This window comes from Kribbella sp. NPDC031520 (genome assembly GCF_055580825.1).
Window position 1 is genome coordinate 113,281 of the sequence record NZ_JBVIKS010000002.1, and the last position, 718,576, is coordinate 831,856.

Here is a 718,576-nt window from a genome sequence, read left to right on the forward strand (position 1 = left end):
GTCGTGGAACAGGTGCCCGTCCTGCGTCACCATCCCGAGCGTCTGCCGCAACGACTCCGCGGACACATCCCGTACGTCGACCCCGGCCAGCCGCACCGCTCCGGAGTCCACGTCGTACAGCCGGGGGATGAGTTGCGCGATCGTCGACTTCCCCGCGCCGGACGAGCCGACCAGCGCGATCATCTGCCCGGGCTCGGCGCGGAACGACACGCTGTGCAGCACGTCGACGCCGCCGCGCGTGTCCAGCTTCGCGACCTCTTCCAGCGATGCCAGCGAAACCTTGTCCGCCGACGGATACGCGAAGGTCACGTCCGCGAACTCCACCGACACCGGACCCTCGGGTACGCGCCCCGCATCGGGCTTGTCCTTGATCAGCGGCTCCAGGTCGAGCACCTCGAAAACCCGCTCGAAGCTCACCAGCGCCGTCATCACCTCGAGCCGCGCACTCGCCAGCGCGGTCAACGGCGAGTACAACCGGGTCAGCAACAGCGCCATCGACACGACCGCACCGGCCTCGAGTTGATCCCGCAAGGCCAGGAATCCGCCGAGCCCGTACACGACGGCGAGCGCCAGCGCCGACACCAGCGTCAACGCGGTCACGAAGATCCACTGCACCATCGCCGTCCGGACGCCGATGTCCCGCACCCGCCGCGCCCGCACCGCGAACTCCAGCGACTCCCGAGCCGGCCGCCCGAACAGCTTCACCAGCGTCGCGCCCGGTGCCGAGAACCGCTCGGTCATCTGCGTGCTCATGGTCGCGTTGTAGTTCGCGGCCTCACGCTGCAGTCCGGCCAGCCGCGCCCCGATTCGCCGGGCCGGGATGACGAAGATCGGCAGGATGATCAACGCGAGCAACGTGATCTGCCACGACACCCGGAGCATCACCACGAGCGTGAGCACCAGCATCACGAGGTTGCTGACCACGCCGGACAACGTGTCGCTGAAGGCACGCTGCGCGCCGATCACATCGTTGTTCAGCCGGGACACGAGCGCGCCCGTCCGGGTCCGGGTGAAGAACGCGATCGGCATCCGCTGGATGTGGTCGAACACCGCCGTACGAAGGTCCAGGATCAGCCCTTCACCGATCTGCGCCGACAACCACCGGGTCAGCATGCTCAGCCCGGCCTCCGCGACCGCGATCGCCGCGATCAGCAGCGCGAGCCGCAGCACGACACCGAACGCCTTCTCGCCGACGATCGCGTCGACGACCCGGCCGGCCAGTACCGGAGTCGCGACCGCAAGCACCGCGGCGCCCGTGCTGAGCACGAGGAACCACACCAGCTGTGTCCGGTGCGGCCGCGCGAGGGCAAGGATCCGGCGCAGGGTCGCGCGGGAGAACGGTCTCTTGTCGTCTTGTGCGTGCATCGCGTGGTAGAGCGAGTTCCACGCGGTCATTTCCATACTCACGGCAGTGCTCCGCTGAATCGGTCGGCTGGGGACGTCGATGATTCCGGACACCACCGACAAAACCCGACGCTAGAACCTCCACTGAACTCGAGGTCAACTGCGTACACTGTACGAAGAATAGCCGATCGATCAAGGCGGCGCCCATGAATCAGGAGTACAGCGGCAGCGGCGACCCCGCCAAGAGCCTCGAGTTGCTCTGGCGGCGACGGCAGGGCAACCCGCAGCCGACCCGCGGTCCGAAGCCGGCGCTCACCGTCGACCAGATCGTCACGGCCGCCCTGAAGATCGCCGACGCAGAAGGCCTGTCCGCGATGTCGATGCGCCGCGTCGCCGACGAACTGGGGGTCGGCGCGATGACGCTCTACCGGTACTTCCCGGGCAAGGGGGAGTTGCTCGACGTCATGCTCGACACTGTGTACGGCGAGTTGCCGCGGCGCGTCGTACCGGGTGAGTGGCGGCCTCGGCTGGAGGAGGTCGCCCGCGAGAACCGGCAGCTGTACCTGCAGCATCCGTGGCTGCTCCAGGTCGCGACCAGCCGGCCGCCGCTCGGGCCGAACGTGATGGCCAAGTACGAGTGGGAGCTGACCGCGGTCGACGGTATCGGGCTGAGCGACGTCGAGATGGATGCGACCGTCGCACTGGTCAACGGCTTCGTGCACGGCGCCGTCCGTACGGCCGTCGAGGCGCGGCAGGTGATCCATCGATCGGGGATGACCGACAAGGAGTGGTGGCTGGCGCACGTCCCGCACCTGGACCAGATCGGCGACCTGGAGAAGTTCCCGCTCTCGGCCCGGGTCGGGGCCGCCGTCGGGAGTGAGTTCGATGCCCCTTATGATTCCGAACATGCGTTCGAATATGGGCTGGAGCGACTGCTGGACGGCATTTCCGCGCTGGTGGCGAACCGGACTGCGCCAGAGGCTTGAATACTGTTGTGAGTGAGTACTCACTCAGTTACCGTTGATGCCGTGAGCCCACGAGCAACTCCACTGCCACCCGAGGAACGGCGCGCTGCCATCGTCGAGGCGGCGCTGCCGTTGCTCGAGGAGTTCGGGCCCGAGGTCAGCACCAAGCAGATCGCCGAGGCGGCCGGGATCGCCGAGGGGACGATCTTCCGCGCGTTCGGCAGCAAGGACGCGCTGATCGAGGCGGCGATGGCGACCGTCTTCGACACCTCGGACCTGCTCAAGGCGCTGGCGGGCGTCGACCGTTCGCTGCCGCTGCGGGAGCGCACCGTCGCCGCGGTCGAGATCGGGCAGCGACGCCTTGGCAAGGTGTTCAAGCTGCTGTTCGCGCTGCGGATCCAGCGGCCACCGGACTTCCGGAAGCAGAGCGCGATGGACAAGGCGCGCCAGCAGCGGCAGTCCGACCTGACCAACGCGGCGTTCGCCGACCTGCTCCGGCCCGATGCGGACCAACTGCGGCTGCCGCCCGAAGAGGTGGTCCGGCGGATCAACCTGCTGACCTTCTCGGCCACCCATCCATTGATTTCCGGCGGCCACGTGCTGACCGCCGAGGAGATCGTCGACTTCGCGTTCGACGGTCTGCTCAAGCACGACAGCTTGCACCACACCGGTCAGCCACCGGCCACCGAGGACGCCGTCGGGTTCGTGCCCGTCGGCGCCCGCCGTCACGACTCTGGGGATGATTGATGTTAGTTCGAGTCTTGCGTACGCACCTGCGTCCGTACGCGGGAAACCTGCTCCTGGTGGTGGTCCTGCAGCTGGTCGGGACGATCGCCTCCCTCTACCTGCCCACGCTGAACGCCGACATCATCGACAACGGTGTGGCCAAGGGTGACACCGGCTACATCGTGGGCACCGGCGGCTGGATGCTCGGCGTCAGCCTGCTGCAGATCGCCTGCACGATCACCGCGGTGTACTTCGGCGCCAAAACGGCCGCGCTGTTCGGCCGGGACGTCCGGGCCGCGGTGTTCCACCGGGTCGGCGAGTTCTCCGCCCGGGAGGTCAACCAGTTCGGCGCGCCGACGCTGATCTCGCGCAGTACCAACGACGTCCAGCAGATCCAGATGCTGGTCGTGATGACCACGACGATGCTGGTCGCGGCCCCGATCACGATGATCGGCGGCGTGATCATGGCGGTCCGCCAGGATGTCGGCCTGTCCTGGCTGGTCGTGGTCGCGGTCCCGTTGCTGGCCGGCTGTATCGGCTTCATCGCCAGCCGGATGGTGCCGCAGTTCCGGAAGATGCAGAAGAACATCGACGGCGTGAACCGGGTGCTGCGCGAGCAGATCTCCGGGATCCGGGTGGTCCGGGCGTTCGTCCGTGAGCCGCACGAGGTCGAGCGGTTCGGCGAGGCGAACGCCAACCTGACCGACACCGCGATCCGGGCCGGCCGGCTGATGGCGCTGGTGTTCCCGACGGTGATGCTGATCCTGAACGTGTCCAGCGTCGCGGTGCTGTGGTTCGGCGCCTCGCGGATCGAGGACGGCAAGATGCAGGTCGGCGCGCTGACGGCGTTCCTCAGCTACCTGATCCAGATCCTGTTCTCGGTGATGATGGGCGTGTTCGTGATGATCATGGTGCCGCGGGCCGCGGTCTGCGCGGACCGGATCTCCGAGGTGCTCGACACCGAGTCGTCGGTGCAGCCGCCGGTCACCCCGATCAGGAACTTCACCGGCCGTGGCCAGCTGGTCTTCGAGCGGGCCTCGTTCAAGTACCCAGGTGCTGCCGAGCCGGTGCTGCGGGACATCAGCTTCGTCGCCTCGCCGGGGCAGACGACCGCGATCATCGGCAGTACGGGTGCAGGTAAGACCACGCTGCTCTCGCTGGTGCCGCGGTTGTTCGACGCGACCGAGGGGCGGGTGCTCGTCGACGGTATCGACGTACGCGACATCGACCCCGAGGCGCTGTGGGAACGGATCGGCCTGGTGCCGCAGCGGCCGTACCTGTTCTCCGGGACAGTGGGCAGCAACCTGCGGTACGGCAACCCCGACGCTACCGACGAGGAGCTCTGGGAAGCGCTGGAGATTGCCCAGGGCAAGGACTTCGTCGAGGCGATGGCGGAGGGGCTGAACGCGCCGATCGCCCAGGGCGGTACGAACGTGTCCGGCGGTCAGCGGCAGCGGCTCGCGATCGCGCGGGCGCTGGTCCGCAAACCGGAGATCTACCTGTTCGACGACTCGTTCTCGGCGCTCGACCTGGCCACGGACGCGCGGCTGCGAGCCGCGCTGCGACCGGTCACCCGGGACGCGTGCATGGTGGTCGTCGCGCAGCGGGTCTCGACGATCATCGACGCCGACCAGATCGTGGTGATCGAGGACGGCGCGATCGTCGGCAAGGGGAATCATCAGGAGTTGCTCGAGACGTGTCCGACGTACGTCGAGATCGTCGAGTCGCAGCGTTCCGCGGAGGAGGCGGCATGAGCGAGAACGAAAAGCCGTCATCGAACGGCGGACGTCCGAAGGATCAGGTCCCGAATGGGCAGGCACCGAATGGGCAGGCACCGAACGGGCAGGCGCCGAGCGGGCAGGCGCCGGAGGGTGGCGGCCCGGCGACCGTGAAGGCGACCGAGCGGCCCACGACGGGTCGCGCGTTCGGTCCGCCGGGAGGTATCCCGGGGGACAAGTCGATGAACTTCGTGCCCTCGGCGAAGCGCCTGCTCGGCCGGCTGCGGCCGTACCGGATCCAGGTCGCGGGCGTTGTCCTGCTGGCGATCTGCAGCGTCGGCCTGTCGGTGCTCGGCCCGAAGATCCTCGGTCGCGCGACCGACGTGATCTTCGCCGGGGCGATCGGCAAACGGCTGCCGCACGACATGACGAAGGCGCAGGTGATCGAGCAGTACCGGGCCTCCGGCAACGGCCGGCTCGCAGACCTGCTGCAGGGCATCGACCTGGTCCCGGGCGTCGGCATCGACTTCGATGCCTTGCGCAACGTCCTGCTGCTGGTGCTCGCCCTGTACGTCGGTGCGTTCTTCCTGTCCTGGGCACAGGGCTACATCCTCAACGGCGTCGTCCAGCACACCATCCTCGGTCTGCGCGCCGAGGTCGAGGACAAGCTGAACCGGCTGCCGCTGAGCTACTTCGACGGGGCGCCGCGCGGTGAGCTGCTCAGCCGGGTCACCAACGACATCGACAACATCTCGACCAGCCTGCAGCAGACGCTGAGCCAGCTGCTCACCTCGCTGCTGACGGTGATCGGCGTGATCACGATGATGTTCGTGATCTCGCCGGTGCTGGCGCTGATCGCGCTGATCACGATCCCGGTGTCGATGGTGCTGACCGCGGTGATCGCGAAGCGGTCGCAGGTCCGGTTCGTCGCGCAATGGCGGCACACCGGCGCGCTGAACGGCCAGATCGAGGAGGCGTTCACCGGGCACGAACTGGTGAAGGTGTTCGGCCGGCAGAAGGAGATCGAGGCCAGCTTCAAGGCGAAGAACGACGAACTGTTCAAGGCCGCCTTCGGGGCGCAGTTCATCTCCGGCCTGATCATGCCGCTGATGATGTTCATCGGGAACGTCAACTACGTGGTGATCGCGGTGATCGGCGGACTCCGGGTCGCGTCCGGCACGATGTCGCTGGGCGACGTCCAGGCCTTCATCCAGTACTCGCGGCAGTTCACCCAGCCGCTGACCCAGGTCGCTTCGATGGCGAACCTGCTGCAGTCGGGTGTCGCCTCCGCGGAGCGGGTGTTCGAAGTACTGGACGCCGAGGAGCAGGTGCCGGACGACGCCACGCCGGAGAAGGTCACCGACTCCCGCGGGCGGGTCGAGTTCGAGCACGTGTCGTTCTCGTACGACCCGGACAAGCCGCTGATCACCGACCTGAGCCTGGTCGCCGAGCCCGGCCAGACGGTCGCGATCGTCGGCCCGACCGGCGCCGGCAAGACCACACTGGTCAACCTGATCATGCGGTTCTACGAGCTGAACGGCGGCAAGATCACGCTCGACGGTGTCGACATCACCGAGCTGACCCGGCACGACCTGCGCTCGCGGATCGGCATGGTCCTGCAGGACACCTGGCTGTTCGGCGGCACGATCCGGGACAACCTGCTGTACGGCAACCTGGACGCCACCGAGGAGGACATGCTGGAGGCGGCGAAGGCGACGTACGTCGACCGCTTCGTGCACAGCCTGCCGGACGGCTACGACACGGTCATCGACGAGGAAGGCAGCAACGTCAGCGCCGGTGAGAAGCAGCTCCTCACCATCGCCCGCGCGTTCCTGGCCGACCCGCAGTTGCTGATCCTCGACGAGGCGACGAGCTCGGTCGACACCCGTACGGAGGTCCTGGTCCAACGCGCCATGGCCGCCCTGCGCTCCGACCGCACCAGCTTCGTCATCGCGCACCGCCTCTCCACCATCCGCGACGCCGACCTGATCCTGGTCATGGAGAACGGCGCCATCGTCGAACAGGGCAACCACACCGAACTACTCGCCCTGGACGGCGCCTACGCCCGCCTCTACAACGCCCAGTTCAGCGGCGCCGTCGTCGACATCGACGAAGAAGCAGCCGCCCTGACCGCCACCCCAACCCCAGCCGGCCGCCCCATGGCCCGCTAACCCCACCAGGACGGGGGCGCCACCACGGCGTCCCCGTTCCACTACCTGTGGATAACTTCCGCGGGGCTTGCTCTGTCTGTGGCGTACTTGAGCGATGGCGACTGACGCGGACTCGGTGCGGCGACGTGGTAACCAGCGGGCAAAGGTGGTCGGGACGAAGCTGAGGCTGAGCGATCCAGCCGACGTGGCTACGCTGCGGGACGCCTGCCTGGTCGCGTACGAGTTCCCGGCGCCGTTGATGGTTCGAGTGGCCGACGACATGCTGGCGGATCTTCGCGCGGACGTCGGATCCCGTCGTACGGACCGCATCCTCGGCCTCGGCCGTGACGGCCACCACCTGGCGTTCGCGATGACAATGCTCGATCACGACTTCATCCGGCGGAACTGCTCGAACCTGGTGGTGTCGCGGGCCCTGGTCGAGAACGCACTGCAGGATCTCGAGAACCGTCGGGGATGAGGTTTCCAGGTACTGAGCGAGTACCTGCAGCTCCGTGGGGTGCCGGTCGGGCGGCAGGGGAGCCGGGTCAGCGTGTTCGACACGAGCTACAAGGGCACGGTGCAAGAGCTCCTGTCGGCGGTGTACCCGCAGACGACCTTCACCGGGCGATACGCGTTCCACGGCGCCTCGCCGTACGACCCGCATCCGGGGAGCAAGAAGGGGTACGAAGTACACCTGACAGCTGCTGAAGGACGAGGCGGCCTGCCGCTCTACGAACTCCCGGCTGAAGTTTCCAAGACGTTTGCACACCAGCTCGCGCTCAACAGCATCGAGGAACTCCTCGACGGGCCGATGTCGAGTCCGGTCCGACTCGGTGCTGCCGGCCCGAGCAAACCGGCCAGCGCCATCAGCCGGCGCTTCTGGACGGACTGAGCCGTGGCCGGATCTCGCCGCGGCTCCGCCGCCTTCCGGTGCGCGAAGGCGTGAAGGTGATGAACCTGCATGCCGTGGCCGACCTAGCCGGAGATGTCGCGAGAGTGCGCGATGCCGGGGGCAACTACCGGGCCTGGTTGGACGACTGGGCACAGCGGTACCGCGTGGAGATCCGCGCCTGGATCAGCCGCGGATCCACGGATCCAGGGCTGGCGGAGTTCCTCGACTCGTTCGTGCATCGTGCCGACAAGAAGCAGGCTGACCTGCTCCAGAAGGCGCTCGACCGGGCTCAGGTCCCCGGGGTCGCGCGAGAGTCGATCTGGGCGGCGTACGAACAGTGTGGCGACGGTGACAAGAAGGTCTTCGTAGAGAATGTTCTGAACTCGACTCGGGCAGGCGGAGGTAGTGATGGGCGGCGGGAAGGGAAGCGACCCGGAGGGCGAGTGGATGGCCCTCGCCGGGACGACCGCGGGCTTTGAGGAGTTCGAGGATATGGCGGACGCGATGCTTCGGGATGGGCCCCCGCCGCGGGTCGGCCCGCCGGCGATTGCCAAGGCACCGATGATCATCGACACCGACCTGGGCGGGGACCCGGATGACACGGTGGCCCTGGTGGTGGCAGCTCGGCGGGTGCCGGAGTTGCGGTTGGTGGTCACGAGCGACGAGTACGGCGGGGAACGGGCAAGGCTCGCGCGGTACCTGCTGGATCTGGTCGGACGGCCGGAGGTACGCGTGGTGGCAGGGTCTGATCTGGGGAACAGCCGGATGTGGGTGATGGACGGGGTCTGTCCTGCTGACGTGCCCCGGCAGGACAGCGATATGGTCGGCGCGATCGACGACGTCTGTTCGGATGGCGAGGGAAGGATTCGCTGGGTCGGGATGGGGCCGTTGTCGAACCTTGCGCGGCTGCAGCGCGAGGCACCGGTGCTGGTTCCGCGGCTGGCCGTCACACAGATGGGGGGTGCGATCAACTATCGGGATCCGTCGCGGGCCGAGCACAACTTCCGGGTCGACGCGGGGGCGGCCATCCGGATGGTGCCTGAGCTGGGCAGGTGGAATCCGTCGTTCGTGCTGTCGGACGTGACGTTCAACCAGGCAATGGAGATCACCCGCAACTCCGCGCTGTACGAGCGGTGGGGTCGTCCGGATGCGCGGCCATGGGAGGGGGTGCTGCGGGAGCACTTCGACCGTTGGACGAAGAAGTACCCAGGTTCGATGCAGCACGACGCCCTCACGCTCGCGGCTGCGATGCTCTGGCCGGGTGTGCGATTCGTACGGGAGAACGTCGCGCTGGACGAGATCGCGCGGATGAGCCTGAAGGCTGACGGCATCGAGATTGCGGTGTCGGTTTCGGCTGACTATGGCGCGTTCATGTCGTGGTTGGAGGATGCGCTGGCTTAGTCGGCGGCGCGAAGTACGTCGGTGACGAACTCGCGGAAGGCCGGGGGTGTGGAGAACATCGGCATGTGGTCGGCTTCGGGGATCAGGTGCAGGGCGGCGTGCGGAGCTTGAGTGGCCAGGCGGCGGCCCCAGAGTTGGGTGCCGGCGAAGTCGCGGCCGCCGATCAGGACCGATACTCCGACCGTGAGCTCGGCGAAGCGGTGTTTGACCGGTGGGTCGAGTTCGACGCCGTGGTGGACCGGCATCGTCATCACCCGCGAGTTCGCGATCTCCAGGCCGACCAGCAGCCGGCGGTTGTCGCCGCGGACGGCTGGGCACCAGCCTTGTACGTCGTGGTCGGCCGCGGCCGGGATCCCTTCGGAGGCTAGGATCTCGGCCTGTCGCGCGAAGTGCGCCCGCATCACCACGCGGGCGGCTTCCTCCGCAGGCGTCGGGTCCGGGAACTCGCCGAACGACCCGCCCACGACGGCGACGTGCGCGACCCGCGCCGGATGCCGGTGCGCGAACCCCAGCGCGCGCCGTCCACCGTCGGACACTCCGATCAGCACGGTCCGCCGTACGTCGGCCGCGTCGAGCACCGCAGTCAGGTCCGCGATCTCGTCGTACGGCTTCTCCGCCGGCGAGGACAGCCCGTTGTCGCGGTAGTCCCAGGTCGTCACGCGATGGGTCTCGGCGAGCCACTCGACCGTCGATGTCCACATGCGAACGTCGGCCAGTCCGCCGTTCAGCAGGACGACATCGGGGCCTTCACCGTGCTGCTCGAAGTACAGGTATCCGTCGGGCACATCCACGAATGGCATGCGGGCAGTCTGCTCGGCGGCGGACTGCCCGGCCAATCGGGAATTCTCCCTAGACGCGGTTGAGACGACGTACGGCGAGCTCGGCGAGGAGGGCTGCGCCGTCCGGGAGGATCGAGTCGTCGAAGTGTGCCAAGGGGGAGTGGTTGTCAGCTGCTGTGTCGGGGTCGGCGGCGGCGCAGGCGCTGAGGTTCAGGTACACGCCGGGCGCCTCGTTCAGTACGTACGACATGTCTTCAGCACCGCACCGCGGGTTCGGACGCTCGCGGAACCGGTCGGCCCCGAAGAGGTCCTCGATCGTCGTACGGGCGAACTCGTACTCCGCCGTGTTGTTCACCGTCACCGGATACCCGACCTCGTACTCAGCCTCGACCTGCAGCCCGTGCGCCGCGGCGAGGCCCTCGACGAGCTGGATCGATGCCTTCTGCACCTTCGCCCGGGTCGCCTCGGAGAACGTCCGCACGGTCGCGTCGAAGAACGCGTCGTCCGGGATGATGTTCTCCTTCGTCCCGCCCGCGATCCGCCCGACCGTCAGCACCACCGGGTCGAACACGTCGAACTGCCGGGTGATCATCGTCTGCAGCGCGGACACGATCTCGCACAGCACTGGGATCGGGTCCTTGCCGCGGTACGGCGTTGCCCCGTGCGTTCCCGCACCGATCACCCGAACGTGCAGCTGATCCGCCGCGGCCATGAACGACCCCGGCCTGCTGCTCCACATCCCCAGCGGCTGTGACGACGCGCCGACGTGCAGCCCGTACGCCGCGTCCGCCCGCCGGCCCGCGGCGTCGAGAACGCCCTCGCGGATCATGATCGGCGCACCGCCCGACGTCTCCTCGCCCGGCTGGAACATGAACACCACGTCACCCGGCAGCTCGTCCTTGAGCGCGCACAGCACCTTCGCGGCGCCGACGAGCCCCGCGACATGCAGGTCGTGGCCGCAGGCATGCATCATGCCGTCATGCCGGGACGCGTACGGTACGTCGACGCGCTCGGTGACCGGCAGCGCGTCCATGTCACCACGCAGCAGTACGACCGGACCCGGGCCGCGGCCGCCGCGCAGCACGGCGGTCACCGACGACAGCTCCTTGCCGAGCGTGATCTCCAGCGGCAGACCCTCGAGCGCGTCGAGGATCAGCTGCTGTGTCTTCGGCAGGTCCAGGTCGTACTCCGGCACCTGGTGCAAAGCGCGCCGCAGGGTGACGATCTCCTCGCGGAACCCCTCCGCCAGCTCTCGGGTGCTCATGCTTTCGGTCCGAGGTCGAGGGCCGACATCACGCGTTGGGCCGAGCCGCCGAGCTCGAGCAGTTCGACCAGGTCGAGCCAGCGTTCCGGGTCCTTGATCTCGCGCGGCAGCGTAGCGTCGTACGTCCCGACCGGGGCGTCCTTCGCGACCGCGACCACTTTCGGCGCGACGTCGAGGTAGTCGCTGTCCGCCAGGATCTTCTTCTTCACCCCAGGCGCCATCGGCGTACTCGGGTCGGCGGCCGCGGCGCGGATCGCGTCGAGATCGCCGTACGCTGTGACGAGCGACGCGGCCGTCTTCTCGCCGATGCCCTTCACGCCGGGCAGCCCGTCGGACGCGTCACCGCGGAGCGTGGCGAAGTCGGCGTACCGCTGGGCGGGGATCTCGTACTTCGCCAGCAGCGCGGCCTCGTCGTACACCTCGGCCCGGCCGACGCCGCGGGCTGCTGTGTAGACGATCCGGATACCGCGGCTGTCGTCGATCAACTGGAACAGGTCGCGGTCGCCCGTGACGACGTCGACCGGCATCGTCGCCTGGTGCGAGAGCGTGCCGATCACGTCGTCGGCCTCGTGGTCCGGCGCGCCCACGATCGTGATCCCGATCGCCTCCAGGCACGCCCGGATGTACGGCACCTGGACCTCCAGGCGGTCCGGTACATCCTCCACCTGCTCGCCCTTCGGCGTCACGAACTCGACCCGCTGCGCCTTGTACGACGGGATCAGCGCGACCCGCCAGGACGGCCGCCAGTTGTCGTCCCAGCAGGCGACCAGGTGGGTCGGCCGGTGGTTCTCGGCGAGCCGGGCGATGAAGTCCAGCAGCCCGCGGATCGCGTTCGTCGGCGTACCGTCGGCGGCCTTCATCGTGTCCGGAACACCGAAGAACGCACGGAAGTAGAGCGACGCCGTGTCGAGCAGCATCAGCCGCTGGGGTCTGTCAGCCATGCCCAGATGCTTTCACAGCCCACCGACAGCCCGCGAGATCGCATGCGGCCGGGACGGTTGCTCCAGTAATGTCTTGGGGATGGAGGACCTGGACCGCAAGATCGTCGGGCTGCTCGCGAGCGACGGCAGGATGAGCTTCACCGACCTGGGCAAGGCGACCGGCCTGTCCACGTCGGCCGTACACCAGCGGGTGAAGCGCCTCGAGCAGCGCGGCATCATCCAGGGGTACGCCGCCACCGTCGACCACACGGCTCTGGACCTGCCGCTGACCGCGCTGATCTCGATCCGCCCGATCGACCCGTCCCAGCCGGACGACTCCCCAGAACGCCTCCGTGAGGTCCGCGAGATCGAGTCCTGCTACTCGGTCGCAGGCGACTCCAGCTACATCCTGGTCGTCCGCGTCGCCTCCCCGGGCGCCCTGGAGAACCTCCTGGCGGTCATCCGCGCCCGTGCCAACGTCTCCACCACGACCACGATCGTCCTCTCCACCCCGTACGAACGCCGCCCCCCAGCCCTGTGAAGGTCCTCCTCACCGACCTTTTCAGCACCCTGATCCCGGGCGGTGATGCTGCCCGGGACGAGGTCAACGCCCAGATGGGTGCTGTGCTCGGCGTCGACCCGACGGCATTCCAGGCAGCCTTCGACGCGTCGTCGTACGAACGCTTCATCGGAGCGTACGGCGACCTGCCGACCACGCTCCAGGTGATCACTCAACGGTGCGGCGGCGCCCCCACCGACGAACAGGTCCAACAGGCAACAAGCCTCCGCAGGGCCCTCGCGCAGCGCCTACTGGCTGCTCCACCCGCGGCAACGCTGGAAACACTGGCCGCCTTCAAGACAGCCGGCTGGCGAATCGGCCTCGTCAGCAACATCACCGCCGAGACCCAACTGCAGTGGCCGCCAGCCCGCTGGCGCCGTACTTCGACACGACCGCCTTCTCCGCGGAGCTCGGCGCAGCCAAGCCCGAGCCGGCAATCTACCTGGCAGCCTGCAACGCTCTCGGCGTCGAGCCGGTCGACTGCATCTACGTCGGCGACGGCAGCGACGGGGAACTCCCCGGAGCGGCCGCCCTGGGGATGCACGTCGTACGGACCACCGAACACGCCGACAGTGATCCGTCGTGGGCCGGGCCGAGCATCAGGAGCTTTGCGGAGTTGGTGGACTTTCAGTAGCCGCCGGCGTCGACGAGTTGGGTGTCGATTGAGGCGATCTGGATCTTGCCCTTGCCTTTCGGGGGGATGAGCAGGACCAGGTCGTTCAGGGTGGTCGAGGTGAGGGCGCTCTCGTACCTCGCCGTCTTCGGGCTGAACGCGGTCATCGGGAGGGCGGCCCAGGAGAAGTTGTAGTTCTTCGCGACGAGCACCGTGTGGTCGTGGGTCAGCGAGACGAACTGGACCGCCGTACCGGACCTGGTGACGAACGCGGGCGACGTCTTCGGGGCGGTGAAGGTGTCGGTGACGCTGCGCACCGAATTCGGGGTGCTCGCTTGGGCTGCTCTTGTCTTCGCGAGATCCGTGATGAGGGTGGTGATCTCGGTGTTCGGGACGAAGGCCGCGGCCTTGGGGGACTTGGTGCCGCCGGTCAGGTACGTCGCCAGCGCGGTCGCGGCGGCCTGAGGGGCGACGGCGAGGCGGGTGGCGTCGGACTTGCCGGCCGGGCGGAGGCCGTCCAGGTCGGGCAGTTTGACGGTGGTCCGCACGGTGGCGGCGAAGGTGAGCATCCACGGCCTGCCGGCGGACGCGCGTTCCCAGAGGCCGACGTGGCGGTACGCCTTGTTGTCGGAGATGCCGGAGGAGCTGACGAAGCTCATCGGGTAGCTGCCGTACTGCGGGGCGCCGACGTACGGGTTGGTGTACGTGAACGCGGGCGAGGTCTTCGCGCCCGCGGCCTGGTCGATCTTGAAGCCGGCCTGGCTTTCGCGGACGAGATTGCCGCCCTCGATGGTCGCGATCAGGTTGCTGTTGCGGGTGTGGTTGGCCTTGTTGTTGACCTCGTTGTAGTGCTTGATCACGTCTGCCGCAGCGCCGTTGCTGATCGAGGGCCGGGTGAGCACCTGCACCGTGTCCGCGGGCGGCACCGCCGCACAACCGGTCACCAGCCCCAACGCCAGCCCGGCGAAGCCCAGCCGCCGCAGCGGCGCCCCACCGGACCGCGGCGGCTGGCTCGGGGGCGGTGGGCCTTGTGGGGGCCTGCCTTGCGCGGGGGCCTGTTGGCCTGGGTGCTGGGCGGGCGGGGCCTGTGGTGCGCCCACCGGTGCGATGGGCTGGGTGGACGGACCGCCGTGCGGCACCGGGTACGGGCCGGGCTGCTCGGCTCCGGGTCCGCTGTTCTGGGACTGCGTGTTCTGCGGCGCCTTCGGCTTGGTGGTGCGCTTGCGGCGCAGTACCAGGAGGATGCCCAAGGCAAGCAGAACGATGCCGATGGCAAAGGCGGCGAGCGCGGTGCCGAACGCGTTCGGGATCTCGATGCCGAGGTCGACCTGGACGTCCGGTGTGGTCTTCCCGTCGGCGTTCATGATCACGACGTCGTACGGGCCGTCGGCGATCGGCCAGGCGATCGACTGGGTACCCGTACCGTTCGCCTTGGCGACCCACCAGTCGAGCGTGGCCGGAGCGGCGAGCGGACCCGCCGTACCCTTCTCGTCCTGCGTGCTCAACGCGATCGGGTACTGGATCTGCACGAGCTTCGTGTGGTTGATGCCTTTGAGATAGCTGGCGACGTCGAAGTCGCGCGCTACACCGACGAAGGCCGGCTGGTTCTTCGTCGACCGTACGTCGACGTGCAGCACGGGACCGTTGCGGTTCAGCAGCTCCGGGGTGCTCGCGATCGCGAGGCCCTTGGTGCTCAGGTGCTGATCACCGGAGTGCACGGTGTTGTCCGGTCCGATCACCCAGAAGGCGGCCGCACCTCCGACCACCGCAACGATCAGACCGATCAACGCCAGCAGTACGCCGACAATCCTGCGGATCACCCGCACGAGAATCTCCCGAGATCGCGGCGTGCCCCAGACACACCGCCCGACATGCGACCCGTGATGCTAGCCCGCGGCCGCCGCACAGAACGCGCACGCACCATCACCTGAACCAACTTGTGACCTCAGTACCCACCGGCGTCCACCAGTTGACTCGTGAACCCGACGACGCGAACCTTCGAACCTTTCCCGGCCGGGACAACGACCAGCACCTGGTGCAGCGTGGTGCTGGTGATCGCGTTGCTGTAGACGTGGTTGGGAATGGCGAATGCGTTCGCCTCGAAACCGTCCGCCCACGATCCGCCGTACTTGACCCGCATGAGCTCGGAGTTGGTGAGGGTGAAGAAGGCGAGCACATCACCGGACGACGTCCGAAACGCCACGGGCGGGCCGTTGACCGTGAAGGTATTCGTCAAGGAGATGAGGCCCACGCCGCGGTCGCGGGCGAGCTCGGCCTGGCCGGCCGCGATCTCCTTCTGCACCTTCACGACATCCGGTGTCACCGTGAACGAGCCCGTGTACGGCGACTTCGCGCCAACTCCGAGCAGTTCCGCGAACTTTGCCGCTGCGACCGACGGTGATTCCGCGAGGCCGGCTGATGCGGTGGGGTCGACCTCGTGCAGGCCGGCGAGGTCGGGGACCGGGATCGTTGACGGGACGGTGACGGTGACGGTGAGGTGCCAGGGGGTGCCGGCGGAAGGGCGTTCCCAGAGGCCGAGGCGGTGGTTACCTGAGGCAACGAAGTGCATCGGGTAGGTGCCGTACTCCGGGGAGCCGACGGACTGTGCCGTGAAGGGGATGGCGCGGGCGACCGGCTTCTTCTGGTAGTGGCTGATTTTGTAGGTCGCCTCGGTCTGGCGGAGGAGGTCGCCGGACTGGACGGTCGCCGCGAGGTCGTCGGAGCGGCGGTTGTTCGCGGTGGCCGTGACCTCGTTGTAGTGCTGGATGACTGCTGTTGCGGCGTCAGGCGTTACGGCGGGGCGGGTGAGGCTGGTGACGGTGTCGGCCCGGGGGAGGGCTGCACAGCCGGAGGCGGTCAGGACGGCTGTCGCGACGATGAGGTGGGCGCTCCGCACGGGAGCACAGTAACGGTTGCCCTGTGCATCTACAGAGCGGATTGCACGTTGTTGCAAAAGAGTCTTGGGTGCCGCCCCCTGCATCAGCGGCACCCAAGACGGTCAGTTGAGCTCGAGGTGGGCTTGGGCCTCGGCTGTGGTGCGGGAGGCGGCGGCTCGGGCTTCGGCTTCGGCGAGGTGGTTGCCCGCGTGTTCGCGCCACCAGTCCTGGCCTTCGGCCGGGAGGGTGTCGATCGGGTCGTAGTACTCGTAGGTGCGGTTCAGCGCTTCCGGGTCCTGCTGCTCGATGCCGGTGCGGTAGTTCTTCTTCCAGTACGAGATGCCGCGGACCTCGTCGTACTCGGACAGCTGGTGCACCCAGCGCTTCCCGACGTACGGGACGTCGCAGACGATCCGCGGCGTCGCGAACCCGGGGAGGTACCCGAGGATCCCGTGCTGCAGGTGCTGCGCGTCGGGGACCGACACCCGCCAGTGCTCCGCGAACGGGATCATGTCGCACATGTAGAAGTAGTACGGCGTGACGTTCGCGCCGTCGAGCAACGCGAAGCAGAGGTCGAGCAACTGCGGGATCGAGTCGTTGACGCCGCGCATCAGCACGCCTTGGTTCCGTACGTCGCGCAGGCCGGCGTCGAGCATCGCCTTCGACGCCTCGGCAACCAGCGGCGTCACCGACTGGGCGGCGTTCACGTGCGTGTGCATGGCCAGCATCACGCCGCGCGAACGCGCAACAGACGCGACCCGCTCCACACCGGACAGCACGTCGGAGGAAAGCCAGTGCTGCGGCATCCCCATCAGCGCCTTCGTGGCCATCCGGATGTCGCGGATGTTCTCGATCTCGAGCAGGCTCATCAGGAACGCCTCGAGCCGCGGCCACGGCATGTTGGCGACGTCGCCACCGGACACGACGACGTCCCGGACGCCCGGCGTACGGCGGAGGTAGTCGAGCATGTCGTCGAGCCGGGTCTGCGGCTTCGCGACGAACTTCAGCTTGTCGATCACCGGCGTCGAGTTGCCGACCAGGTCCATCCGGGTGCAGTGACCGCAGTACTGCGGGCACGTCGGCAGGATCTCCGCGAGGACCTTGGTCGGGTAGCGGTGGGTCAGCCCCTCCGTGGCCCACATCTCGTGCTCGTGCAACGAGTCCCGGGTCGCGTGCGGATGCGACGGCCAGTCGGTACGGCGGTCACTGAACACCGGCAGCATGTAGCGGCGGACCGGGTCGGCGTAGAACGCCTCCGTGTAGTCGGCTGCGCCTGAAGGCACGATCGTGTTCAGCATCTGCGGCGGCAGCAGCATCGACATCGTGGCGCGCTCGGCCTGGTCGCGGGTGAGGTCCTCGTAGAACCGTTCCTCGAGCAGGTCGCCCATCACGTCACGCAACTGCTTCACGTTCTTCACGCAGTGCGACCGCTGCCACTGCACCGAGCGCCACTCCTCGGCCGTGACGTCCTTCCAGCCGGGCAGCCGGGTCCAGTCGGGTTCGACCAGCTCGGTACGCCGGTACAGATACGGCTGGCCGTCGCCGGGCTCAGAGTGTGCCAGCTCCGGGGTGATCAGGTCGGTCACGGGTCCTCCGCGGGGACGTGGGGGATGCGGTCTCATGTGAGGATAGCGATAGAACTTCCCTCAGATCCAACAATACGCCGCAAGAATTCCCGTTCAGGCGGGCTGTGAGTAGTATTTTGCCCGACCGCACAGAGGAGGACCCGTGTCATCGAGCCCGGTAGGACTGCACCGCGTACTCGCACCGTCCGGCGTGTTGCCGCAGGCGGCGGAGCGACTCGACGCACGTCCTGACATCTGGCCCGACGAGGTCCGGATCGCGGTCGAGCGACTGAACCTCGACGCCGCGTCGTACCGCCAGCTGGCCGAGGCGCACGGCGGTGACGGTACGGCGATCCGCCGCGCCGTCCTGGACATCGTCGCGACCCGCGGCAAGATGCAGAACCCGGTGACCGGCTCCGGCGGGATGCTCGTCGGTGTCGTGGACGAGGCCGGCCCGGACTCGCCGCTCGGGGTCCGCAAGGGCGACCGTGTCGCGACCCTGGTCTCACTGACACTGACCCCGCTGCAGATCACCGACGAGCTGAAGGACTGGGACGGCAAGAGCGAGCAGGTCCCGGCGCAGGGTCACGCGATCCTGTTCGCCAGGTCGATTGTCGCGAAGCTGCCGGACGACCTGAAGCCGGAGCTGTCGCTCGCGGTGATGGACGTCTGCGGCGCGCCGGCGCTGACCGCCCGCGTGGTGCGCTCGTATGTCGACAAAGGCACAAAGCCTGTCGTGTCAGTAATTGGCGGCGCAGGCAAGTCGGGTTCGCTTTCGCTGGCGGCAGCGCGGGCCGCGGGCGCCGCGCGGACGATCGGCATCGTCCCGTTCGCGGGGGAGCGCGAACGGTTGTCGGCCGCGGGTCTGGCCGATGTTGTCGCGTTGGCGGACGCGCGTGATCCGGTGGCGCTGGCCGACGCGGTCGCGGGCGCTGGGGGACCGGCGGACATCACCGTCGTGTGCGTCGACGTACCGGGGTGCGAGCACGGGGCCGTACTGTCGACCGCCGCCGGAGGCACGGTGATCTTCTTCTCGATGGCGACGTCGTTCTCGGCGGCGGCTCTTGGTGCGGAAGGGCTGGCGGCGGACGTGACGATGCTGATCGGCAACGGGTACGTGCCTGGTCACGCGGACTACGCCATGGAGCTGTTGCGGTCCGAGCCGGGTGTCCGTGGTCTGTTCGAGAGCAGGCTGGCGGAGGATTAGGGCGTGCGCACACTTCTGACGAACGGTTCCGTCTACTCGCCCGCCGACCCCCACGCGACCGCGATCGCCTTCGACGACGGGATGGTGACCTGGCTCGGCGACGACACCGGCGCCGGTGCGTACGCCGACGGCGCCGACGAGGTGATCGACCTCGACGGCAAGCTGGTCACGCCGGCCTTCGTGGACGCCCACGTTCACACCGCGCAGACCGGCGCGCTGCTGACCGGCCTCGATCTTGCCGGTACGACGTCGTTGACCGGCGCGCTCGACAAGCTGGCGGCGTTCGCGGCGAACCTGCCCGAGGACGCGGTGATCGACGGTGCCGGGTGGGACGAGACCAAATGGCCGGAGGGCCGCGCACCGACGGCCCAGGAGCTGGACGCGGCAGGCGGTGGGCGGCGGGTATACCTGTCCCGGATCGACGGCCACTCCGGCGTCGTCTCGTCGGCGCTGTTCGACGTTGCGCGCGGTGAGGGGTTCGAGGAGAGCGGTCGCGTCGAGAGGCATGCGAATCACCTGGTTCGGGACGCGTTGAGCGAGCTGATCGGCCCGGAGCAGCGACGGACGGACATCGAGGCGGCCCTGCGTGCGATGGCCTCGAAAGGTATTGGGGCATTCCACGAGATGGCTGCCCCGCATATCGGGCCGCTCTGGGAATTGCCGCTGGTACGGGACGTCGCGGACGAGCTCGGCTTGTCGGCGACGTTGTACTGGGGTGAGCCGGCGGCGTTCGAGCACCTCGGGACGTACGGCCTGGCCGGCCTCGCGGGTGATCTGAACGCGGACGGTGCGCTCGGGTCGCGGACGGCCGCGCTGAAGGAGCCGTACGCCGATCGCGCCGGCCACCGCGGGCACGCCTACCTGACGGCGGAGCAGATCGCCGAGCACGTGATCGCGTGTACCGAGCGGAACGTGCAGGCCGGGTTCCACTGCATCGGAGACCAGGCGATGGACAACATCGCCCGCGGCTTCGAGCTCGCCGCCGAGAAGGTCGGCGTTCAGGCATTGGTTGCCGCGCGCCACCGTCTCGAGCATGTCGAAATGGTCGACGAGGCAACGATCGCGACCCTCGCCCGCTGCGGCGTGGTGGCCAGTGTGCAGCCGATGTTCGACGGCCTGTGGGGCGGTCCGGACGGGATGTACGCCGAGCGCGTCGGCGACCGCTGGCAGGGCATGAACCCGTTCGGTTCGCTGGCCCGCGCGGGCGTCGTACTCGCCTTCGGATCGGATGCTCCGGTGACCGAGCTCGGTGGCTGGGAAGCTGTACGGGCGGCCGCGTTCCACCACGAGCCGTCCGAGCGGATCACCGTGCGGGCGGCGTTCCAGGCGCATACCCGCGGCGGCTGGCGGGCGGCCGGGATCGACGATGCCGGCGTACTCGCACCCGGTACGGCCGCGACGTACGCGATCTGGCAGAGCGACGCGGAGCTGGTCGTGCAGACGCCGGACCGGCGAGTGGCGGCGTGGTCGACGGACCCGCGGGCCGGCGTACCGGTGCTGCCGGATCTGAGTGAAGGCACGCCGACCTGCCTGCGTACGGTCGTCGGCGGCCGAGTGGTTCATGACTCCGAGGGATGGTCCCAGTGAAGAAGCTCGACCTCGATCCGGTCACCGTCCGGAAGGCGCGCAGCCTCGCGCGCAAGGCCGGCAAGCCGATCGTCAACCTGGCTCGCCAGCACACCACGGTGTCGGTGGAGCGTGCGGTACTGCGGCTCGCCGGGCTGACCGGCGCCGATACCGAAGGCATTCCGTGGGTGAACCGCCTCGCCGACACGGTCCGTGCCGACGTCGGGCTGGAGCACGGGCTCGCGCTCCCGGTGTGGGACGCGCTGCTCCGCGGCGAGGCCGAAGACCTCGCAGTACTGGCGCAGAAGGCCGCCTCGGGTTCCGTCAGGTTCCGGATGCCCGAGGGACGCGACGCCGTACGCGCGAGGTCCCAGGCGCGGAAGGCCGCGGCTGCGGGGATGAAGCGGATCGACGGGCGGCGGCGTGAGCGGGACCGGCTGATCAAGCGGCACGGGGACCCGAAGCAGCGCCCGTGGATCTACCTGATCGTTGCCACCGGCGACATCTACGAGGACATCCCACAGGCGCAGGCGGCCGCGCGCGAGGGCGCCGACATCATCGCGGTGATCCGTTCGACCGGGCAGTCGCTGCTCGACTACGTACCGGAGGGCGCGACCCGCGAGGGCTTCGCCGGTACGTACGCCACCCAGGAGAACTTCCGCCTGATGCGCGCCGCCCTGGACGACTCGTCCCGCGAGCTGGGTCGCTACGTCCGGCTGACGAACTACGCGTCCGGGCTGTGCATGCCGGAGATCGCGACGCTGGCCGGGCTCGAGCGGCTCGACATGATGCTGAACGACTCGATGTACGGGATCCTGTTCCGCGACATCAACCCGATCCGGACATTCGTCGACCAGCGGTTCAGCCGGCAGATCCACGCCCGCGCCGGGATCATCATCAACACCGGCGAGGACAACTACCTGACCACCGCGGACGCGGTCGAGGCCGCGCACACCGTGACGGTCTCGCAGCTGCTGAACGAGTACTTCGCCAAGGAGGCCGGGCTCGAGGACTGGCAGCTCGGGCTCGGGCACGCGTTCGAGATCAACCCGGACCTGCCGGACTCGTTCCGGCTGGAGCTGGCGCACGCGATGCTGGCCCGGCAGCTGTTCCCGAACGCGCCGCTGAAGTGGATGCCCCCGACCCGGCACATGACCGGCGACGTGTTTCGCGGGTACCTGCTGGACGGGTTCTTCAACCTGGTCGGCGCGATGACCGGGCAGGGCATCCTGCTGGTCGGGATGATGACCGAGGCGGTCGTCACGCCGTGGATCTCGGACCGGGACCTGGCGCTGCAGAACGTCCGGTACGTGTTGGGGGCCGCAGGCAACCTTCACGAGGACTTCCGGCCGGAACCGAACGGCTTCATCGCTTCCCGTGCCCGGCAGGTCCTCGGCGAGTCGGTCGACCTGCTGGACCGGATCGTCGACGACGGCCTGCTCAACGCGATCGGCGACGGCACGTTCGGGCTGATGAAGCGCCCACAGGACGCCGGTCGCGGCCTGGACGGCGTCGCCCGTAAGTCGCCCGAGTACTACAACCCGGCGACCGAGCTGCTCGAGGAGGGTGTGGGATGAGCATCATCCGTCCGTACGGCGATACCACCGGCGACGGGATGGTGCAGCTGTCGTTCACGCTGCCGGTCCCGCACGACAAGCTGGCCGAGGGCGCCGCGGTGCAGCTGGCCAACAAGATGGGCATGGACCCGGCGCTGGTCGTGCACTCGAAGCCGATCGGCCCGGACTTCACGTTCTTCGTGGTGTACGGCCCGGTGAACCACCTGGTCGATACCTCCAAGGTCGAGGTCGTCGAGCGCGACTACCCGTTGCTGTCGCCGAAGGAGGTCAACCTCGCGATCCGCAAGGGCCTGCGCCGTCGGCTCACGGTTGTCGGTGCCTGTATCGGTACCGACGCGCACACGGTCGGGATCGACGCGATCCTGAACATCAAGGGGTTCGCCGGCGAGAAGGGCCTGGAGTACTACCGCGAGGTGAAGGTGGTGAACCTCGGCGCGCAGGTCGCCGTACCGGAGCTGGTCCGCCGCGCCCGCGCCGAGAAGGCGGACGCCATCCTCGTCTCCCAGGTGGTGACGCAGCGCGAGGCGCACGTGCTGAACACCAAGGAGATGTCCGCGGCGTTCCGGGAGGCGTACGCCGAGGACGCCCGGCCGGTGTTGGTTGCCGGTGGCCCCCGTTTCACCGAGCAGATGGCCGGCGAGCTCGGCGTCGACCGGGTGTTCGGCCGCGGTACCACCCCCGGCGAGGTGGCCAGCTACCTGGTCGATGCGCTGGTGACCCGACGTCACTCCTACAGAACGGTCGCATAAAGGTGTCGAAGGCAACTATTGGTCTGACCGTCACACATCGCCGGTACGTCCCGTACAGCCACGCGCACTACGCGGGGAACCTGGTGGACGGCGCGTACGTGCTCGGCCTGTTCGGTGACGTCGCGACCGAGGTGTGCATCCAGGCGGACGGGGACGAGGGGCTGTTCGCGTCGTACTCCGACGTCCAGTTCCTGGAGCCGCTGCGGGCCGGAGACGTCGTGGAGGTGAAGGCAACGATCTCCCGGGTCGGCAACCGCAGCCGGGAGCTCGACTTCAGCGCGTACGTCGTCTGCCGCGGCCGCCCCGACCTTTCCGGGTCGGCCGCCGAGGTGCTCGACGTACCGCTGGAGATCACCCGGGCCAAGGGAACGGTCGTCGTACCGGTTCGGTGACGTTTGGTTGCCCTGGGTAACGATCACGTGGAGTGCCGAGATCGCTCTGTAACGTGACGCGAAATGAGGGTAATTCGTTTTCCCTTGCAGGACAGGCGATAGTGTTACAACGGGCTCAAAGAGCCGGGGGAGAGGTTGACACCGTCGCCGTCAGCGAGCATCGTTTTGGGAGTCGTCAATATCCCGTTTGTTCAACGGTCACACGAAGTTCGGCCACCGGATGATCCCGCGACGCTGACCAGGCCAGTGCCAGGCTTGAGTCGACGGGGGCTGAGATCGCCGGTGGTAAGCCCCCCGCGGGGCAGAGGTGGAAGAGGCTCGGCGGCCAGTAGACAACAGCCGGACGGTTCGCAGCCAGCGCACCGCCGGTTGGTCCGAAGGCACGCCGAGCCTCTTTCCTCTTCTCCGGGGCCGATTCTCTGAAGTGTTCTCACTTCCTCGCGTTCTGCAGCGACCCCGTCGCTTTCCGCGATCGCTGCCGATTGGCTACTGACCGGATACATTTACGTGTTCGGGACGTTGTACGGTCGTGCGACCGGCGTCTGCCGGTGAGTGAGGACAAGGGGTTACCGCGTGGACCGGTTGAAGGCGCTGGGGCGGCTCCTGCCGCGGATTGTGGTCGCCGTGGGTGCCGGGGCGTTGCTCGGGCTTGCGTTCGAGCCGCACGACCTGCCGTGGCTGACGATCGTCGCCGTACCGCTCCTGCTGGCCGCGCTGCACGGGATCTCGATGAAGGCCGGCTTCCTGGTCGGCGCCGCCTTCGGGATCACGTACTACGCCGTCCTGGTTCCGTGGCTGAGCATCATCGGCGGCGACGCCGCGATCGCGCTCGCGGTCCTCGAGGGGCTGTTCTACGCGGTCTTCGGGTTGTTCGCGACGCAGGTGCTGAAGCTGCGGTTGTGGCCGTTGTGGATCCCTTGTCTGTGGGTGGCAACCGAGTTCGCGACCGCCTCGGTGCCGTTCGGCGGGTTCCCGTGGGGGCGGCTCGCGTGGGCGTTCTCGGAGGCTCCGCTCGGGCGGCTGGCAGCGTACGTCGGGATTCCCGGGCTGAGCTTCGTCGTCGCGTTCATCGGCGTGCTCGTGTACGCCGTACTGCGCCGTGGGATGGCGCTGCGGATGCGCGCGGTGGCCTTGGTCGCGGGGCTGGCGATCGTGTTCGGAAGCGCCCTGATCCACCTGTCGCTCGCCGGCGACGGGAAGAGCGTGACGACCGCGATGGTGCAGGGCAACGTACCGGGCAAGGGCCTGGAGTTCCTCGGCCGGGCGCGGACCGTGACCCGCAACCATCTGCAGGCGACGCTCGACCTGCAGAAGGACGTCGAGGCGGGGAAGGTTCCGAAGCCCGACCTGGTCATCTGGCCGGAGAACTCCACCGACATCGACCCGTACAAGGACTCCGAGACTGCGGCCGACATCGAGGAGGCCGTACACGCGGTCAACGTGCCGATCCTCGTCGGCGCCGTCACCGAAGGGCCGGGGGTGAACGAGCGGCAGACCACGGGCATCGTCTGGGACCCGGTGACCGGGCCCGGTCAGCGGTACGCGAAGCGGCACCCGGTGCCGTTCGGTGAGTACATCCCGTTCCGCAACCAGCTGCTGCCGTACATCCATCGGCTGGAGATGATCGGCGCGCAGACCGTACCCGGCGTCGGGCCTGGGGTGATGCCGATCCGCGGGGTGACGTACGGCGACGTGATCTGCTTCGAGCTCGCGTACGACAACGTGATCCAGGATGTCGTGAAGGGCGGCGCGCAGGTGCTGATCGTGCAGACGAACAACGCGACGTACGGCGGGACCGGCCAGCCCGAGCAGCAGTTCGCCATCACCCGGATGCGCGCGATCGAGACCGGCCGTACGGTCCTGATCGCGTCGACGAGCGGCATCTCCGGCGTGATCCGCCCGGACGGCTCGGTCGAGCACAAGTCGGCCCAGTTCACCCGCGACGTGTACGTGACCCAGGTGCCGCTTCAGGACGGCCAAACCCTCGCCACCGCTCTCGGCGGCTGGCCCCAGTGGATCCTGACCGCCCTCGGCCTGCTCGGCCTGGTGCTCGCGATGGCGGGTCGCCGTACGCGTGGTGACAAGACTCCGCCTCCGCCTGCGTCCGGTTCCGCTGTCGAGCGCGAGAAGGTGCCTGCCTGACAGTCGGGGTATCCCCTGAACAACCCCGGACGACCGCCGCGGGCCGTGGGAAGCACTGGTGCTACCTGTAACACTGGGGTGAACTTGCGGGAAGGAACCTGACATGGCGTGGTTGATCGGACTGGCACTGCTGATCGTGCCGATCGTGGAGATCTACGTGATCATCCAGGTAGGCCACGCCATCGGCGGCTGGCCGACCGTAGGCCTGCTGATCCTGGAGAGCGCCCTCGGCGCCTGGCTCGTGAAGCGCGAAGGCCGCCGCGCCTGGAAGGCCCTCCAGTCGGCGCTGCAAACCGGCAAACTCCCGGGGCGCGAACTGACCGACGGAGGCCTGGTCCTGATCGGCGGCACCCTCCTGCTCACGCCCGGCTTCGTCACCGACATCTTCGGCTTCTTCTTCGTCCTCCCCTTCACCCGCCCCCTGGCCCGCCGCGTGGTAACCCGCTTCATCAACCGCCGAGCCACCACCCTCACCCCACCCGCCTTCACCCCCTTCATCCCCGGCACCACACAACCCCGCCCACCCGCCGGCGACGTCATCCAAGGCGAAGTCATCGACCCGGACAAGAAGTAGGCCGGATGCCCGGCTGTCCCCGGTTCGGCCGCTACGCCGGCCCGGGCCGACGCTCGCCGAGTCCGCCGGCGCCGGCCCTGGCGGGCTGACGCTCGCGGAGTCCGCTGGCCGGGCGGGTTCGGTGCGCGGGGGAGACACGCGTACGCGAATGCCGACAGCTCCGCGGAGTTGGCGTATGGGTGCCGCGACGTCCTGCGCGTGTCCGCAGTGCCGGCATTTTCACCATCCGCGCGGAAAAGCGGCTCCTCCGCACAGCGTTTATGCGCGTCTCGGGGAGGATTTTCTCCCCGATTCAGGATGGAATCCTCCCCACCTCGGCTGTCGGTTTACCGGTAGATCGTCTTCGCGGTTTGGGTGAAGGAGAGGGTTTGGGGGGTCGAGTTGGTCCAGGCGATTACTGCTGGGCTGGGTGGGAGGTCGGTCAGCGGGACTGTGACCAGGTCCGGGCCGGGGTCGTGGTGGGTGAGGGGTGTCAGGCCGATGGTTCCGTTCCAGCGGACGGACTGGAGGCATTCTTGGACGGCTCGGACCACTGGGCCTTGGCGCGGGTGGCCGCCGTTCCAGTAGGACTGCCAGATCGGGTCCGTGCCGGGTGGGAACTGGAACCAGCGGCGGTCGGCGAGATCCGCGAGGGTGAGGGATTCGCGGGTCGCGAGTGGGTCGTCGGAGCGGAGTACTACGCCGACCGGATCGGAGCGGAGTTCGAGAACCTGCAGGCCGGTTCGGTCGAACGGGCCGCGGGTGAGGGCGATGTCGACGCGGCCGGCGCGGAGGCCGCAGGTGGGGTCGTCGAGGTCGGTTTCGCGGATGTGGATCTCGACGTTCGGGTGGCGGGCGCGGTACGCGGCGGCGAGTCGGGAGATGTCCGGGTCGGTGCTGTCGCTGAGGATGCCGACGGTCAGGGACGCGGCATCGGCAGCTGCGGCGACCCGGCTGCGGACCCGGTCGGCTTGGGCGAGTAGCTTGCGGGCATCCGCGAGGAGCGCGGTTCCGGCGGGTGTGAGGGTGACGCCGGACGAGGAGCGGCTGAAGAGTGCCGTACCCAGGTCGGCTTCGAGCTGACGGATCGCGCGGCTGAGTGGCGGTTGGCTCATGTACAAACGTGTCGCGGCGCGGCCGAAGTGCAGTTCCTCGGCGACGGCGACGAAGTACCGCAGGGTGCGTAGTTCCATCACCTGCGACGATACCCGTCGGGTATCGGTGATGCCGGAGAAGTCTTGGACGGGGCACGTACGGCGGTGGTCCGCTGGACGCATGCTCGAAGACCCGATCGTCAACACCACCGACGTCCAGGAGCTCGCCCGCGACCTCGTCGTGATCCCGAACCGGAACGTCGACCTCGTCCCTAACATCGCGCTGATCGGCGGCACCGAAGCGGTACTCGTCGTCGACACCGGCCTGGGCCCGCGGAACGCGAGGCGTGTCCTGGAGTTCGCGGCGGAGTATGCGGCCGGCCGGCGCCTCTACCTGACGACGACGCACTTCCACCCCGAGCACGCGTTCGGAGCGAGCGTGTTCGCGGGCGAGGCGACGTACCTCGTCAACCAAAAGCAGGCCGACGACCTGACCACCAAGGGCGAGGGGTACCTGGCAATGTTCCGGGAGCTCGGCGAACCGGTCGCGCGTGAACTCGACAACGCGACGATCCCGACCCCGGACCAGACGTACTACGAAACGCACGAGCTGGACCTCGGTGGCCGGGTCGTCGAGCTCCGCGCGACCGGACGCGCGCACAGCAAGGGCGATCAGGTCGTCTCGGTCCCCGACGCCGGTGTGCTGCTGACGGGCGATCTGGTCGAGACGGGTCAGTTCGCGATCTTTCCGTGGTTCCCGCCGTACGACGTCGACGTGTCCGGCGTGCGCTGGATCGACGTACTCGACCGCCTCGCCGCCGAGCGTCCGCGGATCGTCGTCCCTGGCCACGGCGACATCGGTGACGCTCGGCTGCTCGCCCAGGTCCGCGACTACCTGGTCGAGCTGCGCGACGAGACGTGGAATCGCCGAGACTCCGGAGAACTCGAGGACGCGATCGCCGCCGAGGTCCGCGCCCTGATGATCCAGCGCCACCCCGACTGGCGCCTGCCCGAATGGATCGACCGCGGCGTCGGCTGCCTCTGCTCCGAACATCCGGCAACTGGTCCCATGGAAGGTTCCTGAATCGGTCCTTGAACCCCGCGTGGCGCGACTGGACCGGGTGGAGGGAGACTGACCCTCGAGTTCGGGAGTCGGCGTGCGGAGGGGTGCGGGTGATGGGTCAGTGACGGGCCTCAGCGGGCGATCAGTTGGCCGATCGGCCGGCCAATCAGTTAGCCAACCAGTTGGTCAATCAGTGGACCGGTCCGCCGACCGATCGGCTGGGCGGCTGGTCGGGTGGTTGCGGCGGCGGGATCCTGGGTTGGCGGCTACCCGGCGGGCGGCGCGGACCGCGGTCGTGATGCCGTTGTTGTTCGCGTTCTGTGCGGGCGTTCTGAAGGCGCCGACTGTCGCGACGTTCGCCGCGTTCGGGGCGTTCGCGATGTTGTTGCTGGTCGACTTCTCCGGGTCCGTCCTGCAGCGGATCAGGGCACAGGTGCAGCTTGCGATCGCCTGGCTCGTACTGGTGTCGATCGGTACCTTCGCCGGATACTCGGTGTGGACGGCGGTCGTGGCGACAGCGGTCGTCGGGTTCGTCGTACTGTTCTCGGGCGTCGTCAGTTCCGTGCTCGCCGGCGCTGGTACGTCGTTGCTGCTGTCCTTCATCCTCTCCGTCGCGACACCGGGCTCGCTGTCGACGTTGCCTGACCGTCTCGCCGGAGTCGCGATCGCTGCGGTCGCGGCTGTCGCTGCCGTCTCGTTCCTCTGGCCGCGTGCGTCTGTCGATCCGCTCGGAGCGCCGGCCGCGCAGGTGTGCCGGGCCGCCGCGGCACAGTTGCGGTCCGAGGCGATGGACTCCGAGGAAGTGTGCGCAGTGAAAACCCGGGCGACCGCGACGGCGATCGACGCACTCCGCCGGAGGTTCACCGCGACGCCGTACCGCCCGACCGGACTGTCGACCGGGTCGCGCGCGCTCGTGCGGCTCGTCGACGAGCTGACCTGGCTGAGCACGATCGTGGACGACCAGGGGCCGCAGGCAACGACCTGCGACGCGGAGTCGGCCGCCATCCACCTCGCGGCCGCGCAGGTGCTCGAGTGCAGTGCCGAGCTGCTCGAGAACCCTGCGCAGATTGTCGCCAATCTTACGAGCGCCATGCAGGTACTGCGGGACGCGCTGACGAAGCTCGAAGACGGCGCGGTCGACCGGTTGCCGTCGACGTACCGTTCGGAGGCCGACCTGATCGGCAGCCTGAACGTGTCCTTCCGCGCGCAGGAGATCGCGTTCGGCGTCCTGCTGATCGCCCAGAACGTCGAGGCGGCGCGCCGGGCCGATCAACGGAGCTGGACCGACCGCCTCCTCGGTCGCGATCCGAGTGCGCTTGCCGGCCCGTTGACCAGCGCCACCGAACGCGCCACCGCACACCTCGAACGGCACTCGGTCTGGCTGCACAACAGCATCCGCGGCGCGGTCGGCCTCGCGGCAGCGGTCGCGCTCGCGAACGTGACCGGCGTGGAGCACGGCTTCTGGGTGATCCTCGGGACCTTGTCGGTCCTCCGCTCCAACGCGCTCAGCACCGGCCAGAACGCCTTCCGCGCGATCGGCGGCACGGTCGTCGGGTCGATCATCGGCGCCGGCCTGCTGCAGCTGATCGGCGACAACCGGACCGCGTTGTGGATCCTGCTGCCGATCGCGGTCCTCGTCGCCGGGATCGTGCCCGCCGCGATCTCGTTCGCGACCGGGCAGGCCGCGTTCACGGTGACGCTGGTGATCCTGTTCAACATCGCCCAACCCGAAGGCTGGTCGCTGATCCTGTTCCGGATCGGCGACATCGCGCTCGGCTGCGCGGTCAGCATCGCGGTCGGCCTGCTGTTCTGGCCGCGTGGCGCGTCGAAGGCAGTCGGCAAGGCGCTGGCCGAGGCGTACGCCGACAGCGCGCAGTACCTCGTGAGCGTCGTCGGGTACGCCGTGTCCTGCTGTGCCCCGGGCCCGCCCGCGCCACAGGACGGCCGTCGCGCGGCGGCCGCGGCGCGGAGACTGGACGACACGTTCCGCACGTACCTCGCGGAGCGCGGCGCGAAGACCGTCCCGCTGAGCGAGATGACCGCGCTGGTCACCGGTGTGGTCGGGATCCGGCTGGCGGCGGACGCCGTACTCGAACTCTGGGAGCGGTACGCCGACGGGCGCCCGCCGTCGGACGATCGCGCCGCGGCACAGGCGGCGCTGCTCGTGTCGGCGGATCGGCTGTTCAAGTGGTACGAGAGCCTCGCCGGCGCACTCGACGGCCGTACGCCGGTACCGGAGCCGCTGGCGCACGACCACCTCGAGAAGGCGCGGCTCGTGGACGCCGTACGGCACGACCTGTACGACGCCAACGACCAGGCGACGCCGACCGCGATCCGGATCCTGTGGACCCACGATCACCTGGACGTCGTGCGCCGGCTGCAGCCGAGCCTCGTCACCGCGGCAGCTAGCTCGGCGCGAACGGACCCTTCGGGCTGAACGCGTGCTCGACGAAGCGGTCGGCCATCACCTGGTGGGTCGTGGCGTCCGGGTGCAGGTCGTCGAGCAGCGGGTGCGCTGCGTTGTCGGCCTCGCCGTACAGTGCGCGACCGTCGAGGTAGTGCAGGTTCGGGTCGCTGAGGGCGCGCTGGGCGACGATGCGTTCGAGTTCGGCACGGATCACCGAGAGGGTGAGCTTGCCGGCCGCGACCTCGTCGGGGTCGCCGGTGGCGGTGAAGGCGAGCTTGCCGGCGGCGAGCGCCTCGAGGTTCCAGCCGGTCGGGCCCGGGGTGTCCTCGTGGATCGGGCAGAGGATCGAGGACACGATCAGCAGCGGTGTGTCCGGGTGCCCGTCGCGGATCGTGTCGAGGAAGCCGTGCACCCCGGGCGTGAAGGTCCGCAGGCGGAGACTGTCGGAGTTCACGATGTTGATGCCGAGCTTCAGGCTGATCAGGTCCGCGGGCGTGTCGCGGATGGTCCGGGCGTGGAACGGTTGCAGGTACGCGCTGCCGCCGAACCCCAGGTTGAGCAAGTCGACGCCGGCAGCGGCCGCGACGAGGGCGGGCCAGGTGCCGGTCGGGTGGGTGGCGTTCGAACCGTGGCTGATCGAGCTGCCGTGGTGCACCCAGCGGCGGGTGGTGGACGGGACCGGTTCGACGGGGGAGTCGGTGCGGAGGGCAACCAGTTCGGTGGTCTCGTCGTGCGGGAGCCAGATCTCCACGGTCTTCGGTACGGCCGGGAGGTCGTCGACGCGGAGGGTCTGGGGCGCGCCTTCGCGGGTCTCGGTGGCGCCGGTCGTCAGGTTGATCGTGATGACGTTGCCGCCGTCGGCGCTGAGCTGGGTGACCAGCTTGCCGTCGACGAGTACGTCGTACACGCCGTCGGGGCGCGGGGGAGCGCCGATGTAGTCGCGCTTCGTCGGGAGCGTGTCGAGCTCGATCACGGTCGCTGCCGTGCGGAAGACGAGGCGGACGCCGGACGGCTGGGAGTCGACCATGTCGGTCTGCGGATCGACGTACTGCGCCCGCGCCCAGGCGGGGAGGCGGTGCGGGAGGACGCCGCGTGCGGTCCGCTCGAGCTCGAGGGCTCCCCGGAGGAGCTCAGGGGTGATGGGGACGGTGATCAATGTCAGCTCCAGGTGCGGAGGAGGTTGTCGAGTGCGGCAAGGATCCTTGGCCAGCTGTCGGCGCTGTCCGGTTGGCTGTAGCTGAAGGAGCCGGCGAGCTCCAGCGTCACGTAGCCGTGGATGACGCTTCCGAGCAGTCGTACGGCATCCGTCTCGGCCGGCTCGTCCAAGTCGTAGGCCCGCAGGACGGCCCGCATCAGCTCCGAATGCCGACGACCGGCGGCCACGTACTCAGTCGAGTTGGTCACGTGACGGGATGCCGTATAGCGGCCGGGGTGTTGCTGGGCGTACGTGCGGTAGACGTCTGCCAGGGCGGACAGCGCGTCCAGGCCGGCGCGGCCTGCCACGGCCTCGGCGGCGTGGTCGGCCAGTTCGGTCAGGGCGAGTGTCGCGATGCGCGTCTTCAGGTCGTCGGAGTTGCGAACGTGGGAGTACAGGCTGGCCACCTGGACGTCGAAAAGCCGGGCAACCGCCGAGACGGTGACCTGGTCGAAGCCGCGCTCGTCGGCCAGGGTCGCTCCCGCCACCGCGAGGCGATCAGCCGTCAGACCTGCTCTAGCCATAACTCATTATGGAATTACCTAAACCCTTTAGGCAAATCAGGGCAAGAAGAAGCCCTCACCGCGCCGTTGCGGTGAGGGCTTCTCCCAGGGTCAGGCGGTGCGCTTGGTCCGGTGCAGGTGCGCCGGGCCGATCTCGCCCTTCCGGAGCAGCTCGACCCGCTCGGCCAGCAGCTCCTCCAGCTCGGAGATGCTCCGGCGCTCGCGCAGCATGTCCCAGTGCGTACGGGCCGGCTTCTCCTGCTTCGGCTCCGGCTTCTCGCCGGTGGAGCGGGCGGCCTCGCTGCCGCAGTGCGGGCACTCCCAGACCGCGGGCACCTCGGCGTCGTGCGCCATCGTCACCTCGACCACGTGGCCGCGGGGGCAGTCGTACGTGATCATCTGGCGCGGCGCGAACTCGACACCACGGTCATCCTCGAAGCTGACCCCACCCAGCCCCGAACCACGCAGTACGCGATTAGACATGTCAAACCTCCGAGATCGTCATCCGTGCCAACGGTCGGCCGGCCCGGATCATTCCCATTTTGGCATGTCCGAGCCATATGTACGCACCTGACAGCCCTTGATAACACCGTCGTGACCCGGCGTCATCGACTGTTTACAGAGCACGGTGTGTCGCGAGCCGACCGACGTACGACGTTCCAAATCGATATCCGGTTCACAGCCGGTTGCCAGGAAGCGAGGATCTCCTCCTCAGTAATCGTCCATAGCCTCAGCGTCCATGGTGCTACCCCGCCACAAGCTCCGTGGCCTCAGTTTCGTGAACGTGGCCCTGGTGGTCATCGTGCTCGTCATCGGCGTGACCGCCTACTTCCTGTTCTTCAAGAAGGACCCGCCGGCCGCCGGCGCGTCCCGCCCGACGGTCGCCGTTCAACGTGGTGAGGTCACCGCGAGCGTGAGCTCGAGCGGCACGCTGCAGAGCTCGCAGACCGCGTCGCCGGCGTTCGAGACCTCCGGCACCGTCACGCAGGTGCTGGTGAAGGTCGGCCAGGTGGTGGCGAAGGGTGCGGCGATCGCCAAGGTCGACCCCTCGTCGGCCGACCGGCAGCTGGTCATCGCCCAGCAGAACCAGATCGCCTCGGCGAACTCGGTCACCGCGGCGGAGCAGACGCTCAGCGACGCGCAGGACGCCCTCGAGGCGGCCGAGGAGGCGTCGGCCTCGCCGTCGCCGACGCCGACCGCCACCGACGGTCAGCAGCAGCAACAGCAGACCCAGTCTCAAGGTCAGGGTCAGAGTCAGAGTCCGGAAGTTGCCGTGAGCAACGCCGAGGCGAGCCTGGCGAAGGCGAAGGCCGACAAGGAACAGGCCGACCAGAACGTCGACGCCGCACAGGCCGCGGTCGACGCGACGACCCTGAAGGCGCCGATCGCCGGCACCATCACCGCGATCAACGGCGCGGTGGGCTCGGTGACCGGTGGCTCGAGTTCAGGTTCGGGATCGGGCGGCAGCGCGGGGCAGGGCTCAACCTCAGGTCAAGGTTCATCCTCGACGTCGACCAGTACGTCGAGTACGTCCGGTACGGGCTTCGTCGACATCGCCGACCTCAAGTCGCTCCAGGTCGTCGCTGCCTTCCCGGAGGCCGACGCGGTCAAGGTCAAGGCCGGCCAGTCCGCGACCGTCACGCTGAACGCCGAGCCCGGTACGACGCTGACCGCCTCGCTGGCGACCGTCTCGCCGACCCCGACCACCACGAACGGCGTCGTCTCGTACTCGGCGACCTTCAGCCTCGCGAAGCTCCCCGCGAACGCCCGGATCGGCCAGACCGCGAACGTCACGGTCCAGACCGCGAAGGCCGCCAACGCGCTGTACGTCCCGAGTACGGCGATCGCGACGGCCGGTACGACGTACACGGTGACCATGGCCGACGGCGGGACGCGTGAGGTCAAGGTCGGCGTACGTGGCGACAGCTACACGCAGATCACGTCCGGCCTGAACGAAGGCGACCAGATCGAGCTGCTCCAGGGCACGATCGGCACCGGGACAACGCAGACCGGGCAGAACGGGCAGAACCGCCAAGGGATCGGTGGCGGGCAGTTCCCGGGCGCCGGCACCGGAGGCGGTCTCGGCGGCGGAGGAGGTCTCCGTGGCCGCTGAGTCCCTGATCGAGCTCCGGGACGTCACCAAGACGTACGGCCACGGCGAGACGGCGGTGCACGCGCTCCAGGGCGTGTCACTGCGGGTCGAGGCGGGGGAGTACGTCGCGGTGATGGGCTCGTCCGGATCCGGCAAGTCGACGTTGATGAACATCCTCGGCTGCCTCGACGTACCGTCCCGCGGCGAGTACTGGCTGGACGGCAGCAACGTGGCCCGGCTGACCGAGGACCAGCAGGCGCTGGTCCGCGGCCGCAAGATCGGGTTCGTCTTCCAGTCGTTCAACCTGATCCCGCGGACCACCGCACTCGCGAACGTCGAGCTGCCGCTCACGTACGCCCACCTGCGCCGCGCCGAGCGCCGCAAGCGGGCCAACCGCGCACTCGAGCTGGTTGGTCTCGCGGACCGGACCGGTCACCGCCCGAACCAGCTGTCCGGCGGTCAGCAGCAACGGGTCGCGATCGCCCGCGCGCTCGCCACCGGGCCGCGGATCCTGCTCGCCGACGAACCGACCGGCAACCTGGACGCGCACTCGACCGAGGAGGTGCTGGGCATGTTCGACGACCTGCACGCCGACGGGAGGACGATCATCGTGATCACCCACGAGCACGACGTCGCGGCCCGAGCGCGCCGGCTGGTGCACGTGTCCGACGGCCGGATCGTCGTCGACGAGGTGACCCGCTGATGTCACCACGCGACCTGATGGGCGCCGCGCTCCGCGGCCTCACCGCGAACAAGCTCAGATCGCTGCTCACCGTCCTCGGGGTGTCGATCGGGGTCGGCGCGGTCATCGTGCTGGTTGCGGTCGGCAACGGTTCCGCGAAGGCGGTGCAGCAGCGGCTGGAGGCGATGGGTACCAACCTGCTGACCGTGTCCACGACCGGAGGCGGTGGCGGGTTCGTCCGCGGCCAGGCCGGCCCGGCGAACCAGCAGTACACCCTCACGCTCGACGACGCCGCGGCGCTCGCGGACAAGACGCTCGCGCCCGACGTGGCGTCGGTCGCGCCGGTGATGGCCAGTTCCGGTACGGCGACCAACGGCGACACCAGCTACACGATCAACCAGGTGATCGGTACGACCCCGGAGTACCTGCCGGCGACGAACTCGCCGGTCCAGCTCGGGCAGTCGTTCACACAGGCCGATGCGGACAGCTCGCAGCGGGTCATCCTGCTCGGGCAGACCGCCGCGACCGAGCTGTTCACGCGGCCGGCGAGCGCGGTCGGGCAGACGATCAAACTCGGCGGCGTCGACTTCACCGTTCTCGGCGTACTGGCGAGCAAGGACAGCACCGGGTTCAACGACCCGAACGCGGCCGCGATCGTCCCGATCAACACGCTCCGCGCGACACAGGCCGGGTACGGCGCCCTGAACCAGATCGTCGTCCAGGCGTCCGACAAGGATCGCGTCGACATGGCCCAGGCCGAGGTCACGGAGCTGCTGACGGCGCGGCACCAGGTACCGGCGACCGAGACGACGTCGCCGTTCCGGATCACGAACTCGGCGCAGATCCTGCAGACGACCCAGGACACCGCGGCGACGTTCACCGCGCTGCTCGCGGCCGTGGCCGCGATCAGCCTGGTCGTCGGTGGCATTGGCGTCACCAACATCATGCTGGTCACCGTCACCGAGCGGACCCGGGAGATCGGTATCCGCAAGGCTCTCGGTGCGCGGCGCCGGACCATCCTCGGTCAGTTCCTGATCGAGGCGACGCTGCTCAGCCTGATCGGTGGCGCGGTCGGGGTCGGGACCGCGCTGGTCATCACCCGCTTCCAGCTCGCCGGTGTACGGCCGGCGCTGGTGCCGTCGTCGATAGGACTCGCGCTCGGCGTGTCCGCGGCGGTCGGCCTGTTCTTCGGCAGCATGCCGGCGCACCGAGCCGCCGGTCTCCGTCCCATCGATGCACTACGTCACGAGTGAGAGTGGAATACAGATGAGCAGCAACGAAACGCCGGACGAGTTCGCCCAGATCGGGTCCGACGAGGAGGTCGACGCGGCGCTGGAGCCGAAGAAGACGCTGAACCTGCCGCTGGCGACGGCGATCCTGGCCGGCATCGTCGTCCTCGCGATCGGGCTGGCGGGTGGGGCCGGGCTGCATGCTGCGTTCGCGTCGAGCAACTCGTCGTCGAACCAGGCGCGGGCCGGTCGCGGCCTCGCTGGATACGGCGGGTTCCGCGGGCTGAACGGCAACAACCCCGGTGGTCAAGGCGGCGGGACCGTCGGTACGGTCGTCTCCGCGAACGGTTCCGAGCTGGTCGTGAAGACCCAGTCCGGCAACGTCACGGTCAAGCTGACCGGTACGACAACGTACGAGATCGCGTCCAAGGGCACCGCCGCCGACCTGAAGGCCGGCGAGCAGGTCGTCGTCACCGGCCAGAACTCCAACGGCACCATCACCGCGAACACCGTCCGTCAAGGCTCCCTCGGCGGCTTCCGCGGCAACCCGAGCGCGACCCCGTCGTCTCGCTGAGTCGCGCGTACGTTCATGTCCGGGTGGCGAACAGGGATACCGCGGTGGAGTCGAGGGTGAAGGTGCCGCCGACGGCGTCGATGGCGGCGCCGGTGCCGTCCAGGACGGCCTCGAGTTTGCCGGCGTCGGCGAGGGGTTTCGCGAGACCGCTCGTACGCATCTGGTCGAGCCACTCGTCGCGGGTGTACGTGCGGGACCACGGGAACGTCGGCCGCCGGACGTCGGTGAAGGCCGGACCCAGGTTGTCGGCGGTGCGGTCGAGGAAGTGGTCGTACGCGCCGATCGGCCCGGCGGCGGCTCGTCCCGCGGCCGGGTTCTCGGGCAGTACGTCGCGGAGCACTTCCGCGAAAGCGGCGCCGAGGCCTGGCGGCGGTTGCAGGACGTACCAGAACACCGCGAACGTTCCGCCGGGCCGCAGTACGTCTGCCGCCTTCGCGGCACCGGCGACCGGATCGACCCAGTGCCAGGTCATCCCCGCGACGAGTGCGTCGTACGTACGGCCCGCGGGGTCCCAGGACTCGAACGGCGAGACCTCGACCTTGACCCCGGTGCCGCGTGCGTACGCCGCCATCCGTTCGTCGACCTCGACGCCGAGTACGTTGCACTCGGCCGCCTGCAGTTGCCGCGCGACGATTCCGGTACCGCAGCCGACGTCGACCACGTCCGGCCAGGGCGCCACGCCAGCGATGGTCTGGATCAGCGCGTCCGGATATCGCGGCCGGGCCCGGTCGTAACGGGCGGCGTCCGTGCCGAACGACTCGGCCATGTCGCGGCGCTGATGCGGTTGGGCGGACGGTTGCGGCGGTACAGTGGGCATGTGCCCACGATAGTGGGCGCTTGCCCACTTGTGTCAAGGGACGGTGTGGATGCCTACCGGCGTGGCGATGCGGGATGCTCGGCAGCAGTTGTTCGATGCGGCTGAGCGGGTCCTGCTGCGGGACGGGCCCGAGGCGTTGACCAGTCGTGCGGTGACCACCGAGGCAGGCTGTGCGAAAGGGCTGTTGCACAAGCACTTCACGGACTTCGACGGGTTCCTGGCCGAGCTGGTGCTGGATCGGATCGGGCGGATCCATCAGCGGGGCGAGGTGCTGATGAGCGCCGTCGGCCAGGGGAGCGTGGTCGAGAACCTGACCGGGATGCTGGCCGAACTGTTCGGGTCGGTGGCGGTGGCGATCGTGAGTCTGACGATCTCGCGCGACGGTCTGCGGGCCCGCCTGCGCGCGGCCGTCCCGACGGGCGTGCCGATCCTGAGCGAGGCCGGGCAGGTGATTCGGGACTACCTGGCGGCGGAGCAGGCCGGCGGGCGGATCCCGGCCGGCGCCGACACCGACGTACTCGGGCTGACCCTGATCGGCACCACGCACATGATGTTCGCCGACCGCACCGGCACCCTTCCGACGACGGACGAAGTACGTGCCTTCGTCTCCTCCGTCGTGTCCTAGACGACGGTCGGCTGGGCGTTGCCGGCCTCGCGGATGCCGCGGCGCATGTCGACGCGCATCAGCAGGGCGAGGCCGATGACGAAGAAGATGCCCAGGGCTACGATCGCGGGACGGTACGAACCGGTGAGCTGGTGTACCAGGCCGAACAGCAGCGTGCCGAGCCACGACGTACCGCGTTCGCCGGCCTGGTAGAGCGAGAAGTACTCCGCCTCGCGGCCCTTCGGGATCAGCTGGCTGAACGCCGACCGGGACAGCGCCTGGGTCCCGCCGAGCACGATGCCGATCGCGACCCCCATGGTCAGGAAGGGCACGATCTGGTGCGCCGGCAGCAGCAGACCGGTCACGACGATCAGCACCCACACCACCAGACCACCCGCGATCGTCCGATGGGCGCCGTACCGCGCGGCGACCCGCCCGAAGACCAGCGCCCCGAAGAACGCGATCAGCTGCACGAGCAGGATCGTTGCGATCAGCACCTGGGTCTCGAAGCCGAGCTGCTTCTCGCCGTACGTCGACGACACCGAGACCACGGTCTGGATACCGTCGTTGAAGAACAGGTACGCGATCAGGAACAGCATCGTCATCCGGTACGCGCGCAGGTGCTTGAGCGTCCCTGCGAGCTGCCCGAAGCTCTGGCGGATCAGGCCGCTGCTCCGAACCAGCTCGACGTTCCGCGGCGGCCGGTTCCGCAGCCGAAGGTACGGGACGAACGTGAACAGTCCCCACCACACACCCGCGCTGAGCAGACTGAGCCGTACGGCGGTGCCCTGGCTCAGGCCGAGCGCGTTGTGGGCGGTGACCACGGCCAGGTTGACCAGGAGCAGCAAGAAGCCGCCGGCGTAGCCGAGCGCCCAGGCGCGGGACGACACGGTGTCGCGGTCGTCGGGCGGGGCAATGTCGATCAGGATCGAGTCGTACACGACCAGTGAAGACCCGAGACAGAGGTTCCCGACGTACAGCAGCAGCGCGCCGAGCACCCACCGCCCGCCGCCGACGAACACCATGCAGCTCGCCGCGACGGCCCCCGCCCAGGCGAAACCGCACATCAGCAGCTTCTTGTTCGCCATCCGGTCCGCGATCGCGCCGACCACCGGCAGGAACAGCGCCGAGACCAGGGTCGCGACCGTCACCACGTAGAACGCCAGCGAGCCGGGGGAGATGCCGAGCCCGAGGACGCTCAGGTTGGTGTGGCACGGGTGGTCGGTGGTCCCGACGTACCCGCAGGCGGCCCGCTCCGCGACCGAGGTCAGGTACGGCGCGAACAGGACGGTGCCCGTGGTGGTGACGTACCCGGAGTTCGCCCAGTCGTAGAAGCTGAACCCCCAGTACTCACGATTGTCGACCGTCGCCGGGGGCGAGAGGAATCCCATGCGCGGAAGTGTGTCATTCCCGGGGTACGTAGCGGCGTACCGGCGGATAACACTTCAGTGCCACTGGCCCCTTTGGATCAGGACGTCCTTCAACAGATCCGTTCGGTCGGTGATGATCCCGTCCACCCCGGCGTCCAGGAGCCGGCGCATCGCGTCGGGGTCGTCGACGGTCCAGACGTGGACCTGCTTGCCGCGCGAGTGCGCCCGCCGGATCAGCCCGGGCGTGAGCAGGTGCAGCGGGCCGTACTGCTCGGGGATCTGCAGGCAGGCGCCCTTCGACGGAAGCGCGAACGGCAGGAAACGGATGAGCGCGGTCTCCCGTTCGCCGTACCCGGTGCACAGCCGCTGACCGAGCAGCTTGCGCATCCGGTGGACCCGCGACTGGGCGAAGGACGAGACACAGATCCGGTCGATCGCGTCGGCCGCCCGCAGGACCCGAGCGGCCGGTTCGAGTCCGCCATCGGCCTTGACGTCGAGGTTGAACCGGACGTCCGGGAAGTGTTCGAGCAGCTCGTCCAGGCGGGGGATCGGTTCGTGGCCGTTGATCCGGGCCTTCTGTACCTCAGACCAGGGCAGCTCCGCGATCGCGCCGGTCCGGTCGGTGACCCGGTCGAGCCTGTCGTCGTGGAACGCCACCACGACGCCGTCGCTGGTGGCGTGCAGGTCGGTCTCCAGGTACCGGTACCCGAGGTCGACGGCGTTCTGGAAGGCGCGCAGCGAGTTCTCGTACCCGAGGTTGTCCGGGTGCTTCGCGCCGCCGCGATGGGCCATCGCGATCGGACGGTTGTGGTCGAGGTACGGGTACACGCCTGCAGTATGTACCGTTGTGGCGGTGACCTTGAGTTCCCGCCCCGACCTGTGGACCCTCGATCCGGATGTCCTGCACCTCAACCACGGTTCGTACGGCGCGGTGCCGCGGCGTACGCAGGAGCTGATGGCGAGGCTGCGGACCGAGATGGACGCCAACCCGATGGTCTGGTTCCGGACCGTCGCCGACCGGCTGACCACGAGTCGCCTGGCGCTCGCGTCGTTCCTGCGGACCGACCCGGCCGGCTTCGCCCTGGTGCCGAACGCGAGCGCCGGCGTCACCGTCGCGCTGCACACGCTGCCGATCCGCCCGGGCGACCGGATTGTGCTGACCGACCACGCGTACGGCGCGGTCCGGTACGCCGCCGAGCGGTTCGCGAAGGACCGCGGTGCCGAGGTGGTGAACGTCGCGATTCCGCTCGAGGCCGACGACGACACGGTGGTCGCGCTGATCGCGGAACACCTGGACAACGCGTCCGTACTGATCGTCGACCAGATCACGTCGGGTACGGCGAAGGTGTTCCCGATCGACGGGCTGGTCGCCGCCGCGCACGCGCACGGCGTACCGATCGTGGTCGACGGCGCGCACGCCCCGGCGCTGATCGACGCCCCGGCCGCGGCAGGCGCGGACTTCTGGACCGGGAACTTCCACAAGTGGCCGGCCGCCCCGCGGGCGACCGCCGGGCTGGTCGTCGCGGAGCGGTGGCGGTCGGCGACGATGCCGCTGATCGTGTCCTGGTCGGAGTACGACGAGCGGATGCCGGAACGGTTCGACATGCAGGGGACGTACGACTACGTGCCGTGGATCGCCGCGCCGGAATCGCTCGCGGTGCTCGCCGACCTCGACTGGCCGACCCGCCGGCCGCAGCTGACCGCGCTGGTCGAGGAGGGCGCGAGGATCCTCGCGAAGGCGCTCGGCACCGGCGTCGCCGAGGTCGGGCACGCCCCGGCGACGATGCGGCTGGTCGAGCTGCCGTCCGGGGTCGACCTGTCCGGCGGCGACGCGCTGAAGGTACGCATCTCCCGCGAACTGAAGGCGGAGATCACGTTCACCGGGTTCGAGGACCGGCAGTTCGTCCGGCTGTCGGCACACGCGTACAACTCGCTCGCGGACTACGAGAAACTGTCGGAGGGCCTCCCTAAGCTCCTCGCGTGAACGATATCCAGGGGTCTTACAACACTGCCGCCGCTGACTACCACGCTGTTCTGAAGGACTATCACCGCGCGGATCCGTTCGAGACCGGCGCGCTCGACTACTTCGGTGCGCTCGTCGAGGACGGGCCGGTCGGCGACCTCGGGTGCGGCACCGGGCGGATCACGTCGTACCTGGCCGGTCGCGGGCTCGACGTGTTCGGGATCGACCTCACGCCGGGGATGATCGAGGTCGCCCGCCGGGAGTACCCGCAGCTGCGGTTCGAGGTCGGGTCGTTGTTCGACCTGGACCTGAAGGACGGCGAGCTGGCCGGGGCGCTCGCGTGGTACTCGCTCGTCCACACGCCGCGCGAGCAGCTTCCGACGGCGTTCGCCGAACTGTTCCGGGTGCTCCGGCCGGGCGGTGTGCTGGTGCACGGGTTCAAGGTCGGCGACGGCAACCGGTCGCTGAAGCACGCGTACGGTCACGACATCGACCTGCAGGTCTACATGTACGCCGCTGACGACGTCGCGGGTCTGCTCGCCGACGCCGGGTTCGAACACGTGGCGACGGTGACGCGGGCGGCACTGCCCGCCGAGAAGGATGCCGGACAGGCCGCACACATCGTCCGTAAGCCTGCTACCCCTTGATCGCTCCGGAGGTCATACCGGCGACGATCTGGCGGTTGAAGAACAGGAACATGATCAGCGGCGGGATCGTGATCAGCAGGATGTCCATGAAGAGCAGGTTGTACTGCGTCGTGTACTGACTGGAGAAGTTGAACAGCGTCAGCTGGACGGTCGCGTTCTGGTCGCCGGGCAGGAAGTACAGCGGGTTCACGAAGTCGTTGAACACGTTGACCGACTGCACCACCACGACGGTCACGATGACGGATCTGAGCAGCGGGAAGACGACCCGGAAGAACAGCTTCAACGGCCCGGCGCCGTCGATGATCGCGGCCTCGTCCAGCTCCCGCGGGATCGTCGCCACGAAGGCCCGGAACAGCAGGATGCAGAACGACAACCCGTAGGCGATCTCGATCAGGATCAGCCCCGGCATCGTCTTGAACAGCCCGAACTTCTGCAGCACCCAGATCGTCGGTACGACGGCCGGCGGGATGATCAGCCCGGCCAGCACGAGGAAGTTGATGAACCCGTTCCACCGGCTCTTCCGGCGCTGCAGTACGAACCCGGCCATCGCCGCGAGCACCACCATCCCGGTGACGCTGGCGACGGTCAGGATCGTGCTGTTGATGAAGGCGATCACCAGCATGAAGTCGCGGGCCTTCACGACCTCGACGAAGTTCTGCACGAACCGGAACTGGTGCGGCCAGGAGAAGGCCAGGTCCGCGGACTGGGTCCGGTCCTTCACCGCGGTCAGCACGATGAACGCGAACGGGATGATGAACACCACGATCGACACGACGATCGCGACCGCGCTCAGCGCCCACTTCCGCGCCGGCCGGTGGTTGACGAGCTCGGCCGTACTCACAGGTCGACCTCCTTCCGGTTCAGGGCCCAGGACAGCGGCAGGATGATCGCGGTGACGACGACGAACAGGACGACGTTGCCCGCGGTCGACAGGCCGTAGAAGCCGGCCTGGTACTGCTTGTAGATCACCGAGGCGATCACGTCCGAGGTGAAGCCGGGGCCGCCGCGGGTCATCGCCCAGATCAGGTCGAAGGACCGGAGTCCGCCGATCAGCGACAGGATGATGACGGTCACGGTGGCGGGCCGGGACAGCGGCAGTACGATCCGCCGGAACTGCTGCCACGACCCGGCCCCGTCCACCCTGGCCGCCTCGATGTACTCGCGCGGGATCGAGACGATGCCCGCGATGTAGATCAGGGTGGCCAGGCCGACGCCCTTCCAGACGTCGACCGCGGCCACCGACAGCAGCGCCCACTTCGGGTCGGTCAGCCAGCCCGGACCCTGGATCCCGATCGCCGCGAGCGACTTGTTGATCAGGCCCTGGTCGGGGTTCATCAGTACGGTGAAGGTCAGGCCGACGCCGATCGTGGAGACCAGCACCGGGAAGAACACCACCGACCGGAGGTAGCCGCGGGCAACGATCTGCGAGGTCAGCAGGACCGCCAGCAGCAGCCCGAGCACCACCTTCGACCCGGAGGTGACGACCGCGTAGATCAGCGTGTTGGTGAAGCCCTTGAGCAGCTGCGGATCCTGGAAGAACAGCTTGAAGTTGTCCAGCCCGATGAACTTCGACTCGAACAGGCTCCACCGGGTCAGGCTGAAGTACAACGAGGCGAACGTCGGGACCAGGAACAGCACGCCGTAGATGATCGCGGTGGGTAGGTAGAACCAGTTCGAGTACGGACGGTAGACCTTGCTACCGGTCTTCTTGGCGGTGACGGCGGCCTTGCTCCGTTCTTCTGCGATCACTGCCACCGACCTCACCAGCCTGCCAGTCCGAGCTGTTGGGCCTGCTTCTTGACGTCCTCGTCGTACCGGGCGGCGCCGTCCTTGGCCTTCCGGATGCCGGATCCGACCTCGACCGTGATCTGCTCCAGCGACGGGCCCTTGACCGGCGACAGGAACTCCAGCGCGAGGCTCGACGCACCGGGCTTGTCGAGGTACGGCTGCATGTCCTTGATCGCCTGCGGTACGTCGGCGCCGAGCGTGCAGCCCTTCACCGCGTACGGACCGGTCGGCGCGCCGGCCTTGTTCTGTGAGGCGCAGCCGTCCGGGCTGGCGACGAACGCGAGGAACTTCTTCGCCGCGTCGAGCTTGTCGCCGCTGGTCGTCTTCGGGATGTACAGACCGCCGGGCGTCCACAGCGTCAGGCCGTTGGTGCTCGCGTCGTCACCAGGCAAGGCGAACAGGCCGACGGTCTTGGCGGCGTCCGGGTAGGTGGCGACCATGTTCGCGACCACGCCGGACAGGATCGGGTAGTGCGCACCCTTGCCGGTGGCAAGCATCTTCAGGCCGTCGGGAAGCTTCGCCGAGGCGAAGTCCTTGTTCTCGTACCCGGCGTCGTGCACCGCCTCGGTGTGTTCGAAACCCTTGAGCGCGGCCGGCGACGTCGCGTACTTCGCCTCGTTCTTGGTGTACTTGTCGGCGAAGTCCGGCTCCGTGGCGGAGACGTTGTGGAAGTCGCCGAGGACGAACAGCTGCGACGTCCAGGTCTCGCCGTAGGTCTGGATCACCGGCGCGACACCAGGGTCGCCGGCCTTGATCTTGGCGTTGTTGGCCATGAACTCGGCCCAGGTCGTCGGGACCTTGAGACCCAGCTTCTGGTACACCGGGATGCTGTAGAGCACCGCGCCGCCCATGAAGCCGCCGACCGGCGCTCCGTAGACCTGGCCATCGGCCGTGACGGTCTTCTTGAAGTTGTCGTCCAGGTCCTTGATGTAGGGCTGATCGCTGATCGGGACCAGATTCTTCTGCGGCGCGATCGCCTGGAACAGCGACCCCGTGTTGTAGTTGAACACCTCGGGCATGTCGCCGGTCGACAACCGGGTCTTGATGATGTTGTCGCCTTCGGTGCCGCCCGGGCGGGTGTCCACCTTCACGGTGATGTTCGGGAACTTCCCGTGGAAGTCGTTCGCGAGCTGCTGGGCCTCCTTCACGTCCTGATCCTGGTTCGTGGTCAGGTACGTGATCTCGACCGAGCCGCTGCCTCCGGAGCTGTCGCTGGAGCCGAGACTGCCCGCGCTGCAGCCGGCGAGGGCGAGTGAACAGACAGCCAGCAGTGCGAGACCGCTGGCTCCTGGGCGGAACCTCATCGTGACCTCCATGGGATGTACGGCGGGGCGGTCGGGACAATCAATCAGTGGTTGAGGAGTGCGCCGAGCGCGGTCCTCACGGCCTCGGCGCCGGTGGCCTCGGCGAGCGCGCCGGCCGGTCGGTCGAGGAAGCGTTCGAGCCGGGCAGCGAGCTCGGCGTCGTCGCCGACGAACCCGCTCTCGACGGCGGCGGCCGCGAGCGCGTTCCAGATCGGCAGATTGTCGACGATCTGACGAATGGTCGCGTCGGCGGGCAGTGCGGGCGTCTCGGTGTACGGGTCGTCGACGGTCCACTCGTGCGTGCCGTGTCCGACCTCGACGGCTTCCCGACCAGGTACCTCGACCTTGGCGCGGGAGCCGACCGGGATCGTGACGGTCAGCGTGACGCGGCCGTCCGCGCGGGTCCAGCCGGCCGATGCCTCGCCGTACGGCGTGAGGTGCTTGGCGGACGCGTTCGTGAGCTGGCCGGTGAACAGCGGCCGTACGGCGATCGTCCGGTAGCCCGGCTCCGCCGCCGCGAGACCCGCGACCCGCCGGTGCATCCAGTCGGCGACGGCGCCGAGCGCGTAGTGGTTGAACGAGGTCATCTGGCCGGGGTTGATGCTGCCGTCGGGCAGCATGCTGTCCCAGCGTTCCCAGACCGTCGTCGCGCCCATCGTCACTGCGTACAGCCAGGAGGGGCAGCTTGTCTGTAGCAGGAGCCGGTACGCCAGCTCAGGATGACCGGAATCGGCCAGCGCGTCCGCGATCAACGGGGTTCCGACGAAACCGGTACTGATCCGGAAGCCGGAGGCACGCACCAAGTCGGCGAGACGTTCGCCGGCGCGCTGCCGTTGGTGCTCGGCCGGCAGCAGTGCCCACTGCAGGGCGAGTGCGTAGTTCGTTGCCGAGTCGCTCAATACCCGGCCGCCCTGGGTGGTGTACTCGGCCGCGAACGCCTGCCGGACCCGCGCCGCAAGGTCGGCGTACTCACGGGCGAGATCGGTCTGCCCGACCACCTCCGCGGCCTTGGCGACCACCTCGGCCGAGCGGGCGAGATGCGCGGTGGCGAGAACATCCGGGTCGGCCTTCGCCCGGAACGGGTTCTCCGGCGGCGCGGTCGGGTCGAGCCAGTCGCCGAACTGGAAGCCGCCGGACCACAACAGGTCGCCGCCGGCCAGGTCGGCCATCTTGTCCACCCAGGCGCGCATGCTCGGCAACTGCCGGGCGAGCAGCCCGGCGTCGCCTGTCCGTTCGTACAGCACCCACGGCACGATCGTTGCCGCGTCACCCCATGCGGCGGTGGCCGGCGCCTCGTTCCGGAGGACATCGGGAACGACGAACGGTACGGAGCCGTCCTTCTGCTGCTCGGCCGCGAGGTCCGCGAGCCAGTTGGTGAGGAAGCCGCCGGTGTCGAACAGGAAGCTGGCGCTGGGGGAGAAGACCTGGATGTCACCGGTCCAGCCCAGCCGCTCGTCCCGCTGCGGGCAGTCGGTGGGTACGTCGACGAAGTTGCCGCGCATCCCCCACACCACGTTCTGGTGGAACTTGTTCAGCAGCTCGTTCGACGACTCGAACCAACCGGTGCGGCGCAGGTCGCTGCCGATCACGATCCCTTCGAAGTCCTCCTTGCGGAGATCGCCGACGCCCTCGACCTCGGCGTACCGGAAGCCGTGGAAGGTGAGTGGCGAGTCGAGCGTGACCTCGTCCGGCCCGGCCAGGATGTACGTGTCGGTGGCCTTCGCGGTCCGGAGCGGGCGGACGCCGAGCTCGCCGTGTTCGAGCACCTCGGCGTGCCGTACGACGATCTCGTCGCCGGCCGATCCGCCGCGGACCTTCAACCGGACCCGGCCGACCAGGTTCTGCCCGAAGTCGACGAGCGTCTTGCCGGACGGCGAGGTGGTGATCTCGACCGCGGGCAGCACGTCGGTGATCCGGACCGGCGGGCCGTCCGGCGCGACCAGCAGGGTGAGGTCGGCGTCGAGTACGTCGACGGATGCGGGTGCTCCGGGCTGCTTGCGCAGGTCCGTGGTCTGGCCGTCGTACAGGTCGTCGGCGAGGACGTTGCTCTCCCGGGACGTCCAGGTGCCGTCGCTGCCGTACGTGCGGAGCCGGCCGTCCTCGGTGGTCACCTCGAGCTGGGCGAGGACGGCGAGGCGTTCGCCGTACAGCTGCGACTGGTCCTTGAATCCGATCCGGCCGCGGTACCAGGCGTTGCCGAGGAGGAACTCGAGCGTGTTCTCACCAGGTCGAACAAGCTCGGTCACGTCGTACGTCTGGTAGCGCAAGCGGTACTGGTACGAGGTCCAGCCGGGCGCGAGCTCCTCGGTGCCGACGCGCTGTCCGTTGAGCTCGGGCAGGTAGATGCCGTACGACGTCGCGTACAGGCGGGCCTTGACGATGCCGTCCGGGAGGTCCGCCGTACCGGCGACCAGCGGCGCGGGGGAGCCGTGCGGGTTGTCGCGCGGGCTGACGAACCGCGCGGACCAGTCGTCGTGCGAGAGCAGCCCGGCCTCGACGTACGCGGGCTCGCTCCAGTCGCTCCAGTCGTCGTTCCCGCGGACGCGAACCCGGACCTGCGCCGATTCCCGCGAGGTGAGCGCGTCCACCGGCCAGGGCACCAGGATCTGGTCGGGGGACTGGACGGTGAAGACCTGCGTGGTGTCGCGGGCGATCTCGAGCTCGTACGCCGTCTGCGCGTAGCCGTCGTCCGCGGCCGGGACCTGCCAGGAGATCCGCGGGCTCGCGGTACCGATCCCGGTCACCGGGGCCGGGCGGTGCTCGAAGCGGAGAGAGGTTGGTGCGGCGGGCTGCGACATGTGACTCCAACCGATGAGATTCATCAAGACGGGATGAAACGATTCAGAGGATGATCCGATCCTGCGACCACTCCCCGGTGGCTGCTAGCCCGATGTGCACTCGCTCTAGCACGATCTGCACCTCGGCTCGTACCGTGAGCACGTGCCAGAAACGTCCGACGAGCCGGTGAGGACCCGCGGAACCGTGCTGCACTTCGTCGAAGGGACGGTGGTGCACGCAGGCAGACACCTGCACGAGAAGACCCATCCGCTGCACACGCACAGCTTCTTCGAGCTCGCCCTGGTCACAGGCGGTGAGGGCGTTCACCACAGCCTCGCGGGGCGTCAGCGGTTGCGGCCGGGTGACGCGATCCTGCTCCGGCCCGGGGTCTGGCACGAGTACGTCGACTGCGATGCGCTCGAGGTGTACAACTGCTGCTTCTCGGCCGACCTGGTCCGCCGGGAACTCGCCTGGGCACGCGAGGATCCGCTGCTCGGGTACCTGTTGTGGACCGGTCCGTTCTCCGCGCAACGCCGGGGAATGCTCGCCACCCACCTCGACCCGGACGCCGTCGACGAGGCCGTCGGACACCTCGACGGGCTCCGGCAACTCCGCAACCAGCCGCTGAGCCGGCACCGGGGTGAAGTGATCGGCTGGCTGTCGCTCTACCTGAACTGTGTCGCCCGGACGGTCGCGGACCGTGATCAGCGCCGGGAGTACACCCACCCCGCGGTCCTCGACGCGATGCGGATGATGGAGGCCGATCCGGCCCGGCACTGGACGCTGACCGACCTGGCCGGCGAGCTGCACCTCGCGCCCGGGTACCTGGTCCGGCTGTTCAAGTCGGTGACCGGGCTACCGCCGATGGCGTACCTGTCGCGGCATCGCGTCGAGCTCGCCGCCGACCGGCTGCTGCACACGGATCTGCCGATCAACCGGATCGGGGAGTCCGTCGGCTGGCCCGACCAGAACTACTTCGCCCGTCGGTTCAAGTCCCACTACGGGCTGCCCGCATCGACGTATCGACAACGTTTCAATGACCTGAAGCTCACGCTGAGCGGGAACTGATCAGCAGCTCGAGGCCGTCCAGGATCCGCTGCAGCCCGAACTCCAGACCTTGGTTCTCGCTGCCTGCCGTGGTCCGGATCGCGGCGACGAGATGCGGGAAGCGCGCAGCCTCGGTCGCCATGATCTCGGTGAGCGACTGCTGCATGTCGTCCTCGGTCAGACCGGTGCTGTGGCCGGGGAAGGTCGTGGACTGCTGGGCGATGTTCCGGACGTGGCTGGTGATGACCAGGATCGAGTCCAGCTGCTCGCCGCCGGTGAGGTCGGTGCCGCTCAGGGCGCCGATGCCGCGTTCCATCCAGGCGAGCTCGTTCGGACCGAGCAGGCGACGGCCGATCGTGGACTGGAGTAGCCACGGGTGGCGCGTGAAGCCCTCGTACAGGTCCATGGCCCAGGTGTACAGCGCCTCGCGCCACGGGCTGTCGGGGTGCGGCGGCGGACTGCCCATCGCCAGGTCGCTCATCACCGCGACCAGTTCGGTCTTGCCGGGGACGTAGCGGTACAGGGCCATCTTGGTCACCGGCAGCTCGCCGGCGACGCGCTGCATGGAGACCGCGTCCAGACCTTCGGCGTCCGCGATCGCGATCGCGGCTTCGGCGATCGCGGCCAGCGTGATCGCCGGTTTCGGGCCGCGGGTGCGGGCCGGTTCCTTGCCCCAGAGCAACTCGGTCATCGGGTTTCCTCCGCAATTGGACTTGAACTGTGTCTACCATACACATTACTGTGTCCGGCAGACACAGTTACTGACGAGGAGACGATCATGAGGGTGCTGGTTTCGGGTGCGAGCGTGGCGGGGCCGTCGGTGGCGCTCTGGCTGGGCCGGGCGGGACACGACGTGACGGTGGTGGAGATCGCGCCCGCGCTGCGGCAGGGCGGGTACGCGGTGGACTTCCGCGGCGAGGTGTTCACGACCGTGCTGGACCGGATGGGCGTGCTCGCAGATCTGCGCGCGCTGCAGACCGGCGGTAACGCGATGCGGTTCGTCGACGAGTCAGGCCGCAAGCTGATGCGGTTGCCGGCCGAGTTCGCGGGCGGTGAGCTGGAGGTACTGCGGGCCGATCTGTCGCGGGTGTTGTACGCGCACAGCCGGGAGCACGCGACGTACCGGTTCGGGGACTCGATCGCGGCGTTGCGTGAGCACGCGGACGGCGTCGACGTCCGGTTCGAGAGCGGGATCGAGGAGACGTACGACCTGGTGATCGGCGCGGACGGGATGCACTCCGTCGTACGGCGGCTCGCCTGGCCGGCGTCGCAGGTTCTGGAGAAGCACCTGGGGTACTACGTGGCCGGCTGGGAGGTGCCGAACACGCTCCGGATCTCGGGGGACAGCTTGATGTACAACGTGCCGGGGAAGCTCGCGAGTGTCGGTGCGGACCGTCGTGATCCTGGGTTGGCGCAGACGTTGTTCGTGTTCAAGTCGCCTGTGCTCGAGTACAACCGGCGGGACCTCGACCAGCAGAAGGCGATCATCGCCGAGCAGTTCCGCGGGCTCGGCTGGCACGTGCCGGAGCTGCTCGAAGCGTTGCCCGCGGCAACGGAGTTGTACTTCGACTCGATCAGCCGGGTGCGGGTGGACCGCTGGTCGACGAACCGGATCGTGCTGCTCGGCGACGCGGGGTACGGCGCGACGTTCGGCGCGCTCGGTACCGGTACGGCGGTGGTCGGTGCCTACGTACTGGCGGGGGAGCTGGCCCGGGCCGGCGACTTGCGGACCGCGTTCGACCGGTACGAGGCGACGCTGCGCAAGGCCGTGTCGACGACGCAGGACGGCAGCCGCGCCGGTACGTTCCTGGCACCGGCGACCAGGTTCGGGATCACGGCGCGGAACAAGATCCTCGATCGCCCGTTCTTGATGAACCAGATGCTGAAGATGGCCCAGAACATGAGCGAGCTGATCGAGCTGCCCGCCTATTCAGTCCAGGAGGGGAAGTTCGTCCAGCCATGACTCCCACGAGTCGGGCAGCCAGCCCGGCACGCCGAGGACGCCCATGTACAGCCAGACGCCGACGACGACACAGACGAAGAGGGCGACCGTCCCGAGCGCCTTCAGCCAGGCGGGCTGCTTGCCGGTCCAGGTGGTGAGTGCCTTCACCCACTCCTTGACCCGGTACAGCAGCCGCTGCGCCCACTCGAACTCGCTGGCCAGCACGGCGAGCCCCGCGATGAACAACGGGATCCCGCCCGGGCCCGGCAGCCAGCCGGTCAGCGGGGCGGCGATGATCAGCAGACCACCGACCACGCCCACGCCGACGCGGTAGAACAGCAACTTCCTCGGGTTCTCCCGGATCCGGCGCCGCCACTCCCACCGGTCGTCCGCAGCGTCCAGCGTGATGTTGTCATCGGTGCGGTCGGGACTCTGTTTCTCGGCCACACCGCCAGCCTACCCAGACCTAGGAAGAGACCGGGTTTCCGAACTCCCAGTGCCACGGCTCCTCGCGCTTGCCACCCTGGTCGGCCCAGGCGGGATGACCCCAGCCGAAGGCGGGCGCGTGAGCCTTCATCCACTGGTACTGGACGGTGCCGTAGTGCTCGATGCCGCCGCACAGGTCGACAGCGACGCCCCAGCCGTGGTTCGACGTACCGGGCAGGGCGGCCAGGGACGGCTTGCGCGCGTACAGGTCGACCTGGGCACTGTACGAGCGATACGAGTCGGTGATGCAGAGGCTCTTGCCGAAGTGGGCACGGTAGGCACTCGCCAGTTGCAGGTACGCCGCTGCCGCGTCACACCGCAGCTTGTGACCGGAGACCCCAAGAGAACACAGCTTGCTCGCCGGGATCATGCCGTTGCTGTAGTCACCCCATCCGGTACTCGCGGTACCAGTGGCCAGGAACGGCATCGGGTTCACCGGCTTGCCACCGAGATGCACCTCGAAGTGCAGATGCGGCCCGGTCGTGTTGCCCTCGTCCCCGACGGCGCCGATCCGCTGACCGGCGCTTACGTGCGTGCCGTCGGCGACATCGATCTCACTCAGGTGAGCGTAGAGAGTCTCGAGGCCGTTGCCGTGATCGATCCGCACCAGGTTTCCCGCCCATGCCGGGTGCTCGATCCGCACGGTACCCGCGGCCGCCGCTCGCACCGGCGTACCGATGGCTGCCACGAAGTCCTGACCGGTGTGGAAACCGCTCGACCAGAGCGGGCCGGGCTGACCGAACGGCGTACCGATCTCGTACGTCCCGTCCGCCAGCGGCCAGGTCCATGAGTCGCTGCCACCCTCGTACGTCGGCGTGGCACCGCAGCGGAGCGTTTGGGCCTCGGAGGTGGCGACCGGTGCGACCTGCGGCCGCTGCGGCTTGCCCAGTGTGGGGCGAACAGCGGCGTACAGGTTGTCCGGGATGCTGGTGACGACGACCGAGCCCTTCGTCTCGTCCGCGGCGATCATCTCGTTGTCGTCGAGTGCGATGCCGATGTGGAACAGGCCGACGGACTTGCTGCCGACGAGAAGCAGGTCGCCGGGCTGGGTGAGTGCGACCGGCACGTTCTGGTAGCTCGGGTAGACGTTGCCCACCAGGTTGGGGAGGGTCGTGTACGGCTGCCAGGCGGCCCGCGCTGCGCCGAGGCAGCCGTACATGTCCGGGCCGGTCGCGCCGACGCCGTACTGCTTGCCCACCAGGCTGAAGGCCTGGTTCACCGCACGGATCGTCTCCGCCGAGAGCACACGGACGACCCGTCCGTCGTCGACCACCGCGGCTGCGCCGGCGACCGCCTTGCCTCGCCTGATCAGCGGCCTCAGCCCGGCCGGAAGCTTGGTCGGGTTCGTGATGGCGCCGGCAGCCGGCGCCTTGACCTTGGCCACAGTCAGCTCGGTCAGGTAGGTCTTCCAGCGGGAGAGCGCCTGCTGGTTGCGGGTGTCCTGGAGCTCGTCGATCAACTCGGAGGCGTTGGCCAACTCAGCGACCTCATCCTGCATCGCGGCGGCCGCATCCGCGGCCTTCTTCGCGACAGCTTGGCTGAGCTGGCTCGCCTTGGCGGCGGCCTGGTCTGCGGCCGCACGATTCGCGGCGGCGTCCCGACTCGCCTTGTCCGCGACGGCCACGGCTGCCATAGCCGTGTGGTACTGCGAGACCTGCACGCTGCCGACCTGGGTGATGGCGACCTGGCGATCGGCGATCTCCTGCAGGTTCTCCGCGATCGGTGCCAGCGACCAAAGCATCGATTCGGTGCCGATGGTGGTCGGGATACCCAGCTGGTACGCCTGTACCGTCAGCAGCCCGAGCCGGTGACGCTTCTCCTCCGCCTTGGCCTTGGCGACGGCTGCTTCGGCCTCCGCCTTCTTGGCCGCAGCCTCTGCGGCCTGGGAGGCCTTGAGCGCGTTGGTGTAGGCAATGGTGGCCTTGGCGAAATCAGCCTGCAGGGCGGCGGCTTCGGCTTGGAGCTGTTCGAGCGAGCGGCCGACCTGCGTCACGGATGCCGGTGGCGGTGGGGTCGGGTCATCGGCGTACGCCGGCAGTGCGGTCACTGCCAGTAACGTGCCGAGCGCCGCGAGCCGCAGCCCTCGACGGTTCCCCCACTCCATCATGCCCCCGTGTGTCGCTCGCCTCACGCGTGGAGGTGAACGCCCCCCGCGTCCCGGCCAGCGTAGGCGGCGGACCGTGCCGGCGGAACCCGTGATCGCGGAGTGTGACCGTTCGGACGACAAGGTCGGCCGAACGGGGGACAAGGCAGTGCCGTTGTTGTCCTCGGCACCGGTCCCGGTGGCTACGTCGCGGGTGGCTAGGCGCTGGCCGGGTTGCCGAACTCCCAGTGCCAGGGCTCTTCGCGGGAGCCACCCTGGTCGGCCCAGGCCGGGTGCAGCCAGCCGTACGCCGGGGCGTGGGACCTCATCCACTCATACTGCGTGGTGTTGTACTTGTCGATCCCGCCGCAGAGGTCGACCGCGACGCCCCAGCCGTGGTTGGACGTGCCGGGGAGGGCGGCCAGGGACGGCTTGCGCTGGTAGAGGTTCACCTGGGCGGTGTACGAGCGGTACGAATCGGTGATGCACAGGCTCTTGCCGAATTGGGCGCGGTACGCGGACGCCAACCGGAGGTACGCCGCGGCGGCGTCGCAGCGCAGCATGTGGCCGGCGCCGATCGCGCACAGCTTGTTGGCCGGGATCATGCCGTTGCTGTAGCCACCCCAGCCGGTGCTCGCGGAGCCGGTGGCCAGGAACGGCATCGGGTTCACCGGCTCGCCGCCGAGCCGGACCTCGAAGTGGAGGTGCGGGCCGGTCGTGTTCCCCTTGTCGCCGACGGCACCGATCTGCTGGCCGGCGGTGACCTGCTGGCCGTCGGTGACGTCGACGCGGCTCAGGTGCGCGTACAGGGTCTCCAGGCCGTTGCCGTGGTCGATCCGGACCAGGTTGCCGGCCCAGGCCGGGTGCTCGACCCGGACCACGCCGGACGTGACGGCGCGGACCGTTGTACCGATCGGGGCCGGGAAGTCCTGCCCGGTGTGGAAGCCGGACGACCATTCCGAGCCGGATGCGCCGAACGGCGTACCGATCTCGTAGGTGCCGTCCGGGAGCGGCCAGGTCCAGGAGCCGGAGCCGACGTCGTACGAGGTGGCGGTGTTGCCGCAGCGGAACGCGTACGCGTCACTCGTGGCGGCGGGTGCGACCTGGGGCTTCGTCGGCGCGCCGAGCGTCGGGCGCAGGGCGGCGTACAGGTTGTCGGGGACGCTGGTGACGACAACCGCGCCCTTGGACTCGTCGGCGGCGATCATCTCGTCGTCGTCGAGCGCGACGCCGATGTGCACCAGTCCGTACGACCTACTGCCCATCACGAGCAGGTCACCCGGCTGGATCTGCGTGGTCGGGACGGCCTGGTAGTCGGGGTAGACCTTGCCGACCAGGTTGGGGAGGGTCGTGTACGGCTCCCACGCGACGCGGGCGGCGCCGAGGCAGCCGTACTTGTCGGGGCCGGTCGCGGCGACGCCGTACGGCTTGCCGACGAGGCTGAAGGCCTGGTTGACCGCGCGGATGGTCTCGGCGGACATCACCCGGACGGTGCGGCCGGCGGTGGTGACGGACGCGACACCTGGTACGGCTGCGCCGCGGCGGGTGAGTGGCGTGAGACCGGCCGGGAGCTTGCTCGGGTTCTTGAGCAGGGCGGCGGCCGGGGGAGTGACCTTCGCGGCGGTGAGCTCGGTCAGGTAGGTCTTCCACCGGGCGAGCGCCTGTGCGTCGCGGACCGTCTGGAGTTCCTGCGAGACCCCGGAGGCCACATCCAGGTCGGCGGTCTGGTCGGCCATCATCGCGGATGCGTCGGCGGCCTTCTGCTGGACCTGCTTGCTCAGCTCCTGCGCCTTGGCGGCAGCCTCGTTCGCGGCGGCGCGCTTGGAGACCGCGTCCGACTTCAGCCGGTTCGACTCCGCCTCGGCGGCCATGGCGGTGTTGTACTGCGAGACCTGGGTGCTGCCGAGCTGGACGATCGCGGTCTGCCGGTCGGCGATCTCCTGGAGGTTCTCGGCGACCGGGGCGAGCGACCAGAGGAGCGACTCGGTACCCATCACCGTCGGGATGCCCAGTTGATACGCCTGTGCGGTGATCACGCCGAGGCGGTGGCGTTCCACGTCCGCGTGGCTCTTCGACGTACTGGCCGTCGACTCGGCGGCCTTCGCGGCAGCCTCGGCGGTCTGCGCCTCCTTGAGGGCCTTCGTGTAGGCGATCGTGGCCTTGGCGAAGTCGGCCTGGACGGCGGCGGCCTCGGCCTGGAGCTGCTCCAGCGAGCGGTTCACGTCCGTGACGGAAGCGGGGGGAGGCTGGGAGGTTGTGGGCGTGGGGTCGTCGGCGTACGCCGGTACTGCCACGGCCGCCAACAATATGCCGATTGCCGCAAAGCGCAGCCCTCGGCGTTTCCCCAGATCCATCCGTTCCCCCATGTAACTCGCCTCACGCGATGCCCAAGCGTAGGCGTCGTACGGTCCTTACGGAACCCCGGCTAGCATTCACCCCATGGCCTCGCACTTTGACGTTGTTGTCCTCGGCGCGGGTCCGGGTGGGTACGTCGCGGCGATCCGCGCCGCCCAGCTCGGGCTCAAGACCGCCATCATCGAGAAGAAGTACTGGGGCGGTGTCTGCCTGAACGTGGGCTGTATCCCGTCCAAGGCGCTGCTGCGGAACGCCGAGCTGTCGCACATCTTCCGGACGGAGGCGAAGACCTTCGGTATCAGCGGAGAGGTCAGCTTCGACTTCCCGACCGCGGTGCAGCGTTCCCGGAAGGTCGCCGACGGCCGGGTCAAGGGCGTCCACTTCCTGATGAAGAAGAACAACATCACCGAGTTCGACGGCTGGGGTTCGTTCACCGACGCGAACACGCTCGATGTGACGCTGAACGACGGGTCGTCGGAGACCGTCACGTTCGGCTCCTGCATCGTCGCGACCGGCGCGACCACGAAGCTGCTGCCCGGTACGCAGCTCAGCGACCGCGTGGTGACGTACGAGGAGCAGATCCTCACCGAGGAACTGCCGGGCTCGATCGTGATCGCCGGCGCGGGCGCGATCGGTGTCGAGTTCGCGTACGTGCTGGCGAACTACGGCGTCAAGGTGACGATCGTCGAGTTCCTCGACCGGATGGTCCCGCTGGAGGACCCGGAGGTCTCGAAGGAGCTCGCCAAGGCGTACAAGAAGCTCGGCGTCGACGTACTGACCTCGACCCGGGTGGACTCGATCGACGACTCCGGCGCCTCGGTGAAGGTCACGGTGACCGGCAAGGACGGCGTACAGCACACGATCGAGGCCGACAAGGTCATGCAGGCGATCGGCTTCCAGCCGCGGGTCGACGGGTACGGGCTGGACAAGATCGGGGTCGCGCTGACCGAGCGCGGCGCGATCGACGTGGACGGCTTCTGCCGGACCAACGTGCCGAACATCTTCGCGATCGGCGACGTGACCGCGAAGCTGATGCTCGCGCACGCGGCCGAGGCGATGGGCGTGATCGCGGCCGAGACGATCGCCGGGCACGAGACGATGGAGCTCGACTACGCGATGATCCCGCGGGCGACGTTCTGCCAGCCGCAGATCGCGAGCTTCGGCTACACCGAGGAGGAGGCCCGCAAGCTGGGCCACGACGTGAAGGTCGCGAAGTTCCCGTTCACCGCGAACGGCAAGGCCCACGGCCTCGGCGACCCGACCGGCTTCGTCAAGGTGATCAGCTCCGCGAAGTACGGCGAACTCCTGGGCGCCCACCTGATCGGCCCCGAGGTCACCGAGCTGCTGCCCGAGCTGACCCTCGCCCAGAAGTGGGACCTGACCACCAAGGAACTGGCCCGCAACGTCCACGCCCACCCAACCCTCAGCGAAGCCCTCCAAGAAGCCTTCCACGGCCTCGAAGGCCACATGATCAACTTCTGACCCGGTCGGTGTCGATCTGTTCCTGTGTCGTTCGACGCCGGGGTATGACGAATCAGCGCAAAGTTGTTGCCGCGTACTTCCTGTCCCTCGACGGTGTCGCCGAGAAGGCGGACCAGTTCCTCACCGGGTGGGACGACGAGACAGATGCCGCCGGCGAGAACCTCATCGCCACCCAGGACACCGTGATCCTCGGCCGCCGGACGTACGACGAGTGGTCCGGCTACTGGCCGACCAGCGACGTCGAGCCGTTCGCGTCGTTCGTGAACGCGGCCCCGAAGTACGTCGCCACGTCCAGCCCGCTCGGTGGCGCCTGGGCGAACTCGCACGCGATCACCGGCGACCTGGCTGATTTCGTTCGCGACCTGAAGGCCCAGCCCGGCAACGACATCGGCATCCACGGCAGCATCTCCGTCACCCGAGCCCTCCTCAACGCCGGCTTGGTCGACGAACTCCACCTCGTCATCGCCCCGACGGTCGTCGGCACCGGCCAGAAGCTCCTCGACGCCCTCGGCCCTCTCCGCCTCGAGACAATCCACGGCACAAAAACTCCCGCCGGCCACATCCTGGCCGACTACCGCGTAGTTCGCTCCTGACGAGTTCGGCCGGCCTTGGGGAGGATTCCGTCCCGCTACAGGAGCAAAACCCTCCCCAAGCCGGGAGATCTAACGCTCGGACACTCCGCCGAGCACGGGCTTCACGTCAACAATCGGAGTGCCGTCCAGCGCTTCGAGGTTGTTGACGTGGACCCGGAGGCCCTCGACGGCCAGTACTGTGACACGGTGCAGCCCGAGCGGGTTCGGCCGGTCCGGTGAGCGGGTGCTGAACACCCCCGTCGGCGGGCGCGACTCGTCGCCGCGCGGATGCACCTTCTGTACTTCACGATCCGCCCGGTCGAACCAGCTGATCAGGATCAGCTCATCGCCGGCCGCAATGTCCGCGAGCGCCTCCCGTACGGACGCGTCGAACACGACCCAGGCGTCCGGCGCCCCCTCGTCGCCCTGCCGCGGAGCATCCGCCCGCTTCCGCAACTCGGACTCGACCCGCCCGATCGCACGCACAACGAACTCGTCCACCGGAGCAGTCTCCCAGCTACGCAGGGTCGGTGGGGTAGCGGTAGATCGTTTGCAGTGGCGTGCCCGGCGTATGGATGTGAAAGGCGAGGCCGGGGTGGGCGGTCGGGTCCACCACTGAATCGGTGTGGGGTTCGAAGGGCAGCGGAACGGTGGAGCGGATGCCGGGGGCGCCCAGGACGGGGTGGCCGGCGAAGGTGCTGACGATCGCGTTGTGGACGTGGCCGGTGAGGAGGGCGGTGACGGGTTTGCCCTGCAGGACCTTGGCGAGCGCGTCGGGGTTCTGGAGTTTCCACTGGTCCATGACTGGGTGGTGGAGCTCGAACGGCGGATGGTGCATGGCGACGAAGAGCGGACCGTCGACTGCGTGACCGAGGGCGTCGTCGAGCCAGGCGAGGGACTCGTCCGACAGCAGCCCGTGGTCCTCGCCCGGCACGGTGGAGTCGACGAGGATGAAGCGAGTCGCGCCGACCTCGCGGACCTGGTGGACGGGGTGGCCGGTGCCCGGTTCTGTCACCAGGGCCCGGAAGGGATTGCTGACGTCGTGGTTGCCGGGGACAACCAGCACCGGTACGTCGAAGGTCAGCTCGCGAGAAACCTCCAGGTACTCCTCGGGAAGCCCGTGGTCGGCCAGGTCGCCGGTGACCAGGACCACGTCGACGCTCGAGGAGCGGACGTACGACGTGATCCGCCGCAGCCGGGACCGCGCCTCCTCGGAGCCGTCGAGGTGTGGGTCACTGAGGTGCGCGATCACGTACATGTTCAGCACATTAGCCGCAGAATCCTGTCGGTAGTGCGCTGCACGGAACGAGTCCGCCGCGCTCGAGGACCGGCCGGGCCTCGGTGGAGCGGATGTAGTCGAGGAAGGCGCCGGTCAGCGACTTCGGCTCCGGTGCCCGGTACGTGTACGCGTGCTCGACCTCCCAGAACTTGTACGACCGGTCCGCGACCTTCGACGTGTCCGGTACGACGTTGTCGATCGTGACCGCGGCGAGGCCCGGGAACTTCCGCGCGCTGCCGAGTTCGGCGTACCCGATCGCGCCGTCGATCTCGTTCACCCGCGTCAGCAGTTCGTCCGTCGTGCCGACCTCACAGCGGTGGTACGTCGCCACGGCCGCGTCGTCGTCGCGCCGGCAGTCGTCCGACGTGATCCCGAGCTCCTGGTCCCCGCCGAGCACCTTCTCCCGAAACACCAGCCGAGACCCGGACGCCGGCCCGACGCGGCTGACCATCCGGATCGGCAGGTTCTTGCCGCCGAGCTGGTTCCAGTTGGTGACCTTGCCGGTGTAGATCTTCCGCAGTTCGTCCGTGGTGAGGCCGGTGACGCCCGCCGACCGGTTGACGACGACCGCGAAGACGACCACCGCGACCGCCTCACCGCTCAGCGTCGGCGCATCCTCGGCCGGCCCGTCCGACATCGCGATCACCTTGCTCGCCGCGGCCGGGTCGTGCGCGCCGAGCGACTTCAGGTCGAGTACGCCGCTGCGGCTGCCGTTGGCGGCGATCATGATGTCGGCGTGCGAGCACTCGCTCGAGTACGCACTCCGCAGCTCGGTCATCGTCGGCTCCACCGCGGTCGACCCGATCACCTGGATCTGGCCGGAAGCGCAGTTCGACGGCGGCTGCAGTACGTCGACCAGGAAGAACGCGACCAGCGCGCCGACCAGCACCAGCGTCGTTGCACCGAAGATCAAGGTCCGCCGGCCAGGTCCACGCGGCCGCGGCTCGTGGTAGACGCCGCCGTTCGCACCACCGGTCAGGTACCCCTCGTGGGTGACACCCTTGCCGACCCCGGACAGCACCAGCAGGAACTTGAAGTGATCGCCGTGGTTGATGTCGAACTTGGGCACGACCAGCGTGTCCTTGTCGACGTAGGCGGCCGGTTTCAGGCTCTTCTCGATCATCTGGCCCAGCTTGGGAGGGTGCGACTCGACGACCTTCATCCGGACGATCTTGCGCTCCGGGAAGCTGAACTCGAGCTCACCCTTCATGTCCGAGGCGTCGATGTCGGTGCCGGTGTTGTCGATCCGGAGCAGCGCGATGCTCGGGTCCTCGACAACCTCGCCCTGGTGCCTGACCTCGACGTCGACCAGATCCCGGGCGTGGCCCTGACGGGGATGTACGCCGATCTGCGCGTCCACCTGGACCCGGTACACGAGCCGTTTGCGGCGCCAGACGTACCGGTCGAGCAGCCACACGATCGCCGTGACGATCACCGAGACCAGGGAAATGACGGTGCCCAGATCGATGCTGCCGAGCCCTGAGAAATCGAACAACTCTGTCCTCACTTCTACGAGCACAGAACGGTAGTGGCGTGCGGTGAACGTCTCCTTACCGTGCGATGACGCGCCGGGTGCCGACTTGGCCGCGTCCGGGCGGTCTGACAGATTGGGCGGCATGGCTGAACAGGTTGATGTGGTCGTCGTCGGACTTGGTGTGGGCGGGGAGGAGACGGCCGGGCGGCTGGCGCAGGCCGGCCTGCGTGTGGTCGGTATCGAGTCCCGGCTGGTCGGCGGCGAGTGCCCGTACTACGGGTGCATCCCGAGCAAGATGATGATCCGGGCCGCGAACCTGATCGCCGAGACCCGCCGCGTCGAGGGCATCGCCGGTACGTCGACCGTGCAGCCGGACTGGACACCGGTGGCGAAACGGATCCGCGAGGAGGCGACCGACACCTGGAACGACCAGGTCGCGGTCGACCGCCTGGTGGGCAAGGGCGCCACCGTGATCAAGGACGTCGCGACGATCACCGGCCCGAACACGGTCCGCGCCGCCGACACCGAGTACGAAGCCAGTCGTGGCATCGTGATCGCGACCGGCACGGTTCCGTCGATCCCGCCGATCGACGGCCTGGCCGGTACGCCGTTCTGGACGAACCGTGAGGCGATCGAGGCCGAGACGCTGCCGGCGTCGCTGCTGATCCTGGGCGGTGGCGCGATCGGGATGGAGTTGGCGCAGGTGTTCGCGCGCTTCGGTGTCCAGGTGACCGTCATCGAGGGCGCCCCGGAGGTGCTCGCGATGGAGGAGCCGGAGTCGGGGGTACTGGCCCGGGAGGCGCTGGAGCGCGACGGCGTGACGTTCCGCCGCGGCGCGCACGCGAAGCAGGTCGGGTACGCCGGTGACACGTTCACCGTGTCGCTCGAGGACGGCACCACGGCGACCGGGGAGAAGTTGCTGGTGGCAACGGGTCGCCGGGTGGCGACCGCGGACCTCGGGATCGACAAGCTCGGGCTGGATCCGGCCGCGCGCCGGATCGAGGTCGACGAGCACGTCCGCGCGGGAGACAAGGTGTGGGCGGTCGGCGATGTCACCGGCGTCGGCGCGTTCACGCACAACGCGATGTACCAGGCCGACATCGCGGTCCGCGACATCCTGCAGGAGCCCGACGCGCCGACAGCCAGCTACCACGCGATGCCGCGGGTGACTTTCACCGACCCGGAGATCGGCGCGGTCGGGATGACCGAGCAGCAGGCCCGCGACGCCGGGCTGAACGTGCGGACCGGCTCGACCCCGATCCCGGCGTCGACCCGCGGCTGGATCCACAAGGCGGGCAACGAGGGCTTCATCAAGGTCGTGCTGGACGCCGACCGGGGCGTACTGGTCGGTGCGACGAGCGCCGGCCCGACCGGTGGTGAAGTGCTCAGCGCCCTGGCGGTCGCGGTCCACGCCGCCGTGCCGGTGCAGAGCCTGCGCCAGATGATCTGGGCGTACCCGACCTTCCACCGGGCGATCGGCGAGGCTCTCAAAGCCCTCGGATGAGACTCCCTGTCCGTCGCAGGAGCGGAGCGCGCGGCTAGTTGGTGACTGTCACCGGGAATCAACGGTGAATTTGTTACCAGGCCCTTGTGTGTTACTCGCGAGTCAGCGAAGGTGACGTTGAGTACTTCAGTCGCCACACCTCGCTCACAAAGGCGGTCCGCCCATGAAGTCCATCGCCAGTTTGCTGTCCGCTGCCGCCCTCGGCGCAGCCTCCCTCCTGATCCCCGGAGTCGCGCACGCCGCGGCGCCGAACTATGTCGCGATGGGTGACTCGTACGCCTCCGGCGTCGGCACCCGGACGTACATCTCCAGCAGCGGGTCCTGTCAGCGTTCGACGTACGCCTACGCCTACGTCGACGCCTCCCGGATCGGCGCCAACCTGACGTTCGTCGCCTGCTCCGGCGCCAAGGTCGCCGACGTCACCGCGAACCAGCTGCCGTCGGTGACGAGTTCGACCGACATCGTCTCGGTGCAGGTCGGCGGCAACGACGCCGGCTTCTCCTCGGTCATCACCACCTGCGCCGAGCCGTCGTGGCTCGGTGACTGCAACAGCGCGGTGGCCGGCGCGCAGTCGATCATCAACAACACACTGCCCGGCCGGCTGAACAGCCTGTACTCGTCGATCAAGAGCCGGGCCTCGTCGGCGACGGTCGTCGTGGTCGGGTATCCGCGGATCTTCAACGGCACCGACTGCAACGCCGGTACCTTCTTCAGCTCGGACGAGATGACCAAGCTGAACGCGACCGCCGACCTGCTCAACTCAAAGCTCCAGGCCGCCGCGAGCGCGGCCGGGTTCTCGTTCGTGAACCCGACGTCGGCGTTCATCGGCCACGCCGTCTGCGGCAGCCCGGAGTGGATCAACGGCCTGTCGAACCCGGTCAGCGAGTCGTACCACCCGAACGTCACCGGCCAGGCGTCGTACGCCAACCTGGTCCAGCCCGCCCTCTGACAACTACGCGCGTTTGCCTGGCAGACCCATCAAATGAGGGGTTCGTGACCCGTACAGAGGGTCACGAACCCCTCATCTCGTGGGTGGGCCAGGCAAATTGGCGGGCGGAGATGCGGAACCGGTGAGTTCGTGGTGTCATGCAGGGGTGACGCGGAGGTCCGTCGACTGGTTGCTGGCGGCCAGGATGCAGGCCAACTGCCTTGCGCGTCCGGTGCACGAGGCCGGCCCCGGAGGGGTGGCCGACGTCGTCCGCCGGACGGGGGGACTACAGGCCCAGACCTGGCGAGGCGCGGCGTACGCGGTGCGCGCCCGATCGACCGCGACCACGTTCGCCGACGTCACGCACGCCCAGGTGACCGAACGCTGCGTCGTCCGCGGCTGGTTCATGCGCGGGACGCTGCAACTCGTTGCGACCGAGGACGCCGGCCCGTTGCTCGGCCTGCTCGGCCCGAAGCTGATCAAGGACACCGAACGCCGGTACTGCGAACTCGGCCTCCCGGAGCGGATCCGGTCGCAGGCGGCAGACGTACTCGAGGAACACCTGCTTGCCCATGGCCCGTGTACCCGCGCCGACCTGGCCGACGTACTCGTCCGAGCCGGACTCATCCCGGAACCGAAGGGCCAGGCCGTGTACGCGCTCATCCGGTACGCCGGACTGCTCGGGCGGCTGTGCTACGGACCGGGGGAGACCTGGGTCGCGGTCACCGACTGGCTGGGCAAACCCCTCGTCCTGGAGGGAGACCTCGAAGCCCTCGCCCACCGCTATCTGACCGCGTACGGCCTGGCGACGCCGCGCGACTTCGCCACCTGGGCGGGGCTTCCCGTGCCGGACGCACGCCGAGCGATCAAGGCGGTCGCCACCACCTCCGTCGAGGTCGAGGCCACCGACCTGTACGCCGTCGAGGACCTGCCCGGCTGCCAGGACGTCCGCATGCTCGGCGAGTTCGATGCCTACCTGCTCGGCTACCAGAACCGCTTCCAGGAGCTGCCGAAGTCGATCTTCCCCGGCGGTGGCATCCTCAGCCCGGCGGTGATCAGAGCCGGCCGGGCGATCGGGGCCTGGCGGCACGCCGACCTCTCGACCGACCTGTTCGAGCCCGCCGAGCTGACCGAGGAGCTGGCCGATCTGGCTCGGTTCGCAAACCTTCAATCGCGTCACGAAGGTTTGCGGGCCAAGTGAGAGACCTCATCGAGCAATTCCTGCAGTTGTGACGCCAGTTGTGCGCGGTTGCCGGGGGACAGGGACGCGACCAGTTCGGACTCCCGCGTCAGTACCCGGTCGACGGTCCGCTCGATCAGGTCGTGACCGGCTTCCGTCAGCGCGACCAGCACCGCGCGGCTTCCGTCGTCCGCCGATCGCCGGGTGACGAGCCCGCTGTCCTCGGCGCGGGCGACCCGCTGCGAGATCGCGCCGGCGGTGACGAGCGTACGGCGGGCCAGTTCGCGCGTACCCAGCTCGTACGGCGTGCCCGCGCGGCGCAGCACGCTGAGCAGATCGAGTGTGGCCGGGTCGACGCCGGCGTCCGCGAGCACGCGCCGCCGGTCGTCGGCGAACAGTTTCGCCAGTCGCCACAGCGGAGTGACGATCTCGATCGAGTCGGTCGGCGTTCCGGGGCGCTCGCGCTGCCAGGCGCGGGCGATCTCGGCGGCCGGGTACGGGCTCGGGCTGTCGAGCGGGTAGTTGTCGGTCACGGGCCCATGGTACGTTTAGGTCTAAACATTTAGAGCTAAACGTGAGGAGCGAGATGCGTACGATCGTGGTGACCGGGGGAGCGACCGGGATCGGCCGGGCGACCGCGGAGCGCTTCCGTGCGGACGGTGACGACGTGGTGATCACCGGGCGGCGGGCCGACGTACTCGAGAAGACTGCGGCCGACCTGGGCGTCCGTTCGGTGGTGTGCGATGCGACCGACCCGGCACAGGTCCAGCGCTTGCTGGACGAACTGCCCGAACAGGTCGATGTCCTGGTCAACAATGCCGGCGGCAACACGGACCTCGGCCGGCCGGACGGGGACCTGGCCCAGCTGAAGGCGAACTGGCTCGCCAACCTCGAGGCCAACCTGATCAGCGCGGTCCTCACCACCACCGCGCTCGGGCCCCGGCTGACCACAGCCGTCGTCCACCTCGGCTCGATCGCAGGCGCCCGCGGCCCGGGCTCGTACGGTGCGTCGAAGGCCGCGCTGGCGATGTGGAACGCCGACGTCGCCGCCGAACTGGGTCCGCAGGGCGTCACCTCGAACGTCGTCGCGCCCGGCTTCACCGCCGACACGGAGTTCTTCAAGGGACGGCTGACCGGCGAGCGCCGCGAGATGTTGCTCCAGGCAACGTTCACCAAGCGCGAGGGGCAGGTCGCCGACATCGCCGGTACGATCCACTTCCTCGCCTCGCCGGCCGCCCGCCACCTCACCGGCCAGGTGCTGCATGTGAACGGTGGGGCGCTGATCACCCGCTGACGGGTGACAGACAACGTACGTCAGGTGTGACAATGGGCGGCATGCGTCCCACCGTCAAAGATGTCGCCAAGCTGGCCGGGGTGTCGCCGAAGACGGTGTCGAACGTGATCAACGGCGTCGTCTTCGTACGGCCCGAGACCCGTGCGCGGGTGGAGAGCGCACTCGCCGAGCTCGACTACGTGCCGAACATGAGCGCCCGCGGCCTGCGCAACGGGCGCTCCGGCATGATCGCGCTCGCGTTGCCCGATCTCCTTCGTCCGTACTCGGCCGAGATCGTGCACCTGGTCGTCGAGCTCGCCCACGAACGCGGCTGGGGTGTGCAGATCGAGCAGACCGCCGCGGAGCCGACCCGCGAGTTCGAGCTGTTGTCGAAGGCGCGCGCGTACCTGGTCGACGGACTGATCCTCAACCCGGTCAACCTGGACGACAGTGCAGTGATGTCGGCCGGCCCGCTGCCGCCCGTCGTGCTGATCGGTGACGTCGACCAGGACGTGGTCAGCCAGGTCGCGATCGACAACGTCGCCGCGGCGCGTGACCTGACGAAACACCTGCTGGCACAGGGTTGCCGGCGCATCGCCGCGGTCGGCACGCCGGAGATCCCGCGCGGGTCCAGTGGTGCCGGCATGCTCGCGGGCTCGGCGCAGTCCCCGGGCACGGCGGCGTCCCGGCTGCGTACCCAGGGATACTGCGAGGCGCTCGAGGAGGCCGGCGTACCGATCGACCCGGCCCTGCAGATCCCGCTCGACCGCTGGCGGCCTGAAGGTGCGGCGACGGTGGTGGGGAAGCACCTGGTCGAGCACGAGCTGCCGGACGCGTTCTTCTGCTTCACCGACACGATCGCCTCCGGTGCGCTGTCGGCGCTGTGGAGCGCGGGCGTCGACGTACCGCGGCAGACGCTGGTCGCCGGCTTCGACAACATCCTCGAGAGTCAGTTCATGATCCCGCCGCTGACCACCATCGACTTCGACCGGCGGGCCTTCGTCGCCGCCGCTCTCGACCTGCTCGGTGAGCGCATGGCGGACAAGGACGCGCCGCCACGCAGGGTGATGATCCCGCACCGGGTCGTCGAACGCGCCAGCACCACACGCTTCCCTGAGGTTTCCTGAGACCCGGATTCCGGAAAGCGGGATTCCGGTCACCATCCCTTGAAAACATCGTCACGCTCAGCAATTGTTGACGGCTACCGCCATCACTCGGGGGCAGTAAACGATGAGAAGGGGGAAGTGTGTCAGCGATGAGTAGGCTCGCCGGGCAGTGCCGTGATGTGAGGAGTCACGGCAACGCTGGGCTCGGACGAGCTTCGGTCCAACCGGCGGTGTGTACCGGGATCCACGAGGTGAGCTCGTCGATTCCGTCGGTGCCACCGCGACGCGTGGCCGTGCTGAGGTTGAGCAACGGTATGACGACCACGCTGCGACTCAGGTCCGGTGTCCAGGCACCGGTGCCTGGCAGCACGGTGTACGTCCAAGGTGGCCGGGGCATGGGCGACCAGCCCGCCTCAGGTGGGGTCATTCTCGCGTCGGGAGTCTGAGTCAGTGACTCGCCGGTCTCAGGTGTCCAACGCCCAGCTGAGGCCGGCAAGTCCCTGGAACAGTCAGGACTCCGTCGGTTCGGCCAGCTCTCTGATCTCGATCGGGGAGTACGGCGCCTCCGGCAGCCGGGCGGCGATCTCCGTCGCACGCTCGAGGCTCGCGCAGTCCACCAGGTAGTACCCGGCCAGCACTTCCTTGGCCTCGGTGAACGGCCCGTCCGTCACCGCCGGCACGCCGTCCTGGACCCGGACCACTCGCGCGTTCTTGGTGGTGAGCCCGGTGCTGTCGACGAGCTCACCGTTCGCCTCCAGTTCTTCCGACAGCACGCGGTGCTGGTCCATCACCCCGTCGATGCCCTGCTCGTGCAGCGTGTCCCAGGTCTGTTCGTTCCCGTAGATCAGCAGCATGTATTTCATTGCTCCACGGTAGCTACCAGGTCGCGCCTGCAGGCTCGCGGACCGTCGTGTTGAGCCGGTTGAACAGGTTGGTCAGCGCGATCATCAGGATGATCCCGGACAGTTGCTTCTCGTCGAAGTGGTCCGCGGCCGCGTCCCAGATCTCGTCGGTGACTGCGGTCGGGTGGTCGGCCAGCCGGGTCGCCGCCTCGGTCATCTCCAGGGCGGCCCGCTCGGCGTCGGTGAACAGGTCCGAGTCCCGCCACGCGGCGACCTGGTGCAGGCGCTCGTCGGTCTCGCCGTTCTTCAGCGCCGACTTGATCCCGCCGTACACGCAGGGAGAGCAGCCGTTGATCTGGCTGGCCCGCAGGTGCACGAGCTCCAGCACCTTGCCGTCGGTGCCGGACTGCCCGATCGCCTTGTAGATGTTCTGGATGCCCTTGGTGGCGTCCGGCAGGATCATGGCGGGGTTGGTCATCCGTGCTTGCATGATTGGCTCTCCATCAAGTGTTGGTTGCTTTCATCCCCTTGACGGATGCTGCGCGGCGGATGTGACAGCGAACCGCAGATCATTTTCCAGCCGGGTTTCCACGGGTACGGAGGGATCGGAATACTGACCGGTCAGGCAGATGGGGCCGTCGTAGTTGAGTTGCTGGAGGACGGCGAACACCGCGGGCCAGTCCGACAATCCGTCCTCGGCCTCGACAAAGTTGGTCTTCCAGTTGCCGCCGGTGCGGACGTAGTGCACGTTCTTCAGGTTGACGATGCCGAGCCGGTCAGCGCCGAGTTGCAGGGTCACCGCCGGGTGGTCGCCGGCGAGCGCGTCGTGCGCCGCGTCCCACACCAGCTTGTACTGTTCCGGCAGCCCGTCGAGCAGTTGCAGTACGCCGAGCGTCGACGACACGTACCGTCCGTGGTGGGGCTGTACGCCGACCTGTACGTCGTACCGTTCCGTGAGTACGACGGCCTGCTCGAGCAGTTCGCGGTTGCGCCGTACCGACGCGGCGTACCCGTCGGCGCCGAGTTCGGCCATGATCCTGATCATCGGTACGCCGGCCTCCGCGCAGGCGGCGAACACCGGCTCGGACAGGTCGCTCGCGACGCTGATCGGTTCGATGCCCTCGGCCCGTAACTGCCCGGTGAACTTCGGCAGCTCCGCCTCGGCGTTCGCCGGCGTGACGTACGCCGTGTCGCGCACCGGGATCTCGGCGCCGCCGAACCCGATGCCGGCGATCAGCCGGCCGAGCTCGTCGCCGGGCAGACCCGCCCACGGTTTGGTGAAGACGGACCACAGATAGGACATCAACGGCCTCCCAGCCCACTCATCGTGATACCTCGGACGAACCAGCGTTGGGTCAGGAAGAACAGCACGATCAGCGGGATCGTCGTCACGGTCGCTGCCATCAGCAACAGGTTCCACTGCGTGCCGTTGGTGTCCTGGAACACCTGCAGCCCGACGGACGCGGTACGGGTCGCGTCGCTGTTCGAGATGACCAACGGCCAGAGCAGGTTGTTCCACTGCCCGATGAACTTGAAGACGGCCAGCGTCGCGATCGCCGGCACGGCGAGGGGCACGATGACGCGGACGAACGCCTGCCAGCGGTTCGCGCCGTCCAGCCGGGCGGCCTCCTCGTAGTCGCGCGGGATGCCGAGGAAGAACTGCCGGAGCAGGAACACCCCGATCGCGGTGAACGCGTGCGGCAGGATCATCCCCGGCCAGGTGTCGATCCCGTGCAGCTTCGCGACCAGGACGAACTGCGGGATCAGCGTCACCTGGGACGGGATCATCAGGGTCGCGAGATAGATCCCGAACAGCCAGCTCCGGCCGGGGAAGTCGAGCCGGGCGAACGCGTACGCCGCCAGCGCCGCGGTCACCGTTTCGAGGATCGTCGTACCTCCGGCGAAGTAGACCGTGTTCAGCAGGTACTTGCCGAGCGGGACCAGGTCGAACGCGCGGGTCAGGTTCTCCGGGTGCCAGCTGCTCGGCCAGAACGACGGCTTGGCGGCCATCGACTCGCCGTCGGACTGGAACGCGACCAGCACCATCATCACGACCGGGATCAAGGTGACGGCGGTGACGAGGAAGCAAGCGAAGACAATGAGCTTGCGGCGGACTTCAGTTGTCATAGTGCACCAGCCTCCGCTGGAACAGGAACTGGCCTGCGGTGATGATCACGATGAACGCGAACAGGACCAGCGACTGCGCGGCGGCGTACCCCTGGTCGTAGTTCTCGAAGCCGGTCCGGTAGATGTACATGACCAGCGTGGTGGTGCGGCTGCCCGGTCCGCCGTTCGTCATGATCAGCGCCTGGTCGAAGACCTGGAACGAGCCGATCACCGAGGTGACGATCACGAAGAACAGCGCGGGGGAGAGCATCGGCAGCGTGATGTGCCGGAAGCTGTTCCACGGCGACGTACCGTCCACCCGGCCGGCCTCGTAGAGCTGCTGCGGGATCGCCTGCAGACCGGCCAGGAACACCACCATGCCGAACCCGAAGCTCTTCCAGACGCTCATCAGGATCAGCGCCGGCATCGCCCAGGTGTCAGAGATCAGCCAGGACGGGCCGCCGATCCCGAACCATCCGAGCACGGCGTTCACCAGGCCGTCGTGCGGGATGTACAGCCAGATCCAGACGAACGCCACCGCGACCGTGATGGTTGCGTAGGGCAACAGCAGGAGGGAGCGGAAGACCGCGATTCGTTTCAGGCCCTGGTTCAGCAGGAGTGCGAGCGCGAGGCTGACCAGGATCGTGAGCGGGACGCTGACCAGGGTGAAGTACGCCGTGTTGCCGAGCGCGGACCAGAACGTCGGGTCCGGGCCGAGGCGGGCGAAGTTGTGCAGGCCGGCCCAGGTCGGGGCGCTGAACAGGTTCCAGTTCAGCAGTGAGATGACGCCCGCGGCGACGACCGGTCCGGCGGTGAAGATCAGGAAGCCGATCAGGCTCGGCAGGATGAACAGCCACGCGGTGAGCGCCTCACGACTGCGCCAGCGCGGCGTCGGACCCTGCTTCTGCGCTACCGCTGCGATGGTGACCGGTGCGGTGTCGGTTGTTGATATGGCCATGGTTGATCACCCCTTCCTGGCGGCGGCTTGGCGGGTGGTGTCGAGATGCTGACGCATCAGGACGTCGAGCCGTGGCGTCAGACCGTTGATGGCGTCCGCGACCGTGACCTGGCCGAGGAACGTCCGCGGCAGGTCCTGGCCGAGCAGCTGCTTGACCTGGTTCCAGTTCGTCGTGACGTCGAACGCGTGCCCGCCGGCGAGCTTGCCGGCCAGGATCTTCTGGACGATGCCGAGGTTGTCCGGCGGCGGCTGGAACGCGCTGCCCGCGCTCAGCCGGGCCGGGTTGTTGCGGCCCGCCTTCGCGTAGATGTCGAGCGCACCGGTGCTGGTCAGGATCTTGAGCAGCTTCCACGCGAGGTCGAGCTGCGGCCCCTCGCGTACCCCCGATGGAATTGCGAAGCTGGAGCCCGAGACCCGCGGCGTACTGCCGTTCGCACCGGCCGGGAACGGGATGATGTCCCAGTCGAACTTCGCCTTCCGGGCGTTCACCACCTGCCACGGCCCGTTCTGCATGAACGCGACGTTGCCCTGCATGAAGTTCGACAGCGAGCTCTCGGTGACCAGGTTCTTGATCGGCGGCGTGACCTTGTCCTTCACGAACAGGTCGATGACGTACTGCAGGGCCTGCATCGCCTCGGGGTCGCCGAGCGTACTGCGGCTGGCGTCGGCGCTCATCACGTTGCCGCCGGCGCAGTAGATCCACGACACCAGGTCGTCGATCGCCGGCGCGCAGGTGAAGCCGTACTGCTCGCCGGGCTTCGTCAGCTGCTTGGCCAGGTCGCGGAACGTTGCCCAGGACATCGGTTCGGTCCGGGACGGGAGCGGGATGCCCTCCTTCTTCAGGAGATCCTTGTTGTAGTACATGACCGTCGGCGCGACGTCGAAGCCGATCGCGTACGTCTTGCCGTTGAAGCTGGAGATCTTCCGGCTGGTGCCGTAGAAGTCGTCGAGGCTGAAGTCCGGGTCGGACTCGATCAGGTCGTCGAGCGGACGGTGCGCGCCACGGGCGGCGTACGTCGGGATCAGGGTGCCGTTCAGCGCGGTGACCAGGCTCGCGGTGCCGCTGACGAGTTGCAGGTCGAGCTTGGTCGGGTAACCGCTCGACGGGGTGAGGGTGGCGACGGACTTCACGCCGAGCTGCTGCTCGACGTACTTCCCGAAGGCCTCCCACACCTTCTTCTCCGCGGCGCTGCTGGACCACATGGACCAGGTCGCCGTGCCGGCCGGCGGACCCGACGAACATCCGGCCGCGACGGCGCCGACACCGGCGAGGCCGGTCAGTTCGAGGAACCTGCGGCGGGACAGGTTGGTGCTCATGGTTCTCCTCACCGGTAGAGCAGGTCGATCGACTCGGCGCGGATGCGCTCCTCGTCGACCTCGACGCCCAGTCCAGGGGCGGTGGGGACCGTCGCGACGGCCTTGGTGATGTTCAGCCCGTCGACGTACAGATCGGTCAGGAGCTCCGGCCCGTTGAGCTCGGCGGGCAGGGCGAGCTCGAGCTGGCTGAACACGTGCAGTGCGGCGGCGAACGCGACTCCGCAGTCGGTCAGTCCGCTGGCCAGGATCTCCACACCGCCGGCGAGCGCGGTCTGTGCGGTCTTGAGGGCATTCCGCAGCCCGCCCGATTTGCACACCTTGATCACGACCAGGTCGGCAGCGTCGAGACGGATCGCGCGGGCGAGATCCTGGGCGGAGAAGCTGCCCTCGTCGATCGCGATCGGCAGGTCGATCAGCTCACGCAGACGCTGCATGGCGAGCGTGTCGGTACTCGGTACGGGCTGCTCGACGCAGTGGATCGTACGGATGTCCCTGGTCCGGTCGAGCAGTTGGCGGAGCGCGGCGGGACGGTACGACTGGTTCGCGTCCAGCCAGAGAGGCTTGCCGTCGGCAACTTCCGCGACGGTCTCGATCGCGGCCGTGTCGGCGTCCAGGTCGCCACCGATCTTGACCTTGTACGCCGCATAGTCCGACGACTGGATCGCGTGCTCGCGGACGGCGTCCTGGTCGCCGACGCCGATCGCCGAGCAGAGCGGGATCTCGTCGTACACCTTGCCGCCGAGCAGGGCGTGTACCGGTACGCCGGCGAGTTTGCCGGCGGCGTCGTGCATGGCGATGTCGACGGCGGCGCGCGCGAAGGGGAAACCGTTCGAGACGGCCGGGCTGAGCCGTTTCGCGGCACGCTGGTGGAAGAGCTCGACGTCGAAGGGCGTGAGGTCGTGGAGGAGCGGTGCGAGGTGGCGGCGGATGACGACGGCCATGGTCTCGGCGGTCTCGTAGCTCCAGCTCGGCAGGGCGCGCTGCTCACCCCAGCCGACGACACCGTCCTCGGTGGTGAGCTTCACGAAGATCACCGCGCCGGCCTGGTCGGGGGCGGCGTCGGGCGAGCCCACGGTGCCGCTGCCGAGTACGAACTTCCGCGCGAACGGCACCGCGACCGGGAAGACCTCGACCTGCGCGATCCTGCTCATGCCGCGATCGACCAGGTGCCGGGGCCGACGAAGCTCGGCCCGCGCGAACCGTCCTCGAGCCAGCGCAGCGCGTCCCGCACCACATACCCCGCGAGCGCCAGATGTCCTTCCGCGGTATCACCGGCAATGTGTGGTGTGAGAAGCAGGTTCTGCGAGCTCAGCACGTGTTGTTCGAACGCGGGCGGCTCGGGGTCGTAGACGTCCAGCGCCGCGTAGATCCTGCCGTCCAACGCGTGATCCAGGAGGGCTTGCTGATCGATCGCCGGTCCGCGCGAGGAGTTCACCACGACCGCACCGTGCGGAAGGTTCTCGATCAGCGCCCGGGTGATCATGCCCTTCGTTTCTGGAACATTCGGCACGTGGATGCTGAGGAAGGGTGCACGGGCGGCGTCGTCGAGCGTCGTCGTCCGTACGCCGAGTTCCTTCGCCCGGTCGTCCGTGAGGTATGGATCGTAAACGGCGAGGTCACACCCGAACGGCTTCAGCATCGCGATCAACGCCCGCGCCGTACTGCTGGCTCCGACGATCCCGACCTTCGCCCCAGCCAGCTCGTGCCCGCGGTACTCGGTCTGCTTCCACCCACCCGCACGAACCGCCGCATCGAACCGAGGCAACCGCCGAGCCAGCGTGAGCATCGCCCCAAGGCAGTACTCACCCACCGACCAGGCGATCCGCGGCCCCGCCGAAAACACCGCCGCCCCCTGCTCCAGCACCACCGGATCCACCAGGTTCTTGACGGTCCCCGCCGCATGAGCCACCACCCGCGGCCCCTTACCGTCGGCCCACAACTCCTTGTCCAGGTGCGGCGTGCCCCAGCTCGTCAGCAACACCTCAGCCCCTGCCGCCAGCTCAGCAACCGCAGCTGGATCAATCGGAGGCAGAGCGCCCGGCTGTGCCGATGGGGTGATGGTGTGCTCAGCGGTCGCCCACACCACCTCGAACCGCTCCTCGAGCAGCCTCCGGGTCTCCGCGTCCACCACGTCGGCGGCGCGTTCCGGGGAGATCAGGGCGGCAAGCTTGGGCGTCGGATTCGGCACCGGAGCAACTCCTTCGGTCGGGGTACCACCGACGGTAGGCGCTTTCCGTTATGCCGGTCCAAGCCTATTTCCGCATGAACCGATACCGTGGCTGCATGGATCTGTCGCTGCAGCAACTCCGGGGTTTCGTCGCCGTCGCCGAGGAACTGCACTACGGCCGAGCGGCGCAGAGACTCAACCTCACGCAGCCGCCGCTGACCCGGCAGATCCAGGGCCTGGAGCGGACGCTCGACGTACGACTGTTCGACCGCACCGGGCGCGGCGTACGGCTGACCGCCGCCGGGGGAGTGTTCCTCGAGCACGCCCGCCGCGTACTCGCACTGCTGGAGGTAGCACCCGAGGCCACGAGGCGCGCCGCGGACGGCACCACCGGCACGCTGCGCCTCGCCTTCACCGCGATCGGCGCGTACGCCGTACTCGCCGACTTCCTCACCATGGTCGGCAAACGCACGCCGGGCGTGACGGCGGAGCTGACCGAGCTCGTCAGCCCGGCGCAGTTCGAGGCGCTGGCGAACCTGGAGATCGACCTCGGCCTGGTCCGCCCGCCGATCCCGGAGCGGTTCGAATCGCTGCTGGTGCATTCGGAGGACCTGGTGCTCGCCGTCCCAGCGTCGCATCCACTCGCGTCCGGTGCCGGACCCGTCTCGCTCGTCGACGTGACCGACGACTACATCGGGTACAGCCCGGAGGGATCGCAGTACCTGCACGACATCTGCGCGGCGATGATCGGCATGGACCGGTACGCGGTCAGCCAACTCGCCTCGCAGGTGCCGACGATGCTCGCGCTGGTCCGGGCCGGCCTCGGCTGCGCGTTGATCCCGCGCTCGATCATGGCGATGCGCGTCGAGGGGGTCCGGTACCGCGAACTCGAGGCGGCCGACGCACACTCGGTCACACTGCACGCCTGCTGGAGCCCCGACAACCCGAACCCGGCGCTGCAACGGCTCGCCGAGTCGCTGCTCGCCGACCCGCACTTGACCTAGAGCGAGCTCTAATTCGTACGCTGCATGGTATGACTGCACAACACAAGATCGGCTCGGGTTTCGGACACGACAGCACCGCGGACGACGTCCTGGCCGGGATCGACCTGACCGGCAAGCTCGCGATCGTCACCGGCGGATACTCCGGCCTCGGTCTGGAGACCACCAAGGCGCTGGCGAAGGCAGGCGCACATGTCGTTGTACCGGCCCGCCGTCCGGACGCCGCGCGCGAGGCGCTCGCCGGTGTCGACGGCGTCGAGATCGACGAGCTCGACCTCGGCGACCTGGAGAGTGTCCGGGCGTTCGCCGAGCGGTTCCTGGCGTCCGGGCGGTCGATCGACATCATGATCGACAACGCGGCGATCATGGCGAGCCCGGAGACGCGGGTCGGGCCGGGCTGGGAGGCGCAGTTCGCGACCAACCACCTCGGACACTTCGCGTTGGTGAACCGGTTGTGGCCGGCGATCGCCGCGGACGGTGGGGCGCGGGTCGTGTCGGTGTCGTCGACCGGGCACCGGCGGTCGGACATCCGCTGGGACGACCTGGAGTTCCGGCAGGGGTACGACAAGTGGGAGGCGTACGGGCAGGCGAAGACCGCGAACGTGCTGTTCGCCGTCCAGCTCGATGCCCTGGGCAAGGATTCCGGCGTACGGGCGTTCGCGCTGCATCCGGGTGGCATCCTGACCCCGCTGCAGCGGCACCTCACCCACGACGAGATGGTCGGCTACGGCTGGATCTCCGAGGACGGCACCCCGCACATCCAGTTCAAGAGCCCGGAGCAGGGTGCGGCGACCTCGGTGTGGGCGGCGACGTCCCCGCAGCTCGACGGTCTCGGCGGCGTGTTCTGCGAGGACTGCGAGGTCGCGGAGGTGTCGACCGACGACGCACCTGGCGTACGACCGTATGCGATCGACCCTGCGTCGGCGGAGCGGCTGTGGACGGTGTCGGCGGAGCTCACCGGAGTGAACGCATTCGGATAGGCTGCTCACTTGCTGAAAAGTGAGATCGTTGACCGGTTGCGCGCGGCCGGGTGCGTGTTCGCCGAGGACGAGGCCGCGCTGATCATCGGCTCCGCGCGCGATGCGGCAGAGCTCGAGGCAATGGTCGAGCGGCGGGTGGCCGGCTCGCCGTTGGAGTACGTCGTCGGGTGGGCGTCGTTCTGCGGGTTGCGGATCGCCGTCGACCCGGGGGTGTTCATTCCGCGCTGCCGGACCGAGGCCCTGATCGCCGAGGCCTTGAAGGTGATCGTTCCCGGTGCGGTCGTCGTCGATCTCGGCTGCGGATCCGGGGCGCTCGGCGCGGCCGTGGCGGCTCAGGTTGACGTCTCGTTGTACGCCGCCGACATTGAGCCGGCGGCCGTACGGTGTGCCCGGCGGAACGTGACGCCGTACGGCGGACGCGTCTACCAGGGCGACTGGTTCGACGCGCTGCCGGTGGAGTTGCGCGGGCGGATCGACGTACTGCTGTCGAACGTTCCTTATGTGCCGACGGACGAGATTCGGCTGCTCCCGGCCGAGGCACGGTTGTACGAGCCGCACGTGACCCTGGACGGCGGCGCCGACGGGCTGGCGAATCTGCGCCGGGTCGTTGCCGGCGCAACCGATTGGCTGACGCCGGGCGGTCATGTGTACGTCGAGATGAGCGACCGTCAGGCACCCCTCGCGCGGGCCGTGATGGTCGCGGCGGGGTTGGACGCCGAGGTCGTCACGGACGACGACCTCGGCGCGAACGTTGTCCATGGCATCAGACTCGGCGCTGGACGTGCAGCAGGTACTCCCGCCGGTTGAGCGGGTCGTGGTCGGTGCGCGGGCGCTCTGGGATGTGACCCGTCACCGGTTGATACCGTTCGAACGCCGACTCCAGGACGCCTTCGCCGCGGGTGAGGCCGGGGAGTTGCTGCTCGAGTTCGTACACAGCAGCCGCGGGGATTTCTCCTTCCAGGGTTGAGGTTTCCGCGGCCAGTGCCGGTACCTGTGGGATCGCCCGGAGTCTGCCGAGGGCCGCGAGTACGGCACGGGTCGTGTCGGTCGGGATCTCCAGCTGGAAGCGGTGCATCGGCTCGTGCACCGTCGTACCTGCTTCTTGGAGTGCCGTCATCAGGACGAGCGGAGTGAGGAACCGGAAGTCGCCGGCGGTGCTGGACATGCTCTTGTCGAACACCGCGTGCGCGTGGCTCTGCCGGGCGGAGTACCCGGAGTGGGTCATCACGACGCGGGCGTCGGGGATCTGCCAGCCGTGCAGCCCCTGGTGCAGGGTCTCGCGGACGGTTTCCTCGACGGCCTTGATGAACGCGTACGGCATCGAGCCCAGTTCGACCTCGAGCTCGAACGTGACGCCCGCGTCGACCGGCGCGGGTTCGACCCGCAGGCCGACGGTGGCCAGGAACGGGTTCGCCTCCTTCTTGTTGAACTCGACCGCCTGTCCGGTGCCGGTGATCCGCTCGATGCAGATCGTGGTGGTCTCGCGGAAGTCGACCGCGATCCCGTACTCGGTGGCGAGCGTGGTCTCGATGACCTCCTTCTGTACTTCGCCGTACAGCGACACGTACGTCTCCTGGCGGAGGTCGTCCTGGCGGAGGTTGATCAACGGGTCCTGCTCGGCGAGTTGGGTGAGCGCGACGCGCAGGTTGCCCTTGTCGGACGGGCGGCGCGGCGTGACCACGGTCTCCAGCGTCGGCGGGGCGAACCTTGCCTGCACGCGTCGAACGGTTGCCGGATGGTCGAGATCGGTGATGGTGTCGCCGATCTGGATGTCGGGCAGGCCCCAGAGCTTGCCGATCTGCCCAGGGCCGAGGGTTTCGCCGTACGTCTGGAGGGCTGTGATCTTGCCGTCGGTCTCGCCGTACCGTACGCGGTCGCGGACGTTCGCCGTACCGTCGAAGATCCGTACGTAGGCGATCTTCTCGCCCGCGGGTCCACGCTCGACCTTGAAGACGGTGCCGTCGAGCGGGCCGCCCGTGGTGCGGGCGCGGGGGAGCAGGTCGCGGATGCCGTCGGTGAGCGCGTCGGTGCCGGCGCCGGTGATCGCGGACCCGAAGTACACCGGGTGTACCAGTGCGCGGTGGGTCTGCTCGGCGAGCGCGTCGTGCAGTCCGAGCGGGACGCCGTCGACGTACCGCTGGAGGAGGTCGTCGTCGTTCTCCGTGAGGACGTCGAGCAGTACGTCGTCCTGCACGATCGGCTTGAACATGGCGTCCGGGGTGCCGAGGTTGGCGGCCTCGCCCATCGGAACGATGTTCGGCGTCAGCTTCGCCGCGATCTGTTGCAGCGCTCCGTCGTACTGCGCGCCGGCCCGATCGAGCTTGTTGACGAAGATCAGGGTGGGGATGCGGAGACGCTGCAGGGTACGCATCAGTACCCGCGTCTGCGCCTGCACACCCTCCACCGCCGAGATCACCAGCACCGCCCCGTCGAGGACGCCCAACGCGCGCTCCACTTCGGCGATGAAGTCCGGGTGCCCCGGCGTGTCAATCAGATTGACCCGCAGCTCACCGATCGCGAACGTCGCGACCGCGGTCTTGATCGTGATTCCCCGCTGCCGTTCCAGCGCGAGGGTGTCGGTCTGAGTACTCCCGTCATCGACGCTACCCACCACATCGATGACACCGGCGGCGTAGAGCAGCCGCTCGGTCAGGCTGGTCTTCCCGGCGTCAACATGCGCCAGGATCCCAAGATTCAGTACTTCCACGCAGCTTCATGTCCTTAGAACAGGTGAGATCCATTTCCACGCAAGACACGAAGCGAGGTCGCATGACGGACTCCTTAACTCACCTGTTCGTTGGTACGCGTTGAGTACAGCAACTCCTCCCACCAGACCACAAACCATTTAGCGCGGGCCTACATGTCAGTTGATCAGAGTGCCCACCGGGGTGCCGGTGGCGATGGTGGTGGCGGCTTGGGGGCGGTCTATGTCGAAGACGTGCAGGGGGAGCCGGTGGTCGCGGGCGAGGATGAAGGCGGACTGGTCCATGACGCCCAGACCCCGGTCGATGACCTCCTGGTAGGTGAGGTGGTCGAAGCGAATGGCGTCGGGGTGCTTGTTCGGGTCGGCGTCGTAGACGCCGTCGGTGCCGTTCTTCGCTACCAGGAGGGCGTCGGCCTGTAGTTCGATCGCTCGTTGGACGGACGGATAGTCGGTAGTGGTGAACGGCTGGCCGTTGCCGCAGGCAAGGAGAACGATCGAGCCCTTCTCCAGGTGCCGCAGGGCGCGGAGGCGGATGTACGGTTCGGCGAGGTTCTCGATCGGGAGCGCGGTCATCAGCCGTACGCCGTGGGCGCCGAGCGCGTCGAGCCGGCCGCGGAGCAGTACCGCGTTGATGACCGTACCGAGCATGCCGATGTTGTCCGCCTCGACCCGGTCGATACCCCAGTCGTCGGCGCGGTTGCCGCGGAACACGTTGCCGCGGCCGATCACCACCGCGACCTGGACACCCGTGGCGCGCAGCGCGATCACCTCGGTGGCGAGATGCGTGAGCCGGTCGCTGCTGAAACCGAACGCGTTCGGGCCGGCGATCGCCTGCCCGGAGAGCTTGAGGACGAGCCTGCGATACATGCCGACAGATCTATCACGGCGCGGGTCCGAGTCTCGCCGATTCGCGCCGGGAGAAGGGCGGGTGTGGTTTGCGGCGGAAGCATGGGCACGCGGGCCGGTGTCTGGGACGCTGGCGTGGTGACGGAGTTCAAGGAGCAGAGCCTGCGTGATGCGGTGTTCCACGACGTCGACCTGACCGGCGCCCGCTTCGACAACGTGAACCTGACGGGCGCGACGATCCGCGGTGCCCTGCTGGTCGATGTCTCGCTCGACGGTTACATCCGCAACCTCACCGTCTGGGGGATCGACGTCGTACCGCTGGTCGACGCCGAGCTCAACCGCCGGTACCCGGGCCGCGAGCTGATGAGCCCGACCGACGCCGACGGCTATCGCGAGGCGTGGGACCTGCTCGAGCAACTGTGGGGCGAGACCGTCGCCAGAGCCCGCCGGCTGCCACCGGAGCTGTTGCACGAGTCGGTCGACGGTGAGTGGTCCTTTGTCGAGACCTTGCGGCATCTCGTCTTCGCGACGGATGCCTGGGTACGGCGTGCCGTACTCGGGGAGCCGGAGCCCTGGCACCCACTCGACCTACCGCACGACGAGATGCAGGACACGCCGCCGGTACCGCGAGATCGCGCTGCTCGTCCGTCGCTCGACGAAGTGCTCGCGCTGCGCGCCGATCGGGTGGCGATCGTACGATCCGTCCTCGCCGACCTGACGAACGAGCGGTTGACCGAGCACACCACGCCCGTGCCGGGTCCCGGATACCCGGAGTCCGAGAGCTACCAGGTCGCCGAGTGCCTCAGCACCATCCTCAGCGAGGAGTTCGAACACCGCCGCTACGCCGAACGCGACCTGGCAACACTGGCGGCAAGAACCGTCGGCGGTACGTCCTAGGCTCGGGACATGGTGGAGCTGAGTGACTGGCGGAAGTTGGCGCAGGCGTGGCAGACACGGTTCTTGATCGATGCGTACGCGGACGGCGTGCGGTTCGCGGCGGCGGTGGCGGAGATCTGCGCGGACGCCGTACCTGAACTGCGACTGGGGGCGTCGTACGTGGATGTGGCGACGCGGGACGTTGAGCTCGCCGAGCGGATCAGTGCGGTGGCGGCCGAGCAGGGGCTGAAGGCGGATCCGGCCGCGGTGGCGCAGTTGGAGATCGCGCTGGACACCGCGGAGCTGGTGGAGATCGGGCCGTTCTGGGCGGCCGTGCTGACGGGGAGCGCGGACTCCTTCACCGGGCACGACGTGATGGATCCGACCGGCCGGGTCGCGAACCTGTGGTTCCAAGATACGACGCCGCACGAGCCGCCGAGGCAACGCTTTCACCTCGACCTGTGGCTACCGCCCGAGGTGGTGCCGTCCCGGATCGAGGCGGCGATCGCTGCCGGCGGCAAGGTCGTGTACGACGACGAGGCCCCGATGTTCATCGTGCTCGCGGACCCGCAGGGCAACAAGGTGTGTTTGTGTACGTCGGAGGGCCGCTGACATCTGCTAGCGTTCGAGGTGACTCGAGGAGGGTGTGTGATGGCTAGGAAGGTTATCCGGTTCCGCGCCGTTCCCTCCTGGACTGCTGCCTGCTGACAGCTCTCCCTCCGGACCGATCGGTGCGTCGCGGCGTCTGGCCGCGGATCACGCACGCCGTTCTGACTGCGGCGTGCTCCGTGCCGATCGAACCGGAGCTTCCTCATGTCCTCCGTGGACACCCAACTTCACGCTGCCCTCGCCCGCGCGCTCAACGGCGTACCGCATGACGAACTACAGCGTCGCGCCGACGCCCTCTCCAACGGCTACCGCAACGAGCAGATCGCCGACACCGCCCCGGGCATGCGTGACGCGCTCGATGCCTTGGCGTACGCCGTCGTACGCATGCCGGCCACCTTCCACGCGATCCACGCCGCCCTCGCCGCGGTCGACGTGCCGATCAACACGCACCTCGATCTCGGCGGCGGCACCGGAGCCGCCGCCTGGGCGGCCGGAGCCCGCTGGCCCGGCCTGCGCACCGAGATCGTCGAACGCCAACCGGCCGCCATCGACCTCGGCAAGACGCTTGCTGCAGGCAACAACTGGCGCTGGACGCTCGGTGACCTCCGCACCTGGAAGACGTCCGCAGGAGCAGATCTCCTGACGATCGCGTACGTCCTCAACGAGCTGGCAGCCGGCACCCGGCGCGCACTCATCGACGCGGCCGCCCAATGCGGCCAAACCATCGTCCTCGTCGAACCGGGTACCCCGGCCGCCCACCGGCGCATCCTCGAAGCACGCGACCAACTACTGACCCACGGCCTCCGCATCGTCGCTCCTTGCCCCCACGAAGCGCCGTGCCCGGTCACCTGGTGCCACTTCGCCGCCCGGCTTCCACGCACCGAACTGCACCGCAACCTCAAACACGGCACCCGCAACTTCGAGGACGAGAAGTTCACCTACCTCGTCGCCACCCGCGGCCCGACCCGGCCGGCGGCGAACCGGGTCATCGCCCGCCCACTCCACCCGAAGAACCGCGTCGTCCTCGACCTCTGCACAGCAGCCGGCACAGCCGAGCGAACAGTCGTACCGAAGTCCTCGAAGTCCTACCGAGCCGCCCGCAACACGACGTGGGGTGACACGTGGTAGCGCAGGTCAGGTGTGGGAAGGCGGGCGACTCACGTACGCCGTCTTGTCGTCCGGATCGAACCCGCAGCGCCGGTAGAACGCGTGCGTGGACTCGCGCCGTGACCCCGTCTGCAGCATCACCTTGTAGCAACCCGCGTCCCACGCCGCTTGCAGCGTCGCCCCCATGATCGCCTTTCCGAGCCCGGTTCCCCGGCGCCCGGTGTCGACCACGACGTTCTCGATGACGCCGTACGGAGCTCCGCCGCGGGTGAGGTTCGGGATCAGGTTGAGGTACGTCGTCGCGACGATCGCGGAGTCGTCCTCGAGGACGTACAGGTGCAGCCCCGGCCTGTCCAAGATGGTGGCGAAGACCTCGCTCGCTCCGGCGACGGGCGGGTCGGCAGGGTGCAGCTGGCGGTAGAGGTTAAGGATGCCGTCGAGGTCGCGGTCGTCAGCGGTGCGGAACTTCACGGCTGTCCCACGAGTAGACAGAACGGGTGGCCGGACGGGTCGGCGAGGACGTAGAGAGGCTCGTCTGCGTCGGCGGAGCGGTCGTACAGGACTGTGGCGCCCAGCTCCAAGGCGCGGACCCGGTGCCGTTCCAGCTCCTCCACGGACGGTACGGCGTAGTCGACGTGGAGTTGCATCGGTACGTCGGGGGACGGCCAGGTGGTCTTCTTCAGTTCGGTGACCTGCTGGATTGCGAGTTGGCGGTTGCCGGCGGCGTCCAGGAGGACGATCCAGTCATCGTCGTCGCCGGGACGGAAGCGTAGGCCCAGGAGATCGCGGTAGAAGGCGGCCAAAGCGGGCGCGTCGGTGGTGTCCACGACCGTGTGCATTCGGCGTGGATACGACAGCTCGAAGCGGACGATGACCAGTTCGTCTGACGGCTTGAGGTCGGGGTAGTAGCTGCTGAGGCCCGGGATCACGTCGTCCGCGCCCGCGAAGCCGTCCTCTCGGGCTTCCTCGTCGGTGACGGCGTCGACGCGCTTCGCGAGCGTCGACAGGATCCGGCCGGGCAGCCGGAGCTCCTCGTCGAACTCGAACACCAGGTCTGCCGGACCGACCTCGATCGGATCGTTGAAGCGCATCGTGATCCGCTTCGTACCGGCGCGCACCGCGTCGAGGTGGCTCGCGCGGAAGCGGAGTTCCTGGAGGCTCATGCCACCCGAGACTACGTGCTGCGGAACGAACGCCGGTACGCATTGGGCGGTACGCCGACCACGCGCTGGAAGTGGCGCCGCAACGTCGTCGCGGTCCCGAGACCGGTAGCGACCGCGACCTTCTCGATCCCGTCGTCGGTCGACTCCAGCAGCTGCTGGGCGCGCCGTACGCGCTGGGTCAGGAGCCACTGCAGCGGGGTCTGACCAGTGACCGCACGGAACTGCCGGCCCAGGTGGCGTGCGCTGGTACTCGCCTGTCTCGCCAGGTCGGTGACGGTCAGCGGCTCGTCGAGGCGTTCCTGCGCCCAGGCGAGCAGTTCGGTGAGCGAGTGGTCGCCGTTCACCTGGATCGGGGTCGAGACGAACTGCGCCTGACCTCCGGTGCGGTGCGGCGGTACGACCAGACGCCGGGCGACGGTGTTCGCGATCGTGGCGCCGTGGTCGAGGTGGATCAGGTGCAGGCAGAGGTCGACCGCGGCGGCCTTTCCGGCGGCGGTGAGGACGCTGCCGTTGTCGGTGTACAGGAGGTCCGGGTCGACCTCCGCCTGTGGATAGGCCGCTTGGAGGTCGGCGGTGTGTGCCCAGTGAGTGGTCGCCCGGCGACCTTCGAGTAACCCGGCCGCGCCGAGGACAAAGGCGCCGGTGCACAGGGAGGCGATGCGAGACCCAGACTCGTGGGCTGAGCGGACAGCGTCTACCAGGTCAGGTGGTGGCGGTTGGTCGGGGTCTACAAGGGCCGGGACGAGGACGGTGTCGGCGTGGGCCAGTTGGTCGAGGGCGTGCGACGGGTCGACGACGAACGGGCCGACCTGGGTGGGGCCGTCGCCACAAAGCCGTACGTCGTACCACTCGTCGACGCCGAGCGGCGGGTTGCCGAAGATCTCGTAGGCGATGCCCAGTTCGAAGTGCAGCAGGTGACCGGCGGTCGCCAGCGCGACGATGTGCATGTCCGAAAGTGTACGGATGGTGTCGTTCCGGACTCTCACGGCCTAGGGCGCCGGCGCCGGAGACTGGATGGCATGAACGCCATCGTCGTGTACGGCGCCACCGGTCACACCGGCCGGTTCGTCGTCGAAGAGCTCCTCCGCCAGAACCTTCCGGTCGCCGTCTCCGGCCGCAACGGGACCGCCCTCACGCAACAGTGGGGTCACCTCGACGTACGGCCTGCCGCCGTCGACGACCCGTACGCGCTGGACCGCGCGTTGAAGGACGCGGCCGCGGTCATCAACTGTGCAGGTCCGTTCGCGACGACGGCCGAGCCGCTGATCGAGGCGGCCGCGCGGCAGCGGATCCCGTACGTCGACGTCGCCGCGGAGATCGAGGCGAACGCGGCGACGCTCGCACGGCAGAGCAGCATCCCGGTCGTCCCAGCGATGGCGTTCTACGGCGGCCTCGGCGACCTCCTCGCTACTGCAATCGCCGAGGAACCGGCGCCGGTGCACGTCGCCTACGGGTTGAGCAGTTGGCACCCCACCCCCGGGACCCGCGTAGCCGGTCGGGTGTCGCACGATCGGCGCGCCGGGCGCCGGGTGCGGTACGCCGACGGCCGGTTGCAGTACCACGACGGCCCGCCGGTGCAGCAGGACTGGAACTTCCCGGAACCGCTCGGAAAGCGCCGGGTGATCGCGGAGTTCAGCATGGCCGACATCGTCACGATCCCCAGCCACCTCGCGGTACCCGAGGTACGTACCTACCTGACGCTCGAGGCCGCCGGCGACCTGGCGGACGCGGACACCCCGGCGCCACCGCGCGACTCCGACCAGACCTTCGTCGTCGACGTCCGGATCGGCGACCGGCGAGCCACGGCCACCGGGAACGACATCTACGCGATCTCGGCTCCGCTCGCGGTCGGCGCCGTACGGCGGATCCTGGCCGGCGAGACCCGCGCATCCGGGGTGGCGTCGGCGGGCGCGATGTTCGATGCGGTCGAGTTCCTCAAGGATTTACCACTCACGCTCGACCTGCCGTAAATCGGTTCCCTGCGGGAGAATGTTGGACCTCTGCTGACCGCCCGAACAGCCGGAGGACCGCCCGATGCCCAGGATCGCCCGCCGCACCCTCCTGCAAGCAACCGGAGCCCTCGCTCTGGGAACCACCGCCACCGCGTACGCGGACGACAGCATCGACTACAGCTCCCGCCGCACGTTCGACGACTGGGACCGCCTGTTCCAGCAGGGCGGTCCGGGGCAGCCCGACCAGCCGAACGACAACACCAACCGCGACGGCCGCTCCGGCATGCTCGCCTGGAGCCAGTCGTACGTCCTGCTCGGCCTGGTCCGGATGTACGAGACGTACCACGACACCTACTACCTCGACCGCCTGATCGACAACGTCGACCAGGTGCTGCAGGTCCGCGACAGCGCCCGCGGTGTCACCGACTACCGCGGCCTGTCGCTGCCGGCGTGGCGCGCCGACCACCCGTACACCACCGGCTACGCAACCCTTGCCGACAGCAACGGTCAGCCGCTGCTCGAGCTCCGCGAGGCGCTCTCGTACGCCGAGGACACGACAATCACCGTCACCGCCGGGGCCCGCCCCGACACGTTCACGGTCAAGCTCGTCAACACCTTCGTGAACCGTACGGTCACGCACACAGATCTGTCACTCGACCCCGCCAGCCCCGACTACGCCGTCGCCCGGATCTACGCGGCCGCACCCGGCCCGCTCCAGCTCACGGCCGTCGACCGGCGACCGGCTCCGCGCGCAGGCGACGTACCGCAGCTCGGCAGCTACCAGATGCACTGCAAGCCGGTGATCTTCGCCGTCCACACCGGCATGATCACGTACCCGATCGCGAGCTTCGTCCGGATCGTCGCAAGCTCGCCGGTACTGCGTCGCCGCTACTCGTGGAAGGCCGCGGAATACCTGCTGGCTTGCCGTGAGGCGGTTGCCGTCCACGACTGGGAGTACGACACCGACCACCTGATCTGGCCGAAGGGCCAGCCGCTGCCGTACGACGGCTGCGAGCAACCGATCAACCAGTCCGTCGGCCTCGGACAGACCCTCGTCGAACTCGCCCTCGTGACCGGCGACCGGACCTACCGGGACAAGGTCGCCGCGCTCGGCCGGATGCTCTCGGCTCAACTCAGCGTCGACGCCGGCGACGCGTACCAGTGGCACTACTGGCCGGCCGGCAGCCGCATCTACGAGGGCTTCACCAAGACCGGCGACCCAGCGACCGACCTGTCGATCTTCACCCCGTCCGGTGGTCCGGCGCGGCAGTTCGAGGACATCAGCCACGGCGCGATCGACGTCGAGTTCGCGGTCCGGGCGTTCCGCGCCAAGCTCGCGTTCACCGGCCACGACATGGCCCGCATCGCACGGACCTTCACCCAGAACGTTGCCTTCACCGACGCCGACGGACTCCCGAGCATCCACACCACCGTCGCTGGCGGCGCGGTCGGTGCGGCGTCTGTCGCCGCTCAGGCGCCACGCTGGATGCAGGCCGCACCCTGGGCCCCGCAGGTCCACGCGCACTGCCTGGCCCTCTACAACCGTTACCAGCCGACACCGGAGCGCGACGGACAGCAGGCGATCGGCTTCGGTTGGCTCCTCGCCAACGTCGCGTACCTGAACTGGGGATCTCGTACAGCGTAATCTCAGGTTCCGTGACATAGCCTGGAAGCGTGGAGGGGGAACCGCTGGTACGGCGGTCCGTGGGGATCGTGATCGCCGGATTGTTGCCGTGGGCATGGTTCGTGCTGCGTGACCGGCTCGGTGTGGTCACCGACGTGGTCGCGATCGCACTGCCGATGCTCGCCCTTGCCGTCGCGCTGGTGGTCGGTGTTTGGGGCCGTCGCCGGCGTGCTGCGGTCGCGTTCGCGGTGTCGACGCTGCTGGTCGGCATCGTCGCGACCGTCGTGCCGTGGATCCCGCACGGCACCAGGACCGTCGATGCGAGTCGCGCCGTACGGTTCGCCGAAGCGAACATCGGGGCCGGCGAGCTCGAAGGCGCCGACACGTTCATCAAACTGAACGCCGATGTACTCGTCGTGTCCGAGATCGGCTCGCCGCTGACCCACCGGCTGTCGCAGGCGTACCAGAACGTCGTCTCGTACTGGAACGGCCCGGCGATCGCGATCTTCAGCCACTGGCCGCTGACCGTCCTCGAACGCCCGGGCCCGGACCTGCCCGGCTTCGTGCTCCAGGTCCACGCGCCGTCCGGCGACTTCGACCTGATCGCGGTCCACGTACCGCGTCCGTGGTACACCTCGGGCGGATCGACGTACCAGCAGAAGAACCCCGGCCGGCCGTACGAGACGACCGTCGCCGGGCATCACCGGCTGATCGAGCAGGTCGCCGAGCGGGCCGCGAAACTCAGCGGGCCGGTCGTGGTCGCCGGCGACCTGAACACCACGGACCGTGGCCGCGACTACCGGATCCTCACCAAGCACCTGCACGACGCGATGCTGGACAGCTGGGGGCGGCCATCGCAGATCGGGAGATGGGCGACCCTGCTGGTCCGCATCGATCACGTGCTCGTGACACCCGGCTGGTGTTCGGACCACAACCACTACTACTCGATTCCCCGCTCGGACCATCATGGTCTCCTCACCACGATCGGACCGTGCACCTCATGACTGAACTCGAACAGCTGACCGAGACCCTCGACGGTTTGCGGGCCGGCGTGCTGAAGAAGCTGTCCGGCCTCAGCGATGCGGACGCACGCCGCAGTACCGTCGACTCCGGCACCAACATCGCGGGCCTGATCCAGCATCTGACGTTCGTGGAGGAGCTGTGGTTCGGCGAGGTTGTGCTCGGACGGAAAGTGCACGCCAAGCGCACGATGCTCGTCGATCCCGAGGTGTCGCTCAAGACCCTCCGCGCCGACTACAAGGCCGCCTGCGCGGCGTCCGACGAGATCATCGCCGAGCTCGGCAATCCCGACGCGCCGGTCACCCGCAACGGCAAGACCCGCAACCTGCGCTGGGTCATGCTGGCCGTGATCGGCGAGACGTCCCGGCACGCCGGCCACGCCGACATCATCCGCGAACAACTCGACGGCACCACCGGCCGCTGAGTGACTTCGCTTGGTCGAGATGGCAGGATTTCTGCTGTGAGTAGCGGGACGACGGATGCGCAGCGCCTGGAGGATCTGGCGCGGCTGCGGCGTGTGAAGGACCGGATCGACCGGGAGTACGCGCAGCCGCTGGACGTCGAGGCGCTCGCGCGGGGTGCGCACATGTCGGCGGGGCACCTGAGCCGGGAATTCAAGCGTGCTTACGGAGAGTCGCCGTACGGGTATCTGATGACGCGCCGGATCGAGCGGGCGATGATGCTGCTGCGGCGCGGCGGGATGAGCGTCACCGACGTGTGCTTCGAGGTCGGGTGCCAGTCGCTCGGCACGTTCAGCACCCGGTTCACCGAGCTGGTCGGGATGCCGCCGAGCGTCTACAAGGACGCCGCGGCCGATGCCACCGTCGGCATTCCGTCGTGTGTCGCGAAACAGGTCACGCGACCGATCAGGAATCGAGAAGCATCTCCGGCCTCCGGCACGTAGCGTGACCCCATGAGTTCTACGCCGAGTCTGAAGATCCTGAACAGTTTCCTGCCGCACACCGATCCCGAGGAGTCGCTGAAGTTCTACCGCGACCTGCTCGGCTTCGAGGTGCGGATGGACGTCGGGTACGAGGGGATGCGCTGGATCACGGTCGGCCCGCCCGGGCAGCCGGACACCTCGATCGTGCTCACCCCGCCGGCCGTGGACCCGGGGATCACCGAGGACGAGCGGCGGACCATCTTCGAGATGATGGCCAAGGGCACCTACGCCACCGTGGTGCTGCAGACCGATGACGTCGACGGGCTGTTCGACCGGCTTCAGGCCAGTGACGCCGAGGTGATCCAGGAGCCGGTGGACCAGCCGTACGGCGTCCGCGACTGCGCCTTCCGCGACCCGGCCGGCAACCACGTCCGGATCAACCAGGCCCGCTGAACGCTCGGGGAGAGGAAGCTATGAGCCGCGACGAGCATGTTGCCGACAGCCACGACATGATCCGGGTCACCGGCGCCCGGGTGAACAACCTCAAGGACGTCAGCGTCGAGATCCCGAAACGCCGGCTGACCGTGTTCACCGGGGTTTCCGGGTCGGGCAAGAGCTCGCTGGTGTTCGGCACCATCGCGGCCGAGTCGCAGCGGCTGATCAACGAGACGTACAGCGCGTTCGTGCAGGGCTTCATGCCGTCGCTCACGCGCCCGGAGGTCGACGTACTCGACGGCATCACCACCGCGATCATCGTCGACCAGGAGCGGATGGGGGCGAACCCGCGGTCCACCGTCGGTACGGCGACCGACGCGAACGCGATGCTCCGGATCCTGTTCAGCCGGATCGCTAAGCCGCACATCGGCCCGCCGACGGCGTACTCGTTCAACGTCCCCAAGCGCACCGCGACCGGCTCGATGACCGCCGACAAGGGCGCCGGGGAGCGGAAGGTCGTCCGCGAGGCCGTGTACGCCGGCGGCATGTGCCCGCGCTGCGAGGGCATGGGCTCGGTCACCGACTTCGACCTGACCGCGCTGTACGACGCCGAGAAGTCGCTGGCCGAGGGCGCGCTGACGATCCCCGGCTACAGCATGGACGGCTGGTACGGGCGGATCTTCCGCGGCTCCGGCTTCTTCAACATGGACAAGCCGATCAAGAAGTACACCAAGAAGGAGCTGCACGACCTCCTGCACAAGGAGCCGACCAAGATCAAGGTCGAGGGCATCAACCTCACCTACAACGGCATCATCCCGGCGATCCAGCGCTCGTTCCTGTCCAAGGACGTGGACGCGATGCAGCCGCACGTCCGGGCGTTCGTGGAGCGCGCGGTTACATTCACGACCTGCCCGGACTGCGACGGCACCCGGCTCAGCGCCGAGGCCCGGTCGTCGAAGATCGACGGCAAGAACATCGCGGACCTGACCGCGATGCAGATCACCGACCTGGCCGCCTGGATCCGCACCCTGAAGGAGCCGTCGGTCGCCCCGCTGCTGAAGGCGCTCGGCCATGCGCTCCAGTCGTTCGTCGACATCGGCCTCGGGTACCTGTCGCTCGACCGGCCGGCCGGGACGCTGTCAGGCGGCGAGGCGCAGCGGACCAAGATGATCCGGCACCTCGGGTCGTCGCTGACCGACGTGACGTACGTGTTCGACGAGCCGACCATCGGTCTGCACCCGCACGACATCCAGCGGATGAACGAACTGCTCCTGCAGCTGCGCGACAAGGGCAACACAGTCCTCGTCGTCGAGCACAAGCCGGAGACGATCGCGATCGCCGACCACGTCATCGACCTCGGCCCGGGCGCCGGGTCCGGTGGTGGCGAGGTGGTGTTCGAGGGAACGCTCGACAAACTGCGGACCAGTGGGACGCTGACCGGTCGGCACCTGGACGACCGTGCTTCCTTGAAGCCGTCTGTCCGGTCTGCTTCGGGTGCGTTGGAGGTACGCGGAGCCTCGTTGAACAACCTGCAGGACGTCGATGTCGACGTACCGCTCGGCGTGCTGACCGTCGTCACCGGGGTCGCGGGGTCCGGGAAGAGTTCGCTGATCCGCGGGTCGATCGCTGATCGGGAAGGCGTGGTGGCGATCGACCAGGGCGCGATTCGTGGATCGCGGCGGTCCAACCCGGCGACGTACACGGGTCTGCTCGAGCCGATCCGGAAGGCCTTCGCCAAGGAGAACGGTGTGAAGCCCGCGCTGTTCAGCGCGAACTCCGAGGGCGCGTGCCCGGCCTGCAAGGGCGCTGGTGTCGTCTACACCGAGCTGGGCGTGATGGCGACCGTCGAGCAGACGTGCGAGGAGTGCGAGGGGCGCCGGTTCCAGGCCGCCGTACTCGAGTACACGCTCGGCGGGAAGAACATCGCCGAGGTGCTCGCGATGCCGGTGGCGGAGGCGCTTCCGTTCTTCGCCGAGGGCGCCGCGAAGGTACCGGCCGCTGCGAAGATCATCGAACGGCTGGCCGATGTCGGCCTCGGGTACCTCTCTCTCGGTCAGCCACTGACCACGCTGTCCGGCGGCGAGCGTCAGCGGCTGAAGCTCGCGACCCACATGGGCGAGAAGGGCGGCATCCTTGTCCTCGACGAGCCCACGACCGGTCTGCACCTGGCCGACGTCGAGCAGCTCCTCGGTCTGCTCGACCGCCTGGTCGACTCGGGCAAGTCGGTCATCGTGATCGAGCACCACCAGGCGGTGATGGCACACGCCGACTGGATCATCGACCTCGGCCCGGGCGCCGGCCACGACGGCGGCAAGATCGTGTTCCAGGGCACCCCGGCCGACCTGATCAAGAAGCCGAAGACGCTGACCGGGAAGCACCTCGCGGAGTACGTCGCCAACTGATCAGGAATCGAGAAGCACCGGGTGGGGGCGCGGAAATAGCGTGGAGTCATCGAACCTCAGGGGCCGCGGCCCCGACCAACAGGAGATGACGAAATGACCAGCACGCAAGGTGTCCAGACGATCCTTCACCCGGTGACCGACCTCGAGAAGGCCAAGCCGGTGTACGCCGCCCTGCTCGGCGTCGACCCGGTCGCGGACTCGCCGTACTACGTCGGTTTCGAGGCCGCCGGCCAGCAGATCGGCCTGGTCCCGAACAGCGACATGACCTCGCCGGTCGCGCACTGGCACGTCACCGACATCGAGGACCGCATCAAGGCGATCGTCGAGGCCGGCGGCACCCTCAAGCAGGCCCCGCGCGACGTCTCCAACGGCCGCCTGGTGGCCCTCGTCACCGACCCCGACGGCAACGTCCTCGGCCTCCTCCAAGACCCGTCCTGACATGTGCAACCTCCCCGCCGAGATCCGGGCCGCCCTGTACGGCTCACCCGCGGAGGCCGACGTACCGGACGACGACTCGGCTGAAGCTGAGGAGGTCGAGGACGCCTGGCAGACTGTGTGAGCGCCGGCGGGTTGTAGCAGGCCGCCCCTGCAACAACCCGCCTCCCGTCGATCCAGGGGGAACTGATGCCGATTGAGCACGTGCTGTTCGATGCGGATGGGGTGTTGCAGGAGCTGCCGGGTGGGTGGTGTGCGGCGATGGAGCCTTACCTGGGGGAGCGGGCAGAGGAGTTCCTGCGCGAGACCTGGTCGGACGAGCTGCCGATGCTCGCGGGACGGGGCGACTACCTTCCGGTGCTGGCGGCGGCGCTGGAGCGGTACGGCGTACGTGAACCGGTGACCGAGGTGTACGACGCCGTGTGGAAGAACATCGTGCTGATCGAGGAGTCCCTCGACATCGTCCGCACCCTCCGGCGGAACGGGTACGGCGTACACCTGGGGACGAACCAGGAGGTGTACCGCGGCACGCACATGCGGACCACCCTCGGTTACGACGAACTCTTCGACGTCAGCTGCTACTCGTACGACCTCGGCGTCGCGAAACCCGACCCAGAATTCTTCACCCGAGCCGCATCCCGTATCGGCGCCGCCCCGAACACAATCCTCTTCATCGACGACACCCCCCGAAACGTTGACGCCGCCCACACCGCCGGCCTCAAAGCCGAACAATGGACCTTCACCCAAGGCCACACGATGCTCCACAAGACCTTCACCACCCACGGCGTGGACGCACGCATCACCGCCGGCTGAACGTACCCGGCGACCCGCGCTCTGCGGTTGACTGGTGGTTGTGGGTGGATATGAGGAGCGGAATCGGGTGGTTTGGGATGGGCGGCACAGTCGGTAGTTTGGTGGGGTGGCTGCGGAGCTGTGGGTGGGGGAGCCTCGGTGGGGGATCTGGGGGACGCCGGAGGAGGAGCTTCCTGTGTTGGGGGAGGTGGGCGGGAAGGACGTGGTCGACCTCGGGTGCGGTACGGGGTACGTCGGGGCTTGGGTGAGCCGCGCCGGTGGGCGGCCGGTAGGGGTTGATGTGTCGGCCGAGCAGCTGGCGACGGCCCGCGGGTTGCAGGAGGACTTCGGGCCGCGGTTCCCGTTGGTTCTTGCGGATGCGGAGCGGGCGCCGTTGCGGGACGACAGCTTCGACATCGTGATCAGTGAGTACGGTGCCAGCAGTTGGTGTGACCCGGCCCGTTGGATACCAGAGGCGGCGCGGCTGCTCCGACCGGGTGGCCGGCTGAGCTTCGTGCGCAACTCGACGCTGGTCGAACTCTGCACCCCACCGGACGCACCGGCCGCGACCCGCCGGCTCAGCCGCCCGTACGCCGACGTCGCCCGCATCGACCGCGCCGACGGTGGTACCCACTTCCAGCTACCGACCGGTCCGATGATCGCGGTACTCCGAGCCGCCGGGTTCGTCGTCGACGAGCTCGTCGAGTACGTCGTACCCGCCGGCTCCCGCTCCGAGTACGACTACGTGGCGCCCGAGTGGGCGTCCGTGTGGCCGTCTGTCGAAGTGTGGAAGGCGACCCTTCAGACGTAAGCCAAGGGAGTGGTTCGGGTGAGCGCGACGGTTCGGAGTGAGGCGTTCGGGCCGGACATCGCGATGAATCTGGCGCCTGATCTCGTGATTCGTCCGGCCTCGAGCGATCGCACCCAGCGCTCGGCGTACGGACCGAGCAGTGGCTGTCGCGGCAGCACGTGCATCGTGCGCAGGAGTTGCTGGAGACAACAGACCTGTCCATCGAGGAAATCGCACGGCACTGCGGGTTCGGTACGTCGATCGCGATGCGCCAGCATTTCGCAAAACACATCAAGACCTCACCGACCGCGTACCGGCGTACCTTCCCGCACCTACTGAACATTCTGGCCGCGCATGACGTCGTACTGATCGCTGCCGGAATCCTCGCCAAAGTTGAAGGAGCGCTAGGTGCCGAAGACCGACTACGACGAGTTCGCTGCGGCGTATTCCGCGGACAACGAGGTCAACCTGCTCAACGGCCACTACGAACGGCCGGCGATGCTGGACCTCGCCGGTGACGTGGAGGGTCGGCGCATCCTCGACGTCGGCTGCGGTTCCGGTCCGTTGGCGGCGGCGCTGCGCGACCGAGGCGCGATCATCAGCGGCTTCGACCTGAGTTCGGAAATGCTCGAACTGGCCCGTCGAAGGCTGGGCGACGACACCGACCTGACCGTGGCTGATCTGGCGGAGCCGCTCCAGTACGACGACGCCGCGTTCGACGATGTGGTCTGTTCCCTCGCCCTGCACTACCTGAAGGACTGGACCGAGCCGCTGGCCGAGCTGCGCCGCGTACTGAGGCCGGGCGGCCGCCTGATCCTGTCGCTGAACCATCCGTTCGTGTACACGGCGCTGAACCCCGACGGCGAGTACTTCGACGTCGCCGAGTTCTCGTTCGACGCCGAGCACGCCGGCCGGACGGTCGTGTACACGATCTGGCACCGGCCACTCCAGGCGATGTCCGACGCGTTCACAGCGGCGGGCTTCCGCATCGCGTCGATCAGCGAGCCGCCGATCGCTGCGGACACACCGGTCGAACTGCGTCCACAAGGTGTGGAGCACCCAGCACGGTTCATCAGCTTCATCTTCTTCGTACTCGAGGCGTGCTGAGGCTCGGCTTTGCCTCCTCCCGCCAGCTCCTCCAGAAAGAATCCAGCTAGACACGGGTTCTAGGCTTTTGGACATGGCTGAGGTTGTCGTCCCGTTGACCGTGCGCGACCTGACCGAGAATGATCTGCCGGCCCTCGGCTGGTACGGAACAGCCACGGATCTCGCCTCCGTCGCCGAAGCGATCCGGCGCGCCCGTCGCGGCGAGGTCGACTACCTGGCGGTCTGTCCGCCGTCTGGTCTGCCGGTTGCCGTCGGGGGAGCCGACTACACAAAACCACCCGGTGCGGCGACGATCTGGCAGCTGTCGGTCCAAGCTGAGCTGCGGTCCTGCGGAATCGGCACCATCCTGATCGAGGCCCTGGAGCAACGCATCCGCGCACGCGGCCTCCACTGGGCCGAGCTTGGCGTCGACGACAACCATGCGCGGCCGCTCGCGTTGTACGAGCGGTTGGGGTACGTGGTGAGCGGCAGTGAGCCCGGCGCCTGGGACCAGGAAGCCCCCGACGGATCCGTAAGCCGGTACGAAACGCAGATAACCCTGCTGCGCAAGGAATTGCACTGACGGGTGTCGACGGCTCAGCGGCGCACGCTAGGCCCGACCTCGCGTACCATCACGCAGTTCCCCAGCCCCTTGGGCCGGTCGTACCTGAAGCCCTCACGCTCGTACATCGATCGAGTGCCGTTGTAGAGGAACGACGAGTTCTTCTTCCGGACCCCTCCGGTGTCGTGCGGATAGCCCTCGACCAGACCGCCACCGGCCTCTGCGATCAACTCGACGGCCCCGCGTAGCGCGAACGCCGCCAAGCCCTGACGGCGAAGGCCGCGCTCGACCAGGATGCAGGTGATGCGGTAATCGGGCAGGCGCTCGGCCGTCGCGAGGTACTCCTTGCGGTGATGGATGTCAGGCAGTTCCTCGGGCGTTCCGTACTCCGCCCACGCAACGGCCCGGTCGCCGTCGTAGACCAGCGCCGCGTGGGCGATCCCGTCAGCCACCAGACGCTGCTTGAGCGCCCGCCTCGCCTCGGCGCTCTCGCCCTTCTCAGCGCAGTCGGGATGGAACTTCGTACACCAGCAGCCGGCGAACATACCGCCGTTCCGTTCGACGAGAGCCGCGAAGTCGTCGAACGTCTCCGACGTGAGCGCCTTGACGATGAAGTCGGACATGCCGACAACGTACGCCCGATTCCGGACGGTCTGCGTCCGCTAGTCGTGCGGGTTCGTCGGCTAGGCGGTTGCGGTCTGAACGGCGTACAGGATGTTCGTGAGGCTGGTGGTGTGGGCGAGCTTCAGGTCCGTGAGTTCGCTGGGTCGGAACCAGCGGAGATCGTCGTGTTCATCGGGTGCGGCGTTGACGGGTTCTCCGTCCCAGCGCGTGACGAGGAACCCGTGCATGTCGAGATTCGGATCGGCGACCGCCATCGGGATGGGGACGACGGGGTCGTGGACGCGGACGCCGAGTTCCTCGAAGCATTCCCGACGCACGGCATCCTGAGGCAACTCACCGGACTCCACATGCCCACCGACAAGATCCCAACAGTCCGGATAGTGCCGACGCGACGGGTGCCGATGCACCAGCAGCACTAGACCGTCCCGCACCAGCGCACCGACCGAGATCGAAACCCGAGCAACCATGTGCCGCACTCTAAGCGGCAACCAGCTCTCTCACCCCCGTGGGCGAGTGCGCGACTATGTTGTCTTCCGTGACGTCAGACGATTCTCACCCGACGGCGGAGACCAAGAGCGGCAGCGACTCGAGCCGGCCGTGGGCGGAGCTTGCTTCAGGCTACGAACAGGCGCGAGCTCGGGAGGACTCGCTGGATCGGCTGGTCGAGTGGCCTGCACAGCGGGAGCTGCTGGGCGATGTCGAGGGACTGTCGGTACTCGACGCCGGTTGCGGCAACGGAAGCAAGATCGCCGAACTGGTTCTCGACGGTGCAACCAGATCCGTGGGAGTCGATATCAGCGGCAACTTCATCACTCGGCTGCCGGCAGGCCTGGAACTTGTCCCGGGCGATCTCTCCGATCTGGCCTCGGTGCCGGGCCTGGCGCGGCGGCGGTTCGACCGGATCCTCTTCCTGCAGTCGTTCGGGTACGCCAAAGACCCGGTGCATGCGTTGCGGACGGCACGGACCATGCTGGCCGACGGTGGCTTCATTCTGCTGACCAGAACCCAGCCGATTCGCTATGCGATCGAACGGGCCGAACAGAACGGGACGTCGCTGGGGGAGGAGTACTTCTCGACCGACTCGTTCGACTTTCGCCATCGCGGCTGGAACGACGAGGTCGCCCTCACGAAGAAGCCGTACACGATGTCGGATCTGCTCAACGCCTTCAGCGCAGCAGGCCTGTGGATCGAACGTACGGTCGAGCCTCAACTGCCCGCCGACGCCGGCCGGCGTCACCCACACAAACAGTCCTGGATGAACAAACACCTCGGCATCCTGATGTTCAAACTCAGACCGCTACCCACACCCGTCCCATCCAGCTTGAATATGCAAGGCTGACGAAGGTGGAGCGCGTCTTTCCTGACGGTGCCGCCGACGAGCGCGGAGTGTTGACCGGGTTCCTCGATTGGCAACGAGCAACAGTGCATCGAAAGGTGGACGGCCTGCCGAACGTACTGGCCGCTCGCGCCCTGCTGGACACGTCTCCACGCATGACAATCGCCGGGGTCGTTTCGCATCTCCGGCAGACCGAACACGACTGGTTCAGTGGGAGCTTTCCCTCTCTTGCGGACGGGCCCTCCGCGCGGGACCAGGACGGAGGTTGGTCTACCGGTGGTTGCGGAATCGCCGACCTGCTGAGCAGCTACGACGCCGAGTGTGCACAGTCGAGGCGCATCGTTGCCCGACTGACTCTCGACACGATGCAGCACTTCACGCCACCACAGTTCGCCCCGGTATCGGTGCGATGGATCCTGACGCACATGATCGAGGAGACAGCCCGTCACCTCGGCCACTTGGACATCCTGCGTGAGCAACTCGACGGCGGGCGTGGGTACTGACGGCCGCAAGCTCGCGGAGGATCTCCAGCAGTACCGGCATGAGCTGATCCTGATGGTTAGGTTGGAGTCGTAGGCTCGTACCTCATGGCAGAGCCAACTCAGGTAGTCCGCATTCGAGACGCAGAACCTGGCGACGGCGATGCGCTTGCGGAGCTGCATGCCCGGTCGCGGGCTGTGTACTACGGTGCCGGTGGCTACGAGGTGGCGGTGATTCCTGACGAGAAGTACCGGGCGACGTGGCGCGAGATGGTGGTGGATGCTCGACTCGCCGTGCTGGTAGCTGTCATGGGCGACGAGATCGTCGGTGTGATCACGCTCGATGCCAACGGAGTGTTTCCGACGAACGCGCCTCACGAGACGCGCGTGCGACTCGTCGGGATTTTCGTCGAGCCGGGCCACTGGTCGAGCGGCGTGGGTAGCGCCCTGATGGCACGCTTCGTCTCCATCGCACGCCAGGCTGACGCCGTGGGCGAGGTGGATGTCTGGGAGCGGAACTCTCGTGCCATCCGGTTCTACGAGCGGCACGGCTGGACCCGGGACGGAACTTCGCGTCCGGGGCCGGCCGGGGCGGACTACGTCGGCTTCGTGCACTTGCCGTAGATCCGGGCAACGCTGCCTACTGTCCGGCCAGTTTGGCCACAGCTGGGGCGAGTGTGTCGGCGAAGTCGGCGCCGATGACGAAATAGGAGAAGCCAATCTCCTCGCGTCGTCGTTGAATCTCATCGGCGGCTGCCGCGGGATCACTCGGAAGGATGAGGAGCGAGTCGGCCGCACGGAGCGCCGCGGTGTCGAGGTTGGGCGCCGCCATGAACGGGGCGACACCGTCACCAACTGCGGAGACGTGCGCGGCGAGCTCGACGTCACGTTCGGCGGGAAAGTTGTGCACGCGGTTCGCGATCTCGCTCCGGTCAGTATCTGGCGCGAGTACGAACGTGATTGTGTCAGCGACTTCGAGCGCCAGCGCCTGCGACTTCGGTCCGCTCACCGCCATGACCACAGGCGTGTGCAGATCGGGGCCGTCAAACCTACGCAGCTCGGCCACGGTCTCGCGCATTCTCGAACGACGCTCAGCGGGGGAGACCGCGGGCAGCCCGATCTCGACTTCGATCCCAGGACGGCCGGCGCCGATACCCATTTCGAAGCGACCTTCCGTGAGTACCGAGAGTGAGTGGGCCTCCCATGCTGTGGTCAATGGTTCGCGCAGCGCCGACGCATAGACCCACGAACCGATCCGCAGGTCAGTGAGCGCGGCCGCGGTTGCCAACGTGGGGCCAAGAGTTGGTTGCCAGGTAGGAACGTCGGGCATGAGCAACGTTGAGTAACCGCTGTCGGCGATACGCCGCAGGCGCTCCCTCCACGTCGGCAAGTCCGACCTGACCGGGGCAACGACCCCAAAGCGGAACGGCCTGGTTGCTCGACTGGGCATCACGGTTCTCCTTGACTCGGGGGCCTTGTTCGGTCCGTTTCCCTATCGACGAACCGGTCAACCAGAATCCGACACCAGCAAGAAAAGTTCGACACATCGGGTCAGCGTGGGTGCTGGTCCAGGGCGCAGAGACTGCCAACAGCCGGTCCAACGAGTCTTGCCGCTTCCATAGATCAACTGGCAGGAACGGGAGTTGACGTGCCGGGAGTAGGCGGGCGCGAGGTATCACGGCACCACGCGCATCCTGCCCGGACAGGTTCGATGACCGGGGCGGCTAAGTAGGCGGAATGTCCCAGCCCGTCGGTAGCTGCGGCAGCGACCAGGTGGGATCGGGGGCGAAGTCGCAGTAGGTCCCGTCGAACGGGAACCTCCCTTCCTCGGCCAGTGCGATGACACGACGCCCCTCAGCGCGGGCGGCAACTGCGTGAGCGGCGGTCCAGTAGCCCGGGGCGTCGGTGAAAGCCGCGAAGTCGTCTTCGTCCTTCCAGCGCCAGGTTCGGTCAGGGTCGACGACGACGTCGAGGCCCATATCAGCGACATCTATGCCATGGCGCTGACCGTCGCTCCAGCGCGGTCCGCGGACCTCCAGGTTGACGTACCAGCCGGTGAAACCCTTCGCATGGAAGAACCACCACAACGAGTGCGCCGCACCGGCCGGATTCCAGATCAACACGCTGTTGTGCTTCCACAGGTCTGCCACCAGCGGGCGTGCCGCGACGACGTCGATCGGCTCCTCGCGTGTCGCCCGTCCTTGATCGTCAGCGCGGTGCCCGAATCCTGAACCCGCCGGGAGCCACAACAGTAGGCCGTTCTCGTCATCGCGTACGACGCGTGTGGCTTGTACCCAAGTAACGACGTGGCCGCGGCGCGACCGTCGCAGTACGACGTCGCCGCGGTTGTAGTGACCAGCTCGATTGTTCTCACGGTCCCACGCGTCAGCGATCACTCGATCGATCTTGTCATGGTGAATGGATTGGACGATTGATCGCCCGTAAGCGCCGTAGCCTCATTCCTCAAGACAGAGCCAACGCAAGTCGTCGGTGGATCAGAGCATCGGAGCTGGCACACTGGCTCGGCATGACCTCCGAGGCGCAGACCGCCGAGCAGCAACCTGACCACTACGACAGCTTCGCCGAGGCGTATGCGCGCGCGAACGAGAACGGCCTGTTCACCCGGTGGTACGCCCGGCCGGCGGTGCTCGACCTGCTGGGTGACGTCGCCGGGCGCCGGATCTTGGATGCCGGCTGCGGTTGGTCGTGGTGGTCAACCACCCGGTTATCCCTCCGGTGATGTACCCCGACGTCGACTACTTCGCGACCTCGCCGAACACGGAGGAGTACGACTTCGACGGCGTCTCCGCAACACTCACGATCTGGTACCGCTCGCTGAGCGCAATGTCGGAGTCGTTCACCGCTGCGGGCTTCAGGATTTCTGCGATCAGCGAGCCGCCGGTGTCACCGGACACGCCGCCTGAGCTGCTGCCCCCGAGCGACGCCACCCGCTTCATCGGGTTCATCTTCTTCACCCTTGAGGCATCTCCTACGATCGCACCTGAATCTGATCGCGCCGGCGTTGGGCCCGGAGCCGAGCCGCGCGCGTGCTGAAGACCGACTGGATCGCGGCAGACGAGAGCACTCGCCACGATCTGCCGACCCACGTCGGCGGTGGACCTGCTGACGGCGTGAGCGCAGTACTGAGGACGGTCAGGGGTGGGCATTCGGGTAGGTGACGGCTCGCAGGACCTTCGCCGGCGCGCCGGCCGCGACGGAGTACGACGGAATGTCCTGCGTGACAACGCTGTTGGCGCCGATCACGCACCTCTCGCCGATCGTCACCCCACTGGTCACGACCACGTTCGCGCCCAGCCAGACGTTGTCGCCGATCCGCGTCGGCCCCTTGGAATCGAACCCCTGCCACGGCACCGGCCGATCCGGATCGTCGAACCGATGATTGGCATCCGTCACGAAGCACCCGTTCGCCAGCATGCAATGGGATCCGATCTCCACCAGGTCGAGCGCCGCGACCATCACAGCGACGTTCAGGAACGTGCCTTCGCCGATCCGCACCTGCCCGTCGTCGCCTATGGTGATCCAGACGTTGGGCTCGAACATCGTGTTGGCGCCGACCTCGAGCCGCCCGTCCTGCAAAGCCTCCAGCACGTTCCCGTGCAACGGCCACCGCGCGAACGCCCCGCGCCGCATCAGCTCCCAGTTGACCCGCCCCCGGTTCCAAGGCAGCGAACTTCGCTGGTACCAAAGCCACTTCTGCACCCAGACTTTCAGCTGCCCACGAAGCTCCTCCACACGCGCCAGCCTACGCAGCAAGCGCTGGCTGACCTGGACATGGGCTGGTGACGTCTGCGTCAAAGCACGTGAGCGGATCGCGTTATGAGCCGTGGGTTCCCATTATTGGGCGCGGCTGGAGTCGAGGACTGACCTGAGGATGTTTTCCATCTCGTCGAGGCTGTCTTGCCGGCCGTCGAATCTGGTCATGTGGTCGCGTCCCGCCTTGTCAGCGAACGCAAGGCTCCACGTCAGGGTGGTCAGGCCATTGCTCTCTTGCAGTGCCATGGTCTCGACCGCCTCCGTGTCGGGCCAGCCGTTGAACAGCCACGTCTGCACAGTCCGGGTCGGGGGCTCGACCTCGAGGTAGGTCCCGCTGAACGAGAACACGTCTCCGTCTCCGGTCACGAAGGAAGAGCGGTAGTTCCCTCCGACCCGCAAGTCGATTGTGCACTCCGTCATCCGGTCCGGGGGAGTCGCACCCCACTTGCTCACATGCTCGGGCTTGGTCAACACGTCGAAGACGAGCGCGATCGGAGCGTCGAACTGTCGGGTGATGACAACCTCGAGCTCGTTCGGAAATGTGATGACTGCAGAACCATGCCGATCAGGTGTCACTGTCGTCTCCTTGTCGTTGCAGCTCCTGGAGGTAGTCCTCGAGCCGATCCAGCCGGTCGTTGATCACCCGTTCGTACTTGGCCACCCAGTCGTGCAAGGGCTGAAGATGCTCCGGGGCCAGGCGGTAGAGGCGGCGCCGGCCTTCGGCCCGGCATCTCACGAGTCCCACATCACCGAGCACCCGTAGATGCCTCGAGACCTGGGGCTGCGACAGCGAGACATCGCCGGCAATCGCCCCAACCGCCTTCTCGCCTGTGAGCAGCACATCGAGGATTGCGCGGCGGTGGACGTCACCGACTGCGTTGAAGACATCCGACGTTGTCGAGGCGCGGGCCACCACTCAAACATATCGCCATATGGATATATGTCAACGCTGCGGACGCCGAACGACGTTCCGTTGGACGACCGCCCATCGGCATGTTCGGGCGGGAGGTCCGCGACCAGACGGGTGCTGGGTGGCCTGCAGAAACAGCACGAAGACACGTTGAGACGAGTGATCTCAGCTGTTCCACTCGCCCAAGTTAAGCGCCGATAATGAACATTATGTCAACTATTAGTCTGCGCACCGCATCAGATGATCAGGTACGCAGCCACGGAACCACTACCCCGCCTAACGGCACCGACGGCACCCCGAGTCGTGGCGCCGGCTTCCGGAGGGGCGAGTTCGGTTGGTGTGGCCTCGGGCCGCCGAGTGCAGGAGTTTGCGGCTCGGCCCATGACGTCGTGCACTCGGCGGCCGGGCGGGTCAGGGCTCGACTACGACGTCGCCGACCATGCCCATGTCGTCATGGATGGCGCAGATGTAGTGGAACGTGCCCGTGGTGGTGAAGGTGACCTTGAACGGCGTTCCCGGCGTGAGGACGCCGCTGTTCAGATCCCCACCGGCGTAGTGGGTCGGGTCGCCGGACGGGACAAGGATCGCGAGTCCGGGTGGCTCATGTCCGAAGGTCACGGTGTGCGGTGCGCCTGGCCCAGCCACGAAGAACGACACGGTGTGGCCAACATGCACCACGAGGTGGTCACGTACGAACCGCATCACTCCGAAGCCTTCTCCCTCCACCGCGACCTGCACAGTGGAGCCGGTGGTGGCTTGGGCCTGCCGGGCCTCGCGCCACGCGGTGCGACCGGCGAAGAGTTTGGCGTGGGCTTGTTGCGTGCCCACCCGATCGTAGTCCTGCTGGGTGAACGGGTAGGCAGTGCCGGCGGGACGGACGTGCACTGTGCCGGTCATCATCAGGCCGTGCAGGAGGCAGTAGTAGGTGAAGTCGCCCGTCTTGGTGAAGGTCAGGTGATACGTGGCCGCGGGGTTCGTGAAGACGAAGATCGGCTGGGTGGCCATGATGCCGGAGTTGAGGTAGCCGGTGCCGTCGTGGACCGATGAACCCTGGCGGTTGGTCTGGGACGGGTCGAACGGGTTGAACTCTGGCAATGCCGTCCCCGGCGCGAGGAAGGTGACGGTGTGCGGCTCGGCGCTGTTGGATGTCCACTGGACCGTGTCGCCTGCATTGACCCAGACGTTCTTGGGAAGGAATGCCATGGCGGTCACCGCCATGTCCGGTGTCTCCGCGCCGACCCGGACATGCCACGTGACTGGTCTGGCAGTGGCCGCCGAGGCGCTTGAACCCGCGGCGACAGGCACGATAACGGCGCAGATGGAGACGACGGCCATGACAAGCCGACGCCCAACGGGTTTACCGAACATGGGACACTCCTAACGCTGGGCTTACGGTCACGGTCCCGGCCGCTTCGGAGAGTTGCTGCGCACGTCAATGCCCCCTTGATGCGTCGGGCAAAGCCATCCGCCCCCAGGCCTGGACCGACATATGGAGAGTCCATCGCCCGAGTCCCGACCGTCAAGAGGTCGACGGCTGGAGGCACGCACACTCGGACGGGGACGAGAAGCGGCGCCGAGCCGGAGAGTCCGTAGCACCCGCTCGGCTCCCTCCGGCCGGTCATCGAGCGACCTACAGACACCGGAATACGCACGACCTTTATACGCAGAGTGTCCGGTACGAGTCTGCGTATCGCAGCTCCTTCGTCCGAGGCGTTGCGTTGACCGCCTGAACCCGAACCGATGAGAGGGAGCAACCGCGCGGTCCGGCCAGGAGCTGAGAGTCCGGTGTCTATACCTTGCTCGCGACCACCATGTAGTTCTCGGCCTCAGGATCGAACGTGCTCAGTTCCGTCCGGAGTCCGGCCCGGTGCAGCTCGACTTCGAGTTCCTCGTACCGGTAGGGCCAGCAGGACAGCAGTTCTGAGCGGACAAGAACCAACCCAGTCGGATCAACTTGCGCGATCGCAATCTCGATGTGGTGCTCCTCCTCCCAATGCGGCGCAATCTCCCAGCGGTAGACCACGACGGCATCGCGACCGTTCCGCCGGACGAGTCGGTCTCTGATGTCGAGCCGGGAACCTCTCGCCCTCACGAGTTCCCAAGTGCGGGATGTGAGTACCAAGCGCCCGCCAGGGCGCAGAAGGCGTGACATCGACTCCAGAGCAGCACCCCTGCCTGTCACGCCCGCAGCATGGTGAAGCGAGTTGCCAACGCAGAACACCATGTCGAACGTGTCGTCCTCGAAATGGTCGGGCAACTCTTCCCAGTTCGCCCGCACGGCCCGGACGGATGCCCCGTACTCCTCAGACAACTCTGCAGTCCGACGAACCATCGCTTCGTTGGCGTCAGTTGCGACAACCTGCATGCCGAGACCGGCGAGGCCGACCGCCAACTGTCCGGTTCCGCACGAACAGTCGAGGACGTGAGCGTTCGACGGCAGGAGACTGAGGACGTCATCGAACGACGCAGCGAACTCGGCTGGAGGCAACTTTGCGTCTGAGATGAGCCATTCGTACACCTCGGCAAGCACGTCATAATCCGTCACAACCACGACCTCCGTCACGCGGCAGACTCACGGTGGGACGTCAGTCCATCAGCGGAGCGAGCCGGACACGAGTGGTTTTCGCAAGGACAACCCGTCCGCGCATGCCCGCTGCGTGCCGCATCAGATGAATCGCTCGGAGCGCTCTCCCGCACGTACGGGGAGCTCGCGCCGTACGCGCACCACCCTCAGCCTGACGTACGCCGAGCGCCGCATCGCTCGACTGCTTTCCGGTCATAGCCATTTAGACGGAACTCGTCTGGTAGTTCGTCGCTGTTGTTGACATTCGTTCGTGTGGGTTAGCAGGATGGGGTTTGGCGTCGGCCGGCGCCTAGCCTTTGAGGACCTGCCCCAGCGAGGTCTTCAAGCGGGCGAAGGGGAATCCGCCCTCAAGGCCAATGTTGGTGTCCAAGCCTGTATCGAGTGTCGCGTCGCTGGGGGACGAAGACATGTCGAGGAGGCTTGTCATGACCAAGCAGGGCAGTTTCAAACGCGCCGTCCGCGAGCGGGCCCGCGAGACCGGGCAGCGGTACACCCAAGCACTCGCCGATCTGGAGCAGATCAACAGATCACCGTTCGCACGCACTCGCCCGTTCGAGCGCTACGACCTCAAGACCCACCTCTAGTCGCGGTACGGGATTCGGATCAGCTCGCTGGCACCGATCGACGACGACCCAGCTACGCGGCCCCATGGTTCGTGGCCGGGCCACTACCCGTCGACGTTGTTTGTCCGGCGGGAGGACGGTCCGCCATGGATCGCCCGGGTGTTCTCGTCGCCGGCAGACCAGCTCGCTCGTGTCGAAGGCGACGCGGAGATCCTGCGGTTCTTGGCTGCGCACGACTTTCCCGCTGAACGGATCGCGCACGATGATCCGGTGTCGACGTTCGAGGACAGCGGGGTGATCGTGACCCGGTTCATCGACGGCGGACGCCCGACCGACGAGTACGGTCGTGACAAATCCGCGGAGATCGCGCGTGAACTGGGCACCTTGCTGGGGCGGCTGCACGCACTCCCCCTGGCCGACGGCGCGGTCGCCAGAGACGGCGGCGCGGAGGAAGCCGACGGCGGCTTCTACGTGGGCCGGCCGAAACAGGATCTGGCCGCGGCGATGAGCTTTCTGGCCAGCGTCGAGGACAAAGTGACCCGCGACGGTATGGAGAAGTTCGAATGGCTGCGCGATCAGGTCGAGAACGCTGACGACGCCGAAGGGCTGCCCGAAGCGCTCACCCACAGCAACTACCATCTGTGGGCCGCCGTCGGAGTCCCCGGCGCGCTCACGATCGTAGGCTGGGCCGGCTCCGGGCGCGGGCCGCGACTGCCCGCTCTCGCCTGGCTCCTGAGGACCACAGCGGAAGGCAATCCGGACAACATCGACGCCGTTCTGCGCGGCTACCGCGAGTATGTCCAGCTCAGCGACGATGAGCTCGAACGGCTCCCCCAGATCCTCAACATGCGAGCACTCTGGTTGGCCTGCCTCGATTTCCAGATGACGGTGAACAACGGCGACACGCCAACCATCAACGAAGGTTGGCTGCACCCCGGAAGCACCGAATACGCCGAACAACTGGCGGCGCGGGCCGTCGCGGCGTTGCGCCGGTGAGACTGGACCGATGTGTCGGATCTCGGTCATCTGCGGCGACAGATGACCGAGTTCGGACTTGCCTCTCCCCCGGGCCTCGACACGAATCCCGCTCTGGGAACTCCTGCAGGGACTGGATGATCAATCGGAGCACTCGCCCGCGAACGCGAGGAAGTCTCGTGGGTCCACGAGAACCGTGGGCTCTTCACCTGAATACACGGTTGTGCGCCGGGCCGACCCTTTGTGAATGGGATCACTAGCTGGCAGGATCTGCGGCATGGTGCGGGGTCGGCGGTGGTTGGACGGGATGTCTGAGCGCTGGGTGCCGCCGACGAGCGGGGACCTGGCGAGTCCGTACCGGTACTTGTTCTGGCTGACGCGGTCGCAGTCGCGCCGCGTCGCGCTGGGTGCGACGTTGGGGATCTGCTGGATGGTCGGCCTCACGATCCCGCCCTGGGTGCTGTCCCGCGCCGTCGACCGAGGACTCGTCGCACGGGACACGTACGCGCTCCTCGAATGGGCGATGGTGCTCCTCGTGATCACGGTCCTCAACGCATTCGTCGGCATCGCCAGGCACCGGACGATGACGAAGATCCGGATGGACGCCGCCTTCCGGTCCGTCCGCGCGACGGTCTGGCACACGTCCCGCCTCGGCGCCTCGCTGAGCAGGCGTATGACGGCAGGCGAGGTCGTCACCGTCGGCATCTCCGACGTCTACACGGTTGCGCAGGCGCTCACGGTCACCGGCCCGGGCATCGGTGCGGTCGTCGCGTACGCCGTGGTCGCGGTCGTACTGTTCACCATCTCTCCCCTGCTCGCCGCTGTCGTCCTGGCCGGCGTACCGCTGCTCGCCGTCGCGGTCGGCCCGTTCCTCCGACGCATCGAGCGCACCGGCGGCACCTACCGCGCACATCAAGGAACGCTGACGACGCGCCTCGTCGACGTACTCGCCGGCCTGCGAGTCCTCAACGGCCTCGGCGGAAAGACCTTCGTCGCCGAACGGTACGAACGCGAGTCGCAGAACCTGGTCCGGCACGGCTACCGCGTCGCCGGCCCCTCGAGCTGGGTCGGCGCCTTGGCGACCGGTCTGCCAGCACTGTTTCTCGCGGCGGTCGTGTGGTTGTCCGCACGGATGGCCGCCACTGGCGCGATCACGATCGGCGATGTGGTCGCGGTCTACGGGTACGTCGCCGTACTGGTCGTCCCCGTCGCGGCGCTGATCGAGGGCGGCGGCGATCTCGCCCGCGCTCGCGTCGCCGGGCAGCGCATCATCGACCTCCTCAACCTGCCCGTCGGCCACGAGGACAAGGGCCGTACGCCGATACCGGCCGGCCCACTGGTCGACCCCGAGTCCGGCGTGATCATCCGCCCGGGCCTGTTCACCGCGCTCGTCGCCGCGAAGCCAACGGAGGCGATCGCCGTGGTCGAACGGCTCGGTCACGTCAGGACCAACGCCGTGACCTGGGCGGACATACCGATCGACGAGCTCTCCCGCGTGGAGCTCCGGCACCAATTGGTTGTCGCCGACAACGATGCCGAGGTGTTCGCCGGTACGGTTCGTGACGTCGTCGCGGGACGCCTGGAACCTGACGACGACAGGATCCGTACGGCGCTCCACGTAGCGGTCGCCGAGGACGTAGTAGAGGCTCTCCCCAACGGTCTCGACACGCCGATCGCAGCCGGCGGGACCGACCTGTCGGGCGGACAACGCCAACGGATTCGCCTGGCCCGGGCCGTCTATACCCAACCCGACGTACTCCTCGCCGTCGACCCGACCTCAGCGCTCGACGCCAATACCGAAGCGGCCGTCGTCGATCGGATCCGCGAGGCCCGCAGCGGTACGACGACCGTGATCACCACGTCGTCTCCGCTCGTACTGGATCGCGCCGACGAGGTGATCGTTCTGCTGGACGGCAAGGTGTCGGCGGCAAGCACCCACGCGGCTCTCCTGCGAAGCCATCCCCACTACCGCGACCTGGTGTCCCGCAATGAGTAGCCAACTCCCGGTCGCGAGCACCGCCGAGGTTCGCTCTGCCGCGTTCCGCGACCTTGGCGCCGACCGCAGAGCAGTTGTCGGAATCGTTCTCGTCAACGGCCTCGCGTCAGCCGCCGGACTGGTCGCGCCCTGGCTGCTCGGGCGCATCGTCGACACGATTAGGGCCGGCGGCAGCGACGTGCTCAGCGCAGTCGACCGGCTCGCGTTCGGGGCGCTCGTGTTCACCGTCGTACAGACAGTGCTGTCGTGGTGGGCGCTGAAGATCGGCTACCGATTCGGCGAACGTACGGCAGCCCGCGTCCGCGAACGTTTCCTCAGCCGGACCCTCGCGCTGCCGCCCCGCTCGGCCGACCACCTTTCGGCCGGCGACCTCATCGCCCGCGGAAGCACCGACGCGTCGCTCGTTGCGTCGACGCTGCGATCCGCCGTACCTGAGGTAATTGTCGCGATCATCCACGGGCTGTTCCTCATCGTCGCGGTTCTCGTCCTCGATCCGCGGCTCGGACTGTGCGGAATCCTCTGCCTGGTCGGTGTCGCTGCGGCCGTCCGGTGGTATCTGCGACGCGCGCGACCGGCGTACCTGGCGGTCGCGGCAACCGGTGCCGAGTTGGCCGATGCCGTTGCCAGTACGGCGAAAGGCGCGCGAACGGTCGAACTGCTCGGCCTCGAGCACCGTCGGCAGGAGGTGACCGAGACCGCGATCGCCCGCGCCCGCGCCGCGCGGCTCGACGCGCTGTGGTTGCGGACGGTCCTGTTCCCATCGGCGGACATCTCACTCGCGCTGCCAGTGGTCGGCGTGCTGCTGGTCGGCGGCGCGCTGTACGCCAACAATCTCGTCAGCCTCGGCGTCGTCGTGACGGCGACGGTGTACCTGCGTCAACTCGTCGGGCCGCTCGACACGCTGATGCTCTGGATCGAACAGCTGCAAGGCGCCGGCGCGTCGTACGCCCGCGTCGAAGGTCTCGCCGCCCTCCACATCGACAACCGGCCGGTCTTGCCGACCGAGAGCATCGGCGACCGGATCCAGGTGACGAACGCGCACTACAGCTACACCGGTGCTCGCGACGTGCTGCGTGGCATCGACCTGCAGGTCCAACCTGGCGAACGCCTCGCGATCGTCGGCACGTCAGGTGCCGGAAAGTCCACGCTTGCCCGGCTCCTAGCTGGTCTCGACCGGCCGCACACCGGTTCGGTGACGATCGGCGGTACGCCGGTTGCCGACCTGCCGCCGGAACAGCTCCGCGAACACGTCGTACTGATCACCCAGGACCATCACGTCTTCCACGACACCGTCCGCGACAACCTGCTGATCGCGAAACCGGACGCCTCGGGCGAGGAGTTGTACGCCGCACTCACCGCCGTCGGCGCTACCTGGTGGAACGAGCTGGCGGACGAGGTCGGTACCGACCTGGACGATGCCGCCGCGCAGCAGCTCTCACTCGCGCGGGTCGTGCTCGCGAACCCGCACACGCTGATCCTGGACGAGGCGACCGCACTGCTCGATCCGAAGACGGCACGCCGGACGGAACAGTCGCTGGCCGCGGTACTGAGGGGCCGTACGGTGATCGCGATCGCGCACCGCCTCCAGACGGCCCACGACGCGGACCGCATCGCGGTAATGGAAGCCGGCGAACTGGTAGAGCTCGGCACACACGACGAACTCGTACGCGCCGGACGCGTGTACGGCCAGCTCTGGCACGCCTGGCACACGGAGACCTGACCCTCCGGAGCTGTAGAGAGGACTTGTGTCTGTCGTGAGCGAGCAGGTGATCGCGGAGCTGCAGCGGCGGGTCCCTGCATTGCTGGCGGAACATCGGCTGCCTGGGCTCGCGCTCGGGATTTGTGATGTGGACTCGGTGCTGTGGTCGGCCGGATTCGGCCGAACGCGAGCGCAGGGCGGCGTACCGATCACGACCGAGACGATGTTCTCCGTCCAGTCGTGCTCGAAGATGTACACGGCGACGGCGGTGCTGCTCGCCGTACAGGACGGACTCGTCGAACTGGACAAGCCGATCACCCGGTATCTCCCCGAGTTCCGCGTCAACAGCTCGTTCGAGGATCATCCAGAGCGGTTGATCACGTTGCGGCATCTGCTCAGCCACACGGCCGGCTTCACGCATGAGGCGCCGGTCGGATCCAACTATCGAGTCGGTGACAGGTCGTTCCGGGCGCATTGCGAGAGCATTTCTGACACCTGGTTGCGCTTTCCGGTCGGGCAGCGGTACGAGTATTCGAATCTCGGCATCGATCTGGCCGGATACATTCTTCAGCGATGCAGTGGGCGGCCGTTCCACGAGTTCGTGCGGCGGAGGTTGTTCGAGCCCCTCGGGCTCGAACGGACTACGTTCGACTTCCGGGTGATCAAGCGGGATGCCGGCCGGGCGATCGGGCACTCGGCCGGGTACTCGCGGTTGCCGGTTCGGGTGCCGGTGGTTGCCGCGGGCGGTTTGTACACGAGCGTCGACGATGCGTGCCGATTCGTGCAGTTCCATCTTCAGGACGGTGAGCGGTTTGCCGAGATGTACGCCGGTACGGAGTACGGCCTGGGGATCGCGCTGACGCGGGCGAACGGGATCCCGGTGCGTGGGCACGGTGGTGGTGGGTTCGGGTTCCTGGCCGACATGTACTGGGCGCCGCGGCACGGGATCGGTGTCGTCGTACTGACGAACTCGACGGCTCACCCGTTGCAGTGGACTCTTGCCTCGGACATCTTCCGCGACCTCCTCGGGGAAGAGGCGGCGCAGGACGATCCGCCGCCCGCGCGGCCCGCCGACGAGCTGCCGGAACGGGTGCCGGCTGCGCCGGACGGGCCGTGGAACCGCGACTACGCGATCCACGTGTCCGGGGTTCGCGACGGGACCGCCCGGCTGCGGAAGGAGAACGGCGTACTGATGTTCGATCACTGGATCGGCGGAACGGTCCGGCTGCGCGAGCATCGGCCCGGGCTGTACATCTCGTCGACCGGCGAGGCGCTCGACCTGACGCGGACGCCGCCGACGTACGCGAATGTTCGGCTCTACGAATTGTCGGAACGGGGTGCTTAGGTTCGTTGGAGTGGTGTACCCCATGAACGGAGATGGTGATGACGGCTGGCGGGTTCTCGGCGAAGCGGCTCGTGCGGTTGCGGGAGTTGCAGGAGCGGTACGTCGCGTCCGGCGTGGTGCCGGGGATGCTGGCGGTGCTCGCGCGGCGGGGTGAGGTGTACGTCGAGGCGACGGGGCAGCTCTCGTTCGAGGGCGCCGGGGCTCAGGTCCCGATGGCGACAGACACGGTCGTGCGGATGGCGTCGATGACGAAGCCGATCGTGGCCGCGTGCGCGATGACGTTGATCGAGGACTGTAGGTTGCGGCTCGACGATCCGATCGACGAGTTCGTGCCGGAGCTGGCGAACATGCGGGTGCTTGCCGATCCTTCGGGTCCGTTGGAGGACACGGTCGCGGCGGCGCGGCCGATCACGGTGCGGGACGTGCTGGCCTTCACGCTCGGGACCGGGGTGGCGCCTGAGGACACGCCGATCTCGGCCGCGCTGGACGGGCTCCGCGGGTCGACGCTGGACGAGTGGGTGGAGCGGCTCGGCCGGATTCCGTTGGTGTACCAGCCGGGTGAGCGGTGGCTGTACGACACCGGCGCCGACGTGGCCGGCGTACTGATCCAGCGGGCGACCGGGAAGTCGTTCGGTGCGGCGTTGCAGGAGCGGATCCTGGAGCCGCTCGGGATGAAGGACACCGGGTTCAGCGTGAATCCGGACAGCCTGGAACGGTTCGCGGCGGCGTACCACCAGGACAACGCACCGACCGGTGAGGCCGTTGCCCTGCCTGACGAGGAACGGTGGAGCAAGCCGCCGAAGCTCGAAGCCGGAAGCGGCGGGCTGGTGTCGACGGCCGACGACTACCTGACCTTCGCGTCGGCGCTCCTCGCGGGCGGCGGGGAGATCCTGTCCCCCGCCTCGGTCTCGCTGATGACGAGCGACCAGCTCAGCCCGACGCAGCGGCAGATCTCCGGCTTCTGGCCCGGCTATTTCGAGAACACGAGCTGGGGTCTCGGCCTGGGCCTGGTCACCCGCCGTACGACCCTGGGCCCGTCCGCCGGCAGCTACGGCTGGGGTGGCTTCTACGGCACCGCCTGGTACAACGACCCCGCCGAAGACCTCACCGCCCTCCTCATCCAGCAGCGAGCCCACGCCGGCGACTTCCGCCTCCCCCTCCCCCGAGACTTCTGGACCACCGTCTACCAGGCCCTCGAGGACTAGCGAAGCCGCCCCCGGCCTTCCCTTGCACGAGCTTCACCAGATCCCCGACATCCCCCACGAACCCCAGCGCCAACTCTTCCGCACTCCACTCCCGCCCATACCGCTCAACCTCCCGCCGCGTGTACATGCGCCGCACCTGCCGGGCTCGCTCGTTCAGCTGCTGGAAACTGGTCACCTGAGCGAACCTACTGAGCTGGTGGTGGGGAAAGAATGTTCGGGGTGGGTGTCGTAGTGGCGGGTTCGGGTTCGTTGGAGGGGTGTACGGGGTTACTGGAGGGAGAGGGTGATGCAGTACTTGATTTCGGTGGTTGACGACAAGACCGGGTCCGCGACGGATGACGAGATGGCGGCGATCACGGCGTTCAACGAGCAGTTGCAGGCCGATGGGCACTGGGTGTTCGCGGGTGGGTTGAGCTCGCCGAGTGACGCGACCGTGATCGACGGGCGGGGTGAGGAGCCGATCTTCACCGACGGGCCGTTCGTGGAGACGAAGGAGTACATGGCCGGGTTCTGGGTGTTCGAGGCCGACGATCTGGATGTCGCGCTGAAGCTCGCGGCCGGGGCGTCCAAGGCGTGCAACCGGCGGCTCGAGGTGCGGCCGTTCCTGTGACCGGTGTCGAGGAAGCGATCACCCAGGCCCATCGGAACGAGTGGGCGCGGGTGGTCGCGTCCTTGGCCAAGCGGTTCGGCGACCTCGACATCGCGGAGGAATCGGCCGCTGAGGCGTTCGCGACGGCGGTCGAGCGGTGGCCCGTCGACGGCGTACCGCCGAACCCCGGCGCTTGGCTGACCACCACCGCGAACCGCAAGGCGATCGACCGGATCCGCCGTGAGACCAAGCGGGACGACAAACAGAAGGAGGCTCAGATGTCGTACGACGAACCGCCGGAGCCTCTCGGGGTGATCGACGACGAGCGGCTGCGGCTGATCTTCACGTGCTGCCACCCGGCGCTCGCGATGGAGACCCGCGTCGCGCTGACGCTCCGCCTGGTCGGCGGGCTGACCGTACCGGAGATCGCCCGCGCGTTCCTGGTCCAGGAGACCGCGATGGGCCAGCGGATCACCCGCGCGAAGGCGAAGATCAAGGCGGCGCGGATCCCGTACCGGGTCCCGGCCGCGGAGGACCTGCCAAGCCGGATGTCCGGCGTACTCGCGGTGCTGTTCCTGGTGTTCAACGAGGGCTACCTGGCGACCGGTCCCGACACCGACCCGATCCGCCATGACCTGACCGCGGAGGCGATCCGCCTCACCCGCCTGATCCGCGCGCTGCTGCCGGCCGACGGCGAGGTCGCGGGTCTGCTGGCGTTGATGCTCCTCACCGAGGCCCGCCGTACCGCGCGCGTCTCGCAGACCGGTGAACTGGTCGCGCTCGACGAGCAGGACCGCGGCGCCTGGGACGCCGAGATGATTGCCGAGGGCCACGACCTGGTTCGGCAGCGGCTCGCGACCCGGCAACCGCCCGGGCGGTACCAGATCCTGGCCGCGATCAATGCCGTACACACCTCCGCCCGCGACATCCGGGACACCGACTGGTCGCAGGTCGTCGCGCTGTACGACCAGCTCGCGCGGCTCGACCGCTCCCCGATCGTCGCGCTCAACCGCGCGATCGCGATCGCCGAACTCGACGGCCCGGACGTCGCGCTGGCGATGATCGACGAACTCGGCGACAAGCTGTCCGCGTACCACCTCTTCCACGCGACCCGTGCGGACATGCTCCGCCGGCAGGGGCGGAGCGAAGAGTCGCGGGCCGCGTACGACACGGCGATCGAGCTCGCGGGCAACACCGCCGAGGTCGCATATCTGACCCGTCGGCGGGCGCAACTGGGTTGAGGGTTGCGCTCGAACGCCTTACCATGAGGTAATGCATTACCAAATGGTAAGGAGATGAACATGCCTGACGTGACCCGCCGGATCACGATTCCCCGGCCGCCGAGCGTGGTGTGGCAGCAGTTCGGCACCGAGGACGCGTTGCGCCGATGGTTGTCGTCGACGCTGACGATCGACCTGCAGGAGGGTGGCCCGTACCGGATGCTCGGTGCGGACGGCGTCACGTGGATCAGTGGCGTCGTACTCGAACTGGTCCCCGAGGGCCGGCTCGTGCTGTCGTGGATGGAGGAGGACGCCGGGTGGGAGCATCCGGGGCGGTTGGTGATCGAGCTGCGCGCGGCCGGCGCAGGTACGGAGGTGTCGCTGACGCACGATGGGTTCGCCGGCATCGGTACGGCGACGTGGCAGCGAACCCGGGAGGCGTACGAGCGGGGCGCCGACAAGCACCAGGTGCTGGAACAGCTCGCGGCCGTGGTGAACGGCGTTGGCTGACGACGCCGACCCGTTCCGGGCGATCGCGGATCCGACGCGGCGGGGCATGCTGGAGCTGTTGATGTCGCGCGGCAGTCTGACCGTCGGTGAGCTCGCGGCGGAGTTCCCGGAGTTGGTGACGTCGGGCATCTCGAAGCATCTGATGACGTTGCGGGCGGCCGGGCTGGTGGTGGCGGAGAAGTCCGGACGGCATCAGCATTACCGCATCGACGACCGCGGCCTGGATGCCGCTTTCGGGACGTGGGTCTCGCAGTACGACGCCTATTGGGCGAATGCTTTGAAGAAGCTGCGTGATCTGTCTATTGACGACCGTAGCGAGCCAGACAGTGCCACACGTACTTGATCGCTTGGGGCGGATACTTGGCACCACCGAGTGCGTACGGCGTCAGCTCCTGACCGATCTCGCGCGCGAGTGCGACGGTGTCGGCGCCGCGGTACGCCGGGTCGAACGCGGCCAGCTCGCACAGCTGCGGCAAGGTTGTCCGATCGCCGAAGTGTTTCGGGCCGCGGGCCGAGTCCGGGAAGCAGAACGTCGCGCGCTCGATCACTTCCGGATTCAGCCGTAGGTACGACGACCCGAAACGGATCGCGCCGCCGTACACGTCGGCATGCCGGTTCCACACGCCGTACACAGGGCGGGCCGTGTCGGGTTGGTCGTCGTACCGTCCGGCGAACAGGCGGCTCTCCCAGACCTGGCGATCTCCCCCGAGTCCGCCGTTGGAGATCCCGGTGGCGAACTGGGACTTGTAGATGCCGTCGGCCACCATCGACTCGATCACGGTCCGCTCCCCATGCGGCCAGTTCGGATGGAACTGCAGCGTCAGCACGGGGCTCGTTCCCCGAGCCACCGATCCCGAGCCCCTGACGCCCGCAGGACGAGCCTCGCGGTCTTGATCGGTGCCGGCGGCCAGTCGACGGGTCCCAGGTCAGACATTGATGTCGAAGCCGAGGTCGAGGTCGCAGGCGGCCTGGCCGGCGCGGATGCCCCAGTTGGTGGTGGGGTGGTCGCGGACGAGGATCGTGATGTGGTCGGGTGGGATGTTGAAGGCCTTCAGGTTGGTGACGATTTCGGTGTAGAGGGTGCGCTTGGCGTCGACCGAACGGCCGGCGAAGCAGTCGATGGTGACGAGCGTGAAGTACTCCGGCTGCGTCAGGCGCGGTGAGCAGGCGAAGCGGTGTGGCTGGTGTACGACCACCCGCACGTCCTTGTCCTGCGGCGGGATCTTGAACGCCGTCACCAGCGCCGCGTGGACCGCCTCGACGATCCCAGCCTCGTCCGCCGCGGAGTACTCCCGGCGTACCTCGATCTGTGCACTCGGCATGAGCTGATTCCTTTCCCAGTCGACCGCCCCTCCCCGAACCCCACCACGAAGCCCTGACTCCGGCGAGCCAATATGTGGTTCTTATCCGGTGGAGCTGGTCTCGAGAGCGGCTGCCAGCATGCGGTGACCTTGTTGTTCGAAGGCTTCTTCGCCGACCTGGTAGGCCCAAACCGCCGTACTGACTGCTTCGCGTATGCGGGTGCGTTGCCAGGCGTCGGGCTCGCGGGGGTCGCCGCCGTAGCCGGTGAGGAACGCCGGCTCCAAGGCAGGGTCGCGCTGGAACTGCTGAACGGCCAGACGAGCAAGGTCGGTGTACCCGGGGCGCAGATCGGCGCGGCCGAAGTCGATCACCCGGACGGTGCCGTGGTCGATCAGCCAGTTGCGGGGTTGCCAGTCGCCGTGGGTGGGGACGAGGAGCGCGGTCGGGGTCGGCCAGTGGTCGATGGCCGCGCGGACCCGGTCCACGACGTCGGGGGCGATTCGGTGCGGCATCCGTAGGTAGCGCAGGATCCGTTCGTTCTCGCGGGATTCGTAGGCGTCGTCGCGTACGGCGGACTGCTGGTGGAGGGCGGCGAGCAGTCCGCCGGCCTGCTGGTAGGTGTCCGGCGTGAACTCGTACGGCGTACCTTCGACGAGTTCGCCGGGCAGATACCGGGTGAGGAGCAGCTTCGCGTCGTCGTCGGCGTTGATCAGCTCGGCGGCTCGGCCGCGCGTCGTCCACGGCTCCAACCGGTTGCGGTGGGCCCGTAGTTCGCGGGCGAGGTGGTGGTCCGTCGCGTCGCCGGCCTTCGCGATGTAGCGGACGCCGTCGTGTTCGAGCTCCAGGACGAGCGTGCCGATGATGCCCCAGCTGTGGTCCCGCACGATCGTGGCGGACGGCAACCACTGGTCCAGCAGCTCCCGCTGCCGCTCGGAAAGTCGCACAGACCCGAGACTAACCCAGAAAAGTTGCGGAGAATGGTGGACGAATTCCCCCGGAGGATTTATCCTGGCCGAATGCAGAATTCACAGGGAAATGTCTCTTCATCAAGAAACCTATCATCGGAAATTGCGGAAAGCAAGTCCGGGGAATTCTGGCAGCTCGGCACCGACCGGGTGCGGCGGATCGGCTTCGGCGCGAAGCGGCTCGCGGGATCCGCCGCGACCGACGGGCCGGACGTACAGGAGCGGGCGATCGCGCTGCTGCGGCGGGTCGTCGAGCTCGGGGTGAACCACCTCGACACCGCCGCGTTCTATCCCAACCACGGAGGCGGCGCCGAGACCTCGTTCGAGAGCCTGGACTGGGCGAACGACGTGATCCGCCGGGCGCTCGCGCCGTACCCGGAGGACCTGGTGATCGCGACCAAGGTCGGTCCGACGAACCACGGGTTGGCACGGCCGGACGAGCTGCGCGGGCTGGTCGAGGCGGATCTGCGGGCGCTCGGTGTCGACTCGCTCGACCTGGTCTACCTGCGGCAGATGCGGCTGGAGTCGATCGCGGAGCACTTCGGTGTGCTCGCCGAACTACAGGCGAAAGGCATGATCCGGCAGCTCGGCATCTCGAACGTGAAAGTCGCGCATTTGCACGAGGCGCGCGCGATCGCGCCGGTGGTCGCGGTGCAGAACCGCTACAGCGTTGGATTCGGGCGGGTGAACGACGAAATCCTGGAGGTGTGCGGTGAGCTCGGAATCGCGTTCGTGCCGTTCTTCGCGGTGACGGCCGAGTCGCGGGAGGCCGGCGGGGTCCCCGAGTCGGACGTCGTACAGGAGATCGCGGCGCGGCACGGGGCGACCGAGGCGCAGGTCCGCCTGGCCTGGACACTCAGCCGCGGCCCGCACGTACTCGCCATCCCAGGTACATCGAGCGAGCACCACCTCAAGGAAAACCTCGCCGCCGCCGACCTCGACCTCTCCCACGACGACCTCGCCGCCCTGAACTCCCTCACCGACTAACCCGCGACGTGCCGGGGCAACCGCCCCGGCACGTCCGAGCGGTGGGAGTTGACCTTCGCCGAGCAGCGGCGGTTGCGCGTGCGGGAGTTCCTCGGCGTCGTTGCGAGCGATGCCGAGGTGGACGCGATGTTCGATGAGTACGTACGGCGGCACGAGGCGGGCTGGACGACGTACGACGACGCCGTACCGGCGTCGCGCGGCGTCCGGTCCGCCGGGCTCGGGGCGGCGGTAGTAGGCCGGCGTATCGCGAGTGCGGGCGTTGGTCGAGATCAGCCTGCGAGGCGGCGGCGGTGGGCTCGTTGGCGGCAGGTAGGGCCGCAGTAGCGGGCTGGGCGGCCGGTGGGGCGGAGTGGGAGTGGGGTGCCGCAGTCCGCGCAGATGCCTTCGGGGACGTCACGAAAGATTTGTTGTTCCGTGACGCCAGTGGAACTGCGCAGGCTTTCCAGGATCAGCTGGACGAGCCTGAGTCCGGCGGCTCGGTCGCCGCGGGCCGCGAGCATCGAGGCGCAGCCGGCAGTGATCGAGACGACGTCGTCGGGGCTGACGTCGGCGCGGACGCCGCCGGAACGCTGCGCCGCGTGCAGCAGGGCGGTCAGGACCTGGCGGAATCGCTGGGCGGATGCCTTGAGCATCGGGCGCGGCCAGCTGCCGTCTTCGGCGACCACCTCGCAGATCTGTCCGCGCCGGTCCGATTTCTGCACGACATCCAGCAGAAAACCGAAGAACGCCTGCGTAGGAGCGAAGCGCGCCATGCGCTGCTCGCCGGAGGCGACCAGCTCCTCGAGGTGCTGCACGAACACCGCCTCGAGCAGAGCCTGTTTGGTCGGGAAGTGCCGGTACACCGTGCCGGCGCCGACCCCGGCCCGGCGCGCGATCTCGCCGAGCGGGACGTCGAGCCCCTGCTGGGCGAAGGCCTCGCCGGCCGCGGACAGCATCTTGGCCCGGTTGCGGCGTGCGTCGGCCCGATCGCCCCCGCTGGTCACAGTCATCATGTCACGAAATCCCTTGTGCGGCGGTCCTAACCGGGTTGAAGTATTCCAGATATCCCCCCAAGGAGAGGACGACATGACCAAGCAACCGAACCGCGGCCCTGTTGCAGTGACCGGTGCCACCGGCAAGCAGGGCGGCGCGACCGCGCGCCGGCTGCTGGCCGGAGGTTGGCGGGTGCGCGCACTCGTACGTGACAAGGCCTCGCCCGCGGCCGCAGCGCTCGCGGACGCCGGTGCCGAGCTCGCCGTCGCGGACTTCGACGACCCGTCCAGCCTGCCGCCGGCGCTCGACGGAGCCACCGCGCTGTTCGCCGTACCGCCGACGACCTATGGTCCGGGCGGCAGCAATCCGGAGCTGGAGTTCACGCGCGGCAAAGCCTTGGCTGATGCCGCCGTCGCCGCAGGGATTCGGCACGTGGTGTTCACCGGTGTCGCGTCGACGACCGGCGACGCGTTCGCGGCACCGGGCAAGCGGCGGACCGAGCAATACCTGCGCGAGCACCTCCCGCTCGTCACCGTGCTGGGGCCGGTGCGGTTCATGACGAACTACCTCGGGTCACCCGGCCTCGGTCTGGAAGGGTTCGCCGACGGCGTCCATCGGCACCTGTTTCCGCCGGACGAGCCCGTTCAGGTGATCGCCATCGAAGACATCGCCGAGTTCGCCGTACTGGCGTTCGAGCAGCCCGAGCGGTTCGCGGGACGGACGCTGGAGTTGGCCGGTGACGACCTCACACCGGTCGAGGCTGTCGCCGTGATCGGCGCCGCAACCGGAGTCGAGGTGCGGTACGAGCAACTCACCCACGACGAGGCCGCCGCGCTGAACCCGGAGATCGCCGAGACGCGACAGCGGTGGATATCCGGTCAGCGCTGGCATGCCGACATCGAGGCGCTGCGGGTGATCCACCCAGGATTGCGCACACTCGCCGACTGGCTCGCGGAATCGGGCGCCGCCGCACTCCGCACCCGCCTGCTCGGAACGGCCTAGCCGGCCGCACGTCCCCGTGTTCGGCACGACCGAGCCGGCCGCGTGTTCGCCACCGGCCAACTGTGAGGCGTCGTCAGAAGCTCACCTCGTCGGTCTCCTTGACCGCGGCGGTCCTCCCAGGCGCGCGGTGATTCTCCCAGTAGAGATTGGTGTGGGCGATCACCTTGTCGGGTGTCGGCGCTCCCCACTCCGAGAGGTCCTCGGTGGTATGCGCATCGCCGACCAGCGTCACGTCGTACCCACGAACCATCGCGCCGTGGATCGTCGAGCGGATGCATTCGTCGGTCTGGGCGCCGCTGACGACGAGGTGGCCGATGCCGGCGCGGGCGAGGACGTCCTCCAGGTCGGTCGCCTCGAACGAGTCGGCGTACGTCTTGTGGACGAGCGCCTCGGAGTCGTCGCGGGCCAACTCCGGCACGAGCTGCCAGTCATAGCTGTCCTTCGAGAGGTTCTCGCTGGAGTGCTGGACCCAGACCACCGGCACTCCCCCGGCGCGAGCCTTGCCGACGAGCGTGCCGATGTTCGCGACGACACGGTCGCGCTCGTGCGCCTCGTTCACGACACCGTTCTGTACGTCGACCACCAGCAGGCCGGTGTTCGGCCGATCAGACAGCGTGGACATATCCGCTCCTTCCAGCAGGTACGAAGGAACGCTAGCCAGACCCACCGACAGTTTCCGTCAGCTCCGCAACCGGAGCCGCACCACCGGCACGTCCCCGTCGTCGAGATCCTCTGCCCGCCGCACCGCCGCCTTCACCGGCAGGAGGTACCGCCCGTCCTTGGGAAACATCGACGTCTCCCAAACACTCCCGCCGATCTCCGCGGTGACCGGAATCATCCCCCACCCGTACGACACGAACCCGGACTCCGCCTCGAAGTACCCACACTCCTCCTCCGGCACCGTGATGAAGTACCAAGGCGCCGGCCCCCGCCAGTACCAGATCTCCCCGGAGAACTCGATGTCGTTCACTTCTCTCCCAGAGTGCTTGCGGCGAGGAGGCGGTGGGCCAGGTCGCGAGAGGCCTTTTGGAGTTCGGGACTGCCGAGGATTCGGTACGACGCCTTGATGGCGGTCAGTTGGGTGGCGTACCACTCCGGCTCGTCGGTGCTGGCCGAGAGCCGGGTGTGGGCGTCGTCCATCGGTTCCAGACGGCCCATGCTCCTGGGGATCCAGCATCGGGTGGCGTCCAGCGGGGCGTCGATTTCTACCTCGATCGGGTAGCGCCAGCCCATGGCCAGGTGTTCTTCTACGGCGGCCAGAGCATCCAGGTCGGCCGGTGGGGTGAAGAGGCTGGGTTGGGGGTCGACCCTGGTGATCTTGTCCACGCGGAGGACCCGTTGGGCGTCCTTCGTGTGGGACCAGCACAGCAGGTACCAGCGGCCTCGGCGCACCACGACCGCCCACGGATCGACGTCCATCGCCCACTCGTCCTGGTGGCGGCGGTACGTAATGGTGACGCGGCGGGTGTCGGTACTGTGCGAAACGAGGGCCGCGGTGATCTCGGGGTCGGGCGTACGTGCGCCGGGATCCGGGCCGCGGGCGCTGACCCGGCGGACCGCGTCGGTGGCGCGGGCGACCGGTTCGGGCAGGACGCGGATGATCTTGCCGAGGGCGGTATCGACCGGGTCGGCCGTGCCGCGCGGGCCTTCGAGAACGGCCATCACCAGGCCGAGCGCCTCGGTGTTGCTGAACATCAGCGGCGCGAGTCGCAGGCCACGTCCGACGCGGTAGCCGCCGTACGGGCCGCGGACCGATTCGATCGGGATGTCTGCCTCGCGCAGGATCGCCACGTACCGGCGGGCTGCGCGTTCGGACACGCCGAGCTTGTCGCCGAGGCGTTCCGCGGTGATCCCGGGATTGTTCTGGATCAGCTCCAGGACCATCAGGGTGCGCGCCGTCGGGCTCACGTCGTACGCCATCGTCCACCATTCCGGAGGCAGTCCGTCCGGTTCCGAGGGTAGCCCACCGTGAAGTGCTCAGCGGGTGAGCAGTTTGTCTGCGACGATCAATAGGTGCGGGCGGATCGGTTGGTGGCGGTGCTGTTGCTGATGCAGGCCCGTGGTCGGGTCACCGCGGCGGAGGTCGCCGCGGAACTGGAGATCTCGCTCGCCACCGCGCGCCGCGATCTCGAGGCGTTGTCCACAGCCGGCATCCCGGTTTATCCACAGCCCGGACGGAACGGCGGCTGGCAACTCGTCGGCGGCGCCCGTACCGATCTGAGCGGCCTGACCGCGGCCGAGGCGCAGGCCCTCTTCCTTCTCGTCGGCCCGGCCGCGTCGATCGCACCCGACGCGAAGGCCGCGCTCCGCAAGCTGGTCCGCGCGCTCCCCGACACCTTCCGCGAGCACGCCCAAGCCGCGGCCGAGGCGGTCGTCATCGACCCGGCCCGCTGGGGCGAGCACGTCAAGGAGCGTCCTGAGCTGGTACGCCGCCTGCAGGACGCCGTCGTACGCCGGGAACGCGTGCGACTGGTCTACTCCGGCCGTGGACGCGGTACGTCGGAACGCCTCGTCGAACCGCTCGGCCTGGTCGACAAGGACGACGTCTGGTACCTGATCGCGGGTACGCCCAACGGCCGGCGGACGTTCCGGGTCGATCGGATCGAGCAGGCGACGCCGACCGGTGAGCTGTTCGAGCGACCGGACGACTTCGAACTGTCATCGGCGTGGGCCGAGATCGTCGAGCGGATGGAGGAACGCCGATCGGGGCTGACGGCAACGGTCCTGATGGACGAGCGGTACGTCTGGGTGATGCAGGACCGACTCGGCCGCAACTGCGAGGTCGACGGCCCGGTCGACGGAACGGCCGGCGACCGGGTCCGGATCCGGGTCACCGCGCCGACTCCGCTGATGATCGCGCAGCACCTGGCCGGGTGGGGCGGGTCGATCGAGGTGGTCGATCCGCCGTCGGTCCAGGCCGAACTCGCGCGACTTGGCCGGGAATTGACCAGCCTTTACGGCTCGGTGGACCGCCTGGGTGAGTAAGGTGCGATGGTTCATCGTGTCCCGTTCAAGCCTCAGGAACCATTCGTGACCACATCCCCTCCCCAGCCGCCGCAGGGCCCGTACGCAGGTCAGCCGAGCGGCTACGGTCCGCCACCGCAGCAGTTCCCGCAGTACTCCCAGCCGGGTCAGCAGCCTCCGCCCCAGGGGCAGCCCGGTCAGCAGTACCCGGGTCAGCCGCAGTACGGCGCTCAAGACGGTCAGCCGTACCAGGGCCAGCCCGGTGCGTACCAGCAGCAGTACGCCGGTCAGCCCGGTCAGCAGGCGCCGCAGTACGGCCAGTACCAGCAGCAGGGCCAGTACCCGGGTCAGCAAGGCCAGTCGTTCCCGCAGCCGGGATACGCGCCTCAGGGCGAGATGAGCTGCCGCTTCTGCGGTGGCTATCCGGCCGTGGACGCTACCGTCCGCGGTCACCAGGGCATGATCGTCCTGATGCGGTTCCTCAAGCTCCGGGGTCCGTTCTGCCGTACCTGCGGGATCGCGTCCGTCCGCGACATGACCTCGAAGAGCCTCTGGCAGGGCTGGTGGGGCATCGGTTCGTCGATCATCAACCCGATCACGATGCTGATGAACATCGGCCCGATGCAGAAGTTCAAGCGTCTCCCGGAGCCCACCCCGGGTCCGGGCCAGCCGATGAACCCGGGCAAGCCGCTGTTCCAGCGCCCGGCGATGCTGATGCTGCTGCTGCCGATCGCGTTCATCGCGATACTGATCATCGGCAACCTCAACTCGACCGAGTCGAAGGCGCAGATCGGCTCCTGCGTGGTGAACAAGGGCACCTCGTCGGTGCCGGACGTGAAGGTCGTCCCCTGCAGCTCGTCCGACGCCGAGTACAGGGTGATCGACAAGCTCGACTCGACGGACGAGAGCAAATGCAGTGACGACGCCGACGCGACGTACGTCGACGAGGGCGCGCACTACACGCTCTGCCTGGCGAAGGTCAAGTGATGCGGCGGGGTCCCGGCTGCGGGACCCCGCTCCTCAGCTGTAGTAGCCCTCCACGGGGACCCGGGCCTCGTCGTAGAGCGCGGGGCCTTCCAGCGGTACGGCGGGGAACTCGCCTGTCGACTTGAGACCGTTGAGCTGCTCGCCGGACAGGGCGTAGACGACCTTGCCGAGGCCGGAGCGGGCCAGGGCTCCGGTGCACATCGGGCACGGCTGGCAGCTCGTGTACATGGTTGTGCCGGCTGCTACCTCGGGTGTCAGGTGCTGCGCCGCCCACACCGCGAGCTTCAGCTCCGGGTGGAAGCTGATGTTGCCTTCGCTGAGGGTTGTGTTGTGGTCCTCGGCCAGTACGTCGCCGTCTGGTCCGACCAGCAGTGATCCGAACGGTGCGTCGCCGGATTCGCGGGATGCCGCGGCGAGGGCGATCGCTCGGCGCAGGAACTCTTCTGCTTCAGGTGTCACGTCGTCTCCAGTGGTCGATGATCGTCGCCAGTTGCTGCCAGGCTGCTTCAGGTCGTTCGGTTTCGGCCGGGTCGCCGACGAACGGGTCGAGTACGACGGTCGCCGCGCCGAGCTCCCGCAGTACGACGAGATCCTCCAGCACCTGCTCGACCGACCCTTCTCCCGCGACCCGATCATCGTCCGGCACCGGGTCCCCCGTGAGCCGCAGCAAAATCCGAGGAGCAAACCCAGGCAAACGCGGACCGGGCGATTCCACGGCCTGTGCCAAAGCGGCGGGCGGTGCCGGCTCCGTCGTGCCAGGCGGTGTGGGATCCGAGTGGGCGAGGGTGTGTAGGCGGGTGAGGCCGGTGCGTAGTTGGGGGATGGATTGGCGGAGGGGGTGCCAGGCGGTGCCGTAGCGGATGGTTCGGCGGAGGGCGGCGGGGCTGCTGCCGCCGATCCACACCGGTATGTCGTCAGGTAATGCGGCGAGTACCTCGTCCGTCGCGCGGCCGCGCCCGGTGAAGTCGGCGCCGAGTGCGGCGAACTCCTGTTGGGCCCACCCGGCGCCGACGCCGAGGATCAGCCGGCCGCCGCTCAGCGCGTTCAGGTTCGTCGCTATCCTTGCCGTGAGCAACGGATGGCGGTACGGGGCGATCAGCACCGTCGTACCGAGCCGGACCCGTTCGGTGATGCCGGCCAGCCAGCTGAGCGTGGTGAACGGCTCGTAGAACGGCTCCGGGTACTGCTCCGCGACGTCCGGCGTGATCGCCACGTGGTCCGACACCATCAGCAGGTCGTACCCGAGCCCTTCGACGACCCGCGCCCAGTCCCGCAGCCGCGCCGGGTTCGTCCCCGGTCCGAAGTTCGGCACGTTCACCCCAAGTTCCACGCCCTCAGGCTATCCAGGCGACAACGCCGCGTTGAAGAGATTCCTCACGGCGTACAGGACCCGGCGCCGTGGAATCACCGGTAGATTGGCGGTGTGACCGAGAGTCTCGATCCGACCGACTGGGCGATCATCAACGAGCTGCAGGAGGACGCCCGGCTCTCGCTGACCCAGCTCGGCCGGCGGGTGAACCTGAGCGCGTCCGCGACCACCGAGCGGGTACGGCGCCTCGAAGCGATCGGTGTGATCACCGGGTACCGCGCCGAGGTCGACCTGACGAAGGTCGGCTACCCAGTGCTGGCCGTCGTACGGCTGAAGTACCCAGGAAACAAGCACGAGCCGCTGCACCGGCTGCTGGCCGAACGCCGCGAGATCCTCGAATGCCTGCGGACAACCGGCGACGACTGCTACACGCTGAAGGTCGCGGCCGGTTCGATGCCGCATCTGGAGGAGCTGGTGAACGAGCTGACCGAGTTCGGGAGTACGATGACCAACCTGGTCTACTCGCAGACGCAGCGGTATCGAGGACCGCAAAAGCCGGTGGCCGACCAGGCCTCCCCGTGAGAGCGTTGCCCGGTGCTGAACGTGCTCGGTATCGACGTCTCCCCCGACCTCCTGGAGCGATGGGTCGAGTGGCTGGCGCCCGATGAGCAGCCGTTCTTCGTCACGCCGAAACAGGCTCGCGGTTGGAAGCTGACGAGCGGTGAGCGCGAACCGAGTCGCGAGGATCGGGACACGTACTGGATCTACGCGATCGACGCGAAGGCGACACGGACTGTTTGGCTGACCGAGCAGGTGTTCCTCGAGCTGCCTCGACCCACCCGTGCAGCGCTGGTCCGCCAGCAGGTCACGTGCGGCCGCGGGGCGGTGCCGACCACACGAAGGTGGTCGCACGTTCTCGGGTCCGACGTCAGACAGCAGGCGGATGGGCACCGGTTCGTTTGGTGGAAGTCGCTCCTGAGTAGACCGGCTGCGGTACTGCCGGTGATTGTCAGTGGGGGCCTAAGCCCAAGTAGACATGCGGAGGTTCACTCCTGGCCCGCCAGGTTTCCGCGGGCGCGGGAGTTGGCTGGGACGTTTGCGAACGGGAGTGGGCCCAACTGCTTCGGGACTGTGATGGCGGCGTGTGGCGTGGAGGGCGCGGACAGCGTCTGGATGATGCGGGAACCGTTCGAGGAATGGCTTACTGCGCAGACCGAGCCAGGTGGGAAGGACGACGTTCCAGGGACTGTCTTCGTTTGGCGGGATGCGGCGCACGCAGTTCAGCACGCGGCGTTGACCATCGGGGACGGCTGGATGTTGCACAAGCCGTCGCAATCATGGATGTCGCCGCGGAAGGTGCGGACCGTCGCCGAGGTGAAGCGCGCCACGCGCACCACCGGCTGGCGGCTCGCACGCCATAGAGTTGTCAGGTGAGGCTTCTCGTCACCGGAGCTGCGGGACTCCTGGGGTGCGAATTGGTGCGCGCTGCCGAGCACGACGTCGTGCCGGCGTACCACTCGCAGCCGGTGCCGGGTGGAGTACAACTCGACGTACGGCGGAAGGACCACGTCCGCGCGGTGATCCGCGACGTACGCCCGCACGCCATCATCCACACCGCCTACCGGCAGGACGACTGGGCGACCACCGCCGACGGCGCGGTCAACGTCGCGCTCGCGGCCGACGGGGCGCGGTTCGTGTTCGTGTCGAGCGACGCGGTCTTCGGCTCGCGCGCCGCCCCGTACGACGAGGATGAGCCGCCCTGCCCGACCACGCCATACGGCGCCGCGAAGGCAGCCGCCGAGACCACCATCCATGCACTCCGGCCGGACGCACTCATCGCCCGTACGTCGCTGATCGTCGGATCGCACGGTGATTCGGGCGAGGAACAGCGGGTACGACGCCTCGCGGCGGGCGAACCCGGCGCGTTCTACACCGAGAACATCCGCTGCCCCGTCCACGTCAGCGACCTCGCCGCAGCACTCCTCGAACTACTCGTCAGCGACGCCACCGGCATCGTCCACGTCTCCGGGCCGCAAGCGCTCAGCCGTCACGAGCTCGGCTGCCTGATCGCGACCCGCGACGGCCTCGACCCCGGCGTACTGCCGGCCGCGGCAGGAGCACCGTCGGACATCCAACTCGACAGCCGACGTACGCAACAACTCCTGAAGACCCGCCTACGGCCGGCCAGCGAGTTCCTGGCGGTCAGTCGTTGACCGTGGTGGTCACCGGCGTACCGAGCTCGACCGTACGGCTGACCGTGCAGAGCCGGTCGTGGGACATCTTCACTGCCCGCGGCAGCGCCTCGCGGGCCTTGTCGCCGTCCTCCCCGTCCGGGAAGTGCACGGTGAATTCGACCGCGAGGTTCTCCATCCGGTTGCCCTCGTCGGCGTCCCGGATCTTGTCGCCACGCACCACCGCGCTGAACTCGGTCGGCTCCGCGCGCCGGCTGACCACGATGTCGACGTCGATCGCCGAGCAGGTGCCGATCGCGGCCAGCAGCAGCTCGACGGGCGTGAAGTCGGTGTCGTCGCCGCCGGACCCGATCCGGATCGTGCCACCCCGGGCGTTCTTCACCTCGTAGCTGCTGTTCGCCAGGCGTTCGAAGCTGACCTGGCGGAGTGTGTCTGCCATCGTCCCGTCACATTCTGTTGCTTTTGGCAACGTCAGAGGTTCTCAAGGGCCTCGTGGACCGGGGTGTCGCCGGCCACGAGCTCGAGCGTCCGGCCGATCGCGGCCGGAGTGTCACACAGGCCGGCCAGCACCAGCGCGACGTCGTCGCGAGTGATCCGGCCGTTCCCGGTCTTGTCGGCGAGGTTCACCTTGCCGGTGCCAGGGTCGTCGGTCAGCCCGCCCGGCCGCAGCACGGTCCAGTCCAGGTCGCGGGCGCGCAGGTCCTCCTCGGCCGCCCACTTCGCCTTCAGTACACGGTGAAGGTCGAGTCGTCGGTGAGCAAGTCGGCCCCGTCCGCGCCCATCGAGCCGACCTGGATGTGCCGCCGAACGCCGGCCTGCTCCGCGGCGTCCGCGAACAGCGCGGCCGCGCCGCGGTCGACCGTGTCCTTGCGAGCGTTCCCACTGCCCGGTCCGGCACCGGCCGCGAAGATCGCCACATCGGCACCCCGCAGCACGTCCGCCACCGCGGACATGTCGGCCTGTTCGAGGTCGAGTACGGCGGCCTGACCACCGGCCGCCGCGATGTCGGGTTCGTGGTCCGGGTTCCGCACCACCCCGACCACTTCGTGCCCGTCGGCGCTCAGCAACCGCGTCAGCCGCAGCGCGATCTGCCCGTGTCCACCCGCAATCACGACTCGCATACCTGCACACTATCTCTGTGCCGTACGCCGCAACCGCTCAAGGGACCAGGATCGCCTACCAGGTTCGTGGCGAAGGGCAACCACTTGTACTGCTCGCCGGACAGTCCAACAACCACACGTGGTGGGACGCGGTCCGACCGGACTTCGAGCAGCAGTACCGGACGATCACCCTCGACTGGAGAGGAACTGGCGACAGCGACAAGCCCGATGAGGTCTACACGACGCGCGGGTTCGCGCAGGACGTCACCGCCGTGCTGGACGCCCTCGGTCTGGACACCGCTCACATCTACGGGACCTCGATGGGTGGACGTGTCGCGCAATGGCTCGCGATCGATGCACCCGAGCGGGTCGGCAAACTCGTCCTCGGACGCACCTCGCCCGGCGCGGCGCACGGGTACGAACGCAGCCAGGAGATCCGCAGAGCGCTGGCCGACCCCGCGCGGACCGAGCAGGTGCTGCTCGAGCTGATGTACACACCGGCATGGCTGAAGGGCAACCCCGGCCCGTACCACGTACTGGGCGACACGAGCATGCCGTCGTACGCGAAGGCCCGTCACCTCGTCGCGAGCAACAAGCACGACGCCTGGGACGGCCTCCCGGGTATCACCGCGCCGACGCTCGTCCTGCACGGCACCGACGACATCTTCAGCCCCGCCGCCAACGCGCGGCTCCTCGCCGACCGGATCCCGAACGCGCGTGCCGAGCTGATCGAAGGCGCCCGGCACGCCTACTTCCACGAGTTCCGCGACGTCGCAAGCCCCGCAGTACTAGCCTTCCTGAGCGCCGCGCAGCACCGGCCGTAGCGCGTCGAGTACGGCGGCGTCCTCGATGGTCGACGGCACCGGCTCGTCGCGGCCGTCCGCGATTCCGCGCATCGTGCGGCGCAGGATCTTGCCGGAGCGGGTCTTCGGCAGCGCGTCCACCACCGACACGTCCCGGAACGCCGCGACCGGCCCGATCTCCCGCCGTACCGCGGCCACCAGCTCGTCGCGCAGTACGTCCTCCGACACCGAAGCGCCGGCCTTGAGGACGACGAACGCGCGCGGCAACTGTCCCTTCAACGGGTCGTGGACGCCGATCACCGCACACTCCGCGACGGCCGGGTTCGCCGCGACCACGGCCTCGATCGAACCCGTCGACAACCGGTGCCCGGCCACGTTGATCACGTCGTCGGTGCGGCCCATCACGAAGATGTAGCCGTCGTCGTCGATGTAGCCGCCGTCGCCGGTCAGGTAGTACCCGTCGTACTCCTTCAGGTAGCTGTCGATGTAGCGCTGGTCGTCGCCCCACAGCGTCGGCAGCGCGCCGGGCGGCAGCGGCAACTTGATCGCGATCGAGCCCTCCTCGTGCGGCTGCAGCTCCTTGCCGTACGGGTCCAGGATCTGGACGTTCCAGCCCGGCATCGGCACGGTCGCCGAGCCGGGTTTGGTCGGCAGCGGTTCGAGCCCGCGCGGATTCGCCGCGATCGGCCAGCCGGTCTCGGTCTGCCACCAATGGTCCACGACCGGTACGCCCAGGTGGTCGTGCGACCAGTGGTACGTCTCCGGGTCGAGCCGCTCCCCGGCCAGGAACAGCGTCCGGAACGAGTCCATCGGGTACTTCGTCAGCTCGGCGGCCTCAGGATCCACCTTCTTGATCGCGCGGATCGCGGTCGGAGCGGTGAACAGTGCCTTCGCGCCGTGCTCGGAGATCACCCGCCAGAACGCGCCGGCGTCCGGCGTGCCGACCGGTTTGCCCTCATAGAGAACAGTCGTCGCGCCGACCAGAAGCGGCGCGTAGACGATGTACGAGTGGCCGACGACCCAGCCGACGTCGGAGGCGGTCCACCACACGTCGCCCGGGCCGATGTCGTACACGTTCCGCATCGTCCAGGCGAGCGCGACCGCGTGCCCGCCGTTGTCGCGGACCACGCCTTTCGGGCGTCCCGTCGTACCGGACGTGTAGAGGATGTACAGCGGATCGGTCGCCGCGACCTGCACCGGTTCGGCAGGCTCGGCCTTCGCGACCAACTCCGACCAGTCGAGGTCGCGCTCCCCCAGCTGCGCTACGGCTTGTGGGCGCTGCAGTACGACGGTGTGCGCCGGCTGGTGCGACGAGATCTTCAGCGCCTCGTCGATGATCGGCTTGTACTCGACCACCCGGGCCGGCTCGATGCCACACGACGCGGCCACGATCACCTTCGGGCCGGCGTCGTCGATCCGGGCCGCGAGCTCGCGCGGGGCGAAGCCACCGAAGACGACAGAGTGGATCGCGCCCAGCCGGGCGCAGGCGAGCATCGCGACGACGGCCTCCGGGACCATCGGCATGTAGACGATGACCCTGTCACCCTTGCCGACACCGAGGGACGCCAGTGCGCCCGCAAACCGGGCCACGTCGTCGCGCAGTTGGGCATAGGTGAAGGACGCGCCGCTCCCGGTGACGGGTGAGTCGTAGATCAGCGCGGTCCGCTCGCCGTCGCCCGCCTCGACGTGGCGGTCCAGGGCGTTGTACGACGTGTTCAGCACGCCGTCGGGGAACCAGCGGAAGATCGGGGCGTTCGTCGCGTCGATGGCCCGGGTCGGTGGCCGCGTCCAGGTGATCGCCTCGGCCGCCTCCAGCCAGAACCCGTGCGCGTCGTCCAGGCTCCGCCGGTAGCTCTCCTCGTACGCGCCCATCAGAAGGCCTCCCGTCCGTCGGCTGCTCCCCATCGTGGCAGGGTTGAGCCATGACGGTAAGCCTCGACGACGTACAGCGTGCCGCGGAGCGGATCGCCGGACGGGTACGGCGTACTCCGGTGATCCAGGTCGCGCCCGGACTCACGTTCAAGCTCGAGCTGCTCCAGCACACCGGCTCGTTCAAGCCGCGCGGTGCGTTCAACCGGCTGCTCAGCGCGAAGGAGAGCGGCGAGCTGACCGGACAGGGCATCGTCGCGGCGTCCGGCGGCAACCACGGGCTCGCCGCGGCGTACGCGGCCCGCGAACTCGGCGTACCGGCCCGGATCTTCGTCCCCGCAACCACGCCGGCAGCGAAGCTGGCCAAGCTGCGAACGCTCGACGCGGACGTCGTCCAGATCGGGAACGAGTACGCCGAGGCGTACGAGGCGGCGCTCGCGGCGAGGGAGGAAACCGGGGCGGTGCTCGTGCACGCGTACGACCAGCCGGAGATCGTCGCCGGGCAAGGCACCGTCGGTCTCGAACTGCTCGACCAGGCCGCGAAGTTCGACGCCGTCCTGGTCGCGGTCGGCGGCGGAGGGCTGATCGCCGGCATCGCCACCGCTCTGGGTGACAACGCCCAGGTCATCGGCGTCGAGCCGGCCGCTGCCGCCACTATGCATCGCGCGCTGCAGCACGGACAGCCGACCGACGGTCCCGTCGGAGGCGTCGCGGCGGACTCGCTCGGCGCCCGCCGCCTCGGCAGTTTTGCCTTCCAAGCAGTCCAGGACCATCACGTACGGTCCGTCCTGGTCGACGACGACTCGATCGTTGCCGCCCGCAAACAGCTGTGGAACACGTACCACCTGGCGACCGAGCACGGCGGTGCCACGGCGTACGCGGCCCTCCTGTCCGGCGCCTACGAACCGGCGGCCGGCGAGCGGGTCGTGGTCGTCGTGTGCGGTGCGAACACGGACCCCAGCACGCTCACTTAGCTCTTGGCTGCTTGTCGTCGGCGAGCACCCACGCCGCGATCAGACCGGCGATGCCGCCGCACAGGTGACCCTGCCAGGAGATTCCGTCCTGCGGCAGCAGGCTCGTCAGCAGGGCGCTCCCCCACACCATCACGACGACGATGCCGATCAGCACCTGCACGAGCCGGCGGTTGAACAGGCCCCGCACGATCAGGTACGTCGCGTACCCGAAGACCAGGCCGCTCGCGCCGATCGTGATCACGTTCGGCGGCGAGACCAGCCAGGTGCCGAAACCGCCCAGCACCGTCACGATCGCGGTCACCGCGAACAGGCGAGACGCGCCGCTGACCGCGATCAAGACGCCGAGCGTGACCAGCGGCAGCGTGTTCGAGATCAGGTGCCCGAACCCCATGTGCAGGAACGGCGCGGTCACGATCCCGACCAGGCCGCGCGGCTCGCGGGAGATGATGCCGTACTGGTTGAGCGAGCCGTTCAGCGCGACGTCGACGACCTCGATCAGCCACATCAGCCCGACGAGGAGGCCGAGCAACCTCAGCCCACCACCGATCTTGGCAGTGTCCACACTCCGCCCGGTCCGCTTGGCCGGGGTCTGCGAGCTCATATCTCAACAGTGCCCCATCTCGCCAAGTCTCAGCCTCTGACAGGCGCGGCGACAGCGGAACGTGACCTCTGCGATACTGCGAGTGGCAGTCGTCGAGTGAGGGGGAACGATGCCGGTAGCTGTCTATGTCCTGGGGCTGAGCATCTTCGCGCAGGGCACGTCCGAGTTGATGCTGGCCGGGCTGTTGCCCGAGCTGGCCGCGGACCTGCACGTGTCGATCCCTCAGGCAGGGCTGCTGATCTCCGCGTTCGCGATAGGCATGCTGGTCGGGGCGCCGGTGCTCGCGGTCGTCACGCTGAGCTGGTCCCGGCGTACGGCGTTGCTCGTCTTTCTCGCGATCTTCGCGCTGACGCACGTCGCGGGCGCGCTGACGACGAACTACGCCGTACTGCTCACGACCCGGGTTGTCGGCGCATTCGTGTACGCCGGGTTCTGGTCGGTGGCCGCGGTCACGGTCATGACGCTGGTGCAGGCCGACAGCCGGGCGCGGGCAATGAGCGTCGTCACCGGTGGGCTCACGATCGCGACGATCATCGGTCTCCCGCTCGGGACCGTCCTCGGTCAGCACTTCGGCTGGCAGTCGGCGTTCTGGACCGTGGCCGGCCTGTGCGTACTCGCGATGGCCGGCGTCGTCACCACGGTTGCCGCCGGCCGGCCCGACCCCGCGCAGGCCCCCCGGTTGACCGACGAGTTCCGCGTACTCCGCAACACCCGCCTCTGGCTCGCGTTCGGCACCACGGCCCTCGTCACGGCAACGATCCTGGTCATCTTCAGCTACCTGGCCCCGCTCCTCACCCAAGCCACCGGCCTGCCGTCAAGCGCCGTCCCAGCCATCCTTGCTCTGTACGGTCTTGGGTCTTTCATCGGGATCAACGTCGGCGGCCGCTTCGCCGACGCACTGCCGTTCCACATGTTGTTCATCAGCATCACGGGGCTCGTGGTTCTGTCGGCCGTGCTCGCGCTGACGGCTACCGTCCCGGTGCTGACGATCGGCGTCGTGATGTTGCTGGGAGGCTTCGGCTTCGCCGCGAACCCGGCGCTGAACGCCCGCGTCTTCGGCCTCGCCGGGGACGCGCCGACGCTGGCGACCGCCACGAACTTCTCCGCGTTCAACGTCGGTATCACCGCCGGACCGTGGCTCGGCGGTCTCGCGATCGACGCCGGCGCGGGCTACCCCGCCCTCGGCTGGATCGCGGTCGGCACCGGGCTCGCGGCGCTGGCGACCGTACTGTTCGCGGCGCGGCCACGAACGCACCCAGGAGCGCCTTCGACCGATGGCCTGAGAGCATGGCGCCCGTGATGCACCTTCGTCTGATCGCTCCGCCGGACCGCAGCGACCATGTCCTCGACACCCTCGTCGCCGACCCGCGCGTGACGAGCATCGTGCGCATCCCGGGTGCGGCCCGCCGCCCCGAGGGCGACATGATCGAGTGCGACGTCACCCGCGAGGCAACCTCCGACATCCTCGCGTTCCTCCGCGCCGAGGGCCTGTACGACGACGGCGCCGTGGCGCTGAGCTCCGTCGACGCGGCACCGTCGCGGAACGCCCAGGCGGCGGAGAAGGCCGCGCCCGGCGCACCCGACGACGCGGTGATCTGGGACGCGGTCGTCGACCAGGCGTACAACGAAGCCGGCGGCTCCTGGGTGTACTACGTGTTCCTGACGCTCGCGACGATGATCGCCTCGGTCGCGGTGGTCACCGACTCCTCGATCCTGGTCGTCGGCGCGATGGTGGTCGGGCCCGAGTTCGGTGTGGTCGCGGCGCTCGCCGTCGGGATTTTCCTGCGCAAGGGCGGGCTGTCGCGTGCGTCGCTCGTACTGCTGGTCAAAGGTTTCCTGATCGCGATAGTGCTGACCGCGATCGCCGCGTTGCTGGCCCGTGCGGTCGGCTGGGTCGATGTCACCGACGTGACCGCAGGGCGGCCGCTGACCGGTTTCATCTGGCGCCCGGACCGGTGGTCGGCGGTGGTCGCCGTACTCGCGGGCTGTGCCGGTGTGCTGTCGCAGACCGCCGGTCGAGGGAACGCCCTGGTCGGGGTGTTCATCTCGGTCACCACCGTCCCGGCGGCCGGCGACCTCGCGCTGTCGCTGGCGCTCTGGGCGCCGCACCAGATCGGCGGATCGGCGGCTCAACTGGGCATCAACCTGGCCGGGATGACCGCCGCGGGTGTGCTGACCCTGATGCTGCAGCGGGTGATCTGGCGCAGCTACCTGCGGGTGAAGCGCTCGGCAGGTCCGGTCAAGGGCGGGCGCGCGCGTTGAGGCTTGACCGGGCGTCCCCTGTCCGATCCGCGCGCGCCCAGCAAGGTAGACATACCCCACCGGGAGGGGTCGTGCACCTGTCCGGGCACTGACGGATGTCGGCCATGACGTGAAGTCGCCAAACGGGTCGAGACGGTCCGGCAGACGAGATAGCCTGATCGGATGCTGGAGTCGGTTGGGGTGGAGCCGCCTGACGAGGAAGCGTACCGGGCTGTCCTGTCGGCGCCGGGCTGCGAGCTCCGGCAGCTCGCCGAGGTTCTCGGCCGGGACGAGTCCGACGTTCTCGAGATGGTCGGGCGGCTGGAGAAGCTCGGCTTGCTGACGGCCACATCCGACGACCCGGTCCGGCTGATCCCGACCCGTCCGGACGTCGCGGTGGACGCGCTGGTCGCCGTACGCCGGGCCGAGCTCGACCGCGTCCGCGCCGAGGCCCGGGTGCTGTTGTCGGAGCTGAGTACGCAGGAGCAGTACCGGCCGGAGAACCTGGTCGAGGTGATCGTCGGCCAGGAGGCGATCGCGGCCCGCTTCGCGCAGCTGCTGAACGGGACGCGAAACCAGCTCCTCGTCCTCGACCGGCCACCGTACGTCGCCCGGGCCGACGAGTCCGACAGCACCGTCCGTGGGCTGCTCGGCGACGGCGTCGTTGTGCACGGCATCTACTCGCCCGACTCACTGGACATTCCGGGCGGGGTCGACGAGGCGTTCAGCGCCGCCGACGCGGGCGAGACGTCCCGGGTCCATCCGCAGGTGCCGATGAAGCTGGCCGTCTTCGACCGGAAGATCGCGCTGCTCCCGTTGTCCGTCGACCAGCTGGTCGACAGCGCTCTCGTCGTCCATCCCTGCGCCTTGCTCGACGCGCTGATCGAGATGTTCTGGCTGCTGTGGGACCAGGCCGTTCCCGTCGTACCGGCGGCCAAGGCGGACCCGACCGACGCGCGGCTGATGACGCTGCTCGCCGCCGGGTTCAAGGACGACGCCATCGCCCGGCAGCTCGCCCTCAGCAGCCGCACCGTCGGCCGGCGCGTGGCCGAACTGATGGAGACGCTGGGCGCCCGGACCCGTTTCCAGGCCGGCATCCAGGCCCAGCGCCGCCATCTCCTCGAGGACTAACAGGTGCTGAGCATGTCCTGCAGTGCGGTCTTCTCGGCGGACTGCAGCGAGAGCTTGTAGGTGTACTTCACCCAGATCCAGTACCGCGCGTACAGGCAGTGGATCGCGGTGTTGGTCGGCTGCCACTCCGACGGGTCCTTGTCGCCCTTCGAGCGGTTGCTCGATGCCGAGACCGCGATCAGCTGCGAGATCGTCAGGTCGTTCGCGAAGTCCTGACGCTTGGTCTGCGTCCAGCCGCTGGCGCCCGACTTCCAGGCCTCGGCCAGCGGCACGATGTGATCGATGTCGACGGCCGACGAGTCGGTGAAGGTCTGCTTGTCGTACACGCTGTACCAGCTGCCGCTGATCGGCTGGCAGCTGCTGTCGACGGTCACGCCGGTCCCGTCACGCTTCAGGACCTCTTCCCGGGTGTCGCACGTACCCGACTGGTTGATCCAGTGCGGGAATTTGTCACGGCTGTACCCGGTCGTCGAGCCCTCGGCCTTCACCGTCAGGCTCGCGAGCTCGGTCGCGGCGGTGGTCGCCGACGGCGGGGTCGGCGGGCTGGCCAGCACCGGTCCGGCGCTGAGGGCCCAGGCAGTCGCTGCCGCTGCCACTGTGGTGGCAATAGTGGTCGTACGTCGCATCGGTCAGGCCTCCGAGATTGGGCGGGCGGATCCCCCCTGACGTTGCTGCCCTCAGCCTTCCCCGATCACGCACTGTAGGAAACCACTCACCAGTGACAGTCGAGTGAACGTCAGTCGTGTTCCACGACGGTCAGGGTCCAACCGGCCCCCGCGCGATCCAACTCGGTGTTCCACCGCTCGTTCACCAGCTTGTGCAGGGATTTCGCCGTCCCCGGATCCTTGCCGGATTCAAGCAAGTGCCGCGCGACCAGGCCGCGGGTGTGTTTCGCGTTGTGCGAGACGACGGTCCGTACGCCGTTGCGCTCGCGGACCACGTTCACCGACACCCACTTGTCCGCCTGCGCACCGCTCGGCCGCCACGCCGCGACGTACGTCGACGAACGGCAGTCCACGATCACGCCGTCGACGTCCTTGAGCGCCGCATTCAGCGGGTCGCGCCACACTGACGCCAGCGGTCCGTGCCCGGGCAGTGTCGTACCCATCGAGAGCCGGTACGGCGGGACGCGGTCGGCCGGGCGCAGTGCGCCCCACGCGGCCGAGATCACCAGCAACCGGTTCGCGGCGCGGCGCTTCGATCCGGCGGAGAGCGTGGCGTACCCGAGGGCGTCGTAGAGGACACCGGAGTACAGCTCGGAGACGGGGACCGACGGCTCCGTCCGCCACCGGGTGTTGCGTTCGACCTCGTGCTGCAGCGACGCCCCCACCTCGAGTACGTCGTGCGCGTCGGCGGACGCGGACACCTTCGCGAGCGTCTCCAGGACCTGCTCGCGCACGGGGTTCAGCTCCGGGAACGACAGCGTCCCGAAATCGACCGCGCGACCACGCGACCGTCCGGTCTTGCCTTCGGACGGCGGCAGGAGAATGAGCGTCACGTCAGCTCGTCCAGAATGGCGAGGTCGGCGGGGGTCGGGTTCCAGGTGCCGGCGGCGACGTTCTGGGTGATCTGCTCCGGCGACGTCGCGCCCGCGATCACCGACGCGACCGCGGGCTGCGCGGCCAGGCCGCCGATCGCCACGTCGATCATCGTCAGGTCCCGCTCGGCGGCGAACGTCTCCAGCGCCTCGAGCTTGTCGAAGTCGGCGCCCGCGAGCCGCTCCGGCTGCGTCGCGAGGCGGCTGCCCTCGGGTGCCGACGTACCCCGCTTGTACTTGCCGGACAGCAGACCCGAGGCCAGCGGGAAGAACGGCAGGATGCCGATCCCGAGGTGCTCGCAGGCCGGGACCAGTTCGTCCTCGACGTCGCGGTCGAGCAGGGAGTACTGGTTCTGGGCGCTGACGAAGTGCTCGAGGCCGCCGGCCCGCGACGTCCAGTCCGCGTCGACCACCTGCCAGGCCGCGAACTGGGAGCTGCCGATGTACCGCACCTTGCCCTCGGCAACCAATTCGGACAGCGCCGAGAGGGTTTCCTCGATCGGCGTCACCGGGTCCGGGAAGTGCAGCTGGTAGAGGTCGATCCAGTCCGTGCCGAGCCGCTGCAGGCTGGACTCGACGGCCCTGCGGATGTACCGCCGCGAGCCGCGGACACCCCAGTCCGGCCCGTTCACGCCAAGCATGTCACCGCCGAACTTGGTCGCGATCACGACCTCGTCGCGGCGCGAGCCGAGTGCCTTGCCGAGCAGCTCCTCGCTGAAACCGTGCTCGCCGCGGTAGATGTCCGCGGTGTCGAACAGCGTGATTCCGGCGTCGACCGCGGCGTTCACCACCGCGTCCGTACGGCCGGCATCCAGCCGCCGCCCGAAGTTGTTGCACCCCAGTCCGACCACGCTGACCGTCAACCCCGAGTCACCCAACTGCCGGTACTCCATCTGACTCATGTCCTCAGCCTAGTCTCGGCATACAGTGGCCCTCATGCCGAGTCTCACCGTCGACGGCGCTCGCACCCGGGCCGCCGCGCTTTCCGTCCAGTCGTACGACGTCGATCTCGACCTCACCCAAGGCGAGTCGACGTTCGGATCCACCACCACGATCAGGTTCAAGGCATCCAGTCCATCGACCTGGGTCGACGTGAAACCGGACGAGCTGCTCTCGGTCACGCTCAACGGCACGGCCGTCGACGTGGCCGGCCTCGACGACGGACGGCTCGAGCTAACCGGCCTGCAGCCGGAGAACGAGCTGGTCGTGGTCGCCACCATGGCGTACTCGCACGACGGCGAGGGCCTGCACCGCGCGGTCGACGCCGCCGACGGCCTCGTCTACACGTACGCGATGTCGTTCCTGGACGCCGGCCCGCGGATCTTCGCCTGCTTCGACCAGCCCGACCTGAAGGCGCCGTACCGGCTCAAGGTGACAGCTCCGCAGGAGTGGATCGTGCTCGGCAACGGCGCCTCCACCCAGGTCTCCCCCGGCCGCTGGGAGCTCACCGAGACCAAGCCGCTCTCGACGTACTTCGTCACCGTGGTCGCCGGGCCGTACCACCAGCTCACCGACTCCCACGACGGCATCAACCTGAGCGTCGTGTCCCGGCAGTCGCTCAAGGACGCGCTGGACCGCGAGGCCGCGGACATCTTCGAGGTCACCAAGCAGTCGTTCGACACCTACCACCGGATGTTCGGCTACCGGTACCCGTTCGGCGAGTACCACCAGGCGTTCGTACCGGAATTCAACGCCGGCGCGATGGAGAACCCGGGCTGCGTGACGTTCCGGGACCAGATGGTGTTCCGCTCCGCGGCGACCGACGGCGAACGCAGCCAGCGGGCGCGGACCATCGTGCACGAGATGGCGCACCAGTGGTTCGGCGACACCGTGACGATGAAGTGGTGGAACGACCTCTGGCTGAACGAGTCGTTCGCCGAGTACATGGCGCACCGGGTCGCCACCGCCGCCACCCAGTACACCGACAACTGGATCGACTTCGCCTACATCCGCAAGTGGTGGGGTCTGCAGGCCGACCAGCGGTCCTCGACCCACCCGGTCGCGGCCGACGCGGTCAAGGACGCGGCCTCCTCGCTCGACGACTTCGACGGCATCTCGTACGCCAAGGGCGCCGCGACCCTCAAGCAGCTCGCGGCGTACCTCGGTGACGACGTCTTCCTGGCCGGCGTGAACGCGCACATCGCCGCGAACGAGTTCGGCAACGCCACCTTCGCCGACCTGGTCGCGAAGTGGACCGAGGCGGGCGCGGTCGGGCTGGACAACTGGGCCCAGGCGTGGCTGCGGACCCCGGGCGTCGACACGCTGACCGTCGTACGTACGGACGACGGGATCAAGCTGCACCGCAAGGCGCCTGCCGAGTACCCGGCATCACGACCGCACAAGCTCGTCGTCGCCGGGTACGACGCCGACGGCGGCCGCACCGTGGTCGACGTACTGGTCGACGCCGACGAGGTGTCCGTCGACCTCGACCCGTCGGTCGCGGTGGTGATCCCGGACGCCGGCGACGACAGCTGGGCGAAGATCCGCCTCGACGCGGACAGCCTCGCCAACCTGGCCGCCGTACTGCCGAAGATCACCGACGGCGTGACGCGGGCCGTCGTACTGAACAGCGTCCGCGACGCCGTCGCCGACGCCGAGCTGGACCCGAAGGTCGGGTTCGACGTCGTACTCGGCATGCTCCCGACCGAGACCAGCGACATCGCGGTCGGCACGCTGCTGAACTGGTCGGCTACCCACCTGCTCGGTGTCTACCTGCCGTACGAGCCGTACCGCGGGCAGCTGGCCGACGTACTGGGTGCGCGGCTGGAGACCGTCGAGGCCTGGAGCAGCGTGCAGCTGTCGGTGGCGCGCGGGTTCGCGCGATTCTCCGACGACGTCGACCGGTTGAAGGGCTGGCTCGCGGGTGAGGGCGTACCGGACGGCGTCACGATGGACGCGGACCTGCGCTGGATCGTCACCCTGCAGCTCGCCCGGCTCGGCGCGATCGATGAGGCCGGCATCGACGCCGAGCTCCGGCGGGACTCGTCGTCGGAAGGCATCGTGCACGCGACCCGCTGCCGGGCCGCGCTGCCGACGCGTGAGGCGAAGGACCGGGCCTGGACGCAGATCACCACCGACGCGGAGATCGCGAACTACGAGCTGTACGCCGCCTGCGAAGGGTTCTGGCATCCGACGCAGACCGAGCTGACGGCTCCGTACGTCGACCGGTACTTCGCCGAGATCGCCGGTACCGAGAAGCTCCGCTCCGGCTGGGTCCTGAGAGACAGCACGAAGCTCGTGTTCCCGCGGTACACGGTCGAGCAGCGGGCAGTCGACCGGGCCGCTGAACTGATTGCCGACGAATCCGTGTCGGCCTTTGTCCGACGATCGGTTTCCGACGCTGTCGACGACCTCAATCGTGCTCTTGCGGTCCGCGCGGCCTTCTCCGGCTGACCCTTCGTCAGCTGTCACACCGTGTTGTGACTAATGTGACTGGTGTGACCAGGAGGACCCTGGTGACCAGGCAAGATGTGTTTTCGTGACGTAACCTCCACAATGACCGCGCGGCACGGCGCGCCGGTCTTGGTCAGGCCCATCGTCCGGGAGAGACTGTCTAGAACCGCACAGGAGAACAAGGTCAATGCGCGAGGCGAGGCTCGTCGGTCTGAGCCAGGATGGGACGCAACTCATCCTGGCCGTGGCAGAGACGGGTGAGGAGTTCGCCGTTCCGGTCGACGACCGGTTGCGTGCGGCCCTCCGCGGCGACCGTGCCCGACTCGGCCAGCTGGAGATTCAAATGGAGAGCGCGCTGCGCCCACGAGACATCCAGGCTCGTATCCGCGCCGGCGAAAGTCCCGAGGCGGTGGCGGCCGTCGCGCAGATGCCGATGGAACGCGTGATGGCGTTCGCGGGCCCGGTCCTGGCCGAGCGGGACCACATCGCCAGCCTTGCGCAGCGTGCGTCCGTCCGTCGTCGCGGTGGTGGCGACGCACCGACCCGCAACCTCGGCGCGTGGGTGACCGACCGGCTTCGGCTGCGTCAGGTCGACCCGGCGTCGGCCGAGTGGGACGCGTGGCGGCGCGAGGACGGCCGCTGGGCGGTGCGGGTGTCGTACTTCGTCGAGTCGGAGGATGAGGCCGAGCAGAAGGACGAGAAGGTCGCCATGTTCGCGTACGACGCCCCCGGGCGGTACGTCGTACCCGACGACGACGAGGCGCGCTGGCTGGTGGGTGAGCAGGCGCAGGTGCTGCCCACGCCGGTCCAGCCGCAGCCTGGTGAGCGGCGGCTGGCCGCGGTCGCGGACATCGACCCGCTGATCGCACCCGACCACGGCGCCGACAGCTACGAGGCAGGCTTCGAGGACACGATCGCCCTACGCCGCCGGAACCACCCGGTTTCCGAGCGCGAGGTAGCCCGTACGACCCGCGACGCCGAGCGTGGCCCGCGCCGGGTCCACTCCGTCCCCAACCCGGACGAAGAACCGACCCTCATCGACGTTCCCGTCGACCAGCCTCCCGCCCCGCGTCCGTCGGTCCGCGCCGTGGAACGCCCGGCAGACCCGCCGACCTTCGCCTCCCCGGCCGAGGACTACCCCGAAGAACAGCCGGCCCGCACCCGCCCGGAGCACGCGCAGTCGGCACGCGTCGCGCAGCCCGGCGAGGTACGCCAGCGCGGCACGGAGCCGCACGGCGCCGACCCGCGCCAACCCCAGCCCACCGCTGCGGACCCACGCGACGCGGACCCGCGTACGCCCGAGTCCCGCCCAGCCGCCCCGCGTCCGGCGGACCCGCGCCCGGCGGACCCGCGCCCGGCACCTGCCGCTCGCGCCGAACAGCCCCGCCGTCCGGACGCCCGCCCAGCCGAACCGGTGCACGAGGAGACCGTCTCTCCCACGCCTGCTGCCGAGGCTCAGTCGGTGCTACCCGAAGGCGCTGAGAACGGTCAGACGGAAGAGACCACAGCCGAGCCGAAGAAGAAGCCGGCCCGGCGAGGCAAGCGCGCCAGCGTACCCAGCTGGGACGAGATCATGTTCGGCAAGAAGGCCGACTGAACCTGCAGTCCAGTCCGAGCTGCAGGCTTAGGTCCCCCGACTGCTGACACATCACGGACAGTCGTCCCACATCGCGGACGATGTTTGCCGGTGGGCCGCTCTGGCTGTCATGATCTTCGGCATGCAGATGCTGTGTTGTTGCTGTTGTCGCTGACGAGCGCCGGCTCCCGGCGCACGAGGCCCTGTCCTTTCCGTGGCCCGCCCGCCGACACAGCACTCACAGGAACATCGCATGAATCTCCCGGCTCTCGCCGACCTGCTCGCATCTCGTGGTCTCCGGCTGCTTCCCGGTTCGTACGCCGTACCGGTCGAGCTGCTCGTCCAGTTGCCTGACGCAACGATCGCGCACTTCACCGCCCGCGGCACCACGCTCGGGCTGCGCACGTACTCCCCCGAAGCGCTGACCACGATCACCATCCCCGCCGAGTGCGGCTGCGGCGACCACCACCCCCAAACCGGCCCCGCCCGCGTCACCCTGAGCCGGTACGCCATACCGCTGAACGAACACGTCATCGACGGCAAACTCGACTACGGCTGGCACCACACCGAGGCGGGCCTCCTCCGCCTCGCCGACGCCACCGACCACTTCTTCACCCTCCTCGCCCAACTCCACACCCGCGAACTAATCCCCGCCTGACCGGTTGGGCGGTCGCTGGCACGTCGCAGCCGGCCAGCCGTCGCACACAACCCGCCAGCGGGCTACGGGCGGCGATTGGCGGGTTCGGTGGCGTCGAAGTGGGTTCGGGCGGCGTCGACTTTGGCCAGGTTGGGGGACCAGTCGGCCAGCGAGTGGAAGAGTGGGGCGAGGCTGCGACCCAGGGGGCTGATGTCGTACTCGACGCGAGGAGGGACCTCGGCGAAGTACTGCCGGGTGATCAGGCCGTCGCGTTCCAGTTGCCGTAGGCGCTGGGTGAGGACCTTCGGGGTGATGACACCGATCCGCCGCTTCAGCTCGACGAAACGCTGCCGGCCGTACTCGTTCAGGGTCCAGAGGATGGGTGTCGTCCAGCGGCTGAACACCAGGTCGACGACCGGCGCGATCGGGCACGCCTGGACCGGATCCGCTTCCGCTTCTACTGCTGTGGTCTCGATCACAAACCCAATACTATCCTCTAGGTATCTACTATCTCCAGGCGATTAGCGTCGTACCCATGATCGTGATCACCGGAGCAACCGGCAACGTAGGCCGTCCCCTCGTCGACACCCTGACCGCCGCGGGCGAGGACGTCGTCCCCGTCTCGCGCAGCGGCGCCGGCCACCAGGCCGACCTGACCAAACCTGAGACTCTCAAGCCTGTACTCGACGGCGCGAAGGCCGTCTTCCTCCTCACCTCTCCCGACTTCCTTGCCCACGGCAACCTCCAGGACGTCGTCGAGGTGATCCGCACAGCCGGCGTTCCCCACGTCGTACTGCTCTCCTCCCAAGGCGTCACCACCAAGCGGCACCCCTCGATCCACGAGGACGCCGTCACCGGATCGGGCCTGGAATGGACGATCCTGCGCCCCGGCAACTTCGCCAGCAACGCGTACGCGTGGGCCGACTCGATCCGTACCCAGCGCGCGATGGCCGCCCCGTTCGCCGACGTCGCCCTCCCGGCCGTCGACCCGCAGGACATCGCCGAGGTCGCCGCGGCGGTCCTCCGCGACAGTTCCCATGCCGGCGCCGTCTATACGCTGACCGGCCCCGCCGCGATCTCCCCGCGCCAGCAGGCGAAGGTGATCGAAGAAGCCATCGGTACGCCGATCAACTTCACCGAACTGACCCGCGACCAGGCCCGCGCCGGCATGCTCAACTTCATGCCGGAACCGGTCGTCGAAGCCACCCTCGACGTACTCGGCGAGCCGCTGCCCGCCGAGCAGGCGGTCAGCCCGGACGTCGAGAAGGTGCTCGGACGTCCGCCGCACAGCTTCGCCGACTGGGTCACGCGCAACATCCACGCCTTCCGCTGAGCCCTAGCAGGGACTGCATCGCGACCTACCAGTCACTGGCTAACTGGTAGGTCGTGGACGTCCTTCAGTCGCCGGTGGAAGGTGTTGGCGGCTGGGGTGCCGGGTTCTGGGGGGCGGGCGAGGTGGGCCGGGTGGCCAGTTGCTGGCGGAGGGATTCGGCGAATTGCTCGGCTGCTCGCTGGGCGGCGGTCATGGCGGCTACCCGGTCTTCGGCGGACTTCTTGGCGTCGGCCAGTTGGGCCTGGTGGTCGGCACGCAGCTGTTCGCGATCGGTGCGATGTTCCGCGCGCAAGGCGTCCAGTTCGGCGCGGCGCTGCTCGCGCTCCTGCCGGAGCTCGGCGCGGAGTTGGTCGACGGCCTGCTGCGCGGTGTGACGCTCGGCCTCGGCTGCGGCCTGGGCAACGCGTGCGGCCTCGAGTTCGCTCCGAGCCTGACGGACCTGTTCCTCCGCCGTCGCCTGAAGGTCGCGAATCCCCCGCTCGGCGTCATCCCGTACGCGCTCCAGCTCGGCAGCTGATGCCTCGCGAGCAGCCGCAGCCTCCTGCCGCATCTGCTCCAGCTCGGCGGCAGCGCTCTCACGGAGGGCCGCAACCTCCCGCCGGGCCAGTTCTGCCGCCTCCTCGGCAACCGCTACATCGACCCGCGCCTCGTCGAGGGTCGCGACGGCCTCCCGAGCCGCCTCGTCAGCCTCCTCCCGTGCGTCCTCGGCGTCGACAGCCCGCTGCTCCGCCTTTCGCCGCCGGTGCTCTTCCTCACTGCGCTGCCGCTCGAGATCGGCCAGCGCGGCGCGCGACTCCGCCTGCAGTTGCTCCACCTCGGCCGCGACGGCTTCCGCGTCGCCGTACGTCCGGACCGCCTCCGCCAGCTGAGCGAGGTATCCCTCCAGCTCCTCCACCAGGCGTGGCAGGTTCCCCTTCATCAACTGCTCGAGCGTCATCCGGGCAGCCGTCACCGGTCCTGGCGCCGCTTCAGAGCCGCCGCCGGACCTCTCCGCGAAGGTGTCGGCACTGCTGCGTACCGGTTGCCGGGCGAGGCGGTTCTTCGCCGCCCACGCGTTCGCCTTGTTGTGGACGACAGGCTTGCCGTCGACCCCAGCCCCTTCGCGTCCGCAGTACTTCGGTGGGCGGCCAGGGGTCCCCGGATCGACCTGCTTCGGGTTCGCACAGCTCACGCCGGGGAACTCGCACAAACCTTGCCGGGCTCGCGCCACCGGCTCGGCCTCCGTCGTCGTCATGGCGCCACCCTACCGGATTAAGTCGATAAAGTTCCGGTTTGAGTTCGGTTAGAGTCGATGAGATTTGACTGAACGAAACTGAACTGATTTAGCGCATAATCCCCGTTATGCGCTAGTTTCTCTCCTGTGGACGATCTGCCGATGCCGCACGTGTTCCGCCCTCAGGAGACTGCCGTCGAGCTTCCGAGGCCCGACGCAGCGACCGAGGCTGCCGTACGCCGCTCCCTAGGCCGCCGACGACCACTCCACGACCCAGGCGCGGCCCCGGTCGACCGCTTCGACCTGCTCGCCGAAGCGCTCACCCCCGAGCTCACCGCACTGGTCGTCCTCTGGCTCGGCGGCACCAGGCGGGCAAGCAGCGACACGAGGATCGGGTACGCCGACGACCTGCTGCTGTGGGCCGACTGGGCCCGGCGTGAGCTCGGTCGGGAGCGGTTCGGCCTCGACCTGCACCGCGGCGAGGTGACGATGTGGCTCACCTATCAGCAGGACGCGGGTGCGGCCCCGTCCTCTGTCTCGCGCCGCCTGTCGACGCTGTCCAGCCTGTACCGGTACGCCACCGGCTGGGGCCTGCCCGTGGTGTCGCCGATCTCCGACGACGACCACCGGCCGAAGTTCCACCGTGGCCGGCGTGCCACGTCGGCGCGGGTCCTCGACGCGGATCAGGTCGCCGCGCTGCTCGCGGCAGCCGGCGACGTCCGCGACGCCCTGATCGTCGGTCTGCTGTACACCGGCGCCCTGCGCGTCTCCGAGCTCTGCGGTGCCAACGACACCGATCGGCACGACGAGGGCCGGCGAACGTGGCTCGTCATCACCCGCAAGGGCGGTAAGTCGATCCGCGTACCGCTCGAGACCACGGTGGCCGAGCTGCTCGACTCGTACCGCGCGATGCGGCCTGCCTGGACAGGCGTGGGACCGGCTCCGCTCCTCGCGGATGCCAACGGCAACCGGCTCGACCGCCACGACGTCACCCGCCTGCTCCGCCGGCTCGCCAAGGCTGCCGGGATCCCCCGCCCGGAGACGGTGGGCCCACACTCGTTACGCGCTACCGCGATCACCGATCAGAAGCGTCGCGGCCACAGCGCCGAAGACCTCCAGGAGCTGTCCGGTCACGCGGACGTCCGGACCGTCATGATCTACATCGACGACGACGGCCGCGCCGATCGAGTCGCCGCTCTCACCGACGACCTCGGCCGCGTCATGACGGCCGTACCCCGGCACCTCAAAGCTCCCGGCTGAGGCCGACCAGCGGCAGGAATACGTCGTCGACCAGTGCCGTGATGGTCGACGACGGCACCGGCGGATGGCCGAAGAAGATCTCGTGCCGCATCAGGTTCGTCGGCGCGGTGAGGACAACGACGGGTACCTCGGCCGTCGCGATCTCCCCGCGCTCCGCGGCCCGCTTCACGATGGTCGCCATCACGCCGGTCATCCGGCTGTACACCTCCGGGTCGAGGTCCGGCGCCTCGGCCATCAGCCCGTGGATCGTGTCCGGGCCGAGCTGGGTGAACCGGTCGGCCATCTGCTGCAGCACTCCAAGGACGTCGCCGCGCAGCGACCCGGTGTCCGGTACGTTCTCGACGATCGAGCCGAGGTGGTGCCGCATCGCCGCAATCACCAGCTCGGCCCGGTTCCGCCAGCGCCGGTACAGCACCTGCTTGCCGGTCTGCGCCCGCGCCGCCACCGACTCCATCGTCAGCTGCGCGTAGCCGTGCTCCATCAACTCGGCCCAGGCGGCGTCCAGCAGGACGGACTCGAGTTCGGCACCGCGGCGGCGTTCCATGAATCCTCCAGAAGAGACCTTGCGTCTCTTAACGATCCGAGCTTACCCTGAAATCCGTAAGAGACGTTACGTCTCTAAGGAGACTCCCGGATGACCATCCAGACGGACCGGCTCGACCGGTCGGTTCTCAAACTCGCCGCCGTCCTCGTGCTCGGCGCGCTCGCACCGCTGCTCGACAGCACGATCGTCACGGTCGCGATCCACACCCTCGGCGTCGAGCTGCACACCTCGGTCGCCACCGTTCAGTGGGTCAGTACGGCGTACCTCCTGGCGCTCGCGATGGCCGTACCGATCACCGGCTGGTCGGCGAACCGGTTCGGCGCCAAGCGGATGTGGATCGTCGCGCTGGCGCTGTTCCTGGCCGGGTCGATGCTGTGCGGGATCGCGTGGAACATCGGCTCGCTGATCGCGTTCCGCGTGATCCAGGGCGCCGGCGGCGGGCTGATGCTGCCGATCCTGCAGACCATCCTGCTGCGCGCGGCCGGCCGCGAACGGATCGGCCGGCTGATGGCCGTCGTCACGCTGCCCGCGCTGGTCGGCCCGATCCTCGGCCCGGTGATCGGCGGCGTTCTCGTCGGTCACCTCGACTGGCGGTGGATCTTCTACGTCAACGTCCCGATCTGCCTCGCCGCGATCGTTCTCGCCGTACGCACCCTCGAGCCCGACCCCGCGCCGACCGCCGCCGCCCTCGACGTCACCGGTCTACTGCTGGTCTCCCCCGCGCTCGCCGCGATCATCTACGGCCTCAGCCAGGTCGGCGACCACGGCTTCGGGCACGCCGCCGTACTGATCCCGATCGCGCTCGGCGTGGTCCTGCTCGCGGCTTTCGTCCTGCGACGTGTCGCCGAGCCGCTGATCGACCTTGCGCTGTTCCGCACCAGGTCGTTCACCGCGTCGACCGCGCTGCTGTTCCTCACCGGCTTCGGTCTGTACGGCGCGATGCTGCTGCTGCCGCTGTTCTACCAGCAGGCCCGCGGCGAGACGGTCACGGCGGCCGGCCTGCTGCTCGTACCGCAGGGCATCGGCAGCCTGATCGCGAGGATCGCCGGCGGCCTCACGGATCGCCACGGCCCGCGCCCGATCATCCTGATCGGCATCGTACTGACCACGCTCGGCACGATCCCGTTCGCGTTCAGCGGTACGTCGTACTGGCTGCTCGCGATCGCACTCGTGATCCGCGGCGCCGGGCTGAGTGCGGTCAACCTCGCGGTCATGGTCGGCGCGTTCCGCGATCTCGAACCGGCGCAGATCCCGCACGCGAGCAGCACCACCCGGATCATGCAGCAACTCGGAGGCGCTTTCGGCGCGGCAACGCTGGCGGTCGTACTGCAAAGCCAACTGCGCAGCCACACGATCTCCGCGGCCTATGCACACAGCTTCGGCTGGGCCGTCGCCTTCACCATGATCGCCGCAGTCCCTGCACTGTTCCTGGGGCAGCGATCCCGCTAACCCTGCAGCAACCGGTCGACCAACCCGTCGATGTAGTCCGGAGTCAGCGGCTCCAAACCGAACAGGACACGGATGTACATCGGGGCCATGACGTGGTCCAGTACGCCCAACGCATCGGGTGCGGGCTCCCCCCGTTCGGCGGCACGATCGAGCATGGATTGCAGTTGCCGAGCGCGTTCGGCGAGAACGTCGTCACGCGCCCGCAGACCCTGTGGACCAGTACTCGACAAGGCGATAGCGAGGCGGAGCAAGGCCAGACCGTCCGGCCCGGTGATCTCGCGGGCCACCTGGGCCGCGTAAGTGCGCAGGTCGCCGTCCAGGCTCCCGGTGTCGGGCATCGGTGACTGCGTGTCTAGGCGGGTGAGCGCCACGTCGGCGAGCAGGGTTTCCAGGCTTCCCCACCGGCGGTAGATGCTGCTGTCGGCCACGCCCGCACGAGCGGCGATGTCGCCGACGGTGAAGTTCCCGTAGCCGCGCTCGCTGATCAGATCGGTGACGGCCCGATGTACTTCCGCGCCGACGCGGGCACTGCGTCCGCCGGGTCGCCGGGCGCGCTCTCGCTCGTTCATGCTTCCCAGCTTAACGCAGGTGTCACTTGCGTTTGTGGACCTTCGTCCCTACAGTCGTTAACGCAGTCATCGACTGCATTAAGAGTCTTGACGACTGAGAGGAATCTCTGTGGCTGAGAACAGCCGACCGAACCGGGCTGTGCTGCTTGCGGTGACGTGCCTTGGCCAGTTCATGGTCCTGCTCGACAACACGATCGTCGGAGCAGCGCTGCCCGACATGCAGCACCGGCTGCACACCCAGCTGACAGGTCTGCAGTGGATCGTCGACGCGTACGTCCTGCTCGTCGCCATGCTGCTGCTGACCGGCGGCGTCCTGGCTGACCGGTTCGGACGCAAGCGGGTCTATCTGATCGGCGTTGCGATCTTCACCATCGCGTCGCTGGTGTGCAGTCTCGCCCCATCGGTCAGCTGGCTGGTAGCCGGCCGGGTGCTGCAGGGCATCGGGGCCGCGGCACTGAGCCCTGCCTCGCTGGCCCTGCTCGCCAGTGCTTATCCAGTGCCACAAGAACGAGTCAAGGCGATCGGTCTGTGGGCCGGCTTCAGCGGAATCGGCTTGGCCGCAGGTCCCGTGGCCGGCGGCGTGCTCGCCCAGGCGTTCGGCTGGTCCGCCATCTTCCTGGTCAATCTCCCGATCGGCGCGATCCTTCTCCTCGTCGGCCTTCGCAGCCTTGCCGAAACGAGGAATCCGGGCGCTCCCGCGATCGACGTCCCGGGGACCGTGCTGTCCGTGCTGGGGGTCGGGGCGATGACGTACGGACTCATCGAAGGTGGCGCCCGTGGTTGGACGTCGGCGCTGATCCTCGGCAGCTTCGCCGCCGGCGGCTTCCTGCTCGCGGCCTTCGTCGCCGTCGAGGCACGGCGTTCCGCTCGGATGCTGCCGCTGCGGCTGTTCCGGGAGCGACCGTTCAGCGTGTCCAACACGGCCATGGTCGTGGTCGGGTTCGCGCTCATGGGTTCGTCCTTCTTCTTCTCCCAGTTCTTCGTTTACGTCCAGGGCAGCTCGATCCTGCGCGCCGGCTTGCAGACCCTCCCGACATCTCTCGCCATGGTGATCGTCAGCCCGTACGCGGGCAGGCTCGCCGCCCGGTACGGCTTCCGCGGCGTCGTGACCACCGGTCTTGCCCTGGCCGGTCCGGGTCTCCTGGCACTCGGCATGGTCCATGCCGACACCGGCTACGCGAATGTGTGGTGGCGCCTCGGACTGGTCGGCGTCGGCTTCGCCCTGACCATGTCCCCACTGACGGGTGCCGCCATCCAGGCAGTCAGCCCGCAGGAAGGCGGCCTGGCATCGGGCATCAGCAGCACCACCCGGCAGATCGGCGCAGTGCTCGGTGTGGCGATACTCGGAGCCATCGTGCGGACCCGGCAATCCGACGGTGCCTCGTTCGAGGCAGGCCTCAACAGCGCCTTTCTCGCAGCCGGTGCCGTCACCCTGGCCACCGCAGTGTTCACCGGTCTGTGGATCGCGAAGTCCAGGAACGCGCAAGCCACGCGGCCTTCAGCCGATCCGGAAACGGCCGGCGAGTCGATACGCAGAGTCTTGAATTAGTAACACGCTTGGTTTAACTTATCCGCCCGTACGAGGTCGGCGCGCTGGTACCCGTGACTGCGGCGCCAAGATCGGATAGCGTTTTCCGGGACTGGACCGCGAACTTCGAGTAGGAGCGAGATGGCTGACACACAACAGCAGGTCGCGATCGTCGGGTGCGGCATCATCGGCCGCACCCACGCCAAGACCGTCGCGGAACGGCCGGACGCGATCGTCACTGCCCTGGTGGACAGTGACGCCGCGGCCCGTGAATCGCTCCGCGACCAGCTGGTCGAACTCGGCCAGCCGGAACCGAAGCTGTTCGAGGACCTGACCGCGGCGCTGAGTGGGTCGGACGTCTCGCTCGTCGCGGTCTGCACCCCGAGCGGTACGCACGCGGCGCTGGCCGAGCAGGCGCTGAACGAGAAGAAGCACGTGGTGATCGAGAAGCCGCTCGATGTCGACCTGGTCCGGGCGCGGCGGCTCGGCGCGGCGGCGCAGCGTGCCGCGCACAACGGGGTGGTCGCTTCGGTGATCAGCCAGCACCGGTTCGACGCCGGGAGCGCGGTGGTGAAGCAGGCGATCGACGCTGGGCGGTTCGGGCAGTTGACGTCGTCGGTCGCTTCGGTGGCCTGGTGGCGCAGCGACGAGTACTACGCGTCCGCGGGTTGGCGTGGTACGTGGGCGCAGGACGGAGGTGGCGCGCTGATGAATCAGGGCGTGCACACCGTCGACCTGATGCTGTGGTTCATGGGCCGGCCGGTGACGATCCAGGCGCAGGCGCTGCGGGCGGCGCACCATGCGATCGAGGTCGAGGACACGGTGGTCGCGACGCTGACCTTCGAGAACGGCGCCGTCGGTACGCTCCACGCAACCACCGCAGCCTTCCCCGGCGGCCGCACGCGTGTCTCTGTCCACGGCACCGAAGGCGGCGCCGAGGTCGAGGACGACCTCCTGTCCCGCCTCAACCTCGACGGTCAGGCGAAGGACCAGCCCGTCGACGTAGGCGACCCTGGCGGCCACAGGGCGCAGTACGCCGACATCCTCGGCGCCATCGCCAACGGCAGCACTCCCGCGATCGGCGTCCAGGACGCCATCGACGCGCTCGCAACAGTACGAGCCGTCTACATCGCGTCCACCCTCCAGCGCCCGGTGAAGTTCATCGACGTACTGGAGGGCCGCTACGACGACGTGGACGTGTCCCGAGGCATCGGCCTGCCGCCGAACTAGCCGCCTCTTTCCCGCGAGCTCGGCCGCGTCAGGCGCCGGGTTCGCGGTTGTTGAGGATGCGTTGGTAGAGGTTGCAGTCCTGCCAGTAACCGTCGATGTGCAGGTATGTCGGGGCCATGCCGATCTGCTGGAAACCGGTGCGTTCCAGGACCCGCTGGGACGCGACGTTGCCGGTGAGCGTGCTTGCTTCGATGCGGTGCAGCTTCAGCTGGGTGTCGGCGATCTCGGCGACGGCTTCGACGGCGCGGGTTGCCAGGCCTTGGCCGATCGAGTCGACAGAGACCCAGTAGCCAAGGCTGGCGCTGCGGAACGGGCCGGGAACCAGGTCGCTCAAGGTGATTGCGCCGACGATGCGGGATCCTGAGGCGAGCACCCACGGGACCACCTGGCTGTTCTTGTACCGCTCGAGCTGGTAGTTCATCCGCTCGACCTGGCCGGCCGTCGTGAACCACTTCTCGGTACGCACCGGTTCCCAACGCCGCAAGTGTTCGCGGCTCAGAACCTGTGCGTCGGCCAGGGCGGGAGCGTCGTCGATGGTCGCGATCCGGAGCTCGACGTCCGGCGTCAGCGGGCGGGGTTCAATCACTTGGGCAGCCTACGGGCCTGGCTAGAGCCTGACACCCGAGGGGTGAACGCGTCGTGGAAGATCGTCGACGCCGCCCCGACCGCGGCCGCGTCCTTGTGCAGCATCGACTCCTCGACTGCGACCGGCCGGGCCTCGCGGGCCACCGGATGCGCGTTCACCGCACGCTCGATCTCGGCCAGGAAAATCTCCGAGATCTCCTTCCCGAACGCCGGCCCGCCGAGCACCACCAGGTCGAGGTCGAGCAGGTCCACGAGCCCGACCGCGCCCTGCCCGATCACCTGCGCCACCTGCCGTACCGCCCGCACCGCGGCCTCGTCCCCGGCGGCCGCCGCGTGGCAGACCGCCTTGTACCGTGTGGCCTCGTCGGTCGCTCCCGGATCCGTCTCGACGTAGCCGAACTCCGCCGCGATCACCGGCAGCGACGCGGTCGGGTTGCACTCGGGCAGCATCCGCGGCCCGTTCTCGGCGTCCCACTCCCCCACGCGCAACGCCGCGACCTGACCGAACTCGCCGGCGTTCGACGTACGACCGCGATAGATCGCCCCGTTCAGGAACAGCCCGGTCCCGACGCCGGTACCGAGGTACAGGTACGCGAAGTCCCGCGCCCGCGCCGACCTCCCGATCCAGCGCTCACCGATCGCGGCCGCCGTACCGTCCTTCTCGACCAGCACCGGATGGTTCAACCGTTCCTGCAGCAACTGCCGGATCTTCAGCCCGCGCCAGGCCGGCTGCAACGGCAGCGCGAGCAGCGACCCGTCCGCGTCGATCGGACCTGGTACGGCGACGCCGACGCCGAGCATCGACTCCAGGTCCACCTGGCTGATGCTCAGCGCCGCGGTCACCGTCGCCGCGGTGAGGTCGACGAGCCTCCCGGCCCCGAGGTCCTCCGGCAGGTCGACGGTCTCACGCCGGACGATCTTCCCGTCCAGGTCGACCACCGCGACCGTCAGCAACTCGGGATCGACATGGATCCCGACCGCGTGCGCCGCGTTCGATCGCAGCCGCACCGGTGTACGCGGTTTGCCGAGCCGTTCGGCGCGCTCCTGCGCCTCCTCCACCAGCAGGCCTTGCTGGAGCAGGATGCGCAGGATCCGCGATACCGACTGCTGGGTGAGGCCGGTACGGCGGGAGATCTCGGTCCGGCTGATGATGCCGGCCAGCCGGATGGTCTCGATGATCACGGCCTCGTTGAACGAGCCCAGGTCGTACTGGTTCGCGCCGGCGCGCCGTACCAGCCCTTCGACCGATTCGCTCATCTCGACCTCCCCATGTCGTTCCGCACTGGCCGTGATCGTACTGCCGAACCAAGGCGCTTACGGTGCTTCAAGGGCTCCGTCGATCCGGCGTACGCCGGCCGCCCACTCGTCGTGACCGGACAGCTCCGCCGGATAGCGGGCCGCCGCGTCCTCGTCGAGGTCGATGCCCCAGCCCGGGGCGTCGTTCGGACGCAGCCAGCCGTCCTCGATCCGCAGCGTGCCCGGGAAGACCTCGTGCGTCGCGTCGTTGTAGATGTGCCCCTCCTGGATGCCGAAGGCAACGGAAGTGACGTCGAGCGCGACGTTCGCCGCGGCGCCGATCGGCGATGTGTCGCCCGGGCCGTGCCAGGCGGTCTTGACACCGCACAGCTCGGCCAGATCCGCCAGCTTGCGGGCCGGCGTCAGCCCGCCGATGTCCGAGACGTGGGAGCGGATGAAGTCCACGCCGTGGTCGCGGATCAGCCGGATCGCGTCGTTCATCGACGTGGTCAGCTCACCGATCGCAAGCGGTACCGGCGATGCGGCGCGTACCTCGGGCAGGCGGTCCCAGTTCTCCGGCGCGAGCACGTCCTCCAGGAAGAACAGGCCGTACGGCTCGAGCGACCGCGCGAGGATGATCGCCTCCTTCGGCGTCAGCCGCGAGTGCACGTCGTGCAGCAGCTCGATGTTGTCCGGCAGCGCCTGCCGCGCCTGCGCGAACAGCTCGGGCGTGGTGCGCAGGTAGTCGCGCGCCGACCAGCCGTTGCGGTACGGCGCGTCCGGGTAGAGCGTCGGCGTCTGCGGAGCGCCGTACCCACCGCCGCCCGGCGTCGAGACCTGCAGGCGGATGTGCCGCCAGCCCTGCCCCATCAGCTTCTGCGCGTGCGTGATCGTGTCCTCGATGGTCTGCCCGCTGGCGTGAATGTACGTGTCCGCGGCGGCGCGCACCTTCCCGCCGAGCAGCTCGTACACCGGCATCCCGGCGCGTTTGCCGGCGATGTCCCACAGCGCCTGGTCGATCCCGGAGATCGCGTTGTTGGTGACGGGTCCGCCGCGCCAGTAACCGGAGTACGACGCGAGCCGCGTGAGGTCACCGATGTCGCCCGGGTAGCGGCCGACGAGCAGCCGCGCGAGGTGCTCGTCGACGAACGCCTGCACCGCCTTCCAGCGCTGCGTGAAGGTCGCGCAGCCGAGCCCGTACAGACCCGGTTCGGTGGTTTCGATCTTGACCGCCACCAGCGGGATGCCTTGTGGCGCGGTGACGATCGCTTTCACCGAACGGATCCGGAGGTCGTCGCGTACCGGCCACGGCTGGTCGAAGTTCGTCGGACTGTGCTGAGCCATTCAGAGCTCCAGGGAAAGTGTGGGTAGGTCGAGTTCGTGCCGGGCCTGGAAGCCCAGCACCGTACGTACTGCGGTCAGGTCGAGCGGAACTTCACGGCCGACGAACTGACGCAGCCGCGGCACCTCAGGCATGTACCGGTCCAGCAGGTCCTCGGTCCGGTACGGCGCGAGCGTGGTGCCTGCGGCAACGAAGAACGTCTGGGCCCCGGACAACCGGGCCGTCAGCCCGAGCTCCACGACGTACGCCGCGTCGCGTGTGTCCAGGTAGCTCCAGGCCTCACGCATACCGGTGTCCGGCTTCCGCCGGACGTTCTCCGCCATCCGCTCCAGCACGTCCGGCGAGTTCACGTGCGGGAACCGGAACGAGACCACGTCGATCCCCCACCGGCGCCACGCCATCCGTGCGGTGTTCTCGTCGTTCTGCTTGGACAGCGAGTACCAGTCGCCGACGTCGCTCGGCGCCTTCTCGTCCCACGGGAAGTACGCCGGCCGGATCTCGTGCGGGTTGAACGGGACGCCGGTCGCGTTGATGCTGCTCGCGATCACGGCCCGGTCGATGCCCAGGGCACCGGCCTGCGCGAGCACGTTGAACGTCGACGCCACGTTGATCGTGTACACCTCGTACGGCGAACCGGCCGAGGGATGCGGCAGAGCCGCCAGGTGGACGACATACTCCACCCCCTCGAGCGCCCGCGCGACGTCGGCCTCGGACCGGGTGTCGCCGATCAGCACCCGGTCCGCCTTCAGGTCCGGGTGCTCGACGTTCGACAGGGCAGTCACCTTCGCACCGAGCGCGTTCAGGTGTTCGACCGTGACCAGCCCGATCCGGCCTGCGGCCCCCGTGACCAGCACCCGCCGGCCGTTCAGTTCACTCACTCTTTGATGCCTCCGGACATTCCGACTCCGCGCAGGAACTGCTTCTGGAACAGCAAGAACAGGACCACCGGGATCAGCACCGCGAGGAAGAGCGCGCTCATCTGCAGCGAGATCTCCGTGGTCTTCTGCACTCTCGGCAGGGCGACCGAGATCGGCTGCAGGCGTGGATCCGGCAGGACCAGCAGCGGCCAGAGGTAATCCTTCCACGAACCGATCACGGTCAGCAGCGCGACGACGCCCACGATCGGCTTCGACAGCGGCAGGATCAGCGCGGTGAACAACCGCAGGTTGCTCGCCCCGTCGATCCGGGCCGCCTCGATCAGCTCGCGCGGGATCGCGTCGAAGTACCGCTTCATGACCAGTACGTTGAACGCGCCGGCCGCGGACGGCAGCCACACCGCCCAGAACGTGTTCTGCAGGCTGATCCCGAGCAGGGGCAGCTTCAGCACCGTCATGTACAGCGGTACCAGCGAGATGACGCCGGGCAGGAAGAGCGTCGCGAGTACGGCGCCGGTGACGAACGGGCCCCACTTCGGCCGCAGGATGCTCAGCACGAACGCGCCCGTCGTACACACGAACAGCGTCGAGAGCATCGAGCCGATCGCGATGAACGCGGTGTTGCCGAGGTACGCACCGATCTGCACCCGGTTCCACGCGTCCGGGATGTTCTTCAGCTGGATCCCCGACGGCCACAGCTGCATCGGGCCGCTGAGGATGTCCTGGCTGGTCGAGACGCCGGACTTGAGCAGCCACAACAGCGGCCCGACACCAGCGATCACCAGGCCAATGAACAGCAGTACCTGGATCGCGGGCAAGCCGTACCGGATCAGCGAAACTTTCCGGTCGGCCGTGGAGATGATGCCGCGTTCTTGACTCACGTGACGCTCCAACGCCGGGTCAGAAGGTGGTAGACGGCCGACAGCACGCACAGCACCAGCGCGAGCAGCACGCTGAGCGCGGTCGCGGCGCCGAAGTCACCGTTGATGAACGCGTACCGGTAGATCAGCAGCAGTACGGTCGTGGTCGCGTTGTTCGGGCCGCCGCCGGTGAACAGGAACGGTTCGGTGAACACCTGGAACGTCCCGATCAGCTGCAGCAGCATCATGATCAGGATGATTCCGCGGATCTGCGGCAGCGTGACGTGCCAGACCCGGCGCCAGATGCCGGCCCCGTCCAGCTCGGCCGCCTCGTACAGCTCCGTGCGGACGCCGGTCAGCGCGGCCAGGTAGATGATCGACGTCGCGCCGGCACCGGCCCAGGTCGCCTCGAGCACGATCGCCGGCATCGCCAGCGTCGGCGAGTTCAGCCACGCGAACGGGCCGATCCCGAACCAGCCGAGGATCGCGTTGAACACGCCCGCGCCGCTGGGGTCGTAGAAGAACGTCCACAGGAGGATCGCGGCCACAGGCGGTACGACGGCCGGCAGGTACGACAGCACGTTGTACAGCCAGCCGGCCTTGCGCAGTTCGCTGACGAACACGGCCAGGAACAAAGGCACCGGGAAACCGAAGACCAGTGCCAGCGCCGCGAAGTACAAGGTGTTGAGAGCGGCCTGCGGGAGCTGCGGGTCGGTCAGTACGTAGCTGAAGTTCGACCAGCCGACCCATTCCGGTGCCTGGACCAGGTTGTTCTTCTGGAAGCTCAGGACCAGACCGCGGACGATCGGGCCCCAGGAGAAGTACAGGAAGATCAGTACCAGGGGCAGGGCGAAGAAGATGCTGCTGAGCCCGCCGGAGCGGTACCAGGTGGTAACGCTCCGGCTCGACGTCTGTGTTCGTTGCTGGAACATGGGTTACCGCGCCAGACGCGCGTCGACCTTCGAGGCGGCATCGCTGACCAGCTTGTCGATGTCCACATCCTTCTTCGTCAGCACCTGCTGGACCACCGGGTCGAGCAGCGAGTAGACCTCCTGGCCCTTGTTCGACGGCTCGGGCAGCAGCTTCAGCGACGTGGTCGAGTCGATGTAGCCCTGGAACTGCTTGACCGGTACGTTCACGTACGGCTCACGCCACTTGTTGTACTGGTCGTACGTCGACTCGCTCAGCGGGGTGATACCGGGCCGGCCGACGAAGCCCTTGTCGGCGATCGAGTTCTTCGCGTCCGCCACCGCCGCAGCCTGGTTCGTGTACTTGTCGAACTGGTCGAACTTGATCCACTTCAGCGCCGCGACGATTTCGTTCTTGGTCGCCTTCGGGCTGATCATCTTCAGCGAACCACCGGTCAGCGTGCCGTGCGGACCGCCGTCCTGCGGGAGGGCGCCCTCGCCGAAGTCGGCGGGCTTCATACCGAACTGCTTCACGCTCATGTCGTAGGCGTCCGGCGCCTGCAGGACCATGCCGATCTTGCCGGCCGCGAAGTCCTGGCGGACCTCCTCCTGGTTGTACAGGAACCGGCTGCCCATCGAGTTGTCGGTCCAGCGCATGTCCTTCAGCAGCTGCAGCGCCTTCTTGGTCGGCGCGTCGTTGAACGTGGACTTCTTGCCGTCCTGGCTCTCGACCGTGCCGCCCATGCTGTACGTCATCGTCGTCAGCATCCAGCCACCGGTGTTGTTCGTGGTCAGCTGCGCGTAGCCCGCCTTACCGGTCTTCTCCGCGATCTGCTTGGCGTACTGCCGGACCTCGTCCCAGGTCGTCGGCGGCTTGTCCGGGTCCAGGCCGGCCTGCTTGAACAGGTTCCGGTTGTAGGCCAGGCCGACCGAGAACACGTCCACCGGAACGCCGTAGATCCGGCCGTTCGCGTCCTGGACGATCTTCAGCACGTTCGGGTTCAGGTCCTTGGTCAGGTCGACCAGCTTCAGTTCGTCGGTGATGTCCGGGAGCTGCTTGTTCGGGATCATGTTGGCCGGCTCGGTGAAGCTGATGCTCATCACGGTCGGCAGCGTGCCGCCTGCGACCTGCGCCTGGAAGGTCTGCGCCTGCCAGCTGGTCTCGGTGGACTTCACCGTGATGTTCGGGTACTTCGCCATGAAGTCCTCGACCTTCTGGTTGAAGGCCTTCAGGTCGTTCGGCTTGTCCGGGGTGGGGCGGTCCCCGATCGTGATCGTGACGGGCGCCTTCTCGTCCACGGCCCCGGTACCGCCGCCGGACGACGCCGGGTCCGTCCCCTTCGCACAGCCCGCCGCGAGCATCAGCCCGGCAACCCCCAGGGCGGTCCCCGACCGGCCCCACCTGCGCACTCTGATCATCGGAACTCCTCAGGTTTCCGGATACCGCCGATGTGCTCTGAGCCACACACCGGCCAGGTCCCGAGTAAGTTAAACCAAGCGTGTTACTAACTCAAGACGTCATCCACCCCACCAGCGATAACGCTTTCGCAACGTCGAACCTACCGGCGCCGGACAGCGTCAACGGATGGAAGCAGCGAGTCCTGGCCGTGAGGATGGGGACATGCATCTGCGACCGGCGGCTGCGGCCGACTTTCCGTTCTTGATGGAGATGTTGCTGGAGGCCTGTAACTGGGACGGGACGCCTTGGTAGGCCCGGTACTCCCGAAGCTGGCCCGAACCGACAAGTATTGGCTGCTTGGGGTCGAAGTGGGTCAGCGGTCGACGGTGAGTCGGGCGACTGCGGCGTCGAGGTCGTCGTCGGTGGGCAGTGTGTAGAGCCTGGTCGCGTCCAGTGAGGCGTGGCCGAGGAGTTCGGCGACGGTGACCAGGTCGGTGCCGCCACGGACCAGGTCGGTGCCGAAGGAGTGTCGCAGCACGTGCGGGGTGACGAGGTCTGTCAGGCCGGCGATGCGGGCGATGCCCGCGATGATGGTGTCGGCCGACCGGGCCGACAACCGGCCGCCGGTCCGGTTGAGGAACACGGCCGGGTTGGTGTCGGCGCCGGGCCAGGTGCGCCGCTCGGCCACCCAGGCGTCGAGTGCGGTTCCAAGGTCGGCGTGGACCGGGATGCTGCGCTGTTTGCGTCCTTTGCCGCGGATCCGCAGCCGGCGGCGCCGCTGGGTGGTGAGCAGGTCGTCCAGGTCCAGGCCGACCGCCTCGGCGATCCGGGCCCCGGCCAGCCGGAGCACCGTCGCCAGTGCCCGGTCACGGACCGGAGCGGCCTGGGCGGCTCGTTGCCAGCGCAGATCGTCGCGGCCCGTTAGGGCCTTCGGTGCCCGAGCCGCGGGCAGGTCGACGCGGGCGACCTGGTCGCCGTCGAGCTTGCCCAGGCCGCGCCGGATGGCCAGGTCCGACACGGCTGCCAGTGCTCCGTTCACGGTGGCCGGGGCCCGCTTCAGCGTGCCGTACAGGTAGGCCTTGTAGTCCCGCGCGGCCCACGCAGCCGCGGCCGGGTCGGTGAGCGGATCGCCGTCGACGACGGCATCGCCCAGCCACGCCAGGTACATCCGCACTCTCGACAAGTAGGTGCGCCGGCCCTGGGCGGTCAGGTCCGCCCGGCCGAGTGCTGCGGCGTACTGCTCGAGCACCGGCGCCAACGCCTCCGGCAGCGGCGTCGGCCTCCGACCCCGCCGGGCGGGCGCCTTGTTCTCTGAAGCCACCGGGCCGATCGTATTAGAGAATCCATGTTCTCTGAACCGGCGTAGAATTGGGGGTTGTCCGGAACGACGACACTCCACCCCCGAGGTGTCCAGCCACACCGGCTCCCGCGAGGAAGACGCCATGTCCGTCTTGCACCGCACCCGGAAATCACCGAAGACGCCGGCGGATCCTGCTGAACCGGCCGCCGCGGATCCAACACCCGCCACGATCCCCACGCCCGCAGCCTCGACCGAGCCGGCGGCCTCGACCGAGCCGGCACCAGCGCCCTCGCCGGGTCCGGTGCCTCGCACCCGCATGGGTGCCACCTGGGTCGGGATCTGCGCCGCCGCGCTCACGCTCGTGGTGCTGATCGTGTTCATGCTGCAAAACACCCGTCGCGTCGAAGTCAGCTTCCTGTGGATGAACGGGTCCGTGCCACTCGCATTGGCCCTGCTGATCGCCGGCGTCGGCGTCGGCATCGTCGCCATGGTGGTCGGCACCGCGCGGGTAACCCAGCTGCGCCGGCTCGTCCGCGACCGCCGGCAACGTCACTGAGCAGGCTCCTGGTCCTTGGGCCGGCCGACGGTGCGGGCCCGGGGGTAGCGCAGATCGGAACACGGCCCGCGCAGGATCCCAACTCCAACGGCGAGGGAGGCGTCGCGGTGTCGGACAACAGCAGCCAACGTAGCGCGCAGCGGCCCACGGCGACCGGCCCTGTGCGCGTGCAGGTGCTGCTCGGTGGCCGGTGGCTGACCGCGAAGGCCCATGCCGTCCGAGCCGGCCGCCGCGGCTCCCAAGTGCTGATCGACTGCCACGGATACCTGGTCTGGATCAACGCCGCCCGGGTCCGCCGACCCAGCATCCCCGCACGACAACCCCGCGACCAGCCGGCGGCGCAACCGAAACCCGGCGAGGCGACCCGCGCAGCGCCAGACCTCGCGTCAGGGACGGACGGCTCCGAACATCCACAGAAGAGGTGACCATCATGGCGCGACCAACCCGACGCCACATCAGGCCCGTCCAACCGGACCAGCCCTCCGGGCACGACCAGGAAGAGGCAGCCGGCCAGGACCGGGCGGGTCAACCGATGCGCTGGCTGCCGAGCGAACCGTTGGCCCACCTCGAAGTCCTCTATCGGCGGATGAACCAGCTGATGCGCAACCTGGCCGAGGACGTCGACCTGCGCTCGTGGCGGTCCCCGGTCGACATCGAGGAGACCGACGACGCCTACCTGGTCGAGATCGACCTGCCCGGCGTGCCACGCGACACCCTTGTCCTCGAGTGGAACGACCGCCGGCTTACCCTGCACGGCGAGGTCGCAGACCGGGAACGGACCGGCATCCTGCACCAGCAGGCCCGCCGTACCGGACCGTTCGACCACACCGTCACCCTGCCCGGCGCCGTCGACGGCGACAAGATCGAGGCCACCTTGACCGACGGCGTCCTCGCCGTCCACGCTCCGAAGGCCCAAGCCGCCGAAGGTCGCCGCATCGAGATCAGCGACCCGCCACCAGCGGCGTCATCGACAGATGCGCCGAACGCGACCGGAGGCAACCCAGCCGGCGACCCGCCACCCGAGGCCGGGTGAGCGGGAACCGCATCGATTCCGGGAGGCCGGTAGCCATGATTGTGGTCGGACTCATCCTCATTGCCGTCGCCGTGGCGTTCGGCTTCGGCGTGGCCGCCTCGTCCGCCGACGACGCGACTCTCGAGGTCTTCGGCGCCGGCCTCGGCGTCACCGTGGCGGGCGTCTTCTTGGCCGGCGCCGCAACCGCGGCCGTGCTGGTCCTCGGACTCTGGCTGCTCAAGAAAGGCATGGGCCGCGGCTACCGCCGCCGCAGGGAGGTCCAAGAGCTACGCCACCAGGTCGACGCCATGCCGACCACAGCCACCGAACGCGCCGGCCAAGACAGCGCTGCCGACAACTCCGCTGCCGATCAGGCTGATGCCCCACCGGATCCGTCGACGCAGCGGCCTGCCAACCCATAGGCGCGGCCCCGGGCTGAAGCGCCCTTCGCACCCCATGGTGCGCCCTGGCGCCGCGTTGCTGACCTGATCGTGCTCGGTGCCTGGCGGCCGAGGCCTGCCGTGGATGGCAGTCAGGATCTTTCCCGGTCCTCCAGGCCAACCGCCTTGCGGAGCTCGGCGACCTCGTCATGCAACTGCGGTGACTTCTCGGCGGTCGCGGTCATGAGGTCGGCGAGTCCGTCGGCGATCGCGTTGAGCTTGTCCTGCACTGCTTGGTTGGCTCTGGTCTGGCTGTTCTGCAACAGCGCCACCATCAGGAACGTGACGATCGTGGTGAGCGTGTTGATGATGAGCTGCCAGGTGTCGATGCTGCCAACGAGCAGGTAGGTCGGGGCCCAGATCACCACTACCAGAACGCAGCCTGCGAAGAACCAGGCCCGCGAGGCGACCTGCGAGGCACGGGTGGCGAACCGGTCGAAGATGCCGACCTTGCCGGTGACGTCGGAGGGCATGTGTGGTGGATTCGCAGCGATCTGGTGCTCGGTTGGTGTCATATCGGCATCTTCGCCCCGCTGCACGGAAATGCGCGTCACTCCGGCCGGTCAAACGCTGCGGAACGGGAGTAGCTTGGAGTCACCACGCAGGCGACTGAAGTCGGCCTGCGTGGGCCAGTTGCCCCAGACCCCGGCTGCACTCCGTGGAGTGCTATCGCAAGGGGTGGGGTTCCTGCATGGTCCGTTGGCCGACAACACCGGGCGGTCCTCGCCTCATCCTCCCCGGGAACCGCACCTCCCTTCTCGATGCCGCGAACCGGCCTGCCACGCCCGCATGGACGGCCGCGGATCTGATGAGGTCCCGGCAACGGGAACTCCAGGTCGACGCTGCGGGGTGTCGAACCTCTGTCGGGAGCGCCGCCGCCCGGCCGGCGGCGCCTGACCCGGGCTCAGCGAGGGTCCGGTTACCAGACAAGGAGAACAACCATGGGCACTGTGCTCTGGATCATCGCGGTGATCTTGGTGATCGCCGGGGTCGTGTCGCTCGTGCGTCGTCAGTTCGTGCTGGGCGCCGTCCTCATCATCGTCGGGCTGCTGGTCGGCCCGGGCGGCGTGAGCCTGTTCACCTGAGTCCCTGCGCTGACGAGTGTTCGCGGCGGACGCTCGTCAGCCGGCGTTTGGAACGGGGCGTTAGGAGCGATGTGAAATGACTTCCCCTGAGGTTGCCACGGGCGCGGCGCGGACCGCGGGCGACAAGGCCGAACAGGTTGGCGGCTGGGCGCAGCGCAGCAGCATCTACCGGGGCCTGGTCACTGTCGGCCTGATCGCCTACGGCGTGGTGCACCTTATGATTGCGTGGATCGCCGGCCAGTTGGCGTGGGGACGCACCAACGAGAAGGCCTCCCAACAGGGCGCGTTACAGGAGCTCGCCGGCAAGCCGTTCGGCGGTGTACTCCTGTGGGTGGTCGCGGTCGGCCTGTTCGCGCTGGTGATCTGGCAGGTCGTCGAGGCCGCGGTCGGGCACCGCGACAAGCACGGCAAGGAACGGGTCGGCAAGCAGTTGTCGTCGGTCGGGCGCGTGGTGGTCTACCTTGCGCTCGGCCTCAGCGCGGCCATGACGGCCACTGGATCCTCGAACGGCGGCAATGAGAAATCCGCGACCGCCAAGCTGATGGCTGCGCCGTTCGGCCGCGTCTTGGTGGCCGCCGTCGGGCTGGCGATCCTCGCAATCGGTGCCCGCCACCTCTACAAGGCGGCCACCGCGAAATTCACCGACGACCTGACCAGTGGCGTCGGGCCGGGCACCGTCGCCCTCGGTCGCTCCGGCTACGCCGCCAAGGGTGTCGCGCTCGGCATCGTCGGCGCCCTGTTCGGCTGGGCCGCGCTCGCCCATGACGCGAGCAAGGCCGGCGGCCTCGACCCCGCGCTACGCACGCTGCGCGATCAGCCCTACGGCCGGGTACTCCTCACCTTGACCGCACTGGGCATCGCCAGCTTCGGCGTCTACTGCTTCGTCTGGTCCCGCAACGCCAAACACTGACCCCGAGTAGCAGATCGAGCGTCGATCACGATCGCCACCGTCAGCGCCGCCAACAGCTCGACCCCGACGCTGTGATTCTCAACGCCGGGGCCTGAGTGGCCTACCCTCCGGGGAGCCGGCCACCATGACTGACCCAGTGCCCCAATGTCGGGGCTTCAGACAACAATCCGCCGTACCGAGCGGCGGCGATGGGGTTTGCTCGTGTTCTTCTCAACTAGACACCAGCTTCTGGGGCCGGGCTGGGAGCCACAGCAGTAGCTGCTCGAAGACTGTCGCTACTTGCTGTGCTCGATGGACTGCGACAGGGACAAATCCAGGGAGCCGTCGATCACCGCGGCGGCGACCGCGCTGAGGTGGCGCCCGTTGCGCCGCGCGTAGGCGCGCAGCACGGCGAACGCCGCGTCCACCCCAACCCCGCTTCGCTCAGCCAATACTCCTTTGGCCTGTTCGATCAGGATGCGGCTGTTCAGCGCACCCTGGAGTTGTTCGGCGACGAGCTCGCCGTGACGGACTGTGCGTTCCTGCAGCAGACCGATGGTGGCGACATCCGACAGGGCCTGGCCGACCGCGATGTCGTCGTTGCTGAGGTTGGATTGGTCCCGGCAGAACAGGTTCATCGCCCCGATCACCTGACCGCGCAGCCGCAGCGGCAGGGCGTGCACGGAGCGGAAACCGGCCGCGGTGGTCGCCGCCTGGAAGCGCGGCCAGCGGGCCTGCACCTCGGCCAGGTCGACGTTCACGACCGGCTGCCCGGTGGTGAAGCAGTCCAGACAAGGGCCTTCGGAGTTCTGCAGCTCGAACAGCTCCAGCACCCGGGTCTGGTCTGTAGTGGAGGCCACCACCTGCAGCTGGCCTTGCGGGTCGACCAGGATCAGACCGGCGGCGTCGGCCTGCAGCAGTTCGACGCTGCGTTCGGTCAGCGTGTGCAGGAAGTCGATGACGTCGAATCCTGCGACGAGGGTGTCTGCGAGCTCGACGAACACGCCGGCCAGTCGCTGCTGCCTGCTCATGGCACTCTCCTTCCTGACGGGATCGCCGTGTCCGGGTGGTGTCTATTCATGATGATCGTCTTCGGGCGCGAAACGTAACTTCCGGGCGACCACATCCCTGGCCACGTCTATCAGTGGACGTTCACTGCTGTAGGCGTGGGCCTGGAGACGCAGCAGGGCGTCAGCTAGCCCGATGCCGGCCTGCGCCGTGATCATCCCGGTCGCCTGATGAATCTCACGGCGGCTGTCGACGGCCTCCGCCAGCTCGGGGTGCAGCGGCTGGCCCGGTGCGGTCGTGTCCTGGAGGTACAACAAGATCGTGGTGGCCGCCTCGGCGAAGGCCAGCGCCTCGGCCAACTGGGACCTGTTCAGCGGACCGGTCGTGTCGCGGTACAGATCGAGCATTCCCAGCCGGATCGCACCGACCTGCAGTGGGAACGCGAACACGGCACCGATACCTGCCTCGAGAGCGGCGGCGGTGAAGCCCGGCCACCGCGACGGCCCGGTGGCGGCCAGGTCGGACTGCAGCACCGGCTGCCCGTAGTGCGAGGCGTCCACGCACGGGCCCTCGCCGAGGGTCGCCTGGAGATCTTCCATCACCGCGGCCGGCCCGTCCGTGGCCGTGATGGTGCCGCCGTGGCCGGTCGCGGTCATCAATGCCAACCCCACTCCACTGACCGGTATCGCCACGGCACAGGCAAGGCATAGCCGGCCGGGGAGTCCGCCCCCCTCGCCGGCCGTGACGTCGGCCAGGATCTGCCGAACCCGCAACGATGACACCTGCCCACACCGCCCTCCCGCTCCGGATCGCGAACCAAGGCCGACCCGCCGATCAGCTGATCACTGGGGATCGATCGGCGGCGCCGGGTGGTGGCCTGGTGGGAAGCCGGCGGGTGGTGACCAGCTCGTTGGCCACGATGTGGAGCTTGATGTTGTTGTCTTGCGAATAGCGACGCAATACTGCGAAGGCTTGGTCGGCGTTGATCGCGTAGCGTTCCATCAACAGCCCTTGGGCTTGGCCGATGATCGTGCGGGACCCCACTGCCTGTGCCAGTGTCGCCGCGTGCTGGACGGTCGCGATCGCGACGGCGGCGTGCAGGGCGAGCAGGCGCGCGGCGGCGTCATCGGTGGCGGTGAACTGGTCCGGACTGGTCCGATAGAGGTTGAGCGCGCCCAATGTCGACCGGGTAGTGCACAGCCAGACAGTGAGCACACTGCGCAGACCCAGCTCGGCCACCCCTGGACTCCAGCGCGGCCACCGCGCGTCGACGACGGTGTCACAGACCAAGACGCTGTCGTGCTCGCTGCTGACCGCGACACAAGGCCCCTCGGCGTACTCCAGCTGGAGCTGGTCAGCCTGCTCCACCCGCCGGTCAGTGACACCGGCCGTCTGCAGATCTTTCCCGGGCTGAATCAGGACAACTCCGGCGCAGTCGCATCCGGGGGCGCGCAGCGCGTACTCCAGGACCCGATCCACCGTCGTGGCCATGCTCGCCGCGTCGTACAGCCCCACCGCTAACTGCGCGAACCCGGCAGCGACCACGACCGCCGTCGCCGGCAAACTTGAACTGGGACGGTAACTGTCAGCCGCAAGGGGCTGATGATCCGCAGCGCGTATGACAGACATGGGCCCGACTCCCTGCAATAACACTCCAGTGGAGCGCCGCCGGGTCTAGGGCAGCCGAACACGCCGCTCCGAATTTCAGCGGTGTGTGACACCTCGAACGATACCGCCAATCCGCACCCACAGCGCCACTGAAGTCCCTCGCCGTACAGCAGGTTCGAACGCCCAGTCGTGCTGCGTCCCCAGGCCGAGCGCAACGGACGGAACTGCCTCGCTGTCCAGCCCGCCCGAACGCTCCCGCGGAGGAAGGTCTGGCCGGCCGCCGGGCATCTGGGCGCCGCGAACCCGGCCTTCCTTCATCCGGCGGCGATCTTCCGCGAGATATACCCCGAGCAACCCCTGGTGGATCACGAGAAACACGCTCGCCTGCAGCCAGGTCATCGTGGTGAACAGCAAGACGGCATAACCGCAGAGATGGACGCCGAGCAGAGCCATCTCTGTGGTTCTCGCCCGGATGCCCGGCTTCAGCAGGGCACGGACGCTGGAAACCTGCCGGTTGAGTGCCTCGAGCAACAACAGGGGGAAGAACAACCAGGCCTGGTGACGGCGTGGTCGGTACGTCCGACACGATGGTGCTCGAGCTCTAGCCGAAACCGCGGACGCGGAACTGCATCACGCGGTACGGCCAGCCGTCGTTCGTGTTCCACTGGCTGACCGACAGGTGCAGGTCCGACAGGGTCGACCCGGGGATGACGTAACCGCCGTACAACTGGGCCACGTGGTTGTCGTCCTCGGAGCCCCACGCGCCGCCGTAGATGAGCGTTTGGCGGTACGCGGTGTAGAGGTTCGAGGTCGGCGTGTCCATGATCATGCCGTCGATCCGGTAGTCGCCGGCGTTGAACCAGGTCAGTACCCACTTCCCGCCGAGCGGCCGCAGGCTCATCTCGCCGAAGCTGCCGTCGAGGATCGGCGTGGCGGGGTTGCCCCACGCCCAGACGCCGTCGCGGTAGCCCCAGGGCTCGTACGCACCCGGGTTCGCGATCTGCTCCTGGCGGACGCGCTTCAGGATGATCGGCTTGTTCCGCTGGAAGCCGGTCGAGTAGACGTACACATACCCGTCGTTCCCGAGACCCCAGGTGAGCAGCTGGAACATCCCGCCGTCGATGTTCGGGTCGAACTTCGCGCCGGTGTGGTACCAGCTCGCGCCCGAGTCGTCAGAGCGCCAGATCTCCGTCCAGACGACGTTTCCGAGGCCCTTGTTGACCATCGCGTGCAGGTACATCGAGCCGCCGATGGTGATCACGTCGGACGGCAGTACGGTCGAGAACGTCGGGTTGTCGTGCGGGTAGTACCAGAGCTGCTGCGCTGCGTCTCCCCCGACCGCGCCGGACCACTTCACGCCGGTGCTCAGGTCCGAGGTCGTGGACCACAGTGCGACCGGCGAACGCCACCACCCGCCGCCGACGTAGGCGTCCTCGAAGGTGTCTCCAAACATGAACAGCAACCGCCCGTCCGGCGTCCGCGCCGGAATCCCGAGATCGGTCGCCGCCATCCGGAACCGGTCCGTCAATCCCGGCCCGGTCAGATCGGCCACCTTGTTGGTCAGCACGGCCAGCGTGCTCGCCGTTGCGCGGCCCGGTACGGCGGCCAGCACACCGGCACCGACGGCGGCCTTGAGGAACGTGGATCGCTTCATCATCTGTGGTGACTCCCAGCATCAACGGGGGCGGACTGATGGGAAATCGATTTCTGCCACACCATCCCGCACCCCTGCCGAGAAAGTCAAGGGGCGATCAGACGTCTTTGTGCACCCACCAACCACCCGGACGGGCTCGGGATGGTTGGTGCGTGCACAAAGACGTTGCGTAGGTCAGCTCGGGCCGGTGGCTACTGGGCGGGTGGGGTCGGTGATCCATTCGGACCAGCTGCCGATATAGACGGTGGCGGGGATGCCGGCGGACTCCAGGGCGAGGGCTTCGTGGGCGGCGGTGACGCCGGAGCCGCAGTAGACGGCTACCTCGGTGTCTTCTGTGACGCCCAGGGCGGTGAACCTCTCGCGGAGGTCGGCGGGCGGGCGGAAGTGGCCGCTTTCGGTGACGTTCGCTCCTGTTGGCGCGTTGACGGCCCCGGGGATGTGCCCGGCTACCGGATCCATCGGTTCCACCTGACCGGCGAACCGCTCCGGAGCCCGCGCATCCAGCAAGATCCCCTTCGCAGCCACCGCCGCAGCCCCATCCGCATCCAGCACAGGAATGTGTCCAGGAGTCGCAATGAGACCGCCGACAACTTCGCCGGTGCTCCCGTCAGCACCGGCGGAGTTGGTGTTGGGGCCGGTGTGCACAATTGGCGGGGGTTCGGTTGTTGTCAGTTCTCCGCCGGATGACTTCCAGGCTGCTAGGCCGCCGTCCAGGACCTTTACGTTGGTGAGGCCGTAGTAGCGGAAGGTCCACCAGGCTCGGGCTGCGGACATGGAGTTGTTGGCGTCGTAGACGACGACCGGGGTGTCGGCCGCGGTGATACCGAGACGCGCGAACGTCGCCGTCACGGTGGTTGCGTCGGGCAACGGGTGGCGGCCGGGCCCGGGTGGGGCGGCGAGCTCGGTGTCGAGGTCGACGAAGTACGCACCGGGCAGGTGACCGGCGTCGTACGCCTCCTTGCCGGGCGGTCCCGCCAGGTTCCACGTGATGTCGGCAAGCACCGGCGCGGGCTCCAGCGCACGCAACTCGGCAACAGTGATCAACGGACTCATGAAGCGGCTCCTCCGAACGGCAGGACCTCGGGTGACAGGGTGGCGCGGGCGCGGGCCTGGGTGAGGCGGCGCCGATGGTGCCGGCGGCAGAGGACCTCGTACGCGGGCTCGTGGTCACGCGTCACCATGTCACCCACCACCAGCTGCTCGCCCTCGGTCACCATCTCCCCGCCGATCGTACGGGCGTTGTGCGTGGCGCGTTCACCGCACCAGCACAACGCCTCGACCTGGAGCAGCTCCATCCGGTCCGCGAGTTCCACCAGCCGGGCCGAACCCGGGAACAACGTCGCCCGGAAATCGGTCAGGATCCCGAAGCAGAACACGTCGATCTGCAACTCGTCGACGAGCCGCGCGAGCTGCTCGATCTGCAGCGGGCTGTAGAACTGCGCCTCGTCGCACACCACGTAGTCGATCCGGCCGCCGTGCGTCAGCTCGCCGACCACGTAGTCCCAGAAGTCGAACTCCTCGCGCACCTCGACCGCCTCCGCGGACAGCCCGAGCCGCGACGACAGCACCGAATCCCCCGCCCGGTCGTGGCTGGTGAAGATCCGCCCGAGCCGGCCACGGGCCCTGTGGTTGTGATCCATCTGCAGCGCGAGTGTCGACTTGCCGCAGTCCATGGTGCCGGTGAAGTACAGGAGCTCAGCCACGGGCGATCATCCTGCCAAGTCAACGGCTCGGCGCGCACTCCGGGGTGTGTCGGAGGGGTGGCTTGGTTCCTGAGCCCCCGTTCAGTTTGAATGGAACGTGCGCAAACCCCTCCTCCTCGTTCTCGCGGTCTGCCTGCTGGCCGTCTCCGCCGCCCTTCCGGCCGCCGCGGTCCCGGAGCGGATCGAGGCAGGGCTGCGTGCGTACTTCGTGATCACCGATCCGGGCCAGACCGGCAAGGTCACCGGCGCCGTCACCCAGAACGGCGGCACGGTGTACGCGACGTACGACGCGATCGGGGTGATCGTCGCGCACTCGACGGCGACCGACTTCGCGGACAAGATGCGCGGCGTCGACGGCGTACAGAAGGCCGGGGCCACCCGTACGTCGGACCTCCCGGCCGACGCGGCCAACCCGGGGGTCCCGGCTGCCGTACCGGAGGTCGCGACGGCCCAGCCCGAGGGTGACCGCACGGACATGACGCAGATCGGCGCGGACCGCGCCTGGGCGCAGAACCCGGGGTCGAAGAACATCACGGTCGGCGTCCTGGACACCGGCGTCGACGACCAGCACCCGGACCTGAAGGCGAACTTCGACGCGACCAGGTCGGCCTCCTGCGCGTACGGCAAGGTCGACCCGCGGCCCGGTGCGTGGCGGCCGGTCGGTGAGCACGGTACGCACGTCGCCGGCACCATCGCCGCGGCGAAGAACGGCGTCGGCATGATCGGCGTCGCGCCGGGCGTGAAGGTCGCGTCGATCCGGATCGCGGAGCCGGGCAGCCAGCTGTTCTTCCCGGAGAACACGGTCTGCGCGTTCATGTTCGCGGCCGACAAGGGCGTATCGGTGACGAACAACAGCTACTACGTCGACCCGTGGCTGTTCAACTGCCCGAGCGACAAGGACCAGGACGCGATCGCCGAGGCGGTACGACGCGCCGTCGCGTACTCGGACTCCAAAGGCGTCGTGAACGTGGCTGCCGCCGGCAACGAGGACTACGACCTGGCGAACAAGACCGACGACAACACCAGCCCCGACGACACGACCCCGGCCGACCGTCCGATCACCAACGACTGCCTCAGCCTGCCGACCGAGCTGCCGACCGTGGTCGTCGTCGCGTCGGTCGACCCGAACAGCCTGAAGTCCCCGTTCTCGAACTACGGCGAGAACAAGATCAACCTGGCCGCGCCCGGCCAAGCGGTCTACTCGACGGTCCCGGGCGGCGGCTACAAACTGCTCGACGGTACGTCGATGGCGTCGCCGCACGTCGCCGGTGTCGCGGCCCTGATCCGCAGCGTCGACCCGAAGCTGACGCCGGCCCAGGTCCGCGCGAAGCTGGCGCAGCAGGCCAACGACCTGGCCTGCCCGGCGGCGGGCGCGGGTGAGTGCACCGGGTCCGCGGGCAACAACTCGTTCTACGGTGAGGGTCTGGTCGACGCGGCCGAAGCGGTTGGAGCCGCGCCCGCTCAGCCGCAAGGCGCGATCGCGGTCACCCAGCCGTCCGACCAGCTCGGCGTGGGAGGCATCCCCGCGATCCCCCTGCTGATGAAGGGCACCGGCGGCACCGGCGACATCAGTTACACCGCCGTCGGACTTCCGCCCGGTCTGACGATCGAGAAGACGCGCGGCTGGATCACCGGCGTACTCGCCCCCGGCGCCGGCCGCTACAAGGTGACCGTGACCGCCCGCGACGGCGAGGCGAAGACCGCGACCACCACGTTCTGGTGGAGCGTCTGGAGTTTCTAGTACCCCGCGTCGACGAGCAGCGGGATTTCCATCTCGTCGGCGGTCAGTGAGCCGTGCAGGCCGATCAGCCCGGCTTCCTGCGCGTGTCGGCGGCTCGCAACCAGGGCGATCGGTCCGAGTGCCGCGACGATCACGTCGCCGAGACGAGGTGAGACCCGGTCCTCGACGGTCGCACCGAACCACCCGCGGTCGACGGCCTCTGCCCGTGACAGCACCAGCGCCTTGTCACCGACGCGATGCCGGTACGTGGCCAGTACGTCGGCCTCCGCGCCCGGTACGCAGTACAGATGACGGAAGCGGGACTCGCCGCCGATCAGGCTGACGCCGTCGGTCAACGCGGGCTCGGCGTCCAGGTCGACGCGATGTTCGGGCGCGACGTCGATCATGCCGTGGTCGGCGACGACGAGCAGTACGGCGTCGCGTGGCAGCGCGGACCGCACCTGCTGGGCGAAGGTGTCGGCCGCGATCAGCTCCTTCTGCCACTGCCAGGAGTCGCAGCCCTGCTGGTGGCCGATGTAGTCGAGTTGCGAGTCGTACACGTAGATCAGTGACGACTGCCCTTCACGACTGGCGAACCGCGTCGCGTCGAGCCGGTCCTCGACGGTGTCGGCGCCGCGATGCGCAGTACCGCGGAACGCGGCCGCCGTCAGCCCCGACTTCTCGAACCGCACCTTGCTCACGTTGCGCGTCGCAATCCCGGCGGCCGCGACGCGGTCGAACACCGTCCCGTGTGGCTGCCAGAGTCTCGGGTCGACCGGCGCGTCCCATTGCAGCGCGTTCAGCAACGCGCCGGTCTCCGGGACGATCGACGTGTACCCGACGATCCCGTGCGCGCCGGGCGGCAGGCCCGTACCGAGGCTGGTCAAGCTCACCGCAGTCGTCGACGGCACGCCCGCGGTCAAGGACCGGCCGGCCAGCGACGACAGGTACGGCGCGGCTTCGGCGTACCGCTGGAGCAGGTTCCAACCCAGGCCGTCGAAGAGCAGCACGGCATACCGGGAGGCGGGTGGCAGGCCGAGGATGTTGGACTCCCCCGGCACCGACAGCGCGCCGGCCACCGACGGCAGGACGTCGGCGAGCGCGCCACCGCCGTACTGCGGCGAAACCGGCTCGATCACGGCACTACCTGGTGGTCGCGAACGAGAGCGCCTTGGCGAACTCGAGTACTTGCTGGATCCCGGCCGGGCCGTCGGCGGCGGCGCTGACCCGCAGCGAGATGTCGTCGGCCGCGACCGAACCGGTGTAGCCGTGATCGGCCTCGCAGTTCGGATCGGCGCAGACGGCGGGCTCCAGGTCGACCCGGTTCACCATTCCCCAGCCGATCGTCAGCACCACCTCGCCGCTGCCCGCGACCGCGGGGTCGGCCTTGCCCGAGGCATAGCCCGCCGGGTTCGGTACGACGCGGTTGACCACCACCGCGTTCACCCGGTGCAGCGGGATCGCCTCGGTGGAGGTCGACGCGTACGGCGCGCGGATCAGCTCGTCGGCGGCGTGCTCGTCGGTGTGGCCGACGATCAGCCGGGTCGGGGTCAGCGCCAGGATCGTGATGTGCCGCCGGACCTCGTCCCGGTCGAAGGTCGGCTCGTGCTGGAGGACGTAGGCCCGGATCGGTTCGCCGGCGAACGCCACCTCGAGCGAGTCCGTCACCACGTCGGGGTAGTAGCCGCACCGATCGATCGCCGCGCGCAGGTCGGCCGACGCGTCCGCGAGCTCCGGTGTATTCAGGTCACGCATGCACTCATCCTTGCACGATCGCGCCCCGGGCTGGTTCACCCTTGTGGATAACCACGCTCAGTTGGCACTTGCCTTCCGTAACACCGGCGCGCCCGCAGCACCCGCGACCGCGACCAGGACGAGGCCTACGATCACCTGCCCGAGCAGCAGAATCAGGCCAGAGCTGCCCTGCGTGATCACCTTGCCGCCGCTCAACGCCAGCCCGCACAGAGCACCGAAGCCGACCACGGGCAGCCCGACGCCGAGCACGGGTACGACAGCGGCGAGTCGTGCGGCTCGCTCGATCACCTGCAGCGGTACTCCGGAACGCCGCAACGCGCGGGCAGGAGCTGCCTGGTCGAGCGCAGTACCGACCGCACCGGCCGCTGTGGACGCGGCGACGGTCAGGAACACCAGCGAGAGCAGCAGTGCGACGCCGATACGCATGTCGTGGAAGCTCGGGTCGTCCTTGCCCGGCGGCATGAACACCGAGATGAACCCGGTGACGAACCCGGACAGCACCAGCGCTGCCACCGGCCGGAACGCGCCCTTCGGGTCGTCAATAAGGCGCCGTCCGGCCAGTAGCGTCACAGCACGGTTCGCGTTGCCGGCCATGATCTTGCCGATCACCTGGACGGCGAACGGTCCGATGATGCGTACCGCGAGAGCGGCGAAACCAACGCCGATCAGCACCGGTACGAACGCGCCTCGCAGGCCGTAGTACCCAAGGATCGCCGGACCGATGACGAGAAGACCCAGGCGAATCGCGTTGACGCCCTTGCGGGTCTGGCCGCGTACGACACCCAGCGGCGTGATGCTTACCCGCCCCAGGCCGATGAGCGCGCTGATGACGGACAGGATCGGTACGGCGACCAGTACGACGAGGACTGTCCACCACTGGACGGTGATGTCACCGAGGTACCAACGGCCACCGCCCAGCGGGATCTGCGCGATCAGCGGACTCAGAACGGTGTAACCGACGACACCGACGACTGCACCGGCAAGTCCAAGCACGGCTTGTTCTACAGCGCTTAGCCAGAGCACCTGGGTACGCGTGGCACCGGCCAGGCGCAGTGCGGCAAGTCTGTGTTCACGGCGCTTGGCTGCGACGCCGGCTGCTTGTCCGACGAGGCTGAGGATCGGGAACAGTACCAGCGTGATGCCGAAGGCAACGGCGATCAGCAGGCCGAGCATGCGGCTGTCCCACACCTTGTCGTGCCAGCTGCTCACGTACTGCGGGTGCTGGTCGGCAGGGATCGTTCGGACGCCGCGGATGACGATGTACTCCTCCGGCGACGACAGGCCTTTGCTGCTGATCACCCCAGTCGGCTTTTCGACACCGAACTGCTTGCTGAGGCTGGACCAGTGCTTGGCGACCTCAGGCGACACGAACACTTCACCCGGCTTCGGAGCGTGGTCGAGGCCAGGTGGGGCCGGCTCGCTCGGCCTGAGCACTGCGAGGTCGAGCACGCGGAGGCGGTGGCCGTCGACGCTCTGCTCGTCGTCCAGGTTCAGCATGCCGATCGCTGTCGCCGGGTCGGCCTTGTCCGCGCTGCGCCAGCCGATCCGCTCGGACCGATGCGTCAGCCCGAGCGACCCCGCGATCAAGAACGTCACCAGCAACGCCACGACCGCGGTTGCACCGAACGCGGCCAGGTTCGCTGCACGTCCGCCCGGTCCCGGCCGCCGTACGAATCGCAGGCCGAGCTCGGTCATCGGGCTCATCGCACGACTCCAACCGACTCGCTCATGCGGCCGTCGACGATGTTGAGCGTGCGGTGGCACCGGGCGGCTACGGCATTGTCGTGGGTTACGACTACGACTGCGGCGCCGCGATAGGTCGCAGCGCCGACCAGGAGCTCGATGACCTGGGAGCCGGTGGTCGCGTCCAGAGCTCCGGTTGGCTCGTCGGCGAACACCACCTGTGGTTCGCCGACCAGGGCGCGGGCAATGGCCACTCGCTGGGCCTGCCCGCCTGAGAGCTCGCCTGGACGGCGTCCTACCTCGGCAGCCAGGCCTACCTGCGCCAGCATGTTCCGGGCGCGTCCGATGGCCTCACGGCGGTTCAGACCGTCAACCATCAGCGGGAGCGCTACGTTCTCGTCTGCGGGCAGTTCCGCGAGCAGCTGGTTGTCCTGGAACACGAAACCGAGCCGACGGCGACGTAGTACCGTCCGGGCCGCATCGTTCAGCTGGTCTACGCGTTCGCCGCCGAGCCATACCTCACCCTGGTCCGGGGTGAGGATGCCGGCGAGTACGTGCAGCAGCGTGGTCTTGCCGTTCCCGCTAGGGCCCATCACGGCGAGGGCCTCGCCGGAACGGACCGCGACGTCGACGCCGGCCAGACCGACCACGCTGCCGTAGTACTTGACCAGTCCGTGACCGCTGAGCACAACCTGGGGACTCTGGAGGTTCATACCGCAGAGCCTTCCGTGATCTCGCCTTACGGGCATCGGACCACAGACCGGTCTTGCGGAAGCCTTCGGGTGCCTTTCGGCGCTCCGGCGTACGACTCAGGTCGTAGGCCGGAACGCCGACGGGTACGCGTCGCGGTAGCTGGGGATCGTGCCCGTCGGGGTCTCGACGGACTCGGCGTTGAGCATCGCGTGGACGATGGCGCGGGCCAGGGTCCGGGAGCCGGCGGCGTACACGGTCTCCAACTGGCCGAGGGCGGTCGGGTCGGTGACGCTCAGGCGCGGCTGGTCGGTCGTGGTGGACAGCGCGAAGATGCTGTCGCCGTCGACGAGGGTGTGGATCGGGTCGATCGCGCGGGCGAGCCCGTCGTGGGCGATCATCGCCATCCGCTTCGTCGCGGCCTTGTCCAGCGGTACGTCGGTGGCGACGACGGCGATCACGGTGTTCATCGACGGGCCGGGGATCAGGTTGCGGCCGGGTTCCACCAGCGGGGGCGTGTCCGTGGGTGTCCGCAAGTGGGCGAACTCGTCGCCGAGACCGAGGCGGGCGCCGTACAGGTTGCCGTCGGCGTCGATCGCGGAGCCGGCCGCGTTCACGATCACCAGCGCGCCGACCGTCGTACTGTCGTCGAGCCGGACGCTCGCCGATCCGACGCCGCCCTTGAGCGACCGCGCCCGCGCACCGGCCCCGGCGCCGTGGTTGCCCAGGGCAACCGGTCCGCCGGTGGCGACGGCGATCGCGTCGGCGCCCCAGGACGGTTCCGGGCGGGCCTTGAAGTCGCCGCCGCGGGCCAGGTCGAAGATGACCGCGGTCGGCACGATCGGGACCACGTCGTACTCGCCCTGGCCGACCCGCACGCCCTCGCCGCGCTCCTCCAGCCAGCGCATCACGGTGCCCGCCGTGTCGAGCCCGAACGCACTGCCACCGGACAGGACGATCGCGTTCACACCGCCGTTCGAGTTCACCGGCGAGAGCAGGTCGGTCTCGCGCGTGCCGGGTGCACCACCGCGCACGTCGACCGCCGCGACGGCAGTCGCCGGGACGTGGACGACGGTCGTACCGGTCAGGTACGGCGGGTCGAGCCGCTCGACCTGACCTACCAGGATTCCGGGGACGTCGGTGATCGCGTTGTGCGGGCCAGGCTGCATACGGACGATCCTAAATCCGGTTGCAACGCTGTTTAGCGTGAAAGGTATGAACGCCGATCAGCTGTGTGGTCTGCTGGCCGAACCGTCGAGGTTGCGGACGTACTCCGCGATCGTCCTCGGTGCTTCCACTCCCGAGCAGGTCGCCGGGAGCACGGGACTCGCCGCGCCGGTCGTGGTGAAGGCGCTGCAACGGCTGACCAAGGGCGGGCTGATCGCGGCGAGCCGGGACGGCTTCACGGCGGACGCCGGCGTGTTCAAGGACGCCGTACGGGAGAACCTGCCGGAGCGGGTGCCGCTGGATCCGGATCCGGCACGCGACAACATCCTGCACTCCTTCATCCGGGACGGCCGGCTCACGCACTTCCCGACCTACCCGGACAAGTACCAGGTCGTTCTCGAGCACATCGTCCAGACCTTCGAGCCCGGCCGCGAGTACCCCGAGTCCAAGGTCAACGAACTCCTCAACCGCTGGCACCCCGACCACGCAGCCCTGCGCCGCGGGTTGGTGGATGGGCGACTGCTCGACCGGGAGAACAGCGTCTACCGGCGGACTAAGTAAGCCGGCGAGCCGGCATGTCCTGGCGGGGCTTCTCGTTCGGGGCTATCCGGACGCGGGTGTCGAGGACGGTGGCGCCTTGGGCGGAGACCAGGACCGAGCGGAGGTCCAGGCGGACCACCTCCTCCAGGTCCAGCGTCAGGCGGGAGACCCGGTGGAGCAGATCCTCGATGGCGGAGATGTCGACCGGGTCCGAGCCGCGGTAGCCGTACAGCAGCGGCGCCGCCTTCACCTCGCGGACCATCTCCGCCGCGTCCCGCGTGGTCAACGGCGGCATCCGGTACGACCGGTCGCCGAGCAGATCCGTCGCCACCCCGGACAGCCCGAACGTCACCACCGGACCGAACGACACGTCCTCGATCGTCGAGATGACCACCGGCACCCCGGGCGGCGCCATCTTCTGTACGACGAACTGCGCCCGCGCCGGGTCCGACGCCACCCCGAACATCCGCGTCATCTCCGCCCAGGCCGCGCGCATGTCCTCCTCGTCGTGGATGTGCCGCCAGATGTCGGCCAGGTCCGGCCGCATCCGCCACTGCTCCGCGGTCGCCTTCAGGATCACCTCGAACCCGAGGTCCGCGGCCCGGGCGACCGCCTCGTCCGCGCTCAGCACCGGGAACGCCGGCAGCACCGAGATCCCGTAGAAGTTCAGCAGCCGCTGCCGGTCCGCCTCGTTCAGGTCCGCGCCGGACGGGTGCCGCTGCAGGAAGTCCGCGACGTAGTCCTCCGCTCCGGCGGTGTCGATGTCGGGCAGGTCCGGGATCCGGCTGTCCGACCGGCGCCGCCACTCGCCGTACTGCGTGGCCTTCGCGAGCGCGCCCACAGCGTACTGCGGGTTCAGGAACGACGGGATCGAACCGCGGGCGGCTCCCCCGTCCTCGTCCGGGACGCGCAACTCCTCGGGCACGCTGCGGGACGCGAGGAACGTCGACACGACCGGCTTGTCCGAATCGGCGGCCGCCGCGGCGAGCACCTGCGCGATCTCCCCGCCGTTCGACTGCACCGGTGGCGTGTAGATCACCACGACAGAGTGCACCTTGTCGTCGGAGAACACCTCGGACAGGGCGAGCCCGAAGTCGGAGGCGGTCGCGTCGGGGCTCAGGTTCCGCGGCTCCCCCGCGACCTCCAGCCCACAGCCCGCCATCGTGTCCAGCGCGAGCAACGTCAGGGCGTCGGAGTTCGACACGATCGCGACCCGGCGCCCCTTCGGCAGCGGCTGGTGCGCGAGCAGCTGGGCGACGTCGAACAGCTCACCGGTGGTGTCCACGCCGATCAGCCCGCTCTGCCGGAACATCGCTTCAATCGTTGCCGGCGGCAACTGGCTGCGCCGGATCATCTGCCCGACCGGGACGCCCTGGGTGGCCCGTCCCGACTTCAGCGCGATCACCGGCTTGCGGCCGGCCAGCCGGCGCGCGACCCGGCTGAACTTGCGCGGGTTGCCGAGCGACTCCAGGTACAGCAGTACGACCTCGGTGGCCTCGTCGGAGTACCAGTACTGCATCAGGTCGTTGCCCGAGACATCGGCCCGGTTGCCGGCCGACACGAAGCTGGACAGGCCGAGACCACGTCCGACCATGTCGGCCAGGATCGGTACGCCGAGTGCGCCGGACTGGCAGAAGAACGCGACCCGCCCCTTGCTCGGCATCAGCGGCGACAGCGTGGCGTTCAGCGAGACGCCGGTCGCGGTGTTGATCAGGCCGAGCGCGTTCGGCCCGATGACGCGCATCCCGTACGACCGTGCCAGGCCGACCAGGTACCGCTGCCGCTTCCGCCCCTCGTCGCCGATCTCGGCGAATCCGCTCGACACCACGACCAGCCCGCGGACGCCCTTCGCCGCGCAGTCGAGTACGACGTCCGCGACCATCTCGGCCTTGACCGCGACCACCGCGAGGTCGACGGTGTCCTCGACCTCGCGGATCGTCGGGTACGCCGGGACGCCCTCGATCTCGTCGGCTTTGGTGTCGGTGTTGACGGCGTACAACCGGCCCGGGAACCCGCCGTCGCGCAGGTTGCGGAGGAGAGCGTTGCCGATCGTTCCCTCGCGCCGGCTCGCACCGATCACCGCAACCGAAGCAGGCGTCAGCAGTCGCGCGATCGACAGTGCCTCGGACCGCTGCTCGCGGGCCTGCATCACCCCGAACGACGTGTCGGTCGGCGCGATGTCGAACTCGACCATGATCACGCCGTCCTCGAACTCCCGGGCGACCTTGTACCCGGCCTCGGTGAAGACCGTGATCATCTTCCGGTTGTCCGGCAGCACCTCGGCGACGAACCGGTGGATGCCGTTCTCCCGGGCGGCCTGCGCCAGGTGCTCGAGCAGCAACTGGCCGAGCCCACGGCCCTGGTGCGCGTCCTCGATCAGGAACGCGACCTCCGCCGTGCTGCTGCCGGTGCCCTCGTAGCGGCCGACGCCGATCATCTCGTCACCGACCGTGACGATCAGCGCGAGCCGCTGGTGGTAGTCGACCTGCGTGAATCGCGCCACGTCCCGGTCGGACAGTTCCGGGTACGGGGCGAAGAAGCGGTAATACTTCGAGGTCTCGGACACCCGGGAGTAGAACGCGACCAGCAGGTGGTCGTCGGCCGGCGTGATCGGCCGCAGGTGCGCGGTCGCGCCGTCCCGCAGCACGACATCGGCCTCGTACTCCGCCGGATAGCCGTCCGGGAGCTCGTGGTCATACTGGTCCGGCACCTAGACAGCGTACTCAAACAGGCACAACGGAGGGCGGGAATTTGGTCGAGCGGATCGCGCCGGTCCTGGTGTTCCTGATCGCGGTGACCGTGATCGCCGAGCTGGCCGACCAGGCCAAGGTGTTCGACGTCGCGGCCCGGGAGGCCGCCCACCTTGCCCGTGGCCGGGTCTGGCGGCTCTGGCTGCTCGTCGTCGCACTCGCCACCGGGCTCACGATCGTACTGTCGCTCGACACCTGCGCCGTGCTGCTGACGCCTGTGGTGCTGTCGATGGCGCGCCAGTTGGACATCCCGCCGAAGCTGTTCGCGTTCACCACCGTGTGGTTGGCCGGTACGGCGTCCCTGTTGCTGCCCGTGTCCAACCTCACGAACCTGCTCGCGCTGCACCCGTTCCGTGAGCTCGGCGTGAGCTACCTGTCCGTCAGCTGGCGTCCTGCGATCGCTGCGATCCTCATCACGGTCGCAGTGCTCGCGGTGCTGTTCTACCGCGATCTGCCGCGGAAGTACGTCGTACCGCCGACTCCTCACGTCGAGGACAAGGTCCTGTTCTGGGGTGCCACCGCAGTCTGCGTGCTGCTCGGTCCCGCGTTCGTCTCAGGTGTCCAGGTGGCGTATCCGGCCAGTATCGGAGCGCTTGTGCTGGTCGGTCTCTTCGCCGTACGGCGCCGTAGCGTGCTCAAGTGGTCGCTGCTCCCGATCAAGCTGGTCGTGACGGTAGTGGTGCTGTTCACGGTCGTGGGCTTCCTGAGCTCGCACGGGCTCGAGGACGTACTGCGACGCGTAGCCGGGACGACTTCTGAGTTGCGGCTGAGTGCGACGGCTGCGGTTGGCGCGAACCTGTTCGACAACCTCCCGGCGTACCTGGCGATGGAGCCGGTCGCCTCGGACAGCCCGCACCGCATGCTGGCGCTGCTGATCGGCGTGAACTGCGGCTGCCTGCTCACACTCTGGGGCTCACTCGCGACACTCCTCTGGCGCGCCCGCTGCGACGCGGCGCGGGTGGACGTCTCCTGGTGGTCGTTCCTGTGGCGCGGACTGATTCTGACGCCACTCGTCGTGGCAGGCGCCGTACTCGCCCTGAATGGGTAATGTGCGCCTCATGGCGACGGAGCAGAGCACCTCGGAGATCACCCGGGAGTTCCGGGAGGCGCGGGACTTCCTCGTGGCGCACCGCGACGACTACGAGACCGCGTACCGGGACTTCAGCTGGCCGCAGTTCGAGCGGTTCAACTGGGCGCGGGACTGGTTCGACGCGCTCGCCGTCGAGCAGCCCGAGGTGGCCGCGCTGACGATCGTCGAGGAGGACGGCGAGGTCAGCACGCGGACGTACGCGGAGATGGCCGAGCGTTCCCGCAAGGTGGCCGGCTGGCTGACCGCCGCCGGCCTGAACCCGGGCGACCGGGTGCTGATCGTGCTCGGCAACCAGGTCGAGCTGTGGGAGACCATGCTCGGCTGCATCCGCGCGGGCGCCGTGATGATCCCCGCAACCACACTGCTCACCGACGCAGACCTGGCCGACCGGATCTCCCGCGGGAACGTGCGCGCCGTCGTCACCAGCGGCGCCGACGCTTCTCGATACGCCGGCATCGCCGACCACTGCATCCGCGTCGCAGTCGGGGAACCGGCCGAGGGCTGGCTGCACTTCCCGGACTCCGAGAACTACGACGGCCCGGTCCCCGAGGTCGACACGGCGGCGGGCGACTCGCTGCTGCTGTACTTCACCTCCGGTACGACGAGCCAGCCGAAGCTGGTCGAGCACACGCAGGTCAGCTACCCGGTCGGGCATCTGTCGACCATGTACTGGATCGGCCTGCAGCCCGGCGACGTACACCTGAACGTCTCCTCCCCCGGCTGGGCGAAACACTCGTGGAGCAACGTGTTCGCGCCGTGGAACGCCGGCGCGACCGTGTTCCTGTACAACTACACGCGCTTCGACGCCGCGAAGATGCTCGACGTGCTGGCGACGTACGGCGTCACCACGTTCTGCGCACCGCCGACGGTGTGGCGGATGCTGATCCAGGCCGACCTGTCCGCGGTCGACGTACAGATCCGCGAATGCATCTCCGCCGGTGAACCGCTCAACCCCGAGGTGATCGACCAGGTCCGGAACGCCTGGGACATCACGATCCGCGACGGGTACGGGCAGACCGAGACGACCGCGCAGATCGGGAACCCGCCCGGCCAGCCGGTGAAGCTCGGCTCGATGGGCCGGCCGCTGCCCGGGTACAGCATCGCGCTGATCGACCCGTCCACGGACGAGATCGGAGACGACGGCGAGATCTGCATCGAGCTCGCGCCCGCGCCGGTCCCGCTGATGCGCGGGTACCGCGACGCCGCCGAGCTGACCGCCGAGGTGATGCGGAACGGGTACTACCACACCGGCGACGTCGCCGGCCGCGACGAGGACGGCTACATCACGTACGTCGGACGCTCGGACGACGTGTTCAAGGCCAGCGACTACCGGATCTCACCGTTCGAGCTGGAGTCGGTGCTGATCGAGCACCCGGCGGTGGCGGAGGCGGCCGTCGTACCGTCGCCGGACCCGGTGCGGCTCGCCGTACCGAAGGCGTACGTCGTACTCGCGGCCGGGCACGAGCCGTCGCGGGAGCTCGCCGGGGAGATCCTGGCGTTCTGCCGCGAGCATCTGGCACCGTACAAGCGGATCCGGCGGCTCGAGTTCGCGGAGCTGCCGAAGACGATCTCCGGGAAGATCCGGCGGGTCGAGCTGCGCGCCGACGAGGCGGCCAAGGTGGAGAGCGGCGACGCCGGGCAGACGTACGACGAGGCTGACTTCAGGTAAGTGACCTTCCACACCGGACTGGGCTGGTCGGCCCTCGTCGTCCTGCCACTACTGATCGCGATCGGCGTCGGCGCGTCCCGGTACGCCGGGCTGCGGCACGACAAGGGCATCGTCACCGCGGCGCTGCGGGCTGTCGTACAGCTCGCGGTCGTCGGCGCGGTGGTCGGCGTCGCGCTGCAGCACACCGTCGGCGCGCTCGCGTTCGTACTGCTGATGTTCGTGGTCGCGACCGTCACGAGCACCCGACGGCTCCGGCAGACCGCGGTCATCCCGCGGCAATGGACGTACTGCGCGGCCGCGATCGGCACCGGCGCGTTCGCCGTACTGCTGCTGCTCATCCTGCCCGGCGTGGTCCCGCGGAACCCGGCGAGCATCCTGCCGATGGGCGGGATCATCGTCGGCGGCGCGATGACTGCGACCACACTCGCCGGGCGGCGGGTGCTGAGCGAGTACGGCACTCGGTACGGCGAGTTCGAGGCCGGACTGTCGATCGGGCTGATGCAGCCGGACGCGTTCAAACTCGTCGCTGGATCGGTTGCCGGTGATGCGCTGCTGCCCGCGCTCGATCAGACGCGCACGGTCGGGCTGGTCACGCTGCCGGGCGCGTTCGTCGGCATGGTCCTCGGCGGCGCGTCACCGGCACAGGCCGCGGCGCTGCAGCTCGTCGTACTGATCGGTCTGGTCGCCGCCGAGGCGATCGCGATCCTGGTCGTCACGGAGCTGTTGTCCCGGGCACCACTTCCGGACGGGCGTACGGTTACCTCATGAGTGACGACAAGGGCATCTTCAGCCGCATCGACGACCTGGTGGCCGAGGAGCACGAGCTCCGGACCAAGCACGCAGCCGGACAGATCGACAACACCGACGAGCAGTCCCGGCTCCGGGCTCTCGAGGTCGAGCTGGACCAGTGCTGGGACCTCCTGCGGCAGCGCCGCGCCAAGCGGGAGTTCGGCGAGAACCCCGACGACGCGCAAGCGCGCTCCTCGGACACCGTCGAGGGCTACCTGAACTAGAAACCGCGCAGTTTCTCCGGGGTGATCCGGATCAGGACCTTGTAGGCAGCATGGAACTGGTCCGGAGTCATCCCCAGACCTTTGATGTCACCGGCGTACTTCTCGTTGTACGCCGCCAGCGCGTCGCCGCCGAGCGGCTCGGTGTCGATCCGCGCCGTACCGGTGATCACGCCGACGTCCCCGCCGGTGTGGGTCGCGTTGAAGTTGACCGCGACCTGCGGGTGGGCGGCGATGTTGCGCAGTTTCGCCTTGTCCGGCTCGCTGCCGATCAGCAGCTCGCCGTCGTACCAGAGGAACCACACCGGGGTCGGCGCCGGGGTACCCGACTTCGCGACGGTGGTCAGCCAGACCACCCGTTCGTCGTCGAGCTGCCGGGCGATCCGCTTACCGAAACCGGTGGACGTGTCGATGCCGAACATGAATCCCCTCAGGATGCCGGTCCGAGACGCCCCCACTCGATCGCCGGGCAGCGGTCCATCACCATCGTGAGTCCCGCCGCCGTCGTCCGCGCGTAGGCGTCCTGATCAACTACATCGAGCTGGAACCAGACGGCCTGCGCGTTGATTCCCACGGCCTGGTCCGCGATGTCGCCGGCCAGCTCGGAGCGTACGAACACGTCGACACAGTCCACCGGGAACGGGATGTCGGCCAGCGTCGCGTACCCCTGCTCGCCGTGCACCGTTTCCGCGGCCGGATGCACCGGCACGATCCGCTTCCCGTGCCCCTGCAGGAACCGTGCGACGCCGTACGCCGCGCGGCTCGTGTTGTTCGACAGCCCCACCACGGCCCAGGTGTCGCACTCGGCCAGGATCGTACGGATCGCCTCGTCCATTGCTAGCCCCTCAAGTAGGTCAGGACGGCGGACACGCGGCGGTCGAGTCCGTCGTCGAGCTGCAGCTTCGCGAAGATGTTGCCGACGTGCTTGCGTACGGCGGCCTCGCTGACCACGAGCTGCTCCGCGATCGCGCCGTTCACCCGTCCTTCTGCCATCAGTGCGAGCACCTCCAGCTCGCGGGGCGTGAGCGCCGACAGCGGGCCGTCGTTCTGCCGGCGGGCGAGCAGCTGCCGGACCACCTCGGGATCGACCACGGTGCCACCGCCGGCCACCCGGTCGAGCGACTCGAGGAACTCGGTCACGTGGCCGACGCGGTCCTTCAACAGGTACCCGATCCCGCCGGTCGTTGTCTCGAGCAACGTCGACAGGTAAGCGTCGGCGACGTACTGCGACAGCACCAGGATCCCGATCGCCGGCAGCTCGGCCCGGATCGCGGCCGCGGCGCGGAGGCCCTCGTCGCTGTGCCCCGGCGGCATCCGTACGTCGGTGATCACCACGTCCGGCGGGTCCTTGCGAACGACGGCCAGCAGCGTGTCCGCGTCGCCGACCTGGTCCCGTACGTCGTGCCCGGCGCGTTCGAGAATGCTGGCCAAGCCTTCCCTCAGCAGCAGCGAATCCTCGGCCAGCACGATACTCAGTTGCTGAGTCGGCACGGGCACTCCATCCTCAATCGGGTCGGTCCACCGGGTGGGCTGTCGACGTCGAGGGTGCCACCCAACGCGTCCAGCCGGGTCACCAGGCCCGTCAATCCGGTCCCTGCACCGAGTCTCGCACCTCCGGTCCCGTCGTCCTGCACGGTGACCACGAGCTGGTCCCGGTCCACCCAGCCGGACACCTCGCACCTCGTCGCGTGCGCGTGCTTGGCGACGTTCGCGAGCGCCTCGCTGACCACGAAGTACGCCGCGGCTTCGATCGGCCCGGGCAGCCGCTGCGGGACGGTCAGGTTGACCGTCACCGGAAGCGGCATCCGATCCGCGACCTCCCGTACGGCTGCCTCGAGCCCGTGGTCGACGAGTACGCGCGGATGAATCCCACGTACGGCGGCCCGCAGATCGGCCAGCGCCTCCTCCGCCTCGGCATGCGCCTTCACGACGAGCCGGCGACTCTCCCCCTCGGGCAGATCCAGTTCGGCCAGCCCGAGCGTCATCGTCAACCCGACCAGCCGCTGCTGTACGCCGTCGTGCAGGTGCCGCTCGATCCGCGCCCGCTCGGTCTCGAACGCGTCGACCAGATCCAGCCGCGAACGCCGGAGCTCGGCGAGGTTCCGCTGCAACTCCTCCTGCCGCGGACCGAGCATCGCCTTCGCCAGCGATGCCTGGGCTCCCGCGATGACGCCGAGCAGATACGAACTGACCGCATAGAACGGCGGCGCGAACACGACGACGAACAACAGCCCTTCGCCGAACGAGTTCACCGTCCAGTTCCACATCATCACCGTGTCGTCGCCCGCGAGGAACGGCGTCGCAAGCGTGATCCCGAGGACCGTCGCGCCGAGCCCGCCGAACAACGCGCTCAACGGCCAGATGAAGATCCCGAGCACGAAGCCGTACCCGAGCGCCCGCATCGACGCCTGCTCCCGCCTGCGGAACGCCAGCCGGGCCCTCAGCGACAGCCCGATCGGCAGCGCGGCATGCGGACTTGCGATCCCGTCAACGAGCATCAGCCCTGCCCGGCGACGTTCGACGTACCCGATCGCCGCACCGACCAGCGGGAACGCGGCCAGCATCAGGATCCCGATCAGAATCGGACTGAGCACCGCACTCAACCCGGCCAGTCCCAGCAGTACACCGATCGCCAGCACACCCATCGGAACCGACGACAACAAATACCCGTAAACCCGCCACGGCCACGCCGAAACCAGATACCGAGGCGACGCCAACGCCCCCCACACCGTCGTAACTCCCTCCACCACCCCAACCCTATGCGCCTACCCCACCCTCAAGCGGTAGCGCCCGCGCTACTCCCAAGGACACCGCTCCGCGGCGACAGCTCTTCCGACCGCCTCCGGCGGCGCGCAGAAGGCCCCACCGGGCTGAGGCCAACGGCGAAGCAACCAGCCGCCTCTGCCGAACCACCCGCGCGGAACAACACGGCCGCTCGCCCCAGGCGGTTCGCGGTGGAGCAGCTCGCGCCGGCGGAGGCGGCCAAAAGGCTGTCGCCGCGAAGCGGTGTCCTTTCAACGTCTCGCCCGGTGAACACCCGCGGTTTCGCCGGAGACGGTGCATGACGGACCGGCTCGCGCGCCGCCGGAGGCGGCCAGAAGAACTGCCGCCGCGAAGCGGTGTCCTTTCAACCTCCGTCCGGTGAGTACCTGGGCTTCGCCGGAGCGTCCACGGTGGAGTGGTCCGCGCGTCGACGGAGGCGGTCGGAAGAGCTGTTGCTGCGGAGCGGTGGCGTTTGTGTGTGGGGTGGTAGCGCGGGCGCTACTGGAGGTTTCGCCTGGGGGCCAGGGTGTGGGGCGGTGGGGGGCGGTTGGGTTGGGGGTATGACCGCTACTGCGCCGACGTACCCAGCTGTTGCACCTGTTGAACCGCCTGCTCTGTTGCTGGACGGCATCACCAAGACGTACCGCTCGAAGGCTGGTGCGGTTGATGCGTTGCGTGGGGTGACGTACCACTTCGCCCGCGGGTCGTTCACGGCGGTGATGGGGCCGTCCGGGTCCGGTAAGTCCACGTTGCTGCAGTGTGCTGCGGGGCTTGATCAGCCGACGACGGGGAACGTCGTACTCAGCGGAGTCACGCTGGGGACGCTCAACGAGGTGGAGCTTACGAAGCTGCGTCGGGGCGAGATGGGGTTTGTGTTTCAGGCGTACAACCTGCTGCCGTCGCTGACCGTGTACGACAACGTCGCACTCCCCCTGCGTCTCACCGGGCGCCGGCCGGCGCGTAACGACGTACTGCAGGTGCTGCAGCAGGTCGGGCTGGACGGGAAGGCGAAGCGGCGGCCGGCGGAGTTGTCCGGCGGTCAGCAGCAGCGGGTCGCGATCGCGCGGGCGCTGATCACCAAGCCGTCGGTCTTCTTCGCGGACGAGCCGACCGGTGCGCTGGACAGCGGTACGAGCCGCCAGATCCTCGGGTTGTTGCGCGAAGCAACCGATCGCGCAGGCCAGACCGTGGTCATGGTCACCCACGACCCTATCGCGGCCGCGTACGCCGAACGTGTCCTGTTCCTGTCCGACGGGCTGCTCGCCGGCCACCTCGACCGCCCGACACCACCACAGATCGCAGCAGCCATGAACGACCTGGAACGCTGATGTCCAACAGCACAGCTAATCCGCCGAGTCGTGGAAAGTGGTTGCGATTTGGCACGATTTCGAACCGAAATCCACGACTCGGCGGACGATCGGGCGCGGCGGCAGCGGCTATGAGTGAGTTGGAGCGGTGATGTTTCAGCTGAGTCGGCAGACTGTTGGGCAGCATCGGTCCTTGTATGCGGGTGCGTTCGTTGCGCTTGCGGTCGGGGTGTTCATGCTCGGGTTGGCCGCGACCGCGACGGCTGCGACGATCGCGTACCACCTGCCGGCGTCGGCGACCATCGCGGTCACCACGCTCGGTGGGCCGGACACGCCGGCGCAGCACGTACGGGTCGCGCTGTCGGGCGCGGACGTGTCGGGGCTGCAGACCGTACTGAGCATGGTCGGGGTGATCTGCGGGTTCATCACGATCTTCGTGATCGCCAGTACGTTCGCGTTCGCCGTCGCCGCGCGACGCCGGGAGCTCGGGTTGCTGCGGCTGATCGGGGCGACGCCGCGGCAGATCCGCCGGATGATCCTCGGCGAGGCGCTAGTCGTTGCGCTGGCCGCGTCCCTCACTGGAGCGGTTGCCGCTCAGCTCGCGACGCCGTTGCTGCTGCGCAAGGCGTCCTACACCGACCTGGCGCCGGTGAAGCTCGAGCCGGCGTCGCCGTGGGTGCCACTCGCGATCGCGGTCGCTGCCGGGATGTTGGTCGCGATGCTCGGCGCCCGGTCGGCGGCCCGGCGCGCGGGGAAGGTCGCGCCGATCGACGCGTTGCGGGAGGCCGACCTGGAGCCGCCGCGGATCGGGCCGGTACGGATCGTGTTCGGGCTGCTGTTCCTCGCCGGTGCGCTGTCCATGCTGGCCCTGATCCGCCCGTCGTCGGGCGACAGCGCCGTACCGCTGGCGATGTTCACGCCGATGGTGATGGTGATCGCGCTGACACTCCTCGCGCCCCTCGTCGTACCCGTCCTGGGCCGCCTGTGGGCGGCGCCTCTGGTCGCGTGGACCCACATCTCGGGTCGGTTGGCGCGCAGCAACGTCGTAGCTGCCCCTCGCCGTAGCGCTTCACTAGCCGCGCCGATCCTCGCGATCTCCGCGATAGCCGGCTCCATGGTGCTGAGCCTCAGCTTCGCAGCAGACAGTTCTGTGGCCGCGATCCGTGATGCTGTCCGCGCACCGATCGTGGTCACCGGACCAGTTCCTGTTCCGAACCCAGAACTGAAAGCGATAGATGCGCCGCTGCCTACTCAGCTGGTGCGGCTGGCGGACGATCACGCGGAACTCGAAGACGCGCAGGGACTTGATCCGGCGGTGGCGTCGCAGACGCGCGATCTCGGGGTGATTGCCGGCGACCTGAGCAAACTGAGCGGCGAGACTGTTGCTATCAGCAAGGAAATGGCGGGGTTCGAACACTACCGCGTGGGTGACGAGATTCCGGTCGTGTTCGTCGATCGAACGCCGGCCAAGCTCCGGGTGGTGGCGATCGTGCAGAACGCGTTCGGGTTCAACCCGTCGTTCCTGATCCCGCTCGACGTCGCACGCAAGCACGCACCGGACGCCAAGGTCGAGCGCAGCTTCGTACTACCCGCCGACGGCGTCTCCCCCGCGGACCTCGTGAAGTGGTTGCCCAACGCCCAGCTGGCCACGGACTGGGAGGCCGACCAGGGCGAGGGGCTGCGCAACGGCAACCAGGTCGGCCTGGTGATGCTCCTCGGACCGGCCGCGCTCTACAGCGCCATCGCGATCGCCAACACGCTGCTAATGAGCAGCCTGCAGCGACGCAAGGAGTTCGTCACGTCGCGACTACTCGGCGCGACAGCGGCCCAGCTGCGACGGATGGTGTTGTGGGAGTCCTCGCTGGTCGGCGCGGTCGCGCTCAGTCTCGGTACGGCGACCACGGTCACTGTCGGTGTTCTCCTCCGGCACGCGATGACGTCCGGGCTGGCCGACGTACCGACGACCGTCCCGTGGGGCATCCTGCTGGGCATCGGCGGACTTTGTCTGACCCTGGCGGTAGGGTCCGCTCTGGCGCCGACTGCGTACCTTCTGCGGGTCGTGGGCCGGGAAATCGCGGGTCACCAGGGAGAATAGGTACGGCGCCGACCCGTCGCGGCGCTCGTACCACTTGATCGAGGAGTTCGTAGAACCGTATGGCACGCCGTACCAGCACCGCCGAACCCGAGGACTTCGAGGAGCACATCCTCGACGTCGACGTCTCCGACGAGATGCGCACCAGCTACCTCGAGTACGCCTACTCGGTGATCTACTCCCGGGCGCTCCCGGACGCGCGGGACGGGCTGAAGCCGGTCCAGCGCCGGATCCTGTTCTCGATGGCGGAGAACAACATCCGCCCTGACCGCGGCCACGTGAAGTCGGCCCGCGTCGTCGGTGAGGTCATGGGTAAGTACCACCCGCACGGCGACGGCGCGATCTACGACGCCCTGGTCCGCACCGCCCAGCCCTGGTCCATGCGCGTCCCCCTCATCGACGGCCACGGGAACTTCGGATCTCTGGACGACGGTCCGGCGGCGATGCGATACACGGAATGCCGGATGGCGCCGTCAGCGATGGCTATGACGAACGGGCTGGACGAGAACGTCGTCGACTTCCGGCCGAACTACGACGGGCAGGAGGAAGAGCCGGCGGTGCTGCCGGCCGCCTTCCCGAACCTGCTCGTCAACGGCGCCGCCGGGATCGCGGTCGGGATGGCGACCAACATGGCCCCGCACAACCTGGTCGAGGTGATCCAGGCGCTCCGGCACCTGATCAAGACGCCGAGTGCGGACCTGGACGACCTGATGCGATTCGTACCCGGCCCGGACCTGCCGACCGGCGGCAAGATCGTCGGCCTGGAAGGCATCAAGGACGCGTACGCGACCGGCCGCGGCAGCTTCAAGATGCGGGCCACCGCCCGGATCGAGAACGTCACCCCGCGCCGCAAGGGCATCGTGGTCACCGAGCTGCCGTACTCGATCGGCCCGGAGAAGGTGATCGAGAAGATCAAGACCCTGGTGCAGAGCAAGAAGCTCCAGGGCATCGCCGACGTCAAGGACCTGACCGACCGTACGCACGGCACCCAGCTGGTCATCGAGGTCAAGAACGGCTTCGTCCCCGAGGCGCTGCTGGAGCAGCTCTACAAGCTGACCCCGCTCGAGGACGCGTTCCACGTCAACAACGTCTGCCTGGTCGAGGGCCAGCCGCGCACGCTCGGCCTGAAGGAGCTCCTCGCGGTCTACCTCGACCACCGGTACGACGTCACCCGCCGGCGCAGCGAGTTCCGCCGGAAGAAGGCGCAGGACCGGCTGCACATCGTCGACGGACTGCTGATCGCGATCCTGGACATCGACGAGGTCATCCAGGTGATCCGCAGCAGCGACGACTCGGCCGCGGCCCGGTCCCGGCTGATCGAGATCTACGACCTGTCCGAGATCCAGGCGAACTACATCCTGGACATGCCGCTGCGCCGCCTGACCAAGTTCTCCAAGCTCGAACTCGAGACGGAGAAGGGCGAGCTGGAGCGCGAGATCGAGGCGTTGACCGCGATCATCGAGGACCCGGAACTGCTCCGCAAGATGGTCTCCGACGAGCTCGCCGACGTCGCCAAGACGTACGGGACGCCACGCCGGACCGTGCTGCTGGAGTCGTCCGGCGCGACCAAGACCGCCGCCGTACCGCTCGAGGTCAGCGACGACCCGTGCTGGATCCTGATGAGCTCGACCGGCCTGCTCGCCCGGACGAACGGCGTCGAGCCGTTCGGCGCCACCGAGTCGCGGGCCAAGCACGACGCGATCGTGTCCGCGATCAAGAGCACCGCCCGTGGGCAGTACGGCCTGGTCACCAATGCAGGCCGCCTGATCCGCCTGGAGTCGCTCGACCTGCCCGCCGTACCGACGACCGCCAGCGCGCCGAACCTGCAGGGTGGGGCGCCGATCGCGGAGTTCGTGTCGCTGGATCCAGGTGAGAAGGCGCTCGCGCTGACCACGATGGACCCGGAGTCGGTCGGGGTCGCGCTGGGTACGGCGGCCGGCGTGGTCAAGCGGGTCGTACCGGATCACCTCAGCAATCGCGACTCGTGGGAGATCATCGGCCTCAAGGACGGCGACGAGGTCGTCGGCGCGATCGAGCTGTCGACGGGCGACGAGGAGCTGTGCTTCATCACTTCGGACGCGCAACTCCTGCACTTCCCGGCGTCGGCCGTACGGCCGCAGGGCCGGACCGCGGGCGGTATGGCCGGCGTCCGGCTCGCCGCGAAGGCCAAGGTCGTGTTCTTCGGGGCGGTGGACGCTGTCCGGGACGCGCAGGTGGTCACGATCGCGGGTTCGTCGTCGGCGCTGCCGGGGACCGAGGTCGGCGCGGTGAAGGTCACGCCGTTCAGTGAGTACCCGGGCAAGGGCCGCGGGACCGGCGGGGTCCGCTGCCAGCGGCTGCTCAAGGGCGAGGACGGTCTGCTTCTCGGGTACGTCGGTGCCGCGCCGGTGAAGGCCAGCGCGAGCAGTGGCGCACCGATCGAGCTGCCGCCGATCGACCCGCGCCGGGACGGTTCCGGCGTACCGGTGGCGCAGCCGATCGCTGCGTGCGCTTCCGATCTGGCAGGCTGACCCCTGTGAAGAGAGTGCTCGCGCTCTGCGCGATCGTCGCCCTTGTCGTCACCGGCTGCAGCGGCAAGAAGCACACCGGCGGAGGCAACGGCGGTGGGGACGACGCGGTCGCGCTGCTGACCGGTGCGAAGCAGGCGATCGACCAGGCCGCCAGCGTGCACATCGTGCTGACCGGGCGCGATCTGCCGGCGAGTGGACAGACGCTGGCCAGTGGTGACGGCGTCGCGACGCACGCGCCGGCGTTCAAGGGCAAGCTGACCGTACGGTCCGGTGGTTCGCCGATCGACGCTGACGTGGTCGCGGTCGGCAGCAAGGTCTACGCCAAGGTCTCGTTCTCGCCGGCCTTCATCGAGCTCACACCGAGCCAGCTGGCCGGTCTCGGCGCGCCCGACCCGGCAATCCTGCTCGACCCGGCGAAGGGCCTCACCGCCGTACTGCCGACGTTGAAGGACCCGAAGGTGAAGGGCCAGACCCGCGACGGTGCGAAGGTGCTCACCGAGGTCACCGGGACCGTCGACGGCAAGTCCCTGCAGGGCATCTTCCCGAAGGCACCCGCCGACGGGAACTTCCCCAGTACGTTCAAGATCGACAAGTCGTCGAAGCAGTTGGTCTCGGCAACCATCACCGGCCCGTTCTACTCCGGCGCCACCAGCAGCTACGACGTCACGCTCGACAAGTACGGCGAGAAGGTGGAGATCACCAAACCGTGACGTCGGCGCGGACCCGTTTGACGCTCGCGTCGATCGCGGTGGCCTTCGCGGCAGCGGACACGTACGTCGTCGTGCTGGCGTTGCCGGACATGATGGCCGGGGTCGGGTTGTCCGCGGACGAGTTGCAGCGGGCGGCGCCGATCATCTCGGGGTTCCTGCTCGGGTACATCGCGGTGCTGCCGTTGATCGGGCGGATCGCCGACGTGGCCGGGCGGACGCCGGTACTGGTCGGGGCGTTGCTGCTGTTCGCGGTCGGGTCGTTGGTGACGGCCGGGGCGTACGACCTGCCGCTGGTGGTAACCGGTCGGTTTCTTCAGGGGGTCGGAGGCGGTGGGCTGGTGCCCGCCACCTTGGCGTTGGTCGCTGATCTGTGGCCGGCCGAGCGGCGCGGGTTGCCGCTGGGTGTGGTCGGCGCGGTGCAGGAGCTCGGGTCGGTCCTCGGCCCGTTGCTGGGTGCCGTGGTGCTGACGGTGGCCGACTGGCGGTACATCTTCTGGCTCAACCTGGTGGTCGCCGTCGTCCTCGCGCTCCTGCTCCGCGGCCGGCGCCGGCCTCCCCCGTCGGCGATCGTCGGCGTACTCGCCTGCGTTGCGTTGGGGCTGACGCTGACCGCGCCGGAGCGACTCGCGTCGGGCGTCACGCTCGGGCTGCCCTTCGTACCGTTCACGGGTACGTCGCGACTCCTGACGCCGATCGGCGTCGTCACACTGCTGCTGGCGTTGCTGTGGCTCGCGCTGATGCTCTGGCGAAACAGGGGTCAGGCACACGGCGTCCTGTCGCAAGTGGACCTCGTGGGCGCTGTGCTGCTGGCACTCGCGCTCGCGGGCGTCGTACTGGCGTTCGCGACCGCTGATCCCGAGAAGCAGCTGATGTCGCCGGCTGGGCCGTGGCTGCTGGTGGCTGCCGCCGTCTTCGCGATCACCTTCGCGTTGTGGCAGCGCCGTACGGCCGCCGCGATCGTGCCGCGTGGTCTGCTCGGTGCGCGCCCCGCGTGGGGTGCGTTGGTGGTCAGTTTTCTGATCGGTTGTGCACTGATCGCGGCCCTGGTCGACGTACCCGTGTTCGCGCGCGCGACGCAGGGCGGTGGCCAGCTCGCGGCGGCGTTGGTGCTGTTGCGGTTCCTGATCGCGCTGCCGGTCGGCGCCGTCGTCGGTGGGTGGCTGACGCGGCGGTACGGGTTGGGGCTCATCACCGGCGTCGGGCTCGGGTTGTCCGGGGCGATGTTCGTGGTGATGGCGTTCTGGAGTCGTACGGCGCTCGACCACTGGCCCGCGACTGTCGTACTGCTCGTCTGTGGCTTCGGGTTCGGGCTCGCGCTGTCGCCGCTGAACACCGCGATGCTCGGCGCCACCCCCGCCGACAGCCACGGGCTCGTCAGCGCGCTGGTGGTCGTCGCGCGGATGGTCGGCATGCTGGTCGGCGTCTCCGCACTGACCGCGATCGGCCTCCGCCGGTACTACGCGATTGCCAACGGCATCAAATCCCCCAACGAACTCTGCCCGTCCTCGCCGGCGAACTGCCGTCCGTACGTCGACGCGCTGCTCGACGCCGCCGTTTCACAAGTTCACGCGATCTTCGCCGGGGCGGCCGTCTGCGCCTTCCTCGCGGCGGGCCTGGGCGTACTGCTGCTCGGCCGGCGTGGCACAGCGCACACATGATGATCATCATGAGGGACGGCCGTCTCAGTTCGCGTACCGTGAGGCTGTGACCCCTGCAGCTGCCGCCGGACTGTGCTCGACGTTCTGTCGGGTGCTCCAGGAGCCGTTGCCGGGTACGGCGGTCGTCGCGACCGGATGGGTGGTCGTCGAGCAGCCCGGTCCGTGGGGCGCGAAGGCGCCGACGCAGAGCCATCTGGACCCGATCTTTGGTGGGAAGTTCGACGACGACTGCAAGAAGGCCGACGTCCGGTTCGGGCTGATCCGCTCCCCCGGCCGGCACGCGGACGCGGTCGAACGGGCACATCAGGTCTTCGTGGCCTCGACCATCCCCGGCCGGACCTGGCTGCTGGGCGGCTGCGTCGCCGATCCCGTCGAACTGGCTGCTCTCGACCTCGGTGCCGTGGCCCGCGGAGACCGGACGGCGGTGCTCGCATCGCTGCCGGCGCTGTCGATTGTCGACAATCCGATTGTTCTCGTGTGTACGAACGGCAAGCGGGACGAGTGCTGTGCCGTCCTCGGCCGGCCGCTCGTGGCGGGGCTCGCCGAACGGGTACCCGGGCGCGTCTGGGAGGCCAACCACCTCGGCGGGCACCGGTTCGCGCCGACCGCGACGTACCTGCCGGCCGGGACCATGCACGGGCAGCTCACGGTGGACACCGCGGTGGAGGTACTGGCTGCCGCGGACCGTGGGGAAACAGTTCTGACCGGGCTGCGTGGACGGTCCACCTGGACCAAGCGCGGCCAGGCGGCCGAGGTCGCCGTACGTGAGCTCATCGGAGAGTTCGCCCTGGATGCGTTGCGGGTGGTCGGCGAAGGTGCCGACACTGTCACCGTCCAGCACGCCGACGGCCGAACCTGGATCGTGCCGGTGACCAGCACACCGGCCGACCCACCCCGTCCTGACTCCTGCGGAAAGGAACCGTTCGCCATGTCGATCCTGCAAACCGGTACCCCAGTGTCAGGCACGATCCGATGAGCGGCGGCTTCGACGACCTGCTCGCGGCCAACGCCGAGTATGCCGCCGACTTCCACTACGGCGGCTTCGACGGCATCGCCCACGCCGGCATCGGGCTGGTCACCTGCATGGATTCCCGGATCCCGCCGCTGGAGATGCTCGGCCTGAAGCCGGGCGACGCGAAAGTACTGCGTTCCGCCGGCGGCCGGGTCACCGAGGTCACGATGACCGGCCTGGTGCTCGGCGTCCAGTTGCTCGGCGTCCGCCGGATCATGATCATCCCGCACACCCGCTGCGCGATGGCCGCGATGTCCGAGGACGATCTCCGCGCCAAGGTCGAACTCGCCGCCGGCAAACCGGCCGGTTACCTGCCGATCCCGGTCATCCCCGACCAGCACGAGGCGCTCCGCCGCGACGTCGCGGCGGTCCGCGAACACCCGCTCATCGGCGAAGACATCCTGGTCGGCGGCTTCATGTACGACGTCGACAACGGCCGAATCACCCAGATCGACTGACGGCGCTCCCCCGGCCTTGGCCGACGTACTACAGCGACCTCGCGCGTACGGATTCAATCGCGCCGAGTAGGCACGAGCTGGGCGAGGAGTTCGTCGCGCCGGTACGGACGCAGGTCGAACAGCTTGGTGACCCGGCGGACGAGCTCGGCGACCTGCAGTGAGTCGGAGCCGAAGAAGTCGAGCGCGGCGGTCCGGGTGGTGCGGTCCTCCAGGTACATCATCCAGAGCTCGGGTGCGGCACCCCAGAGGAGATAGCACCGGTAGCCCTCGTCCATCTCGCCGGCGTTGCTCTCGACCAGCGGCCACTGGCCGGCGTTCGCGATCAACTCGGCGCGGGCTCGAAGGCTGTCATCCGTCGGTTCACGGTGAATCAGTCCGCCGATCACGACCGGACCGGTGTCGGAGTCTCGGAGCACCATTCGCTGGTGGTGATAGCTCACGAGCCCGAGAACCTACCGACCCCAGGGGGTCACCTTCCCGGAACGGGTTCGTGTCCGCACGGGCGAGGTCACCCCTTTGGGGGCGTGCAGCTGTCAGGCGGGCTGTGCGGCGGGCACCGGGGCGGTGGCCTTGGGAGCCTTACTGGTCTCCCGGAGGATCAGCAGGCCGGTGATCGCGATCAGCGCCGAGGTCAGGCCGTGGATGCCGAACGCGGCGGCGAGGGGGCCGTGGTGAGCCAAAACATTGATCATGTCGCCGAATGGGGCGACGGCCTCCATCAGCAAGACCCAGCTCAGGGCGCGGCGGTGGCCCGTCAGCAGGAGGATGCCGATGACCAGACCCATCGAGAATTCGCGGGTGCCCTTCATGATGAGGAAGCCGTCGCCGTTGCCGGCGGGCCAGGTCGGCAGCCCAACGCCGTGAGTGGACGCCTCCGGGGCCAGGATGAAGCACAGCCCGAGGTAGAGGACGAACAGGACGCAGACGGTGGCCAGGACGGTGTTGACGCTCTTCAGCGACATGGTTCTTCTCCTTTGATGTTCAGCTGGGCCGCAATCGGCCTCATGACCCGGCGCCGCCCGGGGTGAGGATTTCCATGAGATGTCCGTTGGGGTCGCGGAAGTACGTGCCCCTGCGGCCGACGGTGTGCTTACTGCGATAGATCTGCCCGATCTCTTGGCACCCAGGATCGCCGTAGTGGGTGATCCCGCCGCGCTGGATGCGGGCGAGGGCGGCGTCGAACTCCTGCTCGCTGACCATGAACGCGTAGTGGTGTGGCTCGAAGTCGTCCAGCTGGTCGTAGTCCAGGCTGACCTGGTTGGCCAGCGTGACCGGCGTGAAGTGTGCGACCGGCGGATCGACACTTAGGCCGAGGACGCCGGCCAGGAACTGTGCCGAGGCTTGCGGGTCACGGGCGGGGACGATGGTGTGATTCAGTTCGACAGGCATGGTGACTCCTCTTCCGGGATGGGCTGCGCGTGGTGGGCTGCCGTGCTATGCGTTGATCTGCTCGAAGATGTGCGGGTACGACACGATGTCGTCGCTGAACTCAGCCGCCATGCGCTGGAACTCCGGGCTGCCGAACGCCGTGGCGAGCGCGTCGGTCGACTCCCAGACCGCGACGTTCATCAGAAGCCGGCTGTCCGCCGTTCCCTTGTGCATCTGCAGGGAGACGAATCCCGGCTGAGCCTTCATGTACTCCGCCTGCCTCCGAAAGAGGGCCAGGAACGCTTCGGTCCTCGCCTTCGGGACGACGAAGGTGTTGGCCAGGACGACGGTTCCGGTCTTCTCCTTGAACTGCGCGAACATCGGCGTATTCGGGTCGAGACTCTGCAACTTGGCCATTTTCGGTACTTCCTCTCACTGTCGGGCTGTGTCCTTGCCAACATGTTTGCCAACACACGTTGGCGAACATGTTGGCAAACCTAACGCCGCAGCCCCAGCCTGTCAACACGTGTGGGCCTACGTGTGGGCCTACACTTGTTGGTGTGAATGACGCCACCGAGAACCAGCAGGCCGCACGGCGTTCCGACGCCACCCGCGCGACGATCCTCACCGCGGCCCGCGAGCGGTTCGCGGCGGACGGCTACGAGAAGGCGACCATCCGAGCCATCGCGCGCGACGCGAAGATCGACCCGTCAATGGTGATGCGCTACTACGGCAACAAGGCCGGCCTGTTCGCGGCGGCCGTCGCGATCGACCCTGGGTTGCCGGGCCTGTCCCTCGAACCGCGCGAGGAGATCGGCCGTACGCTGGTGCGGCGCTTCCTCACCCTGTGGGAGGAGAACGGGGAGCTCACCGCGCTGATGCGGGTCGGCGCCACCGACCCGGCCGCCGCCGATCGCATGCAGAGCGTGCTGCGCGAGCAGATGATCCCGCTGGCCCGCCGACTGGGCCACGAGCCGGAGCAGGCACAGACGCGGGCTGCACTGGTCGTCTCAACCGTGCTGGGGCTCGCGCTGACGCGCTACGTGCTGCGGTTCCCGGCGAGCGTGGCGCTCGGCCGCGAGGAGATCGTGGACTGGCTCGGACCGACGGTCCAGCGGTATCTCACCGCGCCCACGCCGTGAAGAACCCCGTCCAGGCACAAATCTGATAGACACCCCTGTATGAGACTCCGCCCCAGCTCATTTCATCGTTCCCTTGTTGCCGGCGCGCTGGCGTTGACGGCTGTGTTGTCCGGTGCGCCGGTGGCGTACGCGCTGCCTGATACCGCGCCGGCGTTCCGCGGTGGTCCGGTGACCGGGTGCCTGGATCACTCCGTTGTCGGCACCGTTGAAGAACAGCGGCTGAGCCGAGGGATCAACGGCGGCCCGTCGGTGCCGGCGGAGATCCTGCGGCGGACGGGGTTCGATCGGCAGGTGGCTGCGTTCGGGCAGTTGCTCTGCCGGGTGCCCAACCGTCAGGCGGCCTCGGCGCTCGTGCGGGCCCAGGGTGAGGCGTTGTGGCATGCGGCGACGTACCGGGCTCAGCATCCGGTTGGTGGTACTGATGCGCTCCCCTCCAGCGACGACCGTGGGCTGTACTGGGCGCGGATCTCGATGGCCCTCACGCTCCGCCAGTGGCAGCCTTCCTTCGGCCTCGGTGCGGCGGAACGCGCCGAACTGATGCGCGCCTTCGAGTACGCCTCCCGCGGCATCACCAGCACCCGTTTCACCCCGGGCGTACGCAAGCTCCTCGTCACCGGGTTCGACCCGTTCACGCTCGACGCGGACATCCGGATCGGCAACCCGTCCGGCGCGAACGCCCTCACCCTCGACGGACAACGGTGGACGGTGAACGGCACGACGTACGAGATCCAGACTGTTGTGTTCCCGGTCCGCTACACCGACTTCGACCAGAACATGGTCGAGAACGCACTCGCCCCGCACTACCGTTCGGGTCCGCAGCACGCGGACCTCGTGATGACCGCGAGCCAGGGCCGCGTCGGCATCTTCGACCTCGAGGTGTTCAACGGCCGGCGGCGCTCGGTCAGCTCGATCGGCGACAACAACAACCTCTGGGGCGGCGGCACGATCAGCGCCCCGGTCGTCTCGCCGAGCATGCCGGCCGGCCCGGAGTGGATCACGTCCAGCCTGCCACTGGCCCGGATGGCGCAGGCCGACGTGGCACCGTTCCGCACCCGGGTCAACACGTCGGTACTGGAGATCCCGGCCGGCGAGACCACGCCGGTACGACGTCCCGACGGCCCGACGGCCGGATCGATCGCTTCCGAAGGCACCGGCGGCGGCTACCTCTCCAATGAAGTTGCCTACCGCAACACCCTGCAGCGCGACCTGCTCGACCCGTCGATGCCGGCCGGACACCTGCACGTCCCGGTGCTGTCCTTCGACCTGACGAACAAGACCGACATCACAGACCCGACGTACGAGGCCAACCGCGACGCCATCATCACCGGCGCGCATGCGATCCTCAGAGCCGCCCTCTCGTGATCACTATCCTGACCATGTGATCACTATTCTGATCACAGCTTGAGGACCTCGCTGGTACGGATCGACAACCCGGCTCAAACGATCGACCAGCCGTCGGCTCGGTTACATCATGCTGGTAAATGTCGACTCTTCAACATTTACCAGCCAGCCGCGCATTGAACATCACCCGGCAACCCTCGGCCGATGCGTACGCCGTCAGCTGGTACGCCATGGTCCCGCCCGTGTCGCACATGACCAGCACTCCCCTGTCGTACGCGATGTCGGCGGCGTCCATGGATCCGGGTGCCCGCATGTACTCGCGGGCGTACACGTGCTCAAGCCCCGGCACTTAGACCGCCAATTGCCCGCAGGCGTACACCGTCTCCGGCTCCACGCCGAGCCACCAGTTCACGAGTTCGAAGTGATGACTGGCTTGTGCACCATCAACCTGCCGGAGTGCGCTTGTCACGATGCCAACACCGAACACTCAGCACCGCGCAACACGTCGAGCATCTACTCGAAGCGCACCGACTGCACACGCCCGATCGCCCTTCCCCAGGAGCTGTACTTCGTCGAGCGGCTGCTTGCGCGGTGACCGATGGCTGCGATCGCAGTACGCGTGGAATCTCGTATTGCATGATCGCGCCGGCCAGGCAGTTGAAGATGAACCGCTGCAGCAGCACGAAGAGCAGGATGAACGGCAAGCGGCTGGCCGGACCGCGGCAGGATGATCCGCAGGAATGTCTGGTAGGAGTTCGCGCCGTCGACCTGGGCCGCGTCCTCGGGAATCGCGTGTGTGCAGGGACGAATCCGGGCAGAAGTGACTACTAAAGTGATCACTACGGTGTCGAACTGATCAGTATTGAGTTCATGCAGCATCGACTGAACGACGCTTCCTGTGTCGGGCGCCCGCATCCGGCCGTCGCATCAACATCAGCGTCGGGCTGACCGGCGACGAGGTAATCCTCCGCAACCTTGTCGGCATCCGTTCACAACTCGACGGCTCGCTCGGCATCCAGCCGAACTCCACACCAGGCGGCACGATCGACGGCACCAACTAGACGTACCACGGCCACGCCATCGAGGTCACGGGACCGTACGACGATCACCGTCAGCATCACCTGGCTGAGTACCCGGTTCACCCCGTCGACGGCGGGGAGGTCCGGGCCGGCGTCGTTGTAACTGGTCGTCTTAGGATCGGGGCGCGAGCGACGTCGTGACGCGGTACTTCGAGATGTGGAACACCGGGGACACTACGATCGCGGCCGAGGTGCTGCACCCGGACTGGATGGACCACGCACATCCCGAGGTCCGCGCGGCCGACGTACCTGGGATCGTCGAGCAGACTCGCACGGCTCATCCCGACCTGCACTTCGACATCGATGCGATGCTCGGCGACGGCAACCAGGTCGCGGTCGTCGGCCGGACCGGCACCAGCAACCTGATCTGGCTGGTTAAGCTGCGCGACGGCCGGATGGCCGAGATGACCACCTACCACCAACGCTGATCAACCAGCGAGGATCAGACCGAAGGCGTCAACGACCGTAGGAACGTGATGGTCCGCGACCGGAGTGCCGGCCGTGTGGTGGTGTCCGACCTGGATCGTCCGCAGGCCTGCCGCGATCCCGCCTGCCAGGTCGTACGCCGGGTGGTCGCCGACCATCCAGCCGCCGTCCAATGTGGCGCCCGTCGTCTCGGCGGCGTGCCGGAAGATCGCGGCGTCGGGCTTGCGCACTCCGACGGCCTCCGAGATGCAGCAGTAGTCCACCGCGTCCGCGATCCCCGTGTGCGTGAGCTTTCCCGTCTGCTGTATCACAGTCCCATTGGTGACGACGGCCACCCGCCACCCCGCGGAGCGCAACGCCGCGAGCCCATCGAGTACTTCGCGATCCACCGAGGTGAACAGCGGATGCTCTCGGTCGTACTCCCCCACCGAGATGTGCACCCCGAACCGCTCCTCGAACGCGGCGAACAACTCCTGCCGCGCGCGGAAGCCTCCGTTGTCCTCGGCAACCAACCACTCCACCGCGTCCAGCCCGAGCCTGGCCCGGCCGACCCACCACCGGGCCCACTTCAAGAACGCCCCGTCCCGATCGATCAACGTATTGTCCAGATCGAAACACGCCAGCCGAGGATTCACACTTCACCCTTACACACGACGGAGGAGCCACCATCCGCTACCCTCGTCACGTTCCGTAGGGGTGCGTAGCGTCTGACAGGGGGCTCCATGAATCAGCCTGTGTTCGACAAGCGGGAGCAGTTCGACCAGATCGCCGCCGGTTTGCTCAACGGCGAAACCATCCTCGCGGTGTACGACGGGCTCGGCGTCGGCACCGGGTTCATCGGGCTCACCAACCTCCGGGTGATCGTCCAGGACAACTCGTTCGTCGGTAAGAAGACCGCCCTGACGAGCATTCCGTACGGCAAGATCCAGTCGGTGTCCTACGTGTCCGACAAGTCCGTGTTCGGCAAGTTGGCGTCGACGAGCACGATCGCCGTACACATGAGCGGCGCAACCTACGAGGTCCAGTTCCGCGGATCCGAAAAGGCCGCACACGCACACAACATCATCCTCTGGAACATCATGCGCTAGCCGGCCCGGCCCCCCAGGCCATCGCAACCGCATCCGACCGAATTCGCGCGCCGCCGCCGGAGGTGGGCAGAAAGCAGGCGCCGCGAAGCTCCAGCTGCCGACGGCCGTATACCAGCAGGCTCAGACGTCGATGCGGTTTTCGTCGAGTTCGTAGGCGCCTTGGACCAGGAATTCCTTGCGGGGGGCTACGTCGTTGCCCATCAGCAGGTCGAAGACTTGGGAGGCGGCTTCTACGTCGTCGACGGTGATGCGGCGGAGGGTGCGGTGGCGTGGGTCCATGGTGGTTTCGGCCAGTTGGTCGGCGTCCATCTCACCGAGGCCCTTGTAGCGCTGCGGTGGCTCCTTCCAGCGGACGCCCTTCTTCATCAGCTCGGCCGTCTTCCGCTGGTACTCCGCGTCGCTGTAGGTGTACAGGTACTTGTCCTGCCCTTTCTTCGGGTTCGTCAGCTCGAAGCGGTGCAGCGGCGGTACGGCGGTGTAGACGCGGCCGGCCTCCACCAGCGGACGCATGTACCGGAAGAACAGCGTGGCAAGCAGCGTACGGATGTGGGCGCCGTCGGAGTCGGCGTCGGCCATGAAGATGATCTTGCCGTACCGCGCCTGCTCGAGGTCGAAGGTCCGTCCGGACCCCGCGCCGACCACCTGGATGATCGAAGCGCACTCGACGTTCTTCAGCATGTCGCCGACGGACGCCTTCTGCACGTTCAGGATCTTGCCCCGGATCGGCAGCAGCGCCTGGAACTCCGAGCTCCGCGCGAGCTTCGCCGTACCGAGCGCCGAATCACCCTCGACGATGAACAGCTCGGAACGGTCGACGTCGTTGCTGCGGCAGTCCGCCAGCTTCGCCGGCAGCGCCGACGACTCCAGCGCGGTCTTGCGCCGTTGCAGCTCACGGTGCTGCCGCGCGGCGACCCGCGTCCGCGACGCGGCGACGACCTTCTCCAGCACGGCCCGGGCCTGCGCCTTGAACTCACGCTTGGTCGAGGTCAGGAACGACTCGAGCTCGGTCTGCACGACCTTCGCGACGATCCGCGACGCGGCCGGCGTACCGAGAACCTCCTTCGTCTGGCCGTCGAACTGCGGCTCGGCCAGCCGCACCGTGACGACCGCGGTCAGACCCTCGAGGACGTCGTCCTTGATGATCTCCTCGCCGTTCTTCAGCAGCCGCGTACCGTCGAGTGCGTTCGTGAAACTCTTCGACAGCGCGCGCTCGAACCCGGCGACGTGCGTCCCGCCCTTGGGCGTCGCGACGATGTTCACGAACGAGCGCAGCTCGGTCTCGTACCCGTCGCCCCAGCGGACCGCGATGTCGACGTCCAGGTCCCGCTCGACGTCGCTCGGCGTCATGTGGCCGGCGTCGTCCAGCATCGGCACGGTCTCGGTGAAGTGACCGGTACCGGTCAGCCGGACCACGTCGGTGACCTTCTGGTCGGTGGCGAGGAACTCGCAGAACTCGCTGATCCCGCCGTCGTGCTTGAAGTGCTCCTCGGAGATCTCCTCGGCGCGCTCGTCGCGGATCACGAGCTCGAGCCCCGGCACCAGGAACGACGTCTGCCGCGCCCGGGTGACCAGCTCGTCGTAGTTGAAGGTGGCGTCCTTGGTGAAGATCTGCCGGTCCGCCCAGTAGCGGATCCGCGTACCGGTCATGCCGCGCTTGGCCCGGCCTGCTTTGCGCAAACCCTTCGACGGGGTGAACCCCGCGTTCGCGCCCTCGCCGTCGAACTCACCCGCGACGCCGCGCCGGAACGAAGTCGTCCACACCACCCCGCCGCGGTCGACCTCGACGTCGAGCCGCGCGGACAGCGCGTTCACCACTGAGGCGCCGACGCCGTGCAGACCACCGGAGGCGTTGTACGACCCGCCGCCGAACTTGCCGCCGGCGTGCAGCTTGGTGAAGACCACCTCGACACCGCTGAGCTTGGTCTTCGGCTCGATGTCGACCGGGATACCCCGGGCGCGGTCGATTACCTCGACCGAACCGTCCTTGTGCAGCACGACGTCGATCCGCTCGCCGTGACCGGCCAGGGCCTCGTCGACGGCGTTGTCGATGATCTCCCACAGGCAGTGCATCAGGCCGCGGCTGTCCGTCGACCCGATGTACATGCCAGGCCGCTTCCGGACGGCCTCGAGACCCTCGAGGACGAGCAGATGGCGGGCGTTGTACGCCGGGTCGATCTCGGTGCTGCGAGGCGTCGGGGCGGCCACAGGGCTCCTTCACTGGTTCATGCACTTACCCGGACAGCTTAAGTGGCCGCACCCCCAAAACGGCGCAGGCACGGGGCAAGGCGGGACATGCCGACGGGTACCGGAGATACATGTCGCGGCAGGTATCGATCCGGACTCGATTGGAAGTGGCGTACGACACTCCGATCCCGAGCAGACGGTGACGAGCTCATGGCGCACAGTGAGAGTAGGAGCACCCCGCCTCCGTGGCTCACCAGATTCTCCCGTACCACGAAACGATTCCTTGTAAGCAAACGTCATAGGGGAACAGGTGGTTCGTCTCACATCCGGACACGTTGTCCGCACCGGGAAGCGATCCACGTGTCAGGATGTTGCTATCTGGTGAGTACGGAACTAGATGAGATGAGGCCTCAATGACTACAGCACTCGCCCCGAGTTCGGCCCTGTCGGCCGCGGATCGTTGTGACCGCTGCGGTGCGCAGGCCTACGTCCGAGTCACCTTGACCAGCGGTGGGGAGCTACTTTTCTGTGCCCACCACGGTCGGGAGCACTCGGAGAAGCTGCGCGACATCGCAATCACGATCCACGACGAGACCGGCCGGCTCGAAGCCACCCCGACGATCTCGGTAGATGACGAGCAGTAAACCAGCACGGCTGTTCTAAACGCGCCAACGACGGCGCCAAAGTCATGAAGGCTTCGATGGCGGTACACCTGAACGGGTGGCCGCCATCCTTTCATGTTCAGACCACAGGTAGGCCCGGCCCCGGACCGTGCCGGCGCAACTCCTGCCAAGCCCGCGCCAACCGCGCGACGGCATCATCAAGCACTTGCTCTGTGTACGCGAACGGCACCCGTAAGTAGTCGTCGTGCTCACCGGTCGGATCCATCGCATGCCCGGCCACCACCTCGACACCGTGCCGCAGCGCAACCTGCGCGAACACCCGCGCGTCGGTGTCCGGCAACCGGATCCACAACGCCGAGCCGCCGACCGGCACCGACCACTCCCACTCCGGGAGTCGCTCGGCGAGCAACTCCCCCACCAGCTTCTTGCGTACGGTCGCCACCCGCGCCCGCGCCGCCGTCAGCTCACCGAGCCGCGGCAGCAACCGCGCGGTCAACGCCTGATCGATCACCGGACTCCCGAGGTCGGCCAGCGCCTTGTGCCGCGCGAGCCGCTCCGCCAACGGCCGCGACGCCCGGATCCACCCGATCCGCAGCCCGCCCCAGACGGCCTTCGACACCGACCCGATCGTCAGTACCTCCGCGTCGTCGGGCGCGTACGCCGCGAGTGGCGGTGGGATCGAAGGACCCGACGGGTCCCACGCCGAGTACGCGTTGTCCTCGACCACGACGACCCCGTGCCGCGCGGCCAGCTCCGCCACCTGCCGCCGGCGCGCCGCCGACATCAGCTGCCCGGTCGGGTTGTGGAACGTCGGCATCACGAAGAGCATCGCCGGCTGGTGCTCTGCAAACGCCGCGTCCAGCAGGTCGGGCCGGATACCCGCGTCGTCCAGCGGTACGCCGACCACGCGCCCGCCGGCCGCTCCGAACAGGTCGAAGCACCCCGGCCAGCTCGGCTGCTCGATCGCGACCGCGGCACCGGTGCGCAGGTACATCTGGGTCACCAGCGCGATCGCCTGATGCGCGCCGGTCGTCACCACGATCTCGTCCGCCGACGTCGGCAGCCCGGACCCGGTGAAGTGCTCGGCGATCCGTTCCCGCAGTACGGGCAGACCCCGCGGGTGGTAGCCGACGTCGCCGAGCAGCACCGGCAGGTCGGTCGACGCGAGGTCGATCAACTCCGAGGACAGCTCAGGCAGGCCGGGGTCGACGGCGTACGTCAGCGAGATCACCTCGTCCCGGCCGACGGTGATGCGGTGGAAGAGCGACTCGCCGTACCCGGCCGGCATCCGCTTGTCCGCTCGTGAACGGCCACGCCCGGCGGCCCGGGCCACCGTCGTACCGCTGCCACGCCGGCTCTCGACCAGGCCGCGGGCGCGGAGTTCGTCGTACGCCGCGACGACCGTCGCACGGCTGATCGCGAGCGACTCGGCGAGCCGTCGTTCGGCGGGCAGGCGGGCACCGACGGGGAGCTCCGCGGAGCCGATCAGCGCGGCGATCTCGTCGGCCAACCGCCGGTACAGGCCGCCGGTACGGACGCTCAACCGATGCCCGATCAGGTCGGCCAGGGCAGCGGGGTCTCCAGAACGGTCCACTTCTCCTCATATTGGCTCGGGTGGACTGCTTCTCGCGCCGCCAGGCTAGTACGCGTAAGCAGTCCAACAGGAGGTCAAGTGGGGATCGGACAGGTCGCTGCCTTCGCCGGCGCGACGGTGCTGCTGGTGGGAATGCCAGGACCGAACAACATGTACATCTCGCTCCGCAGCCTCACGCAGGGCCGCCGCGCGGGTGTTGTCTCGGCGCTGGCCGTCGAGACCGGGACGCTCGTCTACATCGTGGTGACCGCGCTCGGCCTCGCCACGCTGGTGCAGGCCTCGCCGCGCCTGTTCACCGCGATCACGGTCGCCGGGGCGCTCTACCTCGCGTACCTCGGCCTGAAGCTCCTGACGGCGCCGGCCGAGGACCACTCCTCCGGCATCCAGGCCGCGCCACTCGGCCGGATCTTCCGCGACGGCGTCGTCGTCAACCTGCTCAACCCGAAGGCCGCGCTGTTCTTCCTCGCGTTCCTCCCGCAGTTCACCACCCGCGGCGCCGGTCCCGCGCAGCTTCGCACCGAGATGCTGTTGCTGGGCATCGGCACCCTTCTCATCGGCATCACGCTCGACCTCTGCTACGCCCTCGGCGCCGACGCCATCGGCCGCCGGTTCCGCTCCGCCCGTACGACGGGCCGCTGGCGGAACCGTCTCGTCGCGGCCATCTACCTGGCCCTCGCCGTCGCCGCCGTACTCGCTGCTTGACCTATAGCGAGCCCCGGATCACCTCTGCGCCGTTGCCGTCGGCCCGTACGGTCAGTACGTCACCGCCGACCCGCAAACCCTTTAGTCCAAGGTGTTTCCACGGTGCCGCGGGATTCACGACCAGCGTTCCACCCGGTACGTCGGGTTCGACGCCGAGCGCTGCGACCAGTACGGCGACAGCGGATGCGGCGGCCCACGCCTGCGGTCGGCACGACAGCGGGTACGGCGTCGGCGTACTCTCCTCGGCTGTACCGCGGCCGCCGTACAGCTCGGGCAAGCGATAGTCGAACGCCTCCGCGGCGCGAACCAGTCCATCGACGTACGACGCTGCGACGTCGGCGTGGCCGGCCGCGAACAGGCCCTGGATCGTCATGGCAGTGTCGTGCGGCCAGACGCTCCCGGTGTGGTAGCCGAGCGGGTTGAACCGGGTCATTGCCGTGGACAACGTTCGCAGACCGAAGCCGCTGTTCAGGTCGGCACCGGCGAGTACGTCGGCGACGACCTGCTCCTCGTCCGCGTCGAGCAAGCCTGTGCCGAGCAGGTGACCCATGTTCGACGCGCGGCCGGCGACCGGGTCCTTCGCGCCGTCGAGCGCGATCGCCGGGTAGCCGTCCACCCAGAACGCGGCGCGGAACCGTTCCTGCAGCACGGCCGCCCAGGCACGCCACTCGTCGCCGGACTCGCCGTACGCCTCGAGCAGCTCGGCGCCCTGCACCGCGGCCGCGTACGCGTAACCCTGAACCTCGCACAGCGCGATCGGGGCCGTCGCGAGCGTGCCGTCCGGCCACTGCACGGCGTCGGCGGAGTCCTTCCAGCCCTGGTTCGCGAGCCCGTGGCCCGACTCGTCGACGTACTCGAGGAAGCCGTCGCCGTCCGGGTCGGCGTACGCCTTCATCCAGGTCAGCGCGCGCCGCAGGTGAGGCAGCAGGTCGCGGACCTCGTCGTCGGGCATGCCCCAGCGCCACGCCTTGTGCAGCGTCATGATCCAGAGCTGGGTCGCGTCGTGTGTCCCGTAGTACACCGGTGGGAGGACCAGGCCGCCGCCGTGGTCGGCGACGTCGGCGCGCAGCTCGTGCGGGATCTTGCCGGGCTGTTCGGCGGTGTCGGCGTCGACCTTCGTACCTTGGTGGGCCGCGAGCGCGCGAAGGGTGCCGGCGGCAAGCGCCGGGTCGACCGGGATCAGCATGCCGGACGAGATCAGCGAGTCACGACCGAACAGCGTGAGGTACCAGGGCGGACCGGCGCCGAGGTAGCGGTCGCCGCCGACGGCGAGCTGGAGCGCACTGACGTCCTGGAGGGAACGCTCGAGCCAGCGCTCCACCCGCTTGTCGTCGCAGCTCAGAGTGACGTCGTACGGCGTCCGCTCGGCGGGCGGTTCGATCGAGAAGTCCGTGCTGGACTTCGGGAAGTCCGCGGTGACGTGCAGGGTCAGCGTGAACTCCTCCCCTGCCTCGACCCGGGGTGTCGCCGAGACGCCTGGGTCGGCGGTCACCACCACGCGGGTGTCGTCGCTCTCCCAGCGGATCCGGCCTGGACCGTCCGGGAGCGGCGCGAGCTCCGGAAGCGATTCGGCCGCACCGCTGCGGACCGCCGCGGTTCCGGCCAGGTCGGTGCCCAGGGCAACATCAAGGCGGCACTCGATCGCGACGCGGGACCGGTTCACCAGCGTAATCCGCTCCGTCAGACCGCCGGACTCGACCGTACGGGTCCGGTACAGCATCACCGTCGGATCGTGCTGGGTGTCCCCCAGCCCTTCCACCATCGCGACGTACTGATGGGTCGCGGCGTCCCGCTCGTCGGCATGCACCGGGACCGGTTCCCGGCCGTCGACCGTGACAGTCAACCGGGACAGGATCCGGCGGTCCCGCGCGTACACACCCGCCGCACCGAACCCGGTGAGCTGACCTGATCGCGGCGACAGCACCACCCAGGGAGCGGCGAGGGCGGTGACCAGTTCGTGGAGTTGCGCCATGTCTCCACCCTAGAGGTCTGCTCGTGCGGGACAGTGGGGGTATGCAGACAGAGGTGACGGTGCTGGCCGGGATCGCGATCTTCGTCGGGATCGTGGGCATCGTGCTGCCGATCCTGCCCGGCGCGATCCTCAGCCTGGCGGCGATCCTGGTCTGGGCGATCGTCGAGAAGAGCGCCACCGGGTGGGTCGTGTTCGCGATCGCGGCGGTGCTGATCGGTACCAGTCAGGTGGTGAAGTACGTCGTACCGGAGCGTCGGCTCCGGGAGGCCGGCGTACCGCGGCGCTCGATGCTCGTCGGCGTCCTGCTCGGCATCGTCGGGTTCTTCGTGATCCCGGTGATCGGGATGTTCGTCGGCTTCCCGATCGGGGTGTACGTGTCCGAGCTGCAACGGCAACGTACGCACAAGGCGGCGTGGACCTCGACGAAGCATGCGCTCCGCGAGACGGGCGTGTCGATGCTGATCGAGCTGGCCGGTACGTCGCTCGCGGCCGCGGTCTGGCTGATCGCGGTCCTGTTCCTGGTCTGACGCACCTTTTCTTAGCTGATTGCCAGGTTGTTCTTAGCCGTACGGAAGGTTCGTTTCAGCCATCGGGAGCATTCTGGGTAGATGAAGCTCTCTGAGAAGCGTTGGCGCCTGTTCGGCACGGTCGCCGCGGTGGTCGTGACCACCGCCGCCGGTGGGGTCGCGTGGGCGGCGAGCAACGCGGACCCGACTCCGTCGGCGTCCCCGTCGGCCTCGACTCCGTCGCAGCCCGGCCAGAACCAGAAGCCCGGCGGCGGACCGGGACACGGCGGGTTCGGTGGATTCAGGGGCGAGTTCGGGCTCGGCGGTGCGCTGCACGGCGAGTTCGTCGTACAGAAGGACGGCGGTGGCTATCAGACCATCGCGGTTCAGCGCGGTCAGGTCACCGCGGTCAGCAAGGACTCGCTCACAGTGAAGAGCGCGGACGGGTACAGCCGGACGTACACGCTCACCTCCGACACGATGGTGAACGCGGCGCGTGACGGGATCGGCGACGTGAAGACCGGGAACACGGTCAACGTGTCGGCGATCGTCACGGACGGAAAGGCGACCGCGACCACGGTCAACGACGGTACGGTCCGCGACGCGGCCGGTCAGAAGTGGGGCTTCAAGCACGGGCCTCGCTGACCCGATCCTGACAGACAGCGTCCGCCAGCGTCCGCCGGACTCACAGGCGATTGCCAGGAACCTTCCAGGGTTCGCATGGGTAGCGGCGGCACACTGTCACCATGAGTCCGCATCTCCTCGTTGTCGACGACGAGCCGAACATCGTCGAGCTGCTGTCCGCGAGTCTGCGTTTCGCCGGGTACGACGTGACCACGGCGACCCACGGCGCCGAGGCGCTGCGCAAGGCGCGGGACATGGAGCCCGACCTCGTCGTCCTCGACGTGATGATGCCCGGCCTGGACGGGTTCGAGGTGGTCCGCCGGCTGCGCGGCGAGGACCGGCACGTGCCGGTACTGTTCCTCACCGCCCGGGACGCCATCGAGGACAAGGTGCTCGGACTGCAGACCGGTGGCGACGACTACGTCACCAAGCCGTTCAGCCTCGACGAACTCGTCGCGCGGGTACGGGCACTGCTGCGCCGGTCCGGTCACCGCGAAGAGACCGCCACCGAGGCCGCCGTACTGCGGTATGCCGACCTCGAGCTGAACGAGGACAGCTACGAGGTGTTCAAGGCCGGCCAGGCGGTGCAGCTGTCGCTGACCGAGTTCAAGCTGCTGCGGTGCCTGCTGGAGAACGCCGAACGGGTGATGTCGAAAGGGCAGATCCTGTCGGCCGTGTGGAACTACGACTTCGCCGGTGACGCCGGCGTGGTCGAGTCGTACATGTCGTACCTGCGCCGTAAGGTCGACACCGGCGACCAGAAACTGCTCCACACCGTCCGCGGGGTCGGCTACGTCCTGCGCACTCCGCGAGACCCGAACTGATGCAACTGAGTCACCGGCGCTTCACCGACCGGTACCCCCTCCGCGTCACCATCGTCGTCGTACTGCTGGCGCTGGTGGCGCTCGCGCTGGCCGCGTCCGGCGTACTGGCGACGACGATCCTGCACGGTTATCTCATCGACCGCGTCGACGAACAGCTGCAGCAGGCCGCCGTACCGCTGTCGCACGTCAAGGCCGACCGGCGACCCCTGCCGCCCGGTGCGGGCGGACCGGTCCGACGGCAGTTGCCGAGCGTGTTCGTCGTCAAATTCAGTGACTCCGACGGCAACAGCGACAACGGAACGGTGGGGTCGCGGCTGGCCGACACGGAGCCACTGCCGAACCTGCCGACGCTCAACCTGAACCAGGTCCGCGACCTCAACGGCAAGCCGTTCGACGTCGACGCGCAGTCCGGTGGCACGCAATGGCGTGTCCTCGCGGTGGAGACCGAGGACGGAGCCGGTTCGGTGATGGTCGCGCAGAGCCTGAAGGACATGGACCACACCATCCAGCGCCTGATCGGGATCCAGGCCGCGGCCGGTGTCATCCTGCTCGTCCTGCTGGCCGGCGTCGGGACGTTCGTCGTACGGCGAAGTCTGCGCGGACTCGAGGACGTGGAACACACGGCGGTCGCGATCGCCGGCGGGGACCTGAGCCGCCGCGTCCCGCAGCGCGATCCGCGGACCGAGGTGGGGCGGCTGTCACTCGCGCTGAACCAGATGCTCGGGCAGGTCGAGACAGCCTTCGCGCAACGGACCGCCTCCGAGCTCGCGGCGCGAACCTCGGAGGACGCCGCGCGGCGCTCCGAGGAGGCGGCCCGGCAGTCGGAGGACCGGATGCGGCGGTTCGTCGCGGACGCGTCGCACGAGCTACGTACGCCGCTCACATCGATCCGCGGCTTCGCCGAACTGTCCCGCCAGCGCGGCGACACCACCGACTCCGACACCATGCGCCGGATCGAGGACGAGGCCAAACGGATGGGCCTGCTCGTCGACGACCTCTTGCTGCTCGCTCGCCTGGACCAGCAGCGACCGCTCCGGATGGAGTCGGTCGACCTGCTCCCGATCGCCGCGGACGCCCTGCACAACGCCCAGGCGATCCAACCGGACCGTCCGCTGTCGCTGACGATCCTCCCCGACTCCGAAGCCCCTGTCGTCGAAGGCGACGAGGCTCGGCTCCGCCAGGTCCTCGGCAACCTGATCAGCAACGCCCTCGACTACACCCCCGTCGACGCGCCCATCACCGTCTCGGTCGGCACCCGGGGCAACGATGCAATCCTCGAAGTCAGCGACACCGGCCCCGGCCTGTCGGACGAACAGAAGGCCCGCGTCTTCGAACGCTTCTACCGAGCAGACACCGCCCGCACCCGCACCACCGGCGGCTCGGGCCTCGGCCTGTCCATCGTCGCCGCTCTGGTAGCCGCCCACAAAGGCCGGGTAACCACCACCGACACGAATCCGCACGGCGCGACCTTTACCGTCCATCTCCCTTTGTCTCGTGCGTAGAAGCCGCTAACTATTCGGTTCGATCCGGCGTCTAATGAGACATGAACAGAGTTCGTCTCGGCGCCGGCCTGCTGGCACTCACACTTGCTGTGAGTACCGGATCAGCTTCGCAGACCTCGGTAGCGGCGGGCGGAGCATCCACGGTCTTCTCCCGGATGACGATGGCGCAGAGGGTCGGGCAGCTGTTCATGGTCGGCGGGGCAGCGGCCGGGCCCGGATCCGCTACGTACACGGCGATCTCGAAGTACCACGTCGGCTCGGTCATGCTGACCGGCCGCAGCACGATCGGCCGGAGCGCAACGCTGACGGTGACGCGGAGGCTGCAGAGCAGGGCGACGTACGCCGCGACGCTGAGCGTGCCGTTGTTCGTCGCCACGGACCAGGAGGGCGGCAGCGTCCAGGTCTTGCAAGGTCCCGGCTTCTCGCGGATGCCGGCCGCACTGACGCAGGGCACCTGGTCGACCAGCGCGCTGCGTACCGATGCCGCGATCTGGGGACGCCAACTGCGGCTGGCCGGCGTCAACCAGAACCTCGCCCCGGTGATGGACACCGTCCCGTATGCCATGCGCTACTCGAACAAGCCGATCGGGTACTACCGTCGCGAGTTCGGGTACACCACCTCTGTCGTCACCAGCCACGGCGACGCGTTCCTGTCGGGCATGCTCGGCGCCGGCGTGGCGACCAGCATCAAGCACTTCCCCGGACTCGGCCGGGTCACCGCGAACACCGATGTGTCCACGGGCGTGACCGACTACGTCACGACGTACAGCGATCCGTACCTCGCTCCGTTCCGGGCCGCGGTCACAGCCGGCACGCCGTTCGTGATGATGTCCCTGGCCGACTACAACAAGATCGCACCACGCGTGCCGGCAGCGTTCTCGAGCAGGATCATCGGCGGCATGCTCCGGACCGAGCTCGGCTTCCGAGGTGTCGTGATGAGCGACTCGCTCGCCGCCAGGCAGGTCCAGGCGTGGTCGCCGGCGGCTCGGGCGATCGACTTCGTCAACGCCGGCGGCGACCTGGTCCTGATGACGGATCCGGCTCAGGTACCGGCGATGGTCACCGCAGTCCTTGCGAAGGCGAACGCCGACAGCGCGTTCCGCGCGAAGGTGAACGCGGCCGCGCTACTGGTGCTGTCCACCAAGCAACGGATGGGTCTGATCGCGGGTTAGAGCTCCGGGAAGGTGCGGGTGGCGGACTCGCCGTGCTCAAGTACCTGGGCGGCAGGGCCGAGGATCTTGGGGTCGGGGTGGCCGACCAGGTCCACGTCCTTGTCGGTGTAGTCGTACAGGGACAGGACGTGCCGCATCGCCTCCAGGCGGGCGCGTTTCTTGTCGTTGCTCTTGACAACGGTCCACGGGGCGTGGGCGGTGTCGGTGTAGTGGAACATCGCCTCCTTCGCCTCCGTGTACGCCTGCCACTTGTCGAGCGAGGCGAGGTCCGTCGGCGAGAGCTTCCACTGACGTACCGGGTCGATCTGGCGGATCGTGAAGCGCGTCTGCTGCTCCGCCTGCGACACCGAGAACCAGAGCTTCACCAGCAGGATCCCCGAGCGCACCAGCATCCGCTCGAACTCGGGCGTCTGGCGCATGAACTCCTCGTACTGGTCCTGGCTGCAGTACCCCATCACGTGTTCGACGCAGGCGCGGTTGTACCAGGACCGGTCGAACAGGGTCATCTCCCCCGCCGCCGGCAGGTGGGCGACGTACCGCTGGAAGTACCACTGGGTCTGCTCGCGCTCGGTCGGCTTCTCCAGTGCGACGATGCTCGCCCCACGCGGGTTCAGGTGCTCCATGAAGCGCTTGATCGTGCCGCCCTTGCCGGCGGCGTCGCGGCCCTCGAACACGATGACGAGCCGCTGCTTCGACCGCTTCACCCAGTACTGGAGCTTGAGGAGCTCGATCTGCAGCAGCCGCTTGTCGCGGTCGTAGATCTCCCGCGGCAGCCGCTCGGCGTACGGGTATCCCTCGCGCCAGGTGTCGACCGGCGTACCGTCCGCACGCAGCAGTACCGGGTCGTCGTCCTCCTCGTCGAGAACCCGAAAACCAAGCTCCTGGACCAGATCATGCGTACTCATGACCCCAGCGTCCGCTGCGATGGTGACCTGCAGGTGAACACCACCAACGATTGTCAGCGCCGGCGCAGCTTGACCGTGCAGTCGCGCCGGCTGATCAGCTCGCCGTCGCGCATCACCTGCGCCCGGTCGTGGACGCGACTGACCAGCGTCTCCCACTCGCCGTCGGGCAGCGCGAGACTCTCGATCACCTCGTCGGGTTCCGGGAAGTGGATGTCGGGGTGCGAGTTGTGCTCACCGGACGGGAAGCCCAGGTGGCCTTCGATGAGCAGTACGCCACCCCGCGCCACCGCGGCCGCCGCACGGCGCAGGATCCCGTCCCGCGGCAGCTCGGTCTTGGAGTGCAGGAACTGCACCGACACCAGGTCGAACTCCCCATCCGGGAACGCCGTGCCGAGCTCGTGCTGCTGCCAATCGATCCGCTCACCGACCCCAGCTGCCCGAGCGTGCTCAGCCGCTCGCCCCAGCGCGACCGTCGAGATGTCGACCGCGGTGACGGCCCAGCCCCGCTGCGCCAGCCAGATCGCGTCTGCCCCTTCACCGCATCCAAGGTCCAGCGCGCGCCCCGGTGCCAGCCCGGCCACCTCTTCGGCGAACACAACGTTCGGCTTCCCACTCCACACCTGTTCGTGCTCGGAGTAGAACTCGTTCCAGTACTCGTCAGGCAGCTGCTCCGTCGTCATGAACCGATCGTCCGCCGGCGCGGATCATCTTGGCAAACGTTCTTGCCAGGTTGGCAAAACCGACGGATCCACAGCGCGTGCGAACCCTAGGATCAGGTGGTGATCGAAGACGGTGAAGAGATTCCATTGCTCGGCGGTGACGTGACCGAGGGCCTGGTGCGGGTCGGCGACACGGTACGGCGACCACCCGGCGAGCGGCCGCAACTCGTACAGGATGTGCTGCTGCACCTCGAGAAGGCCGGATTCGAGGGCGCGCCGCGCTTCCTCGGCGTCGACTCGAAAGGCCGACACACCCTGACGTACATCGACGGCGAGGTCGCCGGCCGCCCGCGCCCGCCGTGGATCGCCGACGAGGACCGCATGGTCTCGGTCGCACGGCTCCTCCGCGCGTACCACGACGCCGTCGAGCCGTTCGGCATCCCCGACAACCTGCCCGCTCCGATCGCGCCGCCGGGCCTCCCCGACCTCGACGATCCGCCGGAACTGATCGGCCACCAGGACGTCACCCCCTGAGAACGTCGTGTTCCGCGACGGCCGAGCGTACGCCCTGATCGACTTCGACCTGGCCCAGCCCGCGAGCCGAGCCCGCGAGTTCGTGAACCTGATGCTGTGGTGGGGGCCGACCGGTGCCGAGGCCGACCAGGACCCGGAACTACGCGGTCTCGACCGTCCGCGCCGCTGCCGGATGCTTGCCGACAGCTACGGTTTGTCCGACGCCGACCGAGCCCGGGTGCTACCGCTCTCGATCGCGCTGAGCGAGCGAGCCTGGCACACGATGAAGTACCGCGCCGAGGTCCTCGGGGGCGGCTGGCAACGCATGTGGGACGAGGGAGTCGGCAACATCATCCGGAACCGCCAGACCTGGCTCGACCGGCACGCCGACTCCCTCACCACAGCACTTCTCGGTTGACCTGCCTCAGTGCGTGATCCGCACCTCGGCGCCGGTTCTGGCGGATTCGTAGATGGCGGAGAGCATCTTCGCCATCTCGAGGCCGTGCTCGGCGGTTGCATCGGCAGGGATCTCGCCCCGGCAGATCTGCAGGAAGTGGTCGATCTGGTTGGCGAAGGCGGCCTTGAAGTCGAAGCCGAGCGAGTCGATCTGCGGCTGGATGTGCAGCAGCGTGTCGTGCAGCTCGGTGATCATCAGCAGCTCGGGCTCGATCTCCGCGCCGCCCTTGTCGCCGTGGATCCGGACGCTGATCTCGTTGCGTGCGTGCAGCGAGAACGACGTCGCTACGTCGAGCACCGCCCCGCCCTCGAACCGGAGCTGCGCGGTGGCGAAGTCCTCGACCGTGTTCGGCCGCGCCGCCGACGCGGCCTTGTACCGGGTCAGGTTCTGGATGTTGTCGCGGGCACCCAGCGGGGCGAACGTCGCGCCGGACGCGGACACCGCCTTCGGCATCCCCATCAGGTACCAGCACAGGTCGATGATGTGAACGCCGAGGTCGATCAGCGGACCGCCACCGGACAGCTCCACGTCGCCGAACCAGCCGCCCGGGTTGCCGGCCGTCCGCAGCAGGGTGGCGCGGGCCGCGTAGATGTCACCGAACTCGCCCGCGTCGAGGAACCGCTTGGTCACCAGTGCGTTCGGTGCGAACCGCCGTACGTACCCGATCTGGAGCGCCTTGCCGGTCTCCTCGACCGCCTTCACCAGCGCCTCGGCCTCGGGCACCGTCACGGTCATCGGCTTCTCGACCAGGACGTCCTTGCCGGCCCGGAGCGCCGCTTCCGCGATCGGGGCGTGCAGGGTGTTCGGTACGCACACGCTCACCGCGTCGATGTCCGGGTCGGCGAAGATCTCCGCGGCATCGCCGGTGACCCGCTCGACGCCGAACTGCTCACCCCGCGCCTTCGCGCGCTCGAGGTCCACGTCGCACACCGCGACCAGCTCGGCCCGCGGGTTCCGCTGGTACGCGCTCAGGTGCTCGACGGCGATCGAACCGAGCCCGATCACCGCAATTCGCGTCGTCATATCAGGCAAGGCCTTCCGTCAGTCGGATGATGTTGGCCAGCGAGGCCTCGATCGCGGGCAGCGGCGTCTCCATGCCCTCGAACTCCAGGCTCACCGGTACGTCGGGCTTGGTCGCCGCCAGTGCGAGCAGACCGGCCACGTCCACGTCGCCGTGGCCGGTGACCGTACCGAGCAGGTAGTCGCCGGCCAGCGTCTTCAGCCAGCCGTCGCCTGCCGAGCGGCGGATGTGGAAGTCCTTCACACCGATCGACGCCGCGACGTCGATCAGGCCGGCCGCGGTCTTGCCCGGTACCTCACCGACACACAGGCCGTTGCCGAGGTCGAGGGTGACCCGGAAGTTCGGCCGGTCGACCTCGTACACGAGCCGGGCGAGCCGCTCGCTGCCGTTCATGAAGAACCCGTGGTTCTCGATCGTCGACACGATGCCCAGGTCGGCCGCGTGGTCGGCGACCGCGCGGCAGCCCTCGACGACCTTCGCGAACGTCGTCTCGAACTCACCGGGGTCCTGCTCGCGCCACGCCCAGGGCGCCACGTCGTGCCGGAAGATCCGCGCACCGAACGCGTGCGCGACGTCGAGCTGCTTGCGCAGCCGGTCGATCTCGTCGGTGCCGGCGGCGCGCAGGTCGCCGCTGACCAGGTAGTTCACGATCGGTACGCCGATCTCCTCGGCGTGCTTGGCGGTGTCGCGGACGACGTCCTGGTGCTCCAGGTAGTACGCGCCGTCCATCGCGGCAACCTCGATATGGCCGGCCGGGGAGGCCGCGACCCAGTCCAGGACCCCGATCAGGTCCATCTCGCCGCTCGTCATGAGCTGGCGGAAACAGTACGAGCTGACTCCGAGCTTCACCGGGTGGTCCTCTCCACTTCGTGAGTGATTCGGCTCCAAGGACTGGGGACGTCCTGGATTCCGTAGATGTCCGACTTCAGCCGGTCGAACGCGTTGCCGACCGCCCCGAGTACGACCGCCTCTCGCCCCAGGGCGGCGGCGACGAAGGGTGGGCGTTCGGGGAAGACAAGTTCGGTCTCCACCGCGGCCGCCAGTGGCCGGAGCAGCGCGCTGCTGTCGGCCGCCGGTCCGCCGCGGACAACCACAACCTCCGGGTCGACGACCAGGAGAACGGTCGCGATCCGGGGGGCGATCTGTTGGCAGAACTCTTCGAGCTCGGCCTGTGCCGCGGCGTCGCCTGCTGCCGCAGCGGTCAGAACTTCGGCACCGGTCGGCCGGGTCGACCAGACCAACTGCCCGCGTTGCGCATTGCGGGTCCAGCGCATGCCGCGTTGCGCGCCGAGCTCACCGGCGAGGCGGTGGCGGCCCTGGCGGATCACGCCGTTCAGGACGATCGACACCGACAGCCGGTGACCGATCTGCAGGTAGACGACGTCGGAGTACCCGCGGCCCGCACCCCCGCGCTGCTCCGCGAGAGCCGCCAGCTTGATGTCGTTGTCCACCACCACCGGCTGCCCAAGCTCCTTCGCCAGCAACTCCCCCACCGGCAGCCCCACGAGATCCGGCATCGCCAGACTCGCCCGCAGGCGCCCGTCGGCTTCCACAACGCCGGGCAGTCCAATCCCCACAGCACGCAACCGCCCAAGGTCGAGCGGGGTGGAAGGCGGGCACAAGCCAGCGCGCCCGTCAGACGCGTGGCGCTCCGCGGCGCGTGGCGCTTGCAGGGGTGGGGCGGCTGCTGCCTCCAAGGCCTGCGGTATCAGCGACAGGTCTGCGGGGCCGGTTGTTGGTAGTTCGGCGTAGGCGACTCTGCGGCCGGAGAGGTCGCAGATGATGGCTCGGGCGCCGCGGGGGCCCAGGTCCACGCCGGCGACCAGGCCGGTTTCGCGGGCGAAGCGGAAGGCGCGGGCCGGGCGGCCGGGACCGGCTGTGGCCGGGCTGGTGGGCTCCACCAGCCCGACATCGAGCAGGTCGTCGAGGACGGCATGCACGGTCGGGCGCGACAGCGCGGTGCCCTCGCTGATCACGGCGACCGTACGTGCCTCGTCGGCGTCGGCGAGGAAGCGCAGGCAGGCGACCTGGTTCGCCGCTCGCTCCGCCTGCGCGGCTCCGCGTGCAGTCTCCATCGACCCCAACCCATTAAGGAACCGGCTTTAATAAAGACGGTAGCAGAATGGTCGGGGCGACGGCAATGGTTGTTGCTACGAGCAACTACCGGTTGAGGATCGTGCGTTCGACGACGGTCCAGGTGGTCGTCGTCAGGAGGTACAGCCCGGCTGCCAGCGGCACGAAGGCGGCGGTCAGCAACGTCCCGAACGGCAGCACCTGGGCGATCCGGCGTGACAACGTCGTCGCCGACTCGTCGAGCTGCCGCACCTGGAGTCGCGCCGAGAAGAATGCGACCACGCAGAGCAACACAGCGATGACCACGTACGCCGGAGTGCCCGTCAGGATCGGCCAGTGCGTCCCGAGCGGCGCACCGAGGAGGCTGCCGCTGATCAGCTGGTTCGACTCCCCCGCGACGACCGTCCGCGTGAACAGGGTGTACATCAACCAGAAGAACGGCAATTGCGCGAGCGTCGGCAGGAACCCGGCGAACATCGACGTACCGGACTCGGCGTGCAGCTTCGCGACCTCACGCTGCAGCCGTTCGGGGTTGCCGCGGTGTTTCTCGGTGAGCTGCTTCAACTGCGGCATCAGCTCGGCGCGGGCCTTGAGCCCGCGCTGGGCCCGCACACTCAGCGGGACAAGACCCAGCCGGACGACGATGGTACAGAGCACGATCGCGATGACAGCGGCGTACGTGCCGGCCAGAGGTTGGAGGGTGGTGACGAGAGACGTGAGCAAGTGATAGGCACCGGCGACCGGTGCCTCCAGAAGGAAGGCACAGCAGAACTCCACGAGTGAGAAGGAACGAGTAGGCGTGTGCGCTACACCGAACCGGCCGCGGATGGCGGTCGCTCGGCGGCGCGGGGCGCTACCGTCCTGGAGCTCGTGGGCGTGGTCTGCCGGCCGCGTCGGGATCGCGGAGCCGGAGGAAGACGGTCTGCTCGGCGCGGTGCCGGACCGAGGTCGCCCGCGCGAGCAGCGGCGCTGCGGCATGCGAGGACAAGCGCGCAGACGCCTGCGCGACAACTACCAGCGCCAACAGCAAAGCCGCCGCCGTGAGCACGGCGGCGGCCAGTGAAGCCGTTCCGAACGCAGGGATCACCGACGCGAACACGCCGGCGATCCACTGCGTCATCACATCAGTCCAGGTAGTCGCGAAGGACCTGGGAACGCGACGGGTGCCGGAGTTTCGACATCGTCTTGGACTCGATCTGGCGGATCCGCTCGCGGGTCACGCCGTACACCTTGCCGATCTCGTCCAGCGTCTTCGGCTGGCCGTCGGTGAGACCGAAGCGCATCGAGACGACACCGGCCTCGCGCTCGGACAGCGTGTCGAGGACCGCGTGCAGCTGCTCCTGGAGCAGCGTGAACGAGACGGCCTCGGCCGGCACGATCGCCTCGGAGTCCTCGATCAGGTCGCCGAACTCGGAGTCGCCGTCCTCACCCAGCGGGGTGTGCAGCGAGATCGGCTCGCGACCGTACTTCTGCACCTCGATGACCTTCTCCGGGGTCATGTCGAGCTCCTTGGCGAGCTCCTCCGGAGTGGGCTCCCGGCCGAGGTCCTGCAGCATCTGCCGCTGGACGCGGGCCAGCTTGTTGATGACCTCGACCATGTGCACCGGGATCCGGATGGTGCGGGCCTGGTCGGCCATCGCCCGGGTGATCGCCTGCCGGATCCACCAGGTGGCGTACGTCGAGAACTTGTAGCCCTTGGTGTAGTCGAACTTCTCGACCGCGCGGATCAGACCGAGGTTGCCCTCCTGGATCAGGTCCAGGAACAGCATGCCGCGGCCGGTGTAGCGCTTGGCCAACGACACCACCAGGCGCAGGTTGGCCTCGAGCAGGTGGTTCTTGGCGCGGCGGCCGTCCTCGGAGATCCAGTCGTACTCGTCGCGGACCTTCTCCTTGAGCTTGTTCGCCTCGTCGGCGACTTGCTCCTCGGCGAACAGGCCGGCCTCGATCCGCTTCGCGAGCTCGACCTCCTGCTCGGCGTTCAGCAGCGGGACCTTGCCGATCTGCTTCAGGTAGTCCTTGACCGGGTCCGCGGTGGCACCGGCGACCATCACCTGCTGCTCGGGCTCGTCGGTCTCGTCGGCCTCGGAGACCACGAAGCCCTCGTCCTCGGTGAGCTCCTTCTCCAGGCCCTTGACCGCCTCCGGCTGGAAGTCGGACTCGTCCACCTCGTCGAGCGCGCGCGGCTTGCCGGTCTTCGGGTCGATGGACAGACCCGCCTCGGACACAGAAGCTGCTGCCTTCTTCGCCGGAGCCTTCTTGGCAGCGGCCTTCTTCGCGGGGATACCGTCCTCCTTGGTGCTAGCGGCCTTCTTCGCGGCCACCTTCTTGGCGGCCGGGTCGGTCACTCGGGCGCTGGTCCGCTGAGCCGTACTGCGGGCGGTGGCGGCCACGGCCCGGGCCGGCTCGGCGGGAAGGTTCTCGGACGAGCTGGACGACACGAATTACCTCTCGTCTGACGCAGGGTTTGTACGACGGTACGACTGATGAAGCTCGGGGTGTTGCTGAGACTTTGGGTACTGCGGTTGGGTGCTGCTCGCTGGTCAGGCGGCGGCAACAGTCCATTGTAATCCGCGAACCAAGGCCATGCGTCGCACGACCCCCCAGAACAGCTCATTTCAGGGGGGTCGCCGGCCGAACTTTGCTCACCCGTTACGTGTCTGCCGCAGCGGCCTGGCCACGATCGGCCGCCGGACCAGCTGCTGCTCCTGTTTGAACTGCCGCACCTTCACCAGTGACGCCACGTCGATCACGTCCGCGACGGACTTGTACGCGCCGTCCTCGCCGTACGGCTCGGACGCCTCGCGCCAGCCCCGCGGGCGCACCTTCAGCTGCTTGCCGAGCAGCGCGACGAAGATCTTCGCCTTCTGCGCGCCGAACCCCGGCAGGGCGGACAGCCTGGCCAGCAGGTCGTCCCCGGACTTCACATCGCACCACAGGCCCGAAGCGTTACCGCCGTACTGCTCGTCGAGATGTTTGGCCAGGGTCTGGATCCGCGCCGCCATCGCGGTCGGGAACCGGTGCACGGCCGGCGGGCCGGCCACGATCTCGACGAAGGCGTCCGGGTCGTAGTGCGCGACGGTGGTCGGGTCGAAGGGGCCGGCCATCCGTTTCGCGATCGCGACCGGGCCCGCGAACGCGCGCTCCATCGGGATCTGCTGGTCGAGCAGCATGCCGACCAGCAGGGCGAACGGATCTCTGCTCAGCATCTCGTCGGCGTCGGGCTGTTGGGCCAGGCACAGCTTCCTGCTGCGTGTCGAAGTCACCTCAGTCCTCCTCCCCTTCAGACAACTCAGGCTCGGCCTTCACGGCCAGCACCGGACACGGCGCGTCGAGCAGCACCCGCTGCGCGTTGCTGCCGAGGATGAGCTTGCCGACCGGGGACCGGCGCCGCAGCCCGATCACGATGAACTCCGCGTGCACCTGCTCGGCGACGGCCACCAGGTCCTCCGCCGGGTCCAGGCCACGGACCAGCTGCCGCACCTCATACGGCACGCCGGTCGAGTCGAGCTGCTCCCGTACCTCCGCCAGTGCGGCGTCGCTCGCCGCGGCCTCGTCGCTGTCGAAGCCGCGTCCGCCCCGATGCGAGTTCACCACCACCAGCTTGGCGTCTCGCAGCGTCGCTTCCTCCGCTGCTCGCCGAAGGGCCGCACGGCCTTCCGCCTTCGGCACATAACCCACGACGATGGTCGTCATCGCCCTGCCTCACCTCCGGGTGTGTGTCGACCCGTCTCGAACGATACTGCTCCCGACCCCGGTCGGCATCCGCTGCATTTGCACCTGTTGTGTCGCACCGGTGACGGAGGGCTTCCGGTGCCCGACTACTACCCGCCGCGGGCCTGCCTAATCTTCCGGTTGCCACACCTTTGCAGGGCTGTCACCAAAAGCGCCACCCCTGTAGTCCGGGTCGTTATCGAACTCGCCACAGTTCTGCCTCACCAGGCACCCTCACACGCCGTTGCCCAGGGCAAGAGGCGGGCCGGGTTCCGCCAGAAGGACCGAGGTTCCGGCCGTGTCCTCTGCTGTCTTCGGCTGTCCTACGTTGTCGGCACAGGCGAACCGGTTCAGTCGACCGGCCACTCGTGTACGGGCGTGTTGTCGTGCATGTGGTCGCGATAACGACGTAGCATCCCGCGCAACGCGTCCCGGCGTCCGTGCGAGCCCTTTGTGTACAGGCGATGGAACTCGTCCGCCTGCCAGGACGCGCCGTTGCGGTTGGTCAGGCAGCGCTGCTCGATGATCCCGAGCAACCGGTCGCGGACAGCGACGTCCACGCCCCAGGCATCCAGACCACGAACCGCCAACGGCAGCAGGCGTCTGAGCACCAGCTCGGTCGCGCGCGCGGTCCCGACACCCGGCCAGAACACCTCCGCGTCGATGCCGTTGCGGGCCGCGTTGTGGAAGTTCTCCTCGGCGGCGCTGAACGACATCTGCGACCAGATCGGCCGTTCGTCGTCGGCCAGCGCGCGGACCAGCCCGAAGTAGAAGGCGCCGTTGGCAATCGTGTCGACCACGGTCGGGCCGGCCGGCAGGACACGATTCTCGACGCGCAGATGCGGCTTCTCCCGGACAACGTCGTACACCGGGCGGTTCCAGCGATAGATCGTCCCGTTGTGCAGGCGTAATTCCGAAAGGGCCGGTGTGTCGCCGCGATCGAGGACCGCGATCGGGTCCTGGTCGGACGTCACCGGCAGCAGCGCCGGGTAGTACCGCGAGTTCTCCTCGAACAGGTCGAAGATCGAGGTGATCCACCGCTCGCCGAACCACACCCGCGGCCGCACGCCCTGCGTCTTCAGTTCGTGCGTACGGGTGTCCGCGGCCTGCTCGAACAAGGCGATCCGGGTCTCCCGGAGCAGTTCCTTGCCGAACAGGAACGGCGAGTTCGCCCCGACCGCGAGCTGGACGCCGGAAATCGCCTGGGCGGCGTTCCAGTACCGCGGGAACGCCTCGGGCGTGACCTGCAGGTGGAACTGCGTCGACGTACACGCCGCTTCCGGGACGATCGAGTCCGCGGTCACCTGCAGGCGTTCCACGCCGTCGATGGAGATCTGCACGTCCTCGCCGCGGGCGGCGAAGATCTGGTCGTTCAGCAGCGCGTACCGCGGGTTGGTGCTGAGCGCGTCCCGGCGGATGTGCTCGGTCAGCAGCGTCGGCAGGATCCCGACGATCACCATCGAGGAGCCGGTCCGGGCCGCCTTGTCCTCGGCCGCGTTCAGGCTGTCGCGGATGTTCGACTCCATCGTGTCCAGCCCGAGCCCGTCGATCTGCCCGGGCGGCACGTTGATCTCGATGTTGAACTGGCCGAGCTCGGTCTGGAACGCGTCGTCCTCGATCGCGCTCAGCACCTCGGCGTTCTTCATCGCCGGGTCGCAGTTCTCGTCGACCAGGTTCAGCTCGATCTCGATGCCGGTCATCGGCCGGTCGGGAGCGAACCGGTTCTCGCGCAGCATCCGCGCGAAGGCATCCAGATTGCGATGGACCTGCCCGCGGAACGCGGTCCGGTCCGCCCGGGTGAACTCGACCCGGTCGACTTCCTCGCCCATTCAGCGCCTCCCCTTGGTGGCTCCTTCGCTCAGTGTGCCTGAAGGTGCCCGGCGGCGCGCTGTTCAATCGCGTCGTTCTCAGACCGGATACACGATGAAGTCGTCGCGCTCGATCCTGACGGGCTGCTCTCCCGCCTCGGCGAGAACCTCGACGAGCTCGGTCAGTACGGCGGGACGCAGCTGCAGGACGTGTTCGCCGGGGTGCTGGTCGGCGCCCATCTCGTAGTCCTTGCCCGGCTGGTCCGTGAGCTCGATGTGCGCGCCCAGCACCCACTCCACCGGATTGCCCGCGGCAACGAACTCCCCGAGTCGCTGGATGCTCGCCCGGTACGCCGGCCAGTCGAAGACGTACAGCCGGCCCGGGTACAGCGAGTCGCCGCTGAACAGCAGCCGCGTCTCCCGGTCGTAGATCGCGAGGTGCGACGCGTGGTGGCCCGGGATCGCGATGACGTCCAGCACGCGGCCGCCCAGGTCGAACTGCACAACCCCGTTCGGCCAGTCGGCGAACCCGAAGAACTCCGCGACTTCCTCGGCGGACCGCCCGACGACACGGTCGAATTCGCCGTCGCCGCCGACATGATCGCCGTGTCCATGGGTGTGCGCGACGACGAGCTCGTAGCCCGCCGGCAGACGGTCCTCGAGCAGACTGGTCACGAGTGGGCGGAGCGGCGCGTGGCCGGTGCCGGTGTCGAGGAGGAGGGCGCGGGACTCGCCGAGGAGCAGGTAGACGAACGGGCCTTCGAAGTTGGTGTGCAGGGACTGGCGGATGATCGCCGTACGGTCGTCGTACCAGTGCACCTGATGGGCGGGAGTGGACGGGTCGGTGCCGTCGTCCCAGCGCTCGGGGAAGCTCATGCCCGGAATTGTCGGTGCCGGCGGCGACAATTGGCGAGTGCGTAATGATCCGTCGGTGCTGCACGTCGACCTGGACGCGTTCTTCGCGGCCGTCGAGCAGCGGGACAAGCCGTCGCTGCGGGGCAAGCCCGTGGTGGTCGGCGGGATCGGCCTGCGCGGGGTCGTCTCGACGGCGTCGTACGAGGCCCGCAAGTATGGCGTCCGTTCGGCGATGTCGACCGCGGAAGCACGTTCACGCTGCCCGCACGCGGCGTACCTGAGTCCCCGCTTCGAGGTGTACCGGGAGACCAGCCGGGCCGTGATGGCCGAGATGCGGGCGCTGTCGCCGCTGGTCGAGCCGCTGTCGGTGGACGAGGCGTTCATCGACCTGGCCGCGAGCGGACTGACCGGGCTGACCGTCGACGACGTCGAGGCGATCGCCAACGATCTCAAGGCCGCGATCCGCAAGGTCAGCGGTGGGCTGACCGCGTCGGTCGGTGCCGGCACGTCGAAGCTGATCGCGAAGATCGCCAGCGACCTCGACAAGCCCGACGGCGTGGTCGTGGTGCCGGCCGGCACCGAGGCCGAGTTCCTCGCGCCGATGCAGGTGACGGTGATCCCTGGCGTCGGTCCGGCGACCGCGCAACGCCTGAGCATGTCTGGCGTCCGGACGGTCGCAGATCTGCAGCAGCTGGACGAGGACGAGCTGATCCGCCAGATCGGCTCGGCGCACGGCACCAGCCTGCACCGGCTCGCGGTCGCGGCCGACGACCGCCCGGTGGTGAGCGACCGGGAGACGAAGTCGGTCAGCGTCGAGGACACCTTCGAGACCGACATCATCGACCGCGCCCTGCTCACCGCGATCAGCGACCGGATGGCGCACCGGGTCGCGGAGCGCCTGCAGAAGGCACAGCTGTCCGGGCGGACCGTCACGGTGAAGACGCGGATGCACGACTTCACCACGCACACCCGCTCGTCGACGTTGGCAGGTCCGACCGACGACGCGCGCGTGGTCGCCCGGGTGGCGCGCCGGTTGCTCGAGGAGAGCGACATCGGCGGCGGGATCCGGTTGCTCGGTGTAGGCGTCTCGTCACTGGCCGACTGGATCCAGGACGATCTCTTCACCGAGGACGAGCACGCCGAGAATCCGGTCGAGCTCGTCGAACTGCCCGCCCGCCCACGTGACCTGATCGGCTTCCACCCAGGTCAGGACGTCGTACATCCCGAGTACGGGCGCGGCTGGGTCTGGGGTTCCGGCCGCGGGCGCGTGACCGTCCGCTTCGAGACCGCCGACACTCCCCCGGGCCCGGTCAAGACGTTCTCCGTCGACGACCCGGCGCTGACAAAAGTGCAGCACACCGGTGCCGATGCAGACGACGAACCCCGAACCGAGCAGAATGTCGAGCGTGAGTGAGCAACGGCGGGGGGTCTACCCGTTTTGTGCGGCGTGTACTGCGGCGTCGGAGGCGTGGCGCGCGGCTGAGGTGACCGGGCCGATGGGCGGGCGCTTCTTCGGGCACCGCGACGTCTGCGAGAACTGCGGGTCCTCCGTGCGGACGCTGTACAGCACCGTGCTGTGGGTCCCGGTCGCCAAGATCGGGCGGTACCGGATCATCCCGACCGGCGGCCGCTCGTACGTCGGCCGCAAGGTGATCGAGCAACCGCTGCCGGCCGTCGTACGGCGGGAACCGGTGTCGGCGATCGCGCAGCATCCCGAGCTCGACGGCACGGCGGACTACAAGCAGGCCGAGGCGTACTGGCTGGACCGCGAGCCGGGGCAGGCATTGCCGTTCTACCAAGCGGCGCTGGCCGAGCGGGAGCAGGTCCTGGCGGCGGACGACCCGGCGACGCTCCGGGTGCGGGTGCGGGTGGCGCAGGGATTGCTCGCCACGGCCAACTACGGGCGGGCGATCGCTTGGTTCGAGCTGCTGACGCCGCAGCTCGTCGAGGTGTTCGGGACTCACCACGAGCTGACACGCACCGCTGCGGAGGCGGTGACCGGTGCGCGGCTGATGGTCGGTGGGCCACGGTCGGAGGCACAGCTGCTGGCGGACATCGTGGCAGTGGACAGGGCGAACGGGGTGGACGCGCAGTTGCTGCGCGATCAGGCTGCGTTGGGCAAGGCGCAGCTTGCGTGCGGGGACATCTCCGATGCGGTCGAGACGTTGATCCAGGTTGTGCAGGAGGCCGTGCCTGGGCATCCGGACACCGCTGTTTATCGCCGGGCGTTGGCTGAGGCGTGTGAAGTCGCGGAGGCGCGCGGTAAGAAGCGTGACGTGCAGTTGGCGGGCGCGGCGCGGCAGTTGCTCAACCGCGCAGACGCACCGACAAGCAGGTGACACATCCCTCGAGCTTCTCGAACTCGCTGATGTCCACGACGACCGGCTCGTAACCGAGGCTGCTGAACAACTCCGCCGACTTCGGCGCGGACGCCGCCATCAACAAGCGGTCGTCGTCCAGCAGTACGACATGCGCACCCGCCTCCTCAGGCACTCCCATGAACTTGTCGAACACCGTCGGGTCGTCCACCAGCGGCTCATACCCGACCACAGTCCCATCAGGCAACGCCGTCACAGCAGACTTCAGATGCAGCACCTTCCGCACAGCAACAGCACGCACCTCGGCTCGCGCAGCGAGAGCTGCGCGGAGTTGGGTGATGCCCTCCGCGTTGGTTCGGCCGCCCTGGCCTACGTAGATGGTGGAGCCGACTTTCAGGACGTCGCCGCCGTCGAGCGTGCCTGGGGCGGTGATTCGGGTGATCACGTACCCCTGTGCTGCCACGGTTTCCTCGGCCGCGGCTGCCTCGGCGCGGCGTTCTTCGGCGCCGGCGCGGGCGATGACTGCTACGTCGCCGTACACGACCATCGTGTCCTCGACGAACACGCTGTCCGGGCACTCCTCGATCGGCGGCACCTCGACCGTGGTCCAGCCGGCGGCGTGCAGCGCGTCGACGTACGACTCCCACTGCCGGATCGCCAGCGCGACGTCCACGGGGTGGCGCTCGATATGGGTGACGAGACCTTCGGCCAGGCGCGGGCTGGGGCGGCGGATCAGCGCTGTCGGCATGCTCACAGCACCAGTGTGAGGCCTTCGTCCGCCGCGACCACTTCCCCGTCGAACACCGCCTGCGCCTCACGTACCGACACCGACCTATCGGACCCCGGCCAAAAGTGCGTCAGCAACAACCGCCTAGCACCACGCGCACCGTGCGCCGCCTCGGTCGCCGACATCAGGTACGGCGGATCGGTTGCGGCTGAGCCTTGGTACGTCGCATCCGAAATGAACAGGTCCGTCCCTTCGGCGAGCCTCCGCAGTTCGACCGACGGCCCGCTGTCACCGGTGTAGGCGACCGAAACCCCTGGCGCCGACAGCCGTACGCCGAGATTCGTCTTGTAATGCGGGAGTTCCACCGTCAGTACGTCGAACGGCCCGATCCGCGTCGTCGACGCGAGGTCGTGTACCTCGAACACCTCGGCCGGATCCGGATTCGGCTCGAGGGCCCGCAGTACGTCGAGCACGCCCGGAGCGCAGTGCAGTGCGACCGGCTCCGCCTCGGGCGCCTCGTAGTGCCGAACCCGGGCCAGCGCGCTCACGTCGACGCAGTGGTCCGGGTGCTGATGGGTGACCACGACCGCATCGACCTCGCCGTGCGGGCAGTGCTCGAGGAGCCGCGGCAGCGCGGCGTACCCGAGATCGAGCACGACCCGGAAACCGTCGTACTCCAACAGGAACCCGGCGCACGCGCGACCCGGCTCGGGCCAGGCGCCACAGGAGCCGAGGACGGTCAGCGACCTCACACGAACGGGCTGTTGGACGGGACGATCTCCTTGCCGAGCGGCAGCAGCGAGACCGGGATCAGTTTGAAGTTCGCGATGCCGAGCGGGATGCCGATGATCGTCAGGCAGAGCGCGATCCCGGTGGTCAGGTGGCCGAGCGCCAGCCACCAGCCGGCGAAGACGATCCAGATCAGGTTGCCGAGCAGTGCGCCCGCACCGGCGCCGGGCTTGTCGACCACGGTCCGGCCGAACGGCCACAGCGTGTACCCGGCGATCCGGAACGCCGCGACACCGAACGGGATCGTGACGATCAGCACGCAGCAGATGATCCCGGCGACCGCGTACCCGACCGCCAGCCAGAACCCGGCCAGCACCAGCCAGATCAGGTTGAGAAGCGTCTTCATACCTCCCAGCGTGCCACCTGAAGGGTGTGATCCCGGACCAGCTCGGCGACAAGTCCGGGATTCTTCCGGGGCATCCAGTGGCCGCCCCTGACCACCTTCACGGTCAGGTTCGGGGCCCAGCGTGCGATGTCGGTCTGCAGCGGGGTGGTGACGAACGGGTCGGCGTCCGGTGACACCGCCAGAACCGGCACGTCTGTACACCGCTCTGTCGGTTTGAGCAGCCGGGGTAGGACGTTCGCGCGGTAGAGCTTCATGCCGTTCACGTAGTCGCCGATCGCGCGGTTGTCGTCCGGTTCTTGTCTCTCGAGACGGTTGAACGTGCGCTGCGCCCAGCCCTTCCGCCAGGCGAGCTCCGGCAGCCACGGGAGGTGGAAGTAGAAGATGTACCAGGAGTGCAGCAGTTGTCTGAACGCGGCGCGGTCCCACCGGCGAAGGAAGTACCCCGCATGGTCGAGTGATGGCCCGGAAAGGGAGGTGAAGGTGGCGAGGCGGTCTTGCAGGGTCGGGTCGGTGACGAAGTGCCAGGCCTGGATCGAGCCCCAGTCATGGGCCAACACATGCACGGCACGCCCGGCCGGTACCTGATCGAGGACCGCTTGGAAGTCGTCCTGCAGACGGTCCAGGGAATACGCGGACGTGTTGCTGGGGTAGTCGGATTCGCCGGATCCGCGGATGTCGTACGTGACGATCTCGAAGGCTTCGGACAGTTGTTCGGCGATCGGCGTCCAGAGGGCCGCGTTGTCCGGGTAGCCGTGGAGACAGATGAGAACGGGTGCGCCGGGATTCGGGTAGGTGTAGACGGCGAGGCGCGTTCCGTCGCGACTAGTAGTTGTCGACTTCGAGGGTGGCAAAGGTCATCCCCGCTTTCACCAGGCGGTTGCGGAGGGCGGGGCCCATCGCAGCGGCGGTCGTGGTTTGCCCGGCGGTTTCCGGGAGGTCGTCCAGCGCCAGACAGAGGGCACTCTCGCCGAGCATCTTGGCGGTTTCGTCGTACCCGGGATCGCGGCCCGCGACCTCGGTGACGACCTGCTTGCCGCCGCCGCGGCCGACGAAACGTACGTTGAACCAGGAACGAGCCCGCGTCTCCGCACTCGGTCCGTCGCCGGGCTGCAAACGCTTCAGGAGCGCATTGCGGACCGGCGGCACCTGAGCGCCGGCGATCAGCAGCCCTACCCCACCGATGCCTGCGGCAACAGTCGGCAGATGTTTCACCGCGGCGTAGTGCGAGTACCGGAAGTCCGGCCCGTAGCGGTCCAGCAGCCGCGCCGAGAACCCGACGATCTGCGGATCGATCGTCGGCAACGGCACCGCCCAGAACCCTTGCTGCCGGTGGATCCTGCCCGCCACCGCCCGCGCCTTCCGTCCGACCGGCGGCACCTCGGCAGCGCGCCGGGCACGGTGCGCGTCGAGGTTCTGCTTCGGCCGGGAGAACGCCGTGATCGCCGTGTGGAACGTCCCACCCGAAGGCCGGCCACCGGCCCGCAGCAACCCGTCGACCTGGATCGGTACGTTCTCCGGCAACTGCTCGACGGTGTACTGGACGCCGAGGTCGTACGGAATCGAGTCGAAGCCGCACGCGTGGACGATCCGCGCGCCGGTCTGCTTCGCGCGTTCGTCGTACCGCACGTACATCCGGTCCAGGAACTCCGGCTCGCCGGTCAGGTCGAGGTACCCGGTGCCGGCCTCGGCACACGCGGCGACCAGCGGTTCGCCGTACTGCACGTACGGGCCGACCGTCGTGGCAACAACTTTCGTGGACTCGGCCAACGATCGGAGCGACGCCGGATCGGTCACGTCGGCGTACAGGACATCCTTGCCGAACCGCTCCAACTTCGACTTGTTGCGTCCGGCAACGGCCCAGCGGGTGCCCTCGGGGGCGTTCTTCGCAAGGTACTCCGCGGTCAGCGCCCCGGTGAAGCCGGACGCACCCAGCAGTACGACGTCGTACGCGCGGCTCATCGCCCGGCGGCCTTCTCCGCGTCCGCCAGCCCGCCGGCACCGGTCGGACGTGACGACGCCTCCGCACCGCGCGCCTGCACGTCCGCGAGCGCCGCCGCGTCCGCCTTCGGCACACTGAACCGCGAACATGCCTCGATGAGGTGCGGCAGCGCCCACCGCACCACCTTCAGCGCACCGATCCAGCCGGGCACGTGCACGGTCCGGGAGCGCTTCTTGATCCCCTCGACGAACTTGTCGACCGCGAAGTCCAGCGGATACGTCTTGCCCACCATCGGGAGCCCGGTCCGCACCTTGCCGAACACCGGGTGCGTGTCGACCCCGCGGACCATGTCCGTGTCGACGAACGTCATGTGCGCCACCCCGACGCGCACCCCGAGATGCTTCAGCTCCGGCCGCAGCGTGTCACCCATCGCCTCGACGCCGGCCTTCGCCACGTTGTACGACGCCAGGCCCGGAATGTGCACGATCGCCGCCAGCGACGACACGAGCAGCAGGTACCCCTTGCTCTCCAGCAGGTACGGCAACGTCAGGTGCACGGTCCGCCAGACGCCGAGCAGGTTGACGTCGATGACCCGCTCCCAGGCCTTCGGGTCCATGCTCCGGGTGAAGCCCGGCGCGGCGATACCGGCGTTCGCCATCACGACGTCGATCCGGCCGTACCGCGCCACGATCTCGTCGACCGCCGTGCGCAGCGAGTCCACGTCGGTGACGTCGGCCTCCCACCAGCCGGCGTCCGCGCCGCAGTCCTCGGCGACCTTCTTCAGCTCGTCCGGTTCGAGGCCGACCAGGGCGAGCCTGGCGCCGTCGCGGGCCACCTTCCGGGCGACCGCGGCGCCGATCCCCCGGGAGGCACCGGTGACGAGCACGACTTGACCGGCCAACGGACGCATCGGGAACCTCCAGCTTGTTGAGTGGATACTCAACAGTAAGTGCTTGTTGACCAAATACTCAATAGAATGGCTCGCATGAGTCAGACCAGCGCCCGGCTACGCCCCGACGAACGGCGTACGCAGATCCTTCAGGCCGCCCGCCGGGTGCTGCTGGCCGACCCGCACCGCGAACTGAGCATCGAACTGGTCGCCGCCGAGGCCGGGGTCTCCCCCGCGCTGCTGTTCCACTACTTCGGCTCGAAGAAGAAGTTCCAGTACGCCGTCATCGAGGAGGCGGCCGCCGAGGTCATGCTGCGGACCGCGCCGGACCCGTCGCTGCCGCCGGACGAGCAGCTCCGGGCGGGCATCGGCGCGTTCGTCCGAGCCGTGCTCGAGGCTCCGCAGCTGTACCGCGCGACGCTGCTGATGTCCGCGGCCGGTAACCCCGAGATCCGCACGCTGCACTCGGACCTGCGGCGCGTGTTCAGCCAGTGGGTGATCGGCGCGGTCGCGGAGCGTGGCATCGAGGTCACCCCCGTCGTCGAGCTCGCCTGCCACGGCTGGCAGGGTTACGTCGAACAGACCCTGCTGGTTTGGATCGACGACCCGACGGTCTCGCCGGAAGCTCTCGAGCATCTGTGCGTGCAGTCGCTGGACGCCATCCTCTCGACGACAGGCCTCTCCCCGACGACCACTTGATGAGAGCAGATGAACAAGTTCTTCCTGATCGTCCACATCCTCGCCGCGATCCTGTGCGTCGGTCCGATCACCATCGCGACCAGCATGTATCCGCCGCTGGCGAAGAAGCTGCTCACCGCCGAGACCCCAGACGCCGGCGGCCTGCCGGTGCTGCACCGGATCACCACCGTGTACGGGTGGGCGAGCCTCGCCGTACCGCTGTTCGGGTTCGCACTCGCCGGCAGCAGGCACGTGATGGGCGAGGCGTGGCTGATCATCTCGATCGTGCTGACGCTGGCGGCGGCGCTGGTCCTCGCGTACGTGGTCGTCCCGGCGCAGTCCGCTGTACTCGCGGTGGCCGGCGGTACGGCGGAAGAGCGCAGCGCCGTACTGCCGAAGGCGAAGCTGCTGTCGATGACGTCCGGGATCTTCGCGCTGCTCTGGCTGATCGTGCTCGTGCTGATGGTGGTCAAGCCCGGGCATCACGGAGGGTAAGGTCATGCCGTGCTGACGGTTGCCACGGTGAATGTGAACGGGATCAGGGCCGCCTTCCGGCGCGGGATGGGCCCCTGGCTACAGGACACCGACCCGGACCTGTTGCTGATGCAGGAGGTCCGCGCGCCGGACGACGTACTGCGTGACCTGCTCGGCGCCGACTGGAACATCGCGCACGCGGAGCCGGCGATCGACGGGCACAAGGGCCGCGCCGGCGTGGCGGTCGCGACGCGGCGGCCGATCAAGGGCGAGCGCGGTGACCTCGGTCCGGAGCGCTTCGACGGGACGGGCCGCTGGGTCGAGGCCGACGTCGTACTCGAGGACGGTACGACGCTGACCGCCGTCAGCACGTACGTGTTCACCGGAGAGTTCGAGACGCCGCCGCGGCAGGAGGAGAAGTACGCGTTCCTCGACGCGATCACCGCCCGGCTGACCGAGCTCCGCGCCGACGGCCGGCACGTACTGATGTGTGGCGACCTCAACATCGCCCACCGCGAGGCCGACCTGAAGGCGTGGAAGGCGAACCGCAAGAAGAGCGGCTTCCTCCCCGAGGAACGCGCCTGGCTCGACCGCCTCTTCGAGTCCGGCTGGGTCGACCTGGGCCGCCGGTTCGGCGGCGAAGGCCCCGGGCCGTACTCGTGGTGGTCCTGGCGCGGCAAGGCCTTCGACAACGACGCCGGCTGGCGCATCGACTACCAGATCGCCTCCCCCGAACTGGCCGCCGCCGCGAAGAACTGCGTCGTCCACCGAGCCCCCACCTATGCCGAACGCTGGAGCGACCACGCCCCCGTCGTGGCCACGTACGCGGTCTGACCGACCCCGGCCGCATCTACTGTGACGCCATGCCAGTGGATCCGCCGTTCGTCCTGCCGACGCCTGACGTCCCCACGGCGACGTATCAGGGCCTGGACCTGTACCTGCCGAACACGCCCGACCCGGCTCCGGCAGTCCTGCTGATCCACGGAGTTCCGTACGCTGCCGAGGGACGGTCAGTGCCCAGCGCCTGGCAGATCTACCGGGGTTACGCGAGTCAGCTCGCCGACCGTGGCTGCGTGGCAACTGTCGTGGACCACAGCCCGGACGGGCTGCCGGACGACGACCGCTCCAATGCTGCCCTCAGCGCAGCGATCGCGGGCCTGCGGACGCACCCGCGAGTCGACGGTGATCGCGTTGCGCTGTGGTTCTTCTCGGGTGCCGGGCCGCTGGCGTCGCAGTTCCTGCACAGTCCGCCGCAGTGGTTGCGGTGTGTCGGGCTGACCTATCCGGTGCTGGGCGACTCCGAACTGGTGACCGTTCGGGGCATGCATCCGGTGCAGGCCGTCGCCGGCGCCGGCAACCTGCCGATCGTGATGACTGTCGTCGGCCGGGAGCTGCCCGATGTGGCGCCGACACAACCCCCGTTCGTCGAGGCGGCGCGGGCGGCGGGCGTCGAGCTGCAGCTCATCGAGGTACCCGAGGGCCGGCACGGGTTCGACGTGCTGGACCACACGGACGAGTCGCGTCGTGCGGTGACGTCCGCGCTCGACGCGGTGGCGGCCTTACTCGCTTAGTCGGCGGGCGTGCTCGCAGGTAGTCTCGCCGCATGGCTGAGATTTCTGCTGTTGAGCCGCCGGTTGCGGCGCGGAAGCCGGTGGAGCGGACGCACCACGGCGACACGTTCGTGGACGAGTACGAGTGGCTGCGGGACAAGACGAACGACGAGGTGCTGGACTACCTGCGGGCCGAGAACGCCTACACCGAGGCACGCACGGCGCACCTCGAATCGTTGCGTGAGGCAATCTTCAAGGAGATCTCGGACCGCACGCTGCAGACCGACCTGAGCGTGCCGGCGCGACGCGGGGACTATTGGTACTACTCCCGCACCATCGAGGGCCGGCAGTACTCGCTGCACTGCCGGGTCAAGGTCGACGGCGACCAGCCGCCGGCGCTCGACAAGGAGATCGCCGGCGAAGAGGTGATGCTCGACGGCAACGAGGTCGCCGGCGACAACGAGTTCTTCTCGCTCGGCACTGTCGACGTCTCCCCCGACGGCCGTCTGCTCGCGTACTCGGTGGATCTCAAGGGCGACGAGCGGTTCACGTTGCGGATCAAGGACCTGAGCACCGGCGACCTGCTGCCGGACGAATTGCCCGACGTGCACTACGGCTCCGCGTGGTCGGCCGACAACTCGACGCTGTTCTACACGAAGGTCGACGACGCCTGGCGCCCGTACCAGGTCTGGCGGCACACCCTGGGTGAGGCCGAGGACGTCCTGGTGATGGAGGAGCCGGACGAGCGGTTCTGGGTCGGCGTCGACCTGACCCGCAACGAGCAGGCGATCCTGATCTCGCTCGGCAGCAAGCTGACCAGCGAGGCCTGGCTGCTCGACGCGCACAACCCGGCCGGCCGGCCGGTCGTGGTCGCGCCCCGCCGCGAGGGCGTGGAGTACGACGTGGAGCATGCCGGCGACCAGCTGCTGATCACGCACAACGCGGACGCCGCGAACTTCTCGCTGGCCACCGCGCCGCTCGACGCCCCCGGTGAGTGGACGACCATGCTCGAGGGCGACGAGACCAGCCGCCTGCTCGGCGCGGACGCGTTCGCCGACCACGTCATCCTGTACCGGCGCCGCAACGCACTCACCGAGCTGGCGATCATGCGGCGTACCGGCGACACCTTCGGCGCGCCCGAGGCCCTGGAGTTCGACGAGCCGATCTACACCGTGTCTCCCGGGCGGAACGACGAGTGGCACGACACCCGGTACCGCTTCGGCTACACCTCACTGGTCACGCCCGGTTCGACGTACGACGTGGACGTCGCGACCGGCGAGCGGCGCCTGTTGAAGCAGCAGCCGGTGCTCGGCGGAGTCGACCTTGATGCGTACACGCAGTACCGGGAGTGGGCGACCGCGCCGGACGGGACCAAGGTGCCGATCTCGATGGTCGCCCGCAAGGACGTCGCGAAGGACGGCAACGCCCCGGTCGTGCTGTACGGGTACGGCTCGTACGAATCCTCGATGGACCCGTGGTTCTCGATCCCGCGGCTGTCGCTGCTCGAGCGCGGCGTGGTGTTCGCGATCGCCCATGTTCGCGGCGGCGGCGAGCTCGGCCGGCACTGGTACGACGACGGCAAGATGCTGACCAAGCGGAACACCTTCACCGACTTCGTCGCGGCCGCCGAGCACCTGGTACAGACCGGCTGGACCAGACCGGAACGGCTCGTCGCCCAGGGCGGCAGCGCCGGCGGCCTGCTGATGGGCGCGGTCGCGAACCTGGCCCCGGAGGCGTTCGCCGGAATCGTCGCGGAGGTCCCGTTCGTGGACGCGCTGACGTCGATTCTCGACCCGTCGCTGCCGCTGACCGTGATCGAGTGGGAGGAATGGGGCAATCCGCTGGCGGACCCCGAGGTGTACGCGTACATGAAGTCCTACTCGCCGTACGAAAACGTCACGGCGCAGCGCTATCCGCGCATCCTGGCGATCACCAGCCTGAACGACACCCGGGTGTTGTACGTCGAACCGGCGAAGTGGGTGGCGAAACTCCGGGCGACCGCGACCGGTGATTCCGACGTCCTGCTGAAGACCGAGATGGAGGCCGGTCACGGCGGCCGCAGCGGGCGGTACGACGCCTGGCGCGAGGTCGCCTTCTCGCTGGCCTGGGAGCTGGACACGCTGGGACTGAGCTGAGGAAAGCGGGAATTTCGGCCCCTTGGTGTGTGTTGTGCAACACATCAAGGGGCACCTGAAGTGTGATTTCGAATTGCTGCCAGGAACTCTCAGGGAACCTTCAGGGTGTTTACACACTGGTACCGGAATCTTGAACCCTACTCGAGCGTTGCTCTCCATGTAACGACGAAGGGAGTTTCGGTGGCTCGCATGGCTCGTGTCCGCAGCACGGACGACGGAATCGACGGCAAGGACAGCGTCGGTCTCTACCTCGAGGAGATCGCGCGCACGCCTCTGCTGACGGCTGAGGAAGAGGTCGAGCTCGCTGAGACGGTCGAAGCAGGACTCCTGGCGGAGCAACTGCTGGCCGAGGGGCGGGTTGGACGGAAGAAGGGCGGAGCGCCCAAATATGCGACGGAGGATGAGCTGGAGTGGCTGGCCGACGAGGGCCGGCGCGCACAGCAGCGGTTCGTGACCGCGAACCTCCGGCTCGTGGTGTCGATCGCCCGCCGGTACGGGCGGTCCCAGATGCCGCTGCTGGACCTGGTCCAGGAGGGCAACACGGGGCTGATCCGGGCGGTGGAGAAGTTCGACTACCGGAAGGGTTTCAAGTTCTCGACGTACGCGACGTGGTGGGTGCGGCAGGCGATCACCCGCGGGATCGCGCAGCAGGCCCGGGTGGTCCGGCTGCCGGTGCACGTGGTGGAGCAGCTGAACCAGATCGGGTCCGCCCGGCGCACGCTGGAGCGCAAGCTCGGGCGGGAGCCGGAGATCGACGAGATCGCGGCCGAGCTGGGCCTGGACGAGGAGCGGGTCACCGAACTGATCCGCATCGGCCGGGACCACATCAGCCTGAACAGCCCGGTCGACGACGAGGGTGAGACCTCGCTGGGTGACCTGATCGCGGCCGAGACCGCGCCGGGTCCGGACCAGCTGGTCGCCGACGCGTCGGACCGTTCGGGTCTGTTCAGTCTGGTCGACCAGCTCGACCCGCGGTCGGCCGACGTGATCCGCCGCCGGTACGGTCTGCACGACGGCCGCCAGGCCAAGCTGGCCGACATCGGCGCGGTACACGGCATCTCGGCGGAGCGGGTCCGCCAGATCGAGCGCGAGGCGCTGGGCCGCCTCCGCCTGATGGCTGATCCGACCCTCGCCGCGTAGTACTACCCCACCCCGAAACCCCTCAGGACCCCCGGGCCACGATCTGGCCCGGGGGTCTTTCGGTTCTAGGCGGCGCGGCCCTCCCATTCGTCGATCAGCGCGGGCAGCTCGGACAGCCGCTGGACGGTGGCGTCCGGCGTACCCTCCGTGTGGCCGATCTGCTCGCGCGGGATCGCGCTGTGCGGAAGGTGCGCCGCGCGCATGCCGACGTTCTGCGCGCCCCAGACGTCGTCGAACAGCCGGTCGCCGACGAACAGGCACCGCGCCGGGTCGGAGACCCCGACCGCCTGCATGGCCGCCAGGAACGACTCCGGATGCGGCTTGGTGTGCTCGATCTCGCTGGTGTAGACGGCACCGTCCAGCAACTCGAGCACGCCGTCGCGGGCGAAGATCTCCTCGTGCCGGCGGCGCGGCCAGATGGTGTTCGACAGTACGCCGAGCTTCAGCCCCCGGGAGCGCAGCGCGTGCAGCGTCTCGATCGCGTCCGGCTCGAGCACCGTGTGCGGGTCCCACTGGCGCTCGTACACCTCGAGCGCCGCCGGGGTCAGCTCCACCTCGGCCAGTAGGCACACCTCCTCGAGAGTGCTGCTCCGGTGCTCGTCGCGGGAGCGCCGCCAGACGGAGCCCTCGGCCGCAACCAGCCGGGCCGCCAGCTCGTCGGCGTTCGCCTCGTCGAGCACGGTGGTCACCGCCCGCCAGGTCTCGTGCAGGGAGATGTCGTGCCAGGTTGCCAGCGTGCCGCCCCAGTCGAACAGCACGGCCTCGATCGTCGCGTTCGTCACCCGCCAAATCCTGCCAGAGCATTCCGACAGTTCTCGCGGGGTTTTAGCTCAGCCGGTTGATCTCACGCCGGTGCGCCAGCCACACGACCGCCAGCGCGTACGCCCCGAGGCCGATGCTGTCACTCGCCAGCAGGGTCCACGGCGCCCCGCCCTGCTGGTCCCAGGCACTCCCCTGACCCATTGCCGCAGGCAACAAGAATGCGAACAGGTTGTTCAGCGCGTGCAGCGCGATCGCCGCCTCCAGTCCCCCGGTCCGCACGGTCAGCCAGCCGACCGTCACAGCGAACAGGAACACGTCGGCCATCGCCCAGCCGGTGTACCCGTGGCCGAGCACGAACGCGACACCCCCGACCACGATCCCCGGCCACGGCGTCCGGAACAGCTTCCGCAGCCACGGCACCGTGCCCTCGGCGCTGTCCGGGCCGTACGCACCGACCGCCTGCACCAGCCAGCCGCGGAACACGAACTCCTCCGCCGTCGACTGGAACGGCACCAGGATCACGATCACCAGCGCCGGTACGGCGAACGCGCCCCAGCCGATCCACGCGCCACCCTCGATCCCGATCGTGTCCTGCGGCGGGAACACGGCGTCCACCAGAAGCCCCATCAGGTACGAGAACCCGACGTACCCGAGGGCCGGCACGCAGCACCAGAGCAGCCAACGCCACCGGATCCGGTTCCGCACCGAGGCGACGCTCCAGAACGGCCGGCGCTGCACGAGCCACGCCGACAGACCGGCGAGCGGCGTCATCAGGGCCAGCAACACCAACGCGAGCGCGAGGTTCTCGGTGTCACTCGGGAAGACGTCGGCACCCGCCGGGGCCGGGAAGGCGCCGGCGACGACGCGGTGCACGACCACCCAGCCGATCACCACGAACGTCATCGCGAAGAACCCGGTCGCCGCCAGCAGCAGCGTCCCGGCGAGCGGTCGCCACCATGCGTGCTTCGGAGTCCGCGCCAGCCGGTGGTACGGCGTACCACTCGGCGCCGGGATCGTAGGCGGCTCGCGCTGGACGGACGGCGTTGGGTACGGACCCGGTTGACCCCACGGTTGCAGGTACGGTCCCGGCTGGGAGTATTGGCCCGGTTGTGGTGATGGTCCGGGCGGTTGCGGGTCCATGACTGGACTCTAGAAGATCGGCCGACCGGGAGCGGAGGGAGATCAGGGTGGTTACAGAACCGACGCCGGAGACGGATCGGGTGACGGACGCGCTGCCGCAGTCCGTGCTGATGCCGTTGAGCGGTTCGGCCATCTTCCTGGTGGTGCGGATCGAGCCGGGCGGCGAGGGCCGTACCCGCGACCTGCTGGAGCGGCTCAGCGCGCTCGTCCGCTCGGTCGGGTTCCGGGTGCCTGCCGGCAACCTGTCCTGTGTCACCAGCATCGGGTCCGACGCGTGGGACCGGCTGTTCAGCGGACCGCGCCCGGCCGAGCTGCACCCGTTCGTGGAGCTGCGGGGCAAGACGCACCGCGCGCCGTCCACGCCCGGCGACCTGCTGTTCCACATCCGGGCCGCCCACCAGGACCAGTGCTTCGAGCTGGCAAGTCAGATCATGAACGGCCTCGACGGCGCCGCGACGGTCGTCGACGAGGTGCACGGCTTCAAGTACTTCGAGATGCGCGACCTGCTCGGCTTCGTCGACGGCACCGAGAACCCGGCCGGCGCCGACGCGCAGGCCGCCGTACTGATCGGTGACGAGGACCCGGACTTCGCCGGCGGCAGCTACGTGATCGTGCAGAAGTACGTGCACGACCTGAAGGCGTGGAACGCGCTGACCGTCGAGCAGCAGGAGCTCGCGGTCGGCCGCAGCAAGCTCGACGACATCGAGATGGACGACGCGAAGAAGCCCGGCAACGCGCACATCGTGCTGAACGTGGTCGAGGACGAGGACGGCAACCAGCTGCAGATCCTGCGTGACAACATGCCGTTCGGGACCGTCGGCACGCAGGAGTTCGGCACCTACTTCATCGGGTACGCGAAGACGCCGTCGGTGACCGAGCTGATGCTGCGGCGGATGTTCATCGGCGTACCCGAAGGCAACCACGACCGTCTGCTCGACTTCTCCACCGCGGTCACCGGCTCGCTGTTCTTCACGCCGGCGGCAGACTTCCTGGACGACCTGCCGCCGGCGCCGTAGGCCTTACTCGCCGAACACTGGCGCGTCCACGACGCTCTGCCAGGCGAAGTCGGTCTGGTCGTTGAAGTTCGCCGGCACCTTGCCCAGCGACTTGATCGCGGTGGCGGTTCCGTTGGCGTGCCCAACGGCATACAGGTAACCGGCGCCGAGGTCCTTGTCGATCGCGAGCAGCAGGGTGCCGTAGTTTCCGCATCGGGCGGTCAGCAGGCGTTCGAAGCTTCCCCACGACTTGGTCCGCAGTGCCTTCACCACCGGCTTCATCGGGGACGTCAGCGGGATGTGGATCGTGTAGAGCGCGCCACCCCAGGTCGTCGCGAGCAGAGTGTCGTACGTCGACGTACGGCTGAGCAGCGCGACCGCCTTCACGGACGAGAAGCCCGGGTACGAACCGGCCGCGTGCCACACCTGCGTCCCGTTCTGCGCCGAGGTGATGGTCCAGCGGAACAGCGAACCGTCGCCGCGGAGCGCGTACATCCGCCAGCCCGGCGTCTGCAGCGACCAGGACTGGGTGAGCGTACGGAACGCGTCCCAGCCGCTGCCGACCCGGGTCATGCTGCTGCGCGCGACCTGGCCGCCGGTCCCCTTCGTCACCCACTGGTTCGCCGCGTACATCACGCCGCCGGACACGACATTGCCGTTCAACGAGGTCTCGTCGCCGAAGTCGTCGTCCCAGGTCCAGCTCGTGCTGAGCGCGATCCCGCGGCCGCCGAACGGGTTCTTGGCCATCACGTCGACCGGCTTGACGGTGATCGGCGACGTCGCGTTGACGTACCGGTCGACGGTGTCGTTCCCGGCGGTGAGGCCGCCGGACTGTACGTAGCAGGCGTTCGCAGCGGACGCCGTACTCATGCTGGTCAGGAAAGGAACCGTCAGGGCCAGGCCGGCTATCGCCGCGATGGTACGTCGCATCTAGAACTCCCCAGTCGTCGTGTACTGATCTCGATGCACGCCGGACGCCGAAAGTTGCGGCGGAACTGTCGGTGGGTCGAGAGACACTGGGGACATGCTGCTCACCAAGGTGGTCGAGACCTCCGCCGCGCTGGCCGGGACCAGGTCGCGGCTGCAGAAGGCCGGGTTCATCGCCGGATTGTTGTCCGAGGCCACCGAACCGGCCGAGATCGAGATCGTCGTGACGTACCTGTCCGGCGAGCTCCGGCAGCGCCGGACCGGGGTGGGTTGGCGGACGCTGATGGACGCGCCGCCGCCGGCCGCGGAGCCGTCGTTGACCGTCGAGGAGGTCGACCAGGCGTTCGCGGAGCTGGCCGGGATGTCCGGAGCCGGCGTCCAGGCGCGGCGCCGGGCGACGGTGGACGTGTTGTTCGGCCGGGCGACCGCGGCCGAGCAGCAGTTCCTGCGGCTGCTGGTCGGCGGCGAACTGCGGCAGGGTGCGCTCGACGGCGTGATGGCCGACGCGGTCGCGCGCGCTACGGCCATCCCGCTGGACAAGATCCGGACCGCGGCGATGCTGCGCGGAGCGACGGCTCCGGTCGCGGTCGCCGTACTGACCGAGGGCGAGGCGGGGCTCGCGCAGTTCGGGCTCGAGGTCGGGCGCGGCGTGCAGCCGATGCTCGCGCAGTCGGCGACCACGGTGGCTGAGGCGCTGGAGAAGACGGGCATGCCGGCGGCGCTCGAGTGGAAGCTCGACGGGATCCGGATCCAGGTGCACCGCGACGGCGACGAAGTGGTCGTTTACACGCGGACGCTGGACGACATCACCGCGCGGGCGCCCGAGGTGGTGACCGCGGTGCTCGCGCTCGACGTGCAACAGGTCGTGCTGGACGGTGAGCTGATCGCGTTGCGCGGTGACGGGCGGCCGGAGCCGTTCCAGGTGACCGGGTCGCGGACGGCCACCCGTGCGGCCACGGGCCCGGAGACCGTGCCGCTGACGCCGTACTTCTTCGACATCCTGCATCAGGACGGGCAGGACCTGCTCGGGCTGTCCGGTGCGGAGCGGCACGAATGGCTGTCGAAGCTGCTCCCCGAGGAGCGGCATATCCCGCGGCTCGTGACCGACGACACCGAGGCGGCCCAGGCGTTCTTCGAGGACGCCGTACGGCGAGGGCACGAGGGCGTCGTGGTGAAGTCGCTGACCGTTCCGTACGAGGCCGGCCGGCGGGGGTCCGGGTGGGTCAAGGTCAAGCAGACGTTCACTCTCGACCTGCTGGTGCTCGCGGCCGAGTGGGGGCACGGGCGGCGCAAGGGCTGGCTGTCGAACCTGCACCTCGGCGCACGGGACGAGGAGACCGGTGAGTTCGTGATGCTCGGCAAGACCTTCAAAGGGCTGACCGACGAGCTGTTGCGCTGGCAGACCGAGCGGTTCCAGGAGCTCGCCGTCCGGCAGGACGACTGGGTCGTGTTCATCAAGCCGGAGATCGTGGTGGAGATCGCGTTCGACGGGGTACAGACGTCACCGCGCTATCCGGCCGGGATGGCGCTGCGGTTCGCTCGCGTGATCCGCTACCGCGAGGACAAGAGGCCGACCGACGTGGACACCGTGCAGACCGTGCGGTCGATCCACACCGGTCCCGAGGTGAGGGAGACAGATGACTGAGGATCCGGAGGTCGTGTCGCGGATCGTGCGCGAATCGCTCGAGCGCGACGACCCGACCGGCTGGTTCGAGAACCTGTACGCCGCCGCGGCCGAGGGCGAGGCCGTCGTCCCGTGGGACCGCGGTACGGCACATCAGCTGCTGGTCGACTGGATCGCCGAGTCGCTTCCCGACGGCACCGGTAAGACCGCGCTGATCGTCGGCGCCGGCACCGGCTGGGACGCCGAGCTGGTCGTCGACCGCGGCTACGACACGACCGCGTTCGACATCTCCCCCAGCGCGATCGAGACCGCACACCGCAACCACCCGGACTCCAAGGCGCACTACATCGTCGCCGACCTTCTCAACCCGCCTGCCGACTGGCACCGGGCGTTCGACCTCGTGGTCGAGATCTACACGGTCCAGGCCCTCCCGATCCCACTCCAGCCCGACGCGATCAAACACGTCACCGAGCTGGTCGGTCCCGGCGGCACCCTCCTCGTCATCGCCGCCGCCCGCCCCGACGACCAGCCCGACGCCGAGACCCAAGGCCCACCCTGGCCCCTCACCCGCTCCACCATCCAGTCCTTCAGCACCCCCGACCTCCACCTCATCCAACTCGACAAGACCCCCAGCCCCACCGACCCCACCATCCTCCGCTGGCGCGCCGAATACCTCCGCGACTGATGCCTGTGGGCACCTCGGTGGGCCCGGATCGTATGGGAACATTTGTTCGATAATCATGTAGACTCGGCGTATGGCGGGGCGAAGTGTGGTGGGGCCTACTGCGCTGCGGATGATGCTCGGTGGTCATCTGCGGGAGTTGCGTGAGCGGGCCGGCGTCACACGGACCGACGCCGGGTGGGCGATCCGGGCCTCGGAGTCGAAGATCAGCCGGATGGAGTTGGGGCGGGTCGGGTTCAAGGAGCGGGACGTCTCGGATCTGCTCACGTTGTACGGCGTCCACGAAGCGCGCGAGCGGGATCGGCTGCTGGAGCTGGCGCGGGCGGCGAACGACCCGGGCTGGTGGCATCGGTACGGTGACGTCACGCCGGAGTGGTTCGACGCGTACCTCGGGCTCGAGGCGACGGCCGAGCTCATCCGGACGTACGAGATCCAGTTCGTCCCCGGCCTGCTGCAGACCGCCGACTACGCGCGGGCCGTCGCCCAGCTCGCCCCGAGCGGCACCCGCACCGACAGCGAGGTCGAGCGCCTGGTCGCCCTCCGGACCAGGCGGCAACGCGCCCTGGACCGGGAGCCGCCGCTGCGGTTGTGGGCCGTGATCGAGGAGGCCGTCCTGCACCGGCCGATCGGCGGCGTCGACGTCCTCCGAAGTCAGCTCGGCGCCCTCCGCGAGGCCGTCGAGCGCCCGAACGTCACCGTCCAGATCATCCCGCTCGAGAGTTCCGGCCACGCCGCGACCGGCGGCGCGTTCAGCCTGCTCCGGTTCCCGCAGCGGGACCTGCCCGACATCGTGTACCTCGAACACCTGACCAGCGCGCTCTACCTGGACAAGCGCGACGACGTCGAGGCGTACACGCAAGCCCTGGAAATGCTCGCCTCCAGCAGTCCCCCGCCGCAGCAGACCCAGCAGGCACTCACCCGCCTGCTGGACCGGTTGCCCTAAAGCAGCTCCCGATAAGCCTCGTCCGGATGATGCAGGTCGAACGCCGGCGACTCGGACCGGATCCGCGGCAGCCTCTCGAAGTTGTGCCGCGGCGGCGGGCAGCTCGTCGCCCACTCCAGCGACCGGCCCCAACCCCACGGATCGTCCACTCCGACCCGCGGAGTCCGCCGCGACTTGTAGATGTTGTAGAAGAACGGGAGCAGCGACGCACCCAGGATGAACGCACCCACGCTCGACACCTGGTTCAGCGTCGTGAACCCGTCACTCGCCCGGTAGTCGGCGTACCGCCGCGGCATCCCTTCGACGCCCAGCCAGTGCTGCACCAGGAACGTCGTGTGGAAACCGATGAACAACAGCCAGAAGTGCATCTTCCCAAGCTTCTCGTCGAGCATCCGCCCGGTCATCTTCGGCCACCAGAAGTAGAACCCGGCGAACATCGCGAACACCACGGTCCCGAACACGACGTAGTGGAAGTGCGCCACGACGAAGTACGAGTCCTGCAGCTGGTAGTCCAGCGCCGGCGAGGCCAGGATGATCCCGGTCAGCCCGCCGAACAGGAACGTCACCAGGAACCCGATCGCCCACAGCATCGGCGTGTCCATCGACACCGACCCGCCCCAGATCGTGCCGATCCAGTTGAAGAACTTCACCCCGGTCGGCACTGCGATCAGGAACGTCATAAACGAGAAGAACGGCAGCGCGACGGCCCCGGTGGTGAACATGTGGTGCGCCCAGACCGCGATCGACAAGGCCCCGATCGCGATCGTGGCCGCGACCAGGCCGTAGTACCCGAAGATCGGCTTGCGGCTGAAGACCGGCAGGATCTCGGTGATGATGCCGAAGAACGGCAGCGCGATGATGTACACCTCTGGGTGCCCGAAGAACCAGAACAGGTGCTGCCACAGGATCGGCCCGCCGTTGGCGGCGTCGAACACATGTGCGCCGAGGGTTCGATCCGCCTCCAGCACGAGCAGGGCCGCCGCGAAGATCGGGAACGCGATCAGCACCAGGATCGAGGTGACCAGGATGTTCCAGCAGAAGATCGGCATCCGGAACATCGTCATCCCCGGCGCCCGCATGGTGATGATCGTCGTGACGAAGTTGACGCCGCCGAGGATGGTCCCGAGGCCGGCCATCCACAGCCCCATGACCCACAGGTCGCCGCCGACCCCGGGCGAACGAATCCCGTTCGACAACGGCGAGTACGCGGTCCAACCGAAGTCCGCAGCCCCGCCCGGCGTGAGGAATCCACTGATCACCATCAGCCCGCCGAAGAGGAACAGCCAGTAGCTGAACATGTTCAGCCGCGGGAACGCGACGTCCGGCGAGCCGATCTGCACCGGCATGATCACGTTCGCGAACCCGACGAACAGCGGCGTCGCGAACAGCAGCAGCATGATCGTGCCGTGCATCGTGAACAGCTGGTTGTACGTCTCCTCGTTCACGAGCTGCAGGCCCGGCTTGGCCAGCTCGGCGCGGATCACCAGCGCCATCACGCCGCCGAGCAGGAAGAACGCGAACGACGTGACCAGGTACAGCTCACCGATCACCTTGTGGTCGGTCGTGGACAGCAGCCGCCCGATCACCTGCCCCAGAGGCCGGCGCCGTACTTCGACCGCCGGTCCAGTGCGTTCGGTGATCCCGGCCTGCCCACTGACTGTAGCCATGCGACCCTCCGTACCGCCTGCTTCTTTCGATTAGACACCTATGCATCGGTGACTGCTAGTGCGGAGCGCCGCCGGCGATCAGCGCCCGTACGTCGGCAAGCCGCAGTGTCGCGGGGTCGACGTCGACGAGATACCAGGTCGCTCCGGCGTCTGCGTACGGGCGTGGATCGTCCCCAGGCTCGACCGCCACGGCGATGTCGTAGCCGTCCAGGTCGCCGCGGACCTCGCGCAGTACGGCGACCGGCTCGGCGAGCTGGTCCGCCGACGTGAGGTTGACCGGGAAGAATCCGTCGTACCGCGCCGCGCGCCGGACCGGCTTCACGTTGCCCGGGAACCCGGCGAGCCAGATCGGTACCCGGCCGGCCACCGGTCGCGGGAGGAACGCGACATCATCGACCAGCAGGTGCTTGCCGCGAAAACGCACCGGCTCCCCGGTCCACCCCGCGGTCAGGATGTCGAGCGTCTCGTCCATCCGCTCCGCCCGGACGCGATCGTTCAGCTCCTCGCCGGTCTTCGAGTACTCCTGCGCGAACCGGTCGCTGCCCAGCCCGACGCCGAGGATCAGCCGGCCGCCCGACAGGCGGTCCAAGGTCGTTGTCTCGCGCAACAACTTGGCCGGCCGCCGGCGGGCGATCGGCGACACCATCGGCCCGATCCGGAGCCGTTCCGTCGCGGTCGCGATCGCAGTCATCGTGATCCACGGATCCGCGACCTCACGGACGGGTGGACGCCACCACAGCTGGTCCCACAGGAAGAACCCGTCCCACCCGGCCTCCTCGGCCGCCGCGGCGAGCCGGGTGATCTCCAGCGGATCGGACAACTCGTCGAACAGCGGCAACCAGATCGCGTACTTCATTGCGCCACCACCTCGTCCACGAACGTCTTCCAGTACGGCGCCGACAACCCGTGTCCCATCCCGGGAAGAACGACGAAACGCGAACCAGGTATGGCATCCCGGACCGCCTCACCGTGCGAAAGCGGCAGCAGCGGGTCCGCGTCGCCGTGCATCACGAGCACGGGCATGGCCAGTTCCCCGTACGGCGGGGCGTCGAAGGTCATCGCGTAGTGGTTGGTCATCGACGCCTGGTAGTTCCGGGCGCGGGCCATGTCCTCGCGGACCAGCGCCCGCGCCGCCGCCTCGTCGAAGTGTCCGGCCGACTCGGCTTCGATCGCCCGTACGACGTACTCCTCGACGGCCGCCGGGTCGTCGTAATCGGGTTCGGCGAGGTACGAGACAGTCGGGGGCGGCAGGTGCGAGTCTCCGGTGCTGGTCGAGATCAACGTCAGCGAGGCGACCCGGGACGGGTGGTCGACGCCGAGGATCAACGCCGTACCGCCGGACATCGACTGGGCCACGACGTGGGCGCGTTCGATGCCGAGGGCATCGAGCAGGCCGGCCGCGTCCGCGGCCAGGTCGCTCATCGCGTAACCCGGTTCGCCGACCGGGTACGACGTCGACCGGCCGGTGTCGCGCTGGTCGTAGCGGATCACGAACCGGCCACGCGCGGCGAGCGCCGTACACAGCTCGGCGTCCCACCAGATCATCGACGCGCCGGCGCCGTGGATCAGAAGCACCGCGGGGTCGGACGGATCGCCGTACGTCTCGGCGCAGAGCTCGATGCCGTTCACCTGGTATGTGGTCATGCCAACGACGGTAGAAAAGCTGGAGGATCATGAAAAGCGATTGATTCTTATCAAGACAATCGCCAAACGCGATACATTGGGGAGCATGTACGAGTTGCGGCACCTGGCGACGCTGGCCGCGGTCGCCGACGAGGGATCGTTCGGGCGCGCGGCGAGCCGGCTCGGGTACACCCAGTCCAGCGTGAGCCAGCAGATCGCCGTCCTCGAGAAGGCCGCCGGCGGTGCGCTCTTCGACCGCCCAGGTGGGCCGAAGCCGGTACGGATCACACCGCTCGGGGAGGTCGTCCTCCGGCACGGACGCGAGCTGCTGCGCCGCGCGGACGAGATGCACGACGGGATCGAGCGGTTCCGGGCCGGCGACAGCCGGATCGACATCGGCACGTTCCAGACCGTGTCGAACACTCTGCTGCCGCGCGTGATCGGCGGGCTCCGGGACGCGCACCCGGGCTGCGACATCCGCCTGTTCGAGGAGGAGACCGACTCCCCCGATCTCACCCACCTCGACCTGATGTTCTTCGACGGCCGGGGCGGCGACGGGATCGACAGCGCCAAGCTGCTCGACGATCCGTACTTCCTGGTCGCACGTCCCGGCGACTTCGAGCCCGGCTCCGTCCCACTCGCAGCGCTCGACGGGTTGCCGCTCGTCGCGCACCCGGCGATCTGTCACCAGGCCGTCATCGAGGACTTCCTGCGCGCTCGCGACATCCGCCCGCAGTTCGTGTTCCGTACCGAGGGCAACGAGGCACTGCTGGCGATGGTACGGGCGGGCCTCGGCGCGGCGTTGATGCCGCGCCTCGCCGTACTCCGGCACGACGAGAGCCTGGCGCTGCACGAACTCGCGCCAGGTCTCCCGCCGCGGGAGATCTACTTGCTGTGGCAGGCCGGCCGTACGCATTCGCCACTCGCGGCGCATGCGATCGAGCTCGCGCTCAAGGCGGCTGCCGACCTCAGCTGACGGTGAGCACCTTGGACGCCGTCTGCGTCCCCTGGTGGTCAGCGTCGGCCAGCCAGACCACGCGGTACGTGTAGGTTCCGCGGGCCGTCGGCTTGATGCTGAACGCGTACTTGCCGTTCGTCGTCAGCTTCCCGGTCGTCACGGCCACCCACGTCGTACCGGACCGCCGCTGCAGGTAGGCCGTCGTACCGGCGTGCGCCGGGTTCAGGTACCCGTACAGCAGCGTCGATCCACCGAGCCGGATCGCGGATGGAGTCAGGTACGCCGAGAGCGCCGGGTGGACCTGCACCAGCGCCGCCGCGCTGCGCGTGCCGAGCACACCGGCGGCGCCGTTGTAGCCCCACATGTAGTACGTCGACACGGCCGGCTTCTGCGACACGCTGACGATCCCGTTGGCGTCGGACGTGTACGAGCCGACGGTCGACCACTTGCTCGCGTTCTTCGCCTTCTCGTACAGCGCTACCGGTACGCCGGCCAGCTTGCCGCCGTCCAAGTTGGTCACGGCCGTCGACAGCGTGACCGCGCCGGTGTACATGATCGAGGCCGCACTCGCGCCGATCGTCGCCTTCGAACCGACGAGCCGTACGTCGACTCCCGGACCCACCTTGCCCGTGGCGTCCTTCGTCCACACCCGGTAGGCGTAGCTGGCGGAGTTCGAGAGCCCGGTCTGGGTGAAGATGCTCGCCGCACCGTTGTAGACGGCCGTACCCGTGGTCGTCAGCTGTGGCGGAGTCGAGCCGACTGCGTTCCGCAGCATGACCGTGGTGTTCGTGGGCTTGGTCCAGCGCAGGGTGGCGGCCGCGACCCCACCAGTCACGCTGAAGCTGCTCACCGGCGCCGGCGGCGCGGTCAGGTTCAGGTAGTCCTTGTCGATGTTCATCGTGACGCCGCCGTTGGTCTCACTCACATCGAGCTTGTACTGATGTACGCGCTGGTGATTGCTCCAGTAGGCGGCCGGGATCCGCGAACTCGTCCCGAGCGTCGTCGACGCCGTGTCGGCGAACCAGATGTTGTCCGGGCGGGTATACGCCGTGTTGTTGTAGGCGTTGGACAAATCGATTTGACCCGACGCCGCGACGTACGCACCGCCCTGGTACCCACGAGCGTTCAGCGCCTGCGTCCAGCCGCTCAGGTACGACAGCACGACCGCCGCGCACGCGGCGTTCGACGTGTACGCCTCGATGTCGCTGTAGATCGCGCTCCGCTGGGCGAACCCGAGCGCCTGCGCGGCGGCGACCGCGTTGATCGCGGCGTTCTGGCCCTGGATCCGGGCGGTGGAGGCCACCGAGGACATCTTGGTCTGGAAGTTCGAGCACGGCGCCTGGTAGCCGACGTCGATCAGCAGGAACTGCCATCCGTTGGCCGCGTTCGCCGACACCCAGCCCGGCGTCAGGTTCGGCTGGGTCGCGCAGCCGCGCAGCGCGCCGCTGATGTAGATCCCGATGCCCTGGTAGGCGGGGCGCCACGCGTCCATCGTGGACTGCGACGGTGCATCGCAGGTGTCGAACCCGTTGCCGGCGAAGTTGCCCGTGGCAACCACCGTCGGCGTGACCGTGGCCTGCTGGGTGACTCGTGCGGACGGTGTCTTCGTCACCACGCGACCGGTGGCGAGTACGTCGCTCGCGGCACGCTCGGCACCCGGCGCGTAGTAGGCCGTGGCGAGTACGCCCGCGTCGGTGATCGCGCGTCGCAGGAGGCCGTCGCCGGACGGCTGCGTGGTCGTCAGCGGCTCCAGGATCAGGCCCGAACTCCGGCCGACCAGGTGCGCCGGGCAGTCGGACTGCGCCGTACTGCGGCCCAGGTACACCGCCGGCTGGTCGAGCCGCACGCAGGCGGTCGGGTTTACGGCCAGGTCCACAACCGGCCAGTTGGCCGGGACAGTCACCTGGTACCCACGGTAGGAAACGGTCTTCGTGTCGCCGGCAGCCGCCGGACCGGCGGCGGTGACCCCCGCTACCAGCGCGAGGGCAAGCGTGAGCCCCCCAGGTCTGAACAACCTCACAATGCTCCCCAGTTCGTCGATGGACGGGTGCCCCCAAGTGAAGGCGAGCACCTGCTCTTCTGTCGAAGAGCTTCCAGCACTCGCCTCGATGCCCAGATGCTATCGGCGCCGTCCCTTCGCCCGCTCGGCGCCTGTTTTGGATCGATCGGTCTATAACGTGCTATGCTAACGACCATGGCGAGACCGAGGACTTTCGACGAGGAGCGCGCCGTCGACGCCGCGATGCGGGTGTTCTGGACGACGGGCTACGAGGCGACGTCGACCCAGGACCTGTGCGCAGCGACCGGCCTCGGCCGGAGCAGCATCTACAACACCTTCAACAGCAAGCGTGACCTGTTCGACCGGGCACTCCGCCGGTACGCGGAGCAGTTCACGGCCACCCAGCTCGAGGTGATCCAGGACGCCGCAGTACCGATCCGGGAGCGGATCCGGCGGATCCTCTGGACCGCGGTCGAGCCGGAGCCGGACGACCCGGCGGGCTGCTTCGTGATCAACACGATCGTCGAGCTCGGCCCGAAGGATCCCGAGATCGTCGAGTTCCTGGACCGCGACCACGAGCTCAAGCTGGTCGCCTTGACCACCGCGATCAAGGCGGCGCAGGCCGCCGGTGAAGTCGACGCGGAACAGGACGCGGCCGCTTTGGCGCAGTACGTCTTCACCGTCCTCGGCGGCCTGCGGGTCGCCGCCCGGCGGAACGCGCCACCGGAGACCCAGCGGGCCGTCGTCGAGGCGACGCTGCGCAGTTTCTGAAGACTCTGCTGCCCATATTTTGAACCGATTGATCTAATACGAGAGGACCTCATGCCCCGCGCTGTCTACCTGCTCGGCCTGGCGATCTTCGCCCAGGGCACGTCCGAACTGATGCTCGCCGGCCTGCTCCCGGAGATCGCGAGCGGCCTGCACGTCTCGATCCCGGCCGCCGGCCTGCTGATCTCCGCGTTCGCCGTCGGCATGCTCGTCGGCGCCCCGATCCTCGCCGTCACGACACTGCGGTGGTCCCGGCGCGCCGCGATGCTCGCGTTCCTGACGATCTTCGCGCTCACGCACGTGGCCGGCGCGCTGACTTCCTCGTACGGCGTGCTGCTCGCGACCAGGGTCGCCGGAGCGTTCGTGTACGCCGGGTTCTGGGCCGTCGCCTCGGTCACCGCGATCGAATTGGCGGGGCCGCAGGCACGCGCGAAGGCGATGAGCATCCTGGCCGGCGGGCTCACCGTCGCGACGATCGTCGGGCTGCCTGCGGGGACGCTGCTAGGTCAGCACCTCGGCTGGCGGTCGGCGTTCTGGGCGGTCGCCGTACTGTCGGTGCTCGCGATCGGCGGCGTGCTCGCCACCATCCCGGGCGGCCGTTCGGAGAACCTGCCGCAGCTGCGCGACGAGGTACGCAGCATGGCGAATCCGCAACTGTGGCTCGCGTACGGCACGACCGCACTGTCGACCGGCGCGATCCTGGTCGTGTTCAGCTATCTCGCTCCCCTGCTGACCGGTCCGACCGGTCTGTCCGAGGCGTGGGTGCCGGTGATCCTCGCGCTGTACGGCGTGGGCGCGCTGATCGGGATCACGATCAGCGGACGGACCGCGGACCGGCGGCCGTTCAGCACCCTCGTTCTCAGCCTCGCGGGGGTCGTCGTGGCGGCGATCGTGCTCGCGCTGGCGACCGGTACTCCGTGGCTCGCAGTGCCGGCGGTCATCGGCATCGGCACGTTCGGGTTCGCGACCAACCCGGCGGTGAACTCGCGGGTGTTCAGCGTCGCCGGGTCCGCGCCGACGCTGGCGGCAGCGTTCAACATCTCGGCGTTCAACGTCGGCATCACGGTCGGACCGTGGCTCGGGGGTCTCGCGCTGGACGCAGGCGCCGGCTATTCGTCGGTGGGCTGGATCGGGGCCGGTCTCGCAGTACTTGCCGCCGGCACCGTTCCGCTCGCCGCCCGGGCCGCTGCGCGGACGAGGCGCGGTGCGCCCGCTCAGCCGGCGTACGAGAGCGCCAGCTCGATGACCGGCGTGTAGCCGGAGCGCCGGGCCTCGGTCCACGTCGCGGCGCCGCCGGCCAGATCGTCGGTCGTCATCCGGTAGATCAGCGACCGGATCAGCATCTGCCCCCACTCCGGCAGGTGCGCCCACCGCGCCGCGAGCTCCCGCTCGGCGCCGTACCAGCACAACGCGTCCGCGACCGCGACCGCCGACGCCCACGCGGTCGGACGCCAGTACACCGGCCAGTCGATGATCGCCGGCGGCAGCCCGTCGGCGAACAGCACGTTCCCCGGCAGGTCCCCGTGGACGACCTGCGCGACCAGGTCCACCGGCCGCCAGGCGTCGACGAGCGGCCCGACGAGTTCGGCGTACGGCGGAGTCCCGACGTACGCCTGCTCCCGCCACGCAACCCGATCGCCGTCGCACCACGGATCGTGGCGGGTGTCGATGAAGTCCGGCCGTGGCAGCCCAGACACCGCCTCGTGGAACGCGGCCGCGGCGACGAGCACGTCATCCTGCCGACGGACGTCAGTCGCACCGGCGAGCAGCTCGTTCGCCTCCCACCCGAACGCGACCCACTCACCATTCGTCGACCGCACGGGCCGCGGCACACGGAAGTCCTTCGACTCCGGCAGCTCGCTCAGTACGTCGCCGCGCCAGGCGCTCTCTCCGTCCGCCCGCTTGAGCACGACCGCACCCGAGCGCCACGTCTCGCCCTGACCGCCCGCCAGCCGGACCGGCGGCTCCGACAACCCGAACGCCGCCAGCACCTTCTCCTCCGGACCGTCCATGCCTGCACTCTTTCATCGCACCGGCTCCAGGCGGGTCGGAGCACGACGAGCGGGCCGGCGCGCTCTAGGATTTCGCGGTGACTGATCTCGACCTGTTCGGCGACCTCGACACCGGCGCACTGCCGGAACGGCAGCAGCGGATCCTGGTGGTGATCCGGGACTGGGTGACCCGGTACGGTTACCCGCCGAGCAGCCGGCAGATCGGCGACGCGGTCGGGCTGAGGTCCTCGTCGTCGGTGTCGAAGCACCTCGCCAGCCTGGAGGACAAGGGCTTTCTGCGCCGCAGCCCGTCGGTGTCGCGGCCGATCGACGTACGGATGTTCCTGCAGGACATCACCGCACAGACCACCAGCGACGAGAACGTCCCGGTCCCGGTGGTCGGTGACATCGCCGCCGGTACGCCGATCTCGGCCGTCGAGCACGTGGACGACGTACTGCAACTCCCCCGCGGGCTGACCGGCCGCGGCACCGTGTTCGGGCTGCGGGTCCGCGGCGAGTCGATGATCGACGCGGCGATCTGCGACGGCGACATCGTCGTGGTGCGCCAGCAGTCCGAGGCCCACTCCGGGCAGATCGTCGCCGCCATGATCGACGAGGAAGCCACGGTCAAGGTCTACCGCCGCCGCAACGGCCACGTGTACCTCGAACCACGCAACCCGGCCTACGAGGTGATCGACGGCGACGACGCCACCGTCCTCGGCGTCGTCGTCTCGGTCCTGCGCAGCGTCTAACGTTCGAGATTGCTCTTCAGCCGGGCGAGGTTGGCCGGCATCTCCTTACGGGACTGCGGTACGACGATCAGCGGGACCAGGACCTTGCCGATGCCGTTCCCCTCGAAGGCGAGGTCGATGGTCAGCGTGCTGGCGTCGCGTCCGGCGATCGGCTCGACGGTGACGTTGACCGTCGCCCGGATCGGGCCGTCCTCGCCGCGCACCGCCCACGAACGCGGCGGGTCGAACACGGTCAACCGCGACGTCACGTCGCGTTCACGGCCGCCGATCTTCCGGGTGGTCAGGCACTTCGCGCCGACCATCGGCTCGCCGCCCTCAAGGTGCCCGCCGGTGACGCCGGCCTGCCATTCGGGAAAGTGGTTCGGGTCGGTGACGTACGCGAACACGTCGTCCGCGGTCCGTTCGACCTCGACCTTCGTGACGATGGTCGTCATCTCGGTTCTCCTTCCAGTTTCGCCAGGCGTTCGTGGAGCAGATCCAGTTGGGCTGGGTTGGTGGTGAGTTCGGCGGCGCGCGCGTCGGCGGCGTGGGCCTCGGCCGGGCGGTCGAGATCGCGGAGGAACTGGGCGCGCGTCGCGTGGAAGAGCGGGTAGGTGCCGAGGTCGGCGGCCAAGGTGTCGAGCTCGGTCAGCGCGGTCGCTGAGCCCCGCACGTACGAGAGGGCGATCGTGCGGTGCAGGCTGGTCACCGGGTTCGGCTGCAGGGTCAGGAGCATGTCGTAGAGAACGAGGATCTGCGGCCAGTCCGTCTGGGACCAGTCGGCGGCCTCGCTGTGGCAGGCGGCGATCGCGGCCTGCAGTTGGTACGGGCCGGGTGCGTGGTGGCGGCGGGCGGTGCGCGTGAGGAGGGCGGTTGCTTCGGCGATCGCGGCGTGGTCCCACAGCGTGCGGTCCTGGACCGCCAGTAGTACGAGGTTCGGGGTGAAGCGGGCCGCCGTACGGGCTCGGTGCAGGCGGATCAGGGCGAGCAGGCCGGCTACTTCGGGTTCGTTCGGGAGCAGCCCGTGGAGGAGCGCGGTCAGCCATTCGGCGTCGTCGACCAGGTCGCGGGAGTGCGCGCGTTCGGCCGTACTGGACAGGTAGCCCTCGTTGAAGAGCAGGTAGATGACGGTCAGTACTTCGGTCAGCCGCTCGGGCAGCTCGTCGTCGCGCGGGATCCGGTACGGGATGCCCGCGTCGGTGATCTTGCGCTTGGCCCGGGTGATCCGCTGGGAGACGGCCGACTCCGACGCGAGGAACGCCGCTGCGATCTGCGCGGTCGTCAGCCCGCACACCACCCGCAGCGTCAGGGCGATCTGGGCTTCCCGCGCGAGGGCCGGGTGGCAGCAGATGAAGATCAGCCGCAGCCGGTCGTCGCGGGGCTGCGGCTCCAGCGGTTCGAGGAGCGCGAGCTTGGCGCGGTAGTTCTGCCGGCGCCTCAGTACGTCGAGGCCGCGGCGCTTCGCGACCGTGAAGAGCCATGCGTCCGGGCGCTCCGGGATGCCTTCGACCGGCCAGCGTTCGAGCGCGATCTCGACCGCGTCCTGGACCAGGTCCTCCGCCGCCGCGAAGTCGCCGAGCAGCGAGACCAGCGCACCCGCCAGCCGGCCCGCGTGGTCGCGGACCACGCGGGCGAGCTCGTCCTGACCGGTCACATCTCAGCGACCGGGCGGATCTCGATCACCGGGCAGGCCGGCCAGGTCCGCACCATCCGGAGCGCCTCGTCGAGGTCCTCGACCTCGATCTCGGTGAACCCGGACACGACCTCCTTGCCCTCGATGAACGGCCCGTCGGTCGTCAGCACCGACCCGTCCAGGCGGACGGTCGTCGCGGTCTCGGCACCCTGCAGCTTGCTGCCCCGGTTGGTGATCTTGTCCGCGTGGTCCTCGAACCACTGGTACACCCGCCGATACGCGTCCTCCTTCTCGGCCGGCTCCAGCGCCGCGAAGTCCTTCGCGAACTGCTCGGTCTCGACGAACATCAGCACGTACTTCACCGTGTACCTCCTTCAGGCCAGTGTGGCGTACAGGTCGACACCGTTCCCGGACGGATCCGCGACGGTCGCGTACCGCATCCCCCACGGCGCGTCGTACGGCTCCTGCAGGCCGGTCACCCCGGCGGCGACGAGTTCGGCGTACGTCGCGTCGACCTCGGCCGGCGTGCCGTACTCGACGGTCAGGAAGATCCGGCCGAGCTTCGGCGGGGTCCAGTTCGCGGTGATCTTGCTGCGCGCCGCGTCGGTGTCGAGCATCAGGTGCAGGCCGTTCGGCAGGTCACAGCCGGCGTGGTCGTCCGGCATGTACTGGTCGCGCTCGAACTCGAGCCCGAGCCGGCGGTAGAACTCGATCGCCGCGTCCAGGTCGGTGACGGCGATGTCGATGATCTTCACGGTGTTGATCGGGGTGGCCACTGCACTACTCCTCTGGCTGGTGAACAACTCTCACTCAGCAGACGATCGGCGTACGCCGGGATCCGACACTCTGACAGGCTGGGGCCATGAGACATCCGTTCTTCGCCCGGATGTACGCCCGGGTCCGGCCCGCGCTCGACGAGGCGGGCGCCGCCGAGCACCGCCGCCGGCTGCTCGCGGGAACGGCGGGACGCGTGATCGAGATCGGTGCCGGAGACGGCGGGAACTTCGCGCACTACCCGCCCGAGGTCACGCACGTGCTCGCGGTAGAGCCCGAACCGTTCCTCCGCGCACAGGCCGTACGCCAGGCTGCTGGTGCGCCGGTCCCGGTCGAGGTCGTCGAGGGCACAGCCGATCAGCTGCCAGCCGCTGACTCCTCAGTGGACCTGGTAGTCGTCTCCCTGGTCCTGTGCTCGGTCCCCGACCAGGCCGCCGCGCTGGCAGAAGCCCGTCGCGTACTCCGCCCCGGCGGCGAACTCCGCTTCTACGAACACGTAGCCGCGGACTCGGGCCGCCTGGACACCGTCCAGCGTCTGGCCGACGCCACCCTCTGGCCACTCTTCGTTGGCGGCTGCCATACCCACCGCGACACGACAACCGCCATCACCAACGCCGGCTTCGACATCGAGGAACTGGACCGCTTCCACTTCCCGCCTGACCGCACGACCCCCGCGAGCCCACACGTCCTCGGCCGCGCGACGCTCAGGGCGTGAGGTCCATGGCCGCGCGGCCGTCGCTCGCGAAGTCGGTCGGGACGGAGACCTGGTCGTGGACGATCATCCACTCGCCGTCGAGCTTCCGCCACGCCGACGTCCAACGCAGCCAGTAGTCGATCCTGCCGCCGGCGGCCATGGTGGCGTTCATGTGGTTGAGCGAGTAGACGACTGCGAGGTCGCCGTCGACGAGCACGGTCAGGTCACGGACGTCGTACTCCAGCGGCACCTGGAAGGCCTGGAACACCTCTTCCCAGTTGGCCATCTTCTTGCCGGCGCCGAGATGGCGCAGCGGTGGCTGGATGTCGAACGAGACGATGTCCGGCGCGAAGATCGTCTTCAGCGCGGCCAGGTCCCCGGTCCGGACGGCGTTCAGCAGGACGTCGATGCGCTCACGGAGCTCGACCTCGGAGACTGCGTTGTTTGTCATACCCGGTACGACGGAACAGCGCCTCGTACTGTGAGACCTCACGTTTCCGCGGGCCGTTTCGTCGTAGGAGGTATGAGCGAGATGAGTGAGCCTGGGCTGAGCGCGATCATGAGCGAGCGGCGGCAGCTGATCAACCTGGCGTACCGGTTGCTCGGCTCGCTGGCCGACGCCGAGGACGTGGTCCAGGAGACCTATGCCCGCTGGTACGCGATGGCCGACGCCGAGCGGGAGGCGATCGACAACCCGCCGGCCTGGCTGACCAAGGTCGCGAGCCGGATCTGCCTGGACCTGCTGCGATCCGCGCGCGCCCGCCGCGAGCGGTACGTCGGCGAGTGGATCCCGGAGCCGCTACCGGAGAGCAGCGAGTGGCACACCGGCCAGTCCTCGCCCGACCCTGCGGACCGGGTCACGCTGGACGAGTCGGTGAACATGGCTTTCCTGGTCGTGCTCGACGCGATGACACCGGCCGAGCGCGTCGCGTTCATCCTGCACGACGTGTTCCGGTACCCGTTCCCGGAAGTCGCCGAGATCGTCGGCCGGACGCCCGCCGCCTGCAGGCAGCTGGCTTCGTCGGCCCGGCGGCGGATCCAGGATGCGGAACTCCCGACCGCGCCCTCGGCGCGCCGGGCACAGCTCGTCCAGGAGTTCAAACAGGCCTGGGAGGCGACCGACATCGCGGCGCTGGTCAGCCTGCTCGATCCCGACGTCACGGCGGTCGCCGACGGAGGTGGCGTGGTGAGCGCCGCGCTCGAGCCGGTGCACGGCGGCGCGGAGGTCGCCCGGTACTTCACCGAGCTGCCGGTGTTCCGGCTCGGCCGGAAGCTGCTCGAGCGGACGGTCAACGGCCAGCCCGGCCTGGTGATCCAGTTCGAGGGTGTCACCGAGACTGTGATCGCGTTCGACGTGGACGGCGATCACATCAGGAGGATCTGGGCGATCCGGAACCCGGAGAAGCTGCACCCCTGGACGCACTGACCAGCGTCGTCACGGTCTCCTGCGCACAGGCCTTGTTCACGCCGATCCCGCCGCGCGCGCCGCGTTTGATCCAGCCCGCCACGTAGTGACCGGGCCGGTCGACGACGGCGCCGCGGACGTTCGGCACGATCCCGCGGTCGGCGTCGAACGGCAGCCCGTCGATCGGCTGTCCCTCGAACCCGATCGCGGTGAACAGGTTGCCCGCCTCGATCGTCTCGCCGGTGTCGAGCCTCAGGCCTTCCGACGTCCACGCCGTCGGCCGGGCGTGGTACCGCAACTCGACCCGGTCGCCGGCAAGCGCAAGCAGTTCCTGCAGAGCCGGTTCGGTGTACGCCGCCTGGTCCGGCCCGCGCCGCCCGAGCAGCACGACCTCCTTCACCCCGCTCGCCGCGAGCACCCGCCTGACTTCGGGCCGGAGATCCATACCGCGCAGCTGTTCCTCGTCGCTCAGCAGCAGACGTGCGACGTCCAGCGCGACGTTCCCGTTGCCCACGACAACCGCCCGCGGCCCGACCAGGGTAGGAGGCGCCATGGCACCCGGCCGACCGTTGTACCAGGCAACGAACTCCTCCGCGGTGCAGGCCGCGTCCTCGCCGGGGATCCCCAGTCGCCGGCTCGCACGAGCCCCGACGGCATGAATCACCGCGTCGAAACCGTCCGGCAGCTGACCCGGGGCGGCCCCTCCCTGCAGGTCCCTCGCATCGCTGCCAGGCCGCCACCGCACTCGCCGGTGGTGGGTGATTCGTTGGAAGGTTTCGACGATCTGCTTGGTAGTCGGATGATCCGGCGCGACGCCGTACCGGACCAGCCCGCCGACCTGGTCGAGGCGGTCCACGACCGTGATCTCGGCCGTTGTCCGCAGCAACAACTCGCGGGTGGCGTACATCCCGGCCGGTCCGGCGCCGACGACCAGCACGCGCCGCGGTCCGCCGCCCCAGGTCTGGTACGACACCGGCTCCCAGCTGTCCAGGTCGGTCGCGTCCAGCGGCTCGGTGTCCGCGAAGTGCGCGGCGTTCCGTACGACGTCCTCGGGCGCCGACTGCTCGGCCGGCTTGGCCGCGTCGACCGGGCAGATGTCCGCGCAGGCGCCGCAGTCGATGCAGGTCCGCGGGTCGACGAACAGGCTCGCCCCGGCACCGAACCCGGGCTCACCCGGCGCCGGGTGGATGCTGTTCATCGGGCAGACCGCGACGCAGCTCGCGTCCGAGCAGCAGTCCCCCGAGATCGCGAACGTCACAGCAGACCGGTCCGCCGGTACACGCGGGACGCCGCCGGCGTCAGCAGTCCGACAGAGCCGAGGAAGTCCATCAGGTTCGCGCAGCTGGTCCGCAGCAGGGACCGGTGGTGCTCGTTCCGCCGTGCCTCGCGGACGGCACGGTCCGCGTCGAGGCCGACGTTCACGTACACCTCTCGGCCGACCATGCTGGACGCGATCATGTCCGCCGCGATCGCGATCACCAGCGCACTCACCCAGCGCCGCCCGCGTCCCGCCCCGGCCAGCCGTTCGCGGGTCTCCTCGCGCGCGAACACCATGTGCCGCGACTCCTCCACCACGTGGATGTGGTTCACGGTCCGGACGATCGGCTCGACCCGGCTGTCCCGCATCCAGTCACGCTGCATGACGTCCAGGACCTCTTCGGCCACCAGGATCGCGGCGTACGCCGACTCACCGGTCGCGACGGTCTTGAACATCCGGCCGAGCTCCCGCGCCAGCAGCCGTGGCCGGTACGCCGGCTCGACGATCCGCTCGGTCGCGCGGGCGAACATGATCGAGTGCCGGCACTCGTCGGCGATCTCGGTCAGCGCCCACTGGAACTCCGAACTGCGGGCGGGTTTGCCGTAGATGTCGCGCAGGATCAGTTGCTGCAGGATCAGCTCGAACCAGATCCCGGTGGTCGCGACCGACGCCGACTCGTGCCGGGTCAGCTCCCGCTGCTGCGCCTCGGTCAGCTCGTCCCAGTACGGCATGCCGTAGAGCGTGCTCCACTCCGGTGACATCCCGTACCCGTCGCCGATCGGCGCGTCCCAGTCGATCTCGGTCCCGGGGTCCCGGGACAACCGGCTCGCCGATCCCAGCAACCGCTCAGCAGTCTGGTCCACCGCGCACACCTCCGAAGCGATATGACATCGTCTATGTAACATAACTGATGGTCCACGCTTCTGTCGAGGATGCACACTCAGGTGACGCGCACTACATTGATCTGCGCGGCTGCATGGGCTGTACGACGCCAACTCCCAGGAGTCCTCCAGTGAGAATGTGGCCCCTCTACGCCGCGGGCTTCACGACCGCGTTCGGCGCGCATGCCGTCGCGGCCAGTCTCGGCGGGATGTCGTCCGACGCCGTCACGTCGTTGATGACCCTCGGTGCGTTGCTCGCGTTGTACGACGGTGCGGAGATCCTGCTGAAGCCGGTGTTCGGGTCGATCTCGGACCGGATCGGCGCCCGCCCGGTGCTGCTGCTCGGCCTCGTCGGCTTTGCTGTTGCCTCAAGCACCTATGTGGTCGCGGACCGGCCCGGCTGGTTGTGGGTCGCCCGGCTCGGCCAGGGTGCCGCGGCGTCGGCCTTCTCCCCCGCGGCCTCCACGCTGGTCGCCCGGCTCAACCCGTCGGCGAAGCACGGCCGGGCGTTCGGGAGTTACGGGTTCTACAAGAGCATCGGGTACACGGCCGGGCCGTTGCTGGGCGGCGGGATCGTCTGGCTCGGTGGGTTCCGGCTGCTGTTCGGCGTGATGACCGTACTCGCGGCGGCGGTCGCGGTGTGGGCGCTGGTTGCCGTACCAGTCGTGCCGCCGTTGCCGCGAACCCGGCAGACGGTGCTGGATCTCGCGCGGCGGATCACCGACCCGGCGTTCCTCCGGCCCACCGCGGCCCTGGCTGCGGCAACAGCTGCTCTGTCGGTCGGAGTGGGCTTCCTGCCGGTCACGGGCGCGTCGGACGGACTCGGAACGATCGCCACCGGCGCCGCCGTTTCCTTGCTCGCGGCAACAGCTGCCGTAGTACAACCACGCTCCGGCCGTGCCCTCGACGCAGGCAAGCTGACCACTCGTACGGGCATCTCGGTCGGTCTCGGCCTCGCCGCCGCCGGCTTCGTCTGTGCTGCACTACCCGGTGTCGTGTTCCTCCTGGTCGCCGCTGCGCTGATCGGCGCCGGGACCGGCGTCATCACGCCGCTCGGCTTCGCGGCCCTGGCGGCGAGTACTCCCCCCGAACGTCTCGGCCAGACCATGGGCACGGCCGAGCTGGGCCGCGAACTCGGCGACGCGGGCGGCCCGCTGCTGGTCGCAGCCGTCGCCTCGATCGCGGTCCTCGACGCGGGTTACGTCGTACTCGCCGTACTGCTGGCGGCCGGGTTGTTCATCCTTCGTCCCGCACGAAGGTGAACAGGGTCTGACCCTTCACCAGAGGTTGAGGTACACCTCTGAAGCGGTGTACGCCGACGCCGAAGCCGGCCTCCTTGTCGGACAGCCAGACCCGGTCGAACTCGTGCGCCTCGAACCAGTCGCAGATCGACGGCACCAGGTCCGGGTCCTCGCGGTGCCGGGTCCAGATCACCATGCCGCCGGTGCGGCAGAACTGCGGCGCGGCGGCGATCGTGCGCCGGATGTCGGTCGGCGTGATGTTGCCGAAGATCCCGCACAGCAGGACGACCTCGGCCGGTACGAACCCGTCGTACTGATCCGTCAGCGACGCGTCACCGGTGATCACCTCGACGTTCTCCGGCGCCCGTTCCCGCGCCCACGCGGACAGTTCCGGATCCAGCTCGACGAGTCGCGCGCGGACGTCCGCCCGGCGTGGGTGATCGACCAGTACGTCGAGCAGGTCGCGGCCCTGCCCCGCGCAGAGACTGATCACCGGCACCGGCCCAGCCGGCGCGCTGTCGAGCGCGTCCCGTACCTGCGCCTTCACCACCGCCAGGCGGCCCGAGAGTTCCGACCCAGGATCGTCGTACCGCTGATGCCACGCCTGCCAGTCCATGCCAGGAGACTACGGTGGCCTAGGCGCACCTTCCTGCGGGTCCGGCGCCGGGCATCTGTAACCTCACGGTGACGGACAGGCAGGAACTTCCGGGCCCGACTGATAGTTGTTCTTCAGGGGCCCGGGCGCGATCAGAGGAGAGTCATGGCAAGGCGTGTCGAACAGAAGGCCGCGGCCCGCGAGCGGATCGCGGCGCAGCTGGCCGCCCAGCAGCAGGCCGAGCGGCGCCGGCGCCTCCTGCTCGCGGTCGGTGCGGTCGTTCTGGTCGTGGTGATCGTCGGCGGGCTGGTGGCGATCCGGCTGGCCGGCGGCGGCAAGAAGACCACCACCGGGGCGAGCGGCTCGGCCGACGCGGCACTGATCACCGCCCTCTCCTCGATCCCGGCGTCCACCTTCGCGACGGTCGGGAGCGCCGACGTGAAGACGGCGCCGTCCGCGATCAACAACCAGCCGGCGCTGACCGACAACGGCAAGCCGAAGGTCCTCTACATCGGCGCCGAGTACTGCCCGTTCTGCGCGGCCGAGCGCTGGCCTGTCGTCGTCGCGCTGTCCCGCTTCGGCACCTTCAAGGACCTCGGCACGACGCACTCCGCGGCGGCCGACGTGCACCCGAACACGCCGACCCTGTCCTTCCACGGCTCGACGTACACGAGTCAGTACCTGGCCTTCACCGGCGTCGAGACGACCACGAACGAGGTGCAGGGCAACAGCTACAAGCCGCTCGACACCCCGTCGGCGGCGGACCAGGCGACGCTGGAGAAATACGACAACGCCCCGTACGTCGACAAGAACAGCGCCGGGTCGATCCCGTTCATCGACCTCGGCAACAAGTTCATCGGCTCCGGGGCGACGTACGACCCCGACCTGCTGGCCGGTAAGACCCAGGCCCAGGTCGCGGACGCGATCAAGGACCCGTCGAGCGCGATCTCGAAGGCGGTCATCGGGTCGGCCAACGTCTACACGGCGGCGATCTGCAAGCTGACGAACAACCAGCCGGCCGCCGTCTGCAACACCGAGGCCGTCACCGCGGCCGCGGGCAAGCTCGGCCCAGCGAAGGGCTGAGGCCGTGGCTGATACTGCTCAGCGATCGGCCAGGACGTCCTTGGGTGTGATCCCGTGGGCGATCCTGGTCGTGTCGGTGGCCGGACTCGGGGTCGCGGGATACCTCACCTACGAACACTTCACCGCCGGGACCACCCTCGCCTGCCCCGACACCGGCGTCGTCAACTGCGCAAAGGTCACCACCAGCCAGTACTCGAAACTCTTCGGCATCCCGGTCGCGGTCCTCGGCCTGGCGTTCTTCGTCGGCATGACTGCGCTCTCGGTGCCGCCGATGTGGCGTACGGCGTCGCCGTGGCCGGCCCGCCTGCGCCTGGCCGGCGTACTGACCGGTGTGGTGTTCGTGTGCTACCTGATCTGGGCCGAGCTCTTCCAGATCAATGCGATCTGCCTGTGGTGCACGGTCGTCCACGCGCTGACGCTGGTGTTGTTCGGGCTGGTGATCATCCGGCTGGCCCTGGTACCGCCTGCTTCATAAGTGGGTACTGGAGCTGTATGACAGCGCCAGGGGCCGAGCAGTGGGTGCCGCACGACGGTGGGATGCGGAAGCTGCGCGCACAACTGCCGGACTGTCGTGGGTGTGAGCTGTGGGAAGACGCGTCGCAGGTCGTCGGCGGCCAAGGCCCCGTCCGGGCGCGGATGATGCTGGTCGGTGAGACGCCGGGCGATCACGAGGACAAGGAAGGCCGTGTCTTCGTCGGCCCGGCAGGTCATCTGCTCGACAAGGCTCTGGTCGAGGCGGGCATCGAGCGGTCGGACGTGTATCTGACGAACGCGGTGAAGCATTTCCGGTTCGAGCGGCAGGGCAAGCGCCGGATTCACAAGACGCCGAGCGCCGGCCAGATCACCGCGTGCAAGCCGTGGGTGATCCGGGAGCTCGAGATCGTCAAGCCGTCCCTGGTCGTCGTCATGGGCTCCGTCGCGGCGAAGGCGCTACTGGGCCCATCCTTCCGAGTGACCCAGCAGCGCGGTGAGCGGGTGGAGCTCCAGAGCGGGCAGCCGGCTGTTGCCACCGTGCATCCGTCGGCCGTCGTCCGGTCCGACAACTTCCGCCGCGATTTCGACCACTTCGTCCGCGACCTTCGAACGGCGGTCGAGCTGCTCGGCTGACCCGCTGGACGTCAGCGTCCGACGGCCTTCTCGAGCTGAGACTTCGTCATCTTGGAGCGGCCCTTGATGTTCTTCTGCTTCGCCTCGTTGTACAGCTGCTCCTTGGTACGGCCCTTGGAGCCGCTGTGCGAGCGAAGGCCACCGCGCCGGCTCGACGAGATGTCGTCGGTCGACGTCCGGCTCTGCTGTTTCGACTCGCCGGAGCGGGCTCGTTCCTTGTTCACGGTCCGGGCCGCGATCTCCTCGGCCCTGTCCTCGCTGCGGCCGCGTTTCTTCAGCCCGGCCTTGATGTGTTCGTACTGGCGTTCGCGCTTCGGGCTCGATCCTGCGGGCATCTCGGAGACCTCCTTCTCGTCGGTCCACCCGGTACCCGGTCCCGGTCTGCAACAATCCGTACCGGCCAGGTAGCATGGGTTCTCGATTGCGCACGCAGGAGCGGTGAATTCTGAGCCGTGTTCCTGGGGACCCTTCTGGGCGGCCCGTCTGCACGACACCGGGTGGCGTCTCGTCGGCGGGTCGGTCCGCGCGCGGTCTGGCGTTCCGCCACGGCCTGGCCGTGGCATGACACAGGAGGAAATGTTGGCCCGACGAGGTCAGCGCCAGCCCGGCGCTACCCGTTCCGCTCCCCGTCGCCGGCGTCGCGTCCGCGACGGCGAGTCCGACGGTCTGATCCAGGTCCTCGCGCAGGCCGTGCGCGAGGTCGAGAACGCGGTCACCCGCGCCGCGATCAAGCCGTCGACCCGGACGAAGTTCCAGGTCGTCGCCCTGCTGGTCCGCGAGGAGCGGGCCCGGGTGAACGGCGACGCGGCCGCCACGGACGCGTACCGCACCGAGCAGCTCCGGCGGCTGGACGGGATCGCGACGATCCTGGCCAAGACCGCCGCGATGGAGCCGTCCCTGCTCATGCTGCTCGCCGAGGACGCGGTGATCTCCGAGGCGGCCGCCGCGCTCAAGCGGCAGATGCTGGACGAGGCCGGCCTGGAGGTGCCCGAGGAGCCGGAACCCGAGGAGCCGGTCACGCCCGCGGAGACCCAGACCCGGCGGGTGCTTCCACAGGCCGTGGTGTCACGGCAGCTCGCCAACCCGTTCCTCGCCCCGGACTTCTCCGCGGCCCCGTCCCGCCCGGCCGGTCCGAGCCGGCTCGGCGGCTGGGAACTGATCGGCCCGCTGCTGCGATCCTTCGAGCACGCCGCCGCGTCCGCGACCATGACACTCCCGGAGCCGACCTCGCCCCGGCTGGCCGGCGGGATCGACGCGCTCCGGCTCCGCGGCCTGGAGCTGATGCCGCACCAGGCCCGGCTGATCGCCGCCGCGGCCGACGGCCACCGGACGTTCCTGCTCGCCGACGAGCCCGGCCTCGGTAAGACCGCCCAGGCGCTGCTCGCCGCCCAGGCCGCGGACGCCTACCCACTGCTGGCCGTCGTACCGAACGTGGTCAAGACCAACTGGGCCCGCGAGGCCGGTCTCTGGACCCCACGCAAGACGCCGACCGTCATCCACGGCGACGGCGAGTCGATCGACGGCTTCGCGGACATCGTCGTGGTCAACTACGAGGTGCTCGACCGGCACGTCGGCTGGCTCGGCGACCTCGGGTTCCGCGGCATGGTCGTGGACGAGGCACACTTCATCAAGAACAAGAAGTCCCAGCGGTCCCGCAACGTCCTGGAGCTGGCCGAGCGGCTCCGGGCCCGGACGGCCCGGCCGCTGCTGATGGCCCTGACCGGTACGCCGCTGATCAACTCGATCGAGGACTTCACCGCGATCTGGGAGTTCCTCGGCTGGATCGACGAGAAGGCGCCGCGGGCCGAGCTGATGGGCAAGCTCGACGCGACCGACCTGACGCCGGCCGACCCCGGTTTCGCCGCGGCCGCCCGGGCCAGCGTGATCGACATGGGCATCGTCCGGCGCCGCAAGGTGGACGTGGCCGCGGACATCCCGGCCCGCCGGATCGCCGACCTGCCGGTGGAGCTGGACGGCGCCGTCGGGCGTTCGATCCGGGCCGCCGAGCGGGAGCTCGCGGACCGGCTCGTCGAGCGGTACCGGACCGCGCTCGAGACCCGGCGTTCGGGTGTCGTCGTGGACGGCATCGACCACGAACTGGTACGCCAGGTGGCCGGCTGGGAGCGGACCGAGATGGCCGCCAAGAAGACCGGCGACAACGTGTTCAGCCTGTTCCGCCAGATCGGCCAGGCGAAGGCCGGGCTGGCCGCGGACTACGCGGCCCAGCTCGCGCAGAACGTCGGCAAGGTGGTGTTCTTCGCCCGGCACATCGAGGTGATGGACACCGCCGAGGAGCTGTTCGCCGAGCGCGGCATCAAGTACTCCTCGATCCGCGGCGACCAGACGTCCCGGACCCGGCAGAAGAACATCGATGCCTTCGTCAACGATCCCGAGGTGTCGATCGCGGTCTGCTCGCTGCTCACCGCGGGCGTCGGCATCAACCTGCAGGTCTCCTCGAACGTCGTCCTCGCCGAGCTGTCCTGGACGAACGCCGAGCAGACCCAGGCGATCGACCGGGTGCACCGGATCGGCCAGGACGAGCCGGTGACCGCCTGGCGGATCATCGCCGCGCAGACCATCGACACCCGGGTCGCCGACCTGATCGACGCCAAGGCCGGCCTGGCCGCGATGGCCCTCGACGGCTCCGACGAAGAGGTCGGCTCCTCCGCCGACTTCCAGCTCGAAGCCCTGGCCGCACTGCTCACCCGGGCGTTGGAGGCCTCAGCCTGATCGGTCCCCGGCGGCGATGAGCTCCACGCAGCACTCACCGCCGTCGGGGTCGAGCACCGCCTCGACCGTATTCGCCTCGAGGCCGGACAACAGTCCGGTCACGAAGGCGTGGTTCAGGCCGCAGACCGCCTCGGGCTGTGTCGCCGCGAGCGGGTGGAACGGGCAGCTGTGCAATCGCAGGCACCCGGGCCTGGGTCGGACCGGTTCGAAGCCCGCGCCCGACAAAGTTGCCTCTGACAACGTCAGCGCACGCTCCGCGCTGAGCCGTCCCGGCCGGGTCTGAGCCCGTACCTCCTCCCCCAGCCGCTCGCCACGCCGGAACGCCGCCCGGCCGGCCGCCTCCAGTGGGCTGACCTGCTCGTCGCTCAACACGCCGTCGAGCAGGATCGCTGCCAGCAGATCGGGCTGCCTGGGTGGGATCGACACCTTCAGGTCGGCGTCGGTCGGCTCGTACAGCTTCGGCGCCCGGCCGACCTTGCGCAGCCGGCCGGTGTGCTCGAAGTGGGAACGCAGCAGCCCGGCCTCGACCAGCCGCTCCAGATGGAACGCGGCCAGCTTCCGGGAGATACCCACCTCGGCTGCGGCGTCGTCGCGGCTGATCGGCCGCCCGGCCCGCCGGGCGAACGCGAACATCCGCCGCCGCGACTCGTCCCCGAGCGCCGCCAGCGCCTGGATCGCGGCGTCGTCCATCTCCTCACCATAACGGACACGTCGATGGCCAAAAAGCCACAACTGCCGAGGTCTTGACCGTGCTCGGCGAATAAGACCAAACTCAATTGGTGAAATAAGGAGGCCCCGATGTCCGATCGGCAGACGGCGGCGAAGCACCCGGCGAGCGCGCTGCTGACGGGTCCGTACGGTCACCCGTTCCATCCGGTCCTGGTCACGATCCCGATCGGCGCCTGGGTGGCGAGCTTCGTCTTCGACATCGGGTCCCGGGCGGCGCCGGACGCGTCCTATCTGGTCCGGTCCTCGACCTGGCTGATCGTGATCGGCATCGCCGGCGCACTCGCGGCCGCGAGCGTCGGGCTGCTCGACTTCTTCTCGCTGCCGAGCGGTACACCGGCCTTCCGTACCGGGCTGATCCACCTCACCCTCAACGTCGCGATCACCGTGGCGTACGCCGGGAACGCGCTGTGGCGCCGCGGCGCGGAGGACCAGGTGGCGATCGGGCCGATCGTCCTGTCGGCCGTCAGCTTGGTAGCCCTGCTCGTCTCGGGCTATCTCGGGGGCAAGCTGGCGTTCCGGTACGGCGTCCGGGTCGCCGAGGAGCAGGACCAGGCCGAAGGTTTCGAACCGAGGAGCTGACATGGGTATCGCCGCACTGATCACCTGGGTGATCACCGCGCTCGGGGGCTTCTATCTGCTGTACACCTGGATCAGCCGCGGCGGACCGCGCAAACCCAGCACGAGCCGCTTCCCGCCGGCGCTCATCTTCGGGCACTTCACGCTCGCCGCGATCGGGCTGGTGATCTGGATCATCTATGTCATCACCGACAGCGAGGCGCTCTCCTGGGTGGCGTTCGTCCTGCTGCTCCCGGTCGCCGGGCTCGGCTACACGATGCTCGCGCGCTGGTGGCCGACATACCGGAAGACCGCCGTCGCCGAGGGCGCTCCGCCTGAGCGGCACTTCCCTATCGCGGTCGTCGGCGGGCACGGGCTGTTCGCGTTCGTCACCCTCGTACTGGTCCTGCTGACGGCGCTAGGCGTCGGAGAGAGCTGACGTCAGTTCGCCTACCGGCAGTTGGACGTCGAGCTTGTTCGTTGCCGGAGCGAGTGGGCAGGTCCACTCCGGGCTGTAGGCGCAGGACGGGTTGTAGGCGAAGTTCAGGTCGACGACGAACTGGCCGGTGGACAGGTCGCTGCCGAGATCGGCGCCTTTCACGGTGTCGATCAGGTAGCGGCCGCCGCCGTACGTCTGCTTGTTGCTGTCCTTGACCGGGATGAAGAGGCCGCCGCCGTACGACTCCAGCCACCAGACGTCGAGATCCCCGATCGGCAGGTGGAGGGTGCCGACTCGCGAGAACGGGATGGTGCCGTCCGTCGCTGACTGGAACTCCCAGTTGTGCGGCTTCACGTCGGTGTCGATCGTGGTTTCGAAGCGGTACTGCGGGTCGTAGGCGGCGACGGGCGCTCCGGGATAGGTGTCGCGGTCTTCGAGCGGGACCGGAGAGGCGGGGTGGTGCATGAGCAGTTTGTTGCGGCCGGCCTGCCACAGGCTGTGGGCTGCGGCGGGGTCGTCGGCGGCGCGGACGGATCGGTAGAGGTTGAAGACCTGGCGGCGCCAATCGGCTACGGCCAGGGTGGGGGTTGCGAAGTCCACTATGTATCCCGTCAGCTCTTGAGTGCTTCGGCGGAGTCCGCCCAGTACTTGTGGATGCGGTCGAGGTACGACTGCGCCTGCGGGCCGGCCTTGCGGCCGCGAGCGAAGATCCGCATGTTGCCGCCGCCGGCGTTGTAGCCGAGGGCAAGCAATTCGTCCTTGGTGTAGCGGTTCGCCCGCTGCGACGGCAGTCGCTTCGCGAGGTCGTGCAGGTGCCAGGCGGCGGCCTCGATCGCGAGCGCCGGGTTGTCCGGCAGCTCCTCCCACTTGCGCTTCGCGAAGTCCCGGCCGCGTTTCGTCTCGTCGAACGCGGGCCTGTGCATGTTCGCGATCCCGAACGCCGGATCCGAGTCCACCTCGGCCCACTGCCGCTCGAACTTCGGGTCGTGCGGCTTGTACGACTCCGCGTACAAGATTGCCATCAGCAACTGTGGGTTGATCCCGGCCGCCCTCGCATACCGCCGTACGTCGGCGGCGAAATGCGCCGGGTCGTAGTCGTCGTACCAAGGCTTCGCCGACGTCTTCGCCGGACTGGGCTTCGCCACGGTGGGTGTCGTACTGGCTACCGGATTCGCGGTGTTGTTCCTGCCGGAGCAGGAAGCCCCGACCCCGACGAGCAGTACGCCGACCGCAACCCAGCCCCACCGCTTCGCCACCTGCACCTCTCCAACCTATCCGCACGGCGAACCGCAGCCTGTCCGAAGAACGCAATTCCGGCACGAAACGCGCCAGATCCGGGTGAAACCGGCCGCCGGGCTCCATCATGAAGGCAAGGCGGCCGGGTGGTCCGGAGGGGGCGCCCGGCTTTCGCCAAGGAGCACGCGTGACGCTCGACGATCCGCCTAGGGAAAACATGAGGCCCGACGATCCGCCGAGGGAGAACACGGCCTCGACGTTCGCGGCCCTCGCCCTCGAGCTGCACGACGCGCCAGGGATCGAGGAGACCGTCGACGCCGTGGTCCAGTTCGCCCTACAGGCCCTCAACTGCACGTACGCCGGTGTGGCGTTCGCCGCGCGCGGTGCCCGCCCGGAGGTCGCCGCGGTCACCGATCCCGTGGTCGCCGACATCTACGAGCTGCAGATCAGCACCAAGGACGGTCCGCTGGTGACCGCGATGCGCGACCAGGTACCGGTGCTGATCCGCGACACGACCACCGACGACAGGTGGCCGGTGTGGGCCGGAAAGGTCGCCGCTCTCGGGGTGCGGAGTGTCCTCGACGTGCCGCTGGCGACGGGTCCGCAACCACGGCGCGCGGTCGGCGTCCTCGGCCTGTACAGCCCCGAGCCCGACGCGTTCGCACGCGACGACGAGGCGGTCGCACACATTCTGGCGCGGCACGCTTCGGTGGCGCTGGCGTCAGCGCGGCAGGAGGCGGAGCTTGCGCACGCGGTCGATGCCCGGAAGCTGGTCGGTCAGGCGATGGGGATCCTGATGGAACGCTTCGACATCGACGCCGACCGTGCGTTCGCCGTACTACGTCGCTACTCGCAGGACACCAACACCAAGCTCCGGGACGTCGCGCAGCAACTCGTCGACACCCGGAAGCTGCCCTAGCGAGCCAGCGTCGTACTCGGCAGCTCGCCGTACACCTCGCGGTACGCGGCGGTCATCCGGCCGTGATGGTGGAAGCCCCACCGGGCGGCGATCGCCGCGACGGTGGTCTCGCTCGCGTCGGTCGCCAGGAGCTCCGTCCGTACTTCGGCCAACCGCAGCCGGCGGAGGTGGTCCAGCGGCGTGCAGTCGAGGTGCCGCCGGAACGCCGCCTGCAGCGCCCGTACGGTGACACCGGCCGCCGCGGCGATGTCGGCGACACTGATCGCCTGATCGAGGCGCGACTCCATGAATCCGATCGCACGTTTCACCGTCCCGGGGTGCGCGGCGGGGCCGTCCGGCTCGGTCATGGCGGTGTTCGGGAAGGCAGCGAGGACGCTCGCGGCCAGCAACTGCGAGACGGACGCGAGCACCAAGGGCGACTCACGTACGAGAGGGTTGCGCAGCGCCTGCTCGCCCACGTACGCGATCGTCCGGGACACGTGCTGGGCCGCCTCGCGCGACCGCGGCCGGTGCTCGAGCAGCCGGACCGGTGCCTCGTGCTGCCGGCTGACGCCCGCGACCCGGGTCAGCAACGCCGGGTCGAACATGGTGATGCTGTACGACGACGACTTGCAGATCTTCCCTGTGTACGGCCGGTCCGGCGGAGCGAACGAGACCAGGTCGCCCGGCCGGAACGCGTCCGCCCAGCCGTCGGTGGCGTGGTCCTCGATGGTGCCCGAGTACACCTCGCAGAGACAGATCTTGCCGAGCGGATCGGCGTCGTAACTCATCTCGAAGCCGATCTCGATCCGGTCCACGCTGATCGAGCCGGCCGCCGTCCGCGCGATCCGGGTGCGCACCCCCGAGCTGCCGCCACCGATCTGCATCTTCGTGTACGCCCGGTTCAGGAACTCCTCGGTCTTCGCCAGATCGCGGCTCTCGAACACCATCGACTCCATAGCGCCCAATAGTGCATCCCTCCGGCGGGGTTCACCACAAAGCGTGCCCCTCGACGGAAGGCCACGCGTTTGATTCAAACAGCTGTCGGGAACCCGGCTGCCGACCGCCGCGCTGCCCTACGCTGGGGCGATGTTCGACTACGACGCGGAGATGCGGTTCTATCAGCCGCGGTTCCGTGCGGCGTGTGGTTTGCAGCCCGGGGACCGGGTGCTGGACATCGGGTGTGGCGGTGGGCAGACGACCCGGGATGCGGGACGAGACGCGGCGCCGGGGGCTGTGCTCGGCGTGGATGTTTCGGAGAGCCGGCTCGCTCAGGCGCGGAGTAGTACGTCGCTCGAGAACGTCAGCTACCTGCTCGCGGATGCTTCGACGTACGAGTTCGACGGCTTCGACGTGGGCATCAGCCGGTTCGGGGTGATGTTCTTCGCGGATCCTGCGGCGGCGTTCGCGAACCTACGGCGGGCCTGCCGGCGGGTCGTACTGATGGTGTGGCAGCCGCGGGCCGAGAACGAATGGGCCCGGGTGATCCCGGCGGCGCTCGGCGGCACGTTCCGCGACGAGTCGCCGTTCTCGCTCGGCGATCGCGACCGGACGCGGGATCTCCTCATGACCGCGGGCTTCGCGGAGCCGGCGTTCGCCGCGGTACGGGAGCCGATCGTCTACGGGTCCGACGTACAGACCGCGTACGACAACGTCCTGCAGCTCCATGAGCCGCGGAAGCTGCTCGCCGAAGCCGACCCCGCGGCGGCGGCTCGCGGGCGCGACGCCCTGCGGGAGACACTCGCGGCCCACGACACAGGTGACGGCATCCTCTTCGACTCGGCGGTGTGGATCGTCCAGACGGAGTGACCGGGGTCACATTTTCAGGATGTCTATTCGGCTGCGATCCGGTCGACGCACGGGCAAGAGCAACCTACGAAGGAGCATCTCGACATGCGTAAGCTGATCACCACCGCGTTCATCTCGCTCGACGGCGTCGTGGAAGGCCCGGGCGGCGAGAAGGAGTACCGGAACGCCGGATGGACCTTCAAGGACATCCCGTTCGACGAGGCGGCGTACGCGCTCAAGGGTGAGGAGCAGGAGGAGGCCACCGCGCTGCTGCTCGGCCGCGTCAGCTACGAGGCGTTCGCCCCGGTGTGGCCGACGATGGCCGAGTTCCCCGGCTATCTGGCGATGCCGAAGTACGTCGTGTCGACCACGCTCCAGGAGAGCGACCTGGTGACGAACTGGAACGAGATCACCATCCTCCGCTCGCTCGACGACGTCGCCGCCCTCAAGCAGACCGAAGGCGGCCCGATCATCATCAACGGCAGCGCCACGCTGAACCGCAACCTGTCCGACGCCGGCTTGATCGACCAGTACAACCTCCTGGTCTTCCCCGTCCTCCTCGGCGCCGGCAAGCGCCTCTTCAGCGAAGCCGACCGCGACAAGCAGAACCTCACGCTGATCTCCAGCGAGACGTACTCGAACGGCATCCAGAAGCTCCAGTACGACGTCCAGCGCTGACCGCTGTACTACCGTTCGCAGATGATCGACGTACGGCCGGCGGACGTGTTCGAGGACGTCCGGGCGGTGATCGGGCCGAAGTCCCCCACCGCCACGGTGTGCTTCTGCCTGAGCTACCGGATCCCGTCCAAGCTGAACAACTCGCTGCGGGGTCCCGAGCGGGCCGAGTACGTCGCCGGGCTGTGCGAGGCGAAGCCGGCGCCGGGCGTGCTGGCGTACGACGGAGAGACGCCGGTGGGGTGGGCCGCGGTGGCGCCACGGGCCGTGACGACGTTTGCCCGGAGCCGGAAGATTCCGCACGTCGACGACCTGCCGGTGTGGTCGCTGTGGTGTATCCGGGTCCGGCCGGGGCATCGCGGGCAGGGCATCTCGCACGCGTTGATCGCCGGAGCGGTCGACTTCGCGCGGGCGAACGGCGCACCCGTGGTCGAGGCTTATCCGGTGGACAACGGCGGCAGCAAGGTCGATCTGACGATGGCGTACGCCGGTATCCGGAAGAACTTCGAGAGCGCGGGGTTCACCAAGGCGGCCGACACCACGTCGACGCTCGCGGGGCACCCGCGCGTTCTCATGCGTCTGGATCTTCGTTGAGCCAGCGTGCCGCGGCCTTGTAGGTGTCGTCGGGCGTCCGGTTGAACGCGATCGCGGCGTCGGGTGCGTGCCGGCGGATCAGGTTGATGACCGTCTCGAACAGCCCGGACTGCTCCTCGGACCGCCGGATGCCGCCGCCGACGACCACGCACTCCCACGGCCGCGAGGCGAGGGCCGCGCTCACCACGGCCTCGATGTCGTCGCTCCCGTCGAGACCCACCAGACACGTCTCGACGCCGACGCCGTGCGCGGCGAAGTCATCCATCCCCGCCTTGATCCCGGTCGCCACCGGCCCCGGATCCCACGGACCCGGAACGCGGTACGGATCCAGCCCGATCACCAACACCCGCGGAATCCTTGTCATCTCAGGACACTAGCGCTCGAAGGAGAGCACTGTGACGCCGTGAGGCGGGTGGCTCAGGCAGTCGTGAAGCGTTGTTCGACGGTGTCGAGGAAGACTTGGACCCGGCGATAGGTGTCCGAGCTGTAGGCGCCGACGCTGCGTTCGTTGCTGAGGGCTTCGCGCATTGCTTCGAGGTAGCGGCGTTGGATGGCCGACATCTGTTCCCGGGTGTCCGGTTTGGTCTCGCGGAGTTGCTGGCTGCCGGAGACCAGGCGCGGGACGATGCGGTCCTTCAGTACGTGGACGACCTCGGGGTCGAGGGGTTCGCCGTCGACTGTCTGGTCCTCCAGGGGACCGACCGCGTCGATCGCGGTGGAGCCGATCCGGCGCATCAGTTCCTGGACGGAGTCGCGTCTGTCCTCGGCGCTCTCGGAGGTGAAATGCATCTTCGCGATCACCGCGGGCAGCGAGATGCCGAAGGCGACCAGCGTGATCAGCGCGACCACGAAGGCCGCGAGTACGACGGTCGCGCGGTGCGGCGTACCGGCCGGGACGGTCTGGGCCGCGGCGACCGTGACGACGCCGCGCATACCGGCCCAGGCGAGCACAAGCAGGCCGCGTCCGGTGATCGGCTCCCGCTCCTCGAAGTCGGCGTCGGCGCGGCCGCGGGCCAGGCGTTTGCGCGCCCACGCGACACGGTTCTCCTCGCGCTGGGTCGACGGCTCCATCGCCTCGATGTGTTCCTCGAACTGATCCAGCTGAGCGTGCACCTGCTCGTGGCGATCAGCCGGATCGAAGTGACTCTGCAGCGCCGGCCACGCCAACCCCAGGAACCGCAGCGCGATCAGCAGCCCGACCACCAGCAGGACGAGCCCCGCCAGCTCCCCGAACGTCGTCTCGGACCGCGCGTCGTTCACGAGCTCCGGCAGTTCGTACCCCATCGCGAGGAAGACGCCGCTCTCGAGGATGAAGCTGATCGTCGTCCACGTGGTCGACTGCGTCTGCCGGTCACGTGCGCTGAACCGGCGGTTGCCGAGCGCACCGGTCAGCAGCCCCGCGATCACCACGGCGAGTACGCCGGACGCGTGCGCCTCCTCGGCCGGGAAGTACGCCAGGAACGGCACCGCGAACGAGATCGTCGTGTTCAGCACCGGATCGTCGAGCCGCTGCCGCAGTAGGACTGTCAACAATCCGACGACCGCACCGATCAGCACAGCTCCGACGACCGCCCAGACGAAGTCGAGGATCGTGTGGCCGAGACTGAAGTGGGTGGTGACGGCGAGGGCAGCGAGCGCCGTACGCAGGACGACCAGCGCGGACGCGTCGTTGACCAGGCTCTCCCCTTCGAGCACGGTCATCAGCCGTGGCGGCAGCCCCACCCGGTGCCCGATCGCGGTTGCCGCGACCGCGTCCGTCGGGCTGACCACGGCGCCGAGCGCCACCGCCAGCGCGAACGAGATGTTCGGGAACACCGCATGGACCAGCGCCCCGATTGCCAGCGCCGACACGATCACCATCACCACGGACAGCCACGAGATCAGCCCGAAGTTCCGCCGTACGTCGATCACCGGCAGCTTCACCGCCGACGTGTACAGCAGCGGCGGCAGTACGCCCGCGAGGATGATCTCCGGCTCGATGTGGATGGCCGGGGTACTCGGCAGGTAACTCGCGCCGATCCCGAGCGCGACCAGCAGCAACGGCGCCGCGATGCCGGTCCGCCGCGCGAACACCGAGGCCGCGATCATGATCGCAAGCCCCGCACCGGCAATCAGCACGAACTGGTGGTCCACGCGAACCACACTAGGACCGCGCCCGCGTGCTCCTGGGTAATGACCAGGGATTCACACTGGTGTCACGGGCGGGCCTTGGCGGCAGATTAGGGGTCAGCGAAACCCACAGCTCCCTGGAGGAAGTCATGAGCACCGACCTGAAGTTCGAAGCCGTCGTCATCCCGGTCGCCGACGCCGACCGGTCGAAGGAGTTCTACACCGGCCTCGGCTGGCGGCTGGACGCGGACTTCGCGTTCGACAACGGCTTCCGGGTCGTCCAGTTCACCCCGCCGGGCTCCCCCGCGTCGGTCCAGTTCGGTACCGGCATCACCACTGCCGAGCCGGGTACGGCGCAGGGCCTCTACCTGGTCGTCGACGACGTCGAGGCCGCCCGATCCGAGCTGCTCGTCGCCGGCGCGAAGGTCACCGACGTGTTCCACCCGAGCGCGCCAGGTGCCCAGTTCGAGGCCGGCGACACCAGCGCGCGAGTGAGTGGGCCGGCCGACGACCGGTCGAGCTACAGCTCGTTCGCGACCTTCAGTGACCCCGACGGCAACACCTGGCTGCTGCAGGAGGTCACGAAGCGGCTCCCGGGTCGGGTCGACGACGCGACGTACGCCTCGATCGACGACCTCGAGGCCGCGCTCCGCCGCGCCGCGATGGCCCACGGCGAGCACGAGGCCCGTACCGGCCAGGCCGACGAGAACTGGCCGGTCTGGTACGCCACCTACATGCTGGCCGAGCGCACCGGCTCCGAACTGCCGCAGTAAGACAGGTAGAGAACGCCGCCGCAGCTCCGTCCTCCGGGCAAAGAACCACAACCGGAGGAGAATCACGAAATGGCGATCAAGCGGATGGACCACATCGGCGTCGTGGTCGAGGATCTCGCGGCGGCGAAGGCTTTCTTCCTGGAGCTCGGCATGGAGCTCGTCGGCGAGACCACGGTGTCGGGGCCGTGGGTCGAAGGCGTGTCCGGATTGCCCGGGGTGGTCGCGGACATCTCGTTCCTGCGCACCCCGGACGGGCACGGGCAGCTCGAGCTGACGACGTACCGGAAGCCGCTGGCGACCACCGCGGAGCCGTCGGCGCCGCCGAACACCCTCGGCATCCGGAACCTGATGTTCGCGGTGGACGACGTCCGCGGCACCGTCGAGCGGCTGAAGGCGCACGGCGGCGAGCTGGTCGGGACGATCGAGGAGTACACGCCGGCGAAGTACTTCTGCTACCTGCGCGGACCGCAGGGCATCATCATCGCCCTCGCCGAGGACTAACTGTCCATGGCGCCGTCTAGCGTGCGGTGCATGAACCGGATCGATCGGCTGTACGCCCTCGCGGAGGAGTTGCGCGCGGCCGGGCCTCGCGGGCGGACCGCGCGGCAACTGGCGGCGCGTTTCGAGGTCAGCGTACGGACCATCGAGCGCGACCTGAGCGCGCTCGGGCAGGCCGGCGTACCGCTGGCGACCAAGCAGGGGCGCACCGGCGGGTATTCCGTGGACCGCGCGATGAGCCTCCCGCCGCTGAACTTCACACCGCGCGAGGCGATGGCGGTCGCGGTGGCGCTGAGCCGCGGCGCCCACGTCCTGTTCGCGCGGGACTCGCGGACCGCGCTGCAGAAGATCGTCGCCGCGATGCCGCAGCGGGACCTCGACGAGGCGCGGACCGCCGCCGCCAAGGTGCGGTTGCTGGTGCAGCCGGTGCCGGACCCGGACGGCGAGATCGCCGAGCAGATCTGGCGGGCCGTTCGCGACAACCAGGTGCTCCGGGTCCAGTACACCGACGTCGGAGGTGTCGAGACGGTCCGCGAGATCGAGCCGCAGCACGTGGTCGTCGGACCGAACGGGTCGTACCTGACCGCCTGGTGCCACCTCCGCCAGGAGGACCGGGTGTTCCGGATGGACCGGATCAGCAAGGCCGAGCGGACCGCGACGCTGCCGCACCGCCCGCCGGCGACGGGCGACCTGAAGGTGGACGGCTACGAGACCAAACTGCCGGCCGCCGCGCTCCGTCCGGAGGATCTTTTTCCAACTCCGACATAGGGCTGTCGCGAACCGCTGGAAACGTGGTCCGCACAAGACCGAACGAGTTGAAGGAGAAGTTCCATGAGTACTCCCGCACCCGGCACGCTGGCCTGGTTCGAGGTCGCGACCGACGACCCGGGCGCCGCCGAGAAGTTCTACGGCAGCCTGTTCGACTGGTCGTTCGAGTCGTCCGGCAGCCTCACGTCCGGCGGGCTCGACTACCGCAACATCACCGCGTCGGGTGCGCCGCAGCCGATGGGCGGCCTGTTCGCGACCAAGGGCGAGCTGCCGAACCACGCCGTCTTCTACATCCTGGTCGCCGACGTCGAGGCGACCTGCAAGGACGCCGAGCAGCTCGGCGGCACGGTGGTGAACAAGCGGATCGGCATCGGCGGCGGTACGCCGGACTTCGCCTACCTGCGCGACCCCTCGGGCAACCAGTTCGCGGTCTTCGCGCCCCGCCCCGAGTGATGTCACCCACCAGCCCCGCGTCCCCGCCGGCCGACACCGGCGGGGCGCAGGCCCTGTACGACGAGCTCACGGACGACCTGCTGTACGACCCGGCGATCGGCCGCGGCACGATCATGGGCCACCCCTGCATCCGCCTGGCCGGCCAGTTCGTCACCTGCCTGGAGCGGAACGGCACCGGGCTGATCCTCAAGCTCCCCGCGGACCGGGTCAGCACACTCATTGCCGAAGGCACCGGAGTCCCGTTCACCGCCAACCGGGCCCCGATGCGCGAATGGGTGACGATCCCAACCGCCGACCGCGCCGTCTGGCGCGCTCTCCTCGACGAGGCAGTCGCCTTCGCCCGCAGCACCCTCAAGTAGAAGAGCAGGCCGCCAAGCGCGCCGCGTTCCGGATCGGGACGCGGCGCTCTCCTTCGGTGAGATCGATCTAGCACGAACCCACGTGAATTGCGTACAAGCCTCGTTCCACCCACCAAGTCGGGCCGATCAGACATACGCTCGCCCGACCAGGACATCGGTGCCACTCGATGGATCAGGACATCGGTGACGGTTCGGGGTCTTGGCGTGGGGCGCTGGGTGTTGTAGATGCGGTCGAAGGCGTCGACCTGGGCCTGCAGCTCAGCCAGGGCCAGCCCGGACAGGATCGTTGACGGGCACTGGTCGACGGGCCTCGGTGCTGACGATTCTCGGATGATCAATGGCGCCAACTCTGCTATCAACAGACGATGACCATCGACGACGCGCCAGCGCCCTGGCGCGTTCAACTGGCACTGGAGTGCAAGGCATTCGACAGCCGCCGCAGGTTAGTGCCAGTGCCGTGCACAGACCCCGACCCACGGCCCACCGGCTACGCAGTGCGGTACCACAACGGCTCGACCGAGCTCGCGTTCGCCGCGGCCGCGCCCGCATGGTTCGTGGACCAGATCGGCCGACACAGCACCGACGAGCTGATCGATCAACCAGAGGCGCTGGCGAAGCAACTCCGGAACGACGGCCACACCATCGACTTGGGTCATTTCCACACCTACCGCTTCGACGACAATGCGGCAGTCGAGCAGCAAGCAATCATCCGTGACGGCCCAGAGGCATATTCGATCGTCATGGACGGGCACCCCGTTGCCGCCGCATCGTCGAGCCGCAGCAATGACTCTGCTGCGGAACTGTGGATCGGGACAGACCGCGCATCGACGCCACGGATACGCGACAATCCTCGCCCAGGCGTGGGCAGCTGACGTCCGGCAAAGCGCAAAGATCGCCTTCTACAGCCACCTCCACGAGAACGCGGCTTCCGCAGCCTTGGCAAGACACCTCAGGGTGTTGCCGCTGTTCGAGATCATCGCCATCGACCTCAAGTAGTCAGGCCACCGCCCCGCCAGTGGGAGGTTCCCCACGGGATACCCCCGGCACCAGACGTGGTGGGGATCGTCGGCCCTGGGGCGGATCGCATAGAACGTCTTGCGGGAGATCTGCTGCTCGGCGCAGAACGTCGTCACCGCCCCGCGCGGCGCGTCGTCGGGCCACTGGATGATCGCGAGACGGACACGAGGATCAGCCGGCTCATGAGCGACCGGCACCGCTCAAGGAGAGCCAGAAGTGTCACCACCAAGCACCACAGATGTGTCACCGATGTCCTGATACAGAAGCGTCACCTTTGTCCTGCGACATGACAATCTCGCTAGGCGGCCCGATTTGCCGCACTCGAACATTTGTTCTAATATAGTCGCATGACAGCGGCGGTGATCAACCCGGACGCGGTGCGGCCCGAGGCGGCCCCACCGTCGGCGCTGCCTGGGATGCCCGCCGAGTTGGTGGCGAGGATGACCGCGGAGCTCGCGGCCGAGACTGCGTCGATGGAGGCGGTAGGTGCGCTGGTAGCGCCTGACGACCTGTACGACCCTGAGTGCCCGCATCCTCCGCGCTGTGTGTCTGAGGAGGATCTGTACGACGACCTGCCGCCGATGTCTGCGGTTGATTGGCTGGAGTGGCAGGAGTGGGCCGGCGTCGAACAGGACGAGGCCGAACGCGCGATGCTGCGCCTGAAAGCACCGACCTGGGTGTTCCTGCCGCCCGGCGCCGAGCTGGCCGCGGAGTTGGAGACGCTGCGGCCGCAATGTGAGTCACCGGTCGCGTTGCTCGAGGCGATGAAGGCGGCGGCCCGGATGGAGGCCTGGGCGGCATCCATCAGGACTGCCGCGCAGGCCTCGTTCGTTCGGCAGCGCAAGGCCCAGCTTGCCGAGATCCCCCGCCCGTCCCAGGTTGACTCGTCGGGGCGTCCGATCGACCCGGAACGGTCGTGGGCGGCCGAGATCGGCGCCGCGTTGCACCTGTCGAAGGACACGGCGGCCCGCCACATCGAGACCGCGCTGCACCTCACAGGGACGCTGAGAGCCACCCATTCTGCACTGCGCTGCGGCGCGCTCACATTCTCCAAAGCCTTGGCGATCTCCGAGGCCACTCGCGCCCTGCCACCCGCCGCAGCGGAGGCGGTCGAAGCGCATGTGCTACGCCGCGCCGCAGGCCAGACCCACCGTAACCTCAACGAGTCGCTCCGCCGTCAGGTCGCCAAGCACACCGTGAAAGAAGAAGCCGACCGGCACCGTGAAGCCGTGCGCGATCGCACCTGCAAGATCGTGCCGCTCGCGGACGGGATGGCCGGCCTGTGGGTCGTGCACACCGCGGACAAGATCCAGCAGATGTGGATCGTGATCCAGGCGATGGCCGACCTCGCCAAACGCGGCACCCCCAAGGCATCCGCCCCCACCAACCGCAGCAACGCCAACAGCAGCGGCAACGGCAACGGCAGCGGCAACGGCACCAGCAACGGCACCAGCGACCGCGGCGACGGCAGCAGCAGTGACACTAGCGGCGACGGCAGGCGCGGCGGCAGCGGCACCAGCGACAGCAGCGACGGCAGGCGCGGCGGCAGCGGCACCAGCGACAGCAGCGGCGGCAGCGGCGGCAGCGGCAGCAGCGGCGGCAGCGGCAGCAGCGGCGGCCAGCACAGTCCTCTCGCTGAGGCGACGGCCGGCGCCACGAGCAACCCGGCCGGACACCACAAAGCGAGTGGGACACCAAGCAACCTGGAGATGCCCAGCGGCAGACCGGCCGCGGCCGGAGCTATTGAGTCAGGTGAGCCGACGCGCGACGAGCGGCTCGCGCCGCAACGACGCGCCGACGTCATGGCGGACCTGTTCGAGCACATGCTGCACAACGGACTCGACTGGCTCGGCCGCCGACTCCCCGACCAGCACCGCAGACGCCCTCACATCGAAATCCTGGTCCCGATCACCACCCTGCTAGGGGTGGGCGACGACGTCTGCGAACTCACCGGCTACGGCCCCATCCCGGCCGATATGGCCCGCCGGATCGCAGCAGACGGCACCTGGCGCCGCCTGCTGACCGACCCCATCGATGGTGCTGTCCTCGAGGCTTCCACCACCCGCCACGATGCCGGCGTACTGGTCACCGAGACGCTCCTCGCCCGCCACCCGGTCTGCGCGTGGCCGGGATGCAACCGCGCTTCCCGGGAATGCGATCGCGATCACGGCACCCCGTTCGCGCGAACCGGCCGAACCAGTCTCGCCGGACTCGCACCCTTCTGCGAATACCACCACGTCATCAAGGACACTCCGGCCTGGGGTTGGTCCGCCACCAACCACCCCGACGGTTCTGTCACGTTGACCGCACCCACAGGCCACCGCTACACAACCGTCCCACCCGCCCGCGGACCCATAGCCCAGCAACCACTTCCGCCATCGCACGATCCGCCGCCCTACTGAACCATCGCGACACCGCCCACTTCCCAGAGGTGCCTGCACCCGTGCCTCACGGATCAAGTACTTGACGGAACCTACCCGCGGAGGCGCCAGGTGGGGTGGTCGTCGGGGCGAGGTCGATAGCTGCACTCGGTGCCGGTGCGGACGGCGTCACGAAGATGTGTTGCCAGGGCAGGGTCGATTGCTGCAATGCGGGTGATGGCCGTGGTGATCGCCTTCGTGGCGGCGACCCTGGCTCGCTCCGCGGTGGAGCCGGTGGCTCGTTCGCGGCCGCCCAGTCCGGCGGCAGAGCTCAGTTCGGTCAGGAGGGCGTCGCGTTCGGCCGTGAGGGACTCGACGCGGGCCAGATCGGACCAGTCGGTTGCCTCGTCCAGCTCGGTGCTGAGGTCAGCCAGCCGTTGCCGGTACGCCGTCGCAGCCTGTCGATCGAGCAGCGGACCGGTGTCGCGCTGGATGACGGTCGCGGTCCCATCGGTGACGAGGTCAACCGCGGCGACAGGCTCCCCGGGGTGGGTCAGGAGCCGGCGAAGGTAGTCGAAGCCGCGGAGCGCGCGGATCGGGCGTGCGTCAGCGCCGATCAGCCACACGCCGTCCTGATCGGGATAGAAGTGCAGAGCGAGCGGCGACTCCCCGGGCGGCGCCCCTGCGTCAGGCGCCAGGCTCGCCGGCCGGACGTCGAACTGCTGCCCTACGTCGGGCTGCGGCTCCGGGTTGGGCATCGTCAGCCGAACATCATGCCTCTGGAGTCGGGCGTGCCACCAGGTAGCGCCGAGCCTGCTGTAGGTGGTCAGTGCTCTGGAACGCAGCTGCTCGGCTCGGTCGGTGTCGCCGGCGACCGCTGCTGCTCGGGCGAGCACGTCGTCGGTCACCCCGTGGAAGTAGACAGCGCCGGCGTTGACCACGGCCCGGTTCTCGTACGGCGTCAGCAGGCGGGCCGCCGTACCGATCAGCTTCTCGTCGCCGACCACGAGAGCCGCCTCCAGAACGCAATACAGGTTGAGGAGGTAGTTCACGTCGCGCGGGAGCGCCTCCAGCCGGTCGAGCTGTTCGAGGAGGGGACGGGCGCGGTCGGGCCGGTTCAGCAGGGCCCAGACCGACGCCGCCTCGGTCGTGACCTCTGTGACCCCCTCGCGGTGCGCGAAGTCCTCCATCTGCTCGGCCATACCGGCTGCGATCGACTCGTCGCCGGCGTGCAAAGCGGTGTACCCACGCATCAGGCTCGTAACGATCCACGCATCGGCCAGACCCGCCTCAGTCGCCGCCTCCTCGGCGGCGGCGATCAGCTCCGCGCCGGGCAGCCCGCGCACATGGTCGTACATCCACCGCCGCGACGCCGCGAAGAAGCGGGCCCGCGGCGACTCGGCCGCCAGCTGGTCGAGCGCGCGGAGCTGCCGCCGGATCGCCTGGATCCGCAGGGTTTCCCACCCGACCTGCAGGCCCCAGAGATGTCCGCGGAGTCGTGCCTCGGGATCGAGTACGTGCGCCGAGACCTCGTCGAGCCGCGCCGCCGTCGCCTCCCGCAGCGGGAGTTCGTCGGGACCCCATCGAGCCGCGAGTACCGCGTCGAGGCAGTCCGCGACGAGCTCCGGATCGGCTGTCTGCTCGGCGTTCGCCAGCGCCTCGTCCGCGAACGCCGCCGCCCGGTCCGCGTGCCCGCCGTACGCCCAGCACCGGGCCAGCGCGGCGGCGACGCGGGCCCGGTCGGCCGGAGCGGTCGTCCGGGCGAGTACGTCGTACAGCTCGGCCGCGAGCCGCCCCGGTTCGGTGCCGAAGACGTGACCGGTTGCCGCGTCGAGGACCGCACGGGTCCGCGCCGCCAGCTCGGTGTCACGCCGGCTGTCCGTCACACCGATCACGGTACTGCTCGTTACGGTCGGAGCAGGCGTACCTCGGCCGCGTGCAAGGCCTGCAGGGACTCGTCCCAGTCGCCGGTGCAGTACGCCCGGAACTCGGTGATCTCCCCCGCCGCGTCGACGTCCGCGGCGATCTGCTCCCGGCTGTACCAGCCCTGGCCCGCATCCTGCCAGCGTTCCTCGAACGCGATCACGAAGCCGGCGGCCGTGCGGTCCACCCGCTCGACCCGCACGGTTCCCGGGTACGGGTGGAGCTCGCGGCGCGCCGCGATCGTCGCCGCACCGGACCCGAGCTGCTGCCGCCAGTGCGGCAGGCTGACGTCGGCGAAGCAGTCCGCCGCGAACAACCCGTCGGGCGCCGAGCCGGTCTCGAGCCACTCGACCAGCCGCGCCACCGCCGCGTCCACCTCGGCCCGGACGGGAACGCTGGTCATGCGCCCGCTCCCGCCCGCTCCAGGTTGGCCCCGACCACGGCCATCGTCTTCTCCAGCTCCACGGTCGGGCTGAACTCGACGACGCTCGTCCCGGCCGTCATCAGCGGGAGATGTCCCGGACCGGCGTAGTACGCGTCGCCGGTCCGGAACGTCTCGCTGTGATCGGCCCACCGGAACGTGACCTCGCCCGCGGTGACGAAGCCCCAGTGCGGGCACTGGCACCGGTCGTCCGGCAGCCCGGCGAAGAACGGCGCCGGATCCACGTCCTGCGGGTACGTCTCGAACGCCACGGTGTAGTCACCCACCGGTGCGTACTTGCCCGTCAACTCCGGGATGTCGACCGCCACCGGGGTGGTGGCGAGGTTTGCGCTTGGCATGATGTCCTCCTCTGCTCGTGCCGACACCCGTACGGCGTAACTCCGGACGGAACGATCGTGACGTTCAGACCGCGAGGCGCCCGCCGTCGATCGGGAGGGTGGCGCCGTGGATCAGGGACGCCGTGTCGGAGGCGAGGAAGACGATGCCGGCCGCGATTTCGGCCGGCGTGCCGACGCGCTGGAGTGGCGTCGTTCCGGCGAACTCGTTGAGGTTGTCGTCCCCCAGCACAGCCGTACCCTCAGTTCGGGTGGGGCCGGGGCTGACGGCGTTCACCCGTACCCCGGACGGCCCGAACTCGGCCGCCCAGGCCCGGGTCAGCAGCTCCACCGCCGCCTTGCTCGAGCCGTACGCCGCCATGCCGGCCATCCCGAAGTACGCGACCATCGTCGTCACGTTCACGATCGCGCCCGATCCGCGCGCCGCCATCAACGGCGCCAGCTCGGCGACCAGGTAGAACGGCGCCCGGACGTTCACCGCGTACACGGCGTCGAAGTCGGTCTCCGCGAAGTTGGCCGTCGGCCCGAGCGGGAAGATTCCGGCATTGTTGACCAGTACGTCGACGTGGCCGCCGCCGAGGTCGATCGCCTGCTTCGCCAGCGAGCGCACGCTCGCGACCTCGGCCAGGTCGGCCGCGACGAAGTCCGCCGTACCGCCGCCGGAGCGGATCGCGTCGATCGCCTGCTTGCCTCGGGCCGCGTCCCGCCCGCTGATCACCACGTGCGCGCCGCGCGCCGCCAACTGCTCGGCCACCGCCCGGCCGATCCCACTGTTGCCGCCGGTCACGAGCGCGGTCCGGCCGGCGAAGTCCTGCGTCATATCGGTTGCCATCCTTTGATTGGAGTCAGTACTCCGATAGTTCGCCGATGAAATTGGAGTATCAACTCCAAAATCTGTACGTTGGCGGTATGACCACTCGGCTGACGAAGAAGGGCCAGGCGACCCGCGAGCGGATCGTGGCGGCCGCGGCACAGTTGATGCTGGAGCAGAGCGTCGCGCGGACGACGATCGAGGACATCCAGGCGGCCGCTGGGGTGAGCCCGTCGCAGCTGTACCACTACTTCCCGGGCAAGGACGCACTGGTGTCGGCGGTGATCGACCACCAGACGACGCGGACGCTCGACATCCATCACGACTGTCTGGACAGCCTGGACTCGATCGACGCTCTCGGTCACTGGCGCGACCTGATGATCGGGACGCTGACCGAGATGCAGTGCATCGGTGGGTGCCCACTCGGGTCGCTCGCGAGTGACCTGTCCGAGAGCGACCCGGTCGCGCGCGTACAGCTCGCCGGCGCGTTCGCGCAGTGGCAGGAGCTGATCCGCGTCGGGCTGGCCGACATGCAGTCCCGCGGGGAGTTGGCCGCCGACGCTGATCCGGGTCAGCTGGCGGTCGCGATGCTGGCCGCCGTACAGGGTGGGCTGCTGCTGAGTCAGGTGAGCCGCGACCCCGCACCCCTCCGGATCGCGGTCGACACGATGATCGACCACCTGCACGCGTTGACCCGACCCGCGGTTCCGTAGGGTTCGGGCTATGGGTAGCAGTGTCTACGTTGCTTCTGTGGAGGGGACCACCGGGAAGTCGACGGTGGCGTTGGGGGTCCTGCATCAGCTGTCGCGGCGGGTCGGACGGGTGGCGGTGTTCCGGCCGATCGTGCGCGCCGACACGGCCACGCACGGCGGGCGGGACTACGTTCTCGATCTGCTGATCTCGCAGGACGCGGTCGAGCAGTCGTACGAGGACGGGGTCGGCGTGACGTACGACGCCGTACACGCCGACCCTGATGCGGCGCTGGACACGATCGTGCAGCGGTACCACGCGGTGGCCGAGAAGGCCGACGCGGTGGTGATCGTCGGGAGCGACTTCACCGACGTCGGTACGCCGACCGAGTTCTCGTTCAACGCGAAGGTCGCGGCGAATCTCGGCGCGCCGGTGCTGCTCGTGCTGAACGGGTTCGACCGGACACCGCACGACGTACGGGCGATTGCCGACATGGCCGTCGTTGAGCTGGCGGCCAACCACGGCTCCCTGTTCGCAGTCATCGTCAACCGGGTGGACGACGGCGAGGGCGCGGAGTTGGTTGCGGCGTTGGAGGGGATCGGGGCGCCGGCGTTCGCGATTCCTGAGGAGCCGGTGCTGAACCAGCCGCTGGTCGCGGACCTGCTCGCGCCGATCGGCGGCCGGCTGCTCAGCGGCGATCCGCAGCTGCTGACCCGCGAGGTCACCGGGCTGATGATCGCCGGCATGACGATGCCGAACGTGCTCGACCGGCTCTTCGACGGCGCCGCGGTGGTCACCGCCGGCGACCGTCCCGAGGTCGTGCTCGGTGTCGTGATGGCGCACGCCTCCCGCACGTTCCCGCAGATCGCCGCGATCGTCCTCAACGGCGGCTTCGAACTCCCCAACCAGGTGCAACGCCTGATCGAAGGGCTCGGCGTCACCCTCCCGCTCATCGAGACCGGCCTCGGCACCCAGGCCACGTCCGCCAAACTCACCGCGGTCCGCGGCCGCCTGACCAAGGACGCGCCCCGCAAGATCGACACCGCGCTCGCGCTCTTCGACCAGTACGTCGACGGCCCGGCGCTCCTCGACCAGCTCGCCCTCGCCCGGAGCAGCGCGGTCACCCCGCTCATGTTCGAGCACCGACTGGCCGACCGAGCCGTCTCGGATCGCCGGCACATCGTGCTGCCGGAGGGCGAGGAGGAGCGGATCCTGCGCGCGGCCGACGTACTGCTCCGCCGTGGTGTCGCGGACCTGACACTGCTCGGCGATCCGACCACGATCAGCCAGAAGGCTGCGACGCTCGGCGTGGACGTCAACGCGGCAACCGTCGTACATCCTGAACACAGCGAGCTGACCGAACGGTTCGCAGCCGAGTACCACCGGCTGCGGCAGCACCGTGGCGTCGACCTCGACCGGGCCCGTGAGCTGGTCCGCGACGTGTCGTACTTCGGCACGATGATGGTGCAGCTGGGGCTCGCGGACGGGATGGTGTCCGGCGCCGTGCACACCACCGCGCACACGATCCGCCCGGCCCTCGAAGTGGTGAAGACCGTGCCGGACGTCTCCGTGGTGTCGTCGGTGTTCTTCATGTGCCTGGAGAACCAGGTCCTGGTGTACGGCGACTGCGCGGTGAACCCGGACCCGAACGCGGAACAGCTCGCGGACATCGCGATCTCGTCGGCCGCGACCGCCGCCGCGTTCGGGGTCGAGCCGCGGGTCGCGATGCTGTCGTACTCGACCGGCTCGTCCGGTACCGGTACCGACGTCGAAAAGGTGTCCAAGGCAACCACCATCGTCCGCGAACGCGCACCGGAACTGCTGGTCGAGGGCCCGATCCAGTACGACGCCGCGATCGACGCGGCGGTGGCGCGGACCAAACTCCCCGACTCCCCCGTCGCCGGGAAGGCGACGGTGTTCGTGTTCCCGGACCTGAACACCGGCAACAACACCTACAAGGCGGTGCAACGCTCGGCGAACGCCGTCGCGGTCGGCCCGGTGCTGCAGGGCCTGCGCAAACCGGTGAACGACCTGTCCCGCGGAGCGACGGTCCGCGACATCATCAACACGGTCGCGATCACCGCGATCCAGGCGCAGCAGGGCGGCACCCGATGAGTGAACACGTACTGGTCATCAACGCTGGGTCGTCGTCCTTGAAGTACAGCCTGGTCGATGCGGCGACGGGTGAGGCGGCGGCGACCGGCCTGGTAGAGCGGATCGGCGAGGAACAGAGCCATCACGTGCACAACGGCTACGAGGATGATCAGCCGGTCGCGGATCACGAAGCTGCGCTGGAGGCCGCGGTCCAGGCCTTCGAGAAGCACGGGCCTTCGCTGTCTGACGTCGACATCGTGGCCGTCGGGCATCGCGTCGTCCACGGTGGTGACCGGTTCGCGGCACCGGCGCTGGTGGACGACGAGCTGATCGCGGCGGTGACGGACCTGGTTCCGCTGGCGCCGCTGCACAATCCGGCGAACCTCGAGGGGATCGAGGTCGCGCGCCGGCTGTTCCCGGACCTCCCGCACGTCGCGGTCTTCGACACCGCGTTCCACCAGACGTTGCCGCCGTACGCATACACGTACGCCGTGCCGACGGCGTGGCTCGACGACTACGGCATCCGGCGGTACGGGTTCCACGGCACGTCGCACGCATTCGTGTCGGCCACGGCGGCGGGCGTGCTCGGGCGAGAGCCCGAAGACGCCAACCTGATCGTGCTGCACCTCGGCAACGGCTGCTCCGCGACCGCAGTCCGGGGCGGGAAGTCGGTCGACACCTCGATGGGGTTCACGCCGCTGGAGGGGCTGGTGATGGGGACCCGGTCGGGCGATCTCGACCCGGCGATCCACGGGCATCTCGCCCGGGTCGCGGGCCGGACCGCCGAACAGACCGACCGCGCTCTGAACTCGGAGTCCGGGCTCAAGGGCCTGACCGGCGCGAACGACTTCCGCGAGGTACTGCGGCTGCGCGCCGACGGTGACGAGCGGGCGAAGCTGGCGTTCGACCTGTACTGCTACCGGCTGAAGAAGTACATCGGCGCGTACTACGCCGTGCTCGGGACCGTCGACGCGATCGTGTTCACCGCGGGCGTCGGCCAGCACTCCGCGGAGGCGCGCGCCGCCGCGGTCGCCGGCCTCGAAGGACTCGGCATCCACCTCGATCCGGCCCGCAACGCCGACCCGTCCGGCCAGGTCGTGTCCACCGACGACAGCCCGGTCAAAGTGTTGGTCATCCCAACGAACGAGGAATGGGAGATCGCGCGTCAGTCGGTCGCGGTCCTGGCCGCTCGCTGAAACGCCTCGACCGCGGTCGGAAGCGTGTAGAAGACCCGGTCCGGCCCTAACCGGTCGAGGAAGCCGGCCGCCTGCAGGTCGTCGCGGAGCTCCTGTTTGACGCGGGCCAGCGCGAGCACGATGCCGCGGTCCTCGAGCTCGTCGTGCAGGGCCTCGAGCGCGTCGATCGCGGTGACGTCGATGCCGACGTTCGCCTCGGTGTTCAGCAGCAACCACCGCACCGGGGCGGTCGCCGCGTCGACGGCGGCAAGTGCGCGGCGGTGGAAGTCCTCGGCGTTCGCGAAGAACAGCGGCGAGTCGTACCGGTACACGACCAGCCCCGGTACCGGCCGCGCGTTCGGGTAGTCGTCGATGTCGTGCATCCCCGCGATCCCCGGTACGTACCCGAGGATGCCGTCGTGCGGGCGGGCGACGCGGCGCAGTACGTCGAGCACGGACAGCGCGACCGCGACGAGGACGCCGTACAGGACGTCGAACGCGACCACGCCGACGGTCGTGGCCAGCGCCAGCAAGAACTCGCTCCGGCGGAACACGGCGATCCGGCGGAACTCGCCCAGCTCGATCAGGCGTACGGCGGCGTACACGACGAGGGCGCCGAGGGCCGGGATCGGGAAGGCCTCGAGCAGCGGACCGGCGAACAGCAGCGTGGCGACGATCGCCAGCGCGGCGACCAGCGAGTACACCTGACTCTTCGCGCGGGACGCCTCGGCGAGCGCCGTACGGCTGCCGCTGCTGCTGATCGGGAAGCCGCGGACCGCACCGGCCGTGAGGTTGGCGAGCCCTAGTACGAGCAGCTCACGACCGGGATCGGTACGGCCGCCGCCGCGGGTCGCGAACGCGCGGCCGGTCAGTACGGTGTCGGTGTAGCCGACGAGCGCGACGCCGACGGCAGGCAGCGCCAGGATGCCCACGTCGTGTGCGGTGATCGTCGGCACGTGCGGAACCGGCAGACCGCTCGGCACCGAGCCGACCAGCGCCACTCCCCTGTGGCCCAACTGGGCCGCCCACGTCACCAGGGCCGCAAGAGCAACGACCACGAGCGGGCCGGGCAGCCGCGGTGTCCAACGCGCCAGCGCGAACAACAGCACCAGCGCGACCACGGACATCAGCACCGGCGCGAGTTTCCATTGCCCTGACAATTTCAGCGCGGAGAGGATTTCTGCCGGCGGTGAGTCGCCTCTCACCGGGGCTCCGGTGAGACGGCCAAGCTGGCCGGTCATCATGATCACCGCGATCCCGGTCAGGTACCCGACCAGCACCGGTTTCGACAGCAGATCCGCCAGGAAGCCGAGCCGCGCAGCCCAGCCGACCACGCAGATCACGCCGACGAGCAGGGCGAGTACGGCGGCCAGCGCGGCGTACCGCGCCGGATCCCCCGCGGCCAGCGGCCCAACCGCCGTCGCCGTCAACAATGCGGTCGTGGACTCTGGACCGAGCGACAGTAGCCGGGACGACCCGAGCAGGAAGTAGACCACCAGCGGCCCGAGCGCGACCCACAACCCGGCCACCGCGGGCAGGCCTGCCAGCTGCGCGTACGCCATCACCTGAGGCACGAAGTACGCGGCGACCGTCAGCCCGGCAACCACGTCGTACCGCAGCCAGCCGCGCTGGTACTGCCGCAGCGCCTCGACTCCAGACATTCGTCACCCCCGGTCCCGTCCTCGGAGTATCTCAACCGAGAGAGGACTTTCGGCCCTACTGCGGCCCGCCGCGTCACGCGACCGTTGAGTTGTGGACACCTACGGAGCGGTACAACAGTTCGACCGATCACGGCTGCGGATACTCAGCCCGGCCGAATGTTTGCAGCTGCTCGGGTCGGTTCCGCTCGGCCGGCTGGTCTACACGTACGCGGGTCTGCCCGCGATCCGGTTGGTCAACTTCGTGCTCGACGACGACACGATCGTGTTCAGTACCGGGCAGGGCGAGAAGTTCCGGGCCGCCGAGCGGGGCGACGTGGTCGCGTTCGAGGCGGACGACATGGACATCGAACGGCACCTCGGGTGGACCGTGACCGCGATCGGGCACCTGTCCGTCGTCACGGGCGACGAGGAGCCGGCGTTACGCCGTACGTTGGCCCTGCACTCGTGGATGCCGATGGACGAGCCGCGGCTGGTCCGCCTCGGCATCGAGTCCGTCCAGGGGCGCCGGCTGGTGCCCTGGGGCCAGCGGCCCCGATGACATTGGCTCCAGCCTGCCCGCCACACGATCCGCGTCGTACATTGAATGTTGGTGACTCCGACATGCCCCAGGTCAGATTCCACAACGCTGAACCGACCGCTGTCCGCCGGACCGTGCTCGTCCCCGAGCAGCTGGCGGACTGGGTCCCCTCGGCCTGCGTGACCGTCGCCGAGCACCTGCGCCACCACGGCATCGCCCCGGCCGGGTACCCGTTCGCCCGCTGGCACCCGCTCCCGGACGGCGCGGTCGAGGCCGAGGCGGGCTTCCCGGTCGCGGCGCCGATCGCCGGCGGTGAAACGGTCGAACCGTCGATGCTCCCGGCCGGTCCGGTCCTCGCGGTCCGGCACACCGACCCGCACGAGAAGCTGGCCGAGACGTACCACGTCGTCGACGACTGGCTCGACTCCGAACACGCGACCGCGACCGGCGACAGCTGGGAGGTCTACCACGACCTCCCGACCTGCGACCACGTCGGCATCCGCATCGAGATCGTCCAGCCGATCACCTTCAACTGAATCGACACGGAGAACGTGGCTCAGCGGCTGATGGTCTGTGCGGCCTCGGCCAGCTCGGCCAAGCGGTGTGCTCGCGCCGACTCGGCCGGTGTGAACGGCTCTCCCGGCCGGCTGAACACGAACAACCCGGTCCACGGCGACGGAACCTTCAGCACGTCACCGGGCAGCTGGGCCGCCAGCGCCGCGCGGTCCGTCACCAGCTGCGCGCCGAGCAGCTCAGCGACCGCGTGCGGCAGCTCGGCCGGATCCGCGACAACCCGTGCCGAGAGGCTCAACGCCTTGGTCTGACCGTCCACCAACGCCAAAGCCGTCGTCGGCCAGACATGCGTGTCACGTCCGCCGGCCGCCTTCAATGCGGCCTCCAGGTCGGACGCGGTGAGGTCGTCCGGCGTCGAGACGACCAGCTCGTCCCGTACGCCGTCGTCGATCGGGTGGACGTGCAGCCCGAGGATGTTCGCGTCGAGTACAGCGAGCCGCCGGGTCACGCTCTCGAGCGAACCGGCCCGGTCGTCGAGGGTCACGCGGATCCGCCACAACGTGCCGATCCCCTGCCGCGGCCGGATCCTGGGCGCGTGCAGCCAGGTTGACAACAATCGCATTGTCGACGGTTCTACGACCCAGATCACCAGCGCCGTCGTCACACTCGCGAGGACCGCGACGGAGATCAGGTACGGCGGATGCGCGGCCAATACCACCGCGTGCAGGGCCAGCTCAACCGGCGCGATCGCGACGAGTTTCGCCAGCGTCAGGCGGAGGCGGCGCGGGTGGGGCAGCCGTCCACATACGTCACAGGCCGTTCCGCCGGTGAGCGTCGTACGCAACGATTCCATGCCGCCAACGATCCCAGGCTCAGATTGCCCAGGTGTTGCACAGCTGTGAAATCAGGTTCAGTGCTGAACATCGAGGCAGAGTTCCTCGGCGATCCGGTCGCCGATCACCAGGCAGGCGGTCGCGGCGGGCGAGGGGGCGTTGAGGACGTGCAGCGCGCGGCCGTCGCGCAGGAACAGGAAGTCGTCGACGAGCTTGCCGTCCCGGGTCACCGCCTGCGCGCGGACGCCGGCGCCGGATCGCCGTACGTCGGAAACCTGCAGCTCCGGGAGCATCCGCCGCGCCTCCTTCACCAGGGCGCGACCGGTGAGCGACCGGGCGATCTCCTTGGCACCGGTGCGGCCGTACCGGCGGGCCAGGCGCCACGAGCCGCGGTACGTCGCCGACTCCCACACGTCCCGCGGGACGATCTTGCCCCACGAGTACCCCTCGCGGGCCAGGGCCGGTACGGCGTTGGGCCCGATGTGGACGGTGCCGTCGATCCCGCGGGTCAGGTGTACGCCGAGGAACGGCAGGTCCGGGTCGGGCACCGGGTAGACGAGGCCCTTCACCAGGTCCGCGCGCTCCGGGACCAGCTCGCTGAACTCACCGCGGAACGGGAGGATGCGCACCCCCGGTTCGAGCCCGGACGCCCGCGCGATCCGGTCGCTGTGCAGGCCCGCACACACCGCGACGCGGTCGGCCTCGATGATTTCGTCGGTCGTCCGGACGCGGACAGTCGTCGCGTTCTCGACAGCCGTCACGCAGACGCCGGTACGGATCTCGCCGCCGGCGGCGCGGACGTCGTCGGCGAGCGCGGCCGCGACGAGCCTGTAGTCGACGCGGCCGGTCGAGTCGACCGCGAGCGCTCCTTTCACGCGGAGATGCGGTTCGCGTTCGGCGACCTCGTCAAGAGTCAGGTGCCGGACCGGGACGCCGTTCTCGCGGCCGATCCCGTACAGCCGGTCAAGCTGCGACAGCTCCGCTTCGGTGGTCGCGACGACCAGCTTGCCCGGTACGTCGAGCGGGATGCCCTTCTCGGCGCAGTACTCGCGCAGCACCGCGCCGCCCTCCACCGCGAACCGGGCCTTGAGCGAGCCGGGGCGGTAGTACAGGCCGGAGTGGACGACGCCGGAGTTGTGGCCGGTTTGGTGAGCGCCGACAGCGGGCTCCTTCTCGAGTACGACGACCCGCGTACCGGGGTCGCGCCGCTGCAGGCTCCGCGCCACCGCGAGCCCAACGATCCCACCGCCAACGACCACCGCAGTCCTCGTCACGTGTCAGAAGAGCGGTGAGGTGCGGTCAGAAATACACCTAGGCAAGGTACGCGATCTGTTCCTCGATCCGGAACTCGAGACCCTCCGCGACCGCGAGGTACACGTCCTGGTCGACCAGGTTGCCGTCCAGCCTCAGCAGCCCGCGCGGGCTGTCGTAGAAGTGCCCCGTCGGCAGCCCGGCCGACATCGCGATCGACCCGCTCACCTCACCGAGCCGGGCGAGGAACCGGATCGCCTCGTAACACGACTCACCCACCGCGTTCAGCGCCGGCGCGAACGCACCGAAGCGGGCGTAGTACTGCCGGGCGAACTCGCTCCCCTCGACGGTCGCCAGCTTGTCGAAGTACGCCGCGGCCGCGTAAACGCCGTGGTTCGCGCCCGACCCCGCGCCGAGCAGCGTGTTCTCCTCGATCGCCGTGCTCAGCCGGAGCAACCGCTCACTCAACCCGCCGGCCGCGAACTGCCGGTTGAAGTGCACCGCGTCCTGCCCCATCAGCAACATGATCACCCCGTCGGCGTCCGTTGCCCGAAGCCCGTCCAGCACGTCCCGGAAGTCCGACGTACCGAGCGGAACGTACGCCGAACCAACGATCTCCGAACCCGTTCCCTGCAAGGCTTCCCGGGCCACCGACCCAGTCACCCGCGGATAGACGTAATCGTTGCCGACGACAACCCACCGCCGCGCACCGCGGTGCTCGCGCAACCAGTGCGTTGCCGGTAGCAACTGGTTGACCGGCCGCTCGCCGAGCATGAACACCCCCGGCGTGTCGTCCCCGCCTTCGTGCATCGCGGCGAACGCGTACACCACCCGGCCGCCGATCCGCCGGGTCAGCGCGACTCGTACCGCCGAGATGTGCCACCCCGCGACCGCCTCGACCAGCCCGGCGTCGACCAGCCGCCCGACCTCCTCGGCGACGACCTCGGGCGCGCGGCCGGCATCGACCTGGACGAGCTCCACCGGCCGCCCGGCGATCCCGTTGCCCGCGTTCAGCTGCTCGACGGCGAGCTGCCCGCAGGCGAGACAGGACGGACCGTAGATCCCGGTCGGCCCCTGCCGCGGCACCACGAAGGCGATCCGGAGTACGTCGGTACGCACGATCGCCTCCTCAGGTCCCGGACAGTCTGACCGAATCGGAGGCGGATCTGCGAGCGAAGAGCTATATTTCCCAGCACCTGAACCGAGGAGGGGTCCGGCGTGCTGCTGTTGCTGAAGCGGATCGAGCGGCGGCTCGAGCTCGGTCTGCAGCCGCTGCTGGACGAGTTCGGGCTGACCATCGAGCAGTGGCGGATCATGGCCGCGCTGCGTGCCGAGCCCGGCCAGCCGATGTCGGTCCTCGCCGAGTCCGCCGTACTGCCGGCCGCCAGCCTCACCCGGCACGTGGACAAACTCGTCGAGCGCGGCCTGGTCCTGCGCCGCATCCACCCGGACGACAAACGCCGGATCGTCACCGCCCTGTCCCCCGTCGGCGGCACGGTCGCCGAGCGGCTCAGCGCCGTCCAGCAGGAGCTCGAGGCGGACGTGGCGAAGTACTTCCAGATGGAAATACACGAACGTAGCGACTCGGCAACACGCCGGTAACACGGCGTTCCTAGGTTCCTTCCATTCGGGTGCATCCCCCGCCGGCAGCGTCGCCGGCCTGCCGGAGCACCGCTCGCCCGAAGGTGCCGCAGGAGTTCCGCTCATGACTGTTGAACCCTCGCTCGACGACCGCACCACCACCGCCTCACCGACACCGACCACCGCGACCCGCGAGACCCTGGAGGACTACACCCTCCGGTTCGCGCCGCGCAGCTACCGGAAATGGTCGACCGGCGTGGTCGCCGTCTCGGCCCTCGGCGGGATCGCGTACCTCGCCGACTTCGCGATCGGCGCGAACATCGGGATCTCGTACGGGACCACGAACGCGCTGTGGGGTATCGCGATCTTCGCCGTGGTGATCTTCGCGACCGGCCTGCCGCTCGCGTACTACGCCGCGCGGTACAACATCGACCTCGACCTGATCACCCGCGGCAGCGGCTTCGGGTACTACGGCTCGGTCGTCACCAACGTGATCTTCGCGTCGTTCACGTTCATCTTCTTCGCGCTCGAAGGCTCGATCATGGCGCAGGGCCTGCACCTCGGGCTGCACGTACCACTGTGGCTCGGGTACGCCGTGTCGACACTGGTGATCTTCCCGCTGGTGATCTACGGGATGAAGGTGCTGTCCACGCTGCAGGTGTGGACGACGCCGCTCTGGCTGATCCTGATGGTGCTGCCGTTCTGCTACCTGCTCATCTCGCACCCGTCGTCGGTGTCGACGTTCTTCTCGTACGGCCCGGACGCGAACTTCGGCTCGATGCTGCTGGCGGCCGGCGTGTGCCTGTCGCTGATCGCGCAGATCGCCGAGCAGATCGACTACCTGCGGTTCATGCCGCCGAAGACACCGGAGAACTCGCGCCGGTGGTGGACCGCCGTGCTGCTCGCCGGTCCGGGGTGGGTGATCTTCGGCGCTCTGAAGCAGGTGATCGGCTTGTTCCTCGCGGTCTACATCATCGCCCAGGTCGACGGCGGTACGGCGATCGCGAACCAGCCGGTGCACCAGTTCCTGGAGATCTACCGCGGCTTCCTGCCCGGGTGGCTGGCGATGACGCTGGCCGTCGTCCTCGTGGTGATCAGCCAGGTGAAGATCAACGTGACCAACGCGTACTCCGGTTCGCTGGCCTGGACGAACTCCTACACCCGGCTGACCCGGCACTACCCCGGCCGGCTGGTGTTCCTCGGGTTCAACCTGGTGATCGCGCTGGTGCTGATGGAGGCGAACATGTTCGACTTCCTGAACACCATCCTCGGGTTCTACGCGAACTGCGGGATGGCGTGGATCGTGGTGGTCGCGTCGGACATCGTGTTCAACAAGTACCTGCTGGGGTTGTCCCCCAAGGCGCCGGAGTTCCGGCGGGGCATGTTGTACGCCGTGAACCCGGTCGGGTTCGTGTCGATGGCGGTCGCGGCCGGGGTGTCGATCGTGGTGTTCTTCGGCGGCCTCGGGTCGGGGATCAAGCCGTACTCCCCACTCGTCGCGATCGGACTGGCTCTCGTACTGCCGCCGGTGATCGCCGTCGTCACGCGCGGCAAGTACTACCTACGCCGGGAGGACGACGGGTTGGACCTGCCGATGTACGACGAGTACGGGAACCCGAGCGGCGAGGTGCTGACCTGCCACGTGTGCCGGCAAGAGTACGAGCGCCCCGACATGACCGCCTGCGAAACCCACACCGCCGCCGTCTGCTCGTTGTGCCTCAGCACAGACAAGGTGTCCGACCACGTTCTACCGTTGCCATCGTGAACTTCACTCCAGCTGATGTCGAGAAGCTGCTGCTCTCCGTGGCCGGCATGGTCGCTCGCGACCGGCTGGCACGGGGGGTGCTGCTGAACCACCCGGAGGCGGTGGCGTTGCTGAGCACCTGGGTGATCGAGAGGGCGCGTGAGGGTGCCCGCGTCCCCGACCTGATGGAAAGCGGACGGACAGTCCTCAGCCGGGAGCAGGTGATGCCCGGGGTCGCGGAGCTGCTCCATGACGTACAGGTCGAGGCGACGTTCCCGGACGGACGGAAGCTTGTCACCATCCATGATCCGATCATCTGAGGGAGAGCTATGAGTGCTCCGGGTGAGATTCGCGTTCGTCCTGGGACCATCACGCTGAACGCGGATCGGTCGGAGGAAGAACGGTTGCGGCTGGTGATCGTGAACACCGGTGACCGGCCGATCCAGATCGGTTCGCATCTGCATCTGCCGGATGCCAATGCGGCGCTGTCGTTCGATCGTGAAGCGGCACGGGGGTTTCGGCTGGACGTACCGTCCGGGACGTCGCAGCGCTTCGAACCCGGGGCGTCACGCGAGGTGGATCTGGTGGCGCTGAGAGGCAACCGCCGGGTGCCGGGGATCCAGGTGAAGCACGATGGTTGAGATTTCGCGGGCGGCTTACGCAGCCTTGTACGGGCCGACTGTTGGGGATCAGGTGCGGCTCGGAGACACCGACTTGTGGGTGGAAGTCGAGCAGGACCTCACCGTGGGTGGTGAGGAGGTGGTGTTCGGCGGCGGCAAGTCGATCCGGGAGTCGATGGCGCAGGGTACGGCGACCCGCGCGGACGGGGCGCCGGACACCGTGATCACGAACGTGCTCGTGGTCGACTGGTGGGGCATCGTCCGGGCGGACGTCGGCATCCGCGACGGGCGGATCGTGGCGCTCGGCCGGGCCGGGAACCCCGACATCGCGGACGGCGTCCACCCGGACCTGCGGATCGGCCCGTCGACGGACGTGATCGCGGGCGAGGGGCGGATCCTCACCGCGGGGGCGATCGACTCGCACGTACACCTGCTGTCGCCGTCGCAGCTGCACGAAGCGCTCGCGACCGGGATCACCACGGTCGTCGGCGGCGGTACCGGTCCGAGCGAGGGGTCGAAGGCGACCACGGTCACCCCGGGCGCGTGGCACCTGCAGCAGATGCATCGCGCGCTGGACGCCGTACCGCTCAACATCCTCCTGCTCGGCAAGGGCAACACCGTCAGCGCGGAGGCGCTCGCCGAGCAGGCGCTCGCGGGTGCCGCCGGGTACAAGGTGCACGAGGACTGGGGGTCTACCCCGGCCGCGATCGACTCGGCCCTGCGTGCCGCGGACGAGTGGGGTCTGCAGGTCGCGCTGCACGCGGACAGCCTGAACGAGGCCGGGTACGTCGAATCCACGCTCAACGCGATCGCCGGCCGCGGGATCCACGCGTTCCACGTCGAAGGCGCGGGCGGCGGCCACGCACCGGACATCCTGTCGATCGCGTCGTACCCGCACGTCATCCCCGGCTCGACGAACCCGACGCTGCCGCACACCGTGAACACGGTCGCCGAGCACCTCGACATGCTGATGGTCTGCCACCACCTCAGCCCCGACGTACCGGAGGACCTCGCGTTCGCGGAGTCCCGGATCCGCGCGACCACGATCGCGGCCGAGGACATCCTGCACGACCTCGGCGCGCTCTCGGTCACCTCGTCGGACGCGCAGGCGATGGGCCGGATCGGCGAGGTGATCACCCGGACCTGGCAGGTCGCGCACGTGATGAAGCACCGCCGCGGATCGCTCGGCGACGCGCTGCCCGCGGACAACGAGCGGGTCCGGCGGTACGTCGCGAAGTACACGATCAACCCGGCGATTGCCCACGGCATCGATCACGTGGTCGGCTCGGTCGAGGTGGGGAAGCTCGCCGACCTGACGCTCTGGGACCCGCGGTACTTCGGGTTCCGCCCGAGCCTGGTGATCAAAGGTGGCGCGATCGCCTGGGCCGCGCTCGGCGACCCGAACGCGTCGATCCCGACGCCCCAGCCGGTGCTGATGCGGCCCGCGTTCGGCGATGCGATCGGAGCGGATGTCTCGTGCACGTTCGTGTCGCCGGCCGCGCTGGAGGACGGGCTGGCGGAGCGGCTCGGGTTGCGGCGGCAGCTGCTGGGCGTACGGCCGACGCGTGGGGTCACGAAGGCGGACCTGAAGAACAACGACGCGTTGCCGGCGATCGACATCGATCCGGAGACGTTCGCGATCAAGGTCGACGGCGACCTGGTCGAGCCCGCGCCGGCCGACGTACTGCCGCTTGCCCAGCTGTACGCGATGTTCTGATGAGCGCAGCCGAGCTGGTCGCACTGATGCTGGCCGACGGACGCCTACCCACCGGCGGCCACACCCAGTCCGCCGGTCTCGAACCCGCGGTCCGCGCCGGCCTAGGTGCCGACGGCAACCACCTGGAGGACGTCGCGGAGTACGCCCGCGACCGCCTCCGAACAGTCACCCGGCTCGAGGCGGCCACCGCCGTGGTCACCCGCCACGTCGTCCTCCACCCACGGTCCGCCTTCGGTTCGTCGAGTCGTGGATTATGGCTCGAAAATCGAGCAAATCACGACCAGAATCCACGACTCGACGAAGTGTCCGGGGCGGAGTGGGTGGAGCGGGCTTGGGCGGCTCGGGTCCCTAGTCAGGTGTTGCGGGGGGTGGCTCGGCGGCAGGGGCGGTTGTTGCTCAGGTTGGCGCAGCGGGTGTGGCCCGAGGTTTCGCGGTACCTGCCGGAGGATGGGGAGGTGCCGCGCGCGATCGTGCTCGGGGTAGTTGCCGCGGTCAACGGGTTGCCGGCGGAGCAGCTCGCCCGGATCGTCGCGTACGAGGATGCGCAGACCGTCGTGTCCGCCTCGCTGAAACTCCTCCCGGTCGACCCGGCCGACGCTGCGAGCTGGCTCGCCGGACTGCACGACGACATCGAGCGGCTCGTCAAGGACGTCGCGCCGCTCACCGAACCGGACACGATCCCCGCCGACGGTGCGCCGTTGATCGACGTGTTCGCCCACCAGCACGCGACCGAAAGAATGAGGTTGTTCCATGCCTGAGACCCGTTCGTTCCGCCTCGGTGTCGCCGGACCGGTCGGTACCGGCAAGAGCTCGCTGATCGCGACCGTCTGCCGCGAGCTGTCCGCGGAGCTCCGGCTCGGCGTGATCACCAACGACATCTACACCGACGAGGACGCCCGTCTGCTCAAGGCGGCCGGCGTCCTCGACCCGGAACGGATCCGCGCGGTGGAGACCGGCGCCTGCCCGCACACCGCGATCCGCGACGACGTCACGCCGAACCTGATCGCGGTCGAGGACCTCGAACGCGACTTCGCCCCGCTCGACGTGGTCCTGGTCGAGTCCGGCGGCGACAACCTGACCGCGACCTTCTCCCCCGCGCTCGTCGACGCGCAGATCTTCGTCCTCGACGTGGCCGGCGGCGGCGACGTCGCGCGCAAGGGCGGACCCGGGATCGCGCGGGCAGATCTTCTGATTGTCAACAAAACTGATCTCGCGCCGTACGTCGAGGTCGACGTCGAGCAGATGGTGAAGGACGCCGAACAAGCCCGCGACGGCAAACCGGTGATCGCCCTGTCCCGGAAGGACCCGGCATCGGTGCGGCGCCTGACGGAGTGGGTCCGCGAGATGCGGTACGCCGTACACGCCGGTGACCACACGCCCGTCGATCCCGGGCCGATGGCGCCGCATTCGCACACCGGTGAGAACGGCGAGCTCATTGTCCACACGCATTGAGGTCGTCGCCGACCCGGTCCGGGACCGCTGCCTGCTGACGACCGGCCACCTCTCACCACGTCAGCTTCCCGGTCGCCCGGGGGTCGTACAGGTCGCGCTGGTCCAGGCCGGGGCGTTGCTGCTCGCCGGCGACGAAGTACGTATCGAGATCGCTGTGCAGGGCCCAGTGCGACTGGAGATCGTGGAGACCGCCGGAACCGTTGCCTACGGCATGCGTGGCGGTTCCGCGCGCTGGGACGTCGACATCGACCTCGCCGACGGCGCGAGCCTCCACTGGTACGCCGAACCGTTCGTCGTCTCCGCCGGCGCCGACGTCACCCGTACGACAACCACTCGCCTCACCACCGGGTGCACCGCCCACCTGCGCGAATCCCTCGTCCTGGGCCGTCACGGCGAACAAGGCGGCACCCTCCACACCACAACCCGCGCGTGGCAAGACGACGACCTGCTGCTCGCCGAAGACCTCGACCTCTCCCCCGAAGCCCGCACCGGCTGGGCAGTCCTCGGCTCGGCCCGCTGCCTCGACACCGTGACCACGCTCGGCTTCCGGTTACCCGACGACCCGCAGACCCTGCAGCTCGAAGGTACCGGCTCGATCGCCCGCCGCCTGGTCCACGAGCAACACCAAAGCACCCTGGACCAGGGGCTCACAGGGACTCGCTGATCAGAACGACGGCGAGGACGAGAAGTATCGCCGCGGTGATGACGTTGAGGTTGGTGAGGAGCCAGGTTTCCAGGGACTTCAGGGCAGGAGTGGCCTTGTCCACACCGATCAGCATCACGATCGGCAGTGGGAGAAGGACTGTCAGGGAGGCCGTGGTGACGAAGACGGCGACGGCCGCGATCACGGATCCGGTCGACAGGTCGGCCGCGCCGAGGTAGCTGCCGGCGCTCAGGACGAGGGGCAGGTTCTTGAGGTTCGCGAGGGCCGCGATCGCGCCGGTGAGTACCAGGCCCGCACCGGAGAGCGTCGAGATCCGGTCGAAGATCGCCGGTCGCGGCGGCGGTGCCCCACGGGCCGGACGCTGACGCCAGTACCGGACTGCCAGGACGGCGAACAAGACACCGACTGCCAGCCGAAGGACGTCACGCACCGCATTCTCGGTGTCCTCGGCGACGGTGTCCGTCAGCGTCGCGACGATTGCGGTCGCGATCGCCAAGGCGACGTACCAGCCGGCCGCGAAGCTGACCCCGGCGCGGACCGGGCGGGTGGACATCAGCATCAGCAGGATGCACACCAGCGGCACCGGGCTCAGGGCGATCGCCAGTGCTTGCGGAAGGACCGCGCCGGCCACCTGACCATTCACTCGGGTCGCTCGGGTTCGGGCTGTTGGGTGGACGGGACCTGCAGAACCTCGACGATGCTGACCCCGAGCATGTCGAGGTGGTTCAGGATGCCGGCCAGGGCGGCCTGGTCGGCCAGGTATCCGTGCAGGACGGTTTGCGCGGGCTCCGGATCGGCGGTCAGGGTCGGGAAGGCGTCGGTCAGGTCGCGCGACAACGTCCCCTTCACCCGGATGACGTAGTGGCCCATGGAACGCCCCTTTCCCGGCGCGACCCGACTCTCCTGCAAAGGACGCCGTCCGGCATCCCCCGGGCCGTGGGATGCCGACCGCGCCTGCGGCCAGCAAGCTGGGCGGAGTGGCCGACTCTTCGATGCCAACTCCCACCGAAGCGCGGCGGCGGATCCCGAAGCCGCTGCTGCGCCTGGGGCGGGCCGTCCTCGTCGTGGTGGTCGTGTGGCTGCTCCTGCGGTTGATCCGCGGGATCGACTGGAGCCAGGTGGGTCACGCCCTGACCCACCTGACCAGCTGGCAGATCGCCCTCTTGCTGGTCGCCATGGGGGTACGCCGGTTCGTCCTCGCGGCGCCGCTCGCACTGCTCGTGGCGGGACTCAGCGCGTTCCGCGCCATGATCAACGACGTCGCGGCCACCGCCGTCGCAACGATCGCCCCCTCTCCCGGGGATGTGATGATCAGGCTCGCCATGTTGCGGTCCTGGGGTGTTGACGCCAAGGACGCCGCGTCCGGTCTGACGCTCAGCACGTTGCTGTTCTATGTCGCGCGGCTCGCTGCGCCGGTCCTGGGGTTCGTGGTGTTCTGGGCCGCCCGCAGCTTCTACCCGCCGTTCGCGTGGTCCGCCCTGATCTTCGGCGCCGGAGCGGCAGCCCTGCTCGGCGGTCTGCTCTATGCGTTGCGAGCGGAGCGCACAGCCGCGGCACTCGGCCGGCTGCTCGGCCGGCTGCTGAAACGAGTGCGGCCATCCAGTACGGGGCCGGACGCGTGGGCCCAACGGCTCGTGTCCTTCCAGTCGCACAGTGCGGGCACCATGCGGCGCCACGGCCGGCTCGCCATCCTCAGCCTGGTCGCACTGGTCGTGGTGGAGGCCGCCGTACTCCTGCTCTGCCTCACCTTCGTAGGCGTCCCGATGGACGCATCCGTGCTGGTCCTGCTCGGCTGCAGCTTCCTCGTCATCTATCCGCTCACCGGGCTGCCGCTGATGGGTGCGGGGGTGCTCGAGGCGGCGTACGTGACGTTCGTGTCCGAGCACAGCGAGGTCGAGGCGACGACCCTGATGGCCGGGCTGCTCGTGTGGCGGGTCGCGGTTCAGCTGGTGCCCGTCCTCGTCGGCCTGCTCGCGATCGTGGTCTGGCGCCGCGTCAGCCCGGCGGTCACCTGAAATGGGTGACCCGGTGGCATCCGTCCGGAGAACCGTCACGTTCGCCGTCATGACAGCGATCGTCATGGGCATCTCCGGCCGGGCCGCCGCCGCGGACGACCCGGACGATGCCGCGGCGCGCCGGCTGGCCGATCGCTACGCCCCCGTGGTCCGGATGCAGCAGGACGCGCCGCGGTGCGACGAGGGCGAACAGTTCCAGCCGACGGACGTCAACGCCGTACTCGGCAATCAGCAGGTCGCGCTGCGCGGCCCCTGGCAGCCGGCCGATCTCGTCAAGATCCAACCTCGGGCAGCTGATCTCCTGCTCGGCTACCCCGGTCACTTCCTGGACTTCCCGGGCGATCCGCTGCGCCCCGGCTGCGACTACGCCGAGTGGTCGAAACGGATCAACGCCACGCACCCGTCGACCGTGTACGCCCACGTGGTCTCTGACCCCGGGTTCCCCGGTCAGCTGTCCCTGGAGTACTGGTTCTTCTACATCTTCAACGACTACAACAACACCCACGAAGGCGACTGGGAGTCGATCCAGCTCGTCTTCGACGTCGCGACCCCGCAAGCCGCGCTGACGACCCAGCCGCAGGCGGTTGGCTATAGCCAGCACGGCGGCGCCGAGCGGGCGCGCTGGGGCGACGCGAAGCTCGAGCTCGCCGACGGGACCCATCCCGTCGTCTACCCGGCGGCCGGATCGCACGCCAACAAGTATGGGCAGCGCCTCTACCTCGGGCGCGGCTCGGAGGGCCTGGGCTGCGACGACACCACCAGGCCGCAGGAGGCGATCAACCCGACGGTCGACTACGTTCCGATGAAGCAGGCGGACTACCTGAAGGAGTATCCCTGGCTGGCGTTCCAGGGCCGATGGGGCGAGCGGCAGCGGTCGTTCTTCGACGGTCCGACCGGTCCGAACATGAAGAGGTCATGGACCGCGCCGATCCAGGACGCCGAGTCGACCTGGCGCGACGACAGTACCGTCGTACCGGCCGGCGCCTTGCTCGGACCCAGCAGCACGGGCGTCTTCTGCGCCGCGGTCGGGACCGGGTCGAACCTGCTCCGCGAGACCCTCGACCGGACCTGGCTGCTCGGCCTGCTGCTCGTCGTACTCGTCGTCCTGGTCTGGTTCGCGGCGAGCCGGACGCGGTGGACCGACGCCGACCCGCTCCCCGCGCGGCGACGCCGGGCCTGGGGTCAGGCGGTGGTCTCCGCGATCCGCCTGTTCCGGGTACGGCCCGGCCTGTTCGGTGGGTTCGCTCTTGCCTTCGCCGTGCTGGGCCTGGTCACGGTGAGCCTGGCCGAGCTGCAAGCGGCTCGGCGGGACGCCCCGACCGACCTCGGCGCACCGACCGGGAACGCGACCGGCTTCTGGGCGACACTCCTCGCGCTCGCGGTCACGATCGTCACGATCGCGACGTACACCGTTCTCCTGGGCGCCGTGATCCGGACTCTCGACCAGCTCGATCGCGGGGTGCCGGTGACGGCGTCGGCCGCGCTCCGCCACCTGACCACGATCCGGCGCCCGCTCGCCCGCGCGGCCACGCAGTACGTCGTCGTGCTGTTCGTGCTGACGATCTTCGTCGCGACCATTCCGGCGGCCGTGTACTACGCCGTCAGTCGCGCGTTCGTCGTCCAGGTCGTGGTCGCGGAGCACTGCCCCGGCGGTACGGCGTTGCGTCGCAGCCGGCAGCTGGTCCAGCGCCGGTGGTGGCGGACCGCCGTACCGCTGACTCTCGTCGTCGGTCTCGGCCTGGCCGTCGGTCCGATCGCCGGAATCGTCCTGCTGCTGGCCACCGACTGGTCACCGACGCTGATCAACGTACTGTCGTCGATCCTCTTCGCGCTGGCGATGCCGATCGCGGCCGCGGCCGTCGCGTACCTCTACTTCGACCGGGCCGCCGCCGGACCGCAGTCACCCGGATCGGGGGAGCTGTCGGCCGCCGCACGACCCTAGTCTCGGGACGGCTAGGAGGGAGGCCGAGATGCCCCGCTTCCGGCGCGAGTGGCTGCTGCCGATCGCCGCAGGAGTGGTCGCGGGTGCCCTCGTCACAGCGCTGATCTTCGTCGCGGTGCGACCCAAAGGCAGTACGGCGGGCGCGCCGCCGAACTCGGTGGATCCGAACAAGGCGATGTGCGCCGCGATCCCGGTGGCGAACCAGGTGCTGCCGTCGGTCGTCACGATCTCGGCGCAGCGTGGCGCTCAGGCGGGTACCGGGTCCGGGCAGATCATCGAGGACGGCGGCTACATCCTCACCAACGACCACGTCATCTCGGTCGCGGTCGCCGGCGGCAGCGTGTCGGTCCAGTACAGCGACGGCCGTACTTCGGGCGCCACGATCGTCGGGCGCGATCCGAGTACCGACCTCGCCGTACTCAAGGCTGCCGATGACGCCAAGAGCCTGCCGGTGATCGCGATCGGCTCCTCCAAGACGTTGCAGGTCGGACAGCCTGTGATCGCGCTCGGCGCTCCCCTGGGACTCAACAGCACCGTCACCTCCGGCATCGTCAGCGCACTCGACCGGTACGTGCCGGTGCCGGGCGAGGGCGTCGTCCACCACCTGATCGGCGCCATCCAGACCGACGCGGCGATCAACCCTGGCAACAGTGGCGGTGCGCTCGTCGACTGCACCGGTCACCTGGTCGGCGTCAACGCCGCGATCGCCACCGTGCCGAACGCCGTCGGGGTCAGCGGCGGCGGGAGCGTCGGGCTCGGCTTCGCGATCCCGATCGATCTGGCGAAGCCGATCGCCGATCAGCTGATCGCGACCGGCAAGCCGGGCCACCCGACCACCGGGCTGCAGGTGCAGGAGATTCCGCCGGCGATCGCCAAGTCCTCGGGTGCGCCGGCCGGCCTGTTCGTACTCGCGGTCGACGCCGGAGGCCCGGCAGCGAAGGCTGGTCTGAAGGCGGGCGACATCATCACCGCGATCGACGGCCAGACCGCGGTCAGCAGCGAGCAGATCGTGGTCGCGACCTTGACCCGCAAGGCCGGCGACACCCTGGACCTGAAGTATCAACGGGCGGGTACGGCAGCCAGCGCCACACTGACCCTCGCCGCTCAGTGAGCTGGATGAGAAGCCAGCAGATCCAGTCCGAGCTCCCGGGCCAGGAACTCCGCGGCCAACCGCCCTTTCACGCTGTTCCCGGCTCGATCCAGCCGCGGCCCGAACGTGCCCAGCGCACCCTTGCCCGGCGAGACGGTCACCATGCCACCGCCGATCCCGCTCTTGCCAGGAACCCCGACGTCGAGCAGCCAGTCCCCCGACGTCTCGTACAGACCGGCGATCGTCATTACCGCCAGCGTCACCCGGGCAACGTCGGCATCCACCACCCGCCGACGGGTCGTCGGACACACCCCGCCGTCGGCCAGCGTCGCTCCCATCGCCGCCAGGTCCGCCGCGGTGACGGACAAGCAACTCTGCCTGGTATAGAGCTCGGTTGCCTCAATCGGGTCCCCGGCCAGACCGCCGACGCTGCGCAGCAGCGCGGCGAACGCCCGGTTCCGGTGGTTCGTCGCCAGCGCCGAGTCGAGTACGTCGTCGTCCAGCGCGAGCTCCCGCCCGGCGAAGCGCGACAACCCGTCGACGATGAACTGCCAGCGAGCATCCACCGAGCCACCGGGCGTGAGGCTGGTCGTGGCGATCGCGCCCGCGTTCACCATCGGATTCGTCCGGCCCGCCGATGACTGCTCGACCGCCTTCACCGAGTTGAACGGCAGCCCGGTCGCGTTGACTCCGACGAGCTTGCGTACGGCGTCGAGGCCCACCGCTTGACACGTCAGCGCGAACACGAACGGCTTCGCGACGCTCATGATCGTGAACGCCCGGCGCGACTCCCCCACCTCGAACAAGCGCCCGTCGACGGCCGCGACACACAGCCCGAACGACTCCGGATCGACCTCGGCCAGCGCGGGATAGACATCACTCACCGAACCGTCATCGACAACCCGGAAGCGTTCGTACGCCGCCTGGACCAGCTCGGTGACGGTGACCGCCGCCGGCAGCCCGCCCGTGGACACGTACCGCATGTCAGAACGACCAGACCAGCGGGATCACGATAATTGCCGTGAGCAACCACCAGGCCAGGACCGGCAGACCCAGCTTCCAGTAGTCGCCGAAGCGGTAGCCCGCGGGGCTCATGATCATCATGTTCGCCGGCGTCGAGATGGGCGTCAGCAGCGAGGCCGCACCCGCGACCGCGATCAGCATCAGCACCGGGCGTACCGACGTACCGGTCCCGTGGGCGGCCGCCACCGCGATCGGCACGACGATCAGCACGGTCGCCGTGTTGCTCACCACCTGGCCGAGCGCGGCGGTCACCAGAAACAGCGCGAGCAGCAACAGGTACGGGCGGCCAGGCCCGACCGCGTCGATGATCAGGTCGGCGATCCGGTCGGCGCCACCGCTGGACCGGATCGCCCCCGACAACGGGATCAGGGCGCCGATCAGTACGACGATCTGCCACGAGATCGCGCGGTACGCCTGCGCCGGCCGGACGACCTTGGTCAGCACCATCGCCAGCGCGGCGAGCAGGCCGGCCATCGCGGGCGGTACGGCGCCGGTCGCGAGCAGCACGACCATCGCGGCGAGGATCGCGACGGCGACCGACGCCTTCGGTCCCCACGGCACGGCCTGGCGGCGAACGAGTTCTGGCGAATCCACCAGCAGGATGTCTCGATCTCGGGTGAGCTCGTCCAGCGCCGTCCAGGCGCCGTGCACGAGCAGCGCGTCCCCTTCGGCCAGCTGGGTCGGTTTGCTGCCGCGATCCTTGCCCATCCGCTGCACAGCGACGATGACCAGGTCAGGTCCGCGGTGCATCCCCGGAAACACGGTCTCACCGACCAAGGACGACCGCGGCGGGATCACCGCCTCGACCACGCCCGCCTCCCGGGTCAGCAGGTCGTCGACCTGGGCCGGCGCCATACTGACCGCGAGCCGCGACTCGACGGTCAGGTTGCTCACCTGGTCCTTCGGCCCGGTCACCACCAGTACATCGTCGACAGCTAGCGCGGCGTCGGCACGGTACCGCCCCTGCCCGTCCTGCACGCCGACGATCGAAACACCCGGGAACGGCGTCAGGTCCAGCTCGGACACTCCTCGGCCGAGCAGCGGCGACAACTCACGAACACGCAGCCGGTAGAACCCGTCGGCGAGCGCGTAGTGAAGGTCGAGCGTCTTCGCGTGCAGCGCGAGATCCACCGCCGGATGCGCGGGTCGCGCCGCCGGCAGCAAGCGGGGGCCGAGGAGGACCGAGATGGCGATGGTGCCGACGACGAGCGGCACCCCGACCAACGCGAACGAGAAGAACGAGAACGCGCCCTCGCCGGCATCGGCCGACGCCTCGGAGACGATGATGTTGACGGGCGTTCCGGTCAGCATCAGCAGCGCGCCCGCGCTCCCCGCGAACGTCAGGGGCATCAGCATCCGCGACGGCGGCTGACCGATGCGCAGCGCGAGCATCACCACCAGTGGCAGGAGGGCCGCGACCGCGCCGTTCAAGGTGATCAGGGCCGACAACACCGCACACAGGGCGGTGACCGCGATCAGCAGACGGGTCCGCGTCGTTCCGGCGTACCGTACGATCGTCTGACCGGCCCAGGCGGTGACGCCGGTCGAGTCGATGCCCTCGCTGACCACGAAGAGCGTGGCGATGAAGATCACCACCGGGTCCCCGAAACCCGCGATCACCTCGGTGAATCCGAGGACGCCGGTCGCCCACAGCGCGAGGGCGGTGAGTACGGCGACCACATCGACAGGCAGCCGGTTCCACACGAACACGGCGACGGCGAGCCCGAGGATGATCAGGCTCAGCGTTCCGTCATCCATGGCACCCGGTCCCCACTCCTAGCCGAGGTGGACCGGGGCGCCGGGACCCCACGGAATCCCGATCAGGTACCACGCGACGTAGAACAGGGTCCACGCGACCAGGACGATGCCGGTGTACGGAAGCATCATCGACACCACGGTCCCGAGGCCGGCCTTCTTCCGGTACCGCTGGCAGACCAGCACGATGAACGGCAGGTACACCATCAGCGGCGTGATCACGTTCGCCGGCCCGTCGCCGACCCGGTACGCCGCGACCACCGTCTGCGGCGCGATGCCGAGCCGGTAGAACAGCGGGATGAAGATCGGCGCCAGGATCGCCCACTTCGGGATCACGCCGGGCATGATGAGGTCGATCACGAACACCAGCAGGATGAAGCCGATCAGCAGCGGCAGCGCTCCGATGTCGGCCTTCTCGAGCAGGTCGGCCAGCCCGGTCGCGGCCAGCGTCGACATCTTCGTGTAGTTGAAGTAGGCAATGAACTGCGCGATCAGCAGCATCAGGAAGATCAGTCCGCCGAGCCCGTTGAAGGTCTTGACGATCGCGTTGATGACGTTCGTGCTGCCGGTCAGTGACTTCGCGCCGCGCCCGTACCCGAGACCGGCGGCGAGGAACAGCATCGAAATGATGAAGAGCAGGCTGCTCATGAACGGCGAGGACCCGAAGATCTCCCCGGTGTCAGGGTTGCGCAGCGGTGCCTTGGGGATGAAGGTCAGGGCCGACACGATGGCGACGGCGACCAGCAGGTAGTAGACCGACCACCGCAGCCCGCGCGACTCCAGCGCCATCTCCTCCTCGGTGGCGTGGTGCTCGACCGGCGCGTCGGACGGCGCCTCGGCCGGGTCGTACTTGCCGAGCCGCGGCTCCAGCAGCCGCTCAGTGATCACGGTCATCACCAGGGCGCAGAACAGCGTCGCGGCGACGCTGAAGTAGAAGTTGTGCGTGACGTTCAGGTGCACGCCGGGCGCGACCAGACCGATCGTCTCGTTCGTCACCTCGGTGATGATGCCGTCCGCCGGGGTGATCAGGATGTTGACGAAGAAGGCCGCGCTGACCCCCGCGTACGCCGCCGCGATGCCCGCCAGCGGATGTCGCCCCAGCGAAGCGAAGGCGGCCGCACCCAGCGGGATCAGGACCAGGTACCCGGCGTCCGAGGCCACGCTGGAGATACCGCCGAGGAGCACGATGATGAACGTGATCAACGCTTTCGGTGCGACCTTCACCATCTTCCGGATCAGCGCGGCGATCAGGCCGGCTTCCTCGGCGACGCCGACCCCGATCATCGCGACCAGGATCACCGCGACGACCCCGAAGTCGTTGAAGTTCTGGACGGCGGTGGTGAAGATGAACCGGATACCGTCACCGGTCAGCAGACTCTCGGCCTTGATCGTCTCGTGCTTCACCGTGTAGTCCGGGATCGCCGGCGCCGGTGGCGCGTCGTTGCCCGCGACACTCGTACCCTGCGGGTACTCCGGGGCGACCTGGACCGTCGCGGGTTCGGCGACCTCGGTCGTGACGCTGGTGCCGGCCCAGGACAGGATCTGGGACAGCACGATCACGATGACGATCAGCGCGAGGAAGATCAGCGCCGGGTGCGGGACCTTGTTGCCGACGCGTTCGACGCCGTCCAGGATCCGTTGCATCGCGCCGGGCTTGCCGGGCTTCTCGTCGACCGTCTTCGCGTTCATTGCTGCGCCTCTGCGGCCGCAGGACGGTCGAATGCGCGGGCGAACTCGATCAGCAGCTTCGTGCCGAAACCGCTCGCGCCCTTGTTCCGCCACGTCCGTGGCGCCGGCAGTTGGGCCGTACCGGCGATGTCGACGTGGGCCCACGGACGACCGGCGACGAACTCCTCGAGGAACAGCGCGGCGGTGATGGAGCCGGCGTTGATGCCGCCCATGTTGGTCAGGTCGGCGATGGACGAGTCGAGCTGCGTACGGTACGGGCGGTGCAGCGGGAGCTCCCAGACCGGCTCGTCGACGGCCTCACCGGCGCGCCGCAACTGCTCCACGACGGCCTTGTCGTTCCCCATCACGCCGGCGAGCTCGACCCCGAAGGTGCGCAGGCACGCGCCCGTCAGGGTGGCGATGTCGACGACGGCGTCGACCGGCTCCTCGGTCGCCAGTGCGAGGGCATCGGCCATCACGAGGCGCCCCTCGGCGTCGGTGTTCAGCACCTCGACCGTCAGCCCGTTGCGCATCCTCAGTACGTCGCCGAGCTTCATGGCCGACCCGGACGGCATGTTGTCGGTGCACATCAGGTAGCCGGTGACAGCCGTCGTACAGCGCAGCGCCTTCAGTGCCGTCATCGAGGCGAGCACAACCGCGGCGCCGGTCATGTCGTTCTTCATCTGGGCGTGCGACTCGTCGCTCGGCTTCAGGCTGATGCCGCCCGAGTCGTACATGATGCCCTTGCCGACAAAGGCGATCCGGCCGGTCGGCTCGTCCGGTTGATACCGCAGCCTGATCATCCGCGGCGGCTCCACGCTGCCACGGTTGACGCCCAGCAGTCCCCCGCAGCTCAGCTCGATCAGTTGGTCCTTGCCGAAGACCTCCACCTGCAGGCCTGCCGCCGCTCCGACCTCCTCCGCGACATCGGCCATCCGGGTCGCCGACAGCGTGCTCGCCGGGCAGTTGGCCAGGTCACGGCCCAGGCAGTACGCCGCTGCGATCACGCGACCGCGTTCGACTCCGGCGGCGACCTCATCGGCGTCCGCGTCGGAGGCCACCACCAGCAGCGACTCGAGCAATGGGTCGTCGCCGCTCTTGCCGACGAAGTACCGCCAACGGGCCAGCAGCACGCCTTCGGTCACCGCCTGGGCGAAGTCGCCGGCGGAGACCCCGACGTCCCGGGACGGAACCTCGATCGCGAGCCGCTTGTGCCAAGGGACAGCCCGGGCGAACTCGGCGGCCAGGTCCCGAACGAGCGTGACGTCCAACCGGTCCGGCGTACCGGTGCCGACCGCGACGCGGACCGGGCCGTCCGTCGTCGGCCTGACGAGCGTCTCGCCGCGCTGGGCGGTGAAGCCCGCCGAGGCCAGAGCGGCCGCGTCGGCGCCGAGCTCGTCAGCTGGTTCCGCTCCGGCGGCGACCGGAACGGCGAGCGCGTCCGCCTCGTCCATCGCTTGTTTCAGGCTGCCGACGGCGACGGCCGGCCGGTACCGCGTCGAGGGAATCGGATCGAAGTCGTCCGGGATCGTGTTCACGAGACCTACCCCCGTCAGCTCTGCAGCGCCTGGACGAGCTCCTCCTCGCGCTCCTTGGTCAGGTTCGTCTGGATGATCGTCGGGCCGTACGGCTTGAGCGCGTCGACGACCCGGTCCACGGTGGCCGACCGGGCCAGCAGGAACACGGCGGCGTGGTCTTCCTGCAGTTGCCGGCCGACCTCCTTGATCAGCTGGTCGCTGATACCGACGTCGGTGAGCTTGCCGGCGATCGCGCCACTGGCCGCACCGACGGCGAAACCCGCCAGCGGGTTCAGGAAGATCAGGCCGATCAACGTGCCCCAGAGTGCTCCGCCGGCCGCACCGTGGGCGGTCAGGTTCATGGTCTGCTGGATCCGCACCTTGCCCTTGCTGTCCTTGTAGGCGATGGCGGCGTCCTCACGCTGCAGCAACTCCTGCTTGGCCAGTTCGTCGGTCAGCTGGAGCACGCGTTCGGCGTCCTCGCGACTGTCCAGACCGAGCACCACCAGATGGGTCATGACGGATTCCTCCAGGGGGAAGGCGCCTCGCGGCGCACGCTGAACGCCTCATCCCACCAACCGCCCCGACGCGCGTCCTCCTCCGTTTAGGGTGACTTTGCCAGCCCGGTACTGCGGGCAACCCGGAGCGCGGCGGACCGCTTCTCCACCCCCAGCTTGCGATAGAGCGACATCAGGTGCGTCTTCACGGTGTTCTCGGTGATGAACAGCGCCTCGGCGATCTCGCCGTAGGAGTTGCCGAGGGCGAGCTGGTCGAGCACCTCCGCCTCCCGTACCGTCAGCCGGATGTGAGCTCCGTTCACCACCGCGTCGAGGCGACGCGGAGGCGGGCTGTTCGCGTTCGGCCTCGACCGGGCCAGCAGCGTCGTACCACCCGACTCGCTCCACGCGGCGCGGTGATCGGACAGCTTCCGCAGCGCGAACGCCGCGAACGGATGCGGATTCGGGCCGGCGACGTGCCTGCGCAACTCGTCGAGGAACGCCGGTTCGTGCCCGGCCGGGATCAGGGCGTGCAGCATCCGCTGCGGAGCGACCCGGTTCAGCGTGTCGACCAGCGAGGCTTCGGCGATCGACGTGTCGGCCGCCCGGGCCAGCAGCACGGTGCGGAACGAGGCCGCCGCCGAGGCCAGCGGCGGGTAGCTGCCACCGGCGTCCAGTACCTCGTCGATCAGGGCCGCGGTCGCCTGTGGCTCACCCCGGCTGATCGTCAGCATGGCGCGGACGAGCTCGGCCTCCGACCTGTTCCCGGTCCGATCGAGTTCGCCGAGCTGGGTCGCGATGCCGCTCTGGTCTCCGAGCAGCGCCGCCAGCCGGAAGCGCAGCAGCGCCAGGTCGCGGGACAGGAACGACGGCAACGGTCCGACCGCCTCGGGCTCGGTCGTCAGCGCCGTCGACGCGTCGTCGAGGTGGCCGCTCTCGATCAGGAGTACGCCCCGCAGTACCGCGCGCAACCCCGCGACGACAGTGTCCGAGCCCGCCACCTCCGACTCGGCCAGCTGCCCGTACCAGCGCCACGCGGCCTCCAGGTCCAGCTCACTCAGGGCCGCGAATCCCAGCACGACAGCCACGCGTACGGCGTACTCGGGTGGCAGGCCATCGTCTCCGGCCACCTCGAGAGCGGCTCGCGCCGACTCGGCCGCGTTCTGCACCTGACCGCGGACGTACTGCACGACCGCTCGATGTGCCAAGCCACCACCGATCAGGCGTACGTGGCCGGCCATCCGCGCGGTGACGATCGCCTCGTCCACGTGCTCGAGTGCTCGGTCGAGATCGTCGGACCAGGTCTCCGCGGCGGCGAGCTCGATCAGCAGCCAGGCCAGCCGCTCGGCGCCGAGCACCGTCCGATGCCGATCGGCGCCGTTGGCCGGGTCCGTCGCCAGTAGTGATCGCGTGCGGTCGATCGCTGCCCGTACGTCGTGCCAGCCGTACCGGGACTCCCACAGATGCAGCAGCGCAATGTCGGCCTGCAACGCATCGTCGTCCGGAGTGCCGTCCGTTCTTGGCGTCAGCTGGTCGGCCGACGCCGCATCCATGACCGCGCCCGCGACATCACCGCTGACCCGCCGGAGGAGTCCGCGAACACCGACCAGATGCGGATGATCGGCGACGAAGTTGTCCGGGATGGCCTCGAAGGCCGCCGCGATCAGACCGGCCTCGCCGGCGGCCAGCAGCTCCGGCCCGTGGACGAGCAGGATCCGGGCTATCAGGGCGGGATCGTCGGCGCCCAGGGCACTGCGGAGCGCGGCGCCGCCGTCGCCACGGTTCTCGTAGTACCGCGCCGATCGGTGCTGGGCGGCCACGACGATCCGCGCGTCCTCGGAGTCGGCGGCCGCCCGCCGGCGGAGCAACTCGACCAGCAAGGGGTGATAGCGATACACGGTGTCCCCGGCTGAGGCGCCCGAGCCACCTGCGTACGCCGTCACCAGCAGACCGCTGCCCGCCAGCTCCGCCAGCATCGCGCCGGACTCCGGGTCGCCGCTCAGCATCGTCGCCAGCCGACCGGTCACCGATCCGGCGCCGAACGTGCTCAGCAGCATCGCCTGGACCCGCGTGTCCAAGGTGCTGAACGTCTCCCCGAGGAGCAGGTCGAGCACCGGCTGCTGGTTGACCAACGGCCAAACAGCGTCACCGGACGCCGCGAGCGTCCGGGCCGCGAGCACCAGGGCCGCGGCCCAGCCGGCCGTGTTCCGCTGGAACAGCTGCACGTCTTCCGGTGTTGCCTTGCCGGCATGCGAGCGCACCAGTTCGGTCGCCTCGGCATCGGTGAAGCGCAGATCCCCCGACCGCAAGGTCAGCGCGAGTCCCCGCAACCCCAGTTCCGATACCGGCAGCGGCAGGTCGTACCGGCTGGCCAGGACCACCCGGATCGGGTCCGGCGCCTTCCGCAGTACGCCTGACAGCTCCGCGACGGTGTCCGGCGGCAGCAGGTGCGCGTCGTCGATCACGATCGGATCCGTCGGTACGCCGGCGGCGGCCTGTTCGAGGGCGTGTTCCAGCGCCTCCGGTTCCTGCCCGGGGACCCACACCACCGCGTCGCCTGACTGCCGCCGACGCGCCACCCAGTCGGACAGCAACACCGTCTTGCCGGTGCCGGCCGGTGCCACCAGCATCGTCAGCGTCGAGCGGACGCCGAGATCGAGCGCCGCATGCAGCCGCTGCCGGCTCACGAGAGTCAGCGGCGGTCGCGGGATTCCGCCCGTGCTCCGGCCACGGTCCGCACGCCCAGGCATCGGGGTAGTCACCCTCGTCGCCCCTCCCCTGGCCGACGTCCCACGTTTCTTGACCGATATCACGTGGTCTTGAAGTGCCGGTTGCCCAAATCACGAGACTAACGGGCGCCGGTGGATTATGGCAGAGGCCGGATCGACTTTCGGCCGGTCAAGCGTTGTATTGAAGGGCATTGCCCTACTGCCGCTTCGGTGGCCGGCCGACCCGGGGCACGCGGGCGCCGATCCACACCGCGACCGCGACGAGCAGGCCGATACCCACCAGCCATCCCCACAGGCCTTCGGACACCGGCCCGAGCCGGCCGAGCGGGAATCCGCCCGGGTCCTTCGCCTGTTGCAGGCTGACCACATAGGCGATGATCGCGCGTTTGTCCTGAGGAAGTAGGACGTCATCGGAGAAGACCGGCATCTGCTGGGGGCCGGTCAGCATCGCCAGATAGATGTTCCTGGGCGAGGTGCCCATCAGCGACGGCGCATAGCGGCCGTTCGGGAGTGCGCCGCCGCGGCCGGCGAAGTTGTGGCAGGCCGTACAGTTCGTCCGGAACAGCTCACCGCCCCGGGCGATCTCGGCCTGCGGCACCTTGCTCACGTCGTACGAGTCCGCAGGGGGCACAGCGGGCCCGGGCGCCAGCGACGCGATGTACGCCGCCAGCGCCGCGATCTCCTGCTCGGTGTAAACCGGCGGCTTCTGCGGGATCTGGGCGTTGGTCTGGGCGGCCGGCATCCGCCCGGTACCGACCTGGAAATCGACCGCGGCCGCACCGACACCGATCAGCGACGGGCCGGCAACGCGTCCCTCGCCGGTCGTGCCACCCTCGGCGTGCAGACCGTGGCAACTCGAGCAGCCGACCGCGAACAACCGGCGGCCTTCCTCGATCTGCTGCGACTGCGGACCGTCCGCACCGGCCGCGTCGTTCGGCGCCAGTACGGCGTACGCCAGGCCGACCGTCACGAGCGCGGCGCCGACTACTACGGCTCTCGCGAGTGCATGCCGACGCAGCGGTCGTCGAATCCTGACGTCCGCACCGTCCATCACCCACCTCCCGCCGCCGCGCGACCAGCAGACCTGACCCGGCGCCGGCTGAGATCCCCCGATTCGGGCGAGATCGTCAGCGGGCGTCGCGCTCGGCCTGGCGACGAGCGCCGGCTGCCCGGGTCGAGGCGTCCTTCTTCAGTCCACCGGTGGTCTTCGTCGCCCGGGGACGCTTCGTGGCGTCCGGCACGGGACGGTCGACGGTCAGCGCCGAAGTCCCGGCAACCTGCGAGCCTTTGGAGCTGGGCGAGGCGTTGGAGCGCGCTGCTGCGAGCCGTTCGCTGCGCAGTTCCATCGATGCTCGCCTGGCGACCGTCGCCACCTCCCGGCTGACCTGCGCCAGCACCAACTCGAACAGTTCCGCCTTGTCCCGGTCCCGCTAGCAGCTTCAACGCGTCCCGCTCGGTCTCCGCGACCAGCAATCGCTCGGCTTCCGTCAATGAGTTCAACAGCCCTTGATTCATGACAGTCTCCTCGGCCCAACGGCAGCCTACCTCGCCATATCGTTGCCGCCAGCAACCAGCACGAGGTCAAAGGAAGGTGGAGAGCAGCAGGGTCATGGCGAGACCCATGATCGAGATGACGGTCTCCATCACCGACCAGGTCTTGATGGTCTCGCCAACGGTCATCCCGAAGTACTCCTTGACCAGCCAGAACCCGGCGTCGTTGACGTGCGAGAAGAACAGCGACCCGGCACCGATCGCGAGCACCACCAGCGCGATGTGACTCGTACTCAGCCCGCCCGCGAGCGGGGCGACGATACCGGCGGCCGTGACCGTGGCGACCGTTGCGGAACCCGTGGCGAGCCGGATCAGGACGGCGACGATCCAGCCGAGGAGCAAGGCCGACAGGTTCGCGGCGATCGCGATCTTGGCGATCGCCGTACCGGTGCCGCCGTCCACCAGGACCTGCTTGAACCCGCCGCCGGCGCCGACGATCAGCATCACGCCCGAGATCGGCAGCAGGCTCTCGCCGATCTTCCGGCTCAGTTCCGGTACGCCGAAACCGACCGCGGTCCCGAACGTGTACATCGCGAGCAGTACGGCGATCAGCAGCGCGACGACCGGGTCGCCGATGAACTGCAGCACCGGGTAGATCGCGTTGTCCTTGCTCATCCAGACGTCGGACGCGGCCTTGATCAGCATCAGCACGACCGGGAGGAGAACCGTGCTCAGTGTCGCCGCGAAGCTCGGCGTACCGGTCCGGACCGTGCCCGGCGCGCTCCCCTGGGCTGTCCCCTGGACGGTGCCTTGCGGAGCGGCGTGCTGCGGGTTGTGCGGTTCAGCGGTGGGTGTGCTGTGCGTCCCGTCCTGCGTCCGCTCCGGCTCGGAGTCGTGGTGGCCGGAGCCGACCTCGAGCGCGGCGCCCGCGGCACCGATCGGGACCCACTTCGCGGCCAGCCGGCCGAACAACGGACCGGCGACGATCACGGTCGGGATCGCGACCAGCAGCCCGAGCGCGAGCGTGATGCCGACGTTGCCCTTCAGTACGCCGATCGCGGCCAGCGGACCGGGGTGCGGTGGTACGAACCCGTGCAGTACGGACAGGCCGGCCAGCGCCGGGATACCGAGGAGCATCGCGCGCGCACCGGTACGCCGTACCGCGAGAACGACCACCGGGATCAGCAGCACGAGGCCGATCTCGAAGAACATCGGGATGCCGATGATGAACGCGATCAGCGCCATCTTCCACGGCAACCCACCGGATCTGCCGCGCAGCAGCGTGTCGACGACCTGGTCGGCCCCACCGGAGTCGGCCAGCAGTTTGCCGACCATCGCGCCCAGCGCGATCAGTACGCCGACGTACCCGAGGACGCTGCCGACGCCGTTCTCGTACGACTTCGTGACGGCACCGGCGCCGATCCCGGACGCCACCCCGACGAACAACGCGCCGATCGTCAGCGACAGGAACGCATGCACCTTCAGCGCGACGATCAGCACCACGATGATCGCGATACCGACCACCGCCATGATCAGCACCCGGGTGTCGTGCCCGTTCCAGGGCGCATGAACATCCGCCTCGGCCACCAGCGGAAGACCGACTTCGTAAGCGAGACTCATAGCACTCCACCGCTCTCCGGTCGCTACCAGTACCCCCTCTCCCGCAGTCTCCCACCAACCCGCGGATTATGCGGGTCGGCGCGGCGCACACCCGCGCACTCAGTTGCCGGTACCCCTGAGCAAACCGTCGAGAACCTCGGCTGCTTCGTCGTAGCCGGCGTCGGCTATGCGCTGCAGTTCTCGGAGGTCTTTCACGGCTGCGGCTCGTTTTGTGAGGAGTTCGCCGGCGTGTTGGCTGCCTTCGTCAAGGAGGTCGCTCAGCTCCTGTACGTCGTCCGCAGCCTCGGCCAGGTCGGCGAGTTGGTCGAGGGCGCGTTCGTTGCCCTCGTCGGCGAGGGCGCGCAGGGTTTCGCGGTCGAAGGTCGTCATCCGGCGAGCCTGTCGCCTTGCCCCAGGGGAAAGGTCAAGCTGGTGTGGTGATCACCATCGGCCAGCTGGCGCAGTACGTCGGGGTCTCGACCAAGACGATCCGGGTCTACCACGAGAAGGGCCTGCTGCCGGAACCGCCGCGGGACGCATCCGGATACCGCCGCTACACCGCGCAGGATCTGGTCGAGCTGATCAAGATCCGTACGCTCGCGGAGGCCGGCCTGCCGCTCGCCCGGATCGCCTCGGTGACCGCGGGAACCGCAGCCGAACTGGCCGCGGCAGCTGCCGCGGCGGAGGCGGAGCTCACGGCCCGGATCGACACGCTGACCAGGACCCGTACCCGGCTGCATGAACTTGCCGTCGGCAACAACCCGTTCCTGCCCGGCGAAGTCGAGCAGCACTTGCGGCAACTCGCGGAGCTCGGGTTCTCGGACCGCTGGATCGCGATGGAACGCGATCTCTGGATCCTCACCTTCGCGACCGACGCCGCGACCGCCCACCGCTACTTCACCGATCAGGCCGAGGCACAGGCCGATCCCGTACTCGGCCGCCTCTACCTCGACTGCGACCGCGCGTACCACCTCGCCCCGGACGACCCGGCACTCGCCGACCTCGCGGAGCGGATCGTCGACGCGTCACTCGAACGGTACCCAGCCGGCGAACTTCGCGAGCAGCTCGCCGACGCGGGGCTCCCCCAGCTCGTGCAGTCGTCGATCAACGCGTCGTCACCGGCGTGGGAGCGTCTCGACGTACTGATCCGTCGTGGCCTCAGCCGACGTGTACCCAGGGGCGGTCGGATCGTTTGGGCTCCGCGCGACGCAGGACCTCGCGGGTGACCGGGGGTACGTCGCCCTCCCCGGAGATCAGGTAGCGGATGAGGAAGTGGAACGGGTTGCCCTCGGCCCAGGCGAAGTAGATGTGGGGCATCACGTGCCAGTCGTCGCGGATCTTCAGCAGCAGCGCGGCGATCGCGTTCGGGACGCTCGGGCTGTCGACGCGCAGGATGTCGTACCCGAACCGCTCCTCGCCGCGGACGTCCAGCTCGGTCTCGAACTGGGACGCGTCAGTCAGCGTCACCTCGAGGAACAGGATCGGCGGACCCTCCGGCAGGTTCCGCATCTCCCGCTGCTCGGCCTCCTTGTCCCGGTACTCCGCCTCGTCGCGGTCGTCCGGCTCGTTCGCGATGATCCGCAGATCGCCGTGCTCGGCGGCCGCCGAGATCAGCCGGCACGCCTGTTCGTCGAAGCGGACCTCGGTCGCGCGCAGCTCCAGCGACCGGGTGGCGCGCGAGATCAGCGAGGTCAGGACGATCGCGACGATGAAGAACGACGCGATCTGCACGCCGTCCGGCCGCTCGATGATGTTCGCGATCGTCGTGTAGAGCAGCACCAGGCTGATCACGCCGAACCCGACGGTCTTGAACTTCTCCTGCTTGCGCCGCGCCGACAACGTCACCGCGATCGACGCGGACATGATCAGCACCAGGACGCCGGTCGCGTACGCGCCGCCCTGGGCGTCGACGTCGGCCTTGAACAGCAGCGTGATCACGAACGCGATCAGGCCGAACACGATCACCAGCGGGCGGGTCGCACGCGCCCAGTCCGGGACCATGCCGTACCGGGGCAGGTAGCGCGGGACGATGTTCAGCAGACCGGCCATCGCGGACGCCCCGGCGAACCACAGGATCAGGATGGTGCTGACGTCGTACACCGTCCCGAACACGTTGCCGAGGTGCTCGTGGGCCAGGAACGCGAGCGCCCGGCCGGACGCGGCGCCGCCGTCCTTGAACTCGTCCTCGGGGATCAGCACGATCGTCGTGAAGCTGCTGGTGATCAGGAAGCCGCTCATGATCAGCGCGGCGGTGGTGAGCAGCTTGCGGGTGTTCCGGATCCGCGTCTCCGGGTGTATGGGGTCGTCGTCCGGCGCGCCGTCCACCTGCGGCATCACCGCGACCCCGGTCTCGAAGCCGGACAGACCGAGCGCGAGCTTCGGGAACACGACCAGCGAGATGCCGATCATCACCCAGATGTTCGAGTGCTCGGTGGTCAGCATGCCGCGCCAGTTCGTCACCAGCTCGGGCGCGGTGACGACGTTCCACAATGCGTTGCCGACGACAACCAAGTTGAGTCCGAGGTACACCACGACCAGCGCGACGGCGATCCCGATGGCCTCGCCGAAGCCCCGCAGGAACACACCCGCGAGCAACGCCAGCAGCACCAGGGTGATGATCACTTCCTTGCCGTGGAACCACTGCGGGACGTACGGGTTCTCGACCACGTGCGCGGTGGCGTCCGCGGCCGACAACGTCATCGTGATGATGAAATCCGTCGCCATGAACCCGAGCAGCACCAGGATCGTGAACTTGCCCTTCCACCGCCCGAGCAGCCGGTCGAGCATCGCGATCGAGCCCTCGCCGTGCGGGCTCTCCGCCGCCACGCGGCGGTACACGGGCAAGGCGCCCAGCAGGGTCAGCAGCACCAGGATCAGCGTCGCCACCGGCGACAGCAACCCGACGGCGGCCGCCGCGATGGCAGGCTGATAGCCAAGCGTGGAGAAGTAGTCCACCCCGGTGAGGCACATGACCTTCCACCACCGGTGAGTCGGGTGCGGCGCCGGCCGATGCGGCCCTTGCTGCCCGACCGGCCGGTCGTGCAGCAGCCAGGCCAGCACTTTACCGTGGGTGACCGGCGGCACACCGACCGTCTCGTTCTCACGCGTTTCTATCACTGCCGGGAGCCTAACCAGCCGGTCACGCCCGCCCCGCGGTTTCTAACGCCTCTCTAACACCGGTGTCAGCAGGACCACGTCACCGGGCTACGGCTCGAAGCGGTACCCCATGCCCGGCTCGGTGATCAGGTGGTCCGGACGGGACGGATCGGGCTCGAGCTTGCGCCGCAGCTGGGCCATGTACACGCGCAGGTAGTTGGTCTCCGCCTCGTAGCCGGGACCCCAGACGTCGCGCAGCAGCTGCTTCTGGCCGATCAGCTTGCCCGGGTTCCGGACCAGGATCTCCAGCAGGTTCCACTCGGTCGGAGTGAGCCGGACATCGCCCGCGGCGGTCGTGGCACGCCGGGCGGCGAGGTCGATCGTGAAGGCCGCCGTACTGACGGTGGCCGCGCTGGTCTCCGGTGTCGTCCGGCGGAGTGCGGCCCGGATCCGGGCGAGCAGCTCGTCCATCCCGAACGGCTTGGTGACGTAGTCGTCGGCGCCCGCGTCGAGAGCCGCGACCTTGTCGGCCTGGGTGTCGCGGGCCGACAGTACGATGATCGACGCCGTGCTCCAGCCCCGCAGACCGTGGACGACCTCCACCCCGTTCAGGTCCGGCAACCCGAGGTCGAGGATCACCAGGTCCGGCGGATGCTTGCCGGCGGACGCGAGCGCCGCGGCGCCGTCGGCGGCGGTGTCGACGTCGTAGTGGCGGGCGCGCAGGTTGATGGCCAGCGCGCGGAGCAGTTGCCGGTCGTCGTCCACGATGAGGATGCGGGTCATGGGGCCACCGGGAGCGTCACTGTCATGGTCAGCCCTCCGCCGGGTGTCGATGCGGGTGTGAGTACCCCGGCCATCGCCTCGGTGAACCCGCGGGCGATCGCGAGGCCGAGTCCGACGCCGCCGTCCGCGGGATTGTCACCGAGCCGCTGGAACGGGGTGAACATCCGGTCGAAGTCCTCGGCGGGTACGCCGGGACCGGTGTCGACCACCACGACACGGACCACGTCGCCGTCGCCCACCGCGCCGACGCGGACGGCCGCCGTACCGTAGCGCCGGCCGTTGTCGACCAGGTTGGCGATCACCCGTTCGAGCAGGCCGGCGTCCGCGAGCACGAGCGGCAGGTCGTCGGGTACGTCGACCTCGACCGCGTCGTGCGGCATCCCGGCGAGGGCCTTGCCGACGACCTCGTCGAGCACCAGCGGACGTACGTCGACGCTCAGTGCGCCGGCCTGCAGGCGGCTCATCGCGAGCAGGTTCGCGATCAGGTCGTCGAGGCGGTCCGCGGACTCCTCGATCGTCTCCAGCAGTTCGCGCTGTTCCTCGGGACTCCAGTCGACGTCGCTCTGCCGGAGGCTCGAAACGGCGGCCTTGATCCCCGACAGCGGGGTCCGGAGGTCGTGCCCGACGGCGGCGAGGAGGGCAGAGCGGAGCTTGTCGACCTCGGCGAGCTGCCGCGCCCGGCCGGCCTGGTCGGCCAGCTGCCGGTCCTCCCAGGCCCGCGCGGCCGCGCCCGCCAGCCGGGTCAGCAGCCTCCGGTCCTCGGCGAACAGTTCGGGTCCTTCGGTGACCAGCCGCAGCCCGTCCCGGGCCGGAATCGACATCACCGGGGTTCCCCGCAGCGGTGGTCCGGCGAGGGCAACCACCTCGCCGGACTGTTCGACCAGCGCGACCGAGTCCATGCCGAAGGTTTCCCGGACCTCCTCGAGCACCGCGAGCAGCGAGTCGGCGGTCACCGGCTCGACGCTGATCCTCGACAGCACCTCGGCCTCACTGCGGCTGCGCGCGGCCGCGATCCGGCGGCTGGTCGCGAGGTCGACCGTGACGCTGACCGTCAGTGCGACGATCACGAACACGACCAGGGCGATGATGCTGTCGCGTTGCTCGACCGCGAACGTGTGGTACGGCGTGGTGAAGAAGAAGTTTGCCAACAGCACCGATCCGAGCGCGGCGACGACGCCGGGAAGGATGCCGCCGGTCACCGCGATCAGTACGACGAGCAGCAGGTACAGCAAAAGGATGCTCTCCAGCGCGAGGCTGTCGCGGACCGGCACCAAGGCGATCGTCAGCGCCGGCAGACACCCGACGACGAGGCCGAGTCCGGTCCACAGCCGGGCCTGGCGTCCGTGCCTGGACGACTGGATCCGGCCGAGTGGGCGCCCGGCGGCATCCGGCCTGCGGTTCTGCTCCACGAGGTCACTGTGGCACGTCGTCCCGTCACACGGGAGACCCGCGCCGGACGCGCTCACCGGTGTGACCTTCCGGGGCAGGTGCCACGGACGGCTCGACCCGCCTGGCCTCGAGGACCTCCGCGGAGCCCATCTGCCACGGTACGTTGATCACCATCACCCCGGGCTGGAACAGCAGCCGGGCCTTCAACCGCAGCGCGCTCTGGTTGTGCAGCAGCGCCTCCCACCAGTGCCCCACGACGTACTCCGGGATGAACACCGCGACCAGATCCCGTGGGCTGGTCCGGCGGATGTCGCGCACGTAGTCGAGCACCGGCCCGGTGACGTCGCGGTACGGCGAATGCAGCACCTTCAACGGCACCGGCAACTCCCGCTCGCTCCACTCCAGCAACAGCGCGTCGGCCGCCTCCTGGTCGGTCGCGACCGTCACGGCGGTGAGCGACGTCGGACGGGTCGCCCGCGCGTACGCGAGCGCTCTCAGGGTCGGCGTGTGCAGCTTGGAGACCAGCACGACCGCGAACACGCGCGGCGGCAGCGTGACGCCGCCCGGGCCCGGTGTCAGCTCGACCTCGACGCGGTCGTAGTACCGCCGGATTCCCCGCATCAGTACGAACACGGCCGGCATCGCGATCACGACGATCCAGGCGCCGTGCATGAACTTCGTGATCAGCACGATCACCAGCACGACCGCCGTGAAGACCGCGCCGAACCCGTTGATCGCCCGGGACCGGTGCATCGAGGCCGTGGCCGAGGGCTCCCTCAGCAGCCGGGTCCAGTGCACCACCATGCCGGCCTGGCTGAGGGTGAAGGACACGAAGACGCCGATGATGTACAGCTGGATCAGCCGCGTCGTACTCGCGTTGAAGACCCAGATCAGGAGTCCAGCCAGCGCCGACAGGATCACGATGCCGTTGCTGTACACCAGCCGGTCCCCGCGCCGGGAGAACTGCCGTGGCAGGAACCCGTCGTGGCCGAGCAGCGACGCCAGGATCGGGAATCCGTTGAACGCGGTGTTCGCGGCCAGCACCAGGATCGCGGCCGTGAACGCCTGGACCGCGAAGAACCCGATCGAGTGGTACCCGCCGAACACGGCACCGGCGACCTGCGCGATCACGGTGCGCTGCGCGTAGCCTGCCGGCGCGCCGACCAGCCGTGCCGGATCGTCGGTGACGTGGACGTGCGAGGTAAGCGCCAGCACCGTGATGCCGGCGAACATCGCGACCGTCAGCCCGCCCATGATCGCCAGCGTGGACGCCGCGTTCTGGCTCTTGGGTGGCTTGAAGTTCGGTACGCCGTTGCTGACCGCCTCGACCCCGGTCAGTGCCGTACATCCGGAGGCGAAGGCGCGCATCGCGAGCAGCAGTACGGCCAGACCGGTCAGGTGACTCGCGGGCACGATCCCGTACGAAGCGGACTCGGCTCGCGGCGCGTCACCGCCGAGCATCCGGGCGAACCCGACCGCGATCATCACCATCACGACTGCGATGAACCCGTACGTCGGGACCGCGAACGCCGTCCCCGACTCCTTCACCCCCCGCAGGTTCATCAACGCGAGCAGGGCGATCATCCCGATCGACACTGCGACCGCGTGCGGAGCGAGCGCGGGGATCGCCGAGACGATGTTCTGCACGCCCGCGGCGACCGACACTGCGACCGTCAGCACGTAGTCGACCAGCAGCGCGCTGGCCGCGACGAGGGACGCATTCCGGCCGAGGTTCGCCCGGCTGACGGCATACGCGCCGCCGCCGCTCGGGTAGGCGTGGCAGGTCTGCCGGTACGACGCGACGACCACGAGCAGCAAGAGAACCACCACGGCCGCCACCCAGGGCGCAAGCTGCAGCAATGCGAGCCCGCCCAGGCTGAGCATCAGCAGGATCTCCTCGGTCGCGTACGCGTTCGAGGACAACGGGTCGCTGCAGAAGACCGGCAACGCGAGCTTCTTCGGCAACAGCGTCTCGCCCAACCGCTCACTCCGCAGCGGCCGCCCGACCAGCAACCGCTTCGGCACCTCCAGCACCTTCACCCCACCAGCCAACCGCCGCCGCGGCGCCAGTACCCCCGATCTTGACGCCCCCTTGACACCCACCCCACAGATCTTGACGCCACCTTGACGGACCTGTCGCAGGTGGTAGACCGGTTGGACGGCACACCTTGCCGGAGCTTCCGTAGCTGATCGGCGATGCGTCAGCCGAACATCGCCGCGACCTGCTCGGCCAACTCGTCCGCGGGGACGTCGCGCTGGTGCGTGTCGACCGCCCACCGGTGTCCCGAGGGGTCCAGGAACTGCGCGGTGCGGTCGCCCCAGAAGGCGTCGTACGGCTCCTCGACCGGTGTTGCACCGGCGGCGATCGCGCGATCGAACGCGGCGTCGGCGTGAGGCACCTGCAGATGGAAGGCGGCCGGGCTGCCTCCAAGGGTCGCCGGGGTGCACTGGCCGCGGTCCGGCCACTCCCCCGCGACAGCCAGGGTCGTGTCGCCGAGCCGCAGCTCGATGGTCAGCGGACGGCCGTCGGGCAGTGGTACCCGGCTTGTTTCCTCGGCGCCGAGGACGTCGACGTACCAGGCGGCCGCGGAGTTGGGATCGTTCACGACGAGATGTACGGCGATCTGTGGCATACATGGCACCATACAGTGCGTCTGGTCAGTCCGTCTAGACGCGCCGTTTGGTAGGGTCGGCCCGGTGATGGCCCGACGAGACGATCCCCAGCAGGGCGGAGCCGAACTGCGCGACCGCATCCTCGACGCGCTCCGCGAGCTCTTGCGCGAGCGCACCTTCGACACACTCAGCGTCGCCGAGATCATCACCGCGGCCGGAGTGTCGCGAGCAAGCTTCTACTTCTACTTCGCCGGCAAACAGGCGGTCCTGGCCGAGCTGGTGCGGCAAGCGGTCGGCGCCGGGCACGAGGCCGCCGAGCCGTGGGTCCGCGCACAGGCGACGCCGCGGCAGACCCTACGAGCCGGCATCGAGGCGGGCGCGGACCTCTGGCTGTCGAATGCCGCCGTACTGCGTGCCATCGTGGAGAGCTGGGCGGCGGACCCACAGTTGCGGGAGCTCTGGCTGGCGCAGATGGCGACGTTCACAGACGCGACCGTCGCGCGAATCGAAGCCGACCGTGAAACCGACCCAGGCGTCGCCACCAAACTCCGAGACGTCGACATCCCGGCCCTCGCCGCAACGCTCACCTGGGCCGGCGAACGCCTCTACTACTTGGCCGCCTGCGGCATCCCACCCTTCGACAATCGAGCCGTCCTGGTCGATACCCTCACCCACCTCTGGCTGTCAGCCCTCTACGAGTAGCGCGGCGAAGTAGCGGCGGCGATAGAAGCGCTGGGCCGGCAGAACTGCTGGGCAGAGGAGGCGGCGGAGGCCGGGGGCGGGGTGGGTTCGCGAGCGGATGGTCAGCCAGACGGAGTCGTCCGTACGGCGCTCCGCGAGGAAGGTTTCCGCACCGCGAATGGGGTGACCGGCGAGGGTGCCGTAGGTGAAGGCCGCCCGGCGGGGTTCGTTGATCACGGACGTGACTTCGACCGGCTCGTGGACGCGGACCGGACCGAGGTGGGCGACGATCCAGTACCTGCGGCCTGTTGTGAACTTCCGGTCGGGGTGTTCGTAGGTTCGAGCGTTGAGAGGTCAGGGCGCATGTGGTCATTGTCCAGTTGGTGACGTGTGGCTGGCATCGGCGTACGACACGGGACAGGGTTGGTGGGCATGACGTACAGGGACCGTGAGGCGACGGGGTTTCAGGAGCAGGCGGCGTACGACGGGTCCATTGATCTGCGGACGGACTTCGTCATGGTCTACGGGCTGAACGACACGACGGCGGAGCGGATCGCGCGGTGGCGGGAGGCCGGTTATCGGGTGCATCTGATGACCGGGATCTCCTGGGGTACGTACCAGGACTATCTCGACGGGCGGTGGGACGGGGCGAGGCACTGGGACGACGCGCAGACGACCGCGGACGGGAAGCCGATCCTGCACGGGCAGAGCGCCGACATTCCGTACATGGTGCCGACGTTCGGTTTCACCGAATACCTGGTGCAGAAGTTGCGGCCGGTCATCGAGCTCGGGGTCGAAGGCATCCACCTGGAGGAGCCCGAGTTCTGGGCGCGCGCCGGCTACTCGGAGTCGTTCAAGCGGGAGTGGCGGGCGTACTTCAAGGAGCCGTGGCAGCCGCCGCACAGCACGCCCGAGGCGCATTTCCGGTCCGGCCAGCTCAAGCAGCACCTCCTCTCCCGCAGCCTCGACCGCGTCACCTCGGTACTGCGGGACGAGGCGCTCGCGCAGGGCCGGGAGGTCCGGTTCTACGTCCCGACGCACAGCCTCCTCAACTACACGCAGTGGCAGATCGTCAGCCCCGAATCGCGGCTGCGGACACTCCCCTCGATCGACGGCGCCATCGCCCAGGTGTGGACCGGTACGTCACGAACGCCGAACGTCTACAAGGGCAAGGTCGCCGAGCGGACGTTCGAGACCGCGTACCTCGAGTACGGCATCGCGCAGGACCTGACCCGCGGCACCGACCGGCGGATGTGGTTCCTGCACGACCCGATCGAGGACCACCCGGACCGGACCTGGGAGGACTACCTCGCCAACTACCAGCGCACGCTCGTCGCGTCGCTCCTGCACCCGGGCGTCTCCCGGTACGAGGTCGCGCCGTGGCCGCACCGGATCTTCAACCGTCCGTACCTGCGCGAAGGTTCCACCGAACGCGAACTCATCCCGCCCGACACCGCGACCAGCTACCTGATCGCGATGAACAGCCTCCGCGATCTCGACCAGCCCGACGTACGGTGGGCGCACGACGGGCCGCGGATCGGGATCGCGCTCTCGGACACGGCGATGTTCCAGCGCTGGTCGCCGGGTGGCGAGAGCGGGCATTACGACGGTCTGCAGGACGCGCTCGCACTCGAGGGCCGTGAGCAACTACATTTCTCCGACTTCTACGGCCTCGCGCTGCCCCCGCTGTACGAAGGGCAACGCGTCACGCCGGTGCAACTCGAGAGCGTCATCGACTCCCCCGACGCACTCGACGACCTCGACGTACTCGTCCTGAGCTACGAGTTCCAGAAGCCGCTCGCGCCGAGCATCCACTACGCGCTGGCCGGCTGGGTGAACCGCGGCGGCAGCCTGTTGTACGTCGGGGACGGCGCGGACCCGTACCACGAGATCCGCTCCTGGTGGACCGGCCGGTACGAGACCTGCGCCGACCACCTGGCCGAGGCACTCGGCGCCGACCGGAGCCGTGACGACGTCCAGCCGATCGGTCAGGGTCGCATCCGCTTCCTCGGGCAAAGGCCCGCCGACTTCGCCGAGGATCCCACCGCCTTGCTCACCGCGCTCCGTGAGCTGGCCGGTCCCACCTGGCAGCCGACCAACTGGCTGTCCGTCCAGCGCGGCCCGTACCTGATCGGCGCCGTGCTCGACGGCACACACGTTGTCGAGGGCACCTATCTCGACCTCCTCGACCCGCACCTCGGCATCGTCCGGCACCGCCAACTCGAAGCGGGCGGCCTGGCGTGGCTCCGTGACCTCACGTACGACGACGTACCACTCCTCGCCTCCGCCGGCCGCATCACCGACTGGCACGAAGACGAGTCCACCATCACCTTCACCTGCGAGGCCCCGAGCGGAGTCGACGTCACCACCGCCCTCCGAGTCGGAACCAAGCCCCAATCCGTCAATGCCGACTCCACGTACGACCCCGACCTCCAGCTCCTCCACCTCCACCACCCTGGCACCCCCACCGGCACCCACATCACCATCACCCGCTGACCTCCCGCCCGATCCCGCGCCGAGCCCCCGCCGACCTCCCGCCGAGTCGTGGATTTCGGCGCGGATTCTCAGCCCGGATTCACGACTCGGCGGACCGGTGCTCAGCCAATCGCCACGACTCGGCGGCGGCGAGCGACGGCAAGCGAACGACAGCGGGCAGCGGGCGGATTAGGGTGGCGGGTATGGCGGTTCGGTTGGTGCAGGTTTCGATCAAGGCGTACGACAAGTCGGCGATCGGGCGGTTCTGGGCGGAGGCGCTCGGGTGGCAGGTCACGAACGACGATCCGAACGAGACCAACGTCGAGCCGCCCGGCCTCACCTACCCGGACCCGCGCGCGATCTACATCGACGTACTCACGGTCCCCGAGCCGAAGACCGTGAAGAACCGGGTCCACCTCGACCTCGCGACCACCTCCCTGCAGCACCAGGCGGAGCTGATCGCGAAGCTGAAGACCCTGGGCGCGACACCGATCGACATCAGCCAGGGCGACGTCCCGTGGACGGTGCTCGCCGATCCCGAGGGCAACGAGTTCTGTGTACTCGAGCCGCGGCCCGAGTACAGCGACACGGGACCGGTGGCTGCGGTGGTCGTCGACTGTACGGACCCGGCGGAGATGGCGCGCTTCTGGGGCGAGGCCATGGACTGGACCGTGCAGAGGATTGTCGACAATCAAGCAGTCCTACGATCGACGATCGGCCCGTACCTGGAGTTCATCCGTACGCCGGACGCCAAGGCTGGCCTGAACCGCATCCACCTCGACCTCCGCCCGTACCCCGGCGACGACCACGCCGCGGAGGCGGACCGCCTGCGCACCCTCGGCGCCACCGACCTCGACATCGGCCAGGGCGACGTCCCGTGGACCGTCTTCGCCGACCCAGAAGGCAACGAGTTCTGCCTGCTCGCCCCGCTCTAGGCGGTCGGCATCTCGACCGTCACCCGCAGGCCGCCCTCGGGCCGCGGCGTGACAGTCAGCGTGCCGTCGTGGGCGCGGGTGATGCTCTTGACGATGGCCAGGCCTAGGCCGACGCCGGTGTGGTTGTCGGTCCGGACCCGCTCGCTGCCGCGCTGGAACGGCTCGACCAGCGTGGAGATCACGTGCGGAGGGAGCTGCTCCCCTGTGTTCTCGACGGTGAGCACCACGGTCGGGGTGTCGACGCTCGTCGTCACCCACACCTGCCCCGCATCCGGCAGATTGTGGACAATCGCATTGTGCACAAGGTTCGTCGTCAGCTGCAGAAGCAGCGCGGGCGAGCCGACGGTCGGCGCCTGCTCCCCGCTGGTCTCGATCGTGATGCCGTTCTTCTCGGCCAGCGGTAGCAGGGTCTCGGTCGCCTCCTCCGCGATCAGCGAGAGATCGACCCGTTCGCGGCTGAACGCGCGCTGGTTCGCCCGGCTCAGCACGAGCAGCGCCTCGGTCAGGTCGATCGCACGCGTGTTGACCGCACGCAACCGGTCGACGAGTACGTCGTTGTCGTGCGACATGTCGTTGCGGGCGACGTCGAGCAGCGTCTGCGTGATCGCCAGCGGCGTGCGAAGCTCGTGGGACGCGTTCGCGGCGAACCGCTGCTGCTCGGCCACGTGCGCCTCGAGCTGCGCGAGCATCGCGTCGAACGCGTCGGCCAGCTCCCGGAACTCGTCGCTCGGCCCGGGCATCCGGATCCGGTGCGACAACGACCCGCTCGCCGCGACCCGGGTCGCCTCGGTGATCCGGCGCAGCGGGTCGAGCATCCGCCCGGCCAGGATCCATCCGCCGACGAGACCGAACACCAGCAGGAACGCCATCACCACCGCCGCGACCGGGGCGAACGAGCGCCAGAGCAGATGCGGGAACGTGTACGTCGTGGTCATGATGATCACGCCACCCGACCTGAACTGCATCAGCCCGAACCAGGCGGCGACCAGCAGCAGGACCCCCGCGACCATCAGGAAGCCCGCGTAGCTGATCGCGAGCTTCAGCCGGACGCTGAAGCCGGGCTCCCTATCCATCGGCGTCGATCCGGTACCCGGCACCGGCCACGGTCGCGATGATCCACGGCTCGCCGAGCCGCTTCCGCAGCGCCGACACGGTGATCCGGACGGCGTTCGTGAACGGGTCGGCGTTCTCGTCCCAGGCCCGCGCGAGCAGGTCCTCCGCGCTGACTATGCCGCCCTCGGCCGCCACCAGGACCTCGAGTACGGCGAACTGCTTCCGGGTCAGCGCGACGTACTTCCCGTCCCGGTAGACCTCGCGCCGGAACGGGTCGAGCCGCAGGCCGGCGATCTCCCGCACCGGCGGGCGGTTGTACGCACGCCGCCGGTCCAGCGCACGCAACCGCAGCACCAGCTCCTGGAACTCGAAGGGTTTGGTCAGGTAGTCGTCGGCGCCGAGCTCGAACCCGGACGCCTTGTCGTCCAGCCGCGACGCGGCGGTCAGCATCAGGATCGGCATACCGCTGCCGGAGGCAACGATCCGGGCGGCGATCTCGTCGCCCGACGGACCCGGGATGTCGCGGTCCAGGACGGCGATGTCGTAGGCGTTCAGATCGAGCAGCTCCAGCGCGACGTGGCCGTCGCCGGCGACGTCGGCCGCGATCGCCTCCAGCCGCAGCCCGTCGCGGATCGCACCGGCCATCTCCGGTTCGTCCTCGACGATCAACACCCGCATATCGATGATGCTACGTGCTGGGTCATATCGTCCGCGTATCCAAAACCCGATACCGGCGGGCAACACGCCGGCGCATTCACTGGCTGATATGACCGTCAGCCAACCAGCGCCCCGGACCAGGTCCAGGGCCAGATCCACCATCCGGGCGGCCTTCCTGCTCGCCAACGTGGCGCTCATCGGCGTCTTCGTCCACCAGACCATGGCGACCTCCATCCCGACCGCGAACCGCGGCGGTCTCGGCGAGGCGGACGGCGCGATGCCGGACGGTGTCACGGTGTTCGACAACACGGTCCCGGGCGTCGTCAACCTCGACCCGAACCTGCTCGGAGCGCTCCGCCGGGCGGCGACGGCAGCGGCGCGGGACGGGATCGTCTTCTACGTCAACAGCGGCTGGCGCTCACCGGCGTACCAGGCTCAACTGCTGAGTCAGGCAGTCGACAAGTACGGCTCGAAGGAGGAGGCCGCCCGCTGGGTCGCCACGCCCCAGAACTCGCCCCACGTCCAGGGCCAGGCGATCGACATCGGGCGCTCCGACGCGACGGCCTGGCTCTCCGAGCACGGCGCCGCGTACGGGCTGTGCCAGATCTACGACAACGAGCCGTGGCACTACGAGCTCCGCCCGGAGGCCGTCCAGCACGGCTGCCCGCCGCGGTACGCGGACCCGACGCACGACCCGAGGATGCAGCAGTGACCCTGACCGTCCGCCCGATCACCGCGGCCGCGCACCTCGACTTCGTGCAGGCGCAGCGCTCGGTGAGCTTCCTCCAGACGCCGGCGTGGGCGCACGTGAAGACCGAGTGGCGCAGCGAGTCGCTCGGCTGGTACGACGGTGAGCGGCTCGTCGGCGCCGGGCTCGTCCTGCACCGCCCGGTGCCGCGGCTGGAGCGGTTCACGCTGGCGTACCTCGCCGAAGGCCCCGTCATCGACTGGACCGGCACGCTGGACGAATGGCTCCGGCCGCTGGCGGCGTACCTGAAGGCGAACGGCGCGTTCGCGATCCGGCTCGGGCCTCCGGTGCGTACGGAGACCTGGACCGCCGCACAGGTCAAGGAAGGCGTCGCCGACCCGCGGATCAGCCGGCTGTCCGAGCTCCCCGGGACGAAGAACCCGGTCGGCACCCACGTGACGGAGCAGTTGCGCGCCGGCGGGTGGTTGCCGCAGAACCCGGAGGACGGATTCGGGACCGGCCATCCGCAGTACAACTTCGAGCTCCCGCTGGGCCGTTCCGAGGACGACGTACTGCGCGGCATGAACCAGCAGTGGCGGCGCAACATCAAGAAGGCTGCCAAGGAAGGTGTCGAGGTCGTCGTCGGCGACGACCTGAAGGCGTTCCACGACCTGTACGTCCACACCGCGGAGCGCGACCACTTCACGCCGCGACCGTTGCAGTACTTCGAAACCATGTTCGCGGCCTTGCGTACCGAGGACCGGATCCGGCTGTACCTCGCCTACCACGAGGGCGAGCTGGTGGCGGGCGCGATCATGGTGCTGGTCGGGGCGCAGGCCTGGTACTCGTACGGCGCGTCGGCGACCGAGAAGCGTGAGGTGCGCGGATCGAACGCGTGCCAGTGGGCGATGATCCGGGACGCGATGGCGGCGGGCTGCGACGTGTACAGCCTGCGCGGCATCACCCCGACGCTGGACGCCGATGATCCGCATGTCGGGCTGATCCAGTTCAAGGTCGGCACCGGCGGCGAGGCGGTCCGGTACGTCGGCGAGTGGGACCTGCCGCTCCGGCCGCTGGTGTACCGCGCGTTCGACCTCTACCTGACGCAACGCGAACGACGACGCCGCTCGTCCTGACCTGGTGCTCGTCCTGACATATCGCCGGCATATCGGAATTTCGATACGCCACGGCAACATCCGGCCGGGTTCACTGGCCGGATGCCTTCGATCTGCCGCGGTACGACGTGCCTCTGACCGGTCTCCGCTTCTGGTTCACGACGTTCACCGGGCTCGCATTGTTGACAATCCTCGCGTTTCCCGTCGCCGCGCTCACGGTCTGGCTCCTGGGCCGCCGCCGGGGAACGCGACGCGCACTGGCCGAGGTCGGCATCGTCTACTGGACGGTCCCGCTGGTGTGGATGACGATGCTGCCGAACAGCGGCGCCGGCCTCGTACCCGGCACGATCAGCCTGGTCCCGTTCCGCGACCTGGTGACGATGTCGGTTCCGCAGATTGTCGGCAATCTGCTGATCTTCGCCGCGCTCGGCTTCTTCGCGCCGATGCGCTTCGCGGCACTCGCCTCCGTACGGCGGATCCTGCTGCTCGGTGCGGTCTGCTCGACCACGGTCGAGGTACTGCAGTACGTCCTGGAGCTCGACCGGGTGTCCTCGGTGGACGACGTACTGCTGAACACCGTCGGTGCCGGCCTGGCCGCGCTCGCGTCGTACCGGTGGTGGCTCCGGCCGACATTTCGTGGAGATATGGAAAACCGGATACGCGAGGGCAACGCCGCTCGTTCTTGACTGGGAGGCATGAACTACGGCGAACCAGCGGAACTGCTGGCCTCCGCACCCGTCCTGACCACGGGAGTCACGGTCTTCGGCTGCGAACCGGACGAGGAACTGCTGTTCCGGGAACTCGCACCGCGCCTCGGTGTGCTGCCGAACATCACCAGTGCCCAGCTGACCGAGCAGAACGCGGACCTGTCCTTCGGCAACCGCTGCGTCAGCATCGGCCACAAGCATCCCGTGACGAACGACGCCCTGCGGGCCCTGAGCCGAGCAGGCGTCGAGTACGTTTCGACCAGGAGTATCGGCTTCAACCACCTCGACCTGGACTATGCGGCGAGCGTCGGTATCGAGGTCGGGAACGTTGCCTACTCCCCCGACAGCGTCGCCGACTACACGCTGATGCTGATCCTGATGGCGATACGGAACGCGAAGTCCGTCGTCCGGCGGGCCGACATCCACGACTACCGGCTGAGCGAGGTCCGTGGGCGTGACCTGCGCGATCTCACCGTCGGCGTCGTCGGCACCGGGCGGATCGGCGCCGCGGTCCTGGACCGGCTGCGCGGGTTCGGCTGCCGGGTGCTTGCCTACGACAACCGTCCGGCGACGTCGGCCGAGTATGCCGGGTTCGACGAACTTCTCCAGCAGAGCGACGTGATCACGTTGCACACGCCGCTCACCGCCGAGACGCAGCACCTGCTGAATCGCCGGCGCATCGCGCAGTTGAAGCCGGGTGCGTTCGTGGTGAACACCGGACGCGGTGCACTGATCGACACCGAGGCCCTCGCCGACGCGCTCGAGTCACACCGGCTCGGCGGCGCCGCGCTCGACGTACTCGAAGGTGAAGAAGGCATCTTCTACGCCGATCACAGCAACAAGCCGATCCAGAGCACGTTGCTGCTGCGACTCCAGGCACTGCCCAACGTGCTGATCAGCCCGCACACCGCGTACTACACCGACCGTGCCCTGCGGGACATGGTCGAGAACTCCCTTGCCAATTGCCTGAACTTCGAAAGCAGGAAGCACCATGAGTAAGTTGAAGGTCGGAATCCTGTTCGGCGGCGTGTCCGAGGAACACGGAGTCTCGGTCAAGTCCGCACGGGAGGTCGCGAAGCACCTCGACACCGAGAAGTACGAGCCGTACTACATCGGCATCGCGCAGAGCGGCGCCTGGAAGCTGTGCGACGGTCCGGACACGGACTGGGAGAGCGGCGATCCCGTCGTACTGTCGCCGGACAGCAGCGTGCGCGGTCTGCTCGTACTGGAGTCCGACCGGCTCGGCTCGCGGATCAGGCACGGGCAGTACCGGACGATCAACCTGGACGTGATCCTCCCGGTGCTGCACGGCAAGCGCGGCGAGGACGGCGCGATGCAGGGTCTGCTCGAGCTCTCCGGCATCCCGTACGCCGGCTGCGACATCCAGAGCTCGGTGTTGTGCATGGACAAGACGCTGACGTACCTGGTCGTGCAGAGCGCGGGCATCGCGACGCCGAACTTCCGGATCGTCGGCGCGAAGGAGACGATCGACCCCGAGCAGTTCAGCTACCCCGTGTTCGTGAAGCCGGCCCGGTCAGGGTCGTCGTTCGGCGTCAGCAAGGTGACGCAGGCGGACGAGCTGGCGAACGCCGTCGAGACCGCGGCACAGTACGACTCGAAGATCCTGATCGAGGAGGCTGTCGTCGCGAGCGAGGTCGGTTGCGCGATCCTCGGCAACGACCCGGAACTGATCGTCGGCGAGGTCGACCACATCGCGCTGTCGCATGGCTTCTTCAAGATCCACCAGGAGAGCTCGCCGGAGACCGGTTCGGAGAACTCGACGCCGATCGTTCCGGCCGACATCCCCGCCGAGACGCGCTCGCTGGTCCAGGAAACCGCGAAGGCCGTGTACCGGGCGCTGGGCTGCACCGGGCTGGCCCGCGTCGACCTGTTCCTCAAGGAGGACGGGTCGGTGGTCCTCAACGAGGTCAACACCTTCCCGGGCCTGACGTCGTACAGCCGGTACCCGCGGATGATGACAGCGGCCGGGCTGCCGCTCGGCAAGGTGATCGACGAGCTGGTGTCGGTGACGCTGTCGGGGAGTCCGCGGTGACGGCGGCTCTGGTGATGTCCGACCTCGTGTACGTCGACGAGTTCGCGGCCGGGATCCGGTGGGACGCGAAGTACGCGACCTGGGACAACTTCACCGGGAAGCCGGTGGACGGATACCGGGCGAACCGGATCGTCGGCACCCGTGCGCTGTGCGCGGCACTGGAACGTGCGCAGGAGAAGGCCGAGCCGCTCGGGTTCGGCCTGCTCTTGTGGGACGGGTACCGCCCGCAACGGGCCGTCGACAACTTCGTGCGCTGGTCCGAACTGCCCGAGGACGGCCGGACGAAACCGCGGCACTACCCGAACATCGAACGGGCCGACATGCTCACCCAGGGGTACGTCGCGACGCGATCGGGACACACCCGCGGAAGTGCGGTCGACCTGACGCTGTACCACCTGGACACCGGCGAACTGGCGGACATGGGCGGTGATCACGACCTGATGGACTCGATCTCCCGCCACGGTGCCTCCGGCATCAGCGCGGCGCAGGCCGACACCCGCGAAACGCTCGCGGTCGTGATGGAGGCCGCCGGCTTCGAGCGGTACGACTGCGAGTGGTGGCACTACGCCCTGCGCGACGAGCCGTATCCGCACACCTACTTCGACATCCCGATCGCATGATCCGGCCGGCGGAACCCACCGACACCGCAGCCGTGAACGAGCTGCTCGGCCAACTCGGCTATCCACAGGACGACCCGGACGCGACGACCGCCCGGCTCAAGTCCTGGGCGGACGACCCGGCCAGCGCCGTCCTCGTCGCCGATGCCGACGGCAACCTTCTCGGACTGGTGGCGGTACACACCGAGCCGTTCATCCAGTTCGACGGTTCTTCGGGACGGATCGTGGCGCTGGTCGTCGCCGACCGGGCCCGCCGCCGAGGGATCGCGACCGAACTGATGGCGGCCGCGGAATCGTTCGCCGTGAGCCAGGGCTGCGTCCGCTTCGAGGTCACCAGTTCGAACTACCGCACCGAGGCGCACAAGTTCTACGAGGGCCGCGGCTACGTCAACCAGGCCGACCGCTCGTCCCGCTTCATCCGCAACCTGCCGCAGCTCAACGTCCGATCATAGGGAGCCGGACCACTTCTCCTCGATCCGGCCGAACTTCCACACCGCGTGCGCGCCGAGCCAGGTGATCACGAACAGGCCGACGATCGCGTACCCGACGTAGTTCAGATCGACGCCCGCGATCGCCGCCAGCGGACCGTGCTCGATGTGCAGCTTGTCGGTGAGGATCGAGATCAGCTCGATGCTGCCGATCACCAGCGCGACCGCGACCGACAGCCCGGTGATCGTGATGTTGTAGTACACCTTCCGGACCGGCTTCGCGAACGCCCACCCGTACGCGAAGTTCATCAGGCAGCCATCGATCGTGTCGAGCAGGCTCATCCCGGCGGCGAACAGGATCGGCAGGGTGAGTACGGCGTACCACGGCAGGCTGAACGCGGCCGCGCCGCCGGCCAGGACGAGCAGGCTCACCTCGGTCGCGGTGTCGAACCCGAGACCGAACAGGAGGCCGACCGGGTACATCTGCCACGGCCGCGTGACCGTCTTCGTCACGCCGGACAGGAGGCGGTTCAGGAAGCCGCGGTTGTTCAGGTGCTGCTCGAGCGTCGCCTCGTCGTACCCGCCGGTGCGCATCCGGCGGAACATCTTGACCACGGCAACGAGGACGCCGAGGTTGAGCGCGGCGATCAGGTACAGGAAGACGCCGGAGACCGCCGTTCCGACCACGCCGGTGAGCTGCTGCAGCCGCGACGAGCCGTCCGTGACCTGTCCGGCCAGCGTCCGGACGCCGATGCCGAGCAGGAAGCACAGTACGAACACGACGGTCGAGTGGCCGAGCGAGAACCAGAACCCGACCGACAACGGCCGCCGCCCGTCGGCCATCAGCTTGCGGGTGGTGTTGTCGATCGCCGCGATGTGGTCGGCGTCGAACGCGTGCCGCATACCGAGCGTGTACGCAGTGACACCGAGACCGACCCCGAAGACGCCGGCCGACCCGAGCAGGTAATGCCGCGGGGCCACGATCAGCGCGAGCACGCCCCAGCCGATCAGGTGCAGGACCAGTACGAACGCCGCCATCGCGCCGACCGACATCCACTCGCGCCGCGTCACGTCCATTCGCCTCACGAATCGCCAGTAAACCCCTGTTGCGGATCAGATGCAACTGAGTCGCATCAGGCGTACGGGTCTTCACAGCGCGTACGCCTGCACGGCATCATCGGGTCCGTGCCGAAACTTCTGCTGACGTCGTCGGGGATCAGGAACGCGAGTATCACCAACGCGCTCGTCGAGTTGCTCGGGAAGCCGATCTCGGAGGCGAGTGCGTTGTTCGTGCCGACCGGGATCTACCCGTTTCCCGGTGGCGGTGAGAAGGCGTGGCGCGCGGTCAAGGGGCCGATGCTGGAGCTCGGGTGGAAGTCGCTGGGACTGCTCGAGCTGACCGCGCTGCCGTCGATCCAGGAGAAGAGCTGGGTGCCGACGCTGCGGGAGACGGATGCGTTGCTGGTTTGGGGCGGCGACGTCCTGTATCTGAGCTACTGGCTGCGGAAGTCGGGTATCGCCGAACTGTTGCCGTCGCTGGACCTCGTCTACGTCGGCGTCAGCGCGGGGAGCATCGCGCTGACACCGTACAACTGCGACTGGGAGTTCGACCTCGAGTTCGTCCCGGAGGGCAGCGACATGGCATCGCACGCTCAGCCGCTCGGGCTGGTCGACTTCACGCTGTACCCGCACCTCGGCCGCGCGGACATGGAGGACACCACCCCGGAGAACATCGAACGCTGGGCCTCCACCGTCCCGGTCCCGACGTACGCCATCGACGACGACACCGCGATCAAGGTCGTCGACGGCAAGCCAGAGGTCATCTCCGAAGGCGAGTGGAAACTCTTCAACCCCTGACGTCGCAGGTACAACGGTCGTCGCAGCAGGATCGTTGCGGCGTGAGCATGAGCAGCTGCCTGCCGGCGGGTGCTGTGACGGTCGGTGGAACGACGGCGGCGCGAGCCTGCTGTGCCGGCCTGAGAGCACGGTGCGCGGGCAGATGCTTCTTGCGGCCGGCCCGGATGCCGTTGGCGATCACCAGGACCTCGGCCAGCTCGTGCGAGGCGATCACCGCGGCCAGGCCCAGTAGGCCGGTCGCAGCCAGCGGGACCAACGTGACGAGGATCCCGCCGGACAGCAGCAGGTTCTGGGTGAAGATCCCGCGCGCGGACCGGGCGTGCGCGATCGCGTCGGGCAGCCGGCGCAGGTCCGCGCCCATCAGCGCGACATCGGCCGCCTCGATCGCGACGTCGCTGCCCATCGCACCCATCGCGATCCCCGCGTCCGCGGTCGCCAGCGCGGGCGCGTCGTTGATCCCGTCGCCGACCATTGCGACCGGGCCGCGAGCCTGCAGTTCGCGGACGATCCGGGCCTTGTCGTCCGGCAGCAGCTCCGCGCGGACATCCGCGATACCTGCCTGAGCGGCGATCGCGGCCGCCGTCCGGGCGTTGTCGCCGGTCAGCATCACCAGCTCGACACCTTGGCGCCGGAGCATCGCCACCGCCTCGGCGGCCTCCGGCCTGATCTCGTCGCGTACACCGATAGCACCCAGTAGTACGCGGTCGTGCTCGACCAGTACCACGGTCGCGCCTGCGTCCTGCAGACGCTCCACGTCGGGCAGCAGTGCGCCGGCTTCGACGTAGCCGGGCTTGCCCAACCGCGCAGGCCGGCCGGCGATCGTCCCGGTCAAACCCTGCCCGGGTGCGGCTTGCACACGGTCGGCCGGGTTGATGCCGTTCCCCGCTGCGGCGAGGATCGCGGCCGCCAGCGGGTGCTCGCTGCGGAGCTCGAGCGCTGCGGCTACGGACAGGACGACGGCCTGGCCGGTTCCCGGTACGGCGACGACCTCGACGACGGCCGGTTCGTTGCGCGTCAGGGTTCCGGTCTTGTCGAGGGCAACGATCCGGATCGCGCCGAGTGCCTCGACCGCGGCGCCACCTTTGATCAGTACGCCGGCCTTGGAGGCCGTACCGATCGCAGCCACCACCGCGACCGGCACCGACAGCGCGAACGCACACGGAGCGGCCGCCACCAGGACCACGAGCGAACGTCCGATCCACACCCCGGGATCGCCGAGCAGACTGCCCGCACCGGCGACCAGGGCGGCCAGGATCAGTACGCCGGGCACCAGCGGCCGGGCGAGCCGCTCGGCGAGACGCTGGCTCGACCCCTTCCGTTCCTGGGCGTCGTGCACGACGTGCACCAGTCGCGCCAGCGAGTTGTCGGCCGCGGTCGCGGTCACGGTGACCTCGAGAACCCCTGCACCGTTGACCGCGCCGGCGAAAACCTCTGCTCCGGCTCCGACCTCGACCGGGACCGATTCACCGGTGACCACCGACATGTCCAGCGCGCTGCGGCCGGACGACACCACGCCGTCCGTCGCGACCCGCTCCCCCGGCTTCACGAGCAGCACGTCGCCGACCCGGAGCTCGTCGGGCGCGAGTACGACCTGGGCGCCACCACGCAGCACCGTCGCGGTTGGCGGCACCAGGCTGAGCAGTGCGCGGAGGCCGTGCTGCGTACGGGCGACGGCGTACTCCTCGAGCCCTTCGGCGATCGAGAACAGTACCGCCAGCATCGCCGCCTCACCGTAGTTGCCCAGGGCAACCGCGCCGACGGCGGCGAGGGTCATCAGCAAGCCGACTCCGAGTCTGCCGCGGCGCAATGCGCGGAGGGTCCCGGGTACGAAGGTCGCCGCTCCGATGACTAGCGCCGCCAGCTCGAGCACTCGGGCGGCTGTGCCGGGCACGAAGATCGCGGCGAGCAGCAGCACACCGGCCACGGCGGCCGCCTGCAACTCACGAACCTGCCAGACCGCAGCCGGTGGCGCCGCGGCTTCCTCCTCCGAGACGCCCGGAGCATCGGTCGCACAGCAAACGTCAGCCACGCCGCGCCCCGCCCGCCTTCACCAGGCCGCTTCGAAGCGGGTCGGCCTGAAGCGGGTCGGCCTGAAGCGCATGGGCCTGAAGTGCGCCGTCGTGCAGCGGGTCGCCCGCTGCGCAGGCGTAGTCCTCCGGGTCGCACGCGGTGTCGCCCGCGTGGTCCACGAGCAGGACGAGCGCCGCCAGGTCGGCCAGCGCCCGCGCCAGCTTCGGGTCGGCCAGCTCGTACCGCACACGGCGCCCGACCGGCACGGTCCGCACCAGACCACAGCCACGCAGACATGCGAGGTGGTTCGACACGTTTCCGCGCGTCATCCCGAGCCGATCGGCAAGATCCGAAGGAAACGCGGGCTCGGCGAGGAGTGCCAGCAGCAACCGCCGCCGGTTCTCGTCCGCCAGCGCCGTACCCACCCGAGCCAGCGCCGCCGCGTCCACGACCACCCCAGGTCCGTCACTCATGCCGCGACGATACATCCACCGCTGAATTCAGTACAACCTGAATCCTCAGCGGAGAGTCCACCAGGTTCTGTCGCCGCAGCCGCTGCCGTGGTGCCATGAGAATGTGGACAGAGCTGCTGTGCACGACGAGCTCGAGAGAACCCGCGCCGACTTCCGCCGGCTCGTCGGAGGAGCCGATCGCGACGACCTGCGGAGGCCGTCCGACGGCACCCGCTGGAACAACCGCCAGCTGCTCTTCCACATGTTGCTCGGCTACCTGATCGTCGGGGCGCTGCTGCGGCTGGTGAGGCTGTTCGGGCGGTTACCTCCAGCAGTGGGACGCGGGTACGCCCGTGTCCTCAACGCCGGAACGCGCCCGTTCGACACCGTGAACTTCCTCGGCTCGTGGGCCGCCGGTCACACCGTCAGCCCGCAGCGCATGATCGTCATGTTCGACCACACGGCCGCGAAACTGCACCGTCGCCTCGATGCCGAGTCCGACGCTGATCTCGCCCGCGGCATGCACTACCCCGACAGGTGGGATCCGTTCTTCGACGACTACATGACGCTGGCGGACATCTACCACTTCCCTACCCAGCACTACGACTTCCACCGCCGCCAGCTCACCCTGCACCAACCGGACTGACCCCAGCACCCGCCCGTCCGAGGTTGTCACGATCATCGATCCGCCGGAGCCGACGGAGCCTGGGCCGCCGCCGACTGGGCCTGCGCCGATCTGACCGTGTTTCAGAGGGCCGCTGTCAGACGGGTGATGGCTTCGTCGACGGTCGCCCGTGGGCAGCCGAGGTTGACGCGCAGGTAGCCGTGGCCCTCGTGGCCGAACTTCTGGCCCTTGTCGAACCACAGCCGGGCTTTGGTGAGCATGAACTTGTCCAGGGCCTGGGCGTCCAGTCCGAGAGCGCGGCAGTCCATCCAGGCCAGGTACAGCGAGTCGGCCGGGAGGACGTGGAGCTTGTCGGTGGCGGCATGTACGGCGTCCGCGAACTGGCGGTGGTTATCGCGGACGTACGGGAGCAGCTCCTCCAGCCACGGTTCGCCGTACCGGTAGGCCGCCTCGCCCGCGACCATCCCGAGCAGGTTGACGATCGGGAACAGGTTCCGTTCGTACTGGCGGGCGAGCTCCGCGCGGACGCGTGGATCGGGTACGAACACGTTGGCGCACTGCAGTCCGGGCAGGTTGAACGTCTTGCTCGGCGCCGTACACGTGATGCTGTTCCGCGCGAAGTCCGGTCCCAGCGATGCGAACGGGACGTGCCGCTTGTCCGGATTCATGATCAGGTCCTGGTGGATCTCGTCAGCCACGACCAGTACGCCGTGCCGCGCGCAGATCTCCCCCATCGTCCGCAGCTCGTCCTCCGACCACACGTTGCCGGTGGGATTGTGCGGGTGGCTGAGAATGAACAGCTTCGTGTCCGGCCGGATCGCAGCCTCGAAGCTGGCGGCGTTGAATCGGTAGCCGTTGGCCGTCCGTTCCAAGGGTGCGTAGGCGAGCCGGCGACCGTTCAGCAGTACGTCCTGGTGGAAGTGCACGTAGACCGGCGGCTGGATCAGCACCGAATCCCCCGGCGCGGAGAACGCCTGCACCACGGTCTTGAGGGTGGTGATGATCCCCGCCGTCACCACCACCCACTCCCGCGGCACCTCCCACCCGAACCGTTTCGCCTGCCACCCCGTCACCGCATCCAGATAGCCTTCGGTCGGCCCGGCCGCGTACCCGAACACGCCGTACTCGACAGCGTCGTGCAGCGCATCGATCACCGGGCGGGGCGACCGAAAGTCCATGTCCGCAACCCACATCGGCAACGGATCGGCCGCGATCTCGTCGGCGGCCAGCCACTGCTCGGCACCCGCCCACTTCATCGAGTTCGCCGTACGCCGATCAACAATCTCGCCGAAGTCGGACTCATGACCCATGCCACTCACCGTACGTCGGCGCCCCGTTCGGTGACGGCTTCGCCTTGCGGGCTCGTGGTTTGCGGGTGGGTTCTGGTTGGGGGTCGGGGGCGAACGGGATGAAAGGCATGCTGAGTGGCAGGGCTGCCAGGCGCATGAGGAGCAGGGCGTTGTCGTCGCCGGCGGTCTTGTTGAGGCGGAGGCGGCCGCAGTTGGTGCAGCGGTGGATGAGGACCCAGCGGCCCTCGCCGCGGACGGTGACTGCTATGGGTTCCATGCCGCCGGAGCAGTCGGCCTTGCGGTCACCTGGGACGTTGCGGTCCAGGTGCCGGGACCACAGACAGCTCGGGCAGTGGTTGCGGTGGGTGGTGCCGGGGGCGTCGAGGGAGACCTCTACGCCGCAGTGCTCACAACTGAACGAACGTGCGAAAGCCAAACCGATGAACCTTTCAGAGCGAAGCTGCAGGACAGGACAGACATCGGCTTCCCTCCTTCCGGTCTGCGCCGGCTCGTCCGGCGCACGTTTCCCCAGCAGATCAGCCCGCGACCGGCGGCGTCAATCGATTAAGACACCCGGGCGGCGGCGTGCAGGGCCAGGCCGTCGGTGGCTGCGATGTCGGCGCGGAACCAGCCGCCCGAGTCGACGGCGTACGTCGGGCCGCTGCAATGCCCGGGCGTGTAGTCCCCGTGGAATACGTCGCAGTACACCCCGGCCGGAAGGTCGGTGTGGAAGCTTCGACCGGTCAGTGCAGAGCTCTCGTCGTTGAGGACGAGGTAGCCCGTGGTACCGCGGCCGAACGCGATCGCGTCGTTCCCGTTGTCCCACCACTCGGTCACACCGGTCCCCCGTACGGCGTTGTGGAAGGCAACCATGTTGGCGATCACCCGCCACTCGTGCTCGCACCGCCAGCGGTTCGTGAAGCACGTCGTGTCCACGGTCTGCCCCGTACTGGTCGACGGCGGGCCCTCGTCGTTCGAGCTGTACTCGTAGCTCGACATCACCTTCGGCGTACCGTACGTCCAGGCCAGCATGAACGCGTTCGCCATCGCGTACCGCCCGTTGTCGCGGAACGTCAGCACCCCGCCGCCGCGCTGCGTGTCGTGGTTGTCCGTGAACACCACCGCATCGTTCGACGGCAGCGGCTCCGCGAACGTCCGCAGGTACGCCAGCTTCTCGGTGTTGAAGATCTTCGCCAGATCCTTCCCGTACCGGAACTCGAGCACGTCCCCGTTCCCGACGTACTCGTCCGGTGTGATCGGCTCGCCGTCGCCGTAGATGACCTCTTGGTAGATGTACGCCGACCGCGACAACCGCGCCTTGATCGCCGCGATGTCGTCGGCCGGCATGTGCTTCGACGCGTCCAGCCGGAACCCGTCGACCCCGATCGACAGCAGATCGTTCAGGTACGCCGCGATCTTCCCGCGCACGTCATCGGTCTCGGTCGCCAGATCCGCCAGGTCGACGAGCTCGCAGTTCTGGACTTCGTACCGGTCGAAGTAGTTGACGACGTCGTCGTTCCCGTTCCGGCCGCAATGATGGAAGTCCAGCGTTTGGTAGATCCCCGGATAGTCGTAGTGCGTGTACGACGACCCCGCACTCCCCACCCCGCCCGACGATCCGCCGGTCATGTGGTTGATCACGGCATCCACGTAAACCTTCACGCCGGCCGCATGACAACTGTTGACCATGGCAACAAAGTCGCTGCGCGTTCCGCGCCGGGTCTGGTCGATCTTGTAGCTGACCGGCTGATAGTCCTGCCACCACGGATACCCGGCGACCACGACATGCTCCTGAGGCGGCGAAACCTGCACAGCGCCGTACCCCTTGGGCCCGAGCACCGCCCCACACTCGCGCCCGACCGAAGCCCAGTTCCATTCGAACAGCTGGACGATGACGTCCCGATCCCCACCCGGCGCCGCCTGCGCCCGCACACTGCTCAACCCGAGCATCGACAGACCGAGCAACAGAACCAGCAATCGACGCATCAGCAAACTCCCTCGGGGCGGCGGGTACCCCATGAAACCACCGCGCCCGGCCGAACGCGACCCCTCGCGCCCGCACCTTTCCGCTCAGTTACGTCTCCACCGCAGGCTGATCGTGAGGTCCATACTCAGGACATGACCGACGAGCTGTCGCGGCTCGACGCGACCGGACAGGCCGACCTGGTCCACCGCGGTGAGGTCACCGCGGTGGAACTGGTCGAGGCCGCGATCGCCCGCGTCGAAGCCCTCAACCCGGTGCTGAACGCCGTAGTTACTCCGATCTTCGAGCAGGCGCTCGAGACAGCTGAGCGCGGTCCGTCAGGCCCGTTCGCGGGTGTGCCGTACCTGCTCAAGGATCTCGCGTGCGAGATGGCCGGCGTACGGTTCACCGAGGGCTCCCGGTTCCTGGCCGGCAACGTGTCGACGCACGCCCTTTGCCCATGGCAACGACCTGGGCGGTTCGCTGCGCTACCCCGCGTCCGCCTGCGGCCTGTTCGGGCTGAAGCCGACCAGGGCGCGTAACCCACTCGGCCCGGGGTACGGCGACGTGGCGGCCGGCAGCGCGGTGGAGCACGCGCTGACCCGATCGGTCCGGGACAGCGCGGCACTGCTCGACGCGACCTCCGGTCCGGCGCTCGGCGACCCGTACTGCGCGCCACCGCCGGACCGCCCGTTCCTGGACGAGGTCGGCCGCGACCCCGGGCGGCTGCGGATCGGGTACACCGCGCGGACGCCGGACGGCGATCTCGGCCATCCCGACTGCGTCGCCGCGGTCGAGCACGCCGCCCGGCTGTGCGACTCGCTCGGCCATGAGGTCGTCGAGACCGACTGGCCGGCCTTCACCACAGGTGACCGCCGCCGAGTGGCTGACGGCGATCGAGGAACTCCAGCGCTTCACCCGCCGCGTCGCGCAGTTCCTCACCACGATCGACACGTTCCTCACACCGACAATGTCCACCCCACCGCCGTCGATCGGCACCATCTACTCGACCCCCGACGACCCATGGCGCTCGATCGAAGTCAGCGGCCCGACCGTCCGCTACGCGGGCATCGTCGCCAACCTCACCGGGAACCCCGCGATGTCCGTCCCTCTTTGGCAGAACGCCGCCAACCTACCGATCGGCGTCCACTTCCTGGCTCCGTTCGGCGACGAAGCAACCCTCTTCCGCCTCGCCGCCCAGCTCGAATCAGCTTCGCCCTGGGCCGACCGTCTCCCGCCGATCCACGCGTCGCACGGGCCCGGATTGCTGGTAGGCGGGTAGTCCGAGCAGCTTGTCGACTGTGGTGAAGGTGTAGCCCTGGGCGCGTAGGCGGGGAACCAGTAGCTTTACGGCCTCGACGGTTGCGGCTCGGTCGGCGGATTTTCCGTCCCAGCCGTCGTGGAAGATGATGATCGAGCCGGGCCGGGTGGTGCGGAGGGCCTGGGCGGCGATCCGCTGCGCGCTGGGTTGGGCCACTTCCAGGAGGTGGCAGAACTCGCCGGACACCACTTCGAGACCGTGCTGCTCGAGGAGGTCGGGCAGCGCGGGGATTCGGAGCAGCCACGGTGGGCGATAGAGCGCCGGGCTGATGCCGAGCTCGGCGAAGGCGGCCGTCCCTCGTTCCAGTTCGTCGGCGAGGGTACGGCGGCGGAGGTACTGCGTGAACTCGTGCGTATGTCCGTGCAGCCCGACCACGTGCCCCGTCGACACCAGCCGCTTCGTCACCTCGGGGTGTCGCTGAACGGCCTTGCCCACTTGGAAGAACGTTGCCCGGATGTCCTCCTCGTCGAGGTAGTCCGCGAGCTGCGAGGTGTACGGCTCGTTCGGGCCGTCGTCGAAGGTGAGCGCGACCGCACGTTCGCCGGCCGGCCCGCGGTACGGGAACCGGCCGAGAGCCTGCGAGTACGGCGACATCATGAACCAGTACGCCGTACCGACCGCCAAACCGGCGCCGGCGCCGTACCGTGAGATCGTCCGCGCGCTCACCGCTTCGCCAGCCAGGTGTTCTCCACCAGCCCGGCCGCCACGATCGCGCCGGCAACGATCGCCGCCAACCAGGCCAGCCCGATTGCTCTCGCCCTGATCCGCTGCGCTCGCGGACCGGACCTCCAGCGCTCCACGGTCTGGCTCCGGAACGCCGGCGCCGTACCGATCACCGGCCGTCCGGCGACGCGGTTCACCATCACCGCGAGCGCGTAGTAGAAGAGGAACGACACCGCCACGTTGTAGACCAGCCCACGCGCCAGCCGTCGCGCGGACGTGAAAGTCGGGTTGGCCCGGTCGAAAGCCACGCGCCCGCGCGCCCGCAACTGCCCCAGCAACCCCAGTTCGTCCGCGCCCTGGGTCCCGGTCAGGTCGTACCCCGACCAGACGTCCTTCCGGAACGCGATGTTGGTTGCCGTCACGTACATGACCCGCCCGGTGGCCCGGTACACCAGATGCACCAGGTCGAACAGGATGCCGGCGTACACCCGCCCCCACCACGGCCCACCGACATACGTGCACGGGCCCGCCACCGCCACGCGCTCCGGATCGTCCCGGAAGCTCCGGTCGATCCGTGACAACCAGCCCGCGTCGAAGACGGTGTCCGCGTCGCTCGACACCACGATCTCGCCCCGCGCCACCGCGCTCCCCCGGTGCCGCGCCGCGCATACACCGGGTACCTCCTCGCGCACCACCACCGCGCCGTACGACCGAGCGATCTCCGCCGTCCGATCGGTGCAGTTGTTGTCAACCACAACCACTTCGACCCCGCCGGCGAAGTCCTGCTCCGCGAGCGACCGCAAACACTCCCCGATCAGCCGCTCCTCGTTGAAGGCAGGAATGACCACTGTGAATCTGACGTGCCCAATCGACATGCCGGTAACCCTAGGGCCTCCCAGACCCTTCAACGATGGTGCTAGCCCCCGTATCCTCGGACGGGTTAGCCCCCTGCGGTCGGCGTATCAATCACCGGCTTCGAGCCTCCTTTAGGTAAGAAGCCGATCTCGTGGAGCGGGGAGGCACAGCAGATGACGAATCTCGTCGATCAGCCGGCCGGTGGTCTCGATCAGCAGACGGACGTCGCGTTCCATTACTGGCGCCGCGTGCTTTGGCTCGTGGTGGGCGCCGCCGTCTTCGCCGGGCTCGCCATACTGCTCGGAGGCTCTCTCGGCAACGGGCCGCAGTGGTTCTGGATCACCCTCCTGGTGATCACCGTCGTACTGGGCCTGGTGCTGCTCTTCCGGACCGACCTCCTCGAGCGGGTGCTGCCGAGCTCTCAATCCGAGCGGCTCCCCGTCCAGCTCGCGGTCCTGCGCTGGGGCACGCTGGCCCTCTCCGTACTCACCACCGCGCACTTCGGCATTACGGCGAGCCTCAAAGGTCAGGCACGGTCGATGGTCGGCATCGAGCTCGCCGGCAACAGCAAGGCCTGGACGGGCTGCGACTGCGACGGCCCGTTCAACAGGGCCGTACGGCAGGACTTCTGGTTCATCGGCTCGTACGTTCTACTGCTCGTCGTACTGGTCCTGTGGGCCGGCTGGTACTTCCGGCTCCCCACGCTACGGCGGGCGCGCTACGCCGTCGCCATCTCGGTCGTCGTGGCCGGCGTACTCGACCTCGCCGAGAACATCCTCATGCTCGCTGCAGGAACGGCGGACGGGCCCTGGCAGCTGGCCGCGGTCTGCGCGTGGGCAAAGTTCGCCTTGCTGCTCGTCGCCGTCGTGTACGTCGCAGCCGGCGCGTTCGCGTGGTGGTCGACGCCGCGCTGGGTCCGGCTCGCGTCGTGGGCGCTACCGTCGTACGCCCGAAGGCCGCCGGACACGGACGGGCCGTCCGCCGGCGGAACCCAGGTGGATCGGGGCACCGCGCCCAGAGGGGTCGCGAAGCACGGCATCGCGCTGTCCGGCGGCGGCATCCGAGCGTCGTCGATCAGCCTCGGTGCGCTCCAGGCACTCGACGGCGGCCTGCTCGGCTGGTCGACGGCGCGTGCGGTCACCGCGGTATCGGGTGGATCGAACATGGCGGCGGGCTGGAGCATCGCGCGGTCGAGCTACCAGACCACAGACGGCGGGAATCCCGGTCGGGTGCAGCCAGGCAGTCTGGCACCGACTCCTTGGGTGATGCAGCCCAACGGCTGGCTCACCCCGGAGGAACGCCATCTGGTCGACAACCTCGGGTACCTCGCGTCGAACGAGCCGCGCGGATCCGACACCGACCCGGCCGCCACGAACTCCACCAAGCAGGAGGCGCTCGCAGGCAACCAGCCGTCCACCAAAGCGTCGTACCGGCCGACCGTCTGGGCAACGGTCATCGCTGGACTCACGGTCAATGCGCTGGTGCTGGCGAGCATCGTCTGGGCGATCACCCGTCCGGTTGGCTGGATGCTGCGCAACTACACGGACCGGCACGGCATCCTGCCCGCGGGCGCGATGCATGAGCTCGTCAAGGAGCACGGGCTCGCCCGGCCGGGCGTGGTCTTCCTGGTCGTCGGATTCGCGATCGTACTGCTCTGGACCCTCGCCGCTCAGTTCCTCGTCGGCCCCGCCCAGAACCAGCCGTGGGCGCGCCTCACGATGGTGGCACTGAAGTGGGCGTCGTACGCCGCGCTCGGCATCGGGCTGTTGCTCGCGCTGACTGTGTGGGGGTTCGTCGAGCTGGCCGGCGCGGTCGCTCATCTGACGTTGCCCACGGCGATCGCCACCGCGACCGCGGCCGCCGGGGTGATCGGCTCGGCCGTCCGGATTCTCCGGAAGCCGGCCGCCCGTTTCGCTCCGATGCTCGGTGGGTTCGCCTTCATCGTCGTCGCGCTGTTTCTGGCGGCGGTGTCGACCTGGACGGCCGCCAAACACGGGGTGAGCTGGTCCGGCAACGATCTGCTCAGCTGGCAGTCCGGCTGGAACTGGGTCCTCGCGCTGGCGATCGTGACCTACGTGATCCTCGGACCGAGCCCGGAGGACTGGTCGCTGGCACCCTTCTACCGGGGCAAGCTGCGGCTGGCGTACGCGACGTACCGGGGCGCCAACGACGAGCAAATCCAGGCGTACCAGAACGACAACATCGCCGGTGCCGACGATGCCAAGCGTGAACCGGGGCTGTTCTCGTTCAACCAAGACGTGCAGGGCGTTCGTACGCCGTTGGTGGTGTGCACGACCAGTACTGTCACGTCACGAGCGGTCCGCAGCCATTACGGCACGCCGGCGCTGAGCGTGACGTTCGATCCGGACCGGACGATCTTGCATCTGCCGCAGGACGGGCGCGGTCACACCCTCGAGTTCGCCGCACCCACGAGCGTGGTCAACAAGCTCGGCGAAGGCCTGCACAAACGGATCACCACGATGATGGCTGTTGCGATCTCCAGCGCCGCGGTCTCCCCCGCGATGGGCCGCATCGGCATCGGACCGACCAGCATGCTGCTGACCTTCTTCAACATCCGGCTCGGCGTCTGGATCGCCAACCCGCGGTTCATCACCCAGCTGGAAGCCAACGGTCTGCAGGTCAAGGACGAGCTGCGGTACGCGCGTACCGGTCTCGGCTACCTGTTCAAGGAGTTCTTCGGGATCCACGACCTCGACGACCCGTACCTGTACCTCACCGACGGCGGGCACTGGGAGAACACCGGGCTCGTCGAGCTGCTCCGGCTTCCCGAGGTCACCGAGATCGTCTGCGTCGACGCCGACTCCGGCCCGGGCGACGCGACCAGTTCGCTCGGCAAGGCGATCGCGATCGCGCCGAGCGAGTGCGACATCCGGATCGACATCAGCCTCGACCCGCTCCGGGCGGCGCCGAGCGGCTCGCGCGTACCGGCGTACTCGCCGCGGACCGTCAACATCGGGTTCTTCACCAAGGGCGCCGGGTTCTTCACCGACCAGACGCAGGTCGGGGTGCTCTGGTACGCCAAGCCCGGTCTCGCCAAGGAGATGCCGGCCGCGCTGCTCGCCTTCCACGAGCGGTACCCGAGCTATCCGCGGGAGTCGACGCTGAACCAGTTCTTCGACACCGCGAGCTTCGTTGCCTACCGCAACCTCGGGCGGTACAACGCCGGCCAGATCCTGTTCGCCCGCGAGAAACTGATGGAGGCTCTCACCGAGCTGCTGGTTCTGGACGCCGCAGCGCTCTACCAGAAGTTGCAGGCGATGGCTGCTGATCCTCAAGGTCACTGGGTCATGATCGAGCTGCTGCGCGCTGCCCGGAGCGCGGCCGGCCCCGACACCACCGCCACGGCGTCGCGCGTCGCCGTGTACTGCCGCGCCGTCAGGAATTCCCTGGTGACACAGCCCTGACGAGCCAGCGCGACATCGGGCGCAGCTCGGCGAAGGCGGCCCGGTACCGCTCGATCTGCTCGGACGGGGCGTACCACCACGCCAGACTGACGTGTAGGCCGTCCAGATCGAACCCGACTCCCAGCTCGACGTTCCTCGCGATCCGTACGATCGCGCCCTGCCGCTGCCACGCCCGCAGCAGGACCTCGCCGTACCCCCACACCGAGAAGTCCTCGTACGCCGGATCCGCATCCGCGACCGTGTTGAGCAGGCCGATCATCGGCTGCCGGACCAGGTCCTCCCGCTCCCGCCGGCACTGCCGCCGTACGTCGGCCGAAGGCTCACCCTCGAGCTGCAGCAGTACGTCGAGCGCGGACGTCGGCCACCCCTCGAAACCCCTGGTCACAACCCGCAGCCTAGCGAGCTGCGACAACGCTGTCAGTGCGCTCGATGCCTTGACGCCATCCCGATTCCAGCGTCCCATTGGCTAACAGGGGTGGGGGGTAAGCGTGTTCGTAGCGCGTCGACGTACGGTCCTCGGCGTTTCGCCGCAGCTGGAGGCCAGGGTCGGACCGTTCAGCCTGCGACGGCGCGACAACCTTGCCCGAACCATCGCGGCACTCGCACTGGTCGGCGCGGCCTACTATCTCGGTGCACGTCTGGGGCTGAGCCTGTCCCTGGTCTCGCGAAACGTGACGCCGCTGTGGCCGCCCAGCGGGATCGCACTCGCAGCGTTCCTGGTGCTGGGGAGATCGATGTGGCCGGGCGTCGCGCTCGCGGCCCTTGCCGTGAACCTACCGATCAGCGCCGGCCTACTGCCCGCCGGACTGACCGCGGTCGGCAACACCCTCGCTCCGCTCGTAGCGTCGATCGTGCTCGAACGCGTCGGGTTCCAGCGGCAGCTCGACCGCCGACGTGACGCCCTCGCGATCGTCTTCCTCGGCGCCCTCGCGAGCATGACGATCAGCGCGACCATCGGCGCCGTCACGTTGACCATCTCGAAAGGTACGCACGACCTGGCCGGCGCGTGGGCGGTCTGGTGGACCGGCGACGCGATGGGCGTTCTCGCCGTCACCCCTTTTCTCCTGTGCATCCCTCTCTTCCGGGAGCTCGAGCCCTGGCCCGTGCGACGCTGGCTCGAAGGCGTGCTGATCCTCGTACTGACCACGGTCGTCGCCTGGTGGACGACGTACACCGATCTGTCTTTGTTGTTCCTGGTGCTGCCCTTGATGGCGTGGGCTTCGTGGCGCCTACAGCTGCGCGGCGCCGCACCCGCCGCCCTGATCGCGTCGTTGATCGCGACCTGGTCTGCAACACACAGCCGCGGTCCGTTCGCCGGCAAGTCTCTGCTCGAGCAGATGCTGACCCTTCAGGCCTTCAACGCCACCGTCGCGCTGATGTCCTTCTTCCTCGCCGCGCTTGTCACCGAGCGCACGATACTGGCCGGCGCACTGATGTCCGCGGCCCGACAGCAACTGAGCCTCGAGGAAGCACGGGCCCGCCGAGAACACACGATCGCCGAAACGCTGCAACGCAGCCTGCTCCCGGACCGAATGCCCGATATCCCCGGCGTCGCAGTTGCCGCGCGGTACGTCCCAGCGACCGCTGACCTCCACGTCGGCGGCGACTGGTACGACGTACTTCAACTCCGCGACGGCCGCGTAGCACTCGTCATCGGCGACGTGGCGGGCCACGGCCTCCAAGCCGCCGCAGCCATGGCCCAACTGAGAATGGCCGTCCGCGCGTACGCCGTCCACGACCCGTCCCCCACCGCGGTATTGACCGGCCTGCACGACCTGATCCGCGACCTCCCAGTGGCCGACCTTGTCACCCTCCTCTACGTCGTCTACGACCCGGCCACCGGCGAACTGAGGTTCACGAACGCCGGACACCCGCCGGCCCTCCTGATCGACAACGGCAACACGCACTACCTGGACGGTGCACTGGCTCCACCCTTGGGCGTACTGACGGACTGGGACTACACCGAGGCAACCAACGAACTGCCACCCGGCGCGACCCTCCTCCTCTACACCGACGGCCTGATAGAACGTCGCACCCGTTCGATCCAAGAAGGCCTGGACCAGCTGCAGACCGAAGCCTCGGTGAAGTCCGACCTGGAGGCCCTCTGCGACCATCTCCTCTCCACCCTTCTGGAGAACGACAAGGTCGCCGACGACATAGCCTTGATCGCGCTACGACCACTGGAGAGTTGATGGACGCTCGCGGTCTGCACGAGTCGCACGTCGTCTCGACGCCTTCGTTGAACCTCGCGTACGAGGCCGCAGGGCCGTCGGACGGTCCGACCGTCGTGCTCCTGCACGGGTTCCCGTACGACGTGCGCTGCTACGACGATGTGGCGTCAATCCTCGCCGAGGAAGGGATGCGCGTCGTGGCACCGTACCTGCGGGGATACGGGCCGACGCGGTATCGCGATCCGGCCGTCATGCGCTCCGGTCAACAGGCCGCGCTCGGCCAGGATCTGCTCGATCTCCTCGACGCCCTCGAGGTCGAACGTGCAGTCGTCGGCGGCTTCGACTGGGGCGGCCGAGCCGGCTGTATCGCCGCAGCCGTAGCACCCGAACGGATCGCAGGCTTGGTAACGGTTGGCGGCTACAACATCCAGAACATCGCCCGATCCGGCGAGCCCGCACCGCCCGAGGTCGAGAGCGCCGCCTGGTACACCCACTACTTCCTCACCGATCGCGGCCGCGCCGGCCTCGAGCGCTACACCGAAGAGCTGTGCGGCCTGCTCTGGCGGCAGTGGTCCCCGACTTGGTCCGGCTGCGACACTGCCTTCGCCGCATCCGCCCCCAGCCTGCACAACCCCGACTTTGTAGACACTGTCATCCACTCCTACCAACACCGCCGCCAAGCCGCTCCCGGCGATCCCCGCTACGACAAGCTGGAAGACGTCTTGGCAACAAGCCCCGCCATCACCGTCCCCACCATCTCCCTGGACGCCCTGGCGGACGGTCTGGGCCCCGACGACTCCCGGCCGGACGAACCACTCTTCACCGGAGGCTTCGACCGCCGCGACCTCCCCGGCATCGGCCACAACCCGCCTCAGGAGGACCCGGCCAGCTTCGCCCAAGCAGTACTGGATGTCGCCGCACGGCAATCTCCCGGTGGTGCAACTTTTCGGGTCTGACGCGTATCGAGATAGCTAGAGGCTGTTTGCTGTTGGGGAGGGATGGTCAACATGTCGAGACGACTTGGTACTGCGGGCCGGATGGCTGCTGCCACTGTCTTGCTGACGGGGGTGCTGGCCGCGGCGCCGGGCGAAGCCCTGGCTACTGACACAACCGCGACCGCCGCATGCAAGATCGAGGCCGGTTCGGTGACCGCCGCCGGCGATCACACCCACAGGGTGATCACTGCCGGCTCACCACCAACGGTGCTGGCAAAGCCGACGTACACGAACCTGTTCCCGGAGGGTCTGCCCAGGGTGAGCAGTCTGTATTTCAACGACCCCGTCATCCCTGGTTTCGGTGGCGCGTACTTCGGCCACGTGGTGATCGGCTCGGGGCTGTACAGCAGCGGGTACTTCCTCACTGAATCCGGTGAGATCGACCGGACCCAGACGCACAACTTCCGGATCGGCGGCGGCTGGGGCGACGTCACCTTCCTCGAGACCAGCTACCCGCACGATACGAATCCGTACGCCTTGGTCAACCACTATGCGCTGCACGGAAACGGCACAATCACCCGGTGGGACGACAAAGGCGGGTTCGGCTGGACCAACCCGCAGTCCGCGGGCGGCTTCTCCGCGGTCAAGACGATGGCGCTGATCAGCCAGACGGCGACGTACGACACCTTCCTGGCCACCACTCGCGGCGGCGCCCTCTACACGATCCGGCTGCCCCTGACATCGCCGATGAAACCGGTCGTGAAGCGGGTCCGTAGCTCCACCTGGGGGTCCTTCGACGCACTGCTCGCCGAGAAGTGCGGCCAGTACGGCACTCTGCTGCTGGGGATCGACAAGGACACCCAGTCCGCCTACCTGTACGCCCTCGGCCACGCAACCGGCCCGACCACAGTCATCAAGGGCCTCGGCAAGGTCCCCGCCACCTTCACCGACCCGCTGTACTTCCGCTTCACCGGCGAACCCGGCACCGCCCCGCTACTGTTCGGCGAGTGACTTCAGTCGTCGCGGCCCTGCCAGGTGGTCACGCAGACTTCGTTCCCCTCCAGGTCGGCAAGCACCCAGAAAGCCGGGGCACGCGTCGCGGACACCAGCCGTCCCCCGGCCGCCAGCGCCGCCTCGACCCGCCGCGGCGCCTCGTCATGCGGGACACACACGTCGAAGTGGATTCGATTGCGCTGCGGACGTGCCTCGTCCATCTGCTGGAACCAGACGGCCGGGCTCTGCCCGACGGGGTCGACGAGCGGATCCTCCGGTCCGTCGGCACCCGCCTCATCGCCGTAACCCAGTACCGCCTTCCAGAACGGCCGGATCCCGGCGATGTCCAGCGCATCGATCGCGATCTCCACAATCTGCACGGACCTCGGTGCGCCGGTACCGATCTCGGGCTCAGCCACCAACCCGGCCTTCTCCGCCGTCGCAGAGATCCGCAGCGCCAGCTCGACATCCCGAGTGGTCACCGCCGCAGACTCCAACGACTGCAGCGTGAAGACGACCCGATCAGGCCGAACATCGACCCGAAGGTGCCCGTCGGCATTGTCCCCGCACGCCGCAACAGCCTCCGCCGCCAACCCCACGGCCCGAGTCAACGAGTCCACCACAACCGACGTACGCAAAGCTCCCAACATGAACCGCCACCCGGCACCCGCAACCGCGTCCGACGCTTCCTGCCGCCCCAGAATCCGCTCCATCCCCCCATCCTCGCAGCCGCCATCCAGCTACCGACGAATGGACGGCTTCTCGAGGGGTAGGGCTTCGCCGCGCATTCCGGATCGGCGGATCAGGCTGGAGACCAGTTGTTGAGCCTGGTCGAGAGTTTCGTCGAGGATCTTGAGGCCATGGTCGACGTGGCCTGCCTGGAACGACCAGCGGGCGACGGCCAGGCCTTGTACCAACGAGTCGTTGATCTCGATCGCTTCACGGTGCAACAGTGCGGCTGCCTCCAGCCGGCGGCGTTCCAGCTCACCCACGCGCAACCTGTCAGCTGCACGGCCGAGTAGCAGACCCAGTATCAGCATTGGCGCGACGCGCGTTGCCCATCCGCTGACGGTCAAGTGGACATCGCGCAGTACGACCCAGAGAACAATGAATGCGACGGCGGACAGCCCGGCAATCCCACCAGCCAGCAGGCCGAACGTGATCGCTACCAGAGCAACCGGGAAGACGTAGAGCAGGAAATAGTCATCCCCTGGCGTCCCAGCGAACACTGTCAGCAGCAGTACTGCGCCGTACAGCCCGCAGGCCACCGCGAGGGCAATGGCAGAGTGCTGCCGGAACCACGGATTCCGCGGCGGCCGAAGATGCGGGGACCAGGCAACGTCTTTCATACGTCAAGCAATAGGCGCACCCGCGGTCCCTCCACAGGGCCAAACGTCCCGTGTGTGGTGGGTTCCACGCGTTCGGCACCGGTGTCAGCGGGTCAGGTCGCGGCGGGTGAATCGGAGGCCGGCTGCGACGGCCGCGATCAGGGGGATCGCTGCAAGGACCACGAAGTCACCGGCGGGTGCCGTGCCGGCGAGGAGGTCCACTGGGCGGAAGTAGTGGAACGGTGAGGCGAAGCGCAGCGGGCTGATGCCGTCGATGAGCAGGGCGATGAAGTTCAGGAAGAACCAGGCGACGACGATGCCGACCGTGATGCCGATCGCCCGGCCGCGTAAGCTTGAGGCCGCCGACACGAGTACGCCGAGCATCGCGACGCCGACGAACAACAGCCACGAGCCGCCGAACGCTCGCAGTACCGAAGCCATCGGCAGGCCGGCCACCTGGCCGATCGTCTCCCGCGCGATCAGTACGGCGACCAGGCCGCCCAACTCCGCAGCGGTCACGGCAACGATCGAGGCGACGGCCTTTGCGGCCAGGAATCGCACCCGGCCGACCGGGCGGGCGAGTACCAGATCGATCGTGCCGCGCTCGACCTCGGTGGCCACCGATCCGGCGGCGACCAGCAGCGCCGACGAGGTCAGCAACGCGAGCACGACTGGGTGTGTCATCCCGAGACTCAACCATCCGTCCGGGTGGAAGAAGTCCGCCGAGCCGCCGAGGAACGCCGTCATCGCCTTGGGCGGCGACTGCAGGAACGGCACGTTCGGCGCGTCCTTGGTGAACGACGACGAGGCGAACAGGATCAGGTAGAAGAAAGCGCCCACCCCGAGGGCCAGGATGCCGATCGTACGGCCTACCTGACGGAGCGTCTGGCGGAGTACGACAACGCTCATCGGGCCTCCCCGTAGATCTCGAAGAACGTCTCGGCGAGATGCACCGGTTCGCAGACGAACTCGTGCACGGCGAACGTACCGAGCCGGCGCATCAACGGCTCCATGTCCCCACGGAACTCGAACCGGTGCACCAGGCCGTCGCTCTCCAGCGCCGAGACGCCGGCGACGTCGAGGGCTCCGTCGGCGATCGGCGTCTTCAGTACCAGGGTGCAGTGGTGCACACTCTCGCCGGTCACGTCGGCGGTCGCGCCGGTCGCCACGATCCGGCCGGCCTTGATCACGGCGACCCGCTCTGTCGTCTGCTCGACCTCGGTCAGGATGTGCGAGGACAGGAAGACGGTGCCGCCCGCGCGTCGATGGTCGTCGAGCAATCCGACGAACCGTTCCTTCATGACCGGGTCGAGACCCTCGGTCGGCTCGTCGAGCACCAGTACGCGGGGCGCGTGCTGGAACGCCTGTACGAGGCCGATCTTCTGCCGCATACCGCGTGAGTAGAGCCTGACCTGCCGATGCAGATCAGCTGCCGACAGTTCGAGTCGCTCGCACAGCTCGTTCCGCCGCACCGGTGGACGTCCCTGCAGGTCGCCGAGATACTCGAGGCACTCGAGGCCGGTCAGCTGTGGCCACAGCCCGTACTCCCCCGGCAGGTGGCCCACGTCGGCCAGCACCACCCTGAGGTCGCTCGCGATGTCGCGGCCGAGAATACGAATCGTCCCGGACGTCGGCCGCACCAGCCCGAGCATGCTCCGGATGGTTGTCGTCTTACCGGCGCCGTTCGGACCGACGTACCCGAACGCCTCACCGTCGGCGATCGAGAACGACACCCCGTCGACGGCCAGCTTGTCGCCGTACCGCTTGACCAGCCCGGCCACCTCGATCGCGACACCCACCGGCCGACCTCCGCTCCACCTGACCCGCTACTCCCTCACCGTACGTCGCGAACCCGACAGTTGTGCCGGGTCAGGGTTGGTCCGTGCGGAGGTGGCGGGCGTGCCAGTCGGGGGCGGGGGTTGTCGGGGTCAGGCGCACGCGGATGTCTACGGCGACGGCGCCGGACGGGGCGGCGGTCAGGGGGTTGATGTCGAGTTCGGCGAGTTCGGGGATGGTGCCGGCCAGCCAGGCGATTCGGTGGATCACCTCCAGGACCGCCTCTTGGTCGGCGGCTCGGGCGCCGCGGTAGCCGGCCAGTAGTGGGGCGCAGCGGAGGGAGTACAGCATCTCGCGGGCGTCGAGGTCGGTGAGTGGGAGGCCGCGCCATTGGCGGTCGGCGAGTACGTCGGTCAGTACGCCGCCGCTGCCGGCCATCAGCAGCGGGCCGAAGAGCGGGTCGCGGACTACTCCGATGACCAGCTCGGTTCCAGTCGGTGCCATCGCCTGGACCAGTACGTGCGGATCCCCCGTCGCGGTGGTGATTTCGTCGTACGCCTGGCCGAGCTGGACCGCGTTGGTCAGTCCGACGCGCACGCCGCCGATGTCGGTCTTGTGTACGACGCCGGGCGCGGCTGTCTTCAAGGCGACGGGGTACTGCGCCGCGGCAAGGGCCTCCGAGCGCGTCGCGGCGGTCACCACCCGGATCACGGGGACTCCGGCTCGGCGCAGGAGCTGATTCGACTCGTGCGGATCGAGCCAGCCGCCGTCGGGGTTCTGCCGCAGATACCGTCGTACGACGGCCCGTGCGCCGGCTGCGTCGACGCGGGCCAGCTCCGGTACGACGCCCTGCGGCCTTGCTCGCCATTCGGCGTACTGGACGGCGTGCGCCAGGGCCCGTACGGCACTCTCCGGGAACGGGAACACCGGCAGCCGCCGCCCGTCCGCCAGCGCAATCTCCGGCGCCGCGTGCACCGCTCCGACACAGTTCACAACAACCGGCACGACCCGGCCTTCGGGAACCTGGCCGGCGGCGGCTATGGCGGCGTAGATCTCGTTGACGTTTCCGGCCCGCGTCGCGGCATAGTTCACCACCAAGGCGTCGACCTCGTCGCTCGCCACCAGGACGCGCAGCGCCTGCTCCAAGCTCGCCGGAGACGCGGCCGCGCCGAGGTCGACGGGGTTCGCCGTACCCACCGCGCCGATCGCGGCAAGCTGCTCCTGAATCGCCGCGCTCAACACCGGCAGCTCGAGCCCGAGCCGCGCGCCGGTGTCCGCGGCGAGAATCCCGGCCCCGCCGGCATTTCCGACCACCGCGAGCCGGCGTCCCCGGGGCAACGGCGGTACGGCGAGCACCCGGGCCGTCTCCACCAGCTCCTCGACGGTGTCCATCCGCAGTACGCCGGACTGCGCGAACAACGCATCGACGGCCGTCTCGGGAGTCGCGGCGGCCGCGGTGTGCGAGACTCCGGCCCGGCGTCCTCCGGCCGAGCGGCCGCCCTTGACCACCAGGATCGGTTTGGTCCGCCCGATCATCCGGGCCAGCGCGCCGAACTTCTGCGGGTTCCCGAACGACTCCAGGTACAGCCCGATCACGGCAGTCCGTTGGTCGTCCCACCAGTGCAGCAGCACATCGTTGCCGCTGACATCAACCTTGTTGCCGAGGGAAACGAATTCGGAGATCCCGAGACCGGTCCGGCCGGCATGCTCGAGTACCGCGATGCCGACCGCGCCCGACTGCGCCGCGATGGCGAGGGTTCCCGGCGTCGGCGCCACCTCGGCGAAGGTCGCGTTCAGCCGTACGTCCGGAGCGGTGTTGACCAGGCCGAGGCAGTTCGGGCCGATCAGCCGGATGCTGTGCCGGCGCGCGATCGCGAGCAGCTTCCGCTGCGACTCCCGGCCGGCCTCACCGAGCTCGGAGAAGCCGGACGTCAGCACCACCGCACCGCCGACGTCGCACTTTCCACACTCCGCGAGCACCTCGAGCACGCGCTCCGCCGGAACGGCGATCACCGCGAGATCGATCGTGTTCGGCACCGCCGAGATCGACGGGTACGACGGCAGGTCGGCGACCTGTTCGGCGTTCGGATTCACCGCGTACACCGAGCCGGTGAATCCGCCTCTGACGATGTTGTGCAGGAGTTCGTGCCCGATGCCGCCGGGCCGGCGGCCGGCGCCGATCACGGCAACAGTCCTAGGTGAGAAGAGCCGTTGCAGGGAACGGTTCTCTGCCGCCCGCTCGCGAGACGCCATCTTCGCCAGTGTCACCGGGTGGTACGCCGTGTCGAGCACCAGCTCGACCACACCACTCTCGAGCTTGCGTACCTGCTCGAAACCGGAATCGGCGAGCAACCGCAGCATCCTGCCGTTCTCCCCCAGCGTGTCGGCGCGGAGTCGCTCGATACCGTGCTCCCGGGCGGTCGCCGCCAACTGCTCCAGCAACAGCGTCCCGATCCCCCGGCCCTGTACCGAGTCCTGGAGCAGGAAGGCCATCTCGGCCTCACCGGCGCGCAGCGCTTCGTAACTCGCGACACCGACCACCTGGTCGCCGTACTCCGCGACCAGCGCGACGTGACCGTCCTGCTCGGCGGCGAGGTGATGCGTGTAGTCGGTGGCCATGCTCCGGTTGACGCCGAAGAACCGCAGGTACATCGACTCGTCCGAGACCCGGTCGTTCATCGCGAGCAGCGCCGGCTCGTCGTCCGCCCGGATCGGGCGGATCCGTACCACCGACCCGTCCGACGCCAGCACGTCCCACCCGGTCTGCGGCCGCGCCTGATCCAGCAGCGTCATCACAGCTCCCTCCGCACCATCCCACCTCACCTCGCTGCAACACCGCCGGGACAGTGCCGTTGGGTCCCGGGGGTCCGGGACCTTCGCCTCTAGGACGTCACCGGCTGTGACCGGGACGCTGAGGACCATGGATGCGATCGACCTGGCACGGTGGCAGTTCGGAATCACCACCGTGTACCACTTCTTGTTCGTGCCGATCACCATCGGCCTGTCGTCCCTGGTGGCCGGCCTGCACACGGCCTGGTACCGCACCGGGAAGCAGAAGTACCGGCAGCTCACCCAGTTCTGGGGCAAGTTGTTCCTGATCAACTTCGCGATGGGTGTCGTCACCGGCATCGTCCAGGAGTTCCAGTTCGGGATGAACTGGAGTGCCTACTCGAAGTTCGTCGGCGACATCTTCGGTGCTCCGCTGGCGATCGAAGGACTGCTCGCCTTCTTCCTCGAATCCACCTTCCTCGGGTTGTGGATCTTCGGCTGGGACCGGCTGCCGAAGCGGATCCACCTGGCCAGCATCTGGCTCGTTGCCATCGGCACCATGCTGTCGGCGTACTTCATCCTCGCCGCGAACTCGTGGATGCAGTGGCCGGTGGGCTACACGTACAACAAGGGCAGCGGCCGGGCCGAACTGCACGACTTCGGCGCCGTACTGACCAACAAGGTGGCCCTGGCAACCTTCCCGCACACACTCGCGGCCTGCTTCTTGACCGGCGGCGCCTTCATGCTCGGCATCGCGCTCTGGCACGTGCTGCGCGGCGGCGAAGAGCGTACGGAACTGTTCCGTCCCGCGGTCAAGCTCGGCGCGATCACGGTTCTGGTCGCAGCGGTCGCGGTGCTGGTCACCGGCGACATCCAGGGCAAGATCATGACCGAAACCCAGCCGATGAAGATGGCCGCGGCCGAGGCCCTGTACGAGACCTCTCAACCCGCCGGCTTCTCGCTGCTGACCATCGGTTCGCTCGACGGCCAGCGAGAGGTGTGGTCACTGACAGTGCCGCACGGGCTGTCCTTCCTCGCCACCGGCACCTGGAACGGCAAGGTCCGGGGCATCAACGACCTCCAGCAGGCGTACGAGCAACGCTTCGGCCCGGGCAGCTACAAACCGAACATCCCGGTGACGTACTGGACCTTCCGGCTGATGATCCTGTTCGGAGCCCTGTCGGCGCTGGTTGCCCTGATCGCCTTGTGGTACATCCGGCGACCGGGCAGGAAACCGTCGAAATGGCTAGTCAGATCCGCGATCGCGCTACCGCTGCTGCCCCTGGTCGCGAACAGCTTCGGCTGGATCTTCACCGAGCTGGGCCGGCAGCCGTGGATCGTCTTCGGACTCATGCAGACCCGGGACGGCGTCTCACCGACCGTCGGCGCCGGATCGGTCCTCACCTCGATGATCACCTTCACCGTCCTGTACGGCGTTCTCGCGGTGATTGAGGTCGCCCTGCTGCTCCGCTTCGCCCGGACCGTACCCGCTGAACCCTCGGCGGACGCCGCCGAGCCCGACGCCGCTTTCCTGTACTGAGGAGTGCTCCCGTGCATCTCACCGACATCTGGTTCCTGCTGATCGCGGTTCTGTGGACCGGCTACCTCGTGCTCGAGGGCTTCGACTTCGGCGTCGGCATGCTGCTATCTGCGGTCGCCAAGGATCCCGTCGATCGCCAGGTCGCGCTCCGGACCATCGGTCCGGTCTGGGACGGCAACGAGGTGTGGCTGCTGGTCGCCGGCGGCGCTACCTTCGCTGCCTTCCCGATCTGGTACGCCAGCCTGTTCTCCGGCTTCTACCTCGCTCTTCTGGTGATCCTGGTTGCGCTGATCGTGCGCGGCGTCGCCCTGGAGTACCGCAACAAGCTCCACGATGCCGCGTGGCACCGGCGCTGGGATCTCGCGATCGTGATCGGCAGCGCCGTACCGGCGTTGCTCTGGGGCGTCGCGCTGGCCAACATCGTGCGCGGCGTACCGCTGGACGCGCAGCACAACTACACCGGCAACTTCTTCACCCTGCTGAACCCGTACGCGCTGCTCGGCGGGCTCACCACCCTGGTGCTCTTCGCTCTGCACGGCGCGATCTTCCTCGCGCTCAAGACGCACGGACCGGTACGTGACCGCGCCCGCGCACTGGTACTCCCACTGGGTGCGGCGACGGTGCCGCTGGCGGCGGCGTTCTTGATCTGGACCCAGTCGTACGACGGTTCCTGGATCACGTGGACGCTGGCGCTGCTCGCCGCCGCGTGCCTCGTCGGCGGCCTGCTCGCCTCGCGGGTCGGCCGCGACGGGCTCGGCTTCATCGGAACGGCCGCGACCATCGTGCTCGCGTCCGCGACGCTGTTCGTCACGCTGTATCCGAACGTGCTGCCGTCGACCACGGACCCGGCGTTCAGTCTGACCACGACGAATGCGTCGTCCACGCACTACACGTTGACGATCATGACCTGGGTGGCTGTGATCTTCACGCCGATCGTGCTGCTGTACCAGGGCTATACCTACTGGGTGTTCCGCCAGCGCCTCACCCGGGACGACATCCCACAGGACAGCGCGTCGGGCCCCGCGCCTGACTCCGCGCCTGGCCCGGCACCTGATACCGCGCGGGCCGAGACCGCCTGATGCCGGCCGTCGACCGGCGCCTGCTCCGGCACACCCGCAGCACCAGGATCTTCCTGGTGCTGTCGGGCGTGATCGGCACCGCGCAAGCCGTACTCATCCTCCTCCAGGCCTGGCTGCTCGCCGCGATCATCGCGGACGCGTTCCTCGCCGGTCTCGGCCTCGACCGCCTCCGCGGCCGCGTGATCGCGCTCGCGGCCACGCTTCTCAGCCGGGCCGTACTGTCCTGGGTCGCCGAGGTCGTCGCGCAACACTGCTCGGCGGCCGTGAAGTCCGAGCTGCGGATGCGGTTCCTCGAGAAGATCGTTGCCCTGGGCCCGCGTTGGCTGACGGGTGAGCGCAGCGGCGAGCTCACCACACTCACCACCCGCGGCATCGATGCCCTCGACGACTACTTCGCCCGGTACCTGCCACAGCTGGTCCTGGTCACCGTCGTACCGCTGGTGGTTGCGTCCCGGATGCTGACAGCGGACTGGCTGAGCGCGGTGATCGTCGTCGTCACGCTGCCGTTGATCCCGATCTTCATGGTGCTCGTCGGGCTCACCACCAAGGCCTCGACCGCACGGCAGTGGGCGACGCTGCAGTCCCTCGCACATCACTTTCTGGACGTGCTCGCCGGAATCGGGACGCTCAAGGTGTTCGGCCGTTCCCGCGCCCAGGTCGAGACGATCCGGCGGCTGTCCGACCGCCAACGGCGTACGACGCTCGCAACGTTGCGGATCGCGTTCCTGTCGTCCCTGGTCCTTGAGCTGCTGGCGACGTTGTCGGTCGCGCTCGTCGCGGTCTCGGTCGGCCTTCGGCTGGTCGACGGGCGGCTTTCCTTGCAGACCGCGCTGCTGGTTCTGATCCTCGCCCCGGAGGCGTACCTGCCATTCCGCCTACTGGGTGCCCATTATCACGCAAGCGCGGAGGGCCTCGCGGCTGCCGACCAACTGTTCGCCGTCATCGAGCAATCCGCCCCGGCCCCGGGCCACCACATTGCCGACCCCACGGCCGGGATCGTCCTACGGCACGTCACAGTCAACGGTCGAGCGGCCACCACCGCCGGGGACACCGAGCTGATGGCGCTCGACGACGTGTCGGTGCTGATCCCGGCCGGGCAGGTGACCGGCATCGTCGGGGCGAGCGGTGGTGGGAAGTCCACGGTGCTCGGGCTGTTGCTCGGTACGATCCGGCCGGACCGTGGGCAGGTACTTGCCGGTGGCATCGACCTCGCCGACGCCGATCCGGCGCAATGGCGCCGCAACCTCGCCTGGATGGGGCAGGATCCGGTCCTGTTCGCCGGCACCGTCGCGGACAACATCCTGCTGGGCACCGACGAGCCGTCGTCGGACCGCATCGCCCTCGGTCACGCCGACGCGGACGATCTCGCGGTGCAACGGGTAGCCCAGGCAGCACGGGCGGCACAGGCGGCACGCGCGGCGCAGGCGGCGCAGGCGGCACGGGCGGCGCGGGCGGCACGGGCGGCGCGGGCGGCGCGGGCGGCGCGGGTTGACGTACCGCTGGAGTTGGTGCTCGGTGAGCGGGGCGACGGGGTGTCGGCGGGGCAGCGGCGGCGGATTGCGCTTGCTCGGGCGATTCTGCGCGACGCGCCGGTGATGCTGCTCGACGAGCCGACCGAGAGCGTGGATCCGGAAACCGAGCAGGCGCTGCTCGAGTCGCTCCCGGCGGCGTTCGCCGGCCGGACCGTCGTGATCGTCACCCATCGCCCTGCTCTGCTCGACCTGTGCGACAACGTGATCCACCTCGACCGTACGGCGGTACCGGCATGAGCACGTTCCGCTGGCTGGCGGCCGTCGTACGGCCGGAGCTGAAGCGACTGATCGCCGCCGCACTGCTGGGCACGCTGGCGATGGCGTGTTCGATCGGGCTGATGGCCACGTCGGCCTGGCTGATCTCGCGGGCCGCGGAGCATCCGCCGGTGCTCTACCTGATGGTCGCGATCGTCGCCGTGCGCGTGTTCGGCATCGGACGTGGCGTACTCCGGTACGCCGAACGGCTCGTCGGCCACGACGCCGCGTTCCGGGTCCTCGGGCGGACCCGTGTCCAGGCGTGGATCGACCTCGACCGCGCCGCGCCTGCCGGACTGGGTGGTACGCGCGCCGGCGACCTGCTGACCCGCGTCACGCGGGACGTCGACGCGATCCAGGACCTGCTCGTCCGTGCCCTGCTCCCGGTCGCGATCAGCCTGCTGACCGGCATCGCCACCGTCGTTCTGCTGACCGCGCTCCTGCCTGCCGCCGGCGCCGTCCTGCTGATCGGACTGTCGGCCGCCGGTCTGGGCGCGCCCGCAGCCTCGCTGATCCTGTCCGCGCGAGCCGAACGACGCTTCGCCCCGGCTAGATCGACGCTCACCACGAACGTCCACGAGCTCCTGACCGGCCTCGCGGACCTGACCGCGTACGGCGCAACCGATCAGCGGCTGCACCAGATCCGGCAGCAGGACGGCCGGTTGACGGCGATCCTGCGCCGCTCGGCGTTCTCCACCGGAGTCGGCGCGGCCGTGGCGAACGCGGTGCTCGCCTGCACCGTGACGGGCGAGATCCTGGTGGGCGTCCCTGCGGTCCGCGACGGGCGGCTCGCCGGCGTCGTGCTCGCCGTATTGGTCCTCACCCCGCTGGCCGCCTTCGAACTCGTCACGCCACTCCCCGCGGCCGCCCGCCACCTGATCCGCGGCTGGCAAGCCGCCGCCCGCCTCCGCGCCCTGACCGAGCTGCCGAACCCATCAGTTGCCTGGGGCACCGAGGCGGGCGTGGGGGCGGGCGGGTTGGCTGTGCGAGGGCTTACTGTGCGCTGGCCTGATGCCTCCGTTCCCGCTCTGGCCGGGGTCGATCTCGAACTGGTCCCCGGGCGGCGGGTCGGGTTGATCGGGCCGAGCGGATCCGGGAAGAGCACGTTGGCCGCGGCCCTGATGGGTTTCCTCACCCCCGAAGCCGGGCGGATCACGCTCAGCGGCACGGAGCTGGCTGCGATCGACGAAGAGTCGTACCGTCGGCAGGTAGTGCTCTGCGGGCAGGACGACCATGTCTTCGACACCACCATCCGCGAGAACCTCATGATCGGCAAACCGGACGCCACCGACCAGGAACTCTTCGACGCGCTCGACCGCGTCCGCCTCGGCGCCTGGGTCCGCAGGCAACCAACCGGCCTCGGCACCACCGTCGGAGAACGCGGCGCGCGCATCTCCGGCGGCGAACGCCAACGTCTCGTCCTCGCCCGCGCACTCCTCGCCGACCCCGCCGTACTCGTCCTTGACGAACCCACCGCCCACCTCGACGACCCGACCGCCGACGAACTCATCCACGACATCACCGACGCCACCGAGGGGCGAACCACGCTCCTCATCACCCACCGCTACCGCGACCTCGAGGCCGTCGACGACGTCCTCGACCTCTCGAAGGAAACGTCATGCACGAGCTCACCGGAAAGCCCCTGTCCGACCAGGAAGTCGCCGATCTCGACGCGTACTGGCGAGCCGCCAACTACCTCTCCGCCGGCCAGATCTATCTACTCGGCAACCCACTCCTGACCGAACCGCTGCAGGCCGAGCACATCAAGCCACGACTGCTCGGCCACTGGGGCACGACACCCGGCCTCAACATGCTGTACACCCACCTCAACCGGGTGATCCGCCGCCGCGACCTCACCATGATGTACGTCATCGGTCCCGGCCACGGCGGCCCGGCCATCGCCGCGAACACCTGGCTCGAAGGCAGCTACAGCGACACCTACCCGGACGTCTCCCGGGACGCGGCCGGCATGGCGCGGCTGTTCCGCCAGTTCTCCTTCCCCGGTGGTATCCCGAGCCACGTGGCGCCGGAGCTGCCCGGTTCGATCCACGAGGGCGGCGAGCTCGGCTACTCCCTCAGCCACGCGTACGGCGCCGTACTGGACAACCCGGAGCTGATCGTGGCCTGTGTGATCGGCGACGGCGAGGCCGAGACCGGCCCGCTCGCTGCCTCCTGGCACTCGAACAAGTTCCTCGACCCGGCCACCGACGGCGCCGTCCTGCCGATCCTGCACCTGAACGGGTACAAGATCGCCAACCCGACAGTGCTGGCGCGGATCGGCGACGACGAGCTGACCCGGCTGCTCGAGGGGTACGGCTACCGCCCGTACCTCGTCGACGGCGCGGAGCCCGAACACGTCCATCAAGCCCTCGCCCTCACACTCGACCGGGTCCTCGACGACATCACGGCGATCCAGACCGAGGCCCGCGCGGGCCACGCCGCGCCGCGCCGGCCGTGGCCGATGATCGTACTGCGTACTCCGAAAGGCTGGACCGGCCCGCGCGAGGTCGACGGCGTACCGGTCGAAGGCACGTGGCGGGCACACCAGGTGCCACTGTCCGGCGTACGGACCTCGCCGGAACACCTGCGGATGCTCGAGGACTGGCTGCGCAGCTACCGCCCGGAGGAACTGTTCGACTCCGAGGGCCGACCGGTGCCGCGCCTGCTCCAACAGGTCCCGGCGAACCGGATGGGATCCAGCCCGCACAGCAACGGCGGCCTGCTTCGCCGCGACCTCGATCTACCACCGGTCGCGGAGTACGCCGTACCTGTTCAGAGTCCTGGGGAATCCGAGCACGAGCCGACGCGGGTGCTCGGCAACTACCTGCGCGACGTGATGCGAGCGAGCCTGCCGTACCGGAACTTCCGCGTCTTCGGACCGGACGAGACCGCGTCGAACCGCTTGGACGCCCTGTACGACGTGACCGGCAAGGCCTGGAACGCCGAAGTACTACCGACCGACGAACACCTCGCGGTCGACGGCCGGGTGATGGAGATCCTCAGCGAACACACCTGCCAAGGCTGGCTGGAGGGGTACCTACTGACCGGCCGCCACGGCTGGTTCTCCTGCTACGAGGCGTTCGTGCACATCGTCGACTCGATGGTCAACCAGCACGCCAAGTGGCTCAAGGTCACCCGCGGACTCCCCTGGCGACGGCCGATCTCGTCCCTCAACTACCTGCTCACCTCACACGTGTGGCGGCAGGACCACAACGGGTTCTCGCACCAGGACCCCGGCTTCATCGACCACGTCGTGAACAAGAAGGCCGAGGTCATCCGCGTCTACCTGCCGCCGGACACGAACACCCTGCTCGCAACCGCCGACCACTGCCTGCGCAGCAAGGACTACATCAACGTGATCGTGGCCGGTAAACAACCGCAGGCCGACTGGCTCGGCCCGGAGCAGGCCGCGCTGCACTGCGCCCGCGGGATCGGCGTCTGGGAGTTCGCGAGCAACGACGCCGGCGAACCCGACGTGGTGATGGCCTGCGCGGGCGACGTACCGACGCTCGAGACTCTCGCCGCCGTGAACCTGCTGCACGAGCACCTGCCCTCGTTGAAGATCCGCGTCGTCAACGTGGTCGACCTGATGCGCCTGCAGCCGGCGAGCGAACATCCGCACGGGCTCCCCGACGCCGACTTCGACGCGCTGTTCACGACGGACAAGCCGGTGATCTTCGCGTACCACGGCTATCCGTGGCTGATCCACCGGTTGACGTACCGGCGTACGAACCACGGCAACCTTCACGTTCGCGGATACAAGGAGGAAGGCACCACGACCACGCCGTTCGACATGGTCGTGCGGAACGACCTCGACCGGTTCCACCTGGCGCTCGACGTCATCGACCGGGTACCAGGCCTCGCGCAGCGCGCCGCCGACGTACGCCAGTGGCTCGTCGACCAGCGCGCCCGGCACCACGACTACATCCTCGAACACGGCGAGGACCTGCCCGAGATCCGCGACTGGCACTGGCGACGCAGGCCGGCGTGAAGGTAGGAGCTAGACGTCCAGGTCGTGTTCGCGGAGGCGGGCTCGGGCTTCGTCGAAGTCCTCGCGGGTGATTTCACCGGCGGCGAAGCGGCGTTCCAGGACGTCCAGGGGCGATGGGAGCTGGGGCCGGGGCTGGCGGCGTGGTTGCCGGATCACCCATACGGTGGCCCACGCCGCGCCGCCGATCACCAGGACCCACAAGACCATCATGGCGACGAACCAAAGTCCGCCGCCCGTACTCCAGTGCATCATCGTCGGTCAGTCCTCTCAGGCGACTTTCGCGGAGCCGGTCAGTAGCCGGCCGAGTTCTTCACCCCAGCGTTCGGCGCGCTCGAGCTCGACGTCGCGGATCGGCCCGGTCGTCTCGTTCACGAAGAAGCTCTCGGAGGTGCCGATCATCCGGTAACCCATCCGGCGCAACACCTTCGCCGCGGATCGGGCTGCCGAGCCCGGCAGCCGCCGTACCGTCGCGATCCGGGTGTCGAACGTCGTCACCTGCGGCGCCCGGCGGCCACGCGGCGGCTTCAGCGCTGCGAGCCAGTCGCGGATGCCAACCTCGATCGGCATCACGACATCGCCCTGTTTCCACGCTTCCTGCCGCGTGGACAGCCGGCTCATCGAGAACGCATGCGTCGGTCCCCCGACGACCAGCAGCCGGACGTCGTCGGGTACGACGTCCGGCGCCCGGTTCACCGGGATCGCTTCGGCCGGTCCGTACCGCCGCAGCCCGTCGCGGATCGCTCGCGCGATCCGCTCGGTGTTGCCGAACATCGTCTCGTACACGATCAGCGTACGATCGTTCGCGGACATGATTCCTCCTGTCAGGCCGTTGGAACGACAGCACCGGTACGTCGTGCAACCGTCAGGCGTAGGCGCTCGGTGTCGGTCAGGTGATGCGGCACGATCGCGACCGGGCAGGTCATCGCAGCCATCGAGCGCCGCGCGACCGGGTCGATCGGCAGCGGGCCGCTGTGCGCGCCGACGACCACCAGGCCGACCTCGGCGCTCTCGTGCACCAGCGCCGCCGCCGGTGCCCGGCTGCTCAGGAACCGGGTCACCTTCACGGTCGGGAACCGGCTCGTCCACGGGCCGAGCGTCTCGGCCAGCACGTACTCGGCCCGGCTGATCCACGAGCACTCCGGGTCGTCGTCGACGAACGGACGCTCCGCCGGCAGCCCGGCGTGCACCACGATCAGGCCGCCCTCGCGGGCCGCCGCCTCGCCGAACGCGAACTCCAGCGCCTCGGCCGACAACGCCGTACCATCGATGCCCACGGCAACCTTCCGGTCGAGCAGCGACGGCTTCCAGGACAGCGGTACGACGACCACCGGACAGCCCGCCCGTGCCGTCAGCGTCAGGTTCGCCTGGGTATGCACGAGCCGCTGCGGCCCACGACTCCGGGACCGCGCAACCACCAGCATCCGCGCGTGCCGCGCCGCGTGCGCGAGCACCCGGCCTCTCGATCCCTCAGCGGCGACCGCCGCCAGTTCGAGCGCGTAGCCGTTCAGGTGCCGCACGTGCCCGACCGCGGCCCGCAACGCGGCATCGGCCTGCTCGGCCGGCGGCTTCGCGGCGTACCCCGGAGTCATCGGGTTGAAGGAACCGTGCGCCGAGTACGGCGCCACGAGCACCAGCTCGGCACCGGAACGCAGTGCCTCGGCGGCGGCGTAGTCCACCACCCGCAGGTTCTCCGCGCTCCCGTCCACTTCGACCACGACAGGCCCGGTACGGTTCCAGCTACTCATGTCACTCTCCTCATTGCCGAGACTGTTGAACAGGTACGAGGGCCAACGGGCACGTCGCATGGTGCAGGACGCCGCGCGTCGTCGATCCGAGCAGCATCGAGGTCAGCCGGGCGCGATGGTGACTGCCGACGACCAGGAGCTGGGCGTCGGACTGCTCGGCGGCCGTAACCAGGCCGTCGACCACGTGTCCGCGCCGTACCTCGACTTGGAAGTCGGGGTACTTCTGCCGCCATTCGTCGGCGAGGTTCTCGAAGTGCCGCTGCGCGTTCTCGGACCATTCGGCGCTGACGCCGGCGGTGTTCATCGCGTCCCAGCTGAAGACGGCGGGCAGGTCCCAGACATGCAGGATCCGTACCGGCAGCCGGCGCTCGCGGGCCGCACCGACCGCGAACTCGAGCAGCTCCGCGTTGTCCTCAGTATCGTCAAGGGCGACCAGCACCGGGCCGGCGTGGTCGGACGGCTTCCAGTGCTCCGGCACGATGACGACCGGTACCGTCGCGTGCGCCGTGACCGCCTCCGAGGTGGAGCCGATCAGCAGCCGCTTGAACGTCCCCAGGCCGCGGCGCCCGACGACCAGCATGCGGCTGTCCGCCGCGGCTTCGGTGAGCGTCCGGGCCGGCGGCCCGACCATCAGGTTCGCTTCGTTGTCCAGTGCGTTCGGGCTTTCGTCCAGGTACTTCTGGACGTCGTTGACGAGCTCCGTCGCCTGGTCGTCGACGAAGTCCGGCTCCCATCCGGGGACGTGCCGGACCTGTTCGTCGATCACGTACACCGCCTGGAGGGGTTCCTGCCGGAGCCGTGACTCCTGCAGCGCCCACTCCAGGGCACCGGCGTCACGCCATGAGCCGTCGACTCCCACGAGGATGACCGGCTTGCTGGTCATGGTGTCGTCCTTCCACTCGTGTTCCGACACTTCGATCGTGAGCTTTCGCGCGGACGACGGTCAGAGCCCTTCTCACCCCACCTGTATGAGCCGAACGGCCCAGACCTCCCGGGACCTCTGCCTAGTAGAAGATTCCGCCCGGTTTGCGGCTCGTGTCGTCGGAGGCCCAGGTCAAGTTGTTGCGTACGGCAACGACGCCGTCGACGCCCGCGACGAGGTGCTCGGCGAAGGCGACCGTACTGCGCGCCTCGACCTGACCGGTCAACGTGACCACGCCCTCCAGCACCGAGACCTCGACGGCGCGCGGGTCCTCCCACAGGTGCCGGTCCACGACGTCACGCCGCACCCGGGCCAGGATCTCCGGATCGGACGCCGTGTACGCGCTGAGCAGGTCGGACCGCGTCACGATGCCGGTGAGCTCGTCACCGTCCATCACGACCAGCCGGGTGATCTCGCGGGCCGCCATCAGGCGAGCGGCCTCGTCCAGGGTGCAGCCACCTTCGATCGTGACAGCCGGACTGGTCATCAGCATCGCGGCGGTCACAGCGTCCGCCTTGATCCGCGCCTTCCGGTGCAACCAACCTGAGGGCTTCTCCGCCTTGTAGAGCAGGTCGCTCTCGGACACGACCCCGGCGACACCGCCGGACACGTCCCGGACCGGCACCGCACTGATGTGGTGTTCTGCGAGCAGCGAAGCGACCGCCTTGAACGGCGTGTCTTCGGCGACCGTGACGACGTCCTTCGTCATCACGTCGGAAACAGTCAGGAAGTGACGCATCATGGGCCTTCCTCTCAGTCGCTGGGGGGCTGGCCGAGGTTCGTTGTACCGGGGTCGTCGCCGCCCTGGTCCAGGCGGAACGGCGGGTACTGGTCGACCATCAGGCCGGCGTACGCCGCGACACGGAGCGCCCAGCGGTTCATCCCGAGGACCAGGTCGAAGACCGCTCGCGGGTACCGCCCGGTGAACAGCAGCACGATCGCGGCCACCAGGACGAGGAGCCCGACAAGCCCACCACTCCAGCCCCAGGCCCGATCATCGGCCTGCGAGGCGAACCACGTACCAGTGCCGACGAAGAACCCGACCACCAGGTAGTGCGGGATCGCCAGCAGCCACCACTTCACCAGCACGAGTCCGCGGGACAGGTGCTCCGGGTAGTTGACCTCGAGATGCGCGGGGTAGTCCGGTACGTCGTGCAACGTGAACGGCGGATACTTGTCCGTTCCGAGTGCGCCGTACGCGTAGAACTGCACGCGCCACCACCAGCGCAGGACTCCGACGTTGAAGTCGAAGATCCAGCGCGGATACCGCCCGGTGAACAGAATCGCGAAGAACGCCACGAAGCTCAGCACCGCGAACGCGATCCCCAGCACCGCGAGCACCAGCAGGTGCGGAATCACCAGCACCCACTTCACCAACCACAACCACCGATTCAGCCGCTCGTCGAGCGCCCCGTCCACCCGAACCGGGTAGGTCACAGTACTCATCACGTTCTCCCGTCAGTCGTCCGTCACCCCCAGGCTCGGCCGTACGACGTCCGCACAGCAGAGTCAAAGGTCCCGCCTACGGCACGTCTTGCTGCACGATCTGTTAGCGAGGTCGGGACCGGCTCATTTCTGGCCGCGGATCCAGCGGCGCGCGACGGTGCGCCAGTCGGCATCCCAGCCGCGGAGGCGACGGCGGTTCAGCGGAGTGCGGGTCGAGCCAGACGGTCACCTGAGCACCGGCCGGAGTGCCGATCACGACGTGCGCGAGCCCCTGCCGTTCGGTCCCGTGCGGATCGACGAGCCGGCGTACGAGCATGAGCACCCACAGCTCCCCCGTACGATGCTTCGTGCCCATCACGCCCTCCCCGTGAAGCCCTTGGTCTTCAGCCGACCACCGTGTTCATCAGAACTGGAAGACCACGCGGGCCGGGATGTCTCCGGCCAGTACGTCCGCGATGGACTGGTTGACGTCGTCGAGCTTGCGGTCGACGGCGATCACCCGGGTCCGGCCGGCGGCGTGCAGGGCGAACACGTCGGCGAGATCGTTGCGGGTACCAACGATCGAGCCGATCACGCTCTTGCCGTTCAGGACGGTGTCGAAGATCGGCACGTTCATCGCTCCGTCGTCCGCGGGCAACGCCACGCAGACCAGCCGCCCGCCGCGCCGCAGCGCCTGGAAGGCCTGGTCGAACACCCGCGGATTCGCCGCCAGCACGACCGCGACGTCGGCACCGCCCAGCGCCTGGATCGCCGCCACCGGATCGACCTTCGCAGCGTTCACGACGTGATCCGCGCCGAGTTCCTTCGCCATCTCCAGTTTCGCGTCCTCGACGTCGACCCCGATCGTGACGCCACCGACGATCCGCGCGTACTGCAGGGCGAGATGCCCCAGGCCGCCGACTCCGAAGATCGCCACCGTCTCGTTCGGCTCCACGTGCGCGACCTTGATCGCCTTGTACGTCGTCACGCCGGCGCACGTCAGCGGGGCCGCGTCCCGGGAGGAGACCGCGTCCGGCACCGGCGTCGCGAAGGCCGCGGGTACGACGGCGTACTCGGCGAAGCTGCCGTTGACCGAGTAACCGGAGTTACGCTGCTCGAGGCAGAGCGTCTCCCAGCCACCGATGCAGTACCGGCACTTGCCGCACGCGTATCCGAGCCAAGCGATAGCCACCCGGTCGCCCACCGCGCGTTCGGTGACATCGGCACCGAGCTGTTCGACGACGCCGATGCCTTCGTGACCGGGAACGAACGGCGGCGTCGGCTTCACCGGCCAGTCGCCGTGCGCGGCGTGGATGTCGGTATGGCACAGCCCACTGGTCTCCATCCGGACCAGAACCTCGCCGGGCCCGGGATCGGGTACAGGGAGTTCCTGGATCTCCAGAGGCTTACGGAAATCGGTGACAACTGCTGCCTTCATGATGGTCCTTTCGACAGAACGGGTTGTGGATCGGGTGACGAAGTGGCCGCCGAGCCCGGCGGGGAGGGAGAAACCCTCCGGTCCGCCGGGAGCGACGTCGAGCAGGAGGGTCGTGTCGCCCCAGGCCTGGTCGAGGCGCCGGTCGAGGTAGAACGGGCTGCCCTCGATCTCACCGAGCAGCAGGTCGCCCGGACCGACCAGGAACTCGTTCTCCGGGTAGCACTTCGGCGTGCTTGTGTCGCGGCAGTCTCCGGACTGGACGAGCATCACCGGCGCGCCACGGCCGTCGCTCAGATGACGGATCGCCTGCCGAGCGGCCGCGGTGGCCGTAATACGCTCGGCGGACTTCGTACCCGGGCCGTCCTTGGCCGCGTGCGCGCCACCGTTGACGTTCTCGTACCGTGGCTTGACCTCGACCGGACTCCCCGGGTCAACGGGTTCGACGTACCGCATGATCCTTCTCCCTCGACTCGACGAGTCCATGCCCTTCGAGCCAACCGCGGACCGCGCGCCGCTCGTAGGGCCGAAAGACCCCTCCGGCCTGTGACCGCCGTGATCTGCCCGATCGGTCCGCCCACGGCTGAACCTGGGGCCCAAGGTCCCGGCTCGAACGGACCGATCGGCCGGTGCGGGCGATGGGCCCGGTGGCCGATGCTCTTGATGAGATCGGGGTGGGATCGGCTTCGGAGGTGGACCGTGGGCGCACAGGTCAGGGCAGTGCCGTGGGTGCGGCAACTGGTGATCGACGCCGGCCGCGCCGCACGCCGCCGGCATGCGATCCACGGTCTGTTCGAGGTCGACGTAACCTCGGCACGGGCGGCCCTTCGCCGCGACGGCAACGAGCGGCTCTTCACCGCGTTCGTGATCCACTGCATCGCCGCCGCGGTCGCCGCGGATCCGAGCGTCCAGGCGTACCGCGACCTGCGCGGCCGGGAGGTCGTGTTCGACCAGGTCGACATCGGGCTGCCCGTCGAGGTCGACGTGGACGGGAAGCCGTTCGCGTTCACGCATGTCCTGCGCGATGCGGGCCGCCGTACGGTCGAAGACCTGCATCGGGAGATGCACGCGGTCAAAGCCGATCCGCACCTGAGCCCGTCGGTCCGCAAGGAGCCGTGGGTGCACGCCTACCTGCTACTGCCCGGCTTCGTCCGCGTCGCACTGCTCGGCGCCCTGCACCGGCTGCCGAATCGGCAACGGGCGCTGGCCGGAACCGTTGGTGTGACCGCGGTCGGGATGTTCGGCGCCGGCGCCGGCTGGGGCATCGCCTTCCAGCTGCACACCCTCAGCATCGTCGTCGGCGGTATCGCCCGGCGACCGATCTTCTTCCAGGGCGTACTCGTCGAACGCGAGTTCCTGCAACTGACCATCAGCCTCGACCACGACGTCGTCGACGGCGCCCCCGCCGCCCGCTTCGTCAGCCGGCTGCGCTCATTGCTGACGCCCGCCACCGGCATCCATCTGACCGAGAAAGAGCCGGCCTGAAGCACAAGCTCGTGCCCGTCGGGTGTCGACAAACTCGCCCGCCACCGGAGGCTGACATGACCACGCCGGCCGCACAGATGCCGTCGGCAACCATCTGGCGCGTCGTACACAAGGCCTTCGTCACCCTCTTCACGACCGGCGCCGCCATCCACGTCGTCCTGGCACTCACCACCCCACGCTCGTACGACGGATTCGCCGACGCAGCGCTCTTCAGCTGGACCACAGACGCATGGCAGCACATCTTCATGGCCCACCCCACCCTGTGGGCCCTCCTCCTGGCGGCCACCGAACTCACCATCGCCGTCCTCCTGGTCAAGGCCCGCCGCCTCGGCTACGCCGCCGTCATCACATTCCACCTGGCCCTCATGCTCTTCGGCTGGGGCTTCTGGCTTTGGTGCGTACCCGCCCTCGCCATCGCCCTACCAGCCGCCCGCCGCGCGTGGCTCAGCTCGACCCAACAACTGGAAGGGCCAGGTGTTTCAGAGGGCGGTTGAGCCGACCAGTTGGCCCAGACCGTACGTGATCGCCATCGCCAAGGCGCCGCCCACGACGAGCCTGGCGACGGCGGGCGGCCGGCGGGCCTCACCCAGGTGCGCGCTCAAGGCTCCCGTTCCGGCGAGAGCAAGCAGGACGACGGCGAAGGTGACCGGTACGCGGCTCCCGGGCCCCGGGAGCAGGATCGCGATCAGCGGCAGTAACGCGCCCACCGTGAATGCGAGAGCGGAGGCTCCGGCCGCGTGCCACGGGTTGGTCAACTCGTCGGGGCGAATACCGAGCTCTGCCTCGGCGTGCGCGCTCAACGCATCCTGCTCGGTCAACTCAGTCGCCACCAGCTTCGCCGTCTCGGGCCGCAAACCCCTCGCTACATAGATAGCGGTCAACTCGGCGAGCTCCTCCTCCGGTGACGTGGCCAGCTCGGCCCGTTCCTTCGCCAACAGGGCTCGCTCCGTGTCACGCTGGCTGCTCACCGAGACGTACTCGCCCAGCGCCATCGACACCGCACCGGCAGTCAGACCCGCTACACCCGCTGTCAGGATCGCGGTCGCCGACGTGGTCGCTCCGGCCACACCCACGACGAGTCCCGCTGTCGACACGATTCCGTCGTTGGCACCCAAGACCCCAGCACGAAGCCAGTTCAGCCGCCCGGCGAGCCCCGCACGATGTGGTTCACCGCTGTGCGCGGACACACCATCGAAGCCAGCCATCTCGATCCCCCTCCGGACCAGCCCTGCAACGCACAGCGCTCCTGCGACCATACTCCCGGCGCGACGATTCACCTGAGGAGCAGCTGGGCTCCAGCCGGCACGGTCAGTCGAGGCGATCCCGCTGGAATCGGTCGCCCGGCCTGCGCGTACGGCGGACTGGTTCGACTGCTCGGCCGCATGGCCTGCCTGCGGCTGTCGTGCTCTGCCCGCGGCTGTCGTACTCGGGCGAGGCTGCCGTGACGCCTCCGTCAACGCACACTCAGAAGGACGGCTGGGCTTCGATATCAGAAGCGCTGGCGAGCATCCTCGGAGCCGGATGCTGAGAGGGTCGCGGCCCACTCCGCGGACCACCGGCCGAGCGGGCGCAGCGCGCGGTGGACGCCGTGACCCAGCTCGGTGAGGGCGTAGGTGGTGTCCGGATGCTGCTCGACGAGGGCAGCGTCGAGCAGCTCGGTCAGCCGTTGCCGCAGCACGCTGGAGGACATGTTGTCGCAGCGCTCCTGCAACGCGCGGAACCCGACCGGCCCGTCTCGCAGTTCCCAGACGATCCGCAGGTTCCACCTACGGCCGAACAGATCGAGGGCGGCCATCAGCGGCCGGCCAGTACTCGACCCGCGGACCGCCCGTCCTGGCCTGGGTGTCGCCATCCGTCGTCCCGTCCCCTCTTGCTGCTTCGATATCAGACACACTATCGTGGGCCCCCGTTGATTCGTTTTCCGAAGCGCTTCATGAGGCGCTGAACGGAGGTTGCATGCACAAGCTGCTGGTCCTGTATCCCGAACCCACCGATCCCGACCACTTCCGCGACTATTACGTGAACACGCACCTCCCGCTGGTCACGCGCATGCCCGGCCTGCTTGCCTGGCGCTACAGCTTCGACGTAGCAGCGACGCAGGGACAGCCGCCGTACTTCGCGGTCTTCGAAGCCGAGTTCGCCGACGCCGCAGCAATGACCGCGGCAAGGTCGTCCCCCCAGGGCCGCCAGGTAACTGCCGACGTCCCCAACTACGCCACCGGCGGCGTGGTCGTCATCCACTTCCCGGTACGGAACGGCCTGCACTGAGCCTGCGTCGCGCTACGAGTTGAAGTGGGAAGGGTTCATTCACTGAGCTCTGTCAATTCGCGGGGCTCAGCTTGCTGTGGCGAGCTGGGCTGCGAGTTGTTGGAGTTGGATGCCGTGTGCTTCGAGTTGGAGTCGTACCGGGTTGGCGCGTCCGGGTGCGAAGCCGAGCGTGGTCAGTTGCCGGCGGCTGCGGCGGCTGAGTTGCGTGCCGAGTGGGTCGAGGGCGTCTTGGAGTACGCCGTACAGCAGGTGGTTCGGGCTGATCGTGGTATCACCGCGGCCGGCGGCGAATTGGGCGGCGAGTTCGAAGGCACGTTTGGTGAGGATGTGGAAGCACAGCGGGTCGGGTCCTGGGTGTCCGCCGCGCCAGCGGGGGCGGCGGCGGACTCGTCGTTCGGCGGCTTGGACCGCGTCCGGGCCGAAGGTTTCTTCGAGGCGCTGCCGGACGTGGTCGAGGTTGACGCCGAAGGCCCGCAGAGCGCCGGATGCGTCTGTCCCTGTGATGGTCGGTTCGTGGTTCAGCAGTTCGGCCCGGGCGCTCGCGAGATCTAGCCCGTGGGCTTTGAGGAGGGTCGCTGCCTGGCTGTTGCCGTGGCGGAGGATGCCCAGCAGGAGGTGCTCGTCGGCCAGGCCGGAGTGCCCGAGGGAGCGGGCTTCGGTGAGTGCGTGACGGATGACTTGTCGCCCGTCCGGGGTCAGCCGATCCCACATGCGGCCGCTTCCGTCGTCGCCGACGGCGGCGCGGAGCTGGCGGCGGAGCCAGTCGTTCATCGGGGCGCCTCTGATCGCCGGAGCGTGTGTCCGTGCTTGTGGTGCACTGCCTGCTTGGACACTCCGAGGCGGCGGGCGATGTCGCGCCAGGACCAGCCGGCCTGCCGGGCCTGCTCGACCTGTAGTTCCTCGAGGACCTCGACCAGTTGCCGCAGCGCGACCACCGCGGCGAGTCCAACCTCGGGCCTGTCGCTGGTCGCCGCGTTCATCAGCCGCCTGCTTTCCTCGACGTCCACACCCATATCGTCAACGTAACTTGACGCCCAGGCTGCGTCAATGCACGTTGACGATCGTCCTCGGAACCGCGGCGGCGGAGTACCGGGCCTGGTGCTGGCCGGTTCTCGGCCGCGGGCAGATGATGGGCGCTGTGACCGTTGCCGAGGAGTCGTTCCAGCAGTCCAAGCCTGCGTGTTGGTGCTGTGGTGCCGAGTTCGATGAGCGTGACTTGATCCGGTTGGGTGAGCACCCAGAGGTCGGCGTATGTCTGGGGTGTGCCCGGTATCTGCAGCGGCGGGCCGTCGAGCGTGAGGACGAACTGCGGCCGTCGCGGTCGGCGCGCGTCCGCGATGGTGTACGCAGCGTGCGAGGCCGGGTGATGGCTCGCGGCTGGCACCGGCTGCCCGTCGTCGGACGGCTGCTGCGGCGGATCGATCGTCACCTACCCTGAACGCGAGCAGCCAGGTCAGTCCAGAGCCGGCCGAGTTGCGCCGCCCGGCAGCTGATCTCGAACCCCTCGCCGACCGCGGCGCTCGTAGTAGCGCAGCGTCTCGGTGTTCACCCCGTCCCGCACGGCCAGCTCCCGTCGACGAGGAGTTGACCGTGGACCTTACGAGAAATGCGTATCTGCTTCTCCGGGTGCTCCCAGCGGCTCTCACATACCGCTCGAGGAGCCCGGCGTTCCTGATCCGGCGTTACAGCGGCGCGAAATCGTTGCCGCTGTTGGGAGTCGAGTTCTGTCCGAGGTCAACTGCGGGTGCCAGTAGACTGATCTCGTTGTTCATCCGATGTCGGCTCACTTGTGAGCCAGAGGTCAGGTGAAGCGATGTGGTCAGCCGCTAGGTACTCGGTGACCTCCGCGTCGCCGAGCTCGTACTGCACCAGCCCGCTCCAGCCGGCTTGGCCGTTGTCGCGAGCGAGCAGCCAGCCTCGGCGCCAGCCCGTTGGCGTCAGGACCATCACGTGTCCGGGGAGCGGGAAGGTCCGCAGCGTCCAGTCCGCGTGCGCGTCCAGCGTCCGGACGTGTTCCATGCCGTTCATGACGGCAACCCACTGCGCAGCCGGAGCTCGTCGCGAATCACCCGGGGCAGGGGAAGCCGGTACTGCTCCAGCGCTTTGGCGTAGGCACCGAGTGACAAGGCGAGGCGATTGGCGTCGCTGCGGGAGGGGACGTCCGGGCGCCGCTGGTTTCGCGCCTGCCGATCGGCCGCGCGAGCGGACATGATCTCGGCGAACAGGTCGAGGAGATCACGATCCGCGGCACAGCGGCGAGCTGCGCCGCCCGGGACAGAGAAGGGGATGGACATCGGGCATCGCCTCGTGGGGCTGCGGGGGTTCCCGACATGCCACCTGGAATGCCATCGCTCCGGAGTCTTCCTCAGTCTACCTGCTCGGCAAGACAGTGGTTGCGGGCTCGTGCCTGCGGATGCAGAGTCTCACACCCGCCCCAGGTGACCAACGCGATGACGTAGAGCGCGGTGCTTGGAAGACCCACGATCTGGACCGAAGCAAGGTCCTCTCTGCACCAACCTCGCTGGGCGGTGGCGGCGGCGCATGCTGACGGCGCTTGTTCATCCATCGGGGCAGTAGCTCTGAGCCGTCGGTCAGTTGTCCGCAGCGGGACCACGCGGGTTCCAGTTGTGATTGACGGGTGAGCCACGTCGGACCGCTGGGTGGCCCTACGTCCTGCTCGGCCAGTAGCCTTCGGCGTCCTTGACCTGCACCGCGTCGCCACTGACGGTGGCCCAGTAGACCGGTCCGAACGTCTGGACGACCTGTTCACCGGCGAGAATGTGCAGCGCCCCACCGAGCCCGACCATGTATCGCAGTTCGCCCAGCCCTTCGACAACGTGGAAAGTCACGCGGCGCCCGTCGACCGTGGTTACCTCCAACGTGGCAGCGACCTGAACACCTGTGGGCGGTGCATCCGACTCCCGGACGCCGTCGTGGTCTCGGATGACATGGCTGGACATACCTGCAGCGTGGCACAGCCAAAGCCCAGGTCGCCACCATCACGCCGCGTCAGCCAACTCGACCAGGTTCTTCGGGCCTCAGCATGTGAAGCTCGATGAGGATGCCGATCGCTGTCGCGATCCTGGTGCGGCTCTGGATTTGCGGCTTCGAGGTGCCGCGAGGGGCTTTCTGGTTGGAACCGGCGTACTGTGGGATGTAGTTCCGGCATCGACGACATCCCGCCTTGAGGCTGCCAGCCACACCGGCCCTTCGTGGGAGATGTCATGTCGGTACTTCACCGCACGCGCAACGCGCCCAAGCCCCCGGTAGTCGACACACCGCCCTCGGCGGTCGACGAACTCGTCACACCGTTGCCGGCCCGGGTGCCGCGCACCCGGATCAGCGGTGCCTGGCTCGGGATCTGCGTCACTGTGATCGGTTTCGTCGTCCTGATCGTCTTCATGCTGCAGAACACCGGCAGTGTCGCGGTCAACTTCTTGTGGCTGAACGGCTCCGTGCCGCTCGCGCTCGCGTTGTTCATCGCCGGTGTCGCCGCTGCCGTGTTGGCCACGTCGATCGGCGCGGCCCGGATGACCCAGCTGCGCCGCCTGGTCCGCCGCGGTAAGGATTGAGGTTGTCGCGATGACCGTCATTGCCCGCGACGGCAGGACAGTCAGGTCCGCGTCCGCACCGTCGACGCCACGACTGCGATTGCGCCCCGCAGGATCGAAAGGCCTGCTGGACGGGGGCTGGTGGCCGCGCTCGACAGATCCGGTCGCCGAGATCCCCGGCCTCGTCCTGGCCGTCGACACGCTGCGCGGGCCGATCACCCGCATCATGCTCTACCGCGGCGACTGGGACAGCCATCCGCGCCGCCTGGCCGTCGACGGGCGGGTCGTGCATCTGGGATTCTTCGCCAGCCAGCCGCCCGGATTGCTGATTGCCCTGGCCGGCAGAGCCGGTGCGCGCGTGGACCTGGGTGTCATCCCGCCAGGTACCGCAGCAGCTGCGGCCGCTGCTGCGTTGACGCTTGCTGCCAAGGAGGGCAACCGGATCCATGCGCAAGACCTGGTGCCGGCTTCGGCGGGTTCCGGCGCCGGGCCCTCGAGTGAGTCACTGACAGCCGGGCCATCGCCTGAAGACGCCTGGGAGACCGACGGCGGTCACCTCGCAGCCGCGACCCCGGTCCTCGCCAACGTGACGGCCTGACGGCCGACGCGGCGGCGAGGGCTGGTCAAAGGAGTTCAGGCACGGCCACCAGCGTGCGAAGTACCGCTATGAGCCGGGCCACCAGCGGCTACGCGGACCTGGCGCGGGAGATCCGCCGTCTGGGTCTGCAGCGGCGACGGCCGGGGTTCTACACTGTCGTGCTGATCGCCAACTTGATGACGCTCGGCGGCGTCGTCACCGCGGCGTTCCTGCGCGACTCGTGGTGGCTGATGCTCCTTGCGGTCGCGCTGGCGATCGTGTCCGCGCAGCTCGGCCTGCTGAACACCAACCTGCTGAACGCGTCCGCGCGTTGCTGAAGCCCGGCATCCGGGGCAGGACCACGGAGCTCGCGCTGCTCGGCGTCCACCTCGGCGGCTACGGACCCGGGCGCGCCAGTCGATCAGGTAGTACGGCGGGACGGCGAGCTCGACGCCGGATGGCGGCGTTCGCGACGTACGCCGACGCCGTCCTGCACAACGGGCTCGGGCGCTACCAATTGTGCGGGACGCCGCCCTCCACGTATTCGAGCAGGGCATCGTCGGGTTCTGCGCGTCCTTCTCTAGGTTCTGCCTACCTCGACAGTCCCGGCCCGGCGCACCCCTCGTTCCCCTGGCCTACTGGGTCGGGGCGGTGGATACCTGGCGTGGAAAGATGGCGGGTATGACGTTGCCTGCCTTGCCCGAGGAATCGTTTCAGCGTGTGTTGTGCGTCGTCGCGCACCCTGACGACATGGAGTACGGCACGTCCGCAGCCGTCGCTCGCTGGACCGCGCGCGGTATCGAGGTCGGCTATCTCCTGCTCACCCGCGGCGAAGCGGGCATGCCGAACCATCCCGACGAAACGGCCCGGCTGCGCGTCGCCGAACAGCAGGCGGCCTGCGACCTCGTGGGCGTCCAGCACCTGACCGTCCTCGAACATCCCGACGGCGTACTCGTCTACGGCCTCGACCTCCGCCGCGACATCTGCCGAGAGATCCGCCGGTTCAAACCCGACGTCGTCCTCGGCACCGGATACGACATCGAGACGCCCTTCGGCTTCGACCAGGCCGACCATCGCGCGGCCGGCCTCGCCACACTCGATGCCGTACGCGACGCCGGCAACCGATGGGTCTTCCCCGAACAGGTCGACGACGAGAACCTCGAACCCCACTCCGCCCGCTGGTACCTCGTCCCCGGACTCGCCGGCTCCGCCAGCCACGGCGTCGACGTCACGGGTGAACCGCTACGCCGCGGCATCGCCTCGCTCGAAGCGCACGCCGCGTACCTGGCCGCACTCCCGGGCCATCCGGCCCCCGCGGACCTCATCCCCATGTTCACCGCGATGAGCGGCAAGGCCATGGGCGTCGAACACGCCGTCCTGTTCCGCGCCCACGACCTGCAAGCACCACCGGACTTCTTCACCGAAGCCACCCAGGACTGACTCGGACACCCGTCGTACAAGCAAACCGGTCAGCTGCGTGATGACCTTCGCACGCCGGCCCGTGGCCTCCTGCCGGGTGAGGACCTCGGTGCCGATGCTGCGATAGAGCTCCAGCATCTCGACGCTCTGACAATGACGTAGTTCCAGTCGGACCCCGGGTTCGTCACCGAGCCGGTGAGCGTCGACGATCTGGATGCCGCCGTCCTCGGACCAGCCGATGGCGATGATGTGCCGCGTCCGCGTGCTGGGCAAAACTTCCCGTTGGGTGTCGGATGTCCCCAGAGTTGGTTGATGATCTCGGCCGCTGCGCGTAGTTCGTTGGCCGCGGCGACGGGGCTGGTCAGGTGCGGGCTGCCGTGGGCGATCATGTTGCGCAGGTCGCCATGGGTGCGTTCTTGGTGGCGGTTCTGTTGTCCACGGAAATGCCCCACGGTTCGTACCCAGTTGGTGAGGTCTCGCATCCTACAACGCCGCAGGGCGCATGACCTCAAGCACCACCGCCGGCAATACGACGACCTACAGCTATGACGGAGACGGGCGCCGCCTGGCCGCGACCTCCTCCTCCACCGCCGCGACGGAGTTCATCTGGGATCCGGTCAGCTACGACCTCGCGCTCGAACGCGACGGCGCGAACAACACCATCCGGCGCTACACCTACGGGCTCGACCTGATCAGCATGACCACTGCGGGCACCAACGGCGGCACGTACTACTACCTTCCGGACGCCCAGGACTCACCACTGGCTCTCACCGACCCCACCGGCGCACTCCAATGGACCTACCAGTGGGAGCCCTACGGCAACGCGAAGAACACCGTCAAGGTAGACCCCGAACGCACCAGCCAACCCACGCCAATGGCTGTCGGAGTACTCCGACAACGGCCAATACCACCTCAGAGCGCGCCAATACGACCCCACATCCGGCCAATTCACCAGCCTCGACCCCGGCGGCAGCGGCGACCCCTACGGCTACGCCAACGCCAACCCGCTCACCAACACAGACCCGCTGGGCACCTGGACGTGGCGTGGCGTCCTCAACACAGTCCACCGAGTCTCCGAAACCGTGTCCGCGGTCGCCGGCGTCGCAGCGATCGTCTGTGCCGCCACCGTCGTGTGCGCGCCCGCCGCCCCATTCATCGGAGCCGTAGCAATCACTGCCGGCGTTGTTGCTGCCGGCACCGGAATCGCCATCGCCGTCGACCAATGCACAAGCCCTAAGGGCTCCTGCGCCTCCGCCGTTGTCAACGCTGCCATCGACGTTGTCGGGGTAGCTGGTATCGGCGGTAGCCTCCGGGTTGGGAAAGCCGCCGCAGAGGAGTTGCCAGCCGTCGTGTTCAGCCGGGGCCGTGCTCCCGGCATCGCGCAGAACTTCGACCATGCGGTCGCCAGCGGTGCGCCGACGCGACTGACTCGTGTCGGCTCGGCGGCGCGGGTTGCGAACCGTCGGGCCGCCTTGCGTGGCCAGGCTCCCGCGCCTGCTGGACAATCGCTGGACGAGTACCCCTTCGCCTCCTCGGCGCAAGGCGGTTCCGGCGCCTTCGTGCGCGCGGTGCCGAAAGCAGAGCAGGATTACCAGGGCGGAGTCCTCAGCCGGTTCTACCAGGACTCCAGTGTGCAACCAGGTGATGACTACGACGTAATCTTTGGACCGTGATGACCGACGACCTTCCGGCAGCCCTCGCCGCGATCGAGAAGGCCCTGCAGCGCCTCGACAGGGACGTCCTACGGCAATCTTTGCAGCCCGGTGTGCCCGCCGGGAAGGTGCAGGACGTTCTAGGTCTGATCGGCCTGACCGCTCCACCCGAGTTGGAAGCGCTCTACGGGTGGAGAAACGGCACGTCGACGGCGGACGTCGCGGCCCTCGACGACATCCAGCTCTTTCCGGGTTTCTATCTGCTGTCGCTCGAGGACGCGGTCGCGAACTACCGGGCATTCGTCACCGACTCGCGCTGGGTGGCCGGCTGGCTCCCGATCTTCGCCAACGGAGGCGGTGACTTCTACGCCCTGGACCTCAGTTCGCCGGCGGTGAGGCCGGTGCGCCACTTCTGGATTGACGAGTCTGAGCATCCGATCGAGTTCAACTCGATCGGTGCGATGTTCGCGACTCTCGCCGAAGCCTTCGCGCGGGGAGTGTTCTTCGTCGACCCGAGCGGCTACCTGGAGATGGACGACCTCGTCTTCGGCGAACTCGCCGCCGAGCTGAACCCCGATGTGGACTGGTGGCACGGCTAGGGGGCGGCCTGTATCGAGTCCCGCCCTGCGAGCAGAGCCTGCTCTCGGTGCGCTGCGCTTGGGGCTCCGTCGACCTCGGCGCTGCCGGGGCCTCGCAGGACGGGACTGCTGTTGGGTTCACGCTTGCGGTTGGGCGCGAACGGTTTCACGGTCCGGGCTGGTCGCTGACGGCGCGGTGCGGGGCCAGGTCCAGGCAAACCGCACGACGAGGGCGAGAAGGATCAATTCCAGAACGATTCCAAGGCCGTAGAAGTACAGCCACTCCCCGCCCACCGCGTTGAATGCCGTGACGGGGACGTAGAGCGAAGCCACGATGAGGTTCGTGATGCGGTTCACCCTGGCGGGCAGCGTCATCGACAGCACGATCATGAGGATCGGGATGGCCACGAGGGTCAGCGCCGTGGTCGAGAAGGTCTGGGAGAGGTCGAACTTGAAGACCTTGCCGTCGAGGATGTCTTCGACGACGCCGGGCCTGAAGAAGTTGAGAATGTCCACGTAGGCGTAGAGGAACATGAAGCTTGTCCACGTTGCGGCGAGCTTGGCTCGCACCGGGATCGGCTGGTCTTCCAGTGTGGCGGTGCTGGGTTGACGTGTTCTCATCATGGGCTCCGTTGTCGTGTGAGGATCGGTAGGTCCACGATCGCCTGGTCCGGCGGCGGGCGCCTCGGCCCGGAGGCTGGGGTTCGCCTGGCCGATGGCATGGTCTCTGTCTAGTTCTTTCGGCGGGTACGCCGAGGCGCGCCAATCCTTACCCTGGAGCCGTGGTCACCATTCGGCGCTCCATCTGGCATGAGCCGCGGCCTGCTGACGCCCCACCCGTCGGTCGGCTCGACTGGCTGCTGGTGGGCGTACTCGCGGCCGCCGCCTTGGTAGAGGGCATCGCTCGGCCGGGCTTGGCCTGGCGACCCCTTGTGACGGTGCTCGCCCTGGCGCTGATGCCTACCCTGCTTTGGCGGCGGGGCCGCCCCCTGATGGCCGCCCTGGTCGGGTGGGGCATCGCCGGGCTGCTCTCCGTCCTCCAGTTAACTGCGTACACCAGGGACCTCGGCCTCGACTCCATGGCGGCCGTACTGATCCTGCTCTACTCCCTGGTGCGGTGGGGCTCAGGCCGGGAGATCGTCTTGGGGACGGCGTTCGTGACAGTCGTCGTCGTACTGGGGATGTACGCCTCCTCCGCGGGCCGGGCCGACGTTTTCGGCGGGACTGTCCTCTTGCTGTTGCTCGTCGCCCTCGCGGTGGTGTTCCGCTACCGCGCGGACCTCTGGCGCCGCCGACAGCGCGAGATCCGCAATCAGGAGCGGGTGGCGCTGGCGCGCGAGCTGCACGACACCGTGGCCCACCACGTCTCGGCCATCGCCGTGCAGGCGCAGGCCGGCCGCGTGGTCGCCGGCCTCCAGCCTGAGAAGGCTGTCCAGGTCCTGGCCGCGATCGAGTCTGAAGCGTCGCGAACCCTGGCGGAGATGAGATCCATGGTGCGGGTGCTGCGTGAGGAGGAAGCCGTCGCCTACTCACCGCAGCTGGGTGTCGCGGACCTGCCTGCGCTGGCACGCGCGGACGCGACGCCCACCGTCGAGGTCTCGCTGGACGGTTCGTTGACCCGGCTGGCACGACCCGTGGACGCCGCGCTCTATCGCCTCGCGCAGGAGTCGCTGACCAACGCCGTACGGCATGCCCGGAGCGCGACCCGCGTCGGGATCGACGTACGCCGGGAGGGCGACGCCGTCAGGCTGCGTGTCAGCGACGACGGACAGACCGAGCCGGGGCCGGCTCCAGGGCCTGGGTTCGGCCTGCTGGGCATGGCCGAACGCGCCCAGCTCCTCGGCGGATCGCTCTCCGCGGGCCCGGGGCCCGCGGGTGGCTGGGTGGTCGAGGCCGTACTGCCGGTGGAGGCGTTGGGATGAGCATCCGTGTTGTCGTGGCCGACGACCAGGACCTGGTCCGGACCGGGTTGGTGATGATCCTCGGCGCACAACCCGACCTCGAGGTCGTGGGGGAGGCAGCGGACGGGCTCGCCGCGCTCGACATGGCGACCCGCCTGCGTCCCGATGTCCTCCTCGTCGACATCCGGATGCCCGGGCTCGACGGCGTCGAGGTGACGCGGCGCCTGGCCGGGCCGGACGTGACGGACCCGATGGCGGTCGTCGTGATCACCACCTTCGACCTCGACGAGTACGTCCTCGGCGCCCTCCGCGCCGGCGCCCGCGGCTTCCTGCTCAAAGACGCCGGTCCGGAGCTCCTCGTGCAGGCCGTCCACGCGGCGGCCGACGGGGACGCGCTGATCGCCCCCAACGTCACCCGCCGGCTGCTGGCGACCTTCGCCGACCAGGCGCCGGTAGTACCGGTCCAGCCCATCGCCCCGCTCACCGAGCGCGAGGAGGAGGTGCTCGCGCTGGTGGCACGGGGCCGGACCAACGCCGAGATCGCCACCGAACTCTTCGTCGGCCTGAGCACGGTCAAGTCCCACGTCGCATCGCTGATGACCAAGCTCAGCGCCCGCAACCGCGTGGAGATCGCGATGTGGGCACACGACACCAGACGCGTGAGAGCAAATTAGCGGTACAGATCGCAGGGTAGGCACGTGGGGTTCGCTAGCCCAGCGATGAGTGCGGCCGGTCCCAGCCGGCAACAAATGCTCCGGTGCTGAGCCGGGGGCGGGTGAGCGCCCGCAGCGGGCGCGGGAAGGAGCACAGCGACCAGAGCGCCTGCGTAGCACGTGTGGGTCTGCTTCACTCCCCCACATCACACTCCTACCTGATGCGCATGCCGGATGGCTCGGGCGATGACCAGTCGCTGGATCTCCGACGTACCTTCGAAGATGGTGTAGATCTCCTCGAGCCTCGACAGGCTCGATGAGGGTGGTCTACCGAGATCCGCACTTCCCTAAACCGTGCGTCAGCCGCCCGAATAGTGCTCCGGAGCCCGAGAGTACGAGCCCAGCGCAGCTTTCCCTAACCACCTTCCGCTGTCGGTGGTGTGGATCGCGGCTACAGCACGCGTAAGGGCGTGCGCCCCGCTGCCGTGTCGTATCTGCCGAGTTTTGCAAGGCGAGCGAGTTCCTGCCGGCCGCGGCGCGCGCAGTGTTGCGCCTGCTCTCGTGGCGTGATGATGGGAGCGTGGCCGAGCTTCCGTCTGGGACGGTCTCGATGTTGTTCTCCGACGTCGAGCGATCGACGCTTCTGTTGACGCGCCTCGGCAGGGCGTATGAGCAGGCTCTGGATCGCTACCAACTGGCCCAGCGGGCGGCATGGGCCGCGTTCGGCGGCGTGGAGATGGGCACCGAGGGCGACAGCTTCTTCGTGGTGTTCTCAACCGCGGAGGACGCAGTTGGCGCGGCGGTGCAGGCACAGGTCGCTCTTGGCGGGCTCGAGTGGCCAAACGACGAGCAGGTTCGGGTACGCATGGGCATCCACACCGGCACCCCTCGGGTCCACGGTGCGGACTACGTAGGGATCGACGTTCACCGGGCCGCTCGGATCGCTGCTGCCGCCCATGGCGGTCAGGTTGTGGTCTCCGATGCGACCGCGAAGCTGGTCGTTGGCCGGCTTCCGCTGAGAGTTTCGCTGCGGGACCTCGGCATGCACCGATTGAAGGACCTCGACGCTCCAGAGCACGTGTACCAGCTCGTGATCCCCGGTTTGCCGGTCGACTTCCCGCCGCTGAAATCACTCGGCACCAGCGTGAGCTTGCCAATCACTACCACCCCTCTGCTGGGTCGCCGTACCGAGGTAGCCGATCTGGTGAGTTTGTTGATGGACCCACAGGTTCGCCTGGTTACGCTCACGGGGCCGGGCGGGTCGGGAAAGACCCGGCTGTCGATCGCGGCCGCACGTCAGGTCGCCGAGCAGTTCCCGGCCGGGGTTTGCTTTGCATCGTTGGCCGCCTTCACAAGCCCCGGCCTCATCTGGAGCAGCATCGGGGAGGTCCTCGGTCTACCCTCCGAGAGGCGCGCCCCGCCAGCCTTCTTCGAATCCGTGGCACCGCTGTCGGCGGTGTTCGTACTGGACAACCTCGAACAGATGGACGGTGCAGCTGCGGCCGTGGACAAGCTATTGCACTCAACCACCGAGATCGTCGTGCTCGCGACCTCGCGACGCCCCCTCAACCTGGCCAGTGAACGTCAATACGCCGTGTTACCGCTCGCGCTCCCGAGTGAGGACACCCTGGGGGCGGCTATGGCATCGGCGGCGGTGCGGCTGTTCGTCGAGCGGGCCCGAGCCGTGCGCCCTTCATTTGCCCTGACATCCTCCAACGCCACGAACGTGTCGGAGATCTGTCGACACCTCGACGGCCTGCCGCTGGCCATTGAGCTCGCCGCCGCACGCATCAACGTGCTCGGACCCCACGCTCTGCTGCTGCGCCTCGCGCAGGCCCTCGACCTGCGCGGTTCCGACGTGGATCGACCGGCCCGACACACCTCACTTCGGGCCACCATCGACTGGTCCTACGGCCTGCTCACCGCAGAACAGCGTCTGCTGTTCCGACAACTCGGCGTGTTCGCTGGCGGCGCGGACCTCGAGGCTCTCGCGGCGATCCATGCGGACGACGCCGACAGAGGCACCCCATTGATCGATCTGGTCGCTGACCTGGTCGACGCCAACCTGGCGACAGTCACCGACGACGACAACGGCGAGCCTAGGTTCGCGATGCTGGAGACCGTCCGGTCATTCGCCGTCGAGGAGCTCACCCAAGCCGGCGAAGGCGCTGACGTGCGTCGCCGGCACGCCGCACACTATGTGAAGGTTGCCGAGCGGCTGGAGGCGCGCCGGATACTGACGACCCCCGCGCAGGTGCGGCGCTGGACCGGTCTGTTCGACCTGGAGCGGAACAACTTCCGGGAGGTATTGGCCTGGGCTAGCGCCACGGCCGGCGAGGCCGAGGCGGGCGCCCGATCGCGTCGAAGTATGGGGCTGGCCTTGCTGTCCAGCGTGGCGTGGATGTGGAAGCACCATGACCTCGCCGAAGTTCGCCGCTGGTTGGAGGCGTGCATCGAGACCCCGCCCGGAGGGGAGACCGCAGAGTTGGGCCGGTGTTTCGCCGAGTACGCCGAGATCCTGGAGCTTCAGGGGGAGCTGCTCGAGGGGCGTGAGGCGGCCCGTCGAAGCGTCGAGATCCTGCGGAGGCTGGGTGACTCGGAGTTGCCCAATGCTCTGGCGGTCCTGGGCGGCCTGGAGGTTGCGCTCGGGGACCGAGTCGAGGGCCGAAGCGCCTTGGAGGATTCCGTACTGCGTGCACGAGAATTGGCCGACAGTTTCACTCTCGGCTTCGTGCTGACACGTATGGCTTTCGTGGATATGGACGAGGAGAACTGGGAACACGCACTGAAGCTGCTTCACGAGGCGGTCGACGTGTCCTCCGCCGCCGGTAGCGACTACATGACAACCCATGCCAACCACAACATCGCTTTCATCCTGCGTAAGCTCGGCCGCGCCAGTGAAGCGCTCGAGCTGATGTCCGCGCATTTGAAACCCTCGCTGCGCATGGAAAGCGCCCTCAACCTCGCCCTCCTCGCCGTGGACTACAGTGCCGTACTCGCTGAGGCCGGATTCCCAAGGTGGGCGCCGATCCTGTTGGGGGCCGCCGACGCCGAACGTGAACGTCGAGGAGTCGCCCGCGATCGCCAGCAGGAAGCCCAGGTCGCAGACGCCCACGCAGCGGCGCGATCGAGCATGACGCCCACGGAGTGGAGCGACGCCTACCAACGGGGACACAGCATGATCATCAGCGACGCCATCGAGAGCGCGATCGCTGCAACCTCCGACCCCGACGACTGACAGGTTGGCGCTAGCAGTTGCGCGGCCAGCCGTATTGGCTATGGGTGCGTTGGGGACGAGCAGACAGAGCGATGCTTCATTTCGCAGTCGAACGTTCGATGAACAGAGGCGCGACATGACCCGGCAGGCAGTGGCCGTGGATCAATCGTGATGCGAAATGACGTCACTCGTCCGCCAGGTGATCTGCGACAGCCGAAAGGCACGGATCGCGGCATGTCCGGATGTCTGTCGAGGACAATGTAGGTGTGGAGCCGACGAGCACTGAGAAGTTGGGGGCCTCCAGGTCGCTGATCGACGGCGAGCCGTGGGAGTGGCCGTTGCACGGGCTGCGGCACGTACCCGAGTCCGACACCACTGGTTGGTATCTGTGGACGGGCGAACTGCGAGAGGACCCGGACTTCTTCATGCCATGGCACGTGTCGCACGCCCTTCATCGATGCCCGGACCTGGACCGCCTGTTGGATCTTCCGCCGGGCTCACGCTTCATCTACGCGCCTGGCTATCTGGACGTGTGGGAGGATCCATCACTTCTGGAACCTTGATCCTTCCGCCGTCCGAACTTCCTCCCAGCGACCGCGCGGGATGCGGCATGTCAGTGCGTTGTGGCGGCTATTGTCTTCGGGTGGCCGAGACCCTGGTGCGAGCCTTCCCATCGCGCCTGCACTCCGCCGCATCGGAGGTCATCGGGTCGCTACCGGCAAGCGCCTACGAGCCAGTTGGGGATATCGGGACAAGCAACGGACGCGCCTACCCGGGCCTCCGTCTCGCGAGCGAACGGGTATCGATCCCCTCCAGGATCTACAACCCGCAGCCGGAGCAGCCGCTGCTCCGCCAGCTCGATGACGAGCGCTTGTTCGTCTTGTCCTGCATCTACACCCGGCATCACGATGGATTCGTCCGCCAAGAGTTCGCGTCCCGGATCCTTGCGTCGGATGACGCCTGCATCATCCCGTTCGTTGTCCAACTCCTCGGCGAGTACGTCGTCGAGATTTGTGCCGACGTCGAGCGCTTCGTCCTCGAGAGTCTGCCGACTCGCCCGAACATGCCCGAGGGTTTCGCAACCTGCCTCGCCGACAATCCGTGCTACGCGGCGCTCACAAAACAGCGTGCGACCAGCTACTGGTCTTGCTACTACCGCCGCCAGTACCCATCCCGACAGACCTACCCGGGCCTTGTCGCGTTGGATGCACTGCGCACGCCGGCCTGACCTCTGAGCACCGCAACGCCACGCGAGTGGAACCAACGCCCTGAATTCGGCATGACGCGCGGATCGCGGCAGATCAGCCCACCTGATCTTGGCGTTCGGCCGTCGGCTGTAACCGAGGTTTCTCAACTCCAGGAGGGATTGCGCCTCGGCAGCCACGGCCCAAACAGCGACTCGTACTCCTCACCAGTTTTCGACGGTTAGGACGAAGTCAGGTGGGTGCGGGCCACCGCATCGCGCAAGCGGCCAGCAGCAGCGGGACAATCACCAGCTCCAACGACAGTGCTGTTGCGAGTTGAACTCGCCGAGCACCAAGCTCTTGCTCGTCTCTGGCTCGTCGCGCTGCAGGTGCTCCGCAGCGGACTGCATGGTCAGCAGATCTCCGCCACCTGAAAACGTCAGGCAGTCCCACCAGGACGGTAGCCCGATCATGGCCTCCAGAGCTTCGGCAAGGCCTTGGCCGATAAGGCTGGCTTGCCCTTCGGAACTGGCATACAAGACCGGACGGGTCGAGCGGCGTTCACCGCGGAGGAAGAACGTGCCGCCAGCGAAGTCACCTGCTATGCCTTCCAAGGCACCTCCGGACGACAGATGGACAGGCTCGCCGTGGGCACCGCGCGTGAGGGTCAAACTCGCAGACTTCCCAAGCAGTTCGGCGAGACCCTGGTCCTGGCGAACCATTTCCAGGATCCCGGCATGACAGCGCGGAATGCGGCAGATCCGGAAGTTTGGATCGCATCATCCGCGGCGGTCGACCGAAGAACCCGGTTCAGGTGCTCTCCGGTGAGTAGATGGTTGGCGGCCACTCACCAAGGCCGTCCCAGAGACGTGAAGTCGTCCGCACTGATCGCATCGGTACGCGAATCGGCTTCGCCTTTGGACGTGTTCGGGGCTGACGTCCTGTACGTGATCGGCGAAGAGTTCACTCAGACCGGCGTCGGAAAGAAAGTGCCACTCCTGCGGGTTTGGGATCGCGCCACTGGACCTGATCTGGTTGCCGCACGGGCAGCACCACTTCGCCATGCGGCGATTATCCAGGTGTTCGCACGGCGCGTCCGCACATGGCCAGTCGGGGATCGCGGCAGATGCGGACATTCACGGGCTCAGTTGCCCATCTCAACCATCACAGGCCTCAGGATCTGCCGGCCGACCTCCTGATGGTCTTCCCGGTCGCTCGTGTAGTAGGCGAACTCCAGGTCGCTCGCTGCGGCTCTGAGCAGCTGACGCAGGCGGGCGCTTGCGTTGTCGAGAGCATCGGACGCCTGCTCGGCGAGCCGCGCGAGGTCGAGCAAGCTCGCGGCATCGTTCTCAAACTCGGTCCACCCCCGCATGAGAGGCATGCAGACTCGCTTTGCGTGGTCATCCATGCTCGAAGGATAGGAGTGCGCGTTCGCACATCGGCGCGGCCGCGCCTTCCGGTCTGCCGAAGAACGACGCCGCGAGGACCGTGCCGATGTCGGAGGGCGTGGCTTTGATGCTGACTGAGTACATCGAGGGCTCGACGCCTCGGCCGTACGCCTTGCCGTGGGAGAAGGTCGACGGGAAAGCGTACACGGTCGCCGTCCTGTTCGGCTGGACTGACGACAGGCACATTCGGGCGCGGACGTACGACGAGCTCGTGTGGAAGCCGGCGCTCTTCCACGCCGGCGTCATACCCGAGCCGACAAAGGACGCTCGCGGCAGGCGGCTGTACTACCCCAGTCGGGAGAACGGGATGCATGCGCTGCGGCATTACTACGCGAGCATCACCCTGGCGGACGGCGTGAACATCAAGGAGTTGGCGCAGTATCTGGGACACGGCGATCCAGGGTTCACACTGCGCCTGTCACCCACATGCTTCCTTCATCCCACGAGCGGGCGCGGAAGGCGGTCGACTCGCGGCTCTCCCGTCTCTTCGCGATGGAGGCCCACGGAGCTGTGACGGAACTGGCCGCCGACCGGTCCCCCACAACCCACTGGGAACCTGACGGCGGCCAGGCTCTCGAAGACGCTGGAATCAGCCTCTGACCTGCGGAAACACCTACCGGATGCGCATGCCTGAGATGGCTCGGGCGATGACGAGGCGTTGGATCTCGCTGGTGCCTTCGAAGATGGTGTAGATCTTGGCGTCTCGGTGCATGCGTTCTACTGGGTATTCGCGGGTGTAGCCGTTGCCGCCGAGGATTTGGATGGCTTCTTCGGTTACGCGGACGGCTACCTCGCCGGCCTTGAGTTTGGCCATGGAGCCTTCGCCGTGGCGGTAGTCGGGGGTTTCGCCGCGCATCAGGGCGGCGGACATGTTGGCGGCTCGCCAGACCAGCAACCGTGCGGCGTCGATTTCCATGGCCATGTCGGCGAGTTTGAAGGCGATGCCCTGGTTGTCGATGATCGGGCGGCCGAATTGTTCGCGGGTCTTGGCGTAGTCGAGGGCTACTTCGTAGGCGGCGCGGGCGATGCCGATGGCTTGGGCGCCGACGATGTGGCGGGTCATTTCGAAGGTGGCCATCGAGGCGTTGCGGCCGGCCGGGCGGGCGGCCGCGGCATCAGCACTCGCGCCGGCGGGGGCGGCGGCACGGGCAGCGGCTTCCTGAGCAGCGGCTTCGCGGGCGCGGGCGAGGCGTTCGTCGAGTTTTTCCTTGCCGCCGAGGACGTTGCCGGCAGGGATGCGGACGTTGTCGAAGAAGACGTCGGCGGTGTGGGAGGCGCGCAGGCCGTGCTTCCTCAATTTCGTGCCCTGCTCCAGGCCGCGGACCTCGGACTTGGGTACGACGAACGCCGCCTGGCCCTTGGTGCCCAACGACGGGTCGACGGTAGCGACGACGACGTGGATGTCCGCGATGCCGCCGTTCGTCGCCCAGGCCTTCTGCCCGTTGATGACCCACTCGTGCGACGCCTCGTCGTACACAGCACGAGTGCGGATCGCCGACACGTCAGAGCCCGCGCCGGGTTCGGAGGAGCAGAAGGCGGCGACGCGTACGTCGTCAGGCGTCCCGTAGCAGCGGGGCATCCACTGACTCCACTGTTCCGGCGTACCGTTCGAGAAGATCGCGGACGACGCGAGGCCGGTGCCCTTGAGGGACATGCCGATGCCGGCGTCGCCCCAGAAGAGCTCTTCGTGGACGAGCGGCATCAGCAGGCCGGACGGGTCGACGAACAGGTTGACGTTGGCGTCGAGACCGTACAGGCCGATCTTGGCGGCCTCCTGGATGACCGGCCAGGGGGTCTCTTCGCGCTCGTCCCATTCCGCGGCGGCCGGGCGGATCACGTCGGCGGCGAAGGAGTGGGCCCAGTCGCGGATCTCCTTCTGCTCCTCGTTGAGCGCGAGGGAGAAGGGGCTCCAGCCCGGCTTGGACCGCTCGGCGCCGAGCTCACCGGCGAGCGCCATCACGTCTGCGGACACAACAGAGTCGGTCATCAGATCCTCACAAGAGCAGGGATGTTACCGACGAGTGTAACTGTCGTTTGCACCAAGGGGTACTGCTGTGGCTAAGATCGGTGCATGAGCTCCGCGCTGCTCGCGATCGGACGCCGCCGGACCACGGCGGAGCGTCGTCGCGACCGGGAGCGGGACATCATCCGGGCCACCCGGGAGATCTTCGACGAGCGCGGCACGATCGACGCCCAGATCGACGACATCGCCAAGCGGGTCGGGATCAACAAGGCGCTGATCTACCGGCACTTCGCCGGCAAGGAAGAACTGTTCGCGCTCACGCTCGTCGACTACCTGCAGGAACTCGACGATCGCCTGCAACAGATCGACAGTCCGAGAAGGACCCCGCTGAACCGGCTCAAGTCGCTGAGTGAGACGTTCGTCGACTTCTGCCTCGGCTACCCGGCGTTCACGGACTGCGCGATGAGCCTGCTGAGGCGGACCGGCGAGGAGTTGTTCGGCGAGATCACTGAGCCGGTCATGGTCAAGCTCGGTACGGCGATGGCGGCCGCGCTGGACCGGATCGCCCAGGTCCTCCAGGCGGGGCAGCGCGCCGGCGTCTTCGACGAGGTCGACACCGCGTACCTGGCCAACCACCTGTACACGCAGACCCTGGGATCGTTGCATATGGCAAGGGTCGGATTGATCGTGTCGAGCGGGCAGCCGGGGCACCCGGTGGTGCATCATGCCGATGTCGGTACGGTCCGCGAGACCGCGATCACCGCCACCCTCGCGACCGCCGTGGGCCGCAAGGCCCTGTTCGCCGCCAAGACAGCCGCCAAAACCGCCGCCAAGACAGTACGAACAGCCCCGACCAAGAAATCCACCACCCGCTCCGCTAGAGCAGGAGAGACATCGTGACCGAACCGCGCAAGGTGGCCGTGGTCGCCGGCAACCGGATCCCGTTCGCCCGGCAGGACAAGACCTACCGGCACGCCTCCAACTCCGACATGCTGACCGCCGCGCTGAACGGCCTGGTCGACCGGACCGGCCTCGGCGGGCAGGAGGTCGGCGAAGTGGTCGCCGGCGCCGTCCTCAAGCACGCGCGCGACTGGAACATGGTCCGCGAGGTCGTGCTCGGTTCGAAGCTCGCGCCGACCACCCCGGCGTACGACATCCAACAGGCCTGCGGCACCGGGCTCGAGGCGGCGATCCTGGTCGGCAACAAGATCGCGCTCGGCCAGATCGACGCGGGCATCGCGGGTGGCGTCGACACGGCGTCCGACGCCCCCCTGAGCGTCAACGACCACCTGCGCAACGTCCTCCTCGACCTCAACCGCGCCAAGACGTACTCGGACCGCCTCAAGGTCCTGGCCCGCGTCCGTCCGAGGGACGTCGTACCGGAGATCCCGCGCAACGCCGAGCCGCGGACCGGGAAGTCGATGGGCGACCACGCCGCCCTGACCGCGCTGGAGTGGGGCATCACCCGCGAGGCGCAGGACGAGCTGGCCTACAAGTCCCACCTCAACCTCGCCGCAGCGTATGACCGGGGCTTCCAGCAGGACCTGATCACGCCGTACCTCGGCCTCGAGAAGGACCAGAACCTCCGACCCGACACCACGCTCGAGAAGCTCGCGAAGCTGAAGCCCGTCTTCGGCAAGGGCGAGACCGCGACGATGACCGCCGGCAACTCGACCCCGCTGACCGACGGCGCCTCGACCGTACTGCTGTCCACCGACGAGTGGGCGCAGGAGCACGGTCTCCGCCCACTCGCGTACCTGACCCACTCGCAGACCGCCGCGGTCGACTACGTGAAGGGCGCCGAGGGCCTGCTGATGGCCCCCGCGTACGCCGTACCGCGGATGCTGGCCAGGGCCGGGCTGACGCTCCAGGACTTCGACTACTACGAGATCCACGAGGCGTTCGCGTCCCAGGTGCTCGCCACGCTGAAGGCGTGGGAGGATCCGATCTTCTGCAAGGAACGGCTCGGCCTGGACGCTCCGCTCGGCGAGGTCGACCGGGACAAGCTGAACGTGAACGGCAGCTCGCTGGCCGCGGGGCACCCGTTCGCGGCGACCGGCGGGCGGATCGTCGCCGCGCTGGCCAAGCAACTGGACGAGAACGGTGGCGGCCGCGGGCTGATCTCGATCTGCGCCGCGGGTGGCCAGGGTGTCGTCGCCATCCTCGAGAAGTAGGAGCTGAGATGACGGATCGCTACCAGACCTTCACCCGGACGCCGCTCGGCAAGACCCTGGTGAAGAACCTGGGCCTGCCCGACCCGATGCCGCTGCCGCGCTGGTACGAGGGCGCCCCGGTGATCGACGGTACGGTCGTCTTCGGCGCGATCGGTGAGACCGACGCCGGCAAGGCGATCCAGGCCCTGCTGCGCGACATCGGCGCCTCCTTCAGTACGGCGACCGAAGGCGTCGCGTCGATCGGGATCCGGCCGAAGGCGCTGGTCTTCGACGCGACCGGCGCCACCTCGACCGCGGACCTGAGCAGCCTGCAACGGTTCTTCTCCCCGGTCATCCGCCAGCTCGCCCCGGCGGGCCGCGTGATCGTCGTCGGCCGTACTCCGGAGCTCGCCAGCTCCACTGACCAGCACATCGCGCAGCGCGCGCTGGAGGGCTTCACCCGCAGCCTCGGCAAGGAGGTGAAGCGCGGCGCCACGGTCAACCTGGTGTACGTCGCTCCCGACGCGCACGAGCAGCTCGACTCGACGCTCCGCTTCTTCCTCTCCCCCAAGTCGGCGTACGTCGACGGCCAGGTCGCCCGGATCGGCACCGGCCCGCTGGTCAGCAACGACCCGCAGCGCCCGCTGGCCGGCCGTACGGCGTTGGTCACCGGCGCAGCGCGCGGTATCGGCGCCGCGATCGCGAACACGCTCGCCCGCGACGGTGCGACCGTGATCGGCCTCGACGTACCGCAGAACGCGGACCCCCTGCGCAAGGTGATCTCCAAGATCGGCGGTACCGAGCTGCTCCTCGACGTGACCGCCGTCGACGCGGCGCAGCGGATCGCGGCGCACGCGCAGGAGCAGCACGGCGGCCTCGACATCGTCGTACACAACGCCGGCATCACCCGCGACCGGCGGCTGGTGAACATGCGGACCGACGCCTGGGACGCCGTCCTCGACGTGAACCTGCGGGCGCCCGAGCGGATCACCAAGCACCTGGTCGAATCCGGTGCGCTCCGCGACGGCGGCTCGATCGTCGGCGTCTCGTCGATGGCCGGGATCGCCGGCAACAACGGCCAGACGAACTACGCGACCTCGAAGGCCGGCGTGATCGGTCTGGTGCAGGCGCTCGCGCCCGTACTCGCCGAGAAGCAGATCCGGATCAACGCGGTAGCGCCCGGGTTCATCGAGACCGAGATGACCGCGAAGATCCCGTTCACGATCCGCGAGGTCGGCCGCCGGCTGAACTCCCTGCAACAAGGCGGCCTGCCGATCGACGTCGCGGAGACGATCGCCTGGTTCGCGGACCCGGCGTCCGCGGGCGTGACCGGCAACGTGGTCCGCGTCTGCGGTCAGAGCCTGTTGGGCGCGTGAGATGCCCACCCGGCGGTACGACGACTCCCCCGGCCTCGGTTCGCTGTACGCGCGGACCGTCAAGGCCACCCTGCGCCGTGCCGACTACGAGCCGAACGAGGACGGCCTCACCCTCGAGCTCCCCCGGTCGTCGATCGACCAGGACCACCTGACGGCGTACCGCGAGGTCACCGGTTTCCAGGCCGGTCCCGCGCTGCCCCCGACGTATCCGCATGTCCTGGCCTTCCCGCTGCACCTGGACCTGATGTCCGATCCCTCATTCCCGTACAAGCCGATGGGGATCGTGCACCTGTCCAACACGATCACGCAGAAGCAGCCGATCCAGCTGCACGCCGAGCCGTCGATCCGCGTGCACAGCACACCCGAACGCCCGCATCCGAAGGGCACCGTGTTCGACGTGGTCAGCGAGGTCTTCGTCGACCACGAACTGGTGTGGAGCGACCTGACGACGCTGCTCAGCCGCTCGGCCGGTACGCCGGACGCGCACGCCGACCTGCTGCCCGACCCGGTGCTGACCGCGAACGCGTGGTGGGACCTGCGCGGCAACCTCGGCCGCCGGTACGCCGCCGCGTCCGGCGACCGGAACCCGATCCACCTGTTCAAGCTCACTGCCCAGGCGTTCGGGTTCCCGCGCCAGATCGCGCACGGTATGTGGGCCAAGGCTGCCGCGCTCGCGTCGATCCAGCGGGCCGGCGCGCTGCCGGACGCCTTCACGGTCCGCGTGGACTTCCGCAAGCCGTTGCTGCTCCCGTCGCGGGTCCAGTTCGGCTTCCAGCAGTCCGGCAAGACCACCGACTTCGCGCTGTACGACGACTCACACGACGTGACGCACCTGATCGGCCAGCTACAGGAACGCTGAACCGCCAGGCCATCACAATCGCGCTCCGCAGCCGGCGCTCGCGCTCACGCCGCATCCTCGTCGGCGATTGCGATGGCCTGGGGCACCGCCGCACGCCGGATCCGGTCCAGCACCTCGCCGATCGGGGCCGGCTCCCACCGGAGGCCGTCGCGTTCGCGGATCGCCAGGGCACCGGCCTCGGCTTCGCGCGCCCCGATGACGGCCTGGTACGGCGCCAGCCGGTTCTCCCGGATCCGCGCGCCGAGGCTGCCCTCGTCGGCGTGCGCGATCTCCACCCGCAGGCCGCGGTCCGACGCCCGCCGGGCGACCTCGACGGCGAGCTTCTCCTCGTCGTCCGAGATCGGCAGTACGACGACCTGCACCGGCGCGAGCCACGCCGGGAACGCGCCGCCGTGCACCTCGATCAGCTGGGCCATCGCCCGTTCGATACTGCCGACGATCGCCCGGTGCACCATCACCGGCCGGTGTTTGTTGCCGTCGGCACCGATGTACTCGAGCCCGAACGCGGCCGGCTGGTGGAAGTCGAGCTGGACGGTCGACAGGCTGAACTCGCGACCGGCCGAATCCATCATCTGGATGTCGATCTTCGGCCCGTAGAACGCGGCGTCCCCCGGCGCGTCCTCATAGTCGACGCCGGCGTCCTTCAGCACCTCGCGGAGCAGCTCGGCGGCCTGCGCCCAGCTCGCCGCGTCACCGACGTACTTGCTCGACGGACTGTTGAACTCGGCATCGACGGAAGGCAGCGCGAGGACGTAGCGAGACGCCGCGACGCCCATATCGGCGTACGCCTGGTTGATCAGCTTCAGCGCCGACGCGGCCTCGGCGGCGACCTGGTCGAGGCGGCAGAAGATGTGCGCGTCGTTCAGCTGCATCGCGCGGACCCGGCTCAGTCCGCCGATCGCGCCGGACAACTCGGCGCGGTACTGGCCGCCGAGTTCGGAGATGCGCAGCGGGAGTTCACGGTAGCTGTGCGAGCGGGAGCGGTACATCAGCGCGTGGTGCGGGCAGATGCTCGGCCGCAGGACGAGTTCCTCGCCGCCCATGTCCATCGGCGGGTACATGTCGTCGTGGTACTTCGCCCAGTGGCCGGAGATCTCGTACAGCTCCTTCTTCGCCAGCACCGGCGAATACACCTGCTGGTAGCCGGCTCTTCGCTCCACCTCAGCGATGTAGCTCTCGAGCGCACGCCGTACGGCGGCGCCGGCCGGCAGCCAGTAGGGCAGGCCCGCGCCGATGAGCGGGTCGGAGTCGAACAGGCCGAGTTCGCGGCCGATCTTACGGTGGTCGTACATGGTGGTCTCCTCGTTGAGATGGGGCGAGAGACCACCGGGCACGACGAAGCCCCGGGGCACTCGCCCCGGGGCTTCGGTCGACAGTCAGCTGTCAGCGCGCCGGGACGAACCTCGGCGTCGTCGTCACTACTGCGCGCTGCAACATGCTCCTAAGTTAGCAGATCCGAATCCAACCCGACCGGACGGATGAGTCCCTCCTGTGCGACGGACGCGATCAGGCGGCCGTCCACGGTGTAGAGCCGGCCGGTGGCGAAGCCCCGCGCGCCGGACGCCGACGGCGATGCCTGGTCGTACAGCAGCCACTCGTCAGCGCGGAACGGGCGGTGGAACCAGAGCGCGTGGTCGAGCGACGCGGGCTGGATCCGCCGGTCGCCGATCACGATGCCGTGCGGCAGCAGGCTGGCCCCGAGCAACGTCAGGTCACTCGCATACGCGAGCACACACGCGTGCAACGCCGGCTCGTCGAGCAGCTTCCCGGCGGCGCGGATCCAGAACTGCCGGCCCGTCACCCCGGCCAGCCGTACGTCGAGCGACGCCCATTCGCGGTCCCAGTCCGCCGCGGGCCGTCCGCTCCGCGCTTCGAGTACGGTCGCGAGGCGCGGCGCCTCTTCCGGCGGTACGACGTCGTCCGGCATCGGGTCCTGGTGGTCGAGACCGGGCTCCGGCCGCTGGAACGACGCCGACATGTAGAAGATCGGCTTCCCGTGCTGGGACGCGACCACCCGGCGGCTGCTGAACGATCCGCCGTCACGGGTCGGCTCCGCGCGGTACACGATCGGTACCGACGTGTCTCCGGCGCGCAGGAAGTACCCGTGCAGGGAGTGCACGACGCGCTCGGCGTCGACGGTCCGGCTGGCCGCGGCGAGCGCCTGTCCGAGGACCTGCCCGCCGAACACCCGCTGCATCGAGGTCTGCGGCTGACGACCCCGGAACAGGTCGACGTCGATCTTCTCCAGGTCGAGCAGCTCGACCAGATCCTCCAACGACTCAGGCATGCCTCATCCTGACAGGCGCAGCCGCCCTACTCCGCCGTACCCACTGTGGAAACCGTCACGTACGCCCCGCCCGCCTCATGTCCCATTTGGCTGGCATACCCACCAAACGCCGGGTTCCTGAGCCTCGCTGAGGGTCACAAACCCCCGATTTGCCTGGTCAACCAGGGCAAATGCGGCGCCGGGGACCGGGCGGGGCGAGGGCGTGCGGTCAGTTGTCGTCTTCGCGGTTCAGCTCGGCGAGGAACTGCTCCACCTCGGCGCCCAGTTCATCGGCGGACGGGGTGGAGTCGGCGAGGAGGCTCTTCCGGCTCAGTGAGCCGGCTGCGGCGTCGTACTGCGTCTCGAGGGCCTTCACCACCGCGCTGGCGTCCTCCGAGGCGTCGACCTGCTCGTCGACCAGCCGACCCGTGACGGCGGCCTCGTCGAGCAGGGCCTTGCTAGGGAGGAGCAGGCCGGTCGCGGCCGAGATTGCGTGCACGAGCGCCAGCGCGGCACCCGGGAAGCGGTTCTCGGCGAGGTAGTGCGGGACGTGGACGGCGAAGCCCATCGCGTCCTTGCCGGCCTCGCCCAGGCGGACCTGGAGCATCGTGCCGGCGCTCGCGGGCAGCACCATCTCGCCGTCCCAGATGTTCGAGCGGGTGACCAGCTCCGGCCGGGTCGCGTGCGCGGTCAGGCCGAGCGGGCGGGTGTGCGGGACTCCCATCGGGATGCCGTGGACGCCGATCGTGAGGGTCACGTTGTACAGATCGATCAGCTGGCGGATCGCGCCGGCGAACCGATCCCAGTGGTTGTCCGGCTCGGCGCCCTCCAGCAGCAGGAACTCGACGCCCGCGTCGTCGGTGACGAGGTGCAGCGAGAGGTGCGGCGGGGTGTAGTCGGTGAACCGGTCCTCGGCGAACGTCACCTCGGGCCGGCGGGCCCGGTAATCGTGCAGCAGGTCGACGTCGAACCGCGCCAGCAACCGGTGGTCCAGCACCTCGAGCAGGTGGTCGGCGGTCACGCGGCCGGCCTGGCCGGCGTCCATGAACCCGTCCAGCGAGTGCACCATGACCTTCGGCGTCGCCGCCGGGCCGGTCGCCACCGACTCGTCGACGATCTCGTAGAGGTCGTCCGGTCGCAGCATCGTCGTCTCCTTCGCAGTCGCCAACTGGCCCTTCTATTGTCCCCAACGCCGGGGTGCGCCGGACAAATTCCGGTCAGCCAGAAGTTGCAGGGAAGATTCAGGATGTTCCAAGACTCGGCACCGGGGCGACAACTCTGGAAAGCGCTTGCTAGCGTGGTCCCCGTGAGCCTCGAACCGACTTCCGCCCCGACCGTCATGCTGGCGATGAACGCCGGCAGCCGCGAGCGCGTGCTCGTCCCGCGTGTCCGGCAGCGCCTGGAAGCGGTCGCCACCGTCCTGCCGGTCGGCCCCGGTACGAGCTTCCTCGCCGACCCCGCCGTACGGGCGGCGCTCCCGGACGTCGACGTACTGCTCACGGGCTGGGGCTGTCCGCGGATCGGGCCGGACGTCCTGGACGAGGCGCCCAAGCTCCAGGCGATCCTGCACGCGGCCGGCTCGGTGAAGGCGATCGTGGACCCGATCGCGTTCGACCGCGGCATCCAGGTCTCGTCGGCGGCCACCGCGAACGCGCAGCCGGTCGCCGAGTTCACGGTCGCGGCGATCGTGATGGCCGGCAAGCGGGCGTTCCGGCTCGCGGCGCAGTACCGGCTCGAGCGGCGCAAGGCCGACGCGCACGAGATGCCTGGCAACTACGGCGCCACGGTCGGCCTGCTCGGGGCGTCGCGGATCGCGCGGATGGTCGCCGAGCGGCTGCGCACGTTCGATCTCGAAGTACTGATCAGCGACCCCTACCTGACCGCGGACGAGGCCGCCGGGCTGGGCGCGGAGCTGGTGGACAACGACACGCTCTTCAGCCGCAGCGACATCCTCAGCGTGCACGCCCCGCTGCTGCCCGAGACCGTCGGCCTCGTCGATGCCCGCCTGCTCGGCCTGCTGAAGGACGGCGCCTCGCTGATCAACACCGCCCGCGGCAAGATCATCGACTCCGACGCGCTGCTCCGCGCGTGCGCGTCGGGCCGGATCGACGCGGTCCTCGACGTCACCGACCCGGAGCCGCTGCCGCCGGACTCGCCGCTGCTCGACCTGCCGAACGTCTTCGTCACCCCGCACGTCGCCGGTGCCGTCGGCAACGAGATCGCCCGCCTCGGCGAACTCGCCGTCAGCGAACTCGAACGCCTCGCCACCGGACAACCCCTGCAACACGCCATCAGCCCCACCGAACTCGGAAGGCTCGCCTAGTGACCCGCCTGATCCTGCCCGCGACCGACCGCGAGCTTTCGCGCCAGACCGGCTGGGTGCGGGCGCATTGGGAGGCACTCGCGGATCACCTGCTCGACTCGCTCGTGCCGTACTTCTCCCCCGGCGGGTCGCTGGTCCAGCTGCCCGGCCGCCCGAGCCGGTCCGGTACGGCGTCCGACGCGCTGGAAGGTTTCGCCCGGTCGTTCATGCTGGCCGCGTTCCGGATCGCCGGCGTGCAGGGCAAGGGTTGTGAGCAGCTGATCGAGCGGTACGCACGGGGCGTCGCGAACGGTGCGAACCCGGACCACCCGGAGGCGTGGCTGCGGCTCACCCCGCGGTCGCAACAGATGGTCGAGGCCGCGGCGATCGCGGTATCGCTGCACGAGACCCGCGAGTGGATCTGGGACCGCCTCGACACCCGGGCGCAGGAGCACGTCGCGGAGTGGCTCGGCGGGTTCATCGGGTCGACCACGCACGACAACAACTGGCGGCTGTTCCAGGTCGTCAGCGAGCAGTTCCTCGCGTCGGTCGGCGCGCCGTACAAGCAGGAGGACATCGACGGCGGCCTCGACCGGATCGAGGACTGGTACGTCGGCAACGGCTGGTACTCCGACGGCGACGGCCAGAACTTCGACAACTACATCGGCTGGGCGATGCACCTGTACCCGGGTCTGTGGGCGCGGATGGCCGCCGCGACGCCGGGAGCGCAGTACGAGGACCGCCTGAAGCTGTACAAGGAGCGGATCCGGCTGTTCCTCGAGGACGCCGTACACCTCGTCGGGAACGACGGGGCGCCGATCTACCAGGGGCGGTCGCTGACGTACCGGATGGCGGCCGCGGCGCCGTACTGGATGGGCGCATTGCTCGACTCGACGCCGCTGAGCCCGGGTGAGACGCGGCGGTTGTGCTCCGGGATCGCGCGGCATTTCGTCCAGCACGGGGTGCCGGACGAGCGTGGGGTGCTGACGCTCGGGTGGTACGACACGTTCCTGCCGACGACGCAGCAGTACTCCGGACCTGGGTCGCCGTACTGGGCTTCGAAGGGTTTCGTCGGGTTGATCCTGCCGCCGGAGCATCCGGTCTGGTCGGATCCGGAGGACTCGGTTCCGCTGGACGACGCGGATCAGCTGAAGGCGATGCCAGAGCCGGGGTGGATCGTGCACGCCAGCCGGCACGATCAGGTCGTGCAGCTGGTGAACCACGGCGCCGACCATGCGCCCGTTGCCGAACCCGAAGGTGTCGAGCCGGCGGGTGATCCGCACTACAACCGGCTGGCGTACGCGAACCACGCGGGGCCGGACCTGTCGGATCACGAGCCGGGGATCGACAACCTGATCTCGTTGGTGTCGCCCGATGGTGTCGCGAGCGCGCGGGGGCGGATCCGGCGGCTCGGCGTCGAGGGACGTACGGCGTCCTCGTGGCACAAGTCATGGCTCGGGGCCGACGGTCCGTGGCGGATCGAGGTCACGTCGCTGGTCCACAACGGGTGGGAGATCCGATGCGCCCTGGTCGAAGGCCCGGAGGGCGCGGCCGTCCGCAGCGCCGGCTTCGCCATCGCCGGAAACTCCTTGCCTGAGGCAACCTCCACGGCGGCTGCGCCGCCGGAGCGAGCGGAGACGGCGGAGGAAGCGGGCGCCGCCCCCACCACCTCCACCCCCACCACCGCGTCCGCGCGCAGCGCGGACGGGTTGTTGTCTGCGGTTGTCGGGTTGTACGGGTATGAAGCAGCGGGCGTGCACCGAGCGGTAGGTGTGAACCCGTTCGGCGTCCACTCGGCGACGCCGTACCTGACCGCACAGCATCACGGCGAACCGCTTGTGCTGGTGAACGCCGTACTGCTCACCCGGGACGCACTGCGGCCGGAAGCGCTTGCCGAGGGCATCGATGTGCGGGTGGACGGTACGACGGTCCGGATCGGCCTGCCCGGCGGCGACACCGAGGTGATCGCGCTGGGACAGAGTAGATTGACGGAATGAGCACGTACGAGAAACTCCTGCAGGAACAGATCCGGAACGAATTCACCGCGTCGCAGCAGTACGTGGCAGTCGCTGTCTGGTACGACGCGCAGGATCTCCCGCGGCTGGCCGCGCACTTCTACAAGCAGTCCCTGGAAGAGCGCAACCACGCGATGATGATGGTGCAGTACCTGCTGGACAAGGACATCCGGCCGCAGATCCCGTCGGTCGGCGAGGTCGAGTCGGATTTCAAGACCGCGATCGAGCCGCTGGAGCTCGCGCTGGCGCAGGAGATCACCGTCACCAAGCAGATCGAGACGCTGGCCCGTACGGCCCGCGACGAGAGCGACTACGTCGGTGAGCAGTTCATGCAGTGGTTCCTCAAGGAGCAGGTCGAGGAGGTCGCCGCGATGAAGACGCTCGTGAACGTCGCACAGCGCGCCGGTGACAACCTGTTCCACCTCGAGGACTTCCTGGCCCGCGAGGTGGTCGGCGACACCGCCGCCGACCCGACCGCCCCGGCCGCCGCCGGCGGCGCGGTCTGAGCCGTCCGGCCTACCAGCTCCCGCCGCCTCCGCCTCCACCGCCACCACCGGAGGACCCGCCGCTGAAGCTGAAGCCCGAGGTACTGCCGCCGCCCGAGCCGCTGGAGCTTGCCGAGGGCGGCGAAACGAACGAGTCGGCGACCGTGGAACCGACCGAGGCGGCTGTCCAGGTGGAGGCGTAGTACGACGGACCGACGTACCAGACCGGGTCCGGGGACAGCCGACCGACCTGGACCAGCTCCGCACAGACCTGCTGCCAGCGATCCGCCAGGCCGAAGGCGATCGCCCAGGGCAGGTGCTTCGAGAAGATGTCCTCGCCCTCCTCGAACCGCAACTGATCGGCCTCGGCGGTCGCGAGGTACGTCCGGAATCCGATGACCTGGTCCAGAACCGCCCGCCCGGCCGCTGTCCGCCTCCCCCGCCGCTGCTGCGCTCGCCACGCCCACACCACCACCAGCAGTGTGATCGCAGGTACGACGATCACCAGGAACCGCCCACCGGTGAACGGACCCGACCCGAGCTGTCCCGCGGCAACGGCGAGTACGACGACCGCGATCGCGCTGAGCCAAGCAACGCCCGAGCTCCCGCCGCTGCCCGACCCGTGCGGCAGCCTTCGGTACCACTTCCGCTCCCGGACCTGCGCCCACAGGGCAGCGATCGTCTCGTTCGCGACCCGTTGCATCGTGTAGTTGCCTCGGCCCGGCGGCAGGAGCAGTCGCTCGTCACCGGACTCCTGCGACGGGAACAGCCCCTTGAGCAAAGCCTTCTCGTGCGGCGCGATCGCGACCGCCGGGTCGACGAGGACCGCCTTCCGCGCGCGGTCGCTGGAGTTGTCGATCCGTACGGCGCCACGCACCGCCAGGTCGATGAGCGTGGCCGAGACCTCGCGGGTCGTCGCGCTCCTGTTGAGCAACACGCCACCCTCGCCGACCGGGATCCGCGGCGGCGCGAACGCGATCGGCAGCTGGTCCTCGCTGAGATCGTCCTTCACCAGCCGGGTGGCGACGCCGTCCGGCGGGACGGTGCCTGGCGGCAGACCGGCGTACCGCTCGTCCCGATTGCCCATCCGCCGGTAGAACAGGGCGAATGCGACTCCCGCCAGCGTCAGCGCCCCGGAACCCGCGAGCGCGAGCCAGGACAGTCCGTTCCGCTGCATCCAGGTCGGCGGGTCGACCACGATCGGGGTGTCGTTCTGCACGGCGCCGGACCTGATCCCGGCGACGACCGTGAGTTGGCTGCCGCGGACCAGGTTCGGGGCACCGAACACGCCCTTGCCGCCGCTCGCCGACTTCTGCGCGCAGGTCCGCGTCGAGCCGGTCTCGCCCGCGAAGCACTCCACCTGGGTGACGCCCTGCGGAACCGTGACATCGACCGTGACCTTGTCGATCACCGCGTCCCAGCCGCTGCCGGTGGCGTCCCAGTACAGCTCGCTGTGGTCGGCGAAGTGCCGTAGTGCGCCGCGTACGTCGTAGGTGATCAGGTACGTCGCATGGTCCAGCGGGATCCGCTGGGTCTCGGAGCCGATCTTGATCCGCAGGATCTGGTCCCGGTCGGAATGGGACTTGATCGTCTCGGTGGTGAAACCGGCCGGCGCGTCGCTCGACACCTTGATGCCGGAAACCTCGTACTTCTGGTCCTTCGAGCCGTCGTCCTTGTACGGCTCCCGGACCACGAGGTCGCGGTAGGTTCCGTGCCGGCCGATGCTTGCGAACCTGTAGGCGATCGTCTCCTGGACGTGCAGCACACCGTCCGCGGACACCGTGTAGTCGATCGTGAAGTTCTTGATCTCGTCACCGTCCGCCGCCGGCGCAGCACCAGCCGGAACCGCGACTCCGGCCGGCACCAGGACGGCGAGGGCGGCGAGGAACGTGCCGCCAATCACCCCGAGTGCACGTCGTACGGTCACCAGCTCCCGCCGCCTCCGCCGCCGCCACCACCGCCGGAGAAGCCGCCGCTGAAGCCGGAAGAGCTGCCGCCGCCGCTGCCCGAGCTGGACGGGGTCGGCGGCGGGTCGAAGCTGTGGGCGAGGGTCGAGCCGACGGCGCCGGCGGTCCAGCCGGAGGTGTAGTACGACGGGCCGGAGTACCAGTACGGGTCCTGCGGGATGCGGCCCGCGGCGACCAGCTGCTCGCACACCTTCTGCCAGCGGTCGGCGAGCCCGAACGCGATCGCCCACGGCAGGTACTTCGAGAAGATGTCCTCGCCCTCCTCGAACCGGAGCTGGTCCGCCTCGGCGGTGGCCAGGTACTTCCGGAAGCCGACCAGCTGGTCGGTGACCGCCCGGCCCGCCGGGTTCCGTTGCCCACGGCCACGGACCGCGATCCAGATGCCTAGGGCAACGATCACGGCGATCACCGGGACCGAGACCGCGAACGCCCGGCCCGCCCCGCCGGTCGCGGCGCTGGCCACCGTCCCGAACAAGCCGGCGCCGACAACCCAGATCGCGATCATCGCCATACAGGCACAGCCGAAGCCGTTCTTGAACACCGAACCACCTCCGGCCCGCGGCATCCGCAGGTACCACTGGCGCGCCCGCACCTGGTTGCGGAGCGCCTTGATCAGCTCGTTGTGCGCGTGCCGCATGGTGTTGTCGCCGACCGCGCCCCGCTGCAGCACGACCTCGGATCCGGGCTGCAGTGTCGGGAAGAGGCCGGACATCAGCGCCTGCTCGTGCGGAGCGGTCGCGGCCGCCGGGTTCAGCAGCACCGCCTTCTGCGTAGTGCCGTCGTTGTCGATCCGGACGCCGCCGCGGACGGCCATGTCGATGAGCGTCGCGGCCGTCTCGACGGTGGTCGCCTTCGCGTCGATCAGCAGGCCGCCCTCGGCGACCGGGATCTTCGGCGGCGCGAACGCCACCGGGAGCTGGTCCTCACGGAGATCGTCCTTCACCGGCTGGGCCGCGACCCCGTCGGGCGGGAACGTCCCCGGCGGCATCCCGGCGTACCGCTGGTCCTTGTTGCCGAGCTTCGCGTAGAGCGCGGCGACCACGATCGCCGCGACGGTGACGATGCCGGAGACGATCAGCTGCAGCCAGGACAGGCCGTTGCGCTCCATCCAGCTCGGCGGGTCGACCACGATCGGGGCGTCGTTCTTGACCGCGCCCGCGGTGATACCGGCCACGATCGTGAGCTGGTTGCCGCTCTCCAGCTGGGTCGCGCCGAACATACCCTTGCCGCCGGTGACCGTGCTGGACGGGCAGTTCTGGTTCGAGCCGACGGTACCGATGAAGCACTCGACCTTGGTCACGCCCTGCGGGACGTCGACGTTGACCTGGACGTTCGCGATGGTCGCGTCCCAGCTGCGGCCGGTCGCGTCCCAGTACAGCTCGCTGTGGTCGGCGAAGTGCCGCAGCGCGCCGCGCACGTCGTACGTGATCACGTACGTCGCCTCGGTACCGGGGACCGTGTCGTCGGCCGAGCCGATCTTGATCCGCTCGGTCGAGTACCGGCCCTTGTTCGACTCCGTCGTGGTCTTGGTGAAGTCCGAGCTGACGCCCCGCGTCGGCGAGGTCACGTGGACGTTCGAGACCTGGTACTCCTGGTCCTTCGAGTCGTCGTCCTTGTACGGCTCGCGGGTCACCAGGTCTCGGTAGATGCCGTGCCGGCCGGTGCTCACGAAGTGGTAGTCGATCGTCTCCTTGACCTGCAGTACGCCGTCCGATGTGACGGTGTAGTCGATCGTGAAGTTCCTGATCTCGTCGCCGGCTTCGGCCGATGCCGGCAACGCGAATCCGGCCAGTGCCAGAACGGCGACCAGCATCGTGACGACTACCCCGAAAGCCCTACGCATGTCCGTGACCCTACCGACGAGGAGGGTCCGCGCGTGGCAGGCCCGACACGAATCCGCGCGCTGAAGGCCCTTGTGCGAAGTGTCCGATAGGGGAATCGTGGGTGGACCAGGAGGAACGTCATGGCAGACAAGACGAACGCTTCCCAAGGCACCGGAGCCGCGCCCGCTGTGGACAACCCGGCCGCCATCCGCAACGTGGTGCTGGTCGGCCCGTCGGGCGCCGGCAAGACCACCCTCGTCGAGGCCCTGCTGGTGGCCTCCGGAGTCCTGAACAGACCCGGCACCGTCGTCGACGGAACCACGGTGTGCGACTTCGACGACGCCGAGATCCGGCAGCAGCGCTCCGTGGGCCTGGCGCTCGCGTCGCTTCCGCACGACGGCGTGAAGGTGAACCTGATCGACACCCCCGGGTACGCCGATTTCGTCGGCGAGCTGCGGGCCGGGCTGCGCGCCGCGGACTGTGCGCTGTTCGTGGTCTCGGCGAGCGAGGGCGTCGACGAGCCGACCCGCACCGTCTGGCAGGAGTGCGAGGAGGTCGGGATGCCGCGCGCGGTCGTGATCACCAAACTCGACCACGCCCGGGCGAACTACCAGAACGCGCTCGCCACCGCCCAGGCCGCGTTCGGCGACAAGGTCCTGCCGCTCTACCTGCCCGCTGGTGACGGGCTGATCGGGCTGCTCTCCCAGTCGTATTACGAGTACTCCGGCGGCAAGCGCTCCACCACCCCGGCGGACTCTTCGTACGCGGACCAGATCGAGGAACTGCGCGGCACCCTGATCGAGGGGATCATCGAGGAGTCCGAGGACGAGTCGCTGATGGACCGCTACCTCGGCGGCGAGGAGATCGACCAGAAGGTGCTGATCGAAGACCTCGAGCGGGCGGTCGCGCGCGGCTCGTTCTTCCCGGTCGTCCCGGTCTGCAGCGCCTCCGGGGTCGGGACGTACGAGCTGCTCGAAGTGATCACCAGCGGGTTCCCGTCGCCGCCCGAGCACACCATTCCGGACGTCTTCAACCCGCACGGGGTCGCCCGTAAGGGCCTCGCCTGCGACCCGGACGGCCCGCTGCTGGCAGAGGTGGTGAAGACGACGTCGGACCCGTACGTCGGCAGGGTCAGCCTGGTCCGGGTGTTCTCCGGCACCATCAGGCCCGACGCGACGGTTCACGTGTCGGGCCATTTCACGTCGTTCTTCGGTGACCACAACGGTGCCGCGCACGGGCATGAGGACCACGACGAGGACGAGCGGATCGGTACGCTCTCGTTCCCCCTCGGCAAGACCCAGCGGCATGCCGCGGAGGTCGTCGCCGGTGACATGTGCGCGATCGGGCGGCTGACCCGGGCAGAGACCGGTGACACGCTGTCCGACAAGACGGAGCCGCTGCTGCTCAAGCCGTGGAACATGCCGGAACCGCTGCTCCCGATCGCCGTCCAGGCGCATGCCAAGACCGACGAGGACAAGCTTGGGGTCGGGCTGCAACGGCTCGCGGCGGAGGATCCGACGCTACGGATCGAGCAGAACCCGGAGACCCACCAGATCGTGCTGTGGTGCATGGGCGAGGCACACTCCGACGTCGTCCTCGACGCGCTGTCCAACCGGTACGGCGTCACCGTCGACACCGTGGAGCTCCGGGTGCCGTTGCGGGAGACGTTCAGCGGGCCGGCCAAGGGTCACGGACGGCACGTGAAGCAGTCCGGCGGCCACGGGCAGTACGCCGTCTGCGACATCGAGGTCGAGCCGCTGCCGGAGGGCACCGGGTTCGAGTTCGTCGACAAGGTGGTCGGCGGTGCCGTGCCGCGGCAGTTCATCCCGAGCGTGGAGAAGGGCGTCCGGGCGCAGATGGAGAAGGGCGTCGCGGCCGGGTACCCGATGGTCGACATCCGGGTCACGCTCACCGACGGCAAGGCGCACAGCGTCGACTCGTCGGACATGGCGTTCCAGATGGCGGGCGGGCTCGCGCTGCGCGAGGCCGCGGCCGCGGCCCGGGTCTCGATGCTCGAACCGGTGGACCTGGTCTCGGTGCTGGTACCGGACGAGCTGGTCGGTGCGGTGATGAGCGACCTGTCCGGGCGGCGCGGCCGGCTGCTCGGCACGGACAAGGTCGGCGAGAACAGGACGCTGGTGAAGGCCGAAGTCCCACAGGTGGAGATCACCCGCTACACGATCGACCTGCGCTCGCTGTCCCACGGCGCGGCGTCGTTCAGCCGCGAGTTCTCCCGCTACGAGGCGATGCCGGACTCCGTGGCGGCCAAGCTGAAGTGATCAGCCTTTGTTGAGGCGGCGGCGTACGTCGCGGGATTTCAGGTACGCCGCCACCTCGTCGTAGCGCTCGCTCTGGTTGGCGAACTCGACGTACGAGCGGACGCGGTGCAGCCAGTCGAGCGTCGACGGCTTCACCGCGGCCAGCGCCTCGGTCAGGTGCTGCATCGCCAGCGGCGGCTCGCCACCGGTGGACAGCGCCTCGTCGATCACCTTGTCCACGCCGCGTTCGATCAACGCGCGCAGATCGGCGCCGCTGAACATCGCGGTCTGCGCGGCGAGCGCCTTCAGGTCGAGACCATCGGCCGGTACGTCCTTCGTGAGCACCTCCAGGATGTCCACGCGGGCCGGCTCGTCCGGCGGCGGTACGAAGATCACCCGGTCGAACCGCCCCGGCCGGAGCATCGCCTCGTCCACGTCCCACGGCGCGTTCGTCGCCGCGAGAACGAGAAGGCCGTCGTTCTCGGAGCCGATCGCGTCGAGCTCCTGGAGCAGTACGTCGACCAGCCGGCGCGACTCGGACCCGCCGTGCTTGTGCCGGGCGAAGGCGAGCGCGTCCAGCTCGTCGAGGAACAGTACGCACGGACCGTTGGCGCGGGCGCGTTCGAACGCCTCGTGCAGGTTCCGCTCGGACACCCCGAGGTACGGGTCCATCACGTCCTCGATCCGGACGTTGACGAACGGCAGACCGCACTCCCCCGCGGTTGCCCGCGCGAGCAGCGTCTTGCCGCACCCGGGCGGCCCGTACAGCATCACGCCGCCGCCGGCCTTGCGCCCGTACTTCTCGTACAGCTCCGGACGGCTCTGCGGGAGGATCACCATCCGGTGGATCACCCGCTTGATCTCCTCCATGCCGCCGACCTGGTCGAAGGTGGTCGCCTCCTTCACCAGGTCCTGCTCGTACGGCGCCTCGGCCTCCGGACCGACCTTGATCCGTACGCCGCTGCGCTCGGCGATCATGCCGTCGACGAGCTGCTGCAGGCGACCCGTGCCCTCGACGACGCCGCGCTGACGGGCCGCCTCGAGCAGGTTCCGGAGCAGCGCGAGCCGCCCGTTCGCAGCGGCCAGTTCCCCGACCGGCACGAACTGGTCGTCGGGCAGGCCGTGGTGATCGAGGAGTACGACGTACTGGTCGAGCGCTTCCTCGGCCTCCCCGGCCACGTTCAGCGACTCGGCCAGCACGAGCCGCAGCAGCAGATCGTCGGGATTGGCCTCGACCGCCTTGCGCAGGGACTCGATCCGGTCGTTACTCATGATCCCCATTTCCGGTTGATCCAGCGGCGTACCAGTGGTGGGACGACCCACGAATAGACGCAGAACGCCAGCCAGATCATGGCGAACGCGAACGACAGCGGGCCGAGGCCGGCGGCGCGGAGGCCGTAGATGACCGCGACCGCGCCGATCCAGACGACCAGCGGGTTCACCCGCGCGAACGGCCGCAGCGGCAGCATCAGCGGATGGTTGAACAGCTTGGCCTCGCGGGCGGCCGCACGCAGGTCGGCGTCGCCCGGCTGCGCGGCAGCGGCCGAGCGCAACGAGTCGTACCCCGCGCGGGCGTCACCGGTCAGCATCGACGCCGTACCGTGCAAGGCGCGCGCGTTCGGGTCCTCAGGGTCGTACGAGAGCGCCTCGGCGCTGTGCTTGTGCATGTCGCGGTCCTTGCCGAGCGCGAACGCGACCTGTGCGCGGGCCGCGGAAACGGCCACGCTCTCCGGTGCGTGGGACGCCGCTCGCTCGACCAGCGCGCCCGCCTTCTCGGCCTGACCGGCCGCGAGGCAGACGTGTGCGTACCCGAGCAGGAGGTCCGGGTCGTTCGGGTCGAGACTCAGGCCCTGCAGGAACGCGGCCTCCGCCTCGGGCAGCCGGCCCTCGGAACGCAGCGAGGACCCGAGCACGTGGAGCATCGCCGGGAACGGACCGTGCTGCGCCAGACCGTCCCGCAGTACGTCGATCGCTTCGCCGTTCCGGTCGACGGAATGCAGCGCCGCACCACGGAAGAGGTACGCGCGGTAGTCGAGCGCGGCGTCGCCGGACAGGCCCTGGAGCTCCTCGAGAACCCGTTCCGGACGGCCGATTCGCAACCAGTGCGCGGCCATCTGCAGGCGGGCCTCACTCGGGTCGTTCACAGCACCTCCGTCACCAGGTAGAGGAGCACGCCCTCGACGACCGCGCCGCCGATCGTCACCGCGATCCCCGTCGTCCACAGAGATCCGTAGTCCGTGCCGCGCAACTGGAACGCCCGGTCCATCGGCCGCTGCAGCCGGAGCTGCAGCATGCAGCAGAGCACCGCCACCACACGGATCCCTACGCGGAACCCCGAGGTGAGGCCGGCGTCGTCGTACAGCAGGAGGAACATCGCGACGACCACGGCGAACCCGGCCCCACCCGTCAGCAGGATCAAGCGGCGCTTGGCGGCGTCGACGCCGAGCCGGCCCGAGTTCAGGTAGGCGACCACGGTGGATGCGAGCACACCACCGAAGAACGCGACGTACGTCTGCGACATCAGGCGCCACGGCCGTACCGACATGTCCACGCCGGCGCTGACGGTCGGCCGCAGGAGATCGTCCGGCATCGGGCTCCTAGTAGTGGGCGGGCGGGTTCGGCTCGCGCAGTGTATAGCCTGTCGGGATGAGCGAGAACTGCATCTTCTGCGGGATCGTGGCCGGCGACATTCCCTCCACGCGGGTCGCGGAGACCGATCGGGCGATCGCGTTCATGGACATCTCACCGGCGACGCCCGGCCATCTGCTGGTCGTCCCGCGGGAGCACTCGACCGACCTGCGCGAAGCCGCCCCCGAGGACCTGACCGCGATCATGACGCTCGGCCAGTCGATGATCGGTCGCGTCATCGAGCGCCTCGACGGCGCAACCGGCGCCAACCTGCTCAGCTGCATCGGCGCCGACGCCTGGCAGAGCGTCTTCCACACCCACCTGCACGTGATCCCGCGTTATCCGAACGACCCGATGGTCCTCCCGTGGAAGCCCGAGCCCGGCGACCTCGACGAGATCAAGGCCGCCCACGCGAAGCTGGTCTAGCCACCAGCTCGTAGACGGACAGGAGCTCGGGCAGCAGCACCGACCAGTCGTACTTCGGTACTGCGGCGAGGCCAGCCGACCGGAGCCGATCACGTTCGTCCGGCCGGCGCAGCAGCCGCAGTACCCGGGCAGCCAGCTCGGCGGCGTTCCCGGGCTCGAACAACTCCCCCAGCCGCCCGCCTTCCAGCACCTGTCCGAACGCGGGCAGGTCGCTCGCGAGCACCGGCGCACCCGCCGCCATGGCCTCCAGCAGGACGATCCCGAAGCTCTCACCGCCGAGGTGCGGAGCGACGTACACGTCCGACCCTGCCAGCATGTCCGCGCGGGCCTCGTCGTCGATCGCTCCGAGGAACAGCACGTTCGCGTGGTACCGGGGCGGCAGCGACCGGCGTACCTCGTCTGCCTGCCCCGACCCTGCGACGAGGATCTTCAAGTGGGGGCGCTCGGCCAGTAGGAGCGGTACGGCGTCGAGGAGGACGCCGAGACCCTTGCGGGGTTCGTCCAGGCGGCCGAGGAAGCTGATCGTGCCGTCCTCGCCCGTCCAGTCGGCGCGGGGGCTGCCCTTGAAGCGGGCGGTGTAAAGGCCGTTCGGGATCACCACCGCCTCGCCGCCGATGTGCTGCACCATCATCGAGCGAGCGTTCTCGGACACGGCGATCCGCGCGTCGATCTTCTCCAGCGCGGGCCGGAGCAGGCTCGACGCGACGCTCATCGCCCGGGACCGCACCTGCCAGGTGTGGAACGTCGCCACGAACGGCCCGTCCGCGGACCACAGCGCGATGATCGACGCGCTCGGTGTGGTCGGCTCGTGGACGTGGACGACGTCGAAGTCCCCGTCGGCGAGCCAGCTCTTCACGCGGGCCGCCGTACGCGGACCGAACGTCACCCGGGCGACCGACCCGTTGTACGGCACGCCGACCGCGCGGCCGGACGAGACGACGTACGGCGGGATGCTGCTGTGCGACAGCGGGTCGTCGACGGGAGCGAGGACGGAGACCTCGTGGCCGACGGCGAGCAGCGCCTCGGCGAGGTCGCGGACGTGGTTCTGTACCCCGCCGGGGGTGCCCAGCGAGTACGGGCACACCACGCCGATCCTCACGGGACGATTGTCTCCCGTCCGTGGTGGTCAGAGGAAAATGCGCTGCAACATGTGCCAATCCTCCGGGTGCTCGGCGATACCGGCAGCGAAGGCATCCGCGCAGCGTTGGGTCATCTCGGCCGCACTGTCCGGCTCGATCGCATCGTGGAACGTGATCACCAGGTCGCGGCCGTCGTAGTGCAGCGTCGCCGGGATCAGCGGCGCGCCGGTCTTCAGGCTCAGCGCGGCCGGACCGACCGGCATCCGCGACGGGCGGCCGAAGAACGTCACCGGGACGCCGCGCTCGGACAGGTCCCGGTCGGCGACCAGGCAGACGAATCCCCCGGCATGCAGGCGGTTCGTGAGTACGTCGGTGACGTCCTCGTCACCACCGGTGAGCGGGAGCACCTCCATGCCGAGCTTTTTGCGGTAAGCGATGAAGCGGTCGAACAGGGACTCCGGCTGGAGACGCTCTGCGACGGTCGACACCGGCATCCCGGTCAGGCCGGCCCAGGCGCCTGCGTGGTCGTAGTTCGCGAGATGCGGCAGCGCACAGATCACGCCCTGACCTGCGGCGTACGCGTCCCGCAGCAGCTTCTCGTTCACGGTCCGGACCCGGTCGACGATCTCCTCGTCGGACCACTCCGGCAGCCGGAACGCCTCCTGCCAGTACCGCAGGTACGACCGCAGCCCGGCCCGGGTCAGCTCGTCCAGTTCGGCGTCGGTGGCTTCCGGTCGTACGGCGGCCAGGTTGCCGCGCAGGCGCCGTACGCCGCGACCGTTGCGCGCGTACGTCCGATCGGCTGCCTTCGTGAACAGCCACGTCACGGTCCGTTCGGGCAGCCGCCGTACCAGCGTCCAGGCGAGCGCGAACGCCAGGTCGACGGCGCGCTGCCGGGCACCTTCCATCAGGATTCGAGGTCGTTCTTCGCCGGGTCGGACATGACCTGCTTACGGACCGAGAGCGAGCGCTGGACGACGGTGATCGTGCTCGCGACGGCGACGTACCAGATCACCAGCTCGAGCAGGATCGGCAGGTTGAACACGTCCGAGAAGAACGCCAGGATCAGCGTGAACACCAGCCGGTCGGCGCGCTCGGCGAGCCCGCCGCTGGCCTTCAGGCCGAGGCTCTCCGCCTTCGCCCGGGCGTACGACGTGACCGCGCCCATCACCAGGGCCCACAGCGTCACCGCGGCCATCAGCGTGGAGTCGCCGGCCCGCGAGTTCGCGTAGAACATCACCAGGCCGCCGTAGATCGCGCCGTCGGCGATCCGGTCCAGCGTCGAGTCCAGGAACGAGCCCCACTTCGACGACGTCCCCGAGGTCCGGGCCATGTAGCCGTCGATCAGGTCCGAGAACACGAAGCAGGTGATCACCACGACGCCGATCCACAGGTGACCGCTGGGGAAGAAGATCAGCGCCCCGGCGGACACGCCGATGGTGCCGACCAGCGTGACCATGTCGGCGCTCACACCGAGCTTGAGCAGGAGGGTGGCGATCGGCGTGATCACCTTGGTCCAGAACTGCCGGAATCTGTTAAGCATGGCGACGCGATCGTAGTTCACCCGGGTCACGCCCGGGTGACAAGACCCGGGTTTCGGCGCGCGGTGACGCTGTCGAAGCGCGATCCTGGGGTTGAGGAGGTGACCGGGATGCGTCGTACGGGTGTCCTCGTGCCGGTGCTCTCCGTGCTCACAGTGCTCGCCGTGCTTGCTGCCGGTGGCTGCACCGTCGCCCAGCGCGCCGACGGCCGCCGCCCGTCCCCTCAAGTGCCGGCGGCGGTGGTCCCGACCGTGATGGTTCCCCCGCAGGCCGAAGGCCTCGACGGTACGGCGGGAGCGCCCGGGCCGCAGGTCTGTACGGCGATCACCCGCACACTGACCGCGAAGTTCCGCAGCCCGGTCACCGCGAAGCCGTACGCCTGGAACGACGGCGGCCTCCCGGCAATGGACCTCTGCACGCTGCTGCTCGGCACCCTGCCTGTGACGATCGGGGTCAGCGCGCTGCCGGCCGGGCCCGACACGCTCGACCGGCTGGTGGAGAATCCGGGATCGGTCGAAGCACTTCCGGAACTCGGGCCGGACGCCACCGTCAGCGAGTCGCGGATCGTCTTCAAGGTGGGCGACCGAGCGGTACGGATCAGCCCGGCCGGCGGTATCGACCGCGATCCCGCCGATGGGATCGAGAAGGCCCGGGCGGTCACGATCGCGCTGGCCGTGCGGGACGCCGTACCGAAAAGCCTGCGCCCGGCCCGGCAGACCGACGAGACATGCCAGCTGTCGACGTCGACGGCGGAGCGCTTCGTCCAGCTGCAGATCCAGCTGCGACGGGACTACCGGGTGAAGGGTGCGCTGACCTGCATCTGGGGCACGTTCGACGCGACGGTGTCGATCGTGGAGGCGTTCGACCAGTCGTCGATCCCGGAGGCGGAGCGGGTGCCGCCGCCACAGTTCGCGCCGATCGGACAGCCCGGGTACTACCTCCCCGATGCGGGCGAACTCGTCTTCCGCCAGAACCGCCGCGTGGTCCGCGTGTCAGCGCTGACGGACCCACCCCGCCAGGTCACGCTGGACGAGCTGACCGACATCGTCGACCCGATGCTGCCGCTGTTCATCCGCTGACCTATGGCGCTGAACTACGGCCAGTTCTTCGCCAGCAGTGCGCGGGTGTCCGGGAGGAGCTGCGGGAGCACCTTGGTGTTGGCGATCACCGGCATGAAGTTCATGTCGCCGGTCCACCGCGGCACCACGTGCTGATGCAGGTGGGCGGCGATGCCGGCGCCGGCGATCTCGCCCTGGTTCATCCCGATGTTGAAGCCGTGCGCCGCCGACACCGTACGGATCGCCTGCATCGCCTGCCGGGTCAGGTCCGCGACGTCGCGGACCTCGGCGTCGGTCAGCTCGGTGTAGTCGGCCACGTGCCGGTAGGGGACGATCATCAGATGCCCAGGGTTGTACGGGTACAGATTCAGGACCGCGTACGCCGCCTCGCCGCGGTGCACGATCAGCGCCTCCGTGTCGGGCAGACCCGGCAGCCGGCAGAACGGGCAGCCCGAACCGGCGTCGGCACTCGTCGGCTTGTTCTCGCCCTCGATGTAGGCCATCCGGTGCGGCGTCCACAGCCGCAGGAACGGATCCGGCACCCCGACACCGTCCTGCGGCACCAACTCCTGCGGTGTGTAGGGCGAGTCGGGGTGATCGGTCATACCTGCACGCGCTTCTTGACGGCGTCGACGATCTCCGCGACCGCGTCGGCGATCGGTACGCCGTTGTTCTGCGTGCCGTCGCGGTACCGGAAGGACACCGAACCGGCCGCCATGTCCTCGTCGCCGGCGATCAGCATGTACGGCGTCTTGGCCTTCTGCGCGTTCCGGATCTTCTTCTGCATCCGGTCGTCGGACGCGTCGATCTCGACCCGGATCCCGTGCGCCTTCAGCTGCTCGGCGACCTCGAACAGGTAGTCGACGTGCCCGTCGGTGATCGGGATGCCGATCACCTGGACCGGCGCCAGCCACGGAGGGAAGGCGCCCGCGTAGTGCTCGGTCAGGACCGCGACGAACCGCTCGATCGAACCGAACAGCGCGCGGTGGATCATCACCGGCCGCTGCCGCGAACCGTCCGGCGCGGTGTACTCCAGCTCGAACCGCTCCGGCAGGTTGAAGTCCAGCTGGATCGTCGACATCTGCCAGGTCCGGCCGATCGCGTCCCGGGTCTGGACCGAGATCTTCGGGCCGTAGAAGGCCGCGCCGCCCGGGTCCGGGACCAGCTCGAGACCGGAGCCCTCGGCAACTTCCCGGAGCGTCTCGGTGGCCTCCTCCCAGACCTCGTCGGAGCCGACGAACTTGTCCGGGTTCTTCGTGGAGAGCTCGAGGTAGAAGTCGTCGAGGCCGTAGTCGGCCAGCAGACCGAGCACGAACGTCAGCAGGTTGCGCAGCTCGTCGCGCATCTGCTCACGGGTGCAGTAGATGTGCGCGTCGTCCTGCGTGAAGCCACGCGCGCGGGTCATGCCGTGGACGACACCGGACTTCTCCAGCCGGTACACGGTGCCGAACTCGAACAGCCGCAGCGGCAGCTCCCGGTACGACCGGCCGCGGGCCGCGAAGATCAGGTTGTGCATCGGGCAGTTCATCGGCTTCAGGTAGTAGTCCTGGCCCTGCTTGCGGATCTGCCCGTCCGCGCCGCGCTCCTCGTCCAGGTGCATGGGCGGGTACATGCCGTCGGCGTACCAGTCCAGGTGGCCGGAGGTCTCGAACAGCTGGCCCTTGGTGATGTGCGGCGAGTACACGAACTCGTAGTCGTCCTCGACGTGGCGCTGGCGGGAGTAGTCCTCCATCACCTTGCGCAGCACACCGCCCTTGGGGTGGAAGACCGCGAGGCCGGAGCCGATCTCGTCCGGGAAGCTGAACAGGTCGAGCTCGGTGCCGAGCTTGCGGTGGTCGCGCTTGGCGGCCTCCTCCAGGCGGGTCAGGTGCGCCTTCAGCTCGTCCTTGCTTTCCCAGGCCGTCCCGTAGATGCGCTGCAGCTGCGGGTTCTTCTCACTGCCCCGCCAGTACGCGGCCGCCGTACGCATCAGCTTGAAGTTGCCCAGGTACCCAGTAGCGGGGACGTGCGGGCCGCGGCAGAGGTCCTTCCAGGCGACGCTGTCGTCCCGCCGGACGTTGTCGTAGATCGTCAGCTCGCCACCGCCGACCTCGACACTCGCACCCTCGGCCGCGTCCGCCGCCGAGCCCTTGATGCCGATCAGCTCGAGCTTGTACGGCTCGTCGGCCAGCTCTTGGCGTGCGTCGTCGTCGCTGACCACCCGGCGGCTGAACCGCTGCCGCTCCTTGATGATCTGCTGCATCTTCTTCTCGAGCTTGGTCAGGTCCTCCGGCGTGAACGGCGTCTCGACGTCGAAGTCGTAGTAGAACCCGTTCTCCACCGGCGGACCGATCCCCAGCTTGGCGTCCGGGAAGAGGTCCTGTACGGCCTGCGCCAGGACGTGCGCGGTCGAGTGCCGGATGATCGCGCGGCCGTCCTCGGACGCCGCCTTGACCGGCTCGATCTGGTCGCCGTCCTGGACGACCCGGGACAGGTCCCGCAGCTCACCGTTGACCCGGGCGGCGATCGCGGAGCGGTCCTGGCCGAAGATCCCGGCGAACAGCTCCCCGATCGTCGTCGTCTCGGTGACGCTGCGCTCGGCCTCGCCTTCGACGCCGATCAGGTGGATCTTGACTTCGGGCACGTTCGCTCCTTCGTTCACGAGCAGATGGTATCGACAACGAAAGTAGGCGGCCGGACCAGCCGGTAGTCAGCTGTGCCGGCCGTCCTGATCCGCCACCGCCTGCGGCGCGAACAGGCTGCTGTCAGCGTGGAGTATTCAGAGCGATCGTGATCTGCTCGGAGACCTTCGCGGCCAGCTCCAGGGCGGCGCGGCGGGTGGCCGGCTGCAGGGCGGAGTGGTCGAGCGGGCCTTCGGCGGCGATGTGCATGTCGGTCGGGATGTCGATGACGGCGGCCGCCCGGGACTCGAAGTACGGGCGGAGCTGCTTCTCGACGTCCTTGTTCACGTCGCCGGGACCGTTCGAGACCGCGATCACCGCGCGGCGGATCAGCCGTTGCGCCTCGGGGCCTTGGTTGTCGAGCTCCTCCAGCATCTGTACGGCGGCCGCGCAGGACAGGCTCTTCCACTTGATCGGGATGACGAGGGCGTCAGCCGCCTTCATCGCCTCGCGCCAGTTGCTGGAGCCCTCGTTGTTCCCGGTGTCGATCACCAGCACCTTGTAGAACCGGCTCAGCAGGCGGTGGATCTGGTCGAAGTCCTTCGCCTCGATCTGCGCGTACGTGGTGGTCGCGGACGTGAGTACGTCGTACTGTCCTGCGACCTGGTGCCGCAGGTAGGCCGCGACGTCACCGAGCCGGGCGTCCGGCTGGGTCAGCATCGGCATCGCCTGCAGCATGTCCGTGACGGTGGATCGGCTGTTCGTGTCGTGGGTCCGCAGGTGCATGTTGCCGCGCAGCTCGTTGTTGTCCCACGCAACCACACCGCCACCACGGGCCTGGCCGAGCGCGCCGGACAGCAGCAGCGTGGTCGGCGTCTTGCCGGAGCCGCCCTTCGGGTTCGCGACGACGATCGTCACCGGGCGGCGGAAGGCCGTCGCGGCGGTCGCACGGGCGAGCCGCTCGGAGCGTTCCGACGTACCCGGCCGCAGCTTCAGCACGCTGCGGACACCGCGCTCGGCCGGGGCCTCCCGCGGCAACGGCAGCGCCTGGATCAGGTCGTCGGTGCGGAAGGACAGGTTCTGCGGCGGTTGCGGAGCCTGCTGCTGGCCCGGGATGCCCTGCGGGAAGAAGTGCTGCGCCGCCGGGGACAGTGGCTGACCCTGGGGTTGACCCTGCGGCTGGCCCGGGAGACCTTGCGGGGGCTGGACCGGTTGCGGCTGGTTCGGCTGGGCAGGGGGCTGCTGCGGAACGGGCTGCTGTTCTGGGTGCTGGAACGAGGAGCCGCCGAAGACCGGGGTGTCCTGCTGGGCCTCGTCCACCGGCTGCGGCTCGTCCTCGTCGTCCTGCGGTTCCGGCTGGCTCCATGTCGAGGCGGCAGAGTCCGGTACCGGCTGCGTCCAGGGCGGGGCGGGCTGGCTCGGCTGGGCCCACGGCGCCGGCTGGTCGGCCGGCTTGGCCGACCACGAGTCGCCCGGGAAGTCCTGGGACAGCGCGTCCGCCGGCTCGGCGGTGTCCTCGGTCTTGTCCTCGACGGGCTCGTTGTCGTCCGGCTGGGTCCAGGAGGGGGTCGGCTGCCACATTCTCCGGACCTCGGCCGCCGCCGCTTCCCGGTCCTTGTGCTGTCCGGAGTTGTGCGAGTCGGTCACGACCTGGGTCCCCGATTCTGTCAGAGGGGGCGAGTGGCCCCTGGAGCTTGCTGGGTTGCCCGGAGGTGAGGTCTCCGGGAGGGTCCACTATCCCATGACCGGGTGTCCTCACAAGGTCACCACCCGGAGCGTCAGGTTTCTGCGTCGACCAGCTCGAAGGGGACATAGGAGAGGTTCGGCACGGGCTCACCGCGTAGCTGGGCGAGGAGTAGGTCGACGGCGCGGTGGCCCATCTCCAGTTCGTTCTGCCGGACGTGCAGATACGGCGGTCCGCCGATCGAGTCCCCCGGCGAGTCGAAGCATGCCACCACGCGGTCACCGCCCAGCGCTCGGTCGACCATCCGCGCCAGGTTGTATTCACAGGCGACATACGCCGTCACCTCAGGCGTGCGATCGCGGAACGCCCGGATAACGTCCATCTCCGCGTGCACGCTCTCCGTCGTCGTCGAACCGGGAATGGTGCTGCGTAGGTCGATCAGCTCATGTGGCCGACCACGGTCGGCGAAGGCGGAGCGGAAGCCTTCCAGGCGGTCCTCGATCGAGGACGTGTTCACGGGTGGCGGCGAGATGAACGCGATGTGTTCGTGGCCCTGGTCGAGCAGCCGCCCGGTGAGTGCCCTCGCAGCGGCCACGTTGTCGGTGAGTACTGCAGCCACAGGGATGCCGGACAGGTGGCGGTCGACGAGTACGACCGGGAACCCGTCGAGCACCTGCCGCAGCAGACTGGCGTTGTAGAAGTCGCCGTACACCGGGAAGACGATCAGGCCATCCACTGTCGCCACCAGCGAGTCGACGGCCTTCTCCTCGTCGGTCTGGCGGCCGTGCGTACGCCGTACCACCAAGTGGACCCCATACTCCGTACAGCGTTCCTCGATGGCGTTCAGCAGGTCCAACCCGAACGCCTCCGACATGCTCGGCACGATCAGCGCCACCGATCGCGCCTCGCGCCGTTGCGCCGGGCGGAGCGGAACGGTCACGTCGGTCAGATCAGGCAGCCGCCGTACGACGAACGTCCCCTTGCCGCGGACACGCTCCACCAGACCGGCTTCCCGCAGTACCTCCAACGCGCGCTTGGAGGTGATCCGGCTGACCCCGAACTGCGCCGCCAGCTCCATCTCGGACGGCACCCGCTCCCTCGGCCGCAACGCACCCCGCCGGAGCTGCTCCAGCACATGCGCACAAATCCGCTCGTACAGCAGCGCCACAGCCCGTCCTCTCCACAACTCCCCGGTTGACATATCCAATCATCCCCGCCAACTGTCGGTACCGGGTGGCAGCGTGACGGGCATGGACATCACGGGAAAGACAGCCGTCGTCACCGGCGCCGCGGTCGGCATCGGACGCGCGATCGCGGTCCGCCTGGCCGCGGCCGGCGCCTCAGTGGTGGTCGCGGATCTCGACGCCACCGGCGGACGCGAGACCTGCCGGCTGATCGGGCCGGCGGCCCGCTTCGTCGAAGTCGACCTGCGCGACGACGACGCCGTACGCGAGCTGATGGCATGTCAACCGCAGATCCTCGTCAACAACGCGGGCGGTGGTGCGGCCCTCAGGCCGTGCTTCCCGGAGGCGACGATCGCGCGGTGGACCGCCTCGCTCGAGGTGAACCTCCGTGCGCCGATGCTCACCACACAGCTCGCGCTGCCCGGCATGCAGGCAGCCGGTGGCGGCGCGGTGGTCAACGTCGGATCGACCGCGGGGCTGGGCTTCGGGCCTCATGTCTCACCGGAGTACAGCGCGGCCAAGGCGGCGTTGATCCGGCTGACCGCGACGCTCGCGCCACTGCAGGAAAGCCACGGGGTGCGGGTGAACTGTGTCGTTCCGGACTGGGTCGCGACCCCTCGCGGTGTGCGCGAACGCGACGCCCTGCCGGCCTCCGAGCGCGGTCCCGCGCTCGTGCCGCTCTCGGCGGTGACCGATGCCGTCGTCCGCTTCGTTTCCGACGAGACACTGGCCGGCCGAGTGGTCCTGCTCGACCGGGACCAGGAACCGCGCTATCTGAACTAGTCGCCGCTGGTCGCCGCCCCTTTGGGCTGACACCATTCCTGCATGACCCGCCCTCCGGTGCCCGCCTTCGCGCTGCGGCCTGTGCTGTTGATTGCGTTGGGCGTGGGAGCGGTACTGACCGCGCTGTCCGGGCGGTACGGGTACCACCGCGACGAGCTGTACTTCGTGGTCGCGGGCCGGCACCTCAGCTGGGGGTACGTCGACCAGCCGCCGCTGACGCCGTTCATCGCGCGGGTGTCGACCGCGGTCTTCGGCGACACCGTGATGGGGCTGCGGGTGCTGTCGACGGTGTGCTGTGTCGCGACGATCGTCGTGATCGCGTTGCTGGCCCGGGAGTTCGGCAGCTCTCGGCGCGGCCAGGTGCTCGCCGCGGTCTGCGCCGCGGTGTCCGGGTTCGTTCTCGGAGTCGGGCACATGGTGTCGACGGCGACGTACGACCTGCTGGCCTGGATGTTGATCGGACTGTTCGCCGTAAAGCTCTTGCGGACCCGCGACGGGCGCTGGTGGCTGGCGCTCGGGCTGACGGCGGGGATCGCGCTGGAGAACAAGTACCTGGTCGTACTGCCGGTCGGCGCGCTGCTGGTCTCGTTGCTGATCGTCGGGCCACGGAGCGTCCTGCGTTCCTGGTGGCTGCTCGCCGGTGTCGCGATCGCCGGACTGATCGCGTTGCCGAACGTCGTGTGGCAGTTCCAGCACGACTGGCCGCAGCTCACGGTCGCGGGCGGGATCAGCTCGGACGACGGCACCGAGAACCGGATCATGTTCGTCCCGCTGCAGATCCTGCAGCTGTCGCCGTTCCTGGTCCCGTTCTGGATCGCCGGGTTCCGCCGGATGTGGGCGTCATCCTGGGCGCGGGCGGTGGCGCTCGCGTATCCGGTGCTGTGCGTCGCCGTACTCGCGGTCGGCGGCAAGTCGTACTACGCCCTGCCGCTGCTGCTCATCCTGGTCGCGGCCGGGTGCGAGCCGATGCTCGACTGGGTCGACCGGCGCCGGCAGTCCGCGATCGTCGTCCTGATCCTGACCGCGCTGACGTCGGCCGTGTTCACGCTGCCCCTGTTGCCGGCGTCGGCGGCGGACGTCGTAATCCCGGTGAACAAGGAACAGGGCGAGCAGATCGGCTGGCCGGCGTTCACCGACGCCGTAGCTGCCGCGTGGTCACACGTTCCAGCGGACCAGCGCTCGACGGCGACGATCTTCGCCGGCAACTACGGCGAGGCAGGTGCGCTCGTCCGCTACGGACCGTCCCGCGGGCTGCCGGCGCCGTACTCCGGGCACATGAGTTTCTTCGAGTGGGCGCGCCCGCCGGACACCAACACCGGCCCCGTCCTGCTCGTCGAACTCGAGCGAACCCCGACCTACGAGTCCCACTTCCGCGACTGCCAACAGGTCGGCACAGTCCACAGCATCGTCTCCAACGACGAAAACGGCACAGCCCTAGTCCTCTGCACCGCCCCCACCGAGCCGTGGTCCACCCTCTGGCCAAAACTCCGCCAGTACTACTAACACTCAACCTGGCGGAATCCCATCCGCTCCCTGCTCCCCCGCACCAACCGGCTCGCCCGACACCGCCACCTCGACATACCGGCGTCCCACCCAGCACGTCCCCCGGTCACCCGCGCCAAGCACCCGCCGACCGAGCGACCTGGTACGCCGGAGGCGGGCGCCGGCCAGGGTGGTGAGTAACCGCCCAAACCCGACCCCAACGACCGCCCAACCCGACCGAGCGCCGAGCGAAGCGAAGGCACCACACAGGTCGGCCTGGGTGGTCAGTTGCCTGCGAGACCCAACCCCAGCCGGTCAGCTGGCCCGCCTCAGCAGCCGAGCGAAGCGAAGGCCTCCAGGCGTGGACCATCAGTCAGAGTGGTGAGTAACAGACGAACCCAACCCCATCCGGTGAGCTGACCGCCCAACCCGACCCAGCAGCCCGAGCGAAGCGAAGGCGCCCCCGCGTGGAGCATCAGCCCGGGTGGTGAGCAGCCGGCCAACCCGACCCCAGCAGGTGAACTGACTGCCCAACCCAACCCAAGGAGCCGAGCGAAGCGAAGGCCGCCGAGCGAAGCGAAGGCGCAGGGGGTGCGGGTGGCGAAGCCCCCGCAACGCGGCAAGCGAAGCGCAGCCGCACAAATAACGAAGGCGACGTGGTCAGCAAGCCCGTAAGGGCTCGCGACACACGTCGCCCATCGCCTTCGTGGACGATACTGGGATCGAACCAGTGACCTCTTCCGTGTCAGGGAAGCGCGCTACCGCTGCGCCAATCGTCCGTCCGGAACACTCACCGCCGTGAGGTTCCCGAGGTGGAGACGGGATTCGAACCCGTGTACACGGCTTTGCAGGCCGTTGCCTCGCCTCTCGGCCACTCCACCACTGAGGCTGTTCGACATGTGAGGACGGTGGCCTGCCGAACCCTCTCCGAGCGGACGACCGGGTTCGAACCGGCGACCTCAACCTTGGCAAGGTTGCGCTCTACCAACTGAGCTACGTCCGCGTTGCGCCCGAGTCTGTGTCCCCCGGCGCGAGAAGAACATTAGCCCATCTCCGCCGGAGTTCAAAAACGGGGGTCCCCCGGTACGTCGACGTACGGTCACCAACTGCTCACCCGGGAACTCCTGCGCGGGCCTGGATCGCCTGCGCACTAAGGTGTTGCGCGGAAGGAGCACCACATGCGTATCTGGCTGAACGGCGCCCTGCTGGACGGCGCGGCGACGGTTTCGCCGCTGGACCACGGGCTGACCACGGGTGACGGCGTCTTCGAGACGATCAAGATCGAGAACGGTCGGCCGTTCGCGGTTCGCCGGCATCTGGAGCGGCTGGTCCGTTCGGCGGTCGGGCTGGGTCTGCCGACGCCGGACGTCGCCGCGATCGAGGACGGCATCGCGGCGGTGGTCGCGGCGGATCCGGGGATTCCGTTCGGCCGGTTGCGGATCACGTACACAGGCGGTGTCTCGCCGCTCTCGTCCGACCGCGGTACGGACGGCCCGACGGTCCTGGTCGCGACGCAGGAGATCAAGCGCCCGTCGGCGACGTCGGCGATCGTCACGGTCCCGTGGGTCCGCAACGAACGCAGCGCGGTCGCCGGCCTGAAGACCACGTCGTACGCCGAGAACGTCCGCGCGCTCGCCTACGCGAAGGAACGCGGCGGCAGCGAGGCGATCTTCGCGAACACCGTCGGCCAACTGTGCGAAGGCACCGGCTCGAACATCTTCTGCGTGTACGACGGCGAGCTGGTCACGCCGACCCTCGAGTCCGGCGCACTGGCCGGGGTGACGCGCGCCCTCGTACTGGAGTGGTTCGGCGGCACCGAACGCGACGTACCGCTCGAGAAACTGTCCGAGGCCGAGGAGATCTTCCTCACATCCACAACCCGCGACGTCCAGGCCATCCACCGCGTCGACACCCGCGACCTACCCGCCCCCGGCACCATCACCGCCCAGGTAGCAAAGATCTTCACCGAACGCTCCGCCCAAAACGTAAACCCCTGACCCCGCACTCACCAACGCCGCTTCAGGTGGACCGACCCCTCCCCCACGCACCACCTGACGGTTCGCCAGCCCACCACAATCGCGTCCCGCAGACACACCCCCGCGCAACGCGACCGGACGAGACCCGATTGTGATGGCCTGCAGAACCGCCCAAGCACTTGCCGGAGATGTTCCGGCCGGCAACTCCCCACACCGGCCCAGCGCGAGGAATCGTCAGATGCGGAGCGCGAGGCAATCACAGTCGCGCGCCATGGCGCACGCACCCGGAGAACGCGACCGGACGGTGCCGGTTGTGTGACCTGGAGAACCGCGCCAGCACTCCCCCGAGGCGCGTACTCCCCCACGCCGACTCAGCGCGAGGAATCGTCAGATGCGAAGTGCGAGGCAATCACCTGCGCCGCGGCGGGCCCGGGGCACACGACCGCGCGGTGCCGGTTGTGACGACGTGGAGAACCGCGGCTGTACTCACCGGACGTGTTCCGGCGAGCAGCTCCGCCGCGCCGGCCCGGCGCGGCGGATCGTCGGATGAGGAGCACCAGGCCATCACAGTCGTACGCCGCAGGCGCGTCCGGGGGACGCTATCGCGCCGTGCCGGTTGTGATGGCCTGGTGGAGTTACTCGCCGGAGGCTTTTCGGCGTTCTCGGTAGGCGGCTACGTGTAGGCGGTTGCCGCAGGTGCGGGCGTCGCAGTAGCGCTTGGAACGGTTGCGGGACAGGTCGATCAGCGCGTCGTCACAGTCCGGCGCCTCGCAGCGGCGGAGGCGTTCGCGCTCCCCCGCCGAGATCACCTGCGCCAGCGCGATCCCACACTCCACCGTGATCCGGCAGGCCAGTGACGCGCCCGCTCTCGAGTAGTGGATGTGCCACGGATGCCCGTCGTGGTTCGTCAGCCGCGGTGTCGACGTACCGCGCGCGATGATCGCGTTGATCATCGTCGCCGCGGACGCGTCGGAGTCGGTCGTGAACACCGGCGCGAACAACGGCCGCAGGTCGCGGACCTCGGCCAGGTCCTTCTCCGACAGCGAGTCGACCGCGCTGAACTCCCGTTCCTGGACGAACTTCTCCAGCTCCTCCAGGGTCTCCAGCGAATCGACCTGGCTGTTCGGTCCGGGCATGGTGTTGACGAGCCGGACCAGCGTCCCGAGCGCCTGCTCGGTGTCGTGCGAGAAAGTCACAATCACGTCTCCAACGCGACGGGATCTCCGTCCTGCAGCAAGAGTAGCCCGGCCCGATTAGATCGTCGCTGCATTCATGCGATATGGTTTCACCCGCAACACCACATCAGAAACACCAGCACCACGCTGGGCGATTGGCGCAGTGGTAGCGCGCTTCGTTCACACCGAAGAGGTCACTGGTTCGAACCCGGTATCGCCCACGAAGGCGACAGGCGACGTGTGTCGCGCACTCCGTGCGCTGACCACGTCGCCTTCGTCATTTGTGCGGCTTCGCTCCGCTCGCCGCGTTGCGGGGGCTCCGCCACCCGCACCCCCTGCGCCTTCGCTTCGCTCGGCGGCCTTCGCTTCGCTCGGCTCCTGGGTCGGGTTGGGCAGTCAGCTCACCTGCTGGGGTCGGGTTGGCCGGCCACTCACCACCCGGGCTGACGTTCCACGCCGGACGCCCTACCCGGCGCCCTTCGCTTCGCTCGGCTCCTCGGTCGGGATGGGCAGTCAGCTCACCTGCTCGGGTCGGGTTGGCCGGCTACTCACCACCCGGGCCGACGTTCCACGCCGGACGCCCTGCCCGGCGCCCTTCGCGTCCCTCGGCTCCTCGGTCGGGATGGGCAGTCAGCTCACCTGCTGAGGGCAGGTTGCCCGGCTTCTCACCACCCGGGCTGATGCTGCACGCGGGACGCCTTGCTCGGCGGCCTTCGCTTCGCTCGGCTCCTGGGACGGGATGGGCAATCAGCTCACCTGCTGGGGTCGAGTTGGCCAGCTAGTCACCACCCGGGCTGATGTTCCACGCGGGATGCCTTCGCTTGGTTCGGCTCCTGGGGCTGGGTCTTGTGCCTTCGCTTCGCTCGGCTTCGTGGCTGGGGTTGGTGGGTTGGCGTGCGTGCCGTGGTCGGGTCCGTCGGGGCTTGGGTTGCTTGTCGTGGTTGGTTTCGTTTGGGGTGCTTGTCGGGGTTGGGCTGCTTCGGCGCGCTCGTGGGGGCATCGGGCGGGTCGTTCAGGCGCTTAGTCTCGGGCGGGTGGTGGGGTGGGGGACGGTGGAGAACAGGGGGTGCAGGCCGAACCAGTCGGTGATGGAGCGGGTGAGGGCCCGGCGGCCGTCCAGCTCGACGGTGTGGTTCTTTACGGCTGATGCCAGTGGGAGGTCTCCCATCCAGATCGCGGTCAACGTCTTTGCGTCGGTGCTGAGCGTGACGTCGACGCCGAAGCCCGGATCGGTCAGGCACAGGTCCGCCTCCGGGAGGACGAGCCAGAAGTTGCGCAGCTTTTCGGGAGCGCCGGCGAACCGGAAGTGGATCACGGTGCGACCTGCCGGCAGTACCTCCGCCTTGACGGTGGTGCGCACCCACCACATGAGCAGTCCGGTGTCGGGTGACTGCTCGAAGATGGGCCGGCGCAGCCAGCGTTCGCTCCAGATGCCGATCTGGGCGAGGACCGGCCCGAGCTCCTGTCCTGCGGGAGTCAGGTGGTACTCGCTCCCTCGTGCGTTCGGCAGTGGTCGGCGCTCGACGATGCCCGCGCGTTCGAGTTCGCGGAGGCGTTTGCTCAACAGCGACGAGGACATCAGCGGTACGCCACGCTGGATGTCGTTGAAGCGACGGCTCCCGGTCAGTGCCAGTTCGCGCAGGACCAGTGGGGTCCAGCGCTCGGTGATCACTTCCGAGGCCTGGGCGATGGGACAGAACTGGCCATAACCGGGCATGTCTCCAATCTCCTCGCGCCCCGGACCACCGGCAACTGCAGATTCTGCAGTTGATCCGCGGCCCCGTCGGCGATGCCATCGAAGCAGGCCACCGGCGTCCGGCCGGGCCAGGCGAAAGGAAACGCTCATGTACATCCTCACGATTCACAGCGTCTCGGACCCGCAGGCGTTCTGGAGCGGACAACTCAACCTGCCGGAGGGCACCGAGCTGCCCATGGTGGTGCCCAGCGCGGACGGTGCCCGCGGCATCTGCGTCTTCAGGTCCGACTCGGTCGAGACGGTACGGAACCTCGTCGACGGTGCGACCGGTCCGGTGAGCCGCAACGAGTTCTACGCGATCAACGAGGGCGGCGCGCTCGGGCTGCCCGCCTAGTGGGCAGCGGAGGGCGGGCGAGCAGGTATCGCCCACGAGAGTCGACAGGCGGCGTGTGCCGCGTACGAACGTGCGCTGACCACGTCGCCTTCGTCATTTGTGCGGCTGCGCTTCGCTTGCCGCGTTGCGGGCTCCGCCACCCGCACCCACCTGCGCCTTCGCTTCGCTGGGCTCCTGAGTCGGCTTGAGCGGTCAGCCCGGCTGGGTTGGGCGGTCAGCTCGGCTCCTGGGGTCGGGTTGAGCGGTCAGCTTGGCCGGGTTGGGCGGTCAGCCTCCGCGTGCACCAGTTCACCGCGGGCGACCTCGAACTGCGGGCCGCCGCACCCTGGAGCGCGAAGGCGGTCCGGCGGGCGGGCAGAGGGCGCCGGTGAGGAAGTTGCTCACCTGTCGTGGTTGGGTTCGTCTGTACTCACCAACCGAGCTGATGCTCCACGAAAGGGCGCCTTCGCTTCGCTCGGCTGCTGGTGAGGGGTTGGGCGGTCAGCTTGGCTGCTGGGTTGGGTTGGGCGGTCGGGTCGGTTGCTGGGGACGGGTTTGCCTGCTACTCGCAGCCGAGCTGAGGGGCTGCCCGGGAGGGCTTCGCTTCGCTCGGCTGGTGGCGTGGGCGTGGGGGGCGGAAGACGAGGGATAACCGCCGCGCTGAGGGGCTGACGGGGCGTGGGGTGGGTGCCAGAGTGAGGGCGACGTGTATTCCACGCACTCAGGAGGCGCCATGTCTGGCTCCCGCTCGTCTCGATCCTCCTCGTCCTCCTCGTCCTCCTCGTCCTCGTCCTCCTCGTCCTCGTCCTCCTCGTCCTCCTCTTCCCCCTCTTCCTCGTCCTCCTCTTCTTCGGCTTCCTCGGCGCGTTCGAGTCGTCGGGTGTTTCTGGCCGGGTCGGGGGCGGTGGCCGCCGGTGCTGCCGGTGTGGCGTGGGTTGGGAGTTCGGTCGAAGCGGTCGCGGGGTCAAGTGGGCTTGGGCCGGCGACGTTCGATCCCCAGCTGCGGGAGATGCTGCAGAGAGTCGATTCTCAGCGGATCGGTGCGACCGTTCAGCGGCTGACCGAGTTCGGTACCAGGCACACCCTGTCCAGCCAGACCGACCAGCTGCGAGGCATCGGAGCGGCCACGGACTGGGTGGCCGCGCAACTCGAGGCCATCGCCGCGACGTCCGGCGGACGGATGACCGTACAGCGGCAGTCGTTCATCCAACCGGTCGCCAGCCGGATCCCCGTGCCGACTCCGATCACCAACGTCATCGCCACGCTGAAGGGAACCGCGTCACCCGAGCGGTTCTATGTCGTCACCGGGCATCTCGACTCACGAGTGACCGACGTCATGGACTCGACGAGCGACGCACCGGGTGCGGACGACGACGGGTCCGGCGTCGCGTGTGTGCTCGAACTCGCCCGGGTGTTCGCGGCCCACCAGTTCCCCGGCACGATCATCTTCGCCACGGTCGCCGGCGAGGAACAGGGGCTGTACGGCTCCTCCTTCATGGCGCAGCAGATGGCGGCGGCAGGCAACGACGTACAGGGCATGTTCAGCAACGACATCATCGGGGCCAGCCGGTCGTTCGACGGCCACAAACCCGACCCGTTCACGGTGCGGATGTTCCTGGAAGGGGTCCCGACCAACGTGACGGCCACTCAGATCTCCCTCCTGCAAACGACCGGTGGCGAGAACGACGGGCAGGCTCGCCAACTCGGCCGCTTCGTCCACTCGGTCGCGCCGTACAGCCTGACCGGCATGAACATCCGGCTGATCTGGCGGCGCGACCGGTTCCTGCGCGGCAGCGACCACCTTTCCTTCCAGGGCCAGGGCTACCCCGCCGCCAGATTCACCGAGCCCCGGGAGAACTTCAACCACGAACACCAGGACGTCCGGATCGAGGACGGCGTACAGTTCGGCGACCTGATCGAGTTCGTGGACTTCGACTACATCGCCCGGGTGACCAGGGTGAACGCGGCCGCGCTGTGGGGGCTGGCCAGCTTGCCCGGCACGCCCAAGAACGCCCAGATCCACACGACACCGCCCGGTACCCTCTCCGGCACCAACCTCACCACGCTGTCCTGGAACGCCAACCCCGAAACGGACCTGGCCGGGTACGAGGTGGTGTTACGGGAGACCACGGAATCCGATTGGACCAGCGCGATTCCGGTCGGGAACGTCACCACGGCAACGCTCGACATCTCCAAGGACAACGTGCAGCTGGGCATCCGCGCGGTGGACCGGAACGGAAACCGGAGCCCGGTCGCGTTCCCGCGGCCGGTGGCCTAGCCGCCACGCCGGCCGCGGGTGTTCGACTCAGTCGGAGGTCTGCTGCATCCCCTCAGGCCTTGTCCAACTGAGCTACCAGGTCGGCGTCGAGCTTCAACGACACAGCCGCAAGCGCCTCCTCCAGCTGGGCGATGGAGGACACTCCGACGAGCGGTACGACGCCGTGGTGCATCAGCCACGCGAGTACTACCTGGTTCACCGTCACGCCCAGCTCCCCCGCAGCCCGGCGGATCGCCTCGAAGCGCACGTATGCCGTGGGATGCGCATAACCCCGCTGCACCGAGAAGGGCCGGTCAGGACGAGCGTACGAACCTGTGAGCAAAGCCTGGTGCGCAACCAGCGTCACGTCTGGGTGCTCCGCCAGATAGTCGAAGTGCTCGATGCCCGCGTGCTGGAAATGCGGCGTGCCGCGTCGTAGAACGCCTTGTAAAGCAGGAGGATTCGGCCACAGGTAGGTCGCGTGCTGCTGGATCACGGAGTACTGCTCGACACCCTGAGCGGCCGCGAGCTGCCGTGCACGATCTAGACGCCACGTGGCCGTGTTACTGCAGCCGACAAGGTCCACGACCCCCTCTGCTGCCAGCTGCCCGAAAGCAGCCACTGTCTCGTCCAAAGGCGTACTGCGGTCGTCTATGTGCGCGTAGTACAAGTCGATCCGCTCCACGCCGAGCCGCGCCAGACTGCCCTTCACGGCCTCGCTGACGACTGCGGCGCTCAGCCCCTCCCAGTGCGCATCCCCCGGGTCGCCGGGCTTTGTCGTACCCGCACCGCACTTCGTCGCGATCACCACGTCGTCACGGTTCCCGCGGGAACGCATCCACTGCCCCAGCAACTCCTCGCTCTCACCGCCCTGCCCGAGCCACTGGTTGTAGTTGTTCGACGTGTCGATGAACGTCCCACCGGCGTCGACGAACCGGTCCAGGATCGCCGTGGCCGTGTCGGCCGGCGTGGACGTACCGAAGTTCATCGCACCCAGACAGAGCGCACTGACAGGCTTACGGTTCCCCAGAGACACCATGTCCCCACGGTGCCTTTTCGACCGCGCTCTAAGTCAAGAGGATCAGACCAGCCAGTGGCCGTTCTCCAGCAGGACGCGGTCCTTGAGTTCGTTGACTTCGCGCCAGGCCTGGATCTTCGTGGGAGTCACGCGGAAGAACGGGTAGTTCGCCAAAGGACGGGGGTCGAAGCCGGCCTTCAGTGCGAACGCCTCGCCCTCGGCGTCCGTTGCCTCGGTGACTTCGGCGGTGCCGGTCACGTGGACCACGTCGCGGACCTCCCCCAGCGTGAGCTGCAGAACCGGGTTGGCGAGCAGGTTGCGTGCCGTCGGGTTGGTCCTGGACGTCGACAGCAGCAGCGTGCCGTTGGTCCACAGGAACGAGAGCGGCGTCAGGTACGGCGTACCGTCCAGGGATGCTGTCGCCACCCAGGCGTCGACGTCCTGGTCCAGGCGGGTCAGGGTGTCCTGCTTGCGGACGTCCAACGGGCGGGGTGCTGCCGTCATCGTCGCTCCTCTGTCACAAGTGCTGCGCGGGCTCCGTCAAACGGGTGACGGCGCTGGGCCGCACATTGTGACAGGCGAAGGGTGTGGTCCGGATGACCGGGGACGATTGGCTGGCAACACGGTTCGAGCAGAACCGCGATCGGCTGCGCGCGGTCGCGTACCGGATCCTCGGCTCCGAGCCCGAGGCGGAGGACGCGGTCCAGGAGACCTGGATCCGGCTCAGTCGCAGCGACACCGCGGCCATCGACAACCTCGGCGGCTGGCTCACCACGGTCGTCGGGCGGATCTGCCTCGACATGCTGCGCACCCGCCGCGGGCGGCCCGAACACCCGGTCGGCGAGCTCTCCCCCGTGCTCGCCGACGGCGACGTACCCGATCCCGAACTCGAGGCGGTCCAGGCGGACACGGTCGGGCTCGCGCTGCTCGTCGTACTCGAAACGCTGTCGCCGGCCGAGCGGCTCGCCTTCGTACTGCACGACCTGTTCGCCGTACCGTTCGAGGACATCGCGCCGATCATCCGGAAGTCCCCGGCCGCGGCGCGGCAGATCGCGAGCCGCGCGCGACGCCGGGTTCGCGGTACGCCGGAACCGACCGACGTCGACGTCGTACGCCAGAAGGAAGTCGTGAACGCGTTCCTGATGGCGGCGCGTGGCGCGGACTTCTCGGCGTTGGTCGCCGTCCTCGATCCGGACGTCGTCGTCCGCGCGGACGCCGGTGCGGAGGCGTACGGGACCGAGGCGGTACTCGCCGGCGCGACGGCGGTGGCACGCGAGTTCACCGGGCGGGCCGCGGCCGCCAAGCTCGTACTCGTCGACGGGATGCCGGGGCTGGTGTGGATGCAACGCGGCGAACCGCTGATTGTGTTCTCTTTCACGGTCAGCGACGGGCGTGTCGCCGCGATCGACCTCCGCGGCGACGCCGAGTACCTCGAAAGGGTCGATCTCGTGACCTTGAAGGCCTGAGCCGGCGGCGTGGCGAGTGGACATCCCAGGCAGGATTCGCGCGACGAACAAGGCGCCTTCAGCGGCAGCGGAATCGGGTTTTTGCCGGCGCCGAAAGTGCGCTACTGTTCTGCTCTCGCACCGAGCGGAAACGCTCCGGAGGCGGCGCGGACGTAGCTCAGTTGGTAGAGCGCAACCTTGCCAAGGTTGAGGTCGCCGGTTCGAACCCGGTCGTCCGCTCGGAGAGGGTTTCGGCTTTCTACGGTGGAGTGGCCGAGAGGTTAGGCAGCGGCCTGCAAAGCCGTCCACGCGGGTTCGAATCCCGTCTCCACCTCGAGAACCTCAGCCCGGCTGAGCGTTCCGGACGGACGATTGGCGCAGCGGTAGCGCGCTTCCCTGACACGGAAGAGGTCACTGGTTCGATCCCAGTATCGTCCACGAAGGCGATGGGCGACGTGTGTCGCGCACTGACGTGCGCTGACCACGTCGCCTTCGTCATTTGTGCGGCTGCGCTTCGCTTGCCGCGTTGCGGGGGCTCCGCCACCCGCACCCCCTGCGCCTTCGCTTCGCTCGGCGGCCTTCGCTTCGCTCGGCTCCTGGGTTGGGTTGGGCGGGTGGCTCGGCTCCTTGGGTTGGGTTGGCGGGTCGGTCACCGCCGGGGTGGAGGTTCTACGTGTGGCGGGCTTGGGCCGCTACTGCTAGTAGGAGGACTGCTGCTCCTACGAAAGCCATTGGGGTCAGGTGTTCTTTGAAGACGAGGATGCCTATGGCTGTGGCTACTGCTGGTTCTAGTAGGGCTATTACTGATGCTGTGGAGGCTTTGAGGGTTCTTAGGCCTTCGTAGAACAGGGTGTAGGCGAGGGCGGTGGGGACTAGGCCGAAGTAGGCGATCAGGAGCCAGCCCGTCCAGGTTATTGGGAGGGTGGCGAAGGGGGCTAGGACGGCCGCTCCTGTTAGGAAACCTAGGAGGGCTGTGGTTTGGGGGTCTGGGGTGTTGCGGTTCAGGAGGGTGGTTAGGGAGTAGCCGGCTGCTGAGGCCAGGGCGGCTGCTATTCCTGTGAGGCTGGCTGTGCCTGTGGTTGCTGTTAGGAGAGTCAGGCCGGTCAGGGCGGCTCCGGTTGCGAGTGTCGGGCGTTCTCTGAGCGCCAGGGTGATGATGAGGGGGGCCGCTCCCAGGGCTATGACGGTGGCTATTCCTATGCCTACTCGGGGGATGGCGGTGAAGTAGCCGAGTTGGCAGACGGCTAGGCCCAGGCCGCTGAAGATGTGGCGCGGCCGCGGGCGGATGGGGGTTCGGTGGCGCCTGGCGAGGCGTGCTGCGGCCAGCCAGCCGGCGGCTGCGGCGAGCCGCCAGAAGGAGGTGGAGAGAGGCGTCAGGCCGGCTTCGGAGAGCAGGGCTCCGGTTGGGCCGCCTGTGCCCCAGGCGAGGGCGGCTAGGAGTACAAGGGCTAAGGCACGTCTGGTTGAGACGCGTTGGTGCATCGGATGCTCCGGGTGTTCGCAACGGGTGATGGGGCTTCTGCGAACAGCCCGAAGGAGCTCAGGGCGTTGAGCCTGAGCGTGAAGGGTGGCCGTCCGCTACGCGGCGGCCGGCGGGGTGATGATTCGATGCACGAGGGAGACCTTAGCCAGCCTCCCGAGCGTGAGCGAACGGTTTACATGCGGAGGTACGAGCCGCCGTTGAAGTCGAGGACGGTGCCGGTGGCAAATTCGGCTTCGGCGGAGGCCAGGTAGAGGATTGCCGCGGCTACTTCGGACGGATCCGCTACTCGCTCCAGGGGGCTTTCGAGACGGCGGCGGTCGTAGCCTTCGCCGGCCAGGTTCACCGCGGCCATGTCGGTGACCGTCCAGCCCGGTGCGATGGCGGTGACGGCGATTCCCTCGGGGCCCAGCGCGCGAGCCAGGGACTGGGTGAAGGAGACGATCGCCGCCTTCGAGGCGCCGTATGCGGGCTGGTTCGGTTCGCCGCGGAACGCGCCGCGCGACGAGACGTTGACGATCCGGCCGCCGCGGGTCATGTGCCGTACGGCGCACCACGTTACGTTGGCTGGACCAACGAGGTTGACGGCGAGCGTGTCCGCCCACGCCTGCTGCCATTCGGCGTACGTCGTCTCGCGGATGCGGTGCGGGTGGTAGACGCCGGCGTTGTTCACGAGTACGTCGATGCTGCCGAGCGCGGAGGCGGCGGCCGAGACCATGGTCTCGATCGCGGCCGGGTCCGCCAGGTCCGCGGGTACGGCGACGTGGCCGGAACCGGGGAGCTCCTTCACCACCTGGGCGGCTGCCTCGGCGGAGGAGCTGTAGTGCACCGCCACCCTGTCCCCCGCGGCGGCGAAGGCCCGCGCCGTCGCTGCACCGATCCCCCGAGAAGCTCCTGTCACCAGCACCGATCGGTTCATACGACCGATCTTTTCATCACGGACGAGGCTTCCAGTCGCTGCGGTACGACTTCGCCGCGCGGACCCACTCCTTCTTGGACTCGTTGCGTAGACGTACGTCCGCACGCCGCGCCATGTACGCCGCCTCCCGCTGCAGCTTCACCCAGCTCTCGTAGCGCCGGTACGGCAGCGTGCCGTCCTCGAGACCCGCCTGCACGGCACAGCCCGGCTCGGACTTGTGTGAGCAGTCCTTGAACTTGCAGCGCTCAGCCAGCTCCGTCACGTCTGGGAACGCGGCAGCCAGCCCCTCCCCGCTCTCCTGCAGACCGATCCCCCGCAGCCCAGGCGTGTCGATGACGACCCCACCGTGTGGCAGCACGATCAGCTCTCGCCGTACCGACGTGTGCCGCCCCTTGCCGTCCTCACGGATCTCCCGCACGTCCAGCAGCTCCACACCCGCCAGAGCATTCACCAGCGACGACTTGCCTGCACCACTGGACCCCAGCAACGCCAACGTCGCGTCTCCGTCCAGCAACGCACGTATGTCGTCCATGCCCGCGCCTGTGGTCGCACTGCACACCAGTACATCGGCACCTGGCGCAGCAGCGGCCACGTCCTCGGCCAGCAGGTCGGCGTCACTCACGAGGTCGGACTTCGTCAGTACGACGACCGGACGCGCGCCGCTCTCCCACGCCAGCGCCATGAAGCGCTCGATCCGGACGATGTTCGGCTCCGGGACCAGGCCGACGACGATCGCGATCACATCGACGTTCGACGCGAGCACCTGCCCGCGGGACGAGCCGCCCACCTCGGCCCGGACGATCACCGTACGACGCGGTAGCACCGATTCCACGGTGATCCGGTCGTCCGGCCAGAACCGCAGGACCACCCAGTCGCCGGTACACGGGCCGGCCTGGGCATCCGACGCGATCTCGGCGAGCAACGCCCCGGACCAGCTGGCCCGGACCGGCCCGTCTTCGGTGAGAACCGTCGCCAGGCCCTTGTCGACCCGGGCGACGCGTCCCGGGACCAGGTCCTCGGGGACGGCCTGTAGACATTCGGCCGTGGAACTGTCGAGTCCCAGGGCCTGGAGTTTCGCTGACATGCGACGAACCTTTCGAACGGTCCGGCCGCGCGATTCAGCGCCGCGGACGGACGGTAACGGAGACAACTGGCCGATCGGCCGCTTCCGAGCTCATGGCGGGTTGCCTCCTTTCCGGTCCGTGCGGTCCAGCCAGGACCGTGTTCGCGTTGCCGTCAGCCTAGGTCGTCGGTCTCCCCCTGCGCACCGGGTTTTCCGACCGAGGCCGTGCTGCGCTCGGGCTCCTCGGCCACCTCGTCCGCAGCGACATCGACGGCGTCCTTCTCAGGCAGTTCATTGGCGGCAGGTGCCTCCGTGCGTGGGCCGGCCAGCTTCTCCACCTTCCGCGCCACCTCGATCTCCGGCCGTTCGCCCGCCTCGACCGGCGTCAGCGGGTGCCGGGCGTGCACATGATGCGGCTCCGGCTCCGCCTTCATCACCGGCTCGACCTCGTCCGTGTCGTGGTCCTCGGCGACGGTCTCCTTCTTGACCTCGGTCACGTGCGCCTTGTGCGGCCACAGCCGGTCGACGACGGCATTCAGCGCAGCACCGATCAATACGGCGATAGCGGTCATGTACAGCCACATCAGTACGGCGATCGGCGCCGCCAGCGGCCCGTAGATCGACGTACCGCCGACCGTGCTCTGCAGGATCCACCGGAGCACGAAGCTGCCCAGGATCCAGATCGACAGCGCCAGGAACGACCCTGGCAGGTCGGAGACCCACGGCGTCCGGATCGGTACGGAAAGGTGGTACAGGGTGTTCAGGAAGCCCGCGGACAGGATCGTGACGACCGGCCAGTACAGCTGGTTCAGGAAGTCCAGGCGGTGCGGCAGCAGGGCGTTGACCGCATCCGGGCCGGCCAGCACCAGCGGCAGCACGATCACGCCGATGACCAGCGCCGCGCAGTACAGGCTGAACGACAGCGCGCGGGTCCGGACGATGCCGCGCTTGCCGCCCATCCCGTACATGATCGTGATGGTGTCGACGAACACGTTCAGCGCGCGGCTGCCGGACCAGAGCGAGAGCACGAAACCGATCGAGATGACGTCCGGCCGGCCGCCGTTCAGCACCTGGTCCAGCGTCGGCGAGATGACGCTCTTGATCGAGTCGTCGGTCAGCGCCCGCGCCGCCAGGTCGACGATCTGCTGCTTGACGTCGTTGATCGTCTCGACCTCGAACCACTTGCTCGCGATGTAACCGAGCGAGCCGGCCAGCCCGAAGATCAGCGGCGGCAGCGAGAGGATCGCGAAGAACGCCCCCTCGGCGGCCAGACCGGTGACCCGGTAGCGCAGGCAGACCCCGATGGTCTGCGTGAGCAGCTTCCAGGTCGTCGCGGGGATCTTCCGGACCCATGCCAATGAGAGGGAGCTCCCACCAGTGGGTCCTGCCCCGATGCGTGCCATACCGCTTACCGTACTGACATGGCGGACCCATTCGCGGTAACGAATCAGGCTCCCCCACTGCGGGGCGTGAACTTCTTCACCCGGGACGCGGCGCTCGGTGACGCTCTGCGTCCGTACGCCGACCTCGCGGAGGATCCCGGCCTGCGCCGGATCGGTGAGCTGGCCGGGTCCGAGGAGGCGCTTGCGCACGCCCTTCCGGCGAACCAGAACCCGCCGGTGCTGCGTACCCACGACCGGTACGGGAACCGCGTCGACGAGGTCGACTTCCACCCGTCGTGGCACTGGCTGATGCAGCAGGCCGTCGGGTTCGGGCTCCAGGCTGCGCCGTGGACCAGCGAGGCGCCCGTGCCGCACCTCACTCGCGCGGCCGGGTTCTACCTGTGGTCGCAGGTCGAGCCGGGGCATGGTTGCCCGATCTCCATGACGTACGCCGCCGTACCGGCGCTGCGGGCCGACGAGGCGCTGGCGAAGGAGTGGATCCCGCAGCTCGCGTCGACGGAGTACGACGTACGCCGGCTGCCGGCCGCGGCGAAGAACGGCGTACTGGCCGGGATGGGGATGACCGAGAAGCAGGGCGGTTCCGACGTACGGGCGAACGTCACGACGGCGACGCCGGTCGGGGACGAGTACCAGCTGCACGGGCACAAGTGGTTCTGCTCGGCGCCGCAGGTGGACGTGTTCCTCGTACTGGCGCAGGCGCCGGACGGGCTGAGCTGCTTCGTCGTACCGCGAGTTCTTGCCGACGGCAACCGGAACCCGTTCGCGCTGCAGCGGCTGAAGGACAAGCTCGGGAACCGGTCGAACGCTTCGTCCGAGGTCGAGTTCCACGGGACGATCGGCTACCGGCTCGGAGAGGAAGGCGCCGGGGTCCGGACGATCATCGAGATGGTGGCCGCTACCCGCCTCGACTGCGTCCTCGGGTCGTCCGCCCTCCAACGCCGCGCCCTGGTCGAGGCCATCTGGCACACCCGCCACCGCTCAGCCTTCGGCGGCCTACTGGCCGACAAGCCTGCGATGCAGAACGTGCTGGCGGACTTGGCGCTCGAGAGCGAGGCGGCGACGGCCCTGGGGATGCGGTTGGCAGCCGCAGTGGACGCCACGGTTGCCGGTGACCAGAGCGAGGCTGCCTTCCGGCGGATTGGGTTGCCGTTGGCGAAGTTTTGGGTTTGTAAGCGGACGCCGTTCATGGTGGCCGAGGCGCTGGAGTGTCTTGGCGGGAACGGGTACGTCGAGGAGTCGGGGCTGCCGCTGCTCTACCGGGAGTCGCCGTTGAACTCGGTCTGGGAAGGGTCCGGGAACGTGAACGCGCTCGACGTACTCCGGGCGCTGCAACGGCCCGAGTCGCTCGACGCCTGGCTGACGGAGATGGCCGCCGTTCAGGGTGCCGACCAGCGGCTCGATGCAGCCGTGAACGACGTACTGCAAGCGCTTGCTGACGCCGAGAATGCCGAAGCCGGTGTGCGAAGGCTGGCTGCGCTGATGGCCCTGTGCCTGCAGGGTTCGTTGCTGCTCAGGTACTCGACACCCGAGGTCGCGGACGCGTTCGTGGCGTCGCGATTGGCGAAGGACTGGGGTGGGGTGTTCGGGACGTTGCCGAGGACGACACCGTTCGAGCAGATCGTCGATCGCGCGATAGGGTGAGCCACGTCGCGACTGGCGCGCTGAAGGTGGATAACCACCGGGGAGCGAAACCCGTCGGCACCGTGCGCCTGGGTGCCTTCGACCCACTGCAACCGCAGGAGAGACAACGATGACTCAATCCTTCGACGCCGCCGCCGCGTCGGCCGCGTACAACAACGCGCTGCAGGTGATCGCCGCGGTCGAGCCGACCATCGCCGGCGCGATCAGGGCCGAGCTGGCCGACCAGCGGTCCTCGCTGAAGCTGATCGCCAGCGAGAACTACGCCTCCCCCGCCACCTTGCTCACGATGGGCAACTGGCTGTCGGACAAGTACGCCGAGGGCACCGTCGGGCACCGCTTCTACGCCGGCTGCCAGAACGTCGACACCGTCGAGCAGACCGCCGCCGACCACGCGACCGCGCTGTTCGACGCCCGGCACGCCTACGTCCAGCCGCATTCCGGCATCGACGCGAACCTGGTCGCGTTCTGGGCGATCCTGGCGCAGCGGATCGAGTCCCCGGCGCTCGCCGAGGCCGGCGCGAAGCACGTCAACGACCTGACCGACGAGGACTGGACCAAGCTCCGCAAGGCGCTCGGCGACCAGAAGATGCTCGGTATGTCGCTGGACGCCGGCGGTCACCTGACCCACGGCTTCCGCCCGAACATCTCCGGCAAGATGTTCAACCAGCACTCGTACGGCACGAACCCGGAGACCGGGCTGCTCGACTACGACGAGGTGGCCCGCACGGCGCGCGAGTTCAAGCCGCTGATCCTGATCGCCGGCTACTCGGCGTACCCGCGCAAGGTGAACTTCGCCAAGATGCGCGAGATCGCCGACGAGGTCGGCGCCACCCTGATGGTCGACATGGCGCACTTCGCCGGCCTGGTCGCGGGCAAGGTCTTCACCGGCGACTTCGACCCGGTCCCGCACGCGCACGTCACCACGACCACCACGCACAAGTCGCTGCGCGGCCCGCGCGGCGGCATGGTGCTCTGCCAGCCGGAGTACGCGGAGTCCGTCGACCGCGGCTGCCCGATGGTGCTCGGCGGTCCGCTCAGCCAGACGATGGCCGCAAAAGCGGTCGCCCTGGCCGAGGCGCGGCAGCCCGCCTTCAAGGACTACGCGCAGGCCGTCGCCGACAACGCGGTCACGCTGGCCGAGGGCCTGATGAAGCGCGGCGTGAAGCTCGTGACGGACGGTACGGAGAACCACCTCGTCCTGCTCGACGTCTCGTCGTACGGCATCACCGGCCGCCAGGCCGAGTCCGCCCTGCTCGACGCGGGCATCGTCACGAACCGCAACGCCGTACCCCGCGACCCGAACGGCGCCTGGTACACCTCCGGCGTCCGGATCGGTACGCCGGCCCTGACCACGCGCGGGTTCGGCGCCGACGAGTTCGACCGGGTGGCCGAGCTGATCGTGGACGTCCTGTCCGCGACCACCCCGACCACCACGTCCGCCGGCGCCCCGTCGAAGGCGAAGTACGTCCTCGCCGACGGCGTCGCCGACAAGACCCGCGCCGCCTCCGCCGAAATCCTCGACAAGCACCCGCTGTACCCAGGCCTCGAGCTCAACTGAACGCACGGACGGCGCCCGCCTGGGCGCGGGCGCTGTCCGACGTCAGTTGGTGACTGTTCCGGCCGGCGGATGACTGGGCAACGCCTTGCACACCTGCTCGGCGATACCGACGGCCTCGGTCGGGTCAGGGCCGTACGTCAGGACATAACCGAGCCGGCGGTGGTACGCGGTCGGCTCCCAGCGCCATCGGATCAGTCCGTCCGGCGCATCGATCGGATCCGGCGGCTGGGCAGGCAGCCCGTCGGCGAACAGCTCGTGGTCGCCATGGACGAACCGGATGGCTGCGGCCGCCTGGGCCGCACGGCCAACCGGATCCGTTCTCGGATCGAGGGCATCGAGCAGCACCTGACGCAACACGTCGACGCCGGTGCTCAGCTGCAGCAGTTCCCAGATGCGGTCGCCACCGAGCCGACGGTTGACCTCGACAACCTTGGGTCCGTCGTCGGTCAGCATGAGTTCCACATGTGCCGGCCCGTCCAGGTGTCCCAGCGCCGTCAAGGCTAGGAGCGCCTCGGTCCGGAGATCGCCGACGTCCACCCGGGCGGGCATGAGATGACCGACCTCGACGAAATGCGGCGGCCCGGAGGTGAACTTCTCGGTCACCATCAGGGCCTCGTGCCGGCCCGAGACCGATCGGGTCTCGACGCTGAACTCCGGGCCGGACAAGCGCTCTTCCGCGAGTACCGCACCCAGACCGGCCGAGCGGACCCAATGCCAGCCCTCCTCGGCCTGCTCGGCGCTGTCGACCGCGAAGACCCCCAGACTCCCGTTGCCGAGGTCGGGCTTGAGAACGATCGGGCCCGTCGCGGCGAAGGCGCGCACCTCGGCCGGATCGGAACACAGCCGGTGCCGAACCGGCCGGCACCCTCCGTCCGCGAGCAGATCCCGCTCAGCGCTCTTTCCCGGCCGCCGGTCCGCCGGCCCCGGGACGGACCGGATCCCGAGCTGCGCCGAGATCGCGGCCACCGCGGGCAGCGCGAATTCGCCGTACCCGGCCACCACGTCGAGCAGATCACTCCGGTGCAGAGCGGCGGCGGTTTCGAGGATCTCCGCGGGCCGATCCCAGCGCGCCACCCGCAGCCCGGCGGCCCATCGCTGATAGGGCGCGAGGTCGTAGCCACCGGGCATCCCGTCGAGCTGGAGCAGCGTGACGCGACCGGGCAGGCCGACAAGCCGGGCGGCCAACTCCGGCCAGGCGCCGACGAGCAGCAGATGCGTCATGACACCGCGGCCTTGTCGAGTGCGTCCCGGACGTCGCCGACCAGATCGGCCGTCGCCTCACAGCCACACGAGATCCGTACGAGACCGGCGGGTACTGCGAGATGCGGCCACGCACCGATGTCATTGGCGGTCGACTGCAGACCGCCGTAGCTGGTGGCCGGACTGATCAAGCGGCTCGCGCGGAGGAAACGATGCAGGTACGCGCGATCGGGCAGGCGGAAGGCCAGCAGACCACCGCCGAGCGTCATCTGCCGGGACGCGAGCTGGTACTGCGGATCGGACGGCGAACCCGGCCAACGCAGTCCGGTCACCTCGGCGCGCGTCGCGAGCAGCTTCACCAGAGCCGCCGCGTTCGCATTCTGCCGTTGCACTCGCAACTCCAATGTCCCGATCGACCGCAGCGCCAGCCAGCAGGTGAAGGCGGCCGGAATACCGCCGTGCAGATAACGCCAGTCCCGCAACGCCGTCAGCAACGCGGGGTCGCGGCTGCTGACATGGCCGAGCACCAGATCGTGGTGACCGCCGACGACCTTGGCATCGCTGCACATCACCAGATCCGCGCCCAGGTCCAGCGGACACTGACCCAGTGGCGAGGCAACCGAGTTGTCCACGGCCACCAAGGCACCGGCCGCGTGCGCGAGGTCGGTGATCTCGCGCAGGTCGTAGAGCTCCAGCAGCGGATTGCTCGGTGACTCGACCACGACGAGCCGGGCCCCGATGACGGCGGCCGGCAAGTCGGCCATGGTGTCGAGCACAACGGTCTCGACGCCCCGGCCGGCGAGCTGATCGGCGATCTGCCGGGTCTCGTAGTAGGTCCCGCCCTCGAACAGCACCAGCCGATCAGCGGGCCGCAGCAATCCGAGCAGTACGGCGGAGACCGCTGCCATCCCGCTGTTGAAGACGACCGACCGGCCACGATCGAGAGCCCCCAGCGCATCCTCGAGCTGATCCGCCGACCGATGCCCCCACCGGCCGTACCGGACCGGCGCGAGGTCGTCCAGATCCTGGTGGTACGCCGAAGCGAACTCAGGCGAGACGACCAAGGGACCGGCCGGCTGCGGGACCGGAATCGCAGCCCGCGCGGCGAGGGTCCCGACTCCGAAATCACCGTTCGTCCAGTCCATCCGCGGCTCCCCTCCGTGACCGGCCGTTCACCGGGCGCTGACGTACATTAACCGGTTAACAGCCGCCTGCACAGAGCTCGGAAGACCTTTTCACCTGGATCGAATCGACGCCGACGTGACCCGGGCCTCGAGCTCAGCCGACGTCTGGCTCCGACGCCTTCGTGCCGTGCTTCGGCATGAGCACGGCGGCCAGGACAGCTCCGGCGACGGCGATCGCCGCGGAGACCCACATCGTGGTGTTGAGGCTGGTGAGGAAGGCAGCTCGTACGCTGCGCGCAAGCGCCGGCGAGCCGGTCCTGGCGGCGACCGCGAGGCCGCCCGCGAGACTCCGCTCGGCCGCGTCGGCCAACTGCGCGGGCAAGCCGCCGACCTGGACGTGGTGCCGGTAGACCGAGTTGAGGACGGTGCCGAGGACGGCGACGCCGACCGTGCCGCCTACCTGGCGGAACGCCTGCAGGAGGGCGGAGCCGGTACCGGCGCGCTCCGGGTCGAGGACGCCGAGGGCGGCGTTCATTGCCTGGGGCATCGAACAGCCGAGCCCGAAACCGACCACCACGAACCAGATCGCGGTGTAGCCGTAGCCCGTACCGAGATCCGTGGACGCCCCGAGCACGAACCCGACAGCCATCACCGCGAACCCGGCCATGACGACCAGGCGCGTGCCCACGCGAGAGTCGACCGGTTCGGCGAGCTTGGCACCGACGGTCATGCCACCGATGAACGGCAGCAGCTTCAGGCCGGTGTGCAGGGCGTCCGATCCGTTGATGCCCTGGAAGTACTGCGGCATCGTGAACAACAGACCGAAGATCGCGAACACCGACACCGTCAGCAGTACGGCGCCACCGCTGAAGACCCGCTCGCGGAACAGCCGCAGCTCGATCAGCGGCTCAGTGTTCCGGCGCTGCCACAGCAGGAAGCCCGCGATCAGTGCGACGGCCAGCGCGAGGAACACGATCGTGACGCCGTCCGTCCACGAGGACTCGCCGGCTTTCGTCACGCCGTACACCAGGGCCGCGAGGCCGGCGCTGGACAACAGGATGCCGAGCCAGTCGATCGCCGGCCGGTTCGCGCTCCGGCTCTCCGGCACCAGCAGCGTGACCGCGATCGCCGCGAGGAACGCGATCGGGATGTTGATCACGAAGATCCACTGCCAGCCGGCGTGGTCGAGCAGCAGACCGCCGACGATCGGGCCGAGTGGCATACCGATGCTGTTGGCAATGACGAAGAAGCCGATCGCCTTCTTCCGCTCCTCCTCGGTGCGGAACAGTACGGTGATCAGCGACAGCGCCACCGGCACGATCATCGCCGCGCCGATGCCGAGGAACGCCCGGGCGGCGATCAGCTGACCGGCCGACCCGGACAGCGCGCAGGCGAGCGACGCGAGCCCGAACAGCGTCAGCGCGATCGCGATGATCTTGCGCCGCCCGTACCGGTCGCCGAGCAGACCGGCCGGCAGCAGCAGCGCGGCGAGCACCAGGTTGTAGCTGTTCGCCATCCACTGCAGCTGGCTGGTGGACGCGTCGAGGTCCTTGGCGAGCGTCGGCAGCGCGACGTTCAGCACGGTGGTGTCCAGACCGAGGACGAGTACGGCGAGACACAGCGCGATGAGCACACCGAACCGGCGGGCGCCGGTCAGTGTCGACTGCGGGGTGGTCGTGGTCATGAGATTCAAATTATCAGAATCTTGTGATAGTTGCGATAGATCAAATTACTGTAAGCTTCAACTGTGGTGGAGGAACCCAGCCGGGAGGCCGTCAGCCAGTTCGTGGAGCGGTTCGCGGGCGTCCTGGCGAACAGCGGCGTACCGACCATGTCGGCGCGCGTGATGGGCGCGATGCTGGTCAGCCCGAACGGGACGATGACCGCGGCCGAGCTGGCCGAGATGCTGAAGATCAGCCAGCCCGCGGTGTCCGGCGCCGTCCGGCAGCTGCTGCAGGTGTCGTTCATCTCCCGCGAGCGCCTGCCCGGGTCCCGCAAGGACCACTATCGGATCCGCGAGGACGTGTTCGCCGCGATCCTCGAACGCCGGAACCTCGCCCTCGGCGAGTGGGAGGCGACCAGCCGCTCCGGCGCCGCACTGTTCGGCGAAGACTCCCCCGTCTGCCGGCGCCTGACCGAGGCCGCCGACTTCTTCGCGTTCATCCACGCCGACATGGAACAGATGATCAAGGAGTGGCGAGCGGAACATCCTCGATGAACCGTCGCGAGGCCGGGCAGCTCGTCGGTACGGCCTGGCTCGACAGCGACTACCGGATCGCCTGGGAGACCCGGATCATGCGCCGCCGGGTGCCGCTGTACCGGGCCGGGATCGCCGTACTGCGCGCGCTCAACGCTGTCACCGGCGGGCGCGACCGGCCGTCGTTGAAGGTGACGCAATGGAACCGCGTCGGCCCGCACGGCGGGACGTTCGTGATGGACAAGCTCGAGACGATGACCGGGCGGACGGATCACCCGGTGACGTCGCGGGCCGAACTGCGGGCGCGTACGTCGTTCGCGTCCCGGCTGGCGCGGGCGATCTCGGCGGACGAGTGGCCGCAGATCATCTCCGAGTACGAGCGGCGCCGGCGTGGTGAGCGTCCGCAGTACCACTATGTCGGGCACCGGCCGCTGAACGCGGAGTCACACGCGCTGATGGACGAGGCGTGGGTGCGGGGCGAGCTGCCGACGGACAGGTTCCGGGCGTGGAACGTCATCAAGTACGAGGACGACGGCGCGTTCTACAGCGAGTTCTACACCCATGGCGACGCCCGCGGTTATCCCGGCGGCGAGACGAACCCGCGGTTCCGGCTCGGCCGGATCATGTTCGACGTCAGCTGGCGCGACAGGGCGACGCTCGCGCTCGAGCGTCAGGTACTGCGGCGAAGCCGGGTTCTTCGCGCGAAAGAGCTGGTCAAGTTCTTCCGGATCGAACTGCGGGAGATGTTCCGCCCGCCGGCCCCTCCCGCGGCGAACCCGACGAGGAAACGCCGGGACGCCTTCACCCCAGAGGTCATCGCCGCCGTCGCCGCCTTCGCCAAACCCAAGGAGCTCCGCTCCCCGACCGCCCGCGGCGAGACCACCCCCAGCCTGACCGCGCCTCCGCCATCGACGTCGCCAACACCCTCGCGAAGGCACTACCACCAGCAGTCAACGGACAGTTGCTGGCGGCAACTCCACGCAAACCCGCCGAGCAACAGCCAGCGCCGCCGCATCCATCCCATACGGCGCAACCACCTGAGCCCCCACCGGCAACCCACCCAACAACCCGACCGGCACACTCACCGCCGGATGCCCAGTCACGTTGAACACCCAGCACGGATCCCCGGTGACGATGCTCTCCTCGTGCTGATCGTAGCCATGGGCAACAGTCAGCGTGGTCGGCGTGACGAGTACGTCGACCTCCGCGAAGAGGTCGGCCAGCGCGGTGTTGTTCCGGTTCCGCACCTCGACAGCCCGCCGCACCGCAGCCGTCGTCATACCCCGTCCGTTGTCGAGCGCCGACAGCACGGGCCACGCTTCGTCGGTCGGTTCGAGCTCCAGCGGTACGTCGACCACGTCCACGCCACACACCGCCAACCGCTCCCGAACCACCCGATCCACACCCACGTCAGCCGCACACACCCCAAGCGTCGACCGATACGCCACCCGCCACTGCCGACTTTGAGAACCCACCAACCATGAATCGCCGCCCATGGTGGTTGGTGGATTCTCAAAGACGGCACACCCGCGGTGGTCAGCCGGCGGACCGCGTCACCTGGCCCGGCAAGTGACGAGGGCTGGCGGTGGATCACTCGGCCACCAGGGCGTACGCGAAGGCGAGGCGGCGGTCGAGCCAGTCAGCTCGCACCGTGATCAAGGTGGTGCCCTCGGAGTACATGGCGACCTGGTCGGCCGTGCGCCACTCGAGGGTGCGGGTCTTCGTGGGCTGGTCGCCGCCTTCGTCGCCGACGCCGGTCAGGCCGTCGAGGACTCCGACGAGCAGGCGGCTCGCTGCCTTGGCGGCCAGGCGGGCGGGTGGGCCGCTCAGCCATTCGGTGCGGCCCAAGAGCTCGGGACGACCGGGTTGGGTGATGCGCCAGTTCGGGCGCAGGAGCGGCCGGGTGGACGGGATGCGGGTGATCGTGCCGAGCTCGGTGCCGCCGGCATCAAGGACCGACCAGGTGTGCTCGGACGACTCCGCGACCCGGCAGAGCAGGTGGGTCAGGTCCGCGTCGAGGTAGAGCGAGCGGTCGGAGCCGACGTACGCGTACGGCGTGAGCACCCGGTCGTCCTTCGGGCCGGACGCCACCCGGATCGCGTTCGGACCCCACTCGATGCGGTTGCGGGTTCGGGTCGCGGGGCGTTCGACGTTCCCCAGGGTGAACTCACTGACGCTCTCCCAGCCGGACACTCGCTGAGTGTACGGGTGGCCGGACGCGGACCGCGGCCCACAGCACCAGGGCCGCGAACAGTACGGCGACCAGTACGCAGGCGGCCGGGATGCTCGACAGGCTGATCAGGGCGCCGAATCCGGTCATCGCGAGCGGCATCAGGGCCTCGTCGGACAGGTTCACGAGGCTGTAGCTGCGCCCGAGGTACGACGGATCGACCGACTGCTGGAACGCCGCCGACAACTGCGCCGACGCGATCCCCGCCGTACTCCCGATCATCGCCATCGCCACGAACACCGCGAGCTTCGGGGCCAGCCCGATCATCGCGCACCCGGCCGCCTGAACCACCAGCGCGAGCAACCCGGACCGCGCCAGGTCGGAAGGCTTCCACCGCATCGCCACCACCGCCCCGGCGGCCGCCGCGATCCCGGACGCGGCCTGGAACCACCCGAACCAGGCCGAACCCCAGCCCGCGGCGTGCGTCCGCTGCACCAACCCCACCGCGAGGATCGGCCCGACGCACAGGTTGAGCCCGGAGAACGCGATCACCAGCGTCCGCGCCCGTACGTCCCGCTTCAAGTACGCGAACCCGGCCCGCAAATCAGCAACCACAGATCCACCCGAGGACACCGGCTGCGGCAACCGCGGCTTCACCACGAACGCGAGCGCCACCGCGATCACGACGAACGACGCCGCATCGACGATCATCACCATGACGAGGCCGCCGTGCGCGACCAGCAGACCACCCAACGGCGCCCCGGCGAACGCCGCGAGCCGCGTCGCCAGCTGCGTACCTGCCGACAGCGTCACGAGATCCTCGGACCGGACCATCCGCCGCGGCAGCGTCCCGGACGCCGGCGTGTACAGCGCGTCGACCGCCCCGAAAACGAGCGCCACCGCGAGCAGCAACGCCAGCGACAACCCCCAGATCGTCACGGCCGTCGCGGCGGCGGCGAGTACGACGATCCGCGCCAGGTTGGCCAGGATCATCGTCCGCCGCCCGTCGAGCCGGTCCGCGAGCGCACCGCCGTACAGCAGGATGAGCGCCTTCGGGAGCGCGCCGATGCCCATCACCAGTCCGGCGCCGGCCGGGGTCGTGACCTGCGCAGCGCTCCAGGCGAGCCCGACGTACCAGGCCGTGTCGCCGGCCCACGAGATCGCGGCCGACAAGATCCACCCTTGTACCCGCCGGTCCCTCCGGAGCGGCGGGAAGACCGGGGACGTCATGGACGCGCCGGTACGGCGTGCGCGAAGAAGAACACGCGGTGCGCGTCCTCCCCCTCGGCGGGGTTCTCGGCGTACTCACGGACCAGGTCCTCGACCCGTTCGCTCAACTCGACCAGCTGCGACGGCGTCAATGTGAGCCATCTCTCGGTCGCGTACGCCGCCCGCACCCAGGGTTCGCCGAACTCGTACCTCATGTCGAACCACTGGCGCACCTTGCCGACGTGATGGGCCAGGTTCGCGTCCTCGGCCGACGCCGCCACCAACTCCCCCGCCGGGTCGCCCTGCGCGTCCGCGATCGACCACGAGTACTGCGAGGTGTCGCCGAGCTTCCACCACCGCTCGCGCCGGGTCTTCGCGAGCTCAGGCGCTTCGACGATCACGCCCGCGGACGCGAGAACCTTCAGGTGATGGCTGATGTTGCCGACAAGTTCTCCGGTGGCCCCGGCCAGCCGGGACGCGGTCGCCGGGCCGTCGATGTTCAGCAGATCGAGCAGCCGGCGGCGCAGTGGATGGTGCATCGCGGCGAGCACGGACGGCGTCACGGTGCGCCGGTTCGGAGGCGTCATACGGCGAACCGTAGCTTCCACAAGAACTCTTGCACAAGATATCTTGCGGAACGGCTCTGATAACAGAATCAATCCCCACCAGACTGATAGACATAGCCACATCGTGAGATTCCGTCTCAGGATGTAGGAACGGGAGTTGATTTGTCAGGCGCTGGAGCTGACGCTTGGGAACATGCTCGCTGCCCTGTCCACCCACCTCGTAGGTCGCATTCATGTCGACCTCGGGCGGATGCGCAGCGCTATCTGTTGTCCTTCGATGTTCTGACAGCCACCCTGCCCGGGCCAACGACGGCCCCCTGATCATCCCCGATCACCGCTGGGTGCGCACCGCGCGGAACGCATCGAACCGACGACGCTTCGATCTCCCCGCCGCTGGTGAGCACCTGTCACGAGGACAAGGACACGCCCCCCGATGACTGCCGGCGTCACCACTCCTGCTGCCCGCAAACCCGCGCGCCCCCGCAAGGGCAAGGGCGAAGGCCAGTGGGCACTCGGATACCGCGAGCCGCTGAACAAGAACGAAGAGAACAAGAAGAACGACGACGGCCTGAACGTCCGGGCCCGGATCGAGAACGTCTACGCGCACCGCGGTTTCGACTCGATCGACCCGGCGGACCTGCGCGGCCGGTTCCGGTGGTGGGGGCTGTACACGCAGCGCAAGCCCGGGATCGACGGCGGCAAGACCGCGACGCTCGAGCCGGAGGAGCTGGACGACCGCTACTTCATGATGCGGGTCCGGGTCGAGGGCGGCCAGCTGACCACCGAGCAGCTCGCGGTGATCGCCGAGGTCTCGACGAAGTACGCCCGCAACACCGCTGACATCACCGACCGGCAGAACATCCAGCTGCACTGGATCGCGATCGAGGACGTACCGGCGATCTGGCAGCGGCTCGAGGCCGTCGGCCTGTACACGACCGAGGCGTGCGGCGACGTACCGCGCGTGGTGATCGCCAGCCCGGTCGCCGGGATCGCCGCGGACGAGATCATCGACCCGACGCCGGCGATCGACGAGATCGTCGAGAAGTACATCGGCTCGAACGAGTTCTCGAACCTGCCCCGGAAGTTCAAGACCGCGCTCACCGGTCACCCGTCGCACGACGTGGTGCCGGAGGTGAACGACATCGCGTTCGTCGGCGTGGTGCACCCGGAGTACGGCCCGGGCTTCGACCTGTGGGTCGGCGGCGGCCTGTCGACGAACCCGATGCTCGCGCAGCGGCTCGGCGCCTGGATCCCGCGCGACGAGGTGGCCGAGGCGTGGTGGGGCGTGACCAGCATCTTCCGCGACTACGGGTACCGCCGGCTGCGGACCCGGGCGCGGCTGAAGTTCCTGCTCGCGGACTGGGGCACCGAAAAGTTCCGCGAAGTTCTCGAAACCAAGTACCTCAAGCGGAAGCTGATCGACGGCCCGGCGCCGGAGGTGCCCGCGGTCCAGGGTGACCACGTCGGCGTGCACAAGCAGAACGACGGCAAGTACTTCGTCGGCGTCGCCCCGGTCGTCGGCCGGGTCTCCGGTACGACGCTCGCGCAGGTCGCGGACGTGGTCGCGGCGCACGGGTCGAACCGGATCCGGACCACCGCCCAGCAGAAGCTGCTGGTGCTGGACGTCGAGGAGTCGCAGGTCGACTCGCTGGTCGCGGAGCTGGACAAGCTCGGCTTCCAGGCGAACCCGTCGGCCTGGCGGCGGAACACGATGGCCTGCACCGGGATCGAGTTCTGCAAGCTGGCGATCGTCGAGACCAAGGCGAAAGCGGCACAGCTGATCAACGAGCTCGAGGAGCGGATCCCCGAACTCGATGTACCGATCACCGTGAACGTGAACGGCTGCCCGAACTCCTGCGCCCGGATCCAGGTCGCGGACATCGGGCTCAAGGGCCAGCTGGTGATGGATGCCGACGGCAACCAGGTCCCCGGCTACCAGGTGCACCTCGGCGGCGGTCTCGGCCTGGACGCCGGCTTCGGCCGGAAGCTCCGTGGTCACAAGGTCACCGCGGACGGCCTCACCGACTACGTCGAGCGCGTCACCCAGAACTACCTGAAGGAACGCAACGAGGGCGAGCGCTTCGCCCAGTGGGTCACCCGAGCGGACGAGGAGGCACTGACATGAGTGAACGCGCTGCGCCTCTGTACTGCCCGTACTGCGGAGACGAGGACCTCAGGCCCTCCGAAGAAGGCCATGGCGCGTGGGAGTGCCGGCCGTGTGCACGGGTGTTCCAGCTGAAGATGATCGGGTTGCGGGTGAATGTGGAATGAGTACAGACCTGAAGACGCTCGCCGAGGAGGCGAACGAACGGCTCGCCGACGCGTCGGCGGTCGAGGTGCTCGCGTGGGCGAGGGAGACGTTCGGTGACGAGCTCGTCGTGACCGCCTCGATGGCCGACGGCGCACTCCCCCACCTCGCGGCACAGGCCGCGCCGGGTGTCGACGTACTGTTCCTCGACACCGGCTACCACTTCGCGGAGACCATCGGGACCCGGGACGCGGTGGCCGCGACGCTGCCGATCAACCTGATCAACGCCACCCCGAAGCAGACCGTGGCCGAGCAGGACGCGGAGTACGGCGAGAAGCTGCACGACCGCGACCCGAACAAGTGCTGCGCACTGCGCAAGGTCGAGCCGCTCAACCGGTACCTGTCCGGCTACAAGGCGTGGGTGACCGGCATCCGCCGCGAGGAGGCGCCGACCCGCGCGAACACGCCGGTCGTCGAGTACGACGAGAAGCGCGACATGGTGAAGCTGAACCCGATCGCGCCGTGGACGCAGGACGACCTGGACAGCTACATCCAGGACAACGGCGTACTCGTCAACCTCCTGCAGTACGACGGCTACCCGTCGATCGGCTGTGAGCCGTGCACGCAACGCGTCGCGCCGGGCGAGGACCCGCGCAGCGGCCGCTGGGCGGGTACCGGCAAGGTGGAATGCGGGTTGCACACATGAGCACAACTGTTACCGAGTTGGACGCTCTCGAGAGTGAATCGATCTTCGTGTTCCGTGAGGTGGCGGCGGAGTTCGAGCGGCCGGTGATCCTGTTCTCCGGTGGCAAGGACTCGATCGTGATGCTGCACCTGGCCCGGAAGGCGTTCGCCCCGGCGGGCGTACCGTTCACGTTGCTGCACGTCGACACCGGCCACAACTTCCCCGAGGTACTGGCGTATCGGGACGCGGTGGTGAAGGAGCTCGGTCTGCGGCTCGAGGTGGCCGGCGTCGAGGACTACATCGCCGACGGCCGGCTGCGTGAGCGTACCGACGGGACCCGGAACCAGCTGCAGACGATTCCGTTGCTCGACGCAATCAACAAGCACCGCTTCGACGCGGTGTTCGGCGGCGGCCGGCGCGACGAGGAGCGGGCCCGGGCGAAGGAGCGGATCTTCAGCCTGCGCGACGAGTTCGGGCAGTGGGACCCGCGCAACCAGCGGCCGGAACTGTGGTCGCTGTACAACGGCAAGCACCGGCCGGGTGAGCACGTCCGGGTGTTCCCGCTGTCCAACTGGACCGAGCTGGACATCTGGCACTACATCGAGCGCGAGCAGATCCCGCTGCCGTCGATCTACTACGCGCACGAGCGGGACGTGTTCGAACGTGACGGCATGTTGCTTGCCGTCGGCCCCTACTCGCAGCCGCGCGACGGCGAAACCGTGACCCAGCGCCTAGTGCGGTACCGCACCGTCGGCGACATGTCCTGCACCGGCGCCGTCGCGTCCACCGCGACGACCGCCGCGGACGTGGTCGTCGAGGTCGCGGCCAGCGAGATCACCGAACGCGGCGCCACCCGCGCCGACGACCGGGCCAGCGAGGCCGCGATGGAAGACCGTAAACGAGAGGGGTACTTCTGATGAGCACCCTGTTGCGGCTGGCAACCGCCGGATCGGTGGACGACGGCAAGTCGACGCTGGTCGGGCGGCTGCTGCACGACTGCAAGGCGATCCTCGCCGACCAGATCGCGCATGTGAAGACGGTCTCCGAGGCCCGCGGTGGCGACTTCGACTTCGCCCTCCTGACCGACGGCCTGCGGGCCGAGCGGGAGCAGGGCATCACGATCGACGTCGCCTACCGGTACTTCGCCACCGACAAGCGGTCCTTCATCCTGGCCGACTGCCCCGGGCACGTGCAGTACACCCGGAACACCGTCACCGGCGCCTCGACCGCGGACGTGGTGATCATCCTCGTCGACGCCCGGCACGGCGTACTCGAGCAGACCCGCCGGCACCTCGCGGTGGCCGGGCTGCTCCGGGTGCCGCACGTCGTCCTCGCGGTGAACAAGATCGACCTGGTCGGCTACGACGAGGCGGTGTTCACCAAGATCGCCAAGGAGGTCAACGACGTCGCCGACCAGCTCGGCATCGCCGACATCCAGGCGATCCCGGTCTCCGCACTCGTTGGCGACAACGTGGTCGACAAGTCCACCGAGACCGCCTGGTACGACGGGCCGACGCTGCTGGAGTACCTGGAGAACGCCAGCGGCCGGATCGACAACTCCCAGCAGCCGCTGCGGTTCCCGGTGCAGTACGTGATCCGCCCGCAGAGCGACGACGAGTACCGCGATTACCGCGGCTACACCGGTACCGTTGCCTCCGGCACCGTTTCGGTCGGCGACCCGGTGATCGTGCTGCCCGCCGGCCGCCGTACGTCGATCGCCGGCATCGACCGGCCCGTCGTCACGGCCACGAGCACCGCAGTGGTCGAGCGGCCGTCCGCGGTCGCCGGTGAAGCGGTCACGATCCGGCTCACCGACGACATCGACGTCGCCCGCGGCTCGGTGATCGTCGCCGCCGACGCCTCCCCCGGTACCCGCCGGGAGCTGGCCGCCACCGTGAGCTGGTTGTCCGACCGGCCACTGACCGTCGGGGCCCGGGTGCTGATCAAGCACACCACCACCACCGCACAGGCGATCGTCACCAAGATCACCGGCGCGCTGGACCTCGACACGCTCGGAGTCATCGACGCCGCCGAGCTCGCCCTGAACGACATCGGCAAGGTGCAACTCAAGATCGCCGCACCGCTGGCTGCCGACCCGTACTCCCGCAACACCATCACCGGATCGTTCCTGCTGATCGACGCCCACGACGGGTGGACGCTGGCAGCCGGCATGATCGACGACGAAGAAGGGGAACTGCTGTGACTGCTCCAGCGCTCGTGATCCTCGCCCACGGCAGCCGCGACCCGCGGTCGGCCGCCACCGTGCACGCTCTCGTCAAGTGCCTGCGCGGGATGCGCGACGACCTGCGGATCGAAGCCTCCTTCCTCGACCACTGCCCGCCGACGCCGTACCAGGTGCTCGGGAAGCTCGCCGCCGAAGGTGTCGAGGAGGTCGTCGTCCTGCCGCTGCTGCTGTCGGCCGCGTACCACGCGCGGATCGACGTACCGGCCGTCGTCGACGAGGCGCGCAGCCGCTTCCCCGGTCTGCGGATCACCGCCTCGGACGTGCTCGGGTACGACGACACGCTGCTCGACGTCCTCGACCGCCGGATGCGCGCCGAGCTGAAGGACGGCCGCGTCCGTGAGCTGGACGCGCTGGTGCTGGCGTGCGCCGGCTCGAGCGACTCGCACGCCAACGCGAGCGTCACCCGTCTCGCCCGCCTGTGGGGTCAGCGCCACAAGCTCCCGGTGACCGCCGCGTTCGTGTGCGCCGCGTCGCCGTCGCCCGCCGAGGCGGTCCTGCAGTGGCGGCTCGAGGGTCGCCGCCACGTGGCGGTCGGCTCGCTGTTCCTGGCGCCCGGCGTACTGCCCGACCGCGCCGAGACGACCTCGCGCCGCGCGGGTGCCGTCGCAGTATCCGCACCCCTGGGCGTCAGCGCCGAGGTCGCCCGCCTGGTCCTCCTCCGCTACGGCGTAGCCGGCCTGGACCTGCTCACCCTCGAGCCGGCCCCACGCCCGGTCATCGCCCGCCCCGAGCTGGTCCGTACCGCTTAGAACCTGTTCGGGTCGAGGAAGGAGACGTCCGTGTAGGGCGTCTCCTTCGTCGTTGCCTGGGCCAGTAGTTCGCCGATTCCGGCGCAGTGCTTGAACCCGTGTCCGCTGTCGCCACCGGCGATCACCACGCGGTCGCCGTACCGCCCGGCCAGGAACTGGCCGTCGAGCGAGTCGGTCACCATGCAGGGCATCAGCTTCACGGGCTCGGGGTCGAGGTCCGGGAAGTGGTCCGCGATCGCGGCCGACAGCTCGGCGATGTCCTTGCGCGGATGGATGTAGCGGTCGAGCTCGTCCGGATCGACGTCCTGGTCGCGTTCCGCGCCGTCGAGACCGACCTTGACCAGGAAGTCCTCGTCGGAACCGTGACCCCACAGGCCGCGGCCGTCCGCGAACTCCCAGATGAACGACGGGAAGTTCCGCAGCCGGAACGCCTCCGACGCCGGATCCTTCGGCTGGAACCAGAACAGCGGCGTACGCCGCGGTGACAACGACACGTCCGGCACGAGCTTGCCCAGCCACGCGCCGGTCGCGATCACGACCTGCTCCGCGGTGATCGTCGCGGTCGGCGTCCGCACGACCACGCCGTCGGGCCGTACGTCGATCCCCGTGACCATCGTGTGCGGATAGACGGTCGCCCCGAGCCGCACGGCCTCGGCGACGTGCGCGCGCACGGTCGGCTCGGCGTAACAGATCCCCGCCCCGGGATCCCACACCGCGACGTCGCCGTCAGTCAGTGCGTACTGCGGGAACCGCTCGTGCAGCTCGTCGTACGTCAACTCGATCGTCGGCGCACCCGCCTCGGCAGCCGCCTGCCGCGCACCCTGTACCGGCCGACTGTTGGGAGCGCCAACATTCAGCGAACCGGTCTGCCGGACGTACGTTTCCCCGGTCCGCTCCCCCAGATCCGTCCACAACGCCAGGGACGTCCGGGCGATCGCAGTCAGCCCCGGATGCTCCATACACGCCACCCGGAACAACCGCGTGGTCCCGTGCGAGGACCCGAACGGATGCCCGACCGCCTGCCGCTCGATCCCGACGACATCGACCCCGCGAGCAGCCAATCGCCACAACGCCGCCGACCCGAACGCCCCCAGCCCGACCACCACGACCTCCGCCATGCAGTCACCCTATGCCGGGGCCTGGTTTCTCAGCGGCCGACCATCGCCATCCCGTCCGGGTTGTAGCGGTCGCCCTGTACGCCGACCCGGGCCGCGAGGGCGTCGAGATCGGCGATCTCGTCGGCCGACAGCGCGACCTGCGTCGCGGCGGTGTTCTCGTCGATCCGGCCGCGGCGACGGGTGCCGGGGATCGGGACGATCCACGACTGCTGGGCGAGCAGCCAGGCGAGGGCCACCTGACCCGGGGTGCATCCCCTGGGCTCCGCGAGGGACCGTACGTAACGCACCAGCGCCTCGTTGGCGGCGAGGTTGTCCGCCTCGAAGCGCGGGACCCTCGTCCGGATGTCGCCGGCGCTGAACTCGGTCGACGTGTCCACCGTGCCGGTCAGGAATCCCTTGCCCAGTGGGCTGAACGGGACGAAGCCGATGCCGAGCTCGGCGCAGGTGGGCAGCACCTCCGGCTCGGGATCGCGGGTCCAGAGGGAGTACTCGCTCTGCACGGCCGTGACCGGGTGGACGGCGTGCGCCCGGCGGATGGTCGCGGCGCCGGCTTCGGACAGGCCGAAGTGACGCACCTTCCCGGCCTGTACGAGTTCGGCCACCGTCCCGGCGACGTCCTCGATCGGTACCTCGGGATCGACCCGGTGCTGGTAGAACAAGTCGATCACGTCGATGCCGAGCCGGCCCAGCGACTCGTCCGCCACCCGCCGGATCTGCTCCGGCCGCGAGTTCGTCCCGAGCATCTTGCCGTCCTGGATGTTCCACCCGAACTTCGTCGCGATCACCACCTGGTCCCGCAGCGGCGCCAGGGCCTCGCCGACGAGTTCCTCGTTCGCGTACGGCCCGTAGACCTCGGCCGTGTCGAAGAACGTGACGCCCTGCTCGACGGCGTACCGGATGACACCGATCATGTCGTCGCGGTCGCCGGGGTTGGGGCCGTAGCTCTGCGACATTCCCATGCAGCCGAGACCGATCGCCGACACCTGCAGACCCTGACCGAGCGTTCGTGTGTGCATAGCCCGACCGTAGATCCAGGGCACTGCCGGCGGGAGACTCTGGCGTTCCGGGTACTGCCAGTACCTCCATGGCTAGCGTGATATCTTGATATCTATGGCGAAGGACGTGACCAAGAACATCCTGTTGCGGCTCGATCCGGAGTTGGCCGATCGGCTGCAGACAGTGGCTTCCGTGGAGGGGCGATCGGTGTCGGACGTTGCGCGGGAGGCGATCGCGGCGCTGGTGGATCAGCGGCGGCAGGACGCGCAGTTCAGTCAGCTGCTCGAGGAGAACCTGAGCCGCCACGAGGAATCACTTCGCCGGCTGCGTGGAGACGACTGATGCGATACCTCGGCCGGTACGACGTCCTCGCCGTCGCCGCGCGCGTGCTGCGGTGTGCGTCGGACGACGTCGTCCGCCGGTCGGACCTGGACGCGATCGACCGCGTGCTGGCCGCCGTACGCCGTACCAGCGGGCTCGCCGAGTCGGCCGGGGCGTTACTCGCGGGGCTGGTGCGGGAGCGGCCGTTCGACGGCGCGAACCGGGTGGTGGCGGTCGCGGTCGTGCTGCAGTTCGTCTCGCTGAACCGTGCCGAGCTGCAACTTGAACCGGTGCGTGACGTCGACGAGCTGCTCGACCGGATCGCGGCTGGTGCCGCTGGCGACGCGGAGGCGGCGACGTTCGTCCGGAGCCGGCTCGAGCATCACCCGGTGACGGCGGAAGACCTGCAGGAGCACCTGAAGATCGAGCTGCTGCTCGAGGACGTCGTTCAGGATTTGTGGAGCGGAGATCCGATGTACGAACAGTTCAGCGAGGAAGCCCGGCGGGTCATCGTGCTGGCGCAGGAGGAGGCCCGCGGCCTCGACCACGTGTACATCGGCACCGAGCATCTCCTCCTCGGCGTGATCGTTGAAGGATCGGGTGTTGCGGCGCGGGTGCTGGCCGACCTGGGGATCACCGCCCCGGCGGTGCGGGATCTGGTCGTGGAGATCATCGGCCGTGGGAAGAGCGGTGCGACCGCGGGCTCGATCCCGTTCACGCCGCGGGCGAAGAGCACGTTCGAGTTCGCGTGGGGCGAGGCACGGGCGCGCGGCGCCGAGCAGGTCGGGGCGGAGCACCTACTGCTCGGTGTACTGCACGACAGCGACGGAGTCGGCGCCCAAATCATCACCAAGCTGGCCGAGAGCACCGACCAGGTACGCCGCCAGCTCGAGCAGCAGACCAGCAGGTACCACCGCCTGGAGTCCGTCATCACGAGCGCGTTCGCCGACGACGCCGGCACAACGTGGCCGACGTACGGCCGGCGACATCACCTGATCGCCGAGCTCAACGCCGTCCTGGACGAGAACGAACGCCTGCACGAGCAGGTCGCGAAGCTGCGCGAGATCCTGCGCCGCCACGGACTCGACCCAGATGCCTGACCGCGAAACGGTCAGGTCGCCGCGAGGCGCTTCTTCTCCTTCGCCACGTCGAAGTCCGCGGCCGGCCACTGCGGGTCCAGCTCCTTCAGCGTCTCCAGCAGGATCGTGGTGACGGCCCAGTTGCGGTACCACTTGCGGTCGCTCGGGATCACGTACCACGGCGCGTCCGGCGTGTTACAGCGCTCGATCGCCGCGTGGTACGCGTCCATGTAGTCCGGCCACAGCCGGCGTTCGTCGACGTCGCCCGGGTTGTACTTCCAGTGCTTGGTCGGGTCGTCGAGACGCGCCTCGAGGCGGGCCCGCTGCTCCTCGGGCGAGATGTGCAGGTAGCACTTGACGGTCGTCACGCCGCTCGCGGTCAGCTCCGCCTCGAACTCGTTGATCTGGTCGTAGCGCCGGGTCCACACGTTCGGCGTGACCAGTTCACGGACGCGGGCGATCAGTACGTCCTCGTAGTGCGACCGGTCGAAGATGCCGATCATCCCGGCGCCCGGTACGGCCTGCCGGATCCGCCACAGGAACCCGCGGCGCTTCTCGGCCGGCGTCGGCGCCTTGAACGAGGTGATCTTCAGGCCCTGCGGATCCATCAGCCCCGCACCGTGCCGGATCACCCCGCCCTTGCCGGACGTGTCCATCCCTTGCAGCACCAGCAGGATCCGCCGCTCTCCACCGGTACGTCCCTCGGCGAACAACCGCTCCTGCCAGTCCGACACCTCGGCGCCGAGCGCCTCCAGCGCGACCTTGCCGTCGTCCTTCGTACCGGAGAACCCGGCCGTCGACCGCGTGTCGTACTTCGTCAGGTCCACCTCGCCGGTCGGTACCCGCAACAGCTCGCGCAGTCCCCCGTCGGCAGCGTCCTGGCCCTTCTTCTGCTTCGCCATTCACTCATCCTGCCTCATCCACCGTCGGGTCCGGCGCGTTTGTGCTGGCGTGTGTTTCACAAGCTGCGGCGCGGGCCAGCGCGATCAACCGCGACAGCGCACGGAGGTACTTCTTGCGGTAGCCGCCCTTGAGCATGTCCTTCGAGAACAGCTGGTCGAGTGGTACGCCGCCGGCGAGGAGCGGGAGATTGCGGTCGTACATGCGGTCGGCGAGCACCACTGTGCGGAGCGCGACGTTCTCGTCGGTCAACGGCCGTACGTCGGTGATCGCGACCGTCTCGACCCCGTCCAGGAGGGCGCCGTACTTGCTCGGGTGCAGCTCGGCCAGATGCCGGTGCAGGTCGACGAAATGGTCGCACGAGGCGTTCGGGCGTACGGCTGCCTCCTGCTGGACCTTCTCGTCCGGCCACGGGTCCGGCGCGGACGGCAGGCCGCGGTGCCGGTAGTCCGGCCCGTCCACCCGGCGTACGTCGAACCGGGCGGCGAGCGCCTGGATCTCCCTCAGGAAGTCGACTGCCTGGAACCGCCCTTCGCCGAGCTTGTCCGGCAGGGTGTTCGAGGTGGCCGCGAACTCGACGCCGGCGTCTGCCAGTTGGGCCAGCAGGCGGGAGATCAGCATGGTGTCGCCGGGGTCGTCGAGTTCGAACTCGTCTATGCAGAGCAGGCGGTAGGACGAGAGCTTCTCGACTGCCGTACGGAGGCCCAGCGCGCCTACCAGGTTCGTCAGTTCGACGAAGGTGCAGTACATCTTCGGGCCGGCAGCCTCGTGCCATAGCGAGGCGAGGAGGTGGGTCTTGCCGACTCCGAACCCGCCGTCGAGATAGACGCCCGGTTTGTCCGGGACCGGGGAGGATGGACGGAGGCGGGACCAGAACGACGGGGTTCGCCTGGGGGCGGCCAAGTGGTTCGCGCGCTCCTGCAGTCCGGCCAGCGCCTCGGCTTGTGACGGTTCGTCCGGGTCCGGGCGGTACGTGTTGAACCGGACGTCCGCGAACCGCGGCGGCGGAACGCACTCCGACAGCAGCCGATCCGGACTCACCTCCGGCCATCGCTCACTCAACCGCACCACCATGGCCCCAACCCTACAAAGCCGCGCAGCCTAGCCTTCAACGTATGACCAACAACTGGCTCCGTCCGCTCGGCGGCACCGGCCTGACCGTCTCGGCCGTCTGCGCCGGCGGCAGCGGTATCGCGGGCATGCCCGCCGTCTTCGGGTACGACGTCACCGCGCAGGAGGCGGTCGACCTGGTCCTGCGGGTGTTCGACAGCCCGCTGACCTGGATCGACACCTCGAACGGGTACGGCGACGGCACCAGCGAGACCCGGATCGGCCAGGCGATCCGCGAGTACGGCGGCCTCCCTGACGGCTTTCTGGTAGCAACCAAGGTGGACGCTCGAGATGGTGACTACTCAGGTGCGAGGGTCCGTGCGAGTGTTGCCGAGAGCAAGGAACGGCTCGGGCTGGACGACCTTCCGCTGGTCTACCTGCACGACCCGGAGTTCCACGACTTCGACTACATGCGGGACGCGGTCGATACGTTGATGCAGCTGCGCGCCGACGGCGAGATCGGGCACGTCGGCCTGGCGGGTGGCGACACCCGGGAGCTGTCGCGGTACCTCGACCTCGGCGGTTTCGAAGTACTGCTCGTGCACAACCGGTGGAGCCTGGTCGACCACTCCGCGCTTGGCATTTTCGAGCGGGCGCGAGCAGAGGGCATCGCGGTCGTCAACGCGGCGATCTACGGCGGCGGGATCCTGGCGAACCCGGGCGGCGCGACGAAGTACGCCTACCGCGAGGCGCCGCCCGGCCTGCTCGAGGCCGTGGCGGAGATGTCCGCGGCCTGCCGCGAGTACGGCGTCGAGCTCGCGACCGCCGCGCTGCGGCACTCCATCGACGACCCGGGGATCGCCGGAACGGTCGTCGGGATCACCAAGCCGGCCCGCGTCGACGCGCTGCTGGCCGCCCGCGATGCGGACCTCCCGGACGAACTGCTTAACCGGTTAGCTAGCCTGCTTCCGGACAAGCAGTACTGGGTGGAGAAGGAGACGACGTGACGAACGGCTTCCCGAGCGGGTTCACCTGGGGCGCGGCGACCGCGTCGTACCAGGTCGAGGGTGCGGTCTCGGCGGACGGCCGCGGGCCGAGCATCTGGGACACGTTCGCGCACACCCCAGGCCGGATCTCCGACGGTACGAACGGCGACGTCGCCGTCGACCACTACCACCGTTTCGCCGAGGACATCCGGCTGCTGGCGGACCTCGGGCTGAACGCGTACCGGTTCTCGATCGCCTGGCCGCGGATCATGCCGGACGGCGTGGTGAACCCGGCCGGCCTGGACTTCTACCGGCGGCTGGCGGAGGCGTGCCTGGCGAACGGCGTGACCCCGTACGCGACGCTCTACCACTGGGACCTGCCACAGCCGCTCGAGGATGCCGGCGGCTGGCTTGTCCGCGATACGGCCGAGCGGTTCCGCGACTACGCCGTGGTTGTGCACGACGGGTTGTCGGACGTCGTCAAGCACTGGATCACGCTGAACGAGCCGTGGTGCTCGGCCTTCCTCGGGTACGGGAACGGGGAGCACGCGCCGGGGCGGACCGTCGGCGCGGACGCGTTGAAGGCGGCGCACCACCTGCTGCTCGGGCACGGGCTGGCGCTGGACGCGATCCGCCCTGCGGGTTCGACGGGTTCGGCGGGTTCGACGTACGGCATCGCGCTGAACCCGGCGCCGATCCATCCCGCGTCCGACTCCCCCGCCGACCGCGACGCCGCGCGGCGGATCGACGGCCTGCGGAACCGGCTGTTCTTGGAACCGCTGCTGTCGGGGCAGTACCCGGCCGACGTACTGGAAGACACCGGGATGACGGAGTGGTTCGCGGCGCAGGAGGCGGACCTGCCGTTGATCGGGGCACCGCTCGACTTCCTCGGCGTGAACTACTACTGCCCGACCACGGTCGCCGCGCCGGACGGGCCGATCTCGACGCCCGGGCCGTCGCCGCAACCCGGCAGCGAGAACGTCGTTGCCGTCGACACCGGTCTGCCGAAGACCCAGATGGGCTGGCCGATCCAGGCCTCCGGACTGCGCGACATCCTGGTCGCGATCAACAAGCTCGCACCCGGGCTGCCGTTGTACGTGACCGAGAACGGGTCGGCGTACCCGGATGTCGTCACCGCGGACGGCGAGGTCGAGGACGACGAGCGGCTCGACTACCTGCGGCAACACGTTGCCGTGTGCAAGGACCTCGTGGGCGAAGGGTTCCCGCTGAAGGGGTACTTCGCGTGGTCGCTGCTCGACAACTTCGAGTGGGCCTGGGGCTACAGCCGTCGCTTCGGGATCGTGTACGTCGACTACGCGACCCAGCAGCGCATCGTGAAGAAGAGCGGCCGCTGGTTGCAGAACTTCCTCGGCGCGGACGTGTGACACTCACCAACCCGCGGCGTGTCGCGCGGTTGATGATTGCTGGACGTCCAGGCCATCACAATCGTGCCGATGGCACGCATCCCCGCGGGGTAACGCGGCGGCGAGTCGATCGTGATGGCCTGGCGGTCCGCGGTTGTTGACCTCAACTCATGTTGAGGTTCTAGCGTTTCCCGGTGTGAAAGCGATCAGACTGCACGCATTCGGCCCGGCGGAGAACCTCGTCTACGAGGACGTGCCCGACCCGACCCCGTCCACCGGCACGGTCCTCGTCGACGTCGAGGCGGCGGGGGTCCACCTCGTCGACACGATGATCCGGGCCGGCTCCACCGGCGACAGCCCGATCCCGGTGCCGTCGTTGCCGACCATCCCGGGACGTGAGATCGCGGGCCGGGTGTCCGCGGTCGGCCCGGACGTGGACCCGTTGTGGATCGGCAAGCGCGTCGTCGTACACCTCGGCATGGTCCCCGGCGGCTACGCCGAACGCGCCGTCGCCAAGGTCGAGTCCCTCTACGAGTTGCCGGATCACGTCGACGCCGCCCAGGCCGTCGCCGCCATCGGCACCGGCCGCACCACCGCCGGCATCCTCCAGCAAGCACGCCTCACGATGGAAGACGTCGTACTCATCACCTCCGCCGCCGGCGGAATCGGCAGCTACCTGATCCAGGCCGCCCGCAACGTCGGCGCCGTCGCCATCGGCCTCGCCGGCGGCCCGGAGAAGGTAGAACTCGTCCGCTCCCTCGGAGCGCAGTACGCCGTCGACTACCGCAACCCGGACTGGCCGCAGATCCTGAAGGACGCCTTGGGCGACCAGGAGATCACCGTCCTCCTCGACGGCGTTGGCGGCCCCAACGGCCAACAAGCCTTCGGCTTACTCTCCCCCGGCGCCCGAGCCCTCCTCTTCGGCTGGTCCGGCGGCGGCCCGATCGAGTTCACCCACAAAGACCTGATGGCCCGAGGACTGACCGTCGGCTGGGCCTTGGGCGCGAAGATGGCCCGCCAACTCCGCACCCTGGAAGCCGCCGCCCTGGAAGAAACCACCAGCGGCCGGTGGCAGGCCCTGACAACGGTCTTCCCGCTGTCCGACGCAGCAGCGGCCCACCGCGCGCTCGAGAACCGAGAGACAACCGGCAAGGTCGTCCTCACCACCTGAACCCCGGAGCCACCCTGGTGGATGCGGCTCCGGGGTCCGGCACTGCGGTGTCAGCCGGCGAAGTCGCTGTACATGTCGCTCACAGGACCGTTCCTCTCGTCGATGGGCGGGGCGGTACGCCATGCCAGAACATTGACACCGGTACGTGATGGCTGTGATATCCCAGCAGGGCATAACGTTCCCGCTATGGAGCTCGAACTACGGCATCTGCGGGCCGTCTGCCGACTCGCGGACACCGGCAGCGTCTCCAAGGCCGCGGCCAGCCTCGGTGTCTCGCAGCCGTCACTGACCGCGCAGTTGCGCCGGATCGAGGGCGCCATCGGCGGGCCGCTGTTCGAGCGAGGTACGCACGGCGTGGTGGCAACGCCGCTCGGGCGGCACGTGCTCATCCGGGCGCGGGCGATGCTCTCCGACATGGACGAGCTGATCGGGTCGAGTCGGCGCTACACGTCCGGGTCCGGGCCGCTGCGGCTCGGGTCCGTGCGGACGGTGATGTTCGGGGAGTGGTTGTCCCGGGTCGAGGAGGCGCTGCCGGCGCGGGAGATCAGTACGCAGGTCGATCCGTCGTGCGCCGTACTCACGGAACTACTGGCGGCGGACGTACTGGACATCGTCCTGCTCGGCCGCTGCGACGACGCGCACGCGCCGCCGTGCCCGCAGGGCGTACGGGAGCAGACGATGGTGTTCCCGGAGCCGTTCGCGGTCGTGCTCCCCGCCGACCACCGGCTGGCCGATGCCGACGAGGTCGCACTGGCGGACCTCGCGGACGACGTGTGGATCTCCCCACCCGCCGGGAAGGAGGACGGCGACCTCGCCTATCTGCGCGACGCGTGCGAACAGGCCGGCTTCGTTCCCGACTTCCGGTACGCCAACCTCGACACCACCGAGATCGAACAACTCATCGGCGCCGGCCGCGGCGTGAGCCTGTGCGCACCGACGGTCCGCGACCTCCCCCGTACGGTCGTCAAGCCGCTGTCCGGCCAGCCCCTGCTGTGGCGCCGGGCCCTCCGCTACCGCTCCGACACCGTGGACCAGCAAACCGTCGACGCCATCCACCAAGCCTTCGTCACCACCTACCGCCACACCATCACCACCAACACCGCCACCCGCCCCTGGTGGCCCACCCGCCCCGAAGCCCACCCCGCCATCATCGACCCCGGCCAACCAACTTCAGCTTGAGCCGTGACCGGCACATGTCAGGTGCCTCGGGGGGCGTACATGATGACGGCTACGCCGAGGAGGCATAGGGCGGCTCCGGTGAGGTCGTAGCGGTCGGGTTTGAAGTGGTCGATGAGCATGCCCCAGGCGAGGGAGCCGGCTACGAAGATGCCGCCGTACGCGGCGAGGATGCGGCCGAAGTTGGGGTCGGGCTGGAAGGTGGCGACGAAGCCGTAGGCGCCTAGGGCAACTATTCCGCCGGCGATCCAGAGCACACCGCGGTGTTCCCGCCAGCCCTGCCAGATCAGCCAGGCGCCGCCGATCTCCGCGATGGCGGCCAGCACGAAGAGCAGGATGGACCGCAGTACCGTCACCGGCCACCGCCGCGGCGCGACGGGATCAGTACGGATCTCGTGCGCTCGCCGGTCACGCCGAGGCTGGTGAACGGGAGGGGGCAGTCGGGGTCAGCTGCGCAGGTCTCCAGGTCGTCGCAGCCGGCGGTGATGCCGGCGCGTAGTGTTTCGGCGATGACCGTGAGGTCGGCGAGCTTTGCTTCCACGTCCGCCAGTTTCTCCCGGGCGCGTGTCTGGAGTCCGGCTCCCTCGCCGCGCCGGTGCCGATGTCGCGCGGTGTCGAGGAGCTCGGACACCTCGGCGAGCGTGAAGCCGAGGCGCTGGGCCGCCTTGATGACGCGCAAGGTGGTGACGACTTCGGCCGGGTAGATGCGGTGCCCGCCGAGGCTGCGGCTGGGTTGGTCGAGCAGGCCGCGGCGTTCGTAGTACCTGAGGGTTTGCAGGTTCACGCCGGCGGCGGCTGCTACTTCGCTGGGTTTCATAGCCGGGCCGTCAGGCCGTCCAGTACGGCGGTGTGTGCGGGTGGGACTGTGATGCGGAGGTTGAGCGCGCCCGTAAGGCTGAAGGTGAAGGACGAGCAGCAGGCTGACTCGCGGGCGATGAGGTCCATAGCGGTGGCGTGTGCAACGGGATCGAGCGTCAGGTCGAGGGTCCGGTCGTCGACGCGGTTCGCTCGCCGGAGGTACGTCGCGAAGAGCTGATCGAACTCGGCCAGCCGCAGCGGTTGCTCGGCCGTAGGGAGGGTGCAGGCGTCCGGTACCCAGGTTTCGTCCATGAGTCGACGGTAAACCCGTACCGAAGTACCGGATGCAAGTCGTTACGGCTCGTACGTCAGCGTGAAGACGACCGCGCCGAAGCTGACCCGGTCGCCCGGGCGGACGTGGACCGTGGTGGTGATCCGCCGGTCGTTCACGCAGGTGCCGTTCATCGAGCCGAGGTCGCGGAGCATCCAGCCGTCGTCCACGTACCGCAACTCGGCGTGGCACCGCGACACGGTCTCGTCCCCGAGCCGGAGGGTCGCCCCCGGCCCACGCCCCACCCGTACGGTCGACGACCCAGGCGCGGGCAACGCAAGGGCGGGCGCGGGCGGAGCCGGCACCTCCCGAACGAGGCTCAGCCGAGGCACCGCATCGACCCAAGACCGCCGACGCCCACCGGACGCCCGGCGGGCATCCAGCGCGCCACTCGGAGTCGGCCCGCGATGAGCGTCCTCGGCACCACTAAGCCGGCGTGTGAAGGAGAGCCGTGGGAGCTTTGATCGGACAGTCCGGATCCACGAACCGAAGCGGGATTCGCCGGTGGGAAGGTCGCGCAGGACGTCGGCCAGTTCGCCGTTGGTGCGGGCCCGGAGTACGACGTTCATCCGCCGGACGAACGTGTCGTGGGACAGGCGGCCGGAGCCGGCGCCGTCGCGGAGTACGGCCAGGGCACGGTCACGCTCCGCGTCCGACGGACGCGTACCCACCCCGATCGTGCTCATACAGGCATTGTCCGAGGCGACTCGGGCAGCTGTCCACCTGGGAAGTGTCCGTGGGGTGGGACACAATGACGGGATGCGACTGCCTGTGATGCCGCCGGTCAAGCCGATGCTCGCCAAGCCGGTGAAGGAGATCCCGCGCGGGGCGATGTCCTACGAGCCGAAGTGGGACGGGTTCCGGTCGATCATCTTCCGCGACGGCGACGAGGTGGAGATCGGCAGCCGGAACGAGAAGCCGATGACGCGGTACTTCCCCGAGCTGGTCGAGGCGGTGAAGGCGAACCTGCCGGAGCGCTGCGCGATCGACGGCGAGATCATCGTGATCGGCGCGTCCGGCGACCGGCTCGACTTCGAGGTGCTGCAGCAGCGCATCCACCCGGCCGCGAGCCGGGTGAACATGCTCTCCGAGAAGACCCCGGCCCGGTTCGTCGCGTTCGACCTGCTGGCGCTCGGCGACGACGACTACACCGAGCGCCCCTTCAGCGAACGCCGTACGGCGCTGCTCGACGCGCTGGCGAACGTCAAGGAGCCGATCCACGTCACGCCCGCGACCGCTGACCACGACACCGCGGCGCAGTGGTTCGAGCAGTTCGAGGGCGCCGGCCTGGACGGCCTGATAGCGAAGCCGCTGGACGGGCTGTACATCCCGGACAAGCGGACGATGTTCAAGATCAAGCCGGAACGTACGGCGGACTGCGTCGTCGCCGGGTACCGCCTGCACAAGTCCGGCCCGGACCGGATCGGCTCGCTGCTGCTCGGGCTGTACAACGACGACGGCACGCTGGCCAGCGTCGGCGTGATCGGCGCGTTCCCGATGGAGCGCCGCAAGGAGCTGTTCGAGGAGATGCAGCCGCTGGTCACGACGTTCGACGAGCACCCGTGGGCGTGGGCGAAGCAGGAGGAAGGCGTCCGTACGCCGCGGAACGCCGAAGGCAGCCGCTGGCAGGCGGGCAAGGACCTGTCGTTCACACCGCTGCGCCCGGAGCTGGTCGTCGAGGTCCGGTACGACCACATGGAAGGCATCCGCTTCCGGCACACCGCCCAGTTCGTCCGCTGGCGCCCGGACCGCACGCCGGAGTCCTGCACGTACGAGCAACTGGAGGAGCCGGTGAAGTTCGACCTGGCCGACGTCCTCTCCAGCGCCCAACGCTGATGCTGTACTCGCTCTACACGCGCAGGCTCCGGCGCCAGCTCAAAGGCCTGCCCAAACCGAGCCATGTCGCGATCGTGATGGACGGCAACCGGCGCTGGGCTCGCGGCGCCGGGTACGACGACGTACGCGTCGGTCATCGCTTCGGGGCGAAGCACCTGGAGCAGTTCCTGCAGTGGAGCGCGGACGCCGGGATCACCTGCGTCACCGCGTGGGTCGCGTCGGCCGACAACATGCGCAAACGCGATTCGGCCGAGGTCGACTACCTCATGGAGCTGACCGAGAGCGTGCTGGCCGAGCACGTACGGCGCGACCACCGCTGGCGGCTGCAGGTCGCGGGCCAGTTGGATTTGTTGCCCGATTCAACGGCTCGGGCGTTGAAGGAGGCCGTCGAGCTCAGCCGGGATCGTGACGCCGGTGACCTGACGCTTGCGATCGGCTACTCGGGGCGGCTCGAGGTAGTGGACGCCGTACGCGCGGTTCTGGACGACGCCGCGGCGGACGGGCGGTCGCTCGAGGAGGTGGCGGACGCGCTCAGCGAGGAGGAGATCGGGCGGCACTTGTACGTTCCGGGTCTGCCCGACCCCGAGCTCGTCATCCGGACCAGCGGCGAGCTGCGGATGTCGGACTTCCTGCTGTGGCAGGCGACCCGGTCGGACATCGAGTTCTGCGACCTGTACTGGCCCGCGTTCCGCGAGGTGGACCTGCTCCGCGCGCTCCGCACGTACGGAAGACGGAGACTGCAACGATTCAGTTGAATACTTTCTCCGCAGACCGGGGCACTATGGACGCATACCGACTGGTAAGCGGAGGTGGCGCGATGTACGACGTCGTACTGCTTGTCGAACAGGAACTGTCCGAGCCGGACGCGAGACGGGTCGTCGAACTTCACCAGGACATGCCCGAGCCGGTCAAGTACCACGTGCTCGTGCCGTGCCACAACGCGGAAGCCGGTGTCGAGGCGTCGATCAGCGCGCTCGGTACGGCGGACCTCTACGGCCCGGGCCTCGCCGGGCAGCGGCAGGACCTGGCGGAGGCGCAGAAGGCGATCGACACCGAGGCCAAGGGCTGCAGCGGACGCAGCGTGCAGCGGCTCCGTGACCTCGGGCAGAACGCCGAGGGCGGCATCTCGCACGACCGGCCGATCGACGCGCTGGTCGCGACCGTCCAGCACGTGCACGGTCAGGAGGTCATCATCCTGACCCGGCCGCACATCGTCGCCGAGTTCTTCCATCTGGACTGGACCAACTCGGCGCGCCGGCACCTCGGCGTCCCCGTGCTGCACCTGCTGGAGTACGAGTCGCGGACCAGCGCTGGAGCAGAACCACGCAAGTGAGAACAGATCAGACACCTGCAGCTGTACCGGATTCCTTGAACTGCGTGTGGTACAGATCGGCGTACTCGCCACCCAAGGCGAGCAGCTGATCGTGCGTGCCGCGCTCGATGATGTTGCCGTGGTCAACGACCAGGATCAGGTCCGCGTTCCGCACCGTTGACAGCCGGTGCGCGATCACCAGCGACGTCCGGCCTTCGAGCGCGGTGTCCAGCGCCCGCTGGACGGCGACCTCGGACTCGGAGTCCAGGTGCGCGGTCGCCTCGTCGAGGACCACGATCTTCGGTGCCTTGAGCAACAACCGGGCGATCGCGAGTCGTTGCCGTTCGCCACCGGACAGCCGGTGCCCGCGATCGCCGACCACCGTGTCCAGCCCGTCCGGCAGCCCCGACACCAGCTCCCAGATCTGCGCGGCCTTCAACGCCGCCACCATCTCTTCCTCGAGAGCTTCCGGCTTGGCGTACAGCAGGTTCGCGCGGATCGTGTCATGGAACATGTGCGCGTCCTGCGTCACGTACCCGATCGTGTCGTGCAGCGACTGCAGAGTGACCCCGCGAACGTCGTGCCCGCCGATACGCACCTCTCCCCCGGTCACGTCGTACAAGCGAGCCACAAGGTTGGTGATGGTGGTCTTGCCGGCGCCGGACGGGCCTACCAGCGCGATCATCTGGCCGGGCTCCACGACGAAGCTCACGTCGTCGAGCACCTGCGCCGACGCCCGCTTGTCCAACACCGCCACCGACTCGAGGCTGGCCAGTGAGACCTGCTCGGCGGTCGGATACGCGAACGCGACATGGTCGAACTCCACGCTCGCCGCGTCGTCCGGCAGCGGCTCCGCGTCGGGCGCGTCCTTGATCATCGGCTCCAGGTCGAGCACCTCGAAGACGCGCTCGAACGACACGAGCGCGGTCATCACGTCGACACGTACGTTCGACAGCGCGGTCAGCGGGCCGTACAACCGGCCGAGCAGAGCGACGAGCGCGAGCAGCGTGCCGACGGTCAACGTCTGGCGGACGGCCAGGTTGCCGCCCACGCCGTACACCAAGGCCGTCGCGAGCGCCGCGACCAGCGTGAGCGCCGTGAAGAACACCCGGCCGAGCATCGCGATCCGGATCCCCAGGTCGCGAACCCGTCCGGCGCGTTCGCCGAAGTCGCGCTCCTCCAGCGCCGGGTGCCCGAACAGCGTGACCAGCAGCGCGCCGCTGACGCTGAACCGCTCGGTCATCGCGGACGACATCTCGGCGTTCAGGTTCATCTGCTCGCGGGTCATCGCGGCCAGCCGGCGGCCGAGAATGCGGGCCGGGATCAGGAAGACCGGCAGCAGCAGGATCGCGACCACGGTCAGCTGCCAGCTCAGCGCGAGCATCGCCCCGACCACGAGGATCAGGCTGATGATGTTCGAGACGACGCCGGACAGCGTGCTGGTGAAGGCCTGCTGGGCGCCGATCACGTCGTTGTTGAGGCGCGACACGAGCGCACCGGTCTGCGTCCGGGTGAAGAACGCGACCGGCATCCGCTGGACGTGCGCGTACACCTTCGTCCGCAGGTCGTAGATCAGTCCCTCACCGATCCGCGCCGAGAACGACCGCTGCACCAGGCCGAGCACCGCCTCCACAACGGCGAGCAGCGCGACCACCAGCGCCAGCGCGGTCACCAGGCCCGCGTTCCCCTTGGTGATGCCGTCGTCGACGATCTTCTTGAACAGCAGCGGCGACGCGATCACCAGGAACGCGGACAGGATCACCAGCACCAGGAACGCGGTGATCTGCCACCGGAACGGGCGCGCGAACTTCAGGATCCGCCGCACCGTGCCCTTCGCCAGCTTGCGCCCGACGATCGACGCGTCCTGACGCCGCCAGCCGGCCGCGGCCATCCCACCCATCATCGACATACTGCCGCCTCTCTTCGTACTGCATCTTCTCAACAGCCGGGGACAGAACACACTTCCCGCAACTTTTGGTTGCGCATCCGGCCGGACCTGGTCTACAGTCATGAGCAACCAAAGGTTGCGAAAGGAATGAGGGGCCATGAGCAGGAGCATCGAGCGGGAGATTCGGGTCGAGGCGGCGCCGGAGGTCGTCTACGAGGTGGTCAGCTCGCCCGAGCACCTGCGCGAGTGGTGGCCGGACGAGGCCGACCTCAAGCCGGTCACCGGCACTACCGGAACGATCGGCTTCAAGCGGGACGACGGCATGATGACCGTCGCGCTCACCGTGGTCGAGGCCCAGCCGCCGCGCCGGTTCGCGTTCCGCTGGGACTACGAGGGCGAGACCGCGACCCCGGAGAACTCGGTGCTGGTGACGTTCGACCTGGTCCCGGTCGACGGCGGCACACTGCTCCGGTTCGCCGAGACCGGGTACGACGAGGCCGCCAAGTCCGACGCGGTACTCGCGGACCACACCGAGGGCTGGGACTACTTCCTGCCCCGGATCGCGCCGTACGTGGCCCGGCTGGCCGCCAGGCCGTGATCGACGACGAGCTCTGGTCGGCGATCGGCGACCCGACCAGACGGCGGATGCTCGACCTGCTGCTCGCGGACGGCGGCGGTACGGCGACCAGTCTCAGCGAGCGGCTTCCGGTCACCCGGCAGGCGGTCGCCAAACATCTCGGCGTGCTCGAACGCGCCGGGCTCGCGCACTCCGCGCCGTCCGGCCGGGAACGCCGCTACACCGTGGACGAGGCACGCCTCGCCCACGCCATCGACCAGCTGTTCGACGTCACCCAGACCTGGGACCGGCGGCTGCAGCGCATCAAGCGGATCGCCGAGGCGATCGGGAAAACAGAGAGGCAAGAACCATGAGCGACATTCTGCACAGAGTCGGCATCATCGCACCGACCAAGGACGTGTACGACGCCCTGACCACGATCGACGGGCTGGCCGGCTGGTGGACCGAGGACACCAAGGGCGACGTCGACGGCGTGATCGAGTTCCGTTTCGCCAGCGCGGGCGGCGACGGGTTCGACATGAAGGTGCTGGAGACCTCACCCGAACTGGTCCGCTGGGAGGTCGTTGGTGGACCCGACGAATGGATCGGTACCCAGGTCAGCTTCACGCTGTCCCGGGCCGACGAGTACACGATCGTCCTGTTCAAGCAGGAGGGCTGGCGGGAGCAGGTCGAGTTCATGTACCACTGCAGCACCAAGTGGGCGACGTTCCTGATGAGCCTCAAGCAGTACGTCGAAACCGGCAAGGGCGAACCCGCGCCGAACGACGTACTCGTCAGCAACTGGCACTAGCCGAAGGCGGCGATCAGCTCCTTCAGGCGCCGGGCCTGTGCGGAACGCTCCGCCTTGAGCTGATCGTCGTACGAGCGGTCCGCGGCGCCGAGGAGCAAAGCCTTGGTCTCGCGGATCGCTCCGGGCAGCGGGGTCAGCAGCGCGTCGGTCAGGTCCTTCACCGTCGCGGCCAGCTCGTCGACCGGTACGACGATGTTCGCCAGGCCGAGCTCCTTCGCCTCGTCCGCCTCCACCCAGCGGGTGGTCGCGCAGATCTCCAGCGCCCGCGCATAGCCGACGAGTTCGACGAGCGGCTTGGTACCACCGAGGTCCGGGACCAGACCGAGCGCGGGCTCGCGCATGCTGAACCGGGCGTCCGGCGTGACGACCCGCAGGTCGCAGGCCAGCGCGAGCTGGAAGCCGGCGCCGACCGCGTGGCCCTGGACTGCCGCGATGCTGACGATCTCGGGCTTCCGCAGCCAGGAGAAGCCGCTCTGGAAGTGCGCGATGAGCTCGTCCAGCTCGTCGGCAGGCTTCGCGCCGAGGCTGAGCAGGGGCTCCTCGCCGAGGTCGTTGTCACCCATGATCAGCCGGCGGTCCAGCCCGGCCGAGAACGACTGCCCCTCCCCCGACACGACGACCACCCGGACCTCGGACGGCAGCGCCGTACCGAAGTCCGCCAGCTCGGCCCACATCGCCGGCGTCTGGGCGTTGCGCACCTCAGGACGATCCAGCACCACCCGGGCCACTGGCCCGTCCACCGTCAGTCGCAGACCTGTCATGCCGTGGATATTACTCACAAGTAGTCAGGCGAGCGAGACCAGGTCGGCGTAGTCGTTCGTCCAGAGGTCCTCGACACCGTCCGGGAGCAGGACGACGCGCTCCGGCTCGAGGGCCTCGACGGCGCCCTCGTCGTGGGTGACCAGGACGATCGCGCCGGCGTACGAGCGGATCGCGTTCAGCACCTCCGCGCGGGACGCCGGGTCGAGGTTGTTGGTCGGCTCGTCGAGGAGCAGGACGTTCGCCGCGGACACGACCAGGGTCGCCAGCGCGAGCCGGGTCTTCTCGCCACCCGAGAGCACGCGGGCGGGCTTGTCGGCGTCGTCGCCGGTGAACAGGAACGAGCCGAGGACGCTGCGCGCCTGGGTCTCGTTCAGGTCCGGGGCGGCGGACTTCATGTTCTCCAGCACGGTCCGGTTGACGTCGAGCGTCTCGTGCTCCTGCGCGTAGTACCCGAGTTTGAGGCCGTGGCCGTCGATGATCTCGCCGGTGTCGGCCTTCTCGATCCCGCCGAGGATCCGCAGCAGCGTGGTCTTGCCGGCGCCGTTCAGCCCGAGTACGACGACGCGCGAGCCCTTGTCGATGGCCAGGTCGACGTCGGTGAAGATCTCGAGCGAGCCGTACGACTTCGACAGTTCCCGCGCCATCAGCGGCGTCTTGCCGCACGGAGCCGGTGTCGGGAACGCGATCTTCGCGACGCGGTCCGCCTGGCGGGTGTCCTCCAGCGACGACATCAACTGCTCGGCGCGGCGCAGCATCTGCTGGGCGGCGGTCGCCTTGGTCGCCTTGGCGCGCATCTTGTTCGCCTGGTCGACGAGCTGCGTGGCCTTCTTCTCGGCGTTCGCCCGTTCGCGTTTGCGGCGGCGCTCGTCGGTTTCGCGCTGGTTCAGGTAGGCCTTCCAGCCGACGTTGTAGATGTCGATCTCGGCGCGGTTCGCGTCCAGGTGGAAGACCCGGGTGACGGTCTGCTCGAGCAGGTTCACGTCGTGGCTGATCATGATCACACCACCGGCGTACGACTTCAGGAAGTCGCGCAGCCAGATGATCGAGTCGGCGTCCAGGTGGTTGGTCGGCTCGTCCAGCAGCAGCGTCTCGGCCTGCGCGAACAGGATCCGGGCCAGCTCGACCCGGCGGCGCTGACCACCCGAGAGCGTCGACAGCGGCTGGCCGAGGACGCGGTCCGGCAGGCCGAGGTTCGCGGCGATCCGGGCCGCCTCGGACTCCGCCGCGTACCCACCGGCGGCGTGCAGGTCGGCCTCGGCGCGCTCGTACCGCCGCATGCCCTTGGCGCGGGTCTTCTCGTCGGTGCTGCCCATCGACTTCTCGGCCGAGCGCAGCCGCCGTACGACGTCGTCCAGCCCGCGGGCGGACAGGATCCGGTCCCGGGCGAGTACGTCGAGGTCGCCGGTGCGCGGGTCCTGCGGCAGGTAGCCGATCTCGCCCGAGGACGTCACCGACCCGCTGGCCGGCAGGCCCTCACCGGCGAGGATCTTGGTCAGTGTGGTCTTGCCGGCCCCGTTGCGCCCGACCAGCCCGACCTTGTCGCCGGGACCGACCCGGAACGACGCGGGCGCGAGCAGTTGGCGAGCACCGACACGAACCTCGAGATTGGAAACAGTGATCATCGGGGTTCGCAGGGGTCCTTACGCTTGGCGGTACTGGCGGGCTTGGCTGCTCTAGTGTAAGTGCCGTGAAATTCAATCCGGACGCGGATCTCGACACCAGTGGCGTCGAGGACACCCGCGGTAGTGGTGGTGGCGGCCGCAGTGGGCTGCCGTCCGGGGTGATCCCGGTCGGTGGCGGTATCGGCGGCATCATCCTGCTGGTCGTGATCCTGCTGCTGTCCGGTGGCCTGCCAGGCGGAGGTGGCAGCGACCAACCGGCGACGCAGAACACGGCGACGGGCAGCCTGAGCAACTGCAAGAAGGGCTCCGACCTGCAGTCGAACTCGGACTGCCGGTTCGTCTTCTACCAGAACTCGATCCAGAGCTTCTGGGCCACCGAACTCCCCCGGCGCGGCAAGAAGTACACGCCGGCCGCGATGCGGGTCTTCGACGGCTCGGTGAACACCGGCTGCGGCCCGGCGACCAGCGCGGTCGGCCCGTTCTACTGCCCGCCGGACATGCGGGTGTACCTGGACCTCGGCTTCTTCCAGACCCTGCAGACCGACCTCGGCGCGCGCGGCGGCGAGTTCGCCGAGGCGTACGTCGTGGCGCACGAGTACGGGCACCACATCCAGAACCTGTACGGCATCCTCGACCGGATCAAGACCCGGAACGGCCCCACCTCGGACTCGGTCCGTTCCGAACTCCAGGCCGACTGCCTGGCCGGCGTCTGGACCAACCACGCCACCACGGTCCCGAACAAGAGCGGCCAGCCGCTCATCACCGACCTCACCCAGGACGACATCGCCCGCGGCCTCGACGCCGCCGCCTCCGTCGGCGACGACCGCATCCAGCAGAAGACCCAGGGCCAGGTAACCCCGGAATCCTTCAGCCACGGCACCGCCGCCCAACGCATGAAGTGGTTCAAGACCGGCATGGACTCCGGCGACCTGACCGCCTGCGACACCTGGTCCGCCCGCACCCTCTAGAACACACAAAGAACCGCCCTGCACTCGCGCATTGAGTGCAGGGCGGTTGTCGTTTGCGCGTCAGGCAACCTGGGCGGGGCGGTGGTAGCCGGGGAGGAGTTCGTCGACGAGGGCGTCGGTTTCGGCTTCGGGGCCGCGGGGGCCGCCGTGTTTGGTCAGGGCGGCGTACATCTGGCCGGCGACGTTGGTGACGTCGGCCGTCGTACCGAAGTGGGCCGCGAGGCGGAGGGTGGCGCGCCACAGTTCCTCCGAGGCCGGCGAGAAGCTCAGGCCGGTCTGCAGCGCCGTCCGGGCGAGGTTGCCGTCGTTGTGGCCGAGCGACGCCTCGGCGAGCCGCAGGGCGGCGTCGACGACGGCCTCGACCATCCGGCGCTCGATCCCGGACGCGGCGAGCCATGAGTAGCGGCCGCCGGGCAGGTTCGACCAGGCGGGACCGTGCACCAGGCTGAGCGCCGTCGACAGCGGTCCGCGCGGGTCGTCCACCATCGACGCCTGCTTGGCCAGCGTACGGAACACGTCCCAGTCGACCCGGACCACGCTGCGGTTCAGCATCCAGCGGCCGGACTCGTCGGCGTACATCGCGTCCACACCGACCCACCGGCGGGTGTGCTCGAGCGCGGCGTCGCGCAGCTCCGGGCTGATGCCGCGCGGCCAGATCGCACCGGCGAGCACGTTCGGGTGCACGCCGTAGTCCTGGCTGGCCAGGAACGCAACGATCTCCGTCGACAGCGCGATCCGGCCCTCGTCGATCGTCCCGCGGGCGTCGACCTCGACCGGGCCGAGCAGGTCGACCTCGACCGGCGCCGGCTGACTCAGGTCCATGGCCGAGTACTCGTACGCCGGCATGTCCTGCTCCGAGCGGCGCTTGTCCCGGGCGTCCGCCTCGGCCGCGTCGAACAGCTGGACCAGGTCCGCGAACTGCTCCGGGTTGACGCTGTGCGCGTCGACCTCGAGACCGAGCAACCGGCAGACGGCCTGGTTCTTCTCGTCCACGACGAACCGCCACGGCGAGTTGAGTACGTCGCCGACCACGACCACGGAGATGCACCGCTTGGCGTCCGCGGCCAGCCGGTTCAGCTGGTCCTGCTCCTCCGGCGACGGCGGCGCGGACAGGAAGATGATCTCCGCGCCCCACAGCGCCGCGTCCGGATGCGTCATCCGGGCCTCGGCGACCGAGTTCGTGTTCCGCCGCTGGCAGGCCTGGACCTGCGCCTCGGTACGGCGGACGACCTCGGCCATCGCGTCGTCGAGCCGGACCCAGTAGCTCAGCCGGGCCGGCGCCAGCGAGGACAGGTCGTCACCGAACCCGACCATGCTGATGTGCGCGCCCTCCGACCACAGGTTGGTCGCCAGCTCGACGGCCAGCGAACCGACCACGTCGCGGGAGGCGTTCGTGACGCCCCCGAACGCGACGATCCCGTTCGCGGTGTCGACGTCGATCAGTACCGTCGCACCGTCCGCGTTCTGACCGACGGTGACCAGCGTCGGGTACGGCGCCGGCGCGTTCACCTCGGCGTTCGGAGCGTACGCGCGCCGCAGCGTCCAGCGGGTGCCTTCGGCCATCGCTTGCCACGGACCGGGCGGGGCGGGCTGCGCCTCGTACGGGTCCAGGACCAGGGTCAGCGCCCGGTCGGTCACCAGCGCGGCGACCACCTTCGGCATCGGTCGGCTCAGCTGCGTCATGTCCGCGCCGAGCTTGCGCAGCGCGTTGTCCACGAACTGCGCAGTCGGTACGTCGGCCGCCAGCCGCAGGTCGATCTCGGTCTGCCGCTGGCCGGCCGCCTTCGGGCCGGGGCCCTGCGCCCATCCGCGGCGCCGCTTCAGCGCCAGCGCCAGACCGGCGGCGAGCAGCGTCGCACCGAAGCCGAAGATACCGGCCTCCTGCAGGCTGATGCCGCTGTGCGCCTCGACCGGCACCGCCACCGGCACCTGGGTGCCACCGCCGGCCGGCTCGCCCTGCTCGTTCGTCCCGGCACCCGGAACGTGCGGCTCGGCAATCACGTTCGGCCAGGTCGGCTTGGCGTTCTTCGCGCCCGGGTCCGTCGTCGAGCTGACGATGCCCAGCGAGGAACCCTTCTCGGTGCCCTGCTCCGAGAACCGCCCCGGCCCGGTGGTGGTCTTCGTACCGGTCTTGTGGTCGACCGTGACCTTCGGCTTCGTGACGGTCTTCGTCTCGGTCGTCTTGGTCTCGGTCGTCCTGGTGGTCGTCTTGGTCTCGGTGGTGGACATCGTGGTGTGGTCGCCGACGCTCACCCGGACCGTGTGCACCCCCGGGCCCTTGGCGTCGGCCGGGAGCCGCACCTGCCAGCCCGGCATGATCAGGTCCGGGTTGGTCAGCCGGCGGCCGTCCGGCTGCAGCTTGTTCTTGTTGAGGTCGTAGATCTCCTTGTACCGGCGGCCGTCGCCGAGGTGCCGCTCCGCGATGTCCCAGAGGCAGTCGTAGTTCCGGCCGTGCGGCGGACGGACCTCGGTGTACTTGATGACCTGACCCTTGTGGTCGTGGTTCGTCCGTACGCCGGTCGTCGTCTTCTTCGCCTGCTGGTTGTTGCCGGTGAGGATCGTGCTGGACGCCTCGGTCTGGCGGAACTGCGAGGCCGCCGAGTCTCCGCTGCCGTGCCGCGCGGTCACCGCGGTGGGAGCGGCCGGGCCGCTCGTCGTCACCGCGCTCGCGACGGGCAGGCTGACGCCCGCTCCGGCCGCGATCAGTACGACGGTACCGATCAGCCGGCGGGCCAGTGCCTGCGAGCCGCCGCCGAGCGGGACCCGTGGGGAAAGGCCGTGGCCGCGGACCTCCGCGACCGCCTCCGCGATCAGGCAGATCACGAAGTGCAGCCAGGCGATCCAGATGAAGAACGCGATGATGCCCAGCACCGTCTCGATGCTCAGCTCGCTGAACAGCATGCTCTTGCTGGGCATCTTGTCCGGCCACGGCGTACCGAAGAACCGCAGCAGCACGTACGGCACCCCGCCGACGATCGCGAGGATCGCGAGCAGCGCGACGAAGCCCTTCAGCCGGTCCGCGCCCGGACTCCCCGACCGCCGCTGCGGCAACCGCGCCGCCTGCACCGGATCATTGGTCCTTACCATCGCTCCTCCATACCCCCACCATCAGCCACCGATGGCCTCAACTTCCTGCACAGGAAGCCGCTGCACGGCGTGAACGTCCGCCTTACCGATCGAGTGCCAGCCGTTTTGGTCCTTACCGATCCAGTACGAAACTTCCCACGTGATCGTCAGCTTGACCGTGTACATCCCGTCGGGCTGACTTGCGCTGGACTTGGTGTAGATGTGCTTGCATGGGTTCACCTGGTTGTACGGATCCTTTGTCTGGTCGTACCCGGTCGGGTCGTCCAGCGGAGTCACACCGGTCTTGCACTTGAACGGCGCGGTCCCGTCTCCGGGATCAATCGTCAACTCGACGACCATTCCGCGCATGGTCAGGTTGTGCCCGGGGCTGAAGTAGCTGCTCGTCGTACCGTCGGTCTCGTAGACCTCGGAGCTATACGGCGTCAGCGTGAAGTACGCCGGGACATTTACCCGCGGGGTGTAGGTCGGCATGATCTGCAGCGCCGGGTCTCGGTATTTCGTCTGAAACCGATACCAGAAAGCCTTCATGTAGTCCGGGAACGGACACTGCGCTTCCTCAGCAGCGTCGACTGGCATGTAAGCGCGCTCGAGATGGGCCTTGTCGCCGCCGTTGTAGGTGTCCAGGTTGTAGTCGGTGATTGTGACCCGGAGTACCCACTTCTTGCCGTCCGGCGCCTTGGGCAGGTTGATGCCCGGCGGGATGTCGAAGTCACGGCACGGCACGAACGGCCTACCCGCGAGACGCGTCCTCCAGGTCGGGGGCGGTGAGCCGTCACCGAGGTACGGCTCGCCGGAGCTGCAGTACGAGCCGAAGCCGACCGAGTTCATGTACATGGTGCAGACAGAGTTGCCGGTGACGACGGTATCCGCGGACGCCGTGGTGGCAGGGGCGACGAGGAGCAGTGCCAGTACGGCGCTCAAGGCGAGCAATGTGCGGGCTACCCGGTTGTGCATCCTCACTCCCCAGACTCGTCTTCCCGCAGATTATCTTCGACCAGGGGCATCATGCCCGTTGCCCAGTACCCCGTCACCTCTTCGCAACCTGAATTTCCGGGTTCCGATCTAGGCCGGATAGTGCACGCCTGCACAGTTCACGCCCTTGCTCGTCGCCAGCCGGTACGGCAGCCAGCCCATGCCGGTCTGCACCATCTCGATCACCTCGGGTGACCCCTTCGGCGTCACGACGGTCCAGTTCCGCGCCTTCGGATCCCAGTACTGGGTGGTCTGCGAGCGGCAGGTCTGGACCGCGACGGTGCCGTCTTTGGTGCTGTGTGCACCGACGACGACCACGCTCCCCGGCGGCTTCATCACCCAGCCGTTCCGCTTCGCGTCGACGATCCCCTGGGTCACGTCCGCGTAGAAGAACGACGGGAAGCGCTGCTTCAGGATCGTGTCGTCGCGGTCGACGAGGGCCTTGAAGTAGAGCGGATAGCTGGTCACGAGACCTTGGACGGCGGGGTTGGAGGCGAAGTTCCCGGCGACCACGATGACCTGTTTCGCGGTGGGCGCGGACGGCTGCGTGGTGGTGGCGGGTTCGGTCGGGGCGCTGGTCGGTTGGCTCGGGTCCGCGGACGGGGTGCTCGCGGACGCCGTCGGACCGGAGTCGCCGCCGGCCGGAACCGGGAGGCTGCCGTCGTTCGAGTCCTTGCCGCAGGCACTCAGCAGGAGAACACCGGCCAACACAACAGGAATGGCAAACCTACGCACGAAGCCTTTCCTCCGGGTCACTAGCGCTTGGTCTTGGTCGTGGGCGGTACGGACGGACCGGTCGGCGGGGTGCCGGACGGGTCCGGGGTATCCGACGGGTTCGGCGTCGGGGTCACGTTCGGCGAGCAGGTGGCCGGGAACGGGAACGGGGACAGTGTCCAGGTCGGGGTCGGCGAGCCGACGGTCCAGGTCGGGCACGGCAGGTCGATCGTCGGCGGCTGGGCTGTGGTGATCGGGATGTTGCCCGGTCCGTCGGTGGTCGGGTTGACGACGATCGGGGGGACGCTGGGGCTGTCGTCGGCCTTGTCGACGCCTTGTTCGGCGTGGGCCTGGCCGGTGCCGACGGCTTTCAGGGACTGCTTGCCGATCAGGCCCAGGAACGTGGTCTTGTTCTGGATCGCGACCTGGATGTCGACTTCCTTCTCGGTCAGCGTGGTCGGGCCGCAGGCGGTCACGTTCGGGTCGTTCGACTGGACCTGGCCGCAGAAGCCCGCGATCGCGGTCGCGGCCTTGGTGGTGTCGATCTTCGCCTCGGCCGAGTTCAGCTGGATCGCCGCGGCGCCGACGCGCGCGGCTTCCTGTGCGTACCCGACGGCGCGCGACCGGGCACCCAGCTGCCGGCCGCCGTCGATGACGAGACCGGCCAGCGTGAAGATCATCACCGCGAGGATCGCGACCGCGGGGCTCAACGCCCCCCGGGAGAAGCGCCGATGGTTGCGCGGGGCATCGATCCGGACGAACTCGACGAGCCGGGACAGGGACCGGGGCGTAGGAGCCGTCACCGCACCCCCCGGTACGGGTCGAGCGACGAGGTGAAGCGCTTGGTGATCGTGGTGTCGCCGCCGAGGCCGAGCAGGCCGAGGTCGCGGTAGTTGATCGTGCAGGTGACCTCGACCGACAACGGCTGCCCGGCAACGAAGCCGGTGGTCAGCGATCCGGAAACAGTGTCCTTGCAGGACTTCACCGAGTGGCTCATCGCGTCGGTCACAGCCTGGTCGACGCGTCCCTGAGCCTCCTGCGCCGAACGCGACTGACTCGCGCCGCGGGCGCCGTCGCGGGCCGCGCCCTCCAGCTGCGAGGAGGTCTGGAAGTACCGGCCGCAGGCGAGCAGGAACATGAACAGCGCGAGCAGCACCGGCGCCAGGATCACCATCTCCAGCGCCATCGTCCCGCGCTCCCGGCGGCGTACCGGCAACACCGGCCGCAGCAACCGCATAGGAAGGACCCTCACTTGTCCGCCTGGAACTGCTCGATCGGCCCGGTCGCGGTCTGGGTCACGGTCAGGTTCAGACCGGGTACCAGCGAGACGGTGTCGCCCTTGACGGTGAACGACACCATGCCTTGTGGATTGTTGTACTCCGGGAACGGGACGCTCGCGTGCTGCAACGTCGTACCGCCCAACTGCTTGGCGTAGGACTCGATGTCCGCGCGCACCTTCTCCCCCACGGCCGGCGTGTAGACCGGCGGCTGGACGAGCCGCAGCCGCGAGACACCCTCCTGCGCCGCGTTCAGCGCGACGGACCGCCCGTACAGCCACAGGGCGGTCTGGATGGAGACGAAGATCAGCGCGAGGATCATCGGCGCCAGGATCGCCAGCTCCAGGGTGCTGACCCCCCGCTCCGAGCGTCTCCGCCGTACCTTCGTCCACCCCACGCGCATCGCTCTGCCCGTCAGCCCTGGTTGATGTCCGCGGTGTGCTTGCTGATCACGGCCTTCACCACGGCACCGATCGCGAGCGCGGCGACGACCAGGATGCCGGAGATGATCGCCCACTCCAGCGCGGAGGCGCCGAGCTCGGTGGGGCCCTGCTTCGCACGGGCGCGCTGGGCGTGCGCACGCGCCACGGCATAGCGGGCCATGGTCCGCCAGAACATCAACTCCGAGGAGGTCATCTGATTGCCTTTCAGATCGTGAGGCCGAAGCAGGCCCCAGTATGCCGGGTTCGACGGGCTACTCCGCCTAACGGATCCCTTGCCCTGATCACTGTTCGGCCTAACTTCCCAGGATGGCCACCCCGGCCGGGAAGGCCAGGAACAGGAAGAACGCCGCGATCATGACGAGCTGGGCGACCAGCATGGACTGGGACCGCTCACCCGCCTTGCCTTCCACGTCGGCCAGCTCCTTGCGGCGCAGCGAGGCGGCCCGGGCGAGCAGCGAGGAACGGATCTTCGCGCCCTCGTCGCCGGCCAGTGCGAGCGCCGACGCCAGGTCGCGGAGTTCCTCGACACCGAGGTCCTCGCCGAGCCGGGCCATCGCGTCCCACGGCGTGATGCCGATCAGCCGCGCGTTCGCGAGCGCCTGCCGGATCCGGGCCATCGCCCAGTGCTCGCCGATCGTGGACGCGGTCATCAGCGCCTCGGGCAGGCCGCGGCCGCCGGCCAGGTTCATCGCGACCAGGTCCAGGAAGCTGCCGACCACGTGCCGGAAGTCCCGGCGCCGCTTCTCCGCCTGCTGGCGCAGCGCCAGGTCGGGCAGGAAGAACGCCAGCGCCATGAACGCCAGCGTGACGATCGCCGGCGAGAATCCCGGCGCGGTCAGCCCGATCGCTGAGAACAGGAACAGCACGATCGGGATGAACACCAGCGCGCCGAGCGCGAACAGCACCTTGGTGGCGAGCATCGCCGCGAACGGCTGGTTCATCACCGCGAGGTCGCGGCGGAGTTTGCCGAACGACCAACCGCGCGCGTTCGCCTCCAGCTCCAGCCGGCGGCCGAGCGACTCGCGGGCCCGGTCGACGCCGCCGAGCACCCGCTCACCGGCGGCGCTGGTGGTCGCGCCGCTCATGTACCCGCCGCGCCCGGCGTCGATCCGGGCGATCGTGGACAGTACGTTGGCCCGCGGCTTGATGAACATCCGGACCAGCACGTACACGCCGAGCCCGGCGATACCGCCGGTGATGAAGGCCCAGGTCATCCGCTCACCACCTCCATCCGCTCGTCACCCGGCCGGCTCGGGCCGTGGTCCTTGGTCGTACCGATCAGGAACCGCTCCGGTACCTCGATCTTGGCCAGCCGCCGCAGCCAGAGCAGGCCGATCGCGTACAGGCCGATCACGATGGCCAGCACGATCTGCCCGATGAAGCCGCGGTACGGAGCCATGTACGTCGGGTTGAACAGCACCAGGCCCGCCGCCATGATCAGCGTGATCGCGACGACGACCTGCACGCTGCGCCGGGTGGAGCGCCGCTCGGCGGCGACCTTCCGGCGGACGTCGAGCTCCTCGCGGGCCGAGTCGGCCAGCGCGCTGAGCACCTCGCGCAGACCGGGACCGCGGAGCCGCGCGTTCAGCACCAGTGCCGCGACGATCAGGTCGGCGGACGGGTCGTCCAGGTCGTCGGCGAACCGCATCAGGGCCGACGGCAACGGTTCGCGGATCCGCAGCCGGTCGACCAGCAGGTTCAGGCTCGGCTTGATCGCCGGCGCCGCGTTCACCGCGGTGGCCGGGATGGCCTGTTCGAGGCCGACCGCGCCGGCGATGGTGTCGCGCAATGCCTCGGTCCAGGTGGCGAGCGCGTCCAGGCGCTCGATCGCCCGGCGTTCCTCACCGGTACCGCCGAAGAAACGGTCCGCCATCACGGCCAGCAGGCCGAGCGCGACGGCCAGCACCAGCCAGCGGGTGACCACGAGGACGAGCAGGCCGACCGCGAGCCCGGCGCCGAACCGGATCAGGTTCTTGCGGTTCTCGGCGCTCCGGTCGCGGAACAGCGACGGCGTCTCGTCCCTCGGTTCGGTACCGCGGAGGGCGACGATCAGCAGCAGTAGCGCGCCACCCACCACCGCCCCGCAGATCAGCGCACCCAGCGTTTCCATGCTCATGGCATCACGCCCAGGTTCCGTGCACGAGGGGCTGGTAGCCGAAGTGTTCGAGCTCGTCCATGCAAGCGATCGGCGCGTGCGCGGCGGCGCGGCCGTCCGGGCCGGGCGCGAACACCTCGCCGGACAGCACCCGGCCGTCCCAGCCGGTGACCTCGCGGATGCTCTCGATGTACCGGCTGACGCCGCCGCCGCGCTGGTAGTCGTTGTGCCGCCGGACGAACACGACGAAGTCGAGCGCGCCGGCGATCAGCATCTGGGTGGCGTCCATCGGCAGCCGCTCGCTCGCCTGGATGGCGTACGTACTGATCCGGTTGAACACCTCCATCGAGCTGTTCGAGTGGATCGTCGACAGCGAGCCGTCGTTGCCCTGGCTCATCGCGTTCAGCATCGTGACGATCTCGTCGCCGAGCACCTCACCGACGATGACGCGGGACGGGTTCATCCGCAGCGAGCGGCGGACCAGGTCGGCCATCGTGACCTCGCCGACGCCTTCGGAGTTCGGCAGCCGTTCCTCGAACGCGACCACGTTCGGGTGCAGGTCCTTGAACTCGCCCAGGCCGAGCTCGAGCGAACGCTCGACGGTGATCAGCCGCTCGTGCGGCTGGATCTCGTTGGCCAGCGCGCGCAGCAGCGTCGTCTTCCCGGAGTTCGTCGCGCCCGCGATCATGATGTTCTTCCGGGCCGCGACCGCCGCCCGCAGGAACGAGCCGACGTCGTCGCTCATGGTGCCGTTGACCACCAGGTCGCGGAGGAACACCCGGCCGAGCCGGGCCCGCCGGATCGAGACCACCGGCCGGGCGGTCACGCCCATCACCGCGGACAACCGGGAACCGTCCGGCAGCCGCAGGTCCAGCTGCGGGTTCGCCGAGTCGAACGGGCGGCTGGTCAGACCCGCGTGCGACGCCAGCACCTGGATCAGCTCGATCAGTTCGTCGTCGCTCTCGGCCACCGGGCCGGGCGTCTCCTCGCGGCCGTCGCCGTACTGCACGAAGACCTGGTCGCAGCCGTTGATGTCGATGTTCTCGACCTCGGGGTCGTCGATCAGCGGCTGCAGCCGGCCGACCCCGAACAGCGCGGAGTGGATCGCACCGGCGATCTGCGCGTCGTCGTCCGGCGTCGGCGGCGTCCGCCCCTCGGCCAGCTCGTACCGCGCGTGATCCTCGAGCACCTGCACGATCAGCGACCGGGCGTACTCCCGCTCGTCCTCCGCGCTCATCGGAGGTACGCCGTTGACCTGGTCCCGGCGGCGCTGCTCGTTCAGCCGCTCGGCGACCTGCACGCGAAGCCGGCGGACCAGCTCCTGGTCCGCGCTCATGAGTAATCCCCGGGCGGGAACGCCGCGTTCGCCATGTCGAAGTCCTGCGGCGGCGGAGCGGCGACCAGCGATGCCATCTCCGCGGTGATCACGGACGCGGACCGGATCAGCTGGGTCTTGTCGAGACGGCCGTGGCCGCGCCCGTCGAAGAACGCCGCGCCGGCCGGGTCGTACGCCAGGTGCCAACGGTGCCGTACCGGGAGCGACATCGCGTCCAGCACGCTCCACACCTGCTTCACGCCGTCCCGCTGCTTCGGGTCGGCCACCACGACCACACCGAGTTGCGCGTCGACGTGGTGCACCAGCGTCGACAACCGCTCCCGCAGATGCGCCACGGACGAGCCCGTCGCCGAGCACACCAGTACGACGAGACGCGCGGACTGGATGACCGGCAGCTGCGGCGACGACGCACCGATCCGCCCACAGTCCGCCAGTACGTCGCTGTGCTGCATCTGGTTGAACGAGATGCCGAGCGGATGCCACAGCCCGCCCATACCGCCCACCTGCTCGGGCGAACGTACGCCGAGCAGTACGTCGAGACCGCCGTCCAGCTGCTGGCTGTGCGCCAGGATGACCTCGTCACCGAGCCCCTTACGGCTCGCGGCCGCGAGGCTGACCAGGCCACGGTCGGAGTTCAGCGCCGCGCCGGCCGGGCCGGTCATCCGGATCGCCACGTCGCTGCCGGCCGGGTCGCACTCGGCCAGCAGCACCTGCCGCGGCCAGAGCGCACCGAAGACAAGGCTGGCCGTGGTCACGCCGGGCGAGCCCTTCGCGCTCGCCAGTGCCACCAGTGCCATCAGTTGGACCCACCGTTGCGGGAGACCTCGGGCTTGCTGCCCGGCGCCAGCTTCCCGACCACGAGGGTCTTCGCCGCGGCCGCCGCGGCGACCGTGTTGAACTTCGAGGACGGAACCAGAACGGTGATGTTCAGCGAGCTGTTCGCGTTCGTCTTGCTGTCGGTGATCGCGCCGGCGGTCGAGGTCACCTCGGCGGCGGAGACCAGTGGGACCGGGGACCCGCCCTCGTTGGCCGCGGGGACGCGGACGATCGAGACCATGTCGCCGACCTGCAGGCCGTCCGACGGCGCGTGCCCGGCGTCCAGGCTGATACCGACCAGGGCACCGTCGATCGGGATCGGCTGCTCGCCCTCCTTGGTGAAGTTGGCAGGCGTGACGAACTGGTCCTTGTACAGCCAGCTGGTCGTGTACCGGCCGATGTACTTGCTGGCCTGGGACCACGGGATCAGGCCGCCGGTGGCGCCGGCCAGGTCACCGCGGGAGAAGTCTTTGGCCTCGACCTTGTGCCCCGGTGGGAGCGCGGTGGCAGAGATCGCCACGAAGTCGGAGCGGTTGCCGCTGTTCAGCGCGATCAGCGCCGAACCGGCGGCACCGAGCAGGATCAGGATGACCGCGAGCGCGGCCAGCGCCGGACGTCGTTCCCGGCCGCTCGGGAGGCGGTTCGAGCCGCCACCCGTCGGTCGGCCCGCAGCCCGGGACCCTTGGGAAGAGGTACGCGTGGAGGACGAGAGACTCACGCGCCTACCGTAATGGCAGCAAGGTACCAATCGCGCCGGCAGGCCGTGCCGTTACCGGGCCGCGACCCGCTCCCGCTCCCGCCCGGTCAGCAGCTGGTTGAACAGTCCGGGACCGCCGTACAACTGGTCTAGATAGGCGTACAGCGCCCGCAGGCTCAGACCGAGCTGCCGCTCCCACGCTTCGCGCCCTTCCAGCCAGTCGATCAACTCGCGTCCCTCGGCCAGCGTGACGGCCGCGTTCACCGGCTGGTCCATCCGGTTCGAGTCCTCGTCCCAGGCCGTGTCCGCCCCGCGTACGGCCTGTAAGGCGGCCGCCAGCTGGTCGAGCGCCGCGCCCTCGTAGAAGCTGCCGAACCCGTACCGGCCGCGGTCCCGGTCAGTGCCGTGCAGTTGGTCGAGGTACTCGCACAGGGCCAGGAACAGCTCGATGCCGTCGTACTCCGGACCGCCGGGCACCACCCGCCGCAGGTCGTGAACCAGGTCGCGGGCCTGGCTCACCGTCCATTCCGAGTCACCGAGCCGTTCTGACATGGCACGGATCCTAGGTGGACACAGGGCGTTAATTGTTAACAGCTTGTGTGCTCCAGATTGCTGGCAAGTAACCGATTCTTTGCTACATTCCGGAACCTGAGGGTCCCGATGACAACTGGTGAGCACCGGGGCCCTGTGGACGGGGAGGCGGTGATTCGGCTGACCACACCCACGGTGTCCGCCGCTGAGGCGACGGACCGGGCCCGCTCGGTGGTTGGACGTGCCCTCGGGATCTTGCACCCCGCGGCGGTACCGCTGCGTGACGGTCGCGTCCGGCTGACCTCGCGACGCGACACGCTCGCCGCACAGGTGCTGCGGTCGCTCGAGGACTACCTCGCGGGCCGCGCCGCCCAGGAAGCGAGCGACGACCGCCTGGTGGCGGAGGCGGTCGCGATTCTCGGAGCCGATGTCGCCCGCGCTCGCCGGCAGGACCCGGCGCGCGGCGCGACCGACGCCCTCGACCGGTACCTGAGCGGCCCCGGCCTGGACGCGAGCCACAGGGCCGAGGCCGAGGCGATGCTGCGCGTCGCCCTCACCGGCGCGTCCGCGAACGACCCGGCGGCGGCCGAGCGGCTGGCCGCGATGTCGGCACCGGCGGCTGCTCCCGCGCCGTCGACGATCGTGTCCGCCTCGGCCGCGATCAGCCGCGAGGCTGCGTTCCTCGACGTCCGCACGGCGCCGGCACCCAGCGGACGGGCCGGCGGACGGGCCGGCGGACGGGCCGGCGGACGGCAACGCCGTACGGTCGGCACCAGGCACCGGAGCGCAACCGGACGCCGGCTCTGGACCTCGCAGCTGCGCGGCACCGGGCTGGGCCTCGCGCAACGACCCGACACGCAGGTCTCGCTCACCGACACGCACGCACTGGGCCTGCTCGGAGGGATGAACGAGCGTGATCTGGCCGCGTCCCTCACCGACCGGCCGGACGTCGACGCCCGGCAGGCCGTCGTACAACTGGCGGGCGGCGACGTACCGCAGCACGTCCGTGTCGAGGTCGGCAGCGTCCCACTAGGCGCCCTGGCCTGTACCACGACGGGCTCAGGTACGGAGACCGACCCGCACGTACTGCACCTCGCGTCCGGGCTCACCGACGAGCAGGTCCGGATCGTCTGGGCACAACAGCTCTCCCAGCTGTCGCAGGAGGTCGCCGCCGGTCAGGCCGAGCGCCCCCACGGCGTACTCGGGCGGCTCAAGGCAGCCTTCGGTCACGAACGGCGCGACCGCCGGGTACAGGCCGACCAGGCCGCGTTCCAGGTCATGCTCCGGGACTGGCACGAGGCCAACGCGCAGACCCAGGCGAACGGGCAACCGGGACGGCGCGGCGTCGCCGACCTCCAGCGCGACCTGGAGGCACTCGCCCGGAACATCCGCCGTCGCGGCGGCGCCGAGCCTGCCCTGCCCTGGACCGCCGGAGCGGTCGTCGACCCGGCCGCGGCCGACTTCGGGCGCGCGGCCGAGCGTGCCCAGGCCGTGACGACGGCGCCGCTGAACACCGAGGAGCATCTGCGGACCCAGGTGGTCACGCAGATCGAGACGCTCGAGGCCGCGGTCGCCGACCTGAACGCCAAGGCCGAGACCAAGCAGAAGACCTCGCGGGGCGCGCGCAGCGAGGCCGTGAAGTCCGACAAGGACGCGGCCGACGAGGACCGGCAGCGCGACCTCGGGGCTCCGGAACGCGCGCGCAAGCTGCGGGTCGCGGCGACCACCTCGCGCGCCAAGGCCGCCCGGCACACCAAGATCGCCGAAGGCTACACCGCGGCGGCGGGCACGGCACAGCAGGCACTGGACCAGTACCGGCAGCTGCTGAGCGAGATCGACGACGGCGCCCCGGCGGCCCGGATCACCGAGCTGGCCGGTACGGCGAAGCAGCACGTGCAGGCGTACGAGCGCAGCCTCGACCGCGCGATGCCGGCCAAGAACCTGTTGATGACCGGCGTACCGGGTGGCGACGGGCCGACGCTGCCGCTCGACGCCGTCAACGGGGTGATCGACGAGTTCAACCGGAGAAATCCCACGCGGAAGATCTCCCACCTGTCCGAGCGCGGCCCGCTGCCGAACCCCTCCGCGGAGTACCGCCGGGTGCTCTCCGAGGACGGCATGGTGTTTGCCGTCGGCAACCATCCGGACACCGGTGCCGGGCAGCTGGCGCAGGTCCGGCTGCGGCTGAGGCCGCGGGACGTCACCGAGCTGACCGACCGCGACTACAAGCTGGCCGAGCAGATGTCCGCCTCGCTCGGCGAGGGCGGTATCAACGTCGGCACCACCGACACCCACTCGACCAGCGCGAGCTTCGGCCTCAGCCTGCAGCCGTTGCTCGCGCTGGCCGCGGCCGGTACGCCGCTGCACGCGGCCGCTCAGCTGGTCTCGCCACGGGTCGAGGTGACCCAGGGGCGGACGCTGGCCAACAGCAGTGGAGCCACGGCGCACTACCAGTCCGGCTGGGTCGACGCGAACACCGGCGAATCGCTGCTGTACCAGTGGTCCGGCAAGTGGGAGATCGAAGTACGCGACTCCCCCACCGAACAGTGGTCTCCGGTCGAGACGTTCGACGCCGGCCAGCAGCAGACCTGGGTGTCCAGCGCCTACGCGGTGCCGGCGGCGACCGAAACCGACTCGCTGGACCAGATCGGCTTCGGCGCGCAGGTCACCGGCGAGTTCCCGCGGCACACGGTCAGCAGCATCACCGGACTGCAGGACGTCACCGACGGCCTGGTGCGCAAGGCCCAGCAGCAGTACGGCGACCTGGACCGGGTCGCGTACAACCAGATCGCGGGTCTGATGATCAACGACTCGCACCGCCTGCTCCGCGAGATGAGCCAGCCCGGTGGCATCACCCGGCGGATCCAGACCGGCGGTGAGACCGAGTACGAGCTCACCTGGGAGGTCGAACCGGTCTGGAGCCGCGCCGAACTCGTCGGCGAGTCCAGCATGGACATCTCGCAGGAAGAGGTCCTGGTCGATTTCGCCGGCGTGAACGCGAGCCAGACGTTCGGTACGTCGGCCACGGCGAGCGGGTCATTGTCCTTTCCGGGCAAGGCGGACGTGGCGCACCCGCTGGGTGCCGCGACGGTGCTCAACGACGTCGGCGGCAGCGGCGTGAGTCTCTCGCCGAACGTGTCCGCCGGACGCAACGTGTCCCGCTCCGGTGGCCAGAACGTCAGCATGACCGCGATCACCCCGGCCGTGCACCGCAACCACGGCACGACCCAGGGCGTCCTGCTCGGGCTGAACGTGCGCGCCACGCTGCGCAGGATCGACGACCCGAAGGCGCAGCCGATCGTCGAGACCGGCAAGTGCAGCGCCCTGCTCCGGGTCGCCGAGAACGACCTGCTCCGGGTCGGCGCCCGCGCGGACAAGGACGCCGTACTGCGCGACAACGGCGTTGTCCGGACAGATCCGAAGGGCAACGTGCTGCTGCGCGGCGACGCGCTGCCGACGACCCTGCCGCAGCAGATGCCGCCGTGGATGGGCTACGGGCCGAACCAGTTGCGCGGTGTCGGCAAGGCCCTGCCGCGGAAGCTGCAGGGCGCCGAGGACCTGCAGCGCAGGGCGTTGACCGCGCTGGGCGACATGGGTCTGGTGCCCAAGCCCGGCACGCAGGGCACCGAGGTGCAGCGCCTGAACCGTGAGCGGATCGTCAACCAGATCAATGCGCCACGGATCGAGGCGGGCATCAACCAGGCCTGCCAGAGCGGCCTGATCGTGTCGCTGGAGGACCAGGGCTTCGCCGGTACGCCGCGCCGGCGGCACTTCCGGTTGTCGCTGACACAGGACCACGACGAGACGACCGGGCAGTTCAGGGCCGAGGGCGCCGGTGTCAGCGAGACCGACACCAACGTCTTGCTGAACATCAGCTCGCGGGCCACCGGGCGGACGTCCGGGCGGTCCAAGGCGCTGCCGCTGTCCGCCGGTATCGGCGGCACCCACGCACCGGCGACCGGGATCGCCGGACTGCTGGGCAGGCTCGGCCTGAACGGTAACCGGACCGCGCGTGGCCGGAACTCCAGCCAGACGGCCGGACGGCGCGCTCAGCGCGTGACGCTGAACCAGTCCGGCCAGCCGCTCGACATGCTCGACCAGAAGTTCCGGATGACCTTCGCCGAGATCACCGACCGCGGCGACGCCGAGCTGGCCGCGGTCGACGGCCGGATGGAGATCGCGTACGACAGCGCGCTGACGCGGGCCGATACCCCGGTGTACGAGAAGAACCCGAAGGCGCCGGACAACGCGGCGGTCCAGGCGGCGATCCCGGTCGCGGTCGACCCGGGCACCGCGGACCCGCTCCCGGGGCAGGAGCGCCGGCGAGGGCCTGCCGATGTGATCTGCGATGCGATCCCGGCGATCCGCGCCGACTCGACCGCGCTGCCGGCGTTGCACGCCGCGCTGTCGCCGGTCAGCCTGTGCGCCAACCGGGAATGGCTGAACGGCGACTACCGGCTGCCGTTCACGGTGGTCAAGGCGCCCGGCAACCCGGTGCACATGCTGAAGGACCGCACGATCCTGCCGCAGGAGTACCAGATCGTGGTCCGCGGCAAGGCGGTCAGCCTGACGCACGTCGCGATGAGCCAGCAGGACACCCTCGACATCAACTTCACGATGAGCGACGTCGGCGCGACGACCGGCACGTCCTCGTCCGGCGGGTTCGGCGGCAGCGCCGGCGGTGGCGGAGTGAACGCCGACGGCACCGGGAGGAGCGGCGGGATCTCGGCCGGCCGGACCGGTGGCCGGGCGCAGTCGACGACGACCAGCGAGACGTCCGGTGACGAGCGGCTGCTGGTCAACCCCGGCACCCACCACGAGTTCGTCGAGCGGTTCGAGATGACCGCGGACATCGTGCACAACGGCGAGGTGGTCGGATCGGTCCCGCTGCCGGATGCCCTTGCGCAGAAGGCGATGGCCGAGCGGCGGGCGCTGGAGCTGTACGCGGAGAAGAAGCTCGACCTGCCGCTGTGGGTGGTGGCCGACGCCACCGAGCGCTACCTGAACGACAAGCTGCCGATCAGCCACCGGACCGCGGCCGCGATGCTGATGCGCTACCAGGAGGAGAAGGCCGGCGTGACCACCGGCCTCGCCGCCGAGCACACGACCGCGGTCCTGACCGCGAAGCTGGTCGGGCAGACCGGGACCCCGGCGCCGCAGGCAGCCGGTGACGCGGAGCAGTTCGAGCAGGCCACGCAGCAGGTCGTACAGCGCGCCGACGAGCGGCGCGAGGTGCACGGCACCGAGGTGTACGTGGAGAGCCTCGGCGCCTCCCAGATCGAGTCGGTCATGGTCGGCGACCGGATGCTCGACCTGCGCGAGCTGGTCGAGCCGCAGGTCGACGAGCTGGCTCCCGGCCTGCGGACCGCCAGCCTGCAACTGCAGGACGACCTCGACGTCGACCTGGACCCGCGGGGCTACCTGGGTCACTTCGAGGACATGCTCGGGGCCGGCGCGTTCGTCGCCCCGATCGAGGTCCCGATCCAGGGGCAGCAGCGGCCGGACGTGCTGTTCGTCCAGGTCTCGGCGCAGTACGTCGGCCCGCGCACCATCGACAACGTCCCCAGCAAGCCCGACGGCACCCCCGACATCCCGAAGGAGGCGGTCTTCGGGATCGTCCAGGGCTACGACTACCAGGGGCTCGACCAGCAGACCGGGCACACGGTGTCGATCACCGGCGGGATCGACGGCAAGACCAGTACCGCTCTCGGGCCGGACGCGGACGCAATCGCCGGCCTGGCGACCGACCGGACCACGACCCACATTGGCGGCACCGGCACCCTGAACGTCGGGATCCACCGGGTGGGCCACGACCTGAAGCGGACCGAGCAGGACGTCCTCTTCACCACCCAGGTCGTCCGGATCCGGAACGCCGGTGCGGCCGCCCAGGCCAGCGCCCGCTGGAAGCTCGGCCTGATCGACCCGGCCGACATCACCAGCGTGTCCGCGCCGCGGCAGGTTCGCGCGAAAATGGTCCAGTGGATCCCAGAGGGCGATCTGCTGGACGGCCCGCCGCCGGCCCGGACCCCGGAAGCCGAGCAGGAGCAGGCGATCGACTATCGCCCGATCCAGGTGCCGGAGGGTGCGGTCCCGCTCCGGGTCGCGCTGCACGGGCGTGGAAACGCCCGGCAGCACGAGTTGCTGGCCAACCTGTCCGAGAAACTGGAACAGCGCCTGGGCAAGAAGTTCGTCGCGGCGTACCAGCATCTGCTGCACGCGCAACTGAAGCCGTCGGCGCTCAAGGCCAAGGCCGCCCGGTTGCTCGACAAAGGCATCGACCTACAGCCGATGACGGAACCCGGAAACGGTCGCTCGACGGTGTACGTCTCGGTGCGCGCAAGGGCAGTCGGCTGGGAGCTGCACGGGCCGGAGCTGGAGGGCCAGACAGGTACCGTCTGGCGTCGGCAGCAGAAGTACTGGTCGTCGAGTACGACCAACCGGCTGACGCCGCTGACCGCAACCGGCGGCTTGTACGGCGGGATGGTGAGCGGCTCGATCGGCGAGCAGGTCAAAGAGACCTCGTCGGACGCGGCGGGCACCCGGTTGGAGGCCCACCGGGTCCTCGAGGGCCAGCAGGTCACGGTCCGGATCCCGATCGAGTACGACGCCACTGCCGGGATCGGGACCGACAACGGGCACGGCGAGCCGGTCATCCGCGAGACCATCGAGCTGCCGAACTTGGCCAGCGGCCAGATGTACTTCCGGATGCCCGCGCACCAGTACCTCGACGTACTCGAACGGCTGGAGCGCGGCGCGGACCTCGACACCGCCCTGGCCGAGTCGCGGCTGCAGTCGGTGCCGGAGGACTTCGGGCCGCCCGACGTCGTGGCGACGGAGTACCAGCAGGGCAAGGACGGTGCGGCGGTGTTCCAGCCGTACACGCCGTTGCTGGACCTCGTCGCCCAGGCCAAGGCCAACCGGCGGCCGATGGTGCTGCTGGTTCAGCAGGCCGACGGCCGGGAGCAGAAGTACGAGGCGTCGGCCAAGGGCGTCCTGCAGGGCCAGGCCGACGGCGGCTTCGGCACCGCGTTCGGTCAGCTGGACCGGCGGATCGTACTGATGGCCGAAGGGCGCGAGGTCGACCTCCGGAAGCTGTTCAACACCTCGCCGCCCGGAACCTTCAACGCCCGGGTGGCCGAGGCACTGATGGCGAAGGGCGTACCGCGGGACGTCCTGAAGGGTCTGGACTTCGGCACGACCGCGCACAGCATGGCGCAACCGGCCGCCCACGAGGCGCGGAACCACGCCGCAGCCACGGCCAGGGGAACCATTGCCCAAACCGGCCACGGGCCGTCGCTGACCGGACCGTGAGCCGATGACAAAAGGGGGACTTGATGGCATTCGCGGTGGCGCGGACCCGGGACGAGGCGCAGCTTTACCTCGAGTTGCATCCCTGCCCGGACTGCGGGTCGGACGAGGCGCCGTGGCAACAGGCGCTGGTCGACGTCGACGGTGAGCTCGCGTCGAGCTACACCGCGACGTGCCCGGGTTGTTCGGCCGAACGCGAGTACCTGTTCGGGCTGCCCGAGCGGGAGACGCCGGTGCACGGCTGGCCGACGTTCGGTGGACCGGAGCCATCCGAGATCATCGACGCGGGTCAGTGGCTCGGCGTCGCCGAACGCGCCGTGTCGGCGGTACCACCGGAACCCGCCGAAGCCGGTAGGGTGCTCGCCATCGCGCAGGCCGCCGTCGCCGAGGTGATCAAGTTCGTCCCGGCCGGCGCCGACGCCGTACCCGAGGACGAGTTCTGGACACCGCAGGGACAGGCGGAACGGGCCGCCGAGCCGTCCCGGTTCCGGCTGGACAGGCTGCTGCTGGCCCGGGACACGTACGCCGAGCTGGCCGGAGAGATGGGAGCGGGATAACCGATGCTGATGGCGCGGAGCCTCTGGGAAGCCGAGATCTACGTGTCGCTCCGGATCGCGGAGAACGCGCCGGCGGGTGCGCAGGTGACGCCGGCGCCGCCGCTGAAGGTGGGCACGAACATGGTCGAGGGAGCGGACGCCTGGACCTACCGGTCACCGGTCGGTGAGCTCACCATCCCGTACGTGTCGGAGAAGACGACGATCCAGACCGGCGCGCACTTCGGGCTCGGGCGGTCGCGGCTGATCGACGCCGCGGAGTGGCTGCGGGTCGCGGACCTGTACGGCCGCCGGGCACTCGAGGACCAGATGGCGTACGCCGGCGAGCCGAAGCCGGAGGGAGACGACCCGGCCGGGCGGGAGCGGCGGTACTACATCGAGCTCGGCTGGGAGCTCGCGGCAGACGCGATCCAGCAGGCGATGGCGTTCCTGCCCGACGGTGCGGACGACGTACCGGACTCGGAACTGTGGTCGCAGTTCGGTGCCGGAGTGAAGGCGCAGGACCCGTACGCGCTGACGCGGGCGCGGCTGGAGGAACACCTGGAGTACTACCGCGGTGTGCTCGAGGACTTTCGCGCGTACTACAACCCGGCCTGATGTGAGAATTGCCACCACTGATTCGCCGCTCCCTTGATGAGAAAGATGGCGAAAAAGTGAACAGCTGGTTGCTACTCTCCCGGCCTACCCGATTCACGCCTCGGAACCGGGTCCTGCACGGGGAGAGCTGGATTGACGACTGCGGCCATCACGGGAGACAGTCCACGAGAACTGGCCCAGGCCAGGGCACGCCGGGTGCTCGGGCCTGCGTTCGGCATCGTGGCTCCCGAGGCTGTTGTTCTCCGCACCGGCAGGCTGCAGGTCGCCGGCGGCCAACTGCCGGCGCGGACTCTACGCCAGCTGGAACGCCGGCTCACCCGGCGCGCGGCTACGAACGTCACAGACGACCGTTTGCTCGCGGAGGCGGTCGCCCTCGTCGGCGCTGAACTGGATCGCTTCCGAGGCGGCTCGCCCGCCGACGGAGCAACCGCCGCGCTGGACTCGCTGCTGGACCTCCCGAATCTCCCTGAGTCCCGGCAGGCCGAAACCCAAGCCCTGCTCCAGGACCTCCTGGACGGCAACCCACTGGCGTCCGACGCCGACCTACGCCGCCTGACGAGAGCACGAGCCCGCCGCCCAGGCGAACGCCCGCTGGCCACCGACCTCATCACCCTGGCCCGGACCCTCACCCGCGACACCGAACAGCTCGCACGCCCCCGCACCCCCACCCCAACCCTCCGCACCCCGAACCGCCCCCGCCCCCCGGTAGGAACCACCCACCACCCCGCCCCCGCCGCAGCCTCCACGCGCGGCGCGGGTGGTGCGGGCGTCACGCGTGGCGTGGGTGGGGTGCTCGGGGCGCCGATTCGGTGGGTTCGGGGGTTTTTGCGGGAGGTTCGGGCCGAGGTTCGGGCCAGTCGGGAAGCTCGGGATCGGGCGACCGCGGCGCGGTACGACGAGTTTCGGCAGCTGAGCCGGGAGTGGCACGAGACGCGGGGCGGTCTCGGGGTGCGCAGTCTCGGCGAGGTCGAGGCCGACCTGGAGAACGTGTCCCGGGCCATCGGACGTGGCGTGGCTCCGATTCCGGTGCACCCGGGTACCGGGCTGCAGGTCGTCGTACCGGAACGGGACCATCCCCCGGCGGTGACGCCGGAGCAGCGGTTCGCGGCACGCGTACGACGGCAGATCGCCGAGCTCGAGTCCGCGGCCGCTCAACACGAGCAGCGCGCCGAGGTCCGTACGCGCAGCGCGGGGGACGCCAGTGAACGTGCCGCCGACTTGTTCGAACAGGCCGAACAACAGGCCTCCGCAGCCGACGCCTCCGCCGGCGAACGCGCCCGCCGCCTGCGCACCCGAGCCGTAGCCACGCTGCGCATCGCCGACCGCCACACCGCCATCGCAGCAGCCTGCACCACAGCCGCGAACCAAGCCCGAGCAGCCGCCGACTCCTACGAAGCACTGCTCAACCTCCAGCCCACCGCCCCGACCACCACCGCCGACCAGACAACCGGTGCGGAGACGGCTCAGGGCCTGATGGATGCAGCGCGGACCGCGGTTCAGCAGGTTCGCGCGTACGAGCGGGCGACCGCAGCCACGCTGCCCTCGGTGGATGTGCAGCACAACGGGTTGCCGTCGGGGCGGTTGCCTCATCTGACGACGCTGTGCAAGGACCTCAACAAGGCACTCGAGCGCCGGGGGTCGTCGTACCAGTTCACGCCGGACGTGCTGCACCGGATCCTGCGGGCCGAGAGCCGGCGGATCCTGTCGCCGGACGGTTTCGTACTGACGGTAGGCAACGACCCGAGGGCGGACGTCGGCGAGCTCGTACAGCTGCAGCTGAAGCTCGACCCGGGTGAACTGCAGGAGGTGTTGGACAGCCCGATCGGGATCGACGAGGCTCAGGTCGGGCAGGTGGTGCAAGCGGGGTTCGGCGTCACCACCTCGGCGACGCGCAACTCCGGGACGACCATCGGCGCGAGCCTGCGTTCACTGACGGCCGGGCTGCCCGACACCAGCAAGGCCAAGGCGATCGCACAGCTCCCCCGCGTCGAGGTCGACTCCGGCCGGACGTACGCAGTCAGCGGCGGCGCGACCGAGTTCGCCCAGACCGGTGCGGTCGAGGCACTCCGCGGCGAGTTCCTCCGCTACCGCGCCACCCGCCCGCGCTGGCACTGGCGGGTCCGCAGCTCGGCCACCGGCGACTGGTCACCGGAGCGCAGCGTGACCTTCGGAGCGGACCACGACTCCCCCACCCTCGACCTCGGTTTCATCCACACGTACACCGTCCCGCCCCCGACCGACCAGACCGACCTCACCACCCTCGGCCTGGACGCGGAACGCAGTACGGCGATGCCCGAGCACATGGCCACCCGCGTCGACGGCATCAACGAGCTGTGCGACCGGACCGTCGCCGAGCTCACCCGGCGGCTCGGCACGCTCGACCGCGTCGGCCACGACCGCGTCCGCAGCCTGGTCGCCGAGGACGCGATCACCCGCCTCGACGAGACCACCCGTCCCGGGGGCCTGTGGCGGCTGATCACGAACGGCGGCCGCCCGGTCGCCTGGGCCCAGCTCGAAACCGTCGCGGACATCGAGTCCGCGGAACTGGTCAGCGACAGCTCCCCCGACCACAAGCTCGAGTTGTGGCGCGTCGGCAACTCCGGCGCGTCCGGCGGCCAGGCGTTCGGCTCGTCCAGGACGGTCGGCGTCTCGGCGACGTACGGCGGCTCCGCACTCGCGGACGTCGGTTCGACCGGCGTCGACGTGGCGCCGGGCCTGAGAGCGGGACGCAGTACCGGCCGCGACGACGCCGCGTCCACCGCCGACCTGGGAAGCCGTTGGAGCACCCAACGAGTAGCTCCGACCGTCGGCGTGAAGCTCCGCCTGCGCCACAAGGTCACTGTGCACCGCCTCGACCGCGAGGAGTCCTTCACCACCACGAGCGAGGGCGACGCACATCTGCGGATGGCCGAACGCGACGCCTTCCGCTACGGCCTTCCGGTACCGGCCGCGGCCATCCTCCGCGACCCCGACGGCACGCCGCGCCTCGGCACCGACGGACGGCTGCTCCTTCGCGGCGACGCCGAACCGACCGCGTCCACGCTCCAGCTGCCAGGCTGGCTCGGCAACGGCCCGGGCAAGCTCCGCGGCGCCGGCCCGGCGATGATCCGCAACCTGACCGGCGCCGACGAAATACGCGAGGTCTTCCTCGAACACCTGGCCCGGGAGTCGATGATCCCGCCGCTCGGCCCCGACGGAGTACCGCGCCCGGCCGGTCTCACCGGTCTGGATCCGGCCGTCCAGCTCAGCCGCTCCGAGAACTGGGAACACGCCGTACAGCAGGTGGCCCGGCGTCGTCTCGAGACGGGCTACGACCACGCGGCCCAGGACGGCCTGACGTTCCGCCTGACCGAGCACCGGACCGGCCACCAGCCGCGGATCCGCTCGTACCGGATGTCGATCGAGCAGCACTTCGACCGTGCGCGACCGCTCGGCCTGGCCGGCGACGACATGGTCGTGAACGTCGACATCGGGGTCAGTACGTCGGGACGCACCGGCGGCCGGTCCCGGAGCCTGCCGTGGTCGGCCAAGCTCGGCGTCACCGATGCACCGGCCGACGGTCACGCCGGGATCGCCCCGCAGGCCGGCGCGTTCTTCGGCCGGACGTCGCTCGGCCGGTACGCCGGCTGGTCGTCGAACCGCAGCGTCTACCGGATGACCGTGTCCGAGTCGAGCGCCCAGGTCGCGGTGTTCGAGGTACCGCACACGATCACGATCAGCGAGATCACCGACGACGGCACCGAGGTACCCGTGGTCTCGTCCGAGGGCGCCGCCCAGGTCTGGATGGACAGCGAGTTCTGCAACCCCGCCGACGGGGCCGAGCTCACCGTTCCCGGCCGGGTCGACCCCACTCTGTTGCAGACGGCAACCATCCAGCACGTCGACGCGCGCGACCCGATGCGCCGGCTGATCGCCGCGGTCCCGGAGCTCGGGCACGGCGACGCCTCCGCGCTGCACCACCTCAGCGCGTTCCTCGCACCGCGGAACCTGATCAGCCGGCCGGAGCTGCTGACCACCGAGTACAGCACCGGCCTGGCGATCGGCCCGGGGCCGTCCGATCCGTTCGACGCGCTCCGGCACCTCACGCTCGTCCCGCGACGTACGACGCTCAACGTCAGCACCCGGGTCGAGAACCTGAAGTACGTCGGCACCGGACACCCGATCCTGGCCGAGCTCAACCTGACCCTGGCCGGCGCCAGCAGCACGTCCTCCGTCTCGACCGGCACGACGACCGGGGCGAGCGGCGGCGCCGGGTCGGTGTCGGCCGACGGCTCCTCGATCGGCGGTACGGCCGGTGGCACCCGGTCGACCTCGGTCTCCGCGTCCGCTACGCGGTCGACGACCAGCGCCGTCGAGCGGACGCTGATGCGGGACGGCCAGCATTACCAGTTCCTCGGCGACCTCGTCCTCGAGGCGCAACTGCGGGCCGAAGGCGCGAAGCCGCGGGCGATCCCGCTGGAGACGGGTGCTGTCGTACTCACGCTTCCCGAGCACGAGGCGCTGTGGATGTACGGACGGCGTCAGCTGGATCTGCCGCTCCAGGTGGTCTCGGACGCGGTCGAGCGCCTCACCAACGGAAGCCTCGACCTGACCGGCCGTACGGCGACCTCGTTGCTGCAGCGCTACGTGGACGAGAAGGCCGGCGCCGTGGACGGTCTGGCCGCCGGGCACACCGACGAGCGACTGGCCGACCTGGTCCGGCGCATCACCGGCATGCAGCGGATCCCGGGCGATCCCCTGGACGCCGTACTGGCCTCGGCCGAGCGGTTGTCCCGGCGACGGGTCGCCGTACCGTTGCCGCGGCACTACAAGCACCTGATGGGCGCCGCGCAGGTCGACAAGTCCTCGCTGCAGGACCACGACGGCAACGACACGGACATCTTCCGCGAGGTGGGTGCCGCGCTCGCCGAGCACGACCCGCGGATGACGGCCGACCCGGTACTGATGAGTGCGCTGCGCGGTGACCTGTCCGGTCCCCGCTGGCGCAACCAGCTCGACGACATGCTCGACCCGCGCGGTTTCGTCCGCGAGCTCCCGGTCGGCAACTGGGGCGCCCGTGACAAGCGCGTCCGGATCCGGTTCCGCTTCGTCGGCCCGGTGACCGCCGAGCCCGATGGTCTGACGGCTCACAGCGGTAACGGTTACGGCCTCATCGAGCTGTGGAGGATGTACGAGCTGAACCGCAGCGTCACCCGCGGTACGACGTTCGGCGGAACGCTCGGCCTGTCCGGCTCTCAGGGCGCGTCCCTGACCGCGGGTGTCGGCGCGGAACTCGGCGCCTCGACGACCGCGTCGAGCAGCGAGATCAACACCCGGATCAACAGCGGTCTGGCGCTCACGACCGCCCGGGTCGAGCGCGACTACGAGGTGACGGTCGAGATCGAGGACGTGGCCGGCGGGAAGACGACGCGCCGGGTCTCGAACGGCCGGATCAGCCTGGCGGTGCCGGCCTCGGTGCTCGACTCGGAGCCGTCGGTCGACGGTGAGAGGTTGGCCGACCACCGGTCGGTCCGGCTGCCGGACAACTACCTGGTCGAGGGCACCACCGCGCACCAAGAGGACGCCGATCCGGAGAACGTCCTGTTCGACTCGGCCTGCCGGCGGCTCCGCCGGGCCGATCTGCTCGGCGCCACCGGGGTCCGGACGCACCAGGCGACGCTGGAGGCCCTGCTCGGCGGCAGCAACCGGATGGTCGCGTTCCAGGAGATGGCCGGACCGTCCGGGTACGAGCTCGTCCCGCTCGCCATCCCCGGCGACCCGGCCCGCGCCGTCGTGGTGCGGGTGCGCGCGGAGGCCTCCGCTCTGGAACTGATCTCGGACCCGGACGAGGACGCGACCATGCAGCTCGGTGAGAACACACGTGAGTTGCGGGTCAGCCAGCTGACGGCGAAGAGCGACCACTTGTTGCCGGGCTCCGGCACCGTCGGTGGCGGCACGGCCGGCGGCGCGCTGAACGCGAGCGCGACGGAAGGCCGGCAGGTCGCCGAGCAGGACACCGGTACGGTCGGCGTCCGGCACGAGACCGGTGCGTACGAGTCCGGGCAGGTCGTGACGGTGAAGGTGACCGTCGCGTACCACCTCGAGTTCGAGCGGCAGCGCCTCGACCGGCATCAGCGCCCGACGGTGGACCGCACTGCGACGGTACGGAACGCGGCGTCCGGCGAGGCGTACCTGACGATGTTCCGGCACGAGTACGAGGCGATGCAGGCCCGGATGGAGACCGGCGAGCCCGCGCTGACGGGCTGGGACCCGGACCGGCAGCCGCGACCGGCGCGGGTGCGAACGGTTCGGCTCGATGTCACCGCCGACGAGGCACACCCGTACAAACCGCTGGTCGACGCGCTCGACCGGGCGCGCCGCGACCGGACGAATGTCCGGCTCCGGATCCGTCAGCCCGACGGCACCCGGCGCGTGTACGTCGCCGGCCCGGACGGCACGTTGACCTGCCGTGGCGACAACGCGTTCGCGAAGGCGTTCGCGACGCTGCACCCGCGGCTCGCCGTGCTGGCCGAGGGCCGGGTGAACCTCCGCGACCTGCTCAGCTCTGGGTCGGGGCGCTTCACGGCGACGGTCGTCGACGCACTCCAGCAGCACGGGATCCCCGCGGCCGCTCTCACCGGTACGGACTCGCGGATGCGGCAGACGAAGGCGGAGAACAGTCCGATGTACCGTCCGACCGAGTCCGGCGCGGGCCAGGGGCTGGCCGTCGATTGAGCGGCTACGACCCGCCGTACGCGATCGCCCGGACCCACGCCGAGGCGGCGCTGTACCTCGAACTCAACCCGTGCCCGGACTGCGGCTCGACCCAGACCGATTGGCACGACCAACAGATCGACGACGTGCTCAGCTGTACGGGCGTCTGCGCGGGCTGCGGCGCGCTCCGCGAGTACCTGTTCTCGCCGCCGCAGCGCACGTACGACGACGACTTCGACGGACCGGAGCCGTCCGAGCTGATCGACGCCGGCCAGTGGCTCGCGCTCGCCGACCGGATCGCCGGCCAGGTCGCGGTCGACGACCGGAGCGAGGAGGCGCGTGCCGCGATGGCCGTCGCCCGGCAGGCGGTGGCGGAGGTCGTGAAGTTCGTCCCGCCGGCCGCGGACGTCGTACCCGACGAGGCGTTCTGGACCGAGGCGGGCCGGGCCGAGCGGGCGCTCGATCCGGGGCGGTTCCGGCTGGAGCGGCTGCTGGTGATCCGGGACAGCTACTCCGACCCGGGCTGATCCAGGTCGATCCGGATCGCGAGAGCGTCGGCGCCGGCTTGTTCGAGGACCTTCTGCTTCGGGTCCGGTACGCCGAGGAACGGCGGCCGCACCAGGCCCACGAGGTCGCGGAGCCGCGGGTCCTCGAGGACGGTGTCGACGGCCCGCCGGTCTCCCCCGCACACCAGCACGTCCAGCTTCGCCGGGGCCAGGATCCGCACCGCCACCTCGGTCGCGGCCGCGAATGCCTCCCGCGCCTGGTTGTCCCGGCGGCGCGCGAACCGCTGCTGCGACCAGCCGCCGGCCTTCGTCGTACCCTGCACGTGCCGGGAACCGACCTTCGAGTCGACCAGCTTGCCGCCGGCAAACACGCCGGCGCCGTAGCCACCGCGCCGGACCAGCAGCACACCGAGCCGCCGGGGCTTCAGCACGTGCGCGACGAGCCCCTCGCGGGAAAGGTCCGCAAGGGGCTCGAAGGGCACGGTGACGACGGCGGAGGAGCCGTCCTCGGCGGTCAACGTGACACTGGCGGGCGTCACGTCGTACCGCACCGCACCGTGGCGCTCACCGAAGCCGTCCAGCCACCTGTCCAGTCGGCCCGGGGCCACCGAAACGGTTCGCGTCACACGTTGAAGCCGAGGGCGCGGAGCTGGTCGCGGCCGTCGTCGGTGATCTTCTCCGGGCCCCACGGCGGCATCCAGACCCAGTTGATCCGGAAGTCGTTGACCAGGCCGTCGAGGGCCATCCGGGTCTGGTCCTCGATCACGTCGGTCAGCGGGCAGGCCGCGGACGTCAGCGTCATGTCGATGATCGCCGTACTGGTGTCGTCGACCGTGATGCCGTAGATCAGGCCGAGGTCGACGACGTTGATGCCGAGCTCGGGGTCGACCACGTCCTTGAGTGCCTCGGTCACGTCCTCGACCGCGGCCGGACTGGTGCCGGGCTGAGCCGCCGCTTCCAGGTCGACCTCGGGCAGCTCGATCTTCTCGTCGGTCTGGTCAGCCATTGCTCACTCCTTCGGTTGCCGCCAGGGCCTGCGCCGTGGCGTCCCGCCACGCCGACCACCCCAGCAGTGCACACTTCACCCGGGCCGGGAACTGCGCGACGCCCGCGAACGCCACACCGTCCTCCAGAACCTCTTCGTCGGGTTCGACATTCCCCCGGCCCTGCATCAGTTCGAGGAACTTCTCGTACGTCGCCATGCCCTCGGCCACCGGCTTGCCGATCACCAGGTCCGACATCACCGACGTCGCCGCCTGGCTGATCGAGCAGCCGACGCTGTCGTGGGTGACGGCCCTCACCGTGTCGCCGTCGAGCTCGACCCGGAGCGTGACCTCGTCCCCGCAGGACGGGTTCACGTGGTGCACCTCCACGTCGTACGGCTCCGCGAGACCCGCGTGGTGCGGGCTGCGGTAGTGGTCCAGGATGATCTCCTGGTAGAGGCTGTCCAGCTGCATATCAATCCACCTTGAAGTACGAGCGCACGAATCCCAGGCCGTCCACGAGCGCCTCGATCTCCTCGGGGGTCGTGTACAGATAGAAAGACGCTCTGGTCGACGATTGCATTCCGAACCGCTCGTGCACCGGACGCGCGCAGTGGTGGCCGGCCCGCACGGCGATACCGCGGGTGTCCAGCACGGTCGACACGTCGTGCGGGTGTACGCCGTCCAGCGCGAAGCTGATCGCGCCGCCGTGGTCCGTGGCGTCGGTCGGGCCGAGCAGCTTCAGACCCGGAACGGTCTTCAGCCCCTCGAGCGCGTACTCGACGATCGCGTGCTCGTGCGCCGCGATCTTGTCCATCCCGATCCCGGACAGGTAGTCGACGGCCGCACCGAGTCCGACCGCCTGCGCGATCGGCGGCGTACCGGCCTCGAACCGGGCCGGCGGGGCGGCGTACGTCGAACCGGTCATCCGCACGATCTCGATCATCTCGCCGCCACCGAGGAACGGCGGCAGCGAGGCGAGCAGGTCGTAGCGGCCCCAGAGCACGCCGATGCCGGTCGGGCCGACCACTTTGTGGCCGGTGAAGGCCAGCAGGTCGGCGCCGAGCGTGGACACGTCGACCGGGAACTGCGGGACAGCCTGCGACGCGTCGACGACGACGGTCGCGCCGACTGCGTGCGCCTTCGCGGCGATGTCGCTGATCGGGTTGATCGTGCCGAGCGCGTTCGAGACCCAGGTCAGCGCGACGACCTTGGTCTGCTCGGTGAGCAGCTCGTCGATGTTCGACAGGTCGAGGCGGCCGTCCTCGGTGACGCCGAACCACTTCAGCGTCGCGCCGGTCCGCTCGCAGGCGAGCTGCCACGGGACGATGTTGCTGTGGTGCTCCATCTCGGAGACGACCACGACATCACCCGGCTTGAGCGATGCGCCGAGCGTGTGCGCGGCCAGGTTGAGCGCCTCGGAGGCGTTCTTGGTGAACACGATCTCGTCCCGCGACGGGGCGCCGATGAACGCCGCCACCTTGTCGCGACCACCCTCGTACGCCGCCGTGGCCTCGGCACCGAGCTGGTGCATGGCGCGGGCGACGTTCGCGTTGTGCTTGAGGTAGTGGTCCTCGATCGCCTGGACGACCTGGCGCGGCTTCTGCGACGAGTTCGCCGAATCCAGGTACACCAAGGGGAACCCGCCCGCGAGTTCGCGGGACAGGATCGGGAAGTCCGCCCGGACCGACTGCACGTCCAACGGACTCAAAGGCCCAGTCAGGGGGCTGCTAGTGGTCCGGGCGTCGGTCACTTGGCGCCTGCCTTGAGGAACCGCTCGTACCCGTTGGCTTCCAGCTCCTCGGCCAGCTCCGGGCCACCCTCCTCGGCGACGCGGCCGTCGACGAAGACGTGCACGAAGTCCGGCTTGATGTAGCGCAGGATCCGCGTGTAGTGGGTGATCAGCAGGACGCCCTTGTCGCCCTGCGAGGCGAACCGGTTGACGCCCTCGGAGACGATCTTCAGCGCGTCGATGTCGAGGCCGGAGTCGGTTTCGTCGAGGATCGCGATCTTCGGGTTCAGCAGCTCCAGCTGGACGATCTCGTGGCGCTTCTTCTCACCGCCGGAGAAGCCCTCGTTGACGTTCCGGGTACCGAAGTCGGCGTCCATGTCCAGGTCGGCGAGCGCCTTGTTGACGTCCTTGACCCAGGTGCGCAGCTTCGGCGCCTCGCCGTCGATCGCGGTCTTCGCGGTCCGGAGGAAGTTCGCCACCGAGACGCCGGGGACCTCGACCGGGTACTGCATGGCCAGGAACAGGCCGGCCCGGGCGCGCTCGTCGACCTTCATGTCGAGGACGTCCTCGCCATCGAGGGTGACGGTGCCGCTGGTGATGTTGTACTTCGGGTGGCCGGCGATCGAGTACGCCAGCGTCGACTTGCCGGAACCGTTCGGGCCCATGATCGCGTGCGTCTGGCCACCGGCGATGGTCAGGTTGACGCCGCGCAGGATCTGCTTCGGGCCGGCGTCGGTGTCGACCGACACGTGCAGGTCGCGAATCTCGAGTGTCGCCATGAGGTTTCTCTATCTCCGTCGTTTACAGGGAAGCTTCGTTGATGGGGTTCTTCACGTCGACGAGTACGTCGTCGCCGTCGAGGCGCACGGGGTAGATCGGCACCGGGTCGTACGCGGGCAGGCTGGTCGGCTCGCCGGTACGGAGGTCGAAGCGCGACCCGTGCAGCCAGCACTCGATCTCGCACTCGCCGACGTCACCCTCGGACAGCTGGATCTGCGCGTGCGAGCACTCGTCCCGCACCGCGAAGTACTGCCCTTCGCTCTTCACGACCGCGACCTCGACACCACCGACCTCGACCGGGATCACTCCCTCGTCGGGGACGTCGGCGGCGGCGCAGGCGCGCTCGAACGTGTCGCTCACTTGCCGACAACCGCCTTGGCGGACTCGCTCAGCTCGGCAGCCCGGGCGAGCTTCTCCTCGATCACGTCGTGCAGGTGCTCGGAGACCTCGGGGACGCCGATCTTGCCGATGATGTCGTTGAAGAAGCCGGACACCACGAGTCGCCGGGCGGCGTCCTCGGGAATGCCACGGGCCTGCAGGTAGAACAGCTGCTCGTCGTCGAACCGGCCGGTCGCCGACGCGTGGCCGGCGCCCTCGATCTCGCCGGTCTCGATCTCCAGGTTCGGCACCGAGTCGGCGCGGGCGCCGTCGGTAAGGACCAGGTTCCGGTTCAGCTCGAAGGTGTTGGTGCCTTCGGCCGCGGCGCGGATCAGGACGTCGCCGATCCACACCGAGCGGGCGTGGTCACCGGCCAGCGCGCCCTTGTAGATCACGTTGCTCTTGCAGTTGGCGGCCTCGTGGTCGACGAAGAGCCGGTTCTCGTGGTGCTGGCCCGACTCGGCGAAGTACACGCCCAGGAGTTCCGCGTCGCCGCCAGGCCCGGCGTACCGGACGTTGGTGGCGATCCGGACGATCTTGCCGCCCAGCGTCACGACGACGTGGTGGAGCTTCGCGTCCCGGCCGACCAGCGCGTCGTGCTGGCCCAGGTGGATCGACTCGTGGTCGCCCTGCTGGATCGAGACGACCCGCAGGTCGGCGCCGTCGCCGACGACGATCTCGACGTTGCTGCCCAGCTCACCGGCGCCGTTGTGGTCGATGATCACGATGGCCTTGCTGTGCCGGCCGGCCTCGACGATCAGGTGGCTGAAGCCGCGCGCGCCGAGGCTCGCGACGTTCACGTGCACCGGCTCGGTCAGCTCGGCCTCGACCGGGATCCGGACCGCGAACGCGTCGCCCGCGTGGTTCCAGGCGACGGCCGCGGAGCGGTCCTGCGGCTTGCCGACCTTCAGCGAGTCCGCGGCGACGGTCTCGAAGACCACACCCTCCGGACCGGACGCGTCGACCTTCGGCGTCTCGGTGCCGGCCGCGTCGTCGAACAGGGCCTTCAGCTGCTTGACCGGGGTGAAGCGCCACTCCTCCTCGCGCCCGTTCGGCACCGCGAAGTCGGCCACGTCATAGGACGTCGGCCGCTCGTTGCGGGCCTGGAGCGGGACCGGCGAACCCGGCCCGTGGGAGTGCGCCCTGTTGCCGGTCGCAACAAGGGTTTCTGCTGACGACATCAGCCGACGGCCCCTTCCATCTGCAGCTCGATCAAACGGTTCAGTTCCAGCGCGTACTCCATCGGGAGCTCGCGGGCGATCGGCTCGATGAAGCCGCGGACGATCATCGCCATCGCCTCGTCCTCGGCCATGCCCCGGCTCATCAGGTAGAAGAGCTGGTCGTCGCTGACCTTGGACACGGTCGCCTCGTGCCCCATCGCCACGTCGTCCTCGCGGACGTCGACGTACGGGTAGGTGTCCGAACGGCTGATGGTGTCGACCAGCAGCGCGTCACAGCGCACCGTGGACTTGCTGTGGTGCGACCCCGGCGCCACCTCGACCAGACCGCGGTACGACGTCCGGCCGCCACCGCGGGCCACCGACTTCGACACGATCGAGCTGGAGGTGTACGGCGCGTTGTGCACCATCTTCGAACCGGCGTCCTGGTGCTGGCCCTCGCCCGCGAACGCGACCGACAGGGTCTCGCCCTTGGCGTGCTCGCCCATCAGGTAGACGGCCGGGTACTTCATCGTCACCTTGGAGCCGATGTTGCCGTCGATCCACTCCATCGTCGCGCCCGCTTCGCAGGTGGCGCGCTTGGTGACCAGGTTGTAGACGTTGTTCGACCAGTTCTGGATCGTCGTGTAGCGGCAGCGGGCGCCCTTCTTCACGATGATCTCGACGACCGCGGAGTGCAGCGAGTCGGACTTGTAGATCGGCGCCGTGCAGCCCTCGACGTAGTGGACGTAGGCGTCCTCGTCGACGATGATCAGCGTCCGCTCGAACTGGCCCATGTTCTCGGTGTTGATCCGGAAGTACGCCTGCAGCGGGATGTCCACCTTGACGCCCTTGGGGACGTAGATGAACGAGCCGCCGGACCAGACCGCGGTGTTCAGCGACGCGAACTTGTTGTCGCCGACCGGGATGACGGAGCCGAAGTACTCCTTGAAGAGCTCCGGGTGCTCCTTCAGGCCGGTGTCGGTGTCCAGGAAGATGACGCCCTGGGCCTCCAGGTCCTCACGGATCTGGTGGTAGACGACCTCGGACTCGTACTGCGCGGCGACGCCGGCCACGAGGCGCTGCTTCTCCGCCTCCGGGATGCCGAGCTTGTCGTAGGTGTTCTTGATGTCCGGCGGCAGCTCCTCCCAGGAGGTGGCCTGCTTCTCGGTGGACCGGACGAAGTACTTGATGTTGTCGAAGTCGATCCCGGACAGGTCGGCACCCCAGGACGGCATCGGCTTGCGGCCGAAGAGCTTCAGGCCCTTCAGGCGCAGGTCGAGCATCCACTCCGGCTCGTTCTTGAGGGTGGAGATGCCTCGCACCACGTCCTCGCTCAAGCCGCGCTGCGCGACGGCGCCGGCAGCGTCGGAGTCGGCCCAGCCGTACTGGTAGTTGCCGAGGCCTTCCAGTTCGGGGTGAGCGGTTTGCGTCATCGTGCAGTCCTCGCAGATTCGCCGTCGGTTACAGGGGTAACGGGGGTCGCACCCGGGATATGTGTCGTACAGACACCGTCGCCGTGGGCGATGGTGGCCAACCGCTGTACGTGCTTGCCGAGGAGTCTCGAGAACACCTCGGTCTCGGCCTCGCACAGCTGGGGGAACTGCTCGGCCACGTGCGCGACCGGGCAGTGGTGCTGGCAGAGCTGCGCGCCGTGGGCTGCAACTGCCGTGGAGGCGGCGTACCCGTCGGCCGTCAGGGCCTGGGCGAGCACCTCCGTCTTCTTGCCCTCCGGAGCCTGCGCGAGCAGGTCCCGGTACCGCTCCTCCACCTCGGCGACGCGACGGCGGGCGAACTCCGTCACCGCGTCGTCACCGCCGGCCTCGGCGATGAACCGCATCGCGGTCGTCGCGAGGTCGTCGTACGCCGTGTGGAAGGCGTGCCGGCCGGTGTCGGTCAGCACGAACACCTTCGCGGGACGGCCGCGGCCACGGGGGCCGTAGACGCGCTCCTCGCGGGACTCCACCAGGCCCTCGTCGAGCAGGTGGTCCAGGTGCCGGCGGACCGCCGCCGGGGTGAGTTCGAGCCGTTCCGCCAGCACCGCGGCGCTGGACGGGCCATTGGTCAGGATCGAGCGGGCGACCCGGTCCCGGGTGGACTCGTCCCGCGCACCGGCGGTGCCGTGGGACACGGCCGAACCAGTCGCAGGAGTTTTCACAACATCAGTGTCGCGTAATTCCCCGGGGCCTTCAAATAAGGCTCCCCTAACCGCTTCCCGGGCTCAGGCGCGACTCAGGGGGAGGCGTGAGCGAGGTCACTCCGGGCCGTTCTCTATGCTGCGGTTTGTGCCAGTCGCGGTGGAGATCGACAACCTCGTCGTGCGGTACGGCGAGAAGACCGCGGTCGACGGTCTCAGTCTCACCGTAGCCGCCGGCACGGTGACGGCCGTGCTCGGCCCGAACGGTGCCGGCAAGACCACGACCGTGGAGACCTGTGAGGGCTTCCGGCGCCCGGACTCCGGCAGCGTCCGGGTCCTCGGCCTGGACCCGCTCGCCGACCACGACGAGCTGATGCCCAAGATCGGCGTGATGCTCCAGGAGGGCGGCGCCTGGTCGGGCGTCCGGGCCGTGGAGATGCTGCGGTACGTCGCCACGCTGCACACCCACCCGCTCGACGTCCCCGCGCTGGTGGAGCGGCTGGACCTCGGCAGTTGCGGACGGACGCCGTACCGGCGGCTGTCCGGCGGGCAGAAGCAGCGGCTGTCGTTCGGGCTGGCGATCGTCGGCCGCCCGGAGATCGCGTTCCTGGACGAGCCGACCACCGGGCTCGACCCGCACGGCCGGCGCGAGATCTGGCAGCTGATCCGCGACCTCCGCAACGACGGCGTCACCGTCGTACTGACGACGCACGCGATGGACGAGGCCGAACAGCTGTCCGACCAGGTGCACGTCGTCTCGGCCGGCAAGGTGATCGCCTCCGGCACCCCGGACGCTTTGACCGAACATCACACCAAGTCCCTCGAGGACGTCTTCCTCGAACTCACGTCACCGAGGAACGAGAAATGACGACCTACGCACCGCAGCCGGGGAGTGCGCCTTGGTCGCGCAAGGTGCTCGCGCACACCCGGATGGAGTTCAAGCTCCTGCTCCGCAACGGCGAACAGTTGCTGCTGGCGCTCGTCATCCCGCTGGGCGTACTCGTCCTGCTCGGCGCGACCGGCCTCGGCGACCGCCTCCCCCTCGGCAGCGGCCGGCCGATCGACGAAGCAGTCCCCCGCGTCCTCGCCCTCGCAGTCCTCTCGTCGTCCTTCACCTCGCTCGCCATCGCGACCGGCTTCGAGCGCCGCTACGGCGTCATCAAACGCCTCGGCGCCTCACCCCTCTCCCGCACCGGCCTGCTGGCGGGCAAGATCGGCGCTGTACTGATCGTCCAGCTCATCCAGCTCGCCGTTCTGATCGGCACCGGGTTCGCGCTCGGCTGGAAACCCGTCGGTGGCTTCAACGCCGTCTTCGGCGTGATCCTGACGGTCTTGTGCGGTACGGCAGCCTTCGCATCACTGGGCCTGCTGATGGCCGGCGTACTGCGAGCCGAAGCAACCCTGGCGGCCGCAAACCTCCTGTACCTGTTGCTGCTGGTGGGCGGCGCGATCATGACGCCGGTCGACGAGTACCCGAGCGGCATGCAGAACGTCGTACGGCTGCTGCCGAGCGCCGCCCTGGCGAGCGGCATCTCGAACTCGACCGTCGCCGGGGTGATCCCCTGGGCGGCCGCACTGTCGCTCGCGCTGTGGGCGGCGGTGCTCGGATACCTGGTCTCCAGGACGTTCAAATGGGACTGACCTTTAGAGTGTGCCGGTGATGAGCACGGATACCCCGCCCCAGGAGAGCGCGCCGGTGAGCCGGTTCTGGCGCCTGATCCCCGAGCCGAGCCTGGACGTCGTACGTCGCTGGGGCTGGGCCTCGGTGGTGGTGAACATCGGCATCGTGGTGACCGGCGGGCTGGTCCGGCTGACCGGTTCGGGCCTCGGCTGCCCGACCTGGCCGTCGTGCACCGACGACTCGTACGTCCCGCACGCCGCGCTCGGCTATCACGGCGCGATCGAGTTCACGAACCGGATGCTCGGGTTCGTGGTCGCGATCGTGGCGATCGTCACCTGGCTGGTCGTGATGCGCTACCGCCCGGCCCGCCGCGACCTGCGCCGGCTGGCGACCGCGGCCGCGCTCGGCGTACCGCTGCAGGGCGTGATCGGCGGCATCAGCGTGCTCACCGGCCTGAACCCGTGGATCGTGTCGGCGCACTTCCTGGTCTCGCCGGTGATCATCACGCTGACGGTGTCGATGATGCGCCGCTCACGCACCAGCCCGTACCCGCATACTCCCCCGGTGGTCCGCGCGCTGGCCACCGCCGCCGTGGTCGCGGTCTGGCTGACCGTTGCCCTGGGCACCATTGTCACCGGAGCCGGTCCGCACTCGGGCGATCCGGAGACCGGCCGGAACGGGTTCGACCCGGAACTGGTCAGCCAGCTGCACGCGGACGTCGTGTTCGGCCTGCTCGGCATCACGATCGCCCTGGTGATCGCGACCCGGGTGACCGCGACGTCGCGGACGTTGCGCAAGCTCGCCGCCTGGTTGCTGGCGATCGAGCTGCTGCAGGGCGTCGTCGGCTTCACGCAGTACTTCACCGGCCTGCCTTGGGGCGTCGTACTCGTCCATATGTTCCTGGCCGGCCTACTGATCGCCCTCGTCACCGCCGTCTACGGCGAACGCGGGACGCCCGCGACCTAATCGACCGGTTCCACCGGTCACACGCCGGCAGGAGTTGGCAGTACACCCAGCTGGGTCAGCCAGCCGAACTGGTCCACGATGTTCCAGTGCTGGACGATCCGTCCGTCGCGTACACGCATGATGTCGACGTATTCGAAGGTCACGCGCCTGCCCGTCGCCGGAACGCCGGCGAAATCCCCGGTGTTGGTACCCGACATCGTCTTCCTGGTCACGACCTGGTCGCCCTCGGCGATCATCTCGTTGATGGTGAACGTCGCGTCGGGGTACGCCTGGGCGAACGCCTGCAGGAACACCTTGCCGCCTTCGCGATCCGGCGGGACGCCCGGAGGGCTGGTGAGGTTGACGAAATCCGGGTCGTTCAGTTCGTCGTAGGCGTCGAAGTCCTTCCCGTTCTGGACCTCCTCGACGAACCGCCTGATAACAGCCTTGTTCCGCTCGATCTGCTCACGGTCTTCCATGTCTGCCACCACCTCTGAGTCGCGGCGCCGACCACCGGCGCCGACACCACCCAGCGTCATCGGGCGGCATTCCCGATCGACAGAGCACCCGTTCCCGGCCGGCCGGGAAACCTCCGGGCAGAGCGAACGCGGGACACCCGCCACCTGACGGGCGCCCCGCGGTTTCTCAGTACCGCACCTTGTAGACGGCGCCTGGCCCGAAGACCGGCCCGGCGACGTACAGCCCGCCCCACCGGTTGAAGGCCGTGCCTCCTGGCAGTGTGAGCTGATCCTTCACCAGCTCCCGCTTGTATCCGGCCCGGTGGCCCCGGCCCGGGTACTGCAGGAACAGACCGCCGTGCGTCGGGCCGGTCAACTCGAACCGGAACCAGCTGGCCTTGTCGAGCTCGACGACCGCGAGCGTCCCGCGCGGGCCACCCGCCAGGTCGACGATCGACGTGTAGCCGTCCGCGTACCGCTTGCAGCTGCCCTTGTTCGGCTTGACCGGGTCGCACACCGCACCCACCGAACCTGGCCGGATCCGCCAGATCTCCGACGTCCCCGGCGTGGCCGGGACTCCACGGAGCTCACCGACGTACCAGTAGCCGTCCGAGCCGACGGTCACCGAGGTCGCCACCGCTTCGGCAACGAACGGGGAACCGGCCGGCGGCAGGCCGATGCCGGGCGGCAGACCCGCCGGGACCTTGACCGTGCGCGGCTTCAGCCGGGCCACGGTCTTGACGTGGCCGTTCGGCCAGACCCTGAGCAGGTCGTTGTTCGCGGCATCGGACACCAGGACGGTTCCGTCGCTCAAGGCCGCGACACCGAACGGGTTGGACTCGGTCGGCGAATCGGCCTGGTTGTACGGGTCCGGGTCATGCGCCTGGTACGCCGCGATGTCGGCCACCACGACCGGCGACTTGCCCGGCCGCAGCCGGTACAGCGTCGCGCCGCCCGGTGGCGTGTCACCCTCCGGCCCGCCACCGCCGGTCAGGGCGTACGTACGGCCCCACCTGTCGGTGTCGATCGCCGGCGCGAACCCGCCCGGGATCTGCCCGAGCTTCCAGGTCCGGTGCCCGTTGGTCGCGTACACGGAACCGTCCGTGACGCTGTACATGACCAGGTTCCTGTACGTCGAGACGCCGCGCGGCCCGTCCAGTCCGGTCGCGACCGGGTGCAGACTCGAATGGTTGCCGACGGCGTCGGCCTGTCCTGCGACCAGGACCGAACCGGCCAGCGCGAGCGCCGCGAGCGCGGCAATGCGTGTTCGTACCCCCATGTATCCCCCTGAAGCCCTAGGAAACGAAGTCTCCCCAGGTGTGGAACCCCCTCCACAGACCTGACTATCGCAGCATCAGATCACGATCAGGTCAACGGGAGGACTCCCTGCAGGCAGCCAGCGACACAGGGTGCAGGAGCTCAGCGCAGCAGCGGGTCGATCGCGGCGGCGATGAACAGCAGCGCCAGGTAGATGTTCGAGAAGTGGAACAGCCGCATCGGCTTCAGCGCCGCGCCGTCCGCGCCGGTGTGGGCCCGGAGCAACAACCGGCGGGCCTCGCGGAGGAAGACGAAGCCGAGCACGATCGCGGCCGGCCCGTAGACGTAGCCGGTACCGGCGACCGGCCAGAGGGCGAGCGAGGTGATCACCATGACGACGGAGTACGCCATGATCTGCCGCGCGGTGGCGACCGGGGTGGCGACCACCGGCAGCATCGGTACGTCGACCGACGCGTAGTCCTCGCGGTACCGCATCGCGAGCGACCAGGTGTGCGGCGGCGTCCAGAAGAACACCACCAGGAACAGCACGACCGGCGTCCAGGCCAGCTTGCCGGTGACCGCGGTCCAGCCGATCAGGGTCGGGAAGCAGCCCGCGATACCGCCCCAGACGATGTTCTGCACGGTCCGGCGCTTGAGCAGCATCGTGTAGCCGAAGACGTAGAACAGGTTCGCCGCGAGCGCGAGGCCGGAGGACAGCCAGTTCACGAAGAAGCCGAGCTCCAGGGTGGCCAGTACGCCGAGCACGACGCCGAAGACCGTCGCCGAGCGAGGGCTGACCGCGTGCCGCGGCAGCGGGCGGCGCCGGGTCCGCCGCATCTGCTCGTCGATGTCGCGGTCGAACACGCAGTTGATCGTGTTCGCACTGCCGGAGGCGAGGATGCCGCCGATCAGCGTCGCCAGCACGATCCGGAGCCCGGGCACGCCGTCGGCGGCCAGGAACATCACCGGCACCGTGGTCACCAGCAGCAGCTCGATGATGCGCGGCTTGGTCAGACCGACGTACGCCTTCACCACGTCGCGCACCGACGGACTCACTGTTGCTGCTGATACAGCAGTAGCGTCCGGCAGCGGCGTCGGGTACGACGTCGTCGCGGCGGGACGCGGGTCGACGGCCGTCACGAACACCTCGAACAGATCTGGGTTGACGCCGGTTGCCCGGCGCTGACGATTCAGCAGTCTACGACGCCCCGTAGGAGGGTTCTGCCACCCCCCTCCGTTGGCCGGGAACAGCCCGCCGAGCTGAACGGTTGACAAACAGTCGGACGGTGCGCAGCGGAACGAGTCGGCCACAGTAGGCTCGTCCTGAGCAGACACCCTGAAGACTTCCATCGAGAGGAGCGCCGCCGGCGTGACGGAGAAGACCAAGCTTGAATGGACCGAGCTCGACCAGCGCGCGGTCGACACCGTACGGGTGCTCGCGATGGACGCGGTCGAGAAGGTCGGGAACGGACACCCGGGTACGGCGATGAGCCTGGCGCCGGCGGCGTACCTGCTGTTCCAGAAGGTGATGCGGCACAACCCGGCGGACCCGCACTGGGCCGGCCGCGACCGTTTCGTGCTGTCCGCGGGCCACTCCAGCCTGACCCTGTACATCCAGCTGTACCTGGCCGGCTTCGGCCTCGAGCTGGACGACCTGAAGTCGCTGCGGACCTGGGGCAGCAAGACCCCGGGCCACCCGGAGTACCGGCACACCCCGGGCGTCGAGACGACCACCGGCCCGCTCGGCCAGGGCGTCGGCAACGCGGTCGGGATGGCGATGGCGGCCCGCCGCGAGCGCGGCCTCCTCGACCCCGAGACGCCGAAGGGCGAGAGCCTGTTCGACCACAACGTCTACGTGATCGCGTCCGACGGCGACATCGAGGAAGGTGTCGCGTCCGAGGCCTCGTCGCTGGCCGGGCACCAGAAGCTCGGGAACCTCACCCTGATCTACGACGCGAACAAGATCTCGATCGAGGACAACACCGACATCGCGCTGTCCGAGGACGTCGCCGCCCGCTACGCGGCGTACGGCTGGCACGTCCAGGACGTCGACTGGACGAACGGCGGGACCGGGTACGAGGAGAACGTCCAGGCGCTGTACGACGCGCTCGAGGCAGCCAAGGCGGTCACCGACAAGCCGAGCTTCATCCGGCTGCACACGATCATCGGCTGGCCCTCGCCGGGCAAGCAGAACACCGGCAAGATCCACGGCTCGGCGCTCGGCGGCGACGAGGTCGCGGCCACCAAGAAGGTGCTCGGCTGGGACCCGGAGCAGACCTTCCAGGTCGCCGACGACGTGATCGCGCACACCCGCAAGGCACTGGACCGCGGCAAGGCGCTGGAAGCCGAGTGGGACAAGGGCTTCGAGACCTGGAAGGCGGCCAACGGCGAACGCGCCGCGCTGCTCGAACGGCTGCAGCAGCGCGAGCTGCCCACCGGCTGGAAGGACGCGCTGCCGAGCTGGGAGGCCGACGCCAAGGGCGTCGCGACCCGCGCCGCCTCCGGTGACGTGCTGACCAAGCTGGCACCGGAGCTGCCCGAGCTGTGGGGCGGTTCGGCCGACCTCGCCGGCTCGAACAACACCACTCCGAAGGGCCAGCCGTCCTTCATCCCGGCGGAGTACTCGACCAAGGAGTTCTCCGGCGACGAGTACGGCCGGGTGCTGCACTTCGGCATCCGCGAGCACGCGATGGGCGCGGTCCTGAACGGCATCGCCCTGCACGGCCTGACCCGTCCGTACGGCGGCACCTTCCTGGTCTTCTCCGACTACATGCGCCCCTCGGTGCGGCTCGCCGCATTGATGAAGCTGCCGGTCACGTACGTGTGGACGCACGACTCGATCGGCCTCGGCGAGGACGGTCCGACGCACCAGCCGGTCGAGCACCTGTCCGCGCTGCGCGCGATCCCGGGCCTGGACGTCGTCCGCCCCGGTGACGCCAACGAGACGGCCGCCGCCTGGGAGGCGATCCTCGAGCACACCGACCGCCCGGCCGGCCTGGTCCTGACCCGGCAGAACGTGCCGACCTTCCCGCGTGGCACCGACGGCTTCGCCACGACCGAGAACGTCCGCAAGGGGGCTTACGTACTGCTCGACACCGACGGCACGCCGGACGTCGTGCTGATCGGCACCGGCTCGGAGCTGCAGCTCGCCGTCGAGGCGCGCGCCAAGCTGGCCGAGGAGGGCGTCAAGGCCCGCGTGGTGTCGATGGTCTCCCGCGAGTGGTTCGACGAGCAGGAGGACGGGTACCGCGAGTCCGTCATCCCGGCCGATGTCCGGGCGCGGGTCTCGGTCGAGGCCGGGATCGCGCTCAGCTGGCACGACATCGTCGGTGACGCGGGCCGGTCGGTCAGCCTGGAGCACTACGGCGCGTCCGCGGCGTACCAGACGCTGTACGACGAGTTCGGCATCACTACCGACGCGGTCGTCCAGGCCGCCAAGGACAGTATCGCTGCCGCCGCCCAGATCAGCGGTCCGGGTGTTCCGCCCGGTCGCTCCGCCGCCGGGCCGGTCGGACCGGCCGACGCCAACTGACATCACACGAGAACATTCGGAAGAAGGCATCGGACTCATGAACGATCGCTTGAAAGCACTCGCTGACGCGGGTGTCTCCATCTGGCTGGACGACCTGTCCCGCGAGCGGCTGACCAGCGGCAGCCTGCAGGCGCTGATCGAGGACAAGCACGTCACCGGCGTGACCACCAACCCGACGATCTTCGCCAAGGCGATCTCGGACGCGGACGCGTACTCCTCGATCATCGGCCGGCTGGCCGCGCAGGGCGTCTCCACCGACGAGGCGATCCGGGTGATCACCACCGACGACGTCCGCGACGGCGCCGACGTGTTCAAGCCGACGTACGACGACACCGAGGGCCAGGACGGCCGGGTGTCGATCGAGGTCGAGCCGAGCCTCGCGCACGACACCGACGGCACGATCCGGCAGGCCAAGGAACTGTGGGACATCGTCGGCCGGGAGAACATCTTCGTGAAGATCCCGGCCACCAAGGCGGGGCTGCCGGCGATCTCCGCGACGCTCGCCGCCGGGGTCAGCGTGAACGTGACGCTGATCTTCTCGCTGGAGCGCTACAAGGCCGTCGCCGAGGCGTTCCTGTCCGGCCTGGAGCAGGCTGTCGAGAACGGCCACGACGTCAGCAAGATGGCCAGTGTCGCGTCGTTCTTCGTCAGCCGGGTGGACACCGAGGTGGACAAGCGGCTGGACGCGATCGGCACCGACGAGGCCAAGGCGCTGAAGGGCAAGGCCGCGATCGCCAACGCGCGGCTCGCGTTCCAGGCGTACGAGGAGATCTTCGACACCGACCGCTGGCGCGAGCTGGAGACGGCCGGCGCCAAGCCGCAGCGGCCGCTGTGGGCGTCTACCGGTACCAAGGACCCGTCGTACTCCCCCACGCTGTACGTCGACAACCTGGTCACCCGCGGCGTCGTGAACACGATGCCGGAGGCAACGATCAAGGCGGTCGAGGAGCACAGCGAGTTCTCCGGTGACACGGTCCGCGGCGACTACGCGGCCGACCGCAAGGTGATCGACGACCTGGAGCGGCTCGGCATCTCCTACGACGAGGTCGTCCAGGTGCTCGAGGACGAGGGTGTCGCGAAGTTCGACGCGTCCTGGTCGGAGCTGCAGGACACCGTCACCGCCGCCCTGAAGGGTGCCGCCAAGTGACGACTCCGAAGGTGACCACCGAGAACGGCGACTGGGCCGAGGTCGTCGACAAGCTGGTGGCGGAGAAGATCGCCTCCCGGATCGCCGCGAAGGACGCGACGATCTGGGGGCCGGAGGCCGAGCACGAGGCGTCGATCCGGCTCGGCTGGGTCGACCTGCACGAGACCTCGCGGCCGCTGCTGGCCGAGATCGAGGCGCTCCAGGCCGACCTGCGCGCCGAGGGCCTGGACCGGATCGTGCTGTCCGGTATGGGCGGCTCCTCGCTGGCCCCGGAGGTCATCACCCGTACGGCGGGCGTCGAGCTCGTCGTCCTGGACTCGACCGACCCGAGTGTCGTCAAGCGCGCGCTCGACGGCGACCTGTCGAAGACCGTGATCGTGGTGTCCAGCAAGTCCGGCGGTACGGTCGAGACCGACAGCCACCGCCGTACCTTCGCGAAGGCGTTCACGGACGCGGGTATCGACGCGGCGTCGCGGATCGTCGTCGTGACCGACCCGGGTTCGCCGTTCGAGACGTTGTCGAAGGACGAGGGCTACCGCAAGACGTTCCTCGCCGACCCGAACATCGGCGGCAGGTACAGCGCGCTGACGGCGTTCGGCCTGGTGCCGTCCGGTCTGGCCGGCGCCGACATCGCCGAGCTGCTCGACCAGGCGGCCGAGGCCGCTCCGGCGCTGCAGGCCGACTCGACCGACAACCCGGCGCTGTGGCTGGGTGCGGTGCTGGCGGCCAGCGCGGGTCGGGACAAGGCGATCATCACCGCTGACGGTTCGGACATCGTCGGGTTCCCCGACTGGGCCGAGCAGCTGATCGCGGAGAGCACCGGCAAGAACGGCACCGGCGTACTGCCGGTCGCGGTCGAGGTGACCGCGCCGGAGCTGCGCAGCGACGCGGCCGACCTGACCAACGCGCTGCTCGCGGACAAGGCGACCAGCGGTGTACCGACGGCGCTGACGTCGGGGTCGCTCGGTGGGCAGATGCTGCTGTGGGAGACGGCGACGGCGGTGGCGGGGTACCTGCTCGGCATCAACCCGTTCGACCAGCCCGACGTCGAGAGCGCGAAGAAGGCCGCGCGTGGTCTGCTCGACGCGCAGCCGGAGCCGGAGGCCGCGGCGTTCACCGAGGGCGCTGTCGAGGTCCGCGGTTCGGAGGGTCTGCTCGACGGCGTCGACTCGTTGCAGGGTGCGGTGGACGCGCTGCTCGGCAAGCTCGAGGACAAGGGCTACGTCGCGGTGATGGCGTACCTGGACTCCGAGCGGGACGCCGACCTGCTCGCGGTCCGTCCGGCGCTGGCCACCAAGACTGGCCGTCCGGTGACCTTCGGCTGGGGCCCGCGGTTCCTGCACTCGACCGGTCAGTACCACAAGGGCGGCCACCCGGAAGGCGTGTACCTGCAGATCACCGGTGCGCACCCGGTGGACGTGGAGATCCCCGACCGGCCGTTCAGCTTCGGCACGCTGATCTCGGCGCAGGCCGCCGGTGACGCGAACGTGCTGGCGGAGCGCGGCCGTCCGGTGCTGCGGCTGCACCTCACGGACGTGGCGAACGGCGTACAGCAGCTCCTGTCCCTGTTCAAGTAGGAACGACACTCGGAGGAACGCGGCCCATGACCGCTGAGCTCGACGAAGAGCCGACAGGTCCGGTGAACCCGCTGCGGGATCCGCAGGATCGGCGGCTGCCGAGGATCGCCGGGCCGTGCGGCCTGGTGATCTTCGGGGTCACCGGGGACCTCGCCCGGAAGAAGCTGATGCCGGCGGTCTACGACCTGGCGAACCGGGGGCTGCTGCCCCCGGGTTTCGCGCTGGTCGGGTTCGCGCGCCGGGACTACACCAACCAGGACTTCGCCCAGATCGTCCACGACTCGGTGAAGGAGCACGCCCGGACGCCGTTCCGCGAGGAGGTCTGGCAGCAGCTCGCCGAGGGCTTCCGGTTCGTACCGGGCGACCTGACCGACGACGAGGCGTTCAAGCGGCTGCGGGAGACCGTCGACGAGCTCGACGTGACCCGCGGTACCGGCGGCAACCACGCGTTCTACCTGTCGATCCCGCCGGGCCTGTTCCCGGAGGTCGTCCGGCAGCTGTCCGAGCACGGGCTGACCGACGAGAAGCCCGGCTGCTGGCGGCGGGTGGTGATCGAGAAGCCGTTCGGTCACGACCTGAAGAGCGCCCGCGAGCTGAACCACGTGGTCGAGTCGGTCTTCCCGCCCGAGGCGGTCTTCCGGATCGACCACTACCTGGGCAAGGAAACGGTCCAGAACATCCTCGCGCTGCGGTTCGCGAACGCGATGTTCGAGCCGATCTGGAACAGCAACTACGTCGACCACGTCCAGATCACGATGGCCGAGGACATCGGCATCGGCGGCCGCGCCGGCTACTACGACGGCATCGGCGCCGCCCGGGACGTGATCCAGAACCACCTGCTCCAACTGCTCGCGCTGGTCGCGATGGAGGAGCCGGTCAGCTTCGACGCCTGGTCGCTGCGCCAGGAGAAGAAGAAGGTCCTGAACGCCGTCCAGCTGCCTGAGCGGCTGGACCTGCACAGCGCCCGCGGGCAGTACGCGGACGGCTGGGCCGGTGGCATGAAGGTCAAGGGGTACCTGCAGGAGGACGGCATCCCGTCGAACTCCACGACTGAGACCTTCGCCGCGTTGCGGGTCGACGTGGACACGCGGCGCTGGGCGGGCGTGCCGTTCTACCTCCGTACGGGCAAGCGGCTGGGCCGGCGTGTCACCGAGGTCGCGGTGATGTTCAAGCGGGCGCCGCACCTGCCGTTCACGAAGACCGAGACCGAGGAGCTCGGGCAGAACGCCCTGGTCCTACGGATCCAGCCGGACGAGGGCATCACGGTCCGCTTCGGCGCCAAGGTCCCCGGTACGGCGATGGAGATCCGCGACGTGAACATGGACTTCGCGTACGGCGGATCGTTCACCGAGTCGTCCCCCGAGGCGTACGAGCGGCTGATCCTCGACGTACTGCTCGGCGACCCGCCGCTGTTCCCGCAGCACACCGAGGTCGAGCTGGGCTGGAAGATCCTCGACCCGGTGCTGGACTATTGGGCCCGGCACGGTCAGCCGGAGCAGTACGCGTCCGGCGACTGGGGACCGGACTCGGCGCACGAGATGCTCGCCCGCGACGGACGTGCCTGGAGGCGGCCATGATCATCGACCTGACCGACACCACGTCGAGCGAGATCGCGTCGGCGCTGCTCAAGGCGCGGCGGAACGCCGGATCGCCCGCGATGGGCATGGTCGGCACGATCGTGGTCGTCGTCGACGAGGCGTCGCACCACGACGCGATGAAGGCCGCGAACGAGGCCGGACGGGAACACCCGTCCCGGGTGCTGGTGGCGATCTTGCGGCCGGGCAAGGGTACGGCGGGGCTCGACGCCGAAGTCCGTGTGGGTGAAGGGATTCCGGGCGAGGCGGTGCTGCTCCGGCTGCACGGCGAGCTGGCGAAGGTCCCGGAGTCCGTGATCACGCCGCTGCTGCTTCCGGACTCCCCCGTGATCGTGTGGTGGCCGGGCGGCGGGCCGCGCGTTCCGGCCGAGGACCCGCTGGGCAAGCTCGGCCGGCGACGGGTGACGGACGCCGCGGCCACGCGGCGGGCCTCGGTGGACTACACGGCCCGGGCGGAGGGGTATGCGCCCGGTGACACCGACTTTGCCTGGACGCGGTTGACGCCCTGGCGGGCGTTGATGGCGGCGGCGCTGGATCAGTACCCGACGAAGGTGACCGGGGCTGAGGTCACGGCGGCCCGCGGGAACCCCAGTGCGGATCTGATGGCTGCCTGGTTGCAGTCCCGGTTGAAGGTGCCGGTCGAGCAGCGGAACTCGCGTGGCCCCGGCGTCACGGCGGTACGGCTGTTCACGCCGTCCGGGGCGATCGCGTTGACGCGGCCGGACGGTGCGGTGGCGACGTTCAGCGTGCCGGGCCAGCCGGATCGGCCGGTGGCGTTGAAGCGGCGTACGACGTCCGAGCTGTTGAGCGAGGAACTGCGGCGGCTCGACCCGGACGACGTCTACGCGAAGACGCTCGCCTGCATGGTGGAGCGGGACTCGATGCCGGCCGACGAGAAGAAGGTCGGGGCGACGGCGCGGAAGTCCACGGCGGCGAAGGTGTCGGCTGCCGGGAAGCAGGTCGTGGCCAAGAAGTCCGCCACAGCTTCGAAGACGGCCGCGCCGGTGAAGAAGGCCGCGGCCAAGAAGGCTGCGACGAAGAAAACTGCGGCCAAGAAGTCTGGGGCAGCGAAGAAAGCGGTGAAGCGGTGACTGTTGATCCGGAGTTGTTGGTCCATTCCGATCCGGAGGACCTGGCGTTCTCGGTGGCCGGGCGGTTCGTCACGGCGATCGTCGACGCGCAGAGCACCGGCGGGGTCGCGCAGGTCGTGCTCACCGGCGGGCGGGTGGCCGCGAAGATCTACCAGGCCGTCGCCGAGTCGCCCGCGCGGATCGAGGTCGACTGGCAGCGGGTCGAGTTCTGGTGGGGCGACGAACGGTTCCTCCCGTCCGGCGACCCCGAACGGAACGAGACCCAGGCGCGGGACGCGTTCCTGTCCGCGTTGGACGTCGATCCGGCCCGGGTCCACCCGATGCCTGCCGACACCGGCCAGAGCGCCGAGGAGGCCGCCGCAGCGTACGTGGCCGAACTCGAAGCGGCCGGTTCGCCGACCTTCGACGTACTGATGCTGGGCGTCGGCCCCGACGGCCACGTGGCCTCCCTGTTCCCCGGCTACCCGCAACTCGAGGTCACCGACGTCGCGGCGGTCGCCGTACACGACTCCCCGAAGCCACCGCCGACCCGGGTGTCGCTCACCCTGCCGGTGCTGAGCCGGAGCCGCGAGGTGTGGTTCGTCGTCTCGGGCGAGGACAAGGCCGAGGCGGTCGCGACCGCTCTGGCCGAAGGGGACGTCCCGGCCGCCCGGCCGAAGGGACAGAACCGCACCCTGTGGTTGCTGGACGAGGCCGCGGCGTCGAAGGTGCCGTAGTTCGGCCGTGGCCGCACTGTCCGGGTGACAGACTCGGCGCATGACTTTCCGTGAGTTGCATGCCGGGCGGTTCGTGATGCCGAACGCGTGGGATGCCGGGAGCGCGGTACTGCTGGCAGCAGCCGGATTCCCGGCGATCGCGACGACGAGCGCCGGGATCGCGTTCTCGATGGCGAAGGGCGATCACACCCTCCCGGACGGCGCACCGGCGGTGTCGCGGGAACAGATGTTCGAGCGGATCCACGAGATCACGTCCGCGGTCGGCGTACCGGTGAACGGCGACCTCGAGGACGGGTACGGCGCCGCGCCGGCGCGGGTGGCCGAGACGATCACGCTGGCGCGTGCGGCCGGGCTCGCGGGCGGGAATATCGAGGACTTCGACGGGCGAGAGCTGTACGACGTGTCGCTCGCCGTCGAGCGGATCGTTGCCGCCCGGGAGGCGGCCGGCCCGTCGTTCGTGCTGACCGCTCGGACGGACGGGCAGTTGCTGCGTACGCCGGTCGCGCTGGCGGAGTCGATCGAGCGGGCGAACCGGTTCCGCGCGGCCGGCGCCGACTGCTTGTACGTCCCCGGGGTGAACTCGCTCGACGCGATCCGCACGCTGGTCGCGGAGATCGACGGGCCGCTCAACGTGGTGATCGGCCTGGGTACGTCGACGCTGACCGTCGCCGACCTGCACTCGGCCGGCGTCACGCGGATCAGCCTCGGCGGCTCGATCGCCCGCGCTGCGCTCGGCTTCGTCCGCCGCAGCGCCGAGGAACTCGCCACCCGCGGCACGATCACTTTCGCCGCCGGCCAGATCCCACAGGCTGACCTGAACGACCTCTTTGCGCGATCATCCAAGGGTGAGCGCTGAACCGGAGGTGTCAGGCCAGGTCGGCCTGCGGGCGCTGGCGGCCGTCCACGGCATCGTCGGCCTCGCCACCTGCGCATGCCTGATCCTCCTTTACACGGGCGCCGACGCGTTCGGTCCCGTCAACGACGTCGGAAACGCGGTGTTCGGCGTGCTGAGCCTGCTGCTGGCGTGGTGGCTGCGGCCGTACCGGATGTTCGGCGTGCTCTTCGGGCTGGCCTTGGTCGGGGCTGTGCTGACCGTCGTCGGCACGGTCCTTGTCATGTCCGCGATCACCGGCTTCTACCTGGCGGGCTTGTGGTCGGGCCTCGGATTCGCCCTGATCGGAGGCTGGCTCGTCGGGTTCAGCCGGCTGAGCATGCCGTCGGCCCGACTGCGCCGCGCGGGGTCGATCGCCGGTGTGGTCATGCTCCTAGGCCTGATCGGTGCGCCCGGCATCCCGATGGACGTGGACGTCATCGAGGTCGCGCCGGCCTGGACCTTCGTCGCCGGCTTCGGCTGGGCCGGGACCTACCTACTCTTCCCGGTCTGGAGCCTTCGCCTCGCCTGGAGCGACCGTACCGAAAGCAGCGTCTAGCGGCGGGAACATCCCGCGGACGTCTCCCCCGCGCACCCAGATGCCGATCGCCAGCACAGCCGTTGCCTCCAGCAACCTCGCGTGCTGCAGGCCGCCCGCGTTCACCGGCACGCAGCCCAGGTCTCGTACCAGCTCAGCGGCCGGCTCCAGCCCGCCGTCACCACACATCGGCACGCCCAACCCGGCCGGCGGATTCCGCCATACCAAATCGGCCGCGAGATTGAACGCCTTCACCACCTGCACACCTGGCGCCGCCGCACGGATCGCCTCCGCCGTCCCCTCCTGCGCCAACGTGAAGTCCCGGTGATCCACCGCATTCGTGCAATCGATCAACGTCGTCCCGGACGGCACCCTGCGCGCGACCTCAACCGCAACCTCGGCCGGGACAGCCAGCAACACCACCTCGCCGTACGCCGCCGCCTCGTCCAAGGTCCCGGCCGTGGCCCCGATCCGTTTCGCGACCGCCGTGGCGCGCTCGGGGTCGCGGCCGCCGATCATCACGTCGTGGCCGGCGCGGACCCAGCCGCCGGCGAGTGCCTCGGCCATCATTCCGTTGCCCAGTGTTCCTATTCGCATGGTCCAGACGGTAGACAGTTCGATGCACACCTCCCGGTGCCCAACGGACCGCGCACAATGGACGGGTGGAGCCGAGATTCTTCGCGGACTGTCAGGCACGGGTCGCCGCCGATCTGATCAGCGGGCGCTGGCCGATGGTGGTCCTGTACTCGCTCGCCGACGGCCCGGCCCGTCCCGGCGAACTCCGCCGGCAGATCGGCAGCATCAGCCAGAAGGTCCTCACCGAGACCCTGCGCCGCCTCGAGCACAACGGTCTGGTCGAGCGGCAGCGGTACGCCGAAGCGCCGCCACGCGTCGAGTACTCGCTGACCACGGCCGGCAAGGACCTGCTGGTACCGATCCGCGCGCTCGGCGACTGGGCCGACCTTTACGCCGACCAGCTGCCGACCGAGAACAAACCGTAAGCCACCACCCGATTTCGGCGGAGGTACGAACCATGTTCAGCCTGCAGCAGCTCGTCGACGCCCCACCCGCCGAGGTCGCCCGCGCCTTCACCGAACCCGAACCGTTCGCCGCCTGGTTCGTCGCCGACGGCTTCCGCACCCCGTCCGACCGGATCACCATCGACGCCCGCCCCGGCGGGCTGATCTCCGCGGTCTTCGTCAACGACACGACCGAGCTCCCGTTCACCCTCCACTTCGGCGCCCTCGACCTGCCACACCACGTCGAGCTCCGCTTCGACGAGCCCGCGGAGGAGATCACCATCCACCTGACCGCCCTCGACGGCGACCGCACCCAACTCGACTACCGAAGTGTCGGCCTCACCGACGAACAGCAAGCCCCGATCAAGGCCGGCGTAGCCACCATGCTCACCCACCTCGCCACCTACTTCGGCTGACGACCCCTTCGAAGTTCCGGTCTATCCGGAGGCTCCTCCGCAACGCCCGATAGAATCTCCACCATGACAGCTTCCGAGTCCACCGACCGGCCGTACAGCGCGTTCCCCGTCCGGATCGGTCTGCAGGTCCAGCCCCAGCACGCCCAGTACGCCGACATCCGGCGGACGGCCGCCGCGGCCGAGGAGATCGGCGTCGACGTCCTGTTCAACTGGGACCACTTCTACCCGTTGAGCGGTGAGCCCGAGGGTCTGCACTTCGAGTGCTGGACCATGCTGGCCGCCTGGGCCGAGGCGACCGAGCGGGTCGAGATCGGCGCCCTGGTCACCTGCAACTCCTACCGCAACCCCGACCTGCTCGCCGACATGGCGCGCACCGTCGACCACATCAGTGACGGCCGGCTGATCTTCGGTATCGGCTCCGGCTGGTTCGAGAAGGACTACGACGAGTACGGCTACGACTTCGGTACGGCGGGCGGCCGGCTGGACGCCCTCGGCGAGGCGCTGCCGCGGATCGAGCGCCGCTGGGAGAAGCTCAACCCGAAGCCGACCCGGGACATCCCGGTGCTGATCGGTGGCGGCGGCGAGAAGAAGACGCTGAAGCTGGTCGCGCAGCACGCGAACATCTGGCACGGCTTCGGTGACGCCGAGACGATCGCGCACAAACACGCCGTCCTCGACGAGCACTGCAAGACGATCGGCCGCGACCCGGGCGAGATCGAGCGCTCGGTCGGTGTCGGCGACAAGAAGCCCGAGGAGGTCGGCAAGCAGCTGCTCGACGTCGGCACCCGGCTGTTCACCGTGCACGCCGGCGGTCCGGACTACGACCTCGGCCTGCTCCGCGAGTGGGTCGCGTGGCGCGACGAGGTCAACTCCAAGTAGTACGAACGGCCGGGTGACCGCCGTACCGGTCACCCGGCCCAGGTCCTGTCTGGCCTAGACTTTCCGGCATGTCTACGTTGCCTGGGAACGGTTCGGTGCGGCCCATCACCCGGTGGGGTGAGGACGTCATGCACCGGGTCAATCAGCCTGTCACCGACTTCGGGAACGACCTGCAGACACTGGTCGCCGACATGGTCGCGACGATGAACGCGGCCGAGGGCGTCGGCCTGGCCGCGAACCAGGTCGGGGTGGACCTGCAGCTGTTCGTGTTCGACTGCCCGGACAAGGACGGCAGCCACGTACAGGGCGTGGTGTGCAACCCGGTCCTGGAGCTGCCGGAGGGCAAGGACCGCAACCTCGACGAGGGCGACGAGGGCTGCCTCTCACTGCCCGGCGCGTTCACCAAGTGCGCCCGCCCCGACTACGCCAAGGTCACCGGGGTCGACCAGCACAACCAGCCGGTCACGTACGAGGGCAGCGGTCTGCTCGCGCGCTGCCTGCAGCACGAGACCGACCACACGCAGGGAATGGTCTTCGGCGACCGGCTCTCCCGGAAGTACCGCAAGCGCCTGTACGCGGAGGCCGAGGAGTTCGCGCCCGACTACCCGAGCGACTGGCCGGTCTCCCCGATGGTCGACGCCGACCAGGATCACGAGGAAACCCCAGCGACCTGAGCCGTCACCAGCGGGCCTTCTCCAGGTCGATCGCCTCGACGGTCTCCTCCGGGGTCTTACCAGTGGTGTCCAGCCACAGTCCCCGGCGCGGGATCCCGTCGAGCCCGACCTGGAGCGCCCGTACGGCGTCCTCGAGCGACCCGCCCTGCTGCTGCCAGCCGCGGTACGAGTTCCCGCCGCCGCGGCCGAGCTCCCGCGCCACGATCGACTCCACGGACGGGACGAGTACGACGAGGTACGACTCGACGTCCCGCAGCCGGGAGAACCAGCGCTCGACGTGCTCCCCCAGCACGATGTCGCTGCACACGAAGTCGAACCCGTTGTCCGCGTAGTGCTGAGCGACCAGCGCGCTCGCGTCGTACCGCAACTCCAACTGCCGCACCGCTTCGGCCGACGGGTCGGGCGTCATCACCTCCGCACCGGCGACCACGCCGCGATAGAACACGTCCCCGTCGATCGTCGCCGCGGGCGGCCCCATCCGCGCAGCCAGCAGCGGCGCGATCGTCGACTTCCCCGCCGCTTGCATTCCGGTGATCAGGACGACCTTCGACATGACAGCTATGCCATCACAGCGGTCAATCGCTTTTGAGGGTACGCGTGGAGTTCCAGAGAACACCGCGGTTCAGCCGGTCGGGGTACGCCTCGATCATCGCGTTGTAGAGGTCGAGCGCGGTGTTGGTCCGGGCCTCGGCGGCGGCGAACGTCTCGAGGTACCGGCGGGTCTCGCCGATGTACCGCGGGTCGTCCGAGGCGTCGGCCTGGCGGTGCCCGGAGACGACGGCTGACGGGTGCAGCGCGGCGAGGACGTCGAGCGCCGACAGCCACTGCTCGATGCCGTCGGCAACGGCTTCGGACAGGTAGAGGTGGACCTCGTCGTACACGGCGTCACCCGCGACCACCAGCCCGATCGACGGGACATACAACGCTGAGCTGCCGTCGGTGTCGGTGTGACCCAGATCGATCGCGACCAACTCCTCGCCTTCCAGCGTGAACGTGTCGCCGTCGAGCGGCTCGGCGATGACCAGGCGCTCGGGCAGCTGCCCCGGGAACCGTGTCCGCCAGAAGCCGTCCAGCCACGGCGGAGTGAGCTGCTTGCGCATTCCCTCGACAACCGAGGGCAGAGCGACCATCCGGGCGCCGGGGAAGCGGTCGAGCACCGGGGCGGCGCCGAAGAAGTGGTCGCCGTGGCTGTGCGTGACGAAGATCGTGGTCAGGTTCTTCCCCGTGGCAGCGATCCAGCCGGCCAGGTCCTCACCCTCTGCCTGCGTCATCAGCGGGTCGACGAGGACGGCGTCGTGGTCGCCGTAGATCAGCGTGGCCGCGGTCGGCGACCACATCCGCCGTACCTCACCCGGCGGCAGATCGTCGGAGACGGCCGGCTTGGACGGTGCGACGTACGTCGAGTAGTTCAACATGCTCTGCTCCTGGGCTGTCCTGGGATTGCTACCCGAACAGCCTCCGGCCGCGGGTGCCGGCGCGGGAAGGTCGCCACTTCCTGGGTGCGGCGCACCCTGGAAGTTCAGGATGTGGCCAGCCGGGCCAGGGCGTCGGCACTCGGACTGCCCGGTTCCGCCGTACCGACCAGGAGTTGCTGTCCCGGGGCGGCCCGTACGTCGAAGGTCTGGTATGTCAGCTCGACCCGGCCCACCTCGGGGTGGTTGAAGATCTTGTAGGCCCTGCTGAACCCACGGGCCGTCCGGTCCTCCCACAGGGCACGGAACTCCGGCGAGCGCGGCAGCAGGTCGGCCACCAGTGCCTTGATCTCGGGGTCGTCCGGATACGTCGCCGCGTTGAAGCGGACGGCGTACACGGCCCGCCGGACCACGACCTCCCAGTCACCGAAGATGTCGCGCGCCTTGGGATGGTCGAACATCATCCGCAGGATGTTCGTCATCCCGAACGGCGCCAGCAGACCTTGGGCGATCCTGTTCGTCGCGAGGACCTCGTACGCCGGGTTCAGCACATACGCCGCCGCGGCGGAGAAGGTGTCGAGCAGTTGCAGCAGTGCCGGATGGACCTGGTCCCGCGCGGCGCCGAGTGCCGGGGCGGGCGCGAGGCCGGCCAGCCGGAACAGGTGTACCCGAGCGTCCGGGTCGAGCCTCAGCGCATGCGCGATCCCGTTCAGCACCTGGGCCGACGGGTTCCGCTCGCGGCCCTGCTCGAGCCGGGTGTAGTAGTCGGCGCTCACGACGGCCAGTACCGCGACCTCTTCGCGTCGCAGTCCCGCCACCCGCCGGTCACCACCGACTGGCAGACCGACCACGCCCGGGTCGACCCGGGCCCGTTCGGCCCGCAGGAACGCGCCGAGTTCACCGACGGTCATGGCGATCAGCCTACGTGCGGGTCAGCGCCGGGTGGTGTAGCCGGGCCAGGCCTCGGCTTTCAGTGTGTAGATGGTGGCGTCGAACGGTATGCCGTCGTCCTCCAGGACCGCCTCGTGGTCGAAGCTCATGCCGAGCCGGCGCATGACCGCGATGCTACGGACGTTCGGCGTGTCGGTCACCGCAATGACCCGGGGCAGCCCTGCCTCGGTGAAGGCGTAGTCGAGCCAGGACGCCGCCGCCTCGGTGGCGTAGCCGTAGCCCCAGTGCTCGGGGGCCAGGCGCCAGCCGATCTCGAGGTCGTCCGGGTACCACTTCTCGCGGGACAGACCGGCGGCGCCGAGGAACGCGCCGTCCGAGCGCCGCTCGACCGCGAGGAAGCCGAACCCGTTCGCGGCGTACGACGCGTTGATCGCCCAGGCGGTCCGATCGGCTTCCTCGCGGGACAACGGTGGGCCCAGGAATTCGGTCACCTTCGGGTCCGCGTTGAGCGCGGCCCATCCATCCAGGTCGGCCTCGCAAAACGGGCGCAGTACCAGGCGTTCCGTCGTACGCACGGCTCCCCCTCAGGATCGGGTGGCGTAGAAGGCTACTGCTGCTGAGGATGCCACGTTGAGGGAGTCGACGCCGCCGGCCATCGGGATCCTGACCGTCAGGTCGGCCTGGCGGAGGACGTTGGGTTTGAGGCCGTGGCCCTCGGTGCCGAAGATCAGCGCGAGCTTCTCGTCGTTGCGGGCCGCGAGCTCGTCGAGGGTGATCGAGTCGTCGGTGAGCGCCATCGCGGCGGCGACGTACCCGTTGTCCTGCAGCAGTTTCAGGTCGCCCGGCCAGTTCTGCAGGCGGGTCCACGGGACCTGGAACACTGTACCCATCGACACCTTGATCGAGCGCCGGTACAGCGGGTCGGCGCAGGTCGGCGTCACCAGGACGAGCCCGACACCGAGCGCGGCCGCGGCCCGGAAGCCGGCGCCGACGTTGGTGTGGTCAACGATGTCGTCGAAGATCGCGATTCTTCGTACGTCGCTTCTGATCAGCTCGGTCAGCGGTACGGCGGCACGGCGCTTGTACGACGCGAGCGCGCCGCGGTGCACGTGGAACCCGGTGACCTGCTCGGCCAGCTCCTCCGACACGACGTACACGGGCTTGTCCGGCCACTGCTCCAGCACGTCCCGCAACGAGTCGAGCCAGCGCGGCGCGAGCAGGAACGAGCGCGGCTCGTACCCGGCGCCGGCGGCGCGGCGGATCACCTTGTCGCCCTCGGCAATGAAGAGCCCGTGCTCCTCCTCGAGCAGCCGCCGCAGACTCACCTCCCGCAACTTCACGTAGTCAGCCAGCCGCTCGTCGGCGGCGTCCTCGATCGGAACCAGCGTCACGCCCGCCGCACTCCAGCACCAGGCTCCGCCGCCGCACCGTCCCGCTCCGCCGCCGCCCCACCGTCCCGCTCCGCCGCCGCCCCACCGTCCCGCTCCGCCGGCGCCGCACCGTCCTGCTCCCCCGCCGCCCCACCGTCCTGCTCCGACGCGAGCTGTGCGGCCACGTCGACTACGTTGCCGATGACAACGATCGCCGGCGCGCCGACGCCGTTCTCCCGCATCGCGTCGGCGATCCCGGCGAGGTCGGACGTCACCGTCCGCTGACCGGGAAGGGTGCCGTCGGCAATCGCCGCCGCGGGGGTGTCCGCCGGGCGACCGCGCTCGATCAGCCGCGCGGTGATCGCCGGCAGGTTCTCGACGGCCATCAGCAGCACGAGCGTGCCGTGCAGCTGCGCGAGCGCGTCCCAGTTCACCAGCGAGTCCGGGTGCGACGGAGGGATGTGCCCCGACACCACCGTGAACTCGTGCGTCACGCCGCGATGCGTGACCGGGATCCCCGCGACGGCCGGTACCGAGATCGAGCTGGTGATCCCCGGCACCACGGTCCACGGTACGCCGGCCGCCGCGCACGCCAGCGCCTCCTCGAACCCGCGGCCGAACACGTACGGATCGCCGCCCTTGAGCCGGACGACGACCTTCCCCTGCCGCCCGCGGTCGACCAGGATGCGGTTGATCTCCTCCTGCTGCGCCGCCCGCCCGCGCGGCAACTTCGCCGCGTCGAACAGCTCGACGTCCGGGTGCAGCTCGTCCAGCAGCTGCTGCGGCGCGAGCCGGTCCGCGACCACCACGTCCGCCTCGGCGAGCAGCCGCCGCCCGCGAACCGTGATCAGATCCGGATCGCCCGGTCCCCCGCCGACGAGGTACACCCCGGGCCGCCGGCCGACGTCGCGCGCCGCCAGCTCGCCGGTCCGCAGTCCTTCGAGGATCGAGTCCCGTACGGCCGCCGACCGGCGGTGGTCGCCGCCGCCGAGGACGCCGATCGTCACGTTGTCGTGCTGTCCCGACGCGGGCGTCCACGCGGTCGCGCGTGACCGGTCGTCGGACCGTACGCAGAAGATCCGCAGCTGCTCGGCCTCGGCCGACACCTGGTCGTTGACCGCGGCATCGTCCGTCGCAACCACGACGTACCAGGCCCCCTCGAGGTCGCCGGACTCGTACCCGCGCTCGATCCAGGTCAGCGACGGGTTGCCGAGCAGACCCTCGATCGTGGGCGTGATCGACGGCGAGATCAGGTCGATCCGCGCGCCCGCCTCGATCAGCCGCGGCAGCCGCCGCTGGGCGACACCGCCGCCGCCGACGACGACCACGCGCCGCCCCTCGAGGACGAGACCGGACAGGTACTGGTGGGTCACGAAGAGATCCCCGCGTCCTCGAACGTGGCCATCTCGGCGAGCGCGCGGGCCGCGCAGGTCAGGATCGGGTACGCCAGCACCGCCCCGGTCCCCTCGCCGAGCCGCAGGTCCAGGTCCACGAGCGGCTGCAGACCGAGCTGCTTCAACGCGACCGCGTGCCCAGGCTCGGCCGACCGGTGACCGGCGACGCAGTAGTCGATGACGGCCGGGTGGAACGCCTGCGCGACGAGCGCGGCCGCGCCTGCGATCACGCCGTCGAGGATGACCGGCACCTTGTTCGCCGCGGCGCCGAGGATGTATCCGGCGAGGGCGGCGTGTTCGAGGCCGCCGTACGCCTGGAGCGCCTTGAGCGGCTCGGTCGGTGGTACGGCGTGGAGCGCGAGGGCGTCCCGTACGACGGCGGTCTTGTGCGCGAGCGCCGCGTCGTCGATCCCGGTACCGCGGCCGGTGACCGCGTCGGCCGTGGCGCCGGTGAACGTCGCGATCAGCGCGGCCGAGGCGGTGGTGTTGGCGATGCCCATGTCACCCGTCAGCAGGCAGCGGTACCCCTCCTGGACCAGCTTGTCCGCAAGGTCGAAGCCGACCGCGATCGCCTTGCGCGCCTCGTCCTCGGTGAGGGCGTCGGTCTGGGAGAGGTCGCGGGTGCCCGGGCGGACGTTCGCGTGGACGATGTCGAGCTGCTCGACCGGGGTCGCCACGCCGACGTCGACGACCCGTACGTCGACGTTGTTGTTCTTGGCGAAGGCGTTCACCGCGGCGCCGCCGGCCGCGAAGTTCGCGAGCATGGCGGCGGTGACCTCCTGCGGCCACGGGGAGACGTTCTGGGCGTGTACGCCGTGATCCCCCGCGAAGACCGTCACGACGGCCGGGCCCGGTACGGCTGGGGCGCCGGTCATGCCGGCGAGCTTCACCGACAGCTCCTCGAGTACGCCGAGAGAGCCGGCCGGCTTGGTCAGCTGCGTATGCCGTTCCTCGGCCGCCCGCATCGCCGCCTGATCCGCGGGAGCGATCCGCTCCAGGTACTCGTCCACCAGGTCCTCCAGTCGTAGCTTCCGCACCGATCTTGCCATCCTCGAGTGTGTGCCCCGGGACGGACCGGCGTCCTGTGGACAGTAATGTCGGCATCACCACATGTCGCGAGATGCCGGAGGGCTGTTTCATGTCGCTCGATCGTCCCGTCGCACCGGACCCGTACGAACTCCTCCCGGAGGCCGGTTCGTTCACCGTCACCAGCACCGACGCCGCCGGCGGCGAGCCGCTGGCCGACGCGCACGCGTTCGCCGGCAGGAACACTTCCCCGCAGCTCAGCTGGTCCGGTTTCCCCGCGGAGACCAAGGCGTTCGTCGTCACCTGCTTCGACCCGGACGCGCCGATCGTCTCCGGTTTCTGGCACTGGGCCCTGGTCAACCTGCCCGCCACCGTCACTGAGCTCCCGACCGGCGCGGGCAGCACGGAACGCCTCGACAACGGGGCCTTCCACGTCCGCAACGACTTCGGCACCAAGAACTACGGCGGCGCCGCCCCACCCGCCGGCGACCAGGTCCACCGCTACTACTTCGTGGTCCACGCCATCGACGTAGAAGCCCTGGACGTAGACGCCGACGCAAGCCCCGCCGTAGTCGGCTTCAACCTCGCCTTCCACACCCTCGCCCGAGCCATCCTCACCCCGACCTACCAGATCGCGGAGTAGCCGCCTACAACGCCGCGACGTACACCCATTCGCCCGCTTCTCGGGTGAAGGTGCTGTTTTCGTGTTGTACGCCGGTGGTGTGGTGGGCGTTGAACTCGACGGTGCCTTCGGTGTGGAACGGGCTGCCGCCGGTGGTGCCGAGGATCTCGAGGCCGGTCCACCGGCGGTCCGGATCGAAGTCGATCGCCGCGGGGCGGGTGGTCAGCGACCAGGTGCGGCGCAGGTACGCCGCGTCGTGCATCACGAACGCGGTGTACCTGGAACGCATCAACTGCTCCGCCGTCGCCGCGGTCGCCTTCCCCTGGTGGAGGGGCCCGCAGCAAACTGCGTACGGCTGACTCTGACCGCAGGGACAACTAAGTGACATGCACCCGATTGTCCCCGATGGCGCACCAGCCACCTGATCACGCGAGCGTTCGCAGGCACAGCTCGGGATCCCCGACCGGCATCGTCGTCACCTCCGACTGGAGAGCGTCGTACTGCTCCGGGGCGAGCTTCTCCGTCAGGATCGCGTCTACTCGGCCGTGCTTGCGGCCCCAGGCGCCGATGATTCGGCCGTTGGCGAGTACGCCGTTGGGGTGGAAGCTGTCGGCGGCCGGCGTCAGTGTTCTGAGGCCGGGGGCGATGAACCGGCCGTCGTCGTCGCGGCCGAGGAGGCGGAGATCCGGTGCCACGAGCAACCGCACGCCGCGGGGTGGGGCTGCGTGGTGCAGGTGATGCTCCTCGGTGCGCAGTACCCACGCTGGTACGCCGTCGAAGTCCACCTCGAGCAGTTCGCCGGCCAGCTGGTCCCACACCACGCGGGCGTCGGCAGGTGAAAGACCGGACCACCACGCGAAGACCTTCGGGGCCGTGGGACCGAAGTACTTGAGGTGGCGCCGACAGAGCTTCAGCCGGGCCTCGTGTACGTCGAGCGCGGGGCGCCGCACCTCCCTCGCGTACACGGAGGTCGTGTCCCAGCGCACCGCGATCCGTCCGCTCGCACACGCTTCGCGCAGTCCGTCGATCCCGGACGCACGGCGCTCCTGCCCGACCAGCGTCTCGCACACCCGATCCGCCAGCGCGTCGATCCGTCGTACCGCAGCTGGATCGAGCGGAAGACGACCGACGGTGAAGACGCCGAAGTCGCGGGCCGGGAGTACGTAGACGGCACGGCGTGGGCTGTACGTCTGGAGCAGGCTCGGATGCTCCCAGTCCGTCGGCGTACATCCGCCCATCCGCGCGTGCATCCCGAGCAGGGCGTCGCGTGGAGCTGTGTCCTGCAGCCCGACGTACGCCGCCTGCTCGTGCGATCCGACCGGTAGGCGGTCTACCAAGTGGTTGACGTGCAGCCGGTAGGCGATGGCCTGGCGCCGGGTGACGGTCCGCATGTCCCGAGCCTAGGCAAGAAACACGTCATCGGAAGTCGTAGTTGTAGACCATGATCGCGCCGATGATCAGGGCCAGGAAGGCGACCATCATGCCGATCGCGGCGGCGGGCTTTCCGCGGCGGTTGGTGGCGAGGGTGGTGATTGCCAAGGCGAGGGCCGGTACGGCGAACGGGAACGCCAGGTACTGCCGGACCGGGAACCGGTCGATCAGATTCGAGAACGGCAGGAACGGCGTGACGAGTCCGGCAATGGCGAGCAACAAGGCGAGTACGCCCATCACAGCCGAACCCTTCGCACGCTGAGGCCCAGCCGACGAGGCGGCGACATACGGCTGAGCATGCTCCGGCCAAAGATGCTGCGGATAGCCGCCCTGTCCCGGATGCTGGACAGCACCTGCTTGTGGATAGCCGCCCGTCGGCTGCTGCGGATAGCCGGCGGCGGGCGATTGCGGGTAGCTCGGGGTGGTGGGGTCGGGCGGGGGGTTGGTCATGGGGGCTCCACACTTCAGGGCCAGGCGCGGGGGCGCCTGGTGGAGAGGGCGTCATCTGCGCTGACGCGGGGGCTCCGGTGACGGTTCCCCCGGACGCGCCGGATTAGTCCTCGTGGAGCGGGAGCGCGCGGACGATGACCGCGGCTTTGTGGAACTTTTTCGGCGGTGGGCGGCGAAAAAGTTCCACAAAGCGGCGCGCCTCTCCTCAGGGTTGAGTCAGTCCTTGATGCCGGATTGGGTTACGCCCTGGATGAGGTAGCGCTGGAGGAAGGCGAAGATCAGGACCAGGGGGAGGATCGACACCGCGACTGCCATGAACAGTTCGTGGATGTTGATCGTTTGGGCGGTGACGAACGTCGACATCGCGACCTGGATGGTCCACGACGACGAGTCCTGGCCGATCACCAGTGGCCAGAGGAACGAGTTCCAGTTGCCGATGAAGGTGATCGCGGCGATCGCCGCGAAGAACGGCAGCGAGTTCGGTACGACGATCCGCCAGAACACCCCGAAGTACCCGGCGCCGTCGACCCGCGCTGCCTCCTCCAACTCGCGCGGGAAACCGAGGAAGTACTGCCGGAACAGGAACGCCGCGAACCCGCTGAACAACGTCGGAATGATCAGACCCCGCAGCGACGACACCCAGCCGAGCGACGAAACGACGATGAACGACGGGATGAACGTCACCGCCCCCGGGATCATCAATGTCGCCACGATCGCGTAGAAGATCTTGTCCGCGTGCCGATAAGGGATCCGCGCCAGCCCGTACCCGGCCATAGATGCCAACAGCACCTGTCCGCCCGTTCCCAGCACCCCGACGACAGCGGAGTTGTACAGGGCCCGGGCCATCGGCACCTCGGTGTCGCCGAACAGCTCCTTGATGTTCCCCCACTGCAGGTGCGACGGGAACAACTTCCACGTCGGCGCCGTGATGTCGGCCTCGGTCGACAGCGCGTTACGCACGATCAGGTAGAACGGCAGCAGGAACAGCACCACCGCGATGAGCAGTGCGATCCACCTCAGTACCGTGCCGATCCGCCCGGCGGTGCTCTGGCTGAAGCCGATCGGTTGCGGCGTTCCCGTCGTACGTTCGGAGACTGCCATCAGTCGCCCGCCCTTCCGAAGCCCAGGATCCGGCTCTGCAGCAGCGTCACGATCATGATGATGATGGCCAGGATCAGCGCGCCGGCCGAGCCGTGGCCGAGGTCCTGGATCGAACCGAGCGAGATGCTGTACAGGTACTCCAGCGGCGGCCGCGCGTAGTTCACGTTGCCGATCAGGTTGTAGAACTCGTCGAACGCCTGGTACGCCGCGATCAGGTTCAGGATCAGTACGGCGACCGACGTCGATCGCAGCTGCGGCAGCGTGATGTACCGGAACACCTGCCACCCGGGCTTGGCCCCGTCGACGTACGCCGCCTCGTACAACGTCGGCGAGATCCGTTGCAGGCCGGCGATGAACAGGATCATGTAGAACCCCAGCTGCAGCCACAACCGGACCGTCACCAGCGGAAGCCAGTACCACGGCGGCGAGACCGTCGACAGCCAGGCGATGTTGTCGACGCCGAACCAGTTGAGGATCGTGTTCGCGAGACCGAACCGGACACCGTTGAAGATCGACAGCTTCCAGATCAGCGACGCGACGACGTACGAGCACGCGGTCGGCAGGAAGAACACCGACCGGAAGAACGCCCGCGCGATCCGCACCTGGTTGACCAGCAACGCCAGCGCCAGCGACAGCACGAACGTCAGCGGCACGATGAACACCGCGAAGATCGTGAACGTGCCCAGGCTGGACAGGAAGTTGTGGTCGGTGAGCATGTCGATGTAGTTGCGCAGGCCAACGAACTTCGACGGGGTCGCGGTGTTGTACGCCTCGAAGAAGCTGAGGACCAGGCTCCACAGGATCGGCAGGTACGAGAAGATCAGCAGCCCGAGCACGAACGGCCCGACGAACACCCAGAACCACAGGGTGTTGCCCTTGATGCCTTTCTGCCGGCGGGCTCCACCGGGGTCGACGTCTTGGCGGGTGCGCTCATCCGAACAACCGGGACAGCTCGGCGTTGACGGTCTTCTCGGCCTTGGTGATCTCGGCAGCTGGGTCGGCTCCCTTCTTGATGACGTTGGTCAGCAGGTCGGTGAAGGCCGTACCCATCTTCGGCGTCCACGCCGGGTTGTCGGTGTACGAGTGGTCCTGCGTCAGCTTGACCGTGTCGGCCGCGACGCCGCTCTGCAGCTTGGACGCCTTGGCCGCGAGGCTCTTGCGCGGTGGAATGTGGAAGCCGTAGCTCAGCGACCAGTCCTCCTGGTAGTCCGTCTTGTCGATCCACAGCCACTTGACGAACTTCTTCGCCGCGTCGACGTTCGCACTCTTGGTGGACACGAACTGCGTCCAGCCACCCGAGTACACCGAAGGCTGGCCCTGTGCGTCGAGCTTCGGGAACGGGATCACGCCGATGTCGTCGCCGAGCGCCTTCTGCATACCCGGCACCGCCCACATGCCGATCCACTGCATCGCCACGAGACCCTGATTGATCGCGGTCGGGTCCCACCAGTCCGTGGGTGCGCCGAGCAGGACACTCTTACTGGCGTACAACTCGTGCAGCTTGCCGAAGGCCTGAGCAGCACGGTCGCCGCCGAAGCCGGGCTTGTTGTCCTTGGTCAGGAACTCACCGCCGGACGAGTACAGCGCCGGGCCGCCCATGACGTTGCCGCCGTCGTTGCCGACGAAGATGCCCTTCACCTTGTTCGTGGTGAGTTCCTTGGCCGCCGAGATCAGGTCGTCGATGGTTTCCGGCGGCTTGATACCGGCCTTGTCCAGCAGGGACTTGCGGTAGTAGATGACCTGCGGGTCGATGATCATCCGGATCCCGTAGATCTTGCCGTCGAGGGTGTTGGTGGCCAGGTCGCCCGGCTGGAAGTCGTCCTTGACGTCGGCCATGATGTCGTCCAGGGGCACGACCTGGTTGCTCTTCACCATGCTGATGTTGAAGTGCCCCTCGAAGACGTCGGGGCCTTTGCTCGAGAGCAGACCGGAGGCGAGCTTCGCGTCGTAGTCGCCCGGCGTCCACTGGATGGCGACGTTGGCGTCGGGGTAGGCCTTGGCGTACTTCATCGCGGCCTGCTGGGTGCCGGCCTCACCGTACTGGTGGTACCACTGTGAGAGGTTGGGCTTCGAACCGCCGCCTCCCCCGCCTCCCGACGGTCGGCCGGTATTGCCACCGCAGGCCGCGGTGAACGCGGCCAGTGCCGCGAGTCCACCGGTCCGCTTGAGCAGGTCTCGCCGGGTCAGACCGGCGTTAGGAACATGAGCAGGCATGAATTCCACCTTCCCGAAAAAGGGAACGTCGCAGGGGTACGACGCGTTCGCACGCTCCAACACCAGGTTCCCGGCGGACGCCGGGGTGAATCGTTGGAGAAGTGCCTAGCACAATGGCTCAAAAGAGCGCCGCGCGCAAGACCGGACTGCGATCTTTCGTGTTGGAATGTGTGGAATGTTGTCAGGCCGTGATCACGTAAACATTTCACCGGCGGCGGAGGTGCGAACCAGCAGCTCCGGAGGCTCGAAACGGGCGCCGTACGCCGCGGCGAGCTCACGGGATCGCCGTACGAACGCGTCCGGTCCGTACGCGTTCACGTACTGCAACGCGCCGCCGTGCAGCGGCGGGAACCCGATGCCGAAGATCGAGCCAATGTTGGCGTCCGGCACCGACCGCAGCACGCCCTCGTCCAGGCACTTCACCGTTTCCAAGGACATCGCGAACAGCATCCGCTCCTGCAGATCGATCAGCGGTACGCCGTCGTGCGGCGGGAAGTGCTCCCACAGCCCCGGCCACAACCGCTTCGGCCCGTCCGCGGGGTAGTCGTAGAACCCAGCCCCGGCCGCCTTGCCCCGCCGGTCGAACTCGTTCACGAGACGATCCGTCACCGCCATCCCAGGATGGTCGTCGAACGCACCCGCGCTGTCGCCGGCCGCCCGTGCCGCGTCCCGGATCTTCTGCGGCAGCGTCAGCGTGACCTCGTCGAGCATGGCCAGCGGCGGCGCCGGGAACCCGGCCTGGGTCGCCGCCCGCTCGATCATCACCGGGTTGACGCCCTCGGCCACCATCGCCGCGCCCTCCATCACGAGCGTGCCGAACACCCGCGAGGTGAAGAATCCCCGGCTGTCGTTGACCACGATCGGCGTCTTCTTGATCTGCCGTACGACGTCGTACGCCTGGGCGATCGCCCGGTCCGACGTCTTCTCCCCCACGATCAGCTCGACCAGCGGCATCCGGTCGACCGGCGAGAAGAAGTGCATGCCGATGAAGTCGTCCGGCCGGTCGATCCCGTCGGCGAGCGAGGTGATCGGCAACGTCGAGGTGTTCGAGCAGAGCAGCGCGTCCGGCTCGACCACGCCGGCGATCTCCGCGAACACCTTCTGCTTCAGCCCGGTGTCCTCGAAGACGGCCTCGATCACCAGGTCGCACCCGGCCAGGTCGTTCGGATCCCCGGTCGGGGTGATCCGGCTGAGGAATGCCTCGACATCGGCGGCGGAAGTCCGGCCCTTTGCGACCTGTTTCGCCAGCAGCTTCTCGGAGTATTCTTTTCCGCGCGCAGCAGCCTCCAACGAAACATCTTTGAGCACAACGTCGATTCCGGCCTTCGCGCACGCATACGCAATTCCGGCGCCCATCATCCCCGCGCCGAGCACCCCGACCTTCCGCGCCGAGTACTTCGGTACGTCGGACGGCCGCGAACCGCCGGCGTTGATCGCCTGCAGGTCGAAGAAGAACGCCTGGATCATGTTCTTCGCGATCTGGCCGGTGGCCAGCGACACGAAGTACCGCGACTCGATCCGGGACGCGGTCTCGAAGTCGACCTGGCTGCCCTCGACCGCCGCGCTCAGGATCGCCCGCGGCGCCGGGTACGGAGCGCCCTTGAGCTGCTTGCGCAGGTTCGCCGGGAAGGCCGGCAGGAACGCGGCCAGCTTCGGCGAGGACGGCGTACCGCCCGGGATCTTGTAGCCGTCGCGGTCCCACGGCTGCTTGGCGTCACCGTCGTACGCCGTGATCCACCGCCGGGCCGCGTCGACCAGGTCCTCGGCCGGGACCACCTCGTCGACGATACCGACGCTCAGCGCGTGCGCGGGCTTCATCCGCTGACCCTGCAGCAGCACCTTCATCAGCGCGTCCTGCAGACCGAGCATCCGGACCGTCCGGGTCACTCCCCCGCCGCCGGGCAGCAGGCCGAGCGTCACCTCGGGCACGCCGAGCTCGATCCGGTTGTCGTCGGCAACGATCCGGTGGTGGCAGGCGAGTGCGATCTCCAACCCGCCACCCAGCGCCGAACCGTTGATCGCGGCAACGACCGGCACGCCGAGCGTCTCCAGCGTACGCAGTTGCCGCTTGACCTCCTCGACCGTGTCGAACACCTGCGCCGCGTCCGACGGCTGGATCTGGGACAGCTGCTGCAGGTTTCCACCGGCGAAGAACGTGGACTTGGCGCTGGTCACGATCACGCCCTTGAGCAGGGCCTTCTCGGCGACCAGGCGCTCGACGGTACGGCTCATCGCCGCGACGTACGCGTCGTTCATCGTGTTCGCCGACGCGTCCGGGTCGTTCAGCGTCAGCGTGACCACACCGGCGTCGTTCTTCCACTCGATCATGCAGGGAGCCTTTCGATGATCGTCGCGACGCCCATCCCGCCGCCGACGCACAGGGTGGCCAGTCCGTAGCGGAGCTCGCGGCGCTCCAGCTCGTCCAGCAGGGTTCCGATCAGCATCGCGCCGGTGGCGCCGAGCGGGTGCCCGAGGGCGATCGCGCCGCCGTTCACGTTCACCTTCTCGTGCGGTACGCCGAGATCCTTCATGAAGTGCATCACCGCGGCCGCGAACGCCTCGTTCATCTCGAACAGGTCGATGTCAGAAACATCCAGACCGGCGCGGGCCAGCGCCTTCCGCGCGGCCGGCGCCGGGCCGGTCAGCATGATGGTCGGATCCGCTCCGCTGACCCCGACCGACACCACCCGCCCGCGCGGCGCCTGCCCGAGCGCCTCGCCGGCCTTCTCGTTGCCGACAGCAACCAGCGCGGCCCCGTCGACGATCCCGGACGAGTTGCCCGCGTGGTGCACGTGCTCGATCCGCTCGACTGTGAGGTACTTCTCCAGCGCGACCGAGTCGAAGCCGCCGTGCTCGCCGATCGCGGCGAACGACAACGGCAGCCCGGCCAGCGTCTCCACCGACGTACCCGGCCGGACCAGCTGGTCGTGGTCGAGGATCCGCAACCCGTTGCGATCCACCACCGGTACGACCGAACGCCCGAAGTACCCGTTCGCCCAGGCCTTCGCCGCTCGGGCGTGCGACTCGGCGGCGTACGCGTCGACGTCGGTCCGGGAGAAGCCGTCGATGGTCGCGATCAGGTCCGCGCTGATGCCCTGCGGGATGAACCCGGTGCGCAGCGCGGTCTCCGGGTCCATCGCCCAGGCACCGCCGTCGGAGCCCATCTTCACTCGCGACATCGACTCGACACCTCCGGCCAGGATGAAGTCCTCCCAGCCCGACCGGACCCGCTGCGCCGCCTGGTTGACGGCCTCCAGCCCCGAGGCGCAGAACCGGTTCAGCTGCACGCCGCCGGTCGTCTCCGGGTAGCCGGCCATCAGTACGGCGGTCCGCGCGATGTCCATGCCCTGGTCGCCGATCGGCGTCACCACGCCGAGGACGACGTCGTCGATCGCGGCCGGATCCAGGTCGGGGTGCCGGGTCCGGAGCTCGTCCAGCAGACCGGTGATCAGCTGGATCGGCTTGACCTCGTGCAGCGCGCCGGTCGGTTTCCCTTTGCCGCGCGGTGTCCGGATCGCGTCGTACAGGAATGCGTCGGTCATGAGGCGATTGTGACAGTAACGCTGTCATGATGGTCAAGTACGGGTCGTTATGATCTCCGCCATGTCGGATGTCTCGGGGGACGACGCCACCCTGACAGTTGATGAACTGTCGGCGCGCGTCGGAATGACTGTGCGCACCTTGCGCTTCTATGCGGGCCGCGGACTGATCCCGCCGCCGATCCGGCGTGGCCGCGTGGGGTACTACGGTCCGGAACACATCGCGCGGCTCGACCTGGTGCGGGAGTTGCAGGCGCACGGGTTCACGCTGCAGGCGATCGAGGGATACCTCGAGCGCATCCCCACGGACGCGACGCCGCAGGACATCGCGCTGCACCGCACGCTGCTGACGCCGTGGATGCGCGACCTCCCGGAAACCCTCGATCGAGCAGCCCTGGTACGGCGTACCGGCCGGGAGCTCAGCGACGACGACATCGAGATGCTGGTGGCGCTCGGCGTGGTCGAGCCGACGCCGGACGAGGACGTGTTCCAGGTCGCGACGGCGCATCTGTCGCTCGGCGTCGAGCTGCTCGACCTGGACCTGCCGGTCGAGGCGGTGCTCGACGCCGGCCGGATCTTCACCGAGCACGGCCGCGCGATCGCGGAGGAGCTGACCGAGGTGTTCCGTACCAAGGTCTGGCCGCACTACCGCGATTCCGGCGGACCGCCCGAACACATCCAGGAACTCGTCGAACGCTTCAAACCCGTCACGATCCAGGGCCTCGTCCTGGCCTACGAACGCGCCGTCGGCGAAACCCAGCGCGACACCATCCGCCGCACCCAGAGCAAGCGCCGCTGACGAGCTGCAGCTCGACAGGACGTACACGCCCAGCACACCCCGCCACGCACCGGTGCGCCGGCTGGATCGGACCGCAGTGGAGGTATACGTCCTGTCGAGCTGCAGCTACTGCGTGATTGCGAAGCCCGGCGTTCCCGTCGGCTGCTCGTCGATGATGTCGACGCGGTCGACGGCGGCGTACGCCGGGCCGTGGTGGGACCACTCGACCATGCGCCGGACGCTGTCGCCGGAACCCTCGAAGAGGGCCTCGACGGTGCCGTCCGGGAGGTTGCGGACCCAGCCGGACACGCCCGCCTCCTGTGCCGCGCGCCGGCAGCTGGCCCGGAAGAAGACGCCCTGGACCTGCCCGTGGACGACGACGCGGCGAGCGATCACGAGTTCGGGATGCGGAGGAAGGTCAGGCCTCTGAGGTCGAGGTAGGTGTCGTTGGGCGTGGTGACGACGCGCAGCAGCACCGCGTCGCAGCCGGAGCAGCGGGCTACCGTGCCCGGGGCGTTCACGTACACGCGGGACTCGGCGAAGACGTTGGTCTGGCCGCAGCCGTTGCACTGGCCGATCGCCGCGGTCAGGTCCACGGCGAACAGCTCGCTCAGGGCTCCGGCGGCCGCATTGCCGTCGAGATAGCTGTCTTGACTCATCCGAACCGCTCCGTTCTGACTCGCGCCGGGTCGTGGCCGGCCGCGACCAGCAGGTCCGCGACCGTTTCCACGAACGCCGTCGGACCGCACACGTACGTCGTCGCACCGTCCTCCGGCTTGTACGCGTACTTGTCCAGAAGCTCCGCGTCGATCCGCCCGACCCGCGGCTCGCCGGCCGGCGCCTCCCGCGTGTACACGAGCAGTACGTCGACGTCGTCGGACGCGGCGAGCTCCTTCAGGTCGTGGACGTAGATCACCGACTCCGGGCGGCGTACGGAGTACAGCAACCGCATCGGTGTGGACGTACCGGCCGCGGCCTGCAGCATCGACCGCAGCGGTACGACGCCCGACCCGCCGCCGATCAGCTGCACCGGCCCCTCCTGCTCCGGCTTCCACACGAACCACCCGCCGACCGGCCCGCGGATCTCCAGCGGATCGCCGGCCTTCAGGACGTCGACCAGGTACGGCGAGACCTCACCGCCGGGCACCTGCTCCACGGTCAGCTCGATGGTGTCACCGGTCCACGCCGAGGCGATCGAGTACGACCGGGAGGCGCGGTAGCCGTCCGGCGCGGTCAGCCGTACGTCGAGGTGCTGCCCGGCGAGATGGCCGGGCCAGTCCGGTACGTCGAGCACGATCGTGCGGGCCGTCTCGGTCTCACGCCGCACGTCCGCAACGGTGGCAACCTGCCACGTCAGTCGCCGGCGTATCGCTGTTCTTTCCATGGGTCTCCGTACTCGTGATAGCCGGCCGTCTCCCAGAAGCCCAGGTCCTCGGTGTCGGACAACACCAGGCCGCGGACCCATTTGGCACTCTTCCAGAAGTACAGGTGCGGGACGAGGAGTCGCGCGGGTCCACCGTGCTCGGGGTCGAGCGGCTCGCCGTCGTACTCGTACGCGATCCAGGACTGCCCGTCGAGCAGGTCGTCGAGCGGCACGTTCGTGGTGTAGCCGCCGTAGCTGTGCGCCATCGCGAAGTCCGCGCCGGTCTCGACGTCCGCGAGCAGCGCGTCGAGCGACACGCCCTTCCAGGTCGTCTGCAGCTTTGACCAGCGCGTCACACAGTGGATGTCCTTCGTGATCTCCTCGGCCGGCAACGCCATCAGCGCCGCCCAGTCCCACTTGTACTTCTCCCCGCTCTCCGTGGTGACCGTGAACTCCCAGTGGTCGGTCAGGATGTGCGGCGTCGGCCCGGCCGACAGCACCGGGAACTCCCTCGTCAAGTACTGCCCCGGCGGCAGATCCGTCCCACCCCCACGCCGACCTGTGAACCCTGGCGACACGATGCCCATGAAGACCTCCCTCGGCTCCTGGAGGAAGTCAATCACGGCCGACCCGCGCGCCGGGAGACCGCACCCAAGAGACAGGACTAGACTCCGGGTAAGGCGTAGCCCCGGACCACGGCTCGTCGCGACGCGGGATGTCCGGGAGGAGCGTTGGTGAGCGAGTGGTATGGCGTACCTGCCGCAACTGCCCGCAACCGGGCCGAGGCGACCCGAGTCGAGGAAGCAACGGCGCCCGAGTTCGAGATGGAGACGCCGGCGGCCGACGAGCCGGCGGCCGACGAGTGAAGATCGCACCATCGGGTACCAGACGTCAGCGGCGACGCCGGCGGACCGAGAGCCCCGGCGGGACGCGGCTGTGGACGGCTGTTGGGTGGCGCGCGGCACGATGAGCAACGCTTCGACGATCTGGCCGCTAGAGTGGAACATCCGCCCGGTGGCGGCTCGAGTCTGGACGGTTTGGGTGGATCACGACCGCAGCGCGAGGGTGTGGCGGGCGATCAGAGCCGTCGTCGACGGCAACGGCGCGGGTCCGACCTTGGCGCACGTCGTGCTTGCCTGCACGCGGTCGCTCGCCGCGGCAGGCGCCGGGTTCGCGATGACCCGCGACCACGGACTGCTGGAGCCGGTACTGGCGACCGCCCCGGAGATCAGCGAGCTGGACGAGCTCCAGTCCGCCTTGGGCGAAGGGCCGAGTGGCGAGGCGATCGCGACCGGTACGCCGACACTCGAAGCGGACCTGTCCGGGGCCGCGGCGGGTCGGCGCTGGCCCGCGTTCGCGGCGGCCGGCGCGGATCGCGGCGTGCGCGGGGTGTTCGCGTTCCCGGTGGCCGCCGGTGCCGCGAAGATCGGCGTGCTGACCGTCTACCGGCGGCAGCCGGGGCCGCTGCTGGGTGCGCAACTGGACGACGCCTTGGTGTTCGCCGACGCCGTGTTCGTGCTCGCCCTGGACCATCGCCAGGGCGTCAGCGCAGATCTGGACGAGGTGATCGAGGCCGCCTTCACTGCCCGCCGGGCTGAGGTCCATCAAGCTGCGGGCCGGCTCGCCGCCCAGCAGCGCATCAGTGTCACCGACGCGCTGGCGCGGCTGCGCGCCCACGCCTTCAGCAGTGGGCAGTCATTGCACACGGTAGCCGTCGATGTCATGTCGAACCGTCTGCGCCTGGACGGTGACCACGCTCCCGGCGGCGATCCACCGCGGAACACGCTGCATCCGACAGACGCTGAACGGCCCGAGAAGGAACAGGAGGACGACTGATGAACGCAACAGACCGGAGAGTGCGGGAGGTGTTCATCGAACTGTCGGACACTCTCGTCGACGACTTCGACATCATCGAGTTCCTGGATCGCCTCGCGGCCCGGTGCAGCGAGTTGCTGGGGGTTTCGGCCTGCGGCATCCTGCTCGCCGATCAGCACGGCGTACTGAATCTCGTGGCGGCCTCCACCGAACAGGCGCGCCTGGTCGAGCTGACCCAGTTGCAGATCCACGAAGGCCCCTGCCTGGACGCATTCAACACCGGCCGTCCGGTCCAGGAGCCCGATCTGCGGACCGCGCGCGGCCGCTGGCCTCGCTTCGTCGCGGCCGCTGTCAGCGGCGGCTACTTGTCGGTGCAGGCGATGCCGATGCGATTGCGCGATACGGTCATCGGTGCGGTGAATCTGTTCAGCGAGTCCACGGGAACGCTGGACACGGACACGGTCACCCTCGGGCAGGCGCTGGCCGACGCAGCCACCATCGGCATCGTGCACCAACGTGCCCTGGCCCGGCAGGAGATCGTCACCGAACAGCTCCAGACAGCTCTCAACAGCCGTGTTCTCATCGAGCAGGCGAAGGGATTCCTCACTCACAGTCTCTCCGTCGACGTCGACGAGGCGTTCGCTGTGATGCGGTCCTATGCACGCGCCAACAATCGCCGCTTGACGGAGGTCGCGGACGACATCGTGCACGGCCGCCTCAGGATCCCGGGGCTCCGCTCCGTTCTGCCCGATCACTGATTCGGTGCAACGGGCAACCTGGCGCTTTGCCAGGTTGCCCGATACGCTGAACGCGCCTGTTCAGGCATGCCCCAGTCCCCGGCGCCCTTCGTGTCGCGCCCCTGGGAGGGGTTGGCACGGCACGGTGCCAGTCAGCACGACAAGATTTCGACAGCATCGCTGATCGGGCAGGTGCAGGATCGGCCTCGTCGCGCGGTCCTGCGGCGGGCCACCTGCCGGCTCCTCTCCGGCGGGTCGCCCGCCTACACGCCCATGGTGCGGCCGATGATTTCCTTCATGATTTCTGTGGTGCCGCCGTAGATGGTCTGCACGCGGGTGTCCAGGTAGGCCTTGGCAATCGGGTACTCGGTCATGAAGCCGTAGCCGCCGTGGAGCTGGAGGCAGCGGTCCACCACCTTCTTCTGGAGCTCGGTGGTCCACCATTTCGCCATGGCGGCCTCGGCCACCGTGAGGGTCCCGGCGTTCAGCTCCTGGATGCAGCGGTCTACGAAGACTCGGGCGATTTGGGTTTCGGTGGCCAGTTCGGCCAGGACGAAGCGGCTGTTCTGGAACGAGCCGATCGGGCGGCCGAAAGCCTTGCGGTCCTTCACGTACGTGAGGGTGTCGGCCAGCAGGTTCTCGCAAGCGGCGGCTGCGACGACGGCGATCGTCAGGCGCTCTTGCGGGAGCTTCTCCATCAGGTAGACGAAGCCTTTGCCCTCCTCGCCGAGCAGGTTCTCCGCCGGGACCCGGACGTTGTCGAAGAAGAGTTCGGCGGTGTCCTGGGCCTTGAGGCCGATCTTGTCGAGGTTGCGGCCGCGTTCGAACCCCGGCATCCCGCGTTCGGCGACGAGCAGCGAGATTCCTTGCGCGCCGGCTTCCGGGTCGGTTTTCGCGACGACGATCACCAGGTCGGCGAGGATTCCGTTGGAGATGAAGGTCTTCTGGCCGTTCAGTACGTAGTGGTCGCCGTCCCGGCGCGCCGTGGTCTGGATCCCTTGCAGATCACTGCCCGCACCGGGCTCGGTCATCGCGATCGCGGTGATGGTCTCCCCCGAGCAGAACGCCGGCAGCCAGCGCTTCTTCTGCTCCTCGGTCGCATAGTCGAGCAGGTACGCCGAATTGATGTCGGTGTGGATCGTGAACCCCACGCCGCTCGCCCGGACCCGTGTCAGTTCCTCGATCAGCACCGTGTTGAACCGGAAGTCCCGCGCCCCGCCGCCGCCGTACTCCTCCGGCATCATGAACCCCAGCAGCCCCGCCTCCCCCGCCGCCGTCCACAGCTCCCGAGAGACGATGCCGGCCTCCTCCCAAGCGGAGTGGTGCGGGACGATCTCTTTGTCGCAGAACGCCCGGACGGTCTCCCGGAAGGCATCGTGATCGGGATCGAAGAGTTGACGTTCCACGGGGCGGTTCCTCTCAGAGCTGTACGGCGGCGCCGGACGCCAGCAGTGCGTCGACGTCGGTGATTCCCCAGTCGGCGAGTGCCTCCCGGGTGTGCTCCCCCGGCCGCGCGGGCGGCCGGTCCAGGCGGGTCGGCGTCCGGTCGAACCGCGGCGCGGGCGCCGCCTGCCGTACCCCGTCCACCTCCACGAAGGTGCCGCGGGCAACGAGATGTGGATGGTCGCCGGCCATCGGCAGCACCGGCGCGACGCACGCGTCCGACCCGTCGAAGACCGCGGTCCACTCCGCCTGCGTACGTTGCCGGAACGCCTCGGTGAGTACCTTCCGCAGCTCCGGCCACTGCGCCGGGTCGTTCCGGTCCGGCGCGTCCAGCCCGAGCTTGTCGATCAGCTCGGCGTAGAACTGCGGCTCGATCGCCCCGACCGCGACGTGCTTGCCGTCCGAGGTCTCGTACACGTCGTAGAACGGCGCCCCTGTGTCGAGCAGGTTCGTACCGCGCTCCTGCCGCCAGGTCCCGGCCGCGAGCGCGCCGAGGAGCATCGTCGTCAGGTGCGCCGCCCCGTCCACGATCGCCGCGTCCACCACCTGCCCCTGCCCGCTGCGCCCAGCCTCGTGCAGCGCGGCGAGTACGCCGATCACCAGGTACAGCGACCCGCCCGCGAAATCGCCGAGCAGGTTCGCCGGCACCTGCGGCGGCCCACCCGCGCGGCCGATCAGATGCAACGCACCCGACAACCCCAGGTAGTCGATGTCGTGCCCGGCCGTCTGCGCCAGCGGTCCGTCCTGCCCCCACCCGGTCATCCGCCCGTACACGAGCCGCGGGTTGACCGCGTGACAGTCCTCCGGCCCCAGCCCGAGCCGTTCGGCCACCCCGGGCCGGAAACCTTCGACGAGTACGTCGGCCTGCGCGACCATCCGCCGTACGGCGTCCACGGCCGCGGGCTGCTTCAGGTCGAGCGCGGCGCTCCGGCGGCCACGGTTGACCAGGTCCAGCTCGGGCGGACCCATCGACAGGCCGCCGCCTGGGCGGTCGATCCGGAGTACGTCGGCACCGAGCTCGGCAAGCAGCATGCACGCGAACGGCGCCGGCCCGATCCCGGCCAGCTCGACCACCTTGACGCCCTCGAGTGGACCCATGCAGGCCATTGTGACAGTTCTACTGTCACGGTCGTCAAGTGACCTTGCGCAGGTACTCCGCGAAGGTGAGCTTCCCGTACTCCGGCCCGTCCACCGTCGCGTCACCCGCTGCGAACGCACGGAACGTCCGTCCCGGCACCCGTACGGGCAGCACCGGGCGCTGGACCGCCCGCGCGTCCTTCCACATCCGCGCGAGCTGGACGACGGACCGTCGTTCCGGACCACCGATGTCCTCGGCGCGGCCGTTGACCGGGGGCTGCTCCACCAGTTCGGCAAGCCGGGCCGCGACCTCCTCGACGGCGATCGGCTGCAGCGTCACCGCCGGCGCCAGGACAGCGGGAAGGAAACGCTGCGCACTGAGCACCTTGTCGACCAGGTCGTGGAACTGCGTCGCGCGCAGGATCGTGTACGGCACACCGGACTCGGCTACCAGCCGCTCGATCTCGAGCTTGTACCGGTAGTACGGCAACGGAATGCGGTCGATACCGGCGATCGACATCACGATCAGATGCCGTACTCCGGACGCCGCCGCCAGCAGGTTCCGCATCTGCTCGACGTCCCGCCGTCCCTGGCTGGTGGCCAGGTGCACGACGATGTCGAAACCGTCGAGGGCCAGCCCTTGACCGGTCGTGAGGTCGCCGACGACGTGATCGGGTCCGGGCTTCCGGCTCAGTACACGAACGTCGTGTGTCCCGAGCCGGGCGACGGTCGGCCGGCCCAGGGTCCCGGTGCCGCCGGTGACGAGGATGGAGCTCATATCGGTGATGTCCCTTCAGTCACCAACTCAGACCCGCCAGCCCTCCGATCTGTGACAACTGCCGCTCGAAATCATCCATCGCGGAAGGTCTCCGCCGCCCGCTGGATCGTCGTGTAGAACTCCGACCAGGCGGCCTCGTCGAGCAGGTCTGCGTCCTTGCCGCCCTGGCCGTCGATCAGCTCGCGGACGATGTCGGCGTGCCCGGCGTGATGCGCGGTCTCGTCGACGACCCGTACCAGCAGCGCGCCGAACGTCGTGCCGCGCTGGCCCTCGGGCCAGTGCGGCACCTCGGCCGGGTGGTCCAGGTCGAGCTCGGCGATCGACCGGTCGCTGTGTGCGCAGGCCTCGCGGTACAGCCCGGTGATGTACTCCGTCGACTCTTCCGGCCTCGCCCACATGTCCGCGCCGCCCCAGACCGAGCCGTCCGCCTCCCAGGGCAGCACTTCGGCCGGCGGGCGACCGACGCTGGTCCCGAGGTACACGTACTCGATGCCGGTCAAGTGCTTCACCAGGCCGAGCAGGTTCGTACCGGACGGGACCAGTGGCCGACGCCGGTCGTACTCGCTGAGCCCGTCGAGCTTGGCAAGCATCAACTCCCGGGTCGCCCGGAGGTAGTCCTGCAGAACGGTCTTCACGGGGCTCCTGGGGGTACGAAGGGAACTGGCGGCGCGCCGTGCTCGATCAGGTGCAGGAGCGCGGCGGTGTCGGCGTACTCGTCGATCAGGTCGGCCAGCCGGTTCAGCCTGTCCTCGCGCAGGCCGGCGAAGGAAACAGTCCCGTCGGGTGCCGGCTTACCGGTCAGCTCCGCGACTTCGGTGAGGAACGCGTGCCGGGCCGCGTCGTCGTCCAGTAACCCGTGCCAGATCGTGCCCCACACGTTGTCCACCCGGCAGCCACCTGGGAATTCCCCGGCATCACCGGTCACCTCGACGACCCCGTGGTGGATCTCGTACGCGGTAGGTGCCGGCCGCCGCAGCACCTTCTCCCGGGCAAAGGTGGTTGCGACCGGCAACAATCCCAGTCCTTGGTGATCACCCCGTACCTCCACCCCATCGGGATCGGAAAGGACTGATCCGAGTGCCTGGTACCCGCCACAGATTCCTAGTACTGGACGACCGCCGGCAACACGAGCCGTCAACGCGTCGGCCAGGCCGTTGGCTCGTAGCCAGCTGAGGTCGGCAACTGTGGCGCGGGAGCCGGGGAGGACCACCAGGTCGGCGTCGCGTACTTCGGCGGGGTTAGCGGTGAAGAAGACGCTGTTGGTCGGCTCCGCGGCCAGCGCGTCCAGGTCGGTGAAGTTGCTGATCCGCGGGAACCGCACGACCGCGATCGTCAACAGCTCGCCGGAGGACGTCCGCCGTACTGGGATGTCGAGCGCGTCCTCCGAGTCCAGCCACAGGTCCGGCAGCCACGGCAGGACGCCGTACGTCGGCCGCCCGGTCACCGACGTGAGCATGTCGATCCCCGGCTGCAGCAACGACGCGTCGCCGCGGAACTTGTTCACCAAGAACCCGCTGACCAGCTCCTGATCGGCCGCGTCCAGCAGCGCGACCGTGCCGAACATCGACGCGAACACTCCCCCGCGATCGATGTCACCGACTACCACCACCGGCGCCCGGGTGTGCTGCGCAAGCCCCATGTTCACGTAGTCGGACTGCCGCAGGTTGATCTCGGTCGGACTGCCCGCGCCTTCGCTGATCACCACGTCGTACCGCGACGCAAGATCGTCGTACGCCGCGAACGCCGCCTTGGCCAGCTCGGCACGTTCGGTGAGGAAGCCGCGAGACGACAGTTCGCCCCACGGCTCCCCCATCAGCACGACGTGACTGCGCCGGTCGCTGCCCGGCTTGAGCAGTACCGGGTTCATCGCGACCTCGGGTTCGGCGCCCGCGGCAACGGCCTGGATCCACTGCGCGCGGCCGATCTCGGTGCCGTCGGCGCAGACCATCGAGTTGTTCGACATGTTCTGCGCCTTATACGGCGCCACCCGTACGCCCTGCCGCGCCAGCCACCGGCACAACCCGGTCACGACGGTCGTCTTCCCGGCGTCGGACGTCGTACCGGCGATCAGCAACGACCCCATGTCAGGTGGCGGGCGACGCGAGTCGCAGTACTTCGGCGGTCGGGAGTTTCGCCAGGTCGGCGCCGTCGACGAGCAGCTTGGAGGCGCGGATCCCGCTGCCGATCACGACCGGTCCGGCGTTCGCGACCGCAGCGTCGATCAGGACCGGCCAGTCCGCGGGCAGTCCGATCGGCGTGATTCCGCCGTACTCCATCCCGGTCGTGCCGACTGCGTCGTCCTGGGCGGCGAACGAGATCTTCCGGACCCCGAGGTGCTTGCGGATCACGCCGTTCACATCCGCCCGATGGGTGGCGAGCACCAGCACCGCGGCGTAGGTCGACTCACCCGCCCGCTTGCCGTGGACGATCACGCAGTTCGCCGACGCCGCCATCGGTACGTCGTACTCCGCGCAGAACGCGGCCGTGTCCGCCAGGCCGGGATCGATCGCGACGGCGTACGCCGGAATCTCACCGAGCGCCGCGCGTACCGGCTCGGCGAGCAACTCCGGTACACCGGTCGCCGGCTGCCACTCGAGCTTGCCGAGGACGGGGGCGGTCATGAGTGCTTGACCAGGTCGGCGTACTCGGCGTGCTCCTCGATGAAATCCTCGTAGAACGGGCAAGCCGGCCTCACCTGCAGCCCGAGCGCCCGTGCGTCGTCGAGCGACTTCGTGGCGATCCGCCCGGCCACCCCACGGCCGCGGAACTCGGGCAGCGTCTCGGCGTGCAGGAAGGTGATCGCACCGGGGTACAGCTTGTAGTCGACGAAGCCCATCAGGTTGCCGTCCGGGTCGACTGCCTCGTACCGGGACCGCTCCTTGGCGTCCGCCACGCTGATCTCGTTCTCCATGCCCGCCACTCTAGCCAGGCCATCAGGAGCTGGACCGGCTGTGTCCTAGGGTGCCCCGGGTGCACAACTCACCACCGGGTTTCGTGGAGCTTCCTTCGCCCGCCGACGGTCCTGACCATTTCCTGACGGTGCTGCGAAACGCCGACTGGTCGACGTTCGAACCTGCTCGTGATCTGCCCCCGCTGCGGACCGCGCTCGCCGAGCTCCAGGTGGAGTACGGCGTGACCGACGCGCACCGGTTCGCGACCGAGCAGCTTCGATCCGCCGGTGCGGTGCTCCGCCATCCTGACGGGCATCTCGTCGAGCTCGACGCACTGGCGCTGAGTCCGTGCGGGCGTTACCTCGCGGTCGGCTCCTGGTGCGGCGACGACTACGAGCGCGGCGGCGTACTGCAGGTGTGGGAGCTGTACAGCGCGCGCTGTGTCAACAAGCTGGACGGAATCCCCGGTGGGGTGGGCTGGCCGGGATATGCCCGCAGCATCCAGTGGTCGCCGGACGGGCAGCGGGTCGCGGTGGCCTTCAACACCAACATGGTGGGGTTGTGGGACCCGTTCGGTTCGAAGGGCGAAGAGCCGATCGGCGATGCGTCGGTGACCGACGGCGGATCGCGTCCGCCGGACTTCGCTTTCGCGCCCGACGGTAAGCACGCCTACATCGGGATGCGGGCGGAGCGCGAGGTGCATGGCTGCATCGCTCCGCTCGAGGCGGGGCACTTCTTCTACAACGCGTACGACGAGCACGGTCCGCAGCCGGCCTGGCTGGCCGAGACCCTGCCGCCGGCGATCAAGGCCCGGCTCGGCGAGGACGAGCTGTTCTTCGACCAGGTCTTCTGGTCCCGGGACGGATCGCGGATCTACGGGTACAGCCGGCGACGGTGGGCGGCGTCGATCGACGTTCGCAGCGGCCAGGTGGTGTGGCTCGAAGGGGCCGAGACGCACGGCCAGGCCCCGGCGTGGAGCCTGGACGAACGCATGCTGGCTGTGCACCTGGACGGGCGCCTGCTGATCGCCGACGCGCTGACCGGTGGGCTCGTGGCCGAGCTCCCCGGCCTGCCAGGAGCCCAACTGTCCTGGGGACCCGGCGGCCGGCTGGCGGCGGTCCTGACCGATCACCACTTCCCGCGGGTGGTCGTGCACGACCCCGACGGCCGCAGCCACCACCTGCACGTGGCGCCGAAGGAACCGGACTGGGAGCTTCTCGACGCCACGCCCTGGGCCTGGTCGCCCGATGGCAAGTTCGCCGCCTGCCTCACCACGGCCGGTCAGGTGGAGATCTGGGCGCCGGGCGACTACCCGGAGAGCGTGGACGTCTTCGAGGTACCCGAGGAGACCACCGGGGTGCTCTGGGGCGCGGACGGCGTGATCGTCGCGGCCGGACGGACCACGCTGCGCTTCATCGAGGCCTCCACCGGTGATCTGCTCGGCGACTTCCGTTTCCTGCGGGAGCCGTACGCTTCCCGACCGCTCGAACTCGACGGTGACGACATCGGCCTCGACCTCGAGTACGAGGAGCACGGCGACCCGTCGTTCGTGCTCGACGAGGACACCTGGGCGGCGGCGTTCGCGCCGGGTCTGGTGATCGCCCCCGACGGCCGGCGCTCCGACCTCGACAAGGTGCTCTCCTGGGTGGTCGACCGGCGGTACTCATGGCCGACCTGGTGGGGCGAGCTGGAGATCGTTCCGGACGCGGCGAGCGCGGCCGGGCGCCTCGGAGCGCCGTACGACGAATACCTGCAACGGTTCGTCGACGCACCCGAACCCGCGCTCGCCGAAACCTGGCCGCCGCCGAACACCGCGACCGTCGAGGACCTGTTCCAGCTGGCGCTGCAGTCGGTCGAACCGTTGCACGGGGGCTGGGACGCGCACGTCTCCGAGCACCTCCGGCACGCGGCGCGATTGCGCGCGCGGCGTGGTGAGGTGCCGGGCGCGCTGGAGCTGCTGGCCGGCGTTCCGACCCCTTCCGAGCGGCTCGGGGGTACGGCCGATGTCGCACTGATCCTGGCCGCTGCCGGCCGGCTCGACGAGGCCCGGGCCGTGTTCACGATCACCGACGCCGAGATCGACGCCGTCCTCGACGAGTACAACGTGCCGTTCATCGCGTCATCCCTCGGTGGCGCGTACACCGCGCTCGGCGACACCGCTCGGGGTGACGCCTGGTTCGCTCGTGCCCGGGCCGCGATCGAGCCGGAGACCAATCCGGGTCAGCATCGCCTGGCCGTCGCGTGGGCGCTGGTCGAGTGCGGCCGTATCGACGAAGCGCGCGCTGTTTGGCAGGCCGCGACAACGACCCCGTCGACGTTCTACACCACGCCGTTCCTGGCGTACCTCGTACGAACGGGAAGAGACTCCCTCGCCCGGGAGCTGTTCGCCCTCAAGAGCACCTCCGGGACCGACTACGTCTCGTACTCCGAGGACGGCTCGCAGGAGTATCTGGGATACCGGGAGGAGGGCTGGTTCGACGGGTGGGACGGCGTCGAGGTCCTTGCCGATCTGGGACGTCCGGATCTGATCGGGGACTGGGCGCGGGTGTTCGGCGAGGGGTACGCGTACGAGGACGTACTCGCGAAGGCCGAAGCCAAGGCGCACGACCGCGATCAGCGGCCGACGCCGTACGACATCTCGGTGCTGGTGGACGAGTACGGCACGCTGCGCAAGACGCCCCGCGCCGCCCGCGAACACCCGACGCAACTGCTGGTCCGGCAGGCCGCCGAATGCCACCACCTCGGGGCGGTGCTGAACCTGATCCAGGCGTTGCCGTCGGACGACTTCAACGGCCGGCCCGGATCCGCGTTCCGGGCGCTCTGGATCGTGGCCACCGGAACCGGCACCGAACCGTGGTGACCCCGGGTAAATTGTGAGGCGATGGAGCAGCACGACTGGCCCGCGGAGTACGCCGAGCTGACGGCGGCGGATCGGCGCGCCCCGCTCTCACCCGCGGACCTCGACCGGCTCGCGGTCGCCGCCTTCGTGCTCGGACATGACGACGAGGTGGCAGCGTACCGGGAACGCGCGCACGAGGCGCATCTCGCCGATGGTGACGTGGTGGCGGCGATCCGGAGTGGCTTCTGGCTCGGGTTCCACCTGCAGAAGCGCGGCGAGCTCGCCCGGGCCGCCGGCTGGCAGGCGCGGATCGAGCGGCTGGTGCCGCCGGACCAGCCCCAGCTCGCCGGACTGGTCGCGATGGCTGACGCGGCGCTGAAGATGAACTCCGGCCACGCGGCCGCGGCGCTCCCGCTCTTCGAGCAGAACCTCGGCTGGGCGACCGAACCGGACGCGGTCGTCCTCGCGGCGCTCGGTCGCGGGAACTGTCTCGCGATGCTCGGCCGCGGCGCGGAGGCACTCAAGGCGCTGGACGAGGCGATGGTGCACGTAACTGCGAGCGCCGTCGGTCCCGAGGTCGCGGGGATGGCGTACTGCTCGGTGATCGCGTTCTGCCTGAGTCAGTACGACATCCGCCGCGCGCAGGAGTGGACGCAGGCGCTGACCGGTTGGTGCGACCAACAGTCCGGGCTGGTGCCGTACCGCGGGGCTTGTCTGGTGCACCGAGCACAGATCATGCAGTACCGCGGCGCCTGGTCGGATGCTGCCGAGGCGGCGGAGGACGCGTGCCGGCGGTTGACTCCGGGCGCCGTCGGCCCGGCGTGGTACCGGCTGGCGGAGGTCGAACGGCAGCGCGGGCGGTACGACGCCGCGGAGCGCGCGTACACAGCAGCGGCCGCGGACGGGATGGACGTCCAGCCAGGGTTGGCGTTGCTGCGTGCCTACCAAGGGCGCACGGACCTTGCGATGGCGGGGCTGGACCGGGCACTCGCCGAGGACGCGCTCGCGGCCAACCGTCCAATGCTGTTGGCCGCACGGGCCGAGGTCGCCCTGCAGCTCGGCGATCGCGAGACGGCACGCAAGGCAGCCGCGGAGTTGAACGAGCTGGCCCGCGCGGATTCGCCGTACCTGCAGGCGCTGGCGGCGTACTGCGAAGGCGCCGTACGGATCGCGTGCGGCGATCCGCGGGGCGCGATCCCGTCACTGCGCCGGGCGTGGACGTTGTGGCAACAGCTCGCGATGCCGTACGAGGGCGCCCAGACGCGGATGCTCGTCGCCCAGGCGTGCCGCGCACTCGGCGACGCCGACGCCGAACAAATGGAACTCGACGGAGCACGAACAGTCTTCGAACAGCTCGGCGTGCACCTCGATGACGACACGGGCCTCACGCCGCGGGAGACCGAAGTACTGCGCGTGCTCGCGACCGGTGCGACCAACCGGGCGATCGCGAACGAACTGTTCCTCAGCGAACGGACCGTCGCACGGCATGTCAGCAACATCTTCGCGAAGTTGCAGGTGTCGAACAGATCAGCGGCAACCGCATGGGCCCTGCAGCACCATGTCAATAGAAGTCAATAGACAGAAATGACCAGTCGCCTCTGACCAACCTGGCGTGACAGGTGGATGTGCCGGCGCGAACCCCGCCCTACCGTGAAGGTATGGACAGGGTTGGGACAGTGGTGATCGGGGCCGGGCAGGCCGGGCTGGCGATCGGGTACTACCTGCGGGACGACTTCGTCATCCTGGACGCGCACGAGCGGATCGGCGACTGCTGGCGGGAGCGGTACGACTCGCTCCGCCTGTTCAGCCTGCCGCGGTATGCGAGCCTGCCGGGGTTGCGGATCGACACGCGCGACTGCCCGACACGGGACGAGATGGGCAACTACCTCGAGCGGTACGCCGTACACCACGAACTGCCGGTGCGGACCGGCGTCCGGGTGACACGGCTGTCGCGGGACGACGACGGGTTCCTCGTCGAGACGAACCGAGGCGACTGGCGGGCCGACCAGGTCGTGGTCGCGGCCGGGATGCACAGCAGGCCGCGCCGGCCGGCGTTCGCGGACCAGCTCGATCCGGCGATCCGGCAACTGCATTCACTCGACTACCGCAATCCGTCGGACCTGAACGACGGTCCGGTCCTGATCGTTGGTGCGGCCAACTCCGGTACCGACATCGCGCTCGAAGCGGTCGAGAACCACCGCACGATCCTCGCCGGCCGCCACCCGGGTCAGGTACCGGTCGACATCGACTCCCCCGTCGGCCACCTGTTCACGCCGGTCGTGATGTTCCTGTTCAAGCACGTGCTCACCCGCCGTACGCCGATGGGCCGCAAGGCGATCGAGAACGCCGTACGGAACGGCCTTCCGCTGACCCGCAACAAGCTCGAGCATCTCGATGCCGCCGGCATCGAACGGATCGGCCGCATCGCCGGCGTCCGCGACGGCAAGCCGGTCACCGCGGACGGCGACGTACTCGACGAGGTGACGTCGGTGGTGTGGTGCACCGGATCCGATCCGGACCACAGCTGGATCGACCTCCCGGTCTTCGACGCGGACGGCCGGCCCAGGCACGAGCGCGGCATCGCGACCGACGTGCCCGGGCTGTACTTCCTCGGTCTCGACTTCCAGTACGCGATCGCCTCCGCCAGCATCCAGGGCGTGGACCGGGACGCTCGCTTCTTGGTCAGACATCTGACCCGGCGGAGCGCCGATCGGACGACAGCTGTGGACAGGCGGTAGCATCACCCGCTGAAATGGGTGCGTGGCTGGGCGTGGGTCAGGGTGAGTGAGCAGGTGGCGGCAGGCGGCGGCGAGGGTGGTCCGACCGCGCTCCGCATCATGCTCGGTGGTCAGCTGCGGCGGATGCGTGAATCCGCCGGGTTCAGCCGCGCCGACGCAGGCTGGGCGATCCGCGCCTCGGAGTCCAAGGTGAGCCGGATGGAGCTCGGCCGGGTCGGGTTCAAGGAGCGCGACGTCAGCGACCTGCTCGAGCTGTACGGGATGGGCGACGAGAACGAGCGGGACCGGCTGATGGAGCTGGCCCGGGCCGCGAACAACCCCGGCTGGTGGTCCCGGTACGGCGACGTGCTGCCGTCCTGGTTCGCGAACTACGTCGGCCTCGAACTGGCCGCGACGATGATCCGGACGTACGAGGTGATGTTCGTCCCGGGCCTGCTGCAGACCGAGGACTACGCGCGCGGCGTGATCCAGCTCGGCAAGAACTTCCTGCCCGACGAGGACGTCGAGCAGCGGGTCGCGCTCCGGGTGCAACGCCAGCAGATCATCACCCGGTCGAACCCGGTCAAGCTCTGGGTGGTGATCGACGAGTCGGTGCTGCACCGGCCGGTCGGCGGGCCGGCCGTGATGCGGGCGCAGATCGAGCACCTGCTGGACTGGTCGCAGCGGCCGAACGTCACGCTGCAGGTGATGCCGTTCGAGCAGATCGGCTATCCCGGCGCGGGCGGCTCGTTCAGCGTGATGCGGTTCGCGGACAGCGACCTGCCGGACGTGGTGTACATCGAGCACGCGTCCAGCGCGCTGTACCTGGACAAGATCGAAGAGGTCGACGAGTACGTCGCGATCATGGAGGGCCTGACCATCGCGGCCGACCCGGTGTCCGCGACCGAGGGCGTCCTCAAGGACGCCCTGGCCCGGATGTGATCACGCTGTGGTTCAGGCGATCTGCAGGTCGACCTTGATGTTGCCGCGGGTGGCGTTGGAGTACGGGCAGACCTGGTGCGCCTTCGCAACCAGGTCCTCGGCGACCGCACGGTCCGCGACGCCCGGCAGGCTGACGACCAGCGCGACCTCGAGGCCGTAGCCGGTGCCGCCGTTGATCGCGCCGATCCCGACCTCGGCGGTCACGGTCGAGCTCTCGACATCCTGACGCTCCCGGCGCGCGACGACCTTCAGCGCACTGTGGAAGCAGGCCGCGTACCCGGCGGCGAACAGCTGCTCCGGGTTGGTGCCGTTGCCGGCGCCACCCATCTCGGCCGGCGGCGCGACCACGACGTCGAGCTTGCCGTCGTCGGTCGCGACCTTGCCGTCCCGGCCGCCGTGCGCGGTGGCCTTCGCGGTGTACAGAACCTTCTCAACAGCGATCGTCATAACTGGTTTCTCCTTGTGAATGTTCAGCGAGTGGGGTCGAGAACGAGCTTGCCGACGGTACGGCGGGCTCGCATGTCTTCATGGGCGGTAGCCACCTCGGACAGCGCGTATTCGCCGCCGACGATCGGCGTCAGTTTGCCGTTCGCGGTCAGGTCGAACAGCTCGGCCAGCGGACCGCCGAGCAGCTGCGGGTTCGCGAAGCAGTCGGCCAGCCAGAAGCCGGCGACGGTCTTCGAACCCTTCATCAGCCGGCTCGGGTCGAGCGGCGCGGCGGACTGCCGGGATGCGGCACCGAAGGTCACCAGCCGGCCGAAGCGGCCGAGCGCGGCGAACGACTCGTCGAACGTCGGACCGCCGACCATCTCGAGCACGATGTCGACGGGCTTACCGCCGTTCGCCTCGAGGATGCGGTCCTTCAGGCCTTCCGGCGTACCGTCGATCGCGGCGTCCGCACCGAGCTCGAGGACCTGCTTACGCTTCTCCTCGCTCGAGGCGGTCGCGATCACGCGGCCGGCGCCCCAGAGCTTCGCGAGCTGGACCGCGAGCGAGCCGACACCACCGGCACCGGCGTGCACGAGGACGGACTCCCCCGGCTGCAGGTGGGTGGACGTCTTCAGCAGGTGCCACGCGGTGGTGCCTTGCAGTACGAGCGAGAGCGCCTGGCCGTCGCTGACACCCTCCGGGACGTCCCACGCGTACGGCGCGTGCGCGACGGTCTGCTCGGCGTACCCACCGGAACCGACCAGCGCGACCACGCGCCGACCGTCGGCGGTGTGACCGACGACCTCGCCACCCGGGATCAGCGGCAGCTCGGTCTTGGACAGGTAGCTGTTCTCGACCTGGTGGGTGTCCGCGTAGTTGATGCCCGCGCGGTCGACCGTGATCAGGACCTGGCCGTCGCCGGCGACCGGCTCCGGGACGTCGCTGATCTTCAGGACCTCGGGTCCGCCGAACTCGGTGATCTGAATGGCTCGCATACACCGTACTATACACTGTACGTTAGAAGCCTTGAAGGGAGATGGGTCACAGTGGCGCGGACACCGCGGAACACGCTGAGCGCCGACCTGATCATGCGCACGGCGCTCGAGCTGATGGAGGCCAAGGGCACGGACGCGTTCAGTCTGCGCGGGGTCGCCGCCGAGCTCGGCGTCGGTCCGATGGCGCTCTACACCTACTTCCGGAACAAGGACGAGCTGTACGACGGGGTCCGGGACCACCTGATGTCCTTGCTGCCCGCCGTACCGGCCGATGTGCCGTGGCCGGACCAGGTGCGGTCGGTGTGCCGTTCATTGCGGCTGCTGATGCTGCAGCATCCTTGCCTTGCGCAACTACTGGCGGGCCGGCCGCTGAGCGGGCACGAGACGGCCCGGGTCGCCGAGGGGCTGCTCGGCGTACTGCGTTCGGCCGGCTTCGACCCCGAAACGGCGGCCCGCACGCACACGACCCTCTTCACGTACGTACTCGGCGCCACCACCTGGGAGATCCAGATGGCCGCCGAACGCCGCGACCCCGAGGCGTGGCGCCGGTTGCGCGCGACCATGGAGTCCCTGTCGGCCCGCGACTTCCCCTCGGTCGTCGAGCTCGCTCCCGAACTGGCGCGTACCACGGGCGGCGACGAACAGTTCGACTACGGCCTCGACCTGCTGCTGGCCGGACTCAGAACACCAGCGTGACGACCCTCCAAACTTTCTGTTCTTCGCTTTCCCTTAGAACACCAGCGTGACGATGGCGACGATCCCGATGCAGACGATCAACGCACGCAGGGCGATCGGCGGGAGCTTGCGGCCGTAGCGGGCGCCGACGAATCCGCCGATCGTGGAGCCGACCGCGATCAGCGCAGCGGCCACCCAGTCGATGTCGTGCACGATCACGAACAGGATCGCGGCGACCGTGTTGACGACCGTGGCGAGGACGTTCTTCAAGCCGTTCATCCGCTGCAGGTTCGAGTCGAGGCCGAGGCCGAGGATCGCCATCAGCAGTACGCCTTGCGCGGCCCCGAAGTACCCGCCGTACACACCGGTCGCGAACACGGCCGGGATCACCCACCACGCGCCGCGATGCTGGTGTGCGCCCACGCTGACCCACCGCGACAGCCACGGCTGGAACGCGACCAGCAGACAGCCGAGCAGGATCAGCACCGGTACGACGGCGTGGAACGCGGAGTCAGGCAGCGTCAGCAGCAGTACTCCCCCGACGATGCCGCCGGCCAGTGACGCCGGGACCAGCCGGATCATCCGGCCGCGCTGTCCTGCGAGCTCGCGGCGGTACCCGATCGCGCCGGCCGCCGTACCGGGCGCCAGACCGACCGTGTTGCTGACGTTCGCGAGCACCGGCGGGATGCCGACGGCGAGCAGGGCGGGGAACGTGAGCAGCGTGCCCGACCCGACCACCGCGTTGATCGTTCCCGCGCCCATCCCCGCCAGCAGGACGAACACCGCCTCGAACCATGTCATCGCCAAGAGACTTTACGCAGCTGTCCATGGCGGCGCAGATCCGTCCGGAGTCTGAACAGGAAAAACCCTCCTGGAATCTCGTCCAGGAGGGTTCTTCGGGAGCGTCGGGTCAGCGCTGCGGCGGTTGGGCAGCCGGGGGTTCGGCGGCCGGCGGTTGCTGCTGCGTCGACGGTGCCGGCGGCTCGACGGCCGGCATGGTCGGTGCGGCCTGGCCGCGGGTGCTGACGGCCGCGGACTCGGCGGCCGCGATCGCCTCGCGTACCGCGTTGTCGGCCTCGGCCACCGCGGCCGGAGCCGCCGAACTGTCGAGCTCCGTGACCTGGCCGTTGTCGAGCTCCGGCGCCTCCCAGTTGCCCTCGGCCTGCTTCGCGATCCCGGCCACCTGGCCGACCGCGGACCCCAGGCCCTTGAGCGCGTCGCCGATCTCGCTCGGGACGATCCACAGCTTGTTCGCGTCGCCCTGGGCGATCGACGGCAGCATCTGCAGGTACTGGTACGCGAGCAGACCCTGGTCCGGCTTGCCGGCGTGGATCGCGTTGAAGACCGTGGTGATGGCCTGCGCCTCACCCTGAGCCTTCAGGATCCGGGCCTGCCGCTCGGCCTCGGCGCGCAGGATGCGCGACTGCTTGTCACCTTCGGCGGTGAGGATCGCGGACTGCTTCTGGCCCTCGGCGGACAGCACGGCCGACTGCCGCATACCTTCCGCGGTGAGGATCGCGGCGCGCTTGTCCCGGTCCGCGCGCATCTGCTTCTCCATCGAGTCCTGGATCGACGGCGGCGGGTCGATCGAGCGCAGCTCGACCCGGTTCACCCGGATCCCCCACTTGCCGGTCGCCTCGTCGAGCACGTACCGGAGCTTCTCGTTGATCTCCTCGCGGGAGGTCAGCGTCTGCTCCAGGTCCATGCCACCGATGATGTTCCGCAGCGTCGTCATGGTCAGCTGCTCGATGGCCTGGATGTAGTTGGAGATCTCGTACGTCGCCCGCACCGGGTCGTTCACCTGGAAGTAGATGACGGAGTCGATCGACACCATCAGGTTGTCCTCGGTGATGACACCCTGCGGCGGGAACGCGACCACCTGCTCGCGCATGTCGATGGTGTAGCGCACCTTGTCGACGAACGGGGTCAGCAGGTTCAGGCCCGGCTGCAGGCCGGTCTTGAACTTACCGAACCGCTCGACGATGCCGACGGTCTGCTGCTGCACCACCCGGACGGATTTCACCAAGGTCACGATCACCACCAGGGCGACCAGTGCCAGGACTATGAGGAACGCGGTCACTCGACCCTCCACTCGGACGCTCGGACGGACAGTCTGCCGCCCTACCTCCGACACTACTGCGCGTAGGGGACCACTGAACGATCAGGACTGCGGCGGGTCCTGGGGTTTCGGGGGCTCGGCGTTGCCGAGCTCGTGGTGCAGGGGCTCGGCGACCGGGTACACGACCGCGGTCGCGCCGTCGATCGACATGACCTCGACGCGGGTGCCCGGGGCGATCGTCGAGATCTCGTCGTACGGGCGGGCGGTCCACAGCTCGCCGCCGAGCCGGATCGAGCCGCCGCCGTCGGGGTGGATCTCCTTCACCACCGTGCCGGTCCGCCCGATGACGTGCGCCGAACCGGTCTTGAGTTCCTGCCCGTGATGGATCTTCCGGACGATCATCGGCCGGATCGCACCGAGCATCGCGGCCGCCGTGATCAACCCGACGACGATCTGCAGCCAGAGCAGACCCGGGAAGAACGCGGCCACCCCAGCGGCGGTGAGCGCGCCGGCGGCCAGCATCAGCAAGGTGAAGTCGAGCGAGGCCAGTTCGGCCAGACCGAGGACGGCGGCGATCATCAACCACGCCGCCCACACGTTGTCCCGCAGCCAATCCATCATTTACCAAGCCTATCCGCGTCGGGGGCTTCCAGCAGATGTACGACGCGTCACCGCCCACTACCGCTCCCCCACTCCGACCGCCATTTCCCTGGCTGACCCACCAAATGCGGGGTTCCCCACCTTGGTTACGGGTGGAGAACCCCGCGTTTGCTGGGTGTGCCAGGCAAATGGGGCCGGGTCAGAGGGCGCGGGCGGTGTATCGGCCGTCCTCCTGCTTGAGGGTGAGGGCCAGGTCGAAGGTGTCGCTGAGGTTCTCGGCGGTGAGCGCCTCGTCCATCGGACCGGCGGCGACGACGCGGCCCTGCTTGAGCAGCAAGGCGTGCGTGAAGCCGGGCGGGATCTCCTCGACGTGGTGGGTGACCAGCACCATCGCCGGGGCGCCGACGGCGGTCGCGATCGAGCTCAGCGAGCGCACCAACTGTTCGCGACCCGTAAGGTCCAGGCCTGCCGCGGGCTCGTCCATCAGCATCAACTCGGGGTCGGTCATCAGCGCGCGGGCGATCTGCACCCGCTTCCGCTCCCCCTCGGACAGCGTGCCGAACGTACGGTCGGCCAGCTGTGCGATACCCAGCTCGGACAGCAACGCACCGGCGCGTGCGTGGTCGAGCTCGTCGTACTCCTCGATCCAGCGGCCGAGAACGGCGTACGACGCGGAGACGACGACGTCGGACACCCGCTCGCTCTTCGGCAGCCGGTCCGCGAGCGCGGCGCTGGTCAGCCCGATCCGCGGGCGCAGCTCGAACACATCGACCGCGCCGAGCACCTCGCCGAGCAGCCCGGCGACACCGGACGTGGGGTGCACCTGCGCGGCCAGAATCTGCAGCAGCGTGGTCTTTCCGGCACCGTTCGGACCGATCACCACCCACCGGTCGGCCTCGTCGATCGTCCAGTCGATCCCGTCGAGCAGACGCGAGTCCCCACGAACGACCGAAACCCCGGCCAGCTCCACCACTGCAGTCATGGTCAAAACCTAAGGGGTCGCCGTTGGCGGCCGGTGGTCGGGTGGTGCGAGACTTGCGGGCGTGTTGACGACCTCCGCCTCGGTCCGGTTCACGGTCTGGACGAACGCGATGCTCACCGGCGCCTGCGATCCCGACACCGCCGCGCAGAAGATCCTCGGCGACGACGTCGGTCACCACATCGCCGGACTGGCCGGGCACCCGGAACCGGCCACGCTGCCGGTCGCCCTGAACCTGTTGCGGGCGGCGGGTACGACGCAGGCGCATCTCGCGTTGCCGGTACCCGGCGATCCGATCGGACTGGCCGGTCCGCCAGCGTTCAACGAGGCGGCGCTGGAGACCGGGGAGGCCGTCGTACTCACCGGACCGGAGATCGGGCTCGTGCCGTCGTACGTCGGTCCGGCCGTCCAGTGGGCCGTGCTGCCGGCGGCCAGCCCGCTGCCCGCGGACTTCGGCGAGGCGGACCGCGGTCTGCGGCTGGCGCTGATCGACGCAGCGGAGTCGCTGGCGGCGCTGGACGTCGCCCGGTGGAAGCCCGAGGTGGCGGACGCCCTGATCGACATCCGCAAGATCGGCCGCGGAAGCGGCGACGACCTCGCCCCCGGCTACGACCCACGCGCGGTCAAGGCCGCGGCAACCGCCCGCCGCTGCCTGGCGATCGCAGACGCGGCCCTTGAGGACGACGGCGCGGCCGTCACCGGCGCGGAAGCCGACGCCCGCCGCCGCACCCTCCTGGAACTGGCCGCCGCAGCCCGCCGCGCTCTGGTCGCCGCCTGCGCCCCACCCGGTCACGCCTGACCTCCGACCTCATCCACCGCGCTGCCTCCCACCACCCCGCCGCCCGTTCCCACCCGGCGGGGCGTCCGGTTCATGTTTGAGATTTGGACCGGTAACTGGACAGTCATTTCATTTGGGTAGCGTTCGGTACGAGATGACTGGACTCGGCGAGGTGGAGAAGACGGCGGACGAGCGCCCGACGTTGCTGGTGACGTTGACGGGGACGGACCGGCCGGGGCTGACGTCCGCGGTGCTGTCCACGCTCGCGACCCGCGGGCTCGACGTGATCGACGCCGAGCAGGTCGTCCTGCGGGGCCGCCTGGTGCTCGGCGTCCTGCTGACCGCGCCGCGCGACCACAGGGACCTGAAGGAAGAGCTGAAGGCGCTCGCGAACGTACTCGACGTCGACATCTCGGTGAAGAAGGGTGTCGGCGACAACGAACCCCGCCGCAAGGGCCGCAGCCAGGTGACGATCATCGGTCGCCCGCTGTCCGCCGGCGGGCTGGCCGCGATCGCCGGCCGGATCGCCGACACCGGCGCGAACATCGACCGGATCAGCCGGATGGCGCGCTACCCGGTGACCGCGATGGAGATCGCCGTCTCCGGCGTCGAGCCCGAGGCACTGCGTACCGTCCTCGCCCAGGAGGGCGTCCGGCAGCGTCTCGACATCGCCGTCCAGGACGGCGGGCTGTACCGGCGGGCCAAGCGGCTGATCGTGATGGACGTCGACTCGACGCTGATCCAGGGCGAGGTCATCGAGATGCTCGCCGCCCACGCCGGCCGGCTCGAGGAGGTGGCCGGCGTCACCGAGAAGGCGATGCGCGGCGAGCTGGACTTCGCCGAGTCGCTCACCCACCGGGTCGCCGCGCTCGAAGGTCTGCCCGTGTCGGCACTGGACGAGGTGTACGACGCGATCGAGCTGGCGCCGGGTGCGCGGACGTTGGTACGGACGCTGAAGCGGCTCGGGTACCAGTTCGCGATCGTCAGCGGCGGGTTCAGCCAGATCACGGACAAACTCGCCGCCGAACTCGGCATCGACTACGCGAAGGCGAACGAGCTGGAGATCGTCGACGGCAAGCTCACCGGCCGGGTCGTCGGCGAGATCGTCGACCGGCCCGGCAAGGCGACCGCGCTGCGCGAGTTCGCGGAACGCTCCGGCACACCGCTGACCCAGACCGTGGCGATCGGTGACGGCGCCAACGACCTCGACATGCTCGCCGCCGCCGGCCTCGGCGTCGCGTTCAACGCCAAGCCGGTCGTCCGCGCCGCCGCCGACACCCACCTGAGCGTCCCGTACCTGGACACCATCCTGTACCTCCTCGGCATCACCCGCGAGGAAGTCGAAACCGCCGACAACGAGTTCCCGACCTGACCCTGCCGGGCCCCTACGATCCGTGATCGTGACTGAACCCTCCGATCGGCGACCGCGGACGGTCACCGTCACCGGGCCGAACCTGCCGATGGTGCCCTCGACAGTGCTGAAAGCCTTCACCGCCGAGGGTCTGAGCCCGACCGGTCTGAACCACATGGCCGTCGGTGACCGGCTGATGTTCAGCCTGCAGGTCGAGGGACACGAAGGCCGGATCCAGAGCGCACTCGACCGCCTGGACCTTGGCGCGGACTTCACCGTCGACGTGTCGGATCACCGCGTCGATCGTGCTGGAGAACGCAGCCGCGTGACCGTCTTCGGCCGGCAGTTGAGCCCGGAAGGCGTCGCCGCGATGACCGGTCAGCTCGCCGGCGCCGGTGGGCGGTTCGATCGGATCCGGCCGCTGGCCGCTGACAACGCGGCGTACCAGCTCGACGTGTCCGGGGTCGACGCGGACACGATCCGCCGGGTGGTCCGCGGTCTTCCCGAGCTGGACGGGACCGATGTCGCGGTCCAGCCGGGCGCTCCGGCCGGGAAGCACCTGATCGTGCTGGATGTCGATCAGACGTTCATCCAGGACGAGGTGATCGAACTGCTGGCCGAGGAAGCCGGCACGCTTGAGCTGGTCAAGGAGATCACGGAGCGCGCCATGCGCGGCGAGCTCGACTTCGAGGAGTCCCTGCACGAACGGGTCGCTCAGCTCAGAGGGCTGGACGAAGGTGCGTTCGACCGGGTGTACGACGAGATCACGCTCACGCCAGGCGTCCCGGTGATGGTGCTGACCGCGCAGGCCCACGGCGACGAGATCGGGTTGATCAGCGGTGGGTTCACGCAGATCACCGACCGGCTCGCGGAGGACTACGGCATCAAGAAGGAGTACACCGCCGCGAACACCCTCGAGGTCGTCGACGGCAAGCTCACCGGCCGGGTGACCGGGCCGGTGATCGACCGCGCGGCGAAGGCGACCAAGCTGCGGGAGTTCGCGGAGCGCGCGCACATCCCGATGGAGAACACGATCGCGATCGGCGACGGCGCCAACGACCTCGACATGATCCAGGCGGCCGCGGTCGGGATCGCCTTCCACGCCAAACCGATCGTGCGCGACGCGGCCCCCGCAACCATCACCCCACGCGACATGCGCCCGGTCCTCTACATCCGAGGCATCCCCCAGCACCAACACGCACAACCCGTACAACCTCCGGCAGCAGGCACGCACAGGACCAACCGGCCGAGCACCAGAGACAGCCTGCACCGCTGATCCAGCTGAACCGCGGTGGGCGATGATGGCCGGATGACCTCTTCCTTCCGCCCCGCCACGCTCGACGACGCGCCGGGGATCCACGCGATCATCGCCGCCAACGAACAGCGCTGGCACGGGCAGGTGCAGTCGGTGCCGGACGCGGTGGCTGCTGATCTGCAGCGGCCCCTGATCACCCTCGACCTCGACACGCGAGTCGTCCTCGAAGATGGTGAGGTTGTTGCCTGGGCCTGGGTGCACGGTGGCCGGCGTGCGCAGCTCGACGTACATCCGTCGTACGTCGGCCGTGGTCTGGGGACCAAGTTGCTCGACTGGGCGGAAGCGCGGGCCCGCGAGCACGAGAGCGACTGGCTCGCGCAGACGGTCGACGATGCGGATGTCGCCGGGACGAAGATCCTGACCGAGCGTGGGTACGAGGTACTCGCCACCAACTGGCTGCTCGAGCGTCCGGTCGACGGAGACGAGCCGGTGTTGCCCGACGGCGTCACGCTCCGGCCGTTCGAACAGGCCGACGCGCACGTGGTGCACCAGGTCGTCCAGGACGCGTTCGACGAGTGGCAGCCGCGGCGGCACGAGTACGAGGAGTGGGCCGGTACGAGCATCGAACGCGACAGCTTCGACCCCGAACTGTCGCCGGTCGCGGTCGCCGGTGACGAGATCGTCGGCGCCGTCCTCAGCCTGGAGCTCCCCGACTCCCCCGACGGATACGTCGACCAGGTAGCCGTACGGCGCGACTTCCGCGGCCGCGGCCTCGCCCGCGCGCTGCTGACGTACACCGCCCTCGGAGCAGGCCGCCGCGGCAAGGAGACGCTGACGCTCTGGACGCACTCCGGCACCGGCGCCCTCGCGATGTACGAGCGCCTCGGCATGCGCGTACGGCGCAGTACGACCGTCTACCGCACGAAGCTGTGACGCGCTGTTGACACGGGACGGTGAGAGCGCTCTCATAGACCTCATCCACCGCCCCTGGAGGTCGACATGCGTATCCGCCCCATCGCACTCGCCCTGGTAGTCCCACTGCTCGCCGTCGTCTCGGCCGGCGTCGCCGCACAGGCCAGCGTGCCGCCGCCACCGACCGGCTGGACGACGGTCTGGAGCGACGACTTCGACGGGCCCGGCGGCAGCCTGCCGTCGAGCTCGAACTGGATCATCGACACCGGCCACGGCTACCCGGGCGGTCCCGGGAACTGGGGCACCGGCGAGATCCAGAACTACACGAACAGCCCGGACAACCTGTCCCTGGACGGCGCCGGGAACCTACGGATCACCCCGCGCCGGGACGCGGCCGGCAACTGGACGTCGGCACGGATCGAGTCCCAGCGCGCCGACTTCAAGCCGCCGGCCGGCGGAGTGCTGGCGATCGAGAGCCGGATCCAGATGCCGAACGTCACCGGCGACGCCGCGCTCGGTTACTGGCCGGCGTTCTGGGCGCTCGGCTCGCCGTACCGCGGGAACTACTGGAACTGGCCGGGCATCGGCGAGTTCGACATCATGGAGAACGTCAACGGGATCGACTCGGTCTGGGGCGTACTGCACTGCGGCGTGAACCCCGGCGGCCCGTGCAACGAGACCACCGGCCTCGGCGCGAACCGCGCGTGCCCCGGCTCGACCTGCCAGTCCGCCTTCCACACGTACCGCTTCGAGTGGGACACCTCCGTCTCACCGAACCAGCTCAGGTGGTACGTCGACGGGCAGCAGTTCCACTCGCTCAGCCAGAGCCAGTTCCCGGCCGACACCTGGTCGAACATGACGTCGCACGCCGGGTACTTCGTGCTGCTCAACCTCGCGATCGGCGGTGCGTTCCCGGACGCGCTGAACGGCCCGACGCCGCGCGCGTCGACGGTCCCGGACAAGCCGATGGTGGTCGACTACGTCGCGGTCTCCTCCAAGGGCGGCGGCGGTACGACGGCTCCCCCGCCCGGCGGCTCCTCGGCGTACGGAACGTTGCAGGCGGAGGCGTACAACCAGCAGTCGGGTATGGGCCTGGAGACCACGACCGACACCGGCGGCGGCCAGAACCTGATGCAGATCGGCAACGGCGACTGGGCGCAGTACCGCGGCATCGACTTCGGCAGTACTGCGGCCACGCAGTTCGTGGCCCGCGTCGCATCCGGAGCCGCGGGCGGGGTCAGCGGGCTGGCAGAAGTACGCCTGGACAGCCGTAGCAACGCCCCGATCGGCAGCTTCGCGATCGCCAACACCGGCGGCTGGCAGTCCTGGCGAACCGTCCCCGCCAACCTGTCCGCCGTCACCGGCATCCACGACGTCTACCTGACCTTCACCAGCGGCCAACCAGCCGACTACGTCAACCTGAACTGGTTCACGTTCGGCCACTGACCAACTTTGAGAAGCCACCAACCACGATTGCGCGTTGAGAATGGTCGGTGGCTTCTCAAAGTTGAGGTGACAGGGGTACGACGATGTGGGTGGCGCGGGTGAGTTAGGCGGCGTGGAGGTAGTGGGCGGGGTCGCGCGGGTCGGGGGCGCGCCAGATCGGCGGGTCGCCGGGGCGGGATCTGCCCCTTCCGAAGGCGGCGCGCAGGCGCGCGATCAGGTCCGAACGAGGATCGAGGACGTCCTCCCAGCCGAAGTGCACGAGCTCGACTGCTCGATCACTCAGCCGCTGATCACGCCGGTGACCGCGGCGCAACTGCCGGCGCCGTTCCTCGGGGCTGTCGCTGTCGTACTTCGCAAGACCGTCGGCTTCGCCGATCGTCCGGAACTGCGGCCACCAGAAGTCCACGCGCTCGGGCATCCACGTGCGGCCGTCCCAGAACTGGGCCTGGAGGCTCGGCACGGGCAGGCCGGCGATGGCGAAGACCGCCCGGGCTATCGACTCGAGTACCGACTCGGCGCGCGGATCGCCGAGGCCGATCGTGGTCCGGGCCCGCCGCATGCCCGGCCATTGGAACTGGCACTCCAGCACACTGTCGAGGTCCGCGCGGGACAGGCCTCCGCGCAACGCGTGGTCGACGGTCACGATCGCCTCGGGGAAGGGCAGAGTGCGAGCGAGGTCCACCACAGTCCTCGCCGTGCTGGTGACCGGCAACCACAGGTGCCTCGCCACATCGGCCGGCTCCAGGGTCGCTCGCCGTACGACGATGTTCTCGCGCCGCTGGTTCCGCTTGGCAGTGGCCGGCCGCGTCAACCACACAGCATCGGCGGGAGGCGCCGACCGCCGCCGGCTGTCCGTCCAGGTGCGAAGCCCTGCCAGCCGGGCCGCGCTGAAGTGACTCACGACCGAGCCGGGGTGCAGCGCCTGTGCGCAGGCGATCCGGGCGAGCTCCTCGTCCACCCGGCCGTCGATGTAATGCCCGTGGTGATGCTGCAGAGCCTGCCTGCGCAGGAGCCGTCGCAGGTCGGAGTCCCGCAAGCCGACGTCGAGCAGGACTCCCCGCCCTTGCGGCGTCCGCACGAGCTCCAGCACCCGATCCCGAACTCCATCACCCAACCGATCCACCCCACCACGATGCCCCAACCCCCACCCCGCCCGCCTCCCCAGACACCACCCTGTGGACAACTCCCCCCGGGGGCCTGCCCGACTTTGAGAAGCCACCAACCACGATTGCGCGTTGAGAATGGTCGGTGGCTTCTCAAAGTTGGGGAACGGCGGTGGTGGGTGGGTGGGGTGGAGGACTTATTCTTCGGCTTATGTCTGAACTGCAGGGTGGGCCGGGTGCCCTGTTCGCTATCGGTGGTGCCGAGGACAAGCTGAAGAAGCGGACGGTGCTGCAGGAGTTCGTCGAGGCGGCCGGTGGGTCCAAGGCGCGGATCGTCGTGGTGCCGACGGCGTCCGCGCTCGGGCCTGATGTCATCGACGTGTACCGCGCGCTGTTCGCCGCCCTCGGCGCCGAGAGCGTGGTCGGCGTCCGTCCGGAGAACCGGGAGGACGCCGACGACCCGGCCTTCATCGCCCCGCTGAACGACGCCACCGGCATCTTCATGACCGGCGGCAACCAGCTCAAGCTCGCCGGTGTCGTCACCGGTACGGCGTTCGGCCGTGCGGTGACGGCTGCCCACGCCCGCGGTGCGGCGGTCGGTGGTACGTCGGCCGGCGCGAGCATCCTGGCCGAGCACATGATCGCGTTCGGGCGCTCCGGTGCGACCCCGCGGCAGCGGATGAGCCAGCTGTCCGGCGGGCTCGGCCTGGTCCAGGGCGCGATCGTCGACCAGCACTTCGCCCAGCGGAACCGGTACGGCCGGCTGTTGTCGCTGGTCGCGCAGTCCCCCGGCCTGCTCGGGATCGGCGTCGACGAGGACACCGCGGCCGTGTTCCGCGGTTCGCACCTCGAGGTCGTCGGCCGCGGTGCCGTGACGATCTTCGACGGCACCCGGATCACGTCGAACGCCCACAACGCCCAGCGATCCGAGCCGATGCTCGCGTCCGGTGTCGTCCTGCACGTCCTCCCGGCGACGGCGACGTTCGACCTACAGGACCGTGTACTGCTGTCGTACGGCAAGCAGCCGCCCGCGACGGAGATCGCGGTGATGCAGGCGGCGGAGGCGGATCTTCGCAAGCTCGCCAAGGAGATCGCCGCCGAGGGAGTGTCACCGAAGTACTACGCGGAGCGGAAGCGGCGCGAGGGCCGCCGTACGTCGAAGAAGTCCGCGGCCGCCGGGGAGTCCAGACCGGAGGCGACCGAGCCCCTGAACAGACCAACACAGGCGGCCGGCGCCGACTCGCAGCACCCCGCAGAGCTCCCCGACCGCACGCAACCAGGACAGTGACCCCACCGTATGACCACTGGCACCCCGTCCCCTGACCTCAAGATCATCGAGACCCGCGTCTACCGCGGCCCGAACGTCTGGAGCTACGACCCCGCGATCCACCTGGTCGTCGACCTCGGCTCGCTCGAGCAGTTCCCGTCGAACACCATCCCCGGCTTCACCGAGCGGCTGCTCGCCGACCTTCCGCGCCTCGACCAGCACCACTGCTCGCGCGGCCGCAGGGGCGGCTTCATCGAGCGGCTGCACGAAGGCACCTGGCTCGGCCACATCGCCGAGCACGTGTCGCTGCAGCTGCAGCAGGAGGCCGGCCACGACATGCGCCGCGGCAAGACCCGGCAGGTCAAGGGTTCGCCGGGCGTCTACAACATCGTCTACGCGTACGCCGACGAGGCGGTCGGGCTCGCCGCGGGAGAGCTCGCCGTACGGTTCGTGAACAACCTGGTCCAGCCGGACCCGGCGTTCGACTTCACCACCGAGCTGGAGAAGTTCATCAAGCAGGCCGAGCGGACCGCGTTCGGCCCGTCGACGCAGGCGATCGTGGACGAGGCGGTGTCCCGCGACATCCCGTGGATCCGGCTGAACAAGGCCAGCCTGGTGCAGCTCGGGCAGGGTGTGCACGCGAAGCGGATCCGGGCGACGATGACGTCGGAGACCGGGTCGATCGCGGTCGACGTGGCCAGCGACAAGGACCTGACCACGCGGCTGCTCGCGTCGGCCGGTCTGCCGGTACCGCGGTCGGAGTCGGTCCGGACCGTCGAGCAGGCCGTCAGCGTCGCGCACAAGATCGGCTACCCGGTCGTCTGCAAGCCGCTCGACGGCAACCACGGCCGCGGAGTCTGCCTGAACCTGCAGAACGCGGACGCGGTCCGGGAGGCTTTCCCGATCGCAGTCGAGCAGTCCCGGCGCGGCTTCGTGATCGTCGAGAACTTCGTCACCGGTAAGGACTACCGGTGCCTGATCATCAACGGCCGGATGGAGGCGATCGCGGAACGCGTACCCGCGCACGTCGTCGGCGACGGCGTCCACACGGTCGCCGAACTCGTTGACATCACCAACGCCGACCCGCGCCGCGGTGTCGGGCACGAGAAGATCCTGACCCGGATCACGATCAACAACGCCGCCCGGCAGCTGGTCCGTGACCAGGGCTTCGAGCTGGACGACGTACCGCCCGAGGACGTGATGGTGAAGCTGACGCTCACCGGCAACATGTCCACCGGCGGGATCTCCATCGACCGGACCTGGGAGGCGCACCCGGAGAACGTCGAGATCGCCGAGGAGGCGGCCCGGATGATCGGGCTGGACATCGCCGGTATCGACTTCATCTGCCCGGACATCACCCAGCCGGTGCGCGAGACCGGCGGCGCGATCTGCGAGGTGAACGCCGCGCCGGGCTTCCGGATGCACACCAACCCGACGATCGGCGAACCGCAGTACATCGCGAAACCCGTGGTGGACATGCTGTTCCCACCCGGCGCGACCAGCCGGATCCCGATCGTCGCGGTCACCGGTACGAACGGCAAGACCACGACCTCCCGGATGATCAGCCATGTCTTCAAGGGCCTCGGTCGCAAGGTCGGGATGACCTCGACCGACGGCATCGTGATCGACGAGCGGCTGGTGATCCGGCAGGACGCGTCCGGCCCGAAGTCGGCGCGGATGGTGCTGCAGAACCCGCGCGTCGACTTCGCGGTGTTCGAGGTCGCGCGCGGCGGGATCCTCCGCGAGGGGCTCGGGTACGAGCGGAACGACGTGGCCGTCGTGCTGAACATCCAGCCGGATCACCTCGGGATGCGCGGGATCGAGACGCTCGAGCAGCTGGCCGACGTGAAGGCGGTGCTGGTCGAGGCCGTCCCGCGGACCGGGTACGCCGTCCTCAACGCCGACGACCCGCTGGTGCGGAAGATGCGGCGGAAGTGCTCGGGGCAGGTCGTCTGGTTCAGCATGGCCGAGCCGGGCAGCGAGGTCCGCGACTACATCGAGGGGCACTGCCGGCGCGGTGGCCGCGCGGTCGTCCTGGAGCGGTCGGACCTCGGCGACATGATCGTCGTGAAGCACGGCCGGCGGTCGATGCAGCTCGCGTGGACACACTTGCTGCCGGCAACGTTCGGCGGGCGGGCGATGATGAACGTGCAGAACGCGATGGCGGCGGCCGCGGCGGCGTTCGCGGCCGGTGCGCCGCTGCACGACATCCGGCAGGGCCTGCGGACGTTCAGTACGTCGTACTATCTGTCGCCGGGCCGGTTGAACGAGATCGACGTCGACGGGCGCACCGTGATCGTCGACTACTGCCACAACGCGCCCGCGATGCGGATGCTCGGCGACTTCGTGGACCGGATCGGCGAGAGCCTGAGCGCGTCCTCGGAGCTCGGGCGGCCGTCGCGGATCGGCGTGATCGCGACCGCGGGCGACCGGCGCGACGACGACCTCCGCGAGCTCGGTGAGGTCGCGGCGCTGCACTTCGACGTGGTCGTCGTCCGCGAGGACGCCCGGTTGCGCGGACGCAAGCGTGGCGAGTCGGCCGATCTGGTCGCGGCCGGCGTCCAGGCCGCGATGGACGCCGGTGCGCGCTGCCGCCGGGTCGACATCGTGCTCGACGAACTGGAGGCCGTACGGTTCGCACTCGGCCTGTCCAACCCGGGTGACCTGGTCGTGCTGTGCGTCGACCAGCACCAGTCGGTCCTCGCCGAGCTCGAATCGGTGTCGCACCTGGCCCAGGCCGGCGCGCGCTCCGGCGACGAGGGCGGCGACCCGGACTTCGTCCAGCCCGACGAGGAGCCCACCGAGGACCCCGCCCGGGAACTTTCCTGAGGCGGGGGCCTAGGTCAGACGCTCTCCTCGGCCGACCGGCGCGGGAGCAGCCGGCGGCGGGGTTCGACCTCGTCGATCCAGTCGAGGTCGTCAGACAGTACTGCGTCGTTGGACCGGTCGGCGTACGGGTCCGGAGGCGGCGGTGGCGGCGGGAGTGCCCGCAGCTTGAGCGCGGTCATCGGGATCGCCAGCAGTACGCCGGCCACCATCCACGGCCAGTACTCGCGAAGCAGCGGCGCGAAGGCCTGGAAGAACGCCTCGGTCGACGCGTTGCCGACCGCGTCCATCGGCTTGCCCGACGACTGGCTGACCAGCCGGATCGACTCGACCGCCGCGAAGCACACCAGGTAGAACCCGGTCAGCGGGATCCACGAGCTCACCGACCGCCAGCCGCGTTTCCAGCAGGCGATGTACAGCAGCAGGGCCAGCCCGGCGCCGACCAGCAGCCCGTTCAGCTGCCAGCTCCACCGCCACTCGCCGAGCTGCTCGGCCGGCCGCAGCGCGTACCAGGCGACCGGCAGCGCCAGCGCGAACGCCGCCACCACCGAACTCCGGGCGCCGATCGCACCGAAGAACGCTCCGACGGCAGTTGCCACCAGCAACGTGATCAGCAGGTCGTGCACCCCGAACGACGTCCCGGTCGCCCACCACATGCCCGCGGCAACGACCAGCACCACCGGTACGGCGATCCGGATCCGCCCGATCAGCAGCCCCGCGAGCACGCCGCCGGTGAAGCCGCCGAGCACCAGCAGGTCGATCCGCGGCGGCACGAAGTACGTCGTACCGTCCGGAAGTCCCTTCAGGTACGTCGCGGAGAAGCCGCCCACGAACCAGGCGACCACCGCGGCCGGGATCGACCACAGGTAGCGCATCACAACCCCGTTCCCACCCCAGCGGGCGGACCGTCGGGGCTAGTGCTGGGCTCTCTCGACCTTGCTCTTCAAGATCTCCGGTGTGTCGACAGTAGCTCCCTCGGACCGCAACCAGCGGTCAAGACTCGCCCGATCCTGCAGAGACATCACCGCGACCACATCCCCGGCCCGGGCCTGCGCGACCAGCGACTGCGCCGCCTCGAGCTCGGTCGGGAACGCCGGTACGTCCTCGACACCGACCGACGCGGCGCCCTCCCGGAACACCGCCTCGAGCTCCGCCGGCGGACGTCCGCGCAGGTAGTCGCTCTTGTGCCCGATCGCGACCTTGTCGGTTGCCCGCGCGCCCATCGCGCCGAGCGCCGCGACCATGTCGTCGGCCCGGTCCCCCGGCGACCCCAGCGCCAGCATCAACCGGCCGCCCTCGGGGCGGACGCCGTTCATGATCTCGATCAGCGCCTCGAGCCCGGCCTCGTTGTGGGCGAGGTCGATCACCACGGTGAAGTCGCGCAGCGAGTACATGTTCATCCGGCCGGGGTTGTTCTCGTTCGGCGCGAACGTACTCAGACCCTCGATCACGGCCGCCCGCGGCAACCCGAGCCCGAGCGCGGCCGACGCCGCGGCCAGCGTGTTCTCGACGTTGTAGTGCGACAGCCCGGACAGCGTCATCGGTACGTCGACCACCTTGAGCAGCGGCTCCGGGTCGCGGGAGCTGTCCAGCACCGTGACGAACCCGTCGAGCACGGTCGTGGCGCGGCCGCCCTCGTCCAGCACCGCCCGGATCGACGGCGAGTCGGGATCGCGGGAGAACACCCAGCACTTGGCCGGCGAGCCGAGCCGCATCGCGAACGTACGGGGGTCGTCGCCGTTCACGACGCACCAACCGCGCGGCCGGGTGATCTGGGTGATCACGGCCTTCACCTCGGCGAGCTGGTCGACGGTGTCGATGCCGCCGAGCCCGAGGTGGTCGGCGGACACGTTGGTGACGACGGAGACGTCGTTGTACGCGATGCCGACGCCGCGGCGCAGGATGCCGCCGCGCGCGGTCTCGACCACGGCGAGCTGGATGCCCGGCTGGGACAGCACCTGCGCGGCGCCGCTCGGGCCGGAGAAGTCGCCGTACTTGATCAGTTCGCCGTCGAAGTACACGCCGTCGGTGCTGCACCAGCCGACATGCAGGTCGGCGGCGCGGCCGATGTGCGCGATCATCCGGGAGGTCGTGGTCTTGCCGTTCGTCCCGGTCACCGCGACCACCGGAACCTTCGGCCGCAGCGTCGGCGGCGCGTTGCCCGGCGGCTCGTCGCGGACGCGTTCACCGACGGACTTGATCAGCCCGCCCAGATCGTCCGCACCGAACGCGTCCAGGACCTCGACGATCGCAGCACCGAGCGCCCGCGCCCGGCCTTCGTGCGCCCACGGGAACGCCACCACGAGTCGCCGTACGTCGGACTCCGGACGGACGCGGACACCGATCCGGCCGATCCCGGCCTCGCGCGCGATCCGCCGTACGACGTGACCGACCACGCGGATCGCGAACCGCTGCCGGAACCCGGAGCCGATCCGGCCCGGGCGCGTGGTCCCGAGCCCGATCGCCTGCGCGTACGTCTTCGCCGCTGGGGCGGGCGCGTCCGCGAGCGCCGACACGTCGAGCGTCAGCTTGACCGCGGCGCGGCTGAAGTAGAGGTTGGCGCCGTCCAGGACACGCAGCTCTACCAAGGAAGTTGCCACTACGCTCCCATCGCGTGGTAACCGCCATCGACGTGGATGATCTCGCCGGTGGTTGAGGGGAAGAAGTCGGACAGCAGGGCGACGATCGTGCGGCCGGTCGGTTCGAGGTCGGACGGGTCCCAGCCGAGCGGGGCGCGGTCCAGCCACGGCTCCTCGAACTTCTCGAAGCCCGGGATCGCCTTCGCGGCCAGCGTCTTCAGCGGGCCGGCCGAGACCAGGTTGCAGCGAATGCCCTGCGCACCGAGGTCACGCGCCAGGTACCGGCTGGTGGACTCGAGCGCCGCCTTGGCGACACCCATCCAGTCGTACCCGGGCCAGGCGACGGTCGCGTCGAACGTCATCCCGACGACACTGCCGCCACGACCCATCAGCGGCGCGCAGGTGACCGCGAGCGCCTTCAGGCTGTACGCCGACACATGCACGGCCTGCGCCACGTCGTCCCACGGACCGTCGAGGAACTTGCCGCCGAGGATGGTCTCCGGGTTCCCGTACGCGATCGAGTGCACGACCCCGTCGAGCCCGTCGACGTGCTCGCGGACGGCGTCCGGCAGCGCGGCCAGGTGCTCCGCGTTCGTCACGTCCAGCTCGAGCACCGGCGGCTCGACCGGGAGCCGCTTCGCGATCCGCTTGGTGATGCTCAGCGCACGGCCGAAGTTCGAGATCAGGACCGTCGCGCCCTGCTCCTGCGCGACCTTGGCCGTGGCGAAGCCGATCGACGAGTCGAGCGTGACGCCGGCGACCAGGATGCGCTTGCCGTCGAGGATGCCCATCAGTTGCCCATCCCGATACCGCCGTCGACCGGGATCACCGCGCCGGTGATGTACCCGGCCTCCTCCGACGCGAGCCAACGGACCGCGTTCGCGACCTCCGACGTCAGGCCGAACCGCCCGAGCGGGATCTGGCTCAGGTACTGCTTCTGGGTCTCCTCCGGCAGTACGGCGGTCATGTCGGTCTCGACGAACCCCGGCGCGACCACGTTCGCGGTGATGCCGCGGCTGCCCAGCTCGCGGGCGATCGACCGGGCCATCCCGATCAGGCCGGACTTGCTGGCCGCGTAGTTCACCTGGCCGGGCGAGCCGAGCATTCCGACCACCGAGGAGATGAACACGATCCGGCCCTTGCGCAGCCGCAGCATGCCCTTCGCGGCCCGGCGCGCGACCCGGAACGAACCGGTCAGGTTGGTCTGCACGACCTGGTCCCAGTCCTCGTCGGACATCCGCAGTAGCAGCGTGTCGCGGGTGATCCCGGCGTTCGCCACCAGCACCTCGACCGGGCCGTGCTGCTCCGCGATCGTGTCGAACGCCGCGTCCACCTGCTCCTGGTCGGTGATGTCGCACTTCACGCCGAGGAAACCCTCCGGCGGCGGGCTGGAGTTGTAGGTCACGGCGACCTGGTCACCCGCCTCCTTGAACGCGGTCGCGATCGCCAGCCCGATGCCCCGGTTGCCTCCGGTCACCAGCACAGACCTGCTCACAAGCCCTCCTCACGTCGTCGGTCGGAGGAACGCTATCCCACTCGGCTCGTGGCTTCCGCACCCAGACCGGTCAGGAGTCCTCGAGCCGGAAACCGACCTTCATCGTCACCTGGTAGTGGTCGATCTGGTTGTCCGAGAGGTGGCCGCGGATGTCGGTGACCTCGAACCAGTCGAGATGACGAAGGGTCTCCCCGGCCCGGGTGATCCCGTTGGTGATCGCCTGGTTCAGACCCTCCTTGGAGGTGCCCACGATCTCAGTCACCCGGTACGTGCGATCGGTCATGACATGCCTCTCTCTGCTGCCTGGCTGCGCTTGGGCGGACAGCGCGGCGTACCGTTGTTCTTGGTGAGGAGGATAGATGTCGAGACGCCATGAGCGGAGCGGCGCGGCGGTCATCTCGGTGACCAGTGCGCAGCCCGGCCGGTCCGAGGACCTGGACAGCCGGATCGTGCGGTACGCCTGGATGATGTCGATCCGGGTGGTGTGCTTCGTCCTGGCCGTGGTCACCCCGTCGCCGTGGCGCTGGCTGTTCGTCGTCGGCGCGGTCGTCCTGCCGTACTTCGCGGTGGTGCTGGCGAACGCCCATCGGTCGGCCACCCAGGCCGGCTCGAACGCGTTCATCGCGCCCGCGCGACCGGCGATCACCGAGCATCCGGCCGCCGTCGTACCGGCCGACCCCGAGCCGGATCAGGAGCCGCTTCGGGACTCCGGCGCCGACACCGAAAAGTGATGTGGGCCGGGACTGGAAAACTTGGAGTGATTCGTGTCAGAATCTCCCGCGTGCTCTGAAGTTCATGAGTGAAATTCAGGGACTTGATGCGGCGTCGGACGGCTCCCCCCGTGGCTGTCCGACGTCGCTTCATTTTGCCCAGGCAATTGATTATTGAGACATCAGGGAATGCAGGAATGTGACCGAAGAAGCCGTATCGACCGTCTGCTCCGCCAGGGGCTGCGGCAACCCCGCCACGTGGGCGTTGCGCTGGAACAACCCGAAGATCCACACGCCGGACCGGCGCAAGACCTGGCTCGCCTGCGACGAACACAAGGACAGCCTGTCCGACTTCCTGGACCGCCGGTCATTCCTGCGCGAAGTCGAACCATTCACGCCATGAATGTCGAGCCCGCCACGCAGAAACTTACCGAAAAACTGCATTTCCGGATTAGGCCGGAGTACTGATCAACCGCCGATCGCGGACATCGGGCGGGACGGTTGCAGGAAGCTCGGGTCGTTGATGCCGTGGCCGGGAAGTTTGCCGGCCATCGCGCGCCGCCAGCGGCCGGCCAGTTCCTCGTCGTCGGCACCGGCTCGCAGTGCGGTCCGCAGGTCCGACTCGGTACGCGCGAACAGGCAGTCCCGGACCTGACCGTCGGCGGTCAGCCGGACCCGGTCACAGTCACCACAGAACGGCCGCGTGACCGAGGCGATGATGCCGACCGTCTGCGGCCCGCCGCCGACCAGGAACGACTCGGCCGGTGCGCTCCCGCGCTTCGACGCGTCGTCCGGGGTCAGGTGGAACCGCTCGGTCAGCATGCCGAGGATCTCGTCGGCAGTGATCATCGTCGCGCGGTTCCAGCCGTGCTGGGCGTCCAGCGGCATCTGCTCGATGAACCGCAGTTCGTAGCCACGGTCGAGGCAGAACTCCAGCAGTTGCGGCGCTTGCGTGTCGTTCACACCGCGCATGAGGACGGCGTTCACTTTCACCGGCGTCAGACCCGCGTCGTTCGCGGCCTCCAGTCCGGCGATCACGTCCTTCATCCGATCGCGCCGGGCGAGCTGCTTGAAGGTCTCGACGTCGACCGTGTCGAGGCTCACGTTCACCCGGTCCAGACCGGCTTCCTTCAGCGCTTTCGCCTGCCGGGCAAGGCCGATCCCGTTGGTGGTCAGGGACACCTCAGGGCGGGGGGCGAGCTGGGTCGTACGGGCAACGATGTCGACCAGGCCGCGGCGCAGCAGCGGTTCGCCGCCGGTGAAGCGGATCTCGTGCACGCCGAGGTGGGTGACGGCGACCGAAACCAGGCGGACGACCTCGTCGTCGGTGAGCAGTTCCGGCTTCGGCAGCCAGTCCAGGCCTTCCTCCGGCATGCAGTACGTACAGCGGAGGTTGCAGCGGTCGGTGAGCGACACGCGCAGGTCGGTGGCGACCCGGCCGTAGCGGTCCGCCAGGCCCGTTCGCGTCGCTTGCTGGATCGCCGTCATCCCCCCAGCGTACGTGCCGGGCGTCGGCAGTTTCAGGGGATGGCTTAAGTTCGAGACGTGGGCCGTATCGTGAACATCCGCTGGATCGCCGCCGCGCTGGGGGTCCTGCTGCTGGCTACCGTGTGCGTGGAGCTCGGTCGCTGGCAGCTGCACCGGCTCGACGAGCGCAAGGCGCGCAACGCGGTGACCAGGACCAATCTGGCCGCCCAGCCTGCGCCGATCGACCAGATCCTCGGACCGCAGGGCGTGGTCGGAGACCAGCACGCGTGGCGCACCGTGGTCGTCACCGGGACGTACGACGCCTCGAAGCAGATCGTGATGAAGTACCGCAACGTCGAGGACCGGCCCGGGTTCGAGATCGTCACGCCGCTGGTCCTCGCCGACGGCAAGGCCCTGCTGGTGGACCGAGGGTTCATCCCCCGGCAGAGCTCGGAGCTGATGCCGCTGCACGTTCCCGCCGTACCGACCGGGCAGGTCACCGTGACCGGGCGGCTGCAGCGCAGCGAGCGCGGCGGTCACACGAACGGCGGTACGCCGGACGACGGGACCGCGCGGCTGATCAACGGGCCTGACTTCGCGAAGGTCCTCGGCCTCAACCTGTACGACGGATACGTGCAGATCACCAAGCAGGACCCGGCCAACGACCCGTCGTTCGGCGGGTTCCCCGGTCCGGAGATCGACGACGGTCCACACTTCTTCTACGCACTCCAGTGGTTCTTCTTCGCGCTGCTGGCGGTCGGTGGGCTGGTCTATTTCACGAAAACGGGAGGCCGCGGTGACAAGTCGGGGGACCAGCCAGAATCCGGCGACGCCGTCGAGCAGCCCGCGGCCCACGCCGGAGCGGCGGATTGAGGACTATGCGCTGATCGGTGACCTGCAGACCGCCGCACTGGTGTCCAAGCAGGGCTCGATCGACTGGCTGTGCTTCCCGCGGTTCGACTCCCCCGCATGTTTCGCGGCGCTGCTCGGTACGGACGACAACGGCCACTGGCGGATCGCGCCACAGGACGCGGACGCGGTCAGCAGCAGGCACTACCGCGGCGACACGCTGGTGCTCGAGACCGAGTGGTCGACGCCGAGCGGATCCGTCCGGGTGATCGACTTCATGCCGCCGCGGGACACTGCACCGGACGTCGTCCGGATCGTCGAGGGCATCAGCGGATCCGTCGAGATGCGGTCCGAGCTGAAGCTGCGGTTCGACTACGGTCACGTCGTCCCGTGGGTACGGCGGTCCGACGGGCAGATCGACGCGATCGCCGGGCCGGACGCGGTCTCGCTGCGGTCCGACGTCCATCAGTACGGCCGCGACCTGACGACGTTCGGCGACTTCCGGGTCGGCAAGGGCGACCAGGCCTGGTTCGTGCTGACCTGGCACCCGTCGCACCACCCGGTACCGAAGGCGACCGACGCGATCGCGTCGCTCAAGCCCACCGAGGACTTCTGGACCGAGTGGATCGGCCGCAGTACGAGTACGACCGAGCTCAGCGAGGAGGTCACCCGGTCGATCCTGACGTTGAAGGCACTGACGTACGCGCCGTCCGGTGGCATCGTCGCCGCGCCGACCACCTCGCTGCCCGAATCGCTCGGCGGTTCGCGGAACTGGGACTACCGGTACTGCTGGTTGCGCGACGCAACGATGACGCTGTCCGCGATGCTCCGCGCCGGGTACACCGAAGAGGCCCAGGCCTGGCGGAACTGGCTGCTGCGCGCGATCGCCGGCTCCCCGCAGGATGTCCAGATCATGTACGGCGTGACCGGTGAACGCCGGCTGACCGAGTTCGAGGCCGGCTGGCTGCCCGGGTACGCCGGATCGGCCCCGGTGCGGATCGGGAACGCGGCCGCGGAACAGCTGCAGATCGACGTGTTCGGCGAGGTGATGGACGTACTCGCGCTGGCCCGGGAGCACCAGATCGGTGCGACCGACGAGGCGTGGCAGGTACAGCGCGGGCTGATGCGGCACCTCGAAGAGGTGTGGAACCAGCCCGACGAAGGGATCTGGGAGGTCCGCGGCGGCCGGCAGCACTTCACGTACTCGAAGGTGATGGCCTGGGTTGCGTTCGACCGGGCCGCGCGGGCGGTCGAGCGGTTCGGGCTGACCGGGCCGGCGAAGGAGTGGCGGGCGCGCGCGGACGAGATCCACCGGGCGGTGTGCGAGCAGGCGTACGACGCGGACCGGAACACGTTCACGCAGGCGTACGGGAGCAAGGCGCTCGACGCCGCCGTCCTGCTGATCCCGCAGGTCGGGTTCCTGCCCGCGGACGATCCGCGGGTGGTCGGCACGGTGGACGCCGTCCAGCGGGAGCTGGCGTCGGAGGGTTTCGTCCGGCGGTACCTGACCGAGCACACCGACGACGGGCTGAGCGACGACGAGGGGACGTTCCTGATCTGCTCGTTCTGGCTGGCCGACGCGCTCGCGATGGTCGGCCGGGTCGGCGAGTCCCGCGACCTGTACGAGAAGCTCGTTGCCCTGCGCAACGACGTCGGCCTGCTCGCCGAGGAGTACGACGTGAGCTCCGGGCGGATGCTCGGCAACTTCCCGCAGGCGTTCTCGCATCTCGGCCTGGTGAACACCGCCTGGCACCTGACCACGGCCGAGTCACCTTTGCGCAAGTCGGCGTACTAGGTGTTTGCCGTCGGCCACGTTCGAGGTGCGCGGCTGGGCGGGGTGCGGCAGGATGGAGACGTGGACCTAGGACTTCGCGATCGCACGTACATCGTCACCGGCGCCAGCGCCGGACTCGGCTTCGCCACCGCGAAGGCTCTGGCCGCCGAAGGCGCGCGGCTGGTGATCTCCAGCCGCAACGAGGAGTCGATCGCGCGGGCCGCCGCGGAGCTCGGTGAGAACGTGGTCGGGATCCCGGTCGACAACGCCGACCCGGAGAGCGCCGAGCGGCTGGCGGCGACCGCGATCGCCAAGTGGGGCGACCTGCACGGCGCGCTGATCAGCGTCGGCGGACCGCGCGCCGGCACCGCGCTGGACTCCGACGAGGACGACTGGCGAGCGGCCTTCGACAGCGTCTTCCTCGGCGCCCTGCGGATCGCGCGGGCGGTCGCCCGGGCCGGGGCGGAGGGTACGTCGATCGCCTTCGTGCTGTCGTCGTCGGTGAAGTCCCCGATCAACGGGCTGGCGATCTCGAACGGCCTCCGCCCCGGGCTGGCGATGATCGCGAAGACGCTCGCCGACGAGCTCGGCCCGAACGGCATCCGGGTGAACGGCCTGATGCCGGGCCGGATCTCCACCGACCGGCTGAAGGAGCTCGACGGGAAGTCGGGCGACCCCGAGGCGGTCCGGCGCGCCTCGGAGAAGACCATCCCGCTGCGCCGCTACGGCACCCCCGACGAGTTCGGCCGGGTCGCCGCCTTCGTCCTCTCCCCCGCCGCCTCCTACCTCACGGGCGCCATCATCCCCGTCGACGGCGGAGCACTCCGCACGATCTGAACCGCCACGCCATCACAATCAGCCGCGCCGTCGGTGACTGCGCTCGGCCCGGCGATCAGCCGGCGATTGTGATGGCGTGGCGGTCCGCCATTCACCCCCACTGGCCCGGCACGTAGTCGCCGGCCGGTTGCTGGGTGATGACGTTGAGGCGGTTCCAGGTGTTGATGCCGGCGATGGCGGCGACCAGCGCGCCGAGCTGGTCCTCGTTGTAGTACTTGGTAGCGTTCAGCCACACGTCGTCGGGGACTCCCCCGGCGGCGTCGGCGAGCCGGGTACCGGCTTCGGTCAGTGCGAGCGCGGCACGCTCCGCCTCGGTGTAGACGGTGGCCTCGCGCCAGACCGCGACCAGGTTGATCCGGACGGCGGTCTCGCCGTGGTGGGCGAGGTCCTTCGAGTGCATGTCGACGCAGTACGCGCAGCCGTTGATCTGGCTGGCCCGCAGCTCCATCAACTCGAGCGTGGCCAGCGGTACGCCGGCATCCTGCGCGGCCCGGGCGGCCGTGTTGAGGTGCTTGACGAACTTGCCGAGCGCCGGATTGGTGAACAGGTCCAGACGTGCATCCATAACAGGTATCTCCTAGCGAATGAGCATCCGTACACCCATCCGACGAGACAGCGCTACGGAATGTCAGGGATCCGGTTGCCGTGTTCGTCCCAGTGTTCGGCGACCTTCTTGCTCGGCTGGACGCGCGGCGGTTCGCCCGGCATCTTCGGGTAGTCGGGCGGGAAGTTCAGCTCGCCCCCGGGCAGCTCCTCCCAGAGCCGGAGCAGCGGGTCGAGGGCGTACGCCATATCGTCCATGTCCGCCCACGGGTCGCCGTCCGACAGATACTCCGGAACCGTATGCAGGTTGAACGCGCGCGGGTCGTCGACCTCGGCGAGCCGTTCCCACGTCATCGGCGTGCTGACCGGAGCGCCCGGCCGTGGGCGCAGCGACCAGGCACCGGCGACGGTACGGTCGCGGAGGTTCTGGTTGAAGTCGAGGAAGATCTTCGCGTCGCCGCGCTCCTCCTTCCACCAGGCCGTGGTCACGCCGTCGTCGCGGCGCTCGAGTTCGCGGCCGAGGCCGATCGCGGCGTGCCGGACCTCGTCGAACGACCACTCGGGCCGGATCCGCACATAGATGTGGATCCCCCGGTTGCCGCTGGTCTTCGGGTATCCGCGAAGGCCCTGCTCCACGAGCAGTTCGCGCGCGACCGCGGCCACCCGCCGGGCGTCGGCGAAGGTCGCCCCGGGTTGCGGGTCGAGGTCGAGGCGCAGCTCGTCGGGCCGGTCGAGATCGGTTTTCCGGACCGCCCACGGGTGGAAGGTCAGCGTGCCCATCTGGGCCGCCCAGACCGCCGCGGCAGGCTCGGACAGGCACAGCTCGTCGATCGGGCGGCCGTTCGGCGTGAGCACGCGGCACGTCTCGAGCCAGTCCGGAGCGCCCTTCGGCAGGCGCTTCGAGTAGAACCCGTCGCCCGTCTGCCGGCCGATCGAGTCGACCGACAGCGTCATCCCCTCGCGCCAGCCGCCGGGCCAGCGTTCGAGCGCCACCGGCCGGTCCCCCGAGGCGTGCATGAACGCCGGAGCCACGGCGACGAAGTACTCACAGACCTGCAGTTTCGTGACCTCCGGGGCCCAGTCGGTCGCCTCGTAGACGACCCGCTCGGGACTCGAGACCCGGACCTCACGCTCCCCCACGGTGAGCATCACCGCCGTGCTCTTCGCCATGCGGTGACGGTATCGCCCCCGACCGACCAAATCCGGCGGGCAGCGCGAGGAAAGGCAACTTTTCTCGACCTCTGGCCACCGTAGGTGACCGGGCGGTAACGTTCCAGCACCTCGTTCCTGGGGCGTGAGGCCCCCGGGACACCTGACAAGGAGCGCGAGGATGAACAGATCCGCCCTGTTCGCCGCTGCGACAGCAGTGGCGACCACCACCGCCCTCGGACTGACCAGCGCACCAACTGCCACCGGTGCACCGACGGCGTCCCCTGTCCCCACCCCGGCCGCGGCCGTCGCGAAGGCCAAGGAGGCGATCAGCAGCAACCTGACCGCGCTGCGCGCCACCACCGCCGACGCGTTCGTGGTCAAGGACGTCATCGTCGACAAGGACGGCAGCAGCCACGTCCGGATGGACCGTACGATCGGGGGCCTCCCCGTCCTCGGCGGCGACGTCGTCGTCCACGAGACCAAGGACGGCGCCTTCAAGAGCGCCAGCCTGACACTCACCAAGAGCGCGAACATCAGCCGTACGCCGAAGCTCACCGCCGCCACCGCGACCGCGAAGGCACTCACCAAGGGCCTGAAGGCCGAAGGCAAGCCCAGCCTGGTGATCGAGGCCCGCAAGGGTGCACCGCGGCTGGCCTACCTGGTCACCACCGCCGGCACTCAGAAGGACGGTACGCCGAGCCTCATCACCACCACCGTCGACGCCCTGACCGGCGCGAAGCTGATCAGCGAGCAGCACGTCGAGACGGCCACCGGCGACGGCAAGAGCCTGTACTCCGGCACCGTGCCGCTCGAGACGAGTACGGCGACCGGCGGGTACACGCTGACCGACGCGACCCGCGGCGGCGGCTGGACCGGCGACGCGAACAACAAGACCGACTCGATCCTGTGCCAGCTCTTCCAGCTTGGCTGCACGGCGGCGACCAAGTTCGTCGACGCCGACAACCACTGGGGCAACGGCACCACGTCCGACCGCGCCTCGGCCGCCGTCGACGCGCACTACGGCGCCGCGATGACGTACGACTACTACAAGAACGTCCAGGGCCGGAACGGCATCTTCGGCGACGGCAAGGGTGTCCCGAGCCGCGTGCACTACGGCTCCAACTACGTGAACGCGTTCTGGGACGGCAAGCAGATGACGTACGGCGACGGCGACAACGTCGCGGCCGGTCCGCTGGTGTCGCTGGACGTGGCCGGTCACGAGATGTCCCACGGCGTCACCGAGCACACCGCGAACCTCACGTACTCCGGTGAGTCCGGCGGCCTGAACGAGGCCACCAGCGACATCCTCGGCACGATGGTCGAGTTCTACGCGAACAACGCCTCGGACCCGGGCGACTACTACATCGGCGAGAAGATCATGAAGGACCGCCCGGCGCTGCGGTACATGGACAAGCCGAGCAGGGACGGCACCTCGCCGGACTGCTACACCTCGGACGTCGGCAACCTGGACGTGCACTACTCGTCCGCGATCGCGAACCACTTCGCGTACCTGCTCGCCGAGGGCTCGGGCGCGAAGACGATCGGCGGCCTGCCGCACAACTCGCCGACCTGCAACGGTTCGACGCTCACCGGCATCGGGCACGACAAGCTCGGCAAGATCTGGTTCCGCGCGCTGACGACCTACATGACCAGCGGTACGACGTACGCGCAGGCCCGGACCGCCACGCTGAACGCGGCCACCGACCTGTACGGCGCGAACAGCACGGAGAAGGCCGCCGTCGCGGCTGCCTGGTCCGCGGTAGCCGTCAACTGATGGTGCTTCGCCGGGTCCTGTCCCACTGGGGCGGACAGGACCCGGCGAACAAACGCTTTGCACATTGCCAGGCGGTTTGGGTGGACCTACCGTCACAAACATGGGTGGGGAACCCGGGGGAAGGCCAAGGCTGCATGCGGCCAGGCCGGTGCTGCTCGTCGTCGACGCTGACCCGGAGCGTCTGGAGCGGTGCGAGACAGAGCTGGACCGCGGGTTCGGCGCGGACTTCCGGGTCCGCGGCGAGCTGACGGCCGCGGCTGCTCTCGACTGCCTGCGACGGGCGCACGAGTGGGGGCAGCGGGTCGCCGTCGTGCTCGTCGACCACGCGCTCCCGGACGACGAGCGGGCCGGGATCCTCGCAGCGTCGCGGACGATGCATCCCGACGCGCGCCGGGCGCTGCTGATCGAGTGGGGCGCGTGGGCCGACCGTACGACGGCGTCCGCGATCCTGTCCGCGATGGCGGTCGGCGACATCAACTATTACGTGCTCAAGCCGTGGACCGCGCATGACGAACTGTTCCACCGGACCGTCGCGGAGTTCGTCCAGGAGTGGTCGCGGTACGAGGTCGCGAACCTGCGTGAGGTGGTCGTGGTCGCGGCCGGCAACTCGGTCCGTGGTCAGGCGGTACGCAGTCTGCTGGCCCGCAACGGCATCCCGAGCGCGTTCCGGGAGAGTGGCTCGGCGCAGGCGAACGAGGTACTGGAGTTCGTCGGCGAGCCTGATCCCGGTGCGGGGGTGCTGGTCTGGATGCCGGCCGTCGGCGGCGCCGTGCTGCATGATCCGACCGATGCGGAGATCGCGGAGGCGTGGGGGGTGCCGACGACGCTGGAGTCCGACGACCCCGCGTTCGACGTGCTGGTGATCGGGGCCGGACCCGGTGGGCTCGCGGCGGCGGTCTACGGATCGTCCGAGGGGCTGCGGACGCTGGTGGTGGAGCGGGAGTCGATCGGCGGGCAGGCAGGGACGAGTTCGCTGATCCGGAACTACCTGGGGTTCTCCCGTGGTATCCGCGGCTCGGAACTGGCCCAGCGCGGGTACCAGCAGGCGTGGGTGTTCGGCGCCCACTTCGTGCTGATGCGGACCGTCGGGAAGCTGGAGCGGCGCGACGGCCGGTTCCGTGCCGTGATCGACGACGTGGGTGAGGTCACGGCACGGGCGGTCGTGCTCGCGACCGGCGTCTCGTACCGGCGGCTCGACGTACCGTCGCTCGAGCGGCTGGTCGGGAACGGCGTGTACTACGGCGCGAGTGTGTCGGAGGCGCACGGCCTGAAGGACCGGGACGCCTGCGTGGTCGGCGGCGGCAACTCGGCCGGGCAGGCGGTGCTGCACCTGGCCCGGTACTGCCGGCAGGTGCTGCTGGTGATCCGGGGCGAGGACCTGTCGGCGAGCATGTCGCAGTACCTCATCGACGCGATCGATGCCGCGGGCAACGTCACGGTACGGGCGTCCAGCGAGGTGGTCGACGGTGCCGGCGACGGGCGGCTGCAGCGGCTGACGCTCCGGGACCGGAAGACCGGTGCCGAGGAGAACCTGCCGATCGACGGGCTGTTCGTGATGATCGGTGCGGTACCGGGGACCAGCTGGCTGCCGGCCGAGGTCGCGCGGGACAAGCTCGGGTTCGTACTCACCGGCTCCGACGCGGGCGTGAACCCGCTCTGGAACGAGAGCCGGCCCCCGCAGCCGTACGAGACCACGCTTCCCGGGTTGTTCTCGATCGGCGACGTCCGGTCCGGATCCGTCAAGCGGGTGGCGTCCGCGGTCGGCGAAGGGTCGGTCGTGGTCTCCCAGATCCACACCCACCTCAAGGTCACGCCGGATGCCTGAGCGGCGGCGGTTCGTCTACACGCCCGCCATGGTCGGGCTGACCGCGCTCGTCCTGCTGGTTCCGATCGCGGGCCTGGTGTTGCTGTTGGAGAAACCGCGGCTCGACCTGCACTGGGAGCACCATCCGACGCACTTCTGGCTGGTACTGGCCACGGCGACGCTGGGCGCCGTACTGGCGTATCTGACAGGTGCTGCCGCGCTGCGCCGCGGTGACGCACGGGTGCTGTTCGTGTCGCTGGCCTTCTTGTCCGCGGCCGGGTTCCTCGGCCTGCACGCACTGGCGACCCCGAAGGTCCTGCTCGACACCCCCAACGCCGGCTTCACCCTCGCGACGCCGGTGGGTGTGGCGCTGGCATCGGTGTTCGCGTTCCTGTCCAGCCTGACCGTCTCCGGCACCGCCTGGGGACGACGCCTGCGAGCCGCGTTGCTGGTGCTGATGGCCTTGTGGGCAGTGGCGTCCGTACTGCGGCTGCCGCCGTTGCAGGCGACGTCCGTCCCCGAGGTCGCCGACGGCATCCTGCGGGGCCTCGCCGTACCCGCGGTCCTGCTGTACGGCGTCGCGGCGGCTCGCTACCTGCGGATCTGGTGGGCGCGACCGTCGTTGATGGTGCTGTCGATGATCTCCGCGTTCGTGCTGCTCGGCGAGGCGATGATCGCGCTGGTGTTCGCCCGGAACTGGGCGCTGTCGTGGTGGGAGTGGCATGCGCTGTTGCTGACCGCGTTCGTCCTGGTCGTGGCCGGGGTGCGGATCCAGTGGTACGAGGAACGGTTCGCCGACCTCTACCAGGCGGACACCGTGTCGGGACGCCGGGAGCTGAGCGTGCTGTTCGCCGACCTGCAGGGGTTCACGACGTTCTCGGAGCAGCACGACCCGGCCGAGGTCACGGCGATGCTCAACACGTACTTCGAGGTCGTCGTCCCGCCCGTGGTCCGCCGGCACGGCGGCGACGTCGACCGGATCATCGGGGACGCGCTGATGGTCACGTTCAACAAGCGCGGCGACCAGCCGGATCACGCGGCTCTCGCCGCCGCGGCCGGGCTCGCGCTGCAGGAGGCCGCGACCGCCGTCCGGGCGGCACATCCCAACTGGCCGCAGTTCCGGGTCGGGATCAACAGCGGGATCGCGTCGGTCAGCCTGCTCGGGACGGAGGGCGGCCGGACCCACACCGTCATCGGTGACACGGTGAACGTCGCGTCCCGGATCGAGGGTGCGGCCCCGGGTGGCGGGGTCGCGATCGGGCCGGGGACGAAGGCGCTGCTGCCGCAGGCGCGTACCGAGTCACTCGGACTGGTCAGTCTCAAAGGAAAGGCCGAGCCCGTCGAGGTGTACCGGCTGCTGGAGTTGCGTGCATGATCACCCGTGCCTTTGCGGTACGCACCGGGTGTTCATGTGTTGGACCTTGGAACGACCTCGTGACGGTGTGAGAATCCGGGCCATGTCTGCCCTGATCCGACCGCGGCGCCGCCTGGGCGTTCTCGTGGTCACGTCGAGTCTCGTACTGGCCGGCGCCGCCGCTTTCGTGGCCCGGTCTGCTGACGCCGCCTCCACCGATGTGGTGATCACAGAGGTGTACGGCGGTGGCGGCAACAGCGGAGCGCCGTACACCAACGACTTCGTCGAGCTGACCAACAACAGCTCCGCGCCGGTCGACGTGAGCGGCTGGTCGATCCAGTACGCGTCCGCTGCCGGTACGACGTGGCAGGTGACGAAGCTGACCGGCAGCATCGCGCCGGGCGCCGCGTACCTGGTCCAGGAGGGCGGCGGCGCGAACGGCCAGCCGATGCCGACGCCGGACGTGACCGGGACGATCCCGATGTCGGCGACAGCCGGCAAGGTTGCCCTGGTCACCAACCAGACCGCACTCGCCTGCGGTTCCGCCTGCCACGCCGACCCGGCGGTCCGCGACTACGTCGGCTTCGGTACGGCGAACGACTCCGAGACCGCGCCGGCGCCGGGCCTGTCGAACACGACCTCGGCCGCCCGGTCGAACCCGAAGCAGGACACCGACAACAACAGCGCGGACTTCGTCGCGGGCAACCCGTCGCCGGGCACGCTGACCGGTGGTCCGGCCCAGCCGCCCGTGGACGCGAAGATCCACGACATCCAGGGCGCCGCGCACCGCTCGCCGCTGGAGGGCAAGCGGGTCGGCAACGTCACCGGAGTGGTGACGGCGAAGAGCAGCAGCGGGTTCTGGTTCCAGGACACGCAGCCGGACGACAACCCGGCCACCAGCGAAGGTGTTTTCGTCTTCACCAGCTCCGCGCCGACGGTGTCGGTCGGGGACGCGCTGAATGTCGAGGGCACGGTCGCCGAGTTCCGCCCGGGCGGCTCCGGCGGTACGACGAACCTGACCACCACCGAGCTGACCAACGCCAAGATCACCGTCACCGGGACGGCCGCCGTACCGGCCCCGACGATCGTCGGCCCTGGCGGACGAGTGCCGCCGTCGACCGTGATCGACGACGACTCCAACGGTGACGTCGAGAAGACCAGCACCGCGTTCGACCCCGCGAACGACGGCCTCGACTTCTGGGAGTCGCTCGAGGGCATGTGGATCGGTATCGACCAGCCGGAGGTCACCGGTCCGACCAGCTCGTTCCGGGAGCTGTCCGTCGTACCTGCTGGTTCCGGCGTACGTACGGTGCGCGGCGGGATCCTGCTGCAGAAGACCGACTCCAACCCGGAGCGGATCCTGCTGGACGACGTTCTGACGCCGATCCCGGACGCGAAGACCGGCGACAAGCTCGCCGGAACCGTCACGGGCGTCGTCGACTACTCGTTCGGGAACTTCAAGTTCCTGCCGACCACGACGCCGACCGTGGTCGACGGCGGGGTCACGCGCGAGGTCACCAAGGCCTCCTCGTCAGTGCAGCTGTCGGTGGCGACGTTCAACGTGGAGAACCTGGACCCGTCCGACGGCGACGCCAAGTTCGACGGGCTCGCGCAGGCCGTCGTGCACAACCTCGCGGCGCCCGACATCGTCGGGCTCGAAGAGGTGCAGGACAACGACGGCGCGGTCAACTCCGGTACGACGGCCGCGGACAAGACGCTGAACCTGCTGACCGCGGCGATCGTGAAGGCGGGCGGCCCGCAGTACGCGTGGCGGGAGATCGACCCGGTGAACAACGCCGAGGGCGGCGAGCCGGGCGGCAACATCCGGGTCGCGTTCCTGTACCGGACCGACAAGCCGCTGAAGTTCGTCGACACGCCGGGTGGCGGCTCGACGACCGCGACCACGATCGTCACCGACGCCGCGGGGCGGCCGCACCTGAGCTCCTCGCCCGGGCGGGTCGACCCGGCCAACCCGGCCTGGGCCGCCACCCGGGTCCCGCTGGCGGGCGAGTTCAAGTGGCACGGGCAGACCGTGTTCGTGGTCGTGAACCACTTCAGCTCCAAGGGCGGCGACGACCCGCTGTGGGGCCGGTTCCAGCCGCCGGTACAGTCCAGCGCCCCGAAGCGGCACGAGCAGGCCGCCGTGGTGCGCGGGTTCGTGGACCAGATCCTGGCGAAGGACCAGGGCGCGAACATCGTCGTACTGGGTGACCTGAACGACTTCGACTGGTCGCAGACCGCCGACATCCTGGTCGGTTCGGGCAAGACCGCGCTGATCGACCTGCCCCGGACGCTGCCGTTGCCGGAGCGGTACAGCTACGTGTTCGAGGGGAACAGCCAGATCCTGGACCAGATCCTGATCTCGCAGAACCTCCGCCCGGCGTCGTCGTACGACGTGGTGCACATGAACGCGGAGTTCCCGGACCAGATCTCCGACCACGACCCGCAGGTGGTGAAACTGATCCCGCTGCCGTCCTGGGTGCGCTAACCGGAGTGTTACGTCGGTCGCCCGGACGGGGTTTTCGCGTCCGGGCGACCGATACTGGTGAAGTGACAGATGACACCAAGCAGTACGCCGTCCAGAAGTCCGACGCGGAGTGGAAGGCGCAGCTCTCCCCCGCCGAGTTCCACGTCCTGCGCCAGGCCGGCACCGAGCGGCCGTTCGTCGGCGAGTACACCGACACCAAGACGGTCGGCGTCTACAAGTGCCGCGCCTGCGACGCCGAGCTGTTCCGGAGTGAGACCAAGTTCGACTCGCACTGCGGCTGGCCCTCCTTCTTCGCCCCGCTCGCCGAGGATCGCGTCCAGTACATCGAGGACTCGACCCTCGGCATGAAGCGTGTCGAGGTCCGCTGCGCCAACTGCGGCTCCCACCTCGGCCACGTCTTCGAAGGCGAGGGCTACGGCACGCCCACCGACCTCCGCTACTGCATCAACAGCATCAGCCTCACCCTCCAGCCCGAGTGACCAGGTACTGGTGGTCCGCCTGACTCAGGGCTACCTTGAGCCAAAGGTCTCTCGGGGGCACTGAAGGCCGTGTGCACGGCATCTTTGCAGGAGGCAACAAGTGGCGGACATCAGGTCGCGCGCGGCAGTCGTCGGCGTAGCAGCGGTACTGGTAGCAGGAGCGCTGGTGTGGACGCAGTCCGCATCGGCCGCTCCATCAGGGCGGCACGGCCTGGCCGGGAGCGTCCCGCCCTGGGCCACGGCCGCCGCCAAGGTCGGTGAGTCGGCCGGTTCGGACAATGTCGGGTTCCGGGTCTATCTGGGTTGGCGCGATGCCGGCGGCGCGGAGGCGCTGGCCACCGCGGTGTCCACCCCCGGCTCGGCGAGCTACGGGAAGTACGTGAGCGCGGCGAAGTTCCGCACCCAGTACGCGCCGTCGGCGTCCGACGTGTCGGCAGTCCAGCAGTGGTTGCGCAAGGCGGGCTTCGACATCGGCGTCACGCCGGGCAACAACCGCTATGTGCAGGCCGAAGGCACGGTAGCGCAGGCCGCGGCCGCGTTCGGCGCCAAGTTCGGCGTCTACAAGGTCGCCGGCCAGACCCTGCGGGCGCCGGAGTCGGAGCTGTCGGTCCCGTCGACGCTGCCGTCCTCGATCACCGCGGTCGTCGGCCTGGACGAGTCGTCGGCACTGGTCACCCCGTACGCCCAGTCCCCTGACGCGACGCCGTCGCCGGCCTTCGTGAACGCGCCACCGTGCTCGGCGTACTGGAACCAGAAGGACACCGCCAACACCCCGACCCCGGACGGCACCACGGTGCCGGTCGCGTACGGCCACCCGAACCCGTGGGCGGTCTGCGGCCACACCCCGGCACAGCTCCGCAGCGCGTACGGCGTGGCGGGTGCCGTGGCCTCCGGCAACGACGGCACCGGCCAGACGGTCGCGATCATCGACGCGTACGCCTCGCCGACGATCGTTGCGGACGTCAACGAGTACTCGGCCCGGCACGGTCTGCCGAAGCTGACCGGCTCCACCTTCAGCCAGGTCACCCCGCCGGGCGTGTTCAACCGGCCGCAGAACTCCCGCCAGGACCCGCAGGGCTGGTACGGCGAGGAGACGCTCGACGTCGAGGCCGTCCACGGTGTGGCACCCGGCGCCAAGATCGTGTACGTCGGCGCGCCGAACAACTACCAGGACCTCGACGCCGCGATGAACCACGTCGTCGACCAGCACCTGGCGTCGATCGTGACGAACTCGTACGGCTTCCCGACCGAACTGCTGCCGACCGGCTACGTCAAGCCGATGAACGACACCCTGATCGAGGCCGCCGCCACCGGTATCGGCGTGTACTTCTCCTCCGGCGACTCCGGTGACCACACCGGCGGCAACCCGGCGAACGCGAGCAAGGCGACGCCGGACTGGCCCGCCGTCAGCCCGTGGGTGACCGCGGTCGGCGGGACCGCGCTGGCCGTCGGTGCCGCTGGCAACTACCTGTTCGAGACCGGTTGGGAGACCGGCCGCTCCGACCTGTCCGGTGGCGCCTGGTCGCCGACTCCGCCCGGAAACTACACCGGTGGCTCCGGCGGTGGCACCAGCCGGCTGTTCGTCCAGCCGGCGTACCAGAAGGGCGTGGTGCCGACCGCCATCGCGACCGCTCACGGCACCCGGCCGCAGCCGATGCGGACGGTGCCGGATGTGGCCGCGATCGGCGACCCGAACACCGGCTACCTGGTCGGCCAGACCCAGGCGTTCCCGGACGGGACGTCGAGGTACAGCGAGTACCGGATCGGCGGCACCAGCCTGTCCTCGCCGGTCTACGCGGGCCTGATGGCCATCGCCCAGCAGAACGCCGGGCACGACATCGGCTTCGCGAACCCGCTGCTGTACTCGAAGGCCGGCAGCTCGGCGTACCACGACATCGTCCCGCCGACGGCACCGGTCGCGGTGGTCCGCAACAACTACAGCAACGGCGTCGACGCCTCCGGTGGCACCTTCGTCAGCCTTCGCACCCTGGACTTCGACTCCGGGCTGACGATTCACGTACGCCCCGGTTACGACGACGTGACCGGCGTCGGCTCACCGAACGGAGCAGCCTGGCTGAACGCCTTGTCCCAGTAGACTGGACCGCCCCGAGCCAACCCGGACGGGGCGGAAAGGATCCATGGCTGACGACACCCGCAGACCGCGCCTTCTCGACGTCCTGTCTGCCGATCAAGCCTGGGAGGTCCCGGACGCCTGGGTGGCCGGCGTCCGGGCCCAGCTCAAGGCCTGGGCCGACGATCCCGAGGCGCTGCGCCCCCTGCGCCCCGAGGCCTTCCCCGACTTCGTCAAAGGCACTCCGGCCGCCGTCTGGTTCACCCACCAGGTGGCGCCGCTGCTAGGCGGCTGGATCCCGGTGCTGCACGGTGAGTACGCCGATCTGTCCACCGAGCTGACCCGCGACTTCTACCGGCCGTCGTCCCGCCTCGGCGGCAACGGTCACGTGATCTACGCGGCGCCGACCGACTGGCACCTGCAGGCGATCGCCGGTGCGCGCGGTTTCCGTGAGAACGGGCGCAACCACGCTCTCCAGCTGTCCCGCAACGTCGCCCGGTTGTTCGTCGACGCTCCCCCGATGGCTGCCCGGGCCACGGCGCTGACCGCCGCGTTCGACCGCGTCCTGGCCGACCGCGAGCTCACCCACCTGCACGTCACCGGCGAGTACGACGAGATCGCGAAGTACTGGCGTACCGACGCGCTCAAGGACTCCGAGCGCGCCGTGCTGCCCGAGCTCGCCGGCCCGACCGCGGCCCTGCGGTACTCGCTGAACGCGATCCGCGACACCCACGCGCGGCTGCTGATGGTGAGCCCGGACGAGTACGCCGGCGACTTCGCCCGGCTGCTGGCCGAGCTGATCCTGGCGTCCGGGCTGCGCGGCATCCCGCAGTCGGTGGCGAACATCCTCGGCGAGGCGACCGTCGACGTCCACAACGCGCTCGAGGAGATCCACTCCACCTTCACCCTCGCCACCTGGCACGGCCACGTGAACCAGTGGATGTCGCGCGCGATCCGCAACGGTCAGTCCGTCCTCGCACGGTCGTGGGGCGCCGCCGCGGCGCGGGTCGGCGTACACCTGTCCGGCGTCCTCTCCAAGCAGCCGTGGCCGGAGCCGGAGATCCCCGACCTGACCACGCTGTTCCGGATGCTCGACCGGGAACGCTGGAGCGCCCTCGAGAGCGCCGCCGCGGCCGAGCAGGACACCTCGCTCTCGGCCGCCTGGAACAGCGTCAAGAAGGACGCCAAGGAAGAGCCCGCCGGCGAGGACAGCAGCTTCGACGAGAACGAGCCGCTGCCGCCGAAGCCGCTCGACCTGAGCGACGACCCGCTGGCCGAACTCGACTCGCTGATCGGCCTGGAGTCGGTCAAGGACGCGGTCCGCAAGATGGTCGCCGAGGTGAAGACCAACCTGCGCCGCACCGAGCTCGGTCTGCCCAGCCACGAGCGCGCCCGGCACATGGTGTTCGTCGGCAAGCCCGGTACGGCGAAGACCACGATCGCGCGGCTGCTCAGCCGGATCTACCACCAGCTCGGCGTCCTGGAGAAGGGCCACGTGGTCGAGGTCGACCGCTCCGACCTGGTCGGCGCCGCGGTCGGTTCGACCGCGCCGATGACCGCGGCGAAGTTCCGCGAGGCGCTCGGCGGCGTGCTGTTCATCGACGAGGCGTACAGCCTGACGCCGGAGAACACCCCCGGCGACTACGGCCTGGAAGCGGTCGCGACGATCCTGAAGATGATGGAGGACCACCGCAACGACTGCATCGTGATCGTCGCCGGGTACCACCGCGAGATGCAGCGCTTCATGGAGTCGAACACCGGTCTGCAGTCCCGGTTCCCGAAGCTGCTGTCGTTCGCCGAGTACGACACCGACCAGCTGGTCGCGATCTTCGAGCTGCAGGCCCGGCAGAAGGGCATGATCTACGGCGAGGAAGTGCTCGACAAGGTCCGCAGCGTGATCCCGCCCGCGCCGCGTGGCCACAGCTTCGGTAACGGCCGGTTCATCCGGAACGTGCTCGAGGAGGCCGTGTCGAACCAGGCCACCCGGCTGTCCGCGAGCGACCCGGACAAGCTCACCGAACGCGACCTGCGCGAGCTGATCCCCGCGGATGTCCGGCCCCCGACGTCGATGCGCGCCGAGGACTACCTGCTGCAGAAGCCCGGTACTTAAACCGGCGTCGCAAGGGCGACGGGGTTGCCGTCGGGGTCGGCGAGGTAGGCCTGGCGCTCGCCCCACGGCATCGTGGCCGGCTCCTGGAGGACCGGGTGGCCGGCCGCGCGGAAGCGTTCCACCTCGGCCTCGACGTCGTCGACGTACACGAACAGCTCGAAGCGTGGCGCCGTACCGACCGTGATGCCGAGCTGGGCCTCGGGCCAGTTCGCGTCGGACAGCCCGAGCGACGACTCGCCGCGCTCGAGGCCGACGTAGTGCGGGTCGCCCTCGAGCGGGAACTGGTACGTCGGCTGGTACCCGAGCAGGGTGTAGAACTCCACGGCCCGGCGCATGTCGCTGACGTACAGGACCGGGAACGCCTTAGACAAGGTTCGCGATCAGGTCGGCGACCTCGGTCCGCTTCCCGGTGTAGAACGGGACCTCCTCGCGGGTGTGCCGGCGCGCCGACGCCGCGCGCAGCTCCCGCATCAGGTCGACGATCCGGTGCAGCTCGTCGGCCTCGAACGCCAGCATCCACTCGTAGTCGCCGAGCGCGAACGCCGCCACGGTGTTCGCCCGGACGTCGGGGAAGCCGCGCGCCATCTTGCCGTGTTCCGCGAGCATGAACCGGCGCTCCTCGTCCGGCAGCAGGTACCACTCGTAGGACCGGACGAACGGGTACACGCAGACGTACGCCCGCGGTTCCTCGTCGGCCAGGAAGGCCGGGATGTGGCTCTTGTTGAACTCGGCCGGCCGGTGCAGCGCGAACTGCGACCAGACCGGGACCAGGTGCCGGCCCAGCCTCGACCGGCGGAGTGCATGGTACGCCTCCTGCAGCGCGTCCGAGCTCGGCGCGTGCCACCAGATCATGAAGTCGGCGTCGGCCCGGAAACCCTCGACGTCGTAGATCCCGCGGATCACCACGTCGTCGGCCGCCAGCTTCCCGACCAGGTCGTTCAGCTCGGCGGTCAGCTCGTCCCGGTCCGCGTCCCCGAGCGGGGTCTCGACCTTGAACACCGACCACAGGGTGTAGCGGATGACATCGTTCAGCTCACGGGCCTTCGGCTTACCAGTCACGACTTCATTGTCTCCCTTGCGTTCAGGTGCTCGCGCACCCGGGTGGCCGCCTTGGCACCCGAGGCCACGCACGCCGCGATCCCAACACCCCGGTACGCGGCACCGCACAGGGCCAGTCCGGGTACGGCGTCCACGGCCGCCTCCACCCGGTCGACCCGGTCCAGATGCCCCACGGCGTACTGCGGAAGGCCGCCGCCCCACCTCGTCACCAGCGACCCGACGACGTCCCGCAGCCCGATGGCCTGGGACAGATCCGACACCGCGAGCTGGACCAGCTCCTCGTCCGAGCGCTGCAGCACATGCTCCTCACCGATCCGGCCGACCGAGGTCCGCAGTACAGCGAGATCTCCCCCGGCCGTCCCGGACCAGGCCCACTTGGCGTGCGAGTACGTCGCGGCCTTGATCGTCCGGTCCTCCACCGACGGGACGAGGAATCCCGACCCGGTCGCGCCCGCGGGCCAGTCGGCCTTGCGGACCGCGAGCGTGACGATCGCCATGCTCGCGTACTCGATCGCGGCCAGCTCGGTCGTTGCCGTCGGCACCACCTCGGCGAGCATCCGGGCCGCTGGCGTCGCGGGTACGGCGACCACGATCGCGTCGGCAGTGAGGTACGTCGGCGCGGGCACCGGCCCGGCCTCCAGTTCGAACCCGTCGGCGGTACGCGTGATCCGCCGTACGGCGAGCTTGGTCCGGATCTGCACGCCGCGGGCGATCAGGTCCTGCTCGAGGGCCGTGATGATCCGGTTGATACCACCGACGACACCGGCGAAGACGGGCTGTCCGGCGCGCTTCTGGCCGAGTTCGCGGAGCTCGGCGGTGGCGGCGAGCAGGCTCGGCGCGGTCCGGAGCTTCGCGTACAGGTCGGGCACGGCGGCGGCGAGCGAGATCTCGTCGGCCTTCCCGGCGTACACCCCGCCGAGCAGCGGGTCGACCAGCTTCTCGGTGACCGCGGACCCCATCCGGTCGGCGACGAACCGGCCGATCGCGACGTCCTCGGTCAGCGCCGGCGCGGGCAGGTCTGCCTCGTGCGCGACCTGCTCGGCGGCCGCTTTCCCGAGTACGTCGGTGGTCGCGGACGGATCGACCGGTACGCCCATCACGGTCGGCGGGATCGCGCGGATCCGGTCGCCGACCCACAGCCCGGCCGTGGTGGTGGCCGGATGCACCAGGTCTTCGCCGAGCCCGACGGCCTTGATCAGGTCGACGGCCTCCGGGCGCCGGGCCAGTACCGACTCGGCGCCGAGGTCGACCGGTACGCCTTCGAGGTCGGCACCGGCCAGCTTCCCGCCGAGCCGCGGTGAGCCTTCGAGGATCGTGACCTGCGGCGGATTCGGCCCGGTCACCAGCGCGTACGCCGCCGCCAGCCCGCTGATCCCGCCACCGACCACCACGACCCTGCTCACAGTGCCTCCAGTACGTACTTCTTGCCGGGCCCGAGATCCGTGCTCGAGACGCCGACCTGCCGGAACCCGACCCGGGTGAGGATCGTCTGCGATGCGGGGTTCCGGTCAGAGGCGCCGGCCCGCAGCGAGGTCAGCCCGTAGCCAGGGGCCAGCTCGATGACCGCCCGCACCGCGGCTGTCGCCAGCCCGCGCCCGGCCCACTTCTCCGCGATCCGGTAGCCCAGCTCGGCCTGTCCGTCGGCGAGGTCGATCAGGTTCACCCGGCCGACCACGGCGCCGTCGCCTTCGACGAGTACGTGGAACCGGCAGACGCCCGCCTCCTGCTCGGCGAGCAGGGCCGCGTGCCGGACGGCGAAGTCCGCGAAGTACTCGTCGCCGCGATCCCAGATCCAGGACGCGAAGTAGTCCCGGTTCGCCAGCTCGAAGGCCAGTACGGCGTCCGCGTGGTCCGCGCGCAGCGGCTCCAGAGTGACGCCGTGGTCAGGCAGGTACATGGGCCGATACGGGGGCCGGTACAGGTGCCGACTGCACGTACTCGGTGATCCGGCGCAGCACGTCGGGATCCGCGTCCGGCGGCACCCCGTGGCCGAGGTTGAAGATGTGGCCGGGCGCGGCCTTGCCCTCGGCGAGGATCCGGTCGATCTCGGGCTCGATCGCGTCCCACCCGGCGAACAGCAGCGCCGGGTCGAGGTTGCCCTGCACCGGTTTAGGAGTACCGATCCGCCGGACCGCCTCGTCCAGCGGGACGCGCCAGTCCACGCCGACGACGTCCGCGCCGGCCGCGCTCATCAGCCCGAGCAGTTCGCCGGTGTTCACGCCGAAGTGCACCCGCGGTACGTCGTACTGCTTGATCGCCTCGAACACCCTCGCGGTGTGCGGCAGCACGAACCGCTCGTAGTCCCGCGGCGACAGCCCGCCGGCCCACGAGTCGAACAGCTGGATCGCCGACGCACCGGCCTCCACCTGGACCGAGAGGTACGCGATCGCGACGTCGGCGAGCCGGTCCGCGAGCGCGTGCCACAGCTCCGGGTTGCCGTGCATCATCGCCTTGGTCTTCGCGAAGTCCTTGCTCGGCCCGCCCTCGACCAGGTACGACGCGACCGTGAACGGGGCGCCCGCGAACCCGATCAGCGGCGTACTGCCGAGCTCGGCGACGAGCTGCTGCACGGCCTCGGTGGTGTACGGCACGTCCGCCGGGGTGACCGGCCGGACCCGTGCGACCCCCTCCGCGTCCCGGATCGGCTCAGCCACCACCGGGCCGACGCCAGGCTTGATGTCGATGTCGAAACCGGCCGACTTCAGCGGCGCCACGATGTCGGAGTAGAAGATCGCCGCGTCGACGCCGTAACGGCGGACCGGCTGCAGCGTTATCTCGACGACGAGGTCGGGCCGGGTGAGCGCCTCGAGCATCGAGGTGCCCTCGCGGGCCTTGCGGTACTCGGGCAGCGCGCGGCCCGCCTGACGCATGAACCACACCGGGGTGTGCGGCGGACGCTCACCGCGGGCGGCGAGCAGGTAGGCGGAGCGGTCGAGCTCGGCGAGCGGGGCCGAGGGCAGGGTCGAGGACACACAGCGATGATCCCACCCAGCCTGCCGCGGAGTCGGCTCGGGGCCTTGCCGTGCCGCAGCCGCGGCCGTACACACAGCCACCGGCGCGTCTAAGCAGGCGGCGGTGAGTAATCAGTCGTAGGCTGCCGACATGGGTGCCCGCAAGCAGGTCGACGCGCCACCCGCGGAGTTCGCCGAGGCAGTCTCGCAGTTACGAGGTGCCCGGTTCCGGCCCGAGGTTTTCGTCGAGGAGATGCCCGCACCGCAGCGGATCGCACCGCATGCGGCGGCGGTCAGCGCGGACGTGACGGTCGACGGTGACGATGTCGCCACCGGCCGCCTGGTCGTCCTCTACGATCCCGCGGGGAACGACGCCTGGCAGTCGACCTTCCGCTGTGTCGCGTACGTGCGCGCCGCCGTCGAACCGGAGATGGTGACCGACGCGCTGCTCGGCGGCGTGGGCTGGACCTGGCTGATGGAGGCGCTGGCCGACCGCGGCGCCGACTTCCTGGCGCCGAGCGGTACCGTGACCCGCGTGGTATCGGAGAGCTTCGGCGGGATGGCCGACGACGACGCGACCGCGGAGATCGAGATCCGCGCGTCGTGGAGTCCCGTGCCCGGGCCCGGTGGCCTGGTCGAGGTGACCCCGCACGCCGAGGCGTGGGGCGAGGTGCTGTGTACGGCGGCCGGCCTGCCGCCCGTTCCGCCGGGTGTGGTCGCGATGCCGACCCGGCGCGGTCAGCGGGGCCGATGAGCCCAGCCGACCAACCGCAGCCCTCGGCACCAGAGGCTCCGACCGCTGACCTGCCCCTGCTAGAGCTCAGGGACGGGCTTTCCGAGGTGATCGACACCGACGCGGTGCTGTCCGACACGGTCGAGGCCTTCCGCTCCGGCACCGGCCCGGTGGCCGTCGACGCCGAGCGCGCGTCCGGCTACCGCTACTCGCACCGTGCGTACCTGGTCCAGCTCCGCCGCGAAGGTGCCGGCTCCGCGCTCGTCGACCCGATCCCGTTCGGCGATCTGTCCGCGCTCGGTGACGCGATCGCCGACGCCGAGTGGATCATCCACGCCGCCAACCAGGACCTGGCCTGCCTGGCCGAGGTCGGGATGGTGCCCCGGCAGGTGTTCGACACCGAGCTGGCCGGCCGCCTGCTCGGATACCCGAAGGTCGGCCTCGCCTCGCTCGTCAGCGAAGTACTCGGCTACCGGATGCGCAAGGAGCACTCCGCCGCCGACTGGTCCACCCGGCCGCTGCCGGCGCCCTGGCTGGTGTACGCCGCACTCGACGTCGAGATGCTGATCGAACTGCGGAACGCGATCGAGCAGGAGCTCCGCGGCGCGGGCAAGTGGGAGTGGGCCGAGCAGGAGTTCGCCGCGATCCTCGAGGCTCCGCCGCGGGAGCCGAAACCGGACCCGTGGCGCCGTACGTCGGGCATGCACCGGGTCCGGAACCGCCGCAGCCTGGCCGTGGTCCGCGCGCTGTGGGAGGCCCGCGACCAGATCGCGGAGTCCGCGGACATCTCCCCCGGCCGGATCCTGCCGGACGCGGCGATCGTGGAGGCGGCGTCGGCGATGCCGGCCGACCGGGACGCGCTGCAGAAGCTGACCGCGTTCAAGGGCCGCGGCGCGCACCGGCACATGCGGACCTGGTGGGAGGCGGTCGACCACGCCCGCAAGCTGCCCGAGTCCGAGCTCCCGAAGCAGGGCCCGCGGTACGACGGCCCGCCGCCGGCCCGCGCGTGGGCCGACCGCGACCCGGACGCCGCCGCCCGACTGTCGGCCGCCCGGACCGCGGTCGCCGAGATCGCCGAGGCGCACCGGCTCCCGACCGAGAACCTGCTCGCCCCGGACACCATCCGCCGGCTGGCCTGGTCGCCGCCGTCGGAGGTGAACGTCGACGTGGTCACCACATTCCTCCGCGACCACCACGCCCGCCCCTGGCAGATAGCCCTCACCGCCGAGGTCCTCACCGACGCCATGTCCTCCGAGGCCCCGGCAAAGCCGCTCGACTAGGGCTGCAGCTCGACAGGACGTATACGTCCACTGTCGGCATCCACCCGGATCGTTCCCGCTCGGGTTGCTAGGTAGTAGGCGTATACGTCCTGTCGACCTGCTGATCGCCGGCGGTCAGGTCGTGGCGGATCTCGCCGCGCAACGTGACGAGTGTCCGGAGCGCGCCGATCAGGATCACCGTGGCGATGATCGCGAAGATCTGGCGGTAGCTGAGGAGGCTGACGAGCAGGCTGCCGAGGGCGAGGGAGATGGCCTGGGGTGTGGAGATCAGCACCTCGACCGCGGTCGACACCCGGCCGATCAGGTGGGTCGGTGAGCGGCGCTGCATCAGCGTCGTGAGGGCCACGAACGTCCACGGCAGCCCGACGCCACAGATCCCCGCTCCGACCAGCACGACGGCGATCGACGGTGCGGCGGCGCAGACGATGGTGGCGACCGCGAGGACGATCAGGCCGAGTGCGCAGGTGGCGATCTCCCCCAGGCGCCGTACGGTGCGGCTCGCGGTCATGCCGCCGATCACGGCCCCGACGCCCTGGCAGGTCACGAAGACGCCGGAGAACGTCGGCGGCTTCCCGAAGGCGTCCATCAGTGCGTAGATCGACGACTCGAAGAACCCGATCACCAGGATCGAGATCGCCAGCCCGAGGAGTACGTTGCGGAGCACCCGGTCGGCGACCAGGAACCGTACGCCGCCGAGCAGATCCTCCCGGAACGTGCTCTTCGCCGGGGCCGGGGTCTCGCGCACCTTGATCGTCGCGATCAGCAGACCGGCGACCGCGAACGTGGTCGCGTCGATCACCGCGACCAGCCAGCCGCCCGCGGACGCGAACACGGCCGCGCCGACCAGCGGCCCGAACAGCCGGTAGCCCTCCCTGATCGTGGCGAGGCTGGAGTTCGCGTCGACGAGCAGGTCGTCCGGCAACAGTTCCTTCAGCAGACCGTTCACGGCCGCGGGCAGTACCACGAACGAGACGCCGTACAGGAACGCGACGACCCAGATGACCCACACGTCGCCCGCGTCCCGGACCAGGACCAGCGGGAGTACGGCGGCCGCACTGGCGAAGTTGCCCCAGACAAGGATCCGCTTGCGCGGCAGCCGGTCCACCCAGACGCCGAGCAGCGGTGCGCCGAGGGCGGGCAGCACCATGAAGAAGAAGGTGAGGCCAGCCTGCGCGTTCGAGCCGGTGAGCGTCTTCACCCACATGCTCAGCACCAGCAGCATCACCGAGTCGCCGAGCATCGACGTACTCAGGCCACCGAACAGGCGCCCGAACCCGGGCTGCGCGAACAGCTTCCTCATGCCGGATCGACCCCCGGGAAGTACGTCGGCACGCCCCAGGCGACGAACTCGCAGAGCCGGGAGCCCGCGGGCCGCTGCGTCGGATCGGTCAGCCGCTCGACGTACCGATCGAGGACCTCGTTGAGCGCGTCGTTCATCTCCTTGAGCTCGTCCGCGGTCAGCCAGGCGACCATCTCGGTGTTGCTCTGCGCGGCCCGCCACTCATCGGACTCCTCGGGCACGCGCTGCTGAGCCTCCCGCAGCCGGTCCATCGCCCGGCCGAGCGTCACCTCGGACATCGCCTGCGCCGCCCGCCGCTCCTCCAGCGACGGCACCGCGTGCTCGCTGTCCCAGGTGAACCCGAGCCCCGGCACCTGCCACGGCCGCTGCCGCCCCTTGCCGCCCTCGGCCTCCACGACGAATCCGTACTGCGCAAGCTTCCGCAGGTGCCATGAGCAGTTCGCCGGCGTCTCGTCGAGCCGATCGGCCAACTCGGTGGCTGTCAGCGGTCCGCTGATCGACAGCAGCTCGATGATCGCCATCCGCACCGGATGGGCCAGGGCGTTGAGCTCACGGGGGTCACTGAGACGACGATGCGGATTCGGCATGCATCGAAAGTACTCTTTCGAAAGAGTTGTTGCAATGAACCGCAAGAAAAACCCACCCCTCGCTTCGCTCGGGGTGGGGGTGGAGTAAAAACCCACCCCCTCGCTTCGCTCGGGGTGGGGTGGTGGAGTCCCGCCGTCTCCGGCGGGCGATCTGTGCGAGTCAGGCGTGCAGTTGCGCCTCGATGGCGGTGATGACCTCGGCCGACTCCGGCTCGGTGCGCGGGCGGAAGCGGGCCGCGACAGTGCCCTCGGGGCTGAGCAGGAACTTCTCGAAGTTCCATTGGACGTCGCCGGCCTCGCCGTCGGCATCGGGGGTCTGGGTGAGCTCGTCGTACAGCGGGTGCCGGCCCTCGCCGTTCACCTCGAGCTTGCCGAGCATCGGGAACGTGACGCCGTACGTGGTCGAGCAGAAGGTCTCGATCTCCTCGGCGGTCCCGGGCTCCTGGCCGCCGAACTGGTTGCACGGTGCGCCGAGCACGGTGAAGCCGCGCGACGCGTACTTCTCCTGCAGGTTCTCCAGACCTTCGTACTGCGGCGTCAGCCCACACTTCGACGCCACGTTCACAACGAGAACGGCCTTCCCCTTGTACTCACCGAGGGAGGTCGGCGCACCGGACAGAGTGGTCAGCGGAATGTCGTACAGGCTCATACGGTGAAGCGTACGGCCTCCGTGGGAACACTCTCCGCAGTGGGCTTGGGCGTGGGCATCCAGGCCTTGGTCTCGTCGATCGCGTCGAGCAGCAGCTTGTACAGCCGGTCGTCCGGATCCGGTACACACGCCTGCGAGATGCCCTCGACCGCGCACGAGACCGCGCGCGGCGCCGTCCGGCGGGCGAAGTCCGGCGTGACGCGACGCGAGCGGGCGGTGAACGACCGTGCCCACTTGGTGGCCTGCGGTACTGCCTGAAGAACCGCGAGCGAGTCCGGTTCGAGGTCGTCCGGCGGGCGGCCGTCGAGGGCGGCGAGCTGCCGCTCCCCCACCAGCAGCGCGACGGCGAGGATGTACTGGCGTTCCTGCGAGACGACCGGCAGCGCGTGCTGGATACAGCGCGCGGTGACCCGCGGGACGACGTGTGGGTCGTCGGGGGTCAACCCGATCACGGACGGAATCAGTGGCGCGAGCCGGGACCGTCCTGAATCGCTGGTGCAGTCGTTCACGTCGCGGGCGACGCCGGCCAGCAGCGGATGCGTACAGGCCGGATGGTCCGACCACGGCTCGCCGGCCAGGTAGGACGCGAACTCCATGAAGCAGGCGCCCTTACGCGGGTTGCGGTGCTTCCCCCGGCTCAGGACCGGTACGGCCAAATCAAGATTGTTCATGGCACGACTCCAGATACACGGACCTTGGGTCCAGCATGCGCCGATTCGGCTCGCATTGCCACGGGTAACTCACCTGTGAGCGGGCGCACACGGCCGGGTTGTTTTGGAGTCCTGTTACCGACCGGTAGCATCGGGGTAGATTTCCCGACCTTCAAGGAGGGCCCCCGTGCCCCGTGAGATCCGCGACGTGGTGTACGTCGACGGCGTTCGCACTCCGTTCGGCAAGGCCAAGGGCCAGTACGCCGAGACCCGCGCCGACGACCTGGTGATCAAGTGCATCCGGGAGCTGCTGCGGCGGAACCCGGGTCTCCCCCCGGAGCGCGTGGACGAGGTCGCGATCGCGGCCACCACCCAGATCGGCGACCAGGGCCTGACCATCGGCCGGACCGCTGCCCTGCTGGCCGGCCTGCCGAACACCACCCCGGGCTACGCCATCGACCGGATGTGCGCCGGCGCGATGACCGCCGTCACCACCACCGCGGCCGGTGTCGCGTTCGGTGCGTACGACGTGGTCATCGCCGGCGGTGTCGAGCACATGGGCCGGCACCCGATGGGTGAGGGCGTCGACCCGAACCCGCGGATCATCGCCGAGAAGCTCGTCGACACCTCCGCGCTGGTGATGGGCTCCACCGCCGAGAACCTGCACGACCGGTACCCGACCATCACCAAGGAGCGCGCCGACGCGTACGCCGTCGCCTCCCAGGAGAAGGCGGCCAAGGCGTACGCGAACGACCTGATCCAGCCGGACCTGGTTCCGGTCGCGACCCGCTCCGCCGAGCAGGGCTGGGGCTACGTCAGCACCGACGAGCCGATGCGGCCGGGCACCACGGCCGAGGACCTGGCCGGGCTGAAGACCCCGTTCCGCCCGCACGGCCGGGTGACCGCAGGCAACTCCGCCGGGATCAACGACGGCGCGACCGCGTGCGTACTGACGTCGGCCGAGGCGGCCGCGGAACTCGGGCTGACCCCGAAGATGAAGCTGGTCTCGTACGCGTTCGCCGGGGTCGAGCCGGAGGTGATGGGTGAGGGCCCGATCCCCGCGACCGAGAAGGCGCTGCGGCTCGCCGGGCTGACCATCGACGACATCCAGGCCTTCGAGGTGAACGAGGCGTTCGCCGTCCAGGTGCTGGCGTTCCTGGAGCACTACGGCATCGCCGACGACGACCCGCGGGTCAACCCGTACGGCGGCGCGATCGCGTTCGGCCACCCGCTGGCGTCGTCCGGCGTCCGGCTGATGAACCAGCTCGCCAAGCAGTTCGAGCAGCGCCCCGAGGTCCGATACGGCCTCACCACCATGTGCGTCGGCCTCGGCATGGGCGGCACGGTCATCTGGGAGAACCCGAACTGGGAAGGTGCGGCCGCATGAGCCTGCAGGAAGTGATCGACTCCGCGACGGCGCTGTCGACCGACGAGATCGTCACGCTCGCGCACTCACGGGACGTCGTACTCCCTGGGAAAGCCGGTCTGATGGCGCTCATCACGCTGGACAATGGACACGACCACACCAAGCCGAACACCTTCGGGCCCAAGGGTCTGGGGTCCTTGAACGCTGCGCTGGACGCGGCGCTGGCCCGGGACGAGATCGTCGCGATCGGCGTCACCGGTAAGCCGTTCATCCTGGCCGCGGGCGCGGACCTGACCGGCGTACCGAAGCTGACCGACCGGGAGCAGGCGCTGGCGCTCGGCAAGATCGGGCACGGCGTGCTGCGGAAGCTGGCCGACGGCGGCAAGCCGTCGTTCGCGTTCGTCAACGGTGTGGCGCTCGGCGGGGGGCTCGAGGTCGCGCTGCACGCGGCGTACCGGACCGTGTCGGTCGCGGCCGGGATGCTGTCGACGCCGGAGGTCTTCCTCGGGCTGATCCCGGGCTGGGGCGGCAACTTCCTGCTGCCGAACCTGATCGGCGCGGACAACGCGGTGAAGGTCGTCGTCGAGAACGCGCTGAACCAGAACAAGATGCTCAGCGGGCCGGAGGCCGTGAAGCTCGGCATCGGCGACGTACTGCTGGAGTCGGCCGACTTCCTGGAGCAGTCGCTGCTGTGGGCGTCGAAGGTGCTCACCGGCGCTGTCGTCGTCGAGCGACCTGAGATCGACCGCGGCGAGGCGTGGGACGCGGCGGTTGCCCGGGGCAAGGGCTTTGCCGACGTCAAGGTGAGCGGGGCGGCGCCGGCGCCGTACCGTGCCCTGGAGCTGATCGCGGCGGCCAAGGACAACGACCGTGATCGTGGGTTCGCGGCCGAGGACGAGGCGCTCGCCGACCTGATCATGAGCGAGGAGCTCCGCAGCGGGCTGTACGCGTTCGACCTGGTGAACAAGCGGGCCAAGCGGCCGGCCGGTGCGCCGGACAAGTCCCTCGCACGTCCGGTGAACAAGGTCGGCGTCGTCGGTGCCGGTCTGATGGCCGGCCAGCTCGCGCTGCTGTTCGCGCGGCGGCTCGAAGTACCCGTGGTCATGACGGACCTGGACCAGGAGCGGGTGGACCGCGGGGTCGGGTACGTACACGGTGAGATCGACAAGCTGCTCGCGAAGGGCCGGGTGCGCCCGGACAAGGCGAACCAGCTGAAGGCGCTCGTCACCGGGTCGGTCGACAAGGGCGTGTTCGCGGACGCGGACTTCGTCATCGAGGCCGTGTTCGAGGAGCTGCAGCTGAAGAAGACGATCTTCGCCGACCTGGAGAAGATCGTCCGGCCGGACGCGATCCTGGCCACCAACACCTCGTCGTTGCCGGTCACCGAGATGGCCGCGGACCTCGAGCACCCGGAGCGAGTCGTCGGGTTCCACTTCTTCAACCCGGTCGCGGTGCTGCCGCTGCTCGAGATCATCCGCGCGGACCGTACCGACGACGAGTCGCTGGCGACGGCGTTCGCGGTCGGCAAGAAGCTGAAGAAGTCGTGCGTACTGGTGAAGGACGCGCCGGCGTTCGTGGTGAACCGGTTGCTGACCCGCTTCCTCGGCGAGGTCAGCGCAGCGGTCGACGAAGGTACGCCGATCCTCGAAGCCGATCGCGCCCTCTCCGCCCTGGGCCTCCCGATGCCGCCGTTCGTGCTCCTGCAGCTCGTTGGCCTGCCGGTCGCGCTGCACGTCGCGGAAACGATGAACCGGGCGTACCCGGACCGGTTCGCGGTGTCGGAGAACCTGGCGAAGGTTGTTGCCGCAGGCAAGAGCTCGTTCTACGTCTGGCCCGAGGGCAAGCCGGTCGTCGACCCGGAGGTGGAGGCCCTCGTCACGGTAGGCGACAAGCCGTCGACCCCCGACGAACTCCGCACCCGGGTCCTCACCGCCCTCGCCGAAGAAATCAAGATCATGCTCGACGAGGGCGTGGTGGCCGAGGCCCAGGACATCGACCTCTGCCTCCTCCTCGGCGCCGGCTGGCCGTTCCACCTGGGCGGCATCACGCCGTACCTCGACCGCACCGGCATCGCCGAGAAGGTCAACGGCACGCGCTTCCTGCCCAAGGGCGTGGCCAGCCTCACCTAGTACCGCTGGGGGTCGGTGCGGCGCCGGAAGCCCGCTCCGGCCCCCAGCAGCTTCAGCCCGGGATCACGCTTTCTGGACCACGCCGGTCTTCTGCTCGATCCCGACGCGGCTCTTCCGGTAGCCGTACAGCGCGTAGATGACGAACCCGAGCACCATCCAGACCAGGAACCGGATCCAGGTCTCGATCGACAGGTTCAGCATCAGGTACAGGCAGATCAGCGCCGCCAGGATCGGGACCACCGGGTTGCCCGGCACCGTGAACGAGCGCTTGATGTCGGGCCGGCTGCGACGCAGCAGCGGTACCGCGATCGACACCAGGGTGAACGCGGCCAGCGTACCGATGTTCACCATCTCCTCGAGCTTCCCGATCGGGGTGACACCGGCCACGATCGCGACGACGACGCCGATGCCGATGGTCAGGCGGTACGGCGTACCCCACTTCGGGTGCGTCTTGCCGAGCTGCCTCGGCATCAGGTGGTCGCGGCTCATCGCGAACACGACCCGCGCGGCGCCGATCATCAGCGTCAGTACGACGGTGGTCAGACCGGCGACCGCACCGGCCGAGATCAGGGTCGCGAAGCTCCCCCGGCCGACCGACTTGAACGCCTCTGCGAGCGCGGCCTCACCGCTGATGTCGGAGTACTTCACCATGCCGGTGATGACGATGCAGACCAGGACGTACAGCACGGTGCAGATCGCGAGCGAGCCGATGATGCCGCGCGGCAGGTCGCGCTGCGGGTTCTTCGCCTCCTCGGCCGTGGTCGCGACCACGTCGAACCCGATGAACGCGAAGAACACCAGCGACGCGCCGGACACCAGGCCCATGATCCCGAAGGTCGACGGGGTGAACCCGAAGAGCGCCTGGAACAGCGGCGTGGTGATCGTGACGTCACCGTTCGGCGCGGGCACGCTCGGCGGGACGAACGGGGTCAGGTTCGAGCCCTTGATGTAGAACAGGCCGGCGACGATCACGAACAGCACCACGAAGAGCTTGATCGCGACCAGGACCAGGTTGACGCGCAGCGACTCCTTGATGCCGATCGTCGCCAGCGTCGCCAGGACCAGAACCAGGAGCATCGCGAGCACGTTCACGTGGCTGTCCGGACCGATCGAGTCCGGCCAGCCGAGGCCGATCTGGTCGAGGAACAGTTTCGCGTACGTCGACCAGCCCTGCGACACGACGCTTGCCCCGAGCATCAGTTCGAGCAGCAGGTCCCAGCCGATGATCCAGGCGAAGATCTCACCGAGGGAGAAGTACGAGAACGTGTACGCCGAACCCGACACCGGCACGGTGGACGAGAACTCCGCGTAGCACAGGGCAGCCAGCGCACAGCAGACGGCGGCCAGGACGAACGACAGCGCGATACCTGGACCGGCGTACAGCTTCGCCGCGCGGCCGGTGAGCGTGAAGATGCCGGCACCGATGATGACGCCGATCCCGAAGACGGTCAGGTCGATCGCGGTGAGGCGTTTCTTGAGTTGATACTCCGGCTCGTCGGTGTCGGCGATCGACTGCTCGATCGTCTTTTTCCGCACAAGACTCATCAGCGCCTCCTCGACTGTGTCCCAACGAAGGACAGGACGGAACCATTCGAGACTGGACCCTCTCACCGGACGGGGTCAAACCGCCACTCAGCGTTGCGGCCGGTATGTTGTCAGTGATTTCCACAACGTTGCTTCGGTGAGGCCTGTGCGGCTCAGCAGGATGCGGTCGCGGGCAGCCTGGTCGATGCCGTTCCTCGCCATGTCCTCGTACAGCTCCTCGACCTTGCCGAGCCCGATCCGCCGGACGAGGAACCGGACGGCCAGCCAGCTCACGCCGTACACGTCCGCCGAGTTCTCGTAGAAGCCCTTGTCACTCGGCAACGCGGTCAGTTGCGGTACCGCGGTGTCGGCGACCTCCTGCTCCCACTTGGTCACCTCGCCCGGTCCGCTGAGTGCCTCGATCCCCCGCCAGGACACGTATTCCGCCGAGCCTTCGGCCAGCCACAGCGGTTCGTAGCCGCCGAGCGACGCGGTCACGACATGGGTGATCTCGTGCGACAACAAGATCTCGTCGACCTGGTCGCGCTGGTTCGGGTTGATCACGATGTACCCGCCGGCGATCGTACCGTCGACGCTGTCCTGGCCCGGCAGCGACGAGAACGTCGAACCGGTACTGGCCGCGGACTCGATGTCCTCGTCGGCGAACCGGGCATCCCGTACGTCGGTCTCGTCGAGCGCGATCACCAGCACCGATCCGGTGAACTTCAACGGCCAGTACGCCGTCACCTCGGCAAGGCCCTCGTTCGCCGCGTGCACGATCGCCCGGCCGCGCTTGGTGTCGCCCTTCTCGACGATCACCATCACCCGCGGCGAGCGCTGCACCTCGATCCGGCCGAGGTCCCAGGCCTCCTTGTGCGCGCCCGGCGCGAGGTCGGGGTCCAGTTCGCTGTCCGACGTCAGCAGCCAGTGACCGCCGCGGGCGATGAAGGTGTAGCCGAGCTCGGTCGTCACCGGCGTGAGGTCGACCTTGGGAATCTGGTACCGCATCAGCACCCGGACCAGGTACGTCGTACTCCCGTGGGCCTTGAGGATCTCCGGGTTGAAGCGCTCCTCGGCCTGGCTGTACCCGAGCTCCTGGAAGCCGATCTCGACCAGGTTCGCGAACAGGATCTTCTGCGCCGCGACGAGCTTCTTGTTGGTGGGGTCGAGGTCGGCGAGGAACAGCTGCTCGTTACCGGTCTGCACCGCCTGGGCGCGGCGGATCAGGATCGTGTCGATGGCGACCCGCCGGGCCGTGATCGCGGCGGCGATCCGCGAAGGCTTCGGGATCGTCGAGGGCGCGGCCGTGACGGCCACCCGGGCGCGGGCGTCCTGGTTCCGTTGTTCAACGGTGTAAACCACGCCGCCCGAAACCAGTGCCACCGCCAGCAGGAGACCTGACCAGCGGCGGAGATTGGGCGTCGTCGCACTCACTACGGGCGGTTCCCCTCCGAGTACCCGATGGTTCGCAGCCGGGCCACCCTACTCGACACCCGCCGGTTTACGCTGCCGCGGCAGCTTTCAGGGCGCGGAAAAGTCCGGCCTCGGTCATCCCGACGTGTTCCAGCATGATCCGGTCGCGGTCCTTCTGGGTCGTACCCATCGACGCGAGCTCCTGGTACAGCGTGCCGACCTCGGTCCCGCCGAACCGGGTCCACAGGTAGTCGAGCGCCAGCCAGGACAGCGGGTACGAACTGTCCGCGTGGTCGAAGAACGTGGCGTCGGGCGGCAGACTCGTCGCCTTCGCCAGGTACTTCGTCCGCACGTCCTGCCGGTACTGCGCGATCGCGAGGTCCTTCTGTCCGGGCATGTGCAGGAACTCGATGTACGTCGCGGCGCCCTCGACCAGCCAGCGCGGGGCGTACGGGCCGTACGGCGCCGTGGCCACGTGGGTGAACTCGTGGGCGAGCGTCCGGGCGTCGACCATGTCCCGGTTGTTCGGGTTCACCACGACGTACGAGTCGGCCCGTTCGCCCTCGCCGGCGACCTCGCCGGGCAGCGTGCGGTACACGAAGGTCGCCATCGCGAGCGCGTCCGCGGCGTTCCTCGGCTGGGAGTAGTCGGCGCCGCGGACGACCTTGTCGTCGAGTGCGATCACCACGCCGGAACCGTTCCAGCCACCGGGCCAGTCCGTCGAGACAGCCTGTACGGCGCTCTGTGACATCGTGACGAACTTGTTCGCGAGCGCGTCCTGGTTCTGCTCGACGACCACGAGCACCCGCGGCGCGCGTTTCACCAGCACGGGGCCGAAGTCCCAGGCTTCCTGGTGCGAGCCGCGCGGCAGCCGCTGGTCGAGGTCGGAGTCGGACACGAGCATCCAGGTGCCGTTCGCCCGCCGGCTGAACGTGTATCCGACCATCGCGCGCACCGGCACCAGGTCGATGCCGCGGATCTGGTACTCCATCGCGACCGCGACCAGGTACGTCGACGGGCCGTATTTCTGCGCGATCGTGTCGTCGTACTGCTGGGCGAGCTGCTGGTAGGTCAGCTTCGCGAACCCGAACTGGCGCAGGTTCGTGAACAGCACCCGCTGGCGCGCGACGAGCTTGCCGTTCGCCGGGTCGACATCGGCGACGAACTCCTGCTCGTTGCCGGTGAGCACGGCCTGCGAGCGCCGCTTCAGCACCTCGTTGACGGCCGCCGACCGTGCGGCCAGGTCGATCGCCGGCGTACTCGGCCCGCCGTTCGCGGCCGCGTCGCCGTCCTGGCTCGAACGGTGCAGTGCGAGCCCGCCCGCGACCGCTGCCGCGACGAGGACGAGCGACAGCAGGAACGGCCACAGTCGCGACCGCCGCCGTCGCCCGGCGGCATGCCGCCCTCCCCCCTCAGCCATTGGGTCCTGGCTAGGCGTTCCGGCCGCCGGCCGGCTCGTTGAAGCCATGACCGAGTTGCTGAGAGCCGACGTGCTGGGTCAGCTGCTCGGTGATCTCCCGGGCCAGCTCCTGGCCGGTCAACCCGATCTCCTGCAGTACGGCGGAGCGCTTCGCGTGCTCGAGGAAGACCTGCGGGACGCCGAAGTCGCGGAACGGGGTCTGGACGCCGCCGTCGCGCAGCGCCTGGGCGATCTGCTCGCCGCAGCCGCCGGCGCGGCCGTTGTCCTCGATCGACACGACCAGCTTGAAGTCCGCGGCCAGCTCGACCAGCTTCTCGTCGACCGGCTTCACCCAGCGCGGGTCCACGACGGTCACGCCGTATCCGTGCGCCTCGAGGCGCTGCGCGACGTCCATCGCGGTCGCCGCCATCGAGCCGATACCGATCAGCAGCACGTCCTGTCCGGAGCGCTTGAGTACGTCGATGTTCCCGACGCGGTCGATCTGCTCGATGTCCGGGAACACCTCGCCCTTCGCGAACCGCAGCGCGGTCGGGACGTCGGCGACGTCGACAGCCTCGTCGAGCAGCTCCTGCAGGCGCTTGCCGTCCCGCGGCGCCGCCAGCCGCAGGCCGGGGACGAGCTGCAACAGGGACATGTCGTACACGCCGTTGTGCGTCGGGCCGTCGTCACCGGTGACGCCCGCCCGGTCGAGAATGAAGGTGACGCCGCACTTGTGCAGCGCGACGTCCATCAGGACCTGGTCGAACGCGCGGTTGAGGAACGTCGAGTAGAGGCAGACGACCGGGTGCAGCCCGCCCAGCGCGAGGCCGGCGGCGCTCGTCACCGCGTGCTGCTCGGCGATCCCGACGTCGAACGTCCGGTCCGGGAACTCCTCGGCGAACGGCGCGAGGCCGGTCGGGTGCAGCATCGCCGCGGTGATCGCGACCACGTCCGGGCGCCGGTGACCGATCTTCACCAGCTCGTCGGAGAACACGTCGGTCCAGCCGCGCGGCTTGTGCGCCGGGCGGACCTGGTGCAGGTTGTCCTCCTCGTCCTCCTCGGCGGCCAGGTAGCCGAAGCCCTTCTTGGTGACCGCGTGCACGATCACCGGGCCGCCGAACGCCTTCGCGTTGCGCAGCGCGTCCTCCAGCGCGTTCCGGTCGTGGCCGTCCACCGGGCCGACGTACTTCAGGCCGAGGTCCTCGAACATGCCCTGCGGGGCGAGCATGTCCTTCAGGCCCTTCTTCACGCCGTGCAGCACCTCGTACATCGGCGGGCCGACGTACGGCGTCCGGCCGAGGTTCTTCTTGATCAGGTCGAGGATCTTCTCGTACCGCGGGTTGGTACGCAGGCTGGTCAGATGGGTGGCGAGGCCGCCGACGGTCGGGCTGTACGAGCGGCCGTTGTCGTTCACGATGATGACCAGGTTCAGGTCCTTGGCGGCGGCGATGTTGTTCAGCGCCTCCCAGGCCATGCCGCCGGTCAGCGCGCCGTCGCCGATCACCGCGACCACGTGCCGGTTCTCGCCCCGCAGCCGGTACGCCTTCGCGAGACCGTCGGCGTACGACAGGGCGGTCGAGGCGTGGCAGTTCTCGACGATGTCGTGCTTGGACTCGGCCTGGCTCGGGTACCCGGACAGGCCACCCTCCTGGCGGAGCGAGCCGAACGTCTTGGCGCGGCCGGTGACCAGCTTGTGCACGTACGCCTGGTGGCCGATGTCGAACACCAGCCGGTCCCGCGGGGAGTCGAACACCCGGTGCATCGCCAGGGTGATCTCGACCATGCCGAGGTTCGGGCCGAGGTGGCCGCCGGTACGGGTCACGGTGTCGACCAGCACGTCCCTGATCTCGGTCGCCAGCTCGGTCAGCTGCTGATCGGTCAGCTTCCTGAGGTCGTCCGGACCCTCAACCGTCTCCAGCACGCGCATCGAGCTCCTCCCGCGGGTCGTCCTCGAATGCTTGAGTCTATGCACGCCGTGCCCGGATTCCGAACTCGGCGAGATCTCACACTCCAAGACGCTACCCGCGTGTGGCTGGTTCGGCCGTGTGGCAGGTCTCACCTAGGGTGACTGGCATGGAAATGGTGAGGACGCTGTTCCGGAAGTACGACGGACAGCCGCATCGCCTGGTCGAAGCGATCCGCCTGGGCGAGGACGAGCACGGGCTGTGGGTCGGGTCGCTCCCCGGCAGCCAGGGCCAGCGCGCCGACGGCAGCTGGAAGTCGATCGACCACCACCGCGTCCGGCTGTTCCCGCGCGGCCAGTGGTGGAGCGCCCTGTTCAACGACGAACCGCACCAGACCGCGATCTACTGCGACATCACCATGCCGCCCGAGTTCGGCGTCGACTCGGTCACCGCGGTCGACCTGGACCTCGACATCCGCCTGCTCCGCGACGGCACCGTCAAGGTGATGGACGAGGACGAGTTCCACGAACACCAGATCCGCTACAACTACCCGCCCCAGATCGTCGCCACCGCCCAGGCCGTCTGCGACCACCTGGCCGCCACGATCACCACCACGGAGCCCTTCCTGACGGCCTACAAGCCGTACCTGGAGCAGATCCGTTCCATGCGTTCAGGGACTGCTTGAGCCCAGTGGCAACCGGCCCCCAGAGGCTAGGAGCCCCCCTGAGCCTCCGGGAACCGGTCACATGACGGCGTGGGCCGGCACCCCTCCATCCTGCGGTGGCGCACCGCGACAGGTCCACTCCTGAGCGCAAAGTTGCATGAACCTGCAGTCGCCCCGTGGCGGGATAGGTTGAGGATCATGCGTGATGTCCGGGTGGTTTACCGCAAGTACGACGAGAAGCTGCACTGGCACCAGTGGATGCGGTTCCTCGGCGAGGACGAGTACGGCGTGTGGCTCGGAGCCCCGGCCGGGTCCGTGTCGCAGCGCGGCGACGAGCCGGTCGTGACGCAGGAGCAGGCGCATGTGCAGCTGTTCCCGCGGGACAAGTGGTTCACCGCGATCTTCAACGACGAGCCGCGCCACACCGAGATCTACGCCGACATCACGACGCCGGTGGAGTTCTCCGACGACGTGGTGACGATGATCGACCTCGACCTGGACGTCATCAAGCGCCGCGACGGCACGGTGTTCATCGACGACGAGGACGAGTTCGCGGAGCACCAGGTCAAGTACGCGTACCCGGCCGACGTGATCGCCACCGCCCGGCAAACCTGCGACTGGCTCTTCCAGGCCGTGTCGACCGAGGAGCCGTTCCTCACCGTCTACAAGACCCACCTGGACAAGGTCCGCTAGCGCACCTTGTGAACGCTCAGGGTGCCGTTCTTGAGCATCATCACGCCTGGTAGCGGGCCGCGCTGGCCGGCGTACGTGTCCGCGACCGGGGCGACTGTCAGGTAGAGGTTCTGGCCGGCGGGGACGTCCACGGCGATCGCCGGGAGTTCGAAGGTACGGCGTACGCCGCGTGCTGTGTGCTTCTCGCGCAGCGGCATCGTGTTGTTCTGTACGACCTTCGCGGTCAGCGGGCTCGTGCCGACGCTCAGCGCGAAGTACTCCGCCGACTGCGGGATGACCGTGTAGACGTTTGCGGTGATCGTCGGTGTACCGGCGACGGTGAGCGGGCCCTTCGCGATCGGTAGGTTGACGGGTAGGCCTACGCCGGTCGGCGCGACGATCTTGCCGAGCTGGTACGTCTTGTTCGGCGCCAGACTCCGTTGCGTCAGGCAACGACCTGCCGCGGTCGAGAGGTGGTACGTGCCGAACCCGCGGAGCCCGGTCGGCCTGTGCAGCAACTGCTGCTGCATGAACCGGATCGACAGGCCGGCGAAGTTCGGCGAACCGAGCGCGATCGAACACGGGTCACCGGCCGTCGCGTAGCCGGGCGGTACGACGGCCGGCAGCGTGTGGCCACCGTTGTACCCGACGAAGATCGACCGCGCCCGGGCCCTCTTCGTCAGCGCATGGTCGAAGTTCATCAGGCCCTGGTTGAGGTTGAACAGGTTGTCCGAGATGCCTTGGCCGAACAGCACCGGGATGTCGAGCTTCCGCCCCTGCGACACGTGCCACGCCGGACCGTTGTGCGCGAAGAACGCGGTCAGGTCGCGTCCCGCCTGCCCGCTCGGCCAGGCACCGGTCGCGATCAGTGCCACGAACGCCTTCGACACCGCCGGCGGCAGATGCGTCCCGCCGCCCGCGAACAGGATCGACAGCCACATGGTCCGCGCGGCCTCCTGCGGCGCGAGGCTCTGTTTCAGGTCCCACCAGGTGATCTCCGGCGCGAGCGCGTCGAACCGGGTCGCGCCGCGGTCGCGGAGCTCGGTGAAGGCGCCGGCGAACTGGTACCCGCCGCCGTACGAGCCACCGATCGCACCGATCAGCGGATCACCCGGTCGCTGCTTCGTCACCCAGTCCAGTCCGGCGACCAGGTCGACGAGCTTCACCACGTCGCGGCCTTCGTAGTCCGGGTTCATCACGTGCGCGACGCCGGTGCTCTGCCCGAAGCTGCGCTGGTCGAAGCTCAGGACGCCGAACCCGGCGTCGAGCCACGCCGTGAACGCGGCCGGGTCCGTCGTCCGGCTGCCACCCCAGCCGTGGCTGTGGAAGATCAGCGGCACGGTGTGCTGCTTCTTCGCGTTCGCGGGCCTGAAGAGCGTGTAGCAGATCTTCACCGGCGTCGTCGTACCGGGCTCCGGCACCGAATCGACGCAGCCGTTGGTGACCGTACTGTCAGCCGCAGCCGGGACCACCGCTGACAGCAGCAGGGCGACCGCACCGGCCAGGGCAAGCACACGACGACGCATCAGTCACTCCAGGTGATCGACGGATCCCGCTTCGCACACGCTAGAGGACACTTCGGCTCCTGACCAGATCACGTACTCAGCCGTCGGCGAACCGATGGGCCGAAACCCCGTCCGCGCTGCGACACTGTGCCCGTGCATATCGCGATCGAGGTCGTGGCCCTCGTCGCTGTCGTCGCGGCCGGCGCCGCGCTGGCGCGGCGGATCGGCCTGTCGGCCCCTCTGCTGCTGGTGGTCATCGGGATCGCCGCGTCGTACCTGCCGTTCATCCCGCGGGTCGAGCTCTCGCCCGAGGTGGTGCTCGTCGGGTTCCTGCCGCCGCTGCTGTACTCGGCCGCGATCAAGACCAGCCTGGTCGACTTCACCAAGCACAGGAGGTCGATCGGGCTGCTGTCCGTCGGCCTCGTCGTGTTCACCGCGCTCGGTGTCGGGGTGGTGACGTGGTGGATGCTCGGCCGGGTCGCCGAGTCGATCGGGCAGCAGCCGCTGCCGTTCTGGGCCGCGTTCGCGATCGGCGCGGTCGTCGCGCCGCCCGACGCGGTCGCCGCGACCGCGATCGCGAAGCGCGTCGGGCTCCCCCGGCGGATCGTCACGATCCTCGAGGGCGAGAGCCTGATGAACGACGCGACGGCGCTGGTCTGCCTGCGTACGGCGCTCGGGGCGGCCATCGTCGCGCCGACCGTGCTGCACGTCGGCCTGGACTTCCTGCGCGCGGCCGGTGGCGGCGTACTGGTCGGGTTCGTCGTCACGTTCGTCCTCGCGAAGATCCGCCGCCGGTTCACCGATCCGGTGCTGGACACCACGCTCAGCCTGACCGCCCCGTTCGTCGCGTACATCGCGGCCGAGAACCGCTACATTCACGCGTCCGGCGTCCTCGCGGTCGTCGTCACCGGTCTGCTGCTGGGCCACAAAGCGCCGATCATCCAGTCCGCCAAGTCGCGGATGTCGGAACGGACCAACTGGCGGACGTTCCAGTTCCTGCTGGAGAACACGGTCTTCCTGCTGATCGGCCTGCAGACCCGGTGGATCCTCGACGATCTCAGCGCGAGTCCGCTGCCCGGCTGGCTGATCGCGGCCACGACGGTCGCGGCGTTCCTCGCCGTCGTGCTGCTGCGGCCGATCTGGGTGGTCCCGACGACGTTGCTGTCCCGCCGGCTCCTCGGCCCGTCCCGCCCCGGTCCGGTCTCCCGGCGGGCGCTGATCGTGGTGTCGTGGGCCGGGATGCGCGGTGTGGTCACGCTGGCGGCGGTGTTCACGCTGCCTGAGAACACCCCGCATCGCGAAGTACTGGTGTTCATCGCGCTGGCCGTCACCGCGGGCACGCTGCTCGTCCAGGGCTCGACGCTCCCCTGGCTGGTACGACGGTTGCGTCTGCCGGGGCCTGATCCGGCGGAGGACGCGCTGCAGGAGGCCGCGGTACTGCAGGGGGCCCAGCGGGCCGCGATCGAGAAGCTCGACGAGCTCGCCTCGCCGTCCGACCCGCCGGCCGTTCTCGACGTACTACGGCAGCGTGGTGAGGCGCGGGCGCAGGCGGCGTGGGAGCGGCTCGGGCGGCCGGAGAGCGAGTACGAGACGCCGAGCGAGGCGTACCGGCGGTTGCGGATCGCGATGCTCGAGGCTGAACGTTCGCACATCCTGAAGGTCCGCGACGCGGGGCTGGTCGCGGACGAGGTACTCCAGCGGGCGCAGAACGCGCTCGACATCGAGGAGTCGATCCTGGACCGCGACGAGGACGACGACGTCGGCGGCCGCTCCGAGAACCTGCGGCCGAAGATGCTGCCGGGTGGTGAGTGCGAGCACCTCGCCGAAGCGCCGGTGGTTGTCGCCCCGAACACGCCGGACGGCTGCGAGGAGTGCCTGGCCGACGGCGGGACATGGGTCCACCTGCGGCTGTGTCTCGGGTGCGGGCACGTGGGGTGCTGTGACTCGTCGGTGATGAAGCACGCGAGCAAGCACAACGCGGAGACGCAGCATCCGGTGATGCGCAGCTTCGAACCGGGTGAGACGTGGCGCTGGTGCTTCGCGGACGAGAAACTGGGCTAGGTTGATCGGCGTGGCTGACTGCTTGTTCTGCTCGATCATCGCGGGTTCGACGCCTGCGCAGATTGTCCTGGACACCCCGGAGGTCGTGGGTTTCCTCGACGTCCGGCCGGTGTTCAAGGGGCACACGCTGATCGTGCCGCGGACCCACGTTCCGACGCTGGTCGAGCTGTCTGACGAACTGACCGTGCCGCTGTTCGGCGCGGCCCGCTCGGTCGCGGCCGCGGTCCGGACCGCGTTCGACGCGCAGGGGTCGTTCGTTGCCGTGAACAACGTCGTGTCGCAGTCGGTGCCGCATCTCCACGTCCACGTCGTACCTCGCACGAAGGGCGACGGGTTGCGCGGTTTCTTCTGGCCACGCACGAAGTACGCCGACGCCGCCGAGGCGGAGGAGTACGCCGGGAAGCTACGCGCCGCGCTTGCCGATTAGCTCGTACTCCACCTGCGGCAACGGGTTGCCGTCGCCGAAGTCCCTGGTCTGCGTCGCCCCGGTCTCGACGAAGCCGCACTTGGTGTAGAACCGGCGGGACTGCGGGGTGTCGCGCAGGGTCCACAGGTGGATGCGGTCGTACCCGTCGGCGCTCAGTTGGCGCAGGGTCGCCTCCATCAGCGCGACCGAGACGCCACTCCCCCAGCCGTCGGGATGCGTGTAGAAGCTGTGGATCTCGGCGAACCCCGGCCGAGCCTCCGACGGCCCGGACCACGACATAGCCAGCGGCCGATCCCCCGCGAACCCGAGCATCACCAGCCCGTCGCCCGCCGCCAACCGGTCGTGCCACCGGCTCAGCCGGCTCTCGATCCCTTCGCGCGCAACCTCCTCGGAGAAGAACGGCGCGTACGCCGCGCCCCACGACGCGGCATGCACCTCCCCCACCGCCACCCCGTCCGCCGACGTAGCCGGCCGAGCCGAGATCGCACCGCCCGAAACCGAGGAGGCGGGGGTGCTGCGCGAGGCCTCGGCGGTGGAGGTGCCGTCCGATGCGGGGGTGGTCGGCCTTGGTTCGTCAGTGGAGGGGGCGGTCAAGGCGGGTCTCCAGGTTGGTGAAGGCTCGTTCTACGGCGGCTCGGACGGTTTGGTCAGGGTCCTCGGCGAGGGGACGGATTGCTTCGGCGTGCTCGTACTCGCCTGCGGCGCCGACCGCGCGTACGGCGGCGGCACGGACGCGCGGCAGCTCGTGGTCCAGGAGCGGAAGGAGCGCGTCGACCAACTGCCCGAGCTCACGTTGGGCGGTGATCTTCGCGACGTGTTCCTGCACCCGCCACGCCGGATCGCCCGCCGCCTTCAGCAGTACGTCGACGAGGTCGTCGCGCCACACGTACAGGAACACCCGGGCAGCCCACACCCGGATCCAGTAGTAGTTGACCGGATCGACCGGCTGCTTCCACCCGCCCGGGTTGTCCGACCCGGTGATCGCCACCAGCTTCGGCAACTCGGCATCGTATGCCTCCTCCCCCGAGATCGCCCCGGTGAGGAACGCGACGCACCAGTCGATGACGGTGTCCTCGCCGTACCGCGCACACGCGGCCCGCACCACGTCCCGCGGCGACTCCCTCTCGCTCATGCCGACCAGTAAACCGCGCCCCGCCGACAAAACTTCGACCCCGCGGCCTGATTACGGTGTCGCATGGCCCGCGGACGACTGCTCGACCCGACGTCGGACGAATACCGGCTGATCGCGGGATTGATCAGCTCGGCGCACCGTACGGTCGGGGCGGCCGATTCGCACTGGTGGAACCACCGGATCGGTGTGCTCCCGAGGCTCAGCCGGATCCGCAGCCAGGTGGAGCTGGACGGTACGATCTCGCTCCACCCGCGCCACGTCATCGCGGCGCTGCAACGCAACGGAGCCGGCGATCTGCGGGCGTCGCGTGATGCGTCGTACGAGGTGGTCCGCGGGGCGTTGCGGCTGGTGGGTCCGGCCGAGGTGAAGCGGACGCCGGACCAGCCGCTCGATCAGGCGCTGCCGGTGAACGAGCGGGATCTCGATCATGCGCTGACCGCGTACCGCGCGTCCGAGATCACCCAGTACGCCATGGCCCAGAACGCGATGCCGTACCTCGGCACTCCTTTCGAGCCGACGACTTTCGAGCCGACGACGCACACCGTCGCGGTACGCGGTCTGGTGGACCGTCTCGCGGAGGCTTGTGACCGCCCGCGGGACGGCGTGGCAGACGAACTGCTCCGTAGTCCGAAGCACGGCCGCTGGATCGCCGCGATCGCCATGGTCGCCGAGTCGGAGCGGCCTGGACTACTCGATGCGATGGAAGCGGACGGGCGCGACGTCGACTTGGTGGAGGAGCATCGCGCCGCCGGGCGGCAGTGGGCCCGGCTGGGTGCGGCACGGGCTGTCACGAGCCCGACCGCGGAAACGTCGGCCTATCAGATCGGCCGGGACACCGGCGGATTGCTCGCAGTTGCGGAAAAGGCTGCGGCCGAGGCCGCAGCCGCGGAGTTCGAGGAGCTCGAGGGTTTCGAGTCGCCGGCCGAGAAGTCCGCTGCTCGCGAGCCCAGTCCTGCCGAGGTACTGGGCGCGCAGGCGCCGCCTCGCGCCGCGCCGAGCGGCGCAGTCACCGGTGCTCAGACGACCCGCAACGCTGAGCGGACCGACAACCACCTCGGCCGCTAAGGCTGGGCCTGGACCCAGGTTGCGCGGTAGTCGTAGCCGTCCTGGCCTGGGTGTTCCCAGCGGAGCTGCACCTTTGCGCCAGGGGTGAGTGCCCGGTAGCCCTCGGCGTCGATGACCGAGAAGTGCGTCCAGCAGCCGCCGGGCGTACTGGGGCTGTCCAGGACGCCCCAGCCTTCCTCGTCGAACCAGGTGCGGACGACGGCATCATCCGCACCTGTGCTCATGCTCGTGTCAGCCCGCGATCAGCGAACGGAGGACGTACTGCAGGATGCCGCCGTTGCGGTAGTAGTCCGCCTCGCCAGGCGTGTCGATCCGGACCACGGCGTCGAACTCCTTCACGCCGCCGTCGGGCGAGGTCGCCTTGACGTGGACGGTGCGCGGGATGGAGCCGTCGTTCAGCGCGGTGACGCCGGTGATGTCGAACGTCTCCTCGCCGGTCAGGCCGAGGGACTCGGCGTTCTCACCCTCCGGGTACTGCAGCGGGACGACGCCCATGCCGATCAGGTTCGACCGGTGGATGCGCTCGAAGGACTCGGTGATGACGGCCTTCGCGCCGAGCAGCGCCGTACCCTTGGCCGCCCAGTCGCGGGACGAGCCCGAGCCGTACTCCTTGCCGGCCAGGATCACCAGCGGGGTGCCCTGCTCGGCGTACGCCTGGGCCGCGTCGTAGATCGTGGTGACCGGCGCGTCGTCCTTGGTGAAGTCGCGGGTGAAGCCGCCCTCGGTACCCGGCGCGATCTGGTTGCGCAGCCGGATGTTCGCGAACGTACCGCGGATCATCACCTCGTGGTTGCCGCGGCGGGAACCGTACGAGTTGAAGTCCTTCCGGTCCACACCGTGCTCGGCGAGGTACTTGCCGGCCGGGCTGTCGGCCTTGATCGAACCGGCCGGCGAGATGTGGTCGGTGGTGACCGAGTCGCCCAGCTTCGCCAGCACCCGGGCGCCGGCGATGTCGGTGACCGGCGACGGGTCCTTCGCCATGCCGTCGAAGTACGGAGGCTTCCGGACGTACGTCGACTCGGCGTCCCAGGCGAAGGTCTTGCCCTCCGGCGTCGGCAGCGACTGCCAGCGCTCGTCACCGGCGAACACGTCCGCGTAGTCCTTCGCGAACATCTCCTTGTTGATCGAGCTCGCGATCGTCCGCTCGACCTCGTCGGCACTCGGCCAGATGTCCTTCAGGAACACGTCGTTGCCGTCGGTGTCCTTGCCCAGGGCATCGGTCTCGAAGTCGAAGTCCATCGTCCCGGCCAGCGCGTAGGCGATCACGAGCGGCGGGCTCGCCAGGTAGTTCATCTTGACGTCGGGGTTGATCCGGCCCTCGAAGTTGCGGTTGCCGGACAGCACCGAGACGACGGCCAGATCGGCTTCCTGAACGCCGGCCGAAACCGCCTCGGGCAGCGGGCCGGAGTTGCCGATGCAGGTGGTGCAGCCGTAACCGACCAGGTGGAAACCGAGCTTCTCCAGGTACGGCGTGACGCCGGCCTTGTCGTAGTAATCGGTGACGACCTTCGAGCCCGGCGCGAGCGACGTCTTGACCCACGGCTTCGACGCCAGGCCCTTGTCGACCGCGTTCTTCGCCAGCAGCGCGGCGGCGAGCATGACCGACGGGTTCGACGTGTTGGTGCAGGAGGTGATGCTGGCGATCACGACGTGGCCGTGGTCGAGCTCGATCTCCTGGCCGTCCAGGCTGATCTTGGTCTTCTTCGACGGGCGGCCGTTGCCACTGCCGTGCGGCACGTGCGGCTCGTCGTTCACGTTGCCGTGACCGTTCGGCGCGTCGCTGGCCGGGAAGCTCCCGGTCTCCGACGGGTCGACCTCCAGTTCCTCGGTCGCGTAGTCGGTCAGCGCACCGCGGAAGGCTTCCTTGGCCTCGCTCAGCGCGACCCGGTCCTGCGGCCGCTTCGGGCCCGCGATCGACGGCACGACCGTCGACAGGTCGAGCTCGAGGTACTCCGAGAAGCGCGGCTCGACCTCGGGGTTGTGCCACAGGCCCTGCTCCTTGGCGTAGGCCTCGACGAGCGCGACCTCGTCGTCGCCGCGGCCGGTGAGGCGCAGGTACTCCAGCGTCACGTCGTCGATCGGGAAGATCGCGCAGGTGGAGCCGAACTCCGGGGACATGTTGCCGATCGTGGCGCGGTTCGCCAGCGGGACGGCCGCGACGCCGTCGCCGTAGAACTCGACGAACTTGCCGACCACGCCGTGCTTGCGGAGCATCTGGGTGATCGTCAGCACGACGTCGGTCGCGGTCGCACCGGCCGGCACGGACCCGGTCAGCTTGAAGCCGACGACCTTCGGGATCAGCATGCTGACCGGCTGGCCGAGCATGGCGGCCTCGGCCTCGATACCGCCGACGCCCCAGCCGAGCACGCCGAGACCGTTCACCATGGTGGTGTGGCTGTCGGTGCCGACACAGGTGTCCGGGTACGCCTGGCCGTTGCGGACCATCACCGTACGGGCCAGGTGCTCGATGTTCACCTGGTGCACGATGCCGGTACCCGGCGGGACGACCTTGAACTCGTCGAACGCGGTCTGGCCCCAGCGGAGGAACTGGTAGCGCTCGCGGTTGCGCCCGTACTCGAACTCGACGTTGCGCTCGAACGCGTCCGGCGTACCGAAAACGTCGATGATCACCGAGTGGTCGATGACCAGCTCGGCCGGTGCCAGCGGGTTGATCTTGGTCGGGTCGCCGCCCAGCTCACCGACCGCCTCGCGCATCGTGGCCAGATCGACCACGCACGGCACGCCGGTGAAGTCCTGCATGATCACCCGCGCCGGGGTGAACTGGATCTCGGTGTCCGGGGCCGCGTTCTGGTCCCAGTTGCCGAGCTTGGTGATGTGCTCGGCGGTGATGTTCGCGCCGTCCTCGGTGCGCAGCAGGTTCTCCAGCAGGACCTTCAGCGAGTACGGCAGCGTGTCCGCACCCTCGATGCCCGCCAACCTGAAGATCTCGTACGACTGCCCGTTGACCTCGAGTGCCCCTTTGGCACCGAAGCTGTCGACGCTCGCCATCAACCTGCTCCTCTGTCCAGTCCCGTGTCCGCTACGGCCCATCCTGCCGAGCCCGCTGCCCGCCCACGAGGTCAGGTCCCCCTAACCTCGGACCAGCAAACTCTCTCGACATCAAGATACACGACATCGAGCCAACTTTCAGTGCGCGGCGGCCTCGATCCTGACCGCCAGATCCGCCAGCTCGTCCAGGAGCTCCACCGCACCCCACACCTGATTCCGCGTCCGCGCTGTCAGTGGCCGGATCACCCCGGCCACGTGCAGCCGCTCGATTCCGGCGTACACACTGCTCGTCGCGCCACCGATCGCTTCCTCCGCGTCGCTCGCCGAGAAGATTGGCGCCCCGATCAGCCGGTCGAGCAAGCGATCCGCCGCGCTACCCCGCCGTACCGCGACCTCACGCCGCCATCGGGGCTGCATACCGGCAATCCGCGACGCCGACACCTGCGCCTCGCGGGCGGCGATCACAGAGGCCGTGGTGAACGACCGCACAATCGGCTCGATCCGGCCCTCGCGGTATTCCCCGAGTACGTCGAAGTATTCGGCACGCCGCGCTACCAAGGCCGACGCCAGCGGAACGACGACCCGTCGCGTCACCCCGCGGCGTCGCAGAACGGTGTTGATCAGCGCGCGCCCGATCCGTCCGTTCCCGTCGGTGAACGGATGGATCGACTCGAACTGGGCGTGGACGATCGCGGCCTGCGTCAGCACAGGCAGGTCGGTGCGGTTCGCGAATGTCACCAGATCGGCCATGTATTCCGCGACCGTCTCCGGCGCCGGCGGTACGTAGACGGCATTCCGCGGCGAGTGGTCGCTGCCGCCGATCCAGTTCTGCATGTCGCGGAACCGGCCCGCGTAGGCACTCTCCGAGGGGTCGTCGAGCATCAGCGCCAGATGTGCCATCAGGATCATCGAGACCTCGAGATCCGCTCCGGTGCCCACCGAGCCGATGAGGGCAGCCAGCGCAGCGGTCGAGGCCGCCATCGACGTCGCCGACGGATTCGATCTGATGCCGTGCAAGGCGCGCGCATAGTCGTCCACCGATGCATCGACATGCTCGATCTTCGACGAGGCGACCGACTCGGTGCGCAGCAACAGCGTCTCTAGAGCCGCGAGCTCCGCGCCGTGCGAGTGGTCCAGCGCCGCGATCTCCAGTACGCAGGCCTCCATCGCCGCGAGCAACTGCCCGTCGAGCCGCGGTTGGCGGTGCGCGATGAGCGGCGGACGCATCGTCGCGACTTCGGTCAACATGCGATCCGCCGCCGTGCCGCCGCGGGCGCGCTGGCGCCACGGACGGACCTCCGGTACGTGGGGTGGCCACGCCCACGCGGCTTGCCCAGAGTTCATCGACGCTCCTCAAGTCGGAACATCGTGCTCAATATTCCGACTTGAGGAGCATAACTCAGACTTGCCGCAAGCAATTCCGACTTGGCGTCACGAAACCTGGGGAAGGACTTCGGAGGCGATCAGGTCGAGGTGGGCGAGGTCGTGCAGGTCCATGATCTGGACGTACTGGCGGTCCGAGCCGGCGGCGGCGTACTGGCCCAGCCGATCGACGACCTCCGCCGGCGTGCCGGCGATGCTGTTCGCTTTGAGGTCCTCGACGTCGCGGCCGATCGCCTCGGCCCGCTGCTTAACCTCCGCATCATCCTTGCCGACCACGACCGTGTGAGCTGTGGACAGTGCGAGGGTCTTCGGGTCGCGGCCTGCTTCGGTGCAGGCTGCCTGGACGCGCTTGAACAGCGTCGCGGTCTCCTCGACGCTCCGGAAGCCCGCGTTGAACTCGGCGGCGTACTTCGCGGCCAGCGCCGGCGTGCGCTTCTTGCCCGCGCCGCCGACGATGATCGGCGGGTGCGGCTGCTGCACCGGCTTCGGCAGCGCCGGCGAGTCGGAGAGCTGGTAGTGCTTGCCGTCGAAGGCGTACTTCTCTCCAACCGGCGTGTCCCACAGCCCGGTGATCAGTTCGAGCTGCTCGGTCAGCAGGTCGAACCGCCCGGGGGTGTCCGGGAAGTCCAGCCCGTACGCCTTGTGCTCGGCCTCGTACCAGCCGGCGCCCAGCCCGAGCTCGGCGCGGCCGCCGCTCATCTGGTCGACCTGCGCGACCGAGATCGCGAGCACGCCGGGGTTGCGGAAGGTGGCCGAGCTGACCAGCGTGCCGAGCTTGATCCGCTTGGTCTCCCGGGCCAGCCCGGCGAGCGTGATCCACGAGTCCGTCGGCCCCGGCAGCCCGTCGGAGTCGCCCATCACGAGGTAGTGGTCGGAACGGAAGAACGCGTCGAACCCGTTCTCCTCCGTCTTGCGCGCGACGACGAGAAGGTCGTCGTACGACGCGCCCTGCTGCGGTTCGGTGAAGATCCTCAGAAGCATGGCGCCCACGCTATCTCGCGCTGGTGTACAACTTTTCCAGGTACGACGGTTGCCACTGCGGGCCGCGGTTGTACAGCCGGCGTACCAGCCCGTCGACGTCCAAGCGGTCCTCGACCGAGTTGTCCCACCAGTCCGGAATCTGGTCGTACCACCGGTCGATCCGCAGCGTCCGCCCGGCCGCGTCGATCCGCGCGAACAACCAACCGCCCTGCTCGCTGTTCGCCTCCGCCAGCCATAGGTCCCCGAGCAGCTCGCTGAGCCGGTCCGCGGCGAACTCCGGGTCGTCCACCTCCGGCGGTTCCAGATCGAACCGGTACGACGGCGCCTTCGGATCCAGCACCTGCACCTGGATCGTGAACCCCGACGGCACGATCGCCGTCCGCGCCCGGCACCAGGCCCGCAACTCCTGCTCCGCCGCCGACACCTTCGGCCGGGGCCGCGGCCGCTCGACCTCGGCCCGCATCGCCTCCTCGAGCGACCCAGCCTCCGGCACGACCCTAGGCCCATCTGCACCAACCAGGCCACCCAGCCCCGGCACAACCATCGCAGCAGCCGCAGCCGGTACGCCGTTCCGGGATCCGCCGTACGACGGCCCTACGTTATCCGCACGCCTCGCCTGCCCCGGCTCATCATCGAACCCGACAGCCTCGACCTCCCCGATCGCGTCGTCGTCGACAACAGGAACGAACCCGGTCGGCGTCTCGTCCTCTTCGTCCCCCACCAACCCACTCGAGCCCAACCATCCGGGCGCATCGGCAACCGGGTCGGACTGGGGCACCGGCTCGGGACGCGGCATGAGCTCCGGTCCAGGCTGCGGATCCGGTTCGGGCTCAGGCCTCGGAAGCGGCTCGGGCTCGGGTTGTGGGGCCGGGTCCGGCTCGGGCTGGGGTACTGGCTCGGGGCCTGGCTCCGGGAACGGCTCAGGCAGGGGCTCGGGCTCCGGACGCGGCACCGGCTCGGGCTCCGGCCGAGGAACTGGTGACGGCTCCGGGTCTGGACCAGGCGTGGGCACCGGACCGGGGGTGGGCGCCGGGCCGGGCGTGGGCGCCGGGCCGGGCGTTGGTTCTGGGCCGGGGGTTGGTTCGGGGCCGGGGGTTGGTTCGGGGCCGGGGGTTGGTTCAGGAGTGGGGCCGGGGGGTGGGCCTGGGATGGGTTCTGGACCAGGCGTCGGGCCTGGACCAGGAACTGGCGGCGCAGGTTCCGGCCAGGGCGCCGGACGTGGCTCGGGCTGCGGCCACGGCTCGGGTCGAGGCTGCGGCCACGGTTGCGGCTGGGGATAAGGCTCTACCTGAGCTTCAACGTCATACCCACGCCCCCGAACCTCCCCAGGCGCCCGGAAGACCTCATCCTCATCGTCGTCCGGCCCCACAGCCCCGACCGCCTGCTCCACTCCGGTCCCGCCGGCTGCTGCCTCCGCGCCGGACACACCCGACGGGTAGCCCACCATCGGAGCTCGCTCTACGCCGGGCGCCGGACCCTCTTCCGACAGGGTGGGTACAACCGGGATCTCGGCAGTCTGGTCATCCGCGTCCGCGTCTCCCGACGCGACTCCGGGCGAACTCGAAACGCCCTGCTGCCCGTCACGCTCGCGCAGCTGGCGGTCACGCTCGCGCAGGTGGTCGCCGAACTGGTCGCCGGGTTCGGGCATCTGATCGACGGGCCCGGCTGTCCCACGGCCGGAGCCCGCAGGCTCACCGACGTCGTCATACCGAGGCCTGGTCGGCTCGTCCAACCCGCGCCCGGCCGACTGGTCCAACCCGCGTGCCGTCGGCTCGGCGTACCCCTGCCCGGCCCGCTCGTCGGACCCACGCACGGTCGACTCGTCGAACCCGCGCCCGGCCGACTGGTCCAACCCGCGTGCCGTCGGCTCGGCGTACCCCTGTCCGGTCCGCTCGTCGGACCCACGCACGGTCGATTCGTCGAACCCGTGTCCGGTCGGCTCGTCCAGCCCGCGTGCCGTCGGTTCGTCGTACGCGCCACCGGTCGGTCCGCCGAACCCACGTCGCGTCGGCTCGTCGGCCCTGCTCCTGGTCGGCTCTTCATACGCGCGCGCCATCGGCTCGGCGAACCCGTGACCGGTCGGCTCGGCGTACCGGCGTGCCGTCGGCTCGTCCGCCCCGCGCGGGGTCGGGTCGTCGTACGCGCGGCCCGTTGGCTCGGCGTATGCGGGGGCTGTTGGCTCGGCGGACGCGGGTGCTGTTGGCTCGGCGTGGGGGTGGGCTGGGGGGTTGGCTTGTGCGTAGCTCGTCGGGGCGGGGGGTGTTGTCTGAGCGGTCGGTGGTTCGGTGGGGGTTACGGGTGCGAAGGGGGACGGGCCGGTGAAGGAGGCCAGGTCTTCTTCCGGGTCGGCCGCGGGTTCGGGGTCGAGGACCGCGGCGATTTCGGCTGTCGGTGCATCGTCGTCCTCGAGGTCGAGGACGGAGCCGGCCGGCGAGCCCTGCGGCGCCTCGTCGTCGGGCTGAGCGGGCGCCGCCGGCGCGAACGGCGAGTTGGCAGGTACCTCGTCGTCGTCCGCCGTGCGTACGAACGGTGAGTAGGCGGGTGCCTCGGTGTCATGCACCGTGCCTGCGAACGGCGAGCCGGCCGGGACCGACGACGCTGCGTCCGAGGCAGACTGCTCGTGAGACGCACCGCCGGCCGCCTGGTCGAGCGCAGGCGCGGCTGGGTCGGGCCCAGGTTGTGCGGGCGCGGACGGCGCGAAGGGTGAGGCGTCGCGTGCCCTGGGATCGGGGGCGAACGGTGAAACTGCGCGTACCTCCGGATCGGCGGCGGCCGGTGAGCCCGCCGGGGCCTCGGTAGCTGCAGCGGAGGCTCGGCCTTCTACCCATTCGCCGTTGATCCAGCGCGGGCCGGTCCACTCGGCGGCCGGTGGGTTGGTGTCGTCGGCGAAGGGGGTGTACTCGCTGGTGGGTTCCTGGTCGGGCCAGGAGGGTTGTTCGGTGGTTTCCCAGTCCTGGTCGGGGGCGGGCGTCGCGGCGGCCGGAGCGTCGGCGAAGAGGCTGTTGTAGAAGTCGTCGCCTTCGTACACGCCGCCGCCTACGCGTGGCGGTTCCGAGGACGGCAGGGTGTGGTCGTACGCCGGCAGCGGGCTCGAGAAGGCCGAGCCAGGCGCAGGTTGACGACCCGCGGAGTCTCCAGGCGCGGGCGTCTGGCTGTACGCGCTCGGGTGCTGAGGCGACGCGCCGTCGGCGTCGGGGGCAGCACCCGGGTGCTGCGGAGCCGTCTCCGGGTACGGCTGGGCCGGCCGCATCGGGAGGCCCGAACTGGGGGTGTCGTCCGGGATGTACGTGCCGGGAGCGGCCGGATCATGGCGCGGTGGAGCGATCGGCTCGGGCTCGGGCGCCTGGTCGTGCTTGCGACGCCGGAGCCAGCCCTGCCGCTTCGGGGTGACCCCGTAGTCGTCGGACCGGTCCGCCGGGAACCCGAGGATCTCGTCGCCCGAACCAGCCTCCTCGTACGGCGCGGGCTCGGCATACCCGGGGCTGTCGATGGGCTGGCCGGTGAAGGGGCTGATGCCTGGCGGGACTACGACGGATTCCTCGTCCTCCGGCGGCGGGTTCTCTCCGGTCACGGGAGGTTCAACGACCGAGACCTCGGCTGTGTCAGGGTCTTCGGCGAAACTTGCCGGTTCTGCAAAGTTTCGGGTGAAATCCTCCGCCGCGGCCGAACCAGCCAGCAGGTCGGGCTGCAGCGGCGACCGCGGGTCGATCTTGAAGTGCGCGAAGAACGCCCCGAGCGCCTCCGGCGACAGTCCAGGAGCGGATGCGGCCCGGATCAGCTCCACGCCGTACGGACGGAGCTCGTCCAGCCCACCGAGGTAGTCGGCCCACTCCGCGACCCACTCGATCATCTCGTCGGCGGCGGCCTCGTCGGAGGTGATCCACTCCCCGATCGGCGCGAACCCGTCGTCGACCGGCTGCCACGGATCCCCCGGGTAGGAGGCCCGCGCCCAGGTCGCGTTGAACGCGCCGTACACGAACCCGAGCTCACCGGCCGCCTGCCGCTGCCGCACCTCCGGCTGCCCGATCCAGTCCGGCGACCCGGCGAGCAGGTCCTCACCGGCGGTCTGGCTGTGCTGCGTGTGGAATCCCCACAGCACGGCCCGCCCGTCCGGGAGCCGGGTCATCCGCAGTACGGAGGCGGTCTCGTCCTGGTGGTGGTACCCGTCGGCGTCGGCGTACCACCGGCGGTCGAAGCCCGTGGCATGGGCGACCGCGGCGAGTGCGGTCCAGCGGGCGCGCAACTCCTCCGGGTCGTCCAGGTCAACGAGCGGCATCAGGTCTCCAGCGCAGTTGGAATCCGTGTCCAGACGCTACCCGAGGCCTCCCCCGCTGACCACTTCACTGTCCACAGGCTCAAGTACGGCGACGCACTCGATGTGGTGGGTCATCCCGAACAGGTCGAACGCCCGCAGCGACGCGATCCCGTACCCGAGCCGCCCGAACGTCTTCAGGTCCCGCGCCAGCGCCGCCGGGTCGCAGGCGACGTACGCGATACGGCGCGGCCCAAGCGCCGCGATCCGCCGTACGACGTCCTTGCCGGCCCCGGTCCGTGGCGGGTCGAGGACGACGAGGTCCACGTGCTCCAGCCCCTGGCCGGCCGCCTGGTTGAGCACCCGGTCGACGTCGCCGTTCTCGAGTGTCACGCCGTCGAGGTCGTGCAGGTTGCGCCGGGCGTTCCGGACTGCGTCCTTGTCGCCCTCGATCGCGAGCACCGCACAACCGGCCTCGGCCAGAAACGCAGCGAACAGCCCCACGCCCGAGTAGAGATCAAGCGCGGTCTCACCCGGAGCAGGCTCCAGCCCGCTCAATACGGCGTCCACCAGCGTCTCAGGCGCCGCCGGGTGGACCTGCCAGAAGCCTCCGGCCTCCACCAGGAACCGCCGGTCCCGGACTACCTCGACCAGCCGCTCTCCCGGGTCCTGATCCGTCTGTACGGCGGTCTTCCCCTCCGACGACACCACGGCCTGCACGGAGGACACCCCCGGCCACCGCGTATCCAGTACGTCAGGAGTCCCCGGATGCGCGATCAGGCACCGGTCGATCGGGATCAGGTCGTGCGAGCGGTGCGCGTACATCCCGGGCCGTCCGTCGACGACGGCGTACCGCATCCGCGTCCGCCAGCCGAGCCCGTCGTCGCCGGGCGACTCCATCACCACGGTCCGCTCGATACCGCCGATCCGCCGCAGCGTGTCCGACACGACGGTCGCCTTCAGCCGCCGCTGCTCGACGATGTTCGCGTGCTGGAAGTCACACCCGCCACACAGACCTGGACCCGCGTACGGGCACGGCGGGTCGACCCGCTGCGGCGACGGTGCCAGTACGGACACCGCGTCGGCCCGCAGGTACTTCGCGGTCTGCTCCGTGATCCGGGCGTGCACCAGCTCGCCCGGCAGCGCGTGCCGGACGAACACCACCTGCCCCTCGTGCCTAGCGACGCAGTGTCCCCCGTGCGCGACTGGACCTACCTCCAGCTCGACTACCGTCCCGACCAGACTGTTGTTCTCGTCTGTCACCGATCTCCTGACGACTTGCGGGCACCGCGCCGTACCTGGCCGGCCACCCGTTCCACCCGGTCCTGCCGCTCCTCGGCCCCCTGCGACGAGAGCAGCTGGTAAGGAACGGACGTAACCATCACACCAGGTGTGAACAAGAGGCGCCCCTTCAGCCGCAGTGCGCTCTGGTTGTGCAGCAGGTGCTCCCACCAGTGCCCCACGACGTACTCCGGGATGTAAACCATCACCACATCGCGCGGCGACTGCCGCCGGATGTCGCGGACGTACTGCAGGATCGGCCGGGTGATCTCACGGTACGGCGACGCCAGCCGCTTGAGCGGTACCGGGATGGAGTGGCGGTCCCAGTCGGCCTGGAGCGCGTCGGCTTCGTCCCGGTCGACGTCGACCGTGATCGCCTCGAGCGTGGAGGGCCGGGCCGCCTTCGCGAAGGCGAGCGCGCGGAGCGTCGGCTTGTGCAGCTTGGACACGAGCACGATCGAGTGCACCCGTGAGGGCAGCGCCAACGTCTCGTCACCCTCGACGGCCATCTGCCTACCGACCGTGTCGTAGTGCCGGCGGATGCCCTTCATCAGCACGAACAGCACCGCCATCGCGATGATCGCGATGTACGCACCGAGCAGGAACTTGGTCAGCAGTACGACGATCAGCACGATCCCGGTACACGTCAGGCCGATCGCGTTGATCACGCGGGACCGCATCATCTGCGCCCGCTTGCCCGGATCCTGCTCGTCCCGCAGCAGCCGGGTCCAGTGCCGGACCATGCCCGTCTGGCTGGTGGTGAACGAGACGAACACCCCGACGATGTACAGCTGGATCAGCCGGGTCACCTCGGCGTTGAACGAGACGATCAGGACGATCGCGAAGCCGGCCAGGATGATGATCCCGTTGCTGTACGCGAGCCGGTCGCCGCGGGTGTGCAGCTGGCGCGGCAGATAGCCGTCGCGGGCCAGGATCGAGCCGAGTACGGGGAAGCCGTTGAAGGCGGTGTTCGCAGCCAGTACGAGGATGACGCCGGTCGCCGCCGCGACCAGGTAGAAGCCGGGCGAGAAGTGGTCGAAGATCCCCTTCGCGAGCTGGCCGATCACCGGATCCTGGCTGTACCCGTCGCCGACCGGCACCCCGTCCCGAAGCAGCTGCGTGGCCGGGTCCTCGGCGAACCGCACCTTCATCACGTTCGCCAGCACCACCACGCTGATCACCATCGTGATCGAGATGGAGCCGAGCAGCGCCAGGGTGGTCGCGGCGTTCCGGCTCTTCGGCTTCTTGAACGCCGGTACGCCGTTGCTGATCGCCTCGACACCGGTCAGCGCGGCACAGCCCGAGGAGAACGCCCGCAGGATCAGGAAGGACATCGCCAGCCCGCTCGCGCCATGGGCGAACTGGTGCTCGGCCGCGATGTCGAGGCCGGCGCTCGACGCGTCCGGCAGGTGGCCGAACAACAGCCGCCCGAAGCCCCAGGCAGCCATCCCGAGGATCGTGAACATGAAGATGTACGTCGGGATCGCGAACGCGGCGCCCGACTCGCGGACCCCTCGCAGGTTCATCGTGGTGAGGAACAGCACCGCGATCACGGCCGCCTCGGCCTGGTGCCCGTCGAGCGCCGGGATCGCCGATGCGGCGTACTGCGCCGCCGACGAGATCGATACCGCGACAGTCAGGACGTAGTCGACCAGCAGCGCACTCGCGACGGTCAGGCCGGCGGTCGGACCGAGGTTGACCGTGGCGACCTCGTAGTCACCGCCGCCCGACGGGTAGGCGTGCACGTTCTGCCGGTAGGACAGTACGACGATGACCAGGACGACCGCGACGACGAGCGAGATCTTCCAGGAGATCGTCAGCGCGGCGAGGCCTGCGATCGACAGGGTCAGGAAGATCTCGTCGGGGGCGTACGCGACCGACGACAGCGCGTCGCTCGCGAACACCGGGAGGGCGATGCGCTTGGGCAGCAGGGTCTCACCCAACTGGGTGCTGCGCAGTTTGCGACCGAGCAGCAGCCGTTTGCCGATATCGCCTAGAGCGGGAGTCACAACGGTGATGTTAGAGGTCCCGCCAGGTCGGTGTAGCGTCTATCCCTGCCGAACCGAGCCAGTGGCCCCTGTCCGGGGCAAGGAGTGATCACCAGGTGCACGTTGTCATCATGGGCTGCGGCCGCGTCGGGTCGATGCTCGCTCGCGGTCTGGAGAAACGCGGACACACGGTCGCCATCATCGACCAGTCCGCGGACGCGTTCCGCCGGCTGAGCCCGTCGTACACCGGCCGGACGATCGTCGGCATGGGCTTCGATCGGGAGGTGCTGATCGAGGCCGGGATCGAGGACGCCGAGGCGTTCGCCGCGGTCTCGAACGGCGACAACTCGAACATCCTGGCCGCCCGGGTGGCGCGCGAGACGTTCGGCATCTCCAACGTGGTCGCCCGGATCTACGACCCGGGCCGCGCCGAGGTGTACCAGCGGCTCGGCATCCCCACCGTCGGTACCGTCCGCTGGACCGTCGACCAGATGATGCGCCGGCTGCTCCCGGAAGGCTCCGAGCCCGAGTGGCGGGACCCGTCCGGCACCGTCCGGCTCGCCGAGGTGCACGTCCACGCGGACTGGATCGGCCGGCCCGCGTTCGACATCGAGAAGGCGACCGGCGCGCGGGTCGCGTTCCTGACCCGGCTCGGCGAGGGCCTGCTGCCGAAGGCCGACACCGTCATCCAAGAAGGTGACCTGGTGCACGTTGTGATGCTGGAGCGGGACGCCGCCACGATCGAGTCCCAGCTCGGCACCAAACCTGAAGAGGCCTGAGGGAGCTGTGATGCGGGTTGCCATCGCCGGAGCCGGGAACGTCGGACGATCGATCGCCGGCGAACTGCTCGAGAACGGCCACGAGGTACTGCTGATCGACAAGGATCCACGCGCGATCAAGGCCGAGTCCGTACCACGCGCCGAGTGGCTGCTCGCCGACGCGTGCGAGCTGTCCTCGCTCGAGGAGGCAGCCCTGCAGCGCTGCCAGGTCGCGATCGCCAGCACCGGCGACGACAAGGTCAACCTGGTCGTCTCGCTGCTCGCCAAGACCGAGTTCGGCGTGCCCCGTACCGTTGCCCGGGTCAACCACCCGCGCAACGAGTGGATGTTCAACGAGGCCTGGGGCGTGGACGTGTCGGTGTCCACCCCGCGGATCATGTCCGCCCTCGTCGAGGAAGCCGTCTCGGTCGGCGACCTGGTACGCCTCTTCACGTTCCGCCAGGGCGACGCCAACCTGGTCGAACTCACCCTCCCCGAGGACTCCCCGATGATCGGCCAACGCGTCGGCGACGTCGACTGGCCCCTCGACACCGCCCTGGTCGTCATCCTCCGCGAGGGCCGGGTCCTCCGCCCCGACCCGGAAGGCACCCTCGAACTCAACGACGAACTCCTCTTCGTCGCCGCCGACGAAACCGAGGAACAGCTGGAGGCAATGCTCTCCCCGCACCACCAGCGCACCGACTGATTTATTCGGAGGTTTGTGGGGGCGGTCGCGGGTAGGGTCCCGGGATTGTGGAGACGTTGGAGGTTGCGCGGGCGGTCGGGGCTGCGGAGTGGGTTGCTGCCTCGGCCGGGTTGGACGTCGGGGATGTGGTTGTTCTTCACAACTCGAACAAGTTGGCGTTGCGGTTGACGGCCTGTGACGTGATGGCTCGGGTTGCTCCGTTGGGGCAGGAGGTTGCTGAGCTCGAGGTCGAGATCGCCCAGCGGCTTGCAACCGTCGGCGCTCCGATAGCGGCGCTGGAGCCTCGGGCCGAGCCTCGGGTGTACGTACGTGACGGGTTTGCGGTGACGCTGTGGACCTACTACGAGCCTGCGGCAGCTCCGGTGGCGGCAGCCGACTATGCGAAGGCGCTCGAGCGGCTGCACGCCGGGATGCGTGAGGTTGACGTGGCCGTGCCGCGGTTCACGGATCGGGTCACGGAGGCCGAGGAGATCGTTGCGAACGAAGAGCGTTCGCCGGAGCTCGGCGACGACGACCGGGTGTTCCTCAACGGACGGCTGAAGGATCTGCGAGAGGCGATCGAGGGCAAGCTGACCACGGAGCAGGTGCTGCACGGTGAGCCGCATCCGGGGAACCTGCTCAGTACGACGAGCGGCCCGCGGTTCATCGACTGGGAGACGTGTTGCCGGGGGCCGGTCGAGTTCGATCTGGCACACGTTCCCGCGGAGGTCTGCGAACACTACCCGGGCATCGACCACGGACTGCTCGACGACTGCCGCCAACTCGTACTCGCGTTGGTCGCCGCCTGGCGCTGGGACCTCGGCGACCAGTTCCCGAACGGGAAGTACTTCGGCGACGAACTCATCCGGCTGCTCCGGGCCGGTGCGCCCTGGCCGACTCTCGACGAGATCGTCAAGAGTCAGTAGAGGATCCAGCGCGTTCTTCGGGCTTGTTCTCGGGCTTGGTGCCGCGGAGGAGGTGGGCGAAGTTGTCCTTGACCTCGTCCCACTTGTCCGCCGGCATCGACGCGCGGAGTACGGCGTACGCGGCCCACAGGGTGACGGCGTAGAACGGGAGACCGAGCCCGATCTTCGCGATGCCGAGAGCGTTGACGTTGTGCGCGAGGTACAGCGGCACCATGATCACCAGGCGGATCGCGACCTGGCTGGCGAACACGATCGTGACGCGGTTCAGGCCGCGGAACAGGACCGGGTCGTTGCGCCAGGCGAGCCACGTCTGGGTGATCACGCCGTACAGCAGGCCGAACAGCGGGTACCGGGTCACGATCGTCACGAAATACAGCACGCCGTAGCCGGCGTTCAGCAGGATGCCGGGCAGGAAGGCGTCCTGGGCCTGGCCGGTGTGGTGCGCGGTCCAGGCGGAGATCAGGACGCCGATGAACCCGGCGATCACGCTGGCGATCGGCTTGCGCCGGATCAGCCGGTACAGCGCCACGACAGCGGCGGCCGAGATCGCGACGATCAACGCGAGCTTGAGGTTGTGGTCGCTGAACCCGTACACCAAGGTGAACGCGATCCACGGCAGACCGACGTCGACCATCATGCCGACCCAGCTGCCGATGCCCTTCGACGCGGCGGGCGCGGGTGCGGGCTCAGCCATGGGCTTCTTGGGGCCGGAGCTCGTAACGCGGGTTGAACATCACCCGGTCGCCGTCGACGACACCGATCCGGCCGGAGGCGATCAGCTCCGAGCCGGCGTGGATGCCGCCGATCTTGCGGCGGCCGAGCCAGATCAGCTTGACCGTGCCGGTTCCGTCGTACAACTCACCCTCCAGTGCCGGTACGCCGCCGCGCGGGCTGAACGTGATGGTGCGCAGCGTGCCGTACAACGTGACGAGTTCGCGGTCGTGGCAGCCGGTGATGGAACGCGCGCCACAGTCCTGCGCGAAGTCCTGGAGGACCTCCGCGTCCTGCTGATCGCGGTCCCCGGCCAGACCGCGGAAGGCACGCTTCCACAGCCCCTCGGGTTTGTTGCTGCCCATGGTCTCGAGTGTAGTCCGGTCAGGCCTGCTCGGCGTCGTTCGGCTGGGCGCCCTCGGGCAGCCGCAGCGGCAGCGACTCGCGGACCGCCATCGGCTCGTTCCCCCGGACGACGATCACGTTGCGGAGCGTGTCGATCATCGGCTCGGCGGCGTCCGGCTCGACCGCGGCGCGGCCCAGCACGGTGGCGCGGAGCAGCCAGCGCGGGCCGTCCACGCCGATCACGCGGGACGTCTGGCTGAAGACCTGACCTTCGGGGTCCTCGACCGGCACGACCAGCAGCAGCTCGGTACCGAACGGGCCTTCGGTCTCGGTCGCCGTACCGCCCATCTTGGCGGCCTCGCCGACGATCTCCTCCCGGACCTCGTCCCAGATGCCGGCGGTCTTCGGCGCCGCGAACGCGCGCAGCTCCAGCGCGGAGTCGTCCCGCATCAGCAGCACCGCCTGAACCACGCCGCTCTGCTCGTCGACCTGCAGCCCCAGCTCCATGCCGGGCATCCCGGCGACCCGCAACGCGCCCAGGTCGATCCGGTCGTCGGCCTCCAGGTCGGCGGCCTCGACCTCGGTCGAGTCGAACGGGCCTTCGGCGCGGGCGTCCGGCGTGGTCTCCTCGACGGTCTCGCTCGTCTCGGGCTCGTCGTTCTTGCCCTTACGGCGGAAGATCACTGCTGTTGCCTACTTCCTTGATATTGGTACGGGCGCTGACACCGCGCCGTAGTCTCGCGCATCCGACAGGTCAACGGGTGCACCTGCTCAGCGTGTCACATCTCCGAAACCGCCGGTCGACCCGTGCCCCTGATCGCCGCGCGCGGAACCCGGCAGCGTGGTCACCTCGACGAACCGGGCCTTCTCCACCTGCTGGACGACGAGCTGCGCGATCCGGTCGCCACGCCGTACCGTCACCTCGGTCGCGGGGTCGAGGTTGATCAGGTTGATCTTGATCTCCCCGCGGTACCCGGCGTCGACGGTCCCAGGGGCGTTGACGATCGAGACGCCGTGCTTCGCGGCCAGCCCGGAGCGTGGGTGCACGAACGCGGCATACCCGTCCTGGAGAGCGATCGCGATGCCGGTGCCGACCAGGCCGCGCTCCCCCGGTTTCAGGGTCAGGTCGGCGGCCGCCACCAGGTCCGCGCCGGCGTCGCCGGGGTGCGCGTAGGACGGCAGCGGGAGGTCGGGGTCGAGTCGCTGGATGAGTACCTCGGTCACAAGAGGCGACCCTATCGAGCGGCCCGCGTGGACCACATGCCAGGCTGGTCCTGTGGTCCTGGAACAAAGTACGTATCGCGAGAGTCTGCGGGTGCCGGTGTCATGGTGGATCATCGCCGCCGCCGCCGTGATCACCCTGTTCGTCATCGTGGCGGTGCCGGTCGGCACGATCGCCGGCGCGGTCGTCGGCGGGCTCGCCGCGGTCCTGCTGCTGGCGTTGTTCCTGCGGTACGGCGGGGCGCGCGTCGAGGTCGACGAGCAACACCTCCGGGCCGGGCGGGCCGAGATCGACCGTACGTACCTGGGCGACGTCGAGGCGCTGACGGGTGACGCCGCGCGGAACGCGTTCGGCCGGGACTGCGACCCGAAGGCGTACCTGGTGCTGCGCAGCTACCTGCCCGGCGCGGTCCGGGTCCAGATCACCGACCCGGGCGACCCGGCGCCGTACTGGCTGATCGCCACGCGGCATCCGGACCGGTTGGCTGCCGCCCTGAGCGGGCACAGCGTGGGAAGATCCTGACTGTCGGCAGTCGTCTTCTGAGGAGGGTTTGCAGTGGTCGGAGCGAAGATCGGCTGGAAGCTGGTACAGGCCGCGTTCACGATCGTGGTCGGCCTGGCCGCGAGCAAGGCGGTCAGCACGGCCTGGAAGCTGGGTTCGGGCGGCAAGCCGCCGAAGGACGGCCAGGGCGAGTACCTGGAGGTCATGAGCTGGGCCGCCGCGAGTGCCGCGGCCGCCGCCGCCGCGAAGCTGTTCGCGGAGCGCCGCGCCGCCGCGTACTACCTGAAGTCCACGGGCCACGCGCCGCCCGGCTACGTCCAGGACGCCACGGCCCGCCTGATCAAGGGCACCGACACGGGCCTGGTCAAGAAGCCGGACTGAGACCTGGCGAGACGCACAACAGCGGGACCTCCCCACCTTTCGGTGGGACGGTCCCGCTGTGCGTTGTACCGAAGAAGGGCCCTACCGGTCAGGCTGCGCAGTCGCGGCAGATGAGCTGTCCGTTCTTCGTCTCGGCGAGCTGGCTACGGTGGTGAACCAGGAAGCAGCTCGAACAGGTGAACTCGTCGGCCTGCCGGGGAAGGACCCGGACCGCCAGCTCCTCGTGGCTCAGGTCAGCGCCGGGCAGCTCGAAGCTCTCCGCGGCCTCGGCCTCGTCCTCGTCGACCTTGCCGGAGTTCTTGTCGTGACGGCGTGTCTTCAGCTCCTCGATCGACTCTTCGGAAGCGTCCTCGTCCGTCTTGCGCGGGGCGTCGTAATCAGTCGCCATGGTGTTTCCCTGCCCTCTTCGTACCCGTGGTGTTGCCTGCTGAGCCCTGAACGGGTGGAGCGGCCGAGAAATTCCGCGTCGGCGCACCGCGCTGAATCTTCGTCCCCCGAAACCCTTGACAGCCAGGCCGGGATCGGCAATCACCGTTCCCGAGGACGGGATTGTGCCCTATAAAGGCCCGCAATGCACGACTGGGTCCATGGTGTGACCCGCGTGTCGCCACAAATGTCAGGACCGAACACCAGAATGCTCGTTAGTGCTCGGTACTGCGCAGAAACGAACACTCAGAGGACTCTGGGCCCTTGCCTAGGCGCGTAGCGGGTCGGTCGCTGCCAGCAAGTCGTGGAAGGGGTCGAAGAGGGCCGGGGTCGCCGCGATCGACATCTCCGGTGACACCGGTGCGCCGTGCAGCCCGCCGACCCGCGCCCCGGCCTCGGCCGCGATCAGCGCGCCGGCTCCGTAGTCCCACGGGTTCAGCCCGCGCTCGAACACCGCGTCCAGCCGGCCGCAGGCCACGTAGCACAGGTCGATCGCGCCGACCCCGATCCGGCGGATGTCGCGGACCTTCGTGATCAGGTGCTGGATCACCTCGGCCTGCACCTGCCGGCGGGCCGGGTCGTACCCGAAGCCCGTACCGACCAGCGCCTTGGCGAGCTCGGTCTCACCCGACACCCGGATCGGCTTGCCGTCGGCGAACGCGCCGCCGCCCAGCGTCGCGGTGAACACCTCACCCTTCGGCGCGTCCACGACCACCCCGGCGACCGTCCGGCCGTCCACCTCGACGGCGATCGAGACGGCGTACGTCGGGATGTCGTACAGGTAGTTGACCGTGCCGTCGATCGGGTCGACCACCCAGCGCACCCCGCTGGTACCGACCACGTCGTCGCCCTCCTCGCCGAGGAACGAGTCGTCCGGCCGGGCCTTCAGCACCCGGGCGCGGATCAGCTCCTCGGACTCGCGGTCGACCGCGGTCACCACGTCGGTGATCGTGCTCTTGGTGTCGGCGACGGTGATCGTGCCGCGGCGGCGCTCCACGATCAGGTGCGCGGCCTCCTCCGCCACGTCGACCGCAAGCTTCAGCAACTCGTCCGGGAAACTCATCGACGTCCTCACTTCGTTCCGGGCGCCGATGAGGCACGAGAGACGCTGTGTTGGATGGTTCGTTCGCTTCGCTCTCTCACGCGGTTTCCTTCTGGGATGTCGGTCGGCGGAGAGGTGGGCAGCAGTCGTGGCGGCAGTCGTCCCAGGCCGGGCCGAGCTTGCCGGCGCACGGGCGGTCCGGCTGCTCGCCGCGCTCGGCGGCGGCCCGTTCGACCACCAGGTCGCGCAGCATCGTGACGAACTTCGGGTCGGTCCCCGGGGTCGCGGCCCGCGCCATCGGCAGCCCGAGCTTGTCGGCGGTCTTCGCCGCCTCGGTGTCGAGGTCGTAGATGACCTCCATGTGGTCGCTGACGAAGCCGATCGGTACGACGGCCACGCCCGGCTGCCCGTCGGCGGCGAGCGCCTCGAGGTGGTCGTTCACGTCGGGCTCCAGCCACGGCACCTGCGGCGGCCCGGACCGCGAGCAGTAGACCAGGTCCGTACGGCGCTGCCGGCCGGTGCGGCGCTCCAACTCCGCGGTGATCTCCGCGGCGACGTCGTTGTGCCAGTCGAGGTACCCGTTCCCGTCCGGGCAGCTGGTGGCGTTCATCGTGGTGGGGATCGAGTGCGTCACGTACGCGATCGCCGACCCCTCCGGGAGTTTGCTCAGCGCCTCGGCGGTCGACTCGACGAACGAGGAGACGAAGCCGGGGTGGTTCGCGTAGTGCCTGAGCTTGTCGATCCGCGGCGCGTCCGGGACCTCGCGCGCGGCATCCTCCAGGTTCTCCCGGTACTGCCGGCAGCCCGAGTACGACGGGTACGCGGACGTGACGATCACCACGGCCCGGCGCACCCCGTCGGCAGCCATCTCGCGCATCGTGTCGGTCAGGTACGGCGCCCAGTTGCGGTTGCCCCAGTAGATCGGCAGGTCCAGCCCGATCTCGTCGAACGACTCCCGCAACGCCGCGAGCAGCGCCCGGTTCTGGTCGTTGATCGGGCTCTTGCCGCCGAACGCGTAGTAGTGCTCGCCGACCTCCTTCAGCCGCTCGTCCGGGATCCCGCGGCCGCGGGTCACGTTCTGCAGGAAGGGGAGCACGTCCTCGGGCTTCTCGGGTCCACCGAAGGAGAGCAGCAGGACGGCGTCGTACGGAGCAGTGTCGATCGGGGCTGCAGCTGGCGACATAATCCAAGCTTCTCAGACGCCGATGACCTAAGCTGCTCCCGGTCTCTCATGCTCAAGCCTTACTTCCATCTCGTCCGCCGCCCCGGCGCCGGTGCGTTCTTCGCCGCCGGCATCCTCGGCCGGATGCCGATCTCGATGATCGGCCTCGGGATCGTCATCCTGATCGCCCAGGAGAGTGGTTCGTACGGTCTGGCCGGCGCGGTGTCCGGCGTGGCCGTGATCGCCGGTGCGCTGACCGGGCCGATCCAGGGGCGGCTCGTCGACCGGTTCGGTCAGCGCGGGCTGATCCTGATCGGTTCGGTCGCCTGTACGGTCGGCCTCGCGGGGCTGGTCGTCGCCGTCCGTGCCGATGCGGCTACCTGGGTGCTGTACGTCCTGTCGTTCGTTGCCGGCGGCACCCGTCCGCAGGTCGGCTCGTTCGTCCGGGCGCGATGGACGCATCTGCTCGGTCGCGGGCGCGCGCTGCAGACGGCCTTCGCGCTCGAAGCGGTCGGCGACGAGGTCGTCTTCATCGTCGGCCCGGTCGTGGTCACCACTCTGGCGACCCAGGTCAGCCCGTACGCCGCCCTGTCCGCGGCCGGCGTACTAGGACTGGCCGGCGGCGTCTGGCTCGCGCTGTTGCGTGCCTCCGATCCGCCTGGGCGTGGCAAGTCCGACGGTGCCGAGCAAGCGCCGCTGCCCTGGCTGTCGATCATGCTGCTGAGCCTGATCGGTCTGGGTCTTGGTGCGACGCTTGGTGGCGCTGAGGTCATCACGGTCGCGTTCACGACGTCGAAGGGGCGCGCGGGCCTGGCGGGCGTCGTACTGGCGATCTGGGCGTTCGGGAGCCTGCTGGCCGGGCTTTGGTACGGCTCTGTGCACTGGCGCGCTCCGGTTGAGCGGCGGCTGCTGCTCGGGACCATCGCTCTCGCTATCACGCTGGCGCCACTCCCCTGGGTCAACAGCATCCCGCTGTTGGCCGTCGTGTTGTTCTGCTGCGGTATGACGATCGCGCCGACGATGGTCGCGGTCACGGCCTGCGTCGAGGAATGGGTGCCGCCGGAGCGGCTGACCGAGGCGATCACGTGGACCGTCACCGGCATCCTGCTCGGCGTCGCGCCCGGGAACGCGGCCGCCGGGCACGCGGTCGACGTGTGGGGGCCGTCGAACGCGTACTGGGTCCCGTTCGGGGTCGGGATCGCCTGCGCGATCGTCGCGGCCGCCTCGATCACCTTCGCCCGGCCTAAAGAACGGTTCGCCCACAACTAGGCTTGCATCTCCTGTTAGGGGAGGTGTTTGGGTGTGGGCATGGACCATTCGATTGGTGCGCTGGCGCGGCTCGGGGGTGTCTCGGTGAAGACCGTGCGGCACTACTCCGAGCTCGGCCTGCTCGCGTCGTATCGGACCACGGCCGGCCACCGGCGGTACGACGAGAGTGCCGTCGCCCGGCTGCGCCTGATCCGGACGCTGCGTGCGCTCGACCTGGACCTGCCGACGATCAGCGCCGTGCTGCGGGACGAGCGCACCCTCGCCGAGGTGGCGGCCACACACGCCGACGCCGTCGCGATCCAGCTCCGTACGCTGCAACGCCAGCACGCGCTGCTCACGGTCCTCGCCCATCACTCCGACCTGGAGGACCTGTACCTCATGACCGACCAGACCGAGCAGGAACGCCGCGCCCTGATCGCCGACTTCCTGGACAGCACCGTCGGCGACACCACCCACGCAATCCGCCAGAACCTCACCCCCGAACTCCCTGACAACCCCACCGCCACCCAGTTGGAGGCCTGGCGGGAACTCACCACACTTCTCACCTCGGACGAGTTCCGTACGTCGGTACGCCGCATGGCAGCCGGCTACCGGGCCCTGGCCGGCGACAACCCGCTCCGAACCGACCCCGAGTACCGGGCGCGCCTGCAAGAGCTCCGCGAAACCGAGGCCGGCCCAGCCTGGTATCGCTACCAAGAACTACTTGCCACGATCAACGAGTGGGCGCCGCCGTTACGGATTACGGGGTAGCGGGGCGTTCCAGCCGCGGCGGATCGCGATCAGGCGGATCGTGAAGCAGGTCAGCGCGGCGGCGATCGGGACCCATAGGGCGTGGTACTCGAGCCACGCGGCGACGACCACGATGCCGGCGCCGATCAGTGCCGGGATGGCGTAGATCTCGGAGCGCAGTACGACGGGGACGCGGCCGCTGAGCACGTCCCGGAGCACTCCCCCGCCGATGCCGGACAGCACGCCGAGCATCGCGGCCGAGATCGGGGACAGGCCGAAGTCGATCGCCTTCAGGGTGCCGGTCACACAGAACAGGGCGAGGCCGGCGGCGTCGAAGATGTTCACCAGGCGCTCGACGCGGCCGATGCCGGGGTGGAGGAAGAAGGTGAGGAGCCCCGCCACGATCGGGACGACCAGGTACCGCCAGTCGCGGAGCGCGGCCGGAGGTGTCTGGCCGATCAGTACGTCGCGGATGAACCCGCCGCCGAGCCCGGTCACGAGCGCGAGCACCTCGATACCGAACACGTCCAGCTTCTTCCGTACCCCGACCAGCGCGCCGGTGATCCCGAACACGAAGATCCCGACCAGGTCGAGCACATGCAACACCATGAGCCGAACGCTAAACCACAGGCGCTCATGGCCCGGCCCTTCTATCGTTCGTGGACATGAGCCGCGCTCCGGACGTCGACTACACCAACACGTCGCGCCGCCCCGACTGGACCTCGCTCCCGCCGGCTCTGCACGAATCCCTGACCGTTGCCCTCGGCACCCACATCACCCACGTCTCGAACCCGGTCACCTCCGGCTTCACCGGCGGCTTCGCAGCCCGCGCGGAGCTGGCGGACGGCCGCCGAGTCTTCATCAAGGCAGCCAAGGAAGGCCAACACGCCTACGACGCCTACCGCCGCGAGGCAGAGGTCGTCCCCCAACTCCCAACCTCCGTCCAAGCACCCGCCATCATCACCACCGCCCACACCACCCCAGCCTGTGGTGGGGGGTGGTTTGCTGTGGTGGCTGAGTGGGTGGCGGGGCGGATGCCCGGGAATCCGTGGACGGTTGAGGACTTCGGGCGGGTGACTGCGGCTTGTGAGCGGACGGCTGAGGTGATGCGGCCGAGCCCGTTGGTGGGGTTGAGCAGGTTCGGGGATCTGGTGGGAAACGACGTGGGCGTCCCGGCGGAGATTCTTGCGGGTGAGCGAGAGTTGCCGCGTGGGTTGCAGCCGTGGGTGTCTCGAATCCTGCCGGAGTTGGTTGAACTGGTGGAGCTGGCACCGGAGGCGTTGGCCGGGGATACGGCGGCGCACTCGGACCTGAGGCCGGACAACCTGCTGATCGACGACGCCGGCACCTGCTGGACGATCGACTGGAACTGGCTGACGCTCGGACCTGCCTGGGTCGACTGGGTCGGCCTGCTGCCGGTAGCGCAGTACCAAGGCATCGACACCTTCACGGCGATCACCCGCAGCCCGCTGACCGCCGACGTACCCGGCGACTACCTCGACTGCTTCGTCGCCGTCATCGCCGCGTACATGATGAAGAACGCCGACGCCCCGCCGCCACCCGGTTGTACGCCGGCCCTCCGCAACCACCAGCGGCTGCATGCGTGGACGTTCCTCGACTGGCTCGCCGTACGGCGGAAGTGGCCTACCGTGGAGGTATGACGAAGGCGCCCACCAGCAGGTTCAAGGTCGAAGTGCTCGACGGTGACCACACCTCCCGGCGGGAGGACATCGTCAGCACCGAGGAACCACTGGAGCTGCGGCTCGAATGGCCCGGCCGGCCACCCGAGCCGCTGGTCGTCACGATGCGTACGCCCGGGTCCGACTTCGAGCTCGCTGCCGGCTTCTGCCTCGGCGAAGGCTTCGCCGTGCGCCCGGACGCGATCCGCACGGTCGCCTACTGCACCGACGTCACCCTCACCCGCGAGCAGCAGTTCAACACCGTCACCGTCAGCTTCGACGGTCCCCCGGACCGCGAACCACCCCAGCGGTACGGCGTGACCTCTGCCGCGTGCGGCGTCTGCGGCCAGCAGAGCCTCGACGAACTCGCGGAACGCCAGTACGACCCGGTCGACCCCGTCGAAGCCCCGGTGGATGTCGTACGCCGCCTGCCCGACCTGCTCCGCGAAGCGCAGCCGATGTTCAGCCGTACCGGCGGCCTGCACGCCGCCGGACTCTTCACCACCGACGGCCGCAAGGTCGTGGTGAAGGAGGACATCGGCCGGCACAACGCCGTCGACAAGGTCGTCGGCTGGACCGTCCTCAACCAGCAGAGCCGCAAAGGCCTGATCCTCGCGGTCAGCGGCCGCGCCGGCTACGAGATCGTCCAGAAGGCAGTCGCCGCCGGCCTCGGCATGATCGTCGCCGTCGGCGCCCCCTCCAGCCTCGCCGTCGATCTGGCCCGCCAGTTCGACATCACGCTGGCCGGCTTCGCCCGGGGAGACCGCTGCGTCGTCTACTCGGCCCCGGAGCGGATCATCCGTCCAGCGTGATGAAGGTGGCCTTCGGCACATACTCGTAGCGGTCGGGCATGCAGGTCAGGACGATGACCTGGCCGTGGTCGCCGGCCCGGCCGAGCAGGGCGCCCATGTCGCGCAGGCGGGCCTTGTCGGACCAGCCGAGGGCGTCGTCGAAGATCACCGGAACGCTGCCCTCGCCGGTGCTGACCAGATGGCTGATCGCCAGCCGGGTGATGATCGCCAGCTGTTCCTGGGCACCGGTCGACAGCGCCTCGACCGGCAGCCGTACGCCGTCCAGTTCGCGTTCCGCCACCGCCAGGTCGTCGTCCAGCCAGACCTGGAACGACGGCCCGTAGACGCTCCGCCCGAGCGCCTCGATCCGGCTCTGCAGGGGCTCGGAGTACTTCGTCTGCGCTTCGGCCCGGTGCCGGCTCAGCGTCTCGTGGACCCGCCGCGCGGCCTCGGCCCGGCGCAGCAGGCTGTCGTGTTCCGTACGTACGGCGGCCAGCTCCAGCTCGGCGACATCGCGCCGGGTCGCGAGCCCGTCGCGCCCGGACTGCTCCAGGCGGCCTTCCGTCGTACGCAACGCGTCGCGCAGCCGGTCGCGCTCGTCCTGGAGCCGCTTCGCGACCGCGAGCGCGTGGCTCAGCTCGCCCGCGACCTCGTCCGCCCCGGCCTCGGCAGCCTGCGCCTGTACTGCGGTCAGCTCCTCGAGCACTGCCTCGACCTCAGCAGTCGCCTCGGACTCCGCGGCAGCGACCGCCTCGTCGTCGAGCACCGCCCGCGCGGCCTCCAGCGACTCGACAGCGGCCGCCAGCCGTTCGCCCGCGAGCTCCGAACGGGCCCGCGCGTTCTGCGCCTCGGACCGGTCTTCGTCGGCCGCCTTGCCTGCCTGTGCCCGGGCGAACTCCGCGTCCGCGAGCAACCGCTCCGCCTCGGCCAGCCCGTCGCGCGCGACCTCCAGCGCCCGCTGCGCACCGGACAGGTCGTCCGGCTCCGGCTCGTCCACCTCGAAGAGCGTGTCGTGCGGCGACGCGAACTCCTCGAACAACGACATCTGCCCGGGCACGCCGACGTCCTTGCCGCCGGAGTCCTCGGCCTCCTCGGCCGGCCCGAGCCGCGCGGTCAGTACGGCGATCCGCTCCCCCGGGTCGCCACCCGCCGTCAGCGACTTCTCGGTCCGGCGGGCCTCGTTCAGCTCGGCGAGCGCGGTGTCCGCCTTCCGCAGCAGCTCCCGCGCCGCGGCGACGTCCTTCACGCCGGCCTTCTTCAGCAGGTCCTTCTCCCGCCGTACGGCGTCGTCGACCCGCGACCGCAGCGTCGCCGCCTCACCACCCGCGCGGACGGTCACCTCGACCTGACCCGGCACGCCGACCACGAGCTCGCCCGAGACAAGAAGCGCGGCCGTGTCGTCGAATCCGAGCTCCGCCGGTACGTCCCCTTCGAGGCCCGTCCCGGACAGCTCGACCGGCTCGGGGCCGAGCCGCCGTACCGTCACCTCGGGTACGCCGGCCGCCAGCGCCGCGCGGGCCTCGACCACCGCGGCACGGGCGTCCTCCAGCGCAGCCACGATCGCGTCGTCGACCTTGATCCGATCGAGGATCGTCCCCGCGGCGGCGATCCGCGCCCGGACATCGACCAGCTCGGTCTGCTGCCCGATCAACCGGTCCAGTTCGGCCCGGTCCATCAGATCGGACACCCGACGCTCGGCAGCCTGTACCTCGGTACGCCGCTGGTCCTTGAGCTCGACGACCTCCGCGAGCGCGGCCCCCGCCGCCTGGACGGTCTCGGCGGCGGTCTTCGCGACCAGCTCCGCGTCCGCCCGCCGCGCGGCCAGCTCGGACTCGAACTTCGTGAACCGCTCGACCTCGTCGAGCAGGCGTTCGCGCTCCAGCCGGGTGCGGGTGTGGTTCTCCAAGCGTGCGCGAGCAGTCTCGGCGCGCGACCTGATCGAGTCGCGGCGCAGCAGGATCTCGTCGGTCGCCTGTTTGCGTTCGCGCAGCGCCTCGACGCCGGTGAGGTGCTCGGCGAGGCGGTTCGACACGTCGTCGAGATCGAGGTTCAGCCGCTCGGCGCGACGGATGTCGGACTGTACCTCCTCCATCGCTTGCAACGCCTGCTTGAACGCGAGCTCCGCCGTCGCGACGGCCTTGCCGGATCGTGCGAAGTCACCGGTCGGCTTGCCGCGCGGCGTCCAGTACCGCAGGTACTCGTGCTCGACCGCGGTCACCAACGGCATCGACGCGCCGTCGACCGGCGTACCGGACTCGGCCGTCACCGCGGTGATCAACGGCTCCGCGTCCGCTGGCGTTGGCAGTACCAACGACTGGCCCTGGCTGACCATCAACGTCTGCCAGAGCACGGGATCGACGTTCTCGTGGAACAACCGCTCGGCCTCGTTGTGCGCCTCGCGCCCGGTCCAGGACTGCCGGCGACCGTCCGGTTCCACGATCGTCAGCTCGGTCGAACGGTTCTTCAGCCAGCGCTTCGAGTACGTCAGCTCGCGGCCGCCGAGGCTCAGCTCGGCCGTCACCTCCGGGCCGACGTCCTGGCCGACCGGCTGGATGTCCTTGATCCGGGTCGACTTCGAATCGTCGGGCAGGTCGAAGATCAGCCCGAAGGCCTCGACCAGGCTGGACTTCCCGACCTCGTTGTCGCCGACCACGACGGTCGTACCGAGCGCGCGGAACCGGACAGTACGGTCCTTGACGCCGCGGAAGTCCCGCAGCGCCAAGCTGTGTAATCTCATCCCGCGTCCCGCGCCAGTCGATGCATCAGGGAGAGCGCGGCCCCGGCGCCCTCGTCGCCACCGGCCAGCGCCTGCCGCAACTCCTCCATCGCGGCCCGGGCCGGACCGCTCAGCTGCAGCGACTCCAGGTCCGCCGCGTCCGGCGCGGGACGTACGGTCCAGAACTTCACCCAGCGCTCGACGCTCGCGAACACCTCGCCCTGCGCGTCGATGATCGAGTCGAGCCTGGCCAGCAGCGGCAGCGACAACGAGCCGTCGCCGGCGAGACGTACGTACGTCCGCTCCTTGTCCGGGAGCTCCGCGAACCAGTCCTCCAGGGCCGTGATCGACTCCTCGTCGAACAGCTCGACCCGGTGGTCGACCATGTGCCAGGCGCCGACCCGGACCGGTTCGACCTCGATGGCGCCGCCGCCGATCGTGACCTTGAGGACATTGCCGGGCGCGGCCTCCTCCGGCGAAGTGACCTCCTGCGTGCCGGAGAACCAGATCCGGTCGGTGACGCGGGTGGTCGAGTGGCGGTCGCCGAGGCCGACGTACTGCAGCCGGCCGTCCGCGACCGCTCCCTCGAGGGCTTGCTGGTCGATCGGCGGTACGTCGGACATGCCGCCGGAGAGGCTGGTCAGCTGGCCGTGGGCGAGGAGGATCCTGGTGACGTCCGGGTCCGGCTGCAGCTCGGCGTAGGCCGGTGCGGCCGGATCGGACAGTGGACGGCGGGAACGCCACGGCGCGCCGACGATCTCCACGCCCGGCAGGATCTGAAACGGAGTCGTTTCGGTCAGGACCGTCACGTGGTCCGGGGCGTGCGCGAGCCACTGGCTCGACGTCCACAGCGAGCCCGGTTCCAGCGCGTCGTGGTTGCCCGGGAGCAGGACGACCGGGACCGGGATCCGCTTCAGCGCTTCACAAGCGCGCAGGATGGTCTGCCGCTCGACCTGGTTGTGCTCGAACACGTCCCCGGTGACGACCACGAACGCCGCGCCGGTGCGCTCGGCGACCTCGCCGATCCGCGCGACAGCATCCAGCCGCGCCTGACCCCACCGGGCCTGGCCGTCCGGCCCCAGGAACCGGCGCATCATGCCGAGCTGCCAGTCCGAGCTGTGCAGAAACGTGAGCGAGTCCATTGCGGGAAGAACGCTAACCCGAGCCACCGACACTTCGCACACTCAACACACAGGGTCGCCCACACCGCCCACACTCCGGACACCTGCACCGTCTTTGAGAAGCCACCGACCACCTCTCGGGCGCAGAAATGACTGGTGGGTTCTCAAAGACGGGTGAGAGAGTCGGGCGTGGGTGCGTATCTGGAGACCGAGCGGTTGCGGTTGCGGCGGTTCAGCGCGAGCGATGCCGGGTTGCTGGTCGAGCTGGACTCCGACCCGGAGGTGATGCGGTTTCTGACCGGTCAGGCGACGCCGCGGGCCGAGATCGAGGACGTCGTACTGCCCGGGATCTTGAAGGTGTACGCCGAGCATCCGGAGCTCGGGACGTTCGCGGCCTTCGAGAAGTCGTCCGGGGCGTTCGTCGGGTGGTTCGGGATGCAGCCGACGGCGGATCCGGCGGCGGTCGACGTCGGGTACCGGTTGTTGCGGTCCGCTTGGGGCAACGGGTATGCGACCGAGGGAACGAAGGGGCTGATCGCGCATGCGTTCACCGAGCTCGGGATGGAGCGGGTGGAGGCGGACACGATGGCGGTCAACCATCGGTCGCGGGCGGTGATGCGGCGAGCCGGATTGCGGTTCGAGAAGGTGTTCCACGTGCAGTTCGACGATCCGTTGCCGGGGACCGAGTTCGGCGAGGTGCTGTATTCCCTCGACCGGGCGACCTGGGAAGCTGTGTCGCATGGATGACGACCGGCCGTACGCCGTACTCGATATCGACGCGACGCTGTCTGACACCAGCAAGCGGATCCACTTCGTCGAGAAGAAGCCGAAGGACTGGGACGCGTTCTTCGAGCACGCGAAGGACGACGCGGTGCTCGAGGAAGGTCTCGCGGTCGCGACCACGCTCGCCGCGGACCACGTGATCGTGTACCTGACCGGCCGCCCCGAGCGGCTCCGCCGCGACACCGAGAAGTGGCTGAAGGACAACGGCTTCCCCGACGGCAAGGTCTACATGCGCGGCAACACCGACCGCCGCCCGTCCATGCTGATGAAACTGGGACGGCTCAAACGCCTCGCCGAACAACGCCCGATCGCCGTCCTCGTCGACGACGACGTCAAGGTGATCGCCGCCGCCGAGAAGGCCGGCTACACAGTGATGAGGGCCGACTGGGGCCTCGATCCCGAGACCCAGCCGACCCTCTTCGAAGCTCAGGAGTCCGAAGGACGCACCTGAGCTACTTGCTCAACCCCACGATCAGCGTGTTCGCGTACGGCGGGTAGGACGACAGGTAGAAGTTCTGGACCTTCGACCCGTGCAAGAACGCGTTCCGCGCGTAGATCAGCGGCACAACCGGCGCGTCGGCCATGATCTGCTTGTCCAGCGCGCCCCACAGGCCGGCCGCCTTGGTCCGGTCCGGCTCAGCGGTGGCCGCGGCGATCGCGCTGTCCACCGCGGGGTTGGAGTAGCGGGAGATGTTGTACCCGCCGTTGCCGATCTCCGAGGTTCCGAACAGCGGCTGGATGTTGCCGATCGCGGACGGGAAGTCCGGCAGCCAGCTCGACACGGTCAGGTCGAAGTCCGGCTTGTTGCCGGTGATCAGGTCGGTCAGCGGCTCGGTGTCGAGCGGCTTGATGGTGACGGTGATCCCGGCCCGCTTCAGACCCTGCTGGATCGCCTGCGCCACCCCGAGACCGGTCGTGTTGTCGGCGGCCAGCACCAGGTTCAACCCACTGACGCCCGCGGCTGCGAGCATCTGCTTCGCCTTGTCGGGGTCGCCGGCCGGCGGCGCCTGGTACAGGTCGTACTTGTTGTACCCGTCGATGCCCGGCGTGATCAGCGTCGACGCGATCTCGCCGCCGTAGTCCGGTCCGCCCTCGGCGACCTGCACCGCCTGCTTGTCGACGGCGTACTCGATCGCCTTGCGCACGGCCGGGTTCGACAGTGCCGGGCGCTTGGTGTTCATCGCCAGGTACTCCAGCGCACCGGACGGCGACGTCGCCACCCGCGCCTTGACGGCCGGGTTGCCGTTGATCGTCGGGATCAGCGCCGCCGGTACCGACGTACCGGTGGTGGCGGCGAACTTGTCGTCGCCGGCGTCGGCGATCAGCCGCTGGTTGACGACGTCGGGTTGCAGGCCCATGTCGGTGACGATCGAGTCCGGCAGACCGGTCCGGGCCGGGTCGGTGGACTTGTCCCAGTTCGGGTTGCGCACCAGCACGAGCTTCGAGCCCGGCGTGTAGGACTGCACCTGGTACGGACCGCTGGCCATCGGCTTCTCGCCGTAGTGTGCCGGGTCGGTGTCGGCCTTCTTCGGGACCGGCGAGAACGCCGGCATGCTGACGATCCACGGCCAGTCGCCGTACGGCTTGTTCAGCTTGAAGACGATCGTCGTGTCGTCCGGCGTCTCGATCGACGCCAGGTCGCCGCCCTTGTACGGGCCGGTGTACTTGTCGCCGCCGACCAGCAGCGACTTGTGGTACCCGAGGCCGCCGGACAGCTCCGGCGCGAACGACCGCTCGACGCCGTACTTGATGTCAGCGGCAACGATCTTCGATCCGTCGGCGTACTTCAGCCCCGGCTTCAGCTTGTACGTCCAGGTCTTGCCGCCGTCGCTGACCTGTCCGGTGTCGGTGGCCAGGTCGGGGACCAGCTCCGTCGGCTTGTTCGGGTCGGTCTTCCAGGAGGTCAGGCCGCGCAGCACCAGGTGGATGCCGCTGATGCCCAGGTTCTGGCTCTTCGCCGGGTCGTAGCTGATCTCCTTGCTGGTGCTGAGGATGTGCCAGGTGCCACCCTGCTCCGCGGCCGCGGTGTTACCGCCTCCCGTGGTGCTCTTGTTGTTGGCGTTGCACGCAGCCGCCGCCAAGGCCAGCACGGCTGCCAGCGCAACCGCTCTCGATATGCGTTTCATTGGTTCCTCTCGGAGGTGGGGGGCTCGGGGAAGTAGCAGGCGGCCCGGTGGTCGGCAGAACCCTGGACGGGTTCGAGCACCGGTCGTTCGGTCGCGCAGACGTCCTCGGCCTTGTAACAGCGGGTCCGGAACGGGCATCCGGACGGCGGGTCGATCGGGGTCGGTACGTCGCCGGTCAGCACGATCCGCTCCCGCACCACGCCGGGCTCGGGAACGGGTACGGCGGACAGCAACGCCTTCGTGTACGGGTGTGCCGGCGACTCGTACACCTGCGCCGCCGGGCCTTCTTCGACGATCGTGCCGAGGTACATGACCGCGATCCGGTCGGCGACCTGCCGTACGACGGCCAGGTCGTGGGCGACCAGCACGTACGACAGGCCGAGCTCGTCGCGCAGGTCCGCCAGCAGGTTCAGCACCTGCGCCTGCACCGAGACGTCCAGCGCGGACACCGGCTCGTCACAGACGAGCAGATCGGGCTTCACCGACAGCGCCCGGGCGATCCCGATCCGCTGCCGCTGCCCGCCGGAGAACTCGTGCGGGTACCGGACCAGGTGCTGCTCGGACAGTCCGACCTGCTCCAGCAGTTCGACGAGCTGCGCCCGGGTCGGCCGGACCCCCTGGGCAAGGAACGGCGTACTCAGAATCGTGCCGACCGACTGCCGCGGGTTCAGCGAGGCCTGCGGGTCCTGGAAGACCATCTGGATCTGCCGGCGGATCGGACGCAGCCGACGGCCCTTGACCTTGGTGACGTCCTTGCCGCCGATCTCCACCCGGCCCTGCGTCGGGTCGAGCAGCCGGGTCGCGACCCGGGCGAGCGTGGACTTGCCGGAGCCGGATTCACCTACCAGGCCGAGGGTTTCGCCCTTGCGTACGACGAGGTTCACGCCGTCGACCGCCCGGACAGCCCGTGCTTTTTGCCAGGGCGCGCCGCGCAGCCCGAAGTACTTGCGAATGTCCTTGAGGTTCAGCAGGTCACTCATGCGATGACCTCCGGACGACGACCCAGATGGCAGGCCGCCTCGTGATCGCCTTGCCCCGGACGCGGCGTGAGCTCAGGCCGCTCCGTGATGCACCGCTCCCCCACCAGCTGCGTGTACGCGCACCGCGGCTGGAACGGGCACCCGGTCGTGATCGCCCCCGGCGACGGCGGACTGCCCGGGATCGTGGTCAACCGCGGCTTCGGTGGTACGTCGACCCGCGGCATCGCCCCGAGCAACCCGATGCTGTACGGATGCGCGGCCCGGTGGAACAGGTCCCGGACGGTACCCCGCTCGGCGGCACGTCCGGCGTACATCACGAGCACGTCGTCCGCGACCTCGGCGACCACACCCAGGTCGTGCGAGATCAGGATCAGCGCCGTACCGAACTCCTCCTGCACGTCGTCCAGCAGGCGCATGATCTGCGCCTGCACGGTGACGTCGAGTGCGGTCGTCGGCTCGTCCGCGATCAGCACTCTAGGGTCGTTCACCAGAGCCATAGCAATCACGACCCGCTGCCGCATTCCCCCGGAGAACTCGTGCGGGAAGCTGTCGGCGCGGCGGGCCGCGTCCGGGATGCCGACCTTGTCGAGCATCTCGACGGCCCGGTTGCGCGCGACCTTCTTCGGGACGTCGTGGTGCAGCCGGTACGCCTCGGCGACCTGCCAGCCGACCGAGTAGTACGGGTTCAGCGCGGACAGCGCGTCCTGGAAGACCATCGCGATCTCGTTGCCGCGGATCTTGCGGAGGTCGTCGTTCGGCAGGCCGTTCAGCTCGCGGCCGTCCAGCAGCACCTCGCCGGTGACGTCGGCGTTCGACGGCAGCAGGCCCATCACCGCGGACGAACTGACGCTCTTCCCGGAACCGGACTCGCCGACGATCGCCAGCGTCTGACCGGGCGCGACCGCGAAGTCGATGCCGTCGACGGCCGGCACCGGACCGTTCTCGGTCGCGAACGTGACGTGCAGATCATGGACCTCCAGCACCGGCCCCTTGAACGGCTCAGCCATGGCTCACCCTCGGATCGAGAACGCCGTGCACTATGTCCACCACCAGGTTCGCGAGGATGATCAGGAACGCCGAGAACAGGGTCACGCCGACCACCACGGCCACGTCGAGCTGTCCGACCGCGCTGATCAGCAGGTCGCCGAGACCCTGCATGCTGAAGACCTTCTCGGTCAGGATCGCGCCGCCCAGCAGACCACCGAGGTCCAGCCCGAACAGCGTGATCACCGGGACCAGTACGCCGCGCAGACCGTGCATGATCACCACGCGCGCCTCGCCGGCGCCTTTCGCGCGGGCCGTGGTGATGTAGTCGAGGTTCAGTTCCTCGAGCATCTGCGAGCGGGTCAGCCGGATGTACGAGGCCGCCTGCAGGATCGCGAGCACGATCCACGGGGTGACCAGGTGCCAGGCCCAGTCGACGGGACTCTCGGTGAGCGGGACGTACCCGTTGACCGGGACCATGTTCAGCCAGAACCCGAACACCAGGATCGCCAGCAGACCGAGCAGGAACGACGGCGTCGACACCCCGACCAGCGCGACGCCGACGGACAGCCGGTCGAGGATCCGGCCCCGGTTCAGCGCGGCGACCACACCGAGCGAGACGCCGAGGAGCAGCCACAGTACGGCGGCACCGAGAGCGATCGACGCGGTGATCGGCAGCCGGTCAGTGATCAGCGTGGTGACCGGGCGGGCGAGCGGGAACGAGTACCCGAAACAGGGCGCGTCGCAGTGCACGGCCGCCGTACCATCGCCGAACGTGCGGCCGGCGAAGATGCCCTTCAGGAAGTTCAGGTACTGCTGCACCGTGCTCTGGTCGAGCTGCATGAAGTGGCGCGCCTGCTCGAGGCGGTCCGGCGTACACGGCTTGCCGCACGCCAGGTGCGCCGGGTCGGCCGGGATCGCGTAGAAGACCAGGTAGACGGCGAGGCTCAGCGCGAGCATCACGAGCAGCGTGCCGAACATCCGGCGGGCGACGAACCACAGCAGGTCGGGCATCAGTTCGTCCTCCGCAGCCGTACGTCGAACGCGTCCCGGACACCGTCACCGAGCAACGTGAACCCGAGCACGGCGAGGAACAGCATCGCGCCCGGGAACAGCAGGAACCACGGGTCCGCGCCGGTGTACACCCAGGCGATCGAGTCCGAGATCGACCGGCCGAGACTCGGTGTCGGCGGTGGTACGCCGACGCCGAGGAAGGACAGCGCCGCCTCGGCACCGACGTACCCGGGGATCGCCAGCGTGGCGATCACCAGCACCGGGCCGAGCAGGTTCGGCAGCAGTTCGCGGGTGATCACCATCCAGCCGGTCGAGCCGACGCTGCGGGCCGCCTCGACGAACTCGCGGGTGACCAGCGAACGGGCCTGGTTGCGGATCAGCCGGGCCAGGCCGGCCCAGCCGAAGAAGCTCAGGACGCCGATCAGCAGCAGCGGCCGCGGCACCTTCGCCGGGACGATGATGCCCAGGGCAATCATGAAGACGAGCTGCGGGAATCCGAACAGGAAGTCCAGCAGCCGGGACACGACCGCGTCGTACCAGCCGCCGAAGTACGCCGCGCTGATGCCGAGCAGCGTGCCGATCACGCTGGTGACGACGGTGACCGTGATCGCGATCACCAGCGAGGTCCGCAGGCCGAGCACGACGATCGAGAACAGGTCCCGGCCGGTCAGCGGCTCGACCCCGAACCAGTGGTCGCCGCTGATCCCGCCGGCCGCACCGCTCGGCGCGTTCCCGCGGGCCGGGTCGAGCAGGTCGATGTGGTACGTCGTGGCGTCCTGGCCGGCCAGCCGTACCAGCAGCGGCGCGGCCGCGGCGATCACGATCAGCAGCACGACCAGGAAGAACCCGACCCGCGCACTGCGGTCACGCCGGACCCGGCGCAACGCCTGCCGGGTGGGCGATACGGCCCCGGCCACCGAGGTACTCACAAGCACTCCCGACTGGTTGGATTCCTACAGCCGACAAAACCTAGGCCGCATCCTTCCACCACACGTAGTCCATCTCGAATCCCGAGAATCTTTGGTCGACAACTCCACATTCGGATAGCTCTTCCTGCTTGGTTACGCTCCGCCCATGTCGAGCTCGGTGGACAACAGCTTCGTGCGGGTGGGCGAGCGGATTCTGCTGTACAACCTGTACGGCACGGAAGGCGGGGTACCGGCGATCTCGTTCGGCGGTTCGCCGAGCACGCGGTGGAAGCGGCCGGACGCGGTCGCGGCCATCGAAGCGGCCGGGGTTCGGCTGGCGCAGGCCGACCGGCCCGGGTACGGCGGGTCGACGCGGCAGCCCGGTCGTACGGTGGCGTCGGTCGTACCGGACACGGTGGCGCTGGCGGACGCGCTCGGGTGGGAGCGGTTTGCGGTGACAGGCGGGTCCGGCGGCGGGCCGCATGCGCTGGCATGTGCGGCGTTGCTGCCGGACCGGGTGACTCGCTGTGCCGTGATCGGGAGCATCTCACCGCCGATCGTCGACGGTCCGGAGCCGACCGAGGACGAGGAACAGGCGGACCCGCGCCGCAACCGCACCTCGTGGACGGCATTGCACGGCGACCTGCGCCCAGGCCTCGAGGAAACCGCCCGCTCGATCATGACCGCCGTCGAGGCGGGCGGTCCGGAGATCCCACCGGACCCCGGCGCCGAGCCCGGCCCGCCCGCACGCGAGGACCCCGCCGCGATGGCCCGCCTCGCCGCCACCTTCGTCACCAGCCACGACGGCTGGGAGGACGACCTGATCGCCTTCGCCAAGCCGTGGGGATTCGACTTCGGCGAAATCCACGTCCCGGTCACCCTCTGGCACGGCTCCACCGACGAACGCGCGGGCAAGTACGCCGATCACCTGGCCGCCGCGATCCCGGGAGCCGAGCGGCGCTACTACATCGGCGGCCACATCCCCCCAGCAAATGCGTACCGCGAACTCCTCCGCTGGCTGAAACTGTCCTGACGGACATCACGCGCTCGGCGGTCCGTTCGTCACGATGCGGTGGCCCTGGGGACCGGGGTGAGCGCGGGGACGAGTCGGTCCCACAGTCTTTCCGGTAGGAGCTGGTGCAGCCCGAGCATCAGGTGAGCCAGGCTGCCGACGCGGTAATACGCCCAAGGGCGTTCGGCGGTGGCGGCCCGGTGGACGACCCGTGCAACCCGGTCCGGCTGCAGCACGACAGGGTTGCGGCTGAGCCGGTCGACGACCTCGGCGGTGAACCGGGAGTACGGGCCGTCAGGACGGCCGTGCTGGAAGTTGCGGCGTTCAGCGTCGGCGAACGGCGTGTCGATGCCGCCCGGCTGGATCACGCTCACCCGGATCCCGAACGGCTTCAACTCGTGCCGCAGTGCTTCACTCATCGATTCCACAGCGTGCTTGCTCATGGCGTACGCGCCCATCCCCGGCATGGTGATCCGGCCGGCGACGGAGCTGACGTTGACGATCCGGCCCCAACCGCGCTCGCGCATGCCGGGTACGACCTGCTGTACGACCCGCAGCGCACCCACGACATTCACCTCCAGCTGAAGCCGCAGCACCTCGAGCGGAAGTTCCTCCAACGGCCCGCCCAGGGAGATCCCGGCGGTGTTCACCAGGACGTCGACTTCGCCGGCGAAGTCCAGATCCGAATTCGCGGTGACGTCCAGCCGCACCGGCCGTGCGCCCAGAGCGGCCAGCGGTTCCGCGGCCGACGGATCGCGATACCCGGCCAGGACCCTCGCGCCGTCGGCGAGGAACCGGACGGCAACCGCGCGCCCGACACCTCCGCTTGCACCCGTGATCAGTACTGTCCGTGTCATTTCGGGACGGTAAACTCTGGAGCGTGCTCCAAGGTCAAGGCTGCCGGCCATGCTGATCAGCGACGTTGCGGCGCGGCTGGGAGTGCGCACCGACACAGTGCGGTACTACGAACGCGAGGGCCTGCTCGACGAGCGCCACATCACCCGTCGTCCGAACGGGTACCGCGACTACGGTGAGCCGGCGGTCGAGCGTCTGAGCCTGCTGCTGCAGGCCCGCCGGTCCGGGATGTCGATCGCCGAGATCAAGACGCTGGCAGCCGCCTTCGACGGCGGCACTCTCACCGCTGATCTGCAGTTACAGGTTCTGCGCGACAAGCTCGCCCGCCTCGACGAGCAGGCCCGTGAACTGCGCGTGACCCGGAACGCTGTCGCAGACAAGATCGCCTACCTGGAATCCGGACGAAGCCGACACCACACGTCGGGAGACACGACCTGACCCCCTGTATAGGGTCGGGTTCGTGCCTGATATCGATGCAGCGTTTCTTGCTCTGCCCCGTCGTGAGTTGGCTGCAGCCGCCCTGCAGCGGGCTCGCGATCTGGGGGCGACCTTCGCCGAGTTCCGGCTGGAGCGGATCCGGTCCGAGTCCATCTCGTTGCGCGACAGCGTGCTGGAGAGTGCCAAGGACGACGAGGACCTCGGCCTGGCGGTGCGGGTGATCCACGACGGGACCTGGGGGTTCGCGGCCGGGGTCGCGCTGACCGTCGACGAGGCAGTCGTGCTGGCCGAGCAGGCGGTGAACATGGCGCAGGTGTCGCGCCCGATCAACGCGGAGACGATCGAGCTCGCCGACGAGCCGGTGTACGACGACGCCCGCTGGATCTCGTCGTACGAGATCGACCCGTTCACCGTCCCGCGAGCCGAGAAGGTCGCGCTGCTCACCGACTACAGCGACCGGCTGTTCAAGGCCGACGGCGTCGCGCACGTCAGCGTGCACGTCGCCACCGTCCACGAGTGCAAGTTCTACGCGAACTCGGCCGGTACGTCGTACACCCAGCAACGCGTCCGGATCGGCCCGTCGATCACCGCGCACGGCGTCACCGAGGACCGGTTCGACTCGATGTCGTCGACCGCTCCGCCCGCGGGCCGCGGCTGGGAGTACATGACCGGCACCGGCTGGAACTGGGACGACGAGCTCGCGCAGATCCCCGGCTGGCTGGCCGAGAAGCTGGCGGCGCCGAGCGTCGAGGCCGGTACGTACGACGTGGTCATCGACCCGTCCAACCTGTGGCTGACGATCCACGAGTCGATCGGCCACGCCACCGAGCTCGACCGCGCCCTCGGCTACGAGGCGAACTACGCGGGCACCAGCTTCGCCACCCTCGACCAGCTCGGCACGCTGAAGTACGGCTCGCCGGTCATGCACGTCACCGGCGACCGCACCGCGGAGCACGGCCTGTCCACCGTTGGCTACGACGACGAGGGCGTCGCCGGCCAGCAGTGGGACCTGGTCAAGGACGGCATCCTGGTCGGGTACCAGGTGGACCGCCGGATGGCGAAGAAGAACGAGGACGTCCTCGGCACGCCCCGCTCGAACGGCTGCGCGTACGCCGACTCCTCCGGGCACATCCCGATCCAGCGGATGGCGAACGTCTCGCTGCAGCCCGCCGCGGACGGCCCGTCCACCGAGGAGCTGATCAGCCGGGTCGAGAACGGGATCTACATCGTCGGCGACAAGTCCTGGTCGATCGACATGCAGCGGTACAACTTCCAGTTCACCGGTCAGCGGTTCTACAAGATCACCGACGGCAAGCTCGACGGTCAGCTCCGCGACGTCGCGTACCAGGCCACCACGACCGACTTCTGGGGTTCGATGGAGACGGTCGGCGGCCCGCAGACGTACGTCCTCGGCGGCGCGCTGAACTGCGGCAAGGCCGAGCCCTCGCAGTCCGGCGCGGTCAGCCACGGCTGCCCGTCCGCCCTATTCCGCGGAGTCCGTATTCTCAACACCACTCAGGAGGCCGGCCGGTGACCGCCGTACAGCTCACCCCGCAGGACACCGTCGAGCGCGGCCTGGCCCTGGCGGCGGCCGAGGGCGCCGACGGTTGCGTCGTACTCGTCGCCGAGACCTCCAGCACCAACCTCCGCTGGGCGAACAACACCCTGACCACGAACGGCGCGATGCGCGGGTCGAGCGTGACCGTGATCGCCACGGTCGGCTCGGGCGAGGGTACGGCGGCCGGCGTCATCGGCCGCTCGTCCGTCACCGAGGACTCGCTCCGCGAGATCGTCTCCGCCGCGATCGCGACCGCCCGCGCCGCCGCTCCGGCCGAGGACGCGCGACCGCTCGTGGACGGCGCCGTGTCCGCGGACTGGGAGCTCGAGCCGGAGGAGACGACGGTCGGCGTCTACGAGAAGTTCGCGCCGTCCCTCGGGGAGTCGCTGAAGCAGGCGGCGGCCGCGAAGCGCCGGCTGTACGGGTTCGCCGACCACGAGGTCGTGACCCTGTACGTCGGCTCGTCGACCGGCCTGCGGCTCCGCCAGGCGCTCCCCCGCGGGTACGTGTCCTCGACCGGGAAGATCGACACCCACTCGGCATGGGTCGGTACGGCAACGCGGGACTTCACCGACGTCGACGCGCTCGCGCTGGACACCGAGCTGACCCGCCGCCTGGGCTGGGCGTCACGGACGGTGTCGGTCGACGCGGGCCGGCACCCCACGATCCTGCCGCCGGCCGCGGTCGCGGACCTGATGACGTACCTGTACTGGGTGCTCGACGGGCGGGACGCGTACGAGGGTCAGACCGTCTTCTCGAAGTCCGGCGGCGGGACCCGGATCGGTGACACGCTGTCGGCGCAGCCGGTGAACCTGCACTCGGATCCGGCGCTCGCGGGACTGGAGGCGTTCGCGTTCGCGGTGGCGCGTTCGTCGGGCGGATCGTCGAGCGTCTTCGACAACGGCCTCACGCTGGCGGCGACGGACTGGATCCGCGGCGGGAAGCTCGAACACCTGATGACCAGCCGGTACACGGCGGCCCTGATCGACGTACCGACGGCGACGCCGGGCATCGACAACTACGTGCTGACGGTCGACGGCGCGTCCGGTTCGACCGACGACCTGGTGGCGGGGCTCGACAACGGGTTGCTCCTGACCTGCCTGTGGTACATCCGGGTCGTCGAGCCGCAGACGCTGCTGCTCACCGGGCTGACGCGCGACGGCGTCTACCTGGTCGAGAACGGCGAGGTCACCGGCGCGGTCAACAACTTCCGCTTCAACGAGAGCCCGGTCGACCTGCTCGCCCGCTTCACCGCGGCCGGCGCGACGGTGCCGTCGTTCTCGCGGGAGTGGGGCGACTACTTCTCCCGCACCGCGACGCCGCCCCTGCTGATCCCGGACTACAACATGTCCAGCGTCAGCCAGGCCAACTGACTACTTCGACAGGGCAACGCGCCACAGGACGCGCTGACCTTCCTGGTACGGCGTGAGCTCGTCGAGGTTCCAGTCCTCGGCGAGCTCGTCGACCAGCTCCTTGCCGAAGAACCGGCCGACGAACCCGTCCTGCGCCGACAGCCCGTCGTCGAGCTGTTGCCAGTGCTCCGCACACGGGTCGTCCGTGGACCTCACGGCGTACACGAAAAGGCCGCCAGGGCAGAGCACCCGGTGAATCTCGGCGACCAGCGAGCGCAGCTCGGACAGCGAGAACGCCATGTTCAGCAGCAGATTCGCGAACACGGCGTTGACCGTCGCATCAGCCGGCGGCAGCGGATCCCGTACGTCGTGCAGCGCCGCCGTCACGCGGTCGTCGAGCCCCTCACGCTGCGCCTCGAGCCGCAGCTGGTCGAGCGCCGTCTCGCTGAAGTCGGTCGCGTGCACGCTGAATCCCTGCCGGGCCAGGAAAAGCGCGTCCCGCCCGTGACCGGCGCCGAGCTCCAGTACGTCATCGATGCCCACGGCACCGAACAGCTCCACCGCCCGGCGGGCGGCCACTGACGGCTCCGCCCCGTGCAGCTGTGGACGGCGTGCGTACGCCGAGTCCCAGCGTTCCTGCTGAGCCCTCGCGAGCTCGACATGCCCAGTGTTCCCAGTGTTCCCAGTCTGCATGGTGGTGCTCCCCGTGGTCGTCACGCCGATCTGGACAACCGGCAGACCGCGCCAGCCTACCGGGCGACGCGCTGACAACGACACCGGCGCCGGACATCCACCGCACAATGGAGGGATTGGCTCACTGCGCTGGGGTACGCATGTCCGATCTCGTGGTCCAAGGGCCGTCCAGCGGCTCCTATCTGGTACCGGTCTTCAAGGTGCTCCGGAAGTACGACGGCCTCACAGCCAAGCGTCTCGCAGTACTCGAGGACGCGCAGGACCTCCTGCGCCTCCAGATCGTCCAGAACAAGGCCGTACAGACCGGACACAAGCCCGCGGACGCGGCGATGCTCGTGATCGTCGAGCAGGTCGCAGAACTCGAATCCCCGACCGACCGGATCATCGCCGACGGGATCCTCAGGCTCGGCATCTATCTCGGGCTGTACAAGGCGTACGGCATTCCGGACCGCGCCGTGCACAATCTCGCGCACGGTGCCGTCGGCGAACGGCGTCTCGCCCTCGTGAGGCACTGGGCCAAGCTGCACGAAGCCCTGCAGGAGCCACCGCCGAGCGGTCCGGCTCCGGGCGAACACACCCTGCGCGGCCGCCTCGAACGAGAGGTCTTCGAGCGGCTCGGCGCACTGCTCGTCAATCCGCGATCGCCCGCCGTTCCGGCACGCCCGGCCCGCAGAGCCCAGACCGTCGACGCCGCCGCGGCGGGCAAGGTCGTCGTGGTCGGCGGGGCCGCGATCGACTACACCTGGCGGATCGGCAGCACGCCCGCCGTCGGTACGTCGACGATGGCGATGACCTTCGCCCGCACCCCCGGCGGGAAGGGTCTCAACCAGGCTGTCGCTGCCGCCAACCTGGACCTCGACGTCTCCCTCGTCGCCGCCGTCGCGACCGACGCCGACGGCCGCGCGATCGAGGAACACCTCGAGGGCGAAGGCGTCGACATCTCGCTGCTGCAGCACGTCGAGCGGCGCGGCGCGCGAACCCCCGCGACCGGGATCTTCGAGTTGCCGTACGGCAACAGTTCGGCCGCGGTGTGGCGCGACGGCGTCGAGTTGGACACGGCAACGATCGAACGTCACGCGGACATCCTGTCCAGCTGCGACGTAGTACTGCTGACGTTCGAAGTCCCCCAGTCGGTCCTGAAGCGGGTCCTCGACGTCGTCGCCGGCGCCGACGAGCCGCCGGTCGTCATCGTCACTCCCGGCCAGCCGTACTCCGACGGTCACCTGGTCAGCCCACTCCTCAAACAGATGGACTACCTGGTCGCACACCTGTGGGAACTCGAGGGCTTCGCGTTCTCCCCCGAAGCCAAGTACGACCCGGAACTGCTGAGTGACGACCTCCTGAGCCGAGGCCTCAGATCCCTGTGTCTTCTGGGCGTCCCCGATGGCGGCACCATCTACGAACGCGGTAAACCGCCGGCCCCGATCCCCCGCCCCCACCGCCACATCGCCGAGTCCTCGATCACCCGCGACGCCTTCTGCGCCGCCCTCGCCGCCCGCCTCGTCGAAGACCGCTCCCACACCGAGAACACCTACCTCTGGGCAGCCGCCGCCATGGCCAGCTTCGCCGAGACGTACTACGAAGCCCCGACCACCCACCCCACCCGCGCCGCCGTCAACACCCACTACGACGCAATGCCAGAACGCAAGGCCTGATTGCCAATTGGCAATCGCGGGCGGACCCGTCGCGACAAAACTCGGGCTGGCGGTTTCAACTGTCCCTGCCACGATCGAAGAAAGGCTCCACCAGAGCCACCAGCGGAGCCGGCAGGGACCCCGATCCCGGAGCCCGCCGGCCGCGCGAGATCGAGGATCGAGGACACCATGGCTACCAACCAGGTACTCGCATTGATGCTCATCTTCGGCTTTTCGTTCGCGATCGCCAAGAACTGGAGGAAGGTACTCGTCTTCCTCGGCGCACTGGCCATGACCGCGGTCTGCTTCGGCGTCTACACGATCGTCGAAACGGTCCGCAACACCGACACCGTCCACAGCGACGTGGACCCAGCCGGCATCCAAGCCGGCCACCCGGACACGACCGCGACGCCGCGGAGGGGAGATCAGTGAGGCGGCACGTCGTGGTCATCGGCGGCGCGACCACGGACGTGATCTTCAGGACCAAGCGTCTGCCGGCGTTGGAGACTTCGACTGAAGCGCTCGGGTGCTGCCTCTCGCCTGGTGGCAAAGGACTCACGCAGGCCGAAGCCGCTGCCCGGTTGAAGCTTCGGACTTCGCTCATCGCGGCAGTCGGCGACGACCGGTTCGGCGATGCGATCGTGGAACACCTGCAGACCGAGGACGTGGACACCTCGCTCATCAAGCGAGTGCCTCAGGCACAGACTCCGTTCACCGGGGTGTTCCAGCAGGAGCTTGGCGACAGCATCGCCGTGAACTGGCGGAACGAGAGCCAGATCCACCTGGACCCTGAAGACCTCCTTGACCGGCAGGAGGAGGTTCTCGACTGCGACATCCTGCTGATCACGTTCGAGGTCCCGCGCGAGACGGTCGAGGCGGCGCTCGAACTGGTTCACAACAGCTCCGAGAAGCGCCCGATTGTGATCGTCACGCCTGGCCAGCCCTATACCGACGACAAGGTCTCGGCGGATGCACTTGCGCAGATCGACTACCTCGTTGCGCACGCCTGGGAGTTGGAGCCGTTCGGCCGGCAGGACATGTCTTTCGATCCTGACGCCGTTGCCCGCACTCTGCTTGCGTCCGGGGTCAAGACCCTGTGCCTGCTCGTGAGAGACGGCTGTAACGCGTACTCCCGGCCGCGTGGCGACGTGCTGCAGGTCCCTGCCCCACCGTCGATCTACAAAGAGACCGCGGTGGCCCGCGATGCGTTCTGCGCGGCGCTTGCCGCTCGGCTCATCGAGACCGGGAACATGTTCTCGGAGGATGTTGCGCGTTGGGCGGCGGCAGCGATGTCCTGCGCGGCCTCCGACTTCCCGCGGCGCGACCCGCTCCCCACCCGGCGACGCGTCAACGATCTGCTGGAACGCAGTCCGCTGTAGTCAGAAGAATCGCCTCAGGCGCTCGGGCATGAGCGGCAGCTGGTCGGGTCCGAGTGCCGTCACGAGTCGCCCGAGGCGTTCCTGCACCTCGTCGTCCTCGAGCTCCGCGAGCCCGAGCCGGAGCGTCGCGTCGTACGACACGCCGTAGTTCGACCGGATGCTGCTGTGTGACGAACAGAGAACCTTGTCACCGGCGAACGTCGAGGACTGATCGCAGGTCAGATCGACGATCGTCCTGCCCGGGTCCTGCGCGTCGCCGACCTCGAGCCAGCAGTGGTCCGGCAGACTCTCCACCGACTCGCGAACAGCTCGCACATCGCCGTAGCAATAAACCGCCGGTACGTCGTGAACCTCGCACAGAACGACCATCAACCAGGCAGACGTCACGCCGCACTGCCCGGTCGAAGGACTCTGCCGGTGATCGGCGAAGCGCCAGTGAACGGTCTTCTCGCCCCACACCGTCGAGACCAGCTCCCGGTACGACGCGAGCTCCGCCCGCCAGTCCGGCGCCGTAGCAGAACCATCACCCGCAGTCACCCGGTGACAGTACCAGCTTCAGTACCAGTTTCAGTACCAGCTTCACCGAAGTATGCGACTCCGTTCGGCAGGCAATATCCGCTCCGTCGCGCCGCGAACTCGACAGCAGAAGATCAGTGAATCCTGGAGTTCGACCCGGCTCCTTCTCGCATTCCGGTCCAGTGCGCACAGTTCGTCAATACTGCCTACCGACGGAAACGCCGTCCACATCTGGCGGAGACTCATGTACCGGCGCTTGTAGTACAGGTACGGCCGGGCCCGGACCGTCATCCACTGCTGCCAGTTCGAGGCCAGGTAGCTGGCGCCGGTGAAGCCCAGGTTCGGATCGACGACGGTGGTCAGCAGTTCGACATCGCCCTGTTTGCGAAGGAACTTCCGCACGCGCGACAGCAGGTACGACACTGCGTTGGCCGGCGCGCCGTCGAACGAGTAGACGCGCGAGACGTCCCAGATCGCCTTGCGTGGCACGCCGAACTGCAAGGTCAGCTGGTCCGCGACCCGTCTCCATTCGAGCGGGGAAACGCTGCACAGGGTCAACGGTGTTCCGCCCTGCTTGTCGACCAGGGCGAAGTTGAGTGAACCTCGGCGCGCGTTCCGGAGGTAGTGCAGGCTGCCGAAGACCCGGTCCGCGTCCGCGCCGACCTGCCGGAACTCGAGGTCCGCGAGGGCATACTCGCGACGCGGCATCAGGTCCCGCACCGCGCGTTGGTCCCGCCGCAGCCGGGAAGCGTTGCCGACGACAACGGCCAGTGCCGCCAGCCGGCCGACCGTGCCGTCCGGATCCATGGCGTACGGCAGGTGCAGGCGGGTACGGACGGCCAGCTCGCGCCGGTTCACACCCCACCAATCGGCCAGCCCGAGAAGCTGGTCCAGAGAATCTGCAGAATTCGTCCGGAAAATCCCTGACCGGGATTTCTTGGGCGGTGCCGATTCCTGAATTTCCAGTGCACTGTTTCGAACGTGAACGGGAATCGGTTCAGGGCCGGCCGCGACCGGCCGGCGCTCCGGTGGTGGGCAGATGGTCAGGCGGGGTTCGGGTTCCGGGTAGGTGGTGGCCAGGGTGCACTGCGACATGATGGTCCCCCAAATCTGCTCGTCCGTCGCGCCCCCGCGCGGCGGATACAAGTTTCATGGGGAATTGTGCGGGGCCGGAGATTCGGTTGGCAAGGTTGTTTTCGGAAACACCGGGGTGATGGTATGCAGTGGATTTGGAATGGTGCCGGTTACGGGTATCGGTGGACGGGTGTCCAGGTCGGTGTAGCCGAGTTTCAGGCGGTAGCCGTTGAGCGGATAGCGGAGGAACGTCGGGCCGGTCAACGCGGTAGCGGCCAAGCGGTCGGTGTATTCAGGGTGTTCTTCGGTGTAGCGGTGTACCTCGCCGCGGACGATGCCCCAGAAGCGGTCCTCGGGGATCAGGTTCCGGGCGGACAAGGGATTGAGAACGCCCAGCAGCAGGGCGTCGACGACGTACTGGCGAAGAATTTGCCAGGGTTTACGCGGCAGGACTCTGCGGTGCGCGTCGGGTTCGGGGCCGCGGGCAACGATCGGTTCGGTGGAGAGGTTGAGGTCGTCGACCAGGTCCTTGATCACCAGGCGGGCCGGCACGCCGTCGGGGCCGCAGATGATCGCGAGGTTTTCACCGTGCGGGTTGACTGTGATGCCGTAGTGGTGGAGTAGGTGGAGCAGCGGTCGCAGGATCGTGGCGAGCAGCCTGGCGAGCCACGTCTCCGGGTCGGCGCCACTGCGGGCGATCGCGGCCTCGGTGAAGCCCGGATGCAGTACGGCGGCCAGCGGCCACGCGGTCTCACCGTCCCGCAACCGCGGGTCGAGGGGGTCGCGCCAGATGCAGCCGAGCGTCTCGGTCCACTGGTACGGAACACCGTCGTGGGAGGACAGTTGCGGGTGTGGGACGGTGACCGAGGCGAGCTCGCCGAGGAGCTCAGTGCCCGACAAAGCTGCGTCGCGGGACCAGAGGCCGCGGAGCCATTGGGTGACCATCGGGGCGGCGAGGGTGCAGTGCTCGGGGATGCCGCGGTAGACCGAGGTGTTCAGGATCTTCAGGGGGAGCTTGACCTGGTAGCGCGACGGGTTCGAGATGTTCACCATCGTGCGGATCGACTGGGTCGGCAGGTACTCGTCGGGGCTCTCCCCCAGGACGACGATCTCGCCGTTCGCGAGTTCCCGCGCCCACTGGGTTCGGATGACGTGGTCCAGCTGCCACGGGTGGCACGGCAACCACACGTACGCGTCCGGGTCGTCCAGCACGGCCCGGAACGCCGCGACTGTGTCGGAGTCCAACTCCCGAGCGATGACAGCGTTCTCCGAGAGGTCCGGCGTACCGCGGAACTCGGCGAGTCCACGTCTTACCGCCAGCCAGACCAGGTGGAGTGGCTTACGAGCCTCTGGGGCGTAGCGCTCGCTGTCGGCGGCAGAGAAGCCCAGGCGACCCTTGTTGGCAACCAGCAGCGGGTGTCCGGTCAGGTGGCCTTCCAGCCGACTGTGGTGCAGCCCTAGTAGTTCATCCGCGGGCAGAGCGGTGCTGGTCATGCGTACGTCGGCCGCCAGCGTGCTGGTGAGTTCAGCGACGTATCCGGCCACGGTGGAGCCGTCGACGCCCAGTACGTCGGCACCGTCGACGAAGAACTGCACCGGGTCGGTGGCCGGCTCGCTCTCGTCGTTGCCGAGGATGCCGGCCGTCGTACGGCGAATCGACGCCGGATCGACTCGCCAGCTCCCGAAGGCACCACGGGTCGCGTCGAACGCGTACGAAACCCGTCCGAAGTCCAGGCGATTGTCCACCGGTTCCAGCAGCCCCTCCGTGCAGAGCTGGGAGATGAGCTTCGCCAACAGCTCGGACGAGCACTGCGTCCAGACGGTCATCCGGGGATCGCAAACGTCGTGTAGGCGGTTGACTTGGGCAGCCGGAACACCTCTCGGCCGGCCACGCTGTTCAAGATCGTCGCATTGCGGATCGCTCCGATACCCAGGTCCGGCGCAGCAACGCCGTGGCTGTGCAGATCGGCGTTGGCAACAAAGATCCGACCCTCAAGAGCCCCCTGAACGCTGTGGTCGCGGTTGATCACCCAGCGACCAGCGGCGTCATGTCGGATCTGCTCCTGCAGCGACTCCATGAACGGCAGCTGACGGTTCCGGTAGCCAGTAGCAGCGACCACAGCGTCTGTAGTGTGCTGGAACGTCTTCCCGCTGTCTGCGTGCAGCATGGTGAGGTCCAGCCCGTCTGCTCGCGCTACGGCGGACACAACAGCCACACCGCACTGCAGTTCGGCGGGCAGATCCCTGGTGTACAAGACGTCGTGGATGTCGTCCAGCGTCTCCGACGAGATGCCCTTGTAATGCCGCCACTGCTCCTTCACCAGGCGGTCACGGGTCTGTTCGTCCAACCCGTGGAAGTAGTCGACGTACGACGGCGTCGTCATCTCCAGCACCAGCTTCGAGTAATCCAGCGGCGCGAAGGACGGCGTACGGGTCAGCCACGACACAGCAGGACCGTCAGCTCGCAGAAGGTCCAGTGCGCACTCGGCACCCGACTGCCCCGAGCCGACGACGGTCACGCGACCTCTGCGCAGAAGATCGTCCCGCCGGAAGAGGTAGTCCGCAGAGTGCAGGAACCGCTCTTGAGGCAGCCCTGCCAGTGCATCCGGTACGAACGGCTCGGTACCGACGCCAACCACCAGGTGCCGCGCCTCGTAGTGCTCTAACGCCTCACCACGTTCAACTGTGAGCTCAAAGGCCGATCCGTTCCACACAGCAGACTTCACGTGGTGGCCGAAGTGCAGTGAGTCCAGCTGCGCAGCACACCACCGCAGGTACGCCTCATACTCCCGCCGCGTCGGGTGGAACTTCTCCCGCACGTAGAACTGGTACAGGCGGTCGTTGTCCCGCAGATAGGACAGGAACGACAAACGGTGCGCCGGCTCGACCAAACTGACCAGGTCCGCCAAGAACGACACCTGCAGCATCGCGTCCTCGAACATCAGCCCGCGGTGCCAGGTGAACTCCGGTCGGCTGTCGAACACCGCCAGCTGTACGTCGTCCACACCGTCGGCCAGTGCGGCCAGCCCGAGGTTGAACGGCCCGCAGCCGATCGCAATCACGTCGTACATCTCATGCCTCCTGCGCGGCCCGGGTGCGGACCATCAGTACTGCTGTCTTCTCGGGCAGCTGTAGCTCCCCGTGCTGGACGAAACCCGCCGCCGCGAACGCACGAACGGAGGGCGTGTTCTCGACGTCCGGCTCGGCCACGACCCGCGTACAGGCCGGCTCGGAGCGCAGCACCGTGTCAGAGACCTCTCGCAGCAGCTGGCGCCCCAGTCCCTTGCCCACACGGGTACCGTCGCCGATCGCGACGTGGACGCCCCAGTCCTCGTCGTCGTACGGGTAGTACTGCGCCAGCCTGTCGTGCCGCACGCGGTACAGCTCGACGTACGCGAACTCCTCCGCGTCCAACGTGACCACGCACGGCCTCGAGTGCTCCCCCGCAGTCTGCCGTGAGATCTCTTGCGCCCAGCGCTCCACAGACCAGCCTTGGTGCCACCAGCGCCGTACATGCTCCTGTGCCATCCACAGTGCGATCCGAGGAGCGTCAGCCGGTTCTGCGGGCCGCAGCGCGAAGGTCGTCACCGCAGCGGGTTCGGGATGTCGAGATAGACCGACTGTGCGTCCAGTGGCGCCACTACCTCATCGATGCCGCGCAACCGGGTCAGCATGTTCGCCTTGCACGGCAGGGTCTCCGCTTCGAGCCACCTGCGCGCCAAACGATCCCCGTCGGGTCCAGCCGCCTTCAGCAACGGCAGCGCGTACGTCAGACGATCACGAACTACGGTCAGCAGCTCGGCCTCGTCGGCGACTCCGTCCGCAGCCAGACAGCCCACCACGGCCAGCGCCTGGTTGTGCAGCAGGTAGTACGTCAGCCGATCGTCGACAATCGGATCGTCGACAACCGCCAGCGTCGAGTCGCGCAGTCCGGTGATCTTGAGCAGACCCTGCAGGTACGACGAGGCGAGGTAGTACCCCTGGTTGTCGCGGTACGCACCGCCCTTGATCCGTCCGGCGCCGTCCAGCCGCACCAGCGTGTTCTGTTGATGCGCCTCCAGCCCGATGCCGGTCTCGGCGTACAGGTGCAGCATCGGCACGAGCACGTTGTCGATGTACGCCGACACCCACGCGGCCGGGTCGTCCGCAGCGAATGAACTCAGCCGGCTCACACCACCGGGCCGTGGTGCGACCAGGCCCGCCAAACACGCGTAGCTGTTGACGTCCGCCGGCACCTCCCGGACCGCTACGTCGAGGCCCGTGAGCGTCGGTCCACCTTCGTCCAGAGCAACCCAGGCAGGGTCACGGACGATGCCGAACCGCGGATGCGCCGTCGCCGTCCCCGCGTTGTACGCGGCATCGAGCAACCGGTTGATCTCCAGGCCGCGCCGCAGCTCGGTCGGCGTCGACTCGCGCCGCGAGTTCGTGATCCGCAGGCCGAGCGACAGCTTCAGCATCACCCGCAGATCAGGGTGGAACACGGTCCGCAGACTCGAGGTCGGATACCACTCCGCGCCCGCGGGACCCAGCGCCTTCACCCGCCCGGCCGCGATCAGCTCCGCGACCCGAGGACGCCGCACGACGTCACCTGCCTGCCACGGATGGGCAGGGACCAGCACCCGGCCCGGCGACGGAGTGATACCGGCCAGCGCGCCCATCAGCTGCACAGCGTCCAGTCCCTGCAGCGAGGGCGCCCCGGCCACCTGGTCCGACGACACCAGTTCGGCGTCGGCTTCGAACCAGTGCACCGCGAAACGGCCACCGAGCTCCGGCGAGTACGCCGCCAGTTCGTCGCCGCTCAGTCCGTCCCGGCTCTTCGGTGCCGGGTGGTTCAGATGCCCGAACAGCAACGCCTGCTCGACCTCGAGGAAACGCCCCGGACCGCGCTCGCCGCCGGCCTGCTCGACGAACAGCGCGACGTTCCGGACCGACTCCGCCGTCCGGGCCGCCAGGTCGTCGACCTCGGCCGGGTCCGCGTCCGCCGACAGCACCCGGACGAGTTCCTCCGGAGCCGGCGGTACGCCGTCCAGCCGTACGTCGGTGAACTGGTGCAACCCGGTCCGCGAAGCATGCTGCACGCGCGCCGTCACCGTCGAGGCGCCGATGTCGAATGTCAACAATCCGACGGTGACCGGTATCGACGACTCCCGCGTGTAGCACCGCAGGATCGCGTTCAGATGGGCGTCAACCGCAGTGCTCACGCTGCTCCTTCGCCGGCGAGGACGTCGAGGCCGGTGGCCACAACCTGATCGAGCAGGTCCTCGATGTCCGTCGCGGTGGCGTTCGGGTTCAGCAGCGTCAGCTTCAACCCGACCGCCGCCGGGCGGCCGCCACGGGCCGGCAGCTTGGTCCGGCCGATCAGCACCCGCCCGGAGGCCAGCAACCGGCGCCGGACCTCGCCCTGGAGCGCGTCCGCGGCGGCCGCGTCCAGGCCCTGCCCGGCGACCCGGAACAACACCGTGGTCAGGGTCACCGGCGCCAGCAACTCGAGGTTGCTGTCGGCAACGACCCGGGCCGCGGCGGCGTGCGCGAGCTCGTGACAGGTGTCGAGCATCGTTCCCAGACCGGACCGGCCGTAGGCCGTCAGCGTGGTGGCAACCTTGACCGCGTCCGGCCGGCGGGTGGTCTGCAGGCTGCGGCCGAGCAGCCCGTCCAGCCCAGCGTCGATGTCGTCGGCCGGGTTCAGGTAGTCCACCGACCGGTCGAACGCCGCGAACCGGGTCCGGTCCGCCACCAGCAGCACGCTGGTGGCAGCCGGCTGCCAGCCGATCTTGTGCAGGTCCAGCGTCACCGAGTCGGCCAGCCGTACGTCGGCGAGCAGCGGCGCCAGCCGGTCCGAGAACAGCGCCCCGAACCCGTACGCCGCGTCGACGTGCAGCCAGGCGCCGTACTCGCGCGCCAGAGCGGCGATCGGCGCGATCGGGTCGATCGACCCGAAGTCCGTCGTACCGGCGGTCGCGACCACGGCGACCGGCGTTCGTCCGGGCCTGGCCAACTCGGCCTCGAGCAGGTCGGTGCGCATCCGGAAGTTCTCGTCGGCGGCGATCGTTATCGCGGCCTCCTCCCCGAGCCCGAGGGCGGCACAGGCCCGCTGGACCGAGAAGTGCGCGAGTTCGGAGCAGAACACCACCGGCCGTTCGAACCCGTGCAACCCGTTCCGCCGTACGTCGAGACCGGCCGCGGCGGCGGCGCTGTCCCGGGCGATCAGCACCGCGAGCAGGTTCGAGATCGACCCGCCCGGCGTGAGTACGCCGTCCGCCTGCAGGCCGAACCCGGCCAGCGTGGCAAGTGCCCGGACGACCCACTGCTCGATCGCGAGCGTCGCCGGACCGGAGTCGTACGTGTCCATCGAGGCGTTCGAGGCCGACGCCAGCGCGTCCGCGTCGACCGCGACCTGCAGCACCGGCGGCTGCAGGTGCGCCGCGGCGTGCGGGTGACTCAGGTCGATCCCGTGCTCCTCGAGCAGACCCGCGATCAGATCCAGCGCGGCCGGCTCCCCCACCCCCGTCGCCGGCACCCGCGGCTCGCCGAGCACCTCGGCGGCACGCCGCAGCACCGCTCCAGGCGAACCGTGCGGCAACGGTCCGCGCTCGCGATCCGAGACAGTCGAGGCCAGCGGCCACCGAGCGGCGAACTGATCACGAGCGGCTGCGGGCGGTGCGTTCACGGCGGTCAGACGCGCGACCTGCGACATCCAGTGCTCCCGGAAAGTTGTCGAGTAAGGCAACCCTTACTAAGGCAGCCCTAACTTTTGCCGCGCGCACTCATTGTGTCAACTCGACCACCCCAGGAGTGGCGATCGTCACGGTTCGCTCGTGAGGCGGCCGTGCAGGGCACGGCCGCCGTCGGAGGTCAGGCTCGGTTGGCGGGCTCCAAGGGTCTTGGGTCGGGAGTGGAGTGGTCGGGAGGGGATTGGCGATCCTGGTGGCCTGGCCACCAGGCGGCGTGGCCGATGAGGGCGGTCAGGCTGGGGGTGAAGAACATCGCCATCACGAACGCGGCCACGACGATGCCGAAGGAGACGGCGAAGCCCATCTCGGTCAGGAGGGAGTTGCCGGCCAGCATCAACGTGGCGAACGTCGCCGCGAGGATGAACCCGGCCGCGGCGACCGTCGGACCCGCGTGCCGGACCGCCATGCTCGCCGCCTCGCGCGGATCGCGGCCCTCCCGCGCCTCTTCGCGGAGCCTGGCGATCATCAGGATGTTGTAGTCGGTGCCGATGGCAACGACGAACAGGTACATGATCACCGGCAGCATGAACATCAGGCCCGAATTCCCCAGGCTGTTCTGGAAGATCAGCACGGTCGCTCCGAGGGTCGCGCCGAAGCCCAGTCCCACCGACACCATCAGGTACCAAGGCGCCACGACGCTGCGCAGCAGGAGGCCGAGGATGATCATGATCAGCAGCGCGGCCAGCGGGAACACGGTGCGGTAGTCGTGGTTGACCGCCGCGTTGATGTCCTTGTAGATCGACGACATGCCGCCGACCAGCGCCTTCGTACCCGGCGGCGCGTCGGCGTGCGCGACCTCCCGTACGTCGCCGACCGTACGGATCGCCTGATCCGTCGCCGACCCGTAGGCGAGCGTGACCGTGATGTTCGCGGTCCGGCCGTCCTTACTGAGCGCGGCCGGCTGTACGTCGGCAACGCCCGCGACCGCGCCGAGCTTCTTCTCGTACGCCGGCAACGCTGCGGCGTCGAGGCGTCCGCCATCGGTCGTGGTCACCAGCACCGAGGTCGGCTCAGCGGCACCAGCGGAGTACGCGTCCTGCATCTCGGTCTGGACGACCATCGACTCCTTCGTCTTCGGCATCGAACCGGCCGCCAGGTCGAAGGTCGCCTTGAAGCCGAGCGTGCCGAGCGCCAGTGCGACCATCACGATCCCGGACACCGCCGCGAAGAGGGCCGGTCGGCGTTGTACTCCGCGGCCGAGCGCCGCGAACCGAGCGTTCGAAGGCTCCTTCCGCCACGCCTTCGACGGCCAGAACAACACCCGCGGCGGGATCAGCGAGCAGATCGCGGGGAACAGCGTCAGCGCGGCGACCAGCGTCACCGCGACCGTGATGGCCAGCGCCGGCCCCATCTGCCGGAGGAAACCGAGGGTCGACAGCAGCAGCGCGAGGAACGCGATCATGACCGCACCGGCCGCCGAGGCGATCGCCTCGCCGACGCGTCCGACCGCGTTGATCATCGCCTCCTTGGACTGGTCACCGGCCCGCAGACGCTCGCGATAGCGGAACATCAGGAACAGGTAGTAGTCGGTGCCGACCCCGAGCAGTACGACGATCAGCAGCGCCGAGATCGAACTGCTCGCCTCGAGCCCGAACAACTTCGTGGCGTCGGCGATCAGCCCGTTGGCCGTCGAGGACACCAGTGCGAGCAGGACGAGCAGCGGCAGCAGCGCGAGGATCGGCGACCGGAAGATGATCAGCAGCGTGATCAGGATGATCGCGAACGTACCGACGAACGTCAGCGTGTTGGCGCGCGTCGACGACTCCTGCTGGTCGAGCCCCTGCGCCGCCGACCCGCCGAGCTTGGCGTCGAGCTGGCTGCCCTTCGTCAGCGACTTCGCGTCGTCGCGCAGGATCTTCGCGGCGTCGAGCTGACTCTGCTGGCCGGCATTGTCGGTGTTCATCGAGACCAGCCCGAGTACGTAGCGGCCGTCCTTCGACGGTGGACCAGGCACGACCTGCTCGACCTGGTCGATCTTCTTCGCGCCGAGCGCGGTGGTGATGTTCGCGGCGTCCTTCAGGTCGGCCGGAGTCAGCCGGCCACCGTCGGAACGCTGGTACAGGACGATGGCCGACGGCGTGAACGCGCTCGGGAACGCGCTCTGCTGGAGCTCCGCGGCCTGGATCGACTCGTAGCTCTTCGGCAGGAAGCTGCTCTGATCACTGCTCGACGGCAGGCTCGGAGCGGTCGCAACGACGGCGACCGCGATCACCAGCCAGGCCAGGATCGTCCACAGGGGATGACGGACGGCAACCCGCCCAATGCGATGGAACATTTCCGTCTGCCTCCGGGCAGGAAAGGTCGGTCAGGCGTCGAGGGCGTTGGTGATCTTGCGGATCATCTCGGTCATCGCGGGGCCGGTGCCGCCGCGTTCGGCGCGGGAGCCGGCTTCGACGGCGGTGAGGACGGTGCTGCGGAAGTCGTCGGCGGCGGCCGCGTCCTGGTCCTTGAGCAGGTGCATGGACGCGGTCAGCGCCGGGAAGACCTGGTCGGCCAGTTCGGCGGTGGACTTGCCGTCGAGCTTGAGGCCCTTCTGCTTCTCGTCCAGGGCGTGCCCGACCGGGCCCGTGGCGGAGGCCAGGGCCAGGGAGCCTGCGACGGCGACCTTGCCGGCTGACTTCACGCCGGCGGCGGTGATGAGCGCGATCGCGCCGTGGGCGGCGACGGCGAGCGTGGTCTTGTCGGTGTCGGTGAGAGCGATGGAGTTCGTCATGCAACCACTGTCACCGGGCGTGCTGACACGGTGCTGACAGCGGGCTGACAGCTACTGGCGGCCGTACGGCGTTCTGGTCAGGACGAAGGTGGCGACGGTCAGGTGGCTGATCGTCCCGCCGTCACGAACCACCTGGAGCTTCTCGCCGGCCAGGTAGCCGTCCCGGCCCAGGTACAGGTCCGGGGCCAGCGGCGACAGGCGGGTGGCGAGGCCGCCGGACAGCTGCAGGATGCCGCCGGAGACCGTGATGGTCATCGGCGTGTTGCCCCAGTACCAGTGGCCGAGCAGGTCGGTGCCCTGGGCAAGCGTCGGCTCCGGGACCCACTCCTGCGTGATCGGCGGTTCGTACCGCGCCAGGATCCGGATCAGGTCCGGCGCCAGCGAGGCGACCCGGCCGTACGTCGCGTTGCCGAGCGTGACGGCGCCGATCCGGCGCACCCGGTCCACGAACAGCCCGGCCAGGAAGCCCGGCATCGAACCGGTGTGGCCGATCAGCAGCTGCGGGTCGTCCGCGATCAGCCGCAGGCCGAGGCCGTACGACGCGTTCAGCCCTTCGCGCGGATCGGACGCGACCGGCGTCGCCATCTCCTCGACGGTGTCCCGGCTGAGCAGCTCGGGCACCGGGTCGATCCAGAACGACGCGTACCGCGCCAGGTCCTCGATCGTGCTCCACAACTGCCCGGCCGGCGCCATCGCACCCGAGTCGTGCGCCGGCTCCGGGTCGAGCTGCCCGCTGAACGGGTGCACCGAGAACCCTTGTGCGGCCGGTGCCTGCGGGAAGTACGTCGTACGCCGCATCTCCAACGGCCCGAGGATGCGCTCCTGGACCAGCTCGAGCCAGGACGTACCGCGCAGCCGGGCGACGATCTCGCCGAGCAGGCCGTACCCGAGGTTCGAGTAGTGGTGCCGGCGATCCGCGGGGCCGGCCGCGTGCGTGTCGCTCATCGCCGCGGTCAGCTCGTCGAACGAGACCCCCGGATTCCGCTCCCACCACGGACCCTCGGGCTCCGCGTTCATCCCGCCGCTGTGCGCGAGCAGGTGCCGGATCGTCCGGTCCCCGTACGCGATCCCCGGCAGATGCTTGCCGACGGCATCGTTCAGCGACAGCAGTCCGTCGTCCCGGCACTGCATCACCAGGATCGCCGTCATCGTCTTGGTGATCGACCCGATCCGGTACTGCACGTCCGCACCCGGTAGCGCACCGTCCCCGGTGGCGAACCGCCCCCGCGAACCCGTCCACACCAGGGCCCCGTCCCGCACCACCCCGGCGTTGACCGACGGCAACTTCGACTCCCCCTGCGCCGCCGCCACCTCGGCGTACAAAGCGGCGGCGGTTTCAGAACGCAGGGACATTACTCAAAAGCCTCCGGTGCCGGGCAGGAGCAGATCAGGTTGCGGTCGCCGTAGGCGCCGTCGATGCGGCGGACCGGCGGCCAGTACTTCGACGCGCGGTCCACCGAGCGCGGGAAGGCGGCCTCCTCGCGCGTGTAGGTGTGCTCCCACTTGTCGTTGATCACCGACTCGGCGGTGTGCGGCGCGTTCACCAGCGGGTTGTCGGTGGCCGGCCACTCGCCCGCGGCGACCCGGTCGATCTCGTGCCGGATCGCGATCATCGCGTCGCAGAACCGGTCCAGTTCGCCCAGGTCCTCGGACTCGGTCGGCTCGACCATCAGCGTGCCGGCTACCGGGAACGACATCGTCGGCGCGTGGAACCCGTAGTCGATCAGCCGCTTCGCGACGTCGTCGACGGTGATGCCGGTGTCCTTGGTCATCGGCCGCAGATCCAGGATGCACTCGTGCGCGACCAGGCCGTTCTCGCCGGTGTACAGCACCGGGAACGCGCCCTCGAGCCGCTTCGCCACGTAGTTCGCGGTCAGTACGGCGGCCTTCGTCGCGTCGGTCAGCCCGGACGCACCCATCATCCGGATGTACGCCCAGGAGATCGCCAGCACGCCCGCGGACCCGAACGGCGCCGCGCTGATCGGGCCGACGCCGGACTCCGGACCGGCCTGGTCGAGCAGCGGGTGGTTCGGCAGGTACGGCGCGAGGTGCTCCGCGACCGCGACCGGCCCGACGCCCGGACCGCCGCCGCCGTGCGGGATGCAGAACGTCTTGTGCAGGTTCAGGTGGCTGACGTCGCCGCCGAACTCGCCCGGCTTCGCGAGCCCGAGCAGGGCGTTCAGGTTCGCGCCGTCGACGTACACCTGGCCGCCGTGGTCGTGGACGACCTGGCAGACCTCGCGGACGCTCTCCTCGTACACACCGTGCGTCGACGGGTACGTGATCATGATCGCGGCCAGCCGGTCGGCGTGCTCAGAGGCCTTGGCCCGCAGGTCGTCGAGGTTGATGGTTCCGTCTTCGTTGCCCTTGACAACGACTACCTTCATGCCGGCCATCACCGCGGACGCGGCGTTGGTGCCGTGCGCGGACGCCGGGATCAGGCAGACGTTGCGGTCCACGTCCCCGCGCCCGTGGTGGTACCCGCGGATCGCGAGCAGCCCGGCGAGCTCGCCCTGGGAGCCCGCGTTCGGCTGGATCGACACCTTCGCGTAGCCGGTGACCTCGGCCAGCCAGCGCTCCAGCTGGCCGATCAGCTTCACGTACCCGGCCGCGTCCTCGATCGGCGCGAACGGGTGCACATCGGCGAACTCCGGCCAGGTGACCGGCTCCATCTCGGTGGTCGCGTTCAGCTTCATCGTGCAGGACCCGAGCGGGATCATGCCGCGGTCCAGCGCGTAGTCCCTGTCGGACAGCTTGCGCAGGTACCGCAGCATCGCCGTCTCGGAGCGGTGCGTGTTGAACACCGGGTGCGTCAGGTACTCGGTGGTCCGCGGTACGGCGATCGCGGCGGCCTCGAGCGTGCCGTCGTACTGACCGCCGAAGGACTGGCAGACCCGGGTCAGCGTCGCGACGTCGGTCTTCTCGTCGCAGGAGATGCCGACGTGGTCCGCGTCGACAAGGCGCAGCCAGATCCCGTTCTGCCGGGCGGCGTCCACGACGTCGGCGGCGCGGCCCGGGACGCGGGCAAGGACGGTGTCGAAGAAGTCGTCGTGCACGACCTCGACGCCGCTGGCGCGCAGCGAGGCGGCAAGCTTCCCGGCGTACGCATGCACGCGCTCGGCGATCGCGCGAAGACCGTCCGGCCCGTGGTAGACGGCGTACATCGACGCGACGACCGCGAGCAGGACCTGCGCCGTACAGATGTTCGAGGTCGCCTTCTCGCGGCGGATGTGCTGCTCACGCGTCTGCAGCGCCAAGCGGTACGCCGGCGAGCCGTCGGCGTCGACGGACACGCCGACGAGGCGACCGGGCAACGACCGCTCAAGGCCCGAGCGTACGGACATGAAGCCGGCGTGCGGGCCGCCGTAGAACAGCGGTACGCCGAAGCGCTGCGACGAACCGATGACGATGTCCGCACCGGCCTCACCCGGGGCCTCGAGCACCGTCAGCGCGAGCAGGTCGGACGCGACGGCAACCAGGGTGTCGCGCTCGTGGGCGGCTGCGATCAGCGGCTTCAGGTCCCGTACGGCCCCGTTGGAACCCGGGTACTGCACCAGGAAGCCGAAGAAGTCACCCTCGGGCAGGCCGTCGGTGGTGTCGGCGACGACGACCTCGATGCCGAGCGCCTGCGCGCGGGTCTGTACGACCGCGATCGTCTGCGCGAAGCAGTCCGCGTCGACGAGGAAGCGCTCGGACTTACTCTTCTTGTTAGAGCGGTGCGCGAGCGTCATCGCCTCGGCGGCCGCGGTGCCCTCGTCGAGCAGCGACGCGTTCGCGGTCGTCAGGCCGGTCAGGTCGGACACGACGGTCTGGAAGTTCAGCAGAGCCTCGAGCCGGCCCTGGGAGATCTCCGGCTGGTACGGCGTGTAGGCCGTGTACCAGGCCGGGTTCTCGACCAGGCGGCGGACGATGACCGACGGCGTGAAGGTGCCGTAGTACCCCTGGCCGATCATCGAGGTCGCGACGTTGTTGCGGGCCGCGAGCTGGCGCAGCTCGGTCAGCGCGTCCACCTCGGAGGCCGGTTCGGGCAGCCGCAGCGCCTCGGCGGAACGGATCGAGGCCGGGACCGCGGCGTCGACCAGCGCGTCGACGTCGTCGTACCCGAGGGCCTGGACCATCCTGGCGATCTCGTCCTGGCGCGGACCGATGTGCCGGTCGGCGAACGTCGCCGAAAGCTGGGGGGTGTCGTTCACTAGAGGCTCCGATGCTGACTGTCGCTGCCGGTGGCCTCCCCCTCTGTCACGCTGCTGCGCTTCAGAGTCGCCTGTCACACTCGGTCCATGGGCCTGAGAGGTTCCGGGGAGGAATTGCCCCTTCGGCGCCCGATGAGACGGGACTCTCCCGAGTGCTGTGTACGGCTGAAACGAGGCTACCAGGAATTCGCGAACAGTTCGGGCAGCGGCCTCCGGCGACAACAAAGTCGCCCACTCACCGCGGAGCGAGTCTGCAGTGAGTGGGCGAACAAAGGAAGCTGTGTCAGCCGGTCATCCGTGCGCGGCGGCGGGCGGCGAGTTCGTCGCCGGCGTGCCCGTCGGCGCCGTCTTCGTCGTGGCCGTCGGCCCGCTCGGTCGGCAGCTCGGACAGCGAACCCTCGACCTCGCGCCAGACGCCGCCGAGCGCGATCCCGAACACGCCCTGGCCGCCGGCCAGCAGATCGATGACCTCGTCCGGCGAGGTGCACATGTAGACCGAGGCGCCGTCACTCATCAGCGTGATCTGGGTCAGGTCGTCGAAGCCGCGCTTGCTCAGATGCGCGATCGCGGTCCGGATCTGCTGCAGCGAGATCCCCGCGTCCAGCAGCCGCTTGATCACTTTCAGCAACAGCACGTCACGGAAACCGTACAGCCGTTGCGTGCCCGAGCCGGTCGCCGGGCGCACCGACGGCGAGACCAGGCCGGTACGGGCCCAGTAGTCGAGCTGCCGGTAGGTGATCCCGGCGGCGGCACAGGCCGTCGGACCCCGGAACCCGACGTCCTCCGGCATCGGCCGCAGGTCGTCGTCGAACAGCAGACCCTGGACGCCGGCGGTCTTGGCCGCTTCGGCGTGCGCGTCGGACGCCGACTGCGCCGTCAGATCCGTGTCCCCGGTGCGTGTCACGCCTGAGCCTCCCTGGATACCGACTGGAACGAGTCATCTCCGTGGAGTGACACCACCCCACGACTCCTTCACGGTAAGCCGCCGCCCGAGGCGGGTCAACGACAACCGCATCGAGCCGGGAGCGTGTCGCGACCGCCGTACGAATCGTTACCTAGTCGCTCTTGTACGGCGGGATGCGCGGTCAGCTCTTGTCGAAGTCCTCCGGAGTCACCTGGTCCAGGAACTCGCGGAACCGCTCGACCTCCTCTTCCTCCTGCACCTCGTCGGTGCCGGTGGCCTCACTCTCCGGGATCGGTACGCCGGCCTCGGCGAGGATCTCCTCCGCGCAGAACACCGGGGTGCCGGTACGCAGCGCGATCGCGATCGAGTCCGACGGCCGGGCCGAGATCTCGGTCGAGTCGTCGAACACCAGGATCGCCTCGAAGACGCCGTCGGTCAGGTTCACGATCCGGACCTCGCTGAGCGTGTGCCCGAGCACCCGGATGGTTTCCGCGAACAGGTCGTGGGTCAGCGGCCGGGGCGGTTCCATGCCCTGCTGGGCGAAAGCGATCGCACTCGCCTCGGCAGCACCGATCCAGATCGGCAGGTACCGCTCTCCGCCGACCTCCCGGAGCAGCACGATCGGCTGACTCGAGGGCATCTCCACCCGGACTCCGACCACGTCGACTTCGCGCACGACTCCAGCCTACTCCGAGCCGGAGCCCCGGGTGGGCCCGCGGGGTTCGGCCTGTGGACAAGCCAGGGACGGGCTGGAGGATGAGCTAGGGACGTGGGAGACGGGACCGCACGAGAGCTGTGTGCAGACGCACAGTGAGCGCAGCCAGCTCCGCGGTCTGTTCGGTCCGGCGCGGGCCGGTGACCTGCTCGATCAGGCCGACCTCGCGGTCCGCCGCGGTCCGGAACGCCCGCAGGTGCCGGGGTTCCAGCCCGTACGCCGCCAGCTCGGCCGCGACCTTCGCGATCACGATCGCGTCGCCGCCGTAGTGGTTGCCGCTGGCCACCACCAGGCCGTGGTTCTCCAGCTCGGCCAGCAGTTCGGCGGGTACGCCGGCCGCGGTTCGCAGCTCTTCCCGGGTCAGCCGCAGCTCGGTGCCGGTGGCACCGAAGTCCTCGGCGACCGGCTGACCAGGGGTCTGCGGCAACGAACTCGGCGCGACCGGCGGACCCCCGGCGGACGGCCGCAGCCCGCGATCGATCGCGCCGAGGTGTTCCTTGATCACCTTCAACGGCAGGTACTGGTCGCGCTGCGCGGTCAGCACGTACCGCAGCCGCTCGACGTCGGCGGCACTGAACTTGCGGTAGCCAGAAGCGGTCCGGGCCGGCGTCACCAGCCCCTCGGCCTCCAGGAAGCGGATCTTGGAGATCGTGACGTCGGCGAACTCCGCCTGCAGGAGCTGCAGCACCTCGCCGATGCCGCGGCCGCCGGCCGGCTCTTCGGCGTTCGGATCAGGCCTGGCCACTGGCGTAGTACACCAGCCGGTACTTGCCGATCTGGACCTCGTCGCCGTTGCTCAGCTGGACCTCGTCGATCCGGTCGCGGTTCACGTACGTCCCGTTCAGGCTGCCGACGTCGCGGACCTTCACGCCGTACGCGTCGCGGCGGAACTCGGCGTGCCGGCGGGACACGGTGACGTCGTCCAGGAAGATGTCGCTGTCCGGGTGCCGGCCGGCGGTGACCACGTCGACGTCGAGCAGGAAGCGGCTGCCCGCGTTCGGGCCGCGCTGGACGATCAGCAGGGCGGACCCGGCCGGCAGCGCGCCGACGGCGGCCTGGTCGGCGGCGGTCAGCGGCTCACCGGTCTGCTCCGGTTCCGGCTCGGCGCCGATCGGGGTCAGCATCGCGGTGTCGGTGACGCCCGGCTGCGGCTGCGCCGGGGCCGCCGCGGGGCGGTCCGCGCCAGGCAGCATCGCTCCGCACTGCGAGCAGAACCGGCTGCCCTCGGAGTTCTCGTGCCCGCACTGGTTGCAGAACGGCATGCTGTGATCCTCCCGATCGCCGGTGGTCCGGCGACGTTTTCGATAGACCCCGTATTGACAGTGTGACGTGCTGGAACAAGATGAGGGGACCTCAACCCTCGACCAGCAGTTGAGGTCCGGTAACGCTATCAGTCCGTGGTCAGCTCTGGTCGAGCTGGCCCTTGTAGGCGTCGGCGTCCATCAGGGCGGCCACCTCGGCGGCGTCCTCGACGTCGATGTCGAGCAGCCAGCCCTCGCCGTACGGGTCGCTGTTCACCAGGTCCGGCTGGTCGGCCAGCGCCTCGTTGACGGCCGTCACCGTGCCGTTCACCGGGGCGAACAGGTCGCTCACGCTCTTGGTCGACTCCAGCTCCCCACACGCGTCACCGGCCCGCACCGTGCTGCCGACCTCGGGCAGCTGCACGTACACGATGTCGCCGAGCTGGTCCTGCGCGAAGTCGGTGATACCGATCCGCGCGGGCCCCTCCTCGCCGGCCTTCACCCACTCGTGCTCGGCCGTGTACTTCAGGTCTTCGGGGTACACCTTCGGTCCCTCTTTCTGATTGATAGCGCTGCCTACTTGGTGGGGCTCGCCGCCGGGCGAGCGTAACGATGCTCGTCCGGCGCGTGCAAGGCAGTGATCGACACGCTGTCCAGCTCGTTGACCTCGGCCGTTCCGCCGACCTGCGGACCGGTCACCTCACTCACCAGGCCGCCCGGGAAGTTGGCCGCCTCGGCCAGGTTGTGCGACTCCCCGATCGCCTCGATGACGTACGGCGAGGTCACCTTCTGGCCGTCGATCCGGATCCCCGGTGGGTCGTCCACGAAGTCCGTACTGGCCACCACGCGGACCGCACCGTTGATCTGGATCGCCTCGGCACCGGCGTCACGCAGTTCCTCGATCGCGTCCAGCAGGTTGCTCGAGGTCATCTTGCCCTGCGGGTCGTTCAGCGTGATCCGGACCCCCTGGCCGACGGCCGCCATGGTGCCGGCCAGGATGCCCAGGGTGCGGATCTGGGCCTCGGCCTGCTCGCGCGCGGTCTGGGACTTGTCGGCGCTGGAGGACAGCGAGTTCTTCCGTTCCTCCAGGTCGGCGATCTCGCTCTCCAGCCGGCGGGTGTTCTGGCCGAGGCCGTCGAGGATCGCGACCAGGTCCTCGCGGCGGGCGTTCTGGTACCCGTCGTCGGCGCGGTTCACCCGGACCTGGACGACCGCGACACAGCCGACCAGCGCGAGGACGACCGCGACGATCGCCTGGCCGCGGGACGGTTTGAACCCGGTCCGCAACCGGCGCAGGGCCAGGTTCGGCGTCTTCGGCTTCTTCGGCATCGGCGTGGGCACGTCCGGCGCCGGCTGCTCGGGCTTCGCGTCCGGTTTGTCGTCGCTCATGATCAGGCCCGGAAGATGTGCCGGCGGATCGCGGCCATGTTGGTGAAGATGCGGATGCCGAGCACGACGACCACACCGGTGGACAGCTGCGAGCCGACGCCGAGCTGGTCACCCAGGTAGACGATCAGCGCCGCGATCAGCACGTTGGACACGAACGAGACGACGAACACCTTGTCGTCGAAGATCCCGTCCAGGAACGCGCGCAACGCTCCGAACACCGCGTCGAGCGCGGCCACCACCGCGATCGGCAGGTAGGGCTGCGCCCACTCCGGGACGTCGGGCGCGACCAGCAGGCCGACCACGACCCCGATCACCAGGCCGAGTACGGCGATCATCTCGGCCTCACCTTCGCGTAGCGCAACGCGATCGTCGCATCGGCCGGCACCAGCAAGGAGTCCTCCGTCGTGATCGTCATCCGGACATCGAAGTTGCTCACCAGGTACTGCACCCACTGCCCGCCCGAGCTCTGCGCGAACCGGGCCGGCATGGTCGCGGTGTCCCCGATCGCAAGCACTGTGTACGGCGGGGTCAGCGAACTGTAGTCGACCGTGATCGCACTGCCCGCGCCACGGATCGCGGTCAGCGACGTGAGCCGGTGCCCGTTCACCGAGATCGCCTCCGCGCCGGCCGTCCACAGCCCGTTCACCAGTTGCTGCAGGTCGACGTCGAGCAGCCGGCCTTCCTTGGCGTCGGCGTTCTTCGCGTCGTCGATGACCGCCTTGATGCCGGGGCCGGTGACCGCGATCGCGCCGGCCCGCAGCTCGAGGTCGTCGAGCTTCTGCTGCAGCGCGGCGCCGGCGCTGTCGTTGCTCAGCCCGCTCGCCTGCAGCCCGCGGACCTCGTCGGACAGCTGCGCCTGGTGGGTGCGCAGCTCGTTCAGCCGGTCGTTCGCCTGGTTGATCCGGTCGATCAGTTCCTTGCGCTGCTTCTCCGCCTCGGGTGCGGCGCGGTAGTTCTGCGCGGCGGCGATTGCGAGCAGGAAGCCGAGGACGGCGGCGGCGATCACGAGCATGATCCGGTGCCGGGAGCGGATCGGCTTGCCGCCGGAGTCCGAGCGGGTCCGGGCGGCGACGGCGTACCCCTCGTCGAGCGGGTGCGCCATCAGGTTGTTCAGCAGGGACATCGACGCGTCGACGCGCCGGGGGGTCGTCTGCTGAGGGGCTTGCTGGGTCACCCGGATGTGTCCTTGATCGGTTTCACCGTCTGGACCAGGTGCCGCAGCTGGGCGAAGTACAGCGCGCCGGCCCAGTAGTACAGCCCGGTGCCCCAGATCGCGAACGCCCAGCCGATCACGCGCGCGAGCAGGTTGAGGGTGCTGTCGCCGTCGCCGAGCAGGAGCAGCGGGAACGCGTACAGCAGGCAGAACGTGGCGGACTTGCCGAGGAAGTGCACCGGCAGGGCGTTGAAGCCGCGGCGGTGCAGGGCGGGCAACGTCAGCGTGAGCAGCACGTCGCGCAACGGCAGCGCGATCGCCAGCCACCACGGGATGATGTCGCGCAGCGCCAGGCCGATCACGGTCGCGAAGATGTACAGCCGGTCGGCGACCGGGTCGAGCATCTGGCCGAGGCGGCTGGTCTGGTTCATCCGGCGGGCGATCTGGCCGTCGGCCCAGTCGGTGAATCCGGAGATCGCCAGCACGAGCAGCGCCCAGCCGTCCGCCTTCGGCCCGAGAATCAGCCACAGGAACAGCGGCACCCCCAGCAACCGCAGGAAGCTGAGCGCGTTCGGGATCGTCCACACCCGGTCGGACACTTCCAAGTCCGGCACGCGACCCCTCCCTCTGTCCACCCTGGATACCCGTCGTAACTCTACTGGGGCGCCCGGACAGGTTTACGCCCGGCCATGCCGGGGCACGGCCCGCCCTTCGAATTGATCCGGTCCCCACATCACCTGAACGCGTCGAGCCGCAAGCCGCTACGGCTGCTACTAACCGGTGACCCGATCGATACCCCCCGGTGATGCTTACTCTGAGCAGATGAAGTTCCTCGTACTGATCTACGGCAACCCGGAGTCCCGTGCGGTCTGGGACTCGTTGACCGACGAACAGAAGAAGGAAGGCATGGCGGGGTACGCCGCTCTGCGCGCGGAGCTCGCCGAACGGCGGGAGCTCGTCGCGTCGGAATCGCTCGACGACCCGGCCCTCACCAAACAGGTACTGGTCCGCGACGGCAAGCCGCTGACCACCGACGGCCCGTTCGCCGAGGTCAAGGAACAGCTGGCCGGCTTCTACCTGCTGGACTGCGAGTCGATGGACCGCGCCGCGGAGATCGTCGCGCAGATCCCGGAGGCACCGTTCAGCGTTGTTGAAGTACGGCCGGTACGCGACCTCGGCGCGTACGCCTGATGCTCGAGGAACTGCTCCGCGAGCAGGCGCCGCAGGTGCTCGGCGCGCTGGTCCGGCGGTACGGCGACTTCGACGCGTGCGAGGACGCCGTCCAGGAGGCGCTGCTGGCGGCGTCGCTGCAGTGGCCGAGTGAGGGCGTACCGGCGAATCCGCGGAGCTGGCTGATCACGGTCGCGTCGCGGCGGCGGATCGAGGTACTGCGGAGCGAGGCGGCACGGACGCGGCGCGAGGAGACCGTCGCGTCGTGGACTCCCCCGGAACCTGCCTCGTCGGAGGACGACTCGCTGACGTTGCTGATGCTGTGCTGCCATCCGGACCTGACCCCGCAGTCGCAGGTGGCGCTGACGCTGCGTGCGGTCGGCGGCCTGACCACCGGCGAGATCGCCCGCGCATTTCTGGTGCCTGAGGCAACGATCGGGCAGCGGATCAGCCGGGCGAAGGCGAAGCTCCAGGGTGCGGTGTTCGCGATGCCCCCGGCCGCGGAACAGCCCGAGCGGCTGGCCGCCGTACTGCATGTGCTCTATCTGATCTTCAACGAGGGCTACACGGCCTCATCCGGTACGTCGCTGCACCGGGTCGAGCTGTCGGCCGAGGCGATCCGGCTGACCCGGCTGCTGCGCGCGCAGTTGCCGGCCGAGGGCGAGGTCGCCGGGTTGCTCGCGTTGATGCTGCTGACCGACGCGCGGCGGCCCGCACGTACTACGGCCACCGGTGCGTTGGTCCCATTGCCGGACCAGGACCGGACGTTGTGGGAGCAGGCGTCGATTGCCGAAGGCACCGAACTGATCGAGTCCACGTTGCGAACGGCGCCGGTCGGGCCGTACCAGCTGCAGGCAGCGATCGCCGCCGTCCACGACTCGGCCGCGGACGCCGGCGAGACGGACTGGCGCGAGATCCTGATGCTGTACGAACTCCTCGAGTCGACGGCGCCCGGTCCGATGGTGACGCTGAACCGGATCGTCGCGGTCGCGATGGTGCACGGGCCGGCCGCCGGGCTGGCGCTGCTCGACGACGTGGACCCGGCACTTCGCGACCATCACCGGCTTGCGGCTGTCCGGGCGCACCTGCTCGAACTGTCGGGCGACGCAGCCGCTGCTCGGGAGGCGTACGAGCTCGCCGCGCGGCTCACCCAGAGCACTCCCGAGCAGGTCTACCTCCTCGGCCGGGCAGCTAACTTGGGAGCTTCGGCCGCCCCCAGCTGAGCTCGGCCTGGACCTTCAGGTCGAGTACGCCGTCCTGCGCGTACGGGCGGACCGCTTCCTCGACGATCGCGTCGAAGTCGGCTGCCTCCTCCGGGGACATCAGGTCGCGCGCCAGGCTCGACGTCGAGTGGAACTGTTCGACGTAGTCCGCGACCTGCTGGCGGTACGTGACCGGCTCGGTCCGCGCCGTACCGTTCACGTCGAGCAGACCGCGCTCCCGGATGGCATCGACGACGCTGTACTTCGGGTCGTGGTTCTGTTTGCGGGAGTGCTTCTGGATGGCCTTGACGACACCGTCCCACCAGGGCATGTCGACCGGGCCGTGCTCGATCACGACGAGCTGTGCGTTCGGCGTCAGGTGCGGGACGATCCGCGCGAGCGTCGTCTCCCAGGGCATCCAGTGGATGCTGGCGCCGGCCGTCACCAGTGCGTACGGGCCATCGAGGTCAGCGGTCTCGATCGGGTTCACCTGCCAGCTGAGGTTCGGGTGGTCGCCGCCGGGGCGCTGCTTGCCGGTGTCGACCATCGGCCGGGAGAAGTCGATCGCGTCGACGTGCTCGACCCGCGGCGCGAGCGGGCGGGCGAGCGCGCCCTCACCGGCACCGATGTCGAGGACCCGGCGCGGTCCGTCGGTGATCAGGTCCAGGAGGCGGTCGAACACCTCGTCCGGGTACGGCGGCCTATGCTGGTAGGCGTCCGCCACCGCCTGTTGTTTGAACGTCGCCGCGAGTTCTGTCATGCATCGGAGCGTAGGCCGGGCCTCCGACCCGATCGCCGATTTATGCTGTCGGCCGACCGCTCGTAACCTGCGCGTTTCCTTCGGTCACACGGCCGAAATATGTGCTTCCTACTTTGAGAGTCCACGTCAGCCGCGGTGAGGCGGTGAGCCGATGTACGAGTACGTCGACCCGTTCATCGGGACCGGCGCCACCGACCTGCCCGCGCCCAAGGGTCTGGCCGGTACTTGGTGGTGGCCGAAGCCGCAGGTCGGCAACACCCACCCCGGCGCCATGTACCCGTTCGGGATGGTCTCTGCCTGCCCGTACTCCGGTGCCTACCCGACCGGCTACGGGCTGTACGACTTCAACACCGAGGGCGTACCCGGCCGGTTGTACGACCGGCAGGTCGCCTCCGGGTTCACGCACTTCCAGCAGTCCGGCACGGGCGCGATCCGCAAGTACTACAACTACTTCCGGGTGACGCCGATGCTCGGCCCGCTCGACGACCTGGGCACCACGTGGGACCTGCACGACGAGGTGGCCGAGCCCGGCTACTACGCGGCGACGCTGAGCTCGGGCGTGCGCTGCGAGCTGACGGTCGGCCCCAAGTCGGCGGTGCACCGGTACACCTTCCCGGCGAACGACGCCGCCCGGATCGTCGTCGACGCCTCGACCGGCGGCCTGGCCATCCCGCACAGCCGGACGGTGCCGCTGAAGGCACACCTGGCGCTGCTGGAGCCCGGGGTCGCTCAGGGCGAGATCCACGTCGAGGGGGTGCCGCTGGCCGTGCACCTGGAGGTCGACGCGCCCGGCTGGCGGCAGCTGCTGTGGTACGACCGGCGCCTGATGCCAGGCGGTACCCGGCTCGACTTCGACTACATCCGGCCGACCACGCTGCGGCCGTTCGGGCTGATCTTCATCGGTCCCTCGCGCGCCGAGCAGACCGTCGAGGTCCGGCTCGGGTTCTCGCTACGCGGTTGCGAGACCGCGCGCGACAACCTGCACAAGGACGTCGGCCGCAGGCAGGCCACCTTCGCCGGGCGGCGCGACCGTACGGCAGCCGACTGGCGCGACCACCTCGGCAAGGTCGAGATCAAGGCCAGTTCCGACGACCAGGCAACGGTCTTCGGTACCGCGCTCTACCACTCGCTGGTCAAGCCGTGCTTCGCCCCGGACGAGAGCCCGTCCTGGACGACCGAAGGCCCGTACGCGTTCGACATCTGCACGATGTGGGACATCTACCGCACCCAGCTCCCGCTGATGACGACGCTGTTCCCGGAACGTTCGGTCGCGCTGGCCGGCGCGTTGATGTCGATCTGCGAGCAGGAGGGCAACCTGCCGATCGGCTACCGGATGGCCAAGGGCGCCGACCGCTTCTCCCGGCAGGGCAGCGCGCTCGCGCACACCTTCCTGGCCGACCTGTGCCAGCTGGACCTGCCCGGTATCGACTGGGACTGGGCGATGGTGCACCTGGAGATGGACCTGCGCCGGACGTACGGCGAGGACTACCTGGTGCACGGTGTGGCGCACCCGATCAGCCACACCCTCGACCTCGCGTACGCCTACCACTGCACCGCGGCCATCGCCGACAAGGTGCGCGACCGGCCGCTGGTCCGGCAGATGCGCGAGCTCGCCCAAGGCTGGCAGGCGGCGTACGACCCGGCCACCGGACTGCTGCGGGACTCGACGTTCTACGAGGGCGGCAAGTGGAACTACTCCTTCCGGCTGCTGCACGACATGCGCACGCGCATCGCGCTCGCCGGCGGCGACGAGGCGTTCGTGGGGCTGCTCGACCGGTTCTTCGGGTACGACGCCGTACCGGTGACGCAGCCGGGGGTGGCGCCGAGCGTGGCCGAGATGAACGCCGGGTACGGCCTGTGCCGGTTCGAGGGGCTGAACAACGAGCCGGACTACGAGGCGCCGTGGTCGTACCACTACGCCGGACGGCCGGACCGAACCGCCGAGGTGGTGCATGCCGCGGTCGCCAACCAGTTCGGTACCGGCCGGGGTGGTCTGCCGGGTAACGACGACTCCGGCGGGCTGTCCGCGTGGTACGTGTGGGCGACGCTCGGGCTGTTCCCGGTGGCCGGACAGAACCTGTTCCTGCTGAGCGCACCGGCCGTGGCGGAGTCCACGACCCGGCTGCCGGAGGGCGGCGAGCTCTCGATCACCACGTCAGGATTCGAGCCGGTCGAGGCCGGCGGACCGGTCTCGTACGTCCAGTCCGTCACGATCAACGGCAGGACCCTCGAACGCCCCTGGATCTCCGGCCGGGAACTGCGGCACCTCCGCAACCTGCACCTCGAGCTCGGCCCGCAGCCCTCCAGCTGGGGCACCCGGATCAGGCCACCGTCCACATCCGATCGGCACCACGTCACCGGAGGTGAGTCATGAACATCGCCGACGACACGCTCGTCCCGTCAGTACCCGGCCGCCGCCTGGTCATCGTCGTCCGCGCCGACCCGGTGATCTGCGGGCACTCCGGTGAGGCGCGGTGCCTCGCGGAGGTGGCACTCACCCGCGGCTTCGACGACGTACGGATCGTGACCTGGCCGCTCGATGCGCTCGAGGCGGCCGGGCTGCCGATGAAGCCACTCGATCGCGTACTGCCGTACAGCCCCGGCATCACCGTGGAGCGGCCCGGTCCGGTCGGCGACTACCGGGTTCCGGACGGGCGGTACCTGGCCGGGCTGATCGGGCGGCTGGTCGAACTGTTCAGCGACGGGGTGCCGACGGTGGCCATGTCGCTGTACCTGAGCCCGCATGCGATCGCCGTGCAGGAAGCCGTCCAGGTGGCGCGCCGGATCGGGCCCGCTCGGGTCACCACGGTGGCTGAGGCGGTGGGCTCCGACATCACCAACGTGGTCCGCGAGTGCGTGAACACCGGCCGGTTCGGGGCGGCCGCGCACATCCTCTCGGTCTACCTGGCGGCCGACCACTGTGTCGCGGTGTCGGAGTACACCAAGGAGCTGATCGTGGCCTCGGCGGCGACGCTCGACGGCATGCACGGCACCACGTTCGCGCAGCAATGCCGGGAGCGGATCGCCATCTCGTACCCGGCGGTCGACTCCTGGTCGTACCTGTCGCTCACCGACGACAGGATCGCCGAAACCCTTGCCCGGCGCGGCCTCACGCGGGACGGGTACGTACTGTTCCTGTCCCGGATCGCCTCGGCGAAGGGGATCGAAGACCTCATCGCCGCCTACGCCGGCTCCCGGTCGGCCGAGCGGGTGGAGCTGGTCGTGGCCGGACGCGGGCCACAGGAGGACGAGGTGGTGGCGCAGGTGGCGGCCGCAGGCCTTGGTGACCGGGTGCGGGTGCTGACCGACGTGGACGACGCGGAGAAGCCGGCGCTGATGGCCGGCAGCGCGGCGTTCGTACTGCCGACCCGCGAGCAGCCGGAGTTCGTCGAGACGTTCGGCATCGCTCTGGTCGAGAAAGCCCTCGCCGGCGGCGGTCCGATCATCACCTGCGCAACCGGCGGCGTCCCCGAGGCGGTCGGTGACACGGCCCTGCTGGTGCCGCAACGAGACCCGGCCACGCTGCGGACCGTACTCGACGAGGTCGTCTGCGACTGGACCCTGGAGCAGCGGTCAGCGGCCGAACAACACGCGCGGGCGTACGCCTTGCAGTTCGACCGTGCCGCAGTCTTCGACCGCCTCCTGGCCCTCGCCGAACCCCCTACCGTCCCCGTCGCCTGACCCGCTGGCTGCGCGGCCGGCCACTTGGCTTTCTGTCGGTCTGGTTCCGGACGGCCGTCGTCCGGAACTGGGTTTACCGTGCTGACCATGCAGGCGATCTCGGAAACGCAGGTGCGCGTCGTACCGGCCAACCAGGCCTCGTGGGAGGACCTGCAGGCGGTCTTCGGTACGGCGGACGCGGGTCAGTGCCAATGCCAGCGGTTCAAGATCCGCGGGTGGATCTGGCGCGACTCGACGCTCGACGAACGGATGACCCGCCTGCAGGAGCAGACCGCCTGCGGCACACCGGACGCCCCGTCGACAAGCGGCCTGATCGCGTACGTCGACGGCGAACCGGCCGGGTGGGTCGCGGTCGAACCACGGACGGCATACTCGAAGCTGCGTACGTCGCGGATCCCCTGGACCGACCGCACCGAGGACAAGGACGACGAACAGGTCTGGTCCGTCACCTGCATGGTCGTCCGCAAGGGCTTCCGCGGACGAGGCCTCACCTACCACCTGGCCCGCGCCACGATCGACCACGCCCGCAGCCACGGCGCCCAAGCCCTCGAGGCGTACCCGATGCTCACCCAGCCCGGCAAAACCATCACCTGGGGCGAACTCCACGTCGGCCCCCACCAGTCCTTCGAAGAAGCCGGCTTCCACCAACTCACCCACCCCACCCTCCGCCGCACAGTCATGCGCATCGACTTCCCCCAACCAACCGACGCCCAGCGAGGTATCACCTAGCTCCCCGAACAACAGCCAACCGCCACTGCCGCCATCGCCCGATCCCTCGGCACCCCCACAACAGCCGTCACCGATCCCACCTGGTCCCAGCCGACGAGCAGAGGCAAACCTGCCTCGACGCGCCACGGCCAGTCCGCGTGATGGCCAACACCCAACGGCCTCCACAACCACCGATAACCCCCAGAATCAAGCGATCCCTCGGCAGCCCGCCGCAGCCGCCCGTCACCGATACCGGCTCGTCCCGGCGCTCCCGGCCGCTCGCGGCTGCTCCCGGCTGGTGGGCAGAGGTGAGTGAAACCTGCCTCGGTGAGCCATGGCCGCTCCGCGTGATGGCCGATGCCCAACAGCCTCCGTGACCATCGATCACCAGCGGTATCGGGCGATTCCGCTGCAGCTGCCGTAGCCGCCGTCCACCGATACCGGCTTGTCTCGGCTGCCCCCGGCGGTCCCTGCTGATCTCGGCTGGTGCGGAGAGGTGAAACCTGCCTCGGCGAGCTACGGTCGGTCGGCGTGATGGCCGATGCCCAACAGCCTCCGAGACCACCGATCACCAGCAGAATCGGGCGATTCCTCGGCAGTTGCTGCACGCACGCGCCGCACGACGTACAGGCTGCCGGAGCCGCCGTCACCATGCAGGCTCGTCCCGGCTGCTCTCGGCTGGTGCGCAGAGGTGAAACCAGCCTGGGCGCGCAAGGTCGGTCGATGCGCTTGATACCCGATCCCCAACCGCCTCCGCGACCACCGATAACCAGCAGAACCCAGCAGTACCCCTGACTCGTCCACGACCTCGACCTCGGCCACCCACGCCACAGCTGCGAGCAGGTGCCAGCAAGGTGCTGGATGGGGTGTTGGGGCAACAGACCCGCGAGAGTTCAGGTGGTTGCGAAGGCCGGAGGCTCGGTGCTGGGGTCGTCCGCCGGGTTCCCGTTCCACACCGCGAATCGTGCAGCTTCGGCGTAGGTAGCGGCATCCCCGCGCCACCGGCTCAACCGCCCACCACCCGCCGCGCCGGTCGTCGGCGGGACCGACTCGGGTGAGGCCGTCCCGTTCAGATCTATCCCGGACTCACCCGAGGCAGGCCCGGCCAGGTCTGCCCCAGCCAGGTCTGCCCCAGCCAGGTCTGCCCCAGCCAGGTCTGCCCCAGCCAGGTCTGCCCCAGCCAGGTCTGCCCCGGACAGGTCTGCCCCGGACAGGTCTGCCCCGGACAGGTCTGTCCCGGGCGGAGCTGGCTCGGTTAGGGCTGGCTCGGTTAGGGCTGGCTCGGTTAGGGCTGGCTCGGTTAGGGCTGGCTCGGTTAGGGCTGGCTGGGGTTGAGCTGTTTCGTTGCTGGGGGCGTCTACCTTGGCTGGCGAAGGCCTGTCTGCGGTCGGACCGTCACCCCACGGATCAGCTGCCTGCGACACGGAATGCGCAGGCTCTTCTGTCGAGGTTTCGGGGCGTGCGGCACTCATCGGCGGCTCGCATGTCCAGAGTGGTCGGAGTGGGTTGCCGGTTGCTTGTCTTGGGCGACGTAGCGGCGGCGGGTCCGCCCAGGTGGGGCGGGCGACGTGGACTTGGCCGTCGGTGATGGTGATGGTCCAGCGGCCGTTGTGCAGGTCGGTGTGATGCCGGCGGCAGAGCAATGCAAGGTTGGTGATCGTGGTTTCACCGCCGTCGAGCCATGAGATCAGGTGGTGTGCGTCGCACATGATGGGTGGAGCCCCGCAGACGACACAGCCGCGGTCGCGGACGTTCAAAGCGCGGCGGATGTCCTTGGTGACCAGGCGTTCATTGCGGCCGACGTCGAGTGGTTCGGACTTGGAGCCGAGCACGATCGGAATCACATTCGCGTCGCAAGCCAGGCGGCGGATGGTGGCTGCAGAAAGCCCATCGCTGTAGACGGTGTGGCCGATTGCGTCCGCGGTGGCGGCTTTCAGGTCCTGCAGATCGATCGTGACAGTGATGTTCGCCTTCGCTCCGTACCCCGGCACACGCTCACCGCGCCGCGAACCCCCAGCAGCACCACCCACAGACTCACCTGTCGCAATACCCGCGGCCTCCCCCGTCGCAACACCCGCAGCCCCGCCCGTCGCAACACCCGCAGCCCCGCCCGTCGCAACACCCGCAGCCCCGCCCGTCGCAACACCCGCAGCCCCGCCCGTCACAACACCCGCAGCCCCATCCGTCACAACACCCGCAGCCCCATCCGTCACAACACCCGCAGCCCCATCCGTCACAACACCCGCAGCCCCGCCCGTCACAACACCCGCAGCCCCATCCGTCACAACACCCGCAGCCCCGCCCGTCACAACACCCGCAGTGCCAGCCTCCGCGGCGCCGGTCGTTGGATCAGCCGCGCTACCAATCGCCGGGCTGACTGCAGGACCCGCGGCGTTGGCGGAACGTGTCGCAGCCGGGCCAGGGGCCGGGGCACAGGACGGTTCGGCGGCTGGTGCCGCCGATGACCGGGCCGTCGATGCTGCGACCGGGTCGGCTGTCGCGGCCGCAGCCGCGCCGGTGGTCGAGGCGGCGGTTGGGCCGGTGCCTCGTGAGTTGGCCGGAGGGCTGACCGGTGAACTGGCCGGTGGCGTGACCAATGGCGTGGTGGGTGGCGTGACCGGCGGCGTGACCGGCGGCGTGACCGGCGGCGTGACCGGCGGCGTGACCGGCGGCGTGACCGGCGGCGTGACCGGCGGGGTGACCGGCGGGGTGACCGGCGGGGTGGTCGGCGGGGTGGTTGTGTTGGTGTCCCAGGCGGTGGCGGCGATGGTCAGGGCGGTTGATAGTGCGTCGGCCTGGCGCTTGTCGCGGGAGCGGGGGTCTGGTTCGCCGTCGACGGTTTTGTGGGGGCGGGCGCCGGCGTGGACGACCGCGCGGAGGGCTTCGGCGTTCTCGTTGGCCAGGTAGCCCCTGAATTTCACGCCCCGGTCCGCCGGTGTCAGGGTCAGCGACTCACGGGCGGCGGCCTTGTGCTCTTCAGGCTCGGGGCCGTCGGAATCGAGCAGATCGCAGACCTCTCTGCCCGCGGACCGTAGCTCCGCCGGCGACATGTGCGCCGCCAGCGCGACGAACTGCTCCTCGACGACATCCAGATGCTCGACCGGCACCCGCGAACGGACCCGCTCGAGCTCGGACACGATCGCCGCGGCGTGCGCGGTCCGCATCGGCCGCACATCCCGCGGATCAGCCACGCCGGTCAGGTCATCGCCATCGGTGTCCTCAGCATCCCCGGCCTCCGAACTGACAGAATCGTCAGCCTTGTCGGGGCCTTCGGCGTTGTCGGAGTTGTCAGCGTTGGGTTCGGTGGGGAGTTCGATGCCGTCGGCGAGTGCTTTGCCTATCGCCGTGTACTTGGGGAGTGCTTTGGCCAGGCGGACGTCGCGCCAGACTTCGGCACGGTCCCGCCGGTACCGCTTGGACACCAGCTCGACGGCGTCGCGGGCACCGACGTCCTGGGCGATGCCAGTGTCTTCGATCCGGGCTACCAGTTGCAGCCGGATCTCCTCGAAGCGGGTGATGTCGGCCTCGACCGAGTCGAGGGCAGGCAGGACCTCACGGTCACTCAGCGACACTACCGATCGTCCTTCGAGAACATCCATACCCACAACGGTACCCGGCACCTCCGACAGTTTTCAAAGCCGGATCCCCTTAATTTAAAGGGATTTCCGGGAGTTGCTGTTGTCCACAGGCTCGGGATGGATTCGCAGGCCCTGTGGATCTTGCCCAAGGCAACCATGCGGATCCACGGGTGCTGGACATGTCGTGGTGACCGCGGACGGGAAACCGCACAAGCGGAATGGTGAGGTGGCGCGGTGAGGTGGCGCGGTGAGGTGGCGCGGTGAGGTGGCGCGGTGAGGTGGCGCGGTGAGGTGGCGCGGTGAGGTGGCGCGGTGAGGTGGCGCGGTGA

The 718,576-nt window shown here is 68.9% G+C and carries 710 protein-coding genes, 7 tRNA genes, 4 pseudogenes and 2 riboswitches (1 of these 723 cut by a window edge); of the genes and pseudogenes, 338 read left to right on the plus strand and 383 right to left on the minus strand.

What is annotated here, in order from left to right:
• Positions 1-1,395: the 5' portion of an ABC transporter ATP-binding protein gene (locus ACZ5BU_RS09075; protein WP_465699222.1), read on the minus strand. Its footprint begins 474 nt before the window's first position; 1,395 of the gene's 1,869 nt are visible here — the first part of the coding sequence; the start codon lies at positions 1,393-1,395; its stop codon lies beyond the left edge, outside the window.
• 155 nt (positions 1,396-1,550) lie between these two features.
• Between ACZ5BU_RS09075 and ACZ5BU_RS09080 the strand changes: the two genes are divergently transcribed.
• From ACZ5BU_RS09080 to ACZ5BU_RS09115, 8 genes are all read left to right on the plus strand, one after another.
• Positions 1,551-2,330, plus strand: coding sequence for a TetR/AcrR family transcriptional regulator (locus ACZ5BU_RS09080; protein ID WP_465696928.1), 780 nt, complete (start codon positions 1,551-1,553; stop codon positions 2,328-2,330).
• A gap of 42 nt (positions 2,331-2,372) precedes the next feature.
• Positions 2,373-3,056 carry a TetR/AcrR family transcriptional regulator gene (locus ACZ5BU_RS09085; RefSeq protein WP_465696929.1) on the plus strand — a complete coding sequence of 228 codons (684 nt, stop codon included), beginning with the start codon at positions 2,373-2,375 and terminating at the stop codon, positions 3,054-3,056.
• Positions 3,056-4,789 carry an ABC transporter ATP-binding protein gene (locus ACZ5BU_RS09090; RefSeq protein WP_465696931.1) on the plus strand — a complete coding sequence of 578 codons (1,734 nt, stop codon included), beginning with the start codon at positions 3,056-3,058 and terminating at the stop codon, positions 4,787-4,789. The genes ACZ5BU_RS09085 and ACZ5BU_RS09090 overlap by 1 nt, the downstream gene beginning before the upstream one ends.
• Entirely contained in the window at positions 4,786-6,924 is a 2,139-nt protein-coding gene (locus tag ACZ5BU_RS09095) for an ABC transporter ATP-binding protein (protein ID WP_465696933.1), read from the plus strand. The genes ACZ5BU_RS09090 and ACZ5BU_RS09095 overlap by 4 nt, the downstream gene beginning before the upstream one ends.
• A gap of 94 nt (positions 6,925-7,018) precedes the next feature.
• Positions 7,019-7,381, plus strand: coding sequence for a hypothetical protein (locus ACZ5BU_RS09100; RefSeq protein ID WP_465696935.1), 363 nt, complete (start codon positions 7,019-7,021; stop codon positions 7,379-7,381).
• Between the two features lie 72 nt (positions 7,382-7,453).
• Positions 7,454-7,795: a hypothetical protein gene (locus ACZ5BU_RS09105; RefSeq protein ID WP_465696937.1), complete on the plus strand. Its 342-nt coding sequence runs from the start codon at positions 7,454-7,456 to the stop codon at positions 7,793-7,795.
• A 59-nt stretch (positions 7,796-7,854) separates the two neighbouring features.
• A complete protein-coding gene (locus ACZ5BU_RS09110; protein WP_465696939.1) occupies positions 7,855-8,274 on the plus strand; it encodes a hypothetical protein in 420 nt (139 codons plus the stop codon).
• Positions 8,243-9,196, plus strand: a complete 954-nt coding sequence (locus tag ACZ5BU_RS09115; RefSeq protein WP_465696941.1) for a nucleoside hydrolase — start codon at positions 8,243-8,245, stop codon at positions 9,194-9,196. The genes ACZ5BU_RS09110 and ACZ5BU_RS09115 overlap by 32 nt, the downstream gene beginning before the upstream one ends.
• On the opposite strand, the gene ACZ5BU_RS09120 is transcribed toward ACZ5BU_RS09115, so the two are convergent.
• From ACZ5BU_RS09120 to ACZ5BU_RS09130, 3 genes are read right to left on the minus strand one after another with little or no spacing between them, the layout of a single operon-like run.
• Entirely contained in the window at positions 9,193-9,996 is an 804-nt protein-coding gene (locus ACZ5BU_RS09120; protein ID WP_465696943.1) for an alpha/beta fold hydrolase, read from the minus strand. The two genes, ACZ5BU_RS09115 and ACZ5BU_RS09120, sit on opposite strands and share 4 nt — an antisense overlap.
• 49 nt (positions 9,997-10,045) lie before the next feature.
• Positions 10,046-11,239: a M20 metallopeptidase family protein gene (locus ACZ5BU_RS09125; protein ID WP_465696944.1), complete on the minus strand. Its 1,194-nt coding sequence runs from the start codon at positions 11,237-11,239 to the stop codon at positions 10,046-10,048.
• Positions 11,236-12,156, minus strand: coding sequence for a 5'-3' exonuclease (locus tag ACZ5BU_RS09130; protein ID WP_465699224.1), 921 nt, complete (start codon positions 12,154-12,156; stop codon positions 11,236-11,238). Before ACZ5BU_RS09130 ends, ACZ5BU_RS09125 begins: the two co-directional genes overlap by 4 nt.
• A 103-nt stretch (positions 12,157-12,259) precedes the next feature.
• Here ACZ5BU_RS09130 and ACZ5BU_RS09135 point away from each other — a divergent pair, with 103 nt between their 5' ends.
• Together ACZ5BU_RS09135 and ACZ5BU_RS09140 are read left to right on the plus strand one after the other, a co-directional pair.
• Positions 12,260-12,700, plus strand: coding sequence for an Lrp/AsnC family transcriptional regulator (locus ACZ5BU_RS09135; protein ID WP_137256794.1), 441 nt, complete (start codon positions 12,260-12,262; stop codon positions 12,698-12,700).
• 373 nt (positions 12,701-13,073) lie between these two features.
• Positions 13,074-13,352 carry an HAD family hydrolase gene (locus ACZ5BU_RS09140; RefSeq protein ID WP_465696947.1) on the plus strand — a complete coding sequence of 93 codons (279 nt, stop codon included), beginning with the start codon at positions 13,074-13,076 and terminating at the stop codon, positions 13,350-13,352.
• Here the strand turns inward: ACZ5BU_RS09140 and ACZ5BU_RS09145 are convergent.
• The 3 genes from ACZ5BU_RS09145 to ACZ5BU_RS09155 form a co-directional block, all read right to left on the minus strand.
• The gene (locus ACZ5BU_RS09145) at positions 13,346-15,151 is read right to left on the minus strand and encodes a DUF8094 domain-containing protein (RefSeq protein WP_465696949.1); all 1,806 of its coding nucleotides are present in this window, start codon (positions 15,149-15,151) and stop codon (positions 13,346-13,348) included. The two genes, ACZ5BU_RS09140 and ACZ5BU_RS09145, sit on opposite strands and share 7 nt — an antisense overlap.
• Positions 15,152-15,276: 125 nt before the next feature.
• Positions 15,277-16,227 carry a DUF8094 domain-containing protein gene (locus ACZ5BU_RS09150; RefSeq protein ID WP_465696950.1) on the minus strand — a complete coding sequence of 317 codons (951 nt, stop codon included), beginning with the start codon at positions 16,225-16,227 and terminating at the stop codon, positions 15,277-15,279.
• Between the two features lie 102 nt (positions 16,228-16,329).
• Positions 16,330-17,793: a KamA family radical SAM protein gene (locus ACZ5BU_RS09155; RefSeq protein ID WP_465696952.1), complete on the minus strand. Its 1,464-nt coding sequence runs from the start codon at positions 17,791-17,793 to the stop codon at positions 16,330-16,332.
• 142 nt (positions 17,794-17,935) lie between these two features.
• Between ACZ5BU_RS09155 and kdd the strand changes: the two genes are divergently transcribed.
• The 7 genes from kdd (at position 17,936) to ACZ5BU_RS09190 (ending at position 25,979) form a co-directional block, all read left to right on the plus strand.
• A complete protein-coding gene (kdd, locus tag ACZ5BU_RS09160; protein WP_465696954.1) occupies positions 17,936-18,979 on the plus strand; it encodes an L-erythro-3,5-diaminohexanoate dehydrogenase in 1,044 nt (347 codons plus the stop codon).
• Positions 18,980-18,982: 3 nt separating this feature from the next.
• Positions 18,983-20,566 carry an amidohydrolase gene (locus tag ACZ5BU_RS09165; protein ID WP_465696956.1) on the plus strand — a complete coding sequence of 528 codons (1,584 nt, stop codon included), beginning with the start codon at positions 18,983-18,985 and terminating at the stop codon, positions 20,564-20,566.
• Complete coding sequence (gene kamD, locus ACZ5BU_RS09170; RefSeq protein WP_465696958.1) at positions 20,563-22,122, plus strand: lysine 5,6-aminomutase subunit alpha; 1,560 nt, start codon at positions 20,563-20,565, stop codon at positions 22,120-22,122. Before ACZ5BU_RS09165 ends, kamD begins: the two co-directional genes overlap by 4 nt.
• Positions 22,119-22,871, plus strand: coding sequence for a lysine 5,6-aminomutase subunit beta (gene kamE / locus ACZ5BU_RS09175; protein WP_465696960.1), 753 nt, complete (start codon positions 22,119-22,121; stop codon positions 22,869-22,871). The genes kamD and kamE overlap by 4 nt, the downstream gene beginning before the upstream one ends.
• Before the next feature lie 2 nt (positions 22,872-22,873).
• Positions 22,874-23,263, plus strand: coding sequence for a 3-aminobutyryl-CoA ammonia lyase (kal, locus tag ACZ5BU_RS09180; RefSeq protein ID WP_465696962.1), 390 nt, complete (start codon positions 22,874-22,876; stop codon positions 23,261-23,263).
• 573 nt (positions 23,264-23,836) lie between these two features.
• Entirely contained in the window at positions 23,837-25,405 is a 1,569-nt protein-coding gene (lnt, locus tag ACZ5BU_RS09185; protein WP_465696964.1) for an apolipoprotein N-acyltransferase, read from the plus strand.
• A 103-nt stretch (positions 25,406-25,508) separates the two neighbouring features.
• Positions 25,509-25,979 (plus strand): FxsA family protein, encoded by a 471-nt coding sequence (locus ACZ5BU_RS09190; protein WP_465696966.1) that lies wholly within the window; start codon positions 25,509-25,511, stop codon positions 25,977-25,979.
• Positions 25,980-26,305: 326 nt separating this feature from the next.
• Here ACZ5BU_RS09190 and ACZ5BU_RS09195 read toward each other — a convergent pair whose 3' ends face one another.
• Positions 26,306-27,151, minus strand: coding sequence for a LysR family transcriptional regulator (locus ACZ5BU_RS09195; protein WP_465696968.1), 846 nt, complete (start codon positions 27,149-27,151; stop codon positions 26,306-26,308).
• Between the two features lie 82 nt (positions 27,152-27,233).
• Between ACZ5BU_RS09195 and ACZ5BU_RS09200 the strand changes: the two genes are divergently transcribed.
• Positions 27,234-28,136, plus strand: a complete 903-nt coding sequence (locus tag ACZ5BU_RS09200) for an MBL fold metallo-hydrolase (RefSeq protein WP_465696970.1) — start codon at positions 27,234-27,236, stop codon at positions 28,134-28,136.
• Positions 28,137-28,374: 238 nt separating this feature from the next.
• Entirely contained in the window at positions 28,375-30,552 is a 2,178-nt protein-coding gene (locus tag ACZ5BU_RS09205; protein WP_465696972.1) for an FUSC family protein, read from the plus strand.
• Here ACZ5BU_RS09205 and ACZ5BU_RS09210 read toward each other — a convergent pair.
• From ACZ5BU_RS09210 to ACZ5BU_RS09220, 3 genes are all read right to left on the minus strand, one after another.
• Positions 30,521-31,678: a GDSL-type esterase/lipase family protein gene (locus ACZ5BU_RS09210; RefSeq protein WP_465696974.1), complete on the minus strand. Its 1,158-nt coding sequence runs from the start codon at positions 31,676-31,678 to the stop codon at positions 30,521-30,523. The genes ACZ5BU_RS09205 and ACZ5BU_RS09210 overlap by 32 nt on opposite strands.
• A 2-nt stretch (positions 31,679-31,680) precedes the next feature.
• A complete protein-coding gene (locus ACZ5BU_RS09215) occupies positions 31,681-32,241 on the minus strand; it encodes a TetR/AcrR family transcriptional regulator (RefSeq protein WP_465696976.1) in 561 nt (186 codons plus the stop codon).
• A 90-nt stretch (positions 32,242-32,331) separates the two neighbouring features.
• Positions 32,332-32,703, minus strand: coding sequence for an RNA polymerase-binding protein RbpA (locus ACZ5BU_RS09220; protein WP_130448290.1), 372 nt, complete (start codon positions 32,701-32,703; stop codon positions 32,332-32,334).
• Between the two features lie 256 nt (positions 32,704-32,959).
• Here ACZ5BU_RS09220 and ACZ5BU_RS09225 point away from each other — a divergent pair, with 256 nt between their 5' ends.
• From ACZ5BU_RS09225 to ACZ5BU_RS09240, 4 genes are read left to right on the plus strand one after another with little or no spacing between them, the layout of a single operon-like run.
• Entirely contained in the window at positions 32,960-34,333 is a 1,374-nt protein-coding gene (locus ACZ5BU_RS09225; RefSeq protein ID WP_465696978.1) for an efflux RND transporter periplasmic adaptor subunit, read from the plus strand.
• Positions 34,323-35,015 carry an ABC transporter ATP-binding protein gene (locus ACZ5BU_RS09230; RefSeq protein WP_465696980.1) on the plus strand — a complete coding sequence of 231 codons (693 nt, stop codon included), beginning with the start codon at positions 34,323-34,325 and terminating at the stop codon, positions 35,013-35,015. Before ACZ5BU_RS09225 ends, ACZ5BU_RS09230 begins: the two co-directional genes overlap by 11 nt.
• Complete coding sequence (locus ACZ5BU_RS09235) at positions 35,015-36,247, plus strand: ABC transporter permease (protein ID WP_465696982.1); 1,233 nt, start codon at positions 35,015-35,017, stop codon at positions 36,245-36,247. The genes ACZ5BU_RS09230 and ACZ5BU_RS09235 overlap by 1 nt, the downstream gene beginning before the upstream one ends.
• Before the next feature lie 13 nt (positions 36,248-36,260).
• On the plus strand, positions 36,261-36,797 hold the full coding sequence (locus ACZ5BU_RS09240; RefSeq protein ID WP_465696984.1) for a hypothetical protein: 537 nt from the start codon (positions 36,261-36,263) through the stop codon (positions 36,795-36,797).
• Between the two features lie 13 nt (positions 36,798-36,810).
• Here the strand turns inward: ACZ5BU_RS09240 and ACZ5BU_RS09245 are convergent, their stop codons facing one another.
• Positions 36,811-37,614 carry a class I SAM-dependent methyltransferase gene (locus ACZ5BU_RS09245; RefSeq protein WP_465696986.1) on the minus strand — a complete coding sequence of 268 codons (804 nt, stop codon included), beginning with the start codon at positions 37,612-37,614 and terminating at the stop codon, positions 36,811-36,813.
• Between the two features lie 49 nt (positions 37,615-37,663).
• Between ACZ5BU_RS09245 and ACZ5BU_RS09250 the strand changes: the two genes are divergently transcribed.
• Entirely contained in the window at positions 37,664-38,239 is a 576-nt protein-coding gene (locus tag ACZ5BU_RS09250; protein WP_465696988.1) for a TetR/AcrR family transcriptional regulator, read from the plus strand.
• Here the strand turns inward: ACZ5BU_RS09250 and ACZ5BU_RS09255 are convergent.
• Positions 38,236-39,609, minus strand: a complete 1,374-nt coding sequence (locus ACZ5BU_RS09255) for an MFS transporter (protein ID WP_465696990.1) — start codon at positions 39,607-39,609, stop codon at positions 38,236-38,238. The two genes, ACZ5BU_RS09250 and ACZ5BU_RS09255, sit on opposite strands and share 4 nt — an antisense overlap.
• 54 nt (positions 39,610-39,663) lie before the next feature.
• Complete coding sequence (locus ACZ5BU_RS09260; RefSeq protein ID WP_465696992.1) at positions 39,664-40,416, minus strand: glycerophosphodiester phosphodiesterase; 753 nt, start codon at positions 40,414-40,416, stop codon at positions 39,664-39,666.
• Between the two features lie 25 nt (positions 40,417-40,441).
• Between ACZ5BU_RS09260 and ACZ5BU_RS09265 the strand changes: the two genes are divergently transcribed.
• Positions 40,442-41,572, plus strand: a complete 1,131-nt coding sequence (locus tag ACZ5BU_RS09265) for an aminotransferase class V-fold PLP-dependent enzyme (protein WP_465696994.1) — start codon at positions 40,442-40,444, stop codon at positions 41,570-41,572.
• Positions 41,569-42,198: a class I SAM-dependent methyltransferase gene (locus tag ACZ5BU_RS09270; RefSeq protein WP_465696995.1), complete on the plus strand. Its 630-nt coding sequence runs from the start codon at positions 41,569-41,571 to the stop codon at positions 42,196-42,198. The genes ACZ5BU_RS09265 and ACZ5BU_RS09270 overlap by 4 nt, the downstream gene beginning before the upstream one ends.
• Here ACZ5BU_RS09270 and ACZ5BU_RS09275 read toward each other — a convergent pair.
• The 4 genes from ACZ5BU_RS09275 to ACZ5BU_RS09290 are packed head-to-tail and all read right to left on the minus strand — an operon-like array spanning position 42,188 to position 48,112.
• Positions 42,188-43,039: a carbohydrate ABC transporter permease gene (locus tag ACZ5BU_RS09275; RefSeq protein ID WP_465696997.1), complete on the minus strand. Its 852-nt coding sequence runs from the start codon at positions 43,037-43,039 to the stop codon at positions 42,188-42,190. The genes ACZ5BU_RS09270 and ACZ5BU_RS09275 overlap by 11 nt on opposite strands.
• Positions 43,036-43,953, minus strand: coding sequence for a carbohydrate ABC transporter permease (locus ACZ5BU_RS09280; RefSeq protein ID WP_465696999.1), 918 nt, complete (start codon positions 43,951-43,953; stop codon positions 43,036-43,038). The genes ACZ5BU_RS09275 and ACZ5BU_RS09280 overlap by 4 nt, the downstream gene beginning before the upstream one ends.
• Before the next feature lie 5 nt (positions 43,954-43,958).
• Complete coding sequence (locus ACZ5BU_RS09285; RefSeq protein ID WP_465697001.1) at positions 43,959-45,290, minus strand: ABC transporter substrate-binding protein; 1,332 nt, start codon at positions 45,288-45,290, stop codon at positions 43,959-43,961.
• Between the two features lie 44 nt (positions 45,291-45,334).
• Positions 45,335-48,112 carry a family 78 glycoside hydrolase catalytic domain gene (locus ACZ5BU_RS09290; protein ID WP_465697003.1) on the minus strand — a complete coding sequence of 926 codons (2,778 nt, stop codon included), beginning with the start codon at positions 48,110-48,112 and terminating at the stop codon, positions 45,335-45,337.
• A gap of 118 nt (positions 48,113-48,230) precedes the next feature.
• On the opposite strand from ACZ5BU_RS09290, the gene ACZ5BU_RS09295 reads away from it, so the two are divergent.
• Positions 48,231-49,136 (plus strand): helix-turn-helix transcriptional regulator, encoded by a 906-nt coding sequence (locus ACZ5BU_RS09295; protein ID WP_465697005.1) that lies wholly within the window; start codon positions 48,231-48,233, stop codon positions 49,134-49,136.
• Here ACZ5BU_RS09295 and ACZ5BU_RS09300 read toward each other — a convergent pair.
• A complete protein-coding gene (locus ACZ5BU_RS09300) occupies positions 49,117-49,806 on the minus strand; it encodes a TetR/AcrR family transcriptional regulator (protein WP_465697007.1) in 690 nt (229 codons plus the stop codon). The two genes, ACZ5BU_RS09295 and ACZ5BU_RS09300, sit on opposite strands and share 20 nt — an antisense overlap.
• Before the next feature lie 87 nt (positions 49,807-49,893).
• On the opposite strand from ACZ5BU_RS09300, the gene ACZ5BU_RS09305 reads away from it, so the two are divergent.
• Positions 49,894-51,078, plus strand: a complete 1,185-nt coding sequence (locus ACZ5BU_RS09305) for an FAD-dependent monooxygenase (protein ID WP_465697009.1) — start codon at positions 49,894-49,896, stop codon at positions 51,076-51,078.
• Here the strand turns inward: ACZ5BU_RS09305 and ACZ5BU_RS09310 are convergent.
• From ACZ5BU_RS09310 to ACZ5BU_RS09320, 3 genes are all read right to left on the minus strand, one after another.
• Entirely contained in the window at positions 51,046-51,504 is a 459-nt protein-coding gene (locus ACZ5BU_RS09310) for a PGPGW domain-containing protein (RefSeq protein WP_465697011.1), read from the minus strand. The genes ACZ5BU_RS09305 and ACZ5BU_RS09310 overlap by 33 nt on opposite strands.
• A 19-nt stretch (positions 51,505-51,523) precedes the next feature.
• On the minus strand, positions 51,524-53,650 hold the full coding sequence (locus tag ACZ5BU_RS09315; RefSeq protein ID WP_465697012.1) for a peptidoglycan DD-metalloendopeptidase family protein: 2,127 nt from the start codon (positions 53,648-53,650) through the stop codon (positions 51,524-51,526).
• Between the two features lie 194 nt (positions 53,651-53,844).
• Entirely contained in the window at positions 53,845-55,848 is a 2,004-nt protein-coding gene (locus ACZ5BU_RS09320) for a peptidoglycan DD-metalloendopeptidase family protein (RefSeq protein WP_465697014.1), read from the minus strand.
• A 217-nt stretch (positions 55,849-56,065) separates the two neighbouring features.
• Between ACZ5BU_RS09320 and lpdA the strand changes: the two genes are divergently transcribed.
• A complete protein-coding gene (lpdA, locus tag ACZ5BU_RS09325; RefSeq protein WP_465697016.1) occupies positions 56,066-57,463 on the plus strand; it encodes a dihydrolipoyl dehydrogenase in 1,398 nt (465 codons plus the stop codon).
• A 44-nt stretch (positions 57,464-57,507) separates the two neighbouring features.
• Positions 57,508-58,056: a dihydrofolate reductase family protein gene (locus ACZ5BU_RS09330; protein ID WP_465697018.1), complete on the plus strand. Its 549-nt coding sequence runs from the start codon at positions 57,508-57,510 to the stop codon at positions 58,054-58,056.
• A 69-nt stretch (positions 58,057-58,125) separates the two neighbouring features.
• Here ACZ5BU_RS09330 and tsaA read toward each other — a convergent pair whose 3' ends face one another.
• Genes tsaA through ACZ5BU_RS09345 form a run of 3 tightly spaced genes read right to left on the minus strand, consistent with a single transcriptional unit; the run spans position 58,126 to position 60,821 of the window.
• On the minus strand, positions 58,126-58,536 hold the full coding sequence (tsaA, locus tag ACZ5BU_RS09335) for a tRNA (N6-threonylcarbamoyladenosine(37)-N6)-methyltransferase TrmO (protein WP_465697020.1): 411 nt from the start codon (positions 58,534-58,536) through the stop codon (positions 58,126-58,128).
• 16 nt (positions 58,537-58,552) lie between these two features.
• A complete protein-coding gene (locus ACZ5BU_RS09340) occupies positions 58,553-59,293 on the minus strand; it encodes a metallophosphoesterase (RefSeq protein ID WP_465697022.1) in 741 nt (246 codons plus the stop codon).
• Between the two features lie 10 nt (positions 59,294-59,303).
• Entirely contained in the window at positions 59,304-60,821 is a 1,518-nt protein-coding gene (locus ACZ5BU_RS09345; RefSeq protein WP_465697024.1) for a PstS family phosphate ABC transporter substrate-binding protein, read from the minus strand.
• Positions 60,822-60,930: 109 nt separating this feature from the next.
• Between ACZ5BU_RS09345 and ACZ5BU_RS09350 the strand changes: the two genes are divergently transcribed.
• The 3 genes from ACZ5BU_RS09350 to ACZ5BU_RS09360 all read left to right on the plus strand — a co-directional run bounded on the left by ACZ5BU_RS09350 (position 60,931) and on the right by ACZ5BU_RS09360 (position 64,421).
• Positions 60,931-62,292: a dihydrolipoyl dehydrogenase family protein gene (locus tag ACZ5BU_RS09350; RefSeq protein ID WP_465697026.1), complete on the plus strand. Its 1,362-nt coding sequence runs from the start codon at positions 60,931-60,933 to the stop codon at positions 62,290-62,292.
• 163 nt (positions 62,293-62,455) lie between these two features.
• Entirely contained in the window at positions 62,456-63,241 is a 786-nt protein-coding gene (locus ACZ5BU_RS09355; protein WP_465697028.1) for an SGNH/GDSL hydrolase family protein, read from the plus strand.
• Between the two features lie 145 nt (positions 63,242-63,386).
• Positions 63,387-64,421 carry a winged helix DNA-binding domain-containing protein gene (locus ACZ5BU_RS09360; protein ID WP_465697030.1) on the plus strand — a complete coding sequence of 345 codons (1,035 nt, stop codon included), beginning with the start codon at positions 63,387-63,389 and terminating at the stop codon, positions 64,419-64,421.
• On the opposite strand, the gene ACZ5BU_RS09365 is transcribed toward ACZ5BU_RS09360, so the two are convergent.
• On the minus strand, positions 64,397-64,933 hold the full coding sequence (locus ACZ5BU_RS09365; RefSeq protein ID WP_465697033.1) for a MarR family winged helix-turn-helix transcriptional regulator: 537 nt from the start codon (positions 64,931-64,933) through the stop codon (positions 64,397-64,399). The genes ACZ5BU_RS09360 and ACZ5BU_RS09365 overlap by 25 nt on opposite strands.
• A gap of 53 nt (positions 64,934-64,986) precedes the next feature.
• Between ACZ5BU_RS09365 and ACZ5BU_RS09370 the strand changes: the two genes are divergently transcribed.
• Positions 64,987-65,694: an SDR family NAD(P)-dependent oxidoreductase gene (locus tag ACZ5BU_RS09370; protein ID WP_465697035.1), complete on the plus strand. Its 708-nt coding sequence runs from the start codon at positions 64,987-64,989 to the stop codon at positions 65,692-65,694.
• Between the two features lie 41 nt (positions 65,695-65,735).
• The gene (locus tag ACZ5BU_RS09375) at positions 65,736-66,800 is read left to right on the plus strand and encodes a LacI family DNA-binding transcriptional regulator (RefSeq protein ID WP_465697037.1); all 1,065 of its coding nucleotides are present in this window, start codon (positions 65,736-65,738) and stop codon (positions 66,798-66,800) included.
• A gap of 488 nt (positions 66,801-67,288) precedes the next feature.
• Here ACZ5BU_RS09375 and ACZ5BU_RS09380 read toward each other — a convergent pair whose 3' ends face one another.
• Genes ACZ5BU_RS09380 through ACZ5BU_RS09415 form a run of 8 tightly spaced genes read right to left on the minus strand, consistent with a single transcriptional unit; the run spans position 67,289 to position 74,190 of the window.
• Entirely contained in the window at positions 67,289-67,642 is a 354-nt protein-coding gene (locus ACZ5BU_RS09380; RefSeq protein WP_465697039.1) for a YciI family protein, read from the minus strand.
• 13 nt (positions 67,643-67,655) lie between these two features.
• Complete coding sequence (locus ACZ5BU_RS09385; protein ID WP_465697041.1) at positions 67,656-68,111, minus strand: carboxymuconolactone decarboxylase family protein; 456 nt, start codon at positions 68,109-68,111, stop codon at positions 67,656-67,658.
• Positions 68,112-68,141: 30 nt separating this feature from the next.
• A complete protein-coding gene (locus tag ACZ5BU_RS09390) occupies positions 68,142-68,924 on the minus strand; it encodes a sugar phosphate isomerase/epimerase family protein (RefSeq protein ID WP_465697042.1) in 783 nt (260 codons plus the stop codon).
• Positions 68,924-69,748, minus strand: coding sequence for a carbohydrate ABC transporter permease (locus ACZ5BU_RS09395; protein WP_465697044.1), 825 nt, complete (start codon positions 69,746-69,748; stop codon positions 68,924-68,926). The genes ACZ5BU_RS09390 and ACZ5BU_RS09395 overlap by 1 nt, the downstream gene beginning before the upstream one ends.
• The gene (locus tag ACZ5BU_RS09400; protein WP_465697046.1) at positions 69,738-70,685 is read right to left on the minus strand and encodes a carbohydrate ABC transporter permease; all 948 of its coding nucleotides are present in this window, start codon (positions 70,683-70,685) and stop codon (positions 69,738-69,740) included. Before ACZ5BU_RS09400 ends, ACZ5BU_RS09395 begins: the two co-directional genes overlap by 11 nt.
• A 6-nt stretch (positions 70,686-70,691) precedes the next feature.
• Positions 70,692-72,002, minus strand: coding sequence for an ABC transporter substrate-binding protein (locus ACZ5BU_RS09405; RefSeq protein WP_465697048.1), 1,311 nt, complete (start codon positions 72,000-72,002; stop codon positions 70,692-70,694).
• Positions 72,003-72,010: 8 nt separating this feature from the next.
• Positions 72,011-73,153, minus strand: a complete 1,143-nt coding sequence (locus tag ACZ5BU_RS09410; protein WP_465697050.1) for a mandelate racemase/muconate lactonizing enzyme family protein — start codon at positions 73,151-73,153, stop codon at positions 72,011-72,013.
• Positions 73,150-74,190, minus strand: coding sequence for a hydroxyacid dehydrogenase (locus ACZ5BU_RS09415; RefSeq protein ID WP_465697052.1), 1,041 nt, complete (start codon positions 74,188-74,190; stop codon positions 73,150-73,152). The genes ACZ5BU_RS09410 and ACZ5BU_RS09415 overlap by 4 nt, the downstream gene beginning before the upstream one ends.
• 95 nt (positions 74,191-74,285) lie before the next feature.
• Here ACZ5BU_RS09415 and ACZ5BU_RS09420 point away from each other — a divergent pair, with 95 nt between their 5' ends.
• From ACZ5BU_RS09420 to ACZ5BU_RS09430, 3 genes are read left to right on the plus strand one after another with little or no spacing between them, the layout of a single operon-like run.
• Positions 74,286-75,173 carry a LysR family transcriptional regulator gene (locus tag ACZ5BU_RS09420; protein ID WP_465697054.1) on the plus strand — a complete coding sequence of 296 codons (888 nt, stop codon included), beginning with the start codon at positions 74,286-74,288 and terminating at the stop codon, positions 75,171-75,173.
• Positions 75,174-75,202: 29 nt separating this feature from the next.
• Positions 75,203-76,150 (plus strand): SDR family NAD(P)-dependent oxidoreductase, encoded by a 948-nt coding sequence (locus ACZ5BU_RS09425; protein ID WP_465697056.1) that lies wholly within the window; start codon positions 75,203-75,205, stop codon positions 76,148-76,150.
• Positions 76,151-76,159: 9 nt separating this feature from the next.
• Complete coding sequence (locus tag ACZ5BU_RS09430; protein WP_465697057.1) at positions 76,160-76,957, plus strand: putative protein N(5)-glutamine methyltransferase; 798 nt, start codon at positions 76,160-76,162, stop codon at positions 76,955-76,957.
• On the opposite strand, the gene ACZ5BU_RS09435 is transcribed toward ACZ5BU_RS09430, so the two are convergent.
• Together ACZ5BU_RS09435 and pyrH are read right to left on the minus strand one after the other, a co-directional pair.
• Positions 76,914-78,857, minus strand: a complete 1,944-nt coding sequence (locus ACZ5BU_RS09435; RefSeq protein ID WP_465697059.1) for a GTP-binding protein — start codon at positions 78,855-78,857, stop codon at positions 76,914-76,916. The two genes, ACZ5BU_RS09430 and ACZ5BU_RS09435, sit on opposite strands and share 44 nt — an antisense overlap.
• A 156-nt stretch (positions 78,858-79,013) precedes the next feature.
• Complete coding sequence (pyrH, locus tag ACZ5BU_RS09440; protein ID WP_465697061.1) at positions 79,014-79,721, minus strand: UMP kinase; 708 nt, start codon at positions 79,719-79,721, stop codon at positions 79,014-79,016.
• Between the two features lie 117 nt (positions 79,722-79,838).
• Here pyrH and ACZ5BU_RS09445 point away from each other — a divergent pair, with 117 nt between their 5' ends.
• The 3 genes from ACZ5BU_RS09445 to ACZ5BU_RS09455 all read left to right on the plus strand — a co-directional run bounded on the left by ACZ5BU_RS09445 (position 79,839) and on the right by ACZ5BU_RS09455 (position 82,313).
• Complete coding sequence (locus tag ACZ5BU_RS09445) at positions 79,839-80,597, plus strand: DinB family protein (protein WP_465697063.1); 759 nt, start codon at positions 79,839-79,841, stop codon at positions 80,595-80,597.
• Positions 80,598-80,606: 9 nt separating this feature from the next.
• Positions 80,607-81,188, plus strand: a complete 582-nt coding sequence (locus ACZ5BU_RS09450) for a VOC family protein (RefSeq protein WP_465697065.1) — start codon at positions 80,607-80,609, stop codon at positions 81,186-81,188.
• Positions 81,189-81,398: 210 nt separating this feature from the next.
• A complete protein-coding gene (locus ACZ5BU_RS09455; RefSeq protein ID WP_465697067.1) occupies positions 81,399-82,313 on the plus strand; it encodes a small ribosomal subunit Rsm22 family protein in 915 nt (304 codons plus the stop codon).
• A gap of 6 nt (positions 82,314-82,319) precedes the next feature.
• On the opposite strand, the gene ACZ5BU_RS09460 is transcribed toward ACZ5BU_RS09455, so the two are convergent.
• Genes ACZ5BU_RS09460 through ACZ5BU_RS09470 form a run of 3 tightly spaced genes read right to left on the minus strand, consistent with a single transcriptional unit; the run spans position 82,320 to position 84,402 of the window.
• Positions 82,320-82,763 (minus strand): GNAT family N-acetyltransferase, encoded by a 444-nt coding sequence (locus ACZ5BU_RS09460; RefSeq protein WP_465697069.1) that lies wholly within the window; start codon positions 82,761-82,763, stop codon positions 82,320-82,322.
• Complete coding sequence (locus tag ACZ5BU_RS09465; protein WP_465697071.1) at positions 82,760-83,455, minus strand: VOC family protein; 696 nt, start codon at positions 83,453-83,455, stop codon at positions 82,760-82,762. The genes ACZ5BU_RS09460 and ACZ5BU_RS09465 overlap by 4 nt, the downstream gene beginning before the upstream one ends.
• A gap of 11 nt (positions 83,456-83,466) precedes the next feature.
• A complete protein-coding gene (locus ACZ5BU_RS09470) occupies positions 83,467-84,402 on the minus strand; it encodes a GlxA family transcriptional regulator (protein WP_465697073.1) in 936 nt (311 codons plus the stop codon).
• A gap of 72 nt (positions 84,403-84,474) precedes the next feature.
• Here ACZ5BU_RS09470 and ACZ5BU_RS09475 point away from each other — a divergent pair, with 72 nt between their 5' ends.
• From ACZ5BU_RS09475 to ACZ5BU_RS09535, 13 genes and pseudogenes are all read left to right on the plus strand, one after another.
• Positions 84,475-85,425, plus strand: a complete 951-nt coding sequence (locus tag ACZ5BU_RS09475) for a saccharopine dehydrogenase NADP-binding domain-containing protein (protein WP_465697075.1) — start codon at positions 84,475-84,477, stop codon at positions 85,423-85,425.
• A 64-nt stretch (positions 85,426-85,489) separates the two neighbouring features.
• The gene (locus ACZ5BU_RS09480) at positions 85,490-87,052 is read left to right on the plus strand and encodes a hypothetical protein (RefSeq protein ID WP_465697077.1); all 1,563 of its coding nucleotides are present in this window, start codon (positions 85,490-85,492) and stop codon (positions 87,050-87,052) included.
• A 29-nt stretch (positions 87,053-87,081) separates the two neighbouring features.
• Entirely contained in the window at positions 87,082-88,035 is a 954-nt protein-coding gene (locus ACZ5BU_RS09485) for an endonuclease/exonuclease/phosphatase family protein (protein WP_465697079.1), read from the plus strand.
• The gene (locus tag ACZ5BU_RS09490) at positions 88,032-88,475 is read left to right on the plus strand and encodes a DinB family protein (RefSeq protein ID WP_465697081.1); all 444 of its coding nucleotides are present in this window, start codon (positions 88,032-88,034) and stop codon (positions 88,473-88,475) included. The genes ACZ5BU_RS09485 and ACZ5BU_RS09490 overlap by 4 nt, the downstream gene beginning before the upstream one ends.
• Before the next feature lie 36 nt (positions 88,476-88,511).
• A complete protein-coding gene (locus tag ACZ5BU_RS09495; protein WP_141860760.1) occupies positions 88,512-88,955 on the plus strand; it encodes a helix-turn-helix transcriptional regulator in 444 nt (147 codons plus the stop codon).
• A gap of 9 nt (positions 88,956-88,964) precedes the next feature.
• Positions 88,965-89,387, plus strand: coding sequence for a VOC family protein (locus ACZ5BU_RS09500; RefSeq protein WP_465697084.1), 423 nt, complete (start codon positions 88,965-88,967; stop codon positions 89,385-89,387).
• Positions 89,388-89,407: 20 nt separating this feature from the next.
• A complete protein-coding gene (locus tag ACZ5BU_RS09505) occupies positions 89,408-91,771 on the plus strand; it encodes an ATP-binding cassette domain-containing protein (RefSeq protein ID WP_465697086.1) in 2,364 nt (787 codons plus the stop codon).
• 93 nt (positions 91,772-91,864) lie between these two features.
• A complete protein-coding gene (locus tag ACZ5BU_RS09510; protein WP_465697088.1) occupies positions 91,865-92,209 on the plus strand; it encodes a VOC family protein in 345 nt (114 codons plus the stop codon).
• 186 nt (positions 92,210-92,395) lie between these two features.
• Positions 92,396-93,019, plus strand: a complete 624-nt coding sequence (locus tag ACZ5BU_RS09515; RefSeq protein ID WP_465697090.1) for an HAD family hydrolase — start codon at positions 92,396-92,398, stop codon at positions 93,017-93,019.
• A gap of 175 nt (positions 93,020-93,194) precedes the next feature.
• Positions 93,195-93,809 carry a class I SAM-dependent methyltransferase gene (locus tag ACZ5BU_RS09520; protein WP_465697092.1) on the plus strand — a complete coding sequence of 205 codons (615 nt, stop codon included), beginning with the start codon at positions 93,195-93,197 and terminating at the stop codon, positions 93,807-93,809.
• A 131-nt stretch (positions 93,810-93,940) separates the two neighbouring features.
• Positions 93,941-94,306: pseudogene (locus tag ACZ5BU_RS09525) on the plus strand (helix-turn-helix domain-containing protein); the annotation flags it as partial.
• Entirely contained in the window at positions 94,197-94,895 is a 699-nt protein-coding gene (locus ACZ5BU_RS09530; protein WP_465697094.1) for a class I SAM-dependent methyltransferase, read from the plus strand. The pseudogene ACZ5BU_RS09525 and the gene ACZ5BU_RS09530, both read left to right, overlap by 110 nt.
• Positions 94,896-94,968: 73 nt before the next feature.
• Positions 94,969-95,457, plus strand: coding sequence for a GNAT family N-acetyltransferase (locus tag ACZ5BU_RS09535; RefSeq protein WP_465697096.1), 489 nt, complete (start codon positions 94,969-94,971; stop codon positions 95,455-95,457).
• Between the two features lie 14 nt (positions 95,458-95,471).
• Here ACZ5BU_RS09535 and ACZ5BU_RS09540 read toward each other — a convergent pair whose 3' ends face one another.
• Both ACZ5BU_RS09540 and ACZ5BU_RS09545 read right to left on the minus strand, forming a co-directional pair.
• Positions 95,472-96,059 carry a GNAT family N-acetyltransferase gene (locus ACZ5BU_RS09540; protein WP_465697098.1) on the minus strand — a complete coding sequence of 196 codons (588 nt, stop codon included), beginning with the start codon at positions 96,057-96,059 and terminating at the stop codon, positions 95,472-95,474.
• Positions 96,060-96,119: 60 nt separating this feature from the next.
• Positions 96,120-96,527: an NUDIX domain-containing protein gene (locus ACZ5BU_RS09545; RefSeq protein ID WP_465697100.1), complete on the minus strand. Its 408-nt coding sequence runs from the start codon at positions 96,525-96,527 to the stop codon at positions 96,120-96,122.
• 38 nt (positions 96,528-96,565) lie between these two features.
• On the opposite strand from ACZ5BU_RS09545, the gene ACZ5BU_RS09550 reads away from it, so the two are divergent.
• The 3 genes from ACZ5BU_RS09550 to ACZ5BU_RS09560 all read left to right on the plus strand — a co-directional run bounded on the left by ACZ5BU_RS09550 (position 96,566) and on the right by ACZ5BU_RS09560 (position 98,499).
• A complete protein-coding gene (locus ACZ5BU_RS09550) occupies positions 96,566-97,399 on the plus strand; it encodes a class I SAM-dependent methyltransferase (protein WP_465697102.1) in 834 nt (277 codons plus the stop codon).
• Between the two features lie 47 nt (positions 97,400-97,446).
• Positions 97,447-97,899: a DinB family protein gene (locus tag ACZ5BU_RS09555; protein WP_465699226.1), complete on the plus strand. Its 453-nt coding sequence runs from the start codon at positions 97,447-97,449 to the stop codon at positions 97,897-97,899.
• An 84-nt stretch (positions 97,900-97,983) separates the two neighbouring features.
• Entirely contained in the window at positions 97,984-98,499 is a 516-nt protein-coding gene (locus ACZ5BU_RS09560) for a GNAT family N-acetyltransferase (protein WP_465697104.1), read from the plus strand.
• A 16-nt stretch (positions 98,500-98,515) separates the two neighbouring features.
• Here the strand turns inward: ACZ5BU_RS09560 and ACZ5BU_RS09565 are convergent, their stop codons facing one another.
• Positions 98,516-99,325, minus strand: coding sequence for an LLM class flavin-dependent oxidoreductase (locus tag ACZ5BU_RS09565; protein WP_465697106.1), 810 nt, complete (start codon positions 99,323-99,325; stop codon positions 98,516-98,518).
• A 274-nt stretch (positions 99,326-99,599) separates the two neighbouring features.
• Entirely contained in the window at positions 99,600-100,271 is a 672-nt protein-coding gene (locus tag ACZ5BU_RS09570; RefSeq protein ID WP_465697108.1) for a ribonuclease FAU-1 family protein, read from the minus strand.
• Positions 100,272-100,402: 131 nt separating this feature from the next.
• Between ACZ5BU_RS09570 and ACZ5BU_RS09575 the strand changes: the two genes are divergently transcribed.
• On the plus strand, positions 100,403-100,615 hold the full coding sequence (locus ACZ5BU_RS09575; RefSeq protein WP_465697110.1) for a hypothetical protein: 213 nt from the start codon (positions 100,403-100,405) through the stop codon (positions 100,613-100,615).
• Between the two features lie 16 nt (positions 100,616-100,631).
• Here ACZ5BU_RS09575 and ACZ5BU_RS09580 read toward each other — a convergent pair whose 3' ends face one another.
• The 6 genes from ACZ5BU_RS09580 to ACZ5BU_RS09605 all read right to left on the minus strand — a co-directional run bounded on the left by ACZ5BU_RS09580 (position 100,632) and on the right by ACZ5BU_RS09605 (position 105,122).
• On the minus strand, positions 100,632-100,841 hold the full coding sequence (locus ACZ5BU_RS09580; protein ID WP_465697112.1) for a hypothetical protein: 210 nt from the start codon (positions 100,839-100,841) through the stop codon (positions 100,632-100,634).
• Positions 100,842-101,028: 187 nt separating this feature from the next.
• Positions 101,029-101,628, minus strand: coding sequence for an acyltransferase (locus tag ACZ5BU_RS09585; protein WP_465697114.1), 600 nt, complete (start codon positions 101,626-101,628; stop codon positions 101,029-101,031).
• Between the two features lie 102 nt (positions 101,629-101,730).
• Positions 101,731-102,225, minus strand: coding sequence for an SRPBCC domain-containing protein (locus ACZ5BU_RS09590; RefSeq protein ID WP_465697116.1), 495 nt, complete (start codon positions 102,223-102,225; stop codon positions 101,731-101,733).
• Positions 102,215-102,562 carry an ArsR/SmtB family transcription factor gene (locus ACZ5BU_RS09595; protein ID WP_465697118.1) on the minus strand — a complete coding sequence of 116 codons (348 nt, stop codon included), beginning with the start codon at positions 102,560-102,562 and terminating at the stop codon, positions 102,215-102,217. Before ACZ5BU_RS09595 ends, ACZ5BU_RS09590 begins: the two co-directional genes overlap by 11 nt.
• A 408-nt stretch (positions 102,563-102,970) precedes the next feature.
• Positions 102,971-103,927, minus strand: a complete 957-nt coding sequence (locus ACZ5BU_RS09600; protein WP_465697120.1) for a cupredoxin domain-containing protein — start codon at positions 103,925-103,927, stop codon at positions 102,971-102,973.
• Positions 103,928-104,348: 421 nt separating this feature from the next.
• Complete coding sequence (locus tag ACZ5BU_RS09605; protein WP_465697122.1) at positions 104,349-105,122, minus strand: class I SAM-dependent methyltransferase; 774 nt, start codon at positions 105,120-105,122, stop codon at positions 104,349-104,351.
• Positions 105,123-105,568: 446 nt separating this feature from the next.
• On the opposite strand from ACZ5BU_RS09605, the gene ACZ5BU_RS09610 reads away from it, so the two are divergent.
• The 10 genes from ACZ5BU_RS09610 to ACZ5BU_RS09655 all read left to right on the plus strand — a co-directional run bounded on the left by ACZ5BU_RS09610 (position 105,569) and on the right by ACZ5BU_RS09655 (position 115,588).
• Positions 105,569-105,727, plus strand: a complete 159-nt coding sequence (locus tag ACZ5BU_RS09610; protein WP_465697124.1) for a hypothetical protein — start codon at positions 105,569-105,571, stop codon at positions 105,725-105,727.
• A gap of 96 nt (positions 105,728-105,823) precedes the next feature.
• Positions 105,824-106,702, plus strand: a complete 879-nt coding sequence (locus ACZ5BU_RS09615; RefSeq protein ID WP_465697126.1) for a phosphotransferase enzyme family protein — start codon at positions 105,824-105,826, stop codon at positions 106,700-106,702.
• A gap of 286 nt (positions 106,703-106,988) precedes the next feature.
• Positions 106,989-108,677: an ABC transporter ATP-binding protein gene (locus ACZ5BU_RS09620; RefSeq protein WP_465697128.1), complete on the plus strand. Its 1,689-nt coding sequence runs from the start codon at positions 106,989-106,991 to the stop codon at positions 108,675-108,677.
• Positions 108,670-110,397 (plus strand): ABC transporter ATP-binding protein, encoded by a 1,728-nt coding sequence (locus ACZ5BU_RS09625; RefSeq protein WP_465697130.1) that lies wholly within the window; start codon positions 108,670-108,672, stop codon positions 110,395-110,397. Before ACZ5BU_RS09620 ends, ACZ5BU_RS09625 begins: the two co-directional genes overlap by 8 nt.
• Before the next feature lie 34 nt (positions 110,398-110,431).
• Entirely contained in the window at positions 110,432-111,721 is a 1,290-nt protein-coding gene (locus tag ACZ5BU_RS09630) for a serine hydrolase domain-containing protein (RefSeq protein ID WP_465697132.1), read from the plus strand.
• A 38-nt stretch (positions 111,722-111,759) separates the two neighbouring features.
• Entirely contained in the window at positions 111,760-112,926 is a 1,167-nt protein-coding gene (locus ACZ5BU_RS09635; protein WP_465697134.1) for a serine hydrolase domain-containing protein, read from the plus strand.
• Positions 112,927-113,212: 286 nt separating this feature from the next.
• A complete protein-coding gene (locus ACZ5BU_RS09640; RefSeq protein WP_465697136.1) occupies positions 113,213-113,536 on the plus strand; it encodes a YciI family protein in 324 nt (107 codons plus the stop codon).
• A complete protein-coding gene (locus tag ACZ5BU_RS09645; protein ID WP_465697138.1) occupies positions 113,533-114,756 on the plus strand; it encodes an RNA polymerase sigma factor in 1,224 nt (407 codons plus the stop codon). The genes ACZ5BU_RS09640 and ACZ5BU_RS09645 overlap by 4 nt, the downstream gene beginning before the upstream one ends.
• 60 nt (positions 114,757-114,816) lie before the next feature.
• Positions 114,817-115,245 carry an SRPBCC family protein gene (locus tag ACZ5BU_RS09650; protein ID WP_465697140.1) on the plus strand — a complete coding sequence of 143 codons (429 nt, stop codon included), beginning with the start codon at positions 114,817-114,819 and terminating at the stop codon, positions 115,243-115,245.
• On the plus strand, positions 115,238-115,588 hold the full coding sequence (locus tag ACZ5BU_RS09655) for an ArsR/SmtB family transcription factor (protein WP_465697142.1): 351 nt from the start codon (positions 115,238-115,240) through the stop codon (positions 115,586-115,588). Before ACZ5BU_RS09650 ends, ACZ5BU_RS09655 begins: the two co-directional genes overlap by 8 nt.
• On the opposite strand, the gene ACZ5BU_RS09660 is transcribed toward ACZ5BU_RS09655, so the two are convergent.
• The 3 genes from ACZ5BU_RS09660 to ACZ5BU_RS09670 all read right to left on the minus strand — a co-directional run bounded on the left by ACZ5BU_RS09660 (position 115,545) and on the right by ACZ5BU_RS09670 (position 117,491).
• A complete protein-coding gene (locus ACZ5BU_RS09660) occupies positions 115,545-116,072 on the minus strand; it encodes a DUF3626 domain-containing protein (protein WP_465697144.1) in 528 nt (175 codons plus the stop codon). The two genes, ACZ5BU_RS09655 and ACZ5BU_RS09660, sit on opposite strands and share 44 nt — an antisense overlap.
• A 99-nt stretch (positions 116,073-116,171) precedes the next feature.
• Entirely contained in the window at positions 116,172-116,567 is a 396-nt protein-coding gene (locus ACZ5BU_RS09665) for a tautomerase family protein (protein WP_465697146.1), read from the minus strand.
• A gap of 81 nt (positions 116,568-116,648) precedes the next feature.
• Positions 116,649-117,491 carry a phosphotransferase gene (locus ACZ5BU_RS09670; protein ID WP_465697148.1) on the minus strand — a complete coding sequence of 281 codons (843 nt, stop codon included), beginning with the start codon at positions 117,489-117,491 and terminating at the stop codon, positions 116,649-116,651.
• A gap of 171 nt (positions 117,492-117,662) precedes the next feature.
• Between ACZ5BU_RS09670 and ACZ5BU_RS09675 the strand changes: the two genes are divergently transcribed.
• On the plus strand, positions 117,663-118,499 hold the full coding sequence (locus ACZ5BU_RS09675; RefSeq protein ID WP_465697150.1) for an aldo/keto reductase: 837 nt from the start codon (positions 117,663-117,665) through the stop codon (positions 118,497-118,499).
• A 48-nt stretch (positions 118,500-118,547) separates the two neighbouring features.
• Positions 118,548-118,823 carry a hypothetical protein gene (locus ACZ5BU_RS09680; RefSeq protein WP_465697151.1) on the plus strand — a complete coding sequence of 92 codons (276 nt, stop codon included), beginning with the start codon at positions 118,548-118,550 and terminating at the stop codon, positions 118,821-118,823.
• Here ACZ5BU_RS09680 and ACZ5BU_RS09685 read toward each other — a convergent pair.
• Positions 118,769-119,491: a TetR/AcrR family transcriptional regulator gene (locus tag ACZ5BU_RS09685; RefSeq protein ID WP_465697153.1), complete on the minus strand. Its 723-nt coding sequence runs from the start codon at positions 119,489-119,491 to the stop codon at positions 118,769-118,771. The two genes, ACZ5BU_RS09680 and ACZ5BU_RS09685, sit on opposite strands and share 55 nt — an antisense overlap.
• A 73-nt stretch (positions 119,492-119,564) precedes the next feature.
• Here ACZ5BU_RS09685 and ACZ5BU_RS09690 point away from each other — a divergent pair, with 73 nt between their 5' ends.
• A complete protein-coding gene (locus ACZ5BU_RS09690) occupies positions 119,565-120,473 on the plus strand; it encodes an NmrA family NAD(P)-binding protein (protein WP_465697155.1) in 909 nt (302 codons plus the stop codon).
• A 73-nt stretch (positions 120,474-120,546) separates the two neighbouring features.
• On the opposite strand, the gene ACZ5BU_RS09695 is transcribed toward ACZ5BU_RS09690, so the two are convergent.
• Genes ACZ5BU_RS09695 through ACZ5BU_RS09705 form a run of 3 tightly spaced genes read right to left on the minus strand, consistent with a single transcriptional unit; the run spans position 120,547 to position 122,393 of the window.
• The gene (locus ACZ5BU_RS09695; protein ID WP_465697157.1) at positions 120,547-121,095 is read right to left on the minus strand and encodes an isochorismatase family protein; all 549 of its coding nucleotides are present in this window, start codon (positions 121,093-121,095) and stop codon (positions 120,547-120,549) included.
• A gap of 57 nt (positions 121,096-121,152) precedes the next feature.
• A complete protein-coding gene (locus tag ACZ5BU_RS09700; protein WP_465697159.1) occupies positions 121,153-121,443 on the minus strand; it encodes a DUF1905 domain-containing protein in 291 nt (96 codons plus the stop codon).
• Positions 121,440-122,393, minus strand: a complete 954-nt coding sequence (locus ACZ5BU_RS09705; protein ID WP_465697161.1) for a helix-turn-helix transcriptional regulator — start codon at positions 122,391-122,393, stop codon at positions 121,440-121,442. Before ACZ5BU_RS09705 ends, ACZ5BU_RS09700 begins: the two co-directional genes overlap by 4 nt.
• 93 nt (positions 122,394-122,486) lie before the next feature.
• Between ACZ5BU_RS09705 and ACZ5BU_RS09710 the strand changes: the two genes are divergently transcribed.
• Together ACZ5BU_RS09710 and ACZ5BU_RS09715 are read left to right on the plus strand one after the other, a co-directional pair.
• Complete coding sequence (locus tag ACZ5BU_RS09710; protein ID WP_465697163.1) at positions 122,487-123,458, plus strand: helix-turn-helix transcriptional regulator; 972 nt, start codon at positions 122,487-122,489, stop codon at positions 123,456-123,458.
• A gap of 45 nt (positions 123,459-123,503) precedes the next feature.
• A complete protein-coding gene (locus ACZ5BU_RS09715) occupies positions 123,504-124,424 on the plus strand; it encodes an LppU/SCO3897 family protein (RefSeq protein WP_465697165.1) in 921 nt (306 codons plus the stop codon).
• A 33-nt stretch (positions 124,425-124,457) separates the two neighbouring features.
• On the opposite strand, the gene ACZ5BU_RS09720 is transcribed toward ACZ5BU_RS09715, so the two are convergent.
• Positions 124,458-124,883, minus strand: a complete 426-nt coding sequence (locus ACZ5BU_RS09720) for a nucleoside deaminase (protein ID WP_465697167.1) — start codon at positions 124,881-124,883, stop codon at positions 124,458-124,460.
• On the minus strand, positions 124,873-125,754 hold the full coding sequence (locus tag ACZ5BU_RS09725; RefSeq protein WP_465697168.1) for an LLM class flavin-dependent oxidoreductase: 882 nt from the start codon (positions 125,752-125,754) through the stop codon (positions 124,873-124,875). The genes ACZ5BU_RS09720 and ACZ5BU_RS09725 overlap by 11 nt, the downstream gene beginning before the upstream one ends.
• A 93-nt stretch (positions 125,755-125,847) precedes the next feature.
• Between ACZ5BU_RS09725 and ACZ5BU_RS09730 the strand changes: the two genes are divergently transcribed.
• From ACZ5BU_RS09730 to ACZ5BU_RS09740, 3 genes are read left to right on the plus strand one after another with little or no spacing between them, the layout of a single operon-like run.
• A complete protein-coding gene (locus ACZ5BU_RS09730) occupies positions 125,848-126,315 on the plus strand; it encodes an Lrp/AsnC family transcriptional regulator (protein WP_465697170.1) in 468 nt (155 codons plus the stop codon).
• A gap of 12 nt (positions 126,316-126,327) precedes the next feature.
• Positions 126,328-127,167, plus strand: a complete 840-nt coding sequence (locus ACZ5BU_RS09735; RefSeq protein ID WP_465697172.1) for a hypothetical protein — start codon at positions 126,328-126,330, stop codon at positions 127,165-127,167.
• On the plus strand, positions 127,164-127,946 hold the full coding sequence (locus ACZ5BU_RS09740; protein ID WP_465697174.1) for an SDR family oxidoreductase: 783 nt from the start codon (positions 127,164-127,166) through the stop codon (positions 127,944-127,946). The genes ACZ5BU_RS09735 and ACZ5BU_RS09740 overlap by 4 nt, the downstream gene beginning before the upstream one ends.
• Here the strand turns inward: ACZ5BU_RS09740 and ACZ5BU_RS09745 are convergent.
• The 3 genes from ACZ5BU_RS09745 to ACZ5BU_RS09755 are packed head-to-tail and all read right to left on the minus strand — an operon-like array spanning position 127,936 to position 129,046.
• Entirely contained in the window at positions 127,936-128,364 is a 429-nt protein-coding gene (locus ACZ5BU_RS09745) for an OsmC family protein (protein WP_465697176.1), read from the minus strand. The two genes, ACZ5BU_RS09740 and ACZ5BU_RS09745, sit on opposite strands and share 11 nt — an antisense overlap.
• A gap of 32 nt (positions 128,365-128,396) precedes the next feature.
• Positions 128,397-128,654, minus strand: coding sequence for an NAD(P)H-binding protein (locus ACZ5BU_RS09750; RefSeq protein ID WP_465699228.1), 258 nt, complete (start codon positions 128,652-128,654; stop codon positions 128,397-128,399).
• Entirely contained in the window at positions 128,651-129,046 is a 396-nt protein-coding gene (locus ACZ5BU_RS09755) for an NAD(P)H-binding protein (protein ID WP_465697178.1), read from the minus strand. The genes ACZ5BU_RS09750 and ACZ5BU_RS09755 overlap by 4 nt, the downstream gene beginning before the upstream one ends.
• Positions 129,047-129,063: 17 nt before the next feature.
• Here ACZ5BU_RS09755 and ACZ5BU_RS09760 point away from each other — a divergent pair, with 17 nt between their 5' ends.
• On the plus strand, positions 129,064-129,849 hold the full coding sequence (locus tag ACZ5BU_RS09760; protein WP_465697180.1) for an alpha/beta fold hydrolase: 786 nt from the start codon (positions 129,064-129,066) through the stop codon (positions 129,847-129,849).
• Here the strand turns inward: ACZ5BU_RS09760 and ACZ5BU_RS09765 are convergent.
• Complete coding sequence (locus ACZ5BU_RS09765; protein WP_465697182.1) at positions 129,814-131,700, minus strand: propionyl-CoA synthetase; 1,887 nt, start codon at positions 131,698-131,700, stop codon at positions 129,814-129,816. The genes ACZ5BU_RS09760 and ACZ5BU_RS09765 overlap by 36 nt on opposite strands.
• Positions 131,701-131,750: 50 nt before the next feature.
• Between ACZ5BU_RS09765 and ACZ5BU_RS09770 the strand changes: the two genes are divergently transcribed.
• Positions 131,751-132,671, plus strand: coding sequence for a threonine/serine dehydratase (locus ACZ5BU_RS09770; protein WP_465697184.1), 921 nt, complete (start codon positions 131,751-131,753; stop codon positions 132,669-132,671).
• Here ACZ5BU_RS09770 and ACZ5BU_RS09775 read toward each other — a convergent pair.
• The gene (locus tag ACZ5BU_RS09775) at positions 132,664-133,272 is read right to left on the minus strand and encodes a rhomboid family intramembrane serine protease (protein ID WP_465697186.1); all 609 of its coding nucleotides are present in this window, start codon (positions 133,270-133,272) and stop codon (positions 132,664-132,666) included. The genes ACZ5BU_RS09770 and ACZ5BU_RS09775 overlap by 8 nt on opposite strands.
• Positions 133,273-133,381: 109 nt before the next feature.
• Between ACZ5BU_RS09775 and ACZ5BU_RS09780 the strand changes: the two genes are divergently transcribed.
• From ACZ5BU_RS09780 to ACZ5BU_RS09790, 3 genes are all read left to right on the plus strand, one after another.
• Positions 133,382-134,572, plus strand: coding sequence for a Cmx/CmrA family chloramphenicol efflux MFS transporter (locus ACZ5BU_RS09780; RefSeq protein ID WP_465697188.1), 1,191 nt, complete (start codon positions 133,382-133,384; stop codon positions 134,570-134,572).
• On the plus strand, positions 134,572-135,534 hold the full coding sequence (locus ACZ5BU_RS09785; protein WP_465699230.1) for a DUF389 domain-containing protein: 963 nt from the start codon (positions 134,572-134,574) through the stop codon (positions 135,532-135,534). Before ACZ5BU_RS09780 ends, ACZ5BU_RS09785 begins: the two co-directional genes overlap by 1 nt.
• Before the next feature lie 162 nt (positions 135,535-135,696).
• Positions 135,697-136,644: a transcriptional regulator TrmB gene (locus tag ACZ5BU_RS09790; protein ID WP_465697190.1), complete on the plus strand. Its 948-nt coding sequence runs from the start codon at positions 135,697-135,699 to the stop codon at positions 136,642-136,644.
• Here the strand turns inward: ACZ5BU_RS09790 and ACZ5BU_RS09795 are convergent.
• From ACZ5BU_RS09795 to ACZ5BU_RS09805, 3 genes are all read right to left on the minus strand, one after another.
• The gene (locus ACZ5BU_RS09795) at positions 136,641-137,270 is read right to left on the minus strand and encodes an HNH endonuclease family protein (protein ID WP_465697192.1); all 630 of its coding nucleotides are present in this window, start codon (positions 137,268-137,270) and stop codon (positions 136,641-136,643) included. The genes ACZ5BU_RS09790 and ACZ5BU_RS09795 overlap by 4 nt on opposite strands.
• A 110-nt stretch (positions 137,271-137,380) precedes the next feature.
• Entirely contained in the window at positions 137,381-138,142 is a 762-nt protein-coding gene (locus ACZ5BU_RS09800; protein WP_465697194.1) for a YaaA family protein, read from the minus strand.
• Entirely contained in the window at positions 138,139-139,083 is a 945-nt protein-coding gene (locus tag ACZ5BU_RS09805; protein WP_465697196.1) for an aldo/keto reductase, read from the minus strand. The genes ACZ5BU_RS09800 and ACZ5BU_RS09805 overlap by 4 nt, the downstream gene beginning before the upstream one ends.
• A gap of 34 nt (positions 139,084-139,117) precedes the next feature.
• Between ACZ5BU_RS09805 and pepN the strand changes: the two genes are divergently transcribed.
• The 3 genes from pepN (at position 139,118) to ACZ5BU_RS09820 (ending at position 143,808) form a co-directional block, all read left to right on the plus strand.
• Positions 139,118-141,574, plus strand: coding sequence for an aminopeptidase N (pepN, locus tag ACZ5BU_RS09810; RefSeq protein WP_465697197.1), 2,457 nt, complete (start codon positions 139,118-139,120; stop codon positions 141,572-141,574).
• Positions 141,575-141,761: 187 nt separating this feature from the next.
• On the plus strand, positions 141,762-143,171 hold the full coding sequence (sepH, locus tag ACZ5BU_RS09815) for a septation protein SepH (RefSeq protein WP_465697198.1): 1,410 nt from the start codon (positions 141,762-141,764) through the stop codon (positions 143,169-143,171).
• Positions 143,172-143,403: 232 nt separating this feature from the next.
• Positions 143,404-143,808 carry a hypothetical protein gene (locus ACZ5BU_RS09820; protein ID WP_465697200.1) on the plus strand — a complete coding sequence of 135 codons (405 nt, stop codon included), beginning with the start codon at positions 143,404-143,406 and terminating at the stop codon, positions 143,806-143,808.
• A gap of 62 nt (positions 143,809-143,870) precedes the next feature.
• Here ACZ5BU_RS09820 and ACZ5BU_RS09825 read toward each other — a convergent pair whose 3' ends face one another.
• On the minus strand, positions 143,871-144,266 hold the full coding sequence (locus ACZ5BU_RS09825; protein ID WP_465697202.1) for a winged helix-turn-helix transcriptional regulator: 396 nt from the start codon (positions 144,264-144,266) through the stop codon (positions 143,871-143,873).
• 56 nt (positions 144,267-144,322) lie between these two features.
• Here ACZ5BU_RS09825 and ACZ5BU_RS09830 point away from each other — a divergent pair, with 56 nt between their 5' ends.
• Positions 144,323-145,120, plus strand: a complete 798-nt coding sequence (locus ACZ5BU_RS09830; RefSeq protein WP_465697204.1) for an NAD(P)H-binding protein — start codon at positions 144,323-144,325, stop codon at positions 145,118-145,120.
• 64 nt (positions 145,121-145,184) lie between these two features.
• Here the strand turns inward: ACZ5BU_RS09830 and ACZ5BU_RS09835 are convergent, their stop codons facing one another.
• Complete coding sequence (locus ACZ5BU_RS09835) at positions 145,185-146,354, minus strand: hypothetical protein (protein ID WP_465697206.1); 1,170 nt, start codon at positions 146,352-146,354, stop codon at positions 145,185-145,187.
• A gap of 126 nt (positions 146,355-146,480) precedes the next feature.
• Between ACZ5BU_RS09835 and ACZ5BU_RS09840 the strand changes: the two genes are divergently transcribed.
• Positions 146,481-147,593: a tyrosine-type recombinase/integrase gene (locus ACZ5BU_RS09840; protein ID WP_465697208.1), complete on the plus strand. Its 1,113-nt coding sequence runs from the start codon at positions 146,481-146,483 to the stop codon at positions 147,591-147,593.
• On the opposite strand, the gene ACZ5BU_RS09845 is transcribed toward ACZ5BU_RS09840, so the two are convergent.
• Positions 147,577-148,137 carry a TetR/AcrR family transcriptional regulator gene (locus ACZ5BU_RS09845; protein ID WP_465697210.1) on the minus strand — a complete coding sequence of 187 codons (561 nt, stop codon included), beginning with the start codon at positions 148,135-148,137 and terminating at the stop codon, positions 147,577-147,579. The two genes, ACZ5BU_RS09840 and ACZ5BU_RS09845, sit on opposite strands and share 17 nt — an antisense overlap.
• A 90-nt stretch (positions 148,138-148,227) precedes the next feature.
• Between ACZ5BU_RS09845 and ACZ5BU_RS09850 the strand changes: the two genes are divergently transcribed.
• On the plus strand, positions 148,228-149,586 hold the full coding sequence (locus ACZ5BU_RS09850; protein ID WP_465697212.1) for an MDR family MFS transporter: 1,359 nt from the start codon (positions 148,228-148,230) through the stop codon (positions 149,584-149,586).
• Here ACZ5BU_RS09850 and ACZ5BU_RS09855 read toward each other — a convergent pair.
• The gene (locus ACZ5BU_RS09855) at positions 149,583-150,155 is read right to left on the minus strand and encodes a TetR/AcrR family transcriptional regulator (protein WP_465697214.1); all 573 of its coding nucleotides are present in this window, start codon (positions 150,153-150,155) and stop codon (positions 149,583-149,585) included. The genes ACZ5BU_RS09850 and ACZ5BU_RS09855 overlap by 4 nt on opposite strands.
• A gap of 109 nt (positions 150,156-150,264) precedes the next feature.
• On the opposite strand from ACZ5BU_RS09855, the gene ACZ5BU_RS09860 reads away from it, so the two are divergent.
• Together ACZ5BU_RS09860 and ACZ5BU_RS09865 are read left to right on the plus strand one after the other, a co-directional pair.
• Positions 150,265-151,704: an MFS transporter gene (locus tag ACZ5BU_RS09860; protein WP_465697216.1), complete on the plus strand. Its 1,440-nt coding sequence runs from the start codon at positions 150,265-150,267 to the stop codon at positions 151,702-151,704.
• Between the two features lie 120 nt (positions 151,705-151,824).
• Positions 151,825-152,913: a Gfo/Idh/MocA family protein gene (locus ACZ5BU_RS09865; RefSeq protein WP_465697218.1), complete on the plus strand. Its 1,089-nt coding sequence runs from the start codon at positions 151,825-151,827 to the stop codon at positions 152,911-152,913.
• Between the two features lie 28 nt (positions 152,914-152,941).
• Here ACZ5BU_RS09865 and ACZ5BU_RS09870 read toward each other — a convergent pair whose 3' ends face one another.
• The 8 genes from ACZ5BU_RS09870 to ACZ5BU_RS09905 all read right to left on the minus strand — a co-directional run bounded on the left by ACZ5BU_RS09870 (position 152,942) and on the right by ACZ5BU_RS09905 (position 161,439).
• Positions 152,942-153,499, minus strand: coding sequence for a GNAT family N-acetyltransferase (locus tag ACZ5BU_RS09870; protein WP_465697220.1), 558 nt, complete (start codon positions 153,497-153,499; stop codon positions 152,942-152,944).
• Complete coding sequence (locus tag ACZ5BU_RS09875) at positions 153,496-154,755, minus strand: ROK family transcriptional regulator (protein ID WP_465697222.1); 1,260 nt, start codon at positions 154,753-154,755, stop codon at positions 153,496-153,498. Before ACZ5BU_RS09875 ends, ACZ5BU_RS09870 begins: the two co-directional genes overlap by 4 nt.
• A gap of 57 nt (positions 154,756-154,812) precedes the next feature.
• On the minus strand, positions 154,813-156,078 hold the full coding sequence (locus ACZ5BU_RS09880) for an enolase C-terminal domain-like protein (protein WP_465697225.1): 1,266 nt from the start codon (positions 156,076-156,078) through the stop codon (positions 154,813-154,815).
• Complete coding sequence (locus ACZ5BU_RS09885; protein WP_465697227.1) at positions 156,079-156,954, minus strand: NAD-dependent epimerase/dehydratase family protein; 876 nt, start codon at positions 156,952-156,954, stop codon at positions 156,079-156,081. It abuts the gene before it with no gap.
• The gene (locus ACZ5BU_RS09890) at positions 156,951-157,832 is read right to left on the minus strand and encodes a carbohydrate ABC transporter permease (RefSeq protein WP_465697229.1); all 882 of its coding nucleotides are present in this window, start codon (positions 157,830-157,832) and stop codon (positions 156,951-156,953) included. Before ACZ5BU_RS09890 ends, ACZ5BU_RS09885 begins: the two co-directional genes overlap by 4 nt.
• Entirely contained in the window at positions 157,829-158,743 is a 915-nt protein-coding gene (locus ACZ5BU_RS09895; RefSeq protein ID WP_465697231.1) for a carbohydrate ABC transporter permease, read from the minus strand. Before ACZ5BU_RS09895 ends, ACZ5BU_RS09890 begins: the two co-directional genes overlap by 4 nt.
• A gap of 3 nt (positions 158,744-158,746) precedes the next feature.
• Complete coding sequence (locus ACZ5BU_RS09900; protein WP_465697233.1) at positions 158,747-160,138, minus strand: ABC transporter substrate-binding protein; 1,392 nt, start codon at positions 160,136-160,138, stop codon at positions 158,747-158,749.
• Between the two features lie 353 nt (positions 160,139-160,491).
• Positions 160,492-161,439: a tyrosine-type recombinase/integrase gene (locus tag ACZ5BU_RS09905; RefSeq protein WP_465697235.1), complete on the minus strand. Its 948-nt coding sequence runs from the start codon at positions 161,437-161,439 to the stop codon at positions 160,492-160,494.
• A 121-nt stretch (positions 161,440-161,560) separates the two neighbouring features.
• On the opposite strand from ACZ5BU_RS09905, the gene ACZ5BU_RS09910 reads away from it, so the two are divergent.
• From ACZ5BU_RS09910 to ACZ5BU_RS09925, 4 genes are all read left to right on the plus strand, one after another.
• Positions 161,561-161,974 carry a LapA family protein gene (locus ACZ5BU_RS09910; protein ID WP_465697237.1) on the plus strand — a complete coding sequence of 138 codons (414 nt, stop codon included), beginning with the start codon at positions 161,561-161,563 and terminating at the stop codon, positions 161,972-161,974.
• A 107-nt stretch (positions 161,975-162,081) separates the two neighbouring features.
• Positions 162,082-162,399 (plus strand): hypothetical protein, encoded by a 318-nt coding sequence (locus ACZ5BU_RS09915; RefSeq protein ID WP_465697239.1) that lies wholly within the window; start codon positions 162,082-162,084, stop codon positions 162,397-162,399.
• A gap of 5 nt (positions 162,400-162,404) precedes the next feature.
• On the plus strand, positions 162,405-163,007 hold the full coding sequence (locus ACZ5BU_RS09920) for an Hsp20/alpha crystallin family protein (protein WP_465697240.1): 603 nt from the start codon (positions 162,405-162,407) through the stop codon (positions 163,005-163,007).
• A 35-nt stretch (positions 163,008-163,042) separates the two neighbouring features.
• Positions 163,043-163,408 (plus strand): hypothetical protein, encoded by a 366-nt coding sequence (locus ACZ5BU_RS09925; protein WP_465697242.1) that lies wholly within the window; start codon positions 163,043-163,045, stop codon positions 163,406-163,408.
• A 110-nt stretch (positions 163,409-163,518) separates the two neighbouring features.
• On the opposite strand, the gene ACZ5BU_RS09930 is transcribed toward ACZ5BU_RS09925, so the two are convergent.
• On the minus strand, positions 163,519-163,941 hold the full coding sequence (locus ACZ5BU_RS09930) for a low affinity iron permease family protein (protein WP_465697244.1): 423 nt from the start codon (positions 163,939-163,941) through the stop codon (positions 163,519-163,521).
• A gap of 426 nt (positions 163,942-164,367) precedes the next feature.
• Between ACZ5BU_RS09930 and ACZ5BU_RS09935 the strand changes: the two genes are divergently transcribed.
• Positions 164,368-164,511, plus strand: a complete 144-nt coding sequence (locus ACZ5BU_RS09935; RefSeq protein WP_465697246.1) for a GPGG-motif small membrane protein — start codon at positions 164,368-164,370, stop codon at positions 164,509-164,511.
• Between the two features lie 76 nt (positions 164,512-164,587).
• Entirely contained in the window at positions 164,588-165,421 is an 834-nt protein-coding gene (locus ACZ5BU_RS09940) for a DUF1206 domain-containing protein (RefSeq protein ID WP_465697248.1), read from the plus strand.
• A 275-nt stretch (positions 165,422-165,696) separates the two neighbouring features.
• Here the strand turns inward: ACZ5BU_RS09940 and ACZ5BU_RS09945 are convergent, their stop codons facing one another.
• The 7 genes from ACZ5BU_RS09945 to ACZ5BU_RS09975 form a co-directional block, all read right to left on the minus strand.
• Entirely contained in the window at positions 165,697-166,431 is a 735-nt protein-coding gene (locus tag ACZ5BU_RS09945) for a GAF and ANTAR domain-containing protein (protein ID WP_465697250.1), read from the minus strand.
• A 42-nt stretch (positions 166,432-166,473) separates the two neighbouring features.
• Positions 166,474-167,064, minus strand: coding sequence for a GAF and ANTAR domain-containing protein (locus ACZ5BU_RS09950; protein ID WP_465697252.1), 591 nt, complete (start codon positions 167,062-167,064; stop codon positions 166,474-166,476).
• A gap of 178 nt (positions 167,065-167,242) precedes the next feature.
• Positions 167,243-168,037: a GAF and ANTAR domain-containing protein gene (locus tag ACZ5BU_RS09955; protein ID WP_465697254.1), complete on the minus strand. Its 795-nt coding sequence runs from the start codon at positions 168,035-168,037 to the stop codon at positions 167,243-167,245.
• Between the two features lie 75 nt (positions 168,038-168,112).
• Entirely contained in the window at positions 168,113-168,565 is a 453-nt protein-coding gene (locus ACZ5BU_RS09960) for a hypothetical protein (RefSeq protein ID WP_465697256.1), read from the minus strand.
• Positions 168,566-168,617: 52 nt separating this feature from the next.
• Complete coding sequence (locus ACZ5BU_RS09965; protein ID WP_465697257.1) at positions 168,618-169,673, minus strand: DUF4185 domain-containing protein; 1,056 nt, start codon at positions 169,671-169,673, stop codon at positions 168,618-168,620.
• A 171-nt stretch (positions 169,674-169,844) separates the two neighbouring features.
• Positions 169,845-170,723 (minus strand): sulfurtransferase, encoded by an 879-nt coding sequence (locus ACZ5BU_RS09970; protein ID WP_465697259.1) that lies wholly within the window; start codon positions 170,721-170,723, stop codon positions 169,845-169,847.
• A complete protein-coding gene (locus ACZ5BU_RS09975) occupies positions 170,720-171,373 on the minus strand; it encodes a thymidine kinase (RefSeq protein WP_465697261.1) in 654 nt (217 codons plus the stop codon). Before ACZ5BU_RS09975 ends, ACZ5BU_RS09970 begins: the two co-directional genes overlap by 4 nt.
• A gap of 97 nt (positions 171,374-171,470) precedes the next feature.
• Between ACZ5BU_RS09975 and ACZ5BU_RS09980 the strand changes: the two genes are divergently transcribed.
• On the plus strand, positions 171,471-173,114 hold the full coding sequence (locus ACZ5BU_RS09980; protein WP_465697262.1) for a S8 family peptidase: 1,644 nt from the start codon (positions 171,471-171,473) through the stop codon (positions 173,112-173,114).
• On the opposite strand, the gene ACZ5BU_RS09985 is transcribed toward ACZ5BU_RS09980, so the two are convergent.
• The 5 genes from ACZ5BU_RS09985 to ACZ5BU_RS10005 form a co-directional block, all read right to left on the minus strand.
• Positions 173,111-174,232 carry an alkaline phosphatase family protein gene (locus ACZ5BU_RS09985; RefSeq protein ID WP_465697264.1) on the minus strand — a complete coding sequence of 374 codons (1,122 nt, stop codon included), beginning with the start codon at positions 174,230-174,232 and terminating at the stop codon, positions 173,111-173,113. The genes ACZ5BU_RS09980 and ACZ5BU_RS09985 overlap by 4 nt on opposite strands.
• 4 nt (positions 174,233-174,236) lie before the next feature.
• Entirely contained in the window at positions 174,237-174,848 is a 612-nt protein-coding gene (locus ACZ5BU_RS09990; protein ID WP_465697266.1) for a DUF5998 family protein, read from the minus strand.
• Positions 174,849-174,905: 57 nt separating this feature from the next.
• The gene (locus tag ACZ5BU_RS09995) at positions 174,906-176,552 is read right to left on the minus strand and encodes an FtsX-like permease family protein (protein ID WP_465697268.1); all 1,647 of its coding nucleotides are present in this window, start codon (positions 176,550-176,552) and stop codon (positions 174,906-174,908) included.
• Positions 176,549-177,244: an ABC transporter ATP-binding protein gene (locus ACZ5BU_RS10000; RefSeq protein WP_465697270.1), complete on the minus strand. Its 696-nt coding sequence runs from the start codon at positions 177,242-177,244 to the stop codon at positions 176,549-176,551. The genes ACZ5BU_RS09995 and ACZ5BU_RS10000 overlap by 4 nt, the downstream gene beginning before the upstream one ends.
• 96 nt (positions 177,245-177,340) lie before the next feature.
• Positions 177,341-178,390, minus strand: coding sequence for a P1 family peptidase (locus tag ACZ5BU_RS10005; protein ID WP_465697272.1), 1,050 nt, complete (start codon positions 178,388-178,390; stop codon positions 177,341-177,343).
• A gap of 46 nt (positions 178,391-178,436) precedes the next feature.
• On the opposite strand from ACZ5BU_RS10005, the gene ACZ5BU_RS10010 reads away from it, so the two are divergent.
• Positions 178,437-178,949, plus strand: coding sequence for a DUF2087 domain-containing protein (locus ACZ5BU_RS10010; RefSeq protein ID WP_465697274.1), 513 nt, complete (start codon positions 178,437-178,439; stop codon positions 178,947-178,949).
• Here the strand turns inward: ACZ5BU_RS10010 and ACZ5BU_RS10015 are convergent.
• Positions 178,942-181,638, minus strand: a complete 2,697-nt coding sequence (locus ACZ5BU_RS10015) for a bifunctional acetate--CoA ligase family protein/GNAT family N-acetyltransferase (protein WP_465697275.1) — start codon at positions 181,636-181,638, stop codon at positions 178,942-178,944. The two genes, ACZ5BU_RS10010 and ACZ5BU_RS10015, sit on opposite strands and share 8 nt — an antisense overlap.
• A gap of 41 nt (positions 181,639-181,679) precedes the next feature.
• Between ACZ5BU_RS10015 and ACZ5BU_RS10020 the strand changes: the two genes are divergently transcribed.
• Genes ACZ5BU_RS10020 through ACZ5BU_RS10035 form a run of 4 tightly spaced genes read left to right on the plus strand, consistent with a single transcriptional unit; the run spans position 181,680 to position 185,450 of the window.
• Positions 181,680-182,726, plus strand: coding sequence for an ArsB/NhaD family transporter (locus ACZ5BU_RS10020; RefSeq protein ID WP_465697277.1), 1,047 nt, complete (start codon positions 181,680-181,682; stop codon positions 182,724-182,726).
• A 10-nt stretch (positions 182,727-182,736) separates the two neighbouring features.
• The gene (locus ACZ5BU_RS10025) at positions 182,737-184,437 is read left to right on the plus strand and encodes an AMP-binding protein (protein ID WP_465697279.1); all 1,701 of its coding nucleotides are present in this window, start codon (positions 182,737-182,739) and stop codon (positions 184,435-184,437) included.
• Positions 184,438-185,205, plus strand: coding sequence for an ABC transporter permease (locus tag ACZ5BU_RS10030; RefSeq protein WP_465697281.1), 768 nt, complete (start codon positions 184,438-184,440; stop codon positions 185,203-185,205).
• Positions 185,202-185,450, plus strand: coding sequence for a DUF2630 family protein (locus tag ACZ5BU_RS10035; protein ID WP_465697283.1), 249 nt, complete (start codon positions 185,202-185,204; stop codon positions 185,448-185,450). The genes ACZ5BU_RS10030 and ACZ5BU_RS10035 overlap by 4 nt, the downstream gene beginning before the upstream one ends.
• On the opposite strand, the gene ACZ5BU_RS10040 is transcribed toward ACZ5BU_RS10035, so the two are convergent.
• Genes ACZ5BU_RS10040 through ACZ5BU_RS10055 form a run of 4 tightly spaced genes read right to left on the minus strand, consistent with a single transcriptional unit; the run spans position 185,447 to position 188,194 of the window.
• Complete coding sequence (locus ACZ5BU_RS10040) at positions 185,447-185,869, minus strand: TIGR03667 family PPOX class F420-dependent oxidoreductase (protein ID WP_465697285.1); 423 nt, start codon at positions 185,867-185,869, stop codon at positions 185,447-185,449. The two genes, ACZ5BU_RS10035 and ACZ5BU_RS10040, sit on opposite strands and share 4 nt — an antisense overlap.
• A gap of 8 nt (positions 185,870-185,877) precedes the next feature.
• Complete coding sequence (locus ACZ5BU_RS10045) at positions 185,878-186,282, minus strand: CoA-binding protein (protein ID WP_465697287.1); 405 nt, start codon at positions 186,280-186,282, stop codon at positions 185,878-185,880.
• Positions 186,283-186,284: 2 nt separating this feature from the next.
• On the minus strand, positions 186,285-186,938 hold the full coding sequence (locus tag ACZ5BU_RS10050) for a response regulator (protein ID WP_465697289.1): 654 nt from the start codon (positions 186,936-186,938) through the stop codon (positions 186,285-186,287).
• A complete protein-coding gene (locus ACZ5BU_RS10055) occupies positions 186,920-188,194 on the minus strand; it encodes a sensor histidine kinase (protein ID WP_465697291.1) in 1,275 nt (424 codons plus the stop codon). Before ACZ5BU_RS10055 ends, ACZ5BU_RS10050 begins: the two co-directional genes overlap by 19 nt.
• A gap of 576 nt (positions 188,195-188,770) precedes the next feature.
• Here ACZ5BU_RS10055 and ACZ5BU_RS10060 point away from each other — a divergent pair.
• From ACZ5BU_RS10060 to ACZ5BU_RS10090, 7 genes are all read left to right on the plus strand, one after another.
• Complete coding sequence (locus tag ACZ5BU_RS10060; protein WP_465697292.1) at positions 188,771-189,538, plus strand: ABC transporter ATP-binding protein; 768 nt, start codon at positions 188,771-188,773, stop codon at positions 189,536-189,538.
• Positions 189,539-189,668: 130 nt separating this feature from the next.
• Positions 189,669-191,612 (plus strand): FtsX-like permease family protein, encoded by a 1,944-nt coding sequence (locus tag ACZ5BU_RS10065; RefSeq protein WP_465697294.1) that lies wholly within the window; start codon positions 189,669-189,671, stop codon positions 191,610-191,612.
• 59 nt (positions 191,613-191,671) lie between these two features.
• On the plus strand, positions 191,672-194,119 hold the full coding sequence (locus ACZ5BU_RS10070; protein ID WP_465697296.1) for a DNA gyrase/topoisomerase IV subunit A: 2,448 nt from the start codon (positions 191,672-191,674) through the stop codon (positions 194,117-194,119).
• Between the two features lie 5 nt (positions 194,120-194,124).
• Positions 194,125-194,829: an LppX_LprAFG lipoprotein gene (locus ACZ5BU_RS10075; protein ID WP_465697298.1), complete on the plus strand. Its 705-nt coding sequence runs from the start codon at positions 194,125-194,127 to the stop codon at positions 194,827-194,829.
• Positions 194,826-196,487, plus strand: coding sequence for an MFS transporter (locus tag ACZ5BU_RS10080; protein WP_465697300.1), 1,662 nt, complete (start codon positions 194,826-194,828; stop codon positions 196,485-196,487). Before ACZ5BU_RS10075 ends, ACZ5BU_RS10080 begins: the two co-directional genes overlap by 4 nt.
• Positions 196,488-196,533: 46 nt before the next feature.
• Complete coding sequence (locus ACZ5BU_RS10085) at positions 196,534-197,463, plus strand: sucrase ferredoxin (protein WP_465697302.1); 930 nt, start codon at positions 196,534-196,536, stop codon at positions 197,461-197,463.
• Entirely contained in the window at positions 197,460-197,957 is a 498-nt protein-coding gene (locus ACZ5BU_RS10090) for a beta-class carbonic anhydrase (RefSeq protein ID WP_465697304.1), read from the plus strand. Before ACZ5BU_RS10085 ends, ACZ5BU_RS10090 begins: the two co-directional genes overlap by 4 nt.
• Before the next feature lie 53 nt (positions 197,958-198,010).
• On the opposite strand, the gene ACZ5BU_RS10095 is transcribed toward ACZ5BU_RS10090, so the two are convergent.
• From ACZ5BU_RS10095 to ACZ5BU_RS10110, 4 genes are all read right to left on the minus strand, one after another.
• Positions 198,011-198,376: a hypothetical protein gene (locus ACZ5BU_RS10095; protein WP_465697306.1), complete on the minus strand. Its 366-nt coding sequence runs from the start codon at positions 198,374-198,376 to the stop codon at positions 198,011-198,013.
• 114 nt (positions 198,377-198,490) lie between these two features.
• Positions 198,491-198,919 (minus strand): DUF4267 domain-containing protein, encoded by a 429-nt coding sequence (locus ACZ5BU_RS10100; protein WP_465697308.1) that lies wholly within the window; start codon positions 198,917-198,919, stop codon positions 198,491-198,493.
• 40 nt (positions 198,920-198,959) lie between these two features.
• Complete coding sequence (locus ACZ5BU_RS10105) at positions 198,960-199,346, minus strand: VOC family protein (protein ID WP_465697310.1); 387 nt, start codon at positions 199,344-199,346, stop codon at positions 198,960-198,962.
• 45 nt (positions 199,347-199,391) lie between these two features.
• A complete protein-coding gene (locus ACZ5BU_RS10110) occupies positions 199,392-199,742 on the minus strand; it encodes an antibiotic biosynthesis monooxygenase family protein (RefSeq protein ID WP_465697312.1) in 351 nt (116 codons plus the stop codon).
• Positions 199,743-199,885: 143 nt separating this feature from the next.
• Here ACZ5BU_RS10110 and ACZ5BU_RS10115 point away from each other — a divergent pair, with 143 nt between their 5' ends.
• Both ACZ5BU_RS10115 and ACZ5BU_RS10120 read left to right on the plus strand, forming a co-directional pair.
• Positions 199,886-200,467 carry a TetR/AcrR family transcriptional regulator gene (locus ACZ5BU_RS10115; RefSeq protein WP_465697314.1) on the plus strand — a complete coding sequence of 194 codons (582 nt, stop codon included), beginning with the start codon at positions 199,886-199,888 and terminating at the stop codon, positions 200,465-200,467.
• 39 nt (positions 200,468-200,506) lie between these two features.
• Positions 200,507-201,829: a pyroglutamyl-peptidase I gene (locus ACZ5BU_RS10120; protein WP_465697316.1), complete on the plus strand. Its 1,323-nt coding sequence runs from the start codon at positions 200,507-200,509 to the stop codon at positions 201,827-201,829.
• A 130-nt stretch (positions 201,830-201,959) separates the two neighbouring features.
• Here the strand turns inward: ACZ5BU_RS10120 and ACZ5BU_RS10125 are convergent, their stop codons facing one another.
• Together ACZ5BU_RS10125 and ACZ5BU_RS10130 are read right to left on the minus strand one after the other, a co-directional pair.
• Positions 201,960-202,157, minus strand: coding sequence for a hypothetical protein (locus tag ACZ5BU_RS10125; RefSeq protein ID WP_465697318.1), 198 nt, complete (start codon positions 202,155-202,157; stop codon positions 201,960-201,962).
• Positions 202,158-202,321: 164 nt separating this feature from the next.
• Positions 202,322-202,687, minus strand: coding sequence for a hypothetical protein (locus tag ACZ5BU_RS10130; protein WP_465697319.1), 366 nt, complete (start codon positions 202,685-202,687; stop codon positions 202,322-202,324).
• 337 nt (positions 202,688-203,024) lie between these two features.
• On the opposite strand from ACZ5BU_RS10130, the gene ACZ5BU_RS10135 reads away from it, so the two are divergent.
• Positions 203,025-203,315: an ester cyclase gene (locus tag ACZ5BU_RS10135; protein WP_465697321.1), complete on the plus strand. Its 291-nt coding sequence runs from the start codon at positions 203,025-203,027 to the stop codon at positions 203,313-203,315.
• Here ACZ5BU_RS10135 and ACZ5BU_RS10140 read toward each other — a convergent pair whose 3' ends face one another.
• Positions 203,316-203,948: an HAD family hydrolase gene (locus ACZ5BU_RS10140; RefSeq protein ID WP_465697322.1), complete on the minus strand. Its 633-nt coding sequence runs from the start codon at positions 203,946-203,948 to the stop codon at positions 203,316-203,318.
• Between the two features lie 87 nt (positions 203,949-204,035).
• On the opposite strand from ACZ5BU_RS10140, the gene ACZ5BU_RS10145 reads away from it, so the two are divergent.
• The gene (locus ACZ5BU_RS10145) at positions 204,036-204,401 is read left to right on the plus strand and encodes a PH domain-containing protein (RefSeq protein WP_465697324.1); all 366 of its coding nucleotides are present in this window, start codon (positions 204,036-204,038) and stop codon (positions 204,399-204,401) included.
• A gap of 120 nt (positions 204,402-204,521) precedes the next feature.
• On the opposite strand, the gene ACZ5BU_RS10150 is transcribed toward ACZ5BU_RS10145, so the two are convergent.
• Positions 204,522-206,606 (minus strand): DNA gyrase/topoisomerase IV subunit B, encoded by a 2,085-nt coding sequence (locus ACZ5BU_RS10150; protein WP_465697326.1) that lies wholly within the window; start codon positions 206,604-206,606, stop codon positions 204,522-204,524.
• A gap of 392 nt (positions 206,607-206,998) precedes the next feature.
• Here ACZ5BU_RS10150 and ACZ5BU_RS10155 point away from each other — a divergent pair, with 392 nt between their 5' ends.
• A complete protein-coding gene (locus tag ACZ5BU_RS10155) occupies positions 206,999-207,229 on the plus strand; it encodes a DUF7455 domain-containing protein (RefSeq protein WP_465697328.1) in 231 nt (76 codons plus the stop codon).
• Between the two features lie 97 nt (positions 207,230-207,326).
• On the opposite strand, the gene ACZ5BU_RS10160 is transcribed toward ACZ5BU_RS10155, so the two are convergent.
• Positions 207,327-208,802 carry an aminotransferase-like domain-containing protein gene (locus ACZ5BU_RS10160; RefSeq protein ID WP_465697330.1) on the minus strand — a complete coding sequence of 492 codons (1,476 nt, stop codon included), beginning with the start codon at positions 208,800-208,802 and terminating at the stop codon, positions 207,327-207,329.
• A 78-nt stretch (positions 208,803-208,880) separates the two neighbouring features.
• On the opposite strand from ACZ5BU_RS10160, the gene ACZ5BU_RS10165 reads away from it, so the two are divergent.
• Positions 208,881-209,504 carry a LysE family translocator gene (locus ACZ5BU_RS10165; RefSeq protein ID WP_465697332.1) on the plus strand — a complete coding sequence of 208 codons (624 nt, stop codon included), beginning with the start codon at positions 208,881-208,883 and terminating at the stop codon, positions 209,502-209,504.
• A gap of 1 nt (position 209,505) precedes the next feature.
• On the opposite strand, the gene ACZ5BU_RS10170 is transcribed toward ACZ5BU_RS10165, so the two are convergent.
• Entirely contained in the window at positions 209,506-211,476 is a 1,971-nt protein-coding gene (locus ACZ5BU_RS10170) for an amylo-alpha-1,6-glucosidase (RefSeq protein WP_465697334.1), read from the minus strand.
• A 41-nt stretch (positions 211,477-211,517) separates the two neighbouring features.
• On the opposite strand from ACZ5BU_RS10170, the gene ACZ5BU_RS10175 reads away from it, so the two are divergent.
• The 5 genes from ACZ5BU_RS10175 to ACZ5BU_RS10195 all read left to right on the plus strand — a co-directional run bounded on the left by ACZ5BU_RS10175 (position 211,518) and on the right by ACZ5BU_RS10195 (position 216,104).
• A complete protein-coding gene (locus tag ACZ5BU_RS10175; RefSeq protein ID WP_465697336.1) occupies positions 211,518-212,003 on the plus strand; it encodes a DUF456 domain-containing protein in 486 nt (161 codons plus the stop codon).
• A gap of 81 nt (positions 212,004-212,084) precedes the next feature.
• The gene (locus ACZ5BU_RS10180; protein WP_465697338.1) at positions 212,085-212,627 is read left to right on the plus strand and encodes a hypothetical protein; all 543 of its coding nucleotides are present in this window, start codon (positions 212,085-212,087) and stop codon (positions 212,625-212,627) included.
• Between the two features lie 101 nt (positions 212,628-212,728).
• The gene (locus ACZ5BU_RS10185; RefSeq protein WP_465697340.1) at positions 212,729-213,430 is read left to right on the plus strand and encodes a response regulator transcription factor; all 702 of its coding nucleotides are present in this window, start codon (positions 212,729-212,731) and stop codon (positions 213,428-213,430) included.
• A complete protein-coding gene (locus tag ACZ5BU_RS10190; protein WP_465697342.1) occupies positions 213,430-214,932 on the plus strand; it encodes a sensor histidine kinase in 1,503 nt (500 codons plus the stop codon). The genes ACZ5BU_RS10185 and ACZ5BU_RS10190 overlap by 1 nt, the downstream gene beginning before the upstream one ends.
• A 41-nt stretch (positions 214,933-214,973) precedes the next feature.
• Positions 214,974-216,104, plus strand: a complete 1,131-nt coding sequence (locus ACZ5BU_RS10195; RefSeq protein WP_465697344.1) for a glycoside hydrolase family 3 N-terminal domain-containing protein — start codon at positions 214,974-214,976, stop codon at positions 216,102-216,104.
• On the opposite strand, the gene ppk2 is transcribed toward ACZ5BU_RS10195, so the two are convergent.
• Both ppk2 and ACZ5BU_RS10205 read right to left on the minus strand, forming a co-directional pair.
• A complete protein-coding gene (gene ppk2, locus ACZ5BU_RS10200) occupies positions 216,101-217,009 on the minus strand; it encodes a polyphosphate kinase 2 (protein WP_465697346.1) in 909 nt (302 codons plus the stop codon). The two genes, ACZ5BU_RS10195 and ppk2, sit on opposite strands and share 4 nt — an antisense overlap.
• A 53-nt stretch (positions 217,010-217,062) precedes the next feature.
• Positions 217,063-217,689 (minus strand): class I SAM-dependent methyltransferase, encoded by a 627-nt coding sequence (locus tag ACZ5BU_RS10205; protein WP_465697348.1) that lies wholly within the window; start codon positions 217,687-217,689, stop codon positions 217,063-217,065.
• Between the two features lie 99 nt (positions 217,690-217,788).
• Here ACZ5BU_RS10205 and ACZ5BU_RS10210 point away from each other — a divergent pair, with 99 nt between their 5' ends.
• Both ACZ5BU_RS10210 and ACZ5BU_RS10215 read left to right on the plus strand, forming a co-directional pair.
• The gene (locus ACZ5BU_RS10210) at positions 217,789-218,202 is read left to right on the plus strand and encodes a hypothetical protein (protein ID WP_465697350.1); all 414 of its coding nucleotides are present in this window, start codon (positions 217,789-217,791) and stop codon (positions 218,200-218,202) included.
• A gap of 7 nt (positions 218,203-218,209) precedes the next feature.
• Positions 218,210-218,599, plus strand: a complete 390-nt coding sequence (locus tag ACZ5BU_RS10215; RefSeq protein WP_465697352.1) for a hypothetical protein — start codon at positions 218,210-218,212, stop codon at positions 218,597-218,599.
• Positions 218,600-218,605: 6 nt separating this feature from the next.
• Here the strand turns inward: ACZ5BU_RS10215 and ACZ5BU_RS10220 are convergent, their stop codons facing one another.
• The 10 genes from ACZ5BU_RS10220 to ACZ5BU_RS10265 all read right to left on the minus strand — a co-directional run bounded on the left by ACZ5BU_RS10220 (position 218,606) and on the right by ACZ5BU_RS10265 (position 228,127).
• Positions 218,606-219,661, minus strand: coding sequence for a Gfo/Idh/MocA family protein (locus ACZ5BU_RS10220; protein WP_465697354.1), 1,056 nt, complete (start codon positions 219,659-219,661; stop codon positions 218,606-218,608).
• A gap of 1 nt (position 219,662) precedes the next feature.
• Positions 219,663-220,508, minus strand: a complete 846-nt coding sequence (locus tag ACZ5BU_RS10225; RefSeq protein ID WP_465697356.1) for a sugar phosphate isomerase/epimerase family protein — start codon at positions 220,506-220,508, stop codon at positions 219,663-219,665.
• On the minus strand, positions 220,505-221,734 hold the full coding sequence (locus ACZ5BU_RS10230) for an ROK family transcriptional regulator (RefSeq protein WP_465697358.1): 1,230 nt from the start codon (positions 221,732-221,734) through the stop codon (positions 220,505-220,507). The genes ACZ5BU_RS10225 and ACZ5BU_RS10230 overlap by 4 nt, the downstream gene beginning before the upstream one ends.
• Positions 221,735-221,819: 85 nt before the next feature.
• Positions 221,820-222,455, minus strand: a complete 636-nt coding sequence (locus ACZ5BU_RS10235; RefSeq protein WP_465697360.1) for a YidC/Oxa1 family membrane protein insertase — start codon at positions 222,453-222,455, stop codon at positions 221,820-221,822.
• Positions 222,456-222,585: 130 nt separating this feature from the next.
• On the minus strand, positions 222,586-222,852 hold the full coding sequence (locus ACZ5BU_RS10240) for a DUF6412 domain-containing protein (protein WP_465697362.1): 267 nt from the start codon (positions 222,850-222,852) through the stop codon (positions 222,586-222,588).
• A gap of 4 nt (positions 222,853-222,856) precedes the next feature.
• Positions 222,857-224,170, minus strand: a complete 1,314-nt coding sequence (locus ACZ5BU_RS10245) for an RNA polymerase sigma factor (RefSeq protein WP_465697364.1) — start codon at positions 224,168-224,170, stop codon at positions 222,857-222,859.
• Positions 224,171-224,374: 204 nt separating this feature from the next.
• Positions 224,375-224,995: an HhH-GPD-type base excision DNA repair protein gene (locus ACZ5BU_RS10250; RefSeq protein ID WP_465697365.1), complete on the minus strand. Its 621-nt coding sequence runs from the start codon at positions 224,993-224,995 to the stop codon at positions 224,375-224,377.
• Between the two features lies 1 nt (position 224,996).
• Entirely contained in the window at positions 224,997-225,425 is a 429-nt protein-coding gene (locus tag ACZ5BU_RS10255) for a universal stress protein (protein ID WP_465697367.1), read from the minus strand.
• A 368-nt stretch (positions 225,426-225,793) separates the two neighbouring features.
• On the minus strand, positions 225,794-227,272 hold the full coding sequence (locus tag ACZ5BU_RS10260; RefSeq protein WP_465697369.1) for a glutamate-cysteine ligase family protein: 1,479 nt from the start codon (positions 227,270-227,272) through the stop codon (positions 225,794-225,796).
• A 78-nt stretch (positions 227,273-227,350) separates the two neighbouring features.
• Positions 227,351-228,127, minus strand: coding sequence for an MBL fold metallo-hydrolase (locus ACZ5BU_RS10265; RefSeq protein WP_465697371.1), 777 nt, complete (start codon positions 228,125-228,127; stop codon positions 227,351-227,353).
• A 37-nt stretch (positions 228,128-228,164) separates the two neighbouring features.
• Here ACZ5BU_RS10265 and ACZ5BU_RS10270 point away from each other — a divergent pair, with 37 nt between their 5' ends.
• Complete coding sequence (locus ACZ5BU_RS10270; protein ID WP_465697373.1) at positions 228,165-229,520, plus strand: DNA polymerase IV; 1,356 nt, start codon at positions 228,165-228,167, stop codon at positions 229,518-229,520.
• The gene (locus tag ACZ5BU_RS10275; protein ID WP_465697374.1) at positions 229,513-230,445 is read left to right on the plus strand and encodes a tetratricopeptide repeat protein; all 933 of its coding nucleotides are present in this window, start codon (positions 229,513-229,515) and stop codon (positions 230,443-230,445) included. The genes ACZ5BU_RS10270 and ACZ5BU_RS10275 overlap by 8 nt, the downstream gene beginning before the upstream one ends.
• On the opposite strand, the gene ddaH is transcribed toward ACZ5BU_RS10275, so the two are convergent.
• The 6 genes from ddaH to ACZ5BU_RS10305 are packed head-to-tail and all read right to left on the minus strand — an operon-like array spanning position 230,414 to position 235,135.
• Positions 230,414-231,172, minus strand: a complete 759-nt coding sequence (gene ddaH, locus ACZ5BU_RS10280) for a dimethylargininase (protein ID WP_465699231.1) — start codon at positions 231,170-231,172, stop codon at positions 230,414-230,416. The two genes, ACZ5BU_RS10275 and ddaH, sit on opposite strands and share 32 nt — an antisense overlap.
• A gap of 2 nt (positions 231,173-231,174) precedes the next feature.
• Complete coding sequence (locus ACZ5BU_RS10285; RefSeq protein ID WP_465697376.1) at positions 231,175-231,903, minus strand: MBL fold metallo-hydrolase; 729 nt, start codon at positions 231,901-231,903, stop codon at positions 231,175-231,177.
• A complete protein-coding gene (locus ACZ5BU_RS10290; protein ID WP_465697377.1) occupies positions 231,900-232,286 on the minus strand; it encodes a YccF domain-containing protein in 387 nt (128 codons plus the stop codon). Before ACZ5BU_RS10290 ends, ACZ5BU_RS10285 begins: the two co-directional genes overlap by 4 nt.
• On the minus strand, positions 232,283-233,137 hold the full coding sequence (locus ACZ5BU_RS10295; RefSeq protein ID WP_465697379.1) for an alpha/beta fold hydrolase: 855 nt from the start codon (positions 233,135-233,137) through the stop codon (positions 232,283-232,285). Before ACZ5BU_RS10295 ends, ACZ5BU_RS10290 begins: the two co-directional genes overlap by 4 nt.
• A complete protein-coding gene (locus ACZ5BU_RS10300; RefSeq protein ID WP_465697381.1) occupies positions 233,109-234,245 on the minus strand; it encodes a saccharopine dehydrogenase family protein in 1,137 nt (378 codons plus the stop codon). The genes ACZ5BU_RS10295 and ACZ5BU_RS10300 overlap by 29 nt, the downstream gene beginning before the upstream one ends.
• Positions 234,242-235,135, minus strand: coding sequence for an SDR family oxidoreductase (locus tag ACZ5BU_RS10305; RefSeq protein ID WP_465697383.1), 894 nt, complete (start codon positions 235,133-235,135; stop codon positions 234,242-234,244). The genes ACZ5BU_RS10300 and ACZ5BU_RS10305 overlap by 4 nt, the downstream gene beginning before the upstream one ends.
• A gap of 75 nt (positions 235,136-235,210) precedes the next feature.
• Here ACZ5BU_RS10305 and ACZ5BU_RS10310 point away from each other — a divergent pair, with 75 nt between their 5' ends.
• The 6 genes from ACZ5BU_RS10310 (at position 235,211) to ACZ5BU_RS10335 (ending at position 241,091) form a co-directional block, all read left to right on the plus strand.
• On the plus strand, positions 235,211-235,813 hold the full coding sequence (locus ACZ5BU_RS10310) for a TetR/AcrR family transcriptional regulator (protein WP_465697385.1): 603 nt from the start codon (positions 235,211-235,213) through the stop codon (positions 235,811-235,813).
• Positions 235,814-235,822: 9 nt separating this feature from the next.
• Positions 235,823-236,287 carry a DUF2269 family protein gene (locus ACZ5BU_RS10315; RefSeq protein ID WP_465697387.1) on the plus strand — a complete coding sequence of 155 codons (465 nt, stop codon included), beginning with the start codon at positions 235,823-235,825 and terminating at the stop codon, positions 236,285-236,287.
• Positions 236,288-236,296: 9 nt separating this feature from the next.
• Entirely contained in the window at positions 236,297-237,100 is an 804-nt protein-coding gene (gene xth, locus ACZ5BU_RS10320; protein ID WP_465697389.1) for an exodeoxyribonuclease III, read from the plus strand.
• A gap of 29 nt (positions 237,101-237,129) precedes the next feature.
• Positions 237,130-237,837 (plus strand): alpha/beta hydrolase family protein, encoded by a 708-nt coding sequence (locus ACZ5BU_RS10325; protein WP_465697391.1) that lies wholly within the window; start codon positions 237,130-237,132, stop codon positions 237,835-237,837.
• 32 nt (positions 237,838-237,869) lie between these two features.
• A complete protein-coding gene (locus tag ACZ5BU_RS10330) occupies positions 237,870-239,951 on the plus strand; it encodes a S9 family peptidase (protein ID WP_465697393.1) in 2,082 nt (693 codons plus the stop codon).
• A 180-nt stretch (positions 239,952-240,131) separates the two neighbouring features.
• The gene (locus ACZ5BU_RS10335; protein WP_465697395.1) at positions 240,132-241,091 is read left to right on the plus strand and encodes a sigma-70 family RNA polymerase sigma factor; all 960 of its coding nucleotides are present in this window, start codon (positions 240,132-240,134) and stop codon (positions 241,089-241,091) included.
• 65 nt (positions 241,092-241,156) lie between these two features.
• Here ACZ5BU_RS10335 and ACZ5BU_RS10340 read toward each other — a convergent pair whose 3' ends face one another.
• Together ACZ5BU_RS10340 and ACZ5BU_RS10345 are read right to left on the minus strand one after the other, a co-directional pair.
• On the minus strand, positions 241,157-241,873 hold the full coding sequence (locus tag ACZ5BU_RS10340; RefSeq protein ID WP_465697397.1) for an HAD family hydrolase: 717 nt from the start codon (positions 241,871-241,873) through the stop codon (positions 241,157-241,159).
• A 43-nt stretch (positions 241,874-241,916) separates the two neighbouring features.
• Positions 241,917-242,993, minus strand: a complete 1,077-nt coding sequence (locus ACZ5BU_RS10345) for a lysostaphin resistance A-like protein (RefSeq protein WP_465697399.1) — start codon at positions 242,991-242,993, stop codon at positions 241,917-241,919.
• Between the two features lie 47 nt (positions 242,994-243,040).
• Here ACZ5BU_RS10345 and ACZ5BU_RS10350 point away from each other — a divergent pair, with 47 nt between their 5' ends.
• Entirely contained in the window at positions 243,041-244,009 is a 969-nt protein-coding gene (locus ACZ5BU_RS10350) for a Dyp-type peroxidase (protein ID WP_465697401.1), read from the plus strand.
• A 3-nt stretch (positions 244,010-244,012) separates the two neighbouring features.
• Here ACZ5BU_RS10350 and ACZ5BU_RS10355 read toward each other — a convergent pair whose 3' ends face one another.
• Positions 244,013-244,918, minus strand: coding sequence for a hypothetical protein (locus tag ACZ5BU_RS10355; RefSeq protein WP_465697403.1), 906 nt, complete (start codon positions 244,916-244,918; stop codon positions 244,013-244,015).
• A 94-nt stretch (positions 244,919-245,012) separates the two neighbouring features.
• Between ACZ5BU_RS10355 and ACZ5BU_RS10360 the strand changes: the two genes are divergently transcribed.
• The 3 genes from ACZ5BU_RS10360 to ACZ5BU_RS10370 all read left to right on the plus strand — a co-directional run bounded on the left by ACZ5BU_RS10360 (position 245,013) and on the right by ACZ5BU_RS10370 (position 248,164).
• Positions 245,013-246,560: an ATP-dependent DNA ligase gene (locus ACZ5BU_RS10360; RefSeq protein WP_465697405.1), complete on the plus strand. Its 1,548-nt coding sequence runs from the start codon at positions 245,013-245,015 to the stop codon at positions 246,558-246,560.
• On the plus strand, positions 246,553-247,224 hold the full coding sequence (locus ACZ5BU_RS10365; RefSeq protein WP_465697407.1) for a class I SAM-dependent methyltransferase: 672 nt from the start codon (positions 246,553-246,555) through the stop codon (positions 247,222-247,224). Before ACZ5BU_RS10360 ends, ACZ5BU_RS10365 begins: the two co-directional genes overlap by 8 nt.
• 70 nt (positions 247,225-247,294) lie before the next feature.
• On the plus strand, positions 247,295-248,164 hold the full coding sequence (locus ACZ5BU_RS10370) for a helix-turn-helix domain-containing protein (protein ID WP_465697409.1): 870 nt from the start codon (positions 247,295-247,297) through the stop codon (positions 248,162-248,164).
• Here ACZ5BU_RS10370 and ctaD read toward each other — a convergent pair.
• From ctaD to ACZ5BU_RS10385, 3 genes are read right to left on the minus strand one after another with little or no spacing between them, the layout of a single operon-like run.
• A complete protein-coding gene (gene ctaD / locus ACZ5BU_RS10375; protein WP_465697411.1) occupies positions 248,161-249,831 on the minus strand; it encodes an aa3-type cytochrome oxidase subunit I in 1,671 nt (556 codons plus the stop codon). The two genes, ACZ5BU_RS10370 and ctaD, sit on opposite strands and share 4 nt — an antisense overlap.
• Positions 249,832-249,886: 55 nt before the next feature.
• Positions 249,887-250,687: an LLM class flavin-dependent oxidoreductase gene (locus tag ACZ5BU_RS10380; protein WP_465697413.1), complete on the minus strand. Its 801-nt coding sequence runs from the start codon at positions 250,685-250,687 to the stop codon at positions 249,887-249,889.
• Positions 250,684-251,475, minus strand: a complete 792-nt coding sequence (locus ACZ5BU_RS10385; RefSeq protein ID WP_465697415.1) for an alpha/beta fold hydrolase — start codon at positions 251,473-251,475, stop codon at positions 250,684-250,686. The genes ACZ5BU_RS10380 and ACZ5BU_RS10385 overlap by 4 nt, the downstream gene beginning before the upstream one ends.
• 85 nt (positions 251,476-251,560) lie before the next feature.
• On the opposite strand from ACZ5BU_RS10385, the gene ACZ5BU_RS10390 reads away from it, so the two are divergent.
• Entirely contained in the window at positions 251,561-252,430 is an 870-nt protein-coding gene (locus ACZ5BU_RS10390; protein ID WP_465697418.1) for a LysR family transcriptional regulator, read from the plus strand.
• Here ACZ5BU_RS10390 and ACZ5BU_RS10395 read toward each other — a convergent pair.
• A complete protein-coding gene (locus ACZ5BU_RS10395; RefSeq protein ID WP_465697420.1) occupies positions 252,423-254,426 on the minus strand; it encodes a DUF1906 domain-containing protein in 2,004 nt (667 codons plus the stop codon). The genes ACZ5BU_RS10390 and ACZ5BU_RS10395 overlap by 8 nt on opposite strands.
• 180 nt (positions 254,427-254,606) lie before the next feature.
• On the opposite strand from ACZ5BU_RS10395, the gene ACZ5BU_RS10400 reads away from it, so the two are divergent.
• Together ACZ5BU_RS10400 and ACZ5BU_RS10405 are read left to right on the plus strand one after the other, a co-directional pair.
• Positions 254,607-255,182: a TetR/AcrR family transcriptional regulator gene (locus ACZ5BU_RS10400; protein ID WP_465697421.1), complete on the plus strand. Its 576-nt coding sequence runs from the start codon at positions 254,607-254,609 to the stop codon at positions 255,180-255,182.
• A 51-nt stretch (positions 255,183-255,233) separates the two neighbouring features.
• Positions 255,234-256,436, plus strand: coding sequence for a Cmx/CmrA family chloramphenicol efflux MFS transporter (locus tag ACZ5BU_RS10405; protein WP_465697423.1), 1,203 nt, complete (start codon positions 255,234-255,236; stop codon positions 256,434-256,436).
• Here ACZ5BU_RS10405 and ACZ5BU_RS10410 read toward each other — a convergent pair.
• Positions 256,394-257,191 carry a TIGR02569 family protein gene (locus ACZ5BU_RS10410; protein ID WP_465697425.1) on the minus strand — a complete coding sequence of 266 codons (798 nt, stop codon included), beginning with the start codon at positions 257,189-257,191 and terminating at the stop codon, positions 256,394-256,396. The two genes, ACZ5BU_RS10405 and ACZ5BU_RS10410, sit on opposite strands and share 43 nt — an antisense overlap.
• Before the next feature lie 77 nt (positions 257,192-257,268).
• Between ACZ5BU_RS10410 and lexA the strand changes: the two genes are divergently transcribed.
• Positions 257,269-257,922, plus strand: coding sequence for a transcriptional repressor LexA (gene lexA / locus ACZ5BU_RS10415; RefSeq protein ID WP_465697427.1), 654 nt, complete (start codon positions 257,269-257,271; stop codon positions 257,920-257,922).
• Here the strand turns inward: lexA and ACZ5BU_RS10420 are convergent.
• Genes ACZ5BU_RS10420 through ACZ5BU_RS10435 form a run of 4 tightly spaced genes read right to left on the minus strand, consistent with a single transcriptional unit; the run spans position 257,919 to position 260,310 of the window.
• The gene (locus tag ACZ5BU_RS10420; RefSeq protein WP_465697429.1) at positions 257,919-258,356 is read right to left on the minus strand and encodes an SRPBCC family protein; all 438 of its coding nucleotides are present in this window, start codon (positions 258,354-258,356) and stop codon (positions 257,919-257,921) included. The two genes, lexA and ACZ5BU_RS10420, sit on opposite strands and share 4 nt — an antisense overlap.
• On the minus strand, positions 258,353-259,555 hold the full coding sequence (locus ACZ5BU_RS10425) for an RNA polymerase sigma factor (protein ID WP_465697431.1): 1,203 nt from the start codon (positions 259,553-259,555) through the stop codon (positions 258,353-258,355). Before ACZ5BU_RS10425 ends, ACZ5BU_RS10420 begins: the two co-directional genes overlap by 4 nt.
• Entirely contained in the window at positions 259,552-259,896 is a 345-nt protein-coding gene (locus ACZ5BU_RS10430; RefSeq protein WP_465697432.1) for a YciI family protein, read from the minus strand. The genes ACZ5BU_RS10425 and ACZ5BU_RS10430 overlap by 4 nt, the downstream gene beginning before the upstream one ends.
• A gap of 12 nt (positions 259,897-259,908) precedes the next feature.
• Positions 259,909-260,310 (minus strand): VOC family protein, encoded by a 402-nt coding sequence (locus ACZ5BU_RS10435; RefSeq protein ID WP_465697434.1) that lies wholly within the window; start codon positions 260,308-260,310, stop codon positions 259,909-259,911.
• 86 nt (positions 260,311-260,396) lie between these two features.
• On the opposite strand from ACZ5BU_RS10435, the gene ACZ5BU_RS10440 reads away from it, so the two are divergent.
• On the plus strand, positions 260,397-261,023 hold the full coding sequence (locus ACZ5BU_RS10440) for a class I SAM-dependent methyltransferase (protein WP_465697436.1): 627 nt from the start codon (positions 260,397-260,399) through the stop codon (positions 261,021-261,023).
• On the opposite strand, the gene ACZ5BU_RS10445 is transcribed toward ACZ5BU_RS10440, so the two are convergent.
• Positions 261,013-261,453, minus strand: coding sequence for a YybH family protein (locus ACZ5BU_RS10445; RefSeq protein ID WP_465697438.1), 441 nt, complete (start codon positions 261,451-261,453; stop codon positions 261,013-261,015). The genes ACZ5BU_RS10440 and ACZ5BU_RS10445 overlap by 11 nt on opposite strands.
• A 72-nt stretch (positions 261,454-261,525) precedes the next feature.
• Here ACZ5BU_RS10445 and sigJ point away from each other — a divergent pair, with 72 nt between their 5' ends.
• The gene (sigJ, locus tag ACZ5BU_RS10450; RefSeq protein WP_465697440.1) at positions 261,526-262,428 is read left to right on the plus strand and encodes an RNA polymerase sigma factor SigJ; all 903 of its coding nucleotides are present in this window, start codon (positions 261,526-261,528) and stop codon (positions 262,426-262,428) included.
• Here sigJ and ACZ5BU_RS10455 read toward each other — a convergent pair.
• Entirely contained in the window at positions 262,373-263,665 is a 1,293-nt protein-coding gene (locus tag ACZ5BU_RS10455; RefSeq protein WP_465697442.1) for an FAD-dependent oxidoreductase, read from the minus strand. The two genes, sigJ and ACZ5BU_RS10455, sit on opposite strands and share 56 nt — an antisense overlap.
• Complete coding sequence (locus ACZ5BU_RS10460) at positions 263,662-264,528, minus strand: AurF N-oxygenase family protein (protein ID WP_465697444.1); 867 nt, start codon at positions 264,526-264,528, stop codon at positions 263,662-263,664. Before ACZ5BU_RS10460 ends, ACZ5BU_RS10455 begins: the two co-directional genes overlap by 4 nt.
• A gap of 155 nt (positions 264,529-264,683) precedes the next feature.
• On the opposite strand from ACZ5BU_RS10460, the gene ACZ5BU_RS10465 reads away from it, so the two are divergent.
• Positions 264,684-265,808 carry an MFS transporter gene (locus ACZ5BU_RS10465; RefSeq protein ID WP_465699233.1) on the plus strand — a complete coding sequence of 375 codons (1,125 nt, stop codon included), beginning with the start codon at positions 264,684-264,686 and terminating at the stop codon, positions 265,806-265,808.
• Here the strand turns inward: ACZ5BU_RS10465 and ACZ5BU_RS10470 are convergent.
• Positions 265,783-266,403 (minus strand): SAM-dependent methyltransferase, encoded by a 621-nt coding sequence (locus ACZ5BU_RS10470; protein WP_465697446.1) that lies wholly within the window; start codon positions 266,401-266,403, stop codon positions 265,783-265,785. The genes ACZ5BU_RS10465 and ACZ5BU_RS10470 overlap by 26 nt on opposite strands.
• Positions 266,404-266,547: 144 nt before the next feature.
• On the opposite strand from ACZ5BU_RS10470, the gene ACZ5BU_RS10475 reads away from it, so the two are divergent.
• From ACZ5BU_RS10475 to ACZ5BU_RS10485, 3 genes are read left to right on the plus strand one after another with little or no spacing between them, the layout of a single operon-like run.
• Entirely contained in the window at positions 266,548-267,465 is a 918-nt protein-coding gene (locus tag ACZ5BU_RS10475; RefSeq protein ID WP_465697447.1) for a DUF929 family protein, read from the plus strand.
• A 4-nt stretch (positions 267,466-267,469) separates the two neighbouring features.
• Positions 267,470-267,940: a vitamin K epoxide reductase family protein gene (locus ACZ5BU_RS10480; RefSeq protein ID WP_465697449.1), complete on the plus strand. Its 471-nt coding sequence runs from the start codon at positions 267,470-267,472 to the stop codon at positions 267,938-267,940.
• 17 nt (positions 267,941-267,957) lie between these two features.
• A complete protein-coding gene (locus ACZ5BU_RS10485; RefSeq protein WP_465697451.1) occupies positions 267,958-268,572 on the plus strand; it encodes a UdgX family uracil-DNA binding protein in 615 nt (204 codons plus the stop codon).
• Positions 268,573-268,583: 11 nt separating this feature from the next.
• On the opposite strand, the gene ACZ5BU_RS10490 is transcribed toward ACZ5BU_RS10485, so the two are convergent.
• On the minus strand, positions 268,584-268,907 hold the full coding sequence (locus ACZ5BU_RS10490; protein ID WP_465697453.1) for a plasmid stabilization protein: 324 nt from the start codon (positions 268,905-268,907) through the stop codon (positions 268,584-268,586).
• Positions 268,908-269,148: 241 nt separating this feature from the next.
• Here ACZ5BU_RS10490 and ACZ5BU_RS10495 point away from each other — a divergent pair, with 241 nt between their 5' ends.
• Complete coding sequence (locus ACZ5BU_RS10495) at positions 269,149-271,302, plus strand: DEAD/DEAH box helicase (RefSeq protein ID WP_465697455.1); 2,154 nt, start codon at positions 269,149-269,151, stop codon at positions 271,300-271,302.
• Here ACZ5BU_RS10495 and ACZ5BU_RS10500 read toward each other — a convergent pair.
• Positions 271,294-271,992, minus strand: coding sequence for a helix-turn-helix transcriptional regulator (locus tag ACZ5BU_RS10500; RefSeq protein WP_465697457.1), 699 nt, complete (start codon positions 271,990-271,992; stop codon positions 271,294-271,296). The genes ACZ5BU_RS10495 and ACZ5BU_RS10500 overlap by 9 nt on opposite strands.
• A gap of 108 nt (positions 271,993-272,100) precedes the next feature.
• On the opposite strand from ACZ5BU_RS10500, the gene ACZ5BU_RS10505 reads away from it, so the two are divergent.
• Together ACZ5BU_RS10505 and ACZ5BU_RS10510 are read left to right on the plus strand one after the other, a co-directional pair.
• Positions 272,101-272,610 (plus strand): DUF2231 domain-containing protein, encoded by a 510-nt coding sequence (locus ACZ5BU_RS10505; RefSeq protein ID WP_465697459.1) that lies wholly within the window; start codon positions 272,101-272,103, stop codon positions 272,608-272,610.
• 1 nt (position 272,611) lies between these two features.
• Positions 272,612-273,025, plus strand: coding sequence for a hypothetical protein (locus ACZ5BU_RS10510; RefSeq protein ID WP_465697461.1), 414 nt, complete (start codon positions 272,612-272,614; stop codon positions 273,023-273,025).
• Here ACZ5BU_RS10510 and ACZ5BU_RS10515 read toward each other — a convergent pair.
• Together ACZ5BU_RS10515 and ACZ5BU_RS10520 are read right to left on the minus strand one after the other, a co-directional pair.
• On the minus strand, positions 273,005-273,625 hold the full coding sequence (locus ACZ5BU_RS10515; protein ID WP_465697463.1) for a DUF1684 domain-containing protein: 621 nt from the start codon (positions 273,623-273,625) through the stop codon (positions 273,005-273,007). The genes ACZ5BU_RS10510 and ACZ5BU_RS10515 overlap by 21 nt on opposite strands.
• Before the next feature lie 11 nt (positions 273,626-273,636).
• A complete protein-coding gene (locus tag ACZ5BU_RS10520; protein WP_465697465.1) occupies positions 273,637-274,287 on the minus strand; it encodes a transglycosylase SLT domain-containing protein in 651 nt (216 codons plus the stop codon).
• A gap of 191 nt (positions 274,288-274,478) precedes the next feature.
• On the opposite strand from ACZ5BU_RS10520, the gene ACZ5BU_RS10525 reads away from it, so the two are divergent.
• Positions 274,479-275,180 carry a GAF and ANTAR domain-containing protein gene (locus ACZ5BU_RS10525; protein WP_465699235.1) on the plus strand — a complete coding sequence of 234 codons (702 nt, stop codon included), beginning with the start codon at positions 274,479-274,481 and terminating at the stop codon, positions 275,178-275,180.
• Here ACZ5BU_RS10525 and ACZ5BU_RS10530 read toward each other — a convergent pair.
• Positions 275,177-276,118, minus strand: coding sequence for an AraC family transcriptional regulator (locus ACZ5BU_RS10530; protein ID WP_465697467.1), 942 nt, complete (start codon positions 276,116-276,118; stop codon positions 275,177-275,179). The two genes, ACZ5BU_RS10525 and ACZ5BU_RS10530, sit on opposite strands and share 4 nt — an antisense overlap.
• A 130-nt stretch (positions 276,119-276,248) precedes the next feature.
• Here ACZ5BU_RS10530 and ACZ5BU_RS10535 point away from each other — a divergent pair, with 130 nt between their 5' ends.
• From ACZ5BU_RS10535 to ACZ5BU_RS10545, 3 genes are all read left to right on the plus strand, one after another.
• Entirely contained in the window at positions 276,249-276,968 is a 720-nt protein-coding gene (locus ACZ5BU_RS10535) for a class I SAM-dependent methyltransferase (RefSeq protein ID WP_465697469.1), read from the plus strand.
• Positions 276,969-277,052: 84 nt separating this feature from the next.
• Positions 277,053-277,625 carry a dihydrofolate reductase family protein gene (locus tag ACZ5BU_RS10540; RefSeq protein ID WP_465697471.1) on the plus strand — a complete coding sequence of 191 codons (573 nt, stop codon included), beginning with the start codon at positions 277,053-277,055 and terminating at the stop codon, positions 277,623-277,625.
• 21 nt (positions 277,626-277,646) lie between these two features.
• Positions 277,647-278,216, plus strand: coding sequence for a GNAT family N-acetyltransferase (locus tag ACZ5BU_RS10545; RefSeq protein WP_465697472.1), 570 nt, complete (start codon positions 277,647-277,649; stop codon positions 278,214-278,216).
• Here ACZ5BU_RS10545 and ACZ5BU_RS10550 read toward each other — a convergent pair.
• A complete protein-coding gene (locus tag ACZ5BU_RS10550) occupies positions 278,194-278,580 on the minus strand; it encodes a hypothetical protein (RefSeq protein ID WP_465697474.1) in 387 nt (128 codons plus the stop codon). The genes ACZ5BU_RS10545 and ACZ5BU_RS10550 overlap by 23 nt on opposite strands.
• Positions 278,581-278,633: 53 nt before the next feature.
• Positions 278,634-280,349: a cation:proton antiporter gene (locus ACZ5BU_RS10555; RefSeq protein ID WP_465697476.1), complete on the minus strand. Its 1,716-nt coding sequence runs from the start codon at positions 280,347-280,349 to the stop codon at positions 278,634-278,636.
• 125 nt (positions 280,350-280,474) lie between these two features.
• On the opposite strand from ACZ5BU_RS10555, the gene ACZ5BU_RS10560 reads away from it, so the two are divergent.
• The 7 genes from ACZ5BU_RS10560 to ACZ5BU_RS10590 all read left to right on the plus strand — a co-directional run bounded on the left by ACZ5BU_RS10560 (position 280,475) and on the right by ACZ5BU_RS10590 (position 284,048).
• Positions 280,475-281,098, plus strand: a complete 624-nt coding sequence (locus ACZ5BU_RS10560; RefSeq protein WP_465697478.1) for a VOC family protein — start codon at positions 280,475-280,477, stop codon at positions 281,096-281,098.
• A gap of 69 nt (positions 281,099-281,167) precedes the next feature.
• The gene (locus ACZ5BU_RS10565) at positions 281,168-281,599 is read left to right on the plus strand and encodes a VOC family protein (RefSeq protein ID WP_465697480.1); all 432 of its coding nucleotides are present in this window, start codon (positions 281,168-281,170) and stop codon (positions 281,597-281,599) included.
• Positions 281,600-281,629: 30 nt separating this feature from the next.
• A complete protein-coding gene (locus ACZ5BU_RS10570) occupies positions 281,630-282,364 on the plus strand; it encodes a helix-turn-helix transcriptional regulator (RefSeq protein WP_465697482.1) in 735 nt (244 codons plus the stop codon).
• A gap of 63 nt (positions 282,365-282,427) precedes the next feature.
• Positions 282,428-282,817, plus strand: coding sequence for a VOC family protein (locus tag ACZ5BU_RS10575; protein ID WP_465697484.1), 390 nt, complete (start codon positions 282,428-282,430; stop codon positions 282,815-282,817).
• The gene (locus tag ACZ5BU_RS10580; RefSeq protein WP_465697486.1) at positions 282,817-283,176 is read left to right on the plus strand and encodes a hypothetical protein; all 360 of its coding nucleotides are present in this window, start codon (positions 282,817-282,819) and stop codon (positions 283,174-283,176) included. Before ACZ5BU_RS10575 ends, ACZ5BU_RS10580 begins: the two co-directional genes overlap by 1 nt.
• Before the next feature lie 167 nt (positions 283,177-283,343).
• The gene (locus ACZ5BU_RS10585) at positions 283,344-283,466 is read left to right on the plus strand and encodes a hypothetical protein (protein ID WP_465697488.1); all 123 of its coding nucleotides are present in this window, start codon (positions 283,344-283,346) and stop codon (positions 283,464-283,466) included.
• 75 nt (positions 283,467-283,541) lie between these two features.
• Positions 283,542-284,048: a hypothetical protein gene (locus ACZ5BU_RS10590; protein WP_465697490.1), complete on the plus strand. Its 507-nt coding sequence runs from the start codon at positions 283,542-283,544 to the stop codon at positions 284,046-284,048.
• 27 nt (positions 284,049-284,075) lie between these two features.
• Here the strand turns inward: ACZ5BU_RS10590 and ACZ5BU_RS10595 are convergent, their stop codons facing one another.
• The gene (locus ACZ5BU_RS10595; protein WP_465697492.1) at positions 284,076-284,390 is read right to left on the minus strand and encodes a hypothetical protein; all 315 of its coding nucleotides are present in this window, start codon (positions 284,388-284,390) and stop codon (positions 284,076-284,078) included.
• Positions 284,391-284,540: 150 nt separating this feature from the next.
• On the opposite strand from ACZ5BU_RS10595, the gene ACZ5BU_RS10600 reads away from it, so the two are divergent.
• Positions 284,541-286,595, plus strand: coding sequence for an HNH endonuclease signature motif containing protein (locus tag ACZ5BU_RS10600; protein WP_465697494.1), 2,055 nt, complete (start codon positions 284,541-284,543; stop codon positions 286,593-286,595).
• A gap of 71 nt (positions 286,596-286,666) precedes the next feature.
• On the opposite strand, the gene ACZ5BU_RS10605 is transcribed toward ACZ5BU_RS10600, so the two are convergent.
• The 4 genes from ACZ5BU_RS10605 to ACZ5BU_RS10620 all read right to left on the minus strand — a co-directional run bounded on the left by ACZ5BU_RS10605 (position 286,667) and on the right by ACZ5BU_RS10620 (position 290,073).
• Positions 286,667-288,439 (minus strand): hypothetical protein, encoded by a 1,773-nt coding sequence (locus ACZ5BU_RS10605; protein WP_465697496.1) that lies wholly within the window; start codon positions 288,437-288,439, stop codon positions 286,667-286,669.
• A gap of 20 nt (positions 288,440-288,459) precedes the next feature.
• Positions 288,460-288,879, minus strand: coding sequence for a hypothetical protein (locus tag ACZ5BU_RS10610; RefSeq protein WP_465697498.1), 420 nt, complete (start codon positions 288,877-288,879; stop codon positions 288,460-288,462).
• On the minus strand, positions 288,876-289,256 hold the full coding sequence (locus ACZ5BU_RS10615; RefSeq protein WP_465697500.1) for a cupin domain-containing protein: 381 nt from the start codon (positions 289,254-289,256) through the stop codon (positions 288,876-288,878). Before ACZ5BU_RS10615 ends, ACZ5BU_RS10610 begins: the two co-directional genes overlap by 4 nt.
• 64 nt (positions 289,257-289,320) lie before the next feature.
• Positions 289,321-290,073 (minus strand): SDR family NAD(P)-dependent oxidoreductase, encoded by a 753-nt coding sequence (locus ACZ5BU_RS10620; protein ID WP_465697502.1) that lies wholly within the window; start codon positions 290,071-290,073, stop codon positions 289,321-289,323.
• An 89-nt stretch (positions 290,074-290,162) separates the two neighbouring features.
• Between ACZ5BU_RS10620 and ACZ5BU_RS10625 the strand changes: the two genes are divergently transcribed.
• From ACZ5BU_RS10625 to ACZ5BU_RS10635, 3 genes are read left to right on the plus strand one after another with little or no spacing between them, the layout of a single operon-like run.
• Positions 290,163-290,777, plus strand: a complete 615-nt coding sequence (locus ACZ5BU_RS10625) for a TetR/AcrR family transcriptional regulator (protein WP_465697504.1) — start codon at positions 290,163-290,165, stop codon at positions 290,775-290,777.
• A 10-nt stretch (positions 290,778-290,787) separates the two neighbouring features.
• Entirely contained in the window at positions 290,788-292,869 is a 2,082-nt protein-coding gene (pta, locus tag ACZ5BU_RS10630; RefSeq protein WP_465697506.1) for a phosphate acetyltransferase, read from the plus strand.
• Positions 292,866-294,044, plus strand: a complete 1,179-nt coding sequence (locus tag ACZ5BU_RS10635; RefSeq protein ID WP_465697508.1) for an acetate/propionate family kinase — start codon at positions 292,866-292,868, stop codon at positions 294,042-294,044. The genes pta and ACZ5BU_RS10635 overlap by 4 nt, the downstream gene beginning before the upstream one ends.
• Here the strand turns inward: ACZ5BU_RS10635 and ACZ5BU_RS10640 are convergent.
• Positions 294,014-295,684, minus strand: coding sequence for a SulP family inorganic anion transporter (locus tag ACZ5BU_RS10640; RefSeq protein ID WP_465697510.1), 1,671 nt, complete (start codon positions 295,682-295,684; stop codon positions 294,014-294,016). The two genes, ACZ5BU_RS10635 and ACZ5BU_RS10640, sit on opposite strands and share 31 nt — an antisense overlap.
• Positions 295,685-295,775: 91 nt before the next feature.
• Between ACZ5BU_RS10640 and ACZ5BU_RS10645 the strand changes: the two genes are divergently transcribed.
• Both ACZ5BU_RS10645 and ACZ5BU_RS10650 read left to right on the plus strand, forming a co-directional pair.
• Positions 295,776-296,222 (plus strand): pyridoxamine 5'-phosphate oxidase family protein, encoded by a 447-nt coding sequence (locus ACZ5BU_RS10645; protein WP_465697512.1) that lies wholly within the window; start codon positions 295,776-295,778, stop codon positions 296,220-296,222.
• Between the two features lie 62 nt (positions 296,223-296,284).
• Entirely contained in the window at positions 296,285-296,737 is a 453-nt protein-coding gene (locus ACZ5BU_RS10650) for a GyrI-like domain-containing protein (RefSeq protein ID WP_465697514.1), read from the plus strand.
• A 20-nt stretch (positions 296,738-296,757) separates the two neighbouring features.
• Here the strand turns inward: ACZ5BU_RS10650 and ACZ5BU_RS10655 are convergent, their stop codons facing one another.
• Genes ACZ5BU_RS10655 through ACZ5BU_RS10665 form a run of 3 tightly spaced genes read right to left on the minus strand, consistent with a single transcriptional unit; the run spans position 296,758 to position 299,917 of the window.
• Positions 296,758-297,567 carry an amino acid-binding protein gene (locus ACZ5BU_RS10655; RefSeq protein WP_465697516.1) on the minus strand — a complete coding sequence of 270 codons (810 nt, stop codon included), beginning with the start codon at positions 297,565-297,567 and terminating at the stop codon, positions 296,758-296,760.
• Positions 297,568-297,624: 57 nt separating this feature from the next.
• Positions 297,625-298,821 carry an L-2-hydroxyglutarate oxidase gene (gene lhgO / locus ACZ5BU_RS10660; RefSeq protein WP_465697518.1) on the minus strand — a complete coding sequence of 399 codons (1,197 nt, stop codon included), beginning with the start codon at positions 298,819-298,821 and terminating at the stop codon, positions 297,625-297,627.
• 37 nt (positions 298,822-298,858) lie between these two features.
• Entirely contained in the window at positions 298,859-299,917 is a 1,059-nt protein-coding gene (locus ACZ5BU_RS10665) for a substrate-binding domain-containing protein (protein WP_465697521.1), read from the minus strand.
• A 99-nt stretch (positions 299,918-300,016) separates the two neighbouring features.
• Between ACZ5BU_RS10665 and ACZ5BU_RS10670 the strand changes: the two genes are divergently transcribed.
• The 8 genes from ACZ5BU_RS10670 to ACZ5BU_RS10705 all read left to right on the plus strand — a co-directional run bounded on the left by ACZ5BU_RS10670 (position 300,017) and on the right by ACZ5BU_RS10705 (position 306,576).
• Positions 300,017-300,400, plus strand: a complete 384-nt coding sequence (locus tag ACZ5BU_RS10670; RefSeq protein ID WP_465697523.1) for a MarR family winged helix-turn-helix transcriptional regulator — start codon at positions 300,017-300,019, stop codon at positions 300,398-300,400.
• Between the two features lie 103 nt (positions 300,401-300,503).
• Positions 300,504-302,144, plus strand: a complete 1,641-nt coding sequence (locus tag ACZ5BU_RS10675) for a hypothetical protein (RefSeq protein WP_465697525.1) — start codon at positions 300,504-300,506, stop codon at positions 302,142-302,144.
• On the plus strand, positions 302,141-302,443 hold the full coding sequence (locus ACZ5BU_RS10680; RefSeq protein WP_465697527.1) for an urease subunit gamma: 303 nt from the start codon (positions 302,141-302,143) through the stop codon (positions 302,441-302,443). Before ACZ5BU_RS10675 ends, ACZ5BU_RS10680 begins: the two co-directional genes overlap by 4 nt.
• Positions 302,444-302,452: 9 nt before the next feature.
• On the plus strand, positions 302,453-302,764 hold the full coding sequence (ureB, locus tag ACZ5BU_RS10685) for an urease subunit beta (protein ID WP_465697529.1): 312 nt from the start codon (positions 302,453-302,455) through the stop codon (positions 302,762-302,764).
• Positions 302,757-304,460, plus strand: coding sequence for an urease subunit alpha (locus ACZ5BU_RS10690; protein WP_465697531.1), 1,704 nt, complete (start codon positions 302,757-302,759; stop codon positions 304,458-304,460). Before ureB ends, ACZ5BU_RS10690 begins: the two co-directional genes overlap by 8 nt.
• The gene (locus tag ACZ5BU_RS10695) at positions 304,460-305,218 is read left to right on the plus strand and encodes an urease accessory protein UreF (protein ID WP_465697533.1); all 759 of its coding nucleotides are present in this window, start codon (positions 304,460-304,462) and stop codon (positions 305,216-305,218) included. Before ACZ5BU_RS10690 ends, ACZ5BU_RS10695 begins: the two co-directional genes overlap by 1 nt.
• Positions 305,211-305,912 carry an urease accessory protein UreG gene (gene ureG, locus ACZ5BU_RS10700; RefSeq protein WP_465697535.1) on the plus strand — a complete coding sequence of 234 codons (702 nt, stop codon included), beginning with the start codon at positions 305,211-305,213 and terminating at the stop codon, positions 305,910-305,912. Before ACZ5BU_RS10695 ends, ureG begins: the two co-directional genes overlap by 8 nt.
• Positions 305,896-306,576, plus strand: coding sequence for an urease accessory protein UreD (locus tag ACZ5BU_RS10705; protein WP_465697537.1), 681 nt, complete (start codon positions 305,896-305,898; stop codon positions 306,574-306,576). The genes ureG and ACZ5BU_RS10705 overlap by 17 nt, the downstream gene beginning before the upstream one ends.
• Here ACZ5BU_RS10705 and ACZ5BU_RS10710 read toward each other — a convergent pair.
• The gene (locus ACZ5BU_RS10710) at positions 306,560-307,207 is read right to left on the minus strand and encodes a GAP family protein (protein ID WP_465697539.1); all 648 of its coding nucleotides are present in this window, start codon (positions 307,205-307,207) and stop codon (positions 306,560-306,562) included. The two genes, ACZ5BU_RS10705 and ACZ5BU_RS10710, sit on opposite strands and share 17 nt — an antisense overlap.
• 8 nt (positions 307,208-307,215) lie before the next feature.
• On the minus strand, positions 307,216-307,446 hold the full coding sequence (locus ACZ5BU_RS10715) for a hypothetical protein (protein WP_465697541.1): 231 nt from the start codon (positions 307,444-307,446) through the stop codon (positions 307,216-307,218).
• Between the two features lie 107 nt (positions 307,447-307,553).
• Between ACZ5BU_RS10715 and ACZ5BU_RS10720 the strand changes: the two genes are divergently transcribed.
• Genes ACZ5BU_RS10720 through ACZ5BU_RS10730 form a run of 3 tightly spaced genes read left to right on the plus strand, consistent with a single transcriptional unit; the run spans position 307,554 to position 311,644 of the window.
• A complete protein-coding gene (locus ACZ5BU_RS10720; protein ID WP_465697543.1) occupies positions 307,554-308,591 on the plus strand; it encodes a lysylphosphatidylglycerol synthase domain-containing protein in 1,038 nt (345 codons plus the stop codon).
• Positions 308,592-308,640: 49 nt separating this feature from the next.
• Positions 308,641-310,533 carry a hypothetical protein gene (locus ACZ5BU_RS10725; protein WP_465697545.1) on the plus strand — a complete coding sequence of 631 codons (1,893 nt, stop codon included), beginning with the start codon at positions 308,641-308,643 and terminating at the stop codon, positions 310,531-310,533.
• A 28-nt stretch (positions 310,534-310,561) separates the two neighbouring features.
• Positions 310,562-311,644, plus strand: coding sequence for a S1C family serine protease (locus ACZ5BU_RS10730; protein WP_465697546.1), 1,083 nt, complete (start codon positions 310,562-310,564; stop codon positions 311,642-311,644).
• Here ACZ5BU_RS10730 and glsA read toward each other — a convergent pair.
• From glsA to ACZ5BU_RS10780, 10 genes are all read right to left on the minus strand, one after another.
• Positions 311,638-312,606, minus strand: a complete 969-nt coding sequence (glsA, locus tag ACZ5BU_RS10735) for a glutaminase A (RefSeq protein ID WP_465697548.1) — start codon at positions 312,604-312,606, stop codon at positions 311,638-311,640. The genes ACZ5BU_RS10730 and glsA overlap by 7 nt on opposite strands.
• A gap of 1 nt (position 312,607) precedes the next feature.
• Positions 312,608-314,404 carry an SLC13 family permease gene (locus tag ACZ5BU_RS10740; RefSeq protein ID WP_465697550.1) on the minus strand — a complete coding sequence of 599 codons (1,797 nt, stop codon included), beginning with the start codon at positions 314,402-314,404 and terminating at the stop codon, positions 312,608-312,610.
• 18 nt (positions 314,405-314,422) lie between these two features.
• On the minus strand, positions 314,423-316,090 hold the full coding sequence (locus ACZ5BU_RS10745) for an AbgT family transporter (protein WP_465697552.1): 1,668 nt from the start codon (positions 316,088-316,090) through the stop codon (positions 314,423-314,425).
• Positions 316,087-317,607 carry a leucyl aminopeptidase family protein gene (locus ACZ5BU_RS10750; RefSeq protein ID WP_465697554.1) on the minus strand — a complete coding sequence of 507 codons (1,521 nt, stop codon included), beginning with the start codon at positions 317,605-317,607 and terminating at the stop codon, positions 316,087-316,089. Before ACZ5BU_RS10750 ends, ACZ5BU_RS10745 begins: the two co-directional genes overlap by 4 nt.
• A gap of 14 nt (positions 317,608-317,621) precedes the next feature.
• Positions 317,622-318,104: a DUF1269 domain-containing protein gene (locus ACZ5BU_RS10755; RefSeq protein ID WP_465697556.1), complete on the minus strand. Its 483-nt coding sequence runs from the start codon at positions 318,102-318,104 to the stop codon at positions 317,622-317,624.
• A gap of 86 nt (positions 318,105-318,190) precedes the next feature.
• Positions 318,191-320,770 (minus strand): LuxR C-terminal-related transcriptional regulator, encoded by a 2,580-nt coding sequence (locus ACZ5BU_RS10760; RefSeq protein ID WP_465697557.1) that lies wholly within the window; start codon positions 320,768-320,770, stop codon positions 318,191-318,193.
• A gap of 238 nt (positions 320,771-321,008) precedes the next feature.
• Complete coding sequence (gene qcrC / locus ACZ5BU_RS10765; RefSeq protein WP_465697559.1) at positions 321,009-321,863, minus strand: cytochrome bc1 complex diheme cytochrome c subunit; 855 nt, start codon at positions 321,861-321,863, stop codon at positions 321,009-321,011.
• Between the two features lie 76 nt (positions 321,864-321,939).
• A complete protein-coding gene (locus tag ACZ5BU_RS10770) occupies positions 321,940-322,158 on the minus strand; it encodes a hypothetical protein (protein WP_465697561.1) in 219 nt (72 codons plus the stop codon).
• 235 nt (positions 322,159-322,393) lie between these two features.
• Entirely contained in the window at positions 322,394-323,923 is a 1,530-nt protein-coding gene (locus ACZ5BU_RS10775) for a GntT/GntP/DsdX family permease (protein WP_465697563.1), read from the minus strand.
• Positions 323,924-324,022: 99 nt separating this feature from the next.
• Positions 324,023-324,292 (minus strand): hypothetical protein, encoded by a 270-nt coding sequence (locus ACZ5BU_RS10780; RefSeq protein WP_465697565.1) that lies wholly within the window; start codon positions 324,290-324,292, stop codon positions 324,023-324,025.
• 44 nt (positions 324,293-324,336) lie between these two features.
• Between ACZ5BU_RS10780 and ACZ5BU_RS10785 the strand changes: the two genes are divergently transcribed.
• Positions 324,337-325,128, plus strand: a complete 792-nt coding sequence (locus ACZ5BU_RS10785; RefSeq protein WP_465697567.1) for a MerR family transcriptional regulator — start codon at positions 324,337-324,339, stop codon at positions 325,126-325,128.
• On the opposite strand, the gene ACZ5BU_RS10790 is transcribed toward ACZ5BU_RS10785, so the two are convergent.
• The 5 genes from ACZ5BU_RS10790 to ACZ5BU_RS10810 all read right to left on the minus strand — a co-directional run bounded on the left by ACZ5BU_RS10790 (position 325,061) and on the right by ACZ5BU_RS10810 (position 331,803).
• A complete protein-coding gene (locus ACZ5BU_RS10790) occupies positions 325,061-327,019 on the minus strand; it encodes an amino acid permease (RefSeq protein ID WP_465697569.1) in 1,959 nt (652 codons plus the stop codon). The two genes, ACZ5BU_RS10785 and ACZ5BU_RS10790, sit on opposite strands and share 68 nt — an antisense overlap.
• 87 nt (positions 327,020-327,106) lie before the next feature.
• Positions 327,107-327,781 carry a response regulator gene (locus ACZ5BU_RS10795; RefSeq protein ID WP_465697571.1) on the minus strand — a complete coding sequence of 225 codons (675 nt, stop codon included), beginning with the start codon at positions 327,779-327,781 and terminating at the stop codon, positions 327,107-327,109.
• Positions 327,778-329,190 (minus strand): sensor histidine kinase, encoded by a 1,413-nt coding sequence (locus ACZ5BU_RS10800; protein WP_465697573.1) that lies wholly within the window; start codon positions 329,188-329,190, stop codon positions 327,778-327,780. Before ACZ5BU_RS10800 ends, ACZ5BU_RS10795 begins: the two co-directional genes overlap by 4 nt.
• A 25-nt stretch (positions 329,191-329,215) precedes the next feature.
• Positions 329,216-331,210 carry an APC family permease gene (locus tag ACZ5BU_RS10805; RefSeq protein WP_465697575.1) on the minus strand — a complete coding sequence of 665 codons (1,995 nt, stop codon included), beginning with the start codon at positions 331,208-331,210 and terminating at the stop codon, positions 329,216-329,218.
• A 161-nt stretch (positions 331,211-331,371) separates the two neighbouring features.
• Positions 331,372-331,803 carry a VOC family protein gene (locus tag ACZ5BU_RS10810; RefSeq protein ID WP_465697577.1) on the minus strand — a complete coding sequence of 144 codons (432 nt, stop codon included), beginning with the start codon at positions 331,801-331,803 and terminating at the stop codon, positions 331,372-331,374.
• A 67-nt stretch (positions 331,804-331,870) separates the two neighbouring features.
• Here ACZ5BU_RS10810 and ACZ5BU_RS10815 point away from each other — a divergent pair, with 67 nt between their 5' ends.
• Positions 331,871-332,485 carry a TetR/AcrR family transcriptional regulator gene (locus ACZ5BU_RS10815; RefSeq protein WP_465699237.1) on the plus strand — a complete coding sequence of 205 codons (615 nt, stop codon included), beginning with the start codon at positions 331,871-331,873 and terminating at the stop codon, positions 332,483-332,485.
• Here the strand turns inward: ACZ5BU_RS10815 and ACZ5BU_RS10820 are convergent.
• A pseudogene (locus tag ACZ5BU_RS10820) lies at positions 332,468-332,782 on the minus strand (DUF1990 family protein); the annotation flags it as partial. The gene ACZ5BU_RS10815 and the pseudogene ACZ5BU_RS10820 overlap by 18 nt on opposite strands.
• Positions 332,783-332,896: 114 nt before the next feature.
• On the opposite strand from ACZ5BU_RS10820, the gene ACZ5BU_RS10825 reads away from it, so the two are divergent.
• Both ACZ5BU_RS10825 and ACZ5BU_RS10830 read left to right on the plus strand, forming a co-directional pair.
• Positions 332,897-334,960 carry a hypothetical protein gene (locus ACZ5BU_RS10825; RefSeq protein WP_465697579.1) on the plus strand — a complete coding sequence of 688 codons (2,064 nt, stop codon included), beginning with the start codon at positions 332,897-332,899 and terminating at the stop codon, positions 334,958-334,960.
• A gap of 182 nt (positions 334,961-335,142) precedes the next feature.
• A complete protein-coding gene (locus ACZ5BU_RS10830; RefSeq protein ID WP_465697581.1) occupies positions 335,143-335,874 on the plus strand; it encodes a VOC family protein in 732 nt (243 codons plus the stop codon).
• On the opposite strand, the gene ACZ5BU_RS10835 is transcribed toward ACZ5BU_RS10830, so the two are convergent.
• Both ACZ5BU_RS10835 and ACZ5BU_RS10840 read right to left on the minus strand, forming a co-directional pair.
• On the minus strand, positions 335,871-336,947 hold the full coding sequence (locus ACZ5BU_RS10835) for a sensor histidine kinase (RefSeq protein ID WP_465697583.1): 1,077 nt from the start codon (positions 336,945-336,947) through the stop codon (positions 335,871-335,873). The two genes, ACZ5BU_RS10830 and ACZ5BU_RS10835, sit on opposite strands and share 4 nt — an antisense overlap.
• A complete protein-coding gene (locus tag ACZ5BU_RS10840) occupies positions 336,940-337,605 on the minus strand; it encodes a response regulator transcription factor (protein WP_465697585.1) in 666 nt (221 codons plus the stop codon). Before ACZ5BU_RS10840 ends, ACZ5BU_RS10835 begins: the two co-directional genes overlap by 8 nt.
• An 88-nt stretch (positions 337,606-337,693) precedes the next feature.
• Here ACZ5BU_RS10840 and ACZ5BU_RS10845 point away from each other — a divergent pair, with 88 nt between their 5' ends.
• From ACZ5BU_RS10845 to ACZ5BU_RS10875, 7 genes are all read left to right on the plus strand, one after another.
• On the plus strand, positions 337,694-338,296 hold the full coding sequence (locus tag ACZ5BU_RS10845; protein WP_465697587.1) for a M15 family metallopeptidase: 603 nt from the start codon (positions 337,694-337,696) through the stop codon (positions 338,294-338,296).
• Positions 338,293-339,408 carry a lipid II:glycine glycyltransferase FemX gene (locus tag ACZ5BU_RS10850; protein ID WP_465697589.1) on the plus strand — a complete coding sequence of 372 codons (1,116 nt, stop codon included), beginning with the start codon at positions 338,293-338,295 and terminating at the stop codon, positions 339,406-339,408. Before ACZ5BU_RS10845 ends, ACZ5BU_RS10850 begins: the two co-directional genes overlap by 4 nt.
• A gap of 107 nt (positions 339,409-339,515) precedes the next feature.
• Positions 339,516-340,073, plus strand: a complete 558-nt coding sequence (locus ACZ5BU_RS10855; protein WP_465697591.1) for a VanZ family protein — start codon at positions 339,516-339,518, stop codon at positions 340,071-340,073.
• 9 nt (positions 340,074-340,082) lie between these two features.
• Positions 340,083-341,093: a D-isomer specific 2-hydroxyacid dehydrogenase family protein gene (locus tag ACZ5BU_RS10860; protein WP_465697593.1), complete on the plus strand. Its 1,011-nt coding sequence runs from the start codon at positions 340,083-340,085 to the stop codon at positions 341,091-341,093.
• A complete protein-coding gene (gene vanA, locus ACZ5BU_RS10865; protein WP_465697595.1) occupies positions 341,086-342,147 on the plus strand; it encodes a D-alanine--(R)-lactate ligase in 1,062 nt (353 codons plus the stop codon). Before ACZ5BU_RS10860 ends, vanA begins: the two co-directional genes overlap by 8 nt.
• A 14-nt stretch (positions 342,148-342,161) precedes the next feature.
• Entirely contained in the window at positions 342,162-342,767 is a 606-nt protein-coding gene (vanX, locus tag ACZ5BU_RS10870) for a D-Ala-D-Ala dipeptidase VanX (RefSeq protein ID WP_465699239.1), read from the plus strand.
• Entirely contained in the window at positions 342,764-343,216 is a 453-nt protein-coding gene (locus ACZ5BU_RS10875) for a GNAT family N-acetyltransferase (protein ID WP_465697597.1), read from the plus strand. The genes vanX and ACZ5BU_RS10875 overlap by 4 nt, the downstream gene beginning before the upstream one ends.
• Here ACZ5BU_RS10875 and nicT read toward each other — a convergent pair.
• Positions 343,211-344,269 (minus strand): Nickel transporter NicT, encoded by a 1,059-nt coding sequence (gene nicT / locus ACZ5BU_RS10880; protein WP_465697599.1) that lies wholly within the window; start codon positions 344,267-344,269, stop codon positions 343,211-343,213. The genes ACZ5BU_RS10875 and nicT overlap by 6 nt on opposite strands.
• Positions 344,270-344,377: 108 nt before the next feature.
• Between nicT and ACZ5BU_RS10885 the strand changes: the two genes are divergently transcribed.
• Positions 344,378-345,049 carry a Type 1 glutamine amidotransferase-like domain-containing protein gene (locus tag ACZ5BU_RS10885; protein ID WP_465697601.1) on the plus strand — a complete coding sequence of 224 codons (672 nt, stop codon included), beginning with the start codon at positions 344,378-344,380 and terminating at the stop codon, positions 345,047-345,049.
• On the opposite strand, the gene ACZ5BU_RS10890 is transcribed toward ACZ5BU_RS10885, so the two are convergent.
• Positions 345,039-347,078, minus strand: coding sequence for a heavy metal translocating P-type ATPase (locus ACZ5BU_RS10890; RefSeq protein ID WP_465697603.1), 2,040 nt, complete (start codon positions 347,076-347,078; stop codon positions 345,039-345,041). The two genes, ACZ5BU_RS10885 and ACZ5BU_RS10890, sit on opposite strands and share 11 nt — an antisense overlap.
• The gene (locus ACZ5BU_RS10895; RefSeq protein ID WP_465697605.1) at positions 347,071-347,532 is read right to left on the minus strand and encodes an ArsR/SmtB family transcription factor; all 462 of its coding nucleotides are present in this window, start codon (positions 347,530-347,532) and stop codon (positions 347,071-347,073) included. The genes ACZ5BU_RS10890 and ACZ5BU_RS10895 overlap by 8 nt, the downstream gene beginning before the upstream one ends.
• A gap of 103 nt (positions 347,533-347,635) precedes the next feature.
• Here ACZ5BU_RS10895 and ACZ5BU_RS10900 point away from each other — a divergent pair, with 103 nt between their 5' ends.
• A complete protein-coding gene (locus ACZ5BU_RS10900; RefSeq protein WP_465697607.1) occupies positions 347,636-348,157 on the plus strand; it encodes a DinB family protein in 522 nt (173 codons plus the stop codon).
• 101 nt (positions 348,158-348,258) lie between these two features.
• Here the strand turns inward: ACZ5BU_RS10900 and ACZ5BU_RS10905 are convergent, their stop codons facing one another.
• From ACZ5BU_RS10905 to ACZ5BU_RS10915, 3 genes are all read right to left on the minus strand, one after another.
• A complete protein-coding gene (locus ACZ5BU_RS10905; protein WP_465697608.1) occupies positions 348,259-349,446 on the minus strand; it encodes a MalY/PatB family protein in 1,188 nt (395 codons plus the stop codon).
• A complete protein-coding gene (locus ACZ5BU_RS10910; RefSeq protein WP_465697609.1) occupies positions 349,436-349,861 on the minus strand; it encodes an RNHCP domain-containing protein in 426 nt (141 codons plus the stop codon). Before ACZ5BU_RS10910 ends, ACZ5BU_RS10905 begins: the two co-directional genes overlap by 11 nt.
• A gap of 128 nt (positions 349,862-349,989) precedes the next feature.
• The gene (locus tag ACZ5BU_RS10915; RefSeq protein WP_465697611.1) at positions 349,990-351,411 is read right to left on the minus strand and encodes an alpha-amylase; all 1,422 of its coding nucleotides are present in this window, start codon (positions 351,409-351,411) and stop codon (positions 349,990-349,992) included.
• A 132-nt stretch (positions 351,412-351,543) separates the two neighbouring features.
• On the opposite strand from ACZ5BU_RS10915, the gene ACZ5BU_RS10920 reads away from it, so the two are divergent.
• The 3 genes and pseudogenes from ACZ5BU_RS10920 to ACZ5BU_RS10930 all read left to right on the plus strand — a co-directional run bounded on the left by ACZ5BU_RS10920 (position 351,544) and on the right by ACZ5BU_RS10930 (position 352,670).
• A complete protein-coding gene (locus ACZ5BU_RS10920; protein WP_465697613.1) occupies positions 351,544-351,930 on the plus strand; it encodes an amidase family protein in 387 nt (128 codons plus the stop codon).
• Positions 351,872-352,181 (plus strand): annotated as a pseudogene (locus ACZ5BU_RS10925) (amidase family protein); the annotation flags it as partial. The gene ACZ5BU_RS10920 and the pseudogene ACZ5BU_RS10925, both read left to right, overlap by 59 nt.
• A gap of 36 nt (positions 352,182-352,217) precedes the next feature.
• The gene (locus tag ACZ5BU_RS10930; protein ID WP_465697615.1) at positions 352,218-352,670 is read left to right on the plus strand and encodes an amidase family protein; all 453 of its coding nucleotides are present in this window, start codon (positions 352,218-352,220) and stop codon (positions 352,668-352,670) included.
• On the opposite strand, the gene ACZ5BU_RS10935 is transcribed toward ACZ5BU_RS10930, so the two are convergent.
• A complete protein-coding gene (locus ACZ5BU_RS10935; protein ID WP_465697617.1) occupies positions 352,596-353,375 on the minus strand; it encodes a polysaccharide deacetylase family protein in 780 nt (259 codons plus the stop codon). The two genes, ACZ5BU_RS10930 and ACZ5BU_RS10935, sit on opposite strands and share 75 nt — an antisense overlap.
• Positions 353,372-354,247, minus strand: a complete 876-nt coding sequence (locus tag ACZ5BU_RS10940; RefSeq protein ID WP_465697619.1) for a glycosyltransferase family A protein — start codon at positions 354,245-354,247, stop codon at positions 353,372-353,374. The genes ACZ5BU_RS10935 and ACZ5BU_RS10940 overlap by 4 nt, the downstream gene beginning before the upstream one ends.
• A 153-nt stretch (positions 354,248-354,400) precedes the next feature.
• Here ACZ5BU_RS10940 and ACZ5BU_RS10945 point away from each other — a divergent pair, with 153 nt between their 5' ends.
• Positions 354,401-357,652, plus strand: coding sequence for a hypothetical protein (locus ACZ5BU_RS10945; RefSeq protein ID WP_465697621.1), 3,252 nt, complete (start codon positions 354,401-354,403; stop codon positions 357,650-357,652).
• On the opposite strand, the gene ACZ5BU_RS10950 is transcribed toward ACZ5BU_RS10945, so the two are convergent.
• Positions 357,624-358,037, minus strand: a complete 414-nt coding sequence (locus ACZ5BU_RS10950) for a hypothetical protein (RefSeq protein ID WP_465697623.1) — start codon at positions 358,035-358,037, stop codon at positions 357,624-357,626. The genes ACZ5BU_RS10945 and ACZ5BU_RS10950 overlap by 29 nt on opposite strands.
• 103 nt (positions 358,038-358,140) lie before the next feature.
• Here ACZ5BU_RS10950 and ACZ5BU_RS10955 point away from each other — a divergent pair, with 103 nt between their 5' ends.
• From ACZ5BU_RS10955 to ACZ5BU_RS10965, 3 genes are read left to right on the plus strand one after another with little or no spacing between them, the layout of a single operon-like run.
• The gene (locus ACZ5BU_RS10955) at positions 358,141-359,844 is read left to right on the plus strand and encodes a SpoIIE family protein phosphatase (protein ID WP_465697625.1); all 1,704 of its coding nucleotides are present in this window, start codon (positions 358,141-358,143) and stop codon (positions 359,842-359,844) included.
• Positions 359,844-360,779 carry an alpha/beta fold hydrolase gene (locus tag ACZ5BU_RS10960; RefSeq protein WP_465697627.1) on the plus strand — a complete coding sequence of 312 codons (936 nt, stop codon included), beginning with the start codon at positions 359,844-359,846 and terminating at the stop codon, positions 360,777-360,779. Before ACZ5BU_RS10955 ends, ACZ5BU_RS10960 begins: the two co-directional genes overlap by 1 nt.
• Positions 360,780-360,830: 51 nt before the next feature.
• Positions 360,831-361,769, plus strand: coding sequence for a hypothetical protein (locus ACZ5BU_RS10965; RefSeq protein ID WP_465697629.1), 939 nt, complete (start codon positions 360,831-360,833; stop codon positions 361,767-361,769).
• Positions 361,770-361,771: 2 nt separating this feature from the next.
• Here the strand turns inward: ACZ5BU_RS10965 and ACZ5BU_RS10970 are convergent, their stop codons facing one another.
• From ACZ5BU_RS10970 to ACZ5BU_RS10990, 5 genes are all read right to left on the minus strand, one after another.
• Positions 361,772-362,464, minus strand: coding sequence for a VOC family protein (locus ACZ5BU_RS10970; protein WP_465697631.1), 693 nt, complete (start codon positions 362,462-362,464; stop codon positions 361,772-361,774).
• Between the two features lie 27 nt (positions 362,465-362,491).
• The gene (locus ACZ5BU_RS10975) at positions 362,492-363,100 is read right to left on the minus strand and encodes a hypothetical protein (protein WP_465697633.1); all 609 of its coding nucleotides are present in this window, start codon (positions 363,098-363,100) and stop codon (positions 362,492-362,494) included.
• 84 nt (positions 363,101-363,184) lie between these two features.
• Positions 363,185-363,988, minus strand: a complete 804-nt coding sequence (locus ACZ5BU_RS10980) for an ABC transporter permease (RefSeq protein ID WP_465697635.1) — start codon at positions 363,986-363,988, stop codon at positions 363,185-363,187.
• Positions 363,985-364,878, minus strand: coding sequence for an ABC transporter ATP-binding protein (locus ACZ5BU_RS10985; protein WP_465697637.1), 894 nt, complete (start codon positions 364,876-364,878; stop codon positions 363,985-363,987). Before ACZ5BU_RS10985 ends, ACZ5BU_RS10980 begins: the two co-directional genes overlap by 4 nt.
• Before the next feature lie 70 nt (positions 364,879-364,948).
• Positions 364,949-367,648: a bifunctional acetate--CoA ligase family protein/GNAT family N-acetyltransferase gene (locus ACZ5BU_RS10990; RefSeq protein ID WP_465697639.1), complete on the minus strand. Its 2,700-nt coding sequence runs from the start codon at positions 367,646-367,648 to the stop codon at positions 364,949-364,951.
• A 127-nt stretch (positions 367,649-367,775) separates the two neighbouring features.
• Between ACZ5BU_RS10990 and ACZ5BU_RS10995 the strand changes: the two genes are divergently transcribed.
• Genes ACZ5BU_RS10995 through ACZ5BU_RS11015 form a run of 5 tightly spaced genes read left to right on the plus strand, consistent with a single transcriptional unit; the run spans position 367,776 to position 376,021 of the window.
• Entirely contained in the window at positions 367,776-369,164 is a 1,389-nt protein-coding gene (locus ACZ5BU_RS10995; protein ID WP_465697641.1) for a cytochrome ubiquinol oxidase subunit I, read from the plus strand.
• An 11-nt stretch (positions 369,165-369,175) separates the two neighbouring features.
• Positions 369,176-370,243, plus strand: coding sequence for a cytochrome d ubiquinol oxidase subunit II (gene cydB / locus ACZ5BU_RS11000; protein WP_465697643.1), 1,068 nt, complete (start codon positions 369,176-369,178; stop codon positions 370,241-370,243).
• Positions 370,243-372,012, plus strand: coding sequence for a thiol reductant ABC exporter subunit CydD (cydD, locus tag ACZ5BU_RS11005; protein WP_465697645.1), 1,770 nt, complete (start codon positions 370,243-370,245; stop codon positions 372,010-372,012). Before cydB ends, cydD begins: the two co-directional genes overlap by 1 nt.
• Positions 372,009-373,769: a thiol reductant ABC exporter subunit CydC gene (gene cydC, locus ACZ5BU_RS11010; RefSeq protein WP_465697647.1), complete on the plus strand. Its 1,761-nt coding sequence runs from the start codon at positions 372,009-372,011 to the stop codon at positions 373,767-373,769. Before cydD ends, cydC begins: the two co-directional genes overlap by 4 nt.
• Entirely contained in the window at positions 373,673-376,021 is a 2,349-nt protein-coding gene (locus ACZ5BU_RS11015; protein ID WP_465699240.1) for a phosphoketolase family protein, read from the plus strand. The genes cydC and ACZ5BU_RS11015 overlap by 97 nt, the downstream gene beginning before the upstream one ends.
• A gap of 9 nt (positions 376,022-376,030) precedes the next feature.
• Here the strand turns inward: ACZ5BU_RS11015 and ACZ5BU_RS11020 are convergent, their stop codons facing one another.
• The 8 genes from ACZ5BU_RS11020 to ACZ5BU_RS11055 form a co-directional block, all read right to left on the minus strand.
• Positions 376,031-376,231, minus strand: a complete 201-nt coding sequence (locus ACZ5BU_RS11020) for an SHOCT domain-containing protein (protein ID WP_465697649.1) — start codon at positions 376,229-376,231, stop codon at positions 376,031-376,033.
• Between the two features lie 57 nt (positions 376,232-376,288).
• The gene (locus ACZ5BU_RS11025) at positions 376,289-376,831 is read right to left on the minus strand and encodes a flavodoxin family protein (RefSeq protein WP_465697651.1); all 543 of its coding nucleotides are present in this window, start codon (positions 376,829-376,831) and stop codon (positions 376,289-376,291) included.
• A gap of 11 nt (positions 376,832-376,842) precedes the next feature.
• Positions 376,843-377,766: a universal stress protein gene (locus ACZ5BU_RS11030; RefSeq protein ID WP_465697653.1), complete on the minus strand. Its 924-nt coding sequence runs from the start codon at positions 377,764-377,766 to the stop codon at positions 376,843-376,845.
• 10 nt (positions 377,767-377,776) lie between these two features.
• On the minus strand, positions 377,777-378,649 hold the full coding sequence (locus tag ACZ5BU_RS11035; protein ID WP_465697655.1) for a universal stress protein: 873 nt from the start codon (positions 378,647-378,649) through the stop codon (positions 377,777-377,779).
• 121 nt (positions 378,650-378,770) lie between these two features.
• On the minus strand, positions 378,771-379,430 hold the full coding sequence (locus tag ACZ5BU_RS11040; RefSeq protein WP_465697657.1) for a CBS domain-containing protein: 660 nt from the start codon (positions 379,428-379,430) through the stop codon (positions 378,771-378,773).
• 11 nt (positions 379,431-379,441) lie between these two features.
• Complete coding sequence (locus ACZ5BU_RS11045) at positions 379,442-380,134, minus strand: DUF4389 domain-containing protein (protein ID WP_465697659.1); 693 nt, start codon at positions 380,132-380,134, stop codon at positions 379,442-379,444.
• A 103-nt stretch (positions 380,135-380,237) separates the two neighbouring features.
• Entirely contained in the window at positions 380,238-380,489 is a 252-nt protein-coding gene (locus ACZ5BU_RS11050) for a hypothetical protein (protein ID WP_465697661.1), read from the minus strand.
• Between the two features lie 48 nt (positions 380,490-380,537).
• Positions 380,538-382,004, minus strand: coding sequence for a DUF779 domain-containing protein (locus ACZ5BU_RS11055; RefSeq protein WP_465697663.1), 1,467 nt, complete (start codon positions 382,002-382,004; stop codon positions 380,538-380,540).
• A 243-nt stretch (positions 382,005-382,247) separates the two neighbouring features.
• Here ACZ5BU_RS11055 and ACZ5BU_RS11060 point away from each other — a divergent pair, with 243 nt between their 5' ends.
• Both ACZ5BU_RS11060 and ACZ5BU_RS11065 read left to right on the plus strand, forming a co-directional pair.
• A complete protein-coding gene (locus tag ACZ5BU_RS11060; protein ID WP_465697664.1) occupies positions 382,248-383,033 on the plus strand; it encodes a 2-oxo acid dehydrogenase subunit E2 in 786 nt (261 codons plus the stop codon).
• A gap of 56 nt (positions 383,034-383,089) precedes the next feature.
• Entirely contained in the window at positions 383,090-383,527 is a 438-nt protein-coding gene (locus ACZ5BU_RS11065; protein ID WP_465697666.1) for a hypothetical protein, read from the plus strand.
• Here the strand turns inward: ACZ5BU_RS11065 and ACZ5BU_RS11070 are convergent.
• Entirely contained in the window at positions 383,513-384,238 is a 726-nt protein-coding gene (locus tag ACZ5BU_RS11070; protein ID WP_465697668.1) for a VIT1/CCC1 transporter family protein, read from the minus strand. The two genes, ACZ5BU_RS11065 and ACZ5BU_RS11070, sit on opposite strands and share 15 nt — an antisense overlap.
• Positions 384,239-384,522: 284 nt before the next feature.
• Complete coding sequence (locus tag ACZ5BU_RS11075; protein ID WP_465697670.1) at positions 384,523-384,885, minus strand: winged helix-turn-helix transcriptional regulator; 363 nt, start codon at positions 384,883-384,885, stop codon at positions 384,523-384,525.
• A 104-nt stretch (positions 384,886-384,989) separates the two neighbouring features.
• Here ACZ5BU_RS11075 and ACZ5BU_RS11080 point away from each other — a divergent pair, with 104 nt between their 5' ends.
• Complete coding sequence (locus ACZ5BU_RS11080; RefSeq protein WP_465697672.1) at positions 384,990-385,301, plus strand: EthD family reductase; 312 nt, start codon at positions 384,990-384,992, stop codon at positions 385,299-385,301.
• 66 nt (positions 385,302-385,367) lie between these two features.
• Here ACZ5BU_RS11080 and ACZ5BU_RS11085 read toward each other — a convergent pair whose 3' ends face one another.
• Both ACZ5BU_RS11085 and ACZ5BU_RS11090 read right to left on the minus strand, forming a co-directional pair.
• A complete protein-coding gene (locus tag ACZ5BU_RS11085; RefSeq protein ID WP_465697674.1) occupies positions 385,368-386,072 on the minus strand; it encodes a Clp protease N-terminal domain-containing protein in 705 nt (234 codons plus the stop codon).
• Complete coding sequence (locus ACZ5BU_RS11090) at positions 386,069-386,314, minus strand: RNA polymerase subunit sigma-70 (protein WP_465697676.1); 246 nt, start codon at positions 386,312-386,314, stop codon at positions 386,069-386,071. The genes ACZ5BU_RS11085 and ACZ5BU_RS11090 overlap by 4 nt, the downstream gene beginning before the upstream one ends.
• 14 nt (positions 386,315-386,328) lie before the next feature.
• Here ACZ5BU_RS11090 and ACZ5BU_RS11095 point away from each other — a divergent pair, with 14 nt between their 5' ends.
• Positions 386,329-386,739, plus strand: coding sequence for a hypothetical protein (locus tag ACZ5BU_RS11095; protein WP_465697678.1), 411 nt, complete (start codon positions 386,329-386,331; stop codon positions 386,737-386,739).
• Positions 386,740-387,035: 296 nt separating this feature from the next.
• Here ACZ5BU_RS11095 and ACZ5BU_RS11100 read toward each other — a convergent pair whose 3' ends face one another.
• The 3 genes from ACZ5BU_RS11100 to ACZ5BU_RS11110 all read right to left on the minus strand — a co-directional run bounded on the left by ACZ5BU_RS11100 (position 387,036) and on the right by ACZ5BU_RS11110 (position 388,261).
• Positions 387,036-387,329, minus strand: coding sequence for a hypothetical protein (locus ACZ5BU_RS11100; protein ID WP_465697680.1), 294 nt, complete (start codon positions 387,327-387,329; stop codon positions 387,036-387,038).
• The gene (locus tag ACZ5BU_RS11105; protein WP_465697682.1) at positions 387,326-387,595 is read right to left on the minus strand and encodes a hypothetical protein; all 270 of its coding nucleotides are present in this window, start codon (positions 387,593-387,595) and stop codon (positions 387,326-387,328) included. The genes ACZ5BU_RS11100 and ACZ5BU_RS11105 overlap by 4 nt, the downstream gene beginning before the upstream one ends.
• Before the next feature lie 372 nt (positions 387,596-387,967).
• Complete coding sequence (locus ACZ5BU_RS11110) at positions 387,968-388,261, minus strand: hypothetical protein (RefSeq protein WP_465697684.1); 294 nt, start codon at positions 388,259-388,261, stop codon at positions 387,968-387,970.
• Positions 388,262-388,525: 264 nt separating this feature from the next.
• On the opposite strand from ACZ5BU_RS11110, the gene ACZ5BU_RS11115 reads away from it, so the two are divergent.
• The 7 genes and pseudogenes from ACZ5BU_RS11115 to ACZ5BU_RS11145 all read left to right on the plus strand — a co-directional run bounded on the left by ACZ5BU_RS11115 (position 388,526) and on the right by ACZ5BU_RS11145 (position 393,099).
• On the plus strand, positions 388,526-388,873 hold the full coding sequence (locus ACZ5BU_RS11115; RefSeq protein WP_465697686.1) for a LapA family protein: 348 nt from the start codon (positions 388,526-388,528) through the stop codon (positions 388,871-388,873).
• Positions 388,874-388,883: 10 nt separating this feature from the next.
• The gene (locus ACZ5BU_RS11120; protein WP_465697688.1) at positions 388,884-389,450 is read left to right on the plus strand and encodes a DUF5994 family protein; all 567 of its coding nucleotides are present in this window, start codon (positions 388,884-388,886) and stop codon (positions 389,448-389,450) included.
• Between the two features lie 68 nt (positions 389,451-389,518).
• The gene (locus ACZ5BU_RS11125) at positions 389,519-389,767 is read left to right on the plus strand and encodes a hypothetical protein (protein ID WP_465697690.1); all 249 of its coding nucleotides are present in this window, start codon (positions 389,519-389,521) and stop codon (positions 389,765-389,767) included.
• A gap of 343 nt (positions 389,768-390,110) precedes the next feature.
• The gene (locus ACZ5BU_RS11130; RefSeq protein WP_465697692.1) at positions 390,111-390,869 is read left to right on the plus strand and encodes a PIG-L deacetylase family protein; all 759 of its coding nucleotides are present in this window, start codon (positions 390,111-390,113) and stop codon (positions 390,867-390,869) included.
• A gap of 857 nt (positions 390,870-391,726) precedes the next feature.
• Positions 391,727-391,867: pseudogene (locus ACZ5BU_RS11135) on the plus strand (RHS repeat-associated core domain-containing protein); the annotation flags it as partial.
• Positions 391,868-391,930: 63 nt separating this feature from the next.
• Positions 391,931-392,521 (plus strand): NucA/NucB deoxyribonuclease domain-containing protein, encoded by a 591-nt coding sequence (locus tag ACZ5BU_RS11140; protein ID WP_465697694.1) that lies wholly within the window; start codon positions 391,931-391,933, stop codon positions 392,519-392,521.
• Positions 392,521-393,099 (plus strand): SMI1/KNR4 family protein, encoded by a 579-nt coding sequence (locus ACZ5BU_RS11145; RefSeq protein WP_465699242.1) that lies wholly within the window; start codon positions 392,521-392,523, stop codon positions 393,097-393,099. Before ACZ5BU_RS11140 ends, ACZ5BU_RS11145 begins: the two co-directional genes overlap by 1 nt.
• A 117-nt stretch (positions 393,100-393,216) precedes the next feature.
• Here the strand turns inward: ACZ5BU_RS11145 and ACZ5BU_RS11150 are convergent, their stop codons facing one another.
• On the minus strand, positions 393,217-393,699 hold the full coding sequence (locus tag ACZ5BU_RS11150) for a DUF6326 family protein (RefSeq protein ID WP_465697696.1): 483 nt from the start codon (positions 393,697-393,699) through the stop codon (positions 393,217-393,219).
• Between the two features lie 161 nt (positions 393,700-393,860).
• On the opposite strand from ACZ5BU_RS11150, the gene ACZ5BU_RS11155 reads away from it, so the two are divergent.
• The 5 genes from ACZ5BU_RS11155 to ACZ5BU_RS11175 all read left to right on the plus strand — a co-directional run bounded on the left by ACZ5BU_RS11155 (position 393,861) and on the right by ACZ5BU_RS11175 (position 400,077).
• Complete coding sequence (locus tag ACZ5BU_RS11155) at positions 393,861-395,000, plus strand: sensor histidine kinase (protein WP_465697698.1); 1,140 nt, start codon at positions 393,861-393,863, stop codon at positions 394,998-395,000.
• Complete coding sequence (locus tag ACZ5BU_RS11160; protein ID WP_465697700.1) at positions 394,997-395,653, plus strand: response regulator; 657 nt, start codon at positions 394,997-394,999, stop codon at positions 395,651-395,653. The genes ACZ5BU_RS11155 and ACZ5BU_RS11160 overlap by 4 nt, the downstream gene beginning before the upstream one ends.
• 559 nt (positions 395,654-396,212) lie before the next feature.
• Positions 396,213-398,870, plus strand: coding sequence for an ATP-binding protein (locus tag ACZ5BU_RS11165; RefSeq protein WP_465697702.1), 2,658 nt, complete (start codon positions 396,213-396,215; stop codon positions 398,868-398,870).
• Between the two features lie 245 nt (positions 398,871-399,115).
• Complete coding sequence (locus ACZ5BU_RS11170; protein ID WP_465697704.1) at positions 399,116-399,412, plus strand: immunity protein Imm33 domain-containing protein; 297 nt, start codon at positions 399,116-399,118, stop codon at positions 399,410-399,412.
• A gap of 80 nt (positions 399,413-399,492) precedes the next feature.
• Complete coding sequence (locus ACZ5BU_RS11175; protein ID WP_465697706.1) at positions 399,493-400,077, plus strand: hypothetical protein; 585 nt, start codon at positions 399,493-399,495, stop codon at positions 400,075-400,077.
• A gap of 261 nt (positions 400,078-400,338) precedes the next feature.
• On the opposite strand, the gene ACZ5BU_RS11180 is transcribed toward ACZ5BU_RS11175, so the two are convergent.
• Entirely contained in the window at positions 400,339-400,755 is a 417-nt protein-coding gene (locus ACZ5BU_RS11180; RefSeq protein WP_465697708.1) for a hypothetical protein, read from the minus strand.
• A 422-nt stretch (positions 400,756-401,177) separates the two neighbouring features.
• Entirely contained in the window at positions 401,178-401,441 is a 264-nt protein-coding gene (locus ACZ5BU_RS11185; protein WP_465697710.1) for a hypothetical protein, read from the minus strand.
• An 86-nt stretch (positions 401,442-401,527) separates the two neighbouring features.
• Here ACZ5BU_RS11185 and ACZ5BU_RS11190 point away from each other — a divergent pair, with 86 nt between their 5' ends.
• The gene (locus tag ACZ5BU_RS11190; protein WP_465697712.1) at positions 401,528-401,995 is read left to right on the plus strand and encodes a hypothetical protein; all 468 of its coding nucleotides are present in this window, start codon (positions 401,528-401,530) and stop codon (positions 401,993-401,995) included.
• A 99-nt stretch (positions 401,996-402,094) separates the two neighbouring features.
• Here ACZ5BU_RS11190 and ACZ5BU_RS11195 read toward each other — a convergent pair whose 3' ends face one another.
• A complete protein-coding gene (locus tag ACZ5BU_RS11195; RefSeq protein WP_465697714.1) occupies positions 402,095-403,468 on the minus strand; it encodes an acyl-CoA dehydrogenase family protein in 1,374 nt (457 codons plus the stop codon).
• Positions 403,469-403,552: 84 nt separating this feature from the next.
• On the opposite strand from ACZ5BU_RS11195, the gene ACZ5BU_RS11200 reads away from it, so the two are divergent.
• The 4 genes from ACZ5BU_RS11200 to ACZ5BU_RS11215 are packed head-to-tail and all read left to right on the plus strand — an operon-like array spanning position 403,553 to position 407,832.
• Positions 403,553-404,344 (plus strand): TetR/AcrR family transcriptional regulator, encoded by a 792-nt coding sequence (locus ACZ5BU_RS11200; RefSeq protein WP_465697716.1) that lies wholly within the window; start codon positions 403,553-403,555, stop codon positions 404,342-404,344.
• Positions 404,341-405,618: an acetyl-CoA C-acetyltransferase gene (locus ACZ5BU_RS11205; RefSeq protein ID WP_465697718.1), complete on the plus strand. Its 1,278-nt coding sequence runs from the start codon at positions 404,341-404,343 to the stop codon at positions 405,616-405,618. The genes ACZ5BU_RS11200 and ACZ5BU_RS11205 overlap by 4 nt, the downstream gene beginning before the upstream one ends.
• 8 nt (positions 405,619-405,626) lie before the next feature.
• Positions 405,627-406,973, plus strand: a complete 1,347-nt coding sequence (locus ACZ5BU_RS11210) for a 3-oxoacyl-ACP reductase (RefSeq protein WP_465697720.1) — start codon at positions 405,627-405,629, stop codon at positions 406,971-406,973.
• Between the two features lies 1 nt (position 406,974).
• Entirely contained in the window at positions 406,975-407,832 is an 858-nt protein-coding gene (locus ACZ5BU_RS11215; protein ID WP_465697722.1) for a MaoC/PaaZ C-terminal domain-containing protein, read from the plus strand.
• Between the two features lie 44 nt (positions 407,833-407,876).
• Here ACZ5BU_RS11215 and thrS (ACZ5BU_RS11220) read toward each other — a convergent pair whose 3' ends face one another.
• From thrS (ACZ5BU_RS11220) to ACZ5BU_RS11230, 3 genes are all read right to left on the minus strand, one after another.
• Positions 407,877-409,124: a threonine--tRNA ligase gene (gene thrS / locus ACZ5BU_RS11220; protein WP_465697724.1), complete on the minus strand. Its 1,248-nt coding sequence runs from the start codon at positions 409,122-409,124 to the stop codon at positions 407,877-407,879.
• A 149-nt stretch (positions 409,125-409,273) separates the two neighbouring features.
• Positions 409,274-410,119: an acyl-CoA thioesterase gene (locus ACZ5BU_RS11225; protein WP_465697726.1), complete on the minus strand. Its 846-nt coding sequence runs from the start codon at positions 410,117-410,119 to the stop codon at positions 409,274-409,276.
• Positions 410,120-410,327: 208 nt separating this feature from the next.
• Positions 410,328-411,242 carry a proteasome assembly chaperone family protein gene (locus ACZ5BU_RS11230; RefSeq protein WP_465697728.1) on the minus strand — a complete coding sequence of 305 codons (915 nt, stop codon included), beginning with the start codon at positions 411,240-411,242 and terminating at the stop codon, positions 410,328-410,330.
• Positions 411,243-411,404: 162 nt separating this feature from the next.
• On the opposite strand from ACZ5BU_RS11230, the gene ACZ5BU_RS11235 reads away from it, so the two are divergent.
• Genes ACZ5BU_RS11235 through ACZ5BU_RS11245 form a run of 3 tightly spaced genes read left to right on the plus strand, consistent with a single transcriptional unit; the run spans position 411,405 to position 414,921 of the window.
• Entirely contained in the window at positions 411,405-412,421 is a 1,017-nt protein-coding gene (locus tag ACZ5BU_RS11235; RefSeq protein ID WP_465697730.1) for a hydroxyacid dehydrogenase, read from the plus strand.
• Complete coding sequence (locus ACZ5BU_RS11240) at positions 412,421-414,397, plus strand: DUF2264 domain-containing protein (RefSeq protein WP_465697732.1); 1,977 nt, start codon at positions 412,421-412,423, stop codon at positions 414,395-414,397. The genes ACZ5BU_RS11235 and ACZ5BU_RS11240 overlap by 1 nt, the downstream gene beginning before the upstream one ends.
• A complete protein-coding gene (locus tag ACZ5BU_RS11245; protein WP_465697734.1) occupies positions 414,394-414,921 on the plus strand; it encodes a ferritin in 528 nt (175 codons plus the stop codon). The genes ACZ5BU_RS11240 and ACZ5BU_RS11245 overlap by 4 nt, the downstream gene beginning before the upstream one ends.
• Before the next feature lie 10 nt (positions 414,922-414,931).
• Here the strand turns inward: ACZ5BU_RS11245 and ACZ5BU_RS11250 are convergent, their stop codons facing one another.
• Positions 414,932-416,827 (minus strand): DUF2207 domain-containing protein, encoded by a 1,896-nt coding sequence (locus tag ACZ5BU_RS11250; protein ID WP_465697736.1) that lies wholly within the window; start codon positions 416,825-416,827, stop codon positions 414,932-414,934.
• Positions 416,824-418,710 carry a DUF2207 domain-containing protein gene (locus tag ACZ5BU_RS11255; protein WP_465697738.1) on the minus strand — a complete coding sequence of 629 codons (1,887 nt, stop codon included), beginning with the start codon at positions 418,708-418,710 and terminating at the stop codon, positions 416,824-416,826. The genes ACZ5BU_RS11250 and ACZ5BU_RS11255 overlap by 4 nt, the downstream gene beginning before the upstream one ends.
• A 120-nt stretch (positions 418,711-418,830) precedes the next feature.
• Between ACZ5BU_RS11255 and ACZ5BU_RS11260 the strand changes: the two genes are divergently transcribed.
• Positions 418,831-420,969, plus strand: a complete 2,139-nt coding sequence (locus ACZ5BU_RS11260) for an elongation factor G-like protein EF-G2 (RefSeq protein ID WP_465697740.1) — start codon at positions 418,831-418,833, stop codon at positions 420,967-420,969.
• Here ACZ5BU_RS11260 and ACZ5BU_RS11265 read toward each other — a convergent pair whose 3' ends face one another.
• From ACZ5BU_RS11265 to ACZ5BU_RS11275, 3 genes are read right to left on the minus strand one after another with little or no spacing between them, the layout of a single operon-like run.
• On the minus strand, positions 420,970-422,220 hold the full coding sequence (locus tag ACZ5BU_RS11265) for a tetratricopeptide repeat protein (protein ID WP_465697742.1): 1,251 nt from the start codon (positions 422,218-422,220) through the stop codon (positions 420,970-420,972). It abuts the gene before it with no gap.
• Positions 422,217-423,092: a tetratricopeptide repeat protein gene (locus ACZ5BU_RS11270; RefSeq protein WP_465697744.1), complete on the minus strand. Its 876-nt coding sequence runs from the start codon at positions 423,090-423,092 to the stop codon at positions 422,217-422,219. Before ACZ5BU_RS11270 ends, ACZ5BU_RS11265 begins: the two co-directional genes overlap by 4 nt.
• Positions 423,089-423,538: a hypothetical protein gene (locus ACZ5BU_RS11275; RefSeq protein WP_465697746.1), complete on the minus strand. Its 450-nt coding sequence runs from the start codon at positions 423,536-423,538 to the stop codon at positions 423,089-423,091. Before ACZ5BU_RS11275 ends, ACZ5BU_RS11270 begins: the two co-directional genes overlap by 4 nt.
• 56 nt (positions 423,539-423,594) lie before the next feature.
• Here ACZ5BU_RS11275 and ACZ5BU_RS11280 point away from each other — a divergent pair, with 56 nt between their 5' ends.
• The gene (locus tag ACZ5BU_RS11280) at positions 423,595-424,002 is read left to right on the plus strand and encodes an HIT family protein (RefSeq protein ID WP_465697748.1); all 408 of its coding nucleotides are present in this window, start codon (positions 423,595-423,597) and stop codon (positions 424,000-424,002) included.
• Here ACZ5BU_RS11280 and ACZ5BU_RS11285 read toward each other — a convergent pair.
• From ACZ5BU_RS11285 to pgsA, 3 genes are read right to left on the minus strand one after another with little or no spacing between them, the layout of a single operon-like run.
• On the minus strand, positions 423,974-425,101 hold the full coding sequence (locus ACZ5BU_RS11285) for a glycosyltransferase family 4 protein (RefSeq protein ID WP_465697751.1): 1,128 nt from the start codon (positions 425,099-425,101) through the stop codon (positions 423,974-423,976). The two genes, ACZ5BU_RS11280 and ACZ5BU_RS11285, sit on opposite strands and share 29 nt — an antisense overlap.
• Before the next feature lie 27 nt (positions 425,102-425,128).
• Complete coding sequence (locus tag ACZ5BU_RS11290) at positions 425,129-425,989, minus strand: phosphatidylinositol mannoside acyltransferase (RefSeq protein WP_465697752.1); 861 nt, start codon at positions 425,987-425,989, stop codon at positions 425,129-425,131.
• Positions 425,989-426,624, minus strand: a complete 636-nt coding sequence (pgsA, locus tag ACZ5BU_RS11295) for a phosphatidylinositol phosphate synthase (protein ID WP_465697754.1) — start codon at positions 426,622-426,624, stop codon at positions 425,989-425,991. The genes ACZ5BU_RS11290 and pgsA overlap by 1 nt, the downstream gene beginning before the upstream one ends.
• 108 nt (positions 426,625-426,732) lie before the next feature.
• On the opposite strand from pgsA, the gene ACZ5BU_RS11300 reads away from it, so the two are divergent.
• Positions 426,733-427,701: a hypothetical protein gene (locus ACZ5BU_RS11300; RefSeq protein ID WP_465697756.1), complete on the plus strand. Its 969-nt coding sequence runs from the start codon at positions 426,733-426,735 to the stop codon at positions 427,699-427,701.
• 14 nt (positions 427,702-427,715) lie between these two features.
• Here ACZ5BU_RS11300 and ACZ5BU_RS11305 read toward each other — a convergent pair whose 3' ends face one another.
• The 4 genes from ACZ5BU_RS11305 to ACZ5BU_RS11320 form a co-directional block, all read right to left on the minus strand.
• Complete coding sequence (locus ACZ5BU_RS11305; RefSeq protein ID WP_465697758.1) at positions 427,716-428,285, minus strand: HIT family protein; 570 nt, start codon at positions 428,283-428,285, stop codon at positions 427,716-427,718.
• Positions 428,282-430,303 carry a threonine--tRNA ligase gene (gene thrS, locus ACZ5BU_RS11310; RefSeq protein ID WP_465697760.1) on the minus strand — a complete coding sequence of 674 codons (2,022 nt, stop codon included), beginning with the start codon at positions 430,301-430,303 and terminating at the stop codon, positions 428,282-428,284. The genes ACZ5BU_RS11305 and thrS (ACZ5BU_RS11310) overlap by 4 nt, the downstream gene beginning before the upstream one ends.
• Positions 430,304-430,424: 121 nt before the next feature.
• Complete coding sequence (locus ACZ5BU_RS11315; RefSeq protein ID WP_465697762.1) at positions 430,425-431,927, minus strand: AAA family ATPase; 1,503 nt, start codon at positions 431,925-431,927, stop codon at positions 430,425-430,427.
• 131 nt (positions 431,928-432,058) lie between these two features.
• Complete coding sequence (locus ACZ5BU_RS11320) at positions 432,059-433,132, minus strand: GntR family transcriptional regulator (protein WP_465697764.1); 1,074 nt, start codon at positions 433,130-433,132, stop codon at positions 432,059-432,061.
• A gap of 82 nt (positions 433,133-433,214) precedes the next feature.
• Here ACZ5BU_RS11320 and ACZ5BU_RS11325 point away from each other — a divergent pair, with 82 nt between their 5' ends.
• Positions 433,215-433,931 carry an SDR family NAD(P)-dependent oxidoreductase gene (locus tag ACZ5BU_RS11325; RefSeq protein ID WP_465697766.1) on the plus strand — a complete coding sequence of 239 codons (717 nt, stop codon included), beginning with the start codon at positions 433,215-433,217 and terminating at the stop codon, positions 433,929-433,931.
• A 42-nt stretch (positions 433,932-433,973) separates the two neighbouring features.
• Positions 433,974-435,434, plus strand: a complete 1,461-nt coding sequence (locus tag ACZ5BU_RS11330) for an ArnT family glycosyltransferase (RefSeq protein ID WP_465697768.1) — start codon at positions 433,974-433,976, stop codon at positions 435,432-435,434.
• A gap of 686 nt (positions 435,435-436,120) precedes the next feature.
• On the opposite strand, the gene ACZ5BU_RS11335 is transcribed toward ACZ5BU_RS11330, so the two are convergent.
• The 3 genes from ACZ5BU_RS11335 to ACZ5BU_RS11345 all read right to left on the minus strand — a co-directional run bounded on the left by ACZ5BU_RS11335 (position 436,121) and on the right by ACZ5BU_RS11345 (position 436,416).
• Positions 436,121-436,192 (minus strand) — tRNA-Val (locus ACZ5BU_RS11335).
• Positions 436,193-436,223: 31 nt separating this feature from the next.
• Positions 436,224-436,294, minus strand: a tRNA-Cys gene (locus ACZ5BU_RS11340).
• Between the two features lie 49 nt (positions 436,295-436,343).
• Positions 436,344-436,416 (minus strand) — tRNA-Gly (locus tag ACZ5BU_RS11345).
• A gap of 175 nt (positions 436,417-436,591) precedes the next feature.
• On the opposite strand from ACZ5BU_RS11345, the gene ACZ5BU_RS11350 reads away from it, so the two are divergent.
• On the plus strand, positions 436,592-437,410 hold the full coding sequence (locus ACZ5BU_RS11350) for an aminotransferase class IV (RefSeq protein WP_465697770.1): 819 nt from the start codon (positions 436,592-436,594) through the stop codon (positions 437,408-437,410).
• A gap of 614 nt (positions 437,411-438,024) precedes the next feature.
• Here the strand turns inward: ACZ5BU_RS11350 and ACZ5BU_RS11355 are convergent.
• Positions 438,025-438,585 carry a CGNR zinc finger domain-containing protein gene (locus ACZ5BU_RS11355; protein ID WP_465697772.1) on the minus strand — a complete coding sequence of 187 codons (561 nt, stop codon included), beginning with the start codon at positions 438,583-438,585 and terminating at the stop codon, positions 438,025-438,027.
• Between the two features lie 128 nt (positions 438,586-438,713).
• On the opposite strand from ACZ5BU_RS11355, the gene ACZ5BU_RS11360 reads away from it, so the two are divergent.
• Positions 438,714-438,785: transfer RNA gene (locus ACZ5BU_RS11360), tRNA-Val, on the plus strand.
• 791 nt (positions 438,786-439,576) lie between these two features.
• Here ACZ5BU_RS11360 and ACZ5BU_RS11365 read toward each other — a convergent pair.
• Positions 439,577-440,281, minus strand: coding sequence for a winged helix-turn-helix transcriptional regulator (locus ACZ5BU_RS11365; RefSeq protein WP_465697774.1), 705 nt, complete (start codon positions 440,279-440,281; stop codon positions 439,577-439,579).
• Between the two features lie 127 nt (positions 440,282-440,408).
• Between ACZ5BU_RS11365 and ACZ5BU_RS11370 the strand changes: the two genes are divergently transcribed.
• The gene (locus ACZ5BU_RS11370; protein WP_465697776.1) at positions 440,409-440,654 is read left to right on the plus strand and encodes a hypothetical protein; all 246 of its coding nucleotides are present in this window, start codon (positions 440,409-440,411) and stop codon (positions 440,652-440,654) included.
• A gap of 988 nt (positions 440,655-441,642) precedes the next feature.
• Entirely contained in the window at positions 441,643-442,911 is a 1,269-nt protein-coding gene (locus ACZ5BU_RS11375; protein WP_465697778.1) for a M20/M25/M40 family metallo-hydrolase, read from the plus strand.
• A 52-nt stretch (positions 442,912-442,963) separates the two neighbouring features.
• Here ACZ5BU_RS11375 and ACZ5BU_RS11380 read toward each other — a convergent pair whose 3' ends face one another.
• Positions 442,964-443,929, minus strand: a complete 966-nt coding sequence (locus tag ACZ5BU_RS11380; RefSeq protein ID WP_465697780.1) for an aldo/keto reductase — start codon at positions 443,927-443,929, stop codon at positions 442,964-442,966.
• A 42-nt stretch (positions 443,930-443,971) separates the two neighbouring features.
• On the minus strand, positions 443,972-444,412 hold the full coding sequence (locus tag ACZ5BU_RS11385; RefSeq protein WP_465697782.1) for a pyridoxamine 5'-phosphate oxidase family protein: 441 nt from the start codon (positions 444,410-444,412) through the stop codon (positions 443,972-443,974).
• Positions 444,413-444,504: 92 nt separating this feature from the next.
• Here ACZ5BU_RS11385 and ACZ5BU_RS11390 point away from each other — a divergent pair, with 92 nt between their 5' ends.
• The 4 genes from ACZ5BU_RS11390 to ACZ5BU_RS11405 all read left to right on the plus strand — a co-directional run bounded on the left by ACZ5BU_RS11390 (position 444,505) and on the right by ACZ5BU_RS11405 (position 445,791).
• A complete protein-coding gene (locus ACZ5BU_RS11390) occupies positions 444,505-445,374 on the plus strand; it encodes a sigma-70 family RNA polymerase sigma factor (RefSeq protein ID WP_465697784.1) in 870 nt (289 codons plus the stop codon).
• 146 nt (positions 445,375-445,520) lie between these two features.
• Positions 445,521-445,593, plus strand: a tRNA-Gly gene (locus tag ACZ5BU_RS11395).
• A gap of 23 nt (positions 445,594-445,616) precedes the next feature.
• Positions 445,617-445,687 (plus strand) — tRNA-Cys (locus tag ACZ5BU_RS11400).
• A gap of 32 nt (positions 445,688-445,719) precedes the next feature.
• A tRNA-Val gene (locus ACZ5BU_RS11405) sits at positions 445,720-445,791 on the plus strand.
• Between the two features lie 231 nt (positions 445,792-446,022).
• Here the strand turns inward: ACZ5BU_RS11405 and ACZ5BU_RS11410 are convergent.
• The 4 genes from ACZ5BU_RS11410 to ACZ5BU_RS11425 all read right to left on the minus strand — a co-directional run bounded on the left by ACZ5BU_RS11410 (position 446,023) and on the right by ACZ5BU_RS11425 (position 450,218).
• On the minus strand, positions 446,023-446,835 hold the full coding sequence (locus ACZ5BU_RS11410; RefSeq protein ID WP_465697786.1) for a DMT family transporter: 813 nt from the start codon (positions 446,833-446,835) through the stop codon (positions 446,023-446,025).
• Between the two features lie 173 nt (positions 446,836-447,008).
• On the minus strand, positions 447,009-447,752 hold the full coding sequence (locus tag ACZ5BU_RS11415; RefSeq protein WP_465697788.1) for an SDR family NAD(P)-dependent oxidoreductase: 744 nt from the start codon (positions 447,750-447,752) through the stop codon (positions 447,009-447,011).
• A gap of 16 nt (positions 447,753-447,768) precedes the next feature.
• Positions 447,769-448,836 carry a ribosome small subunit-dependent GTPase A gene (gene rsgA / locus ACZ5BU_RS11420; RefSeq protein WP_465697790.1) on the minus strand — a complete coding sequence of 356 codons (1,068 nt, stop codon included), beginning with the start codon at positions 448,834-448,836 and terminating at the stop codon, positions 447,769-447,771.
• A 152-nt stretch (positions 448,837-448,988) separates the two neighbouring features.
• Positions 448,989-450,218: a YihY/virulence factor BrkB family protein gene (locus ACZ5BU_RS11425; protein WP_465697792.1), complete on the minus strand. Its 1,230-nt coding sequence runs from the start codon at positions 450,216-450,218 to the stop codon at positions 448,989-448,991.
• 18 nt (positions 450,219-450,236) lie between these two features.
• Between ACZ5BU_RS11425 and ACZ5BU_RS11430 the strand changes: the two genes are divergently transcribed.
• Positions 450,237-451,859, plus strand: coding sequence for an acyl-CoA dehydrogenase family protein (locus ACZ5BU_RS11430; RefSeq protein WP_465697794.1), 1,623 nt, complete (start codon positions 450,237-450,239; stop codon positions 451,857-451,859).
• A gap of 2 nt (positions 451,860-451,861) precedes the next feature.
• Positions 451,862-451,940: riboswitch (ZMP/ZTP riboswitch) on the plus strand.
• A gap of 28 nt (positions 451,941-451,968) precedes the next feature.
• Positions 451,969-453,417 (plus strand): glycine hydroxymethyltransferase, encoded by a 1,449-nt coding sequence (locus tag ACZ5BU_RS11435; RefSeq protein WP_465697796.1) that lies wholly within the window; start codon positions 451,969-451,971, stop codon positions 453,415-453,417.
• Positions 453,418-453,459: 42 nt separating this feature from the next.
• Here ACZ5BU_RS11435 and ACZ5BU_RS11440 read toward each other — a convergent pair whose 3' ends face one another.
• From ACZ5BU_RS11440 to ACZ5BU_RS11450, 3 genes are all read right to left on the minus strand, one after another.
• A complete protein-coding gene (locus ACZ5BU_RS11440) occupies positions 453,460-454,638 on the minus strand; it encodes an ATP-grasp domain-containing protein (protein ID WP_465697798.1) in 1,179 nt (392 codons plus the stop codon).
• Positions 454,635-455,762, minus strand: coding sequence for an aminotransferase class I/II-fold pyridoxal phosphate-dependent enzyme (locus ACZ5BU_RS11445; protein WP_465697800.1), 1,128 nt, complete (start codon positions 455,760-455,762; stop codon positions 454,635-454,637). Before ACZ5BU_RS11445 ends, ACZ5BU_RS11440 begins: the two co-directional genes overlap by 4 nt.
• A gap of 133 nt (positions 455,763-455,895) precedes the next feature.
• A complete protein-coding gene (locus ACZ5BU_RS11450) occupies positions 455,896-457,425 on the minus strand; it encodes a DHA2 family efflux MFS transporter permease subunit (protein ID WP_465697802.1) in 1,530 nt (509 codons plus the stop codon).
• Positions 457,426-457,488: 63 nt separating this feature from the next.
• On the opposite strand from ACZ5BU_RS11450, the gene ACZ5BU_RS11455 reads away from it, so the two are divergent.
• The gene (locus ACZ5BU_RS11455; RefSeq protein WP_465697804.1) at positions 457,489-457,959 is read left to right on the plus strand and encodes a GbsR/MarR family transcriptional regulator; all 471 of its coding nucleotides are present in this window, start codon (positions 457,489-457,491) and stop codon (positions 457,957-457,959) included.
• A 49-nt stretch (positions 457,960-458,008) separates the two neighbouring features.
• Here the strand turns inward: ACZ5BU_RS11455 and ACZ5BU_RS11460 are convergent, their stop codons facing one another.
• From ACZ5BU_RS11460 to ACZ5BU_RS11480, 5 genes are all read right to left on the minus strand, one after another.
• Positions 458,009-458,182, minus strand: coding sequence for a hypothetical protein (locus tag ACZ5BU_RS11460; RefSeq protein ID WP_465697806.1), 174 nt, complete (start codon positions 458,180-458,182; stop codon positions 458,009-458,011).
• 706 nt (positions 458,183-458,888) lie between these two features.
• Positions 458,889-459,434: an amidase family protein gene (locus ACZ5BU_RS11465; RefSeq protein WP_465697808.1), complete on the minus strand. Its 546-nt coding sequence runs from the start codon at positions 459,432-459,434 to the stop codon at positions 458,889-458,891.
• Positions 459,435-459,528: 94 nt separating this feature from the next.
• A complete protein-coding gene (locus ACZ5BU_RS11470) occupies positions 459,529-460,131 on the minus strand; it encodes a hypothetical protein (protein WP_465697810.1) in 603 nt (200 codons plus the stop codon).
• Positions 460,106-461,338, minus strand: a complete 1,233-nt coding sequence (locus tag ACZ5BU_RS11475) for an MFS transporter (RefSeq protein ID WP_465697812.1) — start codon at positions 461,336-461,338, stop codon at positions 460,106-460,108. Before ACZ5BU_RS11475 ends, ACZ5BU_RS11470 begins: the two co-directional genes overlap by 26 nt.
• Positions 461,335-461,904, minus strand: a complete 570-nt coding sequence (locus ACZ5BU_RS11480; protein WP_465697814.1) for a winged helix-turn-helix domain-containing protein — start codon at positions 461,902-461,904, stop codon at positions 461,335-461,337. The genes ACZ5BU_RS11475 and ACZ5BU_RS11480 overlap by 4 nt, the downstream gene beginning before the upstream one ends.
• Before the next feature lie 412 nt (positions 461,905-462,316).
• Between ACZ5BU_RS11480 and ACZ5BU_RS11485 the strand changes: the two genes are divergently transcribed.
• From ACZ5BU_RS11485 to ACZ5BU_RS11505, 5 genes are all read left to right on the plus strand, one after another.
• Positions 462,317-464,008 carry a nitrite/sulfite reductase gene (locus tag ACZ5BU_RS11485; RefSeq protein ID WP_465697816.1) on the plus strand — a complete coding sequence of 564 codons (1,692 nt, stop codon included), beginning with the start codon at positions 462,317-462,319 and terminating at the stop codon, positions 464,006-464,008.
• A gap of 142 nt (positions 464,009-464,150) precedes the next feature.
• Positions 464,151-464,837: a phosphoadenylyl-sulfate reductase gene (locus tag ACZ5BU_RS11490; protein WP_465697818.1), complete on the plus strand. Its 687-nt coding sequence runs from the start codon at positions 464,151-464,153 to the stop codon at positions 464,835-464,837.
• Positions 464,834-465,733 carry a sulfate adenylyltransferase subunit CysD gene (gene cysD / locus ACZ5BU_RS11495; RefSeq protein WP_465697820.1) on the plus strand — a complete coding sequence of 300 codons (900 nt, stop codon included), beginning with the start codon at positions 464,834-464,836 and terminating at the stop codon, positions 465,731-465,733. The genes ACZ5BU_RS11490 and cysD overlap by 4 nt, the downstream gene beginning before the upstream one ends.
• A complete protein-coding gene (locus ACZ5BU_RS11500; RefSeq protein WP_465697822.1) occupies positions 465,733-467,019 on the plus strand; it encodes a sulfate adenylyltransferase subunit 1 in 1,287 nt (428 codons plus the stop codon). Before cysD ends, ACZ5BU_RS11500 begins: the two co-directional genes overlap by 1 nt.
• Positions 467,016-467,810: a sirohydrochlorin chelatase gene (locus tag ACZ5BU_RS11505; RefSeq protein WP_465697824.1), complete on the plus strand. Its 795-nt coding sequence runs from the start codon at positions 467,016-467,018 to the stop codon at positions 467,808-467,810. The genes ACZ5BU_RS11500 and ACZ5BU_RS11505 overlap by 4 nt, the downstream gene beginning before the upstream one ends.
• On the opposite strand, the gene solA is transcribed toward ACZ5BU_RS11505, so the two are convergent.
• Together solA and ACZ5BU_RS11515 are read right to left on the minus strand one after the other, a co-directional pair.
• Positions 467,807-468,928, minus strand: coding sequence for an N-methyl-L-tryptophan oxidase (solA, locus tag ACZ5BU_RS11510; RefSeq protein ID WP_465697826.1), 1,122 nt, complete (start codon positions 468,926-468,928; stop codon positions 467,807-467,809). The genes ACZ5BU_RS11505 and solA overlap by 4 nt on opposite strands.
• A 29-nt stretch (positions 468,929-468,957) precedes the next feature.
• Positions 468,958-469,944, minus strand: a complete 987-nt coding sequence (locus tag ACZ5BU_RS11515) for an aldo/keto reductase (RefSeq protein ID WP_465697828.1) — start codon at positions 469,942-469,944, stop codon at positions 468,958-468,960.
• Between the two features lie 94 nt (positions 469,945-470,038).
• On the opposite strand from ACZ5BU_RS11515, the gene ACZ5BU_RS11520 reads away from it, so the two are divergent.
• Both ACZ5BU_RS11520 and ACZ5BU_RS11525 read left to right on the plus strand, forming a co-directional pair.
• Entirely contained in the window at positions 470,039-470,266 is a 228-nt protein-coding gene (locus ACZ5BU_RS11520; RefSeq protein WP_465697830.1) for a ribbon-helix-helix protein, CopG family, read from the plus strand.
• The gene (locus ACZ5BU_RS11525) at positions 470,266-471,345 is read left to right on the plus strand and encodes a Clp protease N-terminal domain-containing protein (RefSeq protein WP_465697832.1); all 1,080 of its coding nucleotides are present in this window, start codon (positions 470,266-470,268) and stop codon (positions 471,343-471,345) included. The genes ACZ5BU_RS11520 and ACZ5BU_RS11525 overlap by 1 nt, the downstream gene beginning before the upstream one ends.
• Positions 471,346-471,356: 11 nt before the next feature.
• Here the strand turns inward: ACZ5BU_RS11525 and ACZ5BU_RS11530 are convergent, their stop codons facing one another.
• Together ACZ5BU_RS11530 and zapE are read right to left on the minus strand one after the other, a co-directional pair.
• Positions 471,357-472,226, minus strand: coding sequence for a polyphosphate kinase 2 family protein (locus ACZ5BU_RS11530; RefSeq protein WP_465697834.1), 870 nt, complete (start codon positions 472,224-472,226; stop codon positions 471,357-471,359).
• Positions 472,227-472,230: 4 nt separating this feature from the next.
• Positions 472,231-473,292, minus strand: coding sequence for a cell division protein ZapE (gene zapE, locus ACZ5BU_RS11535; protein ID WP_465699244.1), 1,062 nt, complete (start codon positions 473,290-473,292; stop codon positions 472,231-472,233).
• A 47-nt stretch (positions 473,293-473,339) separates the two neighbouring features.
• Here zapE and ACZ5BU_RS11540 point away from each other — a divergent pair, with 47 nt between their 5' ends.
• From ACZ5BU_RS11540 to ACZ5BU_RS11555, 4 genes are all read left to right on the plus strand, one after another.
• Entirely contained in the window at positions 473,340-474,281 is a 942-nt protein-coding gene (locus ACZ5BU_RS11540) for an aldo/keto reductase (RefSeq protein ID WP_465697835.1), read from the plus strand.
• On the plus strand, positions 474,278-475,645 hold the full coding sequence (locus tag ACZ5BU_RS11545) for a GH1 family beta-glucosidase (protein WP_465697837.1): 1,368 nt from the start codon (positions 474,278-474,280) through the stop codon (positions 475,643-475,645). The genes ACZ5BU_RS11540 and ACZ5BU_RS11545 overlap by 4 nt, the downstream gene beginning before the upstream one ends.
• 175 nt (positions 475,646-475,820) lie before the next feature.
• Positions 475,821-476,795 carry a zinc-binding dehydrogenase gene (locus tag ACZ5BU_RS11550; RefSeq protein ID WP_465697839.1) on the plus strand — a complete coding sequence of 325 codons (975 nt, stop codon included), beginning with the start codon at positions 475,821-475,823 and terminating at the stop codon, positions 476,793-476,795.
• A gap of 186 nt (positions 476,796-476,981) precedes the next feature.
• Positions 476,982-477,974, plus strand: a complete 993-nt coding sequence (locus ACZ5BU_RS11555; RefSeq protein ID WP_465697841.1) for a LysR family transcriptional regulator — start codon at positions 476,982-476,984, stop codon at positions 477,972-477,974.
• Between the two features lie 17 nt (positions 477,975-477,991).
• Here ACZ5BU_RS11555 and ACZ5BU_RS11560 read toward each other — a convergent pair whose 3' ends face one another.
• Genes ACZ5BU_RS11560 through ACZ5BU_RS11575 form a run of 4 tightly spaced genes read right to left on the minus strand, consistent with a single transcriptional unit; the run spans position 477,992 to position 479,786 of the window.
• Complete coding sequence (locus ACZ5BU_RS11560; RefSeq protein ID WP_465697843.1) at positions 477,992-478,327, minus strand: YnfA family protein; 336 nt, start codon at positions 478,325-478,327, stop codon at positions 477,992-477,994.
• Positions 478,324-478,788 carry a MerR family transcriptional regulator gene (locus ACZ5BU_RS11565; RefSeq protein WP_465697845.1) on the minus strand — a complete coding sequence of 155 codons (465 nt, stop codon included), beginning with the start codon at positions 478,786-478,788 and terminating at the stop codon, positions 478,324-478,326. The genes ACZ5BU_RS11560 and ACZ5BU_RS11565 overlap by 4 nt, the downstream gene beginning before the upstream one ends.
• A complete protein-coding gene (locus tag ACZ5BU_RS11570; protein ID WP_465697847.1) occupies positions 478,785-479,081 on the minus strand; it encodes a hypothetical protein in 297 nt (98 codons plus the stop codon). Before ACZ5BU_RS11570 ends, ACZ5BU_RS11565 begins: the two co-directional genes overlap by 4 nt.
• 42 nt (positions 479,082-479,123) lie before the next feature.
• The gene (locus ACZ5BU_RS11575) at positions 479,124-479,786 is read right to left on the minus strand and encodes an FHA domain-containing protein (RefSeq protein ID WP_465697849.1); all 663 of its coding nucleotides are present in this window, start codon (positions 479,784-479,786) and stop codon (positions 479,124-479,126) included.
• Between the two features lie 73 nt (positions 479,787-479,859).
• Between ACZ5BU_RS11575 and ACZ5BU_RS11580 the strand changes: the two genes are divergently transcribed.
• The 3 genes from ACZ5BU_RS11580 (at position 479,860) to ACZ5BU_RS11590 (ending at position 482,269) form a co-directional block, all read left to right on the plus strand.
• Entirely contained in the window at positions 479,860-480,936 is a 1,077-nt protein-coding gene (locus tag ACZ5BU_RS11580) for an ATP-dependent DNA ligase (protein ID WP_465697851.1), read from the plus strand.
• Positions 480,936-481,691 carry a polyprenyl diphosphate synthase gene (uppS, locus tag ACZ5BU_RS11585; RefSeq protein WP_465697853.1) on the plus strand — a complete coding sequence of 252 codons (756 nt, stop codon included), beginning with the start codon at positions 480,936-480,938 and terminating at the stop codon, positions 481,689-481,691. The genes ACZ5BU_RS11580 and uppS overlap by 1 nt, the downstream gene beginning before the upstream one ends.
• A 62-nt stretch (positions 481,692-481,753) precedes the next feature.
• On the plus strand, positions 481,754-482,269 hold the full coding sequence (locus ACZ5BU_RS11590; protein WP_465697855.1) for a hypothetical protein: 516 nt from the start codon (positions 481,754-481,756) through the stop codon (positions 482,267-482,269).
• A gap of 7 nt (positions 482,270-482,276) precedes the next feature.
• Here ACZ5BU_RS11590 and ACZ5BU_RS11595 read toward each other — a convergent pair whose 3' ends face one another.
• The gene (locus ACZ5BU_RS11595; RefSeq protein ID WP_465699246.1) at positions 482,277-484,151 is read right to left on the minus strand and encodes an ABC transporter ATP-binding protein; all 1,875 of its coding nucleotides are present in this window, start codon (positions 484,149-484,151) and stop codon (positions 482,277-482,279) included.
• Between the two features lie 142 nt (positions 484,152-484,293).
• Here ACZ5BU_RS11595 and ACZ5BU_RS11600 point away from each other — a divergent pair, with 142 nt between their 5' ends.
• From ACZ5BU_RS11600 to ACZ5BU_RS11610, 3 genes are read left to right on the plus strand one after another with little or no spacing between them, the layout of a single operon-like run.
• Positions 484,294-484,734, plus strand: coding sequence for an SRPBCC domain-containing protein (locus tag ACZ5BU_RS11600; protein WP_465697857.1), 441 nt, complete (start codon positions 484,294-484,296; stop codon positions 484,732-484,734).
• Complete coding sequence (locus ACZ5BU_RS11605; protein WP_465697859.1) at positions 484,731-485,066, plus strand: ArsR/SmtB family transcription factor; 336 nt, start codon at positions 484,731-484,733, stop codon at positions 485,064-485,066. Before ACZ5BU_RS11600 ends, ACZ5BU_RS11605 begins: the two co-directional genes overlap by 4 nt.
• Positions 485,063-485,503, plus strand: coding sequence for an SRPBCC family protein (locus ACZ5BU_RS11610; protein ID WP_465697861.1), 441 nt, complete (start codon positions 485,063-485,065; stop codon positions 485,501-485,503). The genes ACZ5BU_RS11605 and ACZ5BU_RS11610 overlap by 4 nt, the downstream gene beginning before the upstream one ends.
• Here ACZ5BU_RS11610 and ACZ5BU_RS11615 read toward each other — a convergent pair.
• Positions 485,500-486,264: an enoyl-CoA hydratase/isomerase family protein gene (locus tag ACZ5BU_RS11615; protein ID WP_465697862.1), complete on the minus strand. Its 765-nt coding sequence runs from the start codon at positions 486,262-486,264 to the stop codon at positions 485,500-485,502. The genes ACZ5BU_RS11610 and ACZ5BU_RS11615 overlap by 4 nt on opposite strands.
• A gap of 24 nt (positions 486,265-486,288) precedes the next feature.
• Positions 486,289-487,887, minus strand: coding sequence for a ribosomal protection-like ABC-F family protein (abc-f, locus tag ACZ5BU_RS11620; RefSeq protein ID WP_465697864.1), 1,599 nt, complete (start codon positions 487,885-487,887; stop codon positions 486,289-486,291).
• Between the two features lie 65 nt (positions 487,888-487,952).
• On the opposite strand from abc-f, the gene ypfJ reads away from it, so the two are divergent.
• A complete protein-coding gene (gene ypfJ / locus ACZ5BU_RS11625) occupies positions 487,953-488,855 on the plus strand; it encodes a KPN_02809 family neutral zinc metallopeptidase (protein WP_465697866.1) in 903 nt (300 codons plus the stop codon).
• A 60-nt stretch (positions 488,856-488,915) separates the two neighbouring features.
• On the opposite strand, the gene ACZ5BU_RS11630 is transcribed toward ypfJ, so the two are convergent.
• From ACZ5BU_RS11630 to ACZ5BU_RS11690, 13 genes are all read right to left on the minus strand, one after another.
• Positions 488,916-491,942, minus strand: coding sequence for a hypothetical protein (locus ACZ5BU_RS11630; protein WP_465697868.1), 3,027 nt, complete (start codon positions 491,940-491,942; stop codon positions 488,916-488,918).
• A 21-nt stretch (positions 491,943-491,963) separates the two neighbouring features.
• Positions 491,964-492,896: a hypothetical protein gene (locus ACZ5BU_RS11635; protein WP_465697870.1), complete on the minus strand. Its 933-nt coding sequence runs from the start codon at positions 492,894-492,896 to the stop codon at positions 491,964-491,966.
• Between the two features lie 108 nt (positions 492,897-493,004).
• Positions 493,005-493,649 (minus strand): hypothetical protein, encoded by a 645-nt coding sequence (locus tag ACZ5BU_RS11640; protein WP_465697872.1) that lies wholly within the window; start codon positions 493,647-493,649, stop codon positions 493,005-493,007.
• A 20-nt stretch (positions 493,650-493,669) separates the two neighbouring features.
• On the minus strand, positions 493,670-494,431 hold the full coding sequence (locus tag ACZ5BU_RS11645; protein ID WP_465697874.1) for a TadE/TadG family type IV pilus assembly protein: 762 nt from the start codon (positions 494,429-494,431) through the stop codon (positions 493,670-493,672).
• Entirely contained in the window at positions 494,428-494,865 is a 438-nt protein-coding gene (locus tag ACZ5BU_RS11650) for a TadE/TadG family type IV pilus assembly protein (RefSeq protein WP_465697876.1), read from the minus strand. Before ACZ5BU_RS11650 ends, ACZ5BU_RS11645 begins: the two co-directional genes overlap by 4 nt.
• An 11-nt stretch (positions 494,866-494,876) precedes the next feature.
• Positions 494,877-495,302, minus strand: coding sequence for a TadE/TadG family type IV pilus assembly protein (locus tag ACZ5BU_RS11655; protein WP_465697878.1), 426 nt, complete (start codon positions 495,300-495,302; stop codon positions 494,877-494,879).
• Positions 495,303-495,319: 17 nt separating this feature from the next.
• Entirely contained in the window at positions 495,320-495,541 is a 222-nt protein-coding gene (locus ACZ5BU_RS11660) for a hypothetical protein (protein ID WP_465697879.1), read from the minus strand.
• Between the two features lie 100 nt (positions 495,542-495,641).
• Positions 495,642-496,562, minus strand: a complete 921-nt coding sequence (locus ACZ5BU_RS11665; RefSeq protein ID WP_465697881.1) for a type II secretion system F family protein — start codon at positions 496,560-496,562, stop codon at positions 495,642-495,644.
• Complete coding sequence (locus tag ACZ5BU_RS11670; RefSeq protein WP_465697883.1) at positions 496,559-497,464, minus strand: type II secretion system F family protein; 906 nt, start codon at positions 497,462-497,464, stop codon at positions 496,559-496,561. Before ACZ5BU_RS11670 ends, ACZ5BU_RS11665 begins: the two co-directional genes overlap by 4 nt.
• 4 nt (positions 497,465-497,468) lie before the next feature.
• Complete coding sequence (locus ACZ5BU_RS11675; protein ID WP_465697885.1) at positions 497,469-498,779, minus strand: CpaF family protein; 1,311 nt, start codon at positions 498,777-498,779, stop codon at positions 497,469-497,471.
• The gene (locus ACZ5BU_RS11680; RefSeq protein ID WP_465697887.1) at positions 498,776-499,576 is read right to left on the minus strand and encodes a hypothetical protein; all 801 of its coding nucleotides are present in this window, start codon (positions 499,574-499,576) and stop codon (positions 498,776-498,778) included. The genes ACZ5BU_RS11675 and ACZ5BU_RS11680 overlap by 4 nt, the downstream gene beginning before the upstream one ends.
• Complete coding sequence (locus ACZ5BU_RS11685) at positions 499,576-500,313, minus strand: hypothetical protein (RefSeq protein ID WP_465697889.1); 738 nt, start codon at positions 500,311-500,313, stop codon at positions 499,576-499,578. The genes ACZ5BU_RS11680 and ACZ5BU_RS11685 overlap by 1 nt, the downstream gene beginning before the upstream one ends.
• Positions 500,314-500,364: 51 nt before the next feature.
• Positions 500,365-500,844, minus strand: coding sequence for a hypothetical protein (locus ACZ5BU_RS11690; protein WP_465697891.1), 480 nt, complete (start codon positions 500,842-500,844; stop codon positions 500,365-500,367).
• Between the two features lie 108 nt (positions 500,845-500,952).
• Between ACZ5BU_RS11690 and ACZ5BU_RS11695 the strand changes: the two genes are divergently transcribed.
• The 5 genes from ACZ5BU_RS11695 (at position 500,953) to ACZ5BU_RS11715 (ending at position 516,502) form a co-directional block, all read left to right on the plus strand.
• A complete protein-coding gene (locus ACZ5BU_RS11695) occupies positions 500,953-508,134 on the plus strand; it encodes a hypothetical protein (protein WP_465697893.1) in 7,182 nt (2,393 codons plus the stop codon).
• Between the two features lie 23 nt (positions 508,135-508,157).
• Positions 508,158-508,688: a hypothetical protein gene (locus tag ACZ5BU_RS11700; RefSeq protein WP_465697895.1), complete on the plus strand. Its 531-nt coding sequence runs from the start codon at positions 508,158-508,160 to the stop codon at positions 508,686-508,688.
• 3 nt (positions 508,689-508,691) lie between these two features.
• The gene (locus ACZ5BU_RS11705; RefSeq protein WP_465697897.1) at positions 508,692-509,282 is read left to right on the plus strand and encodes a hypothetical protein; all 591 of its coding nucleotides are present in this window, start codon (positions 508,692-508,694) and stop codon (positions 509,280-509,282) included.
• 132 nt (positions 509,283-509,414) lie between these two features.
• The gene (locus ACZ5BU_RS11710) at positions 509,415-515,996 is read left to right on the plus strand and encodes a hypothetical protein (RefSeq protein ID WP_465697899.1); all 6,582 of its coding nucleotides are present in this window, start codon (positions 509,415-509,417) and stop codon (positions 515,994-515,996) included.
• Complete coding sequence (locus tag ACZ5BU_RS11715; RefSeq protein WP_465697901.1) at positions 515,993-516,502, plus strand: hypothetical protein; 510 nt, start codon at positions 515,993-515,995, stop codon at positions 516,500-516,502. The genes ACZ5BU_RS11710 and ACZ5BU_RS11715 overlap by 4 nt, the downstream gene beginning before the upstream one ends.
• Here the strand turns inward: ACZ5BU_RS11715 and ACZ5BU_RS11720 are convergent.
• The 9 genes from ACZ5BU_RS11720 to ACZ5BU_RS11760 are packed head-to-tail and all read right to left on the minus strand — an operon-like array spanning position 516,484 to position 523,669.
• On the minus strand, positions 516,484-517,107 hold the full coding sequence (locus ACZ5BU_RS11720; RefSeq protein ID WP_465697903.1) for an acVLRF1 family peptidyl-tRNA hydrolase: 624 nt from the start codon (positions 517,105-517,107) through the stop codon (positions 516,484-516,486). The two genes, ACZ5BU_RS11715 and ACZ5BU_RS11720, sit on opposite strands and share 19 nt — an antisense overlap.
• Positions 517,104-517,487 carry a metal-sulfur cluster assembly factor gene (locus ACZ5BU_RS11725; protein ID WP_465697904.1) on the minus strand — a complete coding sequence of 128 codons (384 nt, stop codon included), beginning with the start codon at positions 517,485-517,487 and terminating at the stop codon, positions 517,104-517,106. Before ACZ5BU_RS11725 ends, ACZ5BU_RS11720 begins: the two co-directional genes overlap by 4 nt.
• The gene (gene sufU / locus ACZ5BU_RS11730; protein WP_465697906.1) at positions 517,480-517,938 is read right to left on the minus strand and encodes a Fe-S cluster assembly sulfur transfer protein SufU; all 459 of its coding nucleotides are present in this window, start codon (positions 517,936-517,938) and stop codon (positions 517,480-517,482) included. The genes ACZ5BU_RS11725 and sufU overlap by 8 nt, the downstream gene beginning before the upstream one ends.
• A gap of 1 nt (position 517,939) precedes the next feature.
• Entirely contained in the window at positions 517,940-519,217 is a 1,278-nt protein-coding gene (locus tag ACZ5BU_RS11735) for a cysteine desulfurase (RefSeq protein ID WP_465697908.1), read from the minus strand.
• Positions 519,214-519,975: a Fe-S cluster assembly ATPase SufC gene (sufC, locus tag ACZ5BU_RS11740; RefSeq protein WP_465697910.1), complete on the minus strand. Its 762-nt coding sequence runs from the start codon at positions 519,973-519,975 to the stop codon at positions 519,214-519,216. The genes ACZ5BU_RS11735 and sufC overlap by 4 nt, the downstream gene beginning before the upstream one ends.
• A 22-nt stretch (positions 519,976-519,997) precedes the next feature.
• On the minus strand, positions 519,998-520,336 hold the full coding sequence (locus ACZ5BU_RS11745; protein WP_465697912.1) for a non-heme iron oxygenase ferredoxin subunit: 339 nt from the start codon (positions 520,334-520,336) through the stop codon (positions 519,998-520,000).
• Positions 520,333-521,535, minus strand: a complete 1,203-nt coding sequence (gene sufD / locus ACZ5BU_RS11750) for a Fe-S cluster assembly protein SufD (protein WP_465697914.1) — start codon at positions 521,533-521,535, stop codon at positions 520,333-520,335. Before sufD ends, ACZ5BU_RS11745 begins: the two co-directional genes overlap by 4 nt.
• On the minus strand, positions 521,535-522,947 hold the full coding sequence (gene sufB / locus ACZ5BU_RS11755) for a Fe-S cluster assembly protein SufB (RefSeq protein WP_465697916.1): 1,413 nt from the start codon (positions 522,945-522,947) through the stop codon (positions 521,535-521,537). Before sufB ends, sufD begins: the two co-directional genes overlap by 1 nt.
• Positions 522,944-523,669 (minus strand): helix-turn-helix transcriptional regulator, encoded by a 726-nt coding sequence (locus ACZ5BU_RS11760; RefSeq protein WP_465697918.1) that lies wholly within the window; start codon positions 523,667-523,669, stop codon positions 522,944-522,946. The genes sufB and ACZ5BU_RS11760 overlap by 4 nt, the downstream gene beginning before the upstream one ends.
• 127 nt (positions 523,670-523,796) lie before the next feature.
• Here ACZ5BU_RS11760 and ACZ5BU_RS11765 point away from each other — a divergent pair, with 127 nt between their 5' ends.
• From ACZ5BU_RS11765 to ACZ5BU_RS11775, 3 genes are read left to right on the plus strand one after another with little or no spacing between them, the layout of a single operon-like run.
• On the plus strand, positions 523,797-524,516 hold the full coding sequence (locus ACZ5BU_RS11765) for an ABC transporter ATP-binding protein (protein ID WP_465697920.1): 720 nt from the start codon (positions 523,797-523,799) through the stop codon (positions 524,514-524,516).
• Positions 524,513-525,289, plus strand: coding sequence for an ABC transporter permease (locus ACZ5BU_RS11770; RefSeq protein WP_465697922.1), 777 nt, complete (start codon positions 524,513-524,515; stop codon positions 525,287-525,289). Before ACZ5BU_RS11765 ends, ACZ5BU_RS11770 begins: the two co-directional genes overlap by 4 nt.
• Before the next feature lie 19 nt (positions 525,290-525,308).
• Positions 525,309-526,235 (plus strand): COX15/CtaA family protein, encoded by a 927-nt coding sequence (locus ACZ5BU_RS11775; protein ID WP_465699248.1) that lies wholly within the window; start codon positions 525,309-525,311, stop codon positions 526,233-526,235.
• Between the two features lie 17 nt (positions 526,236-526,252).
• Here ACZ5BU_RS11775 and ACZ5BU_RS11780 read toward each other — a convergent pair whose 3' ends face one another.
• From ACZ5BU_RS11780 to ACZ5BU_RS11790, 3 genes are all read right to left on the minus strand, one after another.
• Positions 526,253-526,693: an ester cyclase gene (locus ACZ5BU_RS11780; protein ID WP_465697924.1), complete on the minus strand. Its 441-nt coding sequence runs from the start codon at positions 526,691-526,693 to the stop codon at positions 526,253-526,255.
• Between the two features lie 166 nt (positions 526,694-526,859).
• Entirely contained in the window at positions 526,860-527,951 is a 1,092-nt protein-coding gene (locus ACZ5BU_RS11785) for a ScyD/ScyE family protein (RefSeq protein ID WP_465697926.1), read from the minus strand.
• Between the two features lie 140 nt (positions 527,952-528,091).
• Positions 528,092-529,069: a heme o synthase gene (locus ACZ5BU_RS11790; RefSeq protein ID WP_465697928.1), complete on the minus strand. Its 978-nt coding sequence runs from the start codon at positions 529,067-529,069 to the stop codon at positions 528,092-528,094.
• 229 nt (positions 529,070-529,298) lie between these two features.
• Here ACZ5BU_RS11790 and tkt point away from each other — a divergent pair, with 229 nt between their 5' ends.
• The 8 genes from tkt to ACZ5BU_RS11830 are packed head-to-tail and all read left to right on the plus strand — an operon-like array spanning position 529,299 to position 539,017.
• Positions 529,299-531,461: a transketolase gene (tkt, locus tag ACZ5BU_RS11795; RefSeq protein ID WP_465697930.1), complete on the plus strand. Its 2,163-nt coding sequence runs from the start codon at positions 529,299-529,301 to the stop codon at positions 531,459-531,461.
• A gap of 37 nt (positions 531,462-531,498) precedes the next feature.
• Positions 531,499-532,608 (plus strand): transaldolase, encoded by a 1,110-nt coding sequence (gene tal, locus ACZ5BU_RS11800; RefSeq protein ID WP_465697932.1) that lies wholly within the window; start codon positions 531,499-531,501, stop codon positions 532,606-532,608.
• Complete coding sequence (locus ACZ5BU_RS11805; RefSeq protein WP_465697934.1) at positions 532,605-534,185, plus strand: glucose-6-phosphate isomerase; 1,581 nt, start codon at positions 532,605-532,607, stop codon at positions 534,183-534,185. Before tal ends, ACZ5BU_RS11805 begins: the two co-directional genes overlap by 4 nt.
• Before the next feature lie 26 nt (positions 534,186-534,211).
• Positions 534,212-535,762: a glucose-6-phosphate dehydrogenase gene (zwf, locus tag ACZ5BU_RS11810; protein WP_465697936.1), complete on the plus strand. Its 1,551-nt coding sequence runs from the start codon at positions 534,212-534,214 to the stop codon at positions 535,760-535,762.
• Entirely contained in the window at positions 535,759-536,871 is a 1,113-nt protein-coding gene (locus ACZ5BU_RS11815) for a glucose-6-phosphate dehydrogenase assembly protein OpcA (protein WP_465697938.1), read from the plus strand. The genes zwf and ACZ5BU_RS11815 overlap by 4 nt, the downstream gene beginning before the upstream one ends.
• On the plus strand, positions 536,868-537,587 hold the full coding sequence (pgl, locus tag ACZ5BU_RS11820; protein ID WP_465697939.1) for a 6-phosphogluconolactonase: 720 nt from the start codon (positions 536,868-536,870) through the stop codon (positions 537,585-537,587). Before ACZ5BU_RS11815 ends, pgl begins: the two co-directional genes overlap by 4 nt.
• Positions 537,588-537,627: 40 nt before the next feature.
• Entirely contained in the window at positions 537,628-538,443 is an 816-nt protein-coding gene (locus tag ACZ5BU_RS11825) for an isocitrate lyase/PEP mutase family protein (RefSeq protein ID WP_465697941.1), read from the plus strand.
• Positions 538,433-539,017 carry a hypothetical protein gene (locus tag ACZ5BU_RS11830; protein ID WP_465697943.1) on the plus strand — a complete coding sequence of 195 codons (585 nt, stop codon included), beginning with the start codon at positions 538,433-538,435 and terminating at the stop codon, positions 539,015-539,017. The genes ACZ5BU_RS11825 and ACZ5BU_RS11830 overlap by 11 nt, the downstream gene beginning before the upstream one ends.
• Here the strand turns inward: ACZ5BU_RS11830 and ACZ5BU_RS11835 are convergent.
• Positions 538,955-539,593: an NADPH-dependent F420 reductase gene (locus ACZ5BU_RS11835; RefSeq protein WP_465697945.1), complete on the minus strand. Its 639-nt coding sequence runs from the start codon at positions 539,591-539,593 to the stop codon at positions 538,955-538,957. The genes ACZ5BU_RS11830 and ACZ5BU_RS11835 overlap by 63 nt on opposite strands.
• Before the next feature lie 65 nt (positions 539,594-539,658).
• Here ACZ5BU_RS11835 and ACZ5BU_RS11840 point away from each other — a divergent pair, with 65 nt between their 5' ends.
• From ACZ5BU_RS11840 to def, 4 genes are all read left to right on the plus strand, one after another.
• Positions 539,659-539,997 carry a winged helix-turn-helix transcriptional regulator gene (locus tag ACZ5BU_RS11840; protein WP_465697947.1) on the plus strand — a complete coding sequence of 113 codons (339 nt, stop codon included), beginning with the start codon at positions 539,659-539,661 and terminating at the stop codon, positions 539,995-539,997.
• Positions 539,998-540,029: 32 nt separating this feature from the next.
• A complete protein-coding gene (locus ACZ5BU_RS11845; RefSeq protein ID WP_465697949.1) occupies positions 540,030-540,431 on the plus strand; it encodes an SRPBCC family protein in 402 nt (133 codons plus the stop codon).
• A 63-nt stretch (positions 540,432-540,494) separates the two neighbouring features.
• Positions 540,495-541,310, plus strand: a complete 816-nt coding sequence (locus ACZ5BU_RS11850) for an LLM class F420-dependent oxidoreductase (protein ID WP_465697950.1) — start codon at positions 540,495-540,497, stop codon at positions 541,308-541,310.
• A 68-nt stretch (positions 541,311-541,378) separates the two neighbouring features.
• The gene (def, locus tag ACZ5BU_RS11855; RefSeq protein WP_465697952.1) at positions 541,379-541,984 is read left to right on the plus strand and encodes a peptide deformylase; all 606 of its coding nucleotides are present in this window, start codon (positions 541,379-541,381) and stop codon (positions 541,982-541,984) included.
• A 4-nt stretch (positions 541,985-541,988) separates the two neighbouring features.
• On the opposite strand, the gene ACZ5BU_RS11860 is transcribed toward def, so the two are convergent.
• The 7 genes from ACZ5BU_RS11860 to cobT all read right to left on the minus strand — a co-directional run bounded on the left by ACZ5BU_RS11860 (position 541,989) and on the right by cobT (position 548,088).
• Positions 541,989-542,537: a phosphotransferase-like protein gene (locus ACZ5BU_RS11860; protein WP_465697954.1), complete on the minus strand. Its 549-nt coding sequence runs from the start codon at positions 542,535-542,537 to the stop codon at positions 541,989-541,991.
• A 22-nt stretch (positions 542,538-542,559) separates the two neighbouring features.
• Positions 542,560-543,399 (minus strand): MBL fold metallo-hydrolase, encoded by an 840-nt coding sequence (locus ACZ5BU_RS11865; RefSeq protein ID WP_465697956.1) that lies wholly within the window; start codon positions 543,397-543,399, stop codon positions 542,560-542,562.
• 104 nt (positions 543,400-543,503) lie between these two features.
• Positions 543,504-544,307 carry a helix-turn-helix transcriptional regulator gene (locus ACZ5BU_RS11870; RefSeq protein ID WP_465697958.1) on the minus strand — a complete coding sequence of 268 codons (804 nt, stop codon included), beginning with the start codon at positions 544,305-544,307 and terminating at the stop codon, positions 543,504-543,506.
• Between the two features lie 21 nt (positions 544,308-544,328).
• A complete protein-coding gene (locus ACZ5BU_RS11875) occupies positions 544,329-544,862 on the minus strand; it encodes a GNAT family N-acetyltransferase (RefSeq protein WP_465697960.1) in 534 nt (177 codons plus the stop codon).
• Between the two features lie 9 nt (positions 544,863-544,871).
• Positions 544,872-545,678: a TrmH family RNA methyltransferase gene (locus ACZ5BU_RS11880; protein ID WP_465697962.1), complete on the minus strand. Its 807-nt coding sequence runs from the start codon at positions 545,676-545,678 to the stop codon at positions 544,872-544,874.
• Positions 545,675-547,030, minus strand: a complete 1,356-nt coding sequence (gene cobA / locus ACZ5BU_RS11885) for a uroporphyrinogen-III C-methyltransferase (RefSeq protein WP_465697964.1) — start codon at positions 547,028-547,030, stop codon at positions 545,675-545,677. Before cobA ends, ACZ5BU_RS11880 begins: the two co-directional genes overlap by 4 nt.
• Positions 547,027-548,088, minus strand: a complete 1,062-nt coding sequence (gene cobT, locus ACZ5BU_RS11890) for a nicotinate-nucleotide--dimethylbenzimidazole phosphoribosyltransferase (RefSeq protein WP_465697966.1) — start codon at positions 548,086-548,088, stop codon at positions 547,027-547,029. The genes cobA and cobT overlap by 4 nt, the downstream gene beginning before the upstream one ends.
• Before the next feature lie 101 nt (positions 548,089-548,189).
• Here cobT and ACZ5BU_RS11895 point away from each other — a divergent pair, with 101 nt between their 5' ends.
• A complete protein-coding gene (locus ACZ5BU_RS11895) occupies positions 548,190-548,720 on the plus strand; it encodes a YbhB/YbcL family Raf kinase inhibitor-like protein (protein WP_465697968.1) in 531 nt (176 codons plus the stop codon).
• Positions 548,721-548,724: 4 nt separating this feature from the next.
• Here the strand turns inward: ACZ5BU_RS11895 and ACZ5BU_RS11900 are convergent, their stop codons facing one another.
• The 8 genes from ACZ5BU_RS11900 to ACZ5BU_RS11935 form a co-directional block, all read right to left on the minus strand.
• The gene (locus ACZ5BU_RS11900) at positions 548,725-549,087 is read right to left on the minus strand and encodes a YchJ family protein (protein WP_465697970.1); all 363 of its coding nucleotides are present in this window, start codon (positions 549,085-549,087) and stop codon (positions 548,725-548,727) included.
• A gap of 37 nt (positions 549,088-549,124) precedes the next feature.
• Complete coding sequence (locus ACZ5BU_RS11905; RefSeq protein WP_465697972.1) at positions 549,125-550,090, minus strand: DNA glycosylase AlkZ-like family protein; 966 nt, start codon at positions 550,088-550,090, stop codon at positions 549,125-549,127.
• Positions 550,091-550,115: 25 nt separating this feature from the next.
• Complete coding sequence (locus ACZ5BU_RS11910; protein WP_465697974.1) at positions 550,116-550,580, minus strand: hypothetical protein; 465 nt, start codon at positions 550,578-550,580, stop codon at positions 550,116-550,118.
• Between the two features lie 216 nt (positions 550,581-550,796).
• A complete protein-coding gene (locus tag ACZ5BU_RS11915) occupies positions 550,797-551,681 on the minus strand; it encodes a carbohydrate ABC transporter permease (protein ID WP_465697976.1) in 885 nt (294 codons plus the stop codon).
• Positions 551,681-552,535: a carbohydrate ABC transporter permease gene (locus ACZ5BU_RS11920; protein WP_465697978.1), complete on the minus strand. Its 855-nt coding sequence runs from the start codon at positions 552,533-552,535 to the stop codon at positions 551,681-551,683. Before ACZ5BU_RS11920 ends, ACZ5BU_RS11915 begins: the two co-directional genes overlap by 1 nt.
• Positions 552,536-552,611: 76 nt before the next feature.
• Positions 552,612-553,895: an ABC transporter substrate-binding protein gene (locus tag ACZ5BU_RS11925; protein ID WP_465697980.1), complete on the minus strand. Its 1,284-nt coding sequence runs from the start codon at positions 553,893-553,895 to the stop codon at positions 552,612-552,614.
• A gap of 192 nt (positions 553,896-554,087) precedes the next feature.
• Entirely contained in the window at positions 554,088-556,223 is a 2,136-nt protein-coding gene (locus ACZ5BU_RS11930) for a 3-hydroxyacyl-CoA dehydrogenase NAD-binding domain-containing protein (protein WP_465697982.1), read from the minus strand.
• Positions 556,220-557,437: an acetyl-CoA C-acetyltransferase gene (locus ACZ5BU_RS11935; protein WP_465697984.1), complete on the minus strand. Its 1,218-nt coding sequence runs from the start codon at positions 557,435-557,437 to the stop codon at positions 556,220-556,222. Before ACZ5BU_RS11935 ends, ACZ5BU_RS11930 begins: the two co-directional genes overlap by 4 nt.
• Positions 557,438-557,498: 61 nt before the next feature.
• On the opposite strand from ACZ5BU_RS11935, the gene ACZ5BU_RS11940 reads away from it, so the two are divergent.
• Positions 557,499-558,233 carry a MerR family transcriptional regulator gene (locus ACZ5BU_RS11940; protein ID WP_465697986.1) on the plus strand — a complete coding sequence of 245 codons (735 nt, stop codon included), beginning with the start codon at positions 557,499-557,501 and terminating at the stop codon, positions 558,231-558,233.
• A 105-nt stretch (positions 558,234-558,338) separates the two neighbouring features.
• Here the strand turns inward: ACZ5BU_RS11940 and ACZ5BU_RS11945 are convergent, their stop codons facing one another.
• Genes ACZ5BU_RS11945 through ACZ5BU_RS11960 form a run of 4 tightly spaced genes read right to left on the minus strand, consistent with a single transcriptional unit; the run spans position 558,339 to position 560,162 of the window.
• Positions 558,339-558,608 (minus strand): acylphosphatase, encoded by a 270-nt coding sequence (locus ACZ5BU_RS11945; RefSeq protein WP_465697988.1) that lies wholly within the window; start codon positions 558,606-558,608, stop codon positions 558,339-558,341.
• Positions 558,605-558,871, minus strand: coding sequence for a DUF6510 family protein (locus ACZ5BU_RS11950; RefSeq protein WP_465697990.1), 267 nt, complete (start codon positions 558,869-558,871; stop codon positions 558,605-558,607). Before ACZ5BU_RS11950 ends, ACZ5BU_RS11945 begins: the two co-directional genes overlap by 4 nt.
• Positions 558,868-559,539 carry a ferredoxin reductase gene (locus ACZ5BU_RS11955; RefSeq protein ID WP_465697991.1) on the minus strand — a complete coding sequence of 224 codons (672 nt, stop codon included), beginning with the start codon at positions 559,537-559,539 and terminating at the stop codon, positions 558,868-558,870. The genes ACZ5BU_RS11950 and ACZ5BU_RS11955 overlap by 4 nt, the downstream gene beginning before the upstream one ends.
• A 26-nt stretch (positions 559,540-559,565) precedes the next feature.
• Positions 559,566-560,162, minus strand: a complete 597-nt coding sequence (locus tag ACZ5BU_RS11960; protein WP_465697993.1) for a sulfite oxidase-like oxidoreductase — start codon at positions 560,160-560,162, stop codon at positions 559,566-559,568.
• Between the two features lie 147 nt (positions 560,163-560,309).
• Here ACZ5BU_RS11960 and ACZ5BU_RS11965 point away from each other — a divergent pair, with 147 nt between their 5' ends.
• The 3 genes from ACZ5BU_RS11965 (at position 560,310) to ACZ5BU_RS11975 (ending at position 562,148) form a co-directional block, all read left to right on the plus strand.
• Complete coding sequence (locus tag ACZ5BU_RS11965) at positions 560,310-560,441, plus strand: hypothetical protein (RefSeq protein WP_465697995.1); 132 nt, start codon at positions 560,310-560,312, stop codon at positions 560,439-560,441.
• Between the two features lie 148 nt (positions 560,442-560,589).
• On the plus strand, positions 560,590-561,411 hold the full coding sequence (locus tag ACZ5BU_RS11970; RefSeq protein ID WP_465697997.1) for a GAF and ANTAR domain-containing protein: 822 nt from the start codon (positions 560,590-560,592) through the stop codon (positions 561,409-561,411).
• On the plus strand, positions 561,411-562,148 hold the full coding sequence (locus ACZ5BU_RS11975; protein ID WP_465697999.1) for an ANTAR domain-containing protein: 738 nt from the start codon (positions 561,411-561,413) through the stop codon (positions 562,146-562,148). The genes ACZ5BU_RS11970 and ACZ5BU_RS11975 overlap by 1 nt, the downstream gene beginning before the upstream one ends.
• A gap of 242 nt (positions 562,149-562,390) precedes the next feature.
• On the opposite strand, the gene ACZ5BU_RS11980 is transcribed toward ACZ5BU_RS11975, so the two are convergent.
• From ACZ5BU_RS11980 to ACZ5BU_RS12010, 7 genes are all read right to left on the minus strand, one after another.
• The gene (locus tag ACZ5BU_RS11980; protein WP_465698001.1) at positions 562,391-563,533 is read right to left on the minus strand and encodes an acyl-CoA dehydrogenase family protein; all 1,143 of its coding nucleotides are present in this window, start codon (positions 563,531-563,533) and stop codon (positions 562,391-562,393) included.
• A 13-nt stretch (positions 563,534-563,546) separates the two neighbouring features.
• Positions 563,547-564,668, minus strand: coding sequence for a CaiB/BaiF CoA transferase family protein (locus tag ACZ5BU_RS11985; RefSeq protein ID WP_465698002.1), 1,122 nt, complete (start codon positions 564,666-564,668; stop codon positions 563,547-563,549).
• Between the two features lie 34 nt (positions 564,669-564,702).
• Entirely contained in the window at positions 564,703-565,425 is a 723-nt protein-coding gene (locus ACZ5BU_RS11990) for an SDR family oxidoreductase (RefSeq protein WP_465698004.1), read from the minus strand.
• Positions 565,426-565,496: 71 nt separating this feature from the next.
• Complete coding sequence (locus ACZ5BU_RS11995; protein WP_465698006.1) at positions 565,497-566,060, minus strand: DinB family protein; 564 nt, start codon at positions 566,058-566,060, stop codon at positions 565,497-565,499.
• Positions 566,057-567,508 carry a cobyric acid synthase gene (locus tag ACZ5BU_RS12000; RefSeq protein ID WP_465698008.1) on the minus strand — a complete coding sequence of 484 codons (1,452 nt, stop codon included), beginning with the start codon at positions 567,506-567,508 and terminating at the stop codon, positions 566,057-566,059. The genes ACZ5BU_RS11995 and ACZ5BU_RS12000 overlap by 4 nt, the downstream gene beginning before the upstream one ends.
• 1 nt (position 567,509) lies before the next feature.
• Positions 567,510-568,046 (minus strand): YbaK/EbsC family protein, encoded by a 537-nt coding sequence (locus ACZ5BU_RS12005; RefSeq protein ID WP_465698010.1) that lies wholly within the window; start codon positions 568,044-568,046, stop codon positions 567,510-567,512.
• Positions 568,043-568,336 carry a GNAT family N-acetyltransferase gene (locus tag ACZ5BU_RS12010; RefSeq protein WP_465698012.1) on the minus strand — a complete coding sequence of 98 codons (294 nt, stop codon included), beginning with the start codon at positions 568,334-568,336 and terminating at the stop codon, positions 568,043-568,045. Before ACZ5BU_RS12010 ends, ACZ5BU_RS12005 begins: the two co-directional genes overlap by 4 nt.
• A 59-nt stretch (positions 568,337-568,395) precedes the next feature.
• Here ACZ5BU_RS12010 and ACZ5BU_RS12015 point away from each other — a divergent pair, with 59 nt between their 5' ends.
• From ACZ5BU_RS12015 to ACZ5BU_RS12030, 4 genes are all read left to right on the plus strand, one after another.
• Positions 568,396-571,176: a hypothetical protein gene (locus ACZ5BU_RS12015; protein ID WP_465698014.1), complete on the plus strand. Its 2,781-nt coding sequence runs from the start codon at positions 568,396-568,398 to the stop codon at positions 571,174-571,176.
• Positions 571,177-571,197: 21 nt separating this feature from the next.
• Positions 571,198-572,733 (plus strand): LuxR C-terminal-related transcriptional regulator, encoded by a 1,536-nt coding sequence (locus ACZ5BU_RS12020; RefSeq protein ID WP_465698016.1) that lies wholly within the window; start codon positions 571,198-571,200, stop codon positions 572,731-572,733.
• An 80-nt stretch (positions 572,734-572,813) separates the two neighbouring features.
• Complete coding sequence (locus ACZ5BU_RS12025) at positions 572,814-573,893, plus strand: flavin-containing monooxygenase (protein WP_465698017.1); 1,080 nt, start codon at positions 572,814-572,816, stop codon at positions 573,891-573,893.
• Positions 573,894-573,992: 99 nt separating this feature from the next.
• Positions 573,993-574,814: a helix-turn-helix domain-containing protein gene (locus ACZ5BU_RS12030; RefSeq protein WP_465699250.1), complete on the plus strand. Its 822-nt coding sequence runs from the start codon at positions 573,993-573,995 to the stop codon at positions 574,812-574,814.
• Between the two features lie 12 nt (positions 574,815-574,826).
• On the opposite strand, the gene ACZ5BU_RS12035 is transcribed toward ACZ5BU_RS12030, so the two are convergent.
• Entirely contained in the window at positions 574,827-575,261 is a 435-nt protein-coding gene (locus ACZ5BU_RS12035; RefSeq protein ID WP_465698019.1) for an organic hydroperoxide resistance protein, read from the minus strand.
• Between the two features lie 23 nt (positions 575,262-575,284).
• Positions 575,285-576,238 (minus strand): quinone oxidoreductase family protein, encoded by a 954-nt coding sequence (locus tag ACZ5BU_RS12040; protein WP_465698021.1) that lies wholly within the window; start codon positions 576,236-576,238, stop codon positions 575,285-575,287.
• A 51-nt stretch (positions 576,239-576,289) separates the two neighbouring features.
• Between ACZ5BU_RS12040 and ACZ5BU_RS12045 the strand changes: the two genes are divergently transcribed.
• Positions 576,290-576,934 (plus strand): TetR/AcrR family transcriptional regulator, encoded by a 645-nt coding sequence (locus ACZ5BU_RS12045; RefSeq protein WP_465698023.1) that lies wholly within the window; start codon positions 576,290-576,292, stop codon positions 576,932-576,934.
• A gap of 33 nt (positions 576,935-576,967) precedes the next feature.
• Here ACZ5BU_RS12045 and ACZ5BU_RS12050 read toward each other — a convergent pair whose 3' ends face one another.
• The 4 genes from ACZ5BU_RS12050 to ACZ5BU_RS12065 all read right to left on the minus strand — a co-directional run bounded on the left by ACZ5BU_RS12050 (position 576,968) and on the right by ACZ5BU_RS12065 (position 580,554).
• Positions 576,968-577,714 (minus strand): sulfite exporter TauE/SafE family protein, encoded by a 747-nt coding sequence (locus ACZ5BU_RS12050; RefSeq protein ID WP_465698025.1) that lies wholly within the window; start codon positions 577,712-577,714, stop codon positions 576,968-576,970.
• 109 nt (positions 577,715-577,823) lie between these two features.
• Positions 577,824-578,993 (minus strand): SPFH domain-containing protein, encoded by a 1,170-nt coding sequence (locus ACZ5BU_RS12055; RefSeq protein ID WP_465698027.1) that lies wholly within the window; start codon positions 578,991-578,993, stop codon positions 577,824-577,826.
• An 81-nt stretch (positions 578,994-579,074) separates the two neighbouring features.
• Positions 579,075-579,593, minus strand: coding sequence for an NfeD family protein (locus tag ACZ5BU_RS12060; protein WP_465698029.1), 519 nt, complete (start codon positions 579,591-579,593; stop codon positions 579,075-579,077).
• Between the two features lie 178 nt (positions 579,594-579,771).
• Positions 579,772-580,554: an ABC transporter ATP-binding protein gene (locus ACZ5BU_RS12065; RefSeq protein ID WP_465698030.1), complete on the minus strand. Its 783-nt coding sequence runs from the start codon at positions 580,552-580,554 to the stop codon at positions 579,772-579,774.
• Positions 580,555-580,615: 61 nt separating this feature from the next.
• Here ACZ5BU_RS12065 and ACZ5BU_RS12070 point away from each other — a divergent pair, with 61 nt between their 5' ends.
• The 5 genes from ACZ5BU_RS12070 (at position 580,616) to ACZ5BU_RS12090 (ending at position 586,293) form a co-directional block, all read left to right on the plus strand.
• Positions 580,616-581,350 carry a hypothetical protein gene (locus tag ACZ5BU_RS12070; RefSeq protein WP_465698032.1) on the plus strand — a complete coding sequence of 245 codons (735 nt, stop codon included), beginning with the start codon at positions 580,616-580,618 and terminating at the stop codon, positions 581,348-581,350.
• Positions 581,351-581,483: 133 nt separating this feature from the next.
• Positions 581,484-582,701 carry a phosphoserine phosphatase SerB gene (gene serB / locus ACZ5BU_RS12075; protein ID WP_465698034.1) on the plus strand — a complete coding sequence of 406 codons (1,218 nt, stop codon included), beginning with the start codon at positions 581,484-581,486 and terminating at the stop codon, positions 582,699-582,701.
• Between the two features lie 28 nt (positions 582,702-582,729).
• Positions 582,730-583,956, plus strand: coding sequence for a phosphoserine phosphatase SerB (serB, locus tag ACZ5BU_RS12080; protein ID WP_465698036.1), 1,227 nt, complete (start codon positions 582,730-582,732; stop codon positions 583,954-583,956).
• A 33-nt stretch (positions 583,957-583,989) separates the two neighbouring features.
• Complete coding sequence (locus ACZ5BU_RS12085; RefSeq protein ID WP_465698038.1) at positions 583,990-584,868, plus strand: GNAT family N-acetyltransferase; 879 nt, start codon at positions 583,990-583,992, stop codon at positions 584,866-584,868.
• 66 nt (positions 584,869-584,934) lie between these two features.
• Positions 584,935-586,293, plus strand: coding sequence for a glycoside hydrolase family 16 protein (locus ACZ5BU_RS12090; protein WP_465698040.1), 1,359 nt, complete (start codon positions 584,935-584,937; stop codon positions 586,291-586,293).
• A 103-nt stretch (positions 586,294-586,396) separates the two neighbouring features.
• Here the strand turns inward: ACZ5BU_RS12090 and ACZ5BU_RS12095 are convergent, their stop codons facing one another.
• Positions 586,397-587,383 carry a hypothetical protein gene (locus ACZ5BU_RS12095; RefSeq protein WP_465698042.1) on the minus strand — a complete coding sequence of 329 codons (987 nt, stop codon included), beginning with the start codon at positions 587,381-587,383 and terminating at the stop codon, positions 586,397-586,399.
• Between the two features lie 224 nt (positions 587,384-587,607).
• Here ACZ5BU_RS12095 and ACZ5BU_RS12100 point away from each other — a divergent pair, with 224 nt between their 5' ends.
• Positions 587,608-588,684: a cyanophycinase gene (locus tag ACZ5BU_RS12100; protein WP_465698044.1), complete on the plus strand. Its 1,077-nt coding sequence runs from the start codon at positions 587,608-587,610 to the stop codon at positions 588,682-588,684.
• Between the two features lie 9 nt (positions 588,685-588,693).
• Entirely contained in the window at positions 588,694-591,492 is a 2,799-nt protein-coding gene (gene cphA, locus ACZ5BU_RS12105; RefSeq protein ID WP_465698046.1) for a cyanophycin synthetase, read from the plus strand.
• Positions 591,493-591,506: 14 nt separating this feature from the next.
• On the opposite strand, the gene ACZ5BU_RS12110 is transcribed toward cphA, so the two are convergent.
• The 5 genes from ACZ5BU_RS12110 to ACZ5BU_RS12130 form a co-directional block, all read right to left on the minus strand.
• On the minus strand, positions 591,507-592,364 hold the full coding sequence (locus ACZ5BU_RS12110; protein WP_465698048.1) for a hypothetical protein: 858 nt from the start codon (positions 592,362-592,364) through the stop codon (positions 591,507-591,509).
• A gap of 39 nt (positions 592,365-592,403) precedes the next feature.
• Positions 592,404-594,089: a Mur ligase family protein gene (locus tag ACZ5BU_RS12115; RefSeq protein WP_465698050.1), complete on the minus strand. Its 1,686-nt coding sequence runs from the start codon at positions 594,087-594,089 to the stop codon at positions 592,404-592,406.
• On the minus strand, positions 594,089-594,859 hold the full coding sequence (gene fabI / locus ACZ5BU_RS12120) for an enoyl-ACP reductase FabI (protein ID WP_465698052.1): 771 nt from the start codon (positions 594,857-594,859) through the stop codon (positions 594,089-594,091). The genes ACZ5BU_RS12115 and fabI overlap by 1 nt, the downstream gene beginning before the upstream one ends.
• Positions 594,859-595,563 carry a 3-oxoacyl-[acyl-carrier-protein] reductase gene (gene fabG, locus ACZ5BU_RS12125; RefSeq protein WP_465698054.1) on the minus strand — a complete coding sequence of 235 codons (705 nt, stop codon included), beginning with the start codon at positions 595,561-595,563 and terminating at the stop codon, positions 594,859-594,861. Before fabG ends, fabI begins: the two co-directional genes overlap by 1 nt.
• Before the next feature lie 70 nt (positions 595,564-595,633).
• On the minus strand, positions 595,634-595,846 hold the full coding sequence (locus ACZ5BU_RS12130; RefSeq protein WP_350863729.1) for a dodecin: 213 nt from the start codon (positions 595,844-595,846) through the stop codon (positions 595,634-595,636).
• Between the two features lie 76 nt (positions 595,847-595,922).
• Here ACZ5BU_RS12130 and ACZ5BU_RS12135 point away from each other — a divergent pair, with 76 nt between their 5' ends.
• Both ACZ5BU_RS12135 and ACZ5BU_RS12140 read left to right on the plus strand, forming a co-directional pair.
• A complete protein-coding gene (locus ACZ5BU_RS12135; protein WP_465698056.1) occupies positions 595,923-596,294 on the plus strand; it encodes a DUF3099 domain-containing protein in 372 nt (123 codons plus the stop codon).
• A 178-nt stretch (positions 596,295-596,472) separates the two neighbouring features.
• A complete protein-coding gene (locus ACZ5BU_RS12140) occupies positions 596,473-596,676 on the plus strand; it encodes a hypothetical protein (protein ID WP_465698058.1) in 204 nt (67 codons plus the stop codon).
• Between the two features lie 65 nt (positions 596,677-596,741).
• Here ACZ5BU_RS12140 and moaA read toward each other — a convergent pair whose 3' ends face one another.
• Complete coding sequence (gene moaA, locus ACZ5BU_RS12145) at positions 596,742-597,761, minus strand: GTP 3',8-cyclase MoaA (RefSeq protein WP_465698060.1); 1,020 nt, start codon at positions 597,759-597,761, stop codon at positions 596,742-596,744.
• Positions 597,762-597,818: 57 nt separating this feature from the next.
• Between moaA and ACZ5BU_RS12150 the strand changes: the two genes are divergently transcribed.
• From ACZ5BU_RS12150 to ACZ5BU_RS12160, 3 genes are read left to right on the plus strand one after another with little or no spacing between them, the layout of a single operon-like run.
• Positions 597,819-598,613, plus strand: coding sequence for an SURF1 family cytochrome oxidase biogenesis protein (locus tag ACZ5BU_RS12150; RefSeq protein ID WP_465698062.1), 795 nt, complete (start codon positions 597,819-597,821; stop codon positions 598,611-598,613).
• Complete coding sequence (locus ACZ5BU_RS12155; protein ID WP_465698064.1) at positions 598,537-600,384, plus strand: glycoside hydrolase family 15 protein; 1,848 nt, start codon at positions 598,537-598,539, stop codon at positions 600,382-600,384. The genes ACZ5BU_RS12150 and ACZ5BU_RS12155 overlap by 77 nt, the downstream gene beginning before the upstream one ends.
• 60 nt (positions 600,385-600,444) lie before the next feature.
• Positions 600,445-601,200 carry an SDR family oxidoreductase gene (locus tag ACZ5BU_RS12160; protein WP_465698066.1) on the plus strand — a complete coding sequence of 252 codons (756 nt, stop codon included), beginning with the start codon at positions 600,445-600,447 and terminating at the stop codon, positions 601,198-601,200.
• 91 nt (positions 601,201-601,291) lie between these two features.
• Here the strand turns inward: ACZ5BU_RS12160 and ACZ5BU_RS12165 are convergent, their stop codons facing one another.
• Both ACZ5BU_RS12165 and ACZ5BU_RS12170 read right to left on the minus strand, forming a co-directional pair.
• A complete protein-coding gene (locus ACZ5BU_RS12165; RefSeq protein WP_465698068.1) occupies positions 601,292-601,765 on the minus strand; it encodes a carboxymuconolactone decarboxylase family protein in 474 nt (157 codons plus the stop codon).
• Between the two features lie 53 nt (positions 601,766-601,818).
• Positions 601,819-602,913 (minus strand): DNA polymerase domain-containing protein, encoded by a 1,095-nt coding sequence (locus ACZ5BU_RS12170; RefSeq protein ID WP_465698070.1) that lies wholly within the window; start codon positions 602,911-602,913, stop codon positions 601,819-601,821.
• A 160-nt stretch (positions 602,914-603,073) separates the two neighbouring features.
• Here ACZ5BU_RS12170 and ACZ5BU_RS12175 point away from each other — a divergent pair, with 160 nt between their 5' ends.
• The 7 genes from ACZ5BU_RS12175 to ACZ5BU_RS12205 all read left to right on the plus strand — a co-directional run bounded on the left by ACZ5BU_RS12175 (position 603,074) and on the right by ACZ5BU_RS12205 (position 614,975).
• Positions 603,074-604,669, plus strand: a complete 1,596-nt coding sequence (locus ACZ5BU_RS12175; RefSeq protein ID WP_465698072.1) for a M4 family metallopeptidase — start codon at positions 603,074-603,076, stop codon at positions 604,667-604,669.
• Positions 604,670-604,769: 100 nt separating this feature from the next.
• Entirely contained in the window at positions 604,770-606,494 is a 1,725-nt protein-coding gene (locus ACZ5BU_RS12180; protein ID WP_465698074.1) for an NAD(P)/FAD-dependent oxidoreductase, read from the plus strand.
• Positions 606,487-607,848, plus strand: coding sequence for an adenylate/guanylate cyclase domain-containing protein (locus ACZ5BU_RS12185; protein WP_465698076.1), 1,362 nt, complete (start codon positions 606,487-606,489; stop codon positions 607,846-607,848). The genes ACZ5BU_RS12180 and ACZ5BU_RS12185 overlap by 8 nt, the downstream gene beginning before the upstream one ends.
• A gap of 82 nt (positions 607,849-607,930) precedes the next feature.
• Positions 607,931-610,315, plus strand: coding sequence for a lamin tail domain-containing protein (locus ACZ5BU_RS12190; protein ID WP_465698078.1), 2,385 nt, complete (start codon positions 607,931-607,933; stop codon positions 610,313-610,315).
• 62 nt (positions 610,316-610,377) lie between these two features.
• Positions 610,378-610,794, plus strand: a complete 417-nt coding sequence (msrB, locus tag ACZ5BU_RS12195; protein WP_465698080.1) for a peptide-methionine (R)-S-oxide reductase MsrB — start codon at positions 610,378-610,380, stop codon at positions 610,792-610,794.
• A 100-nt stretch (positions 610,795-610,894) separates the two neighbouring features.
• A complete protein-coding gene (locus tag ACZ5BU_RS12200; protein WP_465698082.1) occupies positions 610,895-612,889 on the plus strand; it encodes a S53 family peptidase in 1,995 nt (664 codons plus the stop codon).
• A gap of 43 nt (positions 612,890-612,932) precedes the next feature.
• Positions 612,933-614,975 carry an AAA family ATPase gene (locus ACZ5BU_RS12205; RefSeq protein ID WP_465698084.1) on the plus strand — a complete coding sequence of 681 codons (2,043 nt, stop codon included), beginning with the start codon at positions 612,933-612,935 and terminating at the stop codon, positions 614,973-614,975.
• Here the strand turns inward: ACZ5BU_RS12205 and ACZ5BU_RS12210 are convergent.
• Genes ACZ5BU_RS12210 through hemE form a run of 5 tightly spaced genes read right to left on the minus strand, consistent with a single transcriptional unit; the run spans position 614,972 to position 619,006 of the window.
• On the minus strand, positions 614,972-615,346 hold the full coding sequence (locus tag ACZ5BU_RS12210; RefSeq protein WP_465698086.1) for a VOC family protein: 375 nt from the start codon (positions 615,344-615,346) through the stop codon (positions 614,972-614,974). The two genes, ACZ5BU_RS12205 and ACZ5BU_RS12210, sit on opposite strands and share 4 nt — an antisense overlap.
• A complete protein-coding gene (gene hemQ, locus ACZ5BU_RS12215) occupies positions 615,339-616,034 on the minus strand; it encodes a hydrogen peroxide-dependent heme synthase (RefSeq protein ID WP_465698088.1) in 696 nt (231 codons plus the stop codon). The genes ACZ5BU_RS12210 and hemQ overlap by 8 nt, the downstream gene beginning before the upstream one ends.
• Entirely contained in the window at positions 616,031-617,437 is a 1,407-nt protein-coding gene (hemG, locus tag ACZ5BU_RS12220; RefSeq protein WP_465698090.1) for a protoporphyrinogen oxidase, read from the minus strand. Before hemG ends, hemQ begins: the two co-directional genes overlap by 4 nt.
• Positions 617,434-617,931 (minus strand): GNAT family N-acetyltransferase, encoded by a 498-nt coding sequence (locus tag ACZ5BU_RS12225; RefSeq protein ID WP_465698092.1) that lies wholly within the window; start codon positions 617,929-617,931, stop codon positions 617,434-617,436. Before ACZ5BU_RS12225 ends, hemG begins: the two co-directional genes overlap by 4 nt.
• The gene (gene hemE / locus ACZ5BU_RS12230) at positions 617,918-619,006 is read right to left on the minus strand and encodes a uroporphyrinogen decarboxylase (RefSeq protein ID WP_465698094.1); all 1,089 of its coding nucleotides are present in this window, start codon (positions 619,004-619,006) and stop codon (positions 617,918-617,920) included. Before hemE ends, ACZ5BU_RS12225 begins: the two co-directional genes overlap by 14 nt.
• Before the next feature lie 130 nt (positions 619,007-619,136).
• Here hemE and ACZ5BU_RS12235 point away from each other — a divergent pair, with 130 nt between their 5' ends.
• Both ACZ5BU_RS12235 and ACZ5BU_RS12240 read left to right on the plus strand, forming a co-directional pair.
• A complete protein-coding gene (locus ACZ5BU_RS12235) occupies positions 619,137-619,739 on the plus strand; it encodes a DUF3000 domain-containing protein (RefSeq protein ID WP_465698096.1) in 603 nt (200 codons plus the stop codon).
• Positions 619,736-620,998 (plus strand): ribonuclease D, encoded by a 1,263-nt coding sequence (locus ACZ5BU_RS12240; RefSeq protein ID WP_465698098.1) that lies wholly within the window; start codon positions 619,736-619,738, stop codon positions 620,996-620,998. Before ACZ5BU_RS12235 ends, ACZ5BU_RS12240 begins: the two co-directional genes overlap by 4 nt.
• A 67-nt stretch (positions 620,999-621,065) precedes the next feature.
• Here ACZ5BU_RS12240 and ACZ5BU_RS12245 read toward each other — a convergent pair whose 3' ends face one another.
• From ACZ5BU_RS12245 to ACZ5BU_RS12260, 4 genes are all read right to left on the minus strand, one after another.
• Complete coding sequence (locus ACZ5BU_RS12245; RefSeq protein WP_465698100.1) at positions 621,066-622,298, minus strand: MFS transporter; 1,233 nt, start codon at positions 622,296-622,298, stop codon at positions 621,066-621,068.
• Positions 622,295-622,885 carry a winged helix-turn-helix domain-containing protein gene (locus ACZ5BU_RS12250; RefSeq protein ID WP_465698102.1) on the minus strand — a complete coding sequence of 197 codons (591 nt, stop codon included), beginning with the start codon at positions 622,883-622,885 and terminating at the stop codon, positions 622,295-622,297. Before ACZ5BU_RS12250 ends, ACZ5BU_RS12245 begins: the two co-directional genes overlap by 4 nt.
• Positions 622,886-623,045: 160 nt before the next feature.
• Entirely contained in the window at positions 623,046-623,534 is a 489-nt protein-coding gene (locus ACZ5BU_RS12255) for a glutathione peroxidase (RefSeq protein ID WP_465698104.1), read from the minus strand.
• On the minus strand, positions 623,531-624,205 hold the full coding sequence (locus ACZ5BU_RS12260; protein WP_465698106.1) for a hypothetical protein: 675 nt from the start codon (positions 624,203-624,205) through the stop codon (positions 623,531-623,533). Before ACZ5BU_RS12260 ends, ACZ5BU_RS12255 begins: the two co-directional genes overlap by 4 nt.
• A 166-nt stretch (positions 624,206-624,371) precedes the next feature.
• On the opposite strand from ACZ5BU_RS12260, the gene ACZ5BU_RS12265 reads away from it, so the two are divergent.
• Entirely contained in the window at positions 624,372-625,571 is a 1,200-nt protein-coding gene (locus ACZ5BU_RS12265; RefSeq protein WP_465698107.1) for a thiolase family protein, read from the plus strand.
• Positions 625,568-627,679 (plus strand): 3-hydroxyacyl-CoA dehydrogenase NAD-binding domain-containing protein, encoded by a 2,112-nt coding sequence (locus ACZ5BU_RS12270; protein ID WP_465698109.1) that lies wholly within the window; start codon positions 625,568-625,570, stop codon positions 627,677-627,679. Before ACZ5BU_RS12265 ends, ACZ5BU_RS12270 begins: the two co-directional genes overlap by 4 nt.
• 63 nt (positions 627,680-627,742) lie before the next feature.
• Here the strand turns inward: ACZ5BU_RS12270 and ACZ5BU_RS12275 are convergent, their stop codons facing one another.
• The 4 genes from ACZ5BU_RS12275 to dxs all read right to left on the minus strand — a co-directional run bounded on the left by ACZ5BU_RS12275 (position 627,743) and on the right by dxs (position 633,942).
• Entirely contained in the window at positions 627,743-629,224 is a 1,482-nt protein-coding gene (locus ACZ5BU_RS12275) for an amino acid permease (RefSeq protein ID WP_465698111.1), read from the minus strand.
• An 87-nt stretch (positions 629,225-629,311) separates the two neighbouring features.
• On the minus strand, positions 629,312-630,586 hold the full coding sequence (locus ACZ5BU_RS12280) for a hypothetical protein (RefSeq protein WP_465698113.1): 1,275 nt from the start codon (positions 630,584-630,586) through the stop codon (positions 629,312-629,314).
• 118 nt (positions 630,587-630,704) lie between these two features.
• Positions 630,705-632,036 carry a hypothetical protein gene (locus ACZ5BU_RS12285; protein WP_465698115.1) on the minus strand — a complete coding sequence of 444 codons (1,332 nt, stop codon included), beginning with the start codon at positions 632,034-632,036 and terminating at the stop codon, positions 630,705-630,707.
• Between the two features lie 10 nt (positions 632,037-632,046).
• Entirely contained in the window at positions 632,047-633,942 is a 1,896-nt protein-coding gene (dxs, locus tag ACZ5BU_RS12290) for a 1-deoxy-D-xylulose-5-phosphate synthase (RefSeq protein WP_465698117.1), read from the minus strand.
• Between the two features lie 146 nt (positions 633,943-634,088).
• Here dxs and ACZ5BU_RS12295 point away from each other — a divergent pair, with 146 nt between their 5' ends.
• Positions 634,089-634,604, plus strand: coding sequence for a DUF402 domain-containing protein (locus tag ACZ5BU_RS12295; protein WP_465698119.1), 516 nt, complete (start codon positions 634,089-634,091; stop codon positions 634,602-634,604).
• Between the two features lie 177 nt (positions 634,605-634,781).
• Positions 634,782-635,276, plus strand: coding sequence for a DUF402 domain-containing protein (locus ACZ5BU_RS12300; protein WP_465698121.1), 495 nt, complete (start codon positions 634,782-634,784; stop codon positions 635,274-635,276).
• Here the strand turns inward: ACZ5BU_RS12300 and ACZ5BU_RS12305 are convergent.
• Complete coding sequence (locus ACZ5BU_RS12305; protein WP_465698123.1) at positions 635,273-636,781, minus strand: CocE/NonD family hydrolase; 1,509 nt, start codon at positions 636,779-636,781, stop codon at positions 635,273-635,275. The two genes, ACZ5BU_RS12300 and ACZ5BU_RS12305, sit on opposite strands and share 4 nt — an antisense overlap.
• Positions 636,782-636,913: 132 nt before the next feature.
• Between ACZ5BU_RS12305 and ACZ5BU_RS12310 the strand changes: the two genes are divergently transcribed.
• Both ACZ5BU_RS12310 and ACZ5BU_RS12315 read left to right on the plus strand, forming a co-directional pair.
• A complete protein-coding gene (locus ACZ5BU_RS12310; protein ID WP_465698125.1) occupies positions 636,914-638,821 on the plus strand; it encodes a Na+/H+ antiporter in 1,908 nt (635 codons plus the stop codon).
• Between the two features lie 10 nt (positions 638,822-638,831).
• The gene (locus tag ACZ5BU_RS12315; protein ID WP_465698127.1) at positions 638,832-639,248 is read left to right on the plus strand and encodes an HIT family protein; all 417 of its coding nucleotides are present in this window, start codon (positions 638,832-638,834) and stop codon (positions 639,246-639,248) included.
• Here the strand turns inward: ACZ5BU_RS12315 and ACZ5BU_RS12320 are convergent.
• Entirely contained in the window at positions 639,225-639,692 is a 468-nt protein-coding gene (locus ACZ5BU_RS12320; protein ID WP_465698129.1) for a GNAT family N-acetyltransferase, read from the minus strand. The genes ACZ5BU_RS12315 and ACZ5BU_RS12320 overlap by 24 nt on opposite strands.
• A gap of 130 nt (positions 639,693-639,822) precedes the next feature.
• Complete coding sequence (locus tag ACZ5BU_RS12325) at positions 639,823-640,380, minus strand: HEAT repeat domain-containing protein (RefSeq protein WP_465698131.1); 558 nt, start codon at positions 640,378-640,380, stop codon at positions 639,823-639,825.
• 63 nt (positions 640,381-640,443) lie between these two features.
• On the opposite strand from ACZ5BU_RS12325, the gene ACZ5BU_RS12330 reads away from it, so the two are divergent.
• Positions 640,444-641,445, plus strand: coding sequence for a hypothetical protein (locus ACZ5BU_RS12330; protein ID WP_465698133.1), 1,002 nt, complete (start codon positions 640,444-640,446; stop codon positions 641,443-641,445).
• On the opposite strand, the gene ACZ5BU_RS12335 is transcribed toward ACZ5BU_RS12330, so the two are convergent.
• From ACZ5BU_RS12335 to ACZ5BU_RS12365, 7 genes are all read right to left on the minus strand, one after another.
• On the minus strand, positions 641,442-641,669 hold the full coding sequence (locus ACZ5BU_RS12335; RefSeq protein WP_465698135.1) for a cold shock domain-containing protein: 228 nt from the start codon (positions 641,667-641,669) through the stop codon (positions 641,442-641,444). The two genes, ACZ5BU_RS12330 and ACZ5BU_RS12335, sit on opposite strands and share 4 nt — an antisense overlap.
• Positions 641,670-641,676: 7 nt before the next feature.
• Entirely contained in the window at positions 641,677-644,454 is a 2,778-nt protein-coding gene (gene acnA / locus ACZ5BU_RS12340) for an aconitate hydratase AcnA (protein WP_465698137.1), read from the minus strand.
• A gap of 138 nt (positions 644,455-644,592) precedes the next feature.
• Positions 644,593-645,798 (minus strand): Fic family protein, encoded by a 1,206-nt coding sequence (locus tag ACZ5BU_RS12345; RefSeq protein ID WP_465698139.1) that lies wholly within the window; start codon positions 645,796-645,798, stop codon positions 644,593-644,595.
• An 87-nt stretch (positions 645,799-645,885) separates the two neighbouring features.
• Positions 645,886-646,818: an LLM class F420-dependent oxidoreductase gene (locus tag ACZ5BU_RS12350; protein WP_465698141.1), complete on the minus strand. Its 933-nt coding sequence runs from the start codon at positions 646,816-646,818 to the stop codon at positions 645,886-645,888.
• A gap of 10 nt (positions 646,819-646,828) precedes the next feature.
• On the minus strand, positions 646,829-651,094 hold the full coding sequence (locus tag ACZ5BU_RS12355; RefSeq protein WP_465698143.1) for a hypothetical protein: 4,266 nt from the start codon (positions 651,092-651,094) through the stop codon (positions 646,829-646,831).
• A 36-nt stretch (positions 651,095-651,130) separates the two neighbouring features.
• A complete protein-coding gene (locus ACZ5BU_RS12360; RefSeq protein WP_465698145.1) occupies positions 651,131-652,333 on the minus strand; it encodes a class I SAM-dependent RNA methyltransferase in 1,203 nt (400 codons plus the stop codon).
• Positions 652,330-654,360, minus strand: coding sequence for an APC family permease (locus ACZ5BU_RS12365; protein ID WP_465698147.1), 2,031 nt, complete (start codon positions 654,358-654,360; stop codon positions 652,330-652,332). The genes ACZ5BU_RS12360 and ACZ5BU_RS12365 overlap by 4 nt, the downstream gene beginning before the upstream one ends.
• Before the next feature lie 95 nt (positions 654,361-654,455).
• On the opposite strand from ACZ5BU_RS12365, the gene ACZ5BU_RS12370 reads away from it, so the two are divergent.
• Genes ACZ5BU_RS12370 through ACZ5BU_RS12380 form a run of 3 tightly spaced genes read left to right on the plus strand, consistent with a single transcriptional unit; the run spans position 654,456 to position 656,708 of the window.
• Positions 654,456-655,118 (plus strand): potassium channel family protein, encoded by a 663-nt coding sequence (locus ACZ5BU_RS12370; RefSeq protein WP_465698149.1) that lies wholly within the window; start codon positions 654,456-654,458, stop codon positions 655,116-655,118.
• 10 nt (positions 655,119-655,128) lie between these two features.
• Positions 655,129-655,803 carry a potassium channel family protein gene (locus tag ACZ5BU_RS12375; RefSeq protein WP_465698151.1) on the plus strand — a complete coding sequence of 225 codons (675 nt, stop codon included), beginning with the start codon at positions 655,129-655,131 and terminating at the stop codon, positions 655,801-655,803.
• Between the two features lie 47 nt (positions 655,804-655,850).
• Positions 655,851-656,708 carry a phosphotransferase gene (locus tag ACZ5BU_RS12380; RefSeq protein ID WP_465698153.1) on the plus strand — a complete coding sequence of 286 codons (858 nt, stop codon included), beginning with the start codon at positions 655,851-655,853 and terminating at the stop codon, positions 656,706-656,708.
• Here the strand turns inward: ACZ5BU_RS12380 and ACZ5BU_RS12385 are convergent.
• From ACZ5BU_RS12385 to dut, 4 genes are all read right to left on the minus strand, one after another.
• Complete coding sequence (locus ACZ5BU_RS12385) at positions 656,695-657,402, minus strand: DUF3159 domain-containing protein (protein ID WP_465698155.1); 708 nt, start codon at positions 657,400-657,402, stop codon at positions 656,695-656,697. The two genes, ACZ5BU_RS12380 and ACZ5BU_RS12385, sit on opposite strands and share 14 nt — an antisense overlap.
• Entirely contained in the window at positions 657,395-657,784 is a 390-nt protein-coding gene (locus ACZ5BU_RS12390) for an OB-fold nucleic acid binding domain-containing protein (RefSeq protein ID WP_325035842.1), read from the minus strand. Before ACZ5BU_RS12390 ends, ACZ5BU_RS12385 begins: the two co-directional genes overlap by 8 nt.
• A gap of 19 nt (positions 657,785-657,803) precedes the next feature.
• The gene (locus ACZ5BU_RS12395) at positions 657,804-658,448 is read right to left on the minus strand and encodes a DUF3710 domain-containing protein (RefSeq protein WP_465698158.1); all 645 of its coding nucleotides are present in this window, start codon (positions 658,446-658,448) and stop codon (positions 657,804-657,806) included.
• A gap of 87 nt (positions 658,449-658,535) precedes the next feature.
• Entirely contained in the window at positions 658,536-658,988 is a 453-nt protein-coding gene (gene dut, locus ACZ5BU_RS12400) for a dUTP diphosphatase (RefSeq protein WP_465698160.1), read from the minus strand.
• A gap of 52 nt (positions 658,989-659,040) precedes the next feature.
• On the opposite strand from dut, the gene ACZ5BU_RS12405 reads away from it, so the two are divergent.
• Both ACZ5BU_RS12405 and ACZ5BU_RS12410 read left to right on the plus strand, forming a co-directional pair.
• Positions 659,041-659,508, plus strand: a complete 468-nt coding sequence (locus ACZ5BU_RS12405; RefSeq protein ID WP_465698162.1) for a DUF3093 domain-containing protein — start codon at positions 659,041-659,043, stop codon at positions 659,506-659,508.
• Positions 659,509-659,541: 33 nt separating this feature from the next.
• The gene (locus ACZ5BU_RS12410; RefSeq protein WP_465698164.1) at positions 659,542-659,868 is read left to right on the plus strand and encodes a DUF4235 domain-containing protein; all 327 of its coding nucleotides are present in this window, start codon (positions 659,542-659,544) and stop codon (positions 659,866-659,868) included.
• An 88-nt stretch (positions 659,869-659,956) separates the two neighbouring features.
• Here ACZ5BU_RS12410 and ACZ5BU_RS12415 read toward each other — a convergent pair whose 3' ends face one another.
• The 3 genes from ACZ5BU_RS12415 to ACZ5BU_RS12425 form a co-directional block, all read right to left on the minus strand.
• The gene (locus tag ACZ5BU_RS12415) at positions 659,957-660,256 is read right to left on the minus strand and encodes a DUF4193 domain-containing protein (RefSeq protein ID WP_130379292.1); all 300 of its coding nucleotides are present in this window, start codon (positions 660,254-660,256) and stop codon (positions 659,957-659,959) included.
• A gap of 306 nt (positions 660,257-660,562) precedes the next feature.
• The gene (locus tag ACZ5BU_RS12420; RefSeq protein WP_465698166.1) at positions 660,563-661,357 is read right to left on the minus strand and encodes an inositol monophosphatase family protein; all 795 of its coding nucleotides are present in this window, start codon (positions 661,355-661,357) and stop codon (positions 660,563-660,565) included.
• A 76-nt stretch (positions 661,358-661,433) separates the two neighbouring features.
• Entirely contained in the window at positions 661,434-662,519 is a 1,086-nt protein-coding gene (locus ACZ5BU_RS12425; protein WP_465698168.1) for a ferrochelatase, read from the minus strand.
• A gap of 48 nt (positions 662,520-662,567) precedes the next feature.
• On the opposite strand from ACZ5BU_RS12425, the gene ACZ5BU_RS12430 reads away from it, so the two are divergent.
• Positions 662,568-663,767, plus strand: coding sequence for an MFS transporter (locus tag ACZ5BU_RS12430; protein ID WP_465698170.1), 1,200 nt, complete (start codon positions 662,568-662,570; stop codon positions 663,765-663,767).
• 39 nt (positions 663,768-663,806) lie between these two features.
• Positions 663,807-664,517, plus strand: coding sequence for a MerR family transcriptional regulator (locus ACZ5BU_RS12435; protein WP_465698172.1), 711 nt, complete (start codon positions 663,807-663,809; stop codon positions 664,515-664,517).
• On the opposite strand, the gene ACZ5BU_RS12440 is transcribed toward ACZ5BU_RS12435, so the two are convergent.
• Complete coding sequence (locus ACZ5BU_RS12440) at positions 664,500-665,105, minus strand: trimeric intracellular cation channel family protein (protein ID WP_465698174.1); 606 nt, start codon at positions 665,103-665,105, stop codon at positions 664,500-664,502. The genes ACZ5BU_RS12435 and ACZ5BU_RS12440 overlap by 18 nt on opposite strands.
• 56 nt (positions 665,106-665,161) lie before the next feature.
• Between ACZ5BU_RS12440 and ACZ5BU_RS12445 the strand changes: the two genes are divergently transcribed.
• Together ACZ5BU_RS12445 and fdhD are read left to right on the plus strand one after the other, a co-directional pair.
• Positions 665,162-666,157 (plus strand): phosphotransferase family protein, encoded by a 996-nt coding sequence (locus ACZ5BU_RS12445; protein WP_465698176.1) that lies wholly within the window; start codon positions 665,162-665,164, stop codon positions 666,155-666,157.
• Positions 666,154-666,987, plus strand: a complete 834-nt coding sequence (gene fdhD / locus ACZ5BU_RS12450) for a formate dehydrogenase accessory sulfurtransferase FdhD (RefSeq protein WP_465698178.1) — start codon at positions 666,154-666,156, stop codon at positions 666,985-666,987. The genes ACZ5BU_RS12445 and fdhD overlap by 4 nt, the downstream gene beginning before the upstream one ends.
• Here the strand turns inward: fdhD and ACZ5BU_RS12455 are convergent.
• Positions 666,971-669,703 (minus strand): AAA family ATPase, encoded by a 2,733-nt coding sequence (locus tag ACZ5BU_RS12455; RefSeq protein ID WP_465698180.1) that lies wholly within the window; start codon positions 669,701-669,703, stop codon positions 666,971-666,973. The two genes, fdhD and ACZ5BU_RS12455, sit on opposite strands and share 17 nt — an antisense overlap.
• Positions 669,700-670,824, minus strand: coding sequence for a metallophosphoesterase family protein (locus ACZ5BU_RS12460; protein ID WP_465698182.1), 1,125 nt, complete (start codon positions 670,822-670,824; stop codon positions 669,700-669,702). Before ACZ5BU_RS12460 ends, ACZ5BU_RS12455 begins: the two co-directional genes overlap by 4 nt.
• Positions 670,825-670,992: 168 nt before the next feature.
• Here ACZ5BU_RS12460 and ACZ5BU_RS12465 point away from each other — a divergent pair, with 168 nt between their 5' ends.
• Both ACZ5BU_RS12465 and ACZ5BU_RS12470 read left to right on the plus strand, forming a co-directional pair.
• Entirely contained in the window at positions 670,993-671,550 is a 558-nt protein-coding gene (locus ACZ5BU_RS12465) for a GNAT family N-acetyltransferase (RefSeq protein ID WP_465698184.1), read from the plus strand.
• Positions 671,543-672,037 (plus strand): phosphatase domain-containing protein, encoded by a 495-nt coding sequence (locus tag ACZ5BU_RS12470; protein WP_465698186.1) that lies wholly within the window; start codon positions 671,543-671,545, stop codon positions 672,035-672,037. The genes ACZ5BU_RS12465 and ACZ5BU_RS12470 overlap by 8 nt, the downstream gene beginning before the upstream one ends.
• A 1-nt stretch (position 672,038) precedes the next feature.
• Here ACZ5BU_RS12470 and ACZ5BU_RS12475 read toward each other — a convergent pair whose 3' ends face one another.
• From ACZ5BU_RS12475 to ACZ5BU_RS12495, 5 genes are read right to left on the minus strand one after another with little or no spacing between them, the layout of a single operon-like run.
• On the minus strand, positions 672,039-673,676 hold the full coding sequence (locus ACZ5BU_RS12475; RefSeq protein ID WP_465698188.1) for an ABC transporter substrate-binding protein: 1,638 nt from the start codon (positions 673,674-673,676) through the stop codon (positions 672,039-672,041).
• A 32-nt stretch (positions 673,677-673,708) separates the two neighbouring features.
• The gene (locus ACZ5BU_RS12480) at positions 673,709-674,692 is read right to left on the minus strand and encodes an ABC transporter ATP-binding protein (RefSeq protein WP_465698190.1); all 984 of its coding nucleotides are present in this window, start codon (positions 674,690-674,692) and stop codon (positions 673,709-673,711) included.
• Positions 674,689-675,699, minus strand: a complete 1,011-nt coding sequence (locus ACZ5BU_RS12485; protein ID WP_465698192.1) for an ABC transporter ATP-binding protein — start codon at positions 675,697-675,699, stop codon at positions 674,689-674,691. Before ACZ5BU_RS12485 ends, ACZ5BU_RS12480 begins: the two co-directional genes overlap by 4 nt.
• Positions 675,692-676,690, minus strand: a complete 999-nt coding sequence (locus tag ACZ5BU_RS12490) for an ABC transporter permease (protein WP_465698194.1) — start codon at positions 676,688-676,690, stop codon at positions 675,692-675,694. Before ACZ5BU_RS12490 ends, ACZ5BU_RS12485 begins: the two co-directional genes overlap by 8 nt.
• Positions 676,690-677,619, minus strand: coding sequence for an ABC transporter permease (locus ACZ5BU_RS12495; protein ID WP_465698196.1), 930 nt, complete (start codon positions 677,617-677,619; stop codon positions 676,690-676,692). Before ACZ5BU_RS12495 ends, ACZ5BU_RS12490 begins: the two co-directional genes overlap by 1 nt.
• Before the next feature lie 145 nt (positions 677,620-677,764).
• On the opposite strand from ACZ5BU_RS12495, the gene ACZ5BU_RS12500 reads away from it, so the two are divergent.
• Complete coding sequence (locus ACZ5BU_RS12500; RefSeq protein WP_465698198.1) at positions 677,765-678,631, plus strand: alpha/beta fold hydrolase; 867 nt, start codon at positions 677,765-677,767, stop codon at positions 678,629-678,631.
• Positions 678,632-678,660: 29 nt separating this feature from the next.
• Here the strand turns inward: ACZ5BU_RS12500 and ACZ5BU_RS12505 are convergent, their stop codons facing one another.
• Positions 678,661-679,467 carry an SDR family oxidoreductase gene (locus ACZ5BU_RS12505; protein ID WP_465698200.1) on the minus strand — a complete coding sequence of 269 codons (807 nt, stop codon included), beginning with the start codon at positions 679,465-679,467 and terminating at the stop codon, positions 678,661-678,663.
• A 49-nt stretch (positions 679,468-679,516) separates the two neighbouring features.
• Between ACZ5BU_RS12505 and ACZ5BU_RS12510 the strand changes: the two genes are divergently transcribed.
• From ACZ5BU_RS12510 to ACZ5BU_RS12520, 3 genes are read left to right on the plus strand one after another with little or no spacing between them, the layout of a single operon-like run.
• Positions 679,517-679,903 (plus strand): MerR family transcriptional regulator, encoded by a 387-nt coding sequence (locus ACZ5BU_RS12510; RefSeq protein WP_465698202.1) that lies wholly within the window; start codon positions 679,517-679,519, stop codon positions 679,901-679,903.
• 22 nt (positions 679,904-679,925) lie between these two features.
• The gene (locus ACZ5BU_RS12515; RefSeq protein ID WP_465698203.1) at positions 679,926-681,437 is read left to right on the plus strand and encodes a TldD/PmbA family protein; all 1,512 of its coding nucleotides are present in this window, start codon (positions 679,926-679,928) and stop codon (positions 681,435-681,437) included.
• Positions 681,434-682,834: a metallopeptidase TldD-related protein gene (locus ACZ5BU_RS12520; protein ID WP_465698205.1), complete on the plus strand. Its 1,401-nt coding sequence runs from the start codon at positions 681,434-681,436 to the stop codon at positions 682,832-682,834. The genes ACZ5BU_RS12515 and ACZ5BU_RS12520 overlap by 4 nt, the downstream gene beginning before the upstream one ends.
• On the opposite strand, the gene ACZ5BU_RS12525 is transcribed toward ACZ5BU_RS12520, so the two are convergent.
• Complete coding sequence (locus ACZ5BU_RS12525; RefSeq protein WP_465698207.1) at positions 682,835-683,506, minus strand: class I SAM-dependent methyltransferase; 672 nt, start codon at positions 683,504-683,506, stop codon at positions 682,835-682,837.
• 140 nt (positions 683,507-683,646) lie between these two features.
• Here ACZ5BU_RS12525 and ACZ5BU_RS12530 point away from each other — a divergent pair, with 140 nt between their 5' ends.
• From ACZ5BU_RS12530 to ACZ5BU_RS12540, 3 genes are all read left to right on the plus strand, one after another.
• Positions 683,647-685,161, plus strand: a complete 1,515-nt coding sequence (locus tag ACZ5BU_RS12530; RefSeq protein WP_465698209.1) for a PfkB family carbohydrate kinase — start codon at positions 683,647-683,649, stop codon at positions 685,159-685,161.
• A gap of 168 nt (positions 685,162-685,329) precedes the next feature.
• On the plus strand, positions 685,330-685,572 hold the full coding sequence (locus tag ACZ5BU_RS12535) for a hypothetical protein (RefSeq protein WP_465698211.1): 243 nt from the start codon (positions 685,330-685,332) through the stop codon (positions 685,570-685,572).
• Complete coding sequence (locus ACZ5BU_RS12540) at positions 685,569-686,519, plus strand: PfkB family carbohydrate kinase (RefSeq protein WP_465698213.1); 951 nt, start codon at positions 685,569-685,571, stop codon at positions 686,517-686,519. Before ACZ5BU_RS12535 ends, ACZ5BU_RS12540 begins: the two co-directional genes overlap by 4 nt.
• Here the strand turns inward: ACZ5BU_RS12540 and ACZ5BU_RS12545 are convergent, their stop codons facing one another.
• The 20 genes from ACZ5BU_RS12545 to ACZ5BU_RS12640 form a co-directional block, all read right to left on the minus strand.
• Entirely contained in the window at positions 686,520-687,056 is a 537-nt protein-coding gene (locus ACZ5BU_RS12545; RefSeq protein ID WP_465698215.1) for a hypothetical protein, read from the minus strand.
• Positions 687,057-687,098: 42 nt separating this feature from the next.
• Positions 687,099-687,893: a Mom family adenine methylcarbamoylation protein gene (locus ACZ5BU_RS12550; protein WP_465698217.1), complete on the minus strand. Its 795-nt coding sequence runs from the start codon at positions 687,891-687,893 to the stop codon at positions 687,099-687,101.
• 291 nt (positions 687,894-688,184) lie between these two features.
• Entirely contained in the window at positions 688,185-689,936 is a 1,752-nt protein-coding gene (locus tag ACZ5BU_RS12555) for an IucA/IucC family protein (protein WP_465698219.1), read from the minus strand.
• The gene (locus ACZ5BU_RS12560; protein ID WP_465698221.1) at positions 689,933-691,180 is read right to left on the minus strand and encodes a lysine N(6)-hydroxylase/L-ornithine N(5)-oxygenase family protein; all 1,248 of its coding nucleotides are present in this window, start codon (positions 691,178-691,180) and stop codon (positions 689,933-689,935) included. Before ACZ5BU_RS12560 ends, ACZ5BU_RS12555 begins: the two co-directional genes overlap by 4 nt.
• A gap of 1 nt (position 691,181) precedes the next feature.
• Positions 691,182-691,697 carry a GNAT family N-acetyltransferase gene (locus ACZ5BU_RS12565; protein WP_465698223.1) on the minus strand — a complete coding sequence of 172 codons (516 nt, stop codon included), beginning with the start codon at positions 691,695-691,697 and terminating at the stop codon, positions 691,182-691,184.
• On the minus strand, positions 691,694-693,310 hold the full coding sequence (locus tag ACZ5BU_RS12570) for an IucA/IucC family protein (protein ID WP_465698225.1): 1,617 nt from the start codon (positions 693,308-693,310) through the stop codon (positions 691,694-691,696). The genes ACZ5BU_RS12565 and ACZ5BU_RS12570 overlap by 4 nt, the downstream gene beginning before the upstream one ends.
• Entirely contained in the window at positions 693,307-694,803 is a 1,497-nt protein-coding gene (locus ACZ5BU_RS12575; RefSeq protein ID WP_465698227.1) for a pyridoxal phosphate-dependent decarboxylase family protein, read from the minus strand. Before ACZ5BU_RS12575 ends, ACZ5BU_RS12570 begins: the two co-directional genes overlap by 4 nt.
• 158 nt (positions 694,804-694,961) lie before the next feature.
• Positions 694,962-697,115: an MMPL family transporter gene (locus ACZ5BU_RS12580; protein WP_465698229.1), complete on the minus strand. Its 2,154-nt coding sequence runs from the start codon at positions 697,113-697,115 to the stop codon at positions 694,962-694,964.
• Positions 697,116-697,145: 30 nt separating this feature from the next.
• Entirely contained in the window at positions 697,146-697,553 is a 408-nt protein-coding gene (locus tag ACZ5BU_RS12585) for a hypothetical protein (protein ID WP_465698231.1), read from the minus strand.
• 51 nt (positions 697,554-697,604) lie between these two features.
• The gene (locus ACZ5BU_RS12590; RefSeq protein ID WP_465698233.1) at positions 697,605-698,906 is read right to left on the minus strand and encodes a serine hydrolase domain-containing protein; all 1,302 of its coding nucleotides are present in this window, start codon (positions 698,904-698,906) and stop codon (positions 697,605-697,607) included.
• Positions 698,906-701,746: an aminomethyl-transferring glycine dehydrogenase gene (gcvP, locus tag ACZ5BU_RS12595; protein ID WP_465698235.1), complete on the minus strand. Its 2,841-nt coding sequence runs from the start codon at positions 701,744-701,746 to the stop codon at positions 698,906-698,908. Before gcvP ends, ACZ5BU_RS12590 begins: the two co-directional genes overlap by 1 nt.
• A gap of 71 nt (positions 701,747-701,817) precedes the next feature.
• Positions 701,818-701,907: riboswitch (glycine riboswitch) on the minus strand.
• 122 nt (positions 701,908-702,029) lie between these two features.
• Positions 702,030-702,536: a MerR family transcriptional regulator gene (locus ACZ5BU_RS12600; protein WP_465699252.1), complete on the minus strand. Its 507-nt coding sequence runs from the start codon at positions 702,534-702,536 to the stop codon at positions 702,030-702,032.
• Between the two features lie 295 nt (positions 702,537-702,831).
• Positions 702,832-703,326 carry a bifunctional nuclease family protein gene (locus ACZ5BU_RS12605; RefSeq protein WP_465698237.1) on the minus strand — a complete coding sequence of 165 codons (495 nt, stop codon included), beginning with the start codon at positions 703,324-703,326 and terminating at the stop codon, positions 702,832-702,834.
• Positions 703,327-703,411: 85 nt separating this feature from the next.
• Positions 703,412-704,110 (minus strand): transcriptional regulator FtsR, encoded by a 699-nt coding sequence (gene ftsR / locus ACZ5BU_RS12610; RefSeq protein ID WP_465698239.1) that lies wholly within the window; start codon positions 704,108-704,110, stop codon positions 703,412-703,414.
• Complete coding sequence (locus tag ACZ5BU_RS12615) at positions 704,097-704,627, minus strand: FHA domain-containing protein (RefSeq protein WP_465698241.1); 531 nt, start codon at positions 704,625-704,627, stop codon at positions 704,097-704,099. Before ACZ5BU_RS12615 ends, ftsR begins: the two co-directional genes overlap by 14 nt.
• Positions 704,628-704,766: 139 nt before the next feature.
• Positions 704,767-705,150, minus strand: a complete 384-nt coding sequence (gene gcvH / locus ACZ5BU_RS12620) for a glycine cleavage system protein GcvH (RefSeq protein ID WP_465698243.1) — start codon at positions 705,148-705,150, stop codon at positions 704,767-704,769.
• A gap of 32 nt (positions 705,151-705,182) precedes the next feature.
• Positions 705,183-705,995 (minus strand): DUF881 domain-containing protein, encoded by an 813-nt coding sequence (locus ACZ5BU_RS12625; protein ID WP_465698245.1) that lies wholly within the window; start codon positions 705,993-705,995, stop codon positions 705,183-705,185.
• A gap of 2 nt (positions 705,996-705,997) precedes the next feature.
• Positions 705,998-706,330, minus strand: coding sequence for a small basic family protein (locus ACZ5BU_RS12630; RefSeq protein ID WP_132285273.1), 333 nt, complete (start codon positions 706,328-706,330; stop codon positions 705,998-706,000).
• The gene (locus tag ACZ5BU_RS12635) at positions 706,327-707,169 is read right to left on the minus strand and encodes a DUF881 domain-containing protein (protein ID WP_465698248.1); all 843 of its coding nucleotides are present in this window, start codon (positions 707,167-707,169) and stop codon (positions 706,327-706,329) included. Before ACZ5BU_RS12635 ends, ACZ5BU_RS12630 begins: the two co-directional genes overlap by 4 nt.
• Entirely contained in the window at positions 707,166-707,762 is a 597-nt protein-coding gene (locus ACZ5BU_RS12640; RefSeq protein ID WP_465698250.1) for a CDP-alcohol phosphatidyltransferase family protein, read from the minus strand. Before ACZ5BU_RS12640 ends, ACZ5BU_RS12635 begins: the two co-directional genes overlap by 4 nt.
• Before the next feature lie 208 nt (positions 707,763-707,970).
• Here ACZ5BU_RS12640 and ACZ5BU_RS12645 point away from each other — a divergent pair, with 208 nt between their 5' ends.
• Positions 707,971-708,339, plus strand: coding sequence for a YciI family protein (locus ACZ5BU_RS12645; protein ID WP_465698252.1), 369 nt, complete (start codon positions 707,971-707,973; stop codon positions 708,337-708,339).
• Complete coding sequence (locus ACZ5BU_RS12650) at positions 708,339-709,541, plus strand: RNA polymerase sigma factor (RefSeq protein WP_465698254.1); 1,203 nt, start codon at positions 708,339-708,341, stop codon at positions 709,539-709,541. The genes ACZ5BU_RS12645 and ACZ5BU_RS12650 overlap by 1 nt, the downstream gene beginning before the upstream one ends.
• On the opposite strand, the gene ACZ5BU_RS12655 is transcribed toward ACZ5BU_RS12650, so the two are convergent.
• Positions 709,510-710,280, minus strand: coding sequence for a class I SAM-dependent methyltransferase (locus ACZ5BU_RS12655; RefSeq protein WP_465698256.1), 771 nt, complete (start codon positions 710,278-710,280; stop codon positions 709,510-709,512). The two genes, ACZ5BU_RS12650 and ACZ5BU_RS12655, sit on opposite strands and share 32 nt — an antisense overlap.
• 151 nt (positions 710,281-710,431) lie before the next feature.
• Between ACZ5BU_RS12655 and ACZ5BU_RS12660 the strand changes: the two genes are divergently transcribed.
• The 3 genes from ACZ5BU_RS12660 to ACZ5BU_RS12670 all read left to right on the plus strand — a co-directional run bounded on the left by ACZ5BU_RS12660 (position 710,432) and on the right by ACZ5BU_RS12670 (position 714,690).
• Positions 710,432-712,654 carry a glycoside hydrolase domain-containing protein gene (locus ACZ5BU_RS12660; RefSeq protein ID WP_465698258.1) on the plus strand — a complete coding sequence of 741 codons (2,223 nt, stop codon included), beginning with the start codon at positions 710,432-710,434 and terminating at the stop codon, positions 712,652-712,654.
• On the plus strand, positions 712,651-713,961 hold the full coding sequence (locus tag ACZ5BU_RS12665) for a glycosyltransferase (protein WP_465698260.1): 1,311 nt from the start codon (positions 712,651-712,653) through the stop codon (positions 713,959-713,961). Before ACZ5BU_RS12660 ends, ACZ5BU_RS12665 begins: the two co-directional genes overlap by 4 nt.
• Positions 713,962-714,048: 87 nt before the next feature.
• Positions 714,049-714,690, plus strand: coding sequence for a GNAT family N-acetyltransferase (locus ACZ5BU_RS12670; RefSeq protein ID WP_465698262.1), 642 nt, complete (start codon positions 714,049-714,051; stop codon positions 714,688-714,690).
• 872 nt (positions 714,691-715,562) lie between these two features.
• On the opposite strand, the gene ACZ5BU_RS12675 is transcribed toward ACZ5BU_RS12670, so the two are convergent.
• A complete protein-coding gene (locus ACZ5BU_RS12675) occupies positions 715,563-718,268 on the minus strand; it encodes a DUF222 domain-containing protein (RefSeq protein ID WP_465698264.1) in 2,706 nt (901 codons plus the stop codon).
• Positions 718,269-718,576 lie beyond the last annotated feature (308 nt).

Bases quoted from the DNA above. Each gene is read 5' to 3' on its own strand.
- ACZ5BU_RS10570 (WP_465697482.1), top strand. From the start codon at position 281,630: ATGAACCGGATCGATCGGCTGTACGCCCTCGCGGAGGAGTTGCGCGCG.
- ACZ5BU_RS10580 (WP_465697486.1), top strand. From the start codon at position 282,817: ATGTCACCCACCAGCCCCGCGTCCCCGCCGGCCGACACCGGCGGGGCG.
- ACZ5BU_RS11465 (WP_465697808.1), bottom strand. From the start codon at position 459,434: ATGGGCGGCGATTCATGGTTGGTGGGTTCTCAAAGTCGGCAGTGGCGG.
- ACZ5BU_RS09900 (WP_465697233.1), bottom strand. From the start codon at position 160,138: ATGATCAGAGTGCGCAGGTGGGGCCGGTCGGGGACCGCCCTGGGGGTT.
- ACZ5BU_RS09405 (WP_465697048.1), bottom strand. From the start codon at position 72,002: ATGAGCACCAACCTGTCCCGCCGCAGGTTCCTCGAACTGACCGGCCTC.
- ACZ5BU_RS12510 (WP_465698202.1), top strand. From the start codon at position 679,517: ATGCTGATCAGCGACGTTGCGGCGCGGCTGGGAGTGCGCACCGACACA.
- ACZ5BU_RS10400 (WP_465697421.1), top strand. From the start codon at position 254,607: ATGGCGAGACCGAGGACTTTCGACGAGGAGCGCGCCGTCGACGCCGCG.
- ACZ5BU_RS11990 (WP_465698004.1), bottom strand. From the start codon at position 565,425: ATGAGCTCCATCCTCGTCACCGGCGGCACCGGGACCCTGGGCCGGCCG.
- ACZ5BU_RS09950 (WP_465697252.1), bottom strand. From the start codon at position 167,064: ATGACCGCGACCGGCCACGGCGGCACCATCACGGCCACGGACGGGCCG.
- ACZ5BU_RS11940 (WP_465697986.1), top strand. From the start codon at position 557,499: ATGTCGGATGTCTCGGGGGACGACGCCACCCTGACAGTTGATGAACTG.
- ACZ5BU_RS09850 (WP_465697212.1), top strand. From the start codon at position 148,228: ATGACCATCCAGACGGACCGGCTCGACCGGTCGGTTCTCAAACTCGCC.
- ACZ5BU_RS09995 (WP_465697268.1), bottom strand. From the start codon at position 176,552: ATGAGCCCGATGACCGAGCTCGGCCTGCGATTCGTACGGCGGCCGGGA.
- ACZ5BU_RS09895 (WP_465697231.1), bottom strand. From the start codon at position 158,743: ATGTTCCAGCAACGAACACAGACGTCGAGCCGGAGCGTTACCACCTGG.
- ACZ5BU_RS11610 (WP_465697861.1), top strand. From the start codon at position 485,063: ATGAGCGACATTCTGCACAGAGTCGGCATCATCGCACCGACCAAGGAC.
- ACZ5BU_RS12385 (WP_465698155.1), bottom strand. From the start codon at position 657,402: ATGGCTGAGCCCGCACCCGCGCCCGCCGCGTCGAAGGGCATCGGCAGC.
- ACZ5BU_RS09935 (WP_465697246.1), top strand. From the start codon at position 164,368: ATGGGCACTGTGCTCTGGATCATCGCGGTGATCTTGGTGATCGCCGGG.
- ACZ5BU_RS10290 (WP_465697377.1), bottom strand. From the start codon at position 232,286: ATGAAGACGCTTCTCAACCTGATCTGGCTGGTGCTGGCCGGGTTCTGG.
- ACZ5BU_RS11260 (WP_465697740.1), top strand. From the start codon at position 418,831: ATGGCAGACAAGACGAACGCTTCCCAAGGCACCGGAGCCGCGCCCGCT.
- ACZ5BU_RS11775 (WP_465699248.1), top strand. From the start codon at position 525,309: ATGAGCACGGATACCCCGCCCCAGGAGAGCGCGCCGGTGAGCCGGTTC.
- ACZ5BU_RS11630 (WP_465697868.1), bottom strand. From the start codon at position 491,942: ATGGTAAGGACCAATGATCCGGTGCAGGCGGCGCGGTTGCCGCAGCGG.
- ACZ5BU_RS11845 (WP_465697949.1), top strand. From the start codon at position 540,030: ATGTTCAGCCTGCAGCAGCTCGTCGACGCCCCACCCGCCGAGGTCGCC.
- ACZ5BU_RS10620 (WP_465697502.1), bottom strand. From the start codon at position 290,073: ATGACGCAGGACTTCGCCGGCCGGACCGCGCTCGTGACCGGCGGCAAC.
- ACZ5BU_RS09990 (WP_465697266.1), bottom strand. From the start codon at position 174,848: ATGCGTGACCTGAATACACCGGAGCTCGCGGACGCGTCGGCCGACCTG.
- ACZ5BU_RS11950 (WP_465697990.1), bottom strand. From the start codon at position 558,871: ATGAGTCAAGACAGCTATCTCGACGGCAATGCGGCCGCCGGAGCCCTG.
- ACZ5BU_RS10530 (WP_465697467.1), bottom strand. From the start codon at position 276,118: ATGGAGTCGATGGTGTTCGAGAGCCGCGATCTGGCGAAGACCGAGGAG.
- ACZ5BU_RS11190 (WP_465697712.1), top strand. From the start codon at position 401,528: ATGTCGGAGGGCGTGGCTTTGATGCTGACTGAGTACATCGAGGGCTCG.
- ACZ5BU_RS11290 (WP_465697752.1), bottom strand. From the start codon at position 425,989: ATGGAAGGTGCCCGGCAGCGCGCCGTCGACCTGGCGTTCGCGCTCGCC.
- ACZ5BU_RS10180 (WP_465697338.1), top strand. From the start codon at position 212,085: ATGAAGCTCTCTGAGAAGCGTTGGCGCCTGTTCGGCACGGTCGCCGCG.
- ACZ5BU_RS11035 (WP_465697655.1), bottom strand. From the start codon at position 378,649: ATGACCAGCAAGCCGGTCATCCTCGTGGGAGTCGACGGCTCATGGCGT.
- ACZ5BU_RS12575 (WP_465698227.1), bottom strand. From the start codon at position 694,803: ATGTCGCAGGTCGCGCGTCTGACCGCCGTGAACGCACCGCCCGCAGCC.
- ACZ5BU_RS12665 (WP_465698260.1), top strand. From the start codon at position 712,651: ATGAACATCGCCGACGACACGCTCGTCCCGTCAGTACCCGGCCGCCGC.
- ACZ5BU_RS09875 (WP_465697222.1), bottom strand. From the start codon at position 154,755: ATGAGCGAATCGGTCGAAGGGCTGGTACGGCGCGCCGGCGCGAACCAG.
- ACZ5BU_RS11085 (WP_465697674.1), bottom strand. From the start codon at position 386,072: ATGAACGACTGGCTCCGCCGCCAGCTCCGCGCCGCCGTCGGCGACGAC.
- ACZ5BU_RS09565 (WP_465697106.1), bottom strand. From the start codon at position 99,325: ATGCCCAGTCGAGCAACCAGGCCGTTCCGCTTTGGGGTCGTTGCCCCG.
- ACZ5BU_RS10845 (WP_465697587.1), top strand. From the start codon at position 337,694: ATGACCGTCAGCCAACCAGCGCCCCGGACCAGGTCCAGGGCCAGATCC.
- ACZ5BU_RS12255 (WP_465698104.1), bottom strand. From the start codon at position 623,534: ATGAGCCTGTACGACATTCCGCTGACCACTCTGTCCGGTGCGCCGACC.
- ACZ5BU_RS11180 (WP_465697708.1), bottom strand. From the start codon at position 400,755: ATGGTTCGCCAGGACCAGGGTCTCGCCGAACTGCTTGGGAAGTCTGCG.
- ACZ5BU_RS11540 (WP_465697835.1), top strand. From the start codon at position 473,340: ATGACCAACAACTGGCTCCGTCCGCTCGGCGGCACCGGCCTGACCGTC.
- ACZ5BU_RS10895 (WP_465697605.1), bottom strand. From the start codon at position 347,532: ATGAGTGACGGACCTGGGGTGGTCGTGGACGCGGCGGCGCTGGCTCGG.
- ACZ5BU_RS09475 (WP_465697075.1), top strand. From the start codon at position 84,475: ATGAACGCCATCGTCGTGTACGGCGCCACCGGTCACACCGGCCGGTTC.
- ppk2 (WP_465697346.1), bottom strand. From the start codon at position 217,009: ATGAGTACGCATGATCTGGTCCAGGAGCTTGGTTTTCGGGTTCTCGAC.
- ACZ5BU_RS09100 (WP_465696935.1), top strand. From the start codon at position 7,019: ATGGCGACTGACGCGGACTCGGTGCGGCGACGTGGTAACCAGCGGGCA.
- ACZ5BU_RS12010 (WP_465698012.1), bottom strand. From the start codon at position 568,336: ATGGAGAACGAGATCAGCGTGGCGGACGCCAAGGAGCGGTCCCGGTAC.
- ACZ5BU_RS11565 (WP_465697845.1), bottom strand. From the start codon at position 478,788: ATGAAACCCAGCGAAGTAGCAGCCGCCGCCGGCGTGAACCTGCAAACC.
- kamE (WP_465696960.1), top strand. From the start codon at position 22,119: ATGAGCATCATCCGTCCGTACGGCGATACCACCGGCGACGGGATGGTG.
- ACZ5BU_RS12670 (WP_465698262.1), top strand. From the start codon at position 714,049: ATGCAGGCGATCTCGGAAACGCAGGTGCGCGTCGTACCGGCCAACCAG.
- ACZ5BU_RS12505 (WP_465698200.1), bottom strand. From the start codon at position 679,467: ATGACACGGACAGTACTGATCACGGGTGCAAGCGGAGGTGTCGGGCGC.
- ACZ5BU_RS09315 (WP_465697012.1), bottom strand. From the start codon at position 53,650: ATGATGGAGTGGGGGAACCGTCGAGGGCTGCGGCTCGCGGCGCTCGGC.
- ACZ5BU_RS11390 (WP_465697784.1), top strand. From the start codon at position 444,505: ATGACCGGGGACGATTGGCTGGCAACACGGTTCGAGCAGAACCGCGAT.
- ACZ5BU_RS10960 (WP_465697627.1), top strand. From the start codon at position 359,844: ATGGACGCTCGCGGTCTGCACGAGTCGCACGTCGTCTCGACGCCTTCG.
- ACZ5BU_RS11915 (WP_465697976.1), bottom strand. From the start codon at position 551,681: ATGGCAGTCTCCGAACGTACGACGGGAACGCCGCAACCGATCGGCTTC.
- ACZ5BU_RS12270 (WP_465698109.1), top strand. From the start codon at position 625,568: ATGAGCCTGCAGGAAGTGATCGACTCCGCGACGGCGCTGTCGACCGAC.
- ACZ5BU_RS10810 (WP_465697577.1), bottom strand. From the start codon at position 331,803: ATGCCACAGATCGCCGTACATCTCGTCGTGAACGATCCCAACTCCGCG.
- ACZ5BU_RS11300 (WP_465697756.1), top strand. From the start codon at position 426,733: ATGCGTCGTACGGGTGTCCTCGTGCCGGTGCTCTCCGTGCTCACAGTG.
- ACZ5BU_RS11375 (WP_465697778.1), top strand. From the start codon at position 441,643: ATGCTGCAGAGAGTCGATTCTCAGCGGATCGGTGCGACCGTTCAGCGG.
- ACZ5BU_RS10190 (WP_465697342.1), top strand. From the start codon at position 213,430: ATGCAACTGAGTCACCGGCGCTTCACCGACCGGTACCCCCTCCGCGTC.
- ACZ5BU_RS11275 (WP_465697746.1), bottom strand. From the start codon at position 423,538: ATGCCGGACGATCTCCTGCGGCCGACCGTCAGCGCCGGCGTGGACATG.
- ACZ5BU_RS10560 (WP_465697478.1), top strand. From the start codon at position 280,475: ATGAGCACCGACCTGAAGTTCGAAGCCGTCGTCATCCCGGTCGCCGAC.
- ACZ5BU_RS11975 (WP_465697999.1), top strand. From the start codon at position 561,411: ATGAACGCAACAGACCGGAGAGTGCGGGAGGTGTTCATCGAACTGTCG.
- ACZ5BU_RS09690 (WP_465697155.1), top strand. From the start codon at position 119,565: ATGACCAAGCAACCGAACCGCGGCCCTGTTGCAGTGACCGGTGCCACC.
- ACZ5BU_RS10155 (WP_465697328.1), top strand. From the start codon at position 206,999: ATGACTACAGCACTCGCCCCGAGTTCGGCCCTGTCGGCCGCGGATCGT.
- ACZ5BU_RS09535 (WP_465697096.1), top strand. From the start codon at position 94,969: ATGGCTGAGGTTGTCGTCCCGTTGACCGTGCGCGACCTGACCGAGAAT.
- ACZ5BU_RS10615 (WP_465697500.1), bottom strand. From the start codon at position 289,256: ATGCCAAGCGCAAACCTCGCCACCACCCCGGTGGCGGTCGACATCCCG.
- ACZ5BU_RS10145 (WP_465697324.1), top strand. From the start codon at position 204,036: ATGAATCAGCCTGTGTTCGACAAGCGGGAGCAGTTCGACCAGATCGCC.
- ACZ5BU_RS10040 (WP_465697285.1), bottom strand. From the start codon at position 185,869: ATGTTCGGCATCGACACGTCCACCGGTTTCGGTAAGCGGATCGCCCGG.
- ddaH (WP_465699231.1), bottom strand. From the start codon at position 231,172: ATGCCGACAGCGCTGATCCGCCGCCCCAGCCCGCGCCTGGCCGAAGGT.
- ACZ5BU_RS12615 (WP_465698241.1), bottom strand. From the start codon at position 704,627: ATGCCGTTCTGCAACCAGTGCGGGCACGAGAACTCCGAGGGCAGCCGG.
- ACZ5BU_RS12030 (WP_465699250.1), top strand. From the start codon at position 573,993: ATGCTCGGTGGTCAGCTGCGGCGGATGCGTGAATCCGCCGGGTTCAGC.
- ACZ5BU_RS12630 (WP_132285273.1), bottom strand. From the start codon at position 706,330: ATGATCGCCGTACTCGGCCTGGTGATCGGGGTCGTGGTCGGCCTGCTG.
- ACZ5BU_RS12675 (WP_465698264.1), bottom strand. From the start codon at position 718,268: ATGGATGTTCTCGAAGGACGATCGGTAGTGTCGCTGAGTGACCGTGAG.
- ACZ5BU_RS12500 (WP_465698198.1), top strand. From the start codon at position 677,765: ATGTCGAGCTCGGTGGACAACAGCTTCGTGCGGGTGGGCGAGCGGATT.
- ACZ5BU_RS10545 (WP_465697472.1), top strand. From the start codon at position 277,647: ATGATCGACGTACGGCCGGCGGACGTGTTCGAGGACGTCCGGGCGGTG.
- ACZ5BU_RS11160 (WP_465697700.1), top strand. From the start codon at position 394,997: ATGAGCATCCGTGTTGTCGTGGCCGACGACCAGGACCTGGTCCGGACC.
- ACZ5BU_RS09830 (WP_465697204.1), top strand. From the start codon at position 144,323: ATGATCGTGATCACCGGAGCAACCGGCAACGTAGGCCGTCCCCTCGTC.
- ACZ5BU_RS11325 (WP_465697766.1), top strand. From the start codon at position 433,215: ATGGACATCACGGGAAAGACAGCCGTCGTCACCGGCGCCGCGGTCGGC.
- ACZ5BU_RS10930 (WP_465697615.1), top strand. From the start codon at position 352,218: ATGAGGTCGTCGAGACCGACTGGCCGGCCTTCACCACAGGTGACCGCC.
- ACZ5BU_RS11910 (WP_465697974.1), bottom strand. From the start codon at position 550,580: ATGACCAACCCCCCGCCCGACCCCACCACCCCGAGCTACCCGCAATCG.
- ACZ5BU_RS09620 (WP_465697128.1), top strand. From the start codon at position 106,989: ATGTCTGAGCGCTGGGTGCCGCCGACGAGCGGGGACCTGGCGAGTCCG.
- ACZ5BU_RS10485 (WP_465697451.1), top strand. From the start codon at position 267,958: ATGACAGCGCCAGGGGCCGAGCAGTGGGTGCCGCACGACGGTGGGATG.
- ACZ5BU_RS09410 (WP_465697050.1), bottom strand. From the start codon at position 73,153: ATGAGCAGGATCGCGCAGGTCGAGGTCTTCCCGGTCGCGGTGCCGTTC.
- ACZ5BU_RS11305 (WP_465697758.1), bottom strand. From the start codon at position 428,285: ATGACCGATCACCCCGACTCGCCCTACACACCGCAGGAGTTGGTGCCG.
- ACZ5BU_RS12205 (WP_465698084.1), top strand. From the start codon at position 612,933: ATGGCTGACGACACCCGCAGACCGCGCCTTCTCGACGTCCTGTCTGCC.
- ACZ5BU_RS11700 (WP_465697895.1), top strand. From the start codon at position 508,158: ATGGCATTCGCGGTGGCGCGGACCCGGGACGAGGCGCAGCTTTACCTC.
- ACZ5BU_RS09925 (WP_465697242.1), top strand. From the start codon at position 163,043: ATGATTGTGGTCGGACTCATCCTCATTGCCGTCGCCGTGGCGTTCGGC.
- ACZ5BU_RS10345 (WP_465697399.1), bottom strand. From the start codon at position 242,993: ATGGACCCGCAACCGCCCGGACCATCACCACAACCGGGCCAATACTCC.
- ACZ5BU_RS12415 (WP_130379292.1), bottom strand. From the start codon at position 660,256: ATGGCGACTGATTACGACGCCCCGCGCAAGACGGACGAGGACGCTTCC.
- ACZ5BU_RS12390 (WP_325035842.1), bottom strand. From the start codon at position 657,784: ATGGGCAGCAACAAACCCGAGGGGCTGTGGAAGCGTGCCTTCCGCGGT.
- ACZ5BU_RS09625 (WP_465697130.1), top strand. From the start codon at position 108,670: ATGAGTAGCCAACTCCCGGTCGCGAGCACCGCCGAGGTTCGCTCTGCC.
- ACZ5BU_RS11835 (WP_465697945.1), bottom strand. From the start codon at position 539,593: ATGCGAATAGGAACACTGGGCAACGGAATGATGGCCGAGGCACTCGCC.
- ACZ5BU_RS09635 (WP_465697134.1), top strand. From the start codon at position 111,760: ATGACGGCTGGCGGGTTCTCGGCGAAGCGGCTCGTGCGGTTGCGGGAG.
- ACZ5BU_RS10310 (WP_465697385.1), top strand. From the start codon at position 235,211: ATGAGTCAGACCAGCGCCCGGCTACGCCCCGACGAACGGCGTACGCAG.
- ACZ5BU_RS09480 (WP_465697077.1), top strand. From the start codon at position 85,490: ATGCCCAGGATCGCCCGCCGCACCCTCCTGCAAGCAACCGGAGCCCTC.
- ACZ5BU_RS11490 (WP_465697818.1), top strand. From the start codon at position 464,151: ATGAGTACAGACCTGAAGACGCTCGCCGAGGAGGCGAACGAACGGCTC.
- vanA (WP_465697595.1), top strand. From the start codon at position 341,086: ATGAGTAAGTTGAAGGTCGGAATCCTGTTCGGCGGCGTGTCCGAGGAA.
- ACZ5BU_RS09940 (WP_465697248.1), top strand. From the start codon at position 164,588: ATGACTTCCCCTGAGGTTGCCACGGGCGCGGCGCGGACCGCGGGCGAC.
- ACZ5BU_RS10860 (WP_465697593.1), top strand. From the start codon at position 340,083: ATGAACTACGGCGAACCAGCGGAACTGCTGGCCTCCGCACCCGTCCTG.
- ACZ5BU_RS12325 (WP_465698131.1), bottom strand. From the start codon at position 640,380: ATGAGCGAGAGGGAGTCGCCGCGGGACGTGGTGCGGGCCGCGTGTGCG.
- ACZ5BU_RS11590 (WP_465697855.1), top strand. From the start codon at position 481,754: ATGTACGACGTCGTACTGCTTGTCGAACAGGAACTGTCCGAGCCGGAC.
- acnA (WP_465698137.1), bottom strand. From the start codon at position 644,454: ATGGCGAGCGTCGACAGCTTCGGTGCCAAAGGGGCACTCGAGGTCAAC.
- ACZ5BU_RS10640 (WP_465697510.1), bottom strand. From the start codon at position 295,684: ATGTCTGGAGTCGAGGCGCTGCGGCAGTACCAGCGCGGCTGGCTGCGG.
- ACZ5BU_RS11485 (WP_465697816.1), top strand. From the start codon at position 462,317: ATGACTGCCGGCGTCACCACTCCTGCTGCCCGCAAACCCGCGCGCCCC.
- sepH (WP_465697198.1), top strand. From the start codon at position 141,762: ATGCGCGAGGCGAGGCTCGTCGGTCTGAGCCAGGATGGGACGCAACTC.
- ACZ5BU_RS10495 (WP_465697455.1), top strand. From the start codon at position 269,149: ATGTTGGCCCGACGAGGTCAGCGCCAGCCCGGCGCTACCCGTTCCGCT.
- ACZ5BU_RS09580 (WP_465697112.1), bottom strand. From the start codon at position 100,841: ATGAACCCGATGAAGCGGGTGGCGTCGCTCGGGGGCAGCAGCTCAGGC.
- ACZ5BU_RS11110 (WP_465697684.1), bottom strand. From the start codon at position 388,261: ATGTCCAGCCATGTCATCCGAGACCACGACGGCGTCCGGGAGTCGGAT.
- ACZ5BU_RS11445 (WP_465697800.1), bottom strand. From the start codon at position 455,762: ATGGACTGGACGAACGGTGATTTCGGAGTCGGGACCCTCGCCGCGCGG.
- ACZ5BU_RS10010 (WP_465697274.1), top strand. From the start codon at position 178,437: ATGAACGCCGATCAGCTGTGTGGTCTGCTGGCCGAACCGTCGAGGTTG.
- ACZ5BU_RS10420 (WP_465697429.1), bottom strand. From the start codon at position 258,356: ATGACGACCATCGTCACGAAGGTCGAGGTCGAACGGACCGCGGACGAC.
- ACZ5BU_RS11055 (WP_465697663.1), bottom strand. From the start codon at position 382,004: ATGCGGTACGTCGAACCCGTTGACCCGGGGAGTCCGGTCGAGGTCAAG.
- ACZ5BU_RS10740 (WP_465697550.1), bottom strand. From the start codon at position 314,404: ATGGATGACGGAACGCTGAGCCTGATCATCCTCGGGCTCGCCGTCGCC.
- ACZ5BU_RS12060 (WP_465698029.1), bottom strand. From the start codon at position 579,593: ATGATGGATTGGCTGCGGGACAACGTGTGGGCGGCGTGGTTGATGATC.
- ACZ5BU_RS12260 (WP_465698106.1), bottom strand. From the start codon at position 624,205: ATGAACAATCTTGATTTGGCCGTACCGGTCCTGAGCCGGGGGAAGCAC.
- ACZ5BU_RS09290 (WP_465697003.1), bottom strand. From the start codon at position 48,112: ATGAATCTCATCGGTTGGAGTCACATGTCGCAGCCCGCCGCACCAACC.
- ACZ5BU_RS09955 (WP_465697254.1), bottom strand. From the start codon at position 168,037: ATGTCTGTCATACGCGCTGCGGATCATCAGCCCCTTGCGGCTGACAGT.
- ACZ5BU_RS12005 (WP_465698010.1), bottom strand. From the start codon at position 568,046: ATGACCGCCCCCGTCCTCGGCAAGCTCGAGTGGCAGCCGGCGACCGGT.
- ACZ5BU_RS11200 (WP_465697716.1), top strand. From the start codon at position 403,553: ATGAGCTCCGCGCTGCTCGCGATCGGACGCCGCCGGACCACGGCGGAG.
- ACZ5BU_RS10610 (WP_465697498.1), bottom strand. From the start codon at position 288,879: ATGACCAGCGTTCCCGTCCGGGCCGAGGTGGACGCGGCGGTGGCGCGG.
- ACZ5BU_RS12025 (WP_465698017.1), top strand. From the start codon at position 572,814: ATGGACAGGGTTGGGACAGTGGTGATCGGGGCCGGGCAGGCCGGGCTG.
- ACZ5BU_RS10980 (WP_465697635.1), bottom strand. From the start codon at position 363,988: ATGAGCGTTGTCGTACTCCGCCAGACGCTCCGTCAGGTAGGCCGTACG.
- ACZ5BU_RS10585 (WP_465697488.1), top strand. From the start codon at position 283,344: ATGGATCAGGACATCGGTGACGGTTCGGGGTCTTGGCGTGGGGCGCTG.
- ACZ5BU_RS12530 (WP_465698209.1), top strand. From the start codon at position 683,647: ATGTCCGATCTCGTGGTCCAAGGGCCGTCCAGCGGCTCCTATCTGGTA.
- ACZ5BU_RS09930 (WP_465697244.1), bottom strand. From the start codon at position 163,941: ATGACACCAACCGAGCACCAGATCGCTGCGAATCCACCACACATGCCC.
- ACZ5BU_RS09790 (WP_465697190.1), top strand. From the start codon at position 135,697: ATGCTGGAGTCGGTTGGGGTGGAGCCGCCTGACGAGGAAGCGTACCGG.
- ACZ5BU_RS12660 (WP_465698258.1), top strand. From the start codon at position 710,432: ATGTACGAGTACGTCGACCCGTTCATCGGGACCGGCGCCACCGACCTG.
- ACZ5BU_RS11785 (WP_465697926.1), bottom strand. From the start codon at position 527,951: ATGGGGGTACGAACACGCATTGCCGCGCTCGCGGCGCTCGCGCTGGCC.
- ACZ5BU_RS11100 (WP_465697680.1), bottom strand. From the start codon at position 387,329: ATGAACGGCATGGAACACGTCCGGACGCTGGACGCGCACGCGGACTGG.
- ACZ5BU_RS10410 (WP_465697425.1), bottom strand. From the start codon at position 257,191: ATGGACGGTCCGGAGGAGAAGGTGCTGGCGGCGTTCGGGTTGTCGGAG.
- ACZ5BU_RS12235 (WP_465698096.1), top strand. From the start codon at position 619,137: ATGGGTGCCCGCAAGCAGGTCGACGCGCCACCCGCGGAGTTCGCCGAG.
- ACZ5BU_RS09380 (WP_465697039.1), bottom strand. From the start codon at position 67,642: ATGAAATACATGCTGCTGATCTACGGGAACGAACAGACCTGGGACACG.
- ACZ5BU_RS09305 (WP_465697009.1), top strand. From the start codon at position 49,894: ATGAGGGTGCTGGTTTCGGGTGCGAGCGTGGCGGGGCCGTCGGTGGCG.
- ACZ5BU_RS11120 (WP_465697688.1), top strand. From the start codon at position 388,884: ATGACCGTCATTGCCCGCGACGGCAGGACAGTCAGGTCCGCGTCCGCA.
- ACZ5BU_RS11475 (WP_465697812.1), bottom strand. From the start codon at position 461,338: ATGACGTCCCCGGTCTTCCCGCCGCTCCGGAGGGACCGGCGGGTACAA.
- ACZ5BU_RS10770 (WP_465697561.1), bottom strand. From the start codon at position 322,158: ATGGAACTGCGCAGCGAACGGCTCGCAGCAGCGCGCTCCAACGCCTCG.
- ACZ5BU_RS10730 (WP_465697546.1), top strand. From the start codon at position 310,562: ATGCCCCGCTTCCGGCGCGAGTGGCTGCTGCCGATCGCCGCAGGAGTG.
- uppS (WP_465697853.1), top strand. From the start codon at position 480,936: ATGCTGTACTCGCTCTACACGCGCAGGCTCCGGCGCCAGCTCAAAGGC.
- ACZ5BU_RS10535 (WP_465697469.1), top strand. From the start codon at position 276,249: ATGTTCGACTACGACGCGGAGATGCGGTTCTATCAGCCGCGGTTCCGT.
- ACZ5BU_RS09090 (WP_465696931.1), top strand. From the start codon at position 3,056: ATGTTAGTTCGAGTCTTGCGTACGCACCTGCGTCCGTACGCGGGAAAC.
- ACZ5BU_RS10995 (WP_465697641.1), top strand. From the start codon at position 367,776: ATGGATGCGATCGACCTGGCACGGTGGCAGTTCGGAATCACCACCGTG.
- ACZ5BU_RS10260 (WP_465697369.1), bottom strand. From the start codon at position 227,272: ATGGGCGAGGAAGTCGACCGGGTCGAGTTCACCCGGGCGGACCGGACC.
- ACZ5BU_RS10905 (WP_465697608.1), bottom strand. From the start codon at position 349,446: ATGGGTCATGAGTCCGACTTCGGCGAGATTGTTGATCGGCGTACGGCG.
- ACZ5BU_RS09390 (WP_465697042.1), bottom strand. From the start codon at position 68,924: ATGTCCTATCTGTGGTCCGTCTTCACCAAACCGTGGGCGGGTCTGCCC.
- ACZ5BU_RS12645 (WP_465698252.1), top strand. From the start codon at position 707,971: ATGAAGTTCCTCGTACTGATCTACGGCAACCCGGAGTCCCGTGCGGTC.
- ACZ5BU_RS09575 (WP_465697110.1), top strand. From the start codon at position 100,403: ATGACCTCCGAGGCGCAGACCGCCGAGCAGCAACCTGACCACTACGAC.
- ACZ5BU_RS09235 (WP_465696982.1), top strand. From the start codon at position 35,015: ATGTCACCACGCGACCTGATGGGCGCCGCGCTCCGCGGCCTCACCGCG.
- ACZ5BU_RS12555 (WP_465698219.1), bottom strand. From the start codon at position 689,936: ATGACCGTCTGGACGCAGTGCTCGTCCGAGCTGTTGGCGAAGCTCATC.
- ACZ5BU_RS10675 (WP_465697525.1), top strand. From the start codon at position 300,504: ATGACTGTTGAACCCTCGCTCGACGACCGCACCACCACCGCCTCACCG.
- ACZ5BU_RS09970 (WP_465697259.1), bottom strand. From the start codon at position 170,723: ATGAGTCCGTTGATCACTGTTGCCGAGTTGCGTGCGCTGGAGCCCGCG.
- ACZ5BU_RS12185 (WP_465698076.1), top strand. From the start codon at position 606,487: ATGCCTGAGCGGCGGCGGTTCGTCTACACGCCCGCCATGGTCGGGCTG.
- ACZ5BU_RS12295 (WP_465698119.1), top strand. From the start codon at position 634,089: ATGGAAATGGTGAGGACGCTGTTCCGGAAGTACGACGGACAGCCGCAT.
- ACZ5BU_RS10355 (WP_465697403.1), bottom strand. From the start codon at position 244,918: ATGCGACGTACCATCGCGGCGATAGCCGGCCTGGCCCTGACGGTTCCT.
- ACZ5BU_RS11150 (WP_465697696.1), bottom strand. From the start codon at position 393,699: ATGAGAACACGTCAACCCAGCACCGCCACACTGGAAGACCAGCCGATC.
- ACZ5BU_RS09785 (WP_465699230.1), top strand. From the start codon at position 134,572: ATGCACCTTCGTCTGATCGCTCCGCCGGACCGCAGCGACCATGTCCTC.
- ACZ5BU_RS11050 (WP_465697661.1), bottom strand. From the start codon at position 380,489: ATGGGCACGAAGCATCGTACGGGGGAGCTGTGGGTGCTCATGCTCGTA.
- ACZ5BU_RS11415 (WP_465697788.1), bottom strand. From the start codon at position 447,752: ATGAACCGATCGGTGCTGGTGACAGGAGCTTCTCGGGGGATCGGTGCA.
- ACZ5BU_RS10095 (WP_465697306.1), bottom strand. From the start codon at position 198,376: ATGGTGCTCCGAGACTCCGACACCGGTCCGGTCGTGATCGGCGGACTG.
- ACZ5BU_RS11825 (WP_465697941.1), top strand. From the start codon at position 537,628: ATGACTTTCCGTGAGTTGCATGCCGGGCGGTTCGTGATGCCGAACGCG.
- ACZ5BU_RS09745 (WP_465697176.1), bottom strand. From the start codon at position 128,364: ATGGCAGACACACTCCGCCAGGTCAGCTTCGAACGCCTGGCGAACAGC.
- ACZ5BU_RS11525 (WP_465697832.1), top strand. From the start codon at position 470,266: ATGCGATACCTCGGCCGGTACGACGTCCTCGCCGTCGCCGCGCGCGTG.
- ACZ5BU_RS10265 (WP_465697371.1), bottom strand. From the start codon at position 228,127: ATGAGCTTCCCCGAGCGCTGGGACGACGGCACCGACCCGTCCACTCCC.
- ACZ5BU_RS09135 (WP_137256794.1), top strand. From the start codon at position 12,260: ATGGAGGACCTGGACCGCAAGATCGTCGGGCTGCTCGCGAGCGACGGC.
- ACZ5BU_RS09385 (WP_465697041.1), bottom strand. From the start codon at position 68,111: ATGCAAGCACGGATGACCAACCCCGCCATGATCCTGCCGGACGCCACC.
- ACZ5BU_RS09200 (WP_465696970.1), top strand. From the start codon at position 27,234: ATGCTCGAAGACCCGATCGTCAACACCACCGACGTCCAGGAGCTCGCC.
- ACZ5BU_RS10090 (WP_465697304.1), top strand. From the start codon at position 197,460: ATGAGCGGCGGCTTCGACGACCTGCTCGCGGCCAACGCCGAGTATGCC.
- ACZ5BU_RS09285 (WP_465697001.1), bottom strand. From the start codon at position 45,290: ATGAGGTTCCGCCCAGGAGCCAGCGGTCTCGCACTGCTGGCTGTCTGT.
- vanX (WP_465699239.1), top strand. From the start codon at position 342,162: ATGTCCGACCTCGTGTACGTCGACGAGTTCGCGGCCGGGATCCGGTGG.
- ACZ5BU_RS12425 (WP_465698168.1), bottom strand. From the start codon at position 662,519: ATGTCGCCAGCTGCAGCCCCGATCGACACTGCTCCGTACGACGCCGTC.
- sufB (WP_465697916.1), bottom strand. From the start codon at position 522,947: ATGACGCAAACCGCTCACCCCGAACTGGAAGGCCTCGGCAACTACCAG.
- ACZ5BU_RS10600 (WP_465697494.1), top strand. From the start codon at position 284,541: ATGACAGCGGCGGTGATCAACCCGGACGCGGTGCGGCCCGAGGCGGCC.
- ACZ5BU_RS12335 (WP_465698135.1), bottom strand. From the start codon at position 641,669: ATGAGCACAGGTGCGGATGATGCCGTCGTCCGCACCTGGTTCGACGAG.
- ACZ5BU_RS10060 (WP_465697292.1), top strand. From the start codon at position 188,771: ATGACCGCTACTGCGCCGACGTACCCAGCTGTTGCACCTGTTGAACCG.
- ACZ5BU_RS09805 (WP_465697196.1), bottom strand. From the start codon at position 139,083: ATGAGTCAGATGGAGTACCGGCAGTTGGGTGACTCGGGGTTGACGGTC.
- ACZ5BU_RS12585 (WP_465698231.1), bottom strand. From the start codon at position 697,553: ATGACGAACTCCATCGCTCTCACCGACACCGACAAGACCACGCTCGCC.
- ACZ5BU_RS09110 (WP_465696939.1), top strand. From the start codon at position 7,855: ATGAACCTGCATGCCGTGGCCGACCTAGCCGGAGATGTCGCGAGAGTG.
- ACZ5BU_RS11595 (WP_465699246.1), bottom strand. From the start codon at position 484,151: ATGATGGGTGGGATGGCCGCGGCCGGCTGGCGGCGTCAGGACGCGTCG.
- ACZ5BU_RS10945 (WP_465697621.1), top strand. From the start codon at position 354,401: ATGACGAATCTCGTCGATCAGCCGGCCGGTGGTCTCGATCAGCAGACG.
- ACZ5BU_RS12300 (WP_465698121.1), top strand. From the start codon at position 634,782: ATGCGTGATGTCCGGGTGGTTTACCGCAAGTACGACGAGAAGCTGCAC.
- ACZ5BU_RS12305 (WP_465698123.1), bottom strand. From the start codon at position 636,781: ATGCGTCGTCGTGTGCTTGCCCTGGCCGGTGCGGTCGCCCTGCTGCTG.
- ACZ5BU_RS10005 (WP_465697272.1), bottom strand. From the start codon at position 178,390: ATGCAGCCTGGCCCGCACAACGCGATCACCGACGTCCCCGGAATCCTG.
- ACZ5BU_RS10195 (WP_465697344.1), top strand. From the start codon at position 214,974: ATGAACAGAGTTCGTCTCGGCGCCGGCCTGCTGGCACTCACACTTGCT.
- ACZ5BU_RS11370 (WP_465697776.1), top strand. From the start codon at position 440,409: ATGTACATCCTCACGATTCACAGCGTCTCGGACCCGCAGGCGTTCTGG.
- pgsA (WP_465697754.1), bottom strand. From the start codon at position 426,624: ATGCTTAACAGATTCCGGCAGTTCTGGACCAAGGTGATCACGCCGATC.
- ACZ5BU_RS09560 (WP_465697104.1), top strand. From the start codon at position 97,984: ATGGCAGAGCCAACTCAGGTAGTCCGCATTCGAGACGCAGAACCTGGC.
- ACZ5BU_RS11780 (WP_465697924.1), bottom strand. From the start codon at position 526,693: ATGGAAGACCGTGAGCAGATCGAGCGGAACAAGGCTGTTATCAGGCGG.
- ACZ5BU_RS12250 (WP_465698102.1), bottom strand. From the start codon at position 622,885: ATGCCGAATCCGCATCGTCGTCTCAGTGACCCCCGTGAGCTCAACGCC.
- ACZ5BU_RS12190 (WP_465698078.1), top strand. From the start codon at position 607,931: ATGTCTGCCCTGATCCGACCGCGGCGCCGCCTGGGCGTTCTCGTGGTC.
- ACZ5BU_RS11675 (WP_465697885.1), bottom strand. From the start codon at position 498,779: ATGAGCGCGGACCAGGAGCTGGTCCGCCGGCTTCGCGTGCAGGTCGCC.
- abc-f (WP_465697864.1), bottom strand. From the start codon at position 487,887: ATGATCACTGTTTCCAATCTCGAGGTTCGTGTCGGTGCTCGCCAACTG.
- ACZ5BU_RS10325 (WP_465697391.1), top strand. From the start codon at position 237,130: ATGCCAGTGGATCCGCCGTTCGTCCTGCCGACGCCTGACGTCCCCACG.
- ACZ5BU_RS12625 (WP_465698245.1), bottom strand. From the start codon at position 705,995: ATGAGCGACGACAAACCGGACGCGAAGCCCGAGCAGCCGGCGCCGGAC.
- ACZ5BU_RS12445 (WP_465698176.1), top strand. From the start codon at position 665,162: ATGAGCCGCGCTCCGGACGTCGACTACACCAACACGTCGCGCCGCCCC.
- ACZ5BU_RS09610 (WP_465697124.1), top strand. From the start codon at position 105,569: ATGACCAAGCAGGGCAGTTTCAAACGCGCCGTCCGCGAGCGGGCCCGC.
- ACZ5BU_RS10715 (WP_465697541.1), bottom strand. From the start codon at position 307,446: ATGGGCCACTACGTCATCCGGGTGAAGGGGACGTTGTCGCGCGACCTG.
- ACZ5BU_RS12040 (WP_465698021.1), bottom strand. From the start codon at position 576,238: ATGCGAGCCATTCAGATCACCGAGTTCGGCGGACCCGAGGTCCTGAAG.
- ACZ5BU_RS09350 (WP_465697026.1), top strand. From the start codon at position 60,931: ATGGCTGAACAGGTTGATGTGGTCGTCGTCGGACTTGGTGTGGGCGGG.
- ACZ5BU_RS12470 (WP_465698186.1), top strand. From the start codon at position 671,543: ATGGATGACGACCGGCCGTACGCCGTACTCGATATCGACGCGACGCTG.
- ACZ5BU_RS11480 (WP_465697814.1), bottom strand. From the start codon at position 461,904: ATGACGCCTCCGAACCGGCGCACCGTGACGCCGTCCGTGCTCGCCGCG.
- ACZ5BU_RS11530 (WP_465697834.1), bottom strand. From the start codon at position 472,226: ATGGCGAAGCAGAAGAAGGGCCAGGACGCTGCCGACGGGGGACTGCGC.
- ACZ5BU_RS12000 (WP_465698008.1), bottom strand. From the start codon at position 567,508: ATGGGGTCGTTGCTGATCGCCGGTACGACGTCCGACGCCGGGAAGACG.
- ACZ5BU_RS09505 (WP_465697086.1), top strand. From the start codon at position 89,408: ATGAGCCGCGACGAGCATGTTGCCGACAGCCACGACATGATCCGGGTC.
- ACZ5BU_RS10045 (WP_465697287.1), bottom strand. From the start codon at position 186,282: ATGGACGAGGCGATCCGTACGATCCTGGCCGAGTGCGACACCTGGGCC.
- ACZ5BU_RS09880 (WP_465697225.1), bottom strand. From the start codon at position 156,078: ATGGCTCAGCACAGTCCGACGAACTTCGACCAGCCGTGGCCGGTACGC.
- ACZ5BU_RS10975 (WP_465697633.1), bottom strand. From the start codon at position 363,100: ATGAAAGACGTTGCCTGGTCCCCGCATCTTCGGCCGCCGCGGAATCCG.
- ACZ5BU_RS12225 (WP_465698092.1), bottom strand. From the start codon at position 617,931: ATGTACCTGCCTGACCACGGCGTCACTCTGGAGCCGCTGCGCGCGGAC.
- ACZ5BU_RS09865 (WP_465697218.1), top strand. From the start codon at position 151,825: ATGGCTGACACACAACAGCAGGTCGCGATCGTCGGGTGCGGCATCATC.
- ACZ5BU_RS09255 (WP_465696990.1), bottom strand. From the start codon at position 39,609: ATGGGATTCCTCTCGCCCCCGGCGACGGTCGACAATCGTGAGTACTGG.
- ACZ5BU_RS11230 (WP_465697728.1), bottom strand. From the start codon at position 411,242: ATGCTGCGACCGGACGACCTCTACGAGATCGTCGACGAGTCGGTGGCG.
- moaA (WP_465698060.1), bottom strand. From the start codon at position 597,761: ATGACGGCGATCCAGCAAGCGACGCGAACGGGCCTGGCGGACCGCTAC.
- ACZ5BU_RS11770 (WP_465697922.1), top strand. From the start codon at position 524,513: ATGACGACCTACGCACCGCAGCCGGGGAGTGCGCCTTGGTCGCGCAAG.
- ACZ5BU_RS10940 (WP_465697619.1), bottom strand. From the start codon at position 354,247: ATGTCGATTGGGCACGTCAGATTCACAGTGGTCATTCCTGCCTTCAAC.
- ACZ5BU_RS10360 (WP_465697405.1), top strand. From the start codon at position 245,013: ATGCTGCTCACCAAGGTGGTCGAGACCTCCGCCGCGCTGGCCGGGACC.
- zwf (WP_465697936.1), top strand. From the start codon at position 534,212: ATGACCGCTGAGCTCGACGAAGAGCCGACAGGTCCGGTGAACCCGCTG.
- ACZ5BU_RS10590 (WP_465697490.1), top strand. From the start codon at position 283,542: ATGACCATCGACGACGCGCCAGCGCCCTGGCGCGTTCAACTGGCACTG.
- ACZ5BU_RS10635 (WP_465697508.1), top strand. From the start codon at position 292,866: ATGAGTGAACACGTACTGGTCATCAACGCTGGGTCGTCGTCCTTGAAG.
- ACZ5BU_RS11850 (WP_465697950.1), top strand. From the start codon at position 540,495: ATGACAGCTTCCGAGTCCACCGACCGGCCGTACAGCGCGTTCCCCGTC.
- dxs (WP_465698117.1), bottom strand. From the start codon at position 633,942: ATGCGCGTGCTGGAGACGGTTGAGGGTCCGGACGACCTCAGGAAGCTG.
- ACZ5BU_RS11815 (WP_465697938.1), top strand. From the start codon at position 535,759: ATGATCATCGACCTGACCGACACCACGTCGAGCGAGATCGCGTCGGCG.
- rsgA (WP_465697790.1), bottom strand. From the start codon at position 448,836: ATGTCAGCGAAACTCCAGGCCCTGGGACTCGACAGTTCCACGGCCGAA.
- ACZ5BU_RS10795 (WP_465697571.1), bottom strand. From the start codon at position 327,781: ATGACCCGCATCCTCATCGTGGACGACGACCGGCAACTGCTCCGCGCG.
- ACZ5BU_RS12440 (WP_465698174.1), bottom strand. From the start codon at position 665,105: ATGGTGTTGCATGTGCTCGACCTGGTCGGGATCTTCGTGTTCGGGATC.
- ACZ5BU_RS11195 (WP_465697714.1), bottom strand. From the start codon at position 403,468: ATGACCGACTCTGTTGTGTCCGCAGACGTGATGGCGCTCGCCGGTGAG.
- ACZ5BU_RS09120 (WP_465696943.1), bottom strand. From the start codon at position 9,996: ATGCCATTCGTGGATGTGCCCGACGGATACCTGTACTTCGAGCAGCAC.
- ACZ5BU_RS09190 (WP_465696966.1), top strand. From the start codon at position 25,509: ATGGCGTGGTTGATCGGACTGGCACTGCTGATCGTGCCGATCGTGGAG.
- ACZ5BU_RS11210 (WP_465697720.1), top strand. From the start codon at position 405,627: ATGACGGATCGCTACCAGACCTTCACCCGGACGCCGCTCGGCAAGACC.
- ACZ5BU_RS09395 (WP_465697044.1), bottom strand. From the start codon at position 69,748: ATGACAACTGAAGTCCGCCGCAAGCTCATTGTCTTCGCTTGCTTCCTC.
- ACZ5BU_RS11985 (WP_465698002.1), bottom strand. From the start codon at position 564,668: ATGGGTCCACTCGAGGGCGTCAAGGTGGTCGAGCTGGCCGGGATCGGG.
- ACZ5BU_RS09780 (WP_465697188.1), top strand. From the start codon at position 133,382: ATGCCGGTAGCTGTCTATGTCCTGGGGCTGAGCATCTTCGCGCAGGGC.
- ACZ5BU_RS11515 (WP_465697828.1), bottom strand. From the start codon at position 469,944: ATGCACACACGAACGCTCGGTCAGGGTCTGCAGGTGTCGGCGATCGGT.
- nicT (WP_465697599.1), bottom strand. From the start codon at position 344,269: ATGGACGTGACGCGGCGCGAGTGGATGTCGGTCGGCGCGATGGCGGCG.
- ACZ5BU_RS09540 (WP_465697098.1), bottom strand. From the start codon at position 96,059: ATGTCCGACTTCATCGTCAAGGCGCTCACGTCGGAGACGTTCGACGAC.
- qcrC (WP_465697559.1), bottom strand. From the start codon at position 321,863: ATGGACGGTGCGGACGTCAGGATTCGACGACCGCTGCGTCGGCATGCA.
- ACZ5BU_RS10175 (WP_465697336.1), top strand. From the start codon at position 211,518: ATGCAGACAGAGGTGACGGTGCTGGCCGGGATCGCGATCTTCGTCGGG.
- ACZ5BU_RS11070 (WP_465697668.1), bottom strand. From the start codon at position 384,238: ATGGCTGGCTTCGATGGTGTGTCCGCGCACAGCGGTGAACCACATCGT.
- ACZ5BU_RS10505 (WP_465697459.1), top strand. From the start codon at position 272,101: ATGTCCGATCGGCAGACGGCGGCGAAGCACCCGGCGAGCGCGCTGCTG.
- ACZ5BU_RS10540 (WP_465697471.1), top strand. From the start codon at position 277,053: ATGCGTAAGCTGATCACCACCGCGTTCATCTCGCTCGACGGCGTCGTG.
- ACZ5BU_RS10100 (WP_465697308.1), bottom strand. From the start codon at position 198,919: ATGTCGCTGAAGAGCGTCAACACCGTCCTGGCCACCGTCTGCGTCCTG.
- glsA (WP_465697548.1), bottom strand. From the start codon at position 312,606: ATGCGGTACGTGTCCACGGGCGGGCTGCCGGCGGCGGTCACCGTCACC.
- ACZ5BU_RS09130 (WP_465699224.1), bottom strand. From the start codon at position 12,156: ATGCTGCTCGACACGGCGTCGCTCTACTTCCGTGCGTTCTTCGGTGTT.
- ACZ5BU_RS09765 (WP_465697182.1), bottom strand. From the start codon at position 131,700: ATGGGCGCGTACGAGGAGAGCTACCGGCGGAGCCTGGACGACGCGCAC.
- ACZ5BU_RS12460 (WP_465698182.1), bottom strand. From the start codon at position 670,824: ATGGACTCGCTCACGTTTCTGCACAGCTCGGACTGGCAGCTCGGCATG.
- ACZ5BU_RS10725 (WP_465697545.1), top strand. From the start codon at position 308,641: ATGACAGCGATCGTCATGGGCATCTCCGGCCGGGCCGCCGCCGCGGAC.
- ACZ5BU_RS10775 (WP_465697563.1), bottom strand. From the start codon at position 323,923: ATGAGTCTCGCTTACGAAGTCGGTCTTCCGCTGGTGGCCGAGGCGGAT.
- ACZ5BU_RS12480 (WP_465698190.1), bottom strand. From the start codon at position 674,692: ATGAGTGACCTGCTGAACCTCAAGGACATTCGCAAGTACTTCGGGCTG.
- ACZ5BU_RS12065 (WP_465698030.1), bottom strand. From the start codon at position 580,554: ATGACTGCAGTGGTGGAGCTGGCCGGGGTTTCGGTCGTTCGTGGGGAC.
- ACZ5BU_RS12275 (WP_465698111.1), bottom strand. From the start codon at position 629,224: ATGAGTCTTGTGCGGAAAAAGACGATCGAGCAGTCGATCGCCGACACC.
- ACZ5BU_RS12170 (WP_465698070.1), bottom strand. From the start codon at position 602,913: ATGGCGAAGAGCACGGCGGTGATGCTCACCGTGGGGGAGCGTGAGGTC.
- ACZ5BU_RS12430 (WP_465698170.1), top strand. From the start codon at position 662,568: ATGCTCAAGCCTTACTTCCATCTCGTCCGCCGCCCCGGCGCCGGTGCG.
- ACZ5BU_RS11695 (WP_465697893.1), top strand. From the start codon at position 500,953: ATGACAACTGGTGAGCACCGGGGCCCTGTGGACGGGGAGGCGGTGATT.
- ACZ5BU_RS10065 (WP_465697294.1), top strand. From the start codon at position 189,669: ATGTTTCAGCTGAGTCGGCAGACTGTTGGGCAGCATCGGTCCTTGTAT.
- ACZ5BU_RS11115 (WP_465697686.1), top strand. From the start codon at position 388,526: ATGTCGGTACTTCACCGCACGCGCAACGCGCCCAAGCCCCCGGTAGTC.
- ACZ5BU_RS10445 (WP_465697438.1), bottom strand. From the start codon at position 261,453: ATGACAAACAACGCAGTCTCCGAGGTCGAGCTCCGTGAGCGCATCGAC.
- cphA (WP_465698046.1), top strand. From the start codon at position 588,694: ATGACCACTGGCACCCCGTCCCCTGACCTCAAGATCATCGAGACCCGC.
- ureB (WP_465697529.1), top strand. From the start codon at position 302,453: ATGAGTGCTCCGGGTGAGATTCGCGTTCGTCCTGGGACCATCACGCTG.
- ACZ5BU_RS09835 (WP_465697206.1), bottom strand. From the start codon at position 146,354: ATGACGACGACGGAGGCCGAGCCGGTGGCGCGAGCCCGGCAAGGTTTG.
- ACZ5BU_RS10105 (WP_465697310.1), bottom strand. From the start codon at position 199,346: ATGCCTGTCGAACTGAATCACACCATCGTCCCCGCCCGTGACCCGCAA.
- ACZ5BU_RS10035 (WP_465697283.1), top strand. From the start codon at position 185,202: ATGAGTGACGACAAGGGCATCTTCAGCCGCATCGACGACCTGGTGGCC.
- ACZ5BU_RS10755 (WP_465697556.1), bottom strand. From the start codon at position 318,104: ATGACCCATCTGGTGGTGCTCGGTCTGGACAGTCGCGAGGACGCCGAA.
- ACZ5BU_RS11025 (WP_465697651.1), bottom strand. From the start codon at position 376,831: ATGTCCGCGAACGATCGTACGCTGATCGTGTACGAGACGATGTTCGGC.
- ACZ5BU_RS10990 (WP_465697639.1), bottom strand. From the start codon at position 367,648: ATGACGCTGCTGGATCAGGCGCGGCCGCAGACCGGGTGGGACGTGCTG.
- ACZ5BU_RS09340 (WP_465697022.1), bottom strand. From the start codon at position 59,293: ATGTACGTGATCGCGCACCTCAGTGACCCACACCTCGACGGCTCCGAG.
- ACZ5BU_RS12350 (WP_465698141.1), bottom strand. From the start codon at position 646,818: ATGCTTCTGAGGATCTTCACCGAACCGCAGCAGGGCGCGTCGTACGAC.
- ACZ5BU_RS12355 (WP_465698143.1), bottom strand. From the start codon at position 651,094: ATGCCGCTCGTTGACCTGGACGACCCGGAGGAGTTGCGCGCCCGCTGG.
- ACZ5BU_RS09330 (WP_465697018.1), top strand. From the start codon at position 57,508: ATGACGAATCAGCGCAAAGTTGTTGCCGCGTACTTCCTGTCCCTCGAC.
- thrS (WP_465697724.1), bottom strand. From the start codon at position 409,124: ATGTACGACCACCGTAAGATCGGCCGCGAACTCGGCCTGTTCGACTCC.
- ACZ5BU_RS11575 (WP_465697849.1), bottom strand. From the start codon at position 479,786: ATGAGCACGATCGGGGTGGGTACGCGTCCGTCGGACGCGGAGCGTGAC.
- ACZ5BU_RS09820 (WP_465697200.1), top strand. From the start codon at position 143,404: ATGAATCTCCCGGCTCTCGCCGACCTGCTCGCATCTCGTGGTCTCCGG.
- ACZ5BU_RS09215 (WP_465696976.1), bottom strand. From the start codon at position 32,241: ATGGCTAGAGCAGGTCTGACGGCTGATCGCCTCGCGGTGGCGGGAGCG.
- ACZ5BU_RS12135 (WP_465698056.1), top strand. From the start codon at position 595,923: ATGTCGAGACGCCATGAGCGGAGCGGCGCGGCGGTCATCTCGGTGACC.
- ACZ5BU_RS09545 (WP_465697100.1), bottom strand. From the start codon at position 96,527: ATGGTTGCTCGGGTTTCGATCTCGGTCGGTGCGCTGGTGCGGGACGGT.
- ACZ5BU_RS11125 (WP_465697690.1), top strand. From the start codon at position 389,519: ATGAGCCGGGCCACCAGCGGCTACGCGGACCTGGCGCGGGAGATCCGC.
- ACZ5BU_RS10510 (WP_465697461.1), top strand. From the start codon at position 272,612: ATGGGTATCGCCGCACTGATCACCTGGGTGATCACCGCGCTCGGGGGC.
- sufU (WP_465697906.1), bottom strand. From the start codon at position 517,938: ATGCAGCTGGACAGCCTCTACCAGGAGATCATCCTGGACCACTACCGC.
- ACZ5BU_RS10920 (WP_465697613.1), top strand. From the start codon at position 351,544: ATGACCGACGAGCTGTCGCGGCTCGACGCGACCGGACAGGCCGACCTG.
- ACZ5BU_RS11245 (WP_465697734.1), top strand. From the start codon at position 414,394: ATGAGCACGTACGAGAAACTCCTGCAGGAACAGATCCGGAACGAATTC.
- ACZ5BU_RS09240 (WP_465696984.1), top strand. From the start codon at position 36,261: ATGAGCAGCAACGAAACGCCGGACGAGTTCGCCCAGATCGGGTCCGAC.
- ACZ5BU_RS11075 (WP_465697670.1), bottom strand. From the start codon at position 384,885: ATGGCGACACCCAGGCCAGGACGGGCGGTCCGCGGGTCGAGTACTGGC.
- ACZ5BU_RS10170 (WP_465697334.1), bottom strand. From the start codon at position 211,476: ATGGCGCAACTCCACGAACTGGTCACCGCCCTCGCCGCTCCCTGGGTG.
- ACZ5BU_RS11600 (WP_465697857.1), top strand. From the start codon at position 484,294: ATGAGCAGGAGCATCGAGCGGGAGATTCGGGTCGAGGCGGCGCCGGAG.
- ACZ5BU_RS10315 (WP_465697387.1), top strand. From the start codon at position 235,823: ATGAACAAGTTCTTCCTGATCGTCCACATCCTCGCCGCGATCCTGTGC.
- ACZ5BU_RS10655 (WP_465697516.1), bottom strand. From the start codon at position 297,567: ATGGAATCGTTGCGTACGACGCTCACCGGCGGAACGGCCTGTGACGTA.
- ACZ5BU_RS12020 (WP_465698016.1), top strand. From the start codon at position 571,198: ATGGAGCAGCACGACTGGCCCGCGGAGTACGCCGAGCTGACGGCGGCG.
- pepN (WP_465697197.1), top strand. From the start codon at position 139,118: ATGCCGAGTCTCACCGTCGACGGCGCTCGCACCCGGGCCGCCGCGCTT.
- ACZ5BU_RS10525 (WP_465699235.1), top strand. From the start codon at position 274,479: ATGAGGCCCGACGATCCGCCGAGGGAGAACACGGCCTCGACGTTCGCG.
- ACZ5BU_RS10575 (WP_465697484.1), top strand. From the start codon at position 282,428: ATGAGTACTCCCGCACCCGGCACGCTGGCCTGGTTCGAGGTCGCGACC.
- ACZ5BU_RS11090 (WP_465697676.1), bottom strand. From the start codon at position 386,314: ATGGGTGTGGACGTCGAGGAAAGCAGGCGGCTGATGAACGCGGCGACC.
- ACZ5BU_RS10690 (WP_465697531.1), top strand. From the start codon at position 302,757: ATGGTTGAGATTTCGCGGGCGGCTTACGCAGCCTTGTACGGGCCGACT.
- ACZ5BU_RS10475 (WP_465697447.1), top strand. From the start codon at position 266,548: ATGGCAAGGCGTGTCGAACAGAAGGCCGCGGCCCGCGAGCGGATCGCG.
- ACZ5BU_RS11670 (WP_465697883.1), bottom strand. From the start codon at position 497,464: ATGAGCATGGAAACGCTGGGTGCGCTGATCTGCGGGGCGGTGGTGGGT.
- ACZ5BU_RS12590 (WP_465698233.1), bottom strand. From the start codon at position 698,906: ATGTCCCTGCGTTCTGAAACCGCCGCCGCTTTGTACGCCGAGGTGGCG.
- ACZ5BU_RS11440 (WP_465697798.1), bottom strand. From the start codon at position 454,638: ATGACGCATCTGCTGCTCGTCGGCGCCTGGCCGGAGTTGGCCGCCCGG.
- serB (WP_465698034.1), top strand. From the start codon at position 581,484: ATGACTGGACTCGGCGAGGTGGAGAAGACGGCGGACGAGCGCCCGACG.
- ACZ5BU_RS09705 (WP_465697161.1), bottom strand. From the start codon at position 122,393: ATGGCGTACGACGTGAGCCCGACGGCGCGCACCCTGATGGTCCTGGAG.
- ACZ5BU_RS11040 (WP_465697657.1), bottom strand. From the start codon at position 379,430: ATGATGCGTCACTTCCTGACTGTTTCCGACGTGATGACGAAGGACGTC.
- ACZ5BU_RS09250 (WP_465696988.1), top strand. From the start codon at position 37,664: ATGCCTACCGGCGTGGCGATGCGGGATGCTCGGCAGCAGTTGTTCGAT.
- ACZ5BU_RS10470 (WP_465697446.1), bottom strand. From the start codon at position 266,403: ATGGACTGGCAGGCGTGGCATCAGCGGTACGACGATCCTGGGTCGGAA.
- ACZ5BU_RS12050 (WP_465698025.1), bottom strand. From the start codon at position 577,714: ATGACATGGTTCGAGGCGGTGTTCGTCCTGCTGGCGGGGATGGGCGCG.
- ACZ5BU_RS09795 (WP_465697192.1), bottom strand. From the start codon at position 137,270: ATGCGACGTACGACCACTATTGCCACCACAGTGGCAGCGGCAGCGACT.
- ACZ5BU_RS10465 (WP_465699233.1), top strand. From the start codon at position 264,684: ATGTGGCCCCTCTACGCCGCGGGCTTCACGACCGCGTTCGGCGCGCAT.
- ACZ5BU_RS11660 (WP_465697879.1), bottom strand. From the start codon at position 495,541: ATGACCTCCTCGGAGTTGATGTTCTGGCGGACCATGGCCCGCTATGCC.
- ACZ5BU_RS11385 (WP_465697782.1), bottom strand. From the start codon at position 444,412: ATGACGGCAGCACCCCGCCCGTTGGACGTCCGCAAGCAGGACACCCTG.
- ACZ5BU_RS09695 (WP_465697157.1), bottom strand. From the start codon at position 121,095: ATGTCCACGCTGTCTGATCGGCCGAACACCGGCCTGCTGGTGGTCGAC.
- ACZ5BU_RS12035 (WP_465698019.1), bottom strand. From the start codon at position 575,261: ATGACGATCGCTGTTGAGAAGGTTCTGTACACCGCGAAGGCCACCGCG.
- ACZ5BU_RS10070 (WP_465697296.1), top strand. From the start codon at position 191,672: ATGGCACGCCGTACCAGCACCGCCGAACCCGAGGACTTCGAGGAGCAC.
- ACZ5BU_RS10385 (WP_465697415.1), bottom strand. From the start codon at position 251,475: ATGACCACATACCAGGTGAACGGCATCGAGCTCTGCGCCGAGACGTAC.
- ACZ5BU_RS09450 (WP_465697065.1), top strand. From the start codon at position 80,607: ATGGTGGAGCTGAGTGACTGGCGGAAGTTGGCGCAGGCGTGGCAGACA.
- ACZ5BU_RS09400 (WP_465697046.1), bottom strand. From the start codon at position 70,685: ATGGCCATATCAACAACCGACACCGCACCGGTCACCATCGCAGCGGTA.
- ACZ5BU_RS11280 (WP_465697748.1), top strand. From the start codon at position 423,595: ATGAGCGAGAACTGCATCTTCTGCGGGATCGTGGCCGGCGACATTCCC.
- ACZ5BU_RS11650 (WP_465697876.1), bottom strand. From the start codon at position 494,865: ATGCGGTTGCTGCGGCCGGTGTTGCCGGTACGCCGCCGGGAGCGCGGG.
- ACZ5BU_RS11435 (WP_465697796.1), top strand. From the start codon at position 451,969: ATGACTCAATCCTTCGACGCCGCCGCCGCGTCGGCCGCGTACAACAAC.
- ACZ5BU_RS11705 (WP_465697897.1), top strand. From the start codon at position 508,692: ATGCTGATGGCGCGGAGCCTCTGGGAAGCCGAGATCTACGTGTCGCTC.
- ACZ5BU_RS11030 (WP_465697653.1), bottom strand. From the start codon at position 377,766: ATGAGTAGCTGGAACCGTACCGGGCCTGTCGTGGTCGAAGTGGACGGG.
- ACZ5BU_RS10110 (WP_465697312.1), bottom strand. From the start codon at position 199,742: ATGGCCAAGTTGCAGAGTCTCGACCCGAATACGCCGATGTTCGCGCAG.
- ACZ5BU_RS11145 (WP_465699242.1), top strand. From the start codon at position 392,521: ATGACCGACGACCTTCCGGCAGCCCTCGCCGCGATCGAGAAGGCCCTG.
- ACZ5BU_RS12090 (WP_465698040.1), top strand. From the start codon at position 584,935: ATGCGTATCCGCCCCATCGCACTCGCCCTGGTAGTCCCACTGCTCGCC.
- cydD (WP_465697645.1), top strand. From the start codon at position 370,243: ATGCCGGCCGTCGACCGGCGCCTGCTCCGGCACACCCGCAGCACCAGG.
- ACZ5BU_RS11580 (WP_465697851.1), top strand. From the start codon at position 479,860: ATGCGACTGCCTGTGATGCCGCCGGTCAAGCCGATGCTCGCCAAGCCG.
- ACZ5BU_RS09470 (WP_465697073.1), bottom strand. From the start codon at position 84,402: ATGCACATCGTCGCGCTGGCGACCGCCGGTCACCTGCTGCACTTCGAA.
- ACZ5BU_RS09685 (WP_465697153.1), bottom strand. From the start codon at position 119,491: ATGATGACTGTGACCAGCGGGGGCGATCGGGCCGACGCACGCCGCAAC.
- ACZ5BU_RS09500 (WP_465697084.1), top strand. From the start codon at position 88,965: ATGAGTTCTACGCCGAGTCTGAAGATCCTGAACAGTTTCCTGCCGCAC.
- ACZ5BU_RS10970 (WP_465697631.1), bottom strand. From the start codon at position 362,464: ATGGAGCGGATTCTGGGGCGGCAGGAAGCGTCGGACGCGGTTGCGGGT.
- ACZ5BU_RS09855 (WP_465697214.1), bottom strand. From the start codon at position 150,155: ATGAACGAGCGAGAGCGCGCCCGGCGACCCGGCGGACGCAGTGCCCGC.
- solA (WP_465697826.1), bottom strand. From the start codon at position 468,928: ATGGCGGAGGTCGTGGTGGTCGGGCTGGGGGCGTTCGGGTCGGCGGCG.
- ureG (WP_465697535.1), top strand. From the start codon at position 305,211: ATGCCTGAGACCCGTTCGTTCCGCCTCGGTGTCGCCGGACCGGTCGGT.
- ACZ5BU_RS11930 (WP_465697982.1), bottom strand. From the start codon at position 556,223: ATGATCGAGTGGAAGAACGACGCCGGTGTGGTCACGCTGACGCTGAAC.
- ACZ5BU_RS11065 (WP_465697666.1), top strand. From the start codon at position 383,090: ATGACCACGCCGGCCGCACAGATGCCGTCGGCAACCATCTGGCGCGTC.
- ACZ5BU_RS12285 (WP_465698115.1), bottom strand. From the start codon at position 632,036: ATGGCTGAGGGGGGAGGGCGGCATGCCGCCGGGCGACGGCGGCGGTCG.
- ACZ5BU_RS11500 (WP_465697822.1), top strand. From the start codon at position 465,733: ATGAGCACCCTGTTGCGGCTGGCAACCGCCGGATCGGTGGACGACGGC.
- ACZ5BU_RS10330 (WP_465697393.1), top strand. From the start codon at position 237,870: ATGGCTGAGATTTCTGCTGTTGAGCCGCCGGTTGCGGCGCGGAAGCCG.
- ACZ5BU_RS10220 (WP_465697354.1), bottom strand. From the start codon at position 219,661: ATGACGACGCGAATTGCGGTGATCGGGCTCGGTTCGATCGCCGTCGAG.
- ACZ5BU_RS12180 (WP_465698074.1), top strand. From the start codon at position 604,770: ATGGGTGGGGAACCCGGGGGAAGGCCAAGGCTGCATGCGGCCAGGCCG.
- ACZ5BU_RS09300 (WP_465697007.1), bottom strand. From the start codon at position 49,806: ATGACCGAGTTGCTCTGGGGCAAGGAACCGGCCCGCACCCGCGGCCCG.
- ACZ5BU_RS10965 (WP_465697629.1), top strand. From the start codon at position 360,831: ATGTCGAGACGACTTGGTACTGCGGGCCGGATGGCTGCTGCCACTGTC.
- ACZ5BU_RS09220 (WP_130448290.1), bottom strand. From the start codon at position 32,703: ATGTCTAATCGCGTACTGCGTGGTTCGGGGCTGGGTGGGGTCAGCTTC.
- ACZ5BU_RS09115 (WP_465696941.1), top strand. From the start codon at position 8,243: ATGGCCCTCGCCGGGACGACCGCGGGCTTTGAGGAGTTCGAGGATATG.
- ACZ5BU_RS12375 (WP_465698151.1), top strand. From the start codon at position 655,129: ATGCGGGTTGCCATCGCCGGAGCCGGGAACGTCGGACGATCGATCGCC.
- ACZ5BU_RS12580 (WP_465698229.1), bottom strand. From the start codon at position 697,115: ATGTTCCATCGCATTGGGCGGGTTGCCGTCCGTCATCCCCTGTGGACG.
- ACZ5BU_RS09910 (WP_465697237.1), top strand. From the start codon at position 161,561: ATGTCCGTCTTGCACCGCACCCGGAAATCACCGAAGACGCCGGCGGAT.
- ACZ5BU_RS10830 (WP_465697581.1), top strand. From the start codon at position 335,143: ATGGCGGTTCGGTTGGTGCAGGTTTCGATCAAGGCGTACGACAAGTCG.
- ACZ5BU_RS11105 (WP_465697682.1), bottom strand. From the start codon at position 387,595: ATGTCCATCCCCTTCTCTGTCCCGGGCGGCGCAGCTCGCCGCTGTGCC.
- ACZ5BU_RS11665 (WP_465697881.1), bottom strand. From the start codon at position 496,562: ATGACCTGGGCCTTCATCACCGGCGGTATCGCCGGGCTCGGCGTGTAC.
- ACZ5BU_RS11425 (WP_465697792.1), bottom strand. From the start codon at position 450,218: ATGGCACGCATCGGGGCAGGACCCACTGGTGGGAGCTCCCTCTCATTG.
- ACZ5BU_RS11185 (WP_465697710.1), bottom strand. From the start codon at position 401,441: ATGGATGACCACGCAAAGCGAGTCTGCATGCCTCTCATGCGGGGGTGG.
- ACZ5BU_RS09845 (WP_465697210.1), bottom strand. From the start codon at position 148,137: ATGGAACGCCGCCGCGGTGCCGAACTCGAGTCCGTCCTGCTGGACGCC.
- ACZ5BU_RS10370 (WP_465697409.1), top strand. From the start codon at position 247,295: ATGGCGGGGCGAAGTGTGGTGGGGCCTACTGCGCTGCGGATGATGCTC.
- ACZ5BU_RS10915 (WP_465697611.1), bottom strand. From the start codon at position 351,411: ATGCGTCGATTGCTGGTTCTGTTGCTCGGTCTGTCGATGCTCGGGTTG.
- ACZ5BU_RS09510 (WP_465697088.1), top strand. From the start codon at position 91,865: ATGACCAGCACGCAAGGTGTCCAGACGATCCTTCACCCGGTGACCGAC.
- ACZ5BU_RS10380 (WP_465697413.1), bottom strand. From the start codon at position 250,687: ATGAAGTACGCGATCTGGTTGCCGCTGTTCGACGAGTTGTCCGATCCG.
- ACZ5BU_RS10565 (WP_465697480.1), top strand. From the start codon at position 281,168: ATGGCGATCAAGCGGATGGACCACATCGGCGTCGTGGTCGAGGATCTC.
- ACZ5BU_RS11330 (WP_465697768.1), top strand. From the start codon at position 433,974: ATGACCCGCCCTCCGGTGCCCGCCTTCGCGCTGCGGCCTGTGCTGTTG.
- ACZ5BU_RS11925 (WP_465697980.1), bottom strand. From the start codon at position 553,895: ATGCCTGCTCATGTTCCTAACGCCGGTCTGACCCGGCGAGACCTGCTC.
- ACZ5BU_RS11895 (WP_465697968.1), top strand. From the start codon at position 548,190: ATGTCGCTCGATCGTCCCGTCGCACCGGACCCGTACGAACTCCTCCCG.
- ACZ5BU_RS10625 (WP_465697504.1), top strand. From the start codon at position 290,163: ATGACCACTCGGCTGACGAAGAAGGGCCAGGCGACCCGCGAGCGGATC.
- ACZ5BU_RS11265 (WP_465697742.1), bottom strand. From the start codon at position 422,220: ATGAGTAACGACCGGATCGAGTCCCTGCGCAAGGCGGTCGAGGCCAAT.
- ACZ5BU_RS10695 (WP_465697533.1), top strand. From the start codon at position 304,460: ATGAGCGCAGCCGAGCTGGTCGCACTGATGCTGGCCGACGGACGCCTA.
- ACZ5BU_RS10745 (WP_465697552.1), bottom strand. From the start codon at position 316,090: ATGAACGCGAAGACGGTCGACGAGAAGCCCGGCAAGCCCGGCGCGATG.
- ACZ5BU_RS10300 (WP_465697381.1), bottom strand. From the start codon at position 234,245: ATGAGCCGCGCGTACGACGTCGTACTGCTGGGTGCGTCCGGCTTCACC.
- fdhD (WP_465698178.1), top strand. From the start codon at position 666,154: ATGACGAAGGCGCCCACCAGCAGGTTCAAGGTCGAAGTGCTCGACGGT.
- ACZ5BU_RS11255 (WP_465697738.1), bottom strand. From the start codon at position 418,710: ATGCGTAGGGCTTTCGGGGTAGTCGTCACGATGCTGGTCGCCGTTCTG.
- ACZ5BU_RS11860 (WP_465697954.1), bottom strand. From the start codon at position 542,537: ATGTCGAAGGTCGTCCTGATCACCGGAATGCAAGCGGCGGGGAAGTCG.
- ACZ5BU_RS11450 (WP_465697802.1), bottom strand. From the start codon at position 457,425: ATGACCACGACCACCCCGCAGTCGACACTGACCGGCGCCCGCCGGTTC.
- ACZ5BU_RS09125 (WP_465696944.1), bottom strand. From the start codon at position 11,239: ATGAGCACCCGAGAGCTGGCGGAGGGGTTCCGCGAGGAGATCGTCACC.
- ACZ5BU_RS11130 (WP_465697692.1), top strand. From the start codon at position 390,111: ATGACGTTGCCTGCCTTGCCCGAGGAATCGTTTCAGCGTGTGTTGTGC.
- ACZ5BU_RS12455 (WP_465698180.1), bottom strand. From the start codon at position 669,703: ATGAGATTACACAGCTTGGCGCTGCGGGACTTCCGCGGCGTCAAGGAC.
- sufD (WP_465697914.1), bottom strand. From the start codon at position 521,535: ATGTCGTCAGCAGAAACCCTTGTTGCGACCGGCAACAGGGCGCACTCC.
- ACZ5BU_RS10875 (WP_465697597.1), top strand. From the start codon at position 342,764: ATGATCCGGCCGGCGGAACCCACCGACACCGCAGCCGTGAACGAGCTG.
- ACZ5BU_RS10390 (WP_465697418.1), top strand. From the start codon at position 251,561: ATGTACGAGTTGCGGCACCTGGCGACGCTGGCCGCGGTCGCCGACGAG.
- ACZ5BU_RS10440 (WP_465697436.1), top strand. From the start codon at position 260,397: ATGAGACATCCGTTCTTCGCCCGGATGTACGCCCGGGTCCGGCCCGCG.
- ACZ5BU_RS11960 (WP_465697993.1), bottom strand. From the start codon at position 560,162: ATGGGCATCGTGTCGCCAGGGTTCACAGGTCGGCGTGGGGGTGGGACG.
- ACZ5BU_RS09945 (WP_465697250.1), bottom strand. From the start codon at position 166,431: ATGAGCAGGCAGCAGCGACTGGCCGGCGTGTTCGTCGAGCTCGCAGAC.
- ACZ5BU_RS12175 (WP_465698072.1), top strand. From the start codon at position 603,074: ATGAACAGATCCGCCCTGTTCGCCGCTGCGACAGCAGTGGCGACCACC.
- ACZ5BU_RS11635 (WP_465697870.1), bottom strand. From the start codon at position 492,896: ATGCACAACCGGGTAGCCCGCACATTGCTCGCCTTGAGCGCCGTACTG.
- ACZ5BU_RS09920 (WP_465697240.1), top strand. From the start codon at position 162,405: ATGGCGCGACCAACCCGACGCCACATCAGGCCCGTCCAACCGGACCAG.
- tal (WP_465697932.1), top strand. From the start codon at position 531,499: ATGAACGATCGCTTGAAAGCACTCGCTGACGCGGGTGTCTCCATCTGG.
- ACZ5BU_RS10650 (WP_465697514.1), top strand. From the start codon at position 296,285: ATGCCCCAGGTCAGATTCCACAACGCTGAACCGACCGCTGTCCGCCGG.
- ACZ5BU_RS12240 (WP_465698098.1), top strand. From the start codon at position 619,736: ATGAGCCCAGCCGACCAACCGCAGCCCTCGGCACCAGAGGCTCCGACC.
- ACZ5BU_RS12330 (WP_465698133.1), top strand. From the start codon at position 640,444: ATGGCCCGCGGACGACTGCTCGACCCGACGTCGGACGAATACCGGCTG.
- ACZ5BU_RS11555 (WP_465697841.1), top strand. From the start codon at position 476,982: ATGGAGCTCGAACTACGGCATCTGCGGGCCGTCTGCCGACTCGCGGAC.
- ACZ5BU_RS10840 (WP_465697585.1), bottom strand. From the start codon at position 337,605: ATGCGGGTGTTGATCGTCGAGGACGAACCGGAGATGGCCGGTGCGATC.
- ACZ5BU_RS10185 (WP_465697340.1), top strand. From the start codon at position 212,729: ATGAGTCCGCATCTCCTCGTTGTCGACGACGAGCCGAACATCGTCGAG.
- sufC (WP_465697910.1), bottom strand. From the start codon at position 519,975: ATGGCGACACTCGAGATTCGCGACCTGCACGTGTCGGTCGACACCGAC.
- ACZ5BU_RS11905 (WP_465697972.1), bottom strand. From the start codon at position 550,090: ATGCGGACCGTCACCCGGCGCCAGGCCATCGCCTACCGGCTGCACGTC.
- ACZ5BU_RS12130 (WP_350863729.1), bottom strand. From the start codon at position 595,846: ATGACCGATCGCACGTACCGGGTGACTGAGATCGTGGGCACCTCCAAG.
- ACZ5BU_RS09225 (WP_465696978.1), top strand. From the start codon at position 32,960: ATGGTGCTACCCCGCCACAAGCTCCGTGGCCTCAGTTTCGTGAACGTG.
- ACZ5BU_RS12435 (WP_465698172.1), top strand. From the start codon at position 663,807: ATGGACCATTCGATTGGTGCGCTGGCGCGGCTCGGGGGTGTCTCGGTG.
- ACZ5BU_RS12650 (WP_465698254.1), top strand. From the start codon at position 708,339: ATGCTCGAGGAACTGCTCCGCGAGCAGGCGCCGCAGGTGCTCGGCGCG.
- ACZ5BU_RS09640 (WP_465697136.1), top strand. From the start codon at position 113,213: ATGCAGTACTTGATTTCGGTGGTTGACGACAAGACCGGGTCCGCGACG.
- lpdA (WP_465697016.1), top strand. From the start codon at position 56,066: ATGGCCTCGCACTTTGACGTTGTTGTCCTCGGCGCGGGTCCGGGTGGG.
- ACZ5BU_RS10365 (WP_465697407.1), top strand. From the start codon at position 246,553: ATGACTGAGGATCCGGAGGTCGTGTCGCGGATCGTGCGCGAATCGCTC.
- ACZ5BU_RS11410 (WP_465697786.1), bottom strand. From the start codon at position 446,835: ATGCACCAACGCGTCTCAACCAGACGTGCCTTAGCCCTTGTACTCCTA.
- ACZ5BU_RS09515 (WP_465697090.1), top strand. From the start codon at position 92,396: ATGCCGATTGAGCACGTGCTGTTCGATGCGGATGGGGTGTTGCAGGAG.
- ACZ5BU_RS10205 (WP_465697348.1), bottom strand. From the start codon at position 217,689: ATGACGACGGAGCAGCTGCCTGACGAGTACTGGAACGAGTTCTACTCC.
- ACZ5BU_RS09195 (WP_465696968.1), bottom strand. From the start codon at position 27,151: ATGGAACTACGCACCCTGCGGTACTTCGTCGCCGTCGCCGAGGAACTG.
- ACZ5BU_RS09665 (WP_465697146.1), bottom strand. From the start codon at position 116,567: ATGCCGAGTGCACAGATCGAGGTACGCCGGGAGTACTCCGCGGCGGAC.
- ACZ5BU_RS12345 (WP_465698139.1), bottom strand. From the start codon at position 645,798: ATGAACTCTGGGCAAGCCGCGTGGGCGTGGCCACCCCACGTACCGGAG.
- def (WP_465697952.1), top strand. From the start codon at position 541,379: ATGTCTACGTTGCCTGGGAACGGTTCGGTGCGGCCCATCACCCGGTGG.
- ACZ5BU_RS10230 (WP_465697358.1), bottom strand. From the start codon at position 221,734: ATGGAGACTGCACGCGGAGCCGCGCAGGCGGAGCGAGCGGCGAACCAG.
- ACZ5BU_RS10550 (WP_465697474.1), bottom strand. From the start codon at position 278,580: ATGACAAGGATTCCGCGGGTGTTGGTGATCGGGCTGGATCCGTACCGC.
- ACZ5BU_RS11430 (WP_465697794.1), top strand. From the start codon at position 450,237: ATGGCGGACCCATTCGCGGTAACGAATCAGGCTCCCCCACTGCGGGGC.
- ACZ5BU_RS12165 (WP_465698068.1), bottom strand. From the start codon at position 601,765: ATGGATGCACGTCTGGACCTGTTCACCAATCCGGCGCTCGGCAAGTTC.
- ACZ5BU_RS09245 (WP_465696986.1), bottom strand. From the start codon at position 37,614: ATGCCCACTGTACCGCCGCAACCGTCCGCCCAACCGCATCAGCGCCGC.
- ACZ5BU_RS09965 (WP_465697257.1), bottom strand. From the start codon at position 169,673: ATGATGAAGCGATCCACGTTCCTCAAGGCCGCCGTCGGTGCCGGTGTG.
- ACZ5BU_RS10120 (WP_465697316.1), top strand. From the start codon at position 200,507: ATGAGACTCCGCCCCAGCTCATTTCATCGTTCCCTTGTTGCCGGCGCG.
- ACZ5BU_RS11680 (WP_465697887.1), bottom strand. From the start codon at position 499,576: ATGGCACTGGTGGCACTGGCGAGCGCGAAGGGCTCGCCCGGCGTGACC.
- ACZ5BU_RS10500 (WP_465697457.1), bottom strand. From the start codon at position 271,992: ATGGACGACGCCGCGATCCAGGCGCTGGCGGCGCTCGGGGACGAGTCG.
- pyrH (WP_465697061.1), bottom strand. From the start codon at position 79,721: ATGTATCGCAGGCTCGTCCTCAAGCTCTCCGGGCAGGCGATCGCCGGC.
- cysD (WP_465697820.1), top strand. From the start codon at position 464,834: ATGAGCACAACTGTTACCGAGTTGGACGCTCTCGAGAGTGAATCGATC.
- ACZ5BU_RS11570 (WP_465697847.1), bottom strand. From the start codon at position 479,081: ATGGACGAAACCTGGGTACCGGACGCCTGCACCCTCCCTACGGCCGAG.
- ACZ5BU_RS11725 (WP_465697904.1), bottom strand. From the start codon at position 517,487: ATGGCTGACCAGACCGACGAGAAGATCGAGCTGCCCGAGGTCGACCTG.
- ACZ5BU_RS09770 (WP_465697184.1), top strand. From the start codon at position 131,751: ATGACGGTAAGCCTCGACGACGTACAGCGTGCCGCGGAGCGGATCGCC.
- fabI (WP_465698052.1), bottom strand. From the start codon at position 594,859: ATGGGCATCCTCGACGGCAAGCGCATCCTGGTCGCCGGCGTCACGCTC.
- ACZ5BU_RS09355 (WP_465697028.1), top strand. From the start codon at position 62,456: ATGAAGTCCATCGCCAGTTTGCTGTCCGCTGCCGCCCTCGGCGCAGCC.
- ACZ5BU_RS12085 (WP_465698038.1), top strand. From the start codon at position 583,990: ATGACCTCTTCCTTCCGCCCCGCCACGCTCGACGACGCGCCGGGGATC.
- ACZ5BU_RS11520 (WP_465697830.1), top strand. From the start codon at position 470,039: ATGGCGAAGGACGTGACCAAGAACATCCTGTTGCGGCTCGATCCGGAG.
- pta (WP_465697506.1), top strand. From the start codon at position 290,788: ATGGGTAGCAGTGTCTACGTTGCTTCTGTGGAGGGGACCACCGGGAAG.
- ACZ5BU_RS11020 (WP_465697649.1), bottom strand. From the start codon at position 376,231: ATGATGGTCTTGTGGGTCCTGGTGATCGGCGGCGCGGCGTGGGCCACC.
- ACZ5BU_RS11225 (WP_465697726.1), bottom strand. From the start codon at position 410,119: ATGCCTGAGTCGTTGGAGGATCTGGTCGAGCTGCTCGACCTGGAGAAG.
- ACZ5BU_RS10825 (WP_465697579.1), top strand. From the start codon at position 332,897: ATGACGTACAGGGACCGTGAGGCGACGGGGTTTCAGGAGCAGGCGGCG.
- ACZ5BU_RS11215 (WP_465697722.1), top strand. From the start codon at position 406,975: ATGCCCACCCGGCGGTACGACGACTCCCCCGGCCTCGGTTCGCTGTAC.
- ACZ5BU_RS10130 (WP_465697319.1), bottom strand. From the start codon at position 202,687: ATGCTGCATGAACTCAATACTGATCAGTTCGACACCGTAGTGATCACT.
- ACZ5BU_RS10025 (WP_465697279.1), top strand. From the start codon at position 182,737: ATGGCGACGGAGCAGAGCACCTCGGAGATCACCCGGGAGTTCCGGGAG.
- ACZ5BU_RS11350 (WP_465697770.1), top strand. From the start codon at position 436,592: ATGCGTATCTGGCTGAACGGCGCCCTGCTGGACGGCGCGGCGACGGTT.
- ACZ5BU_RS09420 (WP_465697054.1), top strand. From the start codon at position 74,286: ATGGATCTGTCGCTGCAGCAACTCCGGGGTTTCGTCGCCGTCGCCGAG.
- ACZ5BU_RS12535 (WP_465698211.1), top strand. From the start codon at position 685,330: ATGGCTACCAACCAGGTACTCGCATTGATGCTCATCTTCGGCTTTTCG.
- ACZ5BU_RS10000 (WP_465697270.1), bottom strand. From the start codon at position 177,244: ATGAACCTCCAGAGTCCCCAGGTTGTGCTCAGCGGTCACGGACTGGTC.
- ACZ5BU_RS11380 (WP_465697780.1), bottom strand. From the start codon at position 443,929: ATGGTGTCTCTGGGGAACCGTAAGCCTGTCAGTGCGCTCTGTCTGGGT.
- sigJ (WP_465697440.1), top strand. From the start codon at position 261,526: ATGAGCGAGATGAGTGAGCCTGGGCTGAGCGCGATCATGAGCGAGCGG.
- ACZ5BU_RS11045 (WP_465697659.1), bottom strand. From the start codon at position 380,134: ATGAGTACTGTGACCTACCCGGTTCGGGTGGACGGGGCGCTCGACGAG.
- ACZ5BU_RS12245 (WP_465698100.1), bottom strand. From the start codon at position 622,298: ATGAGGAAGCTGTTCGCGCAGCCCGGGTTCGGGCGCCTGTTCGGTGGC.
- ACZ5BU_RS12420 (WP_465698166.1), bottom strand. From the start codon at position 661,357: ATGAGTTTCCCGGACGAGTTGCTGAAGCTTGCGGTCGACGTGGCGGAG.
- ACZ5BU_RS12485 (WP_465698192.1), bottom strand. From the start codon at position 675,699: ATGGCTGAGCCGTTCAAGGGGCCGGTGCTGGAGGTCCATGATCTGCAC.
- ACZ5BU_RS11365 (WP_465697774.1), bottom strand. From the start codon at position 440,281: ATGCCCGGTTATGGCCAGTTCTGTCCCATCGCCCAGGCCTCGGAAGTG.
- ACZ5BU_RS09370 (WP_465697035.1), top strand. From the start codon at position 64,987: ATGCGTACGATCGTGGTGACCGGGGGAGCGACCGGGATCGGCCGGGCG.
- ACZ5BU_RS12600 (WP_465699252.1), bottom strand. From the start codon at position 702,536: ATGCCGGAGGACGTCGGGTTCCGGGGTCCGACGGCCTGTGCCGCCGCC.
- ctaD (WP_465697411.1), bottom strand. From the start codon at position 249,831: ATGGCTACAGTCAGTGGGCAGGCCGGGATCACCGAACGCACTGGACCG.
- ACZ5BU_RS09600 (WP_465697120.1), bottom strand. From the start codon at position 103,927: ATGTTCGGTAAACCCGTTGGGCGTCGGCTTGTCATGGCCGTCGTCTCC.
- ACZ5BU_RS09775 (WP_465697186.1), bottom strand. From the start codon at position 133,272: ATGAGCTCGCAGACCCCGGCCAAGCGGACCGGGCGGAGTGTGGACACT.
- ACZ5BU_RS11935 (WP_465697984.1), bottom strand. From the start codon at position 557,437: ATGACCGACGCATTCCTGTACGACGCGATCCGGACACCGCGCGGCAAA.
- ACZ5BU_RS12110 (WP_465698048.1), bottom strand. From the start codon at position 592,364: ATGCGCTACCTGTGGTCGATCCCGGCCGCGGTGGTCGCCTGGTTCGTG.
- ACZ5BU_RS12655 (WP_465698256.1), bottom strand. From the start codon at position 710,280: ATGACAGAACTCGCGGCGACGTTCAAACAACAGGCGGTGGCGGACGCC.
- ACZ5BU_RS10780 (WP_465697565.1), bottom strand. From the start codon at position 324,292: ATGACGACCTTCGACCGCGAAACCCTGCGCGCCCTCGCCGACGAGGGC.
- ACZ5BU_RS12490 (WP_465698194.1), bottom strand. From the start codon at position 676,690: ATGCCCGACCTGCTGTGGTTCGTCGCCCGCCGGATGTTCGGCACGCTG.
- ACZ5BU_RS09425 (WP_465697056.1), top strand. From the start codon at position 75,203: ATGACTGCACAACACAAGATCGGCTCGGGTTTCGGACACGACAGCACC.
- ACZ5BU_RS11080 (WP_465697672.1), top strand. From the start codon at position 384,990: ATGCACAAGCTGCTGGTCCTGTATCCCGAACCCACCGATCCCGACCAC.
- ACZ5BU_RS09080 (WP_465696928.1), top strand. From the start codon at position 1,551: ATGAATCAGGAGTACAGCGGCAGCGGCGACCCCGCCAAGAGCCTCGAG.
- ACZ5BU_RS11900 (WP_465697970.1), bottom strand. From the start codon at position 549,087: ATGTCACTTAGTTGTCCCTGCGGTCAGAGTCAGCCGTACGCAGTTTGC.
- ACZ5BU_RS10405 (WP_465697423.1), top strand. From the start codon at position 255,234: ATGCCCCGCGCTGTCTACCTGCTCGGCCTGGCGATCTTCGCCCAGGGC.
- ACZ5BU_RS12560 (WP_465698221.1), bottom strand. From the start codon at position 691,180: ATGTACGACGTGATTGCGATCGGCTGCGGGCCGTTCAACCTCGGGCTG.
- ACZ5BU_RS10815 (WP_465699237.1), top strand. From the start codon at position 331,871: ATGGCCCGACGAGACGATCCCCAGCAGGGCGGAGCCGAACTGCGCGAC.
- ACZ5BU_RS11865 (WP_465697956.1), bottom strand. From the start codon at position 543,399: ATGTTGAACTACTCGACGTACGTCGCACCGTCCAAGCCGGCCGTCTCC.
- ACZ5BU_RS09650 (WP_465697140.1), top strand. From the start codon at position 114,817: ATGCCTGACGTGACCCGCCGGATCACGATTCCCCGGCCGCCGAGCGTG.
- ACZ5BU_RS11870 (WP_465697958.1), bottom strand. From the start codon at position 544,307: ATGACCGTCGGTGAACTCGGCGCGTTCCTGCGGGCCGAACGGGCCCGG.
- ACZ5BU_RS11690 (WP_465697891.1), bottom strand. From the start codon at position 500,844: ATGTCAGAACGGCTCGGTGACTCGGAATGGACGGTGAGCCAGGCCCGC.
- ACZ5BU_RS10835 (WP_465697583.1), bottom strand. From the start codon at position 336,947: ATGGATAGGGAGCCCGGCTTCAGCGTCCGGCTGAAGCTCGCGATCAGC.
- ACZ5BU_RS11615 (WP_465697862.1), bottom strand. From the start codon at position 486,264: ATGACAGGTCTGCGACTGACGGTGGACGGGCCAGTGGCCCGGGTGGTG.
- ACZ5BU_RS09095 (WP_465696933.1), top strand. From the start codon at position 4,786: ATGAGCGAGAACGAAAAGCCGTCATCGAACGGCGGACGTCCGAAGGAT.
- ACZ5BU_RS10255 (WP_465697367.1), bottom strand. From the start codon at position 225,425: ATGACGACCATCGTCGTGGGTTATGTGCCGAAGGCGGAAGGCCGTGCG.
- ACZ5BU_RS09755 (WP_465697178.1), bottom strand. From the start codon at position 129,046: ATGCGAGTCGTGATTGCGGGTGGACACGGGCAGATCGCGCTGCGGCTG.
- ACZ5BU_RS10240 (WP_465697362.1), bottom strand. From the start codon at position 222,852: ATGACGCAGTGGATCGCCGGCGTGTTCGCGTCGGTGATCCCTGCGTTC.
- ACZ5BU_RS09490 (WP_465697081.1), top strand. From the start codon at position 88,032: ATGACTGAACTCGAACAGCTGACCGAGACCCTCGACGGTTTGCGGGCC.
- ACZ5BU_RS09465 (WP_465697071.1), bottom strand. From the start codon at position 83,455: ATGAGCCTCCAGGAACTCCGCTTCCGCGCGAGCCACCTCGACGCGGTG.
- ACZ5BU_RS10305 (WP_465697383.1), bottom strand. From the start codon at position 235,135: ATGCGTCCGTTGGCCGGTCAAGTCGTGCTCGTCACCGGTGCCTCCCGG.
- ACZ5BU_RS12100 (WP_465698044.1), top strand. From the start codon at position 587,608: ATGTCTGAACTGCAGGGTGGGCCGGGTGCCCTGTTCGCTATCGGTGGT.
- ACZ5BU_RS12525 (WP_465698207.1), bottom strand. From the start codon at position 683,506: ATGCAGACTGGGAACACTGGGAACACTGGGCATGTCGAGCTCGCGAGG.
- ACZ5BU_RS10490 (WP_465697453.1), bottom strand. From the start codon at position 268,907: ATGCCCGCAGGATCGAGCCCGAAGCGCGAACGCCAGTACGAACACATC.
- ACZ5BU_RS09375 (WP_465697037.1), top strand. From the start codon at position 65,736: ATGCGTCCCACCGTCAAAGATGTCGCCAAGCTGGCCGGGGTGTCGCCG.
- cydC (WP_465697647.1), top strand. From the start codon at position 372,009: ATGAGCACGTTCCGCTGGCTGGCGGCCGTCGTACGGCCGGAGCTGAAG.